This window comes from Rhizobium sp. NPDC092011, assembly GCF_044756305.1.
Lineage (GTDB): Bacteria > Pseudomonadota > Alphaproteobacteria > Rhizobiales > Rhizobiaceae > Rhizobium.
Genome location: NZ_JBIVSO010000001.1, coordinates 1 through 912,593, shown reverse-complemented (window position 1 = coordinate 912,593; position 912,593 = coordinate 1). Strand labels below are relative to the sequence as shown.

The window sequence follows — 912,593 nt, the reverse complement described above, 5'->3', positions numbered from 1 at the left end:
TTCGTCCAACATCGGCACCGCCAAGATGATGGAGAAGGTGGGCATGAGCGATCAGAAGGCCTATTTGACGCGCTTCGGACTGTTGTCGAAGATGCAGACGGAACTGCCTGAGGTGAAAACGCCCAGTCAGCCGAAAGTTTGGAAAAAACTCAACTCCATTACCATAGCGTTCGGCCATGGCGTCGCCACCACGCCCATGCAGACCGCCGTTGCAGGCGCAGCCCTGATTGACGGCGGCAAGCTGATCGAGCCTACTTTCCTTCCGCGCACGCAGGAAGAGGCAGAAAAAACGGAAACGCTTATCGTCAAGAAGAGCACCAGCGATATCATCCGCTACCTGTTCCAGTTGAACGGTGAGCAGGGCACCGGCAGAATGGCCGACGTCCCTGGCTATCACGTCGGCGGAAAGACTGGCACCGCAAACAAGGTGATTCACGGCGTCTATTCGCATAAGCTCAGCTTCAATTCGTTCCTGGCCGCCTTTCCCATGAAGAACCCCAAATATGTGGTTCTGGCTTTCATCGACCAGCCGCTGACGGGGGTACACAACCTGAACCTCGCCGCCGAAACCGCGGCGCCGATGGTTCACGACATCATCGGCCGCGCGGCACCGATCCTCGGCGTCGAACCGGATTTCGGCACGAATCTCCTTGCCGCCTATTGAGTTGCCGCCGGTCGCCGGCGGCTCACCTCATAGCGACGACACCTCCCCATCTCTTCAAGCGCCGGGCCGTTGATGATCGACCCGACCATGCACTTCGTTTCCACGTTTCAGCAAGTTGAGAATCGGGCATAGCTTCTCCACAGTCGCTTGCAACCGGGCGATATCCTCGGCGCTTGCGGAAGAAACCAGCGTGACCAGATAGCTGATATCCTGAGGATAGACCGGCACGTTCTCGTGGCCTTCGGCACCGGCGCGGGCATCGATCGCGGCCGTGACTTCCGCATCAAGCGACTCCAACGGTATGCCCTGATCGGAGGCATGGATCAGGTAGGTATGAGTGAGACAGCTGGAAAGCGAGCCCAGCAGCAGCTCCGGCGACGACGGCCCCAGATTGTAGCCGGCAAAGTCGGGCGGGCTGTCGGAAATCACCTGAAAATCCCGGATTCTGATCCGGCGCACGCCGCTGCGTCCCTCGGCGCTTGCGCTCGCCGTCAATGTAACCGCGCCGAGCTCTCCCGATTTCACGCGCTCGCGCCGGTTCAACAGAGCTGCCCGCTTCTGCCCGAGATACTCATTCAGGGTTGTCATTGTCGTCTACCTCCAGCCTATCGGTTCCGTCTGCCGCCCTTGCTACGATCCAGAGCAGATATGCGGTCAATTTATAGCCGCCGGACACGCTATTAGTCGATAAAATTTATAGATTATTTGTCGGCATAAGGCGAAGAATATTGCTGAAATTGACCGATCCCTGAAAAGTCCTGCTGATCCGAGATTCCGGTAATGGAAGAGGCGAAATCCCTAAAGCCGCCAATGCCAATGCGTATGCTGGTTGGAATTCTTTTCCACGGTTCCGGGGCTCTTTTGGAATCAATCGGAATCGCCACCAAAATTCCCGCGCTATATAGATTACAAAATTAGTAGACTAAAGATTCTCATTTTGCCGCCGATATGCGGCCCGATCTCAAGGCCGCCTCGACCAGATCGGTGCCATCCAACAGACCCTTTGCTCGGAGACCTTCGTCATGCCCGCCACGGCTCAGCCACTCATTCTCGATCACGCGGTTATCGGCGTACACGATAAGCTTGATACCGCTGCCGATGTCTATCGCAAGCTCGGCTTCGCGCTGACCCCACGCGGCTACCACACTCTCGGCTCGATCAATCATCTTGCCATCTTCGGCGATAACTATCTGGAACTTCTCGGCTTTCCATCGGAGGGCGAAAAGAAGCGAGCAGATCTCTGGTCCTATCCGCCCGGCCTCAACGGCCTTGCCCTTCGCACCACCGATGCCGCAACCCTACAGCGCGAATTGGCGAGCGCGGGAAAGCCAGTCACGGACTGGAAGGATTTCTCGCGCCCCGTCGAGGTGGACGGAGTGCAGAAGCCGGCGAGCTTCCGCACGTTCCAGATCGGCGCGGAGGTGCTTTCCAGTGGCCGCTTCTTCTTCTGCCAGCACAACACGCCTGAGCTTGTGTGGCGCGCGGCCGATCAAAATCATCCGAACGGCGTCTTGAATATCAGCGATGTCTTCATCGTGAGCCGCACACCACAAACGATCATCGAACTGCTCGACGGCTTTCCGTCAGCAACGCCAGAAGCGACCGATGCTGGCATCACCATCCCGGCAGGTACGGCCGTTCTTCGCATTCTATCCGAAGAGCGCGCGAATTCTCGTTTCGGATCGGCCATCCCGCAGAACTTTAACGGCAACGAGCGCAAGGTGGCGCTCGGAATGACGGTCCGCTCGCTGGAGGCTGCAGCAGATGCCTTGGCCCGTGGAGGCTTTTCACCCAGGCCTTTCGAAGGCGGCTTGCTCGTCGATGCCGAAGCGGCCAACGGCGTTGCGCTCTGGTTCAAGCAGTAGTTCGCCACCGATTGCGCTGGCGAACTCCCCGTCAAAGGTTAGAATTCCGATACTAGCAAGCAGGAACCACAGGCATGACCAGTAAACCCACCTCCTCGCGCATCGTCCTTGCGTCGCGTCCGTCCGGCAAGCCGGTTGCGGCAAACTTCCGGCTTGAGCGCGAGGAAGTTCGCGATCTCGCCGATGGCGAAGTTCTTCTCCAGATCCTCTATCTTTCGCTTGATCCCTATATGCGCGGCCGCATGGACGATGCAAAATCCTATGCGAAGGCGGTCGAAATCGGTGGCGTCATGGAAGGCGGGACCGTTGCGCGCGTCGTCAGCAGTCGCGATGCGGCATTCAAGCCGGGCGATATCGTGCTCTCGCATTCCGGCTGGCAAACCCATGCGATCGCGGACGGCGCAACACTGCGTAAACTCGATCCGGATGCAGCCCCCATCACTGCGGCTCTCGGCATTCTCGGAATGCCGGGCTTCACCGCCTATACGGGGCTTCGTAACATCGGCAAGCCAAAAGCCGGCGAAACGCTGGTGGTTGCGGCGGCAAGCGGCGCCGTTGGTTCCGCGGTCGGCCAGATCGCCAAGATCTTCGGCGCACGGGTCGTCGGGATCGCCGGCGGCGCAGACAAATGCGATTACATTCGCAATGAGTTCGGCTTCGATGCTGCCATCGACCACCGCTCGGGCGATTTCGCCAGCCAGCTCGCAGTCGCCTGCCCGAATGGAATCGATATCTATTTCGAGAACGTTGGCGGCCATGTCTGGAATGCAGTCTTCCCGCTGCTGAACGACTTCGCACGCGTCCCCGTTTGTGGGTTGATCGCCCACTACAATGACGGGGCCGAGGCTTCCGAAGGGCACAATCAACTCCCCACCGTCATGCGCGCTGTTCTTCGCCAGAGCCTGACGATCAGAGGCTTCATACAGCGCGAATTCGTTGATCAGCGCCCCGACTTCTATCGAGAGGCGACGAAATGGATTTCCGAGGGCCGTCTTAGATACAAAGAGGATATCGTGGACGGACTTGAAAATGCGCCAGAAGCCTTCTTCGGTCTCCTGGAAGGAAAGAACTTTGGCAAGCTGATCGTGCGCATCGCCGAATAAATTCGGCATTTGCCGTATGGTGAAAGTCGGCGCGGCCAATCGTTGCCGACTTTCACGGCATTCTGATCCGAGCAAACCCGATTGATCGATCGCACCGCTAGGGATGATTGCGCATGTTCCTCTCCGTAAATCTGGCGAGCCGGGGCAATGCCCCCAATAACGTCAGCCAGTGCCTACGCAAGAATGTCCTTCTATTTCTTGATGTTGGCGCCCAACACCCTCGGCGTGCCGTCGTTTAGGATAATTTTCTCCTCCTGAGCCGTCCTTCGGCACAAAACTTTCTAGATAAACTCTATCAATTTAATAGCTTAAATAGAAAGAGAGGGACCATGGCCGTTACAGCATTGCATTTGGATACCGATGTTCTTGTCATTGGCGGCGGCCCGGCAGGATGCTGGGCTGCGTGGAACGCGGTATCGAGCGGCGCAAACGTCGTTCTGATCGAAAAGGGCTATGTCGGCACGAGCGGCGCGACCGCTGCTGGCAATACCACGACGATCTACACCAAACGAGGCACGTCCGAGCGGGCCGCCACGGTCGCCCAGCGGCTCAGGCTCGGTCATGGATTTTCCGAGCCCGAACGGATCGAACGTGTTCTCGACCGCACCTTCGAGAATCTCAATCTGCTTGCCGAATGGGGATACGACTTCCCTCAATACGAAGACGGACGGCCTTATCGCGGCATGCTGCGCGGACCGGACTATCTTCGTTTCATGCGCCAGAAGCTTATCAAGGCCGGTGTGAAGGTCATCGACCACTGTCCAGCGGAAGAGCTGCTGATATCCGACGGGATCGCGGCCGGCGCGCTCGCTCGATTTCGTCGCTCCGGAGAAACCTTGGAGATCAGGGCTGGAGCCGTCGTCATCGCGACGGGCGGCTGCGCCTTCCTCAGCGGGGCGCTCGGCACCAACAATCTGACTGGCGACGGCTATCTGATGGCCGCAGAGGCAGGTGCTGTTCTGTCGGGAATGGAGTTTTCCGCCCAGTACGGCATCTCTCCTGCCTATTCCAGCGTGACGAAAGGCGTAGTCTATTTCTGGGGGACATTCAGCGACGAGCAAGGAAATGTTCTTGGGTCGAGCGGCGACCGCCAGAGCGTCGTCGCGCGCGAGCTCATCAAGGGGCCCGTCTATGCTGTACTCGACAAGGCCCCACCCCGGCTCCAGGAGGGTTTTCGCCGCGGCCAGCCCAATATCTTCGTCCCGTTCGACAGAATGGGTATCGATCCGTTCACCGAACGGTTTCCAATTACTCTGCGTCACGAAGGAACCGTTCGCGGGACCGGCGGCCTCAAGATCAATGATAGGTCGACAACGACGATTCCGGGCCTTTTTGCCGCCGGGGATGCGGCAAACCGGCAAGGAATGTCCGGTGCGACCTCGGGAGGTGGCGGGCCGAATTCCAGCTGGGCGATGGCGACGGGCTCCTGGGCCGGCGAAGACGCGGCAAGGTTCGTTCGCGCGCTGGGCAGAAACTGGCGAACGCGGCGCGTCTCCCGCGTCACCAGCCCTACCGGCGAGAAGGCGTCTGGCGGCCCCTCGGATGTCCTGACAGTGATCGAGGTGGCCAAACGCCACATTCTTCCTCTCGATGGCGGGTTCTTCAGAACCCAGTCGACGTTGGAAACAGCATCGGAAAATCTGCGCGCGCTTTGGGACGATCGCAGCTGGCGCTTGGCTGGAAATGCCCGGTCACGAGAAGCCGAGGCGTTTATCGCCACGGCACGATGGTCGACCGAAAGCGCGCTTCTGCGCAGGGAAAGCCGCGGTCTTCAGCGCCGGCCGGACTTTCCGAGTGAAGACCCGACCCTGCTGCGCACGATCGAGACCGGCGGCACCGATGGCCTATGGGCAGCCTTTCAGACCGACATCCAAGTAATGAGTGAAGCATCATGATCGAAATCGTGAGCGCAGACCGCTGCGTCAAATGTGATCTTTGCGTGGAGGCCTGCCCGGACAATGTGTTCGATGCGGTTGCGGACGGAGTGCCTGTCATCGCGCGCCAGGCGGATTGCCAGACATGCTTTCTCTGCGAGCTTTTCTGCCCGACCGATGCACTTTACGTCTCCCCACTTTCCGAAAGCATCGAAGGCGCAACGGAAGCGGATCTCGTGACGCGCGGCATCATGGGCAGCTTCCGCCGCGAGATGGGATGGAAGAACGCAAAGCCACGCGGAACGGCTGGCGACATGAGTTACCGAATCTTCGAGGCCGGCACGATCATTCCCTAGAGCCGGACGATGTTAGGTCGAGGCGAAATAACATCATGATCCTCCATATAATCAAATACTTACAACATGACTTCGCCCGAAAACCGCTAACACTTTCGGGCATCATGCTCGGACTGGAGAAAACTATGCGAAGACTTTTTTCGTCCCTACTGCTCGCAGCCGCGGTCGCCTTGAGCGCAGCGCCATCGCAGGCAGAGGATGCACCGGCCAACATTCGTTTCGGTGATGTAGGTTTTGGATTCGGCACCCCGTTTGGCGTGGGCCTGCAGGCGATCGCCGATGCCAAGGGCTTTATCGCCGATGAATTCAAAGGCACGCCCACCAAGGTCGAGTTCACCTATTTCACAGGCACCGGCCCGGCCATCAACGAAGCGCTCTCCAACGGACAGCTCGATTTTGCCTCCTATGGTGCCGTGCCGAACATCATCGGCAAGGCGAATGGGCTGGACACCGTCATTCTCGCCTCCTATGGCGGCACCGCCATCTTCGGCGCGGCACGACCCGACCTCGACATCAAATCGATCGCGGATCTCAAGGGCAAGAAGGTCGCGATCCAGAAGGCCACCATCATTCATTGGGGGCTGATTACGGCGCTGAAGAATGCCGGGCTCTCCGAAAAGGACGTCACCATCGTCGACCTGAAGAATGCCGATCAGCTCGCAGCCATCGCAGCCAAGAGCGTCGATGCGGTGTTTGGAGCGGACTTCCTGCTTCCGCTTGAGGACAAGGGCATCGCGAAGATCTTCTACAAGTCTTCCGATGCAGGTGTTGGCGGAGAAGGCTTCGGTGCATTTCTCGTGACCGACAAGTTTCGCAAGGCCTATCCTGAGGCCACACAGAAAGTCGTGACCGGCTTCGTCAAGGCAGCTCAGTGGCTTGCCGACGACAAGAACCGCGACGAGGCCTATCAGATCTGGTCGCGCGCCGGCACACCCATCGAAGTGCTCCGCAAATCCAACGCCGGCGGCCCGCTCGGACAGAAGTATAACCCACGTCTCGATGATTTCTTCGTGTCTCGCTATCAAAGCGGGATTGCCTTCGACCGCGAGCAGAAGCTCATTCGCCGCGACATCGATCTCAGAGCCTGGGTCGACCGCAGCTTCATCGACAATGCCGTCGCATCGCTCAAGCTTCAGGCTCTCTGGCCTGATCGCTCTGCCTCCGGCAGCCTCGAAAACTGACGGGAGCAGATCATGGCAACGTTCGAAGCGCAGGATGATCTTTCCCTTTCGGGAAATGCCTCGGACGTTCGACCGGGCCCATGGCGGCCGGATTGGTATCGAACGGCAGGCACAGTGTCGCTCGTTCTCACTGCTCCGGCGCTTGTCCTCTCTTTCTGGTGGATCAGCGCTGCGGAGGGATGGGTCTCGCCGCAAGTGTTGCCATCACCGGATCTGGTGTTCCGGACATTTCTCGAGCTTTTGGCGAGCGGCGACATTCTCACGGCCGCCCTCATCAGCTTCCAACGCATCGCCGAAGGTTTCCTGATCGGGGCCTCGCTCGGCTTTCTCTTCGGCCTTTTTATTGGCCGATCCGCGACGGCCAATGCCTATCTCGGGCCATCCTTCCGGGCATTGGCTGCCGTGCCGTCCCTCGGTTGGTTGCCGATCCTCATACTTCTGCTCGGGATAGAGGAAAGCCTGAAGATCGTCATCCTGGCGAAGGCCTGCTTCGTGCCCATGGCCATCAGCACGGCCGAGGGCGCAAGGAACATTCCGACAGGATTGAGCGAGGTCGCCGACGTACTCGGCCTTCGCGCCAGAACCCGCTTCTTCAAGCTGGTAATGCCGGCAATGGCGCCATTCATCGCAAGCGGTGTAAGGCTCTCCCTCAGCCAGGCCTTCGTCTCTCTGATCGTCGTCGAAATGCTCGCCGGAACAGACGGCCTCGGCTACATGATGGTCTGGGGGCGAACGCTGTTCCAGCTCGATATCGTAATTGTCGGCATGATCGTCGTCGGCGCCTTCGGCTTCGGACTGGACCTGCTGCTGAGAAAGGCCGAGCGCGCCGTGCGCAAAGGGAGTGCCGCCAATGTCTGAAAGCCTCAGGCTTCCGGCGTGGATCCCGCGCGGGGCTCTCATTCCCTTGGCGGCGGCTCTCATCTGGTGGGCATCGGCAGCGGCGGGCTTTCTGTCCGGTCCGATGGCCGTGACGCCTCTGCGGGTATTAGAGGTGCCGCTTCTGGATCCTTCGGGGCGCGAACTCTGGTTCTCCCTGCTTGCAAGCCTGTTGCGCGTACTGATCGGAAGCGTGATCGGCAGTGTAATCGGGATCGCCCTCGGCTATTTGGCAGGGACATACCGCGCCGCAGCATTGAGTCTGTCGCCCGGCATCCATACGGTCAGACAGGTCGCGCTCTTCGCCTGGATCCCTCTGTTGACCGCGTGGTTCGGCAATGGTGAAGGCACGAAGATCGTCTTTACCGTTCTCTCCACCTTCTTCCCGCTTTTTCTTGCGACGGAGCAGGGCGTCCGACAAGTTCCTCCGGCGCTGATCGACGTCGCTGATGTCCTGAACCTGCGTCGCGGCACGCGAATCCGGCAGCTCTATTTCCCCGCCGCCCTCCCCAGCATCTATCTCGGCCTGCAGATCGCCATACTCTCTGCCTGGATCGGAACAATCGGTGCGGAATATGCCGTGGGTAACGGGCGTGGGCTCGGCAGCTATCTGGCAAGCGCGCGCGACCAGTTCAGGATGGATATCGTCCTCGTCGGCGTCATCGCGCTCGCGGTCGGCGGCCTCCTGCTCTCCTATTCGGTCCGTCTCATTGCGGCATCCCTCTCTCCCTGGACGAAAGAACAGCGATGAATGCGCTATCGATTGAACATGTCAGCAAGGCCTATTCCCTTGATGGCGTTGCGCGGCCGGTCCTGAAGGACATCAATTTCACCGTGCGCCGCAACGAGATCGTTGCAATGGTCGGCGCATCGGGATGCGGCAAGTCAACCTTGCTGCGTCTCATCGTTGGCCTTGATAGCGATTTTCGAGGATCGATCGTCAGCAACACACAGACAGCATCCCGAACCAAGGTCGGCATGGTATTCCAGGACCATCGTCTCTTTCCGTGGCTTACCGTTGAGGGAAATGTCGCCCTCGCCTTCGACAATAGCGATCTTCCTGCCCGCCAGCGTCAGGAAAAAGCCAAGCATTATATCGAACTGGTCGGGCTCGCCGAATTCTCGAAAGCCTACCCGCGTCAGCTATCGGGAGGGATGGCGCAGCGAGCCGCAATCGCGCGCGCACTCGCTCAGGAACCCGATATTCTTCTCATGGACGAGCCTTTCGGCGCGCTCGACTCAATCCTGCGAATGCGCCTGCAGGACGAGTTGCTGTCGATCTGGGAGAAAAACCAGGTCTCGATCGTCATTGTCACGCATGATGTCGAGGAAGCCCTTTATCTTGCTGATCGTGTCATCGTCATGGAGCCCAATCCCGGCCGAATACGCGAAACCATCGACGTGGCGCTCCCGCGGCCTCGCGACCGCAACGGCGTCCTCCTGGCCAATTTGAAAAAGCATTGCCTCAGCATGCTTATATGACCTCTGGGAAACACCGGGCCTATCTCCTGACGACGAGTAGCGAGAGAACGATCCCGCAAAGCACGGCAATGAAGCATATTGCGGGCGTGAGGCGGATGAGAGCAGCGAAGATCTGTCTTTGCCTCGAACCACTGGCGAATGGCTTATCCGCAGCATCGCTCTCTCGGGCATCGGCTTTCAAGCCGAGAGCGTGACGCCCTTTTCCCGTCAATACGAAGCTGAGACCGAACTGGCCGTTGGCGTCGCCTGCGCGAATGAGCGAAGATTCAAGGGCGTGTTTCAATAGCAATCCCGTTTCAGTATCCGGGGTGCGATTGCCGGAGAACTCCAACGGGCCTTTGCGATGGATGGCGTCGAGGAGTTCCAACATGTCGGAACCGGTTTCTGGCTTCATCTTCCTTCAGCCCGTCCTTAAAGCGAGAACGATCCTTTAAGGCAATCGTTCTGACGAAGCTGTGTGAAGATCGCGTCGAGGTGGCGTCAAGATTTTATGATATCGCCGGATGCCTGGGAGCCTTTCCAGAAAAAGAGGGAGCGGTTTTCCGCCGGGAATGCGCAAGGCCAAGAAGACGGAGGTCGTTCGCGATCCAAAGAGAGGCGGATGCGCTCCGGAATGTCCCAGGCTCAGTAACGCGGGACAGTGAAGCGTACGGTCGTCCCGCCACCCTTGCGGCTTTCGATCGTCGCCTTGCCGCCATGTGCCTCGGCGATCGCCTTGACCACGGATAGGCCGAGCCCGGATCCTCCGGCCCTTCTGCTCCGCGCTTCGTCAGCTCTCCAGAAGCGCTCGAAGGCGTATTCCTGCTCCAAAGGGGTCATCCCCGGCCCGGTGTCCGAAATCTGCAGAATGGCAAATCCGCCCTTCATGAAAGTCTTGACCTCCAGCCGCGAACCCGGCGCATAGCGCGCGACATTGTCCATCAAGGCGAGAACGACCTGCCGAAGCCGCGCCCGATCCGCGATGATCGGCGCGTTGCGCAAGTCAGTGGCGATTTCCAATCGTTGCGCCGCCAGCGCCGGTCTCATCGTATCGACGGTGTCGCCGACATCCGCCGCCAAATCGAAGCGCGAGACCTGAAGTTCCATCCGGCCCGCATTCATCAGCGAGAGGGTCTTGAGATCGTCGACGATCCGGGTGAGGGAATCGATATGCTTGACCAGGCCGAGAAACACATCCTGGCTCGGCTCGAAGACGCCGTCGGCAAGCCCCTGCATGCGCCCCCGAAGGATCGTCAACGGCGTGCGAAGCTCATGTGCGATGGCAGAATTCGAGTATATCAGTTCTTTTTCGGCTCGCTGGAGCTTCTCCGCCATCTGGTTGAAATCTTCGATCAACCGGTCTGCCTCTCCGAATGTGCCCTGCCCCGTGGCGCGGCCGGTGAAGTCCCCCTCGGCGATAGTCCGGGCAGTTTCGGCGACCGCGATGAGCGGCTTGACCAGTCGCCGGGCGAGCCGCCAACCGACATAGGCACCCACGGCCTGACCGATCGCGACATTGATGGCAAGAACCACGAAGTCGGTCGGCGCCCATTCTTCCGCTGCGGCAGGTTCCGGGAAAAGCCAATCCCAGACCCAACCATAGATCAGGAAGCCGAAGAACATGACCGACAGGGATACGAACGCGACGATCGTTGTCGACCAGACGATCTGCCGATTGAGGCTATTTTTAACCAAGGTCGCCAAGGCGGTAGCCCACTCCCCTGACCCCGTTGAGAAGGTTGCCGACGCCAACCGCATCGAGCTTCTTGCGAAGCTTGCTCATATGGCTGTCGACCGTCCTGTCGAGTGCATCACCTTCCGGAAGGCAGGCGTCGATGATCTCGCCTCTTTCGAAGGCCCGGTTGGGATAGCCGGCCATGAACTCGAGAATCCGAAACTCCGTCCGGGTCAAGGGTAAAACAATCCGACGATCGCCGTTGTCGACCGATGCCACATGCGCAACCGAATCGATCGAGAGCCTCCCGATCCGCAAAACCTTGTTCGCCATACCGCCGCTGACCGACCGCCTGAGGATCGCGCGGGCGCGCGCCACGACCTCGGCGGGGTTGAACGGTTTCACGACATAATCGTCGGCACCCGCCCGCAAGCCCTGCAGCCTGTCCACATCATCGGCAAGCGCGGTCACCATGATGACCGGCGTGGTTCCGCGCTTATGGATCGCGGCGAGCACGGCATAACCGTCAAGCTTGGGTAGCTTGACATCGAGCACGACCAGATCGGGCCTGAGACGCTGGTGATGGGAAAGCCCTATCTCGCCGTCCGATGCAGTCAGAACGCGAAATCCCTCACGTTCGAAATAGCGTTCGAGGATATCGGATATTTCCGGCTCATCCTCAATGATCAGTACAAGAGCGTTTTCCATTCGCACCTCCAGCCTTGAGAAAAGGCCGCGCGACGCTGGCCGTCAACATTCATTTCGCGTCTCCACGAAACCTCCACATATACTCCATCGAACCGCAACGCTTCTCCTGTTTGGTGCTAGGCAGAGCAATTCCCGGAAAAGTGCGCAGCGGTTTTCCGCCCGGAATCGCATGAAGACAGTAGCCCCGGAGCCGTCGGAGGATTTCTCGAAATCCTCCGACGGCTCCGGCGTGAACCATAAGACTAGACACGAACGTTCGAAAATAGAATCGAAGCGGTGAGATGGCGTGACGCCACGTCCGGAAAATCCTCACCCTTCGGTCCAGACAGGAAGCCATCAATGCTGATGAACAAGGGACTGCGTGGGCGAAAGGTGCTGCTGACGGTTACGGCTATGCTCGCGCTGGTCGCAGGCCAGGTATCCTCCCAGGAAGAAGGCCAGATGCCGACGCCCGCCGTGGGTGTCGTTGAATTGAAGGCGCATGCCGTTCCCGTGATGAGCGAGCTTCCCGGCCGCATCGCGGCGACCAGGGTTTCGGAAGTGAGGGCCAGGGTCTCGGGCATATTGCAGGAGCGCGTCTTCGAGCAAGGCAGCCTGGTCCACAAAGACGACGTCTTGTACCGGATCGATCCACGCCTGTTCGAGGTTCGCGTCGCCAGCGCCGAAGCGGCACTCAAGAAGGCGAAGGCGGTTCAGGCCAATGCCAAGCAGCAGCTCGAACGCCAACGCACGCTCAAAGAACGCAATGTTGTCAGCGCGGTGGACTACGACACAGCCGCCGTCAATCTCGATCAGGCCGAGGCCGATGTCGCTTCTCAGCAAGCCGTGCTCGACGAGGCCAAGATCAACCTCGGTTACACCGAGGTGCGGGCGCCGATCACCGGCGTCATCGGCGGCGCCCTTGCCACCGAAGGAACGCTGGTGACGGCGGACAGCACCTCCAATCTGGCGCTCATTCAGCAGGTCGATCCCGTCTATGCCGACTTCACGCAGTCGGCGCAGCAACTTCTTGCGCTCAAGCAGGCGGTAAGCGAAGGCAAGCTCGAGAGCCCGGCACCCGGCCAAGCGCGCGTCGAACTCGTCTTCGACGGCGGCAAGGTTTACTCGCTACCCGGCAAGCTGTTGTTCTCGAATGCCAACGTCGATCCGAACACCGGCCAAGTCACGCTGCGGGCAGAGTTCGCCAATCCAAAGGGCGATCTCCTACCGGGCATGTATGTCCGCGTACGCATTGAGCAAGCGGTCCAACAGGCCGGTCTCACGATCCCGCAACGCGCCGTCACCAGGACCTCGGAGGGTAAACCCCAAGTGTTCGTCCTCGCGGCCGATGGCACCGCGCAGGTGCGTGATGTCTCGCTCGGCACCTCCCTCGGCTCGGAATGGATCGTTCTCTCCGGATTGAAGGAAGGCGAGAAGGTGATCGCCGACGGAGTCCAGAAGGTCCAGCCCGGAGCAAAGGTGAACGCCGAGGCATGGAAGCCCGACGCCGCCGATCCCAGCACTCCCATTCAGGCCGCGAAGTAATACGAACATGGCACAATTATTCATCAGGCGGCCCGTCCTCGCATGGGTTTGCGCTTTCTTCATCATGATAGCGGGGATCATCACGATCCCCATGCTGCCGGTTGCCCAGTATCCCAATGTGGCGCCGCCGCAGCTGTCGATTTCAGCCTCCTATCCAGGCGCCTCGCCGCAGGAGATCTACCAGGGCGTCACCCGGCAGATCGAGGAGGAATTGAACGGCGTCCACGGACTGGTCTATTTCGAATCGACATCCGACAATTCCGGCTCGGTCAGCATCAGCGCGACCTTCACCACCGGAACCGATATCGGCAAGGCGACCGTCGACGTGCAGAACGCTGTTCGGCGCGTGGAATCGCGCCTGCCGGCCGCTGTACGCACGCAGGGTATTTCAGTGGAGGAAGCCAGCTCCGGCTTCCTCTTGATCGCAGCCCTGACCTCGACCGACGGCTCGATGGACGAGATCGCTCTTGGCGACTACATCAACAGGAACGTTCTCGGTGAACTCCGTCGACTGCCGGGCGTGGGACGTGCGCAGGTCTTTGCGTCGCAGCGCGCATTGCGCGTCTGGATCGATCCGGACAAGATGGTCGGACTGCATCTGACGAGCGCTGATATCAATGCCGCGATCGTCGCACAGAATGCCCAGGTCGCAGCGGGCCAGATCGGTGCGACGCCGAACCCCGTCAGCCAGGACCTGACCGCTACCGTTATCGTCGAGGGACAATTGAAGACCGCCGAGCAGTTCGGCGACATCATCCTGCGCGCCAATTCGGACGGCTCGACCGTACGGCTGCGCGACGTAGCCCGTATCGACGACGGCGCGGAAAACTATTCGACGACGAGCCGGCTCAACGGCCAGCCGAGCGCCGGTCTTGCGATCCAGCTGACCTCGACAGGCAACGCCGTCGCCGTTTCCAGCGCGATCAAGACGAAGATGGACGAACTGTCGAAGTTCTTCCCCAAGGGCGTCGAATACTCCATTCCCTACGACACGAGCCCCTTCGTGAAGGCTTCGATCGAGAAGGTCGTGCACACGCTGCTCGAGGCCATCGCGCTTGTCTTCATCGTTATGTTCGTGTTCCTGCAGAACTTCCGCTACACGGTCATTCCGACGCTCGTCGTCCCCGTCGCGCTTCTCGGAACCTGCGCGGTGATGTACGCAACGGGCTTCTCCATCAACGTGCTGACCATGTTCGCCATGGTGCTGGCCATCGGCATTCTCGTCGACGACGCCATTGTCGTGGTCGAAAACGTCGAGCGCATCATGGCCGAAGAAGGCCTTTCCCCGAAGGCTGCGACCCAGAAGGCGATGAGCCAGATTACCGGGGCGATCCTCGGCATCACCCTGGTGCTGTCCTGCGTCTTCATCCCGATGGCATTCTTCCCCGGTGCATCCGGCATCATCTATCGTCAGTTCTCGCTGACCATGGTCGTGTCGATCCTCTTTTCGGCCTTCCTTGCGCTATCGCTGACACCAGCGCTCTGCGCCACATTCCTGAAGCCTATCAAAGAGGGGCATCACGAGAAGGGCGGCCCCGGCGGCTGGTTTAACCGCAAGTTCAGCAGCCTCACGGCTGGCTATGCCCGGACGGCCACCGGAATGGCGCGCCGATCCGGCCGCATGATGGTGGTCTATCTCGCGCTCGTGATCGGTCTTGGCTATCTCTTCGTCAACCTGCCAGGCTCGTTCGTGCCGCAGGAAGACCAGGGTATTCTCATCGTCGATATCCAGGGGCCGCCGGAAGCAAGTGCCAATCGCACGATCGCTTCGCTGAAGCAGGTGGAAGCCATTTTCAAGGCCGAACCGGCCGTCAGGGACGTCTTCGCCGTTCAGGGCTTCAGCTTCTCCGGCAGCGGCGCGAATGCGGCGCTCGCCTTCGTCACGCTCAAGGATTGGAGCGAGCGGCCCAAGGGCAGCTCCGCCGATGAGGTCGCGGCGCGCGTGAACCAGAAGCTGTCGACATTGAAGGATGCGACGTCCTTCGCACTCTCGCCTCCCGCCATCGACGGCTTCGGAACCACGAGCGGCTTCTCGTTCAGGCTTCAGGATCGCGCCGGGCGCGGGCTGGAAGCCCTCAAGAATGCCGGCGCCGAGTTGATGGAGAAGGCTGCAAAGAGCAGCATCCTCACCAACGTCCGCACCGAAGGGATGCCCGAAGCCGCGCAGGTCATCCTTCAAATCGATCGCGAGAAGGCCAATACCTTTGGTGTTGGCTTCGCCGAGATCAACGACACAATCACCGCCAACCTCGGATCCTCCTACATCAACGACCACCCCAATGCGGGACGGATGCAACAGGTGATCGTCCAGGCCGAGGGTCGCAGCCGCATGCAGGTGGAGGACATGATGAAGCTGAATGTTCGCAATGCAAGCGGCGGCATGGTCCCCCTGGCGTCCTTCGCAACTGCGACCTGGCGCAAGGGCAACCCACAGATCGTCGGCTACAACGGCTATCCCACGATCCGCATCACCGGCGAAGCCGCTGCGGGTCAATCTTCCGGCGCGGCGATCGCCGAAATGGAGCGTCTGGCAGGGGAACTGCCGAGCGGTTTCGGCTACGAGTGGTCCGGGCAGTCGAGAGAAGAAATCGCATCGGGCGCACAGGCTCCGATACTGTTCGGCCTCTCGATCCTGTTCGTATTCCTTCTGCTGGCAGGCCTCTATGAAAGCTGGTCTATCCCGCTTTCTGTGATGCTGGTGGTGCCGCTCGGCATCATCGGTTGCGTGCTGGCGATGATCCTGCGAGACATGCCGAACGATCTTTACTTCAAGGTCGGCTTGATCGCGATCATCGGGCTTTCCGCCAAGAATGCCATTCTCATCGTGGAGTTCGCCAAGGACTATTACGGGCAAGGCAAATCGCTGCTGGATTCAGCCATCGAAGCGGCGCGGGTCCGGTTCCGGCCGATCGTCATGACATCGCTCGCCTTTACCCTCGGCGTCGTTCCGCTGGCGATCGCCACCGGTCCGAGCGCCGCCAGCCAGAACGCAATCGGCACAGGCGTGCTCGGCGGCATGATCTCGGCCACAGTCCTTGCTGTTTTCTTCGTTCCGGCATTCTTCGTCTTCGTTCTCAAGGTGTTGCGGACGAAGAGACCGGTTGAGGACCAAGCCGGCGAGGAAGTCTCCAAATCGACAACGTCAGCCCATCCCTGACCGGATGGGCGGCAGATCTCCGCTCTTTCAAAGGAACCGAAATGCCTGCGAACGTCACTCTGCTTCATCCGCCGTCGTCCATGCAGGTGTCCTTGCAAGATGCTGTCCGCCGTCACGGTTTGCCGCGTCTTGCGCCAGCACGGCCTTAGGGCCTTGCTCCTCCGGCCCGGAGACACGGGCGGCAATCGCAATCACGCGGTCTGCCTTTTCGATGTCTCCGGTCGCCCCCGTTAATGTTGCGAACGCTCGTATGTGAAACTCAGTTGTTGAGAAAACGACCGTTCGAAAACTATCTGCGCAGGTGCCTTAATGCATTCGAGCCGCTGGTTTATCCTCGTCGCCGTCATGATGGCATTCACGCCTGTTGTCGTGGACATGACGATCCTTCACATCGCTATCCCCTCCCTCGCGGTCGCATTGGGAGCCTCGGGAAATGAGGTCCTGTGGATCATCGATATCTATCCTCTCGTCATGGCCGGCCTGCTCGTGCCGATGGGGACGTTAGCGGACAGGATCGGCTATCGCCGGATAGTTCTGATCGGACTCGGCGTCTTCGGGGCAGCCTCGATCGCCGCCGCGTTCTCGACATCGGCGCCGATGCTGATCGTCGCACGTGCGTTGCTCGGCATCGGCTCGTCGATGATCATGCCCTGCGTTCTCGCCCTCATCCGGCAGACCTTCGAAGACGATGCGGAACGCGCGACGGCTCTTGGTATCTGGAGCGTAGTCAGCATGGCCGGCGCCGCGATTGGCCCTCTCGTCGGCGGCGCGCTGCTGGAGCATTTCTGGTGGGGTTCGGTCTTCCTCGTCAACGTGCCGATCATGCTGATCGTCATTCCCGTCGTTTGGCGCCTCGTCCCGTCGTCATCGGGCAATTCGCAAGCAACATGGAAGCCCGGGCAGGCGTTGATCCTGGTGGCCGGGTTGATCCTGACCGTCTACGGCGTCAAATCCGGGTTCAAGACAGGGCTTAGCGTTGAGACCGCTGTGACGCTCTTCGTTGGCGTGGGCCTGCTTGCATGGTTTTCCCGCATACAGATCTCCTCCGAAAACCCGATGCTCGATCTGTCCTTGCTGACGAAACCGGCGATTGCCGTCGGACTGATGATGGCATTCGTGGCCAGTGGCTCGCTTGCCGGGTTCGAGCTTGTGCTGGCGCAGGAGCTTCAGTTCGTGCTCGACAAGACGCCCCTTGAAGCAGGCGTCTTCATGCTTCCCCTGGTCGTTGCCGCAGCGATCGGTGGACCGGTGGGCGGTCAGCTCGCCAATCGATATGGCCTTCGAGCCGTTGCCTCGTCGTCGATGGCGGCAGCGGCGCTCGCCTTATTCGCAATCTCGCTGTCCGACCTTGTCGAAAATGCCTATATCGTCGCTGTCCTCCTCGTCGTCCTCGGCTTCGCACTTGGCGTCGGGCTTCTGGCATCGTCCATCGCGATCATGGGAAGCGCACCCGCGGAAAAGGCCGGAGCGGCTGGCGCGCTCGAAAGCACCGGGTATGAACTGGGCGGGGGTCTAGGTATCACGATCTTCGGCGTACTCGTGAACTCCATTTACCGCTCGGCCTTCACCAATCCCGTCGCCGCCGATGGCGTCTCCAATTCCATCAGCGAGGCCATGACAGCCGCTCGCGAAATCGGCGGGAGCGATGGTCTGGAAATTGCGGTGGCCGCCAAAGCGGCGTTCGCGGAGGCACATGGCTCGGTCTTGGTACTGGTCGCGGCGATGATCGCTCTGCTGTCTGCCTTGGTCTTCATTGCACTTCGCAATGCGCCCAAGGCGGAGGCGCACTGAGCGCGAGACAAATCGGCAGAACTAAGGGCTGACTTACGTCTCGATATCGAATGAATGAATTTCGGCAGCCGTAACTTACTTACGGCTTGCCGATCCGTTCCATTACCAGGCAAGCTTCGGAACTGCGTCCAGCAACATTCGTGTATAAGGCTGCTTTGGCTCAGCGAAGATATGCGAGACCGAACCTTCCTCGACGATCTTTCCGTGATGCATGACGACAACGCGGTCGCACAGATGTCGGACCACGGATAGATCATGGCTGATGAAAAGCAGCGTCAGATTGAGGCTGCGCTTCAGCTCAAGCAGAAGGTTGATGACCTGCGCCTGAATGGACACGTCGAGAGATGCCACGGGCTCGTCGCAGACAATCAGTTCCGGCTGCATAGCAAGCGCGCGTGCGATGGCGATACGCTGCCTCTGTCCGCCGGAAAACTGATGCGGATAGCGGTCTGCCAGAGCCGGATCGAAAGCGACCGCCTTGAGCCACCGGTTGACGTAGCTGCGCGCATCCTTCTTCGTGCAGAGCCTGTGCGCGATCGGCCCGTCCGCGACTGATTGAAATATCGTGCGCCGGGGATCAAGCGATGCAAAGGGATCCTGAAAGATCATCTGGACCGAGGTCCCGATCTTGTTGTCGTTTTCCCGCACCTTGCGGCCATCGACGAGGACATTGCCCGAGGTCGGCGTGTAGATGCCGCAGATGATCCGTCCCAGCGTGGATTTGCCGGAGCCGGATTCACCCACCAGCCCCAGCACCTCGCCGCGCGCAATCGTCAGGCTTGCCGATTGAACGGCATGATTGACGTGGGGCGGCTTAGCAAGACCTAGCCGCTGTGCAAAACGGCCCGTCGATCCCACCGGCTTCTGGAACACCATGTTGACGTCTTGGACGCTGACGAATTGCGGGTTCGCGTCGATCGATTTACCCTGTTCACCCTCTGAAACCGAAAACTGTTCGGCATTTTCCGTGGCGCTCGAGGTCAGCAACTCCCCGGGCCGTTTTCTCGACGGCAATGCATCGAGCAATCCTCGCGTATAGGGATGCTTCGGCGATCCCAATACTTCGGGCACGGATCCCATCTCGACGATTTTACCCAGCCGCATGACCGCAATCTTCTGCGATATCGATGCGACCGTTGCCAGATCGTGGCTGATCCAGATCATCGAAATACCGAGTTCGGCGACGAGCGCCTTCACCTCTTTCAGAATTTCCGCCTGCACGGAGACATCGAGCGCCGTCGTCGGCTCATCGGCAATCACCAGCTTGGGCTTGTGCAACAGGGCGATGGCGATCGCGACGCGCTGGCGCATACCGCCGGAAAACTGATGCGGATATTGATCGACTTTCTTCTCCGGCTCGACGATGCGCACACGCGCCAGAGCATCGATCGCCCTGCGCCTTACCTCGGCATCAGATACTTTTTCGTGCGCACGGATCGCCATGGCAATCTGGTCGATAACCTTGAGAACCGGATTGAGGGTCATCATCGGGTCCTGGAAGACCATCGAGATTTCCCGGCCGCGAATGCTGCGCAGTGCGCCCTCTGACAATCCGACCAATTCTCGGCCTTCGAAACGGATCGAACTGCCCGACTGGATGCTGCCCGGCTTGTCCAGCAATCCAATCAGCGAAAAGCCGGTGATGGACTTGCCAGAGCCGGATTCGCCAACCAGCCCCAGAATCTGCCCCTTCTCGACATCGAACGAAATGCCATCGACGGACTTGACCGTGCCACGCTCGGTTTCGAAATAGGTGCGAAGATTATCGACTTGCAGGAGAGCGGTCATTTGCGCAACCTCGGATTCAATATGTCCCTGATCTGATCGCCCATGAGGTTGATCGCCATGATCAGGATGATCAGCGCGACGCCGGGATAGATGGAAATCCAGTAACGCCCGGAAAGCAGATATTGGAAACCGTTGGCAATCAGCATGCCAAGCGAAGGCTCGGTCGGAGGCAGCCCGACACCGAGGAATGAGAGCGTCGCCTCAAGCGAGATTGCCGATGCGACCTGGACCGTTGCGACAACGATCAGGGGCGGCAGCGAGTTCGGTAGAATATGCCGCGTCACGACATGCCAGCCGCTCATCGGTATCGAAAGGGCGGCCTGCACATAATCCTTCTGCCGCTCAGCCGAGGCGGCACCATGAGCGGTTCTGACGAAATAGGCATATTGCGCAAAGACGAGCGCCAGAATCAACTGCGACTTTCCCTGCCCGAGCAGAGCCGCAACGACGAAGGCAAGGAGAATGGCGGGAAAGGACAGCTGAACGTCAACAAGGCGCATGATGAATGTCTCGATGCGGCCGCCGCGATAGGCTGCAAAGCACCCGACAATCGCACCGAGACTGAATGCAATCGCGCCGGCAATCAGCCCCATCTCGAGCGAAATGCGCAGCCCGTAGATCATCGCGGAGAGAAGATCCCTACCCTGGCTATCCGAGCCGAGCCAGTAGTGGATGCCATTGGCACTCACGTACCCCGGCGGTTTGCGAGCGTCGCGCAGCACCAGCGATTTGAGATCATAGGGATCTTGTGGCGTTATCCACGGGGCAAATATTGCCAGAAAGACGATGATAGTCACGACCACCAGAGCGACAACCGCGACCTTGTTCTTTCTGAAGGCGCGCCAGAACTCCATCAAAGGCGATCGGCCTTGGTGTGGAACACTGATCTGATTGGAAGCCGCCATCTCAACGACCTTTCTGACGCAGGCGCGGATCGAGCAGGGCATAGGCCAGATCGACGCAGAGATTGATGACGACGAACAGAACGGCAACCATCATGAGATAAGCGACCATTACGGGTCGATCCAACGAGGCGATGGAGTCGACAATAAGCTTGCCGAGGCCGGGCCAGTTGAAAATGGTTTCGGTGACCAGCGCAAAAGCAAGCGTGGAGCCAAGCTCAAGACCGAATACGGTTACGAGCGGTATAGAGATCAGCTTCAGCACATGTTTGCGCAGGATCGTGCCTTCGGGAATTCCGGCAGCGCGGGCAAACTTGATGGTATCGGTGGTCATGACCTCGCGCGTCCCTGCTGCTGCCAATCTGCACATCATCGCCATCTTGAACAATGCGAGATTAAGAACAGGCAGCGCGAGATGCATCCATCCATCCCTTGTCAGGAAAGAGAATGGAACGCCGAAAAGATCAACCGTTGCTCCACGCCCGCCAGCCGGCAAAATGCCCAGCTGCACGGCAAAAACCATGATGAGCATGAGGCCGATCCAAAAAGTTGGAACGGAAAATCCGAGGATCGAACCCGCCATGATCAGCTTCGGCAGAAACCCGTCCGGCCGATAGCCGGCATAGACACCCAACGGCACGCCGATCAGCGAAGCGAGCAGCACTGCAATGACCGCAAGTTCCAACGTTGCCGGCAGCCGCTGCGCAATCAGTTCGTCGACTGGCATGTTGAATACGAATGACCTGCCAAAATCGCCACCAACCGTCTTGAGGACGAAATCGATGTATTGCTTCCATAGAGGCTGGTTGAGCCCGTATTCCTCGATAACTCGCTGGCGAATCTCCTGGGTAACGTCAGGAGAAATGAGCACGTCGATAGGGTTACCAATGACGTAGACACCAATGAAGACGAGAATGGACATGACGACCAGGACAATGAGCGCTTGTCCCGATCTGCGTAGAATGAATGAAGCCATGTGCTTCTCTCTCGGTGCGTCCCTCGCGATTACGCAGGGGACGATGCGTTAAAAGGGTAACCCTGACGTCTCAGTGCCAGTCATGTTCGATTTCGTGGCGCGTCTCTTCGACCGCGACCTTCCAGATTTCCAACATGTCCTGATCCGGCCGCTGGAATACGCCGTGATAATTGCCTTCTGCGATGCGCTCGCGCTTCCGCCCCGCGTCGACGCGCGCGGCAGCGGCAAAGTCGATGCGATCCTTCTTGAAGTTCGGAACCGGCGCGCCTTCGAGGCGCGTCCACGGAAAATTTTCCATCCAGCTTGCATGGCTGGCGGCGGAATCGATTTCCAGCACCTTTGCCATGGTCTTCGGAGCCCGCCACCAGTCATGAAGTTTGACCGACGTATCGCGATGACTGTTCATCCATTCCGACAAAAGCGGGTTGATCGGAGTGTTGCCGCCATGGCCGTTGACGATGAGGATCCGTCGGAACCCGGCATGATAGACGCTGTCGAGTATGTCCTCGATGACGTTGATATAGGTGCGAAGCGAGAGCGTCACCGTTCCGGGGAAATCCGCAAAGCCGGAGGCCATGCCATAGGGCAGGCACGGGAAGACCGGGACGCCCGTCGGCTCCGCTGCATCGACCGAAACACGCTCGGCCAGGATCATGTCGGTCGCAAGGCTCAGATAGGCGTGCTGCTCAACCGATCCGATTGGAACGATGCAGCGATCGTCTTCCTTCACACGGGCCTCGACCTGCGACCAATGCATGTCCTGAATGCGCATTTTCGTCTCCTGCAATGATGGGGGATCAGCCGGCTGGACGCACTAACCCCTCACGAAGAGCCCAGTGCGACGAGCATCTCCGCATTTTATTTGTTTTCTAATTCGGTTCCATTAGGAACGAAAAAATGGAGTTGACGCAACAAATTTTTTAAATATCGTCCCAAATAGTACTAATTGGAAAATCTGATCGGGTTTTGTCGATGGATGAACTGTTGCGCACTGCCCTATATGAAGGGAGAGCCGGGAGAGAGGAGCCGGGGCTTTCGAGCCTCTCGGAAGACGATCCGCTCTACCCCAAACTTTGGCGGAATCCCTGTTGGTTTTCATTCCGCCTTAACTACCTGGCATTGCAATTCAACAATCCGGTTTATGGGTTGATCCAGCAGCAGCTGGGCCTGCTTCGACCCGAATTCGTGGTGCTCTGGTCGCTCTATCTGAGCGATGAACTCACCTTGACCGAGGTCGTCCGCTCCTCAGGCTTCCCGAAAAACACTTTGAGCCGCGCCGTCACCAAATTGGACACGCTCGGCATGATCAGCCGCGAGCTCGACCGGATCGATCAGCGGCGCGTCGCACTCAAGTTGACGGAAAAGGGCCGCGCCGCGGTCGAGGCCGTCGAAGAGAAGATGATGAGCTACGAGCGGACGATGCTCGAATGCCTGTCGCCCGCGGAACGCCTGAACCTCTCCGAAATCCTGACCAAGCTTGTGGTGGCTTCCGAAAGCTGGCCACAACAACTGGTTCCTGACCTTGAGCCTGAAGAGGATGGAGACGAGATCTCCTGACAACCAGGTGCAAACAACCGGCGGCAAGCCGTTCTTGCCCATGAGAAAGAAACAAGGGAACACATGACAATACGCTCCGTTTTCAAGGCCGCATTGCTGGCCACGACCATCATGATGCCGCTGTCGGCGATGGCTGCAGACCTGGTCATCGCCACCAAGTCCGGCCCGGCCTCGATGGACCCGCATTTTACGGCAACATCGGCCAATGCCGAAGCGACCAAGCATGTCTTCGATACGCTGCTGAAGTCGGGCAACAAGCTTGAGGTCGAGCCGTCGCTTGCCGTCAGCTGGAAGCCGATCGACGACACCACCTGGGAATTCAAGCTGCGCGAAGGCGTAAAATTCCACGACGGCTCTGACTTCACTGCCGAGGACGTGAAGTTCTCGATCGAGCGCATTCCGAACGTTACCGGTCCAAATCCCTCGACGATCTATGTCCGCAGGGTGAAGAGCGTAGAGGTCGTCGATCCTCACACGGTTCGCGTCAAGACCCTTGGGCCTGCCCCGACACTCCCCAACGATTTCGTTCGTCTGTTCATCGTGTCTCATAAGGCAGCCGCCGCCTATTCGACCAAGGAAACGGCCGCAGACGGTTTCAATTCTGGCAAGGCGACGATCGGCACCGGGCCCTACAAGTTCGTCAAATGGGCCCCCACGCAGGACCTCGTTCTTGAGAAGTTTGACGGCTACTGGGGCGGCGCTCAGCCTTGGGATCATGTCGTTCGCAAGGAAATCCCGAATGACGCAGCCCGCGTCGCACAGCTGAAGGCCGGCCAGGTCGATTTGATTTCGAAGGTTCCGTCGACGGACCTTGCGGCGCTGGAATCCGATTCCAAGCTCGCAGTGGTCAAGGACGAGTCGGTCTACATCCCCTATCTGGAGTTCGACTTCCGCAAGGAAACTCCGATGGTCTGGGATAAATCCGGAAAGAAGCTGGAAAAGAACCCCTTCCTCGATCCGCGCGTACGCGAAGCGTTCGACCTTGCCGTCGATCGCCAGACGATCACCGAAGTCGCACTTGAGGACATGGGCAAGGTTCCCACGCAAATGGTTGCCTCGAACATCTTCGGATACAACAGCGATATCAAGCCCAGCGCTTTTGACGTGGCAAAGGCGGCCAAGCTGATGGCCGATGCCGGTTATCCCAACGGCTTCAAGGTCTCGCTGAACTACGCAAACGACCGCATGCCAACGGAACTGGGGCCGACCGTCGCTCAATTGCTCGCTGCAATCAATGTTCAGGTCGATGTAAGCGGCGTTCCTGCGGCCGTGTTCAATCCCGCCAAGACCCGCGGCGAATATTCGCTATACATGGCGTCGTGGGGCACGCTGACCGGTGAATCCAACTACATGCTGTCGTCGCTGATGCATACCAACGACAGCGCCAAGTCGCTCGGCGCGTTCAACACCCGCGGATATTCCAACCCGGAGATGGACAAGCTGATCGAGGATGCCGCCAGCGAAATGGACGAAGCCAAGCGCCGCGATCTTCTCGAAAAGGCAAACCTTCTCGTTTCCACTGACAGGCCCGATCTCCCGCTTGCCGTGAACGTATCGGCATGGGGCGTGAAGAAGGACAAGATCTCCTACACGCCGCGCTCCGACGAAGACACGTTGGCGATGGACGTCAAGCCGAAGTGATATAGCAGCAGACCCCGGGGTGCCTGTGCCGCCGGGGTCTGCACTTTCATTCGATGCGCTTTGCGGCAACCTGATGTCTCTGTTGGCGCGCATCTGCACAAAGGGATGGAGATCGACGTCCCGCCTCAGGCGTCTTTCCAGGCGGAAAACGTCGCTGCCTGCCCGCAGTGCTTTCCATCATTGTCGATGAGCTGCCAGACAATACCGTCTTCGATCCAGAAGCGGCGCCCGGACTTTGCAATCCTCAAGCCGCGATAATCGGCAATGAAGCCGTTGCTCGTGACGGCATCCAGCAAGCGCTGCCGCTCCGCGCGATTGGGAAGCTCCGCCGAAAGCCGCGACGGCAAGGTGATAAATTCGTCCCAGGGATATTCGAAGCATTTCTGGGCTGCTTTGTTGGCAAAGACAAAGCGCGGATCGGGGTCGGTATTATGGGCCACGACCGCGAATGGGGCCTCGTGATAGAGCCAGTTAGGCCCTAACCCTTCGGCAACAAGCGAAGTTCCGACAATCCGGCGAAAGCTGCCGGTCAACAGTTCGAAAAACGCCGGGGCGACCGATAGATCGGCGGCGGCGCGCTCAGTGTCGATAGCCATTCATTCCCTTCCCATTCGTTGCGCCGCTCAAGGTCGCTCTAACCTCTTGAATCTACCCATCGGACTTTCCGAAAAGCGGTACCGGATGCAGCAGTCTGCAAACCACAAGCGGATTCCGCCGGATATCATGACAGATGCTCATGTCATCCATTTTCGATGCTCGGCGAAGCGTTCAACCAAGAGATCGATGAACAGCCGCACCTTGGTCGGCAAATGGCTGCGGTTCGGATACATCGCGCTGATGATGAACTCCACCGCCTTGTAGTCAGGCATTACGGGTATGAGCCGCCCAGCCGCAACATCTTCGAAGACGATGAAGCTCGGGGCGAGGAATATGCCTTGGCCGCTTGCCAGCAGAAATCGCAACGTCTCGGCACTGTTGGAAACGACATTGCCCGAAATCTTGACGCCTACCTGATGACCGCCTGCATCCTCGAAGCGCCATTCGTCACCATAGGGATAGTAGGTATATTGCAGGCAATTGTGTTCCACGAGATCAGCCGGCACCTTCGGCATGGGGTGCGTGTCGCGATATTCGGGCGAGCAAACCAGCATGTGACGCCACGGAGTAAGCTTGCGCGCGACAAGGGTCGATTCCTGCGCAGGCAGCGTGCGGATCATCAGATCGTAGCCCTCCTCGATCATGTCGATCGCGCGCTCGCCGACATTGAAATCCAGGGAGATTGCCGGATATTGCGTCATGAACTCATTGACGACAGGGAGCAGGAAGCGAACGATGGCACCGCTGGTGTAGATTTTCAGCGTGCCGCGCGGCATGGTGTTGAGCGCGCCTGCTGCCCGGTCGATCTCCTCGAGATCCGCCAGGATCTGTGAGGAACGCTCATAATAATATTTCCCCGTTTCCGTCAGGCTGACCTTGCGTGTGGTGCGGTTCAAAAGCCGCACGCCGAGGCGATCTTCCAGCGATTGCACATGGTTGCCCACCATGGTGACGGACATGTTGAGACGGCGCGCCGCGGCGGAGAAGCCGCCGCACTCCACCACCCGGCCAAAAACTGTAAGGCTGGTCAGCCGATCCATATCGTCCTCGGATTATCCACTCTGAATTGATGATCCTTCCAGATTCGAGGAGATTATCAGAAAGACCAATCGGACGCATCTTCACCTCAACAAAATGGCCCTCGCACGCAGGCCGCGATATTGAAGGAGAAGGACAAATGGTCGAACTACCCCGCAACGAGGTATTCAAGAACGCAAGTCAGGCCGAGGTTGCGCCAGCCGGTGACGTGACCAAGTCACCCGGCGCCGAAGCGCCGCAAGCGCCGATTGCCGAAGCCCCCGCTTCCAGCGTTGCAAAGACCCCAGGGACAAGCCGCAAAACCATCAAGCGTGGGCTGCTCGTCGCCGCCCTACTGGCCGGTGCAGCCTTTGCCGCCGACTTCGGCTATCATTATTGGACGGTCGGCCGCTTCATTGAATCGACCGATGACGCCTATGTTAAGGCTGACTACACCGCGATCGCCCCAAAGGTTGCCGGCTACATCAAGGAAGTGCTGGTCAACGACAACGACACCGTCAAGGCCGGCCAGGTGCTTGCCCGCATCGATGACCGGGACTTTCAGGCCACGCTCTCGCAGGCAAGAGCCGATCTGAAGGCTGCGGATGCGGCGATTGCCAATATCGATGCGCAGATCCTGCTGCAGCAATCGCTGATCGAGCAGGCCAAAGCAACCGAAGCGGCTTCTCAGGCTTCGCTCGTCTTCGCAAAGTCCGATGCCGCTCGCTCGGCCCGGCTGAACTCCAACGGCGTCGGCAGTCAATCGCAAGCAGAACAGACCCAATCGGCTCGCGATCAGGCTGCTGCCGCCGTCGAGCGTGATCAAGCCGCCATCGTTGCCGCCCAAAACAAGGTGCCGGTGCTGCAGACCCAACGCGATCAGGCCGCCGCCCAACGCGATCGGGCCGCGGCAACCGTCCAGCAAGCGGAACTCAATCTCTCCTATACGGATATCGTCGCGGCCGTCGACGGTACGGTCGGCGCCCGCTCGATCCGCGTCGGTCAGTATGTCACATCGGGCACGCAGCTGATGGCGGTCGTGCCGTTGCATTCGGTCTATGTGGTCGCCAATTTCAAGGAGACGCAGTTGACCTATGTGCGTCCCGGCCAGTCGGTCGAGATCAAGGTCGACAGCTTCCCGGACGTGGCAATCAAGGGGCATGTCGACAGCCTCTCGCCAGCAAGCGGCCTGGAATTCTCGTTGCTGCCGCCGGACAATGCCACCGGCAACTTCACCAAGATCGTCCAGCGCATTCCGGTCAAGATCGTCATCGATGACGAGCGGCTGGCTGGCCTGTTGCGCTCCGGCATGTCGGTCGAGCCTGAAATCGATACCAAGGCCGCCCAGACATCGACCGCCAGCGCAGGAGGATTATCCGGCCACGCTGGATGATCCTTCCAATCCTTCGTCGATTATCGCCCCAACACTGTCATGAGATTATTCCGGCATGAGCCGGAAGGAGCCGCATCATGGCCACTCTTCAGATCGCCGCAAACAACAATTCCGCCGGGCCGGCCGCTGCCGCACCCGCTGCGGCCGCAAAGCCCGCCATGAGCCCGCTGCGCATGTGGATCGCCGTCATCGGCTCCACGCTCGGCGCCTTCATGGCCGTCCTCAACATCCAGATCGTCAACGCGTCGCTTGCCGATATCCAGGGCGCAATCGGCGCCGGAACCGATGACGGCGGCTGGATTTCGACCTCGTACCTGATCGCCGAGATCGTCGTCATCCCCCTTAGCGCCTGGCTCGCCCGCGTCTTCTCGGTCCGCATCTATCTGCTGACCAATGCCATTCTGTTCCTGGTTTTCTCGGTCGGCTGCGCCTTTGCCGCAAACCTTCAGCAGATGATCGTGTTGCGTGCCATCCAGGGCTTTTCCGGCGGCGTACTTATTCCGATGGCCTTCACCATCATCATCACGCTGCTGCCGAAACCCAAGCAGCCGATGGGCCTTGCGCTTTTTGCGCTTTCCGCGACCTTTGCGCCGGCCATCGGTCCGACCATCGGCGGCTACCTCACCGAAAGCTGGGGCTGGCAGTATATTTTCTACGTCAATCTTGTGCCCGGCATTCTCATGGTAGCCATGCTTTGGGTATCGCTCGATCGCTCGCCGATGAACCTTTCGCTGCTGGCAAAAGGCGACTGGCCGGGGATCATTACCATGGCGATCGGTCTTGCCGCCCTGCAAACCGTGCTCGAAGAGGGCAATAAGGACGATTGGTTCAGTTCGCCGTTCATCGTTCGTCTGTCGATCATCGCCGCAGTGTCGTTGACGCTCTTCCTGATCATCGAGCTTCGCGCTGATCATCCGCTGCTCAATCTTCGCTTGCTCGTGCGCCGCAATTTCGGCTTCGGCATGCTCGCCAATTTCCTGCTTGGCATCGCGCTCTATGGTTCGGTGTTCATCCTGCCGATCTATCTCACGCGCATTCAAGGCTATAATTCCGAACAAATCGGCCTGGTGCTCGCCTGGACCGGCATTCCACAGTTGATCCTGATCCCGCTCGTGCCACGGCTGATGAAGCGCTTCGATGCCCGACTGCTGATCATCGTCGGCTTTGCGCTCTTTGCCGCCTCGAACTTCATGAATGTCTACATGACCGGCGACTATGCCAGCGACCAGCTCTTCTGGCCGAACATCGTCCGCGCCATTGGCCAGGCATTGGCCTTCACTCCGCTCACGGCCATTGCCACTGCCGGCATCGAGCAGGAAAATGCCGGCTCGGCCTCCGCGCTCTTCAACATGATGCGCAATCTGGGCGGCGCGGTCGGCATTGCGGCCCTGCAGACCTTCCTCACCAAGCGCGAGCAGTTCCACTCGAACATTTTGACGAATTCGGTCTCCATGTTCGAAGACGCCACCCGCGACCGCATCGCCCGACTGACGAACTACTTCCTGAACCATGGGGTCAGCGATCAGGCGCTTGCCACCCATAAGGCCATCGTCGCCATTGCCGGCAGCCTGCGCAAACAGGCCAACATCATGGCCTTCAGCGATACGTTCTACCTGCTCGGCGTTGCGCTTGTCGTCGCCCTGCTTGCCAGCCTGTTCCTCAAGAAATCCGGTCACCTCTCCGGTGCCGGCGCGCACTAGCCGCTGCACCTGAAACAGAAAGGAGATAGTCATGACCATGCTGCTGGACACACCTCGAACCACGACGCCGGGTCCCAAAGCTGCCCAGATCGGCGTCAGTACGGCCGCTACGCTCAACCTGATCGAATGGCTGACCGGAGACGAGTGCCACGCCCTGGATGAGGTCGGCCTCGTCTCCGGGCTGGGCCGCCGTTTGCAGGCGTTAGGCGTTCCAGTCGATCGACTGACACTGCATCTGATGACCCTGCATCCCGAGCTTAGCGGCCGCACTTTCGCCTGGGCGCCGGGCGAACCGATCGAGATCCATGATCGCGAGCACGGCAGGCTCCAGACCATTGCCAACACGCCGCTTCGAAAGGCGTTGGAAATGCGTGAAACGTTGCTCGTCGGCCCCGGCGAGAGCCAGCATGGCCACTGGCAGCACATCGACGTCTTTGCCGGTCGCGGGCTTGTTCAGCTGATGATAGCGCCGCTCTGCAATGCCGACGGGCCGATCAGTTCCGCAGCCTTCGGCACCCGGCGACCGGGCGGCTTCACGCCAGCCGAGCAGCAGGTGCTCACGCGCATTCTGCCGGCGCTGCGCACCGCCAGTGAGTTGCGCGTTCTCCGGCAATGCGAGCTCAGCCTGCTCGACACCTATATCGGCCCCATGACGGCGAGCAGAATCCTGGCCGGGCATATCCGTCGCGGCGAAATAGAGTCGATGAACACGGCTCTTCTGCTCTGCGATCTGCGCGGCTTCACCGAGCTTTCCAACCAACTGCCGGGCGACGTCGTGCTCGGCCTTTTGAACGCTTATTTCGACAAAGTCGTGCCCGTCATCGCGCTGGGCGGCGGCGAGGTGCTGAAGTTCATGGGAGATGCCGTTCTTGCCTTCTTTCCCGGCGTCGATCCCGCCGGGGCCTGCAATGCCGCATTGACGGCCGCAAGAGCAATTCTCGATGATGTGGAGAGCTTCCAACATTACGGCATCCGCATCAAGGTGGGCATTGCATTGCACTATGGCGAAGTCAGCTACGGCAATGTCGGCGCCGGCAATCGGCTCGATTTCACGCTCATCGGCCCTGACGTGAATATCGTTAGCCGTATACAAGGCGTGTGCAGTGACACAGGCAAGGCGCTGTTGATGTCCGGCAGCTTCCGCGAGAAGGCCGAGATCATCGATGCGGTCTCCATTGGGCCTCGACAACTGAAAGGTTTCACTGAGGCATTAGAGCTGTTTACCATCGAACGCTAAGAGACACAGCCCGGCTGAGCCTTTTCCCGATTTCCGCAGCGTGCCACAGGGAAATCCAGTCTCTCACCTCATCGCTCCGAAACGCATCTGGGCAGATTAGAGCATGTCGCGCAAAAGTGTGCAGCGGTTTTGCGACTGCGACATGCGTGAAATCAAAGAGCTAAAGCGCGTGAAGCGAAACTGAAAGATCGCGACGCGCTTTAGATCGACGTGTCGGGGGAAGACGGGCAGGATGTCTTGACATATAGACCCTCTATAAACCGAAGGTTGCTATTCTTCAGCCATACGCGCAAGAAAATCTCATTTGCTAAGGGCAGACGACAAAGCTGGTTAGATATTTTATGAATACACCAGCTTTTTTGTGTTAAGTGCGCCCCTTTAAGACAGCGACGGAGACTTCTCGCACTCATGATTGAACTGACACCATCAAAGATCGCCGGACTGAAACTTGCGCACCAGGGAGACCTCTATCCGCAATCGGCGAAGAAATGGACGCACCAGAACGCGACCGTGACATATGCAAAAACGGACCGTTGGAAAGAACGCCCGCAGAAAATCAAGTTCATAAGCGATAAGACGCTGGAGGAACTGAAGGAGCTTGGCCTTCTGGAGCGCCTCAACCTCAACGAGGATGCCGGAAAAGATGCCTACACCATAACCATGGCCGGCAAGATCTGGCTTCTGAAGAACAAGTAGAGACACACGACATTTTTGGTCGCCTCGCCGAGCCATTGGTTTCACGGATGATGCCCTGCGATTGATACTTCGCAGAGATGGCGTTCCCGCGTTCGGAGAGGGCTTCATGGGTCGCTGAAATAGAATGCACCCATATCTGCCGCGATAGGCTCTCGGCACCATCAATTACCGGGCGAGCAAAATCGATAGCGCGCTCGCTCGGGCAATTTGGAAATCATATGAAAATGGCGTTTTCCTTGGCCGTATTCGGCCTGACGAACCGTCGGTGAGCTTCGCCGTGGTGTGAGCGTCCTCGCACAATTTGGCAAACAGGTTGACCAACCGATGGCTTATCGCGCGGATGCAGGCATCGGCGCGATAAGCCGCACCGCGTTTTGGATCGCGGCCGCGATCATGGCATGGCTTTATCAAATAGCTGATCCACCCATCAGGTAGTCTCCGGCGCGATCCACAGCGATAGGTGCAGGAAGGGCGTCAGCCGAAACGAAAAAAGCCTGCCGCGGGAGGAGGTGCGGCAGGCTTTTCGAAAACCGAACAGCGACTGGGAGGAGGAGTGCCGCTGTTCCTACAGACGTCCCTGGGAGGAGGAGTGGGCCGTCTGAATTCGAAGCGCCGCGGGAGGAGGTGCAGCGCTTCAATGAGTGTTGTTATACTCGCACCCGCGAAAACTTCCAGAACTTATGCTGCACTGCAGCTATGCAAAAAATGCAATCCTGAAGAACAACAGCGCTGAGCTGGCGGCAAATGCGCGTAAAACATGGTCCGCAAACGCAAAACGCCCGCATTCTCAGCGGGCGTCCGGTAGTCAAGATGACTGAATGCTATGCTATTAGCGGCCCATTGCGGCGCGAGCAACGCTGCGGATATCAGCGCGAGCGATACCGAGGTCCTGCAATTCGCGGCTGGACATGCGATCGAGTTCAGCTACGGTCTGACGGAACTTGCGCCAGTTGTTGAAAGAGCGTGCGACGTTCATGATAATCCCCTTTCCTGAGGGCTTTCTGACGTCGGCAACCTCTCTTGGTCCGGCGTCGTTTCGATGATTGAAATATAGGACATTCAATCGATTTAAAAAAGCAACAATCCCGCACTGCACCTATGCGAAATGCGCATTCCTTTGACATCGTCGGAAGCTGATGGGTATTTTTTAGGCTCTGAGAAGCTCTATCGAAACATACGGCTCGCCAGCAGATAGCCATCGGCATCTCGCACTTCGTCAATGACCCGAAATGGAGGTCGCCGGCATTTCCGAGGGACAAAGCTGAATGATTGCCTGGCGCACCTGTTCGACATCGACAGGCTTGTGCAACAGCAGATGGCCGCTTGCCGCAACGTCCTTGAGCCGCTCCGGCGAGGTATCGCCCGTAAGGATCACCGCTGGCACGGATCGGCCGAGATGCAAGCGCATCTGCTTGATTGCATCCAATCCGGTCGTGCCGGCTTCCAGCCGATAGTCGGTAATGATGAGATCGATCGGCGCATGGTCACTTCCCCCCACCGCATGCGCGAAACATGCTTCCGCCGCCGAACGTCCAGGATAGACCCGGTAACCCAAAGTCCTCAACAGAAGGCTGATCGCTTCAAGACCGTCACGCTCGTCGTCAATCACAGCGATCCCAATCGATCCATCTTCGTCACCCCGATCGACATCGATTGCAATGTGAGCATTGGCGGAAACCGCTATCGGCACGGTGATGGAAAACATCGACCCTTGCCCCTCCCTCGAGATCATCCTTAGCGGATGCTCGAGAAGTTGAGCCGTACGGCGCACGATCGCAAGCCCCAATCCAAGCCCCTGAGCGCGATCACGGGCCGGATTTTGCAGCTGAACGAACTCCTCGAACACAACTTTCTGCTGATCCGCAGGAATACCGGCCCCGGTATCCCAAACCTGAATTTCCACCGCGGCGCCACGACGACGACAACCAAGCAGAACATGTCCTTTCGCGGTATATCGAAACGCGTTCGAAAGGAGATTGGCGAGGATGCGCTTCAGCGTAATCGGATCGCTGTCAATCCATCGATCGCTATCGACCACCCGCCATCCCAGGTTCCTCTCTTTTGCAATGCCGCCGAATTCATCGCGAAGATCGGCGAAAAGCTTCCTGAGAGAAACCGGTTCCTTCGCGACGACGACGACGCCGGCATCAAGCCGCGAAATATCGAGCAAGGCATCGAGCAGTCCGCTGAGATTGCCGACGATGGATTTTGCCCTGTCGGCGAGGTTGCGTGCATCCTTGGCCTGCACATCACCGCGTCGACCCAAGATGGAGAGCGTGGATACGAGCAGGCTGAGAGCATGTGTCGGTTGGCGCAGATCGTGGCTGGCGGCTGCGAGGAAACGCGTCTTCGCCCTGTCCGCCGTCTGCGCCTTGTCGCGCTCCTCTTGAAGATGCTCGACCAATTCTTCATTTTCCAATCGCAACGCGACGGTCTCGCGAAGCATGCGGTAGGTGATGCGGCAGTAATTGAGGTTGATTATCACAAGGGAAACGAGCAGGAACAGGAATGCACCTGCCATCTCGCTTTCACCGATGATGCAACGCAACCCTATCGGCACCACAGTGATCAAAATCGAGCCGACGAGCGCCGGTGGAAAGGCGGAGAGCGACGGCACCGTACCGCAGACCAGACCCGTCAGAACGATAACGGTGAAGGAAAGCACGATCGGCGACTCCGGAAGAAAGCCGACCCAGCCAAGAAGCCCCCACAGCAGACCCGAGATCCAGGAAAAGGCAGCCGCAAGCCATGCCCATCGCAATATCGACCGGCTGTCGTTTCGTGCCCGGCGAAAGAAGCGGCGGGAGGCGATGACACGAATACCGGTCAAGAAATACAGGGCGCCCAGCCAGCCGAACAGCCAGCCCGAGGAAACAGCCGATTTCAGAATGTAAACGGCGGCAAGCGAAATAGCGATGTTGGAGATAACAACCCCATAGGAGTTGCGATACAGGAGCTCGACCAGAGCCCGGCGTATCTTGTCTTCCTGCATGCGTCCCTCCGCTTTACCGAGTTGCTCCATAAGCGGATTTTTCCCGGCAGGGTTGATTTATAGGTAACCTGTTTCACATTAACTAGCGGCCAAGAGTGCCAGGCGCCATCCGAGAGTAGCAACAGAATGAACCGCACAACTAAAGTCATCATAGCCGACGACCATGCGATCGTGCGCGAAGGGCTGAAGCTGCTCATCTCGACCGTCGAAAACGTTGCGGTTGTCGGCGAAGCAGCCAACGGCGAGGCCCTCCTTGGGCTTTTGCAAGATGCTCGTGCCGATGTATTGGTCCTTGATCTCGGCATGCCGGGGGTGGTGGGCATTCACTTTATTTCCACCATCAGAGAGCTTGCGCCTCGCCTGAAGATCCTGATGCTGACGGCGAATATAGAGCCGCGAACCGTGCGCGCTGCGCTCGATGCCGGTGCCAGCGGCTATCTGACCAAGGACGGCGACCCTGAGGAAATCGCAGCCGCCATCGATGCGGTGCGAAGCGGCGGAACTTATCTGGCAAAGTCGATCAGATTTGCGGTCGATCAACCGGAGCGGCGGAACAAGGCGCCGACGGCTGAAGAAATCGTCTCGCCCATTCCGCTGACCTTGAGAGAGAAACAGATCCTGCTTTTGTCGGCACAGGGTCAAACCGCCCGACAGATGGCGGAACGTCTCGGCATCAGCGTCCTGACGGCTCGCAAGCACCGGGAAAACCTGATGCGCAAACTCGATCTCCACAGCTCCGCCGAAGTCACGGCCTACGCTGTCCGCCTCGGCATGCCGGCTGGCTGAAATTTGCACATTTCTCTCCCGCGCGGTTCTCGTCTGTGCGTTTTCCTGACGGGAACCACATACGCGGCTGTCTGGCCGCGCTGAAATACGGCAAGCGTCGTATATGCCGCGATATCGCTCAAGAGTAGTTCCCTGAGCAAGCGGTGCCTTGGCTATCCGCTTAGGTCGCTCCGGTAGAGGAGAGCGGTCTGCCAAAGCGGAGGATACGCCATGCCATCATTGGAACACTGGACCTCGTTTGCCATCGCGACGGTTCTCTTCGCCTGCATGCCTGGTCCCGCAATGCTTTACATGACCGCACAAACCCTGGCGCACGGAACACGCGCCGGCCTGAAGGCGGCGCTCGGTATTCATCTCGGCTGCTATTTTCACATCGTCGTCGCCGCCGTCGGCCTCGCAGCTCTCCTCGACGAGGCTCCGGCAGTCTATGCGATCATCAAGCTTGTGGGAGCCGCTTATCTGATCTGGCTCGGAGCCACGATGCTCTTGGGATGCAACAAGCATTCGACCGAAACCATAGATAGAAAATCTGCCGTGCTTCGCGACAGCGTTTTCGTCGAGGTTCTCAACCCCAAGACAGCGCTCTTCTTTCTGACATTCCTGCCGCAATTCGTGGATCCAGGCGCGACCATGCCGATTTCCATGCAGTTTCTTGTCCTCGGTGTCATCGTCAACATCGTGCTCTCTGCGGCGGACGTAGCGGCGGTCGGCGTGGCATCCCTCACGCTTGGCCGATTTGCCAATGTCGGCGGCGGGAAACTAATGCCGAGAACCTGCGGTTCCATTCTGATTGTCCTCGGCTTTGCCTTGGCAAGGCAGCATGCGTGATCGAATAGGAAGGAGTTGCGGCATGATGCGGTGGCCAAATCTCCTTGAGGCGTCCCGTGCTGGCTCGCCGGTCCGTACAAAGAGGTATCCTCTTGTCCGGACAGGCGTGGTATCGTTTGCTGCCATCATCATAACAATCGGCGCTTCTGCCGAGCGGAGCAACGCCTCCACGGCGGAGCCGGCAACCCTAGACGCGGCAATCGTACTGGCGGTCGATACTTCCGCCTCGGTCGACCCGGCTCAAGCCGACTTCCAGCGCGAAGGGCATGCGGCGGCACTACGATCCAGTGAAGTCCGCGCCGCAATCGAAAATGGCATGACCGGCTGCATTGTCGTCACCTATGTCGAATGGGCTGGGATAGGCGAGCTGAATACAGTCTTGCCATGGACCAAACTGTGCAACGCATCGGATCTGGACGCTGCAGCCGATGTCATTCTTCGTGGCGGCGACAATGGTTTTCAGCGCAAAGGTCGCGGCAGGACCTCTCTCTCATTTGCCATCGATATCAGCGCATTCCTGCTCGAGCGCTCGCCCGAGCATGCCAGGAGGAAAGTCATCGACTTATCCTCCAACGGCACCAACAACGATGGTTCGCCAGTAGCTCCAAGGCGTCAGGCTGCGCTGGAAAAAGGCTATATCATCAATGCCATCGCCATTGCGCCCAGCGAACCCGGAATTGCAGACGATCTTCCGGACTATTATCGGCGGGAAGTAATTGGTGGCCCCGGTTCCTTCGTGATCGCCCCGCACCGCATCGAGGACTACGCGACCGCGATGCGGCGAAAGCTCGTGCTGGAGATCGCGGGCTTGATGCCGCATGCATTCGGCTGTGAAGCCGAACGGCATTCAATCGCCGTCATGCCCCTGCCGGCAACCGCCGACACCATCTGCGTGCAATAGAGCGCCCCTGCAGGACAGCATCACGCGTTCCTGCGCTTGCCTTCCAGAAGGTCGAGGATAGAGTTTGCGGCATGGAGCACATTCGTGCCGGGACCAAAAACCGCACTCACGCCATGCTCGAGCAGGAAATCGTAGTCCTGGCGCGGAATGACGCCGCCGACCACGACGATGACCTGATCGGCGCCCTTCTCCTTCAACGCTTCGACGAGTTGGGGCGCAAGCGTCTTATGCCCGGCGGCAAGCGAGGACATGCCGATCACCTGAACCTTTTCCTTGACAGCAAGGTCTGCGGCTTCGTCCGGCGTCTGGAACAGCGGGCCGGCCACCACGTCGAAGCCGACGTCGCCGAAGGCCGAAGCAATGACCTTCGCGCCGCGATCATGACCATCCTGCCCGAGCTTTGCCACCATGATCTTCGGCTTGCGGCCGAGCGATGCGGCGACATAGGAGAGGCGGTTGCTGAGCGTCACCAGTTCAGGATCGCCGGCATAGGCGGCGCCATAGATATCGCTGACAACCTGGGGGACGGCTGAGTGATCCCCGAAAACGGTACGCATGGCGTCGGAAATCTCGCCGACGGTCGCGCGGGCGCGGGCCGCATCGACGGCGGCCTCCAGGATATTGCCTTCGCCCGTCGCTGCGACTGTCTTCAGACGCTCGAGAGCCTGCCCGACCTCGACGCTATCCCGGCGCCTGCGCGTCTCTTCAATGCGCTTGATCTGGGCACTGCGGACGGCGGCGTTGTCGATCGCCAGGATCTCGATCTCCTCCTCCGTTTCCAGCCGATACTTGTTGACGCCGACGATGACTTCATCGCCCCGGTCGACGGCCGCCTGACGCCGCGTCGCCGCCTCCTCGATCAGCCGCTTCGGTAAGCCGTCGTTGACGGCCTTGGTCATGCCGCCCAGCGCTTCCACCTCCTCGATCAGCGCCCAGGCCTTGTCGGCCAGTTCGTTGGTGAGGCTTTCGACGTAATAGGAGCCTGCGAGCGGATCCACGACATTCGTCACGCCTGTCTCATGCTGAAGGATGAGCTGGGTGTTGCGGGCGATGCGCGCCGAAAATTCCGTCGGCAGGGCAATCGCCTCGTCGAAGGAGTTGGTGTGCAGGGACTGCGTGCCGCCAAGCACCGCGGACATGGCCTCGAAGGCGGTACGAATGATGTTGTTGTATGGGTCCTGTTCCTGCAGCGAGACGCCTGATGTCTGGCAGTGCGTTCGCAGCATTAGCGACGATGGCTTGGCCGGCTTGAATTCTTCCATGATGCGCGTCCAGAGCAGGCGCGCCGCCCGCAACTTTGCTGCCTCCATGAAGAAATTCATGCCGATGGCGAAGAAGAAGGACAGGCGGCCGGCGAAATCGTCGACATTCAGCCCTTTGGCCAGCGCCGCGCGCACATATTCGCGTCCGTCGGCGAGCGTGAAGGCTAGCTCCTGCACCAGCGTCGCTCCGGCCTCCTGCATGTGATAGCCGGAGATCGAGATGGAATTGAACTTCGGCATCTCCTTGGCCGTATATTCGATAATGTCGGCAACTATCCGCATCGAGGGCTCGGGCGGGTAGATGTAGGTGTTGCGGACCATGAACTCCTTCAGAATATCATTCTGAATCGTGCCCGAAAGTGCGGCACGCGGCACGCCCTGCTCCTCGCCGGCAACGATGAAATTTGCCAGGATCGGGATGACGGCCCCGTTCATGGTCATCGAGACGGAGACCTTCTCCAACGGTATGCCGTCGAAGAGGATCTTCATGTCCTCGACGGAATCGATCGCCACACCGGCCTTGCCGACGTCCCCGACCACTCGCGGATGATCGCTGTCATAGCCGCGATGAGTGGCAAGATCGAAGGCGACGGAGACACCCTGCTGACCGGCGGCGAGCGCCTTGCGATAGAAGGCGTTGGAGGCCTCGGCGGTGGAGAAGCCGGCATATTGGCGGATCGTCCAGGGACGGCCGGCATACATGGTGGCGCGCGGGCCTCTCGTGAACGGTGCAAAGCCGGGCAGAGATGAGAGGTGCGGCAGGTCTGCCGTATCCGCTTCGGTATAGAGCGGCTTGACCGCTATTCCCTCGGGCGTTTCCCAGGTGAGTGTCTCAGGCGATGCCTTGAGCTCCTTCTCGGCCAGAGAAGCCCATTCCTCTAGGGATCGTTCAACCATCATTCGAACTCCAGAATCAGCTCGTCGACCGCAAGGCTATGCCCTACTTTCGCTTCGATACGTTTAACGACGCCCTTACGTTCCGCCTTCAAGGCATTTTCCATCTTCATGGCCTCAACAACGGCCAGCGTCTGACCCGCTTCGACGATACTGCCCGCCTCGACGGAGAGAGAGGTAAGCACTCCCGGCATCGGGCACAACAGAAGCTTCGACGTATCCGCCGCCACCTTGACCGGCATCAGGCGGGCAAGCTCCGCAACGCGTGGCGAGCGGACACGGGCAACGATCTCCGTCCCCCGCCAGCGCAGGCGGATCGCCGACCCCACCAGATCGACCTTGACGCCCAGTATATCGGAGCCGACCGAAAAAGCGCAGTGCGTTTTGCCAGGCAGCCAGTCGCTCTTCACACGCAGCATGTCACCGTCGGCAAACGATACGTTAAGATCACCATCCATCGCTTCCACGGAAGTCTCGAAGCGCCACTGGCTGAAGCCAACGATCCAATCCCGGCCGATCTTGCGGCGATGATTGCCGATCGTGCCGGAAATATCCGCAGCGCGCCTTTGCACAGCCTGATTGATCGTGACTGCGATCGCTGCAAGCTTTCGGGCCGACGCCTGGTCAGGTTCGACGCCATGGAAGCCTTCGGGGAATTCTTCGGCAATGTAACCTGTTGTCAGCTGACCGGAACGGAAGCGCTCCTGGTTCATGACAGCGGACAGGAAGGGCAAGTTGTGACCGATCCCTTCGACCTCGAAATCGTCGAGCGCATCGCTCATCGCATCGATCGCCTCTTCGCGGCTCGGTGCCCAGGCACAGAGTTTGGCGACCATGGGGTCATAGTACATGGAGATTTCGCCACCCTCATAGACGCCGGTGTCGTTGCGCAGGATGGCGCCAGCGCTCGTCGGGCCTTCGGCGGGCGGACGGTATCGCGTCAACCTTCCAATCGAAGGCAGGAAATTACGATAGGGATCTTCGGCATAGAGGCGGCTTTCGATGGCCCAACCATTGAGCTTTACGTCGGCCTGACCAAAAGACAGAGGTTCGCCGGACGCAACCCTGATCATCTCCTCTACCAGATCGAGGCCGGTCACCAGCTCGGTTACTGGATGCTCGACCTGCAGGCGCGTGTTCATTTCAAGGAAATAGAATTTGTTCTGCTTGCCATCGACGATGAATTCCACCGTTCCTGCGGAATGATAGCCGACGGCCTTGGCGAGCGCGACGGCCTGTTCCCCCATGGCTTTGCGGGTCGCTTCGTCAAGGAAGGGTGACGGCGCTTCCTCTATGACCTTCTGATTGCGCCGCTGGATGGAGCATTCCCTCTCGCCGAGATAAAGGACATTGCCGTGTTTGTCGCCGAGCACCTGGATTTCGATATGGCGCGGTTCGGTGATGAACTTCTCGATGAAAATGCGGTCGTCGCCGAAGGAGTTTTTTGCCTCGTTGCGCGATGCCTGAAAGCCTTCGCGCGCCTCTTCGGCATTGTGCGCGATGCGCATGCCTTTGCCGCCACCGCCCGCGGATGCTTTGATCATCACAGGATAGCCGATCTCATTCGCGATCAGCACCGCTTCGTCGGCATTGTCGATCAGCCCCATATGTCCTGGCACCGTCGAGACGCCCGCGCGAGCCGCCAGCTGCTTGGAGGTGATCTTGTCCCCCATAGCCTCGATCGCACCGACGGGAGGCCCGATAAACGTCACGCCTTCACACTCAAGCGCGGCGGCGAAATGCGCGTTCTCGGAAAGGAACCCGTAGCCTGGGTGCACTGCGTCGGCACCGCTCTTGCGCACGGCATCGATGATCCGGTCGATGACGATGTAGGACTGGTTCGATGGTGACGGGCCGATATGCACGGCTTCGTCCGCCATGGACACATGCAGGGCGTTGCGATCCGCATCGGAATAGACGGCGACTGTCGAGATGCCGAGGCGCCTGGCGGTCTTGATGACTCGGCAGGCGATTTCGCCGCGATTGGCGATCAGGATTTTCTTGATCATTGGAATGGCCTGTCAGAGAGGTATCGTGTCGTGCTTCTTCCAGCGCGCGTCCACCTGCTTGTTGCGAAGCGAGGCGAAGGCACGGGCGATGCGACGACGGGATGAATGCGGCATGATGACCTCGTCAATGAAGCCGCGCTCGGCTGCGACGAAGGGATTGGCGAAGCGCTCCTCGTATTCGCGGGTTCGCGCGGCAATTTTTTCCGGATCAGCCAAATCGGCTCGATGGAGGATTTCCGTCGCGCCCTTGGCGCCCATGACTGCGATTTCAGCGCTTGGCCAAGCGTAGTTCACATCCGCGCCGATATGCTTCGATGCCATCACGTCATAGGCACCGCCATAGGCTTTGCGCGTGATGAGCGTCACCATCGGCACCGTGGCCTGGGAGTAGGCAAACAAGAGCTTGGCGCCATGCTTGATCACCCCGCCATATTCCTGCGCCGTGCCGGGAAGAAAGCCGGGCACGTCGACCAAGGTCAGGATCGGAATATTGAAGGCGTCGCAAAAGCGAACGAAACGCGCAGCCTTGCGCGAGGAGTCGATGTCGAGACAGCCGGCCAGCACCATCGGCTGATTGGCGACGACACCAACCGTCTGTCCTTCCATGCGCATGAAGCCGGTGATGATGTTGCGTGCAAAAGCCGCCTGCAGCTCGAAGAATTCACCCTCATCGGCAAGGGCGTGGATCAGCTCCTTCATGTCATAGGGCTTGTTCGAGCTATCGGGTATCAGCGTGTCGAGCCGATTTTCCAGCCGCGCCGGATCGTCGTGGAATGGCCTTACCGGCGGCTTCTCGCGATTGTTCAGCGGCAGGAAGTCGAAGAGCAGCCTGACATGTTCGAGCGTATCGATATCATCGTCGAAGGCGCCATCGGCCACCGAGGATTTCGAGGTATGGGTGCGCGCTCCGCCAAGCTCCTCCGCTGTGACGATCTCATTCGTTACCGTCTTAACCACGTCGGGGCCGGTGACGAACATGTAGGAGGAATCCCGCACCATGAAGATGAAATCCGTCATGGCAGGCGAATAGACGGCGCCGCCCGCGCATGGTCCCATGATGACGGAAATCTGCGGCACGACGCCGGAGGCCTCGACGTTGCGCTTGAACACTTCGGCATAGCCGGCAAGCGAATCCACGCCTTCCTGAATGCGTGCGCCACCGGAATCGTTGAGGCCGATGACCGGCGCACCGTTCCGCATGGCCATGTCCATGATCTTGCATATCTTCTGCGCGTGGGTCTCCGACAGGGATCCACCGAGCACGGTGAAATCCTGGGAGAAGATATAGACCTGGCGGCCATTGATCGTTCCCCATCCGGTCACGGCGCCATCACCCGCGATCTTCTGCTCCGCCATACCGAAATCGGTCGCGCGGTGAGTGACATACATGTCGTATTCTTCGAAGGAGTCTTCATCGAGAAGCACTTCGATGCGCTCGCGCGCAGTCAGCTTGCCCTTTCCGTGCTGGGCCGCGATTCTGCGCTCGCCACCACCCTGCCGCGCCTCGGCGCGGCGTGCTTCGAGCTGATCCAATATCGTCTGCATGATGCCTCCCTCGATATGCCGAAGTCATAGCGAGGGTCCGCCTGCGAGAAAATCATTGAACGCGCAGATATGCGGACTTATAAAAATTCAAATTAACAATTGCGAAGTTGCAAAGATGGCCATCGGGAAACTCTTCATCGGGCGAAAAGTCCGGGAACTGCGTCTGGAACACGATGCGACACAAAGCCAGTTTGCCGAACGTCTCGGCATCTCGCTCAGCTATCTCAACCAGATCGAGAACAATCAGCGCCCCGTATCAGCCGCCGTCCTGCTGGCCTTGGCGGACAAGTACGGACTGGATATTGCCGAGCTCTCTACCGGCGAAACCGATCGGCTGATGTCGGCACTCACCGAAGCGCTCGGTGATCCCTTGTTCGAATCCTATTCGCCGACCTTGCAGGAGCTGAAACTGATCGCGCAGAATGCGCCAGGATTTGCCCGCGCGCTTGTCAGCTGCCACCAGGCCTATCGGCGCAATAGCGAACAGCTTGCCAGCCTCGACGACCGGCTCGGTCGTGCCGCAGCCCTCGAAGCGACGCCCTATGACGAGGTTCGCGACTTCTTTCACTATGTCGACAACTACGTGCAGGAACTCGACACCATGGCCGAAGCGCTCGCCGGAAAGCTCGGGCTGCAAGGCGGAGATGGCCAGCCGATCCTGACGGACTATCTGGACAGTCAATTCGGTATTCGCGTTGTGCACGGACCATCCGCCATGAATGCGGTGCGCCGCTACGATCCGGCGGGGCGCGTGCTGACCCTCAACCCTTACGCCCCAGCTGAAACCCGAACGTTCCAGATGGCGGTACAAACGGCGCAGCTCTACGCCAGCGAAGTCGTGGAAAGCATCGTTCGCCAGGCAGGCTTTCGCAGCGAAGAAGCCAGCGAGGTCTGTCGCATCGGCCTGCACAATTATTTCGCCGGCGCGCTTCTCATGCCCTATCAAAGCTTTCTGAAAACCGCCCGCGACCTTAGGCACGACATCGAGTTGCTGGCTGCCCGGTTCGGGACGTCGCTGGAGCAGGTCTGCCATCGGCTATCGACCCTGCAGCGCCCGGGCATGAAAGGGATACCGATCTTCTTTGCCCGCATCGACCGCGCCGGCAACATTACCAAGCGCCACAGTGCCACCAAGCTGCAATTCGCACGCTTCGGAGCCGCCTGTCCGCTCTGGAACGCACACCAGGCCTTCGAGACACCGGGCCGCTTCATCCGCCAGCTCGCCGAGACGCCGGATGGCGCCCGCTATCTCTGTCTTGCTACCCATGTAAGCAAGGGCGTCGGCGGGTTTCGCACGCAACGGTCCAGCCATGCGCTGGCGCTGGGCTGCGAGATTTCCTATGCCAGCGCCTTCGTCTATGCCGACGATCTCAACGTTACCGACAAATCAGCCTTCGAACCGATCGGCATATCCTGTCGCATATGCGAGCGAAACAATTGCGCCAGCCGGGCCGTTCCGCCTTTGCGCCGCAGCATCTCCGTGGATCACAATGTCAGAGAGACGACGCCCTATCAGCTGTCGTAAGACCGACCTCGGCCACAAGAAACTGCAACGCTGCATCCCCAGAGCTTCCAATGGAGCTCAGGCTCGCACGGTCCCGATGTGCCGCAGCAAGGCGGCGCCGAACTTTCCATCGAGCAGCTCGGCTGGAAGAACATGCGGGCAGGCAGCACTGGCCGCCCGCAGGAGATCCACATCGCTCGACGTCTTCGATAGCGCTTCGCGCAGGACCGCACGTTGCGGATCGCTGACTTCATAGGCCGCTAGACCCTTTGCCCAGCGCTCCACATAGGCGATCCAGACTGCGATCGCAAAGGCGAAGGCCTCGAAATCCGTTCCGCGCTTCAGCGCGGCGAAGGCGGGAGCGGTTATTCGCTGCGGCAGCTTTTGCGTGCCGTCCATCGCAATCTGCGCCGTCGCATGGGCAATCGCGGGATTGGAGAAACGTGCCTTCAAAGTCTCAGCATAGGTTTCGAGATCAATACCGAGTTGCCCTATCGCCATGGAGGCAGCCTGCAGATGCCGTGATACCATTTCGCTCAAGCGCGGGTCGGCCATGACATCCCTGACGAAGGCTTTGCCATAAAGACAGCCGGTGCAGGCTATCAGCGAATGGGTGCCGTTCAGCATCCATAGCTTCATGCGCTCATAGTCCGTTATATCGGGCACGAAGAGCGCGCCAGCCGCCTCCCATGCGGGACGACCGGCAGAGAAACTGTCCTCCAATATCCACTGGCGAAACGGCTCGGTCTCGATGGCCGCCACGTCGTCATAACCCGTCTCGGCCCGCGCCAGCTCGAACACCTCCTGGCCCGGAACAGGCGTGATACGGTCAACAACGCCCGAGGGGAAGGCCGCATGAGCCTCGATGAAGCGCACGAGCGATGGATCGTGCACAAGCGCGGCAAACTCCAGCGCAGCCTCTCTCAGTCGGCGGCCGTTCTGAGGAAGATTGTCGCAGCTGAGGACGGTAAAGGCGGGAAGCCCTTTCTGCTGCCGCAATGCCAAGGCGGCCGCGATCAATCCCACCACGCCTTGCGGAGATTGCGGCTGCGCAAGATCCTGCGCGATGTCCGGATGAGCCGCGTCGAGCTTTCCCGTGCCGGTCAGGCCATAGCCTTTTTCCGTCACGGTCAGGCTGACGATGCGGCACGCCGACGCCGCCATCAACGCGAGCACATCTGGAATGCGCTCCCGCCCGGAGACCACGGAATGAAGGGCGCCGATGACCGACGCCTTCGTTTCCACACCTCTTTCCACAAGGGTATACCGATAGTCCTGAGGCTCCAGAAGGTCGGCAAGCGGCGAGCCGCGCAATGATGCGCCGACGACCCGCCAGTCGCCGCCATCAGCTGCAAGCGCATCATCAGTATAGGACAACAGGTGAGCGCGGGCGAAATTGCCGATACCGAGATGAACAATGCCCGAGCCATGATCCTGCGGCCTGTAGGGAGGCCATTTGGCCGTCTTTCCCGACGATGGTACGCTTGAAGCGCTCAGCCTGCTCATATCTTGCCGCCGGCAACAATCGGATGCGACAGGGCCGTCATGATGCCGCGCAATTCCGCCAGCCCCTTGAGGCGACCGATCGCCGGATAACCGGGACGCGTCTGCCTGATATGATCGTCGAGAATATTCTGGCCGTGATCGGGACGGAAAGGGATTTGCCAGTCTTTGCGGCCCTGACCTTTTCGTCTGGTCTCTTCGGCAAGCACGGCGGCAATCACCGCCACCATGTCGGTATTACCCTCGAGATGCGCCGCCTCGTGGAACGAACCGCCATGCCGGTTGTCTTCCAGCGCAACGTTGCGCAGATGCAGGAAATGGACGCGGTCGCCGAGCCTTGCCATCATGCCCGGCAAGTCGTTGTCGCGCCGCGCGCCAAGCGAGCCGGTGCAAAGCGTGATGCCATTGGCCGGAATATCGACAGCCTCAACCATGGCGCGGTAATCGGCTTCGGTGGACATGATGCGCGGCAGCCCCAGCAGCGGAAACGGCGGATCGTCCGGATGGCAGCAGAGCAGCATGCCCAGCTCCTGCGCGAGCGGTGCGACTTCGCCCAGGAAATCGATGAGGTGCGCCTTCAGCCTTTCGGCTGACAGGCCATTATACTGCGCGAGATGATCCTTCACCTCGTCGATGGTCATATGGATCGCGGCACCCGGCAGGCCGGAAACGATGTTGGCGACGAGCTGGCGCTTGCGCGCGTCGTCCATTTCGGAAAAGCGGCGCTGCGCGGCCTCGACGACCTCTGGCTCAAGTTCCTCCCGCGCCGCTGGGCGTTGCAGCAGGAACAGATCGAAAGCGGCGAAATCCACCGCATCGAAACGCATGCATGTCGCACCGTTTGGCAGGCGAAAGGCGAGATCGGTGCGCGTCCAGTCGAGGACAGGCATGAAGTTGTAGCAAATCGTCCGCACCCCGGCATCGGCGAGATGGCGAAGGCTCGTCTTCCAGCTGTCGATATGCTCCCGCCACGGCCCGCTCTGGCGTTTGACGTCTTCCGAGACCGGCAGGCTTTCGACCACATCCCAGCCCAATCCGGACGCACTGCCATCACTCATGACCGAGAGTTCGCGCTGACGGGCGGCAATATCCTCCGGCGTCCACACCTCGCCGGGAGCGCGATGATGAAGCGCGGTGACCACGCCTTCCACGCCCGCCTGTAGCATGTCGTCGATCGATACCGGATCGGACGGGCCGAACCAACGCCAAGTCTGCCGCATCATCTGTCCCTTTCTTCAGTGCATATGCTGTTTGGTAAATTGGGGGAATCGAAGTCTCGTCCAGCCTATTCCTTCATGCCGCTCGTCGCGACACCTTTGACGAAATTGCGCCGCATCGCGCCGAAGAAGATGACACTCGGAATGAGCGACAAAGCGGCGGCGGCACTGAGACGTCCAAGATCGACGGTGAATCCGGTCTGGAACAGGGCCAGTCCGACCTCTAGGACATATTTGTCCCGTGCCGTGTTGACGATCATGGGCCAGGCGAATGTGGTCCACGCCTGGAAGAAAGCAAGGACGGTCAGCGTCCCGATCGGACCGCGCATCAGCGGCAACACGATGCGAAAGAAAATCCACCATTCGCCGGCGCCGTCCATACGTGCGGCTTCCAGCAATTCGTCGGGAATCGACGTCAAGGCATATTGCCGGACAAGGAATATGCCGAAGCTCATCACGAGATAGCCGGCGAGGAGTCCACCGATCGAGTTCAGCAGTCCCAACTGCTTCACGCCGAGATAGAGCGGAATCATATAGACTTCGAAGGGAACGATGGCGGTCGCCAGCACCCCGACAAAGATGAGATTGACGCCGGGAAAACGGAACTTCGCCAGTACATAGCCCGTGATCGATGATGTCAGGACGATCGCCATCGTCGAGATCGCTGCGAATGCAAGACTATTGCCCATCCATGTCAGTAGTGGTGTGTCGCTCAGAACCGAGGAAAAATTGTCGAGCGTCGGCGATTGCGGGATTAGGCGCGGTGGCCATGCCAGCAACTCGGCGGGCGTCTTGAAAGCGTTCGCCGTGAGCATGATCAGCGGCAGGATCATCAAGATCCCGAAGACAGTCAGCACGCAATCGATGGCGAATTTGGAAAGGGAATAGCGTTCCCCGCTCTTCTTGCTCGGTGTCGTGCTCATCGGCGTGCCGCCTTGTCGCGGAAGAAAACGAATTGACCGGCCGTCAGGGCGAGAACGATGGCCAGAAGGACCACGGCCTCGGCGGCGGCATAGCCAACACGATAGTTGCGAAAACTGTTTTCGAGCATATCGAGCACCAGAACTCGCACCAGCTTGCCCGGCGCGCCCTGCGAATCCGAGGCAAGCACGAAGGCCTGGCCGTAGATGTTGAAGGCGGCGATCATGGTGACGACTGAGACATAAAGCGTGACCGGCCTCAATTGCGGTACGGAAATATAGCGGAAGCACTCCCATGCGGTGGCTCCGTCGAGTCGTGCCGCCTCATAGAGCGAAGTGGAGATGTTGCGCAGCCCGATCAGAAATATCAGCACGGCATATCCGAGCGCCTGCCATGAGCAGAGTACGATGATGCAGACGATGGACCAGACAGGATGAAAAAGCCACGCCTGCGCCGGGATGCCGAAGATCCCGAGAAAAGCATTCAGCGGCCCGAGCTGCGCATCGAACACCCATTTCCAGGCCATGGCGGCTGGAACGAGCGAGACGATATGCGGTATGAACAGGCTGGTTTCATAGAAGCCGGCGAGCGCGCTGCCGAAGCGGTGCTGGATAAGCGCCGCCAGGCCGAGTGCCAAGGGAATCGTCAGAGCCAGCACGCCAAAGGCTATGATCGTGGTGTTTCGCAACGCCTCGAGAAAGAGGGGGTCGCTGGCCAACTCCTGAAAATTGGCCAGGCCGATGAACGGCTTGTTTTTGGAAATGATATCCCATTTGAACAGGCTGAGCCGCAGCGTCTCGAAGATGGGCACGACTCTGACCAGAACGAAGAGCGTCAGCGGCACGGCCAGTGCGCTTATCACGAATCCCAATTGCCTGCGCTTTTTCATCCAACAATCCTTCCCTTGCGGAGGCGGGAGTACCCATCCCCTCGCTTCCCAGCCTCAGCCGGCGCCTACTGCGCCAGAAGACCTTCACGCTTGAGGGTGTTGTCGATCTCGGCAGCGGCATCCTTGAGCACCGCATCGATGGCGGCATCATCCTTGGCCAAGGCCGGATTGGCGAAAGCGGCCTCCAGGCGAGCGGCAAAGCGGGTCAGGATCTCACTGGATGGTGCAATCGGCGGCAGGCTGAAATAGGTATAATCGGCCGGCGGCGCGACGAAGGCTTCGAGAACCGGCTTCTTGGCGATGATGGCGGAGAAATCGACATTGCTGCGCGAAGGCAACCAGCCGACATTGTAAAGAAGCCATTGCAGATTTTCGGGCTCGTTGGTCTTCTGAACGAATTCCCAGGCAAGCTTGCTCTTGTCGTTATCAACAGGCACGAAAAGCGATGCCGGCACGACCAGAGACCCCGCCGGCAGCGGCGCAGTCGCGTATTTCAGATTGGGCGCCTTCTTGGCGATATCGCCGATGACCCAGGATTCGCGAATGAACATCGCCGTCTGCCCCAGCTCGAAAGCCTCGGCATCTGCCTTCATCTGCGGGCTGACTGTCTTGGCGACGAACAGCTGATCCAGATACTGCTTGAGAGCTTTGCGCCCGGCCTCGTTGGCAATGGCAGCCTTCCATCCCTCGCCATCCCGCTCGACGAGCTTGCCGCCGAACTGGTGCAGATTGATCCAGAACTTCTCGCTGATCCCCTGGCCGCCGCCGGACAGGCGCAACGACCAGCCGCTGATGGTAGGATTGCCCGAGGCATCGCGCTCGGTCAGCTTCGCGGCATATTGCGAATAGTCGTCTGGCGTCTTCGGCGGGCCGGAAAGCCCGGCTTTGGCGAATTTCTCCGTGTTGTAGTAGAGGGCTGATTGGCCGTGATAGAGCGGCACGCCATAGACATGCTCGCTGTCGGAAACCGCCGCGATATAGACCGGGCTGAAGTTCTTCGGGTCCTTCACAAAAGCGGTGACTGCTTCCGGCGCAGGCGCCAGCAGCCCGGACTGCACATATCGCGGCGCCTCCGACTGCATTTCGACGATGTCGGCCGCCGAGCCTGCCGGCAACGCGAAAGCAAGCCGCTTCTCATGCTCCCGCAGGCTGATCGTTTCCACCTTCAATTCGAAATCCGGATGAGACGCCTTCATCTCGGCCGCAACGTGATTATAAAAAGGCTCGAGCTCGGGAGAGCCGCCCCAAAGGGTCAAGGTCTGAGCCTGTACCGAACAGGCAAGACCGGCGAGCATTGCGGCGAGCGAGACTGTCTTCAGAAAGTGCGATGCCATTTCAGTTCTCCTCTTCACGAATTGGACCTTCGTGGTCGATTATTATTGGATATTGTCCGGCACCCTTGCGCCGGTTGCCTTGTCGAACAGATGCGCGCCGGCGGCCGAGAGCTTCAAACTCAGCGCCGTACCGGGCTTGTCGGCTAGGCGCTCCCGAATGACGGCGACGATTTCCTCACCGCCAAGCGTCAGGCTCACATGGCTTTCCGCGCCGGTCGGCTCGACCGAAACAAGCGTCGCCGTCACGGCGGACGGATCGGCGGGGTCGCAAAGTTCCAGCGCCTCGGGACGAATGCCGAGCAGCAACCCTCCGGCGGGTCGGGGCAAGTTTTGCGGAAGCGGGATGGCGGTGCCGTCCTGCGTAATGAAGGCGGATCCCGTAATGCTACCCGCCAGGATATTCATCGACGGGGAGCCGATGAAGCCGGCAACGAAGACATTGGCCGGGCGATCGTAAAGCTCCAGCGGCGAGCCGATCTGTTCGACCACGCCACCCTGCATGACAACGATCCTGTCCGCCATGGTCAGCGCTTCCACCTGATCGTGGGTGACATAGATCATCGTATTGCCAAGGCGGCGATGCAGGGACCTGATCTCCGAGCGCATTTTCACGCGCAGCTTGGCATCGAGATTGGACAGCGGTTCGTCGAACAGGAAGACTTTCGGCTTGCGCACGATCGCACGCCCCATGGCGACACGCTGGCGCTGCCCGCCGGAAAGCTGCTTCGGATAGCGCTTGAGATGATCGCTCAGGCCGAGGGTGGCTGCCGCCGCCTCCACCTCCCTGCGGATCTGATCCGCCGGAGCCCGACGCAGTTTCATAGAGAAAGCCATGTTGTCGTGCACGGTCATGTGCGGATAGAGCGCATAGTTCTGGAAAACCATCGCGATATCGCGGTCCTTGGAATCGACCTCGTTGATCACCCGTCCGTCGATCAGGATTTCCCCATCGGAGACGTCCTCCAATCCGGCGATCATGCGCAGCAAGGTAGACTTGCCGCAGCCCGATGGTCCGACGAGCACGACGAACTCACCATCCTCCATGGTGATTTCCAGATCGCGCAACGCATGAAAGTCGCCGTAATGTTTATGCAGTTTGCGGATTTCGACGCGTGCCATGCTTATTCCCCTGGTGTCTTCTTGGGCGAAGCGGCAAAGTCCGCTCCCGATACCGTTGCACACAGACGCAAGTGACGATCTCCCGGCACCCAATGGAAAGCGATGAAATCGGCTGCCGCGCCCTCGACGAAGCCCGTTTCCAGACCAAGCGCCCTCGCCGGGTTGACCGCCGCCATGGTGACCGCATCGCCGAGGCTGAAGCCTTCGAGGCTTGCTGCCAGAGCAACGCCATCGGCAAGCGGCGTCGCGGCGCCTGCAAGCGTCGCCATTCCCACCATCGACAGGCGTCCATCAGCCGACAGCTCGACGTCACCGCCGATGGGCTGGCGATAGCGGCCAGGCGCCATTCCGGCGAGCGCAACCATATCGCTGACGAGGATCGACCGCTCCACGCCTTTTGCTCTCAGCATCGCGGTCAGCGTTTCGCGATCGAGATGATGGCCATCGGCGATGAACATCGCCTGCAACTTCAAATTTGCCAGTTGCGCCCATAGGAGATTGGGGTGGCGGGGCAGTGTCGAGGCAATGCCGTTGCCGAGATGCGTGCTGAAGCCTGCACCGGCCTGCGCAGCCCTGGCGATGTCAGTCGTGTCGGCCGCGGAGTGCCCAATGGAGACAAGGCATCCTCCTGCGCGGGCGTGGCGAATGAAGGCATCCGCGCCTTCTGCAGCCGGGCACAGCGTTACCAATTTAACCAGATTGCCGGATGCCTGCTGCCATTGGTCGAACTCGTCGCATGAGGGTTCGCGGACATGGTCACGCGGATGCGCACCACGCGCGCCGTCCTGCGACGAGATGAACGGCCCCTCGACATGGATGCCGGGTATCATGCCGGCGAGCCAGGCATGCTTCCGGCGCGCACCGGCAATAACGGAAAGCGCGTTGCAGATCGCCTCGCGAGAAGCCGTGATCACGGTCGGCAGAAAGGCCCTGACGCCCTGTTCCCGCATTCCCTTTGCAACAGCACAAACTGTTTCTTCGTCGATATCGGCACGGTTGAAGTCATGACCGCCCCATCCGTTGACCTGCAGATCAACCAGGCCAGGCGCCAGCCAGGGAAGGTCTTCACCGTTCGAGCCTTCCAGCTTCTTGACGGCGGCAATCCGGCCGTCACTCACGGTCAGCTCAAGGATATCTCCTGATATGGCGTGCCGTCCGACGATCATGCCGCTCTCCGAAAGACGTCGGGCGTGGAAGCCTCATCGAGATAGAGCACGGCTTGCGGATGTCGCCGTAAAATACTGGCCGGGCAATCCTCGGTGATCGGCCCAGTCAGCATCCGTGTGACCGCGATCTTCTTCAGCGCACCGGGGACGACGGAAATCACTCGCCCGGCCGACAGCAGAGCGGGGATCGTTACGGTAATTGCCTGTTGCGGCACATCGGCCAGACTTGCGAAACATTCGTCCTCCACCTGCTGGAGGCGGCAGTCCTCAGCGAGCGTGACGACCTTGACGCTCTGCCGATCCTCGAAACGGGCGTCCGGCGGGTCGTTGAAGGCAAGATGTCCGTTCATGCCGACGCCGAGACAAACGAGATCGAGCGGCTCTTCCGCAAGCCTTCCGGCATAGTCGGCCGCGCAGGCCTCCGGCGAAGAAAAGCCATGGGGCTCGATACGGTGGATTTTTCCAAACGGGACCAGCGTAAAGAGATGGCGATCCAACCAGTTGGCGAAACGCGCTGCATGATCAATGCCCAGGCCGATATATTCATCCATGTGAAACGCCGTGATCCGGCTCCAGTCGATATCCGCAGCATTGCGCAAAAGCGCGAGCGTATCCTGCTGGCTCGGAGCAGCCGCGAACATGACGCTCACGCGCGTCTTTCTAGCAAGAAGGTCGCGCAAGGCCGCGGCCAAATCGCGGCTTGCCGCTTCCGCCATTTCGTCGCGGGACGAATAGCTTTGGGTGGCGAGACGATCTGTGTGCCATGCAAGCGGCATTTGCTGTGCTCCCTGTGTCGTTGCTTCAAGCTATTTGCAACCGATTGCATAAGTCAATAGGCCAAATATCGACTTCTTAAGATTAGCATTACAGTGATGACGCAGAAGTCGCTGCCTTTTATGCTGTCTACGTTCGAATCCTCTTGCAATCCGTATGAAAGCGGTTGCATAAATGTGCAACAAAGTCGGCACCAAGGGAGATAGATGTGACGGCAATCAAAGTCGGATTGGTTGGGCCGGGAACGATCGGCAGGGTGCATCGCGACGCGATCGCGGCCGTGGAAGGAATGGTGCTGACCGCCGTGGCCGGAGGGACTGCGGAGGAATTGGCAGCATTCGGGACGTTACCCGATGTGCAATTCTTCGACGACGCATCGACCATGATCGGCGATGCCGATCTGGATGCAATTGTCATTGCGACCCCGAGCGGCTCCCACTATGTCCCCGCCCGTGCCGCGCTCGACAAGGGCTTGCATGTCGTTGTCGAAAAGCCGCTTGCGGTCGATCTCGAAGAGGCAATCGACCTTTATCGCCGCTCCATCGCCGCTGATCTCGTTTGCTCGACCATGTCCCAACGACGGTTGGAAGCCCAACATCAGGACATTCATCGCCGCTTGCATGCAGGCAAACTCGGCCGGCCTATCGCCATCGAAGGTCAGGTCTACTGGCATCGCGCCGACGCATATTACGATGAAAAGCCATGGCGTAAGCTTGATGCGCAGGGCGGCGGATCGCTCTTCAACCAGGGCATTCACACGCTCGACCTGATGCTTTGGCTCTTCGGCCCCGTCGCCAGCGTCACGGCAGAGGCCACGAACATGGCCGGACGCGCAGGTGGCAGCGAGGATTTCTGCCAGGCAATCCTTCTCTTCGAAAACGGTGCGCGCGGCACGCTCGTTACCAGCACGGCGACACCTCCCGGCCGGCCGGCGGCTCTCATGTTGTTCACCGATCAAGGGCACGTGGCACTCAATCACACCGATGTCGTCGACTGGAGCTTTCCCGGCCAGCCCTTGCCGACCGCCGCGGATTCCTCGATCAAGAGCGCGGCCGGGAGCCAGGTCGGTATCGGCATTCGCGGCCACGTCGATCAATGGGAGGATGTCAGGGACGCCATTCTCGGCAACCGCCTCGCGCAGATCACTTTCCGCGACGGTCTTGAAGCAGTGCGCGTGATCACCGCCATCTATCGTTCCGCCGAGACCGGCCGGCGGGTCGCAATGAGTGAAATCGGAGGCGCATGATGCCCATCAAGAAGCTCGCAATCCTCGGCGCCGCCCATGGCCACATCAGCTATGTGACCGACGCGCTTGCCACGCGCTCGGACGTCGAGCTGGTCGCTCTTGCCGATCACGATGAGGCGCGGCGGGCCAGCTATGGCGGGAAGCTTGGCGTTCCCGGCTATGCCGACATGACGTCGCTGCTTGAGCGGCATGATGTCGATGCGGCTGCCGTGATCGCCGAACCCGGACTTCGTGCCGGGCTGATCGAAGCCTGCCTGGAACGGGGGCTTGTCGTCATTGCCGATAAGCCCTTGGCTTTGACCGTGGAAGAGGTGGACAGGATCGCCAAGGCTGATAATGGCCGCAACCGTGTGGCCCTGATGCTGGAGAAGCGCTTCTATCCTGTCACGCGCAAAGCGCGAGAGCTTTTCCTTGGTGGTGAAATCGGCGATCTGGTCGCCATCACCTCTACAGGCCCGCATAAGCTGCTGCCATCGGCAAGACCCGCCTGGTTTTTCGACCCCGCGCTCTATGGCAGTATCGTGAACGATCTCGCTGTTCACGACATCGATCTTGTCCTATGGCTGACGGGCGCACGTTCGGGCCGCGTCAGTGGTTGGAAAAGTCCCGACCATCCCAAGCAATACGCGGGATTTGCTCTGGCCGGCCGTGCGCTGCTGACATTGGAGACTGGTTTGCAGGCTGTGATCGACATGGATTGGAGGCAGCCCGAGGCCGCAGCAAGGCACGGCGATTACGCCATGCGCCTCGTCGGCACGCGCGGGCGAATGGATATTCTCTTCGGGGAAGGCCGCCTTCTTGTCGAGACCGACAACCGGAGCCTTTGGGAACCGGATCTACCTGCCGCGATCGGCCCTGCAGACGACGCCCTCGACGCATTGACGGGCAAGGCACCCTTACAGGTTTCGACCGCGGAGGCTCTTCTGGCGAGCCGCATCGCGGCTCTCGCCGCCGCAAGTGCCGAAGAGGGAGGGCACGACTATCGCTGGTAAGAGGGATCCGAAGACGAGGGTAAAGCCGACGCTGGATGAGATCGCCGAGCGTGCCAATACGTCCCGCTCGACGGTGTCGCGCGCGTTCAGCCGGCCGGACCTGCTTAATCCGAAGACCGTCGCACAGATCCTCGCGATCGCCGAGGAGATCGGCTATCGGCCAAACAATATGGCCCGCGCGCTATCGACAGGCCGGACAGGCAATATCGGCCTGCTCGTGCCCGATATCGCCAATCCGTTCTTTCCGCCGCTCATCAAGGCGATCCAGAGTCAGGCCGATGCGCTCGGACTCTGCCTGTTTCTCGGTTCCTCCGGCGAAAGCGGTGCCCGGGAAAACACGCTCTTCGAGCGGCTTGCCGGGCAGACCGACGGGATTATTCTGGCATCGACGCGCCTGAGCGAGGCGCAGGTTAGGACCCATGCCGCTCGCCATCCCATCACACTGATCAATCGCGATATGGTCGGTCTGCCGCGCGTGCTGATCGATACGCAGGCGGCAGTGATGGAAGCTGTCGGCTTCCTGGCCGAGAACGGCCACCGCCACATCGCCTATCTCTCAGGCCCGAAAGAATCCTGGTCCAATCAGCAGCGTATGGAGGCGGCGACCGAGGCATGCAGTCGGACGGAGATGCGCCTTTCGATCATCCCCCTATCCGAACCGAGCTTCGAGGGTGGCGAAGCGGCGGCCGAGCAAGCCGTCGCGGCCGGCGTGACTGCAATCCTGGCGTTCGACGATCTGACGGCCCAAGGGGCGCATGCACGGCTCTCGGCCCTGGGGGTCGCGATCCCCAGGGATATAAGCCTTATCGGATGCGATGACGCTTTGCCCGCCATGACCTACCCTGCTCTTTCGACCTTAAGCGGCCTTTCGCAGGAGGCCGGACGGCATGCCTTGAAGCTTCTCTGCGACGCCATCGAACACAGGGACGGTTCGCAAGACATGAAGGTCGTTCTGGGCGCTCGCTTCATACTCCGTGACACAGCCGGCCCGGCTCGATCTGAGCCAGGGGCCGACCCAATCCCGGTCAACGATCGGAATCGATGATCACTTCTTCGCCGAAGGCTCCGTTCTTCGGCATGGGCTTATAGGTCGTGTTGGATGCGCGAAGCACGCGGATCGGGCGAGCCCCAACCTCCATGGCCTGACGCATGTCGCCATCGGCATCGCCATAGTAGATCTTCACTCCATGTTCCCGCAGGAATGCGGTTTTGGTACTGTCGCCAGCCGTGAAGACCACAGGATTGATCGTGTCCATCTTGAAATCGCGCTTGATCGTCTCGGTCAGCCGCTCGCCCGGGCTCTTGGTCCGGCCTGTGATGAAATAAATCGTGTCGCCGCGTTTCGTATGCATCGCAATCAGCTTGGCGGCGACCTCTTTCGGCAGCGAATAATTCATGTCGCAATTGGCGTTGATGTCGGCCCAGAATGCATCGTTCTTCAGATAATCGTAGCTGCCTGGCGAATATTTCTGCTGGCCGTAGAAAAAGCAGGGGCTGGAAAACAGGACGGTATCGTCGATATCGAAACCAACCGTCATAGGAGCATGGCCTTCCAGAGACTTTTCGATCTGCTCGACACTCACCCAATGAATCGGATCGCGATGCGTCAAGGCGTCCTGTGTCACGCCGGCAAAGGCTGCCTCCTCGGCAAAGGCAGGCTGGGCGCCTAGAAGCGCCGCGATGATGATGAGGCAAGGCGAAAAGCGTGTCATCCAGTCTCTCCGTTCCGTATTTTGTATGTCACATAACTGTCATAAAACTGTCACAGTTAAGCCGACTGCAAAGATAGCCGCAAGGACGAGGTGGCCGTTTTCGGTGGATATGTCCGCAGTCGCGCCGACGAGCCACGACGCCGCAGGCTTCCATCAGAGGCGGGACGCTCTGGCGGCGAGATCGGCTTCTCAGGATTTTGCGGTCTTGGCGCCCGGGTGAAAATCCCTCTGATGTCGGAGTGGCACATCGCCGAACAGACCGAAGGCCTGAACGACCATGCCGGTCGGTATGTCGAGGTTTCTCGCGATGCCGCTGCCTTTCAAGACCCCACCACGCTTGTCCGGATCCAGTTCACGATAGGAACCGCCTCCCCCCAATCGACATTGCTGGACACGGATGGGCCCAAGAACCTGGGCGCCGTCCCCAAGTTGCGCATCCTTTGCGATCGATCCACCACCATTGAGCCGCGCATTGTCTCCAACGGCGATTACGTCTCCTTCGTTGTCGGCGATGAACGTAAACCCACCCTCCTGGCCGATGTCGCAGTTTGATCCTATGGAGATCGAACCTGACTGTGCCACGACGCGCGTCCCACTATGGAGGACCGTCGACGATCCGACGGAAACCGAGCCGGCCTCCCCGACCATGATCGTGACATTGGGCCAGAGGAAGACGCCTGCCGCAAGCTCGGCCCGGTTCGACACCAAAGTCGAGAATGGATCAATAACAGTAACTCCGCGGGCACGGAGCGCAAGCACGCCTTCAACCGTCAGGAATCCCTGAAGATGCCGAGTTTCGTCGATACTGGCGATCAACTCATGCATGCCCGGATGCACCCCCGGCCGACATGATCTTCAGCAAGCTGGCTGCAACCGCCTCGCCGTCGTGCTGACCGCGGTTCCAGGCATCTTCGAACTCATCGCGGACCAACACCGGCTGGGCTTTCTTCGACAGTCCATCCGACAGGTACGGGAATTCGCCGATCGTTTTCTCGAAGGGAAACAGCACCCGGTTGGCCAGAACGTGAGAAAACAAGCCGGAAGAGGCGCCATGTCGGCGCCAGTGGTGATCGAACGCCGACGATACACCCGCCAATGTCAGGCCGATCGTCTCGCGGCACTGGAGAATATTGCCGATGAGCACTTTGGGGCAGAGCGCCTGCTCGACTGCCGCGATGACCCCATTCACGAGAAGATGCGGAATGACGCTCGTATAGACGCTCCCTGGCCCAAAGGCGATAAGGTCCGCCCGCGCTATCGCGTCGAGGACGGCGGGGTTCGCCATCGGCCGGTCGCCACTCGCGCGATCAAGCTCGACCTCGGCGATCCCGACCTTGGCATCCGCTTTCGCCATTGTCGTAATGGCATCCTGCGGTATGACCGTTCTGCCATCCTTCAAGGTGGCTGAAAGCACGAGATCGCGGTCAACGGACGACGGCCAGACATTCCCGTTGATGCCACACAGCTTTCGAAACACGAAAATCGCCGTGTTGACATCGCCATTATGGGCAAGACACGCGCCGGTCAGGATGAAATTGCCGATGCTTCCATGCCTGAAATCGAAATCCTCGCCAACCGCCGAAGCGAATGTATTGAGATAGTTCAAGATTGCGCCGTGGAGGCCAGGCTCCATCCTTTCAAGCAGCGGATGGCCGCCCTTGGCATAGAACAGGAATTCGTTGCGGGCATCTTCCAGACCGAGATTTGCTGAAATTCGGGCGTTGCAGATCTTCACCACATCGCCGGCACATCCCTCTCCATGAGCCATCGTCATCAAGGCCTGCCTGATGTCACCGACGGAAAGGATGCCGAGTTGCTCGCGAATAACCTTGGAGCTGCCACCGCTATCCCAAGCGGGCACGATGCGCGTGACCTCGACGCCGCTTCGAGACAAAGCGATGTTGATCGAACGGCAAGCGCTCCCACCGGAAAACAAGACAACTCTTTTCATGCCCACTCCCAGAGTATGTCCGCATTTCTTCGAAACGCGAAAACGCTCTATCCATTTGTTTCAGGCAATTCCGGACGGAAAACCGCTGCGCACTTTTCCTGGAATTGCATCATCAATCTGAAGTGGAGACTATCGTGCGGCAACGATCCGCAAAAGAGCGCGGATCGTCACAAATCCTGACATGGATGATATAAATGCGTTTCCAAGCCGATCAGGCCGGATGCATCCTACCGATCATGAAGATGCTTCTTCAGGAACGATCGGGTTCGGTCATGGACAGGGTTTTGCAGGATCTGCTGCGGCGCACCTTCCTCAACGACCACACCGCCATCCATGAAGACGATACGATCGGCCACTTCGCCGGCAAAACGCATTTCGTGGGTGACGATCAGCATCGTCATGTGCTCGGCGGCCAGCTGCTTCATGACGGCATTGACTTCGTCGACGAGCTCAGGATCGAGCGCCGATGTCGCCTCGTCGAAGAGCATCACCTTCGGCTGCATGGCCAGCGCGCGCGCAATCGCGACACGCTGCTTCTGGCCGCCGGACAGCCGCGATGGATAGGCGTCGACCTTGTCGGCGAGCCCCACCTTGGACAGGAGTTCCATCGCCAGTTCACGAGCCGCCTGCTTCGTCAGCCCCTTGAGCTTGACGGGGCCGAGCGTGATGTTCTCAAGGACGGTCAAGTGCGGAAACAGATTGAAATGCTGAAATACCATGCCCATCTGCTGGCGCACCGCATTGATGTGCCGTTCGAAAGCATTTCCCTTCAGCGCGCGATTGACCAGCTCGCCATCGAGCCAGACCTCGCCGCCGTTCAGCACTTCGAGGTGATTGATCGACCGCAGAAGCGTGCTCTTGCCCGAACCGCTCGGACCGATGATGGCGATGATCTGCCCGCGGGAGACCGACAGATCGATCCCCTTGAGCACTTCGAGCGCCCCATATGCCTTGCGGGCCCCCTTGACTTCGACCATGGGCTTTGCGGCGCTCATCGTGACATCTCCACCTTGTTTTCAAGAAATTGCAGTCCGGCTTCGAGGACGAGGTTTGCCACGTAGTAAATACCTGCAATGGTTAGATAAAATTCGAAGGGCGTATAGGTTTCGCTGATGGCGATCTGGGCGCTATAAACAAGTTCGGCGATACCAATGATGGATACGAGCGAGGTGTCCTTGAGAAGCACGATCAGATTGTTTCCGATCGGCGCTATTGTCTTGCGGAGCGCCTGCGGCACGATGATGTAACGCTGCGCCTGACCGCGACTGAGGCCGATGGAGCGCGCGCCTTCCATCTGTCCGGGATCGACCGACAGAATGCCGGCGCGGAAGACATCGGCGTTGTAGACGGCGAAATGCAGGCTGAGGCCGATGATGCCGGCGCCAACTGCCGGAATATCGATGCCGATCTGCACGAGCCCATAATAGATCAGGTACAATTGCAGCAGCAGCGGCGTCCCCATGAAAAGCCAGGTGAGGAACCGTATGGGAAAGGCCGTTATCGGAGGCGCGTAGAGGACGATGAGGGCGAAAGCAATGCCGAACACAAGGCTGACGACGCTCGAACAGACGAACATGATAAGCGTCCACCAGAGACCGGTCATCAGAAGACCGAAATAGGGCGTTACGACGCTAAAATCGAGATTTTGCATATGGGCATCCTCACCTTGGCGCGAAATGCAGATCAAGGCGATCGACAAGGAAGCGAACCGCGTAGACCATTACGATGTAAATCGCGGCGGACACGGTAAAGATTTCGAAGGGCTTGTAGGTCGAGCTGATAAAGCGCTGAGCGGTGTAGGTAAGTTCGATGACTGAGATCGTGGAGACCAGGGCCGAGCCTTTGATCAATGCAACAGCATTCACGCCGAGCGGCCTTATCATCAGACGTGCCGCCTGCGGCAGTGTCACCAGCCACAAGGTCTGGGCGCGACCGAAACCGATCGAACGTGCAGCTTCGGCCTGACCACGATCGACATTGATGATGGCACCGCGAATGGACTCTGCCATGTAGGCGCCGATGTTGAGGGCAAGACCGATGACCCCGGCCGAATAAGGCTCAAGCTCCAGTCCGATTTGTGGTCCGCCGAAGTAGAGGACGAACAGTTGCACGAGACAGGGCGTACCCCGAAACACACTAACATAAGCCCGCGAAAACCATCGAGCGACGAAGAAATCCGACAGCCGACCCGCTACCAGGATAACTGCGATGCAGAAGCCAAGCAGGATAGCGAGGACGGAAATACTCAATGTCACCCACGCGGCCTCCAGAAAAAACGGGAGGACGCGCTGCATTAGCGCCAAATCCATAGAAACGCTCCGAAAAGTCATAGTGAATGGGCCGGAGACATATCCGACCCACACCGAAATGCCAGTTAGCGAATATCGCTACCGATCCATTTCATCGAGATCTTTTCATAGGCGCCGTCGGCGAGCATCTCTTCGAGAACCTTCTGCATCTTTGCCTTCAGCTCCGGATTGTTCTTCCGGATCGCAATGCCGAGGGCGACGCGACCGCCTTCGATGTTCGGCGTATCGAGAATGCGGACCTTCTGTCCGGTCTCCTTGACGGCCACCATGACTGGAACGCTGTCCATCACGAGAGCATTGATGCGCCCGGCCTCAAGATCGACCAGCATTTCGGGAAGGCCCTTGTAGGAGCGAACAGTCAGGTTGCCCTGAGCTTTTGCCCACTTTTCATGCGCGTCTCCGAGCGTAACACCAACGATCTTGCCGTTGAGGTCTTCCAGCTTCTGGATGGAGGAGTCGGCCTTCACCACGATCGCTCTGCCGGCGTGATAGTAAGGGCCGACGAAGTCCACGGCCTTTTCGCGCTCCGGCGTGATGGTCATCGACGCGACGACAGCATCGTACTTCTTCGCCAGGAGGCCTGCGATGATCCCGTCAAAGGGCGTCGTGATGATCTTGGCCTTGAGGCCCATGCGCTCGGCGATAGCCTCGCCGATCGAGGCATCGAAGCCGACGACCTGGTTCTGATCGTTCGTGAAACTGAACGGAGGATACTGGCCGCTCATGGCGACGCGCAGTTCGCCCGAGTCCTTCAGGGTCGCCAGCTCGTCAGCGCGAGCATGCGTTAGGGAAAATGTTGCCGTGATCGCAACGGCGGCCGCAGCGATCAGATTTGTAAGCTTGTGCTTGAACACGTCAGTTTCCTCTGTTGGTATTTTGTTTCGTTTTGTCGGTTTCCCAGCAACCTTCACCGCCAGAGTTTTGCATAGCCATTTTGGGCAAGCACCAAGCAAGGTGTCAGCGTACCTGACACATTGCCGGAATTGACCGACATTATGTCGCCCGACGATTTTCCCCGTGCCAGCACCTGCAGCACGAAGACGGAGACCGGGGTAAGAATCATATCGCTGCGGGCGTTGATGAGACCGATCGCATTGGCTGCAACGATTGTCGAAAATCGCGCGCATATGCCGATTGAAACGCAAAAGGCCGCACCCCCGACCATTTCTGGAGCGGGAGTGCGGCCCTTTCAGCGGCCTGCCGATGCGCTATGAACTACTTCAATGCGGCCTCGAAGCTCGCACCCAGGACATCGAGCAGATGATCGGCATTTGCCCGGTCAAAGATCATGGACGGGCGCATCTTCAGGACGTTGTCGTGTGGCCCTTCGGTTCCCATCAGAATACCGCGTGCTCTCGCACCGTCATTGATCTTCCGGGCAAGGTCCGTCGCGGGCGCTTTGGTCTTGCGGTCGGTGACCAGTTCGATCCCGAGGAAGAGGCCAAGGCCACGCACATCGCCGATAATGTCGAACCGCGCCTGCATCTTGCGGAAACCATCGAGCAGGTAGTTGCCGACATTGAAGGCATTCTCGCGCAGCTTGTCTCGCTCGATCACATCAAGAACCGCCAACCCCACGGCGCAGGACACGGGATTGCCGGCAAAGGTGTTGAAATACTCCATGCCGTTGTTGAAGCTGTCTGCAAGCTCCCGTGTCGTGACGATCGCGGACATCGGGTGGCCGTTTCCGATCGGCTTGCCCATGGACACAACGTCCGGAACCACGCCCTGGGTTTCGAAAGCCCACCAATGGCTGCCGACGCGGCCGAAGCCGACCTGCACTTCGTCGGCAAGGCAGAGACCGCCCGCCGCACGGACCATGGCATAGACTTCTTTCAGATACCCATCCGGAAAGAAGACCTGGCCGGCGACGCTCGGGATCGATTCAGCCATGAAGAATGCGGGAGCCCGCCCCTTCTTGCGCATGCTTTCGATCTGTTCGGCAACGCTTTCGGCAAAACGCTTGCCATGTTCCTCCGCTGGCCATTCTTCCGGGGCGCGATAGCTATCCGGGATGATGGCCTCGTGGACATGATCCGGACGCCCTTTGCCGCCCTTGCGCTTGTACTTGTAGGGGCTGAGATCGATCAGCTCCTGCGTCGTGCCGTGATAGGCCCAGTCGACGACGATCGCGTCGTTGCGTCCGGTGTGATTGCGCGCCATGCGAAGCATCAAGCTGTTTGCCTCGCTTCCCGAGCAGGCAAAGGATGCAACCGACAGGCCCTCAGGCAATGTCGCGGTCAGCCGCTCGGCATATTCGACGATATTGTCGTGCAGGTAGCGCGTGTTGGTATTGAGCAGCCCCGCCTGACGAGACAGCGCCTCGACGACGTCGGGATGCGCGTGTCCGAGATGGCAGACATTGTTGAAGCAATCGAGATAGGCCCTGCCGTAATTGTCGATCAGCCAGACACCATCGCCACGAACAAACTTGATCGGCTCGGAATAGGAGATGGAAAGATTGGGCAGCAGCAATTCCTTGCGCTTGGCGATCAATTCCTCTCTCGTGCGACCATCCTGAGAGAAAGTTTCGGGCGGCAGACCGGCAAGAGCCGACGCGTCCGGGAAAAGCTCGGCCCAGACGTCGAGATAGGCGGATTCACCGACGCCCAGGATCTCCGTCGCCGTCAGCGCGGTGTCAGTCGAAATCTGGAAGTGCAGATGAGGAGTCCAGCCGCCGTTCTCATGAATATCGCCCATATAACCGACAAGATCACCGGCTTCCAGGCGTTGTCCGGGCTTCAGCCGACCAAGTGCCTCATGGGCCATGTGCCCCCAAAGCGTGACAAAGGGCGGGCAGCCTTCGGGAGCATGCTCGAGCGAGATAAGGCCGCCATAACCAAGCGGCTCGTGCTCGATCTCGACACTCCTCACGGTGCCGGCCACCGGCGCATAGAGAGGCGTCCCGGCCGGCATGAACAGGTCGACGCCGAGATGATGGATGCGGCGCTGGCCCTCGATGAAGCGCGATACAAAGGCCTTGTCCGTATAGACGGTTCTTTTCTCACCCCAGGAACCAACGCCGAGTTCTATCTTGTGCTGCTCGGCATAATCAGTCCACCATTGGGTCGCTTCCTCGGGGCGCTGCTCGGCCGAGGCCACGGTCATCACATGCGACGCGTCGCCATAGGGTACGATCGCCTTGCTCATTGTGGCGGCCGCCGGACGGACGATACCGGCAAAGCTCTTGCCGTTGTCGGAAATCCAGCGACGGATCGCGCCGGCTCCGTCGACCGCATCGAAACCGCATGCCTTGCGCAGAACGGCCGTGGCAAATCGCGGATTCATGGCATCCATCTTCTCAAGCAGACGCCAGGCAGGCGCCTCGCTGATCGCCAGATAGGGATTGTCGTCGGTCTGGTCGTGACGGGAAGCGGAGAAGGTGACGCTCGTCACCAGACGCATGGCGATGAGGTCGAAGAGGATGTCAATTTCTTCGGCTTGCAGCGGATATTTCTCGTGGAAGCCGGCAGCGAGAGCCGCGGCCGCACTGATCGGATCCTCCATGTCAAGGATCGAATAGGCGCAGGCAATGGCCACTTCTGCTATGAGAACGGTGTGGACGGCATCGCCGAAATCGATAACACCCGAAATTCTCTGATGGTTGTGCTCGTCGACCAGCACATTCCAGTCATTGGCATCATTGTGGATGACCTGTGCGCGCAACCGCGAAAGCTTGGGCTCCACGAGAGTTTCGAAACGCTCGATGAAGCGCTCAAGAAGCGCGCTCTTCTCGGCGTCGCGGACAAAATGCAGGCGAGACCGTGCGCGCGCCGCATGACGCAGATCCCAATCCAGTTCGCGCAGGGCGCCTGGATGAATGAAGCCCTGCAGCGCCCGATCAAGTTCCCCGAGCGAACGGCCGAGGCTGCGCATCAGATCGAAGGTCCTGCCGACCTCGGCAAGCGGCGTCCCGGCCAGCCAGCCGACCAGACGCAAGGCGTGCACTTCGCCATTCGGGGCCGTCGTGGAGGCCAGAAAGTCGCCGGACAGACTGGGCTTCAGATGCGGAACCACGAGCTCCGAATCGGCACTCGCAAGATGATTGAGAAGAGCGGTCTGAAACTCGCTTTCAACCCTCGGCTCGCTGGAGTTGACGATCTTCAGGATCCAGCCGGCGTCGGTGTCGGTTTTCAGTCGATAGTTGCGGTCACGCTCGCTGTCGAGTGGCGAGGCCTTTGCCGGGACGCCGAATATTTCCTTGGCAAGCCTCTCGGCATCGCCTGCGGACAGTTGAGGAGCCGGATGGGAGAGATCAGTCATAGTTGTTGTTTTTCCAAGCTATTTTTCTTTCCGATAGCTTGGCACGCAATCGGTTTTCAGGCATCAAGTATCCTGCCGGATCAAGCAAGTATCCTGTCGGATCGAACCGGCACACTGTCGGAATAAGCCGACAGATGTCCGGCCTCAAAGCGAGAAGACCATGCGTGACCTTGACGCCAAAGATCGGGAAATACTCGAAATCCTGTCGAGGGAAGCACGCATCGCGGTTAAAGCCCTGGCCGGGCGGATCGGACTGTCGAGAAGCGCAACGAGCGAACGCGTCACCAACCTCGAGCGCAGCGGCGTCATCCGAGGCTATCGCGCCGACATCGGCGAGATCGACGCCAATGTTATAAGAGCGATCCTTCTCGTCAGCCTCAAGCGCACGCCGGCGCTCCATCTGCTTGATCTGCTTGCAAGACACACAGAGGTGAAGCGCGTTTCTTCGGTGAGCGGTCAACTCGACCTGGTCGTCGAGCTGGAGGCAGCATCGATCAACGACCTCAATCAGGTCCGCGACTTGATCGCCAGCCACGAAACCGTCGAGGACATCACGACGGCTGTCGTGCTTCGGCGGGATATCGACCGAGAATCGCGCTAATTCAGGAGCAGGACAACGTCTCCGTGTAAGGCTTCGTAGGCCTGACGAGCCGATCTGCATATAGCTCACGACCAAGTCGCGCAGCCAGTTCCAGATTTCAAAAAAGAAAGCGCTGAAGCAACGAATGCCTCAGCGCTTTGCGTAGTGATGATTGGCAGATCACCAGCGCTGATCTGCCAACCGATATTTCAGTTTTAGAAGATCCCCTTCACGCCAACGCCGAACATGCGAGGCGTCGTCATGCTTGCCTCGATGCCGCCGATGCCGCGGTTCTGCTGCATGTAGGTCGGGGAGCGTTCGTCGAAAATATTCTTGACGTAGGCATAGACCTCGAACTCCTTGCGAAGCTGATAGCTCGCCCGCACATCCGCGATGGTATAGGGTTTGACGCTGTAGGCGGCGGTGTTGGCAGTGTCCGAATAATAGCCGTCAAGATGCCGCAGCTGGCCGGAAATGTTGAACTTTTCGGTCACATCCCAGCTTGCGCCGAGGGTGAACATATAGCCCGGCGACTTGGCGAATTCATTGCCTTCATAGCTGACATTGCTGGAGATACGGTCGATTTCCGTGCGCAATATGCCGGCGCTCGCCCGGAGCATAAGATTGTCCAACACCTGATAGTCAGCTCCGACTTCCAGGCCATAGGCGTGCGCAGCCTCCGCGTTGATGGTGTAGGACTGCGATATTCCCGACGCGATGACGACTGGGATATTGTACTGCGCATTCTTCATGTCCATGTAGAACACGTTGGATGTCAGGGTTAGCTTGTCGTCGAGCAGGTTGGCGCGCGTGAACAGCTCGTAATTCCAGATGTTCTCGTCTTCGAACTTCATCCACTTCTTCGCGGCGATATTGAGCGAAACGCCGCCGGGATTATATCCACGGCTGACCAATGCTCCGACGGTCCAGTCATCCGTCAATGCATAGGCAAGTGACACCTTCGGAAGAACTGCATTGAAGGTTTGATCATAGGAAACGGGCGTCGGCGCATAAACGGACGTGCCATATCTTTCGATGACATCGCGCTCATATCGCAGGCCACCGGTCAATGTCCATTTATCGGTCATCCGGTATGCCAGCTCGCTATATATTCCCAGATTCTGCTTGCGATCGTCGAATTTCGACGTGCCGCTGAGGTAGAGAATCTCGTCGGCATGATTGTTGGCATAGTAGATGCCGACGACGCCGCTCAGGGTATCGTCCTTGTCGCCGAATGTAGCGCGGATCTCTTCGGACACATTTTTCTGATCGATATTCGCGTCGCCATTGTTGACGAGCCCTGTCGTCCGGTCGGCGATCGATGCCGAAAACTGCGTCTGATTGTATAGCTTTACGCCGTTGTCGAGCTCATAGCTGAGATCGAAAATCGCGGTGTTCGTCCGCTGCTTCCAGGACGGCATCGTGTTGGTGACATGCTGCAGCTCGTCAAACGGCTTTGAAGCCGCTTCCTGGCTCGGCCGGTTCGACGCGTTGAACGAATAGGTCAGTTTCGCGGTCAGACCGGGGATTTCAGGCGGTTCCCACAGAAGCTTCACGCGACCATTGAACTCCCGGAAATTCTGGTCCGTACCCTTGTGGTAAAATCCCTTGTTGATGTAGTCGATGAATGTGTCGCGTCCGGAATAGTCGAGGGCAACGCGGGCGGCCAGTTGATCTTCAACCAGAGGCCCGGAAACGGCAACCGATGCACGCCTCGTCTTATAGCTGCCGATCTCGGCCTGATAGGCGCCCTCGGGGGTGAAGGTCGGGTCCTTGGTATTGACGATGATTGCACCGGCAATCGCGTTGGCGCCCTGCGAGGTCGTTTGCGGCCCGCGGAAAACCTCGATGCTGTCGACATCCCATATGGACGTCGCGCCGTAGATGAATTCGTTATATCCCAGATAGTGCCCATCGACATTGATGGTGGCGCGGGGCACCGTTCCGGCAAAGAAGGCCGTGGCGCCGGTGTTCGGCCCCTGCGTGTCCTGGCCGCGAATGATCGGTGCGCTGACCGTGTCGGAAAACACCACGTTCGGAACATCGGCAATCGTTTCCGATACCGTCGCGTCGCCGGTCTTTTCCTTGTCGATTTCGCGGCTGGTCTTGATCGATACTGAAGACGCCGTGCTCTTCAGATCGCGTGAAACCTTCTCACCGGTAACGACGATAGGTTTGAGAACGGTGGCGTCGCCTGCCTCTTGCGCATCCTGAGAAAAGGCGCGGGATGAGAGCAAAACTGAAACGGCTAGCAGGCTTACTCCACCGATCAGACGACGATTTCCAAAAGACATTTTCCGATAACCTAAAACTGGAGTTTAATAGTCATGTTCCAATAGCGGCAAGTTTTATGTTCCGCAATAGGGAATGCATTCTGATATGCGGCACACCAACCGAGATGAGAGAATGTTGCCGTTTCGCCACAACCGACGCGATGCCGGTCCGTTGAAGGCGATGCCGCGAAGATTGCAGTGATCAGCCAAATCGCGGCAGTGACTTGATATGGCGGAAGAAATAGGCTCCGGTGCGCTTCGCATGAACGGGAATGGAGGATCTGATGCAGATCGACGAGGATAGAGATACGGGCGAAGGCGAGAACGAAAAGCGCTCCGGCATTATCCAATCCGTCTCGATTGCCACACGCTTCCTGAACGTCCTTGCCTCCTCGGAAAGTCAACTTGCGCTGGGCGAGCTGGCACGCCGGGCGCAAACGGGCCGCTCGACCGCTCACCGATACCTGCAAAGCCTGGTGCGCGAAGGCCTCGTCATTCAAGACCAGATGACGGGTGCCTACGATCTCGGTCCGTCCATCCTCAGTCTTGGAATAAGCGCACTCAGGCGCATCAGCCCGGTTGAGGTCGCCGCCCGACACATGAAAGCCCTAGCTTCGCAAATCAGCGCAAGCTGCGGCGTCGCCATCTGGACCGATCGCGGTCCCACAATCGTCCAGTGGTTTCGCAGTTCGAGTTTTTCGATCAGCACCGTGTCGTTGGGCGACGTCTTGCCCCTCGACAATACGGCTTGCGGCCTCGTCTTCCAGGCCTACCTTCCCAAAAGCCAGATCGAGGCCGTCAGGGCGCTCCAACCGGCCTCCTTTCGCGGCTGTCCTCCGGATGACGCAGTCTTGAAGGCCATCGTCGAGAACAAGGGTGCCGAACTGAACGAGCACATTTTTTCGGCGCTAACCGGCAAGGCCTTTCCGGTGTTCAATGCTCATGGAGATATCGCCTGCGTTGTTACGACGGTTTCTTTTGTGAAGACCGCCGAATCCGAACGGCATTGGGACAAACTAGACTCAGCCGCTCAACTGGCGACCGAGGAGTCGGGCAGCAAGACGAGAACCTGACCTCACTTGGAGCAATTCCAGGAAAAGTGCGCAGCGGTTTTCCGTTTGGAATGCGTCAAAGAACAATAGGATAGAGCGTCTCCGCGTTTCAAAAAAAAGGCGGAAACGCTCTATCTTACCGCGTCTGCCCGGGCCTGGATGCCGAGATGGCCGCGCAGGGTCGATGTTTCATAGTCGTGCCGGAAGAGACCCTTCGCAGCAAGCCCTGGAACGAGTTCGTCGAGAAATAGCGACAGGGACTGCGACGAACCGCCGGGGATCGCGATAAAGCCATCGATGGCGCCGTCTGAAAACCACTCCACGATCTCGTTCATCACGTCCGAAACGGTGCCCACGGAGACCCAATGGGCAGAGCCGACAACTTCCGGCCGGCGGAGCAATTGTTCCACGGTCGGAGTGGTCGTCTCTATGTAGCGGCGAAGCAGCTCCGCATGGGTCTTGCTGCGAACAGGCCCCAGCGACGATCCCACCACGTCAAGCGTCACACGGTCTGACATCGCCATGTGCGAAATGTCCACGCCGAGAACCGCCTTGGCGGCCTCAAAGCGCATCTGCGGACTGAGATGCGCGTGCGCCCTTTCATGCATGGCGAATGCTTCCTCGCGGGTTTCTGCCAGAAACATGTAGATGCCGGGAAGAACGCGCACGTCGTCGGCGCGGCGGCCTTGCGCCTGCGCACGCCTTCTAAGGTCGGCGCGGAGATCGATCGCCACCTGTTTATCGGGCGTCGCCGCAAAGGTCGCGTCGGCTATAGAGGCGGCGAAATCCTTGCCGATCTCGGAAGCGCCAGCCTGAAACAGAACCGGCGAGCCTTCCGCATGCTCCGGCACGTTCAACGGCCCCTTGACCTTGAAGAACTCACCATGATGATCGACCGGAACGAAAGCTCCTTCTCTCCTGGCGCCGATCGCGGGAGCGCTGCGCCACAGCTTGTGCACAACGTCGAGAAACTCGGCGGCCTTTCGATAACGCCCTTCCGGCGATGGCATGGCGTCAAAACCGAAATTCTCGGCTCCCTCGATCGAGGTGACGACATTCCAGCCGGCCCGCCCTCGGCTGATCCAGTTCAGCGACTGCATCTGACGCGCAATGATGTAGGGCGGATTGAACGTCGTGGATGCGGTGGTCACCAGGCCGATCTTTTGCGTCGCCTGGGCCACTGCCGCCATCAGCAAGGTCGGATCGACGCCGACGCCTTGCCTCTTGCGCACCGTCCGGGCATGGGCGTCGGTGAGATAATCGGGTTTGAAGACGAGATCGAGCTTCGCATCCTCGGCAGCCTTGGCCAGCAGGATCGCCAGTTCGATAGGATCGTCGAGGTCGAAACGGCCTCGGTTGCCACTCTCTTCAGCTTGTCCCTTGAGCCATGTCGGCGCGAGGCAGAGACCTATTCGAATATGTGCATTACCCATGGCAAAGGCTCCGTTTTCATCGAGCCGATGGATGCGTTGATCCCACCGGGACGCTGCTCCGGCTTGGTCGGTAAACGCTGGCGCCTCGTGGCTCGGGTGACAGACTGATTTCTTTGCCGGCTGTATTGCATTGCGGAACGCGTTCTGCAATATGGCGGCCAAACATTTATGAGTTCTATACTCATATTTTAATTTTGCCAGCATTAGACGCCGAGCCATCCCATCGGCCCCAATAAGGAAGCCCTCATGTCAAAAGGAGTCCTCAACTCAGCCATCGCCTTGGCCTGCCTTCTGTCGTGGCAGGTCGCATTCGCGACAAGCGCTGCGGGCGCAGAGGGATGGCCGAGAACGATCGCACATGCGGCTGGCACGACGACGCTTGCGGCGAAACCGACACAGATCGTTTCGACATCGCCGAGCCTGACCGGCATATTGCTGGCCATCGACGCCCCGCTTGTCGCAAGCGCGGCAACGACGCGCAGCTCCATTACCGACGATAGCGGCTTTTTCTCCCAATGGGCCGACGTGGCACGGGAGCGCAAGGTCGAAGTGCTCTACTCCAACCTCTCCTTCGATATCGAGGCGATCATTGGTTCGGCTCCCGATCTCATCATCGGCTCATCGACAGGCGCAGACAGCATCCTGCAGTATGCACCGCAACTTACCGCGCAGAATCTGCCTGTCGTGATCGTCGACTATTCCAACCGCAGCTGGCAGGAGGTTGCAAGGGAACTCGGAAAAGCGACAGGCCTCGAAGACAAGGCGGACGCCGCGATCAAGAGCTTCGATCAATACGTCGCCAAGGTCGCCGGGACGATCCCCCCGCAGAAAGGCACGGCAACGATCATCGGCTACAATCTCGCCGGCAGCTATTCGATCAGCAAACCGCAAAGCGCCCAAGGCCAGCTTCTGACCTCGCTCGGCATCACAGTTATCGGACTGCCGGAAAGCATGCGCAGCAAGGTGCTGAGATCGAGCGACTTCGACTTCATTTCGCATGAAAACCTCTCTGCAGCGGCCACGGCGGACACGCTCTATCTGCTGAATGCAACCGAAAATGAGGTGGAAACATTCATGCGCGATCCCTCTCTTGCGAACCTGCCAGCCGTCAAGGCAAAACGGGTCTTCGCACTCGGCAAATCGTCCTTCCGCATCGACTATTATTCCGGGCGGGAGATGATCGACCTCGTTGCCACGCAGCTAGAGCAGTAGTGTCTGCATCGTGACGCAGGACGGCTATTTTCAAGCGGGCGCCCCAGTGGTCCGAGTATATCGGCATCGATTGGCGTTGGCGGTCACTTGCCTGGCGCTGGTGGCTCTTGCACTTTTAAGCATCGTGATCGGCTCGCGCAGCATCGCCTTGACTACGGTCATATCGGCAGTCTTTCAGTTTACTCCCCTCGACGACGAGCATCTTGTGATGTGGAGCCTGCGCATTCCAAGGACCATAGTCGGCGTCCTTGCAGGCTTTGCGCTCGGAACCGCGGGTGCCGTCACCCAATCCGTGACACGAAACATACTTGCGGAACCGGGATTGCTTGGGGTCAATGCCGGTGCAGCACTCCTCGTCATCGCCGGCATCGTTATTCTGGGTATCGATCGGATCGATCAATATGTGTGGCTCGGCTTTGCCGGTGCGGCGTTCGGCGGCGTGGCGGTTCTGGCCCTTGGCGGATGGCAGCAGGGCGCATTCGACCCGACCAGGCTCTTGCTGGCTGGCGCAGGCCTGTCAGCCGCCCTGGGTTCGATGACCGGCGTCATCATCATCAACGCTCCGCTCGCGGCTCTGGATAATTTCCGCAATTGGGCTGCGGGCTCGCTCGAAGGGCGCGACTTTCATGTCGCGTTCGTGCTCGCCGGCGCCGTCGCGGTCGGATTTCTGCTGGCCATGTCCATCTCCTCCCGGCTGAACGTCATCGCCCTGGGTCATGATGTCAGCCGGTCGCTCGGCGCGAAAACATCGACTACTATGTGCTGGGCCGGCGTGGCGGTGAGCATCCTCGCAGGTGCCTCAACCGCGGCGATCGGTCCGATCGTCTTTCTGGGGCTCGCGGCTCCGCATCTGGCTCGCCTGTTTTTTGGTTCCGATCATCGCTGGCTCTTGCCGGCATCGGGCCTTTTCGGCTCGTGTATCGTGCTTGCCGCTGATGTGATCGGGCGGATCGTCGCCCCACCTCGCGAGGTGCCTGCGGGCATAATCGTCCTCTTTCTCGGTGGCGTGCTCTTTGTGCTGATGGTTCGGCGGCTTGCGCTGAGACGGTCGCTCTGATGACACAAGCGACATCGCGACACCGAGGTCGGCGCAGAAGCACGATCCTCATTTATGCGGCCCTGCTGGGTACTGGATTGGCTTTTGCCGCATTGCTGCTTGCCACCGGCTCGATGAAATTCGGTTTCATCGAGATCGCAAGAGCCTTGGTTGGCTTCGAGGAAAATCACAGGCTGCTGCGTGTCGTCGTCGACATAAGATTGCCACGAGTGCTGACCGCCGCGCTGGTTGGCGCATCGCTGGGCGTGGCGGGTGCGATTTTCCAATCCGTCGCGCGAAACCCGCTCGGTTCGCCCGATATTCTCGGCTTTTCGACGGGCGCCGCAACGGGCGCCATTCTTCAGATCATCGTGCTGGGCGCAGGCGCGGCGCAGATCGTCCTATCGGCCGTCGCAGCAGGCTTGATCACCGCATTCTTCGTCTATGGAGCCTCAAGGCGCCGGGGATCGGCAGAAGGGCCGCGTCTGGTGCTCGTGGGTATCGGAGCCGGAGCCTTTCTCAGCGGCTTCAACACGCTCCTCCTGGTTGCCGGAGACCTGGATCGGGCCATGGCGGCGCAAGTCTGGCTATCGGGCTCGCTGATGGCGAGAAGCTGGGCGCATGTCGGCATGGCCGCAACTTCCCTCGCCCTTGCTCTGCCCCTCGTTTTGATCTTCCTTCGTCCGCTGCGGCTGATCGAGATGGGGGATGACCTCGCACGGCAGCTCGGCGTCAAGGTCGAGGCCACGCGGCTGACCATGATGCTGGCTGGTGTCGTCCTGACCGCATCTGCCACTGCCGCGGCGGGTCCGATCGCGTTCCTGGCGTTGATTGCCCCTCATCTCGCACGCCGGATTCTTGGAGTGTCGCAGTTTCACATCGTTCCGGCCGGTCTCTTCGGCGCCACTCTGCTGCTGGGGGCCGACCTTGCCTGCCAGACGGCCGCAAGGACGATCAATGTCCCCATCGGTCTGGCAACGGGCATGATTGGTGGAATCTACCTGCTGTTCTTCATTCGCTCGCGGCAGCTTTGAAGCGCAAATCGGGCGTCACATCGCGACTATGACTTGACCTTGAGATGGTCGGTGGGCAACGCCGTTGTGTATTTGATCTGGCTGAGTGCGAAGCTCGAACGGATATTGGCAACCCCCGGAATACGGGTCAAAAAATCGACCACCAAAGCCTGGAATTTCATAAGGTCTTCGACCACCACCCGCAGCATGTAGTCTGCTTCACCTGTCATCAGGTAGCACTCGACGATTTCCGGTTTCGTCTTGATGGCCGCGTTGAACACGTCGAGCGATTCGCGGTCTTGCTGCTTCAGCGACACCTGTACGAACACGTTGACCGCCAAGCCGAGCGATTGCGCATCGACAAGCGCCACCGATCCCTTGATGACGCCGCTCTCCTTCAAATCGTTCACGCGCCGCCAGCAGGGCGAAGCCGAAAGACCCGTCGCCTCGGCCAGGTCGGAGATGCTCATTTCGGCATTCTGTTGCAACAGATCGAGAATTCGAATGGTGGCTGCGTCGAGGGATGGCTTCGATATAGGCATGTTTGACCGGAAACTGACAATATTTCGAACGAAGATTTCGCATTTTCTCCGAATCAGGTCAACTGAGACCAATTTAACCTCGAATTCAGGTGTAGCATTCCGAAAAAGTCGCACATGAGGGAGAGAGTCGACGATGAGGGGAGCGTCCTTGACGCCAGCGAAGCTGGAACGCCTGAAGGATTTGGAGCGCCAGGCTCTGTGGCACGCATGCTGGATGATCCACAATGCCAACCACCTGCGTGAAAAGGGAGAGGTAAAGGTCGGAGGACACCAGGCCTCATGCGCATCGCTGGTCTCGATCATGACCGCCTTGTATTTCCATGTCCTGCGACCGGAAGATCGCGTCGCAGTCAAGCCGCATGCCTCGCCCGTTTTCCACGGTATCCAATATCTGATGGGCAATCAGACGCAGGAAAAGCTGCAGAATTTCCGTGGCTTCGGCGGCGCGCAATCCTATCCCAGCCGCACCAAGGACATCGACGATGTCGATTTTTCCACGGGCTCCGTTGGCCTCGGCGTTGCGATCACCGCCTTTGCCTCGATCGTGCAGGACTATATCGCTGCCAAATCATGGTCGAAGGAACGCCCCGACGGACGGATGATCGCGCTGGTCGGCGATGCCGAACTGGACGAGGGCAACATCTACGAGTGCCTGCAGGAAGGCTGGAAGCACGATCTGCGCAACACCTGGTGGGTAATCGACTATAACCGCCAGAGCCTCGACGGCGTGGTGCGCGAAGGCTTGTGGCAGCGTATCGAAGGCATTTTCACCGCCTTCGGCTGGGATGTGAAGGTTTTGAAATATGGCGCGCTCCAGCAGGCCGCCTTCAATGAGCGCGGCGGCGAGGCGCTGCGCGGCTGGATCGACCGCTGCCCTAACCAGCTTTATTCCGCCTTGACGTTCCAGGGCGGTAGCGCATGGCGCAAGCGCCTCACCGACGAGATCGGCGCCGAAGCCGGAGTTGCCGAGCTTCTTGCCGCGCGGAGCGATGAGCAACTCTCCGACCTCATGAACAATCTCGGCGGCCACTGCCTCCAGACGCTGGTCGACACCTTCGAAAGCATCGACCATGACCGGCCGACGGTCTTCCTCGCCTATACGATCAAGGGCTGGGGCACGCCGCTCGCCGGCCACAAGGACAATCATGCCGGTTTGATGACCAAGGCGCAGATGGAGGCCTTCCAGAGCCGCATCGGCGTGAAGCAGGGCGAGGAATGGGAGAAATTCGGCGCGACCCGCTCGCCAGAGGCTGTCGGCAAATTCCTCAAGACGGTCCCCTTCTTTGCCGAGGGCAGGCGGCGCTTCAGCGCTCCGGCGCTGCCACCGCCCGGACCGATGTTCCTCGACGATCGCGAACTGTCGACGCAAGCCGGCTTCGGCAAAATCCTGGATGCACTTGCGCAGCGCAATGATCCGCTTTCCGCACGTATCGTCACCACCGCACCCGACGTCACCGTCTCGACCAACCTTGGTCCCTGGGTCAATCGCCGCGGCCTGTTCGCGCGCGAACAGCTGGCTGATACCTTCCGTGACGAGCGCGTGCCGTCGACGCAGAAATGGGAATTCGGCCCGGCCGGCCAGCACATCGAGCTCGGCATTGCCGAGATGAACCTCTTCCTGCTGCTTGGGGCAGCGGGCCTCTCGCACTCCCTGTTCGGCGAGCGGCTGCTGCCGATCGGCACCGTCTACGATCCCTTCGTGGCGCGCGGCCTCGATGCGCTGAACTACGCCTGCTATCAGGACGCACGCTTCATGATCGTCGGCACGCCCTCCGGCGTGACGCTGGCACCTGAAGGCGGAGCGCACCAGTCGATCGGTTCACAACTCATCGGCATGAGCCAGGACGGGCTGGCAAGCTTCGAGCCTGCTTATCTCGACGAACTCTCCATCATCATGGACTGGGCCTTCGACTATATGCAGCGCGATGGCGACGCGACGCACGACCCTCGGACCTGGCTTCGCGACGAAACCGGCGGCTCGATCTATCTGCGCCTGACCACACGTCCACTGGAGCAGATTGCGCTGCGGCGTGAGGACGCCGCGTTCCGACAAGGCGTTATCGACGGAGCTTATTGGCTGCGCAAACCTTCCGCCCGCACCCGCATCGTGCTTGCCTATCAAGGCTGCATTGCGCCGGAGGTACTGATGGCGGCTGGAAACATGGCGGAAACCTATGGCGATGTGGCGGTATTGGCTGTCACCTCGGCCGATCGGCTGAATGCCGGTTGGACGGCAGCGCAACGCGCCCGTCGACACGGACATCCCGGTGCTCATAGCCATATCGAAGCGCTGCTCGGCAGCGTTTCACGTGCGGCCAACCTGATTACCGTTACGGACGGCCATCCGGCAACGCTCGGATGGCTCGGGTCGGTACACGGACACAGAACCGTCTCGCTCGGCGTCGAGCATTTCGGCCAAACGGGCACGATTGCTGATCTCTATGCCCATTTCGGCATCGACACCCACGCGATCATCGAAGCCGCCGAAGCCCTGACGCGCAGCGAAGCGGCCATACCGTTCGGAGTAAGCGCAGCCTAACGCCAAGCGGGCACCACGAAATCAGCCAGGGTTCATCCCCTGGCTTTTTTCACGGCGATTTCCATCTCCTTGAACGGCCGGCGAAAAGTCGGCACGCGTTCAGTGACGTCTGGAAAAGCCGCGAACGGCTTGTGCGGTTCGGCCTGATACCAGAATGCGACGGAGGAAACATCGTCGGAACGGCGGTTTGCATGACCGTGCTCGATCGTTACGCGAATGTGCTTCTGGAAGATGGCCGGATCCTCGATATGCCAGCGATAGAGCGTCACCGGTTCGGTCCAGTTCGGGCCGCCGGCGGAGATGATGCCGTGATAGGGAGCGCTGTAATCCTGCGTCGGACACCATGCCGTATTGAAATAGTCTTCCGTTCCCGTGCCATGCAGTGTCGGCGGCCAGGCATCATTGGCGCCGGATGATGATTCCGCGCGCGGTTCGATCAGCGTTGCTTTCGGCCCTATGCGCGGATCGGGCTTGCGCACCGTGTCCGGCACGGAAAGACCTTGCTCACCGTCGATGAAAATCATGTCGTCTCCCTCGCCGTACCAGTCCCACACATCAGAACGGCGGCGGGAATAGACGCTGTAGAGGACGCCGACATAGTGCCCCTGCCCCTCGGCTTCCAGAATTGTGTAGTTTTCCCTCCCGTCGACATTCTCGCCGCCGAAGAGATATTCCTCGTTGGTAAGACCTGTGTCGCTCATCCCTTGCGGCCGCGATTGGCGATATTGCGCGTGGAAGCGGCCCATCCCCTCTTCCAGCTTTTCGTGCAGTTCGAGGTCGACGTAATAATAGAGTAACAGGTCGTGTTCGGCCTCGTTGGTGACGGTCAACTTCATATGAGAGCCGAAAGGCATCGGAAAATAGCAGTTGAACGCCTTGCCGTCCTCAGGGCTCGCCTGCATGGGCAGGCTGGCGTAGTTCGCAGTGCGACCATGGCCCATACCAAAGAAATCGCCGATTGGCGCCGCGATACTGGGTTCTGTCTCGCCGTCCCAATATCCGCGAAGGACGATCTTGCGCAGGAAGTTTTCGCTTTCGCAGGCAAGCGTCGCCCATATATGGGTGACGATACCGGCACCTGCATGTTCGGCAATGATCTCGGTCTTGCCCGGCTCGACGTGGAAGCGATCGTCGTTGCCGCCGGTGCGGTCATAGCTTGAAAAGCGGCGCGTCTTTGCGTCACGTAGTTTTGCCAACCCGCGCAAGGGTGAAAGGCCAAGATTGCTCATGAATGTCTCCTGTCTTGGATGAGGGCGGCTACTTCAGGCCGCTGGTCTTCAGCGAATCCATGATCTGCCGCTGGAAAATCACAAAGAGAACGAGGGTGGGGATGGCAACGATCGTCGAGGCCGCCATCATGTAATTCCAGGATGCCGAATATTGGCTCTTGAAGTTGGCGATGCCCACTTGAACCATCCACAGATTGGGATTTGAGGTGATGGTCAATGGCCACAGGAACGAGTTCCAGTTCGCAAGGAAGAATAGAATGGCGAGCGCCGAGATCATCGGGCGGCTCAGCGGCAGGATGATGCTCCAGTAGATCCGCCAGTAACCGGCGCCATCGATTACGGCAGCCTCCTCGATCTCGCGTGGCAGGGAAAGATAATATTGTCGCAGCAAGAAGATCCCGAAAGCGTTGAAGATCGCGGGAACGATGAGACCTGCATAAGAATTGATCATCCCCATCGCCTTCACGATGATGAACAAAGGAACGATCACAACGGGAAGCGAGACGAGAAATGTAGAGAAGATAGCAAGAAAGATGATTTCACGCCCTGGAAACCGCAACCGCGCCAGTGCATAGCCCGCCATCGTGTGGAAGAATAGCGCAATGATCGTAACTGTCGCCGAGACGAAGAAGCTGTTGAGCATATAACGGATGAAAGGCACCCCCGTCAGCACATAGATAAAGTTATCAAGTGTTGGCGATTCCGGTATAAGCGCGGACGAGAAAGACTCCGCCGCTGGCTTGAACGCGATCGATGCCATCCACAGCAGTGGAAATAGTGTCATAAGCGCCAGCATGGCTGCAATCAGCATCCACAGACACCGCACCAATGTGACCTGCGATCTTGCGAAGTAGCCATTGGATGGATCATGCCGCATGGTCGAAACGTCCCCCGCTGGTCATAATAAAGAAAATGGCGGTTACGATCATGAGTGCAATGACGAGAATCGACGACATAGCAGCAGCATAGCCGAAGGCACCGAACGAAAAGGCCTGCTGGTAGATGTAGACGATCAACACCGCTGTCGAATTGGCCGGACCGCCCTTGGTCATGACATAGATGATGTCGAAAGCCTGCGCGCCCGCAACGGCCGCAACCATCGAGACCATGAGAACAAAGAAGCTTGTTGGTTTCAGAAGCGGCAACGTGATGAACCGGAAGCGCTCGACTGGCCCGGCACCGTCTATCATCGCGGCATCGTAATACTCCTTCGGAATATCCTGCAACCCGCCCAGGAAAATCAGCATGTAGAAACCCATCAGAAACCAGACACTGACGAGCACGACGGTCACAAGGGCAAAATTGGGATCGCCGAGGAAGGAGATGGGGGCGAGGCCGAGCGTCGGCAGGACCTGATTGACGATACCGATCTTGTCGATGACCATGAATTGCCAAACAAGCGCCACGACCACAAGGCTGACCATATTCGGGGCAAAGAACATCGAACGCATGACGGCGTTGAAGCGATTGGTCTGCTGCACGAGCAACGCAAGGCCTAATCCGCTGACATAGAGCGACGGTACAAGCATGAGCGCATAGAGCGCAGTCACTCTTGCTCCCTTCCAGAATAGCGGGTCATGCCAGATGCGAATGTAGTTCTTGGCGCCGACGAAATTGTAACCACCGAAGCCATTGACTTCGTAGACGCTCAATACCAGCGACAGAAACATCGGCACGCCGAGAAAAAGAAAAAGACCGAGCGCATCGGGTAAAACAAACAGATAGCCCGCGACCCACTCGCGATGCCGGGCGGAAAGACCCTTATATCTGCCCTGCCCACGGCTCGTCGCCACGTCCGAAATTGTCGTCATGATTTCGTCCCGAAAAGAGAGGCCGGCGCCGAAGGCAAATGCCGCGGCAGCCGGCAGTTCTTCCTAGAGAATTGGCGCACCGCTATAGGAGCCGAGAAACGCGTCGAGCTGCTGCGAGGCGGATGTTGCCGTCGCTTGCGGATCGGCACCGCCGAGCTGGGTCTGTTGAATCGCGTCGGAGATGATCTTGTAGACCTCCGGGGGTAGACGCGGCTCGGCACGGGTGCCTGGATACACGTCAGCGGCAAACTTGCCGATCATGCCTATCTTGAACGCATCGCCTCCCGCCGCAAGTGCGCTTTCACGCGGTGGCATGTCCGACTTGCCTTTGGTGCACCAATCGGCGACGCGCTGGACGGAGCCCTTGTCCTTCGAGGCGAGAACCCAGGCACAGAACTGGGCTGCCGCATCCGGATTTTTTCCCTTGGCGTTGGCGACGAAGGCCCAGCCACCGCCCACGGTCACATATTTGCCGTTCGGCGGCGTTGGCAGGCGAAAGACGCCATATTTGAAATCCTTGGCATTGCTCTGCAACTGAGAAATGCCCCAGATGCCGACATTCTGGATGGCGCAATAGCCGGATGCGAGGTTGGCGACGGTGTCGTTCGCGCCACTTCCCATGACCTGACGCGGCGCCGCGCCGGAATTGACCGCGTCCTGCCAGAATTTCAGCGCTTGCACCGTGGCAGGTGAATCGAAGGCGCTCTTCCCGTCCTTGCTCTGGAATTCACCGCCGCCCTGCCAAAGGAAAGGATACCATGTGAAGTTCTGGTAATAGCCAGGCTGGGTCTCGAACAGCACACCGAAACGCTTCGGGGTCGTCAGCTTCTTGGCGAGTTCGAGCAGTTCCGCCCAGGTCTTGGGCACGTCATTCTCGTTCAGTTTCGCCTCTTCGAAAGCCTTGACAGAATAGTACATCGCCATCGGCTCGACTTCCATCGGGATACCGTAGATCTTGCCATCGACCATCCGGTTGGCGATGACGCTCTCGGGGAAATCCTCTTTGGCGTCGATGTGCGGCGTCAGGTCCTGCAGGACGCCGCCATTGTAGTAGCGCAGAAAATCTCCGGGCGAGATGAGGAAGATGTCCGGCCCCTCACCCGAGGCGAAGGCGGTCGCGAGCTTCGGCCCGTTGATGTATTCGGCATTGGGCACATATTCGAGCTCGACCTTCTGTGGATGGCTATCGTTCCAGGCCGCAACAGCCTGTTGGAACCAATCGACCTGACTCTGAACCGCGCCGCCCGGCGCGTAGAATTGCCAGAATTTCAGTGGCGCGCTTTGCGCCCGCACGGCCATGCTGCCCAAATAGGGAAATCCGCTCAATCCGGCAGCGGCCCCGGTTGCAATGATCGCGCCGCCTTTGAGCACGCCACGCCGGGTTATTGCGGCAATAGACTTATCCTTACCTGTCATGACTACCTCCCATTTTGCCGACTCGCCACGACAGCTCCTCCCGCGTGGCGGCAGTCAATTCATGCGGTATCGAAGGTGTGCAGATTGCACGGAATGACTTCTGAACGCGGCGGTCCCACATAGGCTCCGGAGAGCCTTTCCAGCAACATTTCGGTTGCGCGATGGGCCAGCAGCGACGGCGTGTTGCCAACCCTGGTGATCCGTGGCCGCACATATTCGAGCTGCGGCTGATCACCGAAAACGGCAATACCAATATCCCTGGGTACGCTGATGCCGCGATCGAAGAAGGCCGCAAGTGCGCCGGCAGCCATCGGATAGTTGCCGAAGAAGATCACCGACGGCAGATCATTGCCATAATTCGCAAGGAGCCATTCCGCAGCCTCCTCTCCCGAGGGGCCAAGGTAAGTTCCCTCGCGCCGAAGTTCGGCGATCGGCTCGACGCCGTTGTCACGCAGGCCCCGCTCGAAACCTGCCGCCCTCGCCATGGCTTCTGCAAAGAAGGACGGGCCGGTCAGATGAGCGATCCTGCGATGGCCTTTCTTGGCAAGATAGGCCCCCATTTGATAGCCGCCGCCAAAATCATCGATCTTGACGCTATCCACCGCCTGGTTCGGAAGATCGCCGATGAACACGGTCGGCAAGTCGATCTCGAGCAACGTATCGTGCATGCCGTGCAGCGCGAAATCGCCGACAATGAGGCCATCGATCCGCCGGTTGCGGATCTGGCGGAGATAGTGCTCGCCGTGTTCCTGCGAGTGTCCCCCGGGAACATCGGTGTTGAAGATCAGAAGATCGAGGCCGATCGCCTCAAGGTCTGATTGCGCTGCCTGGACCATTTCGGGATAGAATGGGTTGCGAATATCCGGGATCAGCATCGCGATGAGATTGGTGCGCCCCGTACGCAGACTTTGCGCCATCGGGTTCGGTACATAGCCCAATTCCGCGATTGCCGCCTGAACGCGACTGCGCAGATCGGCAGAGACCCGATCGGCATGATTCAGCACATGCGACACAGTGGTCGGCGACACTCCCGCATGCTTGGCAACTTTGGCGATCGTGGTCATGCATGTAGGCTATGAGATTATGAATCGATTTGCAAATGCTTTTGCAAATCGATTTACAAGCTGACTTTACCGCCTCTGGAACACCTTCGGTGGCGGCGAATACAACGGGGCGCGCGAAAGCAATGTCGGATTCTATTCAAATGACAGCCTATGCATCTGCGCCGGCCGCCGCAGCGTTCCCGGCTGGAACAGGCTGCGTTCTATCGCCCTGCAGCAATGCCGGCATTGCGATCAAAAGTTGGAAATGCCTTTCGCCTTAAGCTTCGTTCTGGCGACCGTCACATAGAAGTAGTTCTTGAGTTCGCCCAGGCATGTCTTCACTCTGCCCTCGACCACCTTGCGGTCCAGGTTTTCCGTCCCAGCGTCATGATTTCGAAATCGCATCAGAACGTCGATGTTGCGATCGCAGTCCGTGATCTGCTTCTGCAAGCCATCCGCCTGCCGCTCGGTATTGAGCGGCCATCCGTTCAATGCACCGCTGGCCAACAGCACCACAAAGGCGCCAGCCACAACCAGCTTCAGAATGCCACTCATCATGCCCCACTAGACCCGCCGGCCCACAAACGTCGGAAGTTGTACCCTGACCACCACCCAAAATGCAATCGATCGACGGGCGGCAATCATAGCTTGCCCCCAGCGGAGAATTCCCCGGATATACACGATTGGAGCGCCAAATCGGCACGCAATTTCGGTTTTGCACGACATTGGCCATGCTTCAACGGGATAAACCGGCCACGCGCGATCGGACCGTCACGACTGGGTCAGGAGTTTAAGCCCGCGACGTCTGGCTCCGAAAAGCAACGTCCACATGCGTCAGAAGTCCGAAGCGGCAAGCGCGACCGTATTTCTGCCGCCCGCTTTCGCGGCGTAGAGGTTCCTGTCCGCGTCGCCAAGGCAGCCTTCCGCATCGAAACCTGCTTCGCAATAAACCGCGCCGATACTGGCGGAAACACGTACAATCGCGCCCGTCGACGACCGAACATCCAGTTGCGCGATGGCGAGCCTGACTTCCTCGCACCGCCCAAACATATCTTCGGCAGCGAGGTCGCCGAAAAACAATACGAACTCTTCACCTCCGAGACGGCCGGTCAGATCGCCCGACCCACAATGGGCGCTGAGCAATTGTCCGACCTTCCGCAGCACCTCGTCGCCGATCGCATGCCCATATCGGTCGTTGATCGATTTGAAATGGTCGAGGTCGAGAAACAGCAGCCCTCCAGACGTGCCCATCCTGCTGATATCGGCTAGTTCCTTCTGAAAGGTCTGGCGATTGAGAATGCCGGTCAGCCCGTCCAACCGCGATTGCGCGCGCAGCTCTTCGTAGATCTTGGCCAGCCTTACCAAAGCGGTCGCAGCGGTGGCTTCGGCCCGTCGCAGCTTCTCCGACTGATGCAAATGCACGGCCGACACCGGAATAGCGATCGTCAGCGGGCACACGATAGCCATCAGCAGGCCGGCGCCGTCGACCTGACCGCCAAGAAGCGGCACGATACTGAAGCAGATCGCCAGCGAAGCCGCGAGAGACAACAGACCGCTCAGAACGGCTTTGAACAGGACAACACGCATAGCGGACCGGCGGATCATTGGCACTGAGGTCCAATAGCGATGATTTCCTTAAGATCCTCTACATGAATGAGTAAAAACCTATGTATCTGGATCATGCCTGCCCGCTCGCTCGCCAGGTGTCGATGGGCTAGCCCGCACAGGGTGATTTTCATCGCCCCCAGCAAGGTTGTTTACCGATTTCCGTTCACACGGATTGATCCTGATCTCCGTGAAGCGCGCCATAGCGCTCGCGCCGCCGATCTCGAGGCATCTGCTGATCAGACCTTCCGACGGACTTGATATGGACTTGGAGAAGTCGATCTCGAATTATTGTACACAATGTTTTGCAATGTGGCCTTCTTCTTGCATCTTCCAGCTTCCGAATTCGTCGAGATTAGTTCAGCATCGCCGCAAAATTTCCCGTGATTGTGAATGAACGGGCAATTACGAAAGGTGCAGTTGTTATGGGTGTTCTTTTATTGTAGACAATCATGTGTGCAAAAATAAGCCAAGCGGAGGAGCGGGGCATTGCACAGAATGAAAAAATGGGAGGACCTTAATGAAACGTGGGATCTTATGGGCAAGCGTTGCATGCGCGCTTGCGACCTTCGGCGCACTGGCGCCAACGGTTTCTCGGGCAGATACGCTCGACACGGTCAGGCAACGCGGCAAGGTGGTATGTGGGGTGTCCATCGCCAATCCAGGCTTTGCAGCGCCTGACGACAAGGGCCGGATGGAAGGATTCGATGCCGATATCTGCCGTGCCGTCGCAGCCGCGGTGTTTGGTGACGGCGATAAGGTCGAGTTCGTCCCCACGAATATCAACACCCGCTTCCAGGCGCTTCAATCCGGCGAAATCGATATTCTGTCCCGACAGACGACACTGACGTTTTCCCGCGATGCCTCACTGGGTCTCGATTTCGGCCCCTATGTATTCTTTGACGGCCAGGGCCTGATGGTTCCGAAATCGTTGGGGATCACCAGCGCCAAGGAACTGAAGGACGCTGCCATCTGCACCTTGCCCGGAACGACCACGGCGCAGAACCTCACCGACTTCTTCAAGGCCCAGGGCGCCAAGTTCGAGATGGTCGTATTCGAGAGCCCCGACGAAAATCGCGCTGCCTTCTTCGGCGGCCGCTGCGAAGCCATCTCGTCGGACCGCTCCGACCTCGCTTCGATCCGTGCGGTTGCCAACAACCCGAATGACTATGTCATTCTTCCCGAAACCATTTCGAAGGAACCGCTCGCTCCTGCAGTTCGCCAAAACGATTCAAACTGGCGAGATATCTTGTCCTGGTCCACATGGATGCTGATGGCGGCAGAGGAAAAAGGCATTACTCAAGCCAATGTCGACGAGAAGCTGAAAAGCGACGACCAGGAAGTCCAGCGCATGCTTGGCGTGACGGATGAGCTCGGGCCGATGCTCAAGCTGGACAAGAAATGGGGCTACAACATCATCAAGTCTGTCGGCAATTATGGTGAGATCTTCGAGCGCAACCTCGGGGAAAAGACCAAGCTTGGCCTGACCCGAGGCCCGAACACGCCTTGGAATGCCGGGGGCCTGCTCTACGCACCGCCTTTCCGCTAAGGCATTTCCAGGGAAACCGAGCAACGGTTTTCCGTTGGAATGTGGAATAGCAGGAAGATTGAGCGTTTTCACGATCCAAAGAAACGCTCTGAAGCACCCGTCCCGTATTCAAATATCGAATACGGGACATCCCCAGCTCTCGAATGTACCGGAAGAACGCATGGCCTTGCTTCATGACGTGCGGTATCGCGCGCTATTCTATCAATGCCTGGCAGTCGTATTCGTCGTCATACTCGCGTGGTCGATGTTTACCACGGCCAGCCAGAATCTGGCCAAGCAGGATATTGCGACAGGCTTCTCCTATCTGTCTCGACAGGCTGGGTTCGTTATCAGCGAGACGGCGATCGCTTACGAACCGACCGATACAGTCGCGCGCGCGCTGCTGGTCGGCATCGCCAATACGGTGAAGGTCTCGGTGCTTGCGGCCATCTTCGGCACGGTGATCGGCTTGCTTGTCGGCATCGGACGGATGTCGCGCAATCCATTGCTGCAGCGTCTGATGCTTGTCTACATCGAAGTGATGCGCAATGTTCCACTGCTGCTGTATCTTTTGTTCTGGTATGCTCTCATCATAAATGTCCTACCGCCGGTGCGTGCTGCCTTGGCGATCGCGCCGAACATCTACCTTTCCAATAGCGGCCTTGCCATTCCAGCTGTATCGGCTGCCAATGGTTTCACCGCTCCGCTACTAGCAATTGTTGCTGGCTTGGCAATGGGCCTCTTGACCTATCGCATAGCACTGCGACGCAGCCTCGCCCAAGGTCGACCGAACCATGGAGGAGTGATTGCAATTGCATTGGCCATCGTTCCTCTCTTGCTGGTCTGGCTTTTATACGGGATCCATCTCAGCTGGGATCTTCCCCAGCAGGGTCGTTTCCGCCTGAGCGGCGGCTTGCAGATCCGCCCGGAATTCGTCGCCCTTCTTTTTGGCCTTGCGCTCAACGTATCGGCAAACGTCGCCGAGATCGTGCGCGCCGGCATTCAGGCCATCAACAAAGGGCAATGGGAAGCATCCATGGCCCTTGGGCTTTCTCGCGGCAATGCACTGCGCCTGATTATCCTTCCTCAAGCGCTGCGGATCATGATCCCCCCGCTTACCAACATTTACCTGACGGTCTTCAAGAACAGTTCGCTTGCGATTGCGATCGGCTATCCGGACCTCGTCATGGTGTCCAATACCATCATGAATCAGACCGGGCAGGCCATGGAAACGATAGCAGTGTTCATGGGGGTATATCTCGGCCTTTCCATCGCGATTTCACTGCTGATGAATTGGTATAACGCGCGTATCGCGTTGAAGGAGCGCTGACGATGGCGGATATCGACCTTCGACTGACCGAATTTGCCCCGCAACCGCCACCCAAAAGGCAGGTTCAATGGATGCGGGCGTGGTTCGGAACACCTGGCAACACCATAATCACGCTTCTCTGCGCCGGTGCCCTGCTCATGCTGGGAAAGCATGCAATCGACTGGCTGCTGATCAACGCCACCTTCGTCGGCACTCCCGCCGACTGCAAAAGCGGTTCCGGCGCATGCTGGCCGTTTCTCGCCACCAAGCTGCGTTACATGCTCTTCGGATTCTATCCCTACGAGGAACAGTGGCGGCCGCTTTCGGCGTTGATTTTATTCATGGCCGGTGCCTTGGTATCGATGCTGCCATGGCTCTGGGGCCGAACATTGGTCGGCGCATGGTGCCTGGTGCTGATGCCGGCGCTATACATTCTGATGGCTGGGGGCGTCTTCGGTCTGACGCCGGTGCCGACAAGCCAATGGGGAGGCCTGCCGCTCTCGTTCCTGCTCTCTTTCGTCGGACTTGCCTGCGCCCTGCCGCTCGGCATCCTGCTGGCGCTCTCCCGCATATCCGAGCTGCCCGTCATCAGAATTCTCGCGGTTGGCTTCATCGAGATCGTGCGTGGCGTTCCGCTGATCAGCATCCTGTTCATGGCAACGGTGATGCTGCCGCTGTTCATGCCGGAAGGCGTCACGATCGACAAGCTGCTTCGGGCGCAGATCGCCATCATCATCTTCGCGGCCGCCTATATCGCCGAGATCGTACGGGGAGGGTTGCAGGATGTTCCGAGAGGCCAGAGCGAAGCCGGATCGGCGCTTGGCCTGCACTATTGGCTCGTGACGTACAAGATCGTGCTTCCGCAGGCCATGAAGAAGGTGATCCCTCCCCTGGTCAGCCTCTTCATCGGCTTCTTTCAGGACACGACGCTCGTGACTATCGTCGGTCTTCTCGATTTTCTCGACACGGTGCGCTCGGCAATGCGGGATCCGGCATGGCAGGGCATTGCGGTCCTGGAAGGCTATCTCTTCGCAGCAGCCGTCTATTTCACCTTCAGCGCGCTGATGGGCAGCTATAGCCGGTTTCTGGAACGCTATTTCAAGACGACACACGATTAAGATAGCTTGCCAGCGCCACGCAGCCACGGGCAGTTGCTCGACCTGCGTTCCGAACCGCGTCTTGGCGGAGCCTTGCAACAGGATAGGCTCCGCCATTTTCTCAGCATTGACCTCGAGTCGCATTGATAAATCAACCGGTCCATCTATAACCGCAGCATGCTTTGAACGGGGAGGTTCGCTGTGTGAGTGCTGCATTTTCTCCCATGTCTCTTCGCGACGCTCGTTTCATCGTCGCAGAACATGGTCCTGACGCTCTGCGTGAAATCGTTTTGGCGCGCGCCTCGGACAATCGCGACAACGCCGTCATTCAAACGAATGCCAAAGCCTCTCCGATAGCCGTGGGCGGGCCTCTTCACGGTATAGCCTTCGGGGTGAAGGATAACATCGACGTGGCGGGCTATATGACAACCGGCGCATGCCCGGGTCTCGCCGAAAATCTTGCAAATGCCGATGCACCGGCGGTTGCCGCCCTTCGATCGGCCGGCGGCTATGTTCCGGTCAAGCTCAACATGCACGAGCTTGCCTTCGGCATTACTTCGAACAACCCTGCATTTGGCGCCGTCCGCAACCCATTCGACCCGAACCGCAGCGCGGGCGGTTCCTCCGGCGGCAGTGGCGCCGCGGTCGCCCGCGGTGTTGTGCCCTTTGCCCTCGGCTCCGATACGGGAGGTTCATCCCGTATTCCGGCTGCCTTCTGCTCGATCGTCGGCTTTCGGCCATCGACCGGGCGATACCAGGAAGGAGGCGCCCTCCTGCTTTCTCCGACCCGCGACACGATCGGTCCGATGACGGTAAACTGCGCCGATCTGGCCGAAATCGACGGAATCATTACAGGCGAGCATGTCCTTCCGGCCCTGCCGGAGCGGCCCTTGCGTCTCGGTGTGCTCTGGGACAAACGCGGATTGTCTCTCAGTGTCGATGAGGCCGTCGCCAGCGCGCTTGGCAGACTTGGCCTCTCGGGAGAAATCGATCTCGTTCCTATTGATGCTTCCGAATTCGAGGATATCGATGCACGCATCGGCGGTCCCGTGGTGTTCAACGAGGCCTTCGAGTTCTGGACGGCCTTTTGTGCGAACCGGCTCGGCAAGACACTTGCAGAATTCACCTCCACCATCGCCAGCCCCGACGTCCGCATGATTTTTGAGCGACTTCCCTCGTTCGCAGCCGAAAGCAGAGAAGCCTTCACACATGCGCTTGACGGCGGATTGGCCTCGCTGCGCCAGAGATATGAGCAACTCCTCAGCAGCCAGCGGCTCGATGCTATCATCATGCCGACGGTTCCGGTGCAGCCGCCCTTGATCGGCGAGGATGACCTCATGCAAACGGATGCCGGTTTGGTTTCGACATTCCATACGGTGACGAGCCATGCGGTGCTGGCGACCCTGACGGGAGCACCATCTGTCTCTGTTCCCGCAGGATTGGATCGAGATGGCCTTCCGGTCGGCCTGATGATCGAAGGCAGGCGCCATGACGACCGCACCTTGCTCGCAATTGCCTGCAAGATCGAAGCCTTGCTCACCCAATAGGCCTGGAGCGATTCCGGGAAGAGTATGCAGCGGTATCGCATCCGGAATTGTTTGGGGTCGATAGCGCGAAGCCCTTCGTAGCCTCCTTGGATGGCCAAACCGCTCTTGAGCGTTTGGGCCGCCCAAGCGAGTTCATGCTGATCGAAACCGCGAGGCTTTTGTCATTGCGCGCGGCTCCCATGGGCTCTGGCCGCATTCGCACCCTTGTTGGCACCATTCAAACCCTCTGCTTGTTTGAATGCAAAGGCTTCTTCCGCGAGTATCAAGCCGGTCCCGATGGATCGGCAAACCTCTCGCTTCCGTAGCGAGAGCGGCCGGTTCGTCTACAGCCAATTCAATTGGAGACGCATATGACTGACCGCAAGCTGACCACTGCGGCGGGCGCACCCGTCGTTGACAATTTCAATATCTACACGGCAGGCCCGCGAGGGCCGGCGCTCCTTCAGGACGTCTGGCTGATAGAAAAGCTGGCGCATTTTGACCGTGAGGTCATTCCGGAACGCCGCATGCATGCCAAGGGCGCGGGCGCTTTTGGAACCTTCACCGTCACCAACGACATCACGCGCTTCACGAAAGCGGCGATTTTCTCGAAAGTCGGAAAGAAGACCGAGATGTTCGCACGCTTCTCGACCGTGGCGGGTGAACGAGGCGCTGCCGACGCGGAACGCGATATTCGCGGGTTCGCACTGAAATTCTATACCGAACAAGGCAACTGGGACCTGGTCGGCAACAATACGCCCGTCTTCTTTTTCCGTGACCCTCTTCGGTTTCCGGATCTCAACCACGCCATCAAACGGGACCCCCGCACCGGTATGCGCAGCGCGGAGAGCAACTGGGATTTCTGGACGCTCTTGCCGGAGGCGCTCCACCAGGTAACCATCGTCATGAGCGAGCGTGGCATCCCTCAAAGCTTCCGACATATGCATGGCTTCGGCAGCCACACCTTCAGCTTCATCAATGCCGACGATCAGCGGTTCTGGGTCAAGTTCACGTTCAAGACCCAACAGGGCATTCGCAACCTCACAGACGACGAGGCAAAGTCGCTCATCGGCGCGGATCGCGAGAGCCATCATCGCGATCTCTTCGAAAGCATCGAGCGCGGAGATTTTCCTCGCTGGACGCTCTACGTCCAGGTCATGCCAGAGAAGGATGCCGCCACCCATCCGGTCAACCCCTTCGACGTGACGAAGGTCTGGCCTCACAAGGATTATCCGCTGATCGAGGTCGGTGTGATGGAACTCGACCGCAATCCCGAAAACGTCTTCGCCGAGGTCGAACAGGCATCCTTCACGCCCGCAAGCGTCGTCCCTGGCATCGGCTTTTCCCCGGACAGGATGCTCCAGGCGCGGCTCTTCTCCTATGGCGACGCGGCTCGTTACCGTCTTGGCGTGAATCATCACCAGATTCCGGTCAATGCGCCACGCTGCCCGTACCACTCCTACCATCGCGATGGTGCGATGCGCGTCGATGGAAACCAGGGTGCGCGAACCACCTACGTCCCGAATTCGAAAGACGAATGGGCCGAACAGCCGGACTTTCGCGAGCCGCCCCTTTTGATCGAAGGCGCTGCGGACCATTGGGATCATCGCGTCGATGAAGATCACTTCGAACAGCCCGGAAACCTGTTCCGGCTGATGTCAGCCCAACAACGACAGACGCTGTTCGACAACACGGCACGCGCCCTCTCCGGCGTATCTCTTCACATCCAGCAACGACACGTCGCGCACTGCTCGAAGGCCGATCCGGCTTACGGAGCCGGCGTCGCCATGGCGCTTGGAATTTCTCTCGAACAAACCGCAGAATAGGAGCCGAATATGTCTCGTACTTCAGAAATCATCGCAGGTATCACGATCCCCGACAGCTCGATGGCAAAGGCCGCGACGGAACTGGTCCGGGATACCGAGACGGACCTGCTCTATCACCACTCCCGTCGCGTCTTCCTGTTCGGCGCCCTGACGGGCGATCGCAAGGGTCTGAAATATGATCCGGAACTTCTCTATGTCGGTGCCATGTTCCACGACATGGGTCTGATCGATTCCTACGCCAGTGAGACCGAGCGCTTCGAAGTCGACGGTGCGAATGCCGCACGGGCTTTCCTCGAATCCTACGATGTCTCGGAGAGGGACGTCGACGATGTCTGGGATTCCATCGCCCTCCACACAACACCGGGCATTCCCCAGCATAAGCGACCGACAGTTGCCCTCGTGACAGCGGGCGTCGAGATGGACGTGCTTGGCCTTGCCTACGACGATTTCACCACCGAGCAGCGACAGGAGATCTGTAGCTGCCATCCACGTGGTCTCAAGTTCAAGCATGGTATCCTGTCGGCGTTCTGCTACGGCACGATCAAGAAGCCGGAGACAACGTTCGGTAACGTCAAGGCGGATGTCCTTGCCCGTATGGATCCCACCTACAAGCGGGTGGACTTTGCGGAACTGATCATGGGCTCGAAATGGGATAGCTGAGGACAACCAATCGCAGGCGGCGATCGAGGGCGATGCTCCTTCGATCGCCATTTTCTATGGAAGCATGTCGCGCAAAAGTGTGCAGCGGTTTTGCGGCTACGGCATGCATAACATCAAGGAGCTAAAGCGCAGAAAGCGAATCTTAGAGATCGCGACGCGCTTTACGGCCTTCTGAAGCTTGCCCTATATTGGCCCGGCGTCACGCCGAGCCTCTTTGCAAATACCTGCCGCATCCGGTGCGGGGTGCCGAAGCCGCATTGGAAGGCGATTTCCTTCAAAGCAAGCGGGCTTCCTTCCAGCAGGTTCCTTGCCGCATCCACCCGTGCCTGTTCCACGAATTCGCCAGGCGTCGTCTTCGCCTCCTGCAGAAAGAAGCGTGCGAAGTTGCGTCGGCTCATGCCCGCATGTTCCGCCAGATCGCCGACGGACAGCTTTCCGTTCAAATTTGACATGACGAACCTGTAGATAACGGCAAGCGGCGAACCATCGTCCGAAGGTGCGGCTATGTATGGGCTGAACTGCGACTGGCCACCTTGCCGCTGGGCTACCACCACGAGGCGCTTGGCAACTGCTAGGGCCACGGCGCTGCCGTGATCCTCGTTGACGATGGCCAGTGCCAGGTCGATGCCAGCCGTAACCCCCGCCGACGTTAACAGGGCACCATCTCGAATGTAGATCCGATCGCGGTCGACCTCAGCGAGGGGAAATTGCTGCGCCAGGGCGTCGGCATTCTGCCAGTGCGTGGTCACGCTCTTTCCGTCCAAAAGGCCGGCATGGCCAAGAATGAATGCACCGGTACAAACTGAACCGTAACGGGTAGCAAGAGCAGCCAGCTGCTGCACGCAGGACAAGACGTTGGCATCAGGCGCCTCGCTCGGAAGCGACGGGCCGCCGGCCACGAGAACCAGATCGAATTTCCGGATCGCATCCTCGTAGCGCTCATGAGCTGCCATTGGCATGCCGTTGGACGCCCGGAAAAACTCCCGTGGCCCGATCAAGGTCACCTCATAACGATGCTCGGCGGAGACAAATGCATTTGCTTCGTCGAACACGTCCATCGGACCGGAGACATCCAGTGCCTGGACTTTGGGGAAAACCAGGATTGCAACCGAGGGCATTCATACTCCATGCGCCAGCCGCCGCCGAATGAATTGGGTAGGAATGGCGCGGGCGATCATGGATACTAGGAAACTGCTGATGCCTGGTCAAAAGCTTCCGATCAGCGCGACCACGTTGTCACAACGTAAAGCGCAGGCAAACGACAGCGTTTGCGTTCAAGGATCAGCCAACAGAACCGTCAGACCCTATGATGCTATGGTGCGGCTACCGGTTTGCAAAAGCGTTGCAGCAGATGGGCGCAACACAAGCTCTGTCGGCAGGACAATCCGTTCGGCCGGCGCATCCGGCTGCTCGACGCGAAAGAGCATCCGCCGCGCCGCCGCTCTCCCGACCTCGCCGGGATGCGTGGCGACGGAAGCCATGCGCGGACGCAGGACCTCGATCGCCTGCACATCGTCGAAGCCGATCAATGCATGGTCATGCCCCGGTCGCAGCCCGCGATCGTGAAACGCAGCAGCGAGGTGAAATGCCACCACATCGTTGAAACATATGGTCGCCGTCGGGGCGGGCGTGGCATCCAGCAACTCGGCAACCCGGCTCTCCATGTCCCCGAAGCTCTCCGAGATCTTGACGATGTGAGGAGCCTGAAGGCCAAACGCCTCTATCGCCGCGTTGTATCCCTCCAGCCGCTCAACAAGGGCGGAATGTTCCGCCTCCTGGATGGCGAACGCGATATGGCGGTGACCGAGGCCGACCAGGGCTTCGACCGCCGCCCACATGCCCCCGCGGTAGTCGACGCCGACATAATCGACCGTTTCCACCACATGGCGCAACACCTGCACGCAGGGAAGGCGGCGCATCGACGGCAGGGCTCGCCAATCTCTAGCAGTCCCGACGGCAGGGCAGAAAATGATCCCATCCACACCATGCTCACACATGCGCCGCATGAGATCCGCCTGCCGATCCCTGTCGTCGTGGCTGTTGCCGATCAAGACCGCCAGGCCGTGTTCTTCGAGCGCTTCTTCGATACCGGCAAACAGCTCCGCAAAAAACGGGTTGCGCAGATTGGGCACGATGACGCCGGCGATGCCGCCGCTGCGCGATCTCAGCCGCGCCGCCGTCATGTTGCGCACATAGCCGAGCCGTTCCGTGGCGGCCAGAACCTTGAAGCGCGTTTCCTGCGCCACCAGGGGGCTGTCGCGCATGACGAGGGATGCCGTGGCGCGTGACACACCCGCTTCTCTTGCCACGTCGATGAGTCGCGCCATGCCCCTCCGGCTCTTGCCATTCGCCATCAATGCGCCATTTCCTCCCTCACGCCGTTGTTCACGGCGGCTCCGTGCGGGCGGTATGAATAGCTCTCCCGCGTGCCTTGGTCCACTCTTTCCATATTACCAGATTTTTGTTGACTTAGATCGATCTAAGTACGAAGAGCGAAGTGTGTCCGTCATCGTTCGTCCGGCTTCCCTCCGGTCGCAGTTTTCGGGATATTGGATCATGATCACACAAAAAACACCCCACGATATCGCAACCACAGCGCGTTCAGCCGCGAAGGCAGCGACAATCACGCGTCGCAGCCTGCTGGCCGGCACCACGCTGCTGCTTGCCGGCCTGCATATCCCAAAGGCATTTGCCGACACGCCCTCCGCCGCTGAAGCCGCCTTCTATATTGCGTCGAGCGTGCTGACCGACAAGCGTGACCTCTCCCCGGTTACCGCCAAGCGCATTTTCCAAGTCCTGAATGCGGCCGATAGCGGTTTTGCGGACAAGTCGGTCAAGCTTGCGGTGCTGGCAAAGGCCAATACGACGGGCGCTTCGCTGAAGGCGGCGGCCGCGACTGTAGGCCTGGACGCCGTTGCGATGAAGATCGTTTCGACCTGGTATACCGGCACTGTCGAGACGGAACACGGCCCCGTCGTCGTAGCCTACAAGGACGCGCTGATGTACCGCCCCGTCGCCGACGGCCTGACGGTTCCCACCTATTGCAACAATGGCCCGATGTGGTGGACCGGTCTGCCGCCGGAGGTCACTCGCATGCCTGTCAATTCTCCAAGGGTACTTTGATCATGAGATCTCCCGTTTTCAAGAATGGCGATGCGGTTGCCGATGTCGTCGTGGTCGGGTCGGGTGTCGTCGGCGCCCTCGTCGCAGACGAACTTGCCGCCAAGGGCAAGTCGGTTCTCCTTCTCGACGCCGGTCTGCGCATCGAGCGTGCTCAGGCGGTGGAAAATTGGCGCAACATGCCCTTTGCCAATCGCGCCGGCTCGGATTTTCAGGGATTGTATCCGCAATCGAACATGGCGCCTGCGCCGCTCTACTGGCCGGAGAACAACTATGTCGCGCTCTCTGGCCCCGATGGAAAAGGCTTCAAGCAAGGCTATCTGAAAACCGTTGGCGGAACGACATGGCATTGGGCAGCGTCCAGCTGGCGGCACTTGCCTGTCGACTTGAAGATGCGCTCGACATATGGGGTCGGCCGCGACTGGCCGATTTCCTATGACGAACTCGAACCCTATTACTGTCGCGCCGAAGAAGCGATGGGCGTTGCCGGCCCGAATGACCCGGCGCTCCAGTCTCCTTCCGAGCGGTCGCGGCCCTACCCGATGGACATGGTGCCGTGGAGCTATGGCGACAAGCGCTTTGCCGAGATCGTCAATGCCCATGGCTATCGATCCGTGCCTATTCCGCAGGCCCGCAGCACCCGCCCCTGGAACGGACGTCCCACCTGCTGCGGCAACAACAACTGTCAGCCGATCTGTCCGATCGGAGCGATGTATAACGGCATCCACACGGTCCAGTCTGCCGAAGCGAAAGGCGCGATCGTTCTCGCCGAATCGGTCGTCTACAAGATGGATACCGATGAGAACAATCGGATCACCGCCGTCCATTGGTACGACGCCGATCACAAGTCGCACAAGGCGACGGCCAAGACCTTCGTCATTGCCTGCAACTCGATGGAATCGCCGCGCCTGCTGCTGGCTGCCGCGAACGATCGCAATCCGGCCGGGATTGCAAACTCCTCCGACCAGGTTGGCCGCAACATGATGGACCATTCGGGTTTCCACTGCTTTTTCCAGGCGTCGGAACCCCTGTGGATCGGCCGCGGGCCGGCGCAATCGAGCTGTCTTGTCGGGCCGCGCGACGGCGCCTTTCGATCGGACTATTCCGCCAACAAGATGATCCTCAACAACATCACGCAGGTCACCTCCGCCACGTCGGCGGCACTCAAGCAGGGGCTTGTCGGCGCGGAGCTGGACGCGGAAATCCGCAAGAGGACCATTCATGGCGTCGACCTGTCGATCAGCCTCGAGCCGCTTCCCGATGCCAAGAACCGGGTGACGCTCAGCAAGACGCGCATGGATCCACACGGCATCCCCTGCCCTGATGTTTACTACGATGTCGGCGATTACGTCCGCAAAGGTTACGACGCCGCCGTCGTGCAGCTCAAGGAAATCGCGGCGCTGTTCGGCGGAGCGGATCTGCAGATTACGACAGCGCTCAACGCCAACAACCACATCATGGGCGGATGCATCATGGGAAGCGACCCCAAGGATTCGGTCGTCGACGGCAACTGTCGAGCGCACGATCATGCCAATCTCTGGATCCCCGGCGGAGCCGCGATCCCATCCGCCAGCGTCGTCAATTCGACGCTGACCATGGCCGCGCTGGGCATCAAGGCCGCCGACGATATTTCAAAAGCCCTCGGTGCATGAGGGAGGTGATGACGATGAGAACGATCCCCCGTCTCGCCGGCATGGCGCTTTTGGGCCTCACGCTCGGCTCGACTTCTGCAGCGATCGCCGCAGAGGATCTCACCGCCCTGCTCGACAAGGGAAAGGCGGTTGCGACCGCCGCCGATTGCATGGCCTGCCACACAGCACCGAAAACGGGGCAACCCTTTGCCGGCGGCTATGGCATCGTCTCGCCACTCGGCACGATCTATTCGTCCAACATCACGCCTTCGAAGGCGTTCGGAATCGGCGATTATTCGCAAGAGGATTTCGAAAGAGCGGTGCGAAAGGGCATCCGGAAAGACGGCGCTCATCTCTATCCCGCCATGCCGTATGATGCCTATGGCGCAATCAGCGATGACGACATGCAAGCACTCTATGCTTATTTCATGCATGGCGTGCAGCCGGTGGAGGAAGCACCAAAGAACGCGACCCAGCTGCCCTTCCCCTTCAATATCCGCCTCTCGATGGCGGCGTGGAATCTTCTCTTTGCCGATCGCAGCCCCTTTGTGCCGGATGCTTCCAAGAGCGACGAGATCAACCGGGGCGCCTATCTCGCCGGGGCGCTTGGTCATTGCGCGTCCTGCCACGCGCCACGCAACCTGCTGATGGGACAAAGCGCAGACGCGGCGCTGACAGGCGGCTTCGTCGGCCCCTGGTATGCGCCAAACATCACGTCCGATCCGATCAGCGGCATTGGCGCCTGGAGCGAGGCGGATTTGGTGCAATATTTCCGCACCGGCCATCTGGACGGCAAGGCGCAGGCAGCCGGCGGAATGGCGGAAGCTGTCCAGAACAGCCTGCAACATTTACCGGAGAGCGATCTGAAAGCGCTTGCCGCTTACCTGAAATCGACACCGGCGGTCCGCGACCCCGCGGACAAGAAGGCGGCGCACGATTTTGGCGCAAAAGCTTCGGACGAACCTTCGATCCGGGGCCTTTTCCTGCCGAATGCGCATGAGAGCCTGAAAACCGGCGCCGAGCTTTACAGCGGCTATTGCGCAAGTTGTCACCAACCCGATGGTGCCGGCAGCACGAACCAGGCTTATCCCTCGCTCTTCCACAATTCAGCGACCGGCGCCCGCAATCCGGCCAATTTGGTGGCGACCATCCTCTTCGGCGTGGAACGCGAGGTGGGCGGGCAGGAAGTGCTTATGCCTGGCTTCGGCAGCCAATCCTATGTCACGCCGCTGACTGACGGGCAGATCGCCGACATCGCCAATTACGTGCTGACCCGCTTCGGCAATCCGGATGCAAATGTTACGCCGGACGATGTCGCGATAGCGCGAAAGGGTGGCCCGGTGCCGTTCCTCGCAAGTGTCCAGCCCTACATCCTGCCGGCAACGGTCGCAGCAGGCCTGATCGTCATCCTCATCATTGCGGCAATCGTAATGTCACGGACGGCCAGACGGAAGGCTGCCGTCAGCGCGACATGAAATGAGGCGCGCCATGCATGGCTGGCGCGTCTCAATATCTGGATAATCCGTTGGCGCGGGGTCTTAGAAACGGCCACGCGCCTGCTGGCTTGTCTAACGATGACTGTCGAAATCAGCTCTCTGCGATAACGTGATTTTCGAGCCGGCCGATCTTCTCGATCTCGATCGCAATCCGATCTCCGGCCTTCATGAAGATGGGCGGCTTGCGCTTGAAGCCGACACCCGCCGGAGTTCCCATCGCAATGATGTCGCCGGCCTCCATATCGATGAACTCGCTCAGATGCTCGATGATGGTCGGGACATCAAAAAACATCTCCGACGTGTTTGCGTTCTGCATGACCTCGCCGTTCAACGTCGTGCGAATTTGAAGTGCGTGTGGATCGGCTATCTCGTCTGAAGTCACGATCCAGGGGCCGACAGGTCCGGAGGTCCGGAAATTCTTACCCGCCGTGTATTGGGTCGTCCGAAACTGATAGTCGCGGATCGTCACGTCGTTGAAGATCGTGTAGCCGAAGACGTGGTTCAGAGCATTCGCCTTGGCGATTTTTCCCCTCGGCGCAGGTCCCATGACCACCGCCAGCTCGCCTTCCCAATCGAGCTGTCCGGAGACCTTCGGCAAGAGGATTGCATCTTGGTCCGCGACGAGAACGGCTGAGAATTTCGGGAAAATGATCGGGATCTGGCTCATTTCGAAACCCGCCTCCTTGGCATGTTCCGCATAATTACGCCCGACACAGATCATTTTCGGCGGGCGGGGAAGTGGCGTCAGCGGCGATCTTTCTGCATCGGAGACAAGTGCACTGGCCATCTTCCCTGCTCTCGCTGCTGCTGCCAGCGCCTCACGCACAGCAGCTACGGCCGCTTGGCCACGCTCGATCAGCGAAAGCAGATCATGTGCGGGCGCCGCCTCACCCAGCTCGTGAAACAGTGCCGGGATGTCGACGATACCGTCCTCAACGGCGGTGCCGTAGCTCTTCCGGCCATTCCAGAGATAGCTTGAAAACTTCATGATTGCCTCTTTGTTCGATATTTATAAACTTAAGTTCGATATTAGAACATAAATTTCAGAGGATCAAGCGCCTGCCTTCCACGATGAGTGGCGCAAGGCGGCGGATAACGACGCTGGGTGACTGCGCGCATCTGCGGCGCCGTCTGGCTTTCGCCCTGGGCTTGTCTTAAGCTCGATAGCCTCCGGGCGTCGCATCGATTCTGGCAACAAAAGAAAATCGAAGAATTGGAAAATGGCCGAGATATCCTCCACAGGCGACCAGATGTTGACGGTTCTCGAAACCGTCGCCCAACGCGGGCCTTTGTCGACAGCAGAAATCGCATCCCTATGCGACATGAATCGCACGGTCGTACACCGGCTCCTCACCACCCTGCATGGTCGCGGTTACGTCTCCAAACTCGGCAAGGCGTTCACGATCGGCCCGGTCATCATGCAGCTGGCAAGCTATGGCGATGCCTACAGTTTTCAGCGCCTTGCTTTGCCGATCATGCAAAAGATGGCCGCTTCGAGCGGCGAGACGGTCGTTCTGCACCGTCTCGATGCGGACAGTGCCGTTGTTGTCGAACAGGCGGTCGGCGACGGGCACCTGCTGCGTGTCCAGCACCGTCCAGGTTCGCGCCATCCGCTTTACATCGGCGCCAGCGGCCGCGCCATTCTTGCCTATCAGGCCGGCCCCTTCATCGACAAAGCCGTAAGCCAGGCGGACCGGAAGGACGAGGCTCTGGACCTTCTCGAGCAGGTCCGTCAATCGGGCTACGCCATATCACGCAATGAGCTTCAGCAAGGCGTGCATGGGATAGCCGTCCCCATCCGCGACGCGCGCAAGAATGTGCAATTCAGTCTCGGCCTGCTTGTGCCGGTGCTACGTGCCGACGGCATAGAGCAGTATCTCGACGCGCTGATGGATGCGCGCGACGATATTGAGCGGGCAACGGCCGCATCCTAAAGGCCCGGCTCCGACCGGCAATCTTCCTGCTGAAATGCCTTTCGGTGCGAGCGGAAGACCGGCCTCGCCAATATGACCGCGTGAAGCGTGCGCCGACACTCTTCCATGATCCGACGAGACCACTGACTTCACCCTCAGAGGGTATGGATATTTTCGACAGTTGAAACATCCTCACTGCGATTGGGGCGCACAGATTGACCGTCGCGATCCCGCGCAGAAGCAAGCGAGGTTCAATCACAAGGCAAGCGTTAAGTGGGCGCGGCGATCCTCGGAAGCGCAACGGCATCTTCAATATGATCTTCATAAGAAAAAGGGGAACTACCGATGAGCGTTAATACCCATCCGACTTCAGCACTTCTGGAAGCCTCAGTCCATCGGCGGATGTTTCTCAAGGGATCGCTTGCCCTGGCTGCCGCCAGTGCGTTCGGCGTTGGCGCGCAGTCTGGAAGCGCACTGGCCGCTGCACCGGCCAAAGGCGGAAAAATCACGATCGGCGTCAATGGGCAGGCTGCCTTCGGTCCGATCGATCCGCATCGCATGTCGGGCGACATCGCCGTCGACCTCGCCAATCAGTACAATGTCTTCGAATCCCTGACCCGGCAAGCCAACGACGGTAGCCTTGAAATGCGACTGGCGGAATCCGTAACGCCTGACGACGATACGGCAACGATCTGGACCATCAAGATAAAGAAGGGCGTGACCTTCCACGACGGGCGCGAGCTGAAGGCTGACGACGTCATCTTCTCGATCAAACGTATCCGCGAGCCGGGCACGATCAGCGGCGGCCACATAGGCCCGGTCAAGTCTTTCGAGAAGGTGGACGATCACACCGTCAGAATGGTGCTCGAAGCGCCGCGCAGCTGGCTGCCGACGGGACTATCGGACCCCTATTCCGGCATGGTGCCGGCGGATTTCGATCCCAAGACCCCGATCGGCACCGGCCCGTTCCAGGTGGCGAACGTCGTTCCCAAGGAAAGCGTAACGATCAAGCGCTACGACAAGTATCACGGCGAGCACGCTTTGCTCGACGAGGTGGTGCTCCTGCCATTCGAAGATAGTTCGGCGCTTCTGAATGCACTTCAATCGGGCCAGATAGATATCATCAACGATGTGGATGCATCGCTCGTCGGCGAGATTGAAGGCAACGACGCATTCAAGCTCTACAACTCCCCGACGGGAAAATTCATGCCGATCCAAATGCGGACCGACAAGGCACCGTTCAGCGATCCGCGGCTGCGTCAGGCGCTCCGCCTCGTTATCGACCGCGATACGATCTTGAACTCGGTGGCCAACGGCTATGCGACGGTCGCCAATGATCTTTACGGGCGATATGATCCCGATTTCAATGACAAGCTTGCTCGCCATCGCGATGTCGAGAAGGCCAGGTCTCTCATCAAGGAAGCGGGCCTCGAAGGCACGGAACTGAACCTTGCCATGTATAAGGACGTCGCGACCGCACTGGTTCTGGCGGAAAATGCCAAGGAAATCGGCATTACGATCAACGTCAAGCAGCTCGACGGCGCCGCATTCTACAATGAAGAATACATGGAGCGGTCCTTCTTCGGCGGTGATTATTATCCGTCCGGCCCGTTCTTCCTGATTTCGGCGCTTGCCGATGGTCCGAATGCCGGTCTTGATCAGGTAAAATGGCGGGACAAAGAGTATCTCGACCTCTGGAACGAGGCATCTCGAACGGTCGACCACGAGAAACGCAAAACCATCACGATGAAGCTGCAGGAAATCCTGTTCGAACGCGGCGCCTGGATCATCCCTATCTTCGGAAACGAGCTCGGCATCTACAGAAAGAACATCGTCGGCCTTCCGAATTTCGACCAATCCGGCGCCGGCATCATCCGCGGCCTTTCCAAGATTGGCTTCTCCGAAGCATGACGATGTGGCGCCTATTCCTCGAGCGATCGATATACGGGGTCTTTACGCTGATCCTGATTTCGATGCTGATCTTTGCAGCGACCAACATTCTTCCCGGCGATGCCGCCCGCGCCATTCTTGGCCGAAGCGCAACGCCGGAGGCCGTGGCCGCACTTCAAGCGCAACTGGGGCTGGATCGGCCCCTTCTTACCCAATACACCGACTGGGTCACGAAGATCCTTCATTGGGATCTCGGCAATTCCGTCGTGACGAAAGGGCCGGTCTGGGATCTGGTAGGCCCCAGGCTTTCCAATTCGCTCGTCCTTCTCGCCTGCACCAGCATCATCGCTTTACCAATTTCATTTGTCGTCGGCATCGTCATGGCAATCAGGCAAGGGAAATGGTTCGACAATACCGCGAATGGTTTCCTCATCAGCACAGCCGGTGTTCCGGAATTCGTTCTGGCGATCGTCTTGATCCTGCTGCTTGCGACGCACGTGTTTCACATCCTGCCGCCGACCGCCCTCGTGCTACCGGGCCGAACGGTTCTGCAGAGCCCGCAAGTTCTCGTTCTGCCGGTGCTGACGCTGACGCTCGCGATCATGCCCTATCTGTCGCGTCTTATTCGTGCCTCGCTGATCGACGCCCTCGCCTCCGAATATGTCGTAACTGCCCGCCTGAAGGGTTTGCCGCCGCGCATTGTTCTGCTGCGCCATGCGCTCCGCAACAGCCTTATTCCGTCCATTCAGGGTGCTGCACTCAGCCTTGCCTATATCCTGGGCGGTGCCGTGGTCGTCGAATATATCTTTCAATATCCCGGCCTCGGGAGTGCGCTGCAATCGGCGGTTTCGCAGCGTGATCTCTACGTCATCCAGGCAATCGTTCTCATCTTTGCGTTCGGCTACATCCTGTTCAACATGGTGGCCGATATGCTGACCATTCTGATGACGCCGCGGCTGAGAACCTGAATCGGATTTAGCATGCATACAGCCAATACTCTCCCGTTGCCTGCCTGGCTTTCGACGTTTCACCAGGCGGCACGTTACAATAGAACCCGTATTGGCATCGCCATTACGCTTCTCGTCATCGCTTTCGCCATCGTCGGACCCTTCGTTTCTCCCTATGAACCGAGCGCGTTCGTGGGGCGGCCATTCGTCGAGCCATCACCGCAATTTCTGCTGGGAACCGACTTCCGAGGTCGTGATGTCCTGTCGCGATTGCTGAACGGCGGGCTGCCTGTGGTGTGGATGTCCTTCGCGTCCGCCTCCATCGGCATGATCCTCGGCGTCACCGTCGGTCTTGTCGCCGCCTACAGCCGAGGCTGGCTTGATCAGACGCTGATGCGTGTCATGGACGTGTTCCTGTCCATTCCATTGATCATTTTCGTCCTGCTGTTCGTTTCCCTGCTCGGTACGCGCGAATGGCTTATCGTGCTGCTTGTCGGAGTGGCGCATATGCCGCAGGTCGCGCGCGTCACTCGCGGCGTCGCCGCTGATATCGTCACCCGCGAATTTGTGGAGTTCGCCGAGGCGCTCAGCGTGCCGCGCTGGAAAATACTCTTCAGAGAGATCTTGCCCAACATCACGACGCCGTTGCTCGTGGAGTTCGGCATTCGTATCGTCTGGTCGATCTCAGGGATCGCCGCCCTCAGCGTGATGGGTTACGGAATCCAGCCCCCGAACGCCGATTGGGGCTTGATGATCAACGAAAATCGCGGCCGCATCGCCAGCCGCCCCCTCGCCGTCGTCTCACCGGCCGTATGCATCGCTCTGTTTGCGTTCGGCATCAACATGATTGCCGAAGGTATTGCCGGAACCATGTCCGGCAGCCACCGCAAATCCGGAGGCGAACAGTGAAGAAGGAAAAGTCCATAATGGCCGATATCGCGCCAGCGCTCGCCGTGGAGGTGCGCAACCTTCGCATCGACATGCCAGACGACGGCGGCGATATCGTCGACGATGTCAGCTTTATCATCCGTGCTGGCGAGGTTCTCGGCCTCGTTGGGGAGTCGGGATCAGGCAAGACCACGGTCGGCACCGCTCTCCTCGGCTTTGCGCGCGGCGGCGCTCGCATTGCTGGCGGTACGGTCCACATTGCCGGCGACACGTCACAAAACATGCTCGATCTCACCCCGCAGCAAAAGCGTATCCTTCGCGGGAAAGCGGTCGCCTATGTGCCGCAGGATCCGGCCTCCGCACTCAATCCGTCCCTGCGGATCGGGTTGCAGCTTTCGGAAGTAATCGAAGCTCATGAGCCCGAGACACCCCGCAGCGAGATCGATCGCCGCATCGAGGCTGTCATGAAGGATGTCGGGTTGCCGCCGGACCCGGCTTTTCTTCGGCGCTTTCCGCATCAGCTCTCCGGTGGTCAGCAACAGCGCATCGGTATTGCCATGGCTGTCATCCTGGCACCGAAACTGATCGTACTCGACGAACCGACGACGGGGCTCGATGTCACCACGCAGAACAAGATCCTCGACATCGTCAAGCATCTTTGCCGGGAGCATGGCATCGGGGCCTTGCATGTGACGCATGATCTCTCCGTGATTGCCCATATCGCCGACCATGTCATGGTGATGTATTCAGGGCGCGTGGTCGAAATCGGCCGTGTCGAAACGGTGCTGGGCAGCCCTTCGCATCCCTATACCCAGGCGCTGCTGGGCGCCGTGCCGGAATTGCATTACCGCACGCATCTGAAATCGATCCCCGGCAGCGCGTTCCGGCCCGGCCAACGTCCTTCGGGCTGCTTTTTCAAACCGCGCTGTCCAATCGCGGAGGACGGCTGCGGCGCGCATCCGGTCACCTTGGCGTGGCAGGGCGAGGAACATTCCGTCCGCTGCCTGAAATCCGGTGTCGTTGCCATTGCCGAACCGGAGAGGCTGCCCGATCCCCTGCAGCTTGACCCCACATTAAACGATCGCAGCCCGGTCATCGAGGTACGCGATCTGCATGTCGCCTTTGGCAACTACCACGTCCTCGACGGGGTTGATTTCGCCGTCGAAAAGGGTGAGTGCCTGGCGATCGTCGGCGAATCCGGCTCGGGCAAGAGCACGCTGTCGCGCGCGCTCATCGGCCTGGTTCCGCAACGGCAGGGAACGGCCCTGCTCAATGGCGAGGTTCTCGCCGTGCATGCACGGGAACGCAGCAGGCAACAGCTGCGGACGATGCAATACATATTTCAAAGCCCTCACAACTCCCTCAATCCGCGTCACACCGTCGAAAACATCGTCGGGCTGGTCTATGACACCTTCAATCCCAGGGACCGGCAGCAACGGCGGCAAAGAATTGCCGAGGTCCTCAATCAGGTCGGTCTTGGGCCGGATGCCATGTTTGCTTTTCCCGACCAGCTTTCAGGCGGCGAAAGACAGCGCGTCGCCATCGCGCGGGCATTGATGGCAAACCCCGACGTCCTGATCTGTGACGAAATCACCTCCGCACTCGACGTCTCTGTCCAGGCTGCAATCGTCAATCTGCTCAAGGACCTGCAACGCACGCGCGGCCTGACGATGATCTTTGTCACCCACAACCTCGCACTGGTCCGCAATCTCGCCGATCGAGCCATGGTGCTCGACCAGGGAAAGGTGGTGGAAATGCGCGGCGTAGCCGATGTCATCGACAATCCTGACCATCCCTACACCCGGCAGCTGATTGCCAACGCTCTAGTTGCCGATATCGATCATCGTGCGGAGCGGTCCGGCGGCAAGGAATGCTTGCGAGCATAGGACTCCCAGTTCCGCCGACCACCTTCTCAAAGCCCGGCATCCTGCCGGGCTTTGCTTGCTTGTGGCGCCATCATGCGGGCCAAGAGCGCCCAAACATCAAAGGCGCGGTCAATTCCATGACCGCGCCTCGATTGAAACCATTTGTGGTCGAAACGATGGGAGGGTTACTGTCCGGCCGCCATCAAGGGCAGATGATCGACATCGGGCTGTGCTCCCGGCAAGATGAACCCTTCTTCCACCCATCGATCGAACACGGCCAAAACCGCATCGACAAACCCTGGATCGTTGATATGCGCCGGTGTTTCGGAGATTTCCACCGGTGAAGCCAGATGCGATTTCAACTCCGCCAAGAAGGCGGCCAAGCTTTGGGGATCATAGCCGACCTCCCCCTCGCGATCCCACTCTTCGATGCCTGCCAGCGGCAGGATGACATGCGTGGGACCGACGGCCCGATTGAGACGCGATGCCATTTCCCTTGCGGTGAAACGGCGTTCGTCAGCCGTCAAGGTCAGCGAGGTTATAAGCTTGTTGTGCACATGGGCGGGCCGGTTTCGAAAGTGATCGGGAATCGGCTGCCAGCTGGGCAAGTCGACGAGATCGGCAGCGCCAGGCGCCACGATCTGCGGCACACCTGCTGCGCCAACGCGTGCCAGTCTTTCCGGGCCGCTGTTGACGATGGAGCCATGAATGCCGTTGTTGAATTCCTGCATGCAAAGATCGAGCACGGCTACCAGATGACCCTGGCACGCCAGGTTTTCGAGCGCCCTGCCGCCCATGCCCTGCGCGTGAAAGAAGGCCACCTCGTAGCCTCGCGCCTCCAGCGCAGGCTTCAGACCCTTCATATATTTGAGGCAGGCATTGCCAAGTGAGGATACGCCGACCAAAGGACGTCCGCGCCGAAAACCGGTTGCGCCACGGGCGGCGCCCAGCACGGCCCCTGCCGCCTGACTGAGGGCAGACCTGCAAACCGAATTGATCCCATACAGTCCGCCGGCCCAGAGGATCATTTGTACGTCCGCAGGGAGGCGCTCGGCCGGAATGAGCGGCGAGAACGCGACCGTTGAGATGACGTATTTGGGAACACCCAAGGGCAAAACCATCGCCACATCCAATGCGAGATCGGTGCCCATGGTACCCCCCAGCGAAATCATGCCGTCGAAACGTCCTTCCGCATGAAGTCGAGCGGCTAGCGCCTGAGCGCCGCTACTCATCAGCGCCATGGCGTCGTTTTCATCGCCCGCTGCGAAAACCCCGGCAATAGTCGTGCCGGCGGCAGCTGCCACCTCATGCTTGGAGATGGCCACCGGACATGAAGGCTCACCAAGGACGCCGACATCCATGGACAGGACATGGCCGCCCTGCTCCTCGATGCAATTGCGGAGGAAGTGAAGCTCGTCGGATTTCGTGTCGTAAGTCCCGACGATGAGGATGGTCTTGTTCGTTTTCATGAGGAACCATATCGTTGTTTGCAATGAGGCCGCTTGATCAAAGCTGGAACCAGGCCGTCTTCAGTGCGGTATATTTTTCAAGAGCATGCAGGGATTTGTCGTGGCCGTTGCCGGACTGCTTATGTCCGCCGAGCGGCACGGTGAGGTCGGAACCGCCATAGGTGTTCACATGGACGATCCCGGCCTGTATGGCGCGCACCATGCGATGGGCGGTCGAGAGGTCTGATGTCCAGACGGCCGCGGCCAGGCCGTATTCCGTCGAATTGGCAATCCGGATGGCATCCGCCTCATCCTCGAAAGGAATGACCGCGAGCAACGGGCCGAAGACCTCTTCGCGCGCCAGCGTCATGTCAGGGGTTATGGCGTCAAAGACCGCAGGCCGCATGTAGTAACCGCCGGTCTCCTGCAAGATGCGTTCTCCGCCGACAATACGCCGCCCGCCATCGCCTTCCGCCCGTTTGACATAGTCGAGATTGCTTTCGAGCTGCCGCTCGCTGCTGACGGCGCCGATATCGGTCTCCAGCGACAATGGGTCGCCCACCTTCATGGCGGTTGCATGCGCTGAAATGCGCCCTACCATTTCGTCGTGGACGCCTCGCTGAACAAGCAGGCGGGAGCCAGCGACGCAGACCTGGCCGGAATTGCGGAATATGCCGTTGGCCGCAACTGCCGCAGCTTTGGCAAGGTCCGGCGCATCGGCAAAGATCACGTTCGGCGATTTTCCGCCAAGCTCGAGATAGACGCGCTTGAGATTGGACCGCGCCGAATATTCGAGCAGTCTGCGTCCGACGCTGTTCGAGCCGGTGAATGCCAGGACGTCGACATCCATATGCATGCCGATCGCCTCGCCGACAACGGAGCCAGAACCGGTCACTACATTCAGCACACCCTCCGGCAATCCTGCCTCGGCACAGATTTCGGCAAGCTTGAGCAGTGTCAACGAAGCAGCTTCCGCCGGCTTGAGAACGACCGAATTGCCCATGGCAAGCGCCGGCGCCAGCTTCCATGCACCGATCATCAGCGGCATGTTCCAGGGGACGATGGCGCCGACGACGCCAACGGCCTCTCTGTGCACCAATCCCAGCACTGACGGCCCTGTTGGGGCGATCTCGCCATAAATCTTGTCGATGGCCTCGCCATAGTAGCGAAAAGTTGCAGCCGCGCTCCCCGGCTCGGCTCTGAGCGCCATGCCGATTTCGGTGCCATTGTCGCGCACACCCAGAACCGCGAGTTCAAGGGCGCGCGCCTCAATGATCTCGGCGATCCGCAGGAGAACTTTCTTCCGCCCTGCCGGAGCCATCCGCGACCAGCGCCCCGCTTCGAAGGCCAGCCGAGCCGATTGCACCGCCCTGTCGACGTCTGCGCGGGACGCACGCGCGATCGTCGTCAGGTGGCGCCCGTCGATCGGCGAGATGCAATCGACCGCCTCCTCCGTTTCCGCCGGTTGCCATCGACCGCCGATAAACAGCGATTGGGGGGGAATTTCGATTCGACGCAGGGCGTCGATGGAACTCTGCTGGATCAAGGCATCTCCTGACGGCACTCGCCAGACGCGGCGAAGGCACTGGATCTGTTGCAATTTAGACGACCATCGCGCGCTATTCGGCTCGTTCAAAGACCCGTGAAAGGTGACGCGCAAACGCATAAAAAGTTCATTATTATCAATGGAATTTATAATATTGACACAAAATGGCGATGCGTTATCGTTTGAGAAGGTGAGGAGAGATCATGAGAACTGTCAGCAAGGCCCTAAAGATCCTCGATCTGTTCACGGAAGACGCACCCGTTCTCGGGCTGGCGGAGATTGCGGCCCTGACCGGACTTGATCGGGCGACCTGCCACCGCATGCTGAAAGTCTTCGAGGAACACGGCTACGTAACGCGGCCGCTCGGATCAAAGAAATACACGCTGGGCGCGACCGTCCTGCGGCTTGCCCGAACACGGGAATTTATTTCCCCCGCCACCCCGGCGCTGCAGGCAATCGTCGACGCGCTGGCGCAGAAAACGACGGAAACCTGTCACGCTTCGCTCATCGCTGGCCAGCAGATTGCCACTGTGGCGGTGAAGGACGGCACGCGCAGCAACCGCGTTCATGTCGGATTTGGAGCCAGGATCTCGCCGCACGCGACTGCTACCGGCCTGATCTGCCTGGCCTATGGAAATCCGGATTTCGTAGAGCATGGGCTTGCGGAACCTCTGCCCGTCTACACACCGTCTACAACGACTGACGCGAAAACGCTGCAAACCCTTGTCTCGACCTTCAGAAAGCAAGGGTTCAGCGTTGCCGATCGCAGCTTTGATTCCGATGTCATCGGTGTCGGCGTTCCCTTTTTCGGAGCGGATGCCATGGCAGCTGGCGCACTCGCGACAGCAACGCCTGCCTCCCGCATGGACGATGCGACGCTTCGCAGTACGGTCGAACTTCTGATCGAGGCCGCCTTCGAGGCGACGAGCGCGCTTGGCGGCCGCATCCCTGAAGAATTCCTGCGCAGTACCGCAGTCAACCGCTTCCCTAAAAGTCAGGCCGCCGGCTGACGTTCACCGGTCGCCTTTTTTCAATTTCGACGCTAGCAATCGAGGCAAGACGATGCATGACACCAATTTTCTGATTGAAAACAACGCCAAACATGTTTGGCACCCCATGGCCCATCCCGGCGAAATGCGCGAACACCCGCCGCATATCATCGAGCAAGGCGAAGGGGTCGAGATCGTCGACATTCACGGCAATCGGCTTCTCGATGGTGTTGGCGGTCTGTGGAACGTCAATCTGGGCTACTCCTGCGAGCCAGTCAAAGCCGCCATCATCGCCCAGCTCCACAAGTTGCCCTACTATAACGCATTCCGCGGCACGACGAATTCGCCTCTGATCGAACTCTCCTACGAGCTCTGCCAGTTCTTCAAGCCGGAAGGCATGGCGCGCGCCTTCCTGACCTCTGGTGGATCGGACTCCGTCGAGACCTGCCTGCGGCTTGCCCGGCAATATCATCGCGCCAACGGCCAGCCCGAGCGCACGAAATTCTTCTCGTTGAAGAAGGGTTATCACGGTACGCATTTCGGCGGCGCCTCCGTCAATGGCAACGCGAATTTCCGCAGAAACTACGAGCCGATGCTGGGGGGCGTGCATCACCTGCCGGCGCCCTTCACCTATCGCAATCAGTTCGACACCGACGACGGGGCCGTGATTGCCCGCAAGATCGCAGCGATCTTCGAGGAGGAAATCGCCTTCCAGGGCGCCGATACGATTGCGGCCTTGATCATGGAGCCGGTGCTGGGATCGGGCGGCGTCATCGTTCCGCACGAGACGTTCTTCCCTCTGATGCGAGAGATCTGCGACCGCCACGGTATCCTGCTGATAGCAGACGAAGTCATCACCGGCTTCGGGCGCGCAGGATCCGAGAGCGGCTCGCGGCTATGGGGCATCAAGCCGGATATGATGTCGACGGCCAAAGGCATCAGCAATGGCTACTTCCCGCTCGGCGCAGCCATGATCAGCGAGAAGATAGCTCTGGTCATCGAGGGCGCGAAGGGTGCGACGGGTACGATCAGCCACGGCTACACCTATTCCGGCCATCCGATCGGTGCCGCCGCCGCACTTGCCACCATTGCAGAAGTGAAGCGGCAGAACATCGCCGCAAACGCCGCCACGCTCGGGGTCCAACTGCTTGCCGGCCTGCAACGCCTCAAGCAGAAATATGAGGTCGTCGGCGATGCCCGGGGAAAAGGGCTGATGGCGGCGCTGGAACTCGTCAGCGACCGGACGAAGAAGACGCCCGCCGACAAGGCGGTCGTTCAGGCGCTTTACGACAAGGCCTACGAATCCGGGGTTATCGTGCGGACATCGAGCAATAACGTGATCATTTCGCCCTGCTTGGCGATCGGCAGTGAACATGTTAACCGTATCCTCTCGGCACTCGATCTCGGCCTTGCCGCCGCCACCGAGGCGCTGAACAGGTAAACAAAGCGGTGCGGCCGCAAGCCGGCTGCACACGAACCGATGAATTGAGAACGCGGAGCGTCGGGCAAGCTCCGCGACAATGATGAGAGGTTACCTGCCGCCTGACCGACTTTCACACCCAAGCAAGAATTTCGAAAAGAAATCGCGGGAACGAATGACTGAGGAGAACGACAATGGAATTGCTGGACGGAATCGAACCGGTCGGGGAAATGGTCTCTCTGATTGGCGCGCGCGAATTTGGGGCCGGGTTTTATCGTATCGCCAATGACTTGATTGGCATTGACCATTGCACGGTCTTTATGTGCGCAAACGACAATCCGCGCACCGTCGTGGCGGAAGCCAATTGCCAGAAGACTGCCGAACGCGTCCGCTCGCTCGCTGAGATCTATATCCGCGAAGCCTATGTGCACGATCCGGTCTGGGGGACGTTTGACGGCGCCCCGCGTTCTGACTGTTCCACATTCCTGCTGTCTCCGACGGAGCTTGCCGATGAGGGGTATCGTCGGGAGTTCTACGACAAGCCCAATATCAAGCACGAACTCGCATTGACGACGATCATCAACGGCGACCGGATCTACGCCGGCTTCTATCGCGAGAATGGTCGCCCCGATTTTTCCAGCCGTTCCGTGGAGTTGCTGAAATATTGCGGCCGCACCATCATGCAGGTGCTGCACAAGCACGCGGAGATTTCCCTGCTGACGGGCGCTGTCCAGACCGAACCCAAGCCGGTCAGCCAAAAGGCACTCCTCGAACGTGTACGCACGGCCATCATCGCCGATAATTGCCAGCTGACGGCCCGCGAGGCCGAAATCTGCGCCAGTATCGTGCTCGGCTACACCGTACTCGGCATCAGCATGAATCTGGGCATTTCAGTCAATACCGTCGCGACACATCGCAAGCGCGCTTATGCCAAGCTCCGCGTCTGCAGTCAGAACGAGTTGTTCGCGCGCTATTTCTCGGTCGTCGAGTCGAACCTCGCAGCGCTGCAGCACAACTAGAGCAGCTCCTGGGAAAACGCACTGCCGTTTTGGCACGTCCCAAAAGCCCGCTGGGACAGCGGGCTTTTTCGTATTCAAGAGATCCCTGCCGTCCCCTTTTGGAGGTATGCGACCGCACTAGGCAGGCTCTTGCCAGAATGGGCACTCAATTATATGTTCGATATTAGATTTTTAGAGTTCGATATACGAACTATAGGAGACCCCATGCAAGTCCGCGTCACCAAACTCGGCCATATCGGCCTCACCGTTCGCGATATCGACCGCTCCGTCGCCTTCTACGAGCGCTATCTGGGTATGCGGCTGACGGAGAAATTCGAGTATCCCGAGGAGAAAATCGGCCACGGTGTCGCAGTGGCCGCCGGCGCCTTCGTGCGCTGCGACGTCACCCACCATGAACTGTCCATCTTCCGCATGCGCAAGGATATCCTGCCCGATGACGCACCGGACGCACCTCGCTTTGGCTTCGGTCTGCATCATATCGCGTTCGAATTGGGCTCGGCCGAGGATCTCAAGGCGCTTTTCGTCAAGATGCGCGATGATGGCGTCGAGATCGTCAACTCCCGGAAAGGCGGCCCCGGCAACCAGCCGCGTTTCTATGCCCGCGACCCGGACGGCAATCTGCTGGAATTCTATTGGGGCATCGACAAGATCGGCTGGACCGGCTCGCCCCGCCCCTACGACCCGATCGAGGAGATCGACCTCCTGGCATTCGACTTCGAAGCCTATGTGGCAAACCGCGAAGAGGACAGCCGCAAGGCCCGGACCGGCCTGCCGACAGGCGTGCGGAAGCCCTAGCCCCAAGCAACGAGAATTAACGTAATTAATTGCTTACGTAAACATTGCGAGGACCGTACCAATGAACGCCATGCCGCAGCATCATGCTGATACCGTCCGCGACCTTGTCGCGCGGGCAGCATCTCTCAGACCGCTGCTGCGGCAGGAGCAGGCGGCGACGGAGGCCAATGGCTATCCGACGCAGCGCGTCTATGACGCCATCGTCTCGGCCGGGCTTTTCAACATTCTGACGCCGAAGTGCTATGGCGGATACGAGCTCAATCTCGACGACTTCTATCAAGTGGTTATTGAGATTGCGCGGGGCTGCCCGGAAACCGGGTGGTGGTTCGCCCTCGGCACGGGCCACTCGGCCCAGATCGCCTCCTATTTCGGCGAACAGGCGCAAAAGGAAATTTTCGGCCTGAAACCAAATTTCCAGGCGCCATGGTCCTTTGCCGCAAGCAATACGAAAGCAGAAGCCGTCGATGGCGGCTACCGCGTGAACGGAACCTGGTACTATTGTTCCGGCGTGCCCTATGCCAGCCATTTCATGGGCAATATACCCCTGCCGAAGAATACCCAGGGCGCCGTCTCGCCGATGCTGACGGTTGTCATTCCCGATGGCAGTTTCACCCGACTGGATAACTGGGGCGACCTGATGGGCATGAAGGGCAGCGGCTCGCACGGAGTCGTCGTGAAAGATGTCTTCGTGCCTGAGCATATGACGTTTTCATTCGACGCCGATGCCGGCCTGGAAGGGCCGACCGTCGGCTTCAACATCCATGGAAACTATCTCTATTCCGGGCTGTTTCTGGCTTTTGCCGAGGGTGGCCTCGCCGCCATGGCAACCGGGCTGGCCTATGCCGCCGTCGATGAATATGAAGAGCTGATCGCGACGCGCAACACGCCGGGCGCTACCACTCTTCGCGCCTATAATCCCGATTATCAACGCTCGCTCGGCATGGCCGTCGCTCTGGCTGATAGCGCCCGCGCCATCACGCTTGCGGGTGGCGCGCAATATCTGTCAAACGCAGCATTATGTGCCCGCGGCGTCGAGCCGTTCTCAGTCGAGAAGGCCACGCGAATGGACGGTACCTACCATACGGCGGAGCGTCTTGCCTATGAGGCCGTGGAAATCCTCGTCCGTACAGCCAGCTCCACCGCTCTGCGCCAGGACGGCCGGCTGCCGCGATATATGCGCGACATATTGATGACCATCAGTCGCGGCCACGATCAATTCGAGTTTCGGGCAGCAGGGATCGCTCAGCAGATCCTCACCCGTAACCGCAACTTCACTTTCTGAGTCGCCGAAAACTACTCGCGCGAACCCGATCACCCCTTTCACAATAGCGGCAGGAGAAGGCAACGCCATGTCCCAGGAAATGTTCGATCGCGGACTGGAGATCCGCAAGGCCGTACTCGGCGCAGACTATGTGCAGAAGTCGCTCGATGCTGCCGACGACTTCAACAGGGACTTCCAGGAACTGGTCACGGAATATTGCTGGGGAGCAGGCTGGGGCCGCACCGCGCTGTCTCGCAGGGATCGAAGCCTGCTCAATCTCGTGATGCTCGGCACCCTCAATCGCAGCCACGAATTCAAACTGCATCTGAAGGGCGCCCTCACCAACGGCTGCAGCCGCGAGGAGATCAAGGACACGCTGATACAGCTGGCAATCTATGCCGGCATTCCTGCCGGAGTCGAAGCGTTCCGGCTGGCACGCGAGGTTTTCGCCGAGGTGGACGGCGGCGCGAGCAAAGCTTAGTTACCTTGCAAATTCAATATATTAAGCATCAGGCGTCACCCTTCCGAGGTATGTCGAACTGCACGTCATTTGTTTAGTCTGAAGTCGGACGTCATGGAGAGCATCGGGCTCTCCGCAATCGTCAAACCCTATCATGGAGATATCGAATGTCCGTAATGGTCGTCATCCGTTTCCCGGTTGCCCACAGCGCCGTCGTCGCATGGGCTTCAAAGAACGGCGAGCTGCTGGATCCCATCATCAAGCTGTTCGAAAAGCACAAGCGGATCAGCCACCGCGCCGTCACCAGCGCCACCGAGTTCCTCGACTTTGACGAATGGCCGAGCGCAGAGGCCTATGCGGCCTTCAAGGCGGAAGCGGCACCCTATATCGAGAAATTCGAAGCCGCATTCGGCCATCGTTCGACCGATGCTATCTACGAAGTTGTTGAGTAATAACCTACCTCCCCTGAAGACTGACCTGATACCGCCGGGCAAGCCCGGCGGTATTTTTATATTCAGTGCGCATGGACGCGATCCGATCCCCGATGGCAATCCGCTGTCGCCTGGTGAGTTGGAGAAGAAGCTGGTCGTGCGGAACGGCACCTGGATGACGGGATGATCGTCCGCCGATACGAGGCTCAAATCGAAGGTAATGTGAGCGCTGACGAGCTTTGAGCACCATGATTTGGGAGAGTGGCCGCGACGCCGTCGACCGCGATAAGCGCTGATGCCAATTGGAAATAGGCCGGCCTGGCTCGCATGATAGTCGCAACGTCTTTGCGGTGGCGCTGACAGCAAGAGTGGCGGCAAGCCTGCAGCGACAAAGCAAAACAGGAAGCCCTGGAGAGGCTTCCTGTTTAATCATTCTGCTGACAATTGCGGATCATTCCGACCGAAATACCGACGAGAATTGCAGTCCGTTCAGCAGGTTATTCGGCAGCAGTGCTGACGGAGATATACTGCCTGCCGAAATAGACGAGACATGCCTCGGCATCGTTGCCCCTGATATCAACGACACGCGCCAGGAAGATGGAATGCGTGCCGAATTCGATGATCTGCTCGAGTTCGCAATCGAACGACACGATCGCCCCATCGAGAACCGGCGCTCCGGTCTTCAACGTCGAGTGGCTGATATGAGAAAACCGTTCTTCGGATGGAACCCCCGCTGAGCCGGAAAACAGATCCGCCACCGTACGATTGACGCCGGCAAGCACATTGACGCATAGCACGCCGTTCGTCTTGATCACGCTGTTGGAACGGCTCGACTGATTGACGCAGACGAGCAGCGTCGCCGGCGTATCGGTCACGCTGCACACTGCAGACACGGTCGCACCGCAAAGGCCTGCTTCCCCATCCGAGGTTACAACGCTCACCGCCGCTCCAAGCTTGGACATGGCCTCGCGGTAAATGAACTTATCGATCATGATCGCACCGCTATCTATGGCAGTCTGGAAATCGGCGGTTTGCATTTTACCCATCGGATCGGTCTCCCTTATGCCAGATGCGGCAGGTTCTTTTCGCCCAAGAGGCTGCCACCCGCACCTTCCAATGCGCGGCGCTGGTGGCCGAGATGAACCATGAGCGTCTCGAGATCCCGACGACGACGCTCGAACGGGCTTCGCTGATAAATGATGGAGGCTCCCAGCAGCTCCAGCGCCATATTGCATGCCTTGCGCACCTGATGACCGGCATTCACGGAGCAGAGCGATGTTATCGCCTCCTCCTCAACGGTCAGGGTTTCGCCAGCAAACAGCTTGTCGCTGACCTCTTTCGCAACGGAGAGCGAGAAAGCGCGGGCCGCGTTATAATTCATCTCCGCCTCGGCATATTGGATGCGGGCAAACCGGTCGTTGGGGGAGCGCTTCTTCAACTCCTTCTGGACGTCGTCGAGGATGCGACGGCCGAGACCGAGGACGACGCCTTGAAGTGAGATTGCGATGAAGTCCGCGTGGCGTGAGAGAGGCGGCAGATGATCCGCAGCACCGGCGAAATACTTGAACACGTATTTCTCGGGAACGACGACGTCCTCCACCTCATAGTCCGTGCTGCCCGATCCGCGCAGGCCGAGCGTATACCAGGTATCCAGAAGGTTGACCTTGTCCTTGGGAAGATAGGCAACACGAAATTCCGGCTGGCCATCGGCGTCGCGCAGCAACTCGCCATTTTCATAGAGATGGATGCCGCAGACGATGCAATCGGCGCTGTGAATGCCGCTGCCGAAGGGCCAGCGTCCCTTGGGGATATGCCAACCACCTTCCACCTTGTCGGCACGCTGCGGCGGATAGTATCCGCCGGCCGTGGCGAAATCCATCGAGGTGTAGAGTTCGCGTGCGATCTCTTCCGGGAACTGCGCTCCGTAAAAGCCTGTGTCCGACAAGATCTGCACGTTCCAGGCAACGGAGGCGTCATGATAGGAGAGCGTTTCGACAGCCCTGATCTGATCGTCAAAACGCATTTCCGGGCCGCCCCAGGCAGCCGGCCATGCGATACGGAAGGCCCCCGCTTCCTTCAGCGCCGCCACCATGCGTGGCGTCAAATGCCGGATGCGATCAATTTCCGGCGCCTCCTCTTCGATCAGGGGGCCGAGCGCCTTCAGGTTTTCGAGAATCTCGGCGGAGGACTTGTAGCTATCCACCGGGGCCTCGACGATCCTTACGCTTGCTTGACTTGCACTCACGTTTCATTCCTTTCATCGTGGCCTTACGCGATCCCCCTCGCGCGGATCGCCCCACACATTGTTTCAACCGTTTCGCCGAGCCAGTGACGGGAAATAGCGTGCCTGCGGTAGCTGATCGACGCTGAGGAAGCCGGGTTCCGCATCCAGGGTGTCGCGGACGCGGTTGACCAGCGACGCCGGCGTGATGACGTCTCCGAGGAAATTGTCGGTGCGCAGATTCATGCTCGGCACGCCTTCCACGATCCATTCATTGAAGGCGGTCGCGCCATCCGGCAGGTGCTGCATGATGAACTGGCCTTCGGCGACAATGTCGCCTTCCAGTTCGAAGACCACGCGCTCCATGAAGCCGCAGGTCGTACCGGCCTTGATCGGACGATCCGTCTTGGCATTCGGCATATCGCGCTCGGCGATAACGGGCTCGTTGACGGTTTTAGTTGACTTGATATCAAGCCCGAGCGCCCGCACCAGCGGGCGGAGCGCCACCTCGAAGATGCCGCGGTGGCCATGGGGTGCATCGTAGCCCCTGGCGTAGAACTCTTCCCGCGTGATTCCGATCTGCTCGCCATGGCCACCCACCGTACCGAAGGCGCCGAGGTCGCAGATATTCCGGCCGATCAGCCGATCGATTTTCTGAACGGAGGCCAGGAAGGACAATGGTTGCGCATACCAGAAGGTGTCCTGCACGCCGACGCTGACCAGCGTCTTGCCGTGTGAGTGGAAAATCGCATCGAGCTCCCGCGCGACCGGCGTTTCGTGATCGATGTAGAATGGCTCAAAGGCATCCTCGGCGATCGTCACCACGTCAAGGCCAGCTTTGGCAGCTTTGACGGCGGGCTCGTAGAGGTCGGCCAAATGGGTGCAGTGCGTCATGACAACGATATCAGCGCCGAATTTTTCGAAGGGAACATTCGGCTGGCAGATTTCGACGCCTTGCAGTTCGGGCGCAGAGAAGTCCTTTCCCTCGATCGTGCGCACATAAGCGGCAACGACCTCGACGTCCTTTTCCTTAAGATACTTCGTCGTAACCCGTCCTACCGATCCCAGCCCATACAGGATGGCACGTATTGGCCTCAAGCTCACATTCCCCTCCTTTGGCACGGGTCGGATACCCGCATGCCCTGCCTATGCTGGTAGAATTGCCCTCTCCCTCGCTCAGGTACATACCCCTGCAAGGTGAATGCTGCCTCAATTCCCCTGTCTCCAATCCGAAACGGAAGAGTGCCGCATTGCTCCATGACGATGCGGGAAGCGCTTTGGCTGTCAGCGTGGCCGTGGTGAGCTTGCCACCATAGGAAGCTCCGCCATGCTTCAATTCGAAGCAGCCAAGGAAGATGGATTGAGTATCCCTAGCCTGACGGCGAGCAGGCGGGAGGGCGTCGAGATGACTGCCTGATGTCGAAGCAGGCCGCTCGGCTCCGCGGCGTCAGCGCCGCGGAGCCGATGGCAAGGGTCAGGGCTTAGTTGAGGCCGGCCGACTTTTCGAAGGCGCGGATATCCTTCAGTTCCGGATCCGGCGACGGGGCGCAGTCGGAGACGACTTTCCACTTGCCGCCTTCGGCAACCGCCATGCGCGTCGTCGAATTGGCATTGTGACGTGTCTGACCGTCACCGTAGTACCAGGGAGCGCAGAAGATATCGCTCTTGAAGTCCTTGATCTGCTTTACGGCGACAGACGCGGTCTCGCGGTTGATCTTGGCCGGATCGATTGTCATCAGCGCCTTTTCTGCAATGCGTGCGGCGAGATAACCGGCCTGGGCGAAGGTGTCGCGCGGATCGGACTTCTGGCCGTACTGATCCATCACGGCGAGCCAGTTCTGATTGTCCGGCGTCTGCGCATTCAGGTCGTTGAATTCCATGTTGACATAGAATTTGTCGTTCCATCCGGGTCCGATCGCACCTGGCACGGAAAGATCATAGGCGGAAGCGGCGCTCAGGAAGGTGATCGACTGGTTCAGGCCCTGCTCCTCGGCGGCCGTTAGAAGCGGCACCGTCACGTTCTTCGACATGCCAAGCAGAATAACGTCCGGCTTGCTGGCCGCTGCCTGCAGGATGATGGAGGTATAGTCCGCAGAAGCGGCATCGACGAGGATCGTCTGCTCGGTGAAAGCCTTCTCCTTGGCAAGCGCAGCCACACCGTCGCAAGACCAGGTGCCGACATTGGGAATGTTCGGCACGATGCAGACGACCGACTTGGCATGAAGCTTGTCGAGCGCATAGCCCATTGCGCCTTGCATGGAGACACGCGGCCCGGCATTGGTCGGAGCGATGTTCGCGGCAAAGAAACATTCGCGCGGTACGCCGACACCCGCCAGCACCAGAATACCGGCCTTTCTGTAAAGCTCGGCATTGGCACCGCATTCGACGTAGCTCGAATTGCCGACCATCAGCACCGCCTTGTCGTCGTTGACAAGTTTGGCGGCCAGCTGCGCGGCGATCTCCGGATTCCACTGATCGTCCTCGATCATGTATTTGACCGGTCGGCCCTTGATGCCGCCATTGGCATTGAGGCAATCGAAATAGGCCTTAGCCGCCTTGGTCGAGTTCGAGAAGTCGTCGGGGCCGGTCTTGCCGGTGATGGCACCGATAATGATCGGCTCGCCGGTCGCCGGCTTGCCGCTATTGTCGCCGCAGGATGCGGCCGCATGTGCACTGAACGCCGAAACGAGCGTCAGGAAAAGGCTGATCGCCAGCCCTCTGAGATTGATAGGCATTCTCTCCTCCACTGGTTGTCCCGTTCCCCACGGGATCTTGATGTCGGCGCTCTCGGGCTCAGCCTGATACCGCCTTTTCATGAAGGCGGCTGGTCGGCCGCGGTCATCGTCTTGCCTTGGTGCTCCTTAAAAGGATGACAGCCGTCATCAGGGCGTTCGAGCACCCCGGCGTTACCGTGTCGCCTCACTCAAACCGTCTCATCTCATCGATCGCGGCAAATGCGTTCAGCCCTTGCGTCCTGAAGCGCTGGCTGCGCCTGAGGCCTCATAATGGTAAGCTATGGCGCACCATTTATCTTGAGAGGGTGCATGCTCCCAGGATTCCAGTCGCAACGGCATCCAGATCGAAATCAGCTATCAGAGAGATTTTCAGCAGGCGCATGATGAGAGGACAAGCGGCTAGCGGCAGGCAGAAGACATGCCGCTTCACGAAGTTCCTCCCCAGTTTTGAGGGAGAATTATGGTCGCCCCACCCGCAATCGTCTTGGAAGAAAACGCATGCCGGTTTGGACTGGAGCGCATGTTGAGCGCCAAATCTTGAAGTTTTCAACTCTATGCCTGACGACGCAAACATTCGAGCGAGGCCGCCATCTGCAATCGATGTGCCGCGCCTGAACTTACTCCACAGCAGGATCGATCGATGACCGCCGCCGGGAGGACTGAATGCTTGGTAAGTTCATGCTTCCATTGCGCAGCCACAGACCGCAAGCCGCTTCAGCCGTCGGTGCAGGAGAGTGCAATGCCTCGATCTACGCTCCAAGCGAGCGGCGAAGAGCCGCCAGGCTGTCAACGCGGAACTGCGCCGTTACATCGGCATCCTTCTGAAAATCGAAGGCGTGAAATGCGCCAGGGTAGACATGCAACTCCATCGGCACTCCCGCCCGGATAAGGCGTCGGGCATATTCCAGATCTTCCTCCAGAAAGAGATCCAACGTCCCGGTCATCATGAAACAAGGCGGTAGCCCCGCCAGGTCTTCAGCGCGCCCAGGCGATGCGTAAGGCGAAACCTCGTTTACGCCGGGGGCATGCCCGAGAAGGGATGTCCACCCGAAGCGGTTCATCTTTCCCGTCCAGACAAACTCGCCGGTAAAGGGATGCGGATCGGCGGCGACGCAGGTGCAATCGTCGAGCATCGGATAGGCGAGATGCTGAAAGGCGAGCGGAACCTGCTTGCGATCCCGAGCCAGCAATGCCAGGGCGGCGGCGAGCCCTCCGCCCGCGCTCTCTCCCTTGACGCCGATCTTGTTCGGGAGAACGCCGAGTTCGCGCGCGTTCTCGTATATATAGAGAAGCGCCGCATAGCAGTCTTCGATCGGAACAGGATGAGGATGTTCCGGCGCAAGCCGGTAGTCGATGGAAAAGAGGGCGCAACCGAGCTCGCGGCAGAGCGCCCGGTTATCGGCGTCATCCATATTCGGGTTGCCGACGACAAAGCCGCCGCCGTGAATATGCACGATCGCCGGAAGAGGCTCTTTCGACTGCTCCGGCCGGTATGCCAGGACGCGGATGGAATGCCCGTCATCGGCCGGAACCATGAATTCCCGGGCCTGCACGCCCGACACCTCGACCTTCGGCATTGCCGCCATCTGCTCGTCGAAAAGACGTCGCAGCTCGGGAAGAGTCTCGATCGAGAACTCCTGCTCCACGAGGATATCGAGCAAAGGCAGAAGTTGGGGATCAACGAGGTGCTTTGATTGCATCTGAGAGGCCTCTTGGCTGGAACCGTCGGAGCGTTTTGAGGCGTGATTCATGCGATCGAGCGCCAGACGCGCTCGCCGATAAGTCTCCTGCCCGACCGGACTATTTAACATGTTCACTAACATGTCAATTGAACGGTTCGGCGACCGCCTTGCCGGATTGCAACCACGAAACCTGAAGAGCGCCGAGGGTATCCACGGCCCGCGGGATGCTGAGGCCTGCCGCTTCTCGAAAAGCCACACCGATCACGATCCATCATTCGGCAGGGACATCAAGGGCTTCGTTGGCATCTTCACACGCAGCACTTGCCGAAGCCGGTTTGTCGGAGCAGATTGCAACGATAACGGAGATGAACGCATGACACAGGACGATACTTCGGCCTCTAATGCGGGGGGTATCGCTCCTCGCTGGACATCCAGCGCCAAGAGCGGTGTCGGAACGGCGCTATCGCCGGCATGCCGCATCTGGTTCACGCTGAGCCACGGCATTCTGAACGAAGTCTATTTTCCGCGGGTCGACTGCGCCTGCACGCGTGACATCGGCCTGATCGTTACCGGTCCTGACGGCTACTTCTCCGAGGAAAAGCGCGATACGGAAAGCGTGGTCACGACGATCGAGGACGGCGTCCCCGCCTATTGTCTCGTCAATACGGCCCTTGACGGGCGCTATCGCATCATCAAGCGCATCATCGTCGATCCCGTCCGCAACAGCCTGCTTCAGCAGATATCCTTCGAAGCCTTGCATGGATCGGTTCACGACTACCGGCTCTACGTGCTCGCCGCCCCGCATCTGATCAATGCCGGCGCCGGAAATACCGGCTGGGTGGGGGATTATAAGGGCACACCGATGCTCTTTGCGAAGGGCAGAGGCGGGATTTCGCTGGCGCTGGCCGTGAGCGGTGGCTGGCGGACGGCATCCGCAGGATATGTCGGCATTTCCGACGGATGGCGCCAGCTTCAGGAAACAGGCCAGCTCGATCCGCGCGTCACCCGTGCCGCTGATGGCAACGTCGCACTGACGGGCGAAATCGATCTTTCAGCCGGCAGCGACACGGTCCTTCTGTCGCTCGGCTTCGGAAATCGCCCCGAGGAAGCCGGTTACAATGCGCTTGCCAGCCTGCAGGCCGGCTATAAGGATGCCGAACGTTCCTATATTGCCGACTGGCGGAAATGGCAGAGCACGCTGCTGGCGCTGGACGAGCCGAGAGCACCGCCGCCCGAGCTCAATCGCTACCGGATATCGACCGCCGTTCTCGCAACGCACCGGCCATTGTCTTTCGAGGGGCCTGCCGTCGCATCGCTGTCCATTCCCTGGGGTTTCGCCAAGGGCGACGAGGATCTTGGCGGCTATCATCTCGTCTGGCCACGCGACCTCGTCGAGACGGCCGGAGGCTTTCTTGCCGCCGGCGCTCCGCAGGATGCGATCCGCATCCTCGCCTATCTGCGCGCGATCCAGGAAGCGGACGGGCATTGGCCGCAGAATGCGTGGCTCGACGGCGAACCCTACTGGACCGGCATACAGATGGACGAGTGCGCCTTTCCGATCCTGCTTGCGGACGCACTGCGCCGCGAGGGCGCGCTGACCGGTGATGCTCTCCTCTCCTATGTTTCGATGGTCGAGAGAGCGGCTCGCTATGTGGTGGTCAACGGCCCGGTGACGGGCGAAGACCGTTGGGAAGAAGACGGCGGCTTTTCCCCCTTCACCCTCGCGGTCGAAATCGCAGCACTGCTCGCCGCCGCGGACATTCTGGAAATTGCCGGCCACGATCACAATGCCGATTACCTCAGGCAGACGGCAGACGCCTGGAACGATCAGGTCGAGCGCTGGACCTATGTCGACGCCGATGCCGCCACTGCCGATCTCGGCGTCAAGGGCTACTATGTCCGCATCGCGCCCCCGGACATTGCCGAGGGCGCCTCACCCGCCGACGGCTTTGTGCCGATCAAGAACCGTCCGCCTGCGGATTCGTACCTACCGACTGCCCGCGTCGTCAGCCCCGATGCCCTGGCGCTGGTCCGGTTCGGGCTGCGGGCAGCCAGCGATCCGCGCATCGTCGACACGGTCAAGGTGATCGACGCGCAGCTCAAATGCGATCTGCCGCAAGGCCCACTTTGGTACCGCTACACGGGCGACGGCTATGGGGAACACGAAGATGGCAGCGCCTTCGATGGCACCGGTATCGGCCGGCCATGGCCATTGCTGGCCGGCGAACGAGCCCATTACGAACTTGCCGCCGGCAGGCCAAAAGCCGCCATTGCATTGCTTGGCGCGCTTGAGGGATCGGCCGGACCCGGCGGGCTATTGCCCGAACAGGTATGGGACAAGCCCGACATGCCTGAGCGGGGCCTTGTTTTCGGCGAACCGTCCGGCAGCGCCATGCCGCTCGTCTGGGCCCATGCCGAACATATCAAGCTGCTCCGTTCGCTAAGGGACAAGGCCGTCTTCGACATGCCGCCGCAAGGCGTCGAACGTTACGTCAAGAACAAGACCACCGCGCCCTTCGTACTCTGGCGCTTCAACAACAAGATGTCGCAGGTCCCTGCAGGCAAGCGCCTCAGGATCGAAGTGATGGCGAAAGCGATCCTTCGCTGGAGTTCAGATGGTTGGGAGAGCGAAAACGATATCGCAACCCGGCAAAACGGCTTCGGCATTGACGTCGTAGAGCTTGCTACCGAGCGGCTGCCCCAGGGCACGGTCATCACCTTCACCTTCTATTGGCCCGATACCGACCATTGGGAGGGAACAGATTTCTCGGTCACAGTTTCCGACAAAACAAAGTAAGCCTCATTCACAATAAACGTACCCGGAGGGAAGCCTATCGTGAGCGTAAAGCCTAAATCTCCCAAGCAATCTCCATCCGCCGCCGCCAAGGATCTTGTCGTGCTGGCAATCGATCTTGGCGGCTCTCACGTCAAGGTTCGGCTCAGTACGGGAGGTGAGCGGCGCGCAGCCCCCTCCGGCATGGAGATGTCAGCGCAGAAGATGGTAGAAGCCGTCAAGCAGCTCACGGCCGACTGGCAGTTCGACGTCATCGGCATGGGATATCCCGGCCCGGTCGCCGACAACAGGCCGGCAATCGAGCCGCATAATCTCGGACCCGGCTGGAAGGACTTTGATTTTTCGGCGGCCTTCGGCAAGCCCGTCAAGCTCGTCAACGATGCGGTCATGCAGGCAATCGGCAGCTATAAGGGCGGCAACATGCTGTTTCTGGGGCTGGGTACCGGTCTGGGCTCGACCATGATCGTCCACTATCTCTGCTTGCCCATGGAACTTGCACATCTGCCCTACAAGAAAGACGGAACGTTCGAGGATTACATCGGTGAGCGTGGCCTCGAAAAATACGGCAAGAAGAAATGGCGCAAATCGGTGGAGAAGGTCGTCGGCAAATTGCAGGCGGCTCTGCTACCACATGAGATTGTCATTGGCGGAGGCAATGTCGAAAAGCTGGAAAAGCTGCCAGACGGATGCCGCGCCGGCGACAACGAGAACGCGTTCCTCGGCGGCTTTCGCTTGTGGAAGGACGAAGATCTGCGGTTTTAGCTGAATACGCGGGCGGGCTGGTCTCGATGGCGCACTCAGGCTCCATCCGCTTTTGATGAGACAGTGCAGAGAGCAGGAATTCCGTCGGCAGCTATGCCGCCGACGGAAGCCTCGTGACTAATGTCAGCTAGACTTTCGCCTTGTAGGTCGACGCCAGCGACAAGGCGTGGAAGGTGAAAGGCCGCCAGACACGGTTGATGCCAAGCGGGCAATGCTTGACGCCGGCCGGAATGAAGATCGAGCCGGAGGTGGTGATCGTGCGCCGCTCCCCCTCGATATCGATATAGATCTCGGCGCCCAGATCGCGTGGATTATTCGGGTCGCTGCCGGTCCAGATCAGGATCTCGTCATAGTCATGGATGTGCTCGGAAACCCAATGGATCGGCCGCTCGGTTTCCGTGATCCAGATATGGGTCATATGGATAGGAGACTTCGGCTGCACCAAGCTGCCGACGAGTTCGAAACCGCCCGTATTCGGCGGATCCTCCAGATCGGCCAGCGCTCCCTCGGCCGTGAAATCGACTTCCAGCAGCGGCATGGTATCGTTCAGTAGTCCGTCAAAGTGACTTGCCATCGTTTTCTCCTCTTTTGGATGGACAGTGTATGAACTGGTCGGGGCCTATCGCGCCGCAGCGGGCCTCACGCTCGGACAGGCCGTATCGGTCGGCAGTTGCAACGTGTTGGCAAGCAGCGACCGGGTGTAGGGATGTTGTGGCGATTTCAGCACTGCATTCGTCTCACCACGCTCGACCACACGGCCGCCAGCAAGAACGATGACCTCATCGGCGATATTGCGCACGACAGCCAGATCGTGCGTGACGAACAGCATTCCGAGACCATCGTCGAGCAGACTGCGCAGCAACTCGATCACGGATGCCTGTACCGATACGTCGAGCGAAGACGTCACCTCATCGCACAAAAGCAAGGCTGGTTTGGCGACGAGGGCACGGGCAATCGCAACGCGCTGTCGTTGGCCACCGGACAGTTCGGACGGAAAGCGCGACGCCAGATCGGCAGAGATGCCGACGCGATCGAGCGCCTCGGCAACGATGATCTTGGCCCTTCCGGCCCGTCGGTCGGCGTCATCGAAAATCGCCGCCTCCAGGCTCCCCCCGATGGTGCGGCGCGGATTAAGGGACGCATTGGGATTCTGAAAGATATACTGCAGCCGCCGACGGGCATTCTGGTCACGCTTGCTCACGGTTAGCGGCAAGGATGCGCCGTCGAGGCTCAGTTGCCCGGTTGCGTTGTCGTGCAGGCCGATCAGACAGCGCGACAGGGTCGATTTACCGCTTCCAGACTCACCGACTACGGCGAGACAGCGCCCCGGCTCCACGCGAAGATCGATATCATGCAACACCTGCCAACTGCCGTAGAAGGCATTGAGGCCTGCCGCCTCCAGCATGGGCTGTGTGTTGCCGGATGTCGCTCTCTCCGGGTGCTCAGGGCATCTCGAAAGCGCTGCGAAGCTCTGCGCCAGTTCAGGGCGCCAGCAGCGCACGATACTGCGACCCGCCGATCTCAACCCAGGCCGTACGCCGCATTCCTCGATAGCATGGTCGCATCGGTCTGAGAAAATGCAGCCGCTCGGCCCTTCGCCGACCGCTGGCACACGCCCACGGATCGGACGCAGGGTCTGCCGTGTCTGGACCGAGGGAACGGCATCAAGAAGCGCGCGCGTATAGGGATGGCGTGGCGTTGCCAGAACATCTTGCATGCGCCCCTGCTCGACGACCTGGCCGCCATACATGACCGTCACATGGTCGGCCACGTTGGCAATCACTGCAAGATCATGGCTGACATAGATCGCCGTCAGATTGTCGGAGACACAGAGCTGCTTGATCAGCTCCAGCACCTTGCCCCGGGTCAAGACATCAAGACCGGTGGTAGGCTCGTCCAAGATGATGAGCTTGGGTCTGGCAATGACCGCCATTGCGATGGCGATCCGTTGTTGCTGGCCGCCCGACAATTGCCGCGGCCGGCGCTGAAGGAACCTGTCATCGCTAGGCAAACCGACCTTGCGCAATATTTCTCGTGCCCGATCCTCCTTCTCCGCCTTGGTGCCGCTCAGTCCTTCCGCCAGCAGTGTGCCAAGCTGCAGCGTGGGATTGAGCGCCGCACCAGGATCCTGCGCGACATAGGCAACCAGCCCGCTGCGCGCCCGGCGCAAGCCGGCCTTGTCCAATTCGAGCATCTCGGTGCCGGCTATGCGCACCGTGCCGCCTGCAATACGGACGCCGTGGCGCGCGTGACCGAGAAGCGCCAGCGCCAAAGTCGACTTTCCAGAGCCGGACTCGCCAACCACACCCATGACCTCCCCGACATCAAGGGCAAGCGAAACATCTTCGATGATCGGCGCGCCGTCAGAGCGCTCGACAGTTAATCCAGAGACATTCAGTACCGGCATCATGCTTTGCCTTCAGTTCGGGCGACCACGCGCGCGGCGCCTTCGGCAACGAGAGCGCCGCCGATGGTGTAAAGAACGATCATCGCGATGGGAGCGAGGGCTGCGAAAGGTTGCGTGCCGAGGCCGCCGCCGTTTTCGTTGACCATCAGGCCCCAATCGGCAGCCGGTGGCTGGATGCCGTAGCCGATGAAGCTCATCGACGAGAGAATGCCGACCGACCAGCTGAGCCTCAGGCCAAGCTCGACCAGCAGAGGTGAGGAGACATTGGGCAGAAGTTCGCGCAGGATGATATTGTGTCCGGGTTTGCCGACGGCCTTCGCCCAGAGCACGTATTCTTGATTGAGAAGAGGCAGTGCGGCGCCGCGGATCACCCGCGCCACGCCTGGCATCAAGGTCAATGTCACCAGCCCGACTAGCAAAGCCGGTTCAGGCCCGAACACCGAGACGCAGAGAAGGGTCAGCAGAACGCCGGGGAAAGCAAGCAGGACATCCAGCGATCGCATCAGCAGAAGGTCCGTCCAACCGCCGTAATAGGCGGTGACGAGCGCGATGGCGGCACCGAGCGCAACACTCAGCAACGCCGAAATCGGTGCCATCCAGGCAAGATAGACACCGCCGGAAAGCACGCGGGAGAAAACGTCGCGCCCGAGGTTGTCGGTGCCCAGCAACGCCATCGCGGAAGGCATCGCATAGGGTTTGCCCACCGGTGCTGCCGGATCATAAGGCGCAAGGAATGGGCCAATCACGATCAAGGCCGTTATGACCACCAGCAGCGCGACACCCCAGCGCACCTGCGCTGACGTCCAGAGGCGGCGCCACCCGGTGGGACGCGGGCGAAACCGCCGGCGCGTTGCCGGCATTATGTCCACATCGATACTCATGCGGCGTGTCCTCCTTGCCGGTTTGACGCGCCATTTCTCCGCGCGAGCGCATCGGCGATAAGATTGAGGATGAAATAGGCGGAGGCGATCACGAGCACATTCGCCTGGATGACAGGCAGATCGCGGTTGGTGACGGCATCGACCAAAGCGCTGCCGACGCCTGGGTAGGCGAACAGGTATTCGACCACGACAATACCGCCGACGGTAAACGCCGCCACCATGCTTGCGGCCGGAATGACCGGAGCGACAGCATTCGGCAATGCATGACGAAAAAGGATTCGGCTCGGAGACAGTCCCTTCAGGATCGCCGTTTGAATGTACTCGGTTGCCATCACATCGATCACGGCGACGCGGACCAGCCTGGAGAGGTACATGACACCGGGGATGATGACGGTCGCGGCAGGCAGCACCAGCGCAACGGGATAGGAGAACGGCGAGCCTCCCGGCGGAATAAAGGAAACCGCAGGCAGAACGTGCAGCACAGTTGTTGCAAAGAGCGCAACCAGCACTGTCCCGGTGACGAAATCCGGAACGGCATTGGCAACCATCGACATGCCGAGAAAAAGCCTGTCGAGGAAACCGTCGCGAAACTGCGCGGCCGCGACGCCGAGAACCAGCGACAGCGGCAACATCACCGCAAGCGCGACACCGCTCAGAGCCGCGGAATTGCGTACCGCAAGAACGAGGATATCGGCGACCGGCTGCCCATTGGCAAGAGAGACGCCCCAGTCTCCACGCAGAATCCCCCCCAGCCACGACAGATATTGCCACCAAAGCGGCTGATCGAGACCGAGATCGGAGCGAAGTGAAAGGAGCTGTTCCGGCGTCGCGCTCTGACCGAGGATCATGTTGGCGACATCACCGGGCAAGGCTCTCGCGGCGAGAAAGATCAGGAGTGATACGGCAAGTAGGGTAAGGATGCCCTGCAACAGCATTGCGAACAAAGGCTGTAGCCTGGAAAGCCACCCCATCACCATAGGATCATTATGGTTCTGGCTATCGGCAGTCATGGAAATGCTTCTTCCTGCTATGCGGCCTGCTGGAGCGCCTCCGCTTTCCTCCGGATCGCGGAGGCCGCTCCATCTTCTGTTTCATTCCGCATTCCGGGCGGATAATCGCTCCGCGCGCTTCCCGGAATTCCTCTATTTCTTGACGGTGACACCGGCATATTGGATCGGCGTACGGCCATAGAAATCCGGCTTCAATCCACTGACGGTATCCCGATAGACGGTGATGTTTTCCGGATAGGCCGGCACGATATGGCCGCTGCGCTTGTACTCGACCGCCTGCATCTGGGTGATCAGCTTGCACTGTGCCGCAAGGTCGCTCGTGCTTTCGAGACGCTTGGCCAGATCGTTATACTCGGCATCGTCGAAATGGGTTGCGTTCTCGCCCTGATCCGGCAGCAGGGCTGCAAGAGTTCCCGTTTCATAAGGCCCGCTTGCCAGGCTGACGAGGAATGGCCATTCGCGCCAACGGTTGAGGAAAGTCGCCGGATCGAGGCGGCGCACCTTGATCGTGATACCCGCCTGTGCGGCCTGCTGGGCGAAGAGCTGCGCCATTTCCATCATGCCGGAATAGGCGCCATCGGTCACCACTTCGAGGCGAAGGTTGGTTTTCCCGGCCTCGGCCAGCAGTTGTTTCGCCTTGGCGATATCCTGCACGCGCTGCGCCACGGATGGAACCGGGCAGGCAGTATTGTTGCCGAGATAGTCGTTGGCGATCGTCGCATAACCGCTGAATGCGTTGTCGACGATCTGCTGACGATCGACAACCAGCTTCAATGCCTCAAGAACCCGCGGATCCTTGAAGGGCTCCGTATCCACCCTGACGGCCAGCATGGGATAGGTGGTCGTGCCGCTGATTACGGTTTTCAGCTTCGGATCCTTCGTCAACGACGGCACGTCGGTATAGGGCACCGAATAGGCAATATCGATCTGCCCGCCACGCAACGCGTTGGTGACCGCCTGCTGGTCACGGAAGCCGATGATCCGCAGCTTGTCGAAACCGGGCTTCTCGCCCCAATAGTCTTCGAACCGGGTCAACCGGGTTTCCTGACCGGGCGTGAAGGAATCGAGAGTAAATGGGCCTGTGCCGACCACGGAGCCGTCGGCAGCGATAGCGCGCATCCTGAAGTGGTCGTCGGCGAAGGCGTTGGCAAACAGGCCGAAGGGACGATTGAGGGTAAACTCCACGGTCAGATCGTCGACTTTGCGGATCTTGGCGGGATCGACGAAGTCGATCTGGCTGGAGACGACGAAATGATTGGCCTTGTCCAGCATGTAGCGGATGCTCGCGATCACGTCGTCTGCGGTGAACGGCTTTCCGTCGTGGCGCTTGACGTTGGGACGAAGCTTGACGGTCCAGACGTCCATGGCCGCATTCGGGGTCATGGATTCCGCAAGGCGCATGACGACGCCACCCTTGGAATCGTGGCTGGTGAGGCCGTCATACAGCTGATCGTACATGGAATCCGCAGATACCGAGTCCGTCGGAGAGTATGGCTGCACCATGTCCTTGCTGTTGCCGATGACGCCGAGGACAAGCTCCTGCGCCTTTGCAGCGGAAAAACCCGCCAGAGCCGTTGTCGCCGTTAACAGGCCGAGCGCAATGGCGCGCCTGAAATTCACTGAAATCATAGCTTTCGTTCCTCCTCCGAATACGTCGGCGCTTTCCGTCCTCGAGAAACCTCGGGCGGCTTTTCTTTTGCGACCGCGTCCGCACAAACGAACACGCGGCTGAAGGCCTGTCTTGGAGCGAAACGAATCTGGGATGAGGTCGCACCGATTCCGTTTGCTTGCCCGACCAATTGAATTGGGTCTGACGCCGCTCGGTGAGCGGCCGTCGTTCAACGGGCGTGGCAAACATATGTGAAGGTAAGCGCCGGGATTGCGCTAGTTTGCGAGGCTGCGATCTGTCGATCTCAGAAGATCGGTCGGCGTGCAGGCAAAAAGATCTTTAAAACAACGATTGAAATAGGACAGATCGTTGAAGCCGACCGAATAGGCGACATCCGCAATGGTCTGCGCATCGTGCTGAAACCGGAGCTGTTTGATCTTCTCACGCGCGAAGCGCAGGCGCTTGCCGCGAATGAGGGTCGTGCAGGTCATTCCCATGTCCTGGAAATGCAGCTGAAGCACCCGCATCGACACGCCGATGCGCTTGGCCAGCCATTTGGCGGAGAGATAGGATCGGGTCAGATGCTGATCGATCAGAACGTCGACCATGTGCAGCCGGCTGGATCCCAGATCATTCAGCGAGTCGAAGGACAGCAAGCTTTCGAGATCGGATACGAACGCCTGCCGTGTTGCATCGAGCATCGTCTGGCGAAGGTCCGGTGCCTGGGCGTCGCTTTCTGAGGTCGAAAGGATCTTGGCCACCAGTGCCCGCAAGGTAACCGCCATCGGATTGGCCGCGTCCAATGTGCGCGCGACGTTGAGCTTGTCACTGCCATGGAAATACATGAGCTGTCCCGGGACGTTGAGGGACAGATGGTTGCTGTATTTCCCATGGAAATGAAAGGTCGTGGGTTTGGTGGAGTCCACCAGTATGCAGTCGCCGACATTCAGCGCGCTTTGGCGGCCGGAATGCTCCACCCCGCAGGAGCCCTCCAGCTGGACGATCAGAAAGAGCTGCTCGACCGCGTCACGCCGCACATCATCCCAATCGCGGTGGATGCGATCGAGATCGTTCGAGATATGGGAAAATTCCATGCCGCACGCATGGATGCGCCGGGCCTCGCCATGAATGTCGAGGCTCGTATCCATGCTGCTTGGGCGGAAACTGCCGCAAATGTCATGAAGATCATCAACCCAGCGATTGAAGGGCGTCCGTATACGGTCCTTGTGGAGCAGATCCAGAGAGCTCAACAGTTCCAACGTTGCCTCACATCCATGCACGACACTTAGCTTGTTAAGTATCAAACTTTGGCTGCGGTAGCAAGCGCGGGCGCCTCGTTCGCAGGCGAGACCCGTGCCATTTCGGCAACGTTCCGGGCATGGTTCAAAGACCGTGTTTTCGGGCGGCTTTCATGGCCACGACGACAGAAGCGTTTTGGGAAACACCATGCGGGAATTTGTCCCGGCGCACCCCCATGCTTTGGAGTGCGCCGGACAAGATATGAAGGTCATCCGCACATCGACATCTAGGGCCGACGCAGCCAGATCACTGGGCCGGCAAAGGTTCGCCAAGCGACAGCATCAAGCGGTTTGCCCAATTAAAGAAAGCCGCACCATGGATGACATCGGCGATTTCAAGATCGCTCAAGCCTTCCTTGCGCAGCTCTGCGATTTCGCTGGCCCCAAATTCCGACGGCGTCGCTGTCAACGCGACCGAGGACGAGACGATCGCGTTCCAGCGGCTGCCAAGATCGGTGCCGGTGCCTTCATCGAGCAGGCGCTGGACGTCGTCGCCGCGCTTCGAATGATGCGACGCAAAGCGGGAGTGAACCGACGCGCAGAAGATGCAGCCGTTGGTGCGCGACGCAGCCGTTGCGGCAAGCTCGCGGTCAGCGCGCGGCAAGCCCGCCTCGACATTGTAGAAAATGTCCTTGTCGGTTTTCGTCCGCGCCTCGAGGATCTCCGGATCCCGGGCGAGAAGCATGAAATAGGGCGACTTAGCGCGCGACGCGTCGACAAGTCCTCGCCAATGGCGCTCAGTCAGCTCTTCCTCGGGAAGCGGGTGCAGCCAGGGCGTCCAGCCGATTTCCTTCTGTGTAAAGGCATTCGGCCGATCTTCGATCGTGGGATGGATAACGGTCTCGGTCATGGGAAACGTCCTTCTGCAATTACGCGGAGACGGTGTGCTCGGCGCTGGCGGCACTCAATGCGCTCAGCCCGGCAACCACCCGGATTTGGAACGAAAGAAATGCAACGATCTGGGATAGCGTCACCACGCCCGTCGTCGTCCAGCCGGCATTCAGGAGCCGCTGGAGCGCCTCGGCGCTTGCCTCACGCGGACGATAGACGAGAAGGTGGGCATGTTCCAATGCTGCCGAAAGTTTGCTGCCAAGAACCGGGCGTCCCGCTTCCGATACATGATAGACAAGCCCTTCGCGATCTTCGGTGGAAAGCGGTCCGGCGGGATAGTGCCCATAGGGGCCGACGGTACGGCCGCCATTGACCTCCGCCTTGACGGCATCGATCAGCACATGCTCGCGCTCCACCTTCTCCAGTGCAGCCAGATAAAACTGGCTGGCGCTATCGGCCGCATGCAAGCCCGCCACGAACGACGCCAGAGCAAAGCGTTCGCTACGGCTTACATCGCCCTCATGGGCAGGCTCGAACAGGGCTTCGTAGCTCTTCTGCGCGTTGTCGCGGGTCTGTGGCCTTGCCGCTCTCAAGGCATGCAGCGAGGATCCCTCGCGGATGCCTGCCAGCAGATCGATGACGTCAGTTGTCGACGAGGTCATGGATATACCTTCTCTTCTTCGGTTTTTGTTTTACGCTGAGGCCGCAAGCTGCGGACCTTTGTTGGCGAATATCTGCTTCGACCAGCCGAGGGCGGGCGCAACCTTCTGCGAAATCAGCTCAAGGGAACGAAGGATGTAATCGTGCGGCGGATCGATAGAATGCACCTGGAAGACCAGATCCGTGACGCGTTCAAGGGCAGTATCTGCACGCAAGGAGGCGATAACATCCTCAGGCGTGCCAACGTGCACATCGAATGCCTTGATGAGATCAGCCGTCGTTTCGCCGCGAACCTTGAAACCGCTGGCGGCAAAGCGCTCGGCACTTCGGCGCAGGCCGATATCGGCAAGGCGAAGCGCTTCCTTGCGATCATCGGCGACGAAAAGGCTGCGTGATCCCAGTATCCGCGGTGCTCGGCCCTTCGGCAGAGCCGCGAAATAGGCATCGATAATGGGGTTTTGCAGATCCCAAAGCTCGGCATCCGGCGCCTCGTCCGGGCGCGGCTGCGTGCGAGACAGCATCAGGCCGTCACCATCTTTGCCAGCCCGCTCGCCGCCGCCCACGGAAAAGGTTGCCTGCCAGACCCTGTCTATGAGATGCGGCGCAACCGGGTAGAGACGGTTGCCGCCGGCAAGCTCCTGTCCTGTCCACGCATCGCGAATGAGCGTCAAATACTTGCCGTAGATCGGACCGCGATCGGCGCTTTCTATGCCGAAGGGGAGAAAGGCCTGTGGTGTGCCGCCTGTGCCAAAGCCAACCTCCAGGCGCCCTTCCAATAGAAGATCGAGCACAGCGGTATCTTCGGCGACGCGCACCGGGTTTTCCATCGGCAGCGTGATGACGCCCGTTCCCAACCGGATGCGCGACGTGCGCGAGGCAAGACCGGCGAGGAAAACCAGCGGCGCCGGCAGACCGCCCTCATCGCCATTGAAATGATGTTGCGCCACCCAGGCACTGTCGAAACCCTGCGCTTCCGCGTGAATGATCTGCTCGCTCACGAGCCGGTAGCGCTCGGCAGCGCCTGCCTGATCGAGGACACGGCTGAAGAAGCCCAGTCGTTTGGGAGAAACTGGCGTGCTCATGGAATTATCCTGCATTGCTTTGGGGCTGATGAAGAGCGATCGAGTATTTCTTGCCGGGGATGGCGTCGATCAGCTCACGGGTATAATCGCTGCTGGGATTGCCGAAGACCTCTTCGACGAGACCGTTTTCGACCAGCTTACCGTTGTGAAGAACCGAGACCGCGTCGGCGATCTGACGGACCACGGCGAGATCATGGGAAACAAAGAGGTAGGTCAGACCAAGCTCGCGCTGGAGACTGTCGAGCAGCGAGAGGATCTGTGCCTGAACCGTCACGTCGAGCGCCGAGACGGCTTCATCCAGCACCAGGATCTGCGGATCGAGCACAAGCGCCCGGGCGATAGCGACACGCTGACGCTGACCGCCGGAAAGTGCATGCGGCCGCCGCTGCAGGACATCGGCCGGCAGACCGACTTTCTCGATGACAGCAGCGACTTTTTCCAATCGCCGCACCCTCGGTAGCTGATCGAAGTTCAGCAACGGCTCCTCGACGATGGCCGAAATCGTCTGGCGCGGATCGAGCGAGCCGAAAGGATTTTGATAGACAAGCTGGATCTTCTTGCGGAAGAGCCGCAGCGTTTCGCCACGCAACGACGCCAGATCAAGCCCGTCGATAATGACCCTTCCTGCCGTCGGGCGCTGGAACGCGGAGACAATGCGGATTGTCGTCGTCTTGCCGGAACCGGACTCTCCGACGATCGCATGGGTCGTGCCGCGCTTGACGCGAAACGATAAGTCATCGACCGCTTTCAGGCCGCCGTCCTTGCCGCCGATCCCGAACTCCTGCACCAACCCTTCGACCACGACAATATCATCGCCCGACTCAACCTTCGCATCGACGGAATGCGCGGGAGAGTGCGACTGAGCGACATTCAGCGACGGGGCGTCGGCCAACAGCCGGCGCGTATAAGCGCTTTGCGGGTTCCTCAAAAGCTCGGCGGTCCGCCCTTGCTCTTGAATGCGGCCATTCTGCAGGACAACCAGCCTGTCGGAGCGATCGGCAGCAACACCAAGATCATGTGTGACCAGCAGAACGGCTGCCCCATATTCCCGTCTGAGATCGTCGATAAGGTCGAGGATGTGCCTCTGCACAGTCACGTCAAGCGCACTGGTCGGCTCGTCTGCGATGATCAAGGAAGGCTTGAGCGCGATGGCGATGGCGATCAGCACGCGCTGCCGCATGCCACCCGAAAGTTCATGCGGATATTGGCGTGCCCGAAGCTCGGGTTGACTGAGGCCGACGCGGCCCAGCAGCTCGACGGCCTGCAGATAGGCCGCCGCACGCGGCGCCCTGCGATGAATGACCAGAACTTCGGCGACCTGCTCGCCGATCGTCCTGACAGGATTGAGGGAATTGCCGGGATCCTGCGGCACGAGGCTGATGATGGAACCGCGGATCGCGTCCAGCCGCTTCTGCGGCCAGCCGGCAATATCCTGGCCATTGAGCCTGATCCGGCCGCCTTCCAGATGGCCGTTTTGCGGCAGCAAGCCGATAATGGCCTGAGCCGTCGAGCTCTTGCCCGAGCCGGATTCACCAACGAGCGCGACGACCTCGCCTGCGTTGACGGTGAAGTCGATGCCATGAACCGCCGTGCGAGAACCGCTGCGATCGCGATAGGCGATCTTCAGGCCGGAAACATCCAGCACCGGCACAGCAAACTCATTTGTTTTGTCGGATATCGTATGGCTCATTTGCCAATCTCCGCGATCGAACGGCTGATGCGATTGATCGAGATCACCACGAGCACGACGACGAGGCCAGGCGCCGTCGTGAGCCACCAGGCGGTTGCGATGTAATTACGCCCTTCCGCGATCAAGAGCCCCCATTCCGGTGTCGGCGGCGGCGCCCCATAGCCAAGAAATCCGAGCGTCGACAGCTGGAGGATGGCCCAGCCGGATTGCAGTGCGGCGAAGGCGATCACTGACGTCAGCGAGTTCGGGAGAATATGGCGCCACAGCACGCGGACAAACGTGCCGCCGCTGCCGAATGCAGCCTCGACATAGTCGCTTCGCCGAACCGTGACGACTTCCGAGCGAACCAGGCGCGCAAACTTGGCAATCAACGTGCAGCCGACAGCGATCGCGGCATTGACGGTGCCGAAACCAAGGAGAACGATGATGCTCAGCGACAGCAACAGGTCGGGGATCGACAGCATCACATCGACGATTCGCATGATCACCGTTTCGATCCGGCCGCCGAGCGATCCCGCCAGCACGCCCAGAACCGTGCCGATGACCAGCGCGATGCCGACAGCGGCAAGCGCTCCCGACAGAGAGTGGATGGAGCCGTAGACGATGCGGGCAAAGAGATCGCGGCCGAGTGCGTCCGTGCCGAGAATATGAGCGGCGCTGGGCGCCTTCAGGTGCTGCCCCGGCAACCCTTCCACCGGATTGTAGCTCGTGAAGACACTGGGGAAAAGCGCCCACAGGACCGCCACGGTCAGTATGAATATGGCAAGAAGCAAGCTCGGCCGAAAAGGAAGCGAAAAGCGGTGCGCAAGCGGTCTGCCGTCTTCGCGGGCCGGCTGCGCCGACAGACTTTCCGGAGCATCGGCATGTTCGAGCGGGCGATGGAGATCCGCTGTGTAGAAATTCGTCATCAGTTGGCTCCAAGCCTTGCTTTCAGGCGCGGATCGAGGATCGGATAGAGCAGGTCGACGATCAGGTTGATCGTGACGAAAGCGGCGGCCGAAATCACCACGATCGCCTGCAGCACAGCGACGTCCTGTGCATCGACCGCATGTTTCGTCAGATTGCCGATGCCGTTCAGCCCGAAGACCGTTTCGGTCACGACCGCCCCGGCAATCAGTTCGCCGAACAGCAGGCCTGCAACCGTCAGCACCGGAAGCAGCGTATTCTTGGCGACATGGCGCCACAGAACCTGTCCATGCGATGCGCCCTTGGCGCGCGCCACCGAGATGAAAGGACGGGTCAAAACCTCATCGATGTTTCGCAAAATGATCTGCGCAAGCGGCGCGGAAATCGGTATGGCAACAGTCAGAATCGGCAGGATCAATCCCTGCCACGGACCGGGATCGATAACCGGCACCAGCCGCAGGCGAAACGAGAAGATCTGGATGAACATGATACCGAGCCAGAAGGTCGGCACGGATATGAACAGCGACGGCAGTGATTGCATGAAACCACGCAGCCAACCAAAGCCCGATAGATTGGCCAGGATGGCGATGACGACGGCAAGGATCGCAGCGAGCAGAAAGCTGAAGCCGGCGAGCAGCAAGGTGGACGGCAGGCTGACTGCAAGCTGCGAACTTACGGAAACACCCGCCTGCAACGAGTAACCGAAGTTTCCAGACAGGAAGCTCCACACCGTATGGATATATTGCTGCAGCATAGATCCATCGGCTCCATAGGCAGCCCTGATATCGGCAAGCTGCTCCGGGCTCAGCCCATAATCGGGGCTCTGGAACTTGATGAGGATCGCATCGCCCGGCATCGATTGCAGCAGCACGAACGAAACGGTGAAGGCGGCCCAGAGAACAAGCAGGGCCTGGCCGATCCTCGTCAGAATGTATTTCGTCATGGCATTAGCCTGTCGTTACGAAAATGCAGCCCGGCCCATTGAACGGGCTGCGGGAGATACTCAGTGTGCGGCAAGCCAGACATTGTAGAAGGAGGGCCGGCCAACAGCTTCGAAAGCCACACCCTTGACGTAGGGAGCACCGGCAAAAACCTGCGGCTCCTCGAAGAAGGGAATGACATAGGCGGCATCCAGCAGATACGCTTGGGCGGCTTTCGCCGCCGCCAGGCGCTTGTCGCTATCCGTTTCCGAGGCGATGGCCTCCAACAGGCCGTTCAGCTTGTCGTCCGAGAAGGTTGCCTTGGCGTTGAGACCGCCCTTCTGAAGAAGCGCATCGCGGTTCTTCGCGTAGAACTGGCTCTTGATGACGTCGGGGTCGGCGCGGCCCACCTCGGCGACGACCAGAGGCGTTTTTGCCGGATCGATATTGTCCGTGACCAGATTTCCCGAGGTTCCCGCAAGTACCTGAAGCTTAACGCCGACCTTGGCCCATTGCTGGGCGACCAGCTGCAACACGGCCTTGTTCTGCGGCTGCGGCAGGGATTCGTAAACGGCGAGCGAAAGCGTTTTGCCGTCCTTCTGGCGCAGGCCATCTGCGCCCTTCTTCCAGCCGGCCTCGTCAAGCAACTTTTCGGCAAGCGCCTGATCGTGGGTCAGCTTCGAAGAGAGGTCTTCATAGCCGGCCGCGACCGACGAGATAACAGACTTTGCCTGAGGATAGTTCGCCGAGAATAGTGTGTCGACGATCTCCTTGCTATCGGTGGCATGCAGCAGCGCCTGGCGCACCTTGAGGTCGGCAACAAGCGGATTGTCCGGCCGGAAGGCGACGCTGTCGTTCACCCCGCGCGTTGGCGCCGCATAGATCGCAAAGCTCTGATCGCTGACCTGCTTTTCGTCATAGGCCTGAAGCTGGCGGATGAAATCGGCCTGGCCGGAAAGCAGTGCACCGATACGCACACTGTCCTCGCCGGTGATGATGTATTTGATGCCGTCGAGATAGGCGCGGCCCTGATGCTCGAACTTGGCCGGACCCCAGTTGTAGTCGGGGCGTACCTTCAGCGACAGCTGCTTGCCGAGCGTCTCGTTCTCGACGACGAAAGGACCGGAGCCGATGATTTTCGTCGCATCGCCCAACTGATCAAAAGGCAACGCAAGCGTCTTCAGCGAGACGAGACCCGAACCGATGACCGAGGTTCCCTGAAGGAAGCCGGGCGACGGCTTCTTGAAGTAGAATTTGACGGTATAAGGATCGACAACTTCGCTGCGATCGTAATTGTTGAGTACCTCGGAAACCGGCAGTTTCAGGTCCTTGTTGCCGAGTCCAAACGTATCGTAGTTCTTGGCGACGGCATTGGCGTCGACGGGTGTTCCATCCGAGAAGGTCACACCCTTGCGGATCTTGAAGGTGTATTCCGTCCCCTTGTCGTTGACGGTCCAGGATTCGGCAATCCAGGGCTCGATCTGCAGCGTCTCCGGGTTCTGATAGGTCAGCTTGTCGGTGATCTGGTTGAGAATGCCGCCGTTCGGGTAAAAGCCGCCGGCCGGCGGATACAAATTGGTATGGGCCTGTTGCTCCAGGTAAATCAGTGTGCCGCCCTGTACCGGCTTGTTCTCATCAGCAGCAAATGCGACCGATGAGGCAAGCAAGGAAAGGCCGGCAGCCAGAGTAAACGCCTTGAAATTGGCTGCGATCGTCATTGAAATCCCTCGAAAACCGAATGCTGCTCAAGGGTATAGAAGCCATCTGACCAATCCAATATAGCCTATGGAATTAGTCTTCTATTTTTCGCAAGGCCGTTGAAATAACATCCGCAAACTTTCCCTTAGTCAGCAACTTACTGTCTGACCTGCCCGCCGGCGGATCCAATCATCTCACCGGCAGGAACAACGTATAAGAGGCCTCCTGCTCCACAAAAGCGTAGCAGCCGGGGCAACCGGACAGACAGACGTCAACGAGAAATGGCGCTGGACGACATAGCCGCATTTTCCATCGGCATCGGCAGGCAACTGGAGGCCGAAAGCACACCGCATGCGTTCCTCCTCCGACATCCCCAACGCATCTGGCCTGCTAGCGCACTGATTCCATGGGGGTTTCTAAGGTATCCGACGTTGGTAGCAGGAGGGTAAGCCTGTCGGCAAAAGCCGATCATCTAATTAGTATGAATAATAACATGATTGTCACCTGCCTGTCACTCTCGCGTGGTTAAACGCCCCTGTTTTCGAAATTGGGTTGAACAGGCATGACAGAGACAAGCCAGGCGAGCGTATCGCGCAACGATGACATAATGAAGCTTACCGTCGTTGGAGCAGGAACTATTCTGCCCGCGCGCGGGCTGAGCACATCGTGCCACGCGCTGGAGATCGCGGGCAGACCTGTGGTGTTCGATATGGGTCCCGGTGCACTGGCTCGTCTCGCGCTGGTCGGGCTGGATTATCGCGATATACAGACGATTTTCATTTCTCATCTGCATCCGGATCACACGCTCGATCTCGTGACGCTGCTGCAGGCGCTGGAGGCGACTCCGGGTTGGAGCCGGACAGAAACGCTGACCATCGTCGGCTGCCGCGGCCTGAAGACCTTCATCGCCGAATTGCTTGCGATCTTCAGAGACGCCCTGCCGCAATCCTACGCGCTCGAAGTCATAGAGCTTGAGGTTGGCCGGCACGAGATTGCCGGGCTGACGGTGGAAGCCTGCCTGACCGGACACACGACAAACAGCCTCGCCTTTCGCGTCGAAACGCAAGACCGGGTCTTCGTCTATTCCGGCGATGCCGCGGATATGGATGCGATGATCGACATCGCGCGTCGGGCGGACATCTTCCTTTGCGAATGCTCCTTTGAAAAGGGATATCCGACAACCGATCACTTCACCTCGGATGTGGTGGGACGCATTGCAGAGGCGGCAGGTGTCAGGCACCTCATCGTCACGCACACCTATCCCGCGACCGATCATGACAGGATCCGAGCTGATCTCGGCGCGCACTATGCCGGTCTGGTGACCATCGCCGTCGATGGCACGGTGGTAAAATGCTGAAATCTGCCGGCACCCGGCGCCTTTCCTGGGCATGGCTTGGACTGGCGCCCTTTCTTGCTTTCATACTCGCCTTCGAAATCGCCCCGCTGATGATGCTGGTGAAATCAGCGCTGACAACAAAGGACGCCATCTCGCTCGACAATTTCGCCAGGGCGTTGAACCCGGCCATTGTCGCCGCCTTCGTCAACAGCATCGGGCTGTCGCTCGCAACTGCGACTGCCGGAACAATCGCCGGCGCCACGGTCGCCCATGTCATTGTCAACAGCCGCAGTCCGCTGGTCAGGAACAGCTTGACCGCTCTTGCCGATGTAACCGCCAATTTCGGCGGGGCACCGCTTGCCTTCGCCTTCGTCATCACCCTCGGCTCGACCGGGATCGTGACGCTACTCCTGAAGCAGATCGGCATCGACCTTTATCCCGGCTTCCGCATCTATTCGCTGGGCGGCCTCGTGGTCTCTTACCTCTATTTTCAGATACCGCTGGCAATCCTTTTGTTGATCCCCTCCTTTCAGGGACTACGCCAGGAATGGGCAGAGGCTGCGGCCATTCTTGGTGCAAGGCCAATTCTTTACTGGCGCATGGTCGCGCTTCCAATCCTCTGGCCAAGTCTCGTCAGCAGCTTCTTTCTGCTCTTTGCCAATGCATTCGGTGCCTATGCGACGGCATGGACCCTGACCGGCTCCTCGATCAATCTCGTCACCATCCAGATCGCCGCACTTATCCGTGGCGAGGTTCAGCTGGAGCCGGCGCTGGCCGATGCCATTGCCGTTCTCTCTCTGCTGATCATGGCGCTTTGCGTCGCTGCCCACCAGTTCCTCGTGCGCAATGCGAGGAAGATCGCATCATGAACACACCAAGCCTATCCAAGAGGACCAGTGCGTCGTCATTGGCGCAGTTCACCATTATCACACTCTTCCTTGTGTTCATGATCGTGCCAATATTGGCGACCGCGTTGTTTTCGATCTCAGTGCGCTGGGACCGGTCGATCTGGCCGGAAGGCTTTACCTTGGATTGGTGGAGCAAGGTCACCGCGAAGTCCGCCTTCAAGACCTCGCTTGCCAATTCGGTCTATATCTCCGGTGCCAGCGTCCTGGTTTCCCTGGCCCTCGTGGTTCCCACCGCCTACTGGGTTCACGCGAAGCTGCCACGCGCCAAGCCGATGATGGAAATATTGACCATCATCCCGTTTGGTTTCCCCGCCGCAGTCCTGGCTTTGGGTTTGATCAGGCTCTATGGCGCAGCGCCCCTATCGCTTGCCAGTTCACCGGTTCTACTCGTGGCCGCCTATGTGGTGATCACACTGCCCTTCATGTACCGACCGGTCATGAACGCCCTTGAGGCGATTGATACCCACACGCTTTCGGAGGCGGCAAGCAGCCTCGGCGCCGGCCAAACCCGGACGTTTCTGGCTGTCATTCTGCCGAATATCCGCAGCGGCGTTATGAACGGGAGCCTGCTGGTCTTTTCCGCCGCCTTTGTCGAGTTCGCGCTTGCCAGTCTGCTCATCGGCACCCGGTTCAAGACATTCCCGATCTACCTCGTCGAATTCACCCGCTTCGACGCGCGCCAGGCGAGCGCGCTGGCTCTCATCAGTTTCGCATGTGCCTGGCTCATCTCGCTCGGCATTCTCACGACGTCCGCTCATCGCTCGGAACGTCCCCGTCTCACTACCTCCAAAGCAAAGGACCAATAGCGTGATTGCAAAAACCGTAAAATATACCCTCAGCCTCGCCCTGCTCTGCGCCAGCGCAAGCTTCGCGCTCGCCGAAAGCGCGCCAGCCGTCGTTGCCGGTGCCAAACAGGAAGGCAAGCTCGTCTCCTATGGAATGTCGGACGATTGGGTCAACCTTGGCACCATCTTCACGGAAATCGAAAAGAAGTATGGCGTCGAACATGTCGATACCGACATGACATCGGGCGAACAGATCACCCATCTGCTGGCTGAAAAGAGCGCTCCCGTCATGGATATCGCCGATATCGGCTATGATTTCGTCGGTCGACTGCTCGATGAGAAGCTGGCAGGCAGCTACAAGAACGCCAATTGGGATCGCATCAAGCCGCAGTTCAAGGATCCCGACGGTCATTGGGCCGCATCCTACTGGGGCGCGATCGCATTTCTCGTCAACACCGATCAGGTCAAGACGGCACCGGCATCGTGGAATGACCTGCTGAAGCCGGAATACAAGGACATGGTCTGCAGCCGCGATCCGCGCGTCTCCACCTATGCAACGGCCTCGGTTCTTGCCGCAGCACTCGCCAATGGCGGCAGCGAAGCGAATGTTCAGCACGGTCTCGACTGGTTCAAGCAACTGCGCGACAGCGGCAACCTGCGCAAGGGCGTTGTCCTCAACGTCGCATCGATCCAGAAGGGCGAATGCCCGATATCGCTGGTTTACGATTTCGACGGTCAGGCCAAGCGCGATGCAACCGGCCTGCCGCTGAAGGTCATCATCCCAACAGACGGAACGGTCGGCATGCTCTTCGCTCAATATGTGAGCGCCGTCGCCCCGCACCCGAACGCCGCCAAGGGCGCGCTCGACTTCCTGTTCTCCGATGAAGGTCAGATCCTGCTTGCCAAGGGCCATGCACATCCGACCCGCGATGTCGAACTACCAAAGGACGTCGCAGAAGCGATGCTGCCAAAGGAAAGCTACGCCAAGGTACATTTCCCGACCGACGTAAAGAGCTTCTCGACCGCCATCAAGGCCATCGTCGACGGCTGGAATGCGATCGAAACCAAGTAAACACTAACAAGGAAGCGAGGGGGCCTCCCTCCTCGCTTCCGATGTCACACACGGCGCGATAAGCGCCGGGAGCAGAATAAGCTTTCAGCCTGCCCGACAGGATGTACAGTCAAGCCAAGTTTCCGTTTGAGCACCCTCGGAAAAAGAACGCTCAAGTTGCCGAACGGCGAAACTTTTGCCCCTTAAACCCTTGTCTTCCACACGATCCAGGATAAATCCCAGCATATTGAAGCAATCAGGAGTTTTATATGCGAAAGATTATTCTGACCGGCATCGCAGCCCTTGGATTTGCCGCACCGGCTTTTGCGCAGGCAACAAGCGATCAGATGGAAATGGCATACAATTCGGCGCGTAATCAGCTGGGCATCCTGAAATATTGCCAGACCAGCGGCCACATTGACGGCGCAGCCATTGCGATCCAGGAAAAAATGGTCGCCCTCATCCCCGCACCCTCAGACAAAGCGAAGGGCGATGCCGCTGAAGCAGAAGGCGCGAAGGGCAAGATCTCCGCCATGGGCATAAGCCAGGATCTGGCAGCCTCGGCAAAAGCACAGAACGTGACTGAAAAGCAGATCTGCGAAACGATTGCCAACGCCGTGAACCAGGCTGGCGCGCAGCTTCCGAAGTGATTTAAAAAGCTGTGGCAGCCAAGGCTGCCACAGCTTTGTCGACATTGAGACTGAAGACGGTCGCGCCGATGGCTTTGCCGTCCGGTCTCAATCCGAGCGTAGTGCTGCTTGCGCTCCCGGGCCACGAGCTGCGTTGCTCCAGTTGAACCCGACAAATCCGGCTCGGTTCTCCGCAATGGCCTTCCCAGGATCTCCCAATAGTTTCGTGATTTTGGTCGCCTGCCGAGACGCGGCCATTCGAGGGGTTCTCGAGGGCCGAAGGCTCCCCTCCCAATGCGAAAAGCACCCATCTCGCGCCGTTAGCGCTCGAATATCGGAGTGGTGGAGACGGTGTCGCTGCTCACCGATACGAATAGGCCATCTTCGCGAGCGTGCAGCAAGTGCGAATTCGAGCCAATGGCGTGTCTCTCGACGGGCAATGACACCGTCAGAATGTTATCACTATATCATATACGCCAACTGTTGTTTCCGATAACGCACAATTAAGGATATTCTTCTATCGATGCTCTCCTCCCCAATAGGTAGTAGAGCAGCAAGTGGTTCGGAATGTCCAAGTTCTCGTTGCAACAACTCCTTTACCTCATCGCAGCCGCGCCGCTTCTCGCCTTCCTTTGGCTAGGCATGCAGGTCGTGTCACAAGCCTATGACAAATACTCCGTCATCGAGCGCCAGATGGTGGTGCAGCATCTGGCGGAAGCCGGCCGCAAGATTGCGCAGGCATTGCCGGCCGAGGATTTTTCGACGCCCGAAACGCGAGCGCGCCAGCGGGCCGTGACGGATGAGGCGCTTGCCAACCTTCTTGCGGCTTTCGAGGCATGGAGATCGGCGGGCAACACCGACAAGACGATCGAAAACGACGTCGGGATCATCCGCTCGAAATTGGCGGGACTTCCGGAATACCGCCGTCACGTGGACACGAACGGTGAAGTGGACAGCAGCGAGGCACTGACCGTGTTGCAGCCGGCCTCTGCCGCCGGGCTCGACCTCGTGCGCCGCTCCGCCGCGACCATCGACGACCTTGGGCTTGCCCGGCTGATCGACGGCTATCACGCCCTGTTACAGGTGGGTGATGCCGGTCAGATCGAGGTCAATTTTGGCAAGCAGTTCCTCGGCGGAACGCCGTTGACACAGGATGACCTTGCCTTCCTGCTGCATGCGCGCAACTTGCGCGACACTTACGGCCAGAAGATCGAAGAATTTCTTCCGCGTACCCAGGTGGAAAAGCTCTCCGCCTTCCATGCCGGCCCGCAAGGTCTCTTCCTGGAAAAGACCATGCAGGCCATGTACCGGAACGAGACCGTGACGGCGGATGCCAGGGCAGTCGCTGAATGGCTTTCGGCCACCAATGCGCAAACAGAACTTGTGAACACCGTTGTCGACGAGACCTCGGCTCTTCTCGAGCGCCTGACCAGCGAGCGGATCACCCATCTCAAGTGGCAGCTGGAATCCGTGTTGATGCTTTCAATAGGCATCTTCCTCGCCGCGATGGCCCTCTGCCTATCGACCGTTCGCGTCGTTTCGAAGATGGTTCGCTCCATCTGCCAACGCATGATGGGTCTTGCGCAGGGCGAAACGGCCGAGCCCGTTCCCTTCGTGCAACGCCGCGATCTCGTCGGGGAGATGGCTCGTTGCGTCGATGTGTTTCGCGACGCCGCAAAGCGCAATACCGAACTGGAAGCGGAAGCGGAACAGAGCCGCCGCAATGCCGATCTGGAGCGCCAGCGCATCGAGCGCGAGGCCGCCGAGCAGGCGGAGAGCCGCCTGCAGGCGGCAACAGGCTCGCTCGCCGCCGGCCTCAATCGTCTCGCCTCCGGCGATCTCCTATGCGAAATCTCCGATAGATTCGCTACGCAATTCGAGCCGCTGCGCCACGATTTCAATGGTTCCGTCCGTCAGTTGCGGACGGCGCTGTCGACCGTAGGCCAGGCGGTGAAAGTCGTGCATGGCGGCAGCAGCGAGATTTCCGCCGCCTCCGACAACCTCGCCAAGCGCACCGAGGCACAGGCCGCCTCGCTGGAGGAGACAGCAGCCGCACTGGAGGAAATCAGCGCCAATGTCCGCGCCACCTCGCAGCGCACCGGCGAGGTTCGCGACCTCGTCAGCGAGACCCGCGGCAATGCCCGTAAATTCAGCACGGTGGCTGAAGATGCGATCCGGGCGATGCAGGGTATCGAGACCTCGTCGCAGCAGATCGGCCAGATCATCGCCGTCATCGACGAAATCGCCTTTCAAACCAACCTCCTCGCCCTCAATGCCGGCGTGGAAGCAGCGCGGGCGGGCGATGCAGGCAGAGGTTTCGCAGTCGTTGCTCATGAGGTTCGCGAGCTGGCGCAACGCGCCGCAACCGCCGCCAAGGAGATCAAGACGCTGATCAACGCCTCGCGCGAGCGGGTGGTGGATGGCGTAAAGCTCGTCGGCGCGACCGGTGAGGGCCTGGGCGCAATTTCCGAACTCGTCCAGTCGATTCATGACCATATGGATGCCATCGCAATGGCCGCCAAGGAACAATCCAGCGGGCTGCAGCAGGTCAACACCGCGGTCAACATCATGGACCAGGCCACGCAAAGCAACGCGGCAATGGTTGAAGAGATGACGGCTTCTGCCACGTGTCTCGTTCAGGAGGCTCAGGGCCTGTCGTCGATGCTGGAGAAGTTCGTGACGGCTGCCGATATCGGCCGGGATCACCGTATGGCAAATCGGAGCGCACGCGCAGCCTAAAGCGTTTCCGGGAAGAGTGCGTAACGGCCCTCCATCCGCAACGCACAAGAAATCAGGATACGGAGCGCTTCTGCGATTCAAGGAGAAAGCGGAGGCGCTCAACTTACGACAGCTGAGCGTTCAACGGGGCCGACAGATCCTTGTTATGGATGCTTCGACTCCGTCGATGTTCAAACTTCGGTAGGCGATTGCTCTAGCCCAAGCCAAAACTTCGCGGCGGCAAGGACGGCCGGCCCTCGACAATCGCTTCCGCTCAAGGCTGTCGATATCGTGCCAATCTCGCCGGCGGCAAAGGACACCGGTCAGACTTATGTACGTTCAGAGGCATGTCGCAGGCGGCGACATCCGCCAACTGGCGCCACCAGCGAGTTTCAAAGGGGATGACGAAGATCTACCGCGTCAAGGCATCGCGCGGAAATGCGGCGGCGAGGCAGTCGATGAATTTTCGAACGGCAGGGGGAAGGCCGCGTCGCGTGGTGAAGACCAGATGCACCTGGCCCCGCATTCCCCTCCATGCCGGCAGCACCCGGACCAGCGACCCTGCCTCAAGCGCCTGCCGGCATGTGTGGTCCGGGAGGAGCGCGACACCCAGGCCTGCGACCGCCGCGGACCGCACCGCCGAGAAATCGGCACAACCAATTCGCGGCGCATGGCGAAGAACATGTGCGCGGCCGTCATCCGTCGCCAGGTGCCAATCGATATCAACGTGATCGTCACTGGTCGCCAGTGTCGGAAAACGCCCGAGATCCTCGACATCGGCGATCCTGCTGGCAAGCTGCGGCGTGGCTACGAGAATACGAATGGATTCTCCCAGCGACCGCATGGTGAGCGATGCATCGCTGTCGAGCGAGGTCCGAACACGCAACGCTACGTCGATCCGTTCTTCGATGAGATCGACCGGCCGATCGATCGCTACAAGTTGCAGGCGAACCTTGGGATAACGATCCAGAAACTGTGTGACAAGCGTTGAGATCGCCTCGATGAGCCCTGTCGGACAACTCATACGCACGACGCCGTACGGCTCCGATTGCGCCTCGGCCACCAGAGCTTCCGCACGATCTGCCTCCATCTGCATGGCCTTGCAGCGCTCATAGAAACTTTGACCGATGTCCGTCACCCTGAAACGGCGACTCGATCGCTCGATCAGACGGACGCCAAGCCGCGCCTCCAGCGCGGCGACACGGCGGCTCAGCTTCGATTTTGGCTCGCGCAGCGCGCGGCCCGCCGCGGCAAAGCCGCCATGCGCAACCACTTCGGCAAAGTAAGCCAGATCATTCAAGTCAGCGCGCATCATCGTTCCTTTTTCAGAACGCTAAGTATCATAATTGCCGACTGTTAGCATCATCGTTCTACTGACATGCTCTTTTTCGACGGACGAACACGCCGCTACAAAGGAGAAACACAATGACAAACAGGTTCGCAAACAAGGTTGTGGTGATATCGGGCGGCACGAGCGGCATCGGTCTCGCCACTGCGAAAGCTTTTTCTGCCGAAGGTGCCTCGGTTTTCATCACCGGTCGCCGCAAGGAAACGCTGGACGCCGCCGTCCGGGAAATCGGCGGCCGCATCACCGGCATACAGGGCGACATGAGTCGTCTCGCCGATATCGATCGCCTCTACGACGCCGTACAGCAGAAGCATTCCAGCATCGACATTGTTTTTGCCAATGCGGGAGGCGGCGAATTCGCTCCGCTCGGGGCAATCTCGGAAGACCACTATCAGAAGACCTTCGACACCAACGTGAAGGGAACCCTGTTCACCGTTCAGAAGGCGCTGCCGCTGTTACGCGACGGCGCGTCGATCATCCTCACTTCCTCGACAACAAGCATTTCCGGCACTCCGGCCTTCAGCGTTTATTCAGCTACCAAGGCGGCGATCCGCAGCTTCGCCCGCAACTGGATCCTCGACCTGAAAGACCGCCGCATCCGGGTCAATGCGATCAGCCCCGGCGTCACAGAAACCGCGGGCCTCAACGAACTCTTCGGGGGCGGCGATCAGGCTGAGGGCACGAAGAATTATCTCGCCGAACAGATCCCCATCGGTCGCATCGGCAAGCCAGAAGAAATCGCCAAGGCGGTGCTCTTCCTCGCCTCCGAAGATGCAAGCTTCATCAACGGCATCGAGCTCTTCGTCGATGGCGGCCATGTGCAGATCTGACCGCTCATCCTTTCAATGGAGAAAAGCCATGCCCTACGATATCGCCACCCTGCTTACCCGCAATCTTCACGAAATTTTCGGTGAAGGTGACGACGCCCGTCGTCGTGCCACAGCGGAAGAAATCTTCACGGAAGATGCCGTATTCTACGAACCAAACGGCGTCACGCGCGGACGCGACGAGATCGTGCGCGTCGCCGGCGTGATCCGTGCCACACATCCGGACTTTCAATACACGGTCTTGCGAGCCCCCGAAGTTCTTCACGGGCGATCCGGGCGCGTCCAATGGGTTTCTGGCCCGCCCGGTGCGCCACCCGCATATGCCGGCACGGATGTCGTGATCGCGACCCATGGCAGGATTGCGGAAATCCATCTATTCTTTGACGCGTTGCCGGCGGCTACGTGAATAGGGACCTCAGCCGTTCACGCGGTATGAGCCTCGTCGGCTGAGGAAGAAGACGCGGTTGGCGGCGCAAGGCCTTCGGCCATGTGCGGTGCGGACTATCGGCGAAGCGAGGCTCCGATCTTTCGATCAGAGCTTCACGATCGTCTTGCGGGCAAGCAGCCCCTGCGGCGCGAACAACAGAACTGCGATCACGAGCAGGATGGTGAAGGCATCGCGATAACTCAGCAGACTGTCGGGCAAATAGGCCTGGAGAAACACCTCGATAAAGCCGAGCAGGAAGCCGCCGGCAACAGCACCCGAAAGGCTGCCGAGGCCACCGATGATAGCGGCGATGAAGGCCTTGAGCACCGGCAGGAAGCCCATCAGCGGATCGACGCTGCCGCGCTGCGCCACCCAGAGAATGCCGGCAACACCAGCCAGAAGGCCCGAAATCGCAAAGGCAGTGGCGACGACTGCATTGGCGCGGATACCCATGAGCCGCACGATAGCGAAATCCTCGGAGGCCGCGCGCATGGCCCGGCCAAGCACAGTGGTCCGCAAGAAGAGGTTCAGCCCCGCCAACATGATGAAGGTCACCAGGATCGAAATGCCCTGGATGATACCGATATGCAACCCGGCAATCTCGATCGTACCGGAAAGGCTCATCGGCATCGGTACCGGCTTCGGGCGAGCCGAAACGAAATTCTGGAAGAGCACGCGCAAGATGGCGCTGACCGCAAAGCTGGTCAGAAGCAGGGTGGTGCCGCTCGCCCCGCGAACCGGCCGGAAGGCTGTGCGCTCCATCAGGAGCACAAGCAGGATCGCGACCGCCAGCGCCACAATGATTGCCACGCCGAAAGGCAGGCCGATGATCAACGCAAAGCAGAGACCATAGCCGGCCGCCGTCATAAGCTCGCCATGGGCGAAGTTGATCAGGCCCATGATCGAGAAGACGACGGCAAGACCCAGTGCCAGAAGCGCATAGGTGCCGCCGAGGCTGAGCGCGTTGACCAGCTGCTGCAGAAACATGTCCATGAGATGAAGTCCCTTTGCCGGTCACGCGCCCAGATAGGCGCCCTGGATTTCAGTGGAATTGCGAAGGTCGGCCGCAGAGCCCGAAAGTACGATCCTGCCATTGGCCATCACGTAACCGCTATCGGCGATCTCAAGCGAGAGAGAGACGTTCTGCTCCACGAGCAGGATCGTCAGCCCGCGCTCGCGCAGGCCCGAGATGAGTTCGAAGATCTGGTCGACGATCTGCGGGGCAAGACCGAGCGACGGCTCGTCCAGCAGCAGAAGATCAGGCGAAGACATCATCGAGCGGGCAATGGCCAGCATCTGCTGCTCGCCGCCGGACAGCGATCCCGCCTTTTGATGCAAACGCTCCTTCAGGATCGGGAAGCGCGACAGCATGTCTTCGCGCACGGCATCGATGGCCCCTCGCCCCTTATGCATGGCGCCGCCGAGAAGAAGATGCTCGTCGACGCTGAGGCTTGGAAAGATGCGCCGTCCCTCCGGCGTAAGCGTCATGCCCATGCGGACGATCGTCTCAGGCGGAAGTGCGGAAATGTCCTTGCCTCCGAATGTCACCTTGCCGGCCTTCTTCGCAGCGAGGCCGACAAGCGCATTGAGGGTCGAGCTCTTGCCGGCGCCGTTTGCGCCAAGCAATGTCACGATCTGACCCTTGCGAACCTGGAGATCGACACTCTTCAGAGCCTCGACGGGGCCATAGGCAACCTTCAGCCCGCTCACTTCAAGCAAGGGGTCCTGGTCGGAAATTCTACTCATCATCATCGGGCAAATCCTTGCCGCAGCCGCTGCGCCTGAGCCATTGAACGAATTCGTTTCGGTGACGTGCCCCCGGCAAAACTCCGCGGGCACGTCATCCAGATCACGGGGAAGGAACATCCGCAGCGTTCGGGACACCCTGGCTGACCAGCGAACGCTTGCCGCCATCGATGCGGACCAGCGAGACCGAACGCAACGGCATTCCCTTGGTGCCGGCATAGGTAATGGCGCCGGTCACGCCCTTTACGCCTTCGAGAGAGGCGACCGCATCGCGGATTGCCGTCGGCTCGACGCTGCCGGCCTTGGTAGCGGCCGCTTCGATGACCTTGCCCAGATCATAGCCATTGGCGATGTAGACCGTATCCGGGTCCTGTCCGAACTTCGCCTTGTATTTCGCGTTGAAGGCGGCGAGCGGGCTGCCGTCGACAGCAAAGCCGGCGGTGGTGAAGACGACACCGTCGACAAGCGCGCCAAGGCCGAATGTCGTAGGTGAATCGATCCCATCGCTGCCGAGGATCGGCGTGTTGACGCCTGCACCACGCAGCTGGCGGATGAAGGCCGGGAAATCAGGCTCATAGGCAGCCGTCATGATGACGTCGGGTGCCGGGTTCAGAGCCTTGATCTTCGTCACCTCGGCGCTGAAGTCCTGCTGGCCCATGGCGAAAGTGCCTTCGCCAACCATCTCGCCACCCTTTGCCTTGAAACTGGTGGCAAAATATTCCGGCAGTTTCAGCGTATAGGCGGTGTCCGGCGATTTCAGAATATAGGCCTTCTTGAAGCCCTTGTCCTTGGCGTAGCCTGCGAGAACGGCGGCCTGAACGTTATCCGCGGGATAGTTTCCGAACATGTAGTCGCCGACCGCCAGCGGCATGGTCGGTGTCGTCGCACAGAACGAGAAGGTCGGGATATGTGCCGCCTGGGTGATCTGGCCGGCTGCGATCGAAGGATCGGCATCGCACGGCGTGATCAGGATGCTGATGCCCTGATCGACAAGCTCTTGTGCAACGAGAGCTGTCTGCCCGGCATCCGAGCGAGTGTCCTTGGCGACGAGCTTGATCGGGAATTTGCCCGCGATGCCGCCAGCCGCATTGATCTCGTCGACCGCCATCTGTAGGCCCTTGAGCGACGGCTGGTCGTAGGGAGCGAGAGTGCCGGTCTGCGCCGTGGCTAGGCCGACCACGAGATCGTCTGCCAGGGCTGGAAGAGCCATGGCGCCAAACGCGCTTGACAGGAAAAGAACCTTCATTGCCGATTTCATTATTATTCTCCTCTGGATTGTTATGCTGTCTTGCCGCTCGTATGCGGATCGAGATTGAGTAAAGGGGCCTCGGTTTTGGGTGGCTCGTGCTTTGCCGTTGAGCGGCGACGGCCGATATAGGCCTCGATGACAGCAGGATTCGACTGGATCTCGGCCGGCGTACCGATGGCGATCTGCTGCCCCTTGTTCAGGACCACGACGACATCGCACAGGCGCATGATGAGCTTGAGGTCGTGCTCGACCACGAGGAGGCCAAGACGATACTTCGTGCGGATCCGGTCCAGCACGGCCATCAATTCCATCGTCTCCGCAGGGTTCATGCCGGCGGCCGGCTCGTCGAGCAGCAGATAGCGGGGCTTCAGGGCCAGAGCGCGGGCAATTTCGAGACGACGCTGCGCACCATAAGAGAGTGTCCCCGCCAGCTGGTCGGCGACGTCGCCGAGGCCAACCTCAAAGAGCGCTTCGCGGGCAAGATCGACGGGATCTGCGCCATCGCGCGCGACCGCGCTTGCGGCAACCGTGACATTTTCCAGCGCCGTCAGGTTCTTGAAGAGGCGGATATTCTGGAAGGTACGCGCAAGGCCGGCGATCGGCACGCGATGAACCGGCAGCGAGGCAACATCGACGCCGCCGACGGTCACCCGTCCAGTCGATGGCGGCACGACGCCAGAGATGCTGTTGATCAGTGTCGATTTGCCGGCGCCGTTCGGGCCGATCAGGCCGGTGACCAGGCCCGGACGAACTTCGAAATTGGCATCCTCGAGCGCAACGAGCCCGGAAAACCGCTTGCCGACATTTTCCACCCGCAGCACGTCGCCTTCAATGCTGGCTGCTTCCGTTGTGGCGGACGTCGCGGCCGACTGCGCCTTCCCGGCAGCCAGGCGTTTTAGGAACGGCAGCTGCTCGTCGATCTCGCGCACCCCGAGAAGGCCGTCCTGCAGGCGATACATCACCAGCAGGATCGCCAAACCAATGCCGATATCGGTCAGGCCGAAGACGGTCGGCAAGGAAAAAAAGCCAAGATCGACGCCGCCTTCGAGCTTCCTGAGCAATTCGACGATCACCATGATGACCGCAGTACCGATGACAGCACCGGAAACGGTGGTGATGCCGCCGAGGATCAACATGGCGAGCAACAGGAAGGTCAGGTTGAAGTAGAAATCCTTCGGCGAGAAGGCACCGATGAAATGACCGAGCAGCACCCCGGCCGCGCCGGACAGAACGGCGCCGAGAACCCAGGCGAGAAAACGATGCAGCCGCACATTCACGCCGACAGCGGTGGAGGCGATTTCGTCCTCACGCGAGGCGCGCAGCTTCATGCCCACACTTGAATCGCGGTAGATGCGCGCAATCGCCACGGCAATGATCGCGAAGGGCAACGCCATCCAGATGTTCACCGCACGCGGTATGCCGAAGAAGGTCTGGCTGCCGCGGGTGAAATCGCTCGACGCGACAAGCACGACATGGACGATCACCAGAAAGCCGAGCGTGCAGATCGAGGCCGATGATCCGGCAAGCCGCGCCACTGGAATACCAATCGCAATCGCCACCAGCGCCACGACGACGAGAGCGACCAAAAGGGCTGGAATGAACGGTAGACCCCATCCCGTCAACCAAACCGGCAGATGCGGCAGGGCCGTTTTCTGTATGATCGGGCTGATGGTCAGTAGCCCGGCAGCATAGGCGCCGATCGCCATGAAGCCGGTATTGCCGAACGAGATGATACCGGAATTGCCGCTATAGACGGATGTACCAATCACGGCGACGACGTAGATCAGGAACAGCGTTACCAGCCGTTCGCCGCCTCCCGGAAAGAGGCTTGCCGCCACGAGGGTCGCAATGACCAGAGGGAGCACCGTCGCAATGATCCCGACGACGGTCCCACGCCTTATGCGCACCATCAGAATTCTCCCGATTTTTTAGACCCAGGTTTTTTGGGCCGTTCCCGCAACAAACGTTAGTCGAGAAAATCAATATGTCAATCTTGTTTCAATTTCTGTTGACTGATAGCAATAATGTAACAAAATGAAGATCAGCGGACCAACGCCGATCGCAGGGGGAGATAGGAAGTGACCATTCGAGATCGCCTCACCGAAGGGGGCATCGATTTTACCCGCGCCGAACTCAAGATCGTCCGGCAGCTGCTGTCGAACTATCCGGCGGCCGCGCTCAATACCGTGGCCAATCTCGCCGCGGCAGCCGACGTCAGCAATCCGACGGTCGTACGTTTCGCCAACAAGTTGGGGTATGAGGGCTATGCGGAATTCCAGGCCGCGTTGCTCGACGAAGTGCAGGAACGCATGAGTTCGCCACTGTCGATGCTCGACACCCGCAAGCCCTCACTCGAACAGGAAAATTTCTATCAGTACTTCATGGGCGCCAGCATTCACGCGCTGGAATCGTCGATGCACATGTTGCCGCCCCACGATTTCGAGGCTGCGATCGACATGGCCGCTGATCTCAATCTCAGGGTTCACTGTCTCGGCGGTCGCTTCAGCGGCTTCATGGCCGGGCTTCTCTGGGCCCACATGAAGCAATTACGTCCGGACACTCGCTGGATCAACGGTTCACAGGCCGATCAGGTCGACCACTTGGTCGACTTCGGCAAGCGCGACGTCCTCTTCGTTTACGACTACCGGCGCTATCAGAACGATACGATCCGTTTTGCCCGGCAGGCGGCAAAGCAGGGTGCAAAGATCGTGCTGTTCACCGATCGATGGCTCTCGCCCATCGCGCAGTTCGCCTCCGTCACCCTGACGTCAACAGTCGATACGGTGTCGCCTTACGACACGATGGTTCCGGCTATCGCGCAGACCGAAGCCCTGATTGCCGGCCTTACCGCGCGGCTTGCAACGCAATCCCGCCAGCGGATCGAACGCATGGAAGAATTGCGCCGCAGCTACGCCATTACCGAAGACGCCTACACCACGGCAGTCGGCAGCGGGACGTGAGATCCCGCGACAACGACGAAACGAGATTTCCTCTGGAGGACAGACATGGGCATGATTGAAGTACAGTACGGCAAGGATCTGCTGCGGCGCGACAGCGCCTACGAACCCGGCATGACCAGCGTGCTTTTTGTCGATATGCAGCGCATCTGGTGCGAGCCGAACCTTGATCCGACGCATCCACAGGATGCCGACAGCTACTATCACCGTCGCCTGCGCGATACGGTGGTCCCGAACCAGGTTCGTATCCTCGACGCGGCCCGCAAGGCCGGCTGCAACGTGCTGCACACGATCATCGAAAGCCTGACGCTCGACGGCCGCGACCGCTCGCTCGATCACAAGCTTTCCGATATGCACGTACCGAAGGGTTCGCCGGAAGGCCAGGTAATCGACGCACTGAAGCCGATCGACAACGAGATCATCCTGCCGAAAACATCCTCCGGCGTCTTCAACTCGACCAACATCGACTACGTGCTGCGCAACCTTAACACCCGCTATCTCATCATTGCCGGCGTCGTGACCGATCAGTGCGTCGACATGGCCGTGCGCGATGCCGCCGACCGCGGCTATCTGGTGACCGTGGTTGCGGATGCCTGCGCCACCTATAGCCAGGAACGCCATGAAGGCGCTCTTCGCGCCTATTCCGGCTATTGCTGGACCACAGATACCGAAACCGTTGTCGACCGCCTGAAAGGCCTCGCCGCAGCGTGATGTCCGCCGGCGCAGCTCCATAGGCAGACACGAAACAAGGGGAACTCATGAGCGACAACAGCAACGGCAAGGCAACCTCCGACCTGATGGAGCTTGCCACCTTCGTCACCACCGATATCGCCGGCATCACCCGAGGCCGCAGCTTTGCTGCCTCGGAAATCGACAGCTACCTGCGCAAGGGCGTCGGCTGGGTGCCCGCCAATCTGGCACTGACGCCATTCGACCTGATTGCCGATCCCAACCCATGGGGCTCATCCGGCGATCTCCGGCTGATCGCAGATCCCGACAGCAAGGCGCGCGTCACCTGCCTGCCCGATGTCACACCGCTGCATTTCTATCACTCCGATATCACCAATCTGAAGGGCGAGCCCTGGGAATGCTGCGTACGCAGCTTCCTGAAGGCCACGATTTCGGAATTCGAAAGCGAGGCCGGGCTCAAGGTTGTCGCAGCGGTCGAACAGGAGTTTCAGCTTCTCGGCGTCGACTGGCCGGCGGCTCCCTCCTTCGGTCTGCGCGCGCAGCGCCGCGCCGAACCGTTCGGCCCGCTGCTGATGACCGCGCTGAAGGAGGCCGGCGCAGAGCCGGAAATGTTCCTGCCGGAATACGGCAAGGATCAATTCGAAATCACCTGCCGCCCCGCGCCTGCACTTGCCGCCGCCGACAGAGGCGCGACCATTCGCGCCGTCACCAAGGAAGTGGCAGCGCTCTTCGGCTGGAATGCGAGTTTTGCACCGAAAACCGACCCCAATGGCGTCGGCAACGGCGTGCACCTGCATGTGAGCTTCACCGATCTTGAGGGCAAACCAGTCACCTTCGATGCGTCAAGGCCTGGCCGGCTTTCCAAGGTCGCTGGCTCGTTTGCCGCCGGCGTCATCAAGCATCTGCCGGCACTTGCGGCATTTACGGCGCCCTCGGTGCTCTCCTACATGCGCCTCGTGCCGCATCACTGGAGCGCCGCCTTTACCTGCCTTGGCGAAAAGAACCGCGAGGCCACATTGCGCATCTGCCCGACACTGGATTTGCCGGGCAGCGATCCCGCCAAACAGTTCAATATGGAGTATCGCGCCGCCGACGCCTGCGCCAGTCCGCACCTGTCGCTGGCCGTCGTCCTCAAGGCCGGCCTCGAAGGCATTCGGGCGGGGCTCGAGCAACCGCCATTGATCAATTCGGACCCTTCGAACTTCTCGGCGGAAGAACAGGCCAAGCTCGGCATCCGCCGCCTGCCGGCAAGCCTTTCCGAGGCCCTCGATACGCTGGCCGCCGACGAAACCGTGACCGGCTGGTTCTCCAAGGACTTCCTCGATTGCTACTTTGCCATGAAGCGCAAGGAGATCGAGATCGTCGCAGATCTTTCTCCCGAAGCGCTCTGCGCCCGTTACGCCTCCGTATATTGATGGATGGATCATGACTTCGACTACGGCCATCAAACGCCCGGAAAACCGGTGGCGACACGACCCGCAGCTGCCGCTGCTTGCGATCGACGAACCGCCGCCTTATGCGGTCGTCAACCCTGACGGCAGCTCGCCCTACCTGCTTTTGTGCGAACACGCATCCAACCGCATCCCGCGGGCGCTCGGTGATCTCGGCCTGCCGGAGAACGAACGCCGGCGCCACATTGCCTGGGACATCGGCGTCTCGGCTCTTGCCCAATATCTGAGCCAGACGCTCGACGCGCCCTTGTTCATGGCCAACTACTCTCGCCTTGTGATCGATTGCAATCGACCCCTCGGCGCGCCCACCGCCATTCCGGAGATTAGCGAGACCACCACCGTCCCGGGCAATCTCGATCTGAGCGCCGCCGAAAAGGCAAATCGCGTCGACAGCCTGTTCAAGCCCTTCGCCGATGCGATCTCGAGGCGGCTGGATCTGAGGCAGGCCGAAGGCAAGCGGACGCTGGTCGTCGGCATCCACAGCTTCACGCCAGTCTACTTCGGCAACCCGCGCCCTTGGCAGGCCGGCATCCTCTATCGGGATGCCGAACCCTTCGCCCGGTCGCTGATCCGCTCGCTGAGCGCGGATCCCGATCTCACCATCGGCGACAATGAGCCCTACAACATTCATCCGGACGAAGACTACACAGTTCCGGTGCATGCGGATGGGCGGGGGCTCCCCGGCGCCCTGATTGAAGTGCGCCACGACCTGATCGACACACTCGCCGGCGTAAACCACTGGGGAGCCTGCCTCACCCGCTGCCTTGAAACCGCGCTGGAGGAATGCCCGGAATGACGAAAGCGCTCTACGAACGCGATGGCAAGGCCATCGGCTCCTTGCAGAAGCTGCGCTTTTTTCCTCTCGCTATCACCGGAGGCAAAGGCGCGACGCTGATCGAGGAAAGCGGTCGGGAGCTCATCGATTTTTCCGGAGCATGGGGTGCCGCGAGCCTTGGCTATGGTCATCCAGCAATTGTCGACGCTGTGTCGCACGCGGTCGCCAATCCCGCTGGCGCCAGCATTCTGTCGGCTTCGAACGAACCGGCCGTGGCGCTGGCCGAAAAGCTGCTGGCGTCCTTTCCTGGCGAAGGCACACATAAGGTTTGGTTCGGCCACTCCGGTTCGGACGCCAACGAGGCAGTCTCTCGAGCCGTGACGGAGGCGACCGGCCGCACCGGCCTCATCTCCTTTACCGGCGCCTATCACGGCTGCACCGTCGGCTCTATGGCATTCTCCGGCCATACCGTGCAGGCGGGAGCCGCAAAGGCGGAAGGTTTGCTGCAACTTCCTTACCCTGATCCCTATCGGCCCTACCGCGACGACCCAACCGGCGACGCTGTTCTCGAGCTTTTCCAGGCGAAGCTGAAAGAGGCCGCGCCCAAATCCTTTGCCGCGGCTTTCATCGAGCCGATCCTGTCGGATGGTGGCGTGATCGTGCCGCCCGAAGGCTTCCTCCGGAAGTTTGCGGCTCTGTGCCGGGAGCACGATATCCTCGTCGTATGCGACGAGGTAAAGGTCGGCCTCGGTCGCAGCGGAAAGCTGCATTGCTTCGAGCACGAGGGCTTCGTCCCGGATATCCTGGTTCTTGGGAAAGGCCTGGGCGGCGGCGTGCCGCTCTCGGCCGTCATCGCGCCGGCCGGAATTCTCGACTGTGCAAGTGCCTTTGCCATGCAGACCTTGCATGGGAATCCGGTCTGCGCAGCCGCCGGCCTCGCTGTTCTCGACACGATCGAGAAAGAGAACCTTGCCGATGCGGCCGGGCGGAAGGGGCAAACACTGCGCCGCGCATTGCTGCGGCTAGCCGACAAGCACGCGCTCATCGGCGATGTACGCGGCCGAGGACTCGCCTGCGGCGTCGAACTCACTGAAGAGAGCAACAACCGTATTCCGGCCAAACGCGAAACGGCAAAGCTCATCTATCGCGCCTACGAGCTCGGACTGGTACTCTACTATGTCGGCATGAGCGGAAATGTTCTGGAGATCACGCCGCCGCTGACGATTACCGAGGACGAGATCAACCAGGCGGTCGATATCCTCAACCAGGCTTTCACCGACATCTCCAACGGCCTCGTGCCGGATTCGATCGTCGAAGGCTTCGCCGCCTGGTAGCGACCGCTCTCGAGGGAGCCCTGAAAACCCAAAGATTTATCGCGGCTTGGGTCGGAAAGGCGACCCAGCTCGTGTTTGGCTTGACGATAGGCTGAAAACGCCAGATTGTGTCAGGTGCCTGCACAATCCCAACCTGAGTTAGGTTGCGGTGGGGAAATTGTTGTCGCGGGCACAAGGATCCTGGAACCTGAACGAGGAGCGACATGGTCCTCAGCGGTAGACTGATACCCATGCGATGGCCGCCAAATGCCGGTTCTACGCGCCTGCGCGAAGCGTTCGCGCCACTACGCGGCACAAAAGGTTACTTTTTTTTAATATGCCGCAAAATCCACTTTCCTTTTGCCTGGGTAGCTCGTAAGCCGCCTGCGCTGCAGCCGCCCTTGGCGCCGCCGGACACGGCAAGCAGACGCAATTTTGGAAATCAATGAATCAGGGACCGAAATGCACGGCCAGGCTCAGGACGTTATTGAAATAGTCGGGAAAGGCCGCGCGCCGCAGATCCTGCGCGGTCCTGATTCGATCCTCAAAGGCCGACCCGATGAGCGGCTTTCCCGCGTCTTCGAAATGCTGGTCGATGTCCACGGCCCCTCTCCTGCCGTCATCGATAATGGCCGCGTCTGGACCTATCGCGAGATGGACGCTCAAGCCAACCGGTTCGCTCGACTGATCATCGAGCGTGGCGTCAAGCCAGGCGACCGGGTGGCGCTGCTTCTCGATCGTTCAGCCGAGACCTATATTACCATCCTGGCCGTGATGAAGGCCGGTGCCGCCTTCGTGCCCCTAGCGCCCGCCTTCCCGGAAGAGCGCATGGCACTGATCGTCGAGGATGCCGGCGTCAGCCTCGTCATCACCGTTCCCGACTATGCCACACGCGCGGCAGGACTTTCCGTGCCTCACGTCGTCATCGACGGGAACTATTCCGAGATCGCCGGATATGCCGACACGCCGCCGGACGTGGCAGCGACGGACGACGAAACCTGCTATATCCTCTATACCTCGGGCACGACCGGCCGGCCGAAGGGCGTTGCCGTACGCCATCAGAGCATCTGCAACTTCGTGCGCATCGCCGCAGAGGCCTACGGCTACCGGCCGGGTGACCGCGTCTATCAGGGCATGACCATCGCCTTCGACTTCTCGACCGAGGAGATTTGGGTACCTTTCGCCGCAGGCGCTACCGTGGTGCCTGCACCTGGTCGCATGACCCTCGTCGGCGAAGAGCTGGGAGATTTCCTGCGCGCCAATGCCATCACCTGCATGGCCTGTTCGCCGACGCTGCTTTCTTCGATCGAAAGCGACGTACCGACGCTCCGCGCCATCCTGGTGGGCGGCGAGGCCTGTCCGCACAATCTCGTAACGCGCTGGTCGAAGGACGGGCGGCAGATCCTCAACACCTACGGCCCGACGGAAGCGACCGTTACCGCGACCATGGGATATCTGACGCCGGAGCGCCCGGTGACTATCGGCGCGCCTCTGCCGACCTACTCGATCGTCATCCTCGACGCGCAGTCGCCGAAGCTTTCGGAACCGGGTGAACTCGGCGAGATCGGCATTGCCGGCATCGGCCTTGCGGTCGGCTATCTCAACCGTCCGGACCTTACCGAACAGAAATTCATTCCGGATTTCGTCGGCCTGCCCAACAACCCCTCGCAGCGGATCTACCGCACCGGCGATCTCGGCCGTATCAATAGCGATGGGGAGATCGAATATCACGGCCGCATAGACACGCAGGTCAAGATCCGTGGCTATCGCATCGAGCTCGGCGAGATCGAGGCGGTTCTCCTCGACCAGCCAGGCATTGCCCAGGCCGCTGTCACGACATGGGAGATCGAGCCCGGCCGTGTCGAACTCGTTGGATACTATGCGCTGAAGATTGGCGTCGATGCCATTGCCCGAGGCGATCTTGCCAGAGAACTGCGCCGCCGCCTGCCCGACTATATGGTCCCTTCGTTCCTGGAAGAGTTGCCGGCATTGCCAATGACGGTCTCCGACAAGGTGGACACGCGCAAGCTTCCCAAGCCTGCCAGCCTGAGGCTCGGCACGGAACGCAAGGAAATTCTGCCGTCAACCGACGACCAGCGTTTCATGACGGAGGCCTTGCGCGAAGTTCTGAAGATCGACGACATCTATGTCGAGGATCACTTCTTCGACGATCTCGGCGCCAATTCGCTGCTGATGGCCCGCTTCTGCGCCAAGCTGCGCACGCGCAAGGAGTGGGCAACCACTTCGATGCGCGACATCTATATGCATCCGACCGTCGCCGCCCTCGCGCAGCATCTGCACGGACCCGAGGAAGAAGTGGCAGCTGTCGAGGAGACATGCCTGACGCATCGTGCCTCGAATTTCGCTTATTGGACCTGCGGTGTGGGGCAGCTCGCCTTTTACGGCCTCTACAGCTACTTCAGCCTTTGGCTGCTGAACTACGGTCTCAACTGGGTCTACGACATGCTCGATGATCCGGTGCAGCTCTACCTGCGCTGCGCCATCCTGTCGGCTGCCGTTTTCTTCGGCATGTCCGGCTTTGCGGTGCTGATGAAATGGCTGCTGATCGGCCGTTGGAAGGCAGAGAGCTTCCCGATCTGGGGCTTGCGTTATTATCGTTTCTGGGTGGTGCAGACACTCATCCGCACGGCGCCGGTCGTGCTCTTCCGCGGCAGCCCGCTTTACAGCCTCTATCTGCGCATGCTCGGCGCGCGGCTCGGCCGCAACACCACCATCGAGTGCCGCACCATTCCGGTGTGCACGGACCTGATCTCGGTCGGCGAGAATTCGATCCTGCGCAAGGAATCGACGCTTCTCGGCTACCGCGCCCAGGCCGGCTATATCCATACCGGTCGGATTGCCATTGGCCGCGATGCCTTCGTCGGCCTCGGCTGTGTCATCGATATCGACACCTCGATCGGCGATCGCGCCCAGCTCGGCCACGCTTCGTCGCTTCGGCGCGGCCAGCATATTCCAAACGATGACCATTGGCACGGCTCGCCCGCGGTCTCGACCTCGGCGGACTATTGCAAGGTCCATGGCGTTACGCTTTCGAGAACGCGCCGTATTCTCTATGACACGGTGCAGCTCATCACCATGTTCGCGCTCGTCACGCCGTTTCCGCTGCTGTTCCAGACCTATTGGCAGAATGTCAGCGACGACTACCAGGAAACAATCGGTATCGTCGCCATCGGCACGACCATCACGCTCTTCGGCGCCATCGCGCTGGCAATTCTCGCCGCACTGGCCGTACCGCGTCTGTTCAGCCTCGTTCTCAAGCCCGGACGCACCTACAGGCTCTATGGCTTCCATTTCTGGCTGCAGTCCATCGTCGAGGTGTGCACCAACATACGCCTCGTCAACCTGCTGTTCGGCGACAGTTCGGCTGTCGTGCACTATATCCGGGCGCTCGGCTGGAATCTCAATGAAGTCGTGCAGACAGGCTCGAACTTCGGCAGCAACCAGCAGCAGGACAATCCGTTGATGTGCGAAATCGGCAGCGGCACGATGGTGTCGGACGGCCTCTACATGATCAACATCCACAAATCGGCCTCCACCTTCCGGCTGGAACACACCAAGGTCGGCGAGCGCAACTATTTCGGCAACAACATCTTCTATCCGCCGGATGGCAAGACCGGCGAGAACTGCCTGCTTGGCACGAAGGTCATGGTGCCGGTCGACGGTGTGCTGCGCGAAAATGTCGGCCTGCTCGGCTCCCCGCCCTTCGAAATCCCGCGCATGGTCAAGCGCGACAAGGAACTGATCCAGGGGGTCAGCGACGAGGATCGCCGCGCCCGTCTGCCCCATAAGAATCGCCATAATTTCGCGACCGCGCTGATGTTCCTCGCGACCCAGTGGGTAGCACTGTTCGTGACGCTGACGATCTGGGACCGGGCCCTGAACTACTATACGGAATGGGCACAGACGGCGCTCTTCGTCGCAGTCGTGCTGACGGCAGGCCTCACGATACCCCTGTATATTTTCGTGGAGTGGGCGAGCCTTGGCTTCCGTCGCCTTCGGCCGCAGATGACGACCATCTACGACATCACCTTCTGGCGGCACGAGCGCCATTGGAAGCTGGCCGATTCCCCGATCGTCCGCCTGTTTGCCGGCACACCTTTCCGCCCGATGATCCTGCGTGCACTCGGCGTCAAGGTCGGCCGGCGCGTCTATGACGGCGGTTCGAACCTGACGGAACGCTCGCTGGTGGAAATCGGCGATGATGCCACGCTGAACGAAGGCTGCGTCATCCAGGCGCACTCGCTGGAGGAAGGCGCCTTCAAGTCGGATTACATCCGCATCGGCAACGGCTGCACGCTGAGCCCCGCCGCTTTCATCCATTATGGCGTGACCATGGGCGACGGCTCCATCGCCGACGTAGACAGCTTCATCATGAAGGGCGAAATCCTTGAGCCGTACTCGATCTGGCGCGGCAACCCCGCCAAGCTGCATTCCTTCGTCAGGCCGGTCGCCGACGCATGAGCGGCGATGCGCCCCTCCGCCAGGCGGAAACGGCGCTGCTCGCAGAAATAACGATGCTGGCGCCATCCGGCGTCGGCATTGGCTGCCGCTTAATCCGAAGCGGCGATGAAAATCTGCTGCTGCAGAAAGAAGCGCGCAGCATCCTTTCGCGCCGGCTCGATGCACGGCGCGCAAGCGGCGCTGCACGCGCGATCGCCCGACAATTGCTGACGAACGAAGGGATTAAGGACGCCGTCATCGAGCGCGCGACTTCGGGCGCGCCCCTCTGGCCGGCCGGTTTTGTCGGCTCCCTCGCCCATGATGAGGTTGTTGCCGTCGCTGCCGTGGGGCGAACAACCGATGTCCTCTCGCTTGGGATCGATGTCGAGCCCGCAGAACCTCTGCCCGAGGACGTCGCCGCCATCGTACGGACCTCTGATGACATCCTGGCCGGTATCGACGAGCGCCTTGCGTCTCGCCTGCTGTTCGGTGTCAAGGAGGCCGTCTACAAAGCCAGCTATCCGCTTGATGGCATTGTCCTTGGCTACGAGCACATTGCCGTCGATCTCAAGGCCCGCAATGCTGTTACCGTCAGCGGCCGCAAAGTGTGGTTTTCATACTGCCTTTCCCCCCGGATCGTCGTTCTTGCCAACGTACCGCTGTCGTAGCGGGGCCAACCATCACTCAATTCCCGATGTCATGACCTGGCGGTACTGGGATGGTATCATCGCCAAGACATTGAATAGGATCGGAGGGACTTGAAACCCGGTTCGAGAAGCTGCCGCCCGGCGCGGAGAGGTTGAACTATTGGACTGGCAAAGATTGCGCCCAAATTTCGCCTTATGGTTTTATTTCAATGATGATGCTCGCTGACGCAATTGCTTGTTGCTATGCATGGATCCTGGATCGTCAGCGAACGAGACGAACGACGGCGCTATTGCCGGATCAGCTATCCCAAATTGGAAAACGATCATGACCGAGCAACCAACTTCGGCCTCAGAAATCTCCCTGCGCCGCGTTACCATGGCAACCGTCAGCGATGTCTGCGACTTGAGTCTGACGCTCACCGCAGTCCAGCGCGACAAGGTTGCCGACAACAGCGTCTCCATCGCTGAAGCGCATTTTTCAGAAAATGCCTGGTTCCGCGCAATCTACGCGGATGACACACTGGTGGGCTTCGTGATGCTGCATATCGGTTCCGACTACGATGTCATCGATTGCCCAGGCGCTTTCCTTTGGCGCTTCATGATCGCAGGACCTTATCAGCGCATGGGTTTCGGCGAAAAGGCGATCGCGCTCGTCGCGCGTGAGATGAAAGCACGCGGATTTGCAGAATTGTTCACCTGTTATGTCGTCGGCGAAGGCAGTCCCGAGGGTTTCTACAAGCGTCTCGGCTTCGTGCCGACAGGCGAGGTCTTTGAAGACGAGATCGAACTGGTATTGAAATTCACGGCTTGAGCAGCCCTGCGACTTCTATCGTCGAGATGATCGGCCAGGGAGCGGCCACACCGACCGCTGCATCGAAGCATAAGGTCCCGTTGGATGGGCACGCCCTCGCCTGAAGGCGAGGGATCCATAAACTGCACATCGCGAAGACATGAGGTGCAACAAATTGGTTGCACCTCATGTCTTCGCGATGTTATACTGGCTCCAAGCGTTGCCCAAACGGAGACACTTCAGCATGTTTGACCGCATTGAGAAGCAGGTCGTGCTGCGCGCGCCGATCGAGCGCGTCTGGCATGCCATCACTGACGTCGAGGAATTTTCACAATGGTTCGGCGTGAAGCTGAACGAGCCCTTTGTCCCTGGCCGGGCGATAACCGGCACTTTCGAGGGAGGATTCGACGAAGCCGCTTTGCGGCAATATCAGGCCTCCTTGGGCCTTGAGCCCACCGGCATCAAGCAGATGCCGCAAAATGCGGTCTTCTGCACCGTCGAACAGATGGAAGCACCGCGATCCTTCAGCTTCCGCTGGATCCCTTACGGAATCGATATCGACTGCGATCCGGCGAAGGAAACGCCGACCTTGGTCGAATTTCGACTGGAACCCGTGACGGACGGGACACGCCTGACGATTACCGAATCCGGGTTCGAGGGCATCCCGCTCCACAGAAGGCAGCGTGCTTTCCTGATGAACGACGGAGGCTGGGCCGCCCAGGCCGAAAACCTGAAGCGCCATGTCGAACGGGGGTGAGCGCGAACTCGCCGATGTCTTCGCCGCCTTGGGGGATACCACGCGGCTGGCCCTCGTCATGCATCTTCTCGCCGTTGGCGCGCTGTCGGCAACCAACCTGGCTGAGGGACAGTCGATCAGCCGGCAGGCGATCGTCAAGCATCTGCAGGTGCTCGAAGCAGCGGCCCTGGTAACGCATCAGCGCCACGGCAGAGAGGTGCTCTATACGCTCGATGCAAGTCGCATCGCAGAGGCGCGCGCGTTCCTCGATGCGATTTCAGCCGGCTGGGACCGTGCACTCGGTCGGCTCCAATCACTTGTCGAGCCGACATAAGACCGCGCTCCCTGACCAAGGGGGAGCTCAATCACACGCTAATAGAAGGGAATCGACCTTGAAGGACATCCTTACCTTTCTCATGTTTTCGGGCGAAAACCACGGCCACGCGAAAGCGGCAATCGATTTTTACGTCTCGCTCTTTCCGCGATCGGGCATTGAACGACTTGAGATTTACGGCGCCGGCGAGGGCCAGCCCGAAGGCACCGTCAAGACCGCATGGTTCACCCTGAACGGGCGCCGCTACATGGCGATCGATAGCGACGGGCCCCATGCCTTTAATTTCACGCCGTCGATGTCGCTTTTCGTCGAATGCGAGACGGAAGAGGAAATCAACCGCCTGCATAAGGCATTGTCTGAGAGCGGGCAGGAGCTGATGCCGCTCGGCGATTATGGCTTCAGTCGCCGTTTCTGCTGGGTGAACGATCGCTATGGCGTTTCCTGGCAGATCAATCTCGCCTGAAAAGTCGCGTGAAACCGCCGGCCGGGCTCGCGTTGCAAGGCCGTCACTCAATATTGACCCCATGTGGCGCGACGTCGCAAGCTAATCGCTGCATGAAATACGGCACCTGTCGTATATATTCAGAATTGTCCTCCGCCTATTCTGAGTTGCCGAACATTCGCGCGCAGCGAGACAGCGCGACCTCCGGATAACGGCTGGAAGTGAACCTCGCCATTGAGGTTCGGAGAATAGTTTCGGGCGTGGGGATCCAATGAAAATCATATCGGTCGGCCGTCGAATGATGGCCTGTCTATTCCTATCTATGGCCTTGGCACAGCCCGCATGGTCCCAAAGCAAGCCGCAGGACTATGAGACCAAGGAATTCTGGGCCTCCTGGGGCCTGCCGATGATCAGCGCCCAATATGCGTATATGCTCGGGGTCGACGGCAGCGGTGTGCTTGTCGGTGTAGTCGACAGCGGTATGGCGCCGGGCATCCGCGAATTACAGGGGCAGGTCATCGGTGGATATGATTATGTCACGCAATCACCCAATCTAATCGATGCCAATGGCCATGGCACAGCCGTAGCTTCGATCATCGCCGCAAGACGCGACGGTATTGGTATCGAAGGCGTCGCGCCCGGCGCAAAAATCATCAGCGCGCGTATCCTCGACGAGGACGGCACTATGGCCATCGACGATCCCATCGTTGGTAAGGCGTGGTCCGATCTCATGGATCGCGGCGTGCGCATCGTGAACAACAGCTGGGGCCTGTCGGACGCCATTACCAGCGCTACGACTCGGGATATAGAAAACTACATGCCCAACATGCTCTCCGCTGCACGGCAAACGGTCGGACGTGGCGGACTCATGATTTTCGCTACCGCCAACGAGGGAATGAACCAGCCTAGTGTTGACTCCGGCCTGCCCTGGTTGTTTCCTGAATTGGAACGCGGTTGGCTGGCAGTTACGGCGGTGGACTGGGATGGGCAACTGGCATCTTACGCCAATGCCTGTGGCGTGGCGAAGAACTGGTGCCTTGCCGCCCCCGGCGGAGATGTGTACGGCTTGAAGGTAGCCACGCCGGATGGCGGCTATGCGCTTGATATCGGTACGTCCTTCGCCGCTCCACATGTTGCGGGAACCGCCGCGCTGGTGTGGCAGATGTTTCCCTATATGACCACGGATCAGGTGCGGCAGGTGCTGCTCGGAACCGCGACCGACATCGGCCCCCCCGGCGTGGATGACTATTATGGCTACGGTCTGTTGAGCGCAGGACGGGCAGTGCGAGGCCCTGGCCGGTTCGACTGGGGCGATTTCCATGTCGTTCAGCCGAGCGGACTGAGCAATTGGGATAACAATATCACCGGCGCGGGCGGCCTGATCAAATCGGGTGCGGGCACACTCGTCCTCTATGGCGACAGCACATACACCGGCGCCACCCGCGTCGATGGCGGCATGCTCGCAATTCAAGGCAGTATCAGATCTCCCCTGCGCGTCGACGCAGGAGGTGCAGTCGCCGGCATTGGCATCGTTTACGGCACGGTCGACAACGGTGGCACGGTGGTTCCCGGCGTCTACAACCGGCGCGGCACCTTGACCGTCGATGGAGACTATCGCCAGCAAGCCGGCGCCACTCTCATCGCCAGTATCGACCCGTCCGGCAACCGCAACAGTCTCGCCATAACCGGCACGGCCTCCATTAACGGCGGCACCTTGACCGCGGATCTTCTGCCCGGCCTCTACCGTCACGATATTGCGGGCACGATCCTGACGGCCGGCAGCATTGCAGGACGATTCGATGGCATCGCCGGCCCCGAAACCGCCTTTCTGAAAACCGAACTCGGCTACCGGGCCGGCGAGGTCGATTTGACCGTCCGGCGGTTGCCGTTCGACGATGCCAGCGTCGCCGATACAAACAATCAGCGAGCGGTTGCCCGCGTTCTGGAACGCAACCTGAACAGCTCCGACGGCTACATGCTGGAAGCGGCTGCGGCATTGCAAACATCATCCGTCGCAACGGCCCGTACTGGGCTTGCCGATCTGTCCGGCGAGATCCATGCATCGGCCAAGACAGCCATGATCGAAGATAGCCGCTTTCTTCGCGAAGCCGCCGCCAATCGCATCCGCGCGGCCTTTGGCGATGTTGTTGCCTTGTCTGCACCGGTCTTCACCTACGGCAGGAATGGAGCAAAGGCGACCAATGCAACCTCGGATGAGGGGCTTGCGGTTTGGGGCTATGGCTACGGCGCCTGGAGCTCGATCGACGGTGACGGCAACGCGGCGAAACTGTCGTATTCGACCGGCGGCTTGTTGATCGGTGCCGATGCGAGCGTCGCAGATAGCGGGCGGCTCGGCATTATCGCAGGCTACGGCAGCAGCAGCCTTGAGGTTGATGCGCGATCCTCTTCCGGTTCCAGCGACGTCTACCATCTCGGCCTTTATGGCGGCAGCGCGTGGAATACGGCCGGCGGGCAGCTTGGCCTCCGTGGCGGGCTTGCCTACAGCTGGAGCGATATCGACATCCGTCGCGCGATTGCCATACCAGGCTTCTCGGACAGCCTGAGGGCCAGCTACGGCGCGGGAACCTTCCAGTTCTTCGGCGAGGCAGGCTATCGCTTCGAAATCGACGACACCTCCTTCGAGCCCTATGCTGGGCTGACCCACATCAAACTCGATACCAACGACTTTGACGAAGCCGGCCGCACCACCATGCTTTCGGCAAAGGAGCAGACGACCGAAGTGACGTTTGCGACCCTGGGGCTGAGAACGGCCGCCAATTTCGACATCGGCAGTCTTCCGACAGTAGCGCGCGGAACGCTCGGCTGGCGCCACGCATTCGGCGACACCATGCCCGTCTCGACCAATAGCTTCACATCGGGTGCCGGCTTCGACGTCGCGGGAGTTCCCATCGCCAGAGATGTCGGCATCGTGGAAGCAGGCCTCGATTTCCGTCTCGCCAAAAACACGACATTCGCCGTCTCCTATAGCGGCCAGGTTGCGGCATCCGCGCAGCAACACGGGTTCAATGCCAAACTCAGCATCGGGTTCTGAGCGGCCGCCGGCAAAGTCTTCATATCGGGAGCCGGCTCCAGGAATTTTCCCAAGCCGGAAGCCTTTTCGGCCGACTACAGCATCGGCCCGAAAATCGGAATCGATTTTCGGAAAGCCTGATGCGTAGATTCAAACAGATAGAGCGACCTCTGTACCTCCAAAGGGAAGCACGGCGCTCTGGAGTGCAGGGCGGGTGCAGACGAGGACGAACCTGTGATAGACGAAGGTCCGCAGCTTGTTTCTCAGATTTGCGTTCTTCCGCTGCGCCTTCGCGATGGGTGCATGCGACTGCAATTGAACCTCCGCAAAGCCCGCAGCTTCCAAAATCGGCGCAAGCGCCTCTGCGCGCAGGCCGTCACCGAAGGGCAGCGCCTTCATGATACGCGCATGGCGGCTGCTGAGCGCGCCGTCGTAATTTCTGTCAGCACCGCAAATGCGGTCGATCAGCGCAATCAGCATCGTGGCGATCCGGCCGCCCGGTTTCGGCTGCGCCCAATCACCGTCGAAAATCACCAAGCGTCCGCCGGGTCTCAGCAGCCGGAACCATTCCTTCAGCGTCTCTTCCGGCCGCGTCAGCGTCCAGACAAGGTGGCGACAGACGATTGCGTCATAGGTCTCATCCGGCTCCATCGTGTGTTCGGCATCGGCCAGCAGGAAACGAAGGCGCGGCTTGCCCGCATGTTTCCTGCGCGCGACGGCAAGCATCGCCTCAGAAAAATCCAACGCGGTCACGTCATGGCCGAGATCGTGGATAAGCTGCGTTACCTCGCCTGTGCCGCAGGCAAGCTCCAGGACCTGCTTTGGCTGCGGGCCGAGAGCCATGCGGATCGGCTTCTGCCAGACATCGGCTTCAGCACCGGGAGCGATTTTGTGACCGAATGCGAGGTCGAAAGTCTCCGATCGTTTCGACCAATAATCGCGGATTTCTTCCTTGAGATCGAAATTTGCGCCGTCCATGAGGTCAGCCTGCCATATATTGAATGTTGCAGCGGCCATGAACCGACGACTTCTGGACATGCGCACGCACGCCAAAAACCCGCTCGATCAGCTCCTGTGTCAGCACCTCTTCCGGCGAGCCGGCGGCAACGACTTGCCCTTCCTGCAAGACCGCCAGGCTATCGCAGAACATCGCCGCCAGATTGAGATCATGCAGTGCGACGACCGACGTGACGTCAAGCTTCGAAATCAGGCCCAGTATCTCAAGCTGGTGTTGGATATCCAGGTGGTTTGTCGGCTCGTCGAGCAGCAATTCGCTGGGGGTCTGCGCAAGTGCTCTGGCGATATGAACACGCTGACGCTCGCCGCCGGACAATGTCTGCCATAGCTGGCCCGCCCGATCCTGCATGCCGACACGGGCCAGCGCGGCGAGGACCGCTGCGTCATCCAGGGCGCCCCATGAGGAAAGCGGCCCGCGGTGTGGTGTACGGCCAAGACGGACAACATCGATAACCGTCACCTGCATATCCGTGTTCGCCTGCTGCTCCACCAACGCGATGCGGCGGGCGATATCGCCGCGGGAAATTGAGGCGATGTCGTCACCACCGAGCCGGATGACGCCACTCTTCACTTTTCGCAGCCGGCAGATCAACCGCAATAGGCTGGACTTGCCGGAACCGTTCGGCCCGAGCAGGCCGAGCACCTTGCCCTTTTCCACCGCGAGGCTGATGCCATTGACAATGAGCGTATTGCCGGCGGCGAAGGTGACGTTGTCGACCGCGATACTCATGCCGTCCTCCGGGCGCGATAAAGAATGATGGCGAAGGCGGGAGCGCCGAACAAAGCAGTCACGACGCCAATCGGCAGGATCTGCTGGGGAATGATGATCCGGGAAACAATATCGGCAGCAACCATGAAGATCGCGCCGCCGAGCGCGGACGCTGGCAATAGCCGGTCATGATTGGGGCCGACCATGAAACGGGCTGCATGCGGAATGACGAGCCCGACAAAGCCGATCGAGCCGACGATGCTGACAACCGCCGCCGTCATGAAAGCCGTCGTTCCCAGAAGCACGATCTGTGCGCGGCGCACGGCGATGCCGAGCGAAGCCGCCGCGTCGGTTCCGAAAACGAAAGCGTCGAGCACGCGGACATGCGCCATGCAGACCACGAAGCCGACAATGGCGATCGGCCCAGAGAGATAGACATCCGGCCAGCGCACGCCGCTCATCGAGCCGAGAAGCCAGAACATGACACCCCTTGCCTGCTCGGCATTCGCCGACGTGGTCACGATATAGGAGGTCAGCGCATTGAAAAGCTGCGAACCGGCGACACCACACAGTATGATGCGCTCACTTGTTCCACCGACACCGGCTGCGAGCAGGCCGACGAACAGGAAAGCGGCAACCGCGCCGATGAAGGCACCGCTGGAAAGCCCCAGAACCCCGTAGCCGAGCCCGAGGATCATGATGCAAACCGCGCCCGTGGAGGCGCCGGCGGAAATGCCGAGAACATAAGGTTCCGCGAGCGGATTGCGCAGCAAGGCCTGCAGGATCACGCCGCTCAGCGCCAACGATGCGCCAGCGCTTGCCGCGACGAGCGCGCGGCTGAGACGATAGTCCCAGACGATGCCCTGATGTATCCGGCTAAGCTCGAAATCCGTTCCGAACAGCCGGTTCGACACGGCCTTTGCCGTCGTCGACAGCGGGATGGAAATCTCGCCGATCGAGACCGCAAGGCTGATCATGAAGGCCAAAAGGAGGAATGCAGCCGTGGTGAGCGCCAATAGCGCCCACCGGTCTCGCCGCTCTGCGATCAGACGCATATTTACTGCGCCAGACCAAAGGACTTGATGCCCTTGGCCAATATCTCAATGCCGTCGATGGTCCGGATGGTCGGGTTCATCGATTGCGCGTCCATCATCACGAAGTGCTTGTTCTTGACGGCGTCGAGCTGGCTAGTGACCGGGTCTTTCTCGAGGAAGGCGAGCTTGACCTTCGGATCGTCGGCCGCATAGCGGCGGCGATCCATCGCCGCGATCACGATCACCGCAGGGTTGGCCTGTGCGATGGTTTCCCACCCGACCAGCGGCCATTCCTCTTCCGTCGTCACGACATTCTTCGCACCGAGCGTTTTCAGGATATAGGCCGGAGCGCTGTTCTTGCCGGCGATATAGGCATCGCCGCTGACTTCCTTGCTGGAGAACCAGAACACGATCGGAAGGTCCTTGGCCTTTGCGCCGGCAATCGATGCGACAGCATCCGCCTCGCGCTTCTTCAGATCGGCGACCAGGGCGTCGCCGCGATCCTTGACGTCGAAGATCTGCGCGAGTTCGTTGATCTCCTGATAGACGAGATCCATCGTAAACAGCTCCTTGCGTACACCGTCACCGCCATCGGTATTGACCTTGGCGACACAATCGGTTGGCGCAACATAAGTGTTGATGTCGAGCTTGGAGAATTGGTCCCGCTTGCCGACGGAGCCCTGCGTGCCGACATGCCATTCGAACTCGGCAGCCACAAGATCCGGCTCCTTGCCGACAACGGATTCGAAGCTTGGGTCATTGTCGGCAAGCCGGGCGATCTTGCTATTGGCCTCGGCATATTGCGGCAGCACCGGACCGACCCATACCGCGGTTCCGGCGATCTTGTCGGCAAGGCCGAGCGAGAACAGGATCTCGGTCATGCCCTGGCCAATGGATACGATCTTGGCGGGCGCCTTCTGGAAGGTGACCTGCTGGCCGCAATTGTTGATGGTGAGCGGATACTGGGTTGCAGCAAAGCCGGAAGCGGCAAACCCGGTAAGCCCAAGTGCAAATGTTACGGTCGTCAAAAAATGGCGCATGAAAGGTCTCGATCGGAATGGAAATCTGGCGGCGTCAGCGCAATCGCGCTCAGGCAGACCGCAGCCGGTTAAGGAGATCCCAATCAAGGTCGAAAAACGCCCGATAATGTCGAAGGCTCAGGTCAATCATTCTCTGTCCTTTCCGAGCATCCCCGCCCGGTTGATTGGATCGTGATCGACGGCAGGTCTCCTGGCTCGCGGATATCTGACGATCATCTGCCTTCCCGCGATTGTGGTCGCAGTGGCACGGCCTCAAGCCTTCGGAGATGAACGGAACGCTGTTCACACCCGGATGATCGGCAATCCGCTTACAGTTGCGGGGGCAGCCACGGTCTAGGTCCCTTTTGGGTCGTCCTCACCGTGTTCCCTATTAATCCCCGCGGAGTCTTCCTTGGGGAACCGTCGCGTCCAGTTAAGCCGGGCGATCAGTTCCGTCAAGAAGACAGCGGTAGAAACAAGGATGCGAACGCGACACGGCGGAGTTGGCGGAACGTCGCGAAGGGCGCCGAGCTACAAGTCGCTATGCGGTTTCCGCGAGTTCGACGCGGTTTCTTCCGCCCGCCTTTGCGCGGTAAAGCGCTTTGTCGGCGGCTTCGAGAACATACTTGAAATCCGTCGATGGCTCGAACGAGCAGGCGATGCCGATGCTGGCCGTGACATGGACAGTCTCCTGCCCGAACATCAGGACCGTTGTCTCGATATCGTTGCGGATCTTCTCGGCAACAATGCCGGCGGCCCGCATATCCGTATTCGGCAACAGCACGACGATTTCCTCACCGCCATAGCGGGCGGCTATGTCGGTCTTGCGCACCGTCCGACGGATCACGTCCGCAACCCGTGCCAGGACCGTATCGCCGAAGGTGTGGCCCCAATTGTCGTTGATCTTCTTAAAATGATCGATGTCGAGCATGATGATCGAAAAGGGAACCCGCCGCATCCCGGCTTCCTTGCTGCAGCGATCACCTTCCCGCTGCAGGACACGACGGTTCGGCAGCTGCGTCAGAGGATCGAGCGTGGCTTCGTTTTCGAGAGCGCGCTGAATACCGATGCGATAGCTTTCCTTCTCAAGCAGGTCCGCCAGCAACATGACGCCGAGGATGTTGACGATCGTCACCGGCAGCGTCGCCGAGATCAGAAGTTCTCGCGCGACCGACCACGGCAGGAAAACGAGAACGACGAGAGATGTCGTCGTCGCAAGGCCGAACAGAGCCGAGCGTCTCCATCCGGTGCCGGTCAACTGTCGCGGCAAGAGTGTCAAAACATATCCTGCTGTCGCCACGATCAAAATGCCGGCAACCCCGCTCACGGCACCAAGGCCGCCAACCAGATAACGAAACACGGCCATCATGAACGCCGCAACAATGGTGCCGACGATGCCGCCATAGATCGGGGTGAGAACGAGCAGGATCGAACGTCCGTCCTGAATGACGCCGGGCATGAATCGAATGGGATCGCCCATCGACAAAATACCGCCAAGACCGAAGAGCAGTCCGACGGCGACAGATTTCAGAATGCCGCGCTCGATGGTCCGGGTGACCCAAGAATAGGCATAGACGATGATCGCCACCTGCCCCAGAACACGCACCAGGGATGGCAAATGCGCTTGAATTTCCATCAACGTACCCGATCCTCGTGCGGAGCCATTTCGAATAGCCCGGCCTGGCCATAGCCGAGGTCGGAGTGAAATACCAAGCAATCTCTGCGGGATGGTTTATCAAGCCTGCCGCCTGTGGAAAACGCGGTTGCGTCACACGAATTGTGGATCATTGCGATGAGGTCACCTTCAAGTCGACCCCAAAGGTCAGGGATTTTCGTGAGATGCAACGCATAGGAGAAACAAGGCGCTCGCAAAGACGATCGAAGGATTGGCAACTCCGGATGGATTGTACCGGTGGACGCGTGTCATCCACCTTGCCTATCTGGAGCTTCGGGCTGGACGGTCAAGCACTTCGGGTACAATTAAACTACCGCAAACCACCATCCATGTCTGACGGTATGCGGCGGGATCGCGGAGAAATCGAGGACGCCTCAGATCGACCTGCGGTCAGTGCTTTTATTAGTTTCCTCTGCTACAGTTCGCATGGCAGTGTAGCGATCGCAGACCCAGGGACAGTCGGTCGAACTGGCGACGATGAGGTGGAGGGGCGTGGTGGCGCATCTTTTTAGCCTCGCATTGTATTTGTGTGAGCGTTTGAGTTGTCGGGGTTTGAGCCTCGAGCGTTTGATATGGAGAGGGCTGTATGTTGCGAACGCTTCGTGTTGTGATTGGCATTGTGATCGTGGCGGCATTGGGTGTTCTGCTATGGTTTGCGACGAAGCCGCCGCCATTGATCGTCCAGGGTGAAGTGTCGGCCAATCGGGTCGATGTCAGCCCTCGGGTTTCGGGGCGTGTCACCAAACTCAACGCGGATGTCGGCGACAATGTTGAGCGCGGCGCTGTGATCGCCGAGCTCGAAAGCCCGCAGCTGACCGCCGCCCTTCACATGTCCGAGGCGGCGCTGTCGGTCGCCGAGGCCGATCTCGTCAGGGTCAACAGCACCCGGCCGGAGACGATCGCGGCACGCCAGGCCGAACTGGCCGCGGCGGACGCCGACGTAAAACTCTATCAGGAGGATGCCGGCCGCCAGGGCAGGCTGATCACAACGGGCGCATCGACGCAGGCGCGCGTCGACGAAACGGCCCGCAACCTCGAAGCCGCCATTCGCAAGCGCGAGTCGGCCGAGGCCAATCTGCAGCTGGCCGTCGCCGGTGCGAGCAAGGAGGAGAAGGCTCTCGCCGCAGCGCAGGTCGAGCAGGCGAAGGCCTCGCTTGGCCAGCAGCAGACCAACGTCCATGAGCTGACCATCATCGCGCCGATTTCCGGCCAGGTGACGACGCGCGTCGCAGAGCTCGGCGAGAACTTTTCCGCAGGCGCCCCGATCTTCTCGCTGATCGACCTGCAGAATCCATGGTTCACCTTCAATCTGCGCGAGGATCTGCTGAGGGGCCTGAAGGTCGGCGACGGTTTCGACGTCACCGTGCCCGCGCTCGGCGAGGACAGGATCCCGGTGAAGGTGACCATGATCAATGCCCAGGGGCAATATGCCACCTGGCGAGCGACACGGGCGACCGGCGATTTCGATCTGCGCACCTTCGAGGTGCGGGCAACGCCTGCAAAGCCGATACAAGGCCTGCGTCCCGGCATGAGCGTCATTGCATCCTGGCCGCCGGCAGGGCACTGAGATGATGGCGAAAGGGCGGCTGCGCCCCGGTTTCCTGACGGTCTTCAGACGGGAATTCGATCATTTCCGCCGCCGCCCGTTCCTGCTGTTCCTGACGACCGTGCTGCCGCTGCTGCTCATGGCGGTGCTTGCCGCCGTCTTCAGCGCCGGCCTTGCCACGAAGCTGCCGATCGCCGTGCTAGATCTCGACAACACCGATCTTTCAAGAACGATCATCAGGACGGTCGACGCCACGCCGGATGCCGCCGTCGCCCGCAATGTCTCCGATCTCTCGGAAGGACGCCAGCTGATCCTGTCGGGTGCTGTCCACGGGCTGTTGATGCTGCCGCGCAACCTCGAGCGCGACGTCTTTTCCGGGCGCCGCCCCGAGGTCGTCTTCTTCTACAATACCCAGACGATGACGACGGGCAATCTGACGCTGCGCGGCGTCAGCGCCGCCGTCCAGACCATCGCCGCCGGTATCAGGCTGTCGTTACGCACCTCGCAGGGCCAGCCTCTCGACGAGGCCGAAGAGCAGCTGGCGCCGATCCCGGTGCAGGTCAATCCGCTGTTCAACCCGACACTCAACTATGCGCATTTCCTGCTCGCCGCCCTTTTGCCGAGCGTGCTGCAGGTCATCATCGTCACCACCATGGCCTATGCCGTCGGGCTCGATGTCGAAACCAGCCATCGGCTGCGCATCCTGAGGCACCTCGGCGGCGGATTGTGGCCGGCGATGGCGGGGAAGATCCTCCCCTATACGCTGCTGTTCCTCGTGGTGCTCGGCATTGCAGACTGGGTTCTCTTCCGCTTTTTGGGCATGCCGCTGCGCGGCGACCGCTATCTGCTGCTAGCGTGCGGCATCCTGTTCGTGCTGGCCAACCAGCTTATCGGCACGCTGCTGGCGCTGCTGCTGAAGCCGATGGCCAATGCCATCAGCATCGGCACTCTTTTGATGGCGCCCGCCTTCGGCTTCATGGGGATCGGCTTTCCGAGGATCGGCATGAATGCCTTTGCCTATTCCTGGGGCCAGATCATTCCGGGCACCTGGTATATGACGGCGCGCATCGATCAGACGCTGCGCGGAACGCCGCTCTATCTGTCCCTGAAGCCGGTTGCTGTGCTGCTGTTCATGGTGGTGCTGCTGGCGGGCCTGACGGCCTTGCGGCTGGAGGTGATGCGGGCGCGGCGGCAACGCGAGCGCGAGCAGCCGATCGCACCTGAACCGAACACGTCTGGGAGAGCGGCTGGATGAAGGATATGCTGACGATCTGCCGCATCGAACTGAAGCGCGTGCTGACCCTGAAGCCGGCCTTTTCCGTGCTTGTGATCGCCGCCATCATCTATGCCGTCCTTTATCCGCAGCCCTATCGCACCGAAGCCCTGCGCGACGTGCCGATCGCCGTCGTCGATCTCGACGGCACGGACAGCAGCCGGGATCTTGCCCGTCGCATCGATGCATCGCCCGATGTCGCCGTCGGCGGCGTCTTTCCCGATCGGCGAAATGCAGAGCGCGAGGTCTATGCCCGCAACCTCTCCGGCCTCCTCGTCATTCCCAAGGACTTCGAGCGCGACCTGCTGCACAATCGCCAGTCGCCGATCGCGCTCTATGCCGACGCCAACTACTTTCTGATCTATCAGCGTATCTCCGGCGGTGTCTCCGCCGTCGCAAAGACCATGGGTGCCAGCATCGAGACCGCCCGGCTGGTCGCCGCCGATGTCGATCCCCGCATGGCTGCTGCCGCCGCCGACCCGATGCCGCTCACCGCCGTGCCGCTGTTCAACCCCCAGGGCGGCTATGCGACCTATATCCTGCCCGCCGCCTTCATCCTCATCATGCAGCAGACGCTGCTCATCGGCGTCGGCCTGCTCGGCACCTACAGGAACGATGCCATCCGCACCGGGCCTGCGGCCTCGATCGGGCCGGTGGCCGTCGTCATGGGAAAGCTGCTCGCCTATCTGATCATGGAGGCCGTCATCGCGCCTTTCTATCTGATCGTCATTCCCTATCTCTACAACATCCCCCGCCTTGGCACGCCGCTGTCGATCTTCATCTTCGCCCTACCCTTCGTGCTCTCGGTCAGCGCGCTTGGCCTGGTCATCGCCAGCCTGTTCCGCAGCCCGCTGACGGTGCAGCTCGTCTCCGCAGCCCTCGGCATCCCCTTCCTGTTCCTCGCCGGCTTCTCCTGGCCGACCGAGGCGATCCCGCCCTTCCTGCACGCGGTCGGAACCATCCTGCCCAGCACTTCCGCCATCAACGGCATCGTCGCAACCGCACAGCTCGGCGCGCCCCTACACGACCTGAGATACCCATTCCTCACCCTCTGGATCCTCGCAGCCCTCTACACAGCAATCGCAATCATCCTCGAAAGCCGAAGCAAAGGCCGGCTCGCTCAGAATGCATGACGACGGTACGCAGCCGGCTTTGACACGGCTGCCGGAGTTGAGAGTGAGGGGTTAAATCCGGCGACAGGAATTGCCGGGGACGAATTTCGGTGTCAGCACGAAATCCTGCGGCGGCTCGACTGCGCCTTGAGGACTGGTGATGCGGTGCATGAGACGTCTTGCGATGATACCGCCAAGCGCCAATGTATCCTGCACTACCATGGTGATGCGTGGCGTGATGACGGAGCTCCATTGCACATTGTCGATCATGGCGAGCGAGATATCCTCGGGACAGCGAAAGCCCAGTTCCTGCATGGCCTGCAGGGCCGAAAGCGCAACCGTATTGTTGGCGCCCAAAATCGCGGTCGGGCGCTCCGGCTGGATGAGCAGACGCATCGCCGCCTCATAACCGGCCGTGCGGGTGAACTGTCCATCCACGACGAAGTTGGGATTAACCTCTATACCGGCATTTGCCATCGTATCGGTAAATCCCCGATAGCGTTCCGTCGCGGTGTGCATATGGCTCGGGCCGGTGATGAAGGCGATGCGCCTGTGACCAAGCTGGAGGAGATGCTCCGTCAGCATCGCGCCGGCCAGGTGGTTGTCGGAACCGACGAAATCGCGTTCGATGCCGGCAACCTTCTGGTCGAAGCAGACAATCGGCACATTCAGGCCGGCGACGAAGTCGAGATAATTCTGGTCGTGCCCAGAGGGCGCAAGCGCCAGGCCTGCGGCCTTGAGGCCGATCAGATGCTCGACCATCGCTCGCTCGCGATCCGTCTTGCCCGAGGAGTCCGTAACGACAACAAAGTGTTCGTGATCGAGTGCATAATTCTCCAGCTCACGCCGGATATCCCCGAAAAACGGATTACCGACATTCCCGACCACGAAGCCGATCATGCGGCTGCGACCGCGCGCCAGGCTTTGAGCAAGCGGATCGGCAACGAAGCCGACGGTGGCAATCGCCTGCCGGATTTTCTCCAATGTCTTCTGGCTGACTCGCGCCGGATTGCTTAGAGCCAGCGACACCGTCGAAACGGATACGTCAGCGAGTTTGGCGACGTCGCGAATAGTTGCCATGAATTTTTCGAACCGTTTCTATCGCCGATGACCTTCCGGTTGAAGGTATTTCTTTCGATGAATCTTCGACGCAAATCTAGCATTTGCTGGCTACTAAGCAATATGCCGAAAGAGGTTTCAACAGCGAGCTTGACATATAGGGTGATCGATTCAATGATAGAAATCGAACCGGTTCGATTGAGCCGCAAATCCTGGGAGGATAGTGTGAGCGACGCAGCGATCAGTGGCGGCCAGAATGTGGCCGATGGCAAGGCATGGTTTGGACGTGACCGCTTCGGCATGTTCATCCACTTCGGACTTTATGCCCTCGGCGCGCGCCATGAATGGCTGAAAAACCGCGAGGAATTCACTACCGAGGCCTATCAGAAGTATTTCGACAACTTCGATCCCGATCTTTACGACGCCCGCGAATGGGCGCGCCGCGCGCGCCAGGCCGGCATGAAATATGTCGTTCTCACAGCGAAACACCATGAAGGTTTCTGCCTTTGGGACAGCAAGGTGACCGACTACAAGGTCACCAATACGCCTTACGGCAAGGATCTGATCGGCCCTTACGTCGAAGCGCTTCGCGCCGAAGGCTTGAAGGTCGGCTTCTACTACTCCCTGCTCGACTGGCATCATCCGGACTTCCCGATCGACGCGCATCATCCGCAGCGTAATCATCCGGACGCGGCCAAACTCAATGAGGGCCGCGACGTCAGGCGCTATGCCAAATACATGCGCGATCAGGTGACCGAACTCCTGACGAACTTCGGCAAGATCGATGTCATCTGGTTCGATTTCAGCTATCCCCGCCGCGTCTACAAGGGCCTACCCGGTAAGGGCCGCGCCGAATGGGAAAGCGACGACCTGATGAAGCTGGTGCGTCAGTTGCAGCCAGACATCATTGTCGGCGACCGTCTCGATCTGCCGCGCGACGCCGACCACATGCCGGATCTGGTGACGCCGGAACAATATACCCCGCGCGTCGCTCCGACCGTCGCCGGTCTGCCGGTGCGCTGGGAGGCCTGCCACACCTTCAGTGGCTCCTGGGGCTATTACCGCGACGAGACAAGCTGGAAGGACGCCGGCCAACTCATCAACATCCTTATCGATACGGTTTCGCTCGGCGGGAACCTTCTCATGAATGTCGGCCCGACCGGCCGTGGCACCTTCGATGCCCGCGCCATCACCGCACTCGACACCTATGGCGAATGGATGCGGCTGAACGGCCGCGCGATCTACGGCGCCGGCCCTTCCGCCTACAAGGCGCCGAGCGGCTGCCGCTTCACCCAGAAGGGCAATCGGCTCTATCTGCACATCCAGACCTGGCCGTTCCGCCACATCCACATCGAGGGACTGGGGCGGAAGGTGAAGTATGCACAGTTCCTGCACGATGCCAGCGAGCTGCATTGGCTCGACCCGGATGCCGAGGTCGATTCCAATATCGGCGTCGCCGTCGGCGAAGGCATCCTGACGCTTGAACTGCCAGTTCTGAAGCCCGACGTCGTGACGCCGGTCATCGAGCTGATCCTGAAAGACTGAAGGAGATAGCAGAGCCCAGCCCCGGTGCCATCATGAGCCGCGAAGCCGAACTCATAGCCGCGATGACCCCTCTGATCGCCGATCTGGCGGAAGACGGCAGTGGCGCCGTCGCCCTTGCCGGCTCGCGTGGCAAGGGACGGTCGGATGCGCAATCGGATTTCGATTTTCGCGTCTATGCCGACGCCTATCGGGGGCCGGAGGTTCGCCAAACAGCAGCGTGGCGGCGTTTCGATGCCGCGCTGCGAGGCTGGCAGACCGAGGGTATTCGAATGGATGGAGTCTGGATGCGGCGCTACGCCGGCGTCCAACGCGATCTGGACTCCTGGCTTGCCGGTATCGTCGTGCCTAAAAGCTTCGAATGGACGATCTGGGGCTACCATCTGCCGACGGACCTTGCGAGCCAGCAGATCATCGCCGATCCACGTGGTCTGCTCGCTGGCTGGAAGCGACAGCTGGCGCAATATCCGGAAGCGCTGAGGGCCTCGGTCCTCAGCCAATACATGGATATTCTGCGCTACTGGGCCAAGGATTATCACTATGAAAGCAAGGTCGTTCGCCGCGATCTCGTCTTTCTGGTCGGGCTGACGGGCAAGCTTGCCAATGCCATCCTGCAGACCGTCTTTGCCTTCAACCGGGTCTATTTTCCGGGTGATGGCTGGAATTTACCCATGGCAGCCGAACTCGAACGACTGCCGCCAGACTTCCTCCAGCGCATGACCGCCATTCTGGAGCCGGGGCAGGATCCGGATATCTGGCGGCGCCAGCGAACGGAATTGATCGGCCTCATTGCCGACCTGGAGGCGATGATCGCGGCCTGAACGGGCCGCAAGACCAAACCGGAGGGGAGCGTCCGGAGTGTGATGAACATCACTGCAACCAAAGTCATTCAGGAGGAGGAACCATCATGAAGCGTTCATTGATTTTCGCCGCCGCCCTTGCGGCGAGTTCGCTATCCGGCATCGGCGCGCAGGCGCAGGCGCAGGATGCTCCTGTGACCCTGACCTGGCAGATGTGGGGAGCGCCGAACGACGCGGAGCTCTGGCAGCAGCTGGCGGACCTGGTCACGCAGCAATATCCCGACATCAAGGTCAAGCTGCAGCTCTCCGGCTGGACGGACTATTGGACGCGCCTGCCGGTCCTGGCGGCTTCGGGAGAAGTTGCCGATATCGTCTCGATGCAGTCGATGCGCATACCGAATTTCTACTCTATCCTGACACCGCTCGACGACTATGTGAAAAAGAGCGACGTAAAGATCGCCGACTTCGAAACGTCGATTATGGCCGGGCTGTCCCGTGATGGTAAACTCTATGCCCTGCCCTATGACGTCGGCCCGTGGATGGTCTTCTACAACCGCGACAAATTCACCGCCGCCGGGCTGAAAGAACCCGCCAAGGATTGGACCTTCGACGACTTCAAGGCCGACGCCAAGGCGCTGACCAAAGATGGAACCTATGGTTACGGCACCCAGGCCTTCGATTTCATTGCAGGCCCCGTCGCGCTAGGTGCCGACTATTTCAATGCCGATAACGAATTCGACCTCACCAATGCCGGATTTGTCGATGCGTTCAGCAAATATGCCGATCTCACCTCCAAGGACAAACTCTCGCCCGTCTTTGCTTCCGCCGCCGACGCCTCCGCCGCAAGCGGCCGCTTCGCCTCCGGCAATGTCGCCATGTATATTGACGGCCCATGGTCGTTGATTACCGGGCAAGCCAACGTCAATTTCAAGATCGGCATCGCGCCGCTGCCGCGCGGAACGGGACCCTCGCGTTTCCTCACCGCCTGTTCCGGCTGGGGCATTTCCGCCACCAGCCAGCACAAGGATGCCGCCTTCAAGGCGCTACAGGTGCTGACTGGTCCGAAGGCAGCCGAAATCCTCGGCGCTGCCGGACGCGCGCTGCCGGCACGGCTCGCACAGCAGACGTCCTGGTATGACGGCGCTGCCAAGAATGTCGCCGGTACGCGCGACACGCTGGAATATATGTTCGCCCACACCACACCGTTCCGTATCAACGAGAAATGGAACCAGTTCGAAAATCTGGTGATGCAATATGTACCGCTGGCGCTGACGGGAGACTCCAAACCCGCAGGCGTGCTCAGCGACATTCAAAGCCAGCTTCCATAGACCGGGCATCTCGCCGGCCTGCGGCCGGGCTCAGTTGCTCGACCGCAGCGCCATCGCCGGAAAGGAGAGGCCCATGATGCTGGGCAAACATACCGATATGATTGCAAGATCAAGGCCACGTTCGCGCAAATGGTTCCGAGGCGAGGGATGGACCGCCTTGTTCTTCCTGCTGCCGAGCTTGATCGGCATCATCCTGTTCCTCGTCCTGCCGATCCTTGCTTCGATCGCGCTCAGCTTCACCAATTGGCAGCTGCTCGGCACGCCGCGCTTCATTGGCCTTTCCAACTATGTGCGCCTGTTTACGGCCGACCCGCAATTCTGGACGGTCATGCGCAACACGATCTTCTTCACCGTCGAATATCTGGTGCTAAACATCATCATCTCACTCGGTCTGGCGACCTGGATCTCAAGCCTGAAGATCGGACAGCGCTGGTTCCGCGTGATCTTCTTTCTTCCGACCTTCACCCCGCTCATCGCCGTTGCCATGGTCTGGATGCTGATCTTCACGAGCGGCGGTCTTTTCGACAGCTTGATGGCTGCTCTGTCGATACCCTTTGCAGGCATTCTCAACGATCGCACGCTCGCGATGCAGGCGGTCGTTCTGACATCGCTCTGGGCCGGTGTCGGCTATAATACGGTTCTCTTCAACGCCGCTCTCGACATGGTGCCGGCAACCTATCTGGAGGCCGCACGCATCGATGGCGCAACGGCCTGGGACCGTTTCTGGAAAATCCGCCTGCCGCTGATCTCGCCGACGCTGTTCTTCGGCACCGTCATGACGGCGATCACCTCGTTGCAGGTCTTCGACCAGATTTTCGTCATGACCAAGGGCGGCCCGGGATCGTCGACCGCGACGCTCGGCTACGCCATCTACCAACGCGGCTTTCAGAACTTCCAGATGGGCTATGCCTCGTCGATCGCCTGGGTGATGTTCGCGCTGATCATGGTGCTGACAGCCCTGCAATTCTGGTTCCAGCGCAAATGGGTGCATTATGACGCTTAAATCCGAAGCCAAAGCGCGCCGGAAGCTGGCGCTTGAAGTCATCAATCACCTGGCAATCGCGCTCGTCGCAATCGCCTTCCTGTTTCCCTTCTTCTGGATGGTTTCGAACGCAGTACGCTCGAATGCCGAGGTAACGGCGATACCGGTACGCATTCTCCCCGAGGTCTTCGAATGGGGCAATTTTGCCGCCGCCTGGACCCGGCTGCCCTTCGGCCGCTTCTTCCTCAACAGCGCCGTCATCGCCGTCTGCGTGACGGCGATCACCGTCGTCGTTTCCTGTCTCTCCGGCTATGCCTTCGCGCGGCTGAAATTCAGAGGACGCGACACGCTGCTGCTCGGTTACATCGGCACGCTGATGGTGCCGCCGCAGATGCTCATCATTCCGCTGTTTCTGATCGTCAACAAACTTGGCCTCGTCAACACCTTCCCCGGCGTGATCCTGCCTGTCGCCTTCGGCACCTTCGGCGCATTCCTGATGCGGCAGTTCTTCCTCTCCATTCCCATGGAGCTGGAGGAAGCAGCAAGGATCGACGGCGCCTCGCGCCTGCGCATCCTCATCAGCATCATCGTGCCGCTGTCCACGCCGGCGATCGGCCTTCTATCGCTCTTCACCTTCATCGGGCAGTGGAACAACTTCCTCTGGCCGCTGATCGTCATGACCGGTGCCGACAATGCCACCCTGCCCGTCGGCCTCACCCTGTTCCAGACGCAACAGGGAACGCAGTGGAACTACCTGATGGCCGGCGCCACCCTTTCCATGCTTCCAGGGATATTCCTCGCGATCATCCTGCAGAAGCTCATCTACAACAGCATCGCCCTCAATGCGGGCATGGGCGGGCGCTGAAGCACCGGCCGACACTTTCGGGAGAGATCCATGGCGAAATTGACCATTCGCAACGCCATCAAACGCTACGGCGCACTCGAAGTGCTGCATGGCGTCTCCGTCGCAGCACAGGATGGCGAATTCGTCGTGCTCGTCGGACCTTCTGGCTGCGGCAAATCCACCTTGCTGCGCATGATCGCCGGGCTTGAAAGCATCAGCGACGGCGAGATCGAAATCGGCGATCGCATCGTCAACGATCTCGAACCCAATGAGCGGGACATCGCCATGGTGTTCCAGTCCTATGCGCTCTATCCGCACATGACCGTGCGTGACAACATGGCTTTTTCGCTGAAGCTTGCTCGCCGCAGCCGCCAGGAGATCGAGCAGAAGGTCAACGATGCCGCCGCGATCCTCGATCTCGCCGCTCTTCTCGACCGCTATCCCCGGCAATTGTCCGGCGGGCAGCGCCAGCGCGTGGCGATGGGGCGCGCCATCGTTCGCAACCCCGCCGTCTTCCTCTTCGACGAGCCGTTGTCCAATCTCGATGCAAAACTGCGGGTACAGATGCGTACCGAGATCAAGACACTTCACCAGCGGTTGGGAACCACCATGGTCTATGTGACGCACGACCAGATGGAGGCTATGACCATGGCCGACCGCATCGTCGTCATGCGCGGCGGCCATATCGAACAGATCGGCTCGCCGCTTGATATCTACGACGCACCGACCAACAGCTTCGTCGCCGGCTTTATCGGATCGCCTTCGATGAACTTCATAGACGGCATCGTAACCGACCGAAACGGAACTCTTGGACTGGAGGACGCAGAAAACCTGCATTGGCCGCTGCGAGAAAGCGCCCGCCGCCATCTCGGACGATCCCTCCAACTCGGCATCCGCCCGGAACATATTGCCATCGACGACGCTGGCGTGCAGGCCAAGGTGATCATCATCGAGCCGACGGGTTCGGAGACGCATCTGCAATTGCAGGCCGGCGGTCAATCGATCGTGGCTGCCGTCAGGGATCGCCCGCCCGTATCAGCCGGTCAGCCGATCCAGCTCAGGATCGATCCGGCAAAAACGCATCTGTTCGATCCATCGAACGGAGAGCGTTTGCATTGACCGCGGAGCTTCACTGCTGGCCCAACCGCCGCGGATAAAATCTTCTATCGGCACGGCTTTTGGGTTTCAAAACCTAGTCACGGCTCGGACTCCGCTTTAAAGACAGGGCACGGTTTGCTTAGCCTGGAGAGAAAACTGATGAGCCAAGAAGGCCAGAAGACGATTGCCACCTGGTATGTGGATCCGGACGCCGAGGACAGAATGTCGGATGGTCATGCGCCGATCTGGAGACATCTGATCGACCTGATCGCCGAGCGCGATCTCACCGCCAAGAGCGTGGTCGATTTCGGCTGCAATCAGGGGGGGCTTCTGCGTCATCTCTATGCGATCAGACCCTTTCACAAGGCCCTTGGCATCGACATCGCCGAGCAATCGATCGCCAAGGCGGAAGCCTTCAAGGGCAATCTGCCGGTCCAGCATGCCGTGAGTGGAACGCTCGATGGCTGGATGGAAGAGTTCGATCTCGCGATCAGCCACGAGGTCATCTATCTCGTCGAGGATATCGATGCGCACGCCGCGGATATCTGGAAGGCATTGAAGCCCGGCGGCGTCTATTATGCCGTCACCGGCTGCCATACGGACAATCCGCTTTGGCCGAAGTGGCGCGATCTCGTTGCCAAGCGCACGAACACCGTCGTACAGGATCGCTCGATTTCCGATTACGGTCGCGCCTTTGCCAAGGCAGGCTTCGCAGTCTCCGGCCGCAAGCTTGAGTATGACGGCTTCATACCTTTCGTCGAAGATGGCTGGACGCCCGACTTCGCAGATGCGCTCGACTATTACACGCAGACCAAAATCGTCTTCCGGCTCGTCAAGCCAATGGCTGGTTGAGCCGCGTCAGCTCGACATCGAAATGCGGCGGCGCGTCGGGGCTCACCTGGACAAACCGCCCCTTTACCCGGAAGGTCTTTTCGATCAGCCCGCTTTCGGCGAGCGCTCTCGGCTCGCCGTCGAAGCGAAGTTCGCCCTTTTCCAGCAGCGAGATGCGATCGCTGACGGCAATCGCCTGATTGATATCGTGGATCGCCATGATGACGGTGACACCCCTCTCCCGGCTCAAGCGATGGACGAGATCGAGCACCTCGACTTGATAGCCGATATCGAGAAACGAGGTCGGCTCGTCGAGCAGCAATATGCCGGCTTCCTGCGCAAGTGCGGCGGAGATCCAGGCCCGCTGCCGCTCGCCGCCGGAAAGTTCCCGCAGCGTTCGGTCGGCAAGGCTTGAGAGCCCCGTACTTTCCAGCGCCCAATCAATCGCCTCTTCATCCCGGCGATCATAGCTGCGGAACAGTCCGACATGGGCGAAGCGACCCTGCCGCACCAACTGCGCAATCGTCATCTCATCGGGTGCCGATGGTTGCTGCGGCAGGAAGGCGAGCTTCTTGGCGATCGCGCGCCGCGACATGGTTGCGACCGAGCCCCCTTCGATCGTCACCTGTCCCTCCGCCGGAGCAATCAGGCCGGCAAGCGCCTGCAGGGCGGTGCTCTTGCCTGATCCGTTCGGGCCGATCAGCGCCCGGATTTCGCCTGGCTTCATGGAAAGGCTGAAGTCGTCGAGAGCTTTGCGACGACCATAGAAAACGGAGAGTTGCGAACAGGAAAGCGGCATGGCGATCTCAGGGGATTCTTCTTAGGAGGGCAAGCAGCACGGGCACGCCGACAATTGCGGTGACGACCCCGATCGGCACCTCTTCCGCCTGACCGACGAGGCGACCGATCAGATCACCCAGCGTCACGAAAATCGCGCCGAGGACGGCAGTCAAAGGCAGAACCAGTGGGAAGTGCCGGCCAGCGAGGAAGCGCGCCAGGTGCGGAACGACCAGCCCGACAAAGACGATTGGACCGACGGCACCGACGGCACTGGCCGCAAGCGCGCAGGAAACCAAGAGCACGACGGAAAACTGCCGCCGATAGGCAAGCCCGAAGGAGCGCGCAACCTGCGCATCGAATTGCAGCATAACCAGAGGGCGATAGATCAGCGGCAGGAGAAGGAGACCCGCGATCGTAAATGGCAGGAGAAACAGGGCATGATCCCAAGTGCGCGCGTAAAGACTGCCCGAAAGCCATTCGAGAATGATCTCGATGCGGGCCGATCCCCAGCCGGCGATAAGGCCGACGGCAAGCGCATGCAGGACCGCGCCGATGGCGACGCCGCAAAGCGTGATACGTAGCGGGCTAAGCTCCAGTCGGAAGGCAAGCGTGTAGATGATGCCTCCGGCGATCATCCCACCGGCAAGGCCGGCGATGGGGAGCCAAGCGATCGGCAGCTCCGCCACCGTATTCTCGCCGGGATTGAAGATATAAACCGTGAAGAGCAGAAACAGCGTGACGGTCAGCGTCGCGCCCTGCGAGACACCCATCAGCGAGGGGTCGGCGAGCGGGTTCCGCGTGATCGTCTGAAGCAGCAAACCGGCGATGCCGAACTGAATACCTGCGAGAATGCCGGTGACGATGCGCGGCAGCCGGATATCCAGAATGATCGACTGCGCCTCGGGCGAACCCTTGCCGCTCAAGACAGCAAGCACATCGGCGACAGGCAGATCGACAACGCCGAGGAATATCGAGGCAATTAGGGAGAGAAGCGCAAGGACCAGTACGATCGGCAACGTGCCTCTTCGCGGCAGATGAATGGCGGGAGTATCTACCGTCATAGACCATTCCCCCGAAATTGCAGGCGGCCGCGCTGAATGAGGTAAATGAAAACGGGGCCGCCAATCAACCCCGTGATGATGCCGACCGGAAGCTCCTTCGGAATGGCAATCGTACGGGCGATAAGGTCGGCGATCGTCACGATCAACGCTCCGATGGCGGCGCAAAGCGCGATTTCCCAGGCTGCGCCACGCGGCTTCAACAGCCGCGCAATATGTGGCGCCGCCAGCCCGACGAAGGCGACCGGTCCCGCGACGGGCGCGACACCGGCGACGGGACAGACGCCGAGCACGAGCATCACGGGTTTCCAGAGGTTGAGTTGTACGCCCATGCCGGCTGCCGCATGGTCGCTGAGCGCGAACATGCCGACCACGCGATGAAGCACCAATGCGCCCGCCACGCCGACGACGACCCAGGGGAACATGTAGCCAAGATGCGACCAGGAGCGTCCCTGAAAGCCGCCGGAGAGCCAGAAGAGAAGAGATGTCGATTGCGGCCCTGTCAGCAGCAATACATAGATCGTGATGGCGCCGAGAAACAACGAGACGCTGACGCCGCCAAGCGCCAAATGCAGAGGTCGCCCTTGCCCACCCTTTGAGACCCAGAAGGTAACGGCCGCCGCAGCCAGGCCTCCTGCAAGGCCGATGAATGGGTAGTAGGCAGGTGACAGCCAAGGGAGGAAAACGAAGCAGCAGACGATCGGTGTGATCGCACCGGCGGTGACGCCCGTGATCCCCGGATCTGCGAGCGGATTTCGCGTCAGCGTTTGCAGCAGATAGCCGGAGACAGCAAGCCCGGCACCTGCAACCGCAGCCGCGAGACTTCGCGGCAGCCGCAGCGTCCAGACGAGAATGGAATCGACCTTGCCATCCGGGTTTAGAAGGACGCGGATGGCATCCGAAACCGTCAGGACTTTCGCGCCGGGCAGCAGCCCGATGAAGAGCGTGAGCAAGGTCGCGGCAACAAGAAGCGCGATCACCGCCAGTGATCTGCGCGCATCCATCGTGGCCACGGCCCGAGGCATTTACTTCTGGATGTCGGCCGGAATGATCTTGGCGGCTTCCGCCCTCACATCAACGGCCGGAAAAGCATCGGGATAGAGATAGTGCGCGGCCTCGCGCAGAACGATCTCGCGAGCGATCGGCCCGTTGGTCTCGACCCACTGATCCCCAACGTAAAAGACCCTCTTGTTCTTGACGGCGGTGAGTTCTTGCCAGATCGGGTTGTTCTCATGCGGACGATCCGGACCGGAATCGTAGATGAACAAGACCTCCGGATCCTTCTCGAGCATGGTTTCCAGGCTCAAATCGATCCCGAAAGGGCCGCCCGGCGTCTTCGGTCCGGCGATGTTATCGCCACCGATGGCAGCAAGGATGGAAGCGGCTGTATTTTCCGTATGGAAAGCGAAAGGCGTCTCGCCGCCCCACATGATTGCAAAGCGCGGATGCACGGTCTTCGGCACCTTGGCGGCGATCTCGTCGAGGTGCTTGTGGAAATCGGCGTTGAGCTGCAACCCCCGCTCCGGCTTGCCGAGGATCTTTGCGAATTCCGCGATTTCCTTGTCGCTCTCGGTCAGGAGTTCCATGTTGTAGGCGAGATAGGGTGCTATCTTTTCCAGCTGCGGCGCGTTGCCGACCGTGTAGCGGCGGATCGCCACGATGAGATCTGGTTTGGCCTGCGACAGCAGCTCCAGATTGGGCTTGGCGCGTTGGCCGATCTGCGCCATTTGCGCGGTCAGGCCGAGAAGAAAATCCGGCTGCCGGCCAGCGGTCATATAGGTGCTTGCGACCGGCTTGATGCCGAGAGCTAGTGCGACGTCGTCAGCAAAATAGGAAATTGCGGCGATCCGTTTCGGCTGCGCTGGCACTTCGACCTTGACGCCACGATCATCCGTCACTGAAACGGTTTTCGCATCCTCCGCCGCAGCGGAGTTGGCTGCCATTACAGCGAGCAGACCGAAAATTGATACGATTTTACGGGCGCTGTTCGCCATCGCGGGATCCTCCATCAGATGCGCGAAATGGCTTTAGTCAATAAAGAGGAGTTTTGCAATCCAGTTTCGCTTCATGCTCCTCGACAAACCGCAGCCTCGCGAGCACATGCAACCTTAGGCACGCAACGCAGCCGCAGGACTTGAGCGCAAGGCACTGAATGCAGGCACAACGGAGATCAATGCGGCAACGGCCAAAAACCCACCAATGAGCCACGCATCGTCGAGCGCAAAGCCGACCGGCAAGTGGACAGCAGTCGAGGCAGCCAGCCGCGCCGAGATAACCAGTGCTGCTGCGTAGCCGAGCGCAATGCCGAGCGCGATGCCCGCCGCAAACAGGATGAACAGTTCGCCCCAGACGATTCCTACAATCGCACGGACAGGCGTCCCGAGCGCGCGCAACGCGCCGATCTGCCGCCGCCGTGAACCGACATGCATGACCGTGACCAGTACGATGGCGGCGATGACAATCCCCTGCGTGCCAAGCGCGATTGCCAGCAACAGGCTGCGGGCATCGCCCAGCGTCGCGTAGAGCCTCGTCAGCACTTCGCCGGGGAAGACACCGAGCGTTGCTCCCGTTCGATATTCCTGCCGAAGACGATAAGCGTCGGCGATCGTTTTGGGTTTGACGAGTACGGCCGGCACTCCGGGCGTCTGCGCATCGAAATGCTCGTCGAGCGGTGCATCGGCATCCACATGGCCATGCGCATGATCATGGTCATGACCTTGATCTCCGGCTCCATGCGGCTCGACTTCATCGCCATCATGATCATGATGCTCTTGCGCATGCATGCCGTGCAATTGCCAGACGGCGCGGATCGGCACGAGTATCGCCCGATCCCAGGCGGTGCCTGTCGGCGCCATGCGACCCGTAACCCTATAGGCAATCGCAGTATGAGTCTCGCCGCCGGTCTCGGCCGTGCCGTGCATCGGCTTGATTTCCGCCCCCACCGACGAGGTAACATCCGAACCGACGACCGCCTCGCCGAGACGCGCGAAAAGCAAGCCCTGCGCCAGAGACGGTGAAAGCGATGAAATCAGGCTTGTCGTGGTGCCGACGATCGGGAAGCCATAGGCGGAATCGCCGAAACCGACGGGCGCCGCCAGCTCGACACGCGGATCGCCGGCGAGGCGCGCAAGAATGGCGCCCTCCATCAGCGGCAATGGCGCAGGCTGCAGAAACACGGCAGAGAGCGCCAGCTGGGTCTCGCTCCCGGCCGCGCCGACAAGCAGATCGAATTTCTCGGCGGCGCGCGCGCTGCCGAGACGGACGGCACGCTCCTGAAGAGTAACCGTAACGCTCAGGGCAATCGAGAGCGCGATGAGCACCACGACGGCAAGTGCCCCGCTCCAGAAGCGACGAAGATCGGCGAGGATGAAAGAAATCATTGCGCGGCGACCTCTAGGCTATCTTCCTCAATGCGGCCGCTGGTGAGTTTGATCCGGCGTCCGAGACGCTCGGCAAGCGCGGCATCATGTGTCACGACGATGAGCGTCGTTCCCTCTTCGGCGGCAAGCTTCAGCAAGAGCTCGGCAACCTCATTCCCCGCCTGACGATCAAGGCTCGCCGTCGGCTCGTCCGCAATCACGACACCCGGCCGCTGCAGAAGGGCGCGGGCTACCGCAACGCGCTGCATTTCACCTCGCGACATGGTTTCGATCCCCTGCCGCGGACGGCCAATGCCGGTTGCCGTGAGCAGGTAGGACGCACGGTCACGCTCGGCCGGTGTCAGACGGCGGGAGAGGCGAACCGGAAGCACTACATTCTCGAAGGCGGACAGGCCCGGGAACAAATGAAAATCCTGCATGACGAGGCCGATGTTGCGGGCGCGGAACGCATCGCGCTTTCCAGAAGAGAGACGCGTCATGTCATGACCGCTCCAGCTGATATTCCCGCGTATGATTGTCTCAAGGCCGGTGATGGCATTGACGAAAGTGCTCTTTCCGGAACCCGAAGCGCCGGTAATCGCAAGCCGATTTCCGGCCGGCAGATGGAATCGTTCGATTGATAGCACCGGTGCGGCCAGGCCTGGAAACCGCATTTCAAGACCAGAAATATCGAGCGCAAGCATCGCGTCAGGCCGTCTTGAAGGATGCGTCTCGGAGACGCAATTGGCTGATGAAGCCGGTCTCGGGATCCGTCCAGGAACCGAACTCCAATACGCCCCGCGCCACGATCGGCGCATTGTATTGCACGAAAGTCTGCTTGGAGGAGAGATAGACCACCATGATATTGTCAGGCCAATCGGCATCGGACGAGCAGAACGGGCAGAGCGACATCGGGATTTCCGTCAGGACGAAGAAAGCAGCCTCTGCCTTCAAGGGCGGCGCCATGAAGCCGTTGATCGCGACATCCTTGCCGTTCAGCTGCTTCACCTTATCGGAAAATTCGAGGCCGAGCGGACCGAAACTCTTGTAAAGTTCACCGAATCCGAGCCTTTCAGCGGCACTTGTCCGAGTGGCAACGCCAACCATGGGCAGCACGGCAGCGGCCGTCAGCAGTGCCCGGCGGCTGATGTTTGCGGTCTTTCTCTCAAACATGAGAACCCCCATAAAATATGCAGGGACAGGCGGCTTTGCGCCGCCTGTCCCAATTCGCTGGTATCGGCAGGCTTACATCTTCGTCTCGGTGCCGAGTGCGAAGGCATCGGCCAGTACCTTGTAGACGTCGCTCTGTTCCATGTAGCCGCGGAAGCCTTCCGCGCCCGGGCCTGCGGCCTGCAGAACGATATCGTCTACGGCATGAACGCCACTGTCTTCATCCTTCGGAATGTTGCCCTGAACGAAGACGGCGCCAGGTACGTCCTTGTAGGCTTCGTTGGCGACATATTCCTTCTTCTCGTTCTGGATCGCCGGGACGAACGGACCGTCGAGCTTCGGACGGAAGGTCTCGTAATGATCTGGACCGTTGTTGGCGGCCATGAACAGACGCCGGGAAACGTCGACGCGATCCGGATAGCCATCGCCATCCTTGTCTTCGTAGTTCGGGAAGCCGGCAGCAGCATAGGTGCCGACCTTTTCGCGCATTTCCGTACCCGGCTTATTGTCGTCGACGGTACCGATGATCGAGACGCCATGGGTATGGTCGCCGGTGACGACGATGAGCGTATCCGGGTTCTTGGCCTGGAATTCACGGGCAACGGCAACAGCCTTGTCGAACTCGATCGTATCGACCAGAGCGCGATCCCAATCGAGCGGATGGCTCATCTTGTCGATGGAGGCGCCTTCGACCATCAGGAAGAAGCCTTCCGGGTTCTTGGCGAGCTTGTCGAGCGCGACCTTGGTCATTTCGACAAGACCGGGCTGGTTCGGGAACTTGTCGACGGTGCCCTTCTTGAGGAACTCTCGGTCGAGCGTGACGTCGAGGTTGCCGGTGTGGAACAAGCCGAGCAGCTTGTCCTGGTTGGAGCCGGCAGCGGCAGCCAGTTCGTTCTTGTCGGTGGCAACGGCATAGCCGGCATCCTTGAAGAGCGCGATATAGTCCTTGTCGTCCTTGCGCTTCGAACCGGGTACGCTCTTGGCCAGGAAATAGGCCGAGCCGCCGCCGAGCAGGACATCCGGCTTGACGTCGTACATCATGCCGACGATCTCGGCCTTGTCGCCGCGCTTGCGGGTGTGGGAGACGAGCGCTGCCGGCGTTGCGTCTTCGACTTCGGCTGTTGTCACGATGCCGAGCGACTTCTTGCCGGTGCGGCGCAGGGCTTCACCGATGGTTTCGACCTTCGGATCGTCGAGGCTTGCCGGCGTACGGTCGGCGTAAACACCGAGCGCGTTCACGGCGGACTTGTGGCCGGTCATGTAGGCCGACATGGTGTTGGCGCTGTCGGTCGCGATGGCGGAAGTCGAAGAGGTGCCGATGAAGGCGACCGGCGGAACGTCGTCCATGGCGAGACGGCCGTTGGCCTTGCCCTCGGTCATGCCCTTGGACATGATGCGGGCGCCGGTGCGATGTGCAACCGAGAGACCGTCGCCGAGCAGGAAGATGATGTTCTTGGCCTTGGGAGCGGCCGACGTGCCGTAGACTTCCCAGTTGACCGATTTCTTCTCGTCGCCAGCCGCAACCTCGACCTTGTACTGACCGGGCTTGCCAAGCTTGATGCCGCGCAGGATGAGTGCAGATCCAAGAACCTTGTCTTCGGCACCCTTTTCCTCGGCGACGAAATCGGCGGCCTTGCCGAATACGGCGTCGTAGCTCTCGCCGTTGATCGTGACCTTTACGTCTTCCGGCTTGACGACCTTGCTGAATTCAACCTTGAAATCGAAAGGTGATCCCACAAGTACCGTTGCCCGGTCCAACGGATAGACCGTCGCTGCATTGGCGGCCCCAGCCAAAGCAGTTGCCGACACCATCGAAAGAAGAAGTTTACGCATTGAATACCCCCGCGTCTTGGTTACTTCCCCTTCCCCCATATAAAAGGCATATGACAGCCACATAAAAAGCGGGCAACTTTCTGCAACCGGCAATTCCAAATAGGAACCACTAAGGAATGCTGATTGTATGGGCACCATCTAACAGACGCGGCGAGACAAGCGGGGCTGATCGCCTCGCAATATGATCGGACCGAGCTCGAAGCTCTCCTATTGGGGCTTTGCGCGGTCCGGATGGGCGGCCTGAAAGGCAGACAGCTTGGCACATCTGCCGTCGATCTCGACGATCCGGGTGAGGTCGGTCAGATCAACACCCCAGCGGCGCGCATTGTAGACTTGAGGAACAAGACAGATATCTGCCATGCCCGGCGTATCGCCAAAGCTGAAGGCGCCGTCGAACTTGCCCAACATTCGCTCGAGCTTGCGAAGTCCATCGGCAATGAAATGCCTCATCCATTCCTCGCGAGCATCGCCCTTGTCCGTTATGGTCATGACATAGGCTGCGACATGCATGTTGCATATCGGATGGATGTCCATGGCAACCGCATAGGCAAGCGTCCGCACGTGCTGGCGGTCCGCAATGCCGGCCGGCAGCAATCCGCGTTCCGGCCGCAGCTCGGCCAGATACTCGACGATGGAGAGCGACTGTGTCATGACCTGCCCATCGATCACCAGCGTCGGAACGAGGCCTTGCGGGTTGAGCTCCAGATATTCAGGGCTCTTTTGCCTGCCTTCCAGCAGGTTGATCGGCACAGTCCTGTAGCTGATCCCGAGCATGTTGAGCGCGATGCGAACACGGTAGCTCGCCGACGATCTCCAGTAATCGTAAAGGACGACGTCGTTCATCGCGCCTAAGGCCCTTCATATTTCTGCACGGTCTGCTCGATGGCTCCGAAGATCGAGTGGCCGGTGCGATCATGCATCTCGATGCGAACCTGATCGCCGAAGCGCATGAAGGGTGTTTTCGCCGCGCCGGTCTCGATCGTCTCGATCATGCGGATCTCGGCTATGCAGGAATAGCCGTCACCACCATTTCCGACCGGCTTGCCCGGCCCGCCATCAAGCTTGTTGGACACAGTCCCCGAGCCGACGATGGTGCCGGCAACGAGGTTGCGGGTCTTGGCAGCATGCGCGACCAATTGCCCGAAATCGAATGTCATGTCGATGCCCGCATTCGCCCTTCCGAAGAGCTTGTCGTTCAGCGTGACCAGCAACGGCAGATGCAGCTTGCCGCCATCCCAGGCTTCGCCCAGTTCATCGGGCGTGACCGCGACGGGCGAAAAAGCCGATGACGGCTTGGACTGAAAGAAGCCGAAGCCCTTTGCCAGCTCCTGCGGGATCAGACCGCGCAGCGACACGTCGTTGACGAGCATCACTAGGCGGATTGCTTCCCGGGCAGCTTCGGGGCTGGAGCCCATGGCGACATCTCCAACAATGACCGCCACCTCGCCTTCCATGTCGATTCCATAGGCTTCGTCGGCAATAGCGATCGGATCGCGTGGAGCGAGAAAGCAGTCGGAGCCGCCTTGATACATCAACGGATCCACCCAGAAGCTGTCGGGCATTTCGGCATTGCGTGCCTTGCGCACCAGTTCCACATGGTTGACGTAGGCGGAGCCGTCGGCCCATTGATAGGCCCTCGGCAGCGGCGAGGCGGCGTCATGCTCGTGAAACCGGATCGTCGGCTGGGCACCGGTCTCGATCCCTTCGGCAACGCGCGCAAGCCTCGGCGCCACATGCTCCCAATCATCGAGCGCCGCCTGAAGGGTGCGGGCGATATGACCGACCTCCGAGCAGATGGTAAGATCGCGCGAGACGACGACAAGCCGGCCGTCTCTGGTCGAGTCTTTCAAAGTCGCAAGCTTCATTGTCTGGTTCCACTGTCAGAGAATGCGGAAGGCCTAAAGAGCGAAACGCGCTTCAGGCCCCTAATTTTTCGTAGGTCGTTGCCGCAAACGGCTTCTCAGGTTTGCGCGACATGCTCTGTCTTCACTTGATACCCGGCGTGCCGTCAAATCTCCGCTCCAGATTGTCCCAGCACTCCAGATAATCGTCCTGCAACGTTTCGAGCTCGGCCGCGTATTTTGTCAGCTGCTGCGGAAACCGCGTCTCGAACATGAAGGCCATGGTGTGGTCCAGCTTCACGGGCTTCAGCTCGGAACTGGATGCCTTTTCGAAGCCGGAAGCGTCAGGTCCATGCGGAAGCATCATATTATGCAGGCTCATACCACCTGGCACGAAACCCTTTTCCTTCGCATCATACTGGCCATGGATAAGGCCCATGAACTCGCTCATGATGTTGCGGTGATACCAGGGCGGCCGGAAGGTGTGTTCGGCCACCAGCCAGCGCGGCGGGAAAATGACGAAATCGACATTCGCCGTGCCCACACTTTCGGTCGGTGCCGTCAGCACGGTGAAGATCGACGGATCCGGATGGTCAAACAGGATAGCGCCGACGGGAGAGAAGGTCCGCAGGTCGTATTTATAAGGTGTGTAGTTGCCGTGCCATGCCACCACGTCGAGCGGCGAGTGGCCGATCTCGGTGACATAGAATTTTCCACACCATTTGACGTGCACGCGGCAAGCCGTCTCCTTGTCTTCGAAAGCAGCAACGGGCGTCTTGAAATCGCGCGGGTTGGCCAGGCAGTTCGCGCCGATCGGCCCGCGATCCGGCAATGTGAACTTGGCGCCGTAGTTCTCGCAAATATAGCCGCGCCAGACCTTTTCATCGCCGAGGCGCGAGACCTTGAACATCATGCCGCGGGGGATGATGCAGATTTCAGAGGGCTCGACGTCGATGATGCCCATCTCGGTAAACACCCTGATGGCGCCGACCTGAGGGACGACAAGCAACTCGCCATCGGCATTGAAGAAGTAGTCGTCGACCATGTCCTCGTTGAAGACATAGGCATGAGCGGCCATACCGGCCTGGGTCAGGACATCTCCGGCTGTCGTGATCGTGCGGATCCCCTCAAGGAAAGTCAGTCTCTCGCTCGGCTCCGGCAGCGGATCCCAGCGAAGCTGGCCGAGCGGAAGCGAGTGATCGTCGAGGCAGGGCGCGGATTTCCAGAGCGGATAGGAAGCGTTCGAAAAGCGGCGCGTGTGGCGAACGCTCGGACGAATGCGATAAAGCCAGGACCGTTCGTTGGTGCCGCGCGGCGCGGTGAAAGGCGAGCCGGAGAGCTGCTCGGCATAGAGACCGTAGTTGCATTTCTGCGGGCTGTTCTGGCCCTGCGGCAAAGCGCCCGGCAGCGACTCCGTCTCGAAGTCATTGCCGAAGCCGGGCATGTATTGCAACTTCTCGGACGCCGTTGCCTGGCGGTCGGCAGCCTTCGGTATCGTTTGGTCCATCGCTCGCTCCTCCCGGAAATGCTGACGACCCGGTGCGAACACCGGGTCGCATAGAGATCACTCAGCTGCCGTGCCGATGACGCCGCGCTTGATCTGATCCGCTTCAATTGACTCGAACAGTGCGCGGAAATTGCCTTCGCCGAAGCCTTCATCACCCTTGCGCTGGATGAACTCGAAGAAGATCGGGCCGATGACGGTCTTGGAGAAGATCTGCAGCAGGATCTTCGTCAGGCCACCATTCACCACGCCTTCGCCGTCGATCAGAATACCATGTTTCTTCATGCGCTCGATGGGTTCTTCGTGCCCGTTCACGCGCGCATAGGACATATCGTAATAGGTCTCCGGCGGGCCCGGCATGAAACGCAGGCCGTTATCGGCAAGCGTATCGGTCGCCTGATAGATATCGTCGGTGCCGACGGCAATGTGCTGGATGCCCTCGCCCTTGTATTTCTTCAGGAATTCCTCGATCTGACTAGTGTCGTCCTTCGATTCATTCAGCGGAATGCGGATCTTGCCGCAGGGCGAGGTGATCGCGCGGCTGACCAGACCGGTGATGCGGCCGTCGATGTCGAAAAAGTGGATCTGCTTGAAATTGAACAGGTCGCGGTAGAAGTCCCACCACTTGTCCATATTGCCGCGGAAGACATTGTGCGTGAGATGGTCGAGGAAATAGAAGCCGACACCCGTCGGACGCGGGTCGCGCTCGCCGGTCCAATCGAATTCCGCCTCGTAGGCCGATCCCTTCTTGCCATAGGTTTCGACGAAATAGAGTAGCGAACCACCAATGCCGACGATGGCCGGAACATCGAGCGCCTTGTCATTTCCCTCATAAGGAACGGCGCCCTTCGAGACGGCATGTTCGAAGGCGTGCTTGGCGTCGACGACGCGCCACGCCATCGACGGAGCAGCGGGACCGTGCTCCGCAATGAACCGAGCGGCATGGCTGCCGGGCTCGGCATTCAGGATGTAGTTGATATCGCCCTGGCGCCAGACGGTAATGTCCTTGGCCTTGTGCTTGGCGACCGGGGCATAGCCCATGCGCGTGAAGAGCTCGCGCAGCTTTTCGGGTTCGGGATGAGCGAATTCGACGAATTCGAAACCGTCGGTGCCGGCCGGGTTGTCGGCGGTGATTTCGGACGGCGGTGCGTCATGCGGGAAAGGACCCATGTTCTCCTCCTCGGAAGGCCAAACCTTGATGATGCAAAGTATGGCTCCAAACGCGCGCAATGTGCTTGCATTCTCGATGCGAGGCGCAAATATTATACACGATCTGTGAGCATTTTGGAAGTTTTACGCAATGGATGAACAACTCGACAAACTGGATCTGCGGCTGCTGGAGGAACTCCAGAAGGATGGCAGGCTGACCAACAATGAACTGGGCGATCGCATCGCCCTCTCCCCGTCGCAATGTTCCCGGCGACGTACGCGGCTGGAGGCGGAAGGCTATATCCGCGGCTATCAGGCCAATCTCGATCGTCAGAAGCTCGGACTGGATATGCTCGTGGTCATTTCCGTGACGCTCGCCACCCACAACAGAGACAATGCCCGCCGGTTTTCCCAGCTGATCAATGGGCTGCCGGAAGTGCTGGAGGCCTATGCGCTCACCGGTGAGATGGACTATCACCTGAAGGTCGCAACCCGCGGGCTGGCTGGTCTGTCGCGGTTCGTCAACGATGTGCTGCTGCCTCATGAGTCCGTGCAGCATGTAAAAACTTCGATCGTCCTCGATACGCTCAAGACCTTCGAAGGTTTTCCAGTGCCGGTCTCACACGGCTGGCATGGTGACGGCGTGCGATCATAGTCGCTGGCAACTCAGGGACGAGTTCACATTGAAAATCCGTGCCGGCAGCCGGATGACTTTTTTAGATCCTCTGCCGGTTGCCATAGAGGCGTATCCCTACCAATCCCTCTTCAATCGTGCTTGAAGAAAGCCTTCCTTTGCAAGGACGGGTGAGGATAGGCTTGCATGGCACACGCGGAAGAACGGACACGACATTTTGACGAGTTTGCCGACGTCCTGCTCCGATGCCATCACGTCTATCGCCCAAACATGGACTCCATTGCGCTGCTCAACGCAGTCGAAAGCCGACGTCAGATCGAGGTGTTCGACTATATCCGTTCGGCAGATGCCTTCACACGTGCCTTCGGGATGCGCAATTCGCTGAAATGCCTGCGGGCACTCGCCAATCTCGGAAGCAGGATCCACAGCTATCGGAGAGTATGCGATCTCGGCTGCGGCTCCGGCGCATTCAGCCTGGCCTTTGCCTATCTCGCCGATAATCCCAATCTCGAGCTTCATGGATTGGATGCGTCGGAAATCCAGCTTTCGCTCGGCGAGCAACTCATGTCAGCCGCAGACCTTCCGGGAAGGGTCGAATTCGAGCGGCGGAACCTGCCCGCGCAGATCGGCTACCGTCCCGATCTCACGATCTCCTCATATTGGTTTTGCGAGAATGAGCATGTGATCCTCGACCCCGTACTGTTCGATCTGACGGTTGGGAGAGAAATGCTCATCGTCGACTACGAAAAGATCATCGACCGCGTTGCCAGCTGCCTTCCACAGGGCTTTCGCATTCTTGCACGACATAGTTCGAGCGTGGACATCCCTGCCGCGCTGACCGAGTTCGTCGCCCAGGAGAGGGCAAGCGTCCACAGCATCCACATTGGCCGAACGGAGAATTGGTGAACACGGCGGCATAATAGCAGCCTTCCGTAGTTAACGGGCCAATTGCCGCATCCTCCCTCTTCGCGCAATCCGGGACTTGCCGGCGGCGAGCTTTTCTCCATTTTTAAGCCTCGATAAGACCGGCAAGGGTCTGCAAGGCCGAAATTCCTGCTTTCGATTGCGCATGGTTTGCCCGCACAAAGGATCTCATCTCTCATGATCTTCCGCTCTTCGACATTCATCCGGACCGTTGCGCTGGCGAGCGTGGCCACCATCGCGCTGGGCGCGCAGCCTTCGATGGCGCAGGATGTGCCCGCCACCTCACAATGGCCCGACACTCCGACTGCACGCGTCGAAGCCCTTGCCGTTCTCCAGACACTGAATGCCGAACTGCTGAGCAATGCCAGCGCCACTCTGACGCTCGATCGTTGGTGCGCAGCCCACAAGCTTGCACCGGCCGGAACAAAAATCGTGGCGCAGCGCGTGCGCGGACAGGACAAGCAGGCCGATATCCACATTCGCGAACTGCTGGCCGTCAAACCCGATGAGCCGGTTGCCTATCGCCGCGTTCGTCTCGCGTGCGGAGATCGTGTCCTGTCGGAGGCGGATAACTGGTATGTACCGTCAAGATTGACGGCCGACATGAACGAGGCCTTGAATTCAAGCGATATCGCCTTCGGGAGAGCAGTGCAGCCTCTCAACTTCACCCGCACGAACCTCTCGGCCAAATTGCTCTGGTTACCACTTCCCGAAGGTTGGGAGATGGCACCGGATCTTCCGGCACCCACAACCGGCTCACTCTCCTTGCCGCCGCTCCTCCTTGAGCATCATGCGGTGTTGAAACTGCCGGATGGTACCCCTTTCAGTGCATTGGTCGAGAGCTATACGCGCAACGTACTGGATTTCCCGGCCCCTGCGCTCCGGCAATAGGGTATTCGTCAGACTGCGACTTCAGGAGACCCGCCGCCGCAACACATGCCATGGCTCGACGAGATTGCCTCAAGCTTGCGCCGCAAAGGCAAAAAACCAGCTTCACACAAGTCACTCTGGCTATCGTGGCTGCATCAGCAACGTGCGAGGAACCAATGAGCATCTTTGGTAGCATGAAAACGGCGATTTCAGGCATGAATGCGCAGGCAAATCGCCTCAGCGTCGTGTCGGATAACATCGCAAACGTCAATACAACCGCTTATAAGGCAGGCTCTGCGAGCTTCTCATCGTTGATTCTGCCTTCGGGCGGCGGAGACTACAATTCCGGCAGCGTCGAGACCCATGTCAGCTATTCCGTGTCGAAGCAGGGCGATACCATATCGACCTCCTCGAATAGCAACCTGTCTATCCAGGGCGCCGGTTTCTTCGTGGTCCAGGGTGCCGACGGCAAAACGGTTTTGACGCGTGCGGGTGACTTCGCCCCCGATGCAAACGGCAACCTCGTGAATTCCGCCGGCTATACTTTGATGGGCTATTCCTACGCGTCGGGCGCTCCGGCTGTCGTGGTCAACGGCTTCGATGGCCTGATACCGATCAACGTCAATCAAAGCGGCCTTGCTAATTCCGCATCGACATCGGGCAGCTTTACCGGCAACCTGAATTCGAATGCAACCGTCGTTACCGACCCGACAACTCTCCCAGGCGCCGGTCATGCTCCCAGCACGGCGACGGTAACTGCAAATACCCAGAAGAGCTCGGTTGTCGGCTACGACAAACTGGGCAACACCGTCATGTATGACGTCTATTATACAAAGACTTCGGCTGCCAATCCTACGGCCACACCTCCGACAACGGATCAATGGGAAGTAGCCGTCTATCGCAATGCCGATGCGAATACGACGGGTGGCAGTTCGTTCCCCTATTCATCTGCACCTGTTGGAAAAACCACCCTGTCGTTCGACTCGAACGGAAATCAAACCGGCACGACTGGAAATTTCCCCATTGTCGACCCAAAGACCGGCGGGACGATCCAGATGGATCTGACCAAGATGACGCAGAAAGCCACGGACTTCGCTTCGAAGGGTTCAACCAACGGACAGGCGGCAAGCCCGGTCACCGGCGTCAGCATCGACAAGAACGGCGTCGTCTACGCCAATTACAAGACCGGCGATCCGAAGCCGATCTACCAGATCCCGTTGGCAACCGTCGCAAGCCCGGACAAGCTGACACCTCTCAGCGGCAACGTCTATCAGGCAAGCGCCGAATCCGGCGTCACGGTCACGAGCTTCGCCAACAGCAACGGCCTCGGCTACATCCAGTCCAACTCGCTGGAAGCCTCGAACGTCGACTTGGCCGGCCAGCTCACCGATATGATCCAGGCGCAGAAGAGCTACACGGCTAACTCCAAGGTCTTCCAGTCTGGCGCCGACCTGCTGGATGTCCTCGTCAATCTTGCACGCTGATCTTTCTCTCCGCATGATCAAAGGGCCCCATCGGGGCCCTTTTTTGTTGGGACATATAGCGGCGGGCTCCAGGCAAGCGGTAAGCGTCGAATGAAAAACGCATCGGCATGTTTCGGACCATAATCCCAGCTTCGGTCCCGTACGCCGGTAACAATTCATTTGTGCACGACATGGTAACATCGCACTCAGACCCAGGGTTGTGCGATGGTGAATTTAGACAACGGCTTCTTATCGAGCTTCGATTGCGGCCAACGGATAGGGGCAGTGTTTTTTGCCATATTCGAAGCCCTGCCTAACGCATCTGGCTCCATCTGCACCACAGAAACAGAGACCCCGTTTGGTCACAAACCGGGGCCTCGGTGGAGGCCGGAACTCCCAACCTATTGAAGGCCCTGCTGACGTTGGAGGAATTCGCGGTTGGAAAGATCTTGCTGGACATCTTGTTGATGTCTTGCTTGAGCATCCTGCGTTCCGTCATCTTGATCCATCGACGCCTGCGGTTGGCCATTGGCATAACCACCGACCTTGTCGGCGGTCACCAAATGAGGCACATCGGATCCGGGAGAATAAACCTCATACAGCTGATTGCTTGCCCCCTGGTTTTGGTCCTGGCCAGCCACGCAGCCAGTCAAAACAAGGCCCATGATGCCAAACAATGGCACGACATGGCTCGTTCTCTTATTAAATTTCCGGTCGGCCATTACTTTCCTCACCTTGTTGTGACATAGCTACCGCCCCCTCCTCCGGGAGCCACATGGATATGTGGCTGGTATGAGTATCAAGATAGTGCAGTCGGGCTTTTCTCCCCGAAGATCCCCCCCGGGCGTCGGTTGCGCGGTCATTGCGGCTGCGGCGCTTGTCGTGGACGGAAGTGACGACCTCGACGTCGTCTCGCGGCCTGGTCGCCGTCGGCATGGATAAGCAGGTAATTCCTGCTCAGCTGAAATTTGCTGTCGAAATGCTTAAGCGGCCACCCGATGAGACTGTTCATCGGCATGCTGACACAGGTCGTGTGCGAGACACACCGGCTCCGAGCTCCTGATAAATATGATTGCGGCCTGCGGCACCCAACTCGCCGACTTGCACTTGGTTGAGCTGACCATCATCGAAAGCCCGGACATGGCCAATCGGCTCTTGCAGCAGGGAGGGAGATCGGGCGTTTTCGGCCATCGGCTTCAGATCCTGGCTCGGCTTCTGCTGCGTTTAACCAGATGATGAATGCATAAGAAAGCCTCCCATTGCAAGCGTATCGTATGCCAACATTGAACCGCACTTGAAGCGTTCTGTCTTTGAGCACAGCATCATCACAATCAGAGAAAACGCCGCGGCGACCTTCCATGGCGCGAATACCGGACATCAGGTAAAGTCGATGGCGAGGCGCTTCAGGGATGGCCGGTGCACGGAGCTTGAATGCATCAATCCCTCACTCAGCGACAATTGGCATAGAAGCAGATATTCGAGTGGTCGATGCGATCGGCACCCCAATAATCTCAGCGATCGGGCGTGCCGTAAGGCAATGTCCAGCCTAACGGCCGATTGACATGCTCTGAGTGATGTTGGTCAACACCATGTTTCAAAATGGAAGCGCGGAGGTTCTCCATGGTCTCACTGGGCGTGTGGCCGAATTCGGCCTTGAACAAACGGAAAAAATACTTCTCGTTCGCGAAGCCGTGATGCCAGGCGACCTCGGCGATGCGAGGTTGGGTCCGGTTGGGATCCGCCAGCATCTGATAAGCACGAGCCAATCTCTTGCGCTGTATTTGACGCATAATACCGCCGCTGCCTTCAAACACCTGGTAGAGTTTTGCCCGCGAGAGGCCGACGTCCCGGCAAATACGGTCTGGTGCGAGATCGGTATCCAGCAAATGCGCATCGATATAGCGCAGGATCCGGTCACGCAGCATGTCGCGTATCGGACTGCGGGCTTCGCACAATGAATCCGGTGTCGAGGAGACTGCAGCCGTTAGGAGTTGGAGAGTCGACTGGACGATATGGGGGATCTCCTGATCGCTCAGACTTGGCAGATTTCGGAATAGCGACAGCAGATGGTCTCCCAGAAGACGGCCTATGCCACCGGTCAAACTTTGCCCATGCAAGAGCTCCGTCTGGCTCGGCAGAAGATCTCTCGGCACCACCAGGGAGATTACGTCACCGGCCTCGACAACGGAGTCGTTGATTTGCGCAGCATCTAGGACGAACAGATCGCCGGCAGTCTTGATGGATAGAGGACGAGTCCATCGACAGAGAAATCGGCCACTCAGAACCAAGGTGAACCTGAAGAAATCAAGACCATCGGTCCGGATATGGCGCTCGGTACGGCGAACTTCATATGCAGAAGCTCTAGTCTGATCGAGCCACATTCTGCCGGAGAGAATGAGAGGCCCAAGCGTGGCACCGGTTGCTCGCGCATTGAAGGCCAAGGGAGCACCATCCTGCAATCTGCAATCACAGTGATTGTCTTTCACCCATACCGGAAACCGGTCTTTCTCAGGAAAGTCGAGGGTGGAAAAGTTGAATATCGGGATCGAGGATATTTGCGCCATGCTTCCTTTATCCACCGCCTGCGATGCCGCGGGAACGATAACGTCTGCCGCCTGGCCGGTTCATCATCAGAGCCGTCCCGGTTTAGGGTCGGCCGTCTTTATTCGCTGCCTGGCAGTCGTCTCCGCAGCAGGCCGCATTCTCTTCTAAATGATTTGATCGTGAAAGCTCGAGCATCGATTATTGCTCCGTCCAGCCGGATGATCGGGGTCGATGATATTCGCGTGGATGCGGTACATGCTTCATCGTTTCCGCTTATCGCCTGATGGTTCCGCGGCCATTACAGAGGCCCGCAGTCTCGAACGCTTTCTGGCCAATATCTTCCATAGGAACTGAGCTAACAAGGCGATCCCGAAAATCGCCAGTGCGACTTCAGCAACCGGGATCGTAAATATCATCACCCATCCGAACAAACCCATTTGATAGAGAAGGTCCCCGTAATCCCTTCCGACAATGATACAGGCGTGCACTTGCCCTTCATTCAGTTCGCAGCCAGCGGCATTCGCGACGAGACTGGCTAAGGCGGTAACAAGGATCGGGGAAAGGGCAAACAGCGCGATCCCGAGGAGCGCAAATATGACGAGCCGCCAGTGCATTTACATCAATATCCTCATCGAGAGCTGCGAAAGCGTATGCATTGGCGCTGGCGCCCAAGCATCAAACCCGCTGGGATGATGGTGCTGTCTCGTTTCTCCCGCAATCGAAATTGCAATCGTATTGCAGGTGTTCGTACAGTGCTTTTCAACCTTTCATTCGGTTTCCGAATACATGTCGGCATGACAAATGGGAGGCTACTTGAAAATGCAATTCCGGTTTAGAGTGCGAGTCGATTTTCGGCAATCAATGTTGAGATCGCCCGTAAACTTGCATGCCAAACGGTCGATCGAGAGGACTTCCGGCCAGTGAAATCCATAGCAATCCCTATCGTACTTCTATTCGCGACCGCCTCTATGGGAGACGAGTTGAGGCCTCATTATGCCAGAGCGGCCGTTCAACCGGTGACGGTACAAAAGCTGCCCAACAATGAGATCAGCATCCGCTATCACGTTTTCCCGGAATCCAATCATTACTCAAGCGGCGTCAATTACGAGAAAATAGGCAACATGCTACAGGTGAGGATCGATCGTTGTCGTGTCGGTGAAAAATGCGCTCCGATGGCGAAGACAGTAATTCCCCTCGATGAAAAGTGGGAGGCGGAAGTACATATCCCCTACCATGGAGAAACGGTTGTTCTCGTTCACGCCGATTCCCAGGACGTCATCTATCCGTGATTGAACTGCCGGCCATTTCCAACCGTCAGCAAATTGCCCCTGCTGTTGTTGCGATCTGAGCTGCCTCAGGCTTTCCGATGTAAATCGCTTGCTCAGTGCACCGGGGGATAGATCGGGCTGGTGAGGCATTGACCGAACCATGTCTCGTCGGCTTCATCCAGCGGCCAATTGGCTTCCGCGTCGAGTTTGGGAAAGCCTGCTTTCAGCACGGGGAAATGTTGATCGGGCTTGGGGGCGGACTCCCATTCGCCTTTTTTGCCCTCGCCGCAGATATCGCCTGATTGATCCCCACAGAAGGCGACTGGCTTGGCCTGATCCGCCGCGACGGTGCTAACGGCATGATACATGTAGAGCGACCACGAGGCGAATTCCGTACTCAAGCTGCAAAGACGCTCCTTGTTCTGTACGTGGATGGCGCCGTTGCATTGATAGGAAAAACTCGTCTGCCCGCTGTCGTTTGGAATGAACTCGCAACTTGTATCGAAGCCGGAAAACGCGCCTCCAGTAAATTTAGCCAGAAAGCGACGTTGCGCTTCAGCGTGAGCAACAAAGCCTTTGTCCGACCGGTCAGTAAGCAATGCTGTACGATCCACCATTGCTTTGCGGAGCTGCGCGATAGGAAAAGAGGTATCATCGCTGCTGAGCCATTCGTTGCGAGCCGCGACCCAACGGCGCTGACTGCTCACGAGCATCGCTCGAATTTCGGCGTCTGGTGCAGTTTTCAGCAGCGCATTATAGGCCGATCCCATGGTAGCGTCGGCGGCTTTCAAGCCCGCATTGCCGCAAATTGCCTTATCAGCATGATTATTTGCTTTGGTACAATCGATCGCCAATGCCGGCATGCTGGTCCCCAGAAACGCCGCTAGGCAAAGCACTGTGAGCCGATTTAGCATCTTGAAGGTCCTGCGTGGCATGTCCGCTCCATAACTTGCTTTCCGGCCGCAGATATCTTGAAACCGCAGTCTCACATATGAGATTTTTGATATCGGAACATAAATGCACTCGTTATGGACGTGGGTGTACCGAGCGCTATCACTGACGGGCCATCCGAAAAGCGTTCTTCCTTGAACTGACCTGCCTCGGGTTAGTGCCTCCAGATTGGATCAGAGCGCGGCGCGTTGTGAACTGCCCCGGTTCCAGGCCAGCGGAGGTTAGAGCTTTCCGGCTTCATTACGGGTGGCGGGCTGAAAAGGCACAGTGATCCGATGACACTATGGAAGATGCTGGACACAGAGCCGGGTCGCGAACGATCAAGTCGAGCAGATACGCCATTGCCAACCGATCGCTCCCGATATCATTCGGCTTTGACTAAAGCTGCGAATTTATAAGATGGCGAGCTGTGAACATATCGAGATGGCCGCCTCCGACATTCTTGTACATGGTAATTTGTTCGACATTCTCGCGACCGGCATGGCGGCCGCTGCAAAGCTCAAACAGGTCCGCCACAATGTCCTCACGCGTGAGGATCCCGGCACGAATTGGAGCGGCAACATCGCCGGAGCCTTCCGCATTGGCATACGTATCCACGAAAATCCTGCCGGCACGGCGCGCAACCTCGTCATCCGCTTCGCGCATGTCTGGCATATAGGCGCCGATAAGGTCCACATGTGTGCCGGGTTTCAACAGCGCGCCGCGCACCAGCGGTTCGGTCGCCATCGTCACGCATGAGACGATATCGGCCTGCTGCAGCGCCTCCTCCAGAGATGAAACATGCTGGACCGCTGCCGGAACATGGCTCATGCGAGCAGCCAGGGCCCTGGCTCTGGCGGGATCGCGGTTCCAGATCAACACGTTTTGAATGGAGGGACGGACGCTCGTATGGGCTTCGATAACATGCGGAGCCAGCCCGCCTGCGCCCAGCACCAGCAGGGTGGCTGCGTCCTTGCGAGCAAGAATGTCGACACCGAGCGCCGAATCCGCTGCCGTCTTGCGGAACGTCAGCGCAGCGCCGTCGCAGGTAGCGATCGGAGCCCCGGTCCTGGCATCGATCAGAGCCACGAGGCCTTGTACTGACGGCTGCGGTGGCGAGAGTGCAGTATTACCCGGAAACACGCCAACCAGTTTGACCGCGATGACCTCCCCGGATGCCCAGGCAATCAAAGAGACAAATTTGTTGGCATCGTTACCGCTGTCGCTGAGCACGGTGGTGCTCATTTGCGGCATGGTGCCGTTCAAGTGGGCCGCCCGCAATGCTTCGATCAAGCCGGCATAGTCCAGCAGAGAGTCGATCTGTTGGGCATCGTAATGACGCATATGGGAATTTCCTCAAAGAACTCGGGCAAGAAAGGAGCGGGTGCGGGCCTGTTGCGGATCGGATAGGACATCGCGCGGATTGCCGGCTTCGACCACGACGCCGCCATCCATGAAAACCAGATGATCGGCGACATCACGAGCGAAATTCATTTCATGGGTGACCACGACCATGGTCATCCCTTCTTCGGCGAGCTGACGCATGACGGTCAGCACTTCGCCGACCAGTTCAGGGTCGAGCGCCGATGTCGGCTCATCGAACAGCATGAGCGCCGGCTGCATGGCAAGCGAGCGAGCAATCGCCACGCGCTGCTGCTGACCACCGGAAAGCTGCCGCGGATAGTGGGCGGCATGACCGGCAAGTCCGACCTTCTGCAGCAGCGTCATTGCTTCTTCGGTCGCTTCCGCTCTCTTCTTGCCCTTGACGACCATCGGCGCCTCGATGATGTTTTCCAGCGCCGTCTTGTGCGGGAACAGATGGAAGCCCTGGAACACCATGCCCATCTTTTGTCGCTGCACCGAAAGCTCGTTGAACGACATTCGATAGAGCCGCTCACCTTTCCAGCGCAGTCCCACAGGCTCGCCCTCGAGGTAGACGACGCCCGATGTCGGCACTTCCAGGTAATTCAGGCAACGCAACAGCGTACTTTTGCCCGAGCCGGAGGGACCGACGATGCATGTGACGTCGCCCGCCTTCACCGTAAGATCGATCGACTTCAACACCTGATGGGTACCGAAACTCTTGGAAATGCGTTCGGCGTTGAGAAGCGGCATCATGGCGTCACCTCGCCGCGATTCCAGCCCCAGAATTTGCTCTTGAACAACGAGCCGAGGATCTTGCGGTAGTCGAGCGGCGTCTCTTGCTTCAACCGATGTTCGATATAGTGCTCGATCACGGTGAGAATGGTCGAAAGCACGAGATACCAGATCGTCGCGACGATCAGCAGCGGGATGGTCTGATAAGTGCGCGAATAGATCATCTGCGCGGAATAGAGCAGGTCGGGAAGTGCCAGCACGCTGACGAGCGAGGTGAACTTCAACATCGAGATTGTATCATTGCCGATCGGCGGGATGATGATCTTGAGCGCCTGCGGAAGGATAATGCGCCGCAATGTCTGGGCTTGCGTCATTCCGAGCGTGGCCGCCGCTTCGCTCTGCCCGGCGCTGATCGCCTGGATCCCGGCGCGGATCATTTCGGCCGCATAGGCGCTTTCGGTAAAGGCAAGGCCAAGCAAGGCAGCACTCATCGGGGTGATAAGCTGGTTGGTCGGTACTGACCAAAGCTCAGGCCCGAAGGGTATGGCGATCGAAAATGTCGGGATCAGCAGGCCGAGATTGTACCAGAATACCAGCTGCACCAGCGGCGGCACACCGCGAAAAAACCAGATCCATGCCCAACTTGCCGCCTGGAAGACCGGGCTTCGCGACAGGCGCATGATCGCAATGAGGGTGCCAATCGCCAAGCCGAGGATCATCGACACGAATGTCAGCAGCAGCGTCCTGCCAAGCCCGGCAAGGATCTCGCGACTGAACATGTACTCCCAGACCACCGACCATTGCAGGTTTTCGTTGGTGAACAGGAGCCGGATGAACAGGAACGCGAAGGCCAGAAGGAGAGCCCCGCCAATCCACCAGGACGGATGGAAAACATCAGCGGGCTTGGTCGCATGGATATCCGGTCGATCGGCTGGCGTCACGGATCTAGGGTCAGCCATCTCATAACTCTTTCAAGAGGAGTGGCCCGGCGCCTTTTGGCTCCGGGCGATTGTCGCGATCAGGGATTCGGATTGTCCTTGGTTGCCAGCACGGCCTTGTCGAGCATGCCGGCGCCATCGACACCCCATTTCGCCATGATACTCTTATAGGAGCCATCATCCATCATCGCCTGCAAGGCATCCTTCAAAGCCGGTCCGAGCGGATCGCCTTTGCGCACGCCGATGCCGTTGTAGACTGCGTTGCTGACGAGCTTGGCCATGTCATATTTGCCGGTCTGTTTGGCAAGATAGGCAAGCTTTGCGGAGCCTGCGGCAACGATTTCCACCCGGCCCGACGAAACCGCGAGTTCGGCGGCGTTCTGGGTGGTGAATTGTTGCAGATCGATCGCCTTGAGGCTGGCGGAAACGCACGTCTCGGCGCTGACCTTGGTCAGGTACTGGAAATCCCAGGCCCCGGTTAGAAGAGCCACGCTATGGCCGCAAAGATCTTTTTCCGCCTCTATCTTGAAGTCTTTTCCCTTGAGGAAGGCATAGCCGGTGCCCTCCTTGCGCTGGGGGATGAAGTCCAGCACCTGAAGACGCTCGGGCGTCACGCCAAATGAGGAAAAGCCGGCATCGAAGCGCTTGCTGGCGAGGCCGGGAATGATGATGTCAAAACTGGTCGCCTCGAATTTGAAAGGAATGCCGAGACGCTCCGACATTGCTTTTGCCATATCGACACTCCAGCCTTTCAATTCGCCATTCTCGACGAATTCATCCGGTGGCCAATCGTTGAACACGGCAACGTTGATGCCGTCTTTCTGGTAGTTGGCTGGCAGTGCATCATGGAGCTTCTTGTCGACCGCACCCGCGGTCGTTGCGGCAAGCGCCGTCGTGATTGCGGCGCCTGCAAGCAGCGCCGCCAATCGGAGAGGTTTCCCTAACAGTCGTGTCATACTCATTCTCCTTCCCCTCTTTTGAATTGCACTCCCGGCGCTTGCCGGATTCTGCCGGTTCTTGATTGCCGAAGAAATTTGTGCGAACGTTCTCACATTATAGGCATTGCTTTTTCAAATTCGTCAAGAGAGAAATCTGAATCGAGATCCGGCCATGGCAAAGGCTGGAAAGCAGCGGAAGAGAATGGGTATAGATGGCTGATAAGCGACCCGACAAGATTACTATCGCCGAAGTGGCAAAATTGGCCGGTGTCAGCACCGCCACAGCCGGCCGCGTTCTTGGCGGGTACGGCTATTCCCGGCAGGAAATCAAGGAGAAGGTCCGCGAAAGCGCCGAGAAGCTGGGCTATCGGCCCAACTTGCTCGCCCGGGGGCTGATCACCGGAAAGACCATGACGATCGGCGTCGTGGCGGGCGATATCCAGAGCCCCTTTTATGCCAGCATCATGCGTGGGGTTGCCGATATCGCGCGTGCTTCGGGCTTCGGCGTATTGCTGACCAATAGCGACGAGCGGTTGGACAGGGAATTGGAGGCTGTCCAGCTCCTGCGGGAAAAGCAGGTCGACGGTTTGATCATCGCGCCTTCCGATATTGTGCGCTCACCGCATTTGCATTCTGCGATTAAAGACGGCTGCCCGGTTGTCATGATTGACCGTGCCGTGGTCAATCTTGCTGCCGACTCCGTCACTGTGGACAATCGCGCGGCCTCCCGAGAATGTATCGCCCGGCTGATCGCCGTCGGCCACCGCCGCATCGGCATGGTTGCCGAGCTGGAGCGCTGGGAGCATGGCGACTTCGATGAGTTCATCCGTTGCGTGCTGAACGATACCGTTGACCCTGCCAGTCTGTTTCCGAGTTGGCAGCGCCTGTTCGGCTATTTCGAAGCGCATCGCGATGCCGGTCTGCCGATCGATAAGACACTGGTTGGCCGCGTCGGCGTCTATTCCGCCGAGGTCGCACGCAAGGAGACGCATAGGCTACTGCAATTGCCCGAGCGGCCAACGGCTCTCTTCACCGCCGATGGTTTGATGTCGGCGGCGGCAATGGAGGTGATCGCTGCCCTCGATCTCAGCATCCCGTCGGACCTCTCGCTGATCTGCTTCGACGATCTCGATTGGATGAGCTTTCTGAAACCCGGCATTTCCGCAGTCGTGCAACCATTGACCGACATGGGTGAAGCAGCAGCAAGACTGGTCCTTGCCCGAATCAACGGCGAGGACGGCAAGCCGCAAAGGCTGGCGCTGACGCCTGAATTTGCCGACCGCGGCTCCGTCGCGCCGCCGCGGATATCATAGATCGGGATATGCCGCCCTGAGCGCGTCGACATCGACAGAGATTTCGATCGGAGCGCCATGGCTAACCGCGCCGTAGTAGCCGCAAGTTTCGGCTGCTGCGTGCGCCGCCGCATTGAGAAGTTTGATAGGCGCTTCTTCCTTGATCAGTCCATAGAGCGTGCGGGCGATGAACGTATCGCCGGCACCAAGTGTATCGACCACCTGCGTCCTGAAGGCCGGGACTTCGAACCGATCATCGCCATGTCCGAGAATTGCGCCTTGGGCGCCGCGCGTCACCAGCGCCCACTCGGCACCAGTTTCGACCATCCGATGCGCGAGCGTCAACGCATACTCTCTCGAGTCGTCTCTCGCCGAGGCCGATGCAAGAAAGCAGATCGGCGCGATTTTCTGAAGACGGTCATCGGTGTATTTGTTTGAGAAATCATAGGAAAGCTTGTTCGATGCGGCAACCATTGCGATGTGCTCATCAAGTCCGCTGGATTGCCCGATGTGAACAGCATCGAAGCCTCGGACGAAGGAAAAGTCCGCTTCGTTCGGTGTGAACATCGACACGCCGAGATCGAAAGTCACGAAGACGCGGTCCGAATTGCGGTGCCCGATCACGCAATAGGCGGTCGGCCCATCCAGCCGGCGCAAATGCGAGACATCGACACCTTCTGCGGCCAGGGTCGAGGCGATCAGATAGCTTGCCCGATCCCTGCCGACTGCCCCCACATACGCGGATTCCCCACCGAATCTGCGAATGAATACAGATAGATTGAGGCAGTTACCGCCCGGAAACATCGTGTTCTGCGACAGGTAGCAATCGACGACGTTATCGCCCATCGCAGCAATCTTCACCATCGGGAATCTTTCCAATTGACAAGATGTGAGAACGTTCGCACATTGCTGAAAACCTGTCAACGCTCCTATGGGGAGACACAAGCGATGAAGACTGAACTGAACCCGGATATTTCCAAGGCCCTTGCTGCCCTGGCAGGAAAGACGATCGCCAACGTCTTCTTGGTGGCGTGTGGAGGGTCGCTGTCGATCATGCATCCCGGCAAATATTTCCTCGACCGGCATGCCGACAAATTGAACTCGGATGTCTATAACGGCGACGAGTTCGTCTGCCGCAATCCGCGCCGGCTTGGCAGCGAATCCGTGGTTATCCTGTGCTCCCAAACAGGAACGACCAAGGAGACTATTCGGGCCGCAAAACACGCGCGGGAACGGGGTGCGACCACGATCGGCATGACGCTGGATGCCAAGTCGCCGCTTGCCGAAGCTGTCGATCACGTGGTCGCCTATCAGGCGCCCTACACGACTGGTATCGCCATCGACGCTGCCGAAAGCAACTATGGTGTGCTCTACATGATCCTCGCCGGGCTGTTGCGCCAGGTGGAAAACAAAGATGTCGTAGCCTCGTTGCTGAAGAGCCTAAGTCATCTTCAGCCGGCGATCGACAAGGCTCACATCCAATATGCCACGTTGTTCGATACATTCGCCGAACGCTTCCAGGACCGCAATGTCATCTACACGACTGCAAGCGGCGCAAACTATGGTGCGTCCTATTCGTTTTCGATCTGCGTCCTGATGGAGATGCTATGGATCAACTCGCAGGCCATCCATGCCGATGAATTCTTCCATGGACCTTTCGAAGTGGTGGACAAGAATGCGAGCTTCATCAGCTTCATAGGCCTGGACGAGACCCGCCGGCTGGAAGAACGCACCCGCGACTTCCTGTTCAAATATGGCGACGAGAAGAACATCCTCGTGCTCGACGCTGCCAATCTTCAGCTGGACGGCATCGACGATGCGTTCAAGGGTTATCTTGTGCCGTTGATCTTCTTCGATGCGTTGTGGAAGTTCGCCTACAAGCTCGCCGCGCGTCGCGAGACCGTCATGCTCGATGGTCGCCGCTATATGAAGAAAATCAGTAATTACTAGAATAGCCAGGTGCCGAACCTTCCATCGCAGCAACTCGAAGAGCGTGCTGCGATGGAGGCGGTTTCCCTCACTTCGGCATACTCCGCGCAATCGACAAGATGCATCTTTCGCTTGAAGAGAGCGACGTTTGCACGAAGGGGCACGTCCCTAACCCTTTCGCGCGCCCAGTAGAGTACAGTTCGTACACCTCCCATTGAAAGACAGCGCCATCCGGCATGTCGATAAGGTGCCGCGTTGCGCCGACGCATCCGCTGGCTGGGAAATGTATGCCGCAACGCGGTCCCCTCCCCTCGCTATATCAACCTTGCATGTGCCGGTTCGCATACCGCTCCGAGGGCCAAACCCGAGCGTCAGATCGGCCAATCGTGCTCTGCCTTGACAGGCTGTCTCAATCCAGGCGTGGGACACAGCTTTGCGATTGACGTGGTTTGCAACTCGCCATGAGCTGCGCTCCGCCGATCGAGCAACCGTTTATATGGAACGGTTAACGGTCCTCATATCTGGATGGTCTGACAATGTTATCGACGTTACCAGTGCAACTCGTCAGCGTCACCGTTGACGCTGATACCGCCCCAATTGCTTTGAACAAGCGGGGTTGCCATGCTGGGCTCTGACGCACTTGCCTTTTTTCGAGCCTGGATCAGCAATCCTCTGCGTGTCGCTGCGATCGCTCCATCGGGCCGCGCAGTGGCAGCCCTGATGACAGCAGGCGTGACGCCCAGCACAGGGCAGGTTCTTGAATTGGGCGCGGGAACCGGCCCTTTTACGAAAGCCCTGCTTGCGCGTGGCATACCGGAGCAGAGTATCACCCTGGTCGAATATGACCCCATCTTTGCGCGCTTGCTCCAACGCCGCTTCCCCCTGGCACGGGTGCTGCACATGGACGCTACCGAGTTGGCGACGATCGGTCTTTCGGCAGGCGCTGCGGTTGGCGCTGTGATCAGCGGATTGGGTATTCTGACCATGCCGCCGGACAAGGCGGCGGCTATTCTCAGCGGCGCCTTCGCGTGCATGGCGCCGGGCGGTGCCTTTTATCAGATAACCTATGGACCGCGCTGCCCGGTGCCTCGCAGGATACTCGATCATCTGGGACTGGAGGCCGTACGTTGCGGATGGACGATGCGCAACCTGCCGCCTGCCTCGGTCTATCGGATCACACGCAGTCTCGATCATTCCTCCCGTCGATAATGTGAACCGACCATGGAGATGTCACCCGTTATTGTCACGATGCTGAGCTTCGGCATCGTCGGCCTGGTCTGCTTGGCTGTCGCGGAAAAATTCATCCCTATCTTTCCGTCCTATGTCCTGCTGATGTTCGTTGGCATGACCGCGAAAGGCGGTCTGAACCTTACAGCAATCATAGCTGCCACCACGATTGGATCGACGCTTGGTTCTCTGCTCTGGTATGGGTTTGGGCGCGCGCTTGGCTCACATCGGGTCGAGCGACTAGTTGTACGCTATGGCCGCTTCATCCTGCTACCGCCTTCACTTTACCAACGGCTGATTGGTTCCTATCGACGCAACCAGTTTTGGACAACCCTCGTCGGCCACACCATACCGGCCGTCCGCGTCTATCTCGGCTTGCCGGCCGGCGTGTTCAAACTCGAATTGCGCGGCTTCATCCTGGCCACCCTTATCGGTAGCTTGTTGTGGAATACGCCGTTCCTGTGTCTGGGTTTCCTGTTGTATGGAAGCGGCTATGATCCGATCACTCTGGGTCTTGCCGTCGCGGTCAGCTTGATTGCCGCTGAGTTCGCCATAGTGTGGATCCTGCGCCGGACGCGTCGCGGCGATGCGCGATAGCTCGGATCGAGCAACAGCGGCGCTGCGGGAAACGCAATCATCACACCTTGGTCAAAGGTTGGACGGAAGACCAGATCACGCGACTGATGCCCGTCAAACGCCACATGATTGAACCATGTGATTATCGACTGCCTCCTTCGGTCGAAGATCAGCCATATTTGCGCCCGAATGCTTGCTGGAGCGGACGAAGGGACAGGATGGCAAGCACGCGATGTCTATCGTGACAGCCATTATTTCCCGCGGTCGTTAGGATCTCATTCAGCAAAACAGAGCACAACTATGATTTCAGGATCCGGGTACATGAGAGCCGAGCTTGTGGGGCAAGCGTGCTGTCATTTGCCGTTCTTCGCGGCACCGGTCCGAAGTGTTTAATAGGAGATCGAATCCCGTGCGGTTGAGATATGCCCCTCGAAGCATCGTCAGGATGCTCAGCCTTTGCTCCGTCGCTATTATTGTCACAAATGCACCGCCTTCTCTCGCGGCGGAGCAGTCATCGGACATTCCCGCATGGCTCACAACGCATGTCGGTCAGGCAGACGGACAGATCGCCCGTCCGGTTCTGCAAAGAGCCCGCTCCCTTTACATGCGGAAGGTGAGCGAAGGCAAAGTCAGGAACCCCTGTTACTTTGCGATGGATGCAACGCGCCCGAACGATCCGGCCGATGGAGGCAGGTTCTATATCGTCTGCGAGGCCACGCAGACATTCCGTGTGGTTTCTTCCGGCCATGGCAGCGGCCGCGATCTCAAGGGCGTCGTGGACTTCGGCAACGGTCGGATGTGCGCCAGGAACTTCGGAAATGCGATGGATTCAAACCTGACGACAGGCGGCTCCTATCTGACCGAGGAAACGAAAACGACCTTCAAGGGCTATTATCGCGCCTCACAGGCCAAGGATACGGCCTATCTTCGGACCTTTCTCCAGTTTGATGGCGAGGGCGAGACCGCCAATGCACGCCAGCGCGCGATCGGCGGCCATGCAGCCGCAAAAGTTGCCGGCGTGTGCATGAAGAAGGATCCACAAAGCCCTTATGCCAATCGTGACGGCTATGTTCCCCTCGGCAAACTGGTGGAATATGCCGGTGGCCGCAGCGACGGTTGCACGAGCTGGGCCGCATCCGACGCCAATCAGATCATTTCCATGGTCAAGGACAATCCGACGACGCTCTACATTTATCCGGAGTCCAAGGATATCAATGCCATTGCGAAAGCCGCCGCCGCTGGCCGATCGCCATCGCAGGCCGGATTGTATTGGAACGACTCCTGCTTGAAGGCAATCGGAACGCCAAAATTCTGGTCTAAGGAAACGCTCGAGCCGGTGATTGTGCAGTACAAGAAGGATCACCCGGCACCTCCTGCTCGCCCCATACCGATTTGCCAATAGCAACCACCCCGACCGCATCAGATCTCGATATCCGGTGCCGCTGTAAAACGGCATCGGCGTCCAGCGTCTTGAAGGCGGCTGCAGCTTTACTCAGGCACTGTGACCAAATTACAAGCCTCGCATAGACTTTCCTGCATAAATCTGCGATAAGAATGCAGAATTTACAGAGAGATGAGAGTTCTTTCGCCGCTGTTTTGGTGCCTTTCTGCTGAATTTTAACCATTCCCCATCCAATTGATTTTTCAAGAATATTACCTCGAAGCGGAAGCTATTTAGTACTTCCGTTCCATCAGGCATATGCAACGCATGAGCAATCGTGAGCCCAACACGCTGTTTTCGGCGTGCGAGGATACATTCAGTGCATCGGGAAGCCCCGATCAGTCTGCTGTGTTACCAGCCAAAAGTCAGCTATTCATGAGGCTGCCGAGTTTCCCAATACGGATGGTCTAGGCTGACTTCTTGTGTTCGATACCGTGTTGGCCCTAAGAAGAGACATCAACATGGGACCAAGCGCAAATTCTCCTTTCTGTGTCCGCCGGGTGAGATCGCGAAGATAGGCGCCAGCGGATTTGATCTGCGAGGTTCGTTGCAGGATGCAGGCGATCACTGTTGCGGTATTCTCTACGCCCATAGCGGTACAAGCCTCCTGGTGCGTTCCAGAGCTGATCTCCAGCATGGATCCGACGACGATGGAAGCAGAGGTAAGGTCTCGCCAATTGTTGATCCGGCCGTTGGGGCTGTAAGCAGCGATGTCCGGGCAGGCGCGGATGATGAGATCCAGTGGGAACGATTTCAGCGCTGTACCCCCTCCCCCAGCATTTTCAGGGCTGACATCAACTGGCAGCGAATGTCTCGTATTTTCCGCGACAGGCCTGTTTACGGCCGGAGGAGCTGGATGGGTTCGTTGCTCGATAACTGTCGCGGACAACGCGGGGCATGCTTCTGGCTGCACGGTTTCAGATTCAATTATGGATTCGGAGTCTGAATTCTGTATGTGCCGCTCATTTTGATAGTGATTGGCGCTCAGAATTTTTGTTTTCGCGTGTTTTTCCAGTCGGTTGACGATTTCCAGATGCAGAAGATCGAGCTTGTGGTGGAGATGCTCGAGTGCAGTCGCGCTGGGGGAACGTGGAAGGCTGTCGATGAGGTAACGGAAACCGCAATGGATGGCATCCCAGTCGCCAGCAATGGCTTCGGTGATTGCCGTTTCGATTAGTTTGGCGATATCCCGCCGGAGAAGACTAATGCGTTCGCGAAGCGCTTGTGCGTGCAAGCGTTCTGCCACGACCGCAGCAGCCAGATGCTCGATCTCGTCGGCACGAGAAAGAAGAGGCGCGAGTGAGAAACCGTAGGCCTCGTGAAGATCCCCTGCCCGAGTTCTGCGGGCGTAGCGCTTACCGTTGGGACTGTCGCGACGGACAATGAGACCGGCCTCGACCAAGCCTGCAAGGTGGCGTCGGATCGTCTGCTCCGCCATGCCGTGGGCGCGAAGAGACAATTGTGCGTTCGAAGGGAACACAATGAGGTTTGCATCATCCGAAAGTTCGTTCTTCGGATAGAAGCTCAAGAGCGCATTGAGAACGGCAAGCGCTCGATCGGTGATACCAAGGCGAGGCTTGGCTTCACAGAGCGCACGATAGATTTTCCACTTGTCGACCGATCTGACGGGCTCGTCATGTCGAGCTCTTCTTTGAGCTACCAACATGGCAAGCGTCATCGGCCGCCGCCCAAAGGGCGTCGTCACATATTCAGCTTCCATTTTTCTTCACCTACGTTGAGGCAAAAGAAATCTGCTCACCAAAACGATGCCAAAGACTCTTGACTGTGATTCGTGGAAATGCGATTCTGGATGTGCTTAAGATCGAGAAGGGCTTCCACGACAACGTCGCTTGGGGGCCTTTTTCTTTTGCTGCTTACGTTTCCTTTCCTTGTTGGAATTCGCTGAAGAGAGATTGTAGTCTCTCCTGCACAAACTGATCAAAGCCAGGAGCCGCCTTGCTGTCGAAGACAAAGGTGGCGCGAGCAGGCGTTCTCTTAAATGTCACCGGCACACCGGATATGGTCGATGGCGCGATCTCAGGCTTTGCTGACGCCGGTTTGCCGATCGCCAGAACCATGGCTTGCTGGAAGCGCTCGTCACTCGATAGCTTACGGCTGTTGTCCGCGGACAACTCGGCGATAATCGGCTCATGGGCGACACCTTCGAGGCGTTCTCCCAGTTCAAGCCAGCGCCTGCGACCGATATCCGGAGCAGGGCCAATCGCGCTGATCAGCGCCAACGGGACCTGTCTCATAACGATGAGCATTTTCGACAGCGCGGCTTTATCGACGCCGAGCGAGGCCATGATGATATCCCGGCCAAAATCCCGCTGTTCGAGCCGCAATGCAAAAAGGGCGCGCTCGATGTATGAGAGGTTCGTGCGGGCGCTGTTTTCCTGCCCCTGGCTCACCACGAGCTGATCATCGGTAAGCTGCCGAATGACGGCGCGAACCTTGATGCCAAGTTCCTTGGTGGCGGCCAGCCGGCGATGGCCGTAAGCAACCTGATAACGTCCGTTTGATTCCGGATGCGGACGCACCAGGATAGGAACCTGCTGGCCATGCTCACGGATCTGTTCGATGAGCTGACCAAGCTCGATCGGATCTATCTCAAGGCGATCGGTAACGAAGGACCCATCAATAAGGTCGGTATCGATCTCGACGATGGTTTGGCCTTCGGCCAGCTGTCGCTCAAGATCGTTCGCCCGCTCCATCTTCTCTGTGATGTTGCCAAGCGTCCTGGTAATCCCACCCACGGGACCGCCGGTTCTGGCCTGCGGTAGAAAGCCGGCTATCGGGCGGTTATCCTTTGCGCCGACGGAGTCAGTGCGCCCCGTATTCGGGGCGGAAATTTCGAGCAGATTTTTGCGTGCCATCTATTCTATTTCCTTCCCCACGTTGAGCGGATGTTCGTCTCGATCTCGCTGTTTACAAGATTGAGCGAATCCAGAGCGCGGTCGTAGGTGCCCCTGGTAAATTGGGCACGCTCGACTTCGTAGAGGGTCTGTTTGGTAACGCCGGCATCAGCGACGGCCGTCGATTTGACCATCGCATTCTGGAGCATCCGGTTGCCGAAGATGGCTCGCATAAAACCTGTCATCTGGCTCTGTGGCCCATCATTCGGCTCAAAGCGCGTGACGAGGTAGCGCATCCAGTCGTAACTGGTGCGTCCGCCGGCGTTCTCCACCACGGTCATGAGCTCGCTCGTCATGGTCAAAAACTGCGACATCGACATTACGTCAAGCATCTGCGGATGGACGGTGATCAGAATGGAGGTTGCCGCGCAAAGCGCCGACATCGTCAAGAAGCCGAGCTGCGGTGGGCAATCGATAACGACGACATCGTAAAAGCTCTCGATTTCGGTCAAGGCTTCGCCGATGCGAGCGAAAAACATCGTCTCGGCCCTGCCGGCAGCCATCACTCGAGGCGTCTCATGCTCGAACTCCATGAGCTCGAGGTTTCCGGGGATGAGATGCAGGTTCGGCGTATAGGTCGCGCGGACGATATCGGAAATCGGCCGAGGCGCATCATAGCGAATGGCGCCGTAGAGTGTTTCGCCCTCCCCGACATCAAGTTCCGGCTGGTTTCCGAACAGAGCGGACAAGGAAGCCTGCGGGTCGAGATCGACGGCGAGCACCCGGTATCCCCTGAGCGCTAAATACTGGGCCAGATGGGCTGAAGTCGTGGTCTTGCCGGAGCCGCCCTTAAAGTTCATTACAGAGATGATCTGTAGCTTCTCAGACCCTCTTCGGCCCGGCACATATTTGGGTGTACCGTTTCGCTCGTCGAGAACCCGGCGGATGCGGTCCATATCTTCGGCGGAGTAAAGTCGGCGGCCGTTGGAAAGCGGATCTGGGCCGTGGCCTTCTGCCGCGATCTGGCGGAGATAGCCCTCACCTATACCGATGAAAGCAGCAGCTTCGGCCGGCGAAAACATCCGCATCGTCTTTTGTGACTGAGGCGGGAAGAGTTTCGCCTGGTGCTGCTGTAGCTGATATGACAGCTCCTGCGCGTCTGTTGCCAGAAGCGTCGGAAGATGCTCTTGATCGTCCTTGAGTGCGAGACTCGGTTGCATAGTCGTTTTCCCAATTAACTGCGCAATTGTGACGGAATGCCGCGGAACTACGCAGTTATAATATGCTCCGATTCGTTGCCGTTTTACAAATGCTTAAACAATCGGCAGATTTTAGCGCGTTTTACTCGCGAAATGTCGGATATCAGCTCGAACGATCGCTGCGATGTGCGGCGTGATATCCGGGGATCGGGGAGGGCGCACGGCTATTTCCATTGCCGATCGGCTTCGCATGCTAAGGGTAGTCCGCGGACTACTGCATGAAGGATCGCGGCGCGAGATGCTGCTGATCGCCATCACTCAAGCGGAGCCGCTACTTGGTGCGGCACCGCATTCCGGCTTCTGCATGTATTGGAGTTTGGGTGTGCCCGAGCAACACGGCACGGGCGGTCGTTTTAGGCGCTAAGTCTATGTCGAACCCTAACGGGCGACGCGATCTGAAAGCTTGCGGCCGCCGAGAAGCGAAGCTCGGATCAACTCCGCCTTGCTCAGCGCCGGCGGAGCCGACACTTTGGGTTCATCAACAGGGGCGGCGGGCTTGGCCTGTACCTGACGCAATGCCGTAAGGCGCTTCTGTGCTGCGAGCCTGTCTTCCGTCGACAGTTGTTCGATCGGGTTGCCGGCGATGTCATGACGCATGGAGTCCGACTGGGCGCAGGCAAAGTAATATTGCTTGGAATGGAGAAACGAACTGGTGGCGCGGCGAAGCGACATCACCGACATGTCGGGCTTCAAAAGCGGACGAATTTCATTCCAGAGGCCAAGTGCGAAGGGACGAATGATATCGCCGGGTTTCGCTGGCAAAATATCGATGCGGTGAACCAGAAGTGTATTGATCGCCTCTGCCTTCTTGACGTCGAGTGCCGTTGCCGCGATCGGCCCGCGATTGGTCGTCCAGGGTTCTTCCATGAAATCGTTCCTCTGCCTTGAAATCCATTACGAACTGATTGTGAAGCGATTTTGACGGAACGGCAAAGATTCCGCCTTCTTCTGCTGGTGGGTTCGTTGAACCGACCCCGATATATGCAACAGCGACAGCGACAGCAAGTTTTGGTTAACGAGATTTTTATAGTTGACGCATAGCTTGCATCTCGCCGCGAAGGGTATCGAGTACGCGGCGCCTATCCTTCTTCCCTCGAAGGCTTCCACCCATCTGCGTCCTATCGAGTGGCGCTCGAGATTGCTCAGTCGTAGCGCTCTATCACCCCGGTTAGACGTCTCGGGATCGTTCGTACCGCCCCGGCGACGACATCGGATAGATCCAGCTTTGTGTTGCGAGGCTCCGAACAAAGCATCTCATAGAATATCATGGGCAGTTTCAGGATGATGGTTCATCGATCCTCGTTTCCGTAGCGGTTCATCGACTGTGCCCGGGAATGGGAGCTTCCCCGTATCTCATGAAAACTGCGATTCACGCTTGGTCGAGTTTCCTTCTCAGACATGCCGCCCCTTCAACTGGGTTGCGTTAAGCGTTGTTGCGACGCTGGTTTCAAAAATCGGGTTGGCGTCTGGACGACCTGGCGATACATACGCGATGAATATAAATACCATCCGAGTTCGAATCGATTGACCGTTTTCCGGAGAGCTGCCTTGAACATGAAAACACTCCTGTCCCTGAGCGCCGTTCTTTCGCTCTCGCTTGGCTCCAATGCGCTGGCACTTGAGAAGGCTGCCTTCTTCGACGCGGCTCTTTGCAAGCCGGCCTATTCCACGAAGTCGGCAATGACGATGTATGAGGAAGCCGAAAAGCTTTCTAAGGCCGATACCTCGTTGCTGACGGCCGCGGTCTATAAGCTACCAGCCGACTTTGGCCGTCAGGGCTTCAAGACGAGCGAACTGGTTTTTGCCGGCACCAGCTTTGGTGTGCTGGTGGAAGGCTTGCGCGCCGATGATCTCGCCAAGGCCTATCACCTGAAATCGGACGGCTTCGGCAACCTCCTCGGAACAGCGACGAAGTCCTATGGGCGCACCTTATCGAAGGCCGAGCAGCCTGCAGCGGAGATGGGAGTGGTCTCCGTGGTCGCCCGTGAGTCCTCTGCCTTTCCCGGCAAGACCCTTCTCGCCTGCGAGTTCGTCAGCAACGAGGATCTCGAGGCTATGAAGCAGTTGCAGGCGAAGTAATTTCAGCGGTACATGCGCCGAGCATAGGCGACGATGCGGGGACGCAGGAAAACTGGCGCGTCCCTGCATCAGCTCGTCTCAAGGCTCAACGGTTGTCCGCGGACAACTACTGCGGCTCGGTCATGATAGAGGGTGTATCGATCCTTGCGGAAGCAAGGAGGCACATAGCTTCATTACGGCTTGTTGTTGCTATGATTTCAGATGGATAGTCATCGACAGCAATCGTTCGAAAAACACTATTCATACATAGGTAGGCCAAATTTTCGGGCGATGCAGAGCCGCCTGGCGTTGCGCAAGCAGCTTTCAATTGCGATGGATAGTGAAACCTGTCTATCTAATGAGACATCGGGTGGCTGGATAGCAAAAGGCTGCGTTTGAGATGGCCCCTTATCTGCTATTATTTTTCATCTTCGTCACATGCGGCCTCGTCAATATGACACGACCTCGAAACTCTATTAGGCCAGTGAGTGAACGAGACACCGAAAACGCTTACAAAGCGGCTTTCAAAATTGAATCCAAAGAGACCGTAGAGCGACGAAAGCTCATAAGTCTTCTTCTGGTGATCGCATTGCTAATCGACATGCTCCTCATCGTGTGGATAGTTCGCTTCGCCTGATAGGTAGGCTTGCGGATTCGTCAGTGACTCCAATTCTGAAGCTGCCGACCTCGATAAGGTCGACCTTGTGGATCGATGGACGCCTCGGCTTGTAGTCACGATTAGATTGCGCCGAATAACCAAGCCAGAAGCAGAAGGATGGAGATAAGTGCCAGCCACATCGACAATCGCTCCCGCAAGCTGCGCTTGGCGTTCTCTTTGGAAATGACCTGATACGCGCGTGTTCGAATCTTCTCAGCGTCCCCGTCAAGGTCGCGTGTCCTGAAATGCTGTCCAGTTTCGTTCTGCAAGATAGTGTCTCCAGCCTCTCCTCGGAATACCGAGTCGTTCACGCAGCTTTTCGACTGATGAAAAGGGCTGTCTCCTTTTCGGTTTCTAGCACGCCTCTTCCAGCTTGAAATGCGTCAGCAATCGCCGAGCGCAACTCGGAAAGTTGTGCTTCGTTGGCTCCCTCGCCGGGTGGATAAGAGGTGAGCGTAAGGAATATGTCTTCGGGGTCTGTCACTCGCATGCGCGCGGGATACTGGGCCATGGCGACATTTCCGAACTGAGTTTGCATGAGCTGTTGTGCGGCCTCGTAGCCGAAGGCGGCTCCGGCGGGATCGTAGGGAGAGCTGCCGAATACCCTCGTCAGCTCATATATCTTGCGCATATTGCCAATGCCATTGGTCGTCACCGCGAGAAAGCCGCCCGGTTTCAGGACGCGATGCATTTCCGCCGCGCACTTGGCCGGCTCCGGCAGGTGATAGAACATATGCATAGCGACGACGGCGTCAAAAGAGCCATCGGCAAAAGGCAAAGCTGCAGCGTCGGCTTGGCGGCCTGTGATGCTGCCAAGGGGCAGGGGCGTGCATCGTTCGACGGCTTCCGCAACCATGCCCGGCGAAAGATCGCAGAGCGTCAGGTTCAAATTCCCGGACAAGGACGCCGCAGTTGCTGCCCAAAACCAACCCGGGCCGCAGCCGACATCAAGAATGCGATCGCCCGATTTCAGCGGGAGCTGTTGCGCCACCCATGGAAACCACCCGAGTTCGGCAATGGTATGTTCGCTGTAGAGACGGGCGCGTGCGGCAAGCTTTCTGCTGTCCGCATATTGCTTGTCGTTGCCTGAGGTTATGGACGACATGATCGGCTACCTTCTGATCCAGATCGCTAATGTTCTGGACCTCTAACAGGTTGCTGCACTGAAGTTGCGTTGCGCCCGACAATAGAGGTTTTGTCTGTTTCTGCAATGATAGATTGCAGGCGGCTCGGCGCGCAACGCCATTCATTCACGGCAGCGCAATCACTAATCGAGGTCGCCAAGGCAGCCGGTGCCGGTAGAAGGCCTTGTTCTGCTGCTCGCTGGAAAGGCAGCTCTCATGCGCGAAGAAGCGGCCTTAGCGCGTCCATCATCTCCGTGCTGCCCCGACGGATCTCGCCCGCATCGCTTTCGGCATCTATCCTGCCGGCGTTATGCGCGATGTAGAGCTCTACCAGCAGCCGCGCATAGCTTTCGGAAAGGCCCGCTCGCATCAGCACGCCCTGCCATTCCGTTTCGGGCAAGGGGAGGGTGGCGACCGTCCGGCCGGCGAGCAGGCCCATCGCCGCGGCGATGTCGTTCGGCGTGTAGCGACGCGGACCCTCGGCATGGACGATACGCAGCTTCGCATCATCGCTTTCCAACAGCAGTCCGGCTGCGATGGAACCCACATCGAAGGCGGAGACGATGGGAAGCAGCTTGGTCTGATCGTGATAGAAGCTCGGCAGTTGGCCACTTTCAGCAGCCACCTTGATCAGGCGTGCCCAGTTTTCCATATGCTCGGCCGATCGCAGGAATATCAGTTTGGAATCCAGCGTGCGGAGCCGCGCCTCCAATGAATGGAAAATCAGGGTAACGCCAGTTCCGGCGCTATGTTGTGCGCCATAGTCGGAGATGGCGAGGACCTGACGGGGATTGGCCGCTGCCAAAGCTTCGGCCATCGTTTCGATCAATTGCAGCATTTTTGCATGCGCCGGCTCGGCACGGATGTCGACCGGGCAGATGACTTGAACGGCATCGGCGCCCTTCATTGCAGCCACGAGGGTGCCGTGGTCGTTCAGGTCGGCGATGGCGATTTCGCAGCCGAGGTCTGAAAACATCTGTGCCTTCCCCGGGTCGCGAAGGACAGCGCGCACCGGCATGCCCTTTTTGCGCAATGCGGTGATGGTTGTGCGGCCAACTTTGCCGCTGGCGCCTAGAATGACATGCATCGTCTCTTCTCCTGTTCGTCTGCCGGCAACGCTAGCGACTGGCACACTGCAGTTCGCACAGGTTTGGCCGATTGATTGCAGGTTCGGACGATAATCGGCGTCAGGAATGCATTCGCACGATCATGCCGGGGGTCAGCCCCAGAAGTCGACGCATCCAATGCGTCATATGGCTTTGATGGGCAAAACCGGCGGCCAGCGCGATCTGGGCCAGCGGCATGTCTGCCGTCAGGAGGAGCGTTTTGGCGCGCTCGACACGGCGCGTCAGGACATATTTGTGAACCGGCATGCCGAAGGTGGCATGAAACAGCGGCTTTAGATGCGAGATGCTGAGCCCTGCAACGATGGCAAGATCGGCCAGGGACAGGGATTGATCGATATGATCTTCGATGAAATCGGTCAGACGGCGTTGCTGCCGGCTGCTCAATGCTGCACGATCATTGCCTGCTGTTGCCGACCCCCGCCCATTATTGTCCACGAGGCGGATTGCCAGGGCCATACCCAAGGTCTCGGCATAGGTGCTGTCGGATGGCACGGTTGCCTCGATCTCCGCCTTGATGGCCCAGGCGATTGACTCGAGCCGGGCATCGCGAAGCTGAAATCGCGGAGCAAGAGAAACGGTTTCGGAGTCTTGCCCAAGTTCCCGGGCGGCTGCCTGCAGGAGTTCCGGCCGGATGGTCAATCGCAGAATGGTGCAATCACGATCATCTTCCCACCAGCCATCCAGTCCGGCGGGAACGATGTCTATATCGCCGTGCTTTTGCTGACGGCGAAGTTCCTGCCCATCGCATTGGCAATGCGCGTTTACGGCCCTGCCGAAGTGAATGCCCAAGCGATGGCTCTCCGTTCCCGGCACATGCGTGCGGCCGGCGCGAATATGGAGAAACTCCGCCCCCAAACCCTTCCAGCCGCGATCCCTACTGGAAAGGAGAGTAGCGGCCGAACTGCTGAGATGATCCATGATCCCGTTCCTACCAGGCCTATCTCACCGGAGTTGAGGTAACGGCCTGTCGAAATTATAGGGAAATTCGCGCAATCGGTCGAGACATCTGACAATCGTCCCTCAGTGGAAACGAAGGCTGAGGAGTCTTGCGTGGAACGATGCCGGCATGGTTGTCCGGCATGGCTTTGATCAGCCATACGGCTCCATGAGGCTTCCGCACAAACAAAGCGGCCCCGGCTGATGGACCGGGGCCGCGTGAGTACTATTCTTGTCGAAGGGTTATTTTCCGTCGCCGGTTCCCGAGCGCTGCGCGGTGGTCTTCGACACGCTCGACTGAAGGTTCGCCTCGTCGGCAACGATCGTGGCGGCCTCGTTCAAAAGGACGTCCTTGGCGTTTTTGCGTGCCTTTTCCAGCGCGATATCTGCACTCAGGCTGCGCTCGTTTGCCTGCAGGCCGTCGTCTTCGCTGTTGTCGACGCCATCGTTGACCTGTTCGCGTGACTTCAGGCGTTTTGCCTGAGCGTTCATTTCATCGCGTCGCTCGGCTTCATTGAGAGATAGAGACTGCTTTTCGCGCTGCTGCTTGAGCACGGCGACATCCTCAACGAAGCGTTGGAAATCGCGATCATCCTTGACGCGTTCATCATGGAGCTTTTGCAGTTCCGGCAGCAACGCCGCAACGTTTCCTGACGGCGTGTATTTAGCCGGCTTTACTTCCGTCCACGGCAGGGCGTTGTCGAAACTTGCCTCGCCGAAGGTCTTCGGATCCGAAAGGCCCGGCAGGGTGATATCGGGCGTCACGCCACGCAGCTGCGTCGTACCGCCATTCACGCGGAAGAATTGAGCAACCGTCAATTTCAGCTCGCCGAATTTCGGTTTGCTGTTGTGGGCGATCTGGTCGAGATTGACCACTGTCTGGACGCTGCCCTTGCCAAAGCTGGGTTCACCGATGATCACACCGCGACCATAATCCTGGATCGCCGCAGCAAATATCTCAGAGGCCGAGGCCGAGCCGCGATTGATCAGCACGCCGACCGGACCGGTCCAGGCCGGCGTCGGAAGGTCATCGCTTTCGACCTCCACCTTGCCGCCTGCATCGCGCTGCTGAACCACCGGGCCTTTGCCGACAAACAGACCCGTCAGGTCGATCGCCTCAGAGAGCGAACCGCCGCCATTGTTGCGCAGGTCGACCAGAACACCGTCGACCTTATCCTGCTTCAGTTCGGTGAGCAGCTTGGCGACGTCGCGGCTGGCGCTTCTATAGTCCTTGTCGCCCCTGCGGCGTCCCTCAAAGTCCTCATAGAAGGCCGGGAGGGTGATGACACCGATCTTGCGCGTAGTGTCGCCATCCTTCACCGAAAGAAGGGTTTTCTTGGCCGCCTGCTTATCGAGGCTGATCTTGTCGCGCACCAGGCTGATGATCTTGTGTTTGCCATCCGGCCCGGCATCGGCCGGCAGAATGTCCAGGCGAACGACGGAGCCTTTCGTGCCTCGGATCAGCTGCACGACTTCATCGAGGCGCGTTCCCACAACTTCCTTGATGGGACCATTGGCGTCTTGGCCGACACCGGTGATACGGTCGCCGACGGCAAGCTTGCCGGACGATTGTGCAGGACCGCCGGGCACGAGTTCGCGGATAGTGGTGTAGTCGTCTCTTTCCTGCAGAACTGCGCCGATACCGACGAGCGACAGCTTCATAGAAATATCGAATTCCGCGGAAGCACGTGTACCGAAATAGTCGGTGTGAGGGTCGATCGATTTCGTGTAGGCGTCCATGAACGTCTCGAAGACGTCGTCGCTCTTGTATTTGTAGGCGCGCTCCAACGAGTTCTGATAGCGCTTGTCGAGCGTCGTGCGGATAGCATCGTCGGTCTTGCCGGCCAGCTTCAGGCGCAGCCAATCGCTCTTGACGCGCTTGCGCCACAGATCGTTGCTTTCCGCGTCGGTTTGCGGCCAGGGCGCTTTGTCGCGCTGCAGGGAGTAGCTTTCCTTCACATTGAAATCGAAGCCTTGCTTGAGCAGGCTGCGCGCATAGGTCATGCGATCGACAACGCGCTGCTCATAGACATTGAAAATCGAAAACGGGATCCGCAAGTCTTCCTTGTTGATGGCATCGTCGATCTTGGTGCTGTCGGTCATGAACTTGTCGATATCCGACTGCATGAAAAGAACCCGATCCGGATCCAGGGATTTGATAAATCGATCCATGACCTTGACCGACAAGGCGTCGTCGAGGGGAAGCGGCCTATAGTGGAAGCGCTCGAGAAACTGCGCGCTCAAATGCGCTGCCTGCGCCTGCTGTTGCAGCGGCGCCAAAACTGGCGGTGCGGCAGCTTCCAGAGCATATGCCGAGGGGGCAAGTGCCAGGAACATGCCGAGGAAACCAAGTTGTATACGCATTAAGCTCTGATCCGATTCTCAACGTTGAGTGTTTAATGTGTGATGTTCGTGGAACAATTATGGTTTTTTGGCAACTGGATCGTGCCAGAAAAGCATGAGGGGGCTTTTTGGTCAAAATGAGCAACACCACACGTTTGTGAACTCATTTGATATGGGGGAAGCCGATTTTGGGCCTAATGGTTCCGCACCGTAGCCGGTTGAATTGGCCCGGAGCAGCCGGGGTAGTGCCGTGATCCTGTCCCCGGCCGCGCGCCGCGGGTGGGTCATTTCCCGCGCATGGGCAAACCCAAGTGCTTAATTTTTATGGAAATCTTGCTCTGAAACAGCCCAAGCGCGATGCAAGAAACCTATTCCGGAGGTCGCTCCGGCTCTGACATAACAATTGAGGTGTTCGAAATTTTCGGCCGCGACCGTTTTCGGTCCGGAACGGTTGATCGAGAATTGTGCGGTCTCACGCGTGGCCAATCGGGAGGACGCGCGGCATCAGGGACTGGAATGCGCGGAGCCATCCTGATCTGTCGCCAGCGCCTGATGCATCGGCGGCATCGCCTTGTGGTAGCTGTGAGAAGCCAGACGCTGCACCAGCGCCACGACGATGACCACGCAGGTCAGGTGCAGCAGCCAGCCGGCCTGAAAGCCACCCGTCAGATCATGAAGGACGGCGACGATCCACGGTGGGACGGCAGCGATCAGGAAGCCGCCGCCCTGCATCAGGGCCGACAGCGCACCGGCGTGGCCGGCATCGGACAGATGATCGAGCGCCACCACCAGCGACAGGGCAAAGCAACCGCCCAATCCGGCGCCCACCAGCCCGGCCCAGGCAAAGGGGGCGAGCTGCGGCCAGAAGGCGAGGCCGGCAAAGCCGGTGGCCTGAAAGATCAGTGTCAACCACAACCACGGTCGGCGATCGCCCTCGCGGCCGATCAATAGAGGCAGGACAAGGGCGAATGTTGCCTGACAGATTGCCATGACGGCTAGAAGGTTTCCCGTCGCCGCGCCGCTCCATCCCTGCGCCTGATAGTAGGGTGACAGCCAGGCAACTGCGGATGAATAGCCGCCATTGACGAGGCCGAAACAGGCCATCAGCAACCAGGCACGCGGTCGTCTCAACAGATGGGCCGTGACGTTACCGCCGGATGTGCGTCGATCGTCTGCCGGCAAGTAGAAGGCGGCAAGCACGAGGGCGATGACAGCCGGTATGGCAAGCCAGGCAAGCCCAGCGTGCCATGTTCCTGCGGCGTCCGCAACGACGGGCGCGGCCTTCGCGCCGAGCGCGCCGCCGCCCATCAGCATCGAGGAATAGAGACCCATCACCGCTGCGACACGCGCTGGGAATATCCGCTTGATGATGCCGGGAAATACCGCCTGAACGATGGCGACCCCAAACCCGATGACCGCTGCAGTCCCAACAAGCTGCCAGCCGCTGGCGGAAAAGAAACGCAGCAGCGACCCGATGCCCAATATCGCTAGAGCGGCCAGGATCAATCGACGCGCACCGAGTGCGCTCTGAAGGGACGGTCCGACAAAGGCGACGACCCCCATCAAGACCATCGGCACCATTGTCAAGAGCGACATGCCCTGAAGGCCAAGGCCCGTCTGCGTGTGAATGTCTCCGGCAAGCGGCCCGACCGCTGTTATGAACGGCCTTAGATTGAGCCCGACGATGGCAACGACGACCAAAAGCGGAAGCAGGGAAGGGGAGGCGGCATTCTTCATGATTCAGAGCCGCTCGTCCTGACGGCGCTTCCATTCGGCATAGAGATCGGGCTGGTTTTCAAGGCGGGTGGGAACGTAGCGGATCGTCATCGATTGCTCGGCAAAGGGCTTTGCCAGATCTTCATAGATGGCCGCGGTCGACAGCCCGAACGGCGCGCCGTCATCGTTGGAATAGGCGTAGGAAACTGCTTTCACGCCCGCGAGGCGCATCGCCGCCATGCACATCGGGCAGGGGTGGCCGCTGGCATAGACGGTGCAGCCCTGAAGATCGGGCGATTTCAATTTCTGGCTGGCGAGGCGAAGCGCCGTCATTTCCGCATGTGCCGTCGGGTCGTTGGTGCTGAGGATCTCGTTGACGCCCGTCGCGACCACTTTGCCGTCCTTGACGACGACGGCACCGAAAGGGCGGCCGCCATTTTGGGAGTTGGTCCGTGCAAGCTCAATGGCCTCGCAGAGGAAGTGTGTTTCATTGTCCATGACGTTCTCTCTTGTTTTCGCCCCCGTCACGCGAGCCTCGGCGTCAGCATTTCAAATCTGTCCCGGATCGTGGAGCAGGTATCGCCGCCGAGCCGCGCGATTGAATCGATGATGTTCGGATCGACGTGCAGGCCCTCATCGACGGCGCCTGGGTGATAGTGGGCAAAGATGATCTCGCCCATGATGATCTGACGCGATTTGCCAAGCTCCAGTGTCAGATGCCGGCGGCATTCGAACGAGGCCGGAGCCTCCTTTATCCAGGGTGAGGCAACCTTTTCGCCGGGCATGGCGGTCAGGCCGGCCTCCTTCATTTCGTCGACCCCGCGCGGATATTTCGTACCGCAGACATGCATCGCTTCAGCGATGGCATGGGAGACGATATTGACCGTAAAGACTTCCGTCATGCGGACGTTGTGGCCGGTATCCTTGAAGGAGACGTCGGGATTGTTCTCGACGCCGATCGCCACGATCGGCGGATCGGCCGAAAGGCAGTTGAAGAAGCTAAACGGGGCTGCGTTGAAGCGGCCATGTTCGTCGACCGTCGTTACCAGCGCGATCGGGCGGGGAATGATCGTGCCGATCATCAGCTTGTAGCGTTCACGTGCATTGAGCAGAGTGAAATCGAAGGCGGTCCTGCTGTCTGAGGCGTCGCTGTTTGCGCTCATATCCATGATGCCCTCGTTTACTTCACGCCAAAAATGGCTTCATCGCCGCTTAAGGATTCAAATCCGCTTGCGGTCAAAACTGCCGGCATGCTGGCGCCGACGCAGCCGATCCCATCCTCGTAGAGGCAGGGCGTTACGTGGAAGCACATGGCTTCCTCAAGAACGACATCATGATTGCGTCGGATTGCCATGACGTCGTCCTCGCCCCAGCCGGGCGGGAAGGACGCACCGATGCTGTAGGCAGGCCGCGTAACCATCCACTCTGCAAAGCCGCGGCCTTCGATGACGCCTTCGAATATGCGTGCGGCCTCATGAGAGGTCATGCCGGGGCGAACGCGGGCAAAGCCCTCGTCGAGCGCTTCCTTGCATACCTCGAACATGCGCCGCACCCGGTCCGCCGGTTCTCCGATCGAATAGAACCGAAAGATCGGCGTGTGGTAGTCGTGGATCGATGCGGCCGGCTCGATATTGACCAATTCTCCGCGGGAAATCGGCGCGCCGCACCAGGTCACATGCGCACGCGCGGTGCGGGCCCCGGCGCAGACATTCGCCATTTTGACCGGCCGGTGGCTGCCATTCGCAAGCATGCTGTTGGTGACGACGGCGGCAAGCGTGGTATCGGTCATGCCCTCATGCAATGCCTCAAAGCCGTCACGGCAAGATTGTGCCGCGATCCGACCTGCCTTGCGCAGAAGTTCGATTTCCGCGGGGCTCTTGATGCGGCGCAGCTGCTCGACGAGGCCGGACGCGTTGAGAACCGCATCGTCCTTCGGGCGAACGAAGCCCCGCAAGGCCGTCTGAACCGTCGCATATTCGACGGCGATCGTGGCTCTGGAGGGTACAAAATCGGCCAGCGTCCGTTCGAGAATGGCCGTATAGTCCTGTCCGTCCCGAACGCCCACGCCTTCGTCGGCCCAGATGTTGCCTTTCAGCGCCCGGATGTTGCTGAGTTCGGTCAGCCGCATGACCCAGATCGCCTTGCCGTCCGCCCGAACGATGAGGGATGTCGCGCCATAGGCGAGGGAGCCGAAGCCGGTCAGGTAGTACATGTTTTCGGCCGAGTTGAACACGCAGGCATCGATGCCGCGCTCAGTCATGAGTTTTCTCAGGGCATCTCTGCGTGCGAGATACTCTTGAGGTTCGAAGGGTAAACGATCGTAATCGGTCGACATATTATCTGCTCACTATTTCAGGGAGATCGTATGGAAGGGCGCGCCGGAGCACCCTTCTTCGAGGTTGCGTCAATCGCTCTTCTTGATGTTCCAGAACACCGGTACGTCCTGGGTCGTGAGCACGCCGGAGAGCTTGTTCGAATAGGCGACGAAGGTGTTCCATTGGCCGAGCGGAACATGGTGGCCGGTTTCGAAAGCGCGCTTCGAATACTCGGCCGCGACGGCCTTCTGAGCCTCGAGGCCATCGGCGAGCGCCCATTTCAGGCGCAGATCCTCAAGCGTCTTGTCGCAGGGCCAGCCGAAGATGCCCTTGTCGCAGGCAGCCGAAAACGTGATGCTCCAGACCGGATTGGCGACCACCTGTCCGCCGACATAGGAGTGAAGCAGGTTCCAGCCGCCCTTGTCGGCCGGCTCCTTGGAATTGCGGCGTTTCAGGACGGTCGCCCAGTCCATTGCCTGCACATCGACGGCAAGGCCGATGTCCCGCATGGCCTGCACGGTGACGACGGTTTCCGGATGCACGATGCTTTCATCGGTCGGGTCGAGAATGACGATCGGCTTGGAAAAATCCCAGCCTGACTCCTTGAAAAGCGCCTTGGCTTTCGCCGGATCGGGTGCCTTCAGTGCGTCCAGTCCGGCGTCCGTCTCCATCGGGCTGCCGCAGATGAAGAATGAGGCGCAGGTCTTGAAGTAGTCGGGGTTGCCGTTGACCGCCTGCAGATAGGCCTGCTGGTTGGTCAGGTAGAACATGGCCTGACGCGCCTTCGGATTGTCGAAGGGCGGCTGGGTGTGATTGAAGAAAAGCGTACCTTGTGTGCCAGTCTGGTTTATGACCTTTGTCTGTAGATTGCCCGCCGCCTCGATCACCGGCAGAAGGTCCAGCGACGGATTTTGCCAGAAATCGATCTCACCGCTCATCAACGCTGATAGCGCAGTCTGCTGGTCCTTGATGATATCCCATTCGACGGTGTCGAACTGCGCCACCTTTCCGCCGGCCAAGCCGCTTGCCGGTTCCTTTCGCGGAACGTAGTCAGCGAACTTCTCGTAGACCACCTTGCTGCCGGGGATCCATTTGTCCTTATCGAACTTGTAGGGGCCGGAGCCGGTATAGTCGGTGATTTCCTTGTAGGGATCGGTCTCGGCGATCCGTTTTGGCATCATGAAGGGCACGTTCGACGCGACCTTGCTGAGAGATTCCAGCACGATGCCGTAGGGCTCCTTGAATTCGAGCTCGAAGGTCTTGTCGTCGACGACGCGCATTTCCTTCAGCTCGCGCGCCATCAGCTGCCCGGCTGCATCGCGGGCCTGCCAGCGCTTCAATGAGGCTACGCAGTCCTCCGCCTTGACTGGCTGGCCGTCATGCCATTTCAGCCCGTCGCGCAGCGTGAAGCGATAGGTCTTCTTATCGGCCGAAAGCTGCATGTCCTGCACCATTTCCGGCTGCGGCTTGAAATGCTCATCGAGCGCGTAGAGCGTGTCATAGATCATGAAGCCGTGCATCTTCACGATGTCGGCGGTCGAGCCCATCGGATCGAGCACTTGAAGATCGGCGCTCGGCACGATCTTGAGGGTGTTTTCCGCCCAGGCGTTCCCCATGCATGACAGCAGGATAGCTGAAGCGAGCAGAGCTTTGCGGGTGGCTTTCATCGGATTAAACATGGTTATTCCCCTTCTTATTCATGGCATTTCCTCACGCCGGAAGCTTCTGCTCCGCCCGGCCGGGTATCGAGGCGAGCAGTTCGCGCGTATATCGGTGGGACGGGGCGGCGAAGACGGTGGATACGGCCCCCTGCTCGACGATTTCCCCACGGTGCATGACGATCAGCCGATCACAGATCTGCGCTGCGACGCGCAGGTCGTGCGTGATGAAAAGAATGGCCAGGTCGAAGCGCTTCTGGATATCGTCGATCAAGCGCAGGACCTGCGCCTGAACCGAGACGTCGAGGGCGGATACGGCCTCGTCCGCCACCAGAATGTCGGGCTCCATCGCCAGCGCCCGCGCAATCGAGATGCGTTGCCGTTGGCCGCCGGAAAACTGATGCGGGAAACGATCGACGGCATGGGGCTCCAGCCCAACGAGCTGCATCAGCTCACGGGCTCGTTCCAAAGCCTCGTTCTTGCTTTGGCCGAAATTCATCGGTCCTTCGATGATCGATTGTCCGACCGTGCGGCGCGGGTTGAGCGATCTGTAAGGATCCTGAAAGACCATCTGCATGCGCTGCCGCAACGTCCGGCCGTCCTTGCTGCCCGGCAGGTCGATGCCGCCGGATGATGGTGCGATCAGTTGCATGACGCAGCGGGCGAGTGTGGACTTGCCGGAGCCGGATTCGCCGATAATGCCGAGCGTCTCTCCGCGCCTCACGGAGAGCGAGGCTTCCCGCAGGGCATGGACGGTGCGGCGGTCGCGGAACAGGCCGCCGCTATGGTAGGTCTTCGTCAGCGCGTTGACCTCGAGCGCGACCGCGCCGGTGACGACGTGGCCGCTTCGCTTCGGCTCCAGAGTTGGGACCGAGGCGATCAGCATACGCGTATAATCCGACGTGGGCGCATTGAGCACCTGATCGACGGTACCTTGCTCGATCATCTTGCCGGCTCTCATCACGACGACGCGATCGGCAATCTCGCGCACGACGCCGATGTCATGGGTGATGAACAGGACGCCCATGCCACGCTCACGCTGCAGCTCGCGAATTTGCAGCAGGATCTGCGCCTGGGTCGTGACATCAAGCGCCGTCGTCGGCTCGTCGGCAATCAGCAGTTTCGGCTGAAGAATCAATGCCGCTGCAATGAGGACACGCTGGCGCTGGCCGCCGGAGAGTTGATGCGGGAAGGCATGATAGAGCTTTTCAGGATCGGGCAGGCGAACTTCCGCCATGGCGGCGACAACCTTGTCGAAGCGCTCCTTGCGCGACAGGGAGAGATGGGTTCGCAAGACCTCGTCGATCTGTTTGCCGACCGCTTGCACAGGGTTCAATGCTGTCATCGGCTCCTGGAAGATCATGCCGATGCCGCGGCCGCGCAGATCCCGCATCTCGCCAGGGCTCGCCTTGGTGATATCCTTTCCTTCAAACAGGATATGGCCAGCGGGCTTTGGGAATACTTTCGGCAGCAAGCCCATGATGGATTGGGCAGTGACCGATTTGCCGGAGCCGGATTCGCCCACCACGCAGACGATTTCACCTGGCGCGACAGAAAGCGAGATATGATCGACCGCAAAGCCACGATCGCCTCCACCGGGAAGAGGGATGGCGAGGCCCTGGACCTCAATGACAGGAGTGGCCGTTTTCATCAGCATTCCTCACATCCCCTTTGCAATTCGAGGGTCGAGGGCATCGCGTAAGCCATCCCCGAGCAGATTGATCCCAAGTACGGTCAGAGCCAGGAAAAGGCTCGGCAGGAAGACAAGGCGCGGTGCGACCTGGAAAAAGGTGCGCCCCTCCGAAATCATGTTGCCCCAGCTGGGAATTTCAGGCGGCAGGCCGGTCCCTAGGAAGCTGAGGCCGGCTTCGATGAGAATCGCGGACGCGCAGATGTAAGTGCCAAGCACCATCAGAGGTGCGTAGGTGCTGGGAAGCAGATGGCGGAAGAGGATTGCCGGTGTGGATGTTCCGACGGAGATCGCCGCTTCGACATAAGGCTCCTCACGCACGGTCAGCACGACGCTGCGCACAAGCCGAACGACGCGCGGGATTTCGGGAACGGTGAGTGCGACGACGACAGTTGCGATGCTGGCGCGGGTGAGCGAGACGAGCGCGATCGCCAGCAGGAATGTCGGGATCGCCATCAGGCCGTCCATGATGCGCATGACCACGGCATCGACCCAACGAAAATAGCCTCCGACCAGACCGATCGTGACGCCGACAACCAGTGCTGCCGTTGCGACGCAGAGCCCGATCAGCATGGAGCTGCGCGCGCCGTAGATGGCGCGGCTGTAAACGTCGCGGCCGAACAGGTCGGTGCCGAACCAGGCAAGTTCCGATGGCGGTTTCAAACGCATGCCCGGGGCAATGCGGCCAGGATCGACCGTGCCGAGATAGGGAGCGAAGATCGCTGCGAGGGCGATCGCCATGATGAGTAGACCGCCGACAAGAACGGACGGATGGCGCAAGAATGGTGGCAGCGAACGCTTTGTCGAGGTCGGCGCAGCGGAAAGAGAAGCCGAGGAATTCATCAGTACCGCACCCTTGGATCGAGGAACGCATAGGCAATGTCAATGATCAGGTTGATCAGGACATAGACGCCTGAGAACATCAGGATCACGCCCTGGATCACCGGGTAATCCCGCTTCAGGATCGCATCGACCACGAGGCGCCCGACGCCGGGAATGTTGAATACCGTTTCGATCACCACGACGCCGCTGATCAGGAGCGCGACCCCGATGCCGATGACGGTCAGGATCGGGATGGCGGAGTTGCGCAAGGCGTGCCTCGTCACCACGATGCGTTCCTTGACACCCTTGGCCCGGGCGGTGCGGATAAAGTCTTCGCCCATCATCTCGAGAACGCTTGCCCGCGTGATGCGTGCGATGAGAACGAGATAGGCAAGCCCCAATGTCATCGTCGGCAGCGCGATGCTGGACAGGAAGGGGAGGACACCCCCGCGAATGCTCGAGAAGCCTTGGACCGGCAGGAGATGCAGGTGCAGCGAGAACACGTAGATCAGGCAATAGCCCAGCACGAAGACCGGAATGGAGAAACCAAGGACGGAGACGAGCATCAAAATCCGGTCGAGCCAGCTACCCGCGGTAGCGCCGGCAATCGTTCCGAGCGGAATCGCGATCACGATCGAGAAAACGAGTGTCGTCAAAGCAAGAGACGCGGTCGGTTCGAGGCGCTGGAGAATGAGTTGTGTGACCGGGATGTTCGAGAAGATCGATGTGCCCAGATCGCCATGCAGGAGCGAGCCGATCCATATGATGAACTGGCTTGTCAGAGGCTGATCGAGCCCGAGCGTCGTGCGGATGCGCTCGATCGTGGCAGCGTCCGCATTGTCGCCGGCAATCACGACCGCCGGGTCGCCAGGGCTGAGCCGCAGCAGCAGGAAGACGACGATCGAGACAACCAGGATCACTGGCACAAGGCCGAGCATTCGTTTGATGACGAAGGCAAGCATGTGATTGTTCCCAATTTTTGAATTCTATTATTGTATGCAATCTATGGCTATTAATGCATGCATTTTGTGTTCGGTAAAGCATCTTTTGGCCCAATGACGCAAATAGTGATCTCGCAAGTCGCCTCTGCGGGCAGACACTTCAGCGTTTCAAGGCAATAAATGGCTGGACACATACGATCTTCGTATGCAATTCGATGGGTCAAATCGATTGAACAGTAGGAGCCAGGAATGGCGAAGAAGACGAGCGATGCAGGTGGTGGCCGCTCTCAGGCCGTTCATCGCGCATTGAAGCGCGCGATTATCGACCAAGCACTGCCGCCGGGGTCAAAACTGCCTGAGGATTCGATTGGCGAGCGCTTGGGTGTCAGCCGCACGCTGGTTCGCGAAGCGCTGGTTCGCTTGAGCCAGGAGGGGCTCGTGGAGCTGCGTCCGAATAAGGGGGCTGCCGTTGCCCGACCGAGCCTGGAGGAAGGGCGGAACCTCTTTCTCACGCGGATGGCGTTGGAACGACTTGTTGTCGAAACGCTTTCGGGAAACCTGACGCGAGAGCAGATCGACACTCTGTCTGCGCATATTGCCGGCGAGGAAGCGGCCAGGACCGAGCATGCTGCATCGATCCGTCTCGCCGGCGAATTCCATACACTTCTCGCGCAGATGACCAACAATGCCAGCCTTATTCGCTACGTGAACGAGCTGGTTGCCAGAAGCTCTCTGATCCTTGCCCTTTACGGCCGCCCCCACTCTTCGGAGTGCGCCGTGTCCGAGCATCGCGAGCTGCTGGACAAGTTGATTGCCGGCAAGACCGATGAGGCGGCCGCGCTCATGGCGCATCACCTCGATTCCATAACAGCGCGCGCTTTGCTTCCGACGGAAAACAGCATTCAGGACGTGCTTGCGACCTACGCCGTCGCTGAAGGCCTGGCCTAGTGTGTGTGCTTCCCTTCGGAAGCCTAAAGACGCTCTATCTTTTTTTGAATCTACGCATCAGCCCGAAAATCGATGTCGATTTTCGGGCTGATGCGTAGGAGATCAAGTCTTTCTCGGGCCCGGTGACTTTTATTGCTGCAGGATGTAGCGGCGCGGCGTCTGTCCGGTCATCTGGCGAAAGAATGCGATGAATGCGCTATCGCTTGCGAAGTCCAGCTCGAAGGCGACCGATGTGACGCTCTGACCCGACGCCAGAAGGTCTACCGCGTGCAGGAGGCGCCAGTTCTGACGCCAGGCCTGATAGCTCATGCCCGTCTCACGACGGAAAATACGGGTGAGCGTACGGGCACTCACGGCGAGCCGCAGGGAGAGCACCTCAAGCTCTGGGGGCAGCTGCTCCAGATCGAGCCGGGCCAATCGAGGATCGGTCGGCACCGGCAGAAGCATAGGCTCGTGCCGCGCGGCGCGTAGCTCATCCAGGCAGACGGCAAACAGATTGTGTGCGGCTCCCTGCGACCAGTCAGTATCGAAAGGTTCGTGGCTGATCCGCTCGAAGACCTCTCGCAGAAGCGGCGTCATCGACAGGATGGCTGGTTCAGGCGCAATCGGCTCGATCCGTGCGGGATCAAGATAGATCGAGCGATATTCGACCTCGCCTTGAATTTGTACGCGGTGTTCGATCCCCGGCGGAATCCACATCAGCCGGATCGGCGGCAGCATCGAGATCAGCCTCGGCATCGTGATTCTGATCGACCCCGCATAAGCAAACAGCAACTGGCCCCTGTCGTGCCGATGAAGGAGGGAATCATGTTGCACAAGCCGTGATGCAATGCCGGTGATTGGCTCGGCCATCTCGTCGGGATCAAAGAGGGCGTCAGGAGCGATCCAAGGCATTGTCCGATTTCCAATGTTTTTTGTCCTTTTATTTGTAACCGACATGCCGACCTGTGGCTAGAAGGTGAGAAATCGTCTCTCATCTTTGGAACGCCCATGTCTTCTCGTCCGCCGCTTATGCTTATCATCCTGTTGCTCAGCTTTCCCCAGATCGTCGAAACGATCTATAGTCCGGCCCTCCCGCTGATCGCGAACCGTTACCAGGTCGGGCCGGAAGATGCCGGGCAGACCTTGTCGCTCTGGTTCATCGGCTTTGCCCTTGGCGTCGTGGTTTGGGGAAGGCTTTGCGATCTATGGGGACGTAGGCCGGCATTACTCGCCGGCTTGACCCTCTACGCGCTTGGTGCGGGCTGGGCGCTGATCGCGCCTGACTTCATTCATTTGCTCGGAGCGCGGCTCCTGTCGGCTTTCGGCGCAGCGGTCGGGTCGATTGTCACGCAAACGGCATTGCGCGATAGTTATAGCGGTGAAAGCCTAGGCCGCGTCTTCTCGCTTCTCGGAATGGCGTTGGCGATAAGCCCCGCGGTCGGCATGCTCGCGGGCGAAGAGATCGCGGTCACGACCGGGCATGAAGGGGTCTTTGCGGCGCTTGGGCTGCTTGCAGCAGCATTGCTCACCGCAAGCTGTATTCTCTGGCCGGAAACATTGCCGGCATCAATCGCGGTGGTCCCCTTCCGATCGACGCTCCGGCGGATGCTGCTTGACGGGGCGATCTGGCGCTGCGCCATGTTGGTTTCGGTCTTCAACCTTGCGATTTTCGGCTACTATCAACTCGGCCCCTTTCTATTTGCTGGACTGGAAGGATCGTGGATCGATTTCGGTCGCAGCGGCATTGTGCTGGCGGCAGCTTCCGTGATCGCTGCCGTTGCGAATTCCCGGCTGCTGCGGCGTGGGTGGAGCGTGGAGAAGCTCACGCGTTTCGGTATTCTCCTGTTGGCTGCCGGCGCCATGCTCGTCATGCTGTTTGCAAGGGGGCCTGCCATTCTGCTCGGGATGGCGGTGATCGCCGGCGCCTATGCGATCGCAATTCCGAACATCCTTTCGCAGGCGCTGAAGGCCTATGCCGATCGTCTCGGCACCGCCGGCGCGATCCTTAGCCTGTTCTACTACAACTTGCTGGGGGCAGGGCTTCTTCTGGCGGGCGTGGTCCAGAGACTGGATCTTGTCTTGATCGCATGCGCGACCACTGCGGCCTTAGCTTTTTTCTACCCGAGATCCAGACCGAATTGACAACCAGCACCCCGAAAGCTCGGCCTGCGACATATGGAGCCAAGCACCACGAGAAATAGAGCTTGCCGTTGCACCCGCGTCGCGATGCCCGCTGATTCAGCGACATCTTCCTGCGCCTCACCCGTTTGGGGGAGGCGGGTTCTTTGCAGACGGCATCTAAATGCACGTTACACAGCACCGCAAATGGGGGAACCGGTGATGCTAAAAGTTTATTTTCCAATAAGTTATATAGACGTACCGGCAAGCGAGCCGCATCCCGCCGGCACTTGGTACAGGGTTTCGAAGGGTATGGAACACTGGAGCATCGACGAGCCGCGCTATGTTTACAAGGTTCAGATGCTTCGTAGCGGCGTCATCGCTGGCCAAGCGTCCCCATCCTATCCCGAAGACGGTGGTGACTTTGAAAGGGTCATTGATGCGATGAGAATGCTGCGCGAAGGCGGTGGCAGAAATGGCCGGGGCATGATGACCGCAGCTGGCGACAAGCCCGGAATGCCATTGCACGAGGTACACCAGATGCTTGGCTCGCATATTCTCTGACAAGCAAAAATTGCATCGGGCCAAATACAATGCGGCCAGATCATGCAACGCAAGCTGTGGAGCGTGAAGCTGTGTTGGGTGGGTGAAGCTGATCTTCCGCATAAGCGAGTAAAAAACGTTTTTACGCGGAGAAGATTGCCAACATTATCAATTCGCTAACCAAACTAAGCAACTCTCGCAAACATTCCGGCGATGTCGTCGGGCTGAATAGACATAAATGTGTGGCATGACTTCTTGACGTCAGAAATGACTTCGGCGCGGCAACAGAGATGCACACCCAGGACATTTCGACCATGAGAATAAAGACGCAGTTTATCGTTCTCGCCGCGGCCGCCGGTGTCGCGATTACAGGGTTGATCGGCAGCCTCTGGGGTTATGCCGGCGCCGTCGGAGAAGTCGCCAGCGCCTATGATCAGAAATACAAATCCTACCTTCTGGCCGAGAATTTTCGCCGATCCTCCGACGATTTGACCCGCATGGCTCGAACCTATGCGGAAACCGGCGATCCCTCGTTCAAAAGCCAGTACAACGCCGTCATCGAGATCCGCAACGGAACGCGCCCGCGCCCGCAGGACTATAACCGGATCTACTGGGACTTCGTAGCTGGCGGCGATCCCAAGCCGCGCCCGGACGGACCGGCCGTTTCGCTTCAGGATCTGATGAAGCAAGCAGGTTTCACCGATGACGAGTTCGCGCTTCTTGCCGAAGCGGGCAAGCGCTCGGATGCGCTGGTGAAGATGGAAACCGAGGCGATGGGCCTGGTGGACAATGCAGCTACCTTGGGGCCACAGGCCAAGGCAAAAGCTGCTGCCATGCTCGATTCCCCAGAATACCATAGGTTCAAAGCCGACATCATGAAGCCGGTCGATGCCTTCTTCGTGAAGCTCGAAGACCGAACCCAGGGAGCAGTTGATCAGGCGAATGCCAGCGCTTCCTTCTATTGGATGCTGACCATCGCTGCGATGTCGGCGCTTGCCTTGATGTTGATGATCATCGGCCTCGTGACATTCAAGCGCATTATCGGGGGCATGAACAAGCTTGGTCATTCCATGAAGCAGGTGGCCGAAGGGCAGCTTGATCTCGACATCGGCCTTGCCAGGAACAATGACGAGATCGGCGACATGGGCAAGGCGCTCGAAGTCTTCCGCCAGGGCGCCATCGCCAACCGCCGGTTGGAGCGCGAGGCCGAGGAAGGCCGCAAGCGCGCGGAAGTCGAGCGCATTGCCATGCAGGAGAAGGCGGAGGCAGATGCCGCGGAGCGGCTGCGGGTCGCAACCTCCGGGCTTGCTGTCGGCTTGAAGCGCCTGGCGGGTGGCGATCTAGCCTTTCAGCTCAATGAGGCCTTTGCTCAGGACTTCGAAGCGCTGCGTCACGACTTCAACCGGTCCGTGGCCCAGCTTGGCTCCACGCTTTCCGAAATCTCGAACTCGATTTCGACGATGGACACCGGCACGCGTGAGATTGCCTCGGGAACGGACAATCTGTCCAAGCGCACCGAGCAGCAGGCAGCCTCGCTTGAGGAAACTGCGGCGGCGCTCGACGAGATCACTGTAAATGTCGCCAATTCGAGCAAGCGTACGGAAGAAGCCAAGGATGTCGCCGGCCGTGCCAATCGCGCCGCTGCCGAATCTGCCGAAGTCGTCTCCCACGCCGAGGAGGCCATGCGCAAGATCGAGGAAAGCTCGCAGCAGATTTCCAACATCATCGGTGTCATCGATGAGATCGCCTTCCAGACGAATCTGCTGGCGCTCAATGCCGGTGTCGAGGCTGCGCGCGCTGGGGAAGCCGGTAAGGGTTTTGCCGTGGTGGCACAGGAAGTTCGCGAACTCGCCCAGCGCTCTGCTCAGGCGGCCAAGGAGATCAAGGGGCTGATCCAGAATTCCTCCACGGAAGTCGAGGGTGGCGTCAAGCTGGTGAGGGATGCAGGTTCGGCCTTGAAGACCATCAGCGGCTTTATCGTCGAGATCAACAAGCATATGGAATCGATCGCCACCTCGGCCAAGGAGCAATCGGTCGGCCTCGCCGAAGTCAATACGGCCGTCAATGCGATGGATCAAACGACCCAGCAGAACGCGGCCATGGTCGAAGAATCCAATGCGGCATCCAATACGCTTGCGGGCGAAGCCGTGCGACTGCGGGAGCTTGTCACACAGTTCCGGCTTGAAGGCGCAGCTGCGGCCGGTTCGGTGCGGACGGCGAGAGCGAACGATACCGCTCGCACATCTCCCGCCCGAGCTCTCAACCGGAAGCTCGCCACCGCCTTCAACGGCAATGCCGCTCTTGATGCGAAGAACGAGTGGGAAGAATTCTAAGGAGTAGCCCGCTTCTGCCTTCCGACAACGTTTCTGTCGACCGCGGACCCACTCGCCTCTCTTGCGAGTGGGTTCCATTGTTTGAAACATCGTCTCCCGAGCGGCCCATGGCGCGAACTTTGTAATTTGCGTCACCGACCACGATCTTGGCCTCATTCATCATATCTGCGATGATGCTTTCGTTATCCATCGTGACGCGATCGTTGAGGCCGGTTCGGTCGTCGATATTTCCGAACGGCTGTAAAGTGACTACAAGCTTTTTTCCTGAAACCTGTCCGATCCGGATTACGATCGTTCGCTGCTCCCATCAGACCTTGCAAGAGTAAATTCCCATGACCTTCGATCCCACCCTTGCCGACCTTGCCGAAGAGGCAAAAGGTTGGCGCCGGACCATTCACCAGCATCCCGAGCTTCTCTTTGACCTGCCGAAGACATCGGCTCTCGTTATCGAGAAACTGAAGGCTTTCGGTTGTGATGAAGTGGTCACGGGCCTCGCGAAATCAGGCGTCGTCGCTGTGATCAACGGTAAGCTCGGCAGCGGCAGGACGATTGCCCTTCGCTGTGACATGGACGCCCTGCCGATGTCGGAGCAGACCAACCTGCCGCACGCCTCTAAAGTGCCGAACATGATGCATGCGTGCGGGCATGACGGCCATACCGCCATGCTGCTTGCGACCGCCAAGCATCTTGCCGGCAACCGCGATTTCGCCGGCAAGGTGGTGTTGATCTTTCAGCCGGCCGAAGAAGGCGGCGGCGGTGGCCGCGTCATGATCGAGGAAGGCGTGCTCGAGCGCTTCGGCATCGAAGAGGTCTACGGCATGCACAACGAACCGGGGCTTGCCGTCGGTTCCTTTGCGACCCGCAGCGGCCCCCTCATGGCCGGCGGCGACCGCTTCGTCATTACGATCAACGGCAAGGGCGGGCATGCCGCGTCGCCGCATCTGAGCCACGACCCCGTTGTCGTCATGGCTCACATGATCACCGCGCTTCAGTCCATCGCCTCGCGTTTCATCGATCCTTTCGATCCGGTCGTGGTCTCGATTACCTATGTCAACGGCGGCAACGACAAGGCGTTGAACGTCATCCCGGCCGCGGTGCAGATTGGCGGCACGATCCGCACTATGCAGCCGAAAACGCGGAAGGCAGTGGAAACTCGTTTCCGCGAGGTGGTTACCATGACGGCCAAGGCGTTTTCGGCGGAAGCTGAAATCGACTGGCGCCCCGGTTACCCCGTCACCGTGAACGATGCGGAAAAAACCAAGGTTGCGGTTGCAGCCGCCCGGAGCGTCGCGGGCGATGCGCATGTCGACGACAACTACCCGCCGACCATGGGTTCGGAAGACTTCTCCTATATGTTGGAAAAGCGGCCGGGCGCCTTCATCTGGCTCGGCAACGGCGACAGCGCCGATCTGCACAACCCAGCATACGACTTCAACGATGATGCGATCATCCACGGCGTCAGCTATTGGTTGGCCATCGTCGAACAGCGGTTGGGTGCGGCGCAGAAATAATCAAAAGAGAAGCAGGGATGACGGGCGCGATCGGCGAACTTGTCCGTCGTCAGCCCGTCAAGTGTCATATCACGCCGGGCCGGTCCTGAGGCTCTCTGACAGATTCATTCTCATGAATTCTGACGGTAATGCCCGCGTAATGTGCCGTCATCAGGTTCCTCGCGTACAGCGTGAGTGAAGGAGCCTTTTTCGATGACGATGAATTGGAAAGTCATAGCCGCGATGGTTTTTACGGCGGTATCGATCAGTTCGTGTGACGACACCGGTGACTATCGTAGGCACTGGCGTGACGATGACAGCTATAGGCCACGGTGGCATCGGCCTTACTACGACAGGGATGTATGGGATACTTCGAACCGCCCGAACTCGCCGAATAGACCAAATAGACCGAACAACCCGAATACCTATTGACCACCAAGCCGTTGGCCTTGAAGCTGCGAGCGATCGATTTGATACTTCCTCGATCTCTGGCGGCCTTCTGCCAGTGTCTCCAAGCCCAAAAGGAGGGCGACAAGTGAGCGACCTTCAGATTGGCAAAGCGATGTTGGCAATGCCCGGCATATTCGAATTCAGACGCGTGTTTAGTGCGCCCGCGGTCAACCATCTCCCCATCGATCTTTTTGCGTGTAGACGCTGGCTCTAAGCAATCGACGGCTCGGGTTGGATCATTCTGCCCGGCCGCCTATTGAGCAGGTCCGCCAAGCGCTGTGGCGCCGCTATTTCGGAATAGCAGCCAGAATAATCTTGGCGTGAATCGCTTGGGACCAACCCGATCGCGGAGATCGGCAAGGTGATCCTCACATTCCGACATTGGTACACCCGCAGCGACGCGAGCATCCCATTGTTCCACTCAGCACACGAATAGAGCGAGACGCGTCGAAGCAGCGTGGGCCGACATTGAAATTGGAACAACGAGGTGACATTGAAATGCGCTACTTACGCCCTTTCGCAATGACCCTTATTTCCGCGACGTTTCTGCTGTTCGGCTTGCAACCTTGCTGGTCGCAGCAGGCCGATGCGGAGTCGGGCAAACAACGCCCGCTCGCCTTGATATATCGTGGACCGGCCGGTTGTGACGGTTGCTCGGAAGCAATGGCCAAGGTCCTGGCAGGATCGCGCTACAAATTTCGCGTGGAGTACGTCGGCCCGAAAGATAAGCCGATCAGCGCGGACATCCTTTCCCGGGCTGCACTTTATGTTCAGCCAGGCGGGGGCAATGATGCGGTGGCTGCGGCCAAGAGCATCGGCAAGGACTCCATAGGGGCTGTGCGGGATTTCGTGCGCAGAGGTGGCCGCTATCTTGGCCATTGCATGGGCGCCTATCTCGCGGGGTCGCCTGGATTTGAGCTGATAGCCGGCTCGCCAGAATCTTATGTCGGACGTCCCGGCTCTCTCGTGAAGAATGAGGACGATACGGTGACACCCGTCATTTGGCGGGGCAAGAAGCGCTGGGTCTATTTTCAAGATGGAACCGTTCTACCCAAAAACGGCGCGACGGTTCTAGCAGTTTACCCCAATCACGATATTGCGGCCGCTGTCTACAGTTTCGGCAACGGCCGTGTGGGTCTTGTGGGGCCGCATCCTGAAGCGGACCAGAGTTGGTATGACGAATTCCACCTGAAGGATCCCGATGGCATGGACCTCGATCTTGCGAGGGATTTGCTCGATTCGACCATGAAATAGGTCGATGTTTCACATCAAGGAATGCCGCGACGCCGATGTCGCGGCATTTTCCAAGGTACGTTTCAGCACGTTCGCCGATGATCCAGGCCGGTGGTCTAGGCGTGAAACCGTGCCATCTGTCGCGGGATGAGAAGTCTTGCCGTCAGCATGCATAGAAGCACTGCGAACAACAAAATCAGCGCGACCAGGGCATTGATATCGGGAGAAAAACCCAATCGCATCATTGCCCAGAGCCGCACCGGCAGCGTGCTCTCCGTCCCCGTGACAAGGATCGTGATCATCGTCTCGTCGAAGGAAAGAGCAAAGGCAAGGACGGCGCCGCCGGCCATCGCGCTCGATAGGTTTGGCAGGATCACGCGCCAGAAAGTCTGCCAGCCGTTGGCTCCCAGGTCATAGGAGGCTTCGACGAGCGTGCGGCTCATCGACTGCAGGCGTGTCAGGATCGTCCGGTAGACGATGGCGAGCACGAAGACGGTGTGTCCGATAATGACCGTTACCAGCGAACGATCGAAATTGATCTCCCGGAAGAAAATCAGCAGCGCCAGACCGCTGATGACAGGCGGCATCAGGAAGGGGAGGAAAATGATGAATTGAAGCGCTCCGCGACCGGCATGCCGACCATGGTAATAGAGAGCCAGAAGCGTGCCTGACACGACGGACAGCACGACCGTGCAGATGCCGACGATCAGCGTGGCCCTCAAAGCGGCCAGAATATCGCTGTTTTCCGCCAGTGCCTTGTAGGCCGACAGTGTTGGCTGGGACCAGTCGACCTGGCCGTGATTGAGATCGAAAAACGAGGACAGGATGGGAACGAAAAGCGGGCTATAGAGCAGGATCGCGACGAGAGCGGTGATTGCCGCCAGCAAGATCGTGGGAAGGTGGCTGCGGCCGTTCATCGTGATAGCCCCCGCTGCCGGCCGGCCTGTTCTCCGAGCAGGATCGCCGCGATCACCACCACCGCCAATACGACGGAAAGCGCTGCGCCGAAGGGCCAGTTGTAAGCCGTGCCGAACTGACTGTAGAGGATGCGCCCGAAGGTGAAGCCGCTGACGCCGCCGACCATCTGAGGCGTCAGAAAGTCGCCGATCGCCAGAACGAAGACGAAGCTCGCTGCAGACGTGACCCCGGGAAGGCTCAGCGGCAGGGTGATGCGCAGGAATGTCTGGAACCGGCTGGCGCCGAGATCATCGGAGGCACGCAACAGGACCTGCGGAATGCGCTCAAGTGTGAGGAAGATCGGCAGAATCGCAAAGGGAATGAGCAGAAGCGTCAACGTCAGCAGTATCGCATTCATGTTGAAGACGAAGAGCGTGGAAGGTTGATCGAGGATGCCCAAACCGATCAGCATCGAGTTGAGAACGCCATTCTGGCCGAGGATGCTGCGGATGGCATATATCTTGATCACGTAACTCATCAGCAATGGCACCAGCATCAGCATCAGCATGATGTAGCGCCATCTTCCCTGAAGCGTCGTCAGAAAATAGGCGGCGGGATAGCCGAGAGCCACGCAGATGACCGCCACCGATAGACAGAGGATACAGGTACTCCAGAAGACTGGCAGGAATACCGGATCGGTAAGGAAGCGGGCGTAATTGGTGAAGGTGACACTGTAATTGATGGTGCCGTGATCGACGCTCAGGAAGCTGTAACCAAGGAAAAGGATCAGCGGCAATAGAATGAAGAGGACGGGTATCGCAAATGCGAGCAGCGTCACGAGGATGGAATAGCCGGCGCCACGTTGGTTCATGATAGCACCAGATAGGAATCAGCAGGCGCAAAGGATAGGTCCATTGCTTCACCCGGTCGCAGCGTGCTTCCTGTTATGCGGCTCGGCTGGCGAAGACGCAGGCGCTCTCCGCTCGAACTGATATGGGCAACCGTCGAGGATCCAGCGAAGGCGAGTTCCTCGACGGAGCCGGAGAAGCGATTGAGATCATCCCCTGCTTCGGCGGCGCGCAGCGCTTCAGGCCGAAAGACAGCAAAGGCCGCGGTTCCGTTCGGTGCGGACCGCAAGTCCGGCTGGCCCTCGATAGAGCAATGGAGGCGGCCAAGCCCGGTGTCGATGGCGCGCGTGCTTCCGTCGCTTTCGGCCAGTCTGCCGGAAACCAGATTGTTCTCGCCGAAGAACTTGGCGACGAATTTGCAGCTGGGGCGATAGTATAGGTCATGCGGCGTGCCGAGCTGGCGAATGCGGCCCGATTGCATGACGCAGATGCGGTCGGCCATGCCGATGGCCTCTTCCTGGTCGTGTGTGACGAACAGGAAGGTCGTCTTGACCTCGCGCTGGATCGATTTCAGGAATTCCTGCATCTGGCGACGTAGCTCCAGATCGAGCGCTGCAAGCGGCTCGTCCAGCAGGACAAGGCGCGGCTGGCAGATCAGGGCGCGGGCCAACGCCACGCGCTGGCGCTGGCCGCCGGACAGCTGTGCCGGGTACCGGTCGGCGAGTTTGCCGAGTTGGACGAGATCAAGGGCTTCGCCGACGCGTTGCCTGATTTCCTGACGGGGCCTGTGGCGAATGGAGAGGCCGTAGCCGACATTGGCAGCGACCGACATATGCGGGAAAAGCGCATAATCCTGAAAGACGGTATTGAACGGCCGGCGGTTGATCGGCATCCGGCTGATGTCCTGACCGTCAAGGACGATCCGCCCCGATGTGACGGATTCAAGGCCGCCGATGAGGCGCAGCACCGTCGTCTTGCCGGAGCCGGAAGGGCCGAGGACGGTCAGAAATTCGCCATCCCGAATAGAGAGATCGATTTCGTGAAGTACCGGCACCGCGCCATAGGACTTCGAGACGGACTGCAGGCTAAGCAGGTCCAGCGATTGGGTCATTTTTTCACTCGATATGGTTCGGAAGCGGTCCGAAATCGATCGGACCGCCGCATTGACGCAAATCCGACATGGGGATCAGGGCGTGGCCTTGATCTCGTTCCACAGATCCGAACGCTTCAGCGGATCTTCGACATTGTCAAGCCAGATCAGCTTGTCGTTACCGTGGGCGCTCGCGGTTTCCGTGACGGTATTGCCGAAGCCCGTACGCTCGGACAGCTGGGAGCTTACGGTCTTGGAGATCATGAAGTTGATCCATTTCTCCGCGGCTGCCTTGTCATGCACGCCCTTGGAGATCACCCAGTTGTCGAGCCAGGCAAGCGCGCCTTCGCTTGGATTGACATAGGCAACATGAGCGCCTGCGTCCTTGAGCGCTTTCATCTGCTGCTGGCCATAGTTCGCCCAGATAAGGGCGACATCGTTGTTCTTGTAGATCTGCTGGGCTTCATCGGCTGTCGTGTAGAAGCTCAGTACGTTGTGCTTGAAGTCGATCAGCTTGGCCTTCACCGCGGCGATCTGATCGTCGCTCAGGTGGAAGGGATCCTTGTAGCCGAGCGTCAGCGCAGTGAAGGAGACGTTATGTTCGCCGTTGTCGTAAGCGAGAACCTTGCCACGATAGGCCGGATCCCACAGCACCGACATGGAGGTCGGTGCCGGCTTGACCTTGTCGGTATCATAGATGAGGCCGATCGAGTCGAAGCAGAAGGGAATCCCATAGACCTTGCCGTCCTTGGTATCGCCGCGGATCGCGGTCAGATCGCGGAAGCGCGGCAGCACATCCTTCTGGTTCGGCAGGTTGGCGGTATCGATCGGCGTAACGAGATCGGCAGCTATGTAGCGCTGCAGCTGGGCCGTATTGACGGCGAAGACGTCGAAGTCCTTGCCTTCGCTGCCCTTGATTTTGGCCCAGGCTTCGTCATCGCTGCCGATGAAGACTACATCGACGCCGATGCCCGTCGATGCGGTGAATTCCTTGACCCAGTCCTTGTCGGCATAGCCGTCCCAGGCCAGTACGCGAAGGTTTTCAGCAAGTGCCGATGATGCCATCATCGACACGACGAAGCCGGCGGTTGCCATGGCTGTCAGAAGTTTTTTCAATCCCATTTCCGTTCCCTTTATTGTTGGTGTTGTCAATGTGATCGGCGCAGGTTTCGGCTATAGCTGCGTGACGGTCACCAGCCCTTCGTCGGGCGCCAGTTCCACCCGGTTGCGAAGCGGCTTGCCGAATACGTCCGCTTCGATTTCGTATTCATCCCCCGGACCGGTCTGGACGCCGAAGGCATAGCTCATCACCGCCGCACCGAAGAAATAAGCATGCAGGTCTCCCGGCCTGCGATGCATGGGGTAGCGGAAGTGATAATGTTCGAGATTGGCGATGGAGTGAGACATGTGGGCCTCTCCGGACAGGAATTCCTCTTCCCAGATCACCTTTCCGTCGCGGCGGATGCGGGAAAGCCCGCGAACCTCGTCGGGCAGATCGCCGACCAGCAGCTCCGGCCCAATCGAGCAGGAGCGCAGTTTGGAATGAGCGAGGTACAGGTAGTTTTCTGCTTCGGTGACATGGTCCGAATATTCATTTCCAAGCGCATAGCCGATCCGGAAGGGGCTACCATCCGGTCCGACGACATAGAGACCGACGATTTCGGCCTCTTCGGCGCCGGCAAGCGCGAAGGCCGGCATCGGCAGGGCTGCGCCCGGCGCGACGACGCAGGTGCCTACGCCCTTGAAGAACCATTCGGGCTGTACGCCCGGCGGGCCACCGGCCGGTTTCCCACCTTCGAGACCCATACGGAAGATCTTGAGCGAGTCGGATTCCGCGGCGCCTTCGCCATGGGTGAGCACGTGCATCTTGTCGCGCGCATTGGCGCTGCCGGTGTGGGTGAGCCCCGTGCCGGTCACGAGGAAACGGCTGGGCTCTTCGTGATCGAGCGGCGAAAGTACGAGGTTTTCGCGAAGCAGGCGGTCGTAATCCACCAATTCCGCCGTCGCGCGCTCGTTGACCAGCGTGGCGATTGGAGCGCCGCGCGCGATTGCCGCTTCGGCAAGTTCGCGAACGGAACGCGTGTCCTTGAGCGGATGAAGGTGATTGCCATCGGTCGAGACGCGACCGACCTTGCGCTCGCCCTCAGGCGTTTTGAATTGAACGAGACGCATGGTTGCACCTTTCCCTGTCGTAAGTTGATTTGTCATACCCAGCCACCGTCGACGATGAACTGCTGGCTTGTGCACATGGCGCTGTCATCGGCTGCAAGAAAAAGCGCCATGCGAGCGATGTCTGAAGGTTGAAGCCGGTCCGGCAGGCACTGGCGTTCTTCGATCTGCTTTTCGCCGGCGGGCGTCAGCCAGAGACGCATCTGCCGCTCGGTCATCACCCAGCCGGGGACCATGCAGTTGACGCGGATGCGCTCAGGCCCGAGTTCGCGGGCAAGCGCCCGGGTCATCCCATAGACCGCGGCCTTGCTGGTAACATAGGCGGGACAGTCGGGGTCGCCCACCATCCAGGTGATCGAGCCGAAATTGATGATGGAGCCACCGCCCAGCGCCTTCATATAGGGCCTTGCGGCCTGTGCGGCGAAGAACTGATGACGCAGGTTGACGGCCATCCGGTCGTCCCAATAAGCAACAGTCACATCCTCTGTCTGATGGCGATCATCACTACCGGCATTGTTGCAAAGGACCTGGATCGGCCCGTTTCGGGCAACGGCGGCCTCAAGTGCCGCGCGCAGTGCCTCGATGTCGCGCAGATCGCAGGGAATAAAAAGCGGCGGCTCCGCACCTTCTGCGGCTATGGCTGCTACGAGCTGCCGGGAAGGCTCTTCGGCGATGTCGACGAAAGCGACGCGGCTGCCCTGGGCGCAGAAATGTCGCACGAGGCTCTCGCCGATGCCGCTACCGCCGCCCGTGATGAAGACGCTTCGTCCTCTGAGGCTGGGATATACAGCGAAATTATTTGCTTGGCTGTTCATCATCTAAACCGTCTAGTGGGAGTGGCGGGGAATACCGGCGTCGCGGCGCCCCACGAGGAAATCGAAATCGCAACCTGCATCGGCCTGGGTGACCCGTTCGACATAGAGGCTTTGATAGCCGCCCCGCGGTGGTTCCGGCGGTTGCCATTCTGCTCGTCTCTCGGCCAGTTCCGCATCCGATACCATCAGTTCCAGCCTGCGGCCCGCAACGTCGAGTTCGATCATGTCGCCGTCCCGGACCAGGGCCAGAACGCCGCCTGCGGCGGCTTCCGGAGCGACATGGAGAACGACCGTGCCGTAGGCAGTGCCGCTCATTCGGGCGTCGGAAATGCGCACCATGTCGGAGACGCCCTGCTTTAGGAGCTTCGCCGGCAGCGGCATATTGCCAACTTCTGCCATGCCCGGATAGCCGCGCGGGCCACAGTTTTTCAGCACCATGACCGAGCTTGCGTCGATATCGAGGTCGGGGTCGTCGATACGTTCATAATAATGCTCGATATTCTCGAAGACCACAGCCTTACCACGATGCTGCATCAGGCTCTCCGTCGCGGCCGACGGTTTGATCACGGCGCCGCTCGGCGCAAGATTGCCGCGCAGTACGGCAATGCCGCCTTCCTTGGTGAGCGGGTTATCGACTGGCCGGATGACCTCTTCGTTGTAATTCGGTGCATTCTCGATGATGTCGCCCACCGTCCTGCCGCTTACCGTCATTGCGTTGCGATCCAGGAGGCCGGCCTCATCGAGCGCCGCCATGACGGTCGTAAGACCGCCTGCGTAATAGAAATCCTCCATCAGAAAACGGCCCGAGGGCATCAGATCGACGATCGTTGGAACGCCGCGTCCGAGCCTATCCCAATCGTCGAGACTGAGCTCGACGCCGACGCGTCGGGCAATGGCGATCAGATGAAGCACCGCGTTGGTGGAGCCGCCGATTGCGCCATTGACGCGGATCGCGTTTTCGAAAGCTGTCTTCGTGAGAATGTCGGAGACCTTGATGTCCTGATTGACCAGTTCGACGATACGCCGGCCGGCCATGTGGGCGAGAACGCCACGGCGCGCATCGACGGCCGGGATGGCGGCATTGTCTGGCATGCCGATCCCGAGCGCTTCGACCATGCTGGCCATGGTGGAAGCTGTGCCCATCGTCATGCAGCTGCCGGCGGAGCGGCTCTGGCCCTGTTCCGCGGACAGGAAGTCGCTGACCGCCATCCGGCCGGCTTTGACATCCTCCGCGAACTTCCAAACATGCGTACCGGAACCGATATCCTGCCCGCGGAATTTACCATTCAGCATCGGCCCGCCGGATACGACGATCGACGGCAGGTTGGCCGAGGCGGCTCCCATCAGGAGCGCGGGCGTGGTCTTGTCGCAGCCGGCAAGAAGGATGACGCCGTCGATCGGGTTGCTGCGGATCGATTCCTCCACATCCATGCTGGCCAGGTTGCGAAAGAGCATTGCCGTCGGGCGCATATTGCTTTCGCCGAGCGACATCACGGGGAACTCCAAAGGAAAGCCGCCGGCCTCGTAAACACCGCGCTTCACATGTTCCGCTATGCCGCGAAGATGGGCGTTGCAGGGGGTCAGCTCCGACCATGTATTGCAGATGCCGATAACAGGGCGGCCGTCGAAAACGTGGTCGGGCAGGCCCTGGTTCTTCATCCAGCTGCGATGCATGAAGGCGTTTTTCCCGTCCCCGCCAAACCACGCGGAAGAGCGCAACCTGCGCTTGGGTTGGCTCATGACTTCGGCTCCTGTGATTTGCGGCGTTGATTGCGATTTTCGACGGCGCGCCTGACATCGTCTTCTGCGTGATCGAGGAGAACCAGCAGCGCCTGTTGAGCGCCCTGTCCATCCCCCGCCGCGATCCTTTCGGCAACCTTGCGATGCAACGGTAGTGACGGACGCTGTCCCGTCGGATTGTCGTTGGAAAGGCGAAAGCTCATCACCAGGGCGGTTTGGATGAGGGCGGCAAGCGAGCCAATCAGCTCGTTACCGGTCATCCGCAGGATCGTCTGGTGGAAGATCAGATCGGGTTCGGCAAAACGTTCGCCGTCGTCGCCGAAGGCTTCCATTTCGGCAAGCGCATTGTTGAGTTCAGCGAGCTGTGCGGGCGTTGCACGTTGTGCTGCCAATGCCGCTGACATCGGCTCGATCGCGCGCCGCAATTCGAACAATGCCTTGACGTCTTCGTGGTTCACCGCGCCGGAATAGCGCCAGGACAGCACATCCGGGTCGAGGAAATTCCAATCCGATCGCGGACGGACGCGCGTGCCGGTCTTCGGCCGGGATTCGACAAGCCCTTTGCCCGCCAGAACCTTGATTGCCTCGCGCAGCACGGATCGGCTGATCCCGAGCGTATCTCTGGAATCATCGGCATTCGGAAGCACCTCGCCGGGGAGCAAACGACCCTGCAGGATCCAGCTTCCGATCTGCTCCACAGCTGCGGCATGCATGCTGCTGTTGAGGTTCTGAAAGCCAACGGATGTCGGCGAGGGAAGCCTCGATGTGACCGATCTTTTTTTATTAATGCTATTATTCATACTATTTACATTATTAGGAAGCGTAGCCTTGTCAAGAAGGAATCGGCGATGAAGTCCAGCCGGCTAAGTTTGTGCCTGGGGACGAGGGATGAATGGGATATCGGAGATAGAAAGGCCTCATAGAATGAGACGAAGAATCCGAGACGTCTCGGTGCCGCCAGGCCCTTTCAACAGCCGGGTTTGCGCCTGACGAGCGAATATGATCGCCCCTCTTTCGGGGCGGCAAGCGATCAGCAATTGGAGAAAAGGTGGGCGAGGGGAACGGCCGGACAAGCGAATGCTCCGGGTCCGTGTAAAGATCGGGAGCCGGTGTGTTGCTTGTTAAAGACGCTCCGGAGCGCCTCTCCTGGAACAGAGGCGCTCATGAACCCGTTAGCGGACGCGCTTTGCGTGTCCTATGGGATTTTTATTTAAGCACGCGGACAACGACGCGTTGGCCGATTGCAAGCGGCGCGTCGCGGGCGATGGTGATGATGCAGTTCGCCGCTCTCACATCGCTTCGCTCGCCGGAATTCTCTGCCGATTTCGGACGCGACAGCACCTTGGAAATTCGCGTGATCTTGCCCGAAATCGACTGGGTCGTCCGCCCTTCAGCGGCAATTTCGACGGACATACCCGGGCCGACGGAACCAAGATACTCTTCTGGAATGTCTGCGCGCACGATCTTCGGTCCGTCCGGCAGCAGGACGAACATCTCGGTCATTGCCTGAACGGAAACAGCTTCTCCGGCCTTGACCGCCTGGCGGACGATGACACCGTCCGCAGGCGCCTTCATCGACCTTACGTTGACCTCCCGCTTGGCGATTTCGAGCCGCTCGCGCGCAACCGATAAAGCCGATGAGGCGGAATTGGTTTCGATCGTCTGCGTTTCGTAAGCGTCCCGCGCATCGCTCAGCGCCTGATCGGAAACGGCCTTGCCGGCTGCGGCGCGCTGCATCCTCTCAAGCGTTTTCCCGAGATTCTTCGTTTTGAGTTGAAGAAGCTTGTAGCGGTCTTCCGCCTGGGAAAGCTCCGATTCGGCGATACGCACCGAGGCTTCCTCCTGCTGGCTATCGAGGACGGCAAGCACATCGCCCTTGCGGACATAGGCGCCTTCGGCTGCCTCAACCGAGGCGACAACGCCGTCGCGCACCGCGGTTATGCGATAAAGTCCGCCTTCAACGTCGACCGTTCCGCGTGCCGCCGCCGCAATTGCCGGCGATGCGGCCTCGGCAGCCTCGGCACTTTCGCCGGCCCTTGGCATGCCGACGGTCATCCAAAGGACACCTAGGGTCACGGATGTGCCCAATATTGCGGTCGCGAAAACGCGGTGGGAACGCTTGAACTTATCCATGCCAGTCCTCTCGTGTATCGATGCCGCGCCCGGAAACGAGTCGCTGGTCAGACAGCAGCCGTCCGTCCTCCATCTTGAGGACGCGGTCTGCCTTCGAAAAGAGACGGGTATCGTGGGAAACGCACAGAACAGCCGTTCCCAATTGCCTCGCCGTCTCTTGCAGGATCTCGACGATCCTCAGTCCATTGGTACTATCCAGAGCACTCGTCGGCTCGTCGGCAAACAGGATGGCCGGATCCTTGACGATTGCCCTTGCTATCGCAACACGCTGCTTTTCGCCACCGGATAGATGTGACGGCCGCAAATGCTGACGCTCGAGCAGTCCAACGCGCTCGAGCGCATCGCGTGCTTTGAGGCGGGCTTCTTCTTCCGGCACCTTCAGATAATCGAGCGGCACTTGCACCTGCTCAAGAGCCGTGAGGGCGGGAAAGAGATTGAAGCCCTGGAAGATGAAGCCGCAATTATGCAGGCGAAAGGCATCCCGCTCATTGTCGCTCGAGGAGGAGAGCACCGTATCGCCGGCCCGGATGCTGCCGCTATCCGGTTCCGTCATGCCGCCGAGTGTCGCCAGAAGCGTGCTCTTTCCGCATCCGGAAGGACCACTCAGCACAGTGAATTCACCGCTGTAGATATCGACGGACATATCGACGAGCGCGTTCGTTCGCATGCCCTGCACGGTGAACGACTTATAAAGGTTCGAGGCTGATATGGCGGGTCGCATCACATCACCTCAACAAGGTCGCGGGATCGGCCTGGCGCAGCCGGTGTACCGCCAGAAGGCAGGCCAAGATAGCAACCACGAGCACGACGAGCGATGCCGATGCGATGACGGCGCTGTCAAGTTCGAACGGCACCTTATAGATCATCGCGATAAAACCAATGGCGACGCTCAGCACGCCATTGATGATCAGTCCCGAGAACCCGACCCAGGCGGCTTGTTCTATCACGATTTTCCGCAGTCCGCTGAAGGGCACGCCCAGCGCGCGAAGCGTGGCATATTGCGGGATCGTGCCCGCAACGGCGGCCATCAGGGTCTGGCTGGTAATGAGTGCGCCGATGGTGGCGGCAATCAGCGTTGCGAAGACGAAAGCGATGCCGGCACCGGAATCGAAGAGCATATAGCTGGTCGACATATCCGCGAGCTTTTTCGCGGGCCAGATTTCGAAACGCTCGATCGGGGCGCGTTGATTGAGGTGGCTCAGAACGCGTGCTTGTTGGTTTTCCTTGGCGACATTGAACAGGAAATAGGTCGCGCCACCATCGGCCGGCAAGGACTGATCGAGGATGCGTGCAGTATCAAGCGAGCCGACGACGTTGACGCCGCCGAGACCGCGCAGGCCATCGATAAAGCCGACGACATGCACCGTGCGGCCACTCACCTCGGCGAGACCGCCCGGTCCGATCGAAAGCTTGTCGCTGTCGGCCGTGTCGACCACGACCGCCGCCGGCTCGCGAAGGCGATTGCGCAGTTTGGCCGGCACGACCCGTGCCAGCCCGATGCTATCGGACTGCACGTCGATGCCGACGACCGTAACGCTGACACCGCCGCCGCCGTGAATGCCGCGCCAATCCCCTGAGCCCAAAAGAAATGGCTCGATATGGGATATGGCAGGCTCCGCATAGAGGTTCGTCAGCACGCTGGCGGGTACGGTACGCCCCAGCTCGACACTTTGAGTGCCGGGAAAGCCGAGCCAATAGTCGGCGTCCGACTGGGTGACGTAGAGCGAATTCGCACTGACGATGCCGAGCAGCAGCGCGCCCTGCGCCGTCATCAGCAGGCCGGAAAACGCGACCGCCGCGACGGCCGGCAGAAATCGCCGCCATTCGTAAAGGAGCGTCTTACGTGCGATCGCCACTGCCATGGTTATTTGCGTCCTTCCATCTTGGTAGGACGCTTCGCATCGTCACCGGGGGTAGCTGGTTGCATGCCGCGCGTCGCTTTGTAAAAGGCGATCGTGGCTCGAGCCTCGTTTTCGATACTCTCGGTCAGCGCCGCGCGCAGATCGAGAAGATCGATCGCGCCGGCAATAGACTTCGATTTCTCGGCAAGCCCCTCCCGCACGAGAATGTCGGTGCTGGTCTTCAGTTTCGATACGCGCTGCAGCCGCGAGCGTAAAAGAGCCGTTCGCGCCCGGGCCGCATTGAGCTCGTGCAACGCCCGTGAGGCCTCCTCATAGGCGGAGAGCACCGCTTGCCTGTAGACGAGGATGGACTGCTGGAACTCGGCTTCGCGAGCTGCGACAACATCCTTGCGCCGACCGTAGTCGAAAATGGGCAATTGGATGGACGGCCCCGCGAATGCTCCCAGAATAGAGTTGGATACAGGGGTTCCGATCCCGATCGTGCCATTCAGCCGCAGTTTCGGATAGAGATCGGCCTTGGCAAGGCCAACCTGCGCGGCGGCCTGCCCGACTGCATATTCGGCGCGCAGCACGTCGGGGCGCGCTCGCAACAGATCGGCCGGGCGTCCCTCGGCCATGCCGGCCGCTGCCACCGGCTGCGGTTCGTATCTCATCAATGCGGGATCGGGAGTGGAGGTTCCCAAGAGCGTGGCGATCTGCTGGCGTGTATTGGCGATCTCGCTGTCGAGCAGCAGCAAAGTCGATTTCGCAGTGTCGAGGCCTGCCCTCATGGGTTCGTTTTCGACCGAGGTCGCGAGCCCTGCCTGCTCCTTCACGCCGGCAATCTTGGCGTTGTTCTCCAGCAGGCCGACCAGCTCTGCGGTATCGAACCGACGTTTCTGAAGTGCGCGCAGATGCACATAATTGCTGGCGATCTCGGTGGTGACGGCCACCTTGGCTGCAGCAACATCTTCGCTCGCCATCGCGACGGTGAGATCGGACATCTTCTGCGCCTGCTTGTCCTGGCCGAAAAGAGGGATTTCCCAGCTGGCATCCAGATTGAGCTGGACGGGCCGGCGGGTGAAATCGTCCTTGATCCGCGAGCCCGTCGCGGCATTGGCCATCCCGGACATGGACGTATCCAGCTGATAGCCTGCCGTTGCGGAATTGGCGAGCGCTCTGGCGGCCGTGAGGCTCTGATGCGCTATGGCGACCGTCAGGTTCATGTTCTCGGCGCGCGACACAAGCGACGACAGCGTTCTGTCATGGAAGCCGTCCCACCATGCCAGGGTGTTCGCCTTTGCCGTTGCGGTCCGATAAGGCGCCCCATCGTAAGCCTTGGGCAAAGGCGGAGCCGTTACCCCTTGCGCGAGATCCGTTGATTGGCAGGCTGACAGAGCAAGGGTCAGACATGCCACCGACAGGAGCATCCTTCGGGGCGTCCGTCGGATGATCGAACAGGCAGTGTTGTTCATGTGACCCATTTCGCGCGAGCGGCACTCGATACTATTTGCTTTATTCGTCATAGCGTCATCACTGGACAATCCATCTCGCAGCCGTCGGCGCGAACATGGGTACGTTGTTGTCTTCGCACCACTGTTGGCTCCATGCGTTCAACGGCTGCGACCTTGCCCGGAAGGGCAAGGCAGAAAGCGGCTTAAGTTTCCGACGTTATTCATCGCGACCCCAGTCGACGTTACGCCAAGTGCCGATTTCGTCATAGAAATAGAAATCTGAGTAATTGTTCGACCAATAGCTATCGATGTTGAAGGGTACAACAGCGATATCCGGTTTCTGCGTCATCTGGACGTAGGTTGGCAGCAGTACCATCGAGTCACGATAGGCGATGCTGACATAGTGAGCCGACATCCAGCCCCGCCGACCCGCGACCCTGACATCACACCACTTGTATCCTTTTTCGCAACCGTAAAGATGAACGCGGGAACCGGCCAACACCATCCCCACGGCCGGAACCTGCGCGCTCGGTCCCGAGCGAAGCACGACGTTGGTCGGGACATATCCCGCTGCGGCCGGGTAGGCGAACAGGATAGACGCCATCGTCAGCGCGATCGCAAGGAGTGCCTTTTGGGTCCTGGACTGGCGTTTCATGTTAGGCGACGTCCCTCTCGATCATCGAAGATCGCTTACCTTCATGCGCGGAGCGCCACAAGCCCCGCGTTTCGGCCCGGAGATCAGCCCGCCCGCTCCAAAAGCCGTGATTGCTCTGGAGACAATATGATAATAGTCCTTACAAATCGTCATGCTCCAGCGAGGCCCGAAACCACATGGCGACCTCCTGCGGCTGAACGCATAGCCTCTTTCTGTGTGGATTTCGTGGAGATTCTGCACAGGATCGATGAAGGTGAACAGCTTTCTTGATGATTGCCGGTGGTTGTAGAGTGGCTGCAAATTCGTTCTGTGGCAAGAGGCTTTGAAGGAGCGAGATCCATCCGGCTCCTTCGAAATACGCTGGTCATTGTGCCCGTGAGCAGACGCCGCCGTTAGGAACGGCGTCTGCTCGTCTTGTGGCGTGCGTCTCTCTCAAGGCTGTTCGCCTAGCGCGAATCCCACCGCGACCACGGTCGCGGCAAGGATGGTCGCGGGAACTGCCAGTCGAATCCAGCCTCCGGTCAGCGCCGCCGTCGCGCCCAGCAACAGGAGCGCGGTCAACAGCATCACGGCCAGTAGCGCCAGCATCAGAAATCTGAACATTCGGGCGTCCTTTTCGGCTCGAATTGGATAGCTTCGGACCTGTATTGGCAAAACAACGACGGCAGCGGTCGAGCCGCAGGACGTTGGGCTATGCTTTTTATCGGCATCGAAGTATCCCGTTGAATGTCCGGCAAGGAGCGTCACTCGCCGCTCCTGCGGTCTCGCATGTGTACGCTCGTCGGGCACACCGCGGGACGAAGCGCTGATGTCGATAAGACACCTAGCGTGTTGCAATCCTATCGATGATCCGTGGAGGTTTCGTGGAGGGTTGGGCGCGCCCAGCGACGGCCGGTGCCCTCACGTCTTTTCGAGGAAAGAGATGATGGCGCGCGCGGGTTATTGCGACATCGAGGTCGCTCCTGCCGTCACGCCGAAATAGGCTTGAGCTACGATAATGATTTTTATATAGGGAACGATATGTCAATATAATTCGCAATTCGAGACTTTTCCGTTGGACCTTTCATCGATCGAAATCTTCCTTGCAGTCGCGAGTGACCGTAGTGTGACAAAGGCTGCGAAGGTGCTTGGCCGCGTACCGTCGAATGTGACGACGCGAATTCAGCTGCTGGAGGAAAACCTCGGCGTCCCGCTCTTCAGCCGTGATGGCAAGAAGATGACCTTGACGCAGGAGGGCGAGACGTTTCTGACCTATGCCAATCAGCTTGCAGCGCTTGCACTTGAGGCGCGTCAAGCCGTCAGGTCTCTGCGCCCATCGGGTGTTCTGCGTTTGGGAACAATGGAAAGTACGGCAGCAAGCCGGCTGCCGGCGGCGCTCAACCAGTTCAAGCAGATGTGGCCGGATGTGTCGCTCCAGCTCACTCTCGGTGCGTCCCGGGATCTGACCAGGGATGTTCTGGGCGGTGTACTGGACTGTGCGCTGATCGCCCGGCCACCTGACGCGATGTTGGGTGAAGACGAAGGCTTCGAAGCCGAACTCGAGCAACTTGAAACCGAGCCGATCTTCGTGGAAGATCTGCTGCTTGTCCTGCCATTCGGCCATCCTCAGATCCGTTCGGCCGCGGATCTGAGGATCGAGGCGATTGCCGCCTTGGAACCCGGTTGTACCTACCGCAGGATTGCCGAAAGCTGGGCAGGCAAATCGAGCGTGCTGAAGACGGCCGAACTCGGCTCCTATCACGCCATTCTGGCGAGTGTGGCCGCCGGCAATGCCGCGGGCGTCATGCCGAAGTCGGTCCTCGATCTGATGCACTGGCCGATGATTTCGCAGACGTATCAGCTGGCCACCGTCGACACCATGCTCATTTCTCGCCGACGGGACCGTCCGAACGCATTCGATGCGTTTCGCGAAGTTCTCGTCACCGCCAAGGCCAGCGTCGCCCGACGGGTGGCGCATTAGCCTAGTTTCGTCATTCATTCCCGCCATATCTCTTCAAGACTGGTTTCATCATGCAGCGTCCAGGCCCCCAGAAGGCGAGAACCAGCCGGTTTCGCCTGTTTTCCCCGATCCTCGCCGGTGCGACGCTCCGCGAACGGTTGATGGCGTGTCTCGGCGCGCTGATCGGCATCGGCCTTACCGGCGTCATCAGCGGTTATTTTTTCGGGCAGGGGCCGCATCTTCCGCTCATCGTCGCACCGATGGGTGCGTCCGCCGTGCTGCTTTTCGCCGTTCCGGCAAGTCCGCTTGCCCAGCCATGGTCGATCATCGGCGGGAATACGATCTCCGCCATGATGGGTATCTTTGCAGCCTATCTCATTCATGACCCGGTGATTGCCATCGGGGTTGGCGTCTCGCTGGCGATCGCCGCCATGTCGCTCACGCGGTGTCTTCATCCGCCGGGTGGCGCGGCGGCGCTGACTGCGGTTCTCGGCGGTCCGGTTGTTGCGGGTTGGGGCTTCCTGTTTCCCTTCGTGCCGGTTGCCTTGAACTCCTGTCTTCTCGTTGGTCTCGGGCTGGTGTTCCACAAGCTTTCGAAGCGCAACTATCCGCATGTCGCGGCGAGGCCCGTGGAAAATACTCATCAGACACGCGATCTGCCACCACCTTTGCGCGTGGGCTTTCGCGAAGAAGACGTCGATTCCGCCTTGGAGGCATTTGACGAGACTTTCGATATCGACCGCGCGGACCTTAGCAGGCTTTTGCATCAGGTTGAGCTGCAGGCGGCTGTGCGGTCACACGGTGATATCAGTTGCGCCGACATCATGTCGCGCGATGTGATCGCTATCGCTGAGAATGCAGAGCCGGATCATGCCCGATATCTTCTGTTGAAGCACAATATCCGCACGCTGCCGGTCAAAGATCGGGAAGGGCGGCTGATCGGGACGATCGGCCTGCGTGAGCTGTCGGAAGGCATCGGCAGCATCGAGCGGGCGCTGTCAAAGCCTGAGACTGCCGATGCGGCCGATCCTGCTCTGTCGCTCCTGCCTGTTCTGACCGATGGGCGTACGCACGCCGTCATCGTCGTGGATACCGATCGGCGGGTGCTCGGGCTGATCTCGCAGACCGATCTGTTGAGCGCCATGGCGAGGCTTCTGGCGGCTAGAGATCCGGCAGTTGCTCGAAACGACTGACCCGGGCCAGTAGGCCCCTGATCGCGGAATTCGCCGGACTGAGTTGCGTTGTGGCCGTTCAAGCGGCGCGCGGTGGGCTGGGTGCATTCTACCTTATAGCCTGCAGGCAACCCCGTATCTGGGAGGGAAATTTTACCTTTCATTCACCTTATGGTTACTAAGGTTCACTTGTTAATAATGAGGAAGCCTCTGATGAAGAAGATTTTCATTGCCATCGTTGCCGCTGCAACGCTTGCGGCACCGCTTGCCAATGCACAGGAATGGCCTCGCCGTCATCACGACCGCCACGGCGATTATCGCCGGGACGTACCGCCGCCGCGCGGAGCTGGCAGACCTGGATGGGGGCCTCATCGTGGCGCCGATCGGCCCGGTTACTATCATGGCTATCGCGGCTATCGCGATCGGCGGCCCGGCTATCGTCGTCATGGCGACGGCATGTGGTATCCTGCGGCGGCCTTCGCGCTTGGTGCTATCGTCGGCGGTGCCCTCAACAACTAAGTTGCGGCGCAATCATAAGCCGGACAAGGGTCGGGGCTTTCGCTCCGGCCCTTTTCTATTTGGGCCGCCCGATCCTATGCATCCAGGGATTGCTGAAGACTGGCCGACATATCGGCCGCGACATCGCGCAGCGCCGTGACGAATTTCTTGGCTTGAGCCGTACGCGTGCTGCGAGCAGGCCGCCAGACCGAGAGAAGATAAGGCACAGAGACCGAGAGCCGCCGAAACACCACGTTGCGGCCCGTATGGCTTGCCGCAGTCAACGGATTGATCACCGAAATACCGACGCCGACCGCCACCATGGCGCAGACGCTCGTTGCCGTCGTCGTTTCTGCGGCATAATCGCGGGTGACGCCCGCCGACTGAAACACTTGGTCGAGCTTGTGACGATAGGGATCGTTTTGGCCGAAATAGATGAAGGGCTGGCCGGTAAAATCCATCGGCGTCAGTTCTCTTTGGCCAGCCAGACGATGTCCCTGAGGCAAGACGCAAACCATATCGCCCGCAGCGATGGTTTCGCTGGCCGTTCCCTCGCGTTCGGTGAGGCTTTCCGTCAAACCGAGATCGAAGACCTGGGTCGTCATTTCGTGACGCAGCGACGGCTCCTCATGCGAATGAATCGAGAAATGCATGGGCGGACGCGCCCGCAGCAGACACTGAATTGCCCGCGGGATGATTGATTCTGCATAAGCGGGGATAGTGGCGATGCGGAAATTGGCGGCGCTGCGGGTGCGGATGGCGGTTGCCGCGCGGTTGATCTCGTCCATCCCGACGAAGGAGCGCAGCACCACCTCATGCAGAAGTACCGCCTGCTCGGTCGGGGTCAGTCGCTTGCCGAAGCGCTGGAAAAGCTCGAAACCGAGACGCTGCTCGATCTCGCGAATCTCGCGGCTGAGCGTCGGTTGCGAGCTCCCCAGCCGCACCGCGGCGGCCGTGACGCTTTTGTTGACCATGACAGCATTGAATACGTCGATCTGTCGCTGATTGAGTTTCAAATCAAATCCTCCCCCAATTGCTTATATCAAAAATGAATAAAAATGGCAGAAGAAGCATTTCATAATCATGTAACAATCTGGAATCTTCGCGCGACCGCAACATTGAATGCACATCATGACCGATACGATTGCCCCTTCCCAAACAAACAAAGCCGAAACTCCGAGCCGTTGGCTCGCTCGCAGAAGCGATGGCCGGCTGCACGCAGAAGACGTGTCGCTCGATCGCATCGCCGATGCCATCGGCACGCCCTTCTATTGTTATTCCGCAGGCGCGTTGCGGCAGAATTACGCGATTTTGAAATCGGCAATCGCGGCGTCTGATGTCTCCATCTGCTTCGCCGTCAAGGCCAGCAGCAACATCAATGTGCTGGCGGAGCTTGCGCGCCTTGGGGCCGGCATGGATATCGTTTCGGGCGGGGAGATGGCGCGTGCGCTGGCCGCCGGAACGCCGCCGGAACGCATCATCTTTTCCGGTGTCGGCAAGACACGAGCCGAAATCCGCGCCGCCCTGGAAGCAGGATTGCACCAGCTCAATGTCGAGAGCCCTGCCGAGCTGGAAATCGTAGCGGAGGTGGCTCGCGAAACGGGTATCCGCGCGCCGGTTGCCCTGCGCGTCAATCCGGACGTGGATGCGCGCACCCACGCCAAGATTACGACCGCGAAGAAGGACAGCAAGTTCGGCATTGCCATTGGCGAGGTTCCGGCAATTTACGCGGAAGCCTCTATGCGGCCCGAGCTGAACATGGTTGGCCTTGCGGTGCATATCGGCTCGCAGATTCTCGACCTTTCTCCCTTCCGCGACGCCTGGGCGGCGCTTGCCGATCTGGTGCGGGAGCTACGTGCGGCGGGGCTTTCCGTCGAGAGATTGGATCTGGGCGGGGGATTGGGGATCGGTGATGACGCGCATGCCGGCCCCGATCTTGTGGAATACGCCTCGATCATCGCAGAGACCGTCGGCGATCTGGGTTGCGCGCTGAATGTGGAGCCGGGCCGCTGGCTGGCGGGGCGCACTGGTATCCTCGTCAGCGAAGTCCTCTACCTGAAGGAGAGCGCCGGCATACCGATCGCCGTGATCGACGCGGCGATGAATGATCTGATGCGTCCAGCTCTCTATGGTGCGACGCATCCTGTGCTGACCGTTGAGGCACCACGCGCGGTCGAAAGGGACGATGTCTGCCGGATCGTCGGTCCGATCTGCGAAAGCTCGGACGATTTCGGAAAATATCAGGGATTGGGCACAATCGTCGCTGGCGATCTCGTTGTTTTCGACAATGCTGGGGCCTACGGCGCCGCAATGTCGTCGACCTACAATTCACGCGATCTCGTTGCCGAAGTCCTGGTCGATGGCGGACAGTTCCGTGTCATTCGCCGCAGGACGAACATTGCCGATGCCCTGGAACTGGAACAGGCCGGATCATGGCTGGCGGGCGAAAATCCCAGCCGCTAAATGGTAGTATTAATCGCGGGATTGTGCGACAGGCCCCGCGAGACTGAAAACAAGTCGTTGGTGTAGGGGCCGTAAGAGCGGTCGCTACCGGGAAACCGAAAAACCGCCAAGAGGTGAAATGTGAATAACAAAATGAAATTGCTGCTGGCGACCAGCCTGGTCGGCCTAACCCTGGTCTCGCCGGTTCTTGCCGAGAACATGCTGCGCGTCTCCTACACGGAAGACCCGAAGACCGCCGACGGCCAGATGACGTCGGATGATTATACGCTTCCGCTCAACATCTTCGATCGCCTGATCGAAGCTGAAACCACCAAGCCCGGCGAGTCCGCCTTGGTGCCTGGCCTTGCCGAGAAATGGGAAGTTTCCAGCGATGGTCTCGCCTACACTTTCCACCTGCGACAGGGTGTGAAGTTTCACAACGGCGCCGAACTGACCGCCGATGATGTGGTCTATACCTTCGACCGGATGCTCAATCCGGCAACCAAGGCGCTCGGAACCGATATCCTCACCTTCGTCGCTGGTTCGAAGGACCGGCTCGACGGCAAGGCCAACAGCGTTTCCGGCCTGAAAGCGGTGGACAAGTACACCGTCCAGATCCAGCTCAGCCAGCCCTATGCTGCCTTCCTCGCACTGCTCGCAAGTCCGCAGGCTTCGATTTACAACCGCGCCTTCACCGAGGCTGCTGGCGACAAGTTCGGTCTGACGCCGGAAACCACCAATGGCACCGGCCCGTTCATTCTGCGTGACTATACGCTGAACGACAGCCAGACGCTCGAAGCCAACGACAACTACTTCCGCGGCCGGCCGAAGCTCGACAAACTGCTCATCCGCGTCGTTTCCGATTCCGAGACGCTTCGGATGCTGTTCGAGTCCGATGAAATCGATGTGTTCGATCTCGACTACGCTCCGACGCAGACGCCTTATTTCTACGGAAGCGACCAGTGGAAGTCTCTCATCCGCTCAGGCCCGCGCGTTGGGCTCTATTACTACAATATCAACCAGAAGAAGAAGCCGTTCGACGATCCGCGCGTGCGCCGCGCTTTCCAGATGTCGATCGACCGTCAGGCCATCCTCGACAAGAACTTCTACGGCAAGGGTAAGCTCGAAGACGGCGTCATGCCGCGCGGGTTGACCTGTTATGCGGCCGCCGCCCCGATTGAGCACAACCCAGCAAAGGCGAAGGAGCTGCTTGCCGAGGCCGGTTATCCGAACGGCGTCGACATCAACCTGCAGCAGGTGTCGAGCTGGTCGCCCAAATGGTCAGACATGAACCAGATCATTCAGGCGCAAGTGGCAGAAGCCGGATTCAAGGCCAACATCGTCACCACAGACGAAGCCGCCTGGCTTGCCGCCCGCAAGGTGGGCGATTCGGACGCCTATACCCAGGTCTGGTCGGCCGATTTCAACGATCCGGACAACTTCTTCTACACGTTCTTCTCGGAGAGCGGCAGCAAGGTCCGCGCCTACAACAACAACGATCCCGAAGTATTCGCGTCTGTCGAAAAGGCGCGTAGCCTGACGGACCCGGCTGCCCGCTGCAAGCTCTATCAGGATCTGACTGCGCAAATCGTCGGCAAGGATGCGGCCTGGGTGCCGCTCTTCAGCCTGGATCACAGCTTCGTCGTGCAGAAGCGCGTGAAGAACTTCGTCGTTCCGTGGAACGGTTGGAGCGACATGAGCTACTACAAGGTCGAGGTCGAATAAGACCAGGCCATACACGTCATGCCGGCCACATAATTCCACGTCTGAAAGCACTTCGGGCTTTGGAATTATGCGGTGGGGCGCGTGCGGTTGCGCTCGCGTCCCCTGCTACCGTCCATTCGCCCTTTCGCGCGGGCGCCGCTGAAAGAACCCTTCGCCGATGCTGATGTTTGCGATCCGACGCATTCTCGTTTCGATTCCGGTGCTCATCGGGATCACCGCTATTCTCTTCGTCATGTTGAACGTGGTGCCGGGCGATCCGGTGGCACTGATGATGAAGGAACACGCCAGTGCCGATGTGATCGCGCGGATACGTGCGCAGATGCATCTCGACGATCCGCTGCTCACGCGCTACCTGCGGTTCCTTTGGGACGCGCTGCATGGCGATCTCGGCACGTCGATCAAGCTCAATCGCAGCGTGACGACCCTGATCCTCACCGCATTTCCCGCCACCTTACTGCTGGCGGCCTGTGCTGCCGTCGTCTCGTGGATCATCGGCATTCCGGCGGGCATTCTCTCTGCAGTACGGCGCGACAGTCTGCTCGATCATTTCTTCATGGGGGTTTCCCTTCTTGGCGTCTCGATGCCGATCTTCTGGTCGGCGCTGCTTCTTCAGTATATCTTTGCCCTGAAGCTGAAATGGCTGCCCGTTTCCGGCTTCTACGGCTGGAAATATCTGATCCTGCCGGCCATCGTGCTCGGCTGGAGTTCGGCTGGCGTCATCGCCCGTCTTACGCGCTCGAGTCTTCTCGAAGTCATGCGCCACGATTATATCCGCACCGCCCGCGCCAAGGGTCTGCGCGAGCTTCGAGTCATCTCGCGCCACGCGCTGAAGAATGCACTGATCCCCGTGGTGACGATCATGGCAATTCAGGTGGCGACGCTGTTGTCGGGCGCTGTCATCACCGAAGCGATCTTCGGCATCCCCGGTGTCGGCCGTATCTCCGTTAACGCAATCCAGTCGCGTGATATGCCGCTGCTGCAGGGTTCGGTGTTGTTTGCGACCGCATTGGTGATCCTTGGAAATCTGATCGCTGACATTCTCTATTCCGTCCTGGATCCCCGTATTCGCTCCGAGATGAAGAAGGACGCCTGATGAGCCTCCCTGCTGAAGTCATCACTGGGGAGAACGCTCCCGAAACCATCGAGGAATCGAGCTTCCTTGGCGACAGCCTGCGCGCCTTCCGCAAGAACCGCATGGCCATGGCCGGACTAGCCTTCGTCCTGCTGCTGGTTCTGCTGACAATCTTCGCACCATGGATCAGCCCTCACGATCCCTATCGCGTGGCGCTGAACGAGCAATTGTTGCCGGCTTCCACGACCTATTGGCTCGGAACCGACAATTTCGGCCGGGATGTGCTGACGCGCATTCTCTACGGCGCGCGCATTTCGCTTGTGGTCGGTATCGTGCCAAGCTTGATCTCGCTGATCATCGGCACGGTGCTCGGCATCCTCAGCGGCTATTTCGGCAATCGCACGGATTTCGTGGTGATGCGGCTTGCCGATATGATGATCGCCTTTCCCTCGCTGCTGCTGGCGATGGTGGTGATGTATACGCTCGGCGCCAATCTGCTCAACATCTTCCTCGCCCTGGCGCTGGTGGGCTGGGCCGGAGTGGCGCGCGTCGTGCGTGCGCAGACGCTGGCCCTGAAGCAGAAGGAATTTATCGAAGCGGCGCGGGCGGGCGGCACCGGCCGTGCGACCATTATGTTCCGTCATATCTTTCCGAACGTGATTCCGACCCTGATCGTGCTGTTTTCCCTGTCGATCCCGGAAGCGATCATGTGGGAATCGAGCCTCAGCTTTCTGGGCGTCGGCGTGCAGCCGCCGGAGGCAAGCTGGGGTCTGCTGGTCGCCAAGGGCAAGGAATATCTGTTTCAGGCGCCGCTCGTGGCGATCTCGCCCGGGGTGGCGATCCTGCTGACCGTGCTTGCCTTCAACTTTATCGGCGACGGGCTGCGCGACGCGCTCGATCCCTCCATGAAGGACTGAATCGATGGCATCCGCATCCGATACTGTGCTCAGCGTGCGTGAACTGCGCACCGAATTCCGTGGTGACCGCGGCAATGTCCGTGTGCTCGACGATATCTCCTTCGATGTGGGGCGGGGACGCATCGTTGGGCTCGTGGGAGAATCCGGTTCCGGCAAGAGCATGACCGCGCTCTCCCTGATGGGGCTGGTGCCCAAGCCGCAAGGACATGTCAGCGCAAAAAGCATCAAGCTCGACGGCACCGATCTTGCGACGCTGACGCCGGACGGAATGCGCCGTATCCGGGGCAGCGAAATCTCAATGGTGTTTCAGGAGCCGATGACGTCGCTCAATCCGGTTCGCAAGATCTGGGATCAGGTGGGCGAGCCGCTGGCGATCCATCACGGACTCAAGCGCAGAGAGATCCGCGACCGAGTTCTGGAGATGTTCGAACTGGTGGGTATTCCCGAGCCGAAGGCGCGGCTGGATGCCTATCCTCACGAGCTTTCGGGAGGGCTTCGCCAGCGTGCCATGATCGCCATGGGGCTGATCTGCGAGCCGAAGCTGCTGATCGCCGACGAGCCGACGACGGCTCTCGATGTGACGACGCAGTCGCAGATCCTGAAGCTGATGCTGGATCTGCGCGACCGGGTCGGCACGGCGATTATCATGATTACGCACGATCTCGGCATCATCGCCGAAATGTGCGACGAGGTGAATGTCATGTATGCCGGGCAGATCGTCGAACAGGCCGATGTCTTCGATCTGTTCGAGCGTCCTTCTCATCCCTACACGCGCGGGCTTCTGGCCTCCATCCCCAAGGCAGGTGCCGCGCGGATCACCAAACGGATGCCCAGCATTCCGGGCATGGTGCCCAACCTCGCCAAATTGCCGCCAGGCTGTCGTTTCGGCCCGCGCTGCGGCGACACCATGGCGATCTGTCAGCAGCCGCCTGTGCTTGAAGGCGTGAAGCAGGGGCATGTCGCGCGCTGTTGGCTGCACGCAGAACAGGAAACGAGCGGGCAAGGAGCGTCAACGTGAGCGACATCGTACTTTCAGCTCGTGATCTCAATAAGCACTATCCGGTAGGTGGTGGATTCTTCGGTAACGGCTCCCGTTCGGTGCGTGCCGTCGACGGCGTCTCTCTCGACATATACGAGCGGGAGACTTTCGCTCTCGTCGGCGAATCCGGTTGCGGCAAGAGTACGCTCGGCCGGGTGATGCTACGCCTGATCGAGGCGACCTCCGGCACGATCCGCTATCGCGGGCAGGAATTGACCGAGCTCGACGAGAGCGGCATGCGCAGCCTGCGCAAGAAGCTGCAGATCGTGTTCCAGGACCCTTACGCCTCTCTCAACCCGCGTATGCGCATCGAGGAAATCCTGAGCGAGCCGCTGCGCACCCATGGCTATGGTTCCGCCGAGGCAATCCGCGAACGCTGCGCCGAGCTTCTCGACATGGTGGGCCTGCGGCGGCAGTATCTGCGCAACTATCCGCATCAGTTTTCCGGCGGGCAACGCCAGCGCATCGGCATTGCCCGCGCCCTTGCCAACAGTCCGGATTTCGTAGTGTGCGACGAGTCCGTTTCGGCGCTCGACGTTTCGATCCAGGCGCAGGTGCTGAACCTGCTCTCGGATCTTCAGGAAGAGTTGGGTCTGACCTATTTCTTCATCACGCACGATCTGAGCGTCGTGCGGCAATTTGCCGACCGCGTGGGCGTGATGTTTCTCGGTCGTCTGGTGGAGGTCGGACGGACGGAGGAAATCTTCGCCAAGCCTCTGCATCCCTATACGATGTTTCTGATCTCGGCGGTGCCGCTTGCCGACCCGCGCCAGCGCGGCCGGGAAAAGCTCATATTGAAGGGCGAAATTCCAAGCCCGATGAATCTGCCTTCGGGCTGTCGCTTTCACACACGCTGTCCTTTTGCCAAGGACATTTGTCGGGTAGAAGACCCTGCCCCACAGCAGCGGGACGGCCGGATGGTCGCCTGTCATTTTCCGTTAGAGGCTTGAAGGAGATGGACTTGGATCTGATCGTGAAACGCGCCGGCGAAGGCTGGCAGGCGAGCTACGGCGATAAGGTCTGGCGCGCGGCGGTGGGCAAGAGCGGCATCCAGGCAGAGAAGACCGAGGGTGATAATGTGAGCCCGATAGGCTGCTGGCCGATCCGCCGGGTGCTCTATCGCGCCGACAAGCTGAAGACGGCTCCCATCTCGGTATTCGAAACCGCCGCCATCGATCCGCAGGACGGCTGGTGCGATGCCGCCGACCACCCCGACTACAATCGTCCGGTGCGCTTGCCCTTTGCCGCCAGCCACGAAGAGATGTGGCGCAAGGACGATCTCTACGACATCGTTGTCGTGCTGGGTCAAAACGACGATCCGATCGTTCCGGGCGGCGGAAGCGCCATTTTTCTGCATGTCGCCAGCGAAGGCTACGGCCCGACCGCCGGTTGTGCCGCACTGACGCTTGAGGACCTCCAGGAGTTTCTGGCGATGGCTGCACCCGGCACGCGGCTCTGCTTTCAGGGATAAGCCATGACGAAGATTGATCATGCAGCGCTGCAGCAGGCGCTGAACGTGCTGCCGGATCGCTATCGCGGCCCGGCCGGTGTTGTGGGCGTGGTGAAGGATGGCGAAGTCATCGCCCGCCGCGCCTGGGGATTTGCCGATATGGAGCGCCGCCTGCCGATGACCACGGCAAGCCGCCTGCCGATTTGCTCGATCTCGAAACATATGACCTGCGCATTGCTGCTGGATATGTTCGACGGTCCGGAGGCGCTCGATCCGCTGTTGCCGGAGCTTCTGCCGAATTTCCAAGGTCCGTTGCCGAGGGTGGCCGATCTCTGCCACAATCAGTCCGGCCTGCGTGACTATTGGGCCTTGACCGTGCTGCAAGGAGCGGTGCCTGAGGCAGAATTCACCGAGGAGGATGGCTTGCGCCTGCTCTCGCAGGCACGATCGGGACATTTCGCGCCGGGCATGAATTACTCCTACAGCAACGGAAATTTCCGCCTGCTGGCAGAGCTGATCCGTCGCGCGAGCGGTCGCGATTTCGGCGAGTTGCTGCGCGAGCGCATCTTCGGTCCGGCTGGCATGACCGGCGCAGTCCTTGCGCCCGACACGCGTGAGAGACTGGATGGCGTCATCGGCTATGAGGGCAATGATAGCGTTGGCTTCCTGCCCGCCAAGAGCGGCATCTTCTGGTTCGGAGATGCCGGTATCTCCGCTTCGCTCGACGACATGCTTGCATGGGAGCGCCATATCGACGCGACGCGCAATGATCCGAAGAGCCTCTATGGTCGCATCAGCGTTCCCGTCTCCTTCGCCGACGGCAAGCCTGCCTCCTACGGCTATGGGATTCGTCGCGAGCCGCTCGCCGGCTACGATATCACCGCGCACGGCGGCGGCTTGCGCGGCTTCTGTTCCTACCGAATGCATATTGCCTCCGAGCGGCTGTCGGTCGTGGTCATCTTCAATCATGAAGCAAGCGCCATGAAAGCGGCCTGGTCGCTGATGGAAGCCGCTCTTGGCTGCCACATCGGCGAGGATGCCGTTCCGGCCGAAGGCTGGTCCGGTCTCTGGCTGGATGAAGCGCAGGGGCTCTATCTTCGCACCGAAGAGCAAAAGGACGGCGTAAGGCTTAATTATGCGACGGCCGCCAGCTTGTGCACGCCCGTGGCGGATGGGACCTTGCGCGCACGCGAAATCGTCCTTCGGAAAGACGAGGAACGGCTGCTCATGGAGCGGCCGGGAGAAAATCTCTCTGTCGACGCAAAGCCTGTCGCGCCCGTGAAATGGGCAGATGGAACCGGAATTGCCGGCTCCTATGCTTCGGACGAGATCGGGGCGACGCTGGAAATCGAGGCACGGGATGGTGCAACCTATGTCGGTTTCGAGGGCATGCTGGGCCAAGGACCGGTGGAGCGCATGTATCCGCTGGCGGATGACCTCTGGGTGATCACGACGCGCCGCTCCATGGATGCCGCCCCGCCGGGCGACTGGACCGTGCAGATCAGGCGCAGTGCCTCCGGCGCGATATCAGGTCTTGCGCTTGGGTGCTGGCTTGCTCGCAACATCGAATATCGCCGGACCTGATCCCTGCAGCCTGACGATTGTGATCGCTGCTCGTGAGCGTGGCGGTTCAAACAGCGCGATGCCGTAAAGGCAGCTGAATGCGGACGCGGGCGCCCCGCCACGGACCGTCCAGGATCGCAATGCTGCCTCCGTGCAACTGCGCGATCTGGCGGGCGAGATTGAGTCCGAGGCCGGCGCCGCGAGAGTGGGGGTGCACGCGGTAGAAGGGTTCGAAGACGTTCTTGTGCTCTTCGATCGGAATTCCCGGGCCTTCGTCGTGGATCTCCACGCCGCCTGCCCGGTCGACCATGACGGTGATGGTGCCCTTGCCGCCGCCGTGCTCGATAGCATTGCGAACGATGTTGATGAGCAGCTGCTCGATCTGCAGCGCATTGACCTCGACCTCGACCTTGCCATCAGGCGGTTCGAAAGCGAGATCGTAGCCGGCCTCGATTGCAAGGGGAGCCAAATCGGCTGCGACCCGACCTGCAAATTCCGCAAGGTCGACGATCCGGCGATGCTCGCTGGGGCGATCGAGCGATTGATGATCCAGCAGCTGCTGAGCCAGGTGCGAGAGGCGCTCGATGTCCTGCCGCAGCCGCAGCGTCTCGGGTTCTTCCGTCAGCAATTCGGCGCGGGTGCGCAAGATGGCGATCGGCGTGCGCAGTTCATGCGCTGCGTCCGTCAGAAAGCGGTTGTGGCTATCGATGCCCTGGGCGAGCCGGCTGAGGGCCTGGTTGAACGCGTTGACCAACGGGACGACTTCCTGGGGCACGTCTTTGACAGGCAATTGCATGGCGCGCGTATCGAAATCGATGCGGGCCGCCTGGTTCGCGGTGCCGATCAGGCCAGTGAGCGATCGGCGCACAACCGCCGGCGTTGTAACAAGGGTGGTTACGCCCATGGCGAGGATGATCGGCAAGAGGACGATGCCGAGCGAAGCCAGCAGGCCAGGAAGGACCCGGGGCCAGTCGGCGGTGCCGTCAGGCTTGCGCGCCATGTCGACCATGGCTGTGATGCTGATGTCGAAACCTTCAGAGTCCGATCGCGAGTGAAATGTAGATGTGACGACCTGGACGGTTCCTGCCTTGGTGTCCACTTTCTGGACGAGGGCTTCGGGGCGCATTTCACGCCCATCATGCTTGCCTGCGAAGCCGATGCTTGCGTGGTCGACCACGCTCAAGAGGTTGCCGAGATCGCGATCGTAATCCGCAGGCGCCATGCCCACGCGCGTCGTCTGGCCCGTATCGTCGTGAATAATGTACCAGACCTTGGGATGCTCCGCGCGAAATTGCCTGAGTTCGTCGGTATCCTGAACAACCAGCTTGCCGTCCTTGTCGCGATCGATCGCGCTGACGATGGCGGTTACCGCTGCCTCGTTGTCGATCATGAGCCTCGGCTTCACCACCGACAGCACGACGATCAGCAGGATGATGAAGAAGACCAGCATGGCGGCCTGCAGCAGGATCAGCCGCCGCACCAGAAGCCATTGCAGTGAGCGGGCGCGCGCCAGCTTCATGAAACGGCCCGCAGCAAGTAGCCCAGATTGCGGATGGCGCGGATTTCGATGCCGGCGGACAGATCGTCCAGCTTGCGGCGCAGGCGCGAAATATGGGCATCGAGCGCGTTGGAGCCGATCTCGTCATCGAGGGCGTAGACCGCTTCCTCCAGCATGCTGCGCATCACGGTTCGGCCCGGCCGGCGGATCAGGGTCTCAAGGACCAGGCGCTCGCGGCGCGGCAGGTCCAGCGGCCGATCGTCGATCAGCGCCTCGCGATGGCGGAAGTCATAGGTAAGACGGCCGACAACTGTGTGATCCGCCCGCAAGATGTAAGGACGCCGCAGAAGGGCCTTCAATCTGGCAACGAGTTCCTCAGTCGCGAAGGGTTTGCCCAAATAGTCGTCTGCGCCTGCGTCGAGCCCGGCGATGCGGTCGCGCAAATCGCTCATGGCCGTAAGGGCAATTATTGGAGCCTCAATGCGCAAGGCCCGCAGGCGCGGGATCAGACTGAGCCCTTCACCGTCAGGCAGACGTCTGTCGAGTACGATGGCATCATAGGTGCCGAACCGTGCCATCGCCTCGGCATCGGCCAGGTTGGAGGCATGGTCAACCACGACATCCTGGCGTTTCAACGCTGTCATCAGCACCGACGCCATTTCCGGTTCGTCCTCGACTAGCAGAATATGCATGAGATGTTTACCCGACTTCGATTCGTGTCATTTTCGCAAAGGCCGCTGACTTATGCTCCAGATCTGGCTCACGAGGTCTGGTCGGAAGGCAAGGAGCGCCAATGGCGAGAGCGTAAGAGGTATAGGAGCATTTTTGCGCGCTTGATATATCCTGGCTTTGGCTCGGGATCCGTATCGTGCCGATCCCGGGAAACCTCACGATTCGGCGGCGCCGGCGCGCCATTGGCCGAAACCCTGCTCCATGTCGGGATATGCTGTTTGAATTCGAGATCGCGCAAGCGTGCCGGTGGTCCGTAATGTAACATCACGACCTGGGCAGGCACCGCCGCATAATTCTTCATCGTCGCCGAAATGCAACCCGTAAGCGCCAAGGCGCCAATGGCAAACAGAGCGGAAAGGGAGCGACGAAGCAGCATGGCTGAACCCAGTTAGGAGAGCAGCCTCTAGGATTGGAAGATTACGTCGGCATTACGAATGTCGGCTTGCCCTGTTTGCGGGCGGAGCGCTGGATTCAATCGGATATCTGGCAACCATTGTCTGGAGCCCGCGTGATCTCCCGGCTCGAGGGGACGCCGCTCTCACATTGATGTCCATGGCGGCAAGGGACGCCGCCCCGAGGTTCAGCCTTCGAAGCCGAACCTTTCGACATCGAAATCATCATCCTCGGTCACGATGATCCCGTCTCGAATATTGGCTGCGTCCTGCTGCAGAGGGATCGGAGCACCCACTGAGCCTGGAAGCGTCATGTCCATCGCGATGCCCGGAGGCTGCAATGCCCAGGCGACAATCGCGCCTGTGGACATGGCGCCGACGCCGCCCGAAACGTCCTGTGTCGCTGAAGCGGGGAGCTTTGCCATAGGCTGCAGTTTTTCCATTGCATTGTCGTTCGAATTCTTCAGGGCTTCCGCCAGCAGCAACTGGCCCGCATCGCTCCTTCCGACCACCAGACTTGCAAGTACAGTGCGGGCGGGTCTTTCGGGCGCCGTTGCCGGGATTACGGCAATGCTTACCGGCCGCGTTGTCGGCAGCGGCACGGCATAGGATGTCAGATCCGTGAAGGGCTGGACGGTATTCTCCTCGGCGACGCGCTTGCCCAGTTGGGTTTCCAACCCGTTCACGGCCCGGCTTTGAGGAATAGGCAGCATACTCGTCATAAGGGGCGAACTGACGGTCTTGGGTATGGAAGCCGTCACCATTGGAGATGGCGCCGGCGAAGGTGCATCGTCATCATCGTCGTCGGCGGCAACAGCCATGATCTTGCTTGGACGTTTCTTCGATTGAGCAAGCGCCAGCTCGTAGCCGGGAAGCGGCCTGCCATCGGCCGGTACGTGCAGAGTTCGCCCGCTTGGGAAGAGCCTCGCCAGCTCCTGGCGCTGCATTCTGGGCCAGGCGCGAACCCGGCCGACATCCAGATGAACGAAGGGCGAACCGGAGTTGGGATAGAAGCCGACGCCGCCGATCTGCATCTGCATGGCGATCGCGCGCAAGGTCGCAAGCTTTACGCCTGGAATATAGAAGTCCATCGCCTTGCCGAGCGTGTGCTGGCTGTGTTTTGCGACGCCGGAACTGCGCGAGCGGTTGCGCAGCATGCTGTTGGTGGATGGCGAGCGATAGGCGGAAACAACGTGGATGGGTTCGCGCGCGCCGCTGCGGCTATAGACCTCCCAGACCAGATCGAGCAAATCCGGATCGATCCTCGTCGGCTCGTTCTTGCGCCAGTCGCGCAGGAAGCGGTTGATCTGTGCGAGACCGCGCGGGTCGTATTTGCCGCCGCGCTTGAAGACGATCGTCGCTCTTTCCCCGGTATGGGTGAAGAACAGCTTGAGCGCCCGATCATCGGCTGCGGCCTTGGCGGATCCCGCCAGCGCACCGAAAACCAGCATCGCAACCAGTGCCACCCGGCAAGCGACAAACGAGAAACTCATGGCGAGGGTTGCCGCCGGAATGGAAAAGATCGCTTGATGCACGGATACGACTTTCGCCCTTGCTAACAGACATACAGATCAGAGGCGCCGCGTCTGCGGCATCGATTTACCTGGCATTATGGTCAATAAATTCCTAACGGACCGTTTATGGCTCGAAAAGGAGCAGATGGGGCGTTTCCATGATGGTTCTGCGCGGCATTTTTGCGGCAATTTTCGGCTTGTTCAGGAACTGGAAAGCGAATTCGGGTATCTTTGCGACTATACATAAGCCCATTCGCCTGCGACTTGGTAAGAGACGCAAAAAAATAACGATTTGACAGCTTTGCAAACGTTTTCTCGCGGGTTGCCAACTGCCGGCCAAGACAGCATCATCGCGCCCCATGAGTGGACAGAATCGATTTGCTCCCCCTTCCAGCGGGCAGCAAACCATTAAACGAAGCGACCTGTTGCGGCAGCTCCGGCGCGCTGGGCTGCGCCGTTTGACGACCATCGTCGCGCCTGCGGGCTACGGCAAAACTTCTGTTGCGGTTCAATGGTTTGAGCAGCTGAAGGAAGACGGGGTCAATTTGTGCTGGGTGTCGCTCGATGCGGAACACACCAGCCAGGAAACCTTCCTGCTCGCTCTTATCGATGCATTGCAGACATTACTGGACGAGGATGGCGGCGATGCCGGCAACCTGCCGGCGGCAGCTCTTCTCTCCGTGCTGGCAACGCGGCTGCGCAGGATCCCCGGACCTCTTGCTCTCTTCCTTGACGACTATCATTTCGCGCAGACGGATGCCGTCGAGGCGCTGATGGCGAAGATCCTCGCGGATGCTTCGCTCGATCATGTGAAACTGGTGCTCGTGAGCCGTAGTCCGCCGCGGTTTCCTTTGTCGGCCCTCCGTCTTCGCGGTGAGTTCAAGCAGTTCGGTGTCGCCGAGCTCGGCTTCTCAGATGCCGAGGCGCGCGAATTGCTCCTCGGTAACGGCACACATCTAACCGAGGAGCAGGTCGGCGCCTTCAATCGACGAACCGAGGGCTGGGCGGTCGCGCTGCAGATGGTGAGCCTGCTCGTATCGGAGTCCGAGCAAAGCGATAGCATTCTCGCGTCTTTTGACGGTGGCAGCGCTGACATGGGGGTCTACCTCTCGGAGCAGGTGTTTGAACACCTGCCGGAGCAAATTCGCCAGTTCCTGATCGAGACCGCCGCTTTGCCTGCCTTTAACCACTCGCTCCTTGGGGCAGTCCTCGAGAGTAGTGAGAGGGCAGGGCTGATCGAGCGGCTCAATGATTTTGCTCTTCCCGTCACCCTGCTTGCCGGCCCCGGCAATTGGATGCGCTATCATCCGGTCTTCAACGAATTCCTGAAGCAAACCGCCAGCCGGCGAGGCGTTAATACCAAACGCATCCTCAATCGGGCGGCGCAGTGGTTCGAGGTTCAGGGCGATATCGAGCGGGCCGTGCAGCATGCGCTTTTGGCCGATGATGCAAACCTTGCCGCACGCATCGTCGAAAACGCAGGCGGCTGGCGGCGGGTCTACGCCACCACGCGCGGCGGCGCGACGCTTTTTCAGGCGCTGAGCGGGCGTGCCTCGGAAGTCGACCTTGGCCGTTTTCCGCTAGCCACCCTGGGACTATCGATTTTCAATGCCAAGGCGGCTCAGCTCGCGGCTGCCAATCACTATCTGGTCATAGCCGAACGAGCAGCGGCCGGTGATGAGGTCCTGGCGAAAGATCTGCGTGTGGTGCGCATTCTTCTGGCGCTCTATACTGACCATTGGGCAAGTGCTGCCGATCTCTCCGCATTGGAGAACGACTTGCAGCAGCCCGATGGCATGGAGCTCATCCATCGGGCGCTGGCGCTGAACATGCTCTCCTACAATTTCCTCATCCGCAGCGAGCTTGATCGGGCGCTGCATTATGGTCACCTCGCCTTTCGCGCATTTCGTGACGGCGGCGCCGATTTCGGTGCCATGCATCTCTACACGCATATCGGTCAGGCCTTCTTTTTCTCCGGCGATTGCGCGAGCGCCCTGTCGGCCTATGACGAGCTGATCAGCGAGGCGCAGACCAATATCGCCGCCGGCAGCGATCTTGATGCCGTTGGTCAAGTGTTGAAGGCGGAAATTCTCTCGATGCGCGGCGAGACCGAGGCCGCGGCCGAGATGCTCAGCTGGGCGTTGCCGCATCTTGAGCGCCATGACACCTGGTTCGATCTTCTTGCCGCCGGCTTCATGGCGGAGCAGCGGACCTTGCGAATGGGCGACGACCTTCTGGCAGCCCACTTGGCCATGGACCGCATCCGCGCAGTGGCCCGGCGGCGTGGCTTTGACCGCCTGACGCGCCTGATCGATCGTGAACGGGCGATGCTTCTGATGGCGTCGGGAGATCTCGATCAGGCGATCCGTCATGCTGAAGCCAGCGGTTTCGGCGTGCAGACGATTAGATCCGATCGCGCCAATATGCTATCCATTCATCTGCGTGGGGCGACACCGGCCATTTTCTGGATGCGCGCCTATCTGGCGCTCGGCGAGGCCGCAAAGGCACGCGAGGTTTTCGATCAGCTGACGACGCGGCAGGCTCAGCGTCCGCATATTCCGCGCCGGATCGAGCTTGCGCTGATCGAAATTCGGATCTTGATAGCCGAAGGGCGTGCGGATGTGGCGGCCGCTCGTCTGTCCGATCTCGTCGTGACTATGCCGCTCGGCGACTATCGTGCGCTTCTGTATGTCGATCACGCGGCAGGGCTTGGAGAGCTTCGCCTGCTTGCCAACCATCCGACCGTCGCAAACGTGACCCGCAAGCGCCTTCAGCCCCTGTTGAGCGGTGTCGATACCACACAGCAAGCCGCCAATGGTGATGATTTTTCCCTCTTTACCGGACGCGAGCGCATGGTGATGGACCTGCTGAGCGCAGGGCTTTCCAACAAGGAAATCGGCCGTACGCTTTCTCTGTCCGACAACACCATCAAGTTCCATCTGCGGAACATCTTTACGAAGCTCAATGTTTCTACGCGAACGGCGGCAGTAACGGCGGCGCGCCAAAAGGGCATGCTCAATCGATAACCTACCCGAACGGGTGGGCTGCGCTATTTCCGCCCACCCATCGGGAAGGCTATCGGCGGCGCAAAAAACACCTAATCTGAATCTGTGCGAATATAAGGATGAGGGTAGATTCGTGACCATCGTCGATCCGGTGACTCAGGAAATCATCGAGGGCAAGCTGGCCGCCACCGTCGACGAGATGGGTGTCGTGATGGCACGGACCTCGATGAGCCCCGTTATCTATGAGGTGCTGGACTTTGCCTGTGGTCTCCTGACGCCTGCGGGCGAACTTGTGGCGCAGATGAACGGCATCACCTTGTTCACGGGCACTTTCGGCACGCAGGTCAAATCGCTGATCGCGCTCTATGGCGACGATCTGGAAGACGGCGACATCCTGCTCACGAATGATCCCTATTCGGGCGGCACGCATGCCTGCGATTTCGCCATCGTCAAACCCATCTTCTTCGACGGCCGGATCATGGCTTATGCCATCAACGTTGCTCACTATCTCGATGTCGGCGGCTCTGTCCCCGGCTCGCTTGCGCCCAACGCCATCTCGGTGTTTCAGGAGGGGCTGAGGCTCCCGGGGGTCAAGGTTGTGCGCAACGATCGCTTCTCGGGTGAGGTTCTGCGCATTATCCGGGAAAATGTGCGCCTGCCCGATATCGCGATCGGCGATCTCACAGCGCAGGTGGCCACCGCTCGTGTTGCTGCTCGCCGGATGGGCGAGCTTTGCCGCAAGTATGGCATCGATATCGTCGAGGCTGCATTCAATCATCTGCTCGCGACCAGCGAGAGACAGGCGCGGGCCGCCATTGCCGCCTTGCCCGACGGGATCTACCAGGCGCAGGACATCATCGACGGCGACGGCGTGACCACCGATCCGATCGCGGTGACCGTTGCTATAACGGTTGCCGGCGATCGGCTGACCGCCGATTTTACCGGCTGCCCGCCGGCAGTGGCCGGGCCGATCAATTGCGCCGCAGGGGCGCTGCAGTCGGCGGTGCGCACCATATTCAAGGCATTGGTGGCGCCGCAGGCTCCTTCCAACGAGGGATGGTTCCGGCCGCTTACCGTCATCGCACCACAGGGGTCCGTCTTCACTGCCGAGAAGCCTTCCCCGACCGGTTGGTATTACGAGGGCTCCGTCCATGCGTCCGAGCTGGTCTGGAAAGCACTTGCGAAGCTGATGCCTGAGCGGTTCTCTGCAGGTTCCTATACAAGCCTCTGCGTTGTCTATATCTCGGGCAAGGACGCCGCCGGGCAGCCTTTCATCCATATCGAGCCGCAGCATGGCGGCTGGGGCGCAAGTAAGGATGCGGATGGCGCGAACGCCCTGATCGCGCTTACGGATGGCGACACCTACAACTATTCGGTCGAGGTGATCGAAGCACGATTTCCGCTGATCGTTCGCCGCTACCAGCTCAATGTCGAGGGCGGATCGGGCGCCGGCCGCCGGCGTGGCGGCTTCGGCGTTATCCGCGACTACGAGATTCTGGAGGACGGGGCTTCGGCCTATTGCAGCTTCGGGCGAACGGAGACCGCTCCCTGGGGGATCGAAGGAGGGACATCCGGCACGGTCAATCTGCTGCAGGTTGAAGATCCTGCCGGTCAAGTCGCGAGCTTTGGCCGCGAGCCGCATATCGCGCTCAAGCGTGGCGACCTTGTGCGTATCATTACCGGTGGCGGAGGAGGCTGGGGCGAGGCGCGCACCCGCGAGGCCGAGCTTGTCCGCCGCGACCTTGACGACGGCTACATCTCGAAGGAGACGGCGCGGGATCTCTATGGATTTGAAGAGAGGATGACGGGATGATCAGGCTGGCGACGGATGTGGGCGGTACGTTTACCGACCTCGTCGGCTACGACGAGCGCACCGGTGAGATTTTTACCGCCAAAAGCCTGACGACCGTTCACGACCAGTCCGAAGGTGTGCTTTCGGCCATCGAGCTTGCCGAGAAGAAGGATGGTCTTTCCACGCGCGATGTCATCTTCTTTGCGCATGGCGGAACGACGGTCATCAACGCGATAACGGAACGCAAGGGTGTCAAGACGGCGCTTGTCACCACAGCCGGGTTTCGCGACGTGCTTGAAATCGGCCGTGGCAATCGCCCGGATCTCTATAATCTCCAGTTCAAGAGCCCCGAACCTTTCGTGCCACGCAGCCTCCGCTTCGAGGTGCGCGAGCGTATGGACGCGAAAGGTCGGGTGCTGACCCCGATCGAACTTGGCGATGTCGAGGCGATCGTCCGTGAATGCCGTGAGCGTAACGTCGAGGCCGTGGCCGTCGTCTTCCTCCATAGTTACGTCAATCCCGAGCACGAAATTGCGTGTGCAAGGGCACTTGTCGAAGCTCTTCCTGACGTCACGATCTGCGCCAGCCACGAGGTCTCGCGGCAATGGCGCGAGTATGAGCGTTCGAACACCGCTGTGTTGAATGCCTATGTGCAGCCGATCATAAGACGCTACTTTGCGCGTCTTGAGAGTGCGCTCATGGAGCGCGACCTGACCTGCCCCTACTACGCGATGCAGTCCAACGGCGGTATTTCGACGTTCGATCAGGCGCAGATGAGTCCGCTGACTCTGGTCGAATCCGGCCCGGCCGGCGGTGTAGCCGGTGCGGCACGCATCGGTACGCTGCTCGGCCAATCGGAAGTGCTTTCGCTCGATGTCGGCGGCACGACCGCGAAATGCTCGTTGATCCACGACAACAGTCCGACGCTCGATAGCGAATACAAGCTCGAACATAGCCGCATCATCCCAGGCTATCCTGTGCAGGTGCCGGTGGTCGATATCGTCGAAATCGGTGCTGGCGGCGGTTCCATCGCCCGTATCGACGAACGTGGCGCGCTCCGCGTCGGGCCGGAAAGCGCCGGTTCGACGCCGGGACCTGCTTGTTATGGACGTGGCGGCACCAAGCCCACGCTCTCCGATGCTTTGCTGACACTAGGCATTTTTGATCCCGCCAGCTTTGCCGGCGGCCAGATGCAGCTCGACAAGGGCAAGGCTGCCGCGGCGATCGCAAGCGTCGCGGAGCCGCTTGGATTGTCCGTCGAGGATGCCGCACTTGCCATCGTCGAGATTGCGCACGCCTCCATGATCAATGCGCTGAAGCTCGTGACCGTTCAACGCGGCCACGATCCGCGTGACGCGGCTTTCGTCATTTCCGGCGGCGCCGGGCCGGCGCTCGCAGCGCGTCTTGGTCGCGATCTCGGTGTGAAGATGACGGTTGTGCCGCCGCATCCCGGCATATTCTCTGCTTGGGGGATGCTTGCCGCAGAGCCAAGAGCCGATTTTCGCGGTACCTGGTTCTCTGCCCTCATGCCGGAAGCGGTCGGCGATTTGAAACGCCGGTTCGACGAGCTGAAACGTGAGGCCGTTGTCTATTTCGCCAAGGGCAACGGTGCCGAGATCCATTACGCCTGCCGCGTAGAGGCAAGGTATCGAGGCCAGGAACACGGTGTCTTTGCCCGCTTCGAGCTTGACGACGATGTCGACAGCTTTGCCGAGCGCTTTCATGCGGTTCATGAGCGTGCCTATGCATTTTGTCTGCGGACCTCGCCGATCGAGATCACCATGATCCATCTCGAGGCGGTGTTGCGCGGACCGGTGATAGCCATACCGAAGCTGTCGCCAGCCCATCGGTCGCTCACGGCGGCTTCTAAGGGCCGCCGTGAGGTCTATTTCGGAGGCGAGACGGGCTGGCTGTCGTGCCCTGTATACGAGCGGTCGAAACTACCGCCGCTGAAGAGTGTCGCCGGTCCGCTCATCGTCGAGGAGGCAACGGCGACGTCTCTGGTGGTTGCCGGACAGGAGCTTGAAATAACCGACGAGGGTCTGCTGCTAATCCGTGAATCAGATGGGAGAGACGTCTGATATGGCGATAGCGATCGGTCTCGACCATATCGTCCGAAGCTATGGGCCTACGCGGGCAGTCGATGGCGTGACGCTCGACATAAGGGCAGGGGAGTTCTTCACGCTTCTCGGCTCCTCGGGCTGCGGTAAAAGTTCGCTGTTGAAGCTGATCGGCGGCTTCGACAAGCCGACCGCCGGCCGTGTGCTGTTCGACGGCAAGGACATGGCCGGAGTTCCGGCCAATCGCCGGCCCGTGAACACGGTATTCCAGTCACTCGGGCTCTTCCCGCACATGAATGTCGCGCAGAATGTCGGCTATGGACTTAAGTTGCGTGGTCTTTCGGGCGGCGCATTGAAGGCGAAGGTCGAGGACGCGCTTGAGCTCGTCGAGCTCTCCGGTTTTTCCGATCGCGATGTCAATATTCTCTCGGGTGGTCAGCGCCAGCGTGTGGCTCTTGCCCGGGCGCTCGTCATGGAACCGGGTATCCTTCTGCTCGACGAACCCTTGACCGGTCTGGACGAACGGTTGCGTCAGCAGATGCGCGACGAGTTCGGACGGCTCCACAAACGCACGGGAGCAACCTTCATTCTGGTGACGCATAATCAGGATGAAGCGCTTAGCCTTTCCGATCGCATGGCCGTCATGCACAAGGGCCGCATAGAGCAGACCGACGTGCCGGCGCGCTTTTTCGATGCGCCAGTCAATGCATTCGTCGCTCGCTTTGTCGGTATTGATACGCTCCTGAAGCCCGAAAGCGTCGCCGTTTCCGGCGGTCGGGCCATTGCGACGATTGCCGGCCAACGGATGAATGCGAGTTTTGCCGGGGCGTCACCGCCGTCCGACGCCCTTGTTGCGATCCGGCCCGACCGGATTGAACTTCTCCCCGTTGGCGAAGACGCGGCGGAAATAATTGAACTTAAGGTTGTCGAAAGTATCTATCGCGGGCTCAGTCATGACGTTACGCTTGCTTTCGCCGACAGCCAGCGTGTGGTGTTGACGACAAGTGCGGATGCAACTCCGCCCTCGCCGGGCGAAAGCGTGCGCGTGTGTCTGAAGCCGGGCGCTGCGCTGGTGATCGATCGTTCCGGCATGCCGGCCTCGGCTGGAGGCGATGAGTAGAGTGCCATTAGCCAATACAAACGAAACAAGCGGGAAGGGAATGACACGATGAACAAGCATAATGATCTCGTCTCCTCTGCTTTGAGGAGCAATATTCAGCGTCGTGACATGCTGAAGCTCATGGGAGCGGGTGCGGCCGCTCTTTCCATGGGCGGGCTCGGAGCGACGCGCGCCATGGCCGACGATGCGACGGTTGCGTTCTGGGCGACGGCCACGCTTGATATCGGCGACAAGTGGCAAGAATTTGCGCGCCAAAGTGGCGTTTCCCCCGAATTCACCGACAATGGCAATGATGTCGGTCCGGTCGTTGCCCGGCTGGCTGCCGGCAATGCCAATGATCTGTTCGATGTCGGCGGATTTCAGGGCGGCGCCGAACGCGAACTCGCCAAGCAGGGACTGATCGCACCCTGGGATGTTTCCAAGATCTCGAACTTTGCCGGCATCTGGCAATGGGCCAAGGATATCCCGACCTTGACCTATGAAGGCAAGCAATACGGCATACCGACGGTCGTCAACGCAGACTCCATCATCTATCGCCCCGATAAGCTCGGTAAGGTCGACAGCTACGGCGTCATCTTCGATCCCAAGCTCAAGGGCCGGGTCGCGATGGAAGATGCATGGATCAACAGCGCGATCTTCACTGCCATTTACCTTAAAGGTGCCGAGAACCAGCCTATCAAGGATCCTGGCAATCTCTCCGAATCCGAACTCGGCCTCGTCATGGAGTTCCTGATCAAGCACAAGAAGGACGGCCAGTTCCGCACCTTCTGGAATGGCTGGGAGCAGGGCGTTCAGCTTGTCGCGAACGAGGAAGTCGACGCCATGACCGGTTGGGAGCCGATCGTCTATGAAGGCCGCAAGCGCGGGCTTCAGGTCGAGTATGCAGCGCCCGTTGAAGGCTATGAGGGCTGGGGTAACAACACCGTGCTGCTCAAGGGCGCCGCCGAGCGAGGCAAGGCAGACGTTGCCCATAAGTTCGTCGATGCCCTACTTGCCGGTCTCTATGGCTGCGAACTCGGCAAGGCGCGTGGCTATCTTGTGCCGACGGACAACAATCTCGCCTATGCCAAGGCGCATTCGGATGAATACAAGGCCGACGACGTCGCAAAGCTTGCCGACCATGTGAAGGCGAAATTCTCCGGAAAGGTCTATTGGCAGAATTGCCGTCCGGACAACTTCCAACTCTACGAAGAGTGGTGGCAGAAGCTGCGCAACGCCTGATGTAATGCGATGGAGCGGGGCTGGCTCATCTGTCCAAGGACAGGCCGGCCCCGAACCGATGGGATCAACGCGCGCGAGAAGCGGAACGAGACAATGAAGACATCAGTCCTGTTGATGACTGCTCCGCTTGCAGCGATCCTGTTGCTCGGCCTGGCGCCGCTGGTTCTCGTCGTGGTCTGGAGCTTCTGTGCCTGGGATTCCGCGACCTACTGGATCAAGCCGGAGTTCAGTCTCGCTGCCTATGCCGCCATCCTGGACGCTGGGCGCTGGAGCGTGTTTCTGTCGACGCTCGGCAAGGCCTTTCTGACCGCGAGCATTTGTCTCGTCATCGCCTATCCCACTGCTTATGCCATGTACTTCCTTGCGGGGCGTCGGCTGTCGGTTTTGCTTGCGGCGCTTCTGACGATCCCGTTTTTCACATCCTACCTTATCCGCTCTTTCTCCTGGCGTCTGTTGCTGGGACGAACGGGTGTCATCAACACGCTGCTCCAGCAAGCGGGCATCACGGATGCGCCGCTCGACTGGCTGCTTTTCAGTGATTTCGCCGTAATCGTCGGGCTTGTCGCCTCCTACCTGCCGTTTGCAACCTTCCCCGTGCTGCTCTCCATGCGCCGGGTTGATCCGATCGCTCTGGCAGCTTCGCGAGATCTCGGAGCCGGGTTCTGGACGATGGCGCGGACCGTATTGCTGCCCTTGACCTATTCCGGCGTCTTTGCCGGCTTTCTGTTTGTCTTCGTCATGGTTGCTGGTTCCTCGACCGAGGTGCAGATGCTCGGTGGGGCCGGTGCTTCAATCGTGTCCGTGATGATCAACGACGTCATGCGTGTCGCCAATTTCCCGCTCGCCTTCGCGATTTCAACCCTGATGCTCGTCATTGTCTTCGGGCTTGTGCTCATCGGTGACGCGATATTCGGCCTCTCCTCTCTCTTCGAGGATCGTAGCCAATGATCGTCAGGGAAGGAGCGGCTCCACGCATCATCATCTGGGCTGTGACCATTTTCGGCCTGCTGGCGATCTATGCGCCGCCGCTCTATCTGCTCGGCGTTTCGTTCAATCCGTCATTGCAACCGGGCTTGCCGCATTTCTCGGATTTGACCCTGAAATGGTATATCGCGCTCGGAGGGGAGAGTGCGCTTGTTACCGCGCTCGTCCAGTCCCTCCTCATTGCGCTTGTTACCGCCGTCATCGCGACGGTGCTGTCGCTCGCTGCCGCCCTGGCGTATCGCGAGCTTCATCGCGGCCGAAGCATATGGTTTCTGACCGTGCTTCTACCGATGTTCGTGCCGGGTGTCATTCAGGGCTTGGCGCTTTCAACCCTTATCAGCCGTGTTGGAGTAAAGGCATCCGCTCTGACAGTCATTGCAGGCCATCTGCTATGGGCAATGCCTTTTGCCTTCATCGTGATCCTCACGAGTTTCTCGGCGGTCAAGCGAACCTACCTGATGGCGGCCGATGACCTCGGCGCCAGCCGCTTCCGGCAGTTTTACGACATCACGCTGCCGCTTATCCGGCCGGGTCTCATCAGTGCCTTCATCTTTTCGTTCCTGCTGTCGCTCAATGAGTTCACGCGCGCCTTCTATCTGGCCGGCCGGCAGAACACGTTGCCGGTCGTGCTGTTCGGCAAGATGAACGCCGGCGCCTCGCCGACGATTTACGCAATGTCGGGCGCAATCTTTCTTATTTCCAGCGTTTGCGTGGTGGCCGTGGCGCTGCGTTCGCTGCTCGTGGAGCGCCGGGTGAGATGATCGATATGCAGATACGACTGATGAACCGCAAATTCCATCCAGCCCTAATCCTCGATGAACGGGAGTACAGAGGATGAAACAGGAATCCAAGTTGATGGCGCTGATCCGCGCTGGAAAACGGCAGGAGGCATTCGATATGGTCGAACGCCTGAAAGCGGCCGCCCAACTGCTGCCGACGGCGATCAAAGTAGGTCGGACGGGTGCCGTCTCCTACCACAAGGGCAATCGGCGCTTTGTGCGCAATACGCATGGCGGCTGGGATCTGGTGCCGAAGAAAAAGTAAATCCCATTCATGCGATGCGCGATGTTTCGCGGGTTGCGCCGATGCTTGCGGCCGGTCTTGTGTGCCATGCCGCCGAGGCGAGTATGCAGCCGAAGTTTTGAAGAGCATTTCTGCTTTTCATCGAATAGCGATGCGCTCGATCGTCTTGGCTCACCACGCATTCCGGATGGAATGCCGTCCCGCACCTCCCACAATCGCCCTTGCCTAAACCAAGACGCCGTCGCCCCTTGCCGACTTGGATCTCTCCCAGATCGAATGATCGGCAGCATTCCCTGACATTGCCCGTCATGGTGGGTCAGAATGCACCGGGGCGACTGGGCCGATCCCCGCAGGTTGCCTCACAATTGCCCTCTCCGTCACCGCAACGATGCTCGGTTGTTCAGGGGTTTGCTGCAATCTATTGGCGTGAATTTTGGGTCGCGCGAATACAAAGCCCTTTCGATCATAATACCGAAGATACTGTAATAACGGCAATTTATATCAATTTGCACCAATAGAACCTGGATGATTAGTTATACAAACATTAGAAAATAGTATATTTAGAAATATAAAATTAACGTCCGCAATCTAAGGTTTCCTCGATCGTCATCATCATGGATGAACCGTCGATTGAGGGAGATATAATCATGACACGCGCTTCTGATTTCAGGAGGGCAGAGGGTGGCGCGGCCGCCGTCGAATTCGCGCTCATCGCGCCGCTTTTCCTCCTTATGCTTCTCACCTTCATTGCCTTTGCCATCTACCTGACCGCGGCCCATTCGCTGCAGCAGCTCACGGCCGATGCGGCGCGGACGGCGGTCGCAGGCGTTTCCTCGGATGAGCGAACACAACTTGTGCAGGACTTCGTCAATCGCTCGACGATCAACGATGCCTTCCTGACGAAGGACAAGCTGACCGTCACAGTTGCAACCGACCCGGCTAACGCCAACCAGTTCACCGTCAGCGCCAGCTACGATGCATCAGCCCTTCCGATCTGGAACCTCTACACGTTCGCGATGCCAAATCAGACGATCCGTCGCTACTCCACCATCAGGATCGGGGGGATGTGATGAAAGAGCTTTTCAGGCGGCTCGCCTTTTTCCGTGACAGGCGGGGAAATGTTGCCATCACGACGGCGCTCGTCTCGCCCCTGATTCTTTATTGCCTGGGTCTGGGTATCGACTATGGCATGATGACCCTCCAGCAACAACGCCTTCAGCAACTTAGCGATATCGGCGCGATCACGGCGGCCTCCAATATTACGAATGCCAATACGGCGCTCTTGAACAATCTCCAGTCGAACGGAACGACGGCAGCGCTTGCATCGGGCAGCAGTTATCTCACGTCCAACGGCTCCATCACGGCGAGCATGGCCAATTCCGGCCAATATGAAACGCTAGGCAACATGGTTCTCGGAACCTACAAGGCGGATGCGACGATTGCCCCTCAGAACCGTTTTTCTTCTTCAGGGAGTGCTCCCTACGATGCGGTGAGAGTGACGCTCACGCAGAAGGCGGTCATGCCCTTTGCGTCCGCTTTCGCCACTGCGCCGACACTCAGCGCCACCGGTACTGCTGCGAGCGATACGGTGGCCGCATTTTCTATCGGATCGCGGCTTGCAAGCCTCAATGGCGGCATCCTCAATCAACTGTTGGGATCCCTTCTTGGAACGCAGATATCCCTCAAGCTCGTCGACTATCAGTCGCTTGTCGGAGCTAAGGTCAACCTGCTGAGTTTCCTCAACCTTCTGGCGACCGATCTCAATCTCACGGCAGGCAGTTACAACGATCTTCTGGCGACCAGCGTTCCCTACGACAAGATTCTGGGTGCTCTTGGCAAAATGACCAATCTTTCGCCTGCGGTCATTCGCATCGTGAACGGCCTCGGCAAATCGCTCGGAACCACCAAGCTCACCGTCAAGCTCGAGGACCTCCTGAATCTTGGCCCCGAGGGCACGAACATTATCGGCACCGGCCCGAACCTGAATTCCAGCATCAGCCTGATGAATTTCCTGTCTTTGACGGCAATGGCGGCCAACCAGCAGAAGCAGATTGCCGTCGATCTGGGGGTTGCGCTGCCCGATCTTGCGACGGCCAAATTGACGCTGGCGATCGGTGAAATGGCAAAGCAAACGCCGTCTGCCGCAGTAGGTGCGCCGGGAATGACCGTCCGTACGCCGCAAGTGCGCGTCGCCATTGAGGTTGCCGTCACCGGCCTGTCCTTGATCGCCGGACTGAAATTGAGGGTGCCGCTCTATGTCGAGCTCGCTCCTGCCGAGGCCAGGCTGGCCTCCATCACCTGCGTTGGCGGCAACATGCCAAATGCAGTGGTTGGAATTGATGCCGTGCCCGGTGTCGCCGAGATCGCCTTGGGCGATGTGGATACATCGGCCTTCGTGAACTTCGGTACCAAGCCGCGTGTCACGCAGGCCGCCATCATCGACTCCCTCTTGCTGAGAATTCTGGCAAGTGCGCAAATCGATATAGCCAATATGAGCCCGACCCGGCTGACCTTCCAGCCTTCGGAGATTTCAGCCGGCACCATCAAGACGGTTTCGACCAAGGATATCACGACCTCTCTGGTCCAGTCGCTCTTGAAGAATGCCAATATCAGCATACAGCTGCTGATCATCACCATCGGAACGCCGAGCGGTGTGCTGTCGGCACTTGCCGATACGCTTTCTCTCGTCACCGCGCCCGTCGACCAGCTTCTCTACAACCTCCTCGGGCTTCTCGGCATTGGTATCGGACAGGCCGACATACAAGTCACTGATGCGCGATGCATGCAGCCGGTTCTGGTGCAGTAGTCGCTGACGTTGAAGAGAGATAGGCAATCTGCTCCGGCTTGCGCCGGAGCCACGGCAAGCGTGCTCGCCTGCGAAGGGAAATTGCTTCCGCGTCTCCCTCGCCAATAGAACAGGAGACTGGCCTGGAGATTGCCGATCTAGCTTCGCGCAAGGTCTGGTTGCGATTGTGCGCATCGGGGCTAATGTTGGTGAATTGCGCGCTGTGGGGGCGATCCATGATTTCAACCTATCTCGGCTATGTGACCGCGACAAAGGATATGGCGTCGACGCTTGCGCGTATCGCCAAGCAGGCTACGGTCAAAAGCGATCAGCAGTATTACGATACGCACATCGGCAAGATAAAAAATGTCGATGAATTCCTCGCGGACCACAAGCTTTATAGCTATGCCATGAAGGCCTATGGCCTCGAGGATATGACCTATGCCAAAGCCTTCATGAAGAAGGTGCTGACGAGCGATCTCAGCAACGGCACCAGCTTCGCAAACAAGTTGACCGACAGTCGTTACCGGCAATTCGCGGCCGCTTTCAATTTCACGGCCAATTCCACCAAACCGACGGCTCAGAGCGACGCGCAGAAAAACGATACGATCGGTCTCTACGAGCGTTCCTTTGCCAACGAAACGACGTTGGCCAAGAAAGAGAGCGCATTTTATAGCAAGTGGATCGACAAGGCGACGAATGTCGATGACATCGTCAACAACACCAGGATGCGGGAATACCTTCTGACGGCTCACGGCCTTGATGCGACCCACATTTCGAAGAGCTTCCTGAAGTCTGTCTTGACGAGCGATGTCAATGATCCCAACAGCTTCGTCAACACAGCGAGCAACTTCCCGACGGGTTCTGCCCAGGCAACATACAAGCTTATCGCATCGGAATTCGGGTTTAAGCCGGATGGCACGCTCTCCGGCGCCAGCGCTCAAACGGACCAGCAGAAAGAGGCGTTGATATCGCGCTACGACAACACCGTGCCGACGTTGATCCTCTCGGCTGCGGCAACGAGCAACGACGAATATTATCGGCAGCACATCGGCAATGTCCGGTCGGCGGATGACATCACCGGCGATAACAGGCTCTTCTCCTACATAAAGAGCGCTTTCGGGATCAGCCAGAAAGTCACGGCGAAGCAATTCAATCTGGCGGTTTCCGACAAAATCTACGCTTCCGTCATGGGAATGGGCGAGATGGTTGCCGCGTTCAAGTTTTCGCCCGACGGATCGCTTCCGGCCGGCGAATCCGCACAGACGGCGGAGAGCATCAAGGCGACGTCTGAAAAGTATATGACGCACTATGCGGACAATCGGCAGACCTTGTTCAAGGACGCCGAAGCCAACTACAAAACCCGCGTCAGCAAGATAAAGACGATCAACGACTTCTTTGCCGCCAATGAGAGCAAGTATGCGGATCTTCCGACGCTGCAGGATATGGCGCTTCGTGCTTTCGGGATCGACAAGAGCGAGGTGACGAGAGAGAAGCTCAGGAAGGTATTGGAGAGCGATCCGTACGACAGCAAGAGCTACGTCTCATCCCTCAAGGATCCCAGGTTCCTCGAGCTCGCAAAGGCGTTCAACTTCGATAGCAAAGGCGATCTTCGCTCGCCGGTCGAGGCTCTGCCGCTCGCTTCGATGAACAGCTTCATCTCGTCCTACTCCAAGACGAAAACCTTCGGATTGACCGGCCAGATGCGGGAAAAAGCCGTCAAGGACGTGAAGGACGACGCCAACGAGTTCATCAAGTCGATCGGCAAAGTCAAATCCGTGGACGATCTTCTGGCAGACAAGAAGCTGACGGATTTCATCCTCGTGGCCAACAATATCGATCCCAAGACGGTCGACAAGGCCACTCTGAAAAAGGCCTTTGCGGCCGATCCTGAGGATGCAAAGGGCTTCTTGAATACGCAGGCCGGTCAGCAGTTCAAAACAATGGTGAGCGTCTTCAACTTCGATACCAAGGGAAACCTGACCAAGTCCAAGATTGAAGCGAGCCAGAACAAGGGTGCCCGTCTTGCCACGGACACTCTCTATCTCCATCAGACTCTGGAATCTCAGCAGGGTGAATCCAACGATGGCGTCCGGCTCGCGCTATATTTCCAGCGGAAAGCGCCGCAGATCAACTCCGTCTACGACATCATGGCGGATCCCGCGCTCTACAATGTCATCAAGACCACATTTTCCTTGCCGTCTTCCATGTCCAATATGGATGTGACCCGGCAGGCCAAGATGCTGGAAAAGATGATTTCGGTAAAGGACATGCACGACGCCGGCAAGGTCAACAATCTTTTGAAACGTTTTGCCGCCGTTTATGACGCGGCGAATGGCGTGAACACGAGTTCAACCGCATCCGCGATCCTGACACGCGGCTCCAGTGGCGGCATAAGCGGTGACCTGATGCTGTCGATTGCGCAGCTGAGGTCGCGTTAACAACATCGCAATTGCCTGCTCGATCGGCGGGCTTGGGCCGGCTCCGTCCTGCGACGGTAAGCCGGCCCGTTCTCTTTACTTCGTGGTATAGCCACCGTTGACAAGGATGGTTTGACCCGTCATCCACCAGCCGTCGGAGACGAGGAAGCGGATGTAGGGAACGATGTCTTCTATGTCGGTGAGGCCGGTTTTCGAGAACTTCGATAGGGCCGCCGCGGTTTTGTGATAGGCAACCGCATCAGCACCTTCGGCAGGATAGAAGAAGGGCGTATCCATCGGACCCGGGCCAATTGCCGTTACCGAGATCCCTCGCTCGCCGAATTCCTTGGAAGCAGCACGGGTGAAATGTTCGACGGGGGCTTTGGTGCCGGCATAGGCCGCGTAAAATGGCGTGTAGGCACCGAGCAAGGATGTGACGAGCGTGCAGATCTTGCCATTGTCGTTAAGCGCCTTGCCTGCCTCCTTCAGGAAAAAGAAGGCCGATTTGGCGTTGACGGCGCTCATCTCGTCATATTCCGCCTCCGTGATGTCGACGATCGGCTTTTTCAGCACCTTGCCGACCGTGTTGACCGCGATGTCCGGGCGGCCGAAGGCGGCGGCAGCTTCGGCAAAGAGCGCCTCGACTGCGCCTGCCGTGGTAAGGTCGGCCTGAAACGCCGCGGCTTCTGCGCCTGCCGCCTTGATTGCCGCAACAGTCGCATCGGCGTCGGCTTTCGTTGCGGCGCTGTTGTAGTGGATGGCAATGGCCTTTGCACCATGAGCGGCAAGATCCCGGGCGATCAGGCCACCCAGATTCTTGGCGCCTCCGGCGATGATGACAGTCTTTCCCTTGATGGAATGGTCGGTCATGGATGGGCCTCCTTGAGAGATGCGGCAACGCCTCGCTGCCGTTCATGAGCCCAATGTATCGACTGGATCTTGCTGATAAAGCCGACTAATCTGACAGCATCTGTCAGAAAAACCGGATAATCGGCGGCTTTCACGTGGATCGGATCGACCTCTTCAGAATTTTCGCTCGTGTGGCGGAGTGCAGCAGCTTCACCCGCGCCGCGGATACGCTCGGCCTTCCCCGCTCTTCGGTATCGGCGGCAATCATCGAGCTCGAGCACCGCATCGGTGCGCGGCTGCTGCATCGCAGCACGCGCAAGGTCTCGCTCACTCAGGACGGCGCGGCTTTCTATGATCGCTGCCTACAGCTTATCGCGGATGTCGAGGAAACGGAAAACCTGTTCCGGCAGAACGGCGCGGAAGCCTCCGGCAAGCTGCGGGTCGATGTGCCCGGGCGGATTGGACGGTTGATCATCGCGCCGGCGCTGCCATCCTTCCTCGATCAGTTCCCCGAAATCGAGGTCGATCTCGGTGTTAGTGATCGAGCGATCAATCTCGTGGAAGACAGCGTCGATTGCGTGCTGCGCGTCGGCCCCTTGAACGATTCCGGCCTTATCGCACGGCCGATCGGCAGGTTGCCGCTCATCAATGTCGCAAGCCCCGGCTATTTGGCTCGGTATGGTGTTCCACAGACGCCACGGGATCTGACCCGCCACTGGGCGGTCAATTACGCCTCGCCATCGTCAGGGCGGGTCGAGTTGTGGGAATGGATGGAGGAAAGTTCGTTACGCAGTCTGGCGATGCGTGGCCGCGTGACCGTCAATAGCGCCGAGGCCTATATTGCCTGCTGCGTCGCCGGCCTCGGGCTGATCCAGAACCCTGCTTACGATCTGCAACAACATTTGCAGGCGGGCGAGCTTGTCGAGGTCATGCCGAATTTTCGCGCCGAGCCCCTGCAGATGACGCTACTTTATCCGCATCGTCGGTATCTTTCACCTCGCGTCCAGGTTTTCTCAGATTGGCTGCAAGCCTTGATGAAAGACGCGATCCTGCGTCAGTCGACGGAAGCCTAGCGCTAGGCATCGTTCTTGGGAGCGCCCCGGCACCGCGGATGAAACCAGCGGTGCCGGGGTGCTATTTCAATCTATCGAACTAAAGCGCGTCGCGATCTTTCAGATTCGCTTCATGCGCTTTAGCTCTTAGATTTCACGTATGTCGTAGTCGCAAAACCGCTGCGCACTTTTGCGCGACATGCTCTAGGCTTGCATGCCTTCCGGCTCCATCCTGCCATATTGCCGCACCAATTCGGTCAGTCGATCATGTGAGATCGCCTGGATCCGGAAGCGATCATGAGGCGTGCCGCCCATGTCCTCGGCCGCCAGCATCGCGTTGACGACCGCCTCTTCGACGCTGTCGACCGCCGCCATGTAGACGGGGTCGAGGGGCTCGTCGTTGACGATCTGCAGCGGAAGGTGGCCGTTGGCCCTATGTGCCATCGGATGGGCATTCGCCGTTGAGAATGCCAGGAAGATGTCGCCGGAATTGTTGCCGCCCGGCGTGCCGTTGCGACCAATACCGATGGCGGCGCGGCGCGCGAGACGCTTGAGCTGATGCGGTGCCAGAGGCAGATCGGTGGCGATGACGACGATGATCGAACCGCGCTCCTGAAGTTGGCTCTGCGGCGTGCCATCGCGCATGTGCTTGCCGATTGGTACGCCTGCGATCGTCAGCCAGTCCCGCTGGCCGTGATTGGCCTGGACCAGCGTACCGATCGTGTAAGTGCGTCCGTCGAACTCGACGACGCGGGATGAGGTGCCTGTTCCGCCCTTGAACCCGTAGGTGATCATGCCGGTGCCGCCGCCGCAATTGCCTTCCTGCACCGGGCCTGCCGTCACGCCGTCTAGGGCGGCGCGCACGTCGGCCTCGTTGACATGCATTCCGTTGATGTCGTTCAGCGCGCCGTCATAGGTCTCGGCGATAACAGGCATGATCCAGAGAAAATCGTCCGTTTGGTAGGTCGAGGCGTAGTGGTCGATCATCCATTTGATGGTCGCATGATGCGCCATGCCGACGCCGTGCGTGTTGGTGATGACGACAGGCCCGAGGAAGTACCCGCCGTCCTCTATCCAGTGCGTACCGGTCATTTCGCCATTGCCGTTGAAGCGATGGACGCCGGCATAGACGGGAACCGGTGTTTCAGACCCCATATGCGGCAGGATGGCCGTTACGCCGGTCCGGGTTGGCCGCTTGCGTCCGGGGCGAGGCTCGTCTTCGATGATGGTGCGGAAGCCGACGCCGACGCCGGCCACGTCCGTGATGGCATTGTTTGCGCCGGTGCGGCCGGTAAAGGGCAAGCCTAGCTGGCGGCCGCGGGGTTTGCGGGTATTTGCTTTTGTTGTCATGTCATTTCTGCCGGGAGCGAAGGTAAAGGCCAAGGGAGGCCACGAGGAAGGAGAAGGTCAGCATCATCACCGCGATCGCATTGATCTCCGGTTTGATGCCGCGACGGAGCATGGCGAAGATGAACATCGGCAGGGTCGTGACGTCGACGCCGGCGATGAAGTAGGTGATCACCAGGTCATCCATCGAGATGATGAAGGCAAGCAGCGCCCCGCCGAGGATGCCCGGCATGAGCTGTGGCAGCACCACGCGGCGGAACGTCATCCACTCGTTGGCGCCGAGATCGGCCGAGGCATTCTCCAACGTTCGATCCATGCCGGCCAGTCGCGCTGAAACGACGATGAAGACATAGGAGGTCAGGAAGGTGCATTGGCCGATGATGATCGTCATCAGGCCGAGCTTGATGCCGGCACTGACGAAGAAGATCAGCAGTGCGATGCCGAGAACGATGTCGGGCATCAGCATGGGCATGAACATGGCGACTTGATAGAAACGTTTGCCAAGAAAATTGAAACGGTGCAGCGCGATCGCCATGGCGGTGCCGAGCACCGTCGAGATTACGGTGGTCGAGACCGCGATCTTCAGGCTGTTGAAGACGGCAGCGATCAGCTGGTCCGTCGATTCGATATAGAGCGCGCTTTCGGAAGAGGCCGTCTTGAAGCCGAAGACCTGGGCATACCAATCCGTCGTGAAGCCGCTCCAGCTCATCATGTTGACCGGGTTCGAATTGAACGAATAGACGGCGATCAGGACGAGCGGGATATAGATGAAGGCAAAGAACAGGATGGTGTAAAGCGCCAGTCCGCCATTGAAGAGAGTGCGTGCGATTTTCATGGGGCTCTCCTCATACCGTCAGCGCTGCGGTCGCATTGCGGCGACTGGAGACGATGACATAGGCGACCAACAGAACCAGCATGACGGCCATGACCATCATGGCGAGCGCCGAGCCGAACGGCCAGTTGCGGGCGGAGAGGAACTGCGCTTCGATGAGGCTGCCAAGCATCATCACCTTGGCGCCGCCAAGGACGGCCGGGACGACGAAATTGCCGAGTGCGGGGATGAAAACGATAATCGAGCCGCCGACGATTCCTGGGGTTGTCAACGGCAGCACGATGCGGAAGAAGGTCCGGATCGGGCCGGCGCCGAGATCCAGCGATGCCTGGATGAGCCGCCAGTCGAGCTTTTCGATGCTGGCATAGATTGGCATGAACATGAACGGTATGAAGACATAGACCATGCCGAGGATGATCGCGCCATCCGTGTAGATCATCTCCAGCGGCGCGGAGATCACGCCCGTTGTCATCAATGCATTGTTGATCAGGCCCGTCGGACGCAGGATCATCACCCAGACGAAGAGCCGCACGATGAGGCTGGAAAAGAATGGCAGGGTGATCAGGAAGAGGCAAAAATTCTTCCACTTGTCCGGCAGCCGGCTGACATAGAAAGCGGCCGGGTAGCAGACGATCAGCGTCGCCACCACTGTCATGGCGGCGATTTTCAGAGAACGCAGGAAGATGCCGATATAGACCGGATCGTATTCCTCGAACTGCGGATTGGCGAAGCCGAGGATGCGGCCGAAATTGTCGGGATAGAAACTCCATTCGACGCCGCCGTAAAGGCCTGGTGTCAGGAAGCTCGTCACCACCATGATGCCAAGGGGAACGATAAAGAAGATCAGAAGAAACAGCGTGACCGGCCCGAGCAGCAGCCCGAGTTGGAAACGCCGGCGCGCGGCAATGGTCATCGGGCTTCCCCTCTCGTGGCGATCAGGTGGACGCTGGCCGGATCGTAGTGCCAGCGTGCGGATTGGCCTGCGGCAAGCTGGCCGACCGCTGCGCGCTGGGCAGCTGGAACGTGAGCCACAAGCTTGCGGCCGTCTGCCGTTCTGCCGAAGACTTCAAAGGACGAGCCGACATAGACGATCTGTTCAACGGTGACGTCGATGGCCGGGCAAGTGCTGGTAGAGGTGGCGAGGAAGAAATTCTCCGGGCGGATCAAGGCGACTGCCGGTTCCTTATCCGCAATTGCCGCATTTGGTGCGTGTCGGATCGCCGTCCCTTCTCCGGTGACGAAGTCCTGGCCGTCGCTGCGTCCTTCGAACAGGTTGCTGGCGCCGATGAAGCTTGCGACGAACGTATTGGCGGGATGATCGTAGATCTGTCGCGGCGAGTCGAGTTGCTGGATTCGACCGCCATTCAACACGGCGACGCGGTCTGACATGGTCAGCGCCTCCTGCTGATCATGGGTCACGAAGATGAAGGTGATGCCAAGTTCGTGCTGCAGATTTTTCAGTTCCAGCTGCATGGCTTCGCGCAGATGACGGTCGAGGGCCGAAAGCGGTTCGTCGAGGAGCAGTACCTTGGGGCGCGCTACGATGGCGCGGGCAAGGGCCACGCGTTGTTGCTGGCCGCCCGACAATTGCCGCGGCAGACGGCTTTCCATGTCTTCCAGGCCGACCATTTTCAACACCGCTCGAACGCGCTCGATCCGTTCGGCCTTGCCGACGCCAGCAGCTTCAAGCGCATAGCCTGCATTCTCGCCGACGCTCATATGTGGGAAGAGCGCGTAGTTCTGGAAAACGGTGTTGACGGGGCGGCGGTAGGGAGGCCGGTCCGTCATGTCTTCGCCGTCGATTACGATGCGGCCGGCATCGAGCTCGACGAAGCCGCTGATTGCTTGGAGCAAGGTGGTCTTGCCGCAGCCGGACGGCCCCAGAAGTGTAATGAATTCATTGCGGTCGATCTCCAGATCGATGCCGTCAAGCGCCTTGACCTGCCGACCCTCAGGAGTCGAAAAAGCCTTTGCGGCTGAAGCCAGCCGCACGATTGCATCTCGCATGCTTCGTTCCCCGAAATGTTATTAAATTAACTCTTGCGTGATTTCGATATGTTGATATCATTTTTTTGTCGAAGTCAACGCCCTCAACGCGGTCGGTTAAAGCTTCCACAGAGGCCGAGCCTAGCGCGCCGAAGGGATAATAATCCTATTAAGGGGAACTAAAATGACGATTTTGAAAGGCGTTTTCCGGCGCCTGGGCCTTGTTGCGCTTACGGCATTGCTGCCAACAGCGGTTCTCGCCGAAGAGCTCAACATCTATAACTGGGGCGAATACATCAATCCGGCTGTCCTCCAGAAGTTCGAGGAGGAAACCAAGATCAAGGTCAATCTGTCGACCTACTCTTCCAACGAGGAAATGCTGGCCAAGATCCAGGGTGGCGCGACCGGCTACGACATCGTCTTTCCGTCCATTCATATGCAGGAGATCATGGCGAAGCTGAACCTCCTGGAAAAGACCGATATCGACACCTATGAGGGTTTCAAAAACATCGATCCTCAGTTCCTGCGTGCCAAGAGCGATCCGAAGGGCGAATTTTGCCTGCCCTACGCCTTCGGCACCGTCGGGATCCTCTACAATCGCCGCGTTCTCGGCAAGGACATTACCGGCTGGAAGGACCTCATCGCGACCGTCAAGGAGAAGCACCTGAAGTTCACGCTGCTCGACGACATGCGTGAAGTGCTTGGGGTTGGCCTGATCCTCAACGGTCACTCCGTCAATTCGACCAAGCCGGAAGATCTTCAGCAGGCGGCCGACACCGTCATCGACATGAAGCCCTATGTGGCGGCTTTCACCTATGACTCGCGTCCGATGGTGGAATCCGGCGATATTGCCGCTGCTCACTTTTTCGTCGGCTCGATGATCAACGTCTTCGGCAATCCGAAGGAGCTCGGCTATGTTATTCCGCAAGAAGGCGCGACCATGTATCAGGAAGATATGTGCGTGCTGAAAACGGCGCCCAATAAGACGAACGCGATCAAGTTCCTGCAGTTCTACACCCGCCCGGACGTCGCAGCGCTGAATGTTGCGCAACAGACCAACGGCACGCCCAATGTTCCGGCTCGCCAATTGACGCCGGAAAACATCAAGAATAGCAAGGAAATCAATCCGACTGACGAAACCATGAAGCGTCTGCAGATCTTCGAGAATCTCGGACCGGGTCTCCGTCAATTCGATCGTGTATGGACGAAGGTCAAGACAGCGCAGTAACGTCAAAGTGCGATACTCCGCCCGGTCCCGGGCGGAGCTTCACCGGAGGGAAGATTGTCGAAGGATATATTGAAGCTTGTGCAGAGCGCTGACATGCGCAAGTCGAAGTCCGACAAGCTGATTGCCAGCTATATCGAGCGCAACATCGCCGAACTTCCCTTCGAGACAGCGAAATCCATTGCAGCCAGGCTGGAGATCTCGCAGATGACCGTCGGTCGCTATCTGCGGCGGCTCGGCTTCGATGGTCTGGATGAACTCAAGACGGCTTTGCGTAGAGGTGGCCGCTCGAATCCTGCCTGGCAAATCAAAGGGTCTCTTGATCGCTTCCAGGATGATCTGCGCGACGGTAAATTCCTCGCCGGGCTCTTGCAGCAGCAGGTCGAAAATCTCGGCATGATCTACGAGCTGACGACTGCGCCGCAATGGCAGCAGACCATCGATGCGCTGATCTCGGCAAGCGAAGTCTATGTCGCCGCCTACCAGAACGTCCGTGGCATCGCTCAGTATTTCGCCGCCCAGCTTTCCTACACACGCTCGCGCGTCGCCTTCATGGACGGGTTGAACGGTACCTATGCCGAACTGCTCGACGGAGCGGTCGAAGGCCGCGTGCTGTTTCTCCATGATGTCCGCCGCTTCGCAGCCAAGGCGAGACCGCTTGCCGAAGAGGCGCGCCGGGCCGGTGTGAAGGTTATCCTGTTGACGGACGAGTTCTGCCCCTGGGCGGAAGAGGTGTCGGATATCTCGCTCGTCATCCCCGGCTCGCACGGCCCGCTCTGGGACGGGGCCGCGACCATGACGGCCGTGATGGATCTCCTTCTCAGCAACCTCATCGTCGTGCTGAGCGGCAAGGTGGGCGAACGTGTGGAATTGCTGACCCGCTTGCAGGATGTGTTCGGCGATTTCGAGAGCTGACGGCCGGCTCCCAAGTGTCTTGCTCTTGTCGCCAACCATGACGTAATTTGCACGCACACACATATTCCGATCCGAGCCGGGGACCCAAGATATTGATTTTCCGTGCCCTACTACCCGCCTGTGCTCTGGCGATCGGCATTAGCCTGGCTTCGGTTCAAGCGCGTTCAGCGCCCGAAGCGGTTGCGCCCGTTACTCCGACGACAACGCAATTGCAGCAGGCCATCGACCGCGTGCGGCCCGGCAGCGCTCGCATCCGCGAGCTGCTCGGCTGTGTTCCTGCCTTCGGGCAGCCGGAGACCGTTCGCCTCTGTGCGATGAGCGCCGAAGGTCGCGATTTCATTGATAGCCTGGCGTTCCGTCTCACCGACGGGCGCTGGGATGTCGTTCTCGACGATGCGGGCCTGCCGCCGACAATCGAGGGAGCCTGCGCCCCTCTTGATTTCGCTCAGACTGCCTTTCGGAAATTGCGCGCGGATGCAGGGTTAAGCGTCACGGGAGAAGTCGACAACGGCGAAGGTCTTTTCACTGAGCAGCGGGGCGTGCTGCGCGACAAGACGGGACCCTATCGTTTGATGTGCCGCTATGAAGTCGTGCAGGGCCTCGGCAACAAATATCTCTTCATTACCTATGTCTGGCATGACGGATCACACTATGTCATCGATCCGGATATCGAAGTCTGGCCTGACTATTGACGCTCGGGTGGCCGCCGGATATTCGGCCACCCCACCCTTGTGCGCGCTTCAACCCGAAGCAGCCTAGCGATACCTCGAAATCATGCGATCTCGAGGGCTGCGGCCAGATCTGCAATCAGGTCGTCTGGATGCTCTATCCCGATCGACAGGCGGATTGTCGATTCCAGAACGCCGATACGGTGGCGGACCTCCACAGGCACGCCGGAGTGCGTCGTCGTCGCAGGATGCGACGCCAGCGATTCCGTACCCCCCAGGCTGACGGCCAGCTTGAAGATCTGCAGCGCATTCAGGAATTTGAACGATGCCGGTTGGCCGCCCTTGATGTCGAAGGAGAAGGTCGAGCCCGCGCCCGTGCATTGGGCTGCGAACGTCCGGCCCGTCGGCGACGTCGGATCCGCATAGGCGAGATAGTGAATTTGCTCGACCTTCGGATGGTCGCGCAGGAAGTCGGCAACCGCACGGGCATTGCTGTTTGCCCGTTCCATCCGGATCTGCAGCGTTTCCAGCGAACGGCCAAGCATCCAGCAGGAGTGCGGATCGAGCTGTGTGCCAATCGCGCCGCGTAGCGCCTTAACCTGCTTCATCACGGCTTTCGAGCCGAGTGCGGCGCCGGCGATCAGGTCGGAATGGCCGCCGACATATTTGGTCAGGGAATAGAGGGAGATATCGGCGCCATGCTCGATCGGTCGCTGGAAAACCGGGCCTAGCAACGTGTTGTCGCAGGCAATGATCGGTATATGGTCCTGTTTCTTGCCGATTGCGTCCGCAACGCGGCGGATCATGGCGATATCGACGAGGCTGTTTGTCGGATTGGCGGGTGTTTCGAGAAGAATGAGCGAAACACGGCCCTTGGCCATCGCTTCCTCGGCGCTCGCCGTTACCGAGGTTTCGTTGACGCCATCTGCAAAACCAACCGCTGACACGCCGAGATTGAGAAAGGTCTTGGCAATCAGTGTTTCCGTACCGCCATAAAGCGGCTGCGAATGCAGAATGGTATCGCCTGGGCGCACGAAGGCAAGCAGAGTTGTTGATATTGCCGACATGCCGGAAGAAAGCAGGGCGCAGCTCTCCGTGCGCTCGTAAACGGCCAGTCGATCCTCGACGATCTCGCTGTTCGGATGGTTGAAGCGCGAATAGACCAGACCGACTCCCGTGCCCTTGGGTGGCTCGTTGCGGCCGGATATGTAGTTGAAGAAATCGCGCCCATCCTCGGCGGATTTGAAGACGAAAGTCGAGGTCAGGAAAACGGGTGGCTTGACCGCGCCTTCGGAAAGTTCCGGGTCGTAGCCGTAGTTCAACATCTGGGTTTCGGGGTGGAGCGCGTGGTTGCCGATATGCGTTTTCGAGGGATGCGGCGCAGTCATGATGGTCTCCTCAACCGATGACACGAATATTAGATTCGCATTATATCATCACTCGAGGTGGTTGCATGCGATAGACTTCGCCAAGAGCACTTCCAGGAAACGTGCACAGCGGTTTTTCGTCCGGAATGCCGAAAAACAAGGAGATGGAGCATTTTCGCGCTTCAACGAAATGCACAAATGCTCCAGCGGACGAGTCCGCCGTGACGGACTCGTCTCGATGATAGCGTCAGTAGATTTCCGGAACGTACATTTCCGGCGGAACCGGTGTGCGATGATAGTCGGCGTTGCGCATGCGTTCCGGCAGGATGATTTCCGGCTTCGGGACGTTCTCATACGGAATCTGCTGCAGCAGATGGGCGATGCAGTTGAGGCGCGCCTTCTTCTTGTCGACGGCATGGACGACCCACCATGGCGCTTCGGGAATGTGCGTGCGTTCCAGCATCTCTTCCTTCGCCTTGGTGTATTCCTCCCAGTGCACGCGGCTCTGCAGATCCATCGGCGACAGCTTCCACTGCTTCAGCGGATCCTGGATGCGCATGTTGAAACGGAATTCCTGCTCTTCATCCGTAATGGAGAACCAGTATTTGAGCAGGATGATGCCTGAGCGAACGAGCATGCGCTCGAAATCCGGCACAGAGCGAAAGAATTCTTCCAGTTCTTCCGACGAGCAGAAGCCCATGACGCGCTCGACACCGGCGCGATTGTACCAGCTGCGGTCGAAGAGCACCATTTCGCCCGCCGTCGGCAGGTGAGCGGTATAGCGTTGGAAATACCACTGATGCCGTTCGCGCTCGGTCGGCGCCGGCAGCGCAACCACGCGGCAGACGCGCGGATTGAGGCGTTGGGTAACGCGCTTGATCGCGCCGCCCTTGCCGGCGGAATCGCGGCCCTCGAACAGCACCACAACCTTGAGCTTCTTGTACTGGACCCAGTCCTGTAGGCGCACCAGCTCATGCTGAAGGCGGAAAAGTTCGCGGAAATAGATCCGGCGGTCGAGCGTCGCTTCGCCTTCGCTGATCAGGCCCTCCGCGACCAATTCGTCCAGGCGGTCCTCTTCGAGCTGCATCTCCAGCTCTTCGTCGAAGCTGTCGACGATCTCATCCTTGATGCGGCTGAGGGGATCCTGGGTTTCGTCGTTCATTGAGCGTCTCCTGCCCTGTTTCTTGTTGATGTTGCAATCGGCGACCGAGGGATAGCCGGCGGAGTTGCTTCACGCGCCCGCCGGTCACGTTTGATTATTACTCGGCGGTCCAGCCGCCGTCGACGGAAAGCGTCGTACCGGTGATTTGTTTGGCGGCATCGCCGCACAGGAAGACGGCAATGGCGGCCACTTCGTCGACGGTCACGAATTCCTTCGTCGGCTGGGCGGCGAGCAATACGTCGTGCTTGACCTGCTCTTCCGTCATGTTGCGCGCTTTCATGGTTTCGGGAATCTGCTTTTCGACAAGCGGGGTCCAGACATAGCCGGGCGCGATGGAATTGACGGTGACGCCATCCCGCGCCGCTTCAAGCGCGATGGTCTTGGTGAGGCCGGTGATGCCGTGCTTTGCCGAAACATAGGCCGACTTGAATGGCGAGGCGACCAGCGCATGTGCCGAGGACGTGTTGATGATACGGCCCCATTTGCGCGCCTTCATGCCTGGAATGGCGGCCTTGATGGCGTAGAAGGCGGCAAGCAGGTTGATCCGGATAATCGCTTCCCACTTGTCGTCGGGAAATTCCTCGATCGGCGCAACAAACTGGATGCCGGCATTGTTGACGAGAACGTCGAGGCTGCCGAAGGCTTCCTCCGCCTCGTGCACCATTGATGTCACTTCTTCGCCGTTCATCATGTTGGCGGCGGAATAGCGGCATTTCACGCCGAAGTCGGCCTCGATGGCTGCGCGTTCCTTTTCGATCGCGTCGGCATCGCCGAGGCCGTTGATCGTCACATTCGCACCCTCAGCGGCAAAGGCCCGCGCAATCGCAAGCCCGATGCCGCTCGTCGAACCGGTGACAAGCGCATTCTTCGAAGTCAACGAACCCATGATGCAACTCCTGCAATCTCTATGACAAGGTTGAGCAAATTGAAAATGCCGAGGTGAGCGCACACTGCCAGCGTCGTATGTCGCTTTGATAACAAGTGCGACCCGGCATTCGGGCGTGATGCCGAAAAGTGCAGGCGGTTTTCGGACGTCATCACGCTCTACTTCTTTGATTCTGTAGCTGGATGCTTTTGGGTCGAACGGACCTGAAATCATCCGGCTCCGGCGGCAACCATCCGGCAACTGACACTTCGCTGTCATGCAACCGTGCAAGTTTTCGCCGCGGCGCAGAGCTATTTTCTCTAACGACGGAAAATAAGATGAAGGTCGAAGACATTCTCAAGCATGCCTATGCGATGCCACTGACCAATCCCTCTTACCCGCCTGGCCCCTACCGGTTCTTCGACCGCGAATACATCGTCATCACCTACCGCACTTCGCGTGAAGCGCTTGAGGCCATCGTGCCCGAGCCGCTTGAAATCGACGAACCGCTGGTGAAGTACGAGTTCATCCGCATGCCGGATTCCACCGGTTTCGGTGACTATACCGAAACGGGGCAGGTCATCCCGGTGCGATATCAGGGCCAGGCCGGCGGCTATGTCCATTCGATGTATCTCGACGACGATGCGCCGATCACCGGCGGCCGCGAAATCTGGGGCTTCCCGAAGAAGCTAGCCAATCCGAAGATCGTCAACGAGGGCGAGGTCATCGTCGGCACGCTGCACTACGGTAGCGTTCTTTGCGCCACCGGCACGATGGGCTACAAGCACAAGCCGATCGATCAGGCGCCATTGCTTGCCTCTCTCTCCGAGCCCAATTTCCTCATCAAGATTGTTCCGCATGTCGACGCCACGCCGCGCATCTGCGAGCTGGTGCGCTACTACCTGACCGACATCACCATCAAGGAAGCCTGGACTTCGCCAGCCGCCCTCGATCTCAGGCCGCATGTCATGGCTGATGTCGCGCGGCTGCCGGTTCTGGAGGTGATCTCCGCGGTGCATTTCACGGCAAACCTGACGCTTGGGCTGGGCGAAGTCGTTTACGACTATCTCGCCGAGCGCAGATAGCCAAAAGCCTTTTTATCACTTCATCTGGAGACGACCGTGCTCGAACGAAACACCAAGCCCGCAGTGCCGACAATCCCGGAAATTGCCACGCAATATGATCGGGTCGCCCTCGTATTTCAGGGCGGCGGTGCCCTCGGCGCCTATCAGGCCGGCGTTTATCAGGCCTTGGCCGAAGCAGGCTGCGAGCCGACTTGGCTCTCGGGCGTCTCGATCGGTGCGGTCAATGCGGCGATCATTGCCGGCAACGAGCCGAGCCGCCGCCTGCAGCGCCTGGAGCAATTCTGGCAGATCATTTCCGGCCGCAAGATCTGGGCCTACACGCCGGAAGGCGACGTCTTTCGCGATATCCGCAACCGCACCAGCTCATGGATGACCATGACGATGGGGCAGCCGGGCTTCTTCAAGCCGCGCTTTCCCAATCCCTGGTTCGAATTGCCGGGGGCGGAAGGCGCGACCAGCTTCTATGATTCCTCGGAGTTGAAGAAGACGCTGGAGATGCTGATCGATTTCGATGTGCTGAACGACGGCAAGAAACGCTTCAGCGTCGGCGCGGTCAATGTCCGCACCGGTAATTTCGTCTATTTCGACACCGACAACATTCGCATCGAGCCCGAGCACATCATGGCGAGCGGCGCCTTGCCTCCGGCCTTGCCGGCGATCCGCATCGAGGGCGAATATTATTGGGATGGCGGCATCGTTTCCAACACGCCGCTGCAATATCTCCTCGACCAGGAAGAGGATCGCAGCTCGTTGGTGTTCCAGGTGGATTTGTTCAGCGCACGCGGCGTCCTGCCGCGCAGCATGCCGGATGTGCTGTCGCGGCATAAGGACATTATGTATTCCAGCCGCACCCGGCAGAATACCGACAATTTCAAGCGCATTCATGGACTGAAGATGAAGCTGTTGAACGCGCTGAAACGCGTTCCGAAAGATCAGCTGACGCCGGAAGAAGAAGAGCTGATCACGGACTATTCCGACGCCGGCGTCGTCAATATCGTGCACCTGATCTATCAGCACAAGAACTACGAGGGTCATGCGAAGGACTACGAGTTCTCCGGCACGTCGATGCGCGAGCATTGGGACATGGGACTGGAAGATACCAAGCGTACGCTGCGCCACACCGAATGGCTGCTTCCGCCCTTTACCGATGATGCGGTTGCCATCCATGACCTTCATCGCGAAGATCCGGTATGACCGGTGCGAGGATAAGCCCGGCCTCGTGCCATCTGGCGGAGAGGTCAGGCTGAGCAGAAAACGGACTACGGCTGATATCAGCGCGGCTTGTAGCTGACCGAAATCTTGGCGCCCGCCAAGGCCGTCTGTGCCAGTTGGGCGGGATCGAGGCCGAGCGAACCAATCTGTAGCGGCTTGTTGAAGGCAAGGTCGAGCGTGAAGAAGCCTGTGGGATGCGGAAGATCCTGCAGGAAGCGGAGCAGGGCCTTCTTCGATTCGGCATCGATCTGGCTGTCAGGCAGAATCTGCAGCGCCGTTGCGGCATTGCTGCGCAGTTGAGCAATAGCCTGAGCCGGATCGTCCGAGCCCGTCGCCTGCGGCAAGAGCGAAACAAGCGACGGAACCGCCATTCCCTCGAAGAGCCCCTGATTGTCGAGCCGGAAGCGCAAATGTGTCAAACCGGCGGAACCGCCTTCGGCCAAAGCCTTAACATTCGTATCCTTTGGCAGGGTCAATTCAGCCGATAGCGATGCCCTGCCGAGACGCAGGTTGGTGAGCTGAACTTCCTGGATATCGAGATAGCCATCCTTCGGATCGAAGCGGAACGAGCCGGAAATATCCATCGGCCATTGCTGGACCGTGGTGATGTAATTGGCGAGCGCGTTATCCATCAGCGGCGTGAAGCGTATGCCTTCGATGGAGAAACGTCCCCAGTTGGGCATGCTTTCAGGCTTGGCGCTAATGGATTTGAGGAAGGTGACCAGATTGTCGCCCTTCAGTTCCGCATGTTCGAACGTCCATCCAAATCTGCTGCCCGATTTGAAGAGGCCATTCGTCACCGCGCAGCCATCATGCAGCTCCGATACTGCAAAGCCGTCCGCATGCTGAATCATGTCGCTGCCATTGACGAGGTCTGCACACGGCGTTTCGGCTGCCCTGGCGGAGAGAGGAGCAAGCGAAAGGAGGAGGGGCAACAGAAGGAAAGTGCGCATCTTGACATCTATCTCTTTGGAGAAATCGGCAGATATGGAGGCATGCCATGTTTCCCGCTGGGCTCGGCATGTCAAGTCACGATGCACCAACATCGATCCAGCCCGCCGAGGCGAGATTTCTCGATCGGCCGGTCACCTCAGGCCGAGAGCTTCAAATTGTCGGATTTGGGCCGATCGCCGCGGCTGCTGTAGGGCAGGATGCGGCGCAGAACTTCCTGGGCGAGAGCCTGCGCATTCTGCTGCGCCTTGTCGAGATTGCTGACGCTTTCCGAGGTGATGGAATAGAGGGTCTGACCGTAGCCGAAAACCTCACGATAGGCCGCACGTTCGATGATCGGCGTCGAAAGCACATGCACCCGCCGGCTTGAAAGCAATTCCTTCACCGATTGCAGCGCGCGTGTCGTCACCATCGGGTTGACGCGGGTCAGCACGACCGAATGCGGAATGCGGATATCGGCGCGATCTTCCAGATATTGCAGCAGCTCGATGACATTGGTGGCGCCTTCCGCATCCATGGCGGAGCCCTGGACGGGAATGAGAACATAGTTCGAGTAGCCAAGCGCCTGGGCGAGCAAGGGGCTACGTGCCCCGGGCAGGTCTATGAGCAGGAAATCGACCTCGTCACGCAACTTGCGCGCATGCTGGCCGAGATTGGCTGATGTCACATAGGGAACGACGGAAAGAGAGGTCGGTGCCCTGTCGCCCAGTCGCTCATGCCACTTGGAAATCCAGAGCTGGGGATCCGCATCCAGCACAGCCACGGAAAAGCCCATTCTGGCGAGTTCACAGGCGACGATAACGACGGCAGTGGTCTTGCCGGCGCCGCCCTTGGTGTTGGCAAAGGTCAGAACGGCCATAGGTGCTCCCTGGGCGGATCGGTGTGGCAACTCAAAGGGTAGACGAGGGCCCGTCATGGCTTGCGGGGATCGTTACGCATTTATGGTTAACAAACCATTTTGAACCCGGCTGCGGTCTATTCGTTGGCATCTTTGACCATCAATGCCGCTTGTCGGCGGCCAGGATTTCGCGGGCAATGTGATCCAGCGCTACGGTCCGGTCGACGCCACCATGGGCAATTGCTTCCTTTGGCATGCCGAAAACGACGGATGTTTCCTCGTCCTGGGCGACCGTAAAGGCGCCGGCATCGTGCATCTCCTTCATGCCGCGCGCGCCGTCGTCTCCCATGCCGGTCATGATGACGCCCATGGCGTTGCCTGCGGCAGACCGCGCGGCGGATCGGAAGAGCACATCGACGGAGGGCCGATGCCTGGAAACCAGGGGACCATCCTTGATGGCAACCACATAGCGAGCGCCCTGTCGCTCCAGCAGAATATGCTTGCCACCCGGCGCGATGAGCACATGGCCGCGCAGAACCGGATCGCCGTGTTCGGCTTCCTTGACCTCCACTTCGCAAAGGTTGTTCAGGCGCTTGGCGAAGGCGGCGGTGAATTTTTCCGGCATGTGCTGCACGATGACCATTCCTGGTGTGTTGGCCGGCAGTGCCACGAGCAGTTCGCGCAGCGCCTCCGTGCCGCCCGTCGAGGCTCCCACACAGACAACCATTTCGGTCGTTTTCGCCATGGCCCGGCCGGTGGGTGGAGGTAGCACGACATCGGCCGTCAGCTTTGCCGTCGGCTCCGTCGAGGCGATCACGCGCCTGCGCGCCGTTCCCAATCGGGCTGCGGCGGCACCTTTCACCGTTTCCCGGATCATCGCTCCTGCTTCCGCCAAATGGTCGGCTGCGGCAATCTTCGGCTTCAGGATGATATCGACGGCGCCGGCCTCCAAAGCCTGCATCAGCGTCTCCGAACCGGCCTCGGTCAGGGAGGAACACATGACGACCGGAATGGGACGCTGCGTCATCAGCTTGCGCAGAAAGGTAATGCCATCCATTCGGGGCATCTCGACATCGAGCGTGATGACGTCGGGGATTTCCTCCTGGATCTTCTTGGCCGCCATGAAGGGATCGGCGGCTGCTCCCATCACTTCGATTTCAGGATCTGCCGACAATACCTGTGTCATGACCTGGCGTACGCTGGCGGAATCGTCGACGATGAGCACGCGGATCTTCTTGGCCATGTGCTTCAGACCTTACGGAAAACGGTGTTGGCGACCTGTTTCACCGGCAGATTGAGCCCGCTGATCGTCTCGGAGTGGCCGACATAGAGGAAGCCGCCCGTTACCAGCTTGTCGCAGAGCCTCGCCAGCACCTTCTCCTGCGTCGGCTTGTCGAAGTAGATCAGCACGTTGCGGCAGAAGACGATGTGGACCTTATCGCCGATCTCATAAGCACGGTCCATCAGGTTGAGACGGCCAAAGGCGATCTTCGCGCGCAGCTTGGGATGGATCCGAACCTCGCCGCGTTGCGGATCGCGCGGTTCCATGATGTAGCGGCTGCGTTTCTGCCCGTCGACGGGATCGATCATTCCGGTCGGGTAGATACCTTTGCGCGCCGCCTTGAGGACGTCGGTGGAAAGATCCGTGGCGAGAATGCTGTAGTCCGGAGCGCCGCGAGCCTCGCGATAGTCCTCCAACACCATGGCGATGGTATAGGGTTCGGCGCCGACAGAGCAGGCTGCGCTCCAGATGCGCAGACGATTGTGGCCCGCCGCCACGAGTTCGGGCAGGGCGGATCGTTCGAGATGCTCGAAATGCTTCGGTTCGCGGAAGAAATCCGTCTTGTTGGTGGTAACCGCGTCGATGAGGTGAATGGCCTCCCGGTCGATGCCGCCATGCTTGAAGAGATAGTCGCAATAATCGTCGAGATCGACGATGCCGGTCGCCCTCAGCCGGCGCCGCAAGCGTCCCTCCAGCATGGTGCGCTTGGCCGGGGGCATCTTGATGCCGCTGTAGTCATAGATGTATCGGGCAAGCTGGTCGAAGTTTCGCCGGCTCAACCCGTTGTCCGTGTAGTCTCTTGCATCCTGCGCTGGCACGTTACGTCTCACTCAAACGGCGGCAAATTCTGAAGCGTTTCGACCAACGCCGACACCCATCAACGACACCTTGTCGGAGGAGGAGAAGAGCTTGGCGAGGTCGATGATGACAACAAAGCCATTCTCTCGACGCACCACGCCTGCGATGTATTCGGAGGGCCAGCGCACCCCGATGTCGGGGGCGCTTTCGATCGCCTGGTGCTTGAATGAGGTCACTTCGAATACGCGATCGGCGACCAGACCGAGCGTCAGCACCTTCTCCGCGATCGGAATATCGATCACGAGGATGCGCGTATGCGGTGTCTTGGCGGTGGCCGACATGCCGAGCCGAAGGCGCAGGTCGATGACCGGCACGCCCTGACCGCGCACGTCCCGCAGGCCGAGCAGATAGTCCGGTCCGTGTGGAATCCGGAAGGCATCCTGATGGTCCAGGATTTCCCGGACCACCTCGACCGGAACGGCGAAGGATTCCTCGCCGAGTCCGAACGTCACATACTGAGCTTCGGTGCTGGTAGCGACCATTTATGCGCTCTCCTTGAAGTCGTTGTCGTCGGCGTCGGGTCCACCCATGGACATGTCGAGGGTGAAGCCCTTGAGACGAGCCTGCTGCGCGGCGACGCTGTTGTCGGCGCGCGTGGCAGGTGCCCTGGCAGCAGGTGCCTTGACGGCAGGCCTGGCCTTGGCCGCACCCATCGCATGATGGATGGGATTGTGTGCCGGCTGGATCTTGCGGGCATTGGCCTGGTCGACCTTGAAGAAGGCGATGGAGGCCTGCAGTTCCTCGGCCTGTGCAGCGAGTTCTTCGGAGGTTGCCGACATCTCTTCGGAAGCGCCGGCATTCTGCTGCGTCACCTTGTCGAGCTGCTGGATCGCCTCATTGATCTGCGATGCGCCGATATCCTGCTCGCGGCAGGCGGCCGAGATTTCGGCGACGAGTTCCGCCGTCTTGCGGATATCGGGCACGAGGCGCGAGAGCATGTCGCCGGCCTCTGTCGCGACCGAGACGGTCTCGCCGGAGAGGCTGGAGATTTCGGCTGCTGCGGCCTGGCTGCGTTCGGCAAGCTTGCGCACTTCCGAGGCGACGACGGCAAAGCCGCGACCATGTTCGCCGGCACGGGCCGCCTCGACGGCGGCGTTGAGGGCAAGCAGGTCTGTCTGGCGCGCGATTTCCTGAACGATGGAGATCTTCTCGGCAATGGTGCGCATGGCGTTGACGGCGCGGTCGACGGCCTGGCCGCTGATCTCTGCATCCTTGGCGGACTGACGGGCGATCTTTTCCGTCTGTGCGGCATTGTCGGCATTCTGCTTGATATTGGCGGCCATCTCTTCCATCGAGGCGGAGGCCTCTTCGGCGGAGGAGGCCTGCTCGGTGGCACCCTGCGACAGCTGCTCGGAGCCCGCCGACAGCTGCTGGCTGCCGGAGGAGACGTTGTCGGAGGCCGACAATGCATCCGCAACAACACCGCGAAGCCGCTCGACCATCGACAGCAGGGAAACGCCGAGCGTGTCCTTTTCCGACATCGGCTTCGGCTTGACTGTCAGATCGCCGTTGGCGATCTGGTCGGCGATGGTTGCGGTGTTGCGCAGATTGCCGGTCATGACATTGATGGTGTCGACAAGATCCTTGATCTCGTCGTTGGTCTTGATCTCGATGTTCTGGTTGAGATCACCGATGGCCACACCTTCTGCGACCGTCTGGATCTTCTTCAGGCCGCGATTGATGCCGAGCGCGATCCACAGGGCGACGGCGATCGACAGCGCAAACATGACGGCCAGCGAGGTCAGAAGCAGATTGCGGGCAAAGGCGTATTGGTCGTTGGTTGCCAGATCGGTTGCATGCAGATCTGTGGCGATGGCCTTGTTGACGACATCGAGCGCTCCCAGCAGAGCGATGCTGGCTTTGCGCCCTTCTCCCATGGAGAGCTCTCCGGCGCGGCGATTGCTGTCCGCCGAATTTTCGATGGCCAATTTCAGGATCTGCTCGTCGATCTGTCTCCAGGCCGGGTATTGCCTCGAGAATTCGGCAACCTTTTCCGCAATCGCGGGGTCCTGCGCAAGTTTGGCTGCGAGTTGTTCCGCCTTCGCCGTGTTCGCGCGGACCTCGTCGACATAGCCGGCAATTGCTTGCGGATCGGTATTGAGAACGGCATTCTTTTCGCTGGCGATCGCGTTCATCACGGCAAACGAAAGATCTGCCGAATTGCGCTGGTTTTCAGCCGGACCCTGGACGATGTCGGTGATGGCGGAATTGAGGGAGGACAGGCTCATGATCGCAAGGGCCGACATGCCGGTCGACATCAGGATCAGGAGGCCGAATGCAAGGGTTAATTTCAGTTTGATAGTAAAGCGCATCTCTGGAGAATTCCTGGAAAGGGAGGGGTTCCGTGATCGAAGTTTGAAGAAGTCAGACGGAGACCGTCTGGATGCGCGAAGACCGATACATTCACCCTTCCGCGAACCGGAGGCCGGCTCTTGAGGCCTGCGGTAGCATTCGCCGGCCTTTGATCCGGCGCGTTGCAGCGCCGGATCCTGTTGGTATCAAGCCAGCCGCTTAGGCGCTCTGGCGAAAGTCGTTGTCGTCGGCGTCGGGTCCACCCATGGACATGTCGAGGGTGAAGCCCTTGAGACGAGCCTGCTGCGCGGCGACGCTGTTGTCGGCGCGCGTGGCAGGTGCCCTGGCAGCAGGTGCCTTGACGGCAGGCCTGGCCTTGGCCGCACCCATCGCATGATGGATGGGATTGTGTGCCGGCTGGATCTTGCGGGCATTGGCCTGGTCGACCTTGAAGAAGGCGATGGAGGCCTGCAGTTCCTCGGCCTGTGCAGCGAGTTCTTCGGAGGTTGCCGACATCTCTTCGGAAGCGCCGGCATTCTGCTGCGTCACCTTGTCGAGCTGCTGGATCGCCTCATTGATCTGCGATGCGCCGATATCCTGCTCGCGGCAGGCGGCCGAGATTTCGGCGACGAGTTCCGCCGTCTTGCGGATATCGGGCACGAGGCGCGAGAGCATGTCGCCGGCCTCTGTCGCGACCGAGACGGTCTCGCCGGAGAGGCTGGAGATTTCGGCTGCTGCGGCCTGGCTGCGTTCGGCAAGCTTGCGCACTTCCGAGGCGACGACGGCAAAGCCGCGACCATGTTCGCCGGCACGGGCCGCCTCGACGGCGGCGTTGAGGGCAAGCAGGTCTGTCTGGCGCGCGATTTCCTGAACGATGGAGATCTTCTCGGCAATGGTGCGCATGGCGTTGACGGCGCGGTCGACGGCCTGGCCGCTGATCTCTGCATCCTTGGCGGACTGACGGGCGATCTTTTCCGTCTGTGCGGCATTGTCGGCATTCTGCTTGATATTGGCGGCCATCTCTTCCATCGAGGCGGAGGCCTCTTCGGCGGAGGAGGCCTGCTCGGTGGCACCCTGCGACAGCTGCTCGGAGCCCGCCGACAGCTGCTGGCTGCCGGAGGAGACGTTGTCGGAGGCCGACAATGCATCCGCAACAACACCGCGAAGCCGCTCGATCATCGAATTGACGTGGCCGAGCAGGTCGCCGATTTCATCTCTGGTTGTGATCGCGGCAAATTCCGTCAGATCGCCTTCGGCAACGGTCTGAACGGTCTTGACGGCACGGTTGATGCCCCGGTTGATCGAGAGAATGATCCAGATGGCCGAGACAAGTGCGAGGATCGACGCTGCCGAAGCGATGATGATCAGAATCGAACGAGCGTGTGCGTAGGCATTGGCCGCGTCCTGATCTGCCTGCTTCAACCGCCCGCGCTCGGCGTCGAACACCTGCGCCAATACATTGTCGATCTTCGTGCTCGTTTCGCGCGCTTCGTTCGACGAGATTTGAAGCGCACCGGCGCTGTTACCGGCCAACATCATGCTGCGAATGTGATCGTCAGCGGTACGCCAATTGTCCGAGAGTTCCTTGATCTGCGACCAATAGGTCATGTCCTGATCGGTCGTGTTTGCGAGGATCTTCGCAAGGTCGGCATCGAATTCCGCCCGCGCTGCGTCGCTCTTTGCAATGTAGCCTTTGGTCTCGTCGGTCGAGGTCGCCAGCAGTATGTTCTTCTGCTGCCGCAACTGTTGCAGAACGGCGATATCGAGGTTCTGCGCAAGGCGTAGCCTTTCGGCTGGCCCCGTCAACGTCTCGGACCAGTTGTCGTTGACCTGGGCGAGCGTGGTGATGCTGTAGATAGCCGTGCCGAGAAGCATGGCGATCACGACAGCAAATGTTAGAAGCAGCTTGAGCTTTATCGTAAAGCGCATCTTGTAGCCCCCTTGCCTTGAAGATTCATGCTGTTGCTCTGGCCGCGCCTGCACGTTGCGACGAAAAGATCGCCTGCAGGTTCGGAATGATGATGAATTCGCCGCCGCGTTTCACGAGGGCGTGGACATAGTCGGGACGCCAGCGCATGCCGACGATCGGCGGCGGTTCGCTGGCCGAACGCAATAACTGCGTGACCTCATAGACCTTGTCCGTTCGAATGCCGATCAGCGTCGTTTCGCCATCGAGTTCCAGAGCGGTCACGACGATACGGCTGTCGATCGTCACATGGCCCGGCTCCATGCCGAAGGCGACACGGATGTCGGCAAGCGGAATGACCTTGCCACGGAAATTGATGACGCTGCCGACAAAGGGCAGGCTGCCGGGAACGTTGGTTTCGGGCAGAAGATCCAGGATTTCCTGAACGATCACGGCTTCAATGGCGAAGGTCTCGCCATTGAGGCTGAATGTCAGCACGGAGAGTTCTTCCGCATCCTTCCAAATGACGCGATAGTCGGATTTCACATCTATTTCCGTCATCCTGCAGCACGCAATTGCGCCTCCTGATGTTGTCCGGCGGCGATCAGGTGCACGACGTCGAGGATCAGCGCCACGTTGCCGTCGCCGAGAATGGTGGCCCCCGAGAAGGTGGAGACGTGATCGTGCAGTTTCGACATCGACTTGATGACGGTCTGGTGGTCGCCGATGATCTGGTCGACGACGAGACCGACGCGTTGGCTGCCGGTCGAGATTACCACGACCTTCTGATAGGGATCCGGCTCAGTGCCGGTGCGGAACAGTTCGCGTAGACGCAAGAAGGGCACGAGATCGTCGCGCAGCGCGATGAAGCTGCGACCGCGCGAGCGCAGATCTTGCTCGACCGAAAGCTCGAGGCATTCCTCGACGGCGGTAAGCGGGATCACATAGCGGCCATTGCCGACGCGTACGAGCAACCCATCGATGATGGCGAGGGTCAGCGGGATCCTCAGCGCGATGTTGGAACCATTGCCGAACTCACTGGCAACATCGATCGAGCCGCGCAGCGTTTCAATGGTCTTCTTCACCACATCCATGCCGACGCCGCGGCCGGAAAGATTGGTGACCTTCTCGGCCGTCGAGAAGCCGGGCTGGAAAATGAGCTGCAGCAGTTCCTTGTCGGCGAGCTGAGCGCTTGGCTGGATAAGGCCATTGGCTTCCGCCTTGGCACGGACCTTTTGTCTGTCGATGCCGCGCCCGTCGTCCTTGATGGAGATGATGACTTCGCTGCCGGTCTGGTGTGCGGAAAGGATAACGCGTCCGACCGCGGGTTTGCCGGTGGCGACGCGGTCTTCAGGGCTTTCCAGACCATGATCGATGGAATTGCGCACGAGATGGACGAGCGGATCGGCGAGCCGGTCGATGACGGTCTTGTCGACTTCGGTGCTTTCACCCTCGGTGATCAGTTCGATATCCTTGCCCGTCTCGCGGGCCAGGTCATGAACCAGCCGGCGGAAACGGCTGAAGAGACTGGCGACCGGCATCATGCGCAGGACCATCATCGTGTCCCGCAACTCGCCGGCGAGCCGCTCGATTTCCTCCGAGACCGAGCGCAGACCAAGATCGGCGGCTGAGTTTGCCATCTGGCTCAACCGCGACTGGGCGATCACCAATTCTCCGACCCGATCCATCATCTCGTCGAGACGGAGGGCCGGAATGCGGACATTGTCTGCCTGCTTCTGCGATTTGGCATCCGCGGGCTGTGCCTTAGCCGCGTCTGTCGGCTGGGCCGGCGCCTTTGACGGAGCTTCTGCAACTGGCGCCGGCGGGATTGCAACAACGGGAGCTGAGGCTTGTTGTCGATCAGCCTGAATTTCGCGAAGCTCCATCGTCATGTCGTCCATGACGAAGATGAAAACATCCTCAATGTCGGATCGGGACTTTTCTGTCGTCAGATGGACTGTCCAGCCGATGTGAAGGTCGCGTGGATCGAAATCCTGAAGCAGCGGAACGGCATCCGTACCGGCTTCGATACGGCATTCGCCGAGGTCACGCAGTTCGTCGAGAAGACCGAGCGGATTGGTGCCATTGGCCATGGAATTGGTCGGCAGGCTGAATTTCAGATACCAGTTCTTCGCATTGCCGGCACTGGAAGTCACGACGGCCGGCTGGGAAGCCGCGGGTGGCGTCGTTGCGCTTTGCATACCGTTTGCGCCGACCGCGAGGCGCAGCTTTTCCAGGAGAACCGAACTCATGGCTTCATAGTCGCCGTTCGGATTTTCCAATAGTGCCTGCATATGTCCCTGCGCGTCGAGAACGGCGCCGACCAGCTCTTTCGTGGCGGGAGCTTCGCCCTTGCGAACCCGGTCGAAAGCGGTTTCGCAATGGTGGGTGAAGGCGGCCAGCTGATCGAAGCCGAACATCGAGCCCGATCCCTTGAGGGTATGGAGCCCTCTGAAGACCGCATCGATCTGAGCTCTGTCGCTCAGATCGCGCATCAGATCGAGGAGGCCGGCCTCGATCAGTTCGAGCTGCTCGGCGGCCTCCGTCCTGAAAACGGCTATCGGATCGAGTTCGTTCATCTGCCCAAAACCTTGCGCACGATCTTGATGAGGTTTTCAGGGTCGAAGGGCTTCGTCAGCCATCCGGTGGCGCCCGCGGCCTTCGCCTGCTGCTTGAGATCGCCGTCCGATTCCGTGGTCAGGAAGATGACCGGCGTCCCCATATAGGCCGGCAATTGGCGCAGGCCGCGGATCATCGCCAGCCCGTCCATGTTCGGCATGTTGAGATCGGTGACGATCAGGTCGAAACTGCCTGTTTTCATCTTGTTGAGGCCATCGGCACCGTCGACGGCCTCGGTGACCGCATATCCGGCGTTGGTAAGGGCAATGCGCGTGGTCAGCCGAATGCTGGCGGAATCGTCGACGGTGAGAATATTTGCGCTCATGCTGCTTTTCCTTCTAGCCAGAAGCTATCTTCTTGCTGATCTCCGCCGAGGAGACCTGCTCGCTGCAGGACGGTCAGAAAATTGCCGTCCGCGGGTTTGTTCAATGCAATGGTCACGCCTATCTGGTCGGCCGTTTGCCGTGCGGACAGGAGCAACTGGGGGAGGGTCAGGTCGATATCCTCATTGTCGTCGATATCGATGACCAGGGAGCGCCGAAGTGCAGCCGCCTCCTGGAGGTAGACCTGAATAATGTCTCGCACATTGGCGATGGTCTTGATCGTCAAAGGGCCATGAAGGCGCAGGATTTCCGCTTGTCCGCTCATGCCGAACCTCGAGATAGCTGAAGGGTGGGGATCATCGTCACGGAGCCCTCGTCGTGCTCGCGTTCAAAAAGGCTTTTGATATCGACCCAGCGCCGGCAGAAGGCCGCCACGCAGGCGGGATCGAAATGCGTTCCACTGCTGTTGACGATCTCGCGAAAGGCATCGGCGATCGGCCAGGCGGCCTTGTAGGATCGCTTCGAGCATAGCGCGTCAAACACGTCGGCAATGGCAACGACGCGCGCTTCGATCGGGATCGACGCTCCGGCCATGCCTTTGGGGTAGCCGCTGCCGTCCCATTTCTCGTGGTGGCTTTCGGCGATCTTGCGCGCGACCTGGATCAGTTCGCTGGAACTGTCGCTCAATATTTCGCCGCCGAAATCGGTGTGCCGTTGCATGTGCCGGCGCTCGTCGGTGGTCAGCGGGCCTGGCTTTGACAGGATCGCGTCCGGAAGGCCGATCTTGCCGACATCGTGTAGAGCGCTGGCGAGAAAGATCGTGCGGCAGCTGCTTTCGTTCAGGCCGACTTCCTCTGCAATCATGCGCGCGATGATCGCAACTCGATCCAGATGATCGGCAGTTTCGCCATGGCGGCAGGCGATTGCCTTGGAAAGGCGCCATATGATCTCTTGTTCGTGCTGGTCGATCCGTTGCATCGCGGCATCGAAATCGCGCTGCAGCGTCGCCGCCCTCTCCGCGAGAGCCAGCCGCTCCTCGCCGATGCGAAGGATGTTGCGGACGCGGATCGTCAACTCGGCCTCGTCGATCGGCTTGTTCAGGAATTCGGTGGCGCCTGCTTCCATCGCCGCCAGTTTGATATCGGCCTCCTTGCGGGAGGTGATCATGATGGCGGGAATATGAGCTGTAAGCGCGTTCTTACGCACATGGGAAATGACTTCGATGCCGGTCATGTCGGGCATCATGTAGTCTACAAGAATGAGATCCGGCGCATGGTCTTCCAACCGATCGAGAGCCTCGACCGGATGCAGGAATGACATGACCTTGCTGCCGCTGATGGCTTCGACCGCTCGCCGAAGCGTGGCTACCACGGAAGGACTGTCATCTATGACGAAGACGCGCATAATTACCCCGCGGAGGGTCCGCGGCAAATGTGCGGCTCCACTCACGATTGTCGGTTTGGATGTTTGGAAGCCTTTCAAACGAAAGGGCCGCGTCACAATGATTGTGAGTCTTGGCTGGAGTAACGAAATCGTTAAATGGCTAACGGGATATTAAATCCACTCTCAACTTGTGGTCTATTCTGAAATTAATTGCGATATAGTGATAGAATTGCGTTTTTCTGATATTAAATACTCTCGATAGCGCTCATCTGGCCGCGGCCAGCCCGCGTCGCCGATGGCGGCACGCCATAGATGGCACGATAACGCGTCGCAAAATATCCCATGTGGCTGAAACCCCAGCGTGCAGCAATCTCGGAGATATTCTCGTCGGCATCGCCGTGAAGCAGGTCCTGATGGATCTGCTGGAGCCGCAGGCGCTGAACATAGTTCAACGGGTTCATTCCCACATTCTGCCGAAAGGATAGCTGCAGACTACGCACGCTTTGCCCCGCATTCCTGGCGATATCCGATACCGTGAATTCTTCTGCGAGATGCGCCTGGATCCAGTCCAGCGCCCGCTTCAGATTGCGGGGCCGCGCCGTTTGGATCGCCATTTTCTGTCCCGAAGTCGGCCATGATTGCACGAATGCGGTAATAAGGGCTTCCTGGAAAAGCGATGCGCCAAGAGGGGAATCGGCAAAGGGATGGTCGCCCGATTCGAGCAGCAACGCCGCCATGCGATGAACGGTACGCACACCGTTTTCCGTCATTTCGGCTGTCGGGTCGAAGCGCCGGAAGAACGCTTCGGGATCGTCGTTTCCGAGATGGATGAGCGGCAGGCAAAGAATGCGCGGTATGGCAAGCGCGATCTTGCGAGCGCCGCTTGACGCTTTGAGGCATGTCGGGCCTGACGGCAGCAGCACGAAACCCGTTCCCGCTGTCGCGGTGAATTGTTGGCCCTCCGATTCAATATGGAATGTACCGCTCTCGACGAAGTGCAGTTCTATGCGGTCGGATGGGCGAAACAGATATTGGATCTCGTATCCGGTTTCCGAAAAGATCTTCCATGCCGCCATTTCCCGGATCGTCGCCACCGTGACGTCGATATGAAAATTCGGATTTTCCGGCTTCCTGTCGAAGATGACGGATATGTCGGCAGCATTCAGTTTTTCCTGCAGTTCCGTAGGCTCACAGGACGACCATGCATACTTGTCGACGGCTATATTCATCTTGTTCAATCAGCTTCAGCGGGGTCACGGCGATCTAAATCGCAAGTAGAACCGTTGGTCTGCAAAAGGGCGCTGATGCGCGTCCGGCCACACATATAGGGGGCCGGTCTTGCCCAGAGCTTTACGCAACGGCTGATCGATGAGGTTTCGGCAGAACAACGGCGAGTTTCATCTTTCGCGTTAACTCCGTATTTTTTAGTTCGCCTTAGTTTTCCGGGGACGGTCTTAGGTGGGGTCCAAAATAGTATGGCGTATGCAGCAGCGGTCCGAACAGTTGCAACTTCTGCGGATAGCTTTGTCGATCGACTGGAAGGCGCGCGATTGCAGATCGAACAGCGCTTCCTCGATGGTGGTGCGGTTCTGATCACGGTCACGGAGGCGCTCGCCAAGCTGATCGGCTTGCTCGAGCACATCGGCAATTCGCTGAAGGAGGAAAACGCCGCCGAAGCGACCGGTCGTCTGCTTCAGACCGTCGAGTTGCTGCACAAGCTGCCGCCTGCCGAAGCACGCCGTCAGGAATGTGTTGCAGCCATCGGCCAGACCGGTCGGCCGCTTGCAGAACATGTCCTGTCGATGGAAGAGACCCTGCGCTATCTGCGCACCTTCGCTGCGACGGCAAAGATCGCAGGCGCAAGGATCCCGGATTTCTCCAGCTTCGCCAGCGAGATCGTTGAGCGCATAGAATTCGCCGCCAAGGAAGTCAGGGCGCTGTCGGTGCAGATTCATTCGCTTGAGGAGCAGATCGAATCTGCCGCCGCGAGCGAGGACAGCTCGCTCGGTCAATACCTTGCCGGCATCCCATCCATCGCCCAGCGCCTGGTCTCGAATGCTGACGAAATCCAGGTGCAGCGCCGTAACTTGTCGGATCTGGCCGACACCGTCTCCGGCCTTGCGCGGAAAATTCAGAACAAGGTAGCCCACACGCTTTCCGCCATGCAGATCGGCGATATCACACGTCAGCGGGTCGAGCATTGCCAGGCAGCGCATTCGATCCTCGAAGCCTATCTCGGCAGTGAAGCGCTCAATCTTTCGGCGGCGGACCGTCAGCGTCTTTCCGGATTGGTGACGACCCTCATCTTCGAACTGTTGAACGAGACGACCGGCGGGTTCAACCGCGAGACCGTGAAGATTGTCGATAATATCCGCAGCTTCAGTGGCGATATCAGAACCTTGCTCGACCTCTATCAGACGATGATGGCGCAGAGCGGCGAGGACGGAAAAAGCCCGATCAACTCGTTGCGCGGCGATCTTTCTGCTGCTCGAGGCGTCGTCGATCGTATCGATGTCGCAGCAGCCGGAGCGAACCGACTGAGCGAGAGGACCTCGGAAATGGTCAAGGAGTTGACCACGAGCATCCAGACCATCCAGCTCGTGCGTCGTGACATTCAATATATGGCCCTCAACACCAATCTGCGTTGCGGCAAGCTTGGAGAAGAAGGGCGCGCAATCAATGTCGTTGCTGGCGAGCTGCGTTCCTTCGCATCTCTGCTGGACGAGGATGCGGAGAAGATTCTGACGGGTCTCGGCAAACTTGAAATGCAATCGGCCGGGTTGAAGGACTGGCGCCAGACCAACGAGCCGGACAATGCCTCGGGTCTCGGCGCGCATATCGATGCGGCGCTGCTTCACATCACCGAGGCTGGCGCCTCCATGGACATGAACGTGAAGGAGCTTCGTCGCTGTGGTGAGGATATGACCTCTCAGGTCGCCGAGATCGTCGGTAGCCTGGATTTCCGCGCCGGGATTGGTGAAACGTTGGCATCCTGCACGCAGGAGGTCAGTTTTGCACGCCGCACGATCATGGACAGAGGCGGACTGGAAACGCCTCTGGCTGTCATTTCCGAGCGCATTTTCAAGATCTACACCATGGCTGCCGAGCGCGAGATCCATGCCAAGGTCTTCGGCGTGGAAAGCACCGCGATTGAAAGCGGGCCTGCTTCATCCGACGACGAGGACTTGTTCGCGGACGCCCTTTTCTAGAGCACTTCCAGGCAAATCGCGCATCGGATCCCCGTCCAGAATGCGTAAGAAAACAAAAAGATAGCGTCCTTCCGCTATTCAAGCATAAGCGGAACCAGCTCCAGGCTGACGGCGGCCTTCAAGGAGGCGAGGGGCGAGGCTAAGGCTATGTCTTCCCTCGCTTTCTGCGGTTTTGTGCGCCCCTTGACCCCCATGAAAGGCTGACGTTGCCTTGACGCTCCCTTGACAATCCCGGTGCAGATGTGCGGCGCAACAAATCCGTCGGGCATTGGGCATGAATCAAAAGACATCGATCATTACCGCGCCGGAAGGCGCCCTATCCAGCCTTTCCCTTCGCGGCACCATGCCGCCGATGTCGAGCGAAGCTCGGCCGCCCCGATTTGTTCTGTTGTCGAGGATCCTGACCTTCGGCCTGCGGGCGCGCTGGAAGCGCACACTTCTCTTTTGGTTCCGCTTCGCCGCCAATCCCTTGCTGACAACGCGTTGGTGGCGTTTTCTTTCGACCTTTACGGCGACGAGAGAATTTCCACCGCCGCATGACGAATTGCTGCAGAAGCCGTTGTCGAAGTTTCTTGTCTACGGTTTGAGCAGTTCCAAGCGACTTTCACTGCTTATCGAGCATTTTTCAATTGCGGAACGGATCTTGTCACGCGAGAGCATGATAAGCCTGTGGCGCGGCGAATGGCTCGAAATGGGTAGCGTTCAGGGCCGCAGCGAAGCATATACATGCCACATTGCGCTTGCCGATCGCGCCGGGGGGCGCCACGAAGGCGCCTTCGCCATCAAGCTCGTCCGCGTGCGCGACAAGGCTGTTCTCTGTACGTCGCGATTCATGTTTGTCCGTCATGGAGCGGAAGGCCGCTATACATTCGTTGTCGGCAGCATGCAGGGGCCGCGCAATGCGAAGCAGCGCATGGTTGAAGTGACCCGCGACCTTTCCGGTCTGCGCCCGAAGGAGGCGATCCTGATCGTGCTGCAGGGCCTGACGGTCGAGGGCGGCGCACAGCAATTCCTGGCAATTTCGCAGGCCAAGCATCCAATCCACTATCGCCGCAGCAGCCGCAAATCGATGATGCTGTCGAATATCGACGCCTTCTGGGCGGAACGCTCCGGTGAACCGGAAGAGATCTTCGGTTTCCTGGTGCCTCATTCGAGGCTCTACGGAGCAGACAAACGCAGCCGCAGTAAGCTGTGGTTCTTCAATCTCGGTGAACTCTTTCACTGACGAACAATGGGCCGCCGGGAGGCGGCTCTTCACTTTGTCCGCTCGGTCAGTGCGCCCGATGGCTCCGGCGAAAGATCGGACATCGCCTGCTCAGGCGTTGCTCTCCGTCAAGTGGATTGCGACCATCGCGCCGCCATCCGGCCGGTTTGCGAATTCCAGACGCCCACCATGGGCAACTGCGATGGCCTGCACGACGGAGAGCCCCAGCCCGGTGCCGCCGGTCGCTCGCGAACGGGAGACTTCGCCGCGCCAGAAGGGGTTGGCTGCAATCGAATCCATATCTTCCGGAAAACCTGGACCACGATCGAGAATGCGGATCACGATGCTCTCGCTCGACAATTGCTCGGTTTCGCATCGCAGCCATCCGCCATCCGCCGCATAGCGACAGGCGTTTTCCAGCAGCGCCAGCACGGCTTGGCGAATCCTGGGCGAATCCGCCGAAATGCGGGAGGGCCGCAGGTCGGTTTCGATCTGCAGCTTGCTTGCATCCAGCATCGGCTTGGCCGAGGCGAGCACGGCTCCGACGACATCGGAGGCGTCGATCTGCTGGCGTTCCATGACGAGCTTCTGGCCGATGGCCAACGAGAGCGTGCGCAAATCCTCAACGATCCGTCCGAGGCCTTCGACCTGGAGAAGAAGGTCGGATATGATCTTCCGGTCCATCGGAAAGACCCCGTCCAGCATGCTTTGCAACGAACCCTGCAGGATCGTCAGCGGCGTGCGCAACTCGTGCGCCACGGCCATGTTGTTGAAGCGCAGCCTCTTCTCCATGGTTTCAAGGCTGGTCGCCAGCGCGTTGAAGGTCGTAACAAGGCTCGCAACTTCGCGCGTGCTTCGATAGGGTTCGCTGACCCGGACGGAGAAATCGCCCGATTTCAGGCCTTCGGCCGCCGAGGTCAATGCTCCAAGAGGACTGGCGAGCCGTCGTGCCAAATAGATGCCGATAAGGGCGCAGACCAGCGCCGAGAGCAAGCCACAGACCAGGACAGAAAGCTGAACCTTCAGATCCGTCGGTCCCGTCAGCGCATTGAGGCGTTCGAAAAGCAGCGTGAGGGATTCGCCATCCGGGACCTTGCCTTCGGCCAGCATCGTGTAGGCGGCGGAGGCCTTCGGCGGCAGCGCCTGGGTGATGCTTTCTTCCAGATAAGACGCATACCAACTGACCCCTATATAGGTCAGGCCGACGCTGAGAAGGAGCATGATGGTCGTAACGATGGCGGTAAGCGTGGCAAGCGGTAGGCAGGGGAGGCTTATTTTCTTCATCTTGGATCCGAAAAGCGATAACCGATGCCGCGCACCGCAGGGAAATAGCCTTCCTGACCCATCTCTTCCAGCTTGCGTCGCAGATTGGAGATGTGGGTATCGACGGTGCGCACCAGCGCATCGCTCTCCGGCAGGCAGGCGTCGAGAATGTCCGCGCGCGCGAAGGCCTGCGTCGGATGCCGGATCATGTAGGCCAGAATTCGAAACTCGCTGAGGGTCAAGGTCAGCGGAATGCGGTTGCCGCTCCTGTTGACAAAGACGGTGTAGCTGCCGAAATCGACTTCCAGGTCGCCGAAGCGGCGGATGGTTTCCGCCCGATCCCCCTGCGTTCGACGCAGCACGGCGCGGACGCGGGCGACAACTTCCTGCGGGTTGAAGGGTTTGACGACATAGTCGTCGGCGCCCAGCCGCAGGCCGCTTAGCCGGTCTATGTCGTCGGCTACTGCGGTTACCATAATGATCGGCGTCGAGCCGACCTGACGCAGACGGCCGAGAACGCCGAACCCGTCCAGCTTCGGCAGACGCACGTCCAGAAGCACGATGTCCGGTTTCAGAAGTGCGTGATGCTGGAGCGCGGTTTCGCCATCGGCGGCGCGAACGGTGCGAAAGCCGTCCCGCGTCAAGTAACCTTCCAGTATCTGTGCGATTGCCGGTTCATCCTCCACGATGAGAACGAGACTATTGTCCACCCTAGTGCCCTGCGCCTTCCTGGTTTGCCTTTGGCTCTGCCGCCGCCTACCGCATAGTTCCTGAAATTGGAATCGATTTGAGGATAAAATTACGCAGCGGATTTAAAGTACTACAGCGACCTTCGCGCGTCACATGTGGCGCGCGGCGCTGCAGCGGCACTATCGCGGACAAAACCGACTTCTGCAAATTCCAAACGGCCTCTCGACCGTACAAAGGCCGATTCTGAACACGGCCTTCATCCAATCTTCGCCATTTCTTGACAATCGGGTTTCACCTTGCGGTCATCCAGTTTCGGGAGATACGGCATGTGGAAATTTGCATTGCAACCTTGGAGTTCCGTTTCAGGCGGAGCGCGTCTGCGCCAGCCCGAGACAAACTTCAACACGGACGGCGGTCTGGCCGTCCTTGGCATGCTGATTGTCTGGACCAGCTTCATCTTCGTGGTCTTTCCCAGGCTCGATCTTGCCGTCGCACGCCTCTTCGTCCAGGGACATTGGTTCTGGTTGGCGGATAATCCCTACCTGAAGGCTATCAGGGACATCAGCCGCCAAAGCCAGCCCTACATTCTCGCTCTCATGGCACTGATCATCATACTGCATGTTTTCCTGCCAAAGCGGTTGCGATTTTGTGCGCCGCATAAGCCGCTGTTCATGCTTCTAAGCTTTGCGGCAGGGCCATTTGCAGTGGTGCAGTTCTTGAAGGTGGTAATCGGCCGGGTCCGTCCGCGTGACCTCGTAGAGTTTGGCGGCAATGCGGATTTTACTCCGGTTTGGCAGTTTTCCGTAGCATGCAGCCGCAATTGCTCTTTCCCGTCGGGCGAGGCGGCGGTCGCTGCCGCCGTGCTCTCACTGCTGGTGTTCGTGCCCATGAAATACCGGTGGGGGGCTGCGGTGATTGTAACGCCATGCCTTATGTTTGTTGCGTTCAATCGGGTGATATTCGGCGCTCATTTCCTGTCGGACGTGATGCTCGGCTGGCTTCTCACGGTGTTCGTCATGGCGTGGATCTGGCGCTGGGTCGACATAAATACGAGGGTGATCGACCGCTTCTTCGCGCGTCTGGCGTCCCGGTAGGTGCAGTTTGTCGCTGCAGCGTCTTCTGTCGGAAGGAGACGGTCAGGTCCATTGCTCTTCCGGAGACGGGAACCCCGATCGAATACCTGTTACAGATCTTAACACAACGTTTCTTCACCTTTTCTTTGATTGGGAGTTACCTATCTCCCATTGGCCGCCCGGGATGCGCTCGCACAGCGGATGTGGAGGGGGTGAGGCAAGGGGATTCGGGTGAGAGTGACGGGATGAGGCTGGTGGATTGGGCTCTACGTGGTTTTGCCGATATGGATGGCCGGTGTCGAGCGCGCGCAAGCAAGGGCCGCCATGAGCCCTGGATTGCGCTCGCAATGGAAAATTTCGAGCGGGAGATGTCGGTTTTTTACCGGCGTTCGCAGTTCAAGCTTGTCCGCACGACCGTCACGTAAGCAGGCGGCAATTGTTGCGCGGGCGGCTACATACATCAGATCTAAAATAATGCTCGCGCGCGAGCTTGCCGGCTTCGACCACTGTGTTAGTCTGCCGCGACATTTCCTATGCGGAGCGTCTTCAAATGGTTACCGTGCGTGAACCGATCCTGAAACCCGTCCCTATCGAAGAATTAAGACCTACCCAGATCACGGTGGGGATGCGCGAGGTCAAGGCAAAGCGAAAGGCGTGGCGGGAGAAAGCCGAAGCCGCGGGCGACAAGGCCGGCGAGTTCCTCGGAAATCACATGATCCCGGCCATACGCGGCCCACGCGGGCGTTACTATGTCATCGACCATCATCATCTGTCCCTGGCGCTTCACCAGGAGGGCGTGAAGGATGTGCTGGTGACGACCGTCGCGGACCTCTCCCGGCTTGATCGCGAATCCTTCTGGTTCGTCATGGATTGTCACGATTGGATGCATCCCTTCGATGCGGAGGGAAAGCGACGTGGCTATGAGGACATTCCCAAAAGTATCGAGGACTTGATCGATGATCCCTATCGTTCGCTGGCGGGCGAATTGCGTCATGTCGGCGGTTACGCCAAGGATACGACTCCATTTAGCGAATTCCTCTGGGCGGACTTCCTGCGTCGCCGCGTGAAGCGTAAGGATCTGGACAAGGACTTCAGTGCCGCTTTGGCGAAAGCGCTCGAGTTCGCCAAGGGCCGGGATGCGGATTACCTGCCAGGTTGGTGCGGGCCAGTCGCGGAATAATTTCGGCTGTTCAGCCCCTGATCCACCGCTGCGGCGGTGATATGGCGCTTTCCACCTTTTCGCGAGAGCGGGGCGACGGTGGGTGCAGCCGTGTTGACAGCCATTCTCCAAGCGCCTAATGGAAACTCAGCCAGTTCATCTGGCCGTAAGCGTTTGACGTCAAGCAACGCACTCAACGATCCTCATCGGTCGGAGTGCGTTTTTTTGTGCCTCCGCCGATCGAGGAAAGCCTGGAGATCATCATGGCTTTCAAATCGACAAGTGACCCGGCGCGCGGCCGTCTTCTGCTGCTGAGCGCCATTCTCTTCATTTCCTATCTTTGCGTCGGCATGTCGCTTCCTGTCGTGCCGATCTACGTAACGAGCCAGCTCGGGCTGGGTAACGCCGGGGCCGGGCTCGGCGTCGGCATCGCTTTTCTTGCGACGATTTTGACGCGCAGCTATGCTGGCGGTCTATCGGATCATCGTGGCCCCAAGGTCGCGGTCGTGCGAGGGCTCGCCTTTTACGTCGCAGGCGCGCTCGCCTCTCTAGGCGCCGGCCTGTCGGCTCAAGCGCCTTTGACCTCCTACGCGCTGCTCATTGGCGGGCGCTTGCTGATCGGAATCGGTGAAAGTCTGGTTGCCGTCGGGGTCATTGCCTGGGGCATCGGGCTGGTGGGGCCGGCACGCTCCGGTAAGGTCCTGGCCTTGGTCGGTGCAGCGATCTACGGCGCCCTAGCCGTTGGCGGCCCTGTCGGGCTGGCTTTGCTCGACCGATTTGGCTTTGCCGGCGTCATGGCAATCGGCGCAATTCTGCCGTGCTTCGGTCTCTTGGCGATCTGGCGGCTCCCCGGGGTCGCCGCTCATTTAAACGTTGACCACCCGCCGTTCTGGAGCGTTGTTGGCAGAGTGTGGCAGCACGGATTCATCGTGTGCCTTCAGGGCATAGGATTTGCCGCAATCGGCGCCTTCTTCACGCTCTACTTTCTCGATCGAGGCTGGAACTATGCCGGTTTGGGCCTGACGGCCTTTGGCGGCGGCTTCGTGCTGGTGCGCCTGGTCTTCGGCCATCTTCCCGATCGCATCGGAGGTCTTCCCGTCGCCACCGGATCGCTCGCCATCGAAACCGTGGGGCAGTTCCTGATATGGAATGCGAGCGATCCGGGCGTCGCCCTTGTTGGCGCGTTTTTGACCGGTCTTGGGTGCTCGATGATCTTTCCTGCAATGGGTCGAGAAGTGGTGCGTCTCGTCGAGCCGCATCTGCGCGGCACGGTGCTGGGCGGCTTTTCGGCATTTCAGGATCTTGCCTATGGGTTGACGGGGCCGCTCGCCGGACTGCTTGCCGACCGGGCCGGCTACGGCAGCGTGTTCCTGATAGGCATGGTTTCGGCGGCTGTCGGCCTGTTGATCGCCCTCTCGCTTCTTCGAACGCGGGCGACTGCATTCAGCTGATAGAAAACATGATCCCCGCCGTCTTGTCGGGGATCATTTGGCTTCGTTCAAGCGGATGCCGGCTTTCCGCTCGCCGTGACTTCGGCGGGCCAGCTGACGTAGTAGTACTTGCCGTTGAGATTGCCGAAGAAAGCGTATTGCCCGGTTGGCTTGTCGATGTAGCTTCCGTCGCTCGTCCTAGTCAGGCCGCTGCCACCGTCGCCACGCTTCAGATGGTCCTTCAGGAAGTCGTTCCAGTTGCCCTGTTCGATCTTCGTGGGTTTGGCAGCCTTGCTGTTCTTGTCGTCGGGATTCCAGGCATGGATCGCGACGCCCTTGGTCGGGTCGGATACGGACAGCGTTCCGTTCTTGATGGCGGCCAGCATCGCTTGGGACTGCTTGCCGTTCACGGGATCGTTGACGGAAGCCTTCAGCTTTGCCGTCAGCGCCTTCATGAAGTCGGTCGATGTAACGTCGTTGACGACTTTAGGTGCGGCCGGTTGCACGCTGGTCTTCGTCGTGCCGTTGTTGCGCGAAAGCCCTTCGAGAAGGACGCTGAGCTTGTTATTTGCGTGAGACGAGCTGATCGAGCCGCCGGTTAACAGGCTCGAGGCTCTCGATGTTCGCGACGTGTCTTCATCGGTCGCGTTTCCAACGCGCAGCGTCCGCAAGGCAAGCTGTGTATTCAGAAGCCGCAACGAATTGATATTATTTACCATGCCGATCTCCTAGCGCGTGCTGATGGCTACCAGTGTGCGTCTGGCATTGGCTAATAGCTTCTCTGGCTTGCACGAGGCTAGTTTCTTAGACCCTGCGTTGTATTTCTGTGCCGAATGGTTTGAATCCTGTGGAAGAGGCCCGTGACCCGCTAAGCCGTTGATATTCAACGACGCAGCTTTTCTCCTCAGACGACATGTGTCTGTCTCTCAAGGGAAATCTGTTTGTCTTTGCAGTTGCGCGCAAATTGCCGGTGAGAACTGCCGATTTCAGCTTTTTGGAAAAGACAGGCAGACCTGGAGCCCCGGCCTGCCGTCTTCCAAGGTGATGGCGGCTGAGTGCAGATCCGCGATTGCCTTGACCAGGCTCAGGCCCAAGCCGTTGCCGGGTGTGGTCCTGCTCTTGTCAAGGCGGTAGAGGCGCCTGAATACCAGTTCGCGTTCTTCTTCCGGGATTCCCGGGCCATTGTCGGAGATGCAGGCAAGATAGGATTGCTCCGTCGCTGTGAGCATCATCACCATCTTGGTCCCTGCCGGGCAATGGGTGATCGCATTCTCGATCAGGTTGACGAAAAGCTGGGTCAAAAGCTCGCGGTCGCCATGGATGGTGGCAGGCGCTGATGCGTGCAGCCTCAGTTCCAGTATCTGTGCATTGTCCTCGGCAACATGCTCGTAGATTTCCGCGACCGACGCCATGATGTCACGTAGGTCCAGAAGCTTGAAGCGGCCCTTGCCGGCGCCGGCTTCGATTTGCGAAATGCGCAGCAGCGCGCCGAATGTCGCGTCGATCCTGTCGCACTCCTCGCGGGCCTCCAGAAGCAGGCTCTCGACGGTTTCGGTCGTCTGTCCCTGCGGCTGCAACGCCTGTTCGATCGTCATTCTCAACCGATTGAGCGGCGTTTTCAGGTCGTGTGCGATATCTGCACTCACTTGGCGCATGCTCTCCACAAGGCCCGAGAGCCGGCCAAGCGCCTGGTTCATGTGGGTGGCAACGACGTCGATATCGTCGCCATTACCGCGGACAGGAATCCGGCAAGCAAGATTGCCGCCCGAGACCTCGATCATGGTGCGCTCGATGGATTCGAGCCGCCTTGTCGCCCGTCTGGCAAGAAGCGTGCCTCCAACAATTGCCACCGCCACGATAAGGCCGGAGGCCCACAGAAAGCTTGCGAGAACGATATGTTCGATCGCGTCGGTCTCCCGGTAGCTTTGACCAACGACGAGGAGGTTGCCGCCGACATTGCCCACCATGACCCTTATGGGGTCGTTGCCGCTCAATCCAAGATCGCTTGCCGCCAAGGTCGAAAGCCCCGGTTTGACTTGCAATGTTCTGATGTTGCCTGCGAGCCTTTTCCCCTGCTCGTTCAGTAGCAGGAAGGCCTGATCCCCGGCACTTTTGAGCGCGGAATATGTGTCGACCGCGGCGATGAGGTCTTCCAGATCATTGGACGAATAGGTTGAGGCGACGACGGAATAGGTATCGCTAACGGACCGATCAATGGCCCGGGCAAGCTCGCGCTCCATCAGGCCGTACGCAATCGTACCCGCCACCAGAAGGGCGACAATGAAGAAAAGCCCGAAGGATAAAGCGAGCCTGAAAGGCGTGCTGCGCAGCAACCTAGCGCGGTGCATGCATGCAGTATCCCGTGTTTCGGACCGTATGGACGAGCTGGGTGTCAAACGGTTTGTCGATCTTCGTTCGCAGGCGGCTGATATGCGTTTCCACCACGCTGGTCTTGGGATCGAAATGGAAGTCCCAGACCCGTTCAAGCAGCATTGTTCGCGTCAGCACCCGCCCCTCGGCTCGCATCAACACCTCCAGAAGCGTAAATTCCCGGGGTTGAAGATCGATCGCTGTGCCGCGCCGGCTGACTTGCCGCTTGACGATATCGAGCTCGAGGTCCGCGATCCGCAGCACCGTCTTCCGATCCTGTACCGGCGGCCGTCGGGCCAGCGCATTCAGCCGTGCGAGCAATTCGGAAAAGGCAAAGGGCTTGGTCAGGTAGTCGTCGCCACCGGCTTCGAGCCCTTCGACCCGATCTTCGACACCGCTCATGGATGTCAGGAATATAGCTGGTGTTTCGACCTTGGCGGCTCTGGCGGCCTTTACCAGCGAGAGGCCGTCCAGCCCCGGTATCATGCGATCGACAATCAGGAGATCGTAGCGCTCGCGTGTTGCCTGGAACAGCGCGTCCGTACCGTCGCGGATCACATCGCAGACGTGCCCCGCCTCGCTAAGACCGCGGCAGATGTAGTCGGCGGTCTTCCGATCGTCCTCGACGACAAGTATTTTCATGTTTCGGCTGCGCTCCGTTGGCCGCGATACGCGCGCGAGTATGGCTTCGGAAGGTGTCAGCAGCCTGAACGGGTGCTTACGGATCCGTAAGAAACGCGCCAGCCCCACGGCCTCGTTTCTTACGAAACAGTATGGTCCCGGCAAAGGCCATGTATGGGCAGCTCTTTAGAAGGATGACATCTGCAACGCAGTCAATGCGGTCTGCGGATCAACCTGAGGCTACGCGTCTCGAACAGGAGTCATCCTCATGAATATATTTAAATCCGCTCAAGGTGCCAGTCTTGCCGTCCTCATCGGACTTGCCATGCTGCCTGTCGCCGCTCACGCTGCAGCGCCCCGCCCGTGTGAAGACGCACTCAAGGAAATGCGCGCGGCGAAATTGACCGCCAAGCTCAGTGCGGACGACAAGACGAAAGTCGATGCACTGGAGGCAAAGGCCGTGGAGCGTTGCAATGCTGACGACGACCGGCGAGCGGATGGCTTTCTGGACGACGCGATGAAGCTGATGAAGAAGTGATCCAGGTCAGCGAGGCAGAAGCAACATGACCCAGCATTTTCTAGCGAGTCCGGAACCGCGCTTGAACCGGGTTCCGCGCGTCACGATCGACTTTTGGCTGATCAAGCTGTTGGCGGTGACGATGGGGGAAACAGCGGCGGATTATCTTGCCGTCAATATGGGGCTTGGCCTTACGCTGACCTCCCTCATCATGGCTGTGGTGCTGGTCGGCGTGCTTGCCGTCCAGCTCTTGCAAGAGCGCTACGTCCCCTGGGCCTACTGGATCGCGGTCGTGATGATCAGTGTTGTCGGGACGCTGCTGACCGATAACCTCTCGGACAATCTTGGCGTTCCCTTGGCCGCCTCCGCGGTCGGCTTCAGTATTGCGCTGGCGCTAACCTTCTTCGTCTGGTGGAGGATGGAAGGGACTTTGTCCATTCACTCGATCTACACAGCCAGGCGCGAGCAGTTCTATTGGCTGGCCATTCTCTTCACTTTCGCGCTCGGGACCGCCGTTGGCGATCTGATCGCGGAGCAGTTCGGGTTCGGTTACATAACGACCGGCCTCATCTTTGCCGCGGTGATCGTTGCTGTGGCGATCGCTTACTTCGGCTTCAGGATGAATGCCATTCTGGCATTCTGGGTGGCTTATATCTTCACGAGGCCGCTCGGCGCCTCCTTTGGCGACTTTCTCTCGCAGCCTGCGGAGTATGGTGGGCTCGGTTTCGGTACCATCTACACAAGCTGCCTGTTCCTCATCGCAATCGCGGCGATCGTCATCTACATGACAGTCAACTATGAGCCGGAAACATCGATCGAAAGCTAGGCGATTTTCCGTGAGACCGGGCCTATGCCCGGTCTCACAGCGCTGCGGCAGATGCCGGCGTCAGATATCGCCGAATTCTGCTAGGATGCGCACCCAGGACCGAATTCCCTTGTGAAAACTCGACAGATCGTATTTTTCGTTCGGGCTGTGGACACAGTTGTCGAAACGGGCAAAGCCGACCAATAGCGCATCGCAGCCAAGGCGGCGCTTGAACTCGCCGATGATCGGGATCGATCCGCCCGTTCCCGCCAGCGCGGCCTCGCACTGCCATTCCGTGCTCAAGGCCTCCAATGTCTTGCGCAGGAATGGACTGTCGAGCGGCATTGTCGTTGCCGGCGAGAGGCCATGATCCTTGAAGGTGACCGAGCAGTCGGCCGGGATGCGGGCGCGAACATGGGCCTGGAATGCGTCGCGGATTACAATCGGGTCCTGGCCTTCCACCAGACGGAAGGAAATCTTGGCGCTCGCCTTGGCCGGAATGACGGTCTTGAAGCCCGTGCCGGCATAGCCTCCGTTCATTCCATTGATTTCGCAGGTCGGGCGCGCCCAGATCTGCTCGAGGATCGAGCGATCCTTTTCACCGGCGGGGATGCTGAGGCCGACGTCGCGGAGGAAACCCTCCTCATCGAAGGGCAGGGCCTGCCATTGCTTGCGAACTGCTTCCGGCAGCTCCCGCATGCCATTATAGAAGCCGGCGATGGCCACGCCGCCGTCGGGTGTCCGCAGGCTGGACACGATGTCTGAAAGAACCTGTAGCGGATTGCGGGCAGCATTGCCGAACATGCCGGAATGCAGGTCGCGACTGGCACAGGTTATTTCGATTTCCTGACCGACCATGCCGCGCAGCATCGTCGTGACCGCGGGCGTGTCACGGTCCCACATGTCGGTATCGCAGACGAGAACCGTATCTGCCATGAGCTCGGTCGCCGTCTTGTCGAGAAACGGAGCGAGGCTCGGGCTGCTTGCCTCTTCCTCACCCTCGAACAGCACGCTGACCTGGATTGGCAGGCTGCCCGTCACCGCCTTCCAGGCTCGGCAGGCTTCCACAAAGGTCAGCAACTGCCCCTTGTCATCAGAGGCGCCGCGGGCAACAATGGCGGTATCGCCGTTTTCCAGGGGCTGCAATGTCGGTTCGAAAGGGTCGGTCTTCCAAAGATCCAGCGGATCGACGGGCTGTACGTCGTAGTGGCCGTAGAAAAGCACGTGTGCTCCAGATGCCGCCTTGTCGTGGCCGACGACCATCGGGTGGCCAATGGTCTCGCGGACGGAGGCATCGAAGCCGATGCCTGTCAGTTCGGCCGAAAGCCATTCCGCGGCTCGGCGGCAATGATCAGCATAGGCAGGATCGGTTGAAATGCTGGGAATGCGAATAAGCTCGAAGAGCCGCTCCAGACTTTGGTCGATGGTGCTGTCGACATGGGCTAGGACGGCGTTGATCTGTTCGGTCGCAGGCTTCGGCATCGGTCGTTTCCCGGCTTTATGTTTCGCGTCCTGCCATGGGCAGGCAGCGGATCATGCAAGGAAACGACCTCCATTTCAAATGTTTAGAACGATCGTCCGCAATCGGAATCAATGGCTGATTGTGCAGCTATGATCCTGCACGTCTTCGCCGCCCATCCCGGGTCGGGCGACGTCCGTGAGCACGATAAAACCCGGGCCATCGGCGAAATCGGCGCCGACAACGACGAGGTTGTGGTCACCCATTTCCTTGGCGGGATCCTTCAATGTCTTTGCGAGCGCCAGGAATGGATTGAAATCCCCCAGTGTTTCACCCTTGACGCGCAAAGCGGTGAACTGATGCCCGGCGATGGGATCGGGAAGAGGTGCCCAGTCCGTGCCGACGCGATCGGCATCCGCCTTGAGGGTAGCTCGGGCGTCCGCGCTCAGACAATCCACATGAATGTGTAGCTGGTTTTGCGAGCGGGCCTGCTGCGCGTTGACGGCAAGGCTTAAGCCATCCCGCGGGACGGCGTGCGGCAGGCGGGCATTGACGTTGCCCTGCTCGGCCCAGGCGTCGGCGAAGAAATTATGCGTCGCGGAGTCGAGGAGGGCGGCGCTTTCCATGCCGGTGATCTTGTCGGTGGGGATCAGAAGAACCTGTGCGATGCCTCTGAGATCCTTGAGGATCGCATAGTGTTCGCCAGTGTTCACCGAGAGGCAAGGCGCAGTCTGGACGACGCATTTGTCATGCACGATCTTCCACAGCACATCGGAATCGGCAAAGGCGGGAGCGAAGAGGAGGGGAAGAAAAGAGGCGGTAAGGGCGGTGACGCGGCGGGAGACTGTCATGCACAAAGGTTCCCTTGTTCAAATGGCTTGGGCATTCCTCAAGATTCCCTGAAACATAATCCGGGCCTGTGAGGCGGTTATGACGGCGTGACCGGCGAGATGCCGGAGCGAATGACGATATCACTGCTGCGAGCAGCTAATATCAGCTTCGCTTCATTTTCGCTTAAGGCCGCTTTCAGCTTGGTTGCCTAAATGGCAAGAGCCGGGGAGAACCATGCCTCGCCTCAGGATGCAAGGGTTGCCGCCATGTGGAAGCTGCAGCCTTTCAGACGCCGGAGACGAGGCGTTCACAACGCTCGAATGCCGCAATTCAGCAGCAGAGCGAAAAATCAGGAGCTTAAGATGGGTATCGGAAAGCTGATTGAAGAAGTAGCCGGCGCTGTTGCCGCGGAAGACGCCGTAGGTGCTGTCGATCCGAATGCAGGTATCCTGACAAAGGCTGCTGCTGCTGTTGCAGGCTTTGAAGGCGTCAACAAGCTGACGGACGTTCTCAAGGAAAAGGAAGAGCAGCCGGCCGCCGACAATAGCGGCGATCAGAACGGCTAATCGCTTTAAGCAGCCTTCTCCTGTGCGAATTTTCGCGACACATTCGAGAGCCGGGCCTGTCCCGGCTTTCTGCGTTCATGGGGTTGCTTCAGCGCGCGAAAAGCTTCCAGTGTCCCTCTGAGACGACCTCGACGACACCGTCCACGACCTTGATGGCCGTCTCGTCATCGACCGCATATCCCGGTACGGGCACGCGTGCGGCCCATCTCTCGGCATCAGCCATGGTGTTCTCTGGGGACATGGCGTTGTCCAAATGCGGGAAGATCGAGAAGCCGACCATGCCCAGCGCGCCATCCCCGCCTGAGGGCGGCTTCCAGCCCACGAACTCCTCGCCGACATGCGGGGCCATCACCATGCTGCCGGCGCTCAATCCCACATAGACCGTCTTGTCGAGCGACGGGAACAGATCCGCCAGGCCGGACTTGCGCATCCAGTGGTGGAGATAAAGGACGTCGCCGCCGCACACCAGGAGGGCATCGGTCTCACGGACCAAGGGCACCCAGTTCTCACTGTCTATGCTGGGCAGCGCAGTCAGCTCGAGCATTCCCACGGATTTCCATCCCAGCTCGACCATGGGCGTCGACGTCTGCCCGGCAATCTGTCGCCATGTCATGACCGCCGTCCTGGGCAGCATGCCGTACATCGCCGTGGGGATACACAGGGCGGTGGACTCGGCGATGGGCTTGCCCAACATGTCGACAAGTGCGGCGCGGATACTGTCGTTGCTGACGCCGCCGGAGGTGAGGAGAAGCTTCATCGTACCTCCTTATTCATCGAGAGCCGGGACAAGCCGCGGCGAGGTGTAAAGGCTTTCGTACGCTGCGGGCTTTTGCGAGAGGTGAGTTAATCATGGTGCATCGACTTCCACAAATCGAGAGCTCAGCTGGCAGAGGCTGACCATCCCCTACGAGGCCAGCGTCCAGATCGCAAATATCAACAACTGGCCATGCTCCCACTTCTGCAGCGTGCTTCAGGACTTTTTGAAGCCGGAGAAATTCGTCGGATCTAACGGGTCTTGACGAAACCGAGCCAGGCATTAACTTAAACGGAGGCGCCTCCGTTTATTCGTGGCGCCCTTAAGTCTTAATTCTGATGAGCGCCGATCTTGGACAAGATATCACCGGCCTCGTCTTCCTGAAAATATCATATCGCAACCGGTAGACCGTCGAATAGAGTATTCTGGATTTCGTACGGTTGATCTTCGTGACGATGGCTGGAGCTTATCATGACACGAACCATTCATATTGCACTCGATATCAACGGGCAGCGCCACGAGCTCGACCTTGAGCCACGCGTGACCTTGCTGGATGCGCTCCGCGAGCATCTTTCGCTGACCGGCACGAAGAAGGGCTGTGACCAGGGACAATGCGGCGCCTGTACCTGTCATGTCGACGGCAAGCGCGTGCTCTCCTGTCTGACGCTTGCCGCTCAGGTCGAGGGCCGCAAGATCACGACAATCGAGGGTATCACTGGCGAAGCAGGTGACCTGCATCCCGTGCAGGCTGCATTCATCGAGCACGATGCTTTCCAGTGCGGCTACTGCACGCCGGGCCAGATCATGTCGGCGGTCGCCTGCATCCGCGAAGGACATGCTGGTTCCGACGCGGAAATCCGTGAATACATGTCCGGCAATCTCTGTCGGTGCGGGGCCTACAACAGCATCGTTGCGGCGGTGCGCCAGGCTGCGGAGGTGGCGTGATGCGGAACTTTTCGTATGTGCGGGCAAACTCCCCGACCGAAGCTAGCCAGGTGGCGCAGCAGGCCGGCGCATTGATCCTTGCCGGCGGCACGACTTTGCTCGATCTCGCCAAATGCGGGGTGACTGAGCCGGAGACTGTCATCGATATCGTCAACCTTTCCGGCATGAGCGGCATCACCGTCGATGCAGCCGGCGCGACGATCGGTGCGCTTGCCAGGATGAGCGAAGTTGCTGATCACAAGGACATTCGAGTGGCTTTTCCGGCGGTTTCGGAATCGCTGTCGCTTGCCGCCTCAGCCCAGCTTCGCAACATGGCGACGATCGGCGGCAATCTCCTGCAGCGGACACGCTGTTCCTATTTCCGCGATCCCGGCGCCTTCCCGGCCTGCAACAAGCGCAGCCCCGGTTCCGGCTGCTCGGCGATCGGCGGGGTCACGCGCAATCATGCCGTGCTCGGAACGAGCGAGGCCTGCATCGCCTCCTATCCCGGCGACCTGGCGGTTGCTCTGATCGCATTCGACGCAGTGGTCGAGACGGGCAGCCGCAAGATTGCCACCGGCGATTTTTTCCTCCTGCCCGGTGACACGCCGAATAAGGAAACGATCCTCCAGCGCGGCGAGATCATCACCGCTATCACCATTCCTGCGTCCGTCGCCGCCCGCAACTCGACCTACATCAAGGTCCGAGATCGGCAGTCTTACGAATTCGCGGCTGCGAGTGCCGCGGTCGGTCTGGAACTCGAAGCCGATGGACGAACGATCCGCGATATTCGCGTCGCGCTCGGTGGCGTCGCCACCAAGCCCTGGCGCGCGCGGGCTGTTGAGCAGATGCTTATTGGTAAGACCCTCGCTGCGGAAACGGTGGAGAAGGCCAGCCGGTTGGCCATGGAGGGTGCCGTCGAACATGGCGGCAACAGCTATAAGATCGAACTTGCGCCGCGCGTCGCCGCGCGCGCCATTTTGCAGATGGGAGGCCTGGCATGACCATGATGGAACCACGCAAACATGGCGATGCTTCCGACGGTACGGTCGGTGGCCGTCAGTCGCGCTTTGAAGGCAATATGAAGGTGACGGGAACGGCGACCTACGCCTTGGAATACCCTGTCGAAAACCTCGCCTATGCCGTCCTTGTGCAGAGCACGATCCCGGCCGGCCGTGTTCTGGAAGTCGACGTCTCGGCAGCGCTCGCCATGCCGGGCGTGTTGCTGGCCTTGACTCCGGATGACGATCTCGGCCTCAAGCTTTCGGCTGATTGGGGCGGCAACAAGCCGGTCGATGGCCCTTATTATCCGCTGCCGCGCGACGTGCAGTTCAACGGCCAGACGATCGCCGCCGTTGTGGCAGAAAGTCGAGAGCAGGCGACGGAAGCCGCAAGGCTGGTACGTGTTGCCCACGAAGAGGGTGAGTATGTCGCCGATCTGAACGATCCGAATGCCGGCGAGGGCAAGCTCGTAGATGCCTTGTCTTCTGCCTGGGGCGATGCCGAGGGTGCACTGGCCGCCTCACCGGTCCGCATCGAGGCCGAATATTCCACGCCGCGCGAATATCACGTGGCGATGGAACCCCATGGTTTGACGGCGAAGTGGGACGGCGACCAGCTGACGATCTGGGAGCCAAGCCAATGGTCGCACGGCATGGCGCGCATGTATTCCGAATGGTTCGACATGCCCTATGAGAATGTCCGGATCATCTCGCCCTTCATCGGCGGCGGCTTCGGATCGAAGGGACAGCCGCTCGCCTATGGTGCCGTTGCCATTGCGGCCGCAAGAAAGCTCGGCAGGCCGGTGAAGCTTGCGGTCACACGGCCGCAAAATTTTACCAGCTATGGCGGTCGCGCAGGAACCAGACAGAAGATCGCGCTTGGCGCAACGGAAGACGGTATCTTGCAAGCGATTGTGCATCGCGGCGCCAGCGAAACATCGATCTATGCCGATTGGCCGGAGCAGACGGGAGCTGCCACATCCATTCTCTACAAGGTGGAAAATTTCTCGTCGCAGCATCGCATCGTGCCTGTTAACAGCGTCACGCCCGGTGCCCTGCGTGGGCCGGGCAAGAATCCGAGCGCTTACGGCATTGAATGCGCGATCGAGGAGCTGGCCTATAAGCTCGGCATGGATCCGCTGGAACTTCGTCTGAAGAACGATGCCGATCACGACTACCAGTCGGGCAAGCCGTGGTCGACGAGGCGGTTGCGAGAGGCGCTCGTCGAAGGGAGCAAAGCCTTCGGTTGGTCGCGGCGCAGTCACGCCCCGCGCTCGATGCGCGACGGCAAGACGCTGATCGGATGGGGAATCGGGTGCGGCACGTTTCCGGTCATCCGGGCGCCAAGTGAGGCGATGATCCGCATCCTCTCCAATGGCAGAGTTGAGGTCGTCAGCGGCGCAATCGACATGGGACAGGGAACCTATACGATCCTGGCTCAAAGTGCGGCGGAAGTCTTCGGCATTCCGGTGGATCAGGTCGAAGTTCATCTCGGCGATTCACGCCTGCCCGGCTCGGCAATTGCCGGCGGCTCGATGCTCGCCGGGTCGATCATGGGGGCTGTTCATAAGGCTGCGGTCGCGGCGCGCGATGAGCTTATCGGCCTTGCGCTCAGCGATGCCAATTCGCCGTTCCGTGATACGGGTGCGAATACGCTGAACTTTGCCGAGGGGCGCATCGCGGCACCTCGCGGCGAAGCACCGTCGCTGACATTGGCGGAACTGATGTCGGTCCTGAAACGCGAAGAGATCGAAGTTCGGCGCAACACTTTGCCGGATGGCGCAAATGCCCAGGAGCAGCTTCAGGCCTGGACGACCATGGCTAAGGTTCAAGGCCCGACCATGGGCGATTTCTCCATGCACAGCTGGTGCGCCCATTTCGCCGAGGTGCGGGTCGACGAGGACTTCGGCACGGTTCGGGTTTCCCGCATGGTCTCCGCCTTTGATTGCGGCCGCCTTTATAATCCCAAACTGGTCGAAAGTCAGTGGCGAGGCGGCATCATCATGGGCATCGGCCAGGCGCTTCTTGAAGAAGGCTTGATCGATCAGCGCAACGGACGAACCGTCAACAACAATGTTGGCGACTATCTCGTGCCGACCAATTCGGACATTCCGGATATCCAGGTGATCTCCGTCGGCGTGCCCGATCACAATGCCTCGGCGCTCGGGGGCAAGGGCGTCGGCGAAGTCGGTATTGTCGGCGTGGCGCCAGCCATCGCCAATGCCGTGTTCCATGCAACGGGCAAGCGCATCCGCGACCTGCCGATTACACTGGAAAAACTGCTCTAACGGCAGACAGGTTTGAGCCGCACTGCGCAAGCAGGCGGCTCAAACTTTGGCCCGACCCCACGATAGGTCTTTCGTCGCTCGCGCCTGGCTCAATGCCTTGTCGGATATTCCAGCTGCAATGCAACGATATCGGATGTTCGCGACCCATAGCGCTCGGCGATTTGAGACAGCGCGTCGTCGAGAATTCTCGCAGGCGGAAGCCGGGGAATTTCCATGCTGAAAGCGCTGTTTTCCGCGGAACTATCGGGCACCAGCACAAGGCCATTGCGCGAGCGGACAGATGCCGCCTTTTCGGCAACGACCGCCTGCGAACGAAAGGTTCTGGACCATGCATCGGCGACCAGTGCCAGAGCGATTTCGTCGAAGCCATCCTGCGCCGGCAAGCGGATGGTCTCATGGCCCCAGAAGGCGAGATAGCTGGAAGCGAAGCGCCAGAGCCGGCCCGTGGTCATGTGAAATGGCGTTGCGTCATGAGTTGCGCTCCATCCGTCGACACCAAGGCCGGCTGCGACTGATTGTGCCTTTGCCCGTCCGCCGATCGCCTCAACGAGCGCAAGTGAAGCCGGGATCGAGGCGGTGACGCCGGTGGTGCTCATCACATTGCCGTCGACGACGTAGCGTTTGTTGCGCACCCATTGCGCCTGCGGGAAGGCGCGGCGCATCTTGTCGAAAGCGTACCAATGGGTGGTCGCGTGTCTGCCTTCGAAAACACCGGCCCGGGCCGCAAGCCAGGCGCCTTCGCAAATCGAGACGACCATTGCGCGTTTCGAGAATTGCTGACGGATCCAGGCGATGACATTGCGGTTGCGATCGTCATGCATGGCTGGGACAATGACGATGTCGGCACCTTCCGGATGGTCCCGATCGAAATCCGACATAGTCGTGTCCGGTTGAATTTTCAGCGCAGGCATCAGATCCACGACGCCCGCATGGGTCGAAACCACGAGTACGTCGGCGATGCCGGCGCTGTGGATAATGCCGTGGGGGACGATAAGATCCGTCGTCTCGGTGCCTTTGTTGTCCGCGACGATGACGATGAGGGGTCGTGTTCGCTGGGCCTTAAGCGGTGGGATTTGGAAGACGTCCTGACCTGCCGCGAAGGTGATCGAAGCCCAGCCGAGGGTGCCGAATGCGAGCGCGAACAGGAGAAGTATTTTCAGATTGAGGCGATACATGAGGATAGTCCGGAGTTGCGATGTTCTAGACTGGAGAATTATTCGCAGAGCGGACTGGCGGAAATGTCAAAGATATCGCAATTTACGCCAATGCAGATATCCGCACACCACCCCAGGCGCGTCGCCGTGATTGGATATGACGGCGTTCAGGCCCTCGATATCGTCGGGCCGATGGAGGTTTTCGCCATGGCGAACTTTCATCTGCCGCAGGGCATGCCACCCTATGAGGTCGTGCTTGCTTCTCCGGCGGGTGGGGCTGTGAAGAGTAGCTCTGCCGGAGGGCTGGTTTTCGGTGAGACCACCAGTCTGGAGCGTTTGCCTGCGGATCTCGATACGATCGTGCTGGCGGGCGGGAGCGAAGACGGGCTGCGGCAGGTGATATTCAGTTCGGCTCTGTTGGACTGGCTGCATTTGCGCAAAGCCGTCACCCGACGCATGGCGAGTGTTTGCACGGGCGCCTTCATACTTGCGGCCGGAGGATTTCTTGACGGCAGGCGTGCGACGACTCACTGGAGCTCCTGCGCTCTTCTGAAGGAGTTGCGTCCACAAATCGAAATCGAACCTGACGCGATCTTCGTTGCGGAGCCGCCGGTCTACACATCGGCGGGCATAACGGCGGGCATCGATCTGTGCCTGGCACTTGTCGAAGCCGATTGCGGCCCGCAGACCGCCTTGGCGGTCGCCCGCCAAATGGTTTTGTTCATGCGGCGTCCAGGCGGGCAATCACAGTTCAGCACCAGCCTCTCCATTCAGGCAAATGCGACCCCAAAGCTTCGCAAGCTTCTGAACGAGATCGTCGAGGAGCCTGCGGGAGATCTGTCGATCCCCGCTTTGGCGAGCCGGGCCGGAATGAGTGAACGCACATTTTCGCGCAGTTTCCGCAGGGAAACCGGGACGACGCCTGCACAATTCGTGGAGATTGCGAGGTTGGATCGAGCAAAAGCGCTTCTTGAAACCTCGGATTGGTCGCTCGCGCGCATTGCCGAGCGTTCCGGTTTTACAAGTCTGGATACGCTGCACCGGGCATTTCTCAAGCATCTTGGAGTGCCCCCAGGGTTTTATCGAGCGCGCTTCGGTTCAAAGATCTGAGCGACGCGGGGAGGATGCCTTCGTAATGATGATGGATAGGATGAGGCCGGGTCCGCTAACGGGTCCATGCATCCCGCCCTGGAAAAAACTTCTCCGATTTACACGATAAAAAACATGGAATGGCTTCTTATCCGTTTGAACTCTGCCATTCTCGGTGCGCCGCAGGGACGACGGCAATGGGATTTGACATAAGCGGGCGAGTTTTGGCCAATGCACGGTCGCTCGCGGCACGGTTTGACGAACAGGAAGAGAATTCATGACCTACCACCCCGATCCGGAACGCTATGACTCTGCCCATTTCCGCCGGGTCGGTCGAAGCGGCCTCAAGCTGCCGGCGATCTCCTTTGGCCTTTGGCACAATTTCGGCGATGCGACGCCCCTCGATACTCAGAGGTCAATTCTCTTCAAGGCGTTCGATCTCGGTATCACGCATTTCGATCTTGCCAATAATTACGGCCCGCCTGCGGGAAGTGCCGAGATCAATTTCGGGCATATCCTCAAACAGGATCTGGCGGCATATCGCGACGAACTGATCATTTCGTCCAAGGCCGGCTGGGACATGTGGCCCGGCCCCTATGGCCGTGGCGGTGGGTCGAAGAAGGCATTGCTTTCCAGCCTCGACCAGAGTCTTACCCGGCTTGGCCTCGACTATGTTGATATTTTCTACTCCCATCGCTTCGATGCCGAGACGCCGCTCGAAGAGACGGCCGATGCGCTTGCGCAGGCAGTCCGGCAGGGCAAGGCGCTCTATGTCGGCGTGTCCTCCTATTCCGGCAACAAGACGCGCGAAATTGCCGCGTTGCTGAAGGAGCGGCAGGTGCCGCTGCTGATCAATCAGCCGTCCTACAACCTGTTCAATCGCTGGATCGAGAAGGATCTGCTCGCGGCCTCGGACGAGGTCGGAGCGGGCATCATTGCCTTCACGCCGCTTGCTCAAGGCCTGCTGACGAACAAATATCTGAATGGCGTTCCGCAGGATTCCCGCGTCAATCGACCTGGTGGCGACCCGCTGCGGCCGGAGCATCTGAAGGAAGAAAATATCGAGCGTGCCCGTGCGCTGAATGAGATAGCCAAGCGCCGCGGCCAGTCGCTTGCCCAGCTCGCCATTGCCTGGGTCCTTCGTGATCCGCGCGTGACCTCGGCGCTGATTGGCGCAAGCTCGGCGCGGCAGGTGGAAGAGAACGTGGCCGCTCTCAACGATCTGAGTTTCAGCCCTGAAGAGCTTGCCGAGATCGACCGTTATGCCGTCGAAGGCGGCATCAATCTCTGGGAAAAGCCCTCGCATGAGGAACTGGTCTAAGAGGCTTTAACGATCTGCCCGATATGTCGGGCAGATCACCTTACGTCGGCCGACAGGCAGAAAAGTTCGCTCAACCATCATATTCGATGATTTCGAGACCGGCATTGTAGTCCGTTGCGTAGATCAGGCCGTTGGCATCGACGAAGACATCTGCGGACTGAATGACCTTCGGGCGACCAGGGCGGCGGTCAGTCATGACAGTCGGTCCCGCTGGTACGAGCGCACCCGTCTCGACCGGATGATACGGGTCGGAAATATCGAAGGCGCGAATGCCGGCGTTCTGCCAGGTCGCAAAGATCAGGGTTTCAGAGATGAAAGATCCCGGCCGGTTTTCGTGCAGATTGTGCGGACCGAAATGGCCGCCCTTCTTGGTGTAGCCGATCTCGGCGGGTATCGGGAAAGTCGAGATGCTGATCGGATTTTCCGGTACGCGGATGTCGAAGATCCAGGTGTGCTTGCGGCCGTCTTCCTCGTTGTCCAGCACTGCCTCATCCGCCACCACCAGAAGTTCGCGGCCCGGAAGCGGCAGCGGCGAGTGTGTGCCGCCGCCATAGGGCGGGCACCAGTTATGATGCTTGATGAGCTTGGGAGCCGAATGATCCTTGATGTCGAGAAGCGTCAACCCTCCGTCCCGCCAGCAGGCATAGGCCGTATCGCCGTGGACGAGCGCGTGGTGCAAGGCATAGCGCTTGCCATCGCCCCAGTCAGGCGCTTCTCCCGCCGCCCGGTTCATGCCGGGAAGCCACCATTGGCCGACGAGAACAGGTTTGGTCGGATCTGCCATGTCGATGGTGACGAAAATATAGTCGGTAAAGCCGTCGAGCAGCGCTGAGGCATAGGCATAGCGGCCGCCGACATACCAGAGCCGGTGAAACCCGACGCCTTCGACATCCAGCTGGCCGATTTTGCGTGGTCTGTCGGGCACGGAGATGTCGAATACGCTCATGCCCGCCGTCCAGGCGCGCGCGCGTTTTTTCGAAGCGACCGTCTCGCCCACCGATTGCGTGTAGTAAACCTTCTCGTCTGTGAACGTTTCGACATCGGCGAAGAGATCGAGAGCGTTGATGACCAGCAACAGGTCGTCATGGGTTTGTAGATGGATGTTCCAAGTATTTGCCGGTGCCGGCACGTAGTTCACGGTCTTCGGATTCTTGGGGTCGCGTACGTCGACGATCGAGAAGCCTTGCGACCATGGATGAGCGACATAGGCATGTCCTCGATGGACCATCAGTTGCAGTCCGTCGCCGCGGCCACCGATATCGCTATGGCCGATCAGCGTCATGTTGCGGGCGAAATCCGGTTTAGGCAGGTCGATCGATGCCATGGTTCCTCACAGGTCTGCTGAGAATGAGAAATGCCGCTCCGCAAAGGGAGCGGCAGATTCGCATGAAGCAATGTGTCTTAGTTCTTGGCAGCTGGAATCCATGATGCCGTTGCCGCGTCGCTTTTCAGGAAGGCGGGAAACTTCTGCTGCAGCTCCTCGACCGTGCCGATCTTGTTGCTGACCAGGTCGTCGCGAGTGATGAGCGTCGGCTGGAGGAGAACGGAACGGCCCGGGAACTGACCGGCAATGGCAAGCGAGACGGCGCGGACGGAGACTTCGCCGACGACGGCGGCGTTGGTCGCTGCAGTCGCGACCCAGGCACTGTCCGGTTCGACCATCAGCTGGATGTCCGCAGTGGAGGTGTCTACGCCATAAATCTTCACTTGGCTCGACAGACCGAGTTCGTCGATGGCGAGTTTTGCGCCCTTCGCGAATTCATCCCAGGGTGTGAAGATCACCGAAATATCCGGATGGGCGCGCAGCACCGCCTTGGTCTGATCGGCGACGGATGCCGGAACGGTGTCGTTGACGACACCCCAGACGGCCTTTTCCTTTAAATTGTGTTTGGCAATGAAATCCTTCCAGACGGCGTAGCGGCGGTCGAGCGGTGCGAAGCCGGCGACGTAGACGGCGCCGCCCGTGAAGCCTTCGCCCTTATCCTTGACGGCCTGGTCGAGGACGAGCCTGGCCATGTCCTTATCGCTCTGCTCGATCTGTGGCACCTGTGGATTGTCGAGGTCGACGTCGTAGGCAACAACTTTGATGCCCTTGTCGAGGGCTTTTTGCGCGATGTCCTTGAGGACTTCGGGGCGGCCATTGTTGATGATGATCCCGTCGACGCCGAGGTTGATGGCCTGCTCGATGAGATTGCGCTGCGTGTCGTTGTCGTTGCGCGCCTGCGAAACCGTGATGTTGACACCGAGTGCATCACCCTGCCGCTTGACGCCGGCCTCGAAGGCCTGCAGCCAGTCACCGCTGCCGAGGAAGCTGACGACAGCGATGTTGACCGTCTTCTTGTCGAAGGGAGCAGGCGCACCGGGGATGCCGGCAGCCGATGCGCCTGTTGTCAGAAGCGAGCCGGCGATGAACACGGCTGCGATCGAGGTGAACAATTTCTTCATTGAAAATCCATTGAACTTTAGGGTTGGAGTGAATGGTGACGCCGTTGTCAGGCGTTGCCGCGGCTGATGCCATAGGTAAGTGCAAGCGCACCGACGAGAACGGCGCCCTTGATGAAGTCCTGCGTGTAATAGGGCGCGTTCAACATGGTCAGGCCATTGAGGAGAATGCCGACGAAGACTGCGCCGATCGTCGTTCCCAGCACGTTCGGCCGGCGCAGACCGAGGACAGCAAAGCCGATGAGCGAGGCTGCGACGGAATCCATCAGCAATGATGCGCCGGATGAAACGTCGCCGCGTCCGACGCGCGCGGCAACAATGATGCCGCCGAGCGATGCGAGAATGCCCGATAGCACATAGGCGAAGGTCTTAAGGCGGGCGACATTTGCTCCCGCAAGCCGCGTTGCGGCTTCGTTGCCGCCGGTTGCATAGAGGAGACGCCCAAGGCGTGTGCGCTCGGTCAGGACGTAGAGCACGAGCGCGACGACCAGCATCAGAATGACGGGCAGGGGGATGGTTCCGAACAGGCTCGACCTGCCGATGGTCAGGAAGGCCGGGTCGACCTTGCCGGTTGCCGTGACCCCGCTCGGAAGGATCAAGCCTACGGAGATCGAGCGGCCGGCTGTCGGGATAAGCTGCAGACCGGTCAGAAGAAACATGGTGGCAAGGGTCGCAAGCAGATCCGGCACCTTCAGGCGGACGATCAGAAAGGCATTGGCGAGCCCGACGAGTGCACCGAAGGCAAGCACCAACGGGACGGTCTGATAGGCATTGAGATCGAGGACGATCATGGCGTAGCTGGCGGCCATGACGCTGGAAGCGGCAACCGCACCGACCGACAGATCGAAACCACCGATCGCGAGCGTGATGGTGACACCCGCGCCGATAATGGCGACGACGGAGACCGCCTGCAGAATGCTCATCAGATTGTTGATGTTGATGAAGACGGGCTGCGCGAAGCTGAAAATGAGGATCAGGACGAAGAGCAGGAAGAAGACCGCGCCTCGGCGCACAAGCTCCTTCAGCGAGAGCGTCTCGCTTGCCGGCTTTTCTTTCCCCCGGATCTGGGCAGTCCCTTCACTCATCTGACGTATTCCTCATTTTGCCTGATATCAGCAATCGCGGGAGCGACGTCTTTCAAGCTGTGATGTTCCATGACGAGCACTCGGTCGGCGACTTCGAGTGCTTCTTCCGGATCGGATGTTGCGATCAAGGTAGCGCGGTCGCTGTGGGCGCGTATGGCTGCGATAATGTCCTGGCGGGCTCCGACATCGACACCCTGGAAGGGCTCGTCGAGAAGCAACAGCCGGCTCGGTTCGGCCTCCCAGCGTGCGAGAACGACCTTCTGCTGATTGCCGCCCGAAAGCGACCAGACCGATGCCGCCGGCCCGGATGCCTTGATGCCAAGGCGGCCAATGGCCTTCTCCCCCTCGCGGGTCTCTCTCCCGGAGAACAGGAAGCCGGAGGGATACCATTGCTTCAGATGCGGTAGGCTGATCGTGGCCGCAATGCTCTCCCCCGGCCAGTCTGATGGCATGAGGGAAGAGCGATGACGGTCCGCGGCGGCCATGACGACACCATGTGCGATGGCCTCGGCCGGTGAGCGCGGTTTGTAGGGTTTGCCGTCCAGCAGCGCTTCGCCGGCGGCAAAGCGTTCTATTCCGAAGAGTGCCGAGAGCAGCCGGCTCTTGCCTGCCCCGAGGACGCCTGTGATTGCTATGACTTCGCCGGCATGAAGCGTGAGATCAAAAGGCACACTGTCGGACAGAAGCCTTACGCCTTGAAGCTTCAGGACTGTCCGGTCGAACTGCTCGCGGCGATGTGGGCGCGCCGCTTTCATCGACCGGCCGATCATCGTTTCGATGGCCGCGTCAAAGTCGATCGGTCGTGCAAAGGCGCCGACATTGCGGCCGCCGCGCAGGATGACGACCCGATCGGCCAGCGCGTCGAGGTCGGCGGTGCGGTGGGAGATGTAGAGAATGCTGATCCCGCGTGCTTTCAATTGACGAACGATCTCGTAGAGCCGTGCTGTTTCTCTCGCCGAAAGGCTCGCTGTGGGCTCGTCAAGGATCAGCAGCTGCGCTTTGTTCGATAGCGCGCGAGCAATGGCGACCATCTGTCGATCGGCGGTTCCAAGATCGCCGAAATCGCGATCTAGCGGCAGGTCGAAGCCCGCTTCCTCCAGGATCGCGGCAGCTCTCTTTCGGACCGAACGCCTCGACAGGAAGAAAGGTTGTCGCCCGTCCACGAACTGATTGAGCAGCAGCGCATCCGCGACCGAAAGCCCCGCGACGCCGACAACATCAGTGGACTGATGCACAGTGACGATGCCTTGAGTCACGGCCTGTGCCGGGCTGTCGGCACGATACTGCTCGCCGTTCCACAGGATGCTGCCCGAATCCGCGGAGTGGATGCCGGACAGGACCTTTACCAGCGTCGATTTACCGGCGCCGTTGGCTCCCATGAGCGCGACGATCTCGCCCTTGGCGATTGTCAGAGATGCATCCGCCAAGGCTTGCGTCGAGCCGAAAGCGCGGGACAGATTTTGGACGGTCAGCAGGGTCATGGAGGCATATTCGGTGAAAGTCTGCCACACTCGTAAGCTTCTGCTATCCGATCACAAGGGCGATCTTCCTTTCATCACCTATTCTATGGAAAAAATTTTCTATTTCCGCTTATGGCGGCGTGGGCGAGCGCAAGACGGGCTGTCGGTATAGGCATGTCTCGGCCGCAGCGACACTGCTTGGCTGATTAGGCAAGACGGAGATTATAGCGGGAAAACGGGCCTTTGCCTCGCTTAGGCGGGCACCCGGATGGAAGGAGAGCCCGGCGCAGGCTTCTGCGCCGGGCTACACTGTCGCTAGTTGATCGAGTCGAGATTGACGCCCTTGGTCTCGCGCACGAAGATCAGGCCGATGACCAGGGTCATTGCGGCAATCGCGATGGGATACCAAAGGCCATAGTAGATATCGCCCTTGGCAGCGCTCATCGCAAAAACAGTCGCCGGAAGCAGGCCGCCGAACCAGCCGTTGCCGATATGATAGGGCAGCGACATGCCGGTGTAGCGGATGCGGGTCGGGAACATCTCGACCAGAATGGCGGCGATCGGGCCGTAGACCATGGTCACATAGATGACGAGGATCGTCAGAATGAGGATGGTCAGCGGCCAATTGATGGCTGCGGGATCGGCAACCATCTTGAAGGCGCCACCCTTGGCAATGGTGTAGACGGGCATGTCAGTCGCGCCACCCGCCTGGTCAGCCGTCAAAAGCTTGGCCTTGACCAGATCGGCAACCGGCGTGACGGCCTTCTCTCCAGCCCGTACCGTTGCGGCATTGAGCCCGAGTTCAGGGTTTGCAGCAATGAAGGCATCGAGCTTTGCGTCCGGGACCTTGATTGGGTCGCGCGCCAGCGGGAAGCCGGATTTTTGCAGGGCAAGGTTCATGTCATGGGCAAATGCTGCCCCCTTGGCCGTCGCGTCCTTTCCGGCGGCGGTCGCATCGTAGGATGTCACGGTAGCATCGCCGACCTTGACGGTTGCCGGCTGGCCTGCCGGGCCTTCGGCGATCGTATAGGGAACGGATGATTTCGACAGGAAGGAGGTGGCGATGTCGCAGGAGTTGTTGAACTTTGCCGTTCCCACCGGATTGAACTGGAATGTGCAGTCGCCAGGAGCTGCGGTCACGGTGGCGCGGACCGTTTGTTCTGCCTGTGCAAGTGCTGGGTTTGCCGCGTTCGTCAAGGCCTTGAACAGCGGGAAGTAGGTCAGAATCGCAAGCAGAAGGCCCGCCATGATGATGGGCTTGCGGCCGACCTTGTCGGAGAGCCAGCCGAAGAACACGAAGAAGCCGCTGCCGATCAGCAGGGCGATCGCGATCATGATGTTGACCGACTGGCCATCGACCTTCAGCACGTTCTGCAGGAAGAACAGCGAGTAGAATTGACCGGCATACCAGACGACCGCCTGACCGGCGGTGAGGCCTAGCAGCGCGATAAGCGCAATCCTTGCATTCTTCCATTGGCCGAAAGCCTCGGAGAGCGGAGCCTTGGAGCCCTTACCCTCTTCCTTCATTTTCTTGAAGGCTGGGGATTCGCTCAGCGACATGCGGATCCAGACCGAGATGGCGAGCAGAAGGCAGGATACGAGGAACGGAATGCGCCAGCCCCAGGCGGCGAAGGCATCCTTGCCGACCGCATTCTGAACGATCAGGATGACGATCAGCGACAGGAACAATCCGAGCGTCGCCGTCGTCTGGATCCAGGACGTATAGTAGCCGCGCTTGTTGTCGGGCGCATGCTCGGCGACATAGGTGGCCGCGCCGCCATATTCGCCGCCGAGCGCAAGGCCCTGCAGCATGCGGAGGATAATGAGGATGACAGGAGCGGCGATGCCCCAGCTCGCTGACCCAGGAAGAACGCCGACCAGAAAGGTCGAAAGGCCCATGATCAGGATCGTGACAAGGAAGGTATATTTGCGCCCCACAAGGTCGCCGATCCGCCCGAAGACCAGAGCGCCGAATGGCCGGACGAGGAAGCCTGCCGCAAAGGCGAGCAGGGCGAAGATGTTTCGGGTTGCCTCCGGATAATCGCTGAAGAAGGCCGTGCCGATAAAGGCGGCAAGGGATCCATAAAGATAGAAGTCATACCATTCGAACACTGTTCCGAGGGATGAGGCGAAGATGACCTTCTTCTCCTCCCTGGTCATGCCTCGACTCGTCGTCTCGGCCACGGACGTGGTTGCCATTGCTCACTCCTCCCAATTGCACCAGGGACATCGCCAGTCGATCTGTCCGATATCCCCCATGATGGATTACGCAGGACTTTCCGGCCGAATGGGCGCGGAATGTCGCGCCAGTGGGTGCTCTCCCGATTTCCTCCCCCAGGAGATCACGCAGCTAATGCACCCGTGAGTTTTGGCTAAAAATTGAAAATTGCAATGCCTGCAACTGCTGCGGCTCAGGGAAAACTGTGTGTAAGTATCGCGAAATACGAATATATCGGCAAGCGGAGCCGTTGCGCCCTATTTACGCCGGAAAGGACGGTGCCAGGCCGCCGCATAATGCGCCGCGCCCGGCAAAATCAGAGCATATCGATTCAAGCCGTTTGCAGCCTGATTCACGCCGCCTGCAGCCGCAGGCGTTGCATGGGCGGAAAGGCGAGCGCGATGGCGGCCGCACCCAATCCCACCATCGACGATCCAATGAAAAGCCAGGAATAGTTGCCGAAGCTATCGAATATCCAGCCGCCGATCAGCGGCCCCGCTGCCATGCCGATGCTCGACAGCATCGATGCGGCGCCGAAGACGGTGCCGATCACCCGCGGTCCGAAATATTCGCGGGCAAGCACTGCGTAAAGCGGCATGACGCCGCCATAGGCGCTGCCGAAGACGACGGCCAGTGCATAGAATTGGCCAAGTTCGCTGACGCGCAAATAGGTCGCAAGCGCGATAGCCTGAACCAGAAGTCCCGCAATCAGCACAGGCTTGACCCCCAGCCGATCGGCAAGCGTGCCATAGAACAGGCGCCCGCCAAGACCGGCCAGACCCTCGACGCTGTAGATGCTGACGGCCGCCATCGGCCCCACGCCACAGATCGTCGCGTAACTGACCATGTGAAAAATCGGGCCGGAATGGGCTGCGCAGCACGCAAAGAAGGTGGCACCCAGGACGAGGAATTGCGGCGAGCGGAAAATCCGGCCCAGCGGCAGGCTCTGCTCCGCCATCTGACCGTTCTCGCCGGTTTCCTCCGAAGGATCGGGTGCCCGCTTTACCAGCAGCGCTGCCGGTATCAGGAGAACCCAGGCCATGATCCCGATCAGAAGCATGGCGAAACGCCAGTCATAGGTGGAAATCAGGTAGCGGGCGAAGGGTGAGACGGTCATTGGAGCGACGCCCATGCCCGCCGACACCAGCGATACCGCGAGGCTTCTGCCTTTCTCGAACCATGCGGTCGTTGCTGCGATCATCGGCGCGAAGAAGGCGCTGGCTGCAAGCCCGACCAGAATGCCATAGGTCAATTGGAACTGAAGAAGCGAAGCGGCGCGGCTTGCCAGCACGAGCGCAAGCCCAAGCAGCAGCGCGCCGATGACGACAACGATACGGACACCGAAGCGATCGCTCGCAGCGCCCCACGCAAACGCCCCCAGCCCCATCACGAGAAAGTTCAATGTCATGGCGGCGGCGATGCCGGCATGTGACCAGCCGGTATCGGCGGCGATCGGCACCTGAAAGATGGCGAGAGAAAACATTGTGCCAAGCGCGACACAGGTCATCAGCGCCCCGGCGCCAACGATCACCCAACGATACGACGAACTCATCTCCCAGCTCCTCTTCAATGGTTCGACCCTCGACGGGAAGTATCCGCTATCCGTCTTTTGCAGCCCGTCTCAGCAAAGACGACCGCGCTCTCCAGATTTCGACATTGTCGCCTGAAAAATTTCTCGATAGCCGAAAACAGCGTATCGCCATTGCGCGCATCGGCAAGGCAATTTAATCTTGGGCTCATATAAGGCTGCTAAGGGTGCCGCCTCGATATTGGAGACCTGCTTCGTTGTTGCAGCGTAAGCGCGAGCAGGTCCGAATGGCATGCAAGCTTGACATGATACAGAAGCAGATCTTCACAGTCATGAGGCGGCATATTCAATGGCTCATATCGTCATCATCAATCCGCGTTTCGAAACGTCCTATTGGGGCATGGAACATGCACTGCCGCTGTTCGATGTGAAGGCCAACCTGCCGGTGGCCTGCCTGCCGTTGCTTGCGGCGCTGACGCCTTCGGAACATACCGTCACCCTGGTCGACGAAAATATCGAACCGATAGACTTCGACCTCTGCGAAAAGGCCGATATCGTCGCACTGACGGGGATGATCGTCCAACGTTTCCGAATGACGGAAATATTGACCGAACTCAAACGACGCGATTGCTTTACCGTCGTCGGCGGGCCTTGGGTGACGGTCAAGGAAGACTATTTCGGCAATCTCGTCGATGTCTCCTTTATCGGCGAGGCCGAAGAGACTTGGCCGCAATTCCTGCTCGAATGGGAGGCCGGCAGCCATGCACGGCGCTACGAACAGTCCGACAAGACGGATATGAGCAAGGTGCCGGTACCGCGCTTCGACCTTCTGAAAATGGACGAATACGCGGTCGGCAGCGTCCAGTTCTCCCGAGGCTGTCCCTTCACCTGCGATTTCTGCGATATCATCGTTGTCTTCGGGCGCAAGCCGCGCATCAAGCAAAGCGCCCAGGTCATCGCTGAAATGGAGGCGCTGCTGGCATCCGGCATGGATACCGCCTTTATCGTCGACGACAATCTGATCGGCAACAAGAAGGCGATCAAGGAGGTTTTGCGCGATGTCGTCGCCTGGCAGGAGCAGCATCATTACCCAATGACCTTTCTGACAGAGGCGTCGATCGATCTTGCCGACGATGCCGAGCTGATGCAGCTGATGGTCGACGCCAATATCCGGGTAGTCTTCATCGGCATCGAGACGCCGAACGAAGAGGCGCTGCGCGAAACCAAAAAGCTGCAGAATCTGCGCAAGGGCGGAACGATGCTGGAGAAGATCCACAGCATCCAGCAGACCGGCATGGAGGTCTGGTGCGGCATGATCCTCGGCTTCGACAGCGATGACGCGACCATCTTCGACGCGCAGCGCGTCTTCATCAAGGATGCGCGCATTGTCAACGCGATGATCGGCATGCTGGCCGCTATCCCGAAGACGCCGCTCTATGCGCGCCTTGCCAAGGAAGGGCGGCTCGATCACGACGACCCGCCCGCCTATGGCACCAACGTCATTCCGCTCAATCTTTCCCGCGAAACGCTGCGGGATGGGTATCTTTCGGTGCTGAGCGACCTGCATCAGCCGTCCGCCTATTTCGACAGGCTTGACGCACTCTACATCGATGCCAACATCAAACCGGAAAGCTCCCGCTTACGTCATCTGCGCCGTCACCCGTTGCGGCTGCTCGCGCTCAATGCAACATGGTCCTTGGAAGCGATCGGCATCTTTGTCCGATTGATGCGTCGCGTGAAGGAAGCGGATCTGCGTGCCGTGTACCGTCAGCGGTTTTTCAAGCTTTTGCGGCATCGGCGATCTCCTGTCATTCTGCAAATCTACGCGATCAAATGCGCCATGCATTACCACGCCCATATCATGGTCCAGCAGATGCGAACCGGCGGCGGGATCGTGAACTCGTTTTGACCGACTTCGAGGTGCGGACGCCGAGCTGAGGATGGCGCCTCCCGTGCATTTCCATCTCGGTTGTCGCGCCGTTGCTCGGGATACTGCTGTTGCATCTGCGCAACACATTTTGCGAGATATTTGCAATTCGAAATTGTGGGGGTTGCCGATCGTCTGATCTTGCGTATTATCTGCTCGTCCGCAAATCAAATACAGGAGGCGTGAAATGCATCATCAGCAAATGTTTACAAACGCCACTGGCGGAATGATCTCGATGACCTTGGTGTGCTCGGCACCAAATTCTCGACGACTCTATAATTAAAGCTCTAAAAGGCTTTATCTGCTGCCATCAGGCGCATCCCCATTAAACCCATATGACTTGCTACGGGAATAATTTGACTCGTCGTTGACGTGTCAGCTCCTGAGGCCAGTCGAGCTTCAAGAGGACCTGGCGGCTTAATTGCGCCGGGAAGGATAATGACGTCTTCACAATTATTGGTTGCCGAAAACTTAACGGCAACGGTCGATGAACTGTACCAGAAATTCGGTGCGTGGAGGACTGCACGTGCCTTGCTGTTCGTCATCTGGCGGCAGCGGCAAACGCTGAAGCAGGTAGCCGAACTCTCCGACTACCAGCTTCGCGATATCGGTCTTCCCGAGCGGCAGAGCACCTCGCGCTCTCCGCATTTCATGCCGCCGCATCTGCGCCGCTTCGATTGATTCGGAGCGGACGCCGATGAGCGGTTCCCGGCAAATTGCCGACCGAAATGACTGGTTCAAGCAGTGTCCCTTGCCTGTAAAGCCGGGATGCGGAGAACATTGTTCGCGGAACAGAACGATGCGATTTTGTGCGCCAAGGCTTACATTTAAGCTCGTTCCAGTCACAATCCCGACAGGGGAAGGCAAGCAATGCTTTCCCCTGTCGATTTGCGAGTACTGATCCCTCACCCTTGCGAGCTTTTTGACGATAGATCCCTGCTTCGGTCGCTGAAGCCTCGGCTCGACAAGGGGGTCGCAATGTTCTCGCAATCCGCCTATGCAATTCAGGCATTCTTTGCGCAGAGGTGGGACATTGCGAATACTGCTGCTTGAGGACGAGCCGGAGATGGCATCCGCGCTGTGTAGCGCGTTGCGAGCCCGCGATGCCGTTGTCGATCATATGATAACGCTTGCGGATGCGGAGGAGGCAACAAAGGTTGCCGTGTACGATGTCATTCTTCTGGACAGGCAGGTACCCGATGGCGATGGCCTGTCGCTCATTCCTAAACTTCGTTCAAATGGCGTAAGTGCCCCTGTTATCGTGTTAACGGCGCGCGGGCAGCTCGACGACCGCATAGATGGGCTCGATACCGGAGCCGACGACTACCTCGTCAAGCCTTTCGCCGTCGAGGAGCTTCTTGCACGATTGCGCGCCGTCATGCGCCGGCCGGGCGATGTTCGCGCCGAGGTGGTTAGTCTCGGGCGGATGTCTTACGATTTCGGGTGCCGGGAGGCGCACGTGAATGGCCGCCGGTTCGATTTGCCGCGCCGGGAATTGCTGGTGCTCGAGACGCTGGCCCGCCGCATCGGCCGCACTGTTCAGCGACACATGCTCGAAGAGGCCGTCTATGGGTTTGAAGACGATATCCAGTCCAACTCACTCGATGCCCATATTTCCCGACTGCGGCGCAAGCTCATCGACGCAGATGCCGGCCTCGAAATCCATCCGGTGCGTGGTATCGGCTATCTCCTGAAGCAGACCTCATGAGTGCGGGCCAGCCTTCGCTGCGATGGCGTCTGGTGCTGCGGCTCGCCTCGTTGCAGGCGGTGCTTCTGAGTATCCTTGCTATCCTGATCGTCGCAGCCCTCTGGATGACCGGAAGCGTCATCTCGCTTCAGCCGGAGGACGAAACCATCGATGCGATCGCAGAGTCGATCGAGCGCGCAAGTGACGGCACACTTGCTATCAAGGTTACGCCGGCACTCGAATCGCGTCGCGCGGAACTGCCCGATCTCTGGTTTGTCGTGAGAGATCGCGCCGGCTCGATGATAACAAGCGGGAAGGTGCCGCAGGTCTATGCAGGCATCGGCGGCACTCTCGACGGCATCGGCCAGGCGCGCTTCGGCAGCAACTTCGGTGGAGACATCGTTCCGGTCGCGCGGCTCCAATGGGTCGGTTCGCCGGCAGGCAAGATACAGGTTTTGACGGGTGTCGACGGTAGCGTCTCGCCAACGCGGGTGATTGCCGCGACCGGTCTCGTCTTTTTCAGCACTCTCCTGCCGCTGCTCGTCGTGACGGCGGTTGCGACGGTGGTGGCGGCACCGCTTGTGGTTCGCCGCGCTTTTTCGTCGCTCGATTCCGCCGTAACCCGCGCTGGACAGATCGATGTCGATCGACAGGGAACGCGGCTGCCCATCGAAGACGTTCCCCGAGAGATCCTGCCGCTTGTCGAAGCGGTCAACGATGCGCTGAGCCGATTGGATGAGGGCCACGAGCGCCAGAAGCGGCTTTTTGCCCATCTGGCGCACGAGTGGCGCACCCCCGTCGCGATCCTGCAGGCGCGTCTCGATGGTCTCCCTCCCGGCCCGCTGAAGGAGAGGATCTTCGAGGACACCGTACGGCTTGCGACGCTGGCGGAGCAGTTCCTCGATCTGCAACGGCTCAATCATCGATTTGAACCCACGCCGGTCAACCTCGTCGATGTGGCGCGTCACGTCGTATCCGAACTGGCGCCGCTTGCGATCGCCGCCAACTACGAGCCTTGCTTCCATGCAGAGGAGGACGAGGTTGAAATTATTGGTGATCGCGTCGCCCTCGAGCGCGCAGTTGCCAATCTCGTGCAGAATGCGATCCAGTATGGCGGCCGGAAGGGCACGATTACTGTCGATGTCAGCCGGGCAACCGGGATTACCGTGACGGATGAGGGCAAGGGAATTCCAGCCGACGAACGCGCGCGCATCTTTGAGCCGTTTCATCGGCTTACCGGCTATGGCAAGGGCTTCGGTCTTGGCCTCAACCTCGTGCAGGAGATTGCCAGGCTTCATGGCGGGCAGGTCTCGGTATTGGAGGGGCCGACCGGCGGTGCGGCCCTTCGACTGAGTTTCCCGTCGGCGGCATAGGCCATTACGTGGCCGATCGATGCAATGTTCCCGCAATCGGCGCGACGGTAGGATTCTTGAGCAACAGTCGAATCTCCAGGACCGCACGGACGGGAACAGATGTCCAACACGTCATTATTTATGCGAACTCTCTTGAGCAATCCGCGCATGGTGGGTGCAATAGCGCCATCAGGGGCAATGCTTGCCGACCTTATCACCAGCGAGGTGAACTCGGCTTCCGGACCCATTCTCGAACTTGGGCCGGGAACAGGCGTTTTCACCGAGGCGCTGCTTGCCCGCGGCATCCGGGAGAGTGACCTTACCCTGGTGGAATTCAGTACGGATTTCGCGGTCATGCTGCAAAGGCGCTTTCCCGATGCCCGCGTTTTGTGCGCCAATGCCGTAAGGCTCGGTACCCATATCCCCCGGGAAAGCCCTCCGTTCGGTTGCGTGATCAGCGGCCTGCCCCTTTTGAACATGTCGCCAAGAGCAGTCGTTGCGATCCTCGATGGTGCGTTGTCGCGCTTGCGCGAGGGCGGTGCGCTCTACCAGTTTACCTACGGGATGCGCTGTCCCGTGCCGCATCGACTGCTTGATCGCTTCGGCTTCAAGGCGACGCTGCATGGACGGGTGCTACGCAACTTTCCGCCCGCGCGCGTCTATAAGATCGTCCGGCGAAGGCCGTTGAGGCAGGCGGTGGCCACGGCATGATCAATCAAGCAGACGTCCTCGATTTCCTGCCGGCCCTTGCGGCATGGGGCCTGCTCGGCCTGGCTCTTTGTTCCACCGTAGAGAAGCTGATACCTGTCATTCCCTCTGGCGGCATGCTCATCATGCTCGGGATGTTCGGCGTATCCAGCCTGAGCGATATGCCGGGCGTCGTCGCCGTTACGGCGGCGGGATCAACGGCGGGTTCGTTGTTCTGGTATATGCTGGGTCGATGGTTCGGCCCCAAACGCGGCGATGCTCTTGTCCTGCAGATGGAAAAGCGTCTTGGCGTGCAGTCCGGATGGTATTGGCGGCTAAAGGACGGGTATCGTCATCACCGGTTTGGCGTCACCTTTGTCGGCCAGATCATTCCGGTTGCGAGGGTCTATCTCGCCTTTCCCGCCGGGGCGCTTGCCTTGCCAGCAATACGCTTTGCGGCCGCAACCTTTTTGGGCGCAGCCCTCTGGAACACGCCTTATCTCCTATCGGGTTACATGTTGCGCAGGCACATGTTCGATCAGGACATCGCATTGCCTGCGGCCTTCGCCGCGATCATGCTCGCCTATCCGCTGCTGTTCATGGGGTATCGTCTCAGCCGGCCAAGCCGCGATGCGGCTCGGCCGTGAGCGATCACTAAACCCTCAAACGGTCAGCATTGCATAGATAACGCCGCCGTTCTCACCGCGCGTGACGGCGCTGCCGGTGATCGGGTGCTTGACCTTATCGACGATCGATTGGACATCCCGGTCGGTTCGCCAGATCAGCGGCCAATTCATGAAGGTTTCCATGTAGCCTTCAACGCCGATATCCTGGGCAAAGTTCGCGAGAAGGAATTTGCCGCCCGGCTTCAGCATCTGCAGGCAACGTTCCGTCAATTTCACGGCAACGCTTTCGGCCAGATAATCGTAGAGCCCGGCTGCATAGATGAAATCGAATGTGCCAAGCTTCTGCGCCCGCCCGAGGATGGTGCGGACGGATCCGTTTACCGCTTCGATGCAACTGCCATGGAAAGCAGAGCTGACGGAGCCGACGCTGATGGGGTCCTGGTCGAGTGCGACCCAGCGTCCGAGCTTGTCGCCCTTCAAGGCATCCGAGCGCTCGGCTTCGCGCAGGTGCCCGGCTGCGATTGCCAGGATTTCCGCATTCGGCTTCTCGCTGGCGACGGCATCGACATGCGCGGCGAGAAGATCACGCCGTTCGCGCACCGCGACTGCCGATGCTGCCTGTCGCGTGAAATCATAGATTTCAGCCCCAAGCGGCGACGCTTCTTTCACTTGGGCGTTCACTGCGGGGTGCTCGTAGATGAAATCCAGCAATTGGGCATCACCGCTGTACCCGCGGGGCTTTTCGAAAGACCATCGGGTCAAGGGATCTTGAAGCAGGAAGGACGAGACTGGATGCATCTGCGCCAGAGAAGCAAGGTGCGTCCAGGTCAGAGGCGTCACTTTGTTCTTCAGCACCTGCAACCGTTCGGTCAGGGCTTTCATGATGCCTTGAACGGGGGCGTTCGCTTCGAATGCCTGCTGGGTCAACGATAGAATGAGGGCGAGTTCGGCTTCGCCCTCCTTAGTCTGGTCGGTTGTAAAATTGTTAACCGTTGATCTCGCGTGTTCCGAGATCGACTGCGCGGTCACAAGGCTATAGCCATCGAGAGCGGTTTGAAATTGTTTCAATTTTAAATGATTCCGTGAAGACTATGAAAACCATATCTCACATAAAATGTGAGCGCTATGGTTTTGTTAATGTCACGGTTGCAACGCTGTCGTTATCAAACGAAGCAAATTAGCAGCCCGGTGAAGTGAGCATTTTGTTCGGTTGAGCGATGCAAAGTGAACTGCGGTGGACATGAAGTCTCGGCTAACTCGGATGATGGTGAACATGCGTCGATTGTCGAGAGGAAGCGATCCTGACCGGGGAGGGCCACGCCGGACGAGCGACCCTATCGGGTTGCGCGCTCTCTATAGGGATTACAGCAACGAGGCGCGCCGTGCCGTGGCCCGCAGCGGGCTTTGGCTTGCCGTGCCCGTCTATGTTCTTTTCCTGATAACCGACCTGATCTTCATTCCCGACGTCTCACACGTGACGATTCCGGCGCGCTTCCTGATCGGCAGTGTCTCGCTGCTGGTCCTCGAAATCCAATTCGCACGCCAGCGCCGTGCCGGCGAACTTGAGGCTACATGCGCAGCCGCGGTGGTTCTTGGCTATATCGTATGGCTGGTGCCGGCGTTGCAGACTGCCAATGCCGAGGCATTTTCCTATTACGCCGCTTTCGGCGCAATCTTCATGATGGGCGTCAATCTGTTCTTCAGCCTCGAATTCAGCCTAGCGGTTGCCTCTTCGGGGCTGATCTTCGTTTCCTTTCTGTTGTCGCTCACTCAGTTCCACTACAGCCTGGCCTATTGCCTGGCGTTCACGACCTTCTATTCCTGCTGCTTCGTTTTCACATCCTACGTGAACTGGAAGCTGAACAACGAGCGCTTCAACGTCTTTCTCAACGCCAGGGAGGCCGAGCTGCAGCAGCGCCAGGCCACGGAGCGAGGCGAGGCCCTCTTGCGTCTGTCGATCACGGACTCGCTGACCGGTATGGAGAACCGAAGAGCTGCCGATATCCGCCTCAAGCAGTTCTGGGAGCGCTGGCGTCAGGATGCAGTGGCGTTCGCGGTTCTGCTGGTCGATGTCGATTTCTTCAAGAAGTACAACGACTATTATGGCCATCAGGAAGGCGATCATTGCCTCGTCACGGTCGCCAATGCCCTGTCGGATATCGTTGCCCCGCTGGGGGCTACGGTGGGGCGGTACGGCGGCGAGGAATTCATCGTCATTCTGGATCTGGATCGCGGCGCGGAAGCTCTGGCTTTGGCGCAAGCCATTTGCGAGGGGATCGAAGCCCTCGACATTACCCACGCGCAGCGGCTGGACGGCTTCCGACACGTTACCGTCAGCGTCGGAGCGACCATTACCAGGGAGCTTGCCGGCACAAAACTGGAGAACATCATCAACGAGGCCGACCGCGCCCTCTATTCCGCCAAAGCCAGCGGCCGGAATTGCGCGAGGATATTCGACCCGAACGAACTTCCGGGCGGGGATGCGAGTGAGAATATCGCGGCCATACTGAAAATTGCGATCCAACAAAACCTCGTTTCGCTGGTCTATCAGCCGATCCAGTACATGCAGACGGGTGAGATCGGCGCGTACGAAGCCTTGATGCGGCTGCAGCTTCTCGACGGATCGAGCTCGTCGCCGGCGGTTTTCATTCCGATAGCGGAGCGCACGGGCGCTATCATCGAGCTTGGCTATTGGGCGATCAGAAGAGCATGTTGCGATCTGCTTTCGCGCGATCTCGTGGAAACCGTCAGCGTCAATGTTTCTCCGATCCAGCTGCGCGCGCCCGGCTTCGCAGCGCAGGTCGCCGCAATCCTGGCCGAAACGGGTATCTCGGGGCATAGGCTCGCCTTCGAGATCACCGAAGGCGTCGAGATGGAAATACGCCCGGACGTGCTCGACAGCATTCAGGATCTGAAGAGACTCGGGATCAAATTCTGGCTCGACGATTTCGGGACCGGATTCGCCGGGCTTTCCTGGCTGCGTCTGATGGAATTCGAAACCGTCAAGATCGACAAGTCCTTCCTTCACGATGCGGTAAATAGTGAGGGCGCGAAGGTCCTGCTCGAGGACATTATCGGCCTCGTACGCAACCGCGGACATCGGATTCTGGTCGAAGGCGTCGAGGATGAAGAGCAGCTCGATCTCGTCAAATCCTTTGGCATCGACGCCGTTCAAGGATACCATATCGGCCGGCCGGCCCCGCCGCTCAAACATCCAATTGTCTCAAGGCGGACGGAGCGCCGGCGGTGGCAGGCATCGGCTTGAGCCGGCACGAGGACAATCGCAAAGGCGACGAGTATGTCGAGTGCCGATCTTTCTGAAATCTATCGAGGCTACATTGACTGCCTGAATCGGCAGGATTGGTCGAGCCTTGCCAATTTCGTCCATGACGATGCTCGCTACAACGGCGACTACATAGGACTATCCGGCTATCGCGAGATGCTTGAAGGGGACTTCCGCGCGATACCCGATCTTCACTTCAATATCGTTTTTCTGGTCTGCGAGCCGCCGCGCGTTGCCAGCCGCCTCTATTTCGACTGTGCTCCGAATGGAATGCTGTTCGAAATGCCGGTAAACGGCAAAAGGATCCAGTTTACGGAGAACGTCTTCTACGAGTTCTCGGAGGGGCGCATCCACGACGTCTGGTCGATCATCGACAAGGCGGCCATCGCCGCTCAGATTGAGGCTCCATAATCGTAACCGGCCCGCAGGTTATTGTTCGGGGGTCAGGTGAGGCCGTTGCCTGCGCCCTCAGAAATCCGGAAATTCGACGAGCTTGGGCGGGCTGTCGCAGGCGGGTCATGCCGTGCTCGGGATCGCTGCACTGGTCGCAAGATCGGTCTCGATGAAAATGCACGATCTATCGGCGGTCTGCAGCAGTGTGTCCGCAACGCTGCCATAGGAAAGGCCGCCGCTTGCTCTCTTGCTGACGCCAAGAACGATCAGATTGTATTTGCCGCTACGGGCGTGACGAAGGATGGATAATTCTGGCGACGGTCCCTGCTGGACCACTTTTTCGACGTCTACCCCGTAGTAATCAGCGATCGCGCCGACCTTCTTGAGGATATCCTGTTGATCGTTGCCTTGATCGCTGATGCGGGGGATGGCTCTGACCTGCCGCGGCTCGACGATCAGCAGCAGAGCACAATGGGCGCCCGCTGCCTTGGCGATCGCCAGGCCGAATTCCGCCGCACGAATGGAACGTTCCGTGCCGCTGACAGGCAACAGAATCCGCAGTTGGTTGGGATGGTCCGGAAGGGAGCCTCGGGCCGTCACGATAGCGGTCGTTCCCTGAAAGGCGGAGGTCATGATGTGCAGGGATGCGCTGAAACGGCCTTCCTCGTTCATGGAGGGCTCTATGCCTGCGAATAGAAGATCGTGGCCAGTGCCGGATACGTCGGCGAGCACTTTTTCCAGGCTGTCGTCCTTCTCCCGAATGGTGACATGGATATCGCCCTCACTCGCCAGGTCGTGTTCGGGCGGGGCCGCGGCGAGCAGTTCAGTCGCGCATTGCCGTAGATCGTCGGCGAAGGCTCGTGCTTGCGACGTCGCCGTTAGTGTCGTCGTCTCAGGATCCTTTTTCATGTCGTCGAACTTCTGTACGTCCAGAACGGTGACCGGCATCTTGCGCGCCAGAGCGAAGAATGCCGCGATCCAGGTGGCAAGGCGGCTGCTTTGCGAACCATCGACCGCCAGCAGGATGCGCTCGAAGTTTGCAAGGAAGCTTTCCTTTTCGAACTGTTCGCGCTCAAGCCTGTCGCGCTCTTCCTCTCGCAATGGCAGGCGCGCCAACGCCCAACGAAGCGTCGGCGGCATGGCCATCGTTGTAATGACCGCCATCGCGACGATGACGGAGAAGAGCTTCTCGTCGAGGACGCCGACGGATAGGCCGATGGTCGCGACGATCACCTCGGTCGATCCTCTGGCGTTCATGCCGCAACCGAGCGCCAGAGCCTCCGATCCGGAATAGCCGCCGAACTTGGCGGCGGCAAAGGCACCGCCGAATTTGCCAATGCTTGCGATGACAACGACAGCCGCAGTCAGCAATAGGATCGAGGGATCGGCAAGCACGGTCAGATCGGTTTGCAGGCCAGTCAACCCGAAGAAGACGGGCATGAACAGCGCAGTCGTCAATCCTCGAAGCTGCACGTCGATCTGACGCGTCAGAATCGGAGATTCGCCGACCAGAATGCCTGCGACGAATGCGCCGAGCACCGTATGGACGCCGATCAGGTTGGTGATGATCGCCATCCCGCCCATGATCGCGATAATCGCACTCAGCACCGGCAGGTCACTGCGGAAATTGTCATTGGTCCAGCGGATGATTTCGAAGACGATTCGACGGCCGATGGTGAAGCTGACGGCCATGAAAGCGAGCGTGCCGATCACGCTGGTCGCCAGCGTGGTAAAATCGACCATGCCTTTTTCGGCGAGCCCGAAGGTTATGGCGATAATCACCCACCCCACCGTATCGTCGATGATGGCGGAAGCGACGATCAGCTGGCCGATGTTCCGGCGCATGAAGTCCATCTCGCGCACCACGGAGGCGACGATCTTCACAGAGGAGATGGAAAGCGCGGTGCCCAGGAAGAGGGAGGTGACCAACCGCTTCTGGGGATCGGGAATCAAGGAGTCGGGAATGAGCTCCCCCAGAGCGAAGCCCGCAGCGAAGGGAATGACGATGCCTGTCAGCGATACGCCAGCCGCGGATTTGCGCAGCCGCTTCGCCAGTCCCAGGTCGGTCTCCATGCCGGCGAGCAGCAGAAGAAAAAGGATACCGAGCTGACCGACCGCATCGGACATGCTTTTTTGAGCCTCGTTCGATGGAAAGAGGCTCGCTTGCGCGTGCGGGAAAATCAGGCCGAAAAGAGAGGGACCGAGAATGATGCCGGCGATGATCTGGCCCATGATCGACGGCTGGCCGATGCGCACCATCAATTCACCGAGCAATCTGCCCGATACGACAAGCAGGACGATCTGAATCAGAAACAGCCCTTCCGAGGGATGGCTGGCCTTTTGTCCCTCCGCTGCGAAGGCGCTTTGAGCAATCGACAGCGACAGGATGATGGCAATAACAATAATAAGGAAGTTCGACGAAAATGATTTTATGCAATTCTGGCGTGACGACATGGATCGATCCCACTGACTAGTAGGAAAACGCATCAAAGCCGTTGCCGTTCCCGATCACATCGGCAATTGCCGCCTTATTTGGTTTGCCGTGCGAATGCAGTGGCAAAGCTGGTCCGCCGCGGTGTGGGCGGCGGACCATGGTCGATAGAAACGGTCACACCCGCTCCAGCGCGATGGCAATGCCCTGACCGACGCCAATGCACATGGTCGAGAGCGAATAGCGCCCGCCAGTTTCCTTGAGCTCGAGTGCCGCCGTACCGGTGATGCGAGCGCCGGACATGCCGAGCGGATGGCCGAGCGCGATCGCGCCGCCGTTGCGATTGACGCGGGCGTCATCATCGGCAATGCCGAGTTCGCGCAGCACGGCAAGCCCCTGCGAGGCGAAGGCCTCGTTGAGTTCGATGACGTCGAACTGCTCCTGACGCAGGCCGAGCCGGGCCATGAGCTTGCGCGAGGCCGGAACCGGGCCGATGCCCATGATGCGCGGAGGCACACCGGCCGCCGCGCCGCCCAGAATGCGGGCGATCGGCGTCAGGCCGTATTTCTTCGCGGCTGCTTCTGAAGCGATGATGAGGGCTGCGGCACCATCGTTGACGCCGGAGGCGTTACCGGCCGTCACTGTGCCGCCTTCCTTCTTGAAGGGAGTGCCGAGCTTGGCAAGCGCTTCGATCGTTGTGGCGCGGGGATGCTCGTCCTTGCCGACGACGATAGGATCGCCCTTGCGCTGCGGGATGGTGACCGGGGTGATTTCCTTGGCGAGGCGGCCGTTTTCCTGCGCTGCGGCAGCCTTTGCCTGCGAGCGAACGGCGAAGGCGTCCTGGTCTTCGCGTGTGACCTTATAGTCTTCCGCGACGTTTTCGCCCGTCTCCGGCATGGAGTCGACGCCATACTGCTTCTTCATCACGGGGTTGATGAAGCGCCAGCCGATGGTGGTGTCATAGATCTCGGCGTTGCGCGAAAAAGCGCTTTCGGCCTTGGGAAGCACGAAGGGCGCGCGCGACATGCTCTCGACGCCGCCGGCAATCATGATGTCTGCTTCGCCGGCGCGGATGGCGCGGGCGGCTGCGATGATGGCGTCCATACCGGAGCCGCACAGGCGATTGATCGTCGTGCCGGCCGCGGAAATGGGCAGACCGGCAAGCAGGGTCGCCATACGCGCGACGTTGCGATTGTCCTCGCCTGCCTGGTTGGCGCAGCCATAGATCACGTCGTCGATGGCTTCCCAGTCGACCGAACCGTTACGCTCGATCAGTGCCTTCAGCGGCACGGCGCCGAGGTCATCGGCGCGAACGGAAGAAAGCGATCCGCCAAAGCGGCCGATCGGGGTGCGAATATAGTCACAGATAAAGGCTTCGGTCATCAGGCTGCCTCATGGGCTTTCTTGGTGCGCGCGTTGATATCGCGCAGGACGGATAGTTCGGTTTCGGTTGGCGGGGGCGTCTCGATCACCTCATCGGCAAACTTGATCGCCCAGCCGCAATTCTCTTTTATCTGCTCAGGGGTTACACCTTTGTGGATCGACACGACAGTCAATTCCTTGGTGGTCGGATCAGGTTCGAGAACACAGAGATCGGTAATAACGCGAGTCGGACCTTTCGTCTTCATGCCCAAGCGTTCGCGGTGATTGCCGCCCTCGCCATGACCCATCGAGGTGATGAAGGGCAGCTTCTCGACGAAGCCGCGCTTGGAGAGCGCCATGGTGATGAAGATCTGGCCGCAGTTGCTGGCAATTTCCGGTGCGCCGCCGCCGCCGGGCAGGCGGACCTTCGGGTGATCGTAAGGGCCGACGACCGTCGTGTTCAGATTGGCGAACCTGTCGATCTGCGCGCCGCCGAGGAAGCCGGTGGTGATGCGGCCGCCCTGCAGCCAGTAGCGAAACATTTCCGGCACGGAAACGGTGAAAAGCGCGGTGTCGCAAAGCTCGCCGTCGCCGATCGAGAGCGGCAGCACGTCGGGCTTGGTGCCGACAGTGCCGCTTTCGTAGATGAGGGTGATGTCCGGCGCATGGGTGAGCCGCGCGACGTTGCAGGCGGCAGATGGCGCGCCGATGCCGACGAAGCAGACGTCGTCATTCGTCAGCGCGCGGGCGGCGGCAATCGTCATCATTTCTGTGGGCGTAAAATCGCTCATCTTGACCTCCTTACGCCGATTTGACCGGCTGCTTGCCGGCATGTTTGGCAAAGTCCTCGGGACCGGCCTTCATCACGTGCTCATCGATCCAGGCCTGGAAGCTATCGCGATCGCGGGCGATTTCGTCCCAGGCGATATAGAAGGCGTTGGAGCGCTTGTAGTAGCCCTGCGCGTAGGAAGGGAAGGCTCCGCCCGGCACGGCTGCGACCGCTGTGACCGCCCAGGTCGGCAAGACGACGGAATTGGGCGACGACGGCTTCAGCTCGTCGACAATTTCCTCGACCGTGACGATCGAGCGCTTGGCGGCGAGTACCGCTTCCTTCTGGACGCCGACGATGCCCTCCAGCAGCACGTTGCCCTTTCGGTCGGCACGTAGCGCATGGATGATGGAAACGTCCGGCCTGATGGCAGGAACGGCGGCGAGAACTTCGCCGGTGAAGGGGCAGGTGACGCTTTTGATGTTCGGATTGACCTTGGGCAGATCGGCGCCGATATAGCCGCGCAGCATGGCAAATGGCAGGTTCGCCGCGCCCGCTTCATAGGCATTGGCCATGGCGGCATGGGAATGTTCCTCGATCTCGAGAGGGCGAGGCCATTGGTTCTCGACAGCATCGCGGAAGCGATGGAGGGAGCCGACGCCGGGATTGCCGCCCCAGGAAAATTTCATGCCTCGCGCTGCACCGACGCCGATCAGCTGGTCATAGAGAATGTCCGGCGTCATGCGGATCAGGAAGAGGTCCTTCTTGCCCTGACGGATGACTTCGTGGCCGGCGGCGTAGGGAATGAGGTGGGTGAATCCCTCCATGGCGACGGTGTCGCCATCCCGCACATTCTCCGCCACCGCCTGCGAGAGCGATAGGATCTTCGCCATAGGGTCTCCTCGACAAATGCTGTTCGTGTGGCCGCCAATAAGCGCCTTCGGCTTGGGGTCGTCAACGAGTTTGTGCGTTATTTGACATTTGTTCATATATCGCACAAAATGAATGCGATTTTGGGGATGCGATATGCGCGAAACAGATTTCGTCAGTGGGTTTGCCAAGGGATTGAAAGTCATCGAAGCCTTCGGCGAGACGCGGCAGCGCCTGACGATTGCAGAGGCGTCGAAGCTGACGGGGCTTGACCGCGCGACGGTGCGCCGCTCGCTGCTGACGCTCTCGGAGCTCGGCTATGCCGTCTATGATGGAAAGTTCTTCACCTTGACGCCGAAGGTCTTGCGGCTCGGCCATGCCTATCTGGCGGCAACGCCCCTGCCGATCATCATCCAGCCGCATCTCGACCTGCTCTCCGAACGGGCCGGGCAGAATGCCTCGGCTTCGGTGCTCGACGGAACGGAAGTCGTCTATATCGCCCGCGCCTCGCAACGGCGGGTGATGTCGATCAACCTGACGCCGGGCAGCCGCCTTCCGGCGTTCTGCGCCTCGATGGGCCGCGTCCTTCTTGCCGCCTTGCCGGAAGGCGAGGCGCGCCTGGTGCTTGAAAGGACCGACCTCAAGGCCAACACGCCGAATACCAAGACCGATCCTGAAGAGCTGATGGCGGAGTTTCGCCGGGTGAGGGAGCAGGGTTACGCCCTCATCAATCAGGAACTGGAAATCGGCCTCTGCTCCATCGCCGTGCCAGTCGAAAACGATCGCGGGCAGACCGTTGCAGCAATCAATATCGGCGCACCGGCCGCCTATGTTGCTGCGGCCGAAATGGTGGAACGCTTTTTACCGCTGTTGCAGGAGACACAGAAGGCGCTGCGGGTGGTACTGCCGTGATCTTTTGAGGCTTACGGGGCCATCCTCGTCCTTCGAGGCTGCGCACCTCAGGATGAGGATGAAGCTGCCCGGTGATTCCCCGCCCTTTGCAGTCTCTTGAGCGAGGCGAGAAGATTGGTCCTCATGGTGAGGAGGCCCAAGGGGTCGTCTCGAACCACAAGGGCGGGTGGCTAGCTAGATTTTTGACCCGCTCCAAGGCGCCATGCTCAGACCCCAAGTCTCCCGCGCTCCTCGATGCGCCAGGTGCGGGGCGTCTGGCCGGTCTGCTTGGCAAAGAAGCGAGAGAAATAGGCTGGATCGGCAAAGCCGAGGCGATAGCTGATTTCCTGAACGGTCGCGAAGGTGAAGACCAGCTCGCGCTTGGCTTCGTCCAGCAGCTTGCGCGTGATCAGCTCGTGGGCGCCATGCCCTGTCCGGCTGCGCACGATGCGACTGAGATGGGCGAGTGAAATACCCAAACTCTCGGCATAGAATGCGGCTGGTTTATGAGAGCGGAAGTGGCGTTGGATGAGGCCCTGCAGCATCTCCATCCGGCGCTCGGTTTCATCGTCCGGATTGGTGGTTTCATCGGTTTTTCGGGCGATCCGTGCTGTCAGCAGCAATGCTGTTGTCAGATAGGCTTCGAGAAGATCGGTACGGCCGTTGCGCTGGCTGGCGAACTCTTCTCCCAGGCGCCTCAATGTGCTGGCGACGTGGGCTGCATCTTCGTCGCCCGGATTCAACAGCGTCAGATGCGGTTCGGCAAGCCATGCGCCGAGCCGGCTGCGATCGCCTGGAGAGGCCCTCAGATGCGAGATCAGTACCGTGATGACGAAGCCGTCTATGTCTCGTGAGAACCGGAATCCGTGGTTGAGATGCGGCGGCACCGTAATGACGGCGGGTGGTGCGATCGCATGCGCAACACCGTCGAAGATTGCGTCACCGGATCCGGCGTCTATGTACAAGATCTGAAAGAAACTCTCGTGCCGATGCGGGCGGATTTCCCAATGATGGAGGCTGCTGCGGGACGGGATAGTTTCGCAATGGAGCCAAAAATCCGGCTTTTGGCCGGTATTCTCACCGTAGAGCTCGTAGGTCGGTACGTTCCTGGTCATGGCTTACCTCTTCGGTCATGCTCGATTTGTGCAATTTCATGACCGAAATGTCCATTGCGGATCGGCCGCGCGCCGAACAGACTTGAGAGGAACTAGAGCAGTTCCAGCAAAAGTGCGTAGCGGTTTTGCGTCCGGAACTGCGTAAAGGCAAAGAGATGGGGCATGCCGCAGCATTCCTTTGGGATGCAAATGCTCTAGCACGCATGGGAGGATGAGATGCGCACGCAAGTCGCCATTATCGGATCGGGGCCGTCCGGGCTGCTGCTCGGTCAGCTGTTGACGGAGGCCGGCATCGACAATGTCATTCTCGATCGCGTCGGCAAAGACTACATTCTCGGACGCGTGCGCGCCGGCGTTCTGGAGGAAGGTACCGTTCGGCTGCTGGACGAGGCGAAGTCGAGCGCCCGGTTACATGCGGAAGGCTTGCCGCATGATGGTTTCTCGCTCGCCTTCGACGGTCGTGACCACCGTATCGACCTTCATGGTCTCACCGGCGGCAAGCGGGTCGTCATCTACGGCCAGACGGAGATGACCCGCGACCTGATGGCCCGTCGCGAGGAAAGCGCCGCACCAACCATCTACAGTGCGGCCAATGTCGAGCCGCACGGCTTCGATGGCGACGCGCCCTATCTGACCTACGAGAAGGACGGCGTTTCCCATCGCATCGATTGCGATTTCATTGCCGGCTGCGACGGATTTCACGGCGTCAGCCGCAAATCGGTTCCGGATAAGGCGGTGCGCAGCTTCGAGAAGGTCTATCCCTTCGGCTGGCTCGGCTTGCTGGCCGAGGTGGCGCCGGTCAATCACGAGCTGATCTATGCCAACCATCCGCGTGGCTTTGCCCTCTGCTCCATGCGCTCGATGACGCGCAGCCGTTATTACATCCAGTGTCCGCTCGACGAGAAAGTGGAGGATTGGAGCGACGATCGCTTCTGGGATGAGTTGCGCCGTCGGCTGCCAAACCATCATGCCGAGGCACTCATCACAGCCCCGTCTTTCGAAAAATCGATCGCGCCGCTGCGCTCCTTTGTGGCAGAACCCATGCGCTTCGGTCGCCTTTTCCTCGTTGGCGATGCCGCCCATATCGTGCCGCCGACGGGTGCCAAGGGGCTCAATCTGGCGGCGAGCGACGTCCATTATCTGTTCTCAGGTCTTCTTGAGCATTATCAGGATCGCTCGAACGCCGGGGTGGATGCCTATTCCGCGCGCGCGCTTGCCCGGGTCTGGAAAGCAGTCCGCTTCTCATGGTGGATGACGACGATGATGCATCGCTTTCCCGATACCAGCGATTTCGATCAGAAGATCCAGGAAGCCGAACTCGATTATCTCACCCATTCGCGTGCCGCATCGACCGCGCTGGCCGAGAACTATGTCGGCCTGCCGTTGTGAAACTTATCTCGATTTCTTAGCCTTTAGTCCCTCAATTGACAGGTAAGTGTGCTGAAATATAGCATTCAGGCATGATTAGGCGGTGGCACCTCATTGCAGAGTATATTCGACAGTCGCGGAAGCATTTCCGAGATGAAAGACTCGCTTCTGCGATGAAGGGCATCGAAATTCTTGCCGATTTCATTGCCAGCAATTCGTTACGCCATGTATTGTTTGGCTGGATATCAATGTACGATCTTTGCATCAAGGAAACCAGCATTGATCCATGCTACTCGGGTGCCCACCTTAGAATTTCACCGCTTTCCTCCGGTTTTGTCGAGTTTCGGTATCTCGATACGACGATAAGAGAACGACAATGGGCTCGTCTGGAATCGCCGGAGTGCGTTATTGAAAGGCTTCGTTCTTTCCTTGAGCAAATTCATTGGAACACCATTCCTCTCGTTGATCTAGAAAGCTCGCGCTATCAAGATTACTTCTTCCCGCAGTCTATTGAGACTAATCAAAGTAGGAAATTATAGTTCCAAGTTTTCAGGTGGTTACGCATTTTAATTAGACGGATATTGAGTGATTTACATTATCAATAATTTATAATTTAAAAATACTTTATAATCGTGATTGTGTACTGATTTTTGTCTCAAATCTTCCGAGCGACCTCACTTGCCGCTTCCCGAATGGTTTGCATCAAGATCGACAAAGGCAAGGTGGGAATGGCGTCGGTGCGAACGGTCAAGCCCACCGGCCCCTTCGTCTCGCTGGTGTCGATCGGCAGCAGCGCCAGCAGCCCGTCTTCGACATCGCCGGCAACGACGCCGGCCGAGATGATCCAGATAGCGTCGCTCGATCGCACGAAGGCGCGGCCGAAAGAGTCCGAAACGGTTTCGATCTGGTTGGGCACGCCGCCCGCGCCATTGGCGATCAGAAAGCTTTCGACAAACGGACGGATGATCGAACCGCGCGTTGGCATCAGGATCGTGTAGCGGTTGAGATCGGAAAACAGCGATTGCTTGTTTGATAATAACGGGTGGCCGGCTCGCACCGCGAAGACCACTTGTTCGGAGTAGAGATGTTCGAAGGAAAAGCCCGCCATGTTTTCCGGACTGGCAAGTCGCCCGACGACGAGATCGAGATCGCCGACGCGCAACTGCTCCAGCAGCACGGCGTTTTCGCCGGTCACGATCTTGATGCGGCTCCAGGTTTCCTCCCGCAGAAACAGATCCATCGCTCGCGGCATTATCCGTGTGGAAACAGTCGGCAGAGCGCCGACACGGATGGGCGGCGCTTCGCCGGAGCGCTCCTGCGACACGGAATCAAGACCCTGCCTCAGCGCCGTCAGCGCCGCACCTGCGTGGCGCAGGAAGACTTCGCCGTAGCGGGTAATGCGAATGCCGCGTCCGTCGCGTTCGAAGACGGCAACGCCGAGCGCCTCCTCCAGTTCGCGGATCGTCTTCGTCACCGCCGGCTGGCTGATATTCAGCAGTCCCGCCGCCTTGATCACGCTTTTCTGGCGCGCAACCTCGACAAAGGTTTGCAGATGGCGGAATTTAATGCGTGCGTCGAGCATCCCTATTCATAACCATTGAGTTATCGTAGGGCAAAGAAATATCATTTTACCTAACCAGATTATACATCCAATCTCGCGCCCGAGGAGATTTCCAGTGCAGTTTGCCCGCATCAACGACGTCACGATCCATTACCAGATCATTGGTGGCCCCGGCGACAAGCCGGTGCTTGTCTTTGCCAATTCGCTCGGTACCGATTTCCGGATCTGGCGCGATGTGATCGTGCGGCTCGCCGGCGATTTCGCCATTGTGCTTTACGATAAGCGCGGCCATGGCCTCTCCGATCTCGGTCAGATGCCCTATTCCATCGAGGATCATGCGACAGACCTTGCCGGCCTGCTCGATTTTCTCTCTGTGAAGAATGCCATCATTTGCGGTCTTTCGGTTGGCGGGCTGGTTGCCCAGTCGCTCTATCAGCGTCGCCCGGATCTGGTGCGGGCGCTGATCCTTTGCGACACTGCCCACAAGATCGGCACGGCCGAAAGCTGGAATGCCCGCATCGCGGCAGTAGAGGCTGAAGGCATCGAATCCATCGTCGATGCGATTATGGAGCGCTGGTTCACGCCTGCCTTTCGCCGTCCGGAAAACATCGCCTACGCCGGCTATTGCAACATGCTGATCCGGCAACCGGTTGAAGGTTATGCCGCAACCTGCGCCGCGCTTCGCGACGCCGATCTGACCGAGGCCGCCGCAAAGATCGCCGTGCCGACCATTTGCATCGTCGGCGATCAGGACGGTTCGACGCCGCCGGAGCTGGTGCTCTCGACGGCAAAACTTATTCCGAATGCGCGCTATGAAGTCATCAAGGACGCCGGCCATATTCCCTGCGTCGAACAACCCGAGGCGTTGACCGAAGTCATCCGTGCCTTCATCGACGTCGTCCTGCGTGGAGAACAAGCCCCATGAATGACCCCACCACGCCGTCCGAGCGTTACCAGCAGGGCATGGCGACCCGCCGCGCCGTGCTGGGCGACGGCCATGTCGATCGTGCCCAGCACGGCGTCACCGAGTTCGATCGGCCTTTCCAGGAGCTGATCACCGAGGCCGCCTGGGGACATGTCTGGTCGCGCCCGACGCTCAGCTGGCGTGAACGGTCCATCGTTACGATCGCGCTGCTGGCGGCGCTCGGTCAGGATGACGAGGTGGCCATGCATGTGCGCGCGACGCGCAATACAGGCGCGACGCGCGACGACGTTTGCGAAGCGCTTCTGCATGTGGCGATCTATGCCGGCGTGCCGGCGGCAAACCATGCGATCAAGATCGCCAAGCAGGTTTTCGAACAGATGGACGCCGAAGAAGCGGCATGAAGCGAGGCAGACATGTCCGACAGAAGCAATAGCAAGCCCGAGACGGGCGCCTTTTTCGCCAGAGACCGGGCCTGGCATCCGCCGGCATTTTCGCCTGGATACAAGACTTCCGTGCTGCGCTCGCCACAACGCGCATTGCTTTCGCTCGACGGCACGATTTCGGAGATTACCGGGCCGGTTTTCGGCCATTCGATACTGAATGAGCTGGACAACGACCTGATCCACAATTTTGCCAGGGCGGGCGAAAGCGCCATCGGCGAGCGGATCATCGTTCACGGCCGCGTACTCGACGAGCGTGGCCGGCCGGTGCCCGGTGTTTTGCTCGAATTCTGGCAGGCCAATGCCGGTGGGCGTTATCGCCACAAGAAGGAAACCTATCTCGCTGCCATCGATCCGAATTTCGGCGGTTGCGGCCGTGCCATTACCGACGACGAAGGCCGTTATGCTTTCCGTACCATCCGCCCCGGCGCCTATCCCTGGCCGAATGGCGTCAATGATTGGCGGCCGGCTCATATCCACTTCTCGGTGTTCGGGCATGGCTTTGCCCAGCGGCTGATCACGCAGATGTATTTCGAGGGTGACCCGATGATCTGGAAATGTCCGATCGTCGGGACGATCCCCGACAAGCAGGCGGTCGAGCAGCTGATCGCACCACTCGACTGGGGTAACACGATTCCGATGGATGCCCGCGCTTATAAATTCGATATCGTGCTGCGCGGTCGCCGTTCGACCCTGTTCGAAAACCGGCTGGAGGGCAATTGATGGTACAGGAACTCGGCTATCTCAAGGAAACGCCGTCACAGACGGCCGGCCCCTACGTTCATATCGGCCTCACGCCGAACTATAGCGAGATCGTCGGCGTCTATGAGGCCGATCTCGGCTCCACGATGGTCAACGACAAGACGCTCGGGGAGCGCATAACAATCACGGGCAGGGTAATCGATGGCGCGGGCGCGCCAGTCAGGGATGCCGTTCTGGAGATCTGGCAGGCAGACAGCGCAGGGCTTTACAACAGCCCCTCGGAGCTGCGTGGCACCGCCGATCCGAATTTTACCGGCTGGGGACGCTGCCCGACCAACTCGGCTGACGGCGTTTTCCGTTTTGAGACCATCAAGCCGGGCCGTGCGCCCTTCAAGGACGGCCGCAAGATGGCGCCGCACATCACCTTCTGGATCGTGGCGCGCGGTATCAATATCGGTCTGCACACACGCATGTATTTCCCGGAGGAGACTGCCGCAAACGCCGAAGACCCCTTGCTCGCGCGCATCGAACATAAGGATCGCGTCGCAACGATGATTGGCGTGAAGGAAGGCTCCACCTACACCTTCGATGTCCATTTGCAGGGCGACAAGGAAACGGTTTTCCTCGATATATAGGCCATGAGCGTTTCTCCCTTCGACCACCCGTTCCTGTCCGGCCTCCTCGGTGACACGGAGATCGCGGACTATTTTTCGGCCAGCGCCGATATTCGATCCATGCTTGTCTTCGAAGCGGCACTTGCCGAGGTCGAGGGGCGGCAGGGGCTGATTCCGCCTGATGCGGCCAAGCGGATCGCCGACGTCTGCAAAAGCTTCGAACCGGATCTGGAGAGCTTGAAGACTGCAACTGCGTCTGATGGCGTCGTCGTGCCCGATCTTGTCAGGCAGCTGCGCAAGGCGGTCGGTGGAGATGCAAGTGGCCATGTCCACTTCGGCGCCACCAGCCAGGACGTCATCGACACCGGCCTGATGCTGCGGCTGAAAGCAGTTGCGTTTGTCCTCAGCGGCCGTCTCTTTGCCGTATCATCAGCGCTTTCCAAACTGGAAAAGCAATTCGGATCGAACAGACTGATGGGTCGCACCCGGATGCAGGCGGCGATTCCGATCACGGTGTCGGATCGGCTGCTGGCGTGGCGCCATCCACTCGATCAATATCGCGATCGGCTGACGCAGGAGAGCTTTCCGCTGCAATTCGGCGGTGCCGCCGGCACGCTCGAAAAGCTCGGGCCGCAAGCGGCTGCAATCAGAGGCTTGCTGGCGCAGGCTCTCGGGCTGACGGACGAACCGCAATGGCAAAGCCAGAGGGCACGCATCGCCGAACTTGCGGGATTGCTGTCCATGATTTCGGGTAGTCTCGGCAAGATCGGCCAGGATGTCGCGCTTCTGGCGCAGGCCGGCGATGAGATCGAGCTTGTTGGCGGCGGCGGTTCCTCGGCCATGCCGCACAAGCAGAACCCGGTCGCGGCCGAAGTGCTGGTTACGCTTGCCCGCTTCAATGCTGTTCAGCTTTCGGGCATTCACCAGTCGCTCGTGCACGAACAGGAACGCTCCGGGGCTGCCTGGACGTTGGAATGGTTGTTATTGCCGCCTATGGTGATGGCGACGGCGGCATCGCTGCGCCATGCACTGCAACTCGTCGGCATGATCAAGCGCCTGGGAGCGGCGAAAGGATAGGAAGTCGCCGATATTCATAACCGTATAGGTATGGATGGAAGGCTTTATTTCATTTTACATTACCATTTCCTATGGGAAATTGGTGGTGATCAAGTTTTAAACGATCAAGGGCGGTACGAAAAACGGCTGCCGGGAGGAGAAAAATGAAACGGTTTATCTTGGCCGCCATCGCGGCTGTTGCTCTTGGCGGTGCTGCCTATGCCGACACGATCAAGGTTGGCGTCATCGGACCTTTCTCCGGTCCGTTCGCGCTGCAGGGCAAGAATTTCAAGGCCGGTATCGACGCCTATATGGCGCTCAACGGCAAGAAGATCGGCAATGACGACGTCGAGGTGATCTACCGCGACGTGCCGCAGGCCGATCCTGCGCAGTCGAAGGCGCTGGCTCAGGAACTCGTCGTCAAGGAGAAGGTTCAGTATCTCGCCGGCTTCTATTTCACGCCGGACGCGATGGCCGTGACGCCGATCCTCAAGCAGGCCAATGTGCCGATGGTCATCTTCAATGCCGCGACCTCGGCAATCGTCACCAAGAGCCCGCTGGTCGTGCGCACCTCCTTCACCACCTGGCAGACCTCGACGCCGATCGCCAAGGTTGCCTATGACGCCGGCGTGAAGAAGGTCATCTCCGTCGTCAGCGATTACGGCCCGGGCGTCGATGCCGAAAATGCCTTCAAGGCCGGCTTCGAGAAGCAGGGTGGTCAGGTGGTGCAGGCGATCCGCATGCCGCTGTCGACCAACGACTTCAGCCCGATCATGCAGCGCATCAAGGATTCCGGCGCGCAGGGCGTCTTCGCCTTCCTGCCATCCGGCCCGACGACGCTCGGCTTCGTCAAGGCCTACAATGAGAATGGCCTGAAGGCCGGTGGTATCAAGCTGTTTGCCCCCGGCGACCTCACTCAGGAATCCGATCTGCCGGCGCTCGGCGATGCCGCACTCGGCATGCAGACGACCTTCCATTATGCGATTTCGCATGACTCAGCCGAAAACAAGGCATTCGTCGCCGCCGCCGATAAGGCGATCGGCAATCCTGCAGAATTGACCTTCCCCGCAGTCGGTGCTTTCGACGGCATGCATGTCATCTACAAGATGATCGAGGCGACCGGCGGCAAGCAGGATGCGCAGAAGGCTGTCGATGCCGTCAAGGGTCTGTCCTGGGTCAGCCCGCGTGGTCCGGTCACCATCGATGCGGAAAGCCGCCATATCACGCAGAACATCTATCTGCGCGAAGTCACCAAGGGTGACGACGGCAAGTACTACAACAAGGAAATCCAGACATTCGAGAAGCAGGGCGATCCCGGCCTTGCTGCTGCGAAGTAAAGCGCTCCCGTGAGGTCACCCGCTTGAGCGGAAAACTCCGCTCAAGCGGGTGACGACAGAGACGCTTCAACAACCGGACCAGCGATTTCAATGCAAACCGTGCTCAGCATAGCAGTCGATGCCCTCGCTTACGGCATGGTGCTGTTCGTCATCTCCATTGGCCTCTCCGTCACCATGGGGCTGATGCGCGTCGTCAACCTCGCGCATGGCGCCTTCGCCATGATCGGTGGCTACATCGCCTCCTATGCGGCGCGCGATCTCGGTCTGGGCTATGGTGCGGCCGTGCTCTTGGCCTTAGTCGGCACGGTCATTATCTCCATCCCGATCGAGCGTCTGCTTTATCGGCGTATCTACGGGGCGCCGGAGCTGACGCAGGTGCTGATGACGATCGGCATCACCTTCTGCATAATCGGCATCGCCAATTACGTCTTCGGTCCGACGCTGAAGACCATACCGCTGCCGGGCGAACTGCAAGGCTCGGTCGATCTCGGCTTCCGCACCATCGGCACGCATCGCATCTTCGCGATCGTCTGCGGCCTGATCGTCGCTCTGGCACTGTGGTTCACGATCGAGAAGACGTCGTTCGGCGTCAAGCTGCGCGCCTCCGTCGACAATGCCTCGATGGCGGCGGCTCTCGGCGTGCGTACCGAAATCGTCTACGCCGTCAGCTTTGCCATTGCCGTTGGGCTTGCGGCTTTCGGGGGTGTCGTCGGCGCTGAACTGCTGCCTGTCGAACCCTATTATGCCTTGCGCTACATGATGACTTTTCTGGTCGTTGTCTCGGTCGGCGGTGCGGGCTCCATTTCCGGCGCGCTGCTTGCCTGCCTCATCCTCGGCTGCATCGACACAACAGGCCGTTACCTCATGCCCGAATATGGCGAGTTTTTCTTCTATCTGGCCGTCATCGCCATCGTCTGCGTCTTCCCGCGCGGCTTTGCCGGGAGGATGAAGTAAGATGGCGCTGACGACCCTGGAAAGAGAGGCCATTCCTGCCGTGACCAGACATCGTACTCTTGGACGGGATGTGATTGCGGTTGCCGTGATCGCGGCGTTGGCTGCGATCGGCTACATTCTGTTTCCCGACAACCTCGCTCTTCTGACGCGTCTGATCGCGATTGCCCTGCTGGTCCTGTCGCTTGATCTCGTCACCGGCTATTGTGGCGTGGCGACGCTCGGCCATGCCGCCCTTTTCGGCGCCGGCGCCTACGCCGCCGGCATTGCGTCGGCGCACTACGGCATCAACGATCCTCTCCTGATGACACTTGCCGGCGTACTGGGTGGCGCGGTTGCAGGATTGGTCTGCTCCATCGTTATCCTGCGTGCGCATGGCCTACCGCAGCTCGTTCTTTCGATCGCGCTGATCTATCTCTTCCACGAGTTCGCCAACAAGGCTTCGAGCTGGACCGGTGGCAGCGACGGCCTGTCCGGCATCGCCCCGGATCCGCTGTTTGGCAGCTTTGAATTCGATCTCTACGGACATACGGCCTACGTCTATGCGGTCGCCCTGCTGCTGATCGTGCTTGTGTTGCTGCGCATTCTCGTGCGCTCTCCGTTCGGCATGCTTTGCCGCGGCATCCGGCAGGATCCCTTGCGCATTCGCGCGATGGGTGCTTCGCCGAAGACCGCGCTGATCAAGATGTACGTCATTTCGGGCGCGGTTGCCGGCATCGGCGGCGCTTTGAACGCGATCTCGACGCAGGTCGTCGGCCTCGACAGCCTGTCGTTCACGCAATCGGCCGAGGCCCTTGTCATGCTCGTGCTCGGCGGTACAGGCTCCCTATTCGGGGCACTTGTCGGCACCCTGATTTTCATGCTGTTCGAGGATTATGTTTCCGCTGCCAATCCTTTCCATTGGTTGACCATCGTCGGCGCGCTGCTGATCCTCGTGGTTCTCTTTGCGCCGAAGGGCATTTATGGCACCGCCGTCGCCTATGTGGCTCGCCGCCGGGAGGCGCGGTCATGAGCGCGATTTTCGAGGTCGACAATCTCAGGAAAGCTTTCGGCGGGCTGACCGTCACCAATGGTGTCACCCTGTCGATGGCGCCGGGCGACCGTGTCGCCTTGATCGGGCCGAACGGCGCCGGCAAGACCAGCTTCGTCAATCTCGTCACGGGCAATCTGCCGGCTGACTCAGGCGAGGTTCGCATTGCCGGGCAAAACGTCAACAAGGTCGATGCCATCGGCCGCGTCAGGCGCGGCCTGGTGCGGTCGTTCCAGGTGACGCGACTGTTTCAGGACATGACCCCCGCCGAGCATGTCGGCATGGCGGTGTTGCAGCGGACGGGCCGCTTCGGCCGCATGTTCGGCAATTTTCTCGCCATGCGTGATGTCATGGAGGAAACGGACGAGCTGCTCGGTACGCTCGGCCTTGCCGGGTTGGCGCATCGCAGGGTCAGCGAGATTGCCTATGGCCAGCAGCGGCTGCTCGAAATTGCCGTCGCCATGGCCTTGAAGCCGAAAATATTGCTGCTTGACGAACCGGCCGCGGGCGTACCGCAAAGCGATACTGGCCGGATCGAGAAGGCGCTCGCCGATCTGCCTGCCGATCTCGCCGTGTTGATGATCGAGCACGACATGGATCTGGTCTTCCGCTTCGCCAAGCGCGTCGTCGTGCTGGCGGCCGGCACGATCATCTTCGACGGTTCGCCGAAAGACGTGACACAGGATGCGCGTGTGCGCGAAGCCTATCTTGGGAGCTACGCCAATGCCGGCCACGCCGCTTGAAGTCGAAAATCTGTCGGCCGGTTATGGCCCGACGCGCGTGCTGGAAGGCGTCTCCTTCTCGGTGCCGGCCGGCGGCCGGCTTGCCGTGCTCGGTCGCAATGGCATGGGCAAGAGCACGCTGCTTGCCACCCTTGCCGGCCAGACGCGCCGCTACGAGGGCCGAATCCGGCTGGGCTCGGCGGAGATTGCGGGACTGCCGAGCGCGAAACGCGCCCATCAGGGTCTCGGCTATGTGCCGCAGACGCGCGATGTCTTCCCGACGCTGACGGTGGAGGAAAACCTCTCCGTTGGGCTGAAGGGGCGGCCGAAAAGCGCTCTGCAGGAAGCCTATGATATGTTCCCGCGCCTGAATGAGCGCCGCCGGAATCTCGGTGGCCAGCTTTCCGGCGGCGAGCAGCAGATGCTTTCAACCGCCCGCACGATCCTCGGGCGCCCCTCGGTCCTGCTTCTGGACGAACCCTTGGAGGGGCTCGCTCCCGTCATTTGTGAGGAGTTGATGGCGGCTTTCGCAAAGCTCGCCGAAACCGGAGACATGACCATTCTTCTCGTGGAGCAGCGTATTCAAAGTGCGCTCGACTTTGCCAGCGACGTCATCATTCTCGAGCGCGGGCGGCTTGCCTGGAGAGGCACTCCCGAGGCGCTTGCCGCAGACCATCAGGTCGTGGAGCGGCTGCTCGGTGTCGGTGGCCTTCATTAGCGCCACGAAGCGCCTCGCGGAGAGGCGTCCGAAACGCGGCTATTCACAAACAGGTTGACGCTGTTGCAGGCCGGTGCCTATCGTTCCTTTCCGGATCGCAACGGGAAGGCATATGGCGCAGCCTGGATCGTTGCCGGCTGGAAACATGTCGTACATGTCAGTGTGGCTGCTTGCGATGACCACACATGCAAAGTCGAGGGCCTGAAGCGCAAAGCGTTTTCGGGGAAAACTTATCCTTACATCGTTGGAGGAAGAGATGCCTGACAAACCTGCAATCGTATTGGTTCATGGCTTCTGGGGCGGGGCGGCCCATTGGTCGAAAGCGATCCTCGAACTCAATCGGCTTGGCTATGGCAATTTGCACGCGGTCGAAAACCCGCTGACATCGCTTGCCGATGATGCCGAGCGCACTCGCAAGATGGTCAAGCAAATAGCCGGGCCGGTCGTTCTTGTCGGCCATTCCTACGGGGGCAAAGTCATCACCGAGGCCGGCGATCTGCCGAATGTGAAAGCCTTGGTCTATGTGGCCGCATTCGCACCCGACGCCGGAGAGAGTGCCGGTGGTATAAGCCAGGCAAAACCGCCGGCCGCCTTCGAGAACATTGCGCCCGATAGCGACGGCTATCTTTGGATCAAGCCGGACAAGTTTCACGAGAGCTTTTGCCAGGATCTGACGGCAGACGAGGCGCTCGTCATGGCCGTAAGCCAGAAGGCGCCGCTTGGCAGCACGTTCGGCGACGTCGTGTCTGCTCCCGCCTGGAAGAAAAAACCAAGCTACTATCAGGTTTCCAAGGCCGATCGGATGATCCATCCGGACAACGAAAGGATGATGGCGGCGCGCATGAACCCGGTGAAGCAGATCGAGCTGGATGCAAGCCATGCCTCCCTTGCTTCACACCCGGGCGAGATCGCCGCTTTGATTGTCGAGGCTGCCAAAAGCTGATGTGAATTCCACATGGCAGCGCGGTTCCGGAATGGTGCGATGCGCTGCATGGGCAATTGCGGTGTCCGCTCCGCTTATCACGAGAGTTCCGCCTGCTCGATTTAAAAAGGGGTGCGACATGGACCGGTACACCGGTGGTTGCCTATGCGGCAAAGTGAGATTTGTAGCGTCGGGGCGCCCATATCGAGTGGGCATTTGTCATTGTCTCGATTGCCGCAAGTTTCACGGCGCGCTGTTTCACGCGTCCGCGATATTCTCTCAAGATGCTGTGGCGATCGAAGGCGAGACGCGCAACTATGCCGGCCGGTTCTTCTGTCCTCATTGCGGCTCGTCCGTCTTTTCACGAAGCGCAGATGAAATCGAAATCAATCTCGGGTCGCTCGATGCTCCGGATCGGCTGATGCCGACCTACGAGCTCTGGACCATTCGCCGGGAAGCGTGGCTGCCGGCGTTTCCGCTCGCGAGGCGATATGAGCGCGATCGTGAGGCGGCGGGCCGCTCGGAGGATTAGGGCGCACTCGGACAAAGGATTATACCGACAAAAGCTGTCGACGGTGTCCGACGTCGGGAAATCATATTGACGACAAAACGTTGACGATTTATCGATATATTCTCATTGTTATTGGCGTCATTCTGCTGGAGGCGGGTTTGTCGGAGAACACTTCGGGTCGTTGGGATTTCTGGATCGATCGCGGCGGTACTTTCACCGACGTCGTCGGGCGGGATCCGTCTGGTGCTCTCCACGCGCGCAAGGTCCTCTCGGAAAATCCGGAGGCCTATCGCGATGCCGCCGTTCATGGCATCCGTCTCCATCTCGGTCTCGGCAAGGGCGATCCGGTTCCCGAGGGGGCGATCGGTGAGGTCCGCATGGGCACCACGGTCGCCACCAATGCGCTGCTCGAGCGCAAGGGCGAGCGCCTTGCGCTGGTGACGACGAAGGGCTTCCGCGACGCTCTGCGTATCGGTTATCAGGAGCGCAAGAAGATCTTCGCGACCGAGATCGTCAAGCCGGAAGCGCTTTATGAAGATGTCGTCGAGATCGAGGAACGTGTGCTGGCCGACGGCACTGTCGAGCTGGCTCTGGACGAAACAGCAGCCGAAGCGGCACTGCGCGACCTTCTCGCCAATGGTTACCGCTCCGTCGCCATCGTCTTCATGCATGCTTACAAGTTTCCCGCTCATGAGGCCGCTGTTGCTAAAATCGCAAGGTCCATCGGCTTCGAGCAGGTCTCTGTCAGCCACGAGGTCTCGCCGCTGATCAAGCTCGTCGGTCGCGGCGATACAGCCGTCATCGACGCCTATCTCTCGCCGGTGCTCGGCCGCTATATCGGCCAGGTCTGCGACGAGCTTGATGTCGAGCGCACCGGCGCGCGCGTCATGTTCATGATGTCGTCGGGCGGATTGACGGCCGCCGACATGTTTCAGGGCAAGGACGCCATCCTTTCCGGACCGGCCGGCGGCGTGGTCGGTCTTGCGAAGACCGGCGAACAAGCCGGCTTTGCCAGTGTCATCGGCTTCGACATGGGCGGCACCTCGACGGACGTCGCGCATTTCGACGGCGAATATGAGCGCGCTTTTGAAACGGAAGTGGCCGGCGTGCGCGTTCGCGCGCCGATGATGCTGATCCATACCGTGGCAGCGGGCGGCGGCTCGATCCTGCATTTCGATGGCGATCGCTTCCGCGTCGGCCCGGATTCGGCAGGCGCTTTCCCAGGTCCGGCTTGCTATCGCAATGGCGGCCCTTTGGCCGTTACCGACGCGAATGTTATGGCTGGCAAGCTGCTGCCGGAATTCTTCCCCTCCATTTTCGGGCCAAACCAGGATCAGCCGCTCGACGTCGAGGCGGTGCGTGGCAAATTCGCGGCGCTCGCAGCCGAAATCGGCGATGGTCGCAGCCCGGAAGATGTTGCCGATGGCTTCATCCGCATCGCCGTCGCCAATATGGTCGAGGCGATCAAGAAGATCTCGGTGCAGCGCGGCTATGACGTGACGCGCTATGCGCTGAACTGCTTCGGCGGCGCTGGCGGCCAGCACGCCTGCCTGGTTGCCGACGCGCTCGGCATGAAGAGCATCCTTCTGCATCCTATGTCCGGCCTTCTTTCCGCCTATGGCATGGGGCTTGCCGACATCAGGGCGACGCGCCAGAAGGCGCTCGGTGTCGCTCTTGATGATGCAGCGCCCGCCGCCATTGCGGGCCTTGGCAACGAATTGCGCCGCGAATGCGTGCCCGAGCTGGAAACGCAGGGTGTCGCAACGAACGAGATCAAGACGGTCCAGCGCGCCCATATCCGCTATGCCGGCACGGATACCCTGCTGGCGGTGGAGACGACCTTCCCGGAAGCGGACACTCCGGCACGGCTGCGCAGCCAGTTCGAGACGCTGCACAAGCGCCGTTTCGGCTTTGTTGCTGAAGACAAGCCCTTGGTGGTCGAGGCAGTGGAGATCGAAACGATCGGTGGCGCAGCTGCCGATATCGCAATCGAGCTGGAGGCCTCAGCCGAGGGCGAGGCGCAGGCTGCGAAGCGTACCGCTTTCTATTCGGGCGGCGAGAGCCGCGATGCGGCCGTTGTTCTCCGACAGGCGATCAAGCCCGGCCAGACGGTAACCGGCCCGGCCATCATCATCGAGCCCAACCAGACAATCGTCATCGAGGATGGCTGGCAGGCGCAGCTGACGCATAGGGATCATATCGTTCTCACGCGCATCAAGGCACTGCCGGAGCGCAATGCCATCGGCACCAAGGCCGATCCTGTCATGCTGGAGATTTTCAACAATCTCTTCATGTCGATCGCCGAGCAGATGGGCATGACGCTGCAGAACACCGCCTATTCGGTCAACATCAAGGAGCGGCTGGACTTCTCCTGCGCCGTCTTCGACGCCGAGGGCAATCTGGTTGCGAACGCGCCGCATATGCCGGTTCATCTGGGCTCGATGGATGCGTCCGTGGCGACCGCCATCCGGGAAAACGCCGTCATCCATCCGGGCGACGTCTTCCTCATCAATGCGCCCTATAACGGCGGTACGCACCTGCCGGATCTCACGGTCTGCACCCCCGTCTTCGACGATGCCGGCAAGACGATACGCTTCTGGGTCGCCAGCCGCGGACATCACGCCGATATTGGCGGGATTTCGCCGGGATCGATGTCGCCGCTCGCCACGCATATCGAGGAGGAAGGCGTCTATATCGACAATTTCAAGCTGCTCGACCGAGGCCGCTTCTGTGAAGCAGAGCTTACCAAGCTGCTGACGGGTGCGCGCTATCCGGTGCGCACGCTCGCGCAGAACATCAATGATCTCAAGGCCCAGGTCGCCGCCAACGAAAAGGGCGTCACAGAGCTGAAGAAGATGATCGGGCTCTTCGGCGAAGACGTGGTCGACGCCTATATGGGCCACGTTCAGGACAACGCCGCGGAAAGCGTGCGCCGCGTTCTCGATCGTCTGTCGGATGGCGAGTTCAGCTATGAAATGGATCAGGGCTGCAAGATCGTCGTCAAGATTTCGATCGACAAGGACAAGCGCGAAGCGACGGTGGACTTCACCGGCACTTCGGAACAGCGCCCGGATAATTTCAACGCACCGCAACCCGTAACGCGCGCGGCCGTGCTCTATGTCTTCCGCGTTCTCGTCGAAGCGGATATTCCGATGAACGCCGGCTGCCTGAGGCCGATCCGGATTGTCATCCCCGAAGGCACGATGCTGACGCCGAAATATCCGGCGGCCGTAGTTGCCGGCAATGTCGAGGTCAGCCAGGCCGTGACCAACTGCTTGTTCGGCGCGGTCGAGGCGCTCGCCGCCGCGCAAGGCACCATGAACAATCTGACCTTCGGCAATGATGCCTATCAGTACTACGAGACGATCTGCTCCGGTGCACCGGCCGGCCCAGGCTTCAATGGCGCCGATGCGGTACATACGCATATGACCAATTCGCGCCTGACCGACCCTGAGATTCTCGAGACGCGTTTCCCTGTCGTTCTTGAGGATTTCCACATTCGATCGAATTCCGGCGGGCGGGGCAAGTGGAACTCGGGCAACGGCACGCAACGTACGATCCGCACCCGCGAAAAGCTGGAATTCGCCATCCTGTCCGGCCATCGGCGTGTGGCGCCCTTCGGCATCAAGGGTGGAGAAGCCGGCCAGACGGGCCGCAACTACGTCCGCCGAAATGACGGCAAGATCGATGAACTGATCGGCTCGGCCCATACCGTACTCGAGGCGGGCGAAGCCTTTACTGTCGTGACCCCGACCGGCGGCGGCTACGGAAAGCGGGACGAATAGGAACGCTATGGTGAAACCCGGCGGCCCGGCGTCGTCGGGCTTCGGCAAGCTGCAGGTGTCTTGATCCGATGCGAAGGAGGTTTCAGGTGACGTCCGAGGAAATGAGTAGACCACGCGATTTGATCGTCTCGTCGGCCCATCTGGCGGATGGCAGCTCGCCGGCCTTGTCCGAGCTCGAATATGGGTCGATCCTCTTTTCCCACGCCTTCAATCGTTGGCTTGTGCGTTGCATGGCAGCGGCCGGCGTGCCCGGCCTTTCTCCGGTGGAGATCCTGATCATTCATTCGGTGCGACACCGCGACCGGCCAAAGACGCTTGCCGATCTCTGCCTCGTGCTCGATATCGAAGACACCCATGTCGCCAACTATGCCATCAAGAAGCTCGAGGCTGCCGGTCTTGTCAAAAGCGGCAAGGCTGGCAAGGAAAAGACGATCCGAGTGACCGACAAGGGCCTTGATGCGCTGAAGCGCTATACTGAAATCCGCGAGCGCCTGCTGGTGGAAGCCACTAAAGTCTCCGGCCTGTCGCAGGGTGGCCTTTCCGATATTGCCTCGCATCTCAGGACATTATCCGGCTACTACGAGCAGGCCGCGCGATCGGCCGCTACATTGTAAGCCTATCCTATCGGCTCCGCCCGCGAATGTGCGCCCGCAAAGCCGGGCCGAATGAGAGATTCGGCGGGCCTTATCTATTTTGTCTTTTCATACCTATATTAGATTTGTGCGGCGGGTTTGCGGGTACTCGCTTAATGGCCCGCGTCGACCGAGCGATGAGATCCCGTTTTCACCTTCGCACGACTTTTGAAAAATGCTGGCTTCGCATGATGGCAAAAGTGTGCTTTTTTTGACCGAAAGGGGAATGGTGTAAAAACTTCTATGAACAACGATAGTTTCGAGCTTAAATTTTGGGGCGTTCGGGGGAGCATCCCCGTATCGGGACCGGAATTTGAGCGGTACGGCGGCAATACGTCGTGCATCGAGTTAAGACACGCCGGTAGGCATATCATATTCGACGCCGGGACCGGTTTGCGCGAAGCGGCCGCATCCCTTGCAAAGGAAGGGGTCCGCAACATCGATCTCTTCTTCACGCATTCGCACTACGACCACATTATCGGCTTGCCTTTCTTCAACGCCATCTATGATCCGCGCGTCAGCGTCGATCTGTGGTCCGGCCATCTCGCCGGCAAAACGACGACGCGGCAGCTGATCGGCCAGTTCATGCGGCCGCCATGGTTTCCGGTCGAACCGGATATCTGTCGCGCCACCATGAATTTTCGCGATTTTGCTGCGGGCGATACGCTGAAACCACATCCAGGCATCGTCATGCACACGACCCGCCTCAATCATCCAGGTGGTTGTATCGGCTATCGCATCGAGTGGTCGGGCAGGGTGATAGCGATGGTCTACGATACCGAGCATACCGACGGCGAGCTCGATGAAGCCGCGCTCGCGCTGATGGCCGATGCCGACCTTGCGATATATGACGCGACCTACATCGAACCGGAGATGCCGAAATATCTGGGTTTCGGTCACTCCACATGGAACCAGGGCATCAAGCTTGCCAAGAAGGCCGGCGCCAAGCGGCTCGCGCTGTTCCATCACGCGCCCGGCCGTACTGACAGCGAGCTGGATGAAATGCAGCGCGATGCGCAGAAGAGCTTCCCGGAAGCGTTCTTCGCCTTTGACGGGCAGTCGCTGCAGCTCTAGGCCTGCAGCGACAACCGAGAGCATTTAGTGCACGAAGTCGCCGACCGGCCGCCACTCGATGGCGGCATGGCCGGCAGTCTCTTCGAACAGGGTTTCGATGAAACTCCACGCCAGATCGTCATGCACGAGATGATGCGTCATCACGCCGATCGGCTCCTCATTGCCGTCAAAACGGTTCTGCAACTCCTCGACAACGCGTTGGATTATTTCTGCGTGCGGCAGGCCACCCCGCGCACCATGCCACCTCATGATATCGATATGGGTGTTGATCAGGCCGATTGGCCCCTGCTTTGCCAATCCGAAGACGGAGACGGCGCGATAGCCGAAGGGAGCGAGATGCGGCAACAATGCATCGTCGATCCGGTTCCACGGCGGCACTAGCAAAGGTACGAACTGATGTGGATAAAGCACCTTCAACTTGTCGAACCCGCGATGCAGCTCACCTAGCACGACATCTTCGGGGCGATGCAGGCCGAGTTCCTGCTTTTTGGTGTCGTCGGGCGCATAATTCCGATGCGTCCAGCCATGGACTGTGGCGGTGATCCGGTTTTCTCGCGCCAATCGTTCGGCCAACGGTTCGCCGGTGGGGCCAGGAATGATCGCAAGCGCCATCGGCACCTCGAAGCGATCGGAAAGCGAGAGCAGCCGGTCGAGGGCCGGGGTCGGCTCGATGGCGTCGTCGTCTCGGAACCAGAGTTTCGCCTTGCGTCCGGCGTCTTTCCAGCGGCGCAGTTCGTCGCGCAAGGGCTGCCATTCGGCTCTATCGCTCATAATAGGTATCTCCCAGATGCTTTCGAAGAATGGTTTCAAGCTGTTTTGACGCGGCGATCAAGGAACGTTCCCGGTGAACGAAGGTGTAGGCCGCGTCCGCCATGATCTGCCGCTTGTTCCGATCGTCCAGAAGTTTGGCGACGGCATCGGCATAGGCTTCGATATTGCCCTCCGGCGTTAGCAGTCCGGTCCTACCAGCCATCACCACCTCGGGCACCCCTGCCGTGGCCTGCGCGACGACGGGTAGGCCCGCTGCCTGTGCCTCCAGATAGGCAAGGCCATAGGCCTCGTTGCAGCCGGGCCAGACGTAGAGGTCGGCCGAAGCAAGTTCTGCTGCAATCTCCGACGTCGGGCGTTCGCCGCGCCAGACAACGCGTTCGTCACGAAAGATTGAGAACAGCGATCGCACATCGGCTCGCATTGGCCCGTCACCGATGATGGTGAGGGTCCAATCCCGATCGCGAATAAGGTCGAGTGCCTTGGCAAGCATGACGTAGCTGTCGAATTTGTCGCCTTTTCGAAGCATGGCGACAGTGATCAGCCGCGTTGGACCTGGGCCAGGGGCCGAGGCCGAACGTTCAAACTTGGCGGCATCGACAAAGGGTGGGAAGCGCTCGTAGCGGCCATCCGGTATTGCCTCGGCAAGTCCGATGCGGTCCCGCTCGGTAAAGCACAGATTGACCGTCGCCGACCGGACGGCATCTGCGATGAGGCGCTGGTTGTCAGCCCAGCCGTTGTCATCCTGGCGTCGGGAGTAGGAGGCCTCGGCCGTGACATAGGGAATGCCGAGCTGCCGGGCGATCGGCGGACCGATGAGATCGGGTGTCTTGTAATATGGATGATAGGTGAACCATAGGTCGGGTGGCGGCTCGCTTTGCCATGCAGCAAGCAGAAGCGAGGTTTCATCCCTGGCTTGCCGGGCGATTGCCTCGCGCAACTCCGCTTCGGGGGTTGGTGTGAAGCTCCGCAGTTCGCAGGCCACCTCGACCCGGTGCCCTCCCATGCGCAGGGCTTCCATGATCTGCCGGGCCATCAGCCTGTCGCCCGAGGGTACGGGGTGGCTGGGCGGCTTCAGCGGAGCGTAGAAAGCAATATTCATTGTGCCGGCATAGGGTTGACGATTAAGTGATGGTAGAAGCCCGAATTGTGAGAGGATTGCCCGAATTCCGACCGGTTGCGTGACAATAAGGTCCCTGCTTCAAAAGGCCGCATCCTCGACAGCATGCGGCGTTGCGGCTAGATGAATAGGCGATAACCGTTTTCGCTTCTGTTGTGAACGGACAATATACATTGGGTTTGATGACTATCGAGGCAAGAAAGCCAATCATTTCCGATCGTCTCGTGCGGAAATTCCGCCTTGGCTCAGGCTTGGTCGTTTTTTCTTTCGTGATCATGCATCTGGCCAATCATTCCCTCGGGCTCATATCCCTCAGCATGGCCGAGCGCGCGCAGCATTGGTTCATGGCAGTATGGCGCAATCCCATCGGCACGGTGTTCCTCTATGGCGCGCTGGTCGTCCATATTCTGCTGGTGCTGCGGCTTCTCTACATACGTCGAACGCTGGTCATGCCGCCAGGCGAGGCGTTCCAGATCGTCACCGGCCTTCTGGTGCCGCTCCTTTTGATCGACCACATCGTCGCCACGCGCGTCGTGCATGTGGTCTACGGTTATCACGACACCTACAAGGCCATAGTCCGAACATTGTGGCTGACATCGCCCACCAGCGGCGTGCGCCAATCCATCCTGCTGGTCATCGTCTGGATTCACGGCTGTATCGGCGTGCATTTCTGGCTGCGCTTTCGCCCCTGGTACACCGCGATCGCGCCCGTCCTGCTATCTTTCGCCATCGTCCTTCCGATTCTTGCCCTGCTTGGCTTTGCGGCGATGGGCAAGGTCGTCACGCATGAGGCCGCCCAGGAGGACGAACGCGGCTATCCGGGTGGCTATTACAGCGACTTGAGAAGTTTCGGTGAGACGGGTTCGGTGCCCGGTAGCCAGATGGCCGACACGCTCTGGCCGTACCGCGCTGGATTTTATGGCGCTTTCAGCCTGTCGATCGCCGGTCTCTTCGCTTTCCGCGCGCGTCGCCGATTGCACGAGCGTCAGCATCAGGTCGCGATCCGCTATGCCGGCGGCGAAGTCGTGCATGCGCCGCGTGGCTTTAGCGTGCTGGAGGCAAGCCGTCTCGGCGGCATCCCGCATTACTCCGTCTGTGGCGGCAAGGGACAATGTTCGACCTGTCGTGTGCAGATTATCGACGGTGCGGAAAATCTGCCGCCGCCGGAAGCTCTGGAGCAGAAGACGCTGAACCGCATCGGCGCCACGCCGGATGTGCGGTTGGCCTGCCAACTGCGGCCCACCGGAAACGTCAGCGTCGTGCCGCTGCTCACACCGATGGCCGAAGCGACGATCCCAGTCTACACGCAGGCGGCCAGCCCAGGCCGCGAACGCGAGATCGTCGTGTTCTTCTGCGATCTTCGCCATTTTACCGCGTTGACGGAATCGCGTCTGCCGTTCGACATCGTTTTCCTGCTCAACCGTTATTTTGCGCTTGTCGGGCGGATAGTCGAGGAAAATGGCGGGCGAATGGACAAGTTCATCGGCGATGGCGCCATGGCCCTGTTCGGCCTTCGTACCACGCCCAAGGAAGCGAATCGGCAGGCACTGAAAGCCGCTGCCGCTATCATTCGGGAAATCGACAAGCTCAGCGCGGAATTGGCAGACGAGCTAAGCTCGCCGCTCGAAATCGCGATCGGTCTCCACACCGGTTTGGCGGTGGTCGGCTCGATGGGATATGGCAGCGTCAAGAACGTCACTGCGATCGGCGATACCGTCAACGTTGCCAGCCGTCTCGAAAGTGTCGCCAAGGAATACAACACAGCGCTCGTTTTTTCCGAGCCGGTGGCCCGGCTTTCCGAAATCGAGGTCGATGGCGTCGAAAGCCGCGAGATCGCCGTGCGAGGTCGCGGTGAGCCTTTGCGGGTTTATATCGTCTCGAAGGAGGCGAGCAGCCGCTTTGCTTGATGCTGCAAACGGGGGTGCGTCGGCGAAGCTGCCGGCGGCGCGATGTTCGCCGTTTGCAACGAGAAAGCGCTGGTGTAGGGATGGCGCCCATGTTCGACCGCAAGATCCTCACCAAGAAATACTGGAAACGCGTCTTCCGTAGAAAGCGGGATGCGATCGCAACGCGACTGTTCGATACGCGTCTCGGCCGCGATATTCTCGTCAGCGCGCTCGGTTCGCGCGTGAAGAGCATGACGGTGGACTGCGGCGATCATGTCATGAGCTTTTCGCCGGCCGATTACATCGGCCGCAAGGTCTTTCGCAAGGGGCATTTCGAGCGCGATCATGTCGACCGATTGCTGAGTGTGCTTCGCGAACGCGGCCTTTTGCGCAAAGGTTCGGCTCTTCTCGAGCTCGGCGGCAATATCGGCACGCAGACCTGCTATTTTGCCCTGAGCGGCATCTATGGCCGCATTGTCAGCGTCGAGCCGGATCCACGTAATTTCCGGCTGTTGTCGGCCAACATAGCCGATAACGGCTTTGAGACCATGGTGACTGCGGTCAATTGCGCCGCCGGAGATCGGGAAGGGCAGCTCGATTTCTATCTCAATTACAAGAACCACGGCAAAAGCAGCGCCTTGCGCCAGAACGCAAGCGACGAGAAGATTTCGGTTCCCGTTCGGCCGGTTGCCGACATTCTCGAGCAGGCAGCCGTCGACCCCACCGATATCAGCCTGATCTGGATGGACATCGAAGGATATGAGCCAGTCGCCTGTCGTTCGATGCAGGCGCTGATGGCGCGCCAGGTGCCGCTCTACATGGAGTTCACGCCAGCATTTTACGGCAAGGAACAGGCCAAGGCCTTCGTCGGTGAACTCGCCAGCCACTATGGCGAATGTCTCGCCTTTTTCGAGGATCGCGAGCAATCGATGAGGGTGGCCGACCTGCCGACCGAGGGCGAGCAGTTCGACGTCCTGTTCTTGCGTTGACGGCTGTGCAGTTTCAGTGGAAACGCTCTATTTGCGCCGATAGATGAAATAACGGCCTTCCTTGACGCTGTCAGGCAGCGGCAGGGGCTGGAGATCGGCATGGTCGAGTGGAAGTCCGCTGATCGCAATGCCGCCCGATCTTAGCGTGCCAGCCATGATCTGCGGCAGCCAGGTGAGCGTCACCGCATCCTTGTCTTCGTAACCTGTGCCGATATCGGCATGGGTAAGCGACGCCTCTGCGCCGATGAAGCCTCTAGCGGTATCCTTGATTTCACCGAGAACGAGATTGTCGGCTGAAGGCATGGAAGGACCGTAGGCGTTGGCAGCCCGATCGAAGGCGATGATGCGACGATCCGGGAAAAGCTCGCGCAGATGATCGAAAGTGCGCCCATTGCCCAGGCCGAGCTCAAGCACGGGCCCCTCCAGCATTCGGACCTCTTCGGCAACGGCATTGAGAATATCGCGCTGTGCGCTCAGGCGGCGAATGAAACTATCCAGGCGGCTCATCGTATCTGTCTTATCCTTGGCGTTTTAGCATGATGCCGAAAAGTCTGAGCGGTTTTCCGCCGACATCATGCTTTACTTCCTTGGTTTTGGAGCGGATCCAGATTCTAGGGCGAACGGACCTAAAATCACTCTGTTCCAGTGCCCTCCGTCGCCCGGAGTAGCACGGCAGGTCGTGTCGGTCGACCGCCCGCTGGCTTTTCGCGATGTTTGTTGTAGGGATAGAATGTTGCGGCACTGATGAAAGGGGGAGCTGTTATGGTCGAGCCATCCAACGACGATTTCTTTCACGGGCTGACGGCTTTCACCCGTTTCGAGGGTGTGACCGACAGTGCCAATTATCGGCCGCTTCCGGATGATTGGCTGATCGCCGTTGCGGATATCGTCAGCTCGACAAAGGCAATAGCGGCCGGCCGCTACAAATCCGTCAATATGGCCGGCGCCAGCGTGATTTCGGCCATCCTCAACGCGCTGGACAAGGGCGACTATCCTTTCGTCTTCGGCGGCGACGGTGCGTTGGTGGCCATCCCGCCATCGGGCGAGGTACGGGTGCGAGAGGCGCTTGCCACGGTGCGGACCTGGGTTACGGAGGAGTTGCAGCTCGAGCTGCGAACGGCTCTGGTTCCGATGTCGGCCATTCGCAGCGAGGGTCTTGACGTCATGGTCGCTCGCTTCAGCCCAAGCGATCATGTTTCCTACGCCATGTTTTTCGGGGGAGGCACAAGCTGGGCCGAAAAGCAGATGAAGGCGGGACATTTCATCGTCGAGGCGGCTGCCCCGCAGGCGCGACCCGACTTGACGGGCCGGTCCTGCCGCTGGAACCCGATCAAGGCGCATAATGGCGAGATCGTTTCCATCATCGCTGTTCCGGGCGACATTGGAAACAGCGCGAAGTTCCAGCTGCTCGTCGCCGACATCATCGCGATTTCCCGTGAGGAGAGCCGCGATGGCCATCCGGTTCCCGTCGAAGGACCGACGCCGTCGCTGATCTTCGAGGGGGCGGAGATGGAGGCGCGCGCACAGGCGCCGACGGCCGATCGCTGGTGGCGCAAGCTTGCCATCGCGGCTCAGATCGTCCTTGTCTATATCCTCGACAAGCTGGGGCTCCGCATGCCGGCCTTCGACGCCAAGATCTATCGGAGCGACCTTGCCGCCAACTCGGATTTTCGCAAGTTTGACGACGGCCTGAAGATGACTATCGACGTCGATACCGCACGTCTGTCGCGCATCGAAGCGCGTCTGCGCCAGGCCGAGGCCGAGGGCGTCTGTCGTTATGGTCTGCATCGGCAGGACAGCGCGCTGATGACATGTTTCGTGCCGACGCCGCTGATGCGTGACCACATGCATTTCATCGATGGCGCAAGCGGCGGATACGCCATGGCTGCCATGGCGATGCGGGGCAAGAAGCCGCCGGAGTTTGCCGCCGGGGCGTGATCGCGCCGGGCTTGGAACGGAAAGACGTTTTGCCGGCTATTTGCTGCCAAATGAAATTTATCGACCTGACCCGCTTTTTGCCCATTGTTTCAGCGGTATGTGCGCCTTATCTGAAAGAGAACAAAACGAGAGTCGACGATTTGCCGGCTGTCTTTTGCTGCATTTTGATTGGATGAGGCAGGCGACAGGTGCGGCCGTTTTTTGGCGTTGGCAGGCACCATCTGTGGGAAAAGCGATGCCGCCTCGCATGACTGTTTTATTCGACCGGGCCGAGAGGCCGGACGCGCCGCTGAGGGTAATCCGGGGATTTGGCAGCTGCTGCATTGCCGCGGCGGTGTATCCATAATTGCAAAGATAGGCTTTGGGGATAATGACTGCTCATTCGACTGTTTCCGATATTCTTCTCGACAAGGTTGCGGAGTGGCTGACCCAGGCGGCATTGACCGGCGAAAACCTGGAAACCATCGTTCGAGGGTTCTGCGAGCGCATGGCTGCGACAGGCATGCCGCTCAATCGGGTTCACCTGACCTTTTCGATGCTGCACCCGCTCTATGACGCGCTCGGCTTTACGTGGCGAAGGGCAGGCGGATTGACGATCGAAGGCTACCGGCATGCCAACGAAAGGCCGGAACGCTTCATGCAGAGCCCCTATTACTACCTCCTGTCCAATAATCTTCAGCATCTTCGCCGCCGGATAGACCTGGATGGCGCGGTGGAATTTCCGATTTTCGACGATCTGCGCAAGGAGAAGGTCACCGACTACCTCGCCTTCGTGCAGACCTTCGGGGCCGGTTCCGTGCAGGGGATGATGGGATCCTGGTCGACCGATAGTGTCGGTGGCTTCAGCGAGGAGATGATCGGCGCGCTGATGCGGATACAGAACCACCTGGCCATGGCGGCCAAGATGGCGGTTCTGGGAAGGCTCGCCAACAATATGCTGACCACCTATCTTGGCGGTGACGCCGGCAAGCGCGTGCTGAATGGTCAGATCCGTCGCGGCGACGGGGAAACGATCCGCGCGGCGCTCGTCATGGGCGATATGCGCCAATCAACCGTCTACGCCGAAAAGGAAGGGCGGCAGGCCTACATTGACACGTTGAACGAATTCTTTGATGCGATCGCCGCACCGTTCAATCGCAACGGCGGCGAAATATTGAGCTTCCTCGGTGATGGATTTCTGGCCGTTTATCCTTGCGGACGGCACAAGGATCCGTCGAAGGTCGCCTGCGAGGCGGCGCTTTCCGCCGTCTTCGAGGCCCAGCGTCGGGTTACCGCATTGAACGAGGATCGCCGCTCACGCAGCTTGAGCGAAGTGCGCTACGGGATTGGCCTGCATGTCGGCAACGTCATGTTCGGTAATGTCGGGTTGAAGGACCGGCTGACCTTCTCGGCTTTCGGGGCTGCCGTCAACGAGGTGGAGCGCTTGCAATCCCTGACGAAGAAATACGCGACTGAGGTCGTCGCGAGCCAGGCATTCTCCGGCTATACCGATTGCGAATGGGGAACACTCGGCGAGGAAAAGCTGCGGGGCGTGCGCCAACGCTTTACCGTCGTCTCTCCGAAGACCGCAACAGCGTCCAGCCGTGTAGCAGAGATGTTCAATGACACCCAAACGGATGGGCTATCGGAGGCCGAGCAGGTCATTCTGTTGCACAGGGATGCCAAGAAGTTCGAGGGTCGTCTTCAAGTCGAAAAGTTTGCCCCGTGACTGTTGCTGCGCCAGGCCCAGCATAAACCGATATATCACTGGAAAGACGACAGTTTTTTAACAGTGCTCCCACTACTTTGACCAGCTAGACACCTGTTCTGGCCTACGTTAGTGTGCCGTATAAGGCCACAAAGGTCATGTGTGTGGGAAGTAATATGTATGGCGTCAGGGACTGATCTGCTGCGTATCGAGAACCTCGACGTTTCGTTCTCGCTCTATGGGGATAAGCTAAGCGTCGTCAAGAATGCCAGCTTGAGAGTGCTTCCCGGCAAGGTTACGGCACTGGTCGGTGAATCCGGCTCCGGAAAGTCCATTATAAGCCAGTCGATCATGGGTATTCTTCCCGCTGCCGCAAAGGCAACGGGGCGCATTCTGTTTACCGATCCGCTCAATGGCCAGACGACGGACGTTCTCCAATTGCCGCGTGACGGCATTGCCATGCGCCGGCTGCGCGGCGCGCGCATGGCCAAGATCTTTCAGGAACCGATGACCTCGCTGTCGCCGTTGCACACGGTCGGCAATCAGATCAGCGAGGCGCTCCGTATCCATAATCCCGGTATCGGAAGGGCCGAACAGCGTGAGAAGACGGAGGAGATGCTGAATCTCGTCGGGTTCCAGGATCCCTACCACACCTTCGATATGTATCCCTTCGAGCTCTCAGGCGGAATGCGTCAGCGTGCGATGATCGCCATGGCGCTCATCTGCAACCCGGCGCTTCTGATTGCCGACGAGCCGACCACGGCACTCGATGTCACCATCCAGGCTCAGATCCTTGGGTTGCTGCGCAATTTGCAGCAGAGCTTCAACATGGCGATGCTTCTGATCACCCATGATCTCGGCGTCGTTGCCAATATGGCCGATGAGGTCGTCGTCATCTATCACGGCGAGATCATGGAGGCGGGGCCGGTCGACACGATCTTTCGCAAGCCGCAGCACCGCTATCTGAAGGCGCTCATGGCGGCGGTTCCGCATTTCGACATGAAACCGGGGGAGCGCTTGAAGTCATTGCGCGACGTTCCCGTCAATCTCGGCACCTTCTCCGGCAAGAAAAAGCTGATCGGCAGCGGTACGGCGGCACCGGTCGATACCGCGCCGGAAGTCCTGCTCAGCGTGCGTAATCTGACCAAGACCTATGCTTCAAAGGCCGGAGGGCTATTCGGCCGCAAGGACGGGACGAAATTTCGCGCCGTCGACGACGTCAGCTTCGATATTCGCCGCGGCGAATGTCTGGGACTGGTGGGCGAGAGCGGTTGCGGCAAGACGACGGTCAGCAAGATCCTCATGAGAGCGGTCAGCGCCGACGCCGGCTCGGTCAGCTTTGACGACGGCAGCGGCAAGGTCGATGTACTTGCCGTGAACGGCAAAGAATTGATGGATCTTCGCACGAAAATCCAGATGGTTTTTCAGGATCCCGTTTCGTCGCTTTCTCCGCGTATGACTGTCCGCAATATCCTGAGCGAACCCCTGGAGATCCACGGGCACGGCGATAGCGCCGAGCGCAAGGAGAAGGTCAAGGCGCTCATGCAGGCGATCGGGCTCGATAAGCACTATCTCAGCCGATATCCCCATAGCTTCTCCGGCGGTCAACGCCAGCGCATCGGCATAGCGCGCGCTCTGGCGCTCGGGCCGAAACTGCTGATCCTCGACGAGCCGGTTTCGGCGCTCGATGTCTCGGTGCAGGCGCAGATTCTAAACCTGCTCAAGGATCTGCAGAAGGAACTCGGGCTGACCTATCTGTTCATCTCTCACAATCTGGCCGTAGTCGATTATATGGCCGACCGGATTGCCGTCATGGCGCGCGGTCGCATCGTTGAAATGGCTCCGCGCGAAATCATTCTGCGCGATCCCGTTCATCCCTACACCCGCTCCCTGCTGGCCGCCGTGCCATTCCCCGACCTCGATCGGCCGCTGGACTTCTCGGTCGTGAACAGCGAGGGGCCGGCAGCTCGGCAGAAGTGGGGGCCTAAATTCTCGGAGAGCGGGGATGCGGAGCTTGCCTATGCCGATTTGGGCGGTGGCCATTTCGTTCGCGCCCGTCTCGGCGTCGATGCCCAGGAGCTGCGCAAATGATACGTCGGCGTACCTTCCTCGGTCTTTTGGCCTCCACGGTCCTGCCTCAAGTCGCTATCGCGGCGGATGTCGACAATGAGCCGGACTATTATGCGGATTGGCTGAGGGCCGGCCAGATGCCGCACCTCGCCAAGCGCCTGCCGAAATTCCCGCGCATCATCAACGTTGCCCGCATGGGCCGCACACCTGGCCAGTATGGCGGTTCCGTGCGCATGATCATCGGCAGCCAGAACGATATCCGCTTCATGACGATTTACGGTTATGCCCGTCTCGTCGGCTATGACAGCACGCTGACGCTGCAGCCCGATATTCTGGAATCCTTCTCCGCCGTCGACGACACGGTCTTCACCTTCAAGCTGCGCGACGGACACAAATGGTCGGATGGCCATCCTTTCACGGCCAATGATTTCCGCTACTGGTGGGAAGACGTCATTCTCAACAAGGAATTGACACCAGGCGGCGGTGCGCTCGAGCTGCGTCCGCACGGTAGCCTGCCCCGTTTCGAGATGCTCGACGAGCTGACGGTGCGATATTCCTGGGACGCCCCCAACCCCGATTTCCTGCCGCTCCTGGCTGCTGCGCAACCGCTCGTCATCGCCGGCCCCGGCCATTATCTGAAGCAGTTCCACAAGAAATATCAGGACAAGATTCGGCTTTCGTCGCTGATGCAGGAAAAGCGCGTAAAGAAATGGCAGGATCTGCACATCAAGATGGCGCGGTCCTACAGGCCGGAAAATCCCAATCTGCCGGTGCTCGACCCCTGGCGAAACACGACGACACCGCCCGCAGAACAGTTCGTTTTCGAGCGCAATCCTTACTTCCATCGTGTCGACGAAAACGGCCGGCAGCTGCCCTATATCGACCGGATGCTTCTCAACATCAGTTCTCCGCAGATCATCGCGTTCAAGACCAGTGTCGGCGAGAGCGATCTCCAGGCAACCGGATTGGATTTCAACGATTATACGCTGTTGAAAGAGGGGGAGCAGAGATATTCGACCAAGGTCAATCTCTGGAAGGCGGTGCGTGGGTCGCGCGTCGCGTTGTTTCCCAATCTGAACAGCACCGATCAGGTTTGGCGGGATGTCTTGCGCGATGCGCGGGTGCGGCGCGCCCTGTCGCTGGCAATCGATCGGCACGAGATCAATATGGCGGTCTTCTATGGCCTGGGGACCGAGAGCGCCGATACCGTGCTGCCGGACAGCCCGCTCTATAAGCCGGAATATGCATCGGCCTGGATTTCACACGATCCGGGTCAAGCCAATGCGCTTCTCGATGCCGCGGGTCTTTCCAAGCGTGACGAGGACGGTATCCGCCTGCTGCCTGATGGCCGGCGCATGGAAATCACCGTCGAAACGCCGGGCGAAAGCACGCTCGACACGGATGTTCTGGAGCTGGTCACGGATCACTGGCGCAAGGTGGGCATCGCACTTTTTCCGCGCGTTTCCCAGCGCGACATCTTCCGCAGTCGCGCCATGGGCGGCCGCATTCTGATGTCGCTGTGGTACGGCCTCGACAACGGCGTGCCGACGGCGGATATGAACCCGGCGGAGCTGGCGCCGACCACCAACGACCAGATGCAGTGGCCTCTGTGGGGCATGTATTATCTCTCAGCCCAGACGAAGGGGGTTGCGCCCGATCTTCCGGAAGCCGCCGAGTTGGTCAAGTTGTTGAACGAATGGGAGGACGCGGCGTCCTCCTTCGAGCGCGCCGAAATCTGGCACAAGATGCTCGCAATATACTCGGACCAGGTTTTCTCGATCGGGCTTATCAACGCCACTTTCCTGCCCATCGTCCATTCCGCAAAAATGCAAAACGTGCCGAAAGAGGCTCTCTTTGGCTTCGCGACCAGTCTTCTCGGCATCCACATGCCGGATACCTTCTGGATGAAGGAGGAACGCGGAAATGCTTAGGTATATCCTCTGGCGTATAACGGTGATGATCCCGACCTTGATCATCATCTCCATGCTGGTCTTCACCATCATCCAGCTCCCGCCCGGCGACTTCTTCGAAAGCCAGCTCGCCGAATTGCGCGCGCAAGGCGATACTACAAACCTTCAGGATATGGAGAATCTTCGTCACGAGTACGGGCTCGATCAGCCATTGCCGATTCAGTACCTTCGCTGGGCCGGGGGCATGCTGCACGGGGATTTCGGTTATTCCTTCGAATATCAGCTGCCGGTCTCGGACGTGGTGGGCGACCGTCTGTGGTTCACTGTCCTCGTTTCAGTCACGACGATCCTGTTGACATGGCTGATCGCTTTCCCGATCGGCATTTATTCGGCCACCCATCAATATAGCTGGGGCGACTACGGCCTCACTTTTCTCGGATTGCTGGGAATAGCCATCCCCAATTTCATGCTTGCGCTGATCCTGATGTATTTCGCAAAGACGTGGTTCGGCGTGTCGGTCGGTCATCTGATGGATCAGAAGTATCTGTCGCAACCGATGAGCTGGGAGAAGGCCCGCTCGATCCTCGATCATCTTTGGATTCCGGTCATCATCGTCGGTACGGCGGGCACGGCTGGCATGATCCGCCGGCTGCGCGCCAATCTGCTTGACGAGATGCAGAAGCAATATGTGGTCACCGCGCGCGCCAAGGGTCTGCATCCGCTCCGGGCGCTGTTGAAGTATCCGTTGCGTATGGCGCTGAATTTCTTCGTCGCCGATATCGGGTCGATCCTGCCCGCTATCATTTCCGGCGCCGAAATCACCGCCATCGTGCTGTCTCTGGAAACGACTGGCCCGATGCTGATCAGGGCCTTGCAGAGCCAGGACATGTATCTTGCCGGCTCCTTCCTGATGTTTCTGGCCTTCCTGAACGTGATCGGCGTGCTGATTTCCGATATCGCGCTCGGCTTTCTCGATCCCCGCATCCGCTTGCAAGGCAGGAGTACAAAGTGAGCGCATCCCTGCCAAGCCCCGGCGCGCCCCTGGAGCACTACGTCTCCGGCGCGGATTTCAATCCAGATCAGTTCGAAACCATGTCGGCCGGCCAGGCTCGCTACTACATGGCCTCTCAAAAGAAGCTGATGTGGTGGAAATTCAAGAAACACAAGCTCGCGCTCGTATCAGGGATCTTCCTGGCGTTGCTGTACGGGATGATCTTGATTGCCGAGTTTCTGGCGCCCTATGGGCTGCATACTCGCAACGTGGATTCGATCTACTCGCCGCCGCAGCCGATCCATCTCTTTGACAAAGGCAATTTTGTCGGCCCGTTCGTCTATGGACGAAAGATGACGCTCGACATCGACACGCTGCGCAGGACCTATACCGACAATACATCGGACGTGCAGCCGATCCGCTTCTTCTGCCGCGGCGATGCTTATCGGTTCTGGGGACTGGTCGATTCAAATTTCCATCTGGTCTGTCCGGCCGTCGGCGGTCAGATGTATCTGCTCGGAACCGACCGCCTTGGCCGCGACGTGCTGTCGCGCATCATCTACGGCGCGCGGATATCCCTGACGATCGGGCTGATCGGCATTTCCATCAGCTTTATCCTGGGGATCATCATCGGTGGCCTTGCCGGCTATCACGGCGGCCTGTTCGACCTGCTCGTCCAGCGGATCATCGAGGTGCTTCAGTCGCTGCCAAGCTTGCCTCTATGGATGGCGCTGGCGGCGATCATGCCGGTGACATGGAGCCCGATCATCGTCTATTTCGGCATCACCATCATCCTCGGCATCCTCGATTGGACAGGTCTAGCGCGCGCGGTTCGCTCCAAGCTCCTGTCTCTGCGTGAAGAGGACTTCGTGCTTGCCGCGCAGCTGATGGGCGCCCCCACTAGGCGCATCATCGGCCGTCACCTCGTGCCGGGCTTCATGTCACACTTGATCGCTGCGGCGACGATCTCCATTCCGAGCATGATTCTCGGCGAAACCGCCCTGAGTTTCCTGGGCTTGGGCCTGCGGCCGCCTATCACGAGCTGGGGTATCCTGCTCACCGAGGCCCGGAACGTCAGCGTCATCGCCTTCTATCCATGGCTGCTTTTTCCGATGATCCCGGTAATTTTGGTCATTCTGGCGTTCAACTTTTTAGGAGACGGCTTGCGCGATGCCGCCGATCCCTACAAATAGCAGGGTGAATGGCGAAGACAGGATTGCAATTCGAGGAGCGGACGCGGATGTCGTTTGCCGACAGACCGCGTACATGACTTTCATCCCCCAGAGGTTTTGCCCATGAAGCGGCGCTTAGAAGATGCTCGAATCCTCATGTACAGCCACGATACGTTCGGTCTCGGCCATTTGAGGCGATGCCGCACGATCGCACATGCTCTCGTGGAGGATTATCGTGGCCTGAATGTGTTGATCATTTCCGGTGCGACGATCGCCGGTGCTTTCGATTATCGCGCGCGCGTCGATTTCGTGAAGGTGCCCAGCGTCATCAAGCTGCGTGATGGTGAATATACGTCGATGGCGAGCCATGTTGCTCTGCAAGAGACGTTGAAGATGCGGCAATCGATCATTCGGCACACCGCCGAAACCTTTCAGCCCGACGTCTTCATCGTCGACAAGGAGCCCCTGGGGCTCAAGGGCGAGGTCGAGGAGACGCTGACCTATCTCAAGGCGCGCGGCACGACCCTCGTTCTCGGCATGCGCGATGTCATGGACGCACCGCACTTGCTTGAGGCGGAATGGAAAAAGAACAACGTCCTGCAGAAGATCGACCAGTTCTACGATCGCGTCTGGGTTTATGGACCGCCGGATTTCCATGATCCGCTCGTCGGTCTCGACGTGCCGGCAGGCGTGCGCCGGAAGATGGAGTTCGTCGGCTTCCTGCAGCGCAGCGTTTCCAGGCTCGGCACGAAATCCGAACATGTGCCCGACGACGACTACATCCTGGTAACCACTGGCGGTGGCGGCGATGGTGCCGACCTGGTCAGCGATGTCATCGGCGCTTTCGAGCACGATAGCACTCTGACGCAGAAGACACTGATCGTTCTTGGCCCCTATATGCCGGCCAAGGAGCGCAGCCAGCTGCTGGAACGGGCCGGCAAGATCGACTGTCTGCAGGTGATCGAATTTGATAACAAGATGGAAGAGCTGATCGCCGGCGCGAAGGCCGTCGTCGCCATGGGCGGCTACAACACCTATTGCGAGATCCTCTCCTTCGATAAGCCGGCGTTGATCATTCCACGCACGCGGCCGCGCGAGGAACAGCTGATACGGGCGCAGCGGGCAAGCGAACTCGGCCTGGTCGATATGCTGCTGCCGGAGGAATCGGCGGATCCCAAGCAGCTTGCCGCCGCTTTGAAGCGCCTGCCGAACCGCGCGCCGCCCTCGGCAAGCAGCAGCAACATGCGCCTTGAGGGGCTGGTGCATATTTCACGAACAGTCGGCGAGTGGTTCGATGATCGCGAGCGCTATCCATCGTTGTCGATCGTTGCCGAGTAATGCAATTCCGGCAAGAGTGCGGCGTTGTTTGCGTCCGTAATTGCGCGAAGACAACGAGATAGAATATTTCCGTGGCTCCGTTGAAAGCGGACATGCGGATCATCGGGACCTTTTGATGCGAAAGAAAATACTGGTAGTCCTCAAGGGCTATCCTCGTCTGTCGGAAACCTTTATCGCGCAAGAGCTGCTCGGTCTCGAACGGGCCGGATTCGATCTGACGCTGATTTCGATGCGAAAGCCGACGGACAAGAAGCGCCATCCGGTCCACGACGAGATCAAGGCGCGCGTGGTTTACCTGCCTGAGTATCTGCACGACGAACCGCTGAGGGTCTTGCGCGCTTTCTTTGCCGGTATCCGCAAGCCAGGATTTCGGCCGCTCTTGAAGCAATTCTGGGCCGACTTGAAGCGGGATCTGACACCGAACCGCGTTCGCCGTTTCGGCCAGGCCCTGGTGCTGGCGCATGAATGGCCCGACGGCGGTGAATGGTTGCACGCGCACTTCATCCATACGCCGGCATCCGTGACGGCCTATGCCAGTATCATCGCCGGTGTTCCCTGGACCTGCTCGGCCCATGCCAAGGATATCTGGACCTCGCCGGACTGGGAGCTTTCGGAAAAGCTTGGCCGCGCCCGCTGGACCGTCACCTGCACGCGCAGCGGCTTCGAACATATGCGCGATCTGACCGAGATGCGCGACAATGTGTATCTGAGCTATCACGGCCTCGATCTCGATCGCTTTGGGCCCTTCCCGGGCGAGCACTCCACTCGTGACGGCATGGATGCGTCCGACCCCGCCTTCATCCTCAGTGTCGGCCGTGCCGTGGAAAAGAAAGGCTATGACGTTTTGCTGAAGGCGCTGGCGCTGCTGCCCGGCGACCTGCATTGGCGTTTCACCCATATCGGCGGCGGCGACGGCCTCGCCAAGCTGAAGGCGCTTGCCGAAACGCTGGGGATCACTGATCGCATCACCTGGAAGGGGGCGTTAGCGCAGGAGGATGTGCTCGCGCATTACCGTCAGGCGGATATTTTCGCGCTTGCCTGCCGCGTTGCAGCGGATGGCGACAGGGACGGACTGCCGAATGTGCTCGTCGAGGCATCCAGCCAGCGTCTCCTCTGCATCTCCACCAATATTTCGGGTGTTCCCGAGCTGCTGGAAGATGGTGAGAATGGTCTTGTCGTTCCCTCGGAAGATCCTCAGGCACTTGCGGCGGCGCTGGAAAAGGCAATCCGAGACCCGGCCCTTCGCCACAGATTCGGGGATGCGGCCGAGAAGCGAGTGCGCGAGCATTTCGATCATCACGCCAGCATTCGGCAATTGACGCGATTGTTCGAGGAGCAGTGGCAAAAGGAAGAGCAATGGCGGAAATCCGCATGACATCGGCAAGTACCCGTCCCTTGCGCATATTCTTTTATGTTCAGCATCTCCTCGGCATCGGCCATCTGGCGCGGGCCAGCCGCATTGCCAGCGCCATGGCTGCGGACGGCTGCCAGGTCACCGTCGTTACCGGCGGTATTCCAGTGAATGGCTTTCCCGGCGGCGACGTGACCTCCGTGACGCTGCCGGCGGTGGTCGCCAGCAGCTCCGGGTTTTCCGGGCTCGCCGATCGGTCGGGCAATCCAGTCGATGAAGCCTTCCTGGCGCACCGCCGCGAGCTCCTTCTCGAAGCGTTTCGGCAGGCTGCACCGGACGTGGTCATCATAGAAGCATTTCCCTTTGGCCGCCGGCAGATGCGCTTTGAACTGCTGCCCTTGCTCGATGCTATCGCCAAGGCCGATCCGAAGCCCCGGCTTTACACGTCCGTGCGCGACATTCTGCAACAGCAGAAGAAGCCGGGACGTGATGAAGAGACGGTTGCACTGCTTCGCGATCACTTCGATGGTGTTCTGGTCCATGGCGATCCTCATTTCATTCGACTGGAAGAGACGTTCCCTTTGACCGGCTCTATCGCCGACAAGATCGTCTACACTGGGCTTGTCGCGCCAGCGCTGCCTCCCGAGCCCATCGAGACCTTCGATATCGTCGTTTCCGCCGGCGGGGGAGCCGTCGGGCGCGATCTCATCCGTGCTTCGCTCGAGGCGGCGTGCCGTATAGCGATCGATCGTCGCTGGCTGTTGGTGACCGGCCCGAATTTGCCGGAGCAGGATTTTGCGGATTTGGCCAAGGATGCGCCGGGCAATGTCGAAATCGTGCGTTTCCGCAAGGATTTTCCCTCGCTTCTAAGGGGCGCGGAACTTTCGATCTCGCAGGCTGGCTATAATACCGTCGGCGATCTCCTCGTCACAGGCTGCCGTGCCGTTCTGGTGCCTTTCACTGCCGGTGGCGAAACCGAGCAATCCGTTCGAGCCGAACGGTTGGAAAAGCTGGGTCTTGCGCTGACGCTGCCTGAAGCCGGGCTGACGACGGCTCTGTTGGTCGAGGCGGTGGAGACGGCGCTTTCGCGACCCAAGCCCCGCAGCTCAGATATCGATCTTGGTGGAGCGGCAAGAACTTCGGCCATCATTCGCCAGGCTTCGTGACGGGTGCGATGAACCAACGATCGATATAACCTGTCGTTTTATGCTCCTGGATTCCTGCAATCTTGTGATATAAATCGAAAAATCGATGAATCGGGGGGAGCGTGGACGAAAGACCGGGCGGCGTTCCTTTTCGCAATGGGGCCACGCATCCGCAACAAGCTCATCCTGCATTTCTGCAACATTGGTGCCGGCATCTCGCCGGCGCTGGGCGATTGAATCTGAAAGCCTGCAATAAGCGATGGAAAAAAGCCTAGCGCGTTACATTTGGTCGAATACCCGGCTGGAGCAGATTTGGATACTGCTGGTCGTTGCGGCTTCGATGATCCCGTACTTCCTGTCGTTCGACCTGCCGAAGCAGATCGTCAATGGACCTATCCAGGGCAAGGGTTTCGAACACCCGGGTGACACGCAGACCTTCATGCATATTGCCTTCGACTTGCCGTTGATCGGCCATGTCGAGGTGTTTCATGGGATCCAGCTCACCCGCATGTGGATGCTGGTGGCGTTGAGCCTGGTGTTCCTGGCGCTCGTCGTGCTCAATGGCCTCTTCAAACTCTATATCAACACCTATAAGGGCCGGCTTGGCGAGCGCATGCTGCGCCGCATTCGTTTCGAGTTGATCGACCGGGTGCTCCGGTTCCCTCCTGCGCATTTCAAGCGGGTGAAGCCCGCAGAGATCGCTACCATGATCAAGGACGAGGTGGAGCCGATGGGCGGCTTCACCGGCGATGCCTTCGTGCAGCCTGCGCTCCTGGGTGGTCAGGCCGTCACGGCGCTGGTCTTCATCATCATGCAGAATTTCTGGCTGGGCATGATTGCCGCGGCCATCGTCGCCGTGCAGGCGATCGTCATTCCGCGCATGCGCAAGCGCCTTTTGGAACTCGGCCGCCAGCGGCAGTTGACGGCGCGCGAACTTTCCGGCCGTGTCGGCGAGATCGTCGAGGGTATCGGCACTATCCATGCCAACGACACGACCAATTGGGAGCGTGCCGATATCGCGCAGCGGCTCGGCCTGATCTTCTCGATCCGCTATGATCTTTACCAATGGAAGTTCATGGTGAAGTTCATCAACAACTTCCTGGCACAGGTGACGCCGTTCCTGTTCTATCTGGTCGGCGGCTTCCTCGCCCTGCAGGGCCGGCTGGATATCGGTCAGCTCGTCGCCGTCATCAACGCCTACAAGGATCTGCCCGGCCCTCTTAAGGAACTGATCGACTGGGATCAGTCGCGCCAGGACGTTCAGGTCAAGTACAATCAGGTGGTCGAGCAGTTCAGCGTCGACAATCTGATCGATTCGAGAATTCAGGTCGTCTCGCCCGCGCCCGCCGGCCGCATTACCCATTCGCTTGTCGCGACCAATGTGACTGTCGTCGATGACAGCGGAGCGCGCGTGCTCGATCACGTATCCGTCGAGATACACCCCGGAGAGAAGGTGGCGATCGTTGGGGTCAGCGGCGCCGGTGGCGAGTATCTGGCCGAGGCCTTTGGCCGACTGGTCTGGCCGGACAGCGGCCGCGTCTCGATTGACGGACGTGACATATTGGAGCTGCCGGAGTCACTGACCGGGCGGCGGATCGCTTATGCCTCCTCCGAAACCTTCTTCTTCCACGGCACGTTGCGCAGCAATCTGCTTTATGGCCTCAAGCATGCGCCGCTTATCCCCCCCGCCTATAGCGAGGAGGAGGCGACGAGGGCGAAATGGCAGATGAGCGAGGCGCGAAGAGCGGCCAATCCGGAACTCGATCTCAACGGCGATTGGGTCGACTATGCTGCTGCCGGTGCGAGTGGCCCGGATGATATCTATTCCGTGATCCGCCCTGTTCTCGATGCCGTGGCCATGTCTCAGGATATTTTCGACATGGCACTGCGTTCGAATGTCGATACCGCTTCACATCAGGATCTCACCTCACGCATCGTCGAGCTGCGGCAGGCATTGCGGTCGAGGCTGCAGGAGGAAAAACTCGAGGACCTAGTCGTCCCCTTCCAGTTCGATGCGTATAATCTCCAGGCGACTGTCGGCGAAAATCTGCTGTTCGGCACCTTGAAGCGGCCGCAGATGACCAACCGCAAGCTGGCCGCGCACCCTTATTTCCGGCAGTTGTTCGCAGAAACGGGGCTGATTTCCGATCTCTACGATATGGGTCTGGAGATCGCCGAGAACGCTGTCGAACTCTTCACGGACTTGCCTCCCGATCACCCCTTCTTTCAACAGCTGACCTTCATGACGGCGGAAGACATTCCGACCTATGAGGCGCTGCTGCAGAAGCTCAACGGCAAGGGTTACGAGGCGGCTACCGCCGACGAACGTTCGGCGATCATCCGGCTGAGCTTCTCCTATATCGAGCCTCGCCACCGTTTCGGTCTTCTGACGCAAATGCTCATGGAGAAGATCGTTCAGGCGCGTGCGAAATTCTATGAGAATATTCCGGCCGATCTCGCCAGCGTCATCGAGCGTTACGATCCCGAGCGCTTCACGGCGTCGGCGACATTGATGGACAATGTTCTGTTCGGGCGCATTGCGCATCAGCAGGCCAATGCGCCTGAACGCGTGCACCAGATCATGTACGATGTCTTCGGGCGTCTCGGCATGCATGATGGCGTCCTGTCTATCGGCTTGGATTTCGATGTCGGTTCGGGCGGCAAGCGGCTGACAAACGTTCAACGCCAGAAGCTCAATCTCGGCCGCGCGCTGTTGAAACGGGCCGATTACATCATCTGCAATCGTCCGCTGCCGGCGCTTGATCATCGTGTTCAGGATCAGATCGCGAGGGCGATCCTGGGAGATCTCGATAGCGCCAATTACTCGCCGGCGATCGTCTGGGTTCTGTCCAATCCCAGTTTTGCGGAATTGTTCGACCGCGTGCTGGTTTTCGATCACGGCAACCTTGTCGAAAGCGGCTCGAGTACCGATCTTTTAGAGAAAAACGGTATGTTCAAAGAACTGTTATCGTAATATTCTATCTCAACAGTGGTGTCTGGGGCCGAACACTGGGGGTTTGAAGCTCATGCTTCTGAAAGATGAAGTCGAAATGCTGAAGCGGGTGCCGATTTTTTCGCGCATCGCACCTGCGAAATTGAAACTTTTGGCGTTCACGTCGGATCGCGTCAGCTACAATGCTGGCCAAACCCTGTTTCATCAGGGCGATCAAGGCGATGCCGCCTATGTTGTTCTTTCAGGAACCGCTGATATTCTCGTCGACAGCCCCGCCGGCGAGATCAAGGTTGCCGAGGTCGATCTCAACTCCATCGTCGGCGAAATCGCCATTCTTTGCGACGTCTCCCGCACCGCGACCGTCAAGGCGACTTCAAGGCTGGAGGCGTTGAAGATCAGCAAGGAACATTTCCTGAAGCTCCTCAGCGATTTTCCGGAGATGGCGGTCGAGATCATGCGCGTTCTTGCCGATCGTCTGAACCACACGACATCAGAACTCACGGCTGTTCGCAGCCGCCTGAGCCATCCCCAACCGATGTCCACGCACTGATATTGAGGGGTTGGGCGCTTGTGCCTTCGGCGGGCGCCCCATTGCGAGATGGCGCACTCAATTCCGAAATATGCGCGACTTGAATTTGAGCGGCGGTTTCTTCTCCGCGACATTCCCGATCTTTCCGAAATAGGATTCCGAACGATCGATGACCTGTATCTCGATGGCACCAGGCTACGCCTGCGCAAGATCACCTGCCAGCATCGGGACACGCAATACAAACTCTGCAAAAAATACGCCAGCGATGGCAGCAGGCCGCTCGCACTTGTCAATATATACCTGACATCGCAGGAGTATGCTGTCCTCGGCGCGCTCACTGGCAAGGCAGTCCGGAAGAGGCGATACGACATCATTCCCTCGACATTGTGCATCGATGTCTTCGAAGATCATCTGGCCGGCTTGGTTCTCGGTGAACTCGAGCTGGAGTCGGCCAGTGCACTCGACGCCTTCACGCCGCCGCCTTGGGTAGGGCGCGATGTGTCGCACGATCCGTTCTTCGCGGGCGGCAATCTCGCATCCATCGACGCCGACCAATTGGCGGCAAAACTGCTATCGCTTCAGTCTGGCGCCTGGTAGCCCGCGCCTCAAATCAATCCGCGCCGTGCCAGGTTGCGCATTAGATGCGAGACGCCGAAGGTCCAGGGCGGGCATTCGGTGGACAGAAGCACGCGGTTTCGCAAAGCCCCGAGCCTGTCATTGGAGATGGTAACGATGTCGCCGACCTTGTGGGTGAAACCCTGCCCAGGGGTGTCGCGATCTTCCACCGGCGCGAAAAGCGTTCCCATAAACAGCACAAGACCATCGGGATATTGGTGATGGCGGCCAATGGTCTGCGCGACGAGATCGAGCGGATCGCGGCTGATTTCCTTCATAGACGAGCGGCCATGCAGCACATAGCCATCCTCGCCTTCGACCTTCAGGTCGAGATCGGCATTGCGGACATCGTCGAGACCGTAAGTCTCGTCGAACAGACGGATGAAGGGACCGATCGAGCAGGACGCATTGTTGTCCTTGGCCTTGCCGAGCAGCAGGGCAGAGCGTCCCTCGACATCGCGCAGATTGACGTCATTGCCGAGGGTCGCGCCTTTGACCCTGCCTTGGCTGTCGACAGCGAGGACGATTTCCGGCTCGGGATTGTTCCACTTCGAAATCGGATGCAGTCCGACATCCGCGCCCGGTCCCATTGAGGACATCACCTGCGACTTGGAGAAGACTTCCGCATCGGGGCCGATACCGACTTCGAGATATTGCGACCAGACGCCTTCTTCGATCAGTGCGGCCTTGACCTTGGCGGCTTCGGGCGAGCCGGCCTTGAGGTTGCGCAGGCTGTCGCCGATCAGCGCGGTGACCTTGCCGCGGATCGCTTCCGCAAGATCGGGATTGCCGGCCGCACGCTCCTCGATGACACGTTCAAGCATCGAGCGGGCGAAGGTTACGCCGCAGGCCTTGATCGCCTGAAGATCGATTGGCGCGAGAAGATGGATGGCCGAGCGATCGGGCTTGGCTGCGAGAAGGGTATTAAGGCTCCCGACGGCTTCGCCTTTTTGAGCACGGACAAAAGCAACCGGATCGTCCATTTCCAGAAGGTCGCGCATCGTCGGCGCCTGTTGCGACGTGATGTCATGGAGCGCGCCGTCACGAACGGTGACGAGGGCCGGGCCGTCCACATCCGGACGCCAGATGCGACCGACGAATGTTCCGGTGGTGAATGTATCCGAGCTGGCCATGTCGTTCGTCTCCTCCAAACTGCGAGTGTTTCTAACGCAGTCGATCATGCTTTGTCATCGGTTATCGATGCGCCAATCGTCGCGCTTTGGATTTCTTGTCCCCTCATCCGGCTAAACGCGTAAGGCCTCGCGGCAGCGCCGCGAGGCCCTTTGGGCCGCAAGCCGGGAGAGAGTAGCTTTAGGCGGCCTGAACCTTGCGATTGCCGCGTGCCCATTCCGGCAGCCAATCGCCATGCGCGACCAGCAGTTCGTCAACCAGTGACCAGATCTGATCAAGATCCAGCTCGGCTGCCGTATGCGGGTCCATCATCGCAGCGTGGTAGATGTGCTCGCGATTTTCGGTCAACAATGCTTTCACCGTCAGCTCTTGCACGTTGATGTTGGTGCGTATGAGGGCCGTCAGTTGCGGCGGCAGATCGCCGATATAGGTCGGCTGGATCCCCGATGCGTCGACAAGGCACGGAACCTCGGCAGCGCAATTGTTTGGCAGCGACGTGATGCAGCCATTGTTGCGGACGTTACCGTAGATGACCGAGGGTTCGCCGGTCCAGACCGAGTTGATGATCGAAGAAGCATATTCCTTCGATTGCTTGACTTCGATCTTCTCGGCGGTGCGATATTCCTCCGCCTGGTTCTTCCAGCGAGCCACCTGCTCGATGCAGCGCTTCGGATATTCGTCGAGCGGGATGCCGAATTTCTCGATCAGGTCGTCGCGGCCTTCCTTGATGAAGTAGGGCGTATATTCGGCGAAGTGCTCGGAGCTTTCGGTAACGAAATAGCCGAGGCGGGTCAGCATCTCGTAACGTACCTTGTTCGGGCAGCGCGGGTTCCAGCCCGGCTTTGGCGCGCGCCCTTCCTTGTAGGCACGGATCAGATCGGGGTAGAGATTGCGATAGGAACCATCGGACTGACGATGTTCGAATGCGAGGTAGAAGGCCATGTGGTTGATACCGGCCGAACGATAGCGGATCTCGTCATAGGGAATGTCGAGATCGTGCGCCAGTTCCATGGCCGTGCCCTGCACGGAATGGCAAAGTCCGACCTGTTTGATCGTTGGGTACTTCTCGCCGATCGCCCAGGTGTTGATCGCCATCGGGTTCACATATTGCAGCATGATCGCATTCGGGCAGACGGCGAGCATGTCCTCGCAGATCTTCCAGAGATGCGGCACGGTACGCAGGCCGCGCATGATGCCTCCGACGCCGAGCGTGTCGGCAATCGTCTGGCGCAGGCCATATTTCTTCGGCACTTCGAAATCCGTGACCGTGCAGGGTTCGTATCCACCGATCTGGAAGGCGACGACGACGAAGTTGGCGCCATCAAGTGCCTTACGCTGATCGGTGAAGGTCTCGACGGTGGCCGGCGCGCCGAGTGTCGAGGCGAGCTTGCGCGCGACGATGGCGCTCTCTTCCAGCCGCTGCGGATTGATATCCATCAGTGCGATTCGTGCGTTGGCAAGTGCCGGGCGCTGCAGGACGTCGCCGATAATGTTCTTCATGAAGACGGTCGAGCCGGCACCGATGAAGGTGATCTTGGGAGTGCTTGTCATTTCAAAATCTCCTGGATGCTATGAAGCTACCTCGAACGCCGCTCTGACGAGGCGTTCGGTGTAGGCGGTCTTGGGATGGGATAGAACTTCGTCGACCGGCCCTTCTTCCATGATCCTGCCGTGTTGCATGACGATCACGCGATGGCAGAGGGCGCGGACGACCTTGAGGTCGTGCGAGATAAAGAGATAGCTCAGGCCGCGCTCGTCCTGCAGCTTGCGCAGAAGATCGATGATCTGGGCCTGAACGGAGAGATCGAGCGCCGAGGTCGGCTCGTCGAGCAGAATGAATTCCGGCTCGAGTGCTATGGCGCGGGCAATTGCGATGCGCTGACGCTGGCCGCCGGAAAACTCGTGCGGGAAGCGTGAGAGGATGTTGGCGGGCATGCCGGCACTGACGAGTGCGTCCTGCACGCGTTCCAGCCGCTCGGCTTTGTTGGCGCCGATATTATTGACCACCAGCCCCTCGGAAATGATCTGGCCGATGGTCATGCGCGGATTGAGCGACGAGAACGGATCCTGAAAGACGATTTGCATACGGGACCGCAAAGGCCGCATCTCGGCGCGAGATCTGCCGTGTATCGCTTGCCCGTCGAAGAAGATCTCGCCGCTATCGGCATCGATCAAGCGCAGAAGCGCCTGGCCGAAGGTGGTCTTGCCGGATCCGGATTCACCGACCAGCCCGAGCGTTTCATGGCGGCGTAATTCCAGATTCAGGCCATTAACAGCGACAAGCTCGCGCATATCCGGCTTAAAGAAGCTTCCATGCCGCAGCATGAAGGCAACCTTGACGGATTTTCCTTCGAGCACGGTATCGCAATTCGGCGGCAGTGGTTTTGCTCGGCCGCGCGGCTCCGACGACAGGAGATGCTTCGTGTAGGGGTGCTGTGGATGAGCAAACAGGGCTTCCGTCGTATTGTGCTCGCGCATTTCTCCATGCTGCATCACGTAGACGTAGTCGGAGAACTGGCGCACGACGGTCAGGTCGTGGGTGATGAGGATCACCGCCATGCCAAGCTGCTTTTGCAGGTCGCGGATGAGGTTCAGGATCTGTGCCTGCACGGTCACGTCGAGCGCCGTCGTCGGCTCGTCGGCGATCAGCACGTCCGGGTCGTTGGCGAGCGCCATGGCGATCATCACGCGCTGGCGCTGACCGCCGGATAGCTGATGCGGATATTGCTTCAGCCGCGCTTCCGGATCGGGGATCTGCACCTGTTTCAGCAAGTCGAGAGCCCGTTTCTCGGCGTCTCGGCGGCTGACCTTACGATGAACCCGGATCGCCTCGACGATCTGGCTGCCGATGGTATAGATCGGGTTGAGCGAGCTCATCGGCTCCTGGAAAATCATCGAAATGCGGTCGCCGCGCAGCTGTCGGCGCGCCCGTTCCGAGAATTTCAGGACATTCTTGCCATCATAATGAACGGTGGATTTGTCCGAAACCACAGCGCGCTTGGTCAAAAGCCCCATCACCGTGCGGGCAGTCACCGACTTTCCCGAGCCGGACTCGCCAACGATGGCGATGGTTTCGCCGCGATAGAGCTGAAAGGAGATATCCTTGACGGCATCGACCATGCCGTCCTCGACCTTGAATTTGACGGCGATATTGCGAGCATCGATAACGGGCGCGACGGCCCTTTCGCCGGCGTCGAAGCGAAGGTCTGGAGCGAAGGGATTGATGAGTGCGAGAGCCATATCCGTTCTCCTCTCAATATGGATCGATCGCGTCGCGCAATCCGTCGCCGAGTGCATTGAAGGCGAAGACGGTGACGAGGACGAAGGCGACGGGCGACAGAATCCAGGGGAAGGAACCGATGACCGAATAGGTCGACGTATCCTGCAACATCAGACCCCAGGAGATCAGCGGCGGCTTGACGGCAAAGCCGAGGAAACCCAGGAAGGATTCGAGCAGAACCACGCTCGGGATCGCAAGCGTCACGGCGACGATGACGTGGCTCATGACGTTCGGAAATATGTGCTGCAGGATGATACGCCGGTCGGTGGCCCCGATCGCCATCGCTGCCCGCACATAGTCGATCCTTGCCAATGCCAGCGTCTTGCCGCGAACCTCGCGTGACATCTGTGCCCAGCCGAGCGCAGACATGACGATGATGACGAAGGCAAGAAAGACATTGGTCGGCGCTGTCACGGGGATCAGCGAAGTCAGGGCCAGATAAAGCGGCACTTGCGGGAAGGCAAGAACGACCTCGACAAAGCGCTGGATCCAGGTATCGAGCACGCCGCCGAAATAGCCGGAGATCATGCCGATGCTGGTGCCGACAATCGTTACGATGGCGACGACCGTGAGAGCGATCATCAGCGAAATGCGGGAGCCGTATATGGCGCGTGACAGCACGTCGCGGCCGAACTTGTCGGTACCGAGGAAATGCACCGGACCGCCATCGGTCGTGCCGAACAGATGCCGATTGCCGGGGATCAGGCCGAACAAATAGTAGGGATCGCCTTTGACGAACAAGCCGAGCAGGCGGGGATGATCGTAGTCTGGACCGACGATGGGTTGAAACGTGACGGGATCGAGATCGGTGGTTTCGACCAGTGCATAGACGCGGGGCTGGAAGACGATATTGCCGTCCTTGTCGTGAAAGCTGATAACTTGCGGTGGCGCGAAGCCGGTGTCGGTCGCTTTGGGGTCAAGTGGCGCGACGAATTCGGCAAAGACTGCCATTAGCAGCAGCAGCACGACGAGGATGAGGCCGCTCATGCCTGTCCAGGACCGCTTCAGGCGTCGCCAGACCAGTGCGATATAGCTTTCGCCGCCGCCTTTGTGTTTGACCTTTTCTTCCGGCACAGGTGGAGAGTTGCTGAAGGCGAGCATTAGTGGATCCCTCCCTGTTGACGCACGCGCGGATCGAGCAGGGCAAGCAGCATGTCGGCGATGATGTTGCCGATGATGAGGGTTGCCGAAAGCACCATCATGAAGGTTGCCGTGACATAGACGTCGCCGACCGCCATGGAGCCGACGATAGCCGGCCCGACTGTGGGCAGCGAAAAGATGATTGCGGTCTCGATTTCACCGGTCAGCATGTAGGGAAGCACGACGCCCTGATACATGATCAGAGGATGCAGGGCATTCGGCACGGCATGGCGCATGACGACGGCACCGCCGGAAAGACCTTTTGCCCGTGCGGTTTCGACATATTGGGCGTTCAGCGTGTCGAGAAGATTGCCGCGCATGACGCGCATATTGTAGGCAAGGCCGCCGAAGGTGGCGATCGCAACGACCGGCCAGACATGCTTGACCAGATCGACGAACTTGGCCCACGACCAGGGCGCACCACCATATTGCGGCGAGAAGAAACTGCCGATCTCCGAGACGTTGAGCTGGAAGACGAGGATATAGACGATAATCAGCGCCATCAGGAAGCGCGGCACCGTCATGCCGAGAAAGGAGACGCCGGCCAAAAGATTGTCGACCCAGCTATATTGGCGCGTCGCCGCCCATATGCCGAAACCTATGCCGAGTATGGATGCGAATATGTGGCACACCAGCGCCAGCGCCAGTGTCCGCGGCAGGCGCTCACCGACGACATCGGCGACCGGCTTGTTGTAGACCATGCTGTAGCCGAAATCGCCTTTGGTGACGATGCCGCCGATCCAGTTGAAATATTGGACGATCATCGGCTTATCGAGCCCATGTTCCTTTCGATAGGCCTGCGCCTGGGCATCAGCCTGTTCGAAGGATGCGCCGCCCTGGTTCATCAACTGCGAGCGGATGTAATCGGCATAGTCGCCCGGCGGCGCCTGAATGATGGCAAATGTCACCACGCTCAGGATGAAGAGCACGGGGATTGCTGAGGCTATGCGAACGAGCAGGAATCGTAACATGGGACGGTTCGCTTCTCTTTGATGCTGTCGGCACTCTCGCTCCTCGCGGAGGATATGCGCCAGCGGTTCATTTTACCCGGCGATAGCTGATCGCTGGATGTCTCGGGTCCCATGGCAGCCGGCATCATGCCGGCCGCCATGAGGTCTCGTTCGACCTTACTTGATCGGACCGGCGCTGCCCGGGGCACCCGGAAGCTGGTCGGCGAACAGCTCGTATTTGCCCTGCTTGTCGGCCGCGACCCACAGACGCTCGCGCAGGACCGAGTCCTCTGCCCAGTTGAACAGGAAGATCGGCGTACCCGGAGGAACGTTGGAGAAGCGCTTGTTGATGATCAGCGCACCCGGATATTCGGTCAGGCCGATATTGTAGAGGTTCTCGGTGGACACCTTCTGGAATTTCTTCATCAGGGCCACGCGCTCATCGCTATTCTGCGACTGCGTGAACTTGTTGACGATATCGACCATATCCGTTTCGAAGGGCATCAGATCGACCTTGCCATCCGAACCGGCGCGGTGGTTCCAGCTCGTGCGCGGACCGACCGGAGCGAGCTGCTCGGTGTTCTGCACGACCGAGGCAAGCTCCGTGCTGTTGCGCCGCACCATCCAGTCGAAGCGACCGCTGTAGTTGGCATCGTCACGCTGGTTGCCGTCGAGGGCGTTGATGACGACGCGCAGGCCGAGCTTCTCCATCTGGCCGATCACGCCTTCGGCAAGGCTCTTGTCCGTCGTATAGCCGCTGTTGACCAGAAGGGTAATCTCGACATCCTTGCCGCCGTTGACGCCGGCCGGGAAATTGACGATGCCATCGCCATCGGTATCCTTGAGGCCGGCCTTGGCAAGTTCGGCTTTGGCGGCGGCAAGATCGAACGGATAATAGACCGTGGAGTTGCGGTCATAGAAGGTGCTGCCGGAAGACAGACCGCCCGGATAGATCGCGGTGAACGGTCCCTTGACCAGAGATTCGCCAAGCGCCTTGCGGTCGAGCGCCATGGAGACGGCCTTGCGGAAGTGCTCGTTGCGGTTCAGGTCCCTGACGGCCTGGCCGCGCGCATCCGGACTGCCCCAGCCGTTGGCGGAGAAATTCATCTGCAGGTTATAGCCGATGAGACGAGGGCCGAAGGCGAGACGGGCCGGTGCTTCGGCTTGCGCGGCGCGCTTCAGCGAGGCGACGAAGTTTTCCGGCTGTTCGAGGTTCGAAAAGTCCCCGGAGCCGGCAACCGCCTGCACGTCGCGGTCTGCCCAGGTCGAGAGCTTATAGTGCAACTCGTTGAGGTAAGGCAGCTGATTGCCCTTCTCGTCGACCTTCCAGTAGTAGGGGTTGCGGCGCATGACGATGATATCGTCGGAGCGATATTCGACCGGCACCCAGGCGCCCATGACGGGCATGTTCATGAATTCCGGCGGGAAGGCATTCTTGAACTGCTCGTAGGTGTTCTTCGAATATTTCGGGTGCTGCGGCTTCAGGATATGCGACGGGCCGGGGCAGAAGGTGCCATAGGCCATGGCATAGAGATACTGCCTCGGAAACGCATCCTTGAAGGTCCATTCGACGGTGTAGTCGTCGATCTTCTTCAGCGTCGTGCCGGCCCCGAATGTCTCGGGGCTGGCGCCGTTCAAGGGCGAGACGTTGTGATCGTTGACCTCGTCGTCCCAGTAGAACATCAGGTCGTCGGCATTGAAGGGTACGCCGTCGGACCATTTCGCGCCTTCGATCAGGTGCATGGTGAGCTTGTGGCCGTCGGTCGACCAATCCCAGCTCTTGGCAAGGTTTGGCAGCGGCTCGGTATCCTTGGCTTCGACCTGGAAGAGCGGAGCGGTGCGCGTCAGGCATTCGGACAAGCCGATGTCGATGCCGCCCCAGCCCTGGCTCTGGCCACCGGTGTAATTCCAGCCTTCCGGACGGCCGCCGATGACATGGCGCAGCGTGTCGCCATAAACGCCGATGCCGTCAGGCATGTTGCCTGTTTTATAGACCAGTGGTTCTTTCGGGAGGCGATCCTTGACGGGCGGCAGCTTGCCGGTCTTGACGAACTTGTCGGTGACCCAGGACGGCTCGTGATAGTCCGGCAGCGCCTTGAACTCCAGAATGGAGCTGCGCTCGACATATTTGATCTTGCCTTCTGCGGGGAAGACCGGTGGAACGGGTGGCACTGTCGGCTCGGCCGCATGAGCGCTGATCGCGATTGCGGATGTGGCAATCGTCAACGCGGCGAGAAAGCCGATCGGTCGAAAATGTCTCATCTTGTTCTCTCTCCCAAATTCGCGAGCGTTCCGTTCGAGGCCTCGCGTTCCTCCCTTGAAACGAAAGATGGTCGGTTGAGGCGGGATATCCCCTTAAGACCCCGCCTCAACCCCTTATCTTTCGGCCTGCATGTTCACTAACCTGCCTGCTTCAGAGCGGCCTTTTCCGCGCGCAGCTCCTCGATCGAGCGGACATTGCGACTTGCAGCACCCTTCCAGTCGCGCGTCTTGACCTTGCTGCGCGACAGGCGATCCCTGGCGTCGTCCGCTGCATGGGCGTATTGCGGCAGCCAGCGTGCCTCGGCGACAACCATTTCATCGACCATCTGCCAAACCTCCTCCGGTGTGGCGACGGCGCCGACCAGCGGGTCGTGCAGGACGGCGAGCTTCAAGAGGTCGATGTCGCCGCTGATGGCGGCATGGACCGACATGCGCTGAACGTTGATCGAGGAAATGCAGGTGGCCGCACATGCCTCGGGCAGTGTAATGCCGGCCACCATGTTGATGCCGAAGCGATCGACGAAGCCGGGGGATTCGATGATGGCATCGGCGGGCAGATTGGTGATGACGCCATTGTTCTTGACGTTGAAATGGCCGCGATAGACGCGGTTGGTTTCGAGCGCCTCCAGAATATGGCTGGCGTGCTCATTCGAGCGGCGCGCCGGATCGATCGGCTGGGAAGCGCTGTCGAGGATCTGCTGGAATTCCGTCTCGAACCAGTTGCGCGTCTCGGTGGAGTGACGCAGATAGCCGCCCGTCTCGCCATGGATCCAGTCCGACATATCGATCCACTTGTTGATCTCGTCGGGACGCTTGCGATACCAGGGTAGGTATTCGGACAGGTGGCCGTTGCTTTCGGTGGAATAGACACCGAAGCGCTTCAGTACGTCGATGCGCAGCTTTTCCTGCTGCGAGAAGACCGGATGTGCCTCGAACGCGGCGATCAACTCGTCCTTGCCGATCTTGCGGCCATTGAGGCGAAGGTCGACGAACCAGGTCTGATGGTTGATGCCGGAGCAGATATAGTCGAGCTCGCTCTTGTCCTTGGCGCCAAGCACTTCAGCGATCTGTTCGGCACCGTGTTGGACGCCGTGGCAAAGGCCGATCGTGTCGACCTTGCCGTATTCGATCGCCGCCCAGGTGTTCATCGCCATCGGGTTGGCGTAGTTCAGGAACTTGGCGCCGCTCTCGGCGACTTCGCGGATATCCTTGCAGAAATCGAGGATGACCGGAATGTTGCGCTGACCATAGAGAATGCCGCCGGCGCAGATCGTATCGCCGACGCATTGATCGATGCCGTATTTCAGCGGAATGCGGATATCTTCGGCGTAAGCCTCCAGACCGCCGACGCGGACGCAGCTGATGATGTAGCGCGCGCCTTCCAGCGCCTTGCGGCGATTCGTCGTCGCCGTCACGCGCGTCGGCAGCTTGTTTGCTTCGACGATCCGGTCGAGGATCGCCTTGATCATCGTCAGATTGTGCTCACTCATATCCGTCAGCGCAAATTCAACGTCGCGGAATTCCGGCACGCAGAGGATGTCGGTGAACAGCTTTTTCGTGAAGCCGACGCTGCCAGCGCCGATAATAGCGATTTTGAAACTCATGATCCTCACCTTAAAGTCGGTCGAACAGGCAGCGGCAGGGGAGATGACAGCATTTTCGCCCCGTGAGCGCATCGATTGCGAAATGGGCCGAAATCGTGGTTTTTTCTCCAATCGCCGGTCCTCATCGGCAATCAAGCGCTGTTTTCTGGCGGGATTATGCCTATAATCATCGAAGCGAACAGAGAACTATTATGCTTTCAGGGGTAATTTTGTGCTGCAGGAATTGATCGATAACGGACAGGTCATGCGGACGGTTTCGCTGCCACGCGGACGCCACCGGCTGCATGCGATGCCGACCAGCGCCGGCTATGAAATCAGGCAGGACGAGCCTTATGACTGGGATGGGCGACGGCGTGGCCAGACGCCCTTTACCGTACTTCAATATACCATCAGCGGCACCGGCCGACTACGCTACGAAAACCGGAACCATCGTGTGAATGCCGGCGATACGCTGCTCGTTCTCGTGCCGCACAACCATCGTTACTGGCTGGAGAAGGGCGAACGCTGGGAGTATTTCTGGATATCGATGAATGGAGAAGAAGCGTTGCGCATCCATCGTCTGATTTTGGCTGCGGCGGGTCCGGTCTTGAAGCTGCAGCAAGCGACCATCGATCATCTTGCCGATTGCAGTCTGCGGCTGGTCAGGGGTGCGAGGACGCCCGCCTCGGCTTCAGCCATCGCCTATGAGGCCGCCATGGCGCTCTATGACGACGTTTTTGGCTCGCATGCCTTTGCCGCCGATCGTTCAGCCATGCAGATCGTCATCGACCACATTGACGCCAATCTCGACAAGCCGCTGCCCGTCGAAGAACTCGCCAAGGTGAGCGGGCTTAGCCGTGCTCACTTCTCGCGCGTCTTTGCCGAAAGCGAGGGCGTCCCGCCGGCGGAATTCGTCCTGCAGCAGCGCATGCAGCGCGCGGCAAAGCTGCTGACCAAGGCTGCATTCATTCCGGTCAAGGAAGTGGCGATCATGTCGGGCTTCGATGATGCCAACTATTTTTCCAAGGTCTTCCGCCGCATCTACGGAATCAATCCGACGGAATTTCGCACGACCGGCATGTATGCGGCGGTGCGCAGCCCGGTCGAGGAAGGGAAGACGAGCCGAAGCCGGTAGCGCGGAGAAGGATTACCGCACTCTCGCTTGCCGGGAGGTCGAAATCCGTCAACCGGTCGCATTGTGCGTCTGCGGCGAGCCTGTATAGATATCGCCCCGCAGCATCACATCTGCTTCTCCTTGCGCCTGATTTTCCAAGCAACATCTGTTCGTCACCCGATGCGACGGGCTTAATCGATAGGATTGAAAATGCGTTCTGTTGTCGCCTTCAACGAATCCTGGACGTTTCAGGAAGGATTTTCTCTCGCGGATGTTGGCCGCGCGCGGGAAGGGCAGCCAGTTACACTGCCGCATAATGCCGTCGAGCTGCCCTTCAATTATTTCGATGAAAAGTCTTATCAGCGCGCCTTTACCTATCAGAAGATTCTGAATTGGGATGATGCATTCGCCGGCCGCGAAATTTCGCTGATCTTTGACGCGGCAATGGCCGATTCCGTTGTCTATCTGAATGGCGAGGAGATCGTTGCGCACAAGGACGGCTACACGCCGTTCGAGGCGCGCCTGACCGGACGTCTGCGAAAGGGCGAAAACCTCATCACCGTCAAGATCGACGGAAGCGAGAATCCTGAAATCCCGCCCTTCGGCGGTCGGATCGATTACCTGACCTATGCGGGGATCTACCGCGATGTCTGGCTGAAGCTCACCGATCCCGTCTTTATCGCCAATACCAAGGTCGAGACCTCGGATGTGCTGTCCGACAGCAAATCCGCGACCGTCCGCTGCGATATCTCCAACCCGCAAAACCTCGTCTTCGAAGGCAATGTGAAAGTGACCTTGCGGTCCGGCGATGGCAAGGCCATTGCTTTGGGTGAGGCGGGCACATCGGGCGAAAGCGTGACGCTCAGTTTCGATGGTCTCTCAGGCCTTTCGCTTTGGGATCTCGACAATCCCGTTCTCTATTCTGCTGAGGTGGAGCTTGCGAGTGATCACGGCACGGATCGTCATGCCGCGACCTTCGGTTTCCGCACCGCAGGCTTTACCGCCGAAGGCTTTTTCCTGAACGGCAAAGCGATGAAGCTGCGTGGGCTCAACCGCCACCAGGCGTTTCCCTATGTCGGCTATGCAATGGGCCGTTCAGCCCAGGAGCGCGATGCGGAGCTGATGAAGCATACGCTTAAGTGCAACATCGTGCGCACCTCGCATTATCCTCAGTCAAAATGGTTCCTCGACCATTGCGACCGTATCGGTCTGCTCGTCTTCGAAGAAATTCCCGGCTGGCAGCATATCGGCGATGAGGAGTGGCAGCAGGAATCGATCCGCAATGTGCGTCGCATGATCGAGCGCGACTGGAATCATCCCTCGATCGTGATCTGGGGCGTGCGCATCAACGAATCCCAGGATTCACATGATTTCTACGCCGAGACGAACAGGCTGGCGCGTGCGCTCGATCCGACGCGTCAGACAGGTGGCGTGCGCTACATCACCGAGAGCGAGATGCTTGAGGATGTCTACACGATGAATGATTTCATCCTCGGCAATGAGGAATTGCCCGGTGCCAACCGACCGCGCACGCCGCTGAGGCCGCAACAGGAAAATACCGGTCTCGCCAAGGATGTGCCCTATCTGATCACCGAATTCGGCGGTCATATGTATCCGACGAAAATATACGATCAGGAGCAGCGTCAGGCCGAGCACGTGCGCCGGCATCTGGAGGTGCTGAATGCAGCCTATGGCGACCCGTCGATTTCGGGTGCCATCGGCTGGTGCATGTTCGACTATAATACCCACAGCGATTTCGGCTCGGGCGACCGCATCTGCTATCACGGCGTGATGGATATGTTCCGCGAGCCGAAGTTTGCAGCCTATGTCTATGCCAGCCAGTGCGAGCCATCCGAAGAGATCATCATGAAGCCGGTGACGATCTGGGCGCGCGGCGAGCGCAACATCGGCGGCGCTCTGCCGCTGATCGTTCTGACGAATTGCGACGAGGTCGAACTGCGTTATGGTTCGCTTACCAAGCGGCTGGGGCCAGACCGGGAGACGTTCCCGCATTTGCCGCATGCACCCGTTGTCTTCGATCACCGGTCCTTTACGCCAGACGAGCTTGGCGTTTGGGGAATGGAGTGGGAGGATGTACATTTCACTGGCTATATCGGCGGCAAGCCGGTGGTCGAGCAGCATATGGTCGCCAATCCGCTGCCGACCTCGCTTCAAGTCGAAGCCGATGCTGACACCTTGCGCGCAGGCGAACGCGATACGGTGCGCGTCATCGTGCGCGCGGTCGATCAGGCCGGCTCGCGCTTGGCTTTTCTCCATGAAGCCATCACCATCAAGGTCAATGGTCCGGCGAAAGTCATCGGGCCGGCAACCGTGGCGTTCCAAGGAGGAACCACAGGTTTCTGGCTACAGGCAACAGGCGAGGTCGGCGCCGTCGAGCTCGAGGTCTCATCTCCGCGTTTTGCCAGCCAACGCGTGCATCTGATCGCTGAGTGAACCCTCAGCCGGCTCCGCCCGTCAAGCGGCTGAGCCGGCAGTATCCGCCGTGCTTTGCGGAATGGATTGCAGCAGCGTCTGCCTTGCCGAGGCAAGATGCGTGCGGCAGGCGGCGTCGATCCGTTGCGGGTCGCGCGATTGCAGCGCCGCGATATAATCGAGATGCTCGGCGACAGCGCGGGCATTGCGCTCGCGAGCGAAGGCCTTGTTCCATTGGAAGTGATAATGGAACACGATGGCAATGACATCGTAGAAATCGGCAATGAAGCGATTGCTTGAGGCGCGGTGGATGAGCAGGTGGAACTTCTCGTCGAGGCGTGAGAAGTCGCGGTAATGCGCATCGAAATCCTTCAACAGCGCGTGATGTTCGCGCTCGATTGCCTTCAAATCCTCCCAAGCGCGATGGCTTGGAGGCAGACGGCCGAATTCTGCGGCGGAATGCAGCTCGAACATCTCGCGCACGTCGGCCAGCTCAAGCGCGAATTCGCTGGTGAAGCCCTTGAGGATCCAATGGCTGTTCGGCCGTTTCTCGATCAGGCCGAAGCGGCTGAAGCGGATGAGGAATTCGCGCACGACGGATGTGCCGGTGCCGATTTCGCGCGCCAGTTCCAATTCGTTGATCTGCATGCCAGGCTGAGCTTCATCGGACATGATCCGCATCATGAAGCTGCGCTCGATGATGTCGTGCAGGGAATCGGTCTCTTCCTTCGGAAACAAATCAGCCTCGTTTGGCCGGCGCAGGACAGTCTTCTGCCGCTTGTTCCAGAGGATGATCCCGGCGTCGCTGAGGCGCATCAGGATTGCGCGCGCCGTGCTGCGGCTGACCCCGAGTTCTGCCGCGATCTCGGGTTCGCTCGGCAGCTCCGTATCGGGCTTAAGGCGCGCCGCATAGCGGTTATACGCCTCCTTGAAGAGCGTGTTTTGTCTAGCCATTTCCCCCTCGCGTAGCGTCGCCGCGCTTTGCTGGCGGCGCTGTCTGAACCATGTTCGAATGGCAGTCAATTGCAGGAGTCTTGATCGGGCCTTCTTTGCCGCCTTCCACCTCGGCGGGCGGTGATTTCCTCGTTGACTCCAAATTGTTTATTGTAGATAAAAAACAAAATCAATTGGCGACGATTGTTGAGAACCGTTCGATAGCGCCGATGAATAGGGAGGAGACGGGATGTCATTGCAATCCAGGGCCGTTTCCTTATCGTATCGTGCTACCGGCGGACGTTTTTTTGAAATGACGATGGCGGTTTCCTTGAGCCGTTCGTGACGGGAATTGAAATACCGCTCATCGTGAAGGAATAGTGATGCAGACTAGGACAATAGGCAGGACCGATCTTAAGGTTACGGAGATCAGCTTTGGCGCTGCGGCGCTGGGAGGGCTCTATCGTGCTTGCCCTCGCGATCAGGCGATGGAGACCCTGCAGGCTGCCTGGGATAGCGGCATTCGCTACTTCGATGTCGCACCCTGGTATGGCTTCGGCCTCGGCGAGCGCCGCGTCGGCGATTTTCTCCGCGAGCAGCCGGACGACAGCTATGTTCTGTCGACCAAGGTCGGACGCCTGATGCATCCAGTGCCGACAGACAAGGTGCCGAACTACGGTTATATCGATCCGCTGCCATTCGATGCCACTTATGACTATTCCTATGATGGCATCATGCGTTCGGTCGAGTTCAGCTATGCCCGCCTTGGCCTCAATCGCATCGATATTCTCTATGTGCACGATATCGGCAGCTACACTCACGGTAGGGCGTTGAACGAGCATTATCTCGGGCAGCTCCTGGGCTCCGGTCTGAAAGCGCTGGAGGAGTTGAAGTCGTCGGGGACGATCAAGGCCTATGGCCTTGGCGTCAACGAAGTGCCTGTTTGTCTTGATGTCATGCACGCCGCCGATATTGACTGCATTCTCATGGCGGGGCGCTATACTCTGTTGGATCGTTCCGCTGTCGCCGAGCTGTTGCCGCTCTGCGAGAAGAAGGGAACGTCGCTGGTCGTGGGCGGCGTTTTCAACTCCGGCATTCTGGCGACGGGTCCGGTGCATGGTGCGCATTTCGACTATTTGCCGGCAACGCCGGAGATTTTGGCCAAGGTTGGGGCGATGGAGGAGATCGCCCGCAAGCATGGCGTACCGCTCGCTCAACCGGCAATTCAGTTCCCGCTGCGCAATCAAAGCGTGGCTTCGGTGCTGATCGGTACGGCGAAGCCGGAAAGTCTTGTCCGCAATATGCAACTCGTAGAGCCAAGGCTCCCGGACGGCCTCTATGCGGAATTCGAGGGATTGACTGTGGTTGCGCCTCCGTTGGGAGACGAGGCGGTCCGCGTCTAGAGCAATTCCAGGAAAAGCCCGCAGCGGTTTTTCGTCCGGAATTGCGCGAGACAGCAGAGGGAGCGGTTTTGCATTCCTAAACCGCTCCAGCAGATTGGGAGCTATCGAGCCGTCGGGAGAGGCGGCTTCGAAGAGGAGGAAAGCCTGTTTTGGCGTCGGTGGCCTTTCCGCCGCGCGATGCGTGACGCCGCGAGGTGTTGCGATACCGAGCCGTAAGCGTTCAGCGGCGGGTGTGCAGGAGAGCAGAGCGCGTTGAGAGGAGAAGCAGATGAAAATTGCCAAGTCACTTCTGTCCCGCCGCAGCTTTGCCGGTCTTGCCGGTGCTGCCATCATCGCGATGGCGATGCCGGTGCAGTCCTTCGCGGCTGACGTGACCATTCCGATCATCGTCAAGGATACGACATCCTTCTACTGGCAGATCGTTCTTGCCGGTGCCCGTCAGGCGGGCAAGGATCTCGGCGTCAAGGTGCCGGAACTTGGTGCACAGTCGGAATCCGACATCAACGGCCAGATCAGCATTCTCGAGAACGCCGTCGCCGGCAAGCCGGCTGCCGTCGTCATTTCGCCGACCGAGTTCAAGGCGCTCGGCAAGCCCGTTGACGAAGCTGCCAAGTCCGTGCCGGTCGTCGGCATCGATTCTGCCGCGGATTCCAAATCCTTCGTGTCGTTCCTGACCACCGACAACGTCCAGGGCGGCCGTATCGCCGCTGATGGCCTTGCCGCCGCGATCAAGGGCATGACCGGCAAGGAAGAGGGTGAGATCGCCATCATCACCAGCCTGCCGGGCGTCGGCTCACTCGACCAGCGCCGCCAGGGCTTCCTGGAAGAGGTCAAAAGCAAGTATCCGGGCCTCAAGGTCGTTGCCGATAAATATGCAGACGGACAGGCAACCACCGGCCTCAACATGATGACGGACCTGATCACTGCCAATCCGAAATTGGTCGGTGTTTTCGCCTCCAACCTGATCATGGCGCAAGGTGTGGGCCAGGCGATCGCCGAAAACAAGCTCGGCGACAAGATCAAGGTCATCGGTTTTGACAATGACGACAAGACCGTCGGCTTCCTGAAGTCGGGCGTTCTTGCCGGCCTCGTGGTCCAGGATCCGTATCGCATGGGTTATGACGGCATCAAGACCGCGCTCGCCGCCTCCAAGAAGGAGAAGGTAGAGGCCAACGTCGACACCGGCGCCAACCTCGTCACCAAGGCGAACATGAGCGATCCGAAGATCGACGCTCTGCTGAACCCGAAGGTAAAGTGATGCTCCTAGGCCGTGCCCGATCCGTCAGGCGCGGCCTTTTCGTCTAGAGCAGGATGATTTTAGGTCTGCTTGACCCAAGATCTGAAGCCGCTCTGGAATCACGAAGGTGGAGCGTGACGTCGTCCGAAAGCCGCTTGCGCTTTTCGGCATCACGCTCTGTCCGCCTGGTGGCGGCCGCGCGGTGATGCGAGAGGGGAGGAGACCTCATGACGAGCCTTGAAGAGATCAGCCATCGGCACGACGATAGCATCAAGACGGAGGCAAGCCGCGTTCCTGCCGGCTCTCCCATCCTGGAATTGAAGGGGTTGCAGAAGCGCTACGGATACGTCGAAGCGCTGAAGCCGGCGACGATCACGTTTTTGGCAGGAGAGATTCATGCGATCGTCGGCGAAAACGGTGCCGGCAAATCGACGCTCATCAAGCTTCTAACGGGCGTTATCACCCGTACCGCGGGTGAAATCTTCTGGTGCGGACATCCCGTGGCACTTGCGACGCCCAATGAGGCGATCGCTCGCGGCATCAATGCTGTGCATCAGGAGGTGGTCCTCTGCCCGCATCTGACGGTCGCTGCCAATCTCTTTCTCGGCGACGAGGTCAATCGCTTCGGCCTGATGCGGAAGAAGCAGATGGTGGCCATGGCGCAAACCGTGCTTGACGATCTCGGCTTTGGATTGCCGGCGGCTGAGCTTCTGAGTTCGCTGACAATCGGCCAGCAGCAACTGGTTGCAACGGCAAGAGCGGCGATGCGCGGCACGCAGTTTCTCATCTTCGACGAGCCGACCGCCTATTTGACGCGAAAGGAATCGGCGCAACTGTTCAAGCTGATCCGCCGTCTACAGAGCGAAGGCGTAACGATTGTCTATATCAGCCATCGCATGGAAGAGGTCTTTGAGCTGGCAGATCGCGTTTCCGTGCTGCGCGACGGGACGCATGTCGGCACGCGCACCATCGGCGAAACCAATGAGGACGAACTGATCAAGTTGATGATCAATCGCTCGATCGAGCAGATCTATCACAAAGAAGAGATCCCGATCGGCGAAACCATCCTGGAAACGCACGGGCTTTCGGGCCCAGGCTTCGAGAATGTCTCGCTCAGCGTTCGTGCCGGCGAGATTGTCGGGCTTTACGGGTTGATCGGCGCCGGTCGCAGTGAATTTGCTCTGGGCCTCTATGGTCGTCAGCCGATTTCGGCTGGGGAGATTCATTGGCAGGGGCGCAAGGTCGATATTCGCAGCGAGCGAGACGCGATGGAGCTCGGCATCGCTCTTGCGCCTGAAAGCCGCCGCGATCAGGGGCTCTGCCTCAATCTGCCAATTGGCCTCAACATCAATCTGCCGGTTTTCCGTCGGTTGAGCCGAGGCCCAATCATCAACAATAAGAGCGAGGCTGTTAACGCCGACAAGCAGATCCGCGATCTCAGCATCAAGACACCGAGCCGGCGGGTGCTGGTTTCCGCCATGTCCGGCGGCAACCAGCAGAAGGTGGTCATCGGCAAATGGCTGAGCCACGGTGCCAAGCTATTCATCTTCGATGAGCCGACTGTCGGCGTTGATGTCGGCACCAAAGCCGAGATCTACCGGCTGTTCGCCAAGCTGCTTCGCGATGGCGCCGGTATCATCGTCATCTCGTCATATCTGCCCGAGGTCTATGAGCTTGCAGATCGGCTGCATGTCTTCCGCCACGGCCAGCTGGTCGCCAGCCATGATTTTCACGCTGCCACGCATGAGGAAGTCCTTGGCGAGGCGATCGGTGTCTAAAGCAATTCCCGCAAAGATGCGAAGCGGTTTTGCGTCCGGAATTGCAAGAAAGCAGAGCGAAAGAACATTTCCATCACGCCGTCTCAGACGGAAATGCTCCAAGCGATAAGAATAGTCGAAAGAGGGAGAACGAGAATGGCCGCGAATACAACAGATGGCCCCACCGTTGCGCCGCGGCGCAAGATGAACATCCTCTTCAGCCTGACGCTGATCCTGCTCTTGTTGGCGCTGTGGGTCCTGCTCGGATTCTGGACGGACAAGTTCTGGACGCCGCTCAACATTACCAATCTCGCCCGTCAGGGATCGATGACCGCCATTCTTGCGCTCGGCCAGACCTTCGTCATCATCACGGCGGGCATCGACCTGTCGGTTGGGGCGATCGTCGGCTTCTGCACCGTCATCATCGCCTGGCTTCTGCAGGCGGGCTTTCCGGTCTGGGCCGCCATTCTCATCACCTTGCTGTTCGGGGTGCTGATCGGCGCGTTCCACGGCTTCGGCATCGTGCGCATGGGCCTGCCGCCGTTCATCATCACGCTGGCGACACTGACTTCGCTGCGCGGCATCGGCCTGCTGATTACCAATGGTTCCACGATCAACATCGTCAATGACGATTTCACCAACTTCGCCGTCGCCGATTTTCTCGGCATTCCAAGCCTGTTCTGGATGGTGATCCTGGTTGCGATCCCGGCGGTAATATTTCTGCACCTCAGCCGATGGGGACGCTATCTCTTCGCCGTCGGCTCCAACCGAGAGGCTGCGCGCCTCTCCGGCGTCAATGTCAACGGCATGATCTATCTTGCCTATATCCTGTCGGGAACCTGCGCTGCCTTTGTCGGTGTTCTGCTTGCCTCGCGCATCGCCATCGGCAATGCCACCCAGGCTGACGGCTGGGAGCTGCAGGCAATCGCCTCGTCGGTCATTGGCGGCACCAGCCTGTTCGGCGCGGTCGGCTCCGTCTATGGTCCGCTCATCGGCGCCTTTATCCTGGCCACCATCAACAACGGCGCAAACCTGCTCAATCTGAACTCCTTCTGGCAGCGCATCATCACTGGCGCTCTGATCATCGTCATCGTTTACTTCGATCAGTTGCGGCGGCGGCGCATGTGAGGCTCCATCTGCATTCACGCTGGCGAGGGGCGTGCCCTTCGCCAGCTGAAATTTCGCAGTCGATTGCGCAAAGGTTTCTCCACCGCTTCATAGGCGCAAACGCCAAGCAATGTTCCGGATATCGCACCGACGAAGGCAACGGCATCCGATGGGATTGGCGTGGAAGCAACCAGCTTTACGACGACTGAAATTGCCAGCGTGTGCCAGAGATAGATCGAATAGGAGGCGTTGCCGAGATAGGTGAGCGGCGTGATCTGCGGCAGGCGTCCGCCGCCCTCCAGGGAAACCATTCCCAGCACCAGCGCTATCGCGAGCGGGCCGCAGATCGTCTCGTCAAATTGCAGCCCAAGAATCTCGATTGCCGCGAAGCCGCAGATCGATGCAATGACAAGGGCAAGCCCGAGGCCCGCGCCGGCAATGTTTCCTTTCAACCACAGCTGACCAAGAATGGCGCCGGCCACAAATTCGAGGATGATCGGCCTCGTATAGGTGGCAAGCAACGGAGATTGCGGATGGAAGAGCGCGCCAGCAGCAACGAAGGCGGCAAAGACCACGATCATGCCGGCAAGTTGCAATCGGCGCGGCAGAAGCAGGCTTGCCGCGAAAAGGACGTAGAAGAACATCTCGAAATTCAGCGTCCACCCCTGTACCAGCACCGGCCAGATCTCGCCGTTGCTGGGCGAACGGACAGGGATGAACAGCAATGATCCAAGAATATGGCTGGCCGCCAGTTTCATGCTCGGAAACAGCCCGACGATCGCGCCGGCGATCATGATGGCCGTAACGATCCAGTAGGATGGTGCGATACGCTGCAGACGGTCTATCAGAAAGCGCATCGGCGTCACGGGTCTGCGCACGCTCATCGTCCACATGATGAAGCCGCTGATGACGAAAAAGACGTCGACGCCAGCGGCACCGATGCGAAAGTGCCCGCCGCTGCGCTCGGCTGCATGAAACAACACCACCGCCAACGCGGCAAAGGCTCGAAGATATTGTATGCCGTAAAGTGTCTTCATCGACTGGCTCGCGGCTCCCAATTTGCCGGTGACGCAAAGTCCGTCCGATCATAAGACGCGACGGGATTGGCCTTTGTCGCGCTTGCCCGTAACGATAGCTTGCCTGCGGTGAAGTAGAAGAGGAACGACCCGACGTGATAGGGGTTCAAAATGTCGATCTCGACGAAGGAGCGGATGAGAAGCAGTGCCGCAACCCCAAGCAGGACGTAGGATTCGTCATTCCTCTTGTCGCTGAGGAAACGACCGATATGGCCGCTCACGGCGGTCACCAATATCGATGCCAGTAGAAGGACGCCGACCAACCCTGTTTCAACTGCTGTTTCGATATAGGTATTGTGAAAATGGAAGCCCGCACGGGAGCCAATGTAGAATTCCTCCCATAACCGCTCCGGTTCGGAAAAGCCCTGAACCCAATAGGCTTGATAGCCAACGCCGAAGAACGGATTGAGCTGTGCCGTGGCAATGCCCTGCTGCCAGAGATAGGTGCGGCCCGTGAGCGTCGAATCCTTGCCGAAGGCACCGAGTATGAGATCGACTGCGCCGAGATAGACGCCTGCAACGGCAAGGACGACGCCGGAAATGGCGACCGCGGCAAACAGTCTCTTTCGCTGCTTCGGCGAGAGAAAAAGAATGATGCGCAGGCTGATGCAAAGCATGACGATCAAGGCGGTTGTCAGCACCGATGTCGCCGATTGCGAGGCGAGCAGGCAGTAGGCCGACAACAGGCCGGCAACACCGCCGCCGATCAGCCAGATCCGCCGTTCGCCGAGGACGAAAACGGCGGCAAAGGCGAAGTAGATGCCGAGCGAGGCGTAGAAGCCAAGTTGGTTCTTGGAATCGAACGCACCCACGAAACTATATGTGCCATCTATCGGGTCGTAGGCATAATAGCCGAACAGAATGGAATACATGAGCACGATGGCCGTTCCGGCGATGGCGCCGCGCGCCAGCGTGCGGATATCGAGCGTGCGAACCGCGACCAGGGCGCAGAAGATATGCGTCATATACTGGATCGAGGCGCGTGCTGTGACCGCAGGCACCGCCGACCAGAAAATCGACAGACACGTCAAAACGCCGAAGGCATAGAGCCAGAGCTGTTTCCGGTAGCTGCCGAGCGCGCTGCGATAATCGATCAGGACCAGCGGGAACCACAGAGCATAGTAGAGCAGGATCGAGGGCTGCCCGAAACGGGACGAATAGGCGAAGACGAAGAAGGACAGCGCAACAGCCACCGTGCCATAGGTGGCGTTACTGCCCGGACGAACGAAAACCGATTTGGCAATCCGCATCGATATTCCTTATCGCATGGCAAGGCCGGTGCTGACCTTGATGAGGTCACCGGGCAGAACCTGGGTGTTTTCCTGGGCGGGAATTTCCTTGGTCTGGCCATTGTCGCCGCGAATGATCGTATAGACGATGTTCACGCCCTGCCCATTGGCATCGAGGTTGCTGACGTCAGCGGACTGGGCGACCGCTTCCTGCATGAGGGACTGGCTGGTGGAAAGCTTCAGCTGCAGCGTTTCCAGTTGTTTGTCGGTATCCTGCATGTCCTGCGCCAACGAGCCCTGCCAGTCATTCCGCAGGGTAATCTCGTCCTGATTGGCCTTGTTGATATCCTGTTTGGCCTTCAGCGACGCCGTCTCGGTATCGAGGAGAGTGGCTTCCAGGTCGGAGGCTCGCTGCTCGGCCGAGATGCGACGGGAGGCAAGCTCAAGTCCCCTTTCAGCAAGGCTTTCGACCTTGTCGCGGTCGGCCTTGGCCAGATCGAGCTGACGGCTCTGGGTGTCGTTCTTCTTTCCCAGTGCCTCCACTTCATTTTGCAGGAGTGTTTTCAGATCCTCCAGCGACTGTAGCTGCGTTTTCATTCGCTGGCTGCGCGTCTGCATGAGAGCCTTCTCGCTGGCGAGCAAATTTGCCGTCTGCGGCAATTGCTTGAGTTCCGCCGGGACGTCGATATCGTCCTTGCCGGTCACTTCGGCCAGCAGACGCGCCTTGCGCATGAGCAGCCGTCCACGCTCTGCCATATAGACGACGGCGTCGCCCTTGGCGTTGATGAAGTCGCGTGCGAAACGCTGCCCCGCATCGGCGCGGCGCATGCCGCCGCCAAGGCTCACGGCCTTGAGCACGGTAAGGTTCGGTACGAAAGGATATTCGCCCGGATTCTGGACTTCTCCAGACAGATAGATCGGCCGGAACTGCGACATCTCGACAGAGGCCGAAGGTCGGTCGCGCAAGCCGAACTGTTTCTGCAGGCCGAGCCCGATGGCTGCCGCGATCTCATCGGTCGTCTTGCCCGTGGCGGGCATGTCGCCGATGAACGGGATCGAAATCGAGCCGGAAGGGCCAACCGTATAATCGCCCGAGACCACCGACCAGTCGCGGATGGTGCCCTCCGCAGTCTGCCATTCGGCGACGCGCACATGCAGCTTGTCCATGACGCCCAGATGGTATCCGGGGAGATTATCGGCATAGGCTGCGCTCGATATTGCGTAGGCGCCGAGGACAAGAAGGGCCGAAATTCGGACAGGAGTGAATGCGCGAGCGAGCCTCTTGGAAGGCTGAAATTCAATCATGCAGGATCTTCCCTGTTATTGGATCGCAGTCCCGCGGATGCGGGAAACCGCAGGAGGTGTCCTGCGGCACTGCTGGTCGTCATCAATAGCTGCCACGTGACAGGCAGACGGCCGGGATGGTTTTGGCGATGATCACCATGTCGCTGCTGAGCGACCAGTTCTTGACGTAATGCGCATCGAAGGCGACGCGGCTTTCATAAGAGACATCGTTACGGCCGCTGACCTGCCAAAGGCCGGTCAGACCAGGACGAGATTGCAGATAGTAGATTGCTGCGGTCTCATAGAGTTCCAGCTCATCCTCCACGACGGGACGCGGCCCGACGACGCTCATCTCACCGCGGATGATGTTGATCAACTGCGGCAGTTCGTCGAGGCTGAGCTTGCGCAGCACGGCGCCGACGAGGGTTACCCGCGGGTCGTTCTGCAGCTTGCGCGTGGCGCGCCACTCCTCCATTGCTTTCGGATTGGCGTGCAGGTGAGCCTGAAGGACCTTGTCGCCGTCGACGACCATTGTGCGGAACTTCAGGCAGCGAAAGCTCTTGCCGTTATGGCCGATGCGGCGATGGCCGTAGAAGGCCGGGCCGCGATCGGACAACTTCACCAGCAGCATCAACATCAAGAAGATGGGGCTGATGAAAACCAGAGCAGTCATTGCGGCGGAGACGTCGAAAACGCGCTTTAGTACTCCACCAGTAGGCGGAAAGACATCACTTTCCGCAGCGCTGAAAAAAGCCGATGTGGCCGATCTCGTCGCAGACTTCATAGAGAAAACTCCATTCATGTTGGCGAATTGGTCGGAAATTCTCGGACGCGTAACTAGTGCTACGATGGCGGGAGTGTAGGCGGCAATTTTGACTTTTTAAGCCAAACTTTTGTAGCGATATGAAATGGCGGTACATTGTTACCGCATCGTTGGTGCGCCGGTTTAAATCATGAGTTCCATATATATGCGCTGTACTGTGCCGACCCGCGTATTGCGACTGGATCAATAGCTCATCCGCATTGCGGGTGATGCCTTTTCAGGATGTTGTAGGTGCTTAGCTGCAAGCTATTCATTAACTTTGGCTTATCTAGCCTTTCCATCCATTTTGATCGTGCATGAGCGAACTTGATCTATTGTCTGGGTCTATTGCGCCGCAGCAAGATATTGCAGTGCACATACTGGCGCCCGTGTTAGCCGCACTTTGTAATAAAAGTTGATTGAATAGCGACGAAAAACGAACCCTCATGCGGGTCGATATGTGTCCGTAGAAGTAGGTGGTTCCGATGGAGCACTCCATGAATGCGTATGGGAAAACGAACAAATTCAATTGTAATTATTATCCATGCGTAGTTTTAACGAGCCCGGCATTAGGGTCGTGCCAATTCGCAACGGATCATCGGGACTTGGTTGAATCTCAATGAATCATAAAATATATTTGACCTTAAGGTCTGATAAGGGAGGAAAGATCTTGATCGCTTTTTTTCCAATGGCCGAGCGGGCGAGGTAACATTATGTATGCGCCGCGCGTTTTCATAAGCATGCTTGGCACGTTGGTCGTATTTGCCATCGCGACCTATTTCCTGACGAACTCTCTCGCAACGACCCTGATCGAAACCGCCATTTGTGCCGTGCTTCTGCAGGTCGGCTATTTTCTTGGTGTACTCTACCTTGTCTGGAAAGAGCGCAAGGCGCGTGACGCGTTGTTGAACGAAGACAAGGCCGTGACGCCGATTGCGGAAGATACGAATGTCGGTGGCATACAGGCTCCAAGCCTGAAGCGTTCCGAACCCTTCAATCCGTAACGCCGCACTCCGCCATATCTTTTGACGGCCGACAGGTTGTCGGATGGAAGGCCCGTACTAAGTCTCCGGCAGAACCATTGGAGGCTAGCGTGACCGACAGTGCAGAGAAACGTGTCTGCGTAATCATTGCGGCAAAGAATGCCAGCGACACCATCCGGCTTGCCGTCGCATCGGCTCTTCGGGAGCCGGAAGTCGCCGAAGTTGTTGTTATAGACGACGGTTCGACGGATGGCACGGCAGCGGTCGCTGCCCAGGCGGACGACGGCAGCGGCAGGCTGAACATCCAGGCATTCGAGAGAAACCGCGGCCCAGCGGCTGCGCGCAATCATGCCATCGCAATATCGACCGCTCCCTTGATCGGTATCCTCGATGCTGACGATTTCTTTTTCCCTGGCCGTTTCAGGTCGCTTCTCGCAGGCGATGATTGGGATTTCGCCGCCGACAACATCGCTTTCGTCAACGCCGATAGCGTGCCTGATGCTTACAGCAGGCTCGACCATTTCGATGCCAAGCCACGCTTTCTCGATCTCGTCACCTTCGTCGAGGGCAATATCTCCAAGCGCGGCGTTCGTCGCGGCGAGATCGGCTTCCTGAAGCCGCTCATGCGCCGTTCCTTCCTGGACGCACATGGCCTGCGATACAATGAAACGCTGCGTCTGGGCGAGGACTACGATCTCTACGTCCGTGCGCTTGCCAAGGCGGCGCGCTACAAGATCATCCATAGCTGCGGCTACGGAGCGGTGGTTCGCGGGGATTCCTTAAGCGGCCGGCACAGAACGGAAGATCTCAGGCGGCTTTACGAGGCGGATCGATCGATTCTTGCGACCGGCGGCATTTCGCCTGCCGATGCCGCCGCGATCCGCCGCCACGAGCGGCACATTCGCGATCGATACGAGCTGCGCCATTTTCTGGATATCAAGTCTCAGTTGGGCCTCGTTGCCGCGGCCGGCTATGCGCTTGCCCATCCATTCGCCGTTCCCGCCATAGCCGGCGGAATTTTCGCCGACAAAACCGAACGTTTCCGCAGGGGCGGCTCTCCGATCGCGCATTCGGGAGCGCACGGCCTGCGCTATCTTTTGCAGGCCGCTCCGGAGTAATCGTGGCAGGAGATCAGAGGTAGTCGCGCCGCACGCCGTCGATCACTTCCATCAGGCGTTCCTTGCAGGCAGCCAGTGCTCCATCCTTGCTCAGCTGCGGCTTTGCCTTGCTGGCCTGCCAGAGAGCAAGTGTGGACGGCATTGCAAGCGCCTGCTTGGCCATCGACCGCAGGGGCGTCTGCTCGGGGTCGGCAAGCAGGACGGTTTCCCCTTCACGCTGCTTTTCCAGGTTCGCTGTCGCCTGCTTGTTGCGTTCGAAGCCGACGCCCCAGAACTTGGCGCCCTTGGCGATCGCTTCGGCGCGGGTGGAGACCGGGATATGCTTCGGCGCGTAGGTCACACCAAGGGAGCGTGCCCAATCATTCCATTTGAAGCTATTGATGGAGCGCGACGAGCTGACGGCGATCCACGGCACGCGGAAGGCATCGGCGAGGATTGCGCCATGCATGGATTCCGCGACGATAAGATCGGATGTCGCAAGCTCGCGGATGACGGCCTTGGCCTCGCCGCGAGGGTCGAGATACGAAAGTCCGACCGTCTTGCAGATCTCGGGCCAAAGACCGGCAGCGGCCGACTCCCAATGCGGTATGAACGTGCGTTTGCCTGTTTTCGACAGGTTTTGGAATTCCGGCATCTCCGTGACCAGCACAGCGGGATCGACGATACCCATTTCGATCGGCAGGCCGGCCTTTTGCGCCGTCAGCGGACCGCGTACGCAGCGGACATCCCATTGCGACCGATCGCTGATGTCGGGAAGCGAGCCGTAGCCGAAGCCGCTGCCAATGACCAGTTTGCGACCTTCGTCCGGCAGGATCTCCTTGTTGAGGACGGTACCGACGCCGACCAACAAGGTGTCTTCATGGGTGTCGCGAAGGCCGGGGAGTAGAAAATCCCAGAGCCAGAGATTGAGGTCGTCACCGAAATTGCCATGGGTGGATTCCCAGTGGAACGGCTTCATGCAGGACTCCTTGCTGATCCAAATGATAGCGGGGCATGCCGTGGCTCATCGTTGCGGCATGAACAGTTTATGCTGCGGTGCAAAACTAGGGCGTGAGTTTGCCCACGGCAAGCTGCATGGCGCTCTGTAAAATCGCCGGGTCGCGCAAGGCCCATCTGGCCAGTAGGGCAAACTGCGGCATTTGCCGGCGTTTCACCTGGCGCGCCTGGCTCCAGAGCGCCTGACGGCGAGCGCGATTTTTATAAAGCCGGATGGCGGCGACATCCTGCGGCCGCCGTGAAAATCTCTGTTCCAAAGTGTTGAGCGCCGTCCAGGTGTTGAACTGCTGCCGCAGGAATTGCGGCGAGTCATTGTCGATGCTGTGAAAGATATTTATGCCTTCTCCCCGCAGAGCGCCCGCGTCCTCGCATAGCAACACCCGCTTGGCCGCCAGGATGCAATCGCAGAAGAAAAGCACGTCTTCCGCGGCCAGTCGCAGCGTCGGCTCGAAACGGATCTTCTCGAACAGCGGGCGTCCGATCACCATGCAGGACATATGCAGGAAGCTCCAATCCTGCAGCATGACGCTGGCTATGTTCGGAATTTCGACCACGGACGGCTTCTCCGATAGCCGCCGCGTGTCCGTCGATTTCCCGAGTTCCGCGATGCTGAAGTGATAGTAAAACTCCTGGCCGCCATCGATGGAGTCCCAATAGCAATCCGCATTATAGTGGGTCAGCGTCCCGAAGGCGTTGCTTAGGTGCTCCGGCGCCCATTCGTCATCAGAGTCTAGGAACGCCACGAACCTGCTTTCGGCCGGTATATTGTTCAGGCCCGTGTTACGGGCTCCTCCTGGGCCGGCATTGGCCTGGCGGATCACCCGTATGTGTTTTCTGTCCTTGCTATCAAGCGATTGCAGCTCGCTTTCCGCCGGAAGCGGCGATTCATCGTCGACGATGAGAATATCGAAATCCTGAAACGTCTGCCGAGATATCGAACTCAAGGCGCGCTGTAGAACGCCGGGCTGCTTCTGGTAGAACGGAATAACAATCGTGATGGATGCCATTTCCCACCTTTACGGTTTCGATTCAGGGGCTTGTGGTATCGTCTTTTGCAGACGTTAACCGCGGCTCTTCGGCTGCACCAACTGCCACTGCTTTGTTGGCTACCCGCTGGTGGATGCTGCCGTGACGCCAACAGGTAGCGTCCATTCGATGCGTAGCAATGTCGGCGATGACGATTTCTCGAACTTTGTCGATCATCCATGCCATTCGAGTCTTGAATATTGGCGCTGCACTCGGATGCACGTGTCATTGTCTTGCAGGTGCTCCGTTCAGAGACATTGCTTTCCCAGTATCGCAACATCTGCACTTATGAGAGGAAGCGCAGCCTTCCGATTTTCCCACAATAATTGCAATACTGTCGCATTTTGGTCATGCTTCACTCCCCAATTTCTGCTGCGCCGCAAAAAAACTTCACCTTTCGGGAAAAAAATAGAGAGCGTGGGAAGCGGCCATCCAAGCGCGGTAAGGAAACATCCTGGAACGCTTAAGTTCTTTTTCCAGCAGCGGTTTTCACGGCGCTAAATCGATTGTTTCGCCGCCAAAACGTTGCGGGATACCATGTCCGACACGTCGCAACGGAGTGCTTTCCGCTGATTTTTGCTGCGGTGCCATATTCCCTTTCCAAAGAGCGCCCTAGGTTATCGTCTGCGAGCTTTACTCTGCTCTCATTGAAACGGCTGCGAGGGGGATGCAGCCCGAAGAAGGGGTGACAGACATCGTGAATGTGACTGCCAACGTGTCTTCGCGGATAAACCTTATGCGTATCGTGCTGATCTCGGGCATCGTCTTTGTCCATATACCGTTCGACACGCATAGCAGCCCTTTTGATGGAGCTTATGGTCTTTTCGATTGGTTGCGGGTGTTTCTGCGTGACAGTTTGTTTCGAGTTGGAGTTCCTTGCTTGAGCGCCATTTCCGGTTACCTATTGTTTCGCAATGGATCGGCATCGATAGAATATGGAAAAACGATCCGTCGTAAAACAAAGACAGTCATGTTGCCGTTTTTGCTATGGAACTGTTCTTTCTTTGTCTTCGTGCTGATACTTCAACACTACGGAATTGGAGATGGATTTCTGCCTGATCTGTCAGAATCCAGTCCACATGCATTGTCCACGCTCCTGTTTGCGATTGATGGCACGCCGATCAATTTGCCGCTCTATTTCCTTAGAGACCTGTTCGTTTGTATCTTGCTATCACCTATTCTGGCTTTTCTTATCCGTCGCGCACCGTTGTTGACTTTAAGCTTTCTATTGCTGCTTGCTGCCTGGCCGATATCCATCGGTATTGTTTTACGAAATTCGATTCTGTTCAGCTTCAGTTTCGGGATCTATCTGAGCCTTCATCGCATCGATGTGACGATCATGGATCGCTATGCAGCATTGATCGGACCAGTATTTCTCGCGCTTGCCGCATTTCTGGCGACGGCTGCCTATATGACTGGCCCCGGTTTGCCTCTATGGCTCGAAGTTTGCCGTAATCTGATGGTACTTGTCGGGATCCCGGGCTTTTGGGCGCTGTCTGCGCTCTTGATCCGCAGTCGGGTCGGCCAGGGTCTGGCGGAAACCGGTGGGTTGAGCTTCTGGATCTTTTGCGCCCACTATCCGCTGCTGTTCTGTCTCTGGGTTCTGTGGAACCGCGGAGGCAGCGATCTCTACCCGGTTTTCTACGTTCTTGCAGCGGCTCTCGCTTTGTTGCTGTTGCCTTTGACCAATGGCATGGCGCGCAACGCCCTGCCAAGCTTCTACAACCTGCTGACCGGCAGCCGAGTTCGGCCGCTGGCGGCGGTCCATGCCGTCCAGAACCGCAGCGTCGACGATCGGCGCGTGCGTTCCGAGAAAAGGTGATGCCATGATGACGTCTAAAAGCTGCATGCAAGGATTTGGTCTTCTCTCCGCTGCTCTCATGAGTGTCTGCTTCTTGCCGCAGACTGTGTCTGCGCAAGATGCTCAGCAGTCGGGCGCTTCCTTCGTCGACAATTTCGAGCGCCTGGACACTGGCCGTTGGTATATCTCCGACGGCTGGAACAACGGGGCGCATCAGAATTGTACTTGGTCGCGCAAGCAGGTGAACATCAAGGACGGGATGCTGGAACTGGAGTTCGTTCAGTCCAAAGCAGGTGAGCGTGACTACGCCTGCGGCGAGATCCAGACGATGAAGCGCTATGGCTACGGTACCTATGAGGCGCGGTATCGCACCGCGACCGGCTCCGGCCTGAACTCTGCCTTCTTCACCTATATCGGTCCGGCCGACAAGAAACCGCATGACGAGATCGATTTCGAAGTGCTGGGCAAGAATGCCGGCCAGGTGCAGGTCAATCAATATATTTCGGCCAAGGGCGGCAATGAGAAGCTGGCTCCGGTTGCCGGCGGTGCCGACCAAGGCTTTAACGACTACGCCTTCGTCTGGGAAAAGGATCGCCTGCGTTATTTCGTGAACGGCAAGCTCGTTCAGGACGTCACCGATCCCTCGAAGATACCAAGCAACGCCCAGAAGATCTTTTTCAGCCTTTGGGGCACCGACACGCTGAGCGGCTGGATGGGTAAGTTTGCCTATAGCGGCGAGCCGGCAACCATGCAGATCAAGCGTGTTGCCTTCACGGCGCCGGGCGAGAAGTGCCTGTTTCCGGAATCGATTACCTGCAAGCTCGACTGAGCCATATCGGCCGCCCAGAGGCAGGGCGGCCGGTGACGATGCCATGATGCACCACCAACCACACCAGGCGCCCGGCTTGTGCCGGTCGCGAAAGCGGAACTTTTGATGCTGCATATTCTTTATTTCGTCCACGATCTCGCCGATCCTGCGGTACGCAGGCGGGTGCTGATGCTGCAGGCCGGTGGCGCGCTGGTAACGCTGGCGGGTTTTCGGCGCGACGACAACGCGCTTGCCGCCATTCATGGCATTGAGCCGATCGAGCTTGGCAGGACGAAAGACGCTCAATTTGGCCAGCGTGTCAGCGCCGTCGCCAAATCGGCGATGAAACTGCGCAGCGCCTTGGACGCAGTCGCGAGGCCGGACGTCATTATCGGGCGCAATCTGGAAATGCTGGCGCTTGCCAATCGCGCCAAAGCGGTTTTCGGCGGCGACATGCCTGTCGTCTATGAATGCCTCGATATCCATCGGTTGCTGCTGCGCGACGACGTGCTGGGTGGCGCACTTCGTGGAGCGGAGCGCCATTTCGGCGCCAAGGCGGCCCTGCTTATCACCAGCTCGCCAGCCTTCGTCGAGCGTTATTTCCGGCCGCGTTCCGGCCTGCAACTGCCGGTCATGCTGATCGAGAACAAGGTCCTGGCGCTCGAGGCTGTTGCGCGGCAGAGCGCACCTATGGCGCGACCGCCAGTCGACGGCGACCCATGGAAGATCGGTTGGTTCGGTGCGTTGCGATGCCGCAAGTCTCTGGCCTTGCTCGATGAATTCTCGCGGCGGATGGAAGGGCGCTTTGAGATCGTCCTGCGAGGCAGGCCAGCCCGCTCGGAGTTTGCCGATTTCGATGGTCTTGTCCGCGATGCGCCCTTCATGACCTTCGCCGGCGCCTACAAGAATCCGGAGGATCTTTCGGCGATCTACAATGATGTCCAGTTTTCCTGGGCGATCGACTTTTTCGAAGAGGGCTTGAATTCGAGCTGGCTGCTGCCGAACCGTCTTTATGAGGGTGGACTCTACGGTGCCGTGCCGATTGCCGCCGACGGCACGGAGACCAGCCGGTTTCTGGCTACCCGAAAGATCGGGCTCAACCTCGACAGAGCGGATGCGGATCACCTTGTCGCGCTCTTGGGCGCAATGGACGCGCCGCGCTATCTCGCCGCCTTCAATGCCGTTGCCGCGCAGGATCGCAAGCAGTGGATGATCGATCGCGCCGATTGTCACGGGCTGGTCCAGCGACTGGCCGCCCTGACGCGCGCCAATGAGCAGAGCATCGAAGTACAGGCCCTCCCGCAACTGCATCGCAACAGAGGTGGATTGCAATGACGACTGAAAATTCAAGGGACATGCATTGTGTGATCGTCATTCCTTGCCTCAACGAGGAAAGGCACATCGCGCCGCTGATCGCCAAGCTTAAGCGCGCTCTCGATGAACTCGATGCCCGCATCGTGGTTGCCGACGGCGGCAGCAGCGACCGGACACGCGAGATCGTCAGGGAAATCGCCGCGAGCGATCCGCGCGTTCTGCTGATCGACAATCCGAAGCGGCTGCAAAGCGCTGCGATCAATCTTGCGATCGAGACATTCGGCGACGGTTACGAGTATTTCATCCGCATCGATGCCCATGGCGACTATCCGGATGACTATTGCCAGATGTTGGTCCGCGAAGCCGGCGCTACCGGGGCGGACTCGGTGGTTGTCGCCATGCGCACCATGGGTTTCAGCGCCTTCCAGAAGGCAACGGCGGTCGCGCAGAATTCCAAGCTCGGCAATGGCGGCTCGAAGCATCGAGAGGGAGCGAAGGGGCATTGGGCTGAGCATGGCCATCATGCGCTGATGCGCGTCGCCGCCTTCCGTGCCGTCGGCGGCTATGACGAAACCTTCAGCCACAACGAGGATGCCGAGTTGGACTATCGGCTTCACAAGGCCGGGTATCGGATCTGGCTCACCGACAAGACCGCGATGACCTACTATCCGCGAGCGAGCATCCCGACGCTCTTCAAGCAGTATCTCGGCTATGGCCGCGGCCGCGCCCGCAATATTCTGAAGCATCGTAGCATGCCGAGCTTGCGCCAGATGCTGCCGCTCGCCGTGGTGCCGATTTTCATCGGTGCATTCCTGGCGATCCTTAATTGGATCGCGGTCATTCCGGTCAGCCTGTGGGCGGTCGCCTGTATCGCCTATGGCTTCTGGATCGCAGTCGGCCAGAAAAATCCTTATGGGCCGCTGGCCGCTATCTCCGCCATGGTCATGCACTTCGCCTGGTCGATGGGTTTCTGGATGGAAGTGTTGAGCTTTCGCAACCGTAGGGTCGCGTCATGACACAAGCCCTCCGTCGCCCGATAAGAATTGACATCGCTGTCTGCACCTATCGCCGCGCCGAGCTGGATCAGACATTGCTTTCGCTTGCCGTCCTGAGCATTCCGGCTGGTGCACTGGTGCGCATCATCGTGGCCGACAACGACGTGACGCCAAGCGCGCGCGATCGTGTCGATGCCATGCGCTCGGCCGTTCCCTTCGAGATCGCTTATGTGCATTGCCCAGCGTCGAATATTTCGATTGCCCGAAATGCCTGTCTGGATCACGCGAATGGCGACTTTGTCGCCTTCATCGATGACGACGAGACCGCTTCGGAAGATTGGCTATCGGAGTTGCTCGTGATGGCCGATACAACCGGCGCTGACGCCGTTCTTGGCCCTGTGCAGGCCATCTACGCGAATAGCGCGCCTGCGTGGATGCGTAATGGCGACTTCCATTCGACTTTGCCGGTCTGGGTGTCCGGTGAAATTCGCACGGGCTATACCTGCAATGCCCTGCTACGCCGCAGCGCGCCCTCGCTGGTTGGCCGCCGCTTTAACATAGCGCTCGGGCGCACCGGCGGCGAAGATACCGAATTCTTCACCCACATGCACAAGGCCGGCGGCAGGATCGCTTATGCCGAGGACGCGCTGGTGCAAGAGCCGGTTCCTGGCAAGCGCGCTACGGTTGCCTGGCTTGCCAAGCGCCGTTTCCGCATGGGGCAGACCCACGGACGGATGTTGCTGGAGGGCAGGGCGAACGGGCGGCATTGGCGCGCTATCGTGCTTGCCGGAACCAAATCCGCCTATTGCTTTGTTGCCGCAGCTTTGCTGGCAGCGTCTCCGGTCAAGCGGCATCGCTACGGCCTGCGCGGGATCATGCATGCCGGTGTCGTCAGCGGCCTCTTCGGCGTTCGTGAGATCGAGCAATACGGAAACCTGGAGAAAGCACCGCAATGACGGATTTCATCCCCGATGTCAGCTTCGTCATCGCAGCCTATAATGCCGAGGAAACGCTTGAACGTGCCATCGACAGCGCGCTTGCCCAGGGCGCGGTCAGCATGGAGGTCGTCGTCGTTGACGATTGCTCGACTGACAGCACGCGAGATATCGTTGGCAATCATCCCGATCCGCGCGTCCGCCTTGTCGCAATGGCGCGCAACAGCGGCCCAGGTGCGGCCCGCAATGCAGGACTAGATGCTGCGCGCGGCCGCTGGGTGGCGGTGCTTGATTCCGATGACGCCTTGCGTCCGGATCGCATGGCGCGGCTGATTGCCCGGGCGGAAAGGGCCGGGGCGCAGATCGCAGTCGACAATCTAGATGTCATTCGTGAGGATGTCGGCACGACCTTGCCGATGTTCCCCGAGGCTGTGCTGGCGCGCCTGCCGTTGCTGACGCTGGCGAAGTTCATCGCCTCAAACATGATTTTCGCCTCCGAACACAATTTCGGCTACATGAAGCCGGTGTTCGAGCGCGCCTTTCTGGAGCAGCACGGACTGCGCTTCGACGAAACGCTGAGGATTGGCGAGGACTATACGTTTCTTGCCTCGGCGCTTGCCAGAGGCGGCGTCTGCGTCGTCGAGCCGATGGTCGGCTATCTCTACTATATTCGCGATGGCTCGATCTCACGGGTTCTGAAGAGAGAGCATGTCGATGCGATGCTCGCCGCCGACGCCCGCTTTTTTGCCGAACATCCTTTCGGCGCCGCCGCTCTCGCCGCTCAAAGGCGACGGACGCGCAATCTGAAGGAAGTCAGGGCATTTTTGATGCTGGTGGACAGCATCAAAGAGCGCGAGCTTGCCGCAATCCTCAAGATCGCCTGCCTCAACCCACGAGCGGTGCGCCATCTGAGCATGCCGGTCGCCGCCCGTTTTCGTCGTCTGGCCGCGTCTCTTCGCGGCGGCCGCCAGTCGACATCACCCCCTCAACTCTCCTCGCCCCTGCCCGATATGGGCGCAGGCCCTCACTCTAACAAAGGATAGAGCCATGGACCCCAAGCACCGTGTGAGAAAAGCAGTCATTCCGGTTGCCGGCAACGGAACCCGTTTCCTGCCCGCGACAAAGGCAATGCCAAAGGAAATGCTGACGATCGTCGATCGTCCAGTCGTGCAATATGCTGTCGATGAAGCCATCGAGGCCGGCATCGAGCACATCGTCTTCGTCACCAGCCGCAACAAGTCGGCGATCGAAGATCATTTCGACGATACGCCGGAGCTGATTTCTTCGCTGCAGCGTGCCGGCAAGAGCCATCAGGTGAGCGAGCTGGAACGTCTCCTGCCGCGGCCGGGAGCAGTCAGCTTCACGCGTCAGCAGGCGCCACTCGGCCTCGGCCACGCCGTCTGGTGTGCCCGCGACCTGATCGGCAATGAGCCCTTCGCGCTGCTTTTGCCAGACATGCTCTGCTATGGCATGCGCGGCTGCATGGCCGGCCTGATGGAGCTCTATAACGAGACCGGCGGCAATATCGTTGCGGTCGAGGAATGCGCTCCGGAAGCGACGTCGAAGTACGGTATCATCGGCAAGGGCGCGGCCGTACGCCATGGCTTCGCTGTGACCAAGATGGTCGAGAAGCCGCATCCGTCCGAGGCGCCTTCAAACTTTTACCTCAATGGCCGTTATATTCTCCAGCCTGAGATCTTCGATATTCTGGCCCGCCAGGAGCGCGGCGCCGGCAATGAAATCCAGCTGACCGACGGCATGCTGCGCCTCTCCGAGACGCAAGCCTTCCATGCCCAGGTCTATAACGGCCGCACATTCGACTGCGGGTCCAAGCACGGCTTCATCGAAGCGAACGTCGCTTTTGCGCTCGCTCGCGCCGATATCGGCGGCTTGGTCTATGACTCGATCCGCAACCTGGTCGTCTCGCACGAAGCGCAGATGACCGCCGCTTAAGCCTGTTCTTATTTGGCCTGCGGCTAAGAAGGCCGCGGGCCATGGCTATTGTTCATTCAGGCTTCTCCGACAAGGTGGTCGCCATGCATCAGAAGAATTTCACTCTCCACAGCGCTCCTTCACAAGGAGAGCCGCAGGATAGTTTCATAGACCTCGATAAGCTGATGGCGGTCGTGACGCGGCGCATCCGCACGATTCTCCTTGCCGTGGCAGCCTTCGTCATTCTGGCGGTGGTCTATTTGCTGACCGCCACGTCGAGTTACACGTCGCAGACGCAGATATTGCTCGACGAGAGCATGACGAAATATGCCGAGGACCAGCGACCTGCCGCCAGCAGCCAGCAGGCGGACATGGAGATTGCCAGCGCGGTTGAGATCCTCAAGTCGAATGAGATGGCCCTGCGCGTCGTCGATACGGCCGGTCTTGCCGACAACAAAACGCTTCTCAATCCGCCGCAATCGCCTGCGGCCCTGCTTAAATCGGGCGCGGGTCTGATCGCCAGCATCTTTACGCCGGGGCGGCCACCGATGACGCCGGAGGAGCAGCGGGAGGCGCAACGTCAGAAGGTTGCCGCCGTCTTGCAGGACGGGTTGAAGGTGGAGCGCGTTACGCGAAGCTCCGTCGTTGCCGTTTCCTTTAACTCGACGGACAAGCTGCTGGCCGCCAAGGTCACGCGCGCCTATGCCGATGCCTATCTGACCGATCAGTTGAATGCCAACTTCGACGCGACCGAACGTGCCTCCGTCTGGCTGCAGGAGCGGTTGAACGACCTGCGTCAGCGAGCCCAGGAAGCTTCACTCGAGGTCGAAAAATACAAGGCCGAGAATGGGCTGACATCGACGGGCGGTGAGCTGATGTCGGAACAGCAGATTTCGGATTTAAACAAGCAACTGATTATCGCTCAGGCGGATACCGCCAGTGCTGCTGCGCGTTACAACCAATACAAGTCGATCATCGACCAAGGCCCCGACAACGCTGTCAAGAATGCGACGATTTCGTCAAACACAACCGATAACTCGGTGTTGCAGGACCTGAAGACACGTTACCTCGCCGTGGAAAAACGCGAGCAGGACGTCACACAGAATTTCGGAGCCCAGCACCCGCAAGCCATCGCGCTTAAGGCTGAACGGCAGGACATTACCCGGCAGATCTATCAGGTGCTTCAACAGCTCACGGCCAGCTACAAGAACGAACTTGATGTGGCGCAATCACGCTCAGCGTCGCTGCGCGAAAGCATCGAGAACGTTGTCGGCAAGAATTCTGAAGCCAACAAGTCGCTGGTTCATCTGAACGAGTTGAACCAGAAGGCGACGGCGCTGAAGACCCTCTACGAGTCCTATCTCGGCCGCTTCGAAGAGGCGACGCAACAGCGTTCCTTCCCGATCGCCAAGGCCCGCGTCATCTCGGTTGCCGGCGTGCCGACATCCCCGTCGAGCCCGAAGAGAACGCTGGTCATGGCGCTTTCGGTGATTCTCGGTCTGATGGCTGGCTGCGGATTGGCTGCCCTTCAGGAATTCCGTGATCGCTTCTTCCGTGTCGAGGCCGATGTACGCTCGGCGCTCGGATTGAAGTTCTTGGGCTATCTGCCGCTGCTCGGCCAGCAGAGCAAGAACAAGAAGACGAAGCGCAAGACCAATGTCGGGTCGGAGCCGGTGACGGCGGAGGAGACGGAAAACGGCGTTGCCTTCGAGCGGATGATGCGCATCTCGGTCGAAGCGCCGCGCTCCATCTTCGCGGAGACATTGAGGAACGCCAAGCTTGCAAGCGATGTGATGCTGCAAGGTCGTGCCGACCGCGTCATCGGTGTCGTCTCGGCGCTGCCGGGTGAGGGTAAATCGACAACGGCCGCCAATTTCGCGGCACTCCTCGCCAGCAGCGGCAAGCGCACGCTCCTCATCGATGCCGACTTGCGCAATCCTGGCCTCAGCCGGACGCTGAAGTCGCCGCCGCAGGCAGGCTTGATCGAAGCCGTCCTCGGTGAGGTTCCGTGGACCAATGCCGTGAAGGTGGATCCGCGCACCAAGCTCGCCATTCTGCCCGTTGCTATGAGGGATCAGTTGCTGCACACCAGCGAGCTTCTATCCTCGCCTGGCATGCAACAGCTGATGGAAAATGCGCGCAAGATGTTCGACTACATCGTTGTCGATCTGGCGCCGCTGGGTCCGGTTATCGACGCGAAAGCTTTCGCGCCGCAGGTCGACGCCTTCCTGCTCGTCACGGAATGGGGTGCAACCCCCACCAATCTGGTCCGTGATATTCTCGAGCAGGAGCCGCAGATCAATTCGCGCATTCTCGGCGTCATCCTCAACAAGACCGATATGTCGGAATTGCCGCGATATAGCGATTTCGGCGGAACCGAGCGCTACCGACAGAAATATGTGAGCTACTACACCGAGGCACAGCCGCGCGCTCAGGTGGATGCATAAACGTTTATGCGGAGCCGATCTTCAGACGGCTCCGCGCCAGAGCGTGTTCACGCCAGATCGTGAATATTCCTGCCGCAACAACGATGAGCGCGCCCAAAATCATGGGTGCGCTCAGCTTTTCGCCGAATATGGTCACGCCGATAATGGCGGAGAAGACCAGCTGCAAATAGGTCAGTGGCTGAATGACCACCGCGTCCAGCATGTCGTAGGCGCGGATGAGGAAGTAGTGGCTCGAAACCCCGGTCAGGCAGAGGATGCCCATGAAAATCCAGTCATGTGGAGCGAGCGTCGTCCAGAAGAACGGTCCGATGCAACTCATGGCGATCGCGCCGACGACACCTGTATAGAAAAAGCTGGTCATGGCGCCATCTTCACGGCTCACATAGCGGGTGAGGACGACGTAGAACGAAAACAACAAGGCCCCTGAAAGCGGCAATAGGAAGCGGACGTCGAAGACGCCGCTTTCCGGTTTCAGGATCAGCAGCACGCCGACGAAACCGAAGCAGATTGCCAGCCATCGCCGCCAGCCGACCTTCTCGCCGAGGATGGGGATGGAGAGCAGGGCAACCATCAGCGGTCCGGAGGAAAAAATCGCCTGCGAATGGGCGAGCCCGACGAGCACGAAAGACGAGATGGCGACGACGATCTGCGCCGCCAGAAGCAGGCCGCGAGCTATCTGCAGGACGGGGCGCTTGGTCCTGACATTGCGTCGCAATCCGCCGGGCGCGCGCGAGGCCATAGCGATGGCAAACAGCATGAAAGCCCAGTAGCGGATCATCGCCACCAGAAGCGGCGGGTAGGCGCTGACGAGATGTTTGGATATGCCGTCCTGTATGGCAAATATGCTGATGGCCAACAGCGTGAAGATGTAGCCGGCTGTGTTGGATTTCATGGTTTTCGACGGAAGGAAATGTACGAGGTCCCGGGGGCGCCGGGACTCGGCGCCGCATTCACCTTAGAGCGCCGTGCTTCCTTTCGGAAGCACAAAGGTCGCTCTAACGTCTTGAATCTACGTATCGGCCCGAAAATCGATTCCGATTTTCGGGCCGATACGTAGGTTATTCACCGGTTCAATCATAGGCTTGGCGTTCGCGCCCTGATTTTCCGGAGAGCTGCGGTCAGGCCTTCTTCTGATCCGCGACGAAAGCGGTAAAACCTTCGATGAAAGCCGCGAGATTATGCTTTACTTTCTCGTCGACGATCGTGCCCTCCGCATCGAAGACGCTGCCGGCGCGCGAAACCATCAGCCGGCCACCGAACCAGGCTTCGGCGCCGAGCGTTCGCAGGACGGTCAGCCAGGCATTCTGGCTGAGGATCGTGCCGAAATTGCCGGGCGAGGCACCGAGAACGGCGATCGGCTTGCCGCCGAAGACCTGCGCGATGTCGGTCGAGGGGCGGCTCATCCAGTCGATGGCATTCTTGAAGACGCCGGGAAGCGAGTTGTTGTATTCCGGCGTGAAAAGGATCAGCCCGTCGACGGCGATAGCCAGCTCCTTGAGTTCACGCACCTTTTCCGGGATTCCCTCAGCAGCTTCGAGATCCGCGTCATAGAGCGGTACTCCGTGGATGGTGCGGGCGATCAACTCGACGCCGCTTGGTGCCAGTTCCACGGCGGCGTGGAGCAGGGCCGTGTTGAAAGAGCCTTTGCGCAGGCTGCCGGAAATGCCGAGTATCTTCATCGCTTCCCCCGTTCGTCGTTACAGGAAGACATTTATGGTTCGAACTGCTTCGTCAAGGTCCGAGGGCAATCTTATGCCGCAAGCAACGATTTCAGTTTGACAGCGCTTGCTGCCAAAGCTGTGGGATCGGGATGCGCGCGGATTGCAATCAGCATTTCGGCGAGGCGAATATCGCGCGCGATGGCATTGCCGCGACCGATCCCACTTGCGGCGAGCAGTCGCCCTTGCCCATCCAGATGAAACAGGATGAATGCCCCGTCATCGAGGTCTCGTCTCACATGAACGGTCGCCTCATCCGCCAGACCGGCGATCTGCAGCGTCAGATCATACTGATCGGACCAGAACCACGGCACGGCTGATATTTCAGTACCTTCTCCCAGCATGTTCGCGGCGGCCAGATTTCCCTGTTCCTGTGCGTTTCGCCAGGATTCGAGGCGCACGCGCCTTCCGCCGTAAAGTGCCATCGGGAAGGAGCAGCAATCGCCTGCCGCGTAGATATCGGCAATGGAGGTTTCGAGGTACTTGTTGACGGCAATGCCGTTGTCGACCGAAAGGCCTGCTTCCGCGGCGAGGGCGACATTCGGAGCGGCGCCGATGCCGACGAGCAGCAGATCGGCAGAGATGACTTCGCCGCTTGCCAAATGAATGGCGACTTTGTCAGCGTCTTCCTGCAGGGTTTCGATACTCCGGCCGCAACGGATATCCACACCCTCCTGGCGATGGCGTTCCATTATCACCTCGGCAATCGCTTCCGGCACGCCGCGTTTCAACACCCGAGACAAGCCTTCGATGACCGTGACATCAGCGCCTCGCTTGCGCGCTGTTGTCGCCAGTTCCAAGCCGATGAAACCACCACCGATAATCGCAATGTGCCGGCCAGGATGAAGGTCCGCATGCAACGCCACCGCATCCGCATGGGTCCGCAGCATGCGAACGCGGTGGGAGGTGCCATCGACGCCGGGGAAACCCCGCGCCGAGGCGCCCGTTGTCAGCAGAAGTTTATCGTAGCCAAGTGTTTGACCGTTCACGAGCGTGATTGCCTTCGTGGCGGGGTCGATCGCAGTCGCCGTCGCATCGAGTTTCAGGTCGATGGATTGCTCCCGATACCGTTCCGAAGTGGCGACGAACTTCGGTTCCAATGCCGCAGCCGATCCGCTTTTCGAAAGGGGCGGACGTTCGTATGGAGCCAGCGGTTCGGTGCCGATCAGTGTGATATCGCCCTCAAATCCCTTTTCCCGGAGCGAGAAGGCTGCACGTGCGCCGCATTCTCCCGCACCGACGATGACGAAATGAGTCACAATTGCCTCCTTACAGCCCGATGAAAACGGTGCCGTTTTCGACCTTGACGGGATAGGTCTGCAGATTGACGCAGACCGGGGCACCCTTGGCTTCGCCGGTGCGATAATCGAAGCGACCATTGTGCTTGGGACATTCGATGATGTTGTCCATGACAAGACCATCGGCGAGATGGATCTTCTCGTGCGTGCACAAGCCGTCGGTGGCGAAGTAATCATCCTCGGGGCTGCGATAGACGGCGAAGGTTCGCCCGTCATGGTCGAAACGGATGACGTCTTCTTCGTCGATCGCGTCGGCAGCACAGACCTCGATCCAGTTGCTCATGTTTTCCTCCCTTTACAAGTCCGGTTTATTGAGCGGCTGCGGCTGGAAGTTCGCTGTGGAATTCCTCGCGATAGGGGCGGGCCGTTGGCGGCAGCTCACGCTTCAGAAAATAATCCTCATTGCGCAACTGCCGCAGGAACGCCGGTATCATCTCGCGATAGCCGGACCAGATGGATGGGTTCGGCGCCGGCAGATCGTGCTTGATCATCGCATGGAGCTTCGGCAGCGCGTGATAGGGCACCATCGGAAACATGTGATGTTCGACATGGTAGTTCATGTTCCAATAGATGAAGCGGCTGATCGGGTTCATCATGACGGTGCGGCTGTTCAGCCTGTGATCGATGACATTGTCGGCAAGACCACCATGCTGCAGCAGGCCCGTCAGCACGTGATGCCAGGCGCCGTAGAGCCGGGGGAGGCCGATCAGCATCAACGGCAGGATCGAGCCCATGGCGAATGAGGCCGCAATGGTCACGACATAGATGCCAAGCCAGATGCGGGCGATACGAATGGCCTTCGGCTGCTCCATCTCGGGGATGAAGGTCTTTTCCGCGGCGCTGACCGTGCCGCAAGCATTGCGCAGCATGTCGACGATAGCGTGCCAGGCATCGAGGATGCCGAAGAAATTCAGGGCAAGACGAAAGAGATCCGGAGGCCGCATGACTGATATTTCCGGGTCACGGCCGACGATAACGGTATCAGTGTGATGGCGTGCATGGCTCCAGCGCCATGTCACCGGATTACGCATGATCATGAAGCAGGCGATCTGATAGACCGCATCGTTCATCCAGCGGGTCTTGAAGGCCGTGCCGTGGCCGCATTCGTGCCAGCGGCTGTCCGAGGCAGAACCGTAGAGCACACCATAGGCGAGAAAGAAGGGAACACAGACCCAGGATCCCCAGAAGTAGACACCCAGCGCGGCGAAGACCAGCATACTGCCCAGCCAGGTGATGGTGTCTCGGATTGCCGGGGCATCCGAGCGCTGCATCAGCGCCTTCATGTCTTTGCGCGGCACATCCGTGTGGTACCATTCGGCGGCTGCAAGTCCGGTTTCCGCCGCCTGCCTGCCGCTTGCGCCGAGCAGATCGTAATCCCGCCTGATAATCGTCGTCATTCCTGCCTCCCGCGACCTGCAGCAGCGCACTGCCTTCGATGTCGGAAACGATAGATCGACTTTTTACTTGCCTCAATGCAGGAATGATGGAATCTATCAAAACACATCAAATATCGACGTCATCAATGATGGCATATCTCAGGAGCAACCATGCGTCGCCCCACCATATCGGATCTAGCCAAGGCATCCGGCGTCAGTGTCGCCACCATCGATCGCGTGTTGAACGGACGGCATCGTGTACGGGAAGAAACGGCGCGCCGCGTCTACGAGGCGGCACAGGAAATCGGCTATCATGCCGTCGGTCTGCTGCGTCAGCGGGTGTTCGAGGATCTGCCGCAATATCGATTGGGTTTCGTCCTTCAGAAGCCTGTTCAGGCCTTCTACCAGGCCTTCGCCAAGGAGGTGGTGGCTGCAGCGCAGGCGGTGACCACGGCTCGGATCAATGCTCATGTGGATTTCGTGCCGGCCTCGACACCGACCGCAATCGTCGAGAGGTTGAAGGCGATGGCCGCCCGCAGCCAGGCGATCGCACTCGTCGCGCCGGACTATCCGGCTGTCACGGCCGCGATCGAAGAATTGAAGGAGAAAGGCATTCTGGTCTTTTCCCTGTTGTCCGATTTCTCAACCACCGCGCGCCAGGGATATATCGGCGTCGACAACAGAAAAGTCGGGCGCACGGCGGCCTGGATCATCGCGCGTTCGGCGCGGCGTCCCGGCAAAGTTGCCTGCTTTGTTGGCAGCCATCGCTTCCTTGGTCATGAATTGCGCGAAATCGGCTTTCGCTCCTATTTTCGTGAGAACGCCCCAGAATTCGAAGTATTGGATACGCTCATCAATCTGGACACACCAGAGATCACCCACGAGGCGACGCTGGATCTTCTGAAGAAACATCCTGATCTCATTGGCTTCTATGTTTGTGGTGGCGGCATGGAAGGCGCCATTTCCGCTATTCGTGAGGAGCGGCTGGCCGGCAAGTTGATCGCTGTCGTCAACGAGTTGACACCGGAATCGAGAGCCGCTCTCGCCGACGATGTTGTCGCGATGGCGATCGGCACGCCGCTGCCAGCGCTTTGCAAAGAACTCATGAACCTTATGGTTGCCGGGATCGAAAACGGCGAGGCCGCCGTCCCTGGCCAGAGCTTCCTCCCGTTCGAAATCTTCGTCCCTGAGAACATTTAGCGGAAGATGATGGAATCCCATCATTTCAAGGATAAATCTATCAGGAATGATGGCGAATGCCGATGGATCAAGATCCTGAATCTCGCTAGTTCTTCGCAGACAAGTGCGGCGGATTTGGAATGTTTCTGCGGCCGGACGCCTTGAGGAGGAGTGCCCCACCATGAGTTCTATTCGTTTCGCGCTCAATCATATGTGTGCGCCATCCATGAAGCTGGAATTGTTCTTTGCTGCCGCAAAAGAGCTCGGCATCGATAGGGTGGAAATCCGCAACGATCTTGCCGGGAATGCGATACTGGACGGCACGCCGGCAAAAGCCGTCAAGGAACTGGCCGAACGGCAGGAGATCTCGATCATCTCAATCAATGCGCTGCAGCGTTTCAACGAGTGGAACGACGAGCGAGCCCGGGAAGCGGCGGAGTTGATCGATTATGCGCGCGATTGCGGCGCCAGGGCTCTTGTGCTCGTTCCGGTTAACGACGGTAACGGTCGTGAGCCCGAGGTGCGTCGTACCAATCTTCGCAAGGCGCTTTCAGCCCTGAAGCCGATGCTGGAGGCCGCCGGTATCATCGGTCTCGTCGAGCCGCTCGGCTTCGAGATTTGCTCGCTGCGGCTGAAGAGCGAAGCTGCGGAGGCCATCGAAGAGCTTGGCGCGACATCCACCTTCTGCCTGGTACATGATACGTTTCACCATCATCTCGCCGGCGAGGCCGCAATTTTCCCCAACATCACGGGTCTGGTGCATATTTCAGGCGTTAGCGATCCCGATGTCCCGGTTGCCGACATGCGTGATCCGCATCGCGTTCTTGTCGACGCCGCCGATCGCCTCGACAATGTCGGGCAGCTTCAGACGTTGCTCGCCGCAGGCTATACGGGCCCGGCCTCCTTCGAGCCCTTCGCGCCGACGGTACATGCATTGAAAGAACCGGTTGCCGCGCTCAGGGAGAGCATGGCCTACGTGACGGGCAAGCTCTGACGGCTGCGGTTGTCCGCGGGCAACTTGCCGGCGCTCAATCGTGCGAATGCGTTTCGGGATGGTCTGCGCCATGATCCGAGGGGATCAAGTGCAGGTTGCCAAAGCGCACGCCACGCTGCGTCACCATGCTGTCGGCAAATGTTTTGATTTCGTTGGCCTTGCCCTTCAGCACCGAGACCTCGAGGCAATCATGCCCGTCGATATGAACATGCAGTGTCGAGACTGAAAGATCGTGATGATCATGTTGCGCCATCGTCAACCGGCGCGACAGATCGCGGGTTTCATGTTCATAGACATAGGTAAGGGCTGCGTAGCACTTGGCATCGCCATCGATGGTTGGCTGAGCGCGCGTCACCGCATCGCGGACGAGGTCGCGCAGCGTCTCTGAACGACTGGGGTAGCCGCGCTGAGCACTGATCTTGTCGATCGTTTCGAGAAGATCATCATCGATAGTGATGGTAATGCGCTGCATCCCCTGATCCTCTTCCATGCCGTGGCTTGTGGAAACAGACTAGAGGAAATTTCAGCCCGCTTTGCAATGGTGTCCGGGATTATTGCCGGTCGCGGAAACGACGTTGATAGGTCGGATCGTAAAGCGAACTCTCGCGAAAATCGCTGGCGGCAAGCGAAGGGCCGACAAAAATAATCGCCGTTCGCTCGATCGGCTCCGCCGCCACCTTTTCCTCGATTGTCGCAAGGGTGCCCCGAACGATCCGTTCATCCGGCCAGGACGCCTTGACGACGATCGCAACGGGGCAGTCGGCGCCATAAATCGGCGTGAGGTCCTCAACAACCTTTCCTAGCGCGTGGATTGCGAGATGAATGGCGAGCGTTGAACCCGTTGCGCCGAATTTCTCCAGCGTCTCGTTGTTCGGCATCGGCGAAGCACGCCCGGAAACGCGCGTCAGCACCAGGCTTTGGGCGACCGCCGGAATGGTCAGTTCGCGCCCGAGTGCCGAGGCCGCGGCAGCGAAAGCCGGAACGCCCGGGGTCAGCGTATAGTCGAGGCCGTGCTGCTCGAGCCGGCGGATCTGCTCGGCAACGGCGCTCCAGACAGATAGATCACCGGAATGAAGGCGCGCGACATCCTCGCCGGCATGGGCAGCCTTCAGATATTCCGCCTCGATCTCGTCGAGCGACATCGGTGCGGTGTCGATGATGCGCGCGCCGGGCGGGCAATATTGCAGCAGATCCGGCGAGACGATCGAGCCGGCATAAAGGCAGACCGGGCACTTGCCGATCAGATCCCGGCCACGCACCGTGATCAGGTCGGCGGCGCCAGGGCCTGCGCCAATGAAATGCACTGTCATCGCTCTACCTCATTCTAAATTATGGCTTGATCCACGACCATTGCGTCACCGGCATCGCTGGACGCCAGCCGGTCATGCGGCCGACGGGGGCCGCACGTGCAATATCGATGCGGATCAGAGAACCGCCACGGCGCGCCTGTTCGGCAAGCAAAAGCGCCTCCATTTCGGTCGTCACAGCATTGGCAACCAGTCTGCCGCCGCTCTTCAATTGGTCGACCGCGGCATCGAGCACGCCCGCGTCGCTGCCGCCGCCGCCGATAAAAATCGCATCCGGCGTCGGCAACCCGCCAAGAGCGCTTGGCGCCTCTCCCTCGACAATGGTCAGGCCCGGCACGCCGAAATTTATCGCGTTGCGCCGGATCCGTGCCGCGCGCTCGGATGATGCTTCTATGGCGATGGCACGCAGCGAGGGTTCGGCCAGCATCCATTCTATGCCAATCGAACCGGAGCCGGCGCCGATATCCCATAGCAGCTCGCCGTGATGCGGAGAGAGCGCCGAGAGTGTCACCGCACGTATTTCCCGCTTGGTGATCTGGCCGTCATGCTCGAAAAGCTCGTCGGCCAAGCCAGAGCGCAGCGATAGAATCCGCGCACCTGTCTCGGCTTTGACCTCTGCGCCGCAAATATTCAGATCGTTGATGCCGGAGAGGGTGAAATCATCAGCTTTTTGCCGCGAGATTTTCTCATGCGGGCCGCCAAGCGCCTCCAGCACTATAAGTTCAGATTGACCAAAACCAGAGGCTTGCAGCAAGGCGGCCAGCTCGGCTGGCCCTTCGCTGTCCGACGTCAGCGTCAGGATCTTGCGGCCGGGATGGAGGTGCGGCCGGATGAGATCGATCGGCCGCCCGTGGAGCGAGACAACCGTTGTCTCCTGCAGGGGCCAGCCGAGGCGTGATGCAGCAAGGCTGAACGAAGATGGTGCGGGAATAACAGTCATCTCGTCAGTTGGAATGCGCCGCGAGAGTGTAGCGCCGACGCCGTAGAAGAAGGGATCGCCGGAGGCGAGCACCACCGTCGGCTTGCCGCGGCGGGCAAGGACTGCTTCAACGGATCTTTCAAAGGGCGAAAGCCATTGATGCGTTTCGCCTTTGATTACCGTGCTCATCAACTCGATATGACGGGTTCCGCCGAAGACGACCGGTGCTTCGGCGATCAGTCGCTTCGCCTCATCACCAAGCCCGGCTGGACCGTCTTCGCCGATGCCGATAAGAGTGAGCCAACGTTGAACGGAAGATATCTCAGCCATGGGCAAGGTCCGCATTCTGATCCTTGGCGGCACGACGGAGGCTCGTGCTTTGGCAACCTCGCTTGCCGCTCGTACAGACCTTGACGTTATCCTGTCGCTTGCCGGCAGGACCGCCGATCCGGCGTCGCAGCCTGTCCCCGTTCGCAGCGGCGGTTTCGGCGGTGCGGAAGGGCTTGCTCGCTATGTCAGCGATGAAAAGATCGATCTGTTGATCGATGCTACCCATCCTTTCGCGGCTCGTATCTCCGCCAATGCCGGTCAAGCCGCCGGTCAACGCGATCTTACGGCTTTTGCGTTGCGCCGGCCGGCCTGGGTGTCGGTCGAGGGTGATGACTGGCTCTCGGTCCATAGCGTTGCGCAAGCCGTGGCAGCGCTCGGCGAAGCACCTTTGCGTGTTTTCCTGGCGACTGGCCGGCAGGAGGCGCATCAAGCGAACGCAGCGCCGCAGCACCATTACTGGGTTCGCAGCGTCGATCCCGTCGAGCCGCCGCTGACGGTTCCCAATGTCAGCTATATCCACAGCCGGGGTCCGTTCCGATTGGCGGACGAGCTCGATATGCTGCAACGGAATCGGATCGAGACCATCATCGCCAAGAATAGCGGCGGCGACGCGACTTACGCCAAGATCGAGGCGGCGAGGGGCCTCGGCATCAAAGTGATCATGGTCGAACGCATGGAGACCCCCGGCTTGCCGGTGGTCGAGACAGTGGAAGCTGCGCTCGGTCGGATCGATCATTTCGTCTCTTCCCGGATGAAGCGTGGCGTATAGACGAGATCCGGCTGGCCTTCTCGTGCAATGATACGGGTCTCGGCCGAGCCGATGATGACGCAGGTGGCCATATCCGCTTGAGAGGCTTCAGCATCTGCGAGCCGCGCTAGGGTCATGCGCTCATCGGGTCGGCCGGCGGCCCGGCCAAAGATGACAGGCGTCTCGCCAGGCAACACGTCCCGCAGGATCTCGAAGGCTTTGCCGAGCTGCCAGGGCCGCGCCTTGCTGATCGGATTGTAGAGCGCGATAACGAGACCGGCCGCTGCTACCGCACGAAGCCGGCTTTCGATGAGCGGCCATGGCTTCAGATTGTCCGACAGCGAGATCGCGCAGAAATCGTGTCCTAGGGGGGCGCCGATACGGGCCGCCACGGCGAGCATCGCAGTAATGCCGGGCACGACGACGAAGTCCACGGTCCGCCATTCCGCTGGACCGTGATCGATCGCCTCGCAGACGGCGGCGGCCATCGCAAAGACGCCGGGATCGCCACCGGAGACGACACAGACATTGACGCCGGCCGCGGCTCGCTGCAACGCCACCCTGGCGCGATCCAGTTCCTCGCGATTGTCGGACGCCTGGCGGGTCTGGTCGCCGCGCAGCGTCAGGCGGTCGAGATAGGGGCCATAGCCATAGAATTCATGGGCATCCGCAACCGCAGCCAGCGCTTCGGGTGTCGTCTGTTCTGGATTGCCGGGGCCGGTGCCGATCACATAGAGACGTCCGCTCATGGTCTTGCCTCCCAACCCGGAACCAGAACCAGTGAGAAATATGGGGCTTCGGCATCGTCACGGCTTGCAAGCGGGCGCATCGCACCGTTCGTCATCGTGCCACGTTCAACATAGATGGCTTCTTTGAGCCGGCCTGCAGCTTCGAGTGCGCGGCGGATTTTCGGCAGGTTGCGGCCGACCTTCATGATGACCGCTGCCTGCGTGTCGCCAAGCCGGCGCGCAAGCTCTGCTTCCGCCATGGTTCCCGGCAGAACGGACAACACATCATCCCCCTGCACCATCGGCAAACCGGCAAGAGACCAGCAGCCGGACATGGCCGTCACGCCCGGTATGACCTCGGTCGGGAAGCGATCGGCAAGTCGCACATGCAGATGCATGTAGGAGCCGTAAAAGAGCGGGTCGCCTTCGCTCAACACAGCAACCGTCTTTCCTTCGCGGAGATGCGCCGCCACCATCTCTGCCGAGGCATCATAGAAAGCGGTAATCTGGCTGACATAGTCCGGCGAGTCCTTGTCGAGCTCTGTGGTGACGGGATAGTGGAGCGGCAGAAGCGTGACGTCATCCTTCAGCAGATCGCCGACGATGGTGCGCCCGTTGCCGTTCCTGCCTTGTTTAGCGAAATAGGCGACGACATCGGCGCGCTCCAGCGCCTTGACGGCCTTGACCGTCAGCAGCTCGGGATCGCCGGGGCCGGTGCCGACGCCAATCAATTGGCCAGAGGAGGATGTGCTCATAGGCCCGGCCTCGCCAGGGCATTGAGGGCGGCGGCCGTCATGGGGCTGCCGCCAAGTCTCCCTCGTACGATGGCAAAGGGTACGCCATAGGAGTTCTCGGCAAGCGCGTCCTTGGATTCGGCCGCGCCAACGAAGCCCACGGGCATGCCGATAATAGCGGCAGGTTTCGGCGCACCGTCGCGCAGCATTTCCAGAAGGTGGAAAAGCGCAGTCGGCGCATTGCCGATGGCGACGACAGCGCCGGCGAGGCGTTCGGCCCAAAGATGCATCGCTGCAGCCGAGCGCGTGTTGCCGATCGCCTTTGCGATCTCGGCAGTGCGCGGATCCTGCAAGGTGCAGATAACGTCGTTGGCTGCCGGCAAACGAGCGCGGGTGACGCCACGCGCCACCATCTCGGCATCGCAGAGGATCGGCGCGCCATCAGACAGCGCCTTGCGGGCAGCGCTAACGAAGTCAGATGAGAAATGGAAATGCTGTGCGGCTTCCACCTGTCCGCAGGCATGGATCATGCGGATCGCAACATCGGCCTCGGCGTCGGAAAAGCGCTTGAGATCGGCTTCGCTGCGGATGATCGCGAAGGAGCGTTCATAGATCGCTTCTCCCTCGCGGATATAGTCATAGTCAGGCATTTTTATCCCTGTCGTAAAGCCGTCGCGATTGCGTCCCGGCCGAGCCGTTTAAGACACTGGCGCGCCGATTCGCCAGCAACTTTGTTGTTTCGCACCAGCTCGCCAAGCCGAGCCAATGCCGATTTCAGATTTTCCTTGCCGATATTCACAGCGGGTTCCGCTGACGCGGGTCCATCCAGCACGATCGCGTGGCCATTCGGAACACCTACGATGGCGAGTGCTGCCGGAGAAGGATGCGCACAGCCCTTCGGGCAACCGGACAAGTGCAGTTTGAACGAGCCTTCAAGCAAATCGGGAGCGATGCTGGCGCAGTCAGCGGCGGCCTGCTTGGTCGGGTAGTGCGCGGATGCGCAGGCTCCTGCACCGGAGCATGGGACGATATGATTGGCGGGATCGTCGCCGCGTGTCTGGAAGCCACAGGAGGTGGCAGCCGCGCGAACATGTCCAAGTCTGTCGGCCGCAAGGCCAAGCAACAGCATGCTATGTTCCGGTCCGGTGCGGATTTCGCTCACGCCGCTCTCTTCGGCGACGGCAAGAAAGCGCAAGAGAGCCTGCGCATGGATCTGTCCGAACGAAGGGCGCACTCCAAGCGCATAGCCGCCCGTCGCCAGCGAGAAGATACCGATGGGGGAGATGGATGGCTCGGCTCCAGTCCGGGCGTTGAGGTGCGCCTCCGGCAACTGTCTTCGCAGTTCCGCCGTATCCAGGTCGCGGCCACGGGCTCGAGGTCCAAGACGGCTCAATCGCTTCAGCAACATGACAACACCGTCAATCGCTAGGTCGCCGGGCAATGTGGCAAGCGGTGTTGCGGTCGTCTCTGTTCCAGCGATTGCCAGTGTCCATAGAGGGTCTGCGCGTTCACCGGGTCTGGCGGCCTTTAGCCTGATATCTGCGGTTAGCCCGTCAAGTGTGAGTTGGCCGCCGCCATCGATGATGATGGAGAGCTTCGCCGCTAGCCGCGGCTTGGGAACAAGGCCGTCGATAGCTTTCTGCAATCGCTTTGCAAGCGTGCGCGCGCCCCCAATTTCGGATGGATCGAGGCCGCTGAGGGGCGGCGTCTCGATGGCTATTCCGCTTTGCACTGAAATGCCGGCGCGATCTATGTCGTCGGCAAGTCGCTCCATGGTATGTGAGGCCAGGCCGCGCAATTGCAGATTGCCGCGTGCGGTGACCTCGATCAGGCCGTTACCATGTGTTTCGGCTGCCTCCGCCAACGCACGATATTGAGCAACCGTCAATCCAGGTGTCGCCGGTCGCAACCGAACGAGCAGTCCGTCGCCTGTTTGCATCGGCGTGCTGAGCGAGGGGCAGGCGCCGCGAACCGTCGGTGGCAAGGGAGAAGCGTCGACGCGACCTTCGGCTGGCTCTTGCGAGAAGCACGTGGGTTCATTCACCGTCTGTCCGTTGGCCGCAACCATGAGATTGCCCTTCATGGGACACTTCCTTGCATAAACCGGATCGGCGGGCAAATGATTTGGCTCCGCGCGCTTCATGCCCGATCGTCGAAATCATGGCCCTTGCGCAACAGATAGATGTCCATGATCCAGCCGTGTCTTGCGCGCGCTTCCTCGCGTGTCGAGACGATGCGTTCGGCAACATCGACGAGCCTGCCGGCTATGACAATCTCGTCCTCGGTGCCGAGATAGGCTCCCCAATAGATATAGGCGTCGGGATCTGCGATCTCGCTGAAAGCCTGCTCGCCGTCGAGCATGACGACAGCCGTTTCCGCGATGCCGGGAAAACTCTCGGCGAGCCTGCGTCCGGTGGTAATCTGCACCGGCTTTCCGACGAGATTGAGGGGGATGCGGTGGCTGGCGGTCAGCGCCTGAATGCTGGTGATGCCGGGGATGACGCTGTAGTCGAGCGCGACCTGGCTGCGCGCGGCAACGCGCTCGATGATGCGCAGCGTGCTGTCGTAAAGGCCGGGGTCGCCCCAGACGAGGAAGGCAGCGCTTTCGTCTTCCGTCAGATGTTCGAGGAAAAGCCGTTCGTAGATGGTTGAAATCTCTTCATGCCATTCATCGACGCCTTGCACGTAGCTGCGGTCCGCCGTGCGGCGCGACGGCACATCATAGCCGATGAAACGTGTTGCGTTGTTGGTGACGTAACGCGCGCAAATATCCTTGCGGACATCGGCGAGTTCAGCCTTCGCCGCGCCCTTGCTGGGGATGAAAATGACATCGGTGCCATTCAGCGCATTGATCGCCTGCACAGTCATATGTTCGGGATTTCCAGTGCCGATACCGACGATATGAATGTGCCGCATATGCTGATCCTTATTTTCAGCGCTGTTTGCCGGAAGAGGCAGCCCGTTTCAAGGGCATGGCTATGAGATTGGTCGCACGGACCTAAGCCTGTCGCTCGAAGGCCCAGCGGTTGATCGTATAGGCACGCGGCGAAGCGCCGAGCATGCGCCGGAACATGGTGGTGAAAGCCGCAACGCTTTCGTAGCCCGCTTCGAGCGCGACATTGGTTACGGGAGCGCCGCCTGCCAGGCGCGGCAGGCAGGCGAAAACGCTTGCCTGCTGGCGCCAGGTGGTGAAGCTGATGCCGGTTTCCTTGCGGAACTGGCGGGTGAAAGTCCGTCGGCTCATCGCGAGTTTTTCGGCCCAATCGTCCAGCCGGGCGTTGGGGGATGGATTGGCAAGATAGTCCCGGCAAAGCGCGGTCAGCCGGCGGTCGGAAGGGAAGGGCAGGCCGAGCGGACGCTCCGGCAATGTGGTGATTTCCTCGACAAGCAGCGAGAGCACCAGTTTGGCCTTTCGATGACTGACCGGCGCCTCCCGCAGCCGGATCGCTTCCAGCAGCAGGCTACGGGCAAGATCCGTTACTTCGACGACGCGCGGAGCCTCATCCTTCTGAGACTGGCTGCGTGGCGCGACGTAGACGGATTTCATGCTGACATCGCTCAGGATCTCGATGGAATGCTCCAGCCCGACAGGGATGAAAAGGGCATGGCCCGGCGGCACCATCCAGCGACCGCGCGCGGTCATAATCAGGGCGACCCCGGAGAAAATGCAGAGCAATTGCGTACGGCGATGATGGTGCCACGGAACGGTGTAGCCACGCGGCGGCTCGGCGCTGTGAACCAGCACATCCGCATCCGAATCCTCCATCCAGCGCATGTTCCGGACATGCACGTCGTCGAGGGTTGCCAGCAATTGCTTCGACAGCTTTTCCATAATGGCCCGATCGAGAAACTATTGGACCAAAACACGAAAGAAGGTCACCCGCAAGCCGTGTAAAAGGCGGATCGATCAATTTGGCTGGCAAGACCGCCGGCGCTGGAAGGATTCCCCCATGGTTGCCGCGTTTTCGGGTGCGCAAACCCGCTTCGAGAAGACAACGCTCTCGGTCGTCATTGCTGTCAGCACCTGCCATCTGCTGAATGATATCATGCAATCCCTGCTGACATCGCTCTATCCGATGTTCAGAGAAAATTACGCGCTCGATTTCGTGCAGATCGGCCTGCTGACGATGATGTTCCAGATCACGGCGTCGCTGCTGCAGCCGGTGGTTGGTATCGTCACCGATAAATGGCCCATGCCCTATTCGCTGCCTGTCGGCATGATCAGCACGTTTTCGGGGCTCGTGCTTCTAGGCTATGCTGGCAGCTTCCCCATGCTGCTCGTCGCTGCCTGCCTGATCGGGTTCGGCTCGGCGGTCTTCCACCCGGAAGCATCGCGCGTGGCGCGTCTCGCATCCGGAGGTCGTCATGGTCTCGCCCAGTCGCTGTTCCAGCTTGGCGGCAATGCCGGCTCGGCAATCGGCCCGCTGATCGCAGCCTTCTTTGTTATTCAGCACGGCCAGAAAAGTGTTGCCTGGCTTTCGGTGCTGGCCGTCATCGGCTTCATCGTTCTGAGCTGGGTCGGCACCTGGTACATCAACCATCGCCGCGCGCAGGCTGCCCGTCCCGCGCCGAACCGCACTTTGCCGATCGCACGCAACAAGGCGATGTGGGCACTCGCAATCCTCATCCTGCTGACGGCGACCAAGAACGTCTATATGGCGAGCATCTCGAGCTATTTCACCTTCTATGTCATCGAAAAGTTCCATCTCGACGTTCGTGAGGCGCAGCTGATGCTGTTCCTGTTCCTCGGATCGGTTGCTGCCGGTACGATCATGGGCGGCCCGGTCGGCGATCGCCTTGGCGCACGTTTCGTGATCTGGTTCTCGATCCTCGGCGTCATTCCCTTCGCGTTGCTGATGCCCTATGCGGACCTGTTCTGGACCTGCGTCCTGACCGTCATAATCGGGCTCGTTTTCGCCTCGGCATTCCCGGCAATCGTGGTGTTCGCGCAAGAATTGATCCCCGGCCGCGTTGGATTGATCGGCGGTATTTTCTTCGGCTTTGCCTTCGGGGCCGGTGGCCTCGGTGCGGCGGCCCTTGGGGAGTTCGCCGATACCCATGGTATCGCCTTCGTCTACGCGATCTGCTCGTATCTGCCTTTGCTCGGTCTGTTCACGATCTTCCTGCCGCGCATTCCAAGGCATTGATCGAGAGCTGGCGCGTGGTGAGCGCGCCGGTTATCCGCTTCCCGCAGAATTCGCCTCAACACCAAAAGGGCCGTATCCTCGCGGATACGGCCCTTGTTTGCATGCAATCGGGCTAAGCAGGATCAGGCGTAGCGGCTGATCGCAAGATCCGTCGCGTCGATGTCCGGCTTGCGGCCGCTGACGAGATCGCTAATGACCCGCGCCGAGCCGGAGCTCATCGTCCATCCAAGCGTGCCGTGTCCGGTGTTGAGGAACAGTCCCTTGATCTTCGTCGGTCCGATCACCGGCGTTCCATCCGGCGTCATCGGTCGCAGGCCCGACCAGAAGGAGGCCTTGGCGACATCGCCGCCGGGGAAAAGATCGGTGACGGAATGTTCGAGTGTCTGCCGCCGGGCAAGGCCGAGATCGTTGGTATAGCCGGAGATTTCAGCCATGCCGCCGACGCGGATGCGATCGCCGAGGCGGGTGATCGCGATCTTGTAGGTTTCGTCCATGACCGTCGATTCCGGCGAACGCGAGGGGTCGGTGATCGGGATCGTCAGCGAATAGCCCTTGACCGGATAGACCGAAAGCTTGATGCCGAGGGGCCTGAGCATGATCGGCGAGTAGCTGCCGAGCGCGACGACAACGGCGTCCCCATCCACACGACCGCGATCGGTCACGACGCCGCGAACCTGACCACCCTGTACGTCGAGACCCTTGATGGTGGTCCCATACTGGAAGCGCACGCCGAGTTCGACCGCCTTGGCGGCAAGCGCATTGGTGAATTTGAAGCAATCGCCGGTCTCATCCTTCGGCGTCAGCAGGCCGCCAACGATCTTTTCGCGAACATGCCGCAAGGCCGGCTCGACGCGGATGCAGCCCTCGGGATCGAGCACTTCATAGGGAATACCGTCGGCGGCCAGAGCCTTGACGTCCTTGGCGGAGGCATCGAGCTGCTGTTGCGTACGGAAAAGCTGCAGCGTGCCCTGCATGCGCTCGTCATAGGCTATGCCGGTTTCCTCACGCACTTGAGCGAGCGAGGTGCGGCTATAATCGGCAAGACGCAGCATTCGGCTCTTGTTGATCGCGTAACGCTCCGACGTGCAGTTCGATAGCATCTTCACGAGCCAGGACAGCATCGCGCCATCGACCTTGGGGCGAAGGATGAGCGGTGCGTGATGCATGAACAGCCACTTGACCGCTTTCATTGGAATACCGGGCGCGGCCCATGGCGAGCAATAGCCGAAGGACACTTCGCCCGCATTGGCAAAACTCGTTTCCAGCGCCGGCCCCTGCTGCCGGTCGATGACCGTGACCTCGTGGCCTGCCTTGGCGAGTTGATAGGCAGATGTGACGCCGACGATGCCGGCCCCCAGAACGACGACTTTCATGATGTCCTCAGTGAATTGAGCAATAGGAAGGTCAGCGGTATTGCCTGGTGTAGCGATCGCCGAGACTGGTTAGGATTTCGTAGGAAATCAAGCCGGCGTCCCGGGCGAGATCATCGATCGTTTGATGGTCTCCCAAAACTTCCACCAGGCTACCCAACGACAGGGTTCCTTCGGGCAGGGCGCTGATATCGATTGTCATGCTGTCCATGGACACACGGCCAACGATCGGTAGCCGCACGCCGTTGTAATAGACCGATCCGCGGTCGCTGAGGCTGCGGGGAAGGCCATCGGCGTAGCCGGCAGCGACCGTTGCAAGCCGGGTTTCCGCTTTCGTCACGTGCACGCCGCCATAGCCGACACGAGCGCCGGCCGGAACGGTTCTTGTCTGGACGACGGCAACATCGAGCCGCACGACGGGTTCCATCGGATTGGCTACGCCGCCGGTCGGGGCGCCGCCATAGAGTGCAATACCTGGCCGTGCCAATACGCCGTGAAAATCACCGCCGAGGAAGATGCCGCCGGAATTGGCGAAGGAGAGATCATAGCCCCCAAATTCCTCGGCGACGCGGCCCATCTCGGCAAGCTGATCACCGTTCTGAACGTTGTCGGTCTCGTCTGCGGACGCCAGATGGCTCATAATGAACAGGATATCGAGATGGTCGGTAGCAGCAAGGTGAGCTGCGACGGCAGCTCTGTCTTCCGCAGGGATGCCGAGCCGCGACATGCCGGTATCGAATTGCAAAGCAGCGGGAAGCTTGCGCTGCAGAGCGCGGGCGGTTTCTGACCACAGTCGCAGTTGCTCAAGGGAATTGACGACCGGAATGAAGCCGCCTTCCGCACAGGCCGTTTCGTTGCCAGGCAACAGGCCGTTCAGCACGAAGATCGACGCATCGCGCGGCAGATGCGGGCGCAGCCGTAAGGCTTCGACGAAGTGCGCGACGAAGAAGTCACGGCACCCGCGTCCATAGAGGGTCTTGGAGACCCGGTCCGCTCCGAGTCCGTAGGAATCCGCCTTGACGACGGCTGCGGCACGCGCCGGCGCAATGATGGATGAGAGCTTGTCGTAATTTCTGCACAGAGCGGTCAGATCGATTGTCAGATAACCGCAAGCACCGCTGTCGATCGTCAGTTTTGACGTCCGCGAATCCACTAAACCGCCGTCCATGTCCACCCTCGCTTTTCCGCGGCGAGATTATTGAAATGATCGTGAAATTACCCATCAAACAGTGATTGATTATTGTGTAGTTGCAAGAATATTGAAAGAAACGGCGAATTTTTGAAAGAATCCACATGACGGCTCTCGATGCCATCGACCGTAATATTCTTCGGCTGCTGCGCCTCGATGCGCGCGTCAGCAATGCCAGCCTGGCGAGCGAGGTCGGGCTATCGCCATCCGCCTGTTTACGGCGCATCAAATTGATGGAGCAGGCGGGCGTGATCCGCGGCTATACCGCACTGGTGGACACGTCGCAGGCCGAAGCGGCGATAGCTGTCATCATCAACATCACGCTTGAGCGGCAGACGGAAGATCACCTCGATCGTTTCGAGGCGGCCGTCCGCAAACATCCCGAGATTCGCGAGTGTTTTCTGATGACAGGCGGCTCCGATTACCTGCTCCGCGTCGAGGTTGCTACGGCTGGCGACTTCGAGCGCATTCACAAGGAAATCCTCTCGGCATTGCCGGGGGTGCTGCGGATCCATTCGAGCTTCTCGATCCGCAACGTGCTTGCGACACGGCCGAAAAATCTGCGGTGAACAAGCGAATTCCCGCGCAATAGACAGAGCCTGGTGCCGAGGGGCGCCTGGGGATTTTGGACGACACTCGACTCTGGGGTCGCCTCAAGCCTGTTGTCAGGTCTGATCCCAGCCCATGCCGGTTGCCGCATGAACTTCGCAGATCAATCCGCCCGGATCATAGGTGATATTGACTTGGCCGTTCAGCTCCGCAGCCAGCAGATTTTCGATCAGCCGTGAGCCGAAGCCCTTGCGCGTCGGCGGCGTCACGACGGGGCCGCCAGTCTCCTGCCAGCGCAAGACGAGCCGTTCTGCTTCCTGGGTTTCCAGAGACCACACAATGGCAACGCGCCCGTCGGATGTGGACAGTGCCCCGTATTTTGCGGCATTTGTCGCCAATTCGTGCAGCGCAAGCGAGATGGAAACCACCGTTCTCGGTGCGAGCTTTATGGCCGGCCCGGAAATCTCGAACCTCTCCCTGGGATAGGGCGACAGCGCCTGGCTGATGACGGCCATCAGGTCGGCTTCCTCCCACTTTCCATGGATCAGCAGATCGTGCGCGCGTGCCATGGAGGCCAGCCGCGCCTCGAATGTCTCGACGGATGTCTTGCCGACATCCTCACGTCCCAAGGTCTGACGCGCTATGGCCATGACGGTTGCAAGCACGTTCTTGACGCGGTGGTTGAGTTCGCCAACGAGAACGCTCTGAAGGTGTTCGGCTTCCTTCTTGGCGCTGATATCGTGAGCGATCTTCGATGCTCCGACGATCCTGCCATAGGTATCGTAGATCGGGGAAACGCTGAGCAGGACGTCGACCAATTGGCCGTCGGCGCGGCGCCTCTTGGTCTCGTAAGGTTCCACCTTCTGGCCCGCGCGGATCTGCGCGAGGATTGCCGGTTCCTCCTCGCTGCGATCATCGGGAACGAGCATCATCACCGACTGGCCAATCGCTTCCTCGGCCGAGTGACCGTAGAGCCTCTCTGCGCCAAGGTTCCAGCTCGTGACCGTCATGTTGAGATCGGTGCTGAGGATCGCATCGTCCGACGATGCGATGATGGATGCAAGCCGTCGTTCCACTTCCTGCGCGCGCTTGCGCTCGCTGATATCGATGACGACGCTTACGGCGCGCCGCACCTTGCCGGCAGATCGGTCTCGTACGCCGGACGCCGAATTGGTTACCCAGACGAGGCTGCCGTCCTTGCGGACGTAGCGCTGCTCGATCTCGAAACTTTCTCCATTCACCAACATGACGTCGAATAATTGCATGATATCGCGACGATCGTCCGGATAGATGATGTCCTGAATCCGCAGGTCGAGAAGTTCGTCTTGCGAATAGCCGACAATCTCGCAAAATCGCTTGTTTACAAGGGAGAAGCGGCCATCAAGCTCATACTGGGCAATTCCGGTCGCCGATTGGGAAATAATGGCACTGACCCGCTCTTCGCTCTCCCGCAACGCCTGTTCCGCGCGAACGCGCTCTGTCGTTTCGTTGACGATGCAGAACACGCCGCGCACTTTGCCGTCGCCATCGCGCACTGGCGAGTAGGAGATGTCGAAATAGGCTGTCTCAGGGTAGTCATGGCGTTCGATGTAGAACGGCCGATCCTTGGCAACGACCGTCTTGCCTTCGTCCAGTACGTTTCGCAAGAGAGGTTCGAGATCGTCCCATAATTCAGACCAGTTCTCTCGTGCCGGGCGCCCGAGCGCGCGAGGATGCTTCTCACCGATGGTCGGTGCATAGGCGTCGTTATAGAGCGCGATGAAATCCTCGCCCCAGAACAGGACGATCTGTGCTTGCGCCGAGAGCATGATATCGACTGCCGCAGTGAGGCAAGGCGGCCAAGCCGATCTCGGCCCCAGACCGGATCTTGTCCAGTCGAAGCCGGAAATGAGTGCTGCCATCTCGCCGGTGTGGGCTGCCAGTTCGGGCATGACGTTCAGGACAACTTCCTCTCTTCAATGAGAGCGGCCGTACAGGGCTGTCTCATCTTCCCCTTATTCGCGAGGACTCATAGCATAATCTCCGCGCCAAAGTGCAGGGGGGAAGCGTGCAAATTTCGATGTATTCTAAGTGACATAGGCGAATTTTGCTATGTATGCCTTGCCTCGATCCCGGGGCGGCAAAAGGCCACTTGCCCCACGGGCACAATCTAACCGGGTTGGTCATATCGCCGGGTATCATCAACGGCGTAATGCCGGTTGTGCCGCCGCGCGGAATTGGCAGGTCAGCAAGTGGCCGGCCGAACTCTTTTTTCGTTTGCCAGTGCTGGCGAAATGCTCTTTCAAGGCATGTCACATCGACTGTCATTTTGAGGTGCACCCAAAAGAAGTAGGGCGGCAAGGTTGTCGCAAAAGTCTTCCTGAATCGCTGGCCTTTTGCGCGTGACATTTGTGACGAGAATTTGCCGCGCAGTGTCAACGAGCCGCAATTCGCGTCGAAAGCTCAGAATTTACGTGACGTTGAGGGCACCAGGCACGCCAACCATTATGCGTGCCGTTTAGGGTTCCAGGCTTTGCGCACGAATTCTAGGCGGTTGCCGTCGAAATCAGCGACATTGGCAGCATAATAGCCGGGAGCGAAGTAGGTGCGATCTGCTGGCTGACCCTCATCGATGCCTCCGGCTTTGATTGCAGCCGCGTATGCTGCGTCCACCTGTTCATTGGTATCGCAGACGATGCCGAGATAGAGCCCGGTTTCGCCTGGCTTGCGCCGACGCAGCCATATGCTTGACCCGACGGCCTTTCCGCTGCCGTATATGTCGTCCCCGAGGCCGTAAAGGTCGGGAACGCCCTTCGGGCCTGAAGCCGAGTCATAATTGCCAAATATGCTCCACCCGAGTGGCTTCAAGGCTTCAGAATAGAAGGTCAGCGATTTGTCGATGTCCGCTACCGAGATGTAGACATGATCGATCATCTGGGTGTCTCTCTATGTTTACCGATGGGGTCGCAAAATTCCCGATTAAAATTAGGCTTTCGCGACCTTTTATTGCAACCGCTTTTCTGACAGCTCAGCCGTCAACTACCATTATGGAGTTCCCACAACGTTCTTCACTTGGCCAAGATCGCAGCTTCGGGCCGACTGGGCCTCTATGGCTCGTATCGCTGAAAAGCGGACGGCGGCCGATGGCCGCCGTCTGGAGGTCTAGTATAAAGCGATGCAGCGTGATGCGGCCGGATCAGACTGCCGATCTCGGCGCCTGTTTACTCTGCCCGCTGGAGCATGCCGAAGAGATCGCGGGGATCGTCCGGGTCGGCGATAATATCTAGCTTCTGGAAGTAGTCCGTGCCCGCCAGCTTTTCGCGTACATAGCGCAAGGCAGAGAAATCCTCGATGGCAAAGCCGACGCTGTCGAACAGCGTGATCTGCCGCTCGCTGCTGCGTCCCTGCGCGCGCCCGTTCACCACCTGCCATAACTCGGTGACCGGATAATCCGGATCCATTTGCTGGATCTCTCCCTCGATGCGGGTCTGCGGCGGATATTCGACGAAGGTGTCGGCACGCAGCAGGATATCGCGATGAAGCTCCGTCTTGCCCGGGCAGTCACCACCGATGGCGTTGATATGGACGCCGGAGCCCACCATGTTATCGGTCAGGATTGTGGCAAATTGCTTGTCCGCGGTGCAGGTCGTGATGATGCCGGCGCCTTCGATGGCCGCTTGCGCGGTCGTGCACGAAACCAGCCGCAGACCTTTCCCCGCAAGATTGCGCGCGGTCTTTTCCGTCGCCTTCGGGTCGATGTCGTAGAGGCGAACTTCCTCGATCCCGAGGACTGCCTTCATTGCGAGCACCTGGAATTCGGCCTGTGCGCCGTTGCCGATCATCGCCAGCGTCCGCGTTCCCTTTGGCGCGAGATGGCGCGCGGCCATGGCCGAGGTGGCGGCGGTGCGCAGCGCCGTCAGCAGCGTCATTTCCGTCAGCAGCAGCGGATAGCCCGTCGATACTTCCGCCAGCAGGCCGAACGCCGTGACCGTCTGCAGCCCTTGCGACATGTTCTTCGGGTGCCCGTTCACATATTTGAAGCTGTAAACCGTGCCGTCGGAGGTCGGCATCAGTTCGATCACGCCATCATGAGAGTGGGAGGCGACGCGGGGTGTCTTGTCGAAAAGGTCCCAGCGGCGGAAATCCGCCTCAACGGCATCCGTCAGTTCGACCAGCATGGTTTCGATGCCGACATGATGCACAAGTCTCATCATATTCTCGACGCTGACGAAGGGAATATAGGCTTTTTCCGACGGAAGCGGTGCGGGCATTTGGGTGTCCTCGATCAGATTGTTGCCACAGGGTAACAAGCAGGCCGATTGACTGAAATCGCAAAACTGTGCCAGTTCTGGTACGATGCTGTGCAGATTGTATAGCAGTTATTGTGAAAATGACAGAGTCTGGATTCGACAATGGCATCTGCCAAATATATTCCCGATGATCTCGATCGACGTATCATCGGCCATTTGCGGGCCGACGGCCGCGCCTCCCTTTCCAAGCTTTCGGACGTTTTGGGCGTGGCGCGCGGCACCGTTCAGAACCGACTGGATCGCCTTATCGAAACCGGCACGTTGATGGGTTTTACGGTGCGCGTGCGGGAAGACTACGACGAGCAGACCGTACATGCCGTTATGATGATCGAGGTGGTGGGGAAATCGACGACCCAGGTTATCCGCAAACTTAGGGGCTTGCCGGAAATCTATTCGCTGCACACGACGAACGGCAATTGGGACCTCGTGGCCAATATCCGGGCGATCAGCCTTTCGGATTTCGACCGCGTCCTACGCGAGGTCCGCATGATCGATGGCGTTGCCAACAGCGAGACCAGTCTGTTGCTCAGCAGCCTCTGAGGCCACGCCGGCTGAAGGGGGGGCGTCGAGGACGGCGGTCCCGGTTTCTCCAAGCTCACTGACGGCGTGCGCGGAATATCCGTTTCCAGATCGTGCCGCCGAGGTAGCGGTTGAAAACCACGAAATAGACGACGATCAGAGCGAACAGGAGAAGAGCCGGCAAGCCATTCAGCCGAAAGCCATCCTCGGTCTTTCCGCCGAAGATCGAGGCGATAGCGTAGCCTAAAACAAAAAACGCTGTCAGGAAGTCGAATATGGCGGCAAGGACGATGCGCCAGGTGGCTGGTTGCGGCTGGGCATTTGCATCGGGCATGTTCAGGGTCCACCGTATTCATTCGATGTGTCGATACAGTCAATCGGAAGGCCGTTTGTCAATCGTCATGACAGGTATTTCGGTGAGACGAAGCTGTTGGAGGCGAGCCATTATTGGGGTCTTCCCCGGCGCGTCTCCTGACCAACGGCCAGCGTTTGGCCGTGCCCATCCTGCGCGTCTCAGTGCAACTTGAAAACTTCCGGCTTGTTGTTATGATTTCGTATGGAACTTACTTTGCTCGCTCACGGTCTTGCCTGGGCCGTACTCGGTCTAGTCGTGCTGACGACTGTCGTCCCCGTCAGGACGAAGTATCCATTCATGGCAATGGCGAATATCGACAGCGTGATCCCATTCGGACTTTTAGGGTTTCTGTTCGTCATGGCTTACCCTGAAGATCGCCGGATTATCGCGCTTGTGTGCATATCCGTCGCTGCGGCCAGCGAGGCGATGGCGCTGGTCCTGCCTGAAAAGTGCTTGAGGATCGAGCGCGCTATCCTGAAAGTGCTCGCCACGGTATCGGGGCTGCTTCTGGGGGCACTGTTCATGGAATGCCTGCTGCAGGTATCGTAGCTTTTACGCCCGTTTGCGAGCTCCGGGCATCCCAGTCGGGATTTCCCCGCCGACTACGCGGCCCTATCTTCCATATACAACTAGCGATCCGAAAGTTTGCCGCTGTGGCTTTCCAGGCGATAGCGATGTCCCGGATAGACGAGGCGTGCCAGGGAAACGACGCCGCGTGTAGACCATGTGCGCCGCCGGATCGTCAGGCAGGGTTCGGTCTTCAGGATCGTCAGCAGCTTGCATTCCCAGGCCTGCGGCATGATGGCCTCGACGACGTGCTCGGAACCGCTGAGGGGCGCGACGCTCGAAAGATAGGCGTTCGGCGTCATGACTGTAAAATCCTGCTGCAGGTAGTCGGGGGCTGCCTCGGGGTGCACGTGGCGGTCCTCGATCTGTACCGGCACGCCATTCTCGCTATGCACGATCAGTGAGTGAAATACCGACGATCCGATAGGCAGTTCCAGTGCATCGGCAACGTCGGGCGACGCTGCTTCGCGGGCCAGAACAACTACCGTTGCTTGGTGAGAATGGCCGCGTTCGGCGATTTCTTCGGCGATATTGCGCACTTCGAACAGGGCTGATGCGCCCTTGCGTTCGGCAACAAAGGAGCCGACGCCCTGGATGCGGATCAATTCGCCCTCATTGGCAAGCTCGCGCAGCGCGCGATTGGCCGTCATCTTGCTGACGCCGAGTTCGGTGACAAGTTCGTTTTCGGAGGGAACGCGGTGCTTGGGTGGCCACTCCCCGCTATGGATGCGGTCGAGTATCATTTGCTTGACCCCGGCATAGAGAGGCGATGCGTCGTTTTCCGCCAGTTCGCGTTTCATCTCGCCGGAGCGCTTCATTGACTATTCCCTTTGCGCGGACTGATATCTGCCTCGAAAACAACTTTCCCACTTGCATATCATAAATTATCTCATATGGTACCCTATACAACCTCGCAATCAATCCTAAAAATAAATTGGGAAAAGCGGGCAAGCCGGCGAAGATCGGTAGGAAGTGCTGCAAGGCCTGTTTCAACCTCAGAGGAGCTCAACACGATGAAATTCAGTGCAATTCTCTTGTCAGGCGTCATGGCTGCCGCCGCCTTTGCGGCTCCGGTTGCCGCCAAGGACTGGAAGACCGCAACGATTACCCTGGAAGGCGCCTATGCGCCGTGGAACATGACGAATGCCGATGGATCGCTCGGCGGCTTCGAGCCGGAACTCGCCAAGGTTCTGTGCGAGCGCGCCAAGATCGATTGCAAGCTCGTCGCTTCCGATTGGGACGGCATGATCCCGGCTCTGAACGCCGGCAAGTTCGATGTGATCATGGATGCGCTGTCGATCACCGACGAGCGCAAGCAGGTCATCGGCTTCACCATTCCCTATGCTGCGACCCCGGCTGCTTTCGCAACCGCCAAGGATAGCCCGCTTGCCAATGCAGCCGGCACCGGCAGCACGATCAAGATGACCCCCGGCCAGACCGGCGTCAAGGAAATCGACGTGCTGAAGGAAGCCTTCAAGGGCAAGACCATCGGCATCCAGGCCGCAACTGTTTACGCCAAGTTCGTCTATGACAATTTCGGCTCGATCGCCACGATCCGCGAATACAAAACCGGTGCCGACCGCGATCTCGATCTGCAGAACGGTCGTATCGATCTCGGCTTCGACGACGCCGTCTACTTCGCGAACGCCTTTGCAAGCGCCAACGACTCGCTGGCCTTTACCGGCCCCGAAATCGCCGGCTCCATTTGGGGCGAAGGCGAGGGCCTCGGCATCCGCAAGGCCGATACCGATCTGCGCGACAAGCTCAATGAGGCCATCAAGTCGGCTCTTGCCGACGGCACCATCAAGACCCTGTCGATGAAGTGGTTCAAGGTCGACGTCAGCCCGAATTGATCGGTGCGACCTCCGGGTCGCAGCCGAGGTCTCCGGCTTTGCTGCCGGAGACCCTATGATATCCTGACGCTTGAAACTGCCACAGACGGGGAATGGACGCTATGGCAACCTTGCAACTGCTGGGCTTCGGCTCGAACGGATGGGGCGCTCTGCTGCTCGTCGCAGCCTTGATGACGCTCGCCGTCACGGCAACGGCTTTGCTGATCGGCGCCGTACTTGGCGCGATCGTCGCCTCCGCCAAGCTTTCCGGCAGCCTGATCCTAAAAACGCTCGGCAATGTCTACACGACCGTCTTTCGCGGCGTGCCGGAACTTCTGATCATCTACCTTATCTATTTCGGCGGCTCGTCGGCCGTCACCTCCGTCGGCAAATGGATGGGCTATGATGGCTTCCTCGGTCTGCCGTCCTTTGCAGCGGGCGCGCTTGCCGTCGGCATCATTTCCGGCGCCTATCAGGCCGAAGTTTTTCGCGGCGCCTATCTCGCCATAGCCAAGGGCGAGCTGGAAGCGGCCTCGGCGATCGGTATGCATGGCGGTCTTCGCCTTCGCCGCATCATCATTCCGCAAGTAATACGCTATGCCATTCCCGGTCTCGGCAACGTCTGGCAGCTCAGCCTCAAGGATTCCGCCTTGATTTCCGTTACAGGCCTTGCCGAACTGATGCGTACCAGCCAGGTCGCCGCGGGTTCGACCCGCCAGTATTTCCTGTTCTTCATCGTCGGCGGTATTCTCTACCTGATCCTGACCAGCCTGTCCGATCGAGTTTTCAACAAGGCGGAGCGTCGCGCCAATCGCAGCATGCCGGCTGCGACCATCGGCCAGGCCTGAGGAGGAAAACATGGATTTCGATTTCCTCTCAAGCACGATGATCACCTTGCTGCAGGCGGTGCCGATGACGCTGCTGCTCTTCTCGCTGTCGATCGTGACGGGCGGCCTTCTGGCGCTCGTCATCGTCTCCATGCGCGTGAGCGGCAATCCCATCCTGTCGGGCTTTGCCAAGGGCTATATCTTCGTCTTTCGCGGTTCGCCGCTGCTGATCCAGATGTTCCTTATCTTCTACGGTTTGGCGCAGTTTTCCATCATCCGCTATTCCTTCCTCTGGCCCTTCCTGCGCGAACCCGTGGTCTGTGCGATCCTATCGCTGGCGCTTTGCACGGCCGGCTATACGGCCGAGATCTTCCGCGGCGGCATTCGCGCCGTTTCGCCGAAAGAGATCGAGGCTGCACGCTCGATCGGCATGTCGCGGCTCCTGCTGGTGCGCCGCATCATCGCGCCGATCGCCTTCCGTCATGCTTTGCCGGCCTATTCGACCGAGATCGTACTGATGATGAAGTCGACGGCGCTCGCCAGCCTTGTGACCGTCTGGGAGGTAACCGGTGTTGCGCAACGGCTTATCTCGCACACCTATCGCACCATGGAAGTCTTTCTGTGTGCAGCGATCATCTACCTCGTGCTGAATTTCATCATTCTGCAGGGCATGGCCCTGCTGGAATATTCGCTGTCCCGCCATCGCCGCGCCGTGCCGCCGGCGTTGAAGGCCTAAAGACGTCATTGGAGCAGGCAAATCATGCCAGGTGTCACCCGACTTTCAGTTCGCAACATCCGCAAGAGCTTCGGTAATCATGAGGTCCTGCGCGGCATATCGCTCGATGCCCAGGATGGCGATGTGATTTCGCTGCTCGGTGCCTCGGGTTCCGGCAAGTCGACCTTCCTTCGCTGCATCAACCTGCTTGAAATCGCCACGGACGGCGAGATCTGGGTGGATGGCGAGCAGATCCGCATGATCCACAAGAACGGCAAAAGCCGTCCGGCCAGCCACAAGCAGGTGGATCACATCCGCTCCGAACTCGGAATGGTGTTCCAGAGCTTCAATCTCTGGTCCCATATGACCATCCTGCAGAACGTGATCGAGGGACCGATCCATGTCCTGAAGCGTTCGCGCGCCGAGTGTATTGTCGAGGCTGAAGCGCTTCTTGAAAAGGTCGGCATTGCCGACAAGCGCCATGCCTATCCGGCGCATTTGTCCGGCGGGCAGCAGCAGCGCGCGGCGATTGCCCGCGCTCTTGCCATGAAGCCCAAGGTCATGCTGTTCGATGAGCCGACCTCGGCGCTCGATCCGGAGCTCGTCGGCGAAGTGCTGCGCGTCATGCGCGCACTGGCCGAAGAAGGCATGACCATGCTCGTCGTGACCCACGAAATGAGCTTTGCCCGCAATGTCTCCAATCGCGTCGTCTTCATGAAGGAAGGCCTCGTCGAAAGCACGGGTACGCCGGACGAGATGTTCGGCGGCGGTGCATCACCAGCCTTCCGTCAGTTCATCGGCCATTTCGGAAGCGGCCAATGACCGTCACCATCGACAAGCCGCTATCCTGGCAGGACGTCGCGCGCGTCAGCACCGGCGAACCGCTAGCTCTGTCCGAAGCTGCGTGGAAACGTGTCGGCGAGGCAAGTCGCATCGTCGAGCGCATCGTCGAGACGGGCGTACGCGCCTATGGCGTCAATACCGGGGTCGGCGCGCTGTCCGACACGGTCGTCGACCGCCCCTCGCAAAGCCGCCTTTCCCGCAATATAATCATGAGCCACGCCTGCGGCGTTGGTCCCCTTCTGCCGGCGCGGGAAGTAAGGGCCATCATCGCGGCGCAGATCGGTAATTTCGCTCATGGTCATTCCGGCGTCCGGCCTGAAATCCTAAGCCATCTCACAGCATTTCTGGAGCACGACTGCATTCCCGAAGTGCCGTCAAGAGGATCTGCCGGTTACTTGACCCACAACGCCCATACGGCGCTTGTCCTCATCGGTGAGGGACGCGCTGTCGTCAAGGGCAAGGCCATGACCGGCGCGCAGGCGCTCGCTGCCATCGGTCTTAGCCCGCTGGTGCTTGGCGCCAAGGAAGGGTTGAGCCTCGTCAACGGCACGGCTTGCGCCACCGGATTGTCGGCTCTTGCGGTCTATCGCGCCGAGCGTCTGCTTGATTGGGCTGATGCCATTGCTGCGTTGACGCTGGAGGCTGCGGGATGCCAGATGGCCGCCTTCGACGAGGCTGTGCTGGCACTTCGTCCATCAGCCGGCATTGCCAAGGTCGGTCGCAAGCTGCGCAATCGCTTGCGGGGCAGCGGGCTCGTCGCCGCCGCTCTCGGCCGGCGGACGCAGGATGCCTTGAGCCTTCGGTCCGTGCCGCATGCCCATGGCGCCGCCTGGGATGTCTTCGAGCAGACTGCGCGCATCGTCGATGAGGAATTGGCCTCGGTCACGGACAATCCTGCGGTTTCGGGTACACCGGAACAGCCGGTCGTTTCCTCCGAGGCCCATGCCGTCGCCCCTGCGCTCGGCCAGGCCGCGGATAGCCTGGCGATCGCGATCGCCCAGATCGCTGCCATGAGCGAGCGGCGGATGGATCGCCTGGTCAATCCGCTTGTCAGCGGATTGCCGCCATTTCTCGCAAGCGATGCCGGCAGCCATTCAGGCTTCATGATTGCGCAATATACGGCCGCTGCGCTCAGCAACGACAATCGGCGGCTCGCCGCACCGGCCTCGCTCGATGGTGGCCTCACATCGGGGTTGCAGGAGGATTTTCTCGCGCATCCAACCGCGGCTGCAAGCAAGCTTCTCGCGATCCTCGACAGCGCCGAATATATTCTGGCGATCGAGCTGATGGCGGCGGCACAGGCGCATGATTTCCTGGCTTCGAAGGCGACAAGAGCGCCGGGAACGGATCGTCTCTATGTTGCGGTTCGGTCGCGCGTTCCCCTGTACGGTGATGACCGTCCATTGAATACAGACATGGAGAGTCTGCGGGACCTGCTCGCGCAAACTGCGCCACCCGCTGAAAGTGACACTGGAGCCTGACATGTCCGTGGAGTTCGACGTTGCCGTCATCGGCCTTGGTGCGATGGGAAGTGCTGCCCTGTCTTCCGCCGCCGCCCGCGGTGCGAAGGCGATCGGCATAGAAGCGCATTTTCCGGCGCATGCGCTGAGCTCCTCGCATGGCGACAGCCGCCTGATCCGCCTCGGCTACTTCGAGGATCCGTCCTATGTCCCCCTGCTGCAGCGGGCCTATCAAAACTGGCGCTCGCTCGAAGCACGGCTGCGGGCCGAGATTTTGACCGTTACCGGCGTTCTGCAGATCGGGGCGCCCGACAGCAAGATCGTCAACGGCACGCGCGCCTCCTGCGACATGCATGGCTTGCCGCACGAGATCCTGGACAGGGATGCCATGAAGCGGCGCTTTCCGGCATTCGCGCTTGAAGAGGGCGAGATCGGGCTGCTCGATCCGCAGGGCGGCTATGTCCGGCCCGAAGCGGCGATTATGGGTTATCTGAAGCTTGCGGCTGAAGATGGCGCCGTCCTGCATTTCGGCGAACGTGTTGTCGCCATCGAACCGGATGATGCAGGCGTCACCGTGGTTTCGGCGACCGGCAAGTATCGCGCGCGCAAGGTGATCGTCGCGACCGGCGCATGGATTGCAGAGCTTGTGCCGCAGCTGAAGTCGCATGCACAGCCAATCCGGCAGGTGGTTGCCTGGTATCAGCCGAAGGATGGCTTCGTCGCCGAGCCGCAACGCATGCCTTGCTTTTTGCGGGATGAAGGCGCTGAAGGCTCTTATTTCGGCTTCCCGGCGATCGGCGTCGACGGTGTCAAGATCGGTCGCCACGCGCATTTCCGAGAGCCGATCGATCCGAAGGCTCCCAACCCGCTGGTCAATGATACCGATACGGAACTGCTCGACAATTTCGCCCGCAAGCGCCTGCCGGATGCAGCCTCCTATCGCGTCCGGGCGACGACTTGCCGTTACACGATGCTGCCGAGCGAGGATTTTCTGATCGACACCATGCCGGGACAGCCGAATGTGGTGGTGTCATCGGCGTGCTCCGGTCATGGGTTCAAGTTTACCAGCGTCGTTGGCGAAATCCTTGCGGATCTGGCGCTCCAGGGCGGCAGCGCCTTGCCAACGGCTCTCTTCTCCTTCGAGAAGCATTTTGGCGGCCAATCGGCTTAGAGCGCCGTGCTTCCTTTCGGAAGCACAAAGGTCGCTCAATCTTTTTGAATCTACGCATCGGCCCGAAAATCGCTTCCGATTTTCGGGCCGATGCGTAGCCGCCAATTTCATGGTCGGTCTAGCCGATCGTCATGCGCCGCAGCACGTCCGATCTGAAGTAAAAGTGCTGAACGAGTGCGCCAAGAATATGCACAACAAGGACGAACCACAGCAGTGACTTGATCGGGCCGCCGTGAACGAAGGCGGCAGTGTCGATGCCGAGATAGTAAGCCGCAATTCCCGTCAGAGGCATTGCGAAGATCAACGCGTAGAGCAGAAAATGCGTCACGCTGGCGATATAGTGCAGGAACGAAGGCTGATCGTCCGGCGGCGTTGGGATCTCGGATATCAATCTCAAGCCAAGGCGAACAATGGCCAGCAAGAGGATGGCAATACCGGCATAGGCGTGAATGTTGGCGCTGGCGACGTCCGCCGGCGTAGGTGTCTGTCCACGGCGAATAAGGTGCCGCCACGCATTCATGCCATCGGGGAACAAGAGATTGAAGAAGATGAGTATGGCCATGAGCCAGTGAAGGACGCGCTGCGGAACGGAGTAGGCGGATCTGGCTTGCATCGGATCTCCTTAGATTGGAATTGTTCTAAAGATAGAACATGATTCTAACGAGAACCTGAATGTTGTGGCGATCCGCCTAGCCATTCCGCATCCTTGGCAGCGGAGCCCCGGAAGCCCGTCCGGCTTATCCGGGGCCGCGGCATCTCAGCTCAGCACGGCGCGGGGTTCGAGGAAGGATTCCAGACCGTAGACGCCGAATTCGCGACCCATGCCGGACTGCTTGAAGCCGCCGAAGGGAGCGAGCGGTTCATGCGGTGCGCCGTTGATGACGACGCGACCTGCCTCTATCTGCTCGGCAACGCGCTTTGCCCTGTTGACATCGGAGGAGAAAACATAGGCCTGCAGGCCATAAACCGTGTCGTTGGCGATTTCGATGGCATGGGATTCGTCCTGATAGGGAATGACGCAAAGGACAGGTCCGAAAATCTCCTCGCGTGCGATCCGCATATCGTTGTTGACGCCGGAGAAGACCGTCGGACGCACGAACCAACCGCGATCAAGCCCTTCGGGTCGTCCTTCCCCACCGACGATCATGTGCGCGCCTTCCTCCTGGCCGAGGTGAATATAGGACTGGACGCGATCCCACTGCTTCTGGCTCACCATTGGGCCGATGCTGACGGCCGGGTCCTTGGCATCGCCCGCCTTGATCGCCGAAACCGCTGAAGCCAGCCGCTCGTTGACCTCGTCCAGACGGCTCTCGGGCGCAAGAATGCGGGTGCCGGCAATGCAGGCCTGCCCGCTATTGGCAAAGGCCGCCGCCAGAACCTGCGGAATGACGAGATCGAGGTCGGCATCATCGAGAATGATGTTCGGGCTCTTGCCGCCGAGCTCAAGCGTCACCCGCTTCATGGTCACCGAGGCCGCCTGAAAGATGGCCCGACCAGTGGCCGTCGAGCCTGTGAAGCTGATCTTTGCGATGTCGCGATGGGCGCTAAGCGCAGCGCCGGCGACGTGACCATAGCCGTTGACGATGTTGAACACGCCGTTCGGCAACCCAGCTGCATGCAGGCACTCCGTGATGAGTTGGGTCTGAATCGCGCTCATCTCCGATGGTTTGATGACCATCGTCGTACCTGCGGCAATAGCGGTCGCAAGCTTGCTGCAGATGAAACCGTAGTTGCTGTTCCACGGCGTAATGGCGGCGGCGACGCCGGCGGGTCGCATTTCCACCTCGGCATGGCCGATGCGGCGTCGAAACTCGTAGTCCTTGAGCGTCTCGGCCATATGCAGAAAGGCCGTTGCGGCATGGGGCACGGAAAAGCCGATGAAATAAGCCGGTGCGCCGTATTCCTCGCGCATGGCATCGGTGAGTTCGGCTGCGCGGGCTGAAACGGCGTCATGCAGGGCATGCAGCATGGCAATGCGTTCGGCCTTCGAGCTTTGCGCCATGCCTGAAAATGCAGCCTTGGCGGCGGCGACGGCATCGTCGATGTCCTGCTCGTTTCCAAGGCGGACGGTGCCGATCTGCTCTTCGGTGGTTGGGTTGAAAAGAGGGGCTGTTTCGGTGCCATGGGGCTGAACGAAGCGGCCGTTGATGTAGATGGTGTCTATCGTGCGCATGAGCGTCTCCTTCATCTTCCCGACAAAGGTAATACGCGCTATTTGATCGTTTTAGTCGGACAAAGATGGACAGGCTGATAAGGAAAATCGCGCAATGAAGGCGAGTTTGGTGGAGCTTGAAGCAATCGCCGCCGTCGCACGCCATGGTGGCTTTCGTGCCGCGGCGCGCGAACTGGGCATGTCATCTTCCGCGCTCAGCCAGGCCGTTGCAGCCTTGGAGGAGCGTTTGTCCGTTCGGATCTTCAACAGGACGACGCGCAGCGTCACGCTGTCGGACGCCGGAGAACGGTTCATCGCAGAGATAACCCCGGCCCTCGCTTCGATCGACAGAGCCATCGAGAATGCCGGGCTCTTCTCGGGATCGGTATCGGGCACACTTCGGCTCAATATGGCGCCCGGCGCGGCGCGCATGCTACTGGTTCCCCTTATTTTGGAATATGGGCGGCGTTATCCCAATGTGGAGGTCGAAATCGTCACCGATAACGCCTTGGTCGATGTCATCGGCAAAGGCTTTGATGCAGGCGTTCGCCTAGCCGAAGCCATCCCGACGGATATGGTGGCGATACCGATCGTCCCCACGGTCCGTTCGCTCGTCGTAGGTTCGCCGGAATACTTCCGCAATAGACCGCGGCCGCTCACGCCTGGCGATCTTTTCCAGCATCGCTGCATTCGCGCCCGAATGGCGAGCGGAAAGCTCTATCGCTGGGAGTTCGAGCGGCATGGGGAGACAATGCTGATCGATGCGCCGGGCAGCCTCACCCTCGATGCGTCGGACCTGATGCTGACCGCTGTTCTTGAAGGAGCAGGCCTGGCCTATATAGGCGAACCGTCCATGGCCGGGCACATCGCGGCAGGCAGCTTGATCCCGGTGCTCGAGGATTGGAGCCCGCCCTATCCGGGGCTCAATCTCTATTTCGCGCAGCGGCGCCAGATGCCCGCGCGGCTTCGGGCTTTCATCGATCTTATCCGCGAGCAGGCCGCCTCCGGCGGCGCGCGCGCGAAGGATTAAATTTCGGACACCTGTCCCGCCGTATATTGCCAACCATATCGGGATGGCCGATCACGGTGACATCGCGCCTGATGCTGCAGCGAGCGTCAGCGGTCGCTGACGAGCAGCGAACTCAATGAGGAGTTTGTCATGGATCAAAAGATCGAAGCCGTTCTGGAAGCCTATCATGAGCTTATCCGTGAGGAGCACAGCAAGCCGAGGGAGATGCCTGCGGGCGGACGCGACGGTGGTCAGGACCGTCGGCTGAGGGCGGTCGGACCCGAGACCGGCCGCTTCATCAACATCTTGGCGAGGAGCCTGAAGGCGCCAACCATACTGGAGCTTGGGACGTCCTTTGGTTATTCCGGTATCTGGCTCGCGGAGGCGGCGCGCGCAAGCGGCGGCAGGCTCATCTCCATGGAACTGCACGCCTATAAGACCGAGTTTGCCAAGGAGATGGCCGGGAAAGCCGGCTTGTCGGAGCATATCGATTTCCAGATCGGCGATGCGGTCGAGATGATCAAGGCGCTGCCATCCGGCGTCGACTTCGTACTCGTCGACTTATGGAAGGACCTCTATATTCCGTGCCTGGAAGCCTTTTATCCGAAGCTCAATGCCGGCGCGATCGTCGTTGCCGACAACATGTTCATGCCGGGGAATGAGGACGTGAAACGCTATGGCGAGGCCGTCCGCGCAAAGCCGGGCATCACATCCGTGCTATTGCCTGTGGGGTCCGGGATCGAAGTCAGCCGCTACGATCCCGTGTGACATGTGGCGAGCGGCGGCATCTTCCTTCGGAAGGCCGCCGCCGGTTTGTCTTACTTGCCAGCGTCCTTGGCCGCTTTCTCGATGACTGCAGCCACCTTTTCCGGCTGTGATGCGAAGACGGCGTGACTTGCCTTGATTTCGGTCACGTCGCTGCCTGCACGCTTCGCCATGTCTAGCTCCAGTTCCGGATTGATTGAGCGGTCGTCACTTGCAATGACGGCCCAGCTCTTCTTGCCGCGCCAGGCCGGATCGCCGACTTTGGCGGTAAAGGCTGCCTTGGATGCAAAGACCTGCGACTTCGCCAGAAAACCGGCTTCGTCTTTCGGCAGGTCAGCTGCGAAATCCGCGGCAAAGGCCGCAGGATCCAGGTAGAGATATTGCCCATCCTTGGTTTCACGGATGTTCATGCCGCCGGCCGGTTTGGAGCTGGCGAGACTAATCAGGCTTTCGCCTTTATCCGGCTGGAAAGCTGCGACGTAGACGAGACCCGCGACATCAGGCCGATTGCCCGCCTCGGTAATAACCATGCCGCCATAGCTATGGCCGACAAGCAGGCTCGGGCCGCTCTGAAGGTCGAGCACGCGGTTGGTTGCGGCGACATCGTCGGCAAGCGAGGTGATCGGCTCCTGTACGACCGTGACCTTGAAGCCATCCTTTTCCAGGATCTCACTGGTCTTGCGCCATCCCGAGCCGTCTGCTAGGGCGCCGTGGACGATGACGATATTCTTGATTTCGGCTGCCTGTGCTGCAAATCCCATGGTGCTCGCGGCAAAGCCAAGGACTGCGATGGAGAGAAAACGGGTATTCATGACGTGACTCCTGTCAACTGAGTTTTTGGTTGGGGTGAGGGGGATTTCAACCGAAGGTGAAGGCGTAGGCCTGAACTCCGGGGTCGAGGAAGCGGATCTCGAAGTTGCGGGCGGTGACATCGCCGGACTGGCGGATGAGCTGGTAGAGCCTGGTTGCAGTCACGGTGCCGTTTCCGGCGTCATCGATATCGGCGCCGTGATCGGTGCCAGGCGCTTTTCCATCCACGGTCACCTGGAAGCGGACGGGCTTTCCGTCTGCCGAGGGACCGAGGACGAGGTGCAGGTCGCGGGCGCTGAAGCGGTAGCTGATGCCGCCGCCTGCCTTGTCAAGCGATGCCTGTTCCGCACCAACAGTCCAACTTCCTGCCAAACCCCATTGGTTGAGGCCGGGATTGGCGACCGAATAGTCGGCCGCCGCATCTGCCTTAACCCTTTCCGGAGAGACGAAGCCGGTCGCTTGGCGATAACCGACATAGGTTTCGCCGGAACGGATATGACCGAGATCGGGGCTTGCTTCCGCGCCCTTTGCATCCGGAACGACGGGACTGCTTTGGGCCATGTCGCTGCCTGCTTCACGCAGGAGATCCTGGATCGCCTGTTCGGTCTGGCGATAATTGCCTTCGCCGAAGTGCTGGTAGCGGACCTGGCCCTTGGCATCGATCAGGTAATGGGCGGGCCAATAGTTATTCTCGAAAGCGCGCCATATGCGGTAGTCGTTGTCGATCGCGACAGGGTAGTCGATCTTGAAGTCGGCAATTGCCTTCTTGACGTTGTCGACGTTCTTCTCGAAGGCGAATTCCGGAGCGTGGACGCCGATCACGACGAGGCCCTGATCCTTATACTTTTCCGCCCAGGCACGAACGTAAGGGATGGTGCGGATGCAGTTGATGCAGGAATAGGTCCAGAAATCGACCAGCACGACCTTGCCGCGAAGCTGGGCTGCCGTCAGCGGATCTGAATTCAACCAGGTGGCCGCGCCATCAAGAGACGGTGCTGGACCTTCCACCGGAAGGCTGCTGTGGAACGGGCGGGCTGCGTCGCTAGCAGGAGCTACGGTGCCATTGCTGGCGACCTCGGTTTCAGTTCCTGAAGCCTTCGTATGCAGCTTTTCCAGCAAGGCCTGCTCGAAGGAGCCGGTGCTTGCATACGAAAGTCGGGCAAGCAGGCCGGTGTCGAGACCGAGCGCGATAGCTGCGACGCCGGCCAGGACGGCGGCGCCGGCGAGCTGACGGATGCGTTCGCTGACGCCGAGGGACTGCTTCATTCGAGCAAAGATCTTGCCACCGGCGAACAGGGCGACAGCAAGCGAGGTTGCCGCACCGGCGCCGTAGGCCAGCAGCAGGAATGTCGTCTGCAGGTTGGCACCCTTCAAGGCGGCACCTGTCAGCACCAATCCGAGGATCGGGCCGGCGCAGGGCGCCCAGAGCAGACCCGTTGCGATGCCGAGTACGAAGGAGCTTCTGACGCTCGCAGTCGTGCGATGCGCGCCCGCAGCATTGAGAAGGTTGTTGCCGAGATCGACGACCGGCCGCGACAGGGCGCTGGCTATACGGGGCGAAATCAGGCTCAGGCCGAAGAGCCCGAGCAGAACGATTGCGGCAAGCCGACCATATTCGTTGGCGCGGATGGCCCATGCGCCGCCGACCGCGGCAAGGGTTGCGACGAATGCAAAGGTAAGTGCCATGCCTGCAAGCATGGGCAGCGTGCTCCTGACGAAGGGCTGTCCGGCACGGGCAAAGACGAATGGAAGAATAGGCAGGATGCATGGACTGAGGATCGTCAGCGCACCGCCGAGATAGGCAATGATAAGAAGCGTCATCGTCTTGTTCCTTTAGAAGCGATTGATGGCCTGGGACGGCGGTGAGCCGTGTCCAGCGGTGACGCTATCTGCCTGTCGCGACGTATCTCGAATGTGTCTGGCGGAACGGGAGAATGTACCGAAACGTCGATGTCTTCGACTTCGATACAATGCGATACAAACTCGCGGATGCCGGGCGATTTCGCCGCGAGTTCGGCTATTTGGCGGGGCTGGAGGGAATTGTATCGGACTGTATCTTGGTGGCCCGCAGCTACATAGTCATTCAAAAGATGGCCGTCTGCGACACATCGGCGATACATGCCGCTGGCTTTCTTGAACCCACGATCCAATCGACAGGAGAGATAGATGTCCGAGGAAATCAACCACAACCGCCGCCGCTTCTTCGGCGTAGCCGCCGTCGCCGTCGCAGCTGCCGAATTCGGCCTGCCCGCCATCGCCGGTGCCGAGGAACCGAAGCCTTCCGCCCCGACGTTGCCTCCCGTTAAGGCCGGCAGCCACACCTCATTCGACCCGTTGAAGCAGATCAATGCGGGCGTTCTCAACGTCGGATACGCCGAAGCCGGCCCGGCCAATGGCCCGGTCGTGCTGCTGCTGCATGGTTGGCCCTATGACATCTATAGTTTTGTCGACGTCGCACCGTTGCTTGCAGATGCCGGCTATCGCGTCATCATCCCCTATCTTCGCGGCTACGGCACCACTCGTTTTCTCTCGAAGAAGACCCCGCGCAACGGCCAGCAGGCGGCGCTTGCCGCTGATATGATCGCGCTTCTCGACGCGCTGAAGATCGAAAAAGTCGTGGTTGCCGGCTATGACTGGGGTGGCCGGACCGCGGACATCATGGCGGCACTCTGGCCGGAGCGCTGCAAGGCGCTGGTCTCGGTCAGCGGCTATCTCATCGGCAGCCAGGAAATCAACCGCAAGCCGCTGCCGCCGAAGGCCGAGCTTGCCTGGTGGTATCAGTTTTACTTCGCCACCGAGCGGGGCCGCCTCGGCTACCAGGAAAACCGGCACGATTTCGCAAAGCTGATCTGGCACACCGCCTCGCCGCAATGGGCCTTCGACGATGCCACCTACGACCGCTCGGCTGCAGCCTTCGATAATCCGGACCATGTCGATATCGTCATCCACAACTATCGTTGGCGCCTTGGCCTTGTCAAAGGCGAGGCAAAGTTCGACGTCTATGAAAAGAAGCTGGCCGCAGGTCCGGTGATTTCGATCCCGACGATTACCATGGAAGGCGATGCCAATGGCGCGCCACACCCCGAGCCTGCGGCCTATCGCGGCAAGTTCTCCGGCAAATATGAGCATCGCACAATCGCCGGCGGTATCGGTCACAATCTTCCCCAGGAAGCGCCGCAAGCCTTCGCTCAGGCCGTCATAGATGTTGATCGTTTCTAGTTCGACAGTAGTGTTCACAGGGGCGCCGGCATATGCTGGCGCCCCTGCCGTAGGCTGGACAGAAAATGGATAATCGCGGGTTGGTGCCTGTGATGATGAGCGGGAAATAAAGATGGAGCATGTCGACCATATCCTGATCGTCGATGACGATCGGGAAATCCGGGAATTGGTATCGAGCTACCTAAAAAAGAATGGCTTGAGGACGACGACGGCTGCCGACGGCCGTCAGATGCGCAGTTTTCTCGAGGCCAATTCGGTCGATCTGATCGTGCTCGATGTGATGATGCCGGGCGACGACGGCCTTGTGCTTTGCCGGGAGCTTCGCGCCGGAAAGCACAAGGCAACGCCCGTCCTGATGCTGACGGCGCGCGACGACGAAATGGACCGCATTCTCGGCCTGGAGATGGGGGCGGACGACTATCTGGCAAAGCCCTTCGCCGCGCGCGAACTTCTGGCCCGCATCAAGGCCGTTCTTCGCCGGACCCGCATGCTGCCGCCGAACCTCCAGATCAGCGAGGCCGGGCAGATGCTGGTCTTCGGGGATTGGCGGCTGGATACCGTCGGACGCCATCTTTTGGACCGGGAGGGAACGGAGATCATGCTGAGCGGCGCCGAATACCGTCTGCTGCGCGTGTTCATCGACCATCCGCAGAGGGTGCTCAATCGCGATCAACTGTTGAACCTCACTCAGGGCCGTGACGCGGACCTCTTCGATCGCTCGATCGACCTTCTCGTTAGCCGCCTTCGTCAGCGTCTGGGCGATGATGCCCGAGAGCCGACCTATATCAAGACCGTCCGGAGCGAAGGGTACGTGTTCTCCGTTCCGGTCGAAATCGCCGAGTTGCGCCCATGAGTGCAGCGGGCTTACTGCGTCGGGGCCTGACATGGCCCAGCACCTTGCGTTCGCGCATCTTCATGATTCTGTTGCTCGGGCTTGCAATCGCATACGGACTGTCTTTCAGCGTGCTCTACATCGAGCGCTATATGTCTGCAAAAGCCATCATGCTGGGCACGCTGGAGAGCGATGTCGCGACATCGATTGCGGTGCTCGACCGGCTGCCCGTGGAGGAAAGAGCAAACTTTGTCGATTGGCTGAGCCGAGGCAATTACAATTTCGAACTTGGGACAGGGCTGCCCGGCATGCCCGATAACTCGGCGCGCAGCGCGGAGATTGCCGCCAAGATCGAAGACGCGGTCGGCCGTCGGTTCCCAATTCATATGGAGTCGATCCCGGGTCCAATCACTCGCCTGCAGGCGCATTTGAACCTGAGCGATGGCAGTCCGCTGACGATAGACATCACGCCTAAGGGCATCATGCCGATCGCGTCGTGGCTGCCTTATGTCTTCGTCTTGCAGATGCTGGTGATCGTTGTCTGCACCTGGTTGGCAGTCCGCTTGGCGATCCGCCCGCTTGCCGAACTCGCCGCCGCCGCCGATGCGCTCGATCCGAACAAGAAGGGGGCCGACCTCAGCGATCAGGGGCCGAGCGAGGTGGCCCACGCCGCCAGGGCCTTTAATGCCATGCGTGACCGGATCGCTCATTATCTCGAAGAGCGCGTGCAGATTCTCGCGGCGATTTCGCACGATCTGCAGACGCCGATCACGCGGATGCGATTGCGAGCCGATATCGCCGATGATTCGCCTGAGAAAACCAAGCTGTTGCAGGATCTGGGCGAAATCGAACGTCTGGTCCAAGATGGAATCGCTTATGCGCGTAGTGCTCACGGCAATGGCGAAAAGAGCTCTCGCATTGACCTTGCCTCCTTCATCGAAAGCATCAGCTATGACTATCAGGACACCGGCAAATCCGTCGAAATTCTCGGCCTGATCCAGGGGACTGCTGCCACGAAGCCGCATGCGCTGCGTCGCATCCTCACCAATTTCATCGACAATGCTCTGAAATTTGCGGGAGCGGCGGAGATCGCCGTCGAGCGCAGAAGTACGGGCGAGATCGCGATAACGGTACTGGACCGTGGCCCAGGCATTCCACAGGACCAGATTGAGCAGGCAATGCAGCCGTTCTTCCGGCTAGAACAGTCGCGCAACCGCAATACGGGCGGCACGGGATTGGGTCTTGCGATTGCCCAGCAGCTGGCCCAGACGCTGGGCGGTTCCGTTCGGCTCTATAACCGCGAAGGCGGCGGTCTTGCCGCCGAAGTCGTTGTTTCCTGAGATCTTTTCGAGGATTCTCAGGCTGTTTGTAAGCAAGTGTGTCCGACCTGTAAGACCATACGTTTTGTGACACTTCCGACGATTTCCGAAACATGCCGGATACGTCGATGCATCAAAACCACTCCGTCAACGGACGTCGCCTCAGACGACAGAACAAATCGGGCGACGCAACAAAGGAGTGTTCCATGACCCAGATCGACAAGGTTCTCTATACCGGCAGAACGCATACCACCGGCGGCCGCGACGGCTTCGCGCGCAGCGATGACAGCCAGCTGGCGGTAAAGCTCTCTCCTCCTGGCAGCGCCCATGCAGGCACCAATCCCGAACAGCTTTTCGCAGCCGGCTGGTCGGCATGCTTCATCGGCGCGATGGGTCTTGCCGCTGGCAAGCGCAAGGTCAAGCTTCCGGCCGAGCTTGCAGTCGATGCAGAAGTGGATCTGGGTACTACGGAAGGCGCCTATTTCCTTCAGGCACGCCTCACCATCAGCATGCCCGGCATCGAGCCTGAACTTGCCCGCACGCTGGTCGAGGAAGCCCATCAAACCTGCCCCTATTCGAAGGCTACTCGCGGCAACATCAATGTCGAACTGAAGCTCGCCTGAGAATCGTTCACGCGTTGATATCGCGCGCCGTTCCGGAAGGTGCGGCGCGCCGAATCGTTAATTTTTCTGCACCGAATATTCTGCAACACACTTCATGCCTTGCAGGTGGAGGATCACATGCGGCCAATCATTCTTTTCCTTGTAGGAGCAGCGATTTTCGCCGCTCCATGCGTCTACGACGCCAGTTCTAACGAGCCTTCAGCGCTTGCGAGCGTCGCCGTTTTATGGGGCGGATCGGGCCCGAATGGGAGTCCGCGTTAACCGGTTGTTAACCATATTAGCGGTACAGAAGATCAACGATTTATTTACATAGATGACCAAAGTGCTAACAGACGCTCGCTCGATCCGTATCAAGGGCCGCTCATTTCTTGCGGTCATGCTTTCGCCGGATCTTCCGCTGGATCAGTGGTTGATTAGGCTTGACGACCTCGCAGCCCGTTCGGCCGGCTTCTTTCTGGGGCGGCCGGTCGTGCTCGACATCACCGATCTGCCGATCGACAAGGCGCAGCTCAAGGAGCTGATTGCTGAGCTTTCGGCCCGCAATGTCAGCATCATGGGCATCGAGGGCGGTCGTCCGTCGATCGCCGGACCGGGGATGCCGCCGATTCTGAAGGGCGGACGCCCGGCTGCCGACTTCGAAGTCAGCGAAGCGGAGCCTGTGGTGGAGCGTCGCAATAGCGAGCCCAAGGCGCCGCCTCCGGAAGTACGGCCGGTGACGCAGTCGCTGATCATCCGCGAGCCGGTGCGCTCGGGGCAATCGGTGATCTTCCCGGAAGGCGACGTGACCGTCATCGGTTCTGTGGCGTCGGGCGCGGAGGTCATCGCGGGCGGCTCGATCCATATCTACGGCGCCCTGCGCGGCCGCGCTATGGCGGGTTCGATCGGCAATGCATCGGCACGTATCTTTTGCCGCAAGCTCGAGGCCGAGCTGCTGGCGATCGATGGAATTTACAAGATGGCGGAAGACGTATCACCCAGCCTGAGAGGGCAGCCAGTTCAGCTCTGGCTGGATGGTGAAACGATCATGGCTGAAAAACTAATCTGAGCCGAAGCCGGCCAAAACAGGAGAGCGAGATGGGCAAGGTAATCGTCGTCACATCAGGCAAAGGCGGAGTTGGGAAGACAACCTCGTCGGCCGCATTGGGGGCGGCTCTGGCACAGAGAAACGAAAAGGTCGTCGTTGTCGATTTCGACGTAGGCCTGCGCAATCTTGATCTGGTCATGGGTGCGGAGCGCCGCGTCGTGTACGATCTCGTCAACGTCATTCAGGGCGATGCCAAGCTGCCGCAGGCGCTGATCCGTGACAAGCGGCTGGAGACGCTCTTCCTCCTGCCGGCTTCGCAGACCCGCGATAAGGACAATCTGACGCCCGAGGGTGTCGAGCGCGTCATCAACGAGCTCAAGAGCTATTTCGACTGGGTCATTTGCGACAGCCCCGCCGGTATCGAACGCGGTGCAACCCTGGCGATGCGTCATGCTGACGTAGCCGTGGTCGTTACCAATCCGGAAGTTTCCTCGGTGCGCGATTCCGATCGCATCATCGGCCTGCTCGATGCAAAGACCGTCAAGGCGGAGCGTGGCGAGCGCATGGAAAAGCATCTTCTCCTGACCCGCTTTGATGCCGCCCGCGCCGAGCGCGGCGACATGCTGAAGGTCGACGACGTACTGGAAATTCTCTCCATTCCGCTGCTCGGAATCATTCCGGAAAGCACGGACGTCCTGCGCGCCTCCAACCTCGGCTCGCCGGTGACGCTTGCCGACGCACGCTGCGCGCCGTCGGTCGCCTATTTCGAAGCCGCGCGCCGTCTTGCCGGCGAGCAGCTGCCGGTCACCATCCCCGGCGAGAAGCGGGGTATCTTCGGCAAGATCTTTGCAAGGAGGGCCGCATGAGCATTTTCGGACTGTTTCGCAAGCAGAGATCTGCACCAATGGCGCGCGAGCGTCTGCAGATCCTTCTTGCCCATGAGCGCGCCTCCGTGGGTTCGGATCTCGTATCCGTACTGCGGGAGGAAATTCTCGCCGTCATCGCCAAGCATGTTCAGGTTGATCGTGACAAGGTGCAGGTGAAAATGGATCGCGACAAGGACGTCTCCATGCTGGAGATCGATGTCGAGATCCCGCGCGACGCCGCCTTGAAGGCTGCCTGACCAGCGTCTGGCTCCGCATATTTGTGAGATGTGATGCCACATGGGCGTTTCCATGTGGCAAATCTTCAAAATTTTGCGGTTCGCCCTTGCAAAGAGGGCGATTCGCGCTTATCTCACCGCCATCACCTGTATCGATGGCCTGCCGCGCTGACATTTCTGTGTCGAGCCGGCGTTCGCTGTCCGGGTAAAAGCAAGGGCGCTCCCCAGAAATGGGTCGAGCGCCCTTTGCTTTTTGAAGTGCTTTTCTTGTCTGAGGCGATGTGCCAGTTTGCTGGAATCATGCGGGAAACGCCAGGCTTATGCAGATGAAACGTCTATGGAATGCGCTGTTCGGATGGATGCTTGCGAGTGCGATGCTTGCAGCGTGCGCCGCCGGCGCTTCGGCGGCGGACAGGACGATCTTTCTGACGTTTGACGATGGCCCGCTGCCAGGAACGAAAAACGTTCTGTCTGTATTGAGTGAGGAAAACGTTCCTGCCGCCCTGTTCATGGTCGGCTTGCATGTCGAGACCATCCCCAACGGTCGGGACTTGCTGGCTGAAGCCAAGTCGATGCCGCTGGTGACGGTTGGAAATCACAGCTACAGCCATGCCAACAATCGTTACAGGCGATTTTACGGCAACACCCAGGCCGTCGTCGCCGACATGCTGCACGCCAATCAAGTTCTTGGATTGACGCCGATCGTGCATGCGCGATTGCCGGGCCGGGATGTTTTTCGCCTTCCAACGGTATCGAGGGAGGATCTTTCCATCAATGTCGCGCAATGGGAGCGCGAATGGCTGGACTACGAGCTGGTCGCTGAGGCTGGCTTTTATCTTTATGGCTGGGATTTCGAATGGGTCCACAGCGACGACGGTAAGCCTGTTCAATCGGTAGATCGTCTGGTCAGCGAGATCGACCACCTGTTCCAGTACGGTCGGTTTACCCAACGCGGCAAGATGATCCTGCTCATGCATGACGAGATGTTTCAGGACCAGTTCAGCGGCCGCGAAAACCTGCAGTCGCTGATCCGCAAGCTGCGCGATCGTGGCTACGGTTTCGGCGACATCAGAAATTATGCGCCCTCGAGCCCGTGAAGACGCTTGCGTTTTCGGTTTCGGGTCTGTGATCCGCAGCGTATAGTGCGACATCATTGCGCATGTTTGCTTGCCAGGGTGAAAGCTCAGGACAGAAGCGTTCGTCGTTTTCGGATGTGCTCGCCTTACATAGTCGCGCGAGCGTCATAGCTTTCCTGTGCCTCTTCGATGTGCCTCAGATGGTCGATCGCCCACTCATAGACCGCCCCAAACGGGACCTGAAGCGTTCGGCCAAGATCGGTGATCGAATACTCTACCGCCACCGGTGAGGTCGCCAGCACTCTGCGCGAGATCAGCCCATTTCTTTCAAGCCTTCGCAATGCCTGGGTCAGCGCCTTGTGCGTAATGCCTTCCAGCCTGCGCATGAACTCATTGAAGCGGGTGGGCTTTTCCTCAAGGACGGTCAGTATCATGACGGACCATTTGTTCGCGACCTGATCGAAGAACGAGCGCGCCGCACAGTCCGCGAAGAAGACGTTATCTACCTTTCCAGGCATCTGGATATCCTCCGGTATATCTACGCACTTTAAGGTGCGTAATTGATCGTAGATTTACAACGTATATCTAGAAGTCACCGAGCAATCAACGCCGGGCCGCCGAGCGGGAAGCTGGCGGACATGCCAGAGATTTCAGAGGAGACTACCAGTGGCAGAGAGCAATTTCGACCTATCGCGGCGCGGTCTGATGACCATGCTTGGACTGACGGTGGCCGCCGCCGCCGCGGGCCCCAATCCTGTCCTCGCCGCGCCGGCGCGCGCCGCCAATCTTTTCTACACGGTCTCCGGAAAGGGCCGGAACGTGATGCTGCTGCATGGCTGGACGTGCGATTCCCATGACTGGAGTTGGCAATTGCCTGCCCTCGAGAGCCGCTACCGGGTCGTTGCCGTCGAGCTGCGCGGCCATGGCCGGTCCGAGGTCATGCGATCCGGCAGCTACATGCCTGGCGACTATGTTCGGGACATCGAAGCCCTGATTGAAAGGAAATTCCAGGGTGAAAAATTTATACTGATAGGACATTCCATGGGTGGGCAGATTGCCGCGCGCCTTGCGGCAAGGCGGCCGGATCTTATCGACGCGGTCGTGTCCGTCGATGGTTCTCTCGGCTTTGCGGACAGCGTTGGGCCGGTTTTCAAGAAAACCGTCGACGATCTCAAGACCCAGAATCCTGGCGTGGTCGGTCCCGCCCTGTTCGAAAGCGTCTACGACACTTCGACCGATCCGGCGCTCAAACGCTGGCATGCAAGACGACTTCAGGGAATGCCGGAGCATCCAGTTCGAGAATCCTTCGCGCCGTTATTCTTTGGATCTGATCAGGTCGGTCTTGGCAGTAATAGCGAAATCTTCTGCAAGACGATCACAGTTCCATTTTATCATCTCTGCCGGGACGAGACCCAGTCCGCGCGGATGCGCACGTGGTTCTCGAACGAGAAGTCCAAGGTCGACGTCTGGAAGAACGCCGGGCACTGGATCATGCAGGACCGCAAGGACGATGTGAACTCGGCGATCGTGTCTTGGATAGAGACGATATGAGCGACAGGGGGCCAAGTGCTCCCTTCATGAAGTTTCTGGCTGATAAAAGGAGCCGGTGACGACATCTCGGTAGTCAGGAAGCCGTTCGTTGAAGCGGCGGCCTGAACGGCACCATGCGCGGGGCCTGTTTCTTTTACGACAGGCATTAGCCTTGTCTCACCGCGGCCCCGGTTGCAACCGTCAAGATGAAGTCGTCGAGCTCCTGTTCCAGGCTCTCGATCGGCAGACCGACGAAGCGCCCTTCGAGGCTAATGCTGACGATCCCGTGCACCGCTCCGAACAGGGTTCGCGCGCGAATGGCACGGGCCGTTACGGGCATGTCGGGCTGCAGTTCGGCGAGGGGTTCGGCAATCACGCCCATCAGGAACATGTGCTCCTCGAGATGCCATTCGGGGCTGGGCCGGCCGGCCGGCGGGTGATGGTCGAAGAGCGATTTCCATAAATTGCGATGATTGACCGCGAAATGAAGATAACCGCGCGCGAGGTTGCGCAGCTTGTCGGTCGGCGTGCGATCCTTGGCCTCCGCCAGAGCAAGAGACGCCTCCAGAGCCTTCAACGTTGCCGAGTTGACGTGAATGACGAGGTCGTCGAGATCCGTGAAGACGGTATAGAGGCCCCCAAGCGAGCAACCCACATCCTGGGTGACATCCCGTGCCCGCAGATTGGTGAGGCCATCGGATATGATGCGATTGCGTGCCGCCTCGATCAGGCGGAGCTTCAGATCCTCGCGCTTTTCCTGTGTTTTTCTAGCCATTGACATTCCGATCCACTTTTTTGAACGTTGTTCAAAATAATTGTTGAACAACGTTCACGGTTCTGGCATACCTCGTTTCGTGAACATCGTTCATAAACGGGAGACGACAAATGTTCAATTCAATTCTGACGCTCATCCGCGGTAGGGCCCACGATGCGGAGCAGGCATTCATCGATCGCAATGCCGTGCCTCTGCTTGCGCAGCAGATCCGCGACGCAGCCGTCGGTATTCAGTCGGCACGGCGGGCAGTCGCAATCGCGGTTGCGCAGAATGAGCAGGAGAAGAGCCACTACTCAGCAATTGTCGGCCGCATCGCCGATCTGGAAAGCCGCGCCGTCGCTGCTCTGCAGAAGGGAAATGACGACCTTGCGCGGGAAGCAGCCGAGGCGATCGCCCAGCTCGAAGCCGAGCGCGATGCCTCCGAAAAGGCGCAGGCGCAATTCGCCCAGACGATCGGCAAGCTCAAGGCAACCGTTCGTGCATCGGAAGCGCGACTGCAGGAATTGCAGCGCGGCGAACGTCTGGCGCGCGCTACCCAGCAGACACAGAAGCTCAATGCTTCCTGCGACGACAATTCCGGCCTGGCAAACCTGGATGAGGCCGAGGAGACGCTTGCCCGCCTTCAGGCTTACCAGACCCGTTGCGAGGTCGCGGCATCCGTCATGAAGGAAATGGACGCTGCGAGCCGTCAGGTGAGCATCATCGAAAAGCTTGCCAATGCAGGCTTCGGCGCGCCGCTCGGCCTTTCGGCCGACGACGTGATGACCCGCCTTCGCCAGCGCGTGAATTCCGCCGCCTGAAACCGAACGCATCAAACATATCAGACCATTGAGAGGGTAAGATCATGAACGACAGCTTCCAGAAACATTCCCAGGCTTGGGTCAGCTTCTCCTACATTTCCTTCGCCGCCGCCGCATTCATGCTTTTCGTCGGCCTCTACATGATGCCGATCGATCTCTGGGGCAAAGGCTATCTCGCCATGGGTATCCTGATGCTGGTGCAGACGACGGTCAATGTGACCAAGACGGTTCGCGACAATTCCGAGGCCGACAAGCTGATCCGCAAAGTCGAGGATGCACGCACCGAAAAGCTTCTGGTTAAGTTCAATCGTGACGGTCAGGACTAAACTTTATTAACTGCGCCACAGGGTTGTATCTGCGCTCAACTTTTGCGTAACAACTCTGTGGCGTCTTGTTGGCAAACGAGGGGTACGCCATGCAAAAGCACCTGATGAGATCGAGGAAGTTCGCGCCGTTGTTCTGGACGCAATTCCTTACCGCCTTCAACGATAATTTCCTCAAGCAGACATTGGTTTTCGTCATTCTCGCGCAGATGGCGACCGAAGGTGCGGCGCTGGTAACGCTTGCCGGTGGCATCTTCATCGTACCGTTTCTGCTGCTCTCGGCGATTGCCGGCGAGCTTGCAGACAAATACGACAAGGCCAAGCTGGCCGAGCTGCTGAAGCGTTGCGAACTTGGCGTGGCCGCGATTTCCGTCGTCGGCATCGCCTTCTCCTCCATCTGGATCCTGATGCTTGCGCTCTTCGGCTTCGGCGTCATCTCCTCGCTCTTCGGGCCGATCAAATACGGCATCCTGCCGGATCACCTGGAAAACCGGGATCTGCCCAAGGCCAATGCCTGGATCGAGGGTGGTACTTTCATCGCCATTCTGACGGGCACGATGGTCGCCGCCGTTGCTTTCCGCGAAGGCGAGAATGTCTGGATTTTCGGACCGATGATGATGGGGCTTTCCATCCTCTGCTGGTTTGCCGCCCGCATGATCCCTTCGACCGGCTCCAAGGCGCCTGATCTCGCCATCGATACCAATATTGTGCGTTCCAGCTACAGGCTGGTCAACGAACTTCGCGCCGACAGCCGCATCTGGCGCGCCTCGCTGATGAACTGCTGGTTCTGGTTTGTTGGCGCATTCATCATGTCGATGCTGCCGGTCATGGTCACCGATATTCTCGGCGGCTCGGAAATCGTGGTTCCTGCCTATCTTGCGATCTTTGCCATATCGGTTGCGATCGGTTCGGCCATTGCCGGATGGATGGCTGCGGGCCGTATCGTGCTCTTGCCGGCTCCTGTGGGAATGCTGATCGTCGCGCTCTTCGGCGTCGATCTTGCCTGGAACCTGTGGGGACTTCAGTCGGTCAGCCATGCCCAGACCATTCTCGATTTCTTCGCGGGACCGAAGACCATCCGCGTCGCCATCGATCTCGCCGGCATGGCGATCGGCGGCGCCTTCCTCGCCGTTCCGACCTTCTCGGCTATGCAGAGTTGGGCGAATGAGGATCGTCGTGCCCGCGTCATCGGCGCATCGAATGTCCTGTCGGCTCTTTTCATTGCCGTGGGCTTGGCACTTGTGGCCATCCTGCAAGCCGTCGGCCTGTCGGTCCCGGTCATCATTCTGAGCATATCCGCGCTCAATATCGCAATCGCCTGGATCATGCTGGAGATGTTGCCGACCAATGCCTTCCGCGATCTCATCTCCATCACCTTCCGCGCCTTCATGCGGTTGGAAGTCGAGGGTCTGGAGAACATCCGCAAGGCTGGCCCGGCACCGATCATCGCGCTCAACCATGTGAGCCTACTGGATGGTGCGCTGGCGCTTGCCATCACGGAAGAAGAGCCGGTTTTCGCCATCGACTATGCATTTGCGAAGAAGTGGTGGGTGCGGCCGCTGCTGAAGAAGTGCAAGTTCCTGCCGCTCGACCCGACGAAGCCGATGGCGACGCGTTCGCTGATCAAGGTCATTCAGGACGGCAGCCCGGTCGGCATCTTTCCGGAAGGACGCCTGACCGTGACGGGCACCTTGATGAAGGTCTATGATGGCGCTGCGATGGTTGCCGACAAGACCGGCACGATGATCGTACCTGTCCGTATCGACGGTCTGGAAAAGAGCTACGCTTCCTATCTGACCTCCAGCCACGTCCGCCGCCGCCTCTTCCCCAAGGTCAAGGTAACGATCCTCGAGCCGGTCAGGCTCGACGTTCCCCCGGAACTGAAGGGTCGTAAGCGGCGTATCGCAGCCGGTGCCGCGCTCTATCAGGTCATGTCTGCACTGATGTTCCGCACGGCGGATACAGACAATACGGTGCTTGGCCGTGTTATCGAAAGCGCCCACGAGTATGGTGGCAAGAAGCTCGCCGTGGAGGACCCGCTCAGCGGCAAGCTGTCCTATGCCAAGCTACTGACAGGCGCTGCGGTACTGGGTGCGAAGTTCAAGAAGATGTTCCCGAAGGAAAAGACGCTCGGCGTCATGCTGCCGAATGCCAATGGCACGGCCGCGACCGTCCTCGGCGTCATGTCGGCGGGCAAGGTTCCGGCCATGCTGAACTTTACGGCCGGTGCCGCCAATATCCTCTCCGCCTGCCGGACGGCAGAGGTGAAACATGTTCTGTCCTCACGCGCCTTTATCACGCAGGCAAAACTTGGCCCGGTGGTCGAGGAGCTGGAAAAGCAGGTGACCTTCGTTTGGCTCGACGAGTTGCGCACGCAGATCACCTCCTTCGACAAGATCGTCGGTCTGATGCGCAAGTATCGGCCGCTGGTGAAACGCAGCGCCGACGATCCGGCCGTGATCCTCTTCACCTCCGGCTCCGAAGGTGCGCCGAAGGGCGTGGTGCTGACGCACCGCAATATCCTGTCGAACGCCGCCCAAGCCGCTTCGCGCATCGATTTCCACCCCGGCGACAAGGTGTTCAACATCCTGCCGATGTTCCACTCCTTCGGCCTGACGGCGGGCACGATCCTGCCGCTGGTCTCGGGCGTGCCGGTGTTTTTCTATCCGTCACCGCTGCACTATCGCATTGTGCCGGAGCTGATCTACGTCTCCAACGCAACCATCGTCTTCGGCACGGATACGTTCCTGAACGGCTATGCGCGCACCGCCCATCCCTACGACCTGAGATCGATCCGCTACATCTTCTCGGGCGCCGAGCCCGTAAAGGCATCGACCCGTGAGGTCTATATGGAGAAGTTCGGCCTGCGTATCCTCGAAGGCTACGGCGTGACCGAAGCGGCTCCGGTAGTTTCGCTGAATACGCCGATGTACAATCGCTCGGGAACGGTCGGAAAGATCATGCCGGGCATGGAGTGGAAGCTCGAGCCGGTTCCGGGCATCGACGAGGGCGGTCGCCTTTTCATCCGCGGCGCCAACGTTATGGCCGGCTACTTGCGCGCCGACAACCCCGGCGTCCTCGAACCGCTGCCGGAGGGCTGGCACGATACCGGCGATATCGTCACCATCGACGAGGACGGCTTCGTCAGGATCCGCGGTCGTGCCAAGCGCTTTGCCAAGATCGGCGGCGAAATGGTGTCGCTTGCGGCGGTGGAAACGCTGGCCGCACAGCTATGGCCGGGTGCGCTCAGTGTTGTCTCCTCGGTGCCCGACGCCAAGAAGGGCGAGCGCCTCATCCTCCTGACCGACGCGCCGAATGCGACGCGAAGCGATTTCCTAGCCTTCGCCAAATCGAAGGGCGCCACCGAAATGATGGTCCCCGCCGAAGTGGCGGTCGGCAAGGTGCCGGTTCTCGGCTCCGGCAAGGTGGATTTCGTGACGGCCCGTGCCATGGCGCTCCAAGGCCTTTCAGAGCAGCAGGCGGCATAAGCCTGATGGCTTAGCAGAAGGGGCCGGTCGGTGACTTGAGCTGCCGACCGGCGCTTGACGTTAAGGCCTGCCTCCAAGTTAGGAGGCAGGCGGCAGCGTAATTTGAAACGTCGTGCCGTCCTTGCCACTTTCCAGCAACTCGATTGTGCCGCCATGCGAGGCGAGCATGGCGCGGACGATGCCGAGGCCCATGCCGGTGCCGCCATTCTCCCGCCGTGTCGAGAAAAAGGGCTCGAAGATGCGTTCGCGATTGCCATCGGCAATGCCGCGACCATTGTCGCGAATTCGAACGGTCATTCTGCGTCCATCACTGCTCGCTTCGAGCGCAAAACTGTTGGCGCCGTTTTGGCAGGCATTCTCCGCCAGATTGGCAAAGACAATGCCTGCCGCCTCATCGGGGAGGGCTAGCCTCTCTTCACCACTTCCGTCATCGCTGATGACTAGCTGGCGAAATTGCTTCTTGAGTTGGGCGACGATGTCACCGACTTCGCAAGAACCCCGTTCGGACGGCAGCTCGGCTTTTGCCAGGTCCCGGAGACGCGACAGCAGCGTATCCAGCCGCTCCGCATCTGCGATGATATTGGCAAGAAAGCGATTGCGCTGCTCCTGGCTCATTGGGTTGTCCTCATCATCATCGCGCAGCAACTCCGCTGCGCCTTTGATCGAGGTGAGGGGGGACTTCAGTTCATGCGAGACATGTGCCGCGAAAGTGCGGACATGATCTGAATGATCGACCAGCTTGCCGGCAAGGTCGAGAAAACTCTGTGACAGCGTCGCCACTTCCCGCGTGCCGTAATTGTCGAGCGGCCGGATCGCCGCCCGGCCGCCCCGGGCGATTTCCTCAGTGCGGGCGATCAGGGCATTGATCGGCACCGTCAGGGTCCGCGTCAGGACATAGGCGACCACCAATGTCAGGAGCAAAACGATGGCGAGCGTAGCGATCTCTGCCGGCGCCATGGCGCCGGATGCGGCGCGCACGGCGCGAAACCAGATGACGGTCAACACCGGAAGTGTCATCACGGTCAAAAGCACGGCATAGACGATGAGATACAATGGCGGCCGCCATTTCGGCTTCACCCGTGGAGCGTCCATCAGGCGATTCCTTCCGTGCCTGCGGTTAGCTTGAAGCCGATGCCGTGTACGGTGGAGATGATGCCCTTGCCGCCGGCGGCCGAAAGCTTGGCGCGGATATTGCGGATATGGCTGTCTATGGTGCGGTCGGCAACCTGCATATCGGGCCCATATGCCGCTTCCATCAGCTGGTCGCGGCTGAAGACGATCTCCGGGCGCGACAGCAGCGTGTCGAGAATGGAGAATTCCAGGGCTGTCAGGGGCAGCGGGATATCAGCGAAACTCGCGGTACGACCGCCGCGATGGAGCTGCAGCGGGCCGAGGGAAACGGAGCCATTGCTCGCATTGGGCTCCGAGCCTTGTCCGCTGCGCTTCAGAATGGCCTTGACCCGCGCGACGAGCTCGCGCGGGCTGAAAGGCTTGGTGACATAGTCGTCGCCACCGATCTCGAGACCGAGAACCCGGTCTATCTCCTCGTCACGGGCCGAGAGGAAGAGGATCGGAAGATTCGATGTCTTGCGAATGCGCCGACACACCTCGAGGCCATCCATGTCCGGCATGCCGACATCCAGCACGATCAGATCGAGGCCTCCGCGATGAAAGGCCATCATGGCCTCCGTGCCGTTGCGGGCCGTCGTCGTCGTCATGCCGGCGCGATCGAGCGCGAAGCAGATCACGTCACGAATATTGGGTTCGTCGTCGACGACGAGGATGCGCTGGGCCATAGGATAGAAGTCCTGATTCACCCGTTCGTTTTCTTCGTTTCCGCCTCGTCTTGCAAGAGTTGCCTCTTCTTGAGGTAGGCGTCGAGGCGTGCGGTCCTATATGTCCAGCTTCGCCAATCATGCGAGCGTTCGACATGCCGCCAGAAAAGCGCTTCGCGTATCCCGCGGACGGCTGTGTTGGCGGGCATTGATGCCAGATAGGTGTCGAGCGCGGGTATGCTCGCCGGCCCGAGCGTTGCGAGATAGTAAGCATCGAGAGGAATGCCTTCGCCCGATATTTCGCGGCTGTGGGCGACGTTGAAACGGGCGATGAAGGCGGGGATATCGATCAATGCGGCGGCATAGAGCGTGATGACCAGCGTCGCGGAGCTGAGCGCAATGAGCCATTCATTGGAACGGTGCAAGAGAATACGCAGGAGGATTAGGAAGAGGCCGATTGCGACAAGGCCCATCCAAATGCCAGCCGCAACGCGCAGCTCGGTCAGCGAATAGACTTCGACATAGAGCTCGAGCCGCAGAATTGAGGAGAGGCATAGCAGGATGTTCTGCGCGATCCACAGATGCACGAGGCCACGCAGCAGCCTGCTTTTGTCCCCAGGTCCATTCCGGCGCATCGCCGCCAACACGAAGACTGCGGCCAGGAGGGCGGTCACCATCAACGGATAGGCGCCGCGATGGACATATTCGGCATGGCTCATGCCGTCTGGCAGGCTTGCTCCGCCCCATAGATAGGCAAGATCAAGCAGGGTCTCTACGGTAAACAGCGCATTGAATACGACGAGCGAGCGCAGCAAAGCGGTGCGGCCGAAAACGCCGTCTTCGAGCGCCGGGGAGTCGTCCGCAATCTTCTGCTGGCGAGGACGGCGACGTTTTAGGTGCGGACGAAGCAAGAGGGATAGGCATAAGGCGACGAGGAGCCAAAAGCCCATGCGCCAGACACTCAATATCTGCAGGAGGAAGGTGAGGTCGATGCTGCGCAGCGTCTTGTCGATCAGAGGATTGGCCATGGCAAAGAGAGCCAGGAAACCGGCGGCAAAACCCAGCGGCACGATCCAACCGCGCAGGTGATGCCAGGCGCTTTGCGACGATGGCGTCTGCAGCCTCCTCAGCCGGCGATGGCTTGATTGCCGGAAGGGCCGCAGCGGCGCACCCAGGAAGAGACGGAGCAGGACGAGCGGTAAACGGGTCCATTGTCGAGGAATAAGACCGGCAGCCCCGAGCGAGGCGCAGCAAAGGCCGAGCAGGCCGACGATGATGCCCATCCATGATGCGGTTTCGACAAGCGGCGCCGATGCCAGGAGGCCAAAAGCCAGAAGGGCTGAAATTCTCGGCATGGATATCGGTCTTCTGGAACACATCAATAGACCGACGACGACGATGTTGGCGAAAAGAAAGAAATTGAGACCCGGATTCCTGTCGAAGAGCAGTATGTCGGCGACTATGACGAGAGTGATCAATATCAGTGGTTTGCGATTGGAGTTGCTTGCGGGTTTCGTCGAAAGGGCAGGCGCATCCGAGAGGCTCATCGGCATCGGCTCCGTGTTGTTCGTTCGACTCTCATAAAGGGGATGATTTGAGCGCCCTCGGCAGGCCGCACAATTTGAGGGAGATAATCGTCCACCAACCACCAGCTTTCCTTGAGAAGGCTGGAAGGCAAGCGAGCGGGCGGGGTGATGGTTTCTTCGGGCGCTTTGTTCATGGCGCCATGGTGGCGCGCGCCTTTGCAGAAACCGTGCAGAGCGCGAGGAGCTATTCAGGAAAATCAGGACGGCTTTCAAGCCGGAACGTCGTGATTGCCTGTGCCGCCGTCAATATGGACAATAATTACGGACGGCGAATGCAATTATGGCGGAGATTGATTTCAGACCCGCGAGGACGACGCCTCGAAATGAGGCAGTCACTTGTGGAAGTTAAGTTTGCGTTTGCCAATTTGCGTTCCACTTATGGATTGCAGGTCTGAAAATCGATTTGTTGACCGCGCTGTCGTACTCACCCCTGACGACAGCCGGGAGTCCCGGTGTCAGCCTTCGGCCGAAACCGGGATTCTCGTCAGTGGAATACAAGAGTGATGCCTTGGTGCAGCATATGGCGATAGGTCAGCACAAGGAGAGTCGTCTAAAATCGACCGAAAAGCCCTTCTCCACGGCCTGTTTGCCTTTATCCTGAGCGACGGATGTCTTAACTGGGGGCAGCAAAGCAAGCGGTTGGGCATCCGAGAGCCAGTCGCAGAGGAAATCGGCAGATGAGAATTACGACAATTACGAATTGGGCCTACGGTATAACCGTGGTCCTGACCGTGCTGTCCGCTGCAGCTTTCATTCTGTCGGCTCGAAGCGCCACGCAGGAGCGACAGGCGGTCGAGCAGCACCTTTTGCTGAGCAGCATGGGGGAGGAGCTTGCGCTTGGCGCCGAGGAGACCACGGACGAAGCCCGCCTCTATGTCATGCGTGGCGAAGCGCGGCATCTCGAAGCTTTCACCGTCGATGAGGGCGAAGAGCGCCGGCGCGATACTGCAATCAATACGCTGCGCGGCCTTGGCCTTCCCGACGGCGAGTTGCAGATCGTCGAACAAGTCGTCAGCGATGCGGAGGCCCTGGACAAGATTGAAGAGGCTGCGATTGCGACCTATCGCGGCGGTAATCAGTCGGGCGCGCGCGACACGCTGTTCGGCCCGGAGCATGAGCGTCTTCAGACGGCCCTTCTCAACGATGTCAGCCAATTCCGTTCCCTGGCGACGGCGCGCACCGAGGCCGCGGTCCACAGCGCTCAGGCGCGCAGCGACCTTTGGGGCGATGCAGCCAAGATCATGCTTGCCCTGACGGCAGTGATATTTCTCGGTGTGCTGTACTTCATTCTTCGGCGCAGGGTCGCGCTGCCGCTGGTCAGGATGACAGGTGTCGTCAATCGTCTTGCGCGGCAGGATTATGCCGTCGAGTTGCCTATCGAGCGTAGGCGCGACGAGATCGGCGAGATGAACGACGCGATCCAGATTTTCCGGGAGAACGGCCTCGAACGAAACAGGCTGGATGCCGAGCGCAAGCGAGATCTGCAGACAAAGGACTACATCCTGCAGATGATGCATCGCCTGCAGGCCTGCTACGCTCAAAATGAGCTGGCGGAGGTCGTCGCACTTTTCGTGCCGCAAATCTTCCCAGGCATTGCCGGCAGCCTCTATACGATGAACGAGAGCAGATCAGCGCTGACGGAGGTCAGTCGATGGCTGGACCCAGCACATACGCAGCCTTCGTTTCCGGCAACGGCGTGCTGGGGGCTGCGCCGCGGGCGCCCGCACGTGAGCCATGTTGCGGACAATGATATAGCCTGCCAGCATCTGGACGAGTCTGGAGTTCCGGGTCTTTGTGTTCCCTTGACCGCGCTCGGCGAAGCGATCGGGCTTCTCTATTTCGAAGATCGTACCAAGGATGCGACAGCGGTCGACGCGCCGCAGCTCTATCTTGAGCTGATCGCCGAAAATATCGGTCTCGCCATCGCCAATCTGCAGCTGCGTGACAAGCTTGTAAATCTTGCCGTACGCGACGCGCTGACCGGCCTTTTCAATCGGCGCTCCCTGGATGAAACCCTGAACAATCTTCACAGGGATCAGTCCGCGCAAAAGGTCATCTGCATGATGATCGATATCGATCACTTCAAACGCTTCAACGACGAGTTCGGCCATGATGCCGGCGATGAGGTTCTGCGCCATGTCGCACAGATTGTTTCCGATACCGTTGGCGGTATCGGGACGGTCTACCGTTTCGGTGGAGAGGAACTCACGGTCATTGCAACCGACATGTCGGACGAGCAGGGTTTCGATATTGCCGAAAAGCTCCGCACAAGCGTCTTTACGACGCCCTTTTCCTATCGCGGCCGCATCGTCGGCCCGCTTTCCATCTCCGTCGGCGTCGCTTCATCCCCAGTATCGGGGCCGACGACGACGCTGATCAATCGTGCCGATGGCGCCTTGCTCCAGGCCAAGCTGAACGGTCGCAACAAAACGGTCGCGGCCTTTGCCATGGGAGCGGAGGGAGAATTGAAACACGGGTAGAGCTGGTTTTGCCGAGCCGGTTTGTGGCCTTGCTGGATGCGCGCTTCGATTGTAGGCTGTGAAAAGTTCGCATAGCGGAGGCGCGAATTCATGGCCGGAACGCAGGGTAAAGCATCATTGGTGCCGGACGGGGAAGCCATGGGTTTCGACCCCGCGCTTCGACGCAAGTTTGCGGCTGGTATAGAGGCCGGCCTGTTGCGTGATTTGCATGTGGCGCTTGCTGCCCGTTCCGGGCAGGTATTTCTCGAACATTACGGCACCGGCCCCGATGTGGATTGGGGGACCCCTCTCGGTGAGATCGCTTTTGGCGCAGATACGCTGCATGATCTCCGTTCCGTAACGAAGAGCGTCGTCAGCCTTCTTTACGGGATCGCTTTGGACAGGGGATTGGTGCCCTCACTGGATGCATCGCTTTACGAGCAGTTCCCCGAATACGACGATTTGGTCAAGGATCCTGCGCGCGCGGGGATCACCATCAGCCACGCGCTGACGATGACGCTTGGGACGGATTGGGACGAAAACCGTCCCTATAACGACCCGCTGAACAGCGAAATAGCGATGGAGAACGCAGGGGATCGCTATCGTTTCGTTCTGGAGCGCCCGATCGTTGCGGAACCCGGAACACGCTGGATTTATTCGGGTGGTAGCGTCGCGCTGGTCGGTGCCATCATCGAGCGTGGCACTGGCAAGCGATTGCCCGATTTCGCGCAGGAGGTTCTTTTCGCGCCGCTGGATATTGCGAAGTTTAACTGGTCGGCCGGGCATGACGGCGTGGCGTCGGCGGCATCCGGATTGCGCCTGACTGCTCCCGATTTGCTGAAGATCGGCAGGCTGGTTGTCCAGAAGGGCATTTGGAACGGCCAAAGGATTGTCTCGGAAGATTGGGTTGCGCAATCGCTCGCGCCGGCGATATCGATCGAGGATGGTTTGGGCTACGGAAGGCTATGGTTCTCCGGCGACGCCCCGGCGCCTGCATTTGCCGATCCGCGCCCGTGGTATGCGGGTTTCGGCAATGGCGGCCAGCGGCTGTGGTTGATGCCCGATGCCGGAATTGTCGCTGTCGTCTACTCCGGCAAGTATAATTTCTGGGATGCCTGGATCACGCCTACGCGTGTCTGGCGGGAGATCATTCTTGCCAACTTCCTAAAGGCTTAAAGGCATGAGGATAGCTTGGCCGAACCGCAAATTCCCCGCACTCGTAACCGAGCGGCTGCGACTGCGCGAACCAATCATGGATGATCGAGACCGCTTCCACGCATTGATTTCGATTCCGGAAGTCACACGTTTCTCCAATTGGTATGACGCCCCGACAAAGGCGCAAATCGACCGCTCCCTGAAATGGATGTGCACAATCTTCCCCAAAGGAACAGGATGCACCTGGTTTATCGAAGATAGAGGCTCCAGCGATCTGCTCGGGGCTATCCGGTTTAACCGATTTGACAGGCGCGCCAGCTGTGCCGAGCTGGGATACGAACTGCATCCCTCGGCCTGGGGCAAAGGGCTGATGAGCGAGGCGGCGCGAGCCGTTGTCCAATGCGGTTTCGACGATTTTTTGCTGAACCGCATCGAGGCCTGGACCTTGCCCGGAAACGGGGGCTCCGATCGGGTTCTTGAGAAAGCGGGGTTCCGGTATGAGGGCACGCTTCGCCAGAAGGCGCGATTCAAGGGTGCTTTCCACGATTTTCGCATGTTCGGCTGCCTAGCCGGCGATCGGTAGCTATTGTCCGTCCACCATATCCATATTTTCCCCTGCCGCAGGGAAAACGGATCGGAAGTAATTGCGCGGCGAACGGCCGAGCGATCGGCGGAACATGGCTGAGAAGGCGCTTGGGCTGTCATAGCCGCATTCCAGAGCGACATCGAGGATGCTTCTGCCTTCCGCGAGCAGCGTCAGCGCCTTCAACATCCGCGCCTGCTGACGCCATCGACCGAAGCTCAGACCGGTTTCCCGCTGAAACAGCCGCATGAGCGTGGCGCGGCTCATGTGCAGCGCCACCGCCGCTTCCTCGATCGAGATCGTTCTTGCAAGATCGCTACGCATCATCTCGCAGAAGGCCGCAAGCGCCTGATGTCGCGGCAACGGCAGATTGAGCGGCTGTGCCGGCAGAAAGGTCAACTCCAGCAGCAATAGGCGAATGACTGCCTGTACCATGTCCCGGCGATCCGGTTTTTCCGCGAGGCTCACCAGCCTGAGAATGAGCTCGCGCAGCAGCGGGGTGACTTCCACCACCATGCACTCATTCGGCAGGGCGGCATTGCCCTCGACATCGATCAACAGCGAGCGAAACTGAACATTCGTGTGGCTTGCGGTCGCATGCTCAAGATTGGGCGGCAGCCACACCGCGCGACTTGGGGGCACCACCCAGGTGCCGCTATCCGTTGTCAAGGATATCACACCGTCGACGGCGTAGAGCAGTTGTGCCTGTCGGTGGCTATGCCTTGGGCCGGAGAAACGGTGCTGATCGTGTGCGATGACGGCAATGCCTTCGGCAACATTGGCGCCATGCTGCAGGTAGGTTTGATCCTTTTGCGACGATAATTGATCCATAGGCGCGAGACTATCAGAGTTGGCGGCGGTAGCCTATGGGTCCTTTCAAGCAGGACCATATCGTCAGGTGTTCATCCCTTCCCGCAATTTGCATGGATCCGAGTGGCAGCGTTCCGCAGCCGTCGCACCCTTGCATCTGCTGGCGAGCCAGGCTGACATGTCCGTTCGTGAGCTTCTTTCCGTTGCGCTTCGACTTAGCGGCGGTCGTCGGGACTGACGGCTTCCCGGCGACCGTAGGCCGCTGTCCGCTTTTCTCCAAGAATACCGATACGCAACGGAACGGATCATGTTGACGAACCCCGAAACCAAATATCGCCCCTTTGTTTCCCCCATCGAATTGCCCGACCGAAAATGGCCGAGCAGGCGGCTCGCCATGGCGCCGCGCTGGCTCTCCACGGATTTGCGAGACGGCAATCAAGCGCTTGCCAATCCGATGGATGTCGAACGCAAGCTGCGCTTCTATGACATGCTGATCGCTTGCGGCTTCAAGGAGATCGAGGTCGCATTTCCATCGGCCTCACAGATCGAATTCGATTTTGTCCGGGCGCTGATCGAGCAGGGTCGCATCCCCGAGGACGTGACGATACAGGTGCTGACCCAGTCTCGTGCCGATCTCATCGCACGTACATTCGAATCCCTGGTTGGCGCTCGCAAGGCCATCGTTCACCTCTATAATGCGACGGCACCGCTCTTCCGGCGTGTGGTCTTCGGCATGGAGCGGCATGAGATCGTCGACCTCGCCGTCAGCGGCGTCACCGCGATGCTGGAGGAGAGCCGCAAGCAGCCGGAGACCGACTGGACCTTCGAATATTCGCCGGAGACCTTCTGCTTCACCGAGCCGGATTTCGCTCTGGAAATCTGCGAGCGCGTGCTCGATGTCTGGCAGCCGACAGCAGAACGCCCGGCCATCCTCAATCTGCCGGCGACGGTCGAAGTCGCAATGCCCAACGTCTATGCCGACCAGATCGAATGGTTCTGCCGCAATATTTCCCGGCGCGATGCCGTCATTATCAGCGTCCACCCGCATAATGATCGAGGCACGGCCGTCGCCTCGGCCGAACAGGCTCTCCTGGCCGGTGCCGATCGTGTCGAAGGTTGCCTTTTCGGCAACGGCGAACGCACCGGCAATGTCGATCTGGTGACGTTGGCCCTGAATCTCTACACGCAGGGTATCGATCCTGGCCTCTCCTTCCCGTCCATCCGCGATGTGGTCAGGACGGTGGAGTATTGCAACGGGTTGCCCGTTCATCCGCGCCATCCCTATGCGGGCGAACTGGTGCACACAGCCTTTTCCGGTTCGCATCAGGATGCCATACGCAAGGGATTTGCCGCGCATGAGCGACGCAACGACGGCGTGTGGGAAATGCCCTATCTGCCCGTCGATCCCGCCGATATCGGTGAGAGTTATGAGGCCGTCATTCGCGTCAACAGTCAGTCCGGCAAGGGTGGCGTCGCCTGGGTGATCGAACAGGACAAGGGCCTGAAGTTACCGCGTGCCATGCAGGTCGATTTCAGCAGGCGCGTGCAGCTTCTCGCCGACAGTACCAAGCGTGAGCTGATGGCGGAGGATATCTGGAAGGAATTCGTGCGCGCCTATCATGTCGATGATGGCGAAAGCTTCGAACTTGTCGAATATGAGGGTGGCTTCCGCCGAGGGTTGGGCGCGGACCGTGTGTTTACCGGCCGCATTCGACATCGGGGCCAGGATGTTGCGGTCACCGGGCGCGGCAACGGCCTCGTCTCGGCGACCCTCTCTGCGATCGCTGACGCATTTGGTGTGACGCTCAACGTCATGGATTATCAGGAGCATGCGCTTCGTCGGGGAACGGATGCAAAGGCGGCCGCCTATCTGCAATGCGTGCGGCCGGATGGCAGGCAGGTCTTTGGCGTAGGTATCGATGAAGATGTTGCCGCAGCAACGGTCAAAGCTGTCCTCAGCGCGGCAAGCGCGACCAGCTAGTCATCCAGAACACCTCGCCACCGGCAGCCAGATCGGCCGGTGGCGATTGGCAATTATCGAAAACATGGAGAGGGTCAGCCAAGTGACCGCAGCCAGCCGCGATAATGCACGACCAAGCCGACAAGTGGGAGGGCGATCGAAACATCGAAGTGAAAGCGTTCGTCCGCCGACCATTCATAGGCGGTGCTGCGTGGCGCGAGAGCGAGCGGGAGCCGAACGCCGAAAAAGGACCAGCCGCGTATCTCCATGCTGAGGCCGTTGTCGCGCGGCAGCAGATCGAATGCGAACCGGAAAGGGCCGAAGCGCTCGACGAGATGGCCGTTCTGCTCACTCAGATGGCTGGAAAAGCGTCGACCGGAAAAGTCCCGGGTCCATCGCTCGATGCCGTTTTCTTCCTCGAAGGAGACGTGCAGGGGGTGATGGCCAGCCGGCGGAAATCCGAATATGCCGGCAACCAGACGAGCCATGAAAGTGCGACCGCGGCTGACCATAGCTTCGCCCTTGGCGCCGCCGTCCCCGAAGACTGCGCGCATGGCCCGGACTGGTTCCGACAGGCGCGCAAAGGTGATGCCCATGACGCGCTGATAGAGCGGCTTGTAGATTTTTTCGCTGATTTCCTGGCTGATGGCCAAGCCCCGGAACAGGTCTTGAAATCCGGCAAGTCGCAGCAGACCGCCAGCATGATAAGCACCACGCGGAAGGCGTCCGTCAGCCAAGGCGCGGGCTAATAGCTGGGCGGGTAGAGCCGGGATTTCCACACCGTCACCGTCTTCGGCGATGAGCGTCCAACGGCGGCTTAACATCGTCTCTTTCGAAATTCCCTTCACCCTCAAAGTCATGGCGGATCGCCTGGTACCGAGCTGCGCGGTCAAGCCTTGGAGAGGCAGCAGCGCGCGGCTTGCCTTCCTCAGCGACGGCAGCCAGCCCCAAACCACTGGCCAGGATAGCAGCCAAAGCGCCAGCGTCTGGAAGGCGAACTCGGGCCCTGCCCGGAAGATGACGCTCGGTTTGCCTTTCACGCCGTCGACCAGGAGATCATGATCCGGCACGTCGGCAAGTGCGACCAGTCGCTGCAAATCGCGCTTGCCGGCGATGGTGTAGCGCTCGCGTTTCAGCATGTGCCAGCCGATCATCTCCTGCCAACGCCGGCCATGCCAAAGCCGCACCGGTTTGCCGACATAGCTGAGGATTGCAGAGGCGACCGATGTCCCTGCCGTTGCGCGGTTGGAGGCGCTGATCGACATCTCGATCGAGCGAACTTCGCTCATGTCGTGCGTAAGTTCGGCGACGACGGCACCGGACAGGGCAGGGACGCTCGATGCTCCGGAGATGATTGTGACGCCCGCAGCATGAGCCTGGTCGTCCAGCGGGCTGATCGCGCCAACGAAATCGCGCGCATCGGCGAGGTCGATATAGTGGACACCCGCTGCAATGCAGGCTCGGGCGACGCGATGGTCACTCTGTTGAAAGGGACCTGCGGCGTCGATGAGCAGAAAGGGCGCATGCTGCTTCAAGATGGGGATGAGATCGCCATTACGGTCTGCGCTGAGCCCGATTGCATGTGGCAACTGGCGGGCAAGCGTTTCCGCCGCATGGCGATTTCTCCCGGCGACCAGAACCTGAAAGCCGTCACTGGCCAGCCTTCGCGCGAGGCGGGAGCCGAAACCGCCATAGCCTCCAAGAACGAGAACCTTCTTCAAAGGATGCGATCCGCCTGTTCCGGCGTCGGCAGCCAGCAGGTCTCGCGTCGGCCAAAAAAGCGGTAGCGGTTGCGGGCCAGCCAGCGATAGGCGGGATCTCGCAGCGCGCGGGGAACCAGGCTCAGCCAGGAGAATGCCTTCCAGGGCCAGCCAAGGCCGGCATAGATCGAGAGCACCGCGTCGCTGTCCCGCAACACAGTCGTGCCATCCACGATGATCATACTATCCGGATTGGCGGGATCGATACCGCAGCGTCGATAGAGTTCGGCTCCCGTTTCGTTCTGCATCGAGGTGAGGCGGAAGCGGCCCTGGCGATCGTGCGTCAGCACGAATTGTGCATTGGCCGAGCATAAGACGCACATGGCATCGAACACGATGATGGGACCGTGATGGTCAATGTCGTTGCTGTCGCTCATGCGCGAGGTCACGCTCGTTATCGCTGGTTCGACCGACAGCTTTGCCCGGTTGTGAACCGGGCGTCAATTGCAGACCAACGCGTGCAAGGCAACGCTGGTCTGCAGGGTATGCAAGACAGATCCCGGTAAGAGCCGATCGTCAGGTCGGCGCCGTGGTTGCATTCGACCCGATCATAGGAGCCGGGTCGAATGTCATGTCTCAGCGGTAGCGCCAGCCATCATGCCAGCGCTCGCGGTGTACCCAATAGCGGTGTCCGTCCCAATAGCCGCGGCCGGGGTAAAAGATGCCAACGGCGGGACCGGCTGGGACGACGACAACGGGCCGTCCATTCGGGCGGCAATAGCCATAGGGACCGCGATGGAAGCCGACGCCGCATCCGTCGCGGGCTTCGGCTGGTGAAATGGCGGCAACGCAGGCTGCTGCTGCCAAGGCAAGCAAAGTGAGCTTTCTCATGATGTACTCTCTTCCTGAAGAAACTGATTGTTATCCCTTCAAGGCTTGAACGAGGCAGATCGGCAAATCCGTCGGCCTGCGCGCAGGAAATTTGAATTCGAACGGAAGGGCGCCAAAGGGAGCGCGGCTAGGTCGGGGTGGGCTTGTCGGTGGCGAGGGTGCAATCGTATTCGATTGGCAATCTCAGCGTGCCAATCGCCGGATGACGGGCTCTTTCGTCAGGCGCACGGAATGCAAGGGGTCACGCTGCGCGTGGCTGGTCAGGGCTGTGTTTCCAATGCCCGGGAGGGAAGTGTCGGCTTCAATGCGCAGGCTTTCTGCGCTTTGGTATTCCGCGTCAACCGGCGGCGCAGCAGTGTACGCAAGATCATCAGGACGGCCTTATATCGTTCGCCGGGGCAGAGATGACCGTCGGAAGCGTAGGTAAACAGCAGTCGCCGGCGAGCAAAGGCATGGGCCAGCGATAGGGCGAACGCCACACCGACGCCCCAGCCCATGAGGGTATCGCTCGCCCAATGGGCGCCTACCCACTGTCGCGAGAGACAGATCAGTACGCCGGCGGATATGAAAATCGGGCGCAGACGCGGGAAAACGAGAGCCAGCGACATTGCCATTGCGCCTGCGGTTGCCGAATGCCCGGATGGGAACGATGCGAAGTCCGCATGGAAGGCGAAGGGCCGAAAAGAAAAGGCGCCGTTCGTGTCCAGAAGCTCGGGGCGCGCGCGGCCGATGGAGTTCTTGAGAAGCGAGTCGACGATGCCGCCGCCGGCAACCGACAGGAAGATGAAGGCTGCCGCGGTCGCAACGAGATCGGCTCCAGTACGGGCCGATTTGCGCAGCCTGTGTGCCGGCATGAGCGCGCCGAATATCAGAAAGGCGCCGCTGAATGACAGAACGAGAAGGCCGGTGCCGAAGCTGCTTATCCACTTGGCTGTTCCGCGCAGCTGCTCAGGAAAAGACTTCATCCAGACCCCGAGCGGGTAGTCCGCTGTCTTCATGACGAGCAAAGACAAAACGAAGAAGATGAGGAGAATAGCGATCGGGCGCTCAAGCAGGGGACGGTTGGCCGGGGGAGCGAGCGCCGGGGTTTCGAAAAACCGGCGAATGCCGTTGACCAGACGAGTGCGGCAGGTGTCGGCCGTGCCGATCAGCGCTTGTTTCATCGGGTCAAACCCCTATGCGCGCAAAAGGGCGACTTCCCTTTGCGGGCAAAATGCTCACCGATGAACCTGGCATTCATGAAACTAGGCCTCAAGCTCCGTCTTGTCGTTTCGTTGCTGGTACAACAAGACGCTGACAGCCGCCTGAAAGGGGCGAAGCCCCCGAATCTAAGGCCTGAACGGGGAGGAGGCTCCGTCCCCTTGAGAATGCGAGAAGGCGAAAGAACCGATGAAGGATTGCCTTGGCCTATTTTTTTAGCGACAATTGCTTTCGCGTTCGGTGGGAGGAGCCAGATGCACCAATATTCCGCGCATGCGGATCAGGTCTACGCGTCGGCACAGTCGGCGGCGGCGAGTTCGTCCGTTGCCGCCTCCTGGCGTCGTTGCATGGTCATGCATCGTCTCGCTCCTGAAGAAAAGCGCCTGCCGATGCGGCTGAGCGGGCAGGAGTTTGCCGCCGCCGTCGAGCGCTCCGAGCGGCTGATTGCCGAAGCGACCAATGAATTGGATCGCCTCTTCCTCGCTGTCGGGAAGGCGGGTTGCTGCCTATTGCTGACCGACCGGGATGGCATTGCGCTCGAGCGTCGCGGGGCGGCCGGCGACGACAAAGAGTTTCGCGACCTCGGCCTTTGGACAGGCTCGGTCTGGACTGAGGCAAGCGTCGGGACGAACGGCATCGGAACCGCATTGGCGGATGATCGAGCCGTAGCGATTTTCCGCGATCAGCACTTCCTTTGCGCCAACATCGACTTGAGCTGCACGACGGCGCCGATCCGGGATCATCGCGGGCAACTGGCCGGCGCTCTGGATATTTCTACCTGCCGCGATGACGTCAACGATGCGACCCTTACGATCCTGTCGCAAACTGTTCGTGATGCGGCCGTGCGCATCGAACTCAATCTGTTCAGGAGTGCCTTCGCTGGCGCACGTTTCATTATGGTTCCAACGGATACGGCGTCCACTTCGGCGCTGCTGGCCGTCGACCGCAACGATCTGGTGCTTGGAGCAACGAAGGCCGCACGTCTCGCATTGAAGCTGGACGATTATCGTATTGAAGCCGGAATTCCCGCTTCTGACGTGCTGCGTGAGCAGCAGGGGGAGGCGGGCGAGGATTTGCTGGAGGCCGAACGCGCTGCATTGCTAAGGGCACTTTCTCGCGCCAACGGCAATGTCTCCCAGGCGGCAACCGCGCTCGGCATGAGCCGCTCGACGCTCCATCGGAAGATGAAGCGGCTCAATCTGCATTGACATGGTCACAAAGCGCTTTTGACTGAGGCAGCTGTCGCAGTGTTGCGACACTGTGCGCTGCAGCATCGCTGCACGCCACTATCGTTCGCGAGAGGACGGACGCAGATTTCTCCCATTGGGTTCGCTTAGCGGACCGGCCGACCAAGGGAGGATGGCATGCTGCATCAAAAGATCGTCGAATCTCCGTTCAAGCTGAAATACGGCAACTATATTGGTGGCGAGTGGCGCGAACCGATCGCCGGGAAATATTTCGACAATCTGACGCCGATCACCGGCGGCAAGATCTGCGAGATACCGCGCTCCGACGAGAAGGATATCAACGCTGCGCTCGATGCCGCCCATGCGGCCAAGGATAAATGGGGCAAGACCTCGACCACCGAGCGTTCCAATATCCTGATGAAGATCGCACAGCGCATGGAAGACAAGCTGGAGATCCTGGCGCAGGCGGAGAGCTGGGACAACGGTAAGCCGATCCGCGAGACCATGGCAGCCGATATTCCGCTCGCCATCGACCACTTCCGCTATTTCGCCTCCTGCATCCGGGCGCAGGAAGGCTCGATCGGCGAGATCGACCACGATACCGTCGCCTATCACTTCCATGAGCCGCTCGGCGTCGTCGGCCAGATCATTCCCTGGAATTTCCCGATCCTGATGGCCGCCTGGAAGCTGGCACCGGCGCTTGCCGCCGGCAATTGCGTCGTCATCAAACCTGCCGAGCAGACGCCGGCTTCACTGCTCGTCTGGGCGGAACTGGTTGGCGATCTCCTGCCGCCAGGCGTCCTCAATATTGTCAACGGCTTTGGCCTTGAGGCCGGCAAGCCGCTCGCGACCAGCCCGCGCATCGCCAAAATCGCCTTCACCGGCGAGACGACGACAGGCCGGCTGATCATGCAATATGCCAGCCAGAACTTGATCCCCGTCACACTCGAGCTCGGCGGCAAATCGCCGAATATCTTCTTTGCCGATGTGGCGGCCGAAGATGACGATTTCTTCGACAAGGCGTTGGAAGGCTTTGCGATGTTTGCCCTCAACCAGGGTGAGGTCTGCACATGCCCGAGCCGCGCGCTCATTCAGGAGTCGGTCTACGACCGCTTCATGGAAAGGGCCATCAAGCGCGTAGAAGCGATCAAGCAGGGCAACCCGCTCGACTCGGCAACCATGATCGGTGCGCAAGCATCGAGCGAGCAGATGGAGAAGATCCTCTCCTATCTCGACATTGGCCGGCAGGAAGGCGCCGAAGTTCTGACGGGCGGCGCGCGCGCCGATCTTGGTGGTGAATTGGCAAGCGGCTACTACATCAAGCCGACGATCTTCAAAGGCCATAACAAGATGCGCATCTTCCAGGAGGAGATCTTTGGTCCGGTCGTATCGGTCACGACTTTCAAGGACGAGAAGGAAGCGCTCGAAATCGCCAATGACACGCTCTATGGCCTCGGAGCCGGTGTGTGGACCCGCGACGGCAACCGCGCCTATCGCTTCGGCCGTGAGATCCAGGCGGGGCGCGTCTGGACGAATTGCTACCACGCCTACCCGGCGCACGCGGCCTTCGGCGGCTACAAGCAGTCCGGCATTGGACGCGAGAACCACAAGATGATGCTCGATCACTACCAGCAGACCAAGAACATGCTGGTGAGCTATAGCCCGAAGGCGCTCGGCTTCTTCTGAGACCTCCCAACCAAGCCAGTGAGGCTCCCGGCTGCGGCCGGGAGCCTTCGTGCGTTACGATCAACAAGGAGGATGGTCATGGCTGATACAGGCACGGAGCCAAGGGTATTGGCGACGGAAAAGGCACTGGACCTCATCCGGGAGATCCAGCAGGATCATCCCGATATCCTGTTTCACCAGTCGGGCGGCTGTTGCGACGGCTCTTCGCCGATGTGCTATCCGGCAAACGAGTTCATGATCGGCGATAACGACGTCAAGCTCGGTGAGATCGGCGGTGTACCGGTCTACATCAGCGGCAGCCAGTTTGAGGCATGGAAGCACACGCAGCTCATCATCGACGTCGTGCCGGGACGCGGCGGCATGTTCTCTCTCGACAACGGGCGGGAGAAGCGCTTTCTCACGCGCTCGCGTCTCTTCGGCGGTGGCGAGGCTTGCGCAATCCCGGATATCGGTAACCCACGGGCTTGATGAAACGACGGGATATTTGTCTGTAGTATTTGCCTAATACCCGTGCCGCGAGATCCTTTGCTAGGGTGATGGCGTTGGTTTTCAGGGAGGAAGACGATGCCAGCTGCAAAGATTCTGATGATAACAGGTGATTTCACCGAGGACTATGAAACCATGGTACCGTTCCAGACGCTGCTTGCGTGTGGCTATACGGTCCACGCCGTCTGCCCCGGCAAGAATGCCGGCGAGACGGTGGCAACCGCGATCCATGATTTCGAAGGCGATCAGACCTATTCGGAAAAGCGCGGCCATAATTTTGCGCTCAATGCGACTTTTGCCAGTGTTCGTGCCGAAGATTATGACGCACTCGTTATTCCAGGTGGCCGTGCACCGGAATATCTTCGTCTCAATCCTGATGTGATCAAGGCCGTGCAGCACTTCTTCGAGGCCGGCAAGCCCGTCGCCGCCATCTGCCATGGCGCGCAACTCCTGGCAGCTGCAGGCGTTCTCAAGGGACGTACGTGCTCGGCCTATCCCGCTTGCCGTCCCGAGGTGGAACTTGCCGGCGGCATCTACGCCGATATTGCCATCAACGACGCTGTGGCCGATGGTAATCTTGTCACGGCACCGGCCTGGCCGGCGCATCCGTCGTGGCTGCGGCAGTTCATGGCAGTACTCGATGCTGCCGCTTTGTCGGAAGCAAACGCCGCCTGAGACCAAAAGGGAGGCATGCATGTGCGAATTGTTCATCAAGGCCGATGCCAAACTCTGGGAAAGCACGACGCGCTCCCTTCGCATCGACGGCATGGTGACCAGCGTCAGACTGGAGAATTTCTTCTGGTCGAAGCTGGAAGAAATCGCACGGCGCGACGGCATGAACGTGGTGCAGCTGATCACCAAGCTGCACCACGAGTCGATCGACGCCGGTCATGATCTCGGCAATTTCACGTCGTTCCTGCGAGTGTGCTGTGCACGCTATCTCGACTTACAGCTTGCGGGCGATATTTCGAGCGATCTTTCCCAGCCCATCGCGGGTGTCGACGCGCCTGCCATATTGGAACGAGAACGCCTGAAATACCATTGATCGCAACGCGTCATCTCCACCGCCCCGGCCGCTTAGGAACTGTCGGCATCTTCGCAGCGGTTTTCGTTTTGGAGGCGGTGCAACTTATGGGGTTGTTTGTCGGTACTCTACAGCCTTTATTATTCAATCCTTAACTAGCCTGCGGTAGTATTCCCGCCATCGACTATCGCATGAGGCGTAGGGCTTGCGTTAGGTCCCCATGAGGGGAGGCCTCCGCATTCGAGGGTTCGCGATGACATCGATTTCCGGCTTGCCTTCGGCGGCGTTGGCCATTCTCCAGCAGTCAAACGCGAGCACGACGGTGTCGCAGCGGCAACAGTCCAGCACGGACAAGCTGCTCGCGGTGGCAACCGGCCAGCCGAATATCGTAAGCGTTTCCAAGCAGCCGACCCATGCCCATTCCAAGGTCTCCGAGGCCATGTTCAGTATGAGTGGAGACAGCATTGCGAAGCAAAAGCTCGAACTGATCGAGCGCACGGGCAAAGCTTTGGGTCTCGATCCAAAAGATTATGGATCGACAGATGATTTCGTTAAGGCGGCGAAGAAAGTCCTTGGCGAGATAAAGGTAAAGCCCGGCGGAATGGCCGCCATCCACGCGATGGAGAAAGAGCTTGGCCTAGACAAGCTCGGTCTGTCGCTTGAGGATGTTCTCAACAGCGCCACGGAGGGCGGCGACAATGACAAGGTAACGCGCGCGCTTGAAAAGCGATCGCACGGCAGGACGACCCCAAGAAGAATGAAGACAAGAAGGACGAGGATAGCGAAGCAAGCCAACGTGTGGTGATCGATCAGGCAGCCGGCACCCTCTATGGCCTTCTATCGTTCAACTAGCTCAGCGTGGTCTTCGCGTTTTGGATCATGTGATTTCCCTCGGCTTTGCCGGATAAGATCGACTGCCGCATCTGCGGCCGTTTCCATGTAGCTCGGATCTCGATGAAGCAGCACGACTGCGAACGAGCCGTCGAGCAGCAGCATGATCTGGCGTGCAAGAGGTATCGCATCGTCGCCGGCTCCGGCCTCTACGAAAAGGGTTCCGAGCCAATCCTCGACGCGCTTTTTATGAGCGCGGGCTGCGACCAGCGCCGGATGGCCCGGCAGATTGATCAGCTCCACCGACATGCGCAGGAAACCGCACCCTTTCCATTTGGCATCACGTGCAGATTGGGCCAGATGGCGAAATATGCCGGCAACTTTGTCTGCGATATCACCTTCGGCCTCGCTGAACCACTGCTGGAACAGTGTGAGGTTCGGCTCGTCGCGGGCCTGCAAATGTGCGGCGATCAGGTCGTCCTTGCTGCGGAAGTGATAGTAGAGCGTTCGCTTGGTAACGCCTGCCTTTTCGGCAATCGCATCGACGCTGATCGCGCGGATGCCATCCCGATGGAAGAGCTTGCCGGCTGCGTGAAGAATGCGTTCGCGTGTGGGTTGGGCGCTGTCTCTCATGGCTCAAAGTATACCGTGTAGTGAATATACACAACGCGAGCTTCGCCTCATCTTATAAGCCATGAGCCAGCAACCACGGACACCCTCAAGCGCGAACAGCCTGCCGATTTCCATTTCTTGTCAGGATGGTGTCGTTCTTGGTGCGCACCTTTGGCCTGCGGAAACAAAGAGGCAGGAAGGCAGCGTTATCATCAACCCGGCGACGGGTGTCCTCGCGCGCTATTATCATCGCTACGCGCAATTTCTGACGCGCCACGGATTCGATGTTCTCACGTTCGATTACCGCGGTATCGGCCAATCCCGACCGAACCAGCTGCGCGGGTCCGGATATCGTTGGCGGGAATGGGGTGAGCAGGACTTCGATGCAGCCGTTCGATGGTTGGCCGCCAACCGACGCAACGGCTCCTTGATGGTGGTCGGCCACAGCATCGGCGGCTTCCTGCCGGGCCTTGCCGAAAGCGCAGGAAAGATCGACAGAATGCTGACGGTCGGGGCGCAATATGCGTGGTGGGGCGATTACATGCCGCGCCGTCGCTTGGGGTTGTTTGCCAAATGGCACATTGCCATGCCCGTGGTGACGGCTCTCTACGGTTATTTTCCCGGGCGGCGCCTTGGTTGGCTGGAGGACCTGCCAGCCGGTGTGGCGAATGAATGGAGTTTTCGCAGGCGCCGGTTTGAGCTTAACCACCCGAGAGCCGAAAGAGAGGACGTATTGCGGCGGATGGCGGCGGTTTCGGCCCCGATCCTGGCGGTTGCGGTTTCAGACGACGAACTCGGCACCGTGCCCGCCATTCGCCGTGCGCTTGGCTATTACACCGGCGCTCAACGCGCGGCTGTGTTGCTGAAACCCGCGGATCTCGGCCGCGACAAGATCGGTCATTTCGCCCTGTTTCACGACAGTCATATCGCCGGCTTCTGGACCGACACTTTGTCGTGGCTGCGTGAAGGCAACAATCCCTGGCCCGCAGCGGTGTTGAACCCGGAAAGCTGATGGTTCAGCCCGCTAAGCCCATGAAATTGGAACATAGTTCCTTGCCGAACATGCCCCGTGGCCTGCAAGGCGTCGCATAGCGGGCGCGGCCTCGTATTTACCGGCGATGTGGTCGGAATCCGATGCATTGTCCGGAATCCCGAATAGTAAAATCATAAATTGCGGCCTAATTCCCTTTGTCGGCGATATTACTTATATAGCTTAGGACGTGTGTCCATGGAATCCAGGCCGGTCGGGGGACTCGGAATGCATCTTGATGATTTTGTCGCGCTCGGCCGCTCCGGTTTGCGTGTCAGTCCACTTGCCTTGGGAACCATGACTTTCGGCGAAAGCTATGTTTGGCAAGCCCGGGCAAACCGGCCGGCGGCGATCCTGGACCGCTATCTCGACCGGGGCGGCAACTATCTCGATACAGGTAGAGGTGACGCAAAACCGGGCGGGCAGACGGTTGTCGGCAACTATCTCGGGCAAAAAGCGTCCAGCCGCGATCGTCTCGTCCTTGGTGCCAAATTCGGCGTCGAGCAACAGGAGGAGGGCTTGGGGCGCGAAGCGATCGTCTCTGCCTGCGAAGAGACCCTGCGACGACTCCGTACCGACTATCTCGATCTCTTTTGGCTCGATAATTGGGACATGCAAGTTCCTCTCGACGAAATATTGGCGGGGTTGAATGATCTCATCCGGTCGGGAAAATTGCGCTACTTCGGCATTTCCGATGCTCCGGCCTGGAAGGTTGCGCACGCGCAGGTCATCGCCCAATTTCATGGCTGGACTCCCTTCATAGGTCTGCAGATCGAATATTCGCTGGCGGCGCGGCTGTTCGAGAGCGAGCTTATTCCGATGGCGCGCGGGATGGGGCTTGGTGTCGTCTCGCATTCGCCACTGAATGGCGGTCTCATCAGCGGGAAATACACGCGCAAGAATATCGCAAATCTTGAGTCGGATCGTCCATCTCCACTCGCTAGGCAGCCCGACGAGCAGCGCCTCGATATCGTCGATGCCCTGATCCGTATCGCGGCCGAACTGGAGACAACCACCGCTCGGGTCGCACTTGCCTGGGCTTTGGCGCGGCCTGCCGTATCTTCGACCATCATCGGCGTGCATACGCTCGAGCAACTGGAGGACGACCTCGGCGCGCTCGACGTTCGCTTGTCACCCGAGCAGACGGCGACGCTCGACGTGTTGACGATTCCGGTTCATTCTCTCGATCTGCCATCGGTTCTGCAGAATGCGGCGCCATCGAGCTGCGTGGATTATGACACTATAAGGCGCCGGCTTCCCTAACGGCTTTCGGGGAGAGCTGCGCAACCGTTTTCCGTCCGAAATGTGGAAGAATACAACAAGATAAGCGCGCTTTCACAAAGCTCGAGTATCCGCTGCTCTCCGTACGGCATCACGGGTGGAGACAAGCGGACGCCTACCCGAGATTGCTGACCCACATGCCGAAGTTGGTTTGGTCGGTATGTTGCTACTGCGGCCGTCAGCAAGCCTGTCGAAAACAAGCGTTCGGGTATATAAGCAAAAACGGACTGGCGTTTGTGCTCAAATTGTCGAAGGAGACGTCATGAGAAAGATTGTCATTGCGACTGCAGTTCTTTCCTTTGTCTTGTGTACGGTGGCCACGGCTGCCAGCACGCATCATCTTGCCAAGAAACAGAATGAGCAACTCGCCTCCCAGCCCAAGGAAAGACTCGGGACGCTCTCATGCGTGGTTGCAGGCGGCGTGGGTATGATCCTCGGCTCCAGCAAAAGTGTCAGCTGCACCTTCAAGCAACGAACCGGCAAGGTCGAGCGCTATGCCGGTTCGATCGGCAAGCTGGGCATCGATGTCGGCGTTACCGGCAAAAGCTATTTGAGCTGGGTGGTCGTCAACACGGCTCCGACACGTGTCGGGGATGGCGCTCTTGCCGGTACATATGTCGGTGCTTCCGCGGGGGCCTCGGTAGGTCTCGGTTTGGGCGCCAACGTCCTTGTCGGGGGCAATTCGAAAAACTTTGCTCTGCAGCCTCTGAGTGCGGAAGCAGGAACCGGCATCAACGTTGCCGCCGGCGTTTCTCGCCTGCAGCTCAGCCCGGCAAAATAGCCGCTAGACGCGGATGGTTTTGGATCTGTTTGATCTAAAATCCAGAGCTGGCTTGGAAGCAAACGGGGAGAGCGGGATGTCGCTCGAAGTTTTCTGACGCTCTTCGGCATCAGGTTCTATCTTGTTGTTTTATTGCGCGCTCCCGATGGACAGCCGCTACGCGCTTTTCCTGGAAGCGCTCCAAGATCTGTCATTTCACACTAAAGCGCCCCTCAGCAGGAAATGCATGAAGGGCGCCAGCGTTTTCCGACGCGACAAATTCAGCCGCATCGGACCCTTTGTGTTACATCAGGCGATGTCGAAGCGGTCTGCGTTCATCACCTTCGTCCAGGCAGCCACGAAGTCGTGGACAAACTTCTGTCCGGCATCGGCCTGGCCGTAAACTTCGGCGATCGCCCTCAGCTGCGAGTTCGAGCCGAAGACGAGATCGGCGCGGGTGGCCGTCCACTTGACGTCGCCTGTTGAGCGATCCCGCCCCTCGAACACGTCCTTGGCGTCGGAAACGGCCTTCCATTCCGTGCTCATGTCGAGCAGATTGACGAAGAAGTCGTTGGTCAGCGTTTCCGGACGTTTGGTGAAGACGCCATGCTGCGTCTGGCCGACATTGGCGTTCAGTGCACGCAGACCACCGATGAGCACGGTCAGTTCCGGCGCCGAAAGCGTCAGCAACTGCGCCCGGTCAATCAGAAGCTCTTCCGCAGAAACGGTATAGGCCTGCCGCTGATAGTTGCGGAAGCCGTCCACAATCGGTTCCAGAACGGCGAATGCTTCAACATCAGTCTGTTCCTGAGAAGCATCGGTACGACCGGCGACGAAGGGCACGACCACGTCGTGGCCCGCCTTCTTTGCGGCCTGCTCGATGGCGACAGAGCCGCCAAGAACGATCAGATCGGCAATCGATACCTTCTTGCCACCGGTCTGGGCGTCGTTGAACTTCTTCTGGATGCCTTCGAGCGTCTGAAGCACGGAAGCAAGCTGCGCCGGCTGGTTGGCTTCCCAGTCCTTCTGCGGCGAAAGACGGATGCGCGCGCCGTTCGCGCCCCCGCGCTTGTCTGAGCCGCGGAACGTCGATGCAGAGGCCCAGGCAGTCGAGACGAGCTGAGGGATCGTCAGGCCGGAAGCTGCGATCTGCCCCTTGAGGGCGGCAATATCATTGGCATCGATCTCGGCATAGTCGGCATCCGGGACGGGATCCTGCCAGATGAGTTCTTCGCTCGGCACTTCCGGGCCGAGGTAGCGTGCGCGTGGCCCCATGTCGCGGTGCGTCAGCTTGAACCAGGCGCGGGCAAAGGCGTCGGCGAATGCCTCCGGGTTCTCGAAGAAGTGGCGCGAGATTTTTTCGTAAGCCGGATCGAAGCGTAGCGCCAGGTCCGTGGTCAGCATGGCCGGAGCATGACGCTTGGACTTGTCGTGTGCATCCGGCACCGAGTTGGCGCCTGCACCATGCTTCGGCGTCCACTGGTGTGCGCCGGCCGGGCTCTTCGTCAGTTCCCAATCGTAGCCGAACAGGTTCCAGAAGAAGTTGTTGCTCCACTTGGTCGGCGTCGACGTCCAGGTGACTTCGAGGCCGCTGCCGATCGCGTCGCCACCCTTGCCGCTGCCGAAGCTGTTCTTCCAGCCGAGGCCCTGTTCTTCGATACCGGCTGCTTCCGGTTCGGGACCGACGAGGGCAGCGTCACCCGCGCCGTGGGTCTTGCCGAAGGTGTGGCCGCCGGCGATGAGGGCGACGGTTTCCTCGTCGTTCATGGCCATGCGGGCAAAGGTTTCACGGATGTCGCGAGCGGCAGCGAGTGGATCGGGGTTGCCGTTCGGACCTTCCGGGTTGACGTAGATGAGGCCCATCTGCACGGCTGCGAGCGGATTTTCGAGGTCGCGGTCGCCGCTATAGCGCTTGTCGCCGAGCCAGGTGTCTTCCGCACCCCAATAGATATCTTCTTCCGGCTCCCAAACGTCTTCACGGCCGCCACCGAAGCCGAAGGTTTTGAAGCCCATGGATTCCAGTGCGACGTTGCCGGTGAGGATCAATAGGTCGGCCCAGGAGATGCTGTTGCCATATTTCTGCTTGATCGGCCAGAGCAGGCGGCGAGCCTTGTCGAGGTTGACGTTATCCGGCCAGCTGTTGAGCGGTGCAAAACGCTGCGTGCCCGAGGAGGCGCCGCCGCGGCCGTCGCCTGTGCGGTAGGTGCCGGCGCTGTGCCAGGCCATGCGGATGAAGAGCGGACCGTAATGGCCAAAGTCTGCCGGCCACCACTCCTGCGAATCCGTCATCAGGGCGACGAGGTCTTGCTTGAGTGCCTTCAGGTCGAGCTTCTTGAACGCTTCGGCATAGTTGAAACCATTGTCGAGCGGGCTGGACAAGGCGGAACCCTGATGGAGGATCCTAAGGTTCAGCTGGTTCGGCCACCAATCGCGGTTCGATCTGGCCGAGACGCTGGTGTTCCCGTGCGGAAACGGACACTTGCCCGCATTTTCAACCTTTGTATCCATGACTTTCTCCCTTGAATGCCTCGAATGGTACTGCGCAAAGAGGAGTTGGTCGCCTCTTGGCAGCGATGTGAAATGTCTCGTCGTTTTGACGTCCGCCGACGCGGAGCGTCCGAAAGCAAAGCGCGACCCGAAGCCCGGACAGCAAGGCTCGTCCGGGCTTCGATGAATTCCTTTAGTCAATGCTCGCAATGTGAGCGTCTTATGACAGTACGGCGGCATCGCGCCGCTGATCCGCCCACTCTAGTCAAGCTCTTCGATTAATTTAAGTTGGATTTCCTGATCGATGCGATAAGGTGAAGTTATGATAAACCTCACCCTCAAGCAGTTGCGTTATTTCGAGGCGCTGGCAAAGCATGGTCATTTCGGTCGAGCGGCCGATGTCTGTGCAATCTCACAGCCTGCCCTTTCGATGCAGATCAAGGAATTGGAAGAACAGCTCGGCACCGACCTGTTCGAAAGGGGTGCACGTCAGGTCCGGCTCACCAATTTCGGCGAGGCATTCGCCGAGCGCGTCCGCGAGATTTTGCGGTCCGTGGACGAGTTGGGGGATCTCGCCCGCGCGTCCCGCAGCCAGCCGGTCGGCCGTTTAAGGATTGGCATCATTCCGACGGTTGCGCCTTACTTGCTGCCGACCATCATCGGCAATCTTACCAGCATGTATGACGGCCTCGATATTCATGTGCGGGAGACGCTGACGTCGAAGCTGGTCGAGGAACTGGCCGAGGGCCGGCTGGATACGGCCATCGTCGCGCTGCCTGTTTCCGAGCCATCTCTGACCGAGGTGTCGCTTTTTTCTGAAAACTTCGTGCTGGTGCGGCCAAGCGAAGATGAAGGCAAGCCGGTGCCCAATCGCGAAGCACTGCGTGAAATGCGCCTGTTGCTGCTCGAGGAGGGGCATTGCTTTCGCGATCAGGCCCTATCCTTCTGCAACATACAATCGGCGCTGCCTCGCGAGCTGATGGACGGCAGCTCGCTATCGACGCTGGTGCAAATGGTCAGTGCCGGCATTGGCGTCACGCTTATACCGGAGATGGCGGTCGCCGTCGAAACACGCTCGGCCTCCGTCTCGGCTGTACGGTTCCAAAGCCCGCAACCGTCGCGAACGATCGGCATGATCTGGCGCAAGACGAGCCCACTCGCGAAACAGCTCCTGCGGATTTCCGAGGTCGTTCGACAAGCCGCAGAGGCGATGCGCGAGCAACAGGACGCGATCTGGCGGGTGCAGGATTTCGATCTCGACAATCGTGCGCAGCGATAGGCTCCCGGTCGCGGGCGAGCCGTTGCGTTCGGGGATTGTCCCCCGCGCCTTGAAATATTGCCAATCGCGGGCTTGGTCGTGCAGAAAACCCGATAGCAGGAAATTCTTTTCCACAGGCGCCGGAATTTCAAACGATTAAAGTAATTTTAATCGTTTAAATTATTTAATGCATTGATTTACAAAGAAACTCTTCCATGGCATGCCATGATCGCATGACAATGGAGGTCGTGATGCAAGAGTTCGAAAACGTACGAAATGAGATTCCGACGTATGTGATTGACCGCCTCGAAAGTGAATGGCGGCTGGTCCAGGCTCAGGACTCGCAGTTGAAGACCGGGCTGCGGGCCGAGACTCGAGAAAACGCTGCACCCGCCACATCCGACGGCCTCGGATCCCTCAAGAGGTAGTGTCTTTCGAGAGAGCGGTTTCGACCGTGCTCTGATGCGACGAGATCTTCAGGCGGCGTCTCACGCCGCCTCAATCTTTCCTTCATGCGCGCAAAAGCCGGATTGGCCGCGACTGGTGGCTTGGGCCGTGGTTTCGCACCGGTCTTGGACAGGGCATGCGACGCAATCGGCTTAGCTGTCGAGATAACGCTCGGTCAGCCGCGCCCACATTGCGGCGCCAGCCGTCAAGCTTTCATCGGAAAAATCATATTTTGCGCTATGCAGCACCGGCGAATTGACGCCGTTGCCGAGGCGCAGGAAGCTACCGGGCTTATGCTCCAGGAAGTACGCGAAGTCCTCGCTACCGGGGATGAGGCTGCATGTGGACACCTTGTCGGCTCCGACCAACTCTTCCGCCACCGCACGCGCGAGTTCGGTCTCCTTCTCCGAATTGACAACCACGGGATACCCGCGGATGTAGTCGATATCGACACTGGCGCCGTAACCGTCGGCAACGGAATGCGTGAGTGCGCGGATTCTCGTCTCAAGCAGTTCCCGGATCTTCGGATCGAAGGAGCGAACGCTCAGTGCCATCCTGGCGCTTTCGGGTATGACGTTCGAAGCTTCTCCGGCGTGGATGGAACCGACCGTCACCACGGCTGTCTGCGTTGGGTCGATGCTGCGGGCAACAACCGTCTGCAGGCTGACGACCAGATTGCAAGCCACGACGATGGGGTCAATGGTCAGGTGCGGGCGTGAGGCGTGGCCGCCCTTGCCGGTTATGGTGATCTCGACCGTGTCGGCTGCCGCCATCAGCGGGCCTGAACGTGTCAGCCAGCTACCCTCCGGTGCACCTGGATGATTGTGCAGGCCAAAGATCGCGTCAAAGGGAAAGCGCTCGAACAGGCCATCCTTGATCATGGCCTGGGCGCCGCTGATCACTCCCGCCTCTTCAGCGGGCTGGAAGATCAGGTTGACAGTACCGTTGAAGCGGCGGGTGCGGGCCAGATATTCGGCAGCCCCGAGGAGCATCGTCGTGTGGCCGTCATGGCCGCAGGCATGCATTTTTCCGGGCGTCTTGCTGGCATAGGAACGACCGGTCTGCTCGAGGATCGGCAATGCGTCCATGTCGGCGCGGATGGCGATGCTCTTCTTGCCGGCTCCAGCCGAAAGCCTGGCGACGACGCCATGGCCGCCGACATTGCGCGTGACCTCATAGCCCCAGGCCTCAAGCTTTTCGGCGACGAAGCGCGCGGTTTCCGCTTCTTCGAATGAAAGCTCGGGGTTGGCGTGCAGATGCTGCCGGATGCCGGTCAGTTCGGCCTTCATGGGTTCGAAGTCGGAGAGGCGGGCGAAATCGTTGTCGGGGGTCATGACTATATTCCAATGGTTCGCTTGAACCGCCAGGCGCCGACGGGGCGGGCGGGCTGCACTGATGATGAACCGTCGCGCTAGATGAAGCGCGACAGGAAGCTTCTAGTGCGGGGATGCTGCGGATTGCCGATCACATCCTCGGGTTTGCCTTGCTCGACGATCTTGCCGCCATCCATGAAAACGACACGGTCGGCCGCTTCGCGGGCAAAGCCGATCTCATGGGTGACGACGATCATCGTCAAGCCCTGGCTGGCAAGGTCGCGCATGGTGGCAAGCACCTCGCCGACCAGCTCCGGATCGAGAGCGGACGTAGGCTCGTCGAACAGCATCAGCTTCGGCTTGATGGCAAGCGCCCGGGCAATCGCCACGCGCTGCTGCTGGCCGCCGGAGAGCTGGCGCGGGTAATTGTCCGCTTTGGCCGAAAGCCCGACGCGATCGAGCAGCGCCAGCGCATTCTCCGTCGCCTGCTTCCGGCTCTCACCATGGATACCGATCGGCGCTTCGATGACATTCTGCAGTGCCGTCATGTGCGGGTAGAGATTGAATTGCTGAAACACCATGCCGATCTTGCGGCGCTGAAGCGCGATCGCATAGCTGGACAACTTGACGAGCCGCCCCTTGTTCAGCCGGTAGCCGATCTGCTCGCCATCCACCTCGATCGATCCGCGATTGATCGATTCCAGATGGTTGATGCAGCGCAGGAAGGTCGATTTTCCCGAGCCCGATGGGCCGAGAATGACGACTACTTCGCCGGGGGCGACATCGAGGTCGATGCCTTTCAGCACTTCGAGATGCTCGAAGGACTTGTGAACGTTGCGGGCGCGGACGAGCGGCGCCAGATTGACGTGGGCGTTCATTGGCCGGCCTCCTGCGCGGGCACGAGGGCCGGCGTGTCATCCTTTGCGGGCTTGACCGCCACAGAGCGACGGTCGGCGCGGCTATAGTGACGCTCGATATAGCTCTGGCCGATGTTCAGCACCGAGGTGATCAGCAAATACCAGATCACTGCGACCAGCAGCATCGGGACGACTTCGAAAGTGCGGTTGTAGATCGACTGAACGGAATAGAGCAGGTCGGCCATTGCGATCACGCTGACGAGCGAAGTTGCTTTAATCATGCTGATGAGCTGGTTGCCGGTCGGCGGCACGATGGAGCGCATGGCCTGCGGGATGATGATGCGGCGTAGCGCGCGAATGCGTGTCATGCCGAAGGCCTCGGCCGTCTCGAACTGGCCCTTGTCGACCGAGAGCAGGCCGCCGCGGATGATCTCGGCCATGTAGGCGGCTTCATTAAGCGCCAGCCCGGCGATTGCGGCCGTCATCGGGCTGATGACCGAATTCGTGTCCCAGCTGACGAAGGTCGGGCCGAAGGGGATGCCGATCGACAATGTCGGGAACAGCGTCGAGAGATTGTACCAGAAGATCAACTGCACAAGCAGCGGCGTGCCGCGGAAGAACCAGATGTAGAGCGAGGCGAGCGAGCTTGCCAGCGTATCCTTCGACAGCCGCGCGATTGCCAACAACAGGCCGAGCACGATGCCGAAGGCCATGGCGACGACGGTTAGTCCAAGCGAAACGTAAAGACCGTCTATGACGACTGGATCGAAAAAATATTGGGCGACGACATGCCAGCCAAAATTTTCGTTATGTGCGATCGACCACGCAAAATAGACGGCGATCAAGAGAGTGAAAAGCCAAGCCGCCACACGGCCCGTCGGGAATGGCGTATGGGCGTTTGCCACATCCCGCTGCTCAAAGTCTGCACCGCCGAATGGCGGCGGTGCACTTTCTCTAGGATTGGTCGTCATTTGCTCGCCTGTGCAGCCAGGTTGATACCGGGCTCCTTGATCATGTTGTTCTCAAGTCCCCACTTCTTCATGATGGCTGCATAGGTGCCGTTGTCGACCAATTCTTTGATCGCATCGCGCAAAATGGGGCTAAGCGGCGAGTTCTTCGGCAATACCGCTCCCTGGAACAGGTCGTCGAAGCCATTTTTCTGGCCGACGCCTGCCAGCTCCAGCTGGCCGTTTGCCTGTGAAACGAAATAGGTCAGCGGGGCCTGCGAAGAGAAGAACGCGTCCGAACGCTTGGAGCGCACGGAAAGGATCGATGTCGGCTGGTCGGTGAAAGACTGGACTTGAAGTGCAGGCTTGCCGTCCTTGGTGCATTTCTCGGCTTGAGCCTTGATCACCTTCTCGGCCGACCCACCCGCCATCACTGCGATGCGGTGCCCGCAGGCGGTATCGAGCGTGGTGATGCCCTTCGGATTGCCCTTTTCGACGGCGAAGACGACGAATTCCTGAACATAGTCGACGAAATCATTGGCATCTTCGCGCGACTTGAAATCGCCCACCGGACCTTCGGCATACTGGAAGCGACCCGAATTGATGCCGCTTAGCAGGGCAGGAAGCCCGCCCACCGTCGCATGGCTGATCTCGACGCCGAGAACCTGCCCGATCGCCTTGGTCAATTCCGCGCTTGCGCCCGTGACATCGGAGGCGCCGTTGACGATCTCATAGGGAGGGAAAGAGCCGCTGTTGACGGATACCATCTTGCCCGAGGTGCGAATGGTCTCCGGCAATCTGGCATGGAGCTGCTCATTGACCGAGAGTTTCGGCAGGGCAGCATCCTCAGCAAAGGCCGAACCCGAAATCATCAGGCTTGCCGCAGCGATGTATGTGAGTTTTTTCAATGACATATTTATTCCCCTTTTGCTTTGCGTCTTTGAATTTCAGTTGCTGATCAGGCCGCGCTCGTCCGGCTGCCATCGATGTCGATGGGAAAGAGCTCCTCCGGCGTCATCAGTCTCGGCAAAATGCCCTGTATGTGCAGTTCCGAAGCGAAGTCGCCGATCATCTTGCGGTTGGCGGCAAAGCCGCTCCCATCCCAGCCTTCCGGCAGTTCGGTCGCCGACTTCAACAATTCGTCGAGCATGAAGGGGGTGGTATCGGCATATTTGCGCCGCTTGTTCAGCCAGACGCGCTGGGATTCATCGAGCAGCGCATTCAATTCGGCGATAACCCAGGGATGCTCGGCGACGAACTCCGCCTTGAAGCCGATCAGATGCATACCGGGTACATAGCCCACATCGGCAAAATAGCGATGTTCGGCCGCACGGAAATCCGGCAGCAGCTGGCGGAAGCCGGAATTGCCGGCGAAATAGCCGTCGGGCATGAATGGCGTGAAGACTGCGTCGAGCTGGCCTTCCTTCAGCAGATCCATCATGGGTCTCTCATCGGGAGCCGCTTCGATCCGGCCGGGGCGGCCGAACCCATCGAGACGGTCGGTGATCGGATGGGCCTCGGTCAGGCGACCGGCATACCACATGGCGTCCTCGACGCCGACGCCTTCACGACGAAGTGCGGCGCGCGTCCAGGTATTGCCGGAATCACGCCAACCGGTGACGCCGATGCGCTTGCCTGCCAGCTGGGCAAAACTCGTGACCGAGCTGTCCTTGGTGGTGATGACGCAACGATGGCGAAATCCGCGCATGATGAAGTTTGGAATGCCGACGATGCTCTCATCACCTTCGATGCGCATCTGCGTGTAGCGACTGAAGGACGTTTCGGCGGCATCGTAGGCATCACTTTTGCCGACATGCGAGATCAGGGTTCCGACCCGGTCCACCCTGAGATCGAGTTTTGGGGAGGAGACGTCGCCCAAGACCAATGGCGTTATGTAGTCCCAGTCACGAAGAGCAAGGCGGAGAGTAAGAGGCATGAAATTCACTCGCGGGAAAGCTTGTTTTCCAAATGAGTAAATGTTCAATATGGGGTGATCAAATGTTATTACGTTATTGAACATTAAAATTGGCGCAGGAATGAGCGAAAATCGAGACGCGACGTGGTTTGCTGAAAAATTGAACGATCGGACAATTCGCGGTATCGCATTGGAAACCAGCGCGCTCATCCGCGCCGGGGCGCTGCCTGTCGGTACGAAGTTGCCGCCGATCCGCGATCTCGCATTCGCGCTCGGCATAAGTCCGGCAACGCTCTCAGAGGCATGGAGTGAACTTAGGCGCCAGAAAATCATCAGCGGGCGTGGCCGCAACGGTACCCGGGTCAGCGGCGATCGCTTTATCAACCAGCCGGCCCGGCTCGCCAGCGCCGGCCACTACGGCGATGGTGTGCTTGATCTGACATCAGCTGGCCCGGACATAAGGCTGCTTCCGAAGCTCGAAGCGGCGATGGCCCACGGTGCTTCGGCCGAGAATCTCAATAGCTACGAACGCAGCCGCATTCTCCCGGAACTCGAGGCGGCAGTCCGGAAAAACTGGCCCTATGAGCCAGAGGCTCTCCTGGCGACCAACGGCGGGTACAACGCCGTCTATACGCTAATCAATGCTCTGGTCATGCCGGGTGCTTCAGTCGCCATAGAGGACCCCACGGGCATGCGGCTGCTGGACATTCTCGAAGATCGCGGTGCGCGGATCATTCCAGTGCGATGCGATGAAGAAGGCCCCCTGGTGTCATCGCTGGAAGAGGCGATGAAATACCGCCCGGTTGCGTTTGTCTTTCAGCCGCGTCTGCACTCCGTCACCGGCCAAAGCGTTAGTGCGGCTCGCATGGCAAGTCTTGCAGAGGTTCTTCGCGATAAGGATACATTGATCGTCGAGGATGACGGCGTGGCGGATATTTCCGCAGTGCCGCGCCAATCGATGGGTCGGCTCTATCCCGATCGGGTCATCCATATTCTATCGTTTTCGAAGACGCATGGGCCGGATCTGCGATTGGCAGTGCTATCGAGTTCGCGGGCGATCATCGACCAGATTCAGTCCTATCGCAGCTTCAGTTCGGGCTGGACCAGCCGTATCCTGCAATCGGCGGCGGCGTGGCTGTTGCGCGATCCCGCGACCGAGGCCTGCTTGGATCATGCCCGCAACATCTATGAACAACGCCGCGCTGCACTGATCGATGCGCTCGACGAGCGCGAAGTGCCTGCACTGCACGGTGCCGGCCTATGTGCCTGGATCCCCATTTCGTCCGAACCGTTCGCAATGGTAACGCTGGCGGCCCGCGGCATAGCAGTCAGCCCAGGGGCCAAATTCTCCATTCTGCCGAGCAATCACCTGCGCGTTGTCACGGCCACGCTCTCGGAACGTCTCGAGGAAGTCGCCGATGCCATTGCACTGGCGGCCACTCACACCTGATCGTGCCAGACTAGCTGCCTTGACCTGCCTCGACCCTTTTCGGCGTCGATTTCAACGATCCGGCATAGCGAACCAAGATCGTCGCAAGCCTGGCCGCGATGAGCGCAATGATGACGATCGCAATGAGGTAGATCGCGATGTAGATCGGCTGAGGCACTTGGATGTCACGCATCAGGTGTCCGTAGATCTCGGTAAAGCCGCGATGGCACATGTAGATCGGGTAGGAGAGGTAGCCGAGAAAAATGCCGAACCGCTGCAGCCTTGCCGGCAATTCGAGCATCGTGCCGGCAAGGACGATAAGCGGCGAGACCAGGATGCAGAACACCAGCGCATATTTCAGCGAGTAGGTGGGGAGGAGCAGCAAGATGCAGATCGCCGCTATCGGCAGCAGGGCGGCATAACTGTTTATCGTCCGGCCGAACGCAGCGACGTTTCGAAGGCGATAGATGATCATGCCGAGGGTGAACGAGAAGAAGACGCGCGCAAAGCCGCCATCGACCGAGCGCCATTCCCAGCCAAGATCGAGTGATTTATGGAAGAAAACCGAGGCGATCAGCATCGCCAGGGATGCCGCAGCGATGAGGATGAGCGTTCGCGTTGTCAGCCTGAAAAGCACGAGCGCGAATATCAGATTGGCCAACAGTTCCCAGAACAGCGACCAAGCCGGGCCGTTCAACGGATAGAGCGGCCAGATGTCGCCGGCAGAGCGGCTCAGAAAGCTGGGCGAAGGCAGCATGAAGACCGTCGATAGGATGCTCGCGCCAAGATCGGCCCGACCGACGCCTGCTGCCTGCCAATGAAGCAGCAATTGCACGAGGCCGAAAACGCTTCCGATCAGGAAGAGCGGATAAAGGCGCGCATAGCGTGCTTTCATGAAGGCTAACACGGTCATGCCGCCTGCGAGCTTTTCACCATAGGCTCGGGCGATGACGAAGCCGCTGAGTACGAAGAAGAAATCGACGGCGATATAGGCCGACGGCGCATAGGGCCTGTCGAGATGATAAACGACGACGGCGAGTGCCGCGAGGCCGCGCATCGCATCCAGGGCGGCGTATCTATGTCTTGGTGTAGCAGCCGTCATGGGGCAAAACCTCTCTGGATAACAGCGCAGCTTGGGTCCTATCCGACCGTGCGGGCACCGAAGAATTCTCTTCGCAGGCTTTGATCCAGAGGGCGTACGCGCGAGAGATTGGAGAGGAGCTGGCGCGGCCGGCGCAACACGGATGCGTTGAGAAAGTGCGTGCGGATGAGATTGGAGGACTTGCTGTGCGCGCCTGCGTGCCCAACCCGGTAGATGGCGCCGCGGAAGGGGAGCGATCCGAGTGGGGAGCCGGCCTCCGCGAGTATCTTGCCGATGCGGACATGGCTGCCGAGCATGGACTTGATGTAGTCGATATCGGCCTCCTCGAAGGTTGCCGGCAGCCCGTACAGGTCGGAGCGGATGATCAGTGAGGTGCCGCAGAAATTGGCGAAGTCATTGTGATGCAGCAGCAGCCGGCCTCCCTCGTTCCAGAGATAGCCGCGGTCGATCTTCCAGCCATTGGCAGTGCTGTTCTTTGCAGCGAACTCGACGATGTTGGCGCTGACGAAATCATCGTCGTCGACGATCATGAAAAAGCGTGAGTCACGCGCGGACAACATGCCGCTGAGCACCCGGCGCCCTTTGTCCAGCCGGAAGGCGTCATAAACCTTTTCCCGGTCGGCGCCATTGATGTCGTGCAGCTGGTTTGGCGGAAAGGTGACGCGCTCGACGGAGAATTTAGGCGGCAGGTCCGGCAGATCCGCCCCTTCATTGGCGACGATCACGCCGCGCCAGTCACCGTTGGATTGCCCGGAAATGGAGGCAATCGTTTGGGACAGCCGGCTTTTCAGCGAAGGCCAATCATTGGAATTGGCCTGATGGCGAACGGGGATGATGAAGGTAACCAGTGTCATGACACGCCCTTTTCACGGGAGGTACGGCTGTTGCGGGAGCTGAAGAGGCGCTGCAGACCCCAGTCTTGCCTGGGGCCTGCATCCGCGACATTGCTATTGGGTTCGGGCGCGGCGACCTTGCAAAGTCGTGCGCACCAGGAAGAGGATCCTTTCCCTGCATAGTAGGAAGATCAGGGCCGAGTAGGTGATGCCGCCGACAAGGATCTCGCTGACGAGGCGCGCGGCCATCGACCAGTCGCTGAGCGCCGAGGACGTCGCGAGGACGGCGACGAGCATGCCGAGATAGGCGGCGATCGGCCTCAGGAACTGACCGAAATATTCCGGAATGCTGAGCCCGATCAACCGGGAAACCATCCACAATGTGGCGGGCCATAGCATCAGCACTTCGAGCATCAGCGCGAAGACGATGGTCGATACGCCGTAAGGGTAGAGAATAAACACGGTCGCGATGGTGACGATGTTGCGCACCAGCTGATAGTAGAACCACCAGTCGGATTTACCCTGGCTGGTGATCAGTGATGCCTGGATCACGCCGATGCCGCCCATGAGGCCGATCACGCAGAAGAAACGAACCGGCCAGATCGCCGCCGTCCAATGTGCTCCGAAGATCAGCGGAATGGCGTCGTCGGCAACGGCGGCAAGCCCCATGAAGGCGGGGAAAGACACGAGAGAGCAGCCGAAGGTCGCCATCAGGAAGGCTTCGCGGACCTTGTTCTGGTCATGCTGCAAAGACGAAAGCAGCACGTGGCTGACCGAGGTCAGGCCGCCGGCGACGACATTGTTGAGCATTTCATAGAGCCGCCGGGCGAAATTATAGATGCCGAGGGCAGCCGGGCTTACCAGCGTACCGATGATCAGCTGGTCGAGATTCATCGTCTGCAGGAAGCGGTTGCCCGAGGCAAAAATGCCGTAATGCAACAGCTCTTTCAGGCTCGAGAGCTTGATCCGGACGCCGGGCACCCATCTAGCGCCCCAGAAGGCCGCAATGCAGGCCGCAGCAGGTGCCGCGATCTGCGCGATTGCGAGCGCCCAAATCCCGAAACCGGCGAGGATCAACGATAGGCAAATGGTCGCGGATACGGCGGTTGCGATCGCGGTGCGCGCGGCCGCCAGATGAAAGGACATCGTCCTGCCGATGAGGGCATTGGGAACGATGATCATCATGTCGAAGAAGATTTTCAGTCCGATGATCATCAAAAGATTGACGATCTCATCGTGTCCGACCCAATGGGCAACGGTCGAAGACAGCCCAAACAGCGCGGCGTAAAGAATGGCGGCCGAGAAAAACGAGAGCCAGAAGACCGTATCGAGATGGCTGCGCCGGATCGATTTCTGCTGGATCAGCGCCTCACCGAAGGCGGTGGGGCCAAAGCCGGCGGTGAAGCTGACGATGGCGAAGGCGAGGGCCACGAGGCCGAAATCTTGCGGCAGAAGAAATCTCGAGGTCACGACGAAGACGAGACTGTTCAGCGCTGTCGGGATCAATGTGTCCAAGGCCGACCAGAATGCGCCTCTCAAGGCTGCCCGCGATCGGTTTTCACTCAGATGGTCAAAGACGATTTCATCCGCTTCGGAAGCCAGCAACCGCATACCTCGCCTTTTCGATTGTCGACCGAGGCAGGCATTCTCCCGCATCGATCAATTGCCGTGCCGCCATCTTGCGATGGAACATCTGGCGTACTGGAGGCTTGATCTAGGCCAGGTCTTCTATTTGTCTAGGGACGATTATTGCATTGCAACATTGCGTTGCTGAAAATGATCTCGCGATCAAGGTAGACGCGAAATCTGTTTCCTGAAGGCGACGGGAACGTGCGATCTATTGCGCGGCAGAGCGAACCCGCGGCTCTTCCCATTCGATCTCTGCAGCGGCATCCACCTCGGAGTGGTCCTCGAAGCCGTCCATCTCATAGAGATAGCCTTCCAGCATGTCGCAGGCGCGTTCGGTGGCGCCGATCTTTGCCTGTGTTTCGCTGATGGCCGTGGCGATCGCCTTGATGCGCGCGCGCAGCATGTGGCCGACGACATCCTTGCCCGGGCGCTGGCCCAACCGGTCGAGATGAAGGCTGATGCGGTTGGAGTGCCGCTCAAGCTCGCTCTTGCTGAAATTCGCCTTGCGAATTTCCTCGAGAAGGCTCGCGCGCATCTTTGCGACGGGATCGAACGTGCCCGGCGCCCGTTCGTCCAGCACGATTTCGGTAATGAGTTTCTCGATCGCGACCAATGCCTGCAGGTCGACGGCATCGGTCAACTCGACATCATAGCCGGTGTCGTCAAACACCTTGCGGCGCACGGGATCCAGAAGCAACTCATAGGCCTTCTGCAGCCGTGCGAAGGCATCGGTGTCGCCGCCGGAATCCGGATGAGCCGCCTTCGCGCGCTTGCGATAGGCAGCCTTGATCTGTTCCTCGTTCGCATCGCGCGCAACGCCGAGAATATCGTAGGGATCAGTCACTCCAACTCCTGCCGCCGCTTAATCCTGTTTACCGGGCCTTTGCCGCCGATCTGACCGGTAGGGCTTAGACTTCCTGTCGAGCCGTTTCAATCGGCCCCGGGCCTATTTGTACCATCACAAAGGCAGAGTTTGGACAAAAAGAGCTGTGTGTCAAAGACGAATTGCCTCTTCTGCGCAATTGGCCTGTTTCAAATCGTCCGGTCGAAGAAGGCAGTCGAGCGCGCTTGCTTGAGTTGGTAAAGTTGGGCTGGACGATTGCTGCCGCGGCGCATTTTCCCCGCGAGCGGCTCGATGAAATCAACTTCCGCCATGCGCTTTCTGAAAGCGGATTTATCAAGAACGCGGCCAAGAAGCCGCTCGTAGACGGTCTGCAGTTCGCTCAGGGTGAAGGCTTCCGGCAAAAGGTGCACGGGCAAGGTCGTGTATTCCACCTTGTTGCGCAGCCGCGTGACCGCCGCCTTCAAAATCGCGGTGTGATCGAAGGCAAGCGAGGCCATTGTCGCCTCGTCGCTGATCGAATGCCAGGCGACGTCGGTGACATTGCCGCCTTGCGTGGGGATGACGGCATTCTGCGTGATCAAGGCCATATAGGTCACGCTCAGGCTCCAGCCGCGTGGATCGCGTGTCGTATTTCCGAAAACGCCAACTTGCTCGAAGTAGGGCGTCGCGACCCCTGTCTTATCGGTCAGCACACGTTGCGCCGCCGTTTCGAGGTCCCGGTCTTCATCGACGTGAATCCAGCCGCCGGGCAGGGCCCAGCTGCCGACAAACGGCTCCGCACCGCGCTTTGTCAGGAGAACTTCAAGCCCGTCCTGCGTCAGTGCGAAGATTGCGAGATCAACCGAAACGATCGGTCTTGGGTGAATATCTTCAGGGTTGCTCATGGCTTCGACCATACGGCAACGGGCTCTTAGTGTAAAGTTTCAACTAACTTAGTTGACAAAATACAATAAGTGATGTTTGTTCGCCTCATCGCAGTTTGCAGCGCCACTTTTCAGGAGGCAGTCATGTTCGGATTTCGTTTCATCAAGGCTCAACCGACACAGTATGTGATCCAGTATCGCAGCGGCCGGCCGCAGCGAGAGGGCGCAGGGCTTTCGTTCTGGTATTTCGCCCCGTCGACCTCGCTGGTCGTGGTGCCGACGGCAAGCGTCAACGAGCCGTTCATCTTTCCCGAGGTGACCTCGGACTTCCAAGAGGTGACCGTTCAGGGGCAGATCACCTATCGCATTGCCGAGCCGAAACGAACCGCCGAACTGCTCGATTTTTCGCTGAGCGCCAAAGGTGTTTACGGATCGGAAGACCCACAAAAGCTGTCGCAACGCTTGATCGACCAGGTTCAGGTCGTCATGCGTGCCGAAGTTCAGGCCTTGTCGCTGAAGGAGGTGCTGGCCGCCGGCGAGTTGCTCGTCGGGCGCGTGGCGGCGGCGTTGCATGATCACCCGGTGCTGCAGGCGCTGGGTCTCGAGCTGCTCAGCCTGTCGATCCTGGCGGTGAAGCCCAAACCGGAAACCGCAAAGGCTCTGGAAGCCGGGGCGCGCGAAGCGCTGCTGCGCAGCGCCGACGAGGCAATCTACGCCCGGCGCAACGCAAGCGTCGAGCAGGAACGAACCATCAAGGAAAACGAGCTGGCGACAGAGATCGCCGTCGAGAACAAGAAACGTCAGGTCCGCGAGGCGCAGATGGATGCGGAACGTTCGGTACAGGAACGGCGGCTGCAGATCCGTCGGGAGGAGATGACCGGCAAGATCGCGCTTGAAGAGCAGAACAAGGCTCTGGTGGCTCTCGCTTCGGGTAATGCTCGCGAGGAGGCCGACGCGAAAGCTTATGGGCTTGCCGCCATGATGAAGTCGTTCGGCGACGCGGATCCCAAGATGCTGCAGGCACTGGCCTCGGTCGGCATGGATCCGGGCCAGCTGATGGCGCTCGCCTTCCGCGACCTTGCCGACAACGCCACCAAGATTGGGCAGCTCAACGTCACCCCCGATCTCCTGCGTGAAATACTGCAGCCACAGGCAAGGGGGTGAGCCATGTCGGCCTCGGACGATAAAAGGGTTGCGGACAGGAAGATCGTCCTGATCGTGCGCGACACCCGTCTCGACGAACTTGTCGCGCGCTTCAACACCGTTCAGCAGGCGCAATTCTACGTCGAACATTTAGGCGCGGATTTCGACGACTATCTGGCGGAGCAGCAGCACTATCAGGCGGCGGTCCGCGATGTCGAGGCCAGCCTGCGAGACATTGCCAGGGTGCAGAGGCTCAATCGGCGTTATCTCGCTAACTTCACCTTCGGCGCCGATGATCTCGTCGTCGTGCTGGGGCAGGACGGGTTGGTCGCCAACACGCTGAAGTATCTCGACGGCCAGAATGTGCTTGGCGTCAATCCCGATCCCAAACGATGGGACGGCGTCCTGCTACCGTTCCAGGCGGCCGATGTCCGCAAGGTTCTACCCGAGGCCTTGGCCCAGCGCCGGCCACTCAAGCGCGTCAGCATGGCAAAGGCTGCGCTCAATACCGGCGAGGTGCTCTACGCGGTCAACGACCTCTTCATCGGCCCGCGCAGCCATGTCTCGGCGCGTTACGACCTGCATGTCGGCGAAAGGCACGAACGGCAATCGTCGAGTGGTATCATCGTTTCCACAGGCATGGGGTCGACGGGATGGTTGAAAAGCCTCTACGCCGGTTGGGCGGGAGCGGCCGCGAGTTGCGGCCTTGAGTTGCCGGCAGGCATTGCCGACGCTTCGTTTCCCTGGGACGCCGAGTTCCTGCACTATTTCGTGCGGGAACCGTTCCCGAGCCGTACCACAGGCGTTTCGCTGGTCTCGGGGCAGATTGGAACGGAGATGCCGATGACTGTGATGTCGGAGATGGCCGAGCATGGGGTCATCTTCAGCGACGGCATCGAAACGGACTTTCTGCCCTTTAACGCCGGGACCTTGGCGACGATCGGTCTCGCGGAACGCCAGGGATTGCTGGTGACGTAACGACAATCGGCCCGCTTCCTGGAAGGAAGCGGGCCGATCATGAGGGATTTCAGGCTTTTAAGCAGCTGAGAAGGGTACTGCAACGAAGGTTTTGTCGCCGTCACGTTCGATCAGCAGCAGGACGGATTTACGGCCATCCTTGCCGGCCTTGGCGACGGCCGTCTGCACCTCATGGGCGTTGCGCACCGGTTGGTCGTTGACGGAGACGATGATGTCGCCGGTCTGGATGCCGGCGGCGGCGGCCGGCTTGTCCGGGTTGACGCTGGCGACCACCGCACCCTCGACGCCACGGGGCAGATTCAACTGCTGGCGGACATCGGGCGTAAGGTTGGCGAGGCCGACGCCGATGCTCGGCTGGTTTGAAGGCTGCACCTTGCCGTCGCCATTCTCGTTTGAAGCCTGCTTGGTGTCGTCATTGCCGCCGATGGTGACGCTGACATCCATGCTCTTGCCATCGCGCCACAGGGTGACCGAGCGCTTGTCGCCAGGAGCAAGATCAGCGACGAGCCGTGACAGGTCCTTCGGCGTTTTGACTGTCTCGTTGCCGACAGCGGTGACGATGTCGCCGCTCTTGATGCCGGCACGGGCCGCCGGCGTATCGTCGGTGACATTGGCAACCAGCGCGCCTTCCGTCTTCGACAGGCCCATGGCGTTGGCGACATCGGAGGTCACCGGCTGTATCGCGACACCGAGGTAGCCGTGATCGATCGACCCGTTCTTTTCCAACTTGGCAACGATCGCTTTGGCTTCATCGGAAGGAATGGCGAAGCCGACACCGACGCTGCCGCCGTTTGGCGAATAGATCGCGGTGTTGATGCCGACGACATTGCCTTCACGGTCGACAAGCGGGCCGCCGGAATTGCCGTGGTTGATCGGGGCATCGATCTGGATGAAGTCGTCGTACGGGCCGCTGTGCAGGTCGCGGCCGCGAGCCGAGACAATGCCGGCGGTAACGGTCGTGCCGATGCCGAACGGATTGCCGATCGCCAGGATCTGGTCACCGAGTTTCAGCTTGTCGGAATCGCCCCATGCGATGGTTGCGAGCGGCTTCGGCGCTTGAATTTTCAATACGGCGAGGTCGGATTTGGCATCGGCGCCCAAGAGCTTGGCCGGCAGTTCGGTGCCGTCATCGAGTGTCACCTTGATGTCGACGGCGTTCTGGATGACGTGATTATTGGTGACGATGATGCCGTCAGGGCTGATGATGAAGCCGGAGCCGAGCGCCATCGCGTGCTGGCTCTGCTGCTGGCGCGGTGCCTGCTTCGGGAAGGGAATACCTTGGTTTTCGAAGAATTGGCGGAACTGTTCATCCATCGGCGAATTGCTGCTGTCGGCGCTCGTGTCGGTCGCCTTCATGGTTGTGGTGACGGTGACGACGGCGGGCTTGTCGGCATCGACGATCGGAGCAAAAGAGCCGCCGGGTGCGATGATGCCTGCCGGCTCGGCAGCGGCGGCAACGCTTGCCGAGGTGCTAAAGGCGAAAGGCAGGGCGCCTGCGCCGACGATGATGGCGGCGCCGACGATGGCGGCGGTGCGGTGTTTGCGAAGAAGAGATGACATGGCAAAAGTCCCTTGCGAGATTGTTGGCGAATTGGCGTCTTGTCCATGTCCGGGACAGGCGTCGAATGGAGTCGCGCCAATGCGTTCCGGGAGCCTTTGTTTCCCGATTTTACTTTGGGGAAGCGAAGTATAAAACTGAACTGGCGCTGACGTTTAATATGATCCGCCAAATGACTTTTACAAATTAAATATTGATCATGTTTTTATTGCCGAATTTTAAGATATTACATGAATTTAATGTTGTTCGGCCGGAAAATCTCCATATTTAAGGCTGCGGTGCAGGCCATCGCTTGAGCGCTTCCGTTCCAAGCTCGGTCAAGGCGTAGACGCCGCGATCGACGCGCTCAAACCAGCCGTAGACGTTATCTCTCAGAATTTGCGGGGCCTTCGGTGCGGTTTCACGCATCTCCTTGGGGCGTTGCGCGCCGTTTTCGATCGCAGCGGCGCAGGCAAGGGCCTGCTGGCGATAGGCGGTCATGATCGGCTTGCGCGTGCTGCCGCCGAGGGCCGGATCGCCCTTGCGCCGGCGGTGTTCTTCAACAAGGCGTGATCTGCGCCGTGCATTCTTGCGTGGCATCGGCGCGACCGGGCTGACCAAGATATCGACGACATCGCTGTCCGATACCGTCAGCATGCCGAAGCCGAGCCTTCGGCAAAGATCGCGGAAGCGGCGATCACCTTCTCGCCCCTTGCCCTTTGCCGAGACGCGGGCGGCGATCCAGACCTCGTCACTTGCGGCGGCCCGATCCACAGCTTGCAGGATGAGCTCGAGGTTGAAGCTCATCTTCAGTTCGCAGATGACGACAAGCGGTGGCTCGCCGTCATTCAGCCCGACGAGGTCGCAGCCACCGATCTCGCCCTTTACGGCATAGCCGGCGGCTTCGAGAAATGTCTTGATGGGGAGATAGAGCGCCGTTTCCAAATCTGCCTCCGGGCTGTGCACATCCGGCTATTTCTATCCGATTCGGTTAACCAGAAAGTCGATAAAGGCGCGGATGCGGGCCGCCAGGTGCTCGTGGCCGGCATAGACGGCATGGACTTGCTCTATGTCTTCCGGGTTGAAATCTTCGAGAACCGTCACGAGCCTGCCGGCGTCGATATCCGACTGGGCATGGAATTGGCCGATCCGGGCAAGGCCCATGCCCGAAACGCAAAGGCTGCGGACGGTCGGTCCATTATTGGCCTGCAAGTTCCCCTGCACAGTCTTGACGAAATGTGTGCCGCTCCTTGGATCGCGGAAGGGCCACCCTTCTGCGGTCGGGCGAAAGTTGAAGGTCAGGCAATTATGATCGTCGAGTTCGTCCGGTGTTTTCGGCAGGCCGTTCCGCGCGGCATAGGAGGGGGCGGCAACGATGACGCGGCGGCTCTCCATGAGCTTGCGAGCCTTGAGTGAGCTGTCCCGCAAGGAACCGGCGCGGATGGCAACGTCGGCTCGCTCCCCGACGATATCGATGACGCTGTCCGTCAGGGAGATATCGAGTTCGATCTCCGGATAGCGCTGCAAGAAATCGGGCATGATCGGGACAATGCATTGCACCCCGAAAGCAACCGAGGCGCTGACGCGCAACAGGCCGCGAGGGATGGTGGCGCCGCCGGATGCCACAATCCGCTCCGCCTCCTGAATATCCGCCAGGATCGCCCGCGCTTTTTCGAGGTAAATCTCTCCTTCGGGCGTCAATTGCAGCGAACGGGTTGTGCGCACCAACAGGCGCGTGCCCAGCCGCTCCTCCAACCGGGTGACGAGCTTGCTGACGGCGGAGGGCGAAAGGCGCAGTTTGCGGCCAGCCGCCGAAAAGCTTCTCGACGTCGCTGCCTGAACGAAGACATCCATCTCGCCGGCACGATTGTCCAAGCTTGCCTCCTAGCTTTGAATTTAATTCATAAGTGTTGAGGTAATATAGGTGATTATCGATTGAATGTCCCGGCCTCATATTCCCTCCCGAACAAGAACCAACACAGCCGAGATTTCCGGCTGCCTTCTCGATCGGGTGAACCCATGCCTCTCGCACTTTTTGCGTTGACGATCGCGGCCTATGCGATCGGTACAACCGAATTCGTTATTGTCGGCCTGCTACCCACCGTGGCGACCGACCTCCATATCAACCTGCCGCTTGCCGGCCTCATTGTCAGCGTCTATGCGCTTGGCGTCACCTTCGGCGCGCCGATCCTGACGGCACTGACCGGCCGTATCGAGCGCAAGCCGCTGCTGCTTGGCCTGATGGCGCTGTTCATCATCGGCAACAGCATGGCGGCCTTGAGCCCGTCCTATGCGCCGCTGCTGGTCGCGCGCGTGCTCTCAGCCTTCGCTCACGGCGTATTCTTCTCCGTAGGCTCGACGATCGCGGCCGATCTCGTGCCGGAGAACCGTCGTGCCTCGGCGATCGCCATGATGTTCATGGGTCTGACCGTTGCCATCGTCACTGGCGTTCCCCTGGGTACGTTCATTGGCCAGACCTTCGGCTGGCGCGCGACTTTTGCGGCTGTCGCGGGCCTCGGTATCGTCGCTTTTGCCGGCATCTTGCTGTTGCTGCCTTCCAATCTCAAGAAAGCGCCGCCTGCGAGCATTGGTGAGCAGATTGGAGTGCTTGCCAGTGGTCGGTTGCTGATCGTCTTTGCCATGACCGCGCTCGGTTACGGCGGCACCTTCGTCGCTTTCACGTTCCTGGCTTCCATCCTGCAGGAAGTCACCGGGTTTGCCGCCTCGGCCGTCAGCCTCATCCTGGTGGTTTACGGTATTGCGATCGCAATCGGCAACGTCGTGGGTGGTCGCCTTGCCAACGGCAACCCGGTTCGGGCTCTGATTTGGCTGTTTGCCGCCCAGGCGGTCGTGCTTGTCCTCTTCAGCTTCACCGCCGTCTCGCCGTGGCTTGCAATCCCGACGCTCGCAGCTCTCGGCTTTCTGTCATTCGCCAATGTGCCGGGCCTGCAGCTTTATGTCGTCCAGCTTGCCCGGCAGGTTCGCCCCGCCGCCGTCGATGTAGCCTCGGCGCTCAATATCGCCGCCTTCAACCTCGGCATAGCCGCAGGTGCCTGGGTCGGCGGTCTGGTGGTGGAATCCTCGCTGGGCCTCAGCGCCACACCCTGGGTCGGTGCGATTCTCGTCGTCGCTGCCCTGCTGTTTACCCTCTGGAGCGGCGCACTCGATCGCCGCTCGGCTTCCGCAACGCAGGCCGTTTCCTACGCCGCCTGATCACGATCTAAAGTAAAGGACTATTCCAATGGAAATCGTCAACGCCAACGGCGCATCCATCCCAGCTCTCGGCTTCGGCACGTTCCGTATGCCTGGCCCGGATACCCAGCGCATGGTGGACTATGTGCTGCGTAATGGCTATCGGCACATCGATACCGCCCAGATCTACGGCAACGAGGCTGACGTCGGCGACGGTATTCTGCGCTCGGGCATCGCTCGCGCAGATCTGTTCCTGACGACGAAGGTCTGGGTCGAGAACTACTCTCAAAAAGCGTTCGTCGCTTCGGTCGACGAGAGTCTGAAGAAGCTGAAGACGGACTACGTCGACCTCCTGCTTCTGCATTGGCCGAACGATGCCGTGCCGCTTGCCGAGCAGATCGGTGCATTGAACGCAGTCGCAAAGGCAGGCAAGGTTCGCCATATCGGCGTTTCCAACTTCAACCGGACCTTGATGCGCGACGCGGCGCGCCTCAGCGATTTGCCGCTCGTCAACAACCAGGTCGAATATCACCCCTATCTCGACCAGTCGCTTGTCATGGAGACTGCCGCCAGCCTCGGTATGTCGGTAACCGCCTATTATGCCATGGCTGATGGCAAGGTGCTTTCGGACCCGGTGCTGAAGGACATTGCCGGTCGACAAGGAAAGTCGATTGCCCAGATCGTTCTTCGCTGGATCGTCCAGCAGGGGTTGATCACCCTCTCCAAGACGGTGTCGGAAGCCCGCGCGGCAGAAAATGCTGCCATCTTCGATTTTGCGCTTTCCCAGGACGAGATGGCTGCAATCCACGCGCTCGCGCAGCCAAAAGGCCGGATCGTCAGCCCTGAGGGGCTCGCACCGGTCTGGGACGAGGCCACGTAACTCTCGGAAGATAATGAAGAAGGGGGCCATTCAACGGCTCCCTTTTTTACGGATGATTTCAGGCCTTGAAATCCAGCTTGACGTCACAAGCGCCGATCGAGGCGGGCAGGAGCGGTTTGCGGATGCGCTGGCCGAATTGCCGTTGAAAGCCGAAGATATTGCCGATCAGGCTCTTGGTATAGAGGCCGGGGCCGCTGGAATAAGTGCGCCAGCCTCCGTCGACGGCTATATCGCCCGCCTTGACGCGAGCCCAGTCCGCAGAGGCGCGATAGCGGTCGTCGAAGGCCGCGTCGCTGCTGCTGAAATAGGTGTTGCGCTGGCGCAGCGATGCATGCTCCAGCCTGCCGCTGACGGCGATCGGATTGGCGAGCGCCAGTGCTTCCCACACGGCTTCCGCGTCGTCGTCGAGTGCCAGTGCTTCGCAGTAGCGCAAATGGGCATGCACATACATGAGGCCGATTTCGCGGCCGAAGAAGGATGAGGATTCGGCGCGCCGGAACAGCTTTTCCGGGCCGCCGGAATAGGTCGCCGGCTTTTCCATCAAACGCACGCCATCCGGGAACAGGAGGTTCTCGCGGATGATCTTCATGTGCGCATGGCGCTGATCGGGCGTGAACAATCCGCCGATCATCGGTTGGGTCATTGCAATCAGCGAATAGTGCAGTCCCGTCCTTGTATCGTCGGGATGCAGCAGCAGTTCGACGCCGTCATGGCTCGGGTCGAAGACGCCGTAGCCGGCGACGATGCCGTCGCGCATCAGCAGCCGGTTGAAATCGGCGCGCATGGCGGCGGCCGTTGCCTGGAGCGACTGTGCCTCCTCGTTGCGGCTGGCAAGCGTCAGGATATTGGCATAGCGCACCAGCTGTTCATACAGGAGCGAAACGGTCCAGCTGCTGACCATCCAGTCACGCAGGTGCGGATCGGCAGGCTGCAGGCTGTCGTTCCAATCGCCTTCGCCATAGCGAATGAGGCTGGTCCCCGGCACGAAGCGGCTGCGCACGGTGTCGAGCAGCTTCTCGACGTGATCGGAGATCGTCGCACGTTCCGAGGTCAGTTGTACGGTATCGTCGGCCCGCCACGGCACCGTTTCGGCAAGCAGGGTGATGTCGCCGGTGGCCTCGATATAGTCGCACAGGGCCTTCAAAGGCCAGACGACGATGTCGCCATGCGCCTCGCCGGCGCGGATATTGGAGTAGGGCTCCAGCATGAACCACTGAGGCCAGTCGCCGCGATCCCGATACTGCTCGGAGAACAGCGTGATGAGAATCTGTCGGACCTCTTCGTCATGCTCATAGGCGAGCAGGAACTCGATCGGCCCCTGGCAGACATCGCGCGTTCCCCAGGCCGCGCCCGTATATTGCTCCAGCCCATGCGGCACGCTCAGATGCACGATGGCGTCGTGCGCGATCCAGGGCACCATGACGGACTGTGCCGCCACATCCCGACCATCGCCTTCGATACGCGCACCGCGCGTCACGTGGCTCCAGAAGCGTTGCGCGGTCGCCAGCATCTCGCTGCTCTCCACACCCTTGGCATAACGTGCCGCAAAAGCCTCACCGGCCGCGGCGTCGGCCATCGAACCGGTAACGGCAAAGCGGAAGGTCTGCGTGGGATGCGACTTCAGCGCGATGAACGGACCATTGCGCGAGATTCCGTCGCCATAAAGCAGCTCGTCGCCGCCGATGGCCTCGAAGGCATCCGGCGTCGACGTGACGAGATGGTAGGCCGCATTCGGATAGCGGTCCCATAGCCAGGAGGGTTGCGGGCGGAAGGAAATCTTCTTGTTGGCGGTATCGATGGCGATATTGGCAACGGCTTCATAGTCGCGTTCGCCAAGGACGATATGGCCGAAGACGAGGAAGCGGCAGGCGTCGCCTTCGACGGTGACGCTCCACTGCATGGCCGGATCGTCGCCGGACGCGATTGCCGATACGGAAATGGTGCGGCCCAACAGACGATAAGTCCAGCTCACGTCGCTGAGGCCCATCTCGAAAGCCGAGGGTACGCCGAGCAGACGCCAACCTTCGCCGAGATCGACGAGAATGCGCAAACCGCTCGCCCGCGTCAGATTGTAGGGGTCGCGGGAGACGGAGAAGAGCTTATGGAAAGAGGTGTTGCCGATGGTCAGCTGCGCGGCGAAAATACCCTGCATCCAGCAGGTGGCTGCCAAGGTCTTGTCGTCGAGGAGCATGTTCTGCCCGCTGCGGATGATGGATCCGTGGCGGCGAGCCACGAGATGTTCCTTGTCAGCGAGCACGACATGTCTGTTGTGCGCCCCGTCGGGCACAAAGAAGGAAACGAGCTTTCCGTCCACGTGCTCCTCGAGCATGCGCTTGGGGTAAAGCGCATCGATTTCGGACTGACCGAGGCTCGCGCTGACGGCGAGAGGCGCGTCCTGGACGAGGCTGCGGGCAGGTTGCGTGGCGGCGATCGTGTCCTTGGCCAGTGCGCCATGTAATGCCGCGAGCTTGTCGAGGCGGGCAAGATCGGCATCGCTTGACGCCGCCGAATGGTCGGCGACGAACAGGCCAAAGAAGGTCGTGGTCGCCGGGGTGGCCGGTGCCAGCGTCAGCGGCTTCGACTGGATCGCCGGGCAGGCAACCTCGTGCTGCCTGCGGATGCTCGGCAAGCCGGTGCCGAAGTCCGGTACCATGACGCCGTCATTGTCTTTCGATGGTACGAGGAGCTGGATTGCGTCTGTCGCGTAGGCTGCGGCTCCTTCCAGGCAACCTTGCGCCAGCCACGGATTGCGTCCACCGCCTTGCTTGAGGTTCTGTCTGTTCATGATGACAGGCCCGAAGACGGCATGGCCGGCAATATGGTGGTCGATATATTGCGAGGCATAGGCTTCGCTGTTCATCAGGAAGCCGCGGTCGCCCAGGCCGACATCCTGAAGAAGGACAACATCTGCCTCGATCGCCGCACCGGTCGAATTTTCGAGCGACACTTGCCAAAACCATGCGGTCTCGCTCGGATGAAGCCGAAGGCTGACGGTGTGTCTGATGCCTGCCGTTTCGCCGCTCCAGCAAAAGCCGCCTTCGGTATGGCCGAAACGCACTGCTGCCTTCGGTCCGACGATTTCAGCCGTTCTTGGCCCGGTGCCGCCAACGCGCAGATAAAGCCTGCCGATCCCGCCGTAAACGGGCGAGCCGAGCACCTGGTTGATCATGACGCCGCCCTGCTGGTCGGCGAAATCGATTGAGAACAGCGTACCGTTCGGCAAAGCCGAGGCCGAAAGACCGGCGCTGTTTCCAAGTGTGAGAAGACCGAGTTCTTCGCGACGGGGCGTTTGAAAGCTGCGATTGGCGTCGGACGACATAAGCGGTGTCTCGCTGATTCATGGATCGGATAGGGTGCACTAGATCACAAGGCGGCGCCCGATCATAGAAGGCAATTCGCCCTTCATCCGCGCAATCTTTCGTGACGGTCTGCACGCGATTTCCGCCTATATCCGGCGCAATTCACGCGATATAGGGCGCAAAGCGGGCTCGGATTCAGTGATGCGGAGGGTCTGCAACTTCATTGGCCGTGCGAAGCACGGTCGATAGATCGGCATCGTCAAACGCTTCCTTGGAGATGCCCTTTATCTTGAAACTCCTGCTTTCTCCGGCCGCGAGAGTGACGAGCATGTCGTCGACTTCGGCATTGGGGTTGATGCGATCGACGAACAGGCAGAGGTCACGCAGAAGCGATTGCGCCGTGACGGTCACGGTGATCCCATCGGGTGTCTCGGCGCTCTCGATGTCGAAGCGAGGCTGCGGATATCGCAGCTTCATATCCTTTTCGAAGAACCACCAGGCTTCGGCATCGCCGAGACGGGCGCGCAGATATTCCCGGCTGGGATCGCCGGGCTTGGCGACATCGCTCGGAATCTCGATATCGGTGTTCTCGAAGCGATCGCATAGGATGCGCCAGACATGATGGCGGGCAAGCAGCGTTCCGTCGAAGTCGAAGCGTTCGACGGTGAAGGGCACCCGCCAGAACAGCGTTGCATCGTTGACGGCGACGGCAGACAAGCCGTCGCCGCGCGGCTGGATGGTGAGGAGATGCGGCGCATAGCTGTGGCGCAGCGCATACCAAAGCGGCTTCTTTCTGCCGGCGCCGTCGATAGCGGCCCAGGAGGTGACAGGCCAGCAATCATTGAGCTGCCAGACGATGGTGCCCATGCAAGTCGGCCGGTGTGAGCGCATGTGGTCGATGCCGTAGCTGATGGCGCGCGCCTGGTTGAGCTGGGTGACGAAAAGCCAGTCGTCGAAATTTTGTGGATGCGGGAACCAGCCCTCCAATCCCATCAGCAGCTTGTCGTTGCCGCTTGTCGCCTTCTGATGATGCAGGACGCCCGGCGAGGCCGGGGCACGATCTCTCTCGCGCACGGATTGGCCAAGCGTTGCAAAGGTCGGCGGCGCCTGCCAGCCGAATTCGGAGCAGAAGCGCGGGATGTAGTTCCGGTAGGTCTCGTAGCCGACTTCGTTCCAGACATCCCAGATATGCCGGCAGCCATGCTCGTCGGCATTCGGCGCAATCTCCATGGAACCCGAATAGGGACTTCCCGCCCAGTAGGGGCGCGTCGGATCGATCTCGGCGACCAGTTTCGGCAAGAGATCGAGATAATAGCCGGCGCCCCAGGGGCGATTTCCGAGAACGTCCTGCCAGCCCCAGTCGAAGTAGCCCCAGATATTCTCGTTGTTGCCGTTCCAAATCACCAGCGAAGCATAGGGCATGAGCCTTGTGATCGCCTCGCGCGCCTCTGCCTCGACCTCGCTGTAGACTGGTTCCTCTTCCGGATAGGTCGCGCAGGCAAACAGGAAATCCTGCCAGACCATGATGCCGGCGGCATCGCATTCCTCGTAGAAGGTGTCGGTCTCGTAGATGCCGCCACCCCAGACGCGCAGCATGTTCATGTTGGCATCACGGGCCTGGGCGATCCGTTCGCGGTAGCGCTCGCGGGTCACGCGCGGCAGGAAACAGTCGTCGGGGATCCAATTGGCGCCGCGGGCAAAGACAGGCACGTCGTTGACGACGAGCGTGAAGGCGGAACCGATTTCATCCGGCGTCGTGTCGAGCCGCACGGAACGAAACCCCACCCGGCGCTTCCAGCCGTCAAGGGTTGTCGAATCCGATCCGACCAACTGCAGGTCAAGATCATATAGCGGCTGCCCGCCCATCCCATGCGGCCACCAGACCTGCGGATTGTCGATGCGGCACTCGACCAGAGCGTGGGTCTCGCCTTGTGCGACCCTGACCTCGGAACGCTTGCCGGCTACCGACAAGACGAGGGCGACGCTGTCGGTGCCGGTCTCTGCCCATTCGATTTCGACATGCAGGCGAGCAACGCCCTGACTGCCCTGCAGCGTGATTTCGGGGCGGATTGCGCCGAGACGCGCTTTCGACCAGCTCTCGATCACAATCGGTTTCCAGATGCCCGAGGTGACGACGGTCGGACCCCAGTCCCAGCCGAAATTGCAAGCCATCTTGCGGATGAGATTGCTCGGACCGGGGTAATTTTGCGGGATATCGGCGGCGCTGCCGAGCTGCCTGCGCACCTCTTCCCCGTGTTCGTAGGCGGATTGAAAATCAACGATCAGCTCGTTGCGCCCGTTCTTGAGGTTGTCGCCGATGTCGAAGCGGTAGCTGCGATGCATGTTGCGGGTTTCGCCGAGCAGCGTGCCGTTCAGCTCCAGGCGTGCAGCCGTATCAAGGCCAAGGCATGAGAGGTCGACGCGCTCGGCGTCATCGCCGTCCCAATCGAAAGCGAGGCGGTAACGCCAGGCCGCGCGACCGATCCAATCCTGCGATATCTCATTGACGTCGAGATAGGGATCGGTGATCAGCTGCGCCGTCATGAGATCGAGATGCACGTTGCCGGGGACTGCCGCAGCTATGGTATTGGGCAGCGTCGGTGCGGTGGAGGGCGCGCGGAGGCGCGAGATGGTCCAGCCGGTGTCGAGCGTCTGTCTTTTCATGTCATATATCCGTGATGAAATTGATGTTTCAAACAGCGTTTGGCGCAATGAAATGTGGGCCGGGCCGTAGATAGTGCTGGCGTATTACCCGCGACGTCGCGTCGCCCAGGCTATGACCCTCCGCTGAGCGCTTCCTCTCGATGTCAGCGATGCAAGGCATCATCTGTCCTCCACTGCTTGAAGACATATTGTCGGTCGACAAAAGCTGTCAAGCCGACCAGCCGGCGATATCGGAGCGAATGGTCGCAGTGCCGCCGGTATTTTGACAGCTACGGAAGATGGCAGGTGGGTCTCAACCCGCACCCGCCTGCAGACACGGCCACCGTATTGACGATTTCTTCGCGCGTCTCGAAAAATAAAATATGTGCCCTGTCGGAAAGTTGCTTCCGCCAACGTCCTTGGGCTAGCCCATCTCAAGGGGGCGATAATCAAATCCCGTTCGCAAGGAGACGAACATGACTGATGCAGCAGACCAGAAGCAATCTTCTCAACCCCGCGTGCCGGTTCGCGGTGGCGTGGTGGCCTATCTGACGGTAGATGGCGCGGTCAAGGCGGCCGAATTCTATAAGCGCGCCTTCGGCGCGGAGGAGGCATTCATGTTTCCGGTCGATGAAAAGGGCCGGACGATGCATATCCATCTCTACATCAACGGCAGTTCGGTCATGCTGGGCGACGCCTATCCGGAATATGGCCACGCGTTGGAGAAGCCGCAGTCTTTCGTCATGCAGCTGGTGGTCGAAGACTTCGACGCATGGTGGAAGCGAGCCGTCGACGCCGGATTGGAGGTTGTTGTTGAGCCGCAGGTGATGTTCTGGGGAGATCGCTGGGGCCAGATGCGCGATCCCTTCGGGGTCATCTGGGCCATGAACGCGCCCGTCAACGAATGATGTTGGAATGCCCTCGGTGCAGCCTTGTGCCGAGGGCTTTTTTCACCGCTGTTTTGAAATCTCTATCCTATTGTTTTTGACGCATTCCGGACGGAAAACCGCTGCGCACTTTTCCTGGAAATGCTTTATACCGCGAGCAGGGTCCGTGTCAGCGGATGGTCGGCGTCCAAGAGGCCGTCCAGTACAGAATAATGGTGTTTGTCCGGCTCGACCACCACAGCTGTCGCGGCGCCAAGCCCGACCCAGATATTGGCGAGCAATGCATTCTGCCGGACAAACTCTGCGCGTTCGGCTCCGCCGACCCAGCAGGTCAAGCGGATGGTGCCGACCGGCTCCAACAACGCCGGGCTTTCAGCCTTCGCTTCGGCATCATCGATGCGAAGCTCCTTGTTCATGCTGCGCTTCATGATCGGACGCAAATCATGCACGCCGGAGATAGCCAGGACATGACGGATACGCTTGAGGATCGGCTCGCCAAGCGGCGATGTGGTCGTCATCATGCGTGCCGCGAGTTGCCCGCCGGCCGAATGTCCCGTCACAATGATGGGGCCGTCGACCATCCCGGCCGCCGCCGTGACTGCTGCGCCTATTTCCCGTCCTATCCCGCCGATGCTGTTTTCCGGGCAAAGCGTGTAGGACGGCATCGCCACCGCATAGCCGGCCACAATCGCGCCCGCTGCCAGATGCGACGAGTAGCTCTTGTCCGTCAGCAGCCAGTAGCCGCCATGAACGAAGACGACCAGACCCTTCGGCTCCCCTTCGGGCAGAAAGAGGTCGAAGCGATTGCGCTCACCGGGGCCATAGGCAATGTCGAGTTTTGCGCGGCCGGCCGCAGCTATGCTGTCCCGGAAAGACCGGGCAGGCTCGATCCAGGCGTCCGGCCATCGGTCGCCATCGACGATGTAGGCGCTGTTGGTGTAGGCGCTGTCCCAATCAGTGACCTTGAAATAGCTCATCTGCGGCTCCCTAGAGCCGGATTCAGATTTTAGGTCTGCTCGACCTAAAATCTGAATCCGCTCTAAAATCAAAGAGGTAGAGCATGATGTCGCCCGAAAACCGCGCGCAATTTTCGGCATCATGCTCTAGCGGTTCGGCGATCAACATGACGGGAATCAGGTCACTGCCGAGCGAACGGCAAAACGCTGATCGCGCCAAGATCCACTGGTCAGAATTTCCTCGAGCACCGAGGCCGCCAGCCATACGTCGCGATAGCTGACATAAAGCGGCGTAAAGCCGAAGCGCAGTGTCGAAGGCGCGCGGAAATCACCAATGACGCCGCGCTCGATCAGCGCCTGCATGATCTCATAGCCATTGTTGTGGGTGAAGGAGACCTGGCTGCCGCGCTTCTCGCTGTTACGGGTGGTGTCGAGCACGACGCCGTACCCGCTGCACTTTGCCTCGACCAGCTGGATGAAGAGATCGCCGAGGGCCACGCTTTTTCTGCGCAGCGCGTTCATATCGACTTCGTCCCAGATGCTGAGCGCACCCTTCAGCGCCCTCAGGGAGAGAATGGGTTGCGTGCCGCAGAGGAAACGCCTGATGCCGACATCGCCGTCAAAGCCGCGCTCGAAGGCAAACGGGCGGGCATGGCCCCACCAGCCGCTGAGCGGCTGGACGATCGATTGGTGATGGCGATGCGCCGCATAGATGAAGGCCGGCGCACCGGGGCCGCCGTTCAGATATTTATAGGAGCAGCCGACGGCGAAATCGGCGTTCGCACCATCGAGATCGACCGGGAGCGCCCCGGCGCTGTGGCAGAGATCCCAGATGACCAGCGCGCCCGATGCCTGGATGCGCTTGGTCAGCGCTGCCATGTCGCGCAGTTCGCCATTCTTGTAGTTGACATGATTGATGAGGACGACGGCGACGCTGTCGTCAATCAGCTCTTCGATCGTATCCGCATCGCGGCCCTCGAGACGGAGCTTGACGCCGGGACGGGTCGAAGCGACGCCTTCGGCCATGTAGAGATCGGTCGGAAAGCTGTCGCCCTCGGCCACGATGACGTTGCGGTCCGGCCGCATCGCCAAGGCGGCATGCAGGGTCTTGTAGATGTTGATCGAGGTCGAGTCGGTCACGACCGTCTGGCCTTCCGCCGCGCCGATCAGCCGGCCGATGCGGTCGCCGAGTTCGAGCGGCAGATGAAACCAGCCGGCGCTGTTCCAGCTGCGGATCAGGCCATTGCCCCACTCTTCCATCGCTGCCTGACGCAGCTCGGCAAAGACTTCGTGCGACGCAGCGCCGAGCGAGTTGCCGTCGAGGTAGATGACGCCCGATGGCAGAGCAAAACGGCTGCGGAATGTGCGCAGTGGATCGGTCTCGTCCATAGCCTCGATGGCTGCGAGATCGGGAAGGCTGTCCATGATACTATGGCCTCTTGATTTATTCGCGAATGGTTTCCCGGGTGGCTGCCCCGCCGCGGCTGCGGCGGATGCTGGGTAGTGCCAGCATGATGAGCACGAACAGACCGGTTGCGAGCTTCAAATTCGGTGGCGGCATGCCGGCGGCAAGGCAGAGCGACACGAGCTGATAGTAGATGATCGCTCCGACGAAAGGCGCGAGCAGCTGGCGCAACACGGTCTGCTTGCCGGTGAAGGCCTCGCCGATCATAAGGGCCGCGAGGCCGTTGATCAGAATGCCGATGCCCATATTGACGTCGGCAAAGCCCTGCGACTGTACCATCAAGGCGCCGCTGGCGGCGGAGAATGCACTGGCGATGCCGACGCCGCCGATGGTTGCAGCCCAGACGTTGATGCCCTGCGCCTCGGCCATGTCGGGGTTGGAGCCAACGGCGCGCATGGCCGTGCCCTTTTCCGTCTTGAAGTAGAGGTTAAGTCCGATCAGCACGACGACGGCAAGCAGGCCGGCAATGACGATCTTGCTGGCGGGAAAACCAGGCTCCGTGAACGGCACGACGTCGAAGACGGTTGGCGAGCCGAAGACGGAGAGGTTCGACTTGCCCATGATGCCGAGATTGATGCTGTAAAGCATGGTCGACATCAGGATGCCGGCGAGCAGCGTGTGAATGCGGAAGCGCAGATGAATAAAGGCCGTGCAGCAACCGGCCGCAAGGCCGATGACGAAGGCGACTGCAATGGCGAGCGGCGGTGCGACGCCGGCGGCGAGCAATATGCCACAGACGCATCCGCCGAGCGGAAATGCGCCTTCACTGGTCAGGTCCGGAAAGCTCAGCATCCGGAAGGGAATCATGATCCCGAGGACGACGAAGCTCAGAATAAAACTCTGGGCCAGCGTGACCGGGATGAGCGAGACGAAGCTCGAAGCGGTTGTCTGAATGAAATCCATCATGATGTCAGCTCACCAGCAGCATGCGGTCGGTCTTGACGGCGAAGTGACCGATCAGTTCGGGCACGGTGATGCGCCGCTTTCCTTCCCCGGTAATTTCGAGATGTACGCGCCCGGCGTCGAGCATGATGATGCTGTCGCCGAAGTCGACGGCGTGCTGCATGTTGTGCGTGACCATCAGTGTCGTCAGCTTCAGCGCCTCGACGGTGCGCACGGTTGCCTGCATCACGATGTCGGCGGTGCGTGGATCGAGTGCGGCAGTATGTTCGTCTAGCAGCAATACGTCGGGTGAACCGCCGACCGCCATGATGAGCGACAGCGACTGGCGTTGACCGCCCGAAAGAAGCTCCACCTTGGTGTCGATACGGTTTTCCAGGCCAAGGCCGAGAACGGCGAGCCGTTCTTTATAAGCGGCGAGGCGGGCTGCGTTCAGGCCCGGCCGAAATCCCCGGCTCTTGCCGCGCAACTCCGCCAGAAGCATGTTTTCACCGACCGTCATGCTGGCGGCGGTTCCTTTCATCGGATCCTGGAATACGCGGGCAAGGCGCGCGGCGCGCTTGTGCACCGGCATATTGGTGACGTCGTTGCCGCTGATAAGGACCTGACCGGAATCGAGATTGAGAGCGCCGGAGATCGCGTTGAGCATGCTGCTCTTGCCCGCGCCATTCGAGCCGATGACGACACCGAATTCGCCAGTTTTGAGGGAGAGCGTCAAGCCATTGAGCGCGACCTTTTCGTCGGGCTGGCCTTTGTAGAAAACCTTGCGCGCGGATTTGATATCCAGCATCCGTGCCTCCCCTGCAGTGTAGGGTTATGAAATGGCGGCGTCCTTGACGCCGCCATGGATCGGATTGATCCGTCGAAAATGCCGCCGATTACTTCGTGAAGCAATTGCAATCGGCAAGCGAAGCAGGCACTTCGGCGCCGAATGCCTTCAGGACGGCCTTGTTGATCAGCGGTGCGTGGTCCTTGTAGGCGGGAACCGAGGGCTTGATGGTCTTCGGATCTGCGCCCTTCAGGATCTGCGCGGCAATCTTGCCGGCATTTTCGCCGACCTGGATGTAGTTGACGGCGAAGCTTGCCGGCACCACGCCATTGCGAACCGCGGCGTCATCAGAATTGACGATCGGGATCTGTGCCTGACGAGCGGCGGCGGCAACGGCCGGGATGGCGGGCTGCAGCAGGTTGGAGGCGGGCGTGTAGATCACGTCGGCCTTGCCGGCGAGCGAGGCGATACGCTGCTGGATGTCGTTGACGTTGTCGACGCCGACTGGCACGACTTCGAGACCGGCGGCTGGAGCGGCTGCCTTGACCTTGTCGATCAAGGCGACGTCGTTGGCTTCGCCCGGATTATAGGGCACGCCGATGCGCTTGGCATTCGGGATCAGCTTCTTGGTGAAGGTCAAGATCGCGGAAATATCCTGGAGGTCGCTCGAACCGGTGATGCCGACATCGCCAGCATCCCAGGACGGGACGAGCTTGGCAGCGACCGGATCGGTGACCGCGGTGAAGACGATCGGAATGCCGGAGCCGGCGAGCGCCTTCTTGGCGATCTGCGATACCGGTGTCGTGACCGTATACATCAGCTTGGGATGCTCGGCCTGGAGCTTGGCGATCATCTGCGGCACGAGCGATGCGTCGAAGCTCGTATTGCTTTCGGAATAAACGACATCCTTGCCTTCGACAAAGCCGTTCTCCGCCAAGGCCTTCTTGAAGCCGGCGATAGAAGCATTGAGCTGCGGATGCTCGCCGAAGTTGGCGATTGCGATCTTGATAGGTTCGGCCGACGCCGTGGTGATGCCAGCTACGAATGTGCCGGCGACCACGAGGCTGGAGAGCCATTTGGACGTAGATTTACGCATATTTTCCTCCCGGATGTGTCAAGGAGCCATGTTCCCTCAGGCTCTCTTGGCGAGGGATCATAGCGACTGCTGCACTCCTGTCAATTTAAGATATATGATATGCAGAGCGCAGACTTTTAATATATAATTTCTCGCTACGACGATTTTATATATAATCTCGGGTGGGAGACGACGGGGACGAGGACCATGCAAGACAAGGACGCGTTAAGCAAAACGGAGGCAGCCTATGCGCTGTTGCGACGCGACATCCTCAATACGAGGCTGAGGCCCGGCGCATCTTTGCGGCTTGGCGCTTTGCGGGATAGCTATGGCGTTGGCTGGACGCCGCTTCGCGAGGCGCTTTCACGGCTGGAAGCTGAGAAGCTGGTGACGGCTGTCAGCAATCGCGGCTTTGCCGTCGCGCCGGTTTCGCGCGCGGAGCTGGAAGACCTGATGCGGGCACGCATGGTCGTCGAAATGCCACTTCTTCTGGAGTCGATCGAAAAGGGTGGCCCGGATTGGGAGTCTGCTGTGGTGACCGCGCATTACCGCCTGTCGCGCTGCAAGATCGTGCCGGACGATGCCTCCGATGAGATGGCCGACGAATGGGACGAGAAGCATACGGCCTTTCATGCTGCGCTCGTCAGTGCGGCAACATCGAACTGGCTCCGGCGTTTTCAAGCCACCATCAGCGACCAGCTTCGCCGCCATCACCGTTTCCTCGGTCTCGCGCCGACGCAGCGTGCTGCCGCCGGCCTGACAATCGGCTATGAAAAAGCGGCAGCGGCCCTGCAGGATGCCATGGCGATCGAGCATCACACCGCGCTGATGGAGGCTGCGCTCGACCGTGATCTCGACCGCGCCAAGGCGCTGATGACCGAGCATATTGGCTACACGCTGCAAGTCTATATTCGCTCGGAGGACGATGAGGCAGGACGCGGAGCTTCAGAGTTGCGTGCGAGCGGTCGATCGTAGACTGGCAGAGCCTTGTCTTTGGCTGACCGAGCCATTTTAACAATGGCTTAGACCGTGGTGGCTCTGTTCAATGTGGTTTCAATCACTGCGACATCTCGGCTGCGCTGACGTTGCGGATATGCCGCGTGCCTTTGAGTGAAGGCTTTTCGCCGCTGATCATGGTCATTCCCAGCGGGCCTTTATTGCCAACATGGCCTGATAAAGCGGCTCATGCCCGTGCAACTCAACGCTTGAGCCAAGATTCCATGCCCTCGGCCGCCGCGCGCCCGGTAGCAAAGCAGGCGGTAAGAAGATAGCCACCCGTCGGCGCTTCCCAATCGATCATCTCGCCGGCCACGAAAATGCCGGGAAGCTTTCGCAGCATGTAGTGGCCATCCAATTCGCTCCAGCGGATGCCGCCGGCCGATGAGATTGCCTCGGCAATAGGCCTTGGTCTCAGCAATGGAATCGGCAAGGCCTTTATCAGGCGAGCCAGATCCTCGGGCCGCGAAAGGGCAGACGGCTCGGCAAGCTCACGAACAAGGCCAGCCTTCACGCCTTCTATTCCGGTAGCCTTGCGCAGGCGGTTGGAAAGGCTGGCTTTCGGGTCCTGACGCGCCAGATCGCGAGCCAGCCGTTCGGTCGTGCGGCCTGGCGTCAGGTCGACAAGGAGTGCAGCACGGCCTTGCTGAGCCAATCGGTCGCGAAGTGCGGCGGCGTGCGCATAGACGAGACTGCCCTCTATGCCGGTTTGCGAAATGACGAATTCACCGGGAAAGGTGCCGGCCTCCGAGGTCGCCGTCACGGCTTTGAGTGGCGCGCCGGCAAAGCGATCTCCGAACGGTGTGCTCCAGGCGACGTCAAAGCCGCAATTGGCAGGCTGAAAGCCGGCTATGTCTATTCCCCGGCTGCGAAGCCAGTCGACCCATGCAGCATCCGAGCCCAATCGTGGATAACTGGCGCCACCGAGCGCCAGCAGGGCAGCGTCATATTCAACGAAGCTTTGACCAGTCGGCGTTTCGAATATTAGCCGACCCTCGTCGAAGCCCGACCAGCGGTGGCGCGTCATGATGCTGACGCCCTGCGCCTCGAGCCGGGCCAGCCATCCGCGCAGCAGCGGCGATGCCTTCATCACCTTCGGGAATACACGGCCGGATGACCCTATGAATGTTTCCGTTCCCAATCCCTCGGCCCAGGCTCTGACGTCACTCGGCTTGAAATCATCCAGAGCAGCGCGCAGCTGCTGCGATGCCGCGCCAAAGCGGTTGGCGAAGGCGCCAAACTCTTCCGAATGGGTGATGTTCAGTCCGGACTTGCCCGCAAGCAGGAACTTGCGTGCAACCGTCGGCATGCTGTCATACACGGTGACACGATGGCCGGACGAAGACAGGGCTTCCGCCGCCATGAGCCCGGCGGGCCCGCCGCCGATGATTGCGATATGCTTCTCAGCCATAAGCCATCCAATGCCTGTTCCTGTGCGCTCTCTTGAGCCGGCCCGAGAGCGAAAGCAAGATCGTCACATTCTTTTCTCAACGAAGTCTGCGTCGAGATGGATCTTGGATTAGGCATAAATCCGCGTTTCAATCGATATAACTGTCTAGTTACTACGCCTATGAAAAAGCAGGGGACTGTCAACTTATGCGATGATCGGTTACTTATCGGCGGCAGGAGAGGCCGCCGAAGCCTTGAAAGACGCCGCCAGGAGCCATGATGCCGGAAGCCAAAACTGTAAAGCGCCGCACGAAGAGCGAAGACCCTGCAAAAGCAGATCAGGCATCCTCCAACGCCTCGGAACGGCCACGGCTCAGGGATGCGGAGCGCACCAGCAAGGCGATCCTCGCGGCGGCAACGAAAGAATTTGCTGAGCGCGGCTATGGCGGCGCGCGCGTTGATGCCATTGCCGAGCGCGCCAAGATCAACAAGCGGATGCTCTATCACTATTTCGGTGGCAAGGACGCGCTCTACGTCGCCGTTCTGGAAGGCAGCTACATCGCCATCCGCTCGGCCGAGGCGAGGCTCGATCTTTCCCATCGCGCGCCCGCCGATGGCATGCGGGAGCTTGTGGTTTTCACCTGGCAATATTTCCTGGATCACCCTGAATTCCTTGGCATTCTCAGCACGGAAAACATGCACAAGGCCCGCTTCCTGAAGCGTTCCGCGCGTATTTTCGAGCTACATTCGCCCTTGGTTTCTGAAATTGCCGGCCTGCTCGATCGAGGTGCCGCCGCCGGCGACTTCCGCCCGGACTGTGATCCGGTCAAGATCTATATGAGTATAGCGGCGCTCGGCTCCTTCTTTCTGACAAACCGCTGGACGCTCTCGACGATCTTCCGACGCAACCTCTCCGACAAGGGAGAGATCGACGCCTGGGGTGAGCATATCGTCGACGTCATCTTCGCCTATCTACGCCCCTAGGCACACTCCCGATACGAATTTCACATCTCCGACGAACCGCACTGCGGCCATGGAGGTTGGCCGTTGACAGCACCGCTTCGCCATGTCAGTTATGTAACTATATAGTTATTTACGGGAGGAATGACTCTAATGGCGACGAAGTCGATCGGTATCATCATGCACGGCATTACCGGCCGCATGGGTTACAATCAGCATCTGGTGCGTTCGATCCTGGCGATCCGCGAGCAGGGTGGGGTACAGTTGGCAAACGGCGATCGGCTGATGCCCGAGCCGGTACTTGTCGGCCGCAACGCCGAAAAGATCGAGGCGATCGCGCGCAAGCACGGTCTTTCCAAGACGACGACCGATCTCGACGCCGCTCTTGCCGATCCGAACAACACGATCTTCTTCGATGCCGGTTCGACGCAGATGCGTGTCGACCTGCTTGAGCGGGCAATTGCCGCCGGCAAGCACGTCTATTGCGAAAAGCCGATCTCCGAAACGCTGGAAGAGGCACTCTCGGTTGCCGCTTCCGCAGAACGCCGCGGCGTCAAGAACGGCGTGGTGCAAGACAAGCTGTTCCTGCCGGGCCTGCGCAAGATCGCCATGCTGCGCGACAGCGGCTTCTTCGGCAAGATCCTCTCGGTGCGCGGCGAATTCGGCTACTGGGTCTTCGAAGGCGATTGGGGTGTGAAGGCGCAGCGCCCCTCCTGGAACTATCGGAGACAAGAGGGTGGCGGCATGATCCTCGATATGCTCCCGCACTGGCGCTATGTGCTCGACAATCTGTTCGGCGAGGTCCGGTCTGTCAGCTGCCTCGGCGCCACGCATATCCCAAGCCGCGTCGACGAAAACGGCAAGACCTATGTCGCGGATGCCGACGATGCCGCCTATGCCACCTTTGAGTTGGAAGGCGGCGTTATCGCCCATATCAATTCCTCCTGGGCGGTTCGCGTGCGTCGCGACGATCTCGTCACCTTCCAGGTCGACGGCACCCATGGCTCCGCCGTCTGCGGCCTGATGCGTTGCTGGACCCAGCATCGGGTCAATACACCGAAGCCGGTCTGGAACCCCGATCAGCCGCAACCGATCAACTTCTTCGACACGTGGGACGAGGTGCCGGACACGCAGGTTTTCGACAACGGTTTCAAGGCGCAGTGGGAGCAGTTCCTGTGCCATGTCGCCGAGGATGCGCCCTGGAAGTTCACACTGCGCGAAGGCGCCAAGGGTGTGCAGCTCGCGGAACTGGCGCAGCAGAGCTGGGCCGAACGCCGCTGGGTCGATGTTCCAGCACTTTCTGCTCTCTGAGGGGGTGGCGCCATGACGAGAAGCCTTCGCTTGCCAATGGCCGGCGGCACGCTTGCCGATTTCGCGCTCACCAACACGCCGGTGAGCGCTCCAATCAAGCCAGCGGGTGGTCATCGCTTCAATCGCGTCGCCTATGCCGCCGCTCACATTGTGGTCGATCCCTTCGCCGACAATGATCCCTGGCTCGATCGCAATATCGACTGGGAGCGCACGATCGCATTTCGCGAATATCTCTGGGATCTCGGTCTTGGCGTTGCCGAGGCCATGGATACGGCGCAGCGTGGCATGGGTCTCGACTGGGCTGGCGCCAAGGAGCTGATCGCCCATGCGCAATCGGCGGCGCGTGGCCGACAGGACGCACTGATCGCCTATGGCGCCGGCACGGACCATTTGCCGCCAGGGCCTGAGGTCACGATCGACGATGTCATTCGGGCCTATGAGGAGCAGGTCGCCTATGTCGAGGGGCAGGGTGGTCGCATCATCCTGATGGCAAGCCGGGCGCTTGCCGCCGCCGCCAAAGGCCCGGACGATTATGCCCGCGTCTACGACCGCATTCTCGGACAGGTCAAGGAGCCGGTGATGATCCACTGGCTCGGTTCGATGTTCGACCCGGCCCTTGCAGGTTACTGGGGGTCGACGGATGATATGCAGGCGATGGAAACGGCCGTTGCCATCATCAATCAGAACGCAGCCAAGGTGGATGGCGTCAAGATCTCGCTGCTTTCGGCTGAAAAGGAAATCGTCATGCGCCGCCGGCTCGATCCGTCGGTGAAGATGTATACGGGTGACGATTTCAATTATGCAGAACTGATCGCCGGTGACGATCAAGGCTATTCGCACGCGCTGCTCGGTATCTTCGATGCTATCGCGCCTGCGGCGAGTGCGGCGCTGGCGAAACTTGCCGAGAACGATCTGGATGCGTTTCATCAGATATTGGCACCGACCGTTCCGCTGTCACGCCACATCTTCAAGGCGCCGACACGCTTCTACAAGACGGGTGTCGTCTTCCTCGCCTATCTCAATGGCTTCCAGGACCATTTCCAGATGCTTGGCGGTCAGCAGAGCACGCGCTCTATCCTGCATCTCTCGGAGCTTTTCCGGCTGGCGGATGCGGCCCGCGTTTTACGCGATCCGGATCTGGCGGTGCGTCGGATGAAAACTATCCTTGCCACCGTCGGCGTCGAATAGCGGACTGCAGCATCGGCCCGAAAATCGGACACGATTTTCGGAAAGCCTGATGCGTAGATTCAGGGAGATGGAGCGTCCTTGTGCTTCCAAAAGGAAGCACGGCGCTCCGGGGATCGGGGAGGAGCATAGCAATGGCAGTCGAGGGACTATCCATCAATCTGGCGACTGTGCGCCAGCAATATGACATGCGCCAGGCGGTCGAAGCCTGTCTGAAGCAGGACATCGTCGCGATCGCGCCGTGGCGCGATCAGGTTCACAAGATCGGTCTTGCCGAAGCGGCCAGGATCGTCGCCGATAATAAGCTCAAGGTCACCGGTCTTTGCCGCGGCGGCATGTTTCCGGCTGTCGATGCCGAGGGTCGGGCGGCCGCGATCGACGATAACAAGCGGGCGATCGACGAAGCGGCGGCGCTGAACGCCGATTGCCTCGTTCTTGTGGTTGGCGGCTTGCCCGAGGGGTCGAAGGATATCGCCCACGCCCGTGAGATGGTGGCCGATGGCATCGCCGCGATCCTGCCGCATGCCCGCAGCGCCGGCATTCCGCTGGCGATCGAGCCGCTGCATCCGATGTATGCTGCAGATCGTGCCTGCGTGAACACGCTGGAACAGGCGCTCGATATTTGCGATCTCCTGGGCGACGGCATCGGTGTTGCGATTGATGTCTACCATGTCTGGTGGGATCCGAAGCTCAATCAGCAGATTGCACGCGCCGGTGCCGGCGGGCGCATCCTCGCGCATCATATCTGTGACTGGCTTGTGCCGACGACCGATCTGCTGCTTGATCGCGGCATGATGGGCGATGGCGTCATCGACCTCAAGGGCATCCGCGCTGAGATCGAAAAGGCAGGTTTCTTCGGCCTGCAGGAAGTCGAGATCTTCTCTCAGAACAACTGGTGGAAAAGGCCGGGCCAAGAGGTTTTGACCACCTGCGTCGAGCGCTTCCGCAGCGTTTGCTAAACGTCATCGCGCAACAGACTTGATGCCAACAAAAAGCCGGGCCAACAAGTGGCCCGGCTGAAATTCAAAGCATTGTTGTCGCGACTTATTCGGCCGAAACGATCTTGCCGTCTTCCCACTTATAGAGCGAGAAGCTCTGCGAGGTCAGGTCGCCCGTTTCGCCATAGGTAACCTTGCCGATGGCGGTGTCGATGGCTTCGCCCTTCTTCAGCGCGGTGGCGACGGCGTCGGCGCTGTCAGCCTTACCGGCCTTTTCGATGCCAGCCTTCAGCACCTGTACGGCGGCGTAGGCGTTGAGCGTGAAGGCTTCAGCCGGGATGTTGCGTGCCTTGAGGGCGGCAACGGCGCTCTGCGAATCAGGGTTCTTCAAAGCGTCGGAAGCGTTGGTGAAGATCGTGCCGGCAGCCGAGCTGTTAGCGATTGCCCAGTACTCGGTGTTGGAGAGGCCGTCGCCGCCGATGATCTGTGCCTTGACGGAGATGTCATGCAGCTGGCGGGCAAGAAGACCGGCTTCCGGATGATAGCCGCCGAAATAGATGACTTCGACACCAGCCTGCTTCAGCTTCGCCGTCAGCGCGCTGTAGTCCTTTTCACCAGGCGTCAGGGAGTCGTCGACGACTTCGGTCACGCCGCCCTTGTTGAGGGTGTCCTTGAAGGCTTTCGACAGGCCCTTACCATAGGCGCCCTTGTCGTCAAGGATGGCGATCTTCTTGTCCTTGAGGTTCTTCACGACGTAGTTTGCGGCGACGGTCGCCTGCTGGTCGTCACGGCCGCAGGTGCGCAGGATGTTGGTCAGACCGCGATTGGTCAGGTCCGGAGCCGTTGCAGTCGGCGTAACCATCAGGATGCCGTTTTCGGCAAGCGCATCGGAAACCGGGATGGCAACGCCCGAGGTGACCGGGCCAACGACGAAGCGGATGTTGTCGCCCACGAAGCCGTTGGCAACGGATACGCCCTGTTTCGGATCGCCGGCATCGTCGCCGAACTTCAGCACGAGCTTCTGGCCGAGTACGCCACCGCTCTTGTTGATTTCGTCGACTGCGGTCTGTGCACCATTCTTGACCTGTTCGCCGTAAGCGGCGACCGGACCGGTCAGCGGCGCGATAAGGCCGATCGTGATATCTGCATGTGCGAGAGGTGCGAAGGCCAGCGAAGCGACGAAAGTCGCGGCCGTCAATGTCTTCAGACTCATATTATCTCTCCTTGGATGGGCGCGGCAGCGCCCTTGTAACCCCCCTAGCCTGTCTCGAAGCGCAAACTGCCGTAGGACGCTTTCTTGAAGAAGACAGGACTGGCATCGAAGCCGATGATTGCCTTCGGCCATTTTTGACCTCGAAAGCGCTCATAAGGGTATTTTCTGTAGAAATGTTGCGACGATTCCGCAAGAAAATAACCGTGGCGAAGACAATTTCGGCGATTTTTCGAGAGATTTCGTCACGGGACGGTTGTTGTATCTCAGCTGCCAAAGCCTAAGTAATGCCTTGGCCCGGCGAGGGTTGTTCAGAAGTTGAGTTCGTGTCGGTTGTATCCGCATAGGTTACATCGCCTGTGACCCTGACAATGCCATGTAGATTAAATCCGGTAGAGAGTGGCGAGCGCGAGGCTGGAGCCGTGCTGCTGCACTACGGGTTCATGTTGAGAAGCGGGATGCCGTATGAACGAGAATGCCGAATGGAGAACCTATTTTAGCCTCTGGCGCCTGATCCCGGATGGCGCCGCTATCGTGACGCACTCGAGCCGGCTCTTCCCCGTCCGTCGGGATGGAGAACCGGCGATGCTCAAGATTGCGGTTATCCCCGAGGAAAAGTGGGGTGCCGAGCTTATGGTCTGGTGGAACGGAATTGGAGCCGCTCAAGTCCTTGAGCATAAGGACGACGCTATTTTGCTTGAGCGAGCAACAGGCAATCATTCTCTCGCCGAGATGGCAAGGAACGGGCAAGACGATGAGGCGAGCCGTATCATCTGCAAGGCCGTGGTAGGGCTGCATGTGCAACGCGGAATAGGCTTGCCGAGATTGATCCCGCTCTCCGAACGGTTTCGCTCGCTCGAATCCGCCGCTCACCGCGAAGGCGGTATCTTTGTGCGATCGGCAGCCACCGCCCGCGTGCTTTTATCGGAGCCGCAAGACGTCGTTGCCCTCCATGGTGATGTGCATCACGGCAATATATTGGATTTTGCAGAACGCGGCTGGCTGGCGATTGATCCGAAGGGATTGGTGGGCGAGCGCGGCTTCGACTACGCCAATCTCTTTTGCAATCCGGATCACGCAATCGCGGCAGCAACCGGCCGTCTGTCGCGGCAGGTCGGCGTCGTCGCCGAGGCGGCGCAACTGGATCGCGGGCGCATGTTGCGGTGGATTGTTGCCTGGGCCGGGCTTTCAGCGGCATGGCTGATCGAAGACGGCGAGAACGAGCATGTCGCGCCCACTCTCCAAATAGCGGAGATTGCGGCGGCTGAACTTGGCGATGCAGGGAGTTAACCCGCCAGAGCATCGTGCCAGACTTGCCGATAGCGTCGCAATCCAGGCAGCTCGCCGCGAACCGGCGCGCCAGCCGCGGCAGCAAATGGACGCACGCCGGTCAGCAAGGCCGCCCCCTGGCTGGTTCCGGTCGAGCCGGGTAGAGCGATGACATCGGCGTTCGTCAATGCGGCCAAGGCGATGAGATAGCTGCGATTGACCGCGAACGGCCCCTCAACGAAGATCGGCCCCTTGGCTCCAATCAACCCGAGGCAGGCTTCGGTCATCAGAGCGAGATAGAGGCTGACGGCTGCGAGGCGTTCGGCGGCGTCGGCCGGGGTTTCACCGATCCAGCGCATTTTGCTGCCGGGAAATGGTCCGGAGCCCTCGACGACGTTCGGCAGCAGCATAACGCCCTTCTCCAGGACCCTTTGAAGCGCAGTCTCAATCGCATTCGAAGGCGCCGGGCCGATCTCCGCAGCAAGGATTTCGAATTCGCGCCCACCCATGAACCGGGACGAGGGCACTGCGCGGCCGTAGGCATCGACGTTGGCGAGGACATCGCGCTCGGGGTCGAGGTGGTCGAGGTCGCCACCGACGGCAAAGCTGATCACCCATGTTCCCGTCGATACCACGGCGAAAGGCGCTTCGTTCTCGACAAGATGCGGCAATAACGAGGCGTTGGAATCATGGATGCCGCAATAGACCGGAACCGCAGTCGTAAGGCCGATCTCTGCGGCGAGCGCGGAGCGCACCGGGCCGAGAGTGTCGAATGCAGAACGTACCGGCGCCATCAGTGCCCGAATGCCGAGTCTGGCGACGAGAGAGGAATAGTCCCCGATCGTCGGGTTCCAGAGATCGCTGTGGCACCCAAGCGAGGTCGCCTCGTTGGCGGCAATGCCCGTCAGGCGAAACGCCCAATATTGCGGATAGGTGAGGATCGTCGCTACGCGGGCGAAATCTTCGGGGAAGGCGCTTTTCTGGAAGTGGATCTGTGCGCCGATATTCAGGCCACCGGACAGGCTCGGCGAGAAGGTTTCGGCGAAGGCAGGTCGGAATTCCCCATAGGCTTGCTGAATGGGCTGCGGGTAGGTGTATTCATAGTCCAGAACCGGCAGCGCCAGATGACCCTTGGCGTCGAGCAGCGCCATCGAGGCGCCATGGGTGGTGATCGAGACCGCGTCGAAACCGGGAATGATCGCAAAGCCCTTCAATGCTTCGATGATGAAAGACCACAGCCGTTCGATGTCGTAATGCGGGTAGGGGCCGGCCTGCACCACGCTGTTACTGGTCTTCACCACAGCGATTTCGCCGCCGGTCCGGGCATCGAGAACCACGATCTTGGCATTCGTCTTGCCGACGTCGATCACGGCGATATGACGGTAGGTGGCCGCGGCGTTCATGGCAGATGAAAGACCGAAACCAGATCGCCTTGAACGGGCGAATTATCGGGATTGGTCGCCATGATGTCGGCCATGTGCGCCCACCATTTCTTCATGACGGGATGTTCGGGCAGGCTTGCCATGGTGTGATCCTGCGGTCGCGTCAGCAGGCCGAAAAGCGTGTTCGTCTCGCGATCGAGATAGATGGAATAGTCGCTGACGCCCGATTGATGCAGCAGTTGGACAAGCTCCGGCCAGATTTCGTCATGGCGTTTTCTGTATTCTGTTTCCATGCCTGAATTGAGCGTCATCTTGAAGGCGTGGCGTTCGAGCGCTGCAGTCATTTGGAACTCATGGTCCTGATGCGCTTGGCGACGATCGGCAGCGCGATGGTGATGATGAGGAGGAGGCCGATGAAAATCGACATGACGATGCCGGGAACATTGAGCAGGCCGAGGCCAAACGTGACGAGGCCCATGACGAAGGCGGCGATGACGACGCCGCCGATCGTGCCGGAGCCGCCCAGGATCGAGACGCCGCCGAGGACGACCATGGTCACGACTTCGAGCTCCCAGCCAAGCGCGATCGACGGGCGTGTCGAGCCGAGGCGCGAGGTCAGGCAGACGGCGGCTATGCCGCTCATCAGGCCGGTCAGGAGAAACAGGATGAATTTGACCCGCTCGACCGGAATGCCGGAGAAGCGCGCGGCAAAATCATTGTTGCCGATCGTATAGACCTGCCGGCCGAAATTGGTGGCATGCAGGACGATCGCGAAGACGATCGCCAACACGATGAAGAGGACGAATTCGAAGGAGAAGACCCAGAAGACATAGCCCTGGCCGAAGTAAGCGAAACTGTCCGGATAGTTGCCGTAAGCCTGATCGCCCAGCACGATATAGGAGATGCCGCGAAAGAGGCTCATCGTCCCGATGGTGACAACGATCGACGGCAGCTTCATTCCCGAAACAAGGAAACCGTTGAACAGGCCGCAGAGCAGCCCGACGCCAAGGCCAATGGCGACAAGGCCAGGCGTATCGATGCCCACTTGCGCGGCGGCTCCCATCGCCGTCGAGGCGAGTGCGATGATGGCCGCGACCGAAAGGTCGATTTCACCTGAAATGACCAGCAGCGCCATGGCAAAGGCGATCATCGCCTTTTCGGTGAAGTTGAATGTGGCGTCGGAGAGATTGAAGGGATCAAGGAAATAGGGCGAGGCGAGCGAATTGAAGATGAAGATCGCGACCGCGACGCCAAAGAGCAGCGTCTCCCAGCTTGACAGCATACGCTTGAAGGGCGTGCCGAGACGGTCCGGAATGGTGCGTTTTTCCGTCGGTGCTTGCGAAACCGTGCTCATGCGCTTGCTCCTTGACTGACGGTATCCTTGGCCGCCTGGTCCCTGAGGATAATGCGGCCGCGATTGCGTTCGCGCCGGGCGTTGAAGACGACGGCGAGGATGATGACGGTGCCTGAGATCGCCATCTGCGTAAACGGTGAGATGCCGATAACCGGAAGGGCATTCTTGATGACGCCGAGGAAGAGTGCGCCAAGCACAGCGCCGGCCACCGAGCCGACACCGCCGGCAATCGAGATGCCGCCGATGACGCAGGCCGCCACACTATCCAGCTCGAAGCCGTTGGCGATATCGACATAGGCGACCGCATAGCGCGACACCCAGAGATAGCCACTGAGGCCCGCAAGCGCACCGGAAAGCACGAAGGCGAGGAAGCGCGTCCAGCCGACATCGATACCCGCATAGACGGCTGCCACCGGATTGCCGCCGCTGGCATAGGTCGAGCGGCCAAACCGCGTGTGGCGCAGCACGAAATACATCACCAGCACGATGGCGATGCCGGTCCAGGCGAGCACCGGCAGGCCGAGCAGCGGCGTGCGCGGCACGCTGAGGAAGTTTGCCGTGAACTGATGCGCATTGACCCAAGCGCCGCCCGACAGCACGAAGGCCATGCCGCGATAGATGGTGAGCGTACCGAGGGTGACGACGATCGGGGGAATCTCCAGCGCCCAGACGAGGTAACCATTGATGGCGCCGAGCGCCGCGCCCATCACGATGGCGGTGATGACCAGGGCGATCAGCGGGATGTCGGGATAGGCGGCGTTCAGCATCGCGACAGCCATGCCGGTGAAGGCCAGATTGGCGGCGACCGAAAGATCGATCGATTTCGTCAGGATGACCGTCATCTGCGCCAAAGCGAGGATGATGAGGATCGACGTGTCGTTGAAGATATTGGCGAGATTGGCGGGCTCGGCAAAGCCGCTGGCGCGCGTCGCAAAGCCCGCGATCATCACGAGGATGATAACGAAGAGCAGTGTTTCTCGTCTTTTGAGGATGCGTGGCATCCGGCTCTCCCTATGCATTTCCCGTGGCGGCGCGCACCAGCGTTTCCGGTGTCAATTCCTCGCGATCAAACAGACCGGCCGAAAGCCCCTCTTTCATCACAAGCACGCGATCCGCCATGCCGATGATCTCGGGCAGTTCGGAGGAGATCATGATGATGCTGAGGCCCTCGGCCGCCAACTCGCTGATGAAGCCGTGGACGGCGGCCTTCGAGCCGATGTCGATGCCCTTCGTCGGCTCGTCGAGGATGATGATTTTCGGCTGGGTGGCCAGCCATTTGCCGATGACGACTTTCTGCTGGTTGCCGCCCGAGAGCGTGCCGACCGGAACGGAAAGGGCGGCGGCGCGAAGATCGAGACGTTCGGCGTATTTGCGCGCCAGCGCGAATTCATTGGCTGCCTTCAGGAACCCTTTGCGCGAGGTGCGAGCGAGCGAGGGCAGCGACATGTTTTGATAGATCGGCATCGGCAGCGCCAGACCGTGACGGCCGCGCTCTTCCGGGACATAGACAATCCCTGCGCGGATGGCATCCTGCGGCGAGCGGATGTGGATTTCCTGGCCGTCGAGCGTCAGTCGTCCGGATAGCGGCCTGGTGATGCCGAAGAGGGACTGACATAGCTCCGAACGCCCTGCACCGATCAGGCCGTAGACGCCCAAGATCTCGCCGCGACGAAGCTTGAAGGAAATGTCGCGAAATTCGGTGCGGTGGCAATAATTGGCGACGTCCAGCACCGTGTCACCGATGGTCACCGAGACTTTCGGGAAGGCATCCTTGACGTCTCGGCCGACCATCATGCGGACGATCTCGTCCTGCGGCGTTTCCTTGAGCTTGCCGTGGCCGACGGCGCGACCGTCGCGGAAGACGGCGAAATTATCGGCGATCTCGTAGAGCTCGTCGAACTTGTGGCTGATGAAGAGGATCGCCTTGCCCTTGGCCTTCAGTCCCTCGACGATGCGGAAGAGATCATCGATCTCCTTGCGTGAAAGCGCAGCGGTGGGCTCGTCCATGATGACGATGCGCGCCTCGATCGACAAGGCGCGTGCGATTGCCACAAGATGGCGCTGCGCAATGGAGAGGTCTTTCAATCGGGTTGTCGGATCGATCGCACTTTCTAGCGATTGAAGAAGCTCCTTCGACCGGCTGTTCATCCTCTTCCAGTCGATGGTGCGCCAGGATGTGCGGGGTGCATGACCGAGGAAGATGTTTTCGGCGACCGTCAGCTCATCGAAGAGCACTGTCTCCTGATGGATGGCGGTGACGCCCGCATCGATGGCGGCCTGAGCGTTGGCGAAAGTTGTCGGCTTGCCATCGACGATAATTTCTCCCTCGTTCGGCCGGTAGATGCCGGTCAGGATTTTGACGAGGGTCGACTTGCCGGCACCGTTTTCGCCGATGAGGGCGGTAACCTTGCCGGGGTAAAGCGAAATGCTAACGCCATCCAGCGCTTTCACGCCGGGGAAGATCTGGGAAATGCCGCGCATTTCCAGAATGGCCTGATGGTTCGCGGCGGGTGCGTCCGCTTGAGATCGTTGAAGGACTGTGGTCATCAGCAATGTACCGGATCAATGAAACCAGGTCCGGCGGCTAAGGCCGCCGGAGAGATGCGGATGCTCGTCTTCGATCAGAAAACCTTGGAGAACTGATCGATATTGGAAGCATTGTAGACGAAAGGATCGGCCATGGCGGCCTCGCCGTTTTCGCCAACCTTGATCTTGCCCATGCGGCCGGCATTGATCTCGCTGCCCGGCTTGCCGTCGGTCTCGCCCTTGACGAGGCGATAGGCGATCTGCGTTGCGGAATAGCCGAGGTCGATCGGGTTCCAGATCGCGAATTCCTTCGTCGCGCCGGACTTGATCGCGCCGGCCATTTCGGACGGCAGGCCGAGACCGGTCACGTAGACCTTGCCGATCTTGCCGGCATCCTTGACGGCCTGCGAAGCGGCCAGCACGCCAACGGTCGTCGGAGCGACGATGACCTTGACCTCCGGATGCGAGGTCAGGAGGCCCTGGGCTTCACGATAGCTCTTGTCCGAAAGATCGTCACCATAGACGGTCGTGACGAGGTTCAGGCCCGGAAAATCCTTGAGCTGCTTCTTCATCTCGCCGATCCAGATGTTCTGGTTGGTCGACGTCGTCGTGGCCGACAGGATGGCGAAATCGCCCTTGCCGCCATCGAGATGATCCTTGGCGAGCGTCAGGCACATCTTGCCGATCAGCTCGTTGGAGGAGGGGTTCAGCTGCAGGATGCGGCCGGCCTTTGCAACGCCTGAATCCCAGGAGATGACCTTGATGCCGCGCTGCGTCGCCTTCTTGAGTGCCGGGACGACTGCATCGGGATCATTGGCGGAAATCGCAATGGCATCCACGCCCTGCGCGATCAGCGAATTGATCACTTCGATCTGGCCTTCGGCCGTGGTCGAGGTCGGGCCGGTGTAGATCACCTGCACGCCGCCGAGATCCTTGGCCGCTTCCTGCGCGCCCTTGTTGGCGGCTTCAAAGAAGCCGTTGCCGAGCGACTTCACCACGAGACCGATCTTGATGTCTTTCGCACTGGCTGTTCCGGCCATCAGTGTCGCCACGAGCGCGACGCCGATCGCCAGTTTCTTTGCTATATTCATGTCTCTTCCTCCCAAGTTGATAGGCTATGCTCACCCCATCTGCACCGCGTCCCTTATGCGACCGACGGGGAATCCTCCTCCTCGGCCTCGGCCGAAACATTGGCGATGATCAGCGACACGCCGGCACCTTCGATCATCCGCACCGTGTCCGGCGAAATGCCGTCATCGGTGATGATCGTCGTCACCTGTTCGAGCGGGCAAAGGATGAGACTAGAGCGCTGACGAAATTTGCTGGAATCGACCATGACGATCAGCTCATCGGCCTGGCGCATCAGCTTCTGCTCACTCTGGATCAGCAGTCCGTCGGCCTCCATGATGCCAAGCGGACCGACGCCCTGCGCGCCGAGGAACATCCGTCGTGCGTAGAAATTGCGGGTCGTGTCATTGTCGAAGGGCGACAGAATGAGGCTCTGCTCGCGATAGATCGCGCCGCCCGGGACCGTCACCGTGTTTTTCGAATGTTTGACCAGATGCTCAGCGATCGCGAAGGAATTGGTCATCACCTGCAGACGGAAGGCTGAGATGTAGTGCACGAGCTGAAACGTGGTCGTGCCGCCGTTGATGATGATGGCGTCGCCCGGATTGCACAGTTCTGCGGCCTTGCGCGCAATTGCGCGTTTCTTGTCGATATTGACTGATTCTGAAACGCGAAAGGGCCGGCCAGCCAGATTGCCAAGTTGCGGAGGGTGAATGGACTCGGCGCCGCCGCGGACACGGCGGATCTTTCCCTGTACGTGCAGGGCAGCGATATCACGGCGTATCGTCGCTTCCGAAGCCTCCGTCAGCTCGGAAATATCCTGAATCGTCACGACAGGCTTTTCCTGTACGGCGCTCAGAATAATGCGATGGCGTTCACGTTCGTGCATCGGCTCCTCCTTGAGGGCGGTTATTTCGTAAATATGACAAGGTGTCAATCATAAACGATCACAAACTTTCATATTGCATCGCAACATTATCGAATATGATCGTTTTCGATTGACAAGGTGACTATGCGTGAGCGATATCCTGCTCACAAAGAGTGGCGCCATCACGTTCCGGTCCGCTCGCAAGACTTGATTTCAAGGGAGGATGACATGGCGGCTGGCGTTCAGCTTCTGAAGAACCGTTGGGATGACGCATATGCGGCTGATCTCGATGAGCCGGGCAAACTGCTCTACCGGTCGAATCTGCTGGGTGCCGATAAGCGTATCACCAACTATGGCGGCGGCAATACCTCTGCCAAAGTCATGGAAATCGATCCGCTCTCCGGCGAGAAAGTTAAGGTGCTCTGGGTCAAGGGATCCGGCGGCGATGTCGGCACCATCAAGCTCGATGGTTTCGCCACGCTGTATCAGGATAAGCTCGATAGCCTGAAGAGCATCTACAAGGGCGTCGCTGACGAAGACCGCATGGTCGGCTTCCTGCCGCATTGCACCTTCAACCTCAATGCGCGCGCGGCTTCGATCGATACGCCGCTGCACGGTTTCGTGCCGTTCGTCCATGTCGACCACATGCATCCCGATGCCATCATTGCCATCGCTGCCTCGAAGAATTCGCGTGAGCTGACGCGCGAAATCTTCGGCGAGGAGATCGGTTGGCTGCCCTGGCGCCGTCCGGGCTTCCAGCTTGGGCTTGACCTTGAAGCCTTCGTCAAGGCACATCCGAATGCCAAGGGTGTTGTGCTCGAAAGCCATGGTCTCTTCACCTGGGCCAATGATGCCAAGGAATGCTACGAGCTGACGCTCGCCATCATCAACAAGGCAATCGAATGGTTTGCCGCCAAGACCGAGGGTAAAACTATCTTCGGTGGTGCGGTCGTTCAAAGCCTGCCGCAGGCGGAGCGCCGTGCGATCGCCGCCCGGCTGATGCCCGAAATCCGTGGCCGCATCGGCAAGGCGGAGCGGAAACTCGGCGATTTCGACGATCAGGATGCCGTTCTCGAATTCGTCAATTCGAAAGACCTTCGTCCGCTCGGTGCGCTCGGCACGAGCTGCCCGGATCACTTCCTACGCACCAAGATCCGTCCGCTGATCGTCGATTTCGATCCTGCCAAGCCGGATGTCGATGCTGTCATCGCCGGTCTCGACAAGGCGCTGGAAGATTACCGCGCCGATTACGCGCGCTATTACAATGATTGCAAGCACGACAATTCGCCTGCCATGCGCGATCCGAATCCGGTGATCTTCCTTGTTCCCGGCGTGGGCCTGCTCTCCTTCGCGCGTGACAAGGCAACCGCCCGTATCGCCGGCGAATTCTATGTCAACGCCATCAACGTCATGCGCGGTGCATCCACAGTCTCCCAATATCAGGGGCTGCCGGAACAGGAGGCCTTCGACATCGAATATTGGCTGCTGGAAGAGGCAAAGTTGCAGCGTATGCCAAAGCCGAAGAGCCTGGCAGGTCGCGTCGCCTTCGTTACCGGCGGCGCCGGCGGCATCGGTCGAGCGACCGCGGCGCGTCTTGTGGGCGAGGGGGCTTGCGTGGTTCTGGCTGACATCGACCAGGCAGCGCTCGAAAGCACGCAGGCGGATTTCGCAAAATTGTTCGGCGCCGACGCCGTGCGCAGCGTCAAGCTCGATGTGACGAAGGAAGATGCCGTCATCTCCTCCTTTGCCGAGGCTTGCGTCGAGTTCGGCGGTGTCGATATTCTGGTATCGAATGCCGGGATCGCATCGTCTGCACCGATCGAAAGTACAGAACTTTCGATGTGGAATCGCAACATGGATATTCTCGCGACCGGCTACTTCCTCGTTTCGCGTGAAGCGTTCCGGCTGTTCCGCCGCCAGAATCTCGGCGGCAATGTCGTGTTTGTTGCTTCCAAGAATGGTCTTGCATCCTCACCGAACGCCGCCGCCTATTGCACTGCGAAGGCAGCCGAAATCCACCTGGCTCGCTGCTTGGCGCTGGAGGGTGCAGAAGCTGGCATTCGTGTGAATACCGTTAATCCCGATGCCGTTCTTCGCGGCTCGAAGATCTGGAACGGTGAATGGCGCGAGCAGCGAGCCGCCTCGTCGAAGATCGAGGTGGACGGGTTGGAAGAACATTACCGCAAGCGTTCGATGCTCAAGCTGAATGTCTTGCCCGAGGACATTGCCGAGGCGATCTATTTCCTGGCCTCGGATCTCTCAGCCAAATCAACCGGCAATATCATCAATGTCGATGCCGGCAACGCGCAAAGCTTCACGCGGTAACGGATGGGGAATGCTAGCCTCGGGGGCACCCTCGTGGTTCGAGGCTCTCCCGCACTCGCTTTGCTCTTGCGGCAGCGCACCTCACCATGAGGGTGGGGTGGCAATTGCCCCACTGACTGGGAGGTCAGCCCTCACCCTGAGGTGGCCCGCAAGGCCCTCGAAGGGCGAGGGCGGGTGACGGCTTGCAGGCGATCGCACTATAAGATTTCGAATGACGTATCTGGGAGGAAAGAATGGCCGAGTTTAGAATTGCGCCCGATCTGGTTGCTGCAGAAAACGACAAGCGCGCCGCTGCGCTGAAATCCGATTACGAGGCGCTGGGCGCCACGCTTGCACGACGCGGTGTCGATATCGAAGCTGTTACCCGCAAGGTTTCCGAATTCTTCGTTGCAGTTCCGTCCTGGGGTGTCGGCACCGGCGGCACGCGCTTTGCCCGCTTCCCGGGCACCGGCGAGCCGCGCGGCATCTTCGACAAACTCGACGATTGTGCGGTCATTCAGCAACTGACCCGTGCGACGCCGAAGGTCTCGCTGCATATTCCCTGGGACAAGGCGGATCCGCGCGAACTCAAGGCGAAGGGCGAGGCGCTGGGCCTCGGCTTCGACGCCATGAACTCCAACACGTTCTCCGATGCGCCCGGTCAGGCGCACTCCTACAAATTCGGCTCGCTCAGTCACGTCGACGCGGCAACCCGGGCCCAGGCCGTCGAGCACAACATCGAATGCATCGAGATCGGCAAGGCGCTCGGCTCGAAAGCGCTGACCGTGTGGGTGGGAGATGGTTCGAACTTCCCCGGCCAGACCAATTTCACCAAGGCGTTCGAGCGCTACCTCGCCGCCATGGCCGACATCTACAAGGCGCTGCCTGACGATTGGCGGCTGTTTTCCGAGCACAAGATGTATGAGCCGGCCTTCTATTCGACGGTGGTTCAGGACTGGGGCACCAATTACCTGATCGCACAGACGCTCGGCCCGAAGGCGCATTGCCTGGTCGATCTCGGCCACCATGCGCCGAATACCAATATCGAGATGATCGTGGCGCGCCTCATCCAGTTCGGCAAGCTCGGCGGCTTCCATTTCAACGACTCGAAGTATGGCGATGACGATCTCGATGCCGGTGCGATCGAGCCCTATCGCCTCTTCCTCGTCTTCAACGAACTGGTCGATGCCGAGCGGCGCGGGGTCAACGATTTCAACCCGGCTCACATGATCGACCAGTCGCACAACGTCACGGACCCGATCGAAAGCCTGATCTCCAGCGCCAACGAGATCCGCCGTGCCTATGCGCAGGCGCTGATCGTCGATCGCAATGCACTGGCTGACTATCAGGACGCTAATGACGCGCTTATGGCATCGGAGACGCTGAAACGCGCCTACCGCGCCGATGTCGAGCCGATCCTTGCAGAAGCCCGGCGCCGCGCTGGCGGCGCAATCGATCCGGTCGCTGCCTATAGGGCGAGTGGCTATCGCAATAAGGTCGCCGCCGAACGCCCAGCTTCTGCTGCTGGTGGTGGCGGGATCATTTGAGGCCCCAGGGTGTCGGCAGATATCGCTGCTGACACCCATTGGTCGCTGATCGATCTTGATCGTTTATGCTCAGGCGGCCGGCCCGTCGTTATGAGGCTAATGGTTCGGTTTCGTCTTTGATACGATGCCTTATGGATCTGGCTGCGACGAAATCTGCATGTTTGTCATGTTTATCTGGCAAATTCCCGTTGGATTTCCGGCTTTACTCGGCGAAGCCTGTTTTCTCGGCTCGCGCATGCTGGTCACTCACTTTCGAGTGGTTCGACAACGAGAATTGAGTATTGTCGCTCGCAACGGCTCGCCGTGATTTGACGGCAGGGCTGTCTTCAAAGATTGAGCCTGTGTTGATAGGTGAGGAAAGACAATGACGACTGATATTAGCGGTTTTGCCGGACGCCTGAAGCGCCGCGAGAATGGCGGCATGATCTCCGGCTGGGTTGGTGTACCCGACCCAATGCTCGTCAATCATCTGGCGCAGGAAGACTTCGATACCGTCGTGCTGGATATGCAGCATGGCATGTGGGACATGACGTCGGCCGCCAACGGCATTGCCTATGTGCGCCTAGCCGGCAAGCCGGCGATCGCGCGCATTCCCGTCGGCGATTTTGCCGCTGCCTCCCGGCTTCTTGATGCCGGAGCCTCCGCCATCATCGCCCCGATGATCAACTCCGCCGATGACGCGCGCGCCCTGGTAAAGGCGACGAAGTATCCGCCGCTCGGCGAGCGCAGCTGGGGTCCGTCGCTTGCGCTCAATCACTTCGGTCTCCCTGCGGAAGATTATCTTCAGACCGCCAACAGCCTGACCGTCACCATCGCCATGGTGGAAACGCGAACCGCTCTGGACGCGATCGATGAGATCCTTGCCGTTGACGGTATCGACGGCATCTTCGTCGGCCCGTCCGATCTTTCCATCGCGCTTTCGAACGGCGCCAGGCTCGCGCCTGACAGCGCCGCGATCGATCAAGCGCTTGCGACCGCGCTTGCACGCTGCCGCGCCCACGGCAAGATGATCTGCGCCTTCGGTAGCGATGGCACCCGCGCGGGCGAATATCTCAAGCTCGGTCTCGATCTGGTTATCGCCGGCACGGAAACGGCGCAGCTAAGGGCAGGTGCACGCACGGCTATCCAGGCTGCGCGGAAGATCGCTGATCAAAGTTGATTGGTCCGGAGGCAGGTCCGGAAGTATCCCCGGACATGGCAGCGAGCTATCTGCGGCGTTGATAAACGGTTTCGGAGCTACTGATACCGATCAGAACGGCAGACCCCAAGATCGTCGTGAATTAAGGCAATTCCCGGAAGAGTGCGCGACGGCTCTTCTGGGAATTTCTTAGAGCATTTCCACTCAAAACGGCGGCGCAGAGACGCTCCATCACTTTGTTTTCACGCAGTTCCAGACGCAAAACCGCTACCCACTTTTGCCGGAATTACTTTAGCTTGTGCAACAGACGATGAGCCGTGTCAGGGTACGAGCTTTACATAGCAGGGGTTGTATTGATTCCAGCCGCAGTCCTCGCCGCGAGCTTTTGCCGGCGTGATTGCATTTTGCGTTGCGATCAGCACGAGCGCGACCGCAATGACGGTCAATACGGTCTTGGCATACTTATCCATGATTTCCCCCAATAGTGGAATTAGTAACAAAACGCACCTTAAAAGTGCTTTTCTGAATGCTGCCTGAATGGGGCGCTTAAGGTTGCATTCTTATGTGGCGCCGGCGCTATCGGACAGGCTGCTCCAATGGCATCTAGCCCCGTCGTTTGCATCTTAGCCCGAGCTTGCATCGCCGCGTGGCTGCGGGCATTCTCGCGCCGACGTGGTGGAGCGGAATGATTTGTCGAAAATGCATGAATTGGCAGCGGGGCGAAATGTGTGGCGCGAGGCAGGCCAGCGCGTCACCCTGCGCACGGTTGCAAACGCCTTGGGTCTTTCCGTCACGACAGTCAGTCGAGCCCTCAAGGAAGGGCCCGAAGTCAATCGGGAAACGATCGAGCTGGTCAAGCGCGTTGCCGGCGAGCTCGGCTATCGCCCCAATCTCGGCGGCATCAATCTTCGCACCGGCAAAACCCACGCCATCGGCATCGTGCTGCCGTTCGGCCGCGAAGGCGAGATGAATATCGTCGTCGCCTCGCTGATCGAAGGCGCCTCGCGCTACATGAAAGCCAGGGGTTATCGCACCACCGTCGTGCCGCAATCGCAGGCGGACGATCCCTTGGCGGGGGTGCGCGATATCGTCGAGGAAGGCTCGGTCGACGGCATTATCATCACGCATACGACCCCTCAGGACGATCGCGTCAAATACCTTCTCGAGGTTGGCATGCCCTTCGTCACCTTCGGTCGCACGGAGCTCTTGAGTATGCATCCGAGCGTCGATCTCGATCATGAAGTGATCGGTGCTGAAGCTGCGGGCTTGCTTTTGGATGCCGGCCATCGCCGGCCGTTACTGATAGCGCCAAGCAGCCAGTTCACCTACAGCCTGCAGTTCGTGCGGGGTTGGCACAAGGCCTTTGCCGAGCGTCATCTTATTGCCCCCGATGATCTCATCCACTGCAGCGCAATAACGCCTGATAACGGCCGCGAGATGGCACAACATGTGATCGCGACCAATCCGGAGGCAACAGCGGCATTCGTGGCAAGCGAGGAGGCGGCTCTTGGCTTCATTGCGGGCCTGCGCGACGCCGGGCGGCAAGCCGGCAGGGATTTCGCCTTGGTTACCTATGGCGGCACCACGTTGCCCGATTTCTTCAATCCGCCGCTGAGCAGCTTCTACTACTCCAATCATGCAATCGGCGAGCGATTGGCCGCCTTTCTGCATCGTGCGATTGCCGGTGAAGATCCCGCCGGCTTGCGTGAGGTAGTTCGTGCCACCTTCGTAGACCATCAGAGCCAGATCCTTCACGCCTGAATGTTGCGTGGCTCGTCACATGAACATGCGCGGCGAAATAATTCGTAACGTTACGAATTTCGGAATTTCGTGAATATCCCGCTTTATCGCGCAGAAAATAGACGATTGACAGCTTCCTATTTTCGATGAATCGTAACGTTACGGATCGTCGATTTCGAGCTGGGAGGCTTGCCGACGAGGCCATTGGAACGCGTGCGGAAGCTAGCCGCAGGGCACTCTCCGCATTCCTAGGGAGAATAAGGTGAGCCTACTCCATACTATCCAAATATACTAATTAATACTATAATATCAATACATTAGCTTGACACCGCCGCCATCCTTGCGCTACGATAATCCCCTAGTTTTCGGTCACGGTGGTGTCCTGGTGGTATCTCGTTAGGACCTCGCTCAAAGCTCTTGGGGGGCGATATGGGCAAGCGAAAGGCTGTGTTGCTGACAAAGCGCGTCGTTGACGCCGCGCATCCAGATAGGGAGCGTTATCACGTTTGGGATAACGAACTTTCCGGGTTTGGTGTGCGTGTCACTCCTCGGGGAGTAAAGACATTTATCATCAAGTATCGAGCAGATGGCGGAGGGCGCTCGGCCGCTCAACGCATCTTAGTGATTGGTCGATTTGGTTCAATCACCGTTGAGCAAGCAAGAAGGATCGCCAAGGCGAAACTTGGAAGCGTTGCAGCAGGGGAAGATCCCGCGGAGGTGCTCCTCGCGAGGCGTCGCGAGTTGACCGTTAAGGGCCTGATCGACCTCTACGAGAAAGAAGGATGCATCGTTCAGCGAGGAGTCCGGCAAGGTGAACCTCTGAAGCCAGCAACGAAGAATTTGGTGCTCGGACGCCTTCGCAACCATGTAGTTGCCCTCGTTGGAGGCCGTCGTGCTGCGAGTTTAAATCCAGGCGATATTGAGCGGATCGTTGCCGATGTTACGGCTGGAAAAACTGCGCGTGACGAAAAGACTGGGTACCGGCGTCGAAGTGTCGTCACAGGGGGCGCGCCAGCGGCGCGAAAGTCGGCGTTTGATCTGTCGGCCGTATTTAATTTCGGACTTCGGAACGGTCTCGTCAGCCAAAATCCAGTCAAGGACGCGGCCATTCGTCGGACCGACAACCGCAAAACGAGATTTCTCAACTTCGATGAACTTGCGAGGCTCGGGGTAGCCTTGGACAAGTTGGAGACATTGGGATGCAATCCCAAGGCTACAACGATCATCCGCCTCTTGGCGTTGACAGGATGTCGTCGAAACGAGATTTCCGAGCTCGAATGGTCGGAAGTAAATTTCAAGGACGGACGGATCGAGCTTGGGGATAGCAAGACTGGAAGATCGGTACGACCTTTGAGCGAATACGCCATTACCATTTTGAGCACAATCAAACGGGGGAGCAGCAAATTCGTGTTCCCTGCAGAGAGAGGGGAGGGAGCTTATCAAGGGGCTCCTAAAGTCTGGGCCCAGGTCATCGCAGAAGCCAAGATCTCCGGAGCTACCCTCCATACTTTGCGGCACACGGTTGGTTCTACTGCGGCATCTTCTGGCGAGGCCATGGCGTTGACTGGTGCTATTCTTGGTCACTCGGACCTGAGTTCGACGGCTATTTATGCTCACGTACAAAATGATCCGTCGCGAGATGCGGCAAATCGAGTCACCAAGAAAATTGCCGATGCGCTAGCGGGTAATGCTACTGGTGAGCTCAGAGCGCAACAACTTGCTAACAGCCCGGCTCCGGAAGAGCTTCACGTTCAGCTAAAAAAGCTTGTGCTTCAATTTCTTGACCAAGGTGCGGACATAAACAGCGTCCTCGCTGTTGTCACCCAGGCGATGGCCGATTCAATCTCACGAAAGGCAGTTCAAAAATTCGCCTGAAGGTGATTAAAGAGCTATGGTCGGCGTGTTTGAGAGTAGTTGGTGTGCTCCAATCAATTCGTCGCGCGTCCGTTTCATCGTTCTCCTTCCGGGAGCGCTCTATAATTTGTCCCGAATGACCATTGATGCACTTCTGCAGCGCTCGGTCTCAGTCATTTCGACAGTTCGCGCCAAGGGTGCTCTTAGACGACTATCGCAAGTATCGGGATTGTCGTCTAGCTTGCTCGTGGCATTCGCCAAACTTATTCCCCGTCGGCAATTTTCGCGAGCTTCGGTCTCGCCGTCATCGTGGTTGCCGTCACGATGGTTGTCGGTCTCGGACGGACAGGCAGGTTCGTTGCTGGCAACGGGCAGGCACCGGGTCATGGTGATCTCTCTGCGCTTCAATCGCCCTTGGGCCGTGTGGTGCCGTGGGCGGACGGATATCGCCGTCGATAGGTCACATATCGGCCGCCAGCATATCGGTAGACATATGGACTAAACGCATGATGTAGGTAGCGTGGCGCACTAAGCTAGACTGTGCTTGTCCGCTATCTCACCTTCACTTCGAAACCAAGATCGACCCTCTCGGCACTTGGCGGGCGCTGGCGTGGCTTCAGACCCATGCAGAACATGATGATGCCCAGACGGGTGACGATGGAGGGCGCAAACTGCTTGAAGATTTCAGGTAGAAAGAATCCTAGAACGGCAAACGGGATGGCCCAGATGGCAAAAGTCTTGCCGACGAAGGCCAAGAATGATGTGAGGCTTTCGTTTAATCTCCCAGGAAGCTGATGAGCGGCCCTTATTCCCTTGTGTCAGCGAGTCAAGCTCAGACAGGGGCCAAAGCGTTCTCTTCTGCCGGGCTGATGTCCGGAGGTTAGCGGAGCGTCCATGTGGCTAGCCACGCGCCACGACCGGTGTCGGTCGTGTTGGCGTCATCGAGAGTGAGAGGCCGGACTGGTTTTCATGACGGGTTTGAGCATCGGGAGAGAGGCTTCCGGTGCCTGTTATGGAGATAACCCATGACCCAAGTAGAAATTCTGGACGTAGCTCACGATGGGCGAGGCGGCCGCAAGGTGGATGTAAGCCGCGGCGAGCGGATCGGCCGCGTGTCCTCGGAGTGGTTTGCTAGACCAGCGGACGAGCGCTACCTATCTCTGTCGGAGCTCTACGCCACTGTGCGCGGCCGTAGCGACCGCAGCCGGACCCGAACGGTTGACGCCAAGGCGGTACGGGTGGAGGCCAGCCGCGAAGACGCCGAGCGCCTGGGACTAATGCTGCCTGGCTCGGATGCGTCGGTCATGCCGACCCATTGGAGCTTCGGTCAGCTCGCGAGCTTGGTCGGGGCGCCTGCGGCCCATCTCCGCCAACTCCCGGCTCCACTTGCCGGCATCAACCTGCAATATGGACTCACCGCGCATCGTTCCAAGCAGGTGAAAACGCTCGAGATCGAAGACGGTCGTGTCGAGCTACGTGCCGTCACTGGCCCCGACTATGGCCGCATCTTCGATCACGAGTTGGTCGCAGCCGTCCAGCGCATCGCCGGTAATGGCACCGGCGACACGCGCTGAAAAGTGCCGGGCGTACTCGACTGGTCGACGGGGCTTTACAATCCGCGCGTCGACATTACGCGGGATACGACGACGCTCTATGCCTCTGATCGAGATGTCTTCCTCTTTCTCGTGGACGATCTCAATCCGATCGAAGCCGGTCGGTTGTCCGACGCTCGCCGGATCTGTATTTCCGCGGCTTCTATTGCTGGAATTCCGAGGTCGGCGCCAAGACGCTCGGCATGGCGAGTTTCTATCTCCGTGCCGTCTGCCAGAACCGCAATCTCTGGGTGCGCCGTGGTGGCGCGATCAATTGAGTGAAGGAGACTTCTCAGGAAACCAAGAACTGCCTGATGCCCACCCGACTTACCTTGGCCAGAAATGGCTGCGACCGGGAAACCGGCAGGCGACAATAGCATGTCGGGAAAAGGCGTCATCCGGGCCGAAACCATTGTAGGCTATCGGGACGTCAGGGCAAGACGTGCATGGTGAATGCTGGATTGCGTGAAGCCCAGATCAGAGACTTTATGTCGAGTCATGACGCAGCAGTGGTTGACGCGTCATGCCGTGCGAAGGGTGGGGTACCCCATGAGACCCACCTAAACTTGGTCGCACGGCTCACCCCTCGTCGAGGGGCCAATGATTGAACGGGCCACCTAACCACGTCGTTTCTCACTGATCGCGTAAACACGGGATCGCCTAAGCGGGCATCTCTCCGATGTCCCGTAGGGCGACGGAGCCGCCGTAGTAGCCAAACGCCCGGGGTAATGCCCGGGACAACCATCCAAGGATGGACATGCACGGGTGAAACCGACCGGGCAACCGGATGGGGAATCCTCACTGCATGGGTGAAGGGCGGCGCGTTTGCTGGGTCTTTCAACTTCATGACGGAGGTTTGCTGATGCAACCGCACACCGTAGAGAAGAGACTGGACTCAATCATCGACCTGTCTCGTCAGGGAAAACGTATCAATGGCCTGTTCAGGCTGCTTTCGGCTCCGACCATATGGGAAAGAGCCTACGAGCAGATCGCTCCCAACAAAGGAGCACTGACACCGGGCGTCGACCCCCAAAACACCCTTGATGGCTTCTCGCTTGAAAGGATGCAGGAGGTAATGGCGTCCGTGCTGGACGGTTCGTATCGTTTCTCTCCGGCGCGCAGGCAATACATCCCCAAGGCCAACGGGAAGAAACGCCCGTTGGCCATTCCCACTGCCGACGACAAGCTGGTGCAGGCGGCCGTGAAGATTCTGCTCGAACATGCCTACGAACCGATCTTCTCGGAACAATCGCACGGCTTCCGCCGGGGGCGGTCATGCCACACGGCCCTGACCGAAATCAGGCGCACATGGCATGGCATGAAATGGCTGGTCGAGGTCGATATCGTCGGATACTACGACAACATCGATCACGACATACTGCTTGGTCTGCTGCGCAAACGTATCGATGACGATCGATTGTTGCAGTTGATCGGGCGGATGCTCAAGGCCGGCTATCTCGAGGACTGGAAGTTCCACAAGACTTTCAGTGGAGCCCCGCAAGGTGGCGTGATCTCGCCGATCCTCGCCAACGTCTACCTCCATGAACTCGATCTGTTCGTGGCAGAGATGAAAGCACGGTTCGACAAAGGGCAGGGAAGGCGACGCAGTGCCGCCTACCTAGAAGCCTCAAAGCGGATCCAGATCCGACGCAATATGATCAATCGACGGCGCGCCAATGGCAACGAGGAAGAGATTCCCCGGCTGATCGAGGAAATCAGGGAATGGGAGCGGCGACGGCTCGAAAAGCCGTCCGTCGATCAGTTCGATCCGAACTACCGCCGACTTCGCTACTGTCGATACGCCGATGACTTCGTGATTGGTATTATCGGCAGCAAGGAGGATGCTCGCCGTGTCATGGTGGAGGTCAAAACGTATCTGGCCGAAACCCTGAAACTGGAAGTGTCCGCGGAGAAAAGCGGTATCAGGAAAGCTGACGACGGAGCCATGTTCCTCGGCTACCAGCTGAAAACATACGGCGATGGCCGCACCAAGCGCCTCATGCAGCGTAGTCGCGCTGTGACGAAGCGTGTGCCCGGAGACCGGATGCAGCTTCATGTGCCGGTGGATAAGCTCGCCCGCTTTGCGGAGAGAAATCGCCTCGGAAATCTCCATATGAACCGTGGCGAGGCTCGATGCGAAGTGATCAACAACTCTGACGTTGCCATCCTGACTGGATACAATGCAATGCTGCGGGGGTTGGCCGAGTATTACAAGCTCGGCACGCTCTGGAAACAGCAGGTCGGACGGCTTCACCATCTATGGTGGCGGAGCTTTATGAAGACCCTGTCCCGCAAGCATAAGTGCTCGGTCAAGGTGACGGCAGAGAGGCTCCGAAACGGGGGTTGCCTCGGCCTGTGGTATGAAGGCAGCCAAAAGCGGCGCTTCATGCCGATGTTCCGCCTCAAGGATGTCGAACCGTCATCGGCATCCCGGGAAGTCGATCATCAGACGCAGATGCATATCCACTTTGCCGGCCGAACCGACTTTGTCGATCGGCTCAGGGCACGGATATGTCAAGCGTGTGGAACGAAAGACGTTCCGGTGGAGGTGCATCACGTCCGAAAAATGAGTGACATGCAGGGCACCACGCTGTGGGTCCGGGTCAAGGCAGCGCGCACGCGCAAGCGTGTCGTGCTTTGCCGCGACTGTCATGTTGCACACCATGCCGGACGGCTACAGGCACGACTGGATCGTATGAATGAAACGTAGGAGCCGGATGATGGGAAACTATCACGTCCGGTTCCGTGGGAGGGGTAGAGGTCAATCCCATCGGGAACCCTCGCCCCTACCCGACGGTGTCGAGGACTTCCAGGAGATCACGATCCGCCACTCGAAATACGCCGCTTCGCGCTTCGCCCACGAGGCGGCGCCGGCCCTGACCCGCTTCGCGAACTCCTCGCCGCTCCCCTTCGTCAACGGCACCAAGGCGGCGCGGGAGAAGATCGTCGCCCGTTCCGACGAGGACCGCCGCGATTTCCTGCGCAAGCGCGGCTTCTCCAGGACAGAGACGACGAAGATCATCGAAACCGTATTGGCAGAGGAAGGGCGCGAACCTGAGAGCGTCTTCGACTTCGTACAAGGCATCACCGCTGTTGCGCGCGACAAGACTCAGCAGGACGCCCGGCTCGACCTGGAGGCGCGGGCCAAGAAGCTGCTCGACCGAGCGGTTTGAACCCAGGGATGCGATTTCATGCCTTTCAGTTCTTCCTGATCGTCCGTCCTGCGGCGCTGCCTTCCAGAGTGAGAGGGCGGCGCCGCATTTCGTGACGGGTTGGAGGTCGGGACAGAGGCTTTCGGCCACCCGTAGCGGAGTATCATCCCATGACGACTGCAGTTCAGAAGATCACCCTTTCACCCTCGCGCGACATTCCTTTCAACAAGCTCTTGCTCAGCCAATCGAATGTCCGGCCCGTGAAGGCCGGCATGTTCGAGATCCCAGCCGGCGGCCGGCGTTACCGGGCGCTGGAGCTGCTCGTGAAGCAGAAGCGTCTCGCCAAGACCGCGCCCGTGCCCTGCGTCGTTCGCGACAACGGTATCGCCGAGGAGGACTCGCTCGCCGAGAATGTCCAGCGCGCGCCGCTTCATCCGCTCGACCAGGTCCGGGCCTTCTTGGCACTGCGCGAAAAAGGGCAGTCCGAGGAGGAGATCGCTGCCGCATTCTTCGTCTCGGTCAACGTGGTGAAGCAGCGCCTGAAACTGGTATCCATCTCGCCGACCTTGCTCGACGCCTATGCCGAGGATGGCATGACGCTCGACCAGCTCATGGCCTTCACCGTTTCGACCGACCATGAGCGTCAGGAGCAGGTATTCGAGCGCCTGAAAGCCTCCTACGACAAGCAACCATATGTCATCCGCCGCATGCTCACCGAGGGCGCCGTTCGGGCCTCGGACAAACGGGCGCAGTTCATCGGTGTCGAAAACTATGTTGCGGCGGGCGGTACGATACTGCGCGACCTGTTCCAGGGTGACGATGGCGGCTGGCTGCAGGATGTCCCGCTCGTCAACCAGATGGTCGCCGGAAAATTGAAGGGAGAATCCGAGACTATCGCCGCCGAAGGCTGGAAGTGGATCGAGGTCGCGCCCGATTTCGCCTACGACCATGCCTTCGGTATGCGCCAGCTTCGTGGCGAGACCGCTGCGCGGACCGCGGAGGAGGAAGCAAGCCGCAACGCGCTCCAGGCCGAACTGAACCGGTTGTCTGACGAATATCAGGATGTCGACGAACTGCCGGATGAGGTGGACGAGCGCCTTTCGGAGCTGCAAGCCGCAATCGAAAGTCTCGATGAGCGACCGCTATTGTTCGACACCGTCGAGGTCGCCCGCGCCGCCGCCTTTGTCAGCATTGGCGCCGATGGCCAGCTGCGCGTCGAGCGCGGCTATGTCCGGCCCGAAGACGAGCGGGTGACCGAGCCTGAGTCGGAGCTGCCCCCAGCCGGCGAGGATGACCGCGCGCTGGCCGCGGGCTACGAGGGCGGCGACGCCGGAGCGATGGCGGGGCCTGAGACCCAGCCGGAGGAGGACGACGCCCTATCGCCCATCTCCGATCGGCTCATGACGGAGTTGACCTCGCACCGAACGCTGGGTCTGCGCCACGCACTCGGCGAACGGCCGGACGTCGCTTTTGTCGCGGCCTTGCACGTCCTGACGCTCAAGACCTTCTACCACTATGGCTCGGATAGCTGCCTCGAACTCGATGTGAAGAGCGTCAGCTTCGGCACGCAGGCGCCGGGGCTGAACGACAGCGCCTCGGCCGAGGCGATCCGTGCGCGGCACGAAAGCTGGGGGAAGGTGCTTCCCAAGGAGTCAGTCGAGCTCGGTGATGCGCTGCAGGCATGGATGGCAACAGCCAAGCCTGCCTGTTCGCCCACATCGTCAGCCTCTCGGTCAACGCCGCGTACGAGCCATGGAACCGGCGGCCACGGGCATTCGCCCATGCCGAACGGCTCGCGCCCAGCTAGTCGATCTCGACATGGCGGCTGTCGGGTGGAGACCGACAGTGGACAACTTCATCGGCCGCGTCACCAAGGCACGTATCCTGCAGGCAGTGGCTCAAGCGAAGGGTCAGCGCGCTCCCGATCGGATCGAGCATCTGAAGAAGGGCGACATGGCGACCGAGGCGGAGACGCTGCTGGCCGACACTGGTTGGCTGCCTGAGCCACTGCGCACATCAGGCAACAGATCGGCCGATGCCGTACCGACCGGCGCCGGCGGGGAACAAACGACCGTCGAAGGCGGCGAAACGGCTATGGGCGATCAGATGACGTCGGACGAGAATGAATTGGCCGACCACGTTTCCCACGCGATTGCCGCCGAATAACCCGTCAACGGCGGGCCTTTTGTTTGAAGGAGGTCAACATGGCGGAAGTCCCGCGTGATTTGGGCCGCCGTCTCGCCGATCAAGCCGAGGCGGTGTGCCGACACTACCTCTCAATCGGCCGCCGCGAAGGCGGCTACTGGCTGGTGGGCGACGCGCGCAACACGCCCGGCCGCTCGATGTATGTCCGGCTCAAGGACACGCCCAAAGGCCCAGCCGGCAAATGGACCGACGCGGCGACAGGCGAGCATGGCGATCTCCTCGACGTCATCCGCGAAAGCTGCGGCCTCATCGACTTCAAGGACGTCACTGAGGAGGCCCGGAGGTTTCTCAGCATGCCACCACCCGAGCCGGAATCGCGTGAGCCACAGCGTCAGAGCCCGGCGCCGCACGGTTCGCCCGAGGTGGCCCGGCGGTTGGTTCGCATGTCGCAGCCGATCCACGGCACGCTCGTGCAGGCGTATTTGCACGAACGCGACATTACGGATTTACGCGGAACCGGAAACCTGCATTTCCACCCGCGCTGCTATTATAGACAGGACGAGCATTCCCCGACCGAAACCTGGCCGGCGATGATCGCAGCCGTCACCGATCTCGACGGCAAGATCGCCGGGGCGCGTCGCACCTGGCTCGATCCACGCCGACGCGATAAAGCGCCGATCGACACGCCACGGCGGGCGATGGGCGATCTTCTGGGCAACGCTGTGCGCTTCGGAACGGCAAGCGATGTGATGGCGGCCGGCGAAGGCATCGAGACCGTTCTGTCTCTCCGGCAGGTCCTTCCCGACATGCCGATGCTGGCGTCGCTCTCGGCGACCCATCTCGCTGCCGTCCTGTTCCCCAACACGCTGCGGCGGTTCTACATCGTCCGCGACAACGATCCGGCCGGTGACGGAGCGCGCGACAGCCCCATCGAACGAGCGAACGCGGCCGGGATCGAGGCGATTGTCATCTCGCCAGAGCTTGGCGACTTCAACGAGGATCTCCGCACCCTCGGCACTAACGCACTGCGTATGGAAGCCCGGTTGCAGGTCGCGCCGCAGGATGTGGGCCGCTTCATTGCGTTCGTGGCTTAGCCGGCAGGAGAAGGGGACTGCGGATCGCCGCCATGCTCGGCGGATGCGTCAATCCATCGGAGGGGAACCGCGCCTCAGCCTTCGAGAGGGCGATCGGCCCACAAGCCGGCCAGCCGGGCAATGGCGGCTGCCGACTATTTTCCGGCGCGGCCTGAAGGCCGCTTTCCATCGCGAGACAAAATAGCCGGCCTTGGCAATCGAGCCCTCCGCGCGCGCTCCGGGTGCCCGGCCGTCCGGCCCGTGGGCTTGGTTTGCCCAAGAAGGCCGCGACGGTCGCGGTCCAACCGACGGAGCATCCCATGCGCGATCACGACAACTACGACGCTACCCAAGAATCCTCACCCACCGACCATGTCCTCAATGAACTCCAGCTCCACGGCTACCGCCCCTTCGCCGACGAGCCCAACCAGCGGCTTCTGCCCGACGGCAACCAGGTCCTGAGTGCCGTCGCCGACATCTTCGACGCCCTGATCAGCACCCTGGAGGAAATGCGCCTCGAACCCGACCTCGACGATCTCCTCTGGTCGACCGTCAACGTCTTCCACCGCGCCACCGACCGGATCGGCCGGGACCTGGACGGCAACGAGCAGGCCCAGAAGCGGGCGCAGCGCGAACAGGACGGAAACGAGGTGAAATACGTCGAACTGGAGCGCTTGATCGCCGAGGGCATGACGCTGATCGAGCGCCAGAACGCCTTCGAGCTAATGCGCGGCCAAGCCGCGGAACACTATGAGCGCCACGTCGGCAAGACTTGGCTTCCGCGCAGCGGATCGAAGGTCAACCATCGCAATCTCACCTCGGCGATGATCGACAGCCGCGACTTCCTGATGGCGAAGAAGCGCGCAGACCAGGTGGTACTCCTGCCGCCGGGCCCGAAGATCGTCGTCACCGGCGGGCTCGACTTCGATGACCACCGGCTGATCTGGGCCAAGCTCGATCAGGTCCACGAGAAGCATCCCGACATGGTGTTGATCCACGGCAAATCGCCGAGGGGCGCCGAGAAGATCGCCTCGCTCTGGGCAAAGAATCGCAACGTTCCGCAGATCGGCTTCGCGCCCGACTGGACCAAGCACGGCCGGGCAGCGCCGTTCAAGCGCAACGACCAGATGCTGGAGATCGTGTCCAAGGGCGTGATGTACTTCCCGGGCACCGGCATCCACGACAACCTCGCCGACAAGGCCAGGAAGCTCGGCATCCCGGTCTGGAAGTTCGGTGGCGCGTGAGCACCGCCTAGCTTAAATCGATCTTCCAGAACCTCAGCACTTCTTCAACCTCAGCCTTCGGATAGTGCAGATACTTGGCATTGGCCAAATCGGAACGGATCTTCGACTTCCGCTTCGCGATTTCCCTCTCAATGCGCGGCGTGAACGGTGCAGTGCCGGGCGGCAGGATGCTCGCGCGATCCGGGCTCGGCCAGCTCTTGGGGTAATCGGACGGCGTCCAACCTGATCGAACCTGTTCGGCCTGCGACTGCACGGACTCGTGCTGGCACGCCCATCCATAGAGATGAAACGAGCAGACCCGTAGCATCGCCTTGATCTCGGGAAGCGCATCAGTGAAGCCCTTCAGCGAGGTGGGCAACCACACCATGTTCGCGACGTACGAGAAATAGCGAGGATCCTGCACGACATTGCTGCGCTGGGCGAACGACGGATCGTCGTAGCCCCAGATATGACAGACGGTCCAATTCTTAGGCTTGGGGGCCGCCACGTCGAGCGCAGCCACAAGGGCATTGAGCGCCGCCACATTACCCTCGAACTTCTCGGCAGTTACGCCCGTCGCCTTCCGCGTGTTGGTATATCGACGAGACCAGCCGGCATCGTAGAGCGGGCGACCTCGCGCCGTGTGCGGCGCCCACACCGGCAGCGCGCGAAACGTGTCCGGATGAACCCATCGCGCGGTTGGCTCGATCAGTTCAACGATTGCGGGAATGTCGGCCCGCAGCGCCTCGTTGCCGTCAGGCACATGAAATCCACTCGCCACAATTCCCCTGCCGATATTGTCGTCTCTGCTGCGCGAGACGTCCGGCTGAAGTCTTGGCACCTGGGCTGTTGAGATATTCATCGACTACCATTTAGGACCGGCCGACGCACCCCCGCTTTTCTGCGCTGATCCTTGGTCAGACTGATCGCCTGAGACCATCAATCCCTAAAGGGTCGGCTATGCGAGCATGCCGCCGCTACGGCTTCGCCTGCGCGGTGATTGCAGCGCTCAGTCCGGCACATCGGGCGCCTGTCAGCGGGGGGGATCCTCCGCTCAAACCAGGAGCCGGATCAATGTCCCTCAACGACGCCCATGCCTTCGCCTTCAGCCTCGCCACCACGCTGATGGCGGCCATTGTCATCTTCCAGGCCGGCGACGGCACGCTGTCGGTCACGCCCGCCAGCGAATATGACGGCGACACCGCCGCCATCGTCCATGAGAACGATCCTTTCGCCCCTTGACCGGGGCAACCCGGTCGCGGGAGCGGAAATCCGCTCCCGGCGCTCTCTCTCTTACGCTATACTTCAGCTGCGCCGCGGTCGTGGTGGAAGGCGCGACTGTCAGACCTTGTCCTTACGGGACCCACCACCTGATCATCCTCGCAATACTTGCATCCCTCGCAGCGATCGGCCCGCTTTGCCGGCTGCTGTTCACCCTGGCCGACTTCGCGCTGCCGGCATTTGTCGGCGTGACGGCGGGGCGCCTGGGCACACGGCACCGGAGCCGGCATACCCGGCGCTGTCGTGATCGGCGCCGCTGCGGCCGCCATCACGCTCGCGGCAGGGCATCTGCTCATCACCTTTGTCCGGCCCGTGTGGCTGAAGCTGGTCGTGGCGGCTGCTTTCGTCGCGCCGGCGGCGATCGCCGGCTTCCATGCAACGCATGGCATCGTGAAGCACCGCATGCCGTCGGACGCATGGCAGATCGCTTTCTCCGTCACCGGCGCGGTGGCGGTCGGGATCACCGCCTTCGTGCGGGTCGCCGGAATGGCGTCAGCCCCGGCCCCGTCCGGCCGGGATCTTGCGCGGGCGTAACCTTCGTGAACCCAAGGAGGACCAGGGCAGGCGTGGGCGCGATATCCCTCGTCGTCTCAAGTCGGAGCGATGGACGTGCGCGGTGCCGATAGACGCCTGGGCCGCAAAGGCAGTCCGCGTTGGAGCACCGCCGGGCGAAGGCTGTCTCGGCGGCGACCGAACATCCGGCGCAGCGATCTCCGTGGTGGCGGCGGAAGGCCAGGATGCGACAGCGTCGGCATGGCGGAAGCAGACGAAGCCGGTGAGCATGTCATGACGCCGGTTTGCCGATGCGGGATGGTCGCCATCTTCTCTGTTATCTGACCGCATCTCGACCGCTCCAAACGGCCTCTTCAATGGCCTGATCTGGCCGAAGGCCGGCTGCGCCTCGATCGCCTGTGCGCAACAGCCGCGTCAAACTTTCTTCCCCCACCGGCTGCGCCGTCATTCCTCTCGAGACAAGAAAGCCCTCCTTGGCTGTCAGGCCCCTTAGGGGTGCGCCGTCGATCGCCTCCGGCCTGCCGATCGCCATCGAGGCCGTAATGGTGCGGGCTCGGGAACGGAAAACGGAGACTTACAATGGCGACCATCGGCACCTTCAAGAAAACCGGCGACAACGAGTTCACCGGCGAAATCGTCACTCTCAGCGTCCAGGCCAAGAGCGTCCGCATCGTCCCCGACCAGCGCGCCACCGGCGAGAACGCGCCCAGCCACCGGGTCCTGGTTGGCCGCGCCGAGATCGGCGCCGCCTGGACGAAGCGGTCGGGCGAAGGTCGCGATTATCTGGGCCTCAAGCTCGACGATCCGAGCTTCAACGCCCCGATTTACGCCAACCTCTTCGACGACGAGGAAGGCGACACCTTCTCGCTGATCTGGTCCCGCCCCACCGGACGGCGCGGCGATTAAAGTCCTGACAGAGGCCTCGGCTTAACAAGTCGAGGCCCCTGGAACCCTCTCATCGGCGTGCGAATAGTTCGACTATTTGACGAGACGACCAATTCCAGTGTCGGAACTCATGTTCGTCGTCATCTTCAGAGCGTGATGCCAAATTTGCATCGCCCGATGCACCAGTTCAGCCTCCGTCCAATTGGACAGTTTGCTATAATCCACGCTTCTGACCGCTCTGACGAAGGTATTGGGCAAGGCTGTGATTGAACCGTTTGAAGATATTGCCCCCGTAGGTGATCAACTCACGGACTACGATCTGAAGCATATGAAACTTTATATGCGTCTGCTCGATGCCGCCGCCGATGGCGTGGATTGGCGTGAGGCCGTACAAGTGTTGTTCGGCATCGATCCCCATCTGGAGGCGAAACGCGCCCGGCGTGTTCACGACAGTCATCTGGTACGCGCGCGTTGGATGAGCCACGCTGGTTATAGGCACCTTTTGCGCAAACCCACGCCCGGTTCCAATGATCCGCCCGCAAGCGGGTGATGCTTTTTCCGCATCACTCGATGCGCGACAACGACCTTCTCACATGACCAGATCGCCGGAATCAATTTGGCTCGACTTATGTTGCGTCTGCAAGGAGTTGAGTGATGAAGCCAGATACGTCGCGCTGGCACGATAGCGATGCTTATGACTTCTTCGATACGCTGCCGATCGAAGGCTTGGCCTGGGAGTGCCTTCGGCGTCACGAACCCTATCAGCAGCATTATCGCACGCTCGTGAGGACGAAGCAGGAGTCGGTCTCGTTCTCGCCGGATGTCCAGCGTCGCTGGGGGTTGCGATTTCCCGGCACGACCCGATTTGTCGGCGCTCGCACAAGAGGTGCTCTGGTCTCCCCTGGCTGATCCGGCCGTCCTCATTCTCACCCAATCGCCCGAATTCTTGCCGTCTGCCTCGACAACGGAAGGAGTGAGGTCTCCGGTTAGTCGCCACAGCGATGAGGGCGTCCATACCATTCATCCGGGCGATGGGGCCACGCAGCTTCTTTTTCTTGCAGACAAGGTTGAAAACAAACCCCTAGCGGCTTTGATACCCTTGGATACCGACATTCTTGGCCGCCTTGAAGCGCTGAGCCGTTTTTGGCGCGCCCTGCAAGGAGGACCGATGCCTCCAGACACACGTATGACGGTGCAACAGCGGTGGCGCCTGCGCCTGATGATGCGGGCCGCCGATGGGCGTGCGAATGGTGCCAGCTATCGCGACATCGCGATTGCTCTTTATGGACGCGAGCGCGTCGCCTCTGACCCTTGGAAGACATCGGCGTTGCGCGACGCTGCCATTTCGCTCGTTGAAGGAGGGACAGCTCTGATCGGCGGTGGCTACCTCAAGCTTCTGAGGCATCGACGCAGGGCCTAGATGATCAGTCTGGGCGGGGTGGCGATTTTGCCTTGGCCAACTTCCCCATTCCCGGCGAAGCCAGTTCTCCCCCACAGTGATCGCCAACCGCCGCTTAAAGCCGGCGCTCACTCTTAGAATCAAGGAGACACGATCATGCGACCTGATCTCGCCGTTCTGCCGCCACGCTTCCTGCGCACCAAGGAAGCTGCCGAGTTTCTCAGCCTGTCCGCCCGTACCCTCGAAAAACATCGCACCTATGGAACCGGACCTGCCTACCGCAAACTGGGTGGCCGCGTTGTCTATTCTGTCGAGGAACTTCAAGCCTGGGCCGCTCGAGGAGCCGTCGTCTCGACCTCTGATCCGCGTGGCGGTGTGCTGCCGGCCAAGCGCCAGACCACAGCCATGGCCGCGACGCCTGGCCGCTATTCCCGCTGATCAAAGGTGTCTTTCAATGGTAGAACTGACTCGGCCCTTATCCGAATTCCAGCGTGGACAACTCGAACTCGTTCGAGCCTTGCCCGGCGATTTCGCGGTGCGAGACACGCAGGATCTGATGGCCTATCCATTCTTCTCCCTATCGAAGACGCATCGCGTCAAGCCGATCGACTATAGCGTCGGCAATATCACGATCCGTGTCGAAGCCGTGCCGGATCACGGCATGGCGACGATATGGGACGCCGACATCCTGATCTGGGTGGCAAGCCAGATCGTCGAAGCGCGAGACGCCGGCCTTCGCACTTCGCGGTTGATGGCGGCAACGCCTTACGAAATCCTCAACTTTGTCGGTCGTGGCACGTCCCTGCGCGACTACCAACGCCTTAAGGCCGCGCTCGACCGGTTGCAATCGACCACGGTCTCCACGTCAATCCGCCAGCCGGTCGAACGCCGGCGTCATCGTTTCTCCTGGATCAACGAGTGGCAGGAGCGCACCGACCGCAATGGCAAGGCAGATGGCATCGAACTGATCGTGCCAGACTGGTTCTATCGCGCCGTCCTCGATGACGCCCTTATCTTGACCATCGATCGAGCCTATTTCGATCTGACCGGCGGTCTTGACCGCTGGCTCTATCGGCTGGTGCGCAAGCATGGTGGCCGCCAGCGGGACGGCTGGCGTTTCGATTTCCGTCATCTCTATCAGAAGTCCGGAAGCCTCTCGCCTTTCAAGCGCTTCGCCTTCGAGCTTCGCGACACGATCCGCCGCCAGCCTCTGCCGGGCTACACGTTGTTTGTTGAGGTGGAGTTCGGCGGACGGATCCTGCTCGCCTTCGAGCCGCTCGCCGCCTGTGGACAATCTGTGGATGGCCTCGTGCTATCGGGAACCCAGGCCCTCGTGCCATCGGGAACCCGGCTCACGTGCTATCGGGAACCGAAAGACGGCCTAACGCACGGGTCCCGAAAGCGAATTCGCGCTTCTAACATAGACTCTAACCAAGATTCTAACTTTGAAGCCCGCACGTACAATGGCAAAGCCATCGCCGTGGGACGGCGTGACCGTCCTGGCTCAACGTCGCGAAAGGCTGAAAAGGCGACACTCCTCCGCAAGGACATGGTGTCGGCTTCCGATACGATCGAAGCACCGCAGCTTCCTCTCGATGGCCGGCCTGAGGGTGTGCGATGAGAGCGGCGCAACTCGAGCGGAAGAGCGGTGTCGGCGCAACGGCGCTGACGCAATCTCAACGACAGCTCTGCCGACAGGCCACGGTCAACCACCGTGATCGGCGGCATCTGATGGAGCCAAGCCTGGTATTCTACCACAGCGGCCCAACGGCTTATGTGCCGCCAGTTCGATGCCACCGGCCCCTTGTCCCGTTCATCCCAAACCGATGGAGGTTCCATATGGCCGAACGCGCCGCGCCGTCCGTCAACAATGCGGATAATCTCACCCATGTCGAGCTGATCTGGGTTGCCAAGAAGATTGAATATTGGATCAGGTTCGGTCGCGAGGTTCATGAACGGGTGCTCGACCGCAGCCGATCCGTCCTTGCGTTTTCGCCGAACAGCATCTTTGCCTTCGTGCGCTGGGGTGCCAACGATTTTGGCACCGTTGTCTCGCGCATCGACATTGTTCGCGCAGTCGTACCGGGCGAGCCATACCAGACGTTGCCGTTTGTGCGTCCCGGCGGCGACATTCACCTGAAGATCGAGGGCTGGCCCAGGGTCGAACGCGTACTGCGTCATATCGATTCAATCGAGGCGACCGGCATTGATGCCTGTGATGTCGCACCCGATCACTGGCGCCACGTCGCCAACCGATTACTCACTCATGAGGAGCCATCTGCTTATACAACCGCTCGCCATAAGGCCTGGCTGAAGAGACGGGAGATCGAAGAATGACCCGCTTTGCCCCTTTCATGCTCGTCTCTTGTGCGGCGATCGGTGCTGCGGCTTGCCTGCATCCTCGAAGCTCGACCTTGTTCATCTGGAATGCTTCCGCGAGCGTTCCCATCGGCCTTTATCGCATCATGCCAGATCAGCGATTCGCTGTCGGAGATCTAGTTGCGGTGATGCCACCAGCTCCAGTCGCGGACTTCATGGTGCAACACGGTTACATCGGACGCGGCGTTCCATTGCTGAAACCCGTAGCGGCTGTGCCGGGTCAGCAGGTCTGCCGGGTCGGAACTGCCATCATGGTCGACGGCACGCCGTTTGGTGCGGCGTTGGACAGTGATCGGCGCGGCCGCCAACTGCCGGTCTGGCAGGGCTGCCGCCGCATTGCCAACGGTGAGCTGTTCCTGATGAATCGTGGCGTCCGGGATAGCTTCGACGGTCGCTACTTTGGACCCGTCGCGGCGCAAACCGTGATCGGCCGAGCGACTCCGATCTACACCGACGAGAACGGCAACAGTCGCTTTGCTCTGCTACACGGCGGCAGTCCGATTGCCGATCCATCGACCGATGTTGCACGCGTCAAACTTTCCTCTCATCGTCCATAAGGAGGCATCCATGCCACAGATCGGCACGTTTTCACGCGATGCGACAGGCTTTGCCGGCCGCATCCACACCTTCACGCTGAATCGGGACATTACTATCGTTCGGATTGAGCCTTCCGACGTCGAAAATGTGCCGGACTATCGCGTCCATCAGGGGGAAGACGGACCGGCGATCGGTGTGGGCTGGAACCGCACGGGTGAACGGGCCGGCGAATATATTGCTCTTCTCATCGACGATCCCATGCTGCCGCAGCCCATTCGTGCCACCCTGTTTCGCGATGATGACAGCGGCGCTTGTTGGTCCCTGCATTGGAGCCGGCGCCACAAGCGCAGCGGAGGCAACTGATCCCATGCGCAGCCCATCCTGGCGTTTTGCCCTTCTTCTCCTTTCCGGTCTGTCGGCCGCAGCATGTGCGGTGACCGCATCGACGGCGCGGAACGACCCTTACGCGGCGCATATCGCCGAAGCATCGCTGCGCTTTGGAATTCCCGTTCACTGGATCAGGGCGGTGATGCGCATCGAAAGCGCGGACAATCCGCGTGCGATTTCGTCCGTCGGAGCGATCGGTTTGATGCAGATCATGCCCAAAACCTGGGCCGAATTGCGAGCCCGCTATGGTCTCGGAAGAGATCCCTTTGATCCGCGTGACAACATCCTGGCGGCGACGGCCTATCTCGGCGAGCTGCGCAATCGATATGGATCGCCGGGCTTTCTTGCCGCCTATAATGCCGGCCCCAAGCGCTATGAAGCCTCGCTTGCCGGCCGTCCGCTGCCAGCCGAAACACGCGCCTATCTCGCCGCATTAGGCCCGATCATCGATGGAACCGTGAATGTAAGAACCACGATCGCAGCGGCAGCTGATGCACCGGACTTGCGCCGCTCGTCGCTATTTATCCGACAGCTAGGCGATGGTTCTGGTCCCACGTTTCTCCAGACAGGCCGTTTGTCAGACGGCGCTCCGGCCCTCTCCAAGATGCGCGATCTCTCAGCCATTGTGCCGCAGTCAATTGGGCTGTTTGCTGCGCCATCTGACAAAAGGCCGATCCCATGATGGCCTCGCCTCCCGTGCGTAACCTGTCGGGCTCTGGCGCAGCATGGCGGGCGCTGAGGGGTGGGCGGGGCATCACGACCGAAGGAGGGCAGGATAAAAGGGCGCACATTGCGCGGCGGCCGGATGGTTGTTTTTGCGTGGTTTTCTGGCCTGTTGCGAACATTTCCCAGCTTTGCCGCAATGTTCCTCAATGGCCCAACACCCTGCCTCTGCAAGATTTTTTGAACATTACAGAGCTGCGCCATGGCGGATGAGCATGAGTTCCGCGTCCGTCCGGGGCGTATCCGGTCCAGCCGGGCGCAATCGGCGCGGCCCTTCATTTCGCAGGCGCTTGCTGCGGCGAAGAAGGCCGGCGGCGGCGTGTCGCGCTCCGGCCGCGTCGTCTCCGGCAATCGTTCGCGCTTCGGTCACGGCCAGCGCGCCAGCATTCAGGCCAATCGGCTGATCTCGTCTCGTTCGCGTGGCGCCGTCGTCAAAGCGCGCGTCGTGCGCCATTCGGTACGCTCAGCTCCACTCGGCACCCATCTCAATTATCTGCGCCGCGAAGGCGTGACCCGTGACGGGGAGAAAGCTCGGCTGTTCGGGCCGGACACGGAGAATGCTGACGCTGGTGTCTTCGCCGAACGATGCCAGGACGACCGGCATCATTTTCGGTTCATTGTCTCGCCGGACGACGCCGTGGAAATGACCGATCTCAAATCCTTTACCCGCGACATCGTTGGGCAGATTGAGAAGGATCTCGGCAGCCGGCTCGACTGGGTGGCTGTCGATCACTGGAACACCGAGCATCCCCACGTCCACCTGATCGTGCGCGGTGTCCGTGACGATGGCCAGGATCTCATCATTTCGCGCGACTACATCAAGGAAGGCATGCGTGACCGGGCGCGGGATCTCATCACCAAGGAGCTGGGACCGCGCACCGACCTCGACATCCGCCGCACTTTGGAGCGCCAGATTGAATCGGAGCGCTGGACCCAGCTCGACCGGCAGCTTGTCCGGGATGCACGAGTAGCCGGCATCATCGATCTCGCGCCGCGATCCGATCGCCAGCCCGACGAGTTCCATGCCCTGAAGGTCGGACGGCTGCGCAGGCTGGAAGTCCTTGGGCTGGCCGGACAGGTAGGCCATTCACAATGGTTCATCAAACCGGAAGCCGAGGCGGTGCTGCGAGACGTTGGCGAGCGCGGCGATATCATCAAGCGGATGCACAGGGCGCTGACGGACCGCGGCATCGAACGCGGCTCGGCCAACTATGTGCTGGCCGGTGAAAGCCTCGATGAGCCGATCATCGGCCGCCTGGTCGATCGCGGTCTCGACGACGAACTGAAGGGCTCGGCCTATGCCGTCGTCGACGGCGTGGATGGCCGCACCCACCATATCAAGCTGCCCGACCTCGATGCCGCTGGCGACAGCGCTCCCGGCTCGATCGTTGAACTGCGCAAGTTCGATGACGCGCGCGGTGAGCGTCGCGTCGCACTCGCCGTTCGCTCCGATCTCGACATCGAGCGACAGGTCTCCGCGTCGGGCGCGACCTGGCTCGACCGGCAGGCAGTCGCGAGGGAGCCGCTCTCCCTGTCCGATGGTGGCTTCGGCGACGAGGTGCAACGGGCCATGGAGCGGCGCGCTGACTATCTTGTCGAGCAGGGCCTGGCCGAGCGGCAGGGACGCAGCATGGTGTTCGCCCGCAGGCTGATCGACACGCTGCGCCGCCGCGAGCTGGACGCGCTCGGTGAGAAGCTCGCCGCCGAAACTGGCCAGCCGTTTAACCGTGCTGGCAGTGGCGAATATGTCGCCGGCACCTATCGCCAACGCTTCGCGCTCGCCTCCGGCCGCTTTGCAATGATCGATGACGGTCTCGGCTTCCAGCTCGTACCGTGGTCGCCATCTCTGGAAAAGCAACTTGGCCGCCACGTCTCGGGTGTCACCCGCAACGACAGCGGCATTGACTGGAGCTTTGGCCGAAAGCGGGGATTGGGATTGTAAATCCAATAACGCGTTCTTGTTGGGGGATCTCAAATACGACAGTCTGAACATCAAATCCCAAGAGCGATTCGATGTTTACGAAAGAATTCGATGAAATTTCTTTGACCGATCTCCAGGCTCTCGTCGATGAGGGAATTCCTGAAGGTCGCCAACTTGAGTTCAAGCGCGATCACTATGGGCGTAAGGATGAAGACAGGCGCGAGTTTGCCGCAGATGTCTCGGCGATGGCCAATGCACTCGGCGGATACCTGCTCATCGGTATCGACGAGCGGAACGGGATCGCTTCGAACGTCTGCGGGGTGGAAGCACAGGATGCCGACGGGCTGGTTCGTGCCGTCAACGAGTCCATCCGTGCATCGTTTGAACCACTGCTCATTGAGGTTAGGGTAAAGTGGGTCGCAGTCGCTGCCGACCGCGGTGTTCTGGTAATCAAAATCGCGCGGAGCTGGAGCGCGCCTCATCGCGTGAGCGTCGCAAAGGACTATCGTTTCTATATCCGCGACGAAAATGGAAAACATCCGATGTCTGTAGAGGAATTGCGCAGAGCTTTCCTGTTTGCTTCCGAGGTTGAAGAGAGGATCAGACGTTTCCGCGCCGAGCGGCTTGAAGTCCTGACGAACAACGAGGGACCTCTTGCAGTTGGTAAGGAAGGTGACGGACGGCTGATCCTGCAGGTCGTGCCACGGGCATCTTTCACGGATGGCATCCAGCTGTCCTTCGATGAACGGGGTGGGACCATGTGGCCACGGCCTCTTTGAGCAAGCGGTGCAAATCCGATGTACTCACTTGACGGCCTGGTCAGTTACTCCCGACCCGAGGAGCGATTTGAAACCGTCCGCGCATTTTCGACGCTCTTTCGCAATGGCGTCGCGGAGGCGGTGGCAAAGATACACATCGGCGGGAAGGACGGCAAGCGCAACGTCTCCCTGACAGGCGTCGAGGAAGATGTAATCTCTGGCCTCCGCCAGATTTTCGGCGAATACAAAAGACGATCCCTACCTGCGCCCTATGCGGTGCTGCTAAGCTTGCTTGGTGTACGCGGTGTATCGGCTCCGATCAACGAAAGGCGCGGTGGAATTGCTTATCCGCACAGAGCCGACCGGATTATTCTGCCGGAGCTGACACTTGATGTCGCCCGGGCCGCGAAGGAGCCGTCAACTTCGCTCAAGCCCTTGTTCGATCTCATGTGGAACGCCTTTGGCCAACATGGTTCGCCGAACTACGACCAATCGGGGCGATACGTGGGGCGCTGAACCTGCCGTTTACCTGTATTTTTATCCAGCGCTTGTACCATCATTTGAAATTGCTTGCCTTTTGTGGCTCAGAAGCCGGATTGACGGACACCATCCATCGAAGGAATGGCCATGTCGGCGACGAAAATCCTCTGGGACCATATCCTCACGGTCCTTCTGATCGTGCTGATGACGACCTGGGGCGCGACACAGTGGACGGCCTGGCGCCTTGGCTTCCAGCCGCAGCTCGGCCATCCATGGTTCCAGATCGCCGACTGTCCAGTCTATCACCCGCCAGCCTTTTTCTGGTGGTGGTATTTCTACGATGCCTATGCGCCGCCGATCTTCGTCGAAGGCGGTATGATCGCGGCGTCCGGCGGCTTCATCGCAATCGCAGTTGCGATCGGCATGTCGGTCTGGCGGGCGCGGGAGGCTAAGAACCTCGCCACCTATGGCTCGGCGCGCTGGGCCGAGGTGAAGGAGGTGAAGGCCGCCGGTCTGCTCGACCAGGACGGCGTTGTTCTCGGCAGGCTCGACCGAGTCTATCTGCGGCATGACGGGCCGGAGCACGTCTTGTGTTTTGCGCCCACCAGATCGGGCAAGGGCATCGGCCTAGTCGTGCCTTCGCTGCTCACCTGGCCGGGTTCGGCCATCGTCCACGATATCAAGGGCGAAAACTGGACACTCACCGCCGGCTTCCGATCCCGGCACGGCCGCGTTCTGTTGTTCGACCCGACCAATGCGAAGTCGGCCGCCTACAATCCGCTGCTAGAGGTGCGGCGGGGAGAATGGGAGGTCCGCGACGTCCAGAACATTGCCGACATCCTGGTCGACCCGGAAGGGTCGCTGGACAAAAGGAACCATTGGGAGAAGACCAGCCACGCGCTGCTGGTGGGAGCGATCCTGCATGTCCTTTATGCCGAGAAGGACAAGACGCTGGCCGGAGTCGCTGCATTTTTGTCCGATCCGAAGCGGCCGATCGAATCGACGCTCGCCGCCATGATGAAGACGGCGCATCTGGGTGAAGCAGGTCCGCACCCGGTCATCGCGTCGGCGGCGCGTGAGCTGCTGAACAAATCCGACAACGAGCGATCGGGCGTGCTTTCGACGGCCATGTCGTTTCTGGGCCTGTACCGCGATCCTGTCGTCGCCGAGGTGACGCGGCGCTGCGACTGGCGCATTACCGATATCGTCGGCGGCAAACGCCCGACGACGCTCTACCTCGTAGTTCCGCCGTCCGACATCAATCGCACCAAGCCGCTGATCCGCTTGATCCTCAACCAGATCGGCCGCCGCCTGACCGAGGATCTGCAGGCGAAGGGCGGGCGCCACCGGCTGCTGCTGATGCTGGACGAGTTTCCTGCATTGGGCAGGCTGGATTTCTTCGAGAGCGCCTTGGCCTTCATGGCGGGCTATGGCCTCAAATCATTCCTGATCGCCCAGTCGCTGAACCAGATCGAGAAAGCCTATGGGCCGAACAATTCGATCCTCGACAACTGCCACGTGAGGGTGTCGTTCGCCACAAATGACGAGAGGACCGCGAAGAGGGTGAGTGACGCGCTCGGCACCGCCACCGAGACGAAGGCGATGAAGAACTATGCCGGGCATCGGCTGTCGCCTTGGCTCGGGCATTTGATGGTCTCGCGCTCGGAAACCGCGCGGCCGCTGCTTACGCCTGGCGAGATCATGCAGCTTCCGCCGGCTGACGAAATCGTCATGGTCGCGGGAACACCGCCGATCCGGGCGAAGAAGGCGCGATACTTCGAGGATGTCAGGTTTCAGGAGCGCATATTGCCGCCGCCGAAACTGGTCCGCACCAGCGAGCCGCATCCGGACGACTGGAGCCGCCTGCCGATCCCGACCCGTGCCCCGTTTGACGAAGCTGTGGCGGGCTCCGCCGAGGAGGATGAGGATCCGACCGAATCCGAGCGCCGCCGGCAGCCAGAATTGAGCCGCGTGAAACCCGTCGAGAAGAGGGAGCCCATCGAGAACGAGTTCGAGATCGATCCCCCAGACGAGATGGAGGAGGAAGCCACCCGGAGCCGTCGGATGACCCGTCTCATGCAAGGCGTGGCACGGCAGGTCTCGCTTGATCCGAATGACGGGATGGAGCTGTGAGCACCATGACCGGCCGAAAGAAGAAAGCGCAGATCTCCGTCTATCTCGAACCGGGCGTCATGACGATCCTCTCGGATTATGCGGCTCGCCGGGAGCAGCCGATGTCTTTGATCGTGGAGGCGGCCGTCGCCTCGTTTCTGTCGCCGGACGACGTCGAACGGCGGGAGGCACTGATTGCCAAGCGCCTCGATCAGATCGACCGCCGCATGACGCGGCTGGAGCGCGATCTTGGCATCTCGGTCGAAACGCTGGCCGTATTCGTCCGTTTCTGGCTTACGACCACGCCAGCCTTGCCCGAACCGGCCGCACAGGCGGCGCGGGCCAAGGCCGGCGAGCGCTATGAGGCGTTCGTCGCGGCGCTCGGCCGCCGGCTCGCTCAAGGCCCAAAACTGCGGCAGGAAATCTCCGAGGACATCACCGACTCATCCGATGGACAGGTCTCGTCACACGCGGGCACATACCGCGAATAGTAGTCGCCTGAGTGGGTTCAAGAAGACAGCTCCATCGCCGTTTTCCTGTATTTGCACGCTACACTACTACGACGTCAATTCCTTGTTGAATCGCATGAACTTCCGGCTCTTTTAATCATCCCCGTCCGGGGACCGTCTGATTTCCCCGGCGAGAAACGGGGATCGGATGGCAGTCTCGCATCGAAATTCGGAAGGCTTTGCGCGTGGCGCACGGATGCTGCGCACTGCGCTGGGTGCTGCCATCGCCCGCTTTCTGGAAGATCCCGGCGTTGTCGAGGTAATGCTCAATCCCGATGGGCGGTTGTGGATCGACCGTCTCTCTGAGGGCATGTCCGACAGCGGCGAGCGCATCTTGCCCGCGGATGGCGAACGCATCATCCGTCTGGTCGCTCACCATGTTGGCGCGGAAGTTCATTCCGGCGCTCCGCGTGTTTCGGCCGAATTGCCCGACAGCGGCGAACGCTTCGAAGGTCTCCTGCCTCCGATCGTCACAGGTCCGGCCTTCGCCATCCGCAAGCCGGCGATCTCGGTGTTCACCCTCGACGACTATGTTTCGGCAGGAACCATGACCGCCGATCAGGCGGCATTGTTGCGCCAGGCCGTCGCCTCGCATGCCAATGTGCTGGTCGCCGGCGGCACGGGCACCGGTAAGACGACGCTCACTAATGCGCTGCTGGCCGAAGTCGCGAAGGCGCCGGACCGGCTTCTGATCATCGAGGACACGCGCGAGCTCCAAAGCCAGTCCGAGAACAAGGTGCCGATGCGCACCAAAGACTTCATCGCCAATCTCACCGATCTGGCGCGCTCGGCCATGCGCTTCCGGCCCGATCGCATCATCGTCGGCGAGGTACGAGGCCCGGAAGCCCTCGATCTCCTGAAACTTTGGGGAACGGGGCATCCCGGCGGCATCGGCACAATCCACGCCGGTACCAGCATCGGTGCGCTTCGCCGGCTCGAGCAGCTCATTCAAGAAGCTGTCGTGACCGTCCCCAAGGCACTGATCGCCGAGACCATCGACATCGTGGCTGTTCTTTCCGGCCGCGGCTCCGCGCGCCGGCTCTCTGAACTCGCTCGTGTCGATGGGCTCGGTCCTGACGGCGACTACCGTGTCGCCCCCGCTCAACCTTCCCCTGTCCGCCAACCGCTCCCGAAAGGAGAATAGTCATGCCCCTCCGTGTCCCGCCTGTTCTGCGGCAGCTTTTCAGGCCGCCCATCATCCTGCCCATAGTGCCGGTTGAGGCGAGAGCTCACACGCCGTCTCTGCACGGCTTGCGTCGCCACCTCAAGAGCCCGACGGCCGTCGCCACGATCATTGTGATGGCGGCCGTGCCGGCTCATGCTTCCGGGTCTTCCATGCCGTGGGAGGCGCCGCTTCAGTCGATCCTCGAATCTATCGAAGGGCCGGTCGCCAAGATCGTCGCCGTCATCATCATCATTGCGACCGGCCTGGCACTGGCGTTCGGCGATACGAGCGGCGGCTTCAGGAGGCTGATCCAGATCGTCTTCGGCCTGTCGATCGCCTTCGCGGCCAGTTCCTTCTTCCTCAGCTTCTTCTCGTTCGGCGGCGGAGCGCTCGTCTGATGGCGGGTATTCTGGAACACGCCAACGACCTGCCGGGTTTCACCGTCCCCGTACATCAGGCGCTGACCGAGCACATCCTGCTCGGCGGCGCTCCGAGAGGCATCGCCATCATGAACGGGACGCTCGCTGGAGCCGTCGGCCTCGGCCTCCGTCTCTGGCTGGTCGGCCTCGCCATCTGGGCCATCGGCCACTTCGTCGCCGTTTGGGCCGCGAAGCGCGATCCCCTGTTTGTCGAGGTGGGCCGCAGGCATCTGCGCATCCCTGGTCATCTGTCGGTGTGAGGGCGGACATGATGAACCTTGCCGAATACCGCCGCACCGCCAGTCGCCTCGCGGACTTCCTGCCCTGGGCCGCGCTTGTCGGAGAAGGTGTCGTTCTGAACAAGGACGGATCGCTGCAAAGGACCGCACAATTTCGCGGTCCGGATCTGGAATCCTCTGTTGCTGCCGAACTGGTCGCCGTCGCCGCCCGGCTGAACAATGCCTTCCGGCGTCTCGGCTCCGGCTGGGCGATCTTCGTGGAAGCGCAGCGACGGGAGGCCGCGACCTATCCCGACGACCGCTTTCCCGATCCGGCCTCGGCCCTGCTTGACGCCGAGCGCAAGGCGGACTTCGAGGAGCAGGGGAGCCATTTTATTTCCGGTTACTTCCTCACCTTCACCTATCTCTCGCCTGCCGAAGATGCGGCACGCGCCGAGGCCTGGCTCTATGAGGGGCGCGAACGATCCGGCGTCGATCCGAACGAGATCCTGCGCGGCTTCGTCGATCGTACCGATCGCGTGCTGGCGTTGCTCGACGGCTTTATGCCCGAATGCCAGTGGCTCGATGATGCCGAGATGCTGACCTACCTGCACTCGACCGTTTCGACCAAACGGCACCGTGTCCGCGTTCCCGAAACGCCGATGTACCTGGACGCGCTGCTGGCCGATCAGTCTCTGACCGGCGGGCTGGAGCCGCGCCTTGGCGACGCTCATCTGCGCATCCTCACCATCGTCGGTTTCCCGACCGCGACCACGCCCGGAATTCTCGACGAACTGAACAGGCTCGCCTTTCCCTATCGCTGGTCGACGCGCGCGATCCTGCTGGACAAGACAGACGCCATAAGGCTGCTCACCCGCATCCGCCGCCAGTGGTTTGCGAAACGCAAGTCGATCGCCGCCATTTTAAAAGAAGTGATGACCAACGAGGCTTCGGTCCTCGTCGATACCGATGCCGCGAACAAGGCGACCGATGCGGATATCGCGCTTCAGGAACTCGGCGCCGACTATGCCGGCATGGCCTATGTCACGGCGACTATCGCCGTATGGGACGCCGATCCCCGCCTTGCCGACGAAAAGCTCCGGCTTGTCGAAAAAGTCGTCCAGGGCCGCGACTTCACGGCGATGCCGGAATCCATCAATGCCGTCGATGCCTGGCTTGGCTCGCTGCCGGGGCATGTTTACGCCAACGTGCGCCAGCCTCCGATCTCGACGCTCAATCTCGCCCACATGATTCCCCTCAGTGCCGTGTGGGCGGGGCCGGAACGGGATGACCACCTGGGTAGCGCCCCCTTGCTCGTTGGCAAGACCGAGGGAAGCACCCCGTTCCGGCTATCCATTCACGTCGGCGATGTCGGGCATACGCTCGTCGTCGGGCCGACCGGCTCGGGCAAGAGCGTGTTGCTCGCCTGTATGGCGCTCCAGTTCCGCCGCTACGCCCAAGCTCAGGTCTTCGCCTTCGATTTCGGGGGCTCGATCCGGGCCGCCGCCCTCGCCATGGGTGGCGACTGGCATGATCTGGGCGGTGATCTGACCGAAGGCGATGCATTTTCCGTCTCGCTCCAGCCGCTTGCGCTCATCCATGATGTGCCGGAACGTGCCTGGGCGGCCGACTGGATCGTTGCCATCCTGACGCGCGAGAGCATCGCGATCACGCCCGATGTCAAGGAGCATATCTGGACGGCGCTGACTTCTCTCGCTTCGGCGCCTGTCGAGGAACGCACCATCACCGGCCTGACGGTGCTGCTGCAATCGAACGACCTCAAGCAGGCGCTCAGGCCGTATTGCGTCGGCGGTCCCTATGGCCGGCTGCTCGACGCCGAAACCGAGCACCTCGGCAGCGCGTCGGTTCAGGCCTTCGAGATCGAGGGGCTGGTCGGGACCGGCGCCGCTCCGGCCGTCCTGTCCTATCTGTTCCACCGCATCGGCGACCGGCTCGACGGCTCGCCCACCTTGCTCATCATCGATGAGGGCTGGCTGGCGCTCGATGATGAAGCCTTTTCCGGGCAGTTGCGGGAATGGTTGAAAACCCTGCGCAAGAAGAACGCCAGCGTGATCTTCGCCACGCAGTCGCTGTCCGACATCGACAATTCGGCGATCGCCCCCGCGATCATCGAAAGTTGCCCGACGCGCCTGCTTCTTCCGAATGAGCGCGCCGTCGAACCGCAGATCACCGCGATCTATCAGCGATTTGGGTTGAACGCGCGCCAGATCGAGATCCTCGCGCGGGCTACGCCGAAAAAGGACTACTACTGCCAAAGCCGCAGGGGGAACCGCCTGTTCGATCTGGGCCTGTCCGAAGTGGGGCTGGCGCTGACGGCCGCCTCCTCGAAATCCGACCAGTCTGCCATCGGCCGCGTCTTCGCTGAGCACGGCCGGGACGGCTTCCTTTCCGCCTGGCTGCGCCTGCGCGGCGTCGATTGGGCAGCCGACCTCATTCCTGACCTCACCAATCTCATCCCACAGCCCGACAAGGAGGCTCAATCATGAAGACTCGCCCTTTCCGCACGGCACTGCTTGCCGCATCCATTCTCACCTTCTCAGGCCCGGTCTCGATCGTTCTGGCGCCGCCGGCGTCCGCCGCCTGGATCGTCTACGACCCGACGAACTATTCGCAGAATCTCCTGTCCGCCGCGCGTGCCCTGGAGCAGATCAACAACCAGATCACCAGCCTGCAAAACGAAGCGCAGATGCTGATCAACCAGGCACGCAATCTCGCCAGTCTGCCGTACTCGTCTCTCCAGCAGATCCAGCAGTCCGTTCAGCGCACGCAGCAGCTTCTGTCCCAGGCGCAGAACATCGCGTTCGACGTCGGTCAGATCGATCAGGCGTTTCAGTCGAAATACGCCAAAGTCTCGCTTTCGGCTACCGACGCGCAACTCGTCGCCGATGCAAAGGAGCGCTGGAAGAACAGCGTCGGCGGCCTTCAGGACGCCATGCGCGTGCAGGCCACCGTCGTTGGCAATATCGACACCAACCGCACCGAGATGTCGCAATTGGTCGGTCAGAGCCAGAGCGCGACCGGCGCGCTTCAGGTCGCGCAGGCAGGCAACCAGCTCCTCGCCCTTCAGTCGCAGCAGCTTTCCGATCTTACGGCACTGCTTGCCGCCAATGGACGGTCCACCGCGCTCACCGAAGCCGAACGGGCCGCCACGGCCGAACAGGGGCGCGTGCAGCGCCAGCGCTTCCTGACGCCAGGCTCCGGCTATCAGGCCGGCAGCGCCAAGATGTTCAACTGAGGGCGCTGGCCATGGACGGCAAGATGCTGGCCCGTCTGGGCGCCGTCGTCTTTGTCGCCATCGCGATCACCGCGACGGCGACCGAGATGATCAGAAAGAGAGAGGCCCCCGCGCCGTGGACACGATCCACAGCCGCCGTCGCATCGCCGGCGGATCCCCTCCGGCTCGGCCAGCGCCGGTGCCAGCAGCTTGGGCAGGCTGCCACGAGCGATGCCGAATGCCTGCGCATCTTGTCGGAAACCCGCGACCGCTTCCTTGGCAGGGCTTCCGCGCCGGCCGGCCCACAGATTGTCGAAGGGCAGTAAATCATGGGCGGCAGCGGCGTCATCGACAATTTCCTCGGGGTCTTCACCTCCTATATCGACAGCGGGTTCGGTCTTCTCGGCGGCGAGGTCGCCTTCATCGCCACCACGCTGATCGTCATCGACGTGACGCTCGCCGCCCTGTTCTGGAGCTGGGGCGCCGACGACGACATCATCGCCCGTCTGGTGAAGAAGACTCTGTTCGTGGGTGTCTTCGCTTACCTTATCTCAAACTGGAACAATCTTGCCCGCATCATCTTCGAGAGTTTTGCCGGCCTCGGTCTCAAAGGGTCGGGCACCGGCTTTTCGACGGCGGACCTCCTTCGCCCCGGACGGGTGGCGCAGGTCGGCCTCGACGCGGCCCGGCCGCTGCTGGAATCCATTTCCGACCTCATGGGCTGGGTCGCATTCTTCGAGAATTTCATTCAGATCGCATGCCTGCTGTTCGCCTGGGCGCTCGTCTTGCTGGCGTTCTTCATTCTGGCCATCCAGCTGTTCGTCACGCTGATCGAATTCAAGCTGGCGACCTTGGCGGGGTTCGTCCTCATTCCGTTCGGACTGTTCGGAAAGACGGCCTTCATGGCCGAAAGGGTTCTTGGCAATGTCGTCTCTTCCGGCATCAAGGTCTTGGTGCTCGCCGTCATCATCGGCATCGGCTCGACCCTGTTCAGCCAGTTCACCGCCGGTTTCGGCGGCGCCACACCGACGATCGACGATGCCATGGCCGTCGTGCTGGCAGCACTTTCTCTCCTGGGCCTCGGGATATTCGGTCCCGGCATTGCCAACGGTCTCGTGTCTGGCGGCCCGCAGCTCGGCGCGGGTGCTGCCGTCGGCACCGGCCTTGCCGTTGGTGGCGCAGCGCTTGCCGCAGGCGGCGCGGCCGGTCTGGCCTTGCGGGGTGGCGCCGCGGCATTGTCTGGTGGCGCGGCGGCTGTTAGGGGTGGAGCGGCGGCGGCGGGTGCCGCATCGACCGCCTATAATCTTGGATCGATGGGGCAGACTGGCGCCGGAGGCGTTGCGTCAGGTCTCGGTGGTGTCGCCCGTGGCGCAGGCTCCGCCGCCGTCTCGCCGCTCAAGCGCGCCGCCGGGCGAGCGGCCGAAAGCGTCAAATCGAATTTCTCCGACGGCGTGAAAGGCGGTTTCAGCGCGACTGGCGGCTCTTCCATGCTCGGCACTATCGGTGGCGCTGAGGCTGCCAATGATGATTCCTTTGCCGCCGCCCCGTCGGCTTCGCACGATGGTCCTCCCGATTGGGCCAAACGCATGAAACGCAGCCAGCACTTCAGCCACGGCGTTTCCGCGGCCGCCCATGCCGTTCGTTCCGGCGACAGCCATGGTGGCGGCTCTTCCGTCAATCTCTCCGAAAGTGACCACTCATGAGCTTGTTCAAACGACCGGCAACCCATTACGGCAAGACGCCGCAACCCGAAACACCCTATCAGAAGGCGGCACAGGTCTGGGACGAGCGTATCGGCTCGGCCCGCGTGCAGGCGCGGAACTGGAGGATCATGGCGTTCGGAAGCCTGATCCTTTCGGCAGGCTTTGCCGCAGCGCTCGCCTGGCAGTCCACACGTGGGACCGTCGTGCCTTGGGTCGTACAGGTCGACAAGCTCGGTCAGGCGCAGACCGTCGCCGCTGCCACGGCCGGCTACCGTCCTACCGATCCGCAGGTCGCATGGCATCTGGCGAGGTTCATAGAGCAGGTCAGGAGCATTCCCGCCGATCCCATCATCGTCCGACAGAACTGGCTGCGCGCCTATGACTTGACGACGGATCGCGGCGCGACAGCGCTGAACGACTATGCGCGGTCTAACGACCCCTTCACCAAGGTCGGCAAGAGCCAAGTCGCCGTCGAGGTATCGAGCGTTATTCGCGCGTCTCCCGACAGCTTCCGTGTCGCCTGGATCGAGCGCCGCTACGAGAACGGCCAGCTTTCCACCACCGAGCGCTGGACTGCGATCCTGACCATCGTGATCCAGACGCCCCGCGATGCTGAACGGCTCAAGGCCAATCCCCTCGGCATCTACGTCAACGCGATTTCATGGTCGAGGGAGATGGGCGAATGAACAAGCCGCCAATCCGCAAAGCCGGAAACCCGTCTTTCCGTAAACCCGCATTTGCTGCCGTGCTTTTGTCCGCCGCCTCCCTTGCCGGCTGCGCCACGCCGCAGAAGCCGCCACATATCCGCTACGATGCCGATGTGCCGGCACTGCCGGCCGTTCCTGCCGTGCTGACCGATGACCGTCCGAAGCCGCTGCACATTCCGCCTGGCTGGACGCCGGCGCGCGGAGGAGCCACGGCAACTACCCCGACCGGGCGGATTCAGAATGCCAATGACGCGGCCCGTGTCGAGCCGCGCCGGGAGGGCTACTACAACGCCATCCAGATCTATCCTTGGAGCGAAGGCGCCCTTTATCAGGTCTATGCCGCACCCGGCCAGATCACCGACATCGCGCTCGAACCCGGCGAAAGCCTGACCGGAGCCGGGCCGATCGCCGCCGGCGACACCACGCGCTGGATTATCGGCGATACCGAGAGCGGCAGCGGCACCAGCCGGCGCGTGCATGTGCTGGTGAAACCCTCACGTCCCGACATCACCACCAACCTGGTGATTTCCACCGATCGCCGTACCTACCTGATCGAATTACGCTCCGGTGAGAAACCCTATATGCCATCGGTTTCATGGTCTTACCCGCAGATGCCGGGCTCGCGGCAGTCCATTCCCGAGACGCCAGCTATTCCGACGATAGCGGCGCGAAACCACCGCTATGGCCTCACCGGCGATACGCCGCCCTGGCGCCCGCTCTCCGTTTATGACGATGGTCGCAAGGTCTATGTCGAATTTCCGCGCGGTATCGTACAGGGGGAATTTCCACCGCTCTTCGTCATCGGTCCGGAAGGCGAGGCACAGATCGCCAATACCCGTATCTATCGAAACATCCTGATCGTGGATCGTCTCTTCGGTGCGGCGGAATTGCGCCTGGGCAGCGGCAACCATCAGCAGACTGTGAGGATCGTCCGAACAAGCGGAGTCGTCAAGGAACCGGCTGTCCGAGACAAGGAAGGAGGGCGGTCGTCATGAGCGAGGCCGACAACAACGAAGATGCAATCCAGCCCTCGGATCCTGTTCCACCCATGCGGCTGCGGGCAGAACCGCCGCGCGTTACCCGGCTATCGCGCAAGGTGCTCGCCGGCCTCGGCCTAGTCGTGTCGCTCGGCATCGGTGGAGCATTGATCTATGCGCTTCAGACCCGAGATCGCGGCAATGCTGGCGAAGAACTCTATTCAACCGAAAACCGGACGACTGCCGACGGTCTGGCAGGCTTACCGCGGGACTATACCGGTCCGATCCTCGGGCCGGCTCTGCCGGGGGATCTCGGCCGTCCGATCCTCAGTGCGCAGGATCGTGGCCAGCCTGTCGTTGTGCCGACAACGCCGGGTGTCGATCCGGCCGAGCAACGACGCCTCGCCGAAGCGGAAGCTGCCCGAACCAGCCGCGTGTTCTTCCAGACAGAAACGCGGACAACGGCCAGTGCGACAACGCCCAACGCGAATACCACGCCCAATCTTACCGGGCTCGATCAGGCCGGCACTCCCACGGCACAGGACCGCCAGGCCGCCTTCCTCAACGCTGCCGTCGATCGCCGCACCGTTGCAGCCGATCGCGTGATGCCGCCGGCCTCGCCTTATGTGCTGCAGGCCGGCTCGGTGATATCCGGAGCGCTTATCACCGGCATCCGCTCCGATCTCCCCGGCCAGATTACCGCCCAGGTCACCGAGAACATCTACGACAGCCCGACCGGCCGTGTTCTGCTTGTGCCGCAGGGCACTCGCATCATTGGCCAATATGACAACAATGTCGGCTTCGGCCAGAGGCGTGTCCTCCTGGTCTGGAACCGGCTGATACTCCCGAATGGACGATCCATCGTCCTTGAACGACAGCCTGGCGCCGATACACAGGGCTACGCCGGTCTCGAGGATGGGGTCGACTACCACTGGTGGGATCTGGCGAAGGCAGCCGGTCTTTCGACGCTGCTCTCGGTTGGTGCAGAGCTCGCTATGGACGACGAGGACCGGCTGATCCAGGCCATCCGCAACGGTGGCCAGGATACGATCAATGACGCCGGACAACAGATCATCCGCCGCCAATTGCAGATCGCGCCCACCCTGACCATCAGGCCCGGATTTCCGGTCCGGATTGTCGTCACCCGTGATCTCGTGATGGAGCCCTATAGAGGTTAGACCAATGGCCAAATTAAAACTCGGACCGTTCATTGACGATAAACCCGTCAAGGTGAGCGTTGAGCTACCCGGATCGCTATATCGGGATCTGGTTGCGTATGCCGATTTGCTCGGCAGCGAGCAGGTAAATCCGATTGGGGATCCGGTTCGGCTGATCGTGCCGATGTTGCAGCGGTTCATGGCAACGGATCGGGGTTTTGCCAAGGCGCGGCGTTCGCAATGATCGCCGATGCCTTTGGAGGTGGACAAGAAGTGCCACTTCATTTGCCGCCGACGATTCGGCTCGCGATGCCACCGGCCGGTTTCATTTTACGCGAAAATATATACCCAGGCGGTAGAAGTTGCCCTTCTTGCAAACCCATCGGGGTTGATCATCCGTAGACAGGCACGTTTCGGCGAGGGCGTGAAAAATCAGTTACGGTTTTGATCTTCCTGCATCGCCCTGACCCCGTCGATTCTGCTGCAGACCTTACGCGTGCCCATCAACGTCTCCATCTTCATCTATTTCCCGCACTGGCAGATATGCGTTGGTCTCCAGCCATTCCTTGACGATGTAGCGGATCATGTCGTTTCTCGTCATCCCGAGCTCCTGGGCAATGGAGAGCAAGGCCTCTTCAGTTTCGACATCCAGGCCAATCGGTGCGGCATTCCGGATCATGAGCGCCGCGCGTCGCAGCAAGACTTGCAGATCGGCACGCGATGCATCGCCAATGCGGTCTGCTGTATGATCAAGCTGACCTGCCATATCCCTTGGCATGCGTGTGTCTCCGTTTTGAAAGATGGTATTGCCCATCATTCCACTCCTTCAGGTCTGGTCAAGACTTGGTTCCCAACCACGCACCATGCCTTTGCTCATCACAGCAGAGGTGAGCGTAAGCTGATATCTGAGGTGCTGAATTCGTTGCACGAGGTCGGTGATGGCCGCCCTCGAATCGCCACCATGTGCGTCAAGGATCACTTCAATCGGATCGAGCTCCGGTTCTGAGGTCAATTTGGTAGCTTCAGCATTCATTGGACGCACGTCTCCATTCCGCCGGAACATGGCGGTTGTCATCATCAAGTTATAGGTAAACTCAGGCCGGGGCGCAGCTCGCGTTTGTTCTTATTATGTTCTCATCTGGGCGAGAGTCAAGCTCATGAGATCTTGGTAGCGCTGAGAAGGTTTTCCATTTTCGCAAACGGGACATGACAGGAGATCGTGTTAGAGGCCGAGCGACTGTCAGACCGAATACTCAATGGGAAATGACGACTCCGCGTGGCCGAGCCGGCTTGAGAGAACGAAATCTCTCCAATCTCCAACTTCCAGAAGGCCGTAACCGCTGTCTTGATCCCACGTCGGATAACGGATTGACAGCACCGCTTGACGCTCAATGAGGTCCACGGCGATATTCTGATCGAGAGGAGACCCGCGCGATGCATCCGGATACGTCGATAAAGCAAGACTTTGAACGCGAATGGGCATCGTTCTACGCCAATCGAAGGCCGTTAGGTTGGTTGCTTCGGTCAGACCAGTCGTTAGCCTGGGTCAGATTTCATTCGTTGCCGAATTCGAAGCGGTATCCAGAGAACAAAGCGGAGAAAGATATCATTCTCAGCCGGGCCCATAGCCTCGCGAATGAGACGTTAGGAGCGGATGCTAGTTGCTGGCAGATTGAATGCCGGAAAGAAGAGGTAAACCCACCATATTGGGATGTTGTTGTGAGTGGCACAGCAGCCAAGACGTTTGCTGATGACGACGAGACGCGGTGGTGTGCAAGTGTTTTAGAAACTCGCTGGCGGCAAGGCACTCTTGACTACATTTTACTGGCAATCGCTAACGATAAGACGGGACCGACGATGTGGATGGATCGGAAAACCGGACGGATTTTTGCTCCATACGATGGCGGTTTCGACCTGCTGGTGTCATCGCCAGAGGAGGTTAAGCAATTGAGGATTCGTTTTGGCGACTGGCTGTCTGATCATCCCGAAGGTTTGTGAGAGACAGCCTATGACCCGCCGTATCTGGTGTTGGATTTGCTTTCGAATTTCCACGGCAAAAGTTCATCAATCCGTGCTTGCTTGTGGCCCTTCACGATGGCAGTGAGCGTGTCGGTCAGATACGCAAGCGGATCGATAGCATTTAGCTTGCAGGTTTCGATGAGCGACGCGATAGTCGCCCAGTTCTCCGCTCCCGCATCATGCCCGGCAAACAGAGCATTCTTACGATTGAGGGCTATCGGCCGAATGGTTCGCTCGACGGTATTGTTGTCGATGTCGATGCGACCATCAGTCAGGAAAACACAAAGCCCATCCCAGTATTTGGCGACATAGGCGAGAGCCTCTCCGAGCGGCGACTTGCCAGCGACGCGGGCACGATGATGGTTGAGCCAGGTTCGCATGGCTGCGATCAATGGCGCTGACCGTGCCTTCCTCCCACCAAGGCGGGCGTCGGCATCGAGACCGCGCAGCTCTGCTTCGATGCGATAGAGTTCGCCGATCCGCCTCACACCTTCCTCTGCAATCGGTGTCGAGCCGGTGCGAGTGATCTCGACCAGCTTACGCCTTGCATGCGCCCAACAGTAGGCGAGTTTGATGTCCGGACCGATACGATCCGGCGCGATCAGCCGATTATATCCGGCGTAGCCGTCGACCTGAAGAACGCCCGTAAACCCTAACAATATCCGTTCGGCATGTTTCCCGCCACGCCCTGGAGCGTAGGTAAAGGCTACGCCGGGTGGAGCACCTCCGCCCCACGGTCGGTCATCGCGGGCCCGCGCCCAGAAGTATCCAGTTTTGGTTTTGCGGGAGCCAGGGTCGAGGACTGGCGCACGGGTCTCGTCCATGAACAGCTTGGTCGAACGCTTCAAGTCGGCGATCAAAGCGTCGAAGACCGGGCGAAGCTCGAATGCCGCCCGGCCGACCCAGTCGGCGAGCGTGGAGCGGTCGAGATCAACGCCCTGGCGGCTCATAATCTGGGCCTGTCGGTAAAGCGGCAGGTGATCGGCGTATTTTGACACCAGCACATGCGCGATAGTCGCCTCCGTCGGCAACCCGGCGTGGATCAATCTTGCAGGCGCTGGAGCCTGGGCAACGCCGTCGGTGCAGGAGCGGCAGGCATATTTGGGGCGACGGGTGACAATGACGCGAAATCGCGCCGGAATGACATCCAGCCGCTCGGAGACGTCTTCACCAATGCAATGCAGGCCGCCACCGCAGGCGCAGATCAAGCTTTCCGGTTCGATGATTTCCTCGATGCGAGGAAGGTGAGCAGGCAGAGAGCCGCGATTGGTGGAACGGGGTTTAGGCTGCGGCTTCCCAGAGGGGCTATCGGCTTCATCTTCGGCATGGATGGCAGCAATGGCCGTTTCCAGGTCCTCCAATGCGAGATCGAATTGTTCAGGATCGGCCTTCTCGGATTTGCGACCGAAGGCTGCTTGCTTGAAAGCCGCGACCAGCTTCTCCAGTCGCTCGATCCGCTCATCCTTGCGAACTTCCCGCGCTTGCGCCGCGATCAGCATCGCCTTCAGGGCAGCAATATCATCGGGAAGATCGGTGGCATCCAACATGACGAAAGTCTATCAAACCCGGTAACGCTCCGCCGGAAGAATCCACCGCCCGAGTCATCGTGCCGCATCTATTCGATAGCATCCGGCGGTCTCGCCTCCACGGAACGGACCCGACGCCAGTCGAGGCCTGCAAACAACGCCTCGAACTGCGCGTGGCCAAGTGTCATCAAGCCATCCTTGATGCCCGGCCAGGTGAAGGTATGTTCCTCAAGCCGCTTGTAGGCCATCACCAATCCGGTGCCATCCCAATAGATCAGCTTTAGGCGATCCGCCTTGCGCGAGCGGAACACGAAGACCGTCCCTGAAAAAGGGTCTTTGTGCAGCTCGTTCTTGACCAGCGCGGCCAGGCCATCGTGGCCCTTGCGGAAGTCGACGGGCTTAGTGGCCACCATTATCCGAACCCGGTTCGATGGAAAGATCATGCCGGGACCGAGCAGGCACGCGCGACAGCCGCGATCCGGGCGGCAGACGCGCCTTCTTCCAGACGGATTGTGACCGACCCGACGATGATCTCGGGACGGGTGGCCCTCTGGACCGGCGGTTCGGAAACAGGTGGATCAACGATCACCGCTGCAAATTCTACCGCATCCTCGGGTGCTGGCAGAACCAGTTTCCCCTGCCGCGCCATCGTTCGCCAAGTCGATAGGTGGTTCGGCTTCAGCCCATGTCGCTCTGCGACTTCATTCACCAGCGCTCCGGGCCGAAGACTTTCTGAAACGATTTGCGCTTTCACCTCATCCGGCCAGTGCCGGTGAACCTCACGTCCAGACTTCCTGGTCGTGAGAACCTCCAATGTAGTCTCCATGGAGAAACTCCCGTTGCTCATCCATGGTAAGCCGATCACAGATCAGGGCGGCGAGGACAACGTGGGAGGGGAACACCGGTTACAGAAGGCCGTGGTCGCGACTTTTCTATCAAGGTTTGAGGGATGGCCAAGAAACTCGATCAATGCATCTGATAATCTATCAGCGATCTTGACCGAGTAAGAGCAGGCTTTGCGCGCATATGGCCCTCGCGCTACCCAAAACGAAATCGGTTCTTCATTTTCGAGCTTTGCCGTCTTCGGCAACCACTTGAATCCGACCATTCATGCTCAGGGAGTAGAAGAATGACGCCGTGCCGTTGAGGCTCTTTGCGCGTTGTGGGCTGCTGACATACCAATCGAAATCGCCAGTCACCCGGCAAAGGTCTCCGCCGCAGGAGACCACAACGCTTTCCGGTCTCAGCCGATACACTCTATTCGGCCACCGCTCAAAAAACTTGGCCTTGTCATCGAGTATCTCGCTCAATCTCTTTTGCTTGCCATAAAAGCTGACTTCACCCGCATAAACACTGGAAGCGAACGCGACCGCCTGATTGGCCGGCAAGCTTCCGGAATTCAGCAATTCAGAGACAAAGTTTCTGGCCGTCGTCTCTTCTTGCCTCATCGCGTTGACCGAAGCAGGCGCTGACTGAATTGTCGGGGTAGCGGACGGTGCAGACGAAATCTGGCTGCCTGCTGCATCGGACGAGAGATGCTCTATCCCGAACTGTTTGATTTCGTCTGCGCTGAAGAAATGGATGTCATCAGACAATGTCCGAAACATAATCGGAAAAATACGGGCATCGACGCCGTACTTGTTCAACGTGTCGAGGATATCGGAGATATTCAGCTGCGCGTCGCCCAGGCCGACATTGCCGCTGATCTGATGTACGCCGAGCCGGCCCTGAACAATTCGGTTTCTGCCGGCAAAGAAAACGTAGGCACAGGCCGACGCACAGACGGAATCCGAAGGTATGACAGTGCTCATGCCTTTCGTGTAGACGTCATCAGCAATAAGCAAGCCGTTCTGAACATCACCGCCCGGGCTATTCAGCACCAGGATTTTCACATTCGGGTTGGCCGCCAAAATCCTTCTAAAAGACAGAGCAGACCGAGAATCGATTGGCCCATCCAAGCGTATTGCTAGCGGCCAAACAGGCGATATGGAAAACGGTGCGACGTTGTCTTCCGCTCGGACATTGATAGCCCATAAGAGAAAGACAATTCCTACCAAGAATACCCGACTAAAAGACACGACACGGACCCTCTACTCCGCGGATCATTACCAAATAGCGAGCGAATGTCGATAAAGAGATTTCGCCTCAAAGTTACAGCGGCTGGATTTCTAGTGTCCCAGCTTGATTTATTATTTACAGCACTCGAGGATCGCTATCAAACGCGAGGGCGATGCCTTCCAGAGACAAGATAAAGGTCCCCGCTTCACCAACATTTCCAGGCAGCGGTGATGGGCCAAGTTATTTGAGTGGGGACAGCTTTGAGGATTTCATTGGAAGTTCGAACATTGCACCGCCTGACACGTTTCCCGCAACTGTGCCAATGGCCGGCCACAATGCAATAAGTCGCTCTGCCTGTTTCAACACGCTGGATTTGTACAGCCCCTGCGACAGAAACATGCCCACGAGTTTCGAGCTTTGAAAAGCCGCCTTCTCAGCGCGGTTTCTGGTGATCCGACGATCGCCCGATATGAAAATCCATCCGCCCTGCTTTGACAGTTCGGCAATGAGATCGACATCTTTTATATTCGGTGGAAACTTGTCTCGCAGCGCTACGATCTCGTGGTCGTCTCCCATCAGAGCCTGAAGGCTCCTTGCCAATCGGGGAGAAAGGTTGTGATCGAAGAGGACCTTCACGCTGCCAGTGATTCCTCAAAGGCTACGGCGTCTCTAACGACTGCTATGGGGATCTCATAGAGTTTTGCGACCGCCCGCTCGGATCCTTCCGCCTTGACCGCCTGTGCCAGCGCAATTGTGGGTACATTGTAGACAGCGGTTGTCGGCTGGCCAAACACAAGCTCAGGGTCAACGATGATAGTCGCCTTCCCCTTAAACGGACGCCAGCGACTTACGGCGTCATTATCGATGTCCAGATCTTTGAACGTCCGCTCGATGATGGTCTTGATCGTGTATTGCTTCTTCTTCAAATCCAGAAGATTTTCGTCGCCAGACGTATTGACGCTTTCCAGAAAGATCGTCTTTCCATCCGTCTGAAAGCGTCGCGTTGAAAAAGGCCTGTCATCGTTGACGCATTCTCTTGCATAGACGAGGCAATGCCTGATTGTTTTCAGGCCGAGGCCGGCGTCGATGAAGGCACCGACAAACCGCAGTTCGATGAGGTCACGAAAACCAAGTTCAATATGCCCGTCAGCCTGCGGCAACTGGCTTTGCCACAGGGGATCGACGTGCAGCGTTTCGCCCTGGTGTGTGTAGTCGTACCCGCCAAGCCATCTGCGGACGTTCCGCACGGGAATATTCAAGAGGCGTGCGGCATCGCTGGCGGAATAATAGCCAATACCGAATGGAATAGGCTTCTCGCTGCCACTCATTGTGATTTGCCATCCCCGTTTGAATTCGCCGGCATTATCCGCTTGCCGATCATCTCGTCAAAGAATTTATTTTCTTTATGACGAATATCGCAGGACAACGAAAAATTGTTCCTTCACCGAAGCCAGTTGTTCCAACGTTGAAGCAACATGGCGGCGTTGGCGTTGATCCAGTCCGCATCCGGCACGACGATGTGATCGCGAACATCCTCAGCGCTTGGCATCGATTTTCGAATATCCTCGGGGATCAATGCGACAGCATCGCTACTTGGCGGCGTGCAGGACAATATTGCGCAAGCCTTTGCCTGAGCCTGCGGCGAATTGAGCCAGAATGCGATCAGTTTCAACGCGTTGTCATGATGTGGAGCGCCTTTGATCAACGCGATGCGATCGCCAACCAGAAAGGATGCCTTGTAGGACCAGCTAATGGGCAGGCCTTCAGTTTGCATCGCCTTTGCCCGTGTCAACCAGATCTGCCCGAGCGAATAATCCCCGTTGCGGAAACCCTGCACGCTCTGGTCGCCGGTCTTCCACCAGATGGAGACTGAGGAACGGATCTCATCGAGCTTTTTCAGCGCGCGGTCGACATCAAGGGGGAACAATTTGTCCCGGCTCACGCCATCGGCTAGAAGGGCGGCAGCCATCACCCGCCAGGGGTCGTCAAAATTGGGAAAGGCGCGGCCGCCGGGAAATTTGCTCGTATCCCACATATCCGCCCATGTCTCGGGCACCGGATCGCCGGCCTTTCCGATCCGGTAGGCAAGCAGTGTGGCCGTCGACTGTAGAAGGGCACCGCCAGCAGCGCAGGTATGCGGCTCGAGATCCTTGCGATCGGCGAATTGCCGGCAGAACTCGGTGAGATCCTCAGTGACCTCACGATGCGCCTTTGAGGCTGCCTGTATCTCGCCGTCAAGATAGAGGTCCCAGGTGACGTTACCCGTCTTCACCATCGCGCTGGCTTTGGCGCGCATTTCAGAATTGGTGGCGACAACCGTCACGACCTCAATGCCTGTCGCTTTGGTGAATGGGTCGAACCACGCCTCTTTGAGCGCACGGTCATATGCGCCACCGGTTGAGGCGATGATGACCTGCTGTGCGGCTGTTGCCGACTGTGGAAAAGAGAGAGGCCAAAGCAGGCTGGCCGCCGCGTAGAGAAATCGGCGGATCCGGATCGAGCGCGCAGAGTGGCATTTGGATGACATGCAATGTTCCCTTCGTGTGTGCTTTTGAATTTGTCGGCTTTGGGGTCATTGCCCGGCTTTGCGGGTGGTCAGCAGATGCGCCGTTGCCATCAGAAGCAGGGAGACGGCGACGAAAACCGCAGACGCAGCCGCAATCACCGGCGTCAGATTGAAATCAATGTCTTCGAACATCTTTCGGCCGATCGATTTTCCGCCAGTGTCCGAGATGAAAAAGGCGATCGTTGCTTCGTCGAATGATGCGAGGAAGGCGAAGACGGCAGCAGAGGCGATACCGGGCGCGATATTGGGCAGCACAATTCGAAAGAATGTTTGCCGCCGGTTTGCGCCACAGCTAAGGCTAGCCAGCTCCAACATCGGATCGAGGCGCTGGAGCGATGCCGTCACCGTAATAACGACATAGGGGATGGCAAGAACAGTGTGAGCGATCAGGAAGCCGACAAAACTTCCGGTGAGTTGCAGGGGTGAGAAGACCAGATACAGGGCGACGCCGAAGACGACGTGCGGAACGATCATCGGCCCGACCGACAGGACCTGCAGTGCGTTTTTGAAGGGAAGATCCCCCCGGACAATGGCAAGCGATGCCATGGTTCCGATGATGGTGGCGCTTGCCGTCGTCGCAATTGCAATCCTGACGCTGAACCAGGTCGCCGCCATCCAGTCCGGGTCACTGAAATAGACCCGGTACCAGTGCCAGGTCAGTCCCTGCGGCGGGAACTGAATGTAATCGGTTTGGCTCAGCGACATTGGGATGATGAGCAAGGTCGGCAGAATCAGAAAGAACAGGATAATTCCCACGAGCAGGCCAGCGCCGATGAGTGCTGCCGCCCTGCCAAGAGGATGCAGAACCGCGAGCCTAAGCTTGCCGGTGGCGGCGAAAAGCGGTGGCAAGGTGGACGATTGATCAATGAACACTGCTGAATCCTTTGCTGAAGGAAAGCGCCTTGCGAAACACGATGATGAAGACGATCGTCATGGCGAGAAGAACCGTCGACAGGGCGGCGGCAAATGGCCAGTCAAGCAGAACAGTGGTCTGCTGGCCGATCAGATTCGCCATCAGCATCGATCCCGGGCCTCCGACCAGAGCCGGTGTGATGTAAAAGCCCAGCGCAAGGACGAAACACATGGTTGCGCCGGCAAACACGCCTGGGAGGCTGAGCGGCAAGGTCACGAAAAGGAAGGACCGGATCGCGCCAGCTCCAAGATTGCGTGCCGCCCGGACATAATCCTTCGGCAGCATTTGCAAGGTCGAAAAGATTGGAACAATGACGAAGGGCAGCAGCACATGCGTCATTGCGAGCACGACGGCGCCTTGCGTGTAGAGAAGCTTGAGCGGCCCATCCGTCAGGTTTGTCGCAACGAGCAAGGAATTGATGATGCCGTGGCGTTGGAGCAGCACGATCCAGGCATAGGAACGGATCAGTATCGAGGTCCACAACGGAATAAAGACGCATGCTGCGATGACCAGGGCCAGCCGTCCTTTAAGGCGGGCCATGAGAAGCGCGACCGGATAACCCAGGAGAACGCAGCTTAAGGTGACAGCCGTGGCGATCCCCACGGTATCGGCAAGAACAGCTGCGTACAGAGGATCATCCAGAAGGCGCCCGTAAGTAGCGGATGGGCCTCCTGTGAAGCTGAGGGCGACCAACTTGGCCAAGGGATAAAGAAAGCCGATCGCAAAGGTCGCCAAAAGCGGCAGGACCAGCAGCCATGAAGGAATGGCTGCATAATGCCGCGAAGAGCGGGGTCGCATCCATCTCGCCAATGGCAACTGGCGTCTCGCGATCAAAGGTGAAGCAGGCAACGTCATGCGGCAATCCCCTCCTTGATCGGAAAGGTTTGCAGTCTCGTCTCATCGATGAGAATGCCGACACTGCTTCCTTGCTCGAAAGCGGCGGCCTGTCCGGCGGGCATCTGCACCCGCAGGATAACGCTGGGCAACCTCGTGAGGCGGACAAGCAGGATGTTGGTTGAGCCGAAGAAGACGGAGGCCTCGACGATGCCGGCAGCCGCATTTTCGGGGCTTTGGCCTGATGGTGTCAGGTTGATATGTTCCGGCCGGATGGCGAGATGAACCGCTGTTCCTTTTGCCGGACGGGTTCCATCGCCATGTGAAATGGCCGGCGCTCTCAACAGGACGCCATCCGCGAGTTGGATTGCAAGGTGGCCGCTCTCCGTTCCGACATAGGTACCGGGCACGAAATTCATTACGCCTATGAAGTCAGCGACGAAGGCGTTGGCAGGTTTGCCGTAGAGCTCGGCTGGAGTTCCGATCTGCTGCAGTTCGCCTTGCCGCATCACCGCGACGCGGTCCGACATCGCCAAGGCCTCATCCTGATCGTGCGTGACATAGACGACGGTTGCGCCAAGTCGTCGCTGTATGCGTTTCAACTCGAACTGCATCGCCTCGCGCAGTTTCTTGTCGAGTGCGCCAAGAGGCTCGTCCATGAGAATGACCGGCGGATCGAAGACCAGGGCGCGAGCGACGGCGACCCGCTGCTGTTGCCCGCCGGATAGTTGGTTCGGATAGCGGTCCTGGTATCCGGACAGCTGAACGAGCTGAAGTATCTCCTCCACTCGCGATTTAAGCGGCGCTCCCGAAAGAGCACGGCGCATCTTGAGCGGAAAAGCAATGTTCTGCCCGACTGTCAAATGCGGAAACAGCGCGTATTTCTGAAACACCATGCCGATATCACGGCGGTTGGGCGGCAAAGGCGTGACGTCTTTGTCGCCAATGCGGATCTTGCCCGCAGTCGGCATCTCGAAACCGGCAATCATGGTCAGCAGCGACGTCTTGCCGGATCCGGACGGACCTACAATCGAGACGAACTCGCCCGGCTGGATCTCCAGATCCGTTTCTTTGACGGCCCAGATGTCTGCATAGCGTTTCTGGAGACCCGAAAGGATCAATCTTCGGCCAATCAAATCATTGCCCTCCTTCAGTTGAGCGAGAATTCTCCGTTTTTTTGGCGCGCGGCGTCAGCCGTTTGCGGACGGTGCTAGTCTTTTCTGGCAGTCCGGCGGATCGCTTGAATGCAAAATTCATCGAGTCAGCAGCCCGTGACAGGCACAAAGCGGGCTGCTAAAGCTATTTTGATGTGACAATCGCTTTGCGAAAACTTCACATAATCTTTTTGTTGCATCAAAAAGGTGTACTGTCAACATGCGGGAACGGGAAATGGTATTCGAGTCGGGCGAGGGTTCGGGCGTCAATCAGCACGCTGTCGGCTTGGGAGATGCGGCCTACCGGGAAATGAAGGAGCGCCTGATCCGTGGCGTTTATGGGCCCGGTTACAAGATGACGGTGCGCGCCGTCGCGGAGGACTTGGGCATCAGTTCGACGCCGGCGCGAGATGCCATCAACCGCTTGATCGGCGACGGCGCATTGGTTTATGCTGGGCCCAAGACGGTGATCGTCCCCATTCTCAGTGAGGCTGATCTAAAGGAAATAACCTTGGTTCGCCTTGCTTTGGAGGGGCTTGCGGCGGAGCGAGCAGCGCAAGAAGGCTCGGGGGAAGTTATTGAAAAACTTAAGGAACTTCAAGAGAAGATCAACTCAGCGTTACTGGACAAGGACTACACGGCAGCGCTTTGGCACAATAAGGAATTTCACTTCTCGGTCTATCGCCTTGCTGGCCTTCCTCACCTTGTTGCGATGATTGAGGGTCTTTGGCTACGCATTGGTCCGTCGCTCTACAACCTTTACCCGGAGTTTGCCGAGGAGAAGTATGGGGTGCATAATCATGAGATGGCGATGGAGGCCCTCGCGGAGCGTGATGGCGCCGCGTTAAGGGCTGCTTTCGAGAGTGATATTCGCGACGGGTTTCGGAGCTTGCGGCGCGCGGCGCGTGCAAATCTGCGCCTTTAAACTCAAAAATTTTGATGCATTGACTTGACGGCGAAGTCTTTTGTTGCAACAAAAATATAAAGGCGGTGCAAAGACACGCGCCTGTTCTTGCAACGGAAAGCTTCCTGTCATGTTTACGGATAAAGCTCAGGGACGAGGCTGGTCGGTTATTCGAGCCCGATCAACTCATCTCTTTCGCCGGGGAAAAGGTGTTTTCCCGGCTGGTATCACACGCTCCACAATCGAAATGGATCCCATCCCAATTTACGTCACCAAAGGCGAGGGAGCGTATTTGTGGGATGCGGACGGCAACCGTCTGCTCGATCTCAACAACAACTTTACGACTTTGATCCACGGGCACGGTTTTGCGCCCGTCGTCGAGTCCGTGGAAAAAGTTCTGAAAACGGGCACATGCTTCGCCAATCCCACCGAACATGAGATCGCGCTCGGCGAGTTGCTGGTATCGCGCATACCGGCGATGGAGCAGGTACGCTTCGTCAATAGTGGGACCGAAGCCGTCATGTTTGCCATCAAGGCTGCTCGCGCCTTTACCCGCCGGTCAACAATCGTCCGCTTTGCAGGGTCGTATCACGGCGCCTATGACTGGGCCGAAGCCGGCCAGGGCGGCGTCAAAATAGACAGCGCTTCCGGCCAAAATCTGCCTAAGCTCGGTTACCCGGGTGCGCCGCACTCGATCGCCGACAGCGTCCTCGTCCTGGATTTCAACGATGTGGCCGGTATAGAGCTGACAATCGCGCCCAGAGCAAACGACGTTGCTGCCATTCTCATCGATCCGATGCCGAGCAGGGCAGGGCTGCTGCATCCGGCGCCGGATTTCATCGCTACGGTGTCCGCCGTGGCCCGCAAATACGGCATCCTTGTCATTGCCGATGAAGTTCTCAATCTGAGGCAGGGTTTTGCCGGGGCCTCAGCCCGCTATGGCCTTGAACCGGATCTGATCACGGTCGGCAAGATCATCGGCGGAGGTTTCCCAGTGGGCGCCATTGGAGGTCGGGCCGACGTCATGGCCGTCTTCGGCACTGATGACGAGGCGCCGCTGGTTTCACAAGGCGGTACGTTTTCGGCCAACCCTGTGTCCATGGTTGCCGGAAAGGCTGCAATGGATGCCATGACGCTTGAGGCCTTCGATCGCCTGGAGCGATTGGGGGATGGTTTGCGCAAAGGGTTGACGCAAGTAGCTCTGAAACGCGGCGCGTCGTTTTCAATTTCCGGCGCAGCATCCTTGTTTCGCATCCATCCCAGGATGATTGCACCGACGAGTTTCCATATGGCGACCATGAACCCGCACGAGAATGACGTCATGCGGGCGCTCTCGCGACATTTCCTGGCATGCGGGATTTTGCTGCCCTTCGGCGCCGCGGCATGCCTGTCGACGCCGATGTCTGGGGCGGACGTCGAAAGCATTATCGCTGCCTTTGACGATTTTCTGGAAGAGAACAGCAGGACGGGTTGGGAGGGATAGCAATGAAGGGTACCTCAATGACGGGCACGGTGGCGGATCGGATCGCGGAAGCGCTTGGGCGTCACGGTGTCGAGATGATTTTTGCGCAAAGCCTGCCATCGGCACTCATCCTTGCAGCCGAGGCGTGTGGCATTCGGCAGATCGCCTATCGGCAGGAAAACATGGGCGGAGCCATGGCGGATGGCTATGCCCGCACCTCTGGAAAAGTCGGGGTTGTCGCCGCGCAAAACGGCCCTGCCGCGACATTGCTCGTGCCGCCGTTTGGCGAATGCCTGAAGGCGAGTATTCCGGTTGTTGCTTTGGTCCAGGACGTTGAGCGTGATCAAACCGACAAGAACGCCTTCCAGGACTTCGATCAGATTGCTTTGTTCCAATCTTGCACCAAATGGGTCCGGCGCATTACGGTTGCCGAACGGGTCGACGACTATATTGATGCGGCGTTCACTGCCGCCACCTCTGGTCGTCCGGGCCCGGTGGCCTTGCTGCTGCCCGCGGATCTTTTGCGTTCGCCCGCGCCCGTCACCGCGGTACCCCGCACCAGCAATCTCGGGCGGTGGCCACTTGATCGAACCCGGCCATCGGACCAGGATCTGCAACTCGCCGCTGAACAGATTGCCAGTGCCCGTTCACCGGTCGTCCTTGCTGGCGGCGGCGTTCATTGTGGTGGCGCGACAGAGGAACTGGCCCGTCTTCAAGAGGAGGCAAGCCTGCCTGTCTTCACGACCAATATGGGCAAGGGCGCCGTCAGCGAATTCCATTCGCTGTCTGCCGGCGTGCTGGGCTCGCTCGTCGGTCCGTGCTCCCTGGGCCTCTACAGTCGTGAACTCATGGCGGAAGCCGATCTGGTAATCCTTGTTGGTACTCGCACCAATCAGAACGGCACCGACAATTGGCGCCAGATTCCCGCCAAAGCAAAAGTGATCCATATCGATATCGATCCAACCGAAGTGGGTCGAAACTATGAGGCTCTTCGGCTTATCGGCGATGCCAGAGAAACATTGGCGGCGCTGGTTCGCACGCTTCAAGGCTGCGACCTGTTGCTCAGGCGAAGCTCGCGCGCGTCCCTTGAAGAGCGAATTGCTTCATTCTGGAGCCACTTCGACGAGGCGCGCTATGCTCAGTATGCGTCGGCCAACTCGCCAATTCGCCCGGAAAGAGTCATGGCTGAACTGCAGCCCTGGCTCTCGCGCGACATCGCATTAGTGGCAGACGCTAGCTATTCCTCGATGTGGATACTCGGGCAGTTGAGGGCGCCGCGCTCCGGCACGCGTTTCATCACCCCGCGAGGTCTCGCCGGACTTGGATGGGGCTTCCCGCTTGCGCTCGGCGCCAAGGCGGCCGAGCCGAAACGGCCAGTGGTTGCCGTCGTTGGCGATGGCGGCTTTGCCCACAGCTGGGCTGAACTTGAAACGATGGTGCGCATGCGTTTGCCGGTAACCATCATCGTGCTCAACAATGGTATTCTCGGCTTCCAGCGTGACGCCGAGACCGTGAAGTTCGGCCGATATACGTCCGCATGCCATTTCGCAGAGGTCGATCACGCCGCGCTTGCGAAAGCCTGCGGATGCCCTTCGACCCGTGTAGACGCTCCGGCAATGCTCGCTCCGGCCCTGAAACGTGGCATAGAAGGCAATGAACCGTTGCTCATCGAAGTCATGACGGATCCGGAGGCACATCCGCCCCTGTCACTCTTCGCACAAATGGACCGTGCCGCATGACGCCGGCACCCCGGAAAAAGGTTGCTGTCGTAACCGGTGGCAGCTCGGGCATAGGCTTGGCAACCGCTTCAAGCCTCCTTGATCATGGTTACAGGGTGGCCTTCTTCGGCCAGCGCCGCGACCATGTGACAGCCGCAGAGCAAATATTTTCGGCGCGATTCGGCGCCGAGAGTGTTTTTGCCCGAACTGTCGATTTGGCCAAGCCGATACAGTTAGAAAAATTCTTCCACGCGCTGGAACGTACGTGGGCCATGCCGGATATTCTCGTCAGCAACGCTGGGATATCCCCAAAAGGTGAAAACGGTGCCACGCCCTTTGCGCAGATCACTTCGAACGAGTGGCATTCAGTTCTTGCGGTCAACCTGACAGGTGCAATGCGGTGTTGCCAGGCCGTCCTGCCGCACATGATCGCTCGTGATTTCGGCCGCATCGTATTCATGAGTTCGATTGCTGGCCGGACAATACCGCGAATATCAGGTGCCGCCTATGCCGCATCGAAGGCAGCGCTTTCCGGACTGGCGCGATCGCTGGTGGCCGCCTCCGCCGGCCATGGCATCACTGTCAATCTTGTCGCTCCGGGCAGGATTGCCACTGGAATGGCAGGACCGCCAGATAGTGAGATCAACAAGTCAGCGCTTGCGCGAATTCCGGTTGGTCGCATCGGGATGCCAGAAGACGTTGCAGCCGCAATCTGCTTTCTCATCTCGGAGCAAGCGGGCTTCATCAATGGTGCGATCCTTGATGTCAACGGCGGTGAGTTTGCTCCGCTCTAAGGCAAGCGGAAGGAGGAGACATGGAGTTTCGTATCCTGGTGCATTCGCACAATGCGCAAATGTTTCTGCTGCTGCAGCATGTCCTCGCAATCGATGGCTTTTCTGTATCACTTACAGTGAACGTGCAAGATGCAATAAATGCGCTGCACGACGGGTCGGTAAGTGCCATCATTGTCGATCAGTCCGCATCAGAAGCGTGTTTAAGAGATGTCGTTGCTCTGAAGGGCGTGCGGCGTGAAATCGGGATCGTGCTGCTTTGCAATCAATCCCATGAAACAGCCACTGCGCCGTTCGATGAAGCCGGCGTGGATCTTGTTTTGGTCCGCCCCTTTGATCCAGCCGATCTCATAGATTTCCTTCGCCACCGAAGACTCGGTGCCTTGATCGAAGAAGGGGCAGCAGTGGCAAGCGCCGACGTTCTTCGCTTCGCCGATATTGAGATGAACCCAGCGACCGTGAAGGTGCGCAGGAACGGTCACAATGTTCTGCTGACCGCTTTGCAATTCCGCCTTCTTCGACATCTTCTGCAAAATCCAGAAATCGTACAAAGTCGTGAAGCATTGATTGCCGCGGCATGGCCGGAAGATACAGAGGTCGAGCCTCGGACAGTGGATATTCATATAGGGCATATTCGTAGGGCGCTTAGGAGGTTAGGACCGGACCTCATTCGTACTGTTCGCACCTGCGGCTATGCGCTGGGCACTCAGGATCATTTGGAGAATTAAAGCCACTGGTCATCCGCAGAGTATATATTGCTAAATATCAGTATTACTTCCAAGAAGTATATGTAAAATAATTATAAGTTATATATGGGCATCAGCTAATTTCGAGCAAAATATAGTGAAAATTCATCGCTAATGATACTGCATACTTATCGAGGATCTGCCTCACTTTGTGTGGAGATTGGCCAATTTGATTGGCATCATCCGCGCTCTGAGAAGCTCTGGACCCGCTCTGCCGTACATTGCGCGCTTAATCGTCTTCAAGCGGTTGATCTGACCTTCTGCCTGACCGTTGCTCCAGGGCAGGTCGATGGCGTTACAGACGGCGTCGATATCCCGGCGGAGAACGCGGGCAAAACGGGCCAGGAAAACGAGGTCAGAATCAATGGCATCATCGATCCATTCTTCGAGTTTCGCCGAAGTTCGGCCATGAAATATTCCACGAAATCGCATGGAGAAGCTGCGCAAAACAGCAAACGTCTGTGATCCCTGTTTGAGGGCATCCACTTTCCGTACTTGATTGATGGTCAGCGCGCCGCGCGGCTTTATAGAAAGGGCAGCCGCGACAACCGGTGAGATCAGATGTCCGGTTTGCGGGTCACTTACAGGCGCATTGTCATATGTTCTGTCGGCAGGCCCAATCCGAGCCAGCGCCGTATCACTCTCATCCTTAATTTGCTCCGGTCTCTCGGCGCGGTGCCATGTTGCCAGGAGGCGTTCGAGATTGGAAAAGCTGCCGGTATATCCGCGGCGCCTGATGTCGTGGAATAAATGCCGCCCACGGCGGTTGCCATCCTTCCAATATTGGGTGAGAAAAGCTTCGAAGTATAGAGGAGAGGTCGGCTGTAGCGCACCCCTGTCTCGCTCGGGTGGAGTTTCGAACGTCAGCCACTTCGCGATGCTGCGGCGGCCATATCCTGTGCGACGCGCGATGTCCGAGCAGGTCAAGCCTTCTTTGCTCAAGGCGTGCACCGTTTCAAACACTTCCTTCCGGGACTTCCGATGTGCTCGGCGAAGCTGATTACGCCAAGGCGTCTCAGGCGCCTGCTCACGCAAATCACGATCATCACAGTCCTTCTCGATGTCGTCGTCTGGTAGCAGTGCCCTGCCTGTAGCTCGGCCGGAGAGGCTCATCTGTTCCTCGATAGCAAGACGAAGATTCTGGATGAGATGAAAGCGGTCCGCCACCTGAGACGCTTGCGGGGCACCTTCACGAGCGGCCTGCGCGTAAAGCCCGCATCGATCTCGGCTGACGACCTCAATAGAGGGATGCCGCTTCAACCATCGTGCAACGCTTGCCACGCTCCGGTCTTCGAGAATTTCCATGACCTTCCGGCGTTCGAGATCAACGATGATTGTGCCGTAGCGCCACGATTTCCGCCAGCTCCAATCATCGATACCGATGATCCGTGCCGGGGGTTCGTCATCGACCCGTGAAGCATTGCGCTTCAAGTGCCGAAGAATGGTGTCGTCGCTGATCGACATCCCCAGCCGCTGCATCAGGCGCTCTCCGGGGCGGCCGCCCGTACTGTGGCCAAGCAGGCCGACTATTTCGGCGGCCCTACTTGTGCGGCGGGCATAGGGAGAGGCAATCGCTGGGACCCGGTCAGTGAACGTTTGCCGTTTACACTGCCGATATGTGCAACGCCAGCGGCTCAACTGGAGCTTCACCGTCACGGCATTACCTTGGATCGGCAGGTCTTGAAGACTGCGGTACGACCAGCCGTGCCGACTTCTGCTCTGATGTCGGCAATCTGGGCATATGCCCGAGGGTGGCCCGCAGGTCGACACTACCCATTTGCCTTCATCGCTAAACACGACGCTCTGCACTTTAATACCCGGACCGGGCGACCATTTCGATTTCGTTCGCATGCCAGCCCATAGCCGGGTCATCGCTAACGGTCTGTTAACCACACAAAGTGAGGAAGACCCCAAGAAACCCCGAACGTGAGTCCCTCGACTGTCGCCTGAAACGGGTTTGCGATATAGTCCATCTGGGTTTGGGAGGCTGTCATGACGGGAGCGGATAAGGTTTTCTCGGGAACCATCCCCGAGATCTACCAACGATACCTGGTGCCGATGATCTTCGAGCCATACGCAAAGGACATGGCTGATCGCGTAGCGCGGCTCAGTCCGTTGAGGGTGCTTGAACTCGCAGCGGGTACAGGGGTAGTGACGCGAGCACTCGCGATGCAGCTTGGGACTGGGGCGGAGATCGTGGCAACCGACCTCAACCAGCCGATGCTGGATGCGGCGGCGAGGCAGCAGAGCGCGCAGGGCAGGGTTACGTTTCGCCAGGCCGACGCGATGGCGCTGCCCTTCGAGAATGAGAGCTTCGATTTGGCGGTCTGCCAGTTTGGCGTGATGTTCTTCCCAGACAAACTGCAGAGCTATCGCGAGGTGCGCCGTGTTCTGAAGCCCCGCGGCACCTATATATTCTCTGTCTGGGATCAGCTTTCTGGCAATGAATTTGTCACCGTCGCCAGCGCCGCCCTTGCAGGTTGTTTTCCGGACGACGCGCCGAGGTTCATGGAGCGGACACCGCACGGTTACTATGACACCAAGGCGATTGTGAAGGCGGTGAAGGAGGCGGGCTTCGCGGAAGCCTCCGTTGAAACCGTCGATAAGATCGGTCATGCAGGTTCCGCACTCGACGCGGCAACGGGGTATTGCCAGGGAAACCCCTTACGCGGTGAAATCGAGGCCCTCGCTCCAGGCGGTCTCCAAGCGGTTACCGACGTCGTAGCATCTGCACTTGCGGAGCATTTCGGCCACGGTGAGATTGAGGGCAGAATCCGCGCCCACGTCATCGCTGCTCGGAAGTAACCGTTGGGAGTGCCCACCCGCCAGTTGAATTGATTATGTCGCAAACCGTGTTTTTGGTCGCAGCGGGATGCTTTCGCGCCAATGATCATGCAAAGTCCTTGAGTTTAGCACAGGCTAGACTTGGGAGATGTTGGGCTGCCCTGCCATGACGTTGGGATGGCAATAACAGGGCAGTGACGGCATTCCGAACGGGAGGGGGGGCGGCAATCCGGGCCCGCGCGAACCGGAGGCAGATTCAACTATCATATCCGTGGCAGAACGATCGCCATGCTTCCCGATCCTGCCGTGTGGGCATTCAGTGGCCGTCAAAGTCGCCGTCGGAATCACCGCGCAACGCTAAAGCCGCAATAGCGGACGGAACGCTGGCTGCAGAGGATGAGCCGACTGTAGGGGCCGACGTTCTGCCGGTATCGGAATCCGCTATCGCGGGCGCGGAAGGCTTCGATGTAAGCGAGGCAGCCGCAGTAGCGGGGATAGAACTAATGGAAGTCATTGAGAAAGCCCTTCTTCAGCGGAGCCTTCGCGTCATGCGTCAAGCGCGGCTAGTTTTGCAGATGGTTCATCCATCCAAATCCGGATCGAATACGTGTCTATCGATCGCAGGTCGAAACTGGCATTCGATTCTTACAGGAACCTTACAGGATGGCACCTGCATCCAAACTTTCAAACGGAAGGGAAAACCTCTGTTGGCAAGCTGGTCTCCTCGAAAACGAGGCTAGAAATCCTGTCCCACTCGTAGCGGAGAGACCGGTAGAAAAGCCGAGCTTTGAAGTTCGCTTTGACATGAAGTCCTGAGAAGGGTTTGGTAGTCGTCGGTCGCGAGCATACCCCCAACCTCCTAAAGGGTGTCGAATGGACAGTGCGCAAACGGAACAGCATTTTATTATTCGTGTCGGATGGCTTCGTGCAGCCGTCCTAGGCGCCAACGATGGTATCCTATCCACAGCTAGCTTGATGGTGGGCGTGGCGTCGGCCGCAACGTCATCGAGCACCGTTCTTATGACGGGAGTTGCCGGACTTGTCGCTGGTGCAATGTCGATGGCTGCAGGAGAATATGTATCGGTAAGCTCTCAGGCCGATTCCGAGCGTGCCGATCTGGCGCGGGAAAGACGCGAGCTTGCGACAAACCACGATGCGGAGGTGAAGGAGCTGGCGGCGATATATGTGACGCGCGGTGTCGAACCGGCTTTGTCCATTGAGGTTGCTGAGCAGCTAATGGCGAAGGATGCACTTGCTGCCCATGCTCGCGACGAACTGGGAATTTCCGACACAATTTCAGCCAATCCGATCCAGGCTGCGATGACTTCGGCGGCCACTTTTTCATCAGGCGGTATTCTGCCCGTTTTGGCAGCTTTGGTTGCGCCGAGAGATATCCTGGTGCCTGCGGTTTTTGGTGTGTCGCTCGCTGTCTTGGCATTGCTTGGAGCGATTGGTGCCAAGGCCGGCGGAGCCGCGATACTAAAGCCCACTCTTCGCGTTGCCTTCTGGGGGGCTATTGCGATGGCCGTTACTGCTGGGGTTGGAGGGTTGATGGGCAACCACCGTGTGATGGAACTATGATGTTAAAGAGGGCAACCCTCCGAAAGGGTAGTTCCCGGTGTGCCTTGGACCTTAGCGACGGTATAGATTTGGATGACGCGGTTTCCGGCTTGACGTGATAAGTGGCTTAACGCCGAGAACGCTGCGAAGCACCCTCGCATAGCGCTCAAACCGTCTTCGTTCGATGGCTCTACGAGAAGCGCTGCCTTTGTAGTCAGCGATGGATCGGGGGTCTCGAAAGAGAAACGCTGCCGATCAACGATCTGCAAAACCGGACTGCTATTCCGAAGCTCGAAGGCCAGTTCTCCTGTTAACCCTTAGTCGGTTGTCGCTATCCAAGCCGCGCCTGAAGTCTCGCGCATCGCCTCCAGCTGTTCGGAAAACTCGTGCCAACCCAAAAGTGTGTCGGCTGGACTGGGCAAAGGGAAGTTCGCACCCCATGGAATAGATATCTTTGAGGGCGTCAGCCAGCTGTGTCTTCTCCCGATTACTCAGGAGCTGCAGATCGACGCCCAGGCCTTTTTTAGGAGTTCATTGGCCTTCTTCAAGAGATCACGCTCGAGCTGCAATTGGCGGACATCGCGTTGGAGAGCTTCACACTGTCGATCCGCCAGACGCCCGAGGTGATGAACGGTTACAAAGTTGCCGAGGGTTCGGATTTCGTGCTGATTGTGACCGCTCGCAGCATGGAGGATTATGAAGCCTTCACCCGCAAGTTTTTCTACGAAAATCCCGACATCAAGGGGGTCAAGACAATGGTGATCATGGATCGCGTGAAGGTAGGGTTTTCGGTACCGATCGACTTCGACGACTTTTTGTGACGCCCGAGCCTACCTAGCTAGATGGTGTAATGGGCGGAGCCAAGCCAGCCAGGTTTGTAGGTCCGTTGGTAGCCGATTTCACTAGGCAATCAGACCCGCCTAAAATAAGATGACGTTGCCGGAGGTGCCACCGTCCGGTGGCCGGCGACAACGTTTTGCTCTCTTTGCCGATAGTTCCGGCGTGAGGTAGTAATTGTTCAACGGATGCGGTCGAAAGCCCGAAATGCGGTCGCTGATTGCATCGAACGTGTTGACGTGGACGGTATCGACAACCCAGGTCAGCCGAAAGCGCTTTGGCATTCTCGCGCGGAATGAAACATGCCCGGTTTCGCGATCGATCAAGACGGCTGCGCCTGTCGAGGCGGTTGCCAGAATGGAGCGACCACTATCAACAGGCTTGCAGTCGTCAGTATGCTTGAGCCCACGAGACCGAGCATAAAGCCGACGAGCCCGCTGGATCCGACTGCCGAGAAGATAGAGTAGCACTAGCGTTTGCTCCACACCCGGTCATGAAAGATCATCCCCACCAGCATGGCGATGACGAACAGCCCCGCTGCGGGAAGTCCGAGGGGCAAGGATGCGACAGCCGGACCGGGGCAGAAGCCGCCGATCCCCCAACCGAGACCGAATAAGGCCGAGCCGATGACCAAGGGAGCATCGATCCGCTGGGTCGTGGGCAGTTGGAAGCTATCATCGAAGGCTGGGTGTTCCATACGTCCCATCATCTGGAACCCGATGAAGGCGACGACGACCGCGCCGCCAAGGACAAATGCTAGGCTGGGGTCCCAGGTACCGAAGATGTCGAGGAAGCCTCGAACGCGGACGGGATTCAGCATGCCGGACAAGGACAGCCCCAAGCCGAAAACGATGCCTGAGGCGAGTGCCGCTGCGAATTGGTAGATGTTTCTATTCATAATCCGAAACCTCTGAGAACTGCCACGGCGATCACGCCAGCCGTCAAGAAGATTGCGACGGCCACTATGGAGCGCGGAGATAGTCGGGCCAGTCCGAGGACGCCGTGCCCGCTGGTGCAGCCCGATCCCATCCTTGAACCGAAGCCGACGAGCAGACCGGCAACTACGATCAGTGGCCAGCCTGCGGTGATCTGTATCGCTGGCAAGCTACCGTACGCGAGCAGATAGGTAAACGGACCAAGGAGCAGCCCGAGAACGAAAGCAAGGTTGGTCATCACGCCGATCCCTTGCACAAGACGGCCGACGATCCCGCTAATCCCTGCAATGCGGCCGTTGAGGAGCAGAAGCATAGCTGCGGAAATGCCGATCAGCATGCCCCCGAACAACGAGGAGATGTATGCGTTCATTTGACTTCCTTCGCGCAGAAGATGTCATAGAGGGCGCTGACCAATTGCGCGGCCTTCTCCTCCGTCAAGCGATAGAAGATCTGCTTGCGGTCCCGCCGCGTCTCGACGATTCCCGAGCCGCGCAACACAGTCAGATGCTGCGACAGATGCGGTTGGTGGATGTCGACCTTCTCTTCAAGCTCTCCGACCGAATATTCGCCTTCTACAAGTGTGCAGACGATGATCAGACGTGCCGGATGGGACAGTGTCTTCAACAGCTTCGCGACCTCGCTGGCGCGGTTGGCCATTTCGGCCGGAGATAGAGCCTCCTTCATCATTGCCTTCAGATCGACACTCATTCCCATGCTGCTCCCCGCAGGGCATCAAGCGGAAACTTGAGGTAGCGCGTGCCGTTCGCTTCCGGCTCCGGCAGACGCCCGCCACGAATGTTCACCTGCAGGGCATGCAGGATCAGCCTCGGCATCGGCAGGCTCTTGTCGCGCTTGACTCGCAGTGCGACGAACTCTTCCTCAGTTACGCCGGCGAGATGCGAGTTGGACTTTTTCTGCTCGACCACATTACTCTCCCACTTCGGTGCGCGGCCGTTCGGCTCGTAGTCATGGCCCGCGAAGATCCGGGTATCGTCCGGCAGTGCCAGAATGTCCTGTATCGACTTCCATAGAACACGCGCGTCGCCTCCCGGAAAGTCGGCACGCGCCGTACCGCTGTCAGGCACGAAGAGCGTGTCGTGCACGAAAGCAGCGTCGCCGATCACGTAGGTGATCGAGGCAAGCGTATGTCCCGGGGAGAACAGCACCTTCGCATCGATCGAACCAACCTGGAAGATTTCACCATGGGCGAACAGCCGATCCCACTGCGAGCCGTCGGTGGCGAGCTGCGGCCAGTTGTAGATGGCCTTCCACAGCTTCTGAACATCGACGATCCGCTCGCCAATGGCTGTTCGAGCGCCGGTCCTCTTCTTCAGATATTGTGCCGCCGAGAAGTGGTCGGCATGCGGATGCGTGTCGAGGATCCATTCGACGGTCAGGTCGTTCTCGCTTACATAGTTGAGAATAGCATCGGCATTGATGGTCGCGGTCGCTCCAGCCTTCTCGTCGAAGTCGAGCACCGGATCGATAATGGCGCATTTGCGGGTTAGGGGGTCGGACACGACGTACTGGACGCTCCAGGTGTGCTTGTCAAAGAAGCCCTTCACCCGCGGCATGCGCGCAGCGTGTTTCTCAAGCCAGGCTGCAGCAGAAGCGGTGTTGAAGCCGCGGCTGTGTCCGAATTCGACAACCTCTTTGGCAGACATGCGACCGTCAAGGACCTCCCCGATCAGATAAAGGTTGAGCGAACGTGTGCCGGTCTTGCAGTGGGCGAACACCGGACCTTCCGATTGGTCGACCGCCCGCTGGAACGCACGCACGTCCGCTTCAGTGATCGTATCGGCCGTGACAGGAATGAAAGTGTAGGAGAGGTCGCAGTGTTTTGCTTCTTGCTGTTCGGCCTGAGTACCCGGCTGGGCCGAATCTTCGCGATCTGGCCTGTTGTTGATGAGCGTCCGGAACCCGTTGTCGCCAAGCGACCGGATCTCCTCGATGCTTGGCTGCGGTGAGACCGACAGCTTATCCGAAATTGCGGTGACCGACATAATTGTCTCCAATGGCGTTCGTCATTATACATTATAACATAATATATAATTACTTGTATTCAAGGTTATGCACGGAGATTCGTGGTCCTTTTCAAATCATCGAAGATTGCACGGACAGTCATGTAAGCACCACGCCGATCGAGGAGGAGTTCTATCAGGCCCGAAAAGCCTGGAGACGAGGCGCAAAACCTGCTCCAGGCGTTGTTCGTGCGTTTGTCAGCGACGAGTATTCCACTGTCAGCTCCGCTCTTTAAAGGCGGCTGTCGCATCGCAGCCCTCAGTGTATGTAAGCAGGTCAGGATGGATCGTGTTAGCACCGATTGCGGCAGGGATTGTTAATATGGAGTTGCGCACTACATCGAGGAATGTCGCGCTTGCAGTTTCGATGAAATGTTGGCGTTCTGCGACCTGAACGGCATGTCGTAAAGCCTTGGCAACAGCTTCACGCTAGCCTCAAGTAAGTGTCTCGCGATATGATCGGCGGGTGGCGCAGCGCGGGTTCCTTTCGTCGGAGCCAAGAAGCCCGACACCGCCCGGGGCGCCTTACACCTATGTGACGACGAAACATTTCCGAGACATCACGGGAACCTTTCAGACATCTAAGGACAGGTACATGCCGGGCTGCTCAGCCGGCAGGTACCTGAGACCGATAACCTCGCTAAACATACTGCCGATCGAATGACGAGCCGGCTCAGAACGTCTGAACTAGAGCGGCGAGCGCTGGCGACGCTCACAAGATCGACCTTGCTGGGGTGAGGACTAGATTAACCGTTTTTCGAAGGTGTTGAACAGAAAATCCTGTACCGATTTCCACGGGGTGACATGCCGGTACGGCTCGCTGCGCGACAGCCGAAATCTCGGACCGAAGATCGCGGCCAGGTTTGCTGCGTCGTGCCTGGCAACCGGCAGGCCGCTGCACCGCTCCGGACCCGATGGCGCAAACGTTCCGATGATCGCTATGCCCCCTGGTTTCAGTGCCTTTGCCATCACATCGACATAGGCCCTTTGGTCCGCGGCGTTGGTCAGGAAGTGGAACGCGGCGCGATCATGCCAAACATCATAGGCGGCATCGGGCTCCCATTGCGTTATGTCGGACACAACCCAGGTGACGTTGTTTGCCGAAGGCAAACGGCTCTTGGCAGTCGCAAGGGCAGCCGCGGACAGATCGATAACCGTGATACGCGACTGACCTCTGGCGACGAGGGCGTCCACCAGTCGAGAAGCGCCGCCGCCAACGTCAACGATGCTCGTATTCAGCCCAGCCTTCGCTTTAGATATAAGCTCCATGGAGTGGTGCGGGTCTTCCTCGAACCAACTGACCTCACCCTCGCCTTTGGTTGTATAAACAGCCTGCCAATGCGCTGTTCGATCAAAATCGGCCATCGTCATCCTCGTGCATAAAGGTCGAAAGCTATCTTAGCCCACCACTGTGATGGTTTAATGGTGACGGTCCTACCGTGCTTCGCGCGTGTTGGGATGGATCTCGTGAGCATTGGGCTACGCCGGCGCTCCGACGCCCCTGCGGCTGATCCTCGCGCCGTTTGCGGTCTTGGGTGGATGGCGCTGGCCAGAAGTCGTTTTGCCGCACGGATCTCCCGTTCTTCATGCGCGCTCGGGGCTTCGTGCAAATGTGCGATGTGAAGATGTTGGTGCAACGTGGCGGCTCTGATGCGCTGCTTGTCAAACCGATCAGCTCGTGTATCTCTTCGGTGTTCTCTTGCCTCAATATCTTTCCGGGATTCATCCAAATCGTCATGTCGCGGGTAATGCCGTCGGCATTGATTAGCTTCGTTCAGTTGCTGCGATTCTTGATAAGGCATTCCTTTTCTCGGCGCATGTGGCCACCTAAGACCCACGCTGTCAGGCCCCTAGCGGTCGGTATTGCAGCCATGCATCAAGCAGTTCCCAACAAAGACCGTGTCGGTTGGGACAAGATCGAGAAGCTCTGGCTCGTCGACCGTGCTTTATCTAAGACTTGCTCAGGTGATTGAGGTGGCAGCGGAAATCTGACACTCTTAGTCATCATGAAGTCAAGAAAAGAAGGCCGGGAGCCGTCGACACCCAAATCAAACCACTTGCTGCAACAGCTTGCGCGCACGCCCGAAAAACTGATCTCGAGTGCGTTCCGCAACCAGTATGGCGCACTTTGCTTTCGCTATAAGAATGACAGCGATGGGGTCGAAATACTCGTTATCACCTCACGTGACAGCGGGCGTTGGGTCGTCCCAAAAGGGTGGCCGATGAAAGGCAAAGAGCCTCATGAAGCAGCAGCTACCGAGGCCTGGGAAGAAGCTGGCGTTCGCGGCAAGGTGAAAAAGACGCCAATCGGCCGCTACACGTACCTAAAGGATCTTGATGACGGTAACGTTGTCCCTTGCGTCGTGGAAATTTTTCAGGTGGAGGTAAAGGAGGTTAGGATGGAATTCAAAGAGCGAGGACAGCGTATTCTCGATTGGGTTAGCCCTGACGAGGCGGCCCGGCGTGTTCGGGAAATCGAGCTGAAATCCCTGCTTGTCAATTTTAAGCCTTCGGAAAAGTCACTGCAGCGGAAGTAAGCGGATTCGTCTTGGAACACGCTTCTGCGCAATCTCCGGACGGACCTATAGTCCGTCTGGCAGGCTTTGCCGTCTCCACTTGACTCGCAAAGCAGTCTTCGGCCTCGAGAGGACCGTGTTTGGCCCGAAAAACCTTCAATGTCTTCGTGGTTTACCTGGTCGAAGATGAGGTAGGTTTGCCTCCATGACTTTGCTGAGATGCCGGAAAATACCTAGACTAGCATCGTCAGGCTTTATGAAGCCGTAACCTTTGGCAACATCGAACCGCTTGACCTTTCCCCTAGCCATAACGTTCCCCACGGTGGCTTGATTTGCTGGGTTGTCATTTATCTGAAGAACTATTCCGCTGACGAGGGGTCACTCCGGTTTCCCTCAAGGTTATCGTCAGCGTTCAGACGGTGCTGCATCTCTTTTCCGGCCTTGAAAAAGGGCACCCATTTTTCTTCGACAAAAACGGGGCTGCTTGTTCTCGGATTGCGGCCTAATCGCGGAGACCGGTGACGCACGCTGAATGCGCCAAAACCTCGGAGTTCGACCCGATCCCCCCGCATCAGCGCTTCCGCCATTTCCTCCAGGACCGCATCCACGATCCTCTCGGCGTCCTTCAGATGCAGATAAGGGTTACGGCTTGCGACGACTTCGATAAGTTCGGATTTGATCATGTCCCATTCTATCGTTTGCGGAGTTTGGTCTTCGGAAAATGGCAGTCGAACTGGCTAGGCGCAGATTTGCAATGCTACGAAGGGCTACATTGCAATTTCCTCCTTCGCAAAATATTTGCAATAGATGTTGTTGCCCGACTTCCGCAAAAACTTGCAACGGCAAAACTATCCGGCGGGTTGAGCCTTCGGATGCCCGAGAAAGCTAGGCTGCGGTGGATACGTACCAGCACCCGGAAAGCAGGATTTAGGTAAGGGTGCTTATGGATCAAAACAGCCAACGAAATAAGTGGTTGTTTATCAGCGTGTTATGTGCGCCTGCGGACGAGCTGGGGTATGGGTTTGGTGTCTGAAACAAATGACATTCCGTGACCATCCCGCCGTATTCCGCCCGATCCTTCCAGCTTCCGGAACCGCATGCAGGAGCACGAGTCACTGTGGCAACTACGGTTACGGGGGAATGCAGATCGCGACAAGTGCCTCGCTAGAAGCGATGTTCGCAGCCGTTTGCTTCAGTAGGCATGAACCCTCGACAACGGGACGAGGCTCATGCCGACGCTCAGATCACGCTGGTATCAGATTCAGTAGTATCAAAAGGGGGGTATCGCGTGCGTTGGCATGGGACGAGGTTTGAACGATCCCAGCGATCTAGCTCGTAGACCGGGTACAGAACCGATTTGCCGATTTTAACGAATGATGGCCCGATCCTCTTCGATCGCCAGTTGCGCAACGTGCCCTCGCTAACTTGATTTCGATAGCGTTCGACAACTTCTTCCAGAGTTAAATAAACAGAAATAGACACAAATTCTCCTAGGCTTCGATCATTGTGCAACGGGCTGTTGCACAATGGCCTGCGGTCACATGAATTGGTGGGTGGAATTGATTCCGCTGCGTTTGGCGTCGACGACTTAGAAGGTCGTCGTCCGATGTGCGGTAGGCTTGGGTTCGAATTCACCAAGCCGTGGCTACCGCAATCGTCCTCAACGGTTTCGGGCTTTATGGCGATTAAGAAACTTCTGCGGAGATATATCGGGTCGCTGTCCAGTCATTTGAAACCGAACAGATCTTCGTGTCGCGCAACCGGGCGCTCCGAAGCGCCTTTCGAATGTCGTTGCTGCCGACAGAGGCGCCCTTTCCTTTTCGACAGACGATCCAGATCGGGAGGTGAGGCGCTTGCGAATGGGCATTCAGCGCATTGCTCAGGTCAGATAAGGAGCACACCACGGCAATGATCATCGGGGCGTCGTGGACTTCTGGCGCTTGCGCTCCAGCAAGCGCGTCACGCAGTTCGGTGGCTACAGGAGCGCCGATAAGAAACGCGTTGCGGTCGGGGGCCAGGCCGAGCTTCGCACGTAGATTAGGGGAGGGGGTCGTTATCGCTTTTCGCCAAGCCTCGGCCGTTCTCTCGCCAAGGTGTAGAGAGACTAGCTCGCCATCGTAGGTGAAGCGCAATATTCCTCCGTCACTCAGAATACTAGTGATCTGGAGTTTCGCATATCGGCGGCGGATTTCTCCCCGCAGAATTAATTCGTCACTCTCCAGCAGCGCTCTTACTTCACCAGCTTCAGGTCCGGCAACGGCGTGGATCAATACTTCCCGCCCCATTCAGGCTCCCGGACAAATCAGTTTGACTTTAATCGTCTCGGCTCCAGTGACCGACAAGCCGCCTCGAGCCAATATCTTTCCAAAGTCCATGGCGTTGACGTCGCGAGATATATTGGTCTCCCCGCTCACTTCCTGGTCGGCAAAATACTGAACGGATCCCATTTCGCCCTGAGGCCTCATCGACATGCCGCGACCCCCGTGGCATTGGACCTTTATGTCTCCCGGCGCGCTTTTCGAATTGCCTTTCAAGGTCATCGTCAGCCCGTCCGTTTCCATGGAAAAATCGATTTGGGTGGTGGTCTGTCCTGCCGAGGTGCAGTTCATTCCGGCGATCCTCATCTTCCCGATCCCGACAATCTGCACGCCATTGCCGTGCAGTGACCATCGGTCGGAACCCGACGAACTTTTGCCCTTCAGTTTGATCGGGCCCGTCTGATAGGAGTAGGTCACGTCGAATTGAGGACCTTTGATCCTCGGCTCCATATGGGCCTCGACGATCACGTCGCCTGCATCGTGGACCTTCCTCAAGAGCTCGCGCAATTTGGCGAGTTGCTCAGTGTATCGCGCAACCTCCTCGGCAGCCATCTTACTGGGCAAGCGCTTCCAATATTCAGTGGCTCCGGATTTCCGGCACTCGGCTCGATGCGCGCTCTCGTGTGCGAGATTGATGTCGGCCAGTTCCTTGCATTGTGAACCGGCTTCTAGCTTTTCAAGGTCTGATGCGGATTGCTCGCAGCTACCAAAACTCATTTTGACCTCGGCTGGCCCCGTGTAGCCTTTTGCCGGTGCGTGAGGGAGCTTGAACTTGCTTATTATTCGGCTCCGCGCCCGAAGTGAGCGATCGTAGATGTTGACGTCGGAGTCCGGGTCACGAGGATTCTTCTTGGCCTCGATCAGCGGTGCTTCAATCGCTTCGAGCTTGTCGCTGATGTCCCGCTGCAGATCGATCAGCGCCTCTGTGTTCCCGATTTCCTGTTGGATGCTTTCAAGGTGCCGGCAGGAGCAGGAGGCGGCCTTCGCGTGCACGGGAACGACGGAAAAGGCCCATGCGAAGGCAAACAGGGTGGCGCGAGCCAGGTCCTTTTTTGAGAACGGCGCATTCGGAGCGTGGACATCGTCAGCAGAGCGGAAAGATTGGGTCCTCACATGCATTCCTTCTGCATCGCAGCTGCGGATTTCTGGCGAGCGATTTCACCTGCAGCCGACGCGCCAACGCTTGCTGCCGCGCCTGCAATGCCGGATGCGGAGCCACCGAAAGGGATAAGTCCTATGACGCTCGAGAGGACAGCCGTCCCCGTCGCCGTCGCTTGGGCATTTTGTGCAGCTTCGTCGCACTTCTGCCTGCTCTGCCCAGATGCTTGCCGCTGCGCTGTGCCGCCCACATGTTCCTGCTGCGACTTTTTGGACGCCCCGCGGCCTCCACGAGGCGTCTCGACTATCCCTTGGGCTTTCCGCTTGTTGTATTCTTTAACATTAGCTGCGCGCTGAGCCGGTGACAAATCGACATTGTCGGCCATAGCGACCGATGCTGACAGGGCTATAGCGACGGTCGCCGCATATATTATGAAAATCCTATGCATGATCTATCCTTCTCCTCTGAGAGAAGGTCATGCTTATTAACGAGTCTGCCCCGGATCAAATCGGATCGATTGCAATTTGGTGCCTATTGTTCGCTGGCGCCATCTTGTGGCAGCTCATGGACGAAGCCATGTTTGCGAGCGATTTCCTTGCGCGCATGCAAGAAGATGCGGCCGATCTCGAACAGTCGCCGGGTTGGAATCAAAAGCAGGCGACGCCGATCCTTTGGATCCGCTCTGCGCACGAGCGTGCCCGACGCCACCATATCATCAATGTGGCGAGTGACAGTGACTTCGCTGGTGAACGCATCGAAGTAGGTCGCGACCTGCTTCACCGTGAGTATTTCTCCCTCCAGCCATTTATGGCCGATCAAGGTGAAGATCATGTCGGCTTCGAAAATGCTTCGCCAGGGGTGCTTGAGAAAGCCGTCCTTGATCATTTGACGGCGGAATTCGGCTCGGTATTCCAGCCAGGAAACGTCCGAAGCAAGGAGCGCGCGCTGAGCCTGGTCAAGCTCGACATACGCGCGATCTTCGATGTACAGAATTTCATCAAGTTCTTCTGTCGGCGTATTGGCCGCGCTTCCATTCTTCATAAGTCCGAGTCCAATCGTAACGAAACAACTCAGCCTATGTTCTGAGCGCGAGTTTTTGCAACAAATTGATATGCATTCCTGGTGGTTTGGCGGGTTTTCCAAAGGCCCCTGGATTTATGTTCGTTCTGTGCGAAACTTCAGTTCGTATTTCATCAAGACACTCAGGCGGAACTCGTTGTATCGTTCCGCCGAACGGGTCTGTGATGATTTTTGCCCGGCGAAGGTCTATCGTGATCGAGTGCTCATGAAGGGGTGAGGCGAAAGGAAAAGGTAGAGTGAGTTCCGGTCCATTTCCAACACGGCGCCTTTCCACGAACGATGTCCCCCGGCAAGAACGACTTGCGTTCGTCCATGACTTTATGGCTCGCCACATCGGGGGGCGCGAGTTTGCGCCGGCTGATTATGAAAACGTGCGGATCGATATGGAGGCGATGCCCTTGCCCGGCGGCTTGACCGTGGCGCGCGGCCTCTACGCACCCATGAGCGGCGCGCGCACGCGCGATCTGTTACAAGATGGCCGCGAACAGTATCTTCTTCTGATCCACAATCAGGACCATGAGATTTCCATCGACGGCAGGCCCGCTTTCAAGGTTTCCGCGGGCGACACGGTGATCGTGAACGAGGGGACGTGTCACGAATTCCGCTATGGGAAGCCCACGACCGTCGACCTTGTTTCGCTCGATCGCCATATCATCGCCGACCTGGCGCCACGTCTCGAACTGGAGGCCAGCTATCTGATCCCTTCGGGCGCATGTGGTATGCCCCTCCTAGCGAATTATGTCGAGACGCTTCGCCGACATCCACCTCTTTCGGCGAAAGCCGGGGACATGGCGGCGCGACACATCTACGATTTGACTGCATTGGTCCTCGATGACTTCGTTCGTGGTGGTGCAGAACGAAATGAGCGCAGCAAAGCGGCCGCGCGGCGCAGGCTTGTTCGACAGGACATTCTTCAAGGCCTATCCGATCCCGGGCTCAACATCGATGCCATTGCGCGTCGTCAAGGGGTGACGCCGCGCTACATTCAGCGACTGTTCGAGAGTGAGGGGCAGACGTTTACCGAATTCTTGCGGGATTCCCGGCTCGATCTCGCCTATCGTCTTCTCAAGGAGCGAGACGCGGATACGGGCAGGATTACGACGATCGCATATGATGTCGGTTTTTCCGATCTTTCGACATTCAGCAGAGCGTTTCGTCAACGCTTCAACGCCACACCGTCTGAGATCAGGCGTTCGGTGTCGTAGCTTCTTGGTAGCTGCGTTCATAATAATTTCGGTAGTCGTCACCCGATTTGGAGTGTCGAATAGCCACAGACGCTGTGATTGCTTTCTGTGCGCTCCATTCTACATCGCGCGGATTCGAGTTTTGGACCGCAGATGCGGCGCTTGTTCGCGATGCATCAAAAATCGGTTCGGTATCCCCCAAGATAATCGTGGCCATCTTGCTATACCTTCTGCAGCGGCAGACGGAAATTGAACGCCGTTGGTGATGCAGTGGGGGATTCTACGTGCGCAAGAAGTTATGGAGCCTGAGTCTGATCTCAGGCAGCGAGTGCCGCAGCAAGCAGGGACGAAATTCACGAATGACCGGAGCGCGCAAGTAATCGCGTCGGCTCGCGGTCATTCTCCACCGTTCGTTTGGGCAGCGGTTTCGTTGCGGCGTCGTGATACGCGGCAGCTCAGCAATTAGCAGGCAAATTGAAGCTAATTGGCTCTTCGACCAGACGAAGGGCATCGCTATAGCTCGGTAAAGTTACGAGCAAAGTTTCCGTCGCGTTCTGACGAGATCGCGTTCGGGAATTTGCAATTGCGCCCGCTGCAGGAGCGGGCGCCACGCAAAGCAGATTGGTTTTCATCTTTCGGACGCTACGGCGTCCGTCACCGGCGAAGCTTTATCTGCGGCCGGTCAAGTCAAGGAGCAGGGAATTGAAGGGTAGGACTGTCAATCAATTCGGGGCGGTGAGCGTTTCGTATCTTCGTCATGTGCATTCACTTCTCGCCGGCGCTTCCCTTGCTGTGCTTGCACTCGCGGCACCTGCATTGGCGGGAACGATCACCTACACTGACGGCCAGACCAGAGCGACGCCCATCGTTATGACGAGCGACACTGAACTGAACATGGGGTCCGGGTTTGCTAGCCAGACCGGTGTAATCAGCGGTGCTTATCGCTTGGTCAAATCGGGAAGCGGCGGTCTGCTATTGGATGGCGTGAACAGCTATTCGGGCGGGACCACGATTTCCGGCGGGGTACTCTTCGCGGGCAACTCATCCGCATTGGGGACCGGATCGATCGAAATAACGAGCGGGGGCCTGTCGTTGGCTGCCAATGGTATATTTACCAATGACTTGATCCTCACCGGCACGGGGACGCTCGCGTCGGGCGCTGGAGCGACGCACGCGGGGGTAATCAGCGGTAGCGGGGCCCTTCTTCTCCAAAGCGCCTATGGTCCGCTTCATATCGCCGGGAACAATACGTATACCGGCGGCGCATCGATCATGGGCGGCGCGGTGCAGGCTGAGAACGATCATGCTTTTGGAACGGGGATCGTCCGTATCTATGACGCTACGCTTGGTTATGCGAGCGGGGTGACCATCGGAAATGAAATTAGGGTGTCAAAATCTGCTCTATCGGTGGAAACCGGTTCTGCTGTCCAGTCCGGCGTTATTGGCGAGGACCAGGCCGGTTCCGGCTTCAGCAAGATAGGCGCCGGCGAACTCGTTTTAAGAGGCTCCGGCACCTATAGGGGAACGACGCGCGTCGTCGAAGGGACTTTGACCGGAGGCGTCGGCTACGCGTTCTCCGATCAATCGCTCTATTCGCTCGAGTCCAGCAGCGCCACGCTGAAGCTCCTTGCCCATCAGCGGATTGGAGACATTGCGGGCAACGGGGTTATCGATCTCCGGGATTACAATCTCGAAACCGGTAATCGAACCAACAATACAAGATTTGAAGGCACGATCACGGGTTCGGCGAACTCCTCGTTTACGAAGATAGGGCAGGGCTCCCTCACGCTGTCCGGCGATGCCAACGCATATGGCGGTTCCTTCTATCTTGCCGGTGGAAGCGCATATATCGACGGCGATTATCGCAATATGCGAACGACCGTCACTGATAGCTTTTTTGGGGGTACCGGCCGTGTTGGCGATGTCGTCATAGGGAGTGGTGGCACGCTTTTCGGCTCCGGAAACGGACAGCTCAGCATGGCTTCGCTGTCATTGGGGGCGGAGTCGCGGGTTCTCGTGCAACTAGGGGCGAGTTCGGACCAGGCACTCTTTAATGTCGCCGGGAATCTGACGCTCGATGGGACGCTCGATGTCCAGGATGTCGGCGGCTTCGGTCCGGGCGTCTATCGACTGTTCAATTACGGGGGTACGCTGACCAACAATGGTCTTGAGCTCGGGACCACGCCGTCCGGCTACGGCAGCGACAACCTGAGCGTCCAGACCGCCATGGCGGGGCAAGTCAATCTCGTCGCGAAGAACAATGATCGCGGGCCACTCCTGTTTTGGGACGGCGATAATCAAGCGAACTGGGACAACGGCAAGATCGATGGCGGCGACGGTCAGTGGAGAACGGGCGGTCGTGCCTTTACCGATGCCGAAGGGATCCAGAACGGCGCGATGAATCCGCGGCCGGGCTTTGTCGTGTTCGGCGGAAAAGCCGGCAATGTCGAAGTTTACACGGGTACCGGGCAAGTTCGGGCCACCGGCATGCAGTTCGCAACCAGCGGCTACAGACTTTACGGCGACATGCTCGATATCGTCGATGGTGATGCGATCATTCGCGTTGGCGACGGGACCGCGGCGAGTGCGAATTACGTTGCGACCATCTCCAACCATTTGGACGGGGGAGGCCGGCTGACCAAGACCGACCTCGGAACGCTTATCCTCGATGGCGACAACACCTATTGGGGTGGCACGGAAATCCGGCAGGGCACGCTCCAGATTGGCAATGGCGGTACGTCAGGGTCGATCATGTATGATGTCGTCAACAATGGTGTGTTGGCGTTCAACCGGTCCGACGCAACCACATTCGATGGAGCGATCTCAGGCACCGGCGCGGTTCGCATCATCGGCGGCGATGTGACCCTCATGGTCGCCAACAGCTATACCGGGGGCACGATTATTGACGGCGGAATCTTGAGGGCAGGTGTGGACGGCGCCTTCGTCGATCAAACGGCCTATACGGTGAATGGCGGAACGCTGGATATCAACAATTTCGCTCTCAATATGTCGTCTCTGTCGGGTACAGGGGGCACAGTGGCGATCGGTGCGTCGGCGCTCACTGTCCAGCAGGACATTGACACGAATTTCGCGGGATCACTGTCGGGGACAGGCTGGTTCTCCAAGGGCGGTAAGGGTACGCTCACGCTATCGGGTAACAGTGCCGGTTTCACCGGTGAGACATCCGTCGGAGACGGCACCCTTGCGGTAAACGGCGTGCTCGGCGGTTCGGTGGACGTGGGGTTGGTCGGCCGCCTTCAGGGTACCGGCACAATCGGCGATACCGTCGTCTCGGGCACGATTGCGCCAGGCAACTCGATCGGCACCCTGAATGTCGCAGGCAACATTACCTTTAATGCCGGTTCGATCTACGAGGTCGAAGTCAACGCGGCGGGGCAGGGTGATCGCATCAATGCGACCGGAGTGGCCACGATCAATGGTGGCTCGGTCAAAGTATTGGCGGGCATGGGCAACTACGCGCCAGCGACAACCTACACGATCCTCGCCGCCAATGGCGGACGCAATGGCGCTTTCGACGGCGTGACCTCGAACCTCGCCTTCCTTAATCCTTCACTCAGCTATGACGCCAACAACGTCTACCTGACGATGACCCGCAACGAGACCAGTTTCCAGAATGTTGGTGTGACGCGGAACCAGATTGCGACTGGCGGCGGGGTCGAGAGCCTCGGCTTCGGCAATCCGCTCTACAACGCGGTGCTGAACCTGTCGGCTCCCCAGGCGCGAACGGCATTTGATCAGCTGTCGGGCGAGATTCATGCATCGGCCAAGGCGTCGATGATCGAGGATAGCCGCTTTGTCCGAAACGCCATCAACGATCGCATCCGTGCGGCTTTTGATGGCGTCGGCGCTTCCGGCGGTATGGTCACGACCTATGTCGACGGTAAGCCGGTCCCGGTCGCGGCGAATACCAACGGTGTTGCACTTTGGGGCCAAGGCTTCGGCTCGTGGGGTCACACGGACGGGGACGGCAATGCCGCGCGTCTCAATCGCAAAACTGGCGGTTTCTTCGTTGGTCTCGACACGCCGGTCTTCGATACCTGGCGTTTTGGCGCGGTCGCAGGCTACAGCAACACCAGCTTCGACGCGAAGGACCGTCATTCCTCCGGCTCCAGCGACAATTATCATCTTGGTCTCTATGGCGGTACGAACTGGGGCAGTATCACCTTCCGCACGGGTGCTGCCTATACGTGGCACGATGTTTCGACGAACCGCAGCGTGAACTTCTCCGGCTTCGGAAACAGTTTAAAGGGCGACTATGACGCGGGCACGGCGCAGGTCTTCGGCGAACTGGCCTATGGCATGAATATGGGCGCGACCCGGTTTGAGCCCTTCGCCAATCTGGCCTACGTCAATCTGCATACGGATGGATCTAGCGAACGGGGCGGTGCTGCGGCTCTGACCAGCTCGTCGAGCAACACCGATGCGACCTTCTCGACACTCGGCCTGCGGGCTTCGAGCACGTTCGAAGTGAATGGCGCGAGCCTGACCGCCAAGGGCGCGCTCGGTTGGCGCCATGCCTTCGGGGGTGTCACGCCGATCTCGACGATGCGGTTTGGCGGTGGTGATGTGTTCACCGTTGCCGGTGTGCCGATCGCGCGGAATGCTGCGGTGATCGAGGCCGGTCTCGACCTTGCCCTGACGCCGAATGCGGCGCTTGGCGTGAGCTACGGCGGTCAGTTCGGCTCCGGAATTTCTGACCAGTCGGTCAAGGCCAACTTCAACGTCAAGTTCTGATTGTTTGACGCCCGCAATGACGGCGCCGACGCAGGTCGGCACCGTCGCCCTCCTTTTCGATTCGAACGGAATAAATATGAGCTTTAAAACCACCAAAAGCGAATTCTTGACAACTGTACCACCGACACCAGCACGGCTCCTTGCAGGCGTAGTCGAAAGCTATCTCGGCAAGCCGTGGTTCGGCTATTTGGCGCGAACTGTGCTGACCTTCATGTTCTGGTCGAGTGGCCTGGCTAAACTTTTCGACTTCGCTGCGGGGCTCGCCGAAATGCGGCATTTCGGCCTGGTGCCGGAAGTCCTTTTCTTTTTTGCGACGGTGATCACCCTGCTCCTCGGCTCGATCCTCGTTATCCTCGATCGGTGGACGTGGATGGCTGCCGGCGCCTTGGCTGCCTTCACCGTTTTGACGATCCCGATCGCTCACAATTTCTGGACCATGGAAGAGCCCATGAGAACCATGGAATTCCATGTCGTGATGGAACACATCACCGTTGTGGGCGGCCTCTTCATCGCAATCTACGCGTCTGCGATCGGCAAGCGGGCTCGCGTGTCGATGCAGGCGTGAGCGCAACGCGATCTGATCCGGTCTCGGGCTTTTGCGCCAAGGGCGTCGAAGCCTGGGACGCATGATCTATGTCCAAAGGAGGGGAGCGATTTGCATGAATACAAGATATTTCTTCGTGGGCGCGATTTGCCTACTTGCGGCCGGCTGTAGCTCGGGCGACGCGCGGATGAGCGCCCTGCGAGCGGACATGGCCGGTCGCCAGGCGGCCGCCGAACTGGCGGCGAGCCGCCCCGATGCGAAACCCGAAGATCGCGAACGAGCCAAGGCATATGCCTCTGCTCAATCCTGCATCAACCAGATTCAGGCGCATACGCAAGGCGTTCGGGCCGCGAATACGGCGGTGAACACGGCTGTCGCCGGCATCGGTTTCGCGGGGCCGGGCGGAGCGCTTGCTGCACGAGCGATGGGGCCGTTGCATGGCTCCGTGCTGCGAAACCAGGGCGAGTTCAAGGTCGCCTGTTATTGAAAATCTATCAAACCCGTTGAGAGGTCGTCATTTGCGCGTCAATCCAGAAGTCCGTCGTGCTCTATTCGCACCGCTATTTGTGGCTGCGGCAACGCTGGCCGGCTGCCAGAGCACGCAATCCAATTTTCAAGGTTCGAACTTCTCGAGCGAGACACGAGCCTTAGAGAAACAATTGAACGCCGAGGCAACCGCATTTGGCGCCGTTCAGGGCGCGACCAGCCTTGCGGCCAGCGCAGATCCGACAGGCCTCTCCAGTTTCGCCAAAGCCCCCGTTGCGCTGGCTGCGCGAAACGCGCTGGCGACAAGCGCCAATGCGCGCATGGATGCCCAGTTGGCTCGTGACGAGCAGGCGCTGTACCGCCGTTACGGCATGAATCCGGATGGGACACCTTCCGGAAAGAAGCCTCCGGGAAGCAACTGACGTTCGGGACGTTCAAAATTCAATGCGGTTCCAGGCGCTCCGGGCCTGAAGCTGCCACAGGGAGTGCAGTACGATTTGGACGTGGCTATGGATCAATACACGCTTTCGCTGATCGAACAGAGTCTTGACCAACTGGATCCCGTTTCCGACGGCGTCGACACGATGTTCGCTCATCGGCTTCTCGATGCGTATCCCGATGTCTATCGGCTGTTTGCGATAGATCTGGAGCCGCAGGCAAGAAAGCTTCTGCCGACACTGAGGCTGATGGTGGATGAACTCCCCCGATTTGGAGCCTTGCTCCCATCGGTTCGAGCTTTGGCATACTCCCGCAAAATCTGCCGCATGGTCGATGCCCACTACCAACCGATTAGCGAGACCTTGCTTTGGACGCTGCGACGGAGCCTCGGGTGCCGTTTCACGAATGAGGTCGAGCGGGCCTGGCGTGAAACGCTCCTCATGCAGTGATCAACGCCCAGAACCCGAAAGTTTAACCGCGGCGAATCCGAGCAAAGGATGCGCCCTCTGAAAACAAATAGCCGCGATGCGTATCGTCGCGGAGAAGGAAGATCATGATAGTTCAGCACACGAGTAAGGGGGGCGATCCCGCGGATCTTCCACTATTTTACAAGGCTCCGGTCGTTGTTTGTCTTGAACATCACCGCGATGCAGGGCTCGCTGGGATGCCAGAGTATGGCTTCTGCCGCGATGCTGCCGCCATTCCAATAGTCGCCGGTGAGTTCCCAGCGGCTATGAGGCATTATCCTATTGTGTTCGCCATGGATGAACAGGCATCTCCCTTAGCGCTCGTTGGAATACGCAAGGGGCACAACCTTTTTATTGAGCGGGATGGTGGTTGGCGATCCGGCAGCTATCTGCCCGCCTATGTCCGTCGCTACCCGTTTATCGTGCTAGAGACGCCGGAGGGAGGTCAATTGTTGACCATCGATCAGGCTTCAGAGCGGTTCACGCCTGCTGGCGTGGAGCAGAATGACGACCACCGTATATTCGATGCACAGGGTCAACCAACGCAGCTAACCAGAAGCGCGATGGACTTCTGCTTCGCATTTCAGATCGATCATACTCACACTGTCACGTTTGCGCAGGCTCTAAAGTCTGCGGGTCTCCTGATGCCATACCATGCCGATTTCCGCCTGCCCGATGGCGCGCGCCATCTAATAGATGGCTTTCATGCTGTCAACGAAAAGGCATTTCGGGCCCTGCCCGCCGATACGGTCGCCGATTGGCACGTGAAGGGATGGCTTGCCCTGGTGAACTTCCATCTCGCGTCCATGCACAGCTTCCAAAACCTGTTGGATCTCAATGCGCAGCGCGCAACCGAACGAAAGGCGCTCGCATGATGAGCAAGAACGCACATCGCGTTGGAATGTTCGCTCTGGCAGGTTTTGTCTTTGCTGGCGGTGCGACAGGGTGGCTGGTTTCGGAGGGCGCGATCTCCACGCCGAGCGTTGCGGCTGCGATGACGGAGAGTCGCGACGATCCGGCGCCGCAGCGCTTCGAAATCGCTCAGGCGCAATCCGGCGGCCAGTCCGCTTTACCGGGCGGTGCATCCTCGCTGAACGAAACCTACAAGGACTGGCGCGTCGCCTGCGCGCAGGAAGGCAGCGCAAAGCGTTGCGTGTTGTCGCAGGTCCAGGCCCAGCAGAATGGCCAGCGGGTTCTCGCCATCGAGCTCAACGCGCCGTCGGGCAACACCGTGGCCGGCACGCTCGTTCTGCCGTTCGGCCTGGCACTCGATTCCGGTGTCTCGTTCCAGATCGATGAGAAAGCGGCGATGCAGCCAGTGCGGTTCCGGACCTGCATGCCGGGCGGCTGCCTATTGTCGGTGAATTTTGACGCCGCGACGATCGTTGCCCTGCGCTCCGGCACCGCTCTCAAGATCAAGGCCACGGCCGATGGCGGCGCCGCCGCGCCGTTCTCGATTTCTCTCCAGGGCTTCGCGACGGCCCTCGATCGTGTGGCGGCGCTATCGCGTTGACGCCGGGTCTGATCCATTGCGCGTGGAGGTCGAGGAGTTCAACCACCATTAAGATGAGGTTCTTAAAGCCCAACCCATTGTAGCGGTCAGGCAAGCTCGGCGGATCGGCCACTCCATCATCCGGTCCAAGCGCGTAGCAGAGATCGCGCCCCCGAACCGGAGTCCGAACCGGGCGAGGATGACGAGGCGCATGAAGCGGGTGAGGGCGAGGCAGGAGCCGTGCCCACCGGCGGTGATGGAGTTGCGACGTGACCAGTCGTATTGGCAGTCCCGAACTGCCTGTCGCGGGGACCGCGAACCTGTTCGTTCTGCCAGCCGACGCGCAGCGCAGTGCCCGGCTTTCGGCAGTTCGCAACTGGCTTACTACGGAAACCTCCGATGATCTCTGGCGAAGCGATGTTCCAGAGGGTGATGTCCGTTTGCTGGTGTTGGTCCACCGTATCGCGGCAACCCGGCTTGGTTTCCCCAACCTCTACGCGGCTCTCAATGATAGGGCGCCAATGAGCTTCAGCGAAGGGTTGGCTGATGGTACCGCCTGGCCGATCCGGCCGATAGCGCAACACCTCCGACCGCTCGTGATGGCGGCACGCGATGGTGAGCGATTCACGGTCATGTCGATTTTCAGGGATGAAAGCCCGAAGCTCGAACCCGAGCGCGTACGTGGCCAAGCTGCCGGGGCGGTGCTGACAAGCCCGCAGCAGGCGGTCGATGTGTTGGTCGTCATGCTCGCCGATGAAGCGCAGTCAACGGTGCGGGACGTTATGAAACATGTCCATGCCACTGAACTGGTGCGCCTTGACGATCGCTACGGTCCGCATCTCGTTGCCGCACCGGCCGATGATGGTAGCAGCGCGTTCGCGAACGTGCAGGCCCTTCTGGATTGTCGTGTCGCCGAACTCTGGGCCTATCGACGGTACTTCAGAGAGGAATCGCCTTTCGCAACGCACCACGGTGAAGGGCGCCCAAGTCGAGCGTGTATTGGTCGTGATCGACGATGAGGAGGCGGCCTTTCACCAGTACTCATATGGAAAGTATTTCGGCTACGTCCCCCTGTCGGAGAATGACCAGGAGCGGCTTGTGGCCGGCGAGGAAACGGTGCTCGATCGAACCCGACTCCTGTTTTACGTCTGTTGCTCTCGGGCGGTAAAAGATCTCGCGGTCGTGCTGTTTGTGCCCGACGTTTCCGCAGCCCTCACCGCGATCACCGGGAAGAACCTATTCGCCTCGACGTCGATCCGTGCCGCCAAGCATCTCGATGGATACGGCGAGGTTTATGGTAACTTAGTGCATTGTTATTATTATGTAATTTCAGAAATTTGCGAGCGGTGTTCGTTCTCGCGGAAAAGGGTAAATCACCATCCCACTCGACACCACGCGGGTAAACTCTAAGCCGCTGAAATGCTACATTTCCGGGAGCATGCGGTGTTGTACGGGACCCAGGATGGCCGTGGGGTATTGAGCGGGATAATTGTGGATCTTTCGAGCCATGGCAAAAATGTGTTTTATTTCAATCTGTTACGTGAATTCATAAATCAGCTGGGGTGTGGGTTTGGTGGCTGTAACAAATGAAATTCTGCGGTGGTCCCGCTATATTCCGCCCGATCCTGCCCGCTTCCGGATGTGCATGCAAGATCACGATTCACTCTCCCGGATGGGACTATGACCTATCCCGACATGCACCTCCCATCGCTTTCGGCGTCGTCGTCAAACGGAAGATCTTTCGTGCGGTGGCACAGAACGACATTTGAACGATCCCAACGGTCCAGCTCATCACTGGGGGACAAGACGGCCTTGCCGATTTTGATGAATGACGGGCCAATCCTTTTCGATCTCCAGTTGCGGAGAGTGCCCTGGCTGATCTGGTTGCGATAGCGGTCGATGACCTCATCGAGGAAGATAGAGAGGCACTGCCAGAGATGCTCCTAAACGCAAATTGTGCAGCAGGCCGTTGCACAAATTCAGGGGCCGGAACGCCCCGCGTGACAAAGGTAACTCAGGTGCCCCGAGCCCAAGGTTGATAAGCTGCTTAACCTGCTTTCCCTTGGCCACCCGTGGCAAGTGATGTTGAGCGCCGCGCGGGGTGGCGTTGTGCTTACCCGGGAAGGGTGATCGACACGGCAAGTGCGGCTCCGATCGGGCCGGAACGCCGCTCGAGAAAATACCGCACACGATCGTCGTTGCTGTCGTCGAATTGCTGACCCACCTGGCATGTGAGCAGCAGATCAGCCGCCCAGGTTTCGAGCGGCCAGTTGCGGGTGCTGCTCCCCGTCTGTAACTGTGCGAACGTTGGCGAATGTCCGTCGCCTAGGTCAGCCAACACCTGGTGCACGTCGTCCGCATCCAGAACCCGGTTGCCAATGGGCATGTTCTCGACCGGGATACGCTGCCGGAGGGGGTAGTCGACGGAGAAGGGAAGCTCGGGCGGGTTATAGAGCAGGTAATAGACAGCCTTGCCGAAGTCGCGATTGAGTGTGTCGATCAGGCCGACCTGCCGATCGCCGGCACGGATCGCGGAATAGGCGCAGGACTCGTCGAAGCGATAGGTCCGATGCAACGCCTTCGCTGCGTGGTGACCGTCGCGCCGGATGAAGGCATTCATGCCGTGCAGGAAGCCGATCTCATCTTCGTCCTCGACGTCCTGATTCGTGGGGAATAGTCGCTTCGATTGCAGGAGGCCGATCTTCTTCGCGATGAGGGTGTCGCGCAGGTAAACGAAGACGAGGATTGCAATGTCTGCTGTCTCCCAGCGGCGACGCTGGGGCAAATCCCAATCCCAATGCGGCGCGCCCAGACGTCGCAAGCCGCCGATGTTGTGCGTGTCCATTCGCACGATCGCCCCGGATGGCAGGAGTCTTGGCGCGCTATCGGGAATCAGCGCCTCGATCAGGCCATCGTCGAGAGAAGTTTCACGGATGTTAGGAAGGTTCGCGAGGCGTTCACAGACCCTTCGATTTGCCTGTTCAAATGCCGCTCGGAACCATGCGACCACATCCTCAGGTATTCTAAGCCATGGTTCCATGTCGTTCCCCCTGCTACGAGATAACGCTAGCATCAAGGACGACAATTCATTTTTCCTAACCAGATTGTAGCCTCGCTTTAATACTTTCGGTTCGCTTGCAACAACGTCGCGGACTTTCTCTCGGTGGAGCGCCCGGCCTCACATGTTGACCCACGTCGTCGAGGGATATTTCATGCATTTTAAAGGACAAGCAAATGACGGAGGAGAACAGCCCGCCGGTGCGAACAACGTTGAAGCACCGGCTCGAAAGCATAGAGGAGCTCGAACAGGAGCTCGTCGCCAAGGCCCACGAGATGCTGCCCAACGGTGCCGTCAATATCGTTGACTTCTTCGTCCTCGGCGCCACCCAGCGGACGCTTTCGCAATCCCGCGGCTTCCGCACGCTGATTGAAACGAAGAACTTTCCTTCGGCAACGATCCTGCTGCGCACCCAGATCGACACGGCGATGCGCATCAACGGGCTGACGATGATGGGCGACATTGAGGCTGATGTTCAGAGGCTTTTCAAGGGAGAGCGCACCTTCGATCGCCTGATGTCCGGCACGCCGGTTGGCGGTGGAAAGCCGGAACGCCTCACAGACGCCTTCCTGAAAAGAAAGCTTGCCGAAGACCATCCCTGGATCGAACCATTATATGCGCAGACCTCCGACTTCGTGCATCTCAGCTTTCGGCACCTCTTCACCGCGATCGCCGACACGAACTCGGAAACGCGTATGGCGACGCTTGCGATCAGTGGCATCGACCCGAAGCAGGATGAAGCGGTCTACTATGAGGTGTGCGACGCCTTCTTCCGGGTCTCCCGGCTGACCTCCACAACCATTCTCGCCATGCTGATGATGAGACATCAGCGCGACCGGGTCATAGCGGCGGCTGCAAGACGCGCGGGCGGCGGCTAATGACCAGCCTCACCCGCGAGATCATTGATCTCGATCAACCCGATACCTGGCCATCCGATCTGTTGAGCGTTCTCACTGAGCATCACGGCACATTGCGTTCGCATGAGGTCGGTCCATTGAGCAATCGCTTCGATGCCGCGCTCTACAGCGTCGTTGAGGCTTTGCAGCCCTACAGTGTCGTCGGCTGGCATTGTACTCGCCTCGCCGATCACGAGGTCGAGGACATCAAGGCCAACGGCATGACGCTGCTCGACATCGATCTCGTGTCACGCCGGATCGGTGCTGCAGTCCGGGCGGGATTGCTCTCTTCCGACCACGGCGATCGTCTCGCACGCACCAATCAGGCCGCAGAAAGATATCGCGCTGGCATGCTGTGGTTCTGCTTTTTCAGGCCAGCCATCGCTGGTGAAGGTGGAATCGGCGATCTTCTCCGATTTTGGGGCGGCGAGGCGGTCTACAACTCTCATGACCGCGATCCGGAAATGGGTCCGATCATCGCCGCGATCGGGAAGCCGGCAATCGTCGAAGCAGAGATCCCGATCGCATGGTGTGGGGGAAATCGTGGATTGCGTCTGGCGATGAACATTGGTCAGAGGTTCGTGGTGGCCCAAGGCACGCCGAGTCGAAATTCGAGCCATGCCGAAGATAATATCAAGCAGCACCTTCCGGGCGAATTCATCCGCCAAGTGCATGTTCATCCGTCGCCGGAATTCGTGCGGCTGGCGGGCTGCGCCGATTGGTATCGACCACTCTAATCAGGGCGCCGCAGCCCAGACCTTGCTTGAACATCAACACGAGCGTGTGCTCGGAGAATTGCTGGAACGACACTCGTGATTTAGCTCACCCGCGTGTAGGTCTCTCCGTCAATCACCCTCTGTACCTGCTCTCTGTTCCGCGCACCGATCCGTTCGGCAATGGTCTGAGCCGGGTGAACGCTCGCAAGCTCCCGAATAGCCCGGACTTGCTCAACAGAGAGGCGGTCATCACGGCCACAAATCTGGGCGACCGCCCAGGCATCATCCCTCCATTTCTCTGAAACCCAGGGGGCGGGCAGGCCCTTGCGTGAATGCTCGCGTAACCAAGACTCAATAAGGCGGTCGCGCTCATCAGGCAGTGGCACCACCCGCTCAGCCAACATGCCGTTCTCGCGAAGATATCGCAGTCCCGATTTCCCGCCTGGGATCATGTTGAGACGCCGCTCATCGTGCCAATGCCCCTCGACCAGCCATTCCTCCGTTGCATAGAGCCGCTCGATATCATCGGTGACCGCCATGACCTTGTGGTGGATGTAGGTCACCCTGCCAGCGCTCATCTCTTCGCGCAGCTTTCGGTGGAACAGCAAAGGACTCCCGATTTCGATCGCCCGCCGGTGTTCTGTCCACCGTTTTTGCCAGCTTCGAGTGGTGACACCGACATAGAAAAACCCATCGTCGGGGTACGATGGTCCTGCGCCGAAAATGTGCTGATAGAGTACAAAGCTCTTTTTCGGAAATGCGTCCGGGGCCAGAAGAAGACGCGCCGGGACCGAAAATACCAGGCTTGGGTTCTTGACGCCAGCGATCTGGGTGGAAATGTCTCCGCGTGCTGCCGCGGCCAGAAGTGCTTGATCCTCAACGACATCAAGCCGAATTTCCGGTCCAAGCGCGAGTTCGCCTTCTTCAAGTGTGTGCCCTGATCGAAACTGATCGGAGCCCACCATACGGTGCCCTGGTCTGACCTTGTGCTGGGGCGCGATGAAAACCGGCCTGTCGCCGAGAGCAATGAAGTGGACGACCGGAATAAATTGGCCCGGCTTGACTCGGATCACCCCGTGTTCCTGCCTCGCGATCCTCAGCCAATGTGTACCGTACTCAGACCGACACCATTGGCGCAGCAATGTCTCGACTTCGCGAAACCTGCGATGCACCGGCTTTGGAGCGAGATGCTCCCACCCCGCACGATTGATCGAGACCAAGAAATCTCCAGAATTCTACCGGCGTTGCGCCTTGCCAGATCGCCACCTCAATACAAGCCTCGCCGTTCACCGGTTCCGAGCGAACCAGCGAAAGACGTCACGATGGATTCTTCACCAAGTGCGATCGGAGGCGGGTCGTTCTCAATGATCACGAACTGAGCCCTATCTTTTTGCTCTACTAGGAACCGATAGAAGTGTTCCTTGAGCCCGCTATCCTTCACTTCCTTTTCGTCAGCATCCAGCTCGCCATGCCTGGAGGTGAGTGGATCGCGGTAGCTCAGCAGAGGGCTGTCGAGAACCACGATACCTGGATGGGGAAGCTCCTTCTGCCGACAGTACAGCAGGACACCGATCTTGAACGCGGCGTTCATCAACGCCCGGACGCCCTTGCCGTTTGCGCGACGGCTTTTCCCGTCAATGAGAATGTCGTGCGTCTTGTCGTCGAAGGAGACGGTCGGCAGGCCCGGAAACTGCCAAGCATGAAGCACCATCTGCACGGTGGTCGCAAAGTCGTGTCCCGTCACTCCATCTATGCCGGAAGTCACGCTGCCACGCGGCAGGGACTTCGGTTTGAATGCTTCAAGCTGCGCCTTTCGGCGATGAAGCTCTTCAATGCGCTGTCGCAGGGCAAGGCCCTGCCTAGTCACGAAGCGGGCTGTGTCCAGTTCCTCGTAAGTTCGGCGCGTGGCGACTTCCAGCGGCTTGACCTCATCGAGCTCTCTGTCGATGCCCTCGATCTCGCCCGAAAGCCGCTCGGCGCGTTTCAGCAATCCTTCTTGTTCGGCCTCCAGAGAATGTGTTGCCTTCGCAAGGTCGGCCCGCTCCGACGCGATCTTAGTCATCTCGGCCCGAACCGCCCTCTGGGTTGTCTCGACCTCGTCGATGCCGTGCGCATGAAGTTGATGCGATGGATCCGCGCCGCAGAGTGGACAGGGCCTGCGCGCGCCCGCCAGCAGAGCCGCGCCTCCTTCCTCGAGCGAGGCCAGTCGCTGCAGATCGCTTTCGTAAACACTCTTGAGCAAGGCAAAGCGCTGTAGCGAGAGCGATATCTCGGTCCGACGCTCCTGAGCGTCTCTGAGAGATTCCATTTTCGACCGGCGATCCAGGCGAAGATCGTCCAAGAGCGATTGGCGATCCGACATCGTCTGCTGGAGGTCGCGGATCGATGCGGTTTGCTTTTCGGCCTGATCGTTCAGGTCCGGGTCGCCGGGATAATTTCGCTCCCATTCCAGTTGCGCGGCGGCAATCATCTCGTCGATTATCTCGACCTTGCCCGAGTTCGCGGTTCTCTGGGAATCGGGATTTTGCGTGGTGACGATCGCGGAATCGTCGACGCCAGTCAGGATGAATTTTAGGACGTTCTTGTCGAATGTCTCGCCGCTACGGTCTGAAATGCGGATGGGGCTCCACTCCCCCATCATGTTCGTTTCTTCGGTGTAAACGAAGGCAGCATAGTGCCGGAATGTGAAAGCGTTCTTGTCGCCCGTCAGCGTTCGAGCAATCTCCTTTGCGCCGACCCCGAGTTCGCCGAGCAGGAAACCCGACAAGCTCTCGCCCTTGCCGCGATGATCCCAGGATAATGTCCGATCGGGCCGACCAGCTGACTCTGGATCCACAGAACCGATGTGCAGGCCGAAATCTCCGCCCTTCATGGCCCGCTCCAGCGTCACCGTGCCGGTTACAGGAAGTTCAAGCTCAAGCCAGCATTTGTCGTAGCCCTGGGCCTCGGTGATAGGCGGCAGTGGCGTCTTGGCACCAGACATAAAGTCAAGCGCCTTGACGATGTAAGATTTGCCGCTGTTGGAGGCGCCCCAAACGACGTTTATGCGCTCCCCGAACGTGAGGGTGACGAGCTTCTTTCCGGGGCCGGTAGTCGCAAGACGGCGAAGTAGGAATCGCGCTGGATCGGAAATGCTCATGTCAGGCCTGTCTGGAACGCTTCGGTCCAATCGCCGATCCGCTCCCGTACCAGCCGCTTGAACTGCACCTTGCTGTGGGTCTTCACTTGATCGGCGAGCCAACGAGCACAGGTCTTCATTTGCGCCGAGTAGGTCGTTTCAAGCAGCTCGACATAGGCCGCCGCCTCTTCGGAGGCGCGATAAACGATGCCTTCCTCGGCGCTCTCCTGGTCAACGAGATGGCACCGCTGCATGAGCTGCAAGCTCCTCTCGATCAATCTCCGCCGGACGAGGAGCTCACCTTTCCGCCCGGGGACCTCGGGATGCAGGCTAGGGGGGCCGCCAAGATCAGCCGTGTGTACGACGACATGGTCGAACAGAACCATCTCAGCGAGGTCCAGCGTTTCCGGCCGCAAATGCTCCAGGACCACGACGGCCCTGATGCCCGCTTCGAGTGGAGAGTTGAACAATCCTCCGAAATCGCCCTCACTCAAGGCGCCCATTTCAGCCGTCCGTCGTTCGCGAGGTGATGGCAAATCCCTTGCTTTACCGGGACGCGTACCGTGCGGCCGATCAAACTCGCCGGCAGGATCGACGCGTGCTTCATGACCGCGTCGACACGCCGAAGAAGAGTCTCGTGTCGATCGCGGTGCACATCGATGACGCCGTGGTAGACATCGTCCTCAAACGTCCCGATCGCGCCTGGAGCGGTATTGTCCCGGTGAAAACGTTTGAACGAGGCAGCTTCAAAAAAGCGTGTGCGTTGATCGCGGAAATGCTCGCCGTGATCGGCATGCGCCAGGATATCGTCGGCCGACATGAAGGTGTCGCCGCCGGCCTCCCCATAGACGTGACGGAGCTGGTCCACGTACTGCGCCTCCTCCGGCTGAATGGCCTGCGGCGCTTCGCCAACCGGCGCCTCGTCCGGCATCAAACCAAGCACCTTGGACAAGGCTGGTCCCGCCGCCGGGTCCTTGACGAGCATCGGGGCAGTTAGGTGCTCTACGCGTGAAAAATCGAATCTCTCGATTGCCGCTCTGATTTCCGGCGTCAGCGCCACCGTCGCTCGCCGGGTTATGCTTTTGGAGCAGTATTCGTCCCAGCCATCTATCAACGCGGGTCCCAGAGTCGAGGGGTTGTTGATCAGATCCATCAACGAGCCGACGATGCCGCGTGGTGCGACGAACACATATTTTTCGGGCAAGGTTTTGTATGCACCCTGGCAATGATGGAAAAACACCTTGCCGAGTTCGGCGAGCCCCTCGGACTTTCCAAGCTTGCCGCCTCGCGTCTTCCGTTTGCACTGGAAGAGATGCCAGGGCGCTTCGTGCCGGGCACGGGTCAGGAAGCCGATCACGTCGCGGCCCTTGTCGTTCGCCGCGCCAATTCGTTCGACTCGATCGTATTGCTGGGAACAACGATCCACCCATAGCTCGATAAATTCTTCGAGCTGCGTGTCGTCGATCTCCATCAGCCGAACAGCGAGGCTAGCCACGTCAGTGCACTAGCTCAAAATAAAACGGGCAACCACTGTACGGTTCATGAATAAAGATTTTGCTCCTACTCACCGTTGATGCCTGGATATTTCCATCATCGACTATTTTTATTATTGTCATCACGAATCTTGCAATCCCCCGATTATGATAGACCCTACATAAAGAATCTGGTTTTGCCCATCGCCCTTTCTGACTCGGCCATATTATAGCGAGCTTGCTGAGATGTGCACGAGTTGTTGCTCCAGCGGAGGCCGGAGAGCCGTGGCATCTGCGACAATGGGTAGGACCTTCGTTGCTGAAGAGGATCAGTCAATTGCCTCCATGAATTTCATTCACATCGCCATTTCAGCCCGCCTTGCTCACGGCGATCTCGTCGCCGCCGATGGCGCCCTTGAGGCCGGCCCGAGCGATCACGGCGTTAGACTCATTTTGAGGAAGCAGCTTTTGGTGTCGTGCGCCAACGTGACCGATCTTGAGCTGATCTGTCGGTCGCTTTACGAGGACCATCCGGCCATTTCGGAAATCATCACGCCGCACCGGCGAAATTTCGAATTTGCCAAGTACATCCGGAACATCGCGGTCGGTCACGTCAACCCGGTGCTCAGTCAGAAAGCCCTCGAATGGCGACCCGAGCTCAACCTCGTTCTGACGAAACCTGATGCGTCGGCCGAAGCGTTTCTGGGCTATGCGGTGTTGGAGACCGCGATTAACACCTTCGTCGATGGCGAACGGCATCGGATATTCGACAGCGACACCGACCTAGCTTACCCGCCGGACCTGACCCGCTTCCTCAACTTCCTGGGGTCGACCGTGCATGTCGGCATCGCCTACTGTGCGGCCGTAGCTGCCGCCGCGCTCGAGCGCGCCTGCCTGCCCGACTTCAACAAGGATTGGCTGGAGTTGTCCGCGAAAGCGGGCGTCACTGACTTCGCCTTCATTACGCGCAAGGGGTAGGGGATGGCCGACAACCTGGACCACCTCGATGACCTGCCGAAGCGTGACCCCAATCATGTCACGGAGGAGAAGGCGGAAACGGCCTTTCAGGGGCGACTCATGAAGAGCGGTCGCTTCATCCTCCAGCGCGCCGACCGCAAGGACTATGGTACGGACTGCGAGATCGAAGTCGTCGAGCAGGCGCAGGCGACTAACGTCAGGGTCCACGTTCAGCTCAAAGGGACCGAACGCGCCCTGAACGCGGATGGCTCTCTCAGCATCGAGGTCAGCCGCTCGAACCTGAACTATCTGCTGATGCACCCACACAGCTTCTACGTTGCCTATCACATCCCGACAGCGTCGCTGCGCATCTGCCTGGCAGAGACCGTGCTCCGCCAGTACGAGCACAAGGGAAAGAACTGGACCCAGCAGCAGTCGCTTACCGTCAATTTCACCGATGATCTGACGGTCGAGCGGCTGGATCGGCTTTCTATGGGATCGCCTTGGGCACTGGGCGCAAGATGAAGCGGATTGGGTCGAGGCAGAGCGTTGTTTTCGGAAGGCCTACGACCTGGCGGGCGGTCACTACGGCTACTGTCTCGGGACGGCCCTCAATTTCCTCGGTCGGTTCGATGAGAGCCTACCGATCCTGCGCGAACAGGCCGAGAGCATCCAGCCTGACGCAATGAGCTGGTTTCAGCTTGGAGCAGCCTACGGCGATCTTGGCCAGTCGGCGCGGGCCATCGGGGCCTATGAGAAGGCCCTCGCGCTGGATCCAGACTACGACTTGGCGATGTTTAATCTCGGCGGCGCTCACTGGAACAGCGGGGAGGAGATCAAGGCTTTGGGGATTTGGAAGGCGGCCATCGACCGGTTTCCGGATCATGAGCTAGCCGCCAAACTGAAACGCGACATGCCGTTTTTCTTTCCGCCGGATTCCAATCGATGAGTCTTGTCTTCGGATGGAGGAGATCTCGTAATGTATCATCCCACTCTCCCAAATCCTGGGCTCCTCTAAGTAATTGAACGTGCGTTGTATCTTGATTGTCCGGGATCATGCATGACCTGCAATACCCGTGGGGTACCGAGCGGGATAATTTCTTATGACCATTATCTTTTCTTCAACTCGCAGGTGATCGACTGGATCATTGAATCACTAACGCTTGAAGACGGCCCGTTTGCTGATGATCGTCCATCGATGGCCTTTCAAAGTTATCTCGGTGTTGTCCGCTATGCGCAGTTGTGTATCGTCCTCAGGCCCTGTGACCGACACGGACGCCATAATCTCGTTTCCGGCGGCAAGCCCGCAAAGCCTGGCTGCGATGTTCACCGTTGCACCCAGAATGGTCGCATCCTTGCGGTCGGCGATGCCGATCTCGGCTTCCAAGATCTTTCCGTCATGAAGGCCGATGCCGACCTCCCGCGGCAACCGGGCCGCCCGGAGCTCCGATAGAATCCGCTCGGAAGCCACCCACGCGTTGGCGTTTCGATCATCGCCCTCGAACCAGGCGATGACGCCATCTCCCAAAAGTCGATCGACATCGCCGTTGTTTTCAATGATTGCTGTGAAAGCGATGTTGGCAACCTGGGAGACGAGCGCGACTGCCTCTTCGGCGGTGGAACTCTCGGCGAAACTGGAAAAGTTGCGAATGTCAATGAACATGACCGTCGCTTCAAGACGGCGCGCAGCTGGTGTACGGTCGCGAATGCGCTTCTGCGTGCTGTCCGAGAGAAATCGGCCAAGCGCCGCCCGCGCGTTTGTCATCTCGATCGTACGGCGGTCGATTTCGCCCTGAGCCTTGAACACAAGGACTGTAGAGAGGGCGACCGCACCGATGAGGGGAATGCCCAATGCGGCTAGCCAGAAAAGGATGTCGTATTCAACCAGCCGCTCCCGCGCTGCAGCGTGCTCGGATGTTGAGATGATGAATGGGGCAGGGCCATTTGGGTTATTTAGAAGCGTGGCTACCGTCCACAGCAGCGGAGGGCCTTCCTGCTCCATGAATATGTTCGTTGAGGTAGTCAGTGTTCCAATATCCGTGTGTTTGAAAGGCATGCAGCCTGCGCCTTGAGTGGAGGCGAGCATCGTACCATCGATCCTGAGAATTGCGACGCAGTAAAGACCACGTTCCATTGCCTCCTTTTGCAGGGCATCGGTAACGCGTTTGCTGGAGGCCGAACCCCCGCTTCCGGACAGGAGTTCCCGCCAGCTCTGACCGGTTGCACTGATGGACTGAGCGAGCGACCTGTGAAGGACTCCAGCCTGCGCGCGATAGGCACGCTCGACGCTCAGCGTCAACGCATTAGAGACAGCGAGCAGGATGCACAAGATAGCGAGCGCAAGCATTGGTAGAACGATGAGGCAATAGCGGCGCCAAAGGGGATAGGATGCGGACGCGATCCCCGCGTCATCGGCACAGCTCTTGTCAGGGCTCTTTGCGTGCAGCATATGGAATATACCTCTAGGTATTTGGGCGCTTTAGTTATTGCGAGCGTGGCACGCAAGCCGGGCGCGTTGTCGTATAGGGTCCATAAACCCGCGTAGAAATCGGCAATAGCGCGGATTAAGCTCAGGCCGAGGCCGCTTCCCGGCGTCGTCCTGCTTTTTGTCAAGCCGATCGAACCGCTGAAAAGCCATTCCCCGCTCGTGAGCCGGAATTCCTGAGTCGTTGTCGCTGACAGATGCCAACGCTCGATCGCCATCGTCGGCAAGCGACATGATGATCCGCGTTCCGAGCGGGCAATGATTTATGGCATTCTCGGCCAGATTGACAAAAAGCTGGGTCGGCAATTCACGATTAGGGAAGTACCCGATTCTTCTTGGTTGCTCGCGTGCCCCTTTGTGTAAATCGGAAAGTTGTTCAAGGCATGCAAAAGCCCCGCGACACAAGTCGCAGGGCTCGATCGCGGAAGAGCGAGTTGAAGCTATTGGAGTTCCTGTAATGGCTTATTCGTTAGAATCTCGGGCTTGTGCTTGAGCGTCATGTAGATCACAAGCCCAACGATAGCTGCCAGGAAAAGAGCACTTGTCACGATCGTGCCAAAGCCCAAGCCTCCATATTCCACCGGCTGAGACAAAAGATCACCAAAAGAGGCGCCGAGAGGCCGTGTAAGAATATAAGCGAGCCAGAAGCACAGGATGGCATTCGCCTTGAAGACATAGAACGCAACGGCAATGGCGCCGATGATGGCACCGAAGAGAATGCCGGTGGTGAGGTAGCCGAGAGCAAAGACTTCGGCCACGAGGTCACCGACGGCGGTACCCAACGCAAAGGTGAACAAGATCGCAAGCCAGTAGAAGGCCTCCCGTTTGGTCGTGAGGATCGAATGGATTGACAGTGTTTTTTCCGAAGCGTACCAAACGGCAAAGGTGAGGCCGAGTAAGATGGTGAAGGAAATCGCGGTCGTTTGAAGCGCTACGCCGAAATTATCGACGAGATTGTCGGTGACCAAAGTGCCAACAACGCTGATCAGCACCACCGCCGTCCAGTAGACCGGCGGAACATACCGTTTCTGCGCGAACTGGAAGATCAGGGCGAGGACAAGTACGGCCGTCATCATCAAGGATGTGACTGTCAGGCCAAGCCCGAGATTGACGGCCAGATAATCTGCGGCCGTCTCGCCCATGGTCACCGCCATAAGCTTGATAAGCCAGAAATCGACTGTCACTTCAGGAACGCGGTTCTGGCCGACCGGGATGCGTGGGGGAGTTGTCATAGGCTTTTCTCCGGGTTATTTCAGGACTCACTTGCCCATGATTGCCATGGCGTCGCTTGAGAACTTGTCGGAGCGGGCGTCATCATCGGCGTTGCAACGCTCGACGGCCTTGGCTTCGAGGTCATTGACCTTGGTCTTGTTGGCATCGGAGAGGGTCGCAGACGCCTTTGCCGCGCGCATATCCTTGAGCATTTCTTCGCAAGGCACGTTGGCCGCGCGAGCGCCAGCAGCTGTAAAGCCTGCGGCGGCGACGGCGACGAGAATGGCAACTGTAGCGGCTTTGTTCATAATAGATTTTCCTTTTTGTTATGGACGGAACGTCTCGCGTTTTTGTCGACCCAGCCGATTTCTGCCGGGGCATCGCTCTTTCTAATGCCATCCTCATACAGCCGCTTTGCCGCGAGGATACGGTTTTGTAAGAAAGTGCGAGAAGGACATAAATTTCCAAATTTTAATTGGTTGGGCGGAGCATATTTCGCAATTCGCGTCCCAGCTTCGACCTATCCAGGGGGAACACGAAGAGGCATCTACCACCTTGGTAGGCGCTGCTCGCAGTATCGGCGTACAGGATGGTTTTCCCATGCCCTGTTTCGTGGCCAGAGCAACTGGCTCTTTCGTTTTCGTTTGAGATCGCGGAGCGTTGATCACGCAGCTGTCTTACGAATTCGTATTCATTCCGCGAGGCGCCTGTAAGTACCTTGCATCAAAGTGCTTTGCAGCGTGATCACGAATCCGCTTTGTCAATGGAGATGAAAATGAAAAAGACACTTGCTTTGATTTCCCTTCTCGCACTCCCGGCCGTGATGCCGCTGCTTTCCGCAGCATCTGTTCTCGCAGCTAACGTTGCAAGCAACATGGGCGACCTCTCGCAATACCAGACCATCGCGAGCGATGCCCTGGCTCTTATTGAGAAGAATGATATTGCAGGTGCGCAAAAGCGCATTACTGATTTCGAAACCGCATGGGACGCCGGTCAGCCGACCCTATATTACAAAGACAAGAAGGCGTGGGGATTTGTCGATGACGCGGCCGATGGCGCCATCTCGTCGCTGAGAGCAAAAAAGCCTGACGCCGCCAAAGCGAAGGCCGCCGTCAAGAATTTGATCGCGAAGATGAAAAATCCGTCTTAAAAGACGCGACATCAAGTTGGCGTCCGTCTTACTGGGCGGACGCCAGAAGCACAAAAATCGCTTCAAGCACAAACTGAACCTGGACCAGACCTTTCGCCATGCTCATCGTCATAAGGCTTCGCTCCTATCTTTGACAGTGTCCGCCGCCAACGTCGCAGTTGCCGACAGTGCCCGCACTTTTTTTCATAACCGAGAAAAATGCTGGCATGGCAATCACATAGGCGCAGGCACTGATGTTGAGAACCGCACTTAATCCGAACGAGGTGGCTATTATCGGTACCATCGCCGCCCCGATTACGGAAAAGCAGCCATTGATGCCCCAGGCCCATACGAACAGGTGATCCTTGCCGAGACGAGCAAGCCACGCCATTGCCGTTGCCATTGGAAAGCCCATTAGAAAAGCGGAGGGCGCGACAAGTGCGAAACTAATCGCCAAACGCGAACCGTAGGGAAAGCCGCCAATCCAGGCCAGGATAGATGCTAATCCCATGCTGTACCCCAAAAGCAAAACAACGATTGCGGCAAGAATTGCAGGTATAATGTACTGCGCTTTGTCCACTATGCGTGCGCTGCAGAGGCTGCCAAGTCCAGAGAACACGAGCAGGCAGGAGATAAGGACGGACGCTGAAATCGTCGGGTTTGCCAGAACCAGTGTAAAGCGACCGATCAACCCCACTTCGACCATGATAAAGGCCAGGCCTAGGCAGGCGAAGAAGACGATGCAGCCGACCGCTCCTGGCGAACGCGACAGCATTGACCGGCGCCGAGGAAGAAGGGGCAGCACTATGAGCGATAGCGCGGCAAGCGTTGCGACACCGAGTGTTGCCCACAATACCAGATAGCCCCAGTCATCCTGAAATAGGTCGAGGCGATCGATTGTTCTCGGGAGATCAGCGAATTTTTCGTAGCCGGCAAAATAGGGCCGGTCGTCGGTTAGTGCGGTGACATCAAATACGTAGTCCCGGTGAAACTGTTTCCAATTGCCATTTATCAGGCTGGACCAAGCCAATCGTGCGAGACTCGTTGCCGGCAGCGGCGTTGGAGCGTCAGCGGCATCGTCTGGAGGCGGTGCGTCGCCAGCCGCCGCATCTGATGCATCTGCATTCGGCGCCGCAGACGAACCGGCGCTGGCACCGTTGCCGAAAATCGAGTTGCGGTAGTCCTTCATCAGGGTATCGGCGTCCGGTATCATGGGAGAAAAACCAGGCGAATAAAGCTCGTCAAAGGACATTGAGCGCGTGTATGCACGAAGCTTGTCGATATCGGTCGAGTTAAAGCCACTCTTTTTGTAAAGCACCGTCGTGGTCGAGAGGTAGCTGGAGGCAACGAACAGCGACTGCGCGGCATGATCCGGATCGGTAGCCCTGGCCGCAGCTGCGATCGTGGCATAGAACTTCAGCGCCGATTTGAGAGGCTCTTCCTTGTTCCAGACGGTGATTGATAGAATGCCGCCATCGGCAAGGGAATTGATGTAGTCAAGCATCGCTTCCTTGGTATGTGCATAGCGTTCGACAATTGCAAATCCGCCGGGATTTGAAAGGCCAATGGAACCCGCAAGACTGAGGTCAATGACATCGTATCGCTCATTGCTGTGCGCCAGGTATAGCCGTCCGTCACCTGCAACTATGTTCAGCGCGGTGTTATCGAGCAAACCATGAGTGTAGTCCTTGAGACTTGGATCGCGAAGTGCCGCGATGATTGCCGGATTGCTTTCTGCCGCGGTCACGGATGACGAATTTGCATGCAGTGCAACCATGGTGGAGATGCCACCACCGAGTTGCACGACAAATGTCTTGGGATGGTTCTTAATAACGTAAGGATAGTGGGCCGGCAGATACTGATAATAGGCTGCGTCCTCCGGCGGAAGCTCTCGCATGATGCCTTCGGGCCCTTCGCCGTCGACGTAGAGCCCAAGAAAGGTGTCAGCTGGTATCTCGGGCATGTTGAAAGCCGCGTTGTCAGACAACCCCGGGGCAAAGTGCATGTAGGCGCTCTTGTAGACCTGAAGGTCCCCGAACGGCGAAATGTTACGATAAACCCGCGTCGCGTCCGGAAAGTTTCGCGCGTAGGAGATGCCCTTGTATTGTGTGACGGAGATGGCAGGCACGCCAAGCAGTCCTGGCAGCAGCACGTAGGCGGCGATTGAAATTCCGGCAATGACAGCGGTTGCGCCTGCTGTAGCAACGGCGCGCTGCCCAATGAACCAGGCCGTGGCTCCGCAGCCCCATAACAGCAATGCTGCCGACAAGATTGTTTCGGGAGGAAGGACGTACAGGGCGCCAAGCATTACAAGGCCAGCGGCACCCGAGCCGGCAAGATCGGCAAAATACATCCGGCTGAAGCGGGCACGAGCCTTGAGAAAGACGATCCCGAGAAAGATCGCACCGGACAGGAACGGAAGAAGATAGAGCAGGAAGTTGAAGAGGAGCCGCCACTTCTGTTCGGGATCGGACACTATAAAGATTGCGTTGAACGTAAATCTTTGCGCAGTGAGGTTGGCCATGACGACGAGGGGGCCCATCGACCACAGCGCAAGCGAGGCCATACCGAGCCAATGACGCTCGATCCATTCTTTGAAGACGAAGATAATCACGCTGGAAAGGCTGAAGGCAAGCATGGCCAGGCTGATCACGAGCGAGCCGAAATGTGCCCAGCTACCGACGGCAAAGACGCGCATGAGCGCGATTTGCAAGGCGATAATCGATCCGGCAATGAGCGCGATGCAGAGCTGGGCTGCCGGTGAGGTTTCAAAACCCGGCAACGGCGCGAGCCGCGATTTCGACAGCATCGTGAATATCTCCGCTGAAGCAGCCTGTGAAGTATTGGAGAACCTTGGCCCGTTGTCGGCGGTGGCTCACCTCATAAAAGCAGCGCGGCATGCCGTAGTTGCTTGCGTTTAGGCCCATTGCGCTTAATCGCCGCTGTGGGTCCCGGCGATCGAGCCATTGTCAAGTTTGGTAAAGGGCACGAAATTGACGATCGAGCCGTGATAGATGTCCGAGCGATCGACCACGATAGATCCGTCCGCCGCCTGCTTCTTCACAATCTTAACGACGTGCTGGGCGCCCGGTGGCCCGATCGGGATAACCATGACGCCATTGGGTTTCAGTTGCTGCAGAAGCGGCGGCGGGACGTGATCGATGCCGCAGGTAACAATGATCTTGTCGAACGGACCAACTTCCGGCCACCCATAATAGCCATCGGCATTCTTACGTTTGATCGCAGCATATTCGCTATAGCCATTCGCAATCAGATCCGAGAAAATCTTGCCCGTGCGCTCATATAGCGGCTTGATGATCTCGATGCTCCAAACCTTGTTCGTCAAGTTAGAGAGATAGGCCGACTGATAACCTGAACCGGTGCCCACCTCAAGAACCGTTTCTCCGAAGCGCGGATTGATCGTGTCGGTCATCCGCGCGACAGTATGCGGCCCGGTAATGGTCACTCCATAGCCAATGTCGAGATAATGCCATTCATAGGCTCTGGTCCGATTTGCAGCTGTGACAAATTCTTCGCGGGGTGTCATGAGATAGGCCCGCTTGTTGCGATCATCCCAGATATCCTTGTGAGCGACCAATTGCAGTAGGCGATCGTATCGCTGTCCGAGGAAACCGGGATCCTCGCCACGGTGCTGGACCATCCAGTCGACAAACGCCATGCGGTCACCCAAAGGTGGCATGGCGTTCATATCGTAGGGCATCGGCACGCGGGCCAGGCCAACCTCGGGCATCGCTCCCAGAAAAAATGCACCGGCCGAGGTCGTTAGAAAGTCACGTCTTTTCATGGAATTCCCGTCCTTCTTTCTTGACGCTGGGAAGTCTGCCCGAGCTGCAGCTTATCGCGAGCCAAGGAATTCAAAAGTAAAGGCGATCCCTTACCGGGTTCTTTCTGGGAGGATACGATTCCGTAAGGGAATCGGATTTCGGGATCGCAGTTGATTGAGCGGGCCAGACTATCGGCTTGCCGGTTACAGCCGGTGTCTTGATCTTACGATTGGTCGGTGAAGAATGGTCTTGGATAGTCATTGTGCCTTCGATTATCTCATCCATTTTCGATTGCCTCCTCCCGTTGTCCGCAACCTTCGAAAAAGATGAACACGACCAGAACCATCCGAGCTGAGAGCAATCTCGCACTCAGGAAGTAGTGAAATTAAATGACAAAGCTTACGGCGGAGTGGCTGGTTTCATACGGATCGGTAAGGTCTGAACCCAAAGTGGCTCATCAACTTTCGCGGACGGAGCCGAAATGGGGAATGGAGCCATATCGCATGAGCGATCACTTCGACGAGGGCTGTATCGACATCTTGCGCTATCGGATCCAGGCGACGACTTGTCAGTAGATTGTCTGTGGCACATCGCTCCATGAGCGGACCTGACGCATGAGCCACGACTTGCTTGCCGGCATTCGTCAGGAAGCAGGTTTAGGAGGTGGTTTCCCAAAGCCCAGCGAACCTCGGCGGCTTCATTTAAGGACTCGGACCACGACGCGCTGCCCGATCGCCAATGGCGCGTCGCGCGCGATGGTTATAATGCAGTTCGCCGCTCTCACATCGCTTCGCTCGCCGGAATTCTCCGCCGATTTCGGGCGCGTCAACACCTTGGAGATCCGGCTGATCTTGCCCGAAACGGATTGGCCTGTTCGCCCTTCGGCGGCGATCTCGACGTTCATGCCGGGACCGACAAGGCCGAGATACTCCTCGGGAATGTCCGCACGCACGATCTTCGGTCCATCCGGCAGCAGGACAAACATTTCGGTCATCGCCTGGACGGATACAGCTTCTCCGGCCTTGACGGCCTGGCGGATGACAATGCCATCGGCGGGCGCCGTGATCGACCGCACGCTTACCTCCCGCTTGGCGATTTCGAGGCGCTCGCGCGCAACCGATACCGCAAATGCTGCGGAATTGGTTTCGATCGCCTGCGTTTCATAAGCGTCACGCGCATCGCTCAGCGCCTGATCGGAAACGGCTTTGCCGGCCGCAGCGCGCTGCATTCTCTCAAGCGTTTTCGACAGGCTCTTTACCTTGAGTTGAAGGAGCTTGTAGTGATCCTCAGCCTGCGCCAGCTCCGCATCGGCGATCCGTACGGCAGACGCTTCCTGCCGGCTGTCGAGGATGGCGAGAACATCGCCCTTGCGGACATAGGCGCCTTCCGCTGCTTCAACCGAGGCAACGACCCCATCGCGCACGGCGGTTATTCGGTAGAGCCCCCCTTCGACGTCGACGGTCCCGCGGGCGGCCGCAGCGATCGCCGGCGACGGCGGTTCGGCGGCATCAGGATTTTCGCCGGCCTTTGGTATGCCGACAGTCAACCACAGGACGCATAGTGTCACGGATGCGCCTAATATTGCAGTCGCGGAAACACGGTGGGAACGCTTCAACTTATGCATGCCAGTCCTCTCGTGTATCGATGCCGCGCCCGGAAACAGGCCGCCGGTCAGACAGCGGCCGCCCATCCTCCATGTTGAGAACGCGGTCTGCCTTCGAAAAGAGACGCGTGTCGTGGGAAACACACAGCACCGTTGTTCCCAATTGCCTTGCCGTCTCACGCAGGATCTCAACGATCCTCAACCCATTGCTGCTATCCAGAGCGCTTGTCGGCTCGTCGGCGAACAGAATGGCCGGCTCCTTGACGATCGCTCTTGCTATGGCGACGCGCTGCTTTTCGCCACCGGACAGATGCGAGGGCCGCAGGTGCTGGCGGTTGAGCAGGCCGACGCGGTCCAGCGCGTCCAGCGCCCTGAGGCGAGCCTCTTCTTGCGGCACGTTCAGATAGTCGAGCGGCACCTGCACCTGCTCAAGTGCCGAAAGGGCCGGAAACAGGTTGAAGCCCTGGAAGATGAAACCGCAGTTATGGAGCCGAAAGGCATCCCGTTGCGTGTCGGTCGAGGACGACAGGTCGGTATCTCCCGCCCGAATGGTGCCGCTGTCGGGCTCCGTCATGCCACCGAGCGTCGCCAGCAGCGTGCTTTTTCCACATCCCGAAGGGCCGCTGAGCACGGTGAACTCGCCGCTGAAGATCTCGACGGACATGTCAACGAGCGCGTTCGTTCGCATGCCCTGTACCGTGAATGACTTATATAGGTTTGAGGCTGAGATAGCGGGGCGCATCATATCACCTCAACAATGTCGCTGGATCGGCTTGGCGAAGCCGATGTACCGCCAGAAGGCATGCCAATATGGCGACCGCAAGCACGACGAACGATGCCGACGCTATGACGACGCCGTTAAGCTCGAACGGAACCTTGTAGATCAGGGCTATGAAGCCAATGGCAACGCTCAGCACCCCGTTGATGATCAACCCGGCGAACCCGACCCAGGCGGCCTGCTCTATGACAATTTTCCTCAATCCGCTGAATGGGACGCCGAGGGCACGAAGCGTGGCATATTGCGGGATCGTTCCCGCAACGGCAGCCATCAGGGTCTGGCTGGTAATGAGAGCGCCGATGGTAGCAGCGATCAGCGTCGCAAACACAAAAGCGATGCCGGCACCGGAATCGAACAGCATGTAGCTGGTCGACATGTCCGCAAGTTTCCTTGCCGGCCAGATTTCGAAACGCTCGATCGGGGCACGTTCGTTCAGGTGGCTCAAAACGCGCGACTGTTCACTCTCCCGGGCGATATTAAACAGGAAATAGGTGGCGCCTCCGTCGGCAGGTAGCGTCTGATCGAGGACGCGCGCCGTGTCGAGCGAGCCGACGACATTGACCCCTCCCAGGCCACGCAGACCATCAATGAAGCCAATGACATGCACGGTGTGGCCGTTCACTTCGGCAAGATCGCCAGGTCCGATGGAAAGTTTTTCGCTATCGGCCGCGTCGACGACAACTGCGGCCGGCTCGCGAAGCCGATTGCGCAAGTTCGGCGGAACAACCCGCGCCAGCCCCACGCTATCGGACTGCGCATCGATGCCGACGACCGTTACACTGATGCCGCCGCCGCCATGGATACCGCGCCAATCCCCCGATCCCAGAAGAAGCGGCTCGACATGCGAGATCGCCGGCTCCGCATAGAGGCTGGTCAGCACGCCGGCCGGGACGGTGCGCCCCAGCTCGACGCTCTGAGTGCCGGGAAAGCCGAGCCAATAACTCGCATCCGATTGGGTGACATAGAGCGAATTCGCGCTGACGATGCCGAGGAGCAGCGCTCCTTGAGCTGTCATCAACAGTCCGGAAAACGCCACCGCCGCAACGGCCGGCAGAAACCGCCGCCATTCGTAGAGAAGCGTCTTGCGTGCGATCGCCACTGCCATGATTACTTTCGCCCTTCCGCCTTGGAGGGACGTTTCACATCTTCAACGGGAGCAAGCGGCTGCACACCGCGCGTCGCCTTGTAGAAGGAGATCGCCGCGCGGGCCTCGTTTTCAATACTCTGGGTGAGAGACGAGCGCAGTTCCAAAAGATTGATGGCTCCTTCAATGGACTTCGATTTATCCGCCAGTCCCTCTCGCACGAGGATGTCGGTGCTGGCTTTGAGCTTTGAAACCCGTTGCAACCGCGACTGTAATAGAGCCGTGTGTGCTCGCGCAGCATTGAGTTCGCGCAGCGCCTGCGAGGCTTCCTCATAGGCGAGGAGCACGACCTGCCTATAGGCAAGCACCGCCTGGCGAAACTCGGCTTCACGCGCGGCGACAACGTCCTTGCGTCGACCGTAGTCGAAAATCGGCAATTGCAGGGAGGGGCCGCCTAAGACGCCCAGAATGGAACTCGACACCGGGGCGCCGATCCCAATGGTGCCGGACAGGCGCAGCTTCGGATAGAGATCGCTCTTGGCGAGACCGACCTGTGCGCCGGCCTGCGCCACTGCGAATTCGGCCCGCAGAACGTCTGGTCGCGAGCGCAGGAGATCGGCCGGGCGGCCTTCCGCCATGCCTGCCGTTGCAACGGGTTGTGGTTCGGCCTTGAGAAGGGAGGGATCCGGGTTGGCACTTCCCAGGAGAGTGGCGATCTGCTGACGTGTGCTGGCGATATCATTGTCCAGAGCCAGCAGGGCGGATTTCGCGGTATCCAGGCCGGCCCTCAGCGGCTCGTTTTCGATTGATGTCGCCAGCCCGGCCTGCTCCTTCACGCCAGCGATTTTCGCACTGCGCTCCAAAAGACTAACAAGCTCTGCCGTATCGAAGCGACGCTTCTGAAGCGCGCGCAGATGCACGTAGTTGCTGGCGATCTCGGCCGTCACCGCCACTCGGGCAGCCGCGACATCTTGAGCCGCCATTGCAACGGCGAGGTCGGCCGTGGCTTGCGTTTGCCGGTCCTGACCGAAGAGGGGGATTTCCCAACTCGTCTCCAGATTGAGTTGCACGGGCCGCCGGGTAAAGTCATCTTTGATTCGCGAGCCGGTTGATGCATTGGCAAGGCCGGATAAGGAGGTATCCGGCTGATAGGCGGCCATAGCAGAATGCGCCAGGGCTCTGGCCGCCGTCAGGTTCTGGCCTGCCAGGGCGATCGTCAGATTCATGTTTTCGGCACGCGAAACGAGTGACGAAAGCGTCTTGTCATGGAAGCCGTTCCACCAGGCCGATGTGCTCAGCCTGGATGGCGAGGCCTTGTGAGGTGCTCCATCATAGGCCTTGGGCAACGGCGGAGGCGTTACCTGCAGCGCGAGGTCCGATGATTGACAGGCCGACAATGCCAGGACCAAGCCGGCCACGGACAAGAGAATCCGGCGAGACCTTCGCCCAGTGCCCGGCAAGCCAACGTTGCTTGCGTGATCCGTTCTGCGCGAGCGGCATTCGATGCTGTTTGCTTCATTGGTCATGGGGTCATCACTGAGCAAGCCACCTCGCATCGACCCCGCTGCCACTATCTCTCCGCGGACGGCGGCGCTGGCGAAACATAGCCTCGAACAGCTTTTGCAGAAGACAAGCAAATGCCGCGATGGCGTGATCGAACATGTACCAGACCAAGTTACCAAAGATGTTCGCGAATGGAATAATCGCCGTCATGCCGAAAAGACCTCCTTCCAGTTTCGGAGGATTGCAGCGCGCTGCTCCCAAAGGTAAGCCAGATCGGCATGCCAAAGCGACCTTTGAGAGCGTTCGCCCAGCGTTCGCTCCCCGGCAATCTCAATATCCGACGACACGGATTTCACGGTGGGGACGAAGCCGCGCTCCAAAGCCAGACGTTTTTGAAATGACGGATCGAGCATAAGGTCCAGGTATGCGAACGCCTTTGCCATGTCGCGCGTGCCGGACTGGACCGCGACCTCCTGACGGATGGAAATCGTGCCTTCTTGCGGCACCGTTGAGTTGATCGACGGATCAGACTTCCGCCATACATAAACACTTGCCATTGGTGCCATGGCCAGTCGGACCTCGCCCCTTTTTAGAGCAGCGCCTAGCGCGGCGTCGCTAGGATACACCTTTATGTCAAGTGACCGCCATTGTTGAAGCCGAGCTCGGGAAGGGCCGAGATCCATGATTGACCCGCCTCCTGCCACGGCGGCATAGATTGTGTTGGCGATAATCTGCTTTCTGGAGAGCCCCACGCGCCCTCGATTGGCTTCGGACCATAGTTCCATCAGTGAGATTGGACGTGAATGTACGAGCCTGGTATTGTAGGCTATTGCCTGAATTGACTGCAAGATTGCGATCGATGTGCCCTTGTTTAATGAGGGTCGAATCGTGTCGACAGTGGCAAGGTTTGTCTTGTTTATATGCGCGAGGAGACCGCTTTGCGCGACGCCATACATAGAAAGTTCATCGAGACAGATGACATCAAAGTTCCGACCGTTCGGTCGCGCCGTGGCATCCGAGCGAATAAGGTCCGTGGCTTCCATGGGAGCCTCATGCAAAACCTCCGCCCCATGGCCAGTGCGCATGAGGGTATCAATGCGTTCGCGTAAGATATCGTCGAATTCGACGTCATCGTTTGCCACCATAATTGTAGAGGTTTGCGCCTTGGCGTATCGCGGAAGCAGACCGCTGAGAAGCGCGGCTGTAAACGCGCGACGGGAAACATGCACCATTAGCAACTTTCGTTATTCGTTCCTGTCGCAGTCACCGCGAAATCCGATCCAGCCCTTTTTGAGGCTTTGCGCTCCCCTCGGAATTCGGTCGGCTCATATGCTGATCTACCCATACTGACCTTACGCCCTCCTGTCCGGAAATATACAGTTCGGTAAGATCGCGTGCGTTCTATCGAAATCAAATGCTTTCGGTTTCGGCGCCTGCGAAATCTGTCGGCCCGACTTGTGAGTGCGGCAAGCGTTTGTATTGCAGGAGTTTGCAGGACTGACGAAGACGTCAACAGCAGCGCGCCAATTTGTCGAGCAGTTCAACAATGGTCGAGGATCGACTGTTAAAATGCCTGCCAATCGGTCCTCAGTGGCAAAGATGCGTGCTTGGCCGAGATCCCAGATCATCCAGAACTGCTTCTGATGTTTCGAGACTACGCTCCGTCTGCCCTATCGCGGCGGTCGCCGAAGCCCGCTCCATAGTCATTTCATCTATGACCTGAGCTTCAAAGCGGCCATGCCTTCGCGGCGGGCAGCACATATCCGACAATGGCTGCGCTGCTGTCGCATCAGAATGCACATCGCTCCAATCTGATATTCTTGATTCAGACGACCTTTACTCTCGCTTCTCCACCGGCCTCCCGCAGAATTCACCTCGGGGTGAACCATCTCACAGATGTGTTTGCGGGATGGTGTATCGGTCTGTTGGGGCCATCTGTTATCAAAGCCGGCGGCCGCTGGCATCTGCGGAGATAGGAATGTGCGCTCGCCATCTTCGGCTCATCAGACCTAACTATCTACTGTGACCATATTCTCAAGGCCATTGCGCGGTGAGCTGTTTGAACAAGTTTGTCATCGCTGCCGCTGCCGCTGCCGCTGCCGCTGCCGCTGCCGCAGGGAAACGACCTATCTTGTTCGCCGGGTCCTGGCAGTCGAGAAGCAGAAGGTCAAGATGCGGGAATCCAAGTCGCTGGCGACGGAGTGGCCGCACGTTCGATATCTTTCAAGAGCTTTCATAGCCGGTGCGTAGGGTAGAGATCCTGCGTACCGTCGTTGGAAGGCCGGAATTGTCTGCGGGGAGGGCTTCTCCCTGAAGTGCGGGCAAGCGCTTCGTCCAGACGTTGATGAAACAACATGACATCATCGTCGGGACCGTCGTGAGCAGCCTTACCAGCCATAGCTGAAGGTAGCACCACTGCCGTTATCCCCATCCTGCACCACGTCGGTTTCAGTATTTCGGCCATACTGGAAAATGCCATAGGCATTGTTGTTGCCGTTCTGCCGCAATGTTGCGGAATGACCATTGCCCCGCTGCTGGATAAAGCCGAGGTTGCCGCGGCCAGCCTGGGCGATGCCAGCCACGTTACCCCGGCCCAGCTGCCGGATGTCGGCGTCTTTCAGTCCACGGTAGAGCGAATAGACGCGCAATCCGGTTGAGAAAAGACCCGCATCCTCGGCATTGTCCGGCGCGAGGTTGAACGAGATCCGGCCGCCGGCATAGGCTGGAGCAGACAAGGCTGCTAGCCCTAGGCTCCCGGCAAGAAGAGTGACGGTAAGCATCTGAAACACGTTGCGGGTCATGCTGATCTCCATTAGCCGGCTGGCTTAGCCGATGATCAACTTTCGCATCCTGCAGCTGAACCCAGTCGGAATTGCTCGTTCAGTTGTCATTCAGTCGTCTCGGCCTGATCGAAAACAAAAAGGCGCCGGAAGCCGGCGCCCTTTTAAAGGGATTTGCAGAGTGTGGAGGCCGACTAGTTGTCGCCGATCTGCTTGATGCAGCTGATACTCTTGACCCCGACCACGAGATCCAATGTGGCTTTGTATTGCGCTCCTTTGGAGTCGAGCGTGACGGAGCTGAGGATTGCCGAATGTCCTGCAGTGGCATCAAAATTGCCGCTTTGGTTGATCGTCGAGCTTCCACTGTCTCCTGATTTTTCGACGTGGAACGTGTAAGTCCCGCCGACATGTTTGTCGGCGTGGACCAACGCATCAAGTCTCACGATACCGGCTTCAGGCGTTGCTTTGATTTCGCAAAGCTGTGCCTCGTCAGATCGGTTGGCAGTCGTCATGGCTGCAACTGCGCCGACGGGAAGCAGGACCAGCGTAAGAATGGCCATCAGGCGGCGCGGATGTTTGACGCTATTTGGCATGGGTCGTCTCCCTTAATGGTCTGCTGTTGCGATCGTGACCTTTTTCATGTCATCGAGCAGCCGCTTACGGGCAGGCCTGGACGAAGGCCGCGACATTGCCGTTGCCGCCCTGGCTGACATTGGCGCTGCAACCACGACCGACCTGGACGCCAGCGGCGATGTTGCCATTGCCGTCCTGAGTGAGGATGGTTGTGTGGTTGGAGCCAAACTGGCCGATGCCGGCTACGTTGCGGTTGCCGCTCTGATAGGTGGCGCCATAGTTGTCATTGCCTTCCTGACCGACAGCCGAAAGGTTATGGCGACCATATTGGTGGCCGACAATCCGGTTGTAGCCACCGTTCTGGTAGGTTCTGATCCGGTTTCCATATCCCTCCTGCGCGCCACCGGCAGAGTTCGACCAGCCATATTGTTCGATACGCACATCGTTGGCCATGGCAGGGGCTGCGGCGGTGAGGCCAACGAGAGCGATGAGTGCGGTTGCGATGAAAGACGTGCGGATCATGACTGTGTCTCCTCAGGCGGATAAGACCGCGGTTGAACGTCTTTCTTTTAGAATCTCCCTTTGGAACAGAAGCTGAAGGCACCATTCAGTCGGGGTTCATTCGGAGAGATCGGCGCCCGCCTGCTTGCAATTAAACCGGTAATCCGGCCTGCTCAAATTCGACGCTCCACTGGTCGCTTTCCATAGATTTGTGATGAATGTGTTCAACGACGGTTTTGCGCTCCGGTTTCGGTCTCTCCCGGCGGCCCACGCGGCCGCCTTCGAGCCGATCAGGCCGGGGAGCAACGGCTCGTTGAATGGCAGCTTTAAGGACGTGGAAGTTTGCACTCGAACGACCGGCATGAGGTGGGAAGCCGCTCTTGGCCGATGTGCTGCTGAACGGCAGCTATCTCAGATCGAGGCCTCGAAGCAGCCTGTCAGCTTCCGTGAAGAGTTTCGGGCGCCGGGAGGCGTACGAAAGGGTTCTGTCGCAAAGTTTTCTGGGAGAGAGAAGACGAGCTTGATTGGACCGAATTATGCTGCGAGTTCCGCAAAGACCTGAAATGGCGAACGGTTGTCGTTGGTGAACTGGCTCTTGCGGATCATATGAGCCACTTCGATCCCAGCGATCGTAGCAGAAGCGGAATAGAATGCCTTGAAGCCCATCATCGGCCTGGTGATCCGCTTGATGAACCGGTGGTCCTGCTCAAGAATGTTGTTGAGATGTTTGACCTGTCGGATTTCAATTATATTGCCCGTTCCTGTGAATCTAAGGCTCGTATTTACAGCTTGCAGGCCAGCCAGATTGGCGCCGCTCTTGTCAATTGCAACGCGGTCAGGAACGCCGTTGTTTGCGATGGCCTTCCTGAAGAACCGTCGCGCTGCAGGCAGATCACGGCGCTCGGACAGCATGAAATCAAGCGTTTGGCCATCGCGGTCAACCGCCCGGTAAAGATAGGTCCATTTACCCCGAACCTTGATATAGGTTTCGTCCACGCGCCATGAGTTGGCCGTGCGCCGTTTGCGCATGTGAGCCCGCGCGGCGATCTGAGGTGAGTAGCGCACAACCCATCGGTTCAAAGTCGCATGATCGATAGCGATACCGCGTTCCGACAGAATTTCCTGAAGGTCGCGATAGGAAACCGGATAGCGCACGTAAAAGAAAACGGCATGCAAGATGATACTTTTGGGAAACTGCGCCCCTTTGAAATAGACCATTGCCCCGCTTCCGTCTCCATCAGCTAACGACCAGACGTTCACACAAAAGCCTAGACATGAAAACTTTGCGACAGAACCGTCGGTTGGCGCGGAAAACAATTGTCGGTTTTCTGGGACGGACTCTTAGATTTCAACCTGCTTCATCAGAGCATTTTAGCCCTGATCCGGTGAGGTTTCCTGATTGATCTTGCTCAAAGCACAGCTCCTCGGGTTTCTCGTGTGAATAATGCCCTTTTTGCATCGACCCAAGCTAGTGTCAGGATCCTTTAACCTGGCGACGTGCCATTAACGCATCGAGTCGGGTGTCGACATAAAGTGTCAGTCTTCACCATACTTCGGAGTAAGGGCCCGAACGAAAGTCTGCCCCCGCTCTATCCAGCGCTTTAAATTAGCATCACTTTCAACGCCTTCGGGATCAATCAGAACGAATCCACGCGGCGTTCGTTTGGACAGTTCCATTGGCTTTACATGCGGCTCGCTTAAAGCTTTTTCGTAGTTTTGGCGACCGACCCTGACCATGAGGGCTGGCCCCACTACGCCACAACACATGTGGCCATTGGCCATGAAACAAAGCGCACCCATCATGCGCTACTCCACAACTCCGTCCATCTCCGCAAAATACATGCGGAGACGCCTGGCCATTGTCTCGTCGTAGCTCACTCGGATGAAGCGCCTCGTTCCGACGTAAGAACCTGCTGAAGTCGCTCGAAGCTGGTCACCCAGCCGGCGCGTGTTTTCTCAAGCACATCGGGGTTCTTGATGCCGGTATGGCGCAAGGTCAACCGGACACCGGAGGGATGCGGCGCCAGATCATAGATGACCTGAGCCGGGCCGCCGGGTGCGCCGACTGCCCGCCATGTGTGAACAAGGCCATGCGGTTCGCTGATTTCAACGAATTCGCCTTCGAGCTTGTAAGGTTGGCCGCCACCGACGCCCGAAGCCGCCCATCGTCCGCCTTCGCGCAGGTCGCCGGTCCACTCGCGGGTGTCGAACACGCCGGGCCGAACCCACCAGTCGCAAATCTCGTCCGTCGTCAGCGCGCGGAACAGGCGCTCCTGTGTGGCCTGGAACACAGCCGATGCTTCGATTTCGCCGGGTTCCGCATTTGCGACAGCGGTCGCGAACTGCTCGCGGTCTTGGGTCTCTGATGTCGCCATTGTCGTGCTCCCTTTCCTTTGATACAAGCTTAAACGACGTAGTACGCTTTCGTAAATACGGGCATTTAGGATAGTATGGGGAGCAAGGATGAGTTTGGTTTCCTCCTTTACCGGCCCCAGGGCATCGGCTCTGACGGGGCTCGATATGAGCCATATCAGGCTGTGCCCGGCAATCGCTTTCAACAAGATCGTTGGAGGTCGCTACAAACTGCATATTCTTTGCGTTTTGCATCGCGGTTCACTTCGTTTTGGCGAAATTGGTCGCTCGCTTGAGAAAGGCGGGTTGGGCAAGCCGATCACGCCGCGTGTCCTGAGCCGCGAGTTAAAAGAGATGACGGAATGGGGCCTCATCATCCGCAAGGAATTCGCGGTCGTTCCGCGGAAGGTGGAATACGCTCTGGCGGATCGGGGAAAGGCCCTTCTGCCCATCCTTTCCGAAATAATCCGATGGGGTGCGACAGGCGTCCATGAAGAGATGCTGGGTCTCAGATAGAGATCATGTTCGAGAGGCTCAAGGACTGGCGCCGCATCACGATGTGCTACGACCGCGCAGCCCATATCACCTTATACCTTCTTCTCGGCGATCTGCCTCGCTGCCGTGTTCGTCTTAATGAGTCCTGAGCCTAATGTCTGAGCGCGCGTTCCCGCCTTGCACTCGACACGAGCGCAAGGCGGCGAGGGTCTACAAAACGCCATCGAGATGGATGATGAAGTTCTGGAACGGAGATTCTGATGTGGCTGTCGATTGCGTTTAGCTATCTCGCTGGTGTTCTCTTCGGAAACGGCATTCCGCATTTCGTCCGGGGGATTACGAAAGAGAACTATCCATGCATGCTTGGAAATGGGCCGACGCCAAACTTGATTGCCGGGTGGCTCTGCTTCGTCCTGGTGGCGGTTCTCGCGCGGTGGATTGACTTTCAATCCTACCGTGATGTGTCGCTAATTGCGGGAGGATTTGGGCTGCTCGCGATTGGCCTCTTTCACTCAGCGATAGGAGCATTTGGGCGGAAACGCTAGGACCTGTGCTTTGTGTAGAGATAGTAGCTGAGCAGAACACGCGATGCGATGAGGCGGACAAAACGCCTAAGGTGATGGATCGCCGCTGTCAGGAGGCTGGGAGGTCGAGTTGGGCTGATCCTCGGGAATCTCCTGCCGCAGCCTCGGCCCCTGGCTGAGCGGTCGCCCAAGAGCAGAAACGAAATTGTCGTAGCGCGTGCCGGCCTGCGCGCGCGGCCTTTGCGGCCGGCCCGGGAAGCCGCGGCGTCGTGGTGAGCCAGAAGCGGACGAATACCCTTGTGCTTCAGACCGAGCTGGCGAAACCCAGATGAGCTGGCCGGACGTTGCCGGAAGACTATCGCGGCCTCAGTCCTCATATCTACAGTCACGTCAATCTTTACCGCCATTTCGATCTCGATCTGAACAGTGGGATCGATTTTGGGCAGTTCGCAGCGTAAACCGATGGAAGCGAAATTCAGTCGCAACAATCCATCGCAAAAGCCTAATTTTAATTGGGATTTTCCCGAAGGACTGCACCTGCTAGATTCGACCGGTATCGCCTCCCACAAATCAGGTAGCCATCGAGTATGATCGACATTGAGCAGGTTAGAGCCGACACCCCGAGCTGCGAGCAGGTGCTACATTTTAACAATGCAGGTGCATCGCTGATGCCCCGACGGGTCTATGACGCCGTTAGGAATGTTCTCGATCTTGAGAACAGGCTGGGTGGCTATGAAGCGGAACGGCGCGTGGCTGGGGATTTGCAGGCGTTCTATACAGAGTTTGCCGCACTCCTGAATACCTCGCCGCAAGAAATCGCCTTTGTCGAAAACGCCACTCGCGCGTGGGACATGGCCTTCTACGCTTTACCCCTTCGGTCAGGCGATCGCGTTATAACGCACGGCTCCGAATACGCCTCCAACTATCTCGCCTTCCTTCACCTGGCCAAAAGGCGCGGCATCGAGATCGACGTGGCTCCATCCGATGATTCTGGCCAACTCGACGCCGCCGGGCTGGAAGCTCTTATAAGGCCGACCACGAAGCTGATAGCGATTACCCATGTTCCCACGCAGGGCGGGTTGGTAAATCCAGCCGTTGCGGTCGGTCAGGTCGCCCGCAAACATAAGCTCACCTATCTACTGGATGCCTGCCAGTCGGTCGGACAAATGCGGGTCGATATCCAGGAAATCGGCTGCGACATTCTCTCGGGTACGGGGCGAAAATTCCTCCGCGGGCCGCGTGGAACAGGCTTTCTGTATGTCAGCAAGGCTATCGTAGAAAAGCTGGATCCGCCCTTTATCGACCTGCTCTCGGCCAACTGGATTGCCAATGACCAATACGAACTGGCGCCAGGCGCGAAGCGATTTGAGAATTGGGAAAGCTATGTCGGCGGTCGGGTCGGCCTCATGACCGCCGTCAAATATGCACGGGGCATTGGCATCGCCGCGATCGAGCAGCGCGTTTCGTCATTGGCCGCCACCCTTCGAGACGCCCTGGCTGACGAGGCAGGCATTTCTGTCCATGACCTTGGCCGGACAAAATGTGGCATCGTCACCTTTCGTAAGGAAGGTCTTGAACCGCAAGACATTGCCGAGCGCCTGAGAGCCCAACAGATTAACGTGTCGGTGTCTGGTGTGCCCTATGCCCGGCTTGATCTTGGCAACCGGGGTCTCTCCTCGCTGGTGCGCGCGTCCGTGCACTACTTCAACACCGAAAGCGAAATCGAACGGTTTCTCGCGGCAGTCGCCATGCTGTAGCGCTTACGGTGCGGGCCGAGCGCGAGGATCGCTTTGGCGATATGGGTAGTCGAGGGGTGTTGTCATGTCTGGATGGCGCCCGTTTGGCAATGTGATTTTGAATGATGTTTGAGCTTTGCGGGTCGGGTGCGGTCATGTCTCCGGCCTATTTGTGCGGCACGTTATGACCGCTGGCCCTGATGCTGGCCGCTTGATCCCGATCCAACCGCTCAAGAGTAACTTGCTTCAAACAACTTGACGATACCCCACTACTTGATCAAATCGACGGTCCGATTGGCAATTTACAGCCGACGGCGCCTATGACGGCGACCCGACCTATGGCGCGGTCAGCCGGCATAGCGCCGATGCTGCCGTCGTCATTCCACCTCGGGTCAACGCGATCGACCGCTCGGGCAAAGGGATCGACAGTCAGCGCGACCGGCATATAGCGGCGATCAACGCGAACGGGAGGATGAAGTGGCAAACTGCCACCGGCTATGGCAAGCGGTCCTTGGTCGAGGCCGCAATCGGCCGCTACAAGTCGATCATCGGACACCGGCTGCGAGCGCGCTCATTCCGCGCAACAGGCAGAAGTTGCCATCGGCTGCGCCGTCCTCAACCGAATGCTGGCATGTGCACGCCCGAAGTCCGTCAGGTCCGGGGCAACAACGGCGTAGTCACAGCATCAAAGAGCAGAATCCATTCACGCCGGAAGCGATGCACCAAAGCCATGCCTCGTCGCAATTGGAAGGTCACGACCTTGTGTCGGGTGGATTTCGGAGAATGCTGACACAAATTGTCAGCACCACAACATAAGGTGTCGGGATGTTTACTCAACGAGACCAATTTCCAATGACCCCAATAGTTATGATCCCTGGCTTGCTGTGCTCCGCTGAGCTTTACGCTCCCCAGATTGCCGCGCTATGGCCGTTCGGCCCTGTTACGGTGGCGTCGACACTTTCCGGGACAACCATGTCGGAAATCGCCGCAAACATTTTGAGAGCCGCGCCGCCGCGCTTCGCGCTCATCGGTCTATCAATGGGCGGACATGTCGCCTTGGAAATCATGCGTCAGGCGCCGGAGCGGGTCAGCAGGCTCGCGTTGCTCAATACTTCTGCTCGGCCGGACACTCCAGAGCAAGCTGAGCAGCGACGAGGCATGTTGGCTCAAGCTAGAGGTGGCGATTTCAAAGGGCTTTTGAGTCAAGTAATGACCTCGCTGTTGCACCCTGCCCATCGAGATGATCAGCATTTGCTCGAGGTCAATGTTCGCATGGGCTTGACGGTTGGTCTCGACGGGTTTGAACGACAAACAGAGGCAATCATCGGACGCGCTGACAGCCGTCCGAATCTCGCTGATATAACCGTTCCAACCCTCGTACTTGTCGGCGACAGTGATCCATTAACACCTCCGTTTTTGTCTGAGGAAATTGCAGCGGCAATCCCGAACTCCAAACTCGTGATCATTCCAGAGTGCGGTCACGGGTCAACCCGCGAGCAGCCAGAGGCAGTAAACCGTGCTCTGGTTATCTGGTTGGAAGCCGCCTAACAGGTGGGCCTTTTGGGGCGGCACTGGGCCAAGTTGCGATTCAGCGTGTTCCTAACGCGGGCAGGCTTTTGCAGGTTACCCGCTCGAATAATTTCTTGAATACTTATCAAGTCGGCCTGGGAGGCCACTTTCTACGACTGATACCGGAGCTTGATGAGGACGACTCACGCGATTCCATTTTCCGGCAAATCATGATTCAACATGGCGAAAGGAGATTTCTCGATGGGAACAGCGCTGACGGCACTGTAAACTTAACGGTTTGCAAACAAGATCTGGGAGTGAGGCTTTGGTTCATGCGGCATGAAGGCGCGCGATTTGGCGCCATGCTTGCATGGCTGTTGCTCGCAGTTGGCGATGGTGGGCGGATGGAATATCGTGGCGGGGAATGTTAAAGAGGTTAGCAATCGGGTCGTGTATGCAAACGAAATGCTAGAGCTGTCGCGCTGATTTGAAGCGCTTCATGATCCTCTCCCGTCGTCGGAGGGGTTGATGAGAATTCTCGACCCGATTGTTCAGGCCCTTGTGCGAGCGATGCTCGACGCCAGGCATGATCTCCCGCGTCGCGGCACCGTAGGATCGAAACTTGTCGGTGATCATCACACGCGGCGAACGGCCTTGCCCACGGCCCTGCGGTGTTGCTTCCAATCTGACAATGCTTTGCTTCAAATCGCTAGCCCGCGCTGCCTGCCTATTTCCCAAGTGACACTTCCCGAATAAACAGTAGCAGTGAGCGCCATCCCCAACTGCTGCTCGATCACCGGCTTCCACGGCACGAGGCTGAACCCCTTGCCGTCGTCGAGCATGACCGCACCTGTTCGGTTTGCTGTCGACCGGTTGGCGCTGTCGCCGTCAACTCCGGCCGCCGCTTCAGGCTGATTTGAATTCTGCAGGGGCTACTATATAGGTTCAGTCGCTAACTTTTTTGCGGCACCAAGAACCTAGAAAATCATTCCAAACGTTCCCGCAAAGGCGTTCTCTGTAGCTAAAATCCAGATCTTCGTATTCGAAACCCATTAAAAGCACGTCATTTCCGCGACCTGTTCGTCGCATTGAGAATTAAATTCTACGCGAAAAAAGTTTGCGAATCAGAACCGGCTCAAGTCATCGGGCGGTGATTACGCGTCGTCTTCTCTCGCGAAGCCCGAGAACCGCTATGACAAACGCGAGCACCATACCGCTCCCCGACAGGGCGAGAGCGATATGGATGCCGGTGATGATATTGTCCGGGCTGCCCGCAAGCAGCGATCCGAACACTCCGACACCGACCACGCCGCCGATTTGGCGTGCGGCATTGAATACACCTGAGGCAATTCCCGCCTGTGAACGATCCGCGCCGGACAGAAGCAGGATGCTGATCGCCGGTACCGTCAGCGCAACGCCGATGCCGATAATCATCAGCGGCACCATGACGAAAACATAAGCCGTGTCCCGATCTATGCCTGCGATTGAGAAATAGCCAATAGCCGCCATTGACAGCCCCATGAGGATGGGAAGCTTCGGTCCCATCCGCGCCGCGAGCGAACCTGAGACGAAGTTCGTGACCGAGATCAAGGCGGTCATCGGCAAAAATGCGAGGCCGGCAGAAAGTGGTGAATACCCTTTGCCAATCTGGAAAAACAAGCTGATCGCAAACATCAATCCGTAGTAACCGAAGTTCAGGAGCAGTCCGATTGTCGATGTGACACTTACAGTCGGCGATCTGAACAACGATAGCGGCAGCATCGGTTCTTTGTGACGCGCTTCGATAAGCAGAAAGCTGGAACCAAGCACCAGAAAGTCCACAAAGCCGGTCACGACCACTGGAAGCGTCCATCCGAGTTCGCCGCTTTCGACGAAGCCGACGGTAAGTCCTGCGAGTGCCAGGATGGCCAGGATCTGTCCTGCAAGATCGAGGCTGCGTCCGCTTGCCGCCTTAACGGCCGGCGCATAGACCGCAGCCAGCCAAATGCCCAGCGCGCCGAACGGGAGATTGATCAGGAAAATGCTCGGCCAGCCGAACCGATCGACCATAAGGCCGCCAACAATGGGTCCGGCGCCGAGAGCGATGCTCGCTGTACCCGCCCATATCCCAATGGCCCGGGCCCGGGCCTTGGGCTCGCTGAAAGTGCTGTTCAACAGTGCTAGCGATGAGGGGACGCAGAGCGCGGCAGCCACTCCTTGAAATACCCGTGCCGTAATCAGCAGTTCAATACTATCCGAGAGCCCGCAAGCAAGCGATGCCAGCGTGAAGAGCGCCAAACCGGTGATCATGATCGGCTTCGGCCCAAACCGGTCGCCCAGTGCCCCAGTCGACAACAAAAGACTGGCAAAGGCCAGGGTGTAGGCGTTCAGCACCCATTGCAGCCCCGTGATATTGGTACCCAGCGAGGATTGGATACGCTCGAGCGCCACGTTTACCACTGTCACGTCGAGGCAGATGATGATGAAGGCGAGACTGGTTGCGAAAAGGATCAGCGACGAGGACGAAATTCTGGGTCGGGCCACGCGATTGGTTCTCTCAGGAGCGGAATTGGCAGAACGGTTGCGCCATTCCACTGGATATAATTCCGGCGTATAGTTTGATAAATGGTCTAGAATTTGGATCACATCCAAGGAAAATTTGGTAATGGATCTCGTCAAGGCGATGTCGATATTTGTGCGGGTTGTAGATGCGGGAAGCATTACCGCCGCCGCTGCCGCCTTCGAGCTGTCACCGACGATGGTCGGCAATCACCTGCAGGCGCTCGAGCAACACCTTGGCGCCAAGCTGCGGCATCGGACCACCCGCCGGCAGAGCGTGACGGAGTTCGGCCGAACCTATTACGATCGATGCACGGAAATATTGGGCCTCATCGACGACGCGGAGACCCTGGCTTTCGAGGCGCAAACGAGCTGCAAGGGCCAGCTCCGAATAACCGCGCCGACCATCTGGACCAATGTTCTGCTCGTTCCGGCGCTGGCCGAGTATTTTCGGAGGTACCCCGAGGTTGATCTCGACGTCGTTGCCAGTGACAAGGTGCTTGACCTTGCCGACAATGGCATCGAAGCCGCCATTCGCTTCGGCATGCCCATTCCGCCGGATCTCGTAGCGCGACCACTCCAGCCGTATCGGCATGTGCTTTGTGCGGCGCCGGCTTATCTCGACGCTCATGGCGTGCCGACGGTGCCTGAGGATCTTGCCAGGCACCAGGCCGTTAACTTCGGTTTCCCGCCGAGCTCCGAATGGTGGTCGCAAACGCCGTCATGGCGGCTATCCAGCCCGGATGGAGAGATCACCATTCCGACCCGATCTCGCTTGAAGATCGACAGCACCTACAGCATGCGAACTGCAGCCTTGGCCGGGATGGGTCTTGCGATGCTTCTCCGGATCATGGTGGCTGAGGATCTTGCGGCAGAGCGCTTGATTGCCGTGCTGCCCGATTTCGCACCGACGTCGCGGCCGGTCAACTTGCTATACCGCCAGGATCGCCGAACATCACCAAAGCTCCACAGCTTCGTCAGCTTTGTCATCGAAAAATTCGGGGCGGCAGACCGGGGTCCGGCGGCATAAGACGTTTATAATAAGCACATTAATCAACCTGGTCGGAGGCCAGGGTAATTCGCCAAGTTCCAGAGTCTGCGAGTTCGGCTCTGAAGCTGGGTGAGTGAGTGGATTTGGTAGCCTGCTCAGCAAGGGTTTTGGCTTTGCAAAATGGAACTACCCGTTGCAGTCGCGGTCGCATGATCAGAGGGGAACGAGGGATCAGTGCTGGATGAGATCAAGAGATGGGTGACGCCGCCGTCATACGGTCGCATCCGGTGGACAAACAGCAAAATGATCTGATTGAGGGCGAGGCCCAGAATGAACGACAGTCCCGCCGCGACGAGAACGTGGCGCGTATCTGACCTATTGGTGTGCCACCACCATTGAACCGCGACCGCCAGCACCAATAGCGGCACGCCGATTGCAGAAATCCAAATCATCAAAAAGTCGACGACGGCGCTTCGTCCCGCCAGCTCGTTGATCGCATGCGTTACCGCGGCGTCGAGTTCATACATGGGCAATTCCTCTGTTCAGCCACCATAGTGGGCGTGTGTGCCACGCTTGGAGGCGATTGGCGGGTCGGGACTAGGGTTTGGAATCGTGACTGCTTAAGGGACGTGCTCGCACTTTCAGCCGACCGCGGACGACGAACAATCCCGCGAGGGTCAGCACGGCGAAGGTGGCTTCCGCTAAGAATGTTCCTTGCGGTCCAATCATGTCCCAGAGCGCGCCGGCGATGATGCTTGCGACGAGCAGCGCGATACCGGTCACAAGATTGAACATGCCGAATGCAGTCCCGCGCTGTTCTGACGGCGCGGTCTCGGCGATCAGTGTTGCCAGCAGTCCTTGCGTGAAACCCATATGCAGACCCCAGAACACGACGCCGATACCGACCCAGACGAGATCGGACGCAAAGGCAAGCACGAGGTCGGCGATCAGGAGAAGAACAAGACCGAGAGCCAAAAGCGTCAGGCGATTGACACGATCGGACAGCACGCCGATCGGATAGGCCGACAGGGAATAAGCGAGGCTCATGAGCACCAGGACGATTGGGATCAGGGCCAGCGGCAGGCCGATCGATTGCGCCCGCAGGATGAGAAAGGCTTCACTGAAGCGGGCGAGGGTGAAGATCGCAGAGACCGCGACAACCCACCAGTAAGTCGCGCCCAGACGGCGCAACTCATCGCGATGCAGCGGCATGCGAACTCGGCGCTGCTCCTTCGGGCGTGTGGGCTCCTTGACGGCGACGAGGATCAGGCCGACGGACAGGAATGCCGGAATGACGGCGATCCAGAACACCGCCTGGAAGTGATCGGCCGTCAGCCACATCAGGCCAATCGCAATGAGCGGTCCAAGGAAGGCCCCGATCGTATCAAGCGACTGGCGCAGGCCGAAGCTGGCGCCGCGCAAATGCGGTGGTGCGATATCGGCGACAAGGGCGTCGCGCGGAGCACCCCGGATGCCCTTGCCGACACGGTCGACGAAGCGGGCTGCGATGAGCCACTCGATCGACGACGCCAATGGAAAGACAGGCTTGGTGAAGGCAGCCAAACCATAGCCCAAGGCAGCGAGGAGCTTGCGTTTGCCGAGCCAGTCGCTCAGCGCTCCTGAAAACACCTTGGTGATTGACGCTGTCGCTTCAGCGATGCCCTCGATAATACCGACAGTGAGCGCAGAAGTTCCAAGTACGGTCACCATGTAGACGGGCAAGAGAGCATGGATCATTTCCGACGAGATATCCATCAGCATCGAGACGAAGCCGAGAGCCCAAACACCAGCCGGAATGCCTCGCCGCATCGCAGACCTTCTACTCGTATCGGCAACTATTTCGTCTGTGCGTTTGTCTTGGCCACTCATCTCAGCGGTTCTCGTCATGGGCGTCGAAGACCTGTCGTGCATAGCTGTCGAGCAAAGCTTCGCAGCTCTTCAGCCGTTCCGTGGCCTCCTCGGAGAGCGTACCGCCGTAAAAATCGAGCTTTTTGATTTTCTCCAGCCAGCCCTGGAGCTTCTTGAGGTCGGTGTCTTCCTCTTCGAGCTCGGCATAGGTGAATTTGTTGATCGCGATCTCCTTGGCGATCTCGGCCTCGAAATCGATGCAGCGACCCAGGAACTCGCGATACTGCTCGTCGCGATCTGCCTTGAAACGGGCGACGACCTTGTCCTCCTGAGCTCGGTCCAGTGCGACCGTGTCCAGGATGACGGATTCGCCGCCCATCCCGGCAACATCGTTCTCCAGCATTTTGAGCCGCCGAATGTGATCGTCGGTCTTTGGCAACAGACAGACGCCATTCTGCAAGTAGATCGCACCCATCCCCTTCAGTCGCCGCCACAGCGCGATGCGCTTGGTGGTCGGTTCGGGTGGCACTTTGTACGTGAGGAGAAGCCATGCTAATGCAACCATGACTCCATTCTAATGAAACGGCCGTAACAAATCAACGGAAACGCATTGTGTTCGCTTACAGCTGGGCGATCTGTCGCAACGCAGAACGAATCCATCGAATGACATGTCTCAGCGCTTCGATACTCGTTATGACTTGAATAGGCTAGGGGGGTATGTCATATAACCGCCATGACACACACCACCCGTGAAAAACACAAGCTGTTGGCGCGCGTGCGCCGTATCCGAGGCCAGGTTGAAGCCATCGAGCGTGCACTCGAAGCCGAGGCCGATTGCGAGCAGGTCATGCACCTGATTGCCGGGGTGCGGGGGGCACTGGCTGGCTTGATGGCCGTCGTCGTCGAGGACCATGTGCGAGAGCACCTGGTCGATGCCGAGAAATATCCCGGTGCCCTCAACGCCGAAGCTGCGGAGCAACTCCTTGAAGTCGTCCGCACTTACCTGAAATGAGAACCGCTATGACCGATAACGACAACGCTTCCCTGTCCGCTCTCCATAGCCACGCCTTCCTTGGCGAGGGACACGAAAAGAGTGAGCGCAAGACCTGGGCGGTGATCTGGCTCTGCGGCGCCATGATGATCGCCGAAATCGTCGGCGGTCTGCTATTCGGCTCGATCGCGCTCGTCGCCGATGGCCTGCATATGAGTACCCATGCGGGTGCGCTCTTGCTGGCGGCACTTGCCTATACCTACGCTCGCAAGCATGCCAACGACACACGCTTCTCGTTTGGCACCGGCAAACTCGGCGACCTTGCTGGGTTCACCAGCGCCATCATCCTGGCGATGATCGCGCTGCTGATCGGCTACGAATCCGTCAGTCGTATCTTTGCACCGGTTCCGATTCACTTTGCCGAGGCCATTCCGATTGCCGTTCTTGGCTTGGCGGTGAACATTGCGAGTGCTTGGCTGCTAAGCAGCGGCGACCATGGCCACAGTCATGGTCATGACCACGGCCACGGCCAGGGACACGACGATCATGATGAATCCCAACGCATCGAGACCCACAATGGAACTGTTGTGCTGGACGTGTTCGAGGATGGCGTGCCGCCCCGCTTCCGGCTCTTTACGGAAACGGGTTCCGCTCTGACGGCTCAAACGGCCTCGATCGAAACTGTGCGTCCTGATGGCTCGCGGCAAGTCTTCGCGATGAACGATCAGGGCGGCTATTTGGAATCCGTCGACGAGATTCCCGAGCCGCATGCCTTCACGGCTCATGTGCGCATCGGGGCACAAGACTATCCGGCTGTCTTCGAGGAGCATGAACACGCCCACGGATCGGCGGCGCGCGACAACAATATGCGCGCAGCTGTGATCCATGTCATCGCCGACGCTGCCGTGTCGGTGCTCGTGATTATCGGACTGTTGCTCGCTCGCGCCTTTGGTTGGCTGTGGATGGATCCGCTTGCGGGTATCGTCGGCGCCATCGTCATCGCAAGTTGGTCTTACGGTTTGATCCGGGACACGGGGGCAATCCTGTTGGATATGAACCCAGATCGTCAGATGGCAGACAAGGTTCGCCAAACGATCGAAAATGAGGGCGACAAACTTGCCGATCTGCATCTCTGGCGTCTCGGCCCGGGCCATCTTGGGGCGATCGTTTCGGTCATCACGAGCAAAGCGCGGGAGGCGGACTATTATCGAGGTCGCCTAACTCGCTTCAAGTCGCTGTCACACCTTACCGTCGAAGTGCTGCATCGATCTTGATTTTGGTCCATCCGAGATTCACACCTGAGACGACGGTCTCCGTTGCATTCAAACTGAAGTCTGACGCCACAAAGGGCTAAATCGTGTCCGTTGCATCGCCATGTCTCGATTTCTGCAATTTCGACCGGAAATCGGATCTATGTATCGGTTGTTTCCGCACTGCGGCCGAAATCCGCCAGTGGCGGAAACTGACCGATTACCGACGCCACCAGACACTGGCGGAGCGCCGTCGGCGTGAGGGCAAGCTTGCCGCGCGCGCAGTGTCGGCTTGAGCGCCGGCGATGTCGATCGCAAGGTCTATACGCTTCAAACCTTAGGGTAGCCGAGCCCCAATTAGGCCGAGTTTGCCGTCGGCCTTCTAGCCGTAACGTCACACCGCCGCCTAGTAACGCTCCGCGGCTACATTGCTGTCTCGATTTCCTGCAATGGCAAGTCGCCGCTTAGCGCCGTTGACAATGTCATGCGCCAGCACATCGTAGCGTCCATCGAAATGATGGCCACCGGAGGTTTTGATGAGCTCGCTTCCCGTTCCTTGAAGCTTCAGGCAGACGCTGTCCGTTTCCAATTCCCCGTAGAAGCACTGTATCATCTGCGCCTGTAGTTTCCCCAGGGATGGCAAGGTCGGAGCGTCGCCGGAGCTGTTGCCGAGAAATGCCCCCACGGAGATCTGATAGTTTGCCGTATTTGATATGCCGAGAAGCGATATCTCCGCGATCTTCTTTTTGTCGCCGATCGGCAGCAGGTCATAGGCTTTCGGCAAAATATCGGCTCCAAAAGAATAGCCCACCAAAATGACGTGCTCGGCACCCCAGAGCTTCGTATAGGTGTCGATGATGCGCGCCATGTCCTTCGCTGTCTCATCTGGTTTCTTTTTTGACCAGAAGTATCGAAGCGAATCGACCCCAATGGTTGGAACGCCTTCCTTCTGAAGGACATCACCAATTGATTTGTCGATATCCCGCCAGCCGCCGTCTCCGGAATAAATGATCGCCATCGTTCCAAAGCTGTGAGTGGTGGCCAACTATACCAGCGGCAAATCTCCAACAGAATGATCGGTCGGAATTTCCATGTTCAACACCCGGTCGATGGCGGAGAGCAGAGCCTGATGAGGGTCTTCGGTAACGTCCTTCGTCTGGATCGCGAAGCCCTGTTCCTTTAACTCCAACGTGTGGGCACGACCGTCGGTCGAAGCTGCGGCGGTGTAAAGGACCTCAACCGGGTTCTTGAGGCCGTGTGTTGACAAACCATAAATCGAGCCGCCGCTAATCGAAACACGTGGCGCATCCGTACAGAGCGGCTTGACCAAGGGAAGCGCAATCCTCGGATCGATGGCTACCGTCTGCTTGATGGTGGCATCCGGAGTTTGGGCGGCGATGGCGAGAGCAAGAGCCCCGCTTGTTCCCATACCGGCAATGATCGGCGACTGATACTGGGTGTCGCCAATGGCCCGCTGTATCCGGCGGCTCAAGGCTTCGATATCGGAAACAAGATAAATGCAGTCATTGGCAGGGCGTGCATTGAGCGCGCCAAGAAGTACCTTGGTATCGATACCGACGACGATCACTTGCTTGCTTTGCAAACTCGCAGCGAGAATATCCTCGTCGGCTCCCCAGCCCTCCCTGTCGGAGAACAGGAATACTTCACCTCGGACGGGGCCGGTCGGCAAAATAATTCGGGGTTTGCCCAAAAGGCCTGCGTCTATCGGGACGTTTGATAAAGCGGGATTGCTGTCCGCAAACACCGCCGCAGCGCATCAGAAAAGCACCAGAATAGCCAGGATATATCGTCTCACTTGCGCACCATACCCTTAAAGCCACCACTGATTAATGCGGTGATGTCGGCAAGGGCGAGGGCCGGGCTGGTTCCGTTGGAAACCGCCAGATATCGCGGTTGCCATTGCGGCTGAAATTTTGCCTTGAAGGCTCTTAGACCGATAAAATGATAGAAGCGCTCTCCACGCTCATAGACGATGCGCGCGATGCGATGCCAAAACGGCGCGGCAGGGCTGTTCGAAAGCCCGGAAAGAGGGGCCATGCCGATATCGAACGAGAGATAGCCCCGGCCTTTCAGGTGAAGTATCAGACAGACGATGAGATACTCCATCGTTCCAGACGGGGCGTCTGACATCGAACGCATTAAGTCTATGGTCACCTGGTTTTTAAGCGATGTGCGCAAGATCGTTGCGAAAGCGATGATCTTACCATCACGTTTAATGATTGCGACTGGCTGTGCACAGACGTAATCGGCGTCGAAGGCACCAAGAGAGAAACTTTTCTCCCGTGATTTCTGCGCTGCAAGCCAGCAATCGGAAATTCTCCGCAGGCTGTCGATTTCATCCGCTACCTCATGAGGTTCCAAGAGGAAGAAGGACAATCCATCTCGTTGCGCGCGATTGACGGCATGCCGCAAGCTTGCTCGTTTGGCTCCGCCAAGATCAAATGATTGCAAATCGATGTGGCCTGCCTCTCCAATCTTGTAGGCCCTCAGACCGGCGTCGGCATATAGGGAGAGATTCTGTGGTTGGACCTGATAAAACACCGCTCTGCCACCTGCACGTTGCGCCATCTCGACAAACTGCCAAATAAGGTCCGCGGACGCATCCTGCGGTCCGACAGGGTCGAAGAGGGCGACCCAGGCCAGACCGCGGCGGCTGAACATGATGAAAGCTCTCCGATCGCTTGAGAATAAGACCATCTTGTCGCCCATCCGTACGAGGTTGGCATCAGGATAAGGTTGGCTTGCGACGATCGCTGTCGCCTCCTCGATCTCCGCCTTGGAGGGGTAACACGCCTTACCCTTCGCGGGTCGCAACAGCGACCAGCCAGCAAGGGCTCCCGCTCCGATGATCAGACCCAGCAATGCGCGAAGGCTACGAGGCGCCTCGTCGGTGAACTCGAAATCCCACCACAATCCGTTTTGGTAGTCGACGTCGCTGTAAACGAGGAAAAGCACAACAATGGCACTCATCAGCACTGTCGCAATCGCCACGAGCCAGGATGTCGATAGTGATTGATGCATCAGAGATGCTGGCCGGGAAAACTGGCGTCGCGAGGCGATCAAGGCACCGAATAACAGCAGCAGTACGGCCGATTCACTCAGTGCGATCGCCTTTAGAAGCGAAAGGACAATCGCCGCGCCGACACTTGTGCTCGCGGCCCACCAGGCACCATCCAGCCGATGCGCCAACCCTCGCGCTATCACGATCAATCCGAGGCCGAGGACACTCTCAAGGAAGTGAGCACTCTCGACGATCGACAGAGGAAGGTATTCGGCAAGCAGGTCGAGCCTGGCAATTGAGGCTGGCGTCACGCCGGAAAGGATGAGTGCCACGCCCATCGCGAAGGTCAATACCGAAAGAACATTGGGTGACAGACGCAAACCGACTCTGGCCAACCATGAGGCCTGCTTCGCTATTTTGCTGCGGCGGAACTCGGCCGTGCCCATCAGTCCAGCCGCCAGGAGGAGGGGAAAGCCGTAATATATCAATCGATAGAGAAGGAGAGCGGAGATCACTTCACCCATTGGGGACGTCCGCCCCAACACGGCGACAATCACTGCCTCGAACGCGCCCAGGCCTGCCGGGACGTGGCTTGCGATGCCCAATACAATCGCAACGGAGAAAACGGCGACAAATGCAGGAACGCCGATGTCCATATGGGGCAGGAGAACCCAGAGGGTAGCCGCAGCACTTGCAACGTCGGCAACCGTGGCAACAAACTGAACGAGCATGATTCTGGGCCGTGGAAGCGCTACTGAACGGCCGCGCCATAAAGGCAAAGAGCGGCCGGATGCGGACAGCGTGAACACAGCCGCCAGGCCGATCAGGAGCCCGCCGCCGATCATCGTGAGCGCTTGGGGAGAAACATCAATCGATCCGGCAATATCCGCCGGGTTCGACACGAGCCCAACGGCCATCACTGCGGCGACGCCGAGGCCAAAAGCCAGCGTTATATAAGCTATGATGTTTCCGATATCGGCCGGCTTGAGACCAAGCCGCCGATAGTAGTGATATCGAATCGCGCCACCTGACAACGGACCGTAGCCGACAAAGTTGCCCACGGCGTATGCGCAAAATGATGTGCGAAAGACGTCGGCGGCTGGGAGCCGAAGCCGTAGGTGCCAGAGGGCCGAAAAGTCATAAATGCTCAGGCAAACAAAGCTTAACAGAGTAAAGCTCGCTGCTGCTGCGATGTAGTATGGCGGCGTCCTGAAAAGACTGGCGGCTATATTCTCGAAACTGACGTTTTGGATCAATCCCGAGAAGGAGACCCATAAAACGGCAAGAATGGTGACGCCAACGGCTAGGGGAAGGATCGACTTCAAGACGGATATCAGCTTGCCGGTTAAAGCCGGCGTCGTGATCTCACCATTTTTCGTTGAATGATGTTCGGAGATGGTCAATGTGCCTTCCACTATCTTTTTCAATTGCCCCTTCCGTCGGCCGCGGCCTTCGAAAAGGATGAGCACGACCAGAACCACCGAGCTGCGAGCAATCGCGCTCTCTGGAGTGAAACTAAATGACAAAGCTTTCGGTGGAGTGGCCGGTTTCATACAGATCGGTAAGGTCTGCGTCCAAATCGGTTCATCACCATTCGCGGACGGAGCAGAAGTTGGAAACGGAGCCATATTGCTTGGGCGATCGCTTCGACGAGAAACCGGTTCGGCGATTTCGAAGCTTCATCCGCAACTATACGATAAACGGAGAACCATCATGTCGCATGCTTAAGACATTGCCGACAAACTTGACGTGGTCGATGCTTTCTACCGGTACGGCGCGGAGTGGATAGAACGGTTCAGCAACCGTGTAGTGTTTGGGCTAGCCACGGTGTTTTTCGCCTGACGATGGTGTTGATCGTTATGATGAACTTTCGCATGGCCGCGACGATTGCGACCTTTGGTGGTTTGCCTGCGTTGCGCAGGCGGGCATGGAAGGCCTTGATTGGCGGACAGCAGCGGATGGCGGAGATAGTGGCCATATAGAGTGCGCAGCGCACGGTAGCGCGGCCGCCGCCGATATGGCGCTGGCCTCGCACCATGCCGCTGTCATGGGCTATGGGAGCGACGCCGACGAGAGCGGCGAGTTTCTTGTCGTCGATGCTGCCGAGTTCAGGCAGTTCGGCGATGAGGACGGCGGCGCAAACTTCGCCGATGCCGGGTACGGATAACAGCAGGTCGCGGCGTTCGGCCATGTCGGGATCACCGGTGATGGCGGGGACGATAGCGGCGTCGACGCGGGCGAGTTGTGTCTTGAGAGCAAGAAGCGTCTCGTTGATCAACAGGGCGATGGCGGCCGGGGCATGCTCGAGGCGGTTCTTCTCGGCGATGGCCATGTCGATGAGTTGACGGCGCCGAGCCACCAGCGCGGCCACGGCGATGCGGCCGTCGTCGATATGGGGGATCTGGGCCGGCCGCATCGCCGTGGCGAAGTGTAGGATGACGCGGGCATCGACGCGATCGGTCTTGGCCAACCGGCCGCGGGCTCTGGCAAAATCGCGCACCTGGCGAGGATTGACGACGGCGACAGAGATACCGGCCGCCATCAATGTGCGTACGATGCGCGTCTCATAGCCGCCGGTTGCTTCGACGACGACCAAATCGGCTCCCGCCACCCCAGCCGCGAGCTCATCGCAACCCATCGCATCATTGTTCCATCGCGCCGCCAACGCTCTGCCGTCGACCGCCACGTCGAGATAAGCCTTGGAGACGTCAATGCCGACCATAAAGTCCCGTGAGGCATCCATGAGTGCTCCTCCTTGCAACGCGGGCTCGAAGCCCAGCCAACCGTTCGAGCAGAAAGGATGTGACGGAGGCGCTCGCTGAGCTGCGGGTTCAACACCCAAGGATGACACGCGCCTCCGTCACACAACACAATCTACACTATCGCGAACGTACAAGGATGAGGAGGTTTTCTGCCCTTCCCGTCGCCATGCGGCTCCCCCCGCTAGCTTGTACACTCGCAGCAGATTAATGAAGCCCGCGAATACCCGCTGAACGAGGTGAAGTCCGGCGTCAACAAGGCTATACGCGCGAATGTTACGGAATCCAAACGCCGCCAAAGGCAGAATTCCTTCCCAGCACAACGATTGAGGTGTGCTGGACACGACACGCTACTTTTGCCTGTCGCTGCGGCAGAGTCCATGCAACTGCGAACAACCTGTTAATCCTATGTTCGATCGCAGCCGCACAGACCGAAAACGTAGAATTTTGATCCCTGTACCAACTCTACCAAAGACGATTCTGGAGCCTGAGCAAGGCTCCAGAACCTGATATCGAGGCCTACAAACCAGAGCGCGGCAGTGGCTGCGTGCCCTCTGTCACGACGGCTTGCAGTTCCGCCGGATCAAGGCCCAGCGCACGCAATATTGTCGGCGCCACCTGTGTTGTTTGAACCTGTGCGGTGATTGCTTGCCCCTTTATCGCCGGATTGCTGAGAAGAAGAAGCACATTTCGATCATTCGCGTTACCGCCGCCATGTTCAGCGATCTTTGATCCAGACGTGTAAACGACGCCCGGATTTACAGTGACGATAAAATCAGGCGTACGGCTGTCCTTGGAAGGGTCCTGATAGGCAATCGCCATCTGATTTGGCGTCACGATTTGACCAACGCCCAGCGTCTTCGCCGACGTATCAAGATACGCCGTTGCAGCAGCAATGTTCTTTTCACGATCCTGGGGCTTTAGCCAGATCAGCGCGGCGTCGTCGGCGATGTGGAAGCCATAGCCAGGCATTTTAGAATAGGGATCATCGTCCAGCGCTTGGAAAGTCGCCGGATCGATCGGCGATTGGCCGTGCTTCGACGCCAAGATTATCAATGTACTCGCTTCAAGTTTGTTGTCCCGAAGCGCGGATACGAGCTGACCAAGCGCAGTATCGACGTAGTCAAGTTGCAGCGCCAAACCATTGTTCGGTGTGGCCGATGCATCGGAATAGCCGCCGACAAGGCCGGCATCGTCAGCAGGGCCGGATTTCGGTAGCTTCTGCCCAACACTCACAGCCTGAAAGTTCATACCGAACAAGGTTGGAACCGCCTGCTTGGTTGTGCCTGTGCTATCGAAGCCATGCATCTCATTGATAACAGCCTTGACGCGGGCGTCGTCAAAATCGCGCTCGGCTTTGAAGCTGCCAGTCGTCTTCACTTTCGTGCCAGGGATAACGGAATCCTGCTCCAGCGCAAAAAGGTCATCCAGACCCTTGCCCGACGGACCGGCAAGCCATTCATAAGCCGGATGCTTGTCAGACCAGGCGGTGCGGCCGCCATGCTTCTTCACGATTTCAAACACATTGTTCACCCGCACAAAATCATGCGGATAGACGGCCGTGCATTTGCCGTTCACCATCGCCAATGGCAATTTCGCCGGGTCGATCTGCGTCATCGGCAACCCTGGTTTGCCGCCCCCATCCAGCCGCGTAGAGTCAACGTCGATGTTCTCGGCAAAAGCGACCTCAGCGCCGGGGTCGCCCTGACAGTTCGAACCCGGAGCGAAGTAGGTCCGGTCATAGCTGTCGTCATAGAAAACGCCCGTGACCGCCGGGGAGCCGCCGGTCACCTGCGCGACCATGCCTGGAAATGAGTCAGATGGATTGGATGTTAGTGCATTGGGATAAAATAGACCGGTTTCGGCAAGATGAGCGAGAGTGCTCGTTGGGTGAGCTGCGACGTAATTTGCGAGATCAATGGCATGCATGCCATCGATGCTGATGAGCAAAACATGCTCATATTTTGCAGGAGCAGCTTGAGCCTGAACCATGCCCAGTGTTGGCATCATGGCAGTGGCGCCCAGCAGCATCGTGCGGAAAAATTTTCTCATCGGCTCTATCCTCCTCATCGTAAATTCACACAGGAGCGCTAACACCGGCCAATGACAGCCATGTGAAACCACACACGTCCTTCTGGACCCCAAGGTCGGCGGCGGGCGGATGAGTGATGTGAAGGCGATGCGGAATGGATCGCCCGAACCGGTGGCATCGTTTTGCAAGACACAGCGCCGTAAGCTCACGAAAATTAACGCGAACGCAAAGCACTGGAGCCTGCATCAGCCCATCCGACGATCACGGCAACGGTGAAAGAAGCGACTCCGGCACCCACTGGCGACGGTTGGGCCGAACCAAGCGCGGCCGTATGAGCAGATAATCCGCTCTCGGCGGGAGGGGAACGTCGGAGTAGTGACTGTGAATAACGTGAAATTCGCTTACCAGCGCTCAGGATTCTCTCGCCATGACCGAGCAGCTAAGCCCATTATGTAGCTGCAAGCGACCCAATACTCTATGGCGAAGCCAACACGAAGGTGATCGTGCAAAAAGTGCGCGCGATGAACTCTCAATGCTGCCGCCGTCAAGCCTGAGAGAACATCTTCCCGAAACCTGACACACGCGTAAGATCATATCCGACCGTCGATAGCGCGCCATAGATCGCCGTCGCCACGCTGTCGTGGATCGCGACGCCGTAGGTTCTTTCCAGCTTGTCGACAAGCGGTGCTCCAGCGAGATTGGTGCAAAACACCGCAATCGAATCCGGGTGCGACGGAGCAAGCTCGTCGATCATCTTGGTGATTGTCTCAGGCATCACCTGACTGAAGCTGAAATTGTCTCTGATGCCCTGATGCCGCTCGCAAACGATCTCGATACCCTCATTGGCGAATGACTTCACAATCGCCGCCTGGACATCCGAGGTATAAGGTGAGGCCAAACCGATCCGGCGCTCGTTTCGCTTCCGCATCACATCGAACAAGGCAAGAACTGAAGTCGAGGCTTTCACGCCGGTTGCCTTTGTTATGCGTTCGCAGAGCTGGCGATCACTGTCGAGGCCGAGCCATCCGGCGCTCGTTCCGTTCCACACGATGACATCGACTTTGGCGTCCGCCAGCAGTTCCGCGGCTGTCATCATCGGACGATCGTCGAACTGGCTTAGTGCTGCGGCATCCAGCCCGATCGCGGTCACCCGGAAACGAGAGAAATGCGCCGTCACGTCAGGCAGATCCTTAAGCATCTCGGTGGTGACGGGTTCCAGCACGGTGTTGGACGAGGGCGTTAGCATTCCGATGCGCAGCGGGTTCACTGAAGTTTCCTGAGGGTAAGAATGATCAAGCATGGATCGGTGGCCGACCCAGTTTCGGAAGGACAGCCTCGAAGGCAGCCGCAGCGGAGAGCACCTTGGCGTCGCCCAGATGCTGGCCAACGATCTGCAAGCCGATGGGGAGGCCGCCGACCAGTCCACACGGCACGCTTGCCGCCGGCTGCCCGGTTAGATTGAAGGGAGAGGTGAACGGGCACCATTCATAAGGGGCGATCGGCTTTGCATCGATCGTCGATGGCCCGTCCTGGTCCTTGGCGAAGGCGGTGACGGATAGCGTCGGCGTCAGAATGAAATCATAGCCGCTCATGATTTTGGCGATCTCATCGACGAATGCTTTCCGGGCGGTGATCGCGTCGGTGGCATCTTCGAACGGACGGGATTCCGCAAGGAGAGCCGTGACCGCCTTCGAGACCTGCACCGGCTTTTCCGCAAGCAGCGCCCGCATGCCGGTGAGATCGGTCTCCAGGGCCACCATGGCTTTGAATGTCGCATGAACGTCGATTTCGGGCGGAGTGCCGACGACCAGTTCCAGTCCGCAGGCTTCCGCAACAAGCGCCACCGCCTTGTCGGTCGCCTCTCTCAACTCCTGCTCGATCGTCTGGTCATGCCATGTCGGCCAGTACAGAACCCTGGTCCCGCGCGGCAGCGGAGCGATGTCGGTCCAGGAGAGATCTGCGCAGGGGATCGACCAGCGATCGCGGGGATCAGGACCGGCGATAACGGACAGCATGAGGGCAGCATCGGCTACGTCCCGCGCTATCGGCCCGATATGCTCGATCGACTCCCAGCCGGATACTCCGGGAAGCGATATGTCCCGGCAGCCGGGCCACAGCGGAATCCGGCCCATCGCCGCCTTGACGCCGACCAATCCAGAAAGTGCTGCCGGAAGACGGACGGAGCCGCCGCCGTCGCTGCCGATCGCGATTGGGCAAACACCGGCCGCAACGGCGGCAGCCGAACCCGCACTTGAGCCGCCCGGTGAGCGTTCGGAGTTCCACGGATTGCCCGTGGGCGGAAACAGGAGATTGTTGCCGTGGGCGCCAAAGCCGAATTCCGAAACGTTGGTCTTGCCGAGAATGATGGCATCGGCCGCTTTCAGGCGCTCGACAACGATGTCGTCGTGGTCGGGAATATAATCGGCGTAGAGATTGGAGCCGAATGTGGTTCTCAACCCCTTCGTGAGCACAAGGTCCTTGATGGCAACGGGTACGCCGGCCAGCGGGCCGACAGGCTCGCCGCGCGCAATCCGCTCATCGAGTGCGGCGGCAGTGGCGTAGGCCTCTTCTCGAGCCAGCGTCGCGAAGGCGTGGATGATTGGCTCCACCTTGTCGAGCGCTGCAAAAGCGGCATCCAGAACAGCTCGCGCGGAGACCGCGCCGGCCGAGACCTTTTGCGCGATCAGGCGAGCCGGCATCGTCGGGTATTCATCGATAAGCATGGAAGCCTCCTGATAAGAGAGTGTTTCGGTTCATGATCCTGTCTCGACGGGTTCGGCCATCAAGAGCCGTTCAAGCGCCGGAGACAGACCGCGTGAGCTTTTTGGGTCCGGCCGACGGAAGGTGCCGGCGGATGCCTTCTTCGGGTTGAGAGCAACGAGGAGCTCTGCCTGTTTGACGGCCGCAACCACTGACTCGACGACAGGTACCGGGATGCGATCGCGAACGCGTGCGGCAAGACCGGCAAGCGGCGCGCCCGCAAGAATGATGACGTCTGCCTCATCCTCTTCGATGGCGCTCAGTGCGAGCTCGATGAGGAGTTCTTCTTTTTCGTCCTGAACGTTTGCCAGCGACGCGAACTTGCCATCGAGCAGCCTTATGCTCGCAAGCCTGTCCAGCAAGCCATGCATTGTCACGCATTCTCGGAACCATGGGCCGAGCGCGAGTGAGAAGGAGACGATGGAGAAGCGCTGGCCGAGCATGCAGGCGCTGAGCATAGCTGCTTCCGCCAGCCCTATCACCGGAACCGACATAAGTTCGCGCGCCCCGCCAAGACCCGGATCCCCAAACGCGGCGATAATGGCGACGTCGAAGCTGCCCTCTCGCTCGGCAAGAACGTCCAGCACAATACTTGACGCGATTGCGGCCTCCGCCCTCGTGGCGATGTATGGAACACCGCGCGGAGCCGTCACGGGTATGAGTTCGGAGCCGGGCGAAAGCGATTGGCTTGCCGCTCGAACGAGGTGATCCGTCACATCTGCCGAGGTGTTTGGATTGAACAGCAGAATCCGCGTCATGAGGGGCTTGCCCCTGTTTCCGTTGATGGCAGCTTTGCCAATTCGTCCGCTCGATGGCATGCCACCAGCCGGTCTCCGTCGCGAGCAATCATCGGCGGCATGGCCTGGCTGCACAGGGGTAGCTCCACCGGACAGCGTCCAGCGAAGCGGCAGGCGCTCTGATTAGGGTCGATCGGGCTCGATGCCGAGCCTTCGAGCTTGGTGCGCGTCGTGTTCTTGCGTTCGGGATCCGGGATAGCGTCGATAAGCGCACGGGTATAGGGATGCTCCGGTTCGTAAAAGACGGATTTTGACGAGCCGAACTCGACGATGCGACCAAGATACATTACTGCGATCTTGTCGCAGAGCAGGCGCACGACATTCAGATCGTGCGACACGAACAGGTAGCTCATGTTTCGCTGCTTTTGCAGTTTCGCCAGCAAATGCAGGATCAGGGACTGGACCGAGACATCGAGTGCCGAGGTCGGTTCATCCAAGACAAGCAGTTTTGGCTTGACGGCAATGGCCCGCGCGATGCCGACGCGAGCCTTTTGTCCGCCCGACAGCTGGTGGGGATAGCGGCTCCCGTATTCTCTCGCCAAGCCGACATCATCCATGGCCGCAAGGACCATCTCGGCAATCTGTTGACTTGAGCCGCCCACAAGCTGCTTCAGGGGATCGGCGATCGCCTGGAACACGGTAAAGCCGGGGTTGAGGCTCTCCGTCGGATCTTGGAAGACAACCTGGATATCGCGCCTGAGCGGCGACCCGCCGAACGTCTTCGCCGGCATGGTTCCGACGTCAACACCGGAGAGGGTGATCTCTCCTTCAGTTGGATCGATCAGGCGTGCGAGCACGCGAGCCAGAGTCGACTTCCCGCATCCGGATTCACCGACCAGGCCAATGCATTCGCCTTCGGCAATCGTCAGATCGACCTCATCGACTGCATAAAGCATCTTGCGGCGCATCGCACCAACGGGATAGCGCTTCGACAGGCCGCGAACCTGTATCAGAGGAGCAAGGGAAACTGTCATAGCGGGTGCCTGCAGCGAACGGAGTGATCATTGCCCAACAGTTCGAACGGGATAGGTCCTGCTTCGCAGTCCGTCTTGCGTCTGTCGCAGCGATGCAGAAATCGGCAGGCGGGCAGGTCGCCTCTCAAATCAGGAAGGCTTCCGGGTATCGAGGCCAGATCTTGAAGCTCCGTGTGGGCGGTCGGCGTGGCTGCGAAAAGCCCGCGAGTGTAGGGATGGGCAAAATGCGACTGCAATTCATCGGCTGGAGCCGCTTCGACCATATGACCCGCGTGCATGACGACGATACGGTCGCAATATTCACCGGCCAGCGCCAGATCATGAGTGATCAGTATCGCCGACATTCTGGTTTCCTGCACCAGATCGCGCATCAAATCCATGACCACGGCCTGCGTTGTTACGTCGAGCCCGGTGGTCGGTTCGTCAGCGATCAGAAGGGAGGGCGAGCATGAAAGCGCCATAGCTATCATCACCCGTTGGCACATGCCGCCAGACAGCTCGAATGGATAGGCATCGTATCGTCTTTCCGGATCCGGGATTCGCACGCGTGCCAGCGCGGCTATGGCCGCGGCTCTGGAGTTTGCCCTGGATACCGGGCCGTGCCGCCTGAGGACATCCTCGATCTGGCGACCAACCCGCATGATCGGATTGAGCGCCGTACGTGGGCTTTGGAATATCATCGACAGCTCGCGGCCGCGGATGGACGCAAGCGGGGAGTTTGGTCCGGAAAGGTCAATGCCGCCGAATTCGATGGCATCGGCCTTGATCTCGGCATTGTCGTCGAGAAGCCCCATCAGCGCATAGGAAAGCACCGATTTCCCCGAGCCGCTTTCGCCGACGATCCCCAACACCTCGCCCTTGCCGAGAGAAAAGGTGATGTCGTCGAGAACCTTCACGGTGCCCGAGCGCGTGCGAAAATTCACACTGAGGTTCTTCACGGATAGCAGAGGTACACTCATGTCCGCCTCCTTGGATCGATTATATCTCTGAGGCCGTCACCGATCATGTTGAAGCAGAAGACGGTGATGACCAATGCTGCGCCGGGAAAGAGGAAGGTCCACCACTCGCCGGAGAAGATGTAGGACGCTCCCTCCGACACCATGATCCCCCATTCCGGCGTCGGTGGACGCACGCCCAGGCCGATAAAGGAAAGTCCTGCCGCGTTGAGGATAGCCCAGCCGAGATTGAGGGATCCCTGGACCATCATCGTCGGCAGGATGTTGGGCACGATATGAAAGGCGAGCAGCCGGAACGAGCGGTTGCCGCCCATTCGGGCTGCCTCAACGAAGGTCATGTCCCGCCGGACGTTGACCTCGCTGCGGGCAAAGCGCGAATAGAACGGCAGGTTGATGATCGCGGTTGCCAGCACGATGTTTTCGACGCTGTTGCCGAGGGCAGCAACGATGCCCATGGCCAAAACGAAGAGCGGGAATGCCATGATCGTATCCATGAAACGGCTGATGATGGCATCGGTCCAGCTGCCGAAATAACCGGCGATCGCGCCAATTGCCGTTCCGACGATGAACGACAGTGCCACGGCTCCGATCGCCATGCCTATATCCAGCCGCGTGGCAATGGCGACCCGGCTCAAGATGTCGCGGCCAAGCGCGTCCGTACCGAAGAGATGGGCAAGGCTTGGAGGTTTCAACGCGGCGGATGTGTCGACCGCCAGCGGATCGTAGGGGATGACCCAGGGCGCAAGGAGCGAAATGACGACAAGGGCCAGCAGGATCAGCGCGGCAAACAACGTCAGCTTGTTTTCGCCGGCCATATGGCGGGCGTCGCGCCAGAAAGTGCTGACATGCGCGTTTGCAGACAAGGTTTCAGCCATCGTAACGAACCCTCGGATCGATTGTCGCTGCCGTAAGGTCGACGGCCAGATTGAGGAGAATGTAGAGGATCGCCATCATCAGCACGAAACCCTGAACTGCGGCGTAATCCGATGTGATGACCGCATTGACCGCGTATGCCCCGATCCCCGGCCATGCGAAGACCTGCTCGACCAGAACATTGGCGCCAAGCAGGAACGAGAACACCATGCCCAAGATATTGACGACCGGAAGCATGGCGTTGCGCAGCCCATATCCGTAGACGATCCTCGTTCGGGAGAGGCCCATGGCGCGCGCCGTGCGACAGAAATCGCTTGAGAGCGAGGCCAGCATCGATGCCCGAGCGATGCGCGCGATTGGGGCAAGCGCGAACAGTCCAAGCGAGATCGACGGCAGGACCAGTTGGGAGAGAGACGCCCAGAAGGCGGCAACGTCGCCGGCGAGCAGAGTATCTATAAGGTACAGCCCGGTTATGGTCGGCGGTACGCTAAAGTAGGTATCGTTCAGCCGACCGAGAGGTTCCGGTGCGATGCCCAGCCTGAAATAGAAGACGTAGACCAGACCCAGGGCGACAAAGAAGGTCGGGCACGCAGCGCCACCCGAAACGACGATACGACAGATATGGTCCACCGCCTTGCCAGGCCGGGTGGCGGCCGCAATACCGAGCGGCAATCCGATCAGCATCGCAAAGAGCAGGGCGCAAAGCGTCAGCTCTATCGATGCTGGTAACCTTGTCGCCAGATCCTGGAACACAGGCTGGCCGCTTGAAAGTGACGTTCCAAGATCGCCGTGCAGGAGACGCAATGCATAGTCGCCAAACTGAAACCAGAGCGGCTTGTCGAGCCCAAGGGCTGTCCGAATTTGAGCAATGCTTTCTGGCGTTGCCGACACGCCTGCGTAATAGGCTGCCGCATCGCCGGGTAATGCCCGCGCCAGCAAGAACGTGACGATGACGACACCGATGATGCTCGGAACTGCCGTGGCAATTCGCTTCGCAAAACTCAGGGCTATCTTCATGAACTCAATCTCCGCAGGCCCGTTTCCGAGCGGTTGATCAATGTGGATTTGTCTTCGGGGAGCCGAGCCTGGCTTCGGCTCCCCGATCGCGTCTACTCTTTCGAGATCGACCGGAGGTCGAGATGCGTGTGGAACCAGTAGACGTAGCCCTTCACGTTCCTCTGCATCGCAATGTCCGAATAGAGATGGGCGACGGGCACTCGCGGCACATCGTCCATGGCTATGCCGTTCATCTTCGTGATGATCGCGTCATAGGCCTTCGGATCGCTTTCGAAGCGAGCCTGTTCGATCAGCTTGTCCAGTTCCGGGTTCGAATAGTTGGCCGTGTTGAACACGCTGTTGTTCTTGCCGTCATAAGTCCAGAAATAGAAATATTCAGGGTAGTCAAGCCAACCGTAGAAGTAGTTGATATCCATCGGCATGCTCTTCGAGCCCATCTTGGCGAACCACTCTGAGCCAGGCACCTTGTGGATCTCTATGTTGATCCCGATCTTCTTCAGCTGTTCCTGTATCAGCAGCGCCATCGGCTCCTGAACGGTCGTCTGGCTCATGTCGATATAGAGATCTGTCTTGAAGCCGTCAGCATAGCCGGCGTCCTTCAGCAGCGCCTTTGCCTTGTCGAGATCCGTATTGTACTTCGATGCGACAGGCCACTTCGGCGGGAATGGCGCTGAAGGATCTGCGCCGAAGAGCGGCTCACCGCGCTGGTAGAGCGCCTGCTTCATGATGGAGTCGTAGGGCAGCGCATAGGCGATCGCCTGACGAACGCGCTTGTCGTCGAAGGGCTTCATCGTGACATTGAGGTCGACATTGAACTGCTCGTTCTGCATCAATGTCCCGATAACGTTGACCTTGCCGGCCGCGGCCAGTTCCGCGTAGTCCTTCGGGGGCAGGCCGACCGAAACATCGACGTCACCCTTTTCAAGCAAGGCGCGGCGTGTTCCAGGCGAGGCGATCTCACGCAACACGACGCGCTTGAGTGCCGGCATTGGGCCGGACTTCCAGTTGTCAAAGCGGTCGAAAACAATCCTGTCGCCACTTTTCCAACTGCCGACCTTGAAGGGGCCTCCACCGGAATCGTTCAGCGAGGTCCATTTGAGCGCCCACGGATCCTCGGTCGTTGCATGCTGCAGGGCGAGCTTCTTGTTGACGACGTAAGGAACCGGAACCGCAAGGTCAGGCAGTGTCAGCTTGTCGGCTACGGGGAGGGTGATCTTGAACGTATGAGCATCGACGACGGAAAACTGCTTGGGATCCGTCAGTGATCCGGCTGCCATCTGAACGGCCGGGAATCCACCGACCGATACGGCACGATCGAAAGACCATTTGACGTCGTCGGCCGTCACGGGGGATCCGTCGTGGAAGGTCGCGTCTTCGCGCAGGTGGAAGATAAGGGTCTTGCCGCCGTCCTGGATCTCCCAGCTCTTGGCAAGTTCGGGCTCTATGTTCGTTGCATTGTACATCAGCTTGCCGTCGGGAAGCGTCTTCGTCCCGTGTGTGATCAAGCGGTCATAGAGCTGCCATGATGCCATCTGGCTGAATTCGTTGGCCGCCGGGGCCATGGCGTCGAGCGAATTCGGGCCGTGTTCGGCAACCTCGATCAACACATCCTTCGGGGTTTCGGCATGGGCAGAGGATTGGAGCAGACCGAGCGACAGGGTCGCGAAGATCCATAGACACGCATGTGAGCGATAGACAGACGAGCGAGAACGCTGGAGTTTGCTGCTGGTCATGATGGCTTACCTTCCGCAAGTGTGACAGACGATTTGGGACTTGCAAGCATTATTCCAATTCATAAACATTTGATTATGTTATATATATTTACAAAGTGCATTATTTATGTAATTATTGGCGTGCTTTGAATATGGTCAGAGTGCTTGATTTTTGGTCAGGCAAAACACTTGCCTGGGTGCTGAGCAGTTCGGTATCTGTATGACAGGCAAGGCGAGAATGATTGGGGAATAACCATGGATGAAGACGAGGAATCGTCCGCTGCCGCGCCCTATGCGGTAGCCATCAAGCGTGCATCGCTCCATCATCATGTGGTCGACAAGCTGCGCGAGATGGTCAGCCGCGGCGATTTGCCGGCTGGCGAAAGACTGAACGAGGTTGCTCTCGCTCAGGCACTTGGAGTCTCGCGGACCCCGATGCGTGAGGCCGTCAAGTTGCTTGCTTCCGAAGGGCTTCTCGAGCTGCTACCGGGTCGGGGAGCAAGGGTGCGGCAGTTTTCGGCGGAAGAACTGCTTGATGTGTTCGATGTCCTCGGTGCGCTCGAGCGACATGCCGTCGAGATCGCGGTATCGAGGATGACGCCGAAGGCGCTCGCCGATATCGAGCGTCTGCACAATCAGATGGGCGAGGCCTACGGGAAGCGGAGCCAGAAGAGCTACTTCAAGGCAAACCAGAAGCTTCACGCTCTCGTGGTCGAGCTGGCAGGCAATCCGGCGCTGTCCAACACCCACATCACGCTGACAAAGCAGTCGGTCCACAATCGCCACGAAACGCTCATTTCCGAGCAGCGTTGGAAAGAGTCCGTCGATGAGCATCAGGCCATCTTTGATGCCATCGTCAAAGGCGATGCGACGCTTGCAGGTTTGCTGGTGCTGGATCACAGCCGAAAAACTGGCGCTGCCGTCGTTGATGCTGCTCGTGCTGCAAATGAACTCCGAACGGGTGATAGACGATAAGCGATTTTGATCTCGTCATAAGGAACGGCGCGGTTGCGACCGCCGCAGGCGTCTTTCAAGCTGACGTCGGTATCAAGAGCGAAAGAATTGTCCAGTCGGCGAGCGGCTGGATGGTCAAATTGCACTGAGAGAACGGAGCGCTAGGTCTCACCAAACGGAAGAGCTACCATGATTTCGGACCGCGCCGAAATCCTCAAATGGACGCCGCAGGCGATGCCGCCAACGGCTCACATTATCGATTGGTTTCACATCTCTATGAAATCCAGAGTTGAATTCCACGTCGTTTTCACTCTGATTTTTATTTCGCGAGGACACATCAAAACAGTTGAGAAACCCTATGGCACTTTGCTTGATGCGGATTGGTCATGGTTCGCAGTAAACAGAAAAATGGGCTCAAGGAATGTGGAGCTGAACAATGCGGGGTCACAATTTTGGAAAATAATCCTTCCTACAATACAAGAATCTATCAATCATATTGGCTGAAATGCTTCTGCAATGTCTGCAAGCTTTCGTCCATCGCATATGTTTTCGACAGATAGGGGATTCCTATATGGCCATAAGCGATGGAAAGCTGGCGCGCGGCCGCTTTTGCATCCATGCCAGCAATTTCCTGACTGTATATAACGGCGACAAGACCGCTTCTGTCCGCGCCTGCCTGACAGTGTATGAGGATAGGCTTTGGTGCCGAGCGTAGGATATCGACCAGTTGATCGGCCCTGTCGGGCGTCATTATCCTTCGCGCCGACATTTTGAAGTCGATATGCTCGATGCCCAGGCGCTGAGCTGTTTTGATCTCCTGATTGTACCAATCATGTTTACTGTTCGCACCGCGTAGATTGACGATCGAGCGAATGCCGTTCTCGCGCACGTAAGTCTCGAGCTGCGTCGGCGACAGTTGAGCGGAGCGATAGAGTTCGCCGGGGATGACGACATGAAAATTACCGTCCCAATGCAGCACGGCCAGATAGATGCCGAACGCCGCGGCTGGTGCCGCAAGCATGGCGGCTAGGAGGCCAGCCAGTTTCGCCTTGCTTGATCGCAGCCAATGCCATCTCGTGTTCGCCTTTGTCGTCGTTGTGACAACGGGATATTCCGATGGCGGGAGAGCAGTACCAATCGCATCCGTCGGATGGTTCGCAAGAGCAGTCGCTGCGGCTGATGGACAGTTGGCGCCGAGGACGGTCCCGATGAGGGTGGTCAGTTCGTCAAGGCCGAAGGGCTTGACCAGATACTCAACCGCTCCGAGCTGACGGCTCTTCTGCCTGTCGGCGACATGATCGCCGGGGGTGGAGATAATGATCGCAGGTATCGGGGGTAACCGGGATTGCAAACGCTTAAGCAAATCCAGCCCGCAGTCGTTAGGCAAGTCAGAATCGAGAATGATCAACGAATAGGAGGTCGTATCAATTGCATGTACTGCCGCCTGGAGATCGATCACCCAGTCGATGTCCCAGCCTGCCGCGGCGATATTGTCTCGCAAGGCATTTCTCAGGTTCGCATCATCCTCGATCGATAGTATTCGCACGTCTACCCCCACCTTGCGGACTTGCGTGATACATGCAGCTCCTTGCTGACATGCATCTGCGCTACAGCTTGAATTATGGCACGCTAAAGTAATCAAAGTCTTAGTTCGAGGGGCGCGAAGCAGCCAGGGCTAGGCTGTATGAAGCTGCCGAGCCGAAGGAGGATCGGCAATACTCTGTCCTTGGAAATTGTGTTTCGGACCATTCGGTTAGCCAGCTTCATAACTTTGGCGATAAGCCGTAGTCAGCAAAGTCCCTTCAGCCGATTGCGATTCGAGGGATTAACTTGAAGCGTTGACAGGGGAGCGTTGACGCCGGCCATTGAGCCGCGAAAGTTTGGATTTTTCGGGTGCCGTCGTTCGTCTTGTATGCGGAAGTCAATATGAGTCGGCGCGACAGTGCGAGTGGCGGCTCAACCCGATGTGGTCTGAGACCCTGAGCCGGAGCGGGCGGGATTAGTGTTGTGAACGGTGCGGCCCGAGATCGGGTGGTCTAAACTCTTGCTTCCGACGTGAGGTAGGAAACGGCGACACGAGACTATCGATGAATTAATCGAGAGCAGTTTGATTGATGGTTCAAGAGCTTTCGAAGCAGGCCCGATCAGAACTCGCCGGAGACCTCGCGGCGACGGCGGTCGAGTTCTTCGCTGTAGCGGCGCAGCGTATAGCTCTCGGTCAGCAGGCCAATTGCTCGGCGCTCCAAGGGGTCATCGACTACCACGAGCGCTTCGCTCTTGGTTTGCTCAAACATTGCTGCCGCCTGCTTGGCATTCATCTGCGGCTGCAGGAATTCGCTGCGGTGGCGGATGAAGTCGGAAAGGCCGTGTTCCTCGTCATCCTTCTCGACCGGGCTCGCATAGACATCCGGCACCAGCACCATGCCGGAATATTTTTCTTTGTCGTCAATCAGAATGACGCGTTGCGCCGAGCCGATCGGAAAGGTCTTGCGGAATTCCTCGATGCTCATTCCGACATCCGCCGTATGCACGTCGGGGCGCATCATGCGTTCGACCGTGAGATTGCGGATCCAGCCGACGTCATGCGCGCTGCGAATGCTTTCGCCGCGCAGATGGAAGCGCCATGTGGCGAAGGAGTAGCCGAAGGTCGTGCGCACGACGAGCGACGAGGTAATGACGGCAGCCAGCACCAGCGCGGTGATCGGAAAGTCGCCGGTGATTTCCAGGGCCAGGAACGTCATCGTCAATGGTCCGCCGATAATCGAAACGGCAAGCGAACTCATGCCGACCACTGCATAGACGACCGGCGTCAGCGTCGCGTGATCGAAATAGGGCGCGCAATAGGCAAAGATCTTGCCGAGCAGCGCGCCCATGAACAGAGATGCGAAGAACAAGCCGCCTCTGAAGCCGGAGCCGATTGACACCGCCGATGCAAGGGACTTCAAAACGAAAAGGCTCACCAGCGCCCACAGGGTCACGTCCGTGGACAGATTGAGATGCAGAGCGCCGTGGCCGGACGACAGGACCTGAGGCGAGATCAGTGCCAGCAAGCCAACGAACAGACCGCCGAGCGCCGGGCGGAACGGCGGCGCGATGGAGCTTTTGCGCGCCAGTTCCTCGACCCAGGCAACGCCCTGCATGATCAGGATGCCGATGCCGGCGCAAAAGGCGCCGAGCAATACAGCTGGAAGATAATCAGCCGGCACGACCGCGCCAAAATGACCGATATCGATGGCGAAGTCGTCGCCTGCAAGCAATCTCGCGATCATCGTCGATAGCAGGGCGGAGACGACGACCGGCGTCAGGGTCAGAATGGAATAGGTGCCGATGATCAGCTCAAAGGCGTAAAAGGCGCCGGTCAACGGTGCGTTGAAGGCCGCGGCGATGGCGCCGGCAGCACCACAGCCGACGAGCATGCGCAGATCCGCGCGGCGCATCTGCATCTTGTAGCCGAACTTCGAGGCGATCCCAGCTGCGAGCTGCGTGTAGCCTGCCTCAAGCCCGACGGAGGCGCCGAATCCATTCGAGATCAGGTTCTGTACAGCGACAAGGATGCTGTCGGTCAAATGCATACGGCCGCCATGCAGTGCATTTGCTTCGATCGGGTCGACCATCGGCTTCTTGCGGGCGCGGGACATAGTGAAGATCATGAGGCCGAGCAGGATGCCACCAGCGATCGGGGCGAGCAGCAGCAGCGACTTGTCGTCGGCTGCAGCACCGCTTAGCCGGCCGTCGCCGGAAACCCGATAGATCAGCGTGTGCATGGCACGAGAGGTGAGGCTCATCGCTGTGACAACACAACCAGAGGTGACGCCGACGAAAGCGCCGGCGAAGATCAAGCCCAACTCGTGAACACGAGCCAAGGCACGCAGTCGACCGAAATTCCAACTCTTACGATTTATTGGTGAGCTGAAGGACTTAAACGGATTGTTCATGAGATGCTGTGTGGCAAATTCCGCAAATTGGTTCTTCTTACCACATAATCGGTCGGGAACTGAAAGCAAAGTCAGAGTTTTCCAGCGTTCCAATGGAAGTTTCAAGCATCCTGCGCTCAAACGCGGGATCGTTCGGACCTCGGCGCTACGCTCCGCGGTTATCGGGAAGTGCGCCGCCTAGGTATTTTCCGGCAGACACAGCATCCGCTTCGGTTTCCGATTAGCGGAAGGTGTGAGTTGCACTGCCTGCCCATCGCAGATCGGCCGGATGGATGCAACAGGCTACCAGCCTTTCGAGACGGTCAGTGTTCGAATCTGCGGAAGTAAGCGCGCGCGAATGCGGCAGCACTGCTGAAGCCGACTTGCTCTGCACTGTCTTCACTCTGGCTCCTTTGGACAGGTTCCGCCGGGCAATAATCAAGGAAATCCTTTGGTCAGGAGTGCCTCCCAAGCCGCGGCCACTCCAGATATTCCGTGCTGCTACAGGCGGCCAAATGCGCTGAAGCCTCGACTGCGGCATCGCAATGAAATCTGCCGTAGCCGTCTTTGGCTAATAGCGGCCGCGTGCGATTTGAAACAGCTTTTGTTTCGACCTCAATCTTCAGAATGGACTTGACCATATCCCCTCCAGGGGGATAGGAAATCAGCAACGCATTGATCTCCGAACCAACGTGGCCGGAGAATGGATTGCAGCGAGGTTTTTATGTTCACGACGATTAAGGATTGGCTGGGTTTCGGTGCGCATGACCACCATGCCGCTGGTCATTCCCATGGCGATGCAGGTGGGCACGGCCATACTCACGGGGTTGTCGATCCGAACATTGCAACTTCGGAACGGGGCATTTGGGCCATCAAATGGTCTTTCCTCATCCTGGCGATCACGGCTATCCTGCAGTTGATCGTTGTCTTCATATCCGGCTCGGTGGCGCTGCTGGCCGACACAATTCATAACGTTGGGGACGCGACCACAGCCATTCCGCTCTGGATTGCCTTCGTGCTGGTGCGGCGACCGGCGACAGCCAGGTTCAACTACGGGCTTGGGCGCGTCGAGGATCTGGCGGGGATGTTGATCGTCCTCATCATCCTGTTCAGCGCGATTGTCGCGGGCTATGAGGCCGTCAACCGTCTCATCCACCCGCAGCCGATCACACAGCTTGGCTGGGTTGCCGCAGCGGGCATTATCGGCTTCCTCGGAAACGAAATCGTGGCGATCTTCCGCATCAAGATCGGCCGTGAGATGAACAGTGCCGCCCTAATCGCCGATGGTTATCACGCCAGAACCGATGGTCTTACGAGCTTGGCCGTCGTTCTGGGCGCGATCGGCGTCTACCTGGGTTTCCCGCTTGCCGACCCGGTCATCGGGCTTCTGATTACGATCGCGATCTTCGGCATCGTCTGGCAGTCCGCTCGTGCCGTCATCACTCGGAGCCTCGACGGTATCGAGTTGGGCGTTGCTGATGAAGTCCGTCACGCAGCTGAACATATACCGGGCATCGCGAAGATCACCGATGTCAAGGCTCGCTGGCTTGGCCACAAGCTGCACGCTGATGTCACGATCGCAGTCGAGAACGACAAGACGGTCGCTGAGGCGAACGGCATCGCGCTTGCCCTTCGCGAGGAACTGCATGCCCATCTTGCACCGCTCGGTAGCGCGACGATCCAGTTCGATACGGCAGGAGCTTCAACCTTGGCCGCCAATCGCGGCGATCATGGACATCACCATGCCCCCGAACCGTTCGCGGTCAACTCCGCGCTGGCGACCGGGCTTCTGGAGATCATAGATACCCCGGATGGGGAGCGGATGCGGCTGTCGATCGCCAGCCATGCTCACGGCCTCCAGGCGATCGTGAACGTCAAACGACCGGACGGTGTCATCGAAACGCTGCCGCTGTCGCCGTCTGCGACTGATCATCATGCAATGCAGAACTCTGAAGCCCCGGCCGAACCGCACGAGTTCGATGCCGAACTCGTTTTGAAGGCAGGTGACAAGGTCGAAGTCCTTCCGTTCCGGATGGAGGAGCCGGACGGGCATCATCATTGAAATCGTCTGAGTTTCAGGAAAGCGACCCCTCGTCCGCCAGTCAAGTGCGCTACTGCGCAGGCTGTGGATCGGGTCCGAACCGGCGCTGCGATCTCCTATGCTTCTGGCGCGCAGGCAATTTCGGGCTCTGTTCGGAATTGCCTTTTTGCAGTCATGACATCAGTGCCCGCATCTCCCGTGCAACATTTCGTTAACCAGAAAGCCGCTATTTCTCAACCATGGGAAACGCCCTCAGCTCCGCATTTCGATATTGCCTGGCGCTCGCGCTTGCGCTTGCGCTGGTGTTCGCTTTGATCGGGATGGCGCGCTCGCATGGTCCGCTCGGCCCTTCAGGCACGGAAGTAGCGGATCTGGCAATCTCGGACGCTGAGGCTGCGGATCATGAGCACGGCGGCGACGGGTTTTCGTACGCGTCGCATTCGCATGGCCACAATCCAGCCGATCATACCCATGAAACGCCAACGAATATCCCGGTGTTTTCGCTCCCGATGCCGACCGTTCGCCAGAGCTGGGTACGTGCCCCTTCGATTTCCCGTGTTGCCGACAGCAATGTAAGATTGGAACGTCCTCCCCGCGTTTGACCGTCGTCGCCGTCCCTGCGGGGACACGCTATCTTCAGAACGACGGATCAATCATGCACATACCTCCGAACACAGGAAGCGTGCGGAAGATTTTCCTTCCGCGACGGTTCTTCCTATGGCTGCTTCTCCTGCTATCGCTGGCCTTTTTCGATTCGGCCATGGCTCACGGCGTCGCCGAGGGCGACAAGGGCTATATCCAGGAAATCACCGGGGCGAACATCATCCCCTTCATCTATCTGGGCGCCAAGCACATGGTGACCGGATACGACCATATCCTGTTCCTGCTCGGTGTGATCTTCTTTCTCTACCAGATGAAGCACATCGGCATCTATGTCAGCCTGTTCGCAATCGGCCATTCTACAACCATGCTGCTCGGTGTCTATTTCAACATAGGCGTCAACAGCTACATCATCGATGCCATCATCGGCCTATCGGTCGCCTACAAGGCGCTTGACAACATGGGGGCGTTACAGCGCTGGCTGGGATTTCAGCCCAATACCAAGGCTGCCACGCTGATCTTCGGCTTCTTCCATGGCTTCGGCCTGTCCACCAAGATCATCCAGTATGGAATCTCTCCCGATGGACTGGTGCCCAACCTTCTCGCCTTCAATGTCGGCGTGGAGATCGGCCAGCTTCTGGCGCTCGGCACCATTCTCATCGCCATGGGCTACTGGCGCAAAACCAAGAGCTTCTGGCGCCATACCTACGCGGCCAACGTCGTTATGATGGCCGCCGGCTTCGTGCTCGTCGGCTATCAGCTCACCGGTCTCGTCGTTACTCCCTAAGGATTCAAATCGATGTACAATACCGACTTTCCAACCCGCGCCGAGTTGCCGACTGCAGCCAGGCTCAAGCGTTCCACCTTCATTGCGGCCGCATGCGCCGGCGTTCTTCTGGCGACGGTCGTGCTTCCGTCCGAATATGGCATCGATCCCACCGGACTGGGCGGCATGGTCGGCCTGGCCGAAATGGGACGGATTAAGATGCAGCTCGCCTCGGAGGCGGCTGGAGACAAGGTAGCCGTCGCGCAGGCGGCGCCTGCCGTTCCCGTATCTCCCTCCAGCGTCCAGCTCGATCGGATCGAGGCACGGCTCGAGCAGGTCGAACGCCTGCTCAACGATCCGATTCGCCTGGCATCGTCAACGATGGCGAGCATACCCGAGGCGACGGTCACGACGGCAGGCGCAGATCCAGTTGTCGAACAGTCGGCCGAGACGGCAAATGCCAGGGTGGCTGCTGCCGTCGCGCCAGAAGAGAAGAACGACGAGATAACTCTGTTGCTCAAACCCGGCGAGGGCAAGGAAGTCAAGCTGGTGATGGTGGGCGGGGCGGAGGCTCGCTATTCCTGGTCGGCCAGCGGTAGCGTCGTAAATTTCGACACCCATGGCGAAGGTGCAGGCCGCACCATCAGCTACGACAAGGGCCGCGGGGTGGCTGGCGACGGGGGTGTGTTAAAAGCCGAGTTCGACGGGACCCATGGCTGGTTCTGGCGTAACCGCACGAGCGAACCAGTGACTTTGACGTTGCGGACAAATGGTGCGTACACCGAGATGAAACGTCCCGCACTGTGAAGGGCTGACCTGCCTGGCAGGCAAGCCATCAGGCTTCGGCGCGGGTCAAATGGCTCCGCGCCGAACCGGCGGGTGTGGCGATGTCGACGGTCGCAAAATCGGGTGATCAGGGCTGCTTTGTCGGTGCAGACGGCATCCCGCCTCAACGCCATGACCATCGGTCTTGTGCAGGCGAAACGGCAACGGCTGGACGGCCTGCCCAGGTTCCGGCAGTCGCCTCAGTAAGACGTCCGTCGCGAAGCCGCCGGTATTGACAGTCATCCTCTCTGGGGGGATACAGGAAGCCATGACAGAACATACACATGCCACCCATCCAGATATCGTCAAGCGGCTCAAACGCGCTCATGGACATCTGAAGAGCGTCATCGCCATGATCGAGAACGGCAAACAATGCCTTGACATCGCCCAGCAGTTATCCGCCGTCGAGAAGGCGATCGTCAACGCGAAGCGGACACTCATCCAGGACCATCTCGATCATTGCCTCGAGGAAACCGTCGGAGCGCTTTCACTGGACAAGCGGCAGGCCATCGACGAATTCAAGACCATTGCCAGGTACCTCTGAGCATTTGACCGATCTGCCGGCTTTTTTGGAGTGTTCGTGGCGATGGTCGTACATGACGATGTCCACGCATAGATCAGCGCGCGCCGGCCGCGCGAATTTATGACCGGCGCGTCGGCATCATGCGCCGGGCGTTGCGGTGATTGAGGCGGCTTCCGGTGCGTGGCCCCGCGTCAGGCCGACCATGCCAGAGTATCCCATATAAAGCGCGATCAGCAGCATGAGCACGCCAGACGCATAGGGAGCGCGCCGGGCGAAGGTACTGAACCCGGACCAACGCTTCTGTACATGGCGGACGCTCAAGGAAGCGAGGACACCAGCCGACACCATCGTTACGGCCAAGCCGATGCTGAAGCAGATCACCAGGACCGCGCCCAGCGAAAGTTGCTTGAGCTGAAGGCACAATAGCAGGACGGTGATGGCGGCGGGGCACGGAATGAGCCCGCCCGTGACGCCGAACAGAATGATCTGCCACGTCGTGACGTTCTGGTTCTTGAAACGACGCGCGATGTCGTTGGCATGCGCTCGGGCGTGCGCGTCCATATACTCGTCATCGTCGCCGACGATTAGGCCGTCGTGATGGTGTCCGTCTTCGCTGTAGGATACATCGTAGTCGTGAGTATGGTCGCCATGGCCGAGGCTCACTCGGGCGTTGAACTCGTGCGGCTCTGGAATCTCTTCTCGACTTTCGAGAAATCCGCCGTTGTCAGCAAAAGTGAACGCCTGCTTGGCGCCGCCTGCGCGTTCGGTCACGACCGTCACATCATTCGCGTGCCAGCCATGGCCGGTTTCGAAGCGGACGCGGAAGCGCGGCGGCACACCATCCTCAAACACTTCGAGTGCCATGATACCATGACCGGTGTCGATTTTACGGACCTCGTCGCCGTGATCGTGGTGATGGTCATGACGGTGATGATGTGCAGCTTCCAGTCTGGACTCGCGCCAAGTTCGCCACAACATCCACAGCGCAATCCCAATCACGATCACCGCCGAGGCGAGTTGGAAATATGGCTCTGACGTTTCGGCATTCATGCCTTGGCCGAGGTACTGACCGCCGAGCGCCACCACCCAAACGACGAGCGTGTGCGACAGGGCCGCCGCCAAACCGAGGAGGATCGCCTGCCAAACGGTACCACGAATTGCAACGATGAACGCCGCCATCATGGTTTTCGAGTGGCCAGGTTCCAGACCGTGCAGAGCGCCGAGGAGAATGGCAGTTGGGATAAACAGCCAGGCGTGGGCTGTTCCTTGCTGAAGTAGGTCAGTGAAGGACGTCATATGTGGAGCTTTCCGGGGTTCAGTCTCGCCTATAGAATAGGGGGGTATATTATTCGTTGTCAACTTTGAATTTTTGTGGCTTCATGTGCTAGGCAAGACGTTCAAACGTCCATTGTCCGTGAGGAGCATCCGCATGTCCCACAGCGTTCGCGAGAAGCAGAAGCTGGTTAACCGTGTTCGCCGCATTCGCGGGCAGATGGATGGCGTCGAACGGATGCTCGAAGATGAGAAGGGCTGCTCGGAGGTCATGCAGGTGATTGCCGGCGTGCGCGGTGCGGTGAACGGACTGATGGGCGAGGTGATCGAAGATCACATCCGGATGCACGTCGCGGCCGAAGGGCTGACGCAGAAAGAGCGTGACGAGGGAGCTGCCGAACTGATCGACGTCCTGCGCGCCTATATGAAATAGGAGAGATCATGCTGTTGGCAGACCATGAGGACTCGGGAAACAGATTGCGGGTTTTGCTCCTGCCCGCCCTAAGCTCGATTTCCACTCGAGAGGAAATGCAGCCTTTGGCCTGGCAGCTTGATAATGAATTCATTACGGAAACGCTCGATTGGCCGGGATTTGGAACGAATCCGCGCGCGCAAATCGACTGGACGACCGAGATTTTGTCCGATTTCCTTCGCGACAGCCTTCGGCGGCAAAGTCCGGCTGCCATCATCGCGGCAGGTCATGCCGCCGCCTATACTGTGCATGAGTTGGCGCAACGACCTGGAGGTGTGGTATGTTTGATCCTGGTCGCACCGACCTGGCGTGGACCGTTACCAACGATGATGGGCGGCAGAAAAGGTTGGTTCAGGCACATCGTTGGAGCTCTCGACAACAAAGTTGTCGGGCCGCTTCTTTACCGTTTGAACGTGAGCCAATGGGTCATTCGCAAAATGGCCCTTGAACACGTTTACAGCGATGCGGCCTGGCTGACTGACGCCCGGTTTCAATCCAAGATCGCCGTGACCAAGGGTGAAGGAGCGCGCCACAGTTCGGTTCGTTTCGTCACCGGCAGCCTCGACCGCTATGCCGACCGCGATTCCTTTTTAGAGGATCTCAGCCGGATTGTTTGCCCGGTTCTGATCGTCTACGGCGCCGAAACACCCCGCCGCTCCCGGCTCGAGATGGAGCTGATGTCGATGTTTCAGGACGTAACGGCGGTCATTCTGGAAAAGGGCAAACTTGCGCTGCATGAGGAATTTGCAAGCAGCGTCGCCGGAGTGGTCATGTGTTTCATCAACGCGAACCTGCGGAGCGACCCTCCGGCATGAATCTCTGAGCCACATTGCGGATTAAAGAACGATTTTGAAAATGAAGTTAGATTCACCCTGCACAGATATCTGCCAGTTCGATCCGCGCAACAAGTGGTGCCTAGGCTGTGGCCGAACGGTCCTGGAAATCAAAGACTGGCGGAAGTTGTCACCGTATCACCGAACCGCGCTCGCAAAGGAACTCAAACAGCGGGTGGAGAAAACGAGGCAACGCGCTCAAGCTGGGAAGGAAAAACCGGCTCAGATGGCTCGAACGTCAGAACGAGAGGAACAGAGAAGGGGCTCTCGATAAAGCTCACGGACGCTGTCGGTCAAGCGCCAGGGGCAGTGTTCCGGGTCAGTCGAGGATATGGGACGGCTGACGTAATTTTTTCGGGTTTGCTGGACCTAGACCATTACCGCTTTAGAAATGTTAGACGCGTGACCACAATAGTGGGAGAATAATTTTTGAATCTCACCCTGAGGCATTCTTTTTCTCCTGTGTCCGCTCACAGTGGGTCAAATGAAAGTCTCGCCTGTCGCCGGGATATCGATGGCCTGCGCGCGGTTGCGGTCACTGCGGTCGTTCTCTATCACGCTGGCATCCCCGGTTTCAGTGGCGGGTTTGTCGGTGTCGACGTATTTTTCGTCATCTCAGGCTTCTTGATGGCGTCGCTGATCTCCAGCGAAATCGCGCAAGGCGAATTCAATCTCGTACGGTTTTATGAGCCCCGCATCCGGCGGATATTCCCAGCATTGTTTGTGGTCCTGGCTGCATCTTCGGTCGCTGCGTGATTTGTCCTGATGCCGACCGAATTTGCGTATTTCGCGCGCAGCCATAAGGCCGAAGCTTTGTTCACATCGAATTCCAGTTCGAGAAGGAAAGTGGTTACTTCGACATCGGCGCCCAGATGAAGCCGCTGCTACATACCTGGTCACTTGCTGTCGAAGAGCAGTTCTATATCCTGTTTCCCTTGCTGCTGCTGGCCGTCAACCGATTTGCGCGACGGTGTGCAGCGCTGATCTTGACAGGGTTGTTGTCCGTATCGTTCGCGGCCAGTACGTGGACGCTGTCCTGGTCGGAGCCCGACGTTTTGCACCGGTTACTGATCGTCGTCATCATGTACTGTCGTCCAGACGGTCTGGATAAGCAAAACGATGAAATAGAACGAAACAAACAGGATGATGGCTGCGATCGCATAGTGGACGTTCTCCATCAGCTTGGGGTGATGCCTCTCAACTAACTCGCCCATTTTGTAGACGATGATCATCAGAGCAGTGAGCACTCCTGCCAGGAGGAACGGCCAGACTTTTTTGACGAGCATTGCTATGGCCCTGAGCATCTGAACCTCCCTGAAGGACAAGCGGCCGGCTTTTGGATTTCTGGTTTTATCGGTTCACCTGTCCGAGGCGCATGGAGCGCGCGAAACATGAGCGTGAAAGCCATCCTATCGTTGAGCGATTCGGTGCTCGTTACGAGCGGCACTCCACACCTCGCGTGCCGCATCCGCATTCATCGCGGCAATGGCGATGCCGACAACGAGGTCGGGCCAAGCGGAACGCCAGACGAAGGCGGTCACAAGGCCCGCGGCTATGATGGCGATGTTCGCAAACGCATCGTTGCGAGCGGAAAGAAATGCGGCGCGCGTCAGACTGCCGCTGTGATGGCGGTAGCGCGTGAGCATCAGCGCGCACGAGAAGTTGACGACGAGTGCGCCAAGGCCTGTCAGCGCCAATGACAGCGGGTCTGGCGCAACAGGGATCATGAACTTCTGCCACGCGGTCCAGATGGTTGCGATACCCGGCACCAGCAGGATGCCGGCGAGCGCCATTCCGACACGGGCGCGATTATATGCGCTCCAGCCAAGTGCGATGGCGATCAGGAGATTGATGGAGGCGTCTTCCAGGAAATCGACACTGTCGGCGAACAGGGAGACCGAACCGATCGAAAGTGCCACCAGGAACTCGATCCCGAAATAACCGAGATTGAGGAGCGCCACATAGATGACGATCCGCTTCAGACCTTGCCCCATGAACACGGTCATCGTCAGTCCTTTGGTTCTGGTGGCTTGGAGGTGCTGCTGCGTGTCTCCTCGTGCGCCTCGAACACCCGCTTGGCGAAGGTGTCCAGCAAAGTCTCGCAATCTTTCAGCCGCTCTTGGGACTCCGGTGCGAGAGCGGCACCGTAAAAGTCGAGTTTCGCGATCTTTTCGAGCCACCCCTGCAGTTTCTTCAAATCGGCATCATTCTCTTCAAGTTCCGCATAGGAGAATTTCCCGATCGCCGTTTCCTTGGCGATCTCCTTTTCGAAGTCACCGCAACGCTCAAGGAATTCATGATAATGCTCGTCACGATCGGCCTTGAAACGGGCAATTACCTTTTCTTGCTGACCGAGGTCGGCAGCGGCAGTCTCCAGAATGACGGCCTCTCCGCCCATCCCAACAATATCGTTCTCGAGCATCTTGAAGCGGCGGAGATGTTCATCCGTCTTGGGCAGCATGCAGACGCCGTTCTGCACATAGACGGCCCCCATGCCCTTGATCTTGCGCCAAAGAGCAACCCGCTTTGTTGCAGGGTCTGACGGGACTTTATAGGTCAGCAGTAGCCATGACATCTCAATCATGGCATTTTAATAATGTAACGATTGTTTTACCTCAATCGTAACGGCTCTTTGAGCTGCGCCATGAATGAGGTACCGCTCCCCCCTTAGCGGGCTATTCAGGCGAGCTACGAGCAGATGAGATCAGCGAGTTGTCAAGTCGCGATTGTTGTGAGGAAAGGCAATCTGCAGCACGCCGTTTCGGCTGCAGTCAGAAGCGCTGGCTTCGTGATTCACGGATGATGAAGGTATGCAAAAGCTATAAGCGCCGCTGATTCATCCCATATTCGCAGGAGCAGCTTTGGCCCTCTGTAAAAGTGCGGTCAGGCTGAGGTCTGTCATTATTGCAATGACAAGACTGATCCGATTTTCACTTCGTTGACCCAGAACGCAAATTTTATCATGATCAAATCATCGAATCGCGGATATGTTCCGCTGACAAATTGGGCCGATGCGAATCCTGATCAAAATTCTCGTTGCGATTATGTTGCTGGGGGCATTCGATGGCCCTTGTGCTGCGGTCGTCTTCGAGCACGAGCACATCGATCAGGCTGCTGAAGCCGGGCTGGTTAACTCTTCGGAAACCCATCATCGCCTCGACAGCCGGTACATTGCCGGATCGCATTGCCAACAATGCGGCATCATTGTTCAAACCTCTCAGCTCACAGCCCAGGATCCCGGTGGTACTAGGTTCCATCAGCCGGCGTCCGACACCCTCTCGGATAAAATTAGACCTGTCGAGCAACGCCCACCCATTTCCCGGATCTGACTTTCTTACTGCTTGAAATTCAGATTAAGGGGAACCGCATGGCCTTGCATGGGTCTAATTTCGCAGCCGTGACTATTGGCTCGCGCGTTTTGGCGAGCGTCTTCAATTGGCAAAATATCACATGCCGCAGCGTCTACCGGTTCGCGCTGCTTTGTATCGTCACTTTCTTGGGCGGCTGCGTGCAAATGTCGCTCGATGATCTCGGGGAAGCATCTCGTGAGATACCACCGAGGCTACTAGCTGCGATACAAGCGAAAGGCATGACGCCGGATAGCCCGGTCCTTGTCCGTATTTTCAAGATGGAGAGCGAACTAGAGGTCTGGAAAATCGACGGCAGCGGGAAATACGCATTGCTCAAGATCTACCCGATGTGTCGCTGGTCGGGAAAGCTCGGGCCAAAGACGAAGACCGGTGACCGGCAAGCGCCGGAAGGCTTTTACAGGGTATCGCTCGCCGGCCTTAATCCCAAATCGGAATTCTACCTCTCCTTCAATCTCGGCTACCCTAATCGGCTGGAGGCTGCTCTAGGCTACACAGGGGAAGCTTTGATGGTACATGGAGCATGTTCCTCGTCCGGATGTTTTGCGGTCACGGATCAGGGCGTCGGCGAAATTTATGCCGTGGTGGAGAAAGCGCTGAAAGCAGGCCAGCCTGCGTTTCAGGTACAGGCTTACCCCTTCCGCATGACTCCCGAAAATCTCGCCGCGCATCGCGATGATCCGAATCTTCCTTTCTGGAAAAACCTGAAGGAAGGCTATGACGTTTTCGAGGTTCGACGTCGCGAGCCTAAAGTCGGAGCTTGCAGCCGAAAATACGTTTTCGATGCTCAGTTCAAAGACCCCGACCCCGGTAGTCCCCTCGACACGTGCCCGGAGCGGGTCGACCTAGCCGATCCGGCGGTTGTCGCGAAAATGCAGGCCGACAATCAGAAATACCAGCAGTTGGCGGAGAAGATCCTCAAGCCGCTGGCCTATCAGGACGGCGGGATGCACCCCAGTTTCCGTGCTCTTCTGAAGCAGAATGGCAACATCAAGCTCGCGGAGAAAGTCTCAAGCATCAAATATCCGGTCAGTCGGCCAACCGCCGCTTTGGCCGATCCCTTTGATGGCAAGCAATAGCGAATTTGTCGGTACGCACGCTACGATCTTTTGACCGTTCACACTTGAAAGCGATAACATAATGCGCGTTGTGATACTTGCTGCAACTGCAACAACTCTTGGTGCGTACGCGCGCACCGCCGCTTCGGTTTCACCATCCTTAGTTCTGTATCGGAAACGGCAGCAACGGTGGCTGTCAAAGAATACCGTCCAATACAGGCCCGTCGCAGTCCGGGAGGGCATGAAGTAACGCTGTTGCTTGGCGACCATCGTTTGGCAACACGGAAGCCCATATTCCAGGTCGCCAAGGCAAGACGACGGAGTCGTCGGACGGCGCCAATCATCTCTGTCTTTTTCCCAATGAAGGCACATTGCCTTGCTTTTTCGCTTCGCCACCGGGCTTCCAAGATCGTGGCCAGCCTCCCAAGCTTAGCTTCCATCTCTTGGCCACAATCATACCGCTTTTGATTCGCAGTCGGTGACTTTCTAACTAGGGGGACGGATGAAGCGGTTCTTATTTGTCTGGGGAATGTCGCTCTGTTTGACGACCCCAGCGGCGGCCGACCAATATGACGGCATCTATCGTGGATTGGTGGCGGCCGCTTACAGCCACATGGAAACCGCTTATCGGTGCCGAACACTGATCGGCTTGTCGGATTATCGAGACGCCCGCGTGACGGCCGAAAACAGTTTACGGCTGAGCGGCATGCCGACGGACATAGCCTTTCACGCCGTCGAACGAATGGTGACGAAGATGCAGGCGACTCAACCCCGGGAATTGCGAGCATTGTCATTGGCGGATTGCTTCATCCATCTAAGAACCACGCAAACCAATCTTCTTGCCCAAGAAGGTAAGATGCAGTCCTATTGGCAACGGCAATAATTTGGCAGGACGGCCTGTAATGGCCCGATAGAATGTCTGGCCGCGAAGCGGCGTGATTACGCGGAGCAACGAAATATGGTAACGTAAACACCTCACTTGTCTTGGGAGGGGTAAATGCGGGGTCGAGCTATTTCTTTGGCGATAACCGCTATCTCTCTGTGTTTCTCTTCAGTCCTCGCTGCCGAGAGATTGCCTTTTCACACTTCTCGTTTTCCTGGTGACGTTACGGTAAACCTGACCGTGACGTCACTGCATGCGTCATCGGGCGGTGGTTACGATTACGATGTGACCATCGGATTGATGGAAACCGACGCGGCCGGCGCTATTAAGTTCATCGATGCAACTAACCATGGCGCGCGGGTAAAGTGCCTTCCCAGCAGGATTTTGATCGGTGGCGTCGCTTATATCCCTGCAAGGGGGGCTCGCGGTTCCGACTGGAAGGAAGACCTATGGGAGTCGGTCTGTGCTCCTCCGGTTTCCTGATTGAGCGGCGTCAGTTCATCGGCAGCGGCCACTTACAGAACCGGATATTCGCCATCCAGATGGCGATTTGACACCCGTGGGGTCATTGTCGGTCCGCTCAGATAGGCGATGTCGATGAGTTCCTTGCGCCCTTCGAGCTTTACATTGTCTTTTTGAAGCCACCGCTTGCCATACTGAGCGCCTGGAACTTGATCCATCATTGCTGTTGAAATCACCAGTGGCGACCGGAGCTTCTTCGCGACCGATTCCAGTCTTTGGGCAACATTCACAGCGTCGCCGATAACGGTGAATTCATCATGGAAGCCGCTTTCAAGGACGCCGCCGATAACCGTGCCATAGTGAAGACCGATGCCTGTCTCCAGAGGTGGGCCGCCTTGCTCAATATTTGCAAGGCGCCATCGATCGAGTGCAGCGGCCAACTCCACGGCGCATGCCAGCGCGCGGTGAGCGTCGTCAGGCTGTGGCTTTGGTTGACCAAATACGGCCATCACCCCGTCGCCGATGAATTTGTCCACCGTGCCGCCGTGGGCGAACACAGTGCCCGCTACAATCCGGCGATATTCCGCAAGGACACGGGCAAATTCCCGCGCGTCGGCAGTCTCCGAATAGCTGGTGAAGTCTCTGATGTCGACGAACATGATCGCTGCATTTCGGCGCTCGAGGTCGAGCACAGCACTTGCATCCTGAAGATCGGAGACGATGGTCGGCGAGAAGAAACGCGATAGGTTCATCCGCCGCTCTTCGATCTTCAGCGCATGCTTGCGCGTGCGATCATGGTCGAGTGCCAACAGATAGACCGCCAGCGCCGTAAAGCCGAAGCTGATCGTTAGTATCAGGTCCTGACTGAAGAAATTGCTCAGCAGAGAGCCGTTCGCACTAGTATGGTGCCGATATGCCATGATCGCCAGCATCATCAACCAGGACGTAACCACGATAGTAGAGAACAGAATGATAAGACGGCGATCGAGCTTGAGCGCGATGTGATTGAGGAGGATGAAGGCAACGACGAGGCTCGACGTCGTAAGGTTGTGGTTGTCGGTGATCGGGCTGGCTAGGATGTGCTCGTAAAGAACCACCACCACCAGGACGGCGTCGAGGGCGACAAATGCTGCTTTCACGCTTTCCCGGTTCGGAAAATGTGCGGCAACGATGACCGAAGCGACGCTGATGCCCAGATAGGCAAGGCTCACCGTCATGTGGATCGCGAAACTGGATTGGCTGTCGCCGAAGACCAGGCTGGCGAATAAGATTGAAAGGGCAACGAATCGCAGCGAGGCGGATCGAAGCTCGCGGACGGAATCGCTATCTCCAAGCGGTGATTTCTGGTTCATTGTCTTGGTTCTGAGATATGAGATTCAACTGAAACCAGGCGTGGCCGGGCACCGTGAGAGCCCGGCCTGGAGGCGTTATTTCACCTGCGTGATCGTGAGCTTGCCGTTCACCCGCTCGGCGACGAACTCGATGTTTGAGCCCTGCTTCAGCTTTTCGAGAAGGGCAGCATCCTCGACCCGGAACACCATCGTCATGGCGGGCATGTCGAGGTTCTTCAGCTCTTCATGCTTGACGGTGACCTTCTGGGCCTTGTTGTCGACCTTGTTGACCACGCCCTTGGTGAACTCCTGGGCGAACGCGTCAAATGCCGAGATGAAAGACAGCGTAGCGGCAAGGGTGATCTTGATTGCGCTATTCATTTTTTGGCTCCTGGGATTGGGAGTTACTTAGCTGCGACCGTGACGTCGCCGTGCATGCCGGCGTCGTAGTGACCGGGAACGAGGCAGGCGAATTTGAACTGGCCGTCTTTCGTGAACTTCCAGACGATCTCACCGGATTGACCCGCCGCCAATCTGATTGCGTTCGGGTCGGCGTGCTCCATTTCCGGGAACTTCTCCATCACTGCCTTGTGCTCGAGGATCTTGTCCTCCTGGTCGAGCACGAATTCGTGGTCGACGGTGCCAGCGTTCTTGATGGAGATTTTGACCGTCTGTCCCTTGCGAACGTTGAAGACCGCTGGAGCGAACAGCATTTGGCCGTCTTCGGTTTCCTTCATGGTCACACGGATTGTCTGCGTCGCCTTGGTCTTGTCACCAGGTTCACCGACGGCGAGCTTTTCGTCATGGCCCCCGGCATGGCTTCCGGATGCGAAAGCGGGGCCGGCGAGCGCTGCGAGCATGATTGCGATTGCGAGATTCTTCATTTGAGATCCTTTGTGGTTGGAAATATCTGGTGTGGTTGGGGAATATCCGGCCGTCATCCGTTGGTTGGCTTCGGGGTAATCTGGGTCTTGGCGTCTTTCGCTCTGGTCTGGTCCGGCAGTTCGCCGGTCCATTCCCAAGCCTGCGTTCCGGGCGGGTTTTCGTACCAACCCGGATCGGAGTAGTCGCCCGCGGAGATACCTTCGCGGACCTTCACGACCGAGAACATGCCTCCCATCTCGATGGGGCCGTGCGGACCCCAGCCGGTCATCATGGGGACAGTGTTCTCGGGTATGGGCATTTCCATTGCGCCCATATCAGCCATGCCCTTGGTGCCCATTGGCATGTATTCCGGTTGAAGCTTTCGGATTTTCGCGGCGAGCTTTGATTTGTCGGCACCGATGAACGTCGGAATGTCGTGTCCCATGGCGTTCATCGTATGGTGCGACTTGTGGCAGTGGATTGCCCAGTCTCCCGCATATTTCGCATCGAATTCGTAGGCCCGCATGGCGCCCACGGGTATGTCGATGCTGACCTCCGGCCAGCGTGCTTCCGGCCGAACCCATCCGCCATCCGTGCAGGTCACCTCGAAGTCGTAGCCATGCATGTGGATCGGATGGTTGGTCATCGTCAGGTTGCCGACGCGTACGCGCACGCGGTCGTTCTTCGAGACGACAAGCGGGGTGATGTCCGGGAAAACGCGGCTGTTCCAGCACCATATGTTGAAATCGGTCATTTCCATGACGCGTGGCACGTAGGAGCCGGGATCGATGTCGTAGGCGTTGAGGAGGAAGACGAAGTCGCGATCGACCCGCATGAACTTCGGATCCTTCGGATGGATGACGAAGAAGCCCATCATGCCCATGGCCATCTGCACCATCTCGTCCGAATGCGGGTGGTACATGAAGGTGCCAGATTTCACGAGATCGAACTCGTAGACGAAGGTCTTGCCGACCGGGATATGCGGCTGCGTCAGGCCGCCGACGCCATCCATGCCCGACGGGAGGATCATGCCGTGCCAGTGGACGGTGGTGTGTTCCGGTAGTCTGTTGGTGACGAAGATACGCACACGATCACCCTCGACCGCTTCGATCGTCGGACCCGGCGACTGGCCGTTGTAGCCCCAGAGATAGGCCGTCATGCCGTTGGCCATCTCACGCTCGACGGGCTCGGCGACAAGATGGAACTCCTTGACGCCGTTGTTCATGCGGTGCGGCAACGTCCAGCCGTTCAGGGTGACGACGGGCTGATAGTCCGGCCCCGAAACCGGATGGACGGGCGGCTGCATATCAGCCGAAGCCATGGAGGGTGCGTCGGGCAATCCCATAGCGGAGGTTTTGGTCCAGGCGCCGGCCGCGAGCAATGCCGCCCCAGCTCCGAATAATTGTCTTCTGTTGAACATTGAAGTTTCCTTTCTACTCGTCGGAGCCGGAGGCCGAGGCGGTTTCCGCAGATGCCGAGGACGATCCGCCGCCATAGATGGCGGGCACAAGGTTGGCCTCCGCGAGCCAGAAATCGCGTTTGGCGTTGACGGAGAGCAGGATGGCGTTGATCTTCTCGCGCGTGTCGGTAAGCAGCTCGAAGGTATTCGTGATCATCCCGTTGTAGGTCAGGAGCGACTGCTTCTCGACTCTGGTACGTAGCGGCACGACATTGTTGCGATAGTGACGCGCGATATCCAGGCTCGAACGGTAGGCCTGATAGGACGATCTGGCTTCCGAGCGGACATTCACGGCCTTTTCCGCGAGCTTGTTCGCCGCTCGCATGTAAGCCAGCTCTGCCTTCCTCATCCGGGCCTTGCCGCTATCGAAGATGGGAATGGCAAAACCAATCTCCGCCGAACCGGTAAACTCGGTCTTCTTGCGGCCGTCCTCGCTGCTGCGCTCAGCTTCAAGGCCGGTCAGGAGTTCCAGATCAGTGACGTAGCGGGTCGCTTCCGTCAGACCGTAGGAGCGAGCTGATGCCTCGAGCTCCAGCTTCGCGCCCCTGAGATCGATGCGATTGCCAAGGGCATCTGCCTCAATCGTGTCGCGGTCGGCTATTGTTTTGGGAAGCGGTGGCAGGCTGTTCGGTATCTGATATTCCATATCCGAACCCCACAGCCCCATCAGCCGGGTCAACTCCTCCTTGGCGAGCCTTGCCGCCAACCGTGCCTTGGCTGTTTCTGCGGCAAGTTCGGCCACAAAGGCATGTTCGCGGGCCTGCGGGCCTTTCGCCATTGCCCCGGTTTCACCCAGTTTCTCCGCCAGTTCCGAGGCCGCGTCGGCAGCGATTTGCGCGCGCTGCAATTGCCCGACATTCTCATATGTAGCGACAACGTTGATCCAGGCACGCCGCGTTTCGGCAGCCAGCCGAAGGGTCTGGATTGCTGCATTGAGTTGCGCCTGCCGGAAACGCGTATCCGCAAGTTCGACGTCACGTCTCTTGGTGATGAGCGCGAGAATATTCGTCGCGATCGCTCCTTCGATCGTCCTGAACGCTTCAAGCTCCGGCGTGCCGATGCCTTTCAGGCCGACGGACACGGTCGGATTGAGCAGCATGGTCGTCTGCCATGCGTCGGCCGCGCCGTCGCCGAGATCCGCATAGGCAGCCTGAAGGCCCTTATTGTTAAAGAGTGCGATCTGGACCGCGGTTTCGACATCCAGCGTCTTCTTGCGAGACAGGAGAGCCTTGACCTGTGCGGATAACGCCTTCGCCTGCTGCTGATTTTGAATCCAGACAGCGTCCTTGGCAGTCACGGATTTGGCCGTGGCGGAAACGGTAGCAAAGCCGGCTTCCTTCTTGGCATATTCGGCACTGCTGACGCAGCCGCCGAGGATCGCTGGAAATACGGCAATTGCCGCAAGCTTTCTGATCGCGATCATGATGCGTCTCCATTGGCCGGAGACTGCCGATCATTCTGCTGGCGCCACGGTTTGGGATCAATCGGCTTGCGCGGGACATAGCCTGAAACAGGGGAGCTATATCGGATGGGAGCGGCAGATTGCGCCTGTTCGACATCCGATGATGCGACGACATCGGGTGGAAGCGTGGATGTGCAGCCGCCCACGAACAGGGGCAGCCCCACCACGAATATGGAAGGTCTCATCTATGAAAATCCGAATAAGTGACAGCTATGACACGCGCGCCCTAAAGCGGGCACGCGGCCGACTAAACCCGAGTAACCGGGCGCTTTGTCACTTAGATATTCGGAGGACGGTCGAGGGTCGGCAGTTCGCCGAAGGTTCGTTGATCGTCAACGAACTGTCTGACTGAGGTCACGACAGGCCCGCCGACATTATGGCCGTCGCACATAATGCCAAAGCCGCCGCAGAAATCCTTGCAGCATTCCTGCTTGACGATCTTGGCGTCGTCATCGTCGCTATCGGCAGCGCCGCTATGCGCGTGACCGCGATCAGAGGCTTGGGCGACGTCGTGCTCGCCATGCTGCATTGGCGACGACACGCTCTTCTCCAGATCGGGAACGATCGTGCCGTGCATCGCAGCGCTGGCGTAGGACATATTGTATCCCGCCAGTGATACGACGATCACCAGCCGCACAAGAAAGAGCATTTTGCTCAGTGCGATTCGATACATATTGCCCATGTCCCTCCAGCTACAATCAAAAGCGGCCGGTTTCAATGACAATATAACTCCACGTGATTCGCGTCGAATATGTGACGGCAGTCGGCAAATCATCGTTTGGCGAAATCGCAGCGAATTCTTGGCTCGATTCCATCGGACGTCGTCACGTCGCGTGCGCCAATCGGTCAATTCGCCGACCTTTCATTGGCGGCCACCTGCATCGCCTTCTTGCCGGCCAGCAGATCGTCCAGCCTTTGACGTTCGGTCTCGAATTTTGCAAGAGCATCGCCCGATAGCGCCTTGCCGCCCGGCAGGCGGACCTTGAGCGGGTCCACTTTCGTGCCGTTGACGATAAGCTCATAGTGTAGATGCGGACCGGTCGATTCTCCACTTGTTCCCACCCAACCGATGACTTGGCCCTGCGCGACCTTCGCGCCCGTTACCACACCCTTCGCGATGGCGCTTTGGTGATTGTAGGAAGTGACATATCCGTTCGGATGTCTGATTAGCGTCTGATTGCCATACCCACCGGAATCCCAGCCTGCCTTGACGACGACGCCGTCACCCGCCGAAAGGATAGGCGTGCCGCTGGGTGCTGCCCAGTCAGCGCCGGTGTGCATTCTTGCGAAGCCCAGGATCGGATGTCTTCGCATTCCGAAACCGGACGTGAACACCCCGTTCGGCACGGGATTTCGGATCAGAAAGGGACGGGTGCTCTGCCCGTGTTCGTCATAATAATCGATCGAACGATCGGTCGGGTCCTCGAAGCGATAGCGCCTTATGGTCCTGTCTCCAAACCGCGCTCCGATGTAAAGCAAGGTCGAGGCGTCGCTCGCCGACCCGTCGGCATCTTTCACAGAAAAGAAGGTTTCCAGCGTGTCCGAGGGTTTCAGTTGCGCCTGAAAATCGATGGAGCTTGCCAGGAGTTTTACGACAGAACCCGTCATTTCCTTCGTCATGCCATAATAAAGCGATGCGCGGTAAATTCCGTCGTAGACGCTGGTCAATTCCTCGCCGTCAGCCGGTGGCTGCCCCGTGTCGTCCAAGCTGCCCGACATCGCCAGGCTCGTGTCAGGCTCATTGCCTCGAACGAACAGCCCAGCGTCGTTGCGGGCGACGGTCAGGAGATGTTGGTGTCCGCGATAGAGGCTGGCGCGGACAATCATTTTTTGCGCTCCTGTCTGCAGCACGCCAACACGCAGGATATCTCCTGTGCTATGGGTAAAGCCGTCGAAGGCTGCAGACACCTGGTCGGATTCATCCTCTCCATATCCTGCGGTTCTCAGCGTCTCCGCCACGTCATTCCTGTGTGTCATCGCAACCACGTTCTCGGCGAACTGCGACGATGTCGCACTTAGCCGCTGCGGTAAGGAAGTGGTCATATTCTCCTCCAAGATCCGCGCCGTCGGCCGATCGGAAAAGTCGAAATCTTCCGCGTCCGCAAAACGACGCGGATCAATGTAGGCAAGGTTTGTGACGCTGTCGGCGCTGCCGGCTAGCAACGATCCGTTTGTGCGGACATTTTCCTCCGCTTCCTCCTCGGACAGCGAGGCAGTCATGACGAGGGAGGCAGGGTTGGAAAACGATGTGGTCTTAAACGTCACCTGGGTTTCGACATCGGAACCATAAAGTATGTCCCCATCGATGTGTCGTTCGGTCGAAGAGTTGCTAGAGGCAAAAATCGAAAGAGGGTCGAATTTGGGGTAATCGGTGGAGATCGGGTGGTTCGTGGCCAGCTCCATGCGGAGATGCGCAAATGGTTGTCGCTTCACAATCTGCCGGTCCTGATCATGGGATACCGTCGGTACGTCGATGATCGTGCGATCTGCGACCTTCGTTATAAGTGTGGTCTCTAAGACTCTTCCTGCTTTGATTGCGATTTGCATTTGTGATCCACTGCGCGCGGGACCCCGTAGCGACAAAGCTTCGACCGGAAGCGTCGGGCTGGAGTAATTGTGAATGGCCGCAAAGAGGGCCAATCCCATCAGGATGCTGCTTGTAAAGCCGGTCAACACCGTGCCCACAAGCCAGCGGATCGAGACTTCTCGCCTTTCGACAGGTCGACGACCATCGGCCGAAATAGGGGGAGTTGTCCCCAGCGAACGCAGAATGCGGCTGTGGTTGGCAATCAATGTGAGGACCGTCCATGGCTGTCGTGCTACGCTTCCCGACTTGCGATAGCGGAGCGGATGACATTGGATCGATCTGGCGGACCGGGCGGAGTAAGTCGACCGCCAGCGCAGATCGGTGCACGCGAAAGCCATACTGGCGAACAGTTCGGCTCTTTGGCTCACAGGAAAGTACGAGGATGTACAATTGCGATGGATGCGGTGCCGCAATTCCGCTTCGCCGACTGTCCTGTGAGATCACTCTTACAGCGAAACGCGCGGCGGCTCCGCGTCGACAGTGGCGTCCAAGCCGTTCCCGCCAGGCGATAACAAGACAAAATAGGCTTTTCCGGTTCGCCGTCTGACAGATATGCCGAGGCTTGCGATTGGAAATTTTGCCGAGTCGCAATGCGGCGTGGCTTGAACCGAATGATCTTGTGCGTGCGAGGCACGTTGCCATTGGACATCGGCAGTCAGGGATTTTTCCGTCGACGAGGCGATTGTCTCGGCTCGCGCATGCTGTTGATGCTCGATTGCGGCGTCGCACGGAGCCGACGTCGCTACCGCGATCAACATGAGAAAAATCAATCTGACCAGCAATTTCATGTCGCGTTCGATAAAGGAGAGCGTCCAACTATCCATCCGGTTTTCTGAGAGATAGCGAAATCAGATTGTCTCTACGGGCATAAATTCGAAGATTTTAGGGCAGGAATATGTATTTTGGGACAATCCCCAACTATATTTGCCCCACGATCCAGAGGTGTTGATTAAAGCGTGGCTCGGTTGAGCTAGCCCGACGACAGTGCATGAGCGCTGAATTAGTTATATAATCGCATCGGGCAGCCGCTGCGGGAACTGCAAGAATCCGGACGGAAAAGGAACGACGGGAGTAATGGTTTTTTCGGCCCTCACGGGTCTATTTTTGATCGCATTCGCGGCAGCCACGATCTTTCCGATGCAATCGGAAGCCGCATTGGTTGGTTTGATCCTTACCCAGAAATTTTCTCTGTTCACGCTTGTGGCCGTCGCCTCTATCGGCAACACGCTCGGTAGTATCACAAATTGGTTTCTCGGTCGGGGGATCGAGCACTTCCGAGATAGGCCCTGGTTTCCTGTCAGCGCTAAGGCGCTGGATCGATCATCCCGCTGGTACCTTAAATACGGCAAATGGTCGCTTCTTCTGTCATGGATGCCGCTCTTCGGTGACGGACTGACGGTGGCTGCCGGCGTTCTGCGGGAGCCTTTGCTGCCCTTCGTCGTCCTCGTGTTTGTCGCCAAGACGGGACGCTACATTGTCCTGGTGCTCGCAACACTAGGGATTGTCGGATGACTGCCGTGTTTGCGCAAAGATCATCCGGTCTACGGTATCGTCGCGCAGGACGAGCGTGTGCCAGGCGGCGGCCGCCAGGTGGAGCCCCATCATCCCCAGAATAATCCTGGATCCGATGACGTGATAGGGAGCAATGCCGAACCAGAAATAGCTTGCCACGAATCCCATCGTCGCCTGTCCGATGATTGCGGCGTAGAAGGCGTGATGCATCACCTTGGAGAGCGCCTTAACCGGCGAAGTAGCACGTCTGTCCGGCAGGGGAGGCCACAGGAGACGGACGGCTAGCCGCGCACCCATCAGCATGCCGATGGCGATTCCGAGGTAATTGTGGAGATGGTGCTGGACGATATCCCAGGGGTCGGGCGTCATTCCCATATGAACCGCGTGGTGCGTCCGCTCGATGCTTCCACCCGTCAGGTACTGCAGCGGGATAAATACGGCGATGAGCCAATGAAGCCCAATCTGGGTGCGGGAATATCCTTGTTTCATGGTTTTGTCCGGCCATGTGGTTGGGGTGGTCAGCAGATCTACCAGAAGCCAGTTAAGACATCGCTGTCGGGCCGCTGAGAATTTGAGCGATTGTTGCGGCGGGATCGGGCGGCGCCGTTGGAACAATCATGGGGGTAAATGGTTCAGGAGTGGAAGGGAAAGCCAGCCCAATGTCGCTTCGAAGAATTTTTGACTTTGTAAGGATCCTCGCGATTGTATCCGCCGTGTTCGTCGACATGACGGTGATGACGGACGCCTTGGGCGCGGCTGGCCATAGCTGTTCGATCGAACGGCAGGGCATGCACGAACCGTGGCCGGGCAACGTACCGCAGTCCTGCTGTGGAGCGATCGGCCATTGCTGTCCGCTGCTTCTCGACTTCGTCGTTGATGGGCCGCTCGTACTCAAAACGGAGAATCTGTTCGCTAGAATTCTCACGGGTGACGCGCTTCTACTCGTCAGGCCGATAGACCCGCCCCCACGATTTTCCTTTGCTTGAGCTTCGTTCGAACTCAAACTCGAAAGGAAATCGAAATGAATATTTTAAACAGGATCACAACGATCGCGGTGACCATCGTGGCTTTTGGGCCCACAGCGGCATACGCGCAGACGGTATATCCAGAGAAATGTAGGTCTGCGGACATGCAGATGTCCTCGGGCGGAATGCAGATGCCTGGTGAGATGGCCGACTACCAGAAGGCCACCATGGACGGCATGAAGGAGATGGACGCCAACATGATGCAGGGCATGATGAAGAAGGACGCCGACCTGTCCTTCATCTGCGGCATGATCGCCCACCACATGGGCGCGATCTCCATGTCACAGGTCGAATTGAAGTATGGCAACAACAAATGGGCCAAGGAAAAGGCCAGCAAGATCATCGATGACCAGACGAAGGAAATCAAGGAGATGACTGGCTGGCTCGACAAGGAAGCCAAGTAAAGGAGGCATTCCAATGCATCACATTTCAGCCCAAATGAAGACGTGCATCGACAACTGTCTGGCGTGCTACGGCGAATGCCTGTCGACTGCGATGGGTCATTGTCTTGAGGCGGGCGGGGAACATACCAGGCCACCGCACTTCACGCTGATGGTTGCGTGCGCCGAAATCTGTCGAACGTCGGCGCATTTCATGTTGATCGGCAGTGATCATCATAAGCACGTTTGCCGTGAGTGTGCAGAAATCTGCCGACAGTGTGTTGCCGACTGCGAGCGGCTCGGCGATATGCAAGCCTGTGTTCTAGCTTGCCGCCGTTGTGCGGAAAGCTGCGAAAAGATGGCGGCCTGACGCAGATCGCATGGGAGGGTGTTCGCGCCCTCCCATGCGACTTTTCAATCAAAGGAAATTGGGACCGACTGCAAGGTTCGGCAGGTGAGCGCTGGGCTGGATAGCCCCCAGCGGCGGTTGCCGCCAATCAATCTCGGTCATATGTCCCGTTCATTGCGCTTACGACTATCGCGGGGCCGCTGTATTTCGCCACGTCGCCGAATATTTCGGCGTATGACAGCGCATGAATTCTAGTAAAACGGGCCTTCGGAGCAGAACGTTGGTCGTCATTGTCGATGTTGCCGTAATGAGATACGTGAAATGAAATATGCCCTCCCAATTCGCGCGGTGCTGTCCTGCCTTGCTTTCGCGTCGGCAGTTGCCGCCGCGCAGGACATTGTTGCGCTGAGACAAGCGGACATGAAGGCGATAGCCGCCGCCGCCAAGACGATTTCGGGAATGTTCAAGGAACCGACGACCTATTCGTCATTAGAGTTCAAGCAGGCAGCGGACACAATTCGCGACAAATCCGGCGAGGTCTTGATCGGTCATTTTTCAGAAATAACCGCCGATCCCCGATCTAGGGCGACCCCGGATATCGTCGAAGAGCGCGATCGCTTTGACCGTCTGGCGAACGACCTCACAGCTTATGCATCGGCGCTGAGCACCGCCGCGGTAGAGAACCCGCAGGCGATGTCCGACAGCATGCGCATGAAGCCGGGCGAGCCGATGGGCGGAGGTCCCTTGGGAATTCATATCCGGAGCGAAGCGACGTTGTCCTCCATTCCCGCCGAGCACGTCTTCCACTTGATGCTTCAGACCTGCGCGACTTGCCATTCTCGCTTCCGGATGGATTAAACCGACCCGGCCAGAAGCCAGACAGCTTCTCGACACTTGCGTTTCGCGGGTGGCGCTACCGTGTGCTACACTCGCTTCTCATGCCGTTTATCCCAAACGGCGCGCTGACCGCAGGGAGATGACTTGCCGCATCGGGATTGGCAAACTCCTCGATGATCGGGCAGTCCGGCCGTTCGTCACCATGGCAATGTTTGGCGAGATGCTTCAACGTTTCCGTCATCGCCTGGATTGCAGCGGCTTTGCGTTCAAGTTCTACGATATGCTCCATGGCGATGCTTTTGACGTCGGCGCTTGCGCGCGAACGATCGCGCCAGAGTGCAAGTAGCGTCTTCATCTGTTCGACCGAAAAACCGAGATCGCGTGCGCGGCGTATGAAGCGAAGCGTATGGATGTCGTTCTCATTATAGGTTCGATAGCTCGACTCGGTGCGATGAGCCGGGGTGATCAGTTTGATCTGCTCATAGTACCGGATCATTTTCGCCGAAACGCCGCTTGCCTTGCCTGCTTGTCCAATATTCATCGATTTCTTCCTTCTATGCGGAGAGGCGCGCCGTATCGGTCCAGCGCACCTCAACAATTAGTTGGTCTCGAAATGCCGCAGACGAAGTGCGTTTCCCAGCACAAAAACACTGGACATCGCCATAGCGCCCGCTGCAAAGACGGGCGACAGCATGGTACCGTTGATGGGATACAAGACACCGGCTGCGATCGGCACCAGGCTGACATTGTAGGCGAAGGCCCAGAACAGGTTTTGCTTGATGTTCTTAATGGTGGCCCTGCTCAAGGCGATGGCACGAGCCACACCGGTCAGATCGCCAGACATAAGGACGACATCAGCGCTTTCGATAGCGATGTCGCTGCCAGTGCCGACGGCTAGGCCGACATCTGCTTCCGCCAGGGCGGGAGCATCGTTGATGCCATCACCGATGAAGGCAACCTTCTGTCCGTGCTTGCGGAGCTGCTTCACAGCCTCGACCTTGCCATCGGGAAGCACCTCCGCCACGACGTGATCGATGCCAAGCCGCACAGCGGTTGCTTCCGCTGTCCTTCGATTGTCGCCTGTAATCATCGCGATCTTCAAGCCTTGGGCATGAAGCGCCTTGATTGCGGCAGGCGTCGTTTCTTTTATTGGATCAGCCACCGCGATGATCGCCGCCAGCCGTCCATCAATGGCTGCATAAAGCGGCGACTTGCCTTCTCGGCCAAGATCAGCCGCGTGAGTGGCGAAGCCTGTGACGTCGATACCTTCCCGAGTCAAAGCGCGATCGGCGCCAACCAGAACCCGGTGCCCGGCGACTGTACCCTTCACGCCAAAGCCTGGCGAAGCTTCAAAGTTTGAGGCCGGCAGTATAGGAAGGCCGTTCTCGCGTGCCCCGGACACGATTGCCTCGGCAATCGGGTGCTCGGACAGAGTTTCAAGGCTGGCGATCCAGGTCAGCACGTCGTTGCGATCAAAGCCGGGTGACACCTGGAAGTCCGTGAGCTCCGGCTTGCCCTTGGTAAGGGTGCCGGTCTTGTCGATGGCAATGATTTCGGTGTCCCTGAGGCTTTGCAAGGCCTCTCCTTTCCGGAACAGGATTCCAAGCTCGGCGGCACGTCCGGTGCCGACCATGATGGACGTCGGCGTTGCCAGGCCCATTGCACAGGGGCAAGCGATGATCAGCACTGCGACAGCATTCACCAGGGCAAAGCTCAGTGCAGGCGATGGTCCGAAGAGCATCCAGGCACCGAACGTCAGCGCGGCGGCAAGGATAACGGCCGGGACGAACCAGCCGGTCACCTTGCCGACAAGGGCCTGGATCGGTATCTTCGAACCCTGGGCGGCTTCAACCATCTTGATGATCTGGGCCAGCAATGTGTCGCTTCCGATCTTGGTTGCCCGGAACGTGAACGAACCCGTCTTGTTGATCGTGCCGCCGACGACTTCGCTGTCCGCCGATTTGAGGACCGGTATCGGTTCGCCCGTAATCATCGCCTCGTCGACATAGGATTCGCCCGAGACGACGATACCGTCGACCGGCACCTTTTCGCCCGGGCGGATTCTGACGACGTCACAGACGATCACATCGCTGATCTGAACTTCCACGAAATCGCCGCCGCGATCGACGAAGGCCGTCTTCGGCTGAAGTCCGAGCAGTCTCTTGATCGCCTGACTCGTCTTTCCTTTCGCGCGGGCCTCCAGGAAACGGCCGAGAAGGATCAGCGTTACAATGACGGCCGCGGCCTCATAATAGACGTTGATGGTTCCGGCGGGCAGGGCAGTCGGCGCGAAGGTTGCGACGACTGAATAAGCCCACGCAGCTGTGGTACCGAGAACCACCAAGCTGTTCATGTCGGGTGTCCGGCGGAGCAGATTCGGCACGCCTTTGCGGAAAAATGTGAAACCCGGCCCGAAGAGGACGACGGTTGCCAATATGAACTGGAGATAAAGACTTTCACGCATCCCCAAAGTGTTCATAACGAACTCGTGGACGCCAGGGATGAAATGCGATCCCATCTCCACAATGAACAGCGGTAACGTCAGGACGACCGACAGTGTCAGCTTTATAGCGAGCGAACGGATTTCGACATCGCGCCGATCTTCCTGTTCCGCCGGCTCGACATTGGCGGAAGCCTTTGTTTCGTATCCAGCGTTTCGGATTGCGGAAGACAACGCTGCGGCTGTCGTCGCGCCCGAGACATAGCGGACCGTTGCCTTCTCCGTGGCGAGATTGACCGTGGCATCTGTAACACCGGAAACAGCCTTGAGCGCACGCTCGACACGCGACACGCACGATGCGCAGGTCATGCCTTCGACGAGCAATTCGTGCGTATCGATCTTTGCCTCATATCCCGCCCCTTCGATGGCATGCAGGACGGCCGCAGTATTGACCGCATCCCTGAAAGTGACGGTTGCTCGCTCAGTTGCAAGATTGACCGACGCAGACTCAACTCCGGCGAACGCCTTGATGGCCTTCTCGACGCGAACGACGCACGATGCACATGACATGCCCTCGATTCCGAACTCGGTCGGAATAGGTAAAGCCGTGGTCTTTTCGATTTGGGATAATGCAGTCATGGGATAACGCCTCGTTGAACCGCATAAACAGATAGTCCTTCCCATCATGGGAAGGTCAAGGGGGTGTTCGAGTTTAATAGTTGAGATGCCGCGCCCCGGTTAGGACGCGTGATCCGAAATCGCTGGATCCGGCTTGACAGAGATCAAACTCCGATAAAAAACGTGATTACTGACGTTCCGCGTCCTATATAGGATGGTGACATGTCGATGAATTGGAATGAAACTTGGGCGCGATTGCTTGTGATGGTCATATTGACCGTCGCCGTTGCCCTTATGCCGCTTTCGGCATCTCATGCCTCGTCGATCACCTGTAGCAACGTTTCGAGCGCTCGTCACATAGCGTCTGTTGGCCATGGCGACGCGGAGGCAAGCCACGACCATTCAGCTTTGCCCCGTCTGGCGGTTGGCTTATGTTGCTTGTCGATATGCTCGACCTGTGCGGCAAACCCTCTTCCACACCTATCCGCCATTCGGCTCCATTTCCGATTTGTGAGCTACATCGCCAACTCGACCATCCTGACCGGTCTATCGGTTCCGCCCGCACTCGATCCACCACGTCTTTCCGTCTGATGTTTCTTACCGGCGTTTCCCGCCCAGCCCACGTAACCGGCTTCATGCCGACCTAGAAACAGGACTACATAGATGTATCGTCGCGAATTCCTTATCCGAATGATGACCGGCGCCGCCGCATTTGGCGCTTCCGCAACAATCGATCCCAAGCTGACGCACGCGGCCACAAATGCCTCTGCGCATGCGGCCGGCTCTCCGCAAAAGCTCAACATCGTCAAACGAACGATTGAGGTGAATGGTAGGTCCGCCAGCGTTCTTGGGCTGACGCGTCCCGATGGCCAGCCCGGTCTCATCCTCGACGCAGACACTCCTTTTGATGTCGAGCTGGCGAGCCAGATCGACGCGCCAACGCTCATCCATTGGCATGGGCTGACCCCGCCCTGGGAAATGGACGGCGTTCCCGACAACCCGGCAGCACCGATCAAACCGGGCGAGATGCGCCGGTATAATTTTCAGCTTGGAGCGGGCGGGACGCATTGGATGCATGCACATACGCTGCAGGAGCAAAGCCTCCTGGCCGCTCCCTTGATCGTTCATACCGCAGAAGACCGGCAGCGCGACGAACAGGAAGTGGTCGTCCTGCTGCATGATTTCTCGTTCAAGTCGCCCGAGGAACTGCTGGCTAGCCTGAAGAAAAGCAACGGCGGCGATGGCATGTCCGGCCACGATATGGGCGGCATGAAAATGGACATGAACAGCGGCACGTCCATGCAGCAAGGGATGTCGATGGCTGGTATGGACATCAACGATATCGACTACGACGCTTACCTTGCGAACGACCGCACGCTTGATGATCCGGAGGTCTTCAAGGTCGAGAAGGGCGGACGCGTCCGCTTACGGCTGATCAACGGCGCGACGGCAACCGCGTTCACCGTCGATACGGGCAAGATCGAAGCTTCGTTGATCGCCGTAGACGGCCAGGGCATCGAGCTGGTGAAAGGCACGAGGTTCCCGGTTTCCATGGGGCAACGTCTCGATCTCAGACTGGAAATTCCAAAGGGCGGCGGGGTATTCCCTATAATCGCCCTTCGCGAGGGTGCGCCGCAGCGGACTGGGATCGTCCTTGCCACCGAGGGCGCGGCAATCTCAAAAATCGCAGCGGTCGGCGATGCTGATGGCCCTGTGCTAAGGCTTGATCTCGAACAGCGGCTGCGTCCGCTGAAGCAAAGCGCGGATCGATTCGTCGACAAAGCTTTCAAGGTGGCTCTTTCCGGCGATATGGCCACCTATAGCTGGCGCATCGATGGCGATCCGCTCAACGTGTTCCCCGGGGATCATGTTGAGATCGCCATCAACAACATGTCGATGATGTCCCATCCGATGCACTTGCACGGGCATCATTTCCAGGTGGTTGCTATCAACGGCCAGAAGATCGACGGAGCATTTCGAGACACCGTGCTGCTTCCCATGATGTCGCAGGTGACGATCGCCTTCGACGCGCATAACCCAGGTCACTGGCCGTTCCATTGCCATCATCTCTACCATATGGCGAGCGGAATGATGACTTACGTAGGCTACGAAGCCTGATGGGCGGAGATGCGTCTCGTTTATTCTTCGAGGCGCATCTGCCGCGTCCGGCGATTAGCGAGTCAACGAACTCGCGATCGCTCGGATCGCTTTGAGACCCGAGCCAAAGCGTGCGATCGGTTCGCGGTTCTTTTCCAATTCGCTGTACGGCAGATAAGAGATGTCGAGATCGGAAATGCGACTGAAAGCCGGGCGGTGAAGCTGTGCTCGCACATCGGCCTCCCGAGCGTCGGGAGCCACAAGGAAGAGGCCGGCTGTCGTATGGAGGTCGCCCGTGGACAAGGCCAGATCAAGCATTCGGACAACGCCGGAGTAGATCGAGGTCGAATGCTCGACTTCAAACGCGGCCGTCACCTTGTCCTGATCCCTCTCCAACCAAAGCACATCGATAAGCCGGATCGATTCCGAACCTGCGGCGGTGTTGAGAGAGGAGGGTAATGTTTCCAGACATCCTCTTCTCAGGGCAGCTCCTTTGTACAATCGGCCACGGTCGTTTGCCGCGATCCAGACGTCATAGCCAAGTGCGTTCCCAAGATCCCGCAGCCACGCCTGGATTTCCGTGTGCGTGCGGTCGCTTTCGTTCTGGGCGGCCGCTGTTTTGTTCAGCTCCTGGGCTTCTGTGCGGGCCGTCTCCAAACGAACGGACCATTCGCTGACGGCGGTATCATTTTCCTCCAGGGGAGGCGCGGGATACCGCCCTGAACCGATATCGAAAAGCAAGCCGCCTATCGCGCCCAGATCATTTGATAGCAGTTCCCGATACCGTTCGTTCAGCTCGAGGATGCCGGTCCGCATGGCCAGGAAGTTTTCCCACGATCCCAATTTGACATTGGAGCCGGTCAGCTCGTTATAGCCTCTTACGATTGCGGTATTGAAAGGCGGCACATGTGTGGGATGCAAAAAATAGAGGAGGTTTGCCACAGCCGGGCCGAGACCTTTGATTTTCCGCCTGTCGATGGCATGGATATGGCCGATGATTTCGCCGGCGGTGTTGCAACATGAACAGTTGTGAAGCAACTGCGCGAAGGCACGCTGGTTCTCGGGATTCTCATAGATGTCCGGGATGCGCAGCTTCGGCTTCCAGAGAAATGCATGGTCGGCACCTTTAAATATCTGCCGTTGCTCCGCTACGGAGTGGACTACCGTTTCGAGAGATGATCCGCGATACGCGGCGCCAAATTTGCCCGCGTCGATCTCGGCGACGACCTGCCCTATGCCTCGACGGATCGACCGGAAGTTTTTGATACGCTCCTCCCACAAAAACCATGAGCGATATGTGCCCGACGGATCATCCCGCCAGCGTTCGATCAGGCTTCTGACAAGCTGAATACGGGATGGTGATTCGATAGTGGCGGAATTGGCGTGATCCATTGAGTGATTCCCAGCAACGGCGGCTTCATCAGCTTTAGAAGAATTTTGGCTGGAAGCAATCGGCTGGGTTGCCAATCACAACGGAAGATTGCGCAGTGGGTCTTCGTTGCTGTCTTGCTGAGTTGCCGCGTATCACATCGAAATGCTTACGACAGAATTGCAAACGTGCCTTGTCGCGGCCGCAGATCACAAAACGATCTTGTGCGTATCGCAAGGATGGCTGCGAGCTCGAAAGGGTATCGGGTCCTATGATGTCGAAGGCACTCAGCGAACCAGACAAAGGGATGGCCCGCACTTGGCAGGCACTCCAAGGCAGGTAGGCGCAGGGCCTGAGCCAAGCTCTGGAAAGTGTCCGTATCGGTGGGTTTGCTGATCCTCGACGCACCAGATGGATAAGCCGTCCTGTTTGATCGAATATTCAGGGTCTCAGACGGAGCGCCCTGAGGCGCTCCGTCACGCCATTCAAATTTGCTTGAAGCTGGAGGGATAGCCGGCATTCTCGATTGCGGCATTGATCGTCGCTGGATCGACCCGGGTCTCGACCTTCGCGGTTTTGGCGCCGAGATCAATCGTGGCTGAGGCGTCCCGGTCGGCGGCTTTGATCGCCTTTTCGACCGTGCTTGCGCAGTGACCGCAGGTCATGTTCTGGATGTCGAATTTGTACATGATAGTCTCCCTAATTCGTGACTATTCCTATGTGGGGCTTCCTACGATGGGAAGGTCAAGAGGGCGATCGAACCAGTCGAGTGGAACAGACCCGAAACCATCACTTTGCTTCGCGTGCACCTGCGTCTGCCGCAAAGCAAACGGGAGGCGGAGCTCCAAGATGATGCCGACCATGTCCTCGATGGCACCGAGAACAAGTTTTGCCGCCCGCGTCGTTCCGTTCCGGTCACCATCCGTGCTGCCATTTGTCCCTGGCTTTGTCTCTTATTTCTGCAGTTGCTCACTGAGAGACTCCCGGACACGAGGTGTTTGATCGGGATTGTCGCAGCAAATGGCTTCTGGTCTTCTTCGGAGACGCCCATTGTACTGACATTTGCCCGATCAGCCTTGGCAAAATCGCCGAAAGCCATGACGAGCTTGGACCGCTCGCCGACAGATTTAGTCGCTCTTCACTACACCTGAAATTCCCGACCGAGAGGGAGCGCAATTTGCCCCTTTCGATTTCTGCCTGCACTTCTGACATTGGTGCCTTACTGATTCCCAAATCAATCTTGACAACTCTGGGAGCAGTCGAGGCGGAACGATCAACGTCTCCTGCTGAGAGATATTTATGTTCGGCCGAACCCGATTAACGTTTTTTTGAGCATGTTCGTTAATAAAGGAAGCCTGTTTCAACGTGTTCCGTCGCGCCGACTTCCAAGGAGTTGCTGCGCCGGGGATCGGGATGCCCCTTGAAAACCAAGTTAGCCATCAAAGCAGCTCGGCCCGCGACTATTTCATTCAACTCTTTCGCACCATTTGCCCTGCGCTTCTGCCTCGTGCTGGGCTGCGTAGCGCCGGCCTGGGGCTTATCTGCGGCAAGCGCAGATGCTGAAGACCGATCTCTAAAACTGTATTTCGGCCACACTGGCGAGCGAGCGGTCATCACCTTTAAGAAAGATGGCGCCTACGATCAGAAAGGGTTGAACGAACTCAATTACTTTCTGCGCGACTGGCGTCGGAACGAGACTATCAAGATGGACCCGCTCCTTTTTGACATTGTCTGGGAGATGTATAGGCGGAGCGGAGCCACGGCTTATATTGACGTCGTCTCCGGATATCGTTCTCCAAACACAAATGCGATGCTACGCTCCCGGTCCTCCGGCGTCGCCAAGGAAAGTCAGCATACACGCGGGAAGGCTATCGACTTCTTCATTCCAGGCGTGAATCTGGCAACGCTACGGGGCGTCGGGATGCAGATGCAGGGCGGGGGCGTAGGATACTATCCAACGTCAGGCTCCCCTTTCGTGCACATCGATGTCGGTCGCGTTCGCGCGTGGCCGCGTATGAGCCGCCAAGAACTTGTTCGGCTTTTCCCAAACGGCCGGACACTGCATATTCCCAGTGACGGCAGACCTCTGCCAGGATACGAGTTCGCCGTCGCCGAGTATAAGCGTCGCGGTTCAGTATCAACTGTTGAGGTTGCTAGCGCCTCCCAGTCTGTGAGAAAATCGAAAGGAAGCTTGTTAGGCAACCTGTTCAAGAGCGGCGATCGGGAAGAGGATGACGATGTAGCTGAAGGTATCCTCACGTCAGCTAAAGCGCCACCTTCGGCTGGGGTGAAGGCGGATGAGACTGTCATGACGGCCTCAGTAAGCAAATTGACTGGGATCAGCGCTGCAATCCCGGCCAAACGTCCTGCCGATAGCGCCCTGCTGACGAGTCTCTTGCCGACAGAAACTCATCCAGCGTATCAGGCGCTGGAGGCCTTGGCGTCCAATGACACGGCCAACACGAATGGAGACGTTTCACCCTCGCAAGGAGCAGTCGCCGACAAAATCCCTCTGCCCACGTTCGCTCCTCGCAGTGCGATCAGCGAGCAAACGGATGAGTTTTACACCGCATCGATCAACCCACTGCCAGAGGCAATCGCCGCGTTGTCGGAGGTTCCGTCGCCTCTGGCAAGCGGAGAAGCTGCTCTGCTCACGCCGCCCGGTTCGACAGATCACCAGCCGTCAACTAGCTTCAACGTGAATTACAAAGCGAAGACTTTCTGGACCGCGAGCTTCACCCCCACCGCGATATTCAATAGCCACCGTTATGGTGACGACCCTTGTCCACCGATGACGGCATCGAAATTGACGGTGGCCAAAGATCAGCCCTGCTAATCTGTTCAGGCGACCGCTAGAGTTTCCGCATTTTTCTGAATCGGGTCGGATTCCCGAATCGACTTTGTTGTGATTCATTGATGCTGACTGGATGGAGGCCAGCATCTCCCGACCGCACCTTTGTCGAATGATCTTCGTGAACGTGTTGTAGCAGCCGTTTTGAACGGCGAGAGTAGTCGTGCAGTGGCTGCGCGTTTCGAGGTGGCCGTTTCTTCGGTGGTGAAGTGGTCTCAGCGCCATCGCGCGACCGGATCGGTTCGACCCGGCAAGATGGGCGGTTACCGCAAACGCATTCTGGAACCACATCGCGGCTTCCTTGCCGAGCGGCTGGAGCAGAACCCGCATCTGACACTGCATGGTCTAAAGGCCGAGCTGGCATCGCGAGGCATCATCATTTCGCACAATACGATTTGGGAATTCATCCGCAGCGAGGGCTTGCGTTTCAAAAAAAAACGCTGTTCGCTCTTGAGCAGGTCCGCGCCGATGTCGCCCGCAGAAGTGAACGGTGGAAAACCCTGCAACGTTATCTCGACCCTGAACGTCTTGTCTTCATCGACGAGACATGGATCAAGACCAACATGACGCCCATCAGGGGCTGGGGACCAAAAGGCAGGCGTCTACGAGCATTTACGCCGCAAGGCCACTGGCGAACGCTGACATTCCTCGGGGCGTTGAGGAACGACCGACTGACGGCACCTTGCGTCTTCGACAGGCCAATCAACGGCCAGTGTTTTCGCGCCTATGTCGAGCAGCAATTGACTCCTGTCCTCAGGCCCGGCGATATCGTCATCATGGATAATCTCGGCAGCCACAAGTCCGCCGCCATCCGTCAGGCCATCAAAGCCGCGGGTGCCAGGCTCTGGTTCCTGCCGCCCTATTCGCCAGACCTCAATCCGATCGAGCAAGCCTTCTCAAAAATCAAACATTGGATGCGGCACGCACAAAAGCGAACCATTGACGACACTTGGCGTCACATCGGTACGCTGGTCGAAACAATCCAACCCCACGAATGCGCCAATTATCTAACAAATGCAGGATATGCTTCTGTCAAAACATGAATACTCTAGCTCTGGCCCGACCGCCGTCAGCTGACGCTCTTCATCTTCGTGAAAGGGCTCAATTCCATGGAGTAGGTGCAACCGCCAGGTGGCGTCTCTTGAAGCGGCTCTGGTAAATCTGACCTATCTCGCAGATTTGATGAGCACAAATCCCACCCTGGAGGCGATCGTGTCATCGCTGCTGAAAGCGCGGATACATTGGCAAGCGAGTTCTCGGGCGTTGATGGCGGGCTCCGTTCAATGGTGCGGCAGAATGTCGAGGGCGGCGATTTATGAGCACACTTGGCGTCGGCGTGCTTGTGGTGATCATCTTCGTCGCGGCCGTTGATGCTCCTGAGCGAGCGATGCTGGTCTTGACGAGATGTTGGCCCGCATTTCAGACTAACATCGACGAAGTATCAATCCGGGGAAACCTGCGCCGTTGTCGACGACCACCCGACGGCGCCCTTAAACTCATCGCTTCCATGCGCCGCGAAAGGTTCGATGGCAGTCAATCCATCGCGGCAGGTGCAGGGCTATATTCCGCCGGAGCAAGAGTGTCCGGCACCACAAATCCAGGTCCCGGCTGGCTCTTCGCCTCCGTGCAAGCCTTGTCGGACACGATGCCCCAGCGGTTCAACAGAGAGCGACTGCAACCATGATGGTTCGCCGTAGCTGAGGTTCGGCCTTTCCCTGCAAAGCTTTCTGCTACTATTCTCGGCTTCTCATCCCCATAAAACGCTGGCCGCACTCGGTTTTGATCACCTCAAGCCGGCTGATCTGCGGGAAAGTCTCCGTCAACAACGTCCACGTCCGTTCCTGTCCTTATGCCTGGGAGTAAGGGCAGTTCTATATCACCCGGATACACCTTTAAAAGGTAGCTCTCAGCGTATGGATACGATATAGGTCGTTCGACTTTGGACAGGGGTTAATGATCAGGTTTTTCGCCAGCGTCATTCTGTCGATGCTGCTTGTGTTCGGCGGACATGTTGTCTGCCCGGACGAGGCGGAGCATTCGCGGGAGACGGCTTTGGCCTGGATGCAAGCGAAAGCCCCCAGTCAACAAGATTCTCAAACGACAAAATCGGACGAGCATTGCGTGTCTATTCGTCTCCAGGCTGACACGCCGGCGTTGACTATGACGCGCCTTGAGCATCCGGCTACCTACTCGCCATTTGAGCAGATAAGCCTCGGCATCGATACGCTGCCGCTGCAGCGGCCGCCGATCCATCAAGCCTGATCTCAAGTACCCAATCGTAATCTTACGCCGAGCGCTGTGACAGCAGCTCGGATGGGCAGGCTATCATGATGACCTACTTTCTGTGCTCGACGCGCTATGCGTTCGAGAAACACACCTTTAGCTGCGCAAGGAGAGGATGAGATGACCTTGCTCTCCCAACTCATTGCCCGCAAACGCAAAGTACATTTCCGCGCGAGCGTTCTCCCTGGCAATCTTGTCTTACGAGCAGATAAAGGCGGCGGGCAGCAATGCCGCCAGGCGAGAAGCCGCACCCGGATCATAATTGGCGTCTTTCTGGTACTTTACGCCATCATCGGCGGTCGTTTGGCGCAGTATGCCCTAAGCCACAACGAAGCGGTCTCGGCCATCCTTCAGTCGGACCGGTTGATGGCTTCGAGGCCTGACATCGTCGATAGGAATGGCGAGCTTCTTGCTACCGACATCAACACGGTGTCTCTCTTCGCCGAGCCCAATCGCATCATCGATCCGGATGAGGCAATCGAGAAACTGGCAACGGTCATTCCGGATCTTGATCGGCGGGACACATATCACAAACTTTCCGCAAAAGGTGGGCGTTTCGCGTGGCTGCGTCGCCAATTAACGCCACGTCAGCAGAGTGATATCCTGGCACTCGGGGTTCCTGGTATCGGGTTTCGACCGGAGAAGAAGCGCTTCTATCCAGGCGGCCCCACTGCGTCTCATATCCTAGGTTACGTCGACATCGACAATCGTGGCGTTTCTGGTATGGAACGCTACATCGACGAGCAGGGCTTCGCCGATCTGAAATCGGCGGGCCTCACGAACAACCAGCCGTTGGAGTCTCTGAAGCTTTCTATCGACAATCGTGTTCAGAACATTGTTCGCGACGTCGTCGTGAATGCTGTTGCCAACTATCAGGCAAAGGCTGCCGGAGCTGTGATCCTCGATGTGAACACGGGAGAGGTGCTTGCCATGGCGTCTGCCCCCGACTTCGATCCGAACAATCCGCTGGGCGGCGCGAAAGACGGTTGGCTGAACCGCATGTCGAACGGCACCTTCGAGATGGGATCGACGTTCAAGACGTTCTCGCTCGCACTTGCGCTCGATACCGGCAAGGTCAAGTTGACCGATAGCTTCGATGCGACGCAGCCTTTGCGGATCGGCGGCTTCACCATCAACGACTTCCACGGTCAACGGCGCTGGCTGACTCTTCCCGAGGTGTTCGAGTTTTCGTCGAATATCGGGACCGCCAGGATCGTTGACGTCGTCGGCATGGAAACGCAGCGGAAGTACATGACCGATTTCGGGTTGCTGACCAGGCTTCAGACGGAGCTTCCCGAGGTGAAATCGCCGTCTCAGCCGAAGGAATGGAAGAAGATCAATTCAATCACAATCTCCTTTGGGCATGGCGTGGCAACCACGCCATTGCAAACAGCCGTTGCCGGTGCTGCGCTCGTCAACGGCGGCAGGTTAATGAATCCAACATTCTTGCTGCACCGCCGCGAGCAAGCCGCCGCGGCTAGGTTAGTCGTTAAGCCATCGACGAGCGACGATGTCCGATACCTGTTTAAGTTGAATGGTGTCAAAGGTTCTGGCCGCAATGCCGATGTCGCGGGGTTCAATGTCGGCGGCAAGACCGGCACCGCCGACAAGGTCGTCAACGGGCGCTATGCCAACAACCTGAACTTCAACGCTTTTCTTGCGGCCTTTCCCATTGAGAAGCCGCAATTCGTCGTCTTAACCTTTTGCGATGAGCCAAAGAATGGCGAGCAAGGCCAAAACATCGCTGCCTATACGGCAGCACCGATGGTGCGGGATATCGTCAGCAGAGCCGCCCCTTTGCTCGGTGTCGAACCTAGTTTCGGAGAGGGAGGCGCAGCGATGCTGCAATCCTATTGATCGGGTGATCCGGAAACCACGGCAAGCCTCCAGCAAGTCGTGGCTTCCGGATCGCGCGTTCGCCCGCGTCCCTTGCCGGCCAACGAAGCCCTCCCCATTTCGCACCTGACCTTGATGAAATGTGAAATGGACGACCGAATACTTGCATTCCGCGCTTCGCTATCGATCACTAGAGGAATTTGAAACCACTTGCCCAGCGGGCGGCTTAGTTTGAAGCGTTGTGATGAGTCTAGCCCGAGGGGTTTACACCAACGTGGGGTCAGTGTTCGCCGCGGATTCACAGCCGGCTCTTAGATAAGCCGATGGACTTCCTGAAGAAAGTCATTCGGCGGCCCCGTCATCGACTGTTAAATAGTGGCGGCTCCATTCGGCCTTCGGAATCTCGGCTCCTACCGTAAACTCGAATGCTGCGACCCTCTTTAAATCGACTGTGGTGTCGCATTTGAATTTGATCCCATACCAGCGCTTCTTTGCACGAAACGCTCCGCCATCCGCTGTGATGCCGTGCGTCGACACCTTTGGATCAGCCAATGCATAGGCAACCAAATTGTCAGGCTGGAGGCTGGCTTTCCATTTATGAACCTGCGCCATCGCCTCGATATTGCAGAGTTGGATGATACGTTCATCGGGAGCCAGGTGCGCAAGTGCTGTCCTGACGCCTTTGCTACGTGGATTGGCAAGGACGTTGTCCGAAAAGAATTGCGTTGCGTGAATGGTCAGGTCGCCTGGCTGGACCGGGTCCGCTGCAACGGGAGTGGGAACGGCTGCCGTTTCGCTTTTGAGGGGAACAGCGGCTACTTGCACCGGTACTGATGGTACCGTCTTCTCCACGGTTGTGGACTCGACCGGATGCGCAGGTGGTGGCATCGTTACAATCTCAACGGCCACTGATTCTTCTGGTGGGGAGGGCGGTAAACTTACAGCAGGTGCCCAAAGCAGCGACGCGACAAGGACAATGTGAAATACGAGGGAGGCCGCCAGGCCCCACTGCGTAATTCGGTTCTGTGAATTCCGAGCGGCTTGCATCGGCTAAAGGCAACCAAACGAGATGTTCTGCTGGGGTTGGTACAATGGGTCCATCAGTTTATTATTACATCGCTTGCGGCAAGATGTGATATTTCGGATACCGAAGTTGACGTCATTGTCGTTGCTGCTACCTCCCGCCACAATCAAACCGCCTTTCGTTGCGCTGGTGCTTTGTCTAAGGCGCGGAGTCATAATGAAACTGCTTTTAATTCTTTAGCTGATATCGCCAGCAGCAGCCGACCGATACGATGGAATATATCGTCGCCTTGTGCTCGCATCCTATCGCCATATGGAGGCGGCCTATAGATGTCGTAGGTTGATCGGCGTGTCTCGCTATCGGGATGCCCGAGTGACGACTGAAAATAACTTGTGGCTGAGTGGCATGCCAACCGATATCGCTCTTCTTGCTGTCGCGAAAATGGTCGTGAGGATGCAAAAGGTTTGGCCTGAGCGATCAGAAACCCCCTCTTTTCGGAGTGCCTAACGAAGATGCGGCTCACACAATTTAAACTCAGGCAGTGGCGGATCAAGCTTCGATCATATTGGCGATAGCATTGCTTTGGCCCGGCAACACGAATGAAAGCAAATGCAGCGGAGAACGCCGCCAGTTTTGTAGAAACCGGGAACACAGCCGTCGCCGTCGTCCGGTGATGAGGAGAACCTTGCGCCGCGCTTGCATCGACAAACAGCTTGAACTCGCCGCTTGACCAGATATCCGATCATGGATTACCAAAAGACATGACCGAATCTGACGATGGCCACACCATCCATCATCATCATGAAGCAATCGCCAAGCGATTGAAGCGCGCCGAGGGACACCTTCGCAGCGTCGTGCAGATGATCGAAAATGGTCGGGATTGCGTCGATATCGCCCAGCAGCTCTCTGCGGTCGAAAAGGCCATTACGCAGGCTAAGAAGACGCTCATTCAGGATCATCTCGATCACTGTCTCGAGGATGTCGTCAGTTCTCTTTCACGCAAGGAGCGCAAGTCGATCGACGAATTCAAGACAATCACCAAATACCTTTAATCTCCGATCTGCGTTTCTTGGAGAGCGACTACGCGCGCATTCTCCGCTGATCATTCCGAATTTTTTGCACGTGGTATCATCCCATCCACGGGGATAGGTTTTATTCCGGCTTGTCGCCGGCTCAATTTGAACCGCCGCCAGTCGGCATAACCCCGAAAGGAAAGCATGCCATGTCCGAACAGCCTTCCATCCCTATGGGCCACGGCCAGATGGTCGATATAGTTGGCAAGACCGCCGACAAATGGGAGATCATTTTCAGTGAGGCAGGTGTAACCGACTACAAAGCGCCACTGCTGAACGAGATCGAGGCGGATGCCATCGATGTTTCCGGCAAGATTCATTCGCTTGCAATCGCGGCGGGTCCGAGCGGGTCGACGGTGCCCACCGCGTCTGCATCTGGTATGGAGCCCATTTCCATACCCGCGAAGCGCTTCCGCCTGGCGCGGCACCGATCGAAGCCGCTATGGATCCAATAGCGGATCCCTTGCAACTTCCGACGGGGTCTGCAGGTTGAGATCAAGTCGGTCGGTGCCACGACATGGCAACTCTGCTTCGCGAAGGACGCAACACCAATCGAATCGCTCGCCGTCGAAGCTGCTGTCGTGCAGGCCATCGGTCCAAGGGCAATCACATCCGCAACCTCAAGACCGAGAATTCGGGCAACGGAAAGACTTTGATCGTCGAAGGCAAAATCAAGGATGCCGTCTACGGCCGCATTTCCATTGCAAGAGATGGAGGCGAACTCGTTCGCAATATCCCGATTTTCCTGGCGAATTGAAGAATCGATCGGGCATCAATTTGACGTACATCGTTCCGTAGCAAGGCCGGGATCGCAATCCCGGTTCCTTTTTGATTACCTGCCGGTTACGAACCGGGACTTGGATGTCGGAGCACTTTCCTGATTCTGTGCGCTGTTTTCCAGGCTTTTCGGATTGCTGGCGCGATCCTGGATCAGATCGATGCGAGGAAGCCTGTGATGGCAGGTGTTACACTGTCGGGGAACTCTTCGTGAATAGACAGCTTGCCGAACTGTAGCCGCTCCGATTCCACATTAGGCAGATCGGCTAAAACCTCCATTTCGGCGCGTGACCTGCGAGGGGTTTCAGCCCCGTAGATCATGAGGGTCGGGCAGGAAATGGCGCGTACGTCCTCCAGGAAGGCCTCGCGATCGGGGAAACGATCGAGCGCGCCTGTCACGAACCGCACGGAGGCGTGTCGGGCTCCCTTGCCGCTTGTAACTATCATCTTCTCGCGAAGTCGTTCATCAGAAAGCCACGAGGCATCACTGTAGACATGCTCACGCACCATTCTCTTGACCACCAACGAGCTCACATTGGCGGCATAGAGCATTGGCCCCATGATCGGACTGTCGACCGCGGCTCTGATGCGCCTGAACCAGGCTTTTTGACCTCCCATCATGGTCGGCAGCGGACCCCGCCATGTCGGCGCAACGAGGATCAAACCTTGCAAGGCTTCCTGATGGCGGGCGAGGTGGTAGACCGCATAGCTGGCGGCATGCCCTGCAGCGACGACCACCTGTGGCCGCAGTTCGTTCATGATCCTGCCGAAGAAAGCCGACAAAATGTGGGGGGGCAATTCGGCACGCGGTCGAGGAGCCGTTCCAAAACCGGGCCAATCCACGGCATGGACACGGAAGTCCTGCGACAAATGCTGCGCCAGGGCCGCCATTTCTTCGCGAGTCGAAATCGAGCTGAGTGCTGGCAGCAGCAGGATTGATGGTCCAGAGCCCGTGACGGTCATGGCTACGTCAACTGTGAGCCCATCGTGGGCGAAGTGGATGATGTTTTGACCGATCATGTCGTTCTCGCTACTTCAGATAGGCTCGCACGACGTCGATCAGTTCGACAGCCCCTTCGCCACGCTCCTTCTGGCCCAACTCAGCATCTGCGACGTGGTGGAGGATGTGGTCTTCGATGACCTCGGACATGAGGCCGTTGATTGCGCCACGAACCCCGGCGATGAGCTGCAGGACTTCGGCGCAGCTTTTTTCGTCCTCCAGCATCCGCTCAACGCCCTCAATCTGGCCGCGGATCCGGCGGACTCGATTGATCAATTTGGTCTTCTCACGGGTGGTGTGCGACATCTGGTCTCCCTATCGATCGAGATCATGCGGTGAAGAGCAGATCATAGCCGATCAGGTACCTATAGAATAGAAGGGTAGATTATTTGCGTTCCCGCTAGCTCATAACCGCTCTTGACTATATCCCCTCCTGGGGGATAGGGAAGGCATCGCCTTTCCCCCGCGTCGTCGCATGTTGTGCGGCCGCAAAACATGCCAGCGAGGACTTCATGTTCGCGACTATCAAGGAATGGTTCGGTTTCGGAACCACGGATCAGGGCCATGGTCACGGTTCGCATGGGCACTCGCACGACGAAGCGGGCGGCCACGGCCATACGCACGGCGTCGTAGACCCGAGCATCGCCTCGTCCAAGCGCGGTATCTGGGCCATCAAGTGGTCCTTCGTTATCCTGGCGATCACCGCGATCCTGCAGTTGATCGTGGTCTTCACGTCCGGTTCCGTGGCACTGCTGGCAGACACCATCCACAATGTCGGCGATGCCACCACGGCGATCCCGCTCTGGATCGCCTTCGTGCTGGTGCGGCGTCCAGCCACCAAGGTGTTCAACTACGGTCTCGGCCGGGTCGAAGATCTCGCAGGCATGCTGATTGTCCTGATCATCCTCTTTAGCGCGATCATTGCCGGCTATGAAGCGATCAACCGCCTGATCCACCCACAGCCGATCACCCAGCTCGGCTGGGTAACGGCGGCGGGTATCATCGGCTTCATCGGCAACGAGGTGGTCGCCGTCTTCCGCATCAAGGTTGGTCGCGAGATGAACAGCGCGGCGCTGATCGCCGACGGCTACCATGCCCGGACCGACGGCCTGACCAGCCTCGCGGTTGTCCTCGGTGCGCTCGGCGTATGGCTCGGCTTCCCGCTCGCCGACCCGATCATCGGCCTGCTGATCACGATTGCCATCTTCGGCATCGTCTGGCAGTCGGCGCGTGCCGTCATCACCCGCAGCCTCGACGGCATCGAGCCGGGCGTCACAGACGAAATCCGTCACGCGGCAGAACACGTCTCCGGAATCGACCGGATCACCGACGTCAAGGCCCGCTGGCTCGGCCACAGGCTGCACGCCGATGTCACGATCGCCGTCGACAGCGGCAAGTCGGTCGCCGAGGCAAACGGCATCGCGCTCGCTCTCAGGAACGAATTGCATGCTCATCTTGCGCCACTCGGAACTGCAACCATCCAGTTCGACACTACCGGCGCGTCGCCTGCTGAAGCTGCGGACCATAGTGGCCAAGGACATCACCACGCTCCCGATCCGTTCACGGTGAACTCTCCGCTGGCAACCGGCTTGCTGGAGATCGTCGATACAGCCGACGGCGAACGGATGCGGCTGACGATCTCGAGCCATGCCCATGATCTTCAGGCCGTGGTCAGTATCAAGCGTCCTGGCAACGTAATCGAAACGCTTAGGCTGCTTCCGTCTGCGACTGACCACCACGCGATGCAAAGCGCCGAGGTTCCGGCCGAACCGCATGAATTCGACGCCGAACTGAGACTGACGGCAGGTGATAAACAGGATGTCCTGCCGTTCCGCATGGAAGAGCCCGAAGGACATCACCACTGAATCCTGGCCTGCCGAAAGCCAGGCCCGAGCTCGCAGGAAAATCCCGGTCGCTGACGGGGATTTTCCGTCTTCGAGTGCTGGGGCGAACGCATGGGACTGTCCGGTTATGGTCAAGATAGCTATTTCTTAACCATTGTGCGTTCGGCGAAAGCTGTGCTCAGGCCCGCAGAGTTTGTTCAGCATCGTGAACTGGCATCACTTGCCCGTGAGGAGACGATGGTGCTCGGCCTGCCGCGTGGCCCGCGAACCGGCATGCGTATGTCCCCTGAAACCGTCAGTGATGTTATCGAACCGGAAGGCATTTCGAATGCTGCGGATCATCGACTTTCCTCCGTATCAATATGGGATCGTATTCTCGGCACGCATTCGACGCGGATGATTTGCTGAGCAAGGTATCGGTGTCGGGTTGCACTGGGAGGAGTAAGTTGCATGCCTGGGCCAAGCATGATGTGCCGAAAATGTGAACTCGGCTGTCTTTTCCCGCAACGCACAATATGCCATGTTTATCGGCCATGAGACTGTTGCCCCTCATTTCTCGTCTGCTCTCGATCCTGGCGATCTTGGGCCTTCTGACCGCTCCGATGGCAACTCCATCGGCAGGCGAGGCAATGGTGGCTGAGCCAATGGCGGCGATGACGGATATGGGCGCAATGGCGGTCGGCATGTCTTGCTGTCCTGATCAGAAACAGTCTCTGCCGGATTGCCAGAAATCCTGCCCGCTTGCGACCATCTGCATGGCCAAGTGCGTTCCAGGCGTCGCACAGCGGGTATTCGCTCTGTTTCATCTCGATAGGCTTGTTATTGTCGGCCTTATTGACGATCAAATGCGGAATCCAACAACCGGCCCACCGCCAGACCGGCCTCCGAGAACCTGAATTCATCGCGGCCTTTCCAGGCTTTTTGAGCCGTTCGGCTAGCGTCGGGCGGTGAATGCGTGGCTTTGCGCCATAGCCATTCGGTGCATCCGCACGAACCAATGATGAATACAGGAAAACAACAATGACGCTTTTCACTCTGAAGCGTGCGGCTGCCGCGGCGCTGATCGGCCTGACCTTCACGGGCCTCTCCTCCAATGCCTGGGCCGGGATCCAGGACTACGAATTCCAACTCGTTCAAAACGAGATCAAGCAAAGCGGTGATGGGATAATTGCCGTCCGCCTTGTCGACAAACGCTCCAGCAAGGTCGTGCCAGACGCTGTCATCATAGCGCAGCGCGTCGACATGGCGCCGGACGGCATGGAGATGATGGCAGCGCCGATCGAGACCCTGCCTTCGGTTGAGCCCGGCATCTACCGCTTCAAGGCACAGATTTCCGCGGGTGGTGGCTGGCGTCTGTCGCTCGGCGCCAAGCTCCAGGGCGAGCCAGACACGCTGGAAAGCAAGCTCGTGTTCAAGGCTGTTCCATGAAAAACGGGGGTCGAACCGGCCTCACCCTCGCCGCCCTTGTGGCGGTGGGGGCTGGAGGCCTTTGGGCCGGCCAGCGTGGTGTCGCGCTGCCTGACCTACCATGGCTCCGCTCCATTATTGGTGTTGAAAGCGTAGCGGCAGCTACCGTAGCCGTCAGCACCTCGGGATCCGGGCCGATCATTTACTATCGGGATCCCAATGGCCGTCCGGCTTATTCGGCGGGACCGAGGAGGACGGCGGACGGTCGCGATTTCCTGGCCGTGCATGCGAGCGAGGATGTGAGCTTCGCCGAGATCACCCCTAAGCCGGCCGAGACGGAAACGACCATGTCGTCGTCCGCAGCCACTCCCGCCAAAGGGAAGCTGCTCTACTACCGCAACCCAATGGGTCTTCCGGACAGCTCCAAGGTGCCGAAGAAGGACTCGATGGGTATGGACTACATTCCGGTCTTCGAGGGCAATCAAAGCGATGCCTCGTCAGTGAAAGTCTCTCCCGGCAAGCTTCAACGCACGGGTGTAAAGACGGCGATCGCTGAGATGGCCAGCATCAGTCGGAAAATCCAAGTGCCGGGCACCGTCACCTTGGACGAACGCCTCGTCAGCATCATCTCGATGCGGACGGACTCCTTTGTCGATGATGTGGCCAATGTCACAACAGGAGACCACATCAACAAGGGCCAGCGCCTCTTCAGCTTCTATTCGAAGGACATCGCCAGCGCTGCTTCCGAGTTCGCTGCCGGTGGGCGAGGAGATATGCGGGCAAGTGGCGATGCCGGTTCGGCATTGCGCCTCAAGAACCTCGGCGTTTCGGATGAAACAATTGCGGGCATAGCCCGGACCCATCAGGTGCCGACCAGCATCAGCTATCTCGCACCGCGCGACGGCATCGTTCTCGAACGTCTGGCAACGCCGGGCATGATGGCCAAGCCAGGCGACGTGCTGTTCCGTATCGCCGATATCTCCAACGTCTGGGTGATGGCCGACGTGCCGGAATACAATCTCGGTTCCGTCCGCAATGGAGCCGAGGTCAATGTCGCTGTCAGGAGCCTTCCCGGCAAGACATTCAAGGGCGTGGTCGATCTGATCTATCCGCAGGTCGATATGCAGACACGGACGACGAAAGTACGTATCGAGCTTCCCAATCCGGAGGGCCTGCTGCTGGCCAATATGTATGCCGACGTCGAGATCGAGGCCGGCGCACCCAGTCCGGTCGTCGCTGTCCCCAACAGCGCCGTGATCGACACCGGCGACCGCCAAGTCGTGTTCCTCGACAAGGGCGACGGACAGTTCGAGCCGAAGGATGTCAAGCTTGGCGTCCGGGGCGAAGACCAGACGGAGATCACCAAAGGCGTCGCCGCCGGCGATAAGGTGGTGGTTGCCGCCAACTTCCTGCTCGACGCCGAAAGCAACCTGAACTCGGCGCTCAGTGCCATGACGTCAGAGGAGGCAAAGCCATGATCTCCCGCGTCATCTCGTGGTCCGCCCACAATCTCGTCCTGATCTTCGTCGGCGCGGCACTTGCCGTCGCAGGCGGCATCTACGCGCTGCGGTCCCTGCCGCTCGACGCCATCCCGGATCTCTCCGACATCCAGGTGATCGTCTACACCGAATATCCAGGCCAGGCCCCGCAGGTCGTGGAGGACCAGGTCACCTATCCGCTGACGACGTCGATGCTCACGGTGCCGAAGTCGAAGGTGGTGCGTGGCTTCTCGTTCTTCGGTGTCTCCTTCGTCTATGTGATCTTCGACGATGGCACCGATCCCTACTGGGCGCGCAGCCGCGTACTCGAATATCTGAACGCCGCCCAGAGCCGCCTGCCGCAGGGCGTCACGCCGACGCTCGGTCCTGATGCCACAGGTGTCGGCTGGGTCTATCAGTACGCAGTAGTCGCCAAGCAACTGTCGCTCGCCGAGTTGCGATCCCTACAGGATTGGGCGGTGCGCTTCGCCGTCTCGAAGTCCGAAGGCGTATCTGAAGTCGCGAGTGTCGGCGGCTTCGTCAAGCAGTATTCCATCGTTGTCGATCCGGCCCGGCTGAAGGCGCAGGGCGTCACGCTCAACGATGTCGCCAATGCGGTGCGCGCCAGCAACACCGATGTCGGTGGCCGCACCGTCGAACTCTCCGAATTCGAGTTCATGGTGCGCGGGCGCGGCTATCTCAAGGGCATCCCCGACATCGAGAGCATCGTCCTGAAAAGCCAGAACGGCGTGCCGCTCAAATTGAGCGACGTCGCCAGGGTAGAACTCGTTCCCGATGAGCGACGCGGTATCACCGAACTGAATGGCGAAGGTGAAGTCGCAAGCGGCATAGTCCTGCAGCGGTTTGGTGCCAACGCGCTGACGGTCATCGACAACGCCAAGAAGAGCCTCGACTCCATCAAGAGCAGCCTTCCGCCAGGAACCGAGATCGTTCCTGTCTACGACCGTTCGACGCTGATCGAAGCGGCAATCGAAACCCTGAAAGGTACGCTTGTCGAGGAATCGATCGTCGTTGCATTGGTGACGATCGCCTTCCTACTCCATGTCCGCAGCGCTCTTGTCGCCATTATCATGCTCCCCGTCGGCATCCTGATGGCCTTCATCGCCATGAAGCTCTTGGGCATTGGCGCAAATATCATGAGCCTCGGCGGCATTGCGATTGCCATCGGGGCGATGATCGATGCCGCCATCGTGATGATCGAGAATGCCCACAAGCACCTCGAGCGAGCGCCGCCCGACAAGCCCCGGGTGGAAATCCTCGTGGAGGCGGCAAGCGAGGTCGGCCCGGCGCTGTTTTTCAGCCTGTTGATCATCACCGTATCGTTCCTGCCGATCTTCACACTGGAATCGCAGGAAGGCCGCCTGTTCGGTCCGCTCGCCTTCACCAAGACCTTCTCCATGGCGGCGGCCGCTCTGCTATCGGTAACGCTGGTACCCGCGCTGATGATCCTGTTCGTCAGGGGATATATCGTCCCGGAACATAAGAACCCGCTGAACCGGTTCCTCATCTGGATCTACCGTCCGGTCATATCCGGTGTTCTCAGAGTGAAGACGCTGACCATCATGGCAGCGCTGGTTATACTCGGCGTCACGGTCTGGCCCGTCCAGCACATCGGCAGCGAGTTCATGCCCAATCTCGATGAGGGTACGCTGATGTACATGCCGACAACCTTGCCCGGCATATCCATCACCAAGGCGGCCGAACTGATGCAGACGCAGGACCGCATCATCAAATCCTTCCCCGAGGTCCAGAGCGTCTTCGGCAAGGCAGGGCGCGCGCTCACCGCCACCGATCCGGCTCCAACGGAAATGTTCGAAACGATCATCACGCTGAAACCCAAATCCGAGTGGCGGCCTGGCGTGACCACCGACAGCCTGAAACAGGAGATGGATGCCGCCCTGCAATTTCCCGGTGTCTCCAATGCCTGGACCATGCCGATCCGCGCCCGCATCGACATGCTGTCGACCGGGATCAGGACGCCCGTCGGGGTCAAGGTCTATGGCACCGATCTCGGCGAGATGGAGAAGATCGCTCGGCAGATCGAGACCGTGCTGAAGACGGTTCCTGGTACGTCGAGCGCCTATGCGGAGCGGGTGATCGGCGGCTATTATCTCGACATCGTTCCCGATCGAACGGCGCTCGGCCGTTATGGTCTGACCATCAATGACGTCCAGGACGTCGTCGGCATGGCACTCGGCTCCGAGGTCATCACCTCGACCGTCGAAGGCCGGGAGCGTTATGGCGTGGCGATCCGGTATCCACGAGCGCTCCGGAGCGATCCGCAATCCATCGCCAGGGATGTGCAGATATCCCTTCCGGGCGGCGGTACCATTCCTCTTGGCGAAGTGGCGGAGGTCAAACTGACCCGTGGTGCCACCACGATTCGCACGGAGAACGGCCAGCTTGCCGTCTACATCTATGTCGACATCGCCAACCGCGATCTCGGCGGCTATGTAGCCGAAGCCCAGCGTGCGGTCGCTAAAAGTGTGACGATGCCTCCCGGCTACTCGGTCGCCTGGAGCGGCCAGTTCGAATATCTCGAGCGGGCCGAGGCGCGGCTCGCGATCGTTGTTCCCCTTACACTGGCGCTGATCTTTTTGCTGCTCTACCTCAACTTCAAGGCGCTGACGGAAACCTTGATTGTCATGCTGTCTTTGCCGTTCGCATTGGTCGGCGGTATTTGGCTGATGTGGTGGCTGGGCTTCAACGCCTCGGTTGCCGTCGCCGTCGGATTCATCGCGCTTGCCGGTGTCGCCGCTGAGACAGGGGTGATCATGCTGATCTACCTCGACCACGCGATGAAGGAGCAGCGCGAAGCCTGTGAGAAGGAAGGTCGTGCGTTCTCGAAGCTGGATCTCAACAGGGCGATCATGGTTGGAGCGGTCGAGCGCGTCCGCCCGAAGATGATGACCGTCGTCGCCATCATGGCGGGGCTGGTGCCGATCCTCTGGAGAACCGGCACGGGCTCGGAGATCATGCAGCGCATCGCCGTGCCGATGATCGGCGGCATGGTGTCCTCGACGTTGTTGACGCTGATCGTCATTCCTGCGGTCTATGGGCTGGTAAAGGGATGGCGGCTGCCTGCGGCGGCATCCGCGATCGGGCAATCCGTCACAGCAGACGACGGGCGTAACCTCGAGGCTGCAGAATGAGAGGGAGTGACCATGACGAATGACATGATGGGCAGCGGCATGATGTGGGGCATGGGGCTCGCGGGTATCCTTGGGCTCCTGGTAATCGTGCTGGTGATCGCGGCGCTTATTAAATACCTCTTCTCCCGATGAAGTCATCGCCCGCTTCGTGGATCGTCATGCCACGAGGCGGGCGTATGGACGCGGCCAAAGATCATCACCGTGTGTTGAATGTGTTTTAGCGTCACCCGCTCGGCCGTCATGAAAACCTGGTCGGCTTGCATGCTTGTTTCCTTCCAGCTCGCGGTCTTCGTTAGAGGCGACTGGCATATCGATGATAGTGACGATGGCAGGCGAGCCGGAGACGATATAGATTGAGCTCATCGGTAGGGGAGGGCGCCGGAAATGCTCTCAGGCTCCCTTTGAGCACAATGATCGGTACTGGACTTATATGGAATCGACCAGGTACCGCGATTGCGCAAGGGCTCGATGTTGACAACGCGGGGCTTAAAGATAGCAGCGCCGCGGGTTTGGCGGCTCGGGAAGGGACCATTGATCATGATCGAAGACCCGCAGAGCTATTTCGTGATGATGTAGTACCAAGCGGTGATCGCAGCCCAATCTAAGGTATTGCTCCCAAGCGGGTCATGAAACTGGCAGCTACAGAATCTCGAGTTATAAAAGTTCAATCACCTTGAAAACCTGTGTCGGCTGCTTCCCTTCATGTTTGGTTGGGATAAAGTTGGTTCATCAAATTGTGCTAGGGGAATCCAGGCCCATGAGGTTGCTTTTGGTTGAAGACAATGCTGGGCTTTCTACGTGGCTGGCCAAGCTTCTACGCAGCGAACATTATGTCGTCGATTGCGTTCCAGATGGAGAAACGGCGATCGATGGCACGGATCTTAACATCTACGATCTGGCGATAGTCGATCTCGGCCTTCCCGGCATCAGTGGGCAAGATCTTATTCGCCAACTGCGTGCTAAATGTTTTGCCATGCCAATCATGATCCTGACGGCTGAAGATAAGCTAAGCACACGTGTGGAAGGGCTAAACATCGGGGCCGATGACTATATGACCAAGCCTTTCGAACTTGAGGAACTGGATGCCCGTCTAAAAGCACTTCTTCGTCGAGCGAAACTCTCCATGGCGCAGGAATTGCGCTTCGGCCCTTTGGCATTCGATTTCGCCACACGCAACTTCACAATTGATGGCAAGCCTTTTTTGGTATCCGCACGCGAGCACGCTCTGCTTGAGGTTCTGTTGCGCCACGGTGGGGCAATCATAAGTAAAGAAATGCTTTTAGAAGGCATGTATGGGATGGATGACGAGGTGAGTCCTGCAACAATCGAGGTAAATATTCACAGGCTGCGCAAGAAACTTGAAGATCTGCCTGTCTTTATCGAAACCGTGCGCGGAGTTGGCTATCTTTTAAGGCTCGCCAAGAACTAATGATGCGCTTCCTTTCTCGTCGCAGTCTTCGGTTGAACCTGTTGCTTTGGGTTATGATACCGATTGCCGGGCTGCTGACATTAAGTCTTTGGTTTTCTCTAGGCGCGGCGCGGCGTCAGGCGAGACTTCTCAATGAGCAGCAATTGCTTGCCTCGGCGCGTGTCATTGCAGAGCAAATGCACTACGACGGCGAACGCATTCGCGCTGTCGTGCCGCCGGCCGCTCTTGAGCTTTTCGATTCCGGCGGGCATGATGAAGTCGCCTATCGCGTCGAGGCAATCGATGGGCATCTGATCACCGGCTTTCCGGAGCTTTCATTGCCATCTGGCGTAATTCAGGACTTTGAATATCGTTTCTATCCAGTTTCGTTCCGTGACGAGACGATGTGGGCGGTCGCTTTGCGACAGCCTATAGTGACCCCGCAAGGCTCAACGCCGGTCTTGGTGATGGTCGGTGAAACGCTCAACAGTAGCCACGCCATGGAGAGGCAGCTATGGCTGAGGGGGTTTATCGAGCAGGCGGGCGTCGTGCTGGCGGCTGCGCTTTTTATTTGGGTGGGCATAAGTCGGGAATTGCGGCCGTTGCTTGCGCTGCGCGAAGCCGTTCTTTCACGTGCTCCCGACCGCCTCGAGCCCTTTGACACGGATACGATACATCAGGAATTGCGCCCCTTCGTCGAGGCCATCAACAGTCATATGGCCCGACTTCTGGATATCGTCGGGCGCCAGCGCCGATTTCTCGATGCTGCGGCGCATCAACTCAGAACGCCTTTAGCTGTTATGAAGACGCAGATTGCCTACGCAATCCGTGCTAAGGACGAAAAAGAACTGCGCGAGACGCTCGCAGCCGTAAGCGATGATCTTGGTTCGATGTCCCGCATGACGCTACAGCTTTTAGCACTTGCCCGAGTGGAGAACATTCGAGCGTTACCACCGCGCGAAATTGAACTCCGAGAGGTTGCACGTGAGATCATTGCGGCAGCAGTTCCACGCGCACTGGACCAAGGTATTGTGCTTGCACTTGAGGCGTCGGAGCCTTCATGGGCGATGGTGCGCGAAAGACTGCTCAGGGAGCTGGTGACCAATCTCATCGAAAATGTACTGGTACACGCTGGAAGAGGAGCCTCGGCTTCCGTTTCGATTGAACGAGAGGGCGAGCACATTGTGCTTAGAATCGAAGACAATGGGCTGGGGCCAGGCGTTGACGATCTTTCCGTCCTGACGAGGCGCTTTCAGCGCGGTACAAATGCTGCCGCTGCCGGATCCGGTCTGGGGTTGTCGATCGTCGCCGAAATCGTTGACATCTGCAACGGCAAGCTAGACCTTTATAGCCCTGCGCCTGGCAAAGGCTTTGGCGTCGCTGTGCGTCTTCCGGCGGCCCCGCATGATGTTGCAGAGACAACAATCGCTGTTTGACTAATCGGGTGCCACACGATCGATGAAGCGGTTCGTAAAGGTCCGCGAAAGATCGATTTGCTTGCCACGAACATTGTCGTTGAACTGCTTCAACACCGAGAGCACCGTTTCTGGTCCGCCTTGCATCATGCGTCCGTCCTGCGTAAACATCGCCTTACCATCGTTAAGCGCCTTGACGTAAAGATCTCTATCGCCCGCAAGAAAGTCACGCGGCACGATATCAGCAATCTGTTCAGCGCTATGGGTGGAAATGAAACGGAGCGCGCGTACCAAGGCGTTCGCGAGCTTCTGTACCGTTTCGGGATGAGTATCGACCCAAGATGTCTGGAGATAAAGACAGGCCGCCGGATAGGCGCCACCCAGGACAGCCCGCGTCCCCTCCTCACTCCGCATGTCAATCATGACATGGGCCAGCTTCAGTTTGATCAGGCGCGACACAGTCGGTTCTGTTGTCATTGCGGCCTGGATTCGGTTCTGTTTTATTGCAGCAATGAGGCTGTCACCGGCGCCGATCGGATCCGGGGATACCGTATCGAAAGAAAGGCCGGCTTTGCCAAGAAGATATTCCGTCAGGAAGTCAGTGGAAGAGCCAAGATCAGTAATGCCGACCCGCATGCCTTTGAGATCCGCCATGTTCCTTACATTTGGCAGCGCGTCTGAGACCATTTCCACCTCACCAGGTGCGGAACTGAACTGAACAACGCTTTCCGTATATTTGCCGAGTCCCTGCAAATCGATCGTGTGATCGTAGAAGCCGACAACGCCTTGCACGGCACCTGCGAGCATTTCATCGGTGGCCTCAACGCCTGCAGGTTCGCTCAGCAGATGCACATTGAGCCCTTCGTCGCCGAAATAGCCGAGTTTTTCGGCCAGGATGGCTGGAAGGTAGATTTGTTTCTCCATGCCACCGATCATAAGGGAGACTTCCGAGGTTTGGGCTATTGTCTGTGGCCCGGCGCTCGCCAACAGAACCGCCGTCACAATCGCTACATTAAGACTATGCAGGGATCGCCTCGCGGTCTTTCGCAAGCTATCGGCGAACGGCCACAATCCCTTTCCCATCTTTTCTCCTCGCGCTCCCAACTTTCTATAGGACTGAAAGGTCGGTGTAAGCAAGTGATGTTATGCATTGCCCGGAGGAGATTTCTGCGTGGGAAGATAATACGAAGTATATTCGTACGTTAGCTCGTGATGCGAGCGTAAAACCAATTTTTATATCGATCTATGTTGCGGTCAGCGGCCGCTGCTGATCTTTATTTTAAATTCCATTCCAGAAGTGCGAAATCCTACTTTACTTTCTGGGTGTAATATCCAAAGCGGAGGAGTTATGTCGAAAATTGCAACCGGACAGGCCGGCGTTGAACTGTCCAATGTCACCAAGCGTTTTGTCTCGCCCACAGGTGTCGCAATGACAGCGCTACGCAATGTCAATCTGACGGTCGAGCCGGGGCAATTCTGCGCGATTGTCGGCCCAACCGGATGCGGCAAATCAACAACACTCACCATGGCGGCGGGGCTCGATATGCCGAGTGCCGGTGTTGTGAAGGTCTCTGGCAGAACCGTTGATGGATTGACGCAAGGGGCGGGTTTCGTTTTCCAGAACGACGCGTTGCTGCCCTGGAAGTCAGTGCTTACGAATGTCGCCCTCGGCCCCATCTTTAAAGGTCACGACAAGTCGCAAGCGCTGCAGGAGGCGCGCGATTGGTTGACGACCGTTGGTCTTGCAGGCTTCGAAAACCACTATCCTCATCAGCTTTCCGGCGGCATGCGCAAGCGTGTCAGCCTCGCAGCCGCGTTAATCAATAAGCCATCGCTACTGCTGATGGACGAACCCTTTTCGGCACTGGATGTGCAGACGCGCGCCATCATGTCCAACGAGCTCCTTACACTTTGGGAAAAAAACCGTCCCTCGGTGATGTTCGTCACTCATGATCTGGAGGAGGCCATCGCTTTGGCGGATCGCGTCGTCGTTATTTCGTCCGGCCCGGGAACGGTTAAGGCGGTATTTGACATTGATTTGCCTCGGCCGCGCGGCGAAGTGCAGGAAATTCGGTTCAAGCCACGTTTTCTCGAATTGTACCAAATGATTTGGCAGGCGCTTCGTGAAGAAGTGGAGCGTGCTTATTCCAGAACTTCCAGTGCTGCCAAGGGAGCCGCCTGATGACCACGGCAGATACTCATAACGATCTTCGCACAGCCGCACTTTCGCAAGAGGAACTGGTGGTCGTCAGCGCTGCAAAGAAGCGCATTGCGCGCCGCAAGCGACAGGTCATCGCCAGCCGCGCGCTACTTCTGGCTGTCTTTCTCGGCTTGTGGGAATTTGGAGCACGAAGCGGACTCATCGACCCATTTTTCTTCGGTTCGCCAGTCGGTATCGTCGAGCGCTTGGTCGATTGGTGCATCAACGGAACCGCCTACGGCTCACTTTGGCTGCAGGTCGGGATCACGCTCGAGGAAGCGTTGCTCGGTTTTATCGCCGGTGTAGCAGGCGGAATTTTGTTTGGCGTAACGTTGGGCGAGATTGCGTTTTTAGCTGATGTCGTCGGGCCATATATCAAGATTTTGAACGCGCTTCCGCGCATTGTGCTCGGTTCCATTTTTGTCATGTGGCTGGGTCTAGGTCTCGCGTCCAAGGTTTTGCTGGCCGCCGTTCTTGTCTTTTTTGTCGTATTCTTCAATGCATTCCAGGGGGTGAGGAGCGTTGACAGGAACCTGATCGCCAATATGCGAATTCTCGGTGCCTCGCGTCTTCAACTCGTGCAGTACGTCATTTTTCCATCTGCCATGACTTGGATTATCGCCAGCCTTCACGTTGCTCTCGGCTTCTCGATTATCGGCGCGATCGTCGGCGAATTCTTAGGTGCCGAACGCGGTCTTGGATTGGTGATTGCCACAGCACAAAACACGTTCGATGCCAACGGCGTATTTGCGGCGATGCTTGTGATCGGCCTTCTGGCGCTGGGCGCGGAGGCGATCATGGCGAAGATCGAAAAGCGCCTCTTGGCCTGGCAGCCTTCACAATCCCGCGAACAAAATACTCAAGGGCTTTGAGCCGTTGAGCGCGCAGCTATCAATCGATTTCGACCATGAAAAAGGGAGTGAGACCATGGTGAAAAGCTGGAAACTAACCGCAATTGCAATGACCGCCATGATGACGTCAGTCTTGGCGGTGAAGGCCGATGAGGCGATGCCGACAGTCAAGCTGATGGTCGGGGGTATCGACAAGCAGATTTATCTGCCTTACCAGCTCGCGGAAGGGTTGGGCTACTACAAGAAGTATGGCGTAAATGTCGAACTCAGCACCGAGACAGCAGGTGGTGTTGGTGCCGAGGAAGCTGTTGCGTCTGGCGAGGTGGAGATGGCTGGCGCCTGGTACAATCACACCATAGACTTTCAGCTACACGGCAAGAAAGTGATTGGTGTCGTGCAGCTTTCGGGTGCGCCCGGTGAGCGTGAAATGTGCGCCAAGGGCACTAACATCAAAACGCCAGGCGACTGGAAGGGGAAGGCAGTCGGCGTGACCGATATCGGTTCGGGTACCGATGATTTGACCCTCTTTATGGCGGCGCGCGATAAGTTGACGACGAAGGATTTCAGCCGTGTTTCGGTTGGTGCCGGCGCAACGCTACTCGCCGCACTCCAGCACGGCAGAATTGTTTGCGGCATGACGACGCAGCCGACTGTCAACGCAATCGAGAAGAAGGGCATCGGCTATTCCGCATTCGATCTCGCTTCGACCGAAGGTGCAACGAAATGGTTGGGGGGTACGTGGCCGACCGCTTCGGTGCTCGCTCGCGGAGATTGGGTGGAGAAGAACAAGGCAACAACGCAAAAGGTCGTCAATGCACTTGTCGCGACAATGCATTACATCGCAACTCATTCGGCGGCCGATATCGCCGACCACCTGCCTGCCAGCTTCACCAGCAATCCTCTCTCCAGCAAGCAAGAGTATATCGACGCACTCGCCAAGGATAAAGGCCAATTCTTGCCTGACGGCTTGATGCCCAAGGGCGGCCCCGAAACCGTGCTTGCGGTGGAAAAGGCGGCCGGCAAGATCAATGGCGAGGTGAATCTGCCAGCCACCTACACTGATGAATTCGCGATCGAAGCGAATAAAACTGAGGGATACACGAAGTAATCTCGGGAAAATCCGCTCGGCGGGGGCTTTAACAACCCCCGCCGCTCGTCTGGCAGGGTCCAGATCGAATGCAGAACTTTTTACAAAACTAGATGCTTTGCCTTTCCAAAGCCAACAGGTGTCATGGCTTGTTCTCGTTTTTGGCCACGAGATAAGCTTCGGCCGCCGGTCGAATGTCAAACTGTACCGAGCTTGCGCCGGTTGGGGTGCTAGATGGCGTATCATCGGGATTCTGGTCAGCTTTGGCCGTCTGTCTTTTGCGAAACCGAATCGCAAAGCGGCTCTTGCGTTTGATGACGGTGGCGCATCCAAGTTTCCTTCTCAAGATCATCAGATCCGCCTCTCAATGACCAGACGCGCTATAGTGATCGATCGATTCAGGTCGACGTCGAATGGCGCATTCCATTGGAACGACCAGGCTTTTCGACTTTCGCGCGTAGCGGCGGCGTCGCTTTCGTCGCCATCCAGCGAATAATGGGCGATTTCCTGATCCTAGCCTTCCACAGAATAGACTTACTGATGGATCGTCCCATAACTCGATTTCGCAAAAGATCCGCTTCTGGCGATCGATGACGGCAGCGCGGAGATGTGGATCACGCAGCAACTTGCGATAGCGCCGCCGAAGGGGGCGGCCATTTGAGAAGCCGTCACAAGCCAGTAGTCGTCGACCGCAGAAACCTCAGCATTATACCAGTTGTTCCGTCGCCGTTGGGCGCATATCGTCGAGCGATCGCGGCGAAGGGCGCGCGCGATCTCGCTTTGACTGATCTTCTTCTTATCCATCCTCGCAGTGATGCGAGGCTCGTCCACACTCAACTGCATAGAAGAGCGTGCTATCCCATCCTCCCAAAATCATGGCCAATATTGTCTCGGTTGCATTCGAAGATGGAATCTGCGACTCGCCGCTCCCGCGCAGATAATACCGGAACTTGATGAAGTTGACTGACGGAATTACTTCCCAATGACATGGGTAGGCAAGCGATTGGCGCGCGTTCGAAACTTTACGAAACTGTAAACTCTGAGACAGGTGTAAGCGAGAATCAGCAGTTAGCTGTGGAGCCGTCCGCCGATGCGGTCTTTCACAAACATCGATTAAAGGGAAAAGTCGGATGAAGAACATAATTCTGCCAGTAGTTGTATTTGCGAGTGGCCTTTATGCAGCAGGTGCGGTGCAGGCAGCGAACGTACCGTGCGAGGAAATGCTCAAGCAGCTACGCACAGCCGAGGTCTCTGCCAAGCCGACCGATGCCGACAAGGCAAGAATCTCCGATCTTGAAGCCAAGGGAATTGAACGTTGCAACGCCGACGATGACAAGCGTGCCGATGAATTCTTTACCCAGGCCCTGAAGATTCTCGGCAAGTAAAGGCCGGCGCGTGGCCCTACGCAGAGAGAAGGAGAAAACGATGCCTTCATCAACAAAGCCAGGTGCTTCCACACCAAACCGTGTTCCTGAAGTAACGGCGGATTTTTGGATTATCAAGCTTTTGGCAGTCACCATGGGTGAGACTGCGGCTGACTATCTTGCAGTAAATCTCGGCCTCGGCCTATCGTTGACATCGGCCATCATGTGCGCATTGTTGGCGATAGCGCTTGTCTTGCAGTTTGCACAGAAACGATATGTACCCTGGTCCTATTGGCTTGCAGTGGTCATGATCAGTGTCGTCGGTACACTCGTTAGCGACAATCTCGTCGATAACTTCGGAATTGCGCTTACGACAACAACTATAGCCTTCGGCATAGCACTCGCGGTCACGTTCGCTGCATGGTATTTGAGCGAGCGGACACTTTCGATCCACACGATTTTCACGACTCGTCGCGAGGTCTTCTATTGGCTCGCGATCCTGTTCACATTCGCGCTCGGGACGTCGTCGGGCGATCTGGTAGCCGAGCAATTCAGTCTTGGCTATCTCGCGACCGGCTTTATTTTTGGCGGAATAATAGCTCTCACTGCCTTCGCCTACTACATTTTTAGGCTTAACGGCATACTCGCGTTTTGGCTTGCATATATCTTTACACGACCACTCGGCGCCTCATTTGGCGATCTACTTTCTCAACCTCAGGAATATGGAGGATTGGGGTTCGGAACAACTGCAACAAGTCTTCTCTTTCTTGCCGGGATTATCGTGATCGTCGTTTATATGACAGTCCATCGCAGCCGAACCAAAGATGACGCAATGGTCCTCGACCTCGATTCTCTTTAGCACAGGACCTTGATCTTCAGACGTATATCCCGCGTTTTTGGCTAGCCACTTCTAAACGGTGCTGCGATCAAATTCAGCCTGCAACGAAGACAGGATCGAGATGACGATATGGCCGACCGGGTACACCCGATCGGCCATTAAGCCGTTCGCAGGATTCGTCGTTCATGGCAGGAGGACGAGCACATAGTCAGTGCAGGTCGATATCTGCCACTTTACCTCTGTGAGAAAGCTCAAGTGCGAAGTTACATGCTATACCGCATTTCGGTCCCGATCCTCTGCTGTTTGACAAGGGCAAAGCTTCCGTGCGCAGATGGCGTGGAATGGTGTGAATTTAGCCATTTGAGAAGTGCGCTTGCTTGTCGAAAGACCGGCAGACAACCGCAACTATCGTCCGATTTTCATCTGTTGCGATGCGACTTTTTTTCGCTTTTTTGCTTGGGGCCATTCAGCCTCCAGTGTGCCGGCCTTCACCGTTATGCGACCATACTTGAATTGCCGCACTCTTGCTTTGCTCGCTTCATGATTCTGAAAATTCAAAGTTCGGGATCAAGTAATTTAGGGAAGTTTTGGCTTTCTCGGCCGAGGCCTGATTTTCGGCGTGTCTCTAGCGCCGCAGCGTAAACTGGCTGTCGCTGATTACCTCATCATTGGCTGGAGCATACCACTTCGAAAGCTCTACCCAGTGTCTGACGATTTTTGGACTGGTAGCAGTTGAAATCGCGCGCATAACATCCTTGATGGGTCAGCTGATGTTGCCAAGCTGTTGCAAATTCGGTTCCTTAGTCTTACGGGCGGGATCGAATATCCCCCTCCCACGGGCTTAAAGTATCGACGTTACGATGCGGTCGAGCTTGCTGTCTTCCCTGTAGAATGCTTGAACGAGTGAGGTTGCTATTATGGCCATCAGAGCGCCACCTAGCAGATCGGAAGCGTAGTGCGTGCCAACATAAACCCGGGACAGACTAATGAGGATAGCCGCTGCAAGTGCAATCGAGCCCCTACGACGGAGCCCTTCGGCCAAGAGCGAAAAGGCGATCGTGAAAGTTGCGGTGGCGTGATCGGATGGAAACGATGCATCTGTGCTTAGATCGATGATGAGGTGAGTAACGCCGAGCTCATACGGTCGCATGCGATGAATAAACAGAATGATGATCTGATTGAGGCCAAGACCCAGTAGAAAAGCTAGACAACAGGCGATGCAGGCATGTCTCACATGACGTCGGTCATTTTTGGACCACCATTGTAATACGACAAAGAAGACAAGTATTGGTACTCCCAACTGAGTGAATGCGATAACCGCGGTATCGAGAATCGAATTCCATCCAGCCCAACCATTGATCCAATGCGTGATAACTACATCCATCATCAGCTCCTAGCGTTAAACAAGTAATGCAATGCCTCATCGAGGAGTTTGATTGAACAGCTTGCGCCGCGTCTGTAACTTCGTCGGTCGCTCCCAATTGCGCAAAGCATTCCGCAACCATTTTTTCAGCAGTTAAACGAGCCGGATCACAGTGAGCGCCTCGTCGTTTATAACGGACACCTGACCGGTTTTGACAGGAGTTCAACTGGGACGGCCATCCGCGGACGCCGATGTCCCGATCTATCAATCTTCCGAGGGGTGGGCCGCTTTTTTAAGGATCCTCGCAGTGTGTCGTCCGGAGATCAAGATAGCCCTGCATTTGGGTCGTCAATCGAGCTGCAGCCATAGGCGGGTAGTCTCCGTCGTCCCTAATCAAATGGACGTGATCGCGCAACATAGTTAGAGCAAACTCAGCCCGTGGACCGCGGACGCCGTACGAACGTTTATAATTCTGGGTTAACCGCGCTATATGGAATGTCCATGGAGTTGGCTAGGTTGCTCCAAAATCATAACCTCGCATCGCACTGCCACCCCACTCTTTGTCGATCCTCTTTACGTTTATCGCCATCGCGTTCCGATCCACCCGGTATGCATTCACGATGACGGAGAGCAGCGAGTTTCTTCGATCTCCAGCAGCGTCATCCGCCGCAATGTTGGCGATCTGACGTTCATTGCAGCGGATAGGGCGGCTCTTCCTCCTCATGATAGCGAGGATGACTATCTCATGGAGGTCACCAATGCTGACGGACGGGAGGCTAAGACGGCCGACAAGTCGGTCAGTATTCCGGTTCAAACACACAGGCTTCTCGGACTTTTCAGATGGAAAAGGAATGGCGCGTCTTCTCCATGGTCACGCCTAGGCAAGCGACACAGCAAATCGTCGTCCGCAAGAAGTTGGCCGCGTGATCCCGCGGCGCAAGCTATTATTCCTATCCTAATGGCAAATACCCCTTTCTTGGATCCTTATCGCCTTTAGCAGATGTCTCCTCCGGATGCAGCATATGTGCTACGCACCCATTATCTGCGTTGACATTGCAGATTGGAAACATCTCGCTAAACAGCAATCTTGGTCTCGAGGAGCGTCTCGCGGAATTGTGCCCAGGCGCCAGGCACGTTTCCGCGCTCACGGCCAAACTTTTCAAGATCAGCCGATGGGAGCGGCCCCCGACAGCCAGGACACGTGTTTTCGATCTCGGAAGCCATGAAGGACGTCGCGTCGGGTCCTCTAGTTGCAACAGAGGAAAAGCAGTTCGATCTTGGTTTTGTCGGACTGGCAGTTGGGGCGCACGTGAGAATTGATTTTGACGACTTGCGGCCCCTGATAGAGACGATTGCGGAAAGCGGTCCCCGATACATGCCAAATAGCGGTGCTGTCGACAACATCACGGTAGGCAGAGAGAAACGCGTCCGCCGCTGGTCTCCGACAACGGTCCCCGTGCTCCGGAGCAAGACATATCACGGTGACTGAGAGATTCTTCCGTGGAGCGAGCGGTGTTGAGGCCGCTGGTCTCGACGGCCATTGCGAGCTTGCTGAACTAAATCCCGTGGTGACAGTGATCGCCGGGATTCATATACATGTCAGTAAAGTGGAGCACTGGGATCAGCACATATGGAGAACCGGAGTGCGAATACTGCTCGTGGAGGACAACGTATTGTTGGGTGACGCGCTGAGTGAGCATCTGTCATCAATGGGTTGGGATGTCACCTGGGCTAAGGAATATAAGCTGGCAACCGAGGCGTTATCGCGCGCATCGTTCGATATCATCTGCCTTGACCGAGGCCTCCCTGATGGGGATGGGCTCGATATATTGCGTCGAGGTCTGCATCAATGCCCGACCATCATCTTATCTGCTTTGGATCAGCTGTCCGATCGGCTCGAAGCTAAGAAATTAGGTGCAGCCGACTATTTGACGAAGCCATTCCGGCTAGAGGATCTGACGCATCGAATAGAGCTTCTTCTGTTGAACTCAAACGGCGATAATAAAACGACACGACATTAACTCCATCCCCAGGTGCGAATATTTGACGATTTTGCATCATAGCTGTTCAGGTCGTTGTCAGGCTCTGCCTGCACCCCATGGAGACTTCATGGAAGGACTGGACGAAAGCAATGACAGTATTCCGCCCTCGAAAAATGGCTCTCGCCATTGCTGGCGTCATAGGATCTGTTGGTTTGGGATGTGCGGTTTACGCGGGTTTTCTGCAACTCACTGGCAATTTCCATCCGGTAGTTGATGGCCAATTTTACCGCTCGGCTCAACCGACTGCAGATGAGCTTGCTTCATATGTACGTTCGCATGGAATTAAAACAGTCATCAATCTACGAGGTACCCACTCAGGCTCGCCTTGGTATGATGACGAAGTCACCATGGCCCGCGGACTAGGCCTACAGCATATCGACTTCGGTATGTCCGCATCGAAAACGATATCGCCACAAAAGGCGCAGCAGCTAGTCGAGATTATGGCTTCGGCGCCGAAGCCGATTTTGATCCATTGTCGTTCCGGAGCTGATCGCAGCGGTTTGGCCGCTGCGCTTTATGTTAGAAAAGTTGCTGGTATGGATGAAGCAACGGCCGAAGATCAATTATCGTTTTACTACGGCCATGTCGGTATTCCTGTAGTATCTGCCGCCTATGCGATGGATAGAAGTTGGGAAGACATCGAGGCGCAGGACTGAATGTAGGCGTTGACCGAACTTTCGAGTGGGCTGATTATGCGATCAGCGCAAATTCTCCAATTGCGACCGTCCTTGCGACAATACCGAACTGGCAGACGCAATACGCGTGCTCGGCTTATTGCCCCGTGAGAAATTGGGATTGGATTGCCAGGCATGCGAGAAGTTCAGGTTCCTATGGCATTGCCGTTGGCAGCTTCTCCTACAGAATCGGCCATGATCTTGGCCATTATGGGGGTGTGAGAGCACTATGCCCCCTTCCTCTCAAAGCTGAGTTTACTGCGCAGAGGCGGTCCGTTCAGCGATGGTTAGGCACTGAATTCCAACAGCAATTCAGAATGCTGTCTCAGCGCTTTTCTACATTCACGAGCCACAGCGGTTGCTCGCCGGTCTTGCCGGAGCGGTGATCGGTGCAGGATGGAACTACATCACCAGTTCCATGATTACCTGGCGGCAGGCGGGGTGAATTGGGATCGAAGATTTCTGCGATATTGGGCTGCTCCCCGCAGCTTGCCATGTTTGTGCGATAGTCCGAGGGCACAGGGGAGGTGTGGTCTCCGTCTCCAGGAGGCGGCCGCGAGACAGAAAAGCAAGCAGGCCGAGACAGCTGGGTATTTTGGGAGAGCCAAAACGTTGGACATTCACGCTCATGCCAGCTGAAATTTGCTCCGGTCTATCCAAGCCAATTAGCCCTTTGGAAATGTCAATATGACTTTGAGGCCGGGATCATTGTCTTCAAGCGCGATGCTGGCCGAGTGAAGATCGGCGATCGCCTTGACAAGGCTTAGACCCAGGCCATTGCCGGGCGTAGTTCGACTCTTGTCCAAACGGTAAAGGCGTCTGAAGACGAGTTCGCGTTGCTCTAGTGGGATGCCGGTTCCGCTATCGGCGACACCAGCGCGATAGCAATGCTCGTCGCCCGCAAGCGTCATGACAATCGAGGTGCGGGGAGGACAATGTGTGATCGCGTTTTCGACGAGATTGACAAAAAGCTGCATCAGCAGCTCTTGATCGCCATATATCATGCTTTGACCAGAAGTGAGGGATTCCAGTGTAATGGTCTGCATGTTGTCTTCGGCAACGTCGGCATAGATTTCGGCCACGGACGTCATCACCTGCCCAAGATCGACCGTCTTGAAACGCGTCTTTCGCGCTCCCGCTTCAATTTGTGAAATCCGAAGCAACGCCTCGAACGTGGCATTTATCCCAGCGATTTCGATTCGTGCATCAAGCAGGAAGTCCTCGACACTCCGGGACTCTTCCAGCCCTTGCAGCGCTCGCTCGATAGTCAGCCCCAAACGATTGAGCGGGGTTTTCAGGTCGTGCGCGATATCGGTGCTGACCTGGCGCATTCCCTCGACTAACCCGGAAAGGCGCACAAGCGCCTGATTCATATGGGTGGAAACGACGTCTATGTCGTCACCATTGCCACGTATCGGAATCCGCCTTGAAAGATTCCCGGCAGAAACGTCTATCATGGTGCCCTCGATGGAATCGAGCCTTCTTTGAGTTCGGGCCGCCAACAGGGTTCCGCCGAAAACAACCGTGGCTATGATAATCACCGACGCCCACGCAAAACTCGTCAGCGCGATTCCTTCAATACGGTCGATTTCGCGGTAACTTTGCCCGACCATCAAGATGTTGCTGCCAACCTTACCGCCCACTACCCTAATCGGGTCCACGTCCTCCAAGCCAAGCAGAGCCGCCGGTATTGTCGAAAGTCCGGAATCGATATGGTCTCCGCGGACGTTGCCTGCGAGTTTTTGGCCCTTGGAATCCAGGAGTAGAAAGACCTGATCTTCGGGGCGTTTCAGTGCCGAATAACTCGCGACCGCCGCAGTCAAATCCTCAAGGTCATTCGACGAATAGGTCGAGGCCACAACCGAGTACGTGTCTTTGATCGATACGTCGAGCGACCTTGCGAGCTCCCGCTTCATCAGGCCGTAGGCAACAAATCCCGCGATAAGAAATGCAATGATGAAGAATAACCCGAACGAAATAGCGAGCCTGAATGGTGTGCTGCGTAATAATCTACCGCGGTACATGAATGCAATAACCGGTGTTCCGGACGGTGTGGAGGAGGGGCACATCGAATGGTTTGTCGATTTTCGCGCGCAGTCGGCTGATATGGGTCTCCACCACACTCGTTTTCGGATCGAAGTGAAAGTCCCAAACGCGTTCCAAAAGCATCGTCCGTGTCAGGACCCGACCCTCGGCGCGCATCAGAACCTCCAATAGCGTAAACTCGCGCGGTTGGAGGTCGATCGATGTTCCCTGCCGGTAAACATGACGTTTGACAATATCAAGCTCCAGGTCGGCAATTTTCAAGACGGTCTTTTGATCCTGGGCGGGGGGACGTCGTGCAAGCGCGTTGAGACGGGCAAGCAACTCTGAAAAAGCAAAGGGCTTGGTTAGGTAGTCGTCACCACCCGCTTCAAGACCTTCAACTCTATCATCAACGCCGCTCACCGCTGTTAGAAACATAGCAGGTGTCTTGATTTTGGCTGCTCGTGCAGCCTTCACCAATGAAAGTCCGTCGAGACCAGGGATCATCCTGTCAATGACGAGAACATCGTATGTTTCCTGAGTTATCTGAAAAAGCGCGTCGGTGCCGTCGGCCATAGTATCACAGATGTGGCCGGCTTCATTCAAACCACGCGAAATGTATTCTGCAGTTCTTTGATCGTCTTCCACCACGAGAATTTTCATGTGCTGCTGACATCCATAGCTGTATGACTGCTTGTTTGACCAAGCTTGCCCTAGAAAGTTTTCGGCGACCTGAACAGCTCATTACAAATTCGTAAGATTACGCTGCACCGCGAGCTACTTGCTTACGAAAGGGTGAGTTCATGCCAACGCTTTGCAAATCGATGACGCGGGTATCGCGAAGTTGCGTGCGATGGTTTCTGGCAGGAACATTTGCATCAATTCCGTAGAAACGGGCTTTCACGAGCAGATCCGACCGGCACCGTGACTTAAAAAAATGCAAAGCACAGCAGATGGCGGCGATGACCAAAGTTCTGGAGGGACCTCTCAAGCTGGTAGAGAATGTGATTCTCCAGCAGAACGCCGTTACAAGCCTCACTCTGGATGTTTGCCGTTCGACGGCATCCGTCGGGCTTAGTTGATTCTTCCAGGCACGGATCCCGTCATGAGGCGTCAGCCACCACAGAGCTAGCAACGTATCGTCGATCTTGCCCTCGTCGGGATCCATGAAACAAGATAGCATACACGTCGCCGGAAATACCGCGGTCTCCACGGCTGAGGACTCATGATCACCACTAACCTCAGCTTCAGTGACCGGGCCAGCGTCTTCAGCTATGCCAGATTGACCACCGCGTTGCTTGATTAACTCACAATCACTGCCACATCCTCGAACCCGAAACGGCAGCTTCCACTTCAAAAGCAGTTAAGCGGGTGGACCGAAAACCAAAGGAGAAAAGCTGAAACTTGATCAACTAAAGGATTGCTAGATCCAGACATTATTGCAAAATCCTGCTGGAATTGTATGATTCAGGTCTCAAATGACCCCACTACAGCGAGACGTCGTGTTGATCAATTGTCGTGATGGCCGCGGGTCAGGTTCCGAATGCGATTGCTGCTAGTCGAGGATAGCGCACGTCTGCGGGATTTGCTGACTGAAAGTGTCCATCACGCAGGCTGGCGTCTGGATAGTGTGGCGATGGCCGCCGCCGCACTGTTGGCAACCCAAACAGTCAGCTATGACCTAGCCTTGGTGGATCTTGGTTTACCGGATGGCGACGGTTTGGATCTTATCCGGGATCTGCGCCGCGACGGTTTTATCGCCCCAATTCTCGTCGTCACCGCTCGGGGCTCCATCGACGATCGAGTCGCGGCCCTGGATGGCGGCGCCGATGACTATCTCCTCAAGCCGTTCAATCACATCGAACTGCTTGCACGTTGCCGGGCGCTCCTACGCCGCCGGGCTCCGCACTACTCCGAATCCATTGTCCTTGGTGGTCTGTCCTTCGACCCCGCAAGCGGCGTCGTTGCGGCCGGGGGGGAGCCGCTGGCGATCGCACCGCGCGAACGATCCGTCCTGGAATTGCTGCTGCGCAATGCCGACCGGGTCACTTCCAAACAGATAATAGAAAGCAAGCTTTCCGAATTTGGCGACGATATCTCCACCAATGCAGTGGAACTGGCGGTTTCGAGGCTCCGCCGCCGCCTCGCCCCATTCGATTTGCCCATCCGGATCGAGACAATACGCGGTATTGGTTATTTGCTGCGGGAAAAGCGGGAAGATGGCTGACCGGCCGCAAACGCTGATTCGGATCATCACGCAGCGTATTGTGCTTTTTGCAGTGCTCGCCATAGCAGTGCAGGCTGGGCTCGTCTTTGCGGATTACTATTTCGACAACGAGCAATTGGCAACGTTGATGATCGAGCGCGAAACGGGGAAACTGTCGGCAGGCTTCGAACGTCGACACGACGAGACGCCCTACAAATTGCCTCACGACCTCCACCGCTACGGCGAACGGGGCGGTTTCTATATAACCCGCATCCGCACGCCTTCGGGGCAGATTCTCTACACAAATTGCGATGCGCGCTGCGACAACCATCTGCTGCCGCAGGAGGTCAATCCGCCGGACCTGTGGTCTCGTATGCTGAGTGACGGCAAACCACTCGCTGTTGCAGGCGGCAAGACCTATGAAATCGATGGCGACAAGTTCTTCATCGAAATCGCGATCCTGCGTGACAGCGACAGCATCATGTGGGCGGTGATTGGGCGCGAATTTGCTGACCATCTGGCCATTCCGATGGCGATCATGCTGTTTTTCGTTCTTGGTGGCACATTGTTGTCAATCCGGCGGGCCTTGCATCCGGTTGCAAAAGCTGCTCAAGAGGCAGGCCATCTCGATCCGCTCGATCCCAGTCACATGATCAACCAGACCGGCATGCCGCGTGAAATTGCCGATCTTGCAGCAGCTGTGAACCGAAGCCTTTCGCGCATCGGCGCGCTCATGAAATCCCAGCGGCTGTTCACCACTGCCGTCGCGCATGAAATCCGCACGCCATTAGCAATGATGAAGCTGGAGCTCGGCAATATAGACCATCCGCGGGCGCGCAAGATCGAGGCCGATCTCGACACGCTGGCGGGTTTTGTCGGCCAGATCACCGCGCTGGGGCGGCTCGAAAGTGCTGACCGTGCGGTGTTCCGGCCGGTCGATCTGGCAAAACTGGCCGATTGGGTGGTCACCGATATCGCGCCCCTGGTCTATGACCTCAATCACACCATTGCCTACAGCAATCTTGGCGCCGCCTCTATTGAAGGTCATGCGCCGCTGCTTGAGGACGCATTGCGCAACCTCATCGAAAACGCCGTGAAACACACCCCGGTAAGTGCGGCCATCGAGGTTGTCGCTGGTCCTGGTCTGCGCTTGACGGTCAAAGATGACGCAGGTGTTTTTGACGCTCCAACGGAGGTTCCGTTTGGCGATCTCAAAGCCGACCATATGGGTATCGGCCTCGAGATCGTGCGCCGGATCATGACGTTGCATAAGGGACGGCTGGAGATTGAGGTGGAGCCCGGACGTCTTACAGCCATGACGCTCCTATTTGACGAGGCCAAGCCCTAAATTGAGGCGAAAAAGGAGCCGCTAAGCAGCGTAACGGTACCATAAACCAGGCCAAAGGCGATCAGAAGACAGACTGCGGCAGCAGCCAGCGAGCCACCCGTCGCCTCTTTATGATCGACATAGACTTCGCGCCGTTTGCGGCCGGTGATCATGGCACCGATGAGGTTTTCACGCTTGATGAACTGATAATAGAGGTTCGCGACGATATGCAGCCCCGCGAGGACGAGGATGGCGAAATAGAACCACACAGCATGGATCGAAGCAGCCCAACTCGAAACGGTATCACCCACCAGTCCGGCAAAAGGGCCTGAGGCGGTCACTCCGTCGCTGGAGAACATACCAAGCAGGACTTGAACGCCACAAGCGACGATGAGACCGATGACCATCAGACCGCCGGCGGGGTTGTGGCCAAGATAGCGCTCCGCTCTGTTGCGCCGTAACGCCTTGAGATAGGTCCAGACGGCGGCGGGAGAGCGTACGAAACCGGAAAAGCGAGCCGTTGAACTACCGAACACACCCCAGAGGACACGGTAGACCACCAGCACGAGGACACCGTAACCGGCGGCTTTGTGAACGGTCATATCCGGATCGTTGAAACTGCTAGAGACCCAGGCCGTGATGATCAACGCGACGAGCGACCATTTGAACAGACGCGTGGGAAGATCCCAGGCACGAACGACATCGCTCTTGGCAGATCGAATCCCGCCGCTGTGCTCGGATAGCGGCTCGGAATAGACTTCAAAGGCAGATTTTTGTTCGCGCATGGGGCGTTTCCTGTTCGCGGAGAGCTGCAACGGCTATTTATAAGCCGTGTGGCAGGACTTGCATTCAGTTGCGATTGCCACAAATGCCTTGCGGAAGGAGGCTTTATTCTGTGTCTGCTGGCTCGCGGTGTTGGCTATCATGGCCATCTTGCTGAAACGGGCGTGAATATCCATTTCCTTGGCGCCGCGTTGGTTAGCGAACATACTGTCGGCCGCTTGGGCGTCTGCTGCATAGCGCCGCAGAACCTGTTCAGCGGCGTTAGTGTCAAAGTTAGCAAGGACGGCCTTGGCGGACGTCGTGTTATCGGCCATGCCGCCCATGATGCTTTTAAGCGATGCAGCGGCCGCAGGTCCTACCAACACCGCGAGGACAAGTGCGGCGCCAATATAACGACGCAGGTTAGATGAAGATTTCGATGATGATGTCATGACGCTCTGTTTTGGTTGATCTCTGAGAAGTCCCGTCTGTTTGGAACCGGACAACGACAGCCGTATTGAAGTTCCAAAGATCGGTGTCGCCAGCATGAAGCGTGTATATCTTGGAGATCAATTGCGGCGAAATCCGCGACCACGCCTTATCAACCGGCCGGCTTCGTTCTCTCATGACAGGCTTTTGACAGGTTGACTTTTGCGTCGCACATTGATTGCGGCGCAGCATCCACCCGGGTGCTTCGTATTCGGCAATGGCGCCGCCGCGGTATCCTCATCATTCAGTCCGCCGCGGTCGAAGAACTTCGGTCAACCAAAGTTGGGTGAGATTTGCCGAGGCGCTATAGATCCGCTCATCGTCAAGGCACTCGACAACGCCGTTGCGGATGTCCTGGCAGAGCTGCAGTTTGAATTGTGCCGCATGCCGATTGTATGGGCTCGTGACTTCAGGAGCCTTCTCCGTTCAAGGCTCACAGAGCGTGTCGGTTTTCCGGTCCCCGTGCTGCAGCTTGGGACTGGCTCACTCCATATATCGAGCATCTTTCAATATAATCCGTCTTGATCGGCGGCTTCCTGCCGGAGATTTTCCCTTCACGGTTTGTGTCGCCGCCCAAATTACAAGGTATCTGCTTTCGACCAGTTGTCCGATCGGCTTGAGGCGAAGCGACCAGGTGCAGACGACCAACTGATCAGGCCTGTTCACCTTAAGGCATTGACGCATAGACTCACGTCACTGCTATCGAGTGTAAATCAAGGTTGCGCCTTTGGTGAGCATGGACCTCGCCGTTAGCTAGCAGGGCCTTCCCGCGCTGGAGGTGTTCAGGTGCCCGTCAGGCTCTTCCATCATTTCATGGAAAATTGATGAAAGGATTCGGCGAAAGTAATGAGAGAAACTCGTTTTCGCAAAGCGATCCTCGCCGTATTTGGCGTTCTAGGCTTCGTTGGCTTGGGATGTACGTCTTATCTGGGCTTTCTGCAGTTGACCGGCAACTTCCATCCGGTGGTAGATGGTTAGGCATACCGTTCGGCGCAGCCAAGTGCCGACGAACTTGCCTCATATGTGCGCGCGTATGGAATTAGGGCGGTTATCAATCTACGAGGCACGCATCCCGGCAAAGCTTGGTATGATACCGAAATCGCGATGGCTAAAAGCTTGGGCATACAGCATATCGACTTCGGGATATCGGCATCTAAAACCGTATCGCGGCAAAGGGCAGAGCGACTGGTCCGAATAATGGCGTCGGTGCCCAAGCCCATTTTGATTCACTGCCGATCGGGAGCGGATCGAAGCGGCTTAGCAGCGGCACTTTATGTCAGTAAGGTCGCGGGTCTGGACAACGCTAAGGCTGAAGCTCAGCTTTCCTTTTACTATGGGCACGTGGGCATTCCAGTGGTTTCTGCTGCCTATGCTATGGACAAAAGCCTGAAAGATATCGAGGCGCAGGATGCGAAGCCGGAGCAGGCAGAGCTTATTGGCGATATCGATGAACGATAGGCAAAAGATTGAATGCGGCCCAGAAAAGCAAGGGAAGAAACTGGTTCTGCGTGAGCATTTGAGCCCATAAAGCGACGCCGCTCTAATGCTTCTTACCCATCCATCACTGATATGTAGGTTGAGAGCGGATTGGACAAGGCTTCAACCCCACAAAAGTTGGCGGATAATGCTTCCAAGCGCTCATTGAGCGAGCGCCGTTGCTGAACCCGTTTTTGCCAAGAGTCATTGGCTAACGCTGTGAAGCTATCCGATCTAGGATTAGCTTTTCGGTGACTACGGTCACCATTGCATCCGCGCACAAGGTGAGATCACCGTAAACACCTTCCGTCGATTGCTGATTGGCTCTCCTTTTTGAGAGACTTTACGATTCTGTATATTTGCAGAGAACCGTCCGTAAGCTGACTATTCTACATTGGTGCATCTCTTCACATGGAAGGATCACAACAATGGAAAACATTTTTGCCAATGTGCCCCGGGCGGCACTCGCCACGCTCCTGCTGTCGCTTGGCTGCGTCGGCCCAATTTTCATCCTTGCCGACGGCTCGCCGACCTTTGCCGCCGAAAAGGCCGTACCGGCGGAAAAGAACCCCCCCGGCGACATTCCGGATACGCAGGTTTTTATCGACTACACGTCGCCGCAAGGCTTCAAAATGAAGGTCCCCGAAGGCTGGGCGCGTTCTGACCATGTCGATGGCGCTAGCTTCGTCGACAAGCTGGATGGCGTGATTGTCTCGGTTTCGAAGGTCACCTCGGCGCCAACCGCTGAGAGCGTTAAGGCGAATGAGGTGACAAACCTCAAGACCACCGAGCGGGCGGTGACGGTAACAGCTGTCGAGGCCGTAAAGCTACCAGCGGGCCCGGCGATCCGTATCGCCTATTTGTCGAACTCGGAACCGAACGCGGTGACGAACAAACAGGTTCGCTTGGAGAACGAACACTATCTTTATTTCAAGGACGGAAAATTAGTCACTCTCGAACTGTACGCTCCGAAGGGCGCGGACAATGTCGATCAGTGGCAATTGATGTCCAAGTCATTCCGGTGGAACTGACATGGCCGCACTCGTCGCACGCGAACTATATCGATTTTTCCACGTGGGCGAGGACGAAACTTTCGCGCTGCGCGGAGTGAGCCTATGCCTGTTGCATGGCGAGTTCGTTGCCCTGATGGGGCCTTCCGGCAGCGGCAAGTCCACATTGCTGTCATGCCTGACGGGATTGGACGAGCCGGACGGAGGCCACGTCGTGGTGAGCGGCATGCGCCTGCCCCGGCGATCCGAGGCGGCACGGGCGCGTATCCGCGCGGCAAATTTCGGCATCCTTCTGCAGTCCGGCAATCTGCTTGCCCATCTCAGCGTAGAGCAAAACATCCGCTTCCAGATGATGCTGGCCGGAAAGGTTGACGGCGCCCGCGTCGATTCGCTTGTCGAAATGGTAGGGCTGCGGCATCGCACGCATGCCTTCGCCACGCAGCTTTCAGGCGGCGAAACGGCGCGCGCTGGTCTTGCGATCGCCCTTGCCGCCGACCCGCCGATCCTTGTTGCCGATGAGCCCACCGCCGAGGTCGACGCCAACACGGAGTCGCGGCTCATCGATCATTTCGAAACCAGGCGCCGCGCTGGCCTTACTACCTTGCTCGCTACCCATAGCGCGGCTTTGGCTCGAAGCGCGGATAGGATTATCCGGCTGCACGATGGGAGGGTCGAGGATGACTGAGATCTTGGCGATCTGCAGCAGCGTCGACCGGGAATTTTTAAGCGGCAACGAGCATATGCCCGTGCTGCGCAATATAGACTGCGAGATCCGGAAAGGTGATCGCATAGCCCTGGCCGGTCCTTCCGGCTCCGGCAAGACAACCTTGCTGCATATTCTTGGTGGGTTGGACCGCCCGACGAGCGGTACGATCGAATGGCCCAGCCTAGGTGCGATCGAGCAGCTTCGCCCACGCCGGATCGGCTTCGTGTTCCAGTCGCCTAGCCTGTTTCCAGCCTTGACGGCGGCACAGAATGTCGACCTGCCCGCGATCTTGGCGGGAGAGCGTACGGTGTCCAGCGATAGCGGCTCGCTCCTGTCCCGCTTTGGCCTTGGCGAACTTGCCGAGAAACTGCCCGAGGAACTGTCGGGCGGCCAAGCGCAAAGGGTTGCCATGGTGCGAGCCTTGGCTCTTCGGCCGAATCTCGTCCTGGCCGACGAGCCGACCGGACAACTGGACTTTGCCACGGCGCAATTCTTCATGGATGCGGTGCTGGAGCACCTGGAAGGAACGGGCGCGGCTCTTGTCGTTGCTACGCATGATGAAGCGATGGCAGCCCGGATGGCGACGCGCTGGACGATGGATCATGGCCGTCTGACCTGCGGCAGAATGAAAGTGGTGGGAACATGATGTTTGTTCTGTGGATCCGAGGCGTCCTTGCCCATCGGCTCGCCCGTGTTGCGGGTTCAGCGGTCGGTATCGCGCTCACGTTTGCACTTCTTGCCATATTGGCACTGTTCCTAGTGAGCGCCGGGGCTTCCATGACCTCCCGCGCGATATCGGCCGTGCCTATCGACTGGCAAGTCCAGCTCGTGCCGGGCGCTGATCAGGACGCCATACGAAGGACATTGCAACAAACGGCGCTCGTCCAGACGGTGCATGAAGTTCGCTATGCCGATGTGGGCGGTTTTGAAGCGAGCACAGACGGCACTGTCCAGGTGACGGGCCCGGGACAGGTGATCGCCTTGGACGACAATTATCTGCGCGATTTTCCCATGGAAGCTCGGTTCCTTTCCGGCAACCGCGACGGCATCCTCATCGCGCAGCAGACAGCCGCCAACCTGCATGTCGGGCCAGGAGACAGTGTCACGATCAAGCGGATAGACTTGCCGCCACTGACCGCGAAGGTAGACGGCGTGGTCGATCTTCCCGACGCCGATGCGTTGTTCCAGGCCGTCGGCCAGCCGCCCCAGACAGCTCCGCAGGCGCCTCCGGATAACGTGCTCATCCTGCCATTGGCCGAATGGGGGCAAGTCTTCGATCCTCAGGCGAAGGCGCGTCCCGACACCACCCGGCAACAGATGCATGTCAGGCTCGTTCACAACGCTCTGCCGCCGGATCCCGTGTCGGCGTTCACCTTCGTCACTGGCGCCGCAAGGAACCTGGAAGCAAAGGTCGCGGGACAGGCTCTGGTCGCGGACAATCTGGGCTCCCGCCTTGGTGCGGTACGCGAAGATGCGCGGTATGCATCCGTGCTGTTTATGTTCCTCGGATTGCCCGGTGTCGCATTGGCGCTCGCTCTGACCTTCGCGATAACGTCATCGGGCGCGGCACGCCGGCGCGTCGAGCGGGCGCTGCTGCGTGTTCGTGGCGCCGCCTCGCGGACGATCCTTGCCTTGTCCGCCGCCGAGGCAACGGTCGCGGCGGCCGCCGGTACTATGTGCGGAATTGCGACGGCGTTGTGGTCGAGCCCTTTGGTGCCGGGACTGCACATGATTCCAGGCGTGACCGCCCCGATCCTGGGCCTCGTCGCGGCCGTGGGACTCGTCGCGGGCTTTGTCGCCTATCTCTATCCTGCCTGGCGCGACATGCGGTTGAGCACGCTCAGCGCGGCGCGGCGCTCTGTAGACGAGCTCACACGGCCGCTTTGGCAGCGCCTGTGGCTGGACGCGCTGCTGCTTCTGGCGGCGAGCCTGTTCTTCTGGCAATCGGCAAGCACTGGATACCAGATCGTGCTGGCACCGGAAGGCGTGGCGGCAACGGCCGTGGACTACAAGGCGTTTATCGCGCCCGCCTTGTTCTGGCTTGGGCTGGCACTGATGACGCTGCGGTTGTCGAGCAGCGTAATCTCGCGCAACGGTTCGCTTCTTCGAGCTCTCATAAGGCCGGCCTGTGGCGTGCTCACACCTATCGTGGCCGCCGCATTGTCGCGGCAAGGCCACCGGCTCACCGCAGGCATTGCGATGACCGCCCTGGCAATCTCGTTCGCGGTCTCGACTGCAATTTTCAATGCCACCTACAATGCACAGTCGCGTGTGGACGCCGAGCTCACCAACGGAGCCGACGTCACCGTATTCGGCACGTCCGAAAAGCCCGCCGATGCCCATCTGACCGCGCTCGCTTCCTTGCCGGATACGGCCGCCGCCGAACCGATGCAGCATCGCTTCGCCTATGTCGGTGCTGACCTTCAGGATCTCTACGGCATCGATCCTCTGCGCATCGGGCGTGCCACTAGTCTTTCAGACGCCTATTTCAGCGGCGGCAACGCCGTAGCCACACTCGCCAAGTTGGCCACGACACGAGACGGTGTACTGCTGTCGGAAGAGACTGTTCAGGATTTCCAGCTTGAGCAGGGCGACACGATCAACTTGCGTCTGATGAACACCCGCGACCATCAATATCATCCGGTGCCGTTCAAATTTATCGGCGTAGCACGCGAGTTTCCGACTGCGCCAAAAGACTCCTTCCTCGTGGCCAATGCCCGATACATTGCCGAAAAGACCGGCTCGGCAGCCTCGGAATATGTGCTGCTGCGCGCCAAAGGCGATCCGGCGGGTCTTTCTGCGCAAGCTTCGATCCTCCTTGCATCCGACCCGTCGATGAAAATCAGTGATATCGGCCAGGCTGCCCACTTGATCGGTTCGAGCTTGACAGCAATCGACCTTGCCGGTTTGACGACAATAGAGCTGCTCTTTGCTGTGATAATGGCCGCTGCAGCGGGCGGACTGATGCTGGCGCTGGGCCTCATCGAGCGACGCAGGAACTTCGCCATTCTGAGCGCCATCGGTGCCACCCGTCCGCAATTGGCGGCCTTTCTGTGGAGCGAAGGTCTTCTCATCATTGCCGGAGGCGTTATTTTCGGTCTGCTATCCGGGGTGGCGACGGCCTGGATGCTAGTGAAACTGCTCACCGGCGTGTTTGATCCGCCACCCGAGGCGCTGTCGATCCCTTGGAGCTATCTCAGCATCGTCTTGCTTTTGATGGTAGCAGCCGTCGTCACGGCAGTTCTATTCGCAAGACCGCCGAGAGGTCATGACGCAGAATATCTGCGGGATTTGTGAGCATCCGGCTGTGCGCCGATATCCCGTTGGCGGTGGCCGGCACATCTTACTCATTTGTATGGTTCTTGAAATGTACCGGCAAACTGCATGCGGCAAACTGGGTTCTCTCCCTCAATGGGAGGTGCTCGATCGACCGAGCTCTTGGGCGCTGCCCGGTGATCAAGGTTCTCTCGGGCAAACATTCAACCCAATAGGAGCTGGAGATATGAAGAAGCCCATCATAGCAGTTGCACTGATCCTAGTCGCATCGACGACGACCGTCTTCGCCAAAGAGATGACCGGCACGGTCGAGGCGATCGACAAGAGCCACGATTCGATCACGCTCTCGACTGGCCAGACCTTCACGCTGCCTGAGGGTATCGAAGCCGAAACCCTCAAGGTCGGAGAAACGGTCAAGGTCGTCTATTCCACCAAGGCCGGCAAATTATGGGTTTCGAGTATTCATGCGGCGAAGTAGGTGCCACAATATACGGAACACACCCAAATCAGCACAGCGTTACGGTTTGGGTGTGTTTTGTGCATTCTGATCAGGGTGCCCATTATCGTTGGCCCGGCTGGCTGTCGCGCATGCAAAATGCTCGACTGGCCCGATCCATGTCACGCAAAGGGTGCTCGCCGGACAATTCGGCCTGCGAAGGATTTTTTGGGCGGCTGAAAAACGAGATGTACTATAATGGCACCTGGATCAATACGACCCCTAACGACTTCATGCAGCAGCTGGATTCCTACATCCAGTGGTACAATCAGCATCGCATAAAGCTCTCACTCGGCGGCATCAGCCCTGTGGAATACCGTCGGAATCTCGGAATTGCAGCATAAGCAGTCCAAGAATTCGTCCGCACCTCCCTAGGGGCATTGTTCAAAGCCAGTTTACACTCAGGACCTTCGGCTCCGTCCGATTGCCGCCCGGGTTGCGAGCCGCCGACCGATCCACGAGAGGTAGGAACAAGACAATAGAAACCATGCGCCGACGAAGACATATGCTTCGAGCGCCTGGTTTCCCCAGGCAACATCGCTGAAGGCCATGCGGGCGGTGGCGCTGAGGTCATGCAGACCGAGAATGACGACGAGCGATGTGTCCTTGTATGCGCCGATTGCACTGTTGACCAGTGATGGCATCGCCCGTTCGATCGCCTGAGGCAAAAGTACGAGCCGGGCAGTGCGCCAAAAGCCCAACCCGAGCGACGAGGCTGCTTCATGCTGACCTGGCGGCAGCGCGATCAGGCCGGCGCGAATATCCTCTGCGAAATAGGCGGCGTGGAAGAACGCGAGCGTAATGAGGATTGCCAGGATAGGATCGATGGCCACACCCCTCGGCAGAGTGAGCGGTAGTACGAAGACGCCGACAAACAGCAGCGTTACCATCGGCACGCCGCGCATTATTTCAACATAGGCACTGGCGAGTCGGCGCAGCAACCGATGATGTGTCTGATAGCGCGCCAACGCCAGTAGTACGCCGAACGGCAAAGCAAGGGCGAGCGCTATGGTGGAGAGGATGAGCAGGATTGGCAACCCATTCCAGCGACTCGTATCGACAGCGGGGAGACCGAGGAAGCCGCCCCCCATCAACGCGAAGGATGCGGCCATGCCCGACAGCCACAAGAGCGAGAAGACGCGCATATCCAACCAGCGCCCGCCGGCAGCCATCTTGCCGGTCGCGATGGAGAGGCTTAGGAGAATGAGTGAAACCAGCATCGATCGCCATTGCTGATCGAATGGATAGGTGCCGAACAGGATGAAACGGGACTTCTCCACCCAGAAAGGCCAGCAGGCGCCATGGGCGGTCGCACAAGCCGCCGGATCGGCAAGAGGGGGCACCGCCGACAGAAACAACCAGTCAAGGATGCCCCATGCGATAGCAAGAATAAGGGCAGCACTTGCCAAGGACAAAAGGCTCGTGCCTGGCCGGGAAAGATGGGTTCGCAGCCAAGACAAAAGCCAATCGTATCCCGCCGTTTGAGGAGCCGCGTTCATCGCAATTTCCGTCCTTCCCGCGCACTGATCTGGGCGCTCCAGAGGTTTAGAGTTCCCGTAAGAGCGAGACACAGAAGCAGATAAATCGACATGGTGATCAGCATCGTCTCCATTGGTCGGAAGGTCTGGTTGATGGTCGTGCCGGCGACGGACATGAGATCGGAATAGCCAACGGCGATCGAGATTGACGTATTTTTCAAAAGGTTGGCGAATTGATTGTTGAGGGGCGGTACGACCGTGCGCAGAACCTGTGGTACGACCACGAGCCTCGTCGTCTGGCCGCCCTTCAGACCCAGCGCGGCGGCGGCCTCGATCTGGCCTCTTGGAACGGCCTCGATACCGCCGCGCAGCACCTCGGCGATTTGTGCGCCGTGATAGAGCCCAAGGGCAATTGCGACCGTGCAGAACTGGATGGAGATCGCAATTCCACCCTTGATCGAAAAGCCTGCAAGCAGCGGGCGTGAAAGGCCAAGTGGTGCTGCGAGCACGACAGCGAGCGCTGCAGATACGGCAATGGCAATGAAGACCGCAACACTCGGGACCGGGGCTCTCCGACCGGTCATGGCTTGGCGGCGAGAGGCCTGGCGTATCCATAGCCAGATGAGGCTTGGTATGAGCAGCAGACAGGTGAGAAGCCAACGCATGTTGCGCGGGTCGTCCCGGAGCCAAGGGAGATAGATCGCCCGGTTGGAAAACGTAAAGGGACCGATAACAAAAGCCTGACGGATGGCAGGGAGCCCATTGACGGCAACAACGAAGATAACCAGCAGCACTAGGATTTTTGGCAGATTGCGGAAGAGCTCGACATAGGCCAGTGCAAGCAGACGGGCGAGCCGCGCCTGGCTGACGCTGAGTAGGCCAAACAAGAGCCCAACCGCCGAAGCAATGACAAGACTTGCGCCGGCAACGGCAATTGTATTGACAAGCCCGGCGGCGATCGCGCGCAAATAGCTTTCGCTTGCATCATACGGGATCAGGGATTCGCTGAGATCAAACCCCGCCTGCTGAACCAGGAAAGAAAAGCCCGGTTGAATGCCGGCCGCTGCCATGTTGGATTGGATATTGAAGGCGATCGACACGCCTATGGCCACAATCACCAGGCAGGCGATCGCGTCCGTCCAAGATGGCCCCCGACGGGTTCTTGGAGGCCCATTGTGTGGAGAAGGAGAGGTCTGCGCGGTCCGATCCATCGGCATGTCAGGCGCTCGTTTCAGATGATTGCGATTGAGGCAGGCGCGCGCAACGCGCTACCAGTGCCTTTTGGCCTTCTGTTTCCGGTCCGGATCCCGCATTTGCGACGAGTTTGGTGGCTGCCCCGGCCCCAAGGCCGAGTGCGAGCAAGACGCAGATCGCCATGGTGCCGGTCCGGCCAATTCCGGCTGCACAGTGAACGAAGATTCGGTTGCCGCTCCTCAGATCGGCGGCTGTGCGTTCGGCGAGGAGAAAGAAGCTGGTTTCGTCTGCAGGAATGCCGAAATCGGCAACTGGGAAGCGAACAATACTGATCCCCACGTTTTCGGCCAGCGCGGCAGCATAGTCCGGCGCTTTTTTTTCGATTTCGGCGATCGGCGCGAGGTTGATGATCCGATCAATTCTCTGGGTCTGCAAGGCGTCGAGGTCGTTGATGAATGGGCGCAGACGCCCAGGCATCGGGCCGAGCCAGAGTTCTCCGGCGATATCTTGCGACAGCCGGACGGATCGCAGAAAAGGCGTGTCGGTCATGGAGTTTCCATCGCAAGGATCTGAAGAATATCGGTCGGTGTGCCTGCCGCCGAAACGGCTGCGACGGTTGCATTAAGTGCGGGAAAGGCAGAGGCGACATTCCGATAAGCCGACTGCATACGCCAACGGATCCCGCGCCAGTGCAGCGCAGCATGCGCCTCGGCAACGATCGGATCCTCCACAAGATTGGAGGCGAGATCGAGCAACTGGGCACGAACGGCGAAATAACTTTCAACCGGCGGTCCGGCTGGATTGGCAATGAGCTCCGCGGTGGTTGCGATCTGCACGCGCGCTGAGACCGATAGCGACGGCGCACAGCAATGCGTACAAAGGCGCAGTATGTCCGACAACATTAGGAAATGCAGATCTCGTCGGGTCGGGTCAAGCGTACTGACGACGGTGCCCACACCGGATCGCGTTTCCAGCAGGTGCTCGAAGGAAAGTCGCTGCAAAACCTGACGGATAGGTGTTCGACTAACGCCGAACTCCTGAGCCAGCTTGCCTTCGTGCAGCATCATTGGCGTGTCTGGATGGGCGGTGCAGATGCGGAAGCGCAATTCCTGCAGCATGTCCTCCATGCGAGGGGGGCCGGACTTTGATGTTTGTGGCAAGCTCACGCTTTCACCTTCCAATAGTTTCTGTATTTTTGCGGTTGCCGCTCTGCGCGACCAGCCAGGCCTCCTGACGTGGGCTCTCGACCGATTCCGGGAAGGCTGCGCGCAGCCAGGCGAGAGCTTCGTCAACGGAAAGGCCCCGCTCGTTGAGAATGTGGGCTGCAACCATGCCACTGCGCCCGGCGCCGAAGCTGCAGCATAAAGCGACGGCTTGGCCGCCAGCAAGGGTCATCGAAACGCGCCCGTGAAGACGCCGCCATGCCCGCATCCAAGGCGCGTCCGGCACTGAGAAGTCGTCAATCGGTAACGCGATGAAGCCCATGCCGGTATGTTTCACTCTTTCACGGAGCGTGGCTCTGAAACCGTGAGGACAATCCTCGTCGCGTGCGAGTAGGAGGAAGAGTGTCGCCGAAGACGCGTCGAGGGCTGCAAGCGTTTCGTCGATGCCCTCGGGATTGACCCATGTCTCGCCGCGATGATCGATCATGACGCCGGGGGCGCCGAGGGTCACGAGGCGTCCGCCGCCAGGGCAGTCGACGACGGCGCGAATGGATATGAGGTTTTCGATATCCGTCACGTCGCCGTTCCTCCTCCTCGCCCTTCGCCTCATCGTATTGGATAGGCGTACATCAGGCCACCTTTGCCGACCGATGCGTTCTGACTGCCATCGCGTTTCAGGTCGAAGGGTGTTCCAGGGCCGAGGTTGCGATTGAATACCTCATCATAAGAGCCGACCTGCTTTATCACCTGATAGGCCCAATCGGCGGGCAACCTCATCTTGGCAGCCATGTCGGCGGCCGCACCATCCTTGCCGAAAAGACGTTGTACCGCTTTTGGCTGGTTGTCGAGATTGGCTATGGCGGCATCCACATTCGTTGAGTTGATACCCAGCTCGTCAGCGTTCAACATGACTTCGAACGCCCAGCGCACCGCTTTTTCAAGCGTGTCGTCCGGCTGCGTTACCAGCGTCAGCGGTTCGGCGGAGATGATCTCGGGGAGGATCACAAAGTCACCCGGATTCTTTGCAAGCTGCCGATCGGCAGCCAGAGCGGTGACGTCGGAGGCATAGGCATCACACTTGCCGGCGAAGAAGGCCTGCAGGCGCGCCGTCTTGTCGGCAATATTCTCGATCTTGTAGTCGAGGCCCTTGGCGGCGAACCAATCGGCGATGTTGAGCAGCGTCGTCGACCCGTCTTCGGCGCAGATCGTTGCTCCTTTCAACTCCTTGGCGGAGGTCACGCCAAGCGCTTTCGATACCATGAAGCCTTGTCCGTCATAGAAGGTCGTCGCAACGAATGCGAGACCAGGATCGGCTGAGCGGGTACCTGTTTCCGTGATCGATCGGGCGGCCATATGAGCTTGGCGGGCGACAAGATTCTTAAGGGAATCGGAAAAGCCAACGCCGCGAATGTCCGCCTTGTTCGCATCGCCCAAGATCGCTGCGGCCGCCATGCGGCAAAAGTCGGCATTGAATCCGCGGAAGATGCCGGCGCTGTCGGGCACGGAGAAGCCGGGCGCGCTCGGGCTTACCAAGCAGATGACCTTTTGCGATGTAACTACTTCGTCAAAAACGGGGCCTGCGTAGACAAAAGACGAAAATGCAAGAGCCGACGCGCCAAGTGCCGCCGCGAGATAGGATCGAAGCATGAAATTCTCCTCCAATGACAGGCGTGAACAATATACCTGTATACAGGTATGCATATGCACGTTTTCGTTCGGTGTCAACAATTGAGATTGGGCTAATTTGGTTGCCTCAAAGGCGTGGCGCATGATGCCTTACGTTCGGTCAGAGCCTTCTTGCGTTGACCAAGACGCCACTAAATCGAAATCTCAAATCCAAGAGTAAAGACATTTGTTGGTTATGGGATGGCCCGCCCTTCCGAGAACATCGAGTATGATGTCTCGTCATTGAAGGAAGAGGAGCCAGATCATGACGATTTCGATACTTGGCATCGACATAGGAAAGAACAGCTGCAGCGTTGTCGGAGTTGATGACAAAGGTTCGGTGATTGCCCGCCGAACGATGCGGCGTCAGACGCTCATTGAGTTTGTAGGCAAGATGCCGGCATGCATCATTGCTATGGAGGCATGCTGCGGCGCTCACCACCTTGGGCGACTTTTCGCAGCACGAGGACACGAAAAGCGCAGAAGAACGACGACAGGGATGCGGAGGGCATCGCGGAAGCCGCGTCGCGTCCAACAATGCGATTCGTCGAGCTCAAGAGTGAGGAGCAGCTCGATATTCAGTCGCTGCACAGGGTTCGATCGCGCCTCGTTGCACAAAGAACCACGTTAATCAATCAAATCCGGGCGATCCTCCTTGAGCGCGGTCTCATTTTTGCTGCCGGTCGTCGCAAGCTTGAGGTTGCCCTGGATGTCCTTCCGGGTGATCAAGAGGCCAACTTGTCTCCGCGCATGCATCAACTGATTGTTGAATTGCGAAAGGAGTGGAAAGTGCTGGATACGAAGATTGCGGCACTGAACGCTGAGTTCGTGTCGCTCGCGCGGCACAATCTTGCGATGCGTCGTTTGACGACTATCCCCGGTATCGGTGTACTTAACGCCACAGCCCTGGTTGCCGCGATCGGCGACGCAAGCAGCTTCAAACATGCGCGAGATCTCGGCGCGTGGCTAAGGCTTGTTCCACGACAGTTCACGACCGGTGGCAAGCCACGGCTGCTCGGAATAACGAAACGCGGCAACAACTACCTTCGAACTTTGCTTGTGCACGGCGCACGAGCGGCGATGCCCGTACTCAGTCAAAGCGATACGCCTGTCGGCCAGTGGCTTCGAGCGCTGGTTTCCCGCGGTATTCACCGGAATGTCGCGATCGTGGCCCTTGCAAACAAGCTTGCGCGTATTGCCTGGGCTATTTTGCGTAAGGAGCGACCGTATGAGAAAACTTTCGGCGTAGCGCCAGCGTAACGGGGTTGGCTGCGCTTATGCGCAGCCCATGATGTTTGCGAGAAGGAATATAGATGGCCTGACAGCCAATCGGCGTTCAGAAAGCCCAGGCGTGGAAATGGTTCATTGAAACCGTGTTGGTTATCGTGGCTCTGGACGTGCGGATATCCATCTTGGCTACGGCGTGACCGTAAGACCGAATACGTTGAAGCAGACTGCACAAGGAATCTAAAAAAACTACTTGCAAACAGGGCGGGCCATACGTTTCCACGCCGAACTGAGCCGGTTAGGCACATAAGGGGATGCGGACGAAAACTTGGACCACCAGGAGGTAGTTCATGTATTCCCATGCAGACAGAATTCGCGCGGTCGGGCTGTATTATCAAGCTCGGCAAGCGGGTTAAGGCGACGATCCGCCAATTGGGTTATCGCAGACTGCAGGCGTCGCTGATGAGGCAGAGCGTGACAATCTCGCTCGGTCAGCAGCGCGTCCGTTCGCTCGAACAGAGCGCGTCCCTCCTTTGTGAACTTCACCATTCGTGCGCCACGCTCGAACAGACGCAGATCTAGATTTACCTCTAGCTCAGTTGCGCGTCGGGACAAAGTTACTTTCGGACGGCCCGATGCGTGCGCGCCGTACTACCGACGCCAACGTTGCGGGCGACGAGATTAAAATCGGCAAGCGCGAGCAGATTCATACGTTCCGCCAGTGAGACGGTCTGTCCAGATGAAGTGTCCATCGGGATCAATGTGGGTCACTAATTTGGTAGGTGTCGACTGAACCCCAATCCGGAGTAACCACCATGACCATTCTCCTTACTGGCGCTATATGGCCGTGTCGGCCACCATGTCGTCGACTGGCTCGTCAAGCGCGGCATCAAGGTTCGCGTGCTGACCCGCGATCCCTCGAAGGCCAATATCTCGGCCGGCGTCGAAGTCGCTTGGGGCGTCGACATCGATTCCCTGCGTAGCGCCTTCAATGGCGTGAGCACGCTCTTCCTTCTCAACGGTGTAACTGGCGATGTGTTCACGCAGGCGATCATCGCAATCCCCATCGCTTGCGACGCGGACGTCGGGCGGGTCGTCTATCTGTCTGTGTTCGACGCCGCTCGGGCGGTGAAAGTGCCGCATTTCGCCGCGAAGTTCGGCGCCGAGCGCATGCTCGTCCAGATGGGCTTCGGCGCCACCATCCCTCGCCCAACCTACTTCATCGACAATGCTGATAATCAAGGATGTCATCCTAAACTACGGTGTCTACCCCTATGCCATTCGGCAGCAAGGGTGTCGCCGGACGCCGCGATCGAACTGATCCGTCGCGACCAGGCCCACGGCAAGCTGCCGGTCGAAACCGTTAATTTAGTCGGCCCTAACGCGCTGACTGGTCTGTATGTGGCGACGATCTGGTCAGACATCCTCGACCGCCCTGTGGTCTGTGACTGTGAAGGACAATAGTGGTATAATTCAGTCGCTTGCGGTTTCAAAAACTTTGGATTTTGACCGGTGAAAAATTTGTATTTTTCGTGCGTGCCACCAAATTCCTCTGAAGCAAACAAAAGGAGCAATGGGTATGATAATGACCTCCGAAGACGTCATCGCCATCCTCGGACCTGTCGACGAGACGTTGATAGCTGATGTTGTGGCGACTGGTGCTAGCAAGGCTGAACTGGCGGAAGCTTTGGCATGGGTAAACAGCGACGAAGCGTTGATGCGGGAACGGCGGCCTCTGCCAACAGGTAGAACCGCCTTGTTGATCGACCTTCTTGTCTCAGACGAGGAGGAGTTGAAGTAGGCGAGGCGTATCTCTGGAAGCGGCCTCGTCTAAGCGGTCGTCAATACGCGAATTTGGCCCCGGCGACCGAGGGTGTCTACAACGACGCTTCGTCCAGAGCGACGTATCGCGACATCGGCCGAGCCGTTGCCGACCTGCAGGTGTCTTAGGATCACCTCATCGAGGAACAGAGGGAGTTGCGGCTGGTTGAAGCTGATGATCTGGGCATTGGGCTCGAAGTTCAGGCCGAGACAGGACTGAAGCAGAAAGAGGGGTGCTGCCGCCGCCCACGCCTGCGGAGAGCAGGCAACAGGATAGAAAGTTGGTCCCTGAGCCCGCTGACGCGACAGGCCGCAGAAGAGTTCCGGAAGACGGCGCAAATCGATATATGTCGAAGAGGCAAACAGCCCTTCAAAAATACGTGCAACTTCGTCTCGGTAGCCGTAACGGGCGAGACCGCTGGCGATCATTGCATTGTCATGCGGCCAAACCGACCCATTGTGATAGCTCATCGGATTGTAGCGTGCCTCGGTAGAGGCGATGGTACGGATGCCCCAGCCGCAGAAGGACGAGGCGCTCATCAGGGTCCTGGCAACCTGGGGGGCTCGCTCAGGATAGGCGATACCGGTGAAGAGGGCATGGCCGACATTGGAAGAGCGCACCCTGCAAGGCTGCTTGTTCCCATCGAGCGCCAGCACGAAGGTGCCGAGTTCCTCGTCGAAGAAACTCGTATCAAAGGCACGACGAAGGCCTTCCGCTCGTGCAAGAAATTTTGCCGCACGCTCCGGTCTCCCAAGCCGGCGGAAGATCTCGGCTGCTGCCTGCCAGGCGCCATAGACATAGGCCTGGACCTCGGCAATAGCGATCGGACCTTTGGCAAGACTGCCGTCGGCGTGAAAAACAGAATCGTGACTGTCTTTCCAGGCCTGATTGATCAGCCCTTCTTCCGTCAGCCGTCCGTATTCGACGAAACCATCACCGTCGCGATCGCCGTGTTCATCGATCCAGGTGAGCGCTGCCTCGATATTCGGCAGAAGACGGTTGATCGTAGCAAGATCGCCTGTTCGTTTCAGGTACTCGCCTGCCAGCAGTACGAACAATGGTGTGGAGTCGATACTGCCATAATAGCGCCGGAAGGGCACCTCGCCCAGTTCAGCCATTTCGCCATAGCGCACTTCGTGCAGGATCTTGCCGGGCTCGGCGTCGGATGCGGGATCTACCTCGGTCGCCTGGTTCGCCGCAAGATGGCCAAGCACACCTCGTGCGATCAGCGGATCTAGCCACAGCGTTTCGTGTGCCGTGATTAGCGCGTCGCGACCGAAGACGGTGCTGAACCAGGGAATGCCGGCATAAGGATACGGGCCCTCGGGCTTGTCGGTGATCAGCATATAGAGATCGGATACGCTGCGCCGTGCCACTTCGTTGAATATCTCGTTAGACGTGACGATCGACGCGGCGCGCGAGGATGAGTAGCGCAATGCGCGGCGCGCATCCCGCAAGCCAAAGAAAAATGCCTGGTATCCTGGACGCTGGTCATTGCCTTGGTCGCAGCAGATCTGGATGAACAGTGACCGCGCTTCGTTTGGCGCCAAGTCAAGATCATAAATGACATGGCCACTCCCAAGTTCGTCTGGGCGCGGATCGAAGGACAACTGCGTGATCCGCTTCTGGTCGTCCAGGCCGTTATAGGAGAGAAGAACGCGATCCTCTTCCATTACCGCCGGAAGCTGGTGACCTTTCTTCGCCCTGACGGTTCCGCGAACCTCGAAAAGATCGGCGAAGTCCGCCCCGAACGAAATTTTGATGCGCACCTGGTGTCGTCGCTCGTCGTAGTTTCTTACGGCCAAGCGTTCGTAACAACCGGCCTTCCACAGAAAGCGTGTCCTGCGCATATGAATGAGATCATGTCCAAGTGTGAGGTTTCCCTTCTCATCAAAGAGGTCGGGATTGGTCAGATCGCAAGTTAGCGTGGCATTGTCGTCGCGCAGCGTCGACGACAGAAGCATCGGACGCTTGCCGTTGATCAACAAATGCAGATGCGAAAGGTAACGCGTGTCCCGATGGAAAATGCCTTCCGGGCTGCCGGGCCCGGAAAGCGCGTCACCATTGTGGTCGAAGACGGCAAAGGTATCGCCGTGCTTCAGGGTGCGCGGCCGTCGCTCCTGCAGCGATGCTGTGGCCGGGATGAAGAACTGTGCCACCGGCCCCTGGCCGCCTGCAGGCGTGGAACCGTCGTGTACAGAAGCGATCGACATAGTGATGGCCTCCGGATTATGCCACGACCTGCAGGTCGAGGTCTTGACCATTGCCGCGGCGTAGCGGGGCCGCCTTCATGCGAACGCCTGGCAGGTTGCGGTAGATTTCTAAATAGTCCCGCGCCATCCGTTCTGCGCTGAACCGCTTCTCGAAGGTCGCACGAACTTTCTTTCGATCCATCCGTAACGCCCATTCGACGTTCTCGGCCGCTTCCGTCACGCTGTCGACGAGGATGCCCGAGATACCATTGTCGATCACCTCGGGAACTGAGCCGCATCCGAATGCAATCACCGGCGTGCCGCAAGCCATTGCTTCAATCATGACCAGTCCGAACGGCTCGGGCCAGTCGATTGGGAAGAGCAAGGCGCCGGCGTTGCCGAGGAAATCGGCCTTCTGATGCTCGTTGATCTCGCCGATGAATTCGACATTCGGATGGCTCTTGACCATCGGCTCTATCACAGTCTCCCAATAGGCCTTGTCGGCATTGTCTATCTTGGCGGCAATCTTCAGCGGCATGCCGAGCTTGGCCGCGATCTCGATGGCACGGTCCGGGCGCTTCTCAGGTGATATCCGTCCTAGGAAAGTAAGATAGTTGCCCTTTGGTTTCTCCGTAAATGGCAGCAAGTTGACTGGCAGGCCGTGGTAGACCGTTCCGGCCCAGTTGACCGGCGGCATCGGGCTGCGCTGATCGTTGGAGACCGAAACCAGCGGAAATTCGGGAAAAGCCTTGTAGAAAGGCTTGAGATCCGGCAGGTCAAGCCGTCCATGCAATGTCGTGACCGTGCGATCAGCAAAGTCTCGGATCAGCGGGAAATGCAGGAGATCGGTATGGAAGTGAAGCACATCGAATTCGTGCGCCCGCCGGCGGATTTCCTCCAGCATTACGACCTGATAGGGCAGATGATCTCTGAAGGCGGGGTTGAGCCGCAACGCGATGTCCGAGCACGCCACCAGTCTGGCGTCGGTGACAGAGTCGCCGCTGGCAAAAAGCGTGACATCATGGCCCTGGGCGACCAGTTCTTCGGTGAGATAGGAAACAATGCGCTCGGTTCCCCCATAGAGTTTGGGCGGAACACTTTCGGCGAGCGGTGCGATCTGAGCGATCTTCATCGGCAAAACCTCCTCAGTTGAGCAAAGAGTCGACGGTAAAAATCATGTTCGCGTCCTCAAGAGGGACGCGGCAGGTGCGAAGTCGTCTATATTTCGAATGGTTGTTGGCGACGGGCTCCTTTCCGATAGCTGCACAGGCCAAGGCCGCCAAACCGGTGCGAATGAACTCGGCGACGACGGCACCTGTGATTGTCTTGGTAATTGGATGCGTCCTGCTTTCCGGGTAGCCTATCAGACCGGTCCAACGTCTTCAGCGCTTCGATGATCTCGTCATAGGAGACGGCCTTGTCCGTACCGGGATAAAGGCGAAGGGCCGGAATGGATTCGATGGCGAAGATGTCGGATGCCCACGATGCAAGAATGGCGCGTTTCTCGTCCGTGCCGATTTCGTCGGCCGCAAGAACGTCTCGCGGATGACCAAAATGTTTACCCGGATGCAGCAGATGAGCGGCGCTGATTGCTGCTGCCGCGTTCACTGGTGCTGAATTTTCGAAGCTTTCCTTTCTCATCGCTTGACCCCATATGATGCCAAGTTGACGTTCATTGTTGTTTGGCTGAGTTCGGTGAAATTTCCTGACGCCTGAAGAGGCCTCGCGCGGACTCGACCATCGTTTTGAGATGGCTCGGCTCGCGAACACCTTGCCTGTATAATTCCACCGTTATGGCCGCCATCCGCTCCGCTTCCTCGGACTCCTTGGCAATTCCAGCGCCCGACCGGATGTCATCGAAAACCTGTTGACAGACGGCAAGATCACGGCTGTCGAAAGAAGTTGACGAAGTCCTCTTTATTGAATGAACCACCATTTCACCTCCTTATCGGAAGCTCGCCCGCGTCGACGGGCGAGCCTCAACGGTTACCGCTTAAAAGTCCATGCCGGCGGTCGGGAGGGCGGGTGCGGCATCCTTCTTTGGCTTCTCGGCGATCATGGCCTCGGTCGTCACCAGAAGACCGGCCACGGATGCGGCATCCTGGAGCGCGGTGCGTACGACTTTGGCAGGATCGATGACGCCCTGGGCGTAGAGATCACCATATTCGCCGGTTTGAGCGTTCCAGCCGTAGGAGAACTCACTCTTCTCACGCAGCTTGCCGACGATGACTGAGCCTTCGGCGCCGGCGTTCTCGGCGATCTGGCGAACAGGCGCTTCAATGGCGCGGCGGACAATCTCGATGCCGACCTTCTGATCCTGGTTGGCGGTCGCAAGACTGTCGAGTGCCTTGACGGCGCGCAGCAGCGCGACACCACCGCCCGGCAGGATGCCTTCCTCGACGGCTGCGCGCGTCGCATGCAACGCATCGTCGACACGGTCCTTCTTCTCCTTGACTTCAACTTCGGTCGAGCCGCCGACGCGAATTACGGCAACGCCGCCGGCGAGCTTGGCAAGACGTTCCTGCAGCTTTTCCCGGTCGTAGTCCGACGTGGTCTCGGCAATTTGCGCCCTGATCTGAGCAACGCGGCCGTCGATCTCTGCCTTGGAGCCGACGCCATCGATGATGGTGGTATTCTCCTTCTCGATCGCCACCTTCTTGGCGCGGCCAAGCATGTTGAGCGTGACATTCTCAAGTTTGATGCCGAGGTCTTCGGAGATGACGGTGCCACCGGTTAGGATGGCGATGTCTTCCAGCATGGCCTTGCGGCGATCGCCGAAGCCCGGCGCCTTCACGGCGGCGATCTTCAGGCCACCGCGCAGCTTGTTGACCACGAGCGTGGCGAGCGCTTCGCCTTCCACATCCTCGGCAATGATGACCAGCGGCTTGCCGGACTGCACCACGGCTTCGAGGACAGGCAGCATCGGCTGCAGGTTGGAGAGCTTCTTCTCGTGAATGAGAATATAGGGATCCTCGAACTCGACGCGCATCTTGTCCTGATTGGTGACGAAGTAGGGGCTGAGGTAGCCGCGGTCGAACTGCATGCCTTCGACGACTTCGAGCTCGGTTTCGGCGGTCTTGGCTTCTTCGACAGTGATGACGCCTTCGTTGCCGACCTTTTCCATCGCTTCGGCCAGATACTTGCCGATCTCTTCATCGCCATTGGCCGAGATCGTACCGACCTGGGCGATTTCGGAATTGCTGGTGATCTTGCGGGCGTTGGTCTTCAATTCCTTGACGACGGCGTCGACGGCAATATCGATACCGCGCTTGAGGTCCATCGGGTTCATCCCTGACGCGACCGCCTTGGCGCCCTCTTTGACGATCGCCTGGGCAAGAACGGTGGCAGTCGTCGTGCCGTCGCCTGCAAGGTCGTTGGTTTTCGACGCCACTTCGCGCAGCATCTGGGCACCCATGTTTTCGAACTTGTCTTCGAGCTCGATTTCCTTGGCGACCGAAACACCGTCCTTGGTGATGCGCGGCGCGCCGTAGGACTTGTCGATGACGACGTTGCGGCCCTTGGGGCCGAGCGTTACCTTTACCGCATTGGCGAGAACATCGACCCCACGCAGCATGCGTTCCCGGGCATCGGTGTTGAATTTGACTTCTTTCGCAGCCATTTGTTCACTCCTTCAATAGGCAGCTATTTGACTGAGGGGTTGATCTGTAAGGAGAGCGCCTCAGGCGGCGATCTTCTGCTCGGCCTGGGCCTCGATGATGCCCAGGACGTCGCTTTCCTTCATGATCAGCAGGTCTTCGCCGTTGATCTTGATTTCGGTGCCTGACCATTTGCCGAACAGAATGCGGTCGCCGGCCTTGACGTCGAGCGCCTGGATCTGGCCGGCGTCGTTGCGTGCACCAAGACCGACGGCGACGACTTCGCCTTCCTGCGGCTTTTCCTTGGCAGTATCAGGGATGATGATGCCGCCCTTGGTCTTTTCCTGGGATTCCACCCGGCGGACGAGAATGCGGTCATGAAGCGGTCGGAACGACATGTTTTCCTCCATTGGACAAAAAAGATGACGCAAAATCCCCTACCGGACCGGGTGACCAATCCGGACGGGTGCGAACCTCCTCTGAGCGTTCGCGGGCAAAATTTATTTTCGAGATTTTTCGATTTCAAGAGGGTCGAGAGAAAAAATTAGCACTCGATACTGTTGGCTGCTAACATGCTGGCAAGGAACAATAAACAGCATGGGACGGTTAAGAAAACCGTTGATGAAAACAAAATTTTGCGCCACCTTTGCAGTGTCATAAAACGGAGATGAAGCATGCAATTCTCATCTGACCTGGAGCGACAGCTCAATGGCTATGGATTGACGACCGCGCATATCCTCTATCGCATCCCAGACTTTGAATCCGTGCTACAAACCTATGTTTGGCAGGACTATGATCTGGCGCCTGATTTCCCCGAGATGCACAAATTCCTGGATTTTTGGCGGGCGTCGCTCGATGGGCCGCTGCACTCCGTCCGCTATACGCACCAGCGTCTGATTGGACCGAACGAATGGCGCCGTGTCGAGGGCGAGTTCAAGCTTCACTGAACTCTTGATTTCGATTTTTCCGCTTCCTAGCTCATCGACCGCCCGAGGCGTTGAACTCGGTGTGCGTCGATTGTGTATAGAGTGACACCTGCATGGAAGAGAATATCAGCATCATCAAGAGCGTTGGCATCGATGAACGCGAAGAGATCATCGTGGACTATGCCCTGTTGCTTGAGACCGCCTCAAAAGAAGCGCTGGTCTATGGAGAAGGGAAGTTCGCAATGATATCTGCCAGCATGGTAGAAGCCATGCGGGTCAATGCCGACGAATTTGCTCGCGATAATCCTGAAAAGACCGAACGTGTGCTGCAGCAGGCCAGCGCGATGATGGCGCAGTTCAAGGCTGCGTATCCCCATCGGGCAGTCGATCCGTCCATTGAAGGGCGGTGGGGCAGACTTGTCGGCGCGTGGACGGGGTGGGGCATTTTACCGGCAAAGATGCGAGAGAATGAAGTCGAAAATCGCCTGATCTTACTTGGGATGAAATTTTTGCGCCACGGATCTTGAATCCGAAATTCTAAAAAACCAAATCGTTTTTCGCCAGCTGCTGAAGATTGAGCTGGCCTTGCTGGAAGCGCCGCCTTTCGGCGCTTCTGTACCCATGTTGCTTCAAAGAGGATATGGCTATGGCAACATCTTACGACTACGCACCGCTCTTCCGCTCGAGCGTCGGCTTCGATCGGGTCTTCAATCTTCTCGAAAACGCCCAGCGCGCCCGCTCGATCAGCGACTGGCCGCCTTATGACATCGTCAAGACCGGCGACGACAGCTACCGGATCTCGATCGCGGTCGCAGGTTTTGCCCAGGATGATCTCGACATCACCTTCCAGTCCAACCTGCTGACTGTCACCGGAAAGAAGCAGGAGGCCGCCAATGAGGGCTACCTGCATCGCGGCATCGCCGGGCGCCCGTTCGAGCACCGTTTCGAGCTTGCCGACCATGTGCGGGTGAACGGCGCGGATCTCAGCAATGGTCTTCTGTCGATCGATCTTGTTCGTGAAATCCCGGAAGCCCTGAAGCCGAGGAAGATTTCGATCCAGACCACGCCGCCCTTAACGTCGGTCGCCCCGCCTCAGATCGAAGCGCAGAAGGCGGCTTGATCGTTAAGTTCATCCAGTGGGGCAGGGGCGCCATTGCGGTGGCGCCCGTCAACATTCCGGGTTGGGAAGGAGAGAGCAATGAAACCCGATATGTTCAGAAAACCCGTCACCATTCTGGTCGCCCTGGGCTTCCCTGCGGAGGTTCGCAACGTCATGGATGCTTACCGGCACCTTGCCGCATGGCCTACATCGTTCAGGGACACGGCGCACTCTGTCGCTATGAAGGCGTGTCAGGCGGCGCTTAACGGGAAAATCGAAGCAGAGACGGCACGCGGCCTGTTCGCAGCATTTGCGGCGAAGCATGATCTGCTGGCTCCCGAAACGCCAGCAATTGCTGCCTCTCGCGTTCGATGCGACCGCGATCCCCACGTGCAATGAGGCGATGTCATGGAAAACGCCATCTTGCGGCATGCGGTCGACTGTGCAGTCACCATGGGCCCTGCAGTATTGATGCCAGGCATGCAACTCCGGCGACCGATGGATGTCTTGAGATCCCCATCTATCTCGGTCGATGACAAACGCGCGATCCTTGCCGCGTGGGCATCTGACTTCTATGCGGTCGATTCAAAGCCGGCTTTTCGACAATTGCCAGGGTTGGATGAGCTTATCTCAATCGACGAGATTCAGTCTGCTCTCAAAGAACTAGACGGGCTGCATCATTCGTAGAGGGCCCCCACGGGGGTTCCAGGTCGCGGACGCGTCCGAATTTCGAGCGACCCGCGACCGTTCTTGCTGGTGGTGGCTTATTCAGCGCTCGATGAATTCGGCACATTGGCTGTTACCGTTCTTCTACGCTGTCGCGCAACTCTTGCGCGCAGTCGATGGCTATCAAAAAACTAATCGTTGACGGAACGTTACAATTCGCATAATGGTGCGTCATCGATCTTTTGCTTGCCGAGCTTTGTCTACCGCGCGATTGGCACCGCGCTCTAAGCGAACTTCTCTTTCAAAAATAGTCGGTTTTTATCTGCGTGGCACCCGCTCCGCAGTCCCTCACTCTATGCTTTGAAAGGGTTCATCATGACCACTGGCACAGTAAAATGGTTTAATTCCACCAAGGGCTTCGGCTTTATCCAGCCTGACAACGGCGGCGCTGACGCCTTCGTTCATATTTCCGCTGTCGAGCGCGCCGGAATGCGCGAGCTGGTCGAAGGCCAGAAGATCGGTTTTGAACTCGAGCGCGACAACAAGTCGGGCAAGATGTCGGCCTGCAATCTGCAGAACGCTTAATCGATATCTGCTTTCCTTTGACCACGGATGTACTGGCATCGCCGGAAGCAATTATCAATTTGAGGCCAGGCAGTTCGCCTGGCCTTTTTCGTTTTGCGCCACAGCCAAGATCAAGGACATTCAATGACCGAGACATATAGTAAATCCCGCCAGCAGGCCGAGACAGCCTTCGGCAATCTCCAGACGGAGTTCTTCGCCAAGAACAACGCGGCGGAAGAGCTCGAATCTGTGGCCAAGGCGCGTGATGCCAAAACGTTCAGGTTGCGGCAAGCGCGGCTGGCCAAGGAGCAAGCGGCGCGCATGTCCGCAACATCCGCGCTACTTGCCAAACGATCCAATGCCGGCTGATCATCAAATACGAATAGCAGGATAAAAATTTGAGACACGCCAGAAACAACGAACTTACCGACCGACGCTCCGCTGCTGCGGAGGCCAAGGCATCTCTTCTCACGGCCTACCGAGCTGCAAAGACGGCGGCCGAGCCGTCACAAGCTACCAGACAGGCCGAGCGCATCTCGCGTGTTGAAGCGCGCGAGGCGCGCCGTGCGGAACGGGAACTACTGAAACATGAGGAGCGCATCCGGGTCGAGACCCTTGCGGCTCAAGAACAGGCGGCCATCGAGGCAGCCGCCGCGGCCGAGATCGAGGCGCGACACTCGGCCGAGAATGCCCGGATATCGCGGGTTGTTCAAGATGAGGCCGCTCGCAAGGCTGAACGCGACAGACGTTATGCCGCCCGCAAGGCTCGGCAGGCTTAACGTTCAGGCACCCACCCTCGGCCGGATGGGTCCGTAAAATCAGGGCATGACCTAGTCATGCCCGAACTTACTCATTTCTCAGGAGCCAACCATGGCACCGAATACGAACGAGCTTCAGGCGATCAACACGGCCTGGCAAATTGCGATCCAGGAAATCCTGCGCATGGTCATCAGAGACTTGTATCATGCCGGCGGTGAGGCGTCATTTAACATGCATATCAAGCGGATCGAAGAAGCTGCAGTCGATAGTATCTACACGGATTTGAGGCTTCGCGGCACTGACGAGTGGACTGAAGTGCTGGTCAAGGAGAGGGCTAGCAATTTCGTGACGACGTTGCTGACCTCATTTACCTACAACCGTGCCTGATCACGATAGGCGGTCATCCGAGCCGCTAATCTCTGAGTAAGCGATATCGTGCCTGGACTATCTTATCGTTTGCGAGGTTGATCTATCGGGCTCCTTGCTAGATCACACCGAAGTATGCTTCAGCAAGCCAAGCGGTCGGGTATGGATGAACATAGCGCAGAACGCCTCGCAGCCATCGTCGAGTCTTCCTTCGACGCGATCATCAGTAAGAACCTTTCCGGCACGATCGTCAGCTGGAATAAGGCGGCCGAACGCATGTTCGGCTATGCGGAAACCGAGGTTATTGGAAAGCCGATCTATCTGATCATTCCCCATGACAATCGGAATGAAGAGGCGGACATCTTGCTCCGGCTGAAGATGGGCGAGAGGATCGAACCCTTCCAGACGACGCGCCGCCACCAAGACGGCCGGATGGTCCCGATCTCGATCACCATCTCTCCAATCAAAAGCCGTGGCGGCGAACTCGCGGCGCATCCAGCATCGCCGGCGACATCTCGGAGACACGCGAAAGCGACCGCAGGCTTCGCCTTTTAATGCGAGAAATCAATCATCGCGTCAAAAATCAATTCGCAGTCGTGCTGGCTGTGATCAGGCAGACTGCAACATGCTCTCGATCAATCGAAGATTTTGAGAAGCGGGTTCGAGAACGCATCATGGCACTTTCTTATTCGCATGATCGTCTTTCGCAGGTCGATTGGGCCGGCGTCAGGTTTACCGACCTCTTGGCGCACCAACTCCGACCCTTCGAGGGGTTACAGACCGTCGGGGTTTTCGGCCCGGAAATCTCTCTGGACGCCAATGCGGTTTCTCAATCTCGGCATGGCCTTCCGCGAGCTCATCATCAATGCGATACGCTTCGGGGCCACGGATGCTGGCGGCATATCCGTTACGTGGAGGCTAACGAGCGAAGAAGGCGAAGGCATATTTGAGCTCGTTTGGTCAGAACCGACGGCGGCTAATGCCGATTTACTGGCGCAGGAATAGGGGTTTGGCGCCCTGGTTCTCGGCAAGCTGGTGCTATTCACTTTGCCCGGCCAGGCGAAATGGAGTGTCGCGAACGGGCTGATCGTCTGGAAGCTGACAGCGCCGCTTGCACGCATCCAGATCGGGTTGGGATCTTCGGTTTCCCTCTGACTATACCAGAAGCAAGCCGACTGGGTGTCTGCAACATCCGCGCTGCTTGCCGGACGATCCAAGCTCGCTTAAAGATTTGGGACACGCCAAAGAGCATCACGACTCTTCAAGGAATGCGAGCGCATCGCTCTTGTCAAAGCTCGAGATGCGAACTGGGCGCAACCGGGAACAATCGACGCTTGAGGAGCGCCGAAACCCGGTCAAAGAATCACTTCCCAAGGTTTGCGTTCCAAAAATCGAAATCCCTTAGCTCCGCGCTATCCGGCATGATAAGCAGCGCAGGATAAAGGTTGTGAGTACTGGAAATGACCGAAACCGAACAATCACCGATGAGCCCTGAAACGGTGGCGGACCTTCCCCATCTTGATGATGCGTTGGATGATCACCGTTTCCGCCAATTCCTAGACCACGTACCGTTCGGAGTGGCCGTGGCTGAACTCGCGTCGAACGAGGTGCTTGTATACGCCAATATTGAATTCGAGCGTTTGATGGGGGTCTCAGCGGATGAGCTGCAGGGCAAGCCATGGTCATCGCTTCCGCCGGCGCGTTCTGTGGGTGGAGACCAGGACCTCGCGACTGCCATGGTGGCCGGCGAGGAGTATCTCGGGACGTTTGCGAGATGTTCCAGGACGGAGCCGCAGTCGCAGTTTGACGCTTGGTCGAATATAATCGTTGATGACGCTGGCACCCCTCTCTTTCGTCTTGTCGCAATCGCGACTACAAAAAGTGGCCAAACCGGGACTGACCTGGCCACTTCGCTGCCCGAAAAGGACCTGCTGCTCAAAGAATTGCAGCATAGGGTCAAAAACAATCTTCAAATGATTACAGCGCTGATCCGTATGGAAGCGCGGAATGCGCAAAGTCCGGATGAAGGCGAGCGCTTCAACCGACTTGCAGGCCGGCTAGACGCGCTAACGATCCTCTACCGTTCCCTTTCCGATACCTACGCGGATGAGACTGTCGATCTGGGGACATATGTCAGCCAGATTGCTTCGGCGGTTATGGCCGCGCATGCAGTTCAGGGTATTAGGCTTGATATGAAAGTCGACACCTGGCCTGTTTCCGTCAATATTGCGATGCCGGTCGGTTTGGTCGTCAACGAGCTGATGGCGAACGCGCTCAAACATGCATTCAAGGATCGTGAGGGTGGCGAGATCGTCCTGCGCTGCGTCGTGGATGATGCGGGCTGCAGGATCTCGGTTGCAGACGATGGCATCGGTCTCAGCAGTCCGTCCGACTGGCCGCGGCGGGGAAAACTCAGCGCAATGATCGTGCAATCGATCAAGCAGAACGCCAAGGCGGATATTCAGGTCGATTCAACGCCTGGCGTGGGCATGAAGGTCACCATCGTATTCGAAAAGCGCGAAGCAGATCGGGCTTAGGTCGGCATTTTTGGCTCTGTTGCAAAAATTCCTATGCTATCCGAAAGAGCGCTGGCAATTTTCAGCGAGACTTTTGGTGAGCGATTTCAAGTGGCGCCATTTTCAGGGCGAGATTATCCTTTGGGCGATCCGCTGGTATTGCCGCTATGGAGTCAGCTATCGCGACCTTGAGCAAATGATGGGCGAGCGAGGTGTGCCGGTCGATCATTCCACCGTCTATCGGTGGGTCCAGAAATGCGCGCCCGAGATCGAGAAGCGGCTGCGTTGGCACTGGCGCCGGCCGCAGTCAACAAGCTGGCGTGTCGACGAAACCTATGTGAAGGTTCGTGGGCAATGGCCTTACCTTTACCGTGCGTCGATAAATTCGGCAACACGATCGATTTCTATCTGTCTCCGACCCGCAAATGCCAAAGCGGCCAAGCGTTTTCTGGGCAAGGCCTTGAACGGCCTGAAGGACTGGGAAAAGCCAACTACAATCAACACCGACAAGGCTCCATGTGTGGATGCCCCGGTTCATGCAAGCGGTTTTCGAACATTTCCGGCATGTGATCGGGTGCGGTCATGTGTCAGGCCTTTCGCGCGACATAAGATGCAGCCGCTGGCCGTCATGGAGATACGCTGATCAGGCGCAAATCAACTTAACGAGCTTTCCACTCTTGGAGCCTCGGTGCATTTCCTGATCCCGATCGAACCGATCATTTGCCCTTGATGTTCACGACCTCCTCACATGCCTGCTTATCCAGTCCTATAGCTGCGCGATCGATTGATCAGACAGCCACGACTGGATTCCGGTAATCTTCATTCTTCGTCAACATGGCCCAGATCGAGCGTGCCATCTTGTTCGCCAGCGCCATCGCGACCAGCATAATGGGCTTCCGTTCTATCATTCTGTGCAACCAAGATCCTGTTTGTGCTCCTCGGCGCGAGGCCCATTGGATGACAGCCATAGCGCCAATGATCAGCAGCCTGCGGATGTCTCGTTGCCCCATCTTTGACGTTCGACCAAGTCGTTGCTTCCCTCCGGTCGAGTGCTGGACAGGGACCAACCCCAACCAAGCCGCAAAGTCACGGCCGCGTTTGAAGGTCTTCATTGGTGGAGCGAAGGCCTCTACTGCCATAGCGGTTATCGGTCCGACACCTGGCATGGTCTGAAGGCGACGCGTTTCCACCCCGCGTTGGGCTTCGCTACGGAGCACCTTCTCGAGATCTGTGATCTTTCGGCTCTATTGCTCGATTTGTTCGAGATAGAGGTTGCCGATGTCACGCACCAAAATAGGTAGCGATTGACTGGGGTCAGCGATTGCGGCGGCCAACGTCTTCAAGTGTGCTGGGCCCTGTGGCGCAACAACACCGTGCTCAGCAAGATGCCCACGCAAGGCATTGATCAATTGTGTGCGCTGCCGGACAAGAAGATCACGCGTGCGGAAGACCGCCGATCTCGCTTGTTGCTCCTCGGTTTTGACGGTAACGAAGCGCATGGTCGGCCGAGATGCGGCCTCAGCAATAGCCTCCGCATCGGCCGTGTCGTTCTTTTGACGCTTTACATACGGCTTGACGTAGGTCGGAGGGATCAGCCGCACGTCATGGCCGAGACCGCCGATGGCACGACCCCAATCATGGGCACTCGCACAAGCTTCCATTGCAACTATGCAGCTCGGTTGGGCGGAGAGAAACGGAAGAAGCTGAGCCCGCGTCAATCTCTTCCGGAATGCGACACCGCCGTCGGCGCGGGCGCCATGGGCATGGAAGACGCGCTTCGCCAAATCGATACCGATGATGGTGACGTTGTCCATATCAATTCTCCTAACTGTGACATTGCCAGCATTGCCAATCTGCCACATCGCGACAGAGGCGGGAGGGGCATCCACTCCATCAACTTAAGGCATCGCGATTGCAGAATTGAAAGCCGAAGGCAAATGCCCCGGTGAGCTTGCGCATCGGCAGGTCAAATATCTCAACAATGTCGTCGAAGCCGATCACGGCAAGCTCAAACAGTTGATCAGACCGGTGAGAGGGTTCAAGACGCTGAAAACGGCCTATGCGACGATCAAGGGCTTCGAGGTCATGCGCGCTCTACGCAAGGGCCACGAGGCCATTTTCAACCTGACGGGCGACGTCCGTGGTGAAGCCCGCATCGTTGAACGCGCCTTCGGCATTGGACCCAGCGCGTTGACGGAAGCGGTAGCGTTGCTGGCCCAGCAGCTTGAGGGCCAGGCCGCTTGACAGCGGAGAACACGGGATCTCCCAACTAAACAGAATTTCTGCAACAGAGCCCGATTATGAGACTCACCGCGCTGGCGAGGGCAGCATGTATAATGATCCGTCATTGAAGGAAGAGGAGACGATCCACCGCGATTTCAATATAGGGCACCGAGATGGATGAGAATAGCTGCGTCTGGCCCAGATGGAGAGGTTCTGCTCTCCAAATTCAATGTTTGATCTTCATATCGGAATAGCATGCTACGCTTAGTCGGTCGGTGCCCTTGCAAAATGACGGGTGAGTTCTGCGACACGGACACCATAAAGCCGAACCGTCTCAAGGTCGCCTTTCGACATTTCGCCGGGCGCCGCATCCGCGTCTGACTGTGCCATTGGCGCGATATAGGAGCCCATCCTGTTCGGATCGTCGCACCTGGATGCCTTGACATTCGCTGGCTTGACCGCGAGGCTGACCCAAATGCCGCCGTGCTGCCCAGCCAGCAGGACAAAATATTGTAACGTATTGAGCTTATCGCCATTGATACTGGCGCTGTTGGTGAAGCCGCCGAAGACCTTGTTCTTCCACCGATCCTCGAACCAGGGCTTTGAAGAGGTGTCGGCAAATTTTTTGAACTGCCAGCTCGGGCCACCCATGTAGGTTGGCGAGCCGAAGATGATGGCGTCTGCAGCATTGAGCGTTTCCCATCCATCCTCCGAGATATTGCCTTCTGCATCGATCGCGATCAGCGCGGCAGCCGCACCTTCGGCGACCGCTTCCGCCAAGCGTTTCGTGTGTCCATAGCCTGAATGATAGACGACGGCGGTGGTGATGATATGAGGTTGGGTCATGTTTTCTCCGTAAGGCTTCGGTGTTCGATTGCGTTGGCGACGCAATGGTCGGCAATGCTCGCGCGAATGGAATATTGGACGCTTGGCCGATGATGAGTGGCACTTCGTGGAGCGCATTGATGGCTTCAAGATGAAGAATTCTCGGATGATTTGCGGCTCAGGGGCAGCAGGTCGCGAATTCTCGGATCACGCAGATAAAGCCCGCCCCAGGTCAGAATGCCCAGCAGAAGCGACATGATTTCCGGCAGTGACCCTAGTTCGCCTAAGCGCACATGGGCACAAATGGCTCCTCCCAAAAAACCTGTCACGAGGATCGCTCCAAGCACTGTTGTCGCCGGCATGGCGTAGAGGAGAGCGCAGACGAGCATGATGCAGCCGAGCGCAGGGGCCAGGTTCATTGCAAAGCCGGTTTCTCGCATCATGCTCGCGATCTCGGCTGGCGCGAACAGTTGCGTTGCTCCATCTGCGAGCAAAGCTGCAACAACCACCGCGCTTGGCGACCACCGTCCTATCGAGGCAGCGCGATGGGGCTTGATAGTGTCGCGCATTCGCCGTTCTCCGCTGATGACTTCGTTCTATTTCAAGGCGTACTGTGTCCTCGAATTATGATAAAGAGCGTCAACAGGAACATGTTGTTGCTGATTTGAGTCACAATGGGGCGCCGCCGAAATGCAGAATCTTGAACCAATCCTGATTTTTGTAAGGGTCGCCGAAATGGGAAGCTTTACCCGCGGAGCCGACAGTCTGGGCATCCAAAAGGGGCGGGCTTCGGCAGCAGTTAAAGAGCTGGAGAACGATGTTGGCGTGAGGCTGCTGCATCGAACGACGCGGAGTGTGCAGTTGACGGAAGACGGGCGGGCGTTTCACGCTCGCGCTCGTGATCTGCTGGCTGATGCCGATGACCTACATTCGATGCTTGCCGGAGATCGGGCCGCGCTGCGCGGGCGTCTCCGCGTCGATTTGCCGACTGAGCTCGCCCGCACGACAATCGTGCCGGCCCTGCCGGACTTCATGACCACGTATCCCGAATTGGAATTGGAGGTTTCGAGCACAGACCGGCAAGTCGATCTGGTCCAGGAGGGGTTTGATTGCGTCCTACGCCTTGGACCGATCGGAGACGAGACATTGATTGCCCGAACGCTGGGCCGCTTGCGTATGGTGAATGCCGCCAGCCCCGCATACCTGAAGCGCTTTGGCACCCCGCATTCGCTGGAAGACTTGCAGCTTCAAGGACATCGGACGGTTCATTATGTTCGAATACTCGGTTCAAAGCCCTATGGATGGGAGTTTCCAGACCATGACAATGGTCGGTATGCGACGCTTCCGTTGCCAGGCGCGCTACGCGTGAACAGCGTTCAGACCTACGAGGCGGCTGGTCTTGCAGGCATGGGTCTAATCCAGGTAGCGCTTTCAGGAGTACGCCGGCACTTGGAGAGCGGCGCGTTGGTAGAGATACTACCAGATTTCCGTCCTGAGCCGCTCAACGTCTCCCTCGTGGTGGCCCACCGGCATAACCTGTCGCGTCGCGTCCGTGTCTTTATGAGTTGGATCGACAAGCTTTTAACGCCCTACTTCGAATAACGCCGCTTGGTCGGACCCGTCTCGCCTGCCTTAGCGCTTTGGATTCACGGACGAGTCCAGTCTTCACCTGCGTTTTGCGATGACTCAGCCAGGAATCCATACGATCATCTATTCAATGTGTTGAACTGGCCTGAACGGGTGGCGGCGAGCTTGCCATTGCGGTCACGATCTCGCAAAGCGCAACAGCTTCATGTCGCGGTCTTACGCACACGCCGTCTTGGCGGCGGTGCGGAGCGATGCGCGAGCCTGATGCCGATGCACGCCGGAGCGGGCTACATCGTCGCCGCTATTGCTCTTTGGATTGGACTAGCGCCAAGCCGTTTCCACGCTAATGCGCCTTGTTCATCCCAACCGTAAGAGCGCCGACGACCGTCTGGGTCGCGTTCCCATCGTCGGTATTTGCGACGCCACCTGCAGCATCTCGGACGAAATGCGTTCCGTCATGTGATACCGAAACAATGGCCCCAGAATAGCTGTAGCCCGGATCTGTCGGCTTCGAAGCCTTGGCATAGCTGCTCACCTCATTGTTGGAGATCAGCAAGCCGAATGCCGATGGATTGGCGGGATAGCCGATGCCCAAGGGGGGGCCCGTTATCAGATTTCCAGAGACGACAAGATCGCGCGCGGCGTCATTGGTTCTTAAGATAATTCCACAATTAGAGGCGGAATCTATTATGTTGCCGATCGCGTGGACGCTTCCCTCGATGGCAAGCCCACATCCATCGGTATTCTTGTTTGCGCCATTTATCCCCGATATCTGATTGGCAATGACAGTGACACGGCGATTTACGCCATCATAGCACAATCCCGAGTTCCCAACGGCGATGCCGGCTGGTCCGGACGCGATGATATTGTTTGCATATGCCCCCTGCGAGTAAAGTCTCAGGACCCGGAGCTTCAAACCAGATCGCCATCTCACCGCTTGACGCGCAATGATTGCCGGATACGATGCTATCGACCGCCGCATTCATTCGGATAGCCGAATAGGAGCAATTGTATATGTTGTTGTCCGCCATCCGGACGCCAGTCGCCTGTAGACATTGATGCCGTTGTCGAACTGACCTGTGCCGCCAGACGAATTTGATACATCGCGAATATAGTTATTTATGATGATGGAGTTGTCTCCAACCTCCCTGCTCGTCCAAAGCAATAGACCGTTGTTATGGCAATCGTCAGTATGACGATTTTCATCGGTGTCACGAACATCTGGATGTCGGCTTTCCTTAAAATAGGTGACTATTTGTACGAGATTTATCACTATGGATGACCGTTGCAGCAGGTCGTTGTGTCCACACTGCCGTCAGTTAATTCTGTTGTGATCCAATTCCTGGTATCGATCCGGTTCATTCTCGGCTTCTCGATGAGGTTCTGGCATTTCATCGAGCGTCCTATGCTTCAATTGCGCAGGAGGTTTTCCGTTATCGCCCGCCAACGGCTCGGCGAGGGGCCGCTGGACTTACCCGTTGGGTTGCCTCTGCAAGATCGTCACGAAGTCGGGACCGCAGTGGTCATCCATCCGCTTTCCAATTAGCTGAACGGTGATTTCGCATCGACAAGTGACTCCGTCTACACCGGGAATTACAAAGAGCTATTGTAGATTTCCTCGCGGAGGGTCAAGTGGATTGGGTGGCGCATAGTGGAAGCGCTCTCGGATGATCCCGACTTCTAGTAGCTGATCGTCGACTAGACCATCGGACCGCGCTCATCAGCTCGCGGCGGTGGCGAAAAAGCAGGCCAGAAGATCAGGCCATCGGCCGCTTCCGCGAGGGCGAAAGCACCAAGATCATTTGGCCATGCGAGGGTTGGGCTGGTGCGTGCGGCTCACACTCACCCGGTCAGCGTGGCGACGCGCCGCAGCGTGGGCGCTGATCGCGAGTCTACTCCTTCTTATCATGCTGCGCGCATGATATTCCGACATTGCTCAGAGGAAGACAAAACAAAATATGAGGGTAAAGCAGCATTAAGTTTCCGCATTTCTTGAAAGTGGCCGCATGAACGTTCGGTCGTAGCGGATCACACACCCGCTGTCATCTCGGATGCGATCTGCCTCGATGAAGCTCTGCTCTTTTCCAAAATGGGCCCGATACTCTTCATAGGCCGTAAAGCTCGGAAAGCTGAACAGAGCTAGGGCGCGATCGCTTGCTCCCTCAGAGGGAACAAAGTAGCCGTGATGCTGTCCACCGTGCAGCTCGACAAGTTCTATCCAGCGCCGCCCAAATCTCTCGAAATCGGCAATCTTCCGTGGGTCGATGATATAGTCTACTACGCAGGTAATCATCGATGCTTCCTCTAGCCAAGTGTCTGCAAGATATTCGCAGTTAGGTCCAAGTCAACGGCTACAGTCGCTGAGTCGCTCTGACCCTTCGCGGAGCGTTTTGAGTGTGTACTGGGGTTGCCGGCGACCTGGCGAAGTCGACGAAGGCCCGCAATGTCATCGGCAATTGTCTACGGCTTGGATAGTAGAGATAGAAGCCAGGATAGTACGGGCACCATTCCTCGAGAACCCGCACAAGCCGCCCCTGGTCAATTAGTTCCGCGACCTGGCCCTCGAATGCAAAGGCGACGCCTGCACCGTCGAGAGCCGCCTGCACGGCTAAATCCTGTTCGCCAAGGGTGAGCTGTCCAGAGACCTCCACGGAAAGAAGATATTGGCTGGAAAGCTCAGACGCGATTGTGCAAGCGCTACCGAGATCTATCAAAAACCGGAAAACCACAGCCTCGTGTTCTGACTGCCATTGCGCGTGAACTTGCCGGATTCATCTGGGACATTGCTCGGCACGTGCCAATCCGGGCCTCATAGTCTGCGACGTACAAGGCTCTTTCTGCCTGTGCAGCATGCTGGAGATGACGGCCAAAGATCAGGGAACCCTCGACTTGCGTTGGGATAGATATCCGTCCTTAGAGAGAGGCCAGCCCGCATCGAATATGGTCAGGCGGTGAAAATCCGCGGATGAGAGTATGATAACCATCGGTTCGGACCGCCATCTCCAGCACCGTGCACATGCTGCATCGATTGACCAACCTCGCGTCCGCGAGGTAGTCTAAATGCGCTCGGGAAACCTAAATCGCTCATGAGAACGTATAAATCAGTCCAACTTTTTATCCGCACCCTCGATGCACCTTTGGGGGAAGTATGCTCAGCCATGATCTCTCCTTCTGATGCGTGCCGGCTCGGCGACGATCGGCTTCCCGAGCTTCGACGGGCTCGATTAACCGCAAGCTCGCTAGGGCGCTGGTGCGGCTTGCTCCGCCGGAGCTTGAAATGCCGGAGATATCCTTCAAGGATCTGCCGCTTTACAGCTACGACTATGAGAGACCGGTAATGTCTCTCGGGTCACGCAGCGTACAGGAGCGGCGGCATGAGGTCGATAATCAGGAGGTATACGGTTATTGATAATTTGCGAAACGCAAATATATCTGCAATGCCTTTTGCTTGGATGCGAAATTGATTTCGAGACTGCGCGAAGCGTCTGAATGGAGATGACATGCCAAAACGGAAAGTGCCGACTATAGTCAGCACGGGTATCGCAGGCCTAAACGAAATTCTCCGCGGCGGCCTGCCAACATCCAATCTTTACATGTTGCAGGGATTGCCAGGATCCGGCAAGACAACAGCTGCAATACAGTTCTTGCGCGCGGGTGTGGAAGCGGGGGAAAGCTGCATCTACGTCACGCTTTCGCAGACAGCTGCGGAACTCGAGGCCATCGCTGTATCGCACGGATGGACGCTGGATGGTATTCGCGTCGAGGAGTTGGCGACTTCTGGCACGGTCCACGAAGCCGATGATCAGAGCATATTCCTGACTGCTGATCTCCGGCTCGACGAGACCCGAAAGGCGGTTGAAGCGGCGATTGAAGAACACAAGCCCCGCCGCCTAGTATATGATTCCCTTCTCGAAATCCGTCTGATAACGGGCGACTCACCTCGGTTTCGCCGCGAGTTGATCGGCTTCAAGTCCTTCCTTGCCAAGCGCAATGTCGTAGCACTGCTGCTAGATACGCAGGTTGCCGGCTATGATCGTAGCGGCGAGGAGGTCGAGGGCCTGGCTCACGGGGTCATCCGCTTCGATAAAGCGTTGGAGGAGTATGGCGGTGTGCGCCGCCGCGTCGAGGTTTCCAAAATGCGCGGCGTTCCGGTCGCAGACGGTTATCATGATATGGCTATCCGGGAGGGCGAGGGCGTGGTGGTTTTTCCTCGGATCATGCCTAGTATGGCGTCGGAAACGACGAAACCACAGCTGATCAAGTCCGGCGTCGCAGCCCTCGATGACATGTTTGGTGGTGGCCAGGAAGCTGGCACGACGACGCTGGTGATCGGACAGTCGGGCACCGGCAAGTCGACGATGTCGTCTCTCTATGCCACAGCAGCGCTCGAACGTGGGGAAAATGTCGCGCTATTTCTGTTTGAAGAGCGGTTGGAGACCTTCTTCCGCCGCTCTGAAGGCTTGGGCATGCAGCTGAGGCAATTCCATAAGGATGGCAGGCTCATCCTACGCGATTTCAGCCCGAACGAAATCTCGCCTGGTGAGTTCGGCCAGATAGTTCAGGATGCAGTCACGCAGAATAAGGCGCGCGTCGTGGTCATCGACAGCTTGACCGGGTATCTGAACTCGCTGCCGCATCGGGAAAAGGCGGTTCGAGATATTCAATCACTTCTCAAGTTCCTCGCCCGGTCCGGAGTGCTGACGATGCTGATCGTTGCCCAGCACGGCTTGATTGGTCAAAATGTGGGCATTGACGTGGATGTCAGCTTCCTTGGCGACACTGTTCTTCTCCTGCGCATGATGGAGCATGAAGGCCGCCTGCGCCGAAACATCACAGTTGTCAAAAAGCGCCATGGTCCACACGACCTCAATATCCAGGAACTGTTGATCGAAAGTGGTAGCGTTAGTGTCGTGGCCTATAATCCGCTTCCCGATCCGAAATGAACCAGGCGTCGAGCGAATGCGAGCTGGAATGGGTGCTCGTCGTTGCACCCCTTCGCAAGGACGCCGCCTATATCGCGGCGTTCCTGCGTGAGCATAAGATCGCAGTCAATCGAGCCACGTCAGACAAAGATCTGATCCATCAGCTATCCTTGTCACCCGGTGTCATTGTTGTTACCCATGAGGCACTGAGGCCGCCAGTCGTTGCCGCAGTCGGCGCGCATCTCGCGGTACAGCCGGACTGGTCTGAAGTGCCTATACTGGTCTTGCTGGAGCGGGCAGCACCGATCGCGCGAATTCGCAGCCAGCTTGAACGCTCGTGGCCTGGTTCGCGGCTCTTGTTTCACACGCGGCCGACCGCGCAGTTGGAACTGGTGAACAGCATACAGTCGAACCTGCTTGTGCGGTTGCGCCAAAAACAGGTGCGCGACGCCATTGAGCGAGAGGTCGAGCTACGACTGGAGCTAAACCATCGGATCAAGAATATTCTCGCCAGCGTTAGCTCAATCTTTCAGATGACGCGACGCGGCGCCGTAACGGTGGAGGAACTGGCTAAGGAGTTTGCGGGCCGGCTGCAAGCACTCTCCAAAGTGCACACAGCGGTGTTTGAGGCGGGCGAAGACGAGGTCGCGCTTTCTTCGATCGTCGAACTGACGGTATCGCCTTATAATAGCGACGGGTTGAGCCGTATCCATGCGCGCGGGCCGGATGTGTCTGTCAGTCGAAATTCCGCGACGACGATCGCCCTCTGTCTCCACGAGCTTATCACTAATGCAATCAAGTATGGCGCGCTCTCCCAGAAGGATGGGAGTGTCAATATCGTCTGGACGATTTTGGAGGACGCCGCACCGATATTCTCGCTGCAATGGTCTGAAGTAGATGGTCCCAAGGTTGTCGAGCCGACGCGGCAAGGTTACGGCACGAAGTATGTGCGCTCGGCGCTTACATCGCTGTTTGGCTCTGCTCCCGACATCACGTTTGCGCCAGAGGGATTCCGATTGAGGATCGCCGGACCAGTAACTCGGCTTTCTTTGAAATAAGACAAAAGCGGATATGCACTTGGTCCCTGGATCTGGCGACGATCTGTCGAATGTTCCAATTACACTTTGAATTTAAAGCTTCGCGATGGACCCTTGTGTCGGTCCACGCGTTACCCATTTCAACGTGCCACATACCAAAAACATAGAAAATGCTTCGTTGGAGTTTGGGATGGGCTATAACGGTATCACGGTATTAGTCGTAGAGGACGAAATTCTCCTGCGCATGGATCTAGCAATGTCCCTCGAAGATCAGGGGTTTAAGGTCTATGAAGCGTCCAGTGCGGATGAAGCCATTGATATCTTGAGTGCTCATTCCGAAATCAATCTGATGTTTACCGATATTGACATGCCTGGAAGCATGGACGGGCTAAAGCTCGCGGCCGCGGTACGAGACAGATGGCCGCCGATTAAGATTATCATTACTTCCGGTCACCGCCATTTGAGCGATGATCAGCTCCCTGTCGAAGGTAAGTTTTTCGACAAGCCTTATAATGCTTCGCTCCTGATAAGCACGATGAAAGATATGGTCGGCGCTCTTTAACTATGCGCCGCGACGAGGTGAGCGTAAGAACTGAACGCAGTTCGTCAGGGCAACGAGAGGCGACTGTTAACTTGAAGTCCTCGGCCTGCCACTGGGATGCCGCTTGACAATTAACTCGAGCATCCATCGCGATGGACGATCGTGGCAAACTATGACCTCAGCTCCGATCAATTGTACGCGGCCCTAGAGCTTATCAAAGACTTTACATCACACCTTGAATATCCGAGCCAACGTCGTCGAACCCGGACCGGTCTGCACGGTACTTCAGCCGAGCGGCGCCCAGCCCAAAGCAAAGGTCGAGAATTTCGGCAAGGACGGCGATTTCGGTCGCCCTGGCCAACCTGTTGAGCTGGCGCATGTGTTTGTCCTTCTCGCGTCGCTACAGGTAAGCTTTATCAGGGGGAAGGTCTATGGCATCAGCTGCGGAAAGGGCGTTACATGAACAGGTTTTTCGTTTGGGAACTAACGCTTGAAGGTTCTAACCTTCAACGTCTTCTCGATCCAGCGAAGTTCTTCAAAAAATGGCCCGGTCTGACGCCGGGCCAAAGTTGTGGGAGCGAGCTGACCGGAAGGGATCATTGACTCGCGCAGCCTTAACGAGCGCAGATTTGATTCGTTCCCTGCAGCGCAGACCCTATTGAAACGAAGTCAAAGAATGCGCCGCTCACCCCAGTCCAAGTGACGTTGCCTTGAGTTACCGTTCCGGAGCAGTCGCCACGGCGACCACAAGGACCTCTGACCGCCATGGAAATCCACAGCGCCGCTGCCAGCAGGCAACTCGCCTTAGGTTTTAAGTCTGTTATGCCCGCACTTCTTCCGCGAACCGGGATCGCAGGGTGAACTCGGGCATAACTCCAACTTCTATCGAACCCGCATGTCTTTTGTCAGGTCGCGAAAGGAAGGCGCGCGTTGCTTTGCCGCCATGAGCAAATCTAGTTCGATCGACGAGGGTCCGAATCGGACGAAGAGGTCTTCAGCCGTCTTATCGTTGAGGCCATATTTTTGCTGGAAATCCGCTAGACAATAGGCGGCGCCCCTTAAAAGTCGCCTCCGTTCGAAAGTGCGCCGCGTTTCCATCGATTGTTCTCCTCAATGTTCCGACCAAGCAAATCGATAGAGCGGCGAAAAGTTCCGTCGGGCGAAAGTGTAACCTAAGGTATGCAAACGGCAGGCTGACCCTTCCTCGGATTTTCTGCGGTTGCATTGCCTTTGGGTGCTCGCACGCTTTGGGAACAAATGACGGTGTCCAGCTGTTCATTCAGCGCGACCGATAAACATGTTTCGGTCCTCACCGTCTGGCTGGGAGGCAGTTATGAGCGGCTATCAAATGGACGACAAAAGCGTTGTCGTGGAACCTTCAAAACCACGAATTCTGGAGATCCTGGGGCCGGGGTTGGTCACCGGTGCCTCGGACGATGACCCGAGCGGGATCGCGACCTATTCGCAGGCCGGGGCGCAGTTCGGCTATGCGGCTAGCTGGACCTTGATATTCACCTATCCGCTGATGGTGGCCATTCAGACGATCAGCGCCCGCATCGGAAGGACAACGGGCCGGGGGCTGGCAGGCAGCATGGCGAAATGCTATCCGGGCTGGGTCGGTGTCGCTGTAACCATCCCCCTTCTGATCGCCAATATCATCAATCTCGGCGCGGATCTTGGCGCAATGGGAGATGCGGCACATTTGCTCGTCAATGGCTACGCGCTTCTCTATGTCGCCGCTTTCGGGATCATATGTATCCTTCTGCAGGTCCTTCTCAAATACAAGCGCTATGTGGCCGTCTTGAAGTGGTTGAGCCTGGCGTTGCTTTCCTACATCGCAACTCTGTTTGTCGTGCATGTCGATTGGTCGAGCTTCGCGCGTGGGCTTGTGCTGCCGACATTCAAGATGGACCCAAGTTACTGGTCGATGATCGTCGCCATCTTCGGGACGACCATCAGCCCCTATCTCTTTTTCTGGCAGGCATCTCAGGAAGCGGAAGATCTGAAGGAGAAGCCCCGTGAGGAGGCGTTGATTGAGCACCCCCAGGAAGCGAAGAAAGCGAATACCCGGATTACTCTGGATACGTTGATTGGCATGGCCGCATCCAATGTCGTCGCGCTTGCTATCATCACGACGACCGCCGCCACGCTCAACAAGGCGGGTACGACCAATATCGAAAGTTCCGTCGATGCGGCGAAGGCCATCGAGCCGCTCGCCGGACATTTCGCCAAGATTATCTTCGCAACAGGCATCGTTGGAACAGGGCTGTTGGCCGTGCCGGTTCTCGCCGGTTCGGCAGCATATGCCCTCGGTGAAGCGGCGCGCTGGAAAGTGGGGCTGTCTCGGGAGCCGAGCGAGGCGAAGGCCTTTTACACCACCATTGGCCTGGCGACCGTGGTTGGGCTGTTGTTGAACTTCACGCCGATCTCGCCGATGAAGGCCCTGTTCTGGAGTGCGGTGATCAACGGCGTGGTCGCCGTCCCCGTCATGGTGATCCTGATGCTGATCGCGTCCAACCCAAATGTCATGAAGCAGTTTGCCATCGGCGGCGGCTTGAAAGCCCTTGGCTGGGCATCGTGCGCCGTGATGTCTTTCGCCGTCGTCGGCATGGCTGTCACCGCATTTTTTTAGCAATCACTTAGGAACCAAACTCCTGACCGGCTGTTTTAAGCACGAGACCGCGGAGGTCTCGCAATCACACAAGAGGAGAAAACATCATGGCAAACCAAGGTGGATCCCACGAGCAGCACGTCAAAGCGGGCCAGCAGAGCCGTAAGACATCGGATACAAAGCAGGCTGCGTCACATAACGAGCGTCGGTCAGGCGACGGCGCCAGCGGTCGCTCTCGCGAGCCGCAGGTAAAGGCCGGTCAGCAGAATCACAAGAAATCCTGATCACGTTCATCGACAAGCCCGCGCGAGCGCGCTTCTGCCGATTTTCCAGAATCGACTGCGGGCACAGCCCACAGTTTGAAGCGGACAATCCAAATTCGACGGAGAACATCATGGCACCCGAAAAGACCTTGAACGATCTGTTTCTGGATACTCTGAAAGACATCTATTACGCGGAAAAGCAAATCCTGAAAGCCTTGCCGAAAATGGCGCGCGCCGCCCAGGCACAGGAGGGCAAAGACGGCTTCCTGCACCATCGCGATGAGACCCAGGGTCACGTCGAGCGGTTGGAGCAAGTGTTCGAGATCCTCGGGAAGCCTGCTCGCGGCAAGACCTGCGAGGCGATCCAGGGGATCATCGCGGAGGCCGACGAAATCATCGAGGAGTTCAAAGGCACACCGGCGCTCGACGCCGGCCTCATTTCTTCGGCACAGGCAGTGGAGCATTATGAGATCGCGCGCTACGGCACTTTGATCGAATGGGCCAAGCAACTCGGCCTTAAGGATGCGGTGCCACTCCTCCAGCAGACGCTCGAGGAGGAAAAGGCGACCGATCAGAAGCTCACAAAGCTTGCAGAATCCACGGCAAATTCAAAGGCAAAAAAGGCAGCCTAAGGCGGCTGTTATACGAACCCTTCCCATATGGTGCGCTGCGACCGCAGCGCGCCTCCAGAGGATGGACATGACGAGGTTTTATTTTAGGACGAGAGACAGTGAAAGCGTGCTCGACGATGATCAGGGTCAGGATCTTCCCGATCTTCTCCAGGCGGTCGATGAGGCGAGGCGCATACTGGCGGAAATGGCTGCGGACGACATCCCCAAAAAGAACGGCGAACGTCTTTTTGTTGAAGTTGCAGGAAGGGACAGGATTGCGGTGGTCCGGTTGGCTTTGACGATGGAAATTTCCTATCTTGCTGAGAACAATGACGTCGGCGGCTAGGTTCTGTCGATCAGCTTCTCTAAGTTCCTACCTGTTTGTCCGAAGGTGTATTTCCTCACAACGCGTCTGAGGGAATGGTCGACCTGATAACCACTCCTGTAGGATTCCATTCCCGATCCACCGATCGTCCGAGCGAATTGATCGTCGCGCGCGCTAGTTGCGAACCGAACCAGCTTGTCTCACTCGGCTTAATGGATGGTCCCCAATTTCTGTCCAATTCAGCATGAGCGTCCTATCGTGGCGCACTTCGATCTCGTCTCCGCCCTGCTTCGTGGAAGAGCCCATACTTGACCGCATTGGTCGCGAACTCATGGAGGAGCAGCGCCAAATGTCGTTTGGCATTTAATCGTAAGAATGCCGCCGCCAAGCAGTTGATCGAACGCGGTATCCGAGCCAATGTCGTCGCCCCGGGGCCGATCTGGGCGGCACTTCAGCCAAGTGGGGGCCAACCCGACGCAAAGGTCGAGAACTTCGGCAAGTATAGCGATTTCGGTCGGCCTGGCCAACCCGTGGAGTTGGCGCCTGTGTTTGTCCTTCTCGCCTCTCAAGACGCCAGCTTCATCAATAGCGAGGTCTATGGTGTCACCGGCGGAAAGGGCGTTGCATGATCAGGAGAGATGTGCTGCAAGCAACGAATACTCCCTCTGTCCGAACAGGTGTCTCGTTTGCGGTCCAACGCTTGAGGTTCTGACCCTCAGTGTCTCCTCTATCCAACGACGTTCTCCGAAAAAAGGCCCGGGCTGAAGCCGGGCCGGAGTTGTGGAGCGAGTTGACCGGAAGGGATCAATGACTCGCGCGGGCTCAACGGGCGCAGCTTTGAATAGTTCCCTGCGTCGGTGGACCCCGAGCACATTTGATTGGTCTGTCATTTCCCAAGCGCGCGGTTCCACATTCAAGCAGAGGTGTCACCAGTGAACGGACTGATGCTACGCGTCGGGCGGAATATGGGAATCTACGCCTATTGTTCGCAGATTGTTGCGAACCTCGACAACGCCGGCCACCGATAGAACAAGGGTTTCAACATGTCGTGCGAGCCGAGCAGTGTCGACACTGCCTTCCAACGTGACGATACCTTTTTCGGCCTGTAGCTCGATGCTGTCGACATCGATTTCATTTTCCTCCGCAAGACACTCGGTAATCAGTGCTTCAAGCTGATCACTATCGATGCGGTCTGCCGAAAGAGGACCGGGGGTGTGGGCAGTGTCTTCTTCGGCGCCTGTCGCGTCTGCTGCATTTATGATGAAACTGGAACTGCGCTCTTCGTCGAAGTTTGCTGCGGTGTCGCCGTATGGCGTGTTTTCAGGGTTGGATGAGGCTTTGGCATCTTCATCGGAATATGGCCACCCTTCGCGCTCATCACGTTCCTCGTAGTCACGATAATCTTCTTCTCGAGACAATGGCTTCGGCTTGTTAGACTGCTTCATGTCGATTTCCTCTTTTGGCGTGGGCCAGGCCACGTATGCGTGTTGCCTGACTCGCGAAATCACCCGGTCACTGACCGGCGTGATGTTGGGGAACCGAAGCTATCGGTCACTATCAGATCTTCTTCTTCGTCACGTTGGGCTCCGCCGAGCGCGGCCGCTGCTGAGGCAATGAAGGCGCCAACAAGCAGTGAAAGCGCACCCAATAGTGCTGTCGTCGCAGCCGATTTGCGTGCATCGTCGGCAACTTTTTGCGCAGCGACCTTTGCATCATCTATGCGTTTCAAAACGGTCTCGAGGCGTGCTTTGGCGTCATCGGCAGACAGGCCGGTACGAGCCGCGACAACGGTGGCAAGATAGTTTTTGTCTTCATCGGGTATCTGTCCCTGGACGGCACCGTTTAACAATATACGAGATATTTCCGCTACCGCCGCATCATCATTACTTGCTGCGTGTTGCTGGCTTTGGCCCGGGCGTAGCAGAGCGTCGGTGAAGTAGGATACCGAAAGGTTCGCATTCGAAGACGCTGAAGACGTTGCCGTGGCGGCGGTTGTAGCCACTGCACCGACCGCCCGATTGCCGCACGCGGCAAGCGAAGTCAGCGACAATGCGAGAAAGCCAGCGACAAATAGAGTAGCGAGCGCCCAGCTGATAAACCCATGAGCGGTGTCGCGAAAGAATATCTCCTCCGTTCGAACCGCTGCCCATTTTGTTCGAAGCCGACCCGTTAGATAGCCTCCGAACGCCGATGAAAGCCACTGCACGATCACGAGCCATATCGCGGAGGTAATGGCCAGCGAACCGATGGATGCGCTTTGACCTTGCCAGGGCGAAACCATTGTCAGCCCCACACGCCGCTACCAAGGAGGATCAGTATGAGGCTGATGCCCGTTGCGGCGACGGCGCCGCCAATGATCGGCCCCCATGTCAGTGCCGACTGCGAGGACGCGATCGGTATTGCACCGGGTGCGTCTGAAAGTGACATAGCCGCCTCCTATCGCATGAAGAGAACGAGAAGGATGACGATCGGCAGTGGAATACCAAGTAGCCAAAGAAGAATGCCGCGACCCATGACTATAAACTCCTCTAGAAATTTCGATTTCTTGCGAATCAGCAACGCAGAGGCCTAGTGCTTGTTCCCCCTAAGAAGCGATTGGTCGCACAGGATCTTCTCGATTTACTCTGCCGCGTTTCAGGTTGGGAGGACCGCATCGGCCACCGCTATTGGTCGGCCTGAAAGGCGATAGGAGCCTGATGCAGTCGGGGAAGATAAGACACAAGTTACGAAGAGAGGTGTTGTGCGATAGGTCCTGCGCTGAAGGCCGGATCGCAAACAGCATAGTGGGACGGCTGGGAATTGTTAGCGGTGCCGTTTGACGTTCCGGAGAGCGTGGACGTGATCATCAATGTCAAGAGTTCATCATGGCCCAGCCTATCGCTTTTGGTAGGTACGCACTCGAACGACGATAGCGGCAACATGCAATTCGCCAAGATTATCTTCGAAACAGTCGTTATTGGGACAGGGCTGTTGGCCGTGCCGGTTCTCGCCGGTTCGGCGGTATATGCTGTCGGCGAGGCGGCACGCTGGAAAGTGGGGCTGTCCGTGGAACCGAGCAAAGCGAAGGCCTTTTACACCACCATTGGCCTGGCGACCGTGGTTGGGCTGTTGTTGAACTTCACGCCGATCTCTCCGATGAAGGCCCTGTTCTGGAGTGCGGTGATCAACGGCGTGGTCGCCGTCCCCATCATGGTGATCCTGATGCTGATCGCGTCCAATCTAAAAGTCATGAAGCAGTTTGTCATCGGCAGGGGCCTGAGCGTTCTGGCATGGGCTTCCTGCCTCGCCATGTCTTTGGACCTCGCCGCATGGCACTGACGGCATCTTTCTAGCAATCGCTGAGGAACTAAACTTTCGAACAACTGTTCGAGACTTGAGACCGAGGAGGTCATAACAACAAGACAAGACTAGCACCTCGCTTGCCAGAATTCGGAGCTGACCAATTGGGAGGGGGGCGATGGGACTTGGCGCCGCAAGCGCTCAATTACGAAGGGGAACAACTTGGCTGGAGATCGGTTTCGCCTTGCGCGAACAGGAAGCACCCATATTCACCGGAAATTGGGCGGACGGAGTGTCCGGCCAACCCGCTCACGACAGGAGGAACAATGCCACTGAAAGCACTTGCCTTGAACGGTACTTTGAAATCCTTGGACTCGTGGCGTCCTCGACCGGCAAATTGCTCGAGCTCATTTCCGAAGAGTTCAAAAAGCATGGCGTCGTCTCATATGGCAAGGTCGCCGCGGTTGCGGTGGTCCGCAACGAGGACGGCGCTCACCACGTTTCGGCGGAGATCTTCCAGGCCCTCAATGATGTCGGTTTTACGATCCCAGCCAATGCTGTGGCCTACTGGGTAGGGGCGGCAATGGGATCGACGAACTTCGTGGATCTGGAAAAGACCCCGGAGGCCGTTCAGACAATGATATCCGTGCTGGCCCACAACACAGTGCATCTCGCCAAGCTCCTCAAGCAGTCAGCATATCCAGGGGAAGAAGGGTAATTGAGCAATGGCCATGGTCACCCGGCAAGCCCGACGAGAACAGTCGTGCGAAAGCCGGCCGTATGTTCACTCAGTCGGATGTTTCGTCAAAGGCCGGCTAACTAGTGTACCTCATTCGTCCGCCGGCGAGTTCGACCCGCTTGGCGATGTTGCAACCGTGCGGCGTTTCCAGGAAGACTGCCTATCCGTCAAGCGCCCCGTCGCTCGTCTCCGTCGATGATCATCATCCCGGCGACTTCGTTTTCACTTACGCGTCGAAAGAAGTCGGCGATCGGCTGCTTGTCGTATACCATCGCGGCGGTTTCCACGCCGTCGATCATTCGCAGGGTCAGCATCGCCGTCGTTTCGCGAGCACGAAAGGCATTCTGAAGGTAGGAGAACCATTTCCTGGCAACGAACGTCCGGCCGAGGGAAGCCAAGCGGATCGCCATCCTGATCGGGAAGAAGGACGGTTCGATCGGAACTAGACGACCGGGTGCACTGGAAAAGCAGGGCGTCCGCGCGCAATTTCGGATGGAACCGCTTGCCAAACCAACGCAGGTTCTCGAGCACGCCGTCTAGCGGGTGATCCGACGGGATGCCGGCGCCGCGCCACAGGCCGACCATCTCTTCCGGCAAGACCGGCTTCAAGGAGGCGAACCATTCAATTCGCTCGTGTTGACGAACCTGCTCAATTGTCTCTTTTCCGCTCAGAACGTCTCCTGCGTCTCCTCTTCAGGAAGACCGACGCCGCAGTCGGCCCAGTTCGTCGCCGTCGTATTGGAGGTAGAGGGGCACCCCGCAGTTCGGACAGAAGTCGCGCGTCGCTATCGGCGAAGACCTATAGGCGGAGGGCGATCGTTTGGTCCATCGAAGATCTTCGACCCTCGCCTGCACGAGGACCGCAAAAAGCTCGCCGGTCGCCTTCTTGCACATGTCGCAACGACAGTATCCAGAGTGCAGAGGATCGTCATCGAACTCGTAGCGGCAACGTCCGCACAGGCTCCACCACTCCAGTGCCAAGCCATGTCCGCCCCCTAACGCGTCGCGCCGAGGAAGAAGGCGAGGGCGGCGACAATAGCGACAGTCGCGATGGGCCGCTCGCGGATCGTGTCTTCGACGTCCTGCACGAAGCTACGGACTTCGGACCTCGCGAGCGACGTCGCGCTGGATGCGACTTCCGTCGCCATCCCGGCCATGCGGTCGGCGTCCCTTCGAAGCGCACGCGGGCGAGCGCCGCCGGCATCGGCGCGATCGGCGGACCGGCGGCCTTCTCCTGTCGAGCGGAGCGCCTCTTCCACGAGCGGGAATTCTTCGTCAGTTTCCGGCTTATGTCGCACGCGATCGGCTTCATCGGCGTCGGTTCTTCCGGCCGGGACGGCGGTGTGGGTGGCGGAGACCGGATCCGACGCCGGGAAGGTGTCTTCGAGGCCAATGTCGAGATCGCCCTTTAGGGCGCGTTCGCGCTGGGCTGCCTGTTCGATCTTCATAGATTTGACTGCTGGGGAATCCTTAGGTTTTGGCATGGTCGTCCTCCTGTGTGCGTAAGAAAGACGGAGGGCGCCTTGAAGTTCCGTGCTCTCGCGGCGTCCGGCCCCGGCGCATCTGTTTATCGGCAAACTTTTACCCCGGTTCGCGGAACTGACGGACGCCTAGTCCAGTCCGATGACGTCCTTGAAGGCAACCGTCCCGACCACGTCGACTTCGTCGTTGGCGATCTCGAACATGCGGTCGTCGACCTTCTCGTGTTGAAGAACGAGCTCCGCAACCATTTCCCGAGCCGCCTGCCGGGCTTCATCGAGGGCGATGGAGAGCGATGGCAGATCAACGCCCTCCAGATCCTTCTCGTATCCATCGATGTCCCTGACGTGGAAGTAGAATTTCATCTACGCTACCTACTTTTGCTGGGAAACGCCTAGGGATCTTGCCTGTTCCATGCCTGCTTGGAACGGCGAATCGATCTTCGCGAAAGGCCCCATCGCATCACCGTTCTCGGGCCCGTCGCCGAAGAGCACCAGCTCGCCAGGCAAGTAGGGTGGCTCCAATGAGCAGCACGTCAAGGCTGGGGAACAGAGCCACAAAATTTCGAATTGGCCTACACGCGAGCTAATTCGAGCCCCGACATTCCCGTAAGGGCGACGGGTGCGGATCACTCCGCGCCCGATTTGCATCATACGATAGGTGGCGAAGCCTTGCCCACTTTGATGGAGGGTTCCCGTCCCCAAACCCTTAGTTTTCCGAGTTCCCCCACAAATCCAGCAATATCTTTCGCGCTCAAGAGCGCTACGGTGCCTTCGTCGAGTGGCATGGAAATTCCCGCTTTGTCGAGAAGCGGTAAGGCCGATCGGTCGTATGGAAACGAAACGGTCAAGATATTGGGCTGACTTGAAGCCCTCCATGACGCGCTCTCGCCGCTGAGTAGGGTAGCGGGGAATTCTCCGGCCGGCTATTTAGGCCCATGTGGGATCGATGTTCGACCCCAGACATTACAGTGCCGACGGTCGGCCTATTTGCGCAGGCGACATGCGCCCAAAGTCAACTTCGGCGAGGTCCATGGCATCGACAAAAGCGTCGATCACCCGAAATGGATGATCTTCGTTGAATCCATCCTCAAGATGATCCGGAAACAGCGTAACCTGGTCGCGGCCGATACCTTCGATATAGCCCGACATACCACCTCCGATCGACCAAGATGAGTGTACATCAGGAGAGAGTTTTTACGCCTCGGCTGACAGTGGTCACCTCTCAATGCACATTCCGGTTCTTCAGCAGATCGTCAGGTTTCGAGAGCGGCTGCATCAGTCGCGGATGCGCCTGACATTGCGAGATAGGCGCCACTCAGCATGATGACGATTCCGATCACATCCATCATAGTAACCTCCTCAGCAAAGAAGACGGCTCCGAACACGACAGCGATGACAGGCGACACGAAGGCATAGCTGCCGGCGCGGGACGCACCGATGTCCCGCAGCAGTCGCATAAAGGTCGTGTAGCCGATCAGCGATCCGAAAATCACCAGGAATGACCAGCCCAGCCAGGCTGCGGCACCCCATTTGCGGGAGAGAGCGGAAACAGCACCCGGTTCGACAGCTAGCGCTGCAAGCAGCAGCACAGCGCCGCCGACAAGCGTGGTGAAACCTGCGACGAACGAAGCGGGATAGGCTCGCAAGAGAGGACGTGAGAGTACCGAGCCGTAGCCATAGGTGAAGGCCGCTGATGCAACTGCCAAGCCGCCCCATAGGCTCGCGCCTGGAAAGATGTCTGGACCTGAGGGAGCAGGGGTAGCAGTCGGCCAGAAAAGTACGATCAGGCCGGTGACGCCCAGCGCGATTGCGGCGATCAGGCGGCCATTCAAGGTCTCTTCTTTCAGCAGGAGAGCGAACACCAGGAGCGCGATCGGGGTGAGTGACATCTCCAGAACCGCGGCGGTCCCAGAATCGATATATTGCATTCCCCAGAAGAGAGGGCCGTAGCAGAGCGTGATCATCATGATGCTGGCGGCAGCAAAGCGAAAGCCGTCTTCTAGCCTGAACCCCTTTGTCTCGCCTTTCACCACTGCATATAGAAGGAGCAACAAGCCGGCAGCTGTAAAACGCGTGCCGGCGAACAAGAGCGGCGGCACGGTCTCGATGCCTGCCTTCACTCCGATCCAGGTACTTCCCCAGATTGCGCATAACATCAAGAAGCGCAGATGATTCCTGTTGACGCTGGCGACCATAATGGCTCCGATCACGTAACGGGTAATATTTATATATCCCGTTACAACGCTCTCTTGTCGAAATCGTTCCGGTAACCGATATTCGAGCGATGACCACGCAAAAGACGATCATGGACATCAGCCTGTTCGGCGGCCATCCGTCGCTCGACTTCGTCAACACCGTCGACAGTCGGGGCGAACGCTGGGGGCCGGATTTTCTGAACAGCTACGACGACCTCGTGGCCTGGGCTCGGCGCCTGGCCGTGATTGATGACAAGGAAGGTGGCACCTTGCTCTCAAGGGCGCACCAATCACCCATAGAAGCTGAACGTGAACTCGCGAAAGCAAAGGAATTGCGGGAAGCTCTCTGCCGTCTATTCCTGTCTGAGGTTGATGAAAGCCAGTTCAGCCACGAGGATCTAGATCTCGTTGGCAAAATGGCGAGAGATGTACATTCGCGACAATCATTGGAGCGTGTGGCAGGCAAGATCACTTGGCGTGGTGCGGATGCCAAGGAACTGGAAGCAATCCGCGACCGCGTTGCCAAGTCCGCCGCCGAGCTTTTGACGTCGCGAGACGGAAGACGTCCAGTGCGACAATGCCAAGGACCAAACTGTGGTTGGCTGTTTCTCGACCGATCTCGTGGTGGTCACAGGCAGTGGTGCTCGGACAAGACCTGTGGATCGCATGCCAGAGTGCGCAGGTTTCGCGCGACGCAGGCTGACTGAACTAATTTTGGTTCACTTGAATCGCGGCGGGACTGGTGGCCCTTGGCGCATGACCTCAGTTCGCCGGCAGCGCGCGACGTCGCGCTGGAAAAGGAAGGGCTGCCGATCGCCGAGGCAGAACATGTAATTATGCAGGTGGACCATAGAAGGACATTACCCCCATGACGAATTCTCATCCAAACGTGTTACTGGAAACGCCCCACCTGACGATGCGGCCTTGGCGTCTCGAAGATCGAGAGGTATTTCACGCATTGAATGTCGAGCCCGATGTGCAACGATATCTGTCCCCTTTGATGACCGCGGATGGGGCTTTAGGCGCTGGAGGAATAGAGTGCTGGTCAACTCATAGGCATGTGCGGGATCGCACCTGTGAGCTGGGAAGCGCCATTTGGACCGGCCGTCGAATTAAGCTGGAGACTTTAATCGAAGTGGCAAGCCAAAGGGCTCGCCAGTGTTCGGATATCTTCGCTATAGACAACCGGCAGAGGGGGCTCGTCGAGACGGGATATCTGGTCACGAGATAAGTTATCCGTCGTCGAGTTCAATCCAGGTGGGTGCGTGATCGCTCGCGTGCTCCCAGCCCCGCGCGAACTTATCGACGCCACCCGCTGTCAGCCGTTCGCGCAGGGAAGGGCTCAGCAAAAAATGATCGATGCGCAGGCCGGCATCTCGGGCGAAGGCGTTTCGAAAATACTTCCAAAAGGTGTAGATCCGGTCGTTCGGATGCAGGAGCCGGATGGCATCCGTCCAACCCATGGCGATAAGCTCGGCATAGGCGGCCCGAACTTCCGGTCGAAACAACGCGTCGTCCAGCCAGCGCTCCGGCTTGTAGACGTCGAGGTCTGTCGGCATGACGTTGAAGTCACCGACAAGTGCAACCGGTACCTCGAGTTCGAAAAGTTCGGCTGCATAGGCGCGCAGCCGCTCGAACCAGCGAAGCTTGTAGTCGAACTTCGGCCCTGGCGCCGGATTGCCGTTCGGAAGATAAAGACAGCCCACGACGATTCCATCGATCGCCGCCTCGATGTAGCGGCTGTGACTGTCGTCGGGATCGCCTGGAAGTCCGCGACGGGTTTCACGCGGTTCCTGGTCACGGGCGAGGATCGCTACGCCGTTCCAGGCTTTCTGGCCGTGCCAGATGGCACCATATCCGGCACGTTCGAGCTCGCGGCGCGGAAACTTCTCATCGGGCGCCTTCAGCTCCTGCAGGCAGACGATATCCGGCTTCGCCTCGTCCAGCCACCGCAGCAGCACATTGAGGCGGCCGTTGATGCCATTGACATTGTAGGTGACCAGCTTCATCGACTTGATCAGCGCTTGTGGTCGCCCTTATCACGGCGGACGTAGCGTTTGTCGGTACGGATGTCGATCAGTTCGCGCTTGGTCATGGCAGGACTCCTTATGGTTGCTGCATGGCTAAACGCGCGTGGTGGCCAAAAGATGCATGTGAATCAGGAGTCTAGCCGCGACTCGCAAAAGGCGAGCTTCCGAAGGGCTAAGCTATTGAAAAATGATTCGTTTCGATGTGGAACAATTCCTTGCTGATTTGCTTGAATCGCATTGGTTGTGTCAGGAGTCTGCGTCATGGTTGCCCCGAGAGCGAATTGGAAAGGCTTCATCAAGTTCGGAGAGGTCGCATGTCCCGTGGCACTCTACACAGCGACATCGTCGTCGGAGCGTATTGCGTTCAACACGCTGAACCGCAAGACCGGCAATCGGGTGAAGCGCGAGTTCGTGGATACTGAGACCGGCGATCCTGTCGAACGTGACGACCAGGTCAAGGGCTACGAGATCGAAAACGGCCAGTATATCATTCTCGAGCCAGACGAGGTGGCCGCTGCTGTCCCGGACAGCGATAAGACCCTCAAGGTCGACGCCTTTATTCCCTGCAAAGAAATCGACGACGTCTATTTCGACAAGCCGTATTACTTGGCGCCCGACAAGATGGGCACCGATGCCTTTGTGCTGCTGCGCGACGGTATGAAGAAAGCCAAAGTCGCGGCGATCGCGCGCACCGTCCTCTTCCGCCGTATGCGCACGGTGCTGATCCGGCCGCACGGCAAGGGCCTGATCGCCACGATGCTCAACTTCGACTACGAGGTCCGCTCGTCGACCGAAGCCTTCGAGGAGCTACCGGATTTGAAGATCCAGGGCGAAATGCTGGAACTCGCCGAGCATATCATCGGCACCAAAAAGGGCAGCTTCGACGCCAGCACATTCGACGATCGCTACGAGGCGGCCGTTGCCGAGCTGGTGAAGGCGAAAATCGAAGGGCGGTCGCTGCCCAAGAAGAAAGCGCCGGTCGCATCGAAACCGAGCGATCTGTTGCAGGCTCTTCGGGAGAGCGCCGGTGTCAGTGGCAAGGCGGGATCGAAGCCCACCGCCGCCAACGCCAACAAAAGTGCCAGCCGGCAAAAGGCGGCAAAGCCCGTGGCCGCCACCAAGGCGAAACGGGCCGCTGCAACTGCCCGCCGTGCCGGTTGATTGGAGGATACCATGGCTCTTCGCCCCCACTGGAAAGGCTATCTGAAGCTGTCCCTGGTCACCTGTCCGGTGCAGATGATGCCGGCAACCTCGGAAAACGAGAAGGTTCGCTTCCACACCCTCAATCGCGAGACACAAAACCGCGTGGTCAGCCACTATGTCGATTCTGTCACCGGCAAAGAGGTCAAGGAAGAGGACGAGGTCAAGGGCTACCAGCGCGGCGAGAGCGACTATGTCATGCTGGAAGACGAGGAACTCGAAAATGTGGCCCTTGACAGCACCAAGACCATCGACATCTCCACCTTTACACCGCGCGACAGCATCGAATGGATCTGGCTCGACACGCCCTATTATCTGTCGCCGAACGATCCCGTCGGCCAGGAGGCGTTCTCGGTCATCCGTGACGCAATGGAATCCCAGGACATGGTCGGCATTTCGCGGCTGGTCATCACGCGGCGCGAGCGCGCCGTCATGCTGGAGCCACGCGGCAAGGGTATCGTGCTTTGGACATTGCGCTACGGGGACGAGGTGCGTGATGAAGAAACCTATTTCGAGGGCATCGGTGATGAGACAGCGGATTCCGACATGATGCCGCTGATCCAGCAACTGATCGAAAAGCAGACGCAACATTGGGACCCGAAGATGGTGATCGATCCGGTGCAGGACCGGCTGCTCGACATCATCGCCGACAAGAAGAAGGCGCTGAAGAAGCGATCGAAGGCCAAAGCGCCGGCGTCAGCAACTGCCCCAAGCAACGTCATCAACATCATGGATGCCTTAAAGAAGTCGGTCGCGACAGAGACCCGGACCGGCAAATGAGCAGACGCGCCAAGGCCCTGTTGCAGGACGATAGCCTTACCGCGAAATCGCAGCCGCGCCGAAAGCGCGATCCGGCGCAGCCCAACCTTCCCTTCGATCCGATGCCAGACCGCGTCGAGCCTTGCCTCGCCCTGCTGAAGTCGGTCTCTCCGAGCGGGCCGGATTGGGCTTTCGAAATCAAATGGGATGGCTATCGCCTAGCGATCCACATCGAGCCAAACGGCGTTAGAATCATCACCCGCGGCGGCCACGACTGGACACATCGGTTTCCCGCGATTGCGGCGGTTGCCAAAGAGCTCGGGGTCGGGACGGCAATCCTGGACGGCGAAGCCGTGGTTCTCAATGCGCAAGGCCGCTCGGACTTCGGCGCCCTGCAACGCTCGCCGGGCGGACGCGGCGGCAAACGTGCCTCGACGGAATCCGTCCTGTTTGCTTTCGATCTTTTGTATTTCGACGGGCATGATCTCACGAAAACCGAACTCTCGGTCCGCCGGCATCTGCTGACGGACCTGCTCGATGGTGCCGTCGGTGCCATCCAGCTTTCCGAAGAGGTGCAGGGTGACGGCGCCGAGCTTCTCGAAAATGCCCGCTCGCTTGGAATGGAAGGCATCATCGCCAAGCACCGGGACAGCCCGTACAGGTCAGGACGAACGGGAGACTGGCTGAAAATCAAATGCGTGCAAAGCGAGAGCTTCATGATCGTCGGCTATGAGCCGTCGGCCTCGGGGCGCGGCGGGATCGGCAGCCTACTGCTGGCCGCTCGCCGCGGTCATGACTGGAACTATGTCGGCGCTGTCGGCACAGGCTTCAAGAGAAAGATGCGGCCTATCTGAAGAAGACGCTCGATATCCTGAAGATCACGACGCCAGTGGTGCCCTTGAAGGGTAAGAATTATGTTTTCGCGCAGCCGACGCTGATCGCCGAGATCGAATTCCGGGGCTGGACCGACGACGGCAATCTGCGCCATGGCTCGTACAAAGGCCTGCGCGACGTTCAGGATAATACCGCGGTTTACGAGCTGGATTGAGTGGCGCGGGCAGAGGCCAAAAAGCAAGAATGTTTTCTGCAACGGCTCTTGAATCCAAATATGCCAAAAACCAAATCGATTGCCGCCAGCCGCTGATGAAGGGCTGGCGCTTTTTGGGAGTGCCGTCTTTCGGCGCTTCCGTACCCATGTTGCTTCAGGAGGATATGGCTATGGCAACATCTTACGACTATGCACCGCTCTTCCGTTCGAGCGTCGGCTTCGACCGGGTCTTCAATCTTCTCGAAAACGCTCAGCGCGCCCGCTCGATCAGCGACTGGCCGCCTTATGACATCGTCAAGACCGGCGCTGACAGCTACCGGATCTCGATCGCGGTGGCGGGCTTTGCCCAGGACGATCTCGACATCACCTTCCAGTCCAACCTTCTGACCGTCACAGGCAAGAAGCAGGAGGCATCCGCCGATGGTTACCTGCATCGCGGTATCGCCGGCCGGCCGTTCGAACACCGGTTCGAGCTTGCCGATCATGTCAGGGTGAACGGAGCCGATCTGAGGAACGGTCTTCTGTCGATCGACTTGGTTCGCGAGATCCCCGAAGCACTCAAGCCGCGGAAAATCTCCATTGAACGTGCGCCCGCTTCGACATCGACTGCACCCGCACAGATCGAGGCGCAAAAGGCAGCTTAATCCGCATTGTCCGCAGAACAAGGGCGCCGTGGCTACGGCGCCCAAACATTCCGGGTTGGGAAGGAGAGTAAGATGAAACCCGATATGTTCAGACAGCCTGTTTCCATTCTCGTCGGCCTCGGCTTTCCGGCCGAGGTTCGCGGAGTGATGGACGCCTACCGCCATCTCGTCGAATGGCCGGCCTCGGTGAGGGATGCCGCGCACTCGGTCGCGCTGAAGGCATGCAGTGCCGCGCTGCGCGGTGAGATAGAAGCGGAAACCGCGCGCGGTCTGTTTGCCGCCTTCGCCGAGAAACACGATCTGCTGGCTCCGGACACCAATTCGATCGCCGCCTCACGCCTGCGGCGCGATCGGGATCCGCACGTGAGGTGAGGAGAGACGATGCACGACGTGTTGCATCAGGCAGCCAGCAACGCGGCGGCGATTAGGCCAACGGTCCTACTCCAGGGCATGAAGCTTCGCCGGCCGTTCGATGTGGCCAGAGCGCCTGCGCTTTCCATCGACGACAAGCGGGCGATCCTTGCGGCCTGGGCGTCGGACCTTTACGCTGTCGATTCAAAACCGGCGCTCCGTCAGATGCCGGGAACCCCAGAGCCAATTTTGATCGATGAAGTGGAGGCTGCGCTCAGAGAACTCGATCGCTATGGTATCTGACGGATCATAGATGAGCCGACAGTCTGGCCGCCGACACGATACCAGAATCGGCGGGGAACGGCCCATGCAGTGCGACGGTCATTGTCTCCGGCTGTCGCGCGCGTGTTCGATGGCGATGCGGTCCGTCTCCTGTATTTGGCGTCGCGGCGCGCGGTTCGCAGTTCGTCCAAGGTCGACAACCACCAGCCGCGTTGCAGATCTTGAGGTGCTGGAGATGTTCGTGCTGGCCACGTGATCACCAATTCTTCCAGCGTTCCCCGTCGCCACGACGTCCAGACATACTCCTCACCTCGCGCTGCTGGAAAGTAAAACGAGTCGACCGTGGCGTTATCTGCCAACTCACCGTCCGTACCAGTGAAGAAAACGACTCCGACATGTGTGCTGACAGCACAATCCAAAGGCGGGCCATCATTGGCCGGGACGGGGTACCGTTTCCGCCGGCGCTCCCTCGTCTGTGCCTTCGACACCTCGGCTTCCTCGGTGCCCTTTATCGCTTCAAGTCGCGCCTTCCGCACCTCGGGTTCATTGTGTTCGGCGGCAATCTCTATTGCCGGCCACCGCCGGCGGAGTTCGTCGAACGAACGGTAAGGCACCGTCCAGAGGCGTCGGTCCGCATCCCAGCGCGCAAAGGGAATTTCTCGGATTTCGTTGATGACGGTGCGCGAATAGGGTGTCCGGATCTCAAAGGAAGAGGGGCCAGCTTCCAGATAGCGGCCTTCAATCGGATCGAACGCGAAGGCATCTCTGCCCTTCTCGTCGGCGAATGCCTCGGCCTCCGCTTCCATCTCTGCGCGCCAACGGCCAATGCGACTCTCAGCGGTGCGCCCTGGCACGAACCAGGCTTTGAGACGATCGCTCCATCGCGCGCGGGGAAACGCTTCGCGGAAGCGCTGCAGGGTGATGCGATCGCGGGGCAGCTCCGTCGTCGCGCCGTCGCGCGGCTCTAAGGGAGCATCGCTGTCCGGTTTCTGTTCCATTATGCTGTAACGCGGAATTGCCAATTCAGGTTCAGTCGTCCTGCGGCCCCGATCACTCAGGCAGCCTGCTTCAGTGCCTTGGCAAGCCGCTTGATCGCCTGGTCGAGCGATCGCTGCCCGTCGCAATAATCCTGCCATGCGCTCGTCTTCGCCAAGAGCGCCGGTACGGTGCGGATCGTAAATCGCTTTGGATCGAGATCCGCCTTCACTTGAGCCCAGGTCAGCGGCATCGACACCGTGGCGCCCGGTCGAGCGCGCGGCGATAGCGGCGCGACCGCCGTCGCCATGCGATCGTTGCGCAGGTAGTCCAAAAAGATGCGGCCGTTGCGCTGGTTCTTGGCCATCTTGATTAGGTAGAGATCCGGATTGTCGCGCGCCATCTGCAGGCAGACGTCGTGCGCGAATCCCTTGGCCTCTGCCCAGGAAAGCCTCCTGCCCTTCGCCACCGCAAGCGGCGTGACGACGTGGAGGCCCTTGCCACCGGTCGTCTTGCAGAAGCTGACGAGGCCGAGTTCCTCTAGCCGGTCGCGCATCTCGCGGGCGGCGTCGACGACCGTGGAGAAAGGGACGTTCGGACCTGGATCGAGATCGAACACCAGACGACCTGGGACTTCAGGCTGCTTCGGTTCGCAATTCCAGGGATGCAGTTCGACGCCACCGATCTGGGCGATGGCGGCTAGGCCCTCGACGCGATCAACCTGCAGGTAGGGCTTCTTGTCGCCGAACACGGTCACTAGTTCGAGCAGGTTCGATGTCCCGGGCATCGCATGACGCTGGAAGAACTGCTCGCCGCCAATACCATCGGGGGTTCGGATGATAGAACACGGCCGGCCCTTGATATGATCGATCAGCCAAGGGCCGACGGCTTCGTAATATTGCGCGAGCTCGACCTTGGTCACAGGCTTGTCGTCGCCAGCATCCGGCCACAGCGACTTCTCCGGACTGGAGATCAACACGCCCATCACATTCGCTTTGCCGCCCTTGCGGAACGATTTGGTTGGCGGCGGTGCTTTTGCGTCTACCTCAGGATCGGGCACATCGGCTTCCACGGGGGAGGCAGGCTTTTCGGCGACGACCTCGTCGGCAGGCTTATCCTCGCGCAAGCCTTTGAAGGCCGCTTGCCGAACCAGGCCATCGGCCGTCCAGCCCGCAAACTGGATCTCCGCGACGAGCTCCGCCTTCAGCCAGACGATGTCAGGATCCCTCTTCGGGGCGCCGAAGCCTGTGAACGGTGACTTGGTGGTTTCCAATTCGCGAAGCTTGGGCAAAATCGTGTCGACCACCTTTGCACCATAGCCAGTTCCGACCCGGCCGACATAGACGAAGTGGCTGCCACGGTTGACGCCGACCAGCAGCGAGCGGAACTTGCCATTCGTTTTGGCATAGGCGCCGATCACCACCTCATGGCCAGCCCGGCATTTGGACTTCGCCCAGCTCTCGGTGCGGCCGGATTGATAGGGCGCGTCGGCTTGCTTCGAAACGATGCCTTCAAGGGAAAGCTTGCAGGCGGACCTGAGGACCGCATCGCCACCGGTCTCGAAATGCTCGACGAACCGCAGGCGTAGATCGTCGCCGGCGTCATCAAGCAGCTTCTGCAGCCGTTCCTTCCGCTCGGTTAGCGAAAGTTCACGGAGGTCCTCGTCGCCCTCGAATAACAGGTCGAAGGCAAAGTAGACCAGGGCGCCGGTTTTTCCTTCTGACTGCGCCGCCTGTAGCGCGGCAAAGTCCGGTGCACCGTGTTCATCAAGAGCGCAGATCTCGCCGTCGATAATGGCATCGGGTAGGTTTGCGGCCGAAGCAGCAATGGCCGGATATTTCGATGTCCAATCCAGACCCTTGCGGGTCTTCAGCGTCACCTCGCCGTTCTCGATCCGCATCTGGATGCGGTAGCCATCGAACTTGATCTCGTGGATCCAGCCGCCCGCCGCGGGCGGACGTTCCAGCGTCTCGCAGAGCTGTGGGGCGATAAAGTCGGGCATTGCGGACTTCGTCGGCTTGACCGCTGCTGGCTTCTTTTTGGTTTTCTTCTCGGCTTCGCGTTCTTCAGCAGCAAGGCCGTGGTTGCTGTCCCAGACCGCATCAGCCTGGCCTTCGCCATTCGCAATCATAAAAGGTTTCGGCTTTTTGCCCTTGCCGGCCGCAATCGCTTCCATCGTCCGGCCGGAGGCAACAGAGGTCGCGTTCTCTTCCAGGACTGCCGCGCCGTTTTCCTCGACCGAGAAATCATCGTGATGCTTGATCAGCAGCCAGTTGGTGCGTTTGCCACCGTCACGGTCATTGCGCATTCGAACCAGCACGAAACTCCCGTGCAGTCGTTTGCCTTCTAGCGTGAACTTGAAATCGCCCTTGGCCAACGCTTCCTCGGCGCTTTTGTTTCCTTCAGGCTCCCAGTAGCCGCGGTCCCAGAGCATCACCGTGCCACCGCCATACTGGCCTTTCGGAATCGTGCCTTCGAAATCGCCGTAGTCGAGCGGGTGATCCTCTACCTCGACTGCGAGCCGCTTGTCATGCGGATCAAGCGATGGTCCCCTGGTCACCGCCCAGGATTTGAACACCCCATCGAGCTCAAGACGAAGATCGTAATGCAATCGCGTCGCGTCATGTTTCTGGATGACGAAGCGGCGGCGGTTCGACGCTTTCAACGCCGCCTTGCCGCTCGGCTCCCGCGTCTTCTGAAAATCGCGCTTTTGCTTGTAGGTCGAGAGTTTGTAGTTGGCCATGGCAGTCCCCGGTACACATCCGCCTTCCGCGCCGAATGACGACGGGGCTGAGGCGCGGGCCGGACAGGTGGGGCGTTCGACTGCCATTTCGTTGGCCGCAAGGAGAAACCGGAAAAATCCTCGCGTTCGTCATCCCTGTCACGTCCGGTTGACACGACACGCGACCTCTCAAATTAGAAGTGTCCAGCGCATATTTTGTTCCCCGTCAATGTCTGCGGCGGTTCACGTCGTCCGCTTGGTTCGCCAGATACCATCCGAGCCGCGCACCAATCGCCACGCCTAGCGCTTACGCGCGGGCCTTTAGGGGTGCGATAGGCGGGGACGTCGAGGGTGATGTTCTCTTTATCCCGATGCCACATCGAGAGCGCCGTCGTTCCAGCGGAGAATTCGACGAGACGCCCCGGTTCTGTCGCGCCGTCGTCATCGACCGCAACGCGCCCATTGAGGAAAGCATGATTATAAGGGAAGAGAAGGCGCATCTGTCGACCTGTTCGACATTGAGAATTCCTGCGGGAAGCGGCCTGATCAGAGACCTCGCTGAGTCAGTTGGATCGAGAGCCAGTCGGCCCAAGCGTCCCATTCGAGGATGGCGATTGGCCGATCGTGATTGGGTACGATGTCCGGAACCGGCGCCATCGTCAGCATAGTGAAGGCCTGCCTCATATCATCCGTCTCGCCCGAGATGCCGCGATATAGGCGGGAAATAGCAACTCCAATAAGGCGGGATCGGAGACTTTCCGGTCTTCAGCAAGTCGACACGCCCTTTGTTTGCACGCAGAGTGGAGAATATGCCGTTGTGTGGAAATCGACGCTGTCTAGCGAAGGTGGCTAAGTAGGATCATTGACGGCGTGGCCAGAGCTGCCAAGGTAATTGTCGCAGAAAGCACGATTTTAAGCGCTTTACCCCTTCGCGTTTTGACGCCACTCCAATCGTTAGCCACCGTTTCGCCTTCCTGCAAGCGGAGAGCATCATTCACGAAGGAAAATAGCATTGAGCTCGTCTGAACGGTGCTGCGCGCCTGCTCCGTATTCGTAGCCTATTCCGCAATCCGAGACCGGGTAGGCGAGCGTGATCTCTACGGCTGGCGTCGGCTTGGGGAGACCGTCGATATAGCCGTGCATGAACTGCTGTTATCTGAACAGGCGTCACTTCATTGAGCCGTTGGCAGGCTGCGCGCTACGGCAACTCGGACGGACAGACCAATTCGCCTTCTTTGCTCAAAATGGTCGAACCATATATCTCACTCGATATGACGATGAGAGCGTTATCCGGCAATGAACGGGCAAGATCCTTCGCCTCCTCCCATGGCGCTGTCATCCAGATATCAGCTTCTTCCTTGGTCAATAGCAGGACCGGCATCGCCTTGTCGTGAATGGGTTTGGCGAGATTGTTCGGATCGGTCGTCAGAAACCCATAGAGATCATCGGTGGTAAGCCCATCCTTGACCTTGCGCACGGATGTCCATTGCGGCACATTGGATCCCGGCAAAGAACATCAGCGGCTTGCCATCGCCGCGCGCGAACCAGGCATTCGGCACATTGCCACCATCCTGCTGGCTTGCCGGATCCGGCTCGGCAAAGCCGGTGATGGGCACGAGACAGCGGTTCTCGACGCCGAACCAGCGCTTCCAATGCGGAAACTTGAGATTGCGCACATTGGTGAGGCCGCGATCCACCTGCTCACGAAGCAGTTCCTCGAAATCAAATTCCTTGCCCTTCGCCCGCAGCTTTTCGACTTTGGCCTGGGCTGCCTTTTCAAGGAGGAACCTCGGGGAGGGAAGGCCCCACCGTGCATGGACGAGCTGCTTCTTGCCATCGGTCGTGTTGCGAAGAATGGGCCCCATCTGATCCGGGTTCATCTGATAGGCCGGCATGAGATTGATCATGCTTTCGGCATCCTGGGCCCACTTGTTCACCCAGTCCTTGTCTTCCATGTGGTACACATTGCACATCGGCAGGCCCGTCTCCATCAAGGGTGCTGATACCGTAACCGATGAGTTCGGAGGATGCTAACTGCAGCTAGCCGGCTCATATGCTCCCGAATTTTTGGATATTCAGGCGAGCGGCACTTGGCGCGCATGTCCATGATTCCCCATGCGAATCCCGTAACCCACTAAAATAGAGGGATTTCAATCCCATTTTTGGTCGCTTGACTCATGGGCCGAAACGAAACAGATAGTGAACATGTGCATTTAGCTGGATCATGTCCAACACGACCTCATAGGCACCCGTGAATGACGACTGCTGCCCGCGACCGGGTGATTTTGGATCTGCGCGACCGCATCGCCTCGCTTGAGGGCGCCGCGACGAAGAAGCGTGGCTGTCTTGCGTTCGGCGTGCCGGAGATCGATGCCGTGCTGCCAGGTGATGGTCTTGCCTATGGCGCCCTGCATGAATTCGCCGGCGGCGGGGCAGGGACTGTCGATGGAGCGGCGGCGGCCCTTGCGTCGCCGGGATTGCAGCAAGGACCAAGGGCCAGATCCTCTGGTGCCTGACGCGGCCGGACCTTTTCTTTCCGGGATTGGCGCAGGCCGGTCTTCATCCCGATCGGGTGGTGTTCGTCGAGGCCGACAAGGAACAGGACGTGCTGGCAAGCATGGAGGAGGGGCTTAGAGGCGGTGGAGCCCAGGCTGCATTCGCCGCTATCGCGCCTTTTGAGGGTATGATTGGCGTGGCATCACGCAAATTCGCAACGATGGTTGAGGCCGCGACAAGAATCTGAAAGACTTGAATACAATGAAGTCGAAAAAAGATGCCGGTAAGTCTGTACCACCAAAGCCAGCGCATTTGCTGCAGCAACTGGCGCGCACGCCGGAACAATTGTTCGCCGAGGCATTCCGTAACCAGTACGGCGCACTTTGTTTTCGTTACATCAATGGCGGTGACGAGCTCGAAATACTCGTAGTCACATCGCGCGACAGCGGACGCTGGATCCTGCCCAAGGGGTGGCCGATGAAGGGCAAGGAACCCTACGAAGCTGCCGAGATCGAGGCCCGGCAGGAGGCTGGAGTTTGCGGAAAGGTGTGGAGGACGCCAATTGGTCGCTATACCTATTTGAAGGATCTCGACGATGGCAAAGTCGTCCCGTGTATGGTGGAAATGTTTCAGCTGGAAGTGAACGAGGTCAAGACCAACTTCAAGGAACGCGGACAGCGCCGGGTGGAGTGGGTTAGTCCCAACGAGGCGGCCCGGCGTGTGCGCGAGATCGAGCTCAAGTCGCTGCTTGTCAATTTCAAGCCCCGCAGAGAGCGCGAGTGAGGCCGACTAAGACATGCAGCCCTTCGACATCAGCTGACAAGGATGTCTGGCGGAAAGCCCTCAGGGCGCGATGGCCAGCGTGAAAGCATATGGTGAGTGAATCGGTCTTGACTGCCGCCACTATGGCGGCCGCCGGGCGTTCCGCCAATAAACCAAGAACCAATAGATTATGCCGATCAGTGCTCAAGCGGTCTCGACTGAGACCATCAGCCTATCGTCCCGGTGGCTTATCGTTGCTTCTGATCTTTTGTGCGTCTAGCTGGCCGTGCTCAAACGACTTGGCGGCGCCGCTTCCTTCGTGATAAGGATTTTCCTCTTTCGGATGCCTTTGTTTGCCGGCGCCGATTGCTGGACGCGACCTCGATCCTGAAGGATGGGCACAGCCCTCAGGTGCCGGCAATGTATCGGACCCTTCTCCTACTGCTTTACGGTAGCGGCATGCGCATCGGCGAGGCGCTTCGCTTGGTCTTGCGCGACGTGAATCTGAGCGAGCAAATCATCACCGTCCGCGACACAAAGTTCTTCAAAACGCGGCTCGTGCCAATCGGACCAAAGCTCAACTGCGAGCTTGCTGCGCATATCGAACGCCGGCGCCTTCTCCCTTTGCCGCGCGGGGAAGAATCTCCGTTGTTCACCACGCGCGATGGCCGGCCGTGGCACTACGTTCGGGTCATTTCCTGGTTCCAGCACGTTCGTCGCGCCGCCGGAATCAATTGCCCGATCGGCGAGCTTCGGCCGCCACGACTGCACGATATTCGTCACACCGCAGCTGTGCACCGGGTGGTCGCCTGGTATCGTTCCGGTCAAGACATGCAGCGGTTGCTGCCGCAACTCGCAACCTACCTTGGCCATATCGATATACGTTCAACGCAGCGCTATTTGCACATGACGCCCGATCTTCTAGAGGCGGCCAGCCAGCGCTTTGCGCAATATGCAATGGGGGCCGACCATGAAGGATGAGAACCTCCTTGGTCCGTGGATCCGTCGGTTCCTGTTGGAGCATTTGGTCGCCGAACGCAATCTTTCCCGTAACACCCAAGCCAGCTACCGCGACACGCTTAAACTGCTGTTGCCGTTTGCAAGCAAGCAAGGAGGTTGCGCCATTGATCGTATGACAGTGGAAGAGCTGACGCCGGCAGTCGTCCGCAAATTCCTGGACCATCTAGAACGATCGCCGATGCAGCGAAGCAACCCGTAACCAACGGCTCGCGACCATTCATTCATTGGCGCGCTACATTGGCATGCGTTCGCCGGTACACTTGGCTTGGTGTTCCGACGTAAGGGCAATACCGTTCAAGAAGACGGCAAAAGCCTCGATCGGCTACCTCGAAAAGGCCGAGATGGATGCGCTTCTCGGGCAACCCGACAGACGTACGAACCTTGGAGTGCGCGACCACACCCTGTTGTTATTCTTGTACAACAGCGGTGCACGCGCCGATGAGGCTGCCAGGTTGACGATCGGCAGTCTTCAGCTGGGCACGTCTCCGTCAGTGCGGCTTCATGGCAAGGGAAACAAGATCCGGATCTGCCCATTGTGGCCGGCGACCGCGGTATCGCTGGCTCGCCTCGTCACCGATCGGGATCGGAGCGATGCAGTCTTCCTGGGGCGGAGGAAGGATCCTTTGACACGATTCGGAATACACCGCATCGTCACGCAATATGCCGCCGCGGCGAGCAAAATGATGCCGGCCCTGGCCACAAAGCGCGTCAGCCCCCATACGATTAGGCACACGACAGCAGTCCACCTCCTGCGCGCGGGCGTCGACATCAACACAATCCGCGCCTGGTTGGGCCACGTGTCGTTGGATACAACCAACATTTACGCCGAGGTGGACCTGGAGATGAAGGCAAAAGCATTGGCCAAAGTTGATATCAGCGGCCTGAAGGAGCCCCCAAAGCAACAAACCCCGCCGTCACTAATGGCATTCCTGAAAGCATTGTAGTCACCACCATCCCGTTCTTCTTATGTGGCGCTAGGGCCAAGGAAACATCCATGATCCTTGGCCCATCCCCCGCAGTCGCAACATAAATCCGACCGCAACATAACGGCTGTAGCGATATCCATCAGGGTGGAGGCCGATATATTCGTCCCAAAGGATCTGCAGCGTGACATGCTTGCGCTTCAGCTCCCGATGAACATGGGCCCAATCCGCCTCAGCGCTGCGGCGGTGTCCCGTCTTCGTCCCTGCGGCCTTGTACAGCGCCGCTTCCAGCACCGCATCGCTCACATCGTCGCCCAACGGCCAGGACAAGCCTGCGATCTCAACACGGCGCAGTGTCTCACGCACCGTCGAGGGAGCCGCACCGACGCGCAGCGCAATCGACTTGTGACCAAGCCCATCTTCAAATCTGTATCTCAGGATCTGGCGGACACGCCGCATCTTTAGTCTCTCCGCTGGCATCGCGTTCCTTCCTCTCAGCGCAAGTGAAAGGTCGAACGTCTCACCAACAGAACACCCCGACAAACACCCCAATCAGGGGGCGACATCATCTCGGAATAAGGGGGCGGCTAATTCTCGGAATTGGAGGGCGGCATCATTTCGGAATCAGGGGTCGACTTGCCTCGGAATTTGCATTCTGGTTGTGACCGTCACTTCGACAGCGGAGACCTACAATGCCAAGCAAGGATACAGGCGATCCTCTGTTGGCGACCGAAACGCGAGGGGAGTGTGTGGACGCATCTATTGTGGTTCCTGATTATGGCGCTCGTTCTGGGCGGCCCTGAAGCATGCGGCCGACACATTGCGCATCCCTGATCCGAAGGTCCGACGCCTGTAGAAATTTCCTCCGCCAGATTGACGCATGGAGGAAAGACAATGTGCCCTTAGTATTCCCTCGGCATTCACAGGACTGAAATAATTACCTGGCAATAAAACGCGCCTCGTCCCAACTGAATCTGGATGAAAATATGAATTAGTTGGCAGTCGAATGAGTTTAATATTGCGCTAAGGAGCACGTACCACATTTCCAGAGCAGCGGCCAGCGCAACCGAACGAGGCGACATACAGCTTAGTCAACATTAATCCCGATGCCTCCTTCGAGCAGAAGTTTGGCAACAAGTTTGTAACGACTCGCTAAATCCCGGAACAACTTGGCTAGCTTCGGGTTTCCTCTATTCAGGCAACAAGGAGGATCACTGATGGATCATACGAATCATGTTCGTCTCACTACGGTGGAACTGACGCCTGCGGTACTTGAAGGGGCGACCATCTACGGCGTGAACGATCAAAAGGTCGGCACGCTCGATCACATCCACGGCTCAGGTCCGGGAGCCGTTGCCGTCATCGACGTAGGCGGTTTCCTCGGAATCGGCGCAAAGCCCGTCGCTGTTGCGTTGACCGACTTGGAGTTCATGCGTGATGATGACGGCGATATCCATGCCGTGACAACCTGGACAAAGGAAAGGCTCAAGGATATGCCTGAGCACAAAGATTAGTCATTGCCGGCCCGCGAAAATATAAGCCCAGCCGCCGCGCTGGGCTTTTTATAAATTTGCGACGCATAAAGCTCGGCAGTGCGTTGGCTGTACAGGAGCTTTTTTGGAAAGTGACTGGTCCAAACGAACGCTTCAACTGGAACTTTCGGCCCTTCCACCTAATTTCCTTGCCGGCGGGCTTGGCCTGACGACCGCGACTGCCAACGACCAGTCCGCTAGTTCCGCGACATCATTCGATACATTGATCTGATACCAATTGTCTTAAGCGGGTGCCATCTCGACAGCGTTGCCGCTGGGCAGGACATTGAACGGGTCGTCGTTCGTCTGACGGGTTCGAGTTTGGTTATCTGTCAGCCCGAAGGCTTGTTGCACTGCTGAAGTTGCATTTCAACGCCAAAAATCTCTAGGAGGAGCCGCGCGGCTTTCATGGGACATGGCCGCGTTTGATCGCTGTTATTATCGTCGCTTTTGTCCATTCCCGTTAACGGGGGATTCTTTATATTTCCTCGCATCACTGATGTACCATGGCAGTGACGTTTTTCATGTTTCCATATCACCGTGCGATATAGGTTTGAACGGAGACTTTCCTCTATGATCTAGTTGCAGCCGCGGCGCGGCATTCCTGCTGCGCCGCTATCGCGGTTACTTGATCGACGGCGATGCCTTTCCGGATTTAATGGACGGCTCTCTTCCCCAGACACGCAGCTTGCCAAGCTCGGCGATGAAGGCGGCAGGACCCTTATCGCCCGGAAGCGCCAGGACACCCTCGTCGAGCGTCTCTGCTATGCCTACCTTTTGCAAGAGCGGCATGGCCGACTGGTCGAATCCGATGAACTTGCAATGCCGGAAGGCCTCGGCAACAAAATCACGCGCCGCTGCTTCGTTAACGAGGTCGATTATCGCGTCAGAGGACGTCAAAAGCGCCACCGCATCGAACAGGACCGATGGTCCGCCGTCGATCATGTGATGCGCGTGGATCCAGCTTCCATCGGATGCCTTCACGCCGCCGACCTTCGGCGCGATCAGTTCGAAGACAGCCTTCTCTGCCTTGATGGCGGCAGTCAAGCCCTTCAATAGTTTTACGTCGACGCCATCGGTGATCAGAATGCCAAGCTTGCGACCTTCGAAACGCTTCGGGCCGCGTTCCACGATGCTGAGCGCCGGCGAGGGCTCCAGGTCCTGACGGGTAGGCATCGCAGCGTCTGCCGGCCTGGGCATCGATCGAAATCCGAGCTTCTGCCCGACTGTATTCGCCAGTGTCTCATCGATATTGAGGAGATGAGACACCATGCGTTCTCGGATCACGGGCGTTTCGACCTTGCTCAACTCGAACGTCAGGGCGGATGCGATATGGCGTTGTTCCTGTGGTGTCTGGCTGATGAAGAATTGCCGGGCCTGGCTATAATGATCGGCAAAGCTTTCGGGACGTAGGCGGGCCTTCGCTCCCTGCTCTTCCGCCGGGAAGTGACGATAGCCTCGCGTAGGCGATTCCCGCGGTCCTTCCCCGGAGGAGTTCGGCTCATAGTTCACCCGGCCGGACGGATTGCGCATCGCCATGTGACCGTCTTGCTGAAAATGCGCAAAGGGACACTTCGGCGCGTTGATCGGCAGGTGGGTGAAGTTCGGGCCGCCGAGGCGTTTCAACTGAGTGTCGAGGTAGGAGAAGTTACGGCCCTGGAGCAGCGGATCATTGCTGAAATCGATGCCCGGCGGCACGTTCTGGGTCATGAAGGCGACCTGTTCGGTTTCTGCAAAGAAATTGTCGGGCATCCGATCGAGCACCAGGCGGCCGATCGGTTGCGGCGGCAGGATCTCTTCCGGAATGATCTTGGTCGGATCGAGCACGTCGAAATCGAAATTGTCGGCGAATTTCTGATCGAAGAGCTGGACCTGCAACTCCCATTCGGGGAAATTGCCCGACTGGATCGCGTGCCACAAATCGCGGCGGTGGAAATCGGGGTCGGCGCCGTTGATTCTAACTGCTTCATTCCAGGCCACCGACTGAAGACCGAGCTTCGGCTTCCAGTGGAACTTGACGAAGGTGGATTCCCCTTTGGCGTTCACGAACCGGAAGGTGTGAACGCCAAAACCTTCCATGAAACGCAAGGATCGAGGGATGGTTCGGTCCGACATGATCCACATGATCATGTTCATGCTTTCGGGCGTCAGGCTGATAAAGTCCCAGAAGTTGTCATGCGCCGTCTGGGCTTGTGGGAACGCCCGATCCGGCTCCTGCTTGGCGGCATGGATCAGATCCGGAAATTTGATGGCATCCTGGATGAAGAAGACCGGGATATTGTTGCCAACCAGATCCCAATTTCCCTCTTGAGTGTAGAGCTTGACGGCAAAGCCGCGAACGTCGCGCGCCAGGTCTGCGGAACCTTTGTTGCCGGCGACCGTGGAGAAGCGGACGAAAGCCGGGGTCTTCTGACCCCGGCGTTGGAAGAGATCGGCTTTGGTATAGGCGGCCAGGGACTCATAAGTCTCAAAATAGCCGTGAGCGCCATAACCGCGGGCATGGACAACCCGTTCCGGGATGCGTTCGTGATCGAAATGGAAGATCTTTTCCCGAAAATGGAAATCGTCCACGACGAGAGGCCCTCGAGGGCCAACACGGAGGGAGTTCTGATCGTCAGCGACTGGTCCACCCTGGGCCGTCGTCAGAACGGGAGCCTTGCCTTCTGCAATTTGATGAAGCTCTCCGCCGGCGCCGCGCTGAAGCTTCTGGTCGTGGATGGTCACGATGTCGGGTTTCGGGGTAGGGGACGCTGTCGTTATTTTCTTGGCCATGTGGGCCTCCTGTATGTTCCAAATCCGAAGGGCATCAGCAAAACAAAAGGCCGCCTCGAAAGGGCGGCCTGATGAGTGTCGGTGACTGGTTAGCTGGCTTTTTTCATCGAGCCTTTGGCATTCGCCGAGGACTGGCCCAGTGCCGTCAACTTCTTGTCGGTTGCGATCTCCTCTTGGAGCGTGGCGTCCAGCAGGGGGATTGCTTCCGTAAGCCCAAGCTGCTTTGCCCAAGACTTCAGCGTGCCATACCGAGCAATCTCATAATGCTCGACGGCCTGCGCGGAAGAGATAAGGCCAGCGTCAAGCGCTGCAGTTTACTTGTAATCTTCCATGATCTCTTCGCCTTCAGCCAGAATACCCTGGATCGCCTCACAGGTCTTGCCGCGAGCCGGCTTTCCAATTAATTCGAACACCTGTTCGAGGCGTTCGATCTGACCTTGGGTTTCGTCGCGATGCTTGAGGAAACCTGCTTTGCCTTCTTCCGATTGCGCAGCACGCGCCATCTTGGGCAAAGCTTTTAGAATTTGCTTTTCAGCGAAGTAAATATCCTTGAGCGTATCAAGGAAAAGGTCATGCAGTGTCTTTTCGGTAGCCATCGTCAGATCCAATCAAATTTTCGAGGGGTAATGTTTTGCCAAACCTCCAGCGGCTTCTAAAGTTCCAAATTCATCACGAGAGACAGTGCGTTTTGCATTAGGCGGCTTGGGCTCCGTAACAGAAAGTTTCGCCGCCATGCGAAGTTCTGCTCTCGCCGGATGTGCGACAATGTGGCCAGCCTCGCGATCATACTGGCCAAGGATGGTGCATTTCGCGCTGTTGACGGGTTGAAGAGACGGGCGCCAGTCGCTTTCTTGCCGCCTTTGCGCGTGTGAAGACCTTGCGGCTCATCAAGCCGACGGCTGGCGCTAGAGGACGTGTGTCGCCTGATGGCGATGCCAGGATCCCTGCACTGCCGGAAGAAGTGAACAACTAGTGCGATTTTGCATCCGCGAATTTACATGATCGGCGGATCAAAAAGAGGGACGCAGCGTTTCACCGTGGTGTGACGGAGGAAGTCATGGACGAAAAAAAGAAAGTCCGCGAGCGTCGATCGATTTCGAATAGTGAACGACAGGAGGCTCTCGAGAATACGCCTGAATCGGCGCGCAAGACGATAGAAGACGAGCGACGGAAGCGCAACGAAAAAACAGAACGCCTCAAGCAAGCGAGGCTGGCTAGGGCGCCGAAGGATAGGAACGAAAAGTAACCTGGCAGTCAGTGTTGCACGGAACATTGGCGTTCCCAGTCGCGTTTCACCACTTGTGACAATAAGAGGTCAATATGCGCGACTCCACATCAAAATTTTTCTCCAAATTCGCCAACAATATTGCAGATCTGTCGGGCAAGCCGGCGACGTTTGCGATGGCAGTTGTCCTCGTGCTAATCTGGGCGGTGTCCGGACCGTTCTTCAGCTATTCCGAGACTTGGCAGCTTGTCATAAACACCTCCACGACAATCGTCACTTTCCTGATGGTATTCGTTCTTCAGAATAGCCAAAATCGCGACGGCAAGGCACTCCAGGCTAAACTTGACGAGTTGATTCTGAGCTCGCGCGCGCACAACAAGTTTGTTGGCATCGAGAAGCTCGACGAGCAGCAACTCAGAGATATGAGCAAAACGCTTGCCAGCAAAGCGGAGTGCGTGGAAGAGGTTGCAGATGAGAAGGCAGATCGGAATGACACGGTCCACGCACCGGGCTGAGGATTGTCAACCTTGAACTCCCGCTATTTATGGCCGATCGTATTGTCTCGCATCCGCGCCTCGGCTGATACATGAATTACCGGCTCTAAGAATGTTGCAGTGGTGGGCTAGGGGCAGCATCACTCAAAAGCGTCGTGAGGGGTCATTCGCTCACCAGGTTAAGTAGAAACGCTGGGCGAGCCAGGGCGCTCATGAATTCCCGAGGAAAAGCGTGATGACCGGGTTTTGTTACCCCGGCGGTGCGGCGCGGACGGTCCGATCGACCTGGGATGGCAAAGGAATTGCGCGCACCGGTCGCGGCATTAGCTATGACGACCGTGCACCCATTATCTTAGACTTCTGTCAGCACTCAACAGCTTGGCCGCACCTTAAGCCAACAGGAAGTAAACAGTTGATTTTTGCAATGGACGGACGACCGGGCTCCGTCGACCTGCCGCGCTCTCAATTCCGGAAAGCGAAAATGCAATATATGCCGCCCTGCCAAGAAAATTCCCAATTTGAAAAGCTTCAGCATAAAAAGAGGGCCCGTTTTTATAACGGGCCGAAAGAAGAAGGCGTGCTGTCGGGGAGCTTGTCCCACGCCCTAAACGGGTGCGCTATTGAAAGGTTCCAGATTGAACGGAAGAATATGATCACGGCAAAGCGGTTACCTTTGCTATTGCACCCATCCAAGTTTGAGCAAAAGAACTGCACCGGCGATGACGATTGGAATTGGCAGCGTCACCACGCAGATGATCAGGCCAATGAGGTCACTCGGATATCTCAAACTTATCATCCTTGCTCGCTTAGAACACTGGAAGACCATCCCGCTGGACGCACGCAAGGCCGCTTCGTAGCTCCGCTTGCCGCAGGGACTCAGAAGCCGTCGGCAGGCAGTTACAGTAGCGGCGGCAAATAGCGGCGCTACGTGACTCTTCTTTCGATCATAGTCTTGGTATCACCGTGAACATTCCTTCAGCCCCCAGTCTCCAATGGTGTGCTGCATCGCATTCACTCCAAAACCGGGCTCATCTCTCCGTGGATGCCGAGCGCAGCTTGCGCGAATATTTGACAAGCCGCGTCAATACGGTCCGCTTTCTGCTATACGGTATTAAATCGACATCGCTTACAAGCCTCGCGCCGCCGTCTCGCTCATCCGACCAGGAGCGCGTACCAAATTGACTTTGTGACATAAATAGGAGGGAGTTCAATTGGGAGGGCGCGGGAACCGTAGGGATGACATACTTCCCGATGGTCGCCTAGCTGCTCACGTTCGAATTAACCGCAAATATGAGCAGCATATTTCCCTACTCCCATACGGTACAAGCCAAATCATCGTTACGATCGCGCTTGCGCTGGTTATCATCCTGACTGCTATTATCTTATGGGTCCCGGAAGCACGGTCTCCGCTCCCTTTGCGTCTTCATGCCGTACGGAATGCTTCCCAAGCTTTTGCCGCTCGTCGCGATGATCGAAATCAATCCTTCCTCTCACGGCCGTTCGCTCCGTCGTTTCGCCAATATGCTCGCCGGCCATATCACAATCAGGGTATTTGCTGGGGCTCGTCGCCTCACTCGGATCCCCGGCGCGCGCGGCGTAGGCGCTGTCCTTCAACCAAATGCTCTCGCCATGGGGCTATAGGCGATCAGCAAGGATTCTTTTAGCGTCATCTTTTGCCATCGGCTCATAAATTCGCTTGATGTGCAGGCGTATGTTTCATTTTGCCCATCTTTTCGCTGATGCTCCCAAGTTGTTTCCCTTATTGACGTAGCCAGGTGATCTGGCAATCGGACCAAACGGTTACCGTCAATCGGCGCATGAATAAGTTTCCACTAATATTATTTAAAATATGAAGTCTCGAGCAAAGTGCAGGTTTGCTTCGAGCTCGTCGCTGTTCAGGCAGATATTGAGAGGCACGATTGCGAGGGCAACATGTAGCGGCTACAACGCCTTGCAAAAGGCAGCTTAACCCATGAGAACCTGGAGACGCTTAAACGCGTATTTGACCGCGTGGTGGGAGAGCTTCGATCCGATTTCGACGAACGTCGCCGCGATCGCTTGGTTGTGCGTTTGATTTGGTTGTTTCGATGCGGATTGGTCGATGCCGCTCATTTGGAGAGGATTGCGACGCTTTGGGAAATGACCGACGACCACTTCGCCAAATCGAAGATAGGTGATCTGAGGCCCTGAACTTCCTGCGAATTTTGGTAGAGTCGTTCGTGCCATAAACGGTTCACCACGAATTTGGACCAGCGTGGGCTAAAATTTCCAAGACTCGGTCGGTCGAGTGCCCGAAGAGCCCTCGTGATGCCGGTCACCTTGCGTGGTCACCTCAGTGGAGAAGGTCGTCGTTGGATGGACAAGCGAGGCGGAGAGAAGGTTGACAACAGCAATGCCGCACAGCGCGGAGATGGGATGACCTTTTCGAGGCTTATGAAAAGGCTGGTCTTGCACTTGAAAAAAAAGACCGGCCAGCATCTCTTCGGGATGCATCTGAATGGTGAACGAAGAATTGTGGAAGACCCCAGAGGCCGCCGGAATCGATAAATGCCCTTGGCGTCTTTCTAGGCTGTGAACCCATACATGGCGCTGGTTAGGCGTTCCTGATTTCGGCGGCGACATTGTCGAATGGATCGAAATATTGACGTTCGAGTTCGTCAGATTTCAGCGAGAAAGCGGCAGTGGCCCGAGGAAGCCCGAGTTCCCGTGCGGCGGACTTCCCATCAATCAAGAACGTCGGATGAAGGTCCGTGGCGGTTGTCAGATCGCCAGCGTTACGCATTCCATAGTCCGCAGCCCATAGGCAGTAGATCAGTCGCGCGCGAGGGGTAAGAGACGAATAGCCTTTGGCGGCCTTCTGCTCGATGATCTGGTCCCCCTCGTCCAGCAACCATGTTTCATGATCATCATCCAACATCGCTCACTCCTCCGCGCAGGCTACACCTATCTTTCGTTCGCGTCGGAAAGGTAATTCAGGGCTTGCATGAGCCGATATGACCTGACCGACTTTGAGTGGTGCGTGATTGAACCTTTGAGTGGTGCGTGATTGAACCATTGTTACCCAACAAACCGCGAGGCGTGCCGCGCGTTGAAGATCGCCGCGTGCTGAACGACATCTTCTGGGTGCTGCGCTCCGGCGCACCATGGCGCAACCTACCGGGCGGTATGGACCTCGCACCACCTGTTACAACCGCTTCGTGCGATGGCGGAAGGCAGGCGTGTGGGATCGGATGATGGATGCCATCACCGCTGCCCACGACGGTGACATACAGATGATCGACAGCACTTTCGTTCACGCTCACCAGCAGGCCGCGACGGCAAAAAGGGGGATCGAGATCATTCTCACGGTCGCTCCCGAGGCGGGCTCACGACCAAAATCCACGCGGTTGTCGACGGGCTGGCCTTCCGATCCGGCTGACCCTGACCGCCGGGCAAAGCCACGATGGGCAAACCGCTGATGAACTGCTCGATCACGTAGACGTTGGAACAATCGTGCTGGCGAACAAGGCCTGCGATGCCGATCGCATTAGGACATCTCTCCGCGAGAAGGGTGCGTTCGCCAATATCCCGCCCAAGGCCAACCGCAGGTCGAAACCCTACTTCAGCACTTGGCTGTACCGCGAACACAACCTCATCTTGCGCTTCTTCTCGAAGCTGAAGCACTTCCGCCGCGTCGCCACCCGTTACGACAAACTGGCCGCGAACTTCCTCGCTATGGTCCAACTCGCTTCAATGCGCCTGTGGCTCCGCGTTTATGAGTCTACGACCTAGTTACGCATCCGATGGAAAATGCGTGACCAGAATTGATAGACTTTCTCGTCACCTTCGCACCAGGCTTCAAAAGCGCACCATGCCGCTGCAGTTGGCGCGTTGTCGCGATAAAGCGCGATCATGTCATGGACTTTCTGATGATGGTTGCGATCATCTTGCGACGTGGTGTCAGAGCGGCCGGGTGCTGCGCGTTTCGTTGAATGTCGGGACAAGCAAAGATCTCCTGCGTCCGGCGCAGGGAGTTGATGTTGAAGCCGGACGTTGGAAGCTCATGTGAGAGCTGCGAGGGCCGATCTGGCGGCGATCTATCGTCCTGGGCGTTTTGCTTGTGACAACGATATTATGGCGGAAGAGGATGAGCGGAAGAAGTTCGACAAGGTTTTAACTGTGCAGCTATGTTCGTTTCTGTCAGCGGTGACGGGCTTCCTCCAATTCTGCCTTGAGCGCTTCAAGGCGTTTCTGGCAGGCCGCTTGCACACGATCGATCAAAACCGTGGTGCGGCTTAAAAGCCATGCGAGCGCCTCGCGGCTTATCTCATAGTGTTTTGAATAGCGCGCCTTGACATAGGCTTCGTTGAGAATGTTGAACCAGGCGACAAAGCGCTGCGGATCGCGCGGCCAAACGTCTGCAAGCTGCTGCACCTGACTTTCCGCCAGGCTGCGCAGATGCTTGAGATTGTGAGAGGCTGGGCTGTAGTTGGTCAGGACGAGCAGCAGAGTGGCATAAGCCTGTTCGATCGATTGATGCAGCAGGAACGCCGCTTCTTTGAAGTTTGCCTCGCGAATGCAAAAGTCAGCGGTTTTGGCAAACACTCGCGCGTGAGGCAGTCGATCTTCGAAATACTCCGTTGCGAATTTGTAGGCGTCCGCGGGGCGCAGGAGAATGGGATTGGCCAGCGGCTTGTCATCGAGCTCGTACAGCACAATGCCGTCACGGCGGAGGTCGACAAAGAGATATCGACCTTGTTTGAGGAGGGTGTTGACCTCGCGCAGCGAATGCACGATGAAATTCACCGGCGTCTTGATGTCCTCGAGATGCAGGAAGCGATCTGCGGCCTTCTGCCAGTACTCGGAGAAATCGGCAAGCTTTCGATTGTTGACGATAATCAGCAGATCGAAATCCGAGCGGTACCCTTTCTTTGTGTGCGGCTCGTCGACCCAGCCCCCGCGTGCATAGGATCCGAACAGGATGATTTTGAGGATGCGACCGCGCTTCTTGAAATCGGCTGAGGCGCCCTTCAGTGCGTCTTCAAACTCTTCATGCAAGACCTCAAGGACGCGAGCGAGCTCTCGTTGCTTGAGGGGTGGCAAGTGGTCGATGCTGGACTTCATGAACAACGGCGGCTCTTTCACGGACATGGGACAGACATAAAGGAGCTTTCGCTTCGAATCCACAGGGTGGGCGAAAACCGGCAGGAAGGCAATATGAATGTTGCATCAAAAATCGGAGAATTACACTAGACTTTTATGCGGATAATGCGAATATCGGGCGCTTTTGTATGAAATCCCAACCAAAATTGCGAAATTCGGCGGCCTCGCCGTAGTTTTTGATGCAACATGATCCGGATCGTCGATCTGGCAGCTAACAGGAGAGGGGGCTGTCATATGAATCCCGAGGTTTTTTTCTGGTCGCAAAATCCCGACTTCTATCTGGTGTTTAGCCACATTCTCGCGGTGGAGGGATTGAGTTCTGTACTCCTGGACGAGCAGGAGGTGGGAAAACTTGCAGGACGCACCTCCGTTCTAGCAATCGTACTCGATACCGAAAACAACGCCGAACATGCATTGCGCCTGTGCAGTCTGATCAAAGCTGATAGGGCGACGGCGCATATCCCATTGCTCGCGCTCGTTCCCGGCGGTGACGAGCGGTACTATCTGGACCTGCTTCAAGGCGGGTGTCACCGAAAGCTTTGTTCGTCCCATCTCGCCGGCAAGGATACTGACCTATTTGCAATCCCTTATGGTGGGGCCACCTTCAGCAACAGGAGGGCTTCGCCGCGACAGCAGCGCATTCGCGGTTTGGGAGCTCAGTATCGAGGCAAGCAAAAGGCTGGTCAGACACGGCTCGGACGAGATTCAGCTCGGTCCTATCGAGTTCAAGCTTCTGTGCCGCTTGCTTCAGGCGCCCGGCCGCGTCTTTACACGGCCGGAACTCATCGAGGCGGCGTGGCCTCCTAACTATTATGTCCAGCCAAGGACGGTCGACGTCCATATCGGCAGCTTGCGACGCATGCTCGAACAAATGACCGGCCGCAATATCATCCGCACAATCCGGTCCACCGGGTACGCCGCCGAATTCGGCTAAATCTCCTCAACTGAACGCAGATCAACTTCTCCAGATAATTGCGGCTGTTTGTCCGACAGACATGTTGGCATGCCGTGTTGGCTTGGACAGCCGACCGTGGTCATGGCAGCCCGACCGGATTAAACCTGTCGCCATTGGGTGAAACCTAGTGTGCCGACACACGCCTGGTCGGCAATGAAAATACGGGGCATTCGAGTCTCCGTAAACTGGACCAGTCGCCCCTCCGGTCGTGATGGTCGATCGCTATCGCGATCCTGAGCTTCGACGCATTTCCGTATACCTTTTACGCCGTTACGTCGGCGACCTGTTTAGCCTCAACAGGCCCTTTGGCGGTCGTGGCGTCGCGGCGTCCCGTGGTGCTCGACGGCGGGCGCTAGAGACTAGGTCGTTATCCAATGTCGTCATTATACAATGCATTTTATGATCTCGTCGCCTTCCACCTGGCCTTCTACCAATTGATGTTGGGGCCCGGAAGTCGTTTGTTGTTCGACGTTGCGGTTTGGACAATCCGGCCATCGTCTCAATCGCGCGGTCAGAGGGAATCGTAACAGGACGCATACGTAGCACCTGATCATCTCAAACGCTCAGTCATCATTGTGCCCCAGGCAAACCATCTCGGTTCCGATTTATGCCGACCCTCAAATTGCTCCCTATCTATGGAACTTTTCAGTCAACGAGCGGTTAGATGTCCGAGGAGAAATGCTATTGCCCGTTGCTCTCACCCGGCCCGCGCACTCGCGGCCTTCTCGGTAATTATACCTTTGAAAAGTAGTGCGTTCGTTCGCATGGAAGAGGCGCAGCAAATGGTAAGTGGGCTGGCACGCATTCACCGACCGGAGGAACCGTGATGGAACGCATCAAAGACAGCAAGTTAGAAAGCAAGCCGTCAACCAGGGTATGGTCAGTCGTTGACTTTGCGAAGCGCAATGATTTGCATAAGGACAGCGAGCGTCAACTTCGGCAATTATTCGGTTCATTCGCAACTGCGAGCGAACTGCAGCATAATCTGGCGCGGAAGCCTCGCTGGAGGTAGGATGCCCAGATACGGACGTCGCTACCTTTAGCGGGAACATGTTCCGATATCACGAAGGAGTTACTCGAGAGAGTTACTAACTATTCAGATCCGCTGAACTAGTCAGAAAGTGGCGGTAGGCCAGCATAAAACTTTTATGCAAACCGAAACAGTTGTCGATGACGCTCACTAAAACACCCGCGAGCATGTAATGCGATCAGGGGCGGGCTCGGGTCTTCGGAATGCTCATCTCCTGCCGAACCTCCATGTCTTTTGTCAGATCGCGAAAAGACGGACACCGTTGTTTGGCGGCCATGAGCAAATCAAGTTCGATGGACGACGGGCCGAAACGGACAAGCAGGTCTTCCGCCATCCTCTCGTCCAATCCGTATTTTTTCTGGAAATCCGCGAGAGAATAAGGTGCACCTCGCAGAAGTCGTCGCCGCTCGAAAGGACGTTGCGTTTCCATCGGTCAATCTCCTCATCCATTCCGATGAGCTAAAGCAATCTGGTCGCCTAAAGTTCCATCGCAGTCGAAATACGACCGAGGGATGACTAAATACCGAACCGACGTCACATCTAAGCTCGTCTAGCTGCATTCTTTTTGCGCTTGTGAGTTCGGAACCAAATCGTCATGCCGTGCGTTCCGTTCGCCGCTACCGACAAAGGGTCTAGGCCCGGGCCCGCTTACGATTGCGAGGTCGCCTCGGAAACGCCGCCGCCAATATCGGAGCTGCTGCCATGCCCAACCGATCTCGCCGCCGAGTTGTAAGTCGGCTTTCCGTGCTCCATATCTGGATGGCGGATCTCTATTGGTAGAGGCGATAAACGAAGTAATCACGCCCTCTAGAGTGTATCCGAGAATTTGAGAGCCATCTCCTGAAGGACTGGAACGAAAAGCGCAGCATATGACCTTTCCTCAAAGCGGAATTGCAGCACTTGAATATGAACTGAGCGCATAACAGGCTAGCGCGCTTGGCGATCCAGCATGGCCGTGGAAACTGCGCTCTTCAAGCTGATGGCCTGCGAACGTCACGAGTCGGAGAGCGAAATCGAACTGCTGGAAAAACGCGTTGTTAGCGGCGTGATGCGTATGGTGAGCAAAATCGGCGTGCGTAATGTTCCGCGGATTACCTGGGCAAGGCTCTTGGCGTCCTTTTTAGTTGCTCAGACAATGGAAGATGCCTGGGCAGTATTAAAAGGCTTTCATCGTCCCCTTCGCGCCGTGCGTTAAAAGCGTGCTATGCAGCAGTAGTTGGCGCGTAATCGATATAGAGTTCGATGCGCCATGGACCATTTCATGATTGGTGCGGGGCGCAACCGGTGTACCGCCAAAGCAAAATCCCCTGGGTCGGGTGGGGGGATTTGAAGCCGGACGTTGGACGCTCATTTGAGAGCTGCGAGGGCCGGTCTGGCGGCAGTCTTTCGTCCTGGGCTGAACCGCGAGGTTCTTTTCTGGTCGCAAAATCCCGACCTTTATCTGGTATTTAGCCACATTCTCGCGGTGGAGGGAATTGGTTCTGCCCTCCTGGACGAGGAAGAGGTAGGAGAACTTGCGGGGCGTACATCCGTTCTAGCAATCGTCCTCGATACCGAAAACAATGCCGAATACGCATTGCGCATTTGTATTCTCATCAAAGCAGACAGAGCGACGGCGCATATCCCATTGCTTGCTCTCGTTCCCGGCGGTGATGAGCGCCACTATTTGGCCCTGCTCAAGGCGGGTGTCACCGAAAGCTGTGTTCGCTCCCGTCTCGCCGGCGAGGGTACTGACCTATTTGCAATCCCATATGATGCGGCCGCCTTCAGGAACAGACGGACTTCGCCGTGATCGCGGTGCATTCGCGGTTTGGGACCTCAGCATCGAGGCAAGCAAAAGGCTGGTCAGACACGGTTCCCCGAAGACCTAAAAGCGCATGGGTCAGTGAGCGCTCATCGCCGCTTTTCGAGACGAATACTTTTGGAGTCATTGCCGTCTGCCGTGCTATCATCCCACACATGCGGGCCCAAGGCGCTGGCGTGATTGTCAATGTCACCTCAAGCACCACGATTGCACCCATGCCGCTGGTTGCCATCTACACGGCCAGCAAGTGCGCCGTCGCAGGATTCACCCAAACGCTCTGCTACGAGTTGGAGTTGCTCGGTATGCGCGCGCGAATCGTGGAACCAGGCCTCGCGCCAACGACCAATTTTTGGACTTATAGCACGGGCCGTGTAGAGGGGCTGACGCCCGCGCCGTATGATGCATTTGCAAGCAGTTATTTCGTCAAGCTAAAGAATTATCCCACTGCTTTCACAGATGAAAGGGAAGTCGCCGAAGCGGTATTTTCAGCGGCCACACCGGGCCGGATGCTAGTCTATTGGCGAAACTTCGGTGGACGACCTCCGAAGACCATTACCTGGCTGAGATGCGGGCGATGTTCGGGCCTGATCAACCCTCGTAGTTGCGGTCAGGATTTCAGTGAGAGATCGCCTGGCGTGAGCGCGGAACTTGGCAGCCTGCGCTGGGTAGTTGTTGCGGCCCAGCACCGAAGCCTTAAGCAGGCTCCATAGACTCTCAATGTTCAGCAGTCGGCTCTTAATAGGCGCCTACGCAATCTTGCCGCCGACCCGCGCCAGGCATGCCATTTGACCGTCACCCGCTGATCTCATAGGTCGGACGGTCAACTTTCCGAAGCCGAAAGAAGTAGCGCCGGTCGTCGCCGTCGATGACCATCATTCCAGCGATTTCTTTCTCATCGATCCTGCGGAAGTAGTCGGCGATCGGCTGCTTGTCGTAAACCATCGCCGTGGTCTCCTCACCTTCGATCATGCGCAGGGTCAACATCGCCGTCGTATCATGAGCGAGCAGAATTCTCTGCAAATGCGGGAAGACTGCTCGTGCGACCTTAGTCTGTCCCAGCGGTGCGAGACGTATTAACAGCCTTATCGGGAAGATAGCGGGCTCTAACGGCACGAGGACGCCAGGCTTGAACTGGAAGACCAGGGCGTCGGCCTTCAGATCAGATTGGAAGCGTTTGCCGAACCATCCAAGATTTTCGAGCACGCCGTCGAGCGGGTGATCGGCCGCGATCTGCGAGCCGCACCAGAGACCGATCATCTCTACCGGGAACACGGGTTTGAGCGTTTTGAACCAATTGCACCGCGCGACCTGCCGATCTTCCGCTATTCGCCACCAACTACCTTACAAGACGGCTAGAGGGATAGCTCCTGGCCGTGATAAAGTGACATTCGTTCGCTTAGGTGCAAGAGGCTCTAGCGCGTCGCACCGAACACGAAGGCGAGGGCTGCAACGACGACGACTGCCGCAAGCGGCCTCTCGCGGATCTTGTCCTCAACGCTCTTCACAAAAGTTTGGGGCTCCGACTTGACGAGAGGCTCCCCAACGGACTCGACCTTCGTCATCGCGCTTGCCTTGTGATCCGCTTCCCTTCGAAGCGCACCCGGGGCATCGCGACTGTCGCGGCTCGGGTCCGAGCGATGACCTTCACCGGTCGATTGGAGAGCATCGTGAACCAGCGGGGCCGCTTCGTCGGTCTCCATCGGTTGCCGTCGGACGCTATCGGCTTCGTCGGTGTCGGCCCGGCCAGCGGGAACAGCCGTCTGCGTGGCGGATACCGGATCAGAGGCTGGGAAGCTGTCTTCAAGCCCGGTGTCGAGACCGGGCTTCGAGGCGCCCTCGCGCTGTTTGGCTTGTTCGATTTCCATAGACTGCACTGCGGAGGAATGTTTCGGCTTTGGCATTGTCGGTCTCCTGTTCGATTAAGAAGTCCCGCGGCGGGTCGAAGTTCCATCTTTGCCGCTCCATTGGGACAAATCACGCAGGAACAATAGATTTCGACAGCCCCAGGGTGGCTGAAAACGGAACATCCTCTCGCGACGAAGGATAGTCTCGCAGAAACCACCATCAGAAAGAAGAAGCCGAAATACGGGGCGTCAGGCGCTACCGACCGGCCTTCCCGTTTGGAGGGCCTGCAAGAAAGTTGTTGGCCGACATTGCGAAATATGCGTGTCCGCAAGGTAAGCCGAAGATATAATATTGGAGCTGCACCGATGACGATATCATGTCGCTCTCTGACTTGTTGGCGCTGAACGTTTGGTGGGCTTTCGACAATGCGGCCTCAGGGGCCGAGATCGAAATTGGGTTGACAATGAAGGTTTCGCGTTCCGCGCGACAGTACCTGGCCATCAGACCCTTTCATGCGGATGTTAGAATAATCAAGCCGGTCGGTATCACAATTTCTGCGTTACCGCTGAGGCAAAGGAACAGACAAATTCTGCGCGAGTTATTAGGGGATGAACCAGCTCATCACCGAAATCGATACGAGCTCCGCGCAAGCCAAGCTGGCATCCGGCTTGGTATACCTGCCTGGATTGGATACCGGAATTACCCGCAAGATGGGAGCCAGGGGGTTTCTGTACTACCGGCCGGATGGACGGCGGGTCACCGATTCCGCTGAGATCTCGCGTTTGAGCGCATTGGCGATACCGCCAGCCTATACCGATGTCGTGATCTCGACCAACCCGTTTTCCCATCTTCAGGCAATCGGCAGAGACCTTCGGGGTCGCCGCCAATATCGTTACCATCCAGACTGGCATGCCGAGCGCGGAAAAGCAAAGTTCGAGCGCCTTGTTGATTTTGCCGATAGCTTGCCGGACTTACGTGAGCGGGTCGAAGCAGATCTACATTCTCGCGGCTTGACGATGGACAAGGCTCTCGCCACGGTGGTCTGGATGCTCGACAACCTTTACATCCGCGTCGGGAACGCTGCCTATGCCGAGGCAAATAAGTCATATGGCCTGACGACGTTGCGTAGCCGGCACGTGAAGGTTGAAGGTGGGAGCATGAAGTTTCGCTTTAAAGGAAAGTCGGGCAAGGAGTGGAACCTGGCTCACAGTGACCGCCGCATTGCCAACGTCGTGCGAAAGCTGCAAGAGCTGCCGGGGCAGCATCTCTTTCAATACATCTGCGATGGGGGCGGCCGCAGGCCGATCTCCTCACATGACGTAAATGCCTATATCCGAGAGATCACCGGTGACGAGTTCAGCTCGAAGCAATTTCGCACCTGGGGTGCAACCTGCATGGCGGTGGAGAAGCTGGCATTTCTCGAAGCCGCTGGGACAAAGCGAGAACTTGCTCGCCAGCTCAACGAAGCAATCGACGCAGTTGCCGCAAAGCTCGTCAACACCCGGTCGGTATGTCGCACGTCGTATATCCATCCAGCGGTCTTCGAGGATTTTCAAACGGGCAGGCTTCGTGATGTGCTGAGGCTGAAGAGTAAAAGCAAGCGGCTGCTCCAGTGGCTGGGTGAAGAGGAAATCCGCGTTTTACAATGGCTCAAGAAACGATCTACAATTTCTAGTGGCGTGTCCGGCGAAGGAGTCGCTTAATCAGATAAGTATCGACGCTGTAATCAGCACAATCAACTGCCTGACTTCATAAATTTCTTTTATCAGCAATCTGCCTTAAATTCGGGCCTTCGTCGCCATCGCCTCGACTGAAGGCCGTGTAGCGTTTATTTTTTTCAAACACCCCACACCCAGATTGCATGCGAAGTCTGGAACGCTCTCCATCGTTGATATACCAAGTGCTGCCAGGTGCCGGAATATAGTGTCTTGTTGTTGTGGGTGGATGTAGTGATTGTCCACATCTCGTTGCTCGCACCATCAGATCGACTTGGGGCAGTCTAGATCGTGTATGATTCAAAAATTGGCCGCGGCCGCTACTAATCTTCCCGCGAGTTCGCGCGGAGCGGCGTCTTCGAACTGTCGAGGTAGCATTTCCTGCACTCGATTTCGTCGAGCCTGGGGGCGTGGATGCCTTTCGCGGTCTATGGATCGCGTTGAAGTCGGTCAAGTTCTCATTCGGTGGCACGAAAGCTCCGCCTTTGAAACAGTTCTCGGAAAACGCGGTTGGTAACAGAATGTTTTACGCGAATGCCGGGTTCGATTGCCCGAGAACCCTCGACGACCGACGGTATTTGCACTGAAGCCAATCTGTGGGAAGCGAGAACCTATGATTTGGGAAAAGGTGAGGTATCGATCATCCTCTCGGCCATAACCTCTCATTGATCGTCACGATGTTCCTGACCGGCTCACCGGTTTCAAAACCACGTACTAGCGGAACACGGTCGCTTTGCTCTTGGCGCAGTGGCTACTCGAGCATCACTCAGATGGAGATATAAAGCCGTCAGTAACGCAGGCTAGGTTTTCGAAATTCTTGAAAGTGGCCGCATGAACGTTCGATCGTACCGTATGACGCACCCGCTCTCGTCTCGAATGCGATCTGCCTAGATAAAGCTCTGCGATTTTCCAAAATGAGCACGATACTCTTCATAGGCCGCAAAGCTCGGAAAACTGAACAAAGCGAGAGCGCGATCGCTCGCCCCCTCAGATGGCAGAAAGTAGCCGTGATGCTCACCACCGTGCAGTTCGATAAGTTCGATCCAGCGCCGCCCGAACCTCTCGAAATCAGCTATCTTCCGAGGGTCTATGATATAATCCACCACGCAGGTAATCATCGATGCTTCCTTTGGTCAATTGTGGCAAGACATTCGTGATCAGTTCCAAGTCAACGGCTATGCTGTCGTTCAGGCGCTTTGATCCCTCCCGGAGCGTGTTGAAAGTGCGCTTGGGGTTGCCGACGATCTGGCGAAGTCGACGAAGGCCCGTAATGTGGTCGGCAATTGTCTACGGCTTGGATAGCAGAGATGGAAGCCAGGATAGTACGGGCACCATTCCTCGAGAACCCGCACAAGCCGCCCCTGGTCAATTAGTTCCGCGACCTGGCCCTCGAATGCAAAGGCGACGCCTGCACCGTCGAGAGCCGCCTGCACGGCTAAATCCTGTTCGCCAAGGGTGAGCTGTCCAGAGACCTCCACGGAAAGCTCCACACCGTCACGCTCGAACTCCCACGTATAGAAGCGCCCGCTTTCGAAACGGAACTTAATGCAAGGTATGTTCTTCAGTTCGTCCGGAGTGCCCGGTGTCGGGTAGCGCCTGAAGAACTCTGGAGAGGCAACATAGGCTGAGCGTTGGGGAGGGCCGAGCGGAACGGTGATCATGTCCTGCGCAACGACATCTCCGAAGCGGACGCCAGCATCAAATCCCGATGACACCATGTCCACGAGGGCATTGTTAACGACGATATCGACATTCACTCCGGGAAAGGCAGCTAGAAAACGGGTGACAATCGGTAGAAGTACCATCTGGGTCGAGGGCCTTGCGGCGTTGATGCGTAACCTACCAGTTGGCGTATCGCGAAAGGTGTTGAGGTCGTCCAGAGCGTCGTCAATGTCGCGAAAAGCCGGCGCCACGCGCGCTCGCAGCCGTTCGCCGGCCTCCGTCAGCGCGACGCTGCGCGTTGTCCGATTGAGAAGCCGAACCCCGAGATGTTCCTCCAGCGCGCGAAGAACATGGCTGAGAGCTGAAGGTGTGACGCCGATCTCGTCCGCCGCTCGGCGAAAGCTCCCGTGCCGCGCAATGGTGAGGAAAATGGCCAGGTGGTTGGGTTCGATGCACTTCATTGCTGAATCATGCTCAATACCGCATGGAAAATCTAGAGGCTAATCTCAGCACCGCAAATGAACTAGGCCATTGAAGCCCGGCAGGACCGTAGGCAACAAGTAAGGAGACAACCCGATGAAGACTTGGTTTATCACGGGCGTGAGTTCTGGTTTAGGCCAGGCCATCGCCGAAGCAGCATTGGCGGCGGGCGACCGCGTCGTCGGCACGCTGCGAAACGAAAAGCATCTAAGCGCATTCGCGGCGCTGTCCGCAGGACGTTCCTTTGCCGTTGTCCTCGACGTGACAGATTATTCGGATGTCCAGCCGAGTATCGATCGCATCGAGCGAGAGGTTGGGCCTATCGATGTGCTCGTCAACAATGCCGGTTACGGGCATGAGGGGACATTTGAAGAATCGACGCTCGAAGATTTACGGCGGCAATTCGAAGTCAATGTTTTCGGCGCCGTCGCCGTAACGAAGGCCGTGCTGCCAAAAATGCGCAAGCGTCGTTCGGGCCACGTGATCAACGTCACCTCGATGGGCGGCCTCATCACCATGCCAAGCTTGAGTTTCTATCACGGCTCAAAGTTCGCGCTTGAAGGCTTGTCAGAAGCACTCGGCAAGGAAGTGAAAGACTTCGGCATCCATGTCACGGCGGTCGAGCCCGGTTCGTTTCGCACCGACTGGGCCGGGCGATCTATGAGCCGCGCGCCGCGTGGAATTGAGGATTATGACACGCTGATGAATCCAATCCGCGAAAGACGGATTGCGATGAGCGGCAAACAGCTTGGTAACCCTAGGAAGCTTGGCGAGGCCGTGGTTAAGCTCGTAAACAGCGAAAACCCACCTGCGCACCTGCTGCTGGGATCGGATGCGATCAAGCTGGTCGAGCAGAAATTGGAGAACCTTCGCGAAGAATATGCCGCCTGGAAGGACGTGACGCTTTCGACTGACTTTACTGATGAAAGGGCCGCTGGCAATCCATTTGCCTGACCCCTCGGCTTGGTGAAAGAGGGCCCTCTCTGCCCTGGCACCACGCGGAGCGGACCATCCAAATCCGTCATAGTAACTATGATGGCGATCGCACGGGAGCATAGTTTCTAGGGCGAATATCGAAGCCCCGGCGGCAACATACTTTCTATTCTCGCCGGGGCGGCTGTCGCCGTGTTTTTCTGATTGTTTAGGAAATTGCTAAGAGAGTCGCCCTCTCGCGGCGCAAGAAGACGCTTTGGCCTTTCGCGACATAAATGGCACGCATTCCGCACGAGGGTCCACTCCACTTTTTCCACAATGCAAACGATCTAGCTTGATGCTCTAATTTGCTGGAATAAGGAGAGGCGGATATCGCCTTTTGTTGCGCTGGCCGATCAAGAGCGGCAAATGATTGGTAAGCTTAGTAAGAGATAGGCACGATAATGAAAGCTCGTCCCTCTACGCAGAGCTTGCCATCACGGATCACGATGGGGTGTGTCCCAGCAACCTCGAGAGTGATTCTACGATAAAAGTCGTTTTGGCCTGGGAATAGCCTTGGCGGTCAGACCCGAACCTATCGGCAAGGCGCTTTTTGAGAAGTCCGTAAGCTTTCGCCGCGCCGGGATTGGTGCGCAAGTAGTCGCGAAAAGCTATGTGCCGCCCAAGTTCTGCATTGGCCGCTGCACATAGGTAGAGATGATGCGCGGGCAAACCGCTCGGCTGGGCAAAGGCGTAACGCCCATCAACTCCTCTCTCTCCCTCGTAGGTATAACGTAAGCGCGCATTTCGGTGCGCCTTTTGAGGCGCAGCGCTCTGAGGCATGAAGTGTCCACCAAAAATAGGTGGACACCAAATCATGGATGAAAATGCTCCTAAACTGCAGGTGCGGCATGTTGGTCGCGACGGCCGCCGTCGGTATGACCCTGCCTCTCGAGACCAGCTTGTCGCAGCGTGTTTACAGCCCGGCGTTTCGGTCTCGCGTCTGGCTCTGGAGCACGGCGTCAATGCCAATCTCGTTCGCAAGTGGGTGAAGAGAGCCAGAGAAGAGCATGCTTTGCCTGCGGTATCTGCGTTCGTTCCGGTTCGGATAGCTGCGGATATGCACTCGTCCTCTGCCAGCGGTCCACTGACGAATGCGGAGCCGGTCGGCAAACGATCTCATGCATCCAAGCTGAACGCAGTGCTGCCGAACGGGGTCAGCCTGACGGTGGAGTGCAGCGATGTCGATGGCCTGGCGGCGATCATAGGAGCGTTGGGTCATGTTCAGACTGGGCGCTGATCTGAAAGTCTATCTGCATCGCGAACCGATCGACTTCCGGGCAGGCATCAACAGCCTTGCGGTCCTGGTCCAGGAGACGATGGCGCTGGACCCGTTTACTCCTGCTGTGTTTGCCTTCTGCAATCGCCGGCGTGACCGGGTAAAGCTGCTGTTCTTCGATCGCTCGGGCTTTGTGCTCATCCTGAAGCGGTTGACCGAAGACAAGTTCCGATGGCCGCGCCGAGAGGTGCCGGTGGTCGTACTGACGAGCGAGCAGCTCCACTGGATCCTCGACGGCATCGATATCGATGCGATGGTGCGCCATCCGGTTCGGCAATATCAGATCGCCGGCTGAGGATGGCGAATTGAGCTGTTGACGCGCAGGGGCGGTTCAGATTCAAGAATCTGATGACGAGAACCGGCGAGCCAAGCATTGCAGAACTGATGGCGCAGTTGGCGGCAAATGCTGCTGAAATCGCCGCGCTCAAAGCCGAGAAGGAAGCGCTGTCGCTTCGGGTCGTCAAGCTGGAAGAGGAGCTGGCACTCGCAAAGCTCCATCGTTTTGCCCCTCGCAGCGAAAAGCACATCGACCGCCTCTTCAACGAAGCCGAAGAGGCGATGGGCGACGATGACGGTAGCGACGGTGATGCCGGCGACGACGTCGTCGAGCTTCCGGACACTGGCCTGCCAGCGATAGAGGGTCAGACGGGCAAGAAGCGTGGCCGCAGGCCTCTGCCGGCAGATTTGCCGCGCCAGCGTGTCGAATACGACCTTCCCGACGACCAGAAGACCTGTCCTTGCTGCAACGGCCAAATGCATCGCATGGGCGAGGCCGTTACCGAGCAGCTCCATATCGAGGTCAAGGCAAAGGTCCTGCAGAATGTGCGGTTCAAGTACGCCTGCCGCCATTGCGACCGCACCGGGATCAACACGCCGGTCGTGATCGCGCCTATGCCGAAGCAGCCTCTGCCGGGCAGCATCGCCACTGCTTCGACGTTGGCCTTCGCCCTCGTCCACAAATACGTCGATGGCACACCGCTCTATCGCGTGGCGCAAACATTCGAGCGGGCCGGCGTACCGATCAGCCGTGGCGCACTTGCTCATTGGGTGATTGGTTCGAGCGAAAAGCATCTACATCGCATCTATGACGCTCTGAAGCTGCGGCTGCGATCACAGCCTCTCATTCATGGCGATGAGACGACGGTTCAGGTGCTGAAGGAAAAGGACAAGGAAGCCACCAGCACGTCGTATATGTGGGCGTACCGCAGCGGCGAGGACAGTGACCAACCAATCGTGCTTCTCGACTATCAACCGGGCCGCGGTCAGATTTATCCGCAGACCTTCCTGGGTGATTATCGCGGCATATTGGTGACCGATGGCTACACCGCATGGCGCACATTGCATGGCGCAACCCATATCGGGTGCATGGCCCATTCACGGCGGCGCTTCGTCGAGGCCCTCAAAAGCAGGAAGAATGGAGGCGGACCGCCGGAGCAGGCACTCCGGTTCTTCGAGCAGCTCTACCGGATCGAAAAGCAGGCAAGAGACAAAACCCCAGATGCCGGGGAGACGAAGGCTGACTGCATTCGCCGTTTCCGCCAACAGCACAGCCTGCCTGTCCTGAACGCCCTAAAGACGTGGCTCGACAACATCGCGCCAAAGGTCGTGCCGGATACCAAGCTCGGCGATGCCGTGTCTTACACCCTGAACCAATGGGATTACCTGACACGCTATACCAGCGAGGGCAGGATGCCGATCGATAACAACATTCTCGAACGCGAGATCAGAGTTTTTGCCACCGGCAGAAAATCGTGGTTGTTCAGCGACACCGCCGACGGAGCCAAGGCCAGTGCCGTGATCTACAGTCTGATGCTCACCTGCCGCGCCTGTGGCGTCGATCCGCTGGCATGGCTGCGCCACGTGCTCACCGAGTTGCCGCAGCGGGACGAAGCGGCCTACATAGGCGACCTGTTGCCGATCAACTTCTCCAAAACCTCTGCGGCATAATAGAGCTGGATATCGCTATCGACGGGGCGATCTAGCGCTGCAACAGCCGTCAATGCGCATCGAAAATCGCGCTTACGGTATAACCACTTTTCGAGAGCTTACAAATTGCGAGAGAAAGGTCGGCTTCGGAAGGAATCACCACATCAATGTCGACTATGGGTTTGGCAGCTAAACCGGGTACCGCAGTGCTTCCAACATGCTCAATGCAAGCGCAGTTGACCCTAGAGCTGCCGCGATCTCAACTTGGAGCCGAGAAAAAATATGGGGCCAAGCTGGATCATATGGCACGATGATTACGGGACTGACCATTTTTGAACCGACAATTTTGCCACAAAGTTTCCGAAACCTACGACGAAAACCTATTGCGTAACAGATTTTAGGAGGCGCGACGTCGCTATCTGCTTCAAGATTTGGCGATAAACCTCAGGTGAAATCGACAACCAGCGACTGTCAAAATTCCGCGCGGCTTAGCGCATACGCGATCCGTCTCCTATGATCTGCTATCGAAAGTTTGAAGGGTGATCCTTTCAACCTCTTCAAGCCAGCACCTGCGTTGCTCGTTCGAACTTCCCACCACCGGCCTGAACACGTGCCGAAGATGGGTTTCCGCGCCGCAATATGGTAGCACGCACCTGCCCCAGATTAGCTCAAGCGGATCGCCAAGTTCCGTTTTCTCGCGCTCTTCGTGAGTGTCGGAAGTATTGAAGATCAGGGCCTTTTTTACTGAAAGAAGTCCATCCGGCAATCCATCGGACGCGGCAAGTCGATAGGCGACACCCGGAACAAGTATCCGATCGAGCCATCCAGCCAGAATAGCTGGAGGCTTTCCCCACCAGTTTGGGTGGACAACAAGAAGACCCCCGGCTGATGCGATCTCGGAACGATGCCGCCGCGAGAGCGGGTCCGCCGTGCGAGAAAGGGTCTCCTCCAGCGTGGCACCTATGCTGTAGGCCTCTTCCGCCGTCAGACAGAGGTCAAATTTCTCGGCATAAAGGTCGTGATGAAGAACCTCATGGCCCAGGGCACTTAGCTCCCTGCAAGCGCGATCGGAAATAGCATGGCAAAAGCTCGAAGAGCGTGGATGGGCAACAAGGGAAAAGATACGCATGTGATCCTCAGAAAGAAAGAAGAAACAAGAGAAAAGAAAGATTAAACCGGCACTGCTCGACACTCCATCGCCGAACGAGCTCCGGCTCACTGGAGAATTGGTAGAAACCGTCGGGCTAAATCCAGCTTTTCGCGCGCGCTAAAGACCATCGCGAGCGTTGACCTATCACCACCAAGAAGGGACACGGCCTCAAGCTATCTCTCGGGACTGTTGGGAGCTGACGCTGCCGCCTTCTGAGCATTGGCCAGGTACCACGAGAAGCTGCGAAAGCACTCCGACTGCGGTCGATCATCAGTGCCGACTGTTGTCACTGCGCCGTGATAGTCCTCACTCATGGCTAAGAATGTTAATTAGCCGCCCGAGAGGATCGCGCACGTAGAAGCGACGGACACCCCACGGCTCGATCTTGGGGCCATATTCGATAGGAAGCTCGGCGGCATACACGCGACGATAAACCTCATCCAGATTGTCAACCTCGATAGAGAGGTCGGGCACCAGTGTTCCGGATCCCCCTTCGCAGGCAATACTGACCTGGGGCGTCATGGGGCCATCTGATCCGTAGGTGACGATCCATCCATGGTCCATCACAACGTACATATCGAGGATGTCGCCGTAGAATCTTTTCGCATGCCCCGTTCTGTCCGCATTGATGTTCGCTACGATGCGTTTGACGGCCAAGGTGTTGCTCCTCTGATCGGTGACGGCCTCGAAGGTCTAGCCAGCGGCTGGGTTTGCAAATAAATCGGGTCCCGCTCCTGACTGCCTGTTAACGGCTTTCGCGGCTCGGACAGCTCAATATCCAGAGATGCCCAAAAGGATCACGGACACGACCTTCGCGCTTTCCGTATGGACGATCCTTTATAGGAACGACTATTTCACTTCCCGCCCGGATCATTCGGGTGGAGATGTCGTCAGGATCGGCGACAGTCAGAGTTAGCAAGACGGGCGACCCGCCAATTTCTGCGGGGGACATCCATTGCCAGGCTATGACCTGTTCAGCCACTGAAATCGTAGAGGTGCCGATTCTTAGAACAGCGTTGACGATTGTTCCGTTGTCATCGCTATATTCTCCCAGGATCTCGGCATCAAAGACGGCCCGATAGAAATCTATCGCCGCTTTTGCGCCAATCACGATAAGGCGCGGTACAACATTCTCGAAAAGTTGGCTGTCCATATCCTCAAATCCCAGGTTGCGCTGAAAGGCTGAGGATAAGGATTTGACAACAGCGATATAGAAAAAAATTACAAGTCTGGCTCGGGGACGTGATTTTTCCATTCGACATTGGCCTTCCGGTACCGCTCAGGGGTCAGGCCGGTGAACTCCCTAAAGTCACGTATCATATGTGCCTGATCGGAATATCCGTACAAATCAGAAAGATGGCTCCATCTAATCTCATCGGCATCTGATGTGATGAGATTCTGAAATCGACAAATCCGGGAGTAAAGCTTTGGCGACAGGCCAGTCCTCTGCCTGAACCACGAAATCATATCTCGTGCGTTAAGTCCCAGCTTCTCGGCTGCTCGATGAACGGGCATTCCCTGGCCGAGCCAGTGGCACGCCCAATTTAAGCGCCTATCCGCAACTAGCGGACGGCAGGCCCTAGCGATGAGGGTGGCTTCCAACAACATAATGCGAGATTCTGGAGACTTGAGTTCCAACAGCTTGTGATGAAACTCGGTCGCAGTTGGCCCCCAATCAAGATCGAGGTCGATCAGCCTGTCGGAAAAAGAGCTGACCGCATCGCTGAAAAAGAAGTGAGCACCGCCGGCTTTGAAGCTAATTCCGCAAAGGGCGTCGCGGGCGGACTGTGCGATGAGGACCGGGCGTTTTCTCGGTCCTTGCATCACTATTCCGCCGGATACATGGAAGTGCGTCCCATTGATACTTCGCTCTTCGATTCCGTTTCCAGACAGGTTCACGAGAATCTGGGAACGGGCATTTGGTAAAATGCGTTCGCCGGGTCGGTCCGCTTGCTCATCGGACACCCAAATATAATCAACGAAAGCAGAGAGACGCTCGTCCCTGGGTCGGCAAAAAAGCATACGGGCTTCAACCATCAACAAGATATCTTTTAAGGCATGCGCACATTCGCCAAAGCACAGACGTTTGGCAACCGCGGTGGATGTCGTGCATCTTGCCGTTTGCGCGTCGCATTTCCCGGAGATCTCGACGGTTCTACCGGTGGGCGAGTTCATACGCCTTGCGAAGAAGCACGCGGCACTCGGAGTAGACATTTTCGGGGCTGACGGCGCAAACCCAGTGCATGCGTCCATAGACAGGATGCGGCAGGAGCTCGTCGCGAGCAGCATAATCGAAATCCGCCGCCGCCAAAGCTGAGCGAGAGGTGTGATCCGGGAACAGGGCTCCGAACGTGTCCCGATCAAGCGCCACGTTAAGGCGGAACGCCCTATCGCCATCCAGCCTAGAGAGACTATCGAATTCGGTGTCACGCGTGACCATGGTAGCGAAGGGCATTCGCCTCTCCGCGCCCCTGAAAAAAAAGATGTCGGGCGTGCTCGTATCGACATGAACATCCGAACCGAGTGAAACAATGTCGGAATTGATGGTCTCTAATGAGGGCATATGGAGCCTCCTTTTAGTCAAATTTGACCAAATGACCATAGCGCATTCAGTCAAGTTTGGCTAATGGCTTAAGACAAAGGCTGGAGCATTATGAACGTCACGCGTCTGCTCATTCTGGGTACGATCAGATATCTTGGCATGGCGCATGGATACGCGCTGCGTCGTCAACTGGATGACTGGCGCGTGGAAACATGGACGACTGTGAGATCGGGCTCGATCTATCACGCGCTCGGGCAACTGCATAAAGAAGGGAAGCTGGCGACCTCTGGCAGGGAGTCGGGCGCGCGCGGGACGGAGCGAACGGTTTTTTCCCTGACCCACGAAGGGACGACGGAGTTCTTTTCCCTCCTAGAGAAAGCGGTAGGCAGTTTCGACCTCCCCGAATTGAGCGCCGGCATTGCATTCGTCGGGCAACTGCCACCAGAACGCGCCCAAAGTCTCCTTGTGTCACTACATGCGCGGCTCAACGCCAATAAGACGTTTCTCCAAAAGCTTTCGGAGAACATGCCAAACGATCAGGCCGTGCCCCGCACCGCTGATCTTCTGGATCTATGGACCGGTTATCTCGAAGCCACCGCGCGGTCGGTGGCTCGACTTGAAAGGAAAATAGCGAGTGAGCGAGAAGACTGATGCGCCTTTCCCAATCAGCATGGTCGATATCAAGGCTGCGAATCGATGGGAATAAGTTTGTGGCTCCAGGACAATATGGATAAAGAGGCTATATTGCGACCCACGTTGCGGATTTTGTCGCGCACTTGACCGCAAAGATCGTGCCGCTCCGCTTAAGCCGTCATCTCCATCAAGGATGGTCTCGTTGACTGCCGCGTCTTCCACGACAGCATCTTCGTCGCCGACGGCATCCGCCTCGTCGATGATGGCGTCGTCATGAAGGACTTCGCCATTCTTAATTAGATCCGCGATATCCACGGCCCGGTAAGGCGGAACGAGGGGCCACCAAACCAAGGAGATCGTTCTTTGCCTGAACGATACTCTCCCAAACGGTGGAGAACTGCTTGAAATCCGCGCAAAGTACGAGGGGTTCTTCGCCAAAGCGTAGCGGCTCGAGCGGTGCTTACGTGGGCCGCCTCCGGGGTGGAAGCAAGGAGTGTAGAAGAACGCATGGTGGGGAAGTTCGATGGAGACAAAATGACCAATGAACTCATTAAGTGCGGCGTGATGAACAAGAATCTCGGCCAGGAATCGCTCTATCGCGCCCTGCCTTGCAATCGCTGATCGGCACATCTTAGCTCGTCACCGGTTTGCGGGAGTCTCGCGTCACTCATAGAAAGAAGTTGATGAATCACGCAGGCGAAATACTCATTCTTACGGGTCCACCCGGCTCTGGAAAAACTACTACAGCACTGGCCCTTGCCCGAGAAGGCGGGTCGCGCAAGGTTCATCTTCATTCGGATGATTTTTGGCACTTTATTAAGAACGGCGCCATTCCCCCATATCTGCCGGAAGCCCATGATCAGAACGCTGTAGTCATGGGGGTACTCGCGAATGTTGCCGAAAGGTATGCCCGAGGCGGTTTTTTTGTCGTCGTGGACGGCATAATTGGCCCCTGGTTCCTGCATCCATTCAAAGCGGTCACCACGCCCCTCCATTATGTTGTACTGCGGCCACCGTTGGATTTGGCTATTCTTCGTTGTCAGGCGCGTGGTGGCAACACTTTGACAGACCCGATACCTATTACCGCGCTCCATCAACAATTTTCGTCGCTGGAACAACTTGAGCATCACGTCCTATCTACGGATGGACAATCACGCGCGGAGACACTTGATATGGTGATCGAGGCCGTCGAGTGCGAAAGTTTTCTATTGGCGCCGTAACAGACTCAAGTGGCGCAATGGCGAAGTACTCATTAACATTCGGCCAGAAGCCGTCTCGATTGCGTCTGCAGCGACTTTTAGGCCCAACTCCAATACCGCAAGCAACGCGCCGACAAATACCAATGCCAGAAAGGGTCTCGATCGTCATTGCCCAACTTGGCATCCATACCAGCCCCAAGAAAACAATGAAGCCGTATAGAATGGCTGCTCACCTGCCTATGCGAGCGACCAGGCGGCCGGCAACCGGTAAAGTGAGCAGAGTGCCGGTTGGCATGCCAAGCAGTGCGAACGCTAGCTCGGCCGGTCCGCGCCTAAGTTTTGCTTGAACATCGGGAATGCGAAGCAACCAGCTACCGAATGCAACTGGCTGGATAAAAGAAATAAACATAATGAGTTTCTGCTTGGTCATATAAGATATTTCCCCCACCTGCGGAAATGACATCTTCAGTCGTTCTTGAAGTAGGGAGCGGTTCTGATCCAGAAACATTGCGCTCTTTCCGCTTCTCGTGATGCTGCATCGAGCGTCGTGCCGTTCCAAATCACGACGATAGCGGGATTTGAGATCTTCCAGCACTGCCTTGCTTGACTAACGCATAGCTACGTGGTTATTAGTCAAACCCATAGCCAAAGAGTTATACGTCTGATGTCGACGGCCCAGGATACGCTTTTCAAAACGCTCGCCGATCCGACCAGGCGGGCTCTGTTCGAGTGCATGTGCCGGGAAGGGGAGCAGACCGTCGGGGCCCTGACAGCCCAGGCCGGAATCTCCCAACCTGCTGTTTCAAAGCACCTCGGAGTGTTGAAGCGGGCGGGACTGGTGCGCGACCGGCAGGAAGGTCGCCAGACGCACTACAGCGCTCAACTCGGTGCCTTGGCTCCGCTCATCGACTGGACGAGCCAGATGACTGGATTCTGGCACGACCGATTCGACGTTCTCGAAAACCTACTCAAAAGGATGGACCAATGACCGAAGCATCGACCCAAACACGCTCTGTCGTCATCGAACGTGAGATCTCTTATCCGGCGGAAAAAATCTGGCGCGCTCTGACGCAACCACATCTGATAGAGGAATGGCTCATGAAGAATGACTTCAGGCCTGTTGCGGATCACCGGTTCAATCTTAGCGCAGATTGGGGCACTGTTGACTGCCAGGTAAAGGCAGTCGAGCAGAACAAGATGCTCTCCTACACATGGGCGGCGTATGGTCTTGAGAGTGTCGTCACTTGGACTCTCATTCCGACGAGCACGGGGACCAAGCTGCGTATGGAGCAGTCGGGCTTCCGTCCGGATCAGGAACAGGCTTATCAGGGTGCCAAGGGTGGATGGCCGAAATTCTTCGATGCCCTTGAAAAGGTCCTGTCAACGGAAGAATGAACCAGCCCACAATCACGCGCTCCGCTGGGGTGCACTATAAGGAGGTTCCATTGAACATAAACGTTTGGATCCGGCAGGGTCACCGATGGCTTTCCATCGTCTTTACCGTGACCGTCATCGCTAATTTCGCTATCTTGGGAATGAATGAGAGTGACCGCCCCATGTGGGTAGTCTATTCGCCACTGATCCCGCTTTTCTTGATGCTGTTCAGCGGCCTATACATGTTCGCGCTGCCTTATACCGCCAAGTGGCGCAGCGCGACGCGTCAGCGCAGGAAAGTGACCAACCTCAGAGGGATTTAGCGAAGGCAAGACAGCAACCGAACCTACGTCGGGGCGAGCTCTTCAGGGGGCGCGCCGCGACATCTCGTCCAGCCGCCGAGGAGTATTCGGATGCCCCACTTAACAGCCTCATTTTTAGAGTCTATTGCGACAGAGTCTTCTCGATCGCCGGCGCAAGACGGGTTGCCGGCTGGGTGAGCCGTCGTATCGTGGAATGCCTATCGCTGGAGGAACGGCAGCTGGTGACACCAAGGTCTAGGAAGCAGCCTCTATTTCCTACACCGAGGCTGCCTTGAGCGGCATCCGCCGAATATGAGAGCCGGCCGGGCCCGGTGCCTGGTGGAAATCGAGACGCGTGACCGACCGCCTGAGCTCGGCAATGACGTCCTCCTCTCGGTGATCACCGATGGTAGCCATGCTGGGATCGACCTACGCCCGGTCGACGCGGACGATGACAATGAGGCGGCGTCGGGCCTTGGCCGTTTCTATCGCGATGCCGGATCGCGCGCCCGCGCTCGACGCTGAGAATGGCGTTGCGGCCGGTCCCTCCCGGATTACCGATCTTGCCAACGTAGACGAGAGTATCTACATTACTGGCGGAAGTTATCTACATGGAGGGTCCATGCCGATCAATGTCAACAACCCGGAGGCAGACGCGCTGACGCGCCGGTTCGCCCATATTGCTGGTGTCAGCATCACCGATGCGATCGTCATCGCGATGAAGGAGGCGATCGAACGCCGCCACGTTGTGGAGAGCCCGCTGCAGACGGCTGCGCGTCTGCGTGAAAAGCATGGCGTCACCTTGCAGAAGGCAGCGAAAAAACCGCTTCCGCGTGAGACTTTCGACAAGATGTGGGAATCGGAGTGATGTTCATCGACGCGTGTGCGATTATCGCCGTGCTGTCCGATGAGCCGGAAGCAAGCCGCGTCTCGGATGCGATTGCTTCAGGGAAGAATACCTTTACTTCGCCGGTTGCCGTGCTCGAGGCCGTTCTCGGTCTCGCGCGCGCCGACAAGTATGCCCTCGCGGTTTCCGACGTGGAGCCGATCGTCGCCGAATTCCTCGACGAGCGCGGGATCGAGGTTCGGAATTTGCCGCCCGCATCCGAGACCACCAGGCTCGCCCTGTCCGCGGCACACCGGTATCGCTCCGGCCGCTCCGGCCTCAATCTCGGCGATTGCCTGCATTACGCATGCGCGAAATATTTCGACGTGCCTATCCTGGCGACGGCCGACGAGTTCCGGCAAACCGATCTAACCACAATTCCGTAACGAGCGCCGCGGGGCTGAGCGTCGGACGAGCGGCCTTCCTATCCTTGAGACGCTCAGGACCGCGATCGGAACCAGACCGTACGACCGTCGGAACGCCGCCTGCTCGGTCGCTTTGTCAGCCGCGAATCCCGTTTGAATGAGAGCCGGATGTGCATTCCTGGTGGTCTTCCCCTCAATCCTCTGTCATAGGCGGCGGCGCGACGGTCGGCAGCAAGTTCACCGAGATCATCCAGCTATCGAGCGGCAAGTTCGCCATGGTCGAGCAGAGCCATGAGTTCACCCTTGTCCCGTGGCGGCCGGTCATCGACCACCAGCTCGGCAGCGAGGTCAGCGGCGTCGTTCAGGGTGGATCGGTGACGTGGCATTTGGCGCGGCAGTGTGGATTGGGGTTAATGCAAAGAAAGTTCATGCTTCGCCTTACGCGCTCAATATCCAATCGCGGAAGGCTGCAATCTTCGGTATTTGCTGTTTGTTATCCGGACAGACAAGATAGTAAGCGAACTCTTCCATGTTCGTAGCCGGAAGCAACTGGATCAATCGCTCATTCGTCAGTTCGTCTTCGACAAGGGCTGCGGGCAAAAGCCCGGCGCCTTGACCGGCAAGGACCGCCTTGAGCAAAAGTCCGCTGTCATCAAAGGAGGGGCCGCGCACTGCTATTCGCTCGGATATGTTGTGAGCCTCAAACCACATGTTCCAACCCTTTCGTTCGGCATCGTGAACCTGCGGCCAGCGTGCAAGGTCAGAAGGGCGAGTTGGAGCACCCAATTTCTCCACCAGAGCGGGCGCCGCGACTGCGATCATCTCGACGGTCACGATGCGATCGCTGCGGAGACCAGGATAGCGACCCATGCCGTGCCGGATCGCAACATCCACGTCCGAGCGAGAAAAATCCACGAGTGCATTGCTCGTGACAATCTTGAGATCGATGTCAGGCTGCGCCTCACGAAAGGATGCTAATCGCGGGACTAACCAGGCGGATGCGAAGAAGGGTGTGGCGCTAACGGTGAGCAGACCGGACTCGATCTGGGCCGTTATCCGCTCGGACGCGTCCGCGATCTGACGAAACGCATTGCGTATGGAAGGCAGGTAATCGCGACCTGCGTCGGTCAAATAGATTCCCCGCGTCACCCGATCAAAGAGTCTTACCCCCAGATTCTCCTCCAGAACCTTGAGCATCTGACTAACGGCTCCCGGCGTGACGCATAACTCCTCTGCGGCCAACTTGACCGACAGGTGACGGGCAGCGGCCTCGAACGCCTTGAGCGCATTGAGAGGTGGGAGGCGATGATTCATCGATTAGAAAATCTAACTCTAAAGATTTAGCTATTTTGGTTTGTATAGCAAGATGACGGCAGATTAATCTTTGTTTTCATACGGCGTCAACGCAGTGTGGGCTGCGAGGGTGCTGATATTTTCTAAATCATACGAACGCGCTAATTATCGCGCGCTTGGCAAAAAGGGCCCGAGGCGAATGTCTTTTGAGGTGGAATTCCGTGATCTGATCGATGTTAACGGGCTTATCGCCCGGCGGGCGCTTACTTCTGCGGAGGTCACTGAAGGGCTTCTGGCGCGCATTCAACGGATAGACGGCGGATTGAATTCGTATGCGCGCCTCTTTGGCGACAGCGCAATCCGCCAAGCGGAAGCGGCAGATCGGGAGATCGCGGAAGGAATACATCGAGGGCCGCTCCACGGCGTTCCCATCGCTGTGAAGGACCTCTGCTGGGTCGAGGGCGTCCCTACTGCGGCTGGGACCGTGATTCATAAAAATTTTGTTCCAACACGCGATGCGACTGTAGTCCGAAAGCTGAAAGAAGCGGGCGCAGTGCTAATCGGCAAAACTCAGCTTACCGAGGGGGCGTATTCTGACTACCATCCTTCAATACCTCCGGTGCGCAACCCCTGGAACAATGATTATTGGACGGGCATTTCCTCTAGCGGCTCGGCTGTCGCAGTCGCAGCGGGCCTATGTTTCGGATCGATTGCCTCTGATACCGGCGGGTCCATTCGCTGGCCTTCGGCTGCCAATGGCGTAACTGGCCTCAAACCAACTTGGGGTCGCGTCAGTCGCTATGGAACGTTCGATCTCGCGCCTTCGCTGGATCATATTGGTCCAATCGCTCGAAGCGTGACCGATGTCGCGGCTATCCTCAATGTAATCGCCGGGCATGATAATCATGATCCCTCGACAAGCCTTCATCCGGTTGGTGATTACATAGCCGATACGATGATCGCTGTGCGGGGCAAGCGCATCGGTATCGACCGACGTTGGAATAACGAAGATGTCGATCCCGAGATACAGACGGCATTGAGCGAAGCCTACTCGGTTTTCTCCGATCTAGGCGTGGAGATTGTTGAACTGTCATTTCCCGATGTTCGACAGATTGTGGCCGATTGGACGCCGAACTGTGCGGTCGAGGCCGCCGTTGCACATCAATCGACCTACCCGCTTCATAAGGAGCAGTATGGTCCCATTTTATCGTCGGTCATTGAACGCGGGATGGTCGTTTCCGGTATGGAGTACCACCGGATATTGCTCCGCCGATCGATGTTTCGCGGGCAGGTCGAAGCATTGTTCTCGTCCGTTGATGCTATACTGACACCCTCCCAGCCCTTCGCACCCCTCACAATAAGTACAATCGCGACGCTGGGCGAACAGCCAGAACTGATCGCGAAGCTGCAACGATACACGTGCCCTTTTGACATGAGCGGGCATCCAACACTTGCATTTCCTGGAGGGTTCTCGACGCATGGGATGCCGATCGGGCTACAACTGATCGCAGCTTCATTCGATGAAGCCTCACTTTTCAGTCTCGGCTCGGCGTTTCAACGCGTAACGGACTGGCATCGCCGCCACCCGGGATTCGACGGGAGTCGGACAGCTTCTCATATACCGGGATTGGCGCGATGAGCACGCTCGAACAGGTCGTGGCGCTCGTCGGTAAAAATCATGCACACGTCCAATAAGACGCACGCGGCAGTTCGTGGCAGTCTACATCTCAAATGGCTGGCGCCGGTGTTTTCCTTTCCACTAGCTGCACAGGCCCAAGCCGCCAATCCGGCGTGCTTGTGATCTGCGGCTACAGGCCCTGTGGATGTCGAAAGAACGGGACGATTCTTGCTCTCCAGATTGACGATCGTGCTTGTCCAACGTCTTCAGCGCTTCGATGATCTCGTTATAGGAGACGGCCTTATCCGTAGCGGGATAAAGACGAAGGGCCGGAATGGACTCGATGGCGAAGATATCCGATGCCCACGATGCAGGAGTCGCATGTTTTTCGTCATCGCCGATGTCGTCGGCAGCAAGCACGTCACGGGGATGACCAAAATGTTCGGCCGGATGAAGCAAATGTCCGGCGCTCAGTGCTGCCACGACGCCGTTCGGGCTTTTACTGTTGTTGATGTCCGCTCTCATCTTCTGGCTCCATAGATAAATCGATGGTACCTGGGTTCATGTTCCGCGGTTCGGTAAGGCCCGCAATGCGATAATCCTGAACTAACGGGATCTCGATCAGTCTTATCGCCTCTGCCAGGAGCCTGTCGCGATCTCGAACGCCCTTGTTGAACAATCTGGCGACCGTTGTCGTCAGCGCTCCGATAGAGGATGGGTTGCCCGTTATCCCTCTGGCACGGCAATCTCTTTCACGACGCTCGCGCATACCCATGTTGCTTCAAGGAGGATATGGCAATGGCACCATCTTATGACTACGCACCGCTGTTCCGCTCGAGCATCGGTTTCGACCGGGTCTTCAATCTTCTGGAAAACGCCCAGCGCGCCCGCTCGGTCAACGACTGGCCGCCCTATGATATTGTCAAGACCGGCGATGACAGCTACCGGATCTCTGTCGCTGTGGCGGGCTTCGCGCAAGGAGACCTCGACGTCACCTTTCAGTCCAACCTTCTGATCGTGACTGGCAAGAAGCAGGAGGCAGCCAATGAAGGTTACCTGCATCGCGGCATTGCCGGCCGGCCATTCGAACACCGGTTCGAGCTTGCCGATCATGTCCGGGTGAACGGAGCCGATCTGAGGAACGGTCTTCTGCCGATTGATCTGGTGCGGGAAATCCCCGAGGCACTGAAGCCGCGGAAGATCGAGATCCAGACGGACACGGCTCTCGCATCGCCCGTCGATTCGACGCAGATCGAAGCGCAAAAGGCGGCTTAAGCATGTTGTCCGCATAACCGGGGCGCCGTGATCACGGCACCCATCGACATCTTGGGTTGGGAAGGAGGTGGCATGAAAGAGACCGCACCCAGCATTGAGAGAACGGATTTCTGAGATGCAGATGCTCTTGGGGCAGTCACGCCTTGCGCCGTTTGGCTTACCTTGCCTGGGTTTTCGCGAACTCAGTGAAGGAGAGCAAAGCGTGACTGCACCTTATGATTATCACATCGGCGTGGATTACCACAAAAGCTACAGCCACCTCGTCGTGCAGGACACTTCCGGCAAGACGTTACGATCCGGGCGCGTGAAGAATGACCGTCAGTCGCTCGGTTCGTTCCTGGAGCGGTATCGGGAGAATAGCCATGCGGTAGTGGAAGCCACCCGCAACGCTGATTGCCGCTGACAAGTTCTTCGTCGTTTTCTGATTGCCGCTCCGCGACAGATGGCACTGAGGTTCTGATTGTCGCGAAGGAAGCCGGTCGGCCCCGTTGGCGTTTTTCCTCGATCGCGGTTCTGCGGCGGTAACTCTCGACGTTCATCTCGAAGATCGTGGCGTGATGTACGAGCCGATCGACTGCTGCGAGCGTCATGGCAGGATCGGGAAAGACCCGGTTCCACTCTCCGAACGGCTGGTTGGCGGTGATCAGGATCGACCGGTGCTCGTATCGTGCCGAGATCAGCTCGAAGAGCACGCTCGTTTCCGCCTGGTCCTTGGTGACGTAGGCGAGGTCATCGAGGATGAGCAAGTCGTACTTATTGAGTTTGTCGATGGCAGACTCAAGCTGCAGTTCCCTTCGGGCGACCTGAAGCTTCTGCACAAGATCAGTGGTCCGGGTGAACAGGACCCGCCATCCGTTCTCGATCAGCGCAAGGCCGATGGCCGCAGCAAGATGGCTCTTTCCTCCGCCGGGCGGACCGAACATGAGGATGTTAGCTCCCTTGGCAAGCCAACTGTCGCCGGCGGTAATTGCCATGACCTGCGCCTTCGAGATCATGGGTACAGCGTCAAAGGCGAAGCTGTCCAAAGTCTTTCCGGGCGGCAGGTGCGCTTCGGCGAGATGCCGTTCAATCCTGCGATTGGCACGCTCTGCCAGCTCGTGCTCGGCAATAGCCGACAGAAAGCGAGCTGCCGGCCATCCTTCCCGGTCCGCCTGCTCGGCAAATTGTGGCCATAGAGTTTTGATTGTCGGCAGCCGAAGTTCGTTGAGCATGATGGCGAGCCTTGCTTCGTCGATCACGTGGGCGTTCTTCATGCGGCTTCTCCCGTCCCGATCAGGGCCTCATAACCGTTGAGCGATGCGAGTTGCACATGAACGGTCGGCAGCTTGGCTGGGTCCGGACCGAAGAGCGCTCGCATGGCAGCTAGATTGGGTAAGTCACCAGCATCGAGTATCCTGGCCAATTCTTCGGCAAGTTCGCGTTCGCAACCACGGTCATGCGCCAGCGCCAGGAGTTCGACGGTGATCTTGCAAGCCTGTTTATCGGGAAGATGTTCGGTCAGGGCTTCGAAGGCCTTGCGATATTCCTGACGCGGGAAGAGCTTGTCACGATAAACGAGGCCGCGGAGCGCCATCGGCTTTTTGCGCAGGGAATGGATGACGTGGTGGTAGTTGACGACCTGGTCGTGTCGCCCGTCGGGATGGCCGCGTCCTCGGCGCAACGTCATCAGATGCGTACCCCCGACAAAGACATCCAGCCGATCGTCGAACAGGCGAACTCGTAACCTGTGGCCGATCAGGCGGGATGGCACGGTGTAGAAGACCTTGCGCAAGGTGAAGCCGCCCGTCCGGGACACCGTGACGACAATCTCTTCGAAGTCCGTGGTCCGGCGCTCGGGCAGCGCCTGCAGATGAGATCGTTCTGCATCAATGCGCTTGCCATGGGCAGCGTTGCGACGGCTGACGATCTCGTCGACAAAGGCGCGGTAAGAACTCAGGTCGTCGAATTCCTTGGTCCCCCGCATCAGAAGGGCATCATGAACAGCGTTCTTGAGATGGCCATGGGAGCTTTCGATCGAGCCGTTCTCATGCGCGACGCCTTTGTTGTTGCGCGTCGGGGTCATTCGATAATGGGAGCAAAGCTGATCGTATCGGTGGGTGAGATCGACCTTGGCATCGGCGTCGAGGTTGCGGAATGCCGCCGACATGCTGTCGCTCCGATGATAGAGCGGCGTACCGCCCAGGGACCACAGGGCATTTTGAAGCCCTTCAGCCAGCGCGACAAAGCTTTCGCCGCCGAGAATGACATGAGCGTGTTCGAAGCCCGACCAGACAAGCCGGAAGTGATAGAACAGGTGATCAAGCGGCTGGCCGGCGATGGTCACACCAAGACCGCCGGCGTCGGTAAAATCCGAAAGGCCCAGTCGGCCTGGCTCGTGCGTTTGGCGGAAGATGACCTCCTGCGTTTCGCCATGGACAGCACGCCACGACCGGATGCGTCGTTCAAGCGTGCGGCGGATACCTTCAGAGAGTTCTGGATGTCGGCGTAGCATCTCGTTGTAGACAGCGACGGCACGGATACCGGGTGCCGCCTTCAGGAGCGGGACGACTTCGGTCTCGAATATCGGCTCTAAGGGATCAGGGCGGCGGCGTCCGCGCGGCGCTTTGCTCTGAGATGGCAGTTGTACCTCCTTGTCGAGGCGGTATGCCGTGGCTCGGCTGATCGACGCTTTTGCCGCGGCGATCTCTACGGAATGCGTTTGTCGGTACTTCATGAAGAGTCTCATCTGATGATCGGTTACATGGCGACCCGGCACAAACTGGTTCTCCAATCCAGAAAACCGCAAATGTATCGGACCGACCGCGATCATGAGACGCCGAAAATCTGCGCCGCGCCGGGGTATGACTACGATCGGGCTACGCCCTCACTCCGTCACACCCCGGCGCGGGTCTCATCCTGATTGACGCGGAATCTCACTTAGATTGCCGCTACGCACCCAGTGGCCAGATTGGCGTTGACTATGGAGATTTTTTATCTCTCTGTGGAAAACGGCTTACCTGTCTAGCTTTGCTCTCTCCAGATACCGTTCGTTTCCTATGAAGTCGAAGTCGAAGTCGAAGTCGGTACGCCGAATGCATTTAAAGGTATGGTGAGCCTGATTATCAATCCCGCTGGGTTCCACTCTCGCTCCACGGATCCTCCAAGCGAACTGATCGTCGCCCGCTCAAGCTGCGCGCCGAAGCCCTTAGTCTCGTTCGGCGTGACAGTGGGGCCACCAATCTCCTTCCAACACAGCTTAAGTGCCTCATCACAGCGCACATCGATCTCAACGCGGCCGTGCGCGGAGGATAGCGCGCCGTATTTGGTCGCGTTGGTCGCAAATTCATGAAGAAGCAGCGCAAGCGACGTCAAGGATGGTCCTTGCACGAGGAAATCGTCACCGCATATCGTCACGCGCTCGACGCCGTTATCTCGGTGAGCGGCAAATAGCGCCCGCACAAGTGCAAACATCGTTGTGTCTTCACACTGAAGGCTGGAGGCGCCGATCGCGGGCAGAGTCAATTCATGGGCGATGGCCAGTGCGGTCATGCGGGCCCTAAGGTCGATGGCGAGCTCCTTGATCGAACTCGCATTCCGCTCACCTAGTCCGATCAATGCACTCACAACAGCGAAGATGTTCTTTATTCGATGATTCATTTCCCGCAGTAGCAAGGCCTGGCGCTCGGCGTCCCGCTTGCGCTCGGAAATGTCTCTTGCGATTTTCGATGCCCCGACGATGACTCCGTTCCCATCGCGTATTGGAGAAACTGTCAGCGAAATGTCCAAAAAAGTACCATTTTTATGTTGGCGAACCGTCTCATAATGTTCGATTTTTCGTCCCTGCCGAATGTTTGAAATGATCGTTTCCTCTTCGTGCAGGCGGTCCTTAGGTATAATCAGCGCGATGTGCTGGCCGATCGCCTCCTCGGGTGTGTAACCGAAAAGACGTTCAGCGCCCTGATTCCAACTCGTAATAATGCCATTGATGGACTTGCTGATGATTGCGTCATCGGAGTTCTCGACTATCGCGGCGAGCAACGTTTGGGCGGATGATTCGCTTTGATGGAATGATCCGTTGATGACGCTGGCCTGCGATTCGGGCGATCTTTCGCAGCGGTTATTTGCCGATGTTTCCTCTTTGCGCATGTGCTTACTCCCCAGAGGTCGCTTACGTCTAACGACAGATGCCCTATTAGAGGATGGGACCAAATAAATGAACAATATCATAGGCGTCTGGCGTTGCCTACGCGCTTCGGCGCAAAACATGCCATGCCAAAGACAAATATACCTAAGTGCGCTAGGGAAGTTGTCTGCTGCTCGCCAGCCGGAGTTGCATCAATAAGCACCAGCTTTTTTCGCTCTTGAATAATGTTGAGGAAGCAATTTTATGCGGCAGGCAGCGGTGGATTAACTCTGGAGATATCTTGAATCTGTGGCCGACAGAGCAATATGGCGAAACTAAAGAGAAGCCATCGAACAGGCGACTTTGATGAGCCGGATGAAGTTCAGCCACTATGCGCTGCAATGGATTGCGTGGGCCGCTGCGTCAGATTGCCCTCGTATTCATCCGCTCTATAACCGCTTCTATCCAGGCTTACGAGCCATCGCCCGTCCCTCCCGTCTATGCGACGACGAGGGTGGGCTTCGTCGCTTATAAGAAGGCAATTGCCAAACAACTGAGCAAAGGTGGTTAGCGCGCCAAAGTCATCGCGGGCCGGAGCCGTCTGGCGCTATATCAGTCGAGCAGCGGCCAGCCTTGCGAAAAGGTCGTAAATTGTGGAGACTAGGTAATTTCGGTCACCCTTGCAACCAGCTGAACCCGGGTGGGTCTGCCCTTCTCCCGCCCTCGCTGCAATTAAGCTGCTTCAATGGCGAGATTTGTGGCGTCACCATGGAAAAGGGCGTTGCATGATCAGAATCTCAGCAAGCGGGGAATAAGCCGCTTCCTCGAAAGCCCTTTTGTTTGGAACCGGCGTCAGCTGATCCTGCCCTGATGCCTCCCTTCCAAAGTGCTTTCAAAAAAGCCCGGTTTAGCACCGGGCCAAAGTTATGGGAGCGAGCTAACCGGAAGGGATCGTTGACTCGCCCAGTCTAAACGCGCGCAGCTTCGAATGGTTCCGGGGTGGCACGGCGGCGCCACCCAGAATAGTAAATGCCGGGTCGGCTCGAATTTTGCCGGGCATTGTTAAATGGCGTCCAGTGGGTAATTGCGGTGTCCACCGAGATAGTACGCAACTCCACAAGCAATTAGTTTATGTGTTCGCGTTTGTTGGGGTGCACGCAGTTCTTGTAATTGCGAGTCAAAATTGCAATCGATTAACAACGCGCACAAACTGGTGGCAGAACGTTCAAAGCGATTATTCGCTATCCGACCGTCGGCCGGTCTCATCGCATCGGGGCGTGAGAAAATACCGTTTTTTCTGCTAAACATGGACAATTGACAAGGCGGTGCCTCCACTCGATTGAAGGCACCTCCGGATTGTTACCGCTGATTCAGCACTTATTTCGTGGATAGCTTGTGAGCTTCGCTGGAAGACTTGTGAGCGCGCTCTGCGTGCTCGTGCGCGGTTTCGGAATGCCGCTTAGCCTCGTCATGCTTGCCACTTGTATGCGCGTGCGCAGCTTCGTAATGATGGTGAGCTGCTGCAGCATGATGGCCTGCCGCCGTATGATGATGCTCATTCGATGGATGGGTAGCCATTGCTTCCTCCTGTGGTTTACCTTGGTTACTCCAAGGCCAATGGTTAACAGATCAAACCAGTCGATGTTCCGCCAATTCCACTAAACGGCCGATGTTTTCCATCCTCGCTTTCAAGCCATCGTTTCGTTGAGCGATAACTGCGCAATGATAGATTTGTGTTCGTGAAATGCGCTCGGCTACGAGGCCGCCACAGCAAACTTGCGTAATGTCCTTGAGATTACGGGGGACGGCGCCCCTATGTCCTTGGCGTCTTTCTAGTTACGCATCCGATGGAAAATGCGTGACCAGAATTGATAGACTTTCTCGTCACCTTCGCACCAGGCTTCAAAAGCGCACCATGCCGCTGCAGTTGGCGCGTTGTCGCGATAAAGCGCGATCATGTCATGGACTTTCTGATGATGGT

At 58.8% G+C, this 912,593-nt stretch carries 826 protein-coding genes, 37 pseudogenes and 1 riboswitch (1 of these 864 running past the window's edge); of the genes and pseudogenes, 445 read left to right on the top strand and 418 right to left on the bottom strand.

Translation table 11 applies throughout. The annotated features are described in order from the left end of the window. Positions 1–664 carry the 3' end of a penicillin-binding protein 2 gene (locus ACIQJ2_RS04315; protein ID WP_199143116.1) on the top strand. It extends 1,061 nt beyond the left edge of the window, so only the last 664 of its 1,725 coding nucleotides appear in the window; its start codon lies beyond the left edge, outside the window; it ends in the stop codon at positions 662–664. A gap of 54 nt (positions 665–718) precedes the next feature. On the opposite strand, the gene ACIQJ2_RS04310 is transcribed toward ACIQJ2_RS04315, so the two are convergent. Next, on the bottom strand, positions 719–1,252 hold the full coding sequence (locus ACIQJ2_RS04310; RefSeq protein WP_400665428.1) for an OsmC family protein: 534 nt from the start codon (positions 1,250–1,252) through the stop codon (positions 719–721). Positions 1,253–1,686: 434 nt separating this feature from the next. Here ACIQJ2_RS04310 and ACIQJ2_RS04305 point away from each other — a divergent pair, with 434 nt between their 5' ends. The 8 genes from ACIQJ2_RS04305 (at position 1,687) to ACIQJ2_RS04270 (ending at position 9,401) form a co-directional block, all read left to right on the top strand. Continuing rightward, entirely contained in the window at positions 1,687–2,529 is an 843-nt protein-coding gene (locus tag ACIQJ2_RS04305; RefSeq protein ID WP_400665430.1) for a VOC family protein, read from the top strand. A 74-nt stretch (positions 2,530–2,603) separates the two neighbouring features. Further along, positions 2,604–3,632 carry an NADP-dependent oxidoreductase gene (locus tag ACIQJ2_RS04300; protein WP_400665432.1) on the top strand — a complete coding sequence of 343 codons (1,029 nt, stop codon included), beginning with the start codon at positions 2,604–2,606 and terminating at the stop codon, positions 3,630–3,632. Positions 3,633–3,961: 329 nt separating this feature from the next. Beyond that, positions 3,962–5,527 carry an FAD-dependent oxidoreductase gene (locus ACIQJ2_RS04295; protein WP_400665434.1) on the top strand — a complete coding sequence of 522 codons (1,566 nt, stop codon included), beginning with the start codon at positions 3,962–3,964 and terminating at the stop codon, positions 5,525–5,527. Continuing rightward, positions 5,524–5,862, top strand: a complete 339-nt coding sequence (locus ACIQJ2_RS04290) for a 4Fe-4S binding protein (protein WP_400665436.1) — start codon at positions 5,524–5,526, stop codon at positions 5,860–5,862. The genes ACIQJ2_RS04295 and ACIQJ2_RS04290 overlap by 4 nt, the downstream gene beginning before the upstream one ends. 125 nt (positions 5,863–5,987) lie before the next feature. Next, positions 5,988–7,043 (top strand): ABC transporter substrate-binding protein, encoded by a 1,056-nt coding sequence (locus ACIQJ2_RS04285; RefSeq protein WP_400665438.1) that lies wholly within the window; start codon positions 5,988–5,990, stop codon positions 7,041–7,043. A gap of 12 nt (positions 7,044–7,055) precedes the next feature. Next, on the top strand, positions 7,056–7,901 hold the full coding sequence (locus ACIQJ2_RS04280; protein WP_400665440.1) for an ABC transporter permease: 846 nt from the start codon (positions 7,056–7,058) through the stop codon (positions 7,899–7,901). Continuing rightward, on the top strand, positions 7,894–8,670 hold the full coding sequence (locus ACIQJ2_RS04275; RefSeq protein WP_400665442.1) for an ABC transporter permease: 777 nt from the start codon (positions 7,894–7,896) through the stop codon (positions 8,668–8,670). Before ACIQJ2_RS04280 ends, ACIQJ2_RS04275 begins: the two co-directional genes overlap by 8 nt. Beyond that, positions 8,667–9,401 carry an ABC transporter ATP-binding protein gene (locus tag ACIQJ2_RS04270; protein ID WP_400665444.1) on the top strand — a complete coding sequence of 245 codons (735 nt, stop codon included), beginning with the start codon at positions 8,667–8,669 and terminating at the stop codon, positions 9,399–9,401. Before ACIQJ2_RS04275 ends, ACIQJ2_RS04270 begins: the two co-directional genes overlap by 4 nt. 19 nt (positions 9,402–9,420) lie before the next feature. Here the strand turns inward: ACIQJ2_RS04270 and ACIQJ2_RS04265 are convergent, their stop codons facing one another. The 3 genes from ACIQJ2_RS04265 to ACIQJ2_RS04255 all read right to left on the bottom strand — a co-directional run bounded on the left by ACIQJ2_RS04265 (position 9,421) and on the right by ACIQJ2_RS04255 (position 11,763). Further along, the gene (locus ACIQJ2_RS04265; protein ID WP_400665446.1) at positions 9,421–9,795 is read right to left on the bottom strand and encodes a hypothetical protein; all 375 of its coding nucleotides are present in this window, start codon (positions 9,793–9,795) and stop codon (positions 9,421–9,423) included. Between the two features lie 230 nt (positions 9,796–10,025). After that, entirely contained in the window at positions 10,026–11,084 is a 1,059-nt protein-coding gene (locus tag ACIQJ2_RS04260) for an ATP-binding protein (protein WP_400665448.1), read from the bottom strand. Continuing rightward, on the bottom strand, positions 11,068–11,763 hold the full coding sequence (locus ACIQJ2_RS04255; protein WP_199143142.1) for a response regulator: 696 nt from the start codon (positions 11,761–11,763) through the stop codon (positions 11,068–11,070). Before ACIQJ2_RS04255 ends, ACIQJ2_RS04260 begins: the two co-directional genes overlap by 17 nt. A 339-nt stretch (positions 11,764–12,102) precedes the next feature. Here ACIQJ2_RS04255 and ACIQJ2_RS04250 point away from each other — a divergent pair, with 339 nt between their 5' ends. The 3 genes from ACIQJ2_RS04250 to ACIQJ2_RS04240 all read left to right on the top strand — a co-directional run bounded on the left by ACIQJ2_RS04250 (position 12,103) and on the right by ACIQJ2_RS04240 (position 18,235). After that, positions 12,103–13,287 (top strand): efflux RND transporter periplasmic adaptor subunit, encoded by a 1,185-nt coding sequence (locus ACIQJ2_RS04250; protein ID WP_400665451.1) that lies wholly within the window; start codon positions 12,103–12,105, stop codon positions 13,285–13,287. A 7-nt stretch (positions 13,288–13,294) separates the two neighbouring features. Continuing rightward, the gene (locus ACIQJ2_RS04245) at positions 13,295–16,444 is read left to right on the top strand and encodes a multidrug efflux RND transporter permease subunit (protein ID WP_400665453.1); all 3,150 of its coding nucleotides are present in this window, start codon (positions 13,295–13,297) and stop codon (positions 16,442–16,444) included. Positions 16,445–16,753: 309 nt separating this feature from the next. After that, complete coding sequence (locus ACIQJ2_RS04240; RefSeq protein ID WP_400665455.1) at positions 16,754–18,235, top strand: MFS transporter; 1,482 nt, start codon at positions 16,754–16,756, stop codon at positions 18,233–18,235. Positions 18,236–18,337: 102 nt separating this feature from the next. Here ACIQJ2_RS04240 and ACIQJ2_RS04235 read toward each other — a convergent pair whose 3' ends face one another. From ACIQJ2_RS04235 to ACIQJ2_RS04220, 4 genes are all read right to left on the bottom strand, one after another. After that, a complete protein-coding gene (locus ACIQJ2_RS04235; protein WP_400665457.1) occupies positions 18,338–20,023 on the bottom strand; it encodes a dipeptide ABC transporter ATP-binding protein in 1,686 nt (561 codons plus the stop codon). Beyond that, entirely contained in the window at positions 20,020–20,877 is an 858-nt protein-coding gene (locus ACIQJ2_RS04230; RefSeq protein WP_400665459.1) for an ABC transporter permease, read from the bottom strand. The genes ACIQJ2_RS04235 and ACIQJ2_RS04230 overlap by 4 nt, the downstream gene beginning before the upstream one ends. Before the next feature lie 52 nt (positions 20,878–20,929). Further along, entirely contained in the window at positions 20,930–21,901 is a 972-nt protein-coding gene (locus tag ACIQJ2_RS04225) for an ABC transporter permease (protein WP_400665461.1), read from the bottom strand. 70 nt (positions 21,902–21,971) lie between these two features. Beyond that, positions 21,972–22,673, bottom strand: coding sequence for a creatininase family protein (locus tag ACIQJ2_RS04220; RefSeq protein ID WP_199143153.1), 702 nt, complete (start codon positions 22,671–22,673; stop codon positions 21,972–21,974). 212 nt (positions 22,674–22,885) lie between these two features. Here ACIQJ2_RS04220 and ACIQJ2_RS04215 point away from each other — a divergent pair, with 212 nt between their 5' ends. Next, positions 22,886–23,458 (top strand): MarR family winged helix-turn-helix transcriptional regulator, encoded by a 573-nt coding sequence (locus ACIQJ2_RS04215; protein ID WP_400665463.1) that lies wholly within the window; start codon positions 22,886–22,888, stop codon positions 23,456–23,458. Positions 23,459–23,521: 63 nt separating this feature from the next. Further along, entirely contained in the window at positions 23,522–25,099 is a 1,578-nt protein-coding gene (locus tag ACIQJ2_RS04210; RefSeq protein ID WP_400665465.1) for an ABC transporter substrate-binding protein, read from the top strand. Between the two features lie 125 nt (positions 25,100–25,224). Here ACIQJ2_RS04210 and ACIQJ2_RS04205 read toward each other — a convergent pair whose 3' ends face one another. Both ACIQJ2_RS04205 and ACIQJ2_RS04200 read right to left on the bottom strand, forming a co-directional pair. Then, complete coding sequence (locus tag ACIQJ2_RS04205; RefSeq protein WP_400665467.1) at positions 25,225–25,695, bottom strand: MEKHLA domain-containing protein; 471 nt, start codon at positions 25,693–25,695, stop codon at positions 25,225–25,227. Between the two features lie 138 nt (positions 25,696–25,833). Continuing rightward, positions 25,834–26,736: a LysR family transcriptional regulator gene (locus ACIQJ2_RS04200; RefSeq protein WP_199143161.1), complete on the bottom strand. Its 903-nt coding sequence runs from the start codon at positions 26,734–26,736 to the stop codon at positions 25,834–25,836. A gap of 137 nt (positions 26,737–26,873) precedes the next feature. Between ACIQJ2_RS04200 and ACIQJ2_RS04195 the strand changes: the two genes are divergently transcribed. The 4 genes from ACIQJ2_RS04195 to ACIQJ2_RS04180 all read left to right on the top strand — a co-directional run bounded on the left by ACIQJ2_RS04195 (position 26,874) and on the right by ACIQJ2_RS04180 (position 31,739). Continuing rightward, a complete protein-coding gene (locus tag ACIQJ2_RS04195; protein ID WP_199143163.1) occupies positions 26,874–28,106 on the top strand; it encodes an HlyD family secretion protein in 1,233 nt (410 codons plus the stop codon). Positions 28,107–28,183: 77 nt separating this feature from the next. Beyond that, a complete protein-coding gene (locus tag ACIQJ2_RS04190) occupies positions 28,184–29,806 on the top strand; it encodes an MDR family MFS transporter (protein WP_400665470.1) in 1,623 nt (540 codons plus the stop codon). A 31-nt stretch (positions 29,807–29,837) separates the two neighbouring features. After that, complete coding sequence (locus ACIQJ2_RS04185; protein WP_400665472.1) at positions 29,838–31,043, top strand: adenylate/guanylate cyclase domain-containing protein; 1,206 nt, start codon at positions 29,838–29,840, stop codon at positions 31,041–31,043. A gap of 408 nt (positions 31,044–31,451) precedes the next feature. Next, positions 31,452–31,739 carry a hypothetical protein gene (locus tag ACIQJ2_RS04180; protein WP_199092583.1) on the top strand — a complete coding sequence of 96 codons (288 nt, stop codon included), beginning with the start codon at positions 31,452–31,454 and terminating at the stop codon, positions 31,737–31,739. Positions 31,740–32,568: 829 nt separating this feature from the next. Here the strand turns inward: ACIQJ2_RS04180 and ACIQJ2_RS04175 are convergent. Together ACIQJ2_RS04175 and ACIQJ2_RS04170 are read right to left on the bottom strand one after the other, a co-directional pair. Beyond that, a complete protein-coding gene (locus ACIQJ2_RS04175; protein ID WP_184703617.1) occupies positions 32,569–32,715 on the bottom strand; it encodes a DUF1127 domain-containing protein in 147 nt (48 codons plus the stop codon). Between the two features lie 240 nt (positions 32,716–32,955). After that, complete coding sequence (locus tag ACIQJ2_RS04170) at positions 32,956–34,731, bottom strand: ATP-binding protein (RefSeq protein WP_400665474.1); 1,776 nt, start codon at positions 34,729–34,731, stop codon at positions 32,956–32,958. A gap of 126 nt (positions 34,732–34,857) precedes the next feature. Between ACIQJ2_RS04170 and ACIQJ2_RS04165 the strand changes: the two genes are divergently transcribed. The 3 genes from ACIQJ2_RS04165 to ACIQJ2_RS04155 all read left to right on the top strand — a co-directional run bounded on the left by ACIQJ2_RS04165 (position 34,858) and on the right by ACIQJ2_RS04155 (position 37,246). Beyond that, positions 34,858–35,517 (top strand): response regulator transcription factor, encoded by a 660-nt coding sequence (locus tag ACIQJ2_RS04165; RefSeq protein ID WP_199143171.1) that lies wholly within the window; start codon positions 34,858–34,860, stop codon positions 35,515–35,517. A 210-nt stretch (positions 35,518–35,727) separates the two neighbouring features. Continuing rightward, positions 35,728–36,345, top strand: coding sequence for a LysE family translocator (locus ACIQJ2_RS04160; RefSeq protein ID WP_199143173.1), 618 nt, complete (start codon positions 35,728–35,730; stop codon positions 36,343–36,345). Between the two features lie 106 nt (positions 36,346–36,451). Then, a complete protein-coding gene (locus ACIQJ2_RS04155; RefSeq protein WP_400665476.1) occupies positions 36,452–37,246 on the top strand; it encodes a DUF1194 domain-containing protein in 795 nt (264 codons plus the stop codon). Between the two features lie 20 nt (positions 37,247–37,266). Here ACIQJ2_RS04155 and scpA read toward each other — a convergent pair whose 3' ends face one another. From scpA to ACIQJ2_RS04140, 3 genes are read right to left on the bottom strand one after another with little or no spacing between them, the layout of a single operon-like run. Beyond that, positions 37,267–39,405: a methylmalonyl-CoA mutase gene (scpA, locus tag ACIQJ2_RS04150; protein ID WP_400666796.1), complete on the bottom strand. Its 2,139-nt coding sequence runs from the start codon at positions 39,403–39,405 to the stop codon at positions 37,267–37,269. Then, complete coding sequence (locus tag ACIQJ2_RS04145) at positions 39,405–41,411, bottom strand: acetyl-CoA carboxylase biotin carboxylase subunit (RefSeq protein WP_400665478.1); 2,007 nt, start codon at positions 41,409–41,411, stop codon at positions 39,405–39,407. Before ACIQJ2_RS04145 ends, scpA begins: the two co-directional genes overlap by 1 nt. 12 nt (positions 41,412–41,423) lie before the next feature. Beyond that, positions 41,424–42,956, bottom strand: coding sequence for an acyl-CoA carboxylase subunit beta (locus ACIQJ2_RS04140; protein ID WP_400665480.1), 1,533 nt, complete (start codon positions 42,954–42,956; stop codon positions 41,424–41,426). 115 nt (positions 42,957–43,071) lie between these two features. Between ACIQJ2_RS04140 and ACIQJ2_RS04135 the strand changes: the two genes are divergently transcribed. After that, positions 43,072–44,481 carry a helix-turn-helix transcriptional regulator gene (locus ACIQJ2_RS04135; RefSeq protein ID WP_199143183.1) on the top strand — a complete coding sequence of 470 codons (1,410 nt, stop codon included), beginning with the start codon at positions 43,072–43,074 and terminating at the stop codon, positions 44,479–44,481. A gap of 57 nt (positions 44,482–44,538) precedes the next feature. On the opposite strand, the gene ACIQJ2_RS04130 is transcribed toward ACIQJ2_RS04135, so the two are convergent. From ACIQJ2_RS04130 to ACIQJ2_RS04095, 8 genes are all read right to left on the bottom strand, one after another. Beyond that, the gene (locus ACIQJ2_RS04130) at positions 44,539–45,966 is read right to left on the bottom strand and encodes a mannitol dehydrogenase family protein (protein ID WP_400665483.1); all 1,428 of its coding nucleotides are present in this window, start codon (positions 45,964–45,966) and stop codon (positions 44,539–44,541) included. Beyond that, a complete protein-coding gene (gene uxuA / locus ACIQJ2_RS04125; protein ID WP_400666799.1) occupies positions 45,963–47,183 on the bottom strand; it encodes a mannonate dehydratase in 1,221 nt (406 codons plus the stop codon). Before uxuA ends, ACIQJ2_RS04130 begins: the two co-directional genes overlap by 4 nt. A 65-nt stretch (positions 47,184–47,248) precedes the next feature. Next, positions 47,249–48,103, bottom strand: a complete 855-nt coding sequence (locus tag ACIQJ2_RS04120) for a carbohydrate ABC transporter permease (protein WP_400665485.1) — start codon at positions 48,101–48,103, stop codon at positions 47,249–47,251. After that, the gene (locus tag ACIQJ2_RS04115) at positions 48,100–48,990 is read right to left on the bottom strand and encodes a carbohydrate ABC transporter permease (RefSeq protein ID WP_400665487.1); all 891 of its coding nucleotides are present in this window, start codon (positions 48,988–48,990) and stop codon (positions 48,100–48,102) included. The genes ACIQJ2_RS04120 and ACIQJ2_RS04115 overlap by 4 nt, the downstream gene beginning before the upstream one ends. Positions 48,991–49,055: 65 nt before the next feature. Further along, positions 49,056–50,324, bottom strand: a complete 1,269-nt coding sequence (locus ACIQJ2_RS04110; protein WP_400665489.1) for an extracellular solute-binding protein — start codon at positions 50,322–50,324, stop codon at positions 49,056–49,058. A 42-nt stretch (positions 50,325–50,366) separates the two neighbouring features. Then, entirely contained in the window at positions 50,367–51,443 is a 1,077-nt protein-coding gene (locus ACIQJ2_RS04105) for an ABC transporter ATP-binding protein (RefSeq protein ID WP_400665491.1), read from the bottom strand. A 2-nt stretch (positions 51,444–51,445) separates the two neighbouring features. Beyond that, positions 51,446–52,609 (bottom strand): N-acetylglucosamine-6-phosphate deacetylase, encoded by a 1,164-nt coding sequence (locus tag ACIQJ2_RS04100; protein WP_400665493.1) that lies wholly within the window; start codon positions 52,607–52,609, stop codon positions 51,446–51,448. Then, a complete protein-coding gene (locus tag ACIQJ2_RS04095) occupies positions 52,606–53,385 on the bottom strand; it encodes a 6-phosphogluconolactonase (protein ID WP_400665495.1) in 780 nt (259 codons plus the stop codon). Before ACIQJ2_RS04095 ends, ACIQJ2_RS04100 begins: the two co-directional genes overlap by 4 nt. Before the next feature lie 206 nt (positions 53,386–53,591). Between ACIQJ2_RS04095 and ACIQJ2_RS04090 the strand changes: the two genes are divergently transcribed. The 3 genes from ACIQJ2_RS04090 to ACIQJ2_RS04080 are packed head-to-tail and all read left to right on the top strand — an operon-like array spanning position 53,592 to position 56,666. Further along, positions 53,592–54,629, top strand: a complete 1,038-nt coding sequence (locus ACIQJ2_RS04090) for a Gfo/Idh/MocA family protein (protein ID WP_400665497.1) — start codon at positions 53,592–53,594, stop codon at positions 54,627–54,629. Next, positions 54,629–55,621 carry a Gfo/Idh/MocA family protein gene (locus ACIQJ2_RS04085; protein ID WP_400746445.1) on the top strand — a complete coding sequence of 331 codons (993 nt, stop codon included), beginning with the start codon at positions 54,629–54,631 and terminating at the stop codon, positions 55,619–55,621. The genes ACIQJ2_RS04090 and ACIQJ2_RS04085 overlap by 1 nt, the downstream gene beginning before the upstream one ends. Beyond that, positions 55,587–56,666 carry a LacI family DNA-binding transcriptional regulator gene (locus ACIQJ2_RS04080; protein ID WP_400665501.1) on the top strand — a complete coding sequence of 360 codons (1,080 nt, stop codon included), beginning with the start codon at positions 55,587–55,589 and terminating at the stop codon, positions 56,664–56,666. The genes ACIQJ2_RS04085 and ACIQJ2_RS04080 overlap by 35 nt, the downstream gene beginning before the upstream one ends. On the opposite strand, the gene aphA is transcribed toward ACIQJ2_RS04080, so the two are convergent. From aphA to ACIQJ2_RS04040, 8 genes are all read right to left on the bottom strand, one after another. Further along, positions 56,647–57,333: an acid phosphatase AphA gene (aphA, locus tag ACIQJ2_RS04075; protein ID WP_400665503.1), complete on the bottom strand. Its 687-nt coding sequence runs from the start codon at positions 57,331–57,333 to the stop codon at positions 56,647–56,649. The genes ACIQJ2_RS04080 and aphA overlap by 20 nt on opposite strands. 189 nt (positions 57,334–57,522) lie before the next feature. Then, positions 57,523–58,158, bottom strand: coding sequence for a hypothetical protein (locus ACIQJ2_RS04070; RefSeq protein ID WP_400665505.1), 636 nt, complete (start codon positions 58,156–58,158; stop codon positions 57,523–57,525). After that, on the bottom strand, positions 58,151–59,284 hold the full coding sequence (locus ACIQJ2_RS04065; protein WP_400665507.1) for a gluconeogenesis factor YvcK family protein: 1,134 nt from the start codon (positions 59,282–59,284) through the stop codon (positions 58,151–58,153). The genes ACIQJ2_RS04070 and ACIQJ2_RS04065 overlap by 8 nt, the downstream gene beginning before the upstream one ends. A 227-nt stretch (positions 59,285–59,511) precedes the next feature. Then, complete coding sequence (locus ACIQJ2_RS04060; RefSeq protein ID WP_400665509.1) at positions 59,512–60,279, bottom strand: amino acid ABC transporter ATP-binding protein; 768 nt, start codon at positions 60,277–60,279, stop codon at positions 59,512–59,514. Continuing rightward, the gene (locus tag ACIQJ2_RS04055) at positions 60,276–60,935 is read right to left on the bottom strand and encodes an amino acid ABC transporter permease (RefSeq protein ID WP_184703600.1); all 660 of its coding nucleotides are present in this window, start codon (positions 60,933–60,935) and stop codon (positions 60,276–60,278) included. The genes ACIQJ2_RS04060 and ACIQJ2_RS04055 overlap by 4 nt, the downstream gene beginning before the upstream one ends. A gap of 10 nt (positions 60,936–60,945) precedes the next feature. After that, positions 60,946–61,593: an amino acid ABC transporter permease gene (locus ACIQJ2_RS04050; protein WP_199143216.1), complete on the bottom strand. Its 648-nt coding sequence runs from the start codon at positions 61,591–61,593 to the stop codon at positions 60,946–60,948. Positions 61,594–61,658: 65 nt separating this feature from the next. After that, on the bottom strand, positions 61,659–62,447 hold the full coding sequence (locus ACIQJ2_RS04045) for an ABC transporter substrate-binding protein (protein ID WP_199143218.1): 789 nt from the start codon (positions 62,445–62,447) through the stop codon (positions 61,659–61,661). 361 nt (positions 62,448–62,808) lie between these two features. Then, the gene (locus tag ACIQJ2_RS04040) at positions 62,809–65,856 is read right to left on the bottom strand and encodes an aminotransferase class III-fold pyridoxal phosphate-dependent enzyme (RefSeq protein WP_400665512.1); all 3,048 of its coding nucleotides are present in this window, start codon (positions 65,854–65,856) and stop codon (positions 62,809–62,811) included. A 160-nt stretch (positions 65,857–66,016) separates the two neighbouring features. On the opposite strand from ACIQJ2_RS04040, the gene ACIQJ2_RS04035 reads away from it, so the two are divergent. Beyond that, the gene (locus ACIQJ2_RS04035) at positions 66,017–66,457 is read left to right on the top strand and encodes an Lrp/AsnC family transcriptional regulator (protein ID WP_184703596.1); all 441 of its coding nucleotides are present in this window, start codon (positions 66,017–66,019) and stop codon (positions 66,455–66,457) included. A gap of 194 nt (positions 66,458–66,651) precedes the next feature. Here the strand turns inward: ACIQJ2_RS04035 and ACIQJ2_RS04030 are convergent, their stop codons facing one another. Beyond that, positions 66,652–68,730, bottom strand: coding sequence for a TonB-dependent receptor (locus ACIQJ2_RS04030; protein ID WP_400665515.1), 2,079 nt, complete (start codon positions 68,728–68,730; stop codon positions 66,652–66,654). A 263-nt stretch (positions 68,731–68,993) separates the two neighbouring features. Here ACIQJ2_RS04030 and ACIQJ2_RS04025 point away from each other — a divergent pair, with 263 nt between their 5' ends. Continuing rightward, entirely contained in the window at positions 68,994–69,782 is a 789-nt protein-coding gene (locus tag ACIQJ2_RS04025; RefSeq protein WP_199143224.1) for an IclR family transcriptional regulator, read from the top strand. A 110-nt stretch (positions 69,783–69,892) separates the two neighbouring features. On the opposite strand, the gene ACIQJ2_RS04020 is transcribed toward ACIQJ2_RS04025, so the two are convergent. After that, the gene (locus ACIQJ2_RS04020) at positions 69,893–71,194 is read right to left on the bottom strand and encodes an NtaA/DmoA family FMN-dependent monooxygenase (protein WP_400665517.1); all 1,302 of its coding nucleotides are present in this window, start codon (positions 71,192–71,194) and stop codon (positions 69,893–69,895) included. A 246-nt stretch (positions 71,195–71,440) separates the two neighbouring features. On the opposite strand from ACIQJ2_RS04020, the gene fepB reads away from it, so the two are divergent. From fepB to ACIQJ2_RS04005, 3 genes are read left to right on the top strand one after another with little or no spacing between them, the layout of a single operon-like run. Beyond that, the gene (fepB, locus tag ACIQJ2_RS04015) at positions 71,441–72,406 is read left to right on the top strand and encodes a Fe2+-enterobactin ABC transporter substrate-binding protein (RefSeq protein WP_400665519.1); all 966 of its coding nucleotides are present in this window, start codon (positions 71,441–71,443) and stop codon (positions 72,404–72,406) included. 46 nt (positions 72,407–72,452) lie between these two features. Then, positions 72,453–73,463, top strand: a complete 1,011-nt coding sequence (locus ACIQJ2_RS04010) for a FecCD family ABC transporter permease (RefSeq protein WP_400665521.1) — start codon at positions 72,453–72,455, stop codon at positions 73,461–73,463. Next, positions 73,463–74,476 (top strand): FecCD family ABC transporter permease, encoded by a 1,014-nt coding sequence (locus ACIQJ2_RS04005; RefSeq protein ID WP_400665523.1) that lies wholly within the window; start codon positions 73,463–73,465, stop codon positions 74,474–74,476. The genes ACIQJ2_RS04010 and ACIQJ2_RS04005 overlap by 1 nt, the downstream gene beginning before the upstream one ends. 26 nt (positions 74,477–74,502) lie before the next feature. Here ACIQJ2_RS04005 and ACIQJ2_RS04000 read toward each other — a convergent pair whose 3' ends face one another. Beyond that, the gene (locus tag ACIQJ2_RS04000) at positions 74,503–74,997 is read right to left on the bottom strand and encodes an Lrp/AsnC family transcriptional regulator (RefSeq protein ID WP_400665525.1); all 495 of its coding nucleotides are present in this window, start codon (positions 74,995–74,997) and stop codon (positions 74,503–74,505) included. 214 nt (positions 74,998–75,211) lie between these two features. On the opposite strand from ACIQJ2_RS04000, the gene ACIQJ2_RS03995 reads away from it, so the two are divergent. Further along, entirely contained in the window at positions 75,212–77,536 is a 2,325-nt protein-coding gene (locus tag ACIQJ2_RS03995) for a transketolase-like TK C-terminal-containing protein (RefSeq protein WP_400666801.1), read from the top strand. Positions 77,537–77,568: 32 nt separating this feature from the next. On the opposite strand, the gene ACIQJ2_RS03990 is transcribed toward ACIQJ2_RS03995, so the two are convergent. The 7 genes from ACIQJ2_RS03990 to ACIQJ2_RS03960 form a co-directional block, all read right to left on the bottom strand. Further along, the gene (locus ACIQJ2_RS03990; RefSeq protein ID WP_400665527.1) at positions 77,569–78,765 is read right to left on the bottom strand and encodes a glycoside hydrolase family 172 protein; all 1,197 of its coding nucleotides are present in this window, start codon (positions 78,763–78,765) and stop codon (positions 77,569–77,571) included. A 28-nt stretch (positions 78,766–78,793) separates the two neighbouring features. Next, on the bottom strand, positions 78,794–79,642 hold the full coding sequence (locus ACIQJ2_RS03985; protein ID WP_400665529.1) for a carbohydrate ABC transporter permease: 849 nt from the start codon (positions 79,640–79,642) through the stop codon (positions 78,794–78,796). Next, positions 79,632–80,576: a carbohydrate ABC transporter permease gene (locus ACIQJ2_RS03980; RefSeq protein ID WP_400665531.1), complete on the bottom strand. Its 945-nt coding sequence runs from the start codon at positions 80,574–80,576 to the stop codon at positions 79,632–79,634. The genes ACIQJ2_RS03985 and ACIQJ2_RS03980 overlap by 11 nt, the downstream gene beginning before the upstream one ends. 63 nt (positions 80,577–80,639) lie before the next feature. Next, complete coding sequence (locus ACIQJ2_RS03975; RefSeq protein WP_400665533.1) at positions 80,640–81,992, bottom strand: ABC transporter substrate-binding protein; 1,353 nt, start codon at positions 81,990–81,992, stop codon at positions 80,640–80,642. 59 nt (positions 81,993–82,051) lie between these two features. Next, a complete protein-coding gene (locus ACIQJ2_RS03970; RefSeq protein WP_400665535.1) occupies positions 82,052–83,056 on the bottom strand; it encodes a LacI family DNA-binding transcriptional regulator in 1,005 nt (334 codons plus the stop codon). A gap of 231 nt (positions 83,057–83,287) precedes the next feature. Beyond that, positions 83,288–83,593: a hypothetical protein gene (locus tag ACIQJ2_RS03965; RefSeq protein ID WP_400665537.1), complete on the bottom strand. Its 306-nt coding sequence runs from the start codon at positions 83,591–83,593 to the stop codon at positions 83,288–83,290. A 276-nt stretch (positions 83,594–83,869) separates the two neighbouring features. Beyond that, positions 83,870–84,640 (bottom strand): GGDEF domain-containing protein, encoded by a 771-nt coding sequence (locus tag ACIQJ2_RS03960; protein WP_400665539.1) that lies wholly within the window; start codon positions 84,638–84,640, stop codon positions 83,870–83,872. Positions 84,641–85,160: 520 nt separating this feature from the next. Here ACIQJ2_RS03960 and ACIQJ2_RS03955 point away from each other — a divergent pair. The 6 genes from ACIQJ2_RS03955 (at position 85,161) to ACIQJ2_RS03930 (ending at position 92,586) form a co-directional block, all read left to right on the top strand. After that, complete coding sequence (locus ACIQJ2_RS03955; RefSeq protein ID WP_400665541.1) at positions 85,161–86,189, top strand: amino acid ABC transporter substrate-binding protein; 1,029 nt, start codon at positions 85,161–85,163, stop codon at positions 86,187–86,189. 160 nt (positions 86,190–86,349) lie between these two features. Further along, on the top strand, positions 86,350–87,498 hold the full coding sequence (locus tag ACIQJ2_RS03950) for an amino acid ABC transporter permease (protein WP_400665543.1): 1,149 nt from the start codon (positions 86,350–86,352) through the stop codon (positions 87,496–87,498). Positions 87,499–87,500: 2 nt separating this feature from the next. Beyond that, entirely contained in the window at positions 87,501–88,595 is a 1,095-nt protein-coding gene (locus ACIQJ2_RS03945; RefSeq protein WP_400665545.1) for an amino acid ABC transporter permease, read from the top strand. A gap of 182 nt (positions 88,596–88,777) precedes the next feature. Continuing rightward, positions 88,778–90,121 (top strand): amidase family protein, encoded by a 1,344-nt coding sequence (locus ACIQJ2_RS03940; protein WP_400665547.1) that lies wholly within the window; start codon positions 88,778–88,780, stop codon positions 90,119–90,121. 350 nt (positions 90,122–90,471) lie between these two features. Further along, complete coding sequence (locus ACIQJ2_RS03935) at positions 90,472–91,926, top strand: catalase (RefSeq protein ID WP_400665549.1); 1,455 nt, start codon at positions 90,472–90,474, stop codon at positions 91,924–91,926. Positions 91,927–91,935: 9 nt separating this feature from the next. Then, on the top strand, positions 91,936–92,586 hold the full coding sequence (locus tag ACIQJ2_RS03930) for an HD domain-containing protein (protein WP_199148332.1): 651 nt from the start codon (positions 91,936–91,938) through the stop codon (positions 92,584–92,586). A gap of 161 nt (positions 92,587–92,747) precedes the next feature. Here the strand turns inward: ACIQJ2_RS03930 and ACIQJ2_RS03925 are convergent, their stop codons facing one another. Beyond that, on the bottom strand, positions 92,748–93,704 hold the full coding sequence (locus ACIQJ2_RS03925) for a GlxA family transcriptional regulator (protein WP_400665551.1): 957 nt from the start codon (positions 93,702–93,704) through the stop codon (positions 92,748–92,750). Between the two features lie 186 nt (positions 93,705–93,890). Continuing rightward, positions 93,891–94,913 carry a LacI family DNA-binding transcriptional regulator gene (locus ACIQJ2_RS03920; protein WP_400665553.1) on the bottom strand — a complete coding sequence of 341 codons (1,023 nt, stop codon included), beginning with the start codon at positions 94,911–94,913 and terminating at the stop codon, positions 93,891–93,893. A 229-nt stretch (positions 94,914–95,142) separates the two neighbouring features. Here ACIQJ2_RS03920 and ACIQJ2_RS03915 point away from each other — a divergent pair, with 229 nt between their 5' ends. Genes ACIQJ2_RS03915 through ACIQJ2_RS03905 form a run of 3 tightly spaced genes read left to right on the top strand, consistent with a single transcriptional unit; the run spans position 95,143 to position 98,812 of the window. Then, positions 95,143–95,709: a sugar dehydrogenase complex small subunit gene (locus ACIQJ2_RS03915; protein ID WP_199148335.1), complete on the top strand. Its 567-nt coding sequence runs from the start codon at positions 95,143–95,145 to the stop codon at positions 95,707–95,709. Positions 95,710–95,711: 2 nt separating this feature from the next. Next, positions 95,712–97,358, top strand: a complete 1,647-nt coding sequence (locus ACIQJ2_RS03910) for a GMC family oxidoreductase (protein ID WP_400665555.1) — start codon at positions 95,712–95,714, stop codon at positions 97,356–97,358. Positions 97,359–97,372: 14 nt separating this feature from the next. After that, positions 97,373–98,812: a cytochrome c gene (locus ACIQJ2_RS03905; RefSeq protein ID WP_400665557.1), complete on the top strand. Its 1,440-nt coding sequence runs from the start codon at positions 97,373–97,375 to the stop codon at positions 98,810–98,812. 112 nt (positions 98,813–98,924) lie between these two features. Here ACIQJ2_RS03905 and ACIQJ2_RS03900 read toward each other — a convergent pair whose 3' ends face one another. Beyond that, on the bottom strand, positions 98,925–99,821 hold the full coding sequence (locus ACIQJ2_RS03900) for a fumarylacetoacetate hydrolase family protein (RefSeq protein WP_400665559.1): 897 nt from the start codon (positions 99,819–99,821) through the stop codon (positions 98,925–98,927). A gap of 232 nt (positions 99,822–100,053) precedes the next feature. On the opposite strand from ACIQJ2_RS03900, the gene ACIQJ2_RS03895 reads away from it, so the two are divergent. The 5 genes from ACIQJ2_RS03895 (at position 100,054) to ACIQJ2_RS03875 (ending at position 106,357) form a co-directional block, all read left to right on the top strand. Then, complete coding sequence (locus ACIQJ2_RS03895; RefSeq protein ID WP_199148339.1) at positions 100,054–100,767, top strand: IclR family transcriptional regulator; 714 nt, start codon at positions 100,054–100,056, stop codon at positions 100,765–100,767. Positions 100,768–101,091: 324 nt separating this feature from the next. Beyond that, a complete protein-coding gene (locus ACIQJ2_RS03890; RefSeq protein WP_400665561.1) occupies positions 101,092–102,657 on the top strand; it encodes an ABC transporter substrate-binding protein in 1,566 nt (521 codons plus the stop codon). A gap of 2 nt (positions 102,658–102,659) precedes the next feature. Beyond that, positions 102,660–103,604, top strand: a complete 945-nt coding sequence (locus ACIQJ2_RS03885) for an ABC transporter permease (protein WP_199148341.1) — start codon at positions 102,660–102,662, stop codon at positions 103,602–103,604. Between the two features lie 12 nt (positions 103,605–103,616). Next, complete coding sequence (locus ACIQJ2_RS03880; RefSeq protein ID WP_400665563.1) at positions 103,617–104,492, top strand: ABC transporter permease; 876 nt, start codon at positions 103,617–103,619, stop codon at positions 104,490–104,492. Next, on the top strand, positions 104,489–106,357 hold the full coding sequence (locus ACIQJ2_RS03875; protein WP_400665565.1) for an ABC transporter ATP-binding protein: 1,869 nt from the start codon (positions 104,489–104,491) through the stop codon (positions 106,355–106,357). Before ACIQJ2_RS03880 ends, ACIQJ2_RS03875 begins: the two co-directional genes overlap by 4 nt. A gap of 164 nt (positions 106,358–106,521) precedes the next feature. Here the strand turns inward: ACIQJ2_RS03875 and ACIQJ2_RS03870 are convergent, their stop codons facing one another. Together ACIQJ2_RS03870 and ACIQJ2_RS03865 are read right to left on the bottom strand one after the other, a co-directional pair. Then, positions 106,522–107,805, bottom strand: coding sequence for a Tm-1-like ATP-binding domain-containing protein (locus ACIQJ2_RS03870; RefSeq protein WP_400665567.1), 1,284 nt, complete (start codon positions 107,803–107,805; stop codon positions 106,522–106,524). A 37-nt stretch (positions 107,806–107,842) separates the two neighbouring features. Continuing rightward, positions 107,843–109,330 (bottom strand): aldehyde dehydrogenase, encoded by a 1,488-nt coding sequence (locus ACIQJ2_RS03865; RefSeq protein ID WP_400665569.1) that lies wholly within the window; start codon positions 109,328–109,330, stop codon positions 107,843–107,845. Between the two features lie 203 nt (positions 109,331–109,533). On the opposite strand from ACIQJ2_RS03865, the gene ACIQJ2_RS03860 reads away from it, so the two are divergent. The 7 genes from ACIQJ2_RS03860 to ACIQJ2_RS03830 all read left to right on the top strand — a co-directional run bounded on the left by ACIQJ2_RS03860 (position 109,534) and on the right by ACIQJ2_RS03830 (position 115,726). Further along, a complete protein-coding gene (locus tag ACIQJ2_RS03860; RefSeq protein ID WP_400665571.1) occupies positions 109,534–110,340 on the top strand; it encodes an IclR family transcriptional regulator in 807 nt (268 codons plus the stop codon). 52 nt (positions 110,341–110,392) lie between these two features. Next, positions 110,393–111,760 (top strand): aminotransferase class III-fold pyridoxal phosphate-dependent enzyme, encoded by a 1,368-nt coding sequence (locus ACIQJ2_RS03855; protein ID WP_199148347.1) that lies wholly within the window; start codon positions 110,393–110,395, stop codon positions 111,758–111,760. A gap of 173 nt (positions 111,761–111,933) precedes the next feature. Next, a complete protein-coding gene (locus tag ACIQJ2_RS03850) occupies positions 111,934–112,758 on the top strand; it encodes a helix-turn-helix transcriptional regulator (RefSeq protein ID WP_199148348.1) in 825 nt (274 codons plus the stop codon). 204 nt (positions 112,759–112,962) lie between these two features. Continuing rightward, positions 112,963–113,553, top strand: coding sequence for a VOC family protein (locus ACIQJ2_RS03845; RefSeq protein ID WP_400665574.1), 591 nt, complete (start codon positions 112,963–112,965; stop codon positions 113,551–113,553). A gap of 61 nt (positions 113,554–113,614) precedes the next feature. Continuing rightward, entirely contained in the window at positions 113,615–114,835 is a 1,221-nt protein-coding gene (locus ACIQJ2_RS03840) for an acyl-CoA dehydrogenase family protein (RefSeq protein WP_400665576.1), read from the top strand. Positions 114,836–114,902: 67 nt separating this feature from the next. Then, the gene (locus tag ACIQJ2_RS03835) at positions 114,903–115,295 is read left to right on the top strand and encodes a carboxymuconolactone decarboxylase family protein (RefSeq protein ID WP_400665578.1); all 393 of its coding nucleotides are present in this window, start codon (positions 114,903–114,905) and stop codon (positions 115,293–115,295) included. Positions 115,296–115,441: 146 nt separating this feature from the next. Beyond that, on the top strand, positions 115,442–115,726 hold the full coding sequence (locus ACIQJ2_RS03830) for a hypothetical protein (RefSeq protein WP_400665580.1): 285 nt from the start codon (positions 115,442–115,444) through the stop codon (positions 115,724–115,726). Between the two features lie 476 nt (positions 115,727–116,202). On the opposite strand, the gene ACIQJ2_RS03825 is transcribed toward ACIQJ2_RS03830, so the two are convergent. The 5 genes from ACIQJ2_RS03825 to ACIQJ2_RS03805 all read right to left on the bottom strand — a co-directional run bounded on the left by ACIQJ2_RS03825 (position 116,203) and on the right by ACIQJ2_RS03805 (position 122,361). Continuing rightward, on the bottom strand, positions 116,203–116,751 hold the full coding sequence (locus ACIQJ2_RS03825) for a flavin reductase (protein ID WP_199148353.1): 549 nt from the start codon (positions 116,749–116,751) through the stop codon (positions 116,203–116,205). 14 nt (positions 116,752–116,765) lie between these two features. Further along, positions 116,766–117,950, bottom strand: a complete 1,185-nt coding sequence (locus tag ACIQJ2_RS03820) for an acyl-CoA dehydrogenase family protein (protein WP_400665582.1) — start codon at positions 117,948–117,950, stop codon at positions 116,766–116,768. Between the two features lie 63 nt (positions 117,951–118,013). Further along, a complete protein-coding gene (locus tag ACIQJ2_RS03815) occupies positions 118,014–119,030 on the bottom strand; it encodes a hypothetical protein (protein ID WP_400665584.1) in 1,017 nt (338 codons plus the stop codon). Positions 119,031–119,407: 377 nt separating this feature from the next. Beyond that, on the bottom strand, positions 119,408–120,661 hold the full coding sequence (locus tag ACIQJ2_RS03810; protein WP_400665586.1) for an ABC transporter substrate-binding protein: 1,254 nt from the start codon (positions 120,659–120,661) through the stop codon (positions 119,408–119,410). A 749-nt stretch (positions 120,662–121,410) separates the two neighbouring features. Then, a complete protein-coding gene (locus ACIQJ2_RS03805) occupies positions 121,411–122,361 on the bottom strand; it encodes an alpha/beta hydrolase (protein WP_400665588.1) in 951 nt (316 codons plus the stop codon). Positions 122,362–122,716: 355 nt separating this feature from the next. Between ACIQJ2_RS03805 and ACIQJ2_RS03800 the strand changes: the two genes are divergently transcribed. Continuing rightward, positions 122,717–125,140 (top strand): glucan 1,4-alpha-glucosidase, encoded by a 2,424-nt coding sequence (locus tag ACIQJ2_RS03800; protein ID WP_400665590.1) that lies wholly within the window; start codon positions 122,717–122,719, stop codon positions 125,138–125,140. A gap of 39 nt (positions 125,141–125,179) precedes the next feature. After that, positions 125,180–125,899 (top strand): ROK family protein, encoded by a 720-nt coding sequence (locus ACIQJ2_RS03795; RefSeq protein ID WP_400665592.1) that lies wholly within the window; start codon positions 125,180–125,182, stop codon positions 125,897–125,899. A 127-nt stretch (positions 125,900–126,026) separates the two neighbouring features. On the opposite strand, the gene ACIQJ2_RS03790 is transcribed toward ACIQJ2_RS03795, so the two are convergent. The 13 genes from ACIQJ2_RS03790 to ACIQJ2_RS03730 form a co-directional block, all read right to left on the bottom strand. Next, positions 126,027–126,473: a hypothetical protein gene (locus ACIQJ2_RS03790; protein ID WP_199086744.1), complete on the bottom strand. Its 447-nt coding sequence runs from the start codon at positions 126,471–126,473 to the stop codon at positions 126,027–126,029. A gap of 45 nt (positions 126,474–126,518) precedes the next feature. Beyond that, a complete protein-coding gene (locus tag ACIQJ2_RS03785; protein ID WP_400665594.1) occupies positions 126,519–128,309 on the bottom strand; it encodes an ABC transporter ATP-binding protein in 1,791 nt (596 codons plus the stop codon). Further along, a complete protein-coding gene (locus ACIQJ2_RS03780) occupies positions 128,306–129,187 on the bottom strand; it encodes an ABC transporter permease (RefSeq protein ID WP_400665596.1) in 882 nt (293 codons plus the stop codon). Before ACIQJ2_RS03780 ends, ACIQJ2_RS03785 begins: the two co-directional genes overlap by 4 nt. Next, positions 129,184–130,197, bottom strand: a complete 1,014-nt coding sequence (locus tag ACIQJ2_RS03775) for an ABC transporter permease (protein ID WP_400665598.1) — start codon at positions 130,195–130,197, stop codon at positions 129,184–129,186. The genes ACIQJ2_RS03780 and ACIQJ2_RS03775 overlap by 4 nt, the downstream gene beginning before the upstream one ends. A 132-nt stretch (positions 130,198–130,329) precedes the next feature. Next, a complete protein-coding gene (locus ACIQJ2_RS03770; protein WP_400665600.1) occupies positions 130,330–131,826 on the bottom strand; it encodes an ABC transporter substrate-binding protein in 1,497 nt (498 codons plus the stop codon). Between the two features lie 255 nt (positions 131,827–132,081). Beyond that, a complete protein-coding gene (locus tag ACIQJ2_RS03765; RefSeq protein WP_400666802.1) occupies positions 132,082–133,047 on the bottom strand; it encodes a helix-turn-helix domain-containing protein in 966 nt (321 codons plus the stop codon). A 304-nt stretch (positions 133,048–133,351) separates the two neighbouring features. Continuing rightward, the gene (locus tag ACIQJ2_RS03760) at positions 133,352–133,954 is read right to left on the bottom strand and encodes an alkylhydroperoxidase domain protein (protein ID WP_400665602.1); all 603 of its coding nucleotides are present in this window, start codon (positions 133,952–133,954) and stop codon (positions 133,352–133,354) included. 19 nt (positions 133,955–133,973) lie between these two features. Beyond that, positions 133,974–134,597, bottom strand: a complete 624-nt coding sequence (locus ACIQJ2_RS03755) for a CMD domain protein (protein ID WP_400665604.1) — start codon at positions 134,595–134,597, stop codon at positions 133,974–133,976. Between the two features lie 30 nt (positions 134,598–134,627). Beyond that, positions 134,628–135,677 carry a putative FMN-dependent luciferase-like monooxygenase gene (locus ACIQJ2_RS03750; RefSeq protein ID WP_199149354.1) on the bottom strand — a complete coding sequence of 350 codons (1,050 nt, stop codon included), beginning with the start codon at positions 135,675–135,677 and terminating at the stop codon, positions 134,628–134,630. A 4-nt stretch (positions 135,678–135,681) separates the two neighbouring features. Beyond that, positions 135,682–137,367: a dipeptide ABC transporter ATP-binding protein gene (locus ACIQJ2_RS03745; RefSeq protein ID WP_400665606.1), complete on the bottom strand. Its 1,686-nt coding sequence runs from the start codon at positions 137,365–137,367 to the stop codon at positions 135,682–135,684. Continuing rightward, positions 137,364–138,275 (bottom strand): ABC transporter permease, encoded by a 912-nt coding sequence (locus ACIQJ2_RS03740; protein ID WP_400665608.1) that lies wholly within the window; start codon positions 138,273–138,275, stop codon positions 137,364–137,366. The genes ACIQJ2_RS03745 and ACIQJ2_RS03740 overlap by 4 nt, the downstream gene beginning before the upstream one ends. Beyond that, on the bottom strand, positions 138,275–139,216 hold the full coding sequence (locus ACIQJ2_RS03735) for an ABC transporter permease (protein WP_400665610.1): 942 nt from the start codon (positions 139,214–139,216) through the stop codon (positions 138,275–138,277). Before ACIQJ2_RS03735 ends, ACIQJ2_RS03740 begins: the two co-directional genes overlap by 1 nt. Positions 139,217–139,276: 60 nt before the next feature. Next, entirely contained in the window at positions 139,277–140,911 is a 1,635-nt protein-coding gene (locus ACIQJ2_RS03730; RefSeq protein WP_400665612.1) for a TIGR04028 family ABC transporter substrate-binding protein, read from the bottom strand. A 587-nt stretch (positions 140,912–141,498) separates the two neighbouring features. Here ACIQJ2_RS03730 and ACIQJ2_RS03725 point away from each other — a divergent pair. From ACIQJ2_RS03725 to ACIQJ2_RS03700, 6 genes are all read left to right on the top strand, one after another. Then, positions 141,499–142,248, top strand: coding sequence for an MBL fold metallo-hydrolase (locus tag ACIQJ2_RS03725; protein WP_400665614.1), 750 nt, complete (start codon positions 141,499–141,501; stop codon positions 142,246–142,248). After that, a complete protein-coding gene (locus ACIQJ2_RS03720) occupies positions 142,242–143,096 on the top strand; it encodes an ABC transporter permease (protein ID WP_400665616.1) in 855 nt (284 codons plus the stop codon). The genes ACIQJ2_RS03725 and ACIQJ2_RS03720 overlap by 7 nt, the downstream gene beginning before the upstream one ends. Continuing rightward, a complete protein-coding gene (locus tag ACIQJ2_RS03715; protein ID WP_400665618.1) occupies positions 143,093–143,941 on the top strand; it encodes an ABC transporter permease in 849 nt (282 codons plus the stop codon). The genes ACIQJ2_RS03720 and ACIQJ2_RS03715 overlap by 4 nt, the downstream gene beginning before the upstream one ends. A gap of 1 nt (position 143,942) precedes the next feature. Then, positions 143,943–144,992 (top strand): ABC transporter substrate-binding protein, encoded by a 1,050-nt coding sequence (locus tag ACIQJ2_RS03710; protein ID WP_400665620.1) that lies wholly within the window; start codon positions 143,943–143,945, stop codon positions 144,990–144,992. 248 nt (positions 144,993–145,240) lie between these two features. Further along, positions 145,241–145,621: a pore-forming ESAT-6 family protein gene (locus ACIQJ2_RS03705; protein ID WP_199149345.1), complete on the top strand. Its 381-nt coding sequence runs from the start codon at positions 145,241–145,243 to the stop codon at positions 145,619–145,621. 546 nt (positions 145,622–146,167) lie between these two features. After that, positions 146,168–148,339, top strand: a complete 2,172-nt coding sequence (locus ACIQJ2_RS03700; RefSeq protein ID WP_400665622.1) for a methyl-accepting chemotaxis protein — start codon at positions 146,168–146,170, stop codon at positions 148,337–148,339. 391 nt (positions 148,340–148,730) lie between these two features. Here ACIQJ2_RS03700 and ACIQJ2_RS03695 read toward each other — a convergent pair whose 3' ends face one another. After that, a complete protein-coding gene (locus ACIQJ2_RS03695; protein ID WP_400665624.1) occupies positions 148,731–149,633 on the bottom strand; it encodes a LysR family transcriptional regulator in 903 nt (300 codons plus the stop codon). Positions 149,634–149,743: 110 nt separating this feature from the next. On the opposite strand from ACIQJ2_RS03695, the gene ACIQJ2_RS03690 reads away from it, so the two are divergent. Both ACIQJ2_RS03690 and ACIQJ2_RS03685 read left to right on the top strand, forming a co-directional pair. After that, a complete protein-coding gene (locus tag ACIQJ2_RS03690; RefSeq protein WP_199149343.1) occupies positions 149,744–150,496 on the top strand; it encodes a glucose 1-dehydrogenase in 753 nt (250 codons plus the stop codon). 28 nt (positions 150,497–150,524) lie between these two features. Then, on the top strand, positions 150,525–150,899 hold the full coding sequence (locus tag ACIQJ2_RS03685; RefSeq protein ID WP_400665626.1) for a nuclear transport factor 2 family protein: 375 nt from the start codon (positions 150,525–150,527) through the stop codon (positions 150,897–150,899). A gap of 126 nt (positions 150,900–151,025) precedes the next feature. Here the strand turns inward: ACIQJ2_RS03685 and ACIQJ2_RS03680 are convergent, their stop codons facing one another. The 4 genes from ACIQJ2_RS03680 to ACIQJ2_RS03665 all read right to left on the bottom strand — a co-directional run bounded on the left by ACIQJ2_RS03680 (position 151,026) and on the right by ACIQJ2_RS03665 (position 155,825). Further along, entirely contained in the window at positions 151,026–151,913 is an 888-nt protein-coding gene (locus ACIQJ2_RS03680) for a branched-chain amino acid ABC transporter permease (RefSeq protein ID WP_400665628.1), read from the bottom strand. A 21-nt stretch (positions 151,914–151,934) separates the two neighbouring features. Beyond that, on the bottom strand, positions 151,935–152,672 hold the full coding sequence (locus ACIQJ2_RS03675; protein WP_246762236.1) for an ABC transporter ATP-binding protein: 738 nt from the start codon (positions 152,670–152,672) through the stop codon (positions 151,935–151,937). A 97-nt stretch (positions 152,673–152,769) separates the two neighbouring features. Then, the gene (locus ACIQJ2_RS03670) at positions 152,770–153,924 is read right to left on the bottom strand and encodes an ABC transporter substrate-binding protein (protein ID WP_400665631.1); all 1,155 of its coding nucleotides are present in this window, start codon (positions 153,922–153,924) and stop codon (positions 152,770–152,772) included. 20 nt (positions 153,925–153,944) lie between these two features. Next, entirely contained in the window at positions 153,945–155,825 is a 1,881-nt protein-coding gene (locus tag ACIQJ2_RS03665; RefSeq protein WP_400665633.1) for a branched-chain amino acid ABC transporter ATP-binding protein/permease, read from the bottom strand. Between the two features lie 168 nt (positions 155,826–155,993). Here ACIQJ2_RS03665 and ACIQJ2_RS03660 point away from each other — a divergent pair, with 168 nt between their 5' ends. From ACIQJ2_RS03660 to ACIQJ2_RS03640, 5 genes are read left to right on the top strand one after another with little or no spacing between them, the layout of a single operon-like run. Further along, a complete protein-coding gene (locus tag ACIQJ2_RS03660; protein ID WP_199149339.1) occupies positions 155,994–156,875 on the top strand; it encodes a MurR/RpiR family transcriptional regulator in 882 nt (293 codons plus the stop codon). 45 nt (positions 156,876–156,920) lie between these two features. Next, the gene (locus tag ACIQJ2_RS03655; RefSeq protein WP_199149338.1) at positions 156,921–157,583 is read left to right on the top strand and encodes an isochorismatase family cysteine hydrolase; all 663 of its coding nucleotides are present in this window, start codon (positions 156,921–156,923) and stop codon (positions 157,581–157,583) included. A gap of 47 nt (positions 157,584–157,630) precedes the next feature. Next, positions 157,631–158,977, top strand: coding sequence for a glutamine synthetase family protein (locus tag ACIQJ2_RS03650; RefSeq protein WP_400665636.1), 1,347 nt, complete (start codon positions 157,631–157,633; stop codon positions 158,975–158,977). A 10-nt stretch (positions 158,978–158,987) separates the two neighbouring features. Then, a complete protein-coding gene (locus ACIQJ2_RS03645; protein ID WP_199149336.1) occupies positions 158,988–159,809 on the top strand; it encodes an N-formylglutamate amidohydrolase in 822 nt (273 codons plus the stop codon). Next, positions 159,797–161,122, top strand: coding sequence for an aspartate aminotransferase family protein (locus ACIQJ2_RS03640; protein WP_400665638.1), 1,326 nt, complete (start codon positions 159,797–159,799; stop codon positions 161,120–161,122). The genes ACIQJ2_RS03645 and ACIQJ2_RS03640 overlap by 13 nt, the downstream gene beginning before the upstream one ends. Positions 161,123–161,551: 429 nt before the next feature. On the opposite strand, the gene ACIQJ2_RS03635 is transcribed toward ACIQJ2_RS03640, so the two are convergent. Next, on the bottom strand, positions 161,552–161,704 hold the full coding sequence (locus ACIQJ2_RS03635) for a hypothetical protein (RefSeq protein WP_400746442.1): 153 nt from the start codon (positions 161,702–161,704) through the stop codon (positions 161,552–161,554). Here ACIQJ2_RS03635 and ACIQJ2_RS03630 point away from each other — a divergent pair. The 7 genes from ACIQJ2_RS03630 to ACIQJ2_RS03600 all read left to right on the top strand — a co-directional run bounded on the left by ACIQJ2_RS03630 (position 161,687) and on the right by ACIQJ2_RS03600 (position 171,563). Then, positions 161,687–165,583 (top strand): Pls/PosA family non-ribosomal peptide synthetase, encoded by a 3,897-nt coding sequence (locus tag ACIQJ2_RS03630; protein WP_400746439.1) that lies wholly within the window; start codon positions 161,687–161,689, stop codon positions 165,581–165,583. The two genes, ACIQJ2_RS03635 and ACIQJ2_RS03630, sit on opposite strands and share 18 nt — an antisense overlap. Beyond that, complete coding sequence (locus tag ACIQJ2_RS03625; protein ID WP_400665640.1) at positions 165,580–166,230, top strand: 4'-phosphopantetheinyl transferase; 651 nt, start codon at positions 165,580–165,582, stop codon at positions 166,228–166,230. The genes ACIQJ2_RS03630 and ACIQJ2_RS03625 overlap by 4 nt, the downstream gene beginning before the upstream one ends. A 304-nt stretch (positions 166,231–166,534) precedes the next feature. Continuing rightward, on the top strand, positions 166,535–167,020 hold the full coding sequence (locus ACIQJ2_RS03620) for a GNAT family N-acetyltransferase (RefSeq protein WP_400665642.1): 486 nt from the start codon (positions 166,535–166,537) through the stop codon (positions 167,018–167,020). 223 nt (positions 167,021–167,243) lie between these two features. Next, positions 167,244–167,756, top strand: a complete 513-nt coding sequence (locus ACIQJ2_RS03615; RefSeq protein WP_400665644.1) for an SRPBCC family protein — start codon at positions 167,244–167,246, stop codon at positions 167,754–167,756. Continuing rightward, a complete protein-coding gene (locus ACIQJ2_RS03610; RefSeq protein ID WP_199146590.1) occupies positions 167,740–168,069 on the top strand; it encodes a metalloregulator ArsR/SmtB family transcription factor in 330 nt (109 codons plus the stop codon). Before ACIQJ2_RS03615 ends, ACIQJ2_RS03610 begins: the two co-directional genes overlap by 17 nt. A 58-nt stretch (positions 168,070–168,127) precedes the next feature. Further along, positions 168,128–168,532 (top strand): VOC family protein, encoded by a 405-nt coding sequence (locus ACIQJ2_RS03605; protein ID WP_400665646.1) that lies wholly within the window; start codon positions 168,128–168,130, stop codon positions 168,530–168,532. A 250-nt stretch (positions 168,533–168,782) separates the two neighbouring features. Beyond that, the gene (locus ACIQJ2_RS03600; protein WP_400665648.1) at positions 168,783–171,563 is read left to right on the top strand and encodes an autotransporter domain-containing protein; all 2,781 of its coding nucleotides are present in this window, start codon (positions 168,783–168,785) and stop codon (positions 171,561–171,563) included. A 129-nt stretch (positions 171,564–171,692) separates the two neighbouring features. Here ACIQJ2_RS03600 and ACIQJ2_RS03595 read toward each other — a convergent pair whose 3' ends face one another. The 5 genes from ACIQJ2_RS03595 to ACIQJ2_RS03575 all read right to left on the bottom strand — a co-directional run bounded on the left by ACIQJ2_RS03595 (position 171,693) and on the right by ACIQJ2_RS03575 (position 176,957). After that, complete coding sequence (locus tag ACIQJ2_RS03595; RefSeq protein ID WP_400666806.1) at positions 171,693–172,520, bottom strand: class I SAM-dependent methyltransferase; 828 nt, start codon at positions 172,518–172,520, stop codon at positions 171,693–171,695. Between the two features lie 4 nt (positions 172,521–172,524). Next, complete coding sequence (locus tag ACIQJ2_RS03590; RefSeq protein WP_199146584.1) at positions 172,525–173,289, bottom strand: ABC transporter ATP-binding protein; 765 nt, start codon at positions 173,287–173,289, stop codon at positions 172,525–172,527. After that, positions 173,286–174,323 (bottom strand): FecCD family ABC transporter permease, encoded by a 1,038-nt coding sequence (locus ACIQJ2_RS03585; protein WP_400665651.1) that lies wholly within the window; start codon positions 174,321–174,323, stop codon positions 173,286–173,288. The genes ACIQJ2_RS03590 and ACIQJ2_RS03585 overlap by 4 nt, the downstream gene beginning before the upstream one ends. Before the next feature lie 2 nt (positions 174,324–174,325). Then, a complete protein-coding gene (locus ACIQJ2_RS03580) occupies positions 174,326–175,342 on the bottom strand; it encodes an ABC transporter substrate-binding protein (protein WP_400665653.1) in 1,017 nt (338 codons plus the stop codon). 162 nt (positions 175,343–175,504) lie between these two features. Then, a riboswitch (cobalamin riboswitch) is annotated at positions 175,505–175,761 on the bottom strand. Positions 175,762–175,862: 101 nt separating this feature from the next. Continuing rightward, a complete protein-coding gene (locus ACIQJ2_RS03575) occupies positions 175,863–176,957 on the bottom strand; it encodes a GGDEF domain-containing protein (protein ID WP_400665655.1) in 1,095 nt (364 codons plus the stop codon). Between the two features lie 625 nt (positions 176,958–177,582). Here ACIQJ2_RS03575 and ACIQJ2_RS03570 point away from each other — a divergent pair. Genes ACIQJ2_RS03570 through ACIQJ2_RS03560 form a run of 3 tightly spaced genes read left to right on the top strand, consistent with a single transcriptional unit; the run spans position 177,583 to position 180,948 of the window. Beyond that, positions 177,583–178,563: an HlyD family secretion protein gene (locus tag ACIQJ2_RS03570; protein WP_400665657.1), complete on the top strand. Its 981-nt coding sequence runs from the start codon at positions 177,583–177,585 to the stop codon at positions 178,561–178,563. Position 178,564: 1 nt separating this feature from the next. Next, complete coding sequence (locus ACIQJ2_RS03565; protein WP_400665659.1) at positions 178,565–179,797, top strand: ABC transporter permease; 1,233 nt, start codon at positions 178,565–178,567, stop codon at positions 179,795–179,797. Next, positions 179,794–180,948: an ABC transporter permease gene (locus ACIQJ2_RS03560; RefSeq protein WP_400665661.1), complete on the top strand. Its 1,155-nt coding sequence runs from the start codon at positions 179,794–179,796 to the stop codon at positions 180,946–180,948. Before ACIQJ2_RS03565 ends, ACIQJ2_RS03560 begins: the two co-directional genes overlap by 4 nt. Positions 180,949–180,999: 51 nt before the next feature. Here the strand turns inward: ACIQJ2_RS03560 and ACIQJ2_RS03555 are convergent, their stop codons facing one another. Then, positions 181,000–182,007, bottom strand: a complete 1,008-nt coding sequence (locus ACIQJ2_RS03555) for a LacI family DNA-binding transcriptional regulator (RefSeq protein ID WP_199146570.1) — start codon at positions 182,005–182,007, stop codon at positions 181,000–181,002. 204 nt (positions 182,008–182,211) lie between these two features. On the opposite strand from ACIQJ2_RS03555, the gene ACIQJ2_RS03550 reads away from it, so the two are divergent. From ACIQJ2_RS03550 to ACIQJ2_RS03520, 7 genes are all read left to right on the top strand, one after another. Continuing rightward, on the top strand, positions 182,212–183,531 hold the full coding sequence (locus ACIQJ2_RS03550) for an alpha-L-fucosidase (RefSeq protein WP_400665663.1): 1,320 nt from the start codon (positions 182,212–182,214) through the stop codon (positions 183,529–183,531). Positions 183,532–183,563: 32 nt separating this feature from the next. Beyond that, positions 183,564–184,349 (top strand): DUF4037 domain-containing protein, encoded by a 786-nt coding sequence (locus ACIQJ2_RS03545; protein WP_400665665.1) that lies wholly within the window; start codon positions 183,564–183,566, stop codon positions 184,347–184,349. A gap of 86 nt (positions 184,350–184,435) precedes the next feature. Next, positions 184,436–185,656, top strand: a complete 1,221-nt coding sequence (locus tag ACIQJ2_RS03540) for an ABC transporter substrate-binding protein (protein ID WP_400665667.1) — start codon at positions 184,436–184,438, stop codon at positions 185,654–185,656. A 97-nt stretch (positions 185,657–185,753) separates the two neighbouring features. Then, positions 185,754–186,659, top strand: coding sequence for a carbohydrate ABC transporter permease (locus ACIQJ2_RS03535; protein WP_400666808.1), 906 nt, complete (start codon positions 185,754–185,756; stop codon positions 186,657–186,659). Further along, positions 186,649–187,503: a carbohydrate ABC transporter permease gene (locus tag ACIQJ2_RS03530; protein WP_400665669.1), complete on the top strand. Its 855-nt coding sequence runs from the start codon at positions 186,649–186,651 to the stop codon at positions 187,501–187,503. The genes ACIQJ2_RS03535 and ACIQJ2_RS03530 overlap by 11 nt, the downstream gene beginning before the upstream one ends. 30 nt (positions 187,504–187,533) lie before the next feature. After that, entirely contained in the window at positions 187,534–188,601 is a 1,068-nt protein-coding gene (locus ACIQJ2_RS03525) for an ABC transporter ATP-binding protein (protein WP_400665671.1), read from the top strand. 138 nt (positions 188,602–188,739) lie between these two features. Further along, a complete protein-coding gene (locus ACIQJ2_RS03520; RefSeq protein WP_400665673.1) occupies positions 188,740–189,432 on the top strand; it encodes a class I SAM-dependent methyltransferase in 693 nt (230 codons plus the stop codon). On the opposite strand, the gene ACIQJ2_RS03515 is transcribed toward ACIQJ2_RS03520, so the two are convergent. From ACIQJ2_RS03515 to hppD, 12 genes are all read right to left on the bottom strand, one after another. Continuing rightward, on the bottom strand, positions 189,413–190,210 hold the full coding sequence (locus ACIQJ2_RS03515) for an ABC transporter ATP-binding protein (RefSeq protein WP_400665675.1): 798 nt from the start codon (positions 190,208–190,210) through the stop codon (positions 189,413–189,415). The genes ACIQJ2_RS03520 and ACIQJ2_RS03515 overlap by 20 nt on opposite strands. A 7-nt stretch (positions 190,211–190,217) precedes the next feature. Next, positions 190,218–191,252 carry a FecCD family ABC transporter permease gene (locus tag ACIQJ2_RS03510; protein ID WP_400665677.1) on the bottom strand — a complete coding sequence of 345 codons (1,035 nt, stop codon included), beginning with the start codon at positions 191,250–191,252 and terminating at the stop codon, positions 190,218–190,220. Then, positions 191,249–192,274: a FecCD family ABC transporter permease gene (locus ACIQJ2_RS03505; RefSeq protein WP_400665679.1), complete on the bottom strand. Its 1,026-nt coding sequence runs from the start codon at positions 192,272–192,274 to the stop codon at positions 191,249–191,251. The genes ACIQJ2_RS03510 and ACIQJ2_RS03505 overlap by 4 nt, the downstream gene beginning before the upstream one ends. Beyond that, on the bottom strand, positions 192,275–193,243 hold the full coding sequence (locus tag ACIQJ2_RS03500) for an ABC transporter substrate-binding protein (RefSeq protein WP_199146601.1): 969 nt from the start codon (positions 193,241–193,243) through the stop codon (positions 192,275–192,277). It abuts the gene before it with no gap. 114 nt (positions 193,244–193,357) lie between these two features. Further along, a complete protein-coding gene (locus ACIQJ2_RS03495; RefSeq protein WP_400665681.1) occupies positions 193,358–194,629 on the bottom strand; it encodes an ABC transporter permease in 1,272 nt (423 codons plus the stop codon). Continuing rightward, positions 194,626–195,312: an ABC transporter ATP-binding protein gene (locus ACIQJ2_RS03490; protein ID WP_400665683.1), complete on the bottom strand. Its 687-nt coding sequence runs from the start codon at positions 195,310–195,312 to the stop codon at positions 194,626–194,628. Before ACIQJ2_RS03490 ends, ACIQJ2_RS03495 begins: the two co-directional genes overlap by 4 nt. Before the next feature lie 4 nt (positions 195,313–195,316). Then, positions 195,317–195,781, bottom strand: coding sequence for a hypothetical protein (locus ACIQJ2_RS03485; protein ID WP_400665685.1), 465 nt, complete (start codon positions 195,779–195,781; stop codon positions 195,317–195,319). A 72-nt stretch (positions 195,782–195,853) separates the two neighbouring features. After that, positions 195,854–197,611, bottom strand: a complete 1,758-nt coding sequence (locus ACIQJ2_RS03480) for an alkaline phosphatase (RefSeq protein WP_400665687.1) — start codon at positions 197,609–197,611, stop codon at positions 195,854–195,856. 207 nt (positions 197,612–197,818) lie between these two features. Continuing rightward, entirely contained in the window at positions 197,819–198,454 is a 636-nt protein-coding gene (gene maiA, locus ACIQJ2_RS03475) for a maleylacetoacetate isomerase (RefSeq protein ID WP_400665689.1), read from the bottom strand. A 5-nt stretch (positions 198,455–198,459) separates the two neighbouring features. Further along, on the bottom strand, positions 198,460–199,476 hold the full coding sequence (locus tag ACIQJ2_RS03470; RefSeq protein ID WP_400665691.1) for a fumarylacetoacetate hydrolase family protein: 1,017 nt from the start codon (positions 199,474–199,476) through the stop codon (positions 198,460–198,462). Between the two features lie 121 nt (positions 199,477–199,597). Then, entirely contained in the window at positions 199,598–200,959 is a 1,362-nt protein-coding gene (gene hmgA / locus ACIQJ2_RS03465; RefSeq protein ID WP_400665693.1) for a homogentisate 1,2-dioxygenase, read from the bottom strand. A gap of 57 nt (positions 200,960–201,016) precedes the next feature. Beyond that, complete coding sequence (gene hppD / locus ACIQJ2_RS03460; RefSeq protein WP_400665695.1) at positions 201,017–202,126, bottom strand: 4-hydroxyphenylpyruvate dioxygenase; 1,110 nt, start codon at positions 202,124–202,126, stop codon at positions 201,017–201,019. A gap of 130 nt (positions 202,127–202,256) precedes the next feature. Between hppD and ACIQJ2_RS03455 the strand changes: the two genes are divergently transcribed. From ACIQJ2_RS03455 to ACIQJ2_RS03440, 4 genes are all read left to right on the top strand, one after another. After that, positions 202,257–202,760: an Lrp/AsnC family transcriptional regulator gene (locus ACIQJ2_RS03455; protein WP_400665697.1), complete on the top strand. Its 504-nt coding sequence runs from the start codon at positions 202,257–202,259 to the stop codon at positions 202,758–202,760. Between the two features lie 165 nt (positions 202,761–202,925). Further along, positions 202,926–203,645 carry an SAM-dependent methyltransferase gene (locus ACIQJ2_RS03450; protein ID WP_400665699.1) on the top strand — a complete coding sequence of 240 codons (720 nt, stop codon included), beginning with the start codon at positions 202,926–202,928 and terminating at the stop codon, positions 203,643–203,645. Positions 203,646–203,840: 195 nt separating this feature from the next. Then, a complete protein-coding gene (locus tag ACIQJ2_RS03445) occupies positions 203,841–204,554 on the top strand; it encodes a hypothetical protein (protein WP_400665701.1) in 714 nt (237 codons plus the stop codon). A 155-nt stretch (positions 204,555–204,709) separates the two neighbouring features. Further along, on the top strand, positions 204,710–206,017 hold the full coding sequence (locus ACIQJ2_RS03440) for a flagellar hook protein FlgE (RefSeq protein ID WP_400665703.1): 1,308 nt from the start codon (positions 204,710–204,712) through the stop codon (positions 206,015–206,017). A gap of 380 nt (positions 206,018–206,397) precedes the next feature. Here ACIQJ2_RS03440 and ACIQJ2_RS03435 read toward each other — a convergent pair whose 3' ends face one another. The 3 genes from ACIQJ2_RS03435 to ACIQJ2_RS03425 form a co-directional block, all read right to left on the bottom strand. Continuing rightward, a complete protein-coding gene (locus ACIQJ2_RS03435; RefSeq protein ID WP_400665705.1) occupies positions 206,398–206,718 on the bottom strand; it encodes a hypothetical protein in 321 nt (106 codons plus the stop codon). 789 nt (positions 206,719–207,507) lie between these two features. Further along, complete coding sequence (locus ACIQJ2_RS03430) at positions 207,508–208,560, bottom strand: helix-turn-helix domain-containing protein (protein ID WP_400665707.1); 1,053 nt, start codon at positions 208,558–208,560, stop codon at positions 207,508–207,510. A 240-nt stretch (positions 208,561–208,800) separates the two neighbouring features. Then, entirely contained in the window at positions 208,801–209,154 is a 354-nt protein-coding gene (locus ACIQJ2_RS03425) for a hypothetical protein (RefSeq protein WP_400665709.1), read from the bottom strand. 306 nt (positions 209,155–209,460) lie between these two features. On the opposite strand from ACIQJ2_RS03425, the gene ACIQJ2_RS03420 reads away from it, so the two are divergent. Then, complete coding sequence (locus tag ACIQJ2_RS03420; RefSeq protein WP_199146518.1) at positions 209,461–209,829, top strand: hypothetical protein; 369 nt, start codon at positions 209,461–209,463, stop codon at positions 209,827–209,829. A 92-nt stretch (positions 209,830–209,921) separates the two neighbouring features. On the opposite strand, the gene ACIQJ2_RS03415 is transcribed toward ACIQJ2_RS03420, so the two are convergent. The 5 genes from ACIQJ2_RS03415 to ACIQJ2_RS03395 form a co-directional block, all read right to left on the bottom strand. Then, entirely contained in the window at positions 209,922–210,671 is a 750-nt protein-coding gene (locus ACIQJ2_RS03415; RefSeq protein ID WP_400665711.1) for a lysozyme inhibitor LprI family protein, read from the bottom strand. 466 nt (positions 210,672–211,137) lie between these two features. Then, positions 211,138–212,082 carry an ornithine cyclodeaminase gene (locus ACIQJ2_RS03410; protein ID WP_400665713.1) on the bottom strand — a complete coding sequence of 315 codons (945 nt, stop codon included), beginning with the start codon at positions 212,080–212,082 and terminating at the stop codon, positions 211,138–211,140. Between the two features lie 12 nt (positions 212,083–212,094). Continuing rightward, a complete protein-coding gene (locus ACIQJ2_RS03405; RefSeq protein WP_400665715.1) occupies positions 212,095–212,856 on the bottom strand; it encodes an amino acid ABC transporter ATP-binding protein in 762 nt (253 codons plus the stop codon). Next, positions 212,853–213,794 (bottom strand): amino acid ABC transporter permease, encoded by a 942-nt coding sequence (locus ACIQJ2_RS03400; protein ID WP_199146513.1) that lies wholly within the window; start codon positions 213,792–213,794, stop codon positions 212,853–212,855. Before ACIQJ2_RS03400 ends, ACIQJ2_RS03405 begins: the two co-directional genes overlap by 4 nt. A 59-nt stretch (positions 213,795–213,853) precedes the next feature. Continuing rightward, positions 213,854–214,729, bottom strand: a complete 876-nt coding sequence (locus ACIQJ2_RS03395; RefSeq protein WP_400665717.1) for an ABC transporter substrate-binding protein — start codon at positions 214,727–214,729, stop codon at positions 213,854–213,856. Positions 214,730–214,923: 194 nt separating this feature from the next. Between ACIQJ2_RS03395 and ACIQJ2_RS03390 the strand changes: the two genes are divergently transcribed. Beyond that, positions 214,924–216,024: a LacI family DNA-binding transcriptional regulator gene (locus ACIQJ2_RS03390; protein ID WP_400665719.1), complete on the top strand. Its 1,101-nt coding sequence runs from the start codon at positions 214,924–214,926 to the stop codon at positions 216,022–216,024. On the opposite strand, the gene ACIQJ2_RS03385 is transcribed toward ACIQJ2_RS03390, so the two are convergent. Further along, positions 216,019–216,867 (bottom strand): PfkB family carbohydrate kinase, encoded by an 849-nt coding sequence (locus ACIQJ2_RS03385; protein ID WP_400665721.1) that lies wholly within the window; start codon positions 216,865–216,867, stop codon positions 216,019–216,021. The two genes, ACIQJ2_RS03390 and ACIQJ2_RS03385, sit on opposite strands and share 6 nt — an antisense overlap. An 84-nt stretch (positions 216,868–216,951) precedes the next feature. Here ACIQJ2_RS03385 and ACIQJ2_RS03380 point away from each other — a divergent pair, with 84 nt between their 5' ends. The 4 genes from ACIQJ2_RS03380 to ACIQJ2_RS03365 all read left to right on the top strand — a co-directional run bounded on the left by ACIQJ2_RS03380 (position 216,952) and on the right by ACIQJ2_RS03365 (position 221,137). Continuing rightward, positions 216,952–217,953 (top strand): SIS domain-containing protein, encoded by a 1,002-nt coding sequence (locus tag ACIQJ2_RS03380; RefSeq protein ID WP_400665723.1) that lies wholly within the window; start codon positions 216,952–216,954, stop codon positions 217,951–217,953. 600 nt (positions 217,954–218,553) lie between these two features. Then, positions 218,554–219,141, top strand: a complete 588-nt coding sequence (locus tag ACIQJ2_RS03375) for a methyltransferase domain-containing protein (protein ID WP_199146508.1) — start codon at positions 218,554–218,556, stop codon at positions 219,139–219,141. 12 nt (positions 219,142–219,153) lie between these two features. Next, positions 219,154–219,756 carry a DedA family protein gene (locus ACIQJ2_RS03370; RefSeq protein WP_400665725.1) on the top strand — a complete coding sequence of 201 codons (603 nt, stop codon included), beginning with the start codon at positions 219,154–219,156 and terminating at the stop codon, positions 219,754–219,756. A 388-nt stretch (positions 219,757–220,144) separates the two neighbouring features. Continuing rightward, positions 220,145–221,137 carry a hypothetical protein gene (locus ACIQJ2_RS03365; protein ID WP_400665727.1) on the top strand — a complete coding sequence of 331 codons (993 nt, stop codon included), beginning with the start codon at positions 220,145–220,147 and terminating at the stop codon, positions 221,135–221,137. A gap of 412 nt (positions 221,138–221,549) precedes the next feature. Here the strand turns inward: ACIQJ2_RS03365 and repC are convergent, their stop codons facing one another. The 4 genes from repC to ACIQJ2_RS03345 all read right to left on the bottom strand — a co-directional run bounded on the left by repC (position 221,550) and on the right by ACIQJ2_RS03345 (position 226,157). Continuing rightward, on the bottom strand, positions 221,550–222,896 hold the full coding sequence (gene repC / locus ACIQJ2_RS03360; RefSeq protein ID WP_400665729.1) for a plasmid replication protein RepC: 1,347 nt from the start codon (positions 222,894–222,896) through the stop codon (positions 221,550–221,552). A 154-nt stretch (positions 222,897–223,050) separates the two neighbouring features. Continuing rightward, positions 223,051–224,052: a plasmid partitioning protein RepB gene (gene repB, locus ACIQJ2_RS03355; RefSeq protein WP_400665731.1), complete on the bottom strand. Its 1,002-nt coding sequence runs from the start codon at positions 224,050–224,052 to the stop codon at positions 223,051–223,053. A 5-nt stretch (positions 224,053–224,057) separates the two neighbouring features. Next, complete coding sequence (gene repA, locus ACIQJ2_RS03350; RefSeq protein WP_199146501.1) at positions 224,058–225,251, bottom strand: plasmid partitioning protein RepA; 1,194 nt, start codon at positions 225,249–225,251, stop codon at positions 224,058–224,060. A 417-nt stretch (positions 225,252–225,668) separates the two neighbouring features. Beyond that, positions 225,669–226,157, bottom strand: coding sequence for a ProQ/FINO family protein (locus ACIQJ2_RS03345; protein ID WP_400665733.1), 489 nt, complete (start codon positions 226,155–226,157; stop codon positions 225,669–225,671). Between the two features lie 687 nt (positions 226,158–226,844). Between ACIQJ2_RS03345 and ACIQJ2_RS03340 the strand changes: the two genes are divergently transcribed. Continuing rightward, positions 226,845–227,369: a hypothetical protein gene (locus ACIQJ2_RS03340; protein ID WP_400666810.1), complete on the top strand. Its 525-nt coding sequence runs from the start codon at positions 226,845–226,847 to the stop codon at positions 227,367–227,369. A 717-nt stretch (positions 227,370–228,086) separates the two neighbouring features. On the opposite strand, the gene ACIQJ2_RS03335 is transcribed toward ACIQJ2_RS03340, so the two are convergent. From ACIQJ2_RS03335 to ACIQJ2_RS03275, 13 genes are all read right to left on the bottom strand, one after another. Then, positions 228,087–228,275, bottom strand: a complete 189-nt coding sequence (locus ACIQJ2_RS03335; RefSeq protein WP_199146494.1) for a hypothetical protein — start codon at positions 228,273–228,275, stop codon at positions 228,087–228,089. A gap of 38 nt (positions 228,276–228,313) precedes the next feature. Continuing rightward, positions 228,314–229,111, bottom strand: a complete 798-nt coding sequence (locus ACIQJ2_RS03330) for a class I SAM-dependent methyltransferase (RefSeq protein WP_400665735.1) — start codon at positions 229,109–229,111, stop codon at positions 228,314–228,316. A 233-nt stretch (positions 229,112–229,344) separates the two neighbouring features. Next, positions 229,345–230,217, bottom strand: coding sequence for an NAD(P)H-binding protein (locus ACIQJ2_RS03325; protein ID WP_400665737.1), 873 nt, complete (start codon positions 230,215–230,217; stop codon positions 229,345–229,347). 100 nt (positions 230,218–230,317) lie between these two features. Beyond that, positions 230,318–231,175, bottom strand: a complete 858-nt coding sequence (locus ACIQJ2_RS03320; protein WP_400665739.1) for a helix-turn-helix domain-containing protein — start codon at positions 231,173–231,175, stop codon at positions 230,318–230,320. A gap of 261 nt (positions 231,176–231,436) precedes the next feature. After that, on the bottom strand, positions 231,437–233,557 hold the full coding sequence (locus tag ACIQJ2_RS03315) for a carboxy terminal-processing peptidase (protein ID WP_400665741.1): 2,121 nt from the start codon (positions 233,555–233,557) through the stop codon (positions 231,437–231,439). A gap of 483 nt (positions 233,558–234,040) precedes the next feature. Beyond that, complete coding sequence (locus tag ACIQJ2_RS03310) at positions 234,041–235,273, bottom strand: cyanate transporter (protein ID WP_400665743.1); 1,233 nt, start codon at positions 235,271–235,273, stop codon at positions 234,041–234,043. A 3-nt stretch (positions 235,274–235,276) separates the two neighbouring features. After that, the gene (locus tag ACIQJ2_RS03305) at positions 235,277–235,750 is read right to left on the bottom strand and encodes a nucleoside deaminase (protein ID WP_400665745.1); all 474 of its coding nucleotides are present in this window, start codon (positions 235,748–235,750) and stop codon (positions 235,277–235,279) included. A 26-nt stretch (positions 235,751–235,776) separates the two neighbouring features. Further along, positions 235,777–236,421 carry a flavin reductase family protein gene (locus ACIQJ2_RS03300; RefSeq protein ID WP_400665747.1) on the bottom strand — a complete coding sequence of 215 codons (645 nt, stop codon included), beginning with the start codon at positions 236,419–236,421 and terminating at the stop codon, positions 235,777–235,779. Between the two features lie 11 nt (positions 236,422–236,432). After that, positions 236,433–237,587 carry a M24 family metallopeptidase gene (locus ACIQJ2_RS03295; RefSeq protein WP_400665749.1) on the bottom strand — a complete coding sequence of 385 codons (1,155 nt, stop codon included), beginning with the start codon at positions 237,585–237,587 and terminating at the stop codon, positions 236,433–236,435. 69 nt (positions 237,588–237,656) lie between these two features. Further along, the gene (locus ACIQJ2_RS03290) at positions 237,657–239,246 is read right to left on the bottom strand and encodes an ABC transporter substrate-binding protein (RefSeq protein ID WP_400665751.1); all 1,590 of its coding nucleotides are present in this window, start codon (positions 239,244–239,246) and stop codon (positions 237,657–237,659) included. A 31-nt stretch (positions 239,247–239,277) separates the two neighbouring features. Further along, positions 239,278–240,882, bottom strand: a complete 1,605-nt coding sequence (locus tag ACIQJ2_RS03285) for an ABC transporter ATP-binding protein (RefSeq protein ID WP_400665753.1) — start codon at positions 240,880–240,882, stop codon at positions 239,278–239,280. Positions 240,883–240,885: 3 nt separating this feature from the next. Then, a complete protein-coding gene (locus ACIQJ2_RS03280) occupies positions 240,886–241,758 on the bottom strand; it encodes an ABC transporter permease (RefSeq protein ID WP_400665755.1) in 873 nt (290 codons plus the stop codon). Then, the gene (locus tag ACIQJ2_RS03275; RefSeq protein WP_400665757.1) at positions 241,758–242,699 is read right to left on the bottom strand and encodes an ABC transporter permease; all 942 of its coding nucleotides are present in this window, start codon (positions 242,697–242,699) and stop codon (positions 241,758–241,760) included. The genes ACIQJ2_RS03280 and ACIQJ2_RS03275 overlap by 1 nt, the downstream gene beginning before the upstream one ends. Before the next feature lie 228 nt (positions 242,700–242,927). On the opposite strand from ACIQJ2_RS03275, the gene ACIQJ2_RS03270 reads away from it, so the two are divergent. Continuing rightward, complete coding sequence (locus ACIQJ2_RS03270) at positions 242,928–243,626, top strand: GntR family transcriptional regulator (protein ID WP_199149290.1); 699 nt, start codon at positions 242,928–242,930, stop codon at positions 243,624–243,626. A gap of 129 nt (positions 243,627–243,755) precedes the next feature. On the opposite strand, the gene ACIQJ2_RS03265 is transcribed toward ACIQJ2_RS03270, so the two are convergent. After that, positions 243,756–244,478 carry an AraC family transcriptional regulator gene (locus ACIQJ2_RS03265; protein ID WP_400746483.1) on the bottom strand — a complete coding sequence of 241 codons (723 nt, stop codon included), beginning with the start codon at positions 244,476–244,478 and terminating at the stop codon, positions 243,756–243,758. 138 nt (positions 244,479–244,616) lie between these two features. Here ACIQJ2_RS03265 and ACIQJ2_RS03260 point away from each other — a divergent pair, with 138 nt between their 5' ends. The 5 genes from ACIQJ2_RS03260 (at position 244,617) to ACIQJ2_RS03240 (ending at position 251,796) form a co-directional block, all read left to right on the top strand. Beyond that, on the top strand, positions 244,617–245,750 hold the full coding sequence (locus ACIQJ2_RS03260) for an MFS transporter (protein ID WP_400665761.1): 1,134 nt from the start codon (positions 244,617–244,619) through the stop codon (positions 245,748–245,750). A gap of 198 nt (positions 245,751–245,948) precedes the next feature. Further along, entirely contained in the window at positions 245,949–246,290 is a 342-nt protein-coding gene (locus ACIQJ2_RS03255; RefSeq protein WP_400665763.1) for a hypothetical protein, read from the top strand. A gap of 293 nt (positions 246,291–246,583) precedes the next feature. Beyond that, entirely contained in the window at positions 246,584–248,602 is a 2,019-nt protein-coding gene (locus ACIQJ2_RS03250) for a methyl-accepting chemotaxis protein (RefSeq protein WP_400665765.1), read from the top strand. A 332-nt stretch (positions 248,603–248,934) separates the two neighbouring features. Next, positions 248,935–250,113, top strand: coding sequence for a M20 aminoacylase family protein (locus ACIQJ2_RS03245; RefSeq protein WP_400665767.1), 1,179 nt, complete (start codon positions 248,935–248,937; stop codon positions 250,111–250,113). A gap of 897 nt (positions 250,114–251,010) precedes the next feature. Further along, positions 251,011–251,796, top strand: coding sequence for a BPL-N domain-containing protein (locus ACIQJ2_RS03240; protein ID WP_400665769.1), 786 nt, complete (start codon positions 251,011–251,013; stop codon positions 251,794–251,796). A gap of 95 nt (positions 251,797–251,891) precedes the next feature. Here the strand turns inward: ACIQJ2_RS03240 and ACIQJ2_RS03235 are convergent, their stop codons facing one another. The 14 genes from ACIQJ2_RS03235 to ACIQJ2_RS03170 all read right to left on the bottom strand — a co-directional run bounded on the left by ACIQJ2_RS03235 (position 251,892) and on the right by ACIQJ2_RS03170 (position 266,020). Further along, complete coding sequence (locus ACIQJ2_RS03235; protein ID WP_400665771.1) at positions 251,892–252,692, bottom strand: ABC transporter permease; 801 nt, start codon at positions 252,690–252,692, stop codon at positions 251,892–251,894. Further along, positions 252,689–253,543, bottom strand: a complete 855-nt coding sequence (locus ACIQJ2_RS03230; RefSeq protein ID WP_400665773.1) for an ABC transporter permease — start codon at positions 253,541–253,543, stop codon at positions 252,689–252,691. The genes ACIQJ2_RS03235 and ACIQJ2_RS03230 overlap by 4 nt, the downstream gene beginning before the upstream one ends. Next, positions 253,540–254,631, bottom strand: a complete 1,092-nt coding sequence (locus ACIQJ2_RS03225) for an ABC transporter ATP-binding protein (protein ID WP_400665775.1) — start codon at positions 254,629–254,631, stop codon at positions 253,540–253,542. The genes ACIQJ2_RS03230 and ACIQJ2_RS03225 overlap by 4 nt, the downstream gene beginning before the upstream one ends. Positions 254,632–254,706: 75 nt before the next feature. Beyond that, the gene (locus ACIQJ2_RS03220) at positions 254,707–255,732 is read right to left on the bottom strand and encodes an ABC transporter substrate-binding protein (RefSeq protein ID WP_199149299.1); all 1,026 of its coding nucleotides are present in this window, start codon (positions 255,730–255,732) and stop codon (positions 254,707–254,709) included. 51 nt (positions 255,733–255,783) lie between these two features. Then, on the bottom strand, positions 255,784–256,782 hold the full coding sequence (gene araD1, locus ACIQJ2_RS03215; RefSeq protein ID WP_400665777.1) for an AraD1 family protein: 999 nt from the start codon (positions 256,780–256,782) through the stop codon (positions 255,784–255,786). 32 nt (positions 256,783–256,814) lie between these two features. Next, positions 256,815–257,597 (bottom strand): SDR family NAD(P)-dependent oxidoreductase, encoded by a 783-nt coding sequence (locus ACIQJ2_RS03210; protein WP_400665779.1) that lies wholly within the window; start codon positions 257,595–257,597, stop codon positions 256,815–256,817. Positions 257,598–257,606: 9 nt separating this feature from the next. Then, positions 257,607–259,334 (bottom strand): IlvD/Edd family dehydratase, encoded by a 1,728-nt coding sequence (locus ACIQJ2_RS03205; RefSeq protein ID WP_400665781.1) that lies wholly within the window; start codon positions 259,332–259,334, stop codon positions 257,607–257,609. Further along, positions 259,331–260,047 carry a FadR/GntR family transcriptional regulator gene (locus ACIQJ2_RS03200; RefSeq protein ID WP_400665783.1) on the bottom strand — a complete coding sequence of 239 codons (717 nt, stop codon included), beginning with the start codon at positions 260,045–260,047 and terminating at the stop codon, positions 259,331–259,333. Before ACIQJ2_RS03200 ends, ACIQJ2_RS03205 begins: the two co-directional genes overlap by 4 nt. Positions 260,048–260,540: 493 nt before the next feature. Beyond that, complete coding sequence (locus ACIQJ2_RS03195; RefSeq protein ID WP_199149303.1) at positions 260,541–261,467, bottom strand: HlyD family efflux transporter periplasmic adaptor subunit; 927 nt, start codon at positions 261,465–261,467, stop codon at positions 260,541–260,543. Further along, positions 261,460–262,188 carry an ABC transporter ATP-binding protein gene (locus ACIQJ2_RS03190; protein WP_400665785.1) on the bottom strand — a complete coding sequence of 243 codons (729 nt, stop codon included), beginning with the start codon at positions 262,186–262,188 and terminating at the stop codon, positions 261,460–261,462. The genes ACIQJ2_RS03195 and ACIQJ2_RS03190 overlap by 8 nt, the downstream gene beginning before the upstream one ends. A 4-nt stretch (positions 262,189–262,192) precedes the next feature. Further along, positions 262,193–263,329, bottom strand: coding sequence for an FtsX-like permease family protein (locus tag ACIQJ2_RS03185; RefSeq protein ID WP_199149305.1), 1,137 nt, complete (start codon positions 263,327–263,329; stop codon positions 262,193–262,195). Positions 263,330–263,331: 2 nt separating this feature from the next. Further along, positions 263,332–264,726 carry a TolC family protein gene (locus tag ACIQJ2_RS03180; protein WP_400665787.1) on the bottom strand — a complete coding sequence of 465 codons (1,395 nt, stop codon included), beginning with the start codon at positions 264,724–264,726 and terminating at the stop codon, positions 263,332–263,334. 253 nt (positions 264,727–264,979) lie between these two features. Then, the gene (locus ACIQJ2_RS03175; RefSeq protein ID WP_400665789.1) at positions 264,980–265,417 is read right to left on the bottom strand and encodes an SH3 domain-containing protein; all 438 of its coding nucleotides are present in this window, start codon (positions 265,415–265,417) and stop codon (positions 264,980–264,982) included. A 432-nt stretch (positions 265,418–265,849) separates the two neighbouring features. Continuing rightward, positions 265,850–266,020 carry a hypothetical protein gene (locus ACIQJ2_RS03170; RefSeq protein ID WP_199151392.1) on the bottom strand — a complete coding sequence of 57 codons (171 nt, stop codon included), beginning with the start codon at positions 266,018–266,020 and terminating at the stop codon, positions 265,850–265,852. Between the two features lie 451 nt (positions 266,021–266,471). On the opposite strand from ACIQJ2_RS03170, the gene ACIQJ2_RS03165 reads away from it, so the two are divergent. From ACIQJ2_RS03165 to ACIQJ2_RS03155, 3 genes are all read left to right on the top strand, one after another. Beyond that, a complete protein-coding gene (locus ACIQJ2_RS03165) occupies positions 266,472–267,377 on the top strand; it encodes a LysR family transcriptional regulator (protein ID WP_400665792.1) in 906 nt (301 codons plus the stop codon). 50 nt (positions 267,378–267,427) lie between these two features. Next, a complete protein-coding gene (locus ACIQJ2_RS03160) occupies positions 267,428–268,549 on the top strand; it encodes an HPP family protein (RefSeq protein ID WP_400665794.1) in 1,122 nt (373 codons plus the stop codon). 192 nt (positions 268,550–268,741) lie between these two features. Continuing rightward, complete coding sequence (locus ACIQJ2_RS03155; protein ID WP_246762483.1) at positions 268,742–269,047, top strand: hypothetical protein; 306 nt, start codon at positions 268,742–268,744, stop codon at positions 269,045–269,047. Between the two features lie 74 nt (positions 269,048–269,121). Here ACIQJ2_RS03155 and ACIQJ2_RS03150 read toward each other — a convergent pair whose 3' ends face one another. Beyond that, positions 269,122–270,042, bottom strand: a complete 921-nt coding sequence (locus ACIQJ2_RS03150) for a LysR family transcriptional regulator (protein ID WP_199151395.1) — start codon at positions 270,040–270,042, stop codon at positions 269,122–269,124. Between the two features lie 115 nt (positions 270,043–270,157). Between ACIQJ2_RS03150 and lysA the strand changes: the two genes are divergently transcribed. From lysA to ACIQJ2_RS03110, 8 genes are all read left to right on the top strand, one after another. Then, positions 270,158–271,489, top strand: coding sequence for a diaminopimelate decarboxylase (lysA, locus tag ACIQJ2_RS03145; protein WP_400665796.1), 1,332 nt, complete (start codon positions 270,158–270,160; stop codon positions 271,487–271,489). A gap of 132 nt (positions 271,490–271,621) precedes the next feature. Then, entirely contained in the window at positions 271,622–273,193 is a 1,572-nt protein-coding gene (locus ACIQJ2_RS03140; RefSeq protein ID WP_400665798.1) for an ABC transporter substrate-binding protein, read from the top strand. Positions 273,194–273,350: 157 nt separating this feature from the next. Next, on the top strand, positions 273,351–274,286 hold the full coding sequence (locus ACIQJ2_RS03135; protein ID WP_400665800.1) for an ABC transporter permease: 936 nt from the start codon (positions 273,351–273,353) through the stop codon (positions 274,284–274,286). Further along, positions 274,286–275,182: an ABC transporter permease gene (locus tag ACIQJ2_RS03130; RefSeq protein ID WP_400665802.1), complete on the top strand. Its 897-nt coding sequence runs from the start codon at positions 274,286–274,288 to the stop codon at positions 275,180–275,182. The genes ACIQJ2_RS03135 and ACIQJ2_RS03130 overlap by 1 nt, the downstream gene beginning before the upstream one ends. A 4-nt stretch (positions 275,183–275,186) precedes the next feature. After that, positions 275,187–276,200, top strand: a complete 1,014-nt coding sequence (locus ACIQJ2_RS03125; RefSeq protein ID WP_400665804.1) for an ABC transporter ATP-binding protein — start codon at positions 275,187–275,189, stop codon at positions 276,198–276,200. Further along, on the top strand, positions 276,197–277,171 hold the full coding sequence (locus ACIQJ2_RS03120; protein WP_400665806.1) for an ABC transporter ATP-binding protein: 975 nt from the start codon (positions 276,197–276,199) through the stop codon (positions 277,169–277,171). Before ACIQJ2_RS03125 ends, ACIQJ2_RS03120 begins: the two co-directional genes overlap by 4 nt. An 11-nt stretch (positions 277,172–277,182) precedes the next feature. After that, complete coding sequence (locus ACIQJ2_RS03115) at positions 277,183–277,692, top strand: L,D-transpeptidase (RefSeq protein WP_400746435.1); 510 nt, start codon at positions 277,183–277,185, stop codon at positions 277,690–277,692. A 3-nt stretch (positions 277,693–277,695) separates the two neighbouring features. Next, entirely contained in the window at positions 277,696–279,255 is a 1,560-nt protein-coding gene (locus tag ACIQJ2_RS03110) for a D-aminopeptidase (protein WP_400665810.1), read from the top strand. Positions 279,256–279,301: 46 nt separating this feature from the next. On the opposite strand, the gene ACIQJ2_RS03105 is transcribed toward ACIQJ2_RS03110, so the two are convergent. The 3 genes from ACIQJ2_RS03105 to ACIQJ2_RS03095 form a co-directional block, all read right to left on the bottom strand. After that, complete coding sequence (locus tag ACIQJ2_RS03105) at positions 279,302–280,753, bottom strand: sensor histidine kinase (protein ID WP_400665812.1); 1,452 nt, start codon at positions 280,751–280,753, stop codon at positions 279,302–279,304. Continuing rightward, positions 280,750–281,424 (bottom strand): response regulator transcription factor, encoded by a 675-nt coding sequence (locus tag ACIQJ2_RS03100; RefSeq protein ID WP_400665814.1) that lies wholly within the window; start codon positions 281,422–281,424, stop codon positions 280,750–280,752. The genes ACIQJ2_RS03105 and ACIQJ2_RS03100 overlap by 4 nt, the downstream gene beginning before the upstream one ends. 620 nt (positions 281,425–282,044) lie before the next feature. Next, positions 282,045–283,349, bottom strand: coding sequence for a DUF882 domain-containing protein (locus ACIQJ2_RS03095; protein WP_400665816.1), 1,305 nt, complete (start codon positions 283,347–283,349; stop codon positions 282,045–282,047). Between the two features lie 479 nt (positions 283,350–283,828). On the opposite strand from ACIQJ2_RS03095, the gene ACIQJ2_RS03090 reads away from it, so the two are divergent. The 11 genes from ACIQJ2_RS03090 to ACIQJ2_RS03040 all read left to right on the top strand — a co-directional run bounded on the left by ACIQJ2_RS03090 (position 283,829) and on the right by ACIQJ2_RS03040 (position 299,801). After that, positions 283,829–286,396 carry a LuxR C-terminal-related transcriptional regulator gene (locus tag ACIQJ2_RS03090; protein ID WP_400665818.1) on the top strand — a complete coding sequence of 856 codons (2,568 nt, stop codon included), beginning with the start codon at positions 283,829–283,831 and terminating at the stop codon, positions 286,394–286,396. 112 nt (positions 286,397–286,508) lie between these two features. Continuing rightward, on the top strand, positions 286,509–288,188 hold the full coding sequence (locus ACIQJ2_RS03085) for a hydantoinase B/oxoprolinase family protein (protein ID WP_400665820.1): 1,680 nt from the start codon (positions 286,509–286,511) through the stop codon (positions 288,186–288,188). Next, a complete protein-coding gene (locus ACIQJ2_RS03080; RefSeq protein ID WP_400665822.1) occupies positions 288,185–290,248 on the top strand; it encodes a hydantoinase/oxoprolinase family protein in 2,064 nt (687 codons plus the stop codon). The genes ACIQJ2_RS03085 and ACIQJ2_RS03080 overlap by 4 nt, the downstream gene beginning before the upstream one ends. A 1-nt stretch (position 290,249) precedes the next feature. Beyond that, positions 290,250–291,347 (top strand): ABC transporter ATP-binding protein, encoded by a 1,098-nt coding sequence (locus tag ACIQJ2_RS03075; protein ID WP_400665824.1) that lies wholly within the window; start codon positions 290,250–290,252, stop codon positions 291,345–291,347. Positions 291,348–291,395: 48 nt separating this feature from the next. Beyond that, entirely contained in the window at positions 291,396–292,568 is a 1,173-nt protein-coding gene (locus tag ACIQJ2_RS03070) for a PotD/PotF family extracellular solute-binding protein (RefSeq protein WP_400665826.1), read from the top strand. Positions 292,569–292,661: 93 nt separating this feature from the next. Next, positions 292,662–293,516: an ABC transporter permease gene (locus ACIQJ2_RS03065; protein ID WP_400665828.1), complete on the top strand. Its 855-nt coding sequence runs from the start codon at positions 292,662–292,664 to the stop codon at positions 293,514–293,516. Further along, entirely contained in the window at positions 293,513–294,313 is an 801-nt protein-coding gene (locus ACIQJ2_RS03060; RefSeq protein ID WP_400665830.1) for an ABC transporter permease, read from the top strand. Before ACIQJ2_RS03065 ends, ACIQJ2_RS03060 begins: the two co-directional genes overlap by 4 nt. Positions 294,314–294,386: 73 nt before the next feature. Beyond that, positions 294,387–294,596 carry a hypothetical protein gene (locus ACIQJ2_RS03055; protein ID WP_199149140.1) on the top strand — a complete coding sequence of 70 codons (210 nt, stop codon included), beginning with the start codon at positions 294,387–294,389 and terminating at the stop codon, positions 294,594–294,596. Positions 294,597–295,222: 626 nt separating this feature from the next. Then, positions 295,223–295,645, top strand: a complete 423-nt coding sequence (locus ACIQJ2_RS03050; protein WP_199149141.1) for a TadE/TadG family type IV pilus assembly protein — start codon at positions 295,223–295,225, stop codon at positions 295,643–295,645. Further along, positions 295,645–297,381 carry a pilus assembly protein TadG-related protein gene (locus ACIQJ2_RS03045; protein WP_199149142.1) on the top strand — a complete coding sequence of 579 codons (1,737 nt, stop codon included), beginning with the start codon at positions 295,645–295,647 and terminating at the stop codon, positions 297,379–297,381. Before ACIQJ2_RS03050 ends, ACIQJ2_RS03045 begins: the two co-directional genes overlap by 1 nt. Positions 297,382–297,596: 215 nt before the next feature. Next, complete coding sequence (locus tag ACIQJ2_RS03040; protein ID WP_400665833.1) at positions 297,597–299,801, top strand: DUF1217 domain-containing protein; 2,205 nt, start codon at positions 297,597–297,599, stop codon at positions 299,799–299,801. A gap of 75 nt (positions 299,802–299,876) precedes the next feature. On the opposite strand, the gene ACIQJ2_RS03035 is transcribed toward ACIQJ2_RS03040, so the two are convergent. Next, complete coding sequence (locus ACIQJ2_RS03035) at positions 299,877–300,650, bottom strand: SDR family oxidoreductase (RefSeq protein ID WP_400665835.1); 774 nt, start codon at positions 300,648–300,650, stop codon at positions 299,877–299,879. 134 nt (positions 300,651–300,784) lie between these two features. Between ACIQJ2_RS03035 and ACIQJ2_RS03030 the strand changes: the two genes are divergently transcribed. Further along, the gene (locus tag ACIQJ2_RS03030) at positions 300,785–301,702 is read left to right on the top strand and encodes a LysR family transcriptional regulator (protein WP_400665837.1); all 918 of its coding nucleotides are present in this window, start codon (positions 300,785–300,787) and stop codon (positions 301,700–301,702) included. A gap of 183 nt (positions 301,703–301,885) precedes the next feature. Here the strand turns inward: ACIQJ2_RS03030 and ACIQJ2_RS03025 are convergent, their stop codons facing one another. From ACIQJ2_RS03025 to ACIQJ2_RS03010, 4 genes are read right to left on the bottom strand one after another with little or no spacing between them, the layout of a single operon-like run. Next, positions 301,886–303,031, bottom strand: coding sequence for a P1 family peptidase (locus ACIQJ2_RS03025; protein WP_400665839.1), 1,146 nt, complete (start codon positions 303,029–303,031; stop codon positions 301,886–301,888). Between the two features lies 1 nt (position 303,032). Beyond that, a complete protein-coding gene (locus tag ACIQJ2_RS03020; RefSeq protein ID WP_199091194.1) occupies positions 303,033–303,863 on the bottom strand; it encodes an ABC transporter permease in 831 nt (276 codons plus the stop codon). Positions 303,864–303,873: 10 nt separating this feature from the next. After that, positions 303,874–304,773, bottom strand: coding sequence for an ABC transporter permease (locus tag ACIQJ2_RS03015; protein ID WP_199149147.1), 900 nt, complete (start codon positions 304,771–304,773; stop codon positions 303,874–303,876). Next, positions 304,770–305,867, bottom strand: coding sequence for an ABC transporter ATP-binding protein (locus ACIQJ2_RS03010; RefSeq protein ID WP_199149148.1), 1,098 nt, complete (start codon positions 305,865–305,867; stop codon positions 304,770–304,772). Before ACIQJ2_RS03010 ends, ACIQJ2_RS03015 begins: the two co-directional genes overlap by 4 nt. 163 nt (positions 305,868–306,030) lie before the next feature. Here ACIQJ2_RS03010 and ACIQJ2_RS03005 point away from each other — a divergent pair, with 163 nt between their 5' ends. The 3 genes from ACIQJ2_RS03005 to ACIQJ2_RS02995 all read left to right on the top strand — a co-directional run bounded on the left by ACIQJ2_RS03005 (position 306,031) and on the right by ACIQJ2_RS02995 (position 308,678). After that, complete coding sequence (locus ACIQJ2_RS03005; protein WP_400665842.1) at positions 306,031–307,074, top strand: spermidine/putrescine ABC transporter substrate-binding protein; 1,044 nt, start codon at positions 306,031–306,033, stop codon at positions 307,072–307,074. Between the two features lie 54 nt (positions 307,075–307,128). Further along, complete coding sequence (locus ACIQJ2_RS03000) at positions 307,129–307,986, top strand: MurR/RpiR family transcriptional regulator (RefSeq protein WP_199149150.1); 858 nt, start codon at positions 307,129–307,131, stop codon at positions 307,984–307,986. Between the two features lie 92 nt (positions 307,987–308,078). After that, positions 308,079–308,678: a hypothetical protein gene (locus ACIQJ2_RS02995; protein ID WP_400665844.1), complete on the top strand. Its 600-nt coding sequence runs from the start codon at positions 308,079–308,081 to the stop codon at positions 308,676–308,678. 80 nt (positions 308,679–308,758) lie between these two features. Here ACIQJ2_RS02995 and ACIQJ2_RS02990 read toward each other — a convergent pair whose 3' ends face one another. The 3 genes from ACIQJ2_RS02990 to ACIQJ2_RS02980 form a co-directional block, all read right to left on the bottom strand. Continuing rightward, positions 308,759–310,042 carry a cystathionine gamma-synthase family protein gene (locus ACIQJ2_RS02990; RefSeq protein WP_400665846.1) on the bottom strand — a complete coding sequence of 428 codons (1,284 nt, stop codon included), beginning with the start codon at positions 310,040–310,042 and terminating at the stop codon, positions 308,759–308,761. 226 nt (positions 310,043–310,268) lie between these two features. Beyond that, positions 310,269–311,183, bottom strand: a complete 915-nt coding sequence (ppk2, locus tag ACIQJ2_RS02985; protein WP_400665848.1) for a polyphosphate kinase 2 — start codon at positions 311,181–311,183, stop codon at positions 310,269–310,271. A gap of 97 nt (positions 311,184–311,280) precedes the next feature. Continuing rightward, positions 311,281–312,069 carry a 3-hydroxybutyrate dehydrogenase gene (locus ACIQJ2_RS02980; protein ID WP_400665850.1) on the bottom strand — a complete coding sequence of 263 codons (789 nt, stop codon included), beginning with the start codon at positions 312,067–312,069 and terminating at the stop codon, positions 311,281–311,283. 317 nt (positions 312,070–312,386) lie between these two features. On the opposite strand from ACIQJ2_RS02980, the gene ACIQJ2_RS02975 reads away from it, so the two are divergent. Together ACIQJ2_RS02975 and ACIQJ2_RS02970 are read left to right on the top strand one after the other, a co-directional pair. After that, positions 312,387–313,133, top strand: coding sequence for an acetoacetate decarboxylase (locus tag ACIQJ2_RS02975; RefSeq protein WP_400665852.1), 747 nt, complete (start codon positions 312,387–312,389; stop codon positions 313,131–313,133). Positions 313,134–313,169: 36 nt separating this feature from the next. Next, positions 313,170–314,327, top strand: coding sequence for a patatin-like phospholipase family protein (locus tag ACIQJ2_RS02970; protein ID WP_400665854.1), 1,158 nt, complete (start codon positions 313,170–313,172; stop codon positions 314,325–314,327). 77 nt (positions 314,328–314,404) lie between these two features. Here the strand turns inward: ACIQJ2_RS02970 and ACIQJ2_RS02965 are convergent, their stop codons facing one another. From ACIQJ2_RS02965 to ACIQJ2_RS02905, 13 genes are all read right to left on the bottom strand, one after another. Then, positions 314,405–315,298 carry a hypothetical protein gene (locus ACIQJ2_RS02965; protein ID WP_400665856.1) on the bottom strand — a complete coding sequence of 298 codons (894 nt, stop codon included), beginning with the start codon at positions 315,296–315,298 and terminating at the stop codon, positions 314,405–314,407. 137 nt (positions 315,299–315,435) lie between these two features. Continuing rightward, the gene (locus ACIQJ2_RS02960; RefSeq protein ID WP_400665858.1) at positions 315,436–316,155 is read right to left on the bottom strand and encodes an AAA family ATPase; all 720 of its coding nucleotides are present in this window, start codon (positions 316,153–316,155) and stop codon (positions 315,436–315,438) included. Between the two features lie 139 nt (positions 316,156–316,294). Continuing rightward, positions 316,295–317,377 (bottom strand): chemotaxis response regulator protein-glutamate methylesterase, encoded by a 1,083-nt coding sequence (locus tag ACIQJ2_RS02955; protein WP_400665860.1) that lies wholly within the window; start codon positions 317,375–317,377, stop codon positions 316,295–316,297. A 5-nt stretch (positions 317,378–317,382) separates the two neighbouring features. Then, entirely contained in the window at positions 317,383–318,234 is an 852-nt protein-coding gene (locus ACIQJ2_RS02950; protein WP_400665862.1) for a CheR family methyltransferase, read from the bottom strand. A gap of 12 nt (positions 318,235–318,246) precedes the next feature. Beyond that, on the bottom strand, positions 318,247–318,756 hold the full coding sequence (locus ACIQJ2_RS02945; RefSeq protein WP_400665864.1) for a chemotaxis protein CheW: 510 nt from the start codon (positions 318,754–318,756) through the stop codon (positions 318,247–318,249). Beyond that, complete coding sequence (locus tag ACIQJ2_RS02940) at positions 318,757–320,586, bottom strand: methyl-accepting chemotaxis protein (RefSeq protein WP_400665866.1); 1,830 nt, start codon at positions 320,584–320,586, stop codon at positions 318,757–318,759. A gap of 199 nt (positions 320,587–320,785) precedes the next feature. Beyond that, a complete protein-coding gene (locus ACIQJ2_RS02935; RefSeq protein WP_400665868.1) occupies positions 320,786–322,495 on the bottom strand; it encodes a methyl-accepting chemotaxis protein in 1,710 nt (569 codons plus the stop codon). Between the two features lie 25 nt (positions 322,496–322,520). After that, positions 322,521–323,033, bottom strand: coding sequence for a chemotaxis protein CheW (locus ACIQJ2_RS02930; RefSeq protein WP_199150278.1), 513 nt, complete (start codon positions 323,031–323,033; stop codon positions 322,521–322,523). Further along, positions 323,030–325,051 carry a chemotaxis protein CheA gene (locus ACIQJ2_RS02925; protein WP_400665871.1) on the bottom strand — a complete coding sequence of 674 codons (2,022 nt, stop codon included), beginning with the start codon at positions 325,049–325,051 and terminating at the stop codon, positions 323,030–323,032. Before ACIQJ2_RS02925 ends, ACIQJ2_RS02930 begins: the two co-directional genes overlap by 4 nt. Continuing rightward, entirely contained in the window at positions 325,048–325,416 is a 369-nt protein-coding gene (locus ACIQJ2_RS02920; RefSeq protein WP_400665873.1) for a response regulator, read from the bottom strand. The genes ACIQJ2_RS02925 and ACIQJ2_RS02920 overlap by 4 nt, the downstream gene beginning before the upstream one ends. Further along, positions 325,413–325,739 (bottom strand): STAS domain-containing protein, encoded by a 327-nt coding sequence (locus tag ACIQJ2_RS02915; RefSeq protein WP_400665875.1) that lies wholly within the window; start codon positions 325,737–325,739, stop codon positions 325,413–325,415. The genes ACIQJ2_RS02920 and ACIQJ2_RS02915 overlap by 4 nt, the downstream gene beginning before the upstream one ends. Then, positions 325,736–326,818, bottom strand: coding sequence for an HD domain-containing phosphohydrolase (locus tag ACIQJ2_RS02910; RefSeq protein ID WP_400665877.1), 1,083 nt, complete (start codon positions 326,816–326,818; stop codon positions 325,736–325,738). The genes ACIQJ2_RS02915 and ACIQJ2_RS02910 overlap by 4 nt, the downstream gene beginning before the upstream one ends. Before the next feature lie 224 nt (positions 326,819–327,042). Beyond that, positions 327,043–328,026: a helix-turn-helix domain-containing protein gene (locus tag ACIQJ2_RS02905; protein WP_400666812.1), complete on the bottom strand. Its 984-nt coding sequence runs from the start codon at positions 328,024–328,026 to the stop codon at positions 327,043–327,045. 321 nt (positions 328,027–328,347) lie between these two features. Here ACIQJ2_RS02905 and ACIQJ2_RS02900 point away from each other — a divergent pair, with 321 nt between their 5' ends. Continuing rightward, the gene (locus ACIQJ2_RS02900; RefSeq protein ID WP_400665879.1) at positions 328,348–330,006 is read left to right on the top strand and encodes a hypothetical protein; all 1,659 of its coding nucleotides are present in this window, start codon (positions 328,348–328,350) and stop codon (positions 330,004–330,006) included. Positions 330,007–330,280: 274 nt separating this feature from the next. Further along, positions 330,281–331,231, top strand: coding sequence for a DUF535 family protein (locus ACIQJ2_RS02895; RefSeq protein WP_400665881.1), 951 nt, complete (start codon positions 330,281–330,283; stop codon positions 331,229–331,231). 90 nt (positions 331,232–331,321) lie between these two features. On the opposite strand, the gene ACIQJ2_RS02890 is transcribed toward ACIQJ2_RS02895, so the two are convergent. Together ACIQJ2_RS02890 and ACIQJ2_RS02885 are read right to left on the bottom strand one after the other, a co-directional pair. After that, positions 331,322–332,494, bottom strand: a complete 1,173-nt coding sequence (locus ACIQJ2_RS02890) for an ATP-binding protein (RefSeq protein WP_400665883.1) — start codon at positions 332,492–332,494, stop codon at positions 331,322–331,324. After that, positions 332,491–333,183 carry a response regulator gene (locus tag ACIQJ2_RS02885; protein ID WP_199150269.1) on the bottom strand — a complete coding sequence of 231 codons (693 nt, stop codon included), beginning with the start codon at positions 333,181–333,183 and terminating at the stop codon, positions 332,491–332,493. Before ACIQJ2_RS02885 ends, ACIQJ2_RS02890 begins: the two co-directional genes overlap by 4 nt. Before the next feature lie 306 nt (positions 333,184–333,489). On the opposite strand from ACIQJ2_RS02885, the gene ACIQJ2_RS02880 reads away from it, so the two are divergent. From ACIQJ2_RS02880 to ACIQJ2_RS02870, 3 genes are all read left to right on the top strand, one after another. Next, positions 333,490–334,257: a phosphatase PAP2 family protein gene (locus ACIQJ2_RS02880; RefSeq protein WP_400665885.1), complete on the top strand. Its 768-nt coding sequence runs from the start codon at positions 333,490–333,492 to the stop codon at positions 334,255–334,257. A gap of 529 nt (positions 334,258–334,786) precedes the next feature. Continuing rightward, a complete protein-coding gene (locus ACIQJ2_RS02875; RefSeq protein WP_400665887.1) occupies positions 334,787–335,416 on the top strand; it encodes a ParB-like protein in 630 nt (209 codons plus the stop codon). 242 nt (positions 335,417–335,658) lie between these two features. Then, entirely contained in the window at positions 335,659–336,846 is a 1,188-nt protein-coding gene (locus ACIQJ2_RS02870) for an arabinose transporter (protein ID WP_400665889.1), read from the top strand. A 47-nt stretch (positions 336,847–336,893) separates the two neighbouring features. Here ACIQJ2_RS02870 and ACIQJ2_RS02865 read toward each other — a convergent pair whose 3' ends face one another. The 3 genes from ACIQJ2_RS02865 to ACIQJ2_RS02855 form a co-directional block, all read right to left on the bottom strand. Beyond that, positions 336,894–337,544, bottom strand: a complete 651-nt coding sequence (locus ACIQJ2_RS02865; protein WP_400665891.1) for a hypothetical protein — start codon at positions 337,542–337,544, stop codon at positions 336,894–336,896. A 267-nt stretch (positions 337,545–337,811) separates the two neighbouring features. After that, a complete protein-coding gene (locus tag ACIQJ2_RS02860; RefSeq protein WP_400665893.1) occupies positions 337,812–339,173 on the bottom strand; it encodes an ATP-binding protein in 1,362 nt (453 codons plus the stop codon). Further along, the gene (locus ACIQJ2_RS02855) at positions 339,160–339,837 is read right to left on the bottom strand and encodes a response regulator transcription factor (RefSeq protein WP_199145592.1); all 678 of its coding nucleotides are present in this window, start codon (positions 339,835–339,837) and stop codon (positions 339,160–339,162) included. Before ACIQJ2_RS02855 ends, ACIQJ2_RS02860 begins: the two co-directional genes overlap by 14 nt. 304 nt (positions 339,838–340,141) lie before the next feature. Here ACIQJ2_RS02855 and ACIQJ2_RS02850 point away from each other — a divergent pair, with 304 nt between their 5' ends. Continuing rightward, a complete protein-coding gene (locus ACIQJ2_RS02850) occupies positions 340,142–340,354 on the top strand; it encodes a hypothetical protein (protein WP_400666814.1) in 213 nt (70 codons plus the stop codon). A 25-nt stretch (positions 340,355–340,379) separates the two neighbouring features. Further along, a complete protein-coding gene (locus ACIQJ2_RS02845) occupies positions 340,380–341,159 on the top strand; it encodes a hypothetical protein (protein WP_199145596.1) in 780 nt (259 codons plus the stop codon). Between the two features lie 60 nt (positions 341,160–341,219). Here ACIQJ2_RS02845 and ACIQJ2_RS02840 read toward each other — a convergent pair whose 3' ends face one another. Further along, positions 341,220–342,620, bottom strand: a complete 1,401-nt coding sequence (locus tag ACIQJ2_RS02840) for a M20/M25/M40 family metallo-hydrolase (RefSeq protein WP_400665896.1) — start codon at positions 342,618–342,620, stop codon at positions 341,220–341,222. 108 nt (positions 342,621–342,728) lie between these two features. Next, positions 342,729–343,448 carry a CDP-diacylglycerol diphosphatase gene (locus ACIQJ2_RS02835; RefSeq protein WP_400665898.1) on the bottom strand — a complete coding sequence of 240 codons (720 nt, stop codon included), beginning with the start codon at positions 343,446–343,448 and terminating at the stop codon, positions 342,729–342,731. A 342-nt stretch (positions 343,449–343,790) separates the two neighbouring features. Here ACIQJ2_RS02835 and ACIQJ2_RS02830 point away from each other — a divergent pair, with 342 nt between their 5' ends. Next, positions 343,791–343,994 carry a hypothetical protein gene (locus tag ACIQJ2_RS02830; protein ID WP_246761785.1) on the top strand — a complete coding sequence of 68 codons (204 nt, stop codon included), beginning with the start codon at positions 343,791–343,793 and terminating at the stop codon, positions 343,992–343,994. Between the two features lie 88 nt (positions 343,995–344,082). Here the strand turns inward: ACIQJ2_RS02830 and ACIQJ2_RS02825 are convergent, their stop codons facing one another. Then, entirely contained in the window at positions 344,083–344,751 is a 669-nt protein-coding gene (locus tag ACIQJ2_RS02825) for a Type 1 glutamine amidotransferase-like domain-containing protein (RefSeq protein WP_400665900.1), read from the bottom strand. Between the two features lie 468 nt (positions 344,752–345,219). Here ACIQJ2_RS02825 and ACIQJ2_RS02820 point away from each other — a divergent pair, with 468 nt between their 5' ends. The 3 genes from ACIQJ2_RS02820 to ACIQJ2_RS02810 are packed head-to-tail and all read left to right on the top strand — an operon-like array spanning position 345,220 to position 348,961. Continuing rightward, a complete protein-coding gene (locus ACIQJ2_RS02820) occupies positions 345,220–345,693 on the top strand; it encodes a (2Fe-2S)-binding protein (RefSeq protein ID WP_199145604.1) in 474 nt (157 codons plus the stop codon). After that, positions 345,693–346,676, top strand: a complete 984-nt coding sequence (locus tag ACIQJ2_RS02815) for an FAD binding domain-containing protein (RefSeq protein ID WP_400665903.1) — start codon at positions 345,693–345,695, stop codon at positions 346,674–346,676. The genes ACIQJ2_RS02820 and ACIQJ2_RS02815 overlap by 1 nt, the downstream gene beginning before the upstream one ends. Then, positions 346,673–348,961 (top strand): xanthine dehydrogenase family protein molybdopterin-binding subunit, encoded by a 2,289-nt coding sequence (locus ACIQJ2_RS02810; RefSeq protein WP_400665905.1) that lies wholly within the window; start codon positions 346,673–346,675, stop codon positions 348,959–348,961. Before ACIQJ2_RS02815 ends, ACIQJ2_RS02810 begins: the two co-directional genes overlap by 4 nt. A gap of 89 nt (positions 348,962–349,050) precedes the next feature. On the opposite strand, the gene ACIQJ2_RS02805 is transcribed toward ACIQJ2_RS02810, so the two are convergent. Beyond that, positions 349,051–350,136, bottom strand: a complete 1,086-nt coding sequence (locus tag ACIQJ2_RS02805) for a DJ-1/PfpI family protein (protein WP_400665907.1) — start codon at positions 350,134–350,136, stop codon at positions 349,051–349,053. Between the two features lie 63 nt (positions 350,137–350,199). Here ACIQJ2_RS02805 and ACIQJ2_RS02800 point away from each other — a divergent pair, with 63 nt between their 5' ends. Together ACIQJ2_RS02800 and mgrA are read left to right on the top strand one after the other, a co-directional pair. Then, positions 350,200–351,225: a GlxA family transcriptional regulator gene (locus tag ACIQJ2_RS02800; RefSeq protein ID WP_400665909.1), complete on the top strand. Its 1,026-nt coding sequence runs from the start codon at positions 350,200–350,202 to the stop codon at positions 351,223–351,225. Between the two features lie 256 nt (positions 351,226–351,481). Further along, positions 351,482–352,525 (top strand): L-glyceraldehyde 3-phosphate reductase, encoded by a 1,044-nt coding sequence (gene mgrA, locus ACIQJ2_RS02795; RefSeq protein WP_199145612.1) that lies wholly within the window; start codon positions 351,482–351,484, stop codon positions 352,523–352,525. Between the two features lie 70 nt (positions 352,526–352,595). On the opposite strand, the gene ACIQJ2_RS02790 is transcribed toward mgrA, so the two are convergent. The 6 genes from ACIQJ2_RS02790 to ACIQJ2_RS02765 form a co-directional block, all read right to left on the bottom strand. After that, positions 352,596–353,849, bottom strand: coding sequence for an LVIVD repeat-containing protein (locus tag ACIQJ2_RS02790; RefSeq protein WP_400665911.1), 1,254 nt, complete (start codon positions 353,847–353,849; stop codon positions 352,596–352,598). 77 nt (positions 353,850–353,926) lie between these two features. Then, complete coding sequence (locus ACIQJ2_RS02785; RefSeq protein WP_400665913.1) at positions 353,927–354,970, bottom strand: substrate-binding domain-containing protein; 1,044 nt, start codon at positions 354,968–354,970, stop codon at positions 353,927–353,929. 47 nt (positions 354,971–355,017) lie between these two features. Further along, positions 355,018–356,052, bottom strand: coding sequence for an ABC transporter permease (locus tag ACIQJ2_RS02780; protein WP_400665915.1), 1,035 nt, complete (start codon positions 356,050–356,052; stop codon positions 355,018–355,020). Then, positions 356,049–357,533 (bottom strand): sugar ABC transporter ATP-binding protein, encoded by a 1,485-nt coding sequence (locus ACIQJ2_RS02775; RefSeq protein WP_400666816.1) that lies wholly within the window; start codon positions 357,531–357,533, stop codon positions 356,049–356,051. Before ACIQJ2_RS02775 ends, ACIQJ2_RS02780 begins: the two co-directional genes overlap by 4 nt. A 294-nt stretch (positions 357,534–357,827) precedes the next feature. Then, on the bottom strand, positions 357,828–359,711 hold the full coding sequence (locus ACIQJ2_RS02770; protein ID WP_199145620.1) for an MFS transporter: 1,884 nt from the start codon (positions 359,709–359,711) through the stop codon (positions 357,828–357,830). 371 nt (positions 359,712–360,082) lie between these two features. After that, positions 360,083–361,282: an MFS transporter gene (locus ACIQJ2_RS02765; protein WP_400665918.1), complete on the bottom strand. Its 1,200-nt coding sequence runs from the start codon at positions 361,280–361,282 to the stop codon at positions 360,083–360,085. A 325-nt stretch (positions 361,283–361,607) separates the two neighbouring features. Between ACIQJ2_RS02765 and ACIQJ2_RS02760 the strand changes: the two genes are divergently transcribed. From ACIQJ2_RS02760 to ACIQJ2_RS02735, 6 genes are all read left to right on the top strand, one after another. Next, on the top strand, positions 361,608–363,167 hold the full coding sequence (locus ACIQJ2_RS02760) for a DUF4070 domain-containing protein (RefSeq protein WP_199145624.1): 1,560 nt from the start codon (positions 361,608–361,610) through the stop codon (positions 363,165–363,167). 456 nt (positions 363,168–363,623) lie between these two features. Further along, the gene (locus ACIQJ2_RS02755; RefSeq protein ID WP_199145626.1) at positions 363,624–363,866 is read left to right on the top strand and encodes a DUF1127 domain-containing protein; all 243 of its coding nucleotides are present in this window, start codon (positions 363,624–363,626) and stop codon (positions 363,864–363,866) included. Positions 363,867–364,218: 352 nt separating this feature from the next. After that, the gene (locus ACIQJ2_RS02750; protein WP_400665921.1) at positions 364,219–364,893 is read left to right on the top strand and encodes a response regulator transcription factor; all 675 of its coding nucleotides are present in this window, start codon (positions 364,219–364,221) and stop codon (positions 364,891–364,893) included. Next, complete coding sequence (locus ACIQJ2_RS02745; protein ID WP_400665923.1) at positions 364,890–366,245, top strand: sensor histidine kinase; 1,356 nt, start codon at positions 364,890–364,892, stop codon at positions 366,243–366,245. Before ACIQJ2_RS02750 ends, ACIQJ2_RS02745 begins: the two co-directional genes overlap by 4 nt. Positions 366,246–366,392: 147 nt before the next feature. Next, a complete protein-coding gene (locus ACIQJ2_RS02740) occupies positions 366,393–366,935 on the top strand; it encodes a class I SAM-dependent methyltransferase (protein ID WP_400665925.1) in 543 nt (180 codons plus the stop codon). After that, positions 366,932–367,558, top strand: coding sequence for a DedA family protein (locus ACIQJ2_RS02735; protein ID WP_400665927.1), 627 nt, complete (start codon positions 366,932–366,934; stop codon positions 367,556–367,558). The genes ACIQJ2_RS02740 and ACIQJ2_RS02735 overlap by 4 nt, the downstream gene beginning before the upstream one ends. A gap of 15 nt (positions 367,559–367,573) precedes the next feature. On the opposite strand, the gene ACIQJ2_RS02730 is transcribed toward ACIQJ2_RS02735, so the two are convergent. Further along, positions 367,574–368,605 carry a class I SAM-dependent methyltransferase gene (locus ACIQJ2_RS02730; RefSeq protein WP_400665929.1) on the bottom strand — a complete coding sequence of 344 codons (1,032 nt, stop codon included), beginning with the start codon at positions 368,603–368,605 and terminating at the stop codon, positions 367,574–367,576. 196 nt (positions 368,606–368,801) lie between these two features. Here ACIQJ2_RS02730 and ACIQJ2_RS02725 point away from each other — a divergent pair, with 196 nt between their 5' ends. Together ACIQJ2_RS02725 and ACIQJ2_RS02720 are read left to right on the top strand one after the other, a co-directional pair. Next, positions 368,802–370,802 (top strand): putative bifunctional diguanylate cyclase/phosphodiesterase, encoded by a 2,001-nt coding sequence (locus ACIQJ2_RS02725; protein ID WP_400666817.1) that lies wholly within the window; start codon positions 368,802–368,804, stop codon positions 370,800–370,802. 33 nt (positions 370,803–370,835) lie between these two features. After that, positions 370,836–371,231, top strand: coding sequence for an ester cyclase (locus tag ACIQJ2_RS02720; RefSeq protein ID WP_199145634.1), 396 nt, complete (start codon positions 370,836–370,838; stop codon positions 371,229–371,231). A gap of 105 nt (positions 371,232–371,336) precedes the next feature. Here ACIQJ2_RS02720 and ACIQJ2_RS02715 read toward each other — a convergent pair whose 3' ends face one another. The 4 genes from ACIQJ2_RS02715 to ACIQJ2_RS02700 all read right to left on the bottom strand — a co-directional run bounded on the left by ACIQJ2_RS02715 (position 371,337) and on the right by ACIQJ2_RS02700 (position 376,668). Then, entirely contained in the window at positions 371,337–373,667 is a 2,331-nt protein-coding gene (locus ACIQJ2_RS02715) for a cation:proton antiporter (RefSeq protein WP_400665931.1), read from the bottom strand. Positions 373,668–373,821: 154 nt separating this feature from the next. Beyond that, positions 373,822–375,027, bottom strand: coding sequence for a 3-oxoadipyl-CoA thiolase (pcaF, locus tag ACIQJ2_RS02710; protein WP_400665933.1), 1,206 nt, complete (start codon positions 375,025–375,027; stop codon positions 373,822–373,824). Then, the gene (locus tag ACIQJ2_RS02705; RefSeq protein ID WP_400665935.1) at positions 375,027–375,797 is read right to left on the bottom strand and encodes a CoA-transferase subunit beta; all 771 of its coding nucleotides are present in this window, start codon (positions 375,795–375,797) and stop codon (positions 375,027–375,029) included. The genes pcaF and ACIQJ2_RS02705 overlap by 1 nt, the downstream gene beginning before the upstream one ends. A 10-nt stretch (positions 375,798–375,807) precedes the next feature. Continuing rightward, positions 375,808–376,668, bottom strand: coding sequence for a CoA transferase subunit A (locus ACIQJ2_RS02700; RefSeq protein ID WP_199145639.1), 861 nt, complete (start codon positions 376,666–376,668; stop codon positions 375,808–375,810). A gap of 133 nt (positions 376,669–376,801) precedes the next feature. On the opposite strand from ACIQJ2_RS02700, the gene ACIQJ2_RS02695 reads away from it, so the two are divergent. Next, on the top strand, positions 376,802–377,557 hold the full coding sequence (locus ACIQJ2_RS02695; protein WP_400665937.1) for an IclR family transcriptional regulator: 756 nt from the start codon (positions 376,802–376,804) through the stop codon (positions 377,555–377,557). Positions 377,558–377,763: 206 nt separating this feature from the next. On the opposite strand, the gene ACIQJ2_RS02690 is transcribed toward ACIQJ2_RS02695, so the two are convergent. Continuing rightward, positions 377,764–378,651, bottom strand: coding sequence for a helix-turn-helix domain-containing protein (locus tag ACIQJ2_RS02690; RefSeq protein WP_400665939.1), 888 nt, complete (start codon positions 378,649–378,651; stop codon positions 377,764–377,766). A gap of 216 nt (positions 378,652–378,867) precedes the next feature. On the opposite strand from ACIQJ2_RS02690, the gene pobA reads away from it, so the two are divergent. Both pobA and ACIQJ2_RS02680 read left to right on the top strand, forming a co-directional pair. Continuing rightward, positions 378,868–380,040 (top strand): 4-hydroxybenzoate 3-monooxygenase, encoded by a 1,173-nt coding sequence (gene pobA, locus ACIQJ2_RS02685; RefSeq protein ID WP_400665941.1) that lies wholly within the window; start codon positions 378,868–378,870, stop codon positions 380,038–380,040. A gap of 152 nt (positions 380,041–380,192) precedes the next feature. Then, positions 380,193–380,558 carry a hypothetical protein gene (locus ACIQJ2_RS02680; RefSeq protein ID WP_400665943.1) on the top strand — a complete coding sequence of 122 codons (366 nt, stop codon included), beginning with the start codon at positions 380,193–380,195 and terminating at the stop codon, positions 380,556–380,558. 116 nt (positions 380,559–380,674) lie between these two features. Here the strand turns inward: ACIQJ2_RS02680 and pcaQ are convergent, their stop codons facing one another. Next, the gene (gene pcaQ / locus ACIQJ2_RS02675) at positions 380,675–381,601 is read right to left on the bottom strand and encodes a pca operon transcription factor PcaQ (RefSeq protein ID WP_400665945.1); all 927 of its coding nucleotides are present in this window, start codon (positions 381,599–381,601) and stop codon (positions 380,675–380,677) included. A 94-nt stretch (positions 381,602–381,695) separates the two neighbouring features. Between pcaQ and pcaD the strand changes: the two genes are divergently transcribed. The 15 genes from pcaD to ACIQJ2_RS02600 all read left to right on the top strand — a co-directional run bounded on the left by pcaD (position 381,696) and on the right by ACIQJ2_RS02600 (position 396,999). Then, positions 381,696–382,505 carry a 3-oxoadipate enol-lactonase gene (gene pcaD / locus ACIQJ2_RS02670; RefSeq protein WP_400665947.1) on the top strand — a complete coding sequence of 270 codons (810 nt, stop codon included), beginning with the start codon at positions 381,696–381,698 and terminating at the stop codon, positions 382,503–382,505. Continuing rightward, positions 382,502–382,906: a 4-carboxymuconolactone decarboxylase gene (gene pcaC, locus ACIQJ2_RS02665; RefSeq protein WP_184703385.1), complete on the top strand. Its 405-nt coding sequence runs from the start codon at positions 382,502–382,504 to the stop codon at positions 382,904–382,906. The genes pcaD and pcaC overlap by 4 nt, the downstream gene beginning before the upstream one ends. Before the next feature lie 12 nt (positions 382,907–382,918). After that, positions 382,919–383,668 carry a protocatechuate 3,4-dioxygenase subunit beta gene (pcaH, locus tag ACIQJ2_RS02660; RefSeq protein ID WP_199145655.1) on the top strand — a complete coding sequence of 250 codons (750 nt, stop codon included), beginning with the start codon at positions 382,919–382,921 and terminating at the stop codon, positions 383,666–383,668. After that, entirely contained in the window at positions 383,668–384,282 is a 615-nt protein-coding gene (gene pcaG / locus ACIQJ2_RS02655) for a protocatechuate 3,4-dioxygenase subunit alpha (protein WP_400665950.1), read from the top strand. Before pcaH ends, pcaG begins: the two co-directional genes overlap by 1 nt. A gap of 3 nt (positions 384,283–384,285) precedes the next feature. After that, positions 384,286–385,338, top strand: coding sequence for a 3-carboxy-cis,cis-muconate cycloisomerase (locus ACIQJ2_RS02650; protein WP_400665952.1), 1,053 nt, complete (start codon positions 384,286–384,288; stop codon positions 385,336–385,338). Between the two features lie 143 nt (positions 385,339–385,481). Then, positions 385,482–386,654, top strand: a complete 1,173-nt coding sequence (locus ACIQJ2_RS02645; RefSeq protein WP_400665954.1) for an ABC transporter substrate-binding protein — start codon at positions 385,482–385,484, stop codon at positions 386,652–386,654. Between the two features lie 90 nt (positions 386,655–386,744). After that, positions 386,745–387,608 carry a branched-chain amino acid ABC transporter permease gene (locus ACIQJ2_RS02640; RefSeq protein ID WP_400665956.1) on the top strand — a complete coding sequence of 288 codons (864 nt, stop codon included), beginning with the start codon at positions 386,745–386,747 and terminating at the stop codon, positions 387,606–387,608. Between the two features lies 1 nt (position 387,609). Beyond that, positions 387,610–388,617: a branched-chain amino acid ABC transporter permease gene (locus ACIQJ2_RS02635; protein ID WP_400665958.1), complete on the top strand. Its 1,008-nt coding sequence runs from the start codon at positions 387,610–387,612 to the stop codon at positions 388,615–388,617. Continuing rightward, positions 388,614–389,378, top strand: coding sequence for an ABC transporter ATP-binding protein (locus ACIQJ2_RS02630; protein ID WP_184703378.1), 765 nt, complete (start codon positions 388,614–388,616; stop codon positions 389,376–389,378). The genes ACIQJ2_RS02635 and ACIQJ2_RS02630 overlap by 4 nt, the downstream gene beginning before the upstream one ends. Further along, the gene (locus ACIQJ2_RS02625) at positions 389,359–390,075 is read left to right on the top strand and encodes an ABC transporter ATP-binding protein (RefSeq protein ID WP_400665962.1); all 717 of its coding nucleotides are present in this window, start codon (positions 389,359–389,361) and stop codon (positions 390,073–390,075) included. Before ACIQJ2_RS02630 ends, ACIQJ2_RS02625 begins: the two co-directional genes overlap by 20 nt. Before the next feature lie 256 nt (positions 390,076–390,331). After that, the gene (locus ACIQJ2_RS02620; protein WP_400665964.1) at positions 390,332–391,018 is read left to right on the top strand and encodes an alpha/beta hydrolase; all 687 of its coding nucleotides are present in this window, start codon (positions 390,332–390,334) and stop codon (positions 391,016–391,018) included. Positions 391,019–391,136: 118 nt separating this feature from the next. Next, positions 391,137–391,529: a GFA family protein gene (locus ACIQJ2_RS02615; RefSeq protein WP_400665966.1), complete on the top strand. Its 393-nt coding sequence runs from the start codon at positions 391,137–391,139 to the stop codon at positions 391,527–391,529. A 137-nt stretch (positions 391,530–391,666) separates the two neighbouring features. Beyond that, positions 391,667–395,293: a hydantoinase B/oxoprolinase family protein gene (locus tag ACIQJ2_RS02610; protein ID WP_400666819.1), complete on the top strand. Its 3,627-nt coding sequence runs from the start codon at positions 391,667–391,669 to the stop codon at positions 395,291–395,293. 68 nt (positions 395,294–395,361) lie between these two features. Then, the gene (locus ACIQJ2_RS02605; RefSeq protein ID WP_400665968.1) at positions 395,362–395,907 is read left to right on the top strand and encodes a winged helix DNA-binding protein; all 546 of its coding nucleotides are present in this window, start codon (positions 395,362–395,364) and stop codon (positions 395,905–395,907) included. Positions 395,908–396,168: 261 nt separating this feature from the next. Beyond that, on the top strand, positions 396,169–396,999 hold the full coding sequence (locus ACIQJ2_RS02600) for an MBL fold metallo-hydrolase (protein WP_199145675.1): 831 nt from the start codon (positions 396,169–396,171) through the stop codon (positions 396,997–396,999). A 24-nt stretch (positions 397,000–397,023) separates the two neighbouring features. Here ACIQJ2_RS02600 and ACIQJ2_RS02595 read toward each other — a convergent pair whose 3' ends face one another. Together ACIQJ2_RS02595 and ACIQJ2_RS02590 are read right to left on the bottom strand one after the other, a co-directional pair. Further along, positions 397,024–397,770 (bottom strand): polysaccharide deacetylase family protein, encoded by a 747-nt coding sequence (locus tag ACIQJ2_RS02595; protein ID WP_400665970.1) that lies wholly within the window; start codon positions 397,768–397,770, stop codon positions 397,024–397,026. Then, entirely contained in the window at positions 397,760–398,869 is a 1,110-nt protein-coding gene (locus tag ACIQJ2_RS02590) for a glycosyltransferase family 4 protein (protein ID WP_400665972.1), read from the bottom strand. The genes ACIQJ2_RS02595 and ACIQJ2_RS02590 overlap by 11 nt, the downstream gene beginning before the upstream one ends. Positions 398,870–399,069: 200 nt before the next feature. Here ACIQJ2_RS02590 and ACIQJ2_RS02585 point away from each other — a divergent pair, with 200 nt between their 5' ends. Then, positions 399,070–400,794 carry an adenylate/guanylate cyclase domain-containing protein gene (locus ACIQJ2_RS02585; RefSeq protein WP_400666821.1) on the top strand — a complete coding sequence of 575 codons (1,725 nt, stop codon included), beginning with the start codon at positions 399,070–399,072 and terminating at the stop codon, positions 400,792–400,794. Positions 400,795–400,883: 89 nt separating this feature from the next. Next, on the top strand, positions 400,884–401,762 hold the full coding sequence (locus ACIQJ2_RS02580) for an FkbM family methyltransferase (protein ID WP_400665974.1): 879 nt from the start codon (positions 400,884–400,886) through the stop codon (positions 401,760–401,762). Positions 401,763–401,789: 27 nt separating this feature from the next. On the opposite strand, the gene ACIQJ2_RS02575 is transcribed toward ACIQJ2_RS02580, so the two are convergent. Then, complete coding sequence (locus tag ACIQJ2_RS02575; protein WP_400665976.1) at positions 401,790–402,269, bottom strand: class I SAM-dependent methyltransferase; 480 nt, start codon at positions 402,267–402,269, stop codon at positions 401,790–401,792. A gap of 255 nt (positions 402,270–402,524) precedes the next feature. Here ACIQJ2_RS02575 and ACIQJ2_RS02570 point away from each other — a divergent pair, with 255 nt between their 5' ends. The 12 genes from ACIQJ2_RS02570 to ACIQJ2_RS02515 all read left to right on the top strand — a co-directional run bounded on the left by ACIQJ2_RS02570 (position 402,525) and on the right by ACIQJ2_RS02515 (position 419,443). Next, a complete protein-coding gene (locus ACIQJ2_RS02570) occupies positions 402,525–403,700 on the top strand; it encodes a DUF3095 domain-containing protein (protein WP_400665978.1) in 1,176 nt (391 codons plus the stop codon). A gap of 370 nt (positions 403,701–404,070) precedes the next feature. After that, complete coding sequence (locus ACIQJ2_RS02565) at positions 404,071–405,408, top strand: adenylate/guanylate cyclase domain-containing protein (protein ID WP_199145682.1); 1,338 nt, start codon at positions 404,071–404,073, stop codon at positions 405,406–405,408. 159 nt (positions 405,409–405,567) lie between these two features. After that, complete coding sequence (locus ACIQJ2_RS02560) at positions 405,568–407,478, top strand: ABC transporter ATP-binding protein (RefSeq protein ID WP_400665980.1); 1,911 nt, start codon at positions 405,568–405,570, stop codon at positions 407,476–407,478. After that, a complete protein-coding gene (locus ACIQJ2_RS02555; protein WP_400665982.1) occupies positions 407,475–409,388 on the top strand; it encodes an ABC transporter substrate-binding protein in 1,914 nt (637 codons plus the stop codon). Before ACIQJ2_RS02560 ends, ACIQJ2_RS02555 begins: the two co-directional genes overlap by 4 nt. Next, complete coding sequence (locus ACIQJ2_RS02550) at positions 409,381–410,379, top strand: ABC transporter permease (RefSeq protein ID WP_199089098.1); 999 nt, start codon at positions 409,381–409,383, stop codon at positions 410,377–410,379. Before ACIQJ2_RS02555 ends, ACIQJ2_RS02550 begins: the two co-directional genes overlap by 8 nt. Continuing rightward, complete coding sequence (locus tag ACIQJ2_RS02545) at positions 410,376–411,551, top strand: ABC transporter permease (protein WP_199145687.1); 1,176 nt, start codon at positions 410,376–410,378, stop codon at positions 411,549–411,551. Before ACIQJ2_RS02550 ends, ACIQJ2_RS02545 begins: the two co-directional genes overlap by 4 nt. Before the next feature lie 102 nt (positions 411,552–411,653). Then, the gene (locus ACIQJ2_RS02540; protein ID WP_199145689.1) at positions 411,654–412,868 is read left to right on the top strand and encodes a glycosyltransferase family protein; all 1,215 of its coding nucleotides are present in this window, start codon (positions 411,654–411,656) and stop codon (positions 412,866–412,868) included. A 115-nt stretch (positions 412,869–412,983) separates the two neighbouring features. After that, positions 412,984–414,243 (top strand): glycosyltransferase family 4 protein, encoded by a 1,260-nt coding sequence (locus ACIQJ2_RS02535; RefSeq protein WP_400665985.1) that lies wholly within the window; start codon positions 412,984–412,986, stop codon positions 414,241–414,243. After that, positions 414,240–415,385 (top strand): glycosyltransferase family protein, encoded by a 1,146-nt coding sequence (locus tag ACIQJ2_RS02530; protein WP_400665987.1) that lies wholly within the window; start codon positions 414,240–414,242, stop codon positions 415,383–415,385. Before ACIQJ2_RS02535 ends, ACIQJ2_RS02530 begins: the two co-directional genes overlap by 4 nt. 238 nt (positions 415,386–415,623) lie before the next feature. Continuing rightward, positions 415,624–418,338 carry an ABC transporter ATP-binding protein gene (locus ACIQJ2_RS02525; RefSeq protein ID WP_199151283.1) on the top strand — a complete coding sequence of 905 codons (2,715 nt, stop codon included), beginning with the start codon at positions 415,624–415,626 and terminating at the stop codon, positions 418,336–418,338. 52 nt (positions 418,339–418,390) lie between these two features. Then, positions 418,391–418,867 (top strand): cyclic nucleotide-binding domain-containing protein, encoded by a 477-nt coding sequence (locus tag ACIQJ2_RS02520; RefSeq protein WP_168810618.1) that lies wholly within the window; start codon positions 418,391–418,393, stop codon positions 418,865–418,867. A 48-nt stretch (positions 418,868–418,915) separates the two neighbouring features. After that, positions 418,916–419,443, top strand: a complete 528-nt coding sequence (locus ACIQJ2_RS02515) for a hypothetical protein (RefSeq protein WP_400665990.1) — start codon at positions 418,916–418,918, stop codon at positions 419,441–419,443. 8 nt (positions 419,444–419,451) lie between these two features. On the opposite strand, the gene ACIQJ2_RS02510 is transcribed toward ACIQJ2_RS02515, so the two are convergent. From ACIQJ2_RS02510 to ACIQJ2_RS02480, 7 genes are all read right to left on the bottom strand, one after another. Continuing rightward, a complete protein-coding gene (locus ACIQJ2_RS02510; RefSeq protein WP_400665992.1) occupies positions 419,452–420,594 on the bottom strand; it encodes a fumarylacetoacetate hydrolase family protein in 1,143 nt (380 codons plus the stop codon). A gap of 178 nt (positions 420,595–420,772) precedes the next feature. Continuing rightward, the gene (locus tag ACIQJ2_RS02505) at positions 420,773–422,143 is read right to left on the bottom strand and encodes an alpha-glucosidase/alpha-galactosidase (protein WP_400665994.1); all 1,371 of its coding nucleotides are present in this window, start codon (positions 422,141–422,143) and stop codon (positions 420,773–420,775) included. An 18-nt stretch (positions 422,144–422,161) separates the two neighbouring features. After that, positions 422,162–423,832 carry an ABC transporter ATP-binding protein gene (locus ACIQJ2_RS02500; protein WP_400665996.1) on the bottom strand — a complete coding sequence of 557 codons (1,671 nt, stop codon included), beginning with the start codon at positions 423,830–423,832 and terminating at the stop codon, positions 422,162–422,164. 13 nt (positions 423,833–423,845) lie between these two features. After that, positions 423,846–424,973 carry an ABC transporter permease gene (locus ACIQJ2_RS02495; RefSeq protein ID WP_400665998.1) on the bottom strand — a complete coding sequence of 376 codons (1,128 nt, stop codon included), beginning with the start codon at positions 424,971–424,973 and terminating at the stop codon, positions 423,846–423,848. Beyond that, the gene (locus ACIQJ2_RS02490; RefSeq protein ID WP_400666000.1) at positions 424,973–425,983 is read right to left on the bottom strand and encodes an ABC transporter permease; all 1,011 of its coding nucleotides are present in this window, start codon (positions 425,981–425,983) and stop codon (positions 424,973–424,975) included. The genes ACIQJ2_RS02495 and ACIQJ2_RS02490 overlap by 1 nt, the downstream gene beginning before the upstream one ends. A 156-nt stretch (positions 425,984–426,139) precedes the next feature. Continuing rightward, on the bottom strand, positions 426,140–428,224 hold the full coding sequence (locus ACIQJ2_RS02485) for an ABC transporter substrate-binding protein (RefSeq protein WP_400666002.1): 2,085 nt from the start codon (positions 428,222–428,224) through the stop codon (positions 426,140–426,142). A gap of 137 nt (positions 428,225–428,361) precedes the next feature. Beyond that, positions 428,362–429,828, bottom strand: coding sequence for an alpha-glucosidase/alpha-galactosidase (locus ACIQJ2_RS02480; protein WP_400666004.1), 1,467 nt, complete (start codon positions 429,826–429,828; stop codon positions 428,362–428,364). Between the two features lie 211 nt (positions 429,829–430,039). On the opposite strand from ACIQJ2_RS02480, the gene ACIQJ2_RS02475 reads away from it, so the two are divergent. Both ACIQJ2_RS02475 and ACIQJ2_RS02470 read left to right on the top strand, forming a co-directional pair. Next, a complete protein-coding gene (locus ACIQJ2_RS02475) occupies positions 430,040–430,942 on the top strand; it encodes an AraC family transcriptional regulator (protein ID WP_199151359.1) in 903 nt (300 codons plus the stop codon). Between the two features lie 189 nt (positions 430,943–431,131). Next, positions 431,132–433,375, top strand: coding sequence for a glycoside hydrolase family 2 protein (locus tag ACIQJ2_RS02470; RefSeq protein WP_400666006.1), 2,244 nt, complete (start codon positions 431,132–431,134; stop codon positions 433,373–433,375). Positions 433,376–433,396: 21 nt separating this feature from the next. On the opposite strand, the gene ACIQJ2_RS02465 is transcribed toward ACIQJ2_RS02470, so the two are convergent. Beyond that, positions 433,397–434,308 (bottom strand): GntR family transcriptional regulator, encoded by a 912-nt coding sequence (locus tag ACIQJ2_RS02465; RefSeq protein ID WP_400666008.1) that lies wholly within the window; start codon positions 434,306–434,308, stop codon positions 433,397–433,399. Positions 434,309–434,670: 362 nt separating this feature from the next. Between ACIQJ2_RS02465 and ACIQJ2_RS02460 the strand changes: the two genes are divergently transcribed. The 4 genes from ACIQJ2_RS02460 to ACIQJ2_RS02445 all read left to right on the top strand — a co-directional run bounded on the left by ACIQJ2_RS02460 (position 434,671) and on the right by ACIQJ2_RS02445 (position 439,812). Further along, entirely contained in the window at positions 434,671–435,690 is a 1,020-nt protein-coding gene (locus tag ACIQJ2_RS02460; protein ID WP_400666012.1) for an aldo/keto reductase, read from the top strand. 268 nt (positions 435,691–435,958) lie between these two features. Beyond that, positions 435,959–436,948 carry an ABC transporter substrate-binding protein gene (locus ACIQJ2_RS02455; protein ID WP_199151215.1) on the top strand — a complete coding sequence of 330 codons (990 nt, stop codon included), beginning with the start codon at positions 435,959–435,961 and terminating at the stop codon, positions 436,946–436,948. A gap of 206 nt (positions 436,949–437,154) precedes the next feature. Beyond that, positions 437,155–438,705 carry a sugar ABC transporter ATP-binding protein gene (locus ACIQJ2_RS02450; RefSeq protein ID WP_400666014.1) on the top strand — a complete coding sequence of 517 codons (1,551 nt, stop codon included), beginning with the start codon at positions 437,155–437,157 and terminating at the stop codon, positions 438,703–438,705. Between the two features lie 135 nt (positions 438,706–438,840). Next, positions 438,841–439,812, top strand: a complete 972-nt coding sequence (locus ACIQJ2_RS02445) for an ABC transporter permease (RefSeq protein ID WP_199089065.1) — start codon at positions 438,841–438,843, stop codon at positions 439,810–439,812. Between the two features lie 14 nt (positions 439,813–439,826). Here the strand turns inward: ACIQJ2_RS02445 and ACIQJ2_RS02440 are convergent, their stop codons facing one another. The 4 genes from ACIQJ2_RS02440 to ACIQJ2_RS02425 all read right to left on the bottom strand — a co-directional run bounded on the left by ACIQJ2_RS02440 (position 439,827) and on the right by ACIQJ2_RS02425 (position 444,164). After that, positions 439,827–440,828, bottom strand: a complete 1,002-nt coding sequence (locus ACIQJ2_RS02440) for an acyltransferase family protein (RefSeq protein WP_400666017.1) — start codon at positions 440,826–440,828, stop codon at positions 439,827–439,829. After that, entirely contained in the window at positions 440,825–442,117 is a 1,293-nt protein-coding gene (locus ACIQJ2_RS02435) for an O-antigen ligase family protein (RefSeq protein WP_400666019.1), read from the bottom strand. Before ACIQJ2_RS02435 ends, ACIQJ2_RS02440 begins: the two co-directional genes overlap by 4 nt. A gap of 9 nt (positions 442,118–442,126) precedes the next feature. Continuing rightward, positions 442,127–443,401 (bottom strand): polysaccharide biosynthesis/export family protein, encoded by a 1,275-nt coding sequence (locus tag ACIQJ2_RS02430; protein ID WP_400666021.1) that lies wholly within the window; start codon positions 443,399–443,401, stop codon positions 442,127–442,129. An 82-nt stretch (positions 443,402–443,483) separates the two neighbouring features. Next, entirely contained in the window at positions 443,484–444,164 is a 681-nt protein-coding gene (locus ACIQJ2_RS02425) for a sugar transferase (RefSeq protein ID WP_199149774.1), read from the bottom strand. 731 nt (positions 444,165–444,895) lie between these two features. On the opposite strand from ACIQJ2_RS02425, the gene ACIQJ2_RS02420 reads away from it, so the two are divergent. Continuing rightward, complete coding sequence (locus tag ACIQJ2_RS02420) at positions 444,896–445,186, top strand: exopolysaccharide production repressor protein (protein WP_199149775.1); 291 nt, start codon at positions 444,896–444,898, stop codon at positions 445,184–445,186. A gap of 89 nt (positions 445,187–445,275) precedes the next feature. Continuing rightward, positions 445,276–446,283, top strand: coding sequence for a glycosyltransferase family 2 protein (locus tag ACIQJ2_RS02415; RefSeq protein WP_400666023.1), 1,008 nt, complete (start codon positions 445,276–445,278; stop codon positions 446,281–446,283). Positions 446,284–446,296: 13 nt separating this feature from the next. Here the strand turns inward: ACIQJ2_RS02415 and ACIQJ2_RS02410 are convergent, their stop codons facing one another. Next, positions 446,297–447,241 (bottom strand): polysaccharide pyruvyl transferase family protein, encoded by a 945-nt coding sequence (locus ACIQJ2_RS02410; RefSeq protein WP_400666025.1) that lies wholly within the window; start codon positions 447,239–447,241, stop codon positions 446,297–446,299. 85 nt (positions 447,242–447,326) lie between these two features. Next, a complete protein-coding gene (locus ACIQJ2_RS02405) occupies positions 447,327–448,286 on the bottom strand; it encodes a glycosyltransferase family 2 protein (RefSeq protein ID WP_199149778.1) in 960 nt (319 codons plus the stop codon). A 755-nt stretch (positions 448,287–449,041) separates the two neighbouring features. Between ACIQJ2_RS02405 and ACIQJ2_RS02400 the strand changes: the two genes are divergently transcribed. The 8 genes from ACIQJ2_RS02400 to ACIQJ2_RS02365 all read left to right on the top strand — a co-directional run bounded on the left by ACIQJ2_RS02400 (position 449,042) and on the right by ACIQJ2_RS02365 (position 458,537). Continuing rightward, on the top strand, positions 449,042–450,127 hold the full coding sequence (locus tag ACIQJ2_RS02400) for an acyltransferase (protein WP_400666028.1): 1,086 nt from the start codon (positions 449,042–449,044) through the stop codon (positions 450,125–450,127). A gap of 4 nt (positions 450,128–450,131) precedes the next feature. Further along, positions 450,132–450,935, top strand: coding sequence for a glycoside hydrolase family 16 protein (locus ACIQJ2_RS02395; protein ID WP_400666030.1), 804 nt, complete (start codon positions 450,132–450,134; stop codon positions 450,933–450,935). Positions 450,936–451,040: 105 nt separating this feature from the next. Next, entirely contained in the window at positions 451,041–452,249 is a 1,209-nt protein-coding gene (locus ACIQJ2_RS02390; protein ID WP_400666032.1) for a glycosyl transferase family 1, read from the top strand. Further along, complete coding sequence (locus ACIQJ2_RS02385) at positions 452,246–453,244, top strand: glycosyltransferase family 2 protein (RefSeq protein ID WP_400666034.1); 999 nt, start codon at positions 452,246–452,248, stop codon at positions 453,242–453,244. The genes ACIQJ2_RS02390 and ACIQJ2_RS02385 overlap by 4 nt, the downstream gene beginning before the upstream one ends. Further along, positions 453,241–454,179, top strand: a complete 939-nt coding sequence (locus ACIQJ2_RS02380; protein WP_400666036.1) for a glycosyltransferase — start codon at positions 453,241–453,243, stop codon at positions 454,177–454,179. Before ACIQJ2_RS02385 ends, ACIQJ2_RS02380 begins: the two co-directional genes overlap by 4 nt. Next, complete coding sequence (locus ACIQJ2_RS02375) at positions 454,176–455,201, top strand: glycosyltransferase family 2 protein (protein WP_400666038.1); 1,026 nt, start codon at positions 454,176–454,178, stop codon at positions 455,199–455,201. The genes ACIQJ2_RS02380 and ACIQJ2_RS02375 overlap by 4 nt, the downstream gene beginning before the upstream one ends. A gap of 4 nt (positions 455,202–455,205) precedes the next feature. After that, positions 455,206–456,111, top strand: coding sequence for a UTP--glucose-1-phosphate uridylyltransferase (locus ACIQJ2_RS02370; protein ID WP_400666040.1), 906 nt, complete (start codon positions 455,206–455,208; stop codon positions 456,109–456,111). Between the two features lie 83 nt (positions 456,112–456,194). Beyond that, the gene (locus tag ACIQJ2_RS02365; RefSeq protein WP_400666823.1) at positions 456,195–458,537 is read left to right on the top strand and encodes a polysaccharide biosynthesis tyrosine autokinase; all 2,343 of its coding nucleotides are present in this window, start codon (positions 456,195–456,197) and stop codon (positions 458,535–458,537) included. Between the two features lie 4 nt (positions 458,538–458,541). On the opposite strand, the gene ACIQJ2_RS02360 is transcribed toward ACIQJ2_RS02365, so the two are convergent. The 5 genes from ACIQJ2_RS02360 to ACIQJ2_RS02340 all read right to left on the bottom strand — a co-directional run bounded on the left by ACIQJ2_RS02360 (position 458,542) and on the right by ACIQJ2_RS02340 (position 462,950). Continuing rightward, complete coding sequence (locus ACIQJ2_RS02360; RefSeq protein ID WP_400666042.1) at positions 458,542–459,429, bottom strand: DMT family transporter; 888 nt, start codon at positions 459,427–459,429, stop codon at positions 458,542–458,544. A gap of 226 nt (positions 459,430–459,655) precedes the next feature. After that, positions 459,656–460,216, bottom strand: a complete 561-nt coding sequence (locus ACIQJ2_RS02355; RefSeq protein WP_400666044.1) for an NADPH-dependent FMN reductase — start codon at positions 460,214–460,216, stop codon at positions 459,656–459,658. Between the two features lie 71 nt (positions 460,217–460,287). Next, positions 460,288–461,514 carry an NAD(P)/FAD-dependent oxidoreductase gene (locus tag ACIQJ2_RS02350; RefSeq protein WP_400666046.1) on the bottom strand — a complete coding sequence of 409 codons (1,227 nt, stop codon included), beginning with the start codon at positions 461,512–461,514 and terminating at the stop codon, positions 460,288–460,290. A 10-nt stretch (positions 461,515–461,524) separates the two neighbouring features. Beyond that, positions 461,525–461,836 carry a MocE family 2Fe-2S type ferredoxin gene (locus ACIQJ2_RS02345; RefSeq protein ID WP_075855758.1) on the bottom strand — a complete coding sequence of 104 codons (312 nt, stop codon included), beginning with the start codon at positions 461,834–461,836 and terminating at the stop codon, positions 461,525–461,527. A gap of 25 nt (positions 461,837–461,861) precedes the next feature. Next, positions 461,862–462,950, bottom strand: a complete 1,089-nt coding sequence (locus ACIQJ2_RS02340; RefSeq protein ID WP_400666049.1) for a fatty acid desaturase family protein — start codon at positions 462,948–462,950, stop codon at positions 461,862–461,864. Between the two features lie 150 nt (positions 462,951–463,100). On the opposite strand from ACIQJ2_RS02340, the gene ACIQJ2_RS02335 reads away from it, so the two are divergent. Next, a complete protein-coding gene (locus ACIQJ2_RS02335; protein WP_400666051.1) occupies positions 463,101–464,129 on the top strand; it encodes a LacI family DNA-binding transcriptional regulator in 1,029 nt (342 codons plus the stop codon). 160 nt (positions 464,130–464,289) lie between these two features. Next, positions 464,290–465,102, top strand: coding sequence for a TIM barrel protein (locus ACIQJ2_RS02330; protein ID WP_400666053.1), 813 nt, complete (start codon positions 464,290–464,292; stop codon positions 465,100–465,102). A 34-nt stretch (positions 465,103–465,136) separates the two neighbouring features. On the opposite strand, the gene nikR is transcribed toward ACIQJ2_RS02330, so the two are convergent. The 3 genes from nikR to cbiE all read right to left on the bottom strand — a co-directional run bounded on the left by nikR (position 465,137) and on the right by cbiE (position 467,658). After that, the gene (nikR, locus tag ACIQJ2_RS02325) at positions 465,137–465,574 is read right to left on the bottom strand and encodes a nickel-responsive transcriptional regulator NikR (protein ID WP_199149790.1); all 438 of its coding nucleotides are present in this window, start codon (positions 465,572–465,574) and stop codon (positions 465,137–465,139) included. Between the two features lie 79 nt (positions 465,575–465,653). Continuing rightward, positions 465,654–466,412 carry a precorrin-4 C(11)-methyltransferase gene (gene cobM, locus ACIQJ2_RS02320; protein ID WP_199149791.1) on the bottom strand — a complete coding sequence of 253 codons (759 nt, stop codon included), beginning with the start codon at positions 466,410–466,412 and terminating at the stop codon, positions 465,654–465,656. A gap of 19 nt (positions 466,413–466,431) precedes the next feature. After that, positions 466,432–467,658, bottom strand: a complete 1,227-nt coding sequence (cbiE, locus tag ACIQJ2_RS02315; protein WP_400666055.1) for a precorrin-6y C5,15-methyltransferase (decarboxylating) subunit CbiE — start codon at positions 467,656–467,658, stop codon at positions 466,432–466,434. Between cbiE and ACIQJ2_RS02310 the strand changes: the two genes are divergently transcribed. Continuing rightward, positions 467,657–468,427 (top strand): cobalt-precorrin-6A reductase, encoded by a 771-nt coding sequence (locus ACIQJ2_RS02310; protein ID WP_400666057.1) that lies wholly within the window; start codon positions 467,657–467,659, stop codon positions 468,425–468,427. The two genes, cbiE and ACIQJ2_RS02310, sit on opposite strands and share 2 nt — an antisense overlap. On the opposite strand, the gene ACIQJ2_RS02305 is transcribed toward ACIQJ2_RS02310, so the two are convergent. From ACIQJ2_RS02305 to ACIQJ2_RS02280, 6 genes are all read right to left on the bottom strand, one after another. Beyond that, positions 468,391–469,155 (bottom strand): precorrin-3B C(17)-methyltransferase, encoded by a 765-nt coding sequence (locus tag ACIQJ2_RS02305; RefSeq protein ID WP_400666061.1) that lies wholly within the window; start codon positions 469,153–469,155, stop codon positions 468,391–468,393. The genes ACIQJ2_RS02310 and ACIQJ2_RS02305 overlap by 37 nt on opposite strands. Further along, on the bottom strand, positions 469,152–469,889 hold the full coding sequence (locus ACIQJ2_RS02300) for a precorrin-2 C(20)-methyltransferase (RefSeq protein ID WP_400666065.1): 738 nt from the start codon (positions 469,887–469,889) through the stop codon (positions 469,152–469,154). The genes ACIQJ2_RS02305 and ACIQJ2_RS02300 overlap by 4 nt, the downstream gene beginning before the upstream one ends. Next, a complete protein-coding gene (locus ACIQJ2_RS02295; protein WP_400666067.1) occupies positions 469,886–470,518 on the bottom strand; it encodes a precorrin-8X methylmutase in 633 nt (210 codons plus the stop codon). The genes ACIQJ2_RS02300 and ACIQJ2_RS02295 overlap by 4 nt, the downstream gene beginning before the upstream one ends. A 2-nt stretch (positions 470,519–470,520) precedes the next feature. Next, positions 470,521–471,951 (bottom strand): precorrin-3B synthase, encoded by a 1,431-nt coding sequence (gene cobG / locus ACIQJ2_RS02290; protein ID WP_400666069.1) that lies wholly within the window; start codon positions 471,949–471,951, stop codon positions 470,521–470,523. 56 nt (positions 471,952–472,007) lie between these two features. Continuing rightward, entirely contained in the window at positions 472,008–472,784 is a 777-nt protein-coding gene (gene cobF, locus ACIQJ2_RS02285; RefSeq protein ID WP_400666071.1) for a precorrin-6A synthase (deacetylating), read from the bottom strand. An 82-nt stretch (positions 472,785–472,866) separates the two neighbouring features. Beyond that, a complete protein-coding gene (locus tag ACIQJ2_RS02280; protein ID WP_400666073.1) occupies positions 472,867–473,700 on the bottom strand; it encodes an AraC family transcriptional regulator in 834 nt (277 codons plus the stop codon). 118 nt (positions 473,701–473,818) lie between these two features. Between ACIQJ2_RS02280 and ACIQJ2_RS02275 the strand changes: the two genes are divergently transcribed. After that, on the top strand, positions 473,819–475,015 hold the full coding sequence (locus ACIQJ2_RS02275; protein WP_199150746.1) for an MFS transporter: 1,197 nt from the start codon (positions 473,819–473,821) through the stop codon (positions 475,013–475,015). 122 nt (positions 475,016–475,137) lie between these two features. Here the strand turns inward: ACIQJ2_RS02275 and ACIQJ2_RS02270 are convergent, their stop codons facing one another. Together ACIQJ2_RS02270 and alr are read right to left on the bottom strand one after the other, a co-directional pair. Further along, positions 475,138–476,388, bottom strand: a complete 1,251-nt coding sequence (locus tag ACIQJ2_RS02270) for a D-amino acid dehydrogenase (RefSeq protein ID WP_400666076.1) — start codon at positions 476,386–476,388, stop codon at positions 475,138–475,140. A 31-nt stretch (positions 476,389–476,419) separates the two neighbouring features. After that, complete coding sequence (alr, locus tag ACIQJ2_RS02265) at positions 476,420–477,553, bottom strand: alanine racemase (protein WP_400666078.1); 1,134 nt, start codon at positions 477,551–477,553, stop codon at positions 476,420–476,422. Positions 477,554–477,678: 125 nt separating this feature from the next. Between alr and ACIQJ2_RS02260 the strand changes: the two genes are divergently transcribed. Further along, entirely contained in the window at positions 477,679–478,143 is a 465-nt protein-coding gene (locus ACIQJ2_RS02260; RefSeq protein WP_199150749.1) for an Lrp/AsnC family transcriptional regulator, read from the top strand. 96 nt (positions 478,144–478,239) lie between these two features. Here ACIQJ2_RS02260 and ACIQJ2_RS02255 read toward each other — a convergent pair whose 3' ends face one another. From ACIQJ2_RS02255 to ACIQJ2_RS02245, 3 genes are all read right to left on the bottom strand, one after another. Continuing rightward, positions 478,240–480,054 (bottom strand): PAS domain S-box protein, encoded by a 1,815-nt coding sequence (locus ACIQJ2_RS02255; RefSeq protein ID WP_400666080.1) that lies wholly within the window; start codon positions 480,052–480,054, stop codon positions 478,240–478,242. A 553-nt stretch (positions 480,055–480,607) separates the two neighbouring features. Further along, positions 480,608–481,036, bottom strand: a complete 429-nt coding sequence (locus ACIQJ2_RS02250) for a VOC family protein (RefSeq protein ID WP_199150750.1) — start codon at positions 481,034–481,036, stop codon at positions 480,608–480,610. 287 nt (positions 481,037–481,323) lie between these two features. Further along, entirely contained in the window at positions 481,324–482,373 is a 1,050-nt protein-coding gene (locus ACIQJ2_RS02245) for an ornithine cyclodeaminase (RefSeq protein ID WP_199150751.1), read from the bottom strand. Positions 482,374–482,514: 141 nt separating this feature from the next. On the opposite strand from ACIQJ2_RS02245, the gene ACIQJ2_RS02240 reads away from it, so the two are divergent. Beyond that, positions 482,515–482,952: an Lrp/AsnC family transcriptional regulator gene (locus tag ACIQJ2_RS02240; RefSeq protein WP_199096131.1), complete on the top strand. Its 438-nt coding sequence runs from the start codon at positions 482,515–482,517 to the stop codon at positions 482,950–482,952. A gap of 55 nt (positions 482,953–483,007) precedes the next feature. Here ACIQJ2_RS02240 and ACIQJ2_RS02235 read toward each other — a convergent pair whose 3' ends face one another. Next, a complete protein-coding gene (locus ACIQJ2_RS02235; protein ID WP_199150752.1) occupies positions 483,008–483,265 on the bottom strand; it encodes a hypothetical protein in 258 nt (85 codons plus the stop codon). Between the two features lie 222 nt (positions 483,266–483,487). Between ACIQJ2_RS02235 and ACIQJ2_RS02230 the strand changes: the two genes are divergently transcribed. After that, positions 483,488–483,835 carry a hypothetical protein gene (locus ACIQJ2_RS02230; RefSeq protein WP_199150753.1) on the top strand — a complete coding sequence of 116 codons (348 nt, stop codon included), beginning with the start codon at positions 483,488–483,490 and terminating at the stop codon, positions 483,833–483,835. A gap of 80 nt (positions 483,836–483,915) precedes the next feature. Here ACIQJ2_RS02230 and hutC read toward each other — a convergent pair whose 3' ends face one another. Further along, positions 483,916–484,671, bottom strand: a complete 756-nt coding sequence (hutC, locus tag ACIQJ2_RS02225; protein WP_400666084.1) for a histidine utilization repressor — start codon at positions 484,669–484,671, stop codon at positions 483,916–483,918. 195 nt (positions 484,672–484,866) lie between these two features. Between hutC and ACIQJ2_RS02220 the strand changes: the two genes are divergently transcribed. The 6 genes from ACIQJ2_RS02220 to solA all read left to right on the top strand — a co-directional run bounded on the left by ACIQJ2_RS02220 (position 484,867) and on the right by solA (position 490,701). Next, entirely contained in the window at positions 484,867–485,706 is an 840-nt protein-coding gene (locus tag ACIQJ2_RS02220; RefSeq protein WP_199150755.1) for a transporter substrate-binding domain-containing protein, read from the top strand. A gap of 101 nt (positions 485,707–485,807) precedes the next feature. Continuing rightward, a complete protein-coding gene (locus tag ACIQJ2_RS02215; protein ID WP_199150756.1) occupies positions 485,808–486,533 on the top strand; it encodes an ABC transporter permease subunit in 726 nt (241 codons plus the stop codon). Between the two features lie 10 nt (positions 486,534–486,543). Next, entirely contained in the window at positions 486,544–487,248 is a 705-nt protein-coding gene (locus ACIQJ2_RS02210; RefSeq protein ID WP_400666087.1) for an ABC transporter permease, read from the top strand. 24 nt (positions 487,249–487,272) lie between these two features. Next, a complete protein-coding gene (locus ACIQJ2_RS02205; RefSeq protein ID WP_400666089.1) occupies positions 487,273–488,049 on the top strand; it encodes an ABC transporter ATP-binding protein in 777 nt (258 codons plus the stop codon). Continuing rightward, a complete protein-coding gene (gene hutH, locus ACIQJ2_RS02200) occupies positions 488,046–489,551 on the top strand; it encodes a histidine ammonia-lyase (protein WP_400666091.1) in 1,506 nt (501 codons plus the stop codon). Before ACIQJ2_RS02205 ends, hutH begins: the two co-directional genes overlap by 4 nt. A 1-nt stretch (position 489,552) precedes the next feature. After that, positions 489,553–490,701: an N-methyl-L-tryptophan oxidase gene (gene solA / locus ACIQJ2_RS02195; RefSeq protein ID WP_400666093.1), complete on the top strand. Its 1,149-nt coding sequence runs from the start codon at positions 489,553–489,555 to the stop codon at positions 490,699–490,701. A 118-nt stretch (positions 490,702–490,819) separates the two neighbouring features. Here the strand turns inward: solA and ACIQJ2_RS02190 are convergent, their stop codons facing one another. Both ACIQJ2_RS02190 and ACIQJ2_RS02185 read right to left on the bottom strand, forming a co-directional pair. After that, positions 490,820–491,314, bottom strand: a complete 495-nt coding sequence (locus ACIQJ2_RS02190) for a cytochrome b (RefSeq protein WP_400666095.1) — start codon at positions 491,312–491,314, stop codon at positions 490,820–490,822. A 144-nt stretch (positions 491,315–491,458) separates the two neighbouring features. Next, positions 491,459–492,874: an aldehyde dehydrogenase family protein gene (locus tag ACIQJ2_RS02185; protein ID WP_400666097.1), complete on the bottom strand. Its 1,416-nt coding sequence runs from the start codon at positions 492,872–492,874 to the stop codon at positions 491,459–491,461. Positions 492,875–492,968: 94 nt separating this feature from the next. Here ACIQJ2_RS02185 and ACIQJ2_RS02180 point away from each other — a divergent pair, with 94 nt between their 5' ends. Beyond that, a complete protein-coding gene (locus tag ACIQJ2_RS02180; protein ID WP_400666099.1) occupies positions 492,969–493,883 on the top strand; it encodes a LysR family transcriptional regulator in 915 nt (304 codons plus the stop codon). Positions 493,884–494,012: 129 nt separating this feature from the next. After that, a complete protein-coding gene (locus ACIQJ2_RS02175; RefSeq protein WP_400666101.1) occupies positions 494,013–494,630 on the top strand; it encodes an O-methyltransferase in 618 nt (205 codons plus the stop codon). Positions 494,631–494,680: 50 nt separating this feature from the next. Here ACIQJ2_RS02175 and ACIQJ2_RS02170 read toward each other — a convergent pair whose 3' ends face one another. Continuing rightward, positions 494,681–495,439, bottom strand: coding sequence for an alpha/beta fold hydrolase (locus ACIQJ2_RS02170; RefSeq protein ID WP_400666103.1), 759 nt, complete (start codon positions 495,437–495,439; stop codon positions 494,681–494,683). A gap of 46 nt (positions 495,440–495,485) precedes the next feature. After that, positions 495,486–497,258 (bottom strand): cytochrome c biogenesis protein DipZ, encoded by a 1,773-nt coding sequence (locus tag ACIQJ2_RS02165; RefSeq protein ID WP_400666105.1) that lies wholly within the window; start codon positions 497,256–497,258, stop codon positions 495,486–495,488. Between the two features lie 345 nt (positions 497,259–497,603). Between ACIQJ2_RS02165 and ACIQJ2_RS02160 the strand changes: the two genes are divergently transcribed. The 8 genes from ACIQJ2_RS02160 (at position 497,604) to ACIQJ2_RS02125 (ending at position 504,653) form a co-directional block, all read left to right on the top strand. Continuing rightward, the gene (locus ACIQJ2_RS02160; RefSeq protein WP_400666107.1) at positions 497,604–498,656 is read left to right on the top strand and encodes an alpha/beta fold hydrolase; all 1,053 of its coding nucleotides are present in this window, start codon (positions 497,604–497,606) and stop codon (positions 498,654–498,656) included. 112 nt (positions 498,657–498,768) lie between these two features. Continuing rightward, positions 498,769–499,509 carry a response regulator gene (locus ACIQJ2_RS02155; protein WP_199147580.1) on the top strand — a complete coding sequence of 247 codons (741 nt, stop codon included), beginning with the start codon at positions 498,769–498,771 and terminating at the stop codon, positions 499,507–499,509. Continuing rightward, positions 499,506–500,828 carry a sensor histidine kinase gene (locus tag ACIQJ2_RS02150; RefSeq protein WP_400666109.1) on the top strand — a complete coding sequence of 441 codons (1,323 nt, stop codon included), beginning with the start codon at positions 499,506–499,508 and terminating at the stop codon, positions 500,826–500,828. The genes ACIQJ2_RS02155 and ACIQJ2_RS02150 overlap by 4 nt, the downstream gene beginning before the upstream one ends. Before the next feature lie 185 nt (positions 500,829–501,013). Beyond that, positions 501,014–501,430, top strand: a complete 417-nt coding sequence (locus tag ACIQJ2_RS02145; protein WP_400666111.1) for an organic hydroperoxide resistance protein — start codon at positions 501,014–501,016, stop codon at positions 501,428–501,430. Positions 501,431–501,743: 313 nt separating this feature from the next. After that, positions 501,744–502,475, top strand: coding sequence for a septum site-determining protein MinC (gene minC / locus ACIQJ2_RS02140; protein ID WP_199093136.1), 732 nt, complete (start codon positions 501,744–501,746; stop codon positions 502,473–502,475). A gap of 29 nt (positions 502,476–502,504) precedes the next feature. After that, complete coding sequence (gene minD / locus ACIQJ2_RS02135) at positions 502,505–503,320, top strand: septum site-determining protein MinD (protein ID WP_199093140.1); 816 nt, start codon at positions 502,505–502,507, stop codon at positions 503,318–503,320. Continuing rightward, positions 503,317–503,577 carry a cell division topological specificity factor MinE gene (minE, locus tag ACIQJ2_RS02130; RefSeq protein ID WP_112344625.1) on the top strand — a complete coding sequence of 87 codons (261 nt, stop codon included), beginning with the start codon at positions 503,317–503,319 and terminating at the stop codon, positions 503,575–503,577. Before minD ends, minE begins: the two co-directional genes overlap by 4 nt. Positions 503,578–503,876: 299 nt before the next feature. Next, positions 503,877–504,653: a polysaccharide deacetylase family protein gene (locus ACIQJ2_RS02125; RefSeq protein WP_400666114.1), complete on the top strand. Its 777-nt coding sequence runs from the start codon at positions 503,877–503,879 to the stop codon at positions 504,651–504,653. Positions 504,654–504,778: 125 nt separating this feature from the next. Here the strand turns inward: ACIQJ2_RS02125 and ACIQJ2_RS02120 are convergent, their stop codons facing one another. After that, entirely contained in the window at positions 504,779–505,150 is a 372-nt protein-coding gene (locus tag ACIQJ2_RS02120; protein WP_400666116.1) for a winged helix-turn-helix transcriptional regulator, read from the bottom strand. 208 nt (positions 505,151–505,358) lie between these two features. Between ACIQJ2_RS02120 and ACIQJ2_RS02115 the strand changes: the two genes are divergently transcribed. Beyond that, entirely contained in the window at positions 505,359–506,183 is an 825-nt protein-coding gene (locus ACIQJ2_RS02115; RefSeq protein ID WP_400666118.1) for an alpha/beta fold hydrolase, read from the top strand. Between the two features lie 145 nt (positions 506,184–506,328). Here the strand turns inward: ACIQJ2_RS02115 and ACIQJ2_RS02110 are convergent, their stop codons facing one another. Beyond that, complete coding sequence (locus ACIQJ2_RS02110; RefSeq protein ID WP_400666120.1) at positions 506,329–506,937, bottom strand: TetR/AcrR family transcriptional regulator; 609 nt, start codon at positions 506,935–506,937, stop codon at positions 506,329–506,331. A 110-nt stretch (positions 506,938–507,047) separates the two neighbouring features. On the opposite strand from ACIQJ2_RS02110, the gene ACIQJ2_RS02105 reads away from it, so the two are divergent. The 3 genes from ACIQJ2_RS02105 (at position 507,048) to ACIQJ2_RS02095 (ending at position 511,548) form a co-directional block, all read left to right on the top strand. Next, positions 507,048–507,737 carry a PspA/IM30 family protein gene (locus tag ACIQJ2_RS02105; protein WP_400666122.1) on the top strand — a complete coding sequence of 230 codons (690 nt, stop codon included), beginning with the start codon at positions 507,048–507,050 and terminating at the stop codon, positions 507,735–507,737. Positions 507,738–507,781: 44 nt separating this feature from the next. Then, positions 507,782–508,063, top strand: a complete 282-nt coding sequence (locus tag ACIQJ2_RS02100; protein WP_092845527.1) for a YiaA/YiaB family inner membrane protein — start codon at positions 507,782–507,784, stop codon at positions 508,061–508,063. Between the two features lie 89 nt (positions 508,064–508,152). Further along, positions 508,153–511,548: an acyl-[ACP]--phospholipid O-acyltransferase gene (locus tag ACIQJ2_RS02095; RefSeq protein ID WP_400666125.1), complete on the top strand. Its 3,396-nt coding sequence runs from the start codon at positions 508,153–508,155 to the stop codon at positions 511,546–511,548. Between the two features lie 78 nt (positions 511,549–511,626). On the opposite strand, the gene ACIQJ2_RS02090 is transcribed toward ACIQJ2_RS02095, so the two are convergent. The 3 genes from ACIQJ2_RS02090 to ACIQJ2_RS02080 are packed head-to-tail and all read right to left on the bottom strand — an operon-like array spanning position 511,627 to position 514,870. After that, positions 511,627–512,640: an ATP-binding protein gene (locus ACIQJ2_RS02090; RefSeq protein ID WP_400666127.1), complete on the bottom strand. Its 1,014-nt coding sequence runs from the start codon at positions 512,638–512,640 to the stop codon at positions 511,627–511,629. Further along, on the bottom strand, positions 512,640–513,344 hold the full coding sequence (locus tag ACIQJ2_RS02085) for a response regulator (protein ID WP_400666129.1): 705 nt from the start codon (positions 513,342–513,344) through the stop codon (positions 512,640–512,642). Before ACIQJ2_RS02085 ends, ACIQJ2_RS02090 begins: the two co-directional genes overlap by 1 nt. Positions 513,345–513,361: 17 nt before the next feature. After that, on the bottom strand, positions 513,362–514,870 hold the full coding sequence (locus ACIQJ2_RS02080) for a DUF4153 domain-containing protein (RefSeq protein ID WP_400666131.1): 1,509 nt from the start codon (positions 514,868–514,870) through the stop codon (positions 513,362–513,364). Between the two features lie 47 nt (positions 514,871–514,917). On the opposite strand from ACIQJ2_RS02080, the gene ACIQJ2_RS02075 reads away from it, so the two are divergent. The 4 genes from ACIQJ2_RS02075 (at position 514,918) to ACIQJ2_RS02060 (ending at position 519,106) form a co-directional block, all read left to right on the top strand. Further along, on the top strand, positions 514,918–515,304 hold the full coding sequence (locus ACIQJ2_RS02075; RefSeq protein WP_400666133.1) for a hypothetical protein: 387 nt from the start codon (positions 514,918–514,920) through the stop codon (positions 515,302–515,304). 282 nt (positions 515,305–515,586) lie between these two features. Beyond that, positions 515,587–517,389 carry a diguanylate cyclase gene (locus ACIQJ2_RS02070; RefSeq protein ID WP_400666135.1) on the top strand — a complete coding sequence of 601 codons (1,803 nt, stop codon included), beginning with the start codon at positions 515,587–515,589 and terminating at the stop codon, positions 517,387–517,389. A gap of 90 nt (positions 517,390–517,479) precedes the next feature. Next, a complete protein-coding gene (locus ACIQJ2_RS02065) occupies positions 517,480–518,544 on the top strand; it encodes a serine hydrolase domain-containing protein (protein ID WP_400666137.1) in 1,065 nt (354 codons plus the stop codon). Positions 518,545–518,548: 4 nt separating this feature from the next. After that, positions 518,549–519,106: a GNAT family N-acetyltransferase gene (locus ACIQJ2_RS02060; RefSeq protein ID WP_400666139.1), complete on the top strand. Its 558-nt coding sequence runs from the start codon at positions 518,549–518,551 to the stop codon at positions 519,104–519,106. Here the strand turns inward: ACIQJ2_RS02060 and ACIQJ2_RS02055 are convergent, their stop codons facing one another. Continuing rightward, a complete protein-coding gene (locus ACIQJ2_RS02055; protein WP_400666141.1) occupies positions 519,107–519,937 on the bottom strand; it encodes an AraC family transcriptional regulator in 831 nt (276 codons plus the stop codon). Positions 519,938–520,223: 286 nt separating this feature from the next. Here ACIQJ2_RS02055 and leuA point away from each other — a divergent pair, with 286 nt between their 5' ends. Continuing rightward, complete coding sequence (gene leuA, locus ACIQJ2_RS02050; RefSeq protein WP_199147609.1) at positions 520,224–521,897, top strand: 2-isopropylmalate synthase; 1,674 nt, start codon at positions 520,224–520,226, stop codon at positions 521,895–521,897. Positions 521,898–521,971: 74 nt separating this feature from the next. On the opposite strand, the gene ACIQJ2_RS02045 is transcribed toward leuA, so the two are convergent. The 4 genes from ACIQJ2_RS02045 to ACIQJ2_RS02030 all read right to left on the bottom strand — a co-directional run bounded on the left by ACIQJ2_RS02045 (position 521,972) and on the right by ACIQJ2_RS02030 (position 525,630). After that, positions 521,972–523,597: an SDR family NAD(P)-dependent oxidoreductase gene (locus ACIQJ2_RS02045; RefSeq protein WP_400666143.1), complete on the bottom strand. Its 1,626-nt coding sequence runs from the start codon at positions 523,595–523,597 to the stop codon at positions 521,972–521,974. After that, entirely contained in the window at positions 523,594–524,013 is a 420-nt protein-coding gene (locus ACIQJ2_RS02040; protein WP_400666145.1) for a thiol-disulfide oxidoreductase DCC family protein, read from the bottom strand. Before ACIQJ2_RS02040 ends, ACIQJ2_RS02045 begins: the two co-directional genes overlap by 4 nt. A 199-nt stretch (positions 524,014–524,212) precedes the next feature. Further along, positions 524,213–524,467, bottom strand: coding sequence for a GCG_CRPN prefix-to-repeats domain-containing protein (locus ACIQJ2_RS02035; protein ID WP_199147611.1), 255 nt, complete (start codon positions 524,465–524,467; stop codon positions 524,213–524,215). A 260-nt stretch (positions 524,468–524,727) separates the two neighbouring features. Continuing rightward, complete coding sequence (locus tag ACIQJ2_RS02030; RefSeq protein WP_199147613.1) at positions 524,728–525,630, bottom strand: phosphatase PAP2 family protein; 903 nt, start codon at positions 525,628–525,630, stop codon at positions 524,728–524,730. 291 nt (positions 525,631–525,921) lie between these two features. On the opposite strand from ACIQJ2_RS02030, the gene ACIQJ2_RS02025 reads away from it, so the two are divergent. From ACIQJ2_RS02025 to ACIQJ2_RS02000, 6 genes are all read left to right on the top strand, one after another. Next, complete coding sequence (locus ACIQJ2_RS02025; RefSeq protein ID WP_199147615.1) at positions 525,922–526,875, top strand: GAF domain-containing protein; 954 nt, start codon at positions 525,922–525,924, stop codon at positions 526,873–526,875. A gap of 156 nt (positions 526,876–527,031) precedes the next feature. Further along, a complete protein-coding gene (gene adh, locus ACIQJ2_RS02020; RefSeq protein WP_184703254.1) occupies positions 527,032–528,540 on the top strand; it encodes an aldehyde dehydrogenase in 1,509 nt (502 codons plus the stop codon). A gap of 78 nt (positions 528,541–528,618) precedes the next feature. After that, on the top strand, positions 528,619–529,008 hold the full coding sequence (locus ACIQJ2_RS02015; RefSeq protein WP_199147617.1) for a DUF779 domain-containing protein: 390 nt from the start codon (positions 528,619–528,621) through the stop codon (positions 529,006–529,008). A gap of 96 nt (positions 529,009–529,104) precedes the next feature. Continuing rightward, on the top strand, positions 529,105–529,701 hold the full coding sequence (locus ACIQJ2_RS02010) for a DJ-1/PfpI family protein (protein WP_199147619.1): 597 nt from the start codon (positions 529,105–529,107) through the stop codon (positions 529,699–529,701). A 19-nt stretch (positions 529,702–529,720) separates the two neighbouring features. After that, positions 529,721–530,071 carry a ribbon-helix-helix domain-containing protein gene (locus tag ACIQJ2_RS02005; RefSeq protein ID WP_199147621.1) on the top strand — a complete coding sequence of 117 codons (351 nt, stop codon included), beginning with the start codon at positions 529,721–529,723 and terminating at the stop codon, positions 530,069–530,071. A 232-nt stretch (positions 530,072–530,303) separates the two neighbouring features. After that, the gene (locus ACIQJ2_RS02000) at positions 530,304–530,855 is read left to right on the top strand and encodes a hypothetical protein (protein ID WP_400666151.1); all 552 of its coding nucleotides are present in this window, start codon (positions 530,304–530,306) and stop codon (positions 530,853–530,855) included. Between the two features lie 32 nt (positions 530,856–530,887). Here ACIQJ2_RS02000 and ACIQJ2_RS01995 read toward each other — a convergent pair whose 3' ends face one another. Further along, a complete protein-coding gene (locus tag ACIQJ2_RS01995; RefSeq protein WP_400666153.1) occupies positions 530,888–531,514 on the bottom strand; it encodes a TetR/AcrR family transcriptional regulator in 627 nt (208 codons plus the stop codon). Positions 531,515–531,575: 61 nt separating this feature from the next. Between ACIQJ2_RS01995 and ACIQJ2_RS01990 the strand changes: the two genes are divergently transcribed. The 3 genes from ACIQJ2_RS01990 (at position 531,576) to ACIQJ2_RS01980 (ending at position 534,585) form a co-directional block, all read left to right on the top strand. Next, a complete protein-coding gene (locus tag ACIQJ2_RS01990) occupies positions 531,576–532,505 on the top strand; it encodes an alpha/beta fold hydrolase (RefSeq protein ID WP_400666155.1) in 930 nt (309 codons plus the stop codon). Positions 532,506–532,751: 246 nt separating this feature from the next. Continuing rightward, on the top strand, positions 532,752–533,786 hold the full coding sequence (locus tag ACIQJ2_RS01985) for an aldo/keto reductase (RefSeq protein ID WP_400666157.1): 1,035 nt from the start codon (positions 532,752–532,754) through the stop codon (positions 533,784–533,786). A gap of 280 nt (positions 533,787–534,066) precedes the next feature. After that, positions 534,067–534,585: a DUF992 domain-containing protein gene (locus tag ACIQJ2_RS01980; protein ID WP_400666158.1), complete on the top strand. Its 519-nt coding sequence runs from the start codon at positions 534,067–534,069 to the stop codon at positions 534,583–534,585. 288 nt (positions 534,586–534,873) lie between these two features. Here ACIQJ2_RS01980 and katG read toward each other — a convergent pair whose 3' ends face one another. Next, a complete protein-coding gene (gene katG, locus ACIQJ2_RS01975) occupies positions 534,874–537,072 on the bottom strand; it encodes a catalase/peroxidase HPI (RefSeq protein WP_400666160.1) in 2,199 nt (732 codons plus the stop codon). A 301-nt stretch (positions 537,073–537,373) separates the two neighbouring features. Between katG and ACIQJ2_RS01970 the strand changes: the two genes are divergently transcribed. Then, the gene (locus ACIQJ2_RS01970) at positions 537,374–538,330 is read left to right on the top strand and encodes a LysR substrate-binding domain-containing protein (protein ID WP_400666163.1); all 957 of its coding nucleotides are present in this window, start codon (positions 537,374–537,376) and stop codon (positions 538,328–538,330) included. A gap of 578 nt (positions 538,331–538,908) precedes the next feature. Here ACIQJ2_RS01970 and ACIQJ2_RS01965 read toward each other — a convergent pair. From ACIQJ2_RS01965 to ACIQJ2_RS01945, 5 genes are all read right to left on the bottom strand, one after another. Next, the gene (locus tag ACIQJ2_RS01965) at positions 538,909–540,090 is read right to left on the bottom strand and encodes a M20 aminoacylase family protein (protein ID WP_400666166.1); all 1,182 of its coding nucleotides are present in this window, start codon (positions 540,088–540,090) and stop codon (positions 538,909–538,911) included. Positions 540,091–540,167: 77 nt separating this feature from the next. Beyond that, complete coding sequence (locus ACIQJ2_RS01960; protein ID WP_400666169.1) at positions 540,168–540,947, bottom strand: amino acid ABC transporter ATP-binding protein; 780 nt, start codon at positions 540,945–540,947, stop codon at positions 540,168–540,170. Continuing rightward, a complete protein-coding gene (locus tag ACIQJ2_RS01955; protein ID WP_400666171.1) occupies positions 540,944–541,897 on the bottom strand; it encodes an amino acid ABC transporter permease in 954 nt (317 codons plus the stop codon). Before ACIQJ2_RS01955 ends, ACIQJ2_RS01960 begins: the two co-directional genes overlap by 4 nt. After that, complete coding sequence (locus ACIQJ2_RS01950; protein ID WP_400666174.1) at positions 541,894–542,787, bottom strand: ABC transporter substrate-binding protein; 894 nt, start codon at positions 542,785–542,787, stop codon at positions 541,894–541,896. Before ACIQJ2_RS01950 ends, ACIQJ2_RS01955 begins: the two co-directional genes overlap by 4 nt. A gap of 44 nt (positions 542,788–542,831) precedes the next feature. Next, a complete protein-coding gene (locus tag ACIQJ2_RS01945; protein ID WP_400666176.1) occupies positions 542,832–543,809 on the bottom strand; it encodes a nitrate ABC transporter substrate-binding protein in 978 nt (325 codons plus the stop codon). Between the two features lie 100 nt (positions 543,810–543,909). Between ACIQJ2_RS01945 and ACIQJ2_RS01940 the strand changes: the two genes are divergently transcribed. Next, positions 543,910–545,238: a PLP-dependent aminotransferase family protein gene (locus ACIQJ2_RS01940; RefSeq protein ID WP_400666178.1), complete on the top strand. Its 1,329-nt coding sequence runs from the start codon at positions 543,910–543,912 to the stop codon at positions 545,236–545,238. Positions 545,239–545,248: 10 nt separating this feature from the next. On the opposite strand, the gene ACIQJ2_RS01935 is transcribed toward ACIQJ2_RS01940, so the two are convergent. From ACIQJ2_RS01935 to ACIQJ2_RS01915, 5 genes are all read right to left on the bottom strand, one after another. Continuing rightward, positions 545,249–546,319, bottom strand: a complete 1,071-nt coding sequence (locus ACIQJ2_RS01935; protein ID WP_400666180.1) for an acyltransferase family protein — start codon at positions 546,317–546,319, stop codon at positions 545,249–545,251. Positions 546,320–546,357: 38 nt separating this feature from the next. Beyond that, on the bottom strand, positions 546,358–547,173 hold the full coding sequence (locus tag ACIQJ2_RS01930; protein WP_400666182.1) for a galactosyl transferase: 816 nt from the start codon (positions 547,171–547,173) through the stop codon (positions 546,358–546,360). 93 nt (positions 547,174–547,266) lie between these two features. Continuing rightward, complete coding sequence (locus tag ACIQJ2_RS01925; RefSeq protein WP_400666184.1) at positions 547,267–548,763, bottom strand: lipopolysaccharide biosynthesis protein; 1,497 nt, start codon at positions 548,761–548,763, stop codon at positions 547,267–547,269. Positions 548,764–548,989: 226 nt separating this feature from the next. Continuing rightward, positions 548,990–549,625 (bottom strand): DnaJ domain-containing protein, encoded by a 636-nt coding sequence (locus tag ACIQJ2_RS01920; RefSeq protein WP_199150733.1) that lies wholly within the window; start codon positions 549,623–549,625, stop codon positions 548,990–548,992. 188 nt (positions 549,626–549,813) lie between these two features. Continuing rightward, entirely contained in the window at positions 549,814–550,509 is a 696-nt protein-coding gene (locus ACIQJ2_RS01915; protein ID WP_199150734.1) for an NrtR DNA-binding winged helix domain-containing protein, read from the bottom strand. A 123-nt stretch (positions 550,510–550,632) separates the two neighbouring features. Between ACIQJ2_RS01915 and ACIQJ2_RS01910 the strand changes: the two genes are divergently transcribed. Beyond that, on the top strand, positions 550,633–551,652 hold the full coding sequence (locus ACIQJ2_RS01910; RefSeq protein WP_400666186.1) for an SPFH domain-containing protein: 1,020 nt from the start codon (positions 550,633–550,635) through the stop codon (positions 551,650–551,652). A 3-nt stretch (positions 551,653–551,655) separates the two neighbouring features. Next, complete coding sequence (locus ACIQJ2_RS01905) at positions 551,656–552,609, top strand: sugar kinase (RefSeq protein WP_400666188.1); 954 nt, start codon at positions 551,656–551,658, stop codon at positions 552,607–552,609. A gap of 57 nt (positions 552,610–552,666) precedes the next feature. Here ACIQJ2_RS01905 and ACIQJ2_RS01900 read toward each other — a convergent pair whose 3' ends face one another. From ACIQJ2_RS01900 to ACIQJ2_RS01890, 3 genes are all read right to left on the bottom strand, one after another. Further along, positions 552,667–554,169, bottom strand: coding sequence for a DegQ family serine endoprotease (locus tag ACIQJ2_RS01900; RefSeq protein WP_199150737.1), 1,503 nt, complete (start codon positions 554,167–554,169; stop codon positions 552,667–552,669). 265 nt (positions 554,170–554,434) lie between these two features. Beyond that, on the bottom strand, positions 554,435–555,091 hold the full coding sequence (locus ACIQJ2_RS01895; RefSeq protein WP_400666190.1) for a DUF2161 domain-containing phosphodiesterase: 657 nt from the start codon (positions 555,089–555,091) through the stop codon (positions 554,435–554,437). Between the two features lie 33 nt (positions 555,092–555,124). Then, positions 555,125–556,021, bottom strand: coding sequence for a LysR family transcriptional regulator (locus ACIQJ2_RS01890; protein WP_400666192.1), 897 nt, complete (start codon positions 556,019–556,021; stop codon positions 555,125–555,127). A gap of 144 nt (positions 556,022–556,165) precedes the next feature. Here ACIQJ2_RS01890 and ACIQJ2_RS01885 point away from each other — a divergent pair, with 144 nt between their 5' ends. Next, the gene (locus ACIQJ2_RS01885) at positions 556,166–557,359 is read left to right on the top strand and encodes an MFS transporter (protein WP_400666194.1); all 1,194 of its coding nucleotides are present in this window, start codon (positions 556,166–556,168) and stop codon (positions 557,357–557,359) included. 28 nt (positions 557,360–557,387) lie between these two features. Further along, positions 557,388–558,218: an aldo/keto reductase gene (locus ACIQJ2_RS01880; protein WP_400666196.1), complete on the top strand. Its 831-nt coding sequence runs from the start codon at positions 557,388–557,390 to the stop codon at positions 558,216–558,218. Between the two features lie 58 nt (positions 558,219–558,276). Here ACIQJ2_RS01880 and ACIQJ2_RS01875 read toward each other — a convergent pair whose 3' ends face one another. Both ACIQJ2_RS01875 and ACIQJ2_RS01870 read right to left on the bottom strand, forming a co-directional pair. Continuing rightward, positions 558,277–561,537 carry a GH36-type glycosyl hydrolase domain-containing protein gene (locus ACIQJ2_RS01875; protein WP_400666197.1) on the bottom strand — a complete coding sequence of 1,087 codons (3,261 nt, stop codon included), beginning with the start codon at positions 561,535–561,537 and terminating at the stop codon, positions 558,277–558,279. Positions 561,538–561,712: 175 nt separating this feature from the next. Next, positions 561,713–564,181 carry a glycoside hydrolase family 2 protein gene (locus tag ACIQJ2_RS01870; RefSeq protein WP_400666199.1) on the bottom strand — a complete coding sequence of 823 codons (2,469 nt, stop codon included), beginning with the start codon at positions 564,179–564,181 and terminating at the stop codon, positions 561,713–561,715. 455 nt (positions 564,182–564,636) lie between these two features. Between ACIQJ2_RS01870 and ACIQJ2_RS01865 the strand changes: the two genes are divergently transcribed. Continuing rightward, complete coding sequence (locus ACIQJ2_RS01865) at positions 564,637–565,068, top strand: VOC family protein (RefSeq protein ID WP_400666201.1); 432 nt, start codon at positions 564,637–564,639, stop codon at positions 565,066–565,068. A gap of 125 nt (positions 565,069–565,193) precedes the next feature. Here the strand turns inward: ACIQJ2_RS01865 and ACIQJ2_RS01860 are convergent, their stop codons facing one another. The 5 genes from ACIQJ2_RS01860 to ACIQJ2_RS01840 all read right to left on the bottom strand — a co-directional run bounded on the left by ACIQJ2_RS01860 (position 565,194) and on the right by ACIQJ2_RS01840 (position 570,233). Further along, positions 565,194–566,024 (bottom strand): alpha/beta hydrolase, encoded by an 831-nt coding sequence (locus ACIQJ2_RS01860; protein ID WP_400666203.1) that lies wholly within the window; start codon positions 566,022–566,024, stop codon positions 565,194–565,196. A gap of 156 nt (positions 566,025–566,180) precedes the next feature. Next, entirely contained in the window at positions 566,181–567,428 is a 1,248-nt protein-coding gene (gene kynU, locus ACIQJ2_RS01855; protein ID WP_400666205.1) for a kynureninase, read from the bottom strand. A 19-nt stretch (positions 567,429–567,447) separates the two neighbouring features. Then, on the bottom strand, positions 567,448–568,371 hold the full coding sequence (locus tag ACIQJ2_RS01850) for an ABC transporter permease (RefSeq protein ID WP_199148203.1): 924 nt from the start codon (positions 568,369–568,371) through the stop codon (positions 567,448–567,450). A gap of 7 nt (positions 568,372–568,378) precedes the next feature. Next, entirely contained in the window at positions 568,379–569,158 is a 780-nt protein-coding gene (locus ACIQJ2_RS01845; RefSeq protein WP_184708104.1) for an ABC transporter ATP-binding protein, read from the bottom strand. Between the two features lie 88 nt (positions 569,159–569,246). Next, positions 569,247–570,233 carry an ABC transporter substrate-binding protein gene (locus tag ACIQJ2_RS01840; protein ID WP_199148197.1) on the bottom strand — a complete coding sequence of 329 codons (987 nt, stop codon included), beginning with the start codon at positions 570,231–570,233 and terminating at the stop codon, positions 569,247–569,249. A gap of 186 nt (positions 570,234–570,419) precedes the next feature. On the opposite strand from ACIQJ2_RS01840, the gene ACIQJ2_RS01835 reads away from it, so the two are divergent. Next, entirely contained in the window at positions 570,420–571,187 is a 768-nt protein-coding gene (locus tag ACIQJ2_RS01835) for a GntR family transcriptional regulator (protein ID WP_199148196.1), read from the top strand. A 223-nt stretch (positions 571,188–571,410) separates the two neighbouring features. Here ACIQJ2_RS01835 and ACIQJ2_RS01830 read toward each other — a convergent pair whose 3' ends face one another. Continuing rightward, positions 571,411–572,619, bottom strand: a complete 1,209-nt coding sequence (locus ACIQJ2_RS01830; protein WP_400666208.1) for a TIGR03862 family flavoprotein — start codon at positions 572,617–572,619, stop codon at positions 571,411–571,413. Between the two features lie 257 nt (positions 572,620–572,876). Here ACIQJ2_RS01830 and ACIQJ2_RS01825 point away from each other — a divergent pair, with 257 nt between their 5' ends. The 4 genes from ACIQJ2_RS01825 to ACIQJ2_RS01810 all read left to right on the top strand — a co-directional run bounded on the left by ACIQJ2_RS01825 (position 572,877) and on the right by ACIQJ2_RS01810 (position 577,012). Then, entirely contained in the window at positions 572,877–573,581 is a 705-nt protein-coding gene (locus ACIQJ2_RS01825) for a TetR/AcrR family transcriptional regulator (protein ID WP_199148194.1), read from the top strand. A 129-nt stretch (positions 573,582–573,710) separates the two neighbouring features. Next, a complete protein-coding gene (locus tag ACIQJ2_RS01820; RefSeq protein WP_400666210.1) occupies positions 573,711–574,868 on the top strand; it encodes a Gfo/Idh/MocA family protein in 1,158 nt (385 codons plus the stop codon). A gap of 12 nt (positions 574,869–574,880) precedes the next feature. After that, entirely contained in the window at positions 574,881–576,056 is a 1,176-nt protein-coding gene (locus ACIQJ2_RS01815; protein WP_400666212.1) for a dihydrodipicolinate synthase family protein, read from the top strand. A gap of 131 nt (positions 576,057–576,187) precedes the next feature. Next, on the top strand, positions 576,188–577,012 hold the full coding sequence (locus ACIQJ2_RS01810) for a sugar phosphate isomerase/epimerase family protein (RefSeq protein WP_400666214.1): 825 nt from the start codon (positions 576,188–576,190) through the stop codon (positions 577,010–577,012). Positions 577,013–577,097: 85 nt separating this feature from the next. Here ACIQJ2_RS01810 and ACIQJ2_RS01805 read toward each other — a convergent pair whose 3' ends face one another. Beyond that, the gene (locus ACIQJ2_RS01805; RefSeq protein ID WP_199148190.1) at positions 577,098–578,204 is read right to left on the bottom strand and encodes a branched-chain amino acid ABC transporter substrate-binding protein; all 1,107 of its coding nucleotides are present in this window, start codon (positions 578,202–578,204) and stop codon (positions 577,098–577,100) included. 462 nt (positions 578,205–578,666) lie between these two features. On the opposite strand from ACIQJ2_RS01805, the gene ACIQJ2_RS01800 reads away from it, so the two are divergent. Next, complete coding sequence (locus ACIQJ2_RS01800; protein ID WP_400666216.1) at positions 578,667–579,491, top strand: aminoglycoside phosphotransferase family protein; 825 nt, start codon at positions 578,667–578,669, stop codon at positions 579,489–579,491. Here the strand turns inward: ACIQJ2_RS01800 and ACIQJ2_RS01795 are convergent. The 7 genes from ACIQJ2_RS01795 to ACIQJ2_RS01765 form a co-directional block, all read right to left on the bottom strand. Beyond that, positions 579,488–580,873: an FGGY-family carbohydrate kinase gene (locus ACIQJ2_RS01795; RefSeq protein ID WP_400666218.1), complete on the bottom strand. Its 1,386-nt coding sequence runs from the start codon at positions 580,871–580,873 to the stop codon at positions 579,488–579,490. The genes ACIQJ2_RS01800 and ACIQJ2_RS01795 overlap by 4 nt on opposite strands. Beyond that, entirely contained in the window at positions 580,870–581,196 is a 327-nt protein-coding gene (rhaM, locus tag ACIQJ2_RS01790) for an L-rhamnose mutarotase (protein WP_400666220.1), read from the bottom strand. Before rhaM ends, ACIQJ2_RS01795 begins: the two co-directional genes overlap by 4 nt. Then, on the bottom strand, positions 581,193–582,206 hold the full coding sequence (locus ACIQJ2_RS01785) for an ABC transporter permease (RefSeq protein WP_400666222.1): 1,014 nt from the start codon (positions 582,204–582,206) through the stop codon (positions 581,193–581,195). The genes rhaM and ACIQJ2_RS01785 overlap by 4 nt, the downstream gene beginning before the upstream one ends. Next, positions 582,203–583,207, bottom strand: a complete 1,005-nt coding sequence (locus ACIQJ2_RS01780) for an ABC transporter permease (protein ID WP_400666224.1) — start codon at positions 583,205–583,207, stop codon at positions 582,203–582,205. The genes ACIQJ2_RS01785 and ACIQJ2_RS01780 overlap by 4 nt, the downstream gene beginning before the upstream one ends. A gap of 10 nt (positions 583,208–583,217) precedes the next feature. Continuing rightward, a complete protein-coding gene (locus ACIQJ2_RS01775) occupies positions 583,218–584,753 on the bottom strand; it encodes a sugar ABC transporter ATP-binding protein (protein WP_400666226.1) in 1,536 nt (511 codons plus the stop codon). A 74-nt stretch (positions 584,754–584,827) separates the two neighbouring features. Then, positions 584,828–585,823, bottom strand: coding sequence for a rhamnose ABC transporter substrate-binding protein (gene rhaS / locus ACIQJ2_RS01770; RefSeq protein ID WP_199089389.1), 996 nt, complete (start codon positions 585,821–585,823; stop codon positions 584,828–584,830). A 53-nt stretch (positions 585,824–585,876) separates the two neighbouring features. Then, a complete protein-coding gene (locus tag ACIQJ2_RS01765) occupies positions 585,877–586,689 on the bottom strand; it encodes a DeoR/GlpR family DNA-binding transcription regulator (protein ID WP_199089390.1) in 813 nt (270 codons plus the stop codon). A gap of 207 nt (positions 586,690–586,896) precedes the next feature. Between ACIQJ2_RS01765 and ACIQJ2_RS01760 the strand changes: the two genes are divergently transcribed. The 3 genes from ACIQJ2_RS01760 to ACIQJ2_RS01750 all read left to right on the top strand — a co-directional run bounded on the left by ACIQJ2_RS01760 (position 586,897) and on the right by ACIQJ2_RS01750 (position 591,678). Beyond that, positions 586,897–588,993 (top strand): bifunctional rhamnulose-1-phosphate aldolase/short-chain dehydrogenase, encoded by a 2,097-nt coding sequence (locus ACIQJ2_RS01760; protein WP_400666229.1) that lies wholly within the window; start codon positions 586,897–586,899, stop codon positions 588,991–588,993. Positions 588,994–589,226: 233 nt separating this feature from the next. Continuing rightward, positions 589,227–590,519 (top strand): L-rhamnose catabolism isomerase, encoded by a 1,293-nt coding sequence (gene rhaI / locus ACIQJ2_RS01755; RefSeq protein WP_199148180.1) that lies wholly within the window; start codon positions 589,227–589,229, stop codon positions 590,517–590,519. A 364-nt stretch (positions 590,520–590,883) separates the two neighbouring features. Further along, positions 590,884–591,678: an HpcH/HpaI aldolase/citrate lyase family protein gene (locus ACIQJ2_RS01750; RefSeq protein WP_400666231.1), complete on the top strand. Its 795-nt coding sequence runs from the start codon at positions 590,884–590,886 to the stop codon at positions 591,676–591,678. 299 nt (positions 591,679–591,977) lie between these two features. On the opposite strand, the gene ACIQJ2_RS01745 is transcribed toward ACIQJ2_RS01750, so the two are convergent. Then, positions 591,978–592,127 (bottom strand): hypothetical protein, encoded by a 150-nt coding sequence (locus ACIQJ2_RS01745; protein WP_400666233.1) that lies wholly within the window; start codon positions 592,125–592,127, stop codon positions 591,978–591,980. 229 nt (positions 592,128–592,356) lie between these two features. Between ACIQJ2_RS01745 and ACIQJ2_RS01740 the strand changes: the two genes are divergently transcribed. After that, entirely contained in the window at positions 592,357–593,418 is a 1,062-nt protein-coding gene (locus ACIQJ2_RS01740; RefSeq protein ID WP_400666235.1) for a LacI family transcriptional regulator, read from the top strand. Positions 593,419–593,826: 408 nt separating this feature from the next. Continuing rightward, positions 593,827–595,272 carry a tyrosine-type recombinase/integrase gene (locus ACIQJ2_RS01735; RefSeq protein WP_400666237.1) on the top strand — a complete coding sequence of 482 codons (1,446 nt, stop codon included), beginning with the start codon at positions 593,827–593,829 and terminating at the stop codon, positions 595,270–595,272. A gap of 596 nt (positions 595,273–595,868) precedes the next feature. Here the strand turns inward: ACIQJ2_RS01735 and ACIQJ2_RS01730 are convergent. Further along, a pseudogene (locus tag ACIQJ2_RS01730) lies at positions 595,869–596,060 on the bottom strand (hypothetical protein); the annotation flags it as partial. Between the two features lie 216 nt (positions 596,061–596,276). Here ACIQJ2_RS01730 and ACIQJ2_RS01725 point away from each other — a divergent pair. The 6 genes and pseudogenes from ACIQJ2_RS01725 to ACIQJ2_RS01700 form a co-directional block, all read left to right on the top strand. Next, a pseudogene (locus ACIQJ2_RS01725) lies at positions 596,277–597,094 on the top strand (DUF932 domain-containing protein); the annotation flags it as partial. A gap of 611 nt (positions 597,095–597,705) precedes the next feature. Next, complete coding sequence (locus ACIQJ2_RS01720; RefSeq protein ID WP_400666239.1) at positions 597,706–599,553, top strand: reverse transcriptase domain-containing protein; 1,848 nt, start codon at positions 597,706–597,708, stop codon at positions 599,551–599,553. 85 nt (positions 599,554–599,638) lie between these two features. Beyond that, positions 599,639–600,016: pseudogene (locus ACIQJ2_RS01715) on the top strand (hypothetical protein); the annotation flags it as partial. Positions 600,017–600,165: 149 nt separating this feature from the next. Continuing rightward, a pseudogene (locus tag ACIQJ2_RS01710) lies at positions 600,166–602,161 on the top strand (ParB/RepB/Spo0J family partition protein). Positions 602,162–602,199: 38 nt separating this feature from the next. Further along, complete coding sequence (locus tag ACIQJ2_RS01705; RefSeq protein WP_400666241.1) at positions 602,200–603,234, top strand: toprim domain-containing protein; 1,035 nt, start codon at positions 602,200–602,202, stop codon at positions 603,232–603,234. A gap of 299 nt (positions 603,235–603,533) precedes the next feature. Continuing rightward, a complete protein-coding gene (locus tag ACIQJ2_RS01700; protein WP_400666243.1) occupies positions 603,534–604,457 on the top strand; it encodes a DUF2493 domain-containing protein in 924 nt (307 codons plus the stop codon). Between the two features lie 7 nt (positions 604,458–604,464). Here ACIQJ2_RS01700 and ACIQJ2_RS01695 read toward each other — a convergent pair whose 3' ends face one another. Next, positions 604,465–605,199, bottom strand: a complete 735-nt coding sequence (locus ACIQJ2_RS01695) for a hypothetical protein (RefSeq protein WP_400666245.1) — start codon at positions 605,197–605,199, stop codon at positions 604,465–604,467. A gap of 311 nt (positions 605,200–605,510) precedes the next feature. Here ACIQJ2_RS01695 and ACIQJ2_RS01690 point away from each other — a divergent pair, with 311 nt between their 5' ends. The 28 genes and pseudogenes from ACIQJ2_RS01690 to ACIQJ2_RS01555 all read left to right on the top strand — a co-directional run bounded on the left by ACIQJ2_RS01690 (position 605,511) and on the right by ACIQJ2_RS01555 (position 628,145). After that, complete coding sequence (locus ACIQJ2_RS01690; protein ID WP_400666247.1) at positions 605,511–605,678, top strand: hypothetical protein; 168 nt, start codon at positions 605,511–605,513, stop codon at positions 605,676–605,678. Between the two features lie 128 nt (positions 605,679–605,806). Continuing rightward, positions 605,807–606,251: pseudogene (locus ACIQJ2_RS01685) on the top strand (hypothetical protein). 558 nt (positions 606,252–606,809) lie between these two features. Continuing rightward, positions 606,810–607,136, top strand: a complete 327-nt coding sequence (locus ACIQJ2_RS01680; protein ID WP_400666248.1) for a DUF736 domain-containing protein — start codon at positions 606,810–606,812, stop codon at positions 607,134–607,136. A gap of 241 nt (positions 607,137–607,377) precedes the next feature. Further along, a complete protein-coding gene (locus ACIQJ2_RS01675) occupies positions 607,378–607,665 on the top strand; it encodes a DNA -binding domain-containing protein (RefSeq protein ID WP_400666824.1) in 288 nt (95 codons plus the stop codon). A 104-nt stretch (positions 607,666–607,769) separates the two neighbouring features. Continuing rightward, positions 607,770–608,024, top strand: coding sequence for a transcriptional regulator domain-containing protein (locus ACIQJ2_RS01670; RefSeq protein WP_400666250.1), 255 nt, complete (start codon positions 607,770–607,772; stop codon positions 608,022–608,024). Further along, on the top strand, positions 607,936–608,535 hold the full coding sequence (locus tag ACIQJ2_RS01665; RefSeq protein WP_400666252.1) for a DUF2285 domain-containing protein: 600 nt from the start codon (positions 607,936–607,938) through the stop codon (positions 608,533–608,535). The genes ACIQJ2_RS01670 and ACIQJ2_RS01665 overlap by 89 nt, the downstream gene beginning before the upstream one ends. A 135-nt stretch (positions 608,536–608,670) precedes the next feature. Continuing rightward, positions 608,671–608,952: a helix-turn-helix transcriptional regulator gene (locus ACIQJ2_RS01660; RefSeq protein ID WP_400666254.1), complete on the top strand. Its 282-nt coding sequence runs from the start codon at positions 608,671–608,673 to the stop codon at positions 608,950–608,952. A 16-nt stretch (positions 608,953–608,968) separates the two neighbouring features. Beyond that, positions 608,969–610,135, top strand: a complete 1,167-nt coding sequence (locus tag ACIQJ2_RS01655; RefSeq protein ID WP_400666257.1) for a replication initiator protein A — start codon at positions 608,969–608,971, stop codon at positions 610,133–610,135. A 218-nt stretch (positions 610,136–610,353) separates the two neighbouring features. Next, positions 610,354–610,851 carry a DUF2840 domain-containing protein gene (locus ACIQJ2_RS01650; protein WP_400666259.1) on the top strand — a complete coding sequence of 166 codons (498 nt, stop codon included), beginning with the start codon at positions 610,354–610,356 and terminating at the stop codon, positions 610,849–610,851. Then, positions 610,848–611,450, top strand: a complete 603-nt coding sequence (locus ACIQJ2_RS01645) for a S26 family signal peptidase (RefSeq protein WP_400666261.1) — start codon at positions 610,848–610,850, stop codon at positions 611,448–611,450. Before ACIQJ2_RS01650 ends, ACIQJ2_RS01645 begins: the two co-directional genes overlap by 4 nt. 10 nt (positions 611,451–611,460) lie before the next feature. Next, positions 611,461–611,793, top strand: a complete 333-nt coding sequence (locus ACIQJ2_RS01640; protein ID WP_400666263.1) for a DUF736 domain-containing protein — start codon at positions 611,461–611,463, stop codon at positions 611,791–611,793. 4 nt (positions 611,794–611,797) lie between these two features. Further along, positions 611,798–612,499 carry a lytic transglycosylase domain-containing protein gene (locus tag ACIQJ2_RS01635; RefSeq protein ID WP_400666265.1) on the top strand — a complete coding sequence of 234 codons (702 nt, stop codon included), beginning with the start codon at positions 611,798–611,800 and terminating at the stop codon, positions 612,497–612,499. A gap of 243 nt (positions 612,500–612,742) precedes the next feature. Next, on the top strand, positions 612,743–614,482 hold the full coding sequence (locus tag ACIQJ2_RS01630; protein WP_400666267.1) for a relaxase/mobilization nuclease domain-containing protein: 1,740 nt from the start codon (positions 612,743–612,745) through the stop codon (positions 614,480–614,482). A 71-nt stretch (positions 614,483–614,553) separates the two neighbouring features. Beyond that, on the top strand, positions 614,554–615,240 hold the full coding sequence (locus ACIQJ2_RS01625) for a helix-turn-helix domain-containing protein (RefSeq protein WP_400666269.1): 687 nt from the start codon (positions 614,554–614,556) through the stop codon (positions 615,238–615,240). Positions 615,241–615,258: 18 nt separating this feature from the next. Further along, on the top strand, positions 615,259–615,735 hold the full coding sequence (locus ACIQJ2_RS01620; protein ID WP_400666271.1) for a hypothetical protein: 477 nt from the start codon (positions 615,259–615,261) through the stop codon (positions 615,733–615,735). A 111-nt stretch (positions 615,736–615,846) separates the two neighbouring features. Beyond that, a complete protein-coding gene (locus ACIQJ2_RS01615; protein WP_400666273.1) occupies positions 615,847–617,832 on the top strand; it encodes a conjugal transfer protein TraG in 1,986 nt (661 codons plus the stop codon). Positions 617,833–617,837: 5 nt separating this feature from the next. After that, positions 617,838–618,302 carry a CopG family transcriptional regulator gene (locus ACIQJ2_RS01610; protein ID WP_400666826.1) on the top strand — a complete coding sequence of 155 codons (465 nt, stop codon included), beginning with the start codon at positions 617,838–617,840 and terminating at the stop codon, positions 618,300–618,302. 166 nt (positions 618,303–618,468) lie between these two features. Beyond that, on the top strand, positions 618,469–619,464 hold the full coding sequence (gene trbB / locus ACIQJ2_RS01605) for a P-type conjugative transfer ATPase TrbB (RefSeq protein WP_400666275.1): 996 nt from the start codon (positions 618,469–618,471) through the stop codon (positions 619,462–619,464). 2 nt (positions 619,465–619,466) lie between these two features. Next, on the top strand, positions 619,467–619,883 hold the full coding sequence (locus tag ACIQJ2_RS01600) for a TrbC/VirB2 family protein (RefSeq protein WP_400666277.1): 417 nt from the start codon (positions 619,467–619,469) through the stop codon (positions 619,881–619,883). Next, positions 619,883–620,164 (top strand): VirB3 family type IV secretion system protein, encoded by a 282-nt coding sequence (locus ACIQJ2_RS01595; RefSeq protein WP_400666279.1) that lies wholly within the window; start codon positions 619,883–619,885, stop codon positions 620,162–620,164. Before ACIQJ2_RS01600 ends, ACIQJ2_RS01595 begins: the two co-directional genes overlap by 1 nt. Positions 620,165–620,172: 8 nt before the next feature. Next, the gene (trbE, locus tag ACIQJ2_RS01590) at positions 620,173–622,629 is read left to right on the top strand and encodes a conjugal transfer protein TrbE (RefSeq protein ID WP_400666281.1); all 2,457 of its coding nucleotides are present in this window, start codon (positions 620,173–620,175) and stop codon (positions 622,627–622,629) included. Beyond that, positions 622,626–623,378, top strand: a complete 753-nt coding sequence (trbJ, locus tag ACIQJ2_RS01585) for a P-type conjugative transfer protein TrbJ (RefSeq protein WP_400666283.1) — start codon at positions 622,626–622,628, stop codon at positions 623,376–623,378. Before trbE ends, trbJ begins: the two co-directional genes overlap by 4 nt. A gap of 11 nt (positions 623,379–623,389) precedes the next feature. Next, positions 623,390–623,683 (top strand): putative entry exclusion protein TrbK-alt, encoded by a 294-nt coding sequence (gene trbK-alt / locus ACIQJ2_RS01580; RefSeq protein ID WP_400666284.1) that lies wholly within the window; start codon positions 623,390–623,392, stop codon positions 623,681–623,683. A gap of 3 nt (positions 623,684–623,686) precedes the next feature. Continuing rightward, positions 623,687–625,060, top strand: coding sequence for a P-type conjugative transfer protein TrbL (trbL, locus tag ACIQJ2_RS01575; RefSeq protein WP_400666285.1), 1,374 nt, complete (start codon positions 623,687–623,689; stop codon positions 625,058–625,060). After that, the gene (trbF, locus tag ACIQJ2_RS01570; protein WP_400666286.1) at positions 625,057–625,746 is read left to right on the top strand and encodes a conjugal transfer protein TrbF; all 690 of its coding nucleotides are present in this window, start codon (positions 625,057–625,059) and stop codon (positions 625,744–625,746) included. The genes trbL and trbF overlap by 4 nt, the downstream gene beginning before the upstream one ends. Continuing rightward, on the top strand, positions 625,743–626,762 hold the full coding sequence (trbG, locus tag ACIQJ2_RS01565; protein WP_400666287.1) for a P-type conjugative transfer protein TrbG: 1,020 nt from the start codon (positions 625,743–625,745) through the stop codon (positions 626,760–626,762). The genes trbF and trbG overlap by 4 nt, the downstream gene beginning before the upstream one ends. After that, entirely contained in the window at positions 626,759–627,922 is a 1,164-nt protein-coding gene (locus ACIQJ2_RS01560) for a TrbI/VirB10 family protein (protein WP_400666288.1), read from the top strand. The genes trbG and ACIQJ2_RS01560 overlap by 4 nt, the downstream gene beginning before the upstream one ends. 4 nt (positions 627,923–627,926) lie before the next feature. Next, the gene (locus ACIQJ2_RS01555) at positions 627,927–628,145 is read left to right on the top strand and encodes a DUF2274 domain-containing protein (protein ID WP_400666289.1); all 219 of its coding nucleotides are present in this window, start codon (positions 627,927–627,929) and stop codon (positions 628,143–628,145) included. Positions 628,146–628,391: 246 nt separating this feature from the next. On the opposite strand, the gene ACIQJ2_RS01550 is transcribed toward ACIQJ2_RS01555, so the two are convergent. Beyond that, complete coding sequence (locus tag ACIQJ2_RS01550; protein WP_400666290.1) at positions 628,392–628,718, bottom strand: CopG family transcriptional regulator; 327 nt, start codon at positions 628,716–628,718, stop codon at positions 628,392–628,394. Between the two features lie 9 nt (positions 628,719–628,727). Next, positions 628,728–628,934 carry a dehydrogenase gene (locus tag ACIQJ2_RS01545; RefSeq protein ID WP_400666291.1) on the bottom strand — a complete coding sequence of 69 codons (207 nt, stop codon included), beginning with the start codon at positions 628,932–628,934 and terminating at the stop codon, positions 628,728–628,730. Positions 628,935–629,335: 401 nt separating this feature from the next. Between ACIQJ2_RS01545 and ACIQJ2_RS01540 the strand changes: the two genes are divergently transcribed. After that, a complete protein-coding gene (locus tag ACIQJ2_RS01540; RefSeq protein ID WP_400666292.1) occupies positions 629,336–629,899 on the top strand; it encodes a hypothetical protein in 564 nt (187 codons plus the stop codon). 8 nt (positions 629,900–629,907) lie between these two features. Here the strand turns inward: ACIQJ2_RS01540 and tnpC (ACIQJ2_RS01535) are convergent, their stop codons facing one another. The 10 genes from tnpC (ACIQJ2_RS01535) to ACIQJ2_RS01490 all read right to left on the bottom strand — a co-directional run bounded on the left by tnpC (ACIQJ2_RS01535) (position 629,908) and on the right by ACIQJ2_RS01490 (position 638,953). Then, complete coding sequence (gene tnpC / locus ACIQJ2_RS01535) at positions 629,908–631,467, bottom strand: IS66 family transposase (RefSeq protein ID WP_400666293.1); 1,560 nt, start codon at positions 631,465–631,467, stop codon at positions 629,908–629,910. 68 nt (positions 631,468–631,535) lie between these two features. Continuing rightward, positions 631,536–631,889 (bottom strand): IS66 family insertion sequence element accessory protein TnpB, encoded by a 354-nt coding sequence (gene tnpB, locus ACIQJ2_RS01530; protein WP_400666294.1) that lies wholly within the window; start codon positions 631,887–631,889, stop codon positions 631,536–631,538. Further along, positions 631,886–632,272, bottom strand: coding sequence for an IS66-like element accessory protein TnpA (gene tnpA, locus ACIQJ2_RS01525; RefSeq protein WP_400666295.1), 387 nt, complete (start codon positions 632,270–632,272; stop codon positions 631,886–631,888). The genes tnpB (ACIQJ2_RS01530) and tnpA (ACIQJ2_RS01525) overlap by 4 nt, the downstream gene beginning before the upstream one ends. A gap of 235 nt (positions 632,273–632,507) precedes the next feature. After that, the gene (locus ACIQJ2_RS01520) at positions 632,508–633,356 is read right to left on the bottom strand and encodes a hypothetical protein (RefSeq protein WP_400666296.1); all 849 of its coding nucleotides are present in this window, start codon (positions 633,354–633,356) and stop codon (positions 632,508–632,510) included. Positions 633,357–633,744: 388 nt separating this feature from the next. Continuing rightward, positions 633,745–634,140 carry a DUF5615 family PIN-like protein gene (locus ACIQJ2_RS01515; protein WP_077472029.1) on the bottom strand — a complete coding sequence of 132 codons (396 nt, stop codon included), beginning with the start codon at positions 634,138–634,140 and terminating at the stop codon, positions 633,745–633,747. Then, positions 634,137–634,832, bottom strand: coding sequence for a hypothetical protein (locus ACIQJ2_RS01510; protein WP_077472028.1), 696 nt, complete (start codon positions 634,830–634,832; stop codon positions 634,137–634,139). The genes ACIQJ2_RS01515 and ACIQJ2_RS01510 overlap by 4 nt, the downstream gene beginning before the upstream one ends. A 113-nt stretch (positions 634,833–634,945) precedes the next feature. After that, positions 634,946–636,031: an ABC transporter substrate-binding protein gene (locus ACIQJ2_RS01505; protein WP_400666299.1), complete on the bottom strand. Its 1,086-nt coding sequence runs from the start codon at positions 636,029–636,031 to the stop codon at positions 634,946–634,948. 45 nt (positions 636,032–636,076) lie between these two features. After that, positions 636,077–636,874 carry an ABC transporter permease gene (locus tag ACIQJ2_RS01500; protein ID WP_400666829.1) on the bottom strand — a complete coding sequence of 266 codons (798 nt, stop codon included), beginning with the start codon at positions 636,872–636,874 and terminating at the stop codon, positions 636,077–636,079. Positions 636,875–636,932: 58 nt separating this feature from the next. After that, complete coding sequence (locus tag ACIQJ2_RS01495; protein ID WP_400666301.1) at positions 636,933–637,781, bottom strand: ABC transporter permease; 849 nt, start codon at positions 637,779–637,781, stop codon at positions 636,933–636,935. 53 nt (positions 637,782–637,834) lie between these two features. Then, complete coding sequence (locus tag ACIQJ2_RS01490) at positions 637,835–638,953, bottom strand: ABC transporter ATP-binding protein (RefSeq protein ID WP_400666304.1); 1,119 nt, start codon at positions 638,951–638,953, stop codon at positions 637,835–637,837. Positions 638,954–639,206: 253 nt separating this feature from the next. Between ACIQJ2_RS01490 and ACIQJ2_RS01485 the strand changes: the two genes are divergently transcribed. The 5 genes from ACIQJ2_RS01485 to ACIQJ2_RS01465 all read left to right on the top strand — a co-directional run bounded on the left by ACIQJ2_RS01485 (position 639,207) and on the right by ACIQJ2_RS01465 (position 644,574). Further along, on the top strand, positions 639,207–639,896 hold the full coding sequence (locus ACIQJ2_RS01485) for a GntR family transcriptional regulator (protein WP_400666306.1): 690 nt from the start codon (positions 639,207–639,209) through the stop codon (positions 639,894–639,896). 109 nt (positions 639,897–640,005) lie between these two features. Then, positions 640,006–641,358 carry an aspartate aminotransferase family protein gene (locus ACIQJ2_RS01480; protein WP_400666308.1) on the top strand — a complete coding sequence of 451 codons (1,353 nt, stop codon included), beginning with the start codon at positions 640,006–640,008 and terminating at the stop codon, positions 641,356–641,358. Between the two features lie 2 nt (positions 641,359–641,360). Further along, the gene (locus ACIQJ2_RS01475; protein WP_400666310.1) at positions 641,361–643,076 is read left to right on the top strand and encodes an acetolactate synthase catalytic subunit; all 1,716 of its coding nucleotides are present in this window, start codon (positions 641,361–641,363) and stop codon (positions 643,074–643,076) included. Further along, positions 643,073–643,849 carry a 3-oxoacyl-ACP reductase FabG gene (gene fabG / locus ACIQJ2_RS01470; protein ID WP_400666311.1) on the top strand — a complete coding sequence of 259 codons (777 nt, stop codon included), beginning with the start codon at positions 643,073–643,075 and terminating at the stop codon, positions 643,847–643,849. The genes ACIQJ2_RS01475 and fabG overlap by 4 nt, the downstream gene beginning before the upstream one ends. A gap of 20 nt (positions 643,850–643,869) precedes the next feature. Continuing rightward, on the top strand, positions 643,870–644,574 hold the full coding sequence (locus ACIQJ2_RS01465) for a response regulator transcription factor (RefSeq protein WP_400666313.1): 705 nt from the start codon (positions 643,870–643,872) through the stop codon (positions 644,572–644,574). Between the two features lie 162 nt (positions 644,575–644,736). Here ACIQJ2_RS01465 and ACIQJ2_RS01460 read toward each other — a convergent pair whose 3' ends face one another. Next, the gene (locus ACIQJ2_RS01460; RefSeq protein WP_400666316.1) at positions 644,737–646,443 is read right to left on the bottom strand and encodes an ISL3 family transposase; all 1,707 of its coding nucleotides are present in this window, start codon (positions 646,441–646,443) and stop codon (positions 644,737–644,739) included. Between the two features lie 141 nt (positions 646,444–646,584). Here ACIQJ2_RS01460 and ACIQJ2_RS01455 point away from each other — a divergent pair, with 141 nt between their 5' ends. Beyond that, positions 646,585–647,397 carry a class I SAM-dependent methyltransferase gene (locus ACIQJ2_RS01455; RefSeq protein ID WP_400666318.1) on the top strand — a complete coding sequence of 271 codons (813 nt, stop codon included), beginning with the start codon at positions 646,585–646,587 and terminating at the stop codon, positions 647,395–647,397. 852 nt (positions 647,398–648,249) lie between these two features. Further along, positions 648,250–648,957, top strand: a complete 708-nt coding sequence (locus tag ACIQJ2_RS01450; RefSeq protein WP_400666320.1) for a VIT family protein — start codon at positions 648,250–648,252, stop codon at positions 648,955–648,957. A gap of 387 nt (positions 648,958–649,344) precedes the next feature. Here ACIQJ2_RS01450 and ACIQJ2_RS01445 read toward each other — a convergent pair. Then, positions 649,345–649,544, bottom strand: a pseudogene (locus tag ACIQJ2_RS01445) (IS3 family transposase); the annotation flags it as partial. Between ACIQJ2_RS01445 and ACIQJ2_RS01440 the strand changes: the two are divergent. Further along, positions 649,485–649,757: pseudogene (locus tag ACIQJ2_RS01440) on the top strand (Lrp/AsnC ligand binding domain-containing protein); the annotation flags it as partial. The pseudogenes ACIQJ2_RS01445 and ACIQJ2_RS01440 overlap by 60 nt on opposite strands. Before the next feature lie 485 nt (positions 649,758–650,242). Here the strand turns inward: ACIQJ2_RS01440 and ACIQJ2_RS01435 are convergent. The 5 genes from ACIQJ2_RS01435 to ACIQJ2_RS01415 form a co-directional block, all read right to left on the bottom strand. Then, positions 650,243–650,671, bottom strand: coding sequence for a DUF6691 family protein (locus tag ACIQJ2_RS01435; protein WP_400666321.1), 429 nt, complete (start codon positions 650,669–650,671; stop codon positions 650,243–650,245). Continuing rightward, positions 650,668–651,078 carry a YeeE/YedE family protein gene (locus tag ACIQJ2_RS01430; RefSeq protein ID WP_400666323.1) on the bottom strand — a complete coding sequence of 137 codons (411 nt, stop codon included), beginning with the start codon at positions 651,076–651,078 and terminating at the stop codon, positions 650,668–650,670. Before ACIQJ2_RS01430 ends, ACIQJ2_RS01435 begins: the two co-directional genes overlap by 4 nt. Then, positions 651,075–651,422 carry a sulfite-sensing transcriptional repressor BigR gene (gene bigR / locus ACIQJ2_RS01425; protein WP_400666325.1) on the bottom strand — a complete coding sequence of 116 codons (348 nt, stop codon included), beginning with the start codon at positions 651,420–651,422 and terminating at the stop codon, positions 651,075–651,077. Before bigR ends, ACIQJ2_RS01430 begins: the two co-directional genes overlap by 4 nt. Further along, on the bottom strand, positions 651,413–652,711 hold the full coding sequence (gene blh / locus ACIQJ2_RS01420) for a bifunctional sulfur transferase/dioxygenase Blh (protein WP_400746429.1): 1,299 nt from the start codon (positions 652,709–652,711) through the stop codon (positions 651,413–651,415). The genes bigR and blh overlap by 10 nt, the downstream gene beginning before the upstream one ends. A gap of 759 nt (positions 652,712–653,470) precedes the next feature. Continuing rightward, entirely contained in the window at positions 653,471–654,094 is a 624-nt protein-coding gene (locus ACIQJ2_RS01415; RefSeq protein WP_400666330.1) for a class I SAM-dependent methyltransferase, read from the bottom strand. A 641-nt stretch (positions 654,095–654,735) separates the two neighbouring features. Between ACIQJ2_RS01415 and ACIQJ2_RS01410 the strand changes: the two genes are divergently transcribed. Then, the gene (locus ACIQJ2_RS01410) at positions 654,736–655,266 is read left to right on the top strand and encodes an NUDIX hydrolase (RefSeq protein ID WP_400666331.1); all 531 of its coding nucleotides are present in this window, start codon (positions 654,736–654,738) and stop codon (positions 655,264–655,266) included. Positions 655,267–655,401: 135 nt separating this feature from the next. Here ACIQJ2_RS01410 and ACIQJ2_RS01405 read toward each other — a convergent pair whose 3' ends face one another. From ACIQJ2_RS01405 to ACIQJ2_RS01380, 6 genes are all read right to left on the bottom strand, one after another. Then, complete coding sequence (locus tag ACIQJ2_RS01405) at positions 655,402–655,554, bottom strand: cold-shock protein (RefSeq protein ID WP_400666333.1); 153 nt, start codon at positions 655,552–655,554, stop codon at positions 655,402–655,404. A 50-nt stretch (positions 655,555–655,604) separates the two neighbouring features. Then, positions 655,605–655,928: an integration host factor subunit beta gene (locus tag ACIQJ2_RS01400; RefSeq protein ID WP_400666335.1), complete on the bottom strand. Its 324-nt coding sequence runs from the start codon at positions 655,926–655,928 to the stop codon at positions 655,605–655,607. Positions 655,929–656,484: 556 nt separating this feature from the next. Continuing rightward, the gene (locus ACIQJ2_RS01395) at positions 656,485–656,727 is read right to left on the bottom strand and encodes a helix-turn-helix domain-containing protein (protein ID WP_400666337.1); all 243 of its coding nucleotides are present in this window, start codon (positions 656,725–656,727) and stop codon (positions 656,485–656,487) included. A 203-nt stretch (positions 656,728–656,930) separates the two neighbouring features. Then, positions 656,931–657,530 carry a hypothetical protein gene (locus tag ACIQJ2_RS01390; RefSeq protein ID WP_400666339.1) on the bottom strand — a complete coding sequence of 200 codons (600 nt, stop codon included), beginning with the start codon at positions 657,528–657,530 and terminating at the stop codon, positions 656,931–656,933. Then, on the bottom strand, positions 657,531–658,676 hold the full coding sequence (locus ACIQJ2_RS01385; protein ID WP_400666341.1) for a hypothetical protein: 1,146 nt from the start codon (positions 658,674–658,676) through the stop codon (positions 657,531–657,533). Between the two features lie 517 nt (positions 658,677–659,193). Continuing rightward, the gene (locus tag ACIQJ2_RS01380; protein WP_400746426.1) at positions 659,194–659,703 is read right to left on the bottom strand and encodes a MarR family transcriptional regulator; all 510 of its coding nucleotides are present in this window, start codon (positions 659,701–659,703) and stop codon (positions 659,194–659,196) included. 275 nt (positions 659,704–659,978) lie between these two features. On the opposite strand from ACIQJ2_RS01380, the gene ACIQJ2_RS01375 reads away from it, so the two are divergent. The 10 genes from ACIQJ2_RS01375 to ACIQJ2_RS01330 all read left to right on the top strand — a co-directional run bounded on the left by ACIQJ2_RS01375 (position 659,979) and on the right by ACIQJ2_RS01330 (position 670,518). Next, positions 659,979–660,947, top strand: a complete 969-nt coding sequence (locus ACIQJ2_RS01375; protein ID WP_400666344.1) for a helix-turn-helix transcriptional regulator — start codon at positions 659,979–659,981, stop codon at positions 660,945–660,947. A gap of 681 nt (positions 660,948–661,628) precedes the next feature. Continuing rightward, the gene (locus ACIQJ2_RS01370) at positions 661,629–665,681 is read left to right on the top strand and encodes an autotransporter domain-containing protein (RefSeq protein ID WP_400666347.1); all 4,053 of its coding nucleotides are present in this window, start codon (positions 661,629–661,631) and stop codon (positions 665,679–665,681) included. 76 nt (positions 665,682–665,757) lie between these two features. Continuing rightward, positions 665,758–666,246 (top strand): DoxX family protein, encoded by a 489-nt coding sequence (locus ACIQJ2_RS01365; RefSeq protein WP_400666349.1) that lies wholly within the window; start codon positions 665,758–665,760, stop codon positions 666,244–666,246. A gap of 94 nt (positions 666,247–666,340) precedes the next feature. Then, positions 666,341–666,712 carry a hypothetical protein gene (locus ACIQJ2_RS01360; protein ID WP_400666350.1) on the top strand — a complete coding sequence of 124 codons (372 nt, stop codon included), beginning with the start codon at positions 666,341–666,343 and terminating at the stop codon, positions 666,710–666,712. A 172-nt stretch (positions 666,713–666,884) separates the two neighbouring features. Continuing rightward, positions 666,885–667,133 carry a hypothetical protein gene (locus ACIQJ2_RS01355; RefSeq protein ID WP_400666351.1) on the top strand — a complete coding sequence of 83 codons (249 nt, stop codon included), beginning with the start codon at positions 666,885–666,887 and terminating at the stop codon, positions 667,131–667,133. 81 nt (positions 667,134–667,214) lie between these two features. Beyond that, on the top strand, positions 667,215–667,598 hold the full coding sequence (locus ACIQJ2_RS01350) for a hypothetical protein (protein ID WP_400666353.1): 384 nt from the start codon (positions 667,215–667,217) through the stop codon (positions 667,596–667,598). Between the two features lie 104 nt (positions 667,599–667,702). Continuing rightward, positions 667,703–668,491 (top strand): SapC family protein, encoded by a 789-nt coding sequence (locus tag ACIQJ2_RS01345; protein ID WP_400666355.1) that lies wholly within the window; start codon positions 667,703–667,705, stop codon positions 668,489–668,491. Then, on the top strand, positions 668,491–669,129 hold the full coding sequence (locus ACIQJ2_RS01340) for an invasion associated locus B family protein (RefSeq protein WP_400746424.1): 639 nt from the start codon (positions 668,491–668,493) through the stop codon (positions 669,127–669,129). Before ACIQJ2_RS01345 ends, ACIQJ2_RS01340 begins: the two co-directional genes overlap by 1 nt. A gap of 248 nt (positions 669,130–669,377) precedes the next feature. Then, positions 669,378–670,127 carry a hypothetical protein gene (locus ACIQJ2_RS01335; RefSeq protein WP_400666359.1) on the top strand — a complete coding sequence of 250 codons (750 nt, stop codon included), beginning with the start codon at positions 669,378–669,380 and terminating at the stop codon, positions 670,125–670,127. Beyond that, positions 670,108–670,518, top strand: coding sequence for a hypothetical protein (locus ACIQJ2_RS01330; RefSeq protein ID WP_400666360.1), 411 nt, complete (start codon positions 670,108–670,110; stop codon positions 670,516–670,518). Before ACIQJ2_RS01335 ends, ACIQJ2_RS01330 begins: the two co-directional genes overlap by 20 nt. Before the next feature lie 275 nt (positions 670,519–670,793). On the opposite strand, the gene ACIQJ2_RS01325 is transcribed toward ACIQJ2_RS01330, so the two are convergent. Next, on the bottom strand, positions 670,794–671,027 hold the full coding sequence (locus tag ACIQJ2_RS01325) for a DNA-binding protein (RefSeq protein WP_400666831.1): 234 nt from the start codon (positions 671,025–671,027) through the stop codon (positions 670,794–670,796). 194 nt (positions 671,028–671,221) lie between these two features. Further along, the gene (locus ACIQJ2_RS01320; protein WP_400666362.1) at positions 671,222–672,148 is read right to left on the bottom strand and encodes a hypothetical protein; all 927 of its coding nucleotides are present in this window, start codon (positions 672,146–672,148) and stop codon (positions 671,222–671,224) included. Between the two features lie 194 nt (positions 672,149–672,342). Here ACIQJ2_RS01320 and ACIQJ2_RS01315 point away from each other — a divergent pair, with 194 nt between their 5' ends. Both ACIQJ2_RS01315 and ACIQJ2_RS01310 read left to right on the top strand, forming a co-directional pair. Continuing rightward, positions 672,343–673,044 (top strand): hypothetical protein, encoded by a 702-nt coding sequence (locus tag ACIQJ2_RS01315; protein WP_400666364.1) that lies wholly within the window; start codon positions 672,343–672,345, stop codon positions 673,042–673,044. Next, the gene (locus ACIQJ2_RS01310; protein WP_400666367.1) at positions 673,044–673,799 is read left to right on the top strand and encodes a hypothetical protein; all 756 of its coding nucleotides are present in this window, start codon (positions 673,044–673,046) and stop codon (positions 673,797–673,799) included. The genes ACIQJ2_RS01315 and ACIQJ2_RS01310 overlap by 1 nt, the downstream gene beginning before the upstream one ends. Before the next feature lie 80 nt (positions 673,800–673,879). Here ACIQJ2_RS01310 and ACIQJ2_RS01305 read toward each other — a convergent pair whose 3' ends face one another. The 4 genes from ACIQJ2_RS01305 to ACIQJ2_RS01290 are packed head-to-tail and all read right to left on the bottom strand — an operon-like array spanning position 673,880 to position 678,367. Further along, the gene (locus ACIQJ2_RS01305) at positions 673,880–674,998 is read right to left on the bottom strand and encodes a hypothetical protein (RefSeq protein WP_400666369.1); all 1,119 of its coding nucleotides are present in this window, start codon (positions 674,996–674,998) and stop codon (positions 673,880–673,882) included. Between the two features lie 47 nt (positions 674,999–675,045). Then, positions 675,046–676,917 (bottom strand): hypothetical protein, encoded by a 1,872-nt coding sequence (locus tag ACIQJ2_RS01300; RefSeq protein ID WP_400666371.1) that lies wholly within the window; start codon positions 676,915–676,917, stop codon positions 675,046–675,048. Next, positions 676,914–677,399 (bottom strand): ABC-three component system middle component 2, encoded by a 486-nt coding sequence (locus ACIQJ2_RS01295; RefSeq protein WP_400666374.1) that lies wholly within the window; start codon positions 677,397–677,399, stop codon positions 676,914–676,916. Before ACIQJ2_RS01295 ends, ACIQJ2_RS01300 begins: the two co-directional genes overlap by 4 nt. After that, positions 677,387–678,367 carry an ABC-three component system protein gene (locus ACIQJ2_RS01290; protein ID WP_400666376.1) on the bottom strand — a complete coding sequence of 327 codons (981 nt, stop codon included), beginning with the start codon at positions 678,365–678,367 and terminating at the stop codon, positions 677,387–677,389. The genes ACIQJ2_RS01295 and ACIQJ2_RS01290 overlap by 13 nt, the downstream gene beginning before the upstream one ends. A 286-nt stretch (positions 678,368–678,653) precedes the next feature. On the opposite strand from ACIQJ2_RS01290, the gene ACIQJ2_RS01285 reads away from it, so the two are divergent. The 3 genes from ACIQJ2_RS01285 (at position 678,654) to ACIQJ2_RS01275 (ending at position 680,274) form a co-directional block, all read left to right on the top strand. After that, positions 678,654–679,346 carry a hypothetical protein gene (locus ACIQJ2_RS01285; protein ID WP_400666377.1) on the top strand — a complete coding sequence of 231 codons (693 nt, stop codon included), beginning with the start codon at positions 678,654–678,656 and terminating at the stop codon, positions 679,344–679,346. A 3-nt stretch (positions 679,347–679,349) separates the two neighbouring features. Beyond that, positions 679,350–679,850, top strand: a complete 501-nt coding sequence (locus tag ACIQJ2_RS01280; protein WP_400666379.1) for a DUF4365 domain-containing protein — start codon at positions 679,350–679,352, stop codon at positions 679,848–679,850. 160 nt (positions 679,851–680,010) lie between these two features. After that, a complete protein-coding gene (locus tag ACIQJ2_RS01275; protein WP_400666382.1) occupies positions 680,011–680,274 on the top strand; it encodes a tetratricopeptide repeat protein in 264 nt (87 codons plus the stop codon). A gap of 207 nt (positions 680,275–680,481) precedes the next feature. On the opposite strand, the gene ACIQJ2_RS01270 is transcribed toward ACIQJ2_RS01275, so the two are convergent. The 4 genes from ACIQJ2_RS01270 to ACIQJ2_RS01255 form a co-directional block, all read right to left on the bottom strand. Further along, the gene (locus ACIQJ2_RS01270) at positions 680,482–681,774 is read right to left on the bottom strand and encodes an adenylate/guanylate cyclase domain-containing protein (protein WP_400666384.1); all 1,293 of its coding nucleotides are present in this window, start codon (positions 681,772–681,774) and stop codon (positions 680,482–680,484) included. Between the two features lie 30 nt (positions 681,775–681,804). Further along, a complete protein-coding gene (locus tag ACIQJ2_RS01265; RefSeq protein WP_400746421.1) occupies positions 681,805–682,116 on the bottom strand; it encodes a sensor histidine kinase in 312 nt (103 codons plus the stop codon). 134 nt (positions 682,117–682,250) lie between these two features. Next, positions 682,251–683,042, bottom strand: coding sequence for a hypothetical protein (locus ACIQJ2_RS01260; RefSeq protein ID WP_400666388.1), 792 nt, complete (start codon positions 683,040–683,042; stop codon positions 682,251–682,253). Positions 683,043–683,069: 27 nt separating this feature from the next. Continuing rightward, a complete protein-coding gene (locus ACIQJ2_RS01255; RefSeq protein WP_400666391.1) occupies positions 683,070–683,330 on the bottom strand; it encodes a hypothetical protein in 261 nt (86 codons plus the stop codon). Between the two features lie 467 nt (positions 683,331–683,797). On the opposite strand from ACIQJ2_RS01255, the gene ACIQJ2_RS01250 reads away from it, so the two are divergent. Next, positions 683,798–684,172 (top strand): hypothetical protein, encoded by a 375-nt coding sequence (locus ACIQJ2_RS01250; RefSeq protein WP_400666393.1) that lies wholly within the window; start codon positions 683,798–683,800, stop codon positions 684,170–684,172. Positions 684,173–684,296: 124 nt separating this feature from the next. Here the strand turns inward: ACIQJ2_RS01250 and ACIQJ2_RS01245 are convergent, their stop codons facing one another. After that, a complete protein-coding gene (locus tag ACIQJ2_RS01245; protein ID WP_400666395.1) occupies positions 684,297–686,849 on the bottom strand; it encodes a hypothetical protein in 2,553 nt (850 codons plus the stop codon). Here ACIQJ2_RS01245 and ACIQJ2_RS01240 point away from each other — a divergent pair. Beyond that, the gene (locus tag ACIQJ2_RS01240; RefSeq protein WP_400666397.1) at positions 686,848–687,072 is read left to right on the top strand and encodes a hypothetical protein; all 225 of its coding nucleotides are present in this window, start codon (positions 686,848–686,850) and stop codon (positions 687,070–687,072) included. The two genes, ACIQJ2_RS01245 and ACIQJ2_RS01240, sit on opposite strands and share 2 nt — an antisense overlap. 11 nt (positions 687,073–687,083) lie before the next feature. Here ACIQJ2_RS01240 and ACIQJ2_RS01235 read toward each other — a convergent pair whose 3' ends face one another. The 7 genes from ACIQJ2_RS01235 to ACIQJ2_RS01205 all read right to left on the bottom strand — a co-directional run bounded on the left by ACIQJ2_RS01235 (position 687,084) and on the right by ACIQJ2_RS01205 (position 694,136). Further along, positions 687,084–687,956: a protein-L-isoaspartate O-methyltransferase gene (locus tag ACIQJ2_RS01235; protein WP_400666399.1), complete on the bottom strand. Its 873-nt coding sequence runs from the start codon at positions 687,954–687,956 to the stop codon at positions 687,084–687,086. Between the two features lie 677 nt (positions 687,957–688,633). Next, positions 688,634–689,560, bottom strand: a complete 927-nt coding sequence (locus ACIQJ2_RS01230) for an HlyD family secretion protein (RefSeq protein ID WP_400666401.1) — start codon at positions 689,558–689,560, stop codon at positions 688,634–688,636. Beyond that, the gene (locus tag ACIQJ2_RS01225) at positions 689,553–690,227 is read right to left on the bottom strand and encodes an ABC transporter ATP-binding protein (RefSeq protein WP_400666404.1); all 675 of its coding nucleotides are present in this window, start codon (positions 690,225–690,227) and stop codon (positions 689,553–689,555) included. The genes ACIQJ2_RS01230 and ACIQJ2_RS01225 overlap by 8 nt, the downstream gene beginning before the upstream one ends. A 58-nt stretch (positions 690,228–690,285) precedes the next feature. Then, a complete protein-coding gene (locus ACIQJ2_RS01220; protein ID WP_400666407.1) occupies positions 690,286–691,422 on the bottom strand; it encodes an ABC transporter permease in 1,137 nt (378 codons plus the stop codon). A gap of 2 nt (positions 691,423–691,424) precedes the next feature. Then, a complete protein-coding gene (locus ACIQJ2_RS01215) occupies positions 691,425–692,819 on the bottom strand; it encodes a TolC family protein (RefSeq protein ID WP_400666409.1) in 1,395 nt (464 codons plus the stop codon). Positions 692,820–692,934: 115 nt separating this feature from the next. After that, positions 692,935–693,114, bottom strand: coding sequence for a hypothetical protein (locus tag ACIQJ2_RS01210; RefSeq protein WP_400666412.1), 180 nt, complete (start codon positions 693,112–693,114; stop codon positions 692,935–692,937). Next, on the bottom strand, positions 693,111–694,136 hold the full coding sequence (locus ACIQJ2_RS01205) for an extracellular solute-binding protein (protein ID WP_400666413.1): 1,026 nt from the start codon (positions 694,134–694,136) through the stop codon (positions 693,111–693,113). The genes ACIQJ2_RS01210 and ACIQJ2_RS01205 overlap by 4 nt, the downstream gene beginning before the upstream one ends. A 510-nt stretch (positions 694,137–694,646) precedes the next feature. Here ACIQJ2_RS01205 and ACIQJ2_RS01200 point away from each other — a divergent pair. After that, a pseudogene (locus ACIQJ2_RS01200) lies at positions 694,647–694,880 on the top strand (hypothetical protein); the annotation flags it as partial. A gap of 411 nt (positions 694,881–695,291) precedes the next feature. On the opposite strand, the gene ACIQJ2_RS01195 reads toward ACIQJ2_RS01200, so the two are convergent. The 6 genes from ACIQJ2_RS01195 to ACIQJ2_RS01170 all read right to left on the bottom strand — a co-directional run bounded on the left by ACIQJ2_RS01195 (position 695,292) and on the right by ACIQJ2_RS01170 (position 699,133). Beyond that, entirely contained in the window at positions 695,292–695,705 is a 414-nt protein-coding gene (locus ACIQJ2_RS01195) for a curlin (RefSeq protein ID WP_400666415.1), read from the bottom strand. A gap of 173 nt (positions 695,706–695,878) precedes the next feature. Next, the gene (gene csgH, locus ACIQJ2_RS01190; RefSeq protein ID WP_400666417.1) at positions 695,879–696,277 is read right to left on the bottom strand and encodes a curli-like amyloid fiber formation chaperone CsgH; all 399 of its coding nucleotides are present in this window, start codon (positions 696,275–696,277) and stop codon (positions 695,879–695,881) included. A 64-nt stretch (positions 696,278–696,341) separates the two neighbouring features. Continuing rightward, positions 696,342–696,779, bottom strand: coding sequence for a curlin (locus tag ACIQJ2_RS01185; RefSeq protein WP_400666420.1), 438 nt, complete (start codon positions 696,777–696,779; stop codon positions 696,342–696,344). Positions 696,780–697,292: 513 nt separating this feature from the next. Continuing rightward, entirely contained in the window at positions 697,293–697,976 is a 684-nt protein-coding gene (locus tag ACIQJ2_RS01180) for an IS6 family transposase (RefSeq protein WP_400666422.1), read from the bottom strand. 318 nt (positions 697,977–698,294) lie between these two features. Beyond that, positions 698,295–698,561 carry a TfoX/Sxy family protein gene (locus ACIQJ2_RS01175; RefSeq protein ID WP_400666423.1) on the bottom strand — a complete coding sequence of 89 codons (267 nt, stop codon included), beginning with the start codon at positions 698,559–698,561 and terminating at the stop codon, positions 698,295–698,297. A gap of 71 nt (positions 698,562–698,632) precedes the next feature. Beyond that, positions 698,633–699,133: an SRPBCC domain-containing protein gene (locus ACIQJ2_RS01170; RefSeq protein WP_400666426.1), complete on the bottom strand. Its 501-nt coding sequence runs from the start codon at positions 699,131–699,133 to the stop codon at positions 698,633–698,635. An 88-nt stretch (positions 699,134–699,221) separates the two neighbouring features. Between ACIQJ2_RS01170 and ACIQJ2_RS01165 the strand changes: the two genes are divergently transcribed. Together ACIQJ2_RS01165 and ACIQJ2_RS01160 are read left to right on the top strand one after the other, a co-directional pair. After that, the gene (locus ACIQJ2_RS01165) at positions 699,222–699,626 is read left to right on the top strand and encodes a winged helix-turn-helix transcriptional regulator (protein WP_400666428.1); all 405 of its coding nucleotides are present in this window, start codon (positions 699,222–699,224) and stop codon (positions 699,624–699,626) included. Between the two features lie 239 nt (positions 699,627–699,865). After that, positions 699,866–700,150 (top strand): hypothetical protein, encoded by a 285-nt coding sequence (locus ACIQJ2_RS01160; protein ID WP_400666430.1) that lies wholly within the window; start codon positions 699,866–699,868, stop codon positions 700,148–700,150. Between the two features lie 66 nt (positions 700,151–700,216). Here the strand turns inward: ACIQJ2_RS01160 and ACIQJ2_RS01155 are convergent. Beyond that, positions 700,217–700,424: pseudogene (locus ACIQJ2_RS01155) on the bottom strand (CopG family transcriptional regulator); the annotation flags it as partial. 292 nt (positions 700,425–700,716) lie between these two features. On the opposite strand from ACIQJ2_RS01155, the gene ACIQJ2_RS01150 reads away from it, so the two are divergent. The 3 genes and pseudogenes from ACIQJ2_RS01150 (at position 700,717) to ACIQJ2_RS01140 (ending at position 703,413) form a co-directional block, all read left to right on the top strand. Beyond that, complete coding sequence (locus tag ACIQJ2_RS01150; RefSeq protein WP_400666433.1) at positions 700,717–701,886, top strand: aminotransferase class V-fold PLP-dependent enzyme; 1,170 nt, start codon at positions 700,717–700,719, stop codon at positions 701,884–701,886. 245 nt (positions 701,887–702,131) lie between these two features. After that, positions 702,132–702,542 (top strand): annotated as a pseudogene (locus tag ACIQJ2_RS01145) (transposase); the annotation flags it as partial. A gap of 175 nt (positions 702,543–702,717) precedes the next feature. Further along, on the top strand, positions 702,718–703,413 hold the full coding sequence (locus tag ACIQJ2_RS01140) for an alpha/beta fold hydrolase (protein ID WP_400666435.1): 696 nt from the start codon (positions 702,718–702,720) through the stop codon (positions 703,411–703,413). A 291-nt stretch (positions 703,414–703,704) separates the two neighbouring features. Here ACIQJ2_RS01140 and ACIQJ2_RS01135 read toward each other — a convergent pair. From ACIQJ2_RS01135 to ACIQJ2_RS01125, 3 genes and pseudogenes are all read right to left on the bottom strand, one after another. Beyond that, positions 703,705–704,037 (bottom strand): annotated as a pseudogene (locus ACIQJ2_RS01135) (DDE-type integrase/transposase/recombinase); the annotation flags it as partial. Between the two features lie 38 nt (positions 704,038–704,075). Beyond that, positions 704,076–704,216 (bottom strand): annotated as a pseudogene (locus ACIQJ2_RS01130) (DUF3363 domain-containing protein); the annotation flags it as partial. Between the two features lie 298 nt (positions 704,217–704,514). After that, entirely contained in the window at positions 704,515–706,122 is a 1,608-nt protein-coding gene (locus ACIQJ2_RS01125) for an MFS transporter (RefSeq protein WP_400666437.1), read from the bottom strand. On the opposite strand from ACIQJ2_RS01125, the gene ACIQJ2_RS01120 reads away from it, so the two are divergent. Continuing rightward, the gene (locus ACIQJ2_RS01120; protein ID WP_400746418.1) at positions 706,019–706,942 is read left to right on the top strand and encodes a LysR family transcriptional regulator; all 924 of its coding nucleotides are present in this window, start codon (positions 706,019–706,021) and stop codon (positions 706,940–706,942) included. The two genes, ACIQJ2_RS01125 and ACIQJ2_RS01120, sit on opposite strands and share 104 nt — an antisense overlap. A 116-nt stretch (positions 706,943–707,058) precedes the next feature. Here ACIQJ2_RS01120 and ACIQJ2_RS01115 read toward each other — a convergent pair whose 3' ends face one another. The 3 genes from ACIQJ2_RS01115 to ACIQJ2_RS01105 all read right to left on the bottom strand — a co-directional run bounded on the left by ACIQJ2_RS01115 (position 707,059) and on the right by ACIQJ2_RS01105 (position 709,316). Continuing rightward, positions 707,059–707,430 carry a hypothetical protein gene (locus tag ACIQJ2_RS01115; protein ID WP_400666441.1) on the bottom strand — a complete coding sequence of 124 codons (372 nt, stop codon included), beginning with the start codon at positions 707,428–707,430 and terminating at the stop codon, positions 707,059–707,061. A gap of 70 nt (positions 707,431–707,500) precedes the next feature. Then, a complete protein-coding gene (locus ACIQJ2_RS01110) occupies positions 707,501–708,712 on the bottom strand; it encodes an MFS transporter (RefSeq protein WP_400666443.1) in 1,212 nt (403 codons plus the stop codon). Between the two features lie 61 nt (positions 708,713–708,773). Next, positions 708,774–709,316, bottom strand: coding sequence for a Chromate resistance protein ChrB (locus tag ACIQJ2_RS01105; protein ID WP_400666445.1), 543 nt, complete (start codon positions 709,314–709,316; stop codon positions 708,774–708,776). Between the two features lie 168 nt (positions 709,317–709,484). Here ACIQJ2_RS01105 and ACIQJ2_RS01100 point away from each other — a divergent pair, with 168 nt between their 5' ends. The 3 genes from ACIQJ2_RS01100 (at position 709,485) to ACIQJ2_RS01090 (ending at position 711,288) form a co-directional block, all read left to right on the top strand. Further along, positions 709,485–709,763 (top strand): metal/formaldehyde-sensitive transcriptional repressor, encoded by a 279-nt coding sequence (locus ACIQJ2_RS01100; RefSeq protein ID WP_400666447.1) that lies wholly within the window; start codon positions 709,485–709,487, stop codon positions 709,761–709,763. Positions 709,764–709,771: 8 nt separating this feature from the next. Further along, positions 709,772–711,016, top strand: a complete 1,245-nt coding sequence (gene dmeF, locus ACIQJ2_RS01095) for a CDF family Co(II)/Ni(II) efflux transporter DmeF (protein WP_400666449.1) — start codon at positions 709,772–709,774, stop codon at positions 711,014–711,016. Positions 711,017–711,099: 83 nt separating this feature from the next. Further along, entirely contained in the window at positions 711,100–711,288 is a 189-nt protein-coding gene (locus tag ACIQJ2_RS01090) for a DUF1289 domain-containing protein (RefSeq protein ID WP_400666451.1), read from the top strand. 110 nt (positions 711,289–711,398) lie between these two features. Here the strand turns inward: ACIQJ2_RS01090 and ACIQJ2_RS01085 are convergent, their stop codons facing one another. The 13 genes from ACIQJ2_RS01085 to ACIQJ2_RS01025 all read right to left on the bottom strand — a co-directional run bounded on the left by ACIQJ2_RS01085 (position 711,399) and on the right by ACIQJ2_RS01025 (position 727,915). Then, entirely contained in the window at positions 711,399–712,010 is a 612-nt protein-coding gene (locus tag ACIQJ2_RS01085; protein ID WP_400666453.1) for a virulence factor family protein, read from the bottom strand. A 27-nt stretch (positions 712,011–712,037) separates the two neighbouring features. Further along, the gene (locus tag ACIQJ2_RS01080; protein ID WP_400666455.1) at positions 712,038–712,757 is read right to left on the bottom strand and encodes a hypothetical protein; all 720 of its coding nucleotides are present in this window, start codon (positions 712,755–712,757) and stop codon (positions 712,038–712,040) included. A gap of 47 nt (positions 712,758–712,804) precedes the next feature. Then, positions 712,805–715,441: a bifunctional lysylphosphatidylglycerol flippase/synthetase MprF gene (gene mprF / locus ACIQJ2_RS01075; protein WP_400666458.1), complete on the bottom strand. Its 2,637-nt coding sequence runs from the start codon at positions 715,439–715,441 to the stop codon at positions 712,805–712,807. A gap of 368 nt (positions 715,442–715,809) precedes the next feature. Next, on the bottom strand, positions 715,810–716,736 hold the full coding sequence (locus tag ACIQJ2_RS01070; RefSeq protein ID WP_400666833.1) for an IS110 family transposase: 927 nt from the start codon (positions 716,734–716,736) through the stop codon (positions 715,810–715,812). Between the two features lie 556 nt (positions 716,737–717,292). Continuing rightward, positions 717,293–718,825, bottom strand: coding sequence for an alkaline phosphatase family protein (locus ACIQJ2_RS01065; protein ID WP_400666460.1), 1,533 nt, complete (start codon positions 718,823–718,825; stop codon positions 717,293–717,295). Positions 718,826–719,349: 524 nt separating this feature from the next. Then, complete coding sequence (locus ACIQJ2_RS01060) at positions 719,350–720,051, bottom strand: Asp/Glu/hydantoin racemase (protein WP_400666834.1); 702 nt, start codon at positions 720,049–720,051, stop codon at positions 719,350–719,352. 46 nt (positions 720,052–720,097) lie between these two features. Next, on the bottom strand, positions 720,098–721,528 hold the full coding sequence (locus tag ACIQJ2_RS01055; protein WP_400666461.1) for an amidase: 1,431 nt from the start codon (positions 721,526–721,528) through the stop codon (positions 720,098–720,100). 30 nt (positions 721,529–721,558) lie between these two features. Further along, positions 721,559–722,323 carry an aspartate/glutamate racemase family protein gene (locus ACIQJ2_RS01050; protein ID WP_400666463.1) on the bottom strand — a complete coding sequence of 255 codons (765 nt, stop codon included), beginning with the start codon at positions 722,321–722,323 and terminating at the stop codon, positions 721,559–721,561. Further along, positions 722,320–723,336 carry an oligopeptide/dipeptide ABC transporter ATP-binding protein gene (locus tag ACIQJ2_RS01045; RefSeq protein WP_400666465.1) on the bottom strand — a complete coding sequence of 339 codons (1,017 nt, stop codon included), beginning with the start codon at positions 723,334–723,336 and terminating at the stop codon, positions 722,320–722,322. Before ACIQJ2_RS01045 ends, ACIQJ2_RS01050 begins: the two co-directional genes overlap by 4 nt. Further along, positions 723,333–724,295 carry an ABC transporter ATP-binding protein gene (locus ACIQJ2_RS01040; protein ID WP_400666466.1) on the bottom strand — a complete coding sequence of 321 codons (963 nt, stop codon included), beginning with the start codon at positions 724,293–724,295 and terminating at the stop codon, positions 723,333–723,335. The genes ACIQJ2_RS01045 and ACIQJ2_RS01040 overlap by 4 nt, the downstream gene beginning before the upstream one ends. Further along, positions 724,292–725,167, bottom strand: a complete 876-nt coding sequence (locus ACIQJ2_RS01035; RefSeq protein WP_400666468.1) for an ABC transporter permease — start codon at positions 725,165–725,167, stop codon at positions 724,292–724,294. Before ACIQJ2_RS01035 ends, ACIQJ2_RS01040 begins: the two co-directional genes overlap by 4 nt. Further along, positions 725,160–726,182, bottom strand: coding sequence for an ABC transporter permease (locus ACIQJ2_RS01030; protein ID WP_400666470.1), 1,023 nt, complete (start codon positions 726,180–726,182; stop codon positions 725,160–725,162). The genes ACIQJ2_RS01035 and ACIQJ2_RS01030 overlap by 8 nt, the downstream gene beginning before the upstream one ends. A gap of 92 nt (positions 726,183–726,274) precedes the next feature. Next, positions 726,275–727,915, bottom strand: coding sequence for an ABC transporter substrate-binding protein (locus tag ACIQJ2_RS01025; protein WP_400666472.1), 1,641 nt, complete (start codon positions 727,913–727,915; stop codon positions 726,275–726,277). A gap of 234 nt (positions 727,916–728,149) precedes the next feature. Here ACIQJ2_RS01025 and ACIQJ2_RS01020 point away from each other — a divergent pair, with 234 nt between their 5' ends. Next, positions 728,150–728,869 carry a GntR family transcriptional regulator gene (locus ACIQJ2_RS01020; RefSeq protein ID WP_400666475.1) on the top strand — a complete coding sequence of 240 codons (720 nt, stop codon included), beginning with the start codon at positions 728,150–728,152 and terminating at the stop codon, positions 728,867–728,869. Positions 728,870–729,037: 168 nt separating this feature from the next. Next, entirely contained in the window at positions 729,038–729,352 is a 315-nt protein-coding gene (locus ACIQJ2_RS01015; RefSeq protein ID WP_400666477.1) for a hypothetical protein, read from the top strand. On the opposite strand, the gene ACIQJ2_RS01010 is transcribed toward ACIQJ2_RS01015, so the two are convergent. Together ACIQJ2_RS01010 and ACIQJ2_RS01005 are read right to left on the bottom strand one after the other, a co-directional pair. Then, positions 729,336–730,394, bottom strand: coding sequence for a response regulator (locus tag ACIQJ2_RS01010; protein ID WP_400666479.1), 1,059 nt, complete (start codon positions 730,392–730,394; stop codon positions 729,336–729,338). The genes ACIQJ2_RS01015 and ACIQJ2_RS01010 overlap by 17 nt on opposite strands. Before the next feature lie 598 nt (positions 730,395–730,992). Further along, entirely contained in the window at positions 730,993–732,783 is a 1,791-nt protein-coding gene (locus ACIQJ2_RS01005) for a chloride channel protein (RefSeq protein WP_400666481.1), read from the bottom strand. Positions 732,784–733,486: 703 nt separating this feature from the next. Between ACIQJ2_RS01005 and ACIQJ2_RS01000 the strand changes: the two genes are divergently transcribed. From ACIQJ2_RS01000 to ACIQJ2_RS00985, 4 genes are all read left to right on the top strand, one after another. Next, on the top strand, positions 733,487–734,824 hold the full coding sequence (locus tag ACIQJ2_RS01000; protein WP_400666483.1) for a cation diffusion facilitator family transporter: 1,338 nt from the start codon (positions 733,487–733,489) through the stop codon (positions 734,822–734,824). Positions 734,825–735,563: 739 nt separating this feature from the next. Beyond that, positions 735,564–736,190, top strand: a complete 627-nt coding sequence (locus ACIQJ2_RS00995; protein WP_400666836.1) for a HupE/UreJ family protein — start codon at positions 735,564–735,566, stop codon at positions 736,188–736,190. Positions 736,191–736,202: 12 nt separating this feature from the next. After that, positions 736,203–736,976 (top strand): hypothetical protein, encoded by a 774-nt coding sequence (locus tag ACIQJ2_RS00990; RefSeq protein WP_400666486.1) that lies wholly within the window; start codon positions 736,203–736,205, stop codon positions 736,974–736,976. Between the two features lie 286 nt (positions 736,977–737,262). Further along, on the top strand, positions 737,263–737,538 hold the full coding sequence (locus ACIQJ2_RS00985) for a metal-sensing transcriptional repressor (RefSeq protein WP_400666488.1): 276 nt from the start codon (positions 737,263–737,265) through the stop codon (positions 737,536–737,538). Positions 737,539–737,655: 117 nt separating this feature from the next. Here ACIQJ2_RS00985 and ACIQJ2_RS00980 read toward each other — a convergent pair whose 3' ends face one another. Then, the gene (locus ACIQJ2_RS00980) at positions 737,656–738,813 is read right to left on the bottom strand and encodes a nickel/cobalt efflux transporter (protein ID WP_400666490.1); all 1,158 of its coding nucleotides are present in this window, start codon (positions 738,811–738,813) and stop codon (positions 737,656–737,658) included. A 133-nt stretch (positions 738,814–738,946) separates the two neighbouring features. On the opposite strand from ACIQJ2_RS00980, the gene ACIQJ2_RS00975 reads away from it, so the two are divergent. The 5 genes and pseudogenes from ACIQJ2_RS00975 to ACIQJ2_RS00955 all read left to right on the top strand — a co-directional run. Next, positions 738,947–739,222, top strand: coding sequence for a metal/formaldehyde-sensitive transcriptional repressor (locus ACIQJ2_RS00975; protein WP_400746415.1), 276 nt, complete (start codon positions 738,947–738,949; stop codon positions 739,220–739,222). Between the two features lie 8 nt (positions 739,223–739,230). Further along, on the top strand, positions 739,231–740,076 hold the full coding sequence (locus tag ACIQJ2_RS00970; protein WP_400666494.1) for an alpha/beta fold hydrolase: 846 nt from the start codon (positions 739,231–739,233) through the stop codon (positions 740,074–740,076). A 40-nt stretch (positions 740,077–740,116) separates the two neighbouring features. Further along, positions 740,117–740,368 (top strand): DUF1289 domain-containing protein, encoded by a 252-nt coding sequence (locus tag ACIQJ2_RS00965; RefSeq protein WP_400666496.1) that lies wholly within the window; start codon positions 740,117–740,119, stop codon positions 740,366–740,368. Between the two features lie 155 nt (positions 740,369–740,523). Continuing rightward, positions 740,524–740,850 (top strand): acyltransferase family protein, encoded by a 327-nt coding sequence (locus ACIQJ2_RS00960; RefSeq protein ID WP_400746412.1) that lies wholly within the window; start codon positions 740,524–740,526, stop codon positions 740,848–740,850. Between the two features lie 116 nt (positions 740,851–740,966). Then, a pseudogene (locus tag ACIQJ2_RS00955) lies at positions 740,967–741,098 on the top strand (hypothetical protein); the annotation flags it as partial. Between the two features lie 60 nt (positions 741,099–741,158). On the opposite strand, the gene ACIQJ2_RS00950 reads toward ACIQJ2_RS00955, so the two are convergent. The 4 genes from ACIQJ2_RS00950 to ACIQJ2_RS00935 all read right to left on the bottom strand — a co-directional run bounded on the left by ACIQJ2_RS00950 (position 741,159) and on the right by ACIQJ2_RS00935 (position 743,351). After that, positions 741,159–741,398 carry a hypothetical protein gene (locus ACIQJ2_RS00950; protein ID WP_400666861.1) on the bottom strand — a complete coding sequence of 80 codons (240 nt, stop codon included), beginning with the start codon at positions 741,396–741,398 and terminating at the stop codon, positions 741,159–741,161. A gap of 105 nt (positions 741,399–741,503) precedes the next feature. After that, on the bottom strand, positions 741,504–742,100 hold the full coding sequence (locus ACIQJ2_RS00945; protein WP_400666500.1) for a cation transporter: 597 nt from the start codon (positions 742,098–742,100) through the stop codon (positions 741,504–741,506). A gap of 2 nt (positions 742,101–742,102) precedes the next feature. Next, positions 742,103–742,678 carry a Chromate resistance protein ChrB gene (locus ACIQJ2_RS00940; RefSeq protein WP_400666502.1) on the bottom strand — a complete coding sequence of 192 codons (576 nt, stop codon included), beginning with the start codon at positions 742,676–742,678 and terminating at the stop codon, positions 742,103–742,105. Positions 742,679–743,060: 382 nt separating this feature from the next. After that, the gene (locus tag ACIQJ2_RS00935) at positions 743,061–743,351 is read right to left on the bottom strand and encodes a hypothetical protein (protein ID WP_400666504.1); all 291 of its coding nucleotides are present in this window, start codon (positions 743,349–743,351) and stop codon (positions 743,061–743,063) included. 110 nt (positions 743,352–743,461) lie between these two features. Here ACIQJ2_RS00935 and ACIQJ2_RS00930 point away from each other — a divergent pair, with 110 nt between their 5' ends. Next, a complete protein-coding gene (locus ACIQJ2_RS00930; RefSeq protein ID WP_400666506.1) occupies positions 743,462–744,541 on the top strand; it encodes a hypothetical protein in 1,080 nt (359 codons plus the stop codon). A 481-nt stretch (positions 744,542–745,022) separates the two neighbouring features. Further along, entirely contained in the window at positions 745,023–745,403 is a 381-nt protein-coding gene (locus ACIQJ2_RS00925; RefSeq protein ID WP_400666508.1) for a hypothetical protein, read from the top strand. Between the two features lie 515 nt (positions 745,404–745,918). Here ACIQJ2_RS00925 and ACIQJ2_RS00920 read toward each other — a convergent pair. From ACIQJ2_RS00920 to ACIQJ2_RS00885, 8 genes are all read right to left on the bottom strand, one after another. Then, positions 745,919–747,217, bottom strand: coding sequence for an adenylate/guanylate cyclase domain-containing protein (locus ACIQJ2_RS00920; RefSeq protein ID WP_400666510.1), 1,299 nt, complete (start codon positions 747,215–747,217; stop codon positions 745,919–745,921). 75 nt (positions 747,218–747,292) lie between these two features. Beyond that, positions 747,293–747,577 (bottom strand): copper-binding protein, encoded by a 285-nt coding sequence (locus tag ACIQJ2_RS00915; protein ID WP_400666513.1) that lies wholly within the window; start codon positions 747,575–747,577, stop codon positions 747,293–747,295. Positions 747,578–747,600: 23 nt separating this feature from the next. Further along, positions 747,601–748,080 carry a plastocyanin/azurin family copper-binding protein gene (locus ACIQJ2_RS00910; protein ID WP_400666515.1) on the bottom strand — a complete coding sequence of 160 codons (480 nt, stop codon included), beginning with the start codon at positions 748,078–748,080 and terminating at the stop codon, positions 747,601–747,603. A 53-nt stretch (positions 748,081–748,133) separates the two neighbouring features. After that, the gene (locus tag ACIQJ2_RS00905; RefSeq protein WP_400666517.1) at positions 748,134–749,480 is read right to left on the bottom strand and encodes a multicopper oxidase family protein; all 1,347 of its coding nucleotides are present in this window, start codon (positions 749,478–749,480) and stop codon (positions 748,134–748,136) included. 13 nt (positions 749,481–749,493) lie between these two features. After that, a complete protein-coding gene (locus ACIQJ2_RS00900) occupies positions 749,494–750,942 on the bottom strand; it encodes a TolC family protein (RefSeq protein ID WP_400666519.1) in 1,449 nt (482 codons plus the stop codon). Continuing rightward, on the bottom strand, positions 750,939–751,166 hold the full coding sequence (locus ACIQJ2_RS00895; RefSeq protein WP_400666521.1) for a hypothetical protein: 228 nt from the start codon (positions 751,164–751,166) through the stop codon (positions 750,939–750,941). The genes ACIQJ2_RS00900 and ACIQJ2_RS00895 overlap by 4 nt, the downstream gene beginning before the upstream one ends. A gap of 92 nt (positions 751,167–751,258) precedes the next feature. Continuing rightward, positions 751,259–751,654 (bottom strand): hypothetical protein, encoded by a 396-nt coding sequence (locus ACIQJ2_RS00890; RefSeq protein ID WP_077470849.1) that lies wholly within the window; start codon positions 751,652–751,654, stop codon positions 751,259–751,261. A gap of 173 nt (positions 751,655–751,827) precedes the next feature. After that, on the bottom strand, positions 751,828–753,771 hold the full coding sequence (locus ACIQJ2_RS00885; RefSeq protein WP_400666838.1) for a M23 family metallopeptidase: 1,944 nt from the start codon (positions 753,769–753,771) through the stop codon (positions 751,828–751,830). A gap of 871 nt (positions 753,772–754,642) precedes the next feature. On the opposite strand from ACIQJ2_RS00885, the gene ACIQJ2_RS00880 reads away from it, so the two are divergent. Continuing rightward, entirely contained in the window at positions 754,643–755,080 is a 438-nt protein-coding gene (locus tag ACIQJ2_RS00880) for a YqaA family protein (protein WP_077470742.1), read from the top strand. Here the strand turns inward: ACIQJ2_RS00880 and ACIQJ2_RS00875 are convergent. Continuing rightward, the gene (locus ACIQJ2_RS00875) at positions 755,063–755,569 is read right to left on the bottom strand and encodes a cytochrome b (protein ID WP_400666524.1); all 507 of its coding nucleotides are present in this window, start codon (positions 755,567–755,569) and stop codon (positions 755,063–755,065) included. The two genes, ACIQJ2_RS00880 and ACIQJ2_RS00875, sit on opposite strands and share 18 nt — an antisense overlap. Positions 755,570–756,101: 532 nt before the next feature. On the opposite strand from ACIQJ2_RS00875, the gene ACIQJ2_RS00870 reads away from it, so the two are divergent. From ACIQJ2_RS00870 to ACIQJ2_RS00860, 3 genes are all read left to right on the top strand, one after another. Further along, the gene (locus ACIQJ2_RS00870) at positions 756,102–756,509 is read left to right on the top strand and encodes a DUF305 domain-containing protein (protein WP_400666526.1); all 408 of its coding nucleotides are present in this window, start codon (positions 756,102–756,104) and stop codon (positions 756,507–756,509) included. Between the two features lie 13 nt (positions 756,510–756,522). Then, positions 756,523–756,855: a four-helix bundle copper-binding protein gene (locus tag ACIQJ2_RS00865; RefSeq protein ID WP_400666528.1), complete on the top strand. Its 333-nt coding sequence runs from the start codon at positions 756,523–756,525 to the stop codon at positions 756,853–756,855. Positions 756,856–757,155: 300 nt separating this feature from the next. After that, entirely contained in the window at positions 757,156–757,692 is a 537-nt protein-coding gene (locus tag ACIQJ2_RS00860; RefSeq protein ID WP_400666530.1) for a cytochrome c, read from the top strand. Positions 757,693–757,747: 55 nt separating this feature from the next. Here ACIQJ2_RS00860 and cueR read toward each other — a convergent pair whose 3' ends face one another. Beyond that, positions 757,748–758,212, bottom strand: coding sequence for a Cu(I)-responsive transcriptional regulator (gene cueR / locus ACIQJ2_RS00855; protein ID WP_400666532.1), 465 nt, complete (start codon positions 758,210–758,212; stop codon positions 757,748–757,750). Positions 758,213–758,269: 57 nt separating this feature from the next. Further along, positions 758,270–760,750, bottom strand: a complete 2,481-nt coding sequence (locus tag ACIQJ2_RS00850; RefSeq protein WP_400666534.1) for a heavy metal translocating P-type ATPase — start codon at positions 760,748–760,750, stop codon at positions 758,270–758,272. A 642-nt stretch (positions 760,751–761,392) separates the two neighbouring features. On the opposite strand from ACIQJ2_RS00850, the gene ACIQJ2_RS00845 reads away from it, so the two are divergent. Beyond that, positions 761,393–762,847 (top strand): multicopper oxidase family protein, encoded by a 1,455-nt coding sequence (locus ACIQJ2_RS00845; RefSeq protein ID WP_400666536.1) that lies wholly within the window; start codon positions 761,393–761,395, stop codon positions 762,845–762,847. Between the two features lie 54 nt (positions 762,848–762,901). Here ACIQJ2_RS00845 and ACIQJ2_RS00840 read toward each other — a convergent pair whose 3' ends face one another. Next, the gene (locus ACIQJ2_RS00840) at positions 762,902–764,218 is read right to left on the bottom strand and encodes a type II restriction endonuclease (RefSeq protein ID WP_400666538.1); all 1,317 of its coding nucleotides are present in this window, start codon (positions 764,216–764,218) and stop codon (positions 762,902–762,904) included. 462 nt (positions 764,219–764,680) lie between these two features. Continuing rightward, positions 764,681–764,884 carry a heavy-metal-associated domain-containing protein gene (locus tag ACIQJ2_RS00835; protein ID WP_400666540.1) on the bottom strand — a complete coding sequence of 68 codons (204 nt, stop codon included), beginning with the start codon at positions 764,882–764,884 and terminating at the stop codon, positions 764,681–764,683. Positions 764,885–765,189: 305 nt separating this feature from the next. Here ACIQJ2_RS00835 and ACIQJ2_RS00830 point away from each other — a divergent pair, with 305 nt between their 5' ends. From ACIQJ2_RS00830 to ACIQJ2_RS00810, 5 genes are all read left to right on the top strand, one after another. Beyond that, positions 765,190–765,516 (top strand): SCO family protein, encoded by a 327-nt coding sequence (locus ACIQJ2_RS00830; protein ID WP_400666542.1) that lies wholly within the window; start codon positions 765,190–765,192, stop codon positions 765,514–765,516. A 99-nt stretch (positions 765,517–765,615) separates the two neighbouring features. Further along, the gene (locus ACIQJ2_RS00825; RefSeq protein ID WP_400666545.1) at positions 765,616–767,031 is read left to right on the top strand and encodes a DUF882 domain-containing protein; all 1,416 of its coding nucleotides are present in this window, start codon (positions 765,616–765,618) and stop codon (positions 767,029–767,031) included. 87 nt (positions 767,032–767,118) lie between these two features. Then, positions 767,119–768,089, top strand: a protein-coding gene (locus tag ACIQJ2_RS00820; protein ID WP_400666840.1) for an IS630 family transposase whose coding sequence is annotated in 2 segments (ribosomal slippage) — positions 767,119–767,475 and positions 767,478–768,089 — 969 coding nt in all. Because the reading frame shifts where the segments join, the coding sequence is not laid out codon by codon here. A gap of 910 nt (positions 768,090–768,999) precedes the next feature. Continuing rightward, complete coding sequence (locus tag ACIQJ2_RS00815) at positions 769,000–769,308, top strand: hypothetical protein (RefSeq protein WP_400666547.1); 309 nt, start codon at positions 769,000–769,002, stop codon at positions 769,306–769,308. A 141-nt stretch (positions 769,309–769,449) separates the two neighbouring features. Then, positions 769,450–771,186 (top strand): peptidoglycan D,D-transpeptidase FtsI family protein, encoded by a 1,737-nt coding sequence (locus ACIQJ2_RS00810; RefSeq protein ID WP_400666549.1) that lies wholly within the window; start codon positions 769,450–769,452, stop codon positions 771,184–771,186. A 321-nt stretch (positions 771,187–771,507) separates the two neighbouring features. Here the strand turns inward: ACIQJ2_RS00810 and ACIQJ2_RS00805 are convergent, their stop codons facing one another. Continuing rightward, on the bottom strand, positions 771,508–772,074 hold the full coding sequence (locus ACIQJ2_RS00805; protein WP_400666551.1) for a DUF930 domain-containing protein: 567 nt from the start codon (positions 772,072–772,074) through the stop codon (positions 771,508–771,510). A gap of 876 nt (positions 772,075–772,950) precedes the next feature. On the opposite strand from ACIQJ2_RS00805, the gene ACIQJ2_RS00800 reads away from it, so the two are divergent. The 3 genes from ACIQJ2_RS00800 to ACIQJ2_RS00790 all read left to right on the top strand — a co-directional run bounded on the left by ACIQJ2_RS00800 (position 772,951) and on the right by ACIQJ2_RS00790 (position 774,019). Continuing rightward, the gene (locus ACIQJ2_RS00800) at positions 772,951–773,241 is read left to right on the top strand and encodes a metal-sensing transcriptional repressor (RefSeq protein WP_400666553.1); all 291 of its coding nucleotides are present in this window, start codon (positions 772,951–772,953) and stop codon (positions 773,239–773,241) included. 170 nt (positions 773,242–773,411) lie between these two features. Next, a complete protein-coding gene (locus ACIQJ2_RS00795) occupies positions 773,412–773,717 on the top strand; it encodes a hypothetical protein (protein WP_400666555.1) in 306 nt (101 codons plus the stop codon). A 62-nt stretch (positions 773,718–773,779) separates the two neighbouring features. Next, positions 773,780–774,019 carry a hypothetical protein gene (locus ACIQJ2_RS00790; RefSeq protein WP_400666557.1) on the top strand — a complete coding sequence of 80 codons (240 nt, stop codon included), beginning with the start codon at positions 773,780–773,782 and terminating at the stop codon, positions 774,017–774,019. A gap of 173 nt (positions 774,020–774,192) precedes the next feature. On the opposite strand, the gene ACIQJ2_RS00785 is transcribed toward ACIQJ2_RS00790, so the two are convergent. Further along, complete coding sequence (locus tag ACIQJ2_RS00785) at positions 774,193–775,059, bottom strand: alpha/beta fold hydrolase (RefSeq protein ID WP_400666559.1); 867 nt, start codon at positions 775,057–775,059, stop codon at positions 774,193–774,195. A gap of 10 nt (positions 775,060–775,069) precedes the next feature. Next, on the bottom strand, positions 775,070–775,345 hold the full coding sequence (locus tag ACIQJ2_RS00780) for a metal/formaldehyde-sensitive transcriptional repressor (RefSeq protein ID WP_400666561.1): 276 nt from the start codon (positions 775,343–775,345) through the stop codon (positions 775,070–775,072). Positions 775,346–775,551: 206 nt separating this feature from the next. Between ACIQJ2_RS00780 and ACIQJ2_RS00775 the strand changes: the two genes are divergently transcribed. The 7 genes from ACIQJ2_RS00775 to ACIQJ2_RS00745 all read left to right on the top strand — a co-directional run bounded on the left by ACIQJ2_RS00775 (position 775,552) and on the right by ACIQJ2_RS00745 (position 785,785). After that, on the top strand, positions 775,552–776,904 hold the full coding sequence (locus ACIQJ2_RS00775; protein WP_400666563.1) for a cation diffusion facilitator family transporter: 1,353 nt from the start codon (positions 775,552–775,554) through the stop codon (positions 776,902–776,904). Positions 776,905–776,994: 90 nt separating this feature from the next. Continuing rightward, positions 776,995–777,291, top strand: coding sequence for a hypothetical protein (locus ACIQJ2_RS00770; protein WP_400666565.1), 297 nt, complete (start codon positions 776,995–776,997; stop codon positions 777,289–777,291). A gap of 612 nt (positions 777,292–777,903) precedes the next feature. After that, positions 777,904–778,311: a FixH family protein gene (locus ACIQJ2_RS00765; protein WP_400666567.1), complete on the top strand. Its 408-nt coding sequence runs from the start codon at positions 777,904–777,906 to the stop codon at positions 778,309–778,311. After that, on the top strand, positions 778,308–779,768 hold the full coding sequence (locus tag ACIQJ2_RS00760; RefSeq protein ID WP_400666569.1) for an efflux RND transporter periplasmic adaptor subunit: 1,461 nt from the start codon (positions 778,308–778,310) through the stop codon (positions 779,766–779,768). Before ACIQJ2_RS00765 ends, ACIQJ2_RS00760 begins: the two co-directional genes overlap by 4 nt. Next, complete coding sequence (locus ACIQJ2_RS00755; protein ID WP_400666571.1) at positions 779,765–782,941, top strand: efflux RND transporter permease subunit; 3,177 nt, start codon at positions 779,765–779,767, stop codon at positions 782,939–782,941. Before ACIQJ2_RS00760 ends, ACIQJ2_RS00755 begins: the two co-directional genes overlap by 4 nt. Before the next feature lie 757 nt (positions 782,942–783,698). Further along, positions 783,699–784,370 (top strand): response regulator, encoded by a 672-nt coding sequence (locus ACIQJ2_RS00750; RefSeq protein ID WP_400666573.1) that lies wholly within the window; start codon positions 783,699–783,701, stop codon positions 784,368–784,370. A gap of 32 nt (positions 784,371–784,402) precedes the next feature. Continuing rightward, positions 784,403–785,785 (top strand): sensor histidine kinase, encoded by a 1,383-nt coding sequence (locus ACIQJ2_RS00745; protein WP_400666575.1) that lies wholly within the window; start codon positions 784,403–784,405, stop codon positions 785,783–785,785. On the opposite strand, the gene ACIQJ2_RS00740 is transcribed toward ACIQJ2_RS00745, so the two are convergent. Next, the gene (locus ACIQJ2_RS00740; protein WP_400666842.1) at positions 785,786–786,847 is read right to left on the bottom strand and encodes an ABC transporter substrate-binding protein; all 1,062 of its coding nucleotides are present in this window, start codon (positions 786,845–786,847) and stop codon (positions 785,786–785,788) included. It lies immediately after the preceding gene. A gap of 265 nt (positions 786,848–787,112) precedes the next feature. Here ACIQJ2_RS00740 and ACIQJ2_RS00735 point away from each other — a divergent pair, with 265 nt between their 5' ends. From ACIQJ2_RS00735 to ACIQJ2_RS00715, 5 genes are all read left to right on the top strand, one after another. Continuing rightward, the gene (locus tag ACIQJ2_RS00735) at positions 787,113–787,946 is read left to right on the top strand and encodes an ABC transporter ATP-binding protein (RefSeq protein ID WP_400666577.1); all 834 of its coding nucleotides are present in this window, start codon (positions 787,113–787,115) and stop codon (positions 787,944–787,946) included. Next, positions 787,946–788,836, top strand: coding sequence for an ABC transporter permease (locus tag ACIQJ2_RS00730; protein WP_400666579.1), 891 nt, complete (start codon positions 787,946–787,948; stop codon positions 788,834–788,836). Before ACIQJ2_RS00735 ends, ACIQJ2_RS00730 begins: the two co-directional genes overlap by 1 nt. 55 nt (positions 788,837–788,891) lie before the next feature. Further along, entirely contained in the window at positions 788,892–789,923 is a 1,032-nt protein-coding gene (locus tag ACIQJ2_RS00725) for an ABC transporter substrate-binding protein (protein WP_400666581.1), read from the top strand. Positions 789,924–791,032: 1,109 nt separating this feature from the next. Beyond that, complete coding sequence (locus tag ACIQJ2_RS00720; RefSeq protein WP_400666583.1) at positions 791,033–791,287, top strand: hypothetical protein; 255 nt, start codon at positions 791,033–791,035, stop codon at positions 791,285–791,287. A gap of 40 nt (positions 791,288–791,327) precedes the next feature. Next, on the top strand, positions 791,328–792,125 hold the full coding sequence (locus ACIQJ2_RS00715) for a hypothetical protein (RefSeq protein ID WP_400666585.1): 798 nt from the start codon (positions 791,328–791,330) through the stop codon (positions 792,123–792,125). Between the two features lie 820 nt (positions 792,126–792,945). Here ACIQJ2_RS00715 and ACIQJ2_RS00710 read toward each other — a convergent pair. Next, positions 792,946–793,488, bottom strand: a complete 543-nt coding sequence (locus ACIQJ2_RS00710; protein ID WP_400746409.1) for a phosphatase PAP2 family protein — start codon at positions 793,486–793,488, stop codon at positions 792,946–792,948. Positions 793,489–794,948: 1,460 nt separating this feature from the next. On the opposite strand from ACIQJ2_RS00710, the gene ACIQJ2_RS00705 reads away from it, so the two are divergent. Further along, positions 794,949–795,488, top strand: a complete 540-nt coding sequence (locus ACIQJ2_RS00705) for a response regulator (RefSeq protein ID WP_400666589.1) — start codon at positions 794,949–794,951, stop codon at positions 795,486–795,488. A gap of 110 nt (positions 795,489–795,598) precedes the next feature. After that, the gene (locus ACIQJ2_RS00700) at positions 795,599–796,165 is read left to right on the top strand and encodes a dual specificity protein phosphatase family protein (protein WP_400666591.1); all 567 of its coding nucleotides are present in this window, start codon (positions 795,599–795,601) and stop codon (positions 796,163–796,165) included. A gap of 683 nt (positions 796,166–796,848) precedes the next feature. On the opposite strand, the gene ACIQJ2_RS00695 is transcribed toward ACIQJ2_RS00700, so the two are convergent. Together ACIQJ2_RS00695 and ACIQJ2_RS00690 are read right to left on the bottom strand one after the other, a co-directional pair. Beyond that, positions 796,849–798,207, bottom strand: a complete 1,359-nt coding sequence (locus ACIQJ2_RS00695) for an ATP-binding protein (RefSeq protein ID WP_400666593.1) — start codon at positions 798,205–798,207, stop codon at positions 796,849–796,851. Further along, positions 798,194–798,871 carry a winged helix-turn-helix domain-containing protein gene (locus ACIQJ2_RS00690; protein ID WP_400666595.1) on the bottom strand — a complete coding sequence of 226 codons (678 nt, stop codon included), beginning with the start codon at positions 798,869–798,871 and terminating at the stop codon, positions 798,194–798,196. Before ACIQJ2_RS00690 ends, ACIQJ2_RS00695 begins: the two co-directional genes overlap by 14 nt. A gap of 880 nt (positions 798,872–799,751) precedes the next feature. Here ACIQJ2_RS00690 and ACIQJ2_RS00685 point away from each other — a divergent pair. Both ACIQJ2_RS00685 and ACIQJ2_RS00680 read left to right on the top strand, forming a co-directional pair. Then, positions 799,752–800,435: a response regulator gene (locus ACIQJ2_RS00685; protein WP_400666597.1), complete on the top strand. Its 684-nt coding sequence runs from the start codon at positions 799,752–799,754 to the stop codon at positions 800,433–800,435. Next, positions 800,428–801,762: a sensor histidine kinase gene (locus tag ACIQJ2_RS00680; protein ID WP_400746480.1), complete on the top strand. Its 1,335-nt coding sequence runs from the start codon at positions 800,428–800,430 to the stop codon at positions 801,760–801,762. The genes ACIQJ2_RS00685 and ACIQJ2_RS00680 overlap by 8 nt, the downstream gene beginning before the upstream one ends. Here the strand turns inward: ACIQJ2_RS00680 and ACIQJ2_RS00675 are convergent. After that, positions 801,759–802,526 (bottom strand): cytochrome b/b6 domain-containing protein, encoded by a 768-nt coding sequence (locus ACIQJ2_RS00675; protein WP_400666599.1) that lies wholly within the window; start codon positions 802,524–802,526, stop codon positions 801,759–801,761. The genes ACIQJ2_RS00680 and ACIQJ2_RS00675 overlap by 4 nt on opposite strands. 33 nt (positions 802,527–802,559) lie before the next feature. Then, a complete protein-coding gene (locus ACIQJ2_RS00670; RefSeq protein WP_400666601.1) occupies positions 802,560–803,051 on the bottom strand; it encodes a hypothetical protein in 492 nt (163 codons plus the stop codon). A gap of 934 nt (positions 803,052–803,985) precedes the next feature. Between ACIQJ2_RS00670 and ACIQJ2_RS00665 the strand changes: the two are divergent. The 7 genes and pseudogenes from ACIQJ2_RS00665 to ACIQJ2_RS00635 all read left to right on the top strand — a co-directional run. Next, positions 803,986–804,450: pseudogene (locus tag ACIQJ2_RS00665) on the top strand (tyrosine-protein phosphatase); the annotation flags it as partial. Positions 804,451–804,896: 446 nt separating this feature from the next. Then, positions 804,897–805,499 (top strand): hypothetical protein, encoded by a 603-nt coding sequence (locus ACIQJ2_RS00660; protein ID WP_400666602.1) that lies wholly within the window; start codon positions 804,897–804,899, stop codon positions 805,497–805,499. A gap of 1 nt (position 805,500) precedes the next feature. Next, positions 805,501–806,163, top strand: coding sequence for an ABC transporter ATP-binding protein (locus ACIQJ2_RS00655; protein ID WP_400666604.1), 663 nt, complete (start codon positions 805,501–805,503; stop codon positions 806,161–806,163). Continuing rightward, complete coding sequence (locus tag ACIQJ2_RS00650; protein ID WP_400666606.1) at positions 806,156–806,830, top strand: ABC transporter ATP-binding protein; 675 nt, start codon at positions 806,156–806,158, stop codon at positions 806,828–806,830. The genes ACIQJ2_RS00655 and ACIQJ2_RS00650 overlap by 8 nt, the downstream gene beginning before the upstream one ends. Beyond that, positions 806,827–809,481 (top strand): FtsX-like permease family protein, encoded by a 2,655-nt coding sequence (locus tag ACIQJ2_RS00645; protein WP_400666608.1) that lies wholly within the window; start codon positions 806,827–806,829, stop codon positions 809,479–809,481. Before ACIQJ2_RS00650 ends, ACIQJ2_RS00645 begins: the two co-directional genes overlap by 4 nt. A 205-nt stretch (positions 809,482–809,686) precedes the next feature. Next, the gene (locus ACIQJ2_RS00640) at positions 809,687–809,938 is read left to right on the top strand and encodes a DUF1344 domain-containing protein (RefSeq protein ID WP_400666610.1); all 252 of its coding nucleotides are present in this window, start codon (positions 809,687–809,689) and stop codon (positions 809,936–809,938) included. A gap of 59 nt (positions 809,939–809,997) precedes the next feature. Next, positions 809,998–810,300: pseudogene (locus ACIQJ2_RS00635) on the top strand (IS3 family transposase); the annotation flags it as partial. Between the two features lie 57 nt (positions 810,301–810,357). On the opposite strand, the gene ACIQJ2_RS00630 reads toward ACIQJ2_RS00635, so the two are convergent. From ACIQJ2_RS00630 to ACIQJ2_RS00605, 6 genes are all read right to left on the bottom strand, one after another. Further along, complete coding sequence (locus ACIQJ2_RS00630) at positions 810,358–811,455, bottom strand: amino acid ABC transporter permease (RefSeq protein ID WP_400746406.1); 1,098 nt, start codon at positions 811,453–811,455, stop codon at positions 810,358–810,360. Beyond that, positions 811,452–812,552, bottom strand: coding sequence for an ABC transporter permease subunit (locus ACIQJ2_RS00625; protein WP_400666614.1), 1,101 nt, complete (start codon positions 812,550–812,552; stop codon positions 811,452–811,454). The genes ACIQJ2_RS00630 and ACIQJ2_RS00625 overlap by 4 nt, the downstream gene beginning before the upstream one ends. 100 nt (positions 812,553–812,652) lie before the next feature. After that, positions 812,653–813,177, bottom strand: a complete 525-nt coding sequence (locus tag ACIQJ2_RS00620; protein WP_400666616.1) for a protein-tyrosine phosphatase family protein — start codon at positions 813,175–813,177, stop codon at positions 812,653–812,655. After that, positions 813,174–813,746 carry a GntR family transcriptional regulator gene (locus ACIQJ2_RS00615; protein ID WP_400666618.1) on the bottom strand — a complete coding sequence of 191 codons (573 nt, stop codon included), beginning with the start codon at positions 813,744–813,746 and terminating at the stop codon, positions 813,174–813,176. The genes ACIQJ2_RS00620 and ACIQJ2_RS00615 overlap by 4 nt, the downstream gene beginning before the upstream one ends. Positions 813,747–813,798: 52 nt before the next feature. Beyond that, positions 813,799–814,368, bottom strand: a complete 570-nt coding sequence (locus ACIQJ2_RS00610) for a hypothetical protein (RefSeq protein ID WP_400666620.1) — start codon at positions 814,366–814,368, stop codon at positions 813,799–813,801. Between the two features lie 29 nt (positions 814,369–814,397). Further along, positions 814,398–815,438 (bottom strand): transporter substrate-binding domain-containing protein, encoded by a 1,041-nt coding sequence (locus tag ACIQJ2_RS00605; RefSeq protein WP_400666623.1) that lies wholly within the window; start codon positions 815,436–815,438, stop codon positions 814,398–814,400. A 283-nt stretch (positions 815,439–815,721) separates the two neighbouring features. Between ACIQJ2_RS00605 and ACIQJ2_RS00600 the strand changes: the two are divergent. Continuing rightward, positions 815,722–816,716, top strand: a pseudogene (locus tag ACIQJ2_RS00600) (IS110 family transposase). A gap of 447 nt (positions 816,717–817,163) precedes the next feature. Here the strand turns inward: ACIQJ2_RS00600 and ACIQJ2_RS00595 are convergent. Further along, positions 817,164–817,393, bottom strand: a pseudogene (locus tag ACIQJ2_RS00595) (LysR family transcriptional regulator); the annotation flags it as partial. Positions 817,394–817,498: 105 nt separating this feature from the next. On the opposite strand from ACIQJ2_RS00595, the pseudogene ACIQJ2_RS00590 reads away from it, so the two are divergent. Both ACIQJ2_RS00590 and ACIQJ2_RS00585 read left to right on the top strand, forming a co-directional pair. Then, positions 817,499–818,126, top strand: a pseudogene (locus tag ACIQJ2_RS00590) (SDR family oxidoreductase); the annotation flags it as partial. A 136-nt stretch (positions 818,127–818,262) separates the two neighbouring features. Further along, entirely contained in the window at positions 818,263–818,484 is a 222-nt protein-coding gene (locus tag ACIQJ2_RS00585; protein ID WP_400666625.1) for a hypothetical protein, read from the top strand. Positions 818,485–818,513: 29 nt separating this feature from the next. On the opposite strand, the gene ACIQJ2_RS00580 is transcribed toward ACIQJ2_RS00585, so the two are convergent. From ACIQJ2_RS00580 to groES, 6 genes are all read right to left on the bottom strand, one after another. Continuing rightward, positions 818,514–820,718 carry a glycogen debranching N-terminal domain-containing protein gene (locus tag ACIQJ2_RS00580; protein WP_400666626.1) on the bottom strand — a complete coding sequence of 735 codons (2,205 nt, stop codon included), beginning with the start codon at positions 820,716–820,718 and terminating at the stop codon, positions 818,514–818,516. Positions 820,719–820,734: 16 nt separating this feature from the next. After that, a complete protein-coding gene (locus tag ACIQJ2_RS00575; protein WP_400666628.1) occupies positions 820,735–821,829 on the bottom strand; it encodes a glycosyltransferase family 4 protein in 1,095 nt (364 codons plus the stop codon). 86 nt (positions 821,830–821,915) lie between these two features. Then, a complete protein-coding gene (locus ACIQJ2_RS00570) occupies positions 821,916–822,338 on the bottom strand; it encodes a hypothetical protein (RefSeq protein ID WP_400666630.1) in 423 nt (140 codons plus the stop codon). A 31-nt stretch (positions 822,339–822,369) separates the two neighbouring features. After that, entirely contained in the window at positions 822,370–822,630 is a 261-nt protein-coding gene (locus ACIQJ2_RS00565) for a hypothetical protein (protein ID WP_400666846.1), read from the bottom strand. A gap of 60 nt (positions 822,631–822,690) precedes the next feature. Then, a complete protein-coding gene (gene groL, locus ACIQJ2_RS00560; RefSeq protein WP_400666633.1) occupies positions 822,691–824,316 on the bottom strand; it encodes a chaperonin GroEL in 1,626 nt (541 codons plus the stop codon). Positions 824,317–824,376: 60 nt separating this feature from the next. Further along, entirely contained in the window at positions 824,377–824,691 is a 315-nt protein-coding gene (gene groES / locus ACIQJ2_RS00555; RefSeq protein WP_400666635.1) for a co-chaperone GroES, read from the bottom strand. A gap of 276 nt (positions 824,692–824,967) precedes the next feature. On the opposite strand from groES, the gene ACIQJ2_RS00550 reads away from it, so the two are divergent. The 13 genes and pseudogenes from ACIQJ2_RS00550 to ACIQJ2_RS00490 all read left to right on the top strand — a co-directional run bounded on the left by ACIQJ2_RS00550 (position 824,968) and on the right by ACIQJ2_RS00490 (position 831,832). Then, on the top strand, positions 824,968–825,240 hold the full coding sequence (locus tag ACIQJ2_RS00550; protein WP_400666637.1) for an usg protein: 273 nt from the start codon (positions 824,968–824,970) through the stop codon (positions 825,238–825,240). Positions 825,241–825,332: 92 nt separating this feature from the next. After that, positions 825,333–825,617: pseudogene (locus ACIQJ2_RS00545) on the top strand (hypothetical protein); the annotation flags it as partial. A 248-nt stretch (positions 825,618–825,865) separates the two neighbouring features. After that, a complete protein-coding gene (locus ACIQJ2_RS00540; RefSeq protein WP_400666639.1) occupies positions 825,866–826,339 on the top strand; it encodes an Hsp20 family protein in 474 nt (157 codons plus the stop codon). A gap of 78 nt (positions 826,340–826,417) precedes the next feature. After that, a complete protein-coding gene (locus tag ACIQJ2_RS00535) occupies positions 826,418–826,717 on the top strand; it encodes a DUF982 domain-containing protein (RefSeq protein WP_400666641.1) in 300 nt (99 codons plus the stop codon). A 9-nt stretch (positions 826,718–826,726) separates the two neighbouring features. Then, positions 826,727–827,005, top strand: a complete 279-nt coding sequence (locus ACIQJ2_RS00530; RefSeq protein ID WP_400666643.1) for a hypothetical protein — start codon at positions 826,727–826,729, stop codon at positions 827,003–827,005. Between the two features lie 354 nt (positions 827,006–827,359). After that, positions 827,360–827,569 carry a cold-shock protein gene (locus ACIQJ2_RS00525; protein WP_037135461.1) on the top strand — a complete coding sequence of 70 codons (210 nt, stop codon included), beginning with the start codon at positions 827,360–827,362 and terminating at the stop codon, positions 827,567–827,569. Between the two features lie 123 nt (positions 827,570–827,692). Next, complete coding sequence (locus ACIQJ2_RS00520; RefSeq protein WP_400666645.1) at positions 827,693–827,917, top strand: hypothetical protein; 225 nt, start codon at positions 827,693–827,695, stop codon at positions 827,915–827,917. Between the two features lie 29 nt (positions 827,918–827,946). Beyond that, positions 827,947–828,327: a DUF6481 family protein gene (locus ACIQJ2_RS00515; protein ID WP_400666647.1), complete on the top strand. Its 381-nt coding sequence runs from the start codon at positions 827,947–827,949 to the stop codon at positions 828,325–828,327. Positions 828,328–828,418: 91 nt separating this feature from the next. Next, positions 828,419–828,694, top strand: a complete 276-nt coding sequence (locus ACIQJ2_RS00510) for a hypothetical protein (protein WP_400666649.1) — start codon at positions 828,419–828,421, stop codon at positions 828,692–828,694. A gap of 141 nt (positions 828,695–828,835) precedes the next feature. Then, positions 828,836–829,228: a PAS domain-containing protein gene (locus tag ACIQJ2_RS00505; RefSeq protein WP_400666651.1), complete on the top strand. Its 393-nt coding sequence runs from the start codon at positions 828,836–828,838 to the stop codon at positions 829,226–829,228. After that, on the top strand, positions 829,228–829,623 hold the full coding sequence (locus ACIQJ2_RS00500) for an HWE histidine kinase domain-containing protein (protein WP_400666653.1): 396 nt from the start codon (positions 829,228–829,230) through the stop codon (positions 829,621–829,623). The genes ACIQJ2_RS00505 and ACIQJ2_RS00500 overlap by 1 nt, the downstream gene beginning before the upstream one ends. A gap of 510 nt (positions 829,624–830,133) precedes the next feature. Then, a complete protein-coding gene (locus ACIQJ2_RS00495) occupies positions 830,134–831,210 on the top strand; it encodes a sensor histidine kinase (protein WP_400666654.1) in 1,077 nt (358 codons plus the stop codon). A gap of 76 nt (positions 831,211–831,286) precedes the next feature. Next, entirely contained in the window at positions 831,287–831,832 is a 546-nt protein-coding gene (locus ACIQJ2_RS00490; protein WP_400666657.1) for an IS6 family transposase, read from the top strand. Positions 831,833–831,977: 145 nt separating this feature from the next. On the opposite strand, the pseudogene ACIQJ2_RS00485 reads toward ACIQJ2_RS00490, so the two are convergent. Continuing rightward, positions 831,978–833,003, bottom strand: a pseudogene (locus ACIQJ2_RS00485) (IS110 family transposase). A gap of 88 nt (positions 833,004–833,091) precedes the next feature. Here ACIQJ2_RS00485 and ACIQJ2_RS00480 point away from each other — a divergent pair. Continuing rightward, positions 833,092–833,433: pseudogene (locus ACIQJ2_RS00480) on the top strand (DDE-type integrase/transposase/recombinase); the annotation flags it as partial. Positions 833,434–833,676: 243 nt separating this feature from the next. On the opposite strand, the gene ACIQJ2_RS00475 reads toward ACIQJ2_RS00480, so the two are convergent. Together ACIQJ2_RS00475 and ACIQJ2_RS00470 are read right to left on the bottom strand one after the other, a co-directional pair. Continuing rightward, on the bottom strand, positions 833,677–834,258 hold the full coding sequence (locus ACIQJ2_RS00475; protein ID WP_400666659.1) for a flavodoxin family protein: 582 nt from the start codon (positions 834,256–834,258) through the stop codon (positions 833,677–833,679). Between the two features lie 125 nt (positions 834,259–834,383). Continuing rightward, the gene (locus ACIQJ2_RS00470; protein WP_400666661.1) at positions 834,384–834,806 is read right to left on the bottom strand and encodes a DoxX family protein; all 423 of its coding nucleotides are present in this window, start codon (positions 834,804–834,806) and stop codon (positions 834,384–834,386) included. Positions 834,807–834,927: 121 nt separating this feature from the next. On the opposite strand from ACIQJ2_RS00470, the gene ACIQJ2_RS00465 reads away from it, so the two are divergent. Further along, positions 834,928–835,839 carry a LysR family transcriptional regulator gene (locus tag ACIQJ2_RS00465; protein WP_400666663.1) on the top strand — a complete coding sequence of 304 codons (912 nt, stop codon included), beginning with the start codon at positions 834,928–834,930 and terminating at the stop codon, positions 835,837–835,839. Positions 835,840–836,167: 328 nt separating this feature from the next. Here ACIQJ2_RS00465 and ACIQJ2_RS00460 read toward each other — a convergent pair whose 3' ends face one another. The 3 genes from ACIQJ2_RS00460 to ACIQJ2_RS00450 all read right to left on the bottom strand — a co-directional run bounded on the left by ACIQJ2_RS00460 (position 836,168) and on the right by ACIQJ2_RS00450 (position 838,430). Next, positions 836,168–836,419 carry a hypothetical protein gene (locus tag ACIQJ2_RS00460; RefSeq protein WP_400666665.1) on the bottom strand — a complete coding sequence of 84 codons (252 nt, stop codon included), beginning with the start codon at positions 836,417–836,419 and terminating at the stop codon, positions 836,168–836,170. A 1,380-nt stretch (positions 836,420–837,799) separates the two neighbouring features. Further along, on the bottom strand, positions 837,800–838,117 hold the full coding sequence (locus ACIQJ2_RS00455; RefSeq protein WP_400666667.1) for an NIPSNAP family protein: 318 nt from the start codon (positions 838,115–838,117) through the stop codon (positions 837,800–837,802). A gap of 58 nt (positions 838,118–838,175) precedes the next feature. Next, positions 838,176–838,430 (bottom strand): LysR substrate-binding domain-containing protein, encoded by a 255-nt coding sequence (locus tag ACIQJ2_RS00450; protein ID WP_400746403.1) that lies wholly within the window; start codon positions 838,428–838,430, stop codon positions 838,176–838,178. Positions 838,431–838,483: 53 nt separating this feature from the next. On the opposite strand from ACIQJ2_RS00450, the pseudogene ACIQJ2_RS00445 reads away from it, so the two are divergent. The 6 genes and pseudogenes from ACIQJ2_RS00445 to ACIQJ2_RS00420 all read left to right on the top strand — a co-directional run. Continuing rightward, positions 838,484–838,639, top strand: a pseudogene (locus ACIQJ2_RS00445) (IS110 family transposase); the annotation flags it as partial. A 462-nt stretch (positions 838,640–839,101) separates the two neighbouring features. Beyond that, positions 839,102–839,233, top strand: a complete 132-nt coding sequence (locus ACIQJ2_RS00440; protein ID WP_400666863.1) for a hypothetical protein — start codon at positions 839,102–839,104, stop codon at positions 839,231–839,233. 91 nt (positions 839,234–839,324) lie between these two features. Continuing rightward, positions 839,325–840,767, top strand: a complete 1,443-nt coding sequence (locus ACIQJ2_RS00435; RefSeq protein WP_400666671.1) for an ATPase domain-containing protein — start codon at positions 839,325–839,327, stop codon at positions 840,765–840,767. Further along, complete coding sequence (locus tag ACIQJ2_RS00430; RefSeq protein WP_400666673.1) at positions 840,764–841,804, top strand: sensor histidine kinase; 1,041 nt, start codon at positions 840,764–840,766, stop codon at positions 841,802–841,804. The genes ACIQJ2_RS00435 and ACIQJ2_RS00430 overlap by 4 nt, the downstream gene beginning before the upstream one ends. Positions 841,805–841,973: 169 nt before the next feature. Then, positions 841,974–842,345, top strand: coding sequence for a response regulator (locus tag ACIQJ2_RS00425; protein WP_400666675.1), 372 nt, complete (start codon positions 841,974–841,976; stop codon positions 842,343–842,345). A gap of 214 nt (positions 842,346–842,559) precedes the next feature. Next, a complete protein-coding gene (locus ACIQJ2_RS00420) occupies positions 842,560–842,787 on the top strand; it encodes an SDR family oxidoreductase (RefSeq protein ID WP_400666677.1) in 228 nt (75 codons plus the stop codon). A 419-nt stretch (positions 842,788–843,206) separates the two neighbouring features. Here ACIQJ2_RS00420 and ACIQJ2_RS00415 read toward each other — a convergent pair whose 3' ends face one another. Then, positions 843,207–843,422: a hypothetical protein gene (locus ACIQJ2_RS00415; RefSeq protein ID WP_400666679.1), complete on the bottom strand. Its 216-nt coding sequence runs from the start codon at positions 843,420–843,422 to the stop codon at positions 843,207–843,209. Positions 843,423–843,657: 235 nt separating this feature from the next. Between ACIQJ2_RS00415 and ACIQJ2_RS00410 the strand changes: the two genes are divergently transcribed. The 5 genes and pseudogenes from ACIQJ2_RS00410 to ACIQJ2_RS00390 all read left to right on the top strand — a co-directional run. Further along, positions 843,658–844,956, top strand: a complete 1,299-nt coding sequence (locus ACIQJ2_RS00410) for an NRAMP family divalent metal transporter (protein ID WP_400666681.1) — start codon at positions 843,658–843,660, stop codon at positions 844,954–844,956. 86 nt (positions 844,957–845,042) lie between these two features. Beyond that, positions 845,043–845,219 (top strand): hypothetical protein, encoded by a 177-nt coding sequence (locus ACIQJ2_RS00405; protein ID WP_400666683.1) that lies wholly within the window; start codon positions 845,043–845,045, stop codon positions 845,217–845,219. Positions 845,220–845,329: 110 nt separating this feature from the next. Then, positions 845,330–845,830, top strand: a complete 501-nt coding sequence (locus ACIQJ2_RS00400) for a ferritin-like domain-containing protein (RefSeq protein ID WP_400666686.1) — start codon at positions 845,330–845,332, stop codon at positions 845,828–845,830. A gap of 67 nt (positions 845,831–845,897) precedes the next feature. Further along, a complete protein-coding gene (locus ACIQJ2_RS00395) occupies positions 845,898–846,155 on the top strand; it encodes a DUF6894 family protein (RefSeq protein WP_400666687.1) in 258 nt (85 codons plus the stop codon). 356 nt (positions 846,156–846,511) lie between these two features. Next, a pseudogene (locus tag ACIQJ2_RS00390) lies at positions 846,512–846,763 on the top strand (SDR family oxidoreductase); the annotation flags it as partial. A gap of 318 nt (positions 846,764–847,081) precedes the next feature. Here ACIQJ2_RS00390 and ACIQJ2_RS00385 read toward each other — a convergent pair. Both ACIQJ2_RS00385 and ACIQJ2_RS00380 read right to left on the bottom strand, forming a co-directional pair. Then, positions 847,082–847,579 carry a BON domain-containing protein gene (locus ACIQJ2_RS00385; protein ID WP_400666689.1) on the bottom strand — a complete coding sequence of 166 codons (498 nt, stop codon included), beginning with the start codon at positions 847,577–847,579 and terminating at the stop codon, positions 847,082–847,084. 59 nt (positions 847,580–847,638) lie between these two features. Then, positions 847,639–848,561, bottom strand: a pseudogene (locus tag ACIQJ2_RS00380) (hypothetical protein). Positions 848,562–848,972: 411 nt separating this feature from the next. Here ACIQJ2_RS00380 and ACIQJ2_RS00375 point away from each other — a divergent pair. Together ACIQJ2_RS00375 and ACIQJ2_RS00370 are read left to right on the top strand one after the other, a co-directional pair. After that, complete coding sequence (locus ACIQJ2_RS00375) at positions 848,973–849,452, top strand: divalent metal cation transporter (protein ID WP_400666691.1); 480 nt, start codon at positions 848,973–848,975, stop codon at positions 849,450–849,452. A gap of 139 nt (positions 849,453–849,591) precedes the next feature. Continuing rightward, positions 849,592–850,131 carry a hypothetical protein gene (locus ACIQJ2_RS00370; RefSeq protein ID WP_400666693.1) on the top strand — a complete coding sequence of 180 codons (540 nt, stop codon included), beginning with the start codon at positions 849,592–849,594 and terminating at the stop codon, positions 850,129–850,131. 188 nt (positions 850,132–850,319) lie between these two features. On the opposite strand, the pseudogene ACIQJ2_RS00365 reads toward ACIQJ2_RS00370, so the two are convergent. The 7 genes and pseudogenes from ACIQJ2_RS00365 to ACIQJ2_RS00335 form a co-directional block, all read right to left on the bottom strand. Next, a pseudogene (locus tag ACIQJ2_RS00365) lies at positions 850,320–850,737 on the bottom strand (GXWXG domain-containing protein). A gap of 108 nt (positions 850,738–850,845) precedes the next feature. Beyond that, positions 850,846–851,046, bottom strand: coding sequence for a GFA family protein (locus ACIQJ2_RS00360; protein WP_400666848.1), 201 nt, complete (start codon positions 851,044–851,046; stop codon positions 850,846–850,848). Positions 851,047–851,147: 101 nt separating this feature from the next. Continuing rightward, entirely contained in the window at positions 851,148–851,636 is a 489-nt protein-coding gene (locus ACIQJ2_RS00355; protein WP_400666695.1) for a hypothetical protein, read from the bottom strand. Between the two features lie 126 nt (positions 851,637–851,762). Then, entirely contained in the window at positions 851,763–851,996 is a 234-nt protein-coding gene (locus ACIQJ2_RS00350; RefSeq protein ID WP_400666697.1) for a DUF6894 family protein, read from the bottom strand. Positions 851,997–852,280: 284 nt separating this feature from the next. Beyond that, positions 852,281–852,463, bottom strand: a pseudogene (locus ACIQJ2_RS00345) (hypothetical protein); the annotation flags it as partial. Between the two features lie 133 nt (positions 852,464–852,596). Next, positions 852,597–852,782: a hypothetical protein gene (locus ACIQJ2_RS00340; protein WP_400666699.1), complete on the bottom strand. Its 186-nt coding sequence runs from the start codon at positions 852,780–852,782 to the stop codon at positions 852,597–852,599. A 104-nt stretch (positions 852,783–852,886) separates the two neighbouring features. After that, positions 852,887–853,828, bottom strand: coding sequence for a DMT family transporter (locus tag ACIQJ2_RS00335; protein WP_400666701.1), 942 nt, complete (start codon positions 853,826–853,828; stop codon positions 852,887–852,889). Positions 853,829–853,917: 89 nt separating this feature from the next. On the opposite strand from ACIQJ2_RS00335, the gene ACIQJ2_RS00330 reads away from it, so the two are divergent. Next, the gene (locus ACIQJ2_RS00330) at positions 853,918–854,535 is read left to right on the top strand and encodes a CGNR zinc finger domain-containing protein (RefSeq protein WP_400666703.1); all 618 of its coding nucleotides are present in this window, start codon (positions 853,918–853,920) and stop codon (positions 854,533–854,535) included. A 525-nt stretch (positions 854,536–855,060) separates the two neighbouring features. Here ACIQJ2_RS00330 and xth read toward each other — a convergent pair. Then, positions 855,061–855,837, bottom strand: a complete 777-nt coding sequence (xth, locus tag ACIQJ2_RS00325) for an exodeoxyribonuclease III (RefSeq protein ID WP_400666705.1) — start codon at positions 855,835–855,837, stop codon at positions 855,061–855,063. A 282-nt stretch (positions 855,838–856,119) separates the two neighbouring features. Here xth and ACIQJ2_RS00320 point away from each other — a divergent pair, with 282 nt between their 5' ends. The 6 genes and pseudogenes from ACIQJ2_RS00320 (at position 856,120) to ACIQJ2_RS00295 (ending at position 860,163) form a co-directional block, all read left to right on the top strand. Next, positions 856,120–857,019: a Ku protein gene (locus ACIQJ2_RS00320; protein WP_400666707.1), complete on the top strand. Its 900-nt coding sequence runs from the start codon at positions 856,120–856,122 to the stop codon at positions 857,017–857,019. Positions 857,020–857,031: 12 nt separating this feature from the next. Then, the gene (locus ACIQJ2_RS00315; RefSeq protein ID WP_400666709.1) at positions 857,032–857,838 is read left to right on the top strand and encodes a Ku protein; all 807 of its coding nucleotides are present in this window, start codon (positions 857,032–857,034) and stop codon (positions 857,836–857,838) included. Further along, positions 857,835–858,865 (top strand): annotated as a pseudogene (gene ligD, locus ACIQJ2_RS00310) (non-homologous end-joining DNA ligase). Before ACIQJ2_RS00315 ends, ligD (ACIQJ2_RS00310) begins: the two are co-directional and overlap by 4 nt. Before the next feature lie 170 nt (positions 858,866–859,035). Further along, a complete protein-coding gene (locus ACIQJ2_RS00305) occupies positions 859,036–859,509 on the top strand; it encodes an Hsp20 family protein (protein WP_400666711.1) in 474 nt (157 codons plus the stop codon). 72 nt (positions 859,510–859,581) lie between these two features. Continuing rightward, on the top strand, positions 859,582–859,881 hold the full coding sequence (locus ACIQJ2_RS00300) for a DUF982 domain-containing protein (RefSeq protein ID WP_400666713.1): 300 nt from the start codon (positions 859,582–859,584) through the stop codon (positions 859,879–859,881). Between the two features lie 9 nt (positions 859,882–859,890). Next, a complete protein-coding gene (locus tag ACIQJ2_RS00295; RefSeq protein ID WP_400666715.1) occupies positions 859,891–860,163 on the top strand; it encodes a hypothetical protein in 273 nt (90 codons plus the stop codon). Here ACIQJ2_RS00295 and ACIQJ2_RS00290 read toward each other — a convergent pair. From ACIQJ2_RS00290 to ACIQJ2_RS00275, 4 genes and pseudogenes are all read right to left on the bottom strand, one after another. Next, positions 860,151–861,140: a hypothetical protein gene (locus ACIQJ2_RS00290; protein ID WP_400666850.1), complete on the bottom strand. Its 990-nt coding sequence runs from the start codon at positions 861,138–861,140 to the stop codon at positions 860,151–860,153. The genes ACIQJ2_RS00295 and ACIQJ2_RS00290 overlap by 13 nt on opposite strands. A gap of 56 nt (positions 861,141–861,196) precedes the next feature. Continuing rightward, on the bottom strand, positions 861,197–863,860 hold the full coding sequence (gene ligD / locus ACIQJ2_RS00285) for a DNA ligase D (protein WP_400666717.1): 2,664 nt from the start codon (positions 863,858–863,860) through the stop codon (positions 861,197–861,199). A gap of 484 nt (positions 863,861–864,344) precedes the next feature. Further along, positions 864,345–864,547: pseudogene (locus ACIQJ2_RS00280) on the bottom strand (SOS response-associated peptidase family protein); the annotation flags it as partial. 490 nt (positions 864,548–865,037) lie between these two features. Then, a pseudogene (locus tag ACIQJ2_RS00275) lies at positions 865,038–865,812 on the bottom strand (SOS response-associated peptidase family protein). Between the two features lie 282 nt (positions 865,813–866,094). On the opposite strand from ACIQJ2_RS00275, the pseudogene ACIQJ2_RS00270 reads away from it, so the two are divergent. The 5 genes and pseudogenes from ACIQJ2_RS00270 to ACIQJ2_RS00250 form a co-directional block, all read left to right on the top strand. Next, positions 866,095–866,493, top strand: a pseudogene (locus ACIQJ2_RS00270) (ImuA family protein); the annotation flags it as partial. Between the two features lie 103 nt (positions 866,494–866,596). Continuing rightward, complete coding sequence (locus ACIQJ2_RS00265; protein WP_400666718.1) at positions 866,597–867,118, top strand: NUDIX hydrolase; 522 nt, start codon at positions 866,597–866,599, stop codon at positions 867,116–867,118. A gap of 399 nt (positions 867,119–867,517) precedes the next feature. Next, a complete protein-coding gene (locus ACIQJ2_RS00260) occupies positions 867,518–868,078 on the top strand; it encodes a tyrosine-type recombinase/integrase (RefSeq protein WP_400666720.1) in 561 nt (186 codons plus the stop codon). Continuing rightward, a complete protein-coding gene (locus ACIQJ2_RS00255; protein ID WP_400666722.1) occupies positions 868,068–868,316 on the top strand; it encodes a site-specific integrase in 249 nt (82 codons plus the stop codon). The genes ACIQJ2_RS00260 and ACIQJ2_RS00255 overlap by 11 nt, the downstream gene beginning before the upstream one ends. A 43-nt stretch (positions 868,317–868,359) precedes the next feature. Beyond that, positions 868,360–869,061, top strand: coding sequence for a tyrosine-type recombinase/integrase (locus ACIQJ2_RS00250; protein ID WP_400666724.1), 702 nt, complete (start codon positions 868,360–868,362; stop codon positions 869,059–869,061). Between the two features lie 99 nt (positions 869,062–869,160). Here ACIQJ2_RS00250 and ACIQJ2_RS00245 read toward each other — a convergent pair. Continuing rightward, positions 869,161–869,499 (bottom strand): annotated as a pseudogene (locus tag ACIQJ2_RS00245) (IS21 family transposase); the annotation flags it as partial. 758 nt (positions 869,500–870,257) lie between these two features. Here ACIQJ2_RS00245 and ACIQJ2_RS00240 point away from each other — a divergent pair. Then, a complete protein-coding gene (locus ACIQJ2_RS00240) occupies positions 870,258–870,554 on the top strand; it encodes a PRC-barrel domain containing protein (RefSeq protein ID WP_400666725.1) in 297 nt (98 codons plus the stop codon). Between the two features lie 642 nt (positions 870,555–871,196). On the opposite strand, the gene catE is transcribed toward ACIQJ2_RS00240, so the two are convergent. Both catE and ACIQJ2_RS00230 read right to left on the bottom strand, forming a co-directional pair. Beyond that, the gene (gene catE / locus ACIQJ2_RS00235) at positions 871,197–873,344 is read right to left on the bottom strand and encodes a catalase C (protein WP_400666727.1); all 2,148 of its coding nucleotides are present in this window, start codon (positions 873,342–873,344) and stop codon (positions 871,197–871,199) included. A gap of 89 nt (positions 873,345–873,433) precedes the next feature. Continuing rightward, positions 873,434–873,940, bottom strand: a pseudogene (locus ACIQJ2_RS00230) (ferritin-like domain-containing protein). A 724-nt stretch (positions 873,941–874,664) separates the two neighbouring features. On the opposite strand from ACIQJ2_RS00230, the gene ACIQJ2_RS00225 reads away from it, so the two are divergent. After that, the gene (locus tag ACIQJ2_RS00225) at positions 874,665–875,084 is read left to right on the top strand and encodes a low affinity iron permease family protein (RefSeq protein ID WP_400666728.1); all 420 of its coding nucleotides are present in this window, start codon (positions 874,665–874,667) and stop codon (positions 875,082–875,084) included. Positions 875,085–875,298: 214 nt separating this feature from the next. Further along, entirely contained in the window at positions 875,299–875,982 is a 684-nt protein-coding gene (locus ACIQJ2_RS00220) for a hypothetical protein (RefSeq protein WP_400666730.1), read from the top strand. Between the two features lie 1,674 nt (positions 875,983–877,656). On the opposite strand, the gene ACIQJ2_RS00215 is transcribed toward ACIQJ2_RS00220, so the two are convergent. Further along, a complete protein-coding gene (locus ACIQJ2_RS00215; RefSeq protein WP_400666732.1) occupies positions 877,657–877,980 on the bottom strand; it encodes a hypothetical protein in 324 nt (107 codons plus the stop codon). Positions 877,981–878,046: 66 nt separating this feature from the next. Here ACIQJ2_RS00215 and ACIQJ2_RS00210 point away from each other — a divergent pair. Continuing rightward, positions 878,047–878,834 (top strand): annotated as a pseudogene (locus ACIQJ2_RS00210) (IS5 family transposase). A gap of 408 nt (positions 878,835–879,242) precedes the next feature. Here the strand turns inward: ACIQJ2_RS00210 and ACIQJ2_RS00205 are convergent. After that, the gene (locus ACIQJ2_RS00205; protein WP_400666734.1) at positions 879,243–880,166 is read right to left on the bottom strand and encodes a nucleotidyltransferase and HEPN domain-containing protein; all 924 of its coding nucleotides are present in this window, start codon (positions 880,164–880,166) and stop codon (positions 879,243–879,245) included. 273 nt (positions 880,167–880,439) lie between these two features. Here ACIQJ2_RS00205 and ACIQJ2_RS00200 point away from each other — a divergent pair, with 273 nt between their 5' ends. Continuing rightward, entirely contained in the window at positions 880,440–881,012 is a 573-nt protein-coding gene (locus tag ACIQJ2_RS00200; protein WP_400746489.1) for a hypothetical protein, read from the top strand. Beyond that, positions 880,948–881,139, top strand: a complete 192-nt coding sequence (locus ACIQJ2_RS00195; RefSeq protein ID WP_400666852.1) for a winged helix-turn-helix domain-containing protein — start codon at positions 880,948–880,950, stop codon at positions 881,137–881,139. The genes ACIQJ2_RS00200 and ACIQJ2_RS00195 overlap by 65 nt, the downstream gene beginning before the upstream one ends. 1,229 nt (positions 881,140–882,368) lie before the next feature. Here the strand turns inward: ACIQJ2_RS00195 and ACIQJ2_RS00190 are convergent. After that, entirely contained in the window at positions 882,369–882,620 is a 252-nt protein-coding gene (locus tag ACIQJ2_RS00190) for a hypothetical protein (RefSeq protein WP_400666736.1), read from the bottom strand. Between the two features lie 519 nt (positions 882,621–883,139). Here ACIQJ2_RS00190 and ACIQJ2_RS00185 point away from each other — a divergent pair. The 3 genes from ACIQJ2_RS00185 (at position 883,140) to ACIQJ2_RS00175 (ending at position 884,704) form a co-directional block, all read left to right on the top strand. Further along, the gene (locus tag ACIQJ2_RS00185) at positions 883,140–883,385 is read left to right on the top strand and encodes a hypothetical protein (RefSeq protein WP_400666738.1); all 246 of its coding nucleotides are present in this window, start codon (positions 883,140–883,142) and stop codon (positions 883,383–883,385) included. Positions 883,386–883,541: 156 nt separating this feature from the next. Continuing rightward, a complete protein-coding gene (locus ACIQJ2_RS00180; protein ID WP_400666740.1) occupies positions 883,542–883,982 on the top strand; it encodes a hypothetical protein in 441 nt (146 codons plus the stop codon). After that, on the top strand, positions 883,979–884,704 hold the full coding sequence (locus ACIQJ2_RS00175) for an SDR family NAD(P)-dependent oxidoreductase (RefSeq protein WP_400746400.1): 726 nt from the start codon (positions 883,979–883,981) through the stop codon (positions 884,702–884,704). The genes ACIQJ2_RS00180 and ACIQJ2_RS00175 overlap by 4 nt, the downstream gene beginning before the upstream one ends. Positions 884,705–884,786: 82 nt before the next feature. On the opposite strand, the gene ACIQJ2_RS00170 is transcribed toward ACIQJ2_RS00175, so the two are convergent. Both ACIQJ2_RS00170 and ACIQJ2_RS00165 read right to left on the bottom strand, forming a co-directional pair. Beyond that, positions 884,787–885,320, bottom strand: coding sequence for a GXWXG domain-containing protein (locus ACIQJ2_RS00170; RefSeq protein WP_400666856.1), 534 nt, complete (start codon positions 885,318–885,320; stop codon positions 884,787–884,789). Between the two features lie 86 nt (positions 885,321–885,406). After that, positions 885,407–885,895, bottom strand: a complete 489-nt coding sequence (locus ACIQJ2_RS00165; protein ID WP_400666742.1) for a hypothetical protein — start codon at positions 885,893–885,895, stop codon at positions 885,407–885,409. 552 nt (positions 885,896–886,447) lie between these two features. On the opposite strand from ACIQJ2_RS00165, the gene ACIQJ2_RS00160 reads away from it, so the two are divergent. Beyond that, on the top strand, positions 886,448–887,542 hold the full coding sequence (locus ACIQJ2_RS00160; protein ID WP_400666744.1) for a DNA topoisomerase IB: 1,095 nt from the start codon (positions 886,448–886,450) through the stop codon (positions 887,540–887,542). Between the two features lie 812 nt (positions 887,543–888,354). On the opposite strand, the pseudogene ACIQJ2_RS00155 reads toward ACIQJ2_RS00160, so the two are convergent. Next, positions 888,355–888,672, bottom strand: a pseudogene (locus tag ACIQJ2_RS00155) (NIPSNAP family protein). A 69-nt stretch (positions 888,673–888,741) separates the two neighbouring features. Continuing rightward, positions 888,742–889,677, bottom strand: a complete 936-nt coding sequence (locus tag ACIQJ2_RS00150; RefSeq protein WP_400666746.1) for a LysR family transcriptional regulator — start codon at positions 889,675–889,677, stop codon at positions 888,742–888,744. 115 nt (positions 889,678–889,792) lie between these two features. Between ACIQJ2_RS00150 and ACIQJ2_RS00145 the strand changes: the two genes are divergently transcribed. Then, the gene (locus ACIQJ2_RS00145) at positions 889,793–890,650 is read left to right on the top strand and encodes an oxidoreductase (RefSeq protein ID WP_400666747.1); all 858 of its coding nucleotides are present in this window, start codon (positions 889,793–889,795) and stop codon (positions 890,648–890,650) included. 462 nt (positions 890,651–891,112) lie between these two features. Here ACIQJ2_RS00145 and ACIQJ2_RS00140 read toward each other — a convergent pair whose 3' ends face one another. Then, a complete protein-coding gene (locus ACIQJ2_RS00140; protein ID WP_400746397.1) occupies positions 891,113–891,451 on the bottom strand; it encodes a GrpB family protein in 339 nt (112 codons plus the stop codon). A gap of 34 nt (positions 891,452–891,485) precedes the next feature. Here ACIQJ2_RS00140 and tnpA (ACIQJ2_RS00135) point away from each other — a divergent pair, with 34 nt between their 5' ends. From tnpA (ACIQJ2_RS00135) to tnpC (ACIQJ2_RS00125), 3 genes are read left to right on the top strand one after another with little or no spacing between them, the layout of a single operon-like run. After that, positions 891,486–891,908: an IS66-like element accessory protein TnpA gene (tnpA, locus tag ACIQJ2_RS00135; protein ID WP_400666751.1), complete on the top strand. Its 423-nt coding sequence runs from the start codon at positions 891,486–891,488 to the stop codon at positions 891,906–891,908. Then, positions 891,889–892,242, top strand: coding sequence for an IS66 family insertion sequence element accessory protein TnpB (gene tnpB, locus ACIQJ2_RS00130; RefSeq protein ID WP_400666753.1), 354 nt, complete (start codon positions 891,889–891,891; stop codon positions 892,240–892,242). The genes tnpA (ACIQJ2_RS00135) and tnpB (ACIQJ2_RS00130) overlap by 20 nt, the downstream gene beginning before the upstream one ends. A 53-nt stretch (positions 892,243–892,295) precedes the next feature. Continuing rightward, positions 892,296–893,894 carry an IS66 family transposase gene (tnpC, locus tag ACIQJ2_RS00125; RefSeq protein WP_400666755.1) on the top strand — a complete coding sequence of 533 codons (1,599 nt, stop codon included), beginning with the start codon at positions 892,296–892,298 and terminating at the stop codon, positions 893,892–893,894. A gap of 49 nt (positions 893,895–893,943) precedes the next feature. Here tnpC (ACIQJ2_RS00125) and ACIQJ2_RS00120 read toward each other — a convergent pair whose 3' ends face one another. The 6 genes from ACIQJ2_RS00120 to ACIQJ2_RS00095 form a co-directional block, all read right to left on the bottom strand. Further along, on the bottom strand, positions 893,944–894,099 hold the full coding sequence (locus ACIQJ2_RS00120; RefSeq protein ID WP_400666859.1) for a GrpB family protein: 156 nt from the start codon (positions 894,097–894,099) through the stop codon (positions 893,944–893,946). 285 nt (positions 894,100–894,384) lie between these two features. Next, positions 894,385–895,002 (bottom strand): NAD(P)H-dependent oxidoreductase, encoded by a 618-nt coding sequence (locus ACIQJ2_RS00115; protein WP_400666757.1) that lies wholly within the window; start codon positions 895,000–895,002, stop codon positions 894,385–894,387. Between the two features lie 327 nt (positions 895,003–895,329). After that, positions 895,330–895,680, bottom strand: coding sequence for a VOC family protein (locus ACIQJ2_RS00110; RefSeq protein ID WP_400666758.1), 351 nt, complete (start codon positions 895,678–895,680; stop codon positions 895,330–895,332). Between the two features lie 88 nt (positions 895,681–895,768). Then, positions 895,769–896,278 (bottom strand): VOC family protein, encoded by a 510-nt coding sequence (locus ACIQJ2_RS00105; RefSeq protein ID WP_400666760.1) that lies wholly within the window; start codon positions 896,276–896,278, stop codon positions 895,769–895,771. Beyond that, positions 896,245–897,198, bottom strand: coding sequence for a helix-turn-helix domain-containing protein (locus ACIQJ2_RS00100; protein ID WP_400666762.1), 954 nt, complete (start codon positions 897,196–897,198; stop codon positions 896,245–896,247). The genes ACIQJ2_RS00105 and ACIQJ2_RS00100 overlap by 34 nt, the downstream gene beginning before the upstream one ends. Further along, a complete protein-coding gene (locus ACIQJ2_RS00095) occupies positions 897,179–897,586 on the bottom strand; it encodes a DUF6194 family protein (protein ID WP_400746394.1) in 408 nt (135 codons plus the stop codon). Before ACIQJ2_RS00095 ends, ACIQJ2_RS00100 begins: the two co-directional genes overlap by 20 nt. 90 nt (positions 897,587–897,676) lie before the next feature. On the opposite strand from ACIQJ2_RS00095, the gene ACIQJ2_RS00090 reads away from it, so the two are divergent. Both ACIQJ2_RS00090 and ACIQJ2_RS00085 read left to right on the top strand, forming a co-directional pair. Continuing rightward, on the top strand, positions 897,677–898,216 hold the full coding sequence (locus tag ACIQJ2_RS00090) for a PadR family transcriptional regulator (protein ID WP_400666765.1): 540 nt from the start codon (positions 897,677–897,679) through the stop codon (positions 898,214–898,216). A gap of 665 nt (positions 898,217–898,881) precedes the next feature. Then, entirely contained in the window at positions 898,882–899,418 is a 537-nt protein-coding gene (locus tag ACIQJ2_RS00085; RefSeq protein WP_400666767.1) for an AAA family ATPase, read from the top strand. A gap of 208 nt (positions 899,419–899,626) precedes the next feature. Here the strand turns inward: ACIQJ2_RS00085 and ACIQJ2_RS00080 are convergent, their stop codons facing one another. Continuing rightward, on the bottom strand, positions 899,627–899,905 hold the full coding sequence (locus ACIQJ2_RS00080; RefSeq protein ID WP_400666769.1) for a hypothetical protein: 279 nt from the start codon (positions 899,903–899,905) through the stop codon (positions 899,627–899,629). A 156-nt stretch (positions 899,906–900,061) separates the two neighbouring features. Here ACIQJ2_RS00080 and ACIQJ2_RS00075 point away from each other — a divergent pair, with 156 nt between their 5' ends. Genes ACIQJ2_RS00075 through ACIQJ2_RS00065 form a run of 3 tightly spaced genes read left to right on the top strand, consistent with a single transcriptional unit; the run spans position 900,062 to position 901,094 of the window. Beyond that, the gene (locus ACIQJ2_RS00075) at positions 900,062–900,385 is read left to right on the top strand and encodes an ArsR/SmtB family transcription factor (protein WP_400666771.1); all 324 of its coding nucleotides are present in this window, start codon (positions 900,062–900,064) and stop codon (positions 900,383–900,385) included. Next, positions 900,382–900,792 carry an SRPBCC domain-containing protein gene (locus ACIQJ2_RS00070; protein ID WP_400666772.1) on the top strand — a complete coding sequence of 137 codons (411 nt, stop codon included), beginning with the start codon at positions 900,382–900,384 and terminating at the stop codon, positions 900,790–900,792. Before ACIQJ2_RS00075 ends, ACIQJ2_RS00070 begins: the two co-directional genes overlap by 4 nt. Before the next feature lie 50 nt (positions 900,793–900,842). Continuing rightward, entirely contained in the window at positions 900,843–901,094 is a 252-nt protein-coding gene (locus tag ACIQJ2_RS00065) for a hypothetical protein (protein ID WP_400666774.1), read from the top strand. A 255-nt stretch (positions 901,095–901,349) separates the two neighbouring features. Here the strand turns inward: ACIQJ2_RS00065 and ACIQJ2_RS00060 are convergent, their stop codons facing one another. Continuing rightward, a complete protein-coding gene (locus tag ACIQJ2_RS00060) occupies positions 901,350–901,490 on the bottom strand; it encodes a hypothetical protein (protein ID WP_400666867.1) in 141 nt (46 codons plus the stop codon). Positions 901,491–901,695: 205 nt separating this feature from the next. Here ACIQJ2_RS00060 and ACIQJ2_RS00055 point away from each other — a divergent pair, with 205 nt between their 5' ends. The 3 genes and pseudogenes from ACIQJ2_RS00055 to ACIQJ2_RS00045 all read left to right on the top strand — a co-directional run. Beyond that, a complete protein-coding gene (locus ACIQJ2_RS00055) occupies positions 901,696–901,941 on the top strand; it encodes a type II toxin-antitoxin system VapB family antitoxin (protein WP_400666776.1) in 246 nt (81 codons plus the stop codon). Continuing rightward, the gene (locus tag ACIQJ2_RS00050; protein ID WP_400666778.1) at positions 901,941–902,345 is read left to right on the top strand and encodes a type II toxin-antitoxin system VapC family toxin; all 405 of its coding nucleotides are present in this window, start codon (positions 901,941–901,943) and stop codon (positions 902,343–902,345) included. Before ACIQJ2_RS00055 ends, ACIQJ2_RS00050 begins: the two co-directional genes overlap by 1 nt. A 194-nt stretch (positions 902,346–902,539) precedes the next feature. Next, positions 902,540–902,731, top strand: a pseudogene (locus ACIQJ2_RS00045) (DUF3363 domain-containing protein); the annotation flags it as partial. Between the two features lie 31 nt (positions 902,732–902,762). Here ACIQJ2_RS00045 and gcvA read toward each other — a convergent pair. Next, positions 902,763–903,638, bottom strand: a complete 876-nt coding sequence (gene gcvA / locus ACIQJ2_RS00040) for a transcriptional regulator GcvA (protein WP_400666780.1) — start codon at positions 903,636–903,638, stop codon at positions 902,763–902,765. Between the two features lie 178 nt (positions 903,639–903,816). Here gcvA and ACIQJ2_RS00035 point away from each other — a divergent pair, with 178 nt between their 5' ends. Beyond that, positions 903,817–905,256, top strand: coding sequence for an amidase (locus tag ACIQJ2_RS00035; protein WP_400666782.1), 1,440 nt, complete (start codon positions 903,817–903,819; stop codon positions 905,254–905,256). A 120-nt stretch (positions 905,257–905,376) separates the two neighbouring features. Here ACIQJ2_RS00035 and ACIQJ2_RS00030 read toward each other — a convergent pair whose 3' ends face one another. Beyond that, positions 905,377–905,760, bottom strand: coding sequence for a hypothetical protein (locus ACIQJ2_RS00030; protein WP_400666785.1), 384 nt, complete (start codon positions 905,758–905,760; stop codon positions 905,377–905,379). Between the two features lie 273 nt (positions 905,761–906,033). Here ACIQJ2_RS00030 and ACIQJ2_RS00025 point away from each other — a divergent pair, with 273 nt between their 5' ends. Next, positions 906,034–906,510, top strand: coding sequence for an Hsp20 family protein (locus ACIQJ2_RS00025; RefSeq protein ID WP_400666787.1), 477 nt, complete (start codon positions 906,034–906,036; stop codon positions 906,508–906,510). 115 nt (positions 906,511–906,625) lie between these two features. Further along, a pseudogene (locus tag ACIQJ2_RS00020) lies at positions 906,626–906,898 on the top strand (IS110 family transposase); the annotation flags it as partial. On the opposite strand, the pseudogene istB reads toward ACIQJ2_RS00020, so the two are convergent. The 3 genes and pseudogenes from istB to ACIQJ2_RS00005 form a co-directional block, all read right to left on the bottom strand. Further along, positions 906,882–907,763, bottom strand: a pseudogene (gene istB, locus ACIQJ2_RS00015) (IS21-like element helper ATPase IstB); the annotation flags it as partial. The pseudogenes ACIQJ2_RS00020 and istB overlap by 17 nt on opposite strands. Next, positions 907,760–909,235: an IS21 family transposase gene (gene istA, locus ACIQJ2_RS00010; RefSeq protein WP_400746391.1), complete on the bottom strand. Its 1,476-nt coding sequence runs from the start codon at positions 909,233–909,235 to the stop codon at positions 907,760–907,762. The gene istA and the pseudogene istB, both read right to left, overlap by 4 nt. 308 nt (positions 909,236–909,543) lie before the next feature. Further along, on the bottom strand, positions 909,544–910,635 hold the full coding sequence (locus ACIQJ2_RS00005; protein ID WP_400666790.1) for a PAS domain S-box protein: 1,092 nt from the start codon (positions 910,633–910,635) through the stop codon (positions 909,544–909,546). Between the last annotated feature and the right edge of the window lie 1,958 nt (positions 910,636–912,593).

Coding starts and splice junctions, on each gene's coding strand:
- ACIQJ2_RS00525 (WP_037135461.1), top strand. CDS start 827,360: ATGACCACTGGCACAGTAAAATGGTTTAATTCCACCAAGGGCTTCGGC.
- ACIQJ2_RS01885 (WP_400666194.1), top strand. CDS start 556,166: ATGCCTCTCGCACTTTTTGCGTTGACGATCGCGGCCTATGCGATCGGT.
- ACIQJ2_RS02090 (WP_400666127.1), bottom strand. CDS start 512,640: ATGGACGCTCCACGGGTGAAGCCGAAATGGCGGCCGCCATTGTATCTC.
- ACIQJ2_RS00890 (WP_077470849.1), bottom strand. CDS start 751,654: ATGTATCGAATCGCACTGAGCAAAATGCTCTTTCTTGTGCGGCTGGTG.
- ACIQJ2_RS00850 (WP_400666534.1), bottom strand. CDS start 760,750: ATGACTGCATTATCCCAAATCGAAAAGACCACGGCTTTACCTATTCCG.
- ACIQJ2_RS02960 (WP_400665858.1), bottom strand. CDS start 316,155: ATGGCCGTTCTGACCTTTGCCAACACCAAGGGCGGCGCCGGCAAGACC.
- tnpC (WP_400666293.1), bottom strand. CDS start 631,467: ATGTTGGATGCCACCGATCTTCCCGATGATATTGCTGCCCTGAAGGCG.
- ACIQJ2_RS04180 (WP_199092583.1), top strand. CDS start 31,452: ATGATTGAACTGACACCATCAAAGATCGCCGGACTGAAACTTGCGCAC.
- ACIQJ2_RS02480 (WP_400666004.1), bottom strand. CDS start 429,828: ATGAGTTTCAAAATCGCTATTATCGGCGCTGGCAGCGTCGGCTTCACG.
- repA (WP_199146501.1), bottom strand. CDS start 225,251: ATGCAACCGAGTCTCGCACTCAAGGACGATCAAGAGCATCTTCCGACG.
- ACIQJ2_RS01960 (WP_400666169.1), bottom strand. CDS start 540,947: ATGAACGCCCACGTCAATCTGGCGCCGCTCGTCCGCGCCCGCAACGTT.
- ACIQJ2_RS00895 (WP_400666521.1), bottom strand. CDS start 751,166: ATGAGACCTTCCATATTCGTGGTGGGGCTGCCCCTGTTCGTGGGCGGC.
- ACIQJ2_RS01250 (WP_400666393.1), top strand. CDS start 683,798: ATGAAAAAGACACTTGCTTTGATTTCCCTTCTCGCACTCCCGGCCGTG.
- ACIQJ2_RS03025 (WP_400665839.1), bottom strand. CDS start 303,031: ATGACAACAAAAGCAAATACCCGCAAACCCCGCGGCCGCCAGCTAGGC.
- ACIQJ2_RS00350 (WP_400666697.1), bottom strand. CDS start 851,996: ATGAAATTCTACTTCCACGTCAGGGACATCGATGGATACGAGAAGGAT.
- ACIQJ2_RS03570 (WP_400665657.1), top strand. CDS start 177,583: ATGTTGCGAACGCTTCGTGTTGTGATTGGCATTGTGATCGTGGCGGCA.
- katG (WP_400666160.1), bottom strand. CDS start 537,072: ATGGATACAAAGGTTGAAAATGCGGGCAAGTGTCCGTTTCCGCACGGG.
- ACIQJ2_RS02450 (WP_400666014.1), top strand. CDS start 437,155: ATGACGAGCCTTGAAGAGATCAGCCATCGGCACGACGATAGCATCAAG.
- ACIQJ2_RS03950 (WP_400665543.1), top strand. CDS start 86,350: ATGGCCTTGCTTCATGACGTGCGGTATCGCGCGCTATTCTATCAATGC.
- ACIQJ2_RS01670 (WP_400666250.1), top strand. CDS start 607,770: ATGAAGCCAGATACGTCGCGCTGGCACGATAGCGATGCTTATGACTTC.
- ACIQJ2_RS00660 (WP_400666602.1), top strand. CDS start 804,897: ATGGAAAACATTTTTGCCAATGTGCCCCGGGCGGCACTCGCCACGCTC.
- ACIQJ2_RS04310 (WP_400665428.1), bottom strand. CDS start 1,252: ATGACAACCCTGAATGAGTATCTCGGGCAGAAGCGGGCAGCTCTGTTG.
- ACIQJ2_RS02725 (WP_400666817.1), top strand. CDS start 368,802: ATGGTGAACATGCGTCGATTGTCGAGAGGAAGCGATCCTGACCGGGGA.
- ACIQJ2_RS02895 (WP_400665881.1), top strand. CDS start 330,281: ATGAATCAAAAGACATCGATCATTACCGCGCCGGAAGGCGCCCTATCC.
- ACIQJ2_RS01995 (WP_400666153.1), bottom strand. CDS start 531,514: ATGAGAGACAGCGCCCAACCCACACGCGAACGCATTCTTCACGCAGCC.
- ACIQJ2_RS00225 (WP_400666728.1), top strand. CDS start 874,665: ATGCGCGACTCCACATCAAAATTTTTCTCCAAATTCGCCAACAATATT.
- ACIQJ2_RS02830 (WP_246761785.1), top strand. CDS start 343,791: ATGGGTATCGGAAAGCTGATTGAAGAAGTAGCCGGCGCTGTTGCCGCG.
- ACIQJ2_RS02360 (WP_400666042.1), bottom strand. CDS start 459,429: ATGAAATCCAACACAGCCGGCTACATCTTCACGCTGTTGGCCATCAGC.
- ACIQJ2_RS02220 (WP_199150755.1), top strand. CDS start 484,867: ATGAAATTCAGTGCAATTCTCTTGTCAGGCGTCATGGCTGCCGCCGCC.
- ACIQJ2_RS02455 (WP_199151215.1), top strand. CDS start 435,959: ATGAAAATTGCCAAGTCACTTCTGTCCCGCCGCAGCTTTGCCGGTCTT.
- ACIQJ2_RS01930 (WP_400666182.1), bottom strand. CDS start 547,173: ATGACACTGGTTACCTTCATCATCCCCGTTCGCCATCAGGCCAATTCC.
- ACIQJ2_RS03020 (WP_199091194.1), bottom strand. CDS start 303,863: ATGAAAATCGCACGCACTCTCTTCAATGGCGGACTGGCGCTTTACACC.
- ACIQJ2_RS00645 (WP_400666608.1), top strand. CDS start 806,827: ATGATGTTTGTTCTGTGGATCCGAGGCGTCCTTGCCCATCGGCTCGCC.
- ACIQJ2_RS00265 (WP_400666718.1), top strand. CDS start 866,597: ATGAAGTCGAAAAAAGATGCCGGTAAGTCTGTACCACCAAAGCCAGCG.
- ACIQJ2_RS02110 (WP_400666120.1), bottom strand. CDS start 506,937: ATGGCTAGAAAAACACAGGAAAAGCGCGAGGATCTGAAGCTCCGCCTG.
- ACIQJ2_RS00530 (WP_400666643.1), top strand. CDS start 826,727: ATGGAAAACGCCATCTTGCGGCATGCGGTCGACTGTGCAGTCACCATG.
- ACIQJ2_RS01430 (WP_400666323.1), bottom strand. CDS start 651,078: ATGAACGCATACATCTCCTCGTTGTTCGGGGGCATGCTGATCGGCATT.
- ACIQJ2_RS03185 (WP_199149305.1), bottom strand. CDS start 263,329: ATGGCAGTGGCGATCGCACGTAAGACGCTCCTTTACGAATGGCGGCGA.
- ACIQJ2_RS04165 (WP_199143171.1), top strand. CDS start 34,858: ATGAACCGCACAACTAAAGTCATCATAGCCGACGACCATGCGATCGTG.
- ACIQJ2_RS03370 (WP_400665725.1), top strand. CDS start 219,154: ATGGAGATGTCACCCGTTATTGTCACGATGCTGAGCTTCGGCATCGTC.
- ACIQJ2_RS01110 (WP_400666443.1), bottom strand. CDS start 708,712: ATGCGGCGAGGCATTCCGGCTGGTGTTTGGGCTCTCGGCTTCGTCTCG.
- ACIQJ2_RS01320 (WP_400666362.1), bottom strand. CDS start 672,148: ATGGAACCATGGCTTAGAATACCTGAGGATGTGGTCGCATGGTTCCGA.
- ACIQJ2_RS01690 (WP_400666247.1), top strand. CDS start 605,511: ATGTCCCTCAACGACGCCCATGCCTTCGCCTTCAGCCTCGCCACCACG.
- ACIQJ2_RS04085 (WP_400746445.1), top strand. CDS start 54,629: ATGCCCATCAAGAAGCTCGCAATCCTCGGCGCCGCCCATGGCCACATC.
- ACIQJ2_RS02410 (WP_400666025.1), bottom strand. CDS start 447,241: ATGAAGCCGTTCCACTGGGAATCCACCCATGGCAATTTCGGTGACGAC.
- ACIQJ2_RS03600 (WP_400665648.1), top strand. CDS start 168,783: ATGAAAATCATATCGGTCGGCCGTCGAATGATGGCCTGTCTATTCCTA.
- ACIQJ2_RS00160 (WP_400666744.1), top strand. CDS start 886,448: ATGAACCAGCTCATCACCGAAATCGATACGAGCTCCGCGCAAGCCAAG.
- ACIQJ2_RS02125 (WP_400666114.1), top strand. CDS start 503,877: ATGCAGATGAAACGTCTATGGAATGCGCTGTTCGGATGGATGCTTGCG.
- ACIQJ2_RS00500 (WP_400666653.1), top strand. CDS start 829,228: ATGCGAGAAATCAATCATCGCGTCAAAAATCAATTCGCAGTCGTGCTG.
- ACIQJ2_RS02780 (WP_400665915.1), bottom strand. CDS start 356,052: ATGAGTGAAGGGACTGCCCAGATCCGGGGGAAAGAAAAGCCGGCAAGC.
- ACIQJ2_RS03945 (WP_400665545.1), top strand. CDS start 87,501: ATGGCGGATATCGACCTTCGACTGACCGAATTTGCCCCGCAACCGCCA.
- pcaC (WP_184703385.1), top strand. CDS start 382,502: ATGAATGACCCCACCACGCCGTCCGAGCGTTACCAGCAGGGCATGGCG.
- ACIQJ2_RS03720 (WP_400665616.1), top strand. CDS start 142,242: ATGCTGAAATCTGCCGGCACCCGGCGCCTTTCCTGGGCATGGCTTGGA.
- ACIQJ2_RS03730 (WP_400665612.1), bottom strand. CDS start 140,911: ATGACGATCGCAGCCAATTTCAAGGCGTTTACTCTGGCTGCCGGCCTT.
- ACIQJ2_RS02160 (WP_400666107.1), top strand. CDS start 497,604: ATGTCCGAGGAAATCAACCACAACCGCCGCCGCTTCTTCGGCGTAGCC.
- ACIQJ2_RS00255 (WP_400666722.1), top strand. CDS start 868,068: ATGAAGGATGAGAACCTCCTTGGTCCGTGGATCCGTCGGTTCCTGTTG.
- ACIQJ2_RS03415 (WP_400665711.1), bottom strand. CDS start 210,671: ATGCCGGCATTGGCGATCGATTGTACCAAAGCAAATAATCATGCTGAT.
- ACIQJ2_RS03840 (WP_400665576.1), top strand. CDS start 113,615: ATGAACGCCATGCCGCAGCATCATGCTGATACCGTCCGCGACCTTGTC.
- ACIQJ2_RS02235 (WP_199150752.1), bottom strand. CDS start 483,265: ATGCCCGATGCAAATGCCCAGCCGCAACCAGCCACCTGGCGCATCGTC.
- ACIQJ2_RS02790 (WP_400665911.1), bottom strand. CDS start 353,849: ATGGCATCGATCGACCTGCCTAAACCGGATTTCGCCCGCAACATGACG.
- ACIQJ2_RS00335 (WP_400666701.1), bottom strand. CDS start 853,828: ATGGTCGCCAGCGTCAACAGGAATCATCTGCGCTTCTTGATGTTATGC.
- ACIQJ2_RS00205 (WP_400666734.1), bottom strand. CDS start 880,166: ATGAAGTCCAGCATCGACCACTTGCCACCCCTCAAGCAACGAGAGCTC.
- adh (WP_184703254.1), top strand. CDS start 527,032: ATGCTGCATCAAAAGATCGTCGAATCTCCGTTCAAGCTGAAATACGGC.
- ACIQJ2_RS03700 (WP_400665622.1), top strand. CDS start 146,168: ATGTCCAAGTTCTCGTTGCAACAACTCCTTTACCTCATCGCAGCCGCG.
- ACIQJ2_RS00075 (WP_400666771.1), top strand. CDS start 900,062: ATGTCGACGGCCCAGGATACGCTTTTCAAAACGCTCGCCGATCCGACC.
- ACIQJ2_RS04175 (WP_184703617.1), bottom strand. CDS start 32,715: ATGAACGTCGCACGCTCTTTCAACAACTGGCGCAAGTTCCGTCAGACC.
- ACIQJ2_RS02600 (WP_199145675.1), top strand. CDS start 396,169: ATGAACAACGATAGTTTCGAGCTTAAATTTTGGGGCGTTCGGGGGAGC.
- ACIQJ2_RS00540 (WP_400666639.1), top strand. CDS start 825,866: ATGGCAACATCTTACGACTACGCACCGCTCTTCCGCTCGAGCGTCGGC.
- ACIQJ2_RS02170 (WP_400666103.1), bottom strand. CDS start 495,439: ATGAATACCCGTTTTCTCTCCATCGCAGTCCTTGGCTTTGCCGCGAGC.
- ACIQJ2_RS00355 (WP_400666695.1), bottom strand. CDS start 851,636: ATGCCAAAACCTAAGGATTCCCCAGCAGTCAAATCTATGAAGATCGAA.
- ACIQJ2_RS04100 (WP_400665493.1), bottom strand. CDS start 52,609: ATGATCGTCGGACGGCACGCCATATCAGGAGATATCCTTGAGCTGACC.
- ACIQJ2_RS03320 (WP_400665739.1), bottom strand. CDS start 231,175: ATGGATCATCTCAGCAGTTCGGCCGCTACTCTCCTTTCCAGTAGGGAT.
- ACIQJ2_RS03270 (WP_199149290.1), top strand. CDS start 242,928: ATGGCGAAGAAGACGAGCGATGCAGGTGGTGGCCGCTCTCAGGCCGTT.
- ACIQJ2_RS00860 (WP_400666530.1), top strand. CDS start 757,156: ATGAAATATGCCCTCCCAATTCGCGCGGTGCTGTCCTGCCTTGCTTTC.
- ACIQJ2_RS02540 (WP_199145689.1), top strand. CDS start 411,654: ATGAAGCGGCGCTTAGAAGATGCTCGAATCCTCATGTACAGCCACGAT.
- ACIQJ2_RS01645 (WP_400666261.1), top strand. CDS start 610,848: ATGACCCGCTTTGCCCCTTTCATGCTCGTCTCTTGTGCGGCGATCGGT.
- ACIQJ2_RS01540 (WP_400666292.1), top strand. CDS start 629,336: ATGCATCCGGATACGTCGATAAAGCAAGACTTTGAACGCGAATGGGCA.
- ACIQJ2_RS01400 (WP_400666335.1), bottom strand. CDS start 655,928: ATGATCAAATCCGAACTTATCGAAGTCGTCGCAAGCCGTAACCCTTAT.
- ACIQJ2_RS02025 (WP_199147615.1), top strand. CDS start 525,922: ATGCACCAATATTCCGCGCATGCGGATCAGGTCTACGCGTCGGCACAG.
- ACIQJ2_RS03885 (WP_199148341.1), top strand. CDS start 102,660: ATGTGGCGCCTATTCCTCGAGCGATCGATATACGGGGTCTTTACGCTG.
- ACIQJ2_RS03005 (WP_400665842.1), top strand. CDS start 306,031: ATGACGATTTTGAAAGGCGTTTTCCGGCGCCTGGGCCTTGTTGCGCTT.
- ACIQJ2_RS01040 (WP_400666466.1), bottom strand. CDS start 724,295: ATGAGTGTACCTCTGCTATCCGTGAAGAACCTCAGTGTGAATTTTCGC.
- ACIQJ2_RS00305 (WP_400666711.1), top strand. CDS start 859,036: ATGGCAACATCTTACGACTATGCACCGCTCTTCCGTTCGAGCGTCGGC.
- ACIQJ2_RS03010 (WP_199149148.1), bottom strand. CDS start 305,867: ATGCGAGATGCAATCGTGCGGCTGGCTTCAGCCGCAAAGGCTTTTTCG.
- ACIQJ2_RS04305 (WP_400665430.1), top strand. CDS start 1,687: ATGCCCGCCACGGCTCAGCCACTCATTCTCGATCACGCGGTTATCGGC.
- ACIQJ2_RS04110 (WP_400665489.1), bottom strand. CDS start 50,324: ATGGCATCGCACTTTCTGAAGACAGTCTCGCTCGCCGCAATGCTCGCC.
- ACIQJ2_RS02365 (WP_400666823.1), top strand. CDS start 456,195: ATGCATCAGAAGAATTTCACTCTCCACAGCGCTCCTTCACAAGGAGAG.
- ACIQJ2_RS04055 (WP_184703600.1), bottom strand. CDS start 60,935: ATGCAAAATCTCGATTTTAGCGTCGTAACGCCCTATTTCGGTCTTCTG.
- ACIQJ2_RS02155 (WP_199147580.1), top strand. CDS start 498,769: ATGGAGCATGTCGACCATATCCTGATCGTCGATGACGATCGGGAAATC.
- ACIQJ2_RS00050 (WP_400666778.1), top strand. CDS start 901,941: ATGTTCATCGACGCGTGTGCGATTATCGCCGTGCTGTCCGATGAGCCG.
- ACIQJ2_RS02860 (WP_400665893.1), bottom strand. CDS start 339,173: ATGCACCGCGCTAGGTTGCTGCGCAGCACGCCTTTCAGGCTCGCTTTA.
- ACIQJ2_RS00095 (WP_400746394.1), bottom strand. CDS start 897,586: ATGCCCTCATTAGAGACCATCAATTCCGACATTGTTTCACTCGGTTCG.
- ACIQJ2_RS02735 (WP_400665927.1), top strand. CDS start 366,932: ATGATCAATCAAGCAGACGTCCTCGATTTCCTGCCGGCCCTTGCGGCA.
- ACIQJ2_RS03705 (WP_199149345.1), top strand. CDS start 145,241: ATGCGAAAGATTATTCTGACCGGCATCGCAGCCCTTGGATTTGCCGCA.
- ACIQJ2_RS02400 (WP_400666028.1), top strand. CDS start 449,042: ATGCGTATCGTGCTGATCTCGGGCATCGTCTTTGTCCATATACCGTTC.
- ACIQJ2_RS04255 (WP_199143142.1), bottom strand. CDS start 11,763: ATGGAAAACGCTCTTGTACTGATCATTGAGGATGAGCCGGAAATATCC.
- ACIQJ2_RS02590 (WP_400665972.1), bottom strand. CDS start 398,869: ATGAATATTGCTTTCTACGCTCCGCTGAAGCCGCCCAGCCACCCCGTA.
- ACIQJ2_RS00025 (WP_400666787.1), top strand. CDS start 906,034: ATGGCACCATCTTATGACTACGCACCGCTGTTCCGCTCGAGCATCGGT.
- ACIQJ2_RS01060 (WP_400666834.1), bottom strand. CDS start 720,051: ATGCTAACGCCCTCGTCCAACACCGTGCTGGAACCCGTCACCACCGAG.
- ACIQJ2_RS02300 (WP_400666065.1), bottom strand. CDS start 469,889: ATGAGCACATCCTCCTCTGGCCAATTGATTGGCGTCGGCACCGGCCCC.
- ACIQJ2_RS00650 (WP_400666606.1), top strand. CDS start 806,156: ATGACTGAGATCTTGGCGATCTGCAGCAGCGTCGACCGGGAATTTTTA.
- ACIQJ2_RS01150 (WP_400666433.1), top strand. CDS start 700,717: ATGATCGACATTGAGCAGGTTAGAGCCGACACCCCGAGCTGCGAGCAG.
- ACIQJ2_RS00290 (WP_400666850.1), bottom strand. CDS start 861,140: ATGGAACAGAAACCGGACAGCGATGCTCCCTTAGAGCCGCGCGACGGC.
- ACIQJ2_RS00985 (WP_400666488.1), top strand. CDS start 737,263: ATGACAGAACATACACATGCCACCCATCCAGATATCGTCAAGCGGCTC.
- ACIQJ2_RS03295 (WP_400665749.1), bottom strand. CDS start 237,587: ATGTCGACCGATTACGATCGTTTACCCTTCGAACCTCAAGAGTATCTC.
- ACIQJ2_RS01635 (WP_400666265.1), top strand. CDS start 611,798: ATGCGCAGCCCATCCTGGCGTTTTGCCCTTCTTCTCCTTTCCGGTCTG.
- ACIQJ2_RS04245 (WP_400665453.1), top strand. CDS start 13,295: ATGGCACAATTATTCATCAGGCGGCCCGTCCTCGCATGGGTTTGCGCT.
- ACIQJ2_RS00925 (WP_400666508.1), top strand. CDS start 745,023: ATGAAGCGGTTCTTATTTGTCTGGGGAATGTCGCTCTGTTTGACGACC.
- ACIQJ2_RS03480 (WP_400665687.1), bottom strand. CDS start 197,611: ATGCGTAAACTTCTTCTTTCGATGGTGTCGGCAACTGCTTTGGCTGGG.
- ACIQJ2_RS02800 (WP_400665909.1), top strand. CDS start 350,200: ATGTCAAAGATATCGCAATTTACGCCAATGCAGATATCCGCACACCAC.
- ACIQJ2_RS03430 (WP_400665707.1), bottom strand. CDS start 208,560: ATGGCGCAAATATCCTCGATCCCGATATTCAACTTTTCCACCCTCGAC.
- trbB (WP_400666275.1), top strand. CDS start 618,469: ATGGCAGTCTCGCATCGAAATTCGGAAGGCTTTGCGCGTGGCGCACGG.
- istA (WP_400746391.1), bottom strand. CDS start 909,235: ATGAGACTCTTCATGAAGTACCGACAAACGCATTCCGTAGAGATCGCC.
- ACIQJ2_RS00295 (WP_400666715.1), top strand. CDS start 859,891: ATGCACGACGTGTTGCATCAGGCAGCCAGCAACGCGGCGGCGATTAGG.
- ACIQJ2_RS00150 (WP_400666746.1), bottom strand. CDS start 889,677: ATGAAGTGCATCGAACCCAACCACCTGGCCATTTTCCTCACCATTGCG.
- ACIQJ2_RS03905 (WP_400665557.1), top strand. CDS start 97,373: ATGAGAACGATCCCCCGTCTCGCCGGCATGGCGCTTTTGGGCCTCACG.
- ACIQJ2_RS03325 (WP_400665737.1), bottom strand. CDS start 230,217: ATGCATGTCATTCTAGGCGCCAGCGGCAAAGTTGGCCGCACAACCATC.
- ACIQJ2_RS02605 (WP_400665968.1), top strand. CDS start 395,362: ATGCGAAGGAGGTTTCAGGTGACGTCCGAGGAAATGAGTAGACCACGC.
- ACIQJ2_RS03670 (WP_400665631.1), bottom strand. CDS start 153,924: ATGAAATCGGCAATGAAGGTTCTTTTCCTGTCAAGCGCGTTTGGCGCC.
- ACIQJ2_RS03960 (WP_400665539.1), bottom strand. CDS start 84,640: ATGATCCGCCGGTCCGCTATGCGTGTTGTCCTGTTCAAAGCCGTTCTG.
- ACIQJ2_RS04005 (WP_400665523.1), top strand. CDS start 73,463: ATGACACAAGCGACATCGCGACACCGAGGTCGGCGCAGAAGCACGATC.
- ACIQJ2_RS01300 (WP_400666371.1), bottom strand. CDS start 676,917: ATGAGCATTTCCGATCCAGCGCGATTCCTACTTCGCCGTCTTGCGACT.
- ACIQJ2_RS03390 (WP_400665719.1), top strand. CDS start 214,924: ATGGCTGATAAGCGACCCGACAAGATTACTATCGCCGAAGTGGCAAAA.
- ACIQJ2_RS03520 (WP_400665673.1), top strand. CDS start 188,740: ATGAGCCAAGAAGGCCAGAAGACGATTGCCACCTGGTATGTGGATCCG.
- tnpC (WP_400666755.1), top strand. CDS start 892,296: ATGACGAGAACCGGCGAGCCAAGCATTGCAGAACTGATGGCGCAGTTG.
- ACIQJ2_RS03515 (WP_400665675.1), bottom strand. CDS start 190,210: ATGCCGCTTTCCTGTTCGCAACTCTCCGTTTTCTATGGTCGTCGCAAA.
- ACIQJ2_RS03640 (WP_400665638.1), top strand. CDS start 159,797: ATGCCCGGAATGACGAAAGCGCTCTACGAACGCGATGGCAAGGCCATC.
- ACIQJ2_RS03315 (WP_400665741.1), bottom strand. CDS start 233,557: ATGCGTATACAACTTGGTTTCCTCGGCATGTTCCTGGCACTTGCCCCC.
- ACIQJ2_RS00940 (WP_400666502.1), bottom strand. CDS start 742,678: ATGATTGAGATGTCATGGCTACTGCTGACCTATAAAGTCCCGTCAGAC.
- ACIQJ2_RS01620 (WP_400666271.1), top strand. CDS start 615,259: ATGTACTCACTTGACGGCCTGGTCAGTTACTCCCGACCCGAGGAGCGA.
- ACIQJ2_RS02180 (WP_400666099.1), top strand. CDS start 492,969: ATGAAGGCGAGTTTGGTGGAGCTTGAAGCAATCGCCGCCGTCGCACGC.
- ACIQJ2_RS02575 (WP_400665976.1), bottom strand. CDS start 402,269: ATGAGCCGCCTGGATAGTTTCATTCGCCGCCTGAGCGCACAGCGCGAT.
- ACIQJ2_RS03125 (WP_400665804.1), top strand. CDS start 275,187: ATGGCATCCGCATCCGATACTGTGCTCAGCGTGCGTGAACTGCGCACC.
- ACIQJ2_RS02355 (WP_400666044.1), bottom strand. CDS start 460,216: ATGAAGATACTCGGCATTTCCGGCAGCCTGCGCAAAGGCTCTTTCAAC.
- ACIQJ2_RS01475 (WP_400666310.1), top strand. CDS start 641,361: ATGAAGGGTACCTCAATGACGGGCACGGTGGCGGATCGGATCGCGGAA.
- ACIQJ2_RS02845 (WP_199145596.1), top strand. CDS start 340,380: ATGACCCAGCATTTTCTAGCGAGTCCGGAACCGCGCTTGAACCGGGTT.
- ACIQJ2_RS02460 (WP_400666012.1), top strand. CDS start 434,671: ATGCAGACTAGGACAATAGGCAGGACCGATCTTAAGGTTACGGAGATC.
- ACIQJ2_RS02340 (WP_400666049.1), bottom strand. CDS start 462,950: ATGACGACGATTATCAGGCGGGATTACGATCTGCTCGGCGCAAGCGGC.
- ACIQJ2_RS03740 (WP_400665608.1), bottom strand. CDS start 138,275: ATGACGAATTTCTACACAGCGGATCTCCATCGCCCGCTCGAACATGCC.
- ACIQJ2_RS02165 (WP_400666105.1), bottom strand. CDS start 497,258: ATGACGCTTCTTATCATTGCCTATCTCGGCGGTGCGCTGACGATCCTC.
- ACIQJ2_RS01840 (WP_199148197.1), bottom strand. CDS start 570,233: ATGCGTAAATCTACGTCCAAATGGCTCTCCAGCCTCGTGGTCGCCGGC.
- ACIQJ2_RS00070 (WP_400666772.1), top strand. CDS start 900,382: ATGACCGAAGCATCGACCCAAACACGCTCTGTCGTCATCGAACGTGAG.
- ACIQJ2_RS03880 (WP_400665563.1), top strand. CDS start 103,617: ATGCATACAGCCAATACTCTCCCGTTGCCTGCCTGGCTTTCGACGTTT.
- ACIQJ2_RS02620 (WP_400665964.1), top strand. CDS start 390,332: ATGCCTGACAAACCTGCAATCGTATTGGTTCATGGCTTCTGGGGCGGG.
- lysA (WP_400665796.1), top strand. CDS start 270,158: ATGACCGATACGATTGCCCCTTCCCAAACAAACAAAGCCGAAACTCCG.
- catE (WP_400666727.1), bottom strand. CDS start 873,344: ATGGCCAAGAAAATAACGACAGCGTCCCCTACCCCGAAACCCGACATC.
- ACIQJ2_RS01705 (WP_400666241.1), top strand. CDS start 602,200: ATGGCGGAAGTCCCGCGTGATTTGGGCCGCCGTCTCGCCGATCAAGCC.
- ACIQJ2_RS03920 (WP_400665553.1), bottom strand. CDS start 94,913: ATGGCGCGACTCATCGACGTGGCAAGAGAAGCGGGTGTGTCACGCGCC.
- ACIQJ2_RS02760 (WP_199145624.1), top strand. CDS start 361,608: ATGGCTCATATCGTCATCATCAATCCGCGTTTCGAAACGTCCTATTGG.
- minC (WP_199093136.1), top strand. CDS start 501,744: ATGACCAAAGTGCTAACAGACGCTCGCTCGATCCGTATCAAGGGCCGC.
- ACIQJ2_RS03080 (WP_400665822.1), top strand. CDS start 288,185: ATGATCAGGCTGGCGACGGATGTGGGCGGTACGTTTACCGACCTCGTC.
- ACIQJ2_RS02715 (WP_400665931.1), bottom strand. CDS start 373,667: ATGTCGTCACGCCAGAATTGCATAAAATCATTTTCGTCGAACTTCCTT.
- ACIQJ2_RS03135 (WP_400665800.1), top strand. CDS start 273,351: ATGCTGATGTTTGCGATCCGACGCATTCTCGTTTCGATTCCGGTGCTC.
- ACIQJ2_RS01660 (WP_400666254.1), top strand. CDS start 608,671: ATGCGACCTGATCTCGCCGTTCTGCCGCCACGCTTCCTGCGCACCAAG.
- ACIQJ2_RS00750 (WP_400666573.1), top strand. CDS start 783,699: ATGAGGTTGCTTTTGGTTGAAGACAATGCTGGGCTTTCTACGTGGCTG.
- ACIQJ2_RS00400 (WP_400666686.1), top strand. CDS start 845,330: ATGGCACCCGAAAAGACCTTGAACGATCTGTTTCTGGATACTCTGAAA.
- ACIQJ2_RS01195 (WP_400666415.1), bottom strand. CDS start 695,705: ATGACCCGCAACGTGTTTCAGATGCTTACCGTCACTCTTCTTGCCGGG.
- ACIQJ2_RS00875 (WP_400666524.1), bottom strand. CDS start 755,569: ATGAAACAAGGATATTCCCGCACCCAGATTGGGCTTCATTGGCTCATC.
- ACIQJ2_RS02855 (WP_199145592.1), bottom strand. CDS start 339,837: ATGAAAATACTTGTCGTCGAGGACGATCGGAAGACCGCCGACTACATC.
- ACIQJ2_RS03595 (WP_400666806.1), bottom strand. CDS start 172,520: ATGGACGGCGCAAATTTCGATCTCAAGGAAGAAATCCGCGATTATTGG.
- ACIQJ2_RS01415 (WP_400666330.1), bottom strand. CDS start 654,094: ATGGCCGATTTTGATCGAACAGCGCATTGGCAGGCTGTTTATACAACC.
- ACIQJ2_RS00165 (WP_400666742.1), bottom strand. CDS start 885,895: ATGCCAAAGCCGAAACATTCCTCCGCAGTGCAGTCTATGGAAATCGAA.
- ACIQJ2_RS03385 (WP_400665721.1), bottom strand. CDS start 216,867: ATGGTGAAGATTGCTGCGATGGGCGATAACGTCGTCGATTGCTACCTG.
- ACIQJ2_RS00410 (WP_400666681.1), top strand. CDS start 843,658: ATGAGCGGCTATCAAATGGACGACAAAAGCGTTGTCGTGGAACCTTCA.
- ACIQJ2_RS01255 (WP_400666391.1), bottom strand. CDS start 683,330: ATGAACAAAGCCGCTACAGTTGCCATTCTCGTCGCCGTCGCCGCCGCA.
- ACIQJ2_RS03615 (WP_400665644.1), top strand. CDS start 167,244: ATGTTTGACCGCATTGAGAAGCAGGTCGTGCTGCGCGCGCCGATCGAG.
- ACIQJ2_RS03170 (WP_199151392.1), bottom strand. CDS start 266,020: ATGTTCAGATTTCTGATGCTGGCGCTACTGGCCGTGATGCTGTTGACC.
- ACIQJ2_RS03195 (WP_199149303.1), bottom strand. CDS start 261,467: ATGGATAAGTTCAAGCGTTCCCACCGCGTTTTCGCGACCGCAATATTG.
- ACIQJ2_RS02615 (WP_400665966.1), top strand. CDS start 391,137: ATGGACCGGTACACCGGTGGTTGCCTATGCGGCAAAGTGAGATTTGTA.
- trbL (WP_400666285.1), top strand. CDS start 623,687: ATGGGCGGCAGCGGCGTCATCGACAATTTCCTCGGGGTCTTCACCTCC.
- rhaM (WP_400666220.1), bottom strand. CDS start 581,196: ATGACTGCAGCGCTCGAACGCCACGCCTTCAAGATGACGCTCAATTCA.
- ACIQJ2_RS00800 (WP_400666553.1), top strand. CDS start 772,951: ATGACCGAATCTGACGATGGCCACACCATCCATCATCATCATGAAGCA.
- ACIQJ2_RS00815 (WP_400666547.1), top strand. CDS start 769,000: ATGATCAGGTTTTTCGCCAGCGTCATTCTGTCGATGCTGCTTGTGTTC.
- ACIQJ2_RS04025 (WP_199143224.1), top strand. CDS start 68,994: ATGCAGATCGACGAGGATAGAGATACGGGCGAAGGCGAGAACGAAAAG.
- ACIQJ2_RS00190 (WP_400666736.1), bottom strand. CDS start 882,620: ATGGAAACGCAACGTCCTTTCGAGCGGCGACGACTTCTGCGAGGTGCA.
- ACIQJ2_RS04105 (WP_400665491.1), bottom strand. CDS start 51,443: ATGGCACGCGTCGAAATCCGCAAACTGCATAAACATTACGGCGACTTT.
- ACIQJ2_RS02945 (WP_400665864.1), bottom strand. CDS start 318,756: ATGGTCGCTACCAGCACCGAAGCTCAGTATGTGACGTTCGGACTCGGC.
- ACIQJ2_RS00495 (WP_400666654.1), top strand. CDS start 830,134: ATGACCGAAACCGAACAATCACCGATGAGCCCTGAAACGGTGGCGGAC.
- ACIQJ2_RS01340 (WP_400746424.1), top strand. CDS start 668,491: ATGAGCAAGAACGCACATCGCGTTGGAATGTTCGCTCTGGCAGGTTTT.
- ACIQJ2_RS01240 (WP_400666397.1), top strand. CDS start 686,848: ATGAGCGCGATTTGCAAGGCGATAATCGATCCGGCAATGAGCGCGATG.
- ACIQJ2_RS01230 (WP_400666401.1), bottom strand. CDS start 689,560: ATGCATAAGTTGAAGCGTTCCCACCGTGTTTCCGCGACTGCAATATTA.
- ACIQJ2_RS01205 (WP_400666413.1), bottom strand. CDS start 694,136: ATGGTGCATGTTTCCCGTCGCGCGTTTACAGCCGCGCTTCTCAGCGGT.
- ACIQJ2_RS03910 (WP_400665555.1), top strand. CDS start 95,712: ATGAGATCTCCCGTTTTCAAGAATGGCGATGCGGTTGCCGATGTCGTC.
- ACIQJ2_RS02825 (WP_400665900.1), bottom strand. CDS start 344,751: ATGAAGCTTCTCCTCACCTCCGGCGGCGTCAGCAACGACAGTATCCGC.
- ACIQJ2_RS03250 (WP_400665765.1), top strand. CDS start 246,584: ATGAGAATAAAGACGCAGTTTATCGTTCTCGCCGCGGCCGCCGGTGTC.
- ACIQJ2_RS02185 (WP_400666097.1), bottom strand. CDS start 492,874: ATGCGCACGATAGACACCATCTACATCAACGGCCGCTTCGTTCAGCCC.
- ACIQJ2_RS03305 (WP_400665745.1), bottom strand. CDS start 235,750: ATGGACAATGAAACACACTTCCTCTGCGAGGCCATTGAGCTTGCACGG.
- ACIQJ2_RS00430 (WP_400666673.1), top strand. CDS start 840,764: ATGAACCAGGCGTCGAGCGAATGCGAGCTGGAATGGGTGCTCGTCGTT.
- ACIQJ2_RS02775 (WP_400666816.1), bottom strand. CDS start 357,533: ATGACCCTGCTGACCGTCCAAAATCTGTCCCGCGCTTTCGGCTCGACG.
- ACIQJ2_RS02815 (WP_400665903.1), top strand. CDS start 345,693: ATGCGGAACTTTTCGTATGTGCGGGCAAACTCCCCGACCGAAGCTAGC.
- ACIQJ2_RS00465 (WP_400666663.1), top strand. CDS start 834,928: ATGCAGAATCTTGAACCAATCCTGATTTTTGTAAGGGTCGCCGAAATG.
- ACIQJ2_RS03445 (WP_400665701.1), top strand. CDS start 203,841: ATGATCTTCCGCTCTTCGACATTCATCCGGACCGTTGCGCTGGCGAGC.
- ACIQJ2_RS01600 (WP_400666277.1), top strand. CDS start 619,467: ATGCCCCTCCGTGTCCCGCCTGTTCTGCGGCAGCTTTTCAGGCCGCCC.
- ACIQJ2_RS00920 (WP_400666510.1), bottom strand. CDS start 747,217: ATGAACCAGAAATCACCGCTTGGAGATAGCGATTCCGTCCGCGAGCTT.
- ACIQJ2_RS02445 (WP_199089065.1), top strand. CDS start 438,841: ATGGCCGCGAATACAACAGATGGCCCCACCGTTGCGCCGCGGCGCAAG.
- blh (WP_400746429.1), bottom strand. CDS start 652,711: ATGTCGGTCACCGCAATTTCGGATAAGCTGTCGGTCTCACCGCAGCCA.
- ACIQJ2_RS04225 (WP_400665461.1), bottom strand. CDS start 21,901: ATGGCTTCATTCATTCTACGCAGATCGGGACAAGCGCTCATTGTCCTG.
- ACIQJ2_RS02240 (WP_199096131.1), top strand. CDS start 482,515: ATGGCATCTGCCAAATATATTCCCGATGATCTCGATCGACGTATCATC.
- ACIQJ2_RS02635 (WP_400665958.1), top strand. CDS start 387,610: ATGGCGCTGACGACCCTGGAAAGAGAGGCCATTCCTGCCGTGACCAGA.
- ACIQJ2_RS03105 (WP_400665812.1), bottom strand. CDS start 280,753: ATGAAGCTGGCGCGCGCCCGCTCACTGCAATGGCTTCTGGTGCGGCGG.
- ACIQJ2_RS00965 (WP_400666496.1), top strand. CDS start 740,117: ATGAAGTTAGATTCACCCTGCACAGATATCTGCCAGTTCGATCCGCGC.
- ACIQJ2_RS01845 (WP_184708104.1), bottom strand. CDS start 569,158: ATGCTGGATATCAAATCCGCGCGCAAGGTTTTCTACAAAGGCCAGCCC.
- ACIQJ2_RS00220 (WP_400666730.1), top strand. CDS start 875,299: ATGACCGGGTTTTGTTACCCCGGCGGTGCGGCGCGGACGGTCCGATCG.
- ACIQJ2_RS04205 (WP_400665467.1), bottom strand. CDS start 25,695: ATGGCTATCGACACTGAGCGCGCCGCCGCCGATCTATCGGTCGCCCCG.
- ACIQJ2_RS00575 (WP_400666628.1), bottom strand. CDS start 821,829: ATGAAGATCGCTCAGATCGCACCGCTCGCCGAAAGTGTTCCGCCCAAA.
- pcaQ (WP_400665945.1), bottom strand. CDS start 381,601: ATGCTCGACGCACGCATTAAATTCCGCCATCTGCAAACCTTTGTCGAG.
- ACIQJ2_RS02275 (WP_199150746.1), top strand. CDS start 473,819: ATGGTTGCCGCGTTTTCGGGTGCGCAAACCCGCTTCGAGAAGACAACG.
- ACIQJ2_RS02150 (WP_400666109.1), top strand. CDS start 499,506: ATGAGTGCAGCGGGCTTACTGCGTCGGGGCCTGACATGGCCCAGCACC.
- ACIQJ2_RS01180 (WP_400666422.1), bottom strand. CDS start 697,976: ATGGTCTATTTCAAAGGGGCGCAGTTTCCCAAAAGTATCATCTTGCAT.
- ACIQJ2_RS03300 (WP_400665747.1), bottom strand. CDS start 236,421: ATGGATATGAGCGCAAACAGCGACGCCTCAGACAGCAGGACCGCCTTC.
- ACIQJ2_RS03525 (WP_400665671.1), top strand. CDS start 187,534: ATGGCGAAATTGACCATTCGCAACGCCATCAAACGCTACGGCGCACTC.
- ACIQJ2_RS01065 (WP_400666460.1), bottom strand. CDS start 718,825: ATGAGAAAATTTTTCCGCACGATGCTGCTGGGCGCCACTGCCATGATG.
- ACIQJ2_RS01270 (WP_400666384.1), bottom strand. CDS start 681,774: ATGCTGCACGCAAAGAGCCCTGACAAGAGCTGTGCCGATGACGCGGGG.
- ACIQJ2_RS02385 (WP_400666034.1), top strand. CDS start 452,246: ATGACGACTGAAAATTCAAGGGACATGCATTGTGTGATCGTCATTCCT.
- ACIQJ2_RS00845 (WP_400666536.1), top strand. CDS start 761,393: ATGTATCGTCGCGAATTCCTTATCCGAATGATGACCGGCGCCGCCGCA.
- ACIQJ2_RS01085 (WP_400666453.1), bottom strand. CDS start 712,010: ATGGCGATCATTTATTCCGGAGACGGCGGCTGGCGGGATATCGACAAA.
- ACIQJ2_RS03645 (WP_199149336.1), top strand. CDS start 158,988: ATGACTTCGACTACGGCCATCAAACGCCCGGAAAACCGGTGGCGACAC.
- ACIQJ2_RS00300 (WP_400666713.1), top strand. CDS start 859,582: ATGAAACCCGATATGTTCAGACAGCCTGTTTCCATTCTCGTCGGCCTC.
- ACIQJ2_RS01980 (WP_400666158.1), top strand. CDS start 534,067: ATGAGAAAGATTGTCATTGCGACTGCAGTTCTTTCCTTTGTCTTGTGT.
- ACIQJ2_RS03070 (WP_400665826.1), top strand. CDS start 291,396: ATGAACAAGCATAATGATCTCGTCTCCTCTGCTTTGAGGAGCAATATT.
- ACIQJ2_RS00055 (WP_400666776.1), top strand. CDS start 901,696: ATGCCGATCAATGTCAACAACCCGGAGGCAGACGCGCTGACGCGCCGG.
- araD1 (WP_400665777.1), bottom strand. CDS start 256,782: ATGCGTCTCGTTCAATTCAAAACGCCTGAGGGCGAGCGCAAGGTCGGT.
- ACIQJ2_RS03405 (WP_400665715.1), bottom strand. CDS start 212,856: ATGATGCCGCTTCTCAACGCCGAACGCATTTCCAAGAGTTTCGGTACC.
- ACIQJ2_RS03855 (WP_199148347.1), top strand. CDS start 110,393: ATGCATGACACCAATTTTCTGATTGAAAACAACGCCAAACATGTTTGG.
- ACIQJ2_RS00740 (WP_400666842.1), bottom strand. CDS start 786,847: ATGGGAAAGGGATTGTGGCCGTTCGCCGATAGCTTGCGAAAGACCGCG.
- ACIQJ2_RS01990 (WP_400666155.1), top strand. CDS start 531,576: ATGAGCCAGCAACCACGGACACCCTCAAGCGCGAACAGCCTGCCGATT.
- tnpA (WP_400666751.1), top strand. CDS start 891,486: ATGGATGAAAATGCTCCTAAACTGCAGGTGCGGCATGTTGGTCGCGAC.
- ACIQJ2_RS00630 (WP_400746406.1), bottom strand. CDS start 811,455: ATGAACGCGGCTCCTCAAACGGCGGGATACGATTGGCTTTTGTCTTGG.
- ACIQJ2_RS03500 (WP_199146601.1), bottom strand. CDS start 193,243: ATGGCGAACAGCGCCCGTAAAATCGTATCAATTTTCGGTCTGCTCGCT.
- ACIQJ2_RS00935 (WP_400666504.1), bottom strand. CDS start 743,351: ATGGAACCTAGTACCACCGGGATCCTGGGCTGTGAGCTGAGAGGTTTG.
- ACIQJ2_RS02190 (WP_400666095.1), bottom strand. CDS start 491,314: ATGCAAGCCAGATCCGCCTACTCCGTTCCGCAGCGCGTCCTTCACTGG.
- ACIQJ2_RS04145 (WP_400665478.1), bottom strand. CDS start 41,411: ATGATCAAGAAAATCCTGATCGCCAATCGCGGCGAAATCGCCTGCCGA.
- ACIQJ2_RS01865 (WP_400666201.1), top strand. CDS start 564,637: ATGACTGATGCAGCAGACCAGAAGCAATCTTCTCAACCCCGCGTGCCG.
- ACIQJ2_RS03535 (WP_400666808.1), top strand. CDS start 185,754: ATGATTGCAAGATCAAGGCCACGTTCGCGCAAATGGTTCCGAGGCGAG.
- ACIQJ2_RS00435 (WP_400666671.1), top strand. CDS start 839,325: ATGCCAAAACGGAAAGTGCCGACTATAGTCAGCACGGGTATCGCAGGC.
- ACIQJ2_RS03530 (WP_400665669.1), top strand. CDS start 186,649: ATGACGCTTAAATCCGAAGCCAAAGCGCGCCGGAAGCTGGCGCTTGAA.
- ACIQJ2_RS00570 (WP_400666630.1), bottom strand. CDS start 822,338: ATGAGAAAGGAAAGCTTCGAAAATTCAGCACCAGTGAACGCGGCAGCA.
- ACIQJ2_RS00950 (WP_400666861.1), bottom strand. CDS start 741,398: ATGCTCAGGGCCATAGCAATGCTCGTCAAAAAAGTCTGGCCGTTCCTC.
- ACIQJ2_RS02870 (WP_400665889.1), top strand. CDS start 335,659: ATGGCTTTCAAATCGACAAGTGACCCGGCGCGCGGCCGTCTTCTGCTG.
- ACIQJ2_RS04250 (WP_400665451.1), top strand. CDS start 12,103: ATGCTGATGAACAAGGGACTGCGTGGGCGAAAGGTGCTGCTGACGGTT.
- repC (WP_400665729.1), bottom strand. CDS start 222,896: ATGGAAGCTGAATATGTGACGACGCCCTTTGGGCGGCGGCCGATGACG.
- ACIQJ2_RS01860 (WP_400666203.1), bottom strand. CDS start 566,024: ATGAGCTATTTCAAGGTCACTGATTGGGACAGCGCCTACACCAACAGC.
- ACIQJ2_RS02695 (WP_400665937.1), top strand. CDS start 376,802: ATGCGCGAAACAGATTTCGTCAGTGGGTTTGCCAAGGGATTGAAAGTC.
- ACIQJ2_RS03870 (WP_400665567.1), bottom strand. CDS start 107,805: ATGAAAACGAACAAGACCATCCTCATCGTCGGGACTTACGACACGAAA.
- ACIQJ2_RS01225 (WP_400666404.1), bottom strand. CDS start 690,227: ATGCGAACGAACGCGCTCGTTGACATGTCCGTCGAGATCTTCAGCGGC.
- ACIQJ2_RS02390 (WP_400666032.1), top strand. CDS start 451,041: ATGCTGCATATTCTTTATTTCGTCCACGATCTCGCCGATCCTGCGGTA.
- ACIQJ2_RS02005 (WP_199147621.1), top strand. CDS start 529,721: ATGTGCGAATTGTTCATCAAGGCCGATGCCAAACTCTGGGAAAGCACG.
- ACIQJ2_RS00905 (WP_400666517.1), bottom strand. CDS start 749,480: ATGTTCAACAGAAGACAATTATTCGGAGCTGGGGCGGCATTGCTCGCG.
- ACIQJ2_RS02345 (WP_075855758.1), bottom strand. CDS start 461,836: ATGAGCAACTGGATCGAGGTCTGTGCTGCCGACGCGATCGACGAAGAA.
- ACIQJ2_RS00585 (WP_400666625.1), top strand. CDS start 818,263: ATGATAATGACCTCCGAAGACGTCATCGCCATCCTCGGACCTGTCGAC.
- ACIQJ2_RS01970 (WP_400666163.1), top strand. CDS start 537,374: ATGATAAACCTCACCCTCAAGCAGTTGCGTTATTTCGAGGCGCTGGCA.
- ACIQJ2_RS03040 (WP_400665833.1), top strand. CDS start 297,597: ATGATTTCAACCTATCTCGGCTATGTGACCGCGACAAAGGATATGGCG.
- ACIQJ2_RS04210 (WP_400665465.1), top strand. CDS start 23,522: ATGACAATACGCTCCGTTTTCAAGGCCGCATTGCTGGCCACGACCATC.
- ACIQJ2_RS01295 (WP_400666374.1), bottom strand. CDS start 677,399: ATGGGCGCCTTGAGTGAGGGCGATTTCGGAGGATTGTTCAACTCTCCA.
- ACIQJ2_RS03970 (WP_400665535.1), bottom strand. CDS start 83,056: ATGACCACGATCGCCAAAGTTGCCAAGCATGCGGGAGTGTCGCCGACC.
- ACIQJ2_RS03650 (WP_400665636.1), top strand. CDS start 157,631: ATGAGCGACAACAGCAACGGCAAGGCAACCTCCGACCTGATGGAGCTT.
- ACIQJ2_RS03955 (WP_400665541.1), top strand. CDS start 85,161: ATGAAACGTGGGATCTTATGGGCAAGCGTTGCATGCGCGCTTGCGACC.
- ACIQJ2_RS00475 (WP_400666659.1), bottom strand. CDS start 834,258: ATGACCCAACCTCATATCATCACCACCGCCGTCGTCTATCATTCAGGC.
- ACIQJ2_RS02010 (WP_199147619.1), top strand. CDS start 529,105: ATGCCAGCTGCAAAGATTCTGATGATAACAGGTGATTTCACCGAGGAC.
- ACIQJ2_RS03755 (WP_400665604.1), bottom strand. CDS start 134,597: ATGACCTCGTCGACAACTGACGTCATCGATCTGCTGGCAGGCATCCGC.
- ACIQJ2_RS03435 (WP_400665705.1), bottom strand. CDS start 206,718: ATGGCCGACCGGAAATTTAATAAGAGAACGAGCCATGTCGTGCCATTG.
- trbJ (WP_400666283.1), top strand. CDS start 622,626: ATGAAGACTCGCCCTTTCCGCACGGCACTGCTTGCCGCATCCATTCTC.
- repB (WP_400665731.1), bottom strand. CDS start 224,052: ATGGCACGCAAAAATCTGCTCGAAATTTCCGCCCCGAATACGGGGCGC.
- ACIQJ2_RS04170 (WP_400665474.1), bottom strand. CDS start 34,731: ATGCAGGAAGACAAGATACGCCGGGCTCTGGTCGAGCTCCTGTATCGC.
- fepB (WP_400665519.1), top strand. CDS start 71,441: ATGTCAAAAGGAGTCCTCAACTCAGCCATCGCCTTGGCCTGCCTTCTG.
- ACIQJ2_RS00760 (WP_400666569.1), top strand. CDS start 778,308: ATGAAAAACGGGGGTCGAACCGGCCTCACCCTCGCCGCCCTTGTGGCG.
- ACIQJ2_RS01045 (WP_400666465.1), bottom strand. CDS start 723,336: ATGACAGTTTCCCTTGCTCCTCTGATACAGGTTCGCGGCCTGTCGAAG.
- cobM (WP_199149791.1), bottom strand. CDS start 466,412: ATGACAGTGCATTTCATTGGCGCAGGCCCTGGCGCCGCCGACCTGATC.
- ACIQJ2_RS01280 (WP_400666379.1), top strand. CDS start 679,350: ATGGCCGACAACCTGGACCACCTCGATGACCTGCCGAAGCGTGACCCC.
- ACIQJ2_RS02395 (WP_400666030.1), top strand. CDS start 450,132: ATGATGACGTCTAAAAGCTGCATGCAAGGATTTGGTCTTCTCTCCGCT.
- ACIQJ2_RS01210 (WP_400666412.1), bottom strand. CDS start 693,114: ATGACGGCGATTATTCCATTCGCGAACATCTTTGGTAACTTGGTCTGG.
- ACIQJ2_RS01625 (WP_400666269.1), top strand. CDS start 614,554: ATGTTTACGAAAGAATTCGATGAAATTTCTTTGACCGATCTCCAGGCT.
- ACIQJ2_RS03745 (WP_400665606.1), bottom strand. CDS start 137,367: ATGAGCCATACGATATCCGACAAAACAAATGAGTTTGCTGTGCCGGTG.
- ACIQJ2_RS02085 (WP_400666129.1), bottom strand. CDS start 513,344: ATGGCCCAGCGCATCCTCGTCGTCGACGACGAACCCAATATTCGTGAC.
- ACIQJ2_RS00005 (WP_400666790.1), bottom strand. CDS start 910,635: ATGCGCAAAGAGGAAACATCGGCAAATAACCGCTGCGAAAGATCGCCC.
- ACIQJ2_RS01655 (WP_400666257.1), top strand. CDS start 608,969: ATGGTAGAACTGACTCGGCCCTTATCCGAATTCCAGCGTGGACAACTC.
- hutH (WP_400666091.1), top strand. CDS start 488,046: ATGACCGTCACCATCGACAAGCCGCTATCCTGGCAGGACGTCGCGCGC.
- ACIQJ2_RS03130 (WP_400665802.1), top strand. CDS start 274,286: ATGAGCCTCCCTGCTGAAGTCATCACTGGGGAGAACGCTCCCGAAACC.
- ACIQJ2_RS04220 (WP_199143153.1), bottom strand. CDS start 22,673: ATGCGCATTCAGGACATGCATTGGTCGCAGGTCGAGGCCCGTGTGAAG.
- ACIQJ2_RS02035 (WP_199147611.1), bottom strand. CDS start 524,467: ATGAGAAAGCTCACTTTGCTTGCCTTGGCAGCAGCAGCCTGCGTTGCC.
- ACIQJ2_RS00755 (WP_400666571.1), top strand. CDS start 779,765: ATGATCTCCCGCGTCATCTCGTGGTCCGCCCACAATCTCGTCCTGATC.
- ACIQJ2_RS02640 (WP_400665956.1), top strand. CDS start 386,745: ATGCAAACCGTGCTCAGCATAGCAGTCGATGCCCTCGCTTACGGCATG.
- ACIQJ2_RS02255 (WP_400666080.1), bottom strand. CDS start 480,054: ATGCCCGAACTGGCAGCCCACACCGGCGAGATGGCAGCACTCATTTCC.
- ACIQJ2_RS03060 (WP_400665830.1), top strand. CDS start 293,513: ATGATCGTCAGGGAAGGAGCGGCTCCACGCATCATCATCTGGGCTGTG.
- ACIQJ2_RS03400 (WP_199146513.1), bottom strand. CDS start 213,794: ATGGCTGACCCTAGATCCGTGACGCCAGCCGATCGACCGGATATCCAT.
- ACIQJ2_RS02720 (WP_199145634.1), top strand. CDS start 370,836: ATGTCGAGTGCCGATCTTTCTGAAATCTATCGAGGCTACATTGACTGC.
- ACIQJ2_RS03895 (WP_199148339.1), top strand. CDS start 100,054: ATGGCCGAGATATCCTCCACAGGCGACCAGATGTTGACGGTTCTCGAA.
- ACIQJ2_RS00315 (WP_400666709.1), top strand. CDS start 857,032: ATGGCTCTTCGCCCCCACTGGAAAGGCTATCTGAAGCTGTCCCTGGTC.
- ACIQJ2_RS00690 (WP_400666595.1), bottom strand. CDS start 798,871: ATGAAAATTCTCGTGGTGGAAGACGATCAAAGAACTGCAGAATACATT.
- ACIQJ2_RS01165 (WP_400666428.1), top strand. CDS start 699,222: ATGAGTTTGGTTTCCTCCTTTACCGGCCCCAGGGCATCGGCTCTGACG.
- ACIQJ2_RS02965 (WP_400665856.1), bottom strand. CDS start 315,298: ATGCGCACTTTCCTTCTGTTGCCCCTCCTCCTTTCGCTTGCTCCTCTC.
- ACIQJ2_RS03675 (WP_246762236.1), bottom strand. CDS start 152,672: ATGATGATGAGTAGAATTTCCGACCAGGACCCCTTGCTTGAAGTGAGC.
- aphA (WP_400665503.1), bottom strand. CDS start 57,333: ATGACACGCTTTTCGCCTTGCCTCATCATCATCGCGGCGCTTCTAGGC.
- ACIQJ2_RS03890 (WP_400665561.1), top strand. CDS start 101,092: ATGAGCGTTAATACCCATCCGACTTCAGCACTTCTGGAAGCCTCAGTC.
- ACIQJ2_RS02505 (WP_400665994.1), bottom strand. CDS start 422,143: ATGACAAGCACTCCCAAGATCACCTTCATCGGTGCCGGCTCGACCGTC.
- ACIQJ2_RS01545 (WP_400666291.1), bottom strand. CDS start 628,934: ATGAATGCTGAAGCTACCAAATTGACCTCAGAACCGGAGCTCGATCCG.
- ACIQJ2_RS00900 (WP_400666519.1), bottom strand. CDS start 750,942: ATGATCGCGATCAGAAAGCTTGCGGCAATTGCCGTATTTCCAGCGATC.
- ACIQJ2_RS01070 (WP_400666833.1), bottom strand. CDS start 716,736: ATGGTCGGCATTGACGTCTCCAAGGCTTATCTCGACGTGGCGGTCGAC.
- ACIQJ2_RS00785 (WP_400666559.1), bottom strand. CDS start 775,059: ATGATCGGTCAAAACATCATCCACTTCGCCCACGATGGGCTCACAGTT.
- ACIQJ2_RS02645 (WP_400665954.1), top strand. CDS start 385,482: ATGAAACGGTTTATCTTGGCCGCCATCGCGGCTGTTGCTCTTGGCGGT.
- ACIQJ2_RS02405 (WP_199149778.1), bottom strand. CDS start 448,286: ATGGCATCCATCACGATTGTTATTCCGTTCTACCAGAAGCAGCCCGGC.
- ACIQJ2_RS03995 (WP_400666801.1), top strand. CDS start 75,212: ATGATCCACAATGCCAACCACCTGCGTGAAAAGGGAGAGGTAAAGGTC.
- ACIQJ2_RS03310 (WP_400665743.1), bottom strand. CDS start 235,273: ATGAAGAATGCCGCCTCCCCTTCCCTGCTTCCGCTTTTGGTCGTCGTT.
- ACIQJ2_RS00260 (WP_400666720.1), top strand. CDS start 867,518: ATGTATCGGACCCTTCTCCTACTGCTTTACGGTAGCGGCATGCGCATC.
- ACIQJ2_RS01140 (WP_400666435.1), top strand. CDS start 702,718: ATGACCCCAATAGTTATGATCCCTGGCTTGCTGTGCTCCGCTGAGCTT.
- ACIQJ2_RS01950 (WP_400666174.1), bottom strand. CDS start 542,787: ATGTCATTGAAAAAACTCACATACATCGCTGCGGCAAGCCTGATGATT.
- ACIQJ2_RS03860 (WP_400665571.1), top strand. CDS start 109,534: ATGAGAACTGTCAGCAAGGCCCTAAAGATCCTCGATCTGTTCACGGAA.
- ACIQJ2_RS02030 (WP_199147613.1), bottom strand. CDS start 525,630: ATGAAACAAGCGCTGATCGGCACGGCCGACACCTGCCGCACTCGTCTG.
- pcaG (WP_400665950.1), top strand. CDS start 383,668: ATGGTACAGGAACTCGGCTATCTCAAGGAAACGCCGTCACAGACGGCC.
- ACIQJ2_RS01505 (WP_400666299.1), bottom strand. CDS start 636,031: ATGTCATCCAAATGCCACTCTGCGCGCTCGATCCGGATCCGCCGATTT.
- ACIQJ2_RS00140 (WP_400746397.1), bottom strand. CDS start 891,451: ATGCCTCAGAGCGCTGCGCCTCAAAAGGCGCACCGAAATGCGCGCTTA.
- ACIQJ2_RS01005 (WP_400666481.1), bottom strand. CDS start 732,783: ATGAACAATCCGTTTAAGTCCTTCAGCTCACCAATAAATCGTAAGAGT.
- ACIQJ2_RS03555 (WP_199146570.1), bottom strand. CDS start 182,007: ATGGCAACTATTCGCGACGTCGCCAAACTCGCTGACGTATCCGTTTCG.
- ACIQJ2_RS00970 (WP_400666494.1), top strand. CDS start 739,231: ATGCTGTTGGCAGACCATGAGGACTCGGGAAACAGATTGCGGGTTTTG.
- trbG (WP_400666287.1), top strand. CDS start 625,743: ATGAACAAGCCGCCAATCCGCAAAGCCGGAAACCCGTCTTTCCGTAAA.
- ppk2 (WP_400665848.1), bottom strand. CDS start 311,183: ATGAACGACGAAACCCAGGATCCCCTCAGCCGCATCAAGGATGAGATC.
- ACIQJ2_RS00720 (WP_400666583.1), top strand. CDS start 791,033: ATGAAGAACATAATTCTGCCAGTAGTTGTATTTGCGAGTGGCCTTTAT.
- ACIQJ2_RS03775 (WP_400665598.1), bottom strand. CDS start 130,197: ATGACTGCCGATAGCCAGAACCATAATGATCCTATGGTGATGGGGTGG.
- ACIQJ2_RS00725 (WP_400666581.1), top strand. CDS start 788,892: ATGGTGAAAAGCTGGAAACTAACCGCAATTGCAATGACCGCCATGATG.
- ACIQJ2_RS03095 (WP_400665816.1), bottom strand. CDS start 283,349: ATGAGTTTCTCGTTTGTCGCTTGCCGGGTGGCACTGGTTGCGATGCTG.
- ACIQJ2_RS01780 (WP_400666224.1), bottom strand. CDS start 583,207: ATGCCACGCATCCTCAAAAGACGAGAAACACTGCTCTTCGTTATCATC.
- ACIQJ2_RS00405 (WP_400666683.1), top strand. CDS start 845,043: ATGGCAAACCAAGGTGGATCCCACGAGCAGCACGTCAAAGCGGGCCAG.
- ACIQJ2_RS02680 (WP_400665943.1), top strand. CDS start 380,193: ATGAAGGGCATCGAAATTCTTGCCGATTTCATTGCCAGCAATTCGTTA.
- ACIQJ2_RS02055 (WP_400666141.1), bottom strand. CDS start 519,937: ATGGATCAATTATCGTCGCAAAAGGATCAAACCTACCTGCAGCATGGC.
- ACIQJ2_RS02465 (WP_400666008.1), bottom strand. CDS start 434,308: ATGGCTAGACAAAACACGCTCTTCAAGGAGGCGTATAACCGCTATGCG.
- ACIQJ2_RS01795 (WP_400666218.1), bottom strand. CDS start 580,873: ATGAACGCCGCGGCCACCTACCGTCATATCGCCGTGATCGACGTCGGC.
- ACIQJ2_RS01485 (WP_400666306.1), top strand. CDS start 639,207: ATGGTATTCGAGTCGGGCGAGGGTTCGGGCGTCAATCAGCACGCTGTC.
- ACIQJ2_RS03790 (WP_199086744.1), bottom strand. CDS start 126,473: ATGGCAAGTCACTTTGACGGACTACTGAACGATACCATGCCGCTGCTG.
- ACIQJ2_RS03935 (WP_400665549.1), top strand. CDS start 90,472: ATGACTGACCGCAAGCTGACCACTGCGGCGGGCGCACCCGTCGTTGAC.
- ACIQJ2_RS04190 (WP_400665470.1), top strand. CDS start 28,184: ATGGCCACTCTTCAGATCGCCGCAAACAACAATTCCGCCGGGCCGGCC.
- ACIQJ2_RS04030 (WP_400665515.1), bottom strand. CDS start 68,730: ATGTCTTTTGGAAATCGTCGTCTGATCGGTGGAGTAAGCCTGCTAGCC.
- ACIQJ2_RS02990 (WP_400665846.1), bottom strand. CDS start 310,042: ATGACTGCGCCGCATCCCTCGAAAACGCATATCGGCAACCACGCGCTC.
- ACIQJ2_RS02495 (WP_400665998.1), bottom strand. CDS start 424,973: ATGCTCGCCTTCAGCAACTCTCCACCTGTGCCGGAAGAAAAGGTCAAA.
- ACIQJ2_RS03630 (WP_400746439.1), top strand. CDS start 161,687: ATGCTGGTCGATGTCCACGGCCCCTCTCCTGCCGTCATCGATAATGGC.
- ACIQJ2_RS04060 (WP_400665509.1), bottom strand. CDS start 60,279: ATGAGCGCCGCAAAGCCCATGGTCGAAGTCAAGGGGGCCCGCAAGGCA.
- ACIQJ2_RS00915 (WP_400666513.1), bottom strand. CDS start 747,577: ATGAATAGCGCAATCAAGATCACCCTTGCCGCTACGCTGTCTTTCATC.
- ACIQJ2_RS02420 (WP_199149775.1), top strand. CDS start 444,896: ATGTATGCGCCGCGCGTTTTCATAAGCATGCTTGGCACGTTGGTCGTA.
- ACIQJ2_RS04135 (WP_199143183.1), top strand. CDS start 43,072: ATGGCCATCGGGAAACTCTTCATCGGGCGAAAAGTCCGGGAACTGCGT.
- ACIQJ2_RS03620 (WP_400665642.1), top strand. CDS start 166,535: ATGACCGAGCAACCAACTTCGGCCTCAGAAATCTCCCTGCGCCGCGTT.
- ACIQJ2_RS03260 (WP_400665761.1), top strand. CDS start 244,617: ATGTCTTCTCGTCCGCCGCTTATGCTTATCATCCTGTTGCTCAGCTTT.
- ACIQJ2_RS00505 (WP_400666651.1), top strand. CDS start 828,836: ATGGATGAACATAGCGCAGAACGCCTCGCAGCCATCGTCGAGTCTTCC.
- ACIQJ2_RS01245 (WP_400666395.1), bottom strand. CDS start 686,849: ATGCGCGTCTTTGCCGTCGGTAGCTGGGCACATTTCGGCTCGCTCGTG.
- ACIQJ2_RS02565 (WP_199145682.1), top strand. CDS start 404,071: ATGACTGCTCATTCGACTGTTTCCGATATTCTTCTCGACAAGGTTGCG.
- ACIQJ2_RS04285 (WP_400665438.1), top strand. CDS start 5,988: ATGCGAAGACTTTTTTCGTCCCTACTGCTCGCAGCCGCGGTCGCCTTG.
- ACIQJ2_RS00395 (WP_400666687.1), top strand. CDS start 845,898: ATGACGAGGTTTTATTTTAGGACGAGAGACAGTGAAAGCGTGCTCGAC.
- ACIQJ2_RS00115 (WP_400666757.1), bottom strand. CDS start 895,002: ATGCGTATCTTTTCCCTTGTTGCCCATCCACGCTCTTCGAGCTTTTGC.
- ACIQJ2_RS03560 (WP_400665661.1), top strand. CDS start 179,794: ATGAAGGATATGCTGACGATCTGCCGCATCGAACTGAAGCGCGTGCTG.
- ACIQJ2_RS01735 (WP_400666237.1), top strand. CDS start 593,827: ATGGGCAAGCGAAAGGCTGTGTTGCTGACAAAGCGCGTCGTTGACGCC.
- ACIQJ2_RS01875 (WP_400666197.1), bottom strand. CDS start 561,537: ATGTCGTCCGACGCCAATCGCAGCTTTCAAACGCCCCGTCGCGAAGAA.
- csgH (WP_400666417.1), bottom strand. CDS start 696,277: ATGCCAAATAGCGTCAAACATCCGCGCCGCCTGATGGCCATTCTTACG.
- ACIQJ2_RS01765 (WP_199089390.1), bottom strand. CDS start 586,689: ATGCACGAACGTGAACGCCATCGCATTATTCTGAGCGCCGTACAGGAA.
- ACIQJ2_RS03975 (WP_400665533.1), bottom strand. CDS start 81,992: ATGACAGGTAAGGATAAGTCTATTGCCGCAATAACCCGGCGTGGCGTG.
- ACIQJ2_RS02015 (WP_199147617.1), top strand. CDS start 528,619: ATGGCTGATACAGGCACGGAGCCAAGGGTATTGGCGACGGAAAAGGCA.
- ACIQJ2_RS01925 (WP_400666184.1), bottom strand. CDS start 548,763: ATGCGGTTGCTGGCTTCCGAAGCGGATGAAATCGTCTTTGACCATCTG.
- ACIQJ2_RS03340 (WP_400666810.1), top strand. CDS start 226,845: ATGAAAACACTCCTGTCCCTGAGCGCCGTTCTTTCGCTCTCGCTTGGC.
- ACIQJ2_RS02550 (WP_199089098.1), top strand. CDS start 409,381: ATGCTTAGGTATATCCTCTGGCGTATAACGGTGATGATCCCGACCTTG.
- ACIQJ2_RS00655 (WP_400666604.1), top strand. CDS start 805,501: ATGGCCGCACTCGTCGCACGCGAACTATATCGATTTTTCCACGTGGGC.
- ACIQJ2_RS00035 (WP_400666782.1), top strand. CDS start 903,817: ATGTCTTTTGAGGTGGAATTCCGTGATCTGATCGATGTTAACGGGCTT.
- ACIQJ2_RS00090 (WP_400666765.1), top strand. CDS start 897,677: ATGAACGTCACGCGTCTGCTCATTCTGGGTACGATCAGATATCTTGGC.
- ACIQJ2_RS00795 (WP_400666555.1), top strand. CDS start 773,412: ATGTCCGAACAGCCTTCCATCCCTATGGGCCACGGCCAGATGGTCGAT.
- ACIQJ2_RS00455 (WP_400666667.1), bottom strand. CDS start 838,117: ATGATTACCTGCGTAGTAGACTATATCATCGACCCACGGAAGATTGCC.
- ACIQJ2_RS03045 (WP_199149142.1), top strand. CDS start 295,645: ATGAAAGAGCTTTTCAGGCGGCTCGCCTTTTTCCGTGACAGGCGGGGA.
- ACIQJ2_RS02425 (WP_199149774.1), bottom strand. CDS start 444,164: ATGAAGTCTGCGACGAGATCGGCCACATCGGCTTTTTTCAGCGCTGCG.
- ACIQJ2_RS00685 (WP_400666597.1), top strand. CDS start 799,752: ATGCGATTGCTGCTAGTCGAGGATAGCGCACGTCTGCGGGATTTGCTG.
- ACIQJ2_RS03590 (WP_199146584.1), bottom strand. CDS start 173,289: ATGAGTATCGCGGTCGACAACGTCACCTTCGCCGCCGGCAATACGCTC.
- ACIQJ2_RS03410 (WP_400665713.1), bottom strand. CDS start 212,082: ATGCGTCATTACGATGCCCAACAGATCGACTCTCTGCTGGACTATGCC.
- ACIQJ2_RS03825 (WP_199148353.1), bottom strand. CDS start 116,751: ATGGGTAAAATGCAAACCGCCGATTTCCAGACTGCCATAGATAGCGGT.
- ACIQJ2_RS02205 (WP_400666089.1), top strand. CDS start 487,273: ATGCCAGGTGTCACCCGACTTTCAGTTCGCAACATCCGCAAGAGCTTC.
- ACIQJ2_RS02095 (WP_400666125.1), top strand. CDS start 508,153: ATGCAAAAGCACCTGATGAGATCGAGGAAGTTCGCGCCGTTGTTCTGG.
- ACIQJ2_RS02920 (WP_400665873.1), bottom strand. CDS start 325,416: ATGAGCGCAAATATTCTCACCGTCGACGATTCCGCCAGCATTCGGCTG.
- ACIQJ2_RS03440 (WP_400665703.1), top strand. CDS start 204,710: ATGAGCATCTTTGGTAGCATGAAAACGGCGATTTCAGGCATGAATGCG.
- ACIQJ2_RS01830 (WP_400666208.1), bottom strand. CDS start 572,619: ATGGCTGAGAAGCATATCGCAATCATCGGCGGCGGGCCCGCCGGGCTC.
- ACIQJ2_RS00695 (WP_400666593.1), bottom strand. CDS start 798,207: ATGTACCGCGGTAGATTATTACGCAGCACACCATTCAGGCTCGCTATT.
- ACIQJ2_RS01115 (WP_400666441.1), bottom strand. CDS start 707,430: ATGTATGAACTCGACGCCGCGGTAACGCATGCGATCAACGAGCTGGCG.
- ACIQJ2_RS02980 (WP_400665850.1), bottom strand. CDS start 312,069: ATGGGTTCGTTGACTTCGAAGAATGCGCTTGTCACCGGTTCGACGAGC.
- ACIQJ2_RS00975 (WP_400746415.1), top strand. CDS start 738,947: ATGTCCCACAGCGTTCGCGAGAAGCAGAAGCTGGTTAACCGTGTTCGC.
- ACIQJ2_RS03035 (WP_400665835.1), bottom strand. CDS start 300,650: ATGACCGACCATTCCATCAAGGGAAAGACTGTCATCATCGCCGGAGGC.
- ACIQJ2_RS01510 (WP_077472028.1), bottom strand. CDS start 634,832: ATGAGTGGCAGCGAGAAGCCTATTCCATTCGGTATTGGCTATTATTCC.
- bigR (WP_400666325.1), bottom strand. CDS start 651,422: ATGGGAATGAGTGTCGATCTGAAGGCAATGATGAAGGAGGCTCTATCT.
- ACIQJ2_RS03100 (WP_400665814.1), bottom strand. CDS start 281,424: ATGCATATTCTGCTAGTCGAGGACGAACCGGAAATGGCGTCGGTGCTG.
- ACIQJ2_RS03490 (WP_400665683.1), bottom strand. CDS start 195,312: ATGCTTGCGCTCGATATTTCTGGTCTTGAAATGCGGTTTCCAGGCCTG.
- ACIQJ2_RS02500 (WP_400665996.1), bottom strand. CDS start 423,832: ATGGCTCTCGCACTCATCAATCCCTTCGCTCCAGACCTTCGCTTCGAC.
- ACIQJ2_RS00520 (WP_400666645.1), top strand. CDS start 827,693: ATGACCGAGACATATAGTAAATCCCGCCAGCAGGCCGAGACAGCCTTC.
- ACIQJ2_RS02955 (WP_400665860.1), bottom strand. CDS start 317,377: ATGGCCAAGAAGATCCGCGTGCTCATCGTCGACGATTCCGCCAGCGTA.
- ACIQJ2_RS01945 (WP_400666176.1), bottom strand. CDS start 543,809: ATGCCTCTTACTCTCCGCCTTGCTCTTCGTGACTGGGACTACATAACG.
- ACIQJ2_RS01965 (WP_400666166.1), bottom strand. CDS start 540,090: ATGACCCCCGACAACGATTTCGCCCGCCTCTCCGACTTCGAACCCATG.
- ACIQJ2_RS04275 (WP_400665442.1), top strand. CDS start 7,894: ATGTCTGAAAGCCTCAGGCTTCCGGCGTGGATCCCGCGCGGGGCTCTC.
- ACIQJ2_RS01555 (WP_400666289.1), top strand. CDS start 627,927: ATGGCCAAATTAAAACTCGGACCGTTCATTGACGATAAACCCGTCAAG.
- ACIQJ2_RS02330 (WP_400666053.1), top strand. CDS start 464,290: ATGAGTTCTATTCGTTTCGCGCTCAATCATATGTGTGCGCCATCCATG.
- ACIQJ2_RS02560 (WP_400665980.1), top strand. CDS start 405,568: ATGGCGTCAGGGACTGATCTGCTGCGTATCGAGAACCTCGACGTTTCG.
- ACIQJ2_RS03580 (WP_400665653.1), bottom strand. CDS start 175,342: ATGCGCCATTTTTTGACGACCGTAACATTTGCACTTGGGCTTACCGGG.
- ACIQJ2_RS04295 (WP_400665434.1), top strand. CDS start 3,962: ATGGCCGTTACAGCATTGCATTTGGATACCGATGTTCTTGTCATTGGC.
- ACIQJ2_RS02080 (WP_400666131.1), bottom strand. CDS start 514,870: ATGAGCCTCTCGGATGCGCCTGCCCTTTCGACGAAACCCGCAAGCAAC.
- ACIQJ2_RS02270 (WP_400666076.1), bottom strand. CDS start 476,388: ATGAAAGTCGTCGTTCTGGGGGCCGGCATCGTCGGCGTCACATCTGCC.
- ACIQJ2_RS03685 (WP_400665626.1), top strand. CDS start 150,525: ATGCCCTACGATATCGCCACCCTGCTTACCCGCAATCTTCACGAAATT.
- ACIQJ2_RS03160 (WP_400665794.1), top strand. CDS start 267,428: ATGCAGCGTCCAGGCCCCCAGAAGGCGAGAACCAGCCGGTTTCGCCTG.
- ACIQJ2_RS01435 (WP_400666321.1), bottom strand. CDS start 650,671: ATGAATAGAAACATCTACCAATTCGCAGCGGCACTCGCCTCAGGCATC.
- rhaI (WP_199148180.1), top strand. CDS start 589,227: ATGGCCGAGTTTAGAATTGCGCCCGATCTGGTTGCTGCAGAAAACGAC.
- cobF (WP_400666071.1), bottom strand. CDS start 472,784: ATGCGGCACATTCATATCGTCGGTATCGGCACTGGAAATCCCGAACAT.
- ACIQJ2_RS00770 (WP_400666565.1), top strand. CDS start 776,995: ATGGGACTGTCCGGTTATGGTCAAGATAGCTATTTCTTAACCATTGTG.
- ACIQJ2_RS02700 (WP_199145639.1), bottom strand. CDS start 376,668: ATGGCGAAGATCCTATCGCTCTCGCAGGCGGTGGCGGAGAATGTGCGG.
- ACIQJ2_RS02930 (WP_199150278.1), bottom strand. CDS start 323,033: ATGACGGAAATAGATGTGAAATCCGACTATCGCGTCATTTGGAAGGAT.
- ACIQJ2_RS00675 (WP_400666599.1), bottom strand. CDS start 802,526: ATGCGCGAACAAAAATCTGCCTTTGAAGTCTATTCCGAGCCGCTATCC.
- ACIQJ2_RS02690 (WP_400665939.1), bottom strand. CDS start 378,651: ATGACCAGGAACGTACCGACCTACGAGCTCTACGGTGAGAATACCGGC.
- ACIQJ2_RS02915 (WP_400665875.1), bottom strand. CDS start 325,739: ATGAGCGGACAAGCGGAAATCCTGCGCCTTCATGGCCCTTTGACGATC.
- ACIQJ2_RS03470 (WP_400665691.1), bottom strand. CDS start 199,476: ATGAAGCTTGCGACTTTGAAAGACTCGACCAGAGACGGCCGGCTTGTC.
- ACIQJ2_RS03345 (WP_400665733.1), bottom strand. CDS start 226,157: ATGGAAGAACCCTGGACGACCAATCGCGGGCCGATCGCGGCAACGGCA.
- ACIQJ2_RS01615 (WP_400666273.1), top strand. CDS start 615,847: ATGTCGGCGACGAAAATCCTCTGGGACCATATCCTCACGGTCCTTCTG.
- ACIQJ2_RS00810 (WP_400666549.1), top strand. CDS start 769,450: ATGACCTTGCTCTCCCAACTCATTGCCCGCAAACGCAAAGTACATTTC.
- ACIQJ2_RS01630 (WP_400666267.1), top strand. CDS start 612,743: ATGGCGGATGAGCATGAGTTCCGCGTCCGTCCGGGGCGTATCCGGTCC.
- ACIQJ2_RS02375 (WP_400666038.1), top strand. CDS start 454,176: ATGACGGATTTCATCCCCGATGTCAGCTTCGTCATCGCAGCCTATAAT.
- ACIQJ2_RS04270 (WP_400665444.1), top strand. CDS start 8,667: ATGAATGCGCTATCGATTGAACATGTCAGCAAGGCCTATTCCCTTGAT.
- ACIQJ2_RS02840 (WP_400665896.1), bottom strand. CDS start 342,620: ATGCCGAAGCCTGCGACCGAACAGATCAACGCCGTCCTAGCCCATGTC.
- ACIQJ2_RS04120 (WP_400665485.1), bottom strand. CDS start 48,103: ATGAGCACGACACCGAGCAAGAAGAGCGGGGAACGCTATTCCCTTTCC.
- ACIQJ2_RS03585 (WP_400665651.1), bottom strand. CDS start 174,323: ATGCGTCTGATCGCAGAGCGGCGAGACCGGTGGGCGCTATTGGCGCTC.
- ACIQJ2_RS02510 (WP_400665992.1), bottom strand. CDS start 420,594: ATGGCCAGCTCGGATACATTCACCACCGGAACATTCGTCGGTCGCATC.
- ACIQJ2_RS01915 (WP_199150734.1), bottom strand. CDS start 550,509: ATGAGCAACCCTGAAGATATTCACCCAAGACCGATCGTTTCGGTTGAT.
- ACIQJ2_RS03015 (WP_199149147.1), bottom strand. CDS start 304,773: ATGACCATTGCCGCGCGCCGGCGTTTCCAACTCGGGCTGCTGCTCGGG.
- ACIQJ2_RS01260 (WP_400666388.1), bottom strand. CDS start 683,042: ATGACAACTCCCCCACGCATCCCGGTCGGCCAGAACCGCGTTCCTGAA.
- ACIQJ2_RS04240 (WP_400665455.1), top strand. CDS start 16,754: ATGCATTCGAGCCGCTGGTTTATCCTCGTCGCCGTCATGATGGCATTC.
- ACIQJ2_RS02850 (WP_400666814.1), top strand. CDS start 340,142: ATGCTGCCTGTCGCCGCTCACGCTGCAGCGCCCCGCCCGTGTGAAGAC.
- ligD (WP_400666717.1), bottom strand. CDS start 863,860: ATGGCCAACTACAAACTCTCGACCTACAAGCAAAAGCGCGATTTTCAG.
- ACIQJ2_RS01345 (WP_400666355.1), top strand. CDS start 667,703: ATGATAGTTCAGCACACGAGTAAGGGGGGCGATCCCGCGGATCTTCCA.
- ACIQJ2_RS01035 (WP_400666468.1), bottom strand. CDS start 725,167: ATGGCTGAAACCTTGTCTGCAAACGCGCATGTCAGCACTTTCTGGCGC.
- ACIQJ2_RS03425 (WP_400665709.1), bottom strand. CDS start 209,154: ATGCACTGGCGGCTCGTCATATTTGCGCTCCTCGGGATCGCGCTGTTT.
- ACIQJ2_RS02280 (WP_400666073.1), bottom strand. CDS start 473,700: ATGGAAAAGCTGTCGAAGCAATTGCTGGCAACCCTCGACGACGTGCAT.
- ACIQJ2_RS04130 (WP_400665483.1), bottom strand. CDS start 45,966: ATGAGCAGGCTGAGCGCTTCAAGCGTACCATCGTCGGGAAAGACGGCC.
- ACIQJ2_RS00995 (WP_400666836.1), top strand. CDS start 735,564: ATGGCTCACGGCGTCGCCGAGGGCGACAAGGGCTATATCCAGGAAATC.
- ACIQJ2_RS02650 (WP_400665952.1), top strand. CDS start 384,286: ATGAGCGTTTCTCCCTTCGACCACCCGTTCCTGTCCGGCCTCCTCGGT.
- ACIQJ2_RS03805 (WP_400665588.1), bottom strand. CDS start 122,361: ATGCAATCAAAGCACCTCGTTGATCCCCAACTTCTGCCTTTGCTCGAT.
- ACIQJ2_RS02570 (WP_400665978.1), top strand. CDS start 402,525: ATGGTCGAGCCATCCAACGACGATTTCTTTCACGGGCTGACGGCTTTC.
- cobG (WP_400666069.1), bottom strand. CDS start 471,951: ATGAAGGGCAATCTCATGGTTGCGGCCAACGGACAGACGGTGAATGAA.
- ACIQJ2_RS02935 (WP_400665868.1), bottom strand. CDS start 322,495: ATGCGCTTTACGATAAAGCTCAAGCTGCTTCTAACATTTGCTGTCGTG.
- ACIQJ2_RS03245 (WP_400665767.1), top strand. CDS start 248,935: ATGACCTTCGATCCCACCCTTGCCGACCTTGCCGAAGAGGCAAAAGGT.
- uxuA (WP_400666799.1), bottom strand. CDS start 47,183: ATGCGGCAGACTTGGCGTTGGTTCGGCCCGTCCGATCCGGTATCGATC.
- alr (WP_400666078.1), bottom strand. CDS start 477,553: ATGGACGGCGGTTTAGTGGATTCGCGGACGTCAAAACTGACGATCGAC.
- tnpA (WP_400666295.1), bottom strand. CDS start 632,272: ATGGAGACTACATTGGAGGTTCTCACGACCAGGAAGTCTGGACGTGAG.
- ACIQJ2_RS03680 (WP_400665628.1), bottom strand. CDS start 151,913: ATGGACATGTTTCTGCAGCAGCTGGTCAACGCGCTCAGCCTCGGCGGC.
- ACIQJ2_RS03285 (WP_400665753.1), bottom strand. CDS start 240,882: ATGCTGATGAAAACGGCCACTCCTGTCATTGAGGTCCAGGGCCTCGCC.
- ACIQJ2_RS01365 (WP_400666349.1), top strand. CDS start 665,758: ATGAGCTTTAAAACCACCAAAAGCGAATTCTTGACAACTGTACCACCG.
- ACIQJ2_RS01455 (WP_400666318.1), top strand. CDS start 646,585: ATGACGGGAGCGGATAAGGTTTTCTCGGGAACCATCCCCGAGATCTAC.
- ACIQJ2_RS01410 (WP_400666331.1), top strand. CDS start 654,736: ATGAAGTCAAGAAAAGAAGGCCGGGAGCCGTCGACACCCAAATCAAAC.
- ACIQJ2_RS01015 (WP_400666477.1), top strand. CDS start 729,038: ATGATTTCGGACCGCGCCGAAATCCTCAAATGGACGCCGCAGGCGATG.
- ACIQJ2_RS02765 (WP_400665918.1), bottom strand. CDS start 361,282: ATGAGTTCGTCGTATCGTTGGGTGATCGTTGGCGCCGGGGCGCTGATG.
- ACIQJ2_RS00030 (WP_400666785.1), bottom strand. CDS start 905,760: ATGAGAGCGGACATCAACAACAGTAAAAGCCCGAACGGCGTCGTGGCA.
- ACIQJ2_RS00640 (WP_400666610.1), top strand. CDS start 809,687: ATGAAGAAGCCCATCATAGCAGTTGCACTGATCCTAGTCGCATCGACG.
- ACIQJ2_RS02630 (WP_184703378.1), top strand. CDS start 388,614: ATGAGCGCGATTTTCGAGGTCGACAATCTCAGGAAAGCTTTCGGCGGG.
- ACIQJ2_RS02785 (WP_400665913.1), bottom strand. CDS start 354,970: ATGAAGAAATTGTTCACCTCGATCGCAGCCGTGTTCATCGCCGGCTCG.
- ACIQJ2_RS00200 (WP_400746489.1), top strand. CDS start 880,440: ATGAATCCCGAGGTTTTTTTCTGGTCGCAAAATCCCGACTTCTATCTG.
- ACIQJ2_RS01220 (WP_400666407.1), bottom strand. CDS start 691,422: ATGGCAGTGGCGATCGCACGCAAGACGCTTCTCTACGAATGGCGGCGG.
- ACIQJ2_RS00185 (WP_400666738.1), top strand. CDS start 883,140: ATGGCCGTGGAAACTGCGCTCTTCAAGCTGATGGCCTGCGAACGTCAC.
- ACIQJ2_RS02625 (WP_400665962.1), top strand. CDS start 389,359: ATGCCGGCCACGCCGCTTGAAGTCGAAAATCTGTCGGCCGGTTATGGC.
- ACIQJ2_RS00535 (WP_400666641.1), top strand. CDS start 826,418: ATGAAACCCGATATGTTCAGAAAACCCGTCACCATTCTGGTCGCCCTG.
- ACIQJ2_RS01560 (WP_400666288.1), top strand. CDS start 626,759: ATGAGCGAGGCCGACAACAACGAAGATGCAATCCAGCCCTCGGATCCT.
- maiA (WP_400665689.1), bottom strand. CDS start 198,454: ATGAACGACGTCGTCCTTTACGATTACTGGAGATCGTCGGCGAGCTAC.
- ACIQJ2_RS03655 (WP_199149338.1), top strand. CDS start 156,921: ATGGGCATGATTGAAGTACAGTACGGCAAGGATCTGCTGCGGCGCGAC.
- ACIQJ2_RS02975 (WP_400665852.1), top strand. CDS start 312,387: ATGAAGGTCGAAGACATTCTCAAGCATGCCTATGCGATGCCACTGACC.
- ACIQJ2_RS03075 (WP_400665824.1), top strand. CDS start 290,250: ATGGCGATAGCGATCGGTCTCGACCATATCGTCCGAAGCTATGGGCCT.
- ACIQJ2_RS02910 (WP_400665877.1), bottom strand. CDS start 326,818: ATGCGCGTCTTCGTCATAGATGACAGTCCTTCCGTGGTAGCCACGCTT.
- ACIQJ2_RS03690 (WP_199149343.1), top strand. CDS start 149,744: ATGACAAACAGGTTCGCAAACAAGGTTGTGGTGATATCGGGCGGCACG.
- ACIQJ2_RS02485 (WP_400666002.1), bottom strand. CDS start 428,224: ATGAGACATTTTCGACCGATCGGCTTTCTCGCCGCGTTGACGATTGCC.
- ACIQJ2_RS01020 (WP_400666475.1), top strand. CDS start 728,150: ATGGATGAAGACGAGGAATCGTCCGCTGCCGCGCCCTATGCGGTAGCC.
- ACIQJ2_RS03110 (WP_400665810.1), top strand. CDS start 277,696: ATGACGAAGATTGATCATGCAGCGCTGCAGCAGGCGCTGAACGTGCTG.
- ACIQJ2_RS03760 (WP_400665602.1), bottom strand. CDS start 133,954: ATGACCGAGACCGTTATCCATCCCACGATCGAAGATCGGCCGAATGCC.
- minD (WP_199093140.1), top strand. CDS start 502,505: ATGGGCAAGGTAATCGTCGTCACATCAGGCAAAGGCGGAGTTGGGAAG.
- ACIQJ2_RS03510 (WP_400665677.1), bottom strand. CDS start 191,252: ATGACGGTAGATACTCCCGCCATTCATCTGCCGCGAAGAGGCACGTTG.
- ACIQJ2_RS04040 (WP_400665512.1), bottom strand. CDS start 65,856: ATGACTGATCTCTCCCATCCGGCTCCTCAACTGTCCGCAGGCGATGCC.
- ACIQJ2_RS01235 (WP_400666399.1), bottom strand. CDS start 687,956: ATGAAAAGACGTGACTTTCTAACGACCTCGGCCGGTGCATTTTTTCTG.
- ACIQJ2_RS03495 (WP_400665681.1), bottom strand. CDS start 194,629: ATGATTTCTTTCATCCTCGCCGATCTTCGTCGCTTCTGGAGCGGGGCA.
- ACIQJ2_RS02515 (WP_400665990.1), top strand. CDS start 418,916: ATGGCGCACTCAATTCCGAAATATGCGCGACTTGAATTTGAGCGGCGG.
- ACIQJ2_RS00775 (WP_400666563.1), top strand. CDS start 775,552: ATGTTCGCGACTATCAAGGAATGGTTCGGTTTCGGAACCACGGATCAG.
- ACIQJ2_RS00425 (WP_400666675.1), top strand. CDS start 841,974: ATGGGCTATAACGGTATCACGGTATTAGTCGTAGAGGACGAAATTCTC.
- ACIQJ2_RS03200 (WP_400665783.1), bottom strand. CDS start 260,047: ATGCATGCCGCAGCTGTGGAGCAGATCGGAAGCTGGATCCTGCAGGGT.
- ACIQJ2_RS00700 (WP_400666591.1), top strand. CDS start 795,599: ATGACAGTATTCCGCCCTCGAAAAATGGCTCTCGCCATTGCTGGCGTC.
- ACIQJ2_RS03545 (WP_400665665.1), top strand. CDS start 183,564: ATGAGCCGCGAAGCCGAACTCATAGCCGCGATGACCCCTCTGATCGCC.
- ACIQJ2_RS03280 (WP_400665755.1), bottom strand. CDS start 241,758: ATGAATTCCTCGGCTTCTCTTTCCGCTGCGCCGACCTCGACAAAGCGT.
- ACIQJ2_RS01170 (WP_400666426.1), bottom strand. CDS start 699,133: ATGGCGACATCAGAGACCCAAGACCGCGAGCAGTTCGCGACCGCTGTC.
- ACIQJ2_RS01665 (WP_400666252.1), top strand. CDS start 607,936: ATGTCCAGCGTCGCTGGGGGTTGCGATTTCCCGGCACGACCCGATTTG.
- ACIQJ2_RS01390 (WP_400666339.1), bottom strand. CDS start 657,530: ATGGGGCGGGAAGTATTGATCCACGCCGTTGCCGGACCTGAAGCTGGT.
- ACIQJ2_RS03275 (WP_400665757.1), bottom strand. CDS start 242,699: ATGCTTGCCTTCGTCATCAAACGAATGCTCGGCCTTGTGCCAGTGATC.
- pobA (WP_400665941.1), top strand. CDS start 378,868: ATGCGCACGCAAGTCGCCATTATCGGATCGGGGCCGTCCGGGCTGCTG.
- ACIQJ2_RS00370 (WP_400666693.1), top strand. CDS start 849,592: ATGGGACTTGGCGCCGCAAGCGCTCAATTACGAAGGGGAACAACTTGG.
- ACIQJ2_RS00145 (WP_400666747.1), top strand. CDS start 889,793: ATGAAGACTTGGTTTATCACGGGCGTGAGTTCTGGTTTAGGCCAGGCC.
- ACIQJ2_RS03210 (WP_400665779.1), bottom strand. CDS start 257,597: ATGATGAACAGCCAAGCAAATAATTTCGCTGTATATCCCAGCCTCAGA.
- ACIQJ2_RS03265 (WP_400746483.1), bottom strand. CDS start 244,478: ATGGCCGAGCCAATCACCGGCATTGCATCACGGCTTGTGCAACATGAT.
- ACIQJ2_RS00440 (WP_400666863.1), top strand. CDS start 839,102: ATGCCGGAGATATCCTTCAAGGATCTGCCGCTTTACAGCTACGACTAT.
- ACIQJ2_RS04200 (WP_199143161.1), bottom strand. CDS start 26,736: ATGGATCGGCTGACCAGCCTTACAGTTTTTGGCCGGGTGGTGGAGTGC.
- ACIQJ2_RS00910 (WP_400666515.1), bottom strand. CDS start 748,080: ATGAAGAATCTCGCAATCGCAATCATGCTCGCAGCGCTCGCCGGCCCC.
- ACIQJ2_RS03450 (WP_400665699.1), top strand. CDS start 202,926: ATGGCACACGCGGAAGAACGGACACGACATTTTGACGAGTTTGCCGAC.
- ACIQJ2_RS02925 (WP_400665871.1), bottom strand. CDS start 325,051: ATGAACGAACTCGATCCGATAGCCGTTTTCAGGACGGAGGCCGCCGAG.
- scpA (WP_400666796.1), bottom strand. CDS start 39,405: ATGGTTGAACGATCCCTAGAGGAATGGGCTTCTCTGGCCGAGAAGGAG.
- ACIQJ2_RS01640 (WP_400666263.1), top strand. CDS start 611,461: ATGCCACAGATCGGCACGTTTTCACGCGATGCGACAGGCTTTGCCGGC.
- ACIQJ2_RS00880 (WP_077470742.1), top strand. CDS start 754,643: ATGGTTTTTTCGGCCCTCACGGGTCTATTTTTGATCGCATTCGCGGCA.
- ACIQJ2_RS02310 (WP_400666057.1), top strand. CDS start 467,657: ATGGGCAAGGTCCGCATTCTGATCCTTGGCGGCACGACGGAGGCTCGT.
- ACIQJ2_RS01380 (WP_400746426.1), bottom strand. CDS start 659,703: ATGAAGAATGGAAGCGCGGCCAATACGCCGACAGAAGAACTTGATGAA.
- ACIQJ2_RS03575 (WP_400665655.1), bottom strand. CDS start 176,957: ATGGAAATTCAAGCGCATTTGCCATCCCTGGTGCGTGTTCTGGGGCAG.
- ACIQJ2_RS01105 (WP_400666445.1), bottom strand. CDS start 709,316: ATGGTTGCATTAGCATGGCTTCTCCTCACGTACAAAGTGCCACCCGAA.
- ACIQJ2_RS00385 (WP_400666689.1), bottom strand. CDS start 847,579: ATGAAGCAGTCTAACAAGCCGAAGCCATTGTCTCGAGAAGAAGATTAT.
- ACIQJ2_RS00680 (WP_400746480.1), top strand. CDS start 800,428: ATGGCTGACCGGCCGCAAACGCTGATTCGGATCATCACGCAGCGTATT.
- ACIQJ2_RS03930 (WP_199148332.1), top strand. CDS start 91,936: ATGTCTCGTACTTCAGAAATCATCGCAGGTATCACGATCCCCGACAGC.
- ACIQJ2_RS02100 (WP_092845527.1), top strand. CDS start 507,782: ATGAACGACAGCTTCCAGAAACATTCCCAGGCTTGGGTCAGCTTCTCC.
- ACIQJ2_RS04115 (WP_400665487.1), bottom strand. CDS start 48,990: ATGAAAAAGCGCAGGCAATTGGGATTCGTGATAAGCGCACTGGCCGTG.
- ACIQJ2_RS02810 (WP_400665905.1), top strand. CDS start 346,673: ATGACCATGATGGAACCACGCAAACATGGCGATGCTTCCGACGGTACG.
- ACIQJ2_RS01740 (WP_400666235.1), top strand. CDS start 592,357: ATGCATGAATTGGCAGCGGGGCGAAATGTGTGGCGCGAGGCAGGCCAG.
- ACIQJ2_RS01030 (WP_400666470.1), bottom strand. CDS start 726,182: ATGAAGATAGCCCTGAGTTTTGCGAAGCGAATTGCCACGGCAGTTCCG.
- ACIQJ2_RS03140 (WP_400665798.1), top strand. CDS start 271,622: ATGAAATTGCTGCTGGCGACCAGCCTGGTCGGCCTAACCCTGGTCTCG.
- ACIQJ2_RS00670 (WP_400666601.1), bottom strand. CDS start 803,051: ATGCTGGCGACACCGATCTTTGGAACTTCAATACGGCTGTCGTTGTCC.
- ACIQJ2_RS04095 (WP_400665495.1), bottom strand. CDS start 53,385: ATGCCGCTTGCATGGCACACAGATCGTCTCGCCACCCAAAGCTATTCG.
- ACIQJ2_RS02245 (WP_199150751.1), bottom strand. CDS start 482,373: ATGCCCGCACCGCTTCCGTCGGAAAAAGCCTATATTCCCTTCGTCAGC.
- ACIQJ2_RS03505 (WP_400665679.1), bottom strand. CDS start 192,274: ATGCCTCGGGCCGTGGCCACGATGGATGCGCGCAGATCACTGGCGGTG.
- ACIQJ2_RS01825 (WP_199148194.1), top strand. CDS start 572,877: ATGCCGGAAGCCAAAACTGTAAAGCGCCGCACGAAGAGCGAAGACCCT.
- ACIQJ2_RS02875 (WP_400665887.1), top strand. CDS start 334,787: ATGGTTACCGTGCGTGAACCGATCCTGAAACCCGTCCCTATCGAAGAA.
- ACIQJ2_RS01850 (WP_199148203.1), bottom strand. CDS start 568,371: ATGGATTTCATTCAGACAACCGCTTCGAGCTTCGTCTCGCTCATCCCG.
- ACIQJ2_RS04235 (WP_400665457.1), bottom strand. CDS start 20,023: ATGACCGCTCTCCTGCAAGTCGATAATCTTCGCACCTATTTCGAAACC.
- ACIQJ2_RS02260 (WP_199150749.1), top strand. CDS start 477,679: ATGACGGCTCTCGATGCCATCGACCGTAATATTCTTCGGCTGCTGCGC.
- hutC (WP_400666084.1), bottom strand. CDS start 484,671: ATGAAGCGCTCCGGCGAGATGAAACGCGAACTGGCGGAAAACGACGCA.
- ACIQJ2_RS01870 (WP_400666199.1), bottom strand. CDS start 564,181: ATGAAAAGACAGACGCTCGACACCGGCTGGACCATCTCGCGCCTCCGC.
- ACIQJ2_RS00980 (WP_400666490.1), bottom strand. CDS start 738,813: ATGACGTCCTTCACTGACCTACTTCAGCAAGGAACAGCCCACGCCTGG.
- ACIQJ2_RS03835 (WP_400665578.1), top strand. CDS start 114,903: ATGTCCCAGGAAATGTTCGATCGCGGACTGGAGATCCGCAAGGCCGTA.
- ACIQJ2_RS01905 (WP_400666188.1), top strand. CDS start 551,656: ATGTCGGCCTCGGACGATAAAAGGGTTGCGGACAGGAAGATCGTCCTG.
- ACIQJ2_RS03845 (WP_400665574.1), top strand. CDS start 112,963: ATGCAAGTCCGCGTCACCAAACTCGGCCATATCGGCCTCACCGTTCGC.
- ACIQJ2_RS02435 (WP_400666019.1), bottom strand. CDS start 442,117: ATGCGGATTGCCAAATCGGTTTTCGTTCGTCCGGGCAGTAACGCCACC.
- ACIQJ2_RS02905 (WP_400666812.1), bottom strand. CDS start 328,026: ATGAATATAGCCGTCGACAAGTATGCATGGTCGTCCTGTGAGCCTACG.
- ACIQJ2_RS00085 (WP_400666767.1), top strand. CDS start 898,882: ATGAATCACGCAGGCGAAATACTCATTCTTACGGGTCCACCCGGCTCT.
- ACIQJ2_RS03770 (WP_400665600.1), bottom strand. CDS start 131,826: ATGATTTCAGTGAATTTCAGGCGCGCCATTGCGCTCGGCCTGTTAACG.
- ACIQJ2_RS03725 (WP_400665614.1), top strand. CDS start 141,499: ATGAAGCTTACCGTCGTTGGAGCAGGAACTATTCTGCCCGCGCGCGGG.
- ACIQJ2_RS04195 (WP_199143163.1), top strand. CDS start 26,874: ATGGTCGAACTACCCCGCAACGAGGTATTCAAGAACGCAAGTCAGGCC.
- ACIQJ2_RS03455 (WP_400665697.1), top strand. CDS start 202,257: ATGGATGAACAACTCGACAAACTGGATCTGCGGCTGCTGGAGGAACTC.
- ACIQJ2_RS02175 (WP_400666101.1), top strand. CDS start 494,013: ATGGATCAAAAGATCGAAGCCGTTCTGGAAGCCTATCATGAGCTTATC.
- ACIQJ2_RS01940 (WP_400666178.1), top strand. CDS start 543,910: ATGAGCGAAAATCGAGACGCGACGTGGTTTGCTGAAAAATTGAACGAT.
- ACIQJ2_RS03980 (WP_400665531.1), bottom strand. CDS start 80,576: ATGACGACAATTTCGGACGTGGCGACGAGCCGTGGGCAGGGCAGATAT.
- ACIQJ2_RS03735 (WP_400665610.1), bottom strand. CDS start 139,216: ATGACGAAATACATTCTGACGAGGATCGGCCAGGCCCTGCTTGTTCTC.
- ACIQJ2_RS04065 (WP_400665507.1), bottom strand. CDS start 59,284: ATGAAAAGAGTTGTCTTGTTTTCCGGTGGGAGCGCTTGCCGTTCGATC.
- ACIQJ2_RS02470 (WP_400666006.1), top strand. CDS start 431,132: ATGCGTTCTGTTGTCGCCTTCAACGAATCCTGGACGTTTCAGGAAGGA.
- ACIQJ2_RS01185 (WP_400666420.1), bottom strand. CDS start 696,779: ATGATCCGCACGTCTTTCATCGCAACCGCACTCATCGCTCTCGTTGGC.
- ACIQJ2_RS03255 (WP_400665763.1), top strand. CDS start 245,949: ATGCTAAAAGTTTATTTTCCAATAAGTTATATAGACGTACCGGCAAGC.
- ACIQJ2_RS01290 (WP_400666376.1), bottom strand. CDS start 678,367: ATGGAGATCGACGACACGCAGCTCGAAGAATTTATCGAGCTATGGGTG.
- ACIQJ2_RS02530 (WP_400665987.1), top strand. CDS start 414,240: ATGACATCGGCAAGTACCCGTCCCTTGCGCATATTCTTTTATGTTCAG.
- ACIQJ2_RS02595 (WP_400665970.1), bottom strand. CDS start 397,770: ATGAGCGATAGAGCCGAATGGCAGCCCTTGCGCGACGAACTGCGCCGC.
- ACIQJ2_RS00250 (WP_400666724.1), top strand. CDS start 868,360: ATGCGTTCGCCGGTACACTTGGCTTGGTGTTCCGACGTAAGGGCAATA.
- mgrA (WP_199145612.1), top strand. CDS start 351,482: ATGACCTACCACCCCGATCCGGAACGCTATGACTCTGCCCATTTCCGC.
- ACIQJ2_RS02490 (WP_400666000.1), bottom strand. CDS start 425,983: ATGTTACGATTCCTGCTCGTTCGCATAGCCTCAGCAATCCCCGTGCTC.
- minE (WP_112344625.1), top strand. CDS start 503,317: ATGAGCATTTTCGGACTGTTTCGCAAGCAGAGATCTGCACCAATGGCG.
- ACIQJ2_RS04230 (WP_400665459.1), bottom strand. CDS start 20,877: ATGGAGTTCTGGCGCGCCTTCAGAAAGAACAAGGTCGCGGTTGTCGCT.
- ACIQJ2_RS02230 (WP_199150753.1), top strand. CDS start 483,488: ATGGAACTTACTTTGCTCGCTCACGGTCTTGCCTGGGCCGTACTCGGT.
- ACIQJ2_RS00550 (WP_400666637.1), top strand. CDS start 824,968: ATGCAATTCTCATCTGACCTGGAGCGACAGCTCAATGGCTATGGATTG.
- ACIQJ2_RS01175 (WP_400666423.1), bottom strand. CDS start 698,561: ATGATGGGTGCGCTTTGTTTCATGGCCAATGGCCACATGTGTTGTGGC.
- ACIQJ2_RS03665 (WP_400665633.1), bottom strand. CDS start 155,825: ATGGTGCGCATAAGGCGTGGGACCGTCGTCGGGATCATTGCGACGGTG.
- ACIQJ2_RS02335 (WP_400666051.1), top strand. CDS start 463,101: ATGCGTCGCCCCACCATATCGGATCTAGCCAAGGCATCCGGCGTCAGT.
- ACIQJ2_RS03230 (WP_400665773.1), bottom strand. CDS start 253,543: ATGAACCAACGTGGCGCCGGCTATTCCATCCTCGTGACGCTGCTCGCA.
- ACIQJ2_RS00320 (WP_400666707.1), top strand. CDS start 856,120: ATGGTTGCCCCGAGAGCGAATTGGAAAGGCTTCATCAAGTTCGGAGAG.
- ACIQJ2_RS02555 (WP_400665982.1), top strand. CDS start 407,475: ATGATACGTCGGCGTACCTTCCTCGGTCTTTTGGCCTCCACGGTCCTG.
- ACIQJ2_RS03850 (WP_199148348.1), top strand. CDS start 111,934: ATGGAATTGCTGGACGGAATCGAACCGGTCGGGGAAATGGTCTCTCTG.
- ACIQJ2_RS01465 (WP_400666313.1), top strand. CDS start 643,870: ATGGAGTTTCGTATCCTGGTGCATTCGCACAATGCGCAAATGTTTCTG.
- ACIQJ2_RS02580 (WP_400665974.1), top strand. CDS start 400,884: ATGTTCGACCGCAAGATCCTCACCAAGAAATACTGGAAACGCGTCTTC.
- ACIQJ2_RS01815 (WP_400666212.1), top strand. CDS start 574,881: ATGACGAGAAGCCTTCGCTTGCCAATGGCCGGCGGCACGCTTGCCGAT.
- ACIQJ2_RS03375 (WP_199146508.1), top strand. CDS start 218,554: ATGCTGGGCTCTGACGCACTTGCCTTTTTTCGAGCCTGGATCAGCAAT.
- rhaS (WP_199089389.1), bottom strand. CDS start 585,823: ATGAATATAGCAAAGAAACTGGCGATCGGCGTCGCGCTCGTGGCGACA.
- ACIQJ2_RS02060 (WP_400666139.1), top strand. CDS start 518,549: ATGAGGATAGCTTGGCCGAACCGCAAATTCCCCGCACTCGTAACCGAG.
- ACIQJ2_RS02380 (WP_400666036.1), top strand. CDS start 453,241: ATGACACAAGCCCTCCGTCGCCCGATAAGAATTGACATCGCTGTCTGC.
- ACIQJ2_RS01810 (WP_400666214.1), top strand. CDS start 576,188: ATGGCAGTCGAGGGACTATCCATCAATCTGGCGACTGTGCGCCAGCAA.
- ACIQJ2_RS01550 (WP_400666290.1), bottom strand. CDS start 628,718: ATGATGGGCAATACCATCTTTCAAAACGGAGACACACGCATGCCAAGG.
- ACIQJ2_RS03055 (WP_199149140.1), top strand. CDS start 294,387: ATGAAACAGGAATCCAAGTTGATGGCGCTGATCCGCGCTGGAAAACGG.
- ACIQJ2_RS03985 (WP_400665529.1), bottom strand. CDS start 79,642: ATGCGGCATGATCCATCCAATGGCTACTTCGCAAGATCGCAGGTCACA.
- ACIQJ2_RS04185 (WP_400665472.1), top strand. CDS start 29,838: ATGACCATGCTGCTGGACACACCTCGAACCACGACGCCGGGTCCCAAA.
- ACIQJ2_RS01720 (WP_400666239.1), top strand. CDS start 597,706: ATGCAACCGCACACCGTAGAGAAGAGACTGGACTCAATCATCGACCTG.
- ACIQJ2_RS03695 (WP_400665624.1), bottom strand. CDS start 149,633: ATGATGCGCGCTGACTTGAATGATCTGGCTTACTTTGCCGAAGTGGTT.
- ACIQJ2_RS00615 (WP_400666618.1), bottom strand. CDS start 813,746: ATGCTGCAGGAATTGCGCTTCCGCATCTGCACCGCCCATCCAGACACG.
- ACIQJ2_RS01700 (WP_400666243.1), top strand. CDS start 603,534: ATGCGCGATCACGACAACTACGACGCTACCCAAGAATCCTCACCCACC.
- ACIQJ2_RS03220 (WP_199149299.1), bottom strand. CDS start 255,732: ATGGGATTGAAAAAACTTCTGACAGCCATGGCAACCGCCGGCTTCGTC.
- cbiE (WP_400666055.1), bottom strand. CDS start 467,658: ATGGCTGAGATATCTTCCGTTCAACGTTGGCTCACTCTTATCGGCATC.
- ACIQJ2_RS01760 (WP_400666229.1), top strand. CDS start 586,897: ATGGCGGCTGGCGTTCAGCTTCTGAAGAACCGTTGGGATGACGCATAT.
- ACIQJ2_RS02105 (WP_400666122.1), top strand. CDS start 507,048: ATGTTCAATTCAATTCTGACGCTCATCCGCGGTAGGGCCCACGATGCG.
- ACIQJ2_RS02820 (WP_199145604.1), top strand. CDS start 345,220: ATGACACGAACCATTCATATTGCACTCGATATCAACGGGCAGCGCCAC.
- ACIQJ2_RS00240 (WP_400666725.1), top strand. CDS start 870,258: ATGGATCATACGAATCATGTTCGTCTCACTACGGTGGAACTGACGCCT.
- ACIQJ2_RS02250 (WP_199150750.1), bottom strand. CDS start 481,036: ATGATCGATCATGTCTACATCTCGGTAGCGGACATCGACAAATCGCTG.
- ACIQJ2_RS03715 (WP_400665618.1), top strand. CDS start 143,093: ATGAACACACCAAGCCTATCCAAGAGGACCAGTGCGTCGTCATTGGCG.
- trbF (WP_400666286.1), top strand. CDS start 625,057: ATGAGCTTGTTCAAACGACCGGCAACCCATTACGGCAAGACGCCGCAA.
- ACIQJ2_RS02880 (WP_400665885.1), top strand. CDS start 333,490: ATGTGGAAATTTGCATTGCAACCTTGGAGTTCCGTTTCAGGCGGAGCG.
- ACIQJ2_RS03155 (WP_246762483.1), top strand. CDS start 268,742: ATGAAGAAGATTTTCATTGCCATCGTTGCCGCTGCAACGCTTGCGGCA.
- ACIQJ2_RS01310 (WP_400666367.1), top strand. CDS start 673,044: ATGACCAGCCTCACCCGCGAGATCATTGATCTCGATCAACCCGATACC.
- trbE (WP_400666281.1), top strand. CDS start 620,173: ATGATGAACCTTGCCGAATACCGCCGCACCGCCAGTCGCCTCGCGGAC.
- ACIQJ2_RS00840 (WP_400666538.1), bottom strand. CDS start 764,218: ATGGATCACGCCAATTCCGCCACTATCGAATCACCATCCCGTATTCAG.
- ACIQJ2_RS00715 (WP_400666585.1), top strand. CDS start 791,328: ATGCCTTCATCAACAAAGCCAGGTGCTTCCACACCAAACCGTGTTCCT.
- ACIQJ2_RS00340 (WP_400666699.1), bottom strand. CDS start 852,782: ATGTCGGGCTATATCGAAGGTATCGGCCGCGACCAGGTTACGCTGTTT.
- ACIQJ2_RS02120 (WP_400666116.1), bottom strand. CDS start 505,150: ATGCCTGGAAAGGTAGATAACGTCTTCTTCGCGGACTGTGCGGCGCGC.
- ACIQJ2_RS03380 (WP_400665723.1), top strand. CDS start 216,952: ATGAAGACTGAACTGAACCCGGATATTTCCAAGGCCCTTGCTGCCCTG.
- ACIQJ2_RS00330 (WP_400666703.1), top strand. CDS start 853,918: ATGACCACGCAAAAGACGATCATGGACATCAGCCTGTTCGGCGGCCAT.
- ACIQJ2_RS01595 (WP_400666279.1), top strand. CDS start 619,883: ATGGCGGGTATTCTGGAACACGCCAACGACCTGCCGGGTTTCACCGTC.
- ACIQJ2_RS00945 (WP_400666500.1), bottom strand. CDS start 742,100: ATGACCGTGTTCATGGGGCAAGGTCTGAAGCGGATCGTCATCTATGTG.
- pcaH (WP_199145655.1), top strand. CDS start 382,919: ATGTCCGACAGAAGCAATAGCAAGCCCGAGACGGGCGCCTTTTTCGCC.
- ACIQJ2_RS03290 (WP_400665751.1), bottom strand. CDS start 239,246: ATGTTTAATCCGATGAAAGCCACCCGCAAAGCTCTGCTCGCTTCAGCT.
- ACIQJ2_RS02835 (WP_400665898.1), bottom strand. CDS start 343,448: ATGACAGTCTCCCGCCGCGTCACCGCCCTTACCGCCTCTTTTCTTCCC.
- ACIQJ2_RS02745 (WP_400665923.1), top strand. CDS start 364,890: ATGAGTGCGGGCCAGCCTTCGCTGCGATGGCGTCTGGTGCTGCGGCTC.
- ACIQJ2_RS03610 (WP_199146590.1), top strand. CDS start 167,740: ATGTCGAACGGGGGTGAGCGCGAACTCGCCGATGTCTTCGCCGCCTTG.
- ACIQJ2_RS03925 (WP_400665551.1), bottom strand. CDS start 93,704: ATGCCCTCGGTTGCAATCCTGGTTTTCCCCAAAGTCCAGGCACTGGAT.
- ACIQJ2_RS00470 (WP_400666661.1), bottom strand. CDS start 834,806: ATGCGCGACACTATCAAGCCCCATCGCGCTGCCTCGATAGGACGGTGG.
- ACIQJ2_RS02805 (WP_400665907.1), bottom strand. CDS start 350,136: ATGTATCGCCTCAATCTGAAAATACTTCTCCTGTTCGCGCTCGCATTC.
- ACIQJ2_RS03800 (WP_400665590.1), top strand. CDS start 122,717: ATGACACAGGACGATACTTCGGCCTCTAATGCGGGGGGTATCGCTCCT.
- ACIQJ2_RS04070 (WP_400665505.1), bottom strand. CDS start 58,158: ATGCATGAGTTGATCGCCAGTATCGACGAAACTCGGCATCTTCAGGGA.
- ACIQJ2_RS00215 (WP_400666732.1), bottom strand. CDS start 877,980: ATGTTGGATGATGATCATGAAACATGGTTGCTGGACGAGGGGGACCAG.
- ACIQJ2_RS02000 (WP_400666151.1), top strand. CDS start 530,304: ATGACATCGATTTCCGGCTTGCCTTCGGCGGCGTTGGCCATTCTCCAG.
- ACIQJ2_RS01880 (WP_400666196.1), top strand. CDS start 557,388: ATGGAAATCGTCAACGCCAACGGCGCATCCATCCCAGCTCTCGGCTTC.
- gcvA (WP_400666780.1), bottom strand. CDS start 903,638: ATGAATCATCGCCTCCCACCTCTCAATGCGCTCAAGGCGTTCGAGGCC.
- ACIQJ2_RS01785 (WP_400666222.1), bottom strand. CDS start 582,206: ATGAGCACGGTTTCGCAAGCACCGACGGAAAAACGCACCATTCCGGAC.
- ACIQJ2_RS01680 (WP_400666248.1), top strand. CDS start 606,810: ATGGCGACCATCGGCACCTTCAAGAAAACCGGCGACAACGAGTTCACC.
- ACIQJ2_RS01955 (WP_400666171.1), bottom strand. CDS start 541,897: ATGACGACCAATCCTAGAGAAAGTGCACCGCCGCCATTCGGCGGTGCA.
- ACIQJ2_RS01650 (WP_400666259.1), top strand. CDS start 610,354: ATGGCCGAACGCGCCGCGCCGTCCGTCAACAATGCGGATAATCTCACC.
- tnpB (WP_400666753.1), top strand. CDS start 891,889: ATGTTCAGACTGGGCGCTGATCTGAAAGTCTATCTGCATCGCGAACCG.
- ACIQJ2_RS03235 (WP_400665771.1), bottom strand. CDS start 252,692: ATGAACGGCCGCAGCCACCTTCCCACGATCTTGCTGGCGGCAATCACC.
- ACIQJ2_RS01460 (WP_400666316.1), bottom strand. CDS start 646,443: ATGCGAACGAAATCGAAATGGTCGCCCGGTCCGGGTATTAAAGTGCAG.
- ACIQJ2_RS02585 (WP_400666821.1), top strand. CDS start 399,070: ATGACTATCGAGGCAAGAAAGCCAATCATTTCCGATCGTCTCGTGCGG.
- ACIQJ2_RS02740 (WP_400665925.1), top strand. CDS start 366,393: ATGGTGGGTGCAATAGCGCCATCAGGGGCAATGCTTGCCGACCTTATC.
- ACIQJ2_RS02215 (WP_199150756.1), top strand. CDS start 485,808: ATGGCAACCTTGCAACTGCTGGGCTTCGGCTCGAACGGATGGGGCGCT.
- ACIQJ2_RS02370 (WP_400666040.1), top strand. CDS start 455,206: ATGGACCCCAAGCACCGTGTGAGAAAAGCAGTCATTCCGGTTGCCGGC.
- ACIQJ2_RS02865 (WP_400665891.1), bottom strand. CDS start 337,544: ATGGTAAATAATATCAATTCGTTGCGGCTTCTGAATACACAGCTTGCC.
- ACIQJ2_RS03900 (WP_400665559.1), bottom strand. CDS start 99,821: ATGAAGTTTTCAAGCTATCTCTGGAATGGCCGGAAGAGCTACGGCACC.
- ACIQJ2_RS01935 (WP_400666180.1), bottom strand. CDS start 546,319: ATGACGGCTGCTACACCAAGACATAGATACGCCGCCCTGGATGCGATG.
- trbK-alt (WP_400666284.1), top strand. CDS start 623,390: ATGGACGGCAAGATGCTGGCCCGTCTGGGCGCCGTCGTCTTTGTCGCC.
- ACIQJ2_RS01275 (WP_400666382.1), top strand. CDS start 680,011: ATGAGCTGGTTTCAGCTTGGAGCAGCCTACGGCGATCTTGGCCAGTCG.
- ACIQJ2_RS00780 (WP_400666561.1), bottom strand. CDS start 775,345: ATGTCGCACACCACCCGTGAGAAGACCAAATTGATCAATCGAGTCCGC.
- ACIQJ2_RS01055 (WP_400666461.1), bottom strand. CDS start 721,528: ATGCTTATCGATGAATACCCGACGATGCCGGCTCGCCTGATCGCGCAA.
- ACIQJ2_RS01900 (WP_199150737.1), bottom strand. CDS start 554,169: ATGTCATCTCTTCTTCGCAAACACCGCACCGCCGCCATCGTCGGCGCC.
- ACIQJ2_RS00930 (WP_400666506.1), top strand. CDS start 743,462: ATGGCCTTGCATGGGTCTAATTTCGCAGCCGTGACTATTGGCTCGCGC.
- ACIQJ2_RS00060 (WP_400666867.1), bottom strand. CDS start 901,490: ATGGCTACCATCGGTGATCACCGAGAGGAGGACGTCATTGCCGAGCTC.
- ACIQJ2_RS01450 (WP_400666320.1), top strand. CDS start 648,250: ATGGACAGTGCGCAAACGGAACAGCATTTTATTATTCGTGTCGGATGG.
- leuA (WP_199147609.1), top strand. CDS start 520,224: ATGTTGACGAACCCCGAAACCAAATATCGCCCCTTTGTTTCCCCCATC.
- ACIQJ2_RS01750 (WP_400666231.1), top strand. CDS start 590,884: ATGACGACTGATATTAGCGGTTTTGCCGGACGCCTGAAGCGCCGCGAG.
- ACIQJ2_RS03965 (WP_400665537.1), bottom strand. CDS start 83,593: ATGATGAGTGGCATTCTGAAGCTGGTTGTGGCTGGCGCCTTTGTGGTG.
- ACIQJ2_RS03485 (WP_400665685.1), bottom strand. CDS start 195,781: ATGTTTGAGAGAAAGACCGCAAACATCAGCCGCCGGGCACTGCTGACG.
- ACIQJ2_RS00990 (WP_400666486.1), top strand. CDS start 736,203: ATGTACAATACCGACTTTCCAACCCGCGCCGAGTTGCCGACTGCAGCC.
- nikR (WP_199149790.1), bottom strand. CDS start 465,574: ATGCAGCGCATTACCATCACTATCGATGATGATCTTCTCGAAACGATC.
- ACIQJ2_RS01100 (WP_400666447.1), top strand. CDS start 709,485: ATGACACACACCACCCGTGAAAAACACAAGCTGTTGGCGCGCGTGCGC.
- ACIQJ2_RS01835 (WP_199148196.1), top strand. CDS start 570,420: ATGCAAGACAAGGACGCGTTAAGCAAAACGGAGGCAGCCTATGCGCTG.
- ACIQJ2_RS00360 (WP_400666848.1), bottom strand. CDS start 851,046: ATGTGCAAGAAGGCGACCGGCGAGCTTTTTGCGGTCCTCGTGCAGGCG.
- ACIQJ2_RS00865 (WP_400666528.1), top strand. CDS start 756,523: ATGCATCACATTTCAGCCCAAATGAAGACGTGCATCGACAACTGTCTG.
- ACIQJ2_RS00605 (WP_400666623.1), bottom strand. CDS start 815,438: ATGCTTCGATCCTATCTCGCGGCGGCACTTGGCGCGTCGGCTCTTGCA.
- ACIQJ2_RS03625 (WP_400665640.1), top strand. CDS start 165,580: ATGAGCGGCGATGCGCCCCTCCGCCAGGCGGAAACGGCGCTGCTCGCA.
- ACIQJ2_RS03830 (WP_400665580.1), top strand. CDS start 115,442: ATGTCCGTAATGGTCGTCATCCGTTTCCCGGTTGCCCACAGCGCCGTC.
- ACIQJ2_RS01360 (WP_400666350.1), top strand. CDS start 666,341: ATGAATACAAGATATTTCTTCGTGGGCGCGATTTGCCTACTTGCGGCC.
- ACIQJ2_RS04000 (WP_400665525.1), bottom strand. CDS start 74,997: ATGCCTATATCGAAGCCATCCCTCGACGCAGCCACCATTCGAATTCTC.
- ACIQJ2_RS02940 (WP_400665866.1), bottom strand. CDS start 320,586: ATGCGCTTTACTATCAAACTGAAATTAACCCTTGCATTCGGCCTCCTG.
- ACIQJ2_RS04050 (WP_199143216.1), bottom strand. CDS start 61,593: ATGGATTTGGCGCTAATGCAGCGCGTCCTCCCGTTTTTTCTGGAGGCC.
- ACIQJ2_RS03990 (WP_400665527.1), bottom strand. CDS start 78,765: ATGAGCAATCTTGGCCTTTCACCCTTGCGCGGGTTGGCAAAACTACGT.
- ACIQJ2_RS01775 (WP_400666226.1), bottom strand. CDS start 584,753: ATGACCACAGTCCTTCAACGATCTCAAGCGGACGCACCCGCCGCGAAC.
- ACIQJ2_RS02040 (WP_400666145.1), bottom strand. CDS start 524,013: ATGAGCGACAGCAACGACATTGACCATCACGGTCCCATCATCGTGTTC.
- ACIQJ2_RS00415 (WP_400666679.1), bottom strand. CDS start 843,422: ATGGAAACGCGGCGCACTTTCGAACGGAGGCGACTTTTAAGGGGCGCC.
- cueR (WP_400666532.1), bottom strand. CDS start 758,212: ATGAATATTGGACAAGCAGGCAAGGCAAGCGGCGTTTCGGCGAAAATG.
- ACIQJ2_RS03065 (WP_400665828.1), top strand. CDS start 292,662: ATGAAGACATCAGTCCTGTTGATGACTGCTCCGCTTGCAGCGATCCTG.
- ACIQJ2_RS02755 (WP_199145626.1), top strand. CDS start 363,624: ATGACGTCTTCACAATTATTGGTTGCCGAAAACTTAACGGCAACGGTC.
- hmgA (WP_400665693.1), bottom strand. CDS start 200,959: ATGGACCAAACGATACCGAAGGCTGCCGACCGCCAGGCAACGGCGTCC.
- ACIQJ2_RS02065 (WP_400666137.1), top strand. CDS start 517,480: ATGGCCGGAACGCAGGGTAAAGCATCATTGGTGCCGGACGGGGAAGCC.
- ACIQJ2_RS04290 (WP_400665436.1), top strand. CDS start 5,524: ATGATCGAAATCGTGAGCGCAGACCGCTGCGTCAAATGTGATCTTTGC.
- ACIQJ2_RS00620 (WP_400666616.1), bottom strand. CDS start 813,177: ATGACCGACACGCCTTTTCTGCGATCCGTCCGGCTGTCGCAAGATATC.
- ACIQJ2_RS01480 (WP_400666308.1), top strand. CDS start 640,006: ATGTTTACGGATAAAGCTCAGGGACGAGGCTGGTCGGTTATTCGAGCC.
- ACIQJ2_RS01160 (WP_400666430.1), top strand. CDS start 699,866: ATGTGGCTGTCGATTGCGTTTAGCTATCTCGCTGGTGTTCTCTTCGGA.
- ACIQJ2_RS04265 (WP_400665446.1), bottom strand. CDS start 9,795: ATGAAGCCAGAAACCGGTTCCGACATGTTGGAACTCCTCGACGCCATC.
- ACIQJ2_RS01910 (WP_400666186.1), top strand. CDS start 550,633: ATGTTCGGATTTCGTTTCATCAAGGCTCAACCGACACAGTATGTGATC.
- ACIQJ2_RS02210 (WP_400666087.1), top strand. CDS start 486,544: ATGGATTTCGATTTCCTCTCAAGCACGATGATCACCTTGCTGCAGGCG.
- ACIQJ2_RS01000 (WP_400666483.1), top strand. CDS start 733,487: ATGTTCACGACGATTAAGGATTGGCTGGGTTTCGGTGCGCATGACCAC.
- ACIQJ2_RS01805 (WP_199148190.1), bottom strand. CDS start 578,204: ATGAGTCTGAAGACATTGACGGCCGCGACTTTCGTCGCTTCGCTGGCC.
- ACIQJ2_RS03780 (WP_400665596.1), bottom strand. CDS start 129,187: ATGAGTATCGATGTGGACATAATGCCGGCAACGCGCCGGCGGTTTCGC.
- ACIQJ2_RS02535 (WP_400665985.1), top strand. CDS start 412,984: ATGCGAAAGAAAATACTGGTAGTCCTCAAGGGCTATCCTCGTCTGTCG.
- ACIQJ2_RS02890 (WP_400665883.1), bottom strand. CDS start 332,494: ATGAAGAAAATAAGCCTCCCCTGCCTACCGCTTGCCACGCTTACCGCC.
- ACIQJ2_RS00735 (WP_400666577.1), top strand. CDS start 787,113: ATGTCGAAAATTGCAACCGGACAGGCCGGCGTTGAACTGTCCAATGTC.
- groES (WP_400666635.1), bottom strand. CDS start 824,691: ATGTCGTTCCGACCGCTTCATGACCGCATTCTCGTCCGCCGGGTGGAA.
- ACIQJ2_RS04300 (WP_400665432.1), top strand. CDS start 2,604: ATGACCAGTAAACCCACCTCCTCGCGCATCGTCCTTGCGTCGCGTCCG.
- ACIQJ2_RS01800 (WP_400666216.1), top strand. CDS start 578,667: ATGAACGAGAATGCCGAATGGAGAACCTATTTTAGCCTCTGGCGCCTG.
- ACIQJ2_RS00105 (WP_400666760.1), bottom strand. CDS start 896,278: ATGGAAAAATCACGTCCCCGAGCCAGACTTGTAATTTTTTTCTATATC.
- ACIQJ2_RS01820 (WP_400666210.1), top strand. CDS start 573,711: ATGGCGACGAAGTCGATCGGTATCATCATGCACGGCATTACCGGCCGC.
- ACIQJ2_RS03565 (WP_400665659.1), top strand. CDS start 178,565: ATGATGGCGAAAGGGCGGCTGCGCCCCGGTTTCCTGACGGTCTTCAGA.
- ACIQJ2_RS03915 (WP_199148335.1), top strand. CDS start 95,143: ATGATCACACAAAAAACACCCCACGATATCGCAACCACAGCGCGTTCA.
- ACIQJ2_RS01405 (WP_400666333.1), bottom strand. CDS start 655,554: ATGGCTAGGGGAAAGGTCAAGCGGTTCGATGTTGCCAAAGGTTACGGC.
- ACIQJ2_RS00710 (WP_400746409.1), bottom strand. CDS start 793,488: ATGGATGTAGTTATCACGCATTGGATCAATGGTTGGGCTGGATGGAAT.
- ACIQJ2_RS00790 (WP_400666557.1), top strand. CDS start 773,780: ATGGCAACTCTGCTTCGCGAAGGACGCAACACCAATCGAATCGCTCGC.
- ACIQJ2_RS00080 (WP_400666769.1), bottom strand. CDS start 899,905: ATGTTTCTGGATCAGAACCGCTCCCTACTTCAAGAACGACTGAAGATG.
- ACIQJ2_RS00765 (WP_400666567.1), top strand. CDS start 777,904: ATGACGCTTTTCACTCTGAAGCGTGCGGCTGCCGCGGCGCTGATCGGC.
- ACIQJ2_RS04160 (WP_199143173.1), top strand. CDS start 35,728: ATGCCATCATTGGAACACTGGACCTCGTTTGCCATCGCGACGGTTCTC.
- ACIQJ2_RS03785 (WP_400665594.1), bottom strand. CDS start 128,309: ATGATGCCGGTACTGAATGTCTCTGGATTAACTGTCGAGCGCTCTGAC.
- xth (WP_400666705.1), bottom strand. CDS start 855,837: ATGAAGCTGGTCACCTACAATGTCAATGGCATCAACGGCCGCCTCAAT.
- ACIQJ2_RS02430 (WP_400666021.1), bottom strand. CDS start 443,401: ATGATTGAATTTCAGCCTTCCAAGAGGCTCGCTCGCGCATTCACTCCT.
- ACIQJ2_RS03050 (WP_199149141.1), top strand. CDS start 295,223: ATGACACGCGCTTCTGATTTCAGGAGGGCAGAGGGTGGCGCGGCCGCC.
- ACIQJ2_RS01495 (WP_400666301.1), bottom strand. CDS start 637,781: ATGCGACCCCGCTCTTCGCGGCATTATGCAGCCATTCCTTCATGGCTG.
- ACIQJ2_RS01025 (WP_400666472.1), bottom strand. CDS start 727,915: ATGACCAGCAGCAAACTCCAGCGTTCTCGCTCGTCTGTCTATCGCTCA.
- ACIQJ2_RS02440 (WP_400666017.1), bottom strand. CDS start 440,828: ATGAAGACACTTTACGGCATACAATATCTTCGAGCCTTTGCCGCGTTG.
- kynU (WP_400666205.1), bottom strand. CDS start 567,428: ATGGACAGCCTTCCCGATCTCGCAGCCATCGAGGCTATGGACGAGACC.
- ACIQJ2_RS04140 (WP_400665480.1), bottom strand. CDS start 42,956: ATGCAGACGATATTGGATCAGCTCGAAGCACGCCGCGCCGAGGCGCGG.
- ACIQJ2_RS03175 (WP_400665789.1), bottom strand. CDS start 265,417: ATGAAACGCCAGTCCAGGACCCAAAAGGCACTCCTTGCGATCGCGCTG.
- ACIQJ2_RS04280 (WP_400665440.1), top strand. CDS start 7,056: ATGGCAACGTTCGAAGCGCAGGATGATCTTTCCCTTTCGGGAAATGCC.
- ACIQJ2_RS03810 (WP_400665586.1), bottom strand. CDS start 120,661: ATGCCTATCAATCTCAGAGGGCTGGCGATCAGCCTTTTCCTGACGCTC.
- ACIQJ2_RS01610 (WP_400666826.1), top strand. CDS start 617,838: ATGACCGGCCGAAAGAAGAAAGCGCAGATCTCCGTCTATCTCGAACCG.
- solA (WP_400666093.1), top strand. CDS start 489,553: ATGTCCGTGGAGTTCGACGTTGCCGTCATCGGCCTTGGTGCGATGGGA.
- dmeF (WP_400666449.1), top strand. CDS start 709,772: ATGACCGATAACGACAACGCTTCCCTGTCCGCTCTCCATAGCCACGCC.
- ACIQJ2_RS01050 (WP_400666463.1), bottom strand. CDS start 722,323: ATGACGCGGATTCTGCTGTTCAATCCAAACACCTCGGCAGATGTGACG.
- ACIQJ2_RS03750 (WP_199149354.1), bottom strand. CDS start 135,677: ATGAGCACGCCAGTTTCTCCCAAACGACTGGGCTTCTTCAGCCGTGTC.
- ACIQJ2_RS00730 (WP_400666579.1), top strand. CDS start 787,946: ATGACCACGGCAGATACTCATAACGATCTTCGCACAGCCGCACTTTCG.
- ACIQJ2_RS04020 (WP_400665517.1), bottom strand. CDS start 71,194: ATGGGTAATGCACATATTCGAATAGGTCTCTGCCTCGCGCCGACATGG.
- pcaF (WP_400665933.1), bottom strand. CDS start 375,027: ATGACCGAAGCCTTTATCTGTGACTATATTCGCACCCCGATCGGCCGC.
- groL (WP_400666633.1), bottom strand. CDS start 824,316: ATGGCTGCGAAAGAAGTCAAATTCAACACCGATGCCCGGGAACGCATG.
- ACIQJ2_RS01120 (WP_400746418.1), top strand. CDS start 706,019: ATGGATCTCGTCAAGGCGATGTCGATATTTGTGCGGGTTGTAGATGCG.
- ACIQJ2_RS00510 (WP_400666649.1), top strand. CDS start 828,419: ATGGCACCGAATACGAACGAGCTTCAGGCGATCAACACGGCCTGGCAA.
- ACIQJ2_RS00580 (WP_400666626.1), bottom strand. CDS start 820,718: ATGTCGATCGCTTCTGTACACGACGGTTCCACGCCTGCAGGCGGCCAG.
- ACIQJ2_RS03330 (WP_400665735.1), bottom strand. CDS start 229,111: ATGTCGTCCATAACCTCAGGCAACGACAAGCAATATGCGGACAGCAGA.
- ACIQJ2_RS03190 (WP_400665785.1), bottom strand. CDS start 262,188: ATGCGACCCGCCATATCAGCCTCGAACCTTTATAAGTCGTTCACCGTG.
- ACIQJ2_RS02145 (WP_400666111.1), top strand. CDS start 501,014: ATGACCCAGATCGACAAGGTTCTCTATACCGGCAGAACGCATACCACC.
- ACIQJ2_RS03205 (WP_400665781.1), bottom strand. CDS start 259,334: ATGAGCCAACCCAAGCGCAGGTTGCGCTCTTCCGCGTGGTTTGGCGGG.
- ACIQJ2_RS02295 (WP_400666067.1), bottom strand. CDS start 470,518: ATGCCTGACTATGACTATATCCGCGAGGGAGAAGCGATCTATGAACGC.
- ACIQJ2_RS03395 (WP_400665717.1), bottom strand. CDS start 214,729: ATGACACGACTGTTAGGGAAACCTCTCCGATTGGCGGCGCTGCTTGCA.
- ACIQJ2_RS02705 (WP_400665935.1), bottom strand. CDS start 375,797: ATGAGCGATTTTACGCCCACAGAAATGATGACGATTGCCGCCGCCCGC.
- ACIQJ2_RS04035 (WP_184703596.1), top strand. CDS start 66,017: ATGCGTGACCTTGACGCCAAAGATCGGGAAATACTCGAAATCCTGTCG.
- ACIQJ2_RS01985 (WP_400666157.1), top strand. CDS start 532,752: ATGCATCTTGATGATTTTGTCGCGCTCGGCCGCTCCGGTTTGCGTGTC.
- ACIQJ2_RS03225 (WP_400665775.1), bottom strand. CDS start 254,631: ATGACCCAATCGCTGGACCTGCTTAGCCTGCAGTCCGTCTCGAAGTCC.
- ACIQJ2_RS01315 (WP_400666364.1), top strand. CDS start 672,343: ATGACGGAGGAGAACAGCCCGCCGGTGCGAACAACGTTGAAGCACCGG.
- ACIQJ2_RS02525 (WP_199151283.1), top strand. CDS start 415,624: ATGGAAAAAAGCCTAGCGCGTTACATTTGGTCGAATACCCGGCTGGAG.
- ACIQJ2_RS02070 (WP_400666135.1), top strand. CDS start 515,587: ATGAGAATTACGACAATTACGAATTGGGCCTACGGTATAACCGTGGTC.
- ACIQJ2_RS00835 (WP_400666540.1), bottom strand. CDS start 764,884: ATGTACAAATTCGACATCCAGAACATGACCTGCGGTCACTGCGCAAGC.
- hppD (WP_400665695.1), bottom strand. CDS start 202,126: ATGGGTCCTTTCCCGCATGACGCACCGCCGTCCGAAATCACCGCCGAC.
- ACIQJ2_RS02520 (WP_168810618.1), top strand. CDS start 418,391: ATGCTTCTGAAAGATGAAGTCGAAATGCTGAAGCGGGTGCCGATTTTT.
- ACIQJ2_RS02770 (WP_199145620.1), bottom strand. CDS start 359,711: ATGGCAACCACGTCCGTGGCCGAGACGACGAGTCGAGGCATGACCAGG.
- tnpB (WP_400666294.1), bottom strand. CDS start 631,889: ATGATCTTTCCATCGAACCGGGTTCGGATAATGGTGGCCACTAAGCCC.
- ACIQJ2_RS02305 (WP_400666061.1), bottom strand. CDS start 469,155: ATGAGCGGACGTCTCTATGTGATCGGCACCGGCCCCGGCAATCCAGAA.
- fabG (WP_400666311.1), top strand. CDS start 643,073: ATGACGCCGGCACCCCGGAAAAAGGTTGCTGTCGTAACCGGTGGCAGC.
- ACIQJ2_RS03540 (WP_400665667.1), top strand. CDS start 184,436: ATGAAGCGTTCATTGATTTTCGCCGCCGCCCTTGCGGCGAGTTCGCTA.
- ACIQJ2_RS00870 (WP_400666526.1), top strand. CDS start 756,102: ATGAATATTTTAAACAGGATCACAACGATCGCGGTGACCATCGTGGCT.
- ACIQJ2_RS00100 (WP_400666762.1), bottom strand. CDS start 897,198: ATGAACTCGCCCACCGGTAGAACCGTCGAGATCTCCGGGAAATGCGAC.
- ACIQJ2_RS01745 (WP_400666233.1), bottom strand. CDS start 592,127: ATGGATAAGTATGCCAAGACCGTATTGACCGTCATTGCGGTCGCGCTC.